Genomic DNA, 922,746 nt, shown 5'->3' with positions numbered 1-922,746 from the left:
GTTCGCCGTCCGCCGTCCACAGCCCGGTGCCCGGCAGCCAGCCCTCCGGTGCCGGGTACTGCCGCAACTGCCGCTCCGAGGGCCGCCAGACGCCCAGCCAGGTGCCGCTCGCCGCGGTCATCCGGAACGCCACCGCGCAGCTCTCCGGTGCCAGCATCTGCCCCGGTTGCACGGCGAAAGGCGTGAGTGTCCCGCCCGTGGGCCGCAGGCACTCCGGGAAGCGCACCGGCAGGCTGCTGCCCAGGACGCCCCAGCCCAGCCGGTCGTACCCCGGGGCGTCCGAGCGCAGGAGCAGCAGCCCGCTGTCCGGATCGGCCAGCAGCAGCCGGTCGTTGCTCTCCTCGGTGATCTGCAGCAGCAGGGCGGTCTCGCCGCCCCGCTCCAGGTCGACCACCACGGTCTTGGTCCGGCCGTCCAACTCCCGGTCCAGCGCCAGCAGTCGGCCGCCGCGGTCCAGCCATGCGCCGCCCGTGCAGCGGCCCGGGATCCGGGTGACCCGCTCCGGCCCGTTCGCCCCGCCGTGCACCCGCCACAGCGTGGTGTGGTCCGCCTCGGGCGCGAGGGCGTAGGCGAGGGTCCCGCCGGGGGCGGGCGGCAGCAGGGTCAGCCGGGGGGTGGCCACGGCGCCCAGTAGGAGTTCGCCGGTTCCGGGGCCCGCCGGGTAGAGCAGGGAGACGGCGAAGCGGTCGGCGACCCGGCGCAGGATCAGCACCCGTCCGTCCGTGAGCGGCAGCAGTGCGCTGTCCGGCTCCTCGGGCTGGGTGCCCTGCAGCGGTACGGCGTACGGCTCGGGGCCGCTCAGTGTCCAGCGCTCCGGGAACCAGCTTCCGGCGGCGTCGTCGTGCCGGGCGAGCCGGGCGGCGTACGAGCCGTCGGCGGCGATCGTCAGGCGCCCGGCGAGCGGGCCGGCCGGCGCCATGGTGTCCTCAGTGGCACAGATCGTCATCGAGTGGTCACCTCCAGTCGGCAACCGAAGCTAGTTTTCGTACTTCCGGCCGAACGCTGCAAGTTGTCGCACTTCACGCATAAGGGTGGCAGTTGTCCGGTTCGCCGGTGCCCGGCGGGGTGGTTGTGCTCCGGAGGTCCGCCCCGGGCCGGTCACGGCGGGCCCGAGTGGGCTCACGCGGTGCGGGCCCGGGCTCCCCGGAGGGGAGGGCGGCGGGGGAGAGGACCGGAGGACCCGACGCCATGTCACAGCCGGGAGGTAACCTTCCACCCGTGCCCGTACTGTCTGAAGTCCTCACCGCGCTCGACGCCCTCTGGCCCCCCGAGCGGGCCGAAGGGTGGGACGCCGTCGGCACGGTCTGCGGAGATCCCGGCGCCGAGGTCCGCCGTGTGCTGTTCGCCGTCGACCCGGTCCAGGAAATCGTCGACGAGGCGGTGAAGCTCGGCGCCGACCTCCTCGTCACCCACCATCCGCTCTATCTGCGCGGTACGACGACGGTCGCGGCCTCGACCTTCAAGGGCAGGGTCGTCCACACCCTCATCAAGCACGACATCGCCCTGCATGTCGCGCACACCAACGCCGACACCGCCGACCCCGGTGTCTCCGACGCCCTGGCCGGCGCCCTGGACCTGCGCATCGTCGGCCCCCTGGTCCCGGACCCGAGCGATCCGGCGGGCCGCCGCGGCCTGGGCCGGATCTGTGAGCTGCCGCATCCGATGACGCTGGCCGAGCTCGCCGCCCACGCCGCCGAGCGGCTGCCCGCCACCGCGCAGGGCATCCGGGCGGCCGGCGACCCGGACCGCGAGATCCGGACCCTCGCCGTCTCCGGCGGCTCCGGCGACAGCCTCTTCGACGACGTACGGGCGGCCGGTGTGGATGCGTTCCTCACCGCCGATCTGCGCCACCACCCAGCCTCCGAGGCCACCCAGAAGAGCCCGCTGGCGCTGCTCGACGCCGCCCACTGGGCCACCGAATGGCCGTGGTGCGAGCAGGCCGCGGCCCAGCTCGACGCGGTCTCCGACCGGCACGACTGGGGACTGCGTACGCATGTCTCCCGTACGGTCACCGATCCCTGGACCGCCCACGCGGCGTCCACCCGACTCGTCACCCCGACGCACACCACAGGAGCCCCACGCTGAACGCCGCGCCCGCCGACCAGATCCGCCTCCTCGACGTCCAGGCCCTGGACGTGAGGCTCACCCAGCTCGCCCACCGGGGCAACAACCTCCCCGAGCTGGCCGAGCTGCAGACCCTGGAGGCCGACCTCATCCAGCAGCGCGACCTGCTCGTCGCCGCGCAGACCGAGGAGAGCGACACCAGCCGCGAGCAGACCAAGGCCGAACAGGACGTGGACCAGGTGCGCCAGCGCGCCGCCCGCGACCAGAAGCGCCTCGACTCCGGTGCCGTCACCTCCCCCAAGGACCTGGAGAACCTCCAGCGCGAACTGACCTCGCTGGCCAAGCGCCAGGCCGACCTGGAGGACGTCGTCCTGGAGGTCATGGAGCGCCGGGAGGCCGCCCAGGAGCGGGTCACCGAGCTCACCGCCCGGGCCGAGGCCATCCAGGCCAAGGTCGACGACGCCACCACGCGCCGGGACGCCGCCTACGCCGAGATCGACGCCGAGCGCGCGACGGTCTCCAAGGAGCGCGAGCTGACCGTCGCCGACATCCCGGCCGATCTGCTCAAGCTCTACGACAAGATCCGCGCCAAGGAGGGCGGCGTCGGCGCGGCCCGCCTCTACCAGCGCCGCTGCGAGGGCTGCCGGCTGGAGCTGAACATCACCGAGGTCAACGACGTGCGCGCGGCCGCCGCCGACGCCGTCCTGCGCTGCGAGAACTGCAGCCGCATCCTGGTCCGCACGCCCGACTCGGGTCTGTAGGCCGTGGCACGCACGCTGATCGTCGAGGCGGACGGTGGCTCCCGGGGCAACCCGGGGCCGGCCGGCTACGGCGCGGTCGTCCTGGACCCGGAGACCGGCGAGGCGCTGGCCGAGGCCGCCGAGTTCATCGGCACCGCGACCAACAACGTCGCCGAGTACAAGGGGCTGGTGGCCGGTCTGCGGGCGGCGCACGCCCTCGATCCGCAGGCGTGCGTCCGGGTGCGGATGGACTCCAAGCTCGTCGTCGAGCAGATGTCCGGGCGCTGGAAGATCAAGCACCCGGACATGAAGCCGCTGGCCGCCGAGGCCCGGTCGGTCTTCCCGCCCGACCGGGTGACCTACGAGTGGATCCCCCGCGCGCAGAACAAGCACGCCGACCGGCTCGCCAACGAGGCGATGGACGCCGGGAAGATCGGCAAGCAGTGGGAGCCGCGCGACTCCAGGGCGGCGCTCGCCACCGCCGCAGCCCCCGCCCGCAGCGCCGCCGCCCGGGCCGCCGATGAGGCCGCCGAGTCGGCGGAGGCGGCGGACGCGGCCCCGAGTGCCCCGCCGGCCGGCTGGGGCGCCCCCGACCTCGGTCCGCCCGCGACCTTCGTCCTGCTGCGGCACGGCGAGACCGCGCTGACGCCCGAGAAGCGGTTCTCGGGCAGCGGCGGCACCGACCCCGAGCTGTCCGCCGCCGGGCGCCGCCAGGCCGAGGCGACCGCCGCCGCGCTCGCCGCCCGGGGCACGATCCAGGCCGTCGTCAGCTCCCCGCTGCGGCGCTGCCGGGAGACCGCCGAGGCGGTCGCGGCCCGGCTCGGCCTGGAGGTCCGTATCGAGGAGGGCCTGCGCGAGACCGACTTCGGGGCATGGGAGGGGCTGACCTTCGCCGAGGTGCGCGAGCGCTTCCCCGAGGACCTCGACGCCTGGCTCGGCTCCGCCAGGGTGGCGCCCACGGGAGGCGGCGAGTCCTTCGCGGCGGTCGCCCGCCGGGTCGCCGTCGCCCGCGACAAGCTCCTCGCCCGGTACGCGGGCAGGACGGTGCTGCTGGTCACGCATGTGACACCGGTCAAGACGCTGGTCCGGCTGGCGCTGGGCGCCCCGCCGGAGTCGCTGTTCCGGATGGAGCTCTCCGCGGCATCGCTCTCCGCGGTCGCCTACTTCTCCGACGGCAACGCCTCGGTGCGGCTGCTGAACGACACCTCACATCTGCGGTAGCGGGCGTCCCGTATGCCCGCACATCTGCGGTAGCGGGGCGTCCCGTACGCCCGCCGCGTCTCCGCCGTACGCGTAGGGCCCGGCACCTCGGACGACCGAGGCGCCGGGCCCTTTCGCGTACGTACCGCCGTCAGGCCGCCAATGCCGCCGCCTCCTGGGCGAGTTGGCGCACCCGGTCCCAGTCCTTCGCGGCCAGCGCGTCGGCCGGCAGCATCCAGGTGCCGCCGACGCAGCCGACGTTGGGCAGCGCCAGATAGGACGGCGCCGACGCCAGGCCGATCCCGCCGGTCGGGCAGAAGCGGGCCTGGGGGAGGGGCGAGGCCAGCGAGTGGAGGTAGGGGGTGCCGCCCGCCGCCTCCGCCGGGAAGAACTTCATCTCGGTGACGCCCTCGTCCAGCAGGGTCACCACCTCCGAAACCGTCGAGACGCCCGGCAGGAACGGCACCCCGGAGTCCTTCATCGCGCCCAGCAGCCGCGGCGACCAGCCGGGGCTCACCAGGAAGCGGGAGCCGGCCGCGAGGGCGGCCTCGACCTGCCCGGGGGCGAGCAGGGTGCCCGCGCCGATCACCGCTTCGGGGACTTCCTCGGAGACGGCCCGGATCGCTTCCAGCGCCGCGGGCGTCCGCAGGGTCACCTCGATCGCGGGCAGTCCGCCCGCGACGAGCGCACGGGCGAGCGGTACGGCGTCGTCGGCGTCGTGCAGCACGACGACCGGGATGACGGGGGCGAGCCCGAGAACCGAGGGGGAGGAGGGCGCGGGGGAGGAGGCGGCGCTGGTCACGCCGCCCATAGTGCGCCCGGCCGCCCACTCTCCGCAACGACCGTTGCACATGCTGCAACGGGGTGGTTATGGCTCCCTGAACGCGGCCAGGCCCCGCCTACAGCTCCGTCACGATCACATCGACCGCCCACGCCTTGCCGCCCTTCGCGGGGGCCTGCGCCTCCACCGCGTAACCCAGCTCCCGCAGCGCCGCCACCAGCTCCGCCGGACCGTCCGGATCGAGCCCCGCCGACAGCAGATCCCGCACCAGCCGCCCCTTCGTCGCCTTGTTGAAGTGGCTGACCACCGACCGCTTCTCCACCCCGGCCACGATCTTCGACTGCAGCACCCGCACCGTCGCGGTCCGCCCCGCCACCTCACCCTTGGGCTTCCACGCCGTCGCATACGCCGCCGACCGCAGATCCAGCACCAGGCCCTCCCCGGCGGCCTCCGGCAGCACCTCCGCCATCGGCGCCCGCCAGTACGCGCCCAGCGCACCGAGCCCCGGCAGCTTCACCCCCATCGAGCAGCGGTACGACGGAATCCGGTCACCGATCCGTACCGCGCCCCACAGCCCCGAGAACACCAGCAGCGACCGCTCGGCCCGCTGCCGCGCCGCCGCGTCCAGCGACGCCAGGCCGAGCGCGTCGTAGAGCACCCCGGTGTAGATCTCCCCGGCCGGCCGGGTCCCCGCCGTCCGCAGCCCCGCGTTCTTGGCGATCTCGCCCTTGAGGCCCTCGCTGAGCCCGAGCACCTCCTGGGCCTTGGTCTCGTCCGCCGCGCACAGCTCGACGAGCTCCTCCAGCACCGTCTCGCGCGCCGCGGTCAGCCCCGGCAGCGACAGCGCACCGGTGTCCAGCGGAGCCCCGGCCTCCGCGGAGGCCTTCCCTTCGGACGGCGGCAACAGCACGAGCACGGTGTTTCTCCTTCACGGCGGTACGGGCGGGGGTGCGGCCCCGGAAAAGCGTAGAGCCTGCGGCGGCCGGGCGAGACCGGCCGGGCCCCGGCCAGGGGCGGCACCGTACGGCGCGCCGGGAGCGGCCGCCCGCCATACGCTCGGTGTCATGCCCCGTCTCCATATGCATGTGACCGACGCAGCCGAGGCCCCGCTGCGTGTCGCGCTGCATGAGCTGCGCGGCCGGCTGGAGATCCCGGACCACTTCCCGCCCACGGCACAGGCCGAGGCGGAGAGCGCGGCCCGCGCCCCGCGGATCCCCGCCGCCGACGGTGCCGTGGCGACCGAGCACACCCTGGAGGACGCCACCGACCTGCCCCTCTTCACCATCGATCCGCCCGGCTCCCTCGATCTCGACCAGGCGATGTTCCTGTCCCGCCGCCCGGCGCCGCGCGGGTCGAAGGCCAGGGGCGGCTACCGCGTCCACTACGCCATCGCCGATGCCGCCTCCTTCGTGACCCCCGGCGGGGCCCTGGACGCCGAGGCGCACCACCGTGTGACGACCCTCTACTTCCCCGACGAGCGGGTCCCGCTGCACCCGTACGTGCTCAGCGAGGGCGCCGCCAGCCTGCTGCCCGACCGGGACCGCCCGGCCGTCCTGTGGCAGCTCGACCTCGACGCGGACGGCGACCTGACCGGCACCTCCGTACGCCGCGCCCTGGTCCGCTCGCGCGCCAAGCTGGACTACGCGGGCGTCCAGCGGATCCTCGACGACGACACGGCCGAGGAGCCCCTCGCCCTGCTGCGCGAGATCGGACAGCTGCGGGAGGAGCGGGAGGTCGCCCGGGGCGCGATATCCCTGAACGTCCCCGAGCAGGAGATCGTCGAGCAGGACGGCTGCTACACCCTCGAATACCGCGCCCCCCTCCCGGCCTACGCCTGGAACGCGCAGATCTCCCTGCTCACCGGCATGGCCGCGGCCGAGCTGATGCTGGCCTCCGGCACCGGCATCCTCCGTACGCTGCCGACCGCCCCGGACGGCTCGGTCGCCCGGCTCCGGCTGACCGCCCGTGCGCTCGGCGTCGACTGGCCCCACCACACCTCGTACGCGGCGCTGATCCGCACCCTCGACCCGCGTCGCGCCACCCACGCCGCCTTCCTCCAGGAGTGCACCGCCCTGCTGCGCGGCGCCGGCTACACCGTCTTCGACGGCACGGCGCCCCCTGCCGCCGAGGCCCTGCACGCCGCCGTCGCCGCCCCCTACGCGCACGCCACCGCGCCGCTGCGGCGCCTGGTCGACCGCTACACCTCCGAGCTGTGCCTGGCCGCCTCGGCCGGCGCCGCACCGCCCGACTGGGTCCGCACCGCGCTGCCCGCGCTGCCCCGGGAGATGGAGCTGGGCACCCAGCGCGCCAACCAGGTGGAGCGGGCCTGCGTCGACCTCGTCGAGGCGGCGCTGCTGCGCGACCGGGTCGGCGAGATCTTCGAGGCGCTGGTCGTCGAGATCCAGGAGAAGGACCCCACCCACGGCACCGTCCACCTCTACGACCCGGCCGTCATCGGCACCGTCGAAACCGCCCCGGAAGGTCCCGCGCTGCCCCTCGGCCACCGCATCCCGGTCCGCCTCGCCGAGGCCGAACCGGGCCACCACCCGGTCCGCTTCACCCCTGCCTGACCGGGGCCCCGCCCGCTTCCGGCACCGCATCCCCGTCCGGCACCGCATCCCCTTGCGGCGTCCCTCCCCGTGCCGCCATCGCTGCCCGTACGGCCGCCACCGCCGCCCGCGCCTCATCGGCGTGGAAGCGCACCGTACGGAGGGTCTCCCGCTGCCCCAACAGCCGGACGGCCACCACCGGTTCGGACAGCTCGACGGTGACCGAGGTCTGCCCCCCGACCGCCAGCTCGGCCACGTCGCCGTTCTTGTCCCGCTCCTTGGTGAACCGGAGGTCGTAGCGCACGGAGGCGATCCGCTCCAGCGGAATCCGTATCTCCCGGCGCGCGCCGTCCCGCAGCCGCAGCACCTCCGCCCCCAGCACATGCGGCCGGGTCACCGCCGCCGCCTGGAGCCCCAGGACCGTCAGCACCGTGTAGACATCGACGAACAGCATCACCTCGTGCACCACCGCCTTACCGGCCAGCAGCACACCGAGCCCGACCGTCTCCACCACACACGCGAACGTCAGCCCGTAGACGAGCGCCGCCTGCGCCCCCGCATACCCCAGGGCCCGCTCACCCGGCGCCACCCCGATCCGCCGCCGGGCCACCCACCAGCCCAGGCTCACCATCCACCGCCCCTCATGGGCGGCCAGCCGGCGCAGCGCGGTACCCCGGCTCATCGCGCACGCTCCGCGACCAGCTGGATCGCCCGGCGTACGGCCCGGGCCTGGGCGGGCGCGAAGTGCCCGTAGTACGCCGCCAGGAAACCGCCGTCCACCTCGGCGCCCGGCCCGGCCGCCCGCTCCCACTGCTCCCTGTCGACCTCCGCGATCACCGCGTCCGGAATGCAGTCGGCGAGCGCCCGCGCGGCCTCTTCCACCCGCGGATCGTCCGTCCCGGCCTCCACCAGCGCATCGAGCAACCCGTACACCTCGTACGTCCGCTCGATCGCCCCCGGCGCCGTGGCCATCTCCCCGATCAGCTCCACCATCCGCTTGTTCCCCTCCTCCCCTCCCATCGACTCCAGCAGCGCCAGCACCTCCCGCTCCTTCGACGCCATGGCGGACTCGGGGCCCGGCCGTGCGGCCGAGGTACGCGCCATCTCCGCGAACAGCGCCGCCAGTTCGTCCGACACGGGGCCCTCGGCAGCCAGCCCGCCGTGCTCCTCGGCCTGCCGCCGCACGGCGGCCAGCCGCGCCCGCCGCGCCCGCAGCTCCTCTTCCTGACGGGCCAGATCCGCATCCAGCTCGTCCAGCACCTCGTGCAGCTCACGCCCCGCGTCGTCGGCCAGGACGTCCCGCACCTCGTCCAGCCCGAGCCCCAGCTCCGTCAGCCGCCGCACCCGCGCGAGCGCCACCGCGTCCCGCAGCCCGTAGTCCCGGTAGCCATTGGCACGCCGCTCCGGCTCGGGCAGCAGCCCCAGATGGTGGTAGTGGCGCACGGCACGGGTGCTGACACCGATCAGACCTGCAAGCTCACCGATTCTCATGCGCTCAGTAGAAACGTTGCCGCTGCGACAAGGTCAAGCACGCTTCCGCCGGGCACGGGCACGGGCGGCGGGCGGAAGCGTGGGCGCGGGAACGGGCCTGGCCGGGGCAGCTGCTCCCGACGGGTAGCATGGTCGGCACGGCGGACGAGCCGGCCGGACGGCCGCGTGGGGATCTCACGATCCTCCCGAGGAACGTCCGGGCTCCACAGGGCAGGGTGGTGGGTAACGCCCACCCGGGGTGACCCGCGGGACAGTGCCACAGAAAGCAAACCGCCGGAGGCTTCGGTCTCCGGTAAGGGTGAAACGGTGGTGTAAGAGACCACCAGCCTCCGAGGTGACTCGGAGGGCTAGGTAAACCCCACCCGGAGCAAGGTCAAGAGGGGGCATCGGCTGATGCCCCTGCGCGGACGACCGAGGGCTGCCCGCCCGAGTCCGCGGGTAGACCGCACGAGGCTGCCGGCAACGACAGCCCTAGATGGATGGCCGTCTCCCCCCGGCCCGCAAGGACCGGGGGCGACAGAACCCGGCGTACAGGCCGACTCGTCCGCCATCACGGCTCTGCCCAGGGCAAATGCCCTGGCCGGGGCCGTTGTGCATTCAGCCGGATTTCCTCCCTGGCCTGCGGTTTCCGGGGAGTTCCCGTGGGGATGTGCGCTGAGCCGCTGATATATGAATCAGGGCGCAGTTCGCGGATTTTCCCTGAGCTCAGCAAGCACCTTCCTGCTGGCAGCTGTAAAAGGGTGACCCGCGCCGAGACTGTTCGTCCGCCTTTCCGTGACGTCATTCATGAGGCTTACCGCCGCCTCAAAGTTTCCGAGTTTATGTTGAATTCGAGCATATAGCTGTTGCGCCGAAAGTGCGATGGGGTAATCGGACCCGAAGCGACGTTCATATGTGTCCGCGACCAGCCGAATCTCCTCATCGGCCTCGTTGAAGTGCCCGAGTACGTAAAGTGCCCAGGAATGGTTGTGTCTTGCTCCCAGCGTGACCGTGTGGTCCGGGCCGAGGTGCCGCTCACATTCCGAAGGCAGGGAGAGCAATGCAGAGTTATCTTCCCTTTCGAGTTCGGCCGCCGACAGTATCGTGAGCAGGCTGGCCCGGGAGCGCAGTGTCAATGGATGGGCAGGCCCGAGTGACGATTGTCGGCCCGCAATCGTGGCGTGGAGCAAGGACAGAGCTTCCGCCTGTTTACCGAGGTTTCCAAGCACTAGTTGAAGTCCGTGGCTGCTGTCCAGAGTGTCCGGATCATGGGCTCCAAACAGCCGCTCCTGAGTGCTTCGGACCTGGCGTAGCAGTGGCTCGGCCTCGGAATACTTTCCCAGCCGGAACAGTGCTCGCCCCGCCCTGGAACGCGCGGCCAAAACCAAGCGATGCTCCGAACCGAGGATTTGCTCCGAAAGTGCCACCGTATTATGGGCGGCCTCCCAGGCAGACAGGTAGTCCCCAGTGCGATGGAGAGCAGTGGCCAGGCGGGTCGCGATATCCACCAAATCGGCCGTTGTTGCGGAATTCGCGCCACGCTGCAACAAGGCGATGACGTGAGGGCTGAGAAGCCGTAGATGCGGGTCTTCCGGGCCGGCGTCAGGCAGTTTAGGAATCGCGGCATCCAACAGTCGGCAGGCTGTTGAGTTGAGGGTGCTAAGCGAATCTGATGGCGTGGCGGAAGCGACGCTATCGAGCAGTACGCCGTGGCTTTGAATACACCGCACGCCAACGTTAACCAGTTCAGTAAGCGATTGGTCGAGCAACGCTCGCAGTGCCGTTTCAGTGCGAGCCCGAGGGAGGACACCACTGATTTCAGGACGATTCAGTAAGGTCAGCGGCAGCGGCTCCGAAGCGAAACGGGCAAGCAAGCGAAGCAGTGACACTGCCTCGGGCAGGCCGCGAGCTTCGAATGCGTCGAGCGTGAGTTGCCAAGTACGCCCTACCAGGTGACGTGGATCTGTATCCGACAAGAGGTCAGCTCCTTGGTCGATGAGTTCGACACGCTCGCCTTCCTCGAGGTGTCGTCTATAGGCGTCCATCGTCCAGGGGTCGAGCACTTGGTGGGACAGGAAGCCGCCGGCCAGCGTCAGCGCGAGCGGTAGTCGGCCGAGCCTGTCCGCGATCGCCGAAGCCTGCTTCAACGTGCCGCTCTGCGGCGCCAGGTCGCACAGCACCCGTGCAGCGTCTTCCCGCGGTAGTACCCCAATATGCTGCAACTCCGCTCCTGGCCACCAGCGAGCAGCCGCACGCCGTGTCGTGACCACCACGATGCCGCCAGGGCTGGTACGCAGCCAGCTTCCATCCCGCAAAATCTCGGGATCATCTGCGTTGTCCAGTACCAGCAGCCACGGCTCAGCGGATCGGTCGAGGTGTTCCCACACGAGGTCGGCTCCAGGCCGCAGTCCGTTGCGAGCAGCCAATAGCTCGCCGTCTGTGGCACCACGGTCAGCGGCAACGGCGAGCATGCCGGAGCGCAGGCTCGCACGGTCGGAGGCGTTCACCCATAGGCCGACACGACCGCTGACCTCCGTGGCGAATTGAAAGAAGGCGTGAGCGACAGCAGTCTTGCCGCAGCCTCCCATGCCGTGAAGAACGAAGGCTTGACCGCCATCCTCTTCCGCGACACTCGCCCGTAAGCGCTCGAGCACTTCGGCGCGGTCGCGCAAAACCACGGGTGCTCGGCCCACTGCCGGGCGTCGAACTGAGTCCGGGCCGGCCGAGCCAGGTTCATCGCTGCCGTGATAGTGGTACTCGCTGATGTGTTGGTCACGCGATGATTGGTAGACGCGGCCGTCATCTTCGGCATGGCCGTCCATCGCACCTCTCATCGTTCGCTGATGTGCATGTCTCGGCCAGCTTGATGGATCCGTGCTCGCCCGGATGCAGTTCCGTGCTGAGTGATCTGTGCAGCGTGCGTAGCGACTTCCGGACCGACCCCGCCAAGCAACCTGCGAAGGTTCTCAACGGCCTCTCGCTGGGTGAGCAACAGCCGGCGGAGGTACCCCTGCCACCGCAAGCGCAATTCACTCAGCATCTCTTGGTCAGCTGCCGAGTGGGCGCGCAGTACTTCTTCGCGACTTGCGTCCAATTCATCGGAAACAATTTGCGCTCTGTCGGGCTGCAGGCGCTGCCACAGGCGAGTTAATCCGTCGCGGGTGTGTTGCCAGGCATCAGTTGCCATCAGAGTGACTGAGGTGGTTCCAGCGGTTTGTGTGAACGATGTTAATTCCGGACCCATAGCTCCCCCAGCTGAATCGCCACTGCTCTAGTTTTCCGCTATAAGTCTATAAATCAGACCGACGAGATCGTGAGGGCCGTGCGGCGCTCAAGGTCAGCATCGTTGCACCGCCAAACTGAACGGGCAAGCGAGCCTCGATGGGATTTTCCCATGGCATATGCCATGGTCCATTTTTCCTGCGTAAACCTAGTGTTTGCTCTAGCTGCATGGGGCTTCAGGCACTAAGCTCACAGCGCTCTGGAATGTCTGAAAGAGAGGGGTGGTTGTGGCCAGGCCGTGGGAAGCTGACCCTGCAACGCGGTTCAAAAGGCGGCTAGGGAAATCCCCGCAGGAGTTAGGGCATACAACAGATAATCCCGACTGTCCCGACATCTGGGAGCTAGAGAATGGAGATGTCGCCATCATCGGTAGAGATCTAACAGACTCGCTCGGGAAAAGCCTTCCGGCAGGTGTATCGGTAGGCGCCGACGAGCGACTCGTGGTCATCCCGAGGAGCATGATGGTCGCGGCGAAGCCGGATATTCCAAGTGTTTGAGTCGTTCCAGCGCAGTACCTCAGAGTATTTGGATCGGCCAAGCTATCATGAGGACTTTCGCTGCCAATATGAGAGCGGCATCCGCTCCTTGAGTAAGCTCGAGCGTGGGCAGAATTTCAAGGAGCGAGGTTTTCCTAGCTGGGAAGCCTTCGCCGCCGGCGAGTGGAATAGAGCGCTTTCCTTGATTGAGGAGAAGCGTGAAATCTATGCCGCCCAGTTCCAGAAGGCTGCTGAGCTCGGCATTCTGGAGCGTCGGCTTCGCGTAGTGCAGTTCCCTGTCACTCCGTACGTACAGTGGGAATTGTTCGTGCTTCGCCTACGGGTGGAATTGGGCGATAGTATCCGAGTGATGGATGCCCGAAAAATCTCAGATATCGAAGTCGATCACCTTGTGCCAGAGGTTGTGATCCTTGGCGATGAGGTCATGTACGAGGTGGTTTATGACGACGACGGGAATGCGGCGGGAGCCAATCGAATCGCGGATCAAGTGGCAATTGAAGAAACTTCCGCAGGCTTCGATGCGCTTTATCATCGAGGGGAAGATTTCACAGAGTTCTTCAATCGGGAAATTGCGCCACTCGACCCTCCGTCGGTCGTTCATTGAGTGATTCCTCCGGGGTGGGGATTCGCTTGCGCGAGGACGTGCTCGCGCGGTTTGGGGAAGCCGAACGCGTCCTGGCACATGGCCGCCGCCGCTTGCTGGCGGCGACCAGGCGCCGCGCCGCACCGGCAGTCCAGCGGCGACGACGGAGACGGGCCGGGCGCCCCGCATGGTGTGCGGAGCGCCCGGCCCGGTTTTGCTACTGGGGCGTGTATCGAAAGTAGATCTTGGTCGTGGGGTGCTCTTGGTTCGTGGCACGCGGAGATCTGACGGACGAGCAATGGGCGGTGCTGGAGCCGTTGTTGCCCGCTGCACCATTCCGGACAAGGCCGATCAGGTCCGCAACCGCAAGAAGCGCGGGTCCAGCGGTGGCCGGCCACCGAAATTCGACCCAGAGGACTACAAGGCCCGGCACGCGGTCGAGTGCGGCATCAATCGCCTCAAGAGACGTCGAGCCGTGGCCACCAGGTACGACAAACTCAAGGTCCGCTACGGGGCTACCGTCCTCGTTGCCGCCATCAACGAGTGGTTGTGACGTACTGGTCCGACGACAACTCGTACACCCGTACTCGTCGACCGTGGGTGGGATTGACGGTCTCACGGACCGGATGCATCCCCAGTTTGGTCATGATCCGTTCGGAGGCGTCGTTGCCCACTTGAGTGATGCTGACGATCCGCTCCAGCCCTCGCTCTTCGAACCCGAACCGTACGGCGGCCGCGGCGGCCTCGGTGGCCAAGCCCTGCCCCCAGTGGGAACGTCCCAGCCGCCAGCCGATCTCAACAGCCGGCAGTACCTCAGGCAAGAAGTCGGGCACGGAAAGGCCGGTGAACCCGGCCAGCTCGCCGGTGGACCGGATCTCCACGGCGAACAGGCCGAAGCCCTGTGACTCCCACTCGCTCTCCCATGCCTGGACCCCGCCGCGAGTCTGCTGTTCGTCACGGACGCTGCCGTCACGGATCCACCGCATGACCTCGGGGTCGGCATTGACGGCAGCCATGGGCGCAATGTCTTCCTCGCGCCAGCGACGCAGGATCAAACGAGGAGTCTCAAGCGCGACCATCCAAGCATTCTGGATCACAGATGGGCTCTCCGCCAGATTGTCGATGGCCGTGGAGGACGGCCATCTGGAAGGCAATCCCGTCGCAGGTATCGGATTGCCCAAAGGAACTGGCCGAGGAGTGCGGCTGACGTGGAAACACGTGGTCGCCCTCGCCGAGGACATCGTCAGTTGACGCGGGGGCCGCGGGCCGCAGCCCCCGAGCGAATCGGGTGGGCTACCTCGGGCTGATCGTGACCCTGTAGGTGGCTTTGGCCCTGCCGTGGGTGTTCACGGTGACGGTCTGGCCGTGGTTGTCCCAACTGGCCTTGTTGCCTTGGATGTCGACGCGGTAGCCGTCTGGGTAGGTGTCCCTGGGCACGGTGATCCGGGTGGGTCCCTCTGCGTTGTCGCGGGTGCGGAAGGTGAGCGTGTAGGTGCGTGTAGCCGGGGCGTACGCGAACTTGAGCGGGTCGCCCGCGACGGCCCGGGCGTACGGCTGGACGAGCAGCTGGGCGTTGGGCTTCGCGGTGCCCGTCTGGTCGAGGAAGCAGTAGCCGCCGCCCCGGCACCACTGCCACCATGTCCAGCCACTGGCGAAGCGGTCCAGGGAGGCCGTCATGTCGGTGACGAACTGGCTTGCGTGCGGAACGTAGGGGTTGCCGCCCCACTCGCCCACGATGACCGGCATGCGGTGACGGGTCGGGTAGTCGCTGATCGCGGCCTCGAAGGCGGGGATGAAGGTGCCGTTGGGGTCGTAGTCGGCGCCCGTTTCCATCCCGGTCTCGTAGAAGTGCGGCGCGTAGCCGGCGTGCGGGTCGTCGATGCGGCCCATCCGGGTGGGGACGCCGAGACCGACGATGACGGTGGGTTCGACGAATACCCACGACCTGTGGTCGACCAGGCGGATCGCCCGGGCGAGGCGGTTCCACAGCTCGGTGAGCTCGGTGGCCTCGAAGCGGGCCGCGGCGGCGGGGAGGTCTTCGCCTTCGAGGAACTTCGCGAACGGCTCATTCATCAGGTCGTAGCCGAGCAGCGCCGGGTGCCTGCCCAGGGCGGAGGCGACCGTCATCCACATGCGAGCGTGCGCGGCGCGGAGGTCGGCGTCCTTGTACAGGTGGTCGAAGGCGGTCTGTACGGATGGCTCGAAGTACTCGGAGAACCAGTCGTCGGGTATCGGCCAGAACGGTAACCCCTCGTCGCGGGTGGCCCAGTCGGGGATGCCGCGGGAGCCGAAGTGGGGGCCGTATACGTCCTGGTGGGCGTCGAGGATGACCTTGATGTGGTAGCGGTTGGCCCAGTCGAGGATGCGGCGCATCTTGGTGAGGTAGCCGCGGTCGTAGTGCCCGGGGGTGGGTTCGAGGTCGTCCCAGAAGAACGCGAGGCGCGCGAGGTTGAAGCCCCGGGCGGCCATGTCTTCGAGGTCGCTCTCGTGGATGTCGGCGAACGCGTGGGTGCCTCGGCTGTTCTTGTCGGCGAGGTTGAAGCCGCGCCACTGGAGCGCGCGGCCTTGGCCGTCGGCGATGAAGGTGCGGTCACCGACCGTGATCCGGTCGGGGGCGCGGTCGGGGGTGCGGTCGGGGTCGGCCTGGGCCTGCGTGGGGAGGACGCCGAGCAGGAGGGCTGCCACGGCGAGGGCGGCGGGGGCGACGCGGGAGGTCAAGCGCATGCAGGAGCCCCTTTCGAGGATGGCTGCTTGGGCGGCGTGCTACTGGCGCCGGCCGGATGCTACTGGCGGGTGGGTGAAGTTCCCAGGAGTGCGCGGGAGTTGGCGGGAGTTGGCGGGCTTCCTTCTTCAAGGGCTTCCCCGGCGTCATCGCCGGGGTTTCCTCGGGGCCTTCGCCGTTCCCGGGTGATGCCGCGCTGGGCGGCTCTGGGCGAGAAATGGCCGCGGGCGTCCACGCCGAGGCGACGCTTGCGACCCGCGAACGCAAGGGCGCCGAGTCCTGGCGGCCGCTGAGCCGAGACCGCTGGACCGGGGTACTGGGTACGGGGTACGGGGTACCGGGTACTCGCGCTGACACCGCCCGGTGACTCCAGCCGAAACAGGCGGCGTGGCGTCTTTCCACCCGATCCGCGATCGTATGCGGCATGGACTTCGATGAAACCGAGATGCGTGAAGCAGTCCGCGAGTTGGCCGAGGCCTTGGAGACGATGCTCAACCTGATCAAAGCCGACGCGCTTCCCGCAACCCCCGAAGCTCACCGCCGCATGCGCGAGGCGATGGCCTTCCTCGACGAATCGACCGACCGGATCGCCACCCCGGACACGCCGGGCGAGGTCCTCGACCTGGCCAAGGCCCTCAACGGACTGGTTGTTTCGACGCGGGAGCAGATCCTCGCCGACGCCGTCGCCGCCTCACCCGTGCCCGACCACCCGGGCATGTGAACACTCCGCGCCGACCCTGGGACGAACGGAGTCGCGGCCGGGGACCCTACGGCACGGTGCACATCCAGCGTGACCGGCAACTGCGAGAGGGGTGGCCGCACCGGTGCGGCCACCCAGCCTGGCGCGACTCGTCCGCAGTCCAAGCCCCCTGCCGTGCAAGCCCCCTGCCGTCCAAGCCCCCTGACCTGTGGTCAAGGGGCTCTTTACGTGATCCGGACCCCGTGGGGTGTTGCTGCGGAGACGGAGAATCGACCGGTGGTCGCTCCCCGGAGGGCCTCGCGGCCACATCGTCGTCCGTACCGTCGCAGCCGGCCACCGGGCACGGCGATGCCCGCGACGGACATGCTGCACGAGTGGCAGGATCTCGACGCCGCCGCGTGCGATCGACCGCGTGGCACCTGAGCGAGGCCGTGGATGTCGAGTTCCTGCTGCTCATCGGGCACCATCAGAGGTCGGCCACGGCGATTACCACCTCGCCTTGAGCCCGATCCGATACGTGGAGGCAAGAGTGGCTGAGTCCCCGCGCAATGCTGCCCGGTTCGCGCCGCTGCCCAGCGGCCGGCACCACCTCAGCCGTGAACAGGTGGTGATGTCGCAGCGGATGCGCATGCTGACCGCCACCGCCGAGGCGATGAAGGACAAGGGGTACGTGGGGACCTCGGTCGCCGAGATCATCCGGCGCGCCGGAGTGTCCCGGGAGACGTTCTACCAGCAGTTCCGTTCCAAGGAGGACTGCTTCATCCAGGCCCTGGACGCCGCCACGAAGCAGCTGGCGGGCCTGCTGGAGGCCGCTCGGCAGTCGACGGCCGGCCCTCCGGAGGCAACCCGGCCGGCGCCCCCGGAGGAAACCTTCCGCCGACTGCTGCACCTCTATCTGCGGACCCTCACCGAACATTCCGCCTTTGCCCGGCTGTTCCTCGTCGAGGTCTACGCCGCCGGGCCTGAGGCGATGGCCATCCGCAGGGAGTGGCAGCGATGGTTCGCGGATGCCCTCGCCGAGATCTTCCACGTGGGGGACGAGGACGGTGCGGACGAGCGGAGCTTCGGCTGCGAGGCCCTGGTCGCGGCCACTGCGCAGCTGGTGACGGCGCACCTGGTCGCGGACGACCTGAAGGGCCTGCGCGGACTGGAGGATCCGCTCGTCCGTCTCGCGGTACGGCTCCTTGGCTGAACCGCTAGCCGGCCACGGGGAGCCAGGGGAAGTGCGCCAGTTGACCCCGTAGGCCGGCGGGCAGCAGCGGCGTGACCATCGTGCGGTATCCGGCCACCTGATGCCGGGCCGCTGTGCGGTTGTTGTTGAACAGTTCGTGGGGCGTCTTGCTCGGGACCGGCAGCCCGGGGCCGCAGAGCGGGACCTTGGGCGCCTGACGGTTGAGCTGGTCGCCGCCGCCCGAGACCGCGTGCGGGTCGATGTCGTAACCGTGGTCGCCGGTGAAGTAGCCGACCACGCCGTTGGCGAAGCACGCCAGGTTCGTGATCAGGTTCTCGGAGTGGCAGATGCCGTCGTTGGTGTTGCAGATCTCTTTGACCGTCAGGTCGCCGAAGCCGCGCGGCCCCTTCATGGTCATGCCCGGCAGGATCGTCGGCAGGTTCGTTTCGATGCCGCCCGGGCCGCCGTCCACACCGGGCCGCCGGGGATCGCCGTAGAGCACGCCGTTGATCTGGTCGTGCGGGACGGCATCGCTTCCGGAGAGGGCGGCCAGCTCATCGCCGGCGACGATCGCGCCCTGCGAGTAACCGGCGATGGTCATGTGACTGGCGGAGCATGCGCCGTGGAAGTTCTTCACCGCCGCGTCGAGCGTGGCGATGCCCTCGGCCACGGAGTCGTCCAGCGTCTTGGTGTCGCCGGGGTAGGGGGCGATGGAAGCCGAGTAGTGGATTTTTGTGAACGACACGCCTTCGGGGAGCGCGGAGTTGCTGCGGTCATAGACCGTGGCGTCGCCATCGAGGTGACCCCCGACCTCGAAGATCATCGTGTTCGGGCAGTCGGCCCGGGTCTGCGCCTGTGGGGCGGCCATGGCTTGCGGTGTGCTCAGCCCCAGGGCGGGCAGCGCGACAAGTATCGCGAGTAACGAGCGGGTCCTTCGCATGTGCACCTCGTCTCGAATCGGCGTGGGGGGAACGGGAGTTCCGGCCCAGTGCGACGCCAAAGGTAGCGTCGAGAGAGGTTCTGCGAACAGAGGTGTTCGTGAAAGTCTGGTGTGCGTGCGGGGCGCCACCTCGGCCCAGCGTGCGGGGTTGGCGCGGGTCCGGTTGCTCCGACCCCCGACCCCCGGCCCCGTTCCGTGACGGGCTGCACCCGGATCGTGACAGATCTATTACCGCTTCGGGTTCATGCTTGTCGTAGGCACTCACACGTCTGACGAGGGAATCGAGACGGGGGAATCGAGATGAGGACCGGAAAGCGGAACCAGAACCTGTCCGAGCGGCGCGGGACGGCCCGCACCGGTTCGGTGGCCCGTGGCGCCATGGGGTTAGCGACGGCTGTAGGGCTCGCGGGCGGAATGCTGGGGGTTTTCGGAGCCGGAACCGCGGCTGCGGCCCCCACGTCGCTCACGCTGAGGTACAGGTGCGCCTTTCCGTATGTCGGCGCGCAGCCTGTCACGATGAAGATCGACTCGGACATCCCGAAGTCGGCCGAGGTCGGCAGGCCCACTCCGAAATTCCGCATCGACGCGGTGGTGCCGGTGAGTTCGGACCGTACGAAGGTGATCCGTCTGGCAGGTGTAAGGAGCATCGAGGGTACGGCGGACGCAAAGGCCCTCGTGGCTGCGCCGCAGGGCGACCTCGACGTCAGCCTGCCGTTCGACGTGAGCAGGACCAACGTCCCGGAATCCGGCTCGTTCCACGTCAAGGCGACCGGCGCCGCACCGGCGCGCACCTTCACCCGGCCGGGCAGCGCGAAGATCACCATCGGCGACCTCACCCTGCGCCTCGCCCTGAAAGACGCGAAGGGCAACCCGACCGGACCGGGTGAGGTCGACGCGCCGTGCACGCTGGACGCCGGGCAGAACACCGTCGTGGCGTCGTTCGGCATCACGGGGGCGAAGACGCCGTCCGGCTCGGTCACTTCCGGCGCGACGGGTACGGCCGGCGCCGGCGCCCCCGGGGCGCAGACATCGGGGAGCGCCGGAAGCGCCGGAAGCGCCGGGAGCACCGGATCCACTACGGACGGCACGACCCGCTCGACGACGTCCGGGCCCTCCGGCACCAGGGCCGGTTCGCCGTCCGGAGACAGGGCAGCAGATCCGGCGAAAACCCCCAGCGGCGGCGCGAAGGGCGGGGCGACCACCGACGGCTCGACCGGCGCCTTCACCAGCACCGGTGCGACCAGCCGCCCGGACACCGAAGATCTGCTCCTGCTGGCCGTGGGCACCCTTGTCGTGGGCACCGTTGCCGTGGCCGCCGTCTTCCGCTTCCGCTCGCGCGGCAGGTAACCAAGGCAGGCCCTGACAGCTCACGCCATCCAGGAGGAGGCCGGCACCGCCGACTCCGCCCGCATCCGGACCGCTCGCTCTCTCCTGGCGCAGTGGGGGCCGTACGGACGCGGTCCACACGGCCCCCAGGTGTCCGGGTCAGGACGTCTGGGCCTGGTTGTAGAGGTTCTTGGCGTCGTCGCCGAAGTACGGGCCGAACATGTTGTTGGGCCAGAACTGGTAGCCGAAGCTGTTCACCGAGGACTGCAGGCCGGTGCCGGTCTTCTCGTCGAACGAGGTGAACCAGGGGCCGCCGCTGGAACCGCCGGTCATGTTGCAGGGCAGACCGTGGTCGCTGGAGAACAGCGGGTCCTTGATGGTGTTGCCGCTGCAGTAGATGAGCTTGCTGCCGTCGTACGGGGCGGCCGCGGGGAAGCCGAAGGCGTACATCGCCTTGTTGTAGCCGGAGTTGAAGGACAGGCCCTGGCCGCCGACGACGTCGGTGAGCTTCTTGCCGTCGAGCGGGGCGACCACCGCGGCACCGACGTCGTAGTTGATGTCCTCGCTCGCCGTCCACTGGGGAGTGGCGAGCGTCTTGGCCGCCGGCCATTTGCCGTACGGGGCCTGGCCGTCGTGGTAGCCGGGGACGAAGACCCAGTTGGTGTGCCAGGCGCCCTGCAGCTTCACACAGTGGCCCGCCGTGATCACGGTGCTCTTGTTGCCGCTGGTGACCGCGTCGCCGGAGCAGGAGGCGTTGCGGCCCTGGTAGGTGAAGAACACCCGGCCGGTGGTCTTGACGACCGCGCCGCCGCCGGTCCACGGTCCGCCGGCCTGGGGGAGGGACCCGGGCAACAGCGAGCCGGCCTTGGGGAGTCGGGGGAGGGTGGGGGCCACTTTGAGCGGGGCGCTGCGCGGGACCGCGGCGGGGGCGGACCGCTTCGTGGGTGTGGCGAGGTCCAGGGGAGCGGCGGCGCGCATCCGGTCCGCGGTCCAGAAGGCGCCGAGGGTGGTCTGCGGGGTGGCGGAGGAGTGGTGGCCGGGCTGCGGGGCGGCACCGGCCTGGCCGGTGGGGAGCAGCAGGGCGAGCAGCGTACCGGCGGCCGTCAGGGTGCCGAGGGCGGCCCGGGATCTGCGCGCGGGGTGCGGCGCCGGTATGCCGTGAACTGCCGGTATGCCGCGAACGGTTCGTCTCACGCGTGACTCCTTCTGCGGGGGCCGCGTACGGCGGGCGTGCGCGGCCTCGGGGGGACGGGCCGCACGGGGGCGGCCCGGCAGACGAGAGGTGCGGATTCGAGCGAAGCGCCTGTCTTTGCGCCCCGGCCGGTCAGCCCGGCCGGGGCCCGAAGGCAGGCTCTTAGGGTGCCACCGGAAGGGGAAAGTGGGCAGGGGTCGTACGGGGATTCGATGACCCGGCGTACGGGGGCGCGACTTCCCGCCCGTTCCGGCGCCGGCTGCCCGGCCCGGCGGCGGCCGCACTTCGACCGGCCCGGACGTCGTTCTCCGGCCCGGCAGCGGCCTGGTTAAGCTCGTTCAGGCGTCGCGCTCCGGCCCGGCAGCGGCCTGGCTACGCGCGTTCACGCGCCGCCCTCCGGCCCGGCAGTGGCCCGGCCGCGCCCGGCCGGACGTCGCTCTCCGCCCGCTGCCCCCTCCGCTGCCCCTCAACCCCGCCCGATATACGGCATGTTGGTGGCCATCACCGTCGCGAACTGCACATTGGCCGTCAGTGGCAGCGCCGCCATGTGGACGACCGTGCGGGCGACGTCCGCCGCGTCCATCACCGGCTCGACCGCTGTCCGGCCGTTCGCCTGCAGAATGCCGGTCTGCATCCGGCCGGTCATCTCGGTCGCCGCGTTGCCGATGTCGATCTGGCCGCAGGCGATGCCGTACGGACGGCCGTCCAGGGAGAGCGACTTGGTCAGGCCGGTCATCGCGTGCTTGGTGGCGGTGTAGGCGACGGAGTGCGGGCGCGGGGCGTGCGCGGAGACCGAGCCGTTGTTGATGATCCGTCCGCCCTGTGGCTCCTGGGCCTTCATGGCGCGGAAGGCGGCCTGGGCGCAGAGGAAGGAGCCGGTGAGGTTGACGTCGACGACCGCGCGCCAGTCGTCGTAACTCAGGTCCTCCAGCGGCGCCGCCCGGCCGAAGGTGCCCGCGTTGTTGAAGAGCAGATCGAGCTGTCCGAACCGTTCGTGGACGGTGGCGAAGAGGGCGTCGACCTGGTCGGGCCGGGTGACATCGGTCGGTACCGTCATGATCGCGGGGCCGTCGGGGTCCAGCGGGCCGGCCAGACGGGAGGTCTCCGCCAGCGCCTCCGCGCGCCGCCCGGCCAGCACCACCGTCCAGCCGGCGGCGTTCAGCGCATGGGCGACCGCCCGCCCGATGCCGGAGCCGGCGCCGGTGACCACGGCCACCTGCCGGGGCGCCGCCCCGTCGTGCTGTGTCTCCTGTGCCGCCGGTGCCGTCTGTGTGCTCTGCCCGCCCCGCGAGGACGGTGCCGGCAGTGTGGGCCGGGGCGCGGTCGCCGTGCCGCCCACCTGCCCGGCCCGTGCCATCGGCGTCGTCCGCGCTGCCCGTGCCGGCTCTGTGTTCTCTGCCATGGCGGCAGCGTAAACGGCGCACGGGCGGCGAACGGGGCGCCGCCGCCGCGTCTCAGTCCTAGGGAGTGTCTCCTCCTAGGTATGGAACCGCCGCAGCACCGCCGCCTTCGTGGCAGTGAACTCCTCCTCGGTGAGGATGCCGTCGCGGCGCAGGTCGCCCAGTTCGCGCAGCCGGCGCAGCAGGGCGTCATGGTCCTCGGCGGGGGCGGCGGCGGACACCCGGGGAGCGGCGGGGGTGAGCGGCGCGGCGGGGGCGAGCGGTGCGGGCGGGGCCGTTGCCCGCAGGGACTTCCCCGCGCCGGCCGACGGATGCGGCAGCCGCGCCGCGACCGCGGCCGCCAGCAGCGCCGTGGTGCCGCTCTCCTTCTTGAAGCCCCACAGCTCGATGGAGTTGGGGTCGTTCTCCGGCTTGAGCCGCTCCGTCGCCCCGCGCGTCCGGAAGCGGAGATGGCCGGACTCCAGACCGGCGGCGGCCCGCCACTCCACCGCTTCCAGCTCGCTGAGCGCGAAGTTCCGGGGGCCCCAGTCCCGCTTGGTCTCGCTGGTGTTCCAGCGCCATTCGATGTGCACCCGCTCGCCGTCGAAGGTGGCGACACCGTCCACCCCGGCGGCCGAGAGCGGGACGGACGGACCGGGCAGCAGATAGTGGTCGGCCGGCCCGTCCGGTATCTGTTCCAGCATCAGGGCCTGCCGTACCGCGTCCACGAAGTACTCGGCGACATCGACCCGTCCGGCGTCCACGGTCAGCCGGTACGGGTTCGCCTCGTCCGGCAGACCGCCGCCGGTGACCTGCAGCAGCGGATCCGCGCCGTCCCGCAGCCGCAGTCGCAGCCGGCCGCCCTTGCGGCCCGGTTCGTGGGCGATCCCGGCCATCGCGGCCAGCGGTACCGTGAACTCGCCGAGATCCTGGCGCAGTTTGTGCACCCCGCGCTCGCGCCCCGGCACGATGCGCACGACGTCCCCGTCGAAGCTCCACGTGCCGTCGCGCACCATCAGTTCAGCCATGCCCCGAATCCTACGGAGCCACGGCCGGTGCCGTGATTGTCCGACCGCGTCCGGTGCGGGCCCACTCCTCATCCAGCTGTCATGTATGTGTCGTGCGCGGGACAGCGCCGCGCCGTCCCGTGGCCCTCGAATTACTCCCCTACGGGCTCTGCGACAACCGCCTTCAGGGGAGGGCCAGATGACGCACCACGCACCGCACGAGCAGGAGATCCGGGCCGCGGCCGCACACTTCGGCCGCCGCCGCTTCCTCACCGCCACCGGGGCCGCCGCCGCGCTCGCCTTCGCGACCAACCTCCCGGGCACGGGCGCCGCATTCGCCGCCGAGGCCGATGCGCGGAAGATCACCGAGAACCCCTTCACGCTCGGCGTCGCCTCCGGTGACCCGCAGCCCGGCTCCGTCGTGCTGTGGACCCGCCTCGCCCCGCGTCCGTACGAGCCCGGCAACGGGATGCCGGACGCCAGAGTCACGGTCCGCTGGGAAGTCGCCTACGACGAGCACTTCAAGCGGCTGGCCGGCCAGGGGCGCGCCGACGCCCACGCGGAGTTCAACCACTCCGTGCACATCGAGCCCACCGGTCTCGCGCCCGACCGCGTCTACTACTACCGCTTCCGCGCCGGCAGCTGGATCAGCCCGGTCGGCCGCACCCGCACCGCACCCACCAAGGGCGCCCGGCTCTCCGACCTGAAGCTCGCCGCGGTCTCCTGCCAGGCCTACCACGACGGCTACTTCACGGCCCACCGGCACCTGGCCGAGGAGGACCTCGACGTGGTCTTCCACCTCGGCGACTACCTCTACGAGTACCCGGTGGGCGCGGCCGGCGGCGCCCGCAACTACACCGACCGCAAGCTGCCCGCGGTCTTCAACCGCGAGACGGTCACCCTGGAGGACTACCGGCTGCGCTACGCCCTCTACAAGTCCGACCCGGACCTGCAGGCCGCGCACGCCGCGCACCCCTTCATCGTCACCTGGGACGACCACGAGGTGGAGAACAACTACGCCTCCGACATCAGCGAGGGCAACCTCCCGCCCGCCGAGTTCCTCGTCCGCCGGGCCGCCGCCTACCGCGCGTACTGGGAGAACCAGCCGCTGCGCCGCCCGCAGCGGCCCCAGGGCGCCGACTGCCGGCTCTACCGCCGCCTCCAGTACGGGCAACTCGCCCAGTTCGACATCCTCGACACCCGTCAGTACCGCTCCGACCAGGCCTACGGCGACGGCTGGCACGCCCCGGGCCCCGAGTCCCTCGACCCCGCGCGCACCCTGACCGGCGCCGCCCAGGAGCGCTGGCTGATCGACGGCTGGCGGCAGTCCTCCGCGCGCTGGAACGTGCTGCCGCAGCAGGTCACCTTCTCCGAGCGGCGCAACGCCACCGGCCCCGGCTACCAGCTGAGCATGGACGCCTGGGACGGCTACGCGGCCTCCCGCGACCGGGTCCTGGCCGGCGCCGAGTCGGCGGGCGTGGACAACCTCGTCGTCCTCACCGGCGATGTGCACGTCCACTACGCCTTCGACATCAAGAAGGACTTCAAGGACCCCGGCTCGCGCACCGCGGGGGTGGAGCTCGTCACCACCTCGATCGCCAGCGGCAAGGACGGCGCGGACAAGCCCGCCAACTGGGACACCTACCTGGCCGCCAACCCGCACCTGAAGTTCTACAACGGCCGGCGCGGCTACCTCACCGTCACCCTGGAACAGGACACCGCCCGCGCCGAATTCCGTACGGTGTCGGCCGTCACCACCCCCGGGGCGCCGGTGCACACCACCGCCTCCTTCGTCTCCGAAGCGGGCGATCCGGGCCTGAAGCCCGCCTGATCCAGGACGTCCGTCCCAGGCCCGGGGGACGTCCGTCCTAGGCCCAAGGGACCGGTCCGAAACCGGTCGGAAGCCGTCACATGCGTGACACCATGGTGCAGCCATCTATCACCATGGAGACCCGTATGACGGAGCCCGGCGCGGCCGAGACCCAGGACCTTCCCCCCATAGCCGAGCGGGGCGCGGCAGCAGCACCGGCCGCGTCCCGCCGCACCAGCCTCCTCGTCACCCTCGTCCTCGGCGGCCTCACGGCGGTCCCGCCGCTCTCCATGGACATGTACCTCCCGGCCCTGCCGCAGGTCACCGCCGCCCTGCACAGCCCGGCCGCCACCGTCCAGCTCACCCTCACCACCTGCCTGGCGGGCATGGCGCTGGGGCAGATGATCGTCGGCCCGATGAGCGACAAGTGGGGGCGCCGACGCCCGCTGCTGGCCGGCATGGTGATCTACGTCCTGGCCACCGCCCTGTGCGCGCTCGCCACCAACGCCGAACTCCTCATCGCCTTCCGCCTGTTGCAGGGCCTGGCGGGCGCGGCCGGCATCGTCATCGCGCGGGCGGTGGTCCGCGATCTGTACGACGGCGTGGCGATGGCCCGGTTCTTCTCCACCCTGATGCTGATCTCCGGGGTGGCGCCGGTCGTCGCCCCGCTCATCGGCGGCCAGATCCTCCGGCTCACCGACTGGCGCGGGGTCTTCGTCGTCCTCACCGCCGTCGGCGTGGCGCTCACCCTCCTGGTGTGGCGCACGCTCCACGAGACCCTGCCGCCCGAGCGCCGGCACTCCGGCGGCCTCGGCCAGACCCTGCGCACCATGCGTGATCTGCTCGCCGACCGGGTCTTCTCCGGCTACGCCCTCGTCGGCGCCTTCGCCTTCGCGGCCCTCTTCGCCTATATCTCCGCCTCGCCGTTCGTGGTCCAGGAGATCTACGGCGCCTCCCCGCAGACCTTCGGCCTGCTCTTCGGCATCAACTCCGTCGGCCTGGTGGCCGTCGGCCAGATCAACGGCAAGCTGCTGGTCGGCCGGGTCGGCCTCGACAAGGTGCTGGGCACCGGTCTGGCGGTGATCGCGCTCGCCGCGACCGCCCTGCTCCTGATGTCCGCCGGCGTCTTCGGCCACGTCGGACTGGTCCCGACGGCCGCCGGCCTGTTCGTCCTGATGGCCGCGATGGGCCTGGTCATGCCGAGCACCAACACCCTGGCCCTGCTGCGCACCCCGCACGCGGCCGGCTCCGCCTCCGCGCTGCTGGGCACCTCCACCTTCCTCCTCGGCTCGGTGGCCTCCCCGCTGGTGGGGATCGCGGGCGAGCGGACGGCCGTACCGATGGCCCTCGTACAGCTCTCTTGTGCCGTATTGGCGCTCGTGTGCTTCCTGGGAATGTGCCGCCCGTGGCAGCGTAGGGGGGAGAGCAACGGGAGCACGGCAGGCGAGAGGACCAGGCTCTGAACGCAACGGCACTCACCTACGGCCCACCGGCCCGCGCAGGGCTGGACCCCGGCTGGGTGGAACGGCTGGTCCGCGGTGTCCGGGCACTGCCCGAGGGCCGGCCGCCCTGGTCCCCCGGCGTCGTCGTGCTGGCCGGCCGGGGCCCGGTCGTCGCCGCCGAGGCCGCCGCGGGCTGGGCGCTGCGCTACCGGGCCTACGACCCCGAGCGGGACCGCGGCCTCGATCTGCCCCGCGACCTGTGGGAGCCGATGCGGGTCGGCACCGTCTTCGACCTCGCCTCGCTCAGCAAGCTCTTCACCGCCATCGCCGCGGTCCAGCAGGTCGAACGCGGCCGGCTGGCCCTCGACGACGAGGTGCGGGCCGATCTGCCCGCCTTCGCCCCCGGCATCACCGTCCGGCAGCTGCTCACCCACACCTCGGGACTCGCCCCCGAGCTCCCCTTTTACGACCACCGGGACCGCACCGCCCAACTGGCGCTGCTGTGGCGGGAGGCGGCGGCCCCTTCCGGCGGCCGGGCCCCCGTCCACCGCTACTCCGACCTCAACCTCATCGCCCTCCAGCTGATCCTGGAGCAGCGCACCGGGCACCGGCTCGACGCCCTGATCCGCGACGGCATCACCGGCCCGCTGGGGATGTCCAGCACCTCGTACGGGCCGCTGGCGCCGCAGGGCGTCGCGGCCACCGAGGACCAGCGGCGGCCCTGGGCCAAGGCGGACCGCGGCATGATCCGCGGCGAGGTGCACGACGAGAACGCCTGGGCCCTGGGCGGTGTCGCCGGTCATGCCGGGCTCTTCTCCACCGCCCAGGACCTGGCGGTCCTCTGCCGCACCCTGCTCAACGGCGGCGCCTACGGCACCGCCCGGATCCTCGGGCCCGACGCGGTCGCCGCCCTCCTCGACCCGCCCGGTCTCGGCTTCGGCGTCGACCAGCCGTATTTCATGGGCGAGTTGGCGGGCCGCGGCGCGGCCGGGCACACCGGCTTCACCGGCACCAGCCTGGTCCTGGACCGCGCCACCGACACCTTCCTCGTCCTGCTCGCCAACACCGTCCACCCCCGCCGCCGCGCCGGCGGCAGCGCCCCCCGCGCCGCGGCCGCCACCCGGCTGGCCCGCGCGGTCTCCCGTGCCACCTGACCAGCCAGGGCACGCCGCGGGGGCCCGTAGAATTTCCCCCATGCACGAGGAACTGCGCGCCGCGCTGGCGGGCCTGCTCGACGGCCTGCCGCCCAAACAGGCCGCGCAGGCAGTCGACCGTCTGATCGCCAACTACCGGGGCCGCACCCCCACCGACGCCCCGGTCCTGCGCGACCGCGCGGATGTGGCCGCGTACGCCGCCTACCGCATGCCGGCCACCTTCGAAGCCGTACGGGCCGCGCTGAACGCGTTCGCCGCCCGGGTCCCGGACTGGTCCCCGGCCACCCATGTGGACATCGGCGGCGGCACCGGCGCCGCCACCTGGGCCACCGCCGCCACCTGGGAAGGCCACCACAGCACCGTCCTGGACTGGGCACAGCCCGCCCTGGACCTCGGCCAGGAACTCGCCGCCAAGACCCTCCCCGACACGACCTGGCAGCGGCAGACCATCGGCGAGGGCCTGACCGTCCCCGCCGGCACGGACCTGGTCACCGTCTCCTACGTCCTGGGCGAACTCCGCCCCGAGGACCGCCACGCCGTCGTCGCCGCCGCGGCCGCCGCGGCCAAGGCCGTCGTCCTGATCGAACCCGGCACCCCCGACGGCTACCTCCGCATCCGCGAGGCCCGCACCCAGCTCACCGAAGCCGGTCTGCGCATCGTCGCCCCCTGCCCGCACAGCGACACCTGCCCGATCGTCCCCGGGGAGGACTGGTGCCACTTCTCCGCCCGGGTCAGCCGCTCCTCCCTCCACCGTCAGGTCAAGGGCGGCTCCCTCCCGTACGAGGACGAAAAGTTCAGCTACGTCGCCGCCACCACCCTCGACGCCACCCCCGCCCCCGCCCGCATCGTCCGCAAACCCCAACTCCGCAAGGGCCAGGTCCTCCTGGACCTCTGCACCACAGACGAGGGCCTGCAACGCACCACGGTGACCAAGCGCCACGGCACCCACTATCGCCAGGCCCGAGACGCCTCCTGGGGCGACGACTGGTCCTGACCGCCCCCACCGGCCCCCACCGGCCCTGACCTCCCCCTCACCGGACTGCGGCCCCACATGGACACGAGGTGCCGGGGGCGGAGGGGTGTGTTGTCGGACGTAAAGCGAAGCAGTCCGACCTTGCACACCCCAAACCCCGGCACCACACCCTCACGGTTGCATTGCTACCCGCCGAAGGCGAAACAAACCACGGCGCGAAAGCCGGAAAACCACAGGCCCCCCACCCGCCGAAGGCGAAAGAACCACGGCGGGAAAGCCAAAAACGCGGGAAGTCAGCCCAAGCGCAGCTCCGCCGTCACACACTTCACACTCCCCCCACCCTTCAACAACTCCGTCAGATCCATCCCGATCGGCTCGTACCCCCGCTCCCTCAGCGGTTCGAAGAGCCCCACCGCCGCCTGGGGCAACAGCACATGCCGCCCGTCGGACACCGCGTTCAGCCCGAACGCGGCCGCGTCGGCCGGGCCGGCGATCAGCGCGTCGGGGAACAGCCGCGCCAGCACGGCCCGGCTCCCGGCGGAGAACGCGCCGGGGAAGTACATGACCTCCGCCCCGCCCCCGCCCCCGCCCGGCGCCCCGCCCCCGCCCCCGCCCGGCGCCCCGCCCACGCCCGGCGCCCCCCCCCCGCCCGCCCCCCCGCCCCCCGCCCGGCGCCCCGCCGCCGGCTCCCCGCCCCCGGGGTCGAGCACGCACAGCGCCGTATCGAGGTGGTAGTAACGCGGGTCGACGAGATCGAGGCCGATCACCGGGCGGGCGAAGTACTCCTGCGCCTCCGCATGGGACAGCGGACTGCTGCGGAAGCCGCGCCCGGCCAGCAGCCAGGACGCGGTGACCGCGAAGTCGCCCTCGCCCTCGTTGACGTGCCGCGGCTCCCGCACCGCGTCGAACCCGTGGCCGCGGTACCACTCGGCATGCACCGCGGCCTCGCCGTACCGCTCGGCGAAGGCGAACCGCGCGCCGAGCACCCGGCCGTCCACGACGGTGGCGCCGTTGGCGGCGAAGACCATGTCGGGGAAGGCGGGGTGCGCCGGCAGCTCCTCGACGGTGTGGCCGAGCGCGCGGTAGCGGTCGCGCAGGTCCTCCCACTGGGCGTGGGCGAGTGCGAGATCCACGGGCTTGTCGGGGTCCATCCAGGGGTTGATGGAGTAGCTGACCCGGAAGTACGTGGGCGGGCACATCAGATAGCGGCGGGGGGTGGCGCTGCGCCGGAGGGTACGCAAGGAGGGCTCCTCACGGTGGTGGCACTGGGGGCGGGTACGGAGTGCCGTACGCGCCCCCAAATCGTCCACCGTGCGGAGCCCCCGTGCCGCGGGCCGTGCACCGTTCGAGTGGTGCCCGGCGCCCGCACGCCGTGCCCGGTCACTGCTTCCGGGCCCGCTCCTGGAATTTGCGCAGCAGCTCATCGCGGCGGTCCGCTTCGGACCGCCCCCGGCCGCCGCGGCCGGTGCCCCCGCCGCCGCGCAGCGCGCCCCGCGAGAGCTTGTTCCGGGTCCCGCCGACCCCCAGCATTCCGCCCGCATTGCCCTTGCTCATGGGAATCCCCTTCCTCCCGGCTTTGGCGAGACGAACCGTCTCGCTTGGTCTTCACTATGTACGAGACGAAGCGTCTCGTCAAGACGATACGTCTCGCTTCTCCTTGGTTAGACTCCGCGCTATGGCGAACAAAGCAGCCCCCGACTCCTCCCGTCGCAGCGAACGCTCCCGTCGCGCGATCTTCGACGCCGCCCTGACGCTCGTCGGCGAGGTCGGCTACGACAAGCTCACGATCGAAGGCATCGCCTCCCGGGCCGGTGTCGGCAAGCAGACGATCTACCGCTGGTGGCCCTCCAAGGCGGCCGTCCTGCTCGACGCGTTCACCGCCGGCGTCGACGATTACGACGTGAAGGGCCTCCCCGACACCGGTGATCTGGCCGCGGACCTCAAGTCCGTGCTGCGGGCCACCGCCGACGAATTCAACGACCCGGCGTTCCAGGCCCCCTACCGCGCCCTCGCGGCGGCCGGTGCGAACGACGAGGAGCTCTCCCGCACCTTCGTCGCCCGGCTGATGGAGCCCGGCACCCGCCTCTATGTCGACCGGATCCGGGCGGCCCAGGAAGCCGGAGAGGTCGCCGCCGACATCGATGCGCGGATCGCCGTCGAGATGCTGCTGAGTCCCTTCTCACAGCGCTGGCTGATGCGTACCGGCGAATTGACCCACGACTTCGTCGACACCCTGGTCGACCAGGTGCTGCGGGGGCTGCGGCCGCGCGGCTGAGCGGACCGGGTGACGGGCGCCGACGGCATCGGAGCGCCGCCAATGAACCGAATTGCCGGTATTCATCCGTCATTCGTTCACCCCGGATCCGCACACCGGTCACCCGAGGAGCAGGATGGTGGCAGCATTGATCCCAGACCACCGCTCGAAGTGAGGGGATAGATGGAACGCAAGAGCAGGTTCTCCCAGTGGCTGCGCCGGCCGAAGAGCGGATCGGACGGCGGCGATACGGACACGGGATCAGCGGCTGCGCGCGGCCGCGAGGACCTGCTGCTGGCGGCGGCCGACGCGGGATTCCCGGTGGCCCCGGCGGCGCACCCCTCCGGCTACGGCTGTTCCTGTGAACGCATCGGCTGTCCCACCCCCGGCCGGCACCCCGTCTCCTTCGGCTGGCAGACCGTCGCCACCACCGACCGCGACAAGGTCGCCGCCTGGGTCCGCACCCTCCCGCAGGCCAACTTCATCACCGCCACCGGCATCACCCATGACGTGCTGGACGTCCCCGTCGAGGCGGGCCGCAGCGCCCTGGGGCGGCTGGACGGGGCGGGTATCGACGTCGGGCCGATCACCCTCAGCGGCGCCGGCTTCGGCGACGGGCGGATGCTCTTCTTCACCGCCACCCGCGGCACCCCGGACGACGAGGACGAGTGGTGGCCCTGCGAGCTCGACTGCCACCCCGAGACCATGGACGAGCATCCGGGACTGCGCTGGCACTGCCGCGGAAGCTATGTGCTGCTGCCGCCCTCGACCCTGCCCGGCGACCAGCCCGCGGTGACCTGGCTGCGCGGCCCCGAACTGCCGCTGCCCGACCCGCTGACCCTGCTGGAGTCGCTCACCGACGCCTGCGCGGAGTTCAACGACCGCGAGCCGCACCACCACGAGGCACACGCCTGGCCGATCGGCCGCTGACCGGGCCCGCGCCGGTCACCCCGTACCCACGCCGAAGGGCCGCCGGGATCATCCCGACGGCCCTTTCGCACTCTCCACGGTCCGGCAGAGTCCGCCGTGGCGCCGCTACAGCGGCTCCACCGACGTCTTGCCCTCCCGCCGGTTCAGGATGGTGACCTTGTCGCCGGAGCCCTTGGCCGGCACCGTGACCGCCTGCGAGGAGACGGTGGTGAAGGCCATCCGGTTCGTCTTCTTCTCCGGCCCCACCACGAGACCCCGAAGCTCCTCCGGCACACTGATCGTCGCCCCGGCGAACATCGTCTGCTGCTGGTGGTAGACGGTCGAGAAGAACACCAGCGCACCGCCGTCCGTGGTCCGCAGCGCCACCGGCTGATGGTCCGAGGCGGTGTCCCTCCACTGGACGCGCGAACCGACCTTGCGGGAGTCCTTGGCGCGCCGCTCCCGCCAGCCGTCGGTCTGCGGACCGGGCGCGAACACACTGCCCTTACCGGTGTTGAGATAGTCCGCGTAGGCCCCGCTCAGCTTGCCGGGGGCCACCGTCAGACCGGACCCGGAGCCGAGCGGCACCGCCTCGGCGTAGCCGTTCTTCGTCTTGAGCTCCGGCGCCTTGTTGCCCGGGAACTGCGCGAAGTACACCGCGCGCCACTTCTCGGCGATGTCGTTGCGGCTGAACACCAGGAACCAGCGGGTGTTCCGGCCGCTGGCGTCCTTGCGGTTGCTGACCGCGTCCGCGATGAAGTACTTCGGCCAGCCCGCCTGTTTGGGGACGGTGAAGTGCGGGTCCTGGAACTCCAGCGCGCGAAAGCCCGGATTGCCCTGCGGCCGGAGGGCGTGTGCCGCCTTTATCCCGGCCTGGTCGATCGCGAGCAGCGCACCCGCCTCGAAGGAGGGGTTCAGCTTCGGGTTCAGCTGCCGGTAGGCCTGGTTGAAGCCTTCGGTGAAGCGGGTGAGGGCCTTGGTGCCCTCAGCCTTCGACACCGCCGGCAGCATCTCCCTCTCGCCGTGCACCGTCATGCACCCGCTCAGTATCAGCAGCGCCGTCGCTGCCGACATCAGAGTTACGGGCACCCGGAACGGCGACCTGCGTGTCATGGGGCTCGGGCTCCTTCGGGGCGACCGGGGCGGACGGGGCGGCCGCCGGGGTGGCACGATTCGGCGACACCCTACCCGGGGCGAGGAAGAACAGAAGCGTGGGGATCAGATACAGAGCCCACACCGTGACCTGAAGAACGGTCGGGTCCGGCTGGAAGTTGAAGACGCCCTTCAGCAGCGTGCCGTACCAGCTGTCGACCGGAATCTGCTCGCTGACGTCGAACGCCTTGCTGCCCAGCCCCGGCAGGAACTCCGCCTCCTGCAGATCGTGGAAGCCGTACGCCAGCACGCCCGCCGCGACCACCACCAGCATGCCGCCGGTCCAGGTGAAGAACTTCGCCAGGTTGATCCGCACCGCACCGCGGTAGAACAGCCAGCCCAGCGCCACCGCCGTCAGCAGGCCCAGCAGCGCCCCGACCAGCGGCCGTACCCCGTCGTTCGCGGACTGGGCGGCGGTCCAGACGAACAGCGCGGTCTCCAGGCCCTCGCGGCCCACCGACAGGAACGCGGTGACCACCAGCGCCACGGTGCCCATCTGCAGCGCCGCGTCCAGCTTGCCGTGCAGCTCCTTCTTCAGATGCCGCGCGGTGCGCCGCATCCAGAAGACCATCCACGTCACCAGGCACACCGCGATGATCGACAGCGAACCGCCGAGCGCTTCCTGCGCCTTGAACGTCAGCGTCTGCGAACCGAACTGCAGCGCCGCACCGAACGCGAACGACAGCACCACGGCGAGCGCGATGCCGAGCCAGACCGGGCGCAGCGCCTCCCGCCTGCCGGTCTTGACCAGGTAGGCGATGAGAATGCAGACGACGAGGCTGGCTTCCAGGCCCTCGCGCAGACCGATCAGGTAGTTGCCGAACACGTCGGTTCCTTCCCTTCCTTCATGGAGCCGGCGACGGTCTTCCCCGCGCCGGCGGTGGCACGACGGTGTCAGGCGAACAGCGCCCGGCCCCACCAGTCGTCCGCGTTCCGGACGCCCGGCGGCACCGCGAAGACCGCTGAACCCACGTGCTGGATGTATTCGTTGAGTGCGTCGGTCGCGGCCAGCCGCTTCTGCAGCGGAACGAAGCCCTGGCGCACATCCCGCTGGTAGGCGAGGAAGAACAGCCCCGCGTCCAGCCGGCCCAGACCGTCCGTACCGTCGGTGAAGGAGTAGCCGCGGCGCAGGATCCGTACCCCGCCGTTGGAGTCCGGATGCGCCAGGCGGACATGCGCGGTCGGCAGCATCGACTTCAGATGCGGGGTGTCCCGCTCGTGCTTCTTGCCGACCGGCGCGCCCTCGCCCTTGTTCCGGCCGAAGATCTCCTCCTGCTCCTGGAGCGAGGTGCGGTCCCAGGTCTCGATGTGCATCCGGATCCGGCGTGCGACGAGGTAGGAGCCGCCGGCCATCCAGCTCTCCTTGCCTTTCGCCTCGCCGTCCGCGACCCAGACGTGCTTGTCGAGGGCCGCGGTGTCGGTGCCCGCGAGGTTGTGGGTGCCGTCCTTGAAGCCGAACATGTTGCGCGGGGTCTGCGCGTCCGGGGTCGTCGAGGACGTCTTGCCGAAGCCCAGCTGCGACCAGCGGATCGCGACCTTGCCGAAGCCGATACGGGCCAGGTTGCGGATCGCGTGCACCGCGACCTGCGGGTCGTCCGCACAGGCCTGGACGCACAGATCGCCGCCGCTGCGCGTCTTGTCGAGGTTGTCGCCGGGGAACTGCGGCAGGTCGATCAGCGCCTCGGGGCGCCGCGCCTTGATGCCGAACCGGTCCTTGCCGTCCTTCTCGAACAGCGTGGGGCCGATGCCGAACGTCAGGGTGAGCCGCGACGGCGGCAGTCCGAGCGCCTCTCCGGTGTCGTCCGGCGGCGCCTCGGCCAGTCCGCCGACCGCGCCGCCGCCGACCGCGTCCCCGGCCGTCATCCGCGCCGCCGCCTTCGTCCACTCCTTGAGCAGCGCGATCAGCTCGTCGCGGTCGTCGGTGGTGACATCGAACGAGGCGAAGTGCAGCCGGTCCTGGACGGCGGAGGCGATTCCCGCCTGGTGCCTGCCGTGGAAGGCGATCGCGGAGCCCGCGGTCGCGTCCGCGCCGGCCGGCCGGGCGTCGTCGCCGGTGCGCAGCGCCGCCGCCGTACCGCCGGCCGAGACGGCGCCGAGCGCCAGGCCCGCGCCGCCCCAGCCGAGCAGCGAACGCCGGGACGGCGCACGCCCGTTGGCGGTCTGCGCGGCCTGGCCGTCCTCGGTGGCGGTGTTCTCGGTGGGTGTGCCGTCGTCGTGCGTCATCGTGTCCCCTTGCCTGGCGGCGGACTACTTGGCGGTGGCCACGGCGGCGGCCAGCTTGGACAGCGGCTCGGCGAGCGCGTTGACCCCGTCGGAGAGCTTCTTGCGCTCGCTCTTGCCGACCGTGTCGTACGAGGCGAAGCCGTCGGCGGACTTGCTGTCGCGGTGCTCGTCGAGCAGCTCGCCGATCACCTTGAACTGCTTGTCCAGCTCCTTGGCGAGCGCCGGGTCGTTCTTGCCGACGACCGGCTTCAGCAGCTCGTAGGCCTTCTCGGCGCCCTCGACATTGGCGTGGAAGTCGAGCAGGTCGGTGTGGCTGTAGCGCTCTTCCTCACCGGTGACCTTGCCGGTGGCGACCTCGTCGAGCAGCTCCTTGGCGCCGTTGGCCATGCTGGTCGGGGTGATCTCGGCCTTGCCGACCCGCTTCTGCCAGTCCTTCAGATCGGTGATCAGCTGGTCGGCGAGCTTCTTGTCGTCCCCGGAGATCTTCTTCTCCTCCCACAGGGACTTCTCCAGCTTGTGCCAGCCGGTCCACTTCTGGCCCTTCTCCAGGCCGTCGGCGCGCACATCGACCTTGGGGTCGATGTCACCGAAGGACTCGGCGACCGGCTCGGTGCGCTCCCAGCCGACCCGGGAGAGGGCATAGGTCTTCTTGGCGGCCTCGACATCGCCGTCCTTGACCGCGTCGGCGAACTTCTGCGCCGCCGGGAGGGTCTGGTCGGCCTGCTCCTGGACGTACTTGCGGTACGCGGCGACCGCGGCATCCAGCTTGGGGTCGCGCTTGGTGCTCGCGCCCTTGCCGCTGGCGGTCACCTTCTGGCGGATGCCGTCGCCCTTCATGCCCGGCTTGCAGGCGATTTCGTACGAACCGGCCTTGATCTCGGCGGTGATCTCCGTACGGGTGCCGGGGCCGATGTTCTCCCGCTCGGTCACGATCCGGTCGCCGGGCGCGTAGACGTACACCTCGGTGACCTTGGAGCCCTTGTTCTGCACCGCGAACCGGACATGTCCGGCGGGGAACTCCTTGGCGGAGAGCTCACAGCTGCTGTCGGTCGCGGTCACCTCGATGGTGCCTTTGCCGCCGCCTCCTTTGCCGTCGTTCTTCGCGGCGCAGCCGGCGACGGCGGTGACGGCCGTGGCCGCGGCGATGGCGGCAACGGCGGAGGAGCGAAGGGCTCTCATACGGGGCTCCAAGCGGGCTCGGATGTACGGAAACGGCGTACCGAACGATAGGCAATGGACAAGGTCGCCACTAAGGCGGGCCTAACTTAACCGAGGCTTACCTACTTCTGCCCGGCCTGTCGAGTGATCCCGCTCTCATGCGCAACGGCCCGATTACGGATCGACCGGCGCCCGGTAACGGAACTGCCATGCGCCGGTCAAGGTAAGGGTCCTCGCTCACGACGGTCCATGACCGTTGCATTCCGGCCGCTCCCTGCCGTCCCCTTGTCCTCCTCTCCCGGCCCTGCTGTTCACTGTCCGGATGACCGATCTTGAAGTGCTCCGGGTGTTCTGCGGACCGGACGGTGCCGGAGGCAATGCGCTGTGCGTGGTCCGCGACGGGCCCGCCCTCCCCGTCGCCGAGGACCGCGCCGCCCTCGCGGCCGAACTCGGCTTCAGCGAAACCGTGTTTCTCGACGATGCCTCCCGCGGCACCGTGGACATCCACACCCCGAGCGTCCGGCTCCCGTTCGCCGGCCATCCGCTGGTCGGTCTGGCCTGGCTGCTGCGCGGCCTGGGGCGGCCGCCGCGCACCCTGCGCCCGCCGGCCGGTGAGGTGGCGGTCGCCTTCGAGGGGGACCTCACCTGGGTGCGCGGGCGCGCGGAGTGGGTGCCCGCCCGTACGACCCGGCGCCATGCCTCGCCGGCCGAGGTCGACGCGCTGCCCGCGCCGCCGCCGGGGGAGGGCTGGCTCTACGCCTGGGCCTGGCAGGACGAGGCGGCGGGCGTGGTCCGTGCCCGGGCCTTCCCGCGGCGCGGCGACGGTATCGCCGAGGACGAGGCGACCGGGGCCGCCGCCATGCTGCTCACCCATGAGCTGGGGCGCCCGCTCGACATCCGGCAGGGCGCCGGCTCCCAGATCCTCACCCGTACGTATCCCGACGGCACCCTCGCCGTGGGGGGACGGGTACGCCGCGCCACGCCGTACCCCCGGGCGGCCGCGGCTCCGGAAGGGGCCGACGAGCAGACGCCCGAAGGCAGTTGACGCGGTACGGGGCGGGTCCGCCCTCTACGCGCTCAGCGGGAACTGCTCGCCCAGCTCCCGGAAGACCGCGCTGTTCAGCCGGAAGGCACGCTTGCACTCGTCGACCACCCGCTGCTTTTCCAGCTCGTCCACGGGCAGCGCATCCAGAAGCGCCCGGTACTCCCGCTTGAAGGCGGCGGGGTTGGCGATGTCCTCGAAGACATAGAAGCGCACCCCGTCGCCCTTGCGGGCGAAGCCCCAGGCCTTCTCCGCGGTGCCGCGGATGATCTGGCCGCCGGAGAGATCGCCGAGATAGCGGGTGTAGTGGTGGGCGACGAAGCCGGCCGGCCAGTCACGGGCGCAGGCCGTTACCCGGTCCGCGTAGGCGGCGGTCGCCGGCAGGGGCGCAAGGCCGTCGCGCCAGGACGGTCCGCCGAGATGGGCGAGGTCGCGCTCCAGCGCGGCGGTACGGGCCAGCTCGGGGCGGAGGAAGGGGCCCGCGACCGGATCCCCGGCGAGCGGCCCGGAGGCGCCCTCCAGCGCGCGGTAGACGAACCACAGCTGCTCGGTGTAGCGCCGGTAGGCCCGGACACCGAGCCGGCCGCCGAGCAGATCGCTCATGAAGGAGGAGTTCTCGGCCTCCGTGTGCTGCTCGTGGGACGCGGTGCGGATCACCGTCGAGAACGGAGCGGACGGAGCGGGCGGGGTCGGGCTGGACGTTTCCAAGGCGGACCTCCGGGGACCGAGGGCAGCGGACGGGAACAGGCCGGCTCCGCCGAGCCGCCGGAACTTAGGCTTACCTAACCGGTAGTCCAAGTCAACCCGTTCCCGACGTCCTGTCGGTAACGAGCCTACCCCTGTTCCCGACGCGCTGTCGGTAAAGAGTTTCCCCGCTCCCGTCAGGGCAGCGTGAGGATCTCCGCCCCGGTGTCCGTGACCACCAGCGTGTGCTCGAACTGCGCGGTCCGCTTGCGGTCCTTGGTCACCACGGTCCAGCCGTCGTCCCACATGTCGTAGTCGTAGGACCCCAGCGTCAGCATCGGCTCGATCGTGAAGGTCATTCCGGGCTTGATGTCGGTGGTGTGGTGCGGGCTGTCGTAGTGCGGAACGATCAGGCCGGAGTGGAAGGAGGAATTGATGCCGTGACCGGTGAAGTCACGGACCACGCCGTAGCCGAAGCGCTTGGCGTACGACTCGATGACCCGGCCGATGATGTTGATCTGCCGGCCCGGCTTGACGGCCTTGATCGCGCGGTTCAGTGCCTCACGGGTCCGCTCGACCAGCAGCGTGGACTCCTCGTCCACGTCACCGCACAGATACGTGGCGTTGTTGTCGCCGTGCACCCCGTTGATGTACGCGGTGACGTCGAGGTTCACGATGTCGCCGTCCTTGAGGACGGTCGAGTCCGGGATGCCGTGGCAGATGACCTCGTTGAGCGAGGAGCACAGCGACTTGGGGAAGCCGCGGTAGCCGAGCGTGGACGGGTAGGCGCCGTGATCACACATGAACTCATGGGCGACCCGGTCCAGTTCGTCGGTCGTCACGCCCGGCGCGATCAGCTTGGCGGCCTCCGCCATCGCCTGCGCGGCGATCCGGCCGGCGATCCGCATCCGCTCGATCGTGTCGGCGTCCTGCACCTCGGGCCCTGTGTAAGGGGTGGGCGCGTCCTTCCCGACGTACTCGGGGCGCGCGATCGAGGCGGGGACGGGGCGGGTGGGGGAGATCTTCCCCGGGACAAGAAGCGACTGGCCAGACATGTCAGCGAGTGTATCCGCGGGCCGTCGGGCAGGATGGTGGCACAGAACATCCACAGGAGGCGGCAATGGCGCTGTTCAAGAGGCCTACGGTCGGCAAGCCGGGCGAGTGGTACTACTGCCTCAAGCACCAGACGGTCGAAGAGGGGCCCGAGTGCCGCGCCGCCGACCGCTTCGGCCCGTACGGCACCCGCGAGGAGGCGGCACACGCCATGGAGACCGCCCGTGAGCGGAACCAGGAGTGGGATACCGACCCGAAGTGGCATGACGCGGACGCGGGCAAGGGGAAGGGCGCCGCGGAGGGCGAGTAGCGGGGGCGGAGCGGGGCCCGGGCGGGCGCTGCGGCGTGCTGTCGCAATCGAGTCCTGCTGCGGGCTTGATCGTGGGCTGTGGGCTGTGACCCACCGGCTCTTGTGGCCCGTCACCGGGCGTGGGGCCGCGTCCGGTGACGGGCCATGGCTACCAGCGGGGCGGTGGGGGTGCGGTCAGCCCGTCGGCGAGGCGGGCCAGCCGGTCGCGGAAGCGGCGGCGGCCGCGGGGCGCGGGCAGGCTGTTCTCGCCGGCGGCCGCGCTCACCAGATGCTGGACCGTGTCCAGGCCGAGGTCCGGCGCCGCCCCGGCCGCCTCGTCGGGCGGGGCCGGGGGCGCGGCGAGCGCGTCATGGGCCAGGGCGTGCAGATCGCGGTCGCCGCCGTCCAGGGCGAGCACCGTGGCGCCGTTCCGGCGGGCGTCGTGCACCCGCTCCAGCAGCCCGGCGCCCGGCTGCCCCGGCGCGACGACCAGCAGCGTCTCACCCCGCCCGGCCGCCGCCAACCGCCCGAGCCCCACCGCCAGATGGGCCGGTGCCCCGCCCGGGACACGGTGCCGCACCAGGGTCGGTGACAACTCCGACAGGCCCGACCAGGCGGCCTCGTCGTCCAGATGCGCGGCCAGATGCCAGGGCTCGTACGCGGCACTGCCGACCAGCAGCAGCCCGCCCCCGTGCGGCACGACGGCCCCGCGCAGCGCCCCGGCGAAGCGGCGGGTCTCCTGAATCCACTCGGTCCCGGCGAGCACCTCACGCAGCAATGCGACCCGTACGGCATCCATGGTCCGGCATCCTGCCGCAGCACACCCCTTTCTGGTTGCCGTTTCAACGGGTGTCACCCATACGGGACTTGGGGCCCGCGCGGAACGCCGGTCCCGTCCGGATCAATGGCCGCGTGGCGCGGGGTCAACCCAGTCGGGATGCTCTTAAATTTGGGGCATGCCGAAGCTTCCCCCGCGCCGCTTGAAAACCGTGTGGAATTTCCTGCGGCGTGACTGGACCAGGCGCCGGGTGAAGCTGCTCTGTGCTGTGCTCATCTTCGAAACCCTGCTGTTTTTCAGCAGTGCCGTCTACGATGTGATCGAATATCCGCGGGAGCAGGTTGTTTCGGCGGTGCTTCGGATCGTGATCGCGATCCTTAATGGGGTCGCCGGCTGGCGCGTCTTCCAGGAGCTCAGGAAGACGTCCCATCAGCTTCGCCGCCATTCGGTGGGAGACGCCTGGAGGGACCCGGTCGTACTGGTCGCCCAAGCCTCCTCCATCCCTATGGCCTTCATTCCCGTATGGGTCGAGATCTACAGTCCCATTCATGATGATTTTGGGGACGTGCTCATCACGGTCACCGCGGTGTTGTTGATCGTGTTCGCAGTGTGTGTCATCGTGCGCGCTTTCGCCTTCGATCATATTGCGTTGTCGAAGGTCGGAACTGCGGCCATTGCGCTGCTGCCATTGGCGGGCGTGGCTCAATTCTGGTACATGAACTTCTATAAGCCGACCCACGACAGCCCCCGGGTGAGTGTGACCTCGCGCCTTGGTGAACTGGGGTACTCGCGGGGCGTTTCGCATCTACGGGGAGAAATTACCCTCCACAATGAAGGGTCGGCCCCCGTCGACATTCTCGGTGCTATGTATACGGTGCGCGGATACCGCATGGAATCGGCTGACGGAATGCCTGCCGAGAAGGTGGTCAAAAAATTGGACGGGGCCACTGCGAACCAAACTCACCTGGGTAAGTACGTATCGCTCTTGACGTTCGACGATGTCATGCAGTCCGGCGAAATCTTGATGCCAGGGCAGAAGTGGTTCAAGTCATTTGTGTTCGATGCTCGCGGTGGTAAGCAGGATATGGCCCGGCTCGTCGTTCACCTCTCGACGCTGACGCATACCGGAGACTCGCAGACATCCGGTGAATGTGATGAAAGTTTTTCCCTGGAGCCCATTCCGGAGGCGCCTGGAAGTTATAAGTGCACGCAGACCAGGCTTCCTTCGCAGAGCCTGATGCGCAGGGTGCTCGGTGACCAGCCGATCGCTCGTACGGTCAGGTTCTTTCCATCGAAAGTGAAGGTGAAAACGAAGGTGAAGGTGAGCAGGAAGGAGAAGATGGCATCTCTGTATACGCGATACCAGTCCGCCGACCACCAATTCAAAGGCAGGCCTGATCAATTCAAGAAGGAGGAGAAGGAGGCGGAAGCGATCGACGCCCTGGTGCGGGACCAGAACACGGAGAGCATCGCCGAGACACGAGTGGACCCCTAGCCACCCCGCCTCGGCAGCAGCCCCGCCGCCATGAGCCGACGTCCTACCTCCGCCACGGCCTCCTCGCTCAGGGGGCGTTGGGGGAAGGCGGTGGCGCCGCGGTCGATGACGCCGAGGAGGTGGAGTGCTGCCTTGAAGGCGCCCAGTGCGGAGGAGCTGCGTCCCATGTCGGTCTCCGGGCCGACGTCGACGAGGGAGAAGAGGGCGACCAGGCGTTCCTGTTCGGCGGCGGCCTGTTCCCAGTTGTCGGCCCGGGCGGCGTCGTAGAGCCGTACGTAGGCCGCCGGGTCGACATTGCCGATGCCGGGGACGACACCGTCGGCTCCCGCCAACAGGGCGGCGTCCACGGTCAGTTCGGAACCGGTGAGGATCGAGAACTCGGGGGCGGAGCCGGTGCGCCGGGCGGTGCGGCCGCCGAGCGCGGTCAGCAGACGGCGCAGTGAGCCCTCGTCGCCGCTGCTGTCCTTGAGCCCGGCGAGCGTGCCGTCCTCAGCCAGCTCCCGCACCAGTGACGGGGACAGCTTGCTGTGTACGGAGACGGGGATGTCGTAGGCGAAGAGGGGGAGGTCCACGGCAGTGCGGAGATGCCGGAAGTGGGCGGCGATCTCCCGGGGGTGGGTGCGGGTGTAGAAGGGCGCGGTGGCGACCAGGGCGTCGGCGCCGAGCGCGGCGGCGGTCCGGGCGTGGTCGAGCACCCGCGGAGTGGTGGTGTCGATGACCCCGGCGAGCACCGGGACCCGGCCGTCCGCGGCCTTGATGACGGCTTCCAGGGCGGTGCCGCGCTGGGCGTCGGTGAGGTACGCGACCTCGCTGGTGGAGCCGAGGGCGAACAGGCCGTGCACGCCGCCGTCGACGAGGTGGTTCACCAGGCGCGCCAGGGAGGCGGTGTCGATCTCGCCGCGCGGGTCGAGCGGGGTGCAGACCGGCGGGATGACGCCGTGCAGGGGGGCGGGCAGTGCCATGGGCGCTCCGGGCTCCGATCGGACAGGACATGGGATGTCCTATGTCGAGCACAATAGACCTGTTCACAGGCGGTCGGTCAAGGATCCGCGGTCACGGCGGGGCAGGTGGCGCAGGGGCCGGCGGCACGGCAGACGTGGGAGCGGGAGAGGGAGATTCCATGGCGCGAGGGACGATGTCCGAGGATGTGCAGGCCCAGATCAAGCAGTTGATCCTGCAGGGCCGGCTGACGCCGGGCGATCCGCTGCCCACCGAGGCCGAGCTGGTCGGTCTGCTCGACGTCAGCCGCAACTCGGTGCGCGAGGCGCTCAAGGCGCTGCAGGCCATGCGTATCGTCGAGATCCGGCACGGCTTCGGCACCTACGTCGGCCCGCTCACCCTGGAGCCGTTCGTCGAGGGCGTCGCCTTCCGCGCCGCGGTCCGGCACCAGCAGGGCGAGTCGAGCCTGTACGAGCTGATGGAGGTCCGCGAGGCGCTGGAGGCGGGCCTGATCGGCGCCGTCGCCCGCAATCTGCCCGCCGAGGATCTCGCCGTCCTCAAGGGGCTGGTGCAGCGGATGGCGGAGGAGGCACGCGGCGGGCAGGTGCAGAGCACCACCGACCGGGCCTTCCATCTCGCCCTGTACCGCTCGCTGGGCAACCATCTGCTGAGCGAGGTGCTGGACGCGTTCTGGGCGGCGCTGCGCCGGGTGCGGGAGGACCTCTCCGACGACCGGCCCGATCCGGTGGTGACTCATCGTCAGCACCAGGAGATCGTGGACGCGCTGGAGGCGGGGGACGGTGACCGCGCCGTGGAGGCGATACACCGGCACTTCGACGGCATCCGGCGCCGGCTGGCCGAGCAGTGAGGTAACCCGCCTGCGGCAGTGCGTCGTAGCGGCACCGGCGCGGGGTGACCGACCTTGTTGCAGCGGCACCGGTGCGGGCGTGGCCGAAGTCGTTCACCGGGATTTCACCCTGTGTCGGTGATGTCGTTGCCGACACGAAAAGGTGTCATGTGGGGCGTCTTGACGGCCAGTTGGGCACTCCCTATGGTCACCGCAGGACAAGGGACATCCTACGTCCTTGCCCATTGGGGGTGGCCCATGGCGTACGAGAGCTCAGTGCCGTACCGGGCCGGGACCGAGGGGTACACCAGCTTCCGGATCCCCGCCGTGGTCCGGGCGCGCTCCGGGCACCTCCTTGCCTTCGCCGAGGGCCGGGTCTCCTCCGCCGCCGACTCCGGCACCATCCACATCGTCCTCAAACGGTCCGCGGACGCCGGCCGTACCTGGGGCCCGCTCCAGGTCGTCGCCCGCAACGGCAGCGGCACCGCGGGCAACCCCGCACCGGTCGTCCTCGACAGCGGCCGGGTGCTGCTCCTCCAGGTCCACAACGCCGCCGACGCCACCGAGGACCGCATCCGCCGCGGCCGGGTACCGCCCGCCGACGGCCGCCGCGTATGGCTCCAGCACAGCGACGACGACGGCGCGAGCTGGAGCCCGCTCCGCGAGATCACCGACCAGGCCAAGCTGCCGCAGTGGCGGTGGTACGCCACCGGGCCCGGCCATGCGCTCCAGCTGCGCCACGGCCCGTACGCCGGGCGGCTGCTCGTCCCCGCCAACCACTCCACCCCGCCCACCGGCCCCCAGGACAGCGGCACCGAACCCCGCTACAACGGCGGCCACGCCCTGCTCAGCGACGACGACGGCGCCACCTGGCGGATCGGCTACACCGACAGCTACACCGACAGCCACAGCCACAGCGGTGGGGACAGCGACCGCTCGGTCGCCCCCAACGAGACCACCGCCGCCGAACTCCCCGACGGCAGCGTCTATCTGAACGCCCGCAATGAAGCGGCGGCCGCCTGGCGGCGCGTCGATGCCGTCTCGACGGACGGCGGCGAGCACCTCGTGCGCCCCTTCCGGCCCCAGGCCGGGCTGGCCGGACCGGCCGTCCAGGGCAGCGCACTGCACCTCGGCGACCGCGGCGCACTGCTCTTCTCCGGGCCGGCGCACCCCGCGGCCCGCGCCCTGATGACCCTGCGCACCAGCCGCGACGGCGGTCTGACCTGGCGGACCGCGCACACCGTCGGCGGGCTCCCGGCCGCCTACTCCGACCTCGTCCGCCTCGACCGGCACAGCGTCGGACTGCTCTACGAGACGGGCGACTTCAGCGCGTACTCGACGATCACCTTCCGCCGCATCCCCGTGGAGGAGCCGACATGACCAGCAACGCCATGCACCGCAGAACGGTCCTGGGCGGGGCGGCCGCCCTCGCCGCCGGCTTCGCGCTCGCCGGCTGCGGCGACGGCGACGACGGCCAGGCACCCGAGGAGCGCAAGAAGGGGCAGAAGATCAGCCTGACCTTCTGGTCCTGGGTGCCGGGCATCGACAAGCCCGTCGACCTGTGGAACCGCACGCACCCGGACGTCCAGGTCAAGGTCGAGAAGGTGTCGGCCGTCAACGGCCAGCAGTACGCGAAGATGCACGCCGCCATCAAGGCCGGCAACCCGCCCGACCTCGGCCAGATCGAGTTCCCGGTCGTCCCCAGCTTCCTCCTCGACAACGGGCTGCTGGACCTCGCCCCGCTCGGCGCGGCCCGCCACAAGGGCAAGTTCTCCGGCTGGCAGTGGCAGCAGTCCGTCTTCGGCAAGAGCGTCTACGCCATCCCGCAGGCCTCCGGGCCGATGGGCCTCTTCCTCCGCCAGGACCTCTTCGACAAGTGGGACGTGCCGGTCCCGCGGACCTGGGACGAGTACGAGACCGCCGCCGAGGCCGTCCGCAAGAAGGGCGCCTGGATCGAGACCTTCGCGCCCACCAACGGCAACCGCTTCTCCGGCCTCGCCTGGCAGGCCGGCGCCAAGTGGTACGCGACGCACGGCGACACCTGGATCGTGCACCTCGACGACGAACCCACCCGCAGGGTCGCCGACTACTGGGAATCCCTGGTCCGGCGCAAGCTCGTCAAGACCATCCCGGACCGGCAGAACGCCTGGTACAAGGACCTGCAGACCGGCGCCATCCCCGCCTGGGTGGGCGCCAGTTGGGGCGACGCCCTGCTGGTCGGCAATGCGCCGGGCACCAAGGGGAAGTGGCGGGCCGCACCGCTGCCGCAGTGGAAGGCGGGCGAACAGGCCTTCGCCAACTGGGGCGGCTCGACCACCGCCGTCTTCGCCAAGGCCCGCTACCCCAAGGACGCCCTGGACTTCGCCGTCTGGCTCAACACCGACCCGGAGTCGATCGCGCTGCTGATCGACGGCGGCTACGGCTTCCCCAGCGCCAAGAAGGGCTACACCACCACGGACCTCGACGTCGACAAGGACTTCTTCGGCGGTCAGGCGTACAGCAAGATCTTCGCGGACGCCGGTGCGCACGTCGACACCAGCTGGCGGTGGGGGCCCGGCGTGGACACCCTCTACCAGCGGCTCGGCGACGCCTTCACCGACGCGCTCGCCGACGGCAGTTCCTTCCGCTCGGTCCTGACGAAGGTGCAGGGCCAGACCCTCGCCGACCTCAAGGGCAAGGGCCTGAAGGTGGAGAGCGGCGGGTGAGCCGGGACACCCTGAGCCGGCCGGAGCCGGTCACCCCGCGGCGGGCCCGCCGGGAAACCCGCGGCCCCCGGCGCCGCGACTCCCGCACCGGGGCCCGCAACGCCCGCGCCGCGGCCGCGTTCGTCCTGCCCTTCTTCGCCCTCTTCGCGCTCTGCTTCCTCGCCCCGATCGGCTACGCCCTCCACCAGAGCCTGTTCACGACCGAACGGACCGGCCCGCTCGGCCTCGGCGGCCAGGAACGCGAGGTCTTCGCCGGCCTCGCCAACTACGCCCAGGCGCTCTCCGACGACCGGTTCCTGACCGGCTTCGGCCGGGTGCTGGCCTTCGGCGCCGTCCAGATCCCGCTGATGATCGTGCTCGCCACCGCCCTGGCACTGCTGCTGGAGAGCGCGAGCGCCCGCGCCGTCCCCTTCTTCCGCAGCGCCTTCTTCCTGCCGTACGGCGTGCCCGGAGTGATCGCCTCGATCCTCTGGGGATTCCTGTACGTACCGGGCATCAGCCCGCTGGTGAAGATCGCCGGCTCCGTGGGCTGGGACCTCGACTTCCTCTCCCGTGGCACCGTCCTGTGGTCCCTCGCCAACATCGTGACCTGGCAGTTCACCGGCTACAACATGCTGGTGCTGATCGCCCAGCTCAAGGCCGTACCGGGGGAGTTGTACGAGGCGGCCCGGATCGACGGGGCGAACGCCTGGCAGGTCGCCCGGCACCTCAAGATCCCGCTGATCCGGCCGGCGCTGGTGCTCACCGGTGTCTTCAGCATCATCGGCACCCTCCAGCTCTTCGCCGAACCCATGGTGCTGCGCCCGCTGGCCTCCTCCATCGACTCCGGCTTCACCCCGAACCTGCACGCCTACAGCGAGGCGTTCGTCGGCAACAACCCGCATGCGGCGGCGGCCGAGGCGGTCCTGCTCGCGCTGGTGGCGTGCGTGCTGTCCTTCGGCTTCCTGCGGCTGGTCGGCGGACGCACCAAGGAGCGCGGATGACCCGGCCCCCGGTCCGCTACCGGATCATCACCGCCTCGCTGCTGACCATCGCCGCGCTCTACTTCCTGGTGCCCGTCTACTGGCTGACCGTCTCCGCCACCAAGAACAGCGCCGACCTCTTCGGCACCTTCGGATTCTGGTTCTCCGACCACCCGGACCCCGTCGGCCACCTCGTCGACGTCCTCACCTACGACCACGGCATCTACGCCCGCTGGTTCGCCAACTCCCTCTTCTACGCCGGGACCGGCGCGGTCTGCGCCACCCTGCTGTCCGCCGCGGCCGGCTATGCGCTGGCGAAATTCCCGTTCCGCGGCCGGGAGGCGCTCTTCAACGTGGTGCTCGCCGGGGTGCTGATCCCCGGCACCGCGCTGGCCCTGCCGCTCTACTTCCTCTTCAGCGCGATGGGCCTGTCCAACACCTACTGGGCGGTGCTGATCCCCAGCACGGTCAGCCCGTTCGGCGTCTATCTGTGCCGGATCTACGCGGCCGCCGCGGTGCCCGACTCACTGCTGGAGGCGGCCCGGATCGACGGCGCGGGCGAGGCCCGGATCTTCGGCGGGCTCGGGCTGCGGCTGATGACCCCCGCGCTGGTCACCGTCTTCCTGTTCCAGTTCGTGCACATCTGGAACAACTACTTCCTGCCGCTGGTGATGCTCTCGGACTCCGGCCTCTATCCGATCCAGCTGGGCCTGACCTCCTGGACCGGCTACGCCGACCGCCAACCGGTGCTCTACCAGTACACGGTGGGCGGTGCGTTCCTGTCGGTGGTGCCGCTGATGGTGCTGATGACGGTGCTCCAGCGGTACTGGCGTACGGGGCTGACGGAGGGCAGCGTGAAGGCGTGACGGGGTGGCGGGCGGCGAATGGTGGTGTGAGGGGTGTGGGGGAGGGGGTGCCGGGGCGCGGTGACGGGATGACGGGGGCGTGGTGACGGCAGGGGCGGCCGCCCGTGACGGCGTGGCCCGGATCGCTGTCGAGGGCATGACCGGGTCGCCGTCGGGGCGTGACACTATCGCTGTCATGACTACTCCTGACGATTCCCGGTCCCCGAACGCCGCGACCCGTGCGAAGGCCGCCCTCCAGCGTGACCCCTGGGACCTCCCGGACGTCTCCGGTCTGGTGGTCGGCGTCCTCGGCGGCACCGGCGACCAGGGCCGCGGCCTGGCCTACCGGCTGGCCAGGGCCGGCCAGAAGGTGATCATCGGCTCCCGGGCCGCCGAGCGCGCACAGACCGCCGCCGGGGAACTCGGCCTGGGCATCGAGGGCGCGGAGAACGCCGAATGTGCCCGGCGCAGCGATGTCGTGATCATCGCCGTGCCCTGGGACGGCCATGCCAAGACCCTGCAGGCGCTCGCCGGTGAACTGGACGGCAAGCTCGTCATCGACTGCGTCAACCCGCTCGGCTTCGACAGGAAGGGCGCCTACGCGATCAAGCCGGAGGAGGGCAGCGCCGCCGAGCAGGCCGCGGCCCTGCTGCCCGGGGCCCGGGTCACCGCCGCCTTCCACCATCTGTCCGCGGTACTGCTGCAGGACCCGGAGATCGAGCAGATCGACACCGATGTGATGGTGCTCGGCGAATCCCGCGCCGACACCGATGTCGTGCAGGCGCTGGCCGCCCGTATCCCCGGTATGCGCGGCGTCTTCGCCGGCCGGCTGCGCAACGCCCACCAGGTCGAGTCGCTGGTCGCCAACCTGATCTCGGTCAACCGTCGCTACAAGGCCCACGCGGGGCTGCGGGTCACGGACGTCTGAGCGGCGGGGACGGGGGCGGGGCGGGCGCGGGGGAAGCGCAGGCATGGGGGACACTGGGGAGGTCCGACCACTCCCGACAGGAGCCGCCCCCATGTCCCTCTTGCCCCCGCCCGGCCCGGCCCGGCGACTCGCCCTGATGGCCCTCGTCGTGTGTGTGCTCTCCGTCGCCGCGGCCGTCGTCGCCTTCGTCGAGGGCAGCTTCTTCGGCGTCGTCTGGATCCTGCTGGCGGGCATCTCCAGCAACATGGCGTGGTTCTACCTGCGCAAGGCGAAGGTGCAGCGGGCCGGGGCGGCCGGCTGACGCCGGTCAGCTCAGAAAAGACCGCAGGCTGAGAAAGATCGCCGGCTCAGAGAGACCGCCGGCTCAGAAAAGACCGCCGGTCTGCGGGAGCTGCGGCTCGCCCTGCCAGAAGCGGAAGTACTCCTGCCCGATGTGGGGCTCCAGACCCGAGACGCCCAGCCCGCGCAGGATCACGTCGACCAGGTCGAAGAACACCCGGTTGACCTCCGGCACCCACAGGAAGACGAAGACCGCCAGCAGTCCGAACGGCGCGAACGGCTCCACCTGCCGCCGCAGCTTCCGCGACAGCCACGGCTCGATCACGCCATAGCCGTCCAGCCCCGGCACCGGCAGAAAGTTCAAGATCGCCGCGGTGACCTGGAGCAGGGCGAGGAAGGCCAGCGCGTAGCGGAACGTGGCCGGTACGCCCGACAGCGCGTGCAGCCAGAACGGCGCCGTGCACACCGCAGCGAACAGGATGTTCGTCAGCGGCCCGGCCGCCGAGATCAGGCTGTGCCGCCAGCGCCCCCGGATCCGGCTGCGCTCGATGAACACCGCACCGCCCGGCAGCCCGATCCCGCCCATGATCACGAAGATCACCGGCAGCACGATGCTCAGCAGCGCATGGGTGTACTTCAGCGGGTTCAGGGTCAGATAGCCCTTCGCCTCCACCGAGATGTCGCCGCTGTGCAGCGCGGTGCGGGCGTGCGCGTACTCGTGCAGACACAGCGAGACCACCCAGCCGGACACCACGAAGAAGAACACCGCGACGCCGGCGTTCGCCGCGAGCGTCCCGCTCCACACGGCCCATCCCGAGACCGCCATGACGGCGACCATCGCAAGGAAGACCGGGCTGACGCGACGGTCGGCGCGCCGGATTGCTGTGGTCATGGTGCGGGCTCCCGAGGTTGGTGAGGGGCAGCCATGACCGTAACCGCGACACGGCGCGCGGCGCACGGCCCCCGCGGAACCGGCTCGTCCGCGGGACCCCTCCTCCCGGACCCCGTGCCCCGAAAACGAAACGCGATACCTGCCGGGTACCGCGTGAACGACAATGGGCCGGTGCATTACGGAATTCTCGGCACCACCCAGGCCGGACGGGCCGACGGCACCCCCGTCGCCCTCGGCGGCGCACGCCTGCGTGCACTGCTCGCCGCCCTCGCGCTGCGCCCCGGCCGGGCACTGTCCCCGGAGTTGCTGATCGGCGACATATGGGGCGCGGAACCACCCGCCGACGCGGCCGGTGCGCTGCAGGCGCTGGTCGGCCGGCTGCGCCGCGCCCTGGGACATGCCGCGATCGCCTCCGTGGACGGCGGCTACCGGCTGTGCGCCGAGCCCGACGCCGTCGATCTGCACCGCTTCGAACGGCTCGCGGCGGAGGGCGGCCGGGCGCTGGGCGAGGCGGACCCGGCCCGTGCCGCCGCCCTGCTCGACGACGCCCTGGCGCTCTGGCGCGGCCCGGCCCTCGCCGACCTCCCGGACGCGAGCGTCGAGGCGTCCCGTGCCGAGCGCCGCCGGCTGGACGCCCAGTGCACCCGCATCGCCGCCGATCTGGCCCTGGGCCGGGCCACCCAGTCGCTGCCCACCCTCCTCGCGCTGTGCGAGGACCACCCCCTCGACGAGCCCCTCCAGGCCCTGCGGCTGCACGCCCTGCGCGCCGCCGGCCGCACGGCGGAGGCCCTGGCGGCCTACGAGGAGATACGCACCGGCCTCGCCGAACGCCTCGGCGCCGACCCGGGCCCGGAGCTGCGCACCCTGCATGCGGAGCTGCTACGGCCGCCGCCGACGGACCGGCCGCCGCTGGCCCCGATACCCGGCACCCCGGCCGCGGCCCCCGCCCCGAACGGCACGGGCACGTCGTACGGCACCGGGATGGGCACGTCGTACGGCACCGGGACCGCGTACGGCTCCGGGACCCCGCACAGCCCCGGAACCCCCAGCCCCGGAACCTCCAGCACCGAACCTCCCCACTCCCACCCCCACCCCCACCCTCCTCCCCCACACCCGCCCCGGCAACCTCCGTGCCCGGCTCACCTCCTTCGTCGGGCGGGACACCGATCTGGCGGCGATCCGTGCGGACTTGGCCGCGCACCGGCTGGTGACGCTGCTGGGCCCCGGTGGCGCCGGAAAGACCCGGCTGTCGCAGGAGGGCGCTGAGACCGCCGCGGCCGCGCTGCCGGACGCCTGGCCGCACGGCGTATGGCTGGCGGAGCTGGCGCCGGTGGACGATCCGCAGACGGTGCCCGAGGCGGTGCTGACCGCGCTCGGTGCCCGCGAGACCGTCGTCCGCGGCACCACCGCGGACGGGCTGCGCGCCGCCGCCGACCCGACCGCCCTGGACCCGCTCGCCCGGCTCGCCGAGCACTGCGCGGGACGCCGGATGCTGCTCGTCCTCGACAACTGCGAGCATGTGATCGACGCCGCCGCCGAGCTCGCCGAGCGGCTGCTGGCCGACTGCCCCGGGGTGACTGTGCTGGCCACCAGCCGGGAGCCGCTGGCCGTACCGGGCGAGGTGCTGCGGCCGGTCGAGCCGCTGCCCGACCCCGTCGCGCTGCGGCTGCTCGCCGACCGCGGGGCCGCCGCCCGCCCCGGCTTCCGGGTCGAGGACGATCCGGCGGCCTGTACGGAGATCTGCCGCCGGCTGGACGGGCTGCCGCTCGCCATCGAACTCGCCGCCGCCCGGCTGCGGTTGCTCTCGCCGCGGCAGCTGGCCGACCGTCTCGACGACCGGTTCCGGCTGCTGACCAGCGGCAGCCGGACCCTGCTGCCCCGGCAGCAGACGCTGCGCGCCGTCGTGGACTGGTCCTGGGACCTGACCGATGAGCCCGAACGGGCCGTCCTGCGGAGGCTGTCCGTCTTTGCCGGCGGCTGCGATCTGGCCGCCGCGGAAGAGGTGTGCGCGGGCGACGGTGTCGACGGGCGCGAGGTGGCCGGGCTGCTCGGCTCGCTGATCGACAAGTCGCTGGTGGTGGCGGCGCCGGCCGGACAGGAGGGTGGTGCCGGCCGCGCTGCCGGTACCGGCGGGCAGATGCGCTACCGGCTGCTGGAGACCGTGGGGGAGTACGCCGGAGAGCGGCTGGACGAGGCGGGGGAGCGTGCCGGTGCCGAGCGCCGCCATCTCGTCGCCTACCGCGAACTGGCCCGTACCACCGACCCGTTGCTGCGCGGACCCGGCCAGCGCGCCGGTATGGAGCGGCTGGAGCTGGAGCACGACAATCTGCGCACCGCGCTGCGCCGCGCCCTCGCCGCCCACGACGAGCACGAGGCGCTGTGCCTGGTGCTGTCCCTGCAGTGGTTCTGGTCGCTGCGGGACCACCGCAGCGATGCCCGGCACTGGTCGACCGCGGCCGCCGCGCTCGGCCCCAACCCCTTTGCCGCGCCCGCCGAACCCGCACCCGACCTGCACGAGCGCCCCATCGACACACCGCCTCCGATGGCCCCCGAGCAGCTGCTGGAGGCCCGCCGCGAGATCCGGCTGGTCGCGCTCGCCAGCAGGGACAGCGATATCACGGCACTGCGCGATCCGGCGATGCAGGAGGAGCTGACGGGGATGCTCACCGCCTACCGCTCCGGTATGCCGCAGACCTGCAAGGTGCCCGGCGTGATGTGGTACTACGCGGTGCTGATCACCGGGGAGTTCGACGAACTGGCGGAGCTGGTCGACGGCGCGGTGCGCGCCTGCCGCGACTTCGGCTACGACTGGGAACTGGCCTACGTCCTGCAGCTGCGCTCCAAGATCTTCAACGACCGTCCCGGCGGGCTGGCGCAGGCGGCCCGCGACGCGGACGAGGCGCTGCGGCTCTTCCTCCGGCTCGGCGACGCCTGGGGTGCGGCCGAGGCGCTGTCGGGGCGCGGTGAGAACCATGAGAAGCGTGGCGCGTACGGGGCGGCGGCGCGCGACTACCGGGCGGCGATGGTGCACGCCGAGGATCTGGGGGCCCACGGCCAGATCCTGCTGCTGCGCTGCCGGCTGGGCGCCGTGCTGATCGAGGACGGACAGGCGGAGACCGGTGAGCGGATGCTGCGCGAGGTGCTGGCCGACGCCGAGAAGGGCAACAGCGTCCGGGACACCGAGCCGTTCGCGCGGCTGACCCTCGCGATGTGGCTGACGGCGACGGAGCGTCTCCAGGAGGCGCGGGCCCAACTCCGTCGGGTCCAGGAGCTGTTCACCTCGCGCGCCCCGGACCTGTTCGCCGGGCTGCTGCAGGCACTGTCGATCTCGCTGGATGTGGACGAGGGGCACCGGGAGGGACTGCTGCCGAGGTTCCGGCAGTCCTTGGAACTGATGCAGGACTCCCTGGCGCAGATCGTCGCGCCGGACCTTCCGGTGGTGCAACTCCTCACCGGCGCACGGGTGTTGATGGCGGAGCGCGGCGAGAAGGGCGGCTGGGACGCGGCGCGTCTGGTGGGCGCGTACGACGCCATGCGGGCGGACGGCCAGGTGCCGCCGCTGCTCGTCCGCCGGGACCGGGACCGTACCGAGGCGGCGGCGCGGGCGCTGCTCGGCGATACGGCGTATGCCCGTGCGCACGCCGAAGGCGGTGGCCTCTCGCTCGGAGAGGCCACCGCCCTCATCTGACGCGAGCCGGGCGAAAGGCCGTCCCGCGGGGAGGTCCCCCGCGGGACGCGCGTCAGGTCTTCTTGCGGAACCGCGACACCGCGAGCGGCATCGTGACGGCCGTGATGGCGACCGCCCAGCCGAGCGTGACCAGCGTCGGGTGCGCCACCGCGCCCTGGCCGTTGATCAGCGCACGGGCCGCGTCCGCCAGGTTGGAGACCGGATTGACCTGGGTGAAGCCCTCCAGCCAGCCGGGCATCGAGGTCGTCGGCGCGAAGATCGACGAGCCGAACTGCAGCGGCATCAGCACCACCATCGCCATGCCCTGGACCGCCTGCGGGGTCCGCACGGCGAGCCCCAGCAGGATGAAGATCCACATCAGTGCCGCGCCGAAGGCCGTGGACAGCACGATCGCGCCGAGGAACTCCGGAATGGTGCCGCGGATCTCCAGGCCGAGCAGGAAGCCCATGCCGAGCAGGATCGCGGTGGCGATCAGCATCCGCCCGATCTCGACGACTATCTTCGCTATCAGGACCGAGGACCGGGCGATGGGCATCGTCCGGAAGCGGTCCATCACGCCCTTGCGGAAGTCCTCGTTGACGCCCATGCCCACCGCCATGGCGATGTTCATGCCCATCATCGCCATCATGCCGGGCACCAGGCGCTGGATGTACTCCTGCTGATTGCCCTTGCCGGCGATGGCGCCGCCGAAGACATAGGTGAACAGCAGGATGAAGATGACCGGCATCAGCAGGACATCGAACATCGACTCCGGATCGTGCTTGATCTGCAGGGCGTTGCGCCGCACCAGCGCGCCGATGTGCCGCAGATTGGCGCGGAGGCCGATCCGTCCCTCGTCGGCACCGGGCTTGGTGAGCGGTGCCGTCATGGTGGCGGTACTCATGCCGACACCTCCGCGTACTGCTGCTCCATGTCGTCCTCAGATGTGTCGGCCTCGGAGGTCTTCTGGCCGGTGATGGCCAGGAACACCTCGTCCAGGCTGGGCAGATGGGTGCTGATCCCGGAGAGCGCGAAGCCCTGGCGGCCGAGCAGACCGACCACCTCGGTCAGCTGCTCATCACTGATGATCGGTACGTTGACCACACCCCCGTCGTGGTCGGCCGTGGCACCCGCGATGCCGTCCAGCCCGGCCTGCTCGATGGCGGCGGCCACCCGGCCCAGCTCCCCGTGGTCCGACGGCCGGATCTGCAGCGTCCGCCCGCCGACCTTGGCCTTCAGCTCGTCGACCCGGCCCTCGGCGATCACCCGTCCGCGGTCGACCACCGTCAGCTCGTTGGCCAACTGCTCGGCCTCTTCCATGTACTGGGTGGTCAGCAGCACCGTCGCGCCCTCGCGCACCATCCGCTGGACCTCGTCCCACACCTCATTGCGGGTGCGGGGGTCCAGACCGGTGGTCGGCTCGTCCAGGAAGAGCACCGACGGCCGGCCGATCATCGAGGCGGCCAGGTCGAGCCGGCGGCGCATCCCGCCGGAGTACTTGGCCGCGGGCCGCTTGGCGGCCTCGGTCAGCGAGAACCGCTCCAGCATCTCGTCCGCGCGCCGGCGGGCGTCCTTGCGGGACAGATCGAGCAGCCGCCCGATCATGTAGAGGTTCTCCCAGCCGGAGAGCTTTTCGTCGACCGAGGCGTACTGCCCGGTCAGGCCGATCGTGCGGCGCAGCGCGCGGGGCTGGCGCACCACGTCGAAACCGGCCACCACGGCGCGGCCGGCGTCCGGCGCCAGGAGGGTGGACAGGCAGCGTACGAGCGTCGTCTTGCCGGCACCGTTGGGGCCGAGCACCCCGAGCACGGTGCCTTCCTTCACGTCCAGGTCCACCCCGTCGACGGCCTTGACCGCGCCGAAGTGCTTGACCAGACCGCGCACCTCCACGGCGTTCCCGCCGTTGGTGGATATCGTCTGTCGCGTCATGCCAATACCCTGCCAGGGGCTGCCGACAAGGCACCGACAGCCTGCCGACACGGTGGTGTCCTTGGCTTGGCCTTTCCACGTTTTCGCCTTTCTCGCCGTTGTGCCTGGCGGCGGGCCGGTCCGCTGCGCGGGGCTTGGGCGCGGGTGATGCTTGCGGGTCCCCGCCGTGGCGCCTGCGGCGGGCGGGTCCGCTGCGACCCGACACCCACCCGCCCGCCGCAGGCGCCACGGCGAGCAACACCCACGGCGGGACAGCCGAAAACGTGGGCCGAAGGCAAAGCGCAGCCGATTAGTGGAAGGTGTGGGCCTCGGCCGGGAAGTCACCGCCGACAACGTCCTCCGCGAACGCCTTCGCCGCGCCGCCGAGCAGCGCCCGCATATCGAGGTACTGCTTGACGAACCGCGGTACCCGGCCGGCGGTCATCCCGGCCATGTCGGTCCACACCAGGACCTGCGCGTCGCAGTCCAGGCCCGCGCCGATGCCGACGGTCGGGATGTAGAGCGAACGGGTGACCTCGGCGGCGAGCTCGGCGGGTACGGCCTCCAGAACGACCGCGAACGCACCGGCGTCCTGCACCGCCTTGGCGTCCCGCAGCAACTGCTGGGCCGCCTCCTCGCCGCGGCCCTGGACGGGGTAGCCGCCGAAGGCGTTGACCGACTGCGGGGTCAGCCCGACGTGCGCCATCACCGGAATGCCGGAGGAGACCAGCAGCTCCACCTGCTCGGCGGAGCGCTCACCGCCCTCCAGCTTGACGGCGCCCACTCCTGCTTCCTTCACCAGCCGGGTGGCGTTGCGCAGCGCCTGCACCGGCCCTTCCTGGTACGCGCCGAACGGCAGATCGCCGATGACCAGCGCGCGCTTGGTGCCCCGGACGACCGCCGCGGACAGCAGGGTGATCTCGTCCATGGTGACCGGCACGGTGGATTCGTAGCCGAGGTGGCAGTTGCCCATCGAGTCGCCGACGAGCAGGACGGGAATCCCGGCCTCGTCGAAGACGGAGGCGGTCATCGCGTCGTAGGCGGTGAGCATCGGCCACTTCTCGCCGCGCTCCTTGGCTGCGGCGATATCGCGGACGGTGACCCGGCGCGACCCCGTTCCTCCGTAGAGCGACTTGTCGACCGGCTTCTGGGCAGGCGAAAGCTGCGTCATGGTGACGGCTCCTGTTCATCATCTCGAGGCACCCTGACGGTGTCCCCGGACTCCCCTCCATGCTGGCACGGCCCGCGCACAAAGGAAAAGGGAGCGGGAGCAGCCGGTCCGTTCGCCCAGAGGAGGGGCGCGCCCGGGGAAAATTACGATACGGAACGGGTTCGTATCGAAAAGCGCTATCGTGGCGGCATGGCCACCTCACCCACCGCCCCGGGCACACCGCAGCCGGCCGGGCAGATCCCGGACCGCATCCACCGCCGCCGCTGGGCGATCCTGTCCACCCTCATGCTCAGCCTGCTGATCGTGGTGCTGGACAACTCGATCCTCAATGTCGCCATGAAGACGATCGCCACCCCGGCCCCCGCCGGCCTCGGCGCCACACAGAGCGAGCTGGAGTGGGCGATCAACTCCTACACCCTGGTCTTCGCCGGCCTGCTGTTCACCGCGGGGCTGCTCGGTGACCGTGTCGGCCGCAAGAAGGTGCTGCTCTTCGGTCTGGCGGTCTTCGGCGCCGGGTCGGTGCTGGCCGGGGTCTCGGGCTCGCCCACCGAGCTGGTCGTCTTCCGTGCCGTGATGGGTCTGGGCGGCGCCTTCGTCATGCCCGCCACCCTCGCCATCCTGATGAACGTCTTCGAGCGGGACGAGCAGCCCCGGGCGATCGGTATCTGGGCCGGTGGGGTGGGTATCGCCATCGCGGTCGGACCGATCGCCGGCGGGCTGCTGCTGGACCACTTCTGGTGGGGCTCGGTCTTCATGATCAACGCCCCGATCGTGCTGCTCTCGCTGGTCGCGATGGTGGTCCTGGTGCCCGACTCCAAGGACCCCCACCCGGGCCGGATGGACCCGTTCGGGGTGCTGCTGTCCGTTGTCGGGCTCGTCCTGCTGGTCTACGGCATCATCAAGGGCGGCCAGCTCGCCGACTTCACCGACCCGCAGGTGGTCGGCACGGTCGCCGGCGGCCTGGTGGTACTGACCGTCTTCGTACTCCACCAGAAGCGCAGCGACCATCCGTCCATCGACATCAGCTACTTCCGCACGCCCGCCTTCTCGGCCGCCATCGCCGCCATCGCGCTGGTCTTCTTCGCGCTGATGGGCGTCTCGTTCTTCGCCGTCTTCTACATCCAGAGCGTGCGCGGCTACAGCCCGCTGCAGGCCGGCCTGCTGTTCCTGCCGCTGGCCGCCGCCCAGATGCTCTTCGCGCCGCGGGCCCGGCTCGCCGTGGACCGCTACGGCGCCCGCGCGGTCTGCACCTTCAGCATGTTCGTGGTGGCCGACACCATGCTGGGCCTGCTGCTGCTCACCGAGGACACCCCGATCTGGATCCTGGAGGCGCTGCTCTTCCTGCAGGGTGCCGGTATGGCGCACATCATGCCGCCGGCCACCGTCGCGGTCATGCAGTCGCTGCCACGCGAAAAAGCCGGCTCCGGGTCGGCGCTCAACAACGTCTTCCGGCAGGTCGGCGGCACCCTGGGCGTCGCCGTCCTCGGCTCGCTGCTGTCGACGAGCTACCGCAACGGCATCGAGGACCACCTCGACGCGGTGCCGGGACTGCCGGAGGCCACCCGGCACGCGGCCGGGGAATCCATCGAGGCGACCCTCGGTCTCGCGGACCGGATGGGCCCGGCCGGCCGGCCGCTGGCCGCCGCGGCCGACGACGCCTTCATCCACGCCATGCACATCACCGCGCTCGGTTCGGCCGCCGTCGCACTGCTCGGGGCCCTGGTGAGCGTGCTGTACCTGCCGGGCAAAATGGGACCGGCGCCGCAGGCGGCGGAGCCCCAGGAAGAGCGGAAGGCGGGCGTGGAGAGATGAGCCGGGCGGCGGAGGACCCCGAGGGCGCGGCAGCCGAGGGGCGGCCGGGCCCGGCGGCCCCCGCGGGCCGCGGCCGGCCGCGCAGCGCCGCGGCCGACTCCGCCATCATCGAGGCCGTGCTGCGCCTGATCGAGGACGGGGTCTCCATAGGCGAGTTGTCCATGGAACGCATCGCCCGCGAGGCGGGCGTCGGCAAGGCCACGGTCTACCGCCGCTGGTCCGGCAAGAGCGCCCTGCTGCTCGATGTCATGCGGTCCCTGGACGTACCGAGCCCGCCGCCGGCCGGCCTCTCGGTACGCGACGACCTGGTCTCCCTGCTGGAGTTCCTGCGCCGCCGCGGACTCGCCAAGCGCAGCTCCGCGCTGCTGCGCACCGTCGTCAGCCATGTCCAGGCGCAGCCGGAGCTGTGGGCCGAATATCACGACACAGTCGTACGGGCCCGCCGTGAGGCGCTGCTCGCGCTGCTCCGGCGCGGTGTGGCGAGCGGCGAGATCCGCGGCGACCGCGATCTGGAGACCCTCGCCGATCTCTTCGTCGGCCCGATGCTGGCCCGCGCACTCCTCCACGAGTGGAAGGAACTGCCCGAGGGGCTCGCGGCGGACATCGTCGACACGGTCCTGGAGGGCGTACGCCCGCCGGCGGGTACGGCGGGCACGGCGGGCACGGCGGGCACGGCGGGCTGAACTCCCGGGCAACCGGGACGGGTTGGGGGCTCCGGCATCTTCCGTCGGGCGGCGGGGGATCCCCCGGTGGGACGGGTCGCGCACCCGTCGGACGGTCCGCTCGAAGCTCTGCCGTATGACCGGATCATGCCCGTTCTGTCACAGCCGTTGTCACAGCCCCCTGCGCAGGAACCCCGACCCGTCACCGCGCCGTCCTCACTTCTAAGAAAGCGCATTAAGGGCCATCGCCTAGGGTCGGGGACCACAGGTGAGGCGCAGCGAAGCAAGGTAGTGAGGACAGCTAAATGGCGCAGGCATATATGACGGAGCCGGGGCAGGGGCACAACCCCGGGCGGGCCGCCTCCCGGGCCGAACGCCTGCGGAACTGGTGGCGCCCTGAGGGGATGTGGCGACGCGGCATCGTGCTCGCGGTGCTCGCCGTACTGCTTGGTCTGCTGATGCTTCTGCACGCCAAGGTCCCCAACGCCGTGGGAAACCTGGGCAGTCTGCTGGAGACCTTCCTGCCGTGGCTCGGACTGTGCATCCCGGTGCTGCTCGTCCTCGCGGTGCTGCGCCGCTCGTCGACCGCGCTGGTCGCGCTGGTGCTGCCGGTCTTCGCCTGGGTCAACCTCTTCGGTGGGCAGATCACCGACAAGGCGGGCACCGGCGGCAATCTGACCGTCGCCACGCACAACGTCAACGCCGACAACCCCGACCCGGCGGCCACCGCCAGGGACATCGTGGCATCCGACAGCGATGTGGTGGCCCTGGAGGAGCTGACGGGCGAGGCGCTGCCCGCCTACCGGAAGGGGCTGGCGAAGGCGTATCCGTACCACACGGTCGAGGGCACCGTCGGGCTGTGGAGCAAGCGCCCGCTGTCCGACACGCGGCCGGTGGACATCAAGATGGGCTGGACCCGCGCGCTGCGTGCCACCGTCACCGCCACCGACGGCCAGAAGTTCGCCGTCTACGTCGCGCATCTGCCGTCGGTACGGGTCAAGGTCGAGGCGGGCTTCACCGCCAATCAGCGCGACGGCAGCGCCGCGGCGCTGGGTGAGGCGATCGCCGCCGACCCGGTGAAGAAGGTCATGCTGCTCGGCGATCTCAACGGCACCATGAACGACCGCTCGCTGGCCCCGGTCACCTCCCAGATGCGCTCCGCGCAGGGCGCCGCGGGTGACGGCTTCGGCTTCAGCTGGCCGGCGGCGTTCCCGATGGCCCGGATCGACCAGATCATGATGAAGGGGATGGATCCGGTCAAGGCCTGGGTGATGCCTTCGACCGGCAGCGACCACCTTCCGGTCGCGGCGTCGGTGAAGATCTGACCGTCGGTGAGGATCTGACCGCGGGCGGCGCATTGCCGGGGGAGATCGACGCGGGCCCGTAACGCCCCGTTCCCGTGCCGGAATACTGAGCCTGAGAGACTTTGTTCCGTAAGAGAACTTAAAGCTTACGGTCCGCTGTCCGCGTGCCCGCCCGCACGCAGCACCCTCGAAAGGTCTTTCATGCCCTTGGCTCTGCTCGCTCTCGCGATCTCGGCCTTCGGTATCGGCACCACGGAGTTCGTGATGATGGGCCTGCTGCCCAATGTCGCGGACGATCTGGGCACCTCGGTGCCCACCGCCGGCTACCTCGTCTCCGCCTATGCCCTCGGCGTCGTCATCGGCGCCCCGCTCCTGACCGCCCTCGGCTCCCGCATCCCGCGCAAGCGGATGCTGGTCTGGCTGATGGCGGTCTTCACGGTCGGCAACCTCGCCTCCGCACTGGCCCCCACCTTCGGTCTGCTGATCGCCGGCCGGCTGCTGGCCGGTCTTCCGCACGGTGCGTTCTTCGGCGTCGGCGCGGTGGTCGCCGCGCGGCTGGTGCGCGAGGGCCGGCAGGCCCGCGCGGTCGCCACGATGTTCCTCGGCCTGACCATCGCCAACATCATCGGGGTGCCCGCCGCGACCCTCCTGGGCCAGCAGCTCGGCTGGCGCGCCACCTTCCTCATCGTGGCCGCCATCGGCCTGGTCGCGATGGCCTCCCTGGCCCGGCTGGTGCCGCCGCTGCCGGCCGACGAGCGCACCGGCCTGGGCCGCGAGCTGCAGGCGCTGGGCGACCGCCAGGTGCTGCTCGGCCTGCTCACCACCGTCTTCGGCTTCGCCGGGATCTTCGCCGTCTACAGCTACCTCGCGTCGATGATGACCGAGGTCACCGGTTTCGCGGAGAGCTCGGTCCCGCTGGTCCTCGCCCTCTTCGGCATCGGGATGACCCTGGGCGCGCTCGCCGCGGGCCCGCTCACCGACCGGGCCCTGCGCCCGACCCTGTACGGCTCTCTGGCCGCTCTGGCCCTCGTCCTGACCGCCTTCCACTTCACCGCCCAGGTGAAGTGGGCGGCGCTGGTCACGGTCGTCGTCATCGGCGCCGTCGGCTTCCTGACCACCACCCCGCTCCAGATGCTGGTCATGAACAAGGCCCAGCAGGCCCCGACCCTGGCCGCCGCCTCCAACCAGTCCGCCTTCAACCTCGCCAACGCCGGTGGTGCCTGGGTCGGCGGCCTGGCACTGGCGGCCGGCTGGGGCTGGACCTCCCCGACCCTGGTCGGAGCGGTCCTGGCGGCCCTCGGTCTGGCCGTCGCCCTGGTGGCCGGTTTCCTGGACCGCGGAGCCCATGACGCGTCCCGGATCGTGGCCCGCAGCGGCGAGTCGGACACGGAGCAGGCCATCGGCGCGACGGTGCCGGCCGGGGAACGCATCGGCTGACCGCGCGCGGCGCGGGGCCGGGCGCCGTATACGGCAGACGCGGGAGACGCGGGAGACGCGGGAGACCAATACGGCGCTCGGCCGGGCGGCGGGGGCTCGCCCCGTCGCCAGGTTACTGACTCCCCGTCAGTCCCCTTCCCGCCAGTGGTTGGTGATCGGCAGCCGGCGGTCCTTGCCGAAGCCCTTCGCGGAGATCTTGGGGCCCGGAGGGTACTGGCGGCGCTTGTACTCGGCGTGGTCGACCATCCGCAGCACCCGCGTCACCAGGTCGGCGTCGAAGCCCTGCGCGGTGATCTCCTCCCGGCCGTGGTCGCGGTCGACATAGAGCTCCAGGATGCGGTCCAGGATCGCGTAGTCGGGGAGCGAGTCGGTGTCGACCTGGCCGGGGCGGAGTTCGGCGCTCGGCGGCTTGGTGAGGGTGTTCTCCGGGATCGGCGGGGTCTGACCGCGCTCGGCGGCGGCCTGGTTGCGCCAGCGGGCCAGTTGGTAGACGACGGATTTGTAGACGTCCTTGATGGGACCGTAGCCGCCCACCGAGTCGCCGTAGAGGGTCGAATAGCCGCAGGCCAGCTCGGACTTGTTGCCGGGGGCGAGGACCAGATGGCCCTCCTGGTTGGAGATGGCCATCAGGGTGGTGCCCCGCAGGCGCGACTGGAGATTCTCCTCGGCCAGGCCGGTCAGCGGCAGCGCGGCCATGTAGGCGTCGAACATCGGGCCGATCGGCACCGTACGGAAGGACAGGCCCGTACGGCGGGCGAGTTCGGCGGCGTCGGTGAGGGAGTGCTCCGACGAATAGCGGGAGGGCATCGCCACCGCATGCACCTGGGCCGCGCCCAGCGCGTCACAGGCCAGGGCGGCGACCAGCGCGGAGTCGATCCCGCCGGAGAGGCCGAGCACCACACTGCGGAAGCCGTTCTTGGCGACATAGGCGCGCAGGCCCACGACCAGCGCCGTGTAGATCTCCTCCAGGTCGGTGAGGCGTTCGGCCGTACCGCCGACGGTCTCGGGAGGGTACGGCGGCAGGGGGTCGGGGGAGAGGGTGACATGGGTGAGGCGCAGTCCGTCGTTCAGGACTCCCGAGGGCGGTTCGGGCGCCGCCGCGGGCAGGTCCAGGTCGACCAGCACACAGCCCTCCGCGAACTGCGGTGCCCGCGCGATCACCCCGCCGTCCTTGTCGACCACGATCGAGTCGCCGTCGAAGACCAGCTCGTCCTGCCCGCCGATCATCGCCAGATAGGCGGTGGTGCAGCCGGCCTCCTGGGCCCGCTTGCGGACCAGCTCCAGCCGGGTGTCGTCCTTGTCCCGCTCGTACGGCGAGGCGTTGACCGACAGCAGCAGCCCGGCGCCCGCGCTGCGCGTCGCGGGCACCCGGCCGCCGTCCTGCCACAGGTCCTCGCAGATGGCCAGGGCGACATCGACCCCGTGCACCCGTACGACGGGCATGGTGTCGCCGGGGACGAAGTAGCGGAACTCGTCGAAGACGCCGTAGTTGGGCAGGTGGTGCTTGGCGAACGACAGGGCGACCTCGCCGCGGTACAGCACGGCGGCGGCGTTCTGCGGGGCGCCCGCGGGGCGGCCGTAGCGCGGTTTGGCCTGCGCACCGCGGTCGAGATACCCGACGATCACCGGCAGATCGCCCAGGCCCTGTCCGGCCAGCCGGGCGGCCAGGGCCCGCAGCGCGGCGCGGCTCGCCTCGACGAACGAGGGGCGCAGCGCCAGGTCCTCGACGGGGTATCCGGTCAGCGCCATCTCGGGGAACGCGACGAGGTGTGCGCCCTGGTCGGCGGCGTGCCGGGTCCAGTGCACGATCGTCTCGGCGTTCTGGGCGAGGTCGCCGACACAGGAATCGATCTGATTGAGGGCGAGACGAAGTTGAGGCACCCCGCCAGTCTAATCGTCTTTCTGACGCAATGGGGGTCGGGGAGATGTGGGCGGTGCTTCGGGCGGGTCACGGACGGCCCATGCTTTTCGCCTTCCCGTCCGTCGGCCCGGCCGGAGATGCCGGGGCCGACGGGGCGGGGTGCGGTGTCCGGGGTGCCTAGTTCTTCCGGTAGCCGAGCACCGTCATCATCCCCGACTCCGAGTGATAGACGTTGTGGCAATGGACCATCCACAGCCCGGGATTGTCGGCGTCGAACTCGACATCGAGGCTGCGCCCCGGCAGCACGATCGCGCTGTCCTTGCGGGGCCCGCCGTTCGGCAGTGCGAAGTGGTGCCCGTGGATGTGTACGGGGTGCCACATCCTGGTGTGGTTGCGGATGGCCAGCCGCACCCGCTCACCGGCCCGGATCGGGGTGCGGTGCGACGGTGAGTACTGCCTCCCGTTGATCGCCCAGTCGAACTTCGCCATGGAGCCGGTGAGGTTCAGCTCGACGGTGCGGTCGGGGCGGCGGGCCACGGCCCGTACGCTCTCGGCCGCCCGGAGCCGGTATGCGCTCAGCAGCCGGCCGTCCAGCTCCTTGGGGCGGGCGGACGCCTCGGGTGCCCGGCCGCTGCCGGTGCGCAGCACGGTCTGCGCCGAGCGCTTCTTGCCCTCGGCGAGCGCGGTCAGCGGGAAGACGCCGTCCTTGGCCGTGACCAGCACGTCATAGCGCTCGCCCATACCGAGCAGCAGCGCATCGGTCTCGGCGTGCTCGACGGGGAAGCCGTCGGCGTGCGTCACGGTCATGGGGTGGCCGCCGAGCGCGACGCGATAGGCGGTGTCGCCGCCCGCGTTGAGGAAGCGGATCCGGATACGGTCGCCGGGTTTGGCCCGGAAGGTCTGCGGATCCTTGGCGAGCCGGCCGTTGATGAGGTGGTACGGGTAGTCCACATCGCCCGCTTCGCCGTTCAGCAGCTTGCTGTAGGAGCCCGTCAGCATTCGCGACGGGCCGCCGGCGCGCGCGGCCTGCGTACCGTGACCACCGCCGCCGCCTCCTGCGGGCTCTCCCTCGTCCCCGTGCATGCCCCCGTGCCCGGATCTGCTCATGCCCCGGTTCAGCTCGGCCAGTACGTCGTCGGGGGTACTGCCGTCCACCCCGTCGACCCAGTCGTCGAACACGACGACCCACTCCTTGTCGTAGGAGAGCGGCTCCTTGGGGTCGTCGACGATCAGCGGGGCGTACAGGCCGCGGTCCTGCTGGACGCGGGAGTGCGGATGCAGCCAGTACGTGCCCGGGTGGGTGACCACGAACCGGTAGGGGAAGGAGGCGCCGGGCATGATGGGCCGCTGGGTGAGGGTGGGGACGCCGTCCATGTCGTTGCGCAGCGCCAGCCCGTGCCAGTGCACGGAGGTGGACTGCGGCAGGTGGTTGGCGAGGGTCATGGCGAGCGTGTCGCCCGCCGTGACCCGGATTTCCTTGCCGGGCAGCACATCGCCGTACGCCCAGGTGTCGACGGTGTGGCCGCCCAGGTCGATGCGGGCCGGGGTGGCGGTCATGGTGAACTCGCGCACCGGGCCCGCGCCCCGCTTGCGCTCGGCGTCGACGACCTCCGGGCCGTCCGGGGAGACATAGTCGTCCGGGGTGTCGTGGCGGGAGCCGTGGGCATGGTCCCTGCCGTCCGTGCCGGAGCGCGGGCCGGGGCTGAAGGCGCCGGCGGCACGGGCGGCCAGCAGACCGCTGCCGGCAACGGCGATACCCGCGCCGAGCATGGCGCGGCGGGAGTGCGTACGCATGAGAAGCACCTCGTGACGGTGTCGCTGATGTGATGTGGGTACGGGGGAGCGGCCACTGCCGCGGGCTCCGGTGGGCGTCGGCGGCAGGCGCGCGCTCCTACACGCGCAGTACCGACAGGCGGTCGAGGAGTGTGGGGCGCGGCGGCGCGGATATTGGCCACAGTGCGCGCAGCAGACGGGCGCGCAGGGCCGCGAGCAGGCCGGTCTCCCGGTATCCGGTCAGCAGGCCGGTGCCCAGCAGGGCCAGGAGGGCGAGCGCCCACAGGGAGAGGACGGCACGGCAGACGGTGTGTCCGCCCGCCGGGTGTCCGAAGGCGTGCATGGCGACGGTGCCGACGACGCCGACGATGCCGGAGATCGGTGCCGTGAACAGCAGCAGACGGCCGCACCGAGCGACGGCCTTGCCCTGTTCCCGCATCGCGGACCTCTCGACGGAACGACAAACCGGCGGATTCCGGGGAGGCCGGCACCTCGCAGCCTACCCCCTAGGGGTATAGGCCTCCAGTAGTGGCCCGCCAATGGAGTGCACCGGAGCGGCCGCCGACGCATCCGGCCCTCGGCCCAGCCGTCTGCGGTCCTCCGCGCCGGTGCCACCGCTTAACTTGCCACCACCCGCCTATTCTTGGTCTTTGCGCGCCACCGGCGTGCCCGGCGTTCCGTGCCACCGGCCGGGTCCACCCGATCACCTGGATGTCCGTGACCCCGACCCGCCCTTCGGCCCCGGCCTTCCGCCGGGTGGCCGCCGCCCTGCCGCGGCCCGGCGCGCCCGCGTACACCGCGTGGCTGCCGGAGGCGGCGATCGCACGCCCGGAGCCGCCCGGCGCACGCCCGGGTCCGCCCGCCCCACGCCTCGGTCCGTCCGCCACCCACCCGGACCCGCCCGCCCCACGCCCGGGTCCTTCCGGCATCCGCCCATCCCCGCCCGCCCCACCGCTCTCCCCGCCCCCGCAGCGAGGACAAGGCCAAGGAGACCGATGAGCCGCACCCTCCGCCCCCTCCCCACTCCCGGCCGCTTCCTGCGCGTGGACGGTGTGCCGCTGCACGTCCTGACCGAGGGCCGCGGCCCGGTCTGCGTCCTCAGCGGCGGCCTCGGCATGGCGTGGTTCGACTGGGACGCGGTCGCCGCGCTGCTCGCCCCGCACCGCACCGTCGTCCGCTTCGACCGCCCCGGTCTCGGCCTGAGCGCCCCGGCGCCCGAACCGCCCACCCTCGCCGCCGAGGCCGACCGGATCGTCCACCTCCTGGACGCGCTCGGCCACTTCGGCCCGGCCACCGTCGTCGGCCACTCGCTCGCCGGATTCCACGCCGAGGCGTTCGCCCGGCGGCACCCGGACCGCTGCGCCGGACTCCTCCTGGTCGACGCCAGCATCGAGGACAACCCCCGGCCCCGGCTGCCGCGCGCGCTGCGGACCGCCTGGGCGGGCGGGGTGGCCGGTGCCCTGTCCGCCGCCGGGCTGCCCCGCGCCCTGGGACCCGCCGCCCGCCGGCTGATCGGCCGCGCCTCGACCGTCGGCACCCATCCACCGCACCCCTGGGAACGCGCCGGCTACCGCACCAGCCGGGTCGCGCGGGCCTGCGTCCTGGAGAACACGACCTACCCCTACCAGGCCGCGGAGCTCGCCGCGCTGCGCCCGGACCATCCACTGCCCGCGGTGCCGGTGACCGTCCTCGCGGCCTACGACGGCAGCGAGACGGCGGGACGGCTGCGCTGGCTGGAGCGCCAGCGGGGGCTCGCCGCGGAGCTGGGCGGCCGGTTCGCGGTCGCCGCCCCCGCGGGCCACCTGGTCATGGCCGATGTGCCGGAGTCGGTGGCGCGGGCGGTGCTGGACCTGTCGGGGACGGGACACGACGCGACGGTGGCGGACCGGCCGTAGGAACCCGGCGTACGACGGGCCGGGCGGAGCAAGAGCCCGGCACCCGCGGGCCGGGCGGAGCAAGGGCCCGGCACGCCAATTCCACGTCAACGAACCCCCAGCGAGGGACCAAGGCTGGGCCAAGCCCCCCGATTGACGTCGCCGGCCGCGCTGAGCCCGTGTGCTGCGGGAAGGATGCGAGGTGAGGGTTACGGGACGGCGGTTCTGGTTCAGGCCAAGGGTGCGTAATGTGACGGTAACCCCCTCACGTGATACTGGTGCCACAGCACGTTGTTCCACGTGGCTGGACAGGCCGATTGACCTGCAAGGATTGGTGACCCATGGACAAGCAGCAGGAGTTTGTGCTCCGAACGCTCGAGGAGCGCGACATCCGCTTCGTACGGCTGTGGTTCACCGACGTGCTCGGGTTCCTCAAGTCCGTGGCGGTGGCCCCCGCGGAGCTGGAGCAGGCCTTCGACGAGGGCATCGGCTTCGACGGCTCGGCCATCGAGGGATTCGCACGGGTATACGAATCCGACATGATCGCCAAACCCGATCCCGGCACCTTCCAGATCCTGCCCTGGCGCGCCGAGGCCCCCGGCACCGCCCGGATGTTCTGCGACATCCTGATGCCGGACGGCTCCCCCTCCTACGCCGACCCGCGCTATGTCCTCAAGCGCATCCTGGCCAAGACCTCCGACCTCGGGTTCACCTTCTACACCCACCCCGAGATCGAGTTCTTCCTGCTCAAGGACAAGCCCGTGGACGGCCAGCGGCCGACCCCCGGTGACTCCTCCGGCTACTTCGACCACACCCCGCAGAACGTCGGCATGGACTTCCGCCGCCAGGCGATCACGATGCTGGAGTCGATGGGCATCTCGGTGGAGTTCAGCCACCACGAGGGCGCCCCCGGCCAGCAGGAGATCGACCTGCGCTACGCCGACGCGCTCTCGACCGCCGACAACATCATGACGTTCCGCCTGGTCATGAAGCAGGTCGCGCTGGAGCAGGGCGTGCAGGCCACCTTCATGCCCAAGCCGTTCTCGGAGTACCCGGGCTCCGGTATGCACACCCACCTCTCCCTCTTCGAGGGCGACCGCAACGCCTTCCACGAGTCCGGCTCGGAGTACCAACTCTCCAAGGTCGGCCGTTCGTTCATCGCCGGTCTGCTGCGGCACGCCGGGGAGATCTCCGCCGTCACCAACCAGTGGGTCAACTCCTACAAGCGCATCTGGGGCGGCGCCAACCGCACCGCCGGCGCCGGCGGCGAGGCCCCCTCCTACATCTGCTGGGGCCACAACAACCGCTCCGCGCTGATCCGCGTGCCGATGTACAAGCCCGGCAAGATGGGCTCGACCCGGGTGGAGGTCCGCTCCATCGACTCCGGCGCCAACCCCTATCTGACGTACGCCGTGCTGCTCGCGGCCGGCCTCAAGGGCATCGAGGAGGGCTACGAGCTCCCGGCCGGCGCCGATGACGACGTCTGGGCGCTGTCCGACTCCGAGCGCCGGGCGATGGGCATCGAGCCGCTGCCGCAGAACCTCGGCGAGGCCATCGAGCTGATGGAGCGCAGCGAACTGGTCGCCGAGACCCTCGGCGAGCATGTCTTCGACTTCTTCCTGCGCAACAAGAAGCAGGAGTGGGAGGAGTACCGCTCCGAGGTCACCGCCTTCGAGCTGCGCAAGATGCTGCCGGTGCTGTAGCCGCAGGTCAGCGGGCTGACGCGCGGTGCCTGGGCGACCCGGATCCTCAGGAACCGCTGGCCGGCGGCTGTACCCGTTCGGCCTCCCTGCGGTCCCGCCGCCTCATTCCCACGAGGAATGAGGCGGCGCCGACACCAGCGGTGATCAGCCCCCCGATCGCGGTGATGAGCTCAGGCCCTCCCGCCCCTGCCACGGGTACTTGAACGAACTGGGTGACCGTCACGGTGGGGGTGGGGGATCGCCTTGAGCGCGGGCTGTCGCTCTCGGGGGGTGATGGGGTGCCAGGGGACTCGGGTGTGGCACCAGGGGACTCGGAGGCGGTGGGGTGCGCAGACACCGACGGTGCCTTGCTCGCACGGTGCGAGGTGGAGGTGGCCTCCTCCCCATCGCCGGTCAGAAAGCTGAAGACGGCCGTGGCGAGCAGAGCCACAGCCACTGCCATGAGGGCGGCACCGGACCAGATCAGGGGCCGTCGCCTCATCGGACCGCGCCTTCGGCTGTCCTTCTGCCGCGACTCCATGTCCCGTGCTCCGTCACTCCACCAGGTTGCCGCAGGGATACGGACGGTGCGAGGTGACTGTCACGTTCGTGGACCATCGGTGGAAAAGAACCCACCCCGCGGCCGCCCACCGAGGCCTGACCAGCGGCAACCGCCCGACTGCTGGTCAGGGGGCATCCCGGTAGAGTCTTGGGAGGTGAGCAAAGGCGTACATCAATCCCTGCGCAACAAGAAGAAGGAGTGGGAGGAGTACCGCTCCGAGGTCACGGCTTTCGAGCTGCGCACGATGCTGCCCGTGCTCTGAGCCACCGCGCCACCGAGAGGCTGCACCATGGCACTTCCCGCTCCGCAGGGACGACGGAGCAGCACCTTCACCCGGCTGCTGAGGCACGGTTTCACCAACCCCTCGGCGGCCGGGGAGCTGCTCGATACCCCTCCGTTCGCGTCCGTACGCGATGACTCGGTGCTGCTGGAGGCGCTGGGCGCCACCGCGGACCCGGACCTCGCCCTGCACAGCCTGGCCCGGCTGGTCGAGGCCCAGGAACCGGACGAGCAGCAGACGCTGCTGAGCACCGTCGCCGCGGCGAAACCGCTGCGCGACCGGCTGCTGGGGGTGCTGGGCGCCTCCGAGGCGCTCGCCGACCACCTCGTACGGCATCCGCGCGACTGGCAGTCGCTGGTCACCTACGAGTCGGTCGACCTGCACCCCACCACCCCCGAGTTCGAGCTGGCGCTCGCCGAGGGAATCTGGGGCGGCGGGAACGCCGAACGGCCCCGCGCCGACGCGCTGCGCACCGCCTACCGCCGCTCGCTGCTGGGCATCGCCGCCCGCGATGTGTGCGGCACGACCGACGTCGCCGAGGCCGCGGCCGAGCTGGCGGACCTGGCCACCGCCACGGTACGGGCCGCCCTGGAGATCAGCTACGAGGAGGCGCCCGGCGACGCCGCGGTGTGCCGGCTGGCCGTCATCGGCATGGGCAAATGCGGCGGCCGGGAGCTGAACTACGTCTCCGATGTCGACGTCATCTTCGTCGCCGAGGCCAAGGAGGGCGTGGACGAGGCCCAGGCGCTGCAGGCCGCGACCCGGCTCGCCGCCCGCATGATGCGCCTGTGCTCGGACAACACCGCCGAGGGCACGATCTGGCCGGTGGACGCCAACCTGCGCCCCGAGGGCCGCAACGGCCCGCTGGTGCGCACCCTCTCCAGCCACCTCGCCTACTACCAGCGCTGGGCCAAGACCTGGGAGTTCCAGGCGCTGCTCAAGGCCCGCCCGATGGCCGGTGACCTCCAGCTGGGCCAGGAGTACGTGGACGCGCTGGCGCCCATGGTCTGGGAGGTCGCCGAGCGGGAGAACTTCGTCGCCGATGTGCGCCAGATGCGCCGCCGGGTCGTCGAGAACATCCCCGCGGCCCAGGTGGAGCGGGAACTCAAGCTCGGCCCCGGCGGACTGCGCGACGTCGAGTTCGCCGTCCAGCTGCTCCAGCTCGTCCACGGCCGCAGCGACGCCACCCTGCGCAGCGCCACCACCCTCGACGCCCTGGCGGCGCTGGCCGCCGGCGGCTATGTCGGACGCCAGGACGCCGCGGCCCTGGACGCCGCCTACCGTTTCCTGCGCACCCTGGAACACCGCATCCAGCTCTTCCGGATGCGCCGTACCCATCTGATGCCCGAGGACGAGGGCGAACAGCGGCGCCTGGCACGCTCGTTGGGCCTGCGGACCGAACCGGTCGACACCCTCCGCAAGGAGTGGAAGTGGCACGCCCGGGAAGTGCGCCGGCTGCACGAAAAGCTCTTCTACCGTCCGCTGCTCGATGCCGTCGCCACCCTGGAGCCCGGCGAGGCCCGGCTGTCCGCCAAGGCCGCCGGCCACCGTCTCGAAGCGCTGGGCTACGCCGACCCGGTGGCCGCGCTGCGGCATCTGGAGGCGCTGGCGTCCGGTGTGACCCGTAAGGCCGCCATCCAGCGGACGCTGCTGCCGGTGCTGCTCGCATGGTTCGCGGACTCCGCCGACCCGGACGCCGGACTGCTCAACTTCCGCAAGGTCTCCGACGCGCTCGGCAAGACCCCCTGGTACCTGCGGCTGCTGCGCGACGAGGGCGCCGCCGCCGAGAACCTCGCCCGGGTGCTGTCGGCCGGCCGGCTGGCCCCCGATCTGCTGCTGCGCGCCCCCGAGGCGGTCGCCCTGCTCGGCGCCCCCGACGGGCTGCAGCCCCGCGGCCGGGCCGCGCTGGAGCAGGAGGTGCTGGCCGCGGTCGGCCGCGCGGACGGTGCGGAGGCGGCGGTCGCGGCGGCCCGCGGGGTGCGCCGCCGGGAGCTCTTCCGTACGGCCGCCGCGGATGTGATCGGTGCGTACGGCACGGAGTTCAGCCCGGCGGACAACGATCACGGCAACTCCGTCGACGCGGTCGGCTCCGCCGTCTCCGACCTCAATGCCGCCACCCTCGCCGGTGCGCTGCGTGCCGCGGTCCGCCAGCAGTGGGGCGACACCCTGCCCACCCGCTTCGCGGTGATCGGCATGGGCCGGTTCGGCGGCCACGAGCTGAACTACGGCTCGGACGCCGATGTGCTCTTCGTCCACGAACCGCGCGAGGGCGCCGACGAGCAGGAGGCCGCCAAGGCCGCGCACGCCGTCGCCAACGAGATGCGCCGGCTGCTCGAACTCCCCTCCTCCGACCCGCCGTTGCTCATCGACGCGGATCTGCGCCCGGAGGGCAGATCGGGGCCGCTGGTGCGCACGCTCGCCTCGTACGCGGCCTACTACCGGCGCTGGTCGCTGGTGTGGGAGTCGCAGGCGCTGCTGCGGGCCGAACCGGTCGCGGGCGACACCGAGCTGGGCCAGCGGTTCATCGAGCTGATCGACCCGCTGCGCTACCCCGCCGAGGGCCTGGGCGAGGACGCGGTCCGCGAGATCCGCAAGCTCAAGGCCCGTATGGAGGCCGAGCGGCTGCCCCGCGGCGCGGACCCCACCACCCACGCCAAGCTGGGGCGCGGCGGGCTGAGCGATGTCGAGTGGACGGTACAGCTGCTGCAGATGCAGCACGGCTGGGAATTCCCCGGCCTGCGCACCACCCGCACCCGCGAGGCGCTCGCCGCCGCACACGCCGCCGGCCTGATCGCCACCGAGGACGCCCAGACCCTCGACGAGGCCTGGGTACTGGCGGCGCGCGTGCGCAACGCGGTGATGGTGGTGCGCGCCCGCCCCGGCGACACGTTCCCCGTCGACGGCCGCGAACTGGCGGCGGTAGGCCGCTACCTCGGCTACGAAGAGGGCCACATCGGCGAGATGATCGACGACTACCGCCGCATCACCCGCCGGGCCCGGGGCGTGATGGAGGAAATCTTCTACGGGGCGTGACGCGCTTGGTTGGCCTTCCCACGTTTTCGGCTGTCCCGCCGTGTTTGCTTCTCGCCGTTGCGGGTCCGCTGCGCGGGGCGTGGGTTCGGGTGATGCTTGCGGGTTCCTCGCCGTTGCGCCTGCGGCGGGCGGGTGGTTGTCGGGTGCGGTGACGGCCCTCCGGGGCCTGGTGTGTGGACTGCTTCGCTTTACGTCCGGACACCCCCACCCGCTCCGGCCCGTCACCGCACCCCGACAGCCCCGCGCAGCGGACCCGCCCGCCGCCAGGCGCAACGGCGAGAAACCACCACGGCGGGAAAGCCAAAAACGTGGGAGGACTAAGCCACCACCGTGGCTAGTCGATGCGGCAACGCCCCATACCACAGGCACGCCAGCCCGAAGCCGAAGGACAGGCACAGGGCGCCGCCCACCGCGTCCAGCCAGAAGTGGTTGGCGGTGGAGATGATGACCAGCAGGGTGACGGTGGGGTAGAGCAGCCCGAGCAGCCTGCACCAGAGGGGCTTGGCGAGCAGGGCGATGGTGATGCCGCACCACAGTGACCAGCCGATGTGCATCGACGGCATCGCGGCGTACTGGTTGGACATCGAGGCGAGGTTGCCGGACGCCATCGAGCCCCAGGTCCCGTGGTGGACGAGGGTGTCGATGAAGCCGCCGTCCGGCATCAGCCGGGGTGGCGCCAACGGGTAGACGTAGTAGCCGAGCAGGGCGATGCCGGTGGTGGCGAACAGGGCCAGCCGGGCGGCGGCATAGCGGCCGGGGTGCCAGCGGTAGAGCCAGACCAGCACGCCGATCGTCACGATGAAGTGCAGTGTCGCGTAGTAGTAGTTCATCGTCACGATCAGCCACGTCACGGAGTCCACCGCGTGGTTGACGGTGCGTTCGACGGCGATGCCCAGGGAGTGCTCCGTCTGCCAGATCCAGTCGGCGTTCTTCAGTGCCTGGATCTTCTGTTCGGGCACGGCGTTGCGGACCACGGAGTAGGTCCAGTAGCTGACCGCGATCAGCAGGATCTCGAACCAGAGCCGGGGGGTGCGGGGAGAACGCAGACGGGCCCATCGCCCTTCGGTCGCCGGGTGGTCCGCGTGCTCCCCCTTGGGTGGCGGGGTGGTCGGCGGGCCGTCCAAAATCCTCGTATTCGCATCACCCATAGGCAGACAGTCTGCCAGAAACGGACGTCTCGCCGATCATCCTTCGGGCGGGTATTCGAGGCCGGGTATCGGACTTGCGGGGGATGGCCGGACCCCGTACTGCCGGGTGATGGAGCCGCCTGTCTTCTTCGGATCACGCCGGCGTCCGAGGAGAAGGAGGAGCTGTGCCTCGCCGGGTATCCGGCGGCATCGGCGGTAGGAGCGGCCTGGCCTCGGACGTCCGCGCACGATGCCCACCGCACTGTGCGTGACAAGGAGTTGGAAGAGGCCGACGGCAAGGGCCCCAGGTGGTCGGTCGGGACCGAGGGCGACGCATGGCCGAAGCTCCGCAGCTCGCGCTGCCGACAGGCCCTACGTGGCCCGCAGCGGCTTCGGGATCCTCGCCGTCGTCCGCGGGGCCGAGGCGGTCGAGCCGCGTACCACCAGCTCGGGGTGGAAGACGAACTCGCTGTGGGGGGCCGGGGTGCCGCCGATCTCCTCCAGGAGGGCCCGTACCGCGGCCTGTCCCATGGCCGTCACCGGCTGGCGGATGGTGGTCAGCGGCGGGTCGGTGAAGGCGATGAGCGGGGAGTCGTCGAAGCCGACCACGGAGATCTCGCGGGGGACGTCGAGGCCGCGCTGCCGGGCCGCGCGGATCGCGCCGAGCGCCATCATGTCGCTGGCGCAGACGATGGCCGTGGCGCCCCGCTCGATCAGCGCGCTCGCCGCTGCCTGGCCGCCCTCCAGGGTGTAGAGGGAGTGCTGGATGTACGGCTCCGCCTCGGCCGGGCCGATCTGCAGCCGCTCCTGCATGGCGCGCACAAAGCCCTCGATCTTGCGCTGGACGGGCACGAACCGCTTGGGGCCGAGGGCCAGACCGATCCGCCGGTGGCCCAGCGCGCTGAGGTGGGTGACGGCCAGGTCGACCGCGGCCCGGTCGTCGGGGGAGACGAACGGTGCCTGCACCTTGTCGGAGAAGCCGTTGATGAGGACGAACGGGACGCCCTGGCCGCGCAGCTGCTCATAGCGCTGCATATCGGCGGAGGTGTCGGCGTGCAGCCCGGAGACGAAGATGATGCCGGCCACTCCGCGGTCCACCAGCATCTCGGTCAGCTCGTCCTCCGTGGAGCCGCCCGGCGTCTGGGTCGCCAGGACGGGCGTATAGCCCTGGCGGGTCAGCGCCTGCCCGATGACCTGGGCGAAGGCCGGGAAGATCGGGTTCTCCAGCTCCGGAGTGATCAGCCCGACCAGCCCGGCGCTGCGCTGCCGCAGCCGCACCGGGCGCTCGTAGCCCAGCACGTCGAGGGCGGCCAGCACGGACTGGCGGGTGGTGGCGGAGACACCGGGCTTCCCGTTGAGAACCCGGCTGACGGTGGCCTCGCTGACACCCGCCTGCGCTGCGATGTCGGACAGCCGGGCGGTCATGAGGGGGACTGTACCGTTCGGCTCTCAGATTGCCCACCAGCTGCAGCTGTCGCCGGGGAGCACCGCGGCGGCGCCTTTGCCGGTCACCGGGGCGCTGGCCAGCAGCAGCGCTCCGGGCGGCGGCAGTTCCACCTCGTGACCCAGCGTGTTGACGGCGCACAGCACACCGGCGCGGGTGAAGGCGAGCACCCCGTCGGGCGCGGGGGCCCAGCTCATCTCCCCGTCGCCCAGACCCGGCAGCCGGCGCCGCAGGGCGAGGGCGGTGCGGTAGAGCTCCAGGGTGGAGGCGGGGTCGCCGGTCTGGGCCTCGACGGTGAGGGCTGCCCAGTCGTCCGGCTGCGGCAGCCAGCTGCCGCCGTCGCCGAAGCCGTACGGCGGCAGGTCGCCGGACCAGGGGAGCGGCACCCGGCAGCCGTCGCGGAAACCGTCCTGGCCGCTGGTGGCGGACGCGCCGGCGGTCCGGCCGCCGCGGAAGAAGGCCGGGTCCTGCCGGGCCTCGTCGGGCAGGTCCGTCACCTCGGGCAGGCCCAGCTCCTCGCCCTGGTAGAGGTAGGCCGAGCCGGGCAGCGCCAGCATCAGGAGGGTGGCGGCGCGGGCGCGGTCCAGGCCGCCGCCGAGGCGGGTGGTGTGCCGTACGACGTCGTGGTTGGACAGCACCCAGGTCGTCGGGGCGCCGACCGAGGTGGTGGCGGCGAGCGAGGTGTCGATGACCGCGCGCAGCGCGTCGGCCTCCCAAGGGGCGTTCAGGAACTGGAAGTTGAAGGCCTGGTGGAGTTCGTCGGGGCGGACGTAGAGGGCGAGGCGTTCGGCGGTGGGGGCCCAGGCCTCGGCGACGCCGACCACCTGCCTGCCGTGGGTGTCGCCGTAGCCGTCCAGCAGACGGCGCCAGGTGCGGTGGATGGCGTGCACCCCGTCCTGGTCGAAGAATGGCAGCACCTGATTGCCGATCAGCTTGGCCTGCTGGCCGTGGCCGATGTCCGGCAGGCCGGGCGCCTTGATCATGCCGTGAGCGACATCGACCCGGAAGCCGTCCACCCCGAGGTCGAGCCAGAAGCGCAGGATGGCCTCGAACTCGGCGTGCACCTCGGGGTTGTCCCAGTTCAGGTCGGGCTGCTCGGGGGCGAAGAGGTGCAGATACCAGTCGCCGTGCTCGGTGCGGGTCCAGGCCGGGCCGCCGAAGACCGACTCCCAGTCGTTGGGCGGGAGTTCGCCGCTCTCCCCCTTGCCGGGGCGGAAGAGGTAGCGCTGCCGGGCGAGCTCGGGGTCCTGGAACCACGGGTGCCGGTCGGAGGTGTGGTTGGGGACGATGTCGACGATCACCCGCAGGCCCAGGTCATGGGCGGTGCGGATCAGGTCGTCGGCGTCCTGGAGGCTGCCGAAGAGCGGGTCGACGGCGCGGTAGTCGGCGACGTCGTAGCCGCCGTCGGCCTGCGGTGAGGCATAGAACGGGGTGAGCCAGACGGCGTCCACCCCCAGGTCCTTGAGGTACGGCAGCCGGGCGCGGGCGCCGCGCAGATCGCCGATGCCGTCGCCGTCGCTGTCCGAGAACGAGCGCACGTACACCTGGTAGATGACGGCGTCGCGCCACCACCCCGGACCTCGGCCCGTTCCGGGGGCCTGGGGGGCGGGGCTGGGGGAAGTGAGCTCCTGGGTCATCTGCCGTCCCTGTCGAGATCAAGAGGCGTCGGGTGCCTTCACGGAATCAACGCTCGGGCGGGCGCGGGGTGACGGTGCCGAGGGCGCCCGGAGGGTCCCGTTCCAGCCAACTCGTTGCAATTCGTTCCCATGGTCTTGCAGAAATTTGCCGCAAGGTCTTTCGGTTTGTTTTCAGCGCTGTTACGTTCCTGACCGCCATCTGAGGCATTTCCCTAAGGAGTTCACATGCGGCGTGGCATACGGGGCGCAACGGCCACCGCGCTGGTAGCGGGCCTGGCACTGGCAGCGACAGCGTGCGGCGGAGACGACAGCGGCGACGGCGGCAACAGCGGGGGTGAACTGTCCGGAACCGTTACCTTCTGGGACACCTCCAACGACGCCGAGAAGGCGACGTACCGCAAACTTGCCGAAGGTTTCCAGAAGCAGCACCCCAAGGTCCGCGTCAAGTATGTGAACGTGCCCTTCGGCGATGCCAACGCCAAGTTCAAGAATGCGGCCGGCGGCAACTCCGGCGCCCCCGACGTGATGCGCACCGAGGTCGCCTGGGTCGCCGACTTCGCCAACCTCGGCTACCTCGCGCCGCTCGACGGCACCCCCGCCCTCGACACGACCGACGACTACCTCCCGCAGGCCGTCGGCTCGACGAAGTTCAAGGGCAAGACCTACGCCGCACCCCAGGTCATCGACACCCTCGGCCTCTTCTACAACAAGAAGCTCCTCAAGGACGCCGGCGTCGAGGTGCCCAAGACCTTCGAAGAGCTGTCCAAGGCCGCCAAGAAGATCAAGGCCAAGACCGGCGCCACCGCCCTCTATCTGCGCGGCGACGACCCCTACTGGTTCCTGCCCTACCTCTACGGCGAGGGCGGCGACATGGTCAACGCCCGCGACAAGGTCGTGGAGATCGACGACGGCGCCGGCGTCAAGGCGTTCAAGACGATCAAGGACCTGGTGGACTCCAAGGCCGCGGTCACCGACGCCACCGACGGCCAGGAGAACCAGCTCAAGGCCCTCAAGGACGGCGATGTCGCGATGGCCGTCGACGGCCCCTGGGACATCGAAGGCGCCCGCGCCGGCAAGGCCTTCAAGGACAAGAAGAACCTCGGCGTCGCCCCCGTCCCCGGCGGCAGCAGCGCCCAGGGCTCCCCGCAGGGCGGCTGGAACCTCTCCGTCTACGCCGGCAGCAAGAACTTGCAGGCCTCCTACGCCTTCGTGAAGTACATGAGCTCGGCCAAGGTCCAGCAGGAGACCAACGAGAAGCTCAGCCTGCTGCCCACCCGCAAGTCCGTGTACGACGTGCCGGCCGTCAAGAACAACGAGATGGTCAAGTTCTTCAAGCCCGCCGTCGACGGCGCCGTCCAGCGCCCCTGGATCGCCGAGGGCAACTCGCTCTTCGAGCCGGTCAAGGTCCAGATGAACAAGGTGCTCACCGGCGCCGCCACGCCCGAGCAGGCCGCCGAGGCGACCGGCAACGCCTACCGGAAGCTGCTCAAGGACTACAAGTGACCTTTGCTGTACGGGTGCGCCGGGCGCTGGGCACCCACTGGTACGCATGGACGATGGTCGCCCCGGTGGTACTCGTCATCGGGGTGATCATCGGCTATCCGCTGGTGCGCGGCGTCTTCCTCTCGCTCACGGACGCCAATGAGGCCAACGTCGAGCGGAACATCGGCGTCAACCACCTCCCCGCCACCTACAAGTTCACCGGCCTGGACAACTACCGGGCGGTCCTCTCCGACGGCGTCTTCTGGGACCGCCTCGGCTGGACCGTCCTGTGGACCGTCGGCTGTGTCTCGCTCACCTTCCTGACCGGCCTCGCGCTGGCGAACATGCTCAACCGCACCCTGCGCGGCCGCACCTTCTACCGCCTCGCGCTGATCCTGCCGTGGGCCATCCCCGCCTTCATCTCGGTCTTCACCTGGCGGATGCTCTACAACGAGAAGAACGGCATCCTCAACAAGCTGCTGGCCGGCGGCGGTATCGACGCGGTCCCGTGGCTCAACGACCCGACCTGGGCCAAGCTCTCGGTCATCGCCGTCAACGTCTGGCTCGGCGTGCCCTTCATGCTCGTCGCGCTGCTCGGCGGACTGCAGTCCATACCGGGCGAGCTCTACGAGGCCGCGGAGATGGACGGCGCCAGTGCCTGGCAGCGCTTCCGCCACATCACCGTGCCGGGGCTGCGGTCCGTCAGCAGCACCGTCATCCTGCTCTCCACCATCTGGACCTTCAACATGTTCCCGGTGATCTTCCTGCTCACCCGGGGCGGCCCCGGCGACGCCACCGAGATCCTGGTGACCTACGCCTACCGGCTCTCCTTCATCGACAGCCCCCGCAACTTCTCCGAGTCCGCGGCCTGGGGCGTCCTGATCCTGGTCCTGCTCTCGGTCGTCGCGGTCGTCTACCGCCGGGCGCTGCGCAAGCAGGGAGAGGTGTGGTGACCATGACCCGCACGCACCCGGCCCGTCGGGCCCGCAAGCGCAACCAGCGGTCCCGGCCGGCCTCCATCGGACTGCACGCCGGACTGGCCGTCGCGGCCGTACTGGCGGTCTTCCCGCCCCTGTGGCTGCTGGTGACGTCCTTCAAACCGAAGAACGACGCCTTCTCCACCGGCCTGGTCACCCACTTCACCTTCGCCAACTACACCCATGTACTGGCCGACACCGAGTTCCTGACCTGGTTCAAGAACTCCGTGATCATCGTCGGGCTGACCACCGTCCTCGGGGTCTTCATCGCCGCCACCACCGGCTACGCCGTCAGCCGCTTCCGCTTCCCCGGGATGCGCCCGCTGATGTGGCTGCTGCTGATCACCCAGATGTTCCCGGTCGCGGTCCTGATCGTGCCGCTCTACAACCTCCTGGCGAGCCTCGGCCTCCTCAACCAGCCCGCGGGCCTGGTCATCACGTATCTGACCATCGCCGTCCCGTTCTGCGCCTGGATGATGAAGGGCTTCTTCGACACCATCCCGGTGGAGATCGACGAAGCCGGCCGGGTCGACGGCCTCAACCCCTTCGGCACCTTCTGGCGGCTCGTCCTGCCGCTGGCCCGCCCCGGCCTCGCCGTCACCGGCTTCTACACCTTCGTCACCGCCTGGGCCGAGGTCGCCTACGCCTCCGCGTTCATGACCGGCGAGGAGAACCTGACGCTCGCCGGCGGCCTGCAGACCTTCGTCAACCAGTACACCAACGACTGGGGTTCGATGACCGCCGCCGCCGTGATCATCGCCGTCCCGGCCGCACTCGTCTTCGCCTTCGCCCAGCGCCACCTCGTAGCCGGACTGACCGCCGGCACCACCAAGGGTTGAAATGACTCCACAGCACAACGTCACCCCTGAGAACGTCACTCCTGCCACCGACTGGTGGCGCGACGCGGTGATCTACCAGGTCTATCCGCGCAGCTTCGCCGACGCCAACGGCGACGGCATGGGGGATCTGGCCGGTGTCCGCAGCCGGCTGCCGTACCTGCGCGACCTGGGCGTGGACGCCGTCTGGCTCAGCCCCTTCTACGCCTCCCCGCAGGCCGACGCCGGCTACGACGTCGCCGACTACCGCGCCATCGACCCGATGTTCGGCACCCTGCCCGACGCCGAGGCCGTCATCCGCGAGGCCCATCGGCTGGATCTGCGCATCATCGTCGACCTCGTCCCCAACCACTGCTCCGACCAGCACGAATGGTTCCGCCGCGGACTGGCGGAGGGCCCGGGTTCGGTACTGCGCGAGCGCTTCCACTTCCGCAAGGGACGGGGCCAGAACGGCGAGGAGCCGCCCAACGACTGGGAGTCCCTCTTCGGCGGCCCCGCCTGGACCCGGGTCCCCGACGGCGAGTGGTACCTCCACCTCTTCGCCCCTGAACAGCCCGACTTCAACTGGGACCACCCCGCCGTCCAGGACGAGTTCCGCTCGATCCTGCGCTTCTGGCTGGACCTGGGCGTGGACGGCTTCCGGGTGGATGTGGCCCACGGCCTGGTCAAGGCGCCCGGCCTGCCCGACATGGGCCGGGGCGAGCAGCTGAAACTGCTCGGCAACCAGGTCCTGCCGTTCTTCGACCAGGACGGCGTCCACGCCATCTACCGCTCCTGGCGCACCGTCCTCGACGAGTACGCGGGCGAGCGGATCGCGGTCGCCGAGGCCTGGACCCCCAGCGCCGACCGCACCGCCCTCTACCTCCGTCCCGACGAGCTCCACCAGGCCTTCAACTTCCACTACCTGGACACGGGGTGGGACGCGGCGGCGCTCCGCGAGGCGATCGACTCCTCCCTCGACGCCATGCGCCCGGTGGCCGCCCCGACGACCTGGGTGCTGTCCAACCACGACGTCGTACGCCACCGCTCCCGCCTCGGCGGCGACCTGGATCGCGCCCGCGCCGCCACCCTCCTGATGCTGGCGCTGCCCGGCTCCGCCTACCTCTACCAGGGCGAGGAACTGGGCCTGCCCGAGGTCACCGACCTCCCCGACGAGGTCCGCCAGGACCCCTCCTTCTTCCGGGACGCCGGCCAGGAGGGCCTGCGCGACGGCTGCCGGGTCCCGCTCCCGTGGAGCGGCGACGCACCCCCGTACGGCTTCGGCGACGGCGGCAGCTGGCTTCCGCAGCCGGACGACTGGGCAGCCCTCACCGTCGAGGCCCAGACCGGCGACCCCTCCTCCACCCTGGAGCTCTACCGCACCGCCCTCACCCTGCGGCGCACCCACCCCGGCCTGGGCGCGGGCGACGCGGTCGAGTGGCTGGACGCCCCCGACGGCGTCCTGTCCTTCCGCCGCCCCGGCGGCCTGATCTGCACGGTCAACACGACCGGGTCCCCGGCCTGGCTGCCCGTCCCCGGCCGGCTTCTGCTCGCCTCCCGCCAACTGAACACATCCGAGGGGGACTTCGACCTGCCCGCCGACACCACCGTCTGGTGGGAGGAGTGACCCTGCCCGATCCCGGCGGCACCCCGGCCACTCCCCGGCTCTCCGACATCGCCGCCCAGGCGGACGTCAGCGAGGCGACCGTCAGCCGGGTCCTGAACGGCAAGGCGGGCGTGGCGGCGAGCACCCGGCAGCGGGTGCTCGCCGCGCTCGACGTCCTCGGCTACGAACGTCCCGTACGGCTGCGCCGCCGCAGCGCCGGACTGGTCGGCCTCGTCATCCCCGAACTGACCAACCCGATCTTCCCCGCCTTCGCCCAGATCATCGAACAGTCCCTGGCGGGCCACGGCTACACCCCGGTGCTGTGCACCCAGATGCCGGGCGGAGCCACCGAGGACGAACTCGTCGAGCAGCTGGAGGAGCGCGGCGTCACCGGCATCGTCTTCCTCTCCGGTCTGCACGCCGACACCCGAGCCGACCCGTCCCGTTACGCCCGACTGGTCTCGCGCGGCGTCCCGTTCGTCCTCATCAACGGCTACAACGCGCGCATCGACGCGCCGTTCGTCTCACCCGACGACGGCGCGGCGGCCCGGATGGCGGTGCGCCACCTGGCAGAGCTGGGGCACGAGCGGATCGGGCTGGCCGTCGGCCCGGCCCGCTATGTGCCCTCCCGCCGCAAGGCCGAAGGCTTCGTGGCGGCGCTGGAGGAGTCGTTCGGCCTGTCGAGGGGGCAGGCCGAACGGCGTGTCCAGCACACCCTGTTCAGCGTCGAGGGCGGCCATGCGGCAGCCGCGGCACTGCTCGACGACGGCTGCACCGGCGTCGTCTGCGGCAGTGACCTGATGGCACTGGGCGTCGTCCGCGCGGCCCGCCAGCGCGGCCTGGCCGTCCCGGGCGACGTCTCGGTCGTCGGCTTCGACGACTCCCAGCTGATCGCCTTCACCGACCCGCCCCTGACCACGGTGCGCCAGCCGGTGCAGTCGATGGCGACGGCGGCGGTGGGGGCGTTGATCGAGGAGATCCACGAACGCGCCCAGGGACGTCAAACCCCGCCGCAGCGCACCGAGTTCGTCTTCCGGCCGGAGCTGGTGGTACGGGGGTCGACGGGGCCCCTGCGACCTGGTGCCGATAACGGGCGGGCACCGGCCGATAGGTGAAACATAACCCCGGTACCTAGCGTCCCATTCCGTACGGGTTGTCATTCCGGAAGGAAGAGAACGACGTGAACATGCGCAGGAACGCGGGACGCACGCTGGCCATGGGCGCCATGGCCGCTTCCCTTCTGATCCTGGGAACGGGCGGCGCACACGCCGCGACCGGCACCCTGGAATTCTCCGGGAACGGTGAGCGGACGCTGACCAACCCCAAGGACGGGGCTTGCTACTACGTCGGCAAGGAAACGCCGCCGTGGGGCTCGGTCGGCTACCGGAGAATCACCAACCACACCGACAAGAAGGTGACCTGGTACACCGCGGACGACTGCAAGGGAGACGGCTCGACCGTCGCCCCCGGGAAGACCTCGGAGGCCAGTGGCACCTGGTGGCCGTTGGTCAACATCCGGTACGTCAAGATCGGCTGACGCGGGGGGCCGGGGCCGGGGCCGCGGGCGGCGTACCGCCCTGGCCCCGGCGCCACGGCGCCCGGCGTCAGGCCAGCGCGACGGCGTACCCGACAAACGCCGCCCAGGCCCCGGCGGGCACCGCGAGCTGCGGACCGGCCTTGTCCTTGGAGTCGCGGATGTGGATGGTGGTGGGGGAGGTGGCGATCTCGATGCAGCTGTCGCCATCGCCGCCGCTGTAGCTGGACTTGTGCCAGGAGAGGGCGACTTCTAGGCAGTCGTCGCCCTGCGAGCCGCTGTAGCTGCTTTTGAACCAGGCCAGTTCATCGGTGCTCATAGCGCTCCTCGAATTCGCTTCAACAGGCCCACGGAGTCTTCGGGGGTGAGGGCCTGTGACGAGAGGGCTGCCGGCGTCTCGTCGCAATGTGGTGGCCGACCGGGCGTTGCTCGGGGCAGGATCATGCGCATGGTCTCGGTGGTGCAGAACGTAGCGATCGACTGTGCGGATGCCTATGAGCTGGCCCGGTTTTGGAGCGAGGTGCTCGGCTGTCCGCTGCATCCGGAGCACAGGCCGGGCGCAGCGGAGACCGAGGTGATGCTGCCGGAGGGGCCGGTGCTGTACTTCAACCGGGTGCCGGAACCGAAGACGGTCAAGAACAGGATCCACCTCTGCCTGCGCCCGAAGACCTCGCGCGAGGAGGAGGTCGAGAGGCTGCTCGGCCTCGGTGCCACCCTGGTCACCGATCGCCGGGAGAGCGACGGCGCGGGCTGGGCCGTCCTCGCGGACCCTGAAGGCAATGAATTCTGCGTTCTCCGCAGCGAGTCCGACCGGGCTGCCATGTCGTCTTGAGGCTCACGCTGAACGGCCGGTGCCGCCCCGCAGTGCGTGGTCAGCCGGGGAGGGGGCTGATGGCCCGGCCCCCTGAAGGCCGTCGGTCGCAAGGGGCCCGTCGCCCCCTGGCCCCTCGGGTACTTCCACGATCACCAGGGTGCCCCGGCTTCCCGGGCGAACGGCATGCCGGGCGCCCGCCTTCACCAGGTACATCTCGCCCGGCCCCACTGTCACCTCGGCATCCTCCACGCTCAGTTCCAGCCTGCCGTCGAGTACGAGCAGAACTTCGGCGGTGCCGTGTGCTTCCTCCTCAACCGGCAGTTCATCCATCCGCAGCACCTTGACGCAGGCCGTCCCCACCTCACCCAGTGGACGAGAGCTCCAGGCGTCCGGCAGCGCGGCCGCGGCCCGGAACAGGTTGACCACACTCATGACATGCCTCCCGGCGGGCCTCTCCGGTCATGCCTGGAGAAGTCCGCACATCGCGATCAATAAAGGATGTCGGGACGCTATCCGGTTCGGGGTGGCAGGTGGTCGACCGTTGGGCAAAACCTCGCACCGTGCTCGACGGGCATCCGGTGAAGGGTTCGGAACGGGCGACCGGCACGGCCTGTTGGGGTCTCTCCTGGACGCCGCCCCGGCCGGCCGTGCGCGTGGGTCCGTGTCAGGACGGGCCTCCGCCCGGCCGGAGCGGCTCCTGCGGGAACGTAGCACCCTTGCAGGTTCTTGCGTAAGGTCTTGCATCGATGCGTCGGCGCGGATAGAACCATGACCCATGCCCTCCACCACCCGCCGGTCCCGCCGGCGCCTGGCCGCCGCGGTCGCCCTGGTCCTCGGTACGGCGACCCTGCTGGTCTCGTCCCCGCAGCAACCGGCTCAGGCGGCGCCGCCCCCTCCGGACAAGGCTCTGGCCCAGTGGATCGACCGCGACACCGTCATCTGGAAGGGCGCCGAACGCTCCGCCGTCCAGCTGGAGTTCGGGGCTGGCGGTACCCGTATCCGGCTTGCGCCGGGGGCCCTCACTCCGGCCGAGCGGGCCGCCTACCCTCACCTGGCCTCGTACCCGGCCTTCACCGTTGACCCCCGCGACCGCCATCTGGCTCCCGACGCCCTGCGTGGCAAGCTCCTGGCAGCCCAGCGCACGGCGGACGGGCGGCGCGCCACCACCGGCGTCCAGATACCCGGCGTTCTGGACGACCTCTACGGGGCCCGTGCCCAACATGCCCCGCTGGGGCCGGTGTTCGGCCGCGACGGCCGGCCCGCCCTGTCCGTCTGGGCGCCCACCGCCCGCACCGTCGCCCTGGAACTCGACGGCCGTACGGTCCCGATGCGGCGCGACGACCGCACCGGAGTCTGGCGGGTCCAGGGGGCGCGCGACTGGGCCGGAAAGCCGTACCGCTACCTCGTCACGGTCTGGGCGCCCAGCGTGGGCAAGACCGTCACCAACAAGGTCACCGACCCCTACTCCACCGCGCTGACCGCGGACTCGGCCCGCAGCCTTGTCACCGATCTCGACGACCCGGAGCTCGCTCCGGACGGCTGGGCACGGCTGACGAAGCCCGCCGCGGTGCCGCTGCGCCGGGCCCGTATCCAGGAGCTGCACGTCCGCGACTTCTCCGTCGAGGACCGCACCTCCGGCCACCCGGGGCAGTACCTCGCCTTCACCGACCGGCGCTCGGACGGGATGCGGCATCTGCGCTCCCTCGCCCGGTCCGGTACCTCCTACGTCCACCTGCTGCCCGCCTTCGACTTCACCACCACCCCCGAGCGGCCCGCCGACCAGTCCCGCCCCGGCTGCGATCTCGCCTCGTACGCCCCCGACTCCGACCGCCAGCAGGACTGCGTCGGGAAGACCGCCGCCCGCGACGCCTACAACTGGGGCTACGACCCGCTGCACTACACCGTCCCCGAGGGGTCCTACGCCTCCGACCCGGGGGGCACGGCCCGCACCGTCGAGTTCCGGCGCATGGTCCAGGGCCTCAACCGCGCCGGGCTGCGCACCGTCATGGACGTCGTCTACAACCACACCGCCGCCGACGGCCAGGACCCGCACTCCGTACTGGACCGCATCGTCCCCGGCTACTACCAGCGGCTGCTCGACGACGGCGGGGTGGCCACCTCCACCTGCTGTTCCGGCACCGCGCCCGAACACACCATGATGGGCAAGCTCGTCGTCGACTCGGTCGTCACCTGGGCCAAGGAGTACAAGGTCGACGGTTTCCGCTTCGACCTCATGGGCCACCACCCCAAGGCCAATATCCTCGCCGTCAGGAAGGCCCTCGACGCGCTGACCCCGGAGAAGGACGGCGTCGACGGCAAGAAGATCATCCTCTACGGCGAGGGCTGGAACTTCGGCGAGGCCGCGAACGACGCCCGCTTCGTCCAGGCCACCCAGCGGAACATGGCCGGCACCGGTATCGCCACCTTCAGCGACCGGGCACGGGACGCGGTGCGCGGCGGCGGCCCCTTCGACGCCGACCCCCGCGTCCAGGGCTTCGCCTCGGGCCTGTACACCGACCCCAACTCATCGGCCGGGAACGGCACTCCGGCCGAGCAGCGCGCCCGCCTCCTCCACTACCAGGATCTCCTCAAGGTCGGTCTCACCGGCAACCTCGCCGACTACACCTTCACCGACACCACCGGCCGCCGCGTCAAGGGCTCCCAGGTCGACTACAACGGCGCCCCGGCCGGCTACGCCGCCGCCCCCGGTGACGCGCTCGCCTACGCCGACGCCCACGACAACGAAACCCTCTACGACGCGCTCGCCTACAAACTCCCGCCGCACACCGGCGCCGCCGACCGCGGCCGTATGCAGGTCCTGGCCCTCGCCACCGCGGCCCTGTCGCAAGGGCCCGCGCTCTCCCAGGCGGGCTCCGACCTCCTCCGCTCCAAGTCCCTGGACCGCAACTCCTTCGACAGCGGCGACTGGTACAACGCCCTGCACTGGAACTGCGCCGACGGCAACGGCTTCGGCCGCGGCCTGCCCCCGGCCGCCGACAACAAGGACAAGTGGCCCTACGCCCGGCCCCTGCTGGCCGACCCCGCACTCCGGCCGGGCTGCGCCACGCTCCACAGCACGTCGGCCGCCTACCGCGACCTGCTCCGCATCCACGCCACCGAACCGGCCTTCGGCCTGTCCAGCACCGCCGCGGTCCAGTCGCAGCTCTCCTTCCCCCTCTCCGGGAAGGACGAGACCCCCGGCGTGATCACCATGCGCCTCGGCAACCTCGTCGTCGTCCTCAACGCCACCCCGTCCCCACAGCACCAGACGGTCCGCGACCTCGCGGGCGCCCCCTACGCCCTGCACCCCGTCCAGGCCCGGGGCACGGACCGCACCACCGCCACCGCGTCCTACGCACCCGCCTCGGGCACCTTCACGGTCCCGGCCCGCACGGTGGCGGTCTTCCGCCGCGGCTGAGCGCGGTGCGGCCTTGACGCTGACGCAGCGGCAACTTGGACGATGACGCCGTACGGCAGACACGGTCAATCCACCGGAGGCATTCGTCATGTTGCGCGGCAAGGGCATCCATTACGACACCGGCACTTTTCCCAACGGCGACACGTCGCGCCCCGTCTTCGACGTTCGGGACGTCGAACGGGACATGCGTGTCGTCGCGGAGGACCTGCACTGCACCGCTGTCCGTATCACCGGGGGCGATCCGGACCGTATCGAGGCTACGGCGCGGTACGCGGCGGAGGCGGGCCTGGAGGTCTGGTTCTCGCCGTTTCCCTGCGAGCTGTCGAACGCCGAGATGCTGCCGCTGTTCACCGACTGCGCCGAGCGGGCGGAGCGACTGCGGCGCGACGGCGCCGAGGTCGTCCTCGTCACCGGCTGCGAACTCAGCGTGTTCGCCCGCGGATACCTGCCCGGGGACACACTGAACGAGCGCATTCCGGTCCTGGCGGGCCCCGGCCGCGAAGCCGCGCTCCAGGGCATCCCCGACAAGGTCAACGCCTTCCTGGGGGAGGCCGTCGACACCGTGCGGCCCCTCTTCGGCGGCCGCGTGAGCTACGCCTCCTGCCCTCTGGACGGCGTGGACTGGGCCCCGTTCGACATCGTCGGCCTGGACGCCTTCCGTAGCCTGCGCAATGCGGCCACCTACCGCAGCGACCTGCGCAAGGAATGCGGCCACGGCAAGCCCGTCGCCATCATGGAGGCCGGCTGCTGCACCTACCGGGGGGCGGGAGAGTACGGCGGCGCCGGCTGGTACATGGCGAGGGAGGCCGACGGCGTCACCCTCAAACCCGGCCTGGTGCGCGACGAGGGCGAGCAGGTCCGCTACCTCGACGATCTCATGACCGTCTTCGAGGGGGAGGGCGTCGATTCCGTCTTCTGGTTCAGCTTCGCCGGTTTCAGCACACCCCACCGGACATCCGGACCGGACGAGGACCTCGCCTCCTACGGCATCGTCAAAGTCCTGGACGAGCACAGCGGCTATCCCGCCGACAAGCGTGCCTACCCCGATATGCCGTGGGAACCGAAGCGGGCGTTCCACGTACTTGCCGCCCGCTACGGGGCGCGCTGAGCTTCTTCGGCCCGCGTTTTTGGCTTTCTCGCCGTGGGTGTTGCTCGCCGTGCGCTGCGCTTTGCCTTCGGCCCGCGTCTTCGGCTTTCTCGCCGTGGCGCCTGCGGCGGGCCGGTCCGCTGCGCGGGGCTGTCGGGGTGCGGTGACGGACCTCCGGGGGAGGGGTGTGGGACTGCTTCGCTTTACGTCCCACACCCCTCCCCCTCCGGCCCGTCCCCTCCCGTTGGTGGGTGGGAAAAACGGCTGGTGGGGGTGCCCGCCAGTGGTCATGTGCTCCTCGCGGAGCAGGAGTGAAATTGCCGTCTACGGACGTTCGCCCCCACTCACCGTCACTGACTCCTCCCACGGGAGGGGACGGGCCGGAGGGGCAGGGTTTCCGGACGTAAAGCGAAGCAGTCCGGAAACCCTGCCCCGGAGGTCCGTCACCGCACCCGACAACCACCCGCCCGCCGCAGGCGCCACGGCGAGGGACTCGCAAGCGTCACCCGAGCCCAAGCCCCGCGCAGCGGACCCGCAACGGCGAGGCACTCGCAAGCGTCACCCGAGCCCAAGCCCCGCGCAGCGGACCCGCAACGGCGAGAAGCCACTACGACGGGAAAGCCGAAAACGTAGGAAGCCTAAGCAAATCTCCCTAGGCGGAGCACAAGATCCGCGAACATCCCGTCCGCGGGCTCGTCGGCCAGGACGCGGCGGACGACCTCGGCCATCTGGTCGTCGTAGGCCGCACTCACCGCCGCCAGCGCAGCGAAATCGTGCACCAGCTGCCGTTCCAGCTCCGCGCGCGGTACGCGGCGGCCGTCGAGCCACAGCAGTGCGGTGGTCTCGGCCAGGGAGACCCAGGAGCGGACCACCAACTCCAGCCGGGGGGCGGGGTCGGGGATGCCGAGATGGGCGAGGATCTGTTCGTAGGCGGCCTGCCGGACGCTGTCGATCATCGCGCCGGTGCGGGTCGAACCGATCGCGGGGCCGCCGCGCATCAGTGCCGAGAAGCCGGGGCCGTGTTCGGCCACGAAGTCGAAGAACCGCTCCATGACGCGCAACAGCCGGGCGCCGAGCGGGCCTTCGTGCGGCTCCACGAAACGGGCCGTGAGCTCCTCGGCGGCCCGTCGCAGCGCGGCCTCGTACAGCTGCTGCTTGCCGGGGAAGTAGTGGTAGACGAGCGGGCGGGAGATACCGGCCGCCTCGGCGACCTCGTCGATCGACACATCCTCCGGGGAACGGTGGCTGAAGAGGTCGAGTGCGACAGCGATCAGCTGCTCACGCCGCTCCTCGACGCCCATTCTGCGGCGCGTCCCGGTGGTCATACGGGTCACCCTAACGACCTGGGACGCGGCACGGAATCGCCGGTGGAATCACAGATCGAGCACAAGACGTCCACCGCGCGCCCGGGAGACACAGATCAGCAGCGAGTCGTTGCGCTCGGTGTCCGTCAGCAGGTCATCGCGGTGGTCCACCTCTCCGGACAGCACCCGCTGTTGGCAGGTGCCGCAGAATCCCCGCTCGCAGGAGTACGGCAGATCGGGCAGCGCCTGGTCGCGGATGGCCCGCAGCACACTGGTGTCCGCGGGCACCGCGACCGTACGGCCGGTGCGGTGCAGCTCGACCTCGAACGGCGCGTTCCCGCCCGCGGGGGAGGGGGCGGCCGCCGTGAACCGCTCGGTGTGCAGGGTCAGTCCCTCGGTCACGGCCGGCAGCAGGGCCGCGACCGCGTCCATCAGGGGCTCGGGACCGCAGCAGTAGACGGCCGCCTGTGGGGGCGCACCGGTGAGCGCCGCCGCCAGATCGGGCCGTCCGTCCTCGTCCTCGGCGACCACCGTCAGCCGGTCGCCGTCGGCCCCCGCCAGTTCCTTGAGCTCCGCCAGGAACGGCATCGAGGCCCGTGACCGCCCGCAGTACAGCAGCCGCCACGGCACCCCCGCCCGCTCGGCCTGCCGCACCATCGGCAGGACCGGGGTGATGCCGATGCCGCCCGCGAGGAAGACATAGGCGGGGCTGTCCCGGAGCGGGAAGCGGTTGCGGGGGCCGCGGACCTCGACGACCGTCCCCTCGTGCAGCCGCTCGTGCACCTCGCGCGAGCCGCCCCGGCCGTCCTCGATCAGCCGGGCGGCGATGGTGTAGGAGTCGGGCTTTTCTCCGGGCTCCCCGCAGAGTGAGTACTGGCGGACGGCTCCCGAGGGGAGGAGCAGATCGAGGTGTGCGCCCGGTTCCCAGGCCGGAAGGCCTTCGCCCGCCAGGCGCAGCCGGATCACGCCCTCGGCCTCCTCCGTACGCTCCACCACTGTCAACTGCCGGGTCTCCGGTGCCTTGCGGCCCTGCCCGGAGACCGGGTGTTCCAGCGCGGGCAGCGGCCACAGGGGGGAGGCCCGGACCCGTCGGCGCAGCGCGCGCCGGGCGGCCAGTGCCGCCGCGGCGACCAGTACGACGGTGCGTACGCGGGGTGTCCGGGGCATCTCAGGCACCTCCGGTGGTACGGGCCTCGGCCGCGGTCGCGGCGGGGGAGGCGGCGAGATAGGCGACGGCCTGCTCGGTGCTGCCGTGCTGGGAGGGGTGGTAGGTGCGGCTGAGGTACTGCGGGATGGAGCGGGCCATGGCCCCGGTCGTCGGCAGCGTGCCCCGCCGTCCGGCGCGGACGAACTCCGGGAAGCTCGCCTTCCCGTCGGCCAGGGACGGGTCGTTCGCCATGAAGAAGCGGGTGCCGCGCTGCCACAGGAAGACCAGCGCGGTGAACGCCGTGGCCCAGGTGCGGACCCGCCGCCGGTAGCCGCCGTCCAGATGGACGAAGAGATCGAAGGCCACCGAGCGGTGCTCGACCTCCTCCGCGCCGTGCCAGCGCAGCAGGTCCAGCATCGTCGGATCGGCGCCCTTCGCGTCCAGCGCCCGGGCGTTGAGCACCCAGTCGCCGAGGAACGCGGTGTAGTGCTCGATGGCGGCGATCAGCGCGACCCGCTCCAGCAGCCACCACCGCCGGGCCCGGCCCGGCGGCAGGGTGCGGTCGCCGAGCAGCTTCTCGAAGAGCCAGTCGACCTGCGCGGTGTACGGGGCCGGGTCCAGCCCCTGCTCCTTGAGGTGCGGCAGCACCTCGTCGTGCGCCTGCGAGTGCATCGCCTCCTGGCCGATGAACCCGATCACGTCCTCCCGCAGCCGGGGGTCGCGGATGTACGGCAGCACCTGCTTGTAGACGTGCACGAACCAGCGCTCACCGGCCGGCAGCAGCAGATGCAGGACGTTGATGGTGTGGGTGCTGAACGGGTCGCCCGGTATCCAGTGCAACGGGGTGTCCGCCCAGTCGAAGGCGACGTTGCGGGCCTTCAGCGGGGTGTGCTCGGACGCGGCCGGCTGGGGCCGCAACGAGGCCGTATTAGACATGGCGTCAATGTACTGGTGGGTAAGGAGTGCCGGTACCCCTTGGGCGGGGAAACCTCAGGGCGTGGGACGGGCGTCCGCGGGGCTCTCCTCGTCGCCGGTGAGCAGCCGGGCGGGATCCATCACCGGCCGCAGCGCCCCCAGCAGCGCGCCGACGCACATCTCCCGCAACTCGGTGCGGCTGAACGTCTGATGCGTCAGCCAGTCCACGCAGAGCGTGCGGACGAACACCAGCCAGCCCATCAGTGCCGCCGACACCGGCTCCCCGGGGCCGTCGCCGAGCCCGGTGGAGTCGAGCAGCCGCCGTCGCAGCTCGGTCAGCTCATCGGTGATGACGGTCTGGATCACCGGGTCCCCGGCGAGCACCCGGTTGGCCGCGAGCACGGTGTTCCGGTTCGCGGTGAAGTAGTCGATGTGCGCGTCGAGTCCGGCGCGCAGCTGCTCGCCCACGGGGCGGGCCGGATCGAGTTCCGTGCGGGTCAGCAGCCGGTCCGCGGCCTGCTGGTAGACCGCGGCGAACAGATCGCGCTTGTTCGGGAAGTAGCGGTACAGCAGGGCGCGGGAGATGCCGGCCCGTTCGGCGATCTCCTCCATGAACACCTCGTCGTACGGCTTCGCCGCGAAGAGCTGCGCTCCGGTGTCGAGCAGCTGGCTGCGGCGCTCGGCGGGGGCGAGCCTGCGGCGTGGGGGCATGGCTACACGTTACTTGACACCTGTCCAGTAACGGCCGTACGTTCCCGGCCAGTAGACAGGCATCTACTAACGGGGAAAGGGGACCGGGCCATGGCCGGACTTCTCAAGTGGCTGGCGCTGGCGATGGGCGCCGCCTGTGTGGCGATCGGCGCGTTCCACTTCGCGCTCGGCATCGACTCGGTACCGGGGGAGGGCTCGGCGGGTGCCACCGTCGACAGCCGGGAGCGGTTCTACGGGGCGGTCTTCCTCGGCTACGGTCTCGCCTGGATCTGGGCGGCACGGCAGTCGCCGGTCCCGGCGAGGGCGGTGCGGTGGCTCGCCGGCATCTTTCTGCTCGGCGGACTCGGCCGGCTGCTGTCGATGGGCGTCCACGGATCGCCGCAGTGGTTCCAGACCGCCCTGACCGTCCTCGAACTCGTCCTGCCGCCGCTGTACTTCTTGCTGGCTTCCGCCGATGAGCGGGCGGCGGCGGCCCGGCCCTCGCCGCGGCGGGCCGAGCGCGTGCATCTCTAGGCCGGAGCCCTCTTAGCGGAGCGCCTCGATCCGTCGCCCGTTCGCCAGCCGGCCGGTCAGCTCCGCCCGTTGGCCCGCCTTCGCCGGGACCGCCAGCAGCCGCCCGGTCACCTGGCCGGGGACCCCGCCGGTCGCCGTGACCGAGCTGACCTGGCTGCTGCCCGCGGCCAGCAGCCACCACCGTTTGTCGGCGGCCTTCCACAGCACCCCGGCCAGCACCCGCGGCGCCCGCGGCCCGCAGGCCGTACCGCCCTCGGCGCGCGCCGCGACCGTGCCCGGCGCATACGGCTGCCCGCCCGGCGCCGGTGTCTGGATCTGCGCCATCGTCCGGCTGCCCGGCCCGCGCCAGGTCTCGGCGCGGGTGCACAGCCAGGCCGCGGTGCCCGCGCCGCCGGGCAGCGGCTGCCGGGCGAACTCCCAGGAGTTGACCGAACGGACCCCCTGGCCGCGGACCACGGCCAGCTGGCAGGCCGTACGCGCCCATGCCGTCCGGGCCTTCGGGGTGGTCACGTCACCGGGCTTGCGCGGGCTGCCGTACGTCAGCCGCGCCGGGATCAGCTCCCCGAGATCGGTCAGCAGCCGGCCGCCCATCCGCAGCGCCGGCCAGGTCGTGCACTGCGCGGTGGGCTGTGCCGTGGGCACCGGATCGGTCACCCCGCCCGCCCCGACCGCCACCGGCTGGTCCACCGCCTCCGGCTTGACCAGGTCGACCAGCCGGGCCGACTTCACCCAAGGGGCGGTCAGATAGCGCACATTGCCCTGCGTACGGCTCACCACGAGCGCACTGGCCGAAGCCGCCGCCGCGCCGTCCGTACGCGCGAAGTCCAGCGCCGCGCCCGTGCCGTCGCTCTGCCCCTCGCCGTCCGCCGCCTCCGCATAGCGCACCACCCGCAGGCCGTCGTGGAAGAGCACCACCACGGCGTGGTTCACCACCCCCGCGAACAGCAGCTGGGCCGGACCGGCCGCCGGGCCTGCCGGGGTGCCGGGGGTCGCCGAGACCTGCACCCCGGCCCCGGGCCTGGCCCACACGGCCAGTGCCCGCCGCAGCAGCGCCCGGTCGTGGACCCGGTCGCCGCGGGCGGGCCAGGCCGAGAAGTCCTGCCGGGCGGCGCTCTTCCAGGCGGCCGCGGAGGTCACCGTCAACTTGCCCGGGTTCAGGGCCGCTTCGGCCGCGGCGTTCTGCGCGTACGGCGGGGCGGCAGCGCCGTCCGGGCCCCAGCCCTCGCCCGGCAGCCCCAGCAGCGCCCCGCACACCAGCACGGCCGCGCCCGCCGCCAGCACCGCCCGGCCGTGCTGCCGCCGCCGGATCAGATCCGTCGGCCTGGCCTGCAGCGCACAGGGGTCGAACTCCGCCGACTCCAGCAGCGAACGGTCCCGGCTCCCGGCCGGTGTCGTGGCCCGCTCCGCCTCGTCCAGCGCCTCCCGGGGGTGCGCCACCCCGGCCGCCTCCAGCACCCGGCGGGTCTCCGGCGCGCTCAGCCGCTCCAGATCGCGCAGCACGAACGCCGCCCGGCCCGGCCCGGACAGCGCCGACAGCGCCTGGTCCAGCGCCAGTTCATCGGCGCCGCCGGAGCGCGGGAAGAGCCGCAGACCCCACACCTGGGGGAGCAGCGGCGGCAGCGGCAGCCACCGGCGCGTCCGCCCGCCGGCCAGGGCGGACCGCAGGACCCGCAGCCGGACGAAGGCGTAGCCGGGGTCGATCGCCGCGTCCGCGCCGGTGCGCTGGGCGGGCAGCCCGAGCCCCCGGGTGGAACTGCGCTGGCGCGGCAGGGCCCGCTGCACCACTCCATGGGCGGACAGCACCCGGCGGCCGCGGCTCTGGCCGGGCGGCAGTACGAGATAGGCCAGCCGGACCAGGCGGGGGTAGTGCTCCACCAGCGCCGCCTCGGCCTGCTCGACGTCGATGACGTCACCGAAGTCCTCGACGCTGCCGGGGGAGGTGCGCTCCGGACGCCGGGGTGTCGCCTGCTGCTGTTTCTGCTGCTGCTTCACGTTCGGTGAAACGAGTGAATCCTGTGATGGTCACCGGCCCTCCCGGCACCCCGAGGGGTGGCCGTGAGGGCCGGTGGAGGCTGCCGGGGCCGGCGGCTTCAGCGCTGGAGGTCGAACTCCCCGTCCCGTGCGCCGAGGACGAAGGCCCGCCACTCCGCCTCGGTGTAGCGCAGCACCACATCGGGGTCCGTGGAATTGCGCATGGCCACCGCGCCCCGCTCCAGGAAGGCGATCTCCACGGCCTCCTCGGAGTCGCCGGGGGCGCGCTGCCAGGTGGCGTCGGAGATGTCGAGGGCGTAGAGCCACTCCTTCTCAGCTGCGGCACTCATACCGTGATCCCCTCGCTCGTGGTCCGTTCCCGGCTCAGCGTACGCGGCGCTCAGACGAGCTTCCAGCGGCGGAATGCGGCCGTCCCGCCGTCCCCGGTGGCCGAGTTGGCGGCCGACTGGTGCAGCCCGGTGTCCTGCCGGGCGGCGGCGCCGGGGACGGTGACGGTGGCGATCTCGCGCCAGGTCGCGCCGTCGTCGGTGGAGCAGGCGCCGGTGTAGGTACCGGAGCCCGCGGTGTCCTTGCCGCGGGTCAGCCGGAGCAGTACGGGCGCGGTGATGCCGGTGAGCCGCCGGTAGGTGTCCAGGGTGCCGTCGCCGTTGGCGTCGTAGGACAGCACCACGCCGTTGGCGGGCGTCACGGACAGGTTGAGGAAGCCGAGGGCGTCCGCGGAGCCCGGGGCGGAGGGGGTGAGGCGGTTGCGGACGACGATGCCGGCGCGGGCCCAGGGGCCGGTCGGGTCCTGGGCGGTCACCTCGACGGTGACCGTGCCGCCGGCGGTGAGGACGTCCGGCCGGTAGACCGCGCCGAACTCGGCGGTGGCCTTCCACAGGTCCGCGCCCGCGCCATGGATGGCGAAACGGTCGTCCAACTGGCCGAAAACCGCCGCATTGGTGGTGACCGTCCGCAGCGCCGGGTCCAGAGGCCCCGCCACGAACAGGGTGCCGTGCCGTGCCGTACGGACCCGCGGCGCGCCCTGCGGGCCGTAGTCGACGGTGAGGTCGTAGGGGAGGGGGCGCAGGGGGTTTTCCAGGGGGCCGGGCGGGGCGGTGACCCGCCAGTGGGCGCGGCCGGTGCCGCCGGGCGGGACCGAGGGCAGCGATACCGGGCCCGACGCGGTGGCCTCGACACCGGCCAGTGCGAAGTCCACCCGGCCGGTCGCCCGCAGCCCGTTGACGTTGCGCAGCGCCGCGGTGACCGTGGCCCGGCCGCCCGGCGGCAGCGCGGCCGGGTCGGCGGTGACCGTGAGGGTGCCCTGGTAGGGGGCCTTGGCGAGGGTGTCGTGGACCCGCCGCGCGGTGCGGTGGGCGTCGGTCGTCGGGCGCAGCGGATGGCTGGTGCGGGCGCGGGTCCAGGGCTCCTCCGTGGCGTACCAGTCGAAGGTCTTCGGCGGCCGGTCCGCCGCCAGGGCGTCCGCTAGCTCGTCCAGGTATGCCTGCCACTGCGGGAGGTGGACCTCGCCGATCAGGCCGTGCCAGTCGCGGTTGGCGTAGTTGGCGAGCGAGCCGCCGTCGGCGGTGGCCCGGTCCGCCCAGGTGGTGATCAGCGCCCGGGCGCTGTGCTCCAGCCGCGCCTCCTCCTCGGGGCCGGTCGCCATGGCCCGGGCGTCCGCCAGCCACGGCCCCAGCAGGAACTGCCGGTGGGCGCCGGTGACCTCGTCGCTGAGCCGCATCAGCCGCAGCCAGAGTGCGGACAGCGCCCGGAAGGTGTCCCGGTCCTTGCGCCGGTAGGCGTCCTGGAGCTGCCCGATCAGCTGCCAGGACCGGTTGGCCAGCGCCTGCCGGGCGGCGTCCGTCAGGTCGTGGCGGTAGGCGTCGCTGCCGCGCAGCGCGGGGCGGACCGCCAGCAGCGCGGCGAACGCGGTGTCGAAGACCGCCGGGTCGAAGGCCGGGGTGTGGGTGGCGTAGACGGTGCCGGAGCGGGCGGCCAGGTTCGGGCGGGCGGCGAAGACCGAGTCGTGCGGGCGGCCGTCCTTGCTGGAGATCGCGTAGGTGCTGGTGCGCAGCGCGGCGAACGCGGCGCGGGCGTGGTCGTCGGGGGCGCCGTAGCGGAGGTCGGCATAGCCGTCGAACCACGCCTCGCGGTCCACCGGGCGCTCCCGCCAGGCGAGTTCGCCGAACAGCTCGCACGCGGCCGGGTCGCGCTCGGCGGCCTCCGGCATGTACGCGGTCCCGACGAGCCGGCTGCCCGGCTTGTCGCGCCAGGCCGTGAAGCGCTCGGCCCAGATGTGGGTCTTGGCGCCGAGGGTGGTGCGGCCGCCGAAGTTGGGGATGGAGCCGAAGGCGTACGGCACCCCGCCCCAGTCCCGTTCCCGGTCGGTGACCGTGTCCAGGTCGCTGAGGCCGTCCACGATCAGCATCCGGTCGTGGTCGACGGCGTCCAGCAGCTCGCGCCGCGGGTTGTCCTGCCAGCCCAGGATCACCCAGGTCGCCCCGGGACGGGCGGTGCGCAGCGCCTTCTCGACCGCGCGGGCGGCGTCCGGTACCGGTACGTCACCGGGGTCGCCGCCCTCGTGCAGCAGATCCATCTTGAAGTGGTCGGCGGGGCCCAGGAGTTGCTCCTGGTGGCGGTAGAAGGCGGCGGCGACGGCGGTGAAGGCGTCGGTGCGCGGATCGAGCCAGTCGGGGCGCTTGAGACCAGCCCAGGTGCCCTGCGGGACGGTCCTGGCCCCGGGGTTGCGGGCGGCGAAACCGTCCGGGACGGTGCCGAAGTAGCCCGGAAGTACGGGGCGCATGCCCAGCTCGCGCAGCCGGCCGGTGATCCTGTGCCCCAACTCGGCGCGTTTGGCGATCAGTTCGGGGCTGATGGGGCCGCCGTAGCCGCTCATGTTCTGCAGCAGCCACCACGGCTGGTGCGAGGGTGCCGGGAGCCAACTGCGGGCCTCGGCGTCGGAGTAGCCGAATCCGGTCAGCAGCCGGTGGTAGACGGCCTCGGTGCCCGGGGTGACCAGCACCTCGTTGACCCCGCGCAGGGCCAGCCCGTCGATCAGCCGCTCCCAGCGCGGCCAGTCCGCGTACGGGGCGGTGTAGCCGTCGTGGGTGTCGTTGAGGGCGAAGCGGTGCGGCAGCGAGGTGGCCCGCTCGACGGGGGCGGCCGGGGCGGGCAGCCGGGCGGGCAGCTCCACCTGGTCGCCGGCCCACGACAGATGGGCCCGGCAGGTGTATTTGAGGTACCAGTTGACGCCGGTCAGCAGTACCGCGGGAGTGGTCCCGGAGACCGTGATCCGGCCGGTCCGGCCCGCCACCCGGAAGCGGTCGCCGTCGCCGTCCGGGGTCAGCGGCTCCAGCGCGAACTGGTCGGCGTGCCGCGGCAGCAGCCGGGCCAGCGCCGCCCGTGCCGGTGCGGTGTCGTACGCGGGTGCCCGCTCCTGGCGCCGGGCGGACGGCGCCCCGGAGGCGGCAGCGGGGGCGGCCCCGCCGAACGCCGCCCCGGCGCCGATCGCTCCGGCGGTTCCCAACAGTGCGCGTCGTGACGGTCGGCTCACGTGTGCCCCCAGTGCTCGGTGCTCACAACGGTCCCGTGCGCAGGGCACGCTAACGGTCGGCCAGCCGCGGTCCAAGTAGGCCGGCACCGCCGGCACCCGCCGGTTGTCGTCGTCCGACGGCGGCAGCTGGAGCTTGGCGAAGATGTCACGCCACCGACTCCACCGGCGCCGCCACCCGCCGCGGCGGGGCCACCGCCATCTCGACCGGGATCTCCATCCACTCCCGGGCCCGGGCGAGCAGCTTCTTCGCCCGGGCCGGATCCTTCTCCACCAGGGCCTCGATGGTGCCGAGGCTCATGCCCATGGCCACCAGCCGCGCCTGGGCGCCGTCGTGCAGCGCCGGCGACACCACGATCAGCACGAACAGCGTGACCGACCCAGCTTCACGGCGAGCGCGATCCCCGGCCCCCGGGCCGCGGCGACCAGTGTTCTGCGGACCCTCATCCGTTCGCTCCCTGGGCTTCACGCGCCCGGCCGTCGGACACGGGAACAGTCTGCCGCGTAGAGAAGGGCCAGGTCATGGGGTTACGTCCCCGGCAGGGGTGTATCCGGCACCACCGTGGAGCGCACCGCTCGCCCGCAGCCCCACTGGCCCCCGTTGTCTCCACCGCCCGTCGACTCCCACAGCCTCCCCACTCCCCATGGAGGGCTCTCATGAGCATGGCATCGACCGCGTCCGCCGCCGTCCCCCGCACCGCTCCCACCCCCGCACCGGCAGCCACCCCCGCCGCCCCCGCCGACCCCGGCTACACCGCGGAGATCGCCGACACCCGCGCACAGATCCGCGCCGCACAACGCCTGCGCCACCAGGTCTTCGCCGGGGAGATGGGCGCCACCCTGCACTCCCCGCTGGCCGGCCATGACATCGACGCCGTCGACGAGCTCGCCGACCACCTCATCGTCACCCACACCGCCACCGGCGACGTGGTCGGCACCTACCGGCTGCTGCCGCCCGGCCGCAGCCCGCGGCTGTACTCCGACGGCGAGTTCGACCTCGGCGCCCTGGCGGAGCTGCGCCCCTCCCTCATCGAGGCCGGCCGCTCCTGTGTGCACCCTGATCACCGCAGCGGCGCGGTCATGACCCAGATGTGGGCCGGCCTCGCCCGCTACACCCTGCTCTCCGGCCACCGTTACCTCGCCGGCTGTGCCTCCGTCCCGCTCGCCGACGGCGGTACCGCCGCCGCCCACGCCTGGGAACTGGGCCGGACCCGCTACGCCGCACCGCCCGAGCTCCAGGTCACCCCGCACCACCCCTGGCACACCACGCTCCCCGTCCCCGGGCGTCCCAGCCTCGCCCAGCTGCCGCCGCTGCTCCGCGGCTATCTGCGCATCGGCGCCGTCATCTGCGGCGCACCCGCCCACGACCCCGAGTTCGAGGTCGCCGACTTCTTCGTCGTCCTGGACATGGAACGGCTCGGCGACCGCTACCGGCGCTACTTCCTGGGGGAGCGGTGAACGGCCCCTTCGACGTCCGGTCCGACTGCACCCCGGACTGTGCGGCGCACGCCCTGCCGCGGGTACCGGCCACCCATATCGCCCGGCGCGGCGCCGCGTTCGCCCGCAGCGTGCGGCGGGCGCTGACGGACGGCGCGCGGATGGCCGAGCCGGGACGGCTGCGGACCCACGCCCGCGCGCTGCTCGACGCGCTCGGCATCCACGTCGAGGGCGCGGCCCCGCTCACCGTCGGGGACGGCCCCGGCACCCTCGTCGTCGTCAACCACGTCTCCTGGCTCGACATCCTCGCCCTGCTCTCCGTCGAACCGGTCACCCTGCTCGCCAAGCGCGAGGTCGGCGGCTGGCCGGTCGTCGGCGGCCTGGCGCGCCGAGCCGGTACGCACTTCATCGACCGCACCCACCCCCGCCGGCTGCCGCACACCGTGCGGGAGGTGTCCGAACTGCTCGGCGCCGGACGGTCGGTGGCGGTCTTCCCGCAGGCCACCACCTGGTGCACCGCCGAGGCGGGCACCTTCCGCCGGGCCACCTTCCAGGCCGCCATCGACGCGGGCGCGCCGGTCCGCCCGGTGACCCTCGACTACACCCAGCAGGGCCTGCCCAGCACGGTCGCCGCGTTCTGCGGGGAGGACACCTTCGCGGGCTCGCTGCGCCGGGTGCTCGCGGCCCGTGCCCTGACCGTACGGGTCACCGCGCATCCGGCGCTGACGTCGTGGGACGGGGGCCTGGACCGGCGGGAGTTGGCGGAGCTGGCGGCCCGGGCGGCGCTGGGCGGCCGCCCGGTGACGGCGGCGACGGGCAGCGGCGCGCCGCGGCCGGCCGCCGCACTCCGGCCCGCCGCGCCGGTGCCGCACGCCCCGCCGCGGGACGCTCCGGCCCATGTTTGAGCAGCTGGACCAGCTCACCGCGCCCCTGCAGGGCATGCTGGGCTCGCCCTGGCTGTGGCTGGTCGTCCTGCTGGTGTCCGGTCTCGATGCGCTGCTGCCGTTCATGCCGAGCGAGACCACGGTCGTCCTGGTCGCCGTGCTCATCGGCCCCGACCCGTCGCTGCTCGCCCTGCTGGCGGGCGTCGCGGCGGCCGGGGCGTTGGCCGGGGACTGTCTCGGCTACGCCGTGGGGCGGTACGCGGGCCCGCGCGCGAGCGCCCGGCTGCTGCGCGGTGAGCGCGGCCGGGCCCGGCACCTCAGGGCCCGCGCCAAGGTCGAACGGAACGCCGCGCTGCTCATCATCGCGGGCCGTTTCGTGCCCGGCGGCCGGGTGGTCGCCGCCCTGTCCACGGGCAGTGTCCGCTTCCCGCTGCGCCGCTTCGTGGTGCTGGACGCGGTGGGTGCGGGCATCTGGGCGCTGGGCAGCGCGGCGCTCGGCGGGCTGGGCGGTGCGGCGCTCACCGACTCCCCGGCCAAGGGGATGCTGCTGGTCTCCGGCATCGGGCTGGTGGCGGCGTGCGGTGCGGGATATCTGCACCGGCGGGGTGCCACGGCGGACCGGGGTACGCCGAAGCGGTGCGGTCCCCGTGCGGGAGCGGTGTCCGGCCGGGCGGGGGAGCGGCTCCCCGCCCGGCCGGGCCTGCGGCGGCGGCAGGAGGGTGTCTGACCCGGCCTCAGATGCTCGGCACGTACTTGTAGCCGACCCGCCGCACCGTCACGATCGACGACCGGTGCTCGGCGCCCAACTTGCGGCGCAGCCGGGCGACATGGACGTCGACGGTGCGGCCGTCACCGACATGCCCGTAGCCCCACACCGTGGTCACCAGCTGGTCGCGGGTGTGCACCCGGTGCGGATGCGCGACCAGATGGGCCAGCAGCTCGAATTCGAGGTAGGTCAGGTCCAGCGGCCGGTCCTGGACCTGCGCGGTGCGCTGTTCGGGGTCGATCCGCACGAGCGCGTCGCCGGTCGTCGCGGGCGCCTCGGGCCCGGCGGCCGGCTGCGGAGCGGTGGCGGCGGCCTGCTCGGCCGGGACGAGGACGAGGTAACCGACCATCGGCGGCTGGCCGGGCAGTGCGGGCAGGCTGTGCTGGGGCGCCGGGAGCCAGGTCGCGCCGGAGTCCAGCAGCTCGGCGACCGAAACCGCGGTCCGGTGCGCGGCGCCCGCGTCCGGGGTGGTGGCGGGTGACGGGAGGGCCTCGTCGGGTGCCACGGCGCGCAGCCGGTGGCGGTGGGCGTGCGGTGCGGGAGCGGCAGGGAGGGGGGCCGTCGCGGAACCGGCGGCCAGGGTACGGAGGTTCGTCATCAGGGGTCAGCTCTTTCGCGCAGAGGGGCGTCGGGGACGTCATGCGCGCGGGCAGGGCTAAAGGCGCCGGTCAACGGCGTCGTGAGGCGTGTGCGGGCCCGCGCTCAGTGCGCGCGGCAACACAGACGGTCGAAGGCGTGCGCCTGCCGGGAGGGCCAGAAAGGCTCCAGGTCGCTGCGACCTGTCGCGGTGTCGGTGAGGCTGGCCATGGCCCTATTGAACCAGACGGTCGGTGTTCTGTCCCTCGTGCGGAGCGTCCTGTGACGCGATTCCGCCGCGCCGGACCCGCACCGGCGCCGTGACCGGCGGCGATCGGGACCCGACTCGGCTTCTCCGCACCGGAGTTGGCGACCGCGCAGCGGGGGAGGGGCATGGCCGGAATCCGATGCGCGGCGCTCTGTCTCCTATGTCTGGTTCGCTCCCGCTCCGTCCCCGCCCGTCCGGCTGCGCATCCCCGCCCCCATCGCCACCCCGAGCACCAGGGCAGCCAGATGCCCGGCGTCGGTGAACGTCCGCCCGCGGCGCAGCACGGGAACGGCCGCCAGCGTCAGCAGACCGGCCGTCGCCGCCGCCCGGACGCCCAGGTGCGGGACGGTCGCGGCCAGCGCGCCCACCGTGGCGTTGAAGCCGTAGCTGGCACCGACATCGAGGGCCTGTGCGGTCGTGTCCGACGGGGCGTCCCCCACGGGCGCCTGGGCGGGGCGGCCGTGGCCCCGCGCCCGCAGGCCCGCATAGACCAGCAGGCTGGCCCCGATGTGCCCGGCCGCGAACACCCCTGCCGCGCGCCGGGCGCCCCAGCGCACCTCGGCCGTACCGAGGGCGGCGAGCAGGGCGGCGCCGTACGGCACCGGCAGCGGATGCTCGACGAACGCCGCGCTGGTGACCAGCGTCCGCCACCGGCCGGCCCGCAGATTGGCGACGTTGGTGGAGTGCGCGCGCAGCAGCTCCGTGCGCCGCCGGGCGGGCAGCCGCGCGGTGGCGTACGCACCGAGCTGAACGGCCCCGACATACAGCGGCGCGGCCCAGGGCACGGCGGCGCGCCGGACACCCGGTGCGGCCCGCCGCGGAAGACCGCCGGGCAGGACACCCGCCATGGCCTTGTGCATCTCAGGCCCCCGCCGGCAGTCGCTTGCGCCAGTCCAGCGGGGTGACGTCGATGACCCGGTCCGGATCGCCGTCCCACTCCACCGGCAGCCCCGCCGCGGAGAGCGCCGCCGCCACCGCCCGCCCGACCTCGGCGCGGTCCGCCCCGGAGGCCTCCCCGTCCTGCGCATAGGCGCCGTACCGGACCGCCAGACCGTGGCCCGCCGCGGCCGACTCGGTGTCCTGGTAGTGGAAGAAGACGAAGCCCCGGTCCCCGTCGGCGCGTTCGGCTGCTATCTCGCCCAGTGCGCAGTTGCTGCAGCAGCTGAAGTGCATCCGCGCGGTCAGCCCCTGGGAGTCCAGCGCGGCGAAGGCCCGCGCGACCCGGTCGGCGTCGGTCACCTCGGGCCACCCCGCCTGCTCGGCGAGCCGCTCCTCCCACAGGCCCGCGACGATCCGCCGTGCCTCGTCCGGCGAGACCGGGGTGTCCTCGGGGCCGAAGGAGTCACAGACGTCCTGGGCGATCTGCGAGAAGTCCCGGAAACCGGAGCGGATGCCCTGACGGGCCCGTTCCTCGGCGGCGGCCCGGGTCTCCGGGGCCAGACCGGGCGTCGCGTACAGGTCGGCGGGCTGCCAGTCGAGCGCCGTGCGCCAGGTCTCCCCGCCGCGCGCCCAGTCCAGGAAGACCTCGACGACCTGCTCGGGGTCGTCGCTGTGCGCGCGGAAGTGCCGCTCCGGCGCGCCGTCGCGGTACTCCACCTGGAACGGCCCGTCGCCGTCCCGCCAGGTCTGCGCATAGACATGTGCCTCGTCGGGGCAGCGCCCGGCGACCACGAAATGGTCGTCGTCGGCGCCGATCCGGCGCAGCAGCCCGGTGAGTTCCTCGGCGGCCGGGCGGGACCGGACCGGACCGGTCTCGGTCGTCACGGTGATCGCAAGCATGTCCTCAGCCTGCCAGCCGCCACTGACAAACGGCCCGGAGCTGTCGCGTCCGCCGCCGGCCGCCGTGCCCGGCATGCGGAGGGAGGGCGCCGCCCCGGCATGCGGAGGGGCCGGACCATGCCGGCCCGGCCCCGCTCACCCGCTGTACCGCTCTTCCGGCGGTGTCAGATCTCCCGGTGGTGTCAGATCTGCTCGCGGCGCGCCAGCTCGGTGCAGCAGGTGTCCACGATCAGCCGGGTGACCACATACGGGTCGACGTTGGCGTTCGGCCGCCGGTCCTCGATGTAGCCCTTCTTCTCGACCTCGACCTGCCAGGGGATCCGCACCGAGGCGCCGCGGTCCGAGGCGCCGTAGGAGTACGCGTCCCAGGGGGCGGTCTCGTGCGCACCCGTCAGACGGTCCTCGATGCCGGTGCCGTACTGGCGGACGTGCTCCAGCGGCTTGTCGTCCTGGCCCAGCGCCTCGCAGGCGGTGATGATCGCGTCGTAGCCCTCGCGCATCGCCCGGGTGGAGAAGTTGGTGTGCGCGCCCGCGCCGTTCCAGTCGCCCTTGGCCGGCTTGGCCTCCAGCGACGCGGTGACACCGAAGTCCTCCGCCACGCGGTGCAGCAGCCAGCGCGCCACCCACATGTGGTCCGAGACCTCCAGCGCGGGCAGTGCGCCCACCTGGAACTCCCACTGGCCGGGCATGACCTCGGCGTTGATGCCGGACAGGCCGAGGCCCGCCGCCAGGCACAGGTCGAGGTGCTTCTCGACGATCTCCCGGCCGAAGATCGCGTCGGCGCCCACTCCGCAGTAGTAGTCGGCCTGGGGAGCCGGGAAGCCGCCGCCCTCGGGGAAGCCGAGCGGCCGGTCGCCCTTGAGGAAGGTGTACTCCTGCTCGATGCCGAAGATGGCCTCCTGGTCCGCGAACTTCTCCGCGACCGGACGCAGCAGCGCACGGGTGTTGGAGGGGTGCGGGGTGAGGTCGGTGTGCAGCACCTCGCACAGCACCAGCAGGTGGTCGCCGCCGCGGATCGGGTCCGGGCAGCTGAACACCGGCTCCAGCACGAGGTCCGAGGCGTGACCTTCGGCCTGGTTGGTGCTGGAACCGTCGAAGCCCCACCGCGGCAGCTTGCTGCCGTCGGTCAGAATCTTGGTCTTGGAGCGGAGCTTGGCGGTCGGCTGGGTGCCGTCGATCCAGATGTACTCAGCCTTGATGGTCACGGGGTCCTCTTCACGGTCGGTGCGGGTACGGTGCGGGCGTACTCACGCACTCTCGCAACGCGCCATTTCTCGTCCGTTGCCCGTTTGTGAACCACAGGTTACCGAGCCGGACATCCAGGCTTTTCCAAGGTTTTCTTCGCCACCTACCTGCGATTGCTTGCCTTGGTAGGGCTGTCTTCCCGCTATTCCGATGTGACGCAGACCTCAGGCGTGCTGCTTCAGCAGCCCCTCGAACCCCAGACGCCTGATCCGGCGGGCCAGCTCCTCGACGGTGATCCCCATCGCCTCCGCGGTGCGGCCGAGATGCCACTCGTGCGCCGCGAGCCGGTGCAGCACATGGCCGCGCCGGACCTGCTTCTCGGAGAGCCGGAACGTCTTGAGATAGACGACCCGCCCCTTCTCGTCCGTGATCGTCTCGCCGATGTGCTGGGTGCGGTGCAGCGCGAACGGCGGCAGGAACCGCGACAGCCGGAACCGGCCCATCCGGTACACCTCCCGCACGTCGTAGGACTCGTCGAGCAGCTCGCCCGCCATCAGGCCGGCATGCTGGTCAGCCCACTCCTGTTGCCGCCGCTCGGCGGCGGACCGCAGCTGGGCGAGCGAGCTGATGTACTCCGCCGTGATCCGGGTCGTGAACTCCGGCACCGGCCCGCCGTAGAGGGCGTAGTGGTACAGCAGCTCCCCGTACAGGTCCTGCAGGAGAGAAGCATGCAGGGCCCGGTAGTCGTCCGGGTGCGGCACCACGAAGGCGGCCGCGAGCGCGTCGGCGACATACAGCAGCACCCCGCACTGCCCCGGATGGATCTCGAAGACCCGCAGCGCGTCGTCGAGACCGGGCACCGCCTCGCCCCGGTACGCCCGCTCCGCACGCGGGGTGAGCCCCTCGTACACCGCCCGCCGGGTCCACTCCTCCCACACGATCGACGGGCCGCCGAAATGCAGCGCCAGATAGCCGTCGAGCGCCAGATGGAGCGGCAGGAAACGCAGCGAGCCCGAGGAGCCGCCGGACGGGCGGCCCTTGCCCCGTCGCTTCTGGGCGAGTTTGCGCGGAAAGTGCAGCGGCGCACACGCCACCGGGCCGCGCCCCTCGGTCAACTGCGAGCCGTAGGCGGCCGCGGGCGATCCGTCCCCCGTCCAGTCCGCCACGAAGCCGTGCGGAAGGTAGGTGGTGGAGTACGTCGTGCGGCCGTCGGCCCGCACCGTCGCCGGCCCGTCCTCGTAGAGCTCGCGGTGCAGCCGCAGACCGGCGACCGGCTCCGCACGCACCAGCGGGACCAGCCGGACCGCGCCCCACACCTGCGCCGGGCGGACGGTGAGCCCGCTCAGATCCAGCCTGCTCATACCGTCACACCCGCCTCGTCCGTCTTCTCCGCCAGGAACTGCCGCACCCGGTCGTCCAGATGGGCCCGCAGCTCGGCCAGGCCCGTACGGCCCTCCGCGAACCGCGCGAGCTGCACCAGCGCCGGCAGGTCCTCCGCATTGCGCACCCCGGCCGTCGGCACCGCGGCGGCCAGCCGCCGGACGGCGAAGTCCTCGGCGTCGTAGACCGGGTTGAGATGCACGACGGAGGTGCGGTGCTCCGGGTCGAGGCGGGTCCGCCAGATCCGCAGCACCTCGCCCGCCAGGCCCGGCGGGGCGTTGTCCCACCCGTCGGAGACGATCACCAGCCGCTCCGGTGCGTCCTCCAGCGCCTCCAGCAGCCGCATCCCCAGGGGCGTCGGCCCGTACGGGTACGCGAGCAGCGCGTCCTGCCGCCCCGACGTCCACCGCGGCAGATAGCACTCCGCCAGCGCCTCCAGCAGGAAGTGGCAGGCCAGCGCGGTCGCCAGCGGACGGCGCCGCTTCTGCCGCGAGCCGGTCGTGGAGAAGCTGTCGTCCAGGACGGCGGCCACCCGGCCCCAGGTCCCGGCCTGCGCCCCCGCCGTACGCCGCGCCGCGGCCCGCAGCGCACCGGTCAGCTCGGCGCGCCGCGCGGCCCGGTCGTCGAGCGACAGCCCGAGGACGTACGAGGCGAGCCGGGTCAGCGGCATCCCGCGCAGATCGGTGGGCACCTCGGCGCGGTGCGCACGGGCCGACTCCTGCACCCGCAGCCGCTCCAGCCGGGTCATCCGAGGCGCGATGCGCTCCAGGAAGGCGCGGCGGCCGATGCCGTGCTTCGAGGCGAACCCCTCGGCGACGGTGAACGGCAGCTCGTACAGGGCGCCTTGCTCGTAGTGGGCCCGCCGCCAGGCGTCCAGCAGCGGGGTGGCGAACCGTGTGCGGCGGCCCGGTGCGAAGAGGAAGTCGCCCAGCTCGCCGTCGCCGTCCTTCCGCTCGCCGCCCCGCCCGCCGGTCAGTGGCAGATGCGCGTGCCGCGCGGCGCACTTGAGGCCGGCGCGGTACTTCACCGCGTCCAGCGCCAGGTCCGGGCGCGCGGCGAGCCAGTCGCGCATGATCGCGCGGGTGCGCCGGTTGTTGACCTTGGCGGCGCGCAGCGCACGGAAGAGACGGTAGACGCGGGGCGCCGGCAGCCGCGCCAGCCGGGCCGCGATCAGCCGCCCCTCGGCGCGCCGCTCCTGCGCCGTCGCCTCGCCCGCCGTCTCCAGCAGCCCGCGCACGATCAGCGCCGCATTGTGGTCGTTGATGTCCAGCGCCAGCGAAGCGGCATACAGGGGGCGGTAGTTGATGCGTACGTACGCGTGCAGGAAGTCCAGCGACAGCTGCTGCTCCTGCGCGCCCGAGTGGAACTCCCGCTGCCCGGTGGACGTGATCGCGGCATGCACGAACAGCAGCACGTCCTCGGCCGCCACCAGATCCGCGGAGCTCTCCACGCGGCCCTCCCCCGCCCGTCGTCGGATGCCGGCCGGGGAATGGGGGCACGAGCAGCGAATCGTTGCTTTGCAGAGCAGGTCCGGAAGTCGCACCGGAGTCCCGCGGCCGGCCGGTGCAACGTAGCACCGGCCGGGCGGGCGGGGCACGGGGATTAAGGGCCTGTCCGATGGGTCATGGCCGGGTCCGCGGCGCATCGGACAGGCCCTAACGCCTGCGCGGCGGCCCGGCGCCGTGGGCCCGCCCCGGAGGGACCCCACGGCACGGGCGACGAAATCGGCGCCCCGCCCCGCACCCCGCGAGAGACTGGCCCCATGACGACCCTGCGCATCGGACTCCTCGGCACCGGACCCTGGGCGCGGAGCGTCCACGCCCCCGCCCTCGCCGCGCACCCCGGCGTCGAGCTCACCGGTATCTGGGGGCGCCGGCCGGAGGCCGCCGCGGCGCTGGCCCAGGTCCACGGCAGCCGCCCGTACGAGGCCCCCGACGAGCTGTTCGCGGACTGCGACGCCGTCGCGTTCGCCCTGCCGCCGTCCGTCCAGGCCCCGCTGGCGGTCCGCGCCGCCGAGGCCGGCCGCCACCTCCTCCTGGACAAGCCGGTCGCCACCTCGGTGCCCGAGGCCCGCGCCCTCACGGATGCCGCCGACCGCGCGGGGGTCGCCTCGGTGGTGTTCTTCACCGCGCGCTTCGGGGAGCAGGAAGGGGAGTGGATCGCCGCCCAGGCCGCGGCCGGCGGCTGGTTCACCGCGCACGCCGACTGGCTCGGCTCGGTCTTCGCCGACGACAGCTCCAGCCCGTACGCCGATTCGCCCTGGCGCCGGGCGAAGGGCGGCCTGTGGGACGTCGGCCCGCATGCGCTGTCGGTGCTGCTGCCGGTCCTCGGGGACGCGGAGGCGGTCACCGCCACCCGCGGCCCGGCCGACACGGTGCTGCTGACGATGCGTCACAGCAGCGGGGCGGCGAGTACGGCGACGGTCGGTCTGGCCGCACCGGCCGCGGCCGCCGGTGTCGAGGTCACCCTCCGCGGCACCGCCGGCATCACCACCCTGCCCCGCCGCCCGGGCGGCCCCGAACCGGCCTACCACCGCGCCGTCGACGCCCTTCTCGCCGCCGTGGGAACAGGTCTGCCGAACGCCTGCGATGTCCACTTCGGCCTCCGGGTCACCGAAATCCTCGCGGCGGCGGAGGAGAAGCTGAGCCCGCTCATGCCTCAAGAGGCATGACTACATGGCGGAATTGGTCGTGGAGGGCATGAGTGAGGGTCCGTAGCGTCAGGACCGTCACCCGCCCGCACCGGCCCAGGGAGCCCCACGCCATGACGTCCGCCACCGGCTTCACCAGCTATACCGACGCCCTTCTCGCCGTCCTCGCCCGCGACCCCTCCCGGGCCGTACTCACCACGGGCGACGGCGGCGACGCGCTCACCGCCGGTGCCCTGCACGACACCGTCCACCGCATGGCGGCGGTGCTCGCCGGCCGGGGCATCGGCCGCGGCCGGACCGTCGCTCTCCTCAGCGGCAACCGCCCCGAGGTGCTCGCCGCCCGCTACGCCGCCAACCACCTCGGCGCCCGGGTCGTCTTCCTCTACGACGGTATGGCCGCCGCGACCCTGGCCCGGATCGCGGACAGCGCCGAGACCGCCCTGCTCCTCGTCGACCCGGCCCTCCACGGCACCGCACGGCAACTGCTCGGCCACCTCCGGGGCCCGGCCCCCGACGTCATGACCCTGGGCGGGGAGCCCGCGGCCGGCGGCCTGGGCCCCGACCTCCTGGCCGCCTGCGCCGCCCTCCCCGCCACTCCCGAAGTGCCGGGCGCCGCCCGTCCCGAGGACGACTGGTGCATCCGGCACACCGGTGGCACGACCGGCATCCCCAAGGGAGTGCGGATGGCGCACGCTCCCTACGCCGGGATGATCCTGCACCACCGCATGGAAGCCGCCGGCGACCCGCCCCGCTTCCTCGCCTGCACCCCGCTCGCCCATCTCGCGGGCGTGCTGGCCGATGCCACCCTCGCGGCCGGCGGCACCGTCGTCCTGCACCGCGCCTTCGACCCCACGGCCGTCCTCGCCGCCGTCGCACGCGAACGCATCACCCACCTCTGGCTGCTGCCCCCGCTCCTCTACCGCCTCCTGGACGACCCCACCCTCCCCGCCACCGACCTCAGCACCCTCACCCGCCTCACCTACGGCGGCTGCGCGGCCTCGCCCTCCCGGCTGGCGCGGGCCGCCGAGGTCTTCGGCCCGGTGCTGTTCGGGGTCTACGGCATGTCCGAGGCGATGACGATCACCGAGGCCCGTCCGGAGGACCATCTCCGCGCCGGGCCCGGCGGCCGGATCACCGTCGGCCGCCCGCTGCCCGGTGTGACGTTGGCCGTCCGCGACGCGGACGGGCGGGAGATGCCGACGGGGGAGCGGGGCGAGATCCACGTACGCTCCGCCGGGGTGATGTCCGGCTACTGGAAGCAGCCGGAGCTGACCGCGCAGGCGCTGCCCGGCGACGGCTGGCTGCGCACCGGTGACGTCGGCATGCTGGACGACGACGGCCGGCTCTACCTCGTCGACCGGGTCAAGGACCTGATCATCGTCGTCGGCGGCCATGTCCACCCGGCGGAGGTCGAGGACCTGCTGCACACCCACCCGGCGGTCGCCCACTGCGCCGTCTACGGGGTGCGCGGACCGGACGAGACCGAGGAGGTGCATGCCGCGGTCGTCCCCGCCCCGGGCCACCGGGTGGACCCCGCCGTCCTGCGCGCCTTCGTCACCGAGCACCAGGGCGCCCTGTACGCCCCGGCCGTCGTCCACCTCGTCGACGCCATCCCCCTCACCCCCGTCGGCAAGCCGGACAAAACACAGCTGCGCGCCCTGGCCGCCGCGGTCTGACCAAAGGCCGTCAGCAAGGCCCTTCCCGCGCCTCCGGCAAGCCCCTTCTCCCGCCGTCAAATCCCCCCTGGCCAGGGGCTTTTGTCAGTGGTGGCCAGTAGAATGGGAACCAGTCAGTGAGGGTTTTTCCAACGCTCCAGGAGGTCGCCGATGGCCGCTGCCACACTCATGACGAAGCCTCTCCCGGCCCACCCACTGCCCAAGAAGCCGCTGCCCGCGGGATGGCCGCGCGAGCGGTACGAATCGCACAACCGCCGCCTGAAGGCCATGCGGCTGGCCATCGCCCTGCTCGACACCGGCGTCTACCGCCCCGAGCAGGCCCACAACCGCAAGATCCGCAGCACCGCGGCCGAGATAGGGGTCCACGCCCCGTCCGACACGACCTGCCGTCTGGTGCGCGCCCTGATCTACGACAACTGCTGACGGCTCCCGGCGCATCAACAGGGCGGCCGGTCCCGGGACTTCTCCGGGGCCGGCCGCACCGTGCGCTTCCCCGCCGGGCCCGCGGGCCCGGCTCAGCCGTCCGCGCCGTCCCCCGGGGCCGTCGCGGCGTCCATGTCCGTCACCTCCGCCAGCGCCTCCGCCAGCCACTCCACCCAGAAGGTCTCCAGCCCGATCCCGGCCCGCAGCACCAGCCGACGCAACCGGTCCTCCGGATCCGCGGCCGCCCCGAAGTCGCGGTCCTCGATCTCCTGGTACTCCGCCAACTGCCGCCGGTGCTGCGTCAGATGGCGCCGCAGCTCCGCATCGAGCCCGGTCCGCCCGACCACCGCCGAGGCCCGCATCCGCAGCAGCAGCGCGTCCCGGATGGGCTTGGAGTCCTGCTCACCACCGGCCCAGCGGGTCAGCTCCGCGCGGCCCGCGGGCAGCACCTCGAACTCCTTCTTCTGCCCCCGGGACGGCTGCGCGCTCGGCAGCGCCCGGATGAACCCGGCCTGCTCCAGCTTGCCCAGCTCGCGATAGATCTGCTGGTGGGTGGCCGACCAGAAGTAGCCGATCGACCGGTCGAACCGACGGGTCAGCGCCAGCCCCGACGACGGCTTCTCCAGCAGGGCGGTGAGGATCGCGTGCGGCAGTGACATGGGGGAATCCTAGGCGCGGCGACCGGGGCGCGGCGGGCTCGCGGCGCCTGCCGCGGGCCCGGCCGGGCAGCGGCTCACAGGGCCGCCGCGAGCTCCGTCCCCTGCTGGACGGCGCGCTTGGCGTCCAGCTCCGCGGCGACATCCGCACCGCCGATGAGGTGCACGGCGCGCCCCTCGGCCCGCAGCTCCTCGTACAGGTCCCGGCGCGGCTCCTGTCCGGTGCACAGCACGACGGTGTCCACGGGGAGGGTGGTGGCCGTGCCGTCGACCGTGAGGTGCAGGCCCTCGTCGTCGATCCGCTCATACGCGGCCCCGGCGACCATGGTCACGCCCCGGTGCCGCAGCTCCGTACGGTGGATCCAGCCGGTGGTCTTGCCGAGGCCGGCGCCGACCTTCGACGGCTTGCGCTGGAGCAGATGCACCTGCCGCGCGGTCCTGGGCCGCTCGGGCGCGCGCAGCCCGCCCCGGTCGCCGTACGCGGTGTCGACGCCCCAGGCGCGGAAGTAAGCCTCCGGGTCCTGGCTCGCCGAGTCGCCGGCATCGGTGAGGAACTCGGCGACATCGAAGCCGATGCCCCCCGCCCCGATGATCGCCACGCGTTCGCCGACCGGCGCCCCGTCCCGCAGCACATCGAGGTAGCTGACGACGCTCGGGTGGTCGATGCCCTCGATCTCCGGGGTGCGCGGGGTGACGCCGGTGGCGACCACGACCTCGTCGTACGCCCCGAGGTCCGCGGCCGTGACCGGGGAGTTCAGCCGTACGTCCACGCCGTGACTGTCGAGCTGGTGACGGAAGTAGCGCAGGGTCTCGTCGAACTCCTCCTTGCCCGGGATCCGCTTGGCGATGTTCAGCTGCCCGCCGACCTCGGCCGCGGCGTCGAACAGGGTGACCTCATGGCCGCGCTCGGCCGCGGACACGGCACAGGCGAGCCCGGCCGGCCCGGCGCCGACCACGGCGAGCCGCTTGCGCCGCCGGGTGGGGGAGAGGACCAGCTCGGTCTCGTGGCAGGCCCGCGGGTTGACCAGACAGGAGGTGATCTTCCCGCTGAAGGTGTGGTCGAGGCAGGCCTGGTTGCAGCCGATGCAGGTGTTGATCGCCTCGGACCGGCCGTCCCGCGCCTTGGCGACGAAGTCCGGGTCGGCGAGGAAGGGCCGGGCCAGCGACACCATGTCGGCCCGTCCGTCGGCGAGCAACTCCTCGGCGACCTCAGGGGTGTTGATGCGGTTGCTGGTCACCAGCGGGATGGTCACCGAGCCCATCAGCCGCTTCGTCACCCAGGTGTAGGCACCGCGCGGCACCGAGGTCACGATGGTGGGGATACGGGCCTCGTGCCACCCGATACCGGTGTTGATGATCGTGGCCCCCGCCGCCTCGATCTCCTTGGCGAGGGTGACCACCTCCTCCAGCGTCGAACCGCCCGGGACGAGGTCCAGCATCGAGAGCCGGTAGATCAGGATGAAGTCGGTGCCGACGCGCTCCCGGGTGCGGCGCACGATCTCCAGCGGGAAGCGCATCCGGTTCTCGTAGGAGCCGCCCCACCGGTCCGTGCGCCGGTTGGTCGCGCCGACGATGAACTCATTGATCAGATAGCCCTCGGAGCCCATGATCTCGACGCCGTCGTACCCGGCGGACTTGGCCAGCTCCGCCGCCCGCACATAGTCCTCGACGGTCTGCTCGACCTCGTCGTCGGTGAGCGCGTTCGGCACAAACGGGCTGATGGGCGCCTGGAGGGCGCTCGGCGCGACCAGGTCCGCGTGGTACGCGTACCGCCCGAAGTGCAGGATCTGCATCGCGATCCGGCCGCCCGCCGCATGCACCGCGTCGGTCACCGTCCGGTGCTGCGCCGCCTCCGCCTCGGTGGTGAGCTTGGCCCCGCCCTCGTACGGCCGGCCGGCGTCGTTCGGCGCGATACCGCCGGTCACCATCAGGCCGACACCGCCCTTCGCGCGGGCGGCGTAGAAGGCGGCCATCCGCGCGAAGCCGTTCTCGGCCTCCTCCAGCCCGATGTGCATCGACCCCATCAGCACCCGGTTGGGCAGGGTGGTGAACCCGAGGTCGAGCGGGCTCATCAGGTGGGGGAACTGGCTCATGGGGGGCCTCCAGGCGCGGTGGTCGTGGCAGTAGTTGTAGACCAGCCGGCGAGGTTATGCAACAAGTTGCAAAAAACGTGACGCAGACGACTCCGCCGCCCGCCGGCGCCCCGCTCCCCACCCCACGGATCGCAGTTACCGCGTCGCGCAGTGCGACGTGTCACAGACAACCCCGGCGGCGCTGTGGGAGCTTCAACTGTGCTGCTCCTCGGTGGAGTTGCTGCAAGAGGAGTTGCCGACGAGCCGGGGGCGCGCCCCGACGGCGCGCGGACCGCGGGGACCGCCTGGAGGGGGCGTCCGCAGCGGGGCCGCGCGGCCGCGGGCGGCATCCGGCTCACGACGGTCTGCCCGCATGTGGAGAGGATCGAATGAGCACTGCGCAAACCCTCACGCTCGACCAGGTGGTCGACACCGACCGGTACCCCCTGCCGGAACCCGACAGTGCCGGGGGACAGGCCGTGATCTCCCGGGCCCGGCACGAACTCCTGACACTCGGCTGCACCGTGCTGCCGGACTTCATCCGCCCGGCGCTGCGCACGGCGCTGGAGCAGGAGTGCGCCGCCATCGCCCCCCAGGCGCACTACGACATCGAGACGGTCAACGTCTACAACATCGCGGTGGACTCGGCGCTGCCCGCCGACCACCCCGGCCGGCGGACCTTCCAGCGGGGCAACGCCTTCGTCCCACGGGACCGCGTCCCCGCCGATTCCCTCATCAGCCGGCTCTACTCCGAGCCGGTCTTCCAGGACTTCCTCGCCCGCTGCTTCGGACTGCCGCGGCTGCACGAGCTGGCGGACCCGCTCTCCGGGCTCGTGCTCAACGTCGTCGCCCCGGGCATGGAGCACCCCTGGCACTTCGACACCAACGAGTTCACCGTCAGCATGCTCACCCGGCAGGCCCAGGACGGCGGGGTCTTCGAGTACTGCCCGAACATCCGGTCCGCGCACGACGAGCACTTCGACGACGTCCGGGACGTCCTCGACGGCCGGGGCGAACGGCTGATCCGGCGCCTCCCGCTGCACCCCGGCGACCTGCAGCTGTTCAAGGGCCGCTACTCGCTCCACCGGGTGAGTCCGGTGCGCGGCGAGACCGCGCGCCACTCCGCGATCTTCGCCTACAGCGAGCGGCCCGGCGTCATCGGGGGCGTGGCACGCACCCGGCAGCTCTTCGGCCGGGTACTGCCCGCACACACCGCCGCCGAGGGCCGGGCCGTCCGCGGCGACCGGCTGCTGGATTAGCGGACGGCACGAGCGCCCCCCCGCCGCGACCGTGCCCCGTTCCGCACTCCCCAAAGAGCGGACACGGTGGGTGACGGCGCGACCATGGACGAGTGACAGCACAGGTCCCCACGATCCGAATCGAGAGAGCAGAATTGAATAACCGTCAGGAAAGGGCCGCCATGACAACCTTCGCCCAGGAGGACAGCCTCCCGCGGGTGCCGCTGCCCACGCTGGAAGCGAGCTGCGAGAGGTTCCTCGACTGGTGCGCGCCGCTGCTGACCGCCGACGAGCGGGCGGCGACCGAGGCGGAGGTGGCCGCCTTCCTCCGTCCCGGCGGCCCCGGCCGGGTGCTGCAGTCGGCGCTGGAGGAGTACGACGCCACGGAGGGCGTCCACAGCTGGCTCGACACCTTCTGGCCGTACCGCTACCTGGGCCGCCGGGACCGGATCGCGCTCAACGCCAACTTCTTCTTCCTGTTCCAGGACCCCGCCCCCGGACAGCCGCAGTCACAGGTCGAGCGGGCGGCCGGGCTCATCGCCGGCGCCGTCGACTACAAGCGCCAGCTGGATCAGGAGCTCATCCCGCCGGTGGTGCAGCGGGGCGTGCCCCAGTCGATGGTGCAGAACAAGTACCTGTTCTCCGCCACCCGCATTCCCGGCGCGCAGCAGGACACCGTCCGCAGCCCCTACACCGACGCCTGGCCGGGCCCGTCCGGGGCCCGTCACATCGTGGTGTTCCACCGCGGCACCATGTTCCGGATGGAGGTGCTCGGCGCGGACGGCGTCCCGCACAGCCTCGACGACCTCGAAGCGGGACTGCGCGCCGTGCAGAAGGCCGGCGCCGAACCGGCCGCGGCCGGCACCTCGGTCGGCCACCTCACCACCATGGCGCGCGCGGAGTGGGCCGACGCCCGGGAGTCCCTGCGCGCCCACCACCCCCGCAACGCGGACGCCCTGGACGACATCGAGACCGCCCTGTTCTGCGTCTGCCTGGAGGACTCCGCCCCCGCCGACACGCAGGAGGCCTGCGACCAGCTGCTGTACGGCGACCGCGGCAACCGCTGGTTCGACAAGGCCGTGTCCCTGATCGTGTTCGCCGACGGCCGGGCGGGCATCAACGTGGAGCACTGCGAGCTGGACGGGACCACCATCCTCAGCTTCACCGACGCCCTGCTCAGCACCCCGGCCGAGGAACACTCCCGCCGGTCCGGGGCCCGTTCCCAGGGGCTCCCGGCCCTGGAGCCGGTCGTCTTCGAGCTGGACGACGCACTCCGGGCACAGGTGCGCTCCGCCGCCGACGCCTTCGCGGAGTACGGGGCGGCCACCGCCACCCGGACCGTGGCCTTCGACGACTTCGGCAGCACCACCGCCAAGGCGCTGGGCGCCTCACCGGACGCCTTCGTCCAGCTCGCCTACCAGCTGGCCCACCAGCGCGCCAAGGGGCACCTCGGCGCCACCTACGAGTCGATCGCCACCCGCCAGTGGCGGCGCGGCCGGACCGAGGCGATGCGCGTCGTCACCCCGGAGATCCAGGCGTTCGTGGCCGCGATGGAGGACCCGGCGGCCTCGGCGGACGCCCGCCGGGCCGCGTTCCGGGCCGCCGCCGGCAAGCATGTGACGCGCGCCAAGGAGTGCCAGGCCGGCGAGGCACCCGAGCAGCACCTGTGGGAACTGGAGCTGATCCAGCGGCGGCGCGGGGCGGAGCTCGGCGTGACCGAGCAGCCCGCCCTCTACCGGACACCGGGCTGGCTGACGATGCGGGACGACTACCTGAGCACCAGCTCCGCCCCGTCCGCGCACATCCAGTACTTCGGCTTCGGCTCCACCAGCAGCCGCTGTATCGGCGTCGCCTATGTCCTGCTGCCCGACAGCTTCCACGTCTATCTGAGCACCCCGCAGGCGGTGGCCGGCCCGATGCAGGTCTTCGCCGACCGGCTCCGTGAGGCGGTGGCAGAACTGCGGGAGCTGCTGGCGTCCGACGGTTCCGGGGACTGACCACCCGCGCGGACCGGCGGCCGTCCCCGGCTCGTCTACTTCAGCAGCCGGGACAGCCGCCGGTCCGCGAGGGGCTTACCGCCCGTCTGGCAGGTGGGGCAGTACTGCAGCGCCGAATCGCTGAACGACACCTCGCGGATCGTGTCCCCGCACACCGGGCAGGGCTCGCCCTTGCGCCCGTGCACCCGCAGCCCGCTCTTCTTCTCCGCCTTGAGATCCTTCAGGGCCAGCCCCCGGGACCGCTCGACCGCCTCCTGGAGCGTCGCCCCGATCACCGCGTACAGCCGCTCCACCTCCTCCTCCGAGAGCTTCGCGGCCAGCTTGAACGGCGACATCCGGGCGGCGTGCAGAATCTCGTCCGAGTAGGCGTTCCCGATCCCCGCCAGCACGCTCTGGTCGCGCAGCACGCCCTTGATCTGGCGGCGCTCCCCCTCCAGCAGCGCACGGAAGGCCTCCGGGGTGAAGTCCGCCGACAGCGGATCGGGCCCCAGCCGCGCCACACCGGGCACCTCCCGCGGATCCCGTACGACATACACCGCGAGGTGCTTCTGGCTCCCCGCCTCGGTCACGTCGAACCCCGCCCCGTCCGCTCCGGCGAGCCGCACCCGCAGCGCCAGCGGCCCCTTCCCGGGCCGCGGCGGCACCGCCGGCAGCTTGTCGCTCCACCGCACCCACCCCGCCCTGGCCAGGTGCAGCACCAGATGCAGCCCCCCGACCTGACAATCGAGAAACTTCCCGTACCGCGTCACCCCCTCGCACGCACCCCCTTCGAGCGCGGTGACCGGCGGGTCATAGGTCTTGAGCGCATGTACGGCGACGGGATACACGCGGTCGACGGCCCGGCCGGCCAGGTGGTCGGCGAGGAACCGTGCGAGCGATTCAACTTCCGGCAATTCAGGCATATCGCCAGTCTGCCTCGGGCGGCGCGACCGGGGCGCGGGGACGGGGGCACCGAACCGGCCGGAGCCGGCCTCCGCGACCGTTCGGCAGGCAGGGCCGGTGACTCGCACGGTCAACCCAGGGCGGAGGGTGCGAGGCCGCGGCGCAGCGGCGAGCCGTCGCCCCAACAGCCGGAAAAACACCGCCCGTTGGGCCGGACGGGTTGATCCGAATCAGGGTGGGTGCCCGCGGATCCGGCAGTAGCCTGTGGGGGCTCATTGAAGGGGGATGCGATGAAGCAGCTCGGTGCCGCGGACCCGCGGCGGATCGGGCCCTACACGCTCTTCGGCCGCTTGGGTGCCGGAGGGATGGGCGCGGTGTACCTCGGCCGGGCCCGGGGCCGCACGGTCGCGGTGAAGGTGGTGCGGCCGGATCTGGCGCGGGACGACGCGTTCCGGGACCGGTTCCAGCGCGAGGTCGAGGCGGCGCGGCTGGTCTCCGGAGCCTTCACGGCCCCGGTCGTGGACGCCGATACGCGGGCCCGGATCCCGTGGATGGCGACCACCTTCGTCGTCGGCGTGTCGCTGGAGCAGGCGGTGAGCACACGGGGCCCCTTACCCGAGAACGTGCTGTGGGCGTTGACGGCCGGGGTGGCGGAGGCGCTGGCCAGCGTGCACGACGCCGGGCTGATCCACCGCGATCTGAAACCGGCGAACGTCCTGCTGGCGCTGGACGGGCCGCGCGTCATCGACTTCGGGATCGCACGGGCCGTCGACGGCACGGCGCTGACGTCCACCGGCGCGATCATCGGCTCGGCGCCGTACATGTCGCCGGAGCAGGCGGTGGGGGAGGCGCTCACCTCGGCCAGCGACACCTTCTCGCTGGGCTCGGCGATCGCCTTCGCCGCACGCGGCGACAGCCTGTTCGGCGCGGGTGCGGCAGCGGGGGTGCTGTTCCGTATCGTGCACACCGAACCGGACCTCGGCGCGGTCCCGGCGGGGCTCCGGGACCTGATCGCGGCCTGTCTGGCCAAGGACCCCGACGACCGGCCGACCCCGCGCCAGGTGTCCGAGTTCGTCGAGCGGGAGGGCCACCCCGTCCCGTCGGGCGGCTGGCTCCCGGACGCGGTCGCCGCCGACATCATCGCCGTGCGGGCCGTCATGACGACCCTGCCCGAACCCCCGCCGACGCTGCCGTTCACCCAGGTGACCCCGGGCCTCGGTGCTCCGGCCGTCGGCGTTCCGGCCTCCGGCGTTCCGGCCTCCGGGCCGGCGGGGCCCGTCCCGGCGGAGTCGGGCGGTCCGGAGTCGGGCGGTCCGGGTGTGGGCGGTCGGGAGCCGGGCGGTCCGACTGCAGGTGGTCCGAATGCAGGCGGCCCGTATGCGGGCGGCCCGCAGTCCCCGTCCGGCCGCCCCTGGTTGGGGCGCAGAAAGCTGCTCCTCGGGCTGGCCGGGGGAACGCTCGCGGTGGCCGGGGCGGGCACCTGGCTCGGGCTGGCCCTGAGCGCTTCCGGGGAGGCCAAGGGCGGGTCGGGCAGCGGCCCCCGCCCCTCTGGCAACGATGTCCCCGAGGCGACCCTGGCCTGGAAGATGAAGCAGTCCGCGACCTGCCCGCAGGTGATCTCGACCGACGGCGTGGTGGTGTGCCCCTCCCTGGAGAAGGTCCTGGCGCTCGACGACGAGGGCCGTACGAAGTGGACCGTGAGCGGCGCCGACCACGGCCTCGCCTTCTCGGTCCAGGGCTCGCTGCCGAACGTCATCGCCGCGGTGGACGACGGCCACCTGTACGTGGCCGGGATGGCGATGAAGTCGATGGAGATGCGCAGCGCCGTACTCGCCATCGACCTGGCCAAGGGCAAGGCCGCCTGGACGGCGACGCTGGACCGGCCCCACACCCAGGGAGTGCTCCGCTTCTGCGGCGTCCTGGACGGCACGGCGTATCTGATCGGCTTCGGTGACGGGAAGGACCACGGTCCGTCTCCCGCGGGCTACCACGTCTGGGCGCTGGACCTCGCGTCCCGGAAGACCTCCTGGTTCCACGGCGAGGACGCGGGTCTCATCTTCTCGGCCCTGCCGCAGCGCGGTGACGGCGCCCTGTTCGCGAGCACCACCCGGCTGCGGGCGCTCGACGCCAAGGGCGAGGTCGCCTGGTCGAAGAAGGTGGAGCCGCACACCGTCGACGCCGCCGGGCGGCACTTCGTCCTCGTCGACGGCGGCGGCCGGATGTCGGCGCTGGACGCGGCGACCGGAAAGAGCGTGTGGGAGGTTCCGGACGCCGTCCCGATGTCCCTCCGGGGTGACGGCATCGCCACCGACAAGGACGGAAGCGTCCTCTACGCCCTCTGGCAGGACAAGGACCACGGCTACTCACTGGGCGCCCTGGACAGCGGGACCGGCCGGACGCGGTGGAAGGTGCCGGTCCCCGCCGACTCCAAGGACTCCCGGTCCTTCGGTGCCCGCCTCCTGTGCGCCGACGGAAACCTGTACCGGATGGGTGCGGACTCCGTCGTGTGGGCATTTGACCCGTCGAACGGCAAACCCCGCTGGAAGTACACCGGCATGAAGGGAACCGATCCCTCGAAACTGGCGTGGACAGCCGGTGACGGCCGCCTCTGCCTCTCGGACCCGACGGCCACGACAGTCGCCGCACTGCATGCGAACGGAGCCTGAGAATGGAGCCGTTGGACCCCTCGGACCCGCCCCGGGTCGGCCCCTACACACTGCTGGGCCGCCTGGGATCGGGCGGTATGGGATCGGTCTACCTCGGCCGGTCGGCCGGTGGCCGCACCGTCGCGGTGAAACTGATCCGCCCGGAACTGGGCGGCGACCCCAAGTTCCGCGCCCGGTTCCGTGCCGAGGTGTCGGCCGCGCGCGCCGCCTCCGGTGCCTTCACCGCCCCGGTGGTCGACGCGGACCCGGACGCCGCCGTGCCGTGGATGGCGACGGCCTTCGTACCGGGGATCTCCCTGCACCGCGCGGTGGCGATCGGCGGCCCGCTGCCCGAGACGGCGTTACGGGCCCTGACCGCCGGCATCGCCGAGGCGCTGGTGACCATCCACGCCGCGGGGCTGACGCACCGGGACCTGAAACCCGCGAACGTGCTGCTGGCTCTCGACGGGCCGTACGTCATCGACTTCGGCATCGCGCGGGCCGCCGAGGGGACCGCGCTGACCACCACCGGAGTGGTCCTCGGTACACCCGCGTACATGTCTCCCGAGCAGGGAAAAGGGGAACCGCTCTCCCCGGCGAGCGATATGTTCTCGCTGGGGGCGACCCTCGCCTTCGCCGCGCTCGGGTCGAGTCCGTTCGGCACGGGCCGCGTCCCGGACGTCCTGAAACGGGTGGTGGAGGACGAGCCGGATCTGTCCGCGGTGCCGGACGGGCTGCGGCTGATGGTCGCGGCCTGTCTCGCGAAGGACCCCACCGACCGTCCGACGCCGCGGCAGGTCGTCCAATTCATCGAGCGGGAAGCGGAGTCGGCGGTACCGGGCGGCTGGCTGCCGCCGGCCCTGATCGCCGCGATCGAAGAGGCGTCCGCGGTCATGGCGCCTACGCAGCCGTCCGCTCCGGGCCCGACGCAACGCATGCCCGCCCTGCCCGGTGATTCCGACGCCGCACCGACCCCGGCCACACAACTCCGGCCCGTCCCCGGTGCCTGGCCCTCCCCGGCCGCCGGACAGACACCCCCGCCGGGGTGGCCGGAACCCGCGTACGCACCGGCCCCGGACTTCCCGGACGCGCCACCGGCCCTGGACGCACCACCGGCCCCGGCACCGGCCCCGGCCTCGGCCCTAGCCCCGGCCCCGCCGCCCACCCGCCGCAAGCTGCTGCTCGGCCTGGCCGGCGGCACCGTGGCGCTGGCCGGCGGCGGCACGACGCTCGCCCTGTCGCTGTGGGACGGCCGCGCCGACGGGAAACCGCCGGCCGCCCGCTCCCTCAAGGACCCCTCGCGCTCGCTCGCCACCCGCACCACCGCGACCCCACTGTGGACGGCGCCCCTCACCGAACCGCTGACCCAGGTGACGGGCGGGGACGGGACGGTCGTCGCCGTCAGCGGCAAGCACCTCTGGGCGTTCGACCGCGCGGGCCGCCCCACGTGGGGACCGCTGGCCAACCTCTCGACCCAGATGACCGCCGGCATGGGCGGCTGCCCCGTCGTCATCGGCCACGGCAGGGCGTTCGCCGTGGGACAGACGAAGATGCGCGGCCGGACGGGCTGGGTGCTGGAACCCGCCCACGTACTGCGGGCCGTGGACCTCGCCACCGGCAAGGTCGCCTGGACCACCGGCGGGCCGGACACCGGAGTGGCCACCGCGTGGGTGCCCGGGATGCTCGACGACACGGTCTACGTCACCGGCACGATGTCACGCAGCAACCTCTCCTCCGACATGAAAGACCTGCGCTCCGAACTCGAAAAGCTGCGCTCCGGCCAGTCGAAGGGATCGGACCTCTTCTCCCAGAAGAGCTTCATCTGGGCCGTGGACCAGACGACCGGAAAGATCCGCTGGGAGACCACGGCCCAGAGCGTGGCCCCGGGACAGAACTCCCTGAAAGTCCCGTCGTCCGGTACCCGCCTGCTGTGGACCAGCAGCAACCCCGACGGGAGCGCCCCGAAGCTCTCCGGACTGGACGTCAACGCCCGCGGCAAGCCCCAGTGGCAACAGCCCGCCCCAGGAGGCGGCCAGACCTCCGGCCACGACAGCGACATCTTCCTCGTCTCCTGGCACGACGGCCCGCACTGCTCGGCCGGCGGCAACTTCCTCTACCTGTCCGACCGCCTCTATGCCGTCGACGCCACGAACGGCCAGAAGGCCTGGCAGTCTCCCGACCGCAGGATCTTCCACGCCGTGGCGGCCGCACCCGACGGCGCCACCGTCTACGCCGCCGGCCCCGACTACCAGGGCCACCTCTTCGTCTACGCCTTCCACGCCAAAACCGGCACCGTCCGCTGGGCAGGCTCCCTCCCGACACTCCGCTCCGGAGTTCTCGCCCTCCAGTGCACCGACAACAAGCTCTACCTCTGGGCCCAGGCCCAACTCTGGGCCCTGGACCCCAACAACGGAAAAGCCCACTGGACCTACGAATTCACCGGCAGCACCGCCTCATGGACCTCCCCCGTAGCCTTCTGGGCCGACAACGACCAGGCCTACGGGCCCACCGAGAAGGGGCTGACGGCGATCGGGGCCGACGGGAAGTGACCGGGGCTGCACCGGAGTTCACCGACCAGCGACAGCGCAGGCCGAGGGGGATGCGCAACGAGCGGTTGTCCCGCCCCGGGGCAACCGCTCGGGACGTCTCGGGCGTTGGCAGGCAAGTCGAGCTGTAGATCACGCGCCCGGATCCAGCCGCTGCTGGCATGGTGGTCGATGGTTGTGCCTACAGTGCTTGTTACAGCTGAGAGAGTTCCGGGGGTTCTTGTGCCGCGTGTGGTGGGGGTGCACGGGATCGGCAAGCAACTGTTAGGCGAGGGCACGCTGTTGAACGAGTGGCAGCCTGCTTTGGCCGATGGGTTGCGCCGCGCGGGGGGCGGCGATGCCGTGTCCGAGTCGGATGTGGCGATGGCGTTCTATGGGGACTTGTTCCGACCGGCCGGGCAGTATCTCGCGGTCGGGGATCCTCGCTTCACGGCCGCCGATGTGGGCGAGGGTTTCGAGCAGGAGCTGCTGCGGGCCTGGTGGCGTGCGGCGGCCGAGACCGATCCCGGCGTGGTGCCTCCTGGGGCGGACACTCTCGTTGCGGCGCCGCGCTCGGTGCAGGCTGCGCTGCGGGCCCTGTCGGGGTCGCGGTTCTTCGCCGGTCTCGCCCTGCGCTCCATGGTCTTCGACGTGAAACAGGTCCACCGCTACCTCCTCGACGCCGAGTTGCGGACCCGGGCTCGTACACGGGTGATCGATGCCATCGGGGAGGACACCCGGGTGGTGGTGGCGCACTCCCTGGGCTCGGTGGTCGCCTATGAGGCGCTGTGCGCCCTGCCCGGCCATCGGGTGCGGGCCTTGGTGACCCTGGGGTCTCCGCTGGGCATCCCGAACTTGATTTTCCATCGGCTGGAGCCCCGGCCGGTCGGGTTGGGCCGCGCGGCGCAGGGGGTGTGGCCGGGTGGGCAGGACCTGGTGTGGACGAACATCACTGATGAGGGCGATGTGGTCGCGCTGGTGAAGGATCTGCGGCCCGCTTTCGGTGAGGGCCTGCGTTCAGTGCGGGTGCACAACGGTTCCCACGCGCATGATGCGACCGCGTATCTGACCGATGAGTTGTGCGGGCGCGCGATCGTGGAAGGGCTGAAATGACCGCTCTGCACATCGACGGTGCGGGTACGGAGGAGCCACGCCGGTTCCTGATCGCCACCGCCGTCTCCCGGTACCCCAATTCCCCTGAGCTGGACCGGCGGGAGCTGATCGACGCCCGTGAGCGCGTCATCGAGCTGTTCACGGGCGAGCTGGGCTACCAGCACTACACCGGCCTCGGGCTGGACCCCACCGGCACCCAGCTGACCGGCCAGTTGAACGCGTTCTGCACGTCTCCGGACCGTCGCGAGGACGACGTGATCGTGGTCTACCTGGCCTGCCATGGCGAGGTCCTCGACGAGGGCGGCGAGTACGTCTTGTTGACCGCGGAGAGCGACGGGGACAACATCGCCGGTACCTCGTTGCCCGCCGTGGAGCTGGCCCGCAAAATGCTGGTCGGAACGAAGGTACGGCGGCTGATGCTGTTGCTGGACACCTGCTACTCCGGGCAGGGCGGCAACGAACTGGCCGCGGCCGCCCTGGGGCGCATCGGCGCGAAGTGGGGACAGACCACCGGATCGGGGCTGGTGGTGGTCTCCTCCGCCCAGCCGCACCAGCAGGCCAAGGCCGGCGCCTTCCCCCACCTGCTCACCGAGGCGGTGGCCAGCCAGGCCACCGCCGGGCACGGCCCGGATACGCTGTCGGTGTCCGCCGTGGTGCAGCAGATGAACGACCACCGTGACCGGCCCGCGTACCAGCGCATCGGCCTGGCCCTGATCGGGCTGACCGGGGAGCCGCCCGCCTTCTTGCCCAACCCGCGTCACAGCACCCGGCTGACCGACGTGGACCTGGCCGTCCAGCAGGCCGCCGAGTTCGACGAACAGGCCCGGCGCCGCGACACCGAATTCACCACCCGCCTGCTGGTACGCGCCATGGGGTACCACGGCGACGCCTCCCAGGGCTGGTGGTTCTGCGGCCGCCACGCGGCCCTGGACCACCTCGCCAACTGGCTCCGCTCGCCCGGCACCGGCAGCGAATCGACGTGCCGGGTCGTCACCGCGGGCCCCGGCTCGGGCAAGACCGCCGTACTCGGCCTGATCGCCGCCCTGGCCCATCCCGAACGCCGCCGCACCGTCCCCATCGACTCCCTCAACCTCGCCCCCCAACTGATCCCCGAGGAAGGCGCGCTCGACGTCACCGTCTACGCCCAGAACCTCACCGACACCGACGTGCTGCACGCGCTGGCCGCCGCGGCCCACGTGCACGCCGACACCGTCGGCGAACTGCTCGAAGCCCTGGGCGCACGACAGGGCGAGCGGCCGTTCACCGTCCTCATCGACGCCCTGGACGAGGCCGCCACACCCGACACCCTGTGCTCACAGATCCTGCGTCCCCTGATCGACCACTCGGACGGCCGCATCTGCCTCCTGCTCGGCACCCGCCCGCACCTCCTGGACCGCCTCGGCATCACCGCCAGGCACCACTCCACCAGCGAGCAGGTCGTCGATCTCGACGACCCCCGCTACGCCGACCCCGAGGCGCTGCAGGCCTACACCGTCTACAACCTGCTCGACGCCCACCGCACCTCTCCCTACAGCCGGCACCCCGAAGCAGCAGCTCCGGTCGCCCAAGCGGTCGCCGCTGCCGCCGGAACGTCGTTCCTCGTCGCCCGCATCGCCGCCGGCACCCTCGCCGCAGCCGACGACGTCATCGCCGACCCGTCGGACCGGCAGTGGCAGAACAGCCTGCCCCGCCTGCCCGGACAGGCCATGCACGACGACCTCACGCACCGCCTGGGCCCGGACGCGCAACGGGCCGCGGACCTCCTGCGCCCCCTGGCCTTCGCCGAAGGCCAGGGTCTGCCCTGGGAAGACATCTGGGCCCCGCTGGCCTCCGCGATCTCCGGCCGTACCTACACCGACGACGACCTCCTGTGGCTGCGCGACACGGCCGGCTCCTACGCTGTGGAAGCCACCGAATCCGGCCGCTCCGCCTACCGCCTCTACCACCAGGCCCTGGCAGAGCACCTGCGCGACGGCATCGACCCGCAAGCCGTGCACGCGGCGTTCACCGATGTCCTGATCGACCGCGTGCCCTACCGAGGCGACTCGACCCGCGACTGGTCCCGCGCGCACCCCTACACCCTCAACTACCTTGCCACCCACGGGGCCGCAGCCGGACGCCTCGACGAGACCGTCACTGACACCGAATACCTCGTCCACGCCACCCCCCGCGGCCTCACCCCACACTTGCACCACGCCCGCACCGAGCGTGCCCGGCTGACGGCAGCGGTCTACCGCGCCTCCATCAGCATCCACGGAACCGCTACCGCGGCTGTCCGCCGACAGGTACTCGCCCTGGACGCCGCGCGGGCAGGCGCCGACTCCTTGCAGCAGCAGTTGGCCGACCACATCCCGGAGGGGAACTGGGCACCCCGGTGGGCCACGGGAAGCAACTTCTCCCCGGCGTTGCGCGACACCCTGACCGGTCACGAGGACAGGGTGAGAGCGGTGGCGTGTACCAGCCTGGGCGGCAGGCCGGTCGCGGTGGCCGGCGGCGACGACGGGACGGTGCGGGTGTGGGATCTGGCCGCGGGTACGGCTGTCGGCCAGCCCCTGACCGGCCATGACGGCAAGGTGCTCGCGGTGGCGTGCGCGAATCTCGGCAAAACCCCCGTCGCTGTGACGGGCGGCGATGATGGAACGGTGCGCGTATGGGACCTGGTCTCCGGCACTGCCCGGGGGCGCCCCCTGACCGGCCACGACGGCAAGGTGCTGGCGGTCGCGTGTACGTACCGCGAGAGCGCGCCCATCGCGGTGACCGGCGGCAGTGACGGCACCGTTCGGGTGTGGGACCTGGTCTCCGGTACGCCCCTCGGCGATCCCCTGCCCGGCCACAACGGCGAGGTGCTGGCGGTCGCGTGTACGTACCGGGAGGGCGCGCCCATCGCGGTGACCGGCGGCAGTGACGGCACCGTACTCGCGTGGAATCTGGCCTCCGGAACACGCCTCGGTTCCCTAAGACGCCTCGGTGCCCCGACCGGTCACGACGGCAGGGTTTACACGGTGGCTTGTACGAACGTGAACGGCAGGCCCGTTGCGTTGACCGGCGGCAAGGACCGCAAGGTGCGTGTGTGGGATCTGGCCTCCGGGACCTCTCTCGGCAAACCCCTGACCGGCCACGACGACTGGGTGCGAGCAGTGGCGTGGTCTGGCAATTCGGTCGCGGTGACCGGCAGCAACAGGACGGTACGCCTGTGGGATCTGCCCTCTCGTACCCGCATCGGACAGCCAATGGTCGGCCACGGCGACTGGGTGAATTCGGTGGCCTGTACGAGGCTGGACGACACCCCTGTAGCAGTAACCGGCGGCGGCGAGGGCAAGGGGACGGTCCGGGTATGGGACCTCACCGCCGGCACTCCGCTCGGCAATCCGCGCACCGGCCACGACGACTGGGTGTACGCCGTGGCGTGCACAAGCCTGAACAACAGACAGGTCGCGGTGACCGGCAGCAGCGACGCAACCGTACGGGTGTGGGACCTGACCTCCGGTACCCCTGTCGGCAGGCCCATGACTGGGCACGACGGAACGGTATACGCGGTGGCGTGCACGGGCCTGAATGGCAAGCAGGTCGCGTTGACCGGCGGCGAGGACCACAAGGTGCGCGTGTGGGATCTGGCCTCCGGTACCCCGATCGGCAATCCCTTGACCGGCCACGACGACTGGGTGCGCGCGGTGGCGTGCGCGAGCTGGCAGGGCAGGCCGGTCGCGGTGAGCGGCGGACAGGACAGGACGGTGCGAGGTTGGGATCTGGCCTCCCGTACGCCCCTCGGTCCTCCCATGAAAGGTCACGAGGGCTGGGTGCGCGCTGTGGCGTGTGCGAGTTGGCAGGGCAGGCCGGTCGCGGTGACCGGCGGGAGCGACGGGACGGTGCGGTTATGGGATCTGCCCTCCGGCAAGCCCATCGGCTCGCCCATGGAAGGACACGACGGCGGAGTGTTCGCGGTGGCGTGTACGAGCCTGGACGGCAAGCCGGTCGCGGTGACCGGCGGCAGTGACGGGAAGGTGCTGGCGTGGGACCTGCTCTCCGGCAAGCCGCTCGACCAGCCCTTGATCGGTCACAACGGCCCGGTGGGCGCGGTGGCGTGCACAGTCCTGAACGGCACCCCGATCGCGGTTTCAAGCGGCGGTGAGCTCGATGGGACGGTACGGGCGTGGAACCTTCGTACAGGCGAGCCCGCCGGGCTCCTGGCGGCGAGCAGTCCCCAGGCCGTCGCCCTTACGACCGAGGGGGATCTCGTACTGAGCATGGGCGCCGATGTCGCGGTCTTCGGGCGGCGTCCGCCGCGTGAGCCACGCTGATTCGGGTGCGGCTCTCCTCCCACAAGGGTGGCGCACGGGCCCCGGGCCGCAAGCGCAACAGTCCGCACCGCAGTCCACAAGACACCCACCCTCTGAGAGGGCGCTGAGCGGCTCATGACGCAAGTGCGGGCCGCCATCTCCTCCCTGGAGATGGCGACCCGCACTCTCATCTGATCTTGGGTCAGGTGTCGCGGTGGCCGGTGCACAAGGCCCTGGAAAGCAGCCGGGAACAGTGAGAACTGTCGAACAGCGCTTTCCCAGGTCACGGCAGGTCTCCGGGCCGTAGACCCAGGTCGCCCGACCCCGCCCTTTAGATGTCGAAGTAGAGCATGGAATTGCTTCTGACCTGTATCAACGCTCTCTCCCAGAGACGCTTGGTGCACAACCGTTGCACCTGGCGACACACAGCGGCTATTCCTGGCTGGACGCTCCACCCGGGATATACGACTCCAGGGAATCGAGCGGATCACTCATCGATACTCCGTGCGGATGGTTCTCCATGTGTTTCACGCCGATAGGGCGTGTCAGAGGAACGTGCTGCCTCGGGCGCCGGTCCGACACTTCGGTCGTCATACTCCGGCGAGGTCTCCTGGCAGTCATGATCCGCCCCGTTGCGCAGCTCGTTTCGTACTTGCCGCCAAGCACGAATGATCTGCGGAAGCTTCGACAGCACCTCGCCTACCTGTGTCAGGAGGAGCGTGAGGCAACCGAAGGCGGCAAGGATGATCAGGCTGAGGTTGTCCCAACTCACGGGGCGCGCTAGCCGAGCAGTGCCTGGTAAGCAATCCAGTCGAGGGCGTCCGCCCCCAGCTGGTCGGGCGCTTCGAGCAACGAGGCCTCCACCGCCGCGAGGTCGGCTAGCGCCTCGGGCGCGCCCGACCGGTCGAGCAGGGCGAGACGTTCCATCGCTGAGGCGACGGCGCTGGGCCAGCCTGGCATTCCGAAGTGAGTGGGAGCCTTGAACGCGGCCGAAGCGGCTCTGTGCAGCAGTCCCGCGCGCCATCCCTGTTCACGCATCACTTCCGCGGTGAACCAGACCCGGTCGTCGACGTGCTGGACGAACTCCGCCGCAGATTCGGACACCGTCCGTAGCGCGAAGCGCGAGCCGCCGGCCCACGGAAGGTCCACGTCCGAGGCGACGGCCACGAACGCGAGCAGCACCTCGGGTCCGTCGTCCTGCGCGGCCACCAGCGCCGCGCGGGCCCTGCGGTACAGATCGACGCTCTGCGCGAACATCTCCCCGTCGTTCGGCCCGTCGTCGGCCGCGTGGATCACATCCAGCGGCCCCTCGCGCCAGGCGTCGGCTACCAGGCCGACCGCAGCCGCGCTCACCAGGACGTCCGTGTCGTCCGGATCGATCCCGAAGTGCGCCAGGACAACGGGGGCCTGCTCCTCGATTCCCGGAAGCGGTGAGTGCTTCTCTTCGGCCTCGGTCCTCCCCAAGAGGGCCGCGAGCCGAGGTGACAGGGGTTCGGGCTCCGGCTGCTCCACGGTGATGCCGTACTCCGCCAGATCGTCGAAGACGGCATCCGGCCCGCAGTCGATATGTGTGGAGTCGTGGCGTCCCGAGCAGCCTTCCGGGCATTCGAACTCCTTGCACATCTCCGGCTCCTCGGGCCGCGCCTCGTTGAGAAGGTGATAGGCCAGCCGCTCCGCCACCGCCTCCCGCGCCGTGATCATGGCCAGGTCGAGCCGGAAGGCCTCGTCTTTCATCTCCGAGTCCTCACGATCCACAGAAGCGGGTGATTCCGGAGCGTCGGGGACCCAGGTGTACGCGGATTCCAGCGAAACCAGTAGCCAGGCGACGCGCAGTGCCTCGGTATCCCCGCCCCGGGCCAGCCCGGCCACGGCCTCAGCGGCCTGCCGCACGCTGCCGAGCCGGGCGAGATGGCGTTCACGTACCGGCATCCAGGCCGCAGACTCCGCTTGGGCACGCTCGGCGTCGTGGGCCAGCGCGGCGTCGCGGGCCCGCCGTGCCCGGGTGACCAACCGGGTCAGACAGGGGCGGCATCCGAACAGCCCGGACGTCGGTGTCGGCCTGAGCGGTATGGCGGCGAGGGCTTCACCGAACGGCTTGTCGCACAAGCAGCAGTCCAAGCCGCCCACCTGCCGAGACGTGGGCATGCGGGGCAACGCGGCGGCGCGAATCGTGTCATGGGCGTAGGCAGGGATGTGCATGCGCGGCAACTCCTTGGGCGAAGGCGCTCCGTCGGCGCCTACTCCATGCTCACGTCGCCGGTCGGCCGCGAGTCACGGTTTGGCGGGCGGACCGGCGAAGTTGACGAATACTGACTCGGCCCTGGCCTGCAGCTTCTACCGTGTTGACGGAACTTGACACTCTGAACAGGGAGGAACTTCCTTGGCCGCTTCCAGCACCCCACCGCAACCGGCCGGTCGACACCGAGAGTTGGCAGAAGCGCTGCAGGAACTGCACCGCTCGGCGGGCCGGTTGAGCTTCCGGAAGGTAAGCACGCTCATTCGCAGCCGCGATGACCAGTTGTCGGACGCCAGCCATGAGACCGTGCGCTCCGCCGTCAACGGGATACGGGTGCCGCGCTGGGAGACCGTTCACGACATCGTCGTTGTCCTGGCCGGGCTGTGCAGCCCGCCCCGGGACGAGGAGTCCGAGACAGCCAGGTTCCTGCTGCTGTGGCGCGTGATCGGTGAAGGGGAGTCCGGCGCGCTGAAGTCGTTCCAGGAGCTCGTCAACGGCGGCTGGGGAGGTGAGGACGGCAAGTGGACGCCCGAGCTGGTCATGGGCATGTTGGTCAACCCTTTCAGTGCCATCGAGATCCATCCCTCGCTCGCCGCCCCTCACGAGCCGCTGATACCCGAGGACCAATGGGTCCATGGGATGGCGCGGTTCATCGAGGAGCAGGGAGCCGAACACGCGCTGCGGGCCCTGCTGCACACGCTGAAGGGTGACTACGTCGGGGTAGAGGAGGGTGCGCCGTACGGCTACCGCAATCCCGACCGGGAGGCCATGGAGGCGTACGCGGCCTTCCAGTACGGCTACCAGGAGATTCTGCGGCGACTTGGCCGTGAGCCGAATCTCCTCGCGGAGTCGATCCGTGCCATGCGCGCCGACGAGGCGATGGACCGCGACGACCGGGCGGAGATGCTGGAGAACGAGTCGGATCTGAGCCTGATGCGCGAGGTGATGATCGTGACTCCGGACACCTGGGACGAGGTGTCGGAGGAGGCGCATCACATGGTCTTCGGCTACCTGATCAAGCAGATCAGCCCGGTGGCCCCGCTCGGGTTTCGCGACGCCGAGCGGTTCCACATCATCTGGCGCATCCCCGAGCCGCCCGCGGCCTAGTCTGCTCGCCCGTCCGGGGCCCTCACGGCGAAGGCCGCCACCCCGGAGCGGGGTGGCGGCCTTCGCACGGAATCCGCGGCTCAGAGGTCGAAGTAAAGCTCGAACTCGTGCGGGTGCGGCCGCAGCTGGATCGGGGCGATTTCGTTGGTGCGCTTGTAGTCGATCCAGGTCTCGATCAGGTCGGAGGTGAAGACGCCGCCCTGCTGGAGGTACTCGTTGTCGGCCTCGAGGGCGTCGAGGACGGCCGGGAGGGAGGTCGGGACCTGGGGGACGCCCGCGTGCTCCTCGGGGGCGAGCTCGTAGAGGTCCTTGTCGATCGGCTCGGCCGGCTCGATCTTGTTCTTGACGCCGTCCAGGCCCGCGAGGAGAAGGGCGGAGAAGGCGAGGTACGGGTTCGAGGACGGGTCCGGGGCGCGGAACTCGACGCGCTTGGCCTTCGGGTTCGAGCCCGTGATCGGGATACGCATGGCCGCGGAGCGGTTGCGCTGCGAGTAGACCAGGTTGACCGGGGCCTCGAAGCCGGGGACCAGACGGTGGTAGGAGTTCACCGTCGGGTTGGTGAAGGCCAGCAGCGACGGGGCGTGCTTGAGGATGCCGCCGATGTAGTAGCGGGCGGTGTCCGAGAGGCCCGCGTAGCCCTGCTCGTCGTAGAAGAGCGGCGCGCCACCCTGCCACAGGGACTGGTGGACGTGCATGCCGGAGCCGTTGTCACCGAAGATCGGCTTGGGCATGAAGGTCGCGGTCTTGCCGTTGCGCCAGGCGACGTTCTTCACGATGTACTTGAAGAGCATCAGGTCGTCGGCGGCGGCGAGCAGCGTGTTGAACTTGTAGTTGATCTCCGCCTGGCCGGCCGTGCCGACCTCGTGGTGCTGGCGCTCGACCTCCAGGCCGGCCTTGTCCAGCTCCAGGGAGATCTCGGCGCGCAGGTCGGCGAAGTGGTCGACCGGCGGGGCCGGGAAGTAGCCGCCCTTGTACCGGACCTTGTAGCCGCGGTTGTTCTCCTCCGAGCCGGTGTTCCAGGCGCCGGCCTCGGAGTCGATGTGGTAGAAGGACTGGTTCGCGCCGGTCTCGAAGCGCACGCTGTCGAAGACGTAGAACTCGGCCTCGGGGCCGAAGAAGGCGGTGTCCGCGATGCCGGTGGAGGCGAGGTAGGCCTCGGCCTTCTTGGCGATGTTGCGCGGGTCACGGCTGTACTGCTCGCCCGTGATCGGGTCGTGGATGAAGAAGTTGATGTTGACGGTCTTGTCGCGGCGGAACGGGTCCACGCGAGCCGTCGACAGGTCCGCGCGCAGCGCCATGTCGGACTCGTGAATGGCCTGGAAGCCGCGGATCGAGGAGCCGTCGAAGGCGAGTTCCTCGGCCGGGTCGAACGCCTTTGCCGGGATGGTGAAGTGCTGCATCACACCGGGCAGGTCGCAGAACCTGACGTCGACGAACTTCACGTCCTCGTCCGCGATGAACTTCTTGGCCTCGTCGGCGTTCTGGAACATCCAACTCCTCCTAGCCCGGTCACCGGTCGGCGGACGCGGGATTGCTACTCGGAACGCGACCATGTGCGGTGGCGCGATGCCCGACCATAGGCAGGCGGGATTTCCCAAGCATGACCCATTTGTTTCGCCGAGGTTAACCGGCGGCGGCCGCCCTTACCTCCCAGTGTGCGCCAAAGAGGGATGTTCCGGGCGGCCGCTGCCGCCCTCCCGTCCCGTGGCCCGCCGAGCCGTCCTGGCCCCTTCTGGACGGTGCCTCCCGGACGGCCCCTCGTGCCCGGTCCGCGCAGTCCGCCGCCCCCACCCCGACCGGACCTCCGCGAAGGGAACGTATGCGGTCGCAGTACCGTGGTCGGGTGGACAACAGGCGAGCAATCGGATCGTGGATCTCCGGGCCCCGCGCGGCAGCCGAGGACATGGGTGTCGACTTCGGACACCGCGGGCAGCAGCTCGGGCTGCCGGAGGAGGGGCCGGGCTCGATCGCGCGCCCCGGACGCCGTTTCGCCGCGCTCTTCATCGACTGGGCGCTGTGCCTGCTGATCGCGTACGGCCTGCTCAGCGGCGGTAAGGCGCAGGCGGCGAGCAACTGGGCGCTGGTGGTCTTCGCGGTGCTCAGCGTGCTGACGGTCGGCACGGTCGGTTTCACCCCGGGCAAGCGGCTGCTGGGCCTGCGGGTGATCGCCGAGGACGGTGGCCGGATCTCGCTGCCGCGGGTCGTGCTGCGCACGGTGCTGCTGGTGGTGGTCATTCCGGCGGTGGTGTGGGACCGGGACGGGCGGGGGCTGCACGATCGCCTCGCACGTGCCGTACAGGTCCGTCTGTGACTCGCACGTGCCGTACGGGTCCGTCTGTGACTCGCACGTGTTGGCAGGTCCGTCTGTGACTCGCACGTGTCGGCAGGTCCGTCTGTGAGCGGCGGGACGCCGTAGCCGTTGGGGAGTCAGCGCGCACCAGTCCCCAGCCACGCGCCCCCTCGCCGCACCCGCACCGCCCGCGAGCTGCCCACCCACCGCATACGAACCGCCCCACCGCACACGAACCGCCCCACCGCATACGAAACGCCCCGGAGCCCAAAGGCCCGGGGCGTCGTCGTGCGGTCGGGTGTCGGTCCGGCGGCCGGTGTGGTGCGGCCGGCGGGCGGTCAGCGCATCTTGCCGCCGCCCTTGGGCATCCGCATGCCCTTCGGCATCGGGCCCTTCGGGACCGGCATGTTGCTCATCAGGTCGCCCAGGGCCTTGAGCCGGTCGTTGACGGCCGTCACCTGCGCGCCGGGCAGTACCCGCGGCAGCTTCAGCAGCGTCGTACGGAGCTTCTTCAGCGGTACCTGGCCCTCGTCGTCGCCCACGATGATGTCGTGGACCGGGGCGTCGGCGACGGTACGCGCCATCCGCTTCTTCTCGGCGGCCAGCAGGCCACGGAGACGGTTCGGGTTGCCCTCGCCGACCAGCACGATGCCGGCCTTGCCGACGGCACGGTGGACCACGTCCTGGCTGCGGTTCATGGCCACCGCGGGGGTGACCGTCCAGCCGCGGCCGACGTTCTCCAGCACGGCGGCCGCCGCACCGGGCTGGCCTTCCATCTGCCCGAAGGCAGCTCGCTCGGCGCGCCGTCCGAAGACGATCGCCATCGCAAGGAAGGCCAGGACGAAGCCCAGGATCCCCGCGTAGATGGGGTGGCCGATCGCGAAGCCGATGGCAAGGAGAACGCCGAATACGACGATGCCTACACCAGCGACGACAAGACCGACCTTGGAGTCGACCCGACGGGTCATCTTGTAGGTCAGGGCGATCTGCTTCAGCCGCCCGGTGTTCTCAGCGCCGGCAGCGCCGTCTGAGTTTGCCTTCCTCGCCATACAGCGAAGTTTACGTGGCGTGCGGGCGCCGGGTCGCCGCGGCCTCCAGTACGTACTCGGCCTCGTGGCGGTCCTTGGCGCGTCGGCGGTCCTCCAGGACGGACGTCCAGGCGTTACGGCGGGCGGTGCGCTGCCCGCCACGCATCAGGACGGCCTCGACGGCACGCAGGGCGCCGGTGACCGAGGGGAGCGGGAGAGCGGGGCTGGCGGGGGTGGCGCGGAGCGGCGCGGCCTGCATGGTGGGTGACTCCCTCTGATCTGTTCGGAGAAGCAGGAGTGAGGTGCGGGAGCGGTGCGTGCATCCATCGTCACCGAAAGGTGTTACCAACGGATGACCTGCCGGTCAAACACCAATGAAACGTTGACGCGGCCCCCACGCCCCCCGTTCCGGGGGAGTGCGGGCCGCGTCCTCAGCATGTGCCACGTTTCACAAGACGGCGCGCCGGGAGCGTCAAACCGCCTGACTGGACGCCTCGACCTCGCGCCGCTCGACAGCCTGCTGGTAAAGGCGGCCGGCGCGGTAGGAGGAGCGGACCAGCGGGCCGGACATGACACCCGCATAGCCGATCTCCTCGGCCTCTTCCTTCAGCTCCACGAACTCGGCGGGCTTGACCCAGCGCTCGATGGGGTGGTGGCGCACCGACGGGCGCAGGTACTGGGTGATCGTGATCAGCTCGCAGCCCGCGTCGTACAGGTCCTGCAGCGCCTGGCTGATCTCCTCGCGCTCCTCGCCCATGCCCAGGATGAGGTTGGACTTGGTGACCAGACCGGCCTCGCGGGACTTGGAGATGACGTCCAGCGAACGCTCGTAACGGAAGCCGGGACGGATCCGCTTGAAGATCCGCGGGACCGTCTCGACGTTGTGGGCCAGCACCTCCGGGCGGGAGGAGAAGACCTCGGCGAGCTGCTCGGGGACCGCGTTGAAGTCGGGGATCAGCAGCTCGACGCCGGTGTCGGGCATCGAGGCGTGGATCTGCCGGACCGTCTCGGCGTAGAGCCAGGCGCCGCCGTCCTCCAGGTCGTCGCGCGCGACGCCAGTGATGGTGGCGTACTTCAGGCCCATGGTCTGCACGGACTCGGCGACCCGGCGGGGCTCGTCGCGGTCCAGCTCCTGCGGCTTGCCGGTGTCGATCTGGCAGAAGTCGCAGCGGCGGGTGCACTGGTCGCCGCCGATGAGGAACGTGGCCTCGCGGTCCTCCCAGCACTCGAAGATGTTGGGACAGCCCGCCTCCTGGCAGACCGTGTGCAGACCCTCGCTCTTGACCAGGCCCTGGAGGTGGTTGTACTCGGGACCCATTTTGGCCCGGGTCTTGATCCACTCGGGCTTGCGCTCGATGGGCGTCTGGCTGTTCCGGACCTCCAGGCGCAACATCTTGCGTCCGTCGGGTGCGACTGCGGACACGTCCGGCTCCCTACGACTTCGTTTCTTCGGCGTACACCAGGGTACGCCCGTTGATTCGCACGTCTTTACGTGCGGTGCAACCCCGTATGACGGGGGCGCATTCCCGGTGGTCTGCGGGGTGCATGATCGGCGGCCGGCCGGTCAGACCGCGCGGGGGAGCAGCTCGGCGCCCTCCAGGACGTCCCGCAGATGCTTCTCGGCCACGGGCAGTACATCGGCGATGCTGATCTCACGGCCGAGCTCGTTGGCCAGGGAGGCGACACCGGCGTCCCGGATACCGCACGGCACGATCTTGTCGAACGAGGTGTTGTCGGGGTTCACATTGAGCGCGAAGCCGTGCATCGTGACGCCCTTGGCGACGCGGATGCCGATCGCGGCGAGCTTGCGGTCCTCACGGCGCTGGCCGGCGTTGGACGGCGCGTACTCCGGGCCGTTCAGCCGCGGGTCGAACAGCTCGTCCGTGACCCGCGGGTCGAAGTCGAGATTCAGCCCGCCCAGGGCCGCCCGCTCCTCGACCGGGTCGCCCAGCACCCACACACCGCTGCGGCCCTCGACCCGGGTGCCCGTGACGCCGAACTCGGCGCAGACCCGGATCAGAGCCTCTTCGAGGCGGCGGACATGGGCCACGACGTCAACCGGGCGCGGCAGCTTCTGGATGGGGTAGCCCACCAGCTGGCCGGGCCCGTGCCAGGTGATCTTCCCGCCGCGGTCCACGTCGACGACCGGGGTCCCGTCCAGCGGGCGCTCGTCGTCGGAGGTACGCCGTCCGGCGGTGTAGACGGCCTGGTGCTCCAGCAGCAGACAGGTGTCGGGCACCTCGTCGGCGAACCGGGCGGCATGCACCCGGCGCTGCTCCTGCCAGGCGGATTCGTACTCCACGGCGTCGGCGCCGAAGCCCAGATGCACAAAGCGCAGCCCCTCGGGTGCGGGGGTCTCCCCCCGAGAGATCGCAGTCACGGCAGCTCCTCTTCGAACCTCTGTTGCACTTTGCTGCAACGTTGATGCCACTTCGCGCCCATGCCACTCTACGGCCGCCGTCCCCGGTCCCCGCAGGCGGCCGCTGTCCCGGCCGGTGCGTCCCTGCTCACACGATCGGATGAACGCGGGTCACAGGCCGCGAATGGGCCGCCGAAGGCCGTTACATTCACGCCGTTCCACAAGGGCGCTGAGCATGCCGGACAGGGTCCGCCGAACCCGGCAGTGCGGCCCGGAAGGCAGGAGACCGGTAAAGCTGATGACGGAACGACCCCCGCACCACACGCCCAACCGCCAGCTCGCCGCGCTCATCGCCGAGGCCGGATTCTCCAATGCCGGGCTGGCCAGACGCGTCGATCAGCTGGGTATCGAGCACGGCCTCGACCTCCGTTACGACAAGACGTCGGTGACCCGCTGGCTGCGCGGCCAGCAGCCCAGAGGCACCACCCCCGCGCTCATCGCGGAGGTGTTCACCCGCCGGCTGGGGCGCCGGCTGTCCGCCCAGGACCTCGGCCTGGACGCCTGCGCGCCGGTGTACGCCGGACTCGAATTCGCCGCGACCCCCAGCGAGGCGGTGGACATCGTCAGCGGCCTGTGGCGCAAGGACTCCGGCAGCCACGCCGAGCTCCGCAAGATCGCCTTCACCCCGGCCGGGCTGGTGGTGCCCAGCCGGGACTGGCTGATCGGCCGCGCCGACGAACGCGTCGCCCGCGGTGAGGCCCAGCCCGAGGGCGCGGGCCGGGTGCCCGGACAGAGCCGGGTCACGGTGCCGCGGCAGCGCCGCAACGACCGGGTCGACCGCACCCAGGGCTCCCGGGTCACCTCCGGTGACATCGCGGCGCTGCGCTCGGTCGGCGAGCTCTTCCGGGCGCTGGACCACGCCTATGGCGGCGGCCACGCCCGGCAGGCACTGGTGCGCTATCTGGAGCACGAGGCCGAGCCGATGCTGCGCGGCACCTACGGCGAGGCCACCGGCCGCCGGCTGTTCGCCGCCGCCGCCGATCTGACCAGGCTGGCGGGCTGGACCTCGTACGACATCGCGGCCCACGGCCTGGCGCAGCGGTACTTCGTCCAGGCCCTGCGGCTGGCCCAGGCGGCCGGCGACCGGGCGTACGGGTCCTACGTCCTGGTGACGATGAGCCGGCAGGCCGTCTATCTGGGGCACGGCAGAGAGGCCGTCCAGCTGGCGCGCGTCGCCCAGCAGGGCATCGGCAGCAGCGCGCCGCCCACGGTGCAGGCGCTGCTGCACTCCGCGGAGGCCCGCGGCCATGGCGTCCTGGGCGAGGTCCGGGCCTGTACGGCGGCGCTGGCCCGCGCCGAGCGGGCGCTGGAGACCGTCCGCCCCGGCGACGACACCCCGTACTGGGCGCGCTTCTTCGACGAGGCCCAGCTGGCCGACGAGCTGGCGCACTGCCACCGCGATCTCCAGCAGTACCGCGCGGCCTCCCAGCACGCCGAACGCTCCCTCCAGCTGCGCGCGGCCGGCTTCGCCCGCAGCCGGCTCTTCTGCCGGGTGGTGCTGGCGACCGCGCGGCTGGGCCTGGGAGAGCTGGAGCAGGCCTGCACGCTGGGCGCCGAGGCCGCGCTCCAGGCCTCCGAGATGCGGTCCGTACGGGCCCACGAGTACGTCCGGGAGTTCGAGCGCCGCCTGGAGCCGTACCGGGACGCGGCGGCGGTCCGGGGGTACCGGGAACGGGTGGCGGCGCTGGGGTGACCCCCGGCCGGGCCCCGGGGCACCCCAGGGGCCCGGCCCCGGAGGTCAGGCCGCCGTGGGCAGGGTGTCCGGTTCCGTCGTGAGGGCGGGCAGGCCGAAGTCCTGGAGGACGGCGCGGGCCGCGCGCCGTCCCGAGTTCAGGGCGCCCTGGAGCGTGCTGGTGTCGCGGTGGTCGCCGCACACATAGAGACCGGCGAGCACCCGCACCGGGCGCTCCGGGTCGTACGGTGCGGGCATCGCGGGGACCGCGTACGGGTCGTGATGGGCGGTCAGCAGCTGCCGGTCCGCGGTGTGCGCGCCGTAGATCCGGTCGAGCTGCGGCCGGACCGCCCGGTCGAGCACGGACACCGGCAGCGCCGCCGCGGCCCCGTGCACGGCCGTGGTGATCAGGGACCGGCCCGGCGGCGTACGGGACGGGTCGACCGCGCCGGCGACGTAGGTGTAGGCGACCGGGCCGTCGGTCGGCAGGATCAGCGCCGTGTCGCGCAGCGCCGCGCCGCGGCCTCCCGGGGCCACCGTCGCGGTGTGGTGCAGGACGGTCACCGGGTGGAAGGCGGGCACCCGCAGTCCCGGCAGCAGCTCGGCCGCCTCGCGTGCGCCGGTCGCCACCAGTACCGCCCGGCACGGGACATGACCGTGCTCCGCGGTGCTGACGCCGGTGGTGGAGACGGCGGTGACCTGCACGGACGTACGGACCGTGCCGGGTGGCAGCGCGGCGGCGAGCAGTTCGGGGACGGCCGCGGCGCCGCCGGCCGGCAGCCACAACCGGCCCTCGGCGTAGGCGCGCAGTGCCGCCGCGGCACCGCGGCTGGAGCCCCGCAGCTGCGGATCGCACAGCAGCGCGCCCAGCAGGGGCCGCAGCAGCGCGTCATGGGTGCGCGGCGGGAAGGCGGGGCGGCCCGCCAGGGCGTCGCGGATCGGGCGGTCGGCGGGCGGGCCGTGGGTGGCGGAGGCGTGGGGAGTGACGGAGGTGACGGCGGCGCGGTCGCCGTGGCGGTCCGTACGCCGGTCCGCTTCCTGCTCACCCCACTGGTCGGTGAGACGGCCTGTCTGGCGGCCCGCCTGACGACCCGCCTGACGGTCCGTCCGGCGCTCCGTACGACGGTCGGCGCGCGAGAGGGCGCGTGCCGCGGCGAGGGCGCCCCTGGTGCTCCGGGGTGCGCTGATGCGCTGCGCCCGTTGGCCGTTGTGGAGGATCGGACCGGGGGCGAACGGACGCAGTGTCAGCTCGCCGAGCCCCGGTGTGCGGCGCAGCTCGGCGGCGGAGACGGCCAGCGGCCGCGCACAGCGGTCCAGCCGGAAGCCGTCGAGGGGGTCGGTGACGGACCGGCCGCCGATCCGTGGCGCGGCCTCCAGGACGGTGACCGACACCCCTACGCCGGTCAGATGGCGGGCGGCGGCGAGTCCGGCCGGGCCGGCTCCCACGATGACGACGTCCACGGCCGATGCGGTGCGCAGCACTTGCCCCTCCCGAGGTCGGTCCCAAATGGCGGCACCGAGTGTCATGCCCGGTACAGCTGCGAGAGATGCCGAGTCGTGGGTGTGAGGTGACGGGCAGGGAGGGGGCGGCCCGTGCGACGGGGGTGCCCGGGGGCGTGCCGGAGCGCCCTTGGCCGCGGCTTGCCGTGGTGGCCGGGCGGGTCTCGCCGTGGACGGTCAGGCGGCGGCCCGGACCGCTTCCACGATGCGGGGGTGGCGGAAGGAGAACCCGGAGTCCAGCAGCCGCTGCGGGATGACCCGCTGGCTGCCCAGCACGTCACCGGCGAACTCGCCGAGGACGGTCCGCAGCACCGGCGCCGGGACGGAGAACAGCGTGGGGCGGTTCAGCACCTTGCCCATCACGGCGGTCACCTCGCGGTTGGTGACCGGCTCCGGCGCCGTGAGGTTGACCGGCCCGGCCAGGTCCTCGGTGTCGAGGAGATGGCGGAGCGCCGCGATGTGGTCGTCCAGGGAGATGAAGCTCCAGTACTGGCTGCCGTCGCCGAGCCGCCCGCCCAGACCGAGCCGGAAGACCGGGAAGAGCCGGCCCCAGGCGCCGCCCGAGCGCGCCACGACCAGACCGGTGCGGGCGAAGACGGTACGGATACCCGCGTCCTGGGCCGGCTTCGCGGCGTCCTCCCAGGCCGTACAGACCTCCGGCAGGAACCCGTGGCCGGCCGGCGCGCTCTCGTCCGTACGCCGGTCGCCGGTGTCGCCGTAGTAGCCGATCGCGCTGCCGCACACGAAGACCCGCGGCGGGGTGTCCATGGCGGCGAGGGCCGAGGCGATGGCCCGGGTGCCCAGTACCCGGCTGTCGCGGATCTCCTGCTTGTAGGCGGCCGTCCAGCGGTGGTCGCCGACCCCGGCGCCGGCCAGATGGACCACCGCCTCGCAGCCGGCCAGTCCGGCGGTGTCGACCTCCTGCCGCTTGGGGTCCCAGCGCACTTCACCGGCGGCCGTGGGCGCACGCCGTACGAGCCGGACGACGTCATGGCCTCCCCCTGGGCCCCCGGCCCGGGAGGTGTCCCCGCTGCGCAGGGACCGTACGAGCGCCGTGCCGATGAGTCCGGTCGAGCCGGTGATCGCGATCCGCATGGATCCATACTGCCCGCAGCGGCGGACCGGTGGCGGCATCCCTGGCCGGAAGCCGCCACCGGCCCGCGGCACGCCCTACGGCTTGAAGCGGTCCCAGAGGGTGGGGAAGCGCTCCGCCATGGCCTGGTCGTCGTCGAAGTCGAGGTAGGTGCCGAGCGGTTCGCGGGGCGGCGGGGGCAGTTCCAGGTCCGGCATCACCCCGCCGGTCATCTGCTCGTACGCCTCGTCGGCCGCGTAGCCCAGCTCCTCGGCGTCGCCGTCCACCGTCTCGTCGAAGTCGTCCACCAGCTCGGCGAGCTGGTCCGGGTCGTGCAGCGCGCCCTCGAAGACCTCCCGGCCCTGGCCGATCAGCCAGCAGCGGAAGTAGTCGAAGGCGTCATCGCTGGCGCCGCCCAGCATCACGGAGGCGGCGGCCCACAGATCCCAGGAGTACGCCCGGTTGTAGCGGGCCTCGAAGTGGCGGGCGAAGTCCACGACGGCGTCAGGGTCGAGCCCGAGCAGCCGCTCGACCAGTGCGTCGGCCTGCTCCTCGGGGTCGCCCTCAGCGGCCTCGCGGGAGCCGTCGATCAGCTCCCAGAACTCCGTCTCGTCCATCACCGCTCCAGCATCTGCCCTGCCGGCGCCCGCCGCATGCGGAGTACCCCGGATGCGAGGGGGTCGTTATCCGGATTGGTGACGGGCCGTCCGGAAGGGTGACGGGGTGTTCGGATCGCCGCTCGCGCACCCCGGTCGGTGATCCGTCTTGTGACCGTCCCAAGAATCACTCGTTGGAAGGCGTGCAACGGCAAACGACCGTATTTCCCCCATTTCGCGAAGGGCTGTTCCAGGCCATGCCCATGGACGAACGCACCCGGGCCGATGTCGAACGGGCCGAGGCGGCCATCGTCGAGCACTATCCACGGCTCGTCCGCCTCACCTACCTCGTACTGCCCCCGTCGACGGGCCGCCACCGCCGGGTCCTGACCGCACACGGTCTGGTCCAGCGCGCGCTGCCCCGGACCCGGCTGCGCCGCCCGGACGGCGGGCTGCCGGCCCAGCGCGGCCCGGCCCCCGAGTCCGGCTACGACCTGGTGCGGCAACGGGCCCTGCGGCTGGCACTGGCCTACGAGGGACAGCCGGTCCGGGCACTGCCGGCCCTGCCCCTGGTCTGGGGACTGCGGCTCTTCCCGCGGGCCGGCGGCGCCGATGAACTCGCCCTGGACCAGGCGCTTTCCGCCGCCCCGGCAGCGGTACGGGCCGCCCTCGGGCTGTGGCACCTGGAAGGCCTGGACGAGGACGCCGCGCGCGCCGTGCTGGCGCGGGCCGGGGCCGAGGACCCGGACGCGGCGCAGCGGGCGGCCGCACAGCTCGACCGCGAGACCGGGGCCGGGGCGGCCGCCCTGCTGAGCTCGGGGGAGTTCGACCCGTGCATGGTGCAGACCCGGCCGACGGACCTGCTGCGCCGCCGGCAGCGGGTGCGGGCGGTGGCCGCGGTGGCGGCCGTGCTCGCGATCGGCGCGGCGGTGGCCGGATCCTGGCCCGGCACGGACCGGGCGGGGCGCGCCGAGACCGCCGCCCAGCAGGCGCTCGACCCGGACCGGCTGCTGCGCACCCCCAACGAGCAGTGGACGGACACCTCCCGGGTCGACTTCACCGCCTGGCCCGTCCGCGGCCGGCAGGCCGGCGACCGGAAGCTGCTGGCACGGGCCCTGCGGGTCTGGGCGGCGCCGCCCCCCGACGCCCGGATCACGGCGGCCGCGGGCACCTCCACCCGGCCGCCCGGCCATCCGCCGCAGCTGCTGTACGCGGGCCTGATCGACAACGTCATGGTGGTGGTCCTCCACGACGGGGAGCGCTTGGTCCGCTACGCCGAGCCCGAAGACGCCACGCCCACACTGCACTTCGCCCGGGTCGACGGCGCGGATCTGACAACCGCTGCCGCGCTGGTGATCGGGCGCGGCAACGGCTGGATGCGCTATCTGCTCGCGCCGTGGATCTCCGAGATCACGACCCGCGATCTGCCGGCGCCGGCCGCCCCGCCGCACGGGCTGCATGTCGCCCCCGACGGGGTCACCGACCGGATCCCGATCCCGCCCCCGGCGGGCGCCGGCTGCGGGCGCTGGCCGGTGGCCCAGCTCCGGCCCTCGACGCGGATCGTGGCGCCCGGCCGGAACGCCGCCTTCCTGGTGGCCGACCTCGACGATCTCGTCCCCGTCTCCCTCACCTCCGGGCCCCCGCCGTCCGGCGGCGCACCGGCCGGCGCGCCGGGCGAGGCGACCGGCGCGCCCGCGCTGCGGAGCTGGGCCCGTACGGCCTGCTCGCTCGGGTCGCTGCGGGGCGCCGGCGTACGCTCCGTCAACACCTGGGAGTTCGCCCAGCAGCGGCTCCCCGAGGGCGGCGGCAGCGCGACTTGGGTGTGCACCCGCGCCGACACCTGGCGCGGGCCCGGCAGCGTGACCCTGCGGTTCGTGCCGCCAGCCGCGCGCCCGGCCGACCCCGGGCGGATCGCCGGACGGGCCGAGAACACCGCTGCCTGCAGCCGCTTCGGGCCCGATGTGGTGGGGGACATCCACTGGCGGGCGAAGTCCGGCAAGTGGTATCTGCTCGCGGCCGGCAGCCAGGAGGTCGGCGGACTCGATGCCACGGGCGGGGTCCGCGCCACCGCCGCGGAGCGCACCCTCGCCGCACCGGCCGGGCCGGACACCCCGGCGGAGGTCGTCGGACGGCTGCGGAGCGGGGGGAGCGTACGGGCGCCGCATCCGTAGCCGGTGGACGGATTGCCGTGCGGTGCGCGCTGAATCCGGACAGAAGGTGTCGGGTATCGCTGTCAGGGTCGCCGTTGCAGAGGCAAGGCACCTGACAGCGAGGAGTGGCGTACGTGACCGGACGGAAAGAACTGGCGGGACGGGTGGCGCTGGTCGCCGGGGCGACCCGGGGCGCCGGCCGGGCGATGGCGGTGGAGCTGGGCCGGGCCGGGGCCCTGGTCTATGTGACGGGGCGGACGACCCGGGAGCGCACCAGCGAGGTCGGCCGGCCCACGGAGACGATCGAGCAGACCGCGGAGCTGGTGACCGCCGCGGGCGGCATCGGCATCGCCGTACCGACCGACCATCTGGACCCGGCGCAGGTCAAGGCGCTGACCGAGCGCATCGACCGGGAGCAGGGACGGCTGGATGTGCTGGTCAACAGCGTCTGGGGCGGTGACCGGCTGCTCGAGTTCAACACCAAGCTGTGGGACCTCGACCTGGAGAACGGGCTGCGGATGTTCCGTCTCGGCATCGACACCCACGTCATCACCAGCCATTACGCGCTGCCGCTGCTGATCCGGCGGCCCGGCGGCCTGGTCATCGAAGTCACCGACGGCACCGACACCTTCAACCGCACCTACCGCGAGAACCTCTGCTTCGACCTCACCAAGAACGCCCCGCACCGTATGGCCTTCGGCCTCGCCGCCGAGCTGAAGGAGTACGGCGGCACGGCGGTCTCGCTCACCCCCGGCTTTCTGCGGTCCGAGGAGATGCTGGACCACTTCGGGGTGACGGAGGAGACCTGGCGCGACGCGGTGGCCAAGGAGCCGCACTTCGCCATCGCCGAGTCGCCGGCCCTGATCGGCCGCGGTGTCCGCGCGCTGGCCGCCGACCCGGACAAGGCACGCTGGAGCGGCCAGTCGCTCTCCAGCGGTCAGCTGGCGCAGGAGTACGACTTCACCGACACCGATGGCTCACGGCCCGACGCCTTCGGCTACTTCGCGGATGTGGTCTTCGGCGGGAAGGAGGGGAGCGCGGCCGACTACCGGTAGCCCTGCGGGGCGCGCCGACATTGGAGCATGGGCCCTTCGGCCCTACGCCTTCCGCGGGGGCGGTTTGTCGGCTGCGGCGTTCGTCCTCGCTGGGCGCGCAGTTCCCCGCGCCCCTTTGGGGCGCGGCCGCACCGGGCTTCGGCTAGGCCGCTCGGCCCCCCGGTCACGTGTACAGCGCGGCTGTCCGCCGGGCGGCCGCGGCGAACTGCGCGCGCAGCCCGGGGGGCGCGAGTATCTCGCCCTCCGGGCCGAGTCCCAGCAGCTGGGCGTAGGCGACGTCGGCGGACTCCACGGCGAGGGTGACCGTCAGCCGGCCCTGCTCATCGGGGCCGCCCGCGCTCTGCGCCCGGTCGATCGCCTCGCGGGCCGCCGCGCGTTCGGTGACGTACGGCAGCTGGCGGACGCCGCGCGCGGAGAGCCGCAGCACCACCTCCTCATGCAGGATCGACCGGGCGAACTGCGCCGCCCGCTCCGCCCAGAACGCCGGCAGGTCGAAGGACGCCTCACGGGTGAACCGCTCCCCGGCAGCCTCGGCTCCGGAGGCCCGGTCGCGCTCCGTGAGCGCCACGGCGGTGAACCGGTCGACCCGGTAGACGCGGAAGTCCCCCTCCGTACGCGCCGCCAGATACCAGACCCCCGCCTTCAGCACGAGGCCGTACGGCTCCAACTCCCGCTCCACCTCGGTGTCCTTGCGGCGGTAGCGGGCGGTGATCCGGCGGTCGTCCCAGACCGCGTCGGCTATGTCGGGCAGCAGGGCGGGGGTCTCGGGCTCCTGATACCAGGCGGGTGCGTCGAGATGGAAGCGCTGGGCGACGCCCGTCGCGGCGTCCCGCAGCTCCGGCAGCAGGGCGGCGGAGACCTTCAGCCGGGCGGCGGACGCGGCGTCCGCGAGCCCCATCTCGCGCAGGGCGGAGGGCACCCCCGACAGGAAGAGCGCCTCCGCCTCGCTGCGGCCGAGGCCGGTGAGGCGGGTGCGGTAGCCGCCTATGAGGCGGTAGCCGCCCGCCCGGCCGCGGTCCGCGTATACGGGCACCCCCGCTTCGGAGAGCGAGAGGACGTCCCGGGCGACCGTCCGCTCGGAAACCTCCAACTCCTGCGCCAGCTCGGGCCCCGTCATCGACGGCCGCGCCTGGAGCAGCAACACCATCTTGATCAGCCGCGCAGCACGCATGTCTCCATCATGCCGGGGGGTACTGACAATGGTTTGTCTGCGGCTGCGGTTGTGGCTGGTCGCGCAGTTCCCCGCGCCCCTGCGTGGCGCGGCCGGTCCGTCACTTGCTTCTGGGGCTGTGCGGGTTGGTGGGGGCTGGGGTTTTGCGGGGTGTGTGGTTGCCGCGGGGTCGGAGGGGACGCACCGGTACCCGTCCTCGGCGCGGGCGACGCGGCTACGTGGGGTTGATTGCCCCGGCGTTCGCTCCAGTCCTGCGGGCGGGCACCGGTACATCCCCTCCAACCGTTCAGCGTTGCCGACTGCCGGCCGGTGACACCGTCCGTCACGGACCAGACCCTGGCCGCGCCCCATCTGCGGGCGGTCCGGCCAGTTCCCTGCCAAGGGGTGCCGCGCATTGGTCGTGACGGTGATCGGTACGGCGGGTCAGCCGCGTACGTACGGTGGTCGGAGGGGATGTCCGGTGAGCCGCCCGCAGGACCCGGAGCGAACAACGGGGTGAAGAACCTCTGGGACCCGCGTCGCCCGCGCCGTGGGGGCACCTCCCGGCCGAAGGCTGGGGGAGGGTTACCGGGCGTCCCCTCCGACCCACCACCCACATCCCGTAGGCGAACCGGCCCCAGCCCACGGCAAACCGCAAACCGCAAACCGCGAACGATAAAGCCCGGCCCGGCCGTAGCCAGGGCATGGTCGGCCGGGCCGGTGGTGGGTTCCCGTGCGGAGGCCCCGGGCGCGGGAAGGTGGCCTCCGCACGGGAGATCGGGGTGCCCCTGAGGGGCTAGGCGTCACAGGCCGGGGCGCGGCCCGTGGCTCAGAGGCCGTAGCGCTCCTTGGCCTCCTTGACGGTCTCCGGCTTGACCTGGCCGCGGCGGGCGAGCGCGGCCAGTGCCTGGACGACGACCGACTGCGGGTCGACGCCGAAGTGCCGGCGGGCCGCCTCGCGGGTGTCGGAGAGGCCGAAGCCGTCGGTGCCGATGGAGGTCCAGTCCTGCTCGACCCAGGGGGCGATCTGGTCGGGGACCGCACGCATCCAGTCGCTGACCGCGACGACCGGGCCGGGGGCGCCGGCCAGGGCACGGGTGACGTACGGGACGCGGTCCTCGCCGTCCAGACGGGCGGCGTCGCACTCCAGGGCGTCCCGGCGGAGCTCCGTCCAGGACGGCGCCGACCACACGTCCGCCGCCACACCCCAGTCGGCAGCCAGCAGCTGCTGTGCCTCCAGGGCCCAGTGGATGGCGGTGCCGGACGCCAGCAGCTGGAGCTGCGGGCTGTCGGCCTCGGGCCGGGTGCCCTCGTTGAAGCGGTAGAGGCCCTTGAGGATGCCCTCCTCGACGCCCTCCGGCATGGCCGGCTGGACCTTGGTCTCGTTGTAGACCGTGAGGTAGTAGAAGACGTCCTCGGCGTCCGGGCCGTACATACGGCGCAGACCTTCCTTGACGATGACCGCGACCTCGTAGGCGAAGGCCGGGTCGTAGGAGAGCGCCGCCGGGTTGGTGGAGGCGATCAGGTGCGAGTGGCCGTCGGCGTGCTGGAGGCCCTCGCCGGTCATCGTCGTACGGCCGGCGGTCGCGCCGATGACGAAGCCGCGGCCCAACTGGTCGGCCAGCGCCCAGAACTGGTCGGCGGTGCGCTGCCAGCCGAACATCGAGTAGAAGATGTAGAAGGGGATCATCGGCTCGCCGTGCGTCGCGTAGGACGTCGCGGCGGCGGTGAAGTCGGCGAGCGAACCGGCCTCGGTGATGCCCTCGTTGAGGATCTGGCCGTCCTTGGCTTCCTTGTACCAGAGCAGCTGGTCGCGGTCGACCGGGTCGTACGTCGCGCCCTTGGGGGAGTAGAGGCCGGCCGTCGGGAAGAGCGACTCCATGCCGAAGGTGCGGGCCTCGTCGGGGACGATGGGGACCCAGCGCTTGCCGGTCTCCTTGTCCCGCATCAGGTCCTTGATCAGCCGGACGAACGCCATGGTGGTGGCGATCTCCTGGCTGCCGGAGCCCTTCTTCAGCGCGTCGAAGGCCTTGTCGGCGGGCATCGGCAGCGGCTTGGCGACGACCTTGCGGGCGGGGGCCGGGCCGTCGAGGGCCGCGCGCCGCTCGCGCAGGTAGACCATCTCGGGGGAGTCGTCGGCGGGGCGCCAGTACGGCACCTGGTCGCCCTCCAGCGCGCTGTCCGGGATGGGGAGTTCGAGGACGTCACGCATGGTGCGGAACTCCGCCATGGTGAGCTTCTTCATCTGGTGGTTGGCGTTACGGGACTCGAAGCCCGTGCCGAGGGTGTAGCCCTTGACGGTCTGCGCCAGGATGACGGTCGGCGCGCCCTGGTGCTCGACGGCGGCCTTGTAGGCGGCGTACACCTTGCGCGGCTCGTGGCCGGCGCGGGAGGTCTGGAACAGCTCCAGCAGCTTGGCGTCGGTCAGCCGGTCGGCGAGGGCCTTCAGGGAGTCGTTGGCGCCGAAGAAGTGCTCGCGCAGGTAGGCGGCGTCGCGGGTGGCGTACGTCTGGAACTGCGCGTCGGGGGTCTCGCCGAGGCGGCGGATCAGGGCGCCGTCGGTGTCGAGCGCGAAGACCTCGTCCCAGGCCTGGCCCCACAGCGACTTGACGACGTTCCAGCCGGCCGCGCGGAACTGGGCCTCCAGCTCCTGCACGATCTTGAAGTTGGGGCGGACGGGACCGTCGAGGCGCTGCAGGTTGCAGTTGATGACGAAGGTCAGGTTGTCCAGGCCTTCACGGCCGGCCAGCGCCAGGGCGGCGGTCGACTCGGGCTCGTCCATCTCGCCGTCGCCCAGGAAGGCCCAGACGTGGGAGTTGGCGGTGTCCTTGATGCCGCGGTGCTCCAGATAGCGGTTGAAGCGCGCCTGGTAGATCGCGGAGAGCGGGCCGAGGCCCATGGAGACGGTGGGGAACTCCCACAGCCAGGGCAGCCGCCGCGGGTGCGGGTACGAGGGCAGGCCCTCGCCGCCGGTCTCCTGGCGGAAGCGGTCGAGGTGGTCCTCGGTGAGGCGGCCCTCGAGGAAGGCGCGGGCGTAGACGCCGGGGGAGGCGTGGCCCTGGATGTAGAGCTGGTCGCCGCTGCCGTCGCCTTCCTTGCCGCGGAAGAAGTGCTGGAAGCCGGTCTCGTAGAGCCAGGCGGCGGAGGCGAAGGTGGCGATGTGGCCGCCGAGGCCCAGCGCGGAGCCGCGGGTGACCATCGCGGCGGCGTTCCAGCGGTTCCAGGCGGTGATCCTGGCCTCCATCGCCTCGTCGCCCGGGAAGTCGGGCTCGGCGGAGGTCGGGATGGTGTTGACGTAGTCCGTCTCCAGGAGGGACGGCAGGGCGGTGCCCTCGGTGCGCGCGGTGTGCTCAAGGGCACGGCGCATCAGGTACGCGGCGCGATGCGGGCCCGCCGCCTTGGTGACGGCGTCGAGCGACTCGCGCCACTCGGTCGTCTCCTCGGGGTCGCGGTCCGGGAGCTGGTCGAGCTGGCTGTACGGCAGGCGCACGGGATCGGGCATGGGTGGCCCCTTTCCGGACGGGAGGTAGCTCGGGGGTGTCGTCGCGATCGGGCCGCGTCCTCAGGGTGGACGGCGGCCTTGACGACACCCCCTACGAGTTCGGCAGGCAGGGTTGTCGCGCCCCGAAGGAGGACGATACGCCTCTGATCGATGATCGATCAACGCTCAACGAAGGAAAAACCGCAGGTCGGCACGGGGTGCCGTAATTTCGGGCACCGCGTGCCAGTCCTACAGAGGGCCTGCCGGCCCCTCCCGGACCCGCCTCAGACCCGGGGTGCGCAGCTCAGCACATGCGACTTGAGCAGGGCGCCGATCTTCGGATCGCGCCGCCGGAACGCGTCCACGATCTCCTGGTGGTCCTGGGCGTGCGAGCGCGGCTCCGGGCTGAACCAGCGGATCGACAGCGTCGTCCAGACCTCGATGCCCAGCGACTCCCAGGTGTGCAGCAGGACGGCGTTCCCGGCCGCCCGCACGATCTCCCGGTGGAAGGCCACGGTGTGCCGCACCTGCGCCTCCCCGTCACCCGTCAGATCCGCCTCGCGCAGCGCCTCCACCTCCCGCTCCAGCGCCGTGGTGTGCTCGGCCAGCCGCCCCGCCGCCAGCTCGGCGGCCACCTGCTCCAGCCCGGCCCGCACCGGGTAGCTCTCCTTGAGGTCGTCGGCGGTCAGGTTCCGTACCCGTACGCCCTTGTTCGGCGCCGACTCGATCAGCTGCAGCGACTCCAGCTCGCGCAGCGCCTCCCGTACGGGCGTCTGGCTGACCTCCAGCTCCACCGCGATCCGCCGCTCCACGATCCGCTCACCCGGCTGCCAGCGGCCGCTGACGATCCCCTCGAGGATGTGCTCGCGGATCTGCTCGCGCAGCGAATGGACGACGGGCGGGGTCATGAGGTGCTCCTTCAGAGCGGGTGGTGGCAGGAGGGCCATTATCCGGGAGGCGCGAGGGAGGCGGTCCTGGAGACGCGGCGGGGCCGGGCGCGGACCCCCGGGCCGTCCCGGGCCGGGGACGCAAAAGGGCCGGCCCCGGCTCGTACGAACCGGGGCCGACCCTCAGGACACGCCTGCCGCGTGACTGCCGGGACTCAGAGACCGATCTCGGTCTCGAACTCGGCGGCCTCCAGGATCTGCTTGACCGTGGTCAGGTAGCGGGCGGCGTCGGCGCCGTCCACCAGACGGTGGTCGTAGGAGAGCGCGAGGTAGGTCATGTCGCGCACCGCGATGGTCTCGCCGAGGTCCGGGTGGTTGATGACCACCGGGCGCTTGACGGTGGCACCGATGCCCAGGATGCCGACCTGGTTCGGGGGCACGATGACGGTGTCGAACAGGGCGCCGCGCGAACCGGTGTTGCTGATGGTGAAGGTCGCACCGGACAGCTCGTCCGGCGTGATCTTGTTCGCGCGGACCTTGCCCGCCAGGTCCGCCGTCTTGCGGGCGATACCGGCGATGTTGAGGTCACCGGCGTCCTTGATGACCGGGGTCATCAGGCCCTTCTCCGCGTCCACCGCGATACCGACGTTCTCGGTGTCGAAGTAGGAGATGGTGCCCTCGTCCTCGTTGATCCGGGCGTTGATGACCGGGTGGGCCTTCAGCGCCTGGACCGCGGCCTTGACGAAGAACGGCATCGGGGAGAGCTTGACGCCCTCACGCTGCGCGAACGCGTCCTTGGCCTGGTTGCGCATCCGCATGATCTTGGTGATGTCCACCTCGACCACGGAGGTCAGCTGCGCCTGGCTGTGCAGGGCCTTCATCATGTTGTCGCCGATGACCTTGCGCATCCGCGGCATCTTGACGGTCTGACCGCGCAGCGGCGACGCCTCGATGGCCGGAGCCTTCGACGCGGCGGGGGCAGCGGCGGCGGCCGGCGCGGCGGCCTTGGCGGCCTCGGCGGCGGCGATGACGTCCTGCTTGCGGATACGGCCACCGACGCCGGTGCCCTTGACCGTGGCGAGGTCGACGCCGTTCTCCGCGGCGAGCTTGCGCACCAGCGGGGTGACGTACGCGCCCTCACCGGCGGCCGGAGCCGGGGCGGCGGGGGCGGCAGCCGGGGCCGGGGCGGCCGGAGCCGGCGCGGGGGCCGGAGCCGGAGCGGCCGGGGCGGCGGGCGCCGGGGCGGCAGCAGCCGGAGCCGGAGCCGGGGTGGGCTCCGGGGCCGGAGCGGCGGCAGGGGCCGGGGCGGCCGGAGCCGGCGCGGCGGCCGGGGCGGCACCGGCGGCACCGATGACGGCGAGCTTGGCGCCGACCTCGGCGGTCTCGTCCTCGCCGACGACGATCTCCAGGAGGGTGCCGGAGGCCGGCGCCGGGATCTCGGTGTCGACCTTGTCGGTGGAGACCTCCAGCAGCGGCTCGTCGGCCTGGACCTCCTCGCCGACCTCCTTCAGCCAGCGGGTGACGGTGCCCTCGGTGACGCTCTCACCGAGCGCGGGGAGGACGACGTCGGTGCCCTCGGCGCCGCCCGCGGGGGCAGCGGCGGGGGCCTCGGCCGCGGGGGCCGGGGCGGGCTCGGGCTCGGGCTGTGCCTCGGCGGCGGGCGCCTCGGCAGCCGCAGGCGCCGAAGCGGCAGCCGGCGCACCGGTGCCGTCGTCGATGACGGCCAGCTCGGCGCCGACCTCCACGGTCTCGTCCTCGGCCACCTTGATGGCGGTCAGGACGCCGGCGGCCGGGGCCGGGATCTCGGTGTCGACCTTGTCGGTCGACACCTCGAGCAGCGGCTCGTCGGCCTCGACGCGCTCACCCTCGGCCTTGAGCCAGCGAGTGACGGTGCCCTCGGTGACGCTCTCGCCGAGCGCCGGCAGGGTTACGGAAACCGCCATGGTTTCAGTTGCTCCTTACAAGTGTGGTGCGGATGTGGTCGCGCCCGGGACTGAGGTCAGTCGTGGGAGTGGAGAGGCTTGCCGGCCAGGGCCAGGTGGGCCTCGCCGAGAGCCTCGTTCTGCGTCGGGTGCGCGTGCACGAGCTGCGCAACCTCGGCCGGCAGGGCCTCCCAGTTGTAGACCAGCTGGGCCTCACCGACCTGCTCGCCCATACGGTCACCGACCATGTGGACGCCGACCACGGCACCGTCCTTGACCTGGACGAGCTTGATCTCGCCCGTGGTCTTGAGGATCTTGCTCTTGCCGTTGCCCGCGAGGTTGTACTTGAGAGCGACGACCTTGTCGGCGCCGTACAGCTCCTTGGCCTTGGCCTCGGTGATACCCACCGAAGCGACCTCGGGGTGGCAGTACGTCACGCGCGGCACGCCGTCGTAGTCGATCGGCACGGTCTTCTGACCGGCCAGCCGCTCCGCCACCAGCATGCCCTCGGCGAAGCCGACGTGCGCGAGCTGGAGGGTGGGAACGAGGTCACCGACGGCCGAGATGGTCGGCACGTTGGTCTGCATGTACTCGTCGACGAGGACGTAGCCGCGGTCCATCGCGACGCCCTGCTCCTCGTAGCCCAGGCCCGCCGAGACCGGCCCGCGGCCGATCGCGACCAGCAGCACCTCGGCCTCGAAGGTCTTGCCGTCGGCGAGGGTGACCTTCACGCCGTCGGCGGTGTACTCGGCCTTGTCGAAGAAGGTGCCGAGGTTGAACTTGATGCCACGCTTGCGGAAGGCCCGCTCCAGCAGCTTGGAGCTGTTCTCGTCCTCGACCGGGACGAGGTGCTTGAGGCCCTCGATGATGGTCACGTCGGTGCCGAAGGACTTCCACGCGGAGGCGAACTCGACGCCGATGACGCCGCCGCCCAGCACGATCGCGGACTTCGGCACGCGGTCCAGCGTGAGCGCGTGGTCCGAGGAGATGATGCGGTTGCCGTCGATCTCCAGGCCCGGCAGCGACTTCGGCACGGAGCCGGTCGCCAGCAGGACGTGGCGGCCCTGGACACGCTGGCCGTTCACATCGACGGAGGTCGGGGAGGACAGCCGGCCCTCGCCCTCGATGTACGTCACCTTGCGGGAGGCGATCAGGCCCTGCAGGCCCTTGTACAGGCCCGAGATGACCTCGTCCTTGTACTTGTGGACCGCCTTGATGTCAATGCCCTCGAAAGTGGCCTTGACACCGAACTGCTCGCTCTCACGAGCCTGGTCGGCGATCTCACCGGCGTGCAGCAGAGCCTTGGTGGGGATGCAGCCGTTGTGCAGGCAGGTACCGCCGACCTTGCCCTTCTCGATCAGGGCGACGTCCAGGCCCAGCTGCGCCCCGCGCAGGGCAGCGGCGTAACCACCGCTACCGCCTCCGAGGATCACTAGGTCGAAAACGGTGCTGGCGTCGTTCGCCACGTCACGTCCTCCATGCATGGGTACGCCGGAGCCGGTCTCCAATGACCGGACGGCGGCTGTGGTTCGGCCGCTTTTACTTCGGCCCTGGGTAAGGGGGGCCCTGTCCTGCCGAGAACCCATCTTCGCACTTGTTCCACGAAGCCGGGACGGCGGGCCGGGCACTGAGACGGTGATCAGCCGCCCCGTACGGGTTACTGATGCGTATGACCGTGCGGATTTCGTCGAGGGCGAACGGGGATCCGCACGCGCCGACGGCCCCGGGCGGACCGCCCGGGGCCGTCGGAGGGAGCGGGCGCCGGGGAGGCTCCCCGGCCCGGCCGTCAGCCCAGGTCGCCCGCGGCGGTGCGCTCCGCGAGCCGGACCAGGGTGCGCACCGCGGATCCCGTGCCGCCCTTGGGGGTGTAGCCCCAGGGCGCGCCCTCGTGGAAGGCCGGGCCGGCGATGTCCAGGTGCGCCCACGGGATGCCCTCGCCGATGAACTCCTTCAGGAAGAGCCCGGCGACCAGGCCGCCGCCCATCCGCTCGCCCATGTTGGCGAGGTCCGCGACCGGGGAGTCCATGCCCTTGCGGAGCTCGGACGGCATCGGCATCGGCCAGGACTGCTCGCCGACCTCCTCGGCGATCTCGTGCACCGAGGTACGGAAAGCGTCGTCGTTGGCCATGATCCCGAAGGTGCGGTGGCCCAGCGCCAGCACCATCGCACCGGTCAGGGTGGCGACGTCCACGATCGCGTCCGGCGACTCCTCCGAGGCGCGGGTCAGCGCGTCGGCCAGTACCAGGCGGCCCTCGGCGTCGGTGTTGAGCACCTCGACGGTCTTGCCGCTGTACATGCGCAGCACATCACCGGGACGGGTGGCGGAGCCGGACGGCATGTTCTCGGCGAGCGCCAGCCAGCCGGTGACATTCACCTCCAGGCCGAGCCGGGCGGCGGCCACGACCGCGGAGAACACGGCGGCCGCACCGCTCATGTCGCACTTCATGGTCTCGTTGTGGCCGGCCGGCTTGAGCGAGATGCCGCCCGAGTCGTAGGTGATGCCCTTGCCGACCAGCGCCAGGGTCTTGGATGCCTTGGAGTGGGTGTACGCGATCCGTACCAGCCGCGGCGGGGCCTGGGAGCCCTGGCCGACGCCCAGCAGACCGCCGTAGCCGCCCTTCTTGAGGGCCTTCTCGTCGAGCACCTCGAACTTGAGGCCGAACTCCTTGGCCGCCGCCTGCGCCTCGGCCGCGAAGGACTTCGGGTCGAGGTCGTTGGGGGGCAGGTTGATCAGGTCGCGGGCGCGGTTGATCTCCTCGGCCAGCGCCTGGGAGCGCGCGGCGGCGGCCTTGAACTCCTTGTCGCGCGGCTTGCCGCCGAGGAGCGCGACCTCCCCGAGCGGCGCCGACTTGGCGTCGTTCTTCTTGGCGCCCTTGCCGTTCTGCGCGCTGTTGCCGTTGCGGGACGCGGCGTAGGAGTACGCGCCGAGCAGGGCGCCCTCGCTCACCGCGGCGGCCGCCTCGGCGTCCTCGACGGGCAGCGCGAAACCGGCCTTCTTGCTGCCGGCCAGCGCACGGGCGGCGCTGCCCGCGGCGCGCCGCAGCGCCTCGTGGCCGTAGCCGTCGTCCTTGCCCGGCGCCTCGCCCAGGCCGACCGCCAGCACGACCGGCGCCTTGAGGCCGTCCGCGGCGGGCAGCTTGGTCACCTCGCCCTCGGCACCACTCGCGCCGAGGGTCTCCAGCACGGCGGCGAGCTTGCCGCCGAAGGCCTTGTCCACGGCTTCCGCGCCGGGGGCGACAACGACGCCCTTGGCGCCCTTGGCCACGCCGACGACGACGGCATCCGCACGCAGCGTCGCGGCGGAAGAAGTACTGAGGGTCAGTGCAGTCACGGTGATGAGGGTCCTGTTCCGTCCGGGGAATCCGTCTGCGCGCAGCGCGCTGCTGCGGCTGAGCCTACGCTCGGCGGCGCCACAAGGCCCGTCCGATATCACACCCGCACATAACGGTGCCCCGGCAGTTGCCCGTATACCCGGTGAACTGCCCTTCCGGTCACTTCAGTTGGGCGCGCGGAAGGGGGCGCCGGCGCTAACCGAGCGTCAGAGCGACCAGCGCCGCGAGTCCCGCGCTCTCCGCGAGCGCCCCGAACACATCGCCGGTCACCCCGCCGAACCGCCGCCGGCAGTGCCGCAGCACCAGTTCGCCCACCCCGAGGCCGCACAGCGCCGCGAGCCCGGTGTGCAGCGCGCCGTACGGTCCGAAGCCGGCCCCGGCGGCCGCGCACCCGGCGGCCACCAGCGCCGCACACAGCAGCGCCGCCCGCACCGGGACGGTGCCCGCGACCGCCGCGCCGAGCCCCTCCGGGCGGGCGGCCGGCACCCCCGCGCGCGAGGCGAGGGTCAGCGCACAGCGGGCGGTGACCGCCGCGACGGCCGCCGCGACGGCGCCGTGCGCCCAGCCGTCCGCGTACAGCTCAAACAGCGCGGCCACCTGCGCCAGCAGGGTGAACAGCAGTGTGATCACCCCGAACGGGCCGATGTCGGACTGCTTCATGATGCGCAGCGCGTCCTCGGCGGGCCTGCCGCTGCCCAGCCCGTCGGCGGTGTCGGCGAGTCCGTCCAGATGCAGTCCGCGGGTGAGTACGGCGGGCACCGCGGCGCTGCCGACCGCGGCGAGCAGCGGCCCGCCGCCGAGCACCAGCAGCGCCCCGCCGACCGCGGCCGCGCCCAGCCCGACGACCAGCCCGGCCAGCGGTGCGCAGAGCATCCCGCCGCGCGCCGCCGCCCGGTCCCAGCGGGTGACGCGGACCGGCAGCACGGTCAGCGTGCCGAACGCGAAGCGCAGGGCGTCGGACGGGGCCGGGGGAGTGGGGGTCTCGGTCATCGCGGCAGGCTATCCGGGCGTCCACCGCGTTTGACCGCCGGTTCCGGCCGCCCGACAGGGCCTAATGGTGGCTATGTGTCCTTACGCGACAAAGGGGAGCGTGTGGGATGGGCCACTGGTGGTACCGCAATATCGTCGAGCCGGGGAAGCTGCCACTGCTGCTCGCCCTCGCCTCGTTCGTGCTGACCTTCCTCGTGACCCGGGCCGTCACCCGCCTCATCCGCGCGGGCAAGGGCCCGTTCCGCAACATCACCCCGGGCGGGGTCCATATCCACCATGTCGTCCCCGGTGTGGTGCTGATGGTCCTCGGCGGCTTCATCGCGCTGGCCGGCGGCCGGCGCGGGTTCGGCACCGGGGCCGCGGCGGTGCTCTTCGGGATGGGGGTGGGCCTCGTCCTGGACGAGTTCGCGCTCATCCTGCACCTGGACGACGTGTACTGGACCGAGGAGGGGACCAAGAGCGTCGAGATCGTCATCCTCACCGTCGCCCTGGTCGCCCTGATCCTCGGCGGCTTCCTGCCGTTCGGCGTCAATGAGCTCAGTCCGGACGAGGAGACCGACCGCTTCACGGTCGTGCGGACCGTGGCCGTCAACTTCCTCTTCGCGGTCATCGCCCTCACCAAGGGCAAGGGCCGGATCGCGGTCATCGGGGTGTTCGTGCCGTTCGTCGCGCTCTTCGGCGCGGTCCGGCTGGCCCGGCCCAACTCGCCCTGGGCCAGGCGCTTCTACCGCACCCGCCCGAAGCTGCGGGCCCGCGCCCGGGTCCGCGCCTACCGTCACGACCGCCGCTGGTCGGCGCTGCGCCGCAAGGTCGAAGACTTCATCGGGGGTGCGCCCAGCCGCTGACGCCCCGGGCCCGGCTTGCGCCGCCGCCGCAGCTCGCACAGTCCGCACAGCACCAGCACCGCCAGCACCGCCGCGACATGCTCCTTGCCCGCGAGGTTGTTCTTGATGGACACCACCTCGACGACCATCGCCACCGCCACCGCGGCACAGGTGAACCAGGCGCGATAGCGCCAGCACACGAACACCGCCAGCCCCACCACGGCCGCCGACGGCCCGGTGTCGGTGACGTACTTGTCCGAGTCGGGCAGCCCGAGCGGGCTCACCGGGCCGATCCAGATGCCGATCCGGGCGTACATCGTCCCGGCGAGCGTGGCGAGGTACGCGACGGCCAGCAGCTGCCGCCGGCCCACACAGATCTCGGCGATCCCGAAGACCACCAGGATCTGCGCCAGGGCACCCCACACCGGCAGGTCCAGTGCGGGCACGAACAGCGACAGCGGGGTGCGCAGCAGCGCCAGCCACAGATGCTCGTCGGCCTGTACGGAGCCGATGTTCTGGACGGTTTGGTAGCCCCAGGCCTGGTTCTGCACGAACTGGAAGACCAGGGTCAGAACCACCGCGGTGAGCGTCATCGGGATCGCCCGCAGCCGCGAGGCGGCCAGTGCGGCGCGTACCGTCCGCAGCAGCGGGCCCCATTCGGCGCGCGCGGCGCGACGCAGGAGGGGCACCTCTCCCCGGGCCGGCACGGGCCCTTCCCGCCGCCCCGCCCCGGCCGCGCTCATCTCTCCTTCTCCAGGTGCGTGCGGTTCAGCCACTTGGGCAGACCGGGTGCTTCCAGAAAACCTTCCGCGCGGCCGGCGGCGATCCCGATCCGCAGCAAATCGGTGCTCTTTTCGAAAAGCATGTAGCGCGGCTCCCAGATCGGCCGGTATTTCGCATTGGCGCGATACAGCGATTCGATCTGCCACCACCTGGAGAAGAAGCTGAGCAGCGAGCGCCACAGGCGCAGCACCGGGCCCGCGCCGAGTCGCGATCCACGTTCGAAGACGGAACGGAACATCGCGAAGTTGAGGGAGAGCTGCGTGATCTCCACCTCTTTCGCCCGCTGGATCAACTCCAGCACCATGAACTCCATCAGCCCGTTCTCGGAGTTCCGGTCCCGCCGCATCAGATCCAGCGAAAGGCCCTTCTCACCCCACGGCACAAAGCTGAGCAGCGCCCGCAGCTCACCGTCCGCACCGGTGCATTCGAGCATCACGCAGCGGCCGTCCCCCGGGTCGCCGAGCCGGCCCAGCGCCATCGAGAAGCCGCGCTCGGTCTCCCCGTCGCGCCAGTCGTCGGCCAGCCGCAGCAGCCGGTCCATCTCCGGCCCCGGGATGTCCTCGTGGCGCCGGATGCGGACGGTGTAACCGGCCCGCTCGATGCGGTGGTAGGCCTGCCGTACGGTGCGCATCGCGCGGCCGCCGAGGGTGAACTCCGCGGTGTCCACGATCGCTTCGTCGCCCAGCTCCAGCGCGTCCAGACCGTGCCGGGCGTAGATCGTGCCGCCCTCCTCGCCGGCCCCCATCACCGCGGGCGCCCAGCCGTGCTCCCGTGCCTCGGCCAGCCACCCCTCGATCGCACCCGGCCAGGCCTCGGGGTCGCCCAGCGGATCGCCGGAGGCCAGCGACACCCCGCCCACCACGCGGTAGGTGACCGCGGCCTTGCCGCTGGGGGAGAACACCACGCTCTTGTCGCGGCGCAGCGCGAAGTAGCCCAGCGAGTCACGGTCGCCGTGCCGCGCCAGGAGGGCCCGCAGCCGCTCCTCGTCGTCCGCGGTGATCGCCTCGGTGCGCCGTACGGACCGGAACGCCGCCCACAGGACCGCGACCAGCAGCAGCGTGCTCAGCACATTGATCGCGACATTGACCCAGTTGGGGGTGGCGATCTCCGGGAACGCACGGTCGTCGGCGGCCAGCGACACCAGCCGCATCAGGCCGTAGCGCCAGCGCTGCGCGAAGGTCGAGGAACCCGCCGCGGTATTGGTGACGGTCACCAGCAGCGTCGCGAGCAGCGAGGTCACCAGCAGACCGCCGGCCGCGACCGCCGCCGCCAGCTTCGGGTTCGTACGGTCGCCCTTCGCGGAGAACTCCCGGCGCCCGGCCACCAATGCGGCGGCGAACAGCACGGTCAATCCCAGCGACACCCAGTTCTGCACATGTCCGCGGAACTCCGGGGCCACCACCATTCCGAATCCGAACAGCAGCGCCAGCAGCCCGGACAGCGCCAGATTCAAAATCCACGCCGCCCGCTTCCGCCGCCGCAGGGTGACCGACAGGAACAGCGAGAAGGCGGCGGATGCGAAGCCCGCCGTCAGCAGATACGGAGTGAAGAATTCCGCGCTGTTGTGCCGGCGGATGTCATTGCCGAACGACACCCACACCGCACTCAGGAAATTGAGGAAGGTGACCGTGCGCAGATACCAGATGCCGAACGCGGCACCACGCTGTGACCATGAGCCGCGCGGGCGGCCTTCGTCCGGACTCAAGCGATGTCTCCCATAACACGTGTAAAGCGTGATCTTATGGGGCGCCGCCGGTGGTCCGGTACGGGCGTGAAGTGAGCGCCCTGGTCCGGGCGCTCGTCCGAGCGCTTCCCGCGGGGCCGGCCGCGGTGGGCCGGCTCCGGGTCAGTCGCGTACGGGCAGTTCTGCCGCCAGGGCCGCGGCCGCCTGCACCAATGGCAGGGCCAGCAGCGCCCCCGTCCCCTCACCCGCAGTGACGCCGTGGTCGAGCAGAGGGTTGAGCGCGATCCGGTCCAGGGCCTTGGCCTGCGCCGGTTCGCCGCTCGCCTGCCCGGCCAGCCACCAGTCCGGCGCCCGGAACGCCACCCGCTGTGCCACCAGCGCACAGGCCGCCGAGACCACCCCGTCGAGGATCACCGGCGTCCGGCGCACCGCGCTCTGCAGCAGGAAACCGGTGATCGCGGTCAGATCCGCGCCGCCGACCGTGGCCAGCAGCTCCAGCTGGTCGCCGAGCACCGGACGGGCCCGCCGCAGCGCGTCACGGATCGCCGCGCACTTGCGCATCCACGCCAGATCGTCGATCCCGGCCCCGCCCCGCCCGGTGACCACCGAGGCGTCCGTCCCGCACAGCGCGGCGATCAGGGTGCTCGCGGCGGTCGTCCCGCCGACGCTCAGATCGCCCAGCACCACCAGGTCGGTGCCGGCGTCCGCCTCCTCGTCCGCGACGGCCATCCCCGCCCGGAACGCCGCCTCGGCCTCCTCGGCCGTCAGCGCGTCCTCGGTATCGATCCGCCCCGAACCCCGCCGCACCCGGTGCCGGGTGACCTCCTCGGGCAGCTCCTCCGGGTCGCAGTCCACCGCCAGGTCCACCACGCGCAGCTGCACCCCGGTGCTGCGGGCCAGCACCGCGGCCGGGCTCGCCCCGTCCAGCACGGCCCGTACGAGATCCCCGGTGCTGCCGGCCGGCCGGGCCGACACCCCCAGCTCCGCCACTCCGTGATCGCCCGCGAACAGCAGCACCCGCGGCCGCTCGACCGGCCGCACCGGCACCTGCTGCTGTGCTGCGGCCAGCCATTCGCCCAGCTCGTCGAGGCGGCCGAGGGCCCCCGGCGGCACGGCCAGCCGCGCTCGCCGCTCCTCGGCGTCACGGCGCACACCGCCATCGGGGCGCTCGATCAGATGGGCGAAGTCATCGAGGTTCAGGGCGCTCATTGGGCGCAGATTACCGTCAACACACCGCTGACGAGGCCCGCCGGGGGGAACCGGCCGCCGCGAACCGCACCTCGCACACCAGCGGCGTCAGCGCGCCCAGCACCGGCATCCGGCGCCGCAGCCACTCCGCCGGGCCGTGCGGCGCCCGTACCGGGCCGACCTCGCGCACCGCGACGATGGCCGGGTGCGCACCGGCCACCCGCGGCAGCTCGGCACGGTTCAGCCCCCAGCGCACCGGACCCGGCCACCGGCCGCCGCCCGGTCCGGCGGCCCGCCGGGCCAGCGCCATGGCCGGCCGTGGCAGCACGTCAAAGACCAGCGCACCACCGGGAAACCGCTCCGCACACACCGCCAGCAGCGCGCGCACCGCGGGCGGCGGCAGCCGCATCAGCACCCCCGGCGCGGTGACCACGACCCCGCGCTGCGGCTCCCGCACCGCGTCCAGCCAGCGGTGATCGGTCACCGCGCGCGCGACCGTACGCCGCCGGGCACCGTCCGGCAGCAGCATCCGGCGCACCGCGGCGGTCTCCGGCGCCACCACCGTCAGCCAGTTCAGCCGCCCGTTGTCCAGCCGCCAGAAGCCGGTACCGAGCCCCTCCCCGAGCGCGACCACCGTCGCCTCGGGATACCGCGCCAGGTAGTCGCGTACGGCCGCGTCGAAACGCCGCCCGCGCGCCCCCGGCTCCCGGAGGGGCCCCGCTCCCCACCCGCCCGGCGCTTCGCTCTCGGTCCGCTCGGAATCGGTCACGGTCCTAGAGCACCCGGCGCCGCGCCCCCGGGCAAGCGGACACGGGGCCCACCGGGCTTCCGTCATCCACGCAGCGCAAGCGCCTGGCCCGCGACGACCAGCAGCACCTGCTCGCACTCCGCACCGAACGCCGCGTTCAGCCGCCCCAGTTCGTCCCGGAACCGCCGGCCCGCCGGGGTCGCCGGGACGACGCCGGAGCCGACCTCGTTGCTGACCGCCACCACCCGCCGGTGCGTCGCGCGCACCGCCGCCACCAGTGCATCGGTCCGCTCCCGCAGCGCCCGCCGGCCACTGGCCTCCCAGGTCGCGTCGTCCCATGCCCCGACCTCGTCCATGGCATGCGTCAGCCACAGCGCCAGACAGTCGATGAGCAGCGGGGACGCCTCGGCCGGCCGCCCGGTGCCGGGGTCCGCGCCGGGCCCGGCCGCGGCCAGCAGCGGCACCAGATCGCAGGTCTCGACGGTGCGCCAGCTGCTGGGCCGCCGCTCGCGGTGCAGCGAGACCCGCTGCGCCCAGTCCTCGTCGCCGTCCCGGGTGCCCCCGGTGGCCACGTACACCACGTCAGGGAAGGCCGCGAGCCGCCGCTCCGCCTCCACCGACTTCCCGCTGCGCGCCCCGCCCAGCACCAGCGTGCGCCGCGGCATGTCCGGCACCGCGTGGAACTCGCCGACCACCAGCGTGCTGCCGTCCGGCACCGCGCGGGCCCCCACCACCGCGAGCCGGCGGTGCAGCTCGGGCCCCGGCGGCACCTCGTGGTCGAGGTGCACCGCGAGCACATCCGTCGCCGCGTCGACCGCCCCGCTCGCCCGCAGCTTGGCCAGCGCCTCGGGCCGCCCCAGCACATCGAGCACCACTAGGTCGTACGGGCCGGTGCCGCCCATGCCCTCGTAACCGCCGCCCCCCGCCCGGCCGTTCCCCTCGCCCAGCCCGGACGGCGCCGCGCCCGGCGGCAGATACAGCAGCCGCTCGCCCTCGGCGCCGGAGATCTCGTAGCCCGTTCCCGGGATGTCCACCGCGATGGCCCGCACCCGGTGCCCGTCCAGCAGCGCCAGCTCCCGCCCGTCCGCGACCCGGCCCGGCTGCGGCAGCCCGGCCGGCACCTCCAGCGCCGGACCGTCGTGCGGATGCGAGAGCAGCACCTGCCGCACGCCCGCCAGCGACTGCCCGGCGCGGGCGGCCGCGAAGGCCGGGCCCGGGGTCAGATCGATCAGCAGCGCACCGTCGACGAGCAGCGCGGTGGCCGCCCGCGCCTCGTCGCCGACGGCGGTCGCGCAGGCGGCACACGGGCAGCCGGGGCGCGGCAGCCCCTGCGGGGCCCCGGTACCGAGGAGAGTCACATCCACACCGCGAGTTTCTCGCGTCCCGCTGCGGCGGGCGCGGCGGGGGCGGGCTCGACACGGCCGTTAGGCTGCCGATCAGCACGGAAGCACGGCACGGCGGAGGGCTTTTGAAGCGCTCCGCGGTGGCACAGATTCGTACCCGGTGGGATCCAGGAGGCGCAGATGGCGTGGACGTGGCGGTTCGAGAAGACCGACGGTTCGGAGACGGCGCCGGCCGTGCAACCGGAGGAGTTCACCACCCAGGGCGACGCGGAGTCCTGGATCGGCGAGGAGTGGAAGGCCCTCCTCGAAGGCGGCGTCGACCAGGTCAGGCTCTTCGAGGACGGCACCGAAATCTACGCGGGCCCCATGAGCCTGCACGCGGACGCGGAGGCATGAGCCGGACGCACGGCTGAAGCCGAACGACGCTTGGCCGGGCCCGAACGGGCCCGGCCAAGCGTCAAAAAAGAATCCCGCCGCAACGGCGCGCCACCACGACGGCGAGGGTCCGGCGGTATCAACGACGGCCGGCACCCCCACGCACGCCTACGGCTTTTCGCCCCGCTTCACCTGCGGCTTCGGCAGCCGCAGCCGCCGCATCTGCAGCGTCCGCATCACCGCGTACGCCTTCACGCCCTTGAGGTTCTCGTTCGGGAAGCGCTCCTGCAGCAGCTTGCCCAGCCGGAACCAGATCAGGACCGAGTCGAGCACGATCAGCACGATGATCACGAGCCACAGCAGCAGCGCGATGCTCTGGATCGACGGCACCCGGATCATGGTGAGCACCAGGATCACCACGGCCATCGGCAGGAAGAACTCGGCGACGGCCCAGCGGGAGTCGACGTAGTCGCGCGCGAACCGGCGCACCGGTCCCTTGTCACGCACGGGCAGATACCGCTCGTCGCCGCTGGCCATCGCCTCGCGCTGGCGGGCCATGTCGGCGCGGCGCGCCTCACGCTGGGCCTTCGCCGCGTCCTTGCGGTTGGTGGGCGTATGCGCACGGGAGCGGCGCTGCGACTGGGCGTCGCTGCGCTTGGGCGTCGGGCGGCCCTTGGGGGCCTGCGGATCGCGGGGCTGCTGGGGCTGGTCCGCGGTCACCTTGGCGGTCGCGGCCTGCTCATCCTTCGAACGGCTTCGGAACACAACACCCAAGGGTACGTGCTCGCCGCGGGTGAGCCACGTTCCGACGGGGCACGATCCGGCAACGGCGCGTCTCCGTAACCGGCGCCTTATCAGGACAGAAGCCCTTTCCGGCCGGGACAGAGCGGACATCGTGCCGATTGTCCGGACTCTCCCTACTCCTTGCGCGGGAGAAGATACGCCCCGCGATCGTCCTGGAGGAGGAGCGCATCCGGGCGCGAACAGTGCGGTAATGGAACCAGGGCCCGTACTGTGGGGTCTGTAGATGTGCTGGAGCCTAAGCCCGAGGTGACTCGGTCAGAAGGGGGCGCGCGAGGCCCATGAGCGATGGTGTCATGAAGCGGATGGGGATGATCTTCCGCGCGAAGGCCAACAAGGCCCTGGACCGGGCCGAAGACCCGCGCGAAACCCTCGACTACTCGTACCAGAAGCAGCTGGAGCTGCTTCAGAAGGTACGCCGCGGTGTTGCCGACGTGGCGACCTCCCGCAAGCGCCTGGAGCTGCAGCTCAACCAGCTCCAGGGCCAGTCCGCCAAGCTGGAGGACCAGGGCCGCAAGGCGCTGGCGCTCGGCCGCGAGGACCTGGCCCGCGAGGCGCTGACCCGGCGCAGCGCGCTGCAGCAGCAGGTCACCGACCTGGAGACGCAGCACCAGACGCTGCAGGGTGAGGAGGAGAAGCTCACGCTCGCGGCGCAGCGGCTGCAGGCCAAGGTCGACGCCTTCCGTACGAAGAAGGAGACGATCAAGGCCACCTACACGGCTGCCCAGGCCCAGACCCGGATCGGCGAGGCGTTCTCCGGCATCTCCGAGGAGATGGGCGATGTCGGCATGGCCATCCAGCGCGCGGAGGACAAGACCGCGCAGCTGCAGGCCCGGGCCGGTGCCATCGACGAGCTGATGGCCTCCGGCGCGCTGGACGACCCGTCCGGTATGGCGAAGGACGACATCACCGCCGAGCTGGACCGGCTCTCCGGCGGCAGCGACGTCGAGCTGGAGCTGCAGCGGATGAAGGCCGAGCTCTCGGGTGGCTCGTCGGCCGGCCAGCAGGCCATCGAGAGCGGTCAGAACGGTGCGGCGCAGTCCTCGCCGCAGCAGGACCGGCCGCGTTTCGACAAGCAGTGACGGTCGGCGGCGGTTAGCCTCGCAGAGATCGTCGGGACCGGACCAAGGGAGACCGTCGTGATCGTACGGATCATGGGGGAGGGCCAGGTGAAGCTGGACGACGCCCACTTCACCGAGCTCAACAAGCTGGACGATGAGCTGCTCGCCGAGATGGAGAGCGGTGACGTGGAAGGCTTCCGGCGCACCCTCGGTGCCCTGCTGGACGCGGTGCGCCGTATGGGCACGCCGCTTCCCGACGACGCTCTGGAACCGTCCGAACTCATCCTGCCCTCCCCGGACGCGACCCTCGGCGAGGTCCGGGAGATGCTCAGCGACGACGGCCTCATCCCGGGCTGAACCCCGGCCGGTCCCGGCCCGAACACTCCACTCCAGCGCACAGCGCCCCGGCCCCGCGAGGGACCGGGGCGCTACCGTTTGCTCTTGTGAGCCTCCTCGACCCCCGCCCGGACGCGCCCCGCGCCGGCCGCTTCCAGTGGCACCGGACGCATCCGCTCGCCTTCGACGCCGTCCTGGCCGGGGCCGTCTTCGCCTGCATCCTGCTCGGTGCGGTGGCCGGTCCGCACGGTCCGCACGGCCCGCGGTTCGTCGGGCATGAGCCGTCCGCGACGACCGTGGTGCTCGCCGCGCTGGCCTGTGCCGCGCTGGTCCTGCGCCGCCGGCTGCCCCGTACGGTCCTCGCGGTCACCGGCTCGCTCACCATCGTCGAGCTGCTCGCCCGCTCCAGCGACCCGCGCGCCCCGGTGGCCGCCTCCGCCGTGATAGCCCTCTACAGCCTGGCCTCGCGCACCGACCGGCCCACCACCTGGCGGGTCGGCGCGCTGACCGTCGTCGTCCTGACCGCCGCCGCGATGCTCTACGGGCCCCGCCCCTGGTACGCGCAGGAGAACCTCGGCATCTTCGCCTGGACGGGCATGGCCGCGGCGGCCGGTGACGCGGTCCGCAGCCGCCGTGCCTTCGTGACCGCCATCCGGGAGCGCGCCGAACGGGCCGAGCGCACCCGCGAGGAGGAGGCCCGGCGCCGGGTCGCCGAAGAGCGGATGCGGATCGCCCGTGAGCTGCACGATGTCGTCGCCCACCACATCGCCCTGGTCAACGTCCAGGCCGGAGTCGCCTCCCACGTCATGGACAACCGGCCCGACCAGGCCAAGCAGGCGCTGGCACACGTCCGCGAGGCGTCCCGCTCGGCGCTGGAGGAACTCCGCGCCACCGTCGGCCTGTTGCGGCAGTCCGACGACCCCAAGGCGCCGACCGAGCCCGCACCGGGCCTCGGGGTGCTCGACCAGCTCGTCGACGGGTTCGTCCGGGCCGGCATCCCGGTCGACCTGGAGCTCCCGCAGACGCCCCGGCAGCTGCCCGCCTCCGTCGACCTCACCGCCTACCGCGTGGTCCAGGAAGCGCTGACCAATGTCCACAAGCACGCCGGCGAGGGGGCCCGGGCCACGGTACGGATCGGCCACTCCGACACCACGCTGACCGTGACCGTCCTGGACGACGGCGCGGGCCGGGCCGGCGTCCCGCGGCAGAAGGGCGGCGACCGTCCGCCCATGGAGCCCGGCGGGCCCGGCGAGCCGGAGGACAGCGGCGGCGGCCACGGCCTGATCGGGATGCGGGAGCGGGTCTTCGCGCTTCGCGGCACGGTCGTGACCGGCCCGCGCGCGGCCGGCGGCTTCCAGGTGCGGGTGACCCTTCCACTGCAGACCGTCCGTACGGGGGAGACATTGTGACGATCAAGGTGCTGCTCGCCGACGACCAGGCGCTGCTGCGCAGTGCCTTCCGGGTGCTGGTCGACTCCGAACCGGACATGCGGGTGGTGGGGGAGGCCTCCGACGGGGCCCAGGCGTACGAGCTGACCCGGGCGGAGCGGCCCGATGTCGTGCTGATGGACATCCGGATGCCCGGTGTGGACGGCCTGGCGGGCACCCGCATGATCAGCGAGGACCCGGAGCTCACCGACGTCCGGGTGGTCATCCTGACGACCTTCGAGGTCGACGACTATGTGGTGCAGTCGCTGCGGAACGGCGCCAGCGGCTTCCTCGGCAAGGGGGCCGAACCGGACGAGATGCTGAACGCGATCCGGATCGCGGCGGCCGGTGAGGCGCTGCTCTCGCCCGTCGCCACCAAGGGGCTGATCGCCAAGTTCCTCGCGCAGGGCGGCAGTGCGGCCGACGGCGGTCCCGGCGGCCGGGGCGCCGAGCGGCTGGCGACGCTGACCGGCCGGGAGCGTGAGGTGCTCACCCTGGTGGCCGGCGGGCTGTCCAACGACGAGATCGCCGAGCAGCTCGCGGTCAGCCCGCTCACCGTCAAGACGCATGTCAACCGCGCCATGGCCAAACTGCGCGCCCGCGACCGGTCCCAGCTGGTGGTCATCGCGTACGAGTCGGGACTCGTACGCCCACGGGTGCAGTGAGGGTGGGGCGGCCTCTACTCCGAACGCGGTACGGCTTCCGGCCGGAAACCGACTTGCGAGCGAGGAAATCCGGCCAGGGCATGGCCGAAGGTGTAGGTGGGCCGGAGAACGGTCCCGCCGACGTTGTAGAACAGAAGAGAGACCCCACCCATGTCCTGGCTGTCCCGACTCAGCCTCGTACAACGGGGCCTGATAGCGCTGATGTCGATCGTGGCGATCGCCTTCGGCGCCATCGCGATCCCCCAGCTGAAGCAGCAGCTCCTGCCGTCCATCGAACTCCCGATGGTGTCCGTTCTGGCGCCGTATCAGGGCGCCTCGCCCGAGGTCGTCGAGAAGCAGGTGATCGAGCCGCTCGAGGACGGCATCCAGGCGGTCGACGGCGTCAAGACCGTCACCTCGACGTCCAGCGAGGGCTCGGGCGTCATCATGGCGCAGTTCGACTACGGCAATGACTCCAAGCGTCTGGTCGCCGATGTCCAGCAGGCCGTGAACCGCGCCCGCGCGAAGCTGCCCAAGGACGTCGACCCGCAGGTGGTGAACGGTTCGACGGACGACATACCCACCGTCGTCCTCGCCGTCTCGTCCTCGGGCAAGGACCAGCAGACGCTCGCCGACCAGCTCGACCGCAGCGTCGTACCGGACCTGAAGAACATCGACGGCGTCAGCCAGGTCACGGTGGACGGCGTCCAGGACCGGATCGTCGCGGTCACCCCCGACGACAAGAAGCTCGCCGCCGCCGGGCTGAACTCCCAGTCGCTCGGCCAGGCGCTGGAGGCCGGCGGCACCTCGGTGCCCGCCGGTTCGTTCGCCGAGGGCGGGCAGAGCAAGACCGTCCAGGTCGGCGCGGGCTACACCTCCGTACGGCAGATCAAGGACCTGCGGATCGCGCCGTCCGCGGCCGGCGGCGGCGAGGGTGCCGGCGCGGGCGCGGGCGCGGGTGCGGGCGCCGGCCAGGCGGCCGCCGAACCGGTCCGGCTCGGTGACGTCGCCACCGTCAAGGAGGAGTCGGCCACCCCGACCTCCCTGACCCGCACCAACGGCAAGCCCAGCCTCGCCGTCATGGTGACGATGGACCAGGACGGCAGCGCGGTCGAGATATCCGACGCGGTCAAGGACCAGCTCCCCGAGATCCGTCAGGACCTGGGCAAGGGCACCGATGTCACGGTCGTCTCCGACCAGGGCCCGGCGGTCTCCAAGTCGATCGAATCGCTGACCACCGAGGGCCTGTTGGGCCTGGCCATGGCCGTCATCGTCATCCTGGTCTTCCTGCTCAGCCTCCGCTCGACCCTCGTCACCGCGGTCTCCATCCCGCTCTCGGTCGTCATCACCCTGATCGTGCTGTGGACCGGGGACCTCTCCCTCAACATGCTCACCCTCGGCGCGCTGACCATCGCGATCGGCCGCGTCGTCGACGACTCCATCGTCGTCCTGGAGAACATCAAGCGGCATCTCGGCTACGGCGAGGAGCGCCGCGAGGCCATCCTCTCCGCCGTCCGTGAGGTCTCCGGAGCGATCACCTCCTCCACCCTCACCACGGTCGCGGTCTTCCTCCCGATCGGTGTCGTCGGCGGCATGGTGGGCGCCCTCTTCGGCTCCTTCTCGCTGACGGTCACCGTCGCCCTGCTCGCCTCCCTGCTCGTCTCCCTGACGGTCGTGCCGGTGCTGTCCTTCTGGTTCCTGCGCGCCCCCGAGATCCCCGAGGGCAGCGACCCCGAGGAACTCCGCCGCAAGGCCGAGGAGAAGGAGGCCCGCAGCCCGCTGCAGCGCCTCTACGTCCCGGTCCTGCGCTTCGCGACCCGCCGCCGGATCACCAGTGTGGTCATCGCCGTCGTCATCCTCCTCGGCACCTTCGGCATGGGCCCGCTCCTGAAGACCAACTTCCTCGACCAGGGCGACCAGGGCACCCTCACCGTCAAGCAGGAGCTCAAGCCGGGCACCAGCCTGGACGCGGCCGAAAAGCAGGCCAAGAAGGTCGAGAAGCTGCTCGCCGCCAACGACGACATCGCCGACTACCAGGTCACCGTCGGCTCCTCCGGCTTCATGGCGGCCTTCGGCGGCGGCACCGGCGCCAACCAGGCCTCCTACCAGCTCAAGCTGACCGACGCCGCGGACTCCGACAAGGTCACCTCCGACCTGAGGGACGGCCTCGACAAGCTCGGCACGTCCATCGGCGAGACCACCGTCACCGCGGGCGGCGGCTTCGGCAACCAGGACCTGAGCGTGGTCGTCAAGGCCGCCGACGGTGAGGTGCTGAAGAAGGCCAGTGAGCAGGTCCGCAAGACCGTCGCCGGGCTCGACGACGTCACCGACGTCCAGAACGACCTCTCGCAGAGCGTGCCGCGGATCTCCGTGAAGCCCAACGCCAAGGCGGCCGCGGCCGGTTTCAACCAGACCACCCTCGGCGGCGCGGTCGCCCAGGCGGTCCGCGGCACCACCAGCGGTACGGCCGTTCTGGACGACACCGAGCGCGACATCGTGATCAAGTCGGCCCATCCGGCCACCACCGAGGCCGAGTTGAAGAACCTCGCCCTCCCGACCCCGGCGGGCCCGGTCAAGCTCGGCACCCTCGCCACCGTGCGGACCGTCCCCGGCCCGGTCGAGATGACCCGGATCGACGGCGCCCGCTCGGCGACCGTCACCGCCAAGCCGACCGGCGACAACACCGGCGCGGTCAGCACCGCCCTGCAGAACAAGATCAACGATCTGAAGCTGCCGGACGGCGCCTCCGCGGAGATCGGCGGCGTCTCCCAGGACCAGACCGACGCGTTCTCCTCGCTCGGCCTGGCGATGCTGGCGGCCATCGCCATCGTCTTCATGCTGCTGGTGGGCACCTTCCGGTCCCTGATCCAGCCGCTGATCCTGCTCGTCTCGATCCCCTTCGCGGCGACCGGCGCGATCGGCCTGCTGGTCGCCACCGGCACCCCGCTGGGCGTCCCGGCGATGATCGGCATGCTGATGCTGATCGGCATCGTGGTCACCAACGCCATCGTGCTGATCGACCTGATCAACCAGTACCGCGCGCAGGGTTACGGCGTCGTGGAGGCGGTCATCGAGGGTGGCCGCCACCGCCTCCGCCCGATCCTCATGACGGCACTGGCCACGATCATGGCGCTGCTGCCGATGGCCCTGTCCATCACCGGTGACGGCGGCTTCATCTCCCAGCCGCTCGCCGTGGTCGTGATCGGCGGTCTGATCACCTCCACCCTCCTCACCCTCCTCCTCGTCCCGACGCTCTACGCGATGATCGAGCTCCGCAAGGAGCGCCGGGCGAAGAAGAAGGCCGCGAAGCGGTCCGGCCCGGCCGGCCCGCAGGCCAAGGAGACCGACCCCGCACCGGAGCCGGCCGGCGTCTGACGCCGGCCCGACCGGCGGGACCCCGGAGACCCCCCATGAAGAAACGATGCCCCCGCAAGCAGGTGCTTGCGGGGGCATCGTGCCGGGCATCCCGAAACGGGGCGCCCCGCCGCTCCATTCCACTCACATCACCGACGAAGGGGGACCGCGATGGGAAAGCACGGTGACGGCAAGGGCGGCGAGGAGGGTGACCGGCAGCAGAGCCCGAAGGAATCCGACGGCCAGTGGACCAAGCCGGTGACCGACCCGCCGAAGAAGTAGGGGGAGCGTCATGTCCTCGCCGGGCCGGCTGGTGGAAATCCTCCGCAACAAGGGCGCGCTGACGCCGGAATGGGCGCCCGCCGTCGCCGCGGTCGACCGCGCGCATTTCGTGCCGGACACCTTCGAGGTGGGCGAGCGCACCGTCTCCCGCTCCGCGGACGAGGCGGAGTGGCGGCGGATGGTCTATGCCGACCTCCCGCTGATCACCCAGCACAACGACGGCCGGGCCGAGGAGGGCCAGGTCGCCTTTCCCACGTGCTCGACGTCCATGCCCTCCCTCATGCTGGCCATGGCCGCGATCGTCCGGGACGGCGACGCCGTATTGGAGATCGGCACCGGCACCGGCTACCACGCCGCCTGGCTGGCCCACCGGCTCGGCGAGGACCGTACGACCACCATCGAGACCGACAAGGCCCTCCACGACATCGCCCGGGGCAATCTGGCACGGGCCGGTCTGCACCCGCATCCGGTGTGCGGCGACGGCCTGGCAGGGGTACCCGAGCGGGCGCCCTACGACCGGACCATCGCCACCTGCACGGTCCGCGACATCCCGTACGCCTGGGTGGCGCAAACCGCACCGGGCGGCACGATCCTCACCCCATGGGGCTCCTCGTTCCACTCCTACTCGTTCGCCACCCTGACCGTCCGGGACGGACAGGCCACCGGCCGCTTCTCCGGCCGCCCCGCCTTCATGTGGGCCCGCCAGCAGCGCCGCTCCTACGGCCGCATCCGCGACTGGTACCACGGCGAGGAGGGCGACCGCGCAACGACCACCCTCGACCCCCGCGTACTGGAGGAGGACCCGCACGCCCGCTTCGCCGTCGGCCTCCGGGTACGCGACGCCTGGCCCCTGCTGTGCCCCGCCGACGACGGCAGCGACGAAGCCACCTACTGGCTCTTCGACGACGCCCGCACCTCCTGGGCGACCGCCGAATACGTCCCCGGCCACACCACCTACGAGACCGAACAGCACGGCCCCCGCCGCCTGTGGGACGAGGTGGAAACCGCCTACCGCGCCTGGACCGCCGAGGGCAGCCCCCCACGGGACCGCTACCGCATCACGGTCACCGAAGCCGGCCAGACCGTGTCCCTGTGACCGGCCGTCCCGGCGGCACACCCGCGCACGGCCCGGCGTACGCATTCGGCGGTGCACCTCTCGCCGATCACTGGGAGTGCTGGTTTCGTGGCGTGTGCTGCCGACCCGACGAAAGGTGAGCGAGCGTGCCGTCCGTCCTGGCCCGCGGGGCCGCCCCCGTAACCGCTGCCGGGCTCGCCCTGGCCCTGGCCCTCGCGGCCGCACCGCCCGCCACCGCGTCGGCAGGCGACGTCCGGGTCCGCGTCGGTGTCACCGGCGGCCCCTACACCGCCAGCGTGGGACTCGTCATCACGGGCCCGCGCACCCTCTTCGGCGGCTTCTACTGCGCCGCCGACGGCCTCTCCGCCACACCGCTCACCGCTCTGGTCGACGCCGATGAGCAATACGGCCTCGGCGGAGTGCAGGCGCGCTGGGACGCCGCGAAACAGGACTTCGTCGTCACCTCGATCCATGGCGATGCCGCGGACTCCAAGAAAAAGTGGAACGCGTACGTGAACGAGAAGAAGATCACCGCCGGCCCCTGCCACACCGCGATCAAGGGCGGCGACAAGATCCGCTGGACCCTGGAGGCCTGACCAAACACCAACGGGCAGGCACGCAACCGCTCCGCGCCCGCCCCCACCCACCGTCACTTACTCCCCCAACGGGAGGGGACGGGCCGGAGGGGCCGGTGTGTGGGACGTAAAGCGAAGCAGTCCCACACACCGGCCCCGGAGGCCCGTCACCGCACCCGACAACCACCGGCCCGCCGCAGGCGCAACGGCGGGGCACCCGCAAGCGTCACCCGCGCCCAAGCCCCGCGCAGCGGACCCGCAACGGCGAGAAACCCCCACGGCGGGAAAGCCGAAAACGTGGGAGCCGGCCGCCAAGGCCACGGCGGGCCAGCCGAAAACGTACGGCTACGGCAACGCCAACATCCGCTCAAGCGCCAACTTCGCGAAGCTCTCCGTCTCCTTGTCGACCTCGATTCGGTTGACGACCTTGCCGGCGGCCAGCGACTCCAGCGCCCACACCAGGTGGGGGAGGTCGATCCGGTTCATCGTCGAGCAGAAGCAGACCGTCTTGTCGAGGAAGACGATCTCCTTGTCCTCCGCGGCGAAACGGTTCGCCAGCCGCCGGACCAGGTTCAGCTCGGTGCCGATGGCCCACTTGGAGCCGCGCGGGGCGGCCTCCAGGGCCTTGATGATGTACTCCGTCGAGCCGACGTAGTCCGCCGCCGCCACGACCTCGTTCTTGCACTCGGGGTGGACCAGGACGTTCACGTCGGGGATGCGCGCCCGCACGTCGTTCACCGAATCCAGGGAGAAACGGCCGTGCACCGAGCAGTGGCCGCGCCACAGGATCATCTTGGCGGCCCGCAGCTCCTCGGCGGCCAGCCCGCCGTTCGGCTTGTGCGGGTTGTAGACCACGCAGTCGTCCAGGGACATGCCCATGTCGCGGACGGCGGTGTTGCGGCCCAGGTGCTGGTCGGGCAGGAACAGGACCTTCTCACCCTGCTCGAAGGCCCAGTCCAGCGCGCGCTTGGCGTTGGAGGACGTACAGATCGTGCCGCCGTGCTTGCCGGTGAAGGCCTTGATGTCGGCCGAGGAGTTCATGTACGAGACCGGCACGACCTGCTCGGCGATGCCGGCCTCGGTGAGCACGTCCCAGCACTCGGCGACCTGCTCGGCGGTGGCCATGTCGGCCATCGAGCAGCCGGCGGCCAGGTCGGGGAGGATGACCTGCTGGTCGTCGCCGGTGAGGATGTCGGCGGACTCCGCCATGAAGTGGACACCGCAGAAGACGATGTACTCGGCGTCCGGCCGGGCGGCGGCGTCCCGCGCGAGCTTGAAGGAGTCGCCGGTCACATCGGCGAACTCGATGACCTCGTCGCGCTGGTAGTGGTGCCCGAGGACGAAGACCTTGTCCCCGAGCTTCGCCTTGGCCGCGCGGGCGCGCTCGACGAGGTCGGGGTCCGACGGGGCCGGCAGATCACCGGGGCACTCCACACCGCGCTCGCTCTTCGGGTCGGCCTCGCGGCCGAGGAGGAGCAGGGCCAGCGGGGTCGGCTGGACGTCCAGGGGCTGGGCGGTGGTCACAACACGCACCCTCTCTTCTCTGCAGTGCCTTTTCGTCTATTTGACGCTATCTATCATAGCTGCTTCACGTCACTTTGACGATGGCCATAGTGTCGATGTGACGCATCAGCACCCCGCCGTGTGCGGTCGGCCACGTGTTCCCGGCGGCCGGTGTGCGAGCATGAGGAGAGAACGACAGGAGAGGCTGCCCCCGGCGGTGTCCGGAAGGCTTCTCGACAAATTGCGCCCAGCCGGAATTTATCCGGGACGTCCCCGGTTGCAGCTGGTTGCAACCGATGACAAGCGGTCCGTACAACCCGGGAGAGATCTAGATGAGCGTTCAGGACGAGACCACCGTCAGCGACGGCATCATCCTGTCCGACGCGGCCGCGTCGAAGGTCAAGAGCCTTCTGGAGCAGGAAGGCCGGGACGACCTCGCGCTGCGGGTGGCCGTTCAGCCCGGCGGCTGCTCCGGGCTGCGCTACCAGCTCTTCTTCGACGAGCGCTCGCTCGACGGCGATGTCGTCAAGGACTTCGACGGCGTCAAGGTCGTCACCGACCGGATGAGCGCGCCCTACCTGGGCGGTGCCTCCATCGACTTCGTCGACACCATCGAGAAGCAGGGCTTCACGATCGACAACCCGAACGCCACCGGCTCCTGCGCCTGCGGCGACTCCTTCAGCTAAGGATCACGGGCAGTACGCACGAAAGCGGCGCCCCCCGAGTGGGGAGCGCCGCTTTCGCTGTCTCCGTATCCGTCGCTGCCGCCGCCTCCGCCGGGTGCGGCCCGGTCGGTCCGGCCCGGGCCCGTGCGGCCCGGCCCGGCGGCTTCCGCGGGCCCGTTACTGCTTAGGCACCGACTTGCCGGTCGACACATCGACCACCTTCCGGCCGTCCAGCGGCTTCTCCAGCGTCACGGTCTTGGTGAACTCCTTGGCGATCTTCACGCAGACCTGGCCGGGGTTCTTGTCCTTGCCGACGACCTTCGTCTTCACCGTCGTGGCCGACTCCTCCGCGCTCACGGAGTAGGTGCTGCACACCCCGCCCCAGAAGTGCACGGTCAGCTTCTTGCCGCCGTCGCCCACGTCGTACGACTCCAGAGCCATCGCCCCGGGCTTCCCGGACGGCTTGCTCGGCGACTGCCCCGGGCGCTGCGACGCGTCGTCGCCGTCCTTGTGGGCCAGGTACTTCGGGTTCACCGCCGGGTGCGCGACCGTCGAGGTGGCGTCCGGGCCCCCGCTGCCGGCACCCGGCTGGCGCACCTTGTACAGCCACGACGGCACCAGCGCCTGCCCGCCGTCCACGTACTGCACGGAGAGCCCGAAGACCGCGCCGGTCACCTCGGCCGGCTTCTGCCCCTTCGTCGGGTCCGGCTCGCACGGCGCGATCCCGCCGTCCTTGCCGTCCTTGTCGCTCTTCCCGCCGGGCGTCGAGGGGCAGCCGGCCGGCTTGCGGCCCTCGCCCGAATTCAGCCGGTCCAGCGTCTTGTCGGCGCTCAGCACCGGATACTCCGCGCCCTTGACCGGGTTCGCCAACTGGCCGCTGCCGCCGACCACCTGACCGTCCGAGCCGACCTGCAGATCGCTCTGCCAGCCGTACGTCGGCAGCCCGCCGAGCACCGGATTCGCGGTGACGACCCGGACCGCGCCGGACAGCCCGCCCGCGTCGAGCCGGGCGTTCTTCTGGCCGAGCGCCGCCAGCACCGGCCGCACCGCCTGCTTGGCCTTCTCCGGCGACACCGCGCCCTTGCCGCTGCTGTCGTCCTCGGTCGTGACGTCCCCGCCGCCGCGGTACGACGGACAGCCGGGCCGGTTCGACGGTGTACCGCCGCCGGGCCCGTCCTGGCCCTTCTCGCCCTTCGGGGAGGCGGGCAGCGCGCAGTTCGTGCCGCCCGGGGTGCCGTACGGCGAGTACGTCCACGCGCCCGAGCCGGTCTTGCTCACCTGCAGCACGGGGCCACGGGCGTCCTGCGTCCCGCCGACCTTCCAGCTGGTGCCCTCCGAGCGGACCTTTCCGGACACATCCAGCGCCTTCGCCAGCCGTTCCACCGACTGGCGGCTGATCTCGCCCTTGGGGCGGTACACCGGCGCGGACGCCGGGCCGCCGGGCAGCTTCTTCACCGCTCGGTACTTCGCACCCTGCGGATTGGGCTCACCGGCCGCGATCGAGCCGCCGCCGGTGTAACCGTCGAGCGCGAGCGGCGGCGGGTCGCCCGCGGAGCCCGCTCCGGAGCCCTCGCTGCTGGACGCGGACGAGGCCCAGTACGCCGCGCCGCCCCCGGCCAGCAGCACCGCGGCAGCCATCGAGGCGACCACCAGCCGGGTGCGCCGCCTGCGCTCCTTGGGGTTCGGGGTGTCGGTGCTGTCCTCGGTGTTCACCGCATCGCTCCTTCAGCTCCGCTGAACATCTGACGTGCCATCCTCCATGAGGTGGACGCCGATGGGACGGAGCGGGGGCGTGCACGGTTCCCCGGACGCGCCGCGGCCGCCGCCGGGCGGGGCTCAGTCGCCGTATTCGGACATGCCGTCCACGAGCGCGGCGGAGGAGGAGGGGACCTTGATCCCGTGCAGATCGGCGGCGCGCCCCGGCGCCGGCGCGCACTCCCGGCCGGCCTTCCAGCGCTCCGGCATCCGCGCGCAGTCGCCGCGCAGCTCGTCGAGCGATTCCGGGTCCTGGCGGACGGGGGAGGCGCCGTGGCGTGGTGTGACGGCTTTCACAGGCTTGGTCATAGGGGCACCGTACGCAGCCGAGTATCGAGGAGAAAGGGCTACTATCGGGTAGTTTCGGTGGTTCAAGTGTCCGGGATGACCGAGTGGCGCGCGACCTCGCGGGGTAGCGTTGCTCTACGTCCGCCCGTCCCTCCGCCTTCCGCAGGAGCAGACCCGTCGTGCGTATCGCAGTCACCGGCTCCATCGCCACCGACCACCTGATGACCTTCCCCGGCCGCTTCGCCGATCAGCTGGTCGCCGACCAGCTGCATACGGTCTCCCTCTCGTTCCTGGTCGACCAGCTCGACGTCCGCCGCGGCGGCGTCGCCGCCAACATCTGCTTCGGCATGGGCCAGCTCGGCACCGAGCCGATCCTGGTCGGCGCCGCCGGCAACGACTTCGAGGAGTACCGCGCCTGGCTCGACCGCCATGGCGTCGACACCCGCTCCGTCCGCATCTCCGAGGTCCTGCACACCGCCCGCTTCGTGTGCACCACCGACGCCGACCACAACCAGATCGGGTCGTTCTACACCGGCGCGATGAGCGAGGCCCGGCTGATCGAGCTGCAGCATGTGGCCGAGCGGGTCGGCGGCCTCGACCTGGTCCTGATCGGCGCGGACGACCCCGAGGCGATGATCCGGCACACCGAGGAGTGCCGCAGCCGCGGTATCCCCTTCGGCGCCGACTTCTCCCAGCAGATCGCCCGGATGGACGGCGACGCCATCCGCACCCTCCTGGAGGACGCGGCCTACCTCTTCTCCAACGAGTACGAGAAGGGCCTGATCGAGTCCAAGACCGGCTGGACCGACGAGGAGATCCTCGCCAAGGTCGGCACCCGCGTCACCACCCTCGGCTCCAACGGTGTCCGGATCGAGCGGGTCGGTGAGCCGGCCATCGAGGTCGGTGTCCCGGAGGAGAACGCCAAGGCCGACCCCACCGGCGTCGGCGACGCCTTCCGCGCCGGCTTCCTGTCCGGTCTGGCCTGGGGCGTCGGCCTGGAGCGCGCCGCCCAGATCGGCTGCATGCTGGCGACGCTGGTCATCGAGACCGTCGGCACCCAGGAGTACGAGCTGCACCGCAGCCACTTCATGGACCGCTTCACCAAGGCCTACGGCCACGAGGCCGCCGCCGAGGTCCAGCAGCACCTGGTCTGAACCGCCGGGTCAGGCGCGGCGCCGCACGACATACGCGGCGCCGCGCTCGGCCGGCCGCTCACCCACGTACTCCTGGTCGCGCATGGTGCACCAGGCGGGGATGTCCTGCCGGGCGGCCTCGTCGTCGGAGAGCACCGTCACCGTCCCGCCGACCGGCACGTCATGGATCGCCTTCGCCAGCTCGATGACCGGAAGCGGACAGCGCTTGCCGAGCGAGTCGACGACCAGACCGGCCGGTCCGGCGGATCCGGCGGGCTCCTCGCCCGCCGGGGCCTCTTCCGACGCCCCGCCGGCCGTCGCCGCCACCGTCTCCCGGCCCGCCGCCGGGACACCCAGCCGCTCCCGCACCGCACGCACCACCTGCGGCAGCACCTCCAGGAAGCGCTCCACATCCGCCTCGTCCGTGCCGTACGGCAGCGAGACCCGGACATTCCCCTCGGACAGCACGCCCATCGCGCGCAGCACATGGCTCGGCGTCAGGGTGCTGGACGTGCAGGACGAGCCGGACGACACCGAGAACCCCGCCCGGTCGAGCTCGTGCAGCAGCGCCTCTCCGTCGACATAGAGACAGGAGAAGGTGACGAGGTGGGGGAGGCGGTGCACCGGATCGCCGACCACCTCCACATCCGGCACCAGCTCCGGCACCCGGGTCCGGATCCGGTCCACCAGCCGCCGCAGCCGCGCCGCTTCGCCCGCGGTCTCCGGGCCCGCCCGCAGCGCGCGCAGGGACGCCGCGGCGGCCACCACCGCCGGGATGTTCTCGAACCCCGGGCTGCGGCCCGACTCACGCTCGTCCCGCGGCCCCTGAGGCGCGAACCGGGTCCCCTTGCGGACCGCGAGCAGCCCCACACCGGGCGGACCGCCCCACTTGTGGGCGCTCGCCGTCAGCAGCGACCAGTCGCCGGGCACCGGCCCCCAGGGCAGCGACTGCGCGGCGTCCACCAGGAGGGGTACGCCCGCCTCCCGGCAGAGCGCGGCCACCTCCTCGACCGGTTGTTCGGTCCCCACCTCGTGGTTGGCGGACTGGAGGCAGACCAGCGCGGTGTCCGGGCCCAGCGCGGCGGCGACGTCCCCGGCCGCCACCCGGCCCGTACGGTCCACCGCCAGCTCCGCGCGGCTGCCGCCGGCCGCCTCATGGACCTCGGCGGCATGCAGGACGGAGGAGTGCTCGACGGCGGAGTGCAGCAGCCGGCGACCGACGCGCCGACGGGCCGCCAGCGCACCGGAGACTCCCCGATGCACGGCCTGTGTCCCCGAAGGGGTGAAAACCAATTCGTCCGGGCGGCAGCCCACGGCCTCGGCCGCGGCCTCCCGCGCCGCGTCCAGCAGCAGCCTGCCGCGCCGCCCCTCCCGGTAGAGGCGGGCCGGGTCGGCCCAGCCTTCGTCCAGCGAGGCGAGCAGGGCCTCACGGGCGACGGGATGCAGCGGGGCGGCGGACGCCGCGTCGAAGTAGGGCACATACGAGACGTTAGTCGCCCCGTTTCCGGGGGGAGGTGTCCGCACCCGGCCGGGCGGGGGCGCGGGGCCCCGGTCCCGCGGCGGGCGGGGCGGCCCGGCGCGCGCCGGGAGAGCGGTGCGGCCCGGTGCCGGGCGCGGCGTCAGATGCCTGGTGAAAGCGGGTAATCGGGACTCAGGAGGGCTTCTCCGAGAGGCCCTGGCCACCCCTTAGGGGTGCGACGCGGCGCGTTGGGCACCCTCCCCGCGCGACCCCAAATAGCGTCCAGTAGGGTTTGGTCCGCATAAACATCCAAACCCCTGCCCGCGCCAGGGCCGGCGACCGACCAGCGAGACGGCCGCAGCCGGTCTCGCGGGCGAGACTCTCGGGAAGGCGCTACGTGAGTCCCAACGGCTCCGACCGCTCGTCGCGGCGCCCGATGCGGCGGAAGCTGCCGCAGGTGCTTGCTGCGGGCCTGGTCCTGGCGACCGCGACTGGTTGCACATATAAGGACTTCCCCCGCCTCGGCATGCCAACGCCCGTCACCGACGAGGCGCCGCGGATCCTCTCTCTTTGGCAGGGCTCCTGGGCCGCCGCCCTCGCAACGGGCGTGCTGGTGTGGGGCCTGATCATCTGGAGCGTGATCTTCCACCGCCGCAGCAGGACCAAGGTGGAGGTCCCCGCGCAGACCCGGTACAACATGCCGATCGAGGCGTTGTACACGATCGTGCCGTTCATCATCATTGCGGTGCTTTTCTACTTCACCGCACGTGATGAGAGCGCACTCCTCAAGACTTCGAAGAAGCCGGACCATGTCGTGAACGTGGTCGGCTTCCAGTGGAGCTGGGCGTTCAACTACCTGGAGAACACGGACGGCGACAAGTCGACGTCGGCCATCGACTCCCCGGCGCTCAAGGCGATCCCGGACAAGTGGAAGAAGACCGCGCCGGCCGGTGCCGACGGTGTCTACGACACGGGCACCCCGGGCACGCGGAACCCGCAGACCGGCAACCCCGGTCCGACCCTGTGGCTGCCGAAGGGCGAGACGGTTCAGTTCGTGCTGACCTCTCGCGACGTCATCCACTCCTTCTGGGTGGTGCCGTTCCTGATGAAGCAGGACGTCATCCCGGGCCACACCAATGTCTTCGAGGTGACTCCCAACAAGGAGGGCACCTTCATGGGCAAGTGCGCCGAGCTCTGCGGTGTCGACCACTCCCGAATGCTCTTCAACGTCAAGGTTGTCTCCCCTGAGCGGTACCGGGAGCACCTGAAGGACCTGGCGAAGAAGGGCCAGACCGGATACCTGCCGGCGGGCATCGAGCAGTCGGATCACGCCAGGAATGCGGAGACCAAGAACCAGTGAGCATCCTCAACGAACCTCAGGGTGCCGCCGCCGATACGGCTCCGGCAGCACCGCCCGTACGCAAGAAGCAACCCGGCATCGCTGTCGTGAAGTGGCTGACGACCACTGACCACAAGACCATCGGCACGATGTACCTGGTCACGTCGTTCGCGTTCTTCTGCGTCGGCGGCCTGATGGCGCTGCTCATGCGCGCCGAGCTGGCCCGTCCCGGCACGCAGCTCATGTCGAACGAGCAGTTCAACCAGGCGTTCACGATGCACGGCACGATCATGCTGCTGATGTTCGCGACGCCGCTGTTCGCCGGATTCGCGAACTGGATCATGCCGCTGCAGATCGGCGCGCCCGACGTGGCGTTCCCGCGGCTGAACATGTTCGCCTACTGGCTCTACCTCTTCGGCTCGCTGATCGCGGTGGCCGGCTTCCTCACCCCGCAGGGTGCGGCCGACTTCGGCTGGTTCGCGTACTCGCCGCTCTCGGACGCGGTGCGTTCGCCGGGCGTCGGTGCCGATATGTGGATCATGGGTCTGGCCTTCTCCGGTTTCGGCACGATCCTCGGTTCGGTCAACTTCATCACGACGATCATCTGCATGCGGGCGCCCGGCATGACGATGTTCCGGATGCCGATCTTCACCTGGAACGTGCTGCTGACCGGTGTGCTGGTCCTGCTGGCCTTCCCGGTGCTGGCGGCGGCGCTGTTCGCGCTGGAGGCGGACCGTAAATTCGGTGCGCATGTCTTCGACGCGGCCAATGGTGGCGCATTGCTCTGGCAGCACCTCTTCTGGTTCTTCGGCCACCCCGAGGTGTACATCATCGCCCTGCCGTTCTTCGGCATCATTTCCGAGGTCATTCCGGTGTTCTCCCGGAAGCCGATGTTCGGTTACATCGGTCTGATTGCGGCGACGATTTCGATTGCCGGTCTTTCGGTCACGGTGTGGGCGCACCACATGTATGTGACGGGCGGTGTGCTGTTGCCGTTCTTCTCGTTCATGACGTTCCTGATCGCGGTGCCGACCGGTGTGAAGTTCTTCAACTGGATCGGCACGATGTGGAAGGGCTCGCTGTCCTTCGAGACGCCGATGCTGTGGGCGATCGGCTTCCTGATCACCTTCACGTTCGGTGGTCTGACCGGTGTGATCCTGGCCTCGCCGCCGATGGACTTCCACATCTCCGACTCGTACTTCGTCGTGGCGCACTTCCACTACGTGGTCTTCGGCACCGTCGTCTTCGCGATGTTCTGCGGCTTCCACTTCTGGTGGCCGAAGTTCACCGGCAAGATGCTGGACGAGCGGCTCGGCAAGATCACCTTCTGGACGCTGTTCGTGGGCTTCCACGGCACCTTCCTCGTCCAGCACTGGCTGGGTGCCGAGGGCATGCCGCGGCGTTACGCGGACTACCTCGCGGCCGACGGCTTCACGGCGCTGAACACCGTCTCGACGATCAGCTCGTTCCTTCTGGGCCTGTCGATCCTGCCGTTCATGTACAACGTCTGGAAGACGGCGAAGTACGGCGAGAAGATCGAGGTCGACGACCCCTGGGGCTACGGCCGCTCGCTGGAGTGGGCGACGTCCTGCCCGCCGCCGCGGCACAACTTCCTCACGCTGCCGCGTATTCGCTCCGAATCCCCGGCGTTCGATCTGCACCACCCGGAGATCGCAGCCCTTGACGCGCTGCACAACGGCCGCGCCACCGAGGACGACAAGTCCCTCGCCGGCGGCAAGGAGGCGGGCAAGTGAAGATCCAGGGCAAGATGTTCATCTGGCTCTCCGTCTTCGTCCTCGCCATGGCGATCGTCTATGGCGTCTGGTCGAAGGAGCCCGCGGGTACCACCGCGCTGTTCCTCGCCTTCGGCCTGTGCATCATGGTCGGCTACTACCTGGCCTTCACGGCCCGGCGGGTCGACGCGGGTGCTCAGGACAACGAGAACGCCGAGGTCTCGGACGACGCCGGTGAGCTGGGCTTCTTCAGCCCGCACAGCTGGCAGCCGCTGTCCCTGGCCGTCGGTGGCGCGCTCGCCTTCATGGGCGTCGTCTTCGGCTGGTGGCTGCTGTACTTCTCCCTGCCGGTGATCCTCGTGGGTCTCTTCGGCTGGGTCTTCGAGTACTACCGCGGCGAGAACCGCACGCAGTAAACGGCCGCACAGCTGCCGTACGGCGGGCCCGGACACCCAACAGGTGTCCGGGCCCGCCGCTTTTGGGTGCCGGGGGCAGACCCGTTTGCAGTCCTCCAGCGCGCTGGGACAGGTGATTCTTCATATTTTTGGGGCATGAGTCACAGACCTCGAACCCGGACGGTGCTGAGCTGCGGCCTCCTGCTCGTGCCCCTTGCGGTGAGCGCCACCGCGTGCGGGGGCTCGGATTCGGATGCGCTCTCCGCCAATCCCTATGACGCGGCCGACCAGATCACGGCCAACACCCCCGACGGCAAGAAGAAGGCGGATCCCGACAAGCCGCTGGAGGTGTCCGTCAAGGGGGACGACGCGCGGATCACCGACGTGACGGCCACCGATTCCACCGGCCGCTTCGTCCACGGTGAGCTGAGCGCCGACGGCAGGCACTGGCGTACCACCGTGCCCCTGGCCGCCGGCACCCGCTACACGGTGCGGGTGAGCACCGAGGAGGAGGACGGTTCACCCGGCCGCAAGACGCTCGTGGTCAACACCAAGGACGCGGACGGCCAGTTGACCGCCGCCTTCGGGCCGGAGGCCGGCGAGTACGGCGTCGGCCAGCCGGTCACCGCGGAGCTGAGCCAGCCCATCAAGGACCCGAAGGCCCGTGCCATCGTGGAGAGCGCCCTGAAGGTCGACTCCATGCCGCGGGTCGAGGGCGCCTGGCACTGGGTGGACAACAAGAAACTGCACTTCCGCCCGAAGGAGTACTGGCCCGCCCACGCCACGATCTCGGTGCACAGCAACCTGGCGGGCCTGAAGATCGCCAAGGGGCTCTACGGAGGCCCGTCCAAGCCCGTGAAGCTCACCACCGGCGACCGCGTGGAGGCCGTGACCGATGCCGCCACCCACCAGATGACGGTGTGGCGCAACGGTGAGTCGATCAAGACTCTTCCCGTGACTACCGGAAAGCCCGGATTCTCCACCCGCAACGGCGTCAAGGTCGTCCTCGGCAAGGAGAGCTTCGTACGGATGCGCAGCTCGACCGTCGGCATCGCCGCCGGGAGCTCGGAGTCCTACGATCTGCCGGTCTACTGGGCCACCCGGGTGACCTGGAGCGGGGAGTACGTCCACGCCGCACCCTGGTCCGTCGGATCACAGGGTGCGGCGAACGTCAGCCACGGCTGTACGGGCATGTCCACGGGCAACGCCCAGTGGTTCTTCAACACCGTGCGGGTCGGCGACGTCGTCAAGGTCGTCAACAGCGGCGGCGACACCATGACGCCGTTCGACAACGGCTTCGGTGACTGGAACATGCCCTGGAAGGAATGGCGGGACGGCAGCGCGCTGAAGAGCAAGGCCTCCAGCACCACAGGAGCGGCCGAGCGAGCGCAGAACCCGGTCGGCGACGCCCGGTTGCGCCCGAGGATCTGAGCGCCGCCCAGCAGGCCGCTCAGGCCTGTACGAGGTTCCTGCGGCGCAGCAGCCCCGCCAGGGCGTCGGCGAAGGCCACCGGGTCCAGCGGATGGGTCACCGCGGCGTCCGCCCGGCTCCAGGTGGCCAGCCAGGCGTCCTGGGGGCGGCCGATCAGCAGCAGCACCGGCGGGCACCGGTAGATCTCGTCCTTGATCTGCCGGCAGACGCCCATACCGCCCGCGGGAGCGGTCTCGCCGTCCAGCACACAGACGTCGATACCGCCCTGCTCCAGGGCCGTCAGGACGGCCGGCGCGGTGGCGCACTCCAGGATCTCGATCTGCGGGGCATCGGCGGCGGGGCGCCGTCCGGCCGCCAGCCGGACCTGCTCGCGGGTGTTGGCGTTGTCGCTGTAGACCAGCACCGTGGCAGTCGCCTGCATCGTTCCTCCACGCTTCGTAGCGGCACAGCATCGGGTGGGGCGGATGCTACTCCCGCAGGGGGCGCCCGCAGGAGGGGTTGACCGGATCCAAGATCTGCCCGACGGCCCGTCAGGACCGGTGCCGGCGGGGCCGGGGTTCCGTGGCCGGCCGGGTGCGTCCCTCCTTCGAGCGACCGCGGAAAGGGTCCGTACGAGCAGGGCATACGTCCTTGACACACCGAACGGCACCCCCCGGAGTGAGGGCGGGATAAGCGACCGACATAATGTCGGTCGTGGCGACAGCAACGACAGTAGAAACCGGGCACGCGCACCCGTCGGTCAATCGGCCGAACCTCACCAGCGTCGGAACCATCATCTGGCTGAGTTCCGAGCTGATGTTCTTCGCGGCCCTCTTCGCGATGTACTTCACCCTTCGATCGGTGACCGGATCCGAGTATTGGAAGGAATCCGCCGATGCGCTGAATCTTCCGTTCTCCGCGACCAACACCACGATCCTGGTGCTCAGCTCTCTGACCTGCCAGCTCGGCGTTTTTGCGGCCGAGCGCGGCGATGTCAAGAAGCTCCGGGCCTGGTTCGTGGTCACCTTCGTCATGGGTGCGATCTTCATCGGCGGTCAGGTCTTCGAGTACACGGAGCTGGTCAAGCACGAGGGCCTGTCGCTCTCGTCCGGCCCGTACGGCTCGGTGTTCTACCTGACCACCGGCTTCCACGGACTGCATGTGACGGGCGGTCTGATCGCCTTCCTGCTGGTCCTGGGCAGGACGTACGCGGCCAAGAGGTTCACCCACACGCAGGCCACCGCGGCCATCGTCGTGTCCTACTACTGGCACTTCGTCGATGTCGTCTGGATCGGCCTCTTCGCCACGATCTACCTGATCAAGTAGTCCGGGCCCGTACCGGCTCGTATCAGACAGACATATCCAAAGCATCGACGCAGAAGATCCTGACACCGGGGTAATCCGTGAAAAAGCTCTCCGCACGACGGCGCCATCCGCTGGCGGCGCTCGTCGTCCTACTCTTCGCGCTGGCGGTCACTGGGGGGCTGTACGCCGCGTTCGCGCCGGCGGACAAGGCTCAGGCCGATGACACCGCCCAGTCTCTTGCCATCAAGGAGGGCAAGAAGCTCTTCGCCGTGGGCTGCGCCAGCTGCCACGGCACCGGCGGTCAGGGCACCTCCGACGGCCCCAGCCTGGTCGGCGTCGGCGCCGCAGCCGTGGACTTCCAGGTGGGCACCGGCCGTATGCCGGCCCAGCAGCCCGGCGCCCAGGTGCCGCGGAAGAAGAACATCTACACCAACGCCCAGATCGACCAGCTCGCGGCTTACGTCGCCTCGCTGGGCGCCGGCCCGACCGTGCCGGAGAAGGATCAGTACAGCCCGGACGGTGCCGACATCGGCAAGGGCGGCGAGCTGTTCCGCACCAACTGCGCGCAGTGCCACAACTTCACCGGTAAGGGCGGCGCCCTGACCGACGGCAAGTACGCACCGACGCTTGAGGGCGTGGACCCGAAGCACATCTACGAGGCCATGGAAACCGGCCCGCAGAACATGCCCTCCTTCGGCAACGGCTCGCTGTCGCAGCAGAACAAGAAGGACATCATCGCGTACCTCGACGCCGTCAACGGCGATGAATCCGAGAGCCCCGGCGGCCTCGACCTCGGTGGTCTCGGTCCGGTCAGTGAGGGTCTCTTCGGCTACATCTTCGGCCTGGGCGCGCTGGTCGCGGTCGCCATCTGGGTCGCAGCCCGGACTACGAAGGCCAAGAAGTCATGAGCGAGACTGGACGACACGAAGACGTGCCAGAAGAAACCCTTCCCGGTGAGCGGGAGACGGCTCACGAAGGTGCGGTGGCCACGGCGGAGAACCCGTTCGCCGACCCGGGGCTGCCGCCCCACGAGCACCGCGCCCAGGACATCGACGAGCGGGCTGCCCAGCGCTCCGAGCGCACCGTGGCCCTCCTCTTCATCGTGTCGATGTTCGCCACGGTCGCCTTCATCGCCTCGTACGTGGCGATCCCGATCGACAAGAACGTCTACATCTGGCCGATCGGCAACATCAGCGCGCTGAACTTCGCGCTCGGTCTGACGCTCGGCGCGGCACTCTTCTGCATCGGCGCCGGCGCGGTCCACTGGGCCCGCACGCTGATGTCGGACGAGGAGGTCGCCGACGAGCGCCACCCGATCGAGGCCGCGCCGGAGGTCAAGGCCAAGGTCATGGCCGACTTCGCCGCGGGCGCGAAGGAGTCGCAGGTCGGCCGCCGCAAGCTGATCCGCAACACGATGTTCGGTGCGCTGGCCCTGGTGCCGCTCTCCGGTGTCGTGCTGCTGCGTGACCTCGGGCCGCTGCCCGGGAACAAGCTGCGCACCACGGGCTGGAAGAAGGGCGTCCGCCTGGTCAACCAGTCCACCAACCTCCCGCTGCGTCCCGAGGACATCGCGGTCGGCTCCCTCACCTTCGCCAAGCCCGAGGGCCTGGAGGAGCACGACGAGGACTTCAACGTCCAGATCGCCAAGGACGCCCTGATGCTCGTGCGGATCCAGCCGCAGAACATCAAGGACAAGCACGAACTCTCCTGGTCGCACGAGGGCATCGTGGCGTACTCGAAGATCTGCACCCACGTGGGTTGCCCGATCAGCCTGTACGAGCAGCAGACGCACCACGTGCTCTGCCCCTGCCACCAGTCGACGTTCGACCTCTCTGACGGCGGTCGGGTGATCTTCGGTCCGGCCGGACACGCCCTGCCGCAGCTGCACATCACGGAGAAGGACGGCTTCCTGGAGGCCGCAAGCGGCTTCGAGGAGCCCGTCGGCCCGAGCTTCTGGGAGCGCGGATGAGTAACGAGACGAGCGGAGCCACCCCGCGCCGCGGCAAGGCGCCCCGGGGTGAGCGGATCGCCGACTGGGCGGACGGCCGGCTGGGCATCTACAGCCTGGCCAAGTCCAACATGCGCAAGATCTTCCCGGACCACTGGTCCTTCATGCTGGGTGAGGTCGCGCTTTACAGCTTCATCATCATCATCCTGACCGGTGTCTATCTGACGCTGTTCTTCCACCCGAGCATGGCCGAGGTGACCTATCACGGTTCCTACGTGCCCATGCAGGGGATCCGGATGACGCAGGCCTTCGAGTCGACGCTGGAGATCAGCTTCGACGTGCGCGGTGGTCTGCTGATCCGCCAGATCCATCACTGGGCCGCGCTGGTCTTCCTGGCCGCGATGATGGTCCACATGATGCGGGTGTTCTTCACCGGCGCCTTCCGCAAGCCGCGTGAGGTCAACTGGCTGTTCGGCTTCCTGCTGCTGGTGCTGGGCATGTTCACCGGCTTCACCGGCTACTCGCTCCCCGACGACCTGCTCTCCGGTACCGGTGTGCGGTTCATCGAGGGCGTCATCCTGGCGATGCCGCTGGTCGGTTCGTACCTGCAGTTCTTCATCTTCGGCGGGGAGTTCCCGGGGCACGACATCATCCCGCGGTTCTTCACGGTGCACGTCCTGCTGCTGCCGGGCATCATGCTCGGCCTGCTGGTGGCGCACCTGATCCTGGTCTTCTACCACAAGCACACCCAGTTCCCGGGTGCCGGCAAGACCAACAACAACGTCGTGGGCATGCCGCTGCTGCCGGTCTACATGGCCAAGGCCGGAGGCTTCTTCTTCCTGGTCTTCGGTGTGATCGCGGTGATCTCCGCGATCGCCAGCATCAACCCGGTGTGGGCGATCGGCCCCTACCGGCCGGACCAGGTGTCCACCGGCGCCCAGCCGGACTGGTACATGGGCTTCGCCGAGGGTCTGGTGCGTGTCATGCCGGGCTGGGAGTGGAACTTCTGGGGCCACACCCTCAACTTCGGTGTGCTGATCCCGATCCTGATCTTCCCGCTGGTCCTGGTCGCGATCGCGGTCTACCCGTTCATCGAGTCCTGGGTCAAGGGCGACAAGCGCGAGCACCACATCCTGGACCGCCCGCGCAACGTCCCGACCCGTACCGGCTTCGGTGTCGCCTGGCTCGTCGCGTACTTCGTGATGCTGATCGGTGGCGGTAACGACCTGTGGGCGACGCACTTCCACCTGTCGCTCAACTCGCTCACCTGGTTCGTCCGGATCGGATTCTTCGTCCTTCCGGTGCTGGCCTTCATCGCCACCAAGCGGATCTGCCTGGGTCTGCAGCGGCGCGACAAGGACAAGGTGCTGCACGGCCGCGAGTCCGGCATCATCAAGCGCCTGCCGCACGGTGAGTTCATCGAGGTCCACGAGCCGCTCGACCAGGAGCAGCTGCACCTGCTCACGCAGCACGAGCAGCCCGCGCCGCTCGAGCTCGGCCCGGAGGTCGACGAGAACGGTGTGGAGCGCAAGCTGTCGCGCTCGCAGAAGCTGCGCGCCAAGCTCTCGAAGGCCTACTACGGCGAGGACAACGTCATCCCGAAGGCCACGGTCGAGGAGTACAAGGAGATCAGCAGCGGCCACGGCCACCACTGATCACCGCAGCGCTTCCTAGCGCACTGTAGGGAGTACGCCACCCAGAGGGCCCCGTCCGTTCCCCAAGCTCTTAAGGAGCAGGGGATACCCCAACCGGACGGGGCCCTCCGGCGTGCCCGGCGGCTCGATAGGGTGACGGCATAAGCAGGAGACAATCCAGGAGTGTGGACCATGAACGTTGTGACCCCGGTTGGCGGCGACAGCGTGGCGGCCCACACCTGGCCGGGTCTTCTCAACGCCCTGCTCGCAGGCCGTGACCTCAGCGCGGACGACACCGCCTGGGCGATGGACAAGATCATGCGGGGCGAGGCCAGCGACGCCCAGATCGCCGGGTTCGCGGTCGCGCTGCGCGCCAAGGGCGAGACCGTCGCCGAGATCTCCGGTCTGGTGCGCACCATGTACGCGCACGCCCGGCTGATCGAGGTGCCGGGCCCCAGCGTGGACATCGTCGGCACCGGCGGCGACGGCGCCAAGACCGTCAACATCTCCACGATGTCCTCGATCGTGGTCGCCGGCACCGGCGCCAAGGTCGTCAAGCACGGCAACCGCGCCGCCTCCTCGGCCAGCGGTGCCTCCGACGTCCTGGAGAAGCTCGGGGTCAATCTCGACCTCACCCCGCAGCGGGTCACCGAGGTCGCCCAGGAAGCGGGCATCACCTTCTGCTTCGCGGTGAAGTTCCACCCCTCGCTGCGGCATGTCGCCAACGCCCGGGCCCAGCTCGGTATCCGTACGACCTTCAATGTCCTGGGCCCGCTGACCAACCCCGCGAAGGTCCGCGCCCAGGCGACCGGTGTCGCGGACGCCCGGATGGCGCCGATCCTGGCCGGGGTGCTGGCCGAGCGCGGCTCGTCGGCGCTGGTCTTCCGCGGCGACGACGGCCTCGACGAGCTGACCACGACCGCGACCTCCCGGGTGTGGATCGTCCGGGACGGCACGGTGCGCGAGGAGCCCTTCGACCCCCGGGACGTGGGGATCCCCCTGGTGCCGGTGGAGGCGCTGCGCGGGGCGGACGCCTCGTACAACGCGGATGTGGCCCGCCGGCTGCTGGACGGGGAGACCGGCCCGGTGCGCGACGCGGTGCTGCTGAACTCCGCGGCGGCGCTGGTCGCGCTGGAGCCGGCCGACGCTCCGCTGGCCGAGCAGATCCGGGCCGGGATCGAGCGGGCCGCCGCCTCGATCGACTCCGGGGCGGCCAAGCGGGCGCTGGAGCGCTGGGTGGCCGCCAGCAACACATGAGCGCGCGGTGACGCAGGGTGTGACGCAAGGCTCAGTCCGTCATACGGACCGGGCCTTGCGCCTCTTTGCCCGTGTGGCATGATTCTGCCCAGGTCACGAGTGACAGCGATGCAGGCCCCGGCCCGCTGTCCGGCAACCCTCCTTCCGTGGCGGGGTGCCCCGGGTGATGACCAGGCCGTAGGCAGCGAGGTCTGCGGCAAGCGCGGATCCCTCGCCAGGGATCCTGGTCCCCGAGGGAGCACTTCCGTGATTCAGCGAATGCGCTAGGGCCCGACGGCCCCTTTTCCGCATCCCCTTTTTCTTTCCCGCCGCGGTGCCCCGACGCTTCTTCGCGCCCCCGCCCGCGGCGAATTCGCTCACCCCTCACGGGAGTTCGCCATGTCTGTTTCCGCCGTTGCCGCCGACCGCTCCGTCTGTGCCCCGCTGCCGGTTCTGGGCCGGGATGTCCTCGTCCCGCTCGTGACCGGCGGCGAGGTCGACTACGCCGCGCTGGACTACGCCGCCAGCGCCCCCGCGCTCCAGCGGGTCTGGGACGACGTGGCGGCCTACGCCCCGTACTACGGCAGCGTGCACCGCGGCGCCGGATACCTCTCGCAGCTGTCCACCGACCTCTTCGAGAACAGCCGCCGCACCATTGCGGAGTTCCTCGGCTGCCGGGCCGAGGACCAGGTCGTCTTCACCCGCTCCACCACCGACTCGCTGAACCTGCTCGCCGCCGTACTCCCGCAGGGCACCCGGGTGTTCGTCTTCGAGACCGAGCACCACGCCTCGCTGCTGCCGTGGGAGCAGCGACCCGATGTCGAGGTGACGTACCTCAACGCGCCGCGCACCCCGCAGCAGGCGGTCGACACCCTGGAGAAGGCGCTGACCGCACGCGAGCCCTACGGCCCGGCGCTGGTCTGTGTGACCGGTGCGTCGAATGTGACCGGGGAGCTGTGGCCCGTGCGGGAGCTGGCGGCCGCCGCGCATGCGCACGGCGCCCGGATCGTGCTGGACGCGGCGCAGCTCGTCCCGCACCACCCGGTGGACCTCGGGGAACTGGACGCGGACTGGGTCGCCTTCTCCGGCCACAAGCTGTACGCGCCCTTCGGCGCCGGAGTGCTGGCCGGCCGCGCGGACTGGCTGCGGGACGCCGAGCCGTACCTGGCGGGCGGCGGCGCCAGCCGCAAGGTCTCCCGGCGCACGGACGGCGGGGTGGACGTCGAGTGGCACACCACCGCGGCCCGGCACGAGGCCGGTTCGCCCAACGTCATCGGCGCCTACGCGATCGCCTCGGCCTGCCAAGCCCTCACCGAGGCCGGCTTCGACGGCCTGGTCGCCCGCGAACAGGAGCTGATCGCCCGCCTCCGCGCGGGCCTGGCCGACGTACCCGAGGTCACCGTGCTCTCCCTCTTCGGCGAGGACGCCGCACGGGTGGGCGTCCTCTCCTTCGTCGTCGAGGGCTGGAACAGCTCCCACTTCGCGGCCGCGTTGTCGGCCGAGTACGGCATCGGCGTCCGCGACGGCCTCTTCTGCGCCCACCCCCTCGTCCGCACCCTCCTCGGCAGCGAGCCCCAGGACCCCGGCGAGTGCGGCGCCCCCGACGCGGCCCCCGGCGAAAAGTCCCTCAACGCCATCCGCGTGAGTTTTGGCGCCGGGACGCCGGATGAGCATGTTGACCGCTTCGTCCGCGCGGTCAAGGAACTGGTGACGAACGGCGCCCGCTGGAACTACCGCACCGAAGCCGGGCGTTGTGTGCCCGCTTGATTCCCACGTTTTCGGCTTGCCCGCCGTAGGGGCCTCGCGCCGTTAGGGCTCCGCTGCGCGGGGCGTGGGTGCGGGTGACGCTTGCGGGTTCCCCGCCGTTGCGCCTGCGGCGGGCCGGTGGGTGTCGGGTGCGGTGACGGGCCTCCGGGGCCTGGTGTGTGGACTGCTTCGCTTTACGTCCACACACCAGGCCCCTCCGGCCCGTCCCCTCCCGTTGGGGGAGTGAGTGACGGTGGGTGGGGGCGGGCGTCCGTAGGACGTTTCATTTCTGCTTCGCGAGGAGCACATGACCAGCGGCGGGCACCCCCACCAAGGTTTCTCCCACCCCCCAACGGGAGGGGACGGGCCGGAGGGGTAGGGGTGTGGGACGTAAAGCGAAGCAGTCCCACACCCCTACCCCGGAGGCCCGTCACCGCACCCCGACAGCCCCGCGCAGCGGACCGGCCCGCCGCAGGCGCAACGGCGAGTGCACCGCAAAGCGGGCAACAAACGGTGAGCAACCCCCACGGCGGGAAAGCCGAAAACGTGGGAAAAGAAGGGCTAGGCCTCCAGCCCAATCGCAAAGGCGGCCTCAAGGTCATGCTGGCTATACGTGCGGAACGCAATATGCGTTTCCGTGGCGGCGACGCCGGGGATCTTGCTGATGCGGCCGGGGATGACGTCCGCGAGGTCGTCGTGGGCGGCGACCCGCACCATGGCGATCAGGTCGTGGGCCCCGGTGACCGAATAGACCTCGCTGACCCCGTCCAGTGCGGCGATCTTCTCGGCGATCTCCGGGATCTGGTCCACGCTGGTCTTGATGAGCACGATCGACGTGATCACGGCTGGCTCTCTTCCTCGGTCGCCCGGTCGTTCGCCCTGGTGGCTCCCACACTATCCCTCCCGTAGCGGGCCCATGCGTAGAGGAAGCCGAGCGCGAAGCCGATGACATGGGCGAGGTAGGCGACGCCCGGTCCGCGGGGGTCGTCCTGCGCGGCCTGCCACTGCAGGGCGAACCAGAAGAGCAGCACGATCCAGGCGGGAAAGCGCAGCGGTAGGAAGAAGAGGAAGGGGAAGAGGCTGGTGACGCGGGCCGTGGGGAACAGGTAGAGGAAGGCGCCCAGTACACCGGAGATGGAGCCGGAGGCACCCACCAGCGTCTGGCCCGAGCCGGCGTGTGCGGCCGCGTAGCCGAGCAGCGCCAGGTAGCCGATGATGAGGTAAAAGGCGGTGAACGGCAGCCGGCCCATGCGTGCCTCGGCCATCGCGCCGAAGACGTACAGGAAGAGCACGTTGCCGAGCAGGTGCAGCCAGCTGCCGTGCACGAACAGTGCGGTGAGCGGGGTGATCAGCGCCCGTACCGAGCCGCTCCACAGATCCAGTGGGATCACGCCCCACCGCTCGTAATAGGCGGTCTGGGCCTTCAGCAGGGCATCGCCGGTGCCGTATATCCGGTTCAGGCCGGAGGCGGGGCCGAGCACGAAGACCGCACAGCACAGGCCGATCAGCACATTCGTCATCCGCGAGAACACCGCGGTCAAGGACCGGGTGGTGGGCGGACGGCGGGGGAGGAGACCGGACGAGCGGGGAGAACGGGGTGAGGGGGCCGGCGCCGTCATGAAGTGATCATGACTCAATGCGGGCAATCGGGACAGAGTGCCTCGCCGTGTCCCGTCACCTGGGCGGGCCCGCAGCGGCCCCCCGTCAGGCCGTAGGGTTACAGGCAGTACTTTGCTGTACTTCCGCAGTCCGACGGCGCACCGCGTGAACCGCGCAGCAGCACATGACGACGATCACGAAAGAGGACGACACGATGGCTGTTCCCCTGCCGACGGCCGGAACACGGTGGCGCTGCACGCTGTGCGGCAACCTCACGCGTTTCGACGTGACCCGCCGGTCCAAGGTGGTGGAGTACGTCCACCTGGACCTGGCCGGGGACCCGAAGGTGGAGGAGCGCGAGGTCCTCAGTGAGAGCATCGAGTCCGTGCGCTGCCGCTGGTGCAACGCGGTCGACCAGATCGAGCTGGTGGACCGTCCGGGCGCGAACGCCTGAGATCGGAGCGATGCAGCCGTGGTGGACCGTCCAGAAGGGGAGCCGGGGGCCCAGCGTGACGACGTACCCGAGGGTGCGGCGGACGAGGTGCTCGACCGACCGCTGCCCGAGGGCGTACGGCGCCGTGTCGTGGCGCTCACCGCGGAGTCGTTCGGCGCGCTGACGGTCGCCGAACTCCCGCCCCCGCTGCGGCAGTACGCCCGGTTCACCCCGACTCGTCGGGCCAAATTCGCCGGAAACGCGATGGCCGCGGCGCTGGAGAGCGACGCGGTCTTCCGGCAGCGGATCGCGGGCAAGCTGCGGGAGGCGCAGCCGGAACTCACCGCGGCGCTGGAGCACGGCACCCCGCCCGCGGCCGCCGATCCGCTCGATGTCGCGGCGGCGGCCTATGTGCTGCGGCCCGAAGGCTGGGTCAAGCTCGTTGCGGCGGCCGGTGAGGAGGCCCAGCGGGCGCGCGCAGAGCGGGCCGGCGAGGAGGCCGAGCAGGAGCTGGCCCGGCTGCGCGAGGAGCTGGCGCAGGCGCGCGGCGAGGCCCGTACGGAGGCCGACCGGATCCGGGTGGACCTGGACGCCGTCCGCAAGGAGAACGAGTCGCTGCGGCGCAAGCTGCGCAGCGCGCTCAGCGACGTCAAGCGCGGTGAGGCCGCGGTCCGCAAGGCCGAGGCCGCGCTGACGGAGGCGCGGGACCGGGCGGCCACGGAGAAGACCACCGCGGACAGCGAAGTGCGCCGGCTCAAGGGCCGGATCGCCGAGGCCGAGACGGCGCTGGAGACCAGCCGGCGGGCCGCCCGTGAGGGCCGCAGCGTCGAGGACATGCGGCTGCGCCTGCTGCTGGACACGGTCCTGGACGCGGCACAGGGGCTGCGCCGCGAACTGGCCCTGCCGCCCGCGAACGTCCACCCGGCGGACACCGTCGAGGCGGTCGCGCCGGGGCGGATGACGCCCAAGGACATCGCGACCCGGGCGCTGTCGGAGATGGACCCGGCGCTGCTCGACCAGCTTCTCGCCCTGCCGCAGGCGCATTTGGTGGTGGACGGCTACAACGTCACCAAAACCGGCTATCCGACCATGCCGCTCGAAAAGCAGCGGCTGCGGCTGCTGGGCGGTCTCGCGGTGCTGGCGGCGCAGACCGGCGCCGAGATGACCTGTGTCTTCGACGGGGCGGAGCTGGCGGCGCCGGTGCTGCTCGCGCCGCCGCGCGGGGTCCGGGTCCTGTTCAGTAAACCGGGCGTAACGGCCGATGAGTTGATTCGTCAGCTCGTAAGGGCCGAACCGCCCGGCCGCCCGGTCGTCGTGGTCTCCACGGACCGGGAAGTGGCCGACGGGGTGGCGAAGGCCGGGGCCCGCCCGGTCGCATCGGCCTTGCTTCTCAAGCGACTTGCCAGGACCTGAGAATCCCCCTGCCGGAGGCGCCTGACGCGGAAATCCGCCGGCGATCCGTATCTGAGCGTCAAGTGGCGCTTACTACCTGTGTGATGTTGGTAAAGGATGGGGCTTGTGGCGCAGAATTTTTCCCTGAGGATTTGAAGCGATCACAGCTCGGTTACTAAGGTCAGGCCCGAACCTTCATGAATCTGATCATCCAACCGGGATGAACCGTGAAGGAACCGCCGAGTCCGCGGCGTTCACGCGGAGCCGGGGTCTCACCCCCCCACTTCCCGGTAGGCGGCTGGAGGAAGAAGGAGCTCGCCCCCGTGGCGTCCCACCGTCGACCCAAGCAGCCGAGCCGTACCCGCGTGACCGTGCTGACCGCCACCGCCGCCGCGGCCGTGGCCCTCTCGTCCCAGGCCGCCCAGGCCGACCCCCACCAGTCGAAGAAGGACGTCAAGTCCGAGGTCGACAAGCTCTACGGGGAGGCCGAGCAGGCCACCGAGAAGTACAACGGCGTCAAGGAGCAGCAGGAGAAGCTCCAGAAGGAGGTCGACGACCTCCAGGACAAGGTCGCCCGTGGTCAGGGTGAGCTCAACCAGCTCCGCAAGGGTCTCGGCGCGGTCGCCTCCGGCCAGTACCGCAGCGGCAGCATCGACCCCTCGGTCCAGCTGTTCCTCTCCGGCGACCCGGACTCCTACCTCGAAAAGGCCGCCACGCTCGACCAGTTGAGCGGCAAGCAGGCCGACCAGCTGAAGACCATCGCGGACAAGCAGCGCCGGCTCGCCCAGGAGCGCGCGGAGGCCGCGAGCAAGATCGAGGACCTCTCCGAGACCCGTAAGGCGCTCGGTGACAAGAAGGACGAGATCAAGGGCAAGCTCGGCAAGGCGCAGGAGCTGCTCAACAAGATGACCGCCAAGGAGCGGGCGGCCATGCAGGCCGAGGAGGACCGCGCCAACCGCAGCAACTCGCGGGTCAACCTCGGCGATGACGTGCCGGCTTCGCAGCGCGGTGCGGCCGCCCTGTCCGCCGCTCAGTCCAAGATAGGTTCGCCGTACGTCTGGGGCGCCACCGGCCCGTCGTCCTTCGACTGCTCGGGTCTGACCTCCTGGGCGTACCAGCAGGCCGGCCAGTCGCTGCCGCGCACCTCGCAGGCACAGGCCAGCGCCGGTACCCAGATCAGCTCGCAGAGCGCCCTCAAGCCCGGCGATCTGGTGCTCTTCTACAGCGACCTGCACCACATCGGCCTCTATGCGGGCAACGGCCAGGTCCTGCACGCACCGAAGCCGGGCGCCAACGTGCGCTACGAGTCGATCAACAACATGCCCTTCATGTATGGCGTGCGGGTCTGAAAGACCTCACGACTGCCTCAACCTGCCGCCCGAACGGGCGAATTGCGGCCTCCGCCGCTGACCTGCCGCCCCGCCGGTGACCTGCACAGTCACCGGCGGGGCGGCTTTTTGCGGCCGAATGGGGTTTTTGGCCGGTGTGCACCGGCACCGTACTCTCTGCCCGCGCAGCATCCGGTCCACCGACCGCCCTCCGGGGCGGCAGGGGCTTCCCCCGAGCTCTCGGCTGCGCTCGAGCAGGGGGGACCCCCATGGAAGGAGTGCGGCTCTCGTGGTGTCCCACCGCCGTACCTCGCAGCACGGCCAGACCACCCTCGCCGGGGTCACCGTTGTGTCGGCCGCCCTGGCGACCGCGGCCGCCGCGCTGTCGGCTCCACCGGCCTCCGCCGACCCCGCGGGCCACCCGTCCACCGCCCGTGAGGCGGCGACCGCACGGGTCGACAGCCTCTACGCGCAGGCGGAGCGGGCCACCGAGAAGTACAACGGCGCACAGGCCCGGACCAAGGAGCTGCGCCACGAGGTGGCGGCCCTCCAGGACCGCACGGCCCGCGCCCAGGAGCGGGTCAACCGGATGCGCGGCCGGCTGGGCGCGCTGGCCGCCGCCCAGTACCGGGCGGGCGGGGTGGACCCCACGGTGCGGCTGATGCTCTCCGAACGGCCCGACACCTACCTGGAGAAGGCCTCCGCGCTCGACCGGCTCGGCAACCGGCAGGCCGATGAGCTGCGCGGCCTCCGGGCGGCCACGCGCTCCCTGGAGCAGCAGCGCAGGGAGGGCGCCAGGAAGCTCGCGGAGCTGGAGACCAGCCGCAAGGCCGTCGCCCGCCACAAGAAGGACGTCCAGCGTCGGCTGGCCACCGCGCGACGGCTGCTGAACGCGCTCCCCAAGGGCGACAGGGCGGCCTACGAACGGGCCTCCCGGAGCGACGGTCACCGCGAGGCGGTCCCGGACCTGGGCGGCGCCGTACCGGCCTCCGGGCGGGCCGCCGCCGCCGTCGCCGCGGTGCGCGCCGCGGTGGGCCGCCCGTACGCCTGGGGGAGCAGCGGCCCCTCGTCCTTCGACTGCTCCGGACTCACCCAATGGGCCTACGGCCGGGCCGGAGTCTCCCTCCCGCGTACCTCGCAGGCCCAGCGGGGCGCCGGACGGCAGGTGTCGCTCGGTCAGGCACAACCCGGTGACCTGGTCATCTACCGTTCGGACGCCAGCCACGTCGGGATGTACGTCGGCAACGGCCAAGTGGTCCACGCGCCCTACCCCGGCGCACGGGTCCGCTACGACCCCGTGGGGATGATGCCGATCTCGTCCGTCACCAGGCCCTGAGGCGGATCTCCGCGTTTTTGCCCCGCCCGGGCCGGATCTACGATCGTCCGCATGTCACACCGGTGGGCGAGACGGCGGCCGTCGCGGGCCGCGGCGGCGGGCTGCTGCGCCCTGCTCCTCGCGCTGCTCGCCCCGCTGGCCGGCTGCGGGCCCGCGGGGCCCCCGCCGGCCACGGCGCGCTTCCCCGACGTCCAGCGGATGCTCGACACCCGCGCACGGGCCGTCGAGCGGCGGGACGCGGCGGGCTTCCTCGCCTCCGTCGACCCGCGGGCCACCGGCTACCGCGACCGTCAGCGCGCGATGTTCGGCCACCTCAAGGGCGTGCCGCTGACCGACTGGCACTACGACCTCGACTCGACCGACGCCTTCCCGCTCCCGGCCGACGGGGACCGGACGCGGCTGGCCGCGAAGGTGCGGCTGCGCTACCGCCTCAAGGGCTTCGACTCCGCACCGGTCCATGCCGTGCAGTACCTCACCCTGACCGAGCGCGACGGCCGCTGGCTGATCTCCTCGGACACCGACGGCGCGGCGGCCGGCCGGAGCGGCACCCGCCAGCTGTGGGACCAGGGGCCGGTACAGCTGGTCCGCGGCCGGTACAGCCTGGTGCTCGGCAGTACCGCCCAGCGGGCGCGGCTGAAGGACCTGGCGCACCGGGTGGACCAGGCGGTGCCCGCGGTCTCCGCGGCCTGGAAGGGCAAGTGGTCGCAGAAGGTCGTGGTGGAGGCGCCGGACTCGGTCGAGCGGATGGCGCAGCTGATGGGCAGCGACGATCCGTCCGGTTACGCGGGGATCGCGGCGGTCACCACCGGGGAGGCGGGGGTCTCGACGACCGCGCCCGCGGACCGCGTGATCATCAACCCGGACGCGTACGAGGAGCTCAACGACCTGGGCCGCAGGGTGGTCCTCACCCACGAGACCGCCCATGTCGCCACCCGTACGGCCACCACGCCGGCCACCCCGCTGTGGCTCTCCGAGGGCTTCGCCGACTGGGCGGCCTACCGCGGTATCCGCCGCAAGGCCGCCCTCACCGCCCCCGAACTCGCCCGCGCGGCCGCCGCCGGCAAGCTCCCCGCCCGACTGCCGACCGACGAGGACTTCGGTTTCAAGGCGGGCGCCGACCGGCTGGCGAAGGCGTACGAGGGCAGCTGGCTGGCCTGCCGGATGATCGCCGAGAAGTGGGGCGAGGCCAAGCTGATCGCCTTCTACCGGGCGGCGGGCAAGAGCGCGGTACCGGTCGCGGCGAGGGCGGGGGCGCCGATCGAGGCGGCCACGGCGGGCTCCGCCGGCCCCCGGCCGGCCACTCCGCCCGCCCGCACCGGACAGCGGCCGAAGGCCCGCGCCGACCGGACGGACCGCGCCCTGCGCGCCCAACTGGGCGTCGGGATGGCGGAGTTCACCCGGCAGTGGCGGGCCTATGTACGCAAACAGCTGGCGCGGTGAGGGCGGGGGAGGGGCTCACGGCGCCGGCGTCGCCCTGTCCGTCCGTGGCTGCGCGGCGGTGCCGGCGAGCTCCGGGGCAGCGGCGGCGGTCGCGTCGGCGGCACGGCGCGCGCGCACCACGCCGGCCGTCCCGGTCCGCTCCTGCCCGTCGCCGCGCGTCGAGGCCCACAGCCGGCGGCAGGCGAGCAGCGACGCGGCGACCAGCAGCCCGTTGCGCACGAACAGCAGGGTGACCCCCCACGGCTCGCTCGCCACGACCTCCGCGAATCCGACGGGGAACTCCAGCAGGGTGACCCCGGTGGCGAGCAGGACCAGCACCACCGGCAGCGTCTGCCGGCCGGCGCGTACGGTCACACACACCGCGCCCAGCGCCACCAGCCACAGCATGTACTGCGGGCTGATCACCCGGCTGGTGGTCGTGAACAGCAGCGTGGCGGTGAAGGCGGCCTCGCACAGCGTCGCGGGGCGCAGCTCCCGGACCCGCACCCGCCACAGGAACAGCCAGCCCACGGCGGCCAGGCTCAGGGTGAGCGCCACGGTGCTGACGAACGGGACACCCGGGCCGAGGAACTCCAGCGAGCCGTAGTTCAGCAGCACCTGGCCGTCCCACCCGAAGTGGCGGGCGACATGGAAGACCAGCGCCCCGAGCGACTCGACCTCCGTACCGCGGTCGCGCTGGAAGGTGAGGAAGGCCAGCGCGCCCGGTGCGGCGGCCACGAAGAACAGCGTCAGCGCGGCCGCGGTGCCGGCCGCGCTCCACCACAGGGCGCGGGCCCGGCGGCCGCGCAGCGCGGCGCCGGTCAGCAGCAGCGCGGGCCAGACCTTCAGCAGCGCCCCGAAGGCGATCAGCGCGCCCGCGACCCGTGGCCGCCGCACGGCCGCGAACAGCGCGGCGACGGCGACGGCGGTGACCATCAGGTCGTAGCGGGCGTAGGCCGTCGGGCCCAGCAGCGCCACCCCCGCGATCCACACCCAGGCGCCGGCCGGCCGGTGGTCCGCCCGCCGGCCGGCCCGCAGCAGGAGCGCCAGCGTCGCCGCGTCCGCGACCAGGACCAGGACGTAGAACGCCGGGGCGTAGCCCAGGAACGGCAGCAGACCGGGGGAGAGGATGGCGAGCGCGGCGGCCGGCGGGTACTGCCAGGTCACATCGTTCAGCGGGAAGGTGCCGGTCTTGAGGACCTCGAACCAGCCCTGGTAGATCACCGAGACATCGGTGGTGACATCCGGCCCCGGCAGCACCAGCACTCTCAGGACGCACAGCAGGACCACGGCCCGGGTCAGGGCCCAGGCCGCGACCGGGAGCCACACCCCGCGCGCTCTGCTGATGCTGGTCATCGTCACCTCATCGCTTCTCGGCCGCCGGCCGTCGGCGCCGCTCGCGGCCTCGACCCGGCGCCCTGTTCCCCGTATCTACCGCCGCCGCCCGCCCGTGCTGCCTGCATGATGCCGGTGGTGGCTGTCACGACCGTAAAGGAGGCACGGGCGTGGCGGGGTGGGCGGCCGCCCACCGGGCACCGACCGGTACTGTCGGGCCACAACCGCCGAGACCGACCGTCGAGAGACCATCGTGCACAAGACCTTGATCGTCACGAACGACTTCCCGCCCCGGCCGGGCGGGATCCAGGCCTTCCTGCACAGCATGGCGCTGCGCCTGGACCCCACCCAGGTCGTCGTCTACGCCTCGACCTGGAAGCGCAGCGAGGAGGGGCGCGCGGCCACCGCCGCCTTCGACGCGGAGCAGCCGTTCCCGGTGATCCGGGACCGTACGACGATGCTGCTGCCGACCCCGGGGGCGACCCGGCGGGCCACCGGCCTCCTGCGCGAACACGGCTGCTCCTCCGTATGGTTCGGGGCCGCGGCACCGCTCGGGCTGATGGCGCCCGCGCTCCGTGCGGCCGGCGCACGCCGCATCGTGGCGACCACGCACGGCCACGAGGCGGGCTGGGCGCAGCTGCCGGCCGCCCGCCAACTGCTGCGCCGGATCGGTACGGGGACGGACACCCTCACCTACCTCGGCGAGTACACCCGCTCGCGGATCGCCGGTGCGCTCACCCCGGAGGCCGCCGCGCGGATGGTCCAACTCCCGCCCGGCGTCGACGAGAAGACCTTCCACCCCGGGTCGGGCGGCGACGCCGTACGGGAGCGGCTCGGGCTCGCCGGGCGGCCGGTGGTGGTGTGTGTCTCGCGGCTGGTGCCGCGCAAGGGCCAGGACACCCTCATCGAGGCGATGCCGGCCATCCTGTCCGCGGTGCCCGAGGCCGTGCTGCTGATCGTCGGCGGCGGCCCGTACGAGCAGGACCTGCACGCGCTGGCCCGGGAGAAGGGCGTCGCGGACGCGGTGCGCTTCACCGGCGCGGTCCCGTGGGAGGAGCTGCCGGCCCACTACGGCGCCGGCGACGTCTTCGCGATGCCGTGCCGCACCCGCCGCGGCGGGCTCGACGTCGAGGGCCTCGGCATCGTCTACCTGGAGGCCTCCGCCACCGGCCTGCCCGTGGTGGCGGGTGACTCGGGCGGAGCCCCCGACGCCGTCCTGGAGGGCGAGACCGGCTGGGTCGTCCCCGGCGGGTCCCCGGCCCCGACGGCCGACCGCATCATCGCCCTGCTCCGGGACCCCGCGCTGCGCCGCTCGATGGGCGAACGCGGCCGTGCCTGGGTGGAGGAGAAGTGGCGCTGGGACCTGCTGGCGGAACGGCTGAAGGAACTGCTGTAGGCGGACGCCCGCGGTCCGGCCCAAACGACAATCCGCCGCCGTGGCACACAGCCACGACGGCGGATTCCGGCGGTCCCGGAGCGGGCCTGGCCCGGCGGGGGCCGGCCGCCCCTACGCGCGGTAGAGCGCCTCGATGTCCTCGGCGAAGTCCTTCGCCACCACGTTCCGCTTGAGCTTCAGCGACGGCGTGACATGGCCCGACTCCTCGGTGAACTGGGTCGGCAGGATGCTGAACTTGCGTACCGACTCGGCCTTGGAGACCGCCGCGTTGCCGTCGTCGACCGCGCGCTGGACGGCGGCCAGCAGCTGCGGGTCCTCGGCGAGCTGAGCCGGTGTCACCCCGGCCGGGTGGCCGTGCTCCTGGGCCCAGCGGGGCAGGAACTCCTCGTCGAGGGTGATCAGCGCGCCGATGAACGGCCGGCCGTCGCCGACGACCATGCACTCGGCGATCAGGGCGTGCGCCCGGATACGGTCCTCGATCACGGCCGGGGCGACGTTCTTGCCGCCCGCGGTGACGAGGATTTCCTTCTTGCGGCCGGTGATGGCGAGGTAGCCGTCCTCGTCGAGGGTGCCGAGGTCGCCGGTGTGGAACCAGCCGTCGGACAGCGCCTCCTTGGTGGCCGACGGGTTGTTCCAGTACTCGGTGAACAGGTGCTCGCCGTGCAGCAGCACCTCGCCGTCGTCGGCGATCCGGACGACCGAGCCGGGCAGCGGCTGGCCCACACTGCCGATCTTCTGCCGGTCCCAGGGGTTGAAGGCGGTGGCCGCGCAGGACTCCGTCAGGCCGTAGCCCTCCAGCACGGTGAAGCCGATACCGCGGTAGAAGTGGCCCAGGCGTTCGCCGAGCGGGGCGCCGCCGGAGATGGCGTGGGTGGCGCGGCCGCCGAGGACGGCGCGCAGCCTGCCGTACACGAGACGGTCGAAGACCTTGTACTTCAGCTTCAGGCCGAGCGACGGGCCTTCCGGGGTGTCCAGCGCGCGGCTGTAGGCGATCGCGACGTCCGCCGCCTTGTCGAAGATCTTGCCCCGGCCGTCGGCCTGCGCCTTGGCCCGCGCCGAGTTGTAGACCTTCTCGAAGACCCGGGGCACGCCCAGGACCAGCTTCGGCCGGAAGGAGGCGAGGTCGTCGGTGAGGTTCTTGATGTCGGGGGCGTGGCCCAGCTTGATGGGCGCCATCACCGCGGCGACCTGCACCAGCCGGCCGAAGACATGCGCGATGGGGAGGAAGAGGAGCACCGAGGACTCACCGGTGCGGAACAGCGGACGCAGCCGCTCGACGATGTTGCCGCACTCGGCGAAGAAGCTGCGGTGGCTGAGCACACAGCCCTTGGGGCGGCCGGTGGTGCCGGAGGTGTAGACGATGGTGGCCGGCGAGTCGGCGTCGGCGAGCGCGCTGCGCGCCTCCACCTCGTCGTCGGAGATCCCGTCGCCCGCGGCCTGCAGCCGGGCGAGGGCGTCCCGTTCGATCTGCCAGATGTTCGCCAGCTCCGGCAGCCGGTCGCGGACCGACTCGACGGTCGCCTCGTGGGTGGGGGACTCCACCAGGCAGGCCACCGCGCCGGAGTCGCCGAGGATCCACTGGATCTGCTCGGCGGAACTGGTCTCGTACACCGGGACGGTGATCGCGCCGGCGCTCCAGATGGCGAAGTCCAGCAGCGTCCACTCGTAGCGGGTGCGCGACATCAGACCGACCCGGTCGCCGGGCCCGACCCCGGAGGCGATCAGGCCTTTGGCGGCGGCGCGGACCTCGGCGAGGAAGGCGGCGGCGGTGACGTCCTGCCACTCTCCGTTCACCTTGCGTCCCATGACGGCAACATCCGGGTGCTGCGCGGCATTTCGGCGGATGAGATCCGTCAGATTGCCGTCCGCGGGGACCTCGTACAGGGCCGGAAGGCTGAACTCGCGCAAGACTGCTGCTCCTCAAAAGCGCCGGCGCCACGACGCTGTGTGTACACCGGCGGCGGTCCACGATCATGCAGGGGGGATTGGACTGCCCGGACGTTACCCATCGGTATCGCTGTTGGGATAGGGGGGAACGGCCAGATGTTCGATGCGTCACACGCTGCGGGACACGCCATGGGGACTGACCCGCGCAGACTAGACCAATGGGTAGGTGACCCGAAAGTAACGCCGGCTCCGGGCCCCGTCTCCCGGTGCCCGCGCGAGCGTTCTAGGGTGACGCCATGCGTGTGCATGTGGTCAGTGACGTACACGGCAACAGCCGGGACCTCGCGGCTGCCGGAGCCGGCGCCGATGCCCTGGTCTGCCTCGGTGACCTGGTCCTCTTCCTCGACTATGCCGACCACTCGCGCGGCATCTTCCCCGACCTCTTCGGCGTCGCGAACGCCGACGCACTGGTCGAACTGCGCACCGCCCGCCGCTTCGAGGAGGCCCGCGCACTGGGCCGCCAACTGTGGGGCGGACTGGACCGTACCGGCGTGAGCCGGGAGTCGGTCATCGAGGGCGCGGTCCGCCGGCAGTACGCCGAACTCTTCGCGGCCTTCCCGACTCCCACGTACGCCACCTACGGCAACGTCGACATACCGCGCCTGTGGCCCGAGTACGCCGGACCCGGCACCACCGTCCTGGACGGCCAGCGGGTGGAGATCGGCGGCCGGGTCTTCGGGTTCGTCGGCGGCGGTCTGACCACCCCCATGCGCACGCCCTACGAGATCAGCGACGAGGAGTACGCCGCCAAGATCGAGGCGGTCGGCGAGGTGGACGTGCTGTGCACCCATATCCCGCCCGACGTCCCCGAGCTCTGCTACGACACCGTCGCCCGCCGCTTCGAGCGCGGCAGCGCGGCCCTGCTGCACGCCATCCGCACCACCCGGCCGCGCTACTCCCTCTTCGGCCATGTGCACCAGCCGCTCGCCCGCCGGATCCGGATCGACGGTACGGAATGCGTCAATGTCGGCCACTTCAACGCGACCGGGACGCCCTACGTCCTGGAGTGGTGAGCCCCGATACCTCTGGTCATGAGCCCGGACAAGAGCGCCCGGCGGCCGCCCCGCCCCGTCGTTCCGGGCCTGCTGGTGTCCGCCCGCGTTCCCCCGCGCGGTAGCCTTCAGCAGCAGAGACAGCACGTCATGGGGCCTCCCCCGCTCGAAGGAAGCTGAGAGCCCGGGGGAGGAGTCGGCGGACCGGCATGGATCGGCATGGAGGAGTCACGGCGATGGCCGAACACACCAGCTCGAGCATCACGATCGAGGCGGCACCCGCCGAAGTGATGGGAGTGATCGCCGACTTTGACCGCTACCCGGAATGGACCGGAGAGGTCAAAGAGGCAGAGGTGCTCGCCAAGGACGACCGCGGCCGCGCCGAGCAGGTGCGCCTGCTGCTGGACGCCGGAGCGATCAAGGACGACCACACCCTCGCCTACACCTGGACCGGCGAGAACGAGGTCAGCTGGTCCCTGGTCAAGTCCCAGATGCTGCGCGCCCTCGACGGCTCCTACCACCTCTCCGCGCTCGGCAGCGGCGCGCGCACCGAGGTGACCTACCAGCTCACCGTCGACGTCAAGATCCCGATGCTCGGGATGATCAAGCGCAAGGCCGAGAAGGTCATCATCGACCGTGCGCTGGCCGGGCTGAAGAAGCGCGTCGAGAGCGGCCACGACGGCCCGCAGGCGCCCGCCGACGAGGCCAAGAAGCTCTGAGCGTGCGCATCGTCCTCGTCACGGGCTCCGGCGGCGCGGGCCGCACCACGCTCGCCGCCGCGACCGCCCTGGCCGGCGCCCGCCGGGGCGAGCGGGCCCTGCTGCTCACCACCGGGAGCAGCGCACCGGAAACGGTGCTGGGCACCCCCCTCGGCGCCGACGCCCCCACCCCGATAGCGCCCGGGCTGCACGCCCGCCGCATCGACCCCGGCGACCGCTTCCGCCAGGAGTTCCTCGCCTTCCAGGAGCGCGCCGGCGCCGCCCTCGACCTGCTCGGCGCCGCCCCCCTCGACGAGGACGAACTCACCGAACTCCCCGGCTCCGAGGACTTCGCGCTGCTGCACGCGCTGCGCGCCGAACACGCCTCGGACGACTGGGACCTCGTCGTCGTCGACATGCCCTCGGCCGACGAGACCGTCCGGCTGCTCGCCCTGCCGGCCCAGGTGCGCCGCTATCTGCGCCGGCTGCTGCCGCCCGAGCGGCAGGCGGCCCGTGCGCTGCGCCCGGTGCTCGCCCAGCTCGCCGGCGTCCCGATGCCGGCCCAGAAGCTGTACGACGCCGCCGAGCGCTGGGAGGCCGAACTCGCCGCCGTCCAGCGGACGATCGACGACCCCGGCACCTCCGTACGCCTGGTCACCGAGGCCGGCCCGGTCGCCGCCGCCACGCTGCGCACCCTGCGCGCCGGACTCGCGCTGCACGGCCGGCGCACCGACGGCGTGGTCGTCAACCGGCTGCTGCCCACCGGCTCGGCCGACCCGTTCCTCGCCGCGCTCTCCGGCAGCCAGCAGACCGCCCTCAAGGCGCTGCGCGAGGAATTCCCCGACCTGCCCGTCCACGAGGTGCCGCACCTGGGCCGGGACCCCCAGGGCGTCGACGAGCTCGACGAGTTGATCGGCGGACCGGCCGGCGAGATCGGCGCGGCCGCGCCCGCCGACGGGCCCCGCCCCGACCCCTGGACCGTCGAGGACCGGCTGGCCGCCGACGGCATCCTCGTCTGGCGGGTGCCGCTGCCCGGCGCCGAGCGCAGGGGCCTCGGCCTGGTGCGCCGCGGCGACGAGATCGTGGTCACCGTCGGCCGCTTCCGGCGGATCCGTACGCTCCCCTCCGCGCTGCGCCGCTGTACCGTCTCCGGCGCCGGACTGCGCGACGGCGCCCTGGAGATCCGCTTCACACCGGATCCGGATCTGTGGCCCAAGAGCGACTGAACGCGCTACCACCATTCGGGTAACGTCGAGGGTGGGCCCCGCCCCTATGTGCCCGTCCCGCACTGCTTCGCCGTACCGCCTCGCCGCAGGAGTCACGGAGTTCCTCATGAGTGATGCCACCGAGCGCCCCGCCGACCGCCAGGCCGAGCCCGATGCCGACGCCTGGGCGACCGCCTGCGCCGAGGACCTCGCGTCCGAGAAGGCCCGCCGCCGCACCGGCAGCGCCCCGGAGCCGGGCAGCGCTGCCGAGGAGCTGCGCAAGCTCGCCGAGGCGGTGACCGACAAGCTCGCCGGAATCCAGCTGCCCGGCGCGCTGGGCGGAATCGCCGCACAGGGCGCCGTCAACCAGCTGTTCAAGCAGGCCAAGGCGGCCGTCGAGCCGGTCATCGAGCGCAACCCCGACATCTTCGACCACCTCGCCGCGGCCGGCTCCGAGCTGCTCGCCGCCTACCGCTCCGCCGTCGAGGGCAGCGAGCGCCGCTGGACCCGTGACGACCTCGACGACCGGTCCGAAGGCCGCCGCGACGACGACCCGCGCGACGACGACGGCCCCACCGGCACCGAGCGGATCGACCTCGACTGAGCCCTCGGGGCCTTGGTGTACGGGAGGTGTCCCTCCCCCCACAGCCCGAAGAACGTGGGCGGCCCCCCTGCCTCCGGTACGGTGGGACTCGGCGGGGTTCGAGCGAAAAACTGAGGGACACATGGGACTCACCATCGGCGTCGACATCGGCGGCACGAAGATCGCGGCCGGCGTGGTCGACGAAGAGGGCTCGATCCTTGAGACGTGCAAGGTGCCGACTCCGCATGCCACCGATGCGCTGACCGAGGCCATCGCGGACGCGGTGCGCACCGTGGGGGCGGGCCATCATGTCGAGGCCGTCGGCATCGGCGCCGCCGGCTACGTCGACGAGAAGCGGGCCACGGTCCTGTTCGCCCCGAACATCGACTGGCGCCATGAACCGCTCAAGGACAAGGTCGAACAGCGCGTCGGCCTCCCAGTGGTCGTCGAGAACGACGCCAACGCCGCGGCCTGGGGCGAGTACAAGTTCGGCGCGGGCCAGGGCCACAGCGACGTCATCTGCATCACCCTCGGCACCGGCCTCGGCGGCGGCATCATCATCGGCAACAAGCTGCGCCGTGGCCGCTTCGGCGTCGCCGCCGAATTCGGGCACATCCGGGTCGTGCCGGACGGCCTGCTGTGCGGCTGCGGCAACCAGGGCTGCTGGGAGCAGTACGCCTCCGGCCGCGCCCTGCTGCGCTACGCCCGCCAGCGCGCCTTCGCCACCCCCGAGAACGCCCAGATCCTGCTGTCGCTCGGCGACGGCACCTCCGAGGGCATCCAGGGGCGGCACGTGAGTGAGGCCGCCCGCCAGGGCGACCCGGTCGCCATCGACTCGTTCCGCGAACTGGCCCGCTGGGCCGGCGCCGGGCTCGCCGACCTCGCCTCGCTCTTCGACCCGTCCGCCTTCATCGTCGGCGGCGGCGTCTCCGACGAGGGCGAACTCGTCCTGGGACCGATCCGCAAGTCCTTCCGCCGCTGGCTGGTCGGCAACCAGTGGCGGCCGCACGCCCAGGTGCTCGCCGCCCAGCTCGGCGGCAAGGCCGGTCTGGTCGGCGCGGCCGACCTGGCGCGCCAGGGCTGACCCGCCCCCGGGCCGTTCAGCGCCTGCTCATCCGTACGGCACCGTCCGTCGCGCCCCGTGGGGGTGCGGCGGACGGTGCTCTATCTTGGCCCGCGTGACCCTCCCGGTGAGAGGACCTGCCGCCGTGATCTCGCTCCCCGCCTCCGCCACCGAGCCCGGCCCCGCTTCCGGGGAACCAGGACCCGGCGGTGCGGCCGTGATCCGGGTGCTCAGCTACAACATCCGCTCGCTGCGCGACGACCGGGCGGCGCTGGCCAGGGTGATCCGGGCCTGCGCACCCGACCTCGTGCTGATCCAGGAGGCGCCGCGGTTCTTCCGCTGGCGCAAGGCCGCCGAGCGGCTGGCCCGCGCGGCCGGTCTGGTGTACGTCACCGGCGGCGGCACGACCGCGGGCCCGATGATCCTGTCCACCCTGCGCGCCCATGTGGAGCGTACGGAGGAGGTGCTGCTGCCCCGCACCCCCGGACTGCACCAGCGCGGTCTCGCCCTCGCCGTGGTCCGGATCGGCGGGGCCCGGCTCGGGGTGCTCAGCTGCCATCTCAGCCTCGCCGACCGGGAGCGCTACGAGCAGGCCGGGCTGCTGCTGGAGCGGCTGGCCGCCCTGGAGGTGCCGTACGCCGTCGCCGGGGGCGACCTCAACGACCGGCCGGAGGGCCGTAGCTTCCGCCGGCTGGCGGGGGCGCTCACGGACGCCTGGGCGGCCAAGCCGTGGGGCGGGGAGTTCACCTCCACGCCCCACGACCCGCATCAGCGGATCGACGCGATCTTCACCACGGAGGGCGTGGAGGTCCTGGGCTGCGGTGTGCCGCACGGGCTGGCGGGGGTACGGGAGGCCGACCTGCGGGCCGCCACGGACCATCTGCCGGTGCTGGCCGCACTGCGGGTGCCGGCCACCGGCTGACTCACACCACCGCGCCGCTGCCCGGCAGATCGTTGTCGTCCTCGTCGTCGTCCTTCATCCGGGCCACCAGGGTGGCGAAACCGCCGAGGAAGCCGCCGATGCCCAGGACCGTGATCCACCACGTCACCGGCTGCTGGAGGAGCACCATGGCCACCAGCAGCAGCGGACCGCCGACCACCGCGAGCCAGGCGAACTTGGTGGTGACATCGGCCTTCGGCAGCGGGGGCGGCTCGGGCGGGGTGAAGTGGCCCTCGTCGCTCTCGTCGAAGTCGTCGTCGGACGCTTTGGCGGCGCTCCAGTCGCGGGGCCCGACACCCGGCGCGAAGACGACGAAGCTGCCCGGACGCGCGGCGTCGCCGGTGCCGGACCCGTCGCCCGTGCCGTCTTTCCCGGCGGCCTCGGACGGTGCGGCGGCCTCGGGCTTCCCGTCCGTGGCGTCCGAGGCGTCCGCGGCGTCCTTCGCGGCCGAGCCGGAGGCCCCGGCCTCCCCGTCCCCGCCGTCACCGTCGCCCGCGGGGAACGACGGCTGCTCGCCGTAGCCCGCCACGATCTCGGCCCAGGCGGCCTCTTCGTCCAGCGGGTCCCGGGGGTCGCGGGGGCTACGCTCCGCCACTGGCCGCCGCCCCCTCCTGCGCCGCGCCCGCTCCCGCCTCCGGCGCGAGCCGGGAGATGAAGGCGAAGGTGTCCCGGAAGATCTGCTCGGCGTCGTGGTCCAGCGTCGCGACGTGGTAGCTGCGCTCCAGCAGCGTCTGCCGGACGTCCGTGGAGGAGACCCGGGCGAGGATCCGCTCGGAGTCCGCCGCCGGTACGACATGGTCCTGCGGGCTGGTCATCACCAGCAACGGCTGGGTGACGCCCGGGAGTTCGGAGTCGACCTGCTGGAAGAACCGGCGCAGCGAATGCGCGGCGTGCAGCGGCACCCGGTCGTAGCCGACCTCCTCGGCGCCGGGCTTGGCGATATCGCTGACCACGCCCTTGGTGGTCCGTACGAGATGGCGCAGCACCGGCAGCAGCGGCGCGGCCGCGTCATGGACCTTGTTGCCCGGGTTGACCACCGCCACCCCGCTGACCGCGTCGCCGTGCTTGGCGGCCAGCCGCAGCGCCAGCGCACCGCCCATCGACAGTCCGCAGACGAAGACCTTGCTGCAGCGCTCGGTCAGCGCGCGCAGTTCGCGGTCGACCTCGGCGTACCAGTCCTGCCATGTGGTGATCTGCATGTCCTGCCAGCGGGTGCCGTGACCGGGCAGCAGGGGGAGGGCGACCGTCAGTCCCCGGTCGGCCAGATATTCGGCCCAGGGGCGTACAGACTGGGGGGAGCCGGTGAAGCCGTGGCACACAAGGACGCCGACCTCTCCGCCGTCACGGCGGAACGGCTCGGCTCCGGGAAGGAGCGGCACCGGGGGACTCCGATCGATGAGGGGGTCTGGCGAGTTACCTCAGGGTACGCAAAGCGACGGCAGGCGGGTAGGTCCGACGACCGCCGCGGCGCGAGGGGGCCACCGGGGCAGGTTAAGGTCTTTGCGTCACACACAGGAGGCAGTGGGTTGATCTACGGCGCAATGAAGTTTTCCATCGGCGGGTCGCTGAAGCTTGCCTTCAGGCCCTGGGTGGAAGGCATCGAGAACATCCCCGCCGAGGGTCCGGCGATCCTCGCGAGCAACCACCTGTCCTTCTCGGACTCCTTCTTCCTGCCCGCGGTGCTCGACCGCAAGGTCACCTTCATCGCCAAGTCCGAGTACTTCACCTCGCCCGGCGTGAAGGGCAAGCTGACCGCCGCGTTCTTCAAGGGCGTGGGCCAGCTGCCGGTCGACCGTTCGGGCGGCCGGGGCGCCGGTGAGGCGGCGATCAAGAGCGGTATCGAGGTGCTGGAGCGCGGTGAGCTGTTCGGCATCTACCCGGAGGGCACCCGCTCCCCGGACGGCCGGCTCTACCGCGGCAAGCCGGGCGGACTGGCCCGGGTGGCGCTGGCCACCGGGGCGCCGGTCATCCCCGTGGCGATGATCGACACCGAGAAGGTGCAGCCGCCGGGCAAGATCGTGCCGAAGATGATCCGGCCGGGCATCCGTATCGGCAAGCCGCTGGACTTCACCCGCTATCAGGGCATGGAGGGCGACCGCTTCATCCTGCGGTCGGTCACCGACGAGGTCATGTACGAGATCATGAAGCTGTCCGGCCAGGAGTACGTCGACATCTACGCGACCGCGGCCAAGCGGCAGATCGCCGACGCGGCGAAGGCCGAGGCGAAGCAGCAGGCCGAGGCGGAGCAGGCCAAGAAGGCAGCCGCCGAATAGACGGGCAGGGCCGAGGCCGGGCGCGGGGGCGCCCGGCGAGGGGTGGGGGCCGGCAATGACGGATATGGAGACACGGACCGTGCGTGGCGGCCTGGCCGCCAAGGGCAGGAGCAAGCCGCCGACGGTGCTGCGGATGTCCGTCGAGCTGCCGCTGTGGCGTGCGCTCACCGGCTACCGGATCCTGACCCTCGTCTACGCCCTGTGCCTGGTCGGGCTCTCCTACCAGAAGTACGAGCACCCGCTGGGCGCCGCCGCCTACATGGGCGCGCTCACCGTCTGGATGGTGCTGACCTGGCGCCGGACGACCTCCGCTGAGCGCTGCACCCGGCACTTCCTGCTCGCCGACCTCGGCTTCGCCGTCGGCGGCATCCTGCTCACACCGCTGGTCGACACCCACGCCCGCATCATGGACGGCGCACCGACGCTGCCCTCCATCTGGACGGCGGGCGCCGTCCTCGGCTTCGCGATCAAGGGCGGCTGGCGCTGGGCCGCGGTGGCTTCCAGCGCCGTGGCGGTGGCGAATCTTGTCGAGCGCCAGGAGCTGGCCCGCGACACCGTCCACAACGTGGTGCTGGTGTGGGTGGCCAGCGTCGCCATCGGCTATGTCGTCGAGGTGGCCCGCGCCAGTGAGCGGACCCTCGCCCGTGCGCTGCAGATAGAGGCCGCCACCCGGGAGCGGGAGCGGCTGGCCCGGGACATCCACGACAGCGTGCTGCAGGTCCTGGCGATGGTGCAGCGGCGCGGCGCGGCGATCGGCGGAGAGGCGGCCGAGCTGGGCCGGATGGCCGGGGAACAGGAGGTCGCGCTGCGGACCCTGGTCGCCGGCGGGCTGGTGTCGCCGCCACGCGCTGCGGCGGCGACGGTGCCGCACCCGGCCGGCGAGGGCGCGGCGGACGACGCGGTGGCCGCCGCCCCGGCCGCCCCGGTCCCGGAGCCGGCCGGCGACGGGCCGTGCGACGTCCGGGCGTTGCTCGCGCCGTTCGCGGGTGCCGGGGTGACGTTCTCCGAGCCCGGTGCCCCGGTCGAGCTGCCGGCCGCCGCGGCCGCCGAGCTCGCGGCCGCTGTCAGTGCGGCGTTGGACAATGTCCGGGTGCATGCGGGGGACGGTGCCCGCGCGTGGATCCTGGTGGAGGACGAACCGCGGGCGGTGATCGTGACTGTCCGCGACGACGGCCCCGGCATTCCCGAGGGCCGGCTGGCGGACGCCGAGCGTGAGGGCCGGCTGGGGGTGGCCCTGTCGATCCGCGGCCGGCTGCGGGACCTGGGCGGTGCCGCCGAGTGGGTCTCGGTCCCCGGCCAGGGCACGGAAGTGGAGTTGACGGTCCCCAAGGGCACGGCGCCCGAGGGCGGTAGACGGGGGAAGGCGAGAGCGTGAGCAGCACGGAGCGGGACGAGGCCGCGCGGGACGAGGTGCCGGCATGAGTGAGCAGACGGGCCTGAAGGTCATGGTGGTCGACGACCACCCGATGTGGCGGGACGCGGTCGCACGGGATCTGGCGGAGGCCGGGTGCGAGGTGGTGGCGACGGCCGGCGACGGCCTCCAGGCGGTGCGCAGGGCGCAGGCCGCCTTGCCCGATGTGCTCGTCCTGGATCTCAATCTGCCGGGGCTGCCCGGCGTCCAGGTGTGCAAGGAACTGGTCGGCGCCAATCCGGCGCTGCGGGTGCTGGTGCTGTCCGCGAGCGGTGAGCACGCCGATGTCCTGGAGGCGGTCAAGTCCGGGGCGACCGGCTATCTGCTGAAGTCGGCGAGCACGGCCGAGCTGCTGGACGCGGTGCGGCGCACGGCCGCCGGTGACGCGGTGTTCACACCGGGCCTGGCCGGTCTGGTGCTCGGTGAGTACCGCCGGCTGGCGACCGAGCCGGCCCCCGCGACGCCGGACGAGCCGGGCGCACCGCAGCTGACGGACCGGGAGACCGAGGTGCTGCGGCTGGTCGCCAAGGGACTCTCGTACAAGCAGATCGCCGAACGGCTGGTCATCTCGCACCGCACGGTGCAGAACCACGTCCAGAACACCCTCGGCAAGCTCCAGTTGCACAACCGCGTGGAGCTGGTGCGGTACGCCATCGAGCGCGGCCTCGACGAGGCCTGACCGGCGGGAGCACCGGCCGGACCGGCCACGTCCCGGCGGGATGCGCTCGTCCGGGTGAACGCCCGGCATCAACTCCCCGATAAATCACCGACATCACCGTTTGTCCCATCCCTGAGTGACCCAGATCACCATTAGCGTGACCGGGGTCGGATCGAGCACGGCCGTGTGCGCGGCCACTGACGGGATGTAGGTGAAGCAGCGATGCGGGTCGGAGTACTGACCGGCGGCGGCGACTGCCCGGGTCTGAACGCGGTGATCAGGGGCATCGTCCGCAAGGGCGCCCAGGAGTACGGATACGAATTCGTCGGCTTCCGGGACGGCTGGCGCGGGCCGATGGAAGGCGACACGGTGCCGCTGGACATCCCGGCGGTGCGCGGCATCCTGCCGCGTGGCGGCACCATCCTCGGCTCCTCGCGGACCAACCCCTTCAAGGAGAACGACGGCGTCCGCCACATCAAGGAGACGCTCGCCAAGGAGGAGATCGAGGCGCTGATCGCGATCGGCGGCGAGGACACCCTCGGCGTCGCCGCCCGGCTCTCCGGCGAACACGCCGTCCCCTGTGTCGGCGTCCCCAAGACCATCGACAACGATCTGTCGGCCACGGACTACACGTTCGGTTTCGACACCGCCGTCGGCGTCGCCACCGAAGCCATCGACCGGCTGCACACCACCGCCGAATCCCATATGCGGGTGCTGGTCGTCGAGGTGATGGGCCGGCACGCCGGCTGGATCGCGCTGCACTCCGGCCTCGCCGGCGGGGCGAACGTCATCCTCATCCCGGAGCAGCGCTTCGACATCGAGCAGGTCTGCCGGTGGATCGACTCCCGCTTCAAGGTCCGCTACGCCCCGATCGTGGTCGTCGCCGAGGGCGCGATGCCCAAGGACGGGCAGATGGTGCTCAAGGACGACTCCACGGACTCCTTCGGGCATGTCCGGCTGTCCGGTGTGGGGGAGTGGCTGGCCAAGGAGATCGAGTCGCGCACGGGCAAGGAGGCGCGCACGACGGTCCTCGGGCACACCCAGCGCGGCGGCACCCCCAGCGCCTTCGACCGCTGGCTGGCCACCCGCTTCGGGCTGCACGCCATCGACGCGGTGCGCGACGGCGACTTCGGCAAGATGGTCGCGCTGCGCGGCACGGACATCGTCCGGGTGCCGATCGCGGAAGCCACCGCCAAGCTGAAGACCGTCGATCCGGCGCTCTACTCCGAGGCCGGGGTGTTCTTCGGCTGAGCCGGCCGCCCGCCGCTCCCGCCGCCGTCCGGAATCTCGGGCGGCACCGCCGGGCGAGGGGCCGTATATTCGCCATACGCGACATATCCGGCCCATCGCTCATGGGCGGGAGATTCTGGACCGGCGGAAGAACCCGGGAGAGCTCGTGGAGATCGTCGCCTTCGGCGTGCAGGCGGATGAGCAGCCGTTCCTGGAGAAGGGCTTCGCCGGCCGCCACCAGGTCCGCAGCCTGGATGTCTTCCTCAACCGTGACACCGCCCCCATCGCCCGCGGATACGAGATCGTCAGCTCCAGCGTCAACGCCGATCTGGGCGCGGACGTCCTGCAGACCCTCGCCGCGGGCGGGACGAAGATGATCGCCCAGCGCTCCACGGGCTTCAACAACATCGATCTGGAGGCCGCGGCCGACCTCGGGATGAGCGTCGGCCGGGTCGCCCACTACTCGCCCCACGCGGTCGCCGAATTCGCCTGGGCCCTGGCGCTCGCCGTCAACCGGAGGATCGTCCGGGCCACCAATCGCACCCGTAATTTCGACTTCCGGCTGGACGGCCTGATGGGCCGCGATCTGCGGGGGCGTACGGCGGGGGTGCTCGGCACCGGCAAGATCGGCGAGGCCTTCACCCGGATCGCCCATGGCTTCGGCATGAACCTGCTGGGCTGGGACCTGGCCGAGAACCCGCGCTGCGTCGCGCTCGGCATGAAGTACGTCGCCCGGGAGCGGCTGTTCGCCGAGGCGGACCTGCTCACCCTGCACCTCCCGCTGGTGGAGTCCACCCGGCATCTCATCGACGCCGCCGCGCTGGCCGCGATGAAGGACGACGCCATCCTGATCAACTCCAGCCGCGGCGGGCTCGTCGACACCGCGGCCCTCGTCGACACGCTCAAGGCCGGCCGGCTCACCGGTGTCGGCCTGGACGTCTACGAGGAGGAGGCCGCGTTCTTCTTCTTCGACAAATCCCTGGACATCATCAGCGACGACACCCTCGCCCGCCTGATGACCTTCGGGAACGTGCTGATCACCTCGCACCAGGCGTACTTCACCCAGGAGGCGGTGGGCCAGATCATCGAGGCCACCGTGGCCAATGTCGAGGACTACCTGGCCCACCGCACCAACGAGAACATGCTGGTCACACGAGGACAGCTGCCAGCAGCTGCGCGGTGACCGAGGCGCCGTCCAGCGTCAGCACCGACTCCGGGTGGAACTGCACCCCCGCGAAGCCCGGACCGCGCAGCGCATGCACCTCGCCGGTGGCCGCGTCCCGGCTCAACTCCACGCGGTGCATGGCGAGTTCGGCCGCGGTGGTGTCATCGCAGCGGGCCGTGAAGGTGTTGTAGAAGCCGACCGTCTCCGTACGTCCGAAGAACTCGATCCGCTCCTGCGCGCCCTGGAAGGGCACCTCCTTGCGGACGATCTCCAACCCCAGCTCCGCGGCGATCAGTTCATGGCCGAGGCAGACCCCCAGGAGACCGTGCCGGTGCCCGGCGACCAGCTCGGCGGTCAGCGACCGCAGAAAACGCATCTTGGGGTCGGCGGCGTCGGACGGATCGCCCGGCCCCGGGCCCAGCACGACCGGTCCCCGGTGCGCACAGGCGGCCTCGCGCAGCCCCGGCTCGTCGAAGCGGCGCACGGTCACCGTCAGCCCCGAGGTGCGCAACAGATGCGCCAGCATCGCGGTGAAGGTGTCCTCCGCATCGATGACCAGGGCGTGCCCGCTCAGCTCGGCGGTCGGCGCGGTGGTCTGCATCCGCAGCCAGAACGGCGCCAGATCGGCCCGGCGGGCGTCCAGCGCGGCCCGCACCCGCGGGTCGTCGGCCAGCCGCGGCGGCCGCTCCCCGGCCCCGGGGCGCGCGGGCGCCGCCCGGACACCCAGCGCGCTCAGCACCCCCGCGGCCTTGGCGTGGGTCTCGGCGACCTCGCTGTGCGGGTCGGAGGCGCGCACCAGCGTGGCGCCGACCGGCACCCGCAGCCGCCCTCCGGCGGAGATGTCGGCGGTCCGGATGAGGATCGGCGAGTCCAGCGTCTGCGCACCGCCCGCGTCCCGCCCGATCAGCGCCAGCGCCCCCGCGTAGTAGCCGCGCCCCCGGCCGTCACGGTCCGCCGGCTCATGCCGCTCGATCACCCGGCAGGCGTTCTGCACCGGCGACCCGGTGACCGTCGCCGCGAACATCGTCTCCTTGAGCACCTCGCGCACATCGAGGGTGGACCGGCCGCGCAGCTCGTACTCGGTGTGCGCGAGATGCGCCATCTCCTTGAGCCGGGGCCCGATCACCACACCGCCCTTGTCGCCGACGGTGCACATCATCTTCAGCTCCTCGTCCACCACCATGGACAGCTCCTCGACCTCCTTGCGGTCGTCGAGGAACGCCAGCAGGCTCTCGGCGGTGGGGCCGCCCTCCGGGTAGCGGTAGGTGCCGCTGATCGGATTCATCACGACCGTCCCCCCGGACATCCGGACATGCACCTCGGGGCTGGCGCCGACCAGCGTGCGGACCCCGGGACGGTGCACCACGTACGTCCAGTACGCGCCGCGCTCACCGGCCAGCAGCCGCCGGAACAGCGCCAGCGCGTCGGCCGCCGAGAAGTCCGCGATCTCGCCCTCGAACGTCCGGCGGATGACGAAGTTCGCGCCCTCGCCGGTGCCGATCTCGTCCCGTACCACCCGCCCGACGATCCCGGCGTAGGCGTCGTCGTCCACGTCGAACGCCCCGTCCGTCACCCGCACGTCATGGGCGGGCAGCGCCGCCAGCATCTCGTCCAGGGGCAGCTCGGCGGTCTCCCGGGGGCGCAGCACGGCCAGCGGTGTGCCGTCGTCATGGGCCCGGAAGCCGCGCTCGCGGATCTGCCGGAACGGGATCAGCGCGAGCGCGTCGGTCACCGGCGCGTCCGGCGTCCCGTCGCCCAGCGGGATGTCGGCCAGCCGCTCGACCTCGGTCACCTCACCGGTCAGCACCTCTACGGTGTCGGCGGCGTCCCGCCCCGGGGTGCGGCGGCGCAGCAGGGCGAACGGCGGGCAGGCGGGGTCGAGCAGCCGCTGGACGAGCGCGGCGGCGTCGGTGCGGGCGGGGGGCTCGCGGTGCATGGCGGGAGTTCCTTCCAGGAGAGGAGGAACGGCCGCCGGAAAAGGCTGAAGGCCGCCCCTCGGGCGGCCTTCGCGAAGTGTGGGAGTGCGCGCGAATCAGTGGGCCGCCGGATGAGCGGTCCACCACCAGTTCATGTTCATGGCCGGTCGCGTGCACATGGGGGGCACCCTACCGGACCGTCGGGGTGCCGTGTGTCTCACAGTCCGGATGCCCGGACGGACACCCTCGCGGGACCCCGTAATGTGGGGCTTGTGACCGTGAACGCTGAAACCCACGCCGGTGGCAACACCTGGCAAGACCTGCCCGCGGCGCAGCAGCCTGACTGGCCGGACCAAGAGGCTCTGCGCGATGTGATCGCGGAGCTCGAGTCCTATCCGCCGCTCGTCTTCGCGGGCGAGTGCGACCAGCTGCGCGAGCGCCTGGGAGCGGTCGCCCGTGGTGAGGCGTTCCTGCTTCAGGGCGGCGACTGCGCGGAGGCCTTCGACGCCGTATCCGCCGAGCACATCCGTAACAAGCTCAAGACGCTCCTCCAGATGGGCGCCGTCCTGACCTACGCCGGGTCCGTCCCGGTGGTCAAGGTCGGCCGGATCGCCGGCCAGTACAGCAAGCCGCGCTCCAAGCCCACCGAGACGCGTGACGGGGTGACGCTGCCGACCTACCGCGGCGACTCCGTCAACGGCTTCGAGTTCACCGAAGCGGCCCGGATCCCGGACCCGCAGCGGCTGAAGCGGATGTACCACGCCTCCGCGGCGACCCTGAACCTCGTGCGCGCCTTCACCACCGGCGGCTACGCCGACCTGCGGCAGGTGCACGCCTGGAACCAGGACTTCGTGAAGTCCTCGCCCGCCGGACAGCGCTACGAGGACCTCGCCCGCGAGATCGACCGCGCGATGAACTTCATGAACGCCTGCGGGGTGAACCCGGAGGAGTTCCGCACCGTCGAGTTCTACGCCTCCCACGAGGCGCTGGTCCTCGACTACGAGTCGTCGCTGACCCGGGTCGACTCGCGCACCGGCAACCTCTACGACGTCTCCGGCCACATGGTCTGGATCGGTGAGCGCACCCGTCAGCTGGACGGTGCGCACATCGAGTTCGCCTCGCGCATCCGCAACCCCATCGGCGTCAAGCTGGGCCCGACGACCACCGCACAGGACGCGCTGACGCTCATCGAGCGCCTCGACCCGGAGCGGGAGCCGGGCCGGCTGACCTTCATCACCCGCATGGGAGCGGACAAGGTCCGCGAAAAGCTCCCCGAGCTGGTCGAGAAGGTCACCGCCTCCGGCGCGCAGGTCGCCTGGATCTGCGACCCGATGCACGGCAACACCTTCGAGGCGGCCTCCGGTCACAAGACCCGGCGCTTCGACGATGTGCTGGACGAGGTCAAGGGCTTCTTCGAGGTCCACAAGGCCCTCGGCACGCACCCGGGCGGTATCCACGTCGAGCTCACCGGTGACGATGTCACCGAGTGCGTGGGCGGCGGCGACGAGATCTTCGTCGACGACCTCCACCAGCGCTACGAGACCGCCTGCGACCCGCGGCTCAACCGCAGCCAGTCGCTCGACCTGGCGTTCCTGGTGGCGGAGATGTACCGCGACCAGTGAGGCGGTCGGCCGCTGACCTGCACTGACGGTCAGGGAGACAACGACAGTGGGGCGCGGATCCTTGTGATCCGCGCCCCACCGCGTTGTGTAGGCCCTGCCGGGCCAGGTAAGGTAAGGGTTACCTCACTCAAGATCAGCCGGATCGGTGGGGCATCCCACCGGAGGTGAACCGCGTGTACGTCTGCTCTTGCTTCGGGATCACCGAGCAGCAGGTCCGCGACCACGCGGACACGGGCGCCTGCACGCCCCGCCAGATCGCCTCCGCCTGCAAGGCCGGCACCGACTGCGGCGGCTGTGTGCGCCGTATCCAGTCGCTGCTCGGCCGGGGGGACTGCCCTCGCCGTGAGCTCATCGACAGCGGTGCGCCCGAACCGCTGGGCGCGGAGGCGGACGCAGTGGTGCCCGCGGCGCTTTCGGAGGCCGCGTAGCCCTCAGGGCGCGGGTGATCTCCCCGTGCCGGCCGGGCCGTCGCGGAGGGTGGCCGTCAGGCTGTTCGCTCAGCTCGGCTGCTCGATGACCTGGGCGATGTAGAGCGCCTCTCCGAGCTTCTCGATCAGTTCCAGCTGGGTGTCGAGATAGTCGATGTGGTGCTCCTCGTCCGCGAGGATGTCCTCGAAGATATTCGCCGACGTGATGTCGCCCTTGTTGCGCATCAGCTCGATACCGCGCTTGAGGCGGTCGATGGCCTCGACCTCGATCTGCCGGTCGGCCTGGAACATCTCGGTGACGGTCTGGCCGACCCGTACATGGAACAGCCGCTGGTAATTCGGCAGACCGTCGAGGAAGAGAATCCGGTCGGTGAGGATCTCCGCGTGCTTCATCTCGTCGAAGGACTCGGAGCGGGTGTACTTGGCGAGCTTCGTCCAGCCGAAGTTCTCCTGCATCTTGGCGTGCAGGAAGTACTGGTTGATCGCGGTCAGCTCGGCGGTCAGCTGCTCGTTGAGGAATTCGATGACCTCGGGGTCGCCCTGCATGGCTGCGGGCTCCTTCCACGCGAGAACTGGGCAGGTGCCGCGCATCCTCGCACCGCCCGGAGTGGGGCGTCCAGTAAGTGCATGCTTAGTACGAGTTGCCCGAATCCCTCCCTCCCTGGTCATCGGCACCCCTTCCGGTCTGACAACATGGAGGGCATGGGTCAGCCGGAAAGCCGCGAAGAGGAGCCTCCTGAGCTGCCTCCGGGGCAGCGGCTCCAGCGGGGCTGGCCGGTGACGCATTACGGGCCGGTGCCGAAGTTCCGGGCCGAACGCTGGGAGTTCCGGGCATTCGGCGCCACCGCCGACGACGCGAAGCACTGCTGGTCGCACGAGGAATTCACGGCCCTGCCGTACAGCACGGTCGTCGCGGATATGCACTGCGTGACGAAATTCAGCATGCTGGGAGCCGAATGGGGCGGGGTCCGCACCCGGACGATCCTGGATCTGGCGCCGCCGGCGCCCGATGTCACCCATGTCATGGTGTGGGCCGAGTACGGCTTCAGTTCGAATTTGCGGATCGAGGATTTCGCCGCGGAGAAGTGCCTCTTCGCCACCCATCGCTCCGGTGAACTGCTCACCGCGGAGCACGGATTCCCGGTCCGTCTGATCGTGCCGCATCTGTACGCATGGAAAGGGCCCAAATGGGTCCGCGGTATCGAATACATGCGGGCCGACCGCCGCGGCTTCTGGGAAGAGCGCGGCTACCACAATCTGGGTGACCCGTGGCGTGAGCAGCGCTACTCGTACCAGGAAGAGCCCGGCGACGGCCCCGAACTCTGAGCCGCACACCCGGGCGGGTTCATCCCGTGCCCGGCGGAGTCCGTGATCAGTGGTGGTACCGGTGCACCACCGCATGCCCCTTGCCGCGGCCGATCATCCACTTGTTGACCGGCGTGGTCACCACGAAGGCGAGCACCAGGGACGCGGCCAGCACACCCCAGAACAGTGCGTCCGAGAGCTGGGCGTCCATGGCGCTCGGCCAGAGCGCGATCACGCCGTTGTCGATCAGCTCCATGACCGCGATGGAGAGCGTGTCGGCGGCCAGCGCGACCCGCAGCGCCACCCGGAAGCCGACGCCCGCCGCCAGGACGCCGCGCACCGTGAGCGCATAGCCGAAGACGAAGGCCAGCACGATGGCCAGGACCATCGTCGGAACGTTGTGCCAGTTCAGGGCCGTGCCGATCACCATGCCGAGGATCTCGCCGACGGCGCAGCCGGTCAGACAGTGCAGGGTCGCCCGCGCCGCCGGTGCCCAGCCGGCCGGGCCGGGGGCGGGGTGCCCGGCGGGTGGCGCATGGCCGGCGCGGTCCGGGTGGCCGGTGCCCTCCGGAGCGCCGGCCCGCTCGCCGGGTGCGGCCGTCCGGTGCTCGTGCGGTGCGCGGTCCATGGCATACCCCCAACGCGAGGTGACGGTCCCTGCCCGACGACAAGAACCAGGTACCCCCTACGGATTCCCTTTCCCGCCAGGGGGCACCGGCAGGCTCAGGGCGCGCGCAGCTCCTTGAGCCGGGCCACGTCCGCCGCATGGCCCTCCTTGCCGCCCGGCGTCTCGACGACCAGCGGCACCCCGGCCGTCGCCGGATGGACGAACAGCTCACCGAACGGCTCCGCACCGATGTGACCTGCGCCGATGTTCTCGTGCCTGTCCTTGTGGGCGCCGACCACGTCCTTGGAGTCATTGGCGTGGATCAGCTTCAGCCGGCCTTCGCCGGTGACCTCCACCAGCTCGTCCAGCAGCGCCTTCATCCCGCCCGGCGCCGCCATGTCGTGCCCGGCGGCGAACGCATGGCAGGTGTCGAGGCAGACCCCCAGCTTGGGGTGCCGGTCCAGCGCGTCGAAATACGGCCCGAGGTCCTCGGCCAGCGCACACAGCGACGCGCCCTGCCCGGCCGTCGGCTCCAGCAGCAGCCAGGGGTCGTCCGGGTGCGTCAGCTCCTCCAGCAGCGGCCGCATCCGCTCCCTGACCTGCGCCATCGCCGCCGCACGGGGCCGTCCGCCGGTCGCCGAGCCGGTGTGCACGACCACCCCGAGCGCCCCGATCTCCCGGCCGCGGCGCAGTGAGTGGCGCAGCGACGCCACGGACTTCTCGACGGTCGCCTCGGTGTGCGAACCGAAGTTGATCAGATACGGCGCATGGACATACGCCGGAATCCCCTGCAGGGCACAGGCCGCCCGGAACGCCTCGTCCTGTTCGGGGCTGCCGGGGGTCGTCGCCCAGCCGCGCGGATTGGCCACGAAGACCTGTACGACCTCGTCGCCCATCTCGCGGGCGTACGGAATGCCGGCCTTCGCCAGGCCGCCGGCCACCGGCACATGGCCGCCGACCGGATTACGGGCACGGGCGCGCTGCTCGGCGCCCTTCGGGGAGGGGGAGGTACTCACCCTCCCAGGGTGCCAGGTGCGCCACGGCCGCCGTCCGCCGGACGGCGGCCCCGCCGCATCAGGGCGCTACAGCGCGCCCTTCATCTTGATGGTGATGGTGCCGCCCTTGGGCGCCTGCTTGCCGGCCTCCACGGACTGCGAGTCGACCTCGTCCTGCGGGAAGAGGAACGGCTTGTCCACCTCGACCTGGAAGCCGAGATCCGTCAGCTGCTTCTTGGCGTCCTCTTCGTTCTTGCCGGTGACATCCGGGACCGCGACCATCTCCGGGCCCTTGGAGAGCGTCAGAGTGACCGTCTCGCCCTTGCCCATCTTCTTGCCCTCGGCCGGCGTCTGCCGGGCGACGGTGCCCTTGTCCTGGGTCGAGTGGACCGGCTCGTCGGCGAAGCGGACCTTGAGGCCCGCCGCACGCAGGGTTTCCGCGGCGTCCGCGCGCTCGCTGCCGAGCACCCCGGGCGCCTCGACCTCGGCGCCCCGGCTGATGGTCAGCGCCACCGCCGTGTCGGGCCGCCGCTTGCTGCCCGCGACCGGGTCCGTACCGATCACCGAGCCCCTGGCGACCTCCTCGCTGAACGCCCGCTTCTGGGTGCCCGGGATCAGCCCGAGGTCCCGCAGCTTGCGCTTGGCGTCGGCGACGGGGGTGCCCGACAGATCCGGGACGGTGACGATGTCGGGGCCCCTGGAGACGGTGATCGTGACCGTGCCCGTACCCCGGATCTGCTTGCCGTTGGCCGGATATGTCTTCATGACATGGCCACGGTCGACATTCGAGCTGAAGCCGCGCACCACCTTCACGCCCAGGCCCTCGTCACGCAGCGTCTTCTCGGCCTTGGCCTGCGGCATGTCCAGGACCGCGGGGACGGTGGTGAACTGACCGGCGTTGATGTACCAGACGCCCGTGCCCGCCCCCAGGAGCAGCAGCACCGCCGCGATGATCGTGGCCAGCCGGTGCCGCTGCAGCAGCCCGCCGCGGGGCGCCGCGGACGCCGCGGGCGCCGGCACCGGACGCAGCCGGGTCGTCTGCTCCGACGGCGGCACCTCCAGCCGGCTGGTGCGGTTCAGCTCCGCTTCGTCCGTCCCCGGCAGCGGCGGCTGTACGCCCTCGGGGCGGGGTATCACGTCCGTGCGCTCCGAGCCGTCGCCGAGGCCGCCCGCGGGCACCTCCCTGGCCTGCGGCGGCACCACATCCAGCTGGGCATCGGTCAGCTGCGCACGGGTCTCCTGCGCCCGGGACAGCATCGCCACCGCGTCCTGCGGGCGCTGCTGCGGGTCGCGGGCGGTGGCCAGCGCCACCAGCCCGTCCAGCTGCGGCGCGAGACCGGGCACCAGCCCCGACGGCGGCAGCACGTCCTCGTGCAGATGCTGGTAGAGGATCTGCGCCACGGAGCCGCCGGTGTGCGGCTTACCGCCGGTCAGCATCTCGTAGAGCACCACACCACAGGCGTAGACATCGACCCGGGCGTCCGCGGTGCCGTGCTCCATCTGCTCGGGGGCCAGATAGGAGACGGTGCCCAGGACGGATCCCGTCGAGGCGGTCGTGTTCGTGTCCACCGCACGCACCAGACCGAAGTCGGCGACCTTCACCCGGCCGTCATCGCCGATCAGGACGTTCTCCGGCTTCATGTCCCGGTGCACCAGCCCGGCACGGTGCGCGGCGCCCAGCGCGGCCAGGATCGGCTCCAGGATGTCCAGCGCGGCCCGCGGCTGCAGGGCACCCCGCTCGCGCAGCACATCGCGCAGCGTGCAGCCGGCGACGTACTCCATCGCCAGATAGACGTACGTACCGTCCGTGCCCTGGTCGAAGACGCCCACCACATTCGGATGCGACAGCCGCGCCACCGACTTCGCCTCACGGATGAAGCGGTCGACGAACGCCGCATCCGTGGCGAGGGTGGGATGCATCACCTTCAGCGCGAGCAGACGGTCCAGCCGGGTGTCCACGGCCTGGTACACCGTGGCCATACCGCCGGCGGCGATGCGCGCCTGAACGCGGTAGCGGCCGTCGAGCAGCTGGCCCACGAGCGGGTCCTGAAGGGTCATATCCACGGCAGACGAGTGTATGGCCTATAGCGTCTGCCCACGATTTTGGCTGTCCCGCCGGTTCGCTGCGCTTTGCCTCGGGCCCACGTTTTTGGCTTTCTCGCCGTGGCGCCTGCGGCGGGCGGGGTCCGCTGCGCGGGGCTGTTGGGGTGCGGTGACGGGCCTGCGCGGGTGGGGGTGTCCGGACTGCTTCGCTTTACGTCCGGACACCCCCACCCGCTCCGGCCCGTCCCCTCCCGTGGGGTGGGTGGGAAAACGGCTGGTGGGGGTGCCCGCCGGTGGTCCTGTGCTCCTCGCGAAGCAGGAGTGAAAGCGCCGCCTACGGACGCCCGCCCCCACCCACCTGCACTCACTCCCCCCACGGGAGGGGACGGGCCGGAGGGGCAGGGGTGTGGGACGTAAAGCGAAGCAGTCCCACACCCCTGCCCCGGAGGTCCGTCCCCGCACCCGACACCCACCCAGCCCGCCGCAGGCGCAACGGCGGGGCACCCGCAAGCGTCACCCGAACCCACGCCCCGCGCAGCGGACCCGAAACGGGGCCAAGCCCCCACGGCGGGAAAGCCGAAAACGTGGGCTAGAAAGCCGGCCGCTCCGGGTCGAAGGCGGCCACACCCTCCGTCGGCGACGACGCCAACGCGAAATGACGGCGCGGGATCCGCCCCGCCCTATAGGCCAGCCGGCCGGAGGCAACCGCGTGGCGCATAGCCGTCGCCATCAGCTCCGGCTCCTGCGCGCGCGTCACCGCGGAGGCCAGCATGACCGCCGCGCAGCCCAGCTCCATGGCCAGTGCGACGTCCGATGCCGTGCCCGCGCCCGCGTCGAGGATGACGGGGACGCCGGCCCGCTCGGTGATCAGCTGGAAGTTGTGCGGATTGCGGATGCCGAGCCCGGAGCCGATCGGCGAGCCGAGCGGCATGATCGCGGCGCAGCCGACGTCCTCCAGCTTGCGGGCCAGCACCGGATCGTCGTTCGTATAGGGCAGGACCGTGAAACCGTCGTCCACGAGGGTCTCGGCGGCATCGAGGAGCTCGATCGGGTCGGGGAGCAGGGTCCGTTCGTCGGCGACGACCTCGACCTTGATCCAGTCCGTGCCGAGCGCCTCACGCGCGAGGCGGGCGGTGAGCACGGCCTCGCCGGCGGTGAAGCAGCCCGCGGTGTTCGGCAGCACGCGGATGCTGTGGCGTTCCAGTAGGGACAGCACCGAGCCCTGCACGGTCGGATCCAGCCGCCGCATGGCGACCGTCGTCAGCTCCGTACCGGAGGCGAGCAGCGCCCGTTCCAGGACGTCGAGGCTGGGGGCGCCACCGGTTCCCATGATCAGACGGGAGTCGAAGGTGGTGCCGGCAAGGGTGAGCGGGTCGTCGGCCATGTCTGCGGATCAGCCTCCCTGGACCGCGGTGAGCACCTCGACGCGGTCGCCGTCGCCGAGCGGGGTGGTGGGCCACTGGGTGCGTGGCACCACGATTTCGTTGACCGCCGCGGCCACCCCGGCGGGTGCCTGGGACAGCGTCGCGACGAGCCGGTCGAGGGTGAGTCCGCCGGGGATCTCACGGGCCTCGCCGTTGACGGACACGGACACGGACACGGTGGACGCGCTCATGCCGGCCTCGTTTCGTTCGGCGGGTGTGCCGTCGCCACCCGTCTTTACCGTTGGCTCACTGCGCTCGCTCATACGGGCTGCTCCTCAGGGACACGGGTGCGCTCCGGCCCCGTGACGGCGGGGGAGAAGCGCGCGGGGGAGAAGGGGCGGGCCTCTTCGGGGAGGCTCCCGGTGGCCAGCACCTCGGCCATCGCGTCACCGGTGACCGGCGTCAGCAGGACACCGTTGCGGAAGTGGCCGGTGGCCAAGTGGAGGCCGGGAAGCTCGGTCGGCCCGAGCAGCGGCGCGTTGTCGGGGGAGGTGGGGCGCAGCCCGGCGCAGGTCTCGACCAGCGGCAGTTCGGTGATGCCGGGGACCAGCTCATGGGCGTCCCGCAGCAGCTCGTAGACCCCGCCCGCGGTCACGGTGGTGTCCCAGCCCAGCTCCTCGCTGGTGGCGCCGACGACCAGTTCGCCGTTCTCCCGCGGCACTAGGTAGAGGGGCCCGCCGCGGACGACGGCCCGTACGGTGCGCGACAGGAAGGCGGGGCTGCCGGCCGGCACGTCCGGGAGCCGCAGCCGCAGCACCTGGCCCTTGACCGGCCGCACCGGCGGCAGCACCTCGTCGGGGACCCCGGCGAGACGGCCGCTGTGGCTGCCCGCGGCCAGTACCACCTGACCCGCCGACAGCCGGGTGCCGTCGGCGAGTTCGGCGCCCGTGGCGCGCCCGCCGTCGACCGTCAGCCGCGCGGCGGGGCTACGGTGGAACGCCACTCCGGCGCGCTCACAGGCGGCCAGCAGAGCGCTCACCAGCCGCCGCGGATCGACCTGGTGGTCGCCGTCCACCCGCAGCCCGCCGCGCACCCCGGGAGCCAGCATCGGCTCCAGGCGGCGGCACTCGCGCCCCGTGAGCCACTGCGAGTCCAGCCCCGAGCGGGTCTGCAGCGCGTGCAGCTCGCGCAGATGGGCGCGGTCGTCGGCGTCCAGCGCGACGGCCAGGGTGCCGCACCGCCGGTAGCCGATCCGCTGCCCGGCGGCCTCCTCCAGCTCCTCCGCGAACCGGGGGTAGCGCTGCGCCGAGGCGAGATTGAGGCCCAGCAGGGTCTGCTCGCCGTAGTGGAGCTCGGTGACCGCGGCCAGCATCCCGGCCGCGACCCGCGCCGCGCCGCCGCCGGGCGCGGGATCGGCCAGCGCGACGGTCAGCCCGCGGCCGGCCGCCCGCCAGGCGGTGACCAGGCCTATGACGCCGCCGCCGAGGACGAGCACATCAGAACTCGGCGCGGCCGGTCCCGATGGTGTGGCAGGTGGATGCATGGGCTTCCAGCCCCTCCCTTCGCCGGCATGACCCGGATCAGGTTCGTACGGTCGGAGGCCGGCCAGCCTCCCTCTCAGCCCGGTACGTCCGGGCTCCCGCGAGTGCGTGTATCCGTCACCTTAGTACGGGGCCGCGACGTGCCGTAAGGCAGCGCCCCGGGCCCCCGGGGGCCCGCAGCCCGGGGCGGCCGACCGTGACGGTGTGTCAGAGATCTCCTTGCGTGCTGCTGCGAGCGGCGTCGCGGACCGTCCTAGAGTGATCGGGTGAGCGAGCAGAGCAAGTCCTCCCAGGCCCCTGACCGCACGCCGCGCGTCGTGATCGTCGGCGCGGGAATCGCGGGTGTGCAGACCGCGGTCGCCCTGCGCGAACAGGGCTGGCGCGGCGCGATCACGCTCCTCGGCGACGAGCCCCACCCGCCCTACGACCGCCCGCCGCTGTCCAAGGCGGTCCTGCTGGGCAAGGCCGAAGGCTCCACCTTCGACGTCGACTTCGCCGCGCTCGGCATCGAGCTCCATCTCGGCCGCCCGGTCACCGCCCTGCTGCCGGACGACCGTGCCGTCGAGACGGCCGACGGCCCGGTCCCCTACGACTACGCGGTGCTCGCCACCGGTGCCGACCCGATCGTGCTGCCCGGCAGTGAGGGCATGCCCGGCGTCCACCTGCTGCGCACCCTCGACGACGCCGAACGGCTGCGTCCGGTGCTCGCCGCCCAGCACGAGATCGTGGTCGTCGGGGCCGGCTGGATCGGCGCCGAGTTCGCGACCGCGGCACGCGAGGCGGGCTGCTCGGTCACCGTCGTCGAGGCCGCCGACCGCCCGCTGGCCGGTGCGCTGCCCGCCGAGGTCGCCGCCCATATGACCGGCTGGTACACGGACGCCGGCGCCGAGCTGCGCACCGGCGCCCGGGTCGCGTCCGTCACCGCGGGCGCGGTCACCCTCGCCGACGGCACGACCCTGCCCGCCGACGCGGTCGTCGTCGGGATCGGCGCCCGGCCCGCGACCGCCTGGCTGGCCGGCTCGGGCGTCGAGGTCTCACAGGAGGACGGCGCCGTCCTCGCCGACGACCAGCTGCGCACCTCCGTGCCCGACGTCTACGCGGTCGGCGACTGCGCCTCCTTCCCGTCGGCCCGCTACGGCACCCGCCTGCTGATCCACCACTGGGACAACGCCCTCCAGGGTCCCCGTACGGTCGCCGAGAACATCGCCCGCGGCGACGCCGAAGGGGTGGTCTACGACCCCGTGCCGTACTTCTGGTCGGAGCAGTTCGGCCGGTTCGTGCAGTACGCGGGCCATCACGGGAACGCCGACGAGCTGGTCTGGCGCGGTGACCCGGCCGGGGCCGCCTGGTCGGTGATCTGGCTGCGGGACGGGCGGCTCGTCGCGCTGCTGGCCGTCGGGCGGCCGCGGGACCTCGCCCAGGGACGCAAGCTGATCGAGCGGGGCGTCGTACTGGACCGGGAGCGGGCCGCGAACGCGTCCGTACCGCTGAAGGCCGCGGCCGTCTAGCGGGCGCCGGCCCGCGCCATGGCCCGCCGGTTGCCGGGCGGGCGACGTCACCCGCCGGTGTGCAGGAAGCCCCTGATGGCGATGCCCGGCTACCGGCTGTCAGTGCGAGGTGGCAGGCTTGTCCTGTGACCGAGATTGACGCAAACATCGATGGACTCGTCCCCGCCTGGCTCACCCTCCCCGACATCGCCGAACAGCTCGGCGTCGAGGTGACGCGTGTGCGGCAGCTGGTCAAGGAGGGCCAGCTGATCGCGGTGCGCCGCGGCGAGAACAGGGCGCTGCATGTGCCCGCCGATTTCATCCAGGACGACAAGGTGGTCAAGGGCCTCGTCGGCACCCTCACCCTCCTCAAGGACGACGGCTTCACCGACGTGGAGATGCTGGAGTGGCTGTTCACCCCGGATGAGAGCCTGCCCGGCACGCCCGCCCAGGCGCTGCGCGAGAATCGCGGTACGGAGGTGAAGCGCCGGGCCCAGGCGCTCGCCGTCTGATCCGCCCGGCGCGGCGCGCTCCCGTCCGGCCGCCGCACCCGCATCCGTAACCGCACCCGAGGGGCGTACGTGCCGGAAGGCCCGGTCCGTACGCCCCCGACCTGGGGGGAAGCCGCCCGATGACCACCGCACGCCATGCCCTGTCCGACGCCCGCCTCTACCTCTGCACGGACGCCCGTAAGCGGCAGGGCGATCTTCCGCAGTTCCTGGACGCGGTGCTCGCCTCGGGCGTGGACATCGTCCAGCTGCGCGACAAGGGCATGGAGGCCGGTGAGGAGCTCCGGCATCTGGAGGTCTTCGCGGACGCCTGCCGGCGGCACGGAAAGCTGCTGGCGGTCAATGACCGGGCGGATGTCGCCCATGCGGCCGGCAGCAATGTGCTGCACCTCGGCCAGGGCGATCTGCCGGTCCCGGCCGCCCGCGCCCTCCTCGGCCCGGACGTCCTCATAGGACGTTCCACCCATGCCGAGGCAGAGGTGGACGCCGCGCTCACCGAGGCCGGTGTGGACTACTTCTGCACGGGCCCCTGCTGGCCCACGCCCACCAAGCCGGGCCGCCACGCCCCCGGCCTCGACCTGGTCCGCTACACCGCCTCCCGCGCCCCCGAGCGCCCCTGGTTCGCGATCGGCGGGATCGACGCCGGGAATCTGGACGAGGTGCTGCGGGCCGGTGCCCGCCGGGTCGTCGTGGTCCGCGCGATCACCGAGGCGGACGATCCGGGCGCCGCGGCCGCCTCCCTGGCCAAGCGCATCCGGACCTGGGAAAACCAGGTGCAGTGAGCACGAGCGCAGCCGCCGCCCGGCGGTGCCGCGGCAGCCGGCCGGTGTGACCGGTATCACTTCGCGGCGCGGCTTGCCGGCGCGGGACGGCTTTCTGTCGTCCCGGCGACCGGAAAATGTCCAGTCAGTGGACACGAACCCGACCAACCAGGCATTACGCCGATGACGGTTGGTGTGCGCCCGGCCGGTGGTTAACCTGCCGGTATGGCCCTAGGTACAGCTTCCACCAGGACTGATCGCGCGCACACGGTGCGCGAACTGCTCGCCTCCGGCAAGCAGTCCTATTCGTTTGAGTTCGCTGCCCCGAAGACCGAGAAGGGTGAGCGGACCCTGTGGAACGCCATTCGTCGGATCGAGGCCGTCTCCCCGACCTTTGTCTCCGTGACGTACGGCGCCGGCGGCACCTCCCGTGACGGCACGGTGCGCGCCACCGAGCGCATCGCCACCGACACCACCCTGACCCCGGTCGCCCATCTGACCGCGGTCAACCACTCCACGGCGGACCTGCGCAACATCATCGGCCAGTACGCCGACGCCGGGATCCGCAACATGCTCGCGCTGCGCGGCGACCCGCCCGGCGACCCGATGGGCGAGTGGGTCAGGCACCCCGACGGCGTCGGCTACGCCGCCGACCTGGTCCGGCTGATCAAGGAGTCCGGCGACTTCTGCGTCGGCGTCGCCGCCTTCCCCGAGATGCATCCGCGCTCGACGGACTGGGACACCGATGTGGCACACTTCGTCGCCAAGTGCCGGGCCGGTGCGGACTTCGCCATCACCCAGATGTTCTTCTACCCGGAGGACTACTTCCGGCTCCGGGACCGGGTTGCGGCGGCGGGTTGCTCCACGCCGATCATTCCGGAGATCATGCCGGTGACGAACGTGCGCCAGATCGAACGGTTCGCTCAGCTCAGCAATGCGGCATTCCCGCCCGAGTTGGCCGAGCGCATCCTGGCCGTCAAGGACGACCCCGCGGCGGTACGCTCCATTGGGATCGAGTACGCAACGGAACTGTGCGCACGCTTGATGGCCGAGGATGTTCCCGGGTTGCACTTCATTACCCTGAACCACTCCACGGCGACCCTGGAAATCTACGAGAATCTGGGGCTGCACCAGCAGTCCTGATCACGGTGGCCGGCGAGCGGCGGAAGAGGGGCGTATATGGGCTGGACGATCCTCTACATCGCATTCGGTCTGGTCGCCCTGTGGCTGCTGGGTGAGGTGCTGCTCCAGTACAAGGCGCGGCTGCGCTGGCGGCTGCTCGCCTTCACCGGCTTCCTCGCCGTGGTCATCGGCGTGATCATCCCCTCGGTGATCGTGATCGGGCTGGGCCTGATCGCCTTCGCCATAGGGCAGACGCAGGTCACGCTCTCCTTCCGCCGCGGCTTCACCACCGGCTGGTCCCTGGGCGGCAAGCCCGGTGAGAGCCGCCGCCGGCGGGCCCGTCCGTCCGGCCCGCCGTCCGCCGAACCGACCCTGCAGGTCTCCGGCCTGGAGGCGGTACCGCCCGCCGACGGCCCCGGCCCGGCCGCCGACAGGGGCCCGGACACCTTCGAGAGCACCGGCGGCTTCCAGAGCCGGGACGCCTTCGCCGCACAGGAAACCCTCGTCGGCCAGGAGCCCTTCACCGCGCAGGAAACCTTCGCCGGACAGGGCTCCTACGGAGGGCCGGGCTCCTACAACTACAACGCCGGCGACGACTACCGCGGCCAGGACCCCTACCAGCCGCAGCAGGACCAGGACGCCTACGCCACCCAGGCGTTCGCCGTCCAGGACGACTACACGGCACAGCCCGACGCCACCGCCGTCTACGCCCCGCAGCCGATGCCCGACGAGACCGGCACGTACGGCATCTACAGCCCCGACGCCCGCGCCCAGCAGAACGGCTATTACGACGCCTACAACGGCGCCGCCGCCAACGGCAACAGCAACGGCAACGGCTATGCCTACGACGGCAGTTACGGCCAGGGACCGGCCGCCCAGGACGCCTATGCCGACCCCTACGCGGCCTACGGCGACAATCCGGGCCAGGGCGGGCAGGCGCCCTACGCCGATCCGTACCTCGGCGCCCAGCAGTACGCCGCGCCCTACGACCCGTACGCACAGCCGGACCCCTACGCCCAACCGCCCTACGCCGCGCAGCAGTACGACAGCCAGGGGCAGCCGCTGGGCCAGTACCCCGGCCAGGGCTACGGCGAGACCCCGCCCGGCGGCGTCTGGGTCCCCCAGCAGCGCGACGCTGAACTCCCGCCCGAGCAGCCCTATCCGCCGTACGGGCAGCCGGGCTACGACCGATACTGAGGGCTTCCCACGTTTTTGGCTTTCCCGCCGTGGGTGTTGCTCGCCGTGCGCTGCGCTTTGCCTCGGCCCCACGTTTTCGGCTGTCCCGCCGTGGTTGTTGCTCGCCGTTGCGCCTGGCGGCGGGCGGGTCCGCTGCGCGGGGCTGTTGGGGTGCGGTGACGGGCCTCCGCGGGTGGGGGTGTCCGGACTGCTTCGCTTTACGTCCGGACACCCCCACCCGCTCCGGCCCGTCCCCTCCCGTTGGTGGGTGGGAGAAACCTTGGTGGGGGTGGTCGCCGGTGGTCCGGTGCGGCTCGTCGAGCGCAGTGAACTGCCTACGGGCGCCCGCCCCCACTCACCGTCACTTACTCCTCCCACGGGAGGGGACGGGCCGGAGGGGCCTGGTGTGTGGACGTAAAGCGAAGCAGTCCACACACCAGGCCCCGGAGGTCCGTCACCGCACCCGACAACCACCCGCCCGCCGCAGGCGCAACGGCGAGAAACCCGCAAACATCACCCGCGTCCAAGCCCCGCGCAGCGCAGGCGCCACGGCGAGGCACTCGCAAGCGTCACCCGCGTCCACGCCCCGCGCAGCGGAGCCGCAACGGCGAGAAGCCACTACGGCGGGAAAGCCGAAAACGTGGGCCGAAAGCAAAGCGCAGCGCTACGTGGAGCCGTGCCAGTCGTCGCCGTTCACGATCAGGCCCGCGACGATCGCGCCGGACATCCCGGCGTGCGCCGGACCGCCGCCCGGGTGCGACCAGCCGCCGACCGCGTAGAGCCCCGGTATCCGGGTGCGGTTGCCGGGCCGCAGGAACCGGCCCTCCTGGCCCGCCAGCGCCGGTCCCGGCACCAGCGCGTCCTCCGTCGGGGGCAGCACCTCCCGCCACAGCACCCGCTCCCGCAGCCCGGGAACCGCGGCCTCGGCGATCTCCACCATCCGCTCCGCGTCGGCCGCCACGGCCTCCCCGTCCTGCCGGTCGACCGGCCCGTGCGGAGCCACCGTCGCGGTCAGGGTCACGGCCTCATGGGCCTCGTCCGGCCGGGTCGCCGGGTCGTCCGGGCGCAGCACCGTCACCGTGGGCCGGTCGCAGGGCGTCCGCAGCCCGGACCCGTCGCCGAAGACGCCCGCCAGCTCGGCCGTGCGGTCCGCGGCATGGACCACCGTCCGGTGCGCGGCGTCCCCCGGGCGGGCCCCGCGCAGGGCGAGACAGACCGTGAGCCGTGCGGTGGCACGGTCACCCGGGCCCAGGGCGGGGCGGACATCGTCCGCACCCCACGGCTCCCGTCCCCGGCAGAGCTCCACGAGCCGCACCGGATCGACGCCCGCGACCACGAACTCCGCCTCGGAAACCCGGCCGTCGGCCAGCTCGACGCCCGCCGCCCTGCCGTCCTTCTCCACGATCCCGGTCACCGCCGCGCCGAAGCTGAACTCCACCTTGCGCGCCACACAGCGCTCGTACAGCGCGTCGGCCAGCGCCCGCATCCCGCCGCGCGGGTACCAACTCCCGAAGGTCTGCTCCATGTACGGCAGCACGACGGCGCTCGCCGGGGCGCTGCGCGGGTCGAAGCCGTACGCCAGCGCATGGCTCTCCAGCAGCGCGATCAGCCGGGGATCGGCCAGCTCGCGGCGGGCCACCTCGGCGAGGGTGGCGGTCGTGGGGCCCTTGCCCCGGCCGAACAGGCCGCGTCTGCGCACCGCCGGATACGGATCGCGCCCCAGCACCCGCCAGTCCGTCCACAGCGGCTCCTCCAGGAGCGGCCGGCGGGTGGCGTCCCAGGCCTCGCGGGCGCGGCCCACCAGCTCGCTCCAGCGCTCCCCGGAGCCCGTGCCCAGCGCCTCGTCCAGGGCCGCCAGCACGCCGGCCCGCGAGGCGTTCGGCAGCGAGACGGCCGTGCCGTCGGCGAAGACATGGCGGGCGGCGGGGTCGACCTGGGTCAGCTCGATGCAGCTCTCCAGCGGCTCCCGGCCGGTCTTGAGGAACAGATCGCGGTAGACGGCCGGCAGATGCAGCAGCCCGGGTCCCGTATCGAAGGTGAAGCCGTCCCGTGCCAGCCGCCGCACCGCGCCGCCGTGCGTCGCATCACGCTCGAACACCGCCACCCGGTGGCCCGCGACGGCCAGCCGGGCAGCGGCTGCCATCGCGCCCATCCCGGCGCCGATCACCGCAATCCGTGCCATGCCTGCGACTTTATCCGGACCCACTGACAACGCCCGCACGGCCACGGAGGGCCGGGCCCGGCAGCGGCCGCGCGCCACAGGCTGAACGCCGCCGTTAGGTGACCGGAGGTGCCGCACCGTTCACCGCGGCCGGCCGCTTCTCCGCCCGCCGCTGCCGCCGTCGCTGGAGGAATCTGCGGATCCGCGACCACAGGAAGACCACCACCGCGATCCCCGCGGCCAGCAGCGTCCCCGCGATGACCGCCGCGGCCACCGGATGGAACACGGCGAAGGCGATGAGCCCCGCGACCCCCAGATCCTCGGCCAGGCTCAGCACGATGTTGCTGGCCGGCTCCGGCGAGGTGTTGACCGCGATCCGGGTGCCGGCCTTGACCAGGTGGCTCAGCAGCGCCGTCGAGCCGCCCACCGCGCCCGCCGCCAGCTCGGGCAGCGAACCGTTGTGGCCGGCCAGCAGCGCCGCCACCACGCCGCCGGAGACGGGCCGGATCACCGTGTGGACGGCGTCCCAGACCGAGTCCACGTACGGGACCTTGTCGGCGACGGCCTCGGCCACGAACAGCACCCCGGCCACGATCAGCACATCGGGCCGCTGCAGCGCGGCGGGCACCTCATCGGTGACGCCGGTCGCGCCGAGCAGACCGAAGAGCAGGACGACGGCGTAGGCGTTGATCCCGCTCGCCCAGCCACTGGTGAACACCAAGGGAAGTACGGACACGCCGCAGATCGTAGGCCCCAACTGGGGGCCGGTGCTCAGGTTTGAGTATCCGTACTCAGACGCCGAGATGAGTAGGTACGCGGATGGGCCGGAGGGCGCCCGGACGGAAGAGTAGGGATCACGGAAGGGAAGCGGCGCCGCACCGCCGACACGGGGCGGCGGAGCGGCGCGGCTCCCGGACGTGACGGGGGAACACGGGGGAGCACGGGGGAGCACGGGGGAAGCGCTGTCCTGGTCGGATCGGAGGGGGAACGATCCGTGCCAGGGCAGCGCACACTTTTGTGCGGGCCCAGGGGGAAGAAAAAGGGGTGCGCGCCGTACCTGACCACTCCGGCGCGCACCCTCTTTCCGATTCCGGGGGACCCTCCCGTCACTGCGAGGGCCGGCCGCTGATCCGTCCCTGGAGCAGCCGCGACAGCGCCGCGTGCACCTCGTCGATCGACCGGTCCGGCTGGTAGGACTGCCAGTCCAGGGCGGCCACCAGGACCATCCCGAACAACGCCGAGGCGGTCAGCGGGATGTCGATCTCCTCGCTCAGCTCCTCACGGGCGACCGCCTCCCGCAGCACGTCCTCCACCACAGTGATGGCCCGCTCCCGCACCACCATCAGCGTCGACTGCCAGGCCCGGTTGGTGCGCCACAGCTCGGCGACGTAGAGCTGGGTGAGCGCCGGGTAACGGGAGATGAAGTCCAGCCCGGCCCGGATCATCGCGTCCAGCGCGTCGATCCGGCTGCCGCCCCGGTCGGCCACCTCCTCCGCGGCCGCCTGCAAGGACGTCGCCAGCATCTCGATGCCGTGCCGCAGCAGCTCTTCGAAGAGCACGTTCTTGCTCGCGAAGTTGTAGTAGACGGTGCCCTTCGCGACACCCGCCCGCTCGGCGATCTCGTCCACCGTGGTGGAGGAGAAGCCCTGTTCGGCGATGAGCGTGACCGCGGCCTCGAAGAGCTTGCGCCGGGTGGCGTCGCGGCGTGTATTGGAGCTGTCCATGGGGGCGATTGTGCCGCCCCCCGACGGGTGCGTGCTCACAGGCTCAATTCCGGATGGAGGTCCTTCATCCGCACCACCTGGCGGCCGCGCGCCGTCAGGGACGTCAGCGCGAGCGCCCCCGCGGTGAACGCCAGCAGCACCACACTGCCCTGCCATACGGGCGCGAGATCGCCGCCCGTGATGAGCCGGCGCAGCCCCTCCACGATGTAACTCATCGGCAGATACGGGTGGATGGCGGCGAAGAAGCCGGGGCTGGTCTGCACCGGGTAGGTGCCGCCCGCCGAGGTCAGCTGGAGCATCAGCAGCGCCAGCACCAGGATCCGCCCGGCGGGGCCGAACTGCGCGTTCAGCCACTGAACGATTGCCGAGAAGCACGCCGTGACCAGGACGAGGAAGCCGATCGTGCCGGCCGCCCGCACCATCTCCAGGCCGAGCGCGAAGTGCAGTACGGACATCAGCGCCGCGGTCTGCAGCACCCCCACACCGAACACCGGCAGCCACCCGGACAGCGCCACCCGCCAGGAGGACGCGCCCATTGCCAGCGCCCGCCGGTTGAGCGGCTGGATCAGCATGTACGCCACCATGGCGCCGACCCACAGGGACAGCGGGATGAAGTACGGGGCGAATCCGGTGCCGTAGTTCGGCGCCTTGTGGGCCGCGTCCGAGGACAGCTGCACCGGGTCGGACATGACCAGGGTGTGCGCGTCGCGGTCCTTCTTGCCGTAGTCGGGGATCTGCTTCGCCCCGTCGTGCAGCCCGCCGGCCAGCTTCTGCGAGCCGTCGGAGAGCTTGAACATGCCGCCGTTCAGTGTCTGCGCACCGTCCTTGAGCCTGCCCACACCGGAGTCGAGGTCGCCGATCCCGGCCGCCGCGCGGCCCGTACCGTCGTGCAGCCGGTGCGCACCGTCGTTGAGCGTGTCCGCGCCGGCGGCCAGCCGGGCATTGCCGGCGGCCAGTTTGCGCGCCCCCGACGACACCTTGTGCGCCCCGTCGTTCAGATCGTTGATCTTCTTGACCGCGGCGTCCATGTCGGCGCCCAGGGTGGGCCCGCGCTGCGCCAGCTCGTTCGCCAGGGAGTGCAGCGTGTCCAGATCCCGGCCCAGTTGGTCGAGGTTCTCCTGGTCGTGGACGTACCCGCTGACCTCCTCGGCCTTGTCCGCCGCGGTGGCCGCCTCCTCCTTGAGCTGCTTCAGCTCCGCGCAGGAGGTGTCGAGCTGCACCCCACTCTCACAGCGCAGCCGGTAATAGGCGGCCATGTGGTCGGAGATCCCCCGGGAGAGCTTCGCTCCCGTGGAGGCCGCGGCGGGGAGCTTGTCCAGGTGGTCACGGACCGCCTGCGAACCGTCGGCGACGAGCTGCGCCGCCTCGCCGATCTCCTTGCCGTGCGCCCGGATGAAGGGCCCCACCTTGCCGACGACCCCGTTGACCTTGTCGGCCAGCTGCTGGGTGCCCTGCGCCACCTGCCCGGAACCGTCGGCCAGTTGGCGCGAGCCGTGGGCGGCGGTCCCGGCTCCCCGGGCGAGATCGGAGCTGCCCCGGGAGAGCCGCCCCGCGCCCGCGTCGAGGTCGCCCAGGCCGGTGACCAGCTTGCCGCTGCCGTTCTTCGCGGTGCCCAGGCCGTCGGCCAGCTTGCCCGTGCCGTGCTTGGCCTGCCCGATGCCGTCCTCTAGCCGGTCGGCGCCGTCCGCGGCCTGTTCGGTCTTGCCGTGCAGCGTCGAGAAGGAGACAAAGATCTTGTTGAGGAAGGTGCGCGACGACTTCGTGGAGGCCGCGGAGCGCACCTCGGAGAACACCGTCCGGGAGATCTGCCCGACGATGTAGTTGTTCGCGTCGTTCGTCCGCACCTTGAGGGCGCCGGTTTCGGGATGGTCCCCGGAGCTGGAGGCGATCCGCCGGCTGAAGTCCTTCGGGATGGACAGCGAGAGGTAGTACGAGCCGTCCTCCACGCCCCGGGCGGCCTCCTTGGCGTCCACCGGCTGCCAGTCGAAGGTGTGGCTGTCCCGCAGCCCCGAGACGATGCTGTCGCCCGCCGAGATCCGCTTCCCGTCGACGGCCGCGCCCGTGTCCTCGTTGACCAGCGCGACCGGAATCTTGTCCAGCCGCCCGTACGGGTCCCAGAAGGACCACAGGTAGAGCGCGCCGTACAGGAGCGGCAGCAGCAGGAGGGCGGCCAGTGCGGCGCGCGGCAGCTTCCCCCGGCCGAACCGCTTCAGCTCAAGCGCGGCCAGTTTCGGCGAGCGCATCGGCCGCCCCCTCCTCGTCGTCGTGCCCGTCGGCGGCGGGGGCGCCGGCCGGTGTGCTGTCCGTGTTGTCCGCGCTGCCGGTGCGGTCCGATCCGGACGGGCCGCTCTGGCTGCCCGTACGCACCAGCACCACATCCGCGTCGCCCTCCGGCGGCTCGCTGCACACCGCGAGCACCGTGGTGCCGGCCGCCGCGAGGCCGTGCAGCATCTTCCAGGCCGCGGCGCGCTCGTCGGCGGACAGCTTCAGATCGGTGTCGTCGACGGCCAGCAGCCGGGGGCCGCCGATCAGCGCGAGCGCCACGGACAGCCGCAGCGCCTCCAGCCGTTCCAGGTCGCGCACGGACGTACGGATCCCCTTGGGCAGCGTCTCCAGGTCGAGGCCGGCCGCCGACAGCGCGGCGTCCACCAGGGCGCGGGCCGCGGCCCTGCGCTCCTGCCGCGGCCGCAGCAGCGCCCGCAGCGATCCGCCGAACCGGCCCTGCAACAGGGCGCGTTCCCGCAGATGCTCGCCCACGGTGAACGCCGGATCGAGCTCGGCGACCCCCGGCACATGGGCGAGCGCGGTGACGGACCGGACCGCGGCCTTCCTCTTCGGCAGCGGCAGTCCGCCGACCTCGGCGGTGCCCGCGGCGGACTTCATCCGGCCGGTGAGCGCGAGCAGCAGACACGTACGGCCCGAGCCCGAAGGGCCCTGTACGGCGATCAGTGAGCCGGGCCCGGCGGTGAAGTCGATGTTCCGGAACGCCCATCCGCGGGGGCCCTTGACCCCGAATCCCGCGGCCGTGACCGCCGCCCCGTGCGGGGTGCTGTCCACGATCCCCTCCCTTGAACTGACTGGTCAGTTCAAAAAGTATGCCGCACCCCACCCCCCGTACCGCAAGGGGATGTCGGGAATCCGTTCCCGCGCCTGCGCGGGCGAACCCGTCCCCTTTCCGACGAAAGTGCAGGTCAGTGTCGATTGTCAGTGGTGCACGTCACGATGGGCTCATACGGTCCGAATCGGCATTCGGTCCCGAACCGGCATGCGACGACAGGAGGTTCGTCATGGCAGCTCGTCCCGACAGGGGCAGCTCCGCTGCGTACGGTCCCCCGAGCGATGTCCACCCCGTCCTGCGGCGGGCGACCGCACCACCCGCCGCACTCGACCTGCTCACCCAGGCCCAGCAGGGCCTCGACGAAGCACAGACCCTCGAAACCCCCAACGAGCAGTTCGCCACGGCCCATCTGGCCGCGCTGCGCACCGCCGCCGCCGTCCTCGCCGTCCGCGGCCGGCCGGAGACCACCGTGCGCCGCAGGCAGCGTATCCGCAGCGCCTGGGAGGTGCTGCCCGAGGTCGCGCCCGAACTGGCCGAGTGGAGCGCCCTGTTCGCCGCCGGCGCCGCCCGCCGCGCGAAGGCCGAGGCCGGTATAGCGGGCGCGGCCAGCCGCCGTGACGCCGACGATCTCCTGCGCGACGCCGCCATGTTCCTGCGCCTGGTGGAGCGGATGCTGCTCCTCCAGCCCTCACTGCCACCCCAGCGGGCGGGGTGAGGAGCGGCTGAGCCGGGGAGGCGGAGGTGGAGGAGGGGAGTGGGGTGGGGTGGGGCCCGGACCCGCCGTCCCGCCGGGCGCCACGTTCGCTCCGGGCGGCTCCGCAGGCGGCGGACGGCGCGGGACGGAATAGGGTGGTGGACGCCTAGACGTTCATGCCCCCGCCGAGGAGCCACCCGCCGTGTCTGACCCGCTGCGCCCGCGCGCATCCCTTCGTACCGCCGTGGTCTGGGAGGTCCTCAAGGACGCCCTGGAGCGCCGGGTCAAGGCCGCCGGCCGCGACGCCCTGGACGTCCTCGACACCGGCGGCGGCACCGGCAACTTCGCCGTGCCGGTCGCCCGCCTCGGCCACCGCGTCACGGTCGTCGACCCCAGCCCCAACGCCCTCTTCGCCCTGGAGCGCCGTGCCGCGGAGGCGGGCGTCGCCGACCGGGTACGCGCGGTCCAGGGCGACGCCCACGGCCTGTTCGACGTCGTCGAGCGCGGCGGCTACGACACCGTGCTCTGCCACGGCGTGCTGGAGTACGTCGACGACCCGGCCGAGGGCGTCCGCAACGCCGTCGACGCGCTGCGCCCGGCCGGTACCCTCAGCCTGCTCGCGGCCGGTCTGGGCGGCGCCGTTCTCGCACGCGCCCTCGCGGGCCACTTCACCGAGGCCCGCCAGGCCCTCACCGACCCGGCCGGACGCTGGGGCGAGGGCGACCCGGTGCCGCGCCGTTTCACCGCCGAGCAGCTCACCGAGCTGGTGTCCGCCACCGGCCTGGAGGTCGGCGCGGTCCACGGTGTACGCGTCTTCGCCGACCTGGTCCCCGGGGTGCTCGTGGACACCGAGCCGGGCGCCATGGAGGCCCTGCTGAAGCTCGAGGCGGCCGCCGCCGAACAGCCCGCGTTCCACTCCGTGGCCACCCAGCTGCACGTCCTCGCGGAGCGCGACTGACCCACGCGGCTCACGCGACTACCGCGTGCAGTCGGCCACAGACCACCCGATCAGCCCCTTCGCCCCGTATGATCGGGGTACGACGTTCCGGCATGACGGATAGGCGGGTGGGGAATGCAGGCAGCATCACCACCGGTCGCCGTGGCGGCCCGGACAGTGAACTGGCGTCGAGGGGCGGGTTTCACGGGGGCGATTCCCTGCCTATCCTGAAAGGGTCGCACCCCGGTCGCCCCCCGCGACCGACGAGTAGGAGGACTCCGTGCCGCTCTCGGAGCACGAGCAGCGCATGCTCGAGCAAATGGAGCGAGCGCTGTACGCCGAAGATCCCAAGTTCGCGACAGCGCTTGAGGGAAGCGGGCTGCGTACGTACACCCGGCGACGGGTCTACCAAGCGGTCGCGGGCTTCCTGGTGGGTATCGCCCTGCTCATGGCCGGCATGGTCGCGCAGCAGATCTGGATCAGTGTGGTGGGCTTCCTCGTCATGCTCGGCTGCGCCGTGCTGGCGGTCACCGGCTGGCGCAAGGCTCCCAAGCCCGGTGAGCAGCAGTCCGGTGCGGGTGCCGGAGGTGGCACAGGTGCCCCGGCGCGCCGTCAGGCCAGGCAGCGGCGCTCGATGATGAACCGTATCGAGGACCGCTGGCAGCGGCGCAGGGACGAACAGCAGGGCCACTGAGCGACGACGGGCCCGTGGGATTTCCTCGAGCCCGTCGAGAGCGTGGTCTTGGGCGAATCTCTCGCGCCCTCCGGAGACGTTTCTCTTCGTCGTTCTTCCAGTTGCGGCTTGCGGCGCTTTGCGTCACTCTTTCCCGCCGAATTTTTGCCGATGCAGTTCGCCGTCTCCGGCCCGCAGTTCGTCCTCCGGTGGGCCCGATGCTTCTCCGCTGATTCCCGGCCTGCGGTGCGCAACGGCGTGCTCCGTCGGCGCCGGAAGGCAAAAGGTGCTGGGGCCGCCCGATTCTGTCGGGCGGCCCCAGCACTTTTCTCGTGTTTTCATGCCGCGTGGTCATGCCCGCCGCGGGCCCGGCCGGAGGGCGGCCAGCGCGCGCCGTGCCGCGGCCACCGGGCGGCTGGTACGGCACCGGAGCAGCAGCGCCGACCAGCGGGCCGACCAGGCCCAGCGGAGCCGGGCCGCGGAGCGCGGGGCGAGCTGGGCACGCAGCCGCAGACCACGGCTGGCGCCGGCCCGCAACCCGGCCCGTACCTGCTGTACGTCCAGGGCGAGTCCGGACACCGGCTGCGGTTGCGGGGCGTACAGGATCTGCTCGACCGCCGCCGCCGCTCTGCGGGCGGCAGCGGCGGGCTCCGGTTGCAGATCTCCGATGCGGATGATGCGCTCGGCGGCCTTGCGCGGGGTCAGTGACTCGTCCGGCAGGATGCCGAAGTCCCAGGCGGTGTCCAGCAGCTCCCGCCAGGCGGCGAGGGTGCCCGCGGCCGTGTCGCCGTCCGGACCCGCCAGTCGTCCGGAGCGTATGCGCAGGCGCCACAGCAGCGGGCCCGCGGGCAGCAGCAGGACGAGCGCCCCGGCCAGGGCTATGAGGGCGATCGTCCAGGGGGACGAGCCGCCGTCCGGCGGGCCGCTGCCGGACTCCGCGGGCAGCGAGACGCAGGCCTTACCGGAGCCGGACCGTTGCTCATCGGGGCCACAGGACGGGGCGGCCGACGGGTCCTCCGAGGGGGCCGTGGACCGGGAGGGCGCGGGGTCCGGGCTGCCCGGGTCGGGTGTGTCCGGGGTGTCGGGGTACGCGTAGTCAGGGATGCTGCCGCGGCTCGGGGTCGGTTCGAAGCGGGTCCAGCCGATGCCCTGGAAGTACAGCTCGGGCCAGGCGTGCGCGTCCTTGAGACCGACCGAGGTCGTGCCGTCGGGCTGCTTGGTGCCGGGGGTGAAACCGACCGCTACTCGGGCCGGGATGCCCAGCGTCCGAGCCATCGCCGCCATGGAGAACGAGAAGTGGACGCAGAAGCCCTGCTTCTGCCGCAGGAAGCGCGCAATGGCCTCGGAACCGCTGCCGGCCCGGACGTCCGTGTTGTAGCTGAAGCCGCCGTTGAGCGCGAACCAGTCCTGGAGTTTGACGGCCTTGGCATAGGCGGTCGGGGCGCTCCGGGTGACCTGGCGGGCGGTGTTCCGGACGACCTGGGGCAGCGAGCGCGGGACCTTGGTGTACTCGCGCAGCAGGTCGGCGGGTGGCGCGGGGGCGTTGGCCAGCTGCTGGGACGTGGGCCGGACCTGAAGGCTCTCGACCTGGTACTGCAGGCCGTGGGTGTTCTGTCCGCGGTCCCCGACGAGCGTGCGGCCCTGGGGCTCGAAGCGCCAGCGCCCGGAGATGTCGACCTTGGACGCCGGGTAGGGGAGCGGCAGCCAGTTCTGGGCGTACCACTCGGCGGTCGAGATCGAGGTGTTGACGCGGTTGAGGTCGACCGAGGAGCTGAGGCCGGGCGGTCCCGGCAGCCGCTCGGGGACGTCCGTGACCGTGCGCTCGGACGGCTTCCAGGTCGTGCCGTCGAACTGGTCGAGGGCGACGATCCGCAGATACAGATCGCGGGTGTCGGCGGCGGTCGTGCGGTAGTTGAGGACTTCCTTGTCCTCGGGCTGGTTGAGGCTGTCCTGCAGCGACACCAGGGGGTTCACCGCGGAGATCGTGCCGCCTCCGCCGCCGGGGCCCGTACCGCTGCCGGAGGTGCCGAACAGTCCGCCGCCGAGAGAGGGCAGCAGGGCGGGCACCACCAGGGCGATCCCGAGGACCAGCGCACCGATCCGGCGGCCCGTACGGACCGGGGCCAGGGCGGAGCCGCCGAGGGCGGCGAATCCCTGTCCGCGGCCCGGCGGCCCCGCTCCGCCGCCCGCCCCGCCGAACACCCGGCCCCATTGGGAGAGCCGGTCGCGCCCTTCGGCCAGCAGGAGCAGCAGATAGCCGGCCGCCGCGATCAGGAACCGCAGCCAGCCCGCGCCGCCCTGGGACAGTCCCGCCGCGACCGAGTAGAGCGCGAGCAGCGGCAGCCCGGCGGGTGCGGCGCTGCGGTAGGTGACCGCCAGCGCGTCCACGATCAGGCCGATCACCAGCACGCCGGCGATCAGCAGCAGCCGGATGCCGGGGGTGACGGGAGCGGGGCTGGCGTACCGGCCGACGTCCCGTACACCGGCCTGCACCAGCCGGCTGAATTCCGCCAGGGCGTCCGGTCCCGGCAGCAGGCCGAGGATGGCCTCGCCCGGGGTGAAGAGCAGGGTCATCAGCAGCACGCAGGCCAGTGCCTGGGCGCCGATGACCAGCGGTCCGGCCAGGGGGGCCCGGCGGGCGGCCGCGCCCACTCCCGTCACGAGGGCCAGCAGGACCGCCGCCTGGATCAGCCAGCTGATCGGTTCCACCAGTGGCAGCAGTGCGCCGGCGGCACACAGCGTGGCCACCGCCGCACACAGCGCCAGCCGCGCCCGGCCGCTCATGCCTGTGCCTCACTTCGCTCGGGGCCGCCCGGGCAACGCCCGCGCCGGCCGCTGATCAGGCCGCGGGGGCAGCGCGCCCCCGGCCGTCCGTCCGCGGGCAGCCCCTCGTCCCTCAGCGGCCGCCCGTCCGTGATCCGTCCACGGCTCACGCTCCCGTTCATGACCGGCCTCCCGCCACCGTCTCCGGGGCGCCCGTGCGCTCTCCGGCCGCGCGCCACAGGGCGGCGAGGGTGTCGCCGGGTGCCACCGGCAGCGCCGTCCAGCCGGCCTTCCGCAGCAGCCGCAGGCGTTCGGCCACCGGGACCTGGCCGTCGGAGAATCTGATGCCGCCGGGGCCCCGCGTCCAGGCGTCGCCGTCCAGGACGAAGGCGACGGCCGCGCCGCTGCGCTGCCGCATCCGCCCGGCGACCGCCGCCTGCTCCTCGTCCAGGTCGCCGAAGAAGGCGACCAGCAGTCCTTCGTTGCCGCCGCGCAGCACGTCGTACGCCGCCGACAGGCCCTCCTCCTCGGAGTGCTCCACGACGGCGAGGGTGTCCAGCAGCAGTCCCGCGGCATCGGCGGAGTCGGTGCCGCCCGCGAAGCTGCCGGCGCCGTCGGGGCCGGGCACCGAGCTGCCGGTGTCGGTCAGCAGCCGCACCGAGAAGCCGCGCTCCAGCAGATGCACCGCGGTGGAGGCGGCGCCCGCCACCGCCCACTCGAAGGCAGAGTCGGGGCCCGAGCCCGGGTGGGCGGTCTCGCGGGTGTCGAGCAGGACCGTGCAGCGCGCCTTCTGCGGCTGCTCCTCCCTGCGGACCATCAGTTCGCCGTAGCGCGCGGTGGAGCGCCAGTGGATGCGGCGCAGATCGTCGCCGTGCCTGTAGCCGCGCGGAATGACGTCGTCCTCCCCGGCCAGCGCCGGCGAGCGGTGCCGTCCGTCGCCGTACCCGGCGGCCTCGCCCGCCGGCCGCACCGCCGGCAGCGGTTCGACCCGCGGCACGACGGTCAGGGTGTCGGAGGCGCTGAACGAGCGGATCAGCTCGCACATCCCGAACGGGTCCGAGAGGCGCAGCTGCAGCGGCCCCAGCGGATAGCGTCCGCGCAGGTCGGAGCGGACGCGGTAGGAGACCTCGCGGCGGCCGCCGGCCTCGACCCGGTCCAGGACGAAGCGCGGCCGGGGCCCGAGGACATACGGCACCCGGTCCTGGAGCATCAGTACGCCCGTCGGCAGCCGGGAGATGTTCTCCATCCGCAGCCGCACCCGGGATTCGGTGGCCGCGGGCACCCGGGCGGGGGCGAGCGTACGGCTGCCCGCGACGCGGTAGCGGGTGCGGTGCAGGACCAGGACGCACACCAGCGGGAGGGCGGCGAGCAGCAGACCGACCCGCAGCAGATCCGCCTGCCCGAGGAGGTAGGAGCACACCGTGGCGGCCATCCCGGCCGCCAGGAACGACCTGCCCCGTGTCGTCAGCCCCCCGAGGGCCGCCCGCCAGCCGTCCCGTTCCGGAGTGCCCTCGCTCCCCCCGTCGGACATCACAACCCCCGTACGCCGGGCGGCTGCTGGCCGGGTGTCCGCCACGGCTGTGCGGACGGTTCGGGAACCGGGACGCGCTGCAGGATCTCCAGCACGATCTGCTCGGCCGTACGGCGGTTCAACTGGGCCTGGGCGGTGGGCAGCAGCCGGTGCGCGAGCACCGCCACCGCCAGCGACTGGACATCGTCCGGGAGGGTGTACTCCCGCCCCTGGAGCGCGGCCGAGGCCTTGGCGGCGCGCAGCAGATGCAGGGTCGCCCGCGGTGAGGCGCCGAGCCGCAGCTCGGGGTGGCTGCGGGTGGCCACCACCAGATCGACGGTGTACCGGCGCACCGCTTCGGCGACATGGACCGTGCGCACCGCGTCGATCAGCTTCACGATCTCGTGGGCGTGCGCGACCGGTTGGAGGTCGTCGAGCGGCGAGGCGCCGCCGTGCACATCCAGCATCTGCAGCTCGGCCGCCGGGCTGGGGTAGCCGATCGACACCCGTGCCATGAAGCGGTCGCGCTGCGCCTCGGGGAGCGGGTACGTGCCCTCCATCTCCACCGGGTTCTGGGTGGCGACCACCATGAACGGGTCGGGCAGTTCATAGGTCTGCCCGTCCATCGTGACCTGACGCTCCTCCATGGACTCCAGGAGCGCCGACTGGGTCTTGGGCGAGGCGCGGTTGATCTCGTCGCCGATCACGATCTGGGAGAAGATCGCGCCGGGCTTGAACTCGAAGTCCCGCTGCTGCTGGTCGAAGATGCTGACGCCGGTGATGTCGGAGGGCAGCAGGTCGGGCGTGAACTGGATGCGCCGCACCGAGCAGTCGATGGAGCGGGCCAGCGCCTTGGCGAGCATGGTCTTGCCGACGCCGGGCACATCCTCGATGAGCAGATGTCCTTCGGCCAGCAGCACGGTCAGCGCGAGCCGTACGACCTCCGGCTTGCCCTCGATCACTTCCTCCACCGACCGGTGAACCCGCTCCGCGGTGGTGGTCAGATCGCTGAGGCTCGCTCGTTCGTCATACGTCGTCACTCGGCCCTCCTCGGCCCCGTACTACGGGCCGATGCCCCCTCTGCGGACCCGGCCCACCCCGAAAGTGCGCATCGCGCCCGGCCGGGGCCGGGACGACGGCACCTACGCATTCTTGCTGCCCGCGCGGCTTCGCGTCATGACCTGTGGATAACTCACAACGTTATCCCCCGGCCTTCCCGGCGAACCCGGCATTCCGGACGGGGTCCGGATGCCGGGACGGCCGGGGCGGGGTCAGTTCTGCGGATCGATCTCCCGCAGCAGGCCGGTCGTCACGTCGAAAACGAAGCCGCGGACGTCATCGGTGTGCAGGAGGAAGGGGGAGGTGCGCACCCGCTGCATGGACTGCCGTACGTCCTCGTCGAGGTCCTTGAACGCCTCGACCGCCCAGGTGGGGCGCTGTCCGACCTCGGCCGCCAGCTCGTGGCGGAAGTCCTCGGTCAGGCTGAGCAGACCGCACCCGGTGTGGTGGATGAGGACGACGGAGCGGGTGCCGAGCGCCCGCTGGCTGATCGTCAGGGAGCGAATGATGTCGTCGGTGACCACCCCGCCGGCATTGCGGATGGTGTGGCAGTCGCCGAGTTGGAGGCCGAGCGCGGCGTGCAGGTCGAGCCGGGCGTCCATACAGGCCACGACGGCGACATTGCGGACGGGCCGGGCGTCCATCCCGGGGTCGGTGAAGGCGGCGGCATAGTGCTTGTTCGCCTCGACGAGACTGTCGGTGACCGTCTCACCGGAGCGCACGGCGGAACCGTCGGCGGAGGGGGGCAGCGGTTGCGACGCAGGTATGGGCATGGATTCAAGGTAATAGGCGGCGGCCTTTTCGGCTGCATGAGAGGTCGGGCATAGGGGTCATCATCACTCCTTGTGAGGTAGCCCACAGGTCTGACCGTCTCGCCGCCGTCCGGGTGAGAAGCCCGCGGCAAAGGCGGCGGGAAAGCCGTCGCAGGACGCGCGGAACCGGTTGATTGACCGGGGCAGCCGGTGGACTAAAGTGGCGCGAAGTGGGAGGCGTGACGCTCTCCTTGGATACCGAATTCCTCGCGTGCGCGCATCGTACGTACGGCTCGGCCTCCTCCCGCTCCCATGGTCTTCCGACGTCACTTCCCCGTCGCCGGAGGGCCACTTCCCCTTCAGAGCGGGCGGGGACCAAGCGGTACGTGCGGCATCCCCCAGCCAGCGGCCGGGGCCCCACCTGCCGCCCAGCCCATCGGAAGGCACATGAGCGAGCGTAGCGAGCGAATCAGGAAGAGGTGCGCGCTCTGCCGAGGCAGGCGGGCCGAGCGCGGCGAGGTCCTGGCATGAACAGCAGCACCCGCCACGTACCCGTCATGCTCCAGAGGTGTCTGGACCTGCTCGCGCCCGCGCTCGCCGAGCCCGGTGCGGTCGTCGTCGACTGCACGCTCGGCCTCGGAGGGCACAGCGAGGCACTGCTGTCCACCTTCCCGGCGGCCCGGCTCATCGCCCTCGACCGCGACCCGTCCGCCCTGAAGCTGGCGGGCGAGCGGCTCGCCCCGTACGGAGACCGCGCCACCCTGGTGCACGCCGTCTACGACGAGCTCCCCGAGGTCCTCGACCGGCTCGGGACCCCGCGCGTCCAGGGCGTGCTGTTCGACCTCGGCGTCTCCTCCATGCAGCTCGACGAGGCCGACCGCGGCTTCGCGTACGCGCAGGACGCCCCGCTGGACATGCGGATGGACCAGTCGACCGGCATCAGCGCCGCGGACGTCCTCAATACCTACGCGCCCGGTGAGCTGGTCCGGATCCTGCGCTCCTACGGGGAGGAGAAGCAGGCCAAGCGGATCGTCGAGGCCGTCGTCCGCGAGCGCGCCAAGGAGCCGTTCACCAACAGTGCGCGGCTGGTCGAGCTGATCCGTGACGCGCTGCCGCAGGCCGCCAAGCGCACCGGCGGCAACCCCGCCAAGCGCACGTTCCAGGCGCTGCGCATCGAGGTCAACGGGGAGCTGGCGAGCGTGGAGCGGGCCGTCCCGGCCGCCGTGCAGGCGCTCGCGGTCGGCGGCCGGATCGCCGTGCTCGCCTACCACTCGCTGGAGGACCGCCTGGTCAAGCAGGTCTTCGCGGCCGGCGCGGCCAACACGGCGCCGCCCGGGCTGCCGGTGGTCCCCGAGCGCTACCAGCCCCGGCTCAAGCTGCTGACCCGCGGCGCCGAACTCCCCACGGAGGAGGAGATCGCCGAGAACCGCCGGGCCGCGCCCGCCCGGCTGCGCGGCGCGGAGCGCATCCGCGAGAACGTCGAGGACACCGCATGAAAGGCCAGGGGCCGCGCGGCAGACAGAAACGCCTCGCCGCGCTGTTCCCCTCCGGCGCGGGTGCCCGCAGCACCGCGGCCCGCACCCCCTTCGTGCTCCTCATCGTCGTCCTCCTCGGCTCCGGCCTGATCACCCTGCTGCTGCTGAACTCCGCCCTCAACCAGGGGTCGTTCGAGCTCAGCAAGCTGGAGAAGCAGACCGAGGAGCTGACGGACGAGCAGCAGGCGCTGCAGCAGGACGTGGACGCCTACTCGGCGCCGGGCGCGCTGGAGCGGCGCGCCCGGAAGCTGGGGATGGTGCCCGGCGGCACCCCGGTCTTCCTGCTCCCGGACGGCACGGTCCGCGGCCGGCCGAGCGTGGCCGGGCCGACGGGGGCGCCGCTGAGCAGCTCCGCCGCGCCCTCGCCCCTCGGCACCACCGCCCGTACCGCGCTGCCCCGTCCGGCGCTGCCGCCGGTCCCGGCCCTGGCCGGGGTGCTGGGCCCGGACAGCGCACCGGGCACCGAGGCGACACCGGCCGATCCGGCCACCCTGGTCTCCCCGGCCCCCTCGGCCGCCCCGGCGTCCCTGGCCTCGTCCGCCTCGCGTACCCCGTCCGGCAGCGCCGCCCCCACCGCACCCGCGCCCGCCCCCTTCCCGACGACCTCCGGCAGGTGAACGCGGCATGACCGAGCCCAGGGACCCTCGCCGGGTGCCGCGCCCCGCCCAGCGCGGGGGCCGGGCCGGCAGCGGCGCCGGCCGCCCGCCCGCCGCCAAGCGCCCCGCGCCCCGGCCCGGCTCCCGGCCCGGCCGGCCCCGGCCCGCCGCCCGCCCCGCGCGCCCCCGCCCCGGGACCCCGGTGCTCCGCCTCGGCAGCCCGCGCCCGAGGCTGCGGCTGGTCTCCCTCGGGCTGACGCTGATCATGCTGGTCTTCGTCGTACGGCTCTTCCAGGTGCAGGCCGTGGACGCCGGAGCGTTCGCCGCCAAGGCCAACGAGAACCGCTATGTACCCGTCAAGCTGGCCGCCGAGCGCGGTGCGATCACCGACCGCAACGGCGTGGACCTGGCCACCACCGTCGACGCGTACGACATCACCGCCGACCCGAGCCTGCTGGCCCCAGGGAAGACCAAGATCGACGATGCGCCGCAGCGGGCCGCCGCGCTGCTCGCCCCGGTCCTCGGCGAGGACAAGGCCACCCTGGCCGAGAAGCTCGACCGGCCCGCGGCGCGCTACGCCCTGCTCGCCCGGCAGCAGACCCCGCAGGTCTGGAAGAAGATCAAGGACCTGCGCAAGACCCTCGACGCCAAGGCCGCCGCCGCCCCCAAGAGCGCGCCCCGCCCCAACGTCCTGGTGGGGATCTTCGCCGACAAGCACAGCAAGCGCCTCTACCCCAACAAGAACCTCGCCGCCGGCGTGCTCGGCTTCGTCAACGGCGCCGGCAAGGGCGGCGGCGGCCTGGAGGCGCGCCTGGACAAGCAGCTGGCGGGCAAGGACGGCAAGCTCGTCTACGCCCAGTCCGGCGGCCGCCGGGTACCCACCGCCGACACCCAGGAGCACCCCGCCGTCCCCGGCAGCGACGTCGAGCTGACCCTCGACCGTGACATCCAGTGGGCGGCCCAGCAGGCCATCACCGAGCAGGTCGCCAAGTCACAGGCCGACCGCGGCTATGTCGTCGTCCAGGACACCCGCACCGGGGAGATCCTGGCGCTCGCCAACGCGCCCGGATTCGACCCCAACGAGGTGTCGAAGGCCGATCCGGAAGCGCTGGGCAATGCCGCGCTGTCCGACGCGTTCGAGCCGGGCTCCACCAGCAAGGTGATGTCGATGGCCGCCGTCCTGGAGGAGGGCGTCGCCACCCCGGCCACCCGGGTCACCGTGCCCAACCGGCTGCACCGGGGCGACCGGCTGTTCGCGGACGACGTCGACCACGAAACCTGGCATCTGACCCTCAACGGGGTGCTCGCCAAGTCCAGCAACATCGGCACGATCCTCGCGACCGGCCAGCTCGGCAAGACCCAGCCCGAGGCCAACCAGGTCCTCTACTCCTATCTGCGCAAGTTCGGGATCGGCAGGCCGACCGGGCTCGGCTTCCCCGGGGAGACCGACGGCATCCTGGCCAAGCCGCAGGACTGGAACACCTCGCAGCAGTTCACCGTCCCGTTCGGCCAGGGGCTCTCCCTCAACGCCGTACAGGCCGCCTCCGTCTACTCCACGATCGCCAACGGAGGCGAGCGCATCGCCCCCTCACTGGTCCGGGGCAGCACCGGCCCCGACGGGCACTACGCACCGGCGCCCAAGCCCGCGAAGACCCGCGTGATCAGCCAGAAGACGGCGGCCACGCTCGCCACCATGCTCGAATCGGTGGTGGACGATGAAGAAGGCACCGGGGCGAAGGCGAAGATCGACGGCTACCGGGTCGGCGGCAAGACCGGCACCTCCAACCGGGTGGACCCCCGGACCGGCCGCTACCACGGCTACACCGCCTCGTTCGCCGGCTTCGCCCCCGCCGACAAACCCCGCATCACGGTCTACTGCGCCGTCCAGAACCCCACGACGGGCAGTTATTTCGGCGGCCAGGTCTGCGGCCCGATCTACCAGCAGGTCATGGCCTTCGCGCTGAAAACCCTCCAGGTCCCGCCGACCGGCGCCAAGCCCCCGCGGCTGCCGGTCACCTTCACGCCAGGCCAATGAAATCGAGGCAATTCCGCCGTGACGACCATCACCCCCGACGGCACCCCCGACGGCACCTCCACTCCGGGCAACTGCTCCTCCCCACGGCCCTCACTTCGCCCCGGGCCGGTGGTGCCCGGTACGCTCACCGCCGTGTCACACGCTGATCAGTCCCCGAAAGCCCAGCACGCCGAGAAGGGCGGTGCCGCTACCTATCCGGGAGCGCCGCGCCCTGAACGGGTCCGCCCCACCCCCCTGGCGGACCTGGCCGAGCAGCTGGGAAGCCCGGCCCCCGACGCCGGCCACCCCGGAGCTGCCGATGCCGCGCAGCCCGTGATGGTCACCGGCATCACCCATGACTCCCGGGCGGTCCGTCCCGGTGACGTCTACGCGGCGCTGCCCGGCGCCCGTCTGCACGGTGCCGACTTCGTCGCCCAGGCTGCCGATCTCGGCGCCGCGGCGGTCCTGACCGACCCCTCGGGTGCCGAGCGCGCCGCCGCGACCGGCCTGCCGGTCCTCGTCGTCGACAACCCGCGCGCGCGGATGGGCGCCCTGGCCGTCTCCATCTACGGAACGCCGGGCGAGGACCTCCTCCAGATCGGCATCACCGGCACCTCCGGCAAGACCACCACCGCCTACCTCATCGAGGGCGGGCTGCGGGCCGCGGCCGCCAAGCGCCCCGACGGGGGGCTGACCGGCCTGATCGGCACCGTCGAGACCCGTATCGGCGACGAGCGCATCAAGTCCGAGCGCACCACCCCCGAGGCCACCGACCTGCAGGCGCTCTTCGCGGTGATGCGCGAGCGCGGTGTCCGCGCGGTCGCCATGGAGGTCTCCAGCCACGCCCTGGTCCTCGGCCGGGTCGACGGCTGCGTCTTCGACGTCGCGATCTTCAACAACCTCAGCCCGGAGCACATGGAGTTCCACTCCGGGATGGAGGACTACTTCCAGGCCAAGGCCCAGCTCTTCACCAAGGCCCGCAGCCGCGCCGGCGTCGTCAATCTCGACGACGAGTACGGCAAGCGGCTGGCCGAGGGCGAGTCCGAGGTCCCGGTCACCACCTTCTCCGCCGAGGGCCACCCCGACGCCGACTGGCGGGCGTCCGACGTCGAGGTCGGCACGCTCGGCTCGACTTTCACCGTGCACGGCCCGGACGGCCGGACCCTGCGCGCCGCCTCCCCGATCGCCGGCCCGTTCAACGTCGCCAACGCGCTCGCCGCGATCGTCTCGCTGGTCGTCGCCGGTGTCGACCCGCAGACCGCGGCCGACGGCGTCGCCGCGGTGCCCGGCGTCCCCGGCCGCCTGGAGCGCATCGACGCCGGCCAGCCGTACCTGGCGGTGGTCGACTACGCCCACAAGACCGACGCCGTCGAATCGGTTCTGCGCGCGCTGCGCAAGGTCACCGACGGCAAGCTGCACGCCGTCCTCGGCTGCGGCGGCGACCGCGACCCGCACAAGCGCGCCCCGATGGGTGCCGCCATGGCCCGGCTCGCCGACACGGCCGTATTGACCTCCGACAACCCGCGCGGCGAGGACCCCCTCGCGATCCTCGCCACCATGCTCGCGGGCGCCGCGGAGGTCCCCATTCACGAACGCGGCACGGTGCTCGTCGAAGAAGAGCGCGCCGCCGCCATCGCCGCCGCCGTCGCCCGCGCCGAGCCCGGCGACACCGTGATCGTCGCGGGCAAGGGCCACGAGCAGGGCCAGGACATCGCCGGAGTGGTACGCCCCTTCGACGACCGCCAGGTACTGCGCGAGGCCATCGAGGCTTCCTTGAAGTCACCGCAGCCGAACCACCAGGGATGACACACCTCCATGCGCGCACAACCCTTTTACCGTCACCGCCCGCCCAGTACCGGGGGTGACCTGTGATCTCCCTGTCGCTCGCCGAGATCGCGAGCATCGTCGGAGGGCAGCAGCACGACATACCGGACGACGGCCGCCGGGTGACCGGACCGGTCGTGGCGGACTCCCGTGCGGTGGGCCCCGGCGCGCTGTTCGTGGCCTTCGCCGGTGACCGCGTCGACGGCCACGACTTCGCGTCCGGCGCCGTCGAGGCGGGCGCGGTGGCCGTACTGGCCGCCCGCCCCCTCGGCGTCCCCGCCATCGTCGTCGACGACGTGGTCGCCGCGCTCGGTGCGCTCGCCCGCGCCGTCGTCGCACGTCTGGGCACCACCGTCGTGGGCCTCACCGGCTCGGCCGGCAAGACCAGCACCAAGGACCTGATCGCCCAGCTGCTGCAGCGCCACGGCCCGACGGTCTGGCCCGAGGGGAACCTCAACAACGAGATCGGGCTGCCGCTGACCGCGCTGCGCGCCGATGAGACCACCCGCCATCTCGTCCTGGAGATGGGCGCCCGCGGCGTCGGCCACATCCGCTACCTGGCCGGGCTGACCCCGCCGAGGATCGGTGTGGTGCTGAACGTCGGCAGCGCGCACATCGGCGAGTTCGGCGGCCGTGAGCAGATCGCCCTGGCCAAGGGCGAACTCATCGAGGCGCTGCCCCCGGCCGAGGACGGCGGGATCGCGCTGCTCAACGCCGACGATCCGTACGTCCGCGCCATGGCGCCGCGCACCAGGGCCCGCACGGTCCTGTTCGGTGAGGCCGCGGAGGCCGCCGTACGTGCCGAGAATGTCCGGCTCACGGAGCTCGGACAGCCTGCCTTCACGCTTCACACACCCTCCGGGTGCAGTGATGTGACCATGCGGCTGTACGGTGAGCACCACGTGTCGAACGCGCTCGCCGCGGCCGCCGTCGCCCATGAGTTGGGCATGCCCGTAGACGAGATCGCCACCGCGCTCTCCGAAGCCGGCACGCTCTCCCGCTGGCGTATGGAGGTCACCGAGCGCGCGGACGGCGTGCGGGTCGTCAACGACGCCTACAACGCGAACCCCGAGTCCATGCGAGCGGCGCTGCGTGCGCTGGTCGCCATGGGCGCAGCCGGCAAGGCGACGGGCGCGCGTACGTGGGCGGTGCTCGGTGAGATGGCCGAGCTGGGCGAGGAGTCACTCGCCGAACACGACGCGGTCGGACGGCTGGCCGTCCGGCTCAACGTCAGCAAGCTCGTGGCAGTCGGCGGCAGGGAAGCGGCCTGGCTCGACATGGGCGCCAAGAACGAGGGTTCGTGGGGTGAGGAGTCGGTGCACGTGTCCGACGCGCGGGCGGCGGTCGACCTGTTGCGCAGCGAGCTGCAGCCGGGAGATGTCGTGCTGGTGAAGGCGTCCAGGTCGGTGGGGCTGGAGCGGGTCGCCGCAGCTTTGCTGGACGAGGGCATGCTGGGCGCTGCGGGCGCTGAGGGTGGAGCCGCGACCCGATGAACTCGATGAAGCAGATCCTCTTCTCTGGAATGATCGGGCTCTTCCTGACCCTGATCGGCACCCCGCTGCTGATCAAGCTGCTGGCCAAAAAGGGATACGGGCAGTTCATCCGCGATGACGGCCCGCGGACCCACGGCAGCAAGAAGGGCACGCCCACCATGGGCGGTATCTCCTTCATCCTGGCCACGATCATCGCCTACGCCGTGACAAAGGTGATCACCTCCAGCGATCCGACCTTCTCGGGTGTGCTGGTGCTCTTCCTCTTCGCGGGCATGGGCCTGGTCGGGTTCCTCGACGACTACATCAAGATCGTCAAGCAGCGCTCGCTGGGCCTGCGGGCCAAGGCCAAGATGGCCGGCCAGCTGATCGTCGGTATCGCCTTCGCCGTGCTGTCGCTGCAGTTCGCGGACCTGCGCGGGCAGACCCCGGCGTCCGACCGGCTCTCCTTCACCCAGGACTTCGGCTGGCAGATCGGCCCGGTGATCTTCGTGATCTGGGCGCTGTTCATGATCCTGGCGATGTCCAACGGCGTGAACCTCACCGACGGCCTCGACGGCCTCGCCACCGGCGCCTCGGTGATGGTCTTCGGCGCGTACACCTTCATCGGCATCTGGCAGTACCAGGAGTCGTGCGCCAACCAGATCACCGCCGGACCGGGCTGTTACGAGGTCCGAGATCCGCTCGACCTCGCGGTCGTGGCCTCCGCGCTGATGGGCGCCTGCTTCGGCTTCCTGTGGTGGAACACCTCGCCCGCCAAGATCTTCATGGGCGACACCGGTTCGCTGGCCCTGGGCGGCGCGCTGGCCGGCCTGGCCATCTGCTCCCGTACGGAGCTGCTGCTCGCCATCCTCGGCGGTCTCTTCGTCCTGATCACCATGTCCGTGGTGATCCAGGTCGGATCGTTCCGGCTGACCGGCAAGCGGGTCTTCCGCATGGCGCCACTCCAGCACCACTTCGAACTCAAGGGGTGGTCGGAAGTCCTTGTGGTGGTCCGGTTCTGGATCATCCAGGGCATGTGCGTCATCGTGGGACTCGGCATCTTCTACGGCGGCTGGCAGGCAGCAAAGTGACCACGCACGGCCCGGCGGACTTCGCCGGTCAGCACATCACCGTCGCCGGCCTCGGCGTGAGCGGCATCAGCGCCGCCCGCGCCCTGGCCGGCCTCGGCGCCCATGTCACCGTCGTGGACGGCGGCGACGGCGACAAGCAGCGGGCCACCGCCCGTGAGCTGATGGAGCAGGGGATCACCGTCCGCCTCGGCGACGGGGAGACCCTCCCCGAGGGCACCGGCCTGGTCGTCACCTCTCCCGGCTGGAAGCCGGACAGCCCCCTGTTCGCGGCGGCCGCGGCGGCCGGTGTGGACGTGGTCGGCGATGTCGAGATCGCCTGGCGGCTGCGAGGGCCGGACGCCGCGGCCTGGCTCGGGGTCACCGGCACCAACGGCAAGACCACCACCGTGCGGATGCTGGCCTCGATCCTGGCCGCCGAGGGCCTGCGCACCATGGCGGTCGGCAACATCGGCACCCCGATCATCGATGTCGTCCTGGGGCAGGGCAAGGACGGCGAGCCCTCCTATGACGTGCTGGCCGTGGAGCTCTCCAGCTACCAGCTGCACTGGGCGCCGTCGCTGCGCGCGCACTCCGCCACGGTCCTCAACCTCGCCCCCGACCACCTCGACTGGCACGGCTCCATGCAGGCGTACGCCGCCGACAAGGGCCGGATCTACGAGGGCAACACCGTCGCCTGCGTCTACAACGTGGCCGACAAGGCGACCGAGGACCTGGTGCGCGAGGCCGACGTCGAGGAGGGCTGCCGGGCCATCGGCTTCACCCTCGGGACCCCCGGCCCCTCCCAACTCGGCGTCGTCGACGGCATCCTCGTCGACCGCGCCTTCGTGGAGAACCGTCAGCAGCAGGCCCAGGAGCTCGCCGAGGTCTCCGACATCGCGCCCGGCTCCGGGACCCCGGCCCCGCACAACATCGCCAACGCCCTCGCGGCGGCGGCGCTGGCCCGTGCCTTCGGCGTCCGTCCCGCCGCCGTACGCGACGGACTGCGCGCCTTCCACCCGGAAGCGCACCGCATCCAGCACATCGCGGAGCGCGACGGCGTCACCTACATCGACGACTCCAAGGCCACCAACACCCACGCCGCCGAGGCGTCGTTGGCGGCGTACGAGCACATCGTGTGGATCGCCGGCGGCCTCGCCAAGGGCGCGACCTTCGACGAGCTGGTGCAGAAGTCGGCGGCCCGGCTGCGCGGGGCGGTGCTGATCGGCGCCGATCGGGCGCTGATCCGGGAAGCCCTGGCGCGACACGCCCCCGATGTCCCGGTGGTCGACCTCGACCGGACCGACACTGGGGCGATGCCCGAGGCGGTCAGGGAAGCGACCCGCCTGGCCGAGCCCGGCGACACCGTCCTGCTGGCTCCGGCCTGTGCCTCGATGGACATGTTCGTCAACTACAACAAGCGGGGCGAAGCCTTCGCCGAGGCGGTCGGTGAGCTGACCGCACGGGATCACTAGACCGTTTCTCCCCGCTGTCGTCGTCAGCCGGCGGCGAGCGCACCTGTGGAGGGGACGAGGATGACGGCCCGATCGGCGAAGGCGGCCACACCGCGTCCGGTGCGCCGGCCCTCCACTGCGCGCAAGCCGCGCGGCGGCCGCACACCGGGCGGCCTCCGGGGGCTCCACACCCGGCTGAAACGGGCCTGGGACCGCCCGCTGACCGCCTACTACCTGATCCTCGGCGGCAGCCTGCTGATCACCGTCCTGGGCCTGGTGATGGTCTACTCGGCGTCCCAGATCAAGGCGCTGCAGTCCGGTCTGGCCCCGACGTACTTCTTCCGCAAGCAGCTGCTGGCCGCCGTCCTGGGCGGCGGGCTGCTGCTGGCCGCCTCCCGGATGAAGGTGCGGCTGCACCGCGGGCTCGCGTATCCGCTGCTCGCCGTCTCGGTGTTCCTGATGTGCCTGGTGCAGATTCCGGGCATAGGGGTCGCGGTCAACGGCAACCAGAACTGGATCAGCCTCGGCGGACCTTTCCAGATGCAACCGAGCGAGTTCGCCAAGCTCGCGCTGGTGCTGTGGGGCGCCGATCTGCTGGCCCGCAAACAGGACAAAAGGCTGCTGGTGCAGTGGAAGCATCTGCTGGTGCCGCTGATCCCGGTGGCGTTCCTGCTGCTCGGGCTGATCATGCTCGGCGGCGACATGGGGACCGCGATCATTCTCACGGCGATCCTTTTCGGGCTGCTGTGGCTGGCCGGGGCGCCGACCCGGCTGTTCGTGGGGGTGCTGGGCGCCGCCACACTGATCGGGGCGCTGCTGATCAAGACCAGCGCCAACCGGATGTCCCGGCTGGCCTGCATCGGAGCGACCGATCCGGGGCCCGGTGACCAGTGCTGGCAGGCCGTGCACGGCATCTATGCCCTGGCGTCCGGCGGATTCTTCGGTTCCGGCCTCGGTGCAAGTATGGAAAAATGGGGTGAACTCCCTGAACCGCACACCGACTTCATCTTCGCCATCACCGGGGAGGAACTGGGTCTGGCGGGGACGCTGTCGGTGCTCGCCCTCTTCGCGGCTCTAGGCTATGCGGGTATCCGCGTGGCCGGACGCACGGAGGACCCCTTCGTACGGTACGCCGCGGGAGGCGTGACCACCTGGATCACGGCCCAGGCCGTGATCAACATCGGTGCGGTGCTCGGCCTGTTGCCGATCGCCGGTGTCCCGCTCCCGCTGTTCTCCTACGGAGGCTCCGCCCTGCTGCCGACGATGTTCGCCATCGGGCTCTTGATCGCCTTCGCGCGTGACGAGCCCGCTGCACGGGCGGCGTTGGCCATGCGGCAGCCGGTCTTCGGCAGGAGGCAGGCTGGGGTGAGATGGAAGACGATGAGACGGCGCGTCAAGAAGCGGCCGTCCGGAGAGCGGTGAATTTCGGTGCATGTCGTACTCGCCGGTGGGGGGACCGCCGGCCACATCGAGCCCGCGCTCGCCCTCGCGGACGCACTGCGGAGGCAGGACCCCACCGTGGGGATCACGGCACTCGGTACGGAGAAGGGCCTGGAGACCCGCCTCGTCCCGGAGCGCGGCTATGAGCTGGGCCTGATCCCGGCCGTGCCGCTGCCGCGCAAGCCCACCCCCGAGCTGATCACCGTCCCCGGGCGGCTGCGCGGCACGATCAAGGCCGCCGAGCAGATCCTGGAGCGCACGAAGGCGGACTGTGTCGTCGGCTTCGGCGGCTATGTGGCGCTGCCCGGCTATCTGGCCGCCAAGCGGCTCGGGGTGCCGATCATCGTCCACGAGGCCAACGCCCGCCCCGGTCTGGCCAACAAGATCGGCTCGCGGTACGCCAAGTTCGTCGCCGTCAGCACCCCGGACAGCAAGCTGCGCGGTGCCCGCTATGTCGGCATCCCGCTGCGCCGCACCATCGCCACCCTGGACCGCGCCGCGGTCCGCCCCGAGGCGCGGGCCGCCTTCGGCCTCGACCCCAACCTCCCGACCCTGCTGGTGTCCGGTGGTTCCCAGGGTGCCCGCCGCCTGAACGAGGTCATCCAGGCCGCCGTTCCGGTCCTGCAGCGTGCCGGTATCCAGGTCCTGCACGCGGTCGGCCCGAAGAACGAACTGCCGCATGTGGACAACATGCCCGGGATGCCCCCCTATGTCCCGGTACCGTACGTGGACCGGATGGATCTCGCGTACGCCGCGGCCGACATGATGCTCTGCCGCGCGGGCGCAATGACCGTCGCCGAGTTGTCCGCCGTCGGGCTCCCGGCCGCGTTCGTCCCGCTGCCCATCGGCAACGGCGAGCAGCGGCTCAACGCCCAGCCGCTGGTCAACGCCGGCGGGGGCCTGCTGGTCGACGACGCCCAGCTGACCCCGGACTGGGTGCAGAACAGCGTGCTCCCGGTCCTGGCCGATCCGCACCGGCTGTACGAGATGTCGCGCGCGGCCTCCGAGTTCGGCCGCCGGGACGCCGACGAGCTGTTGGTCGGCATGGTGTACGAGGCGATCGCGCAGCACAACAAGTAGCGCATGAGAGAAGGCAGGGAGCGTGGCCGGACCGACAACCGCCCAACGCGGTGAGAAGAAGTCACCGTCCGGCCCGCCCTCCGCCGCGGCGCCCCCCGGGCGAAGATTCCGGTGGGAGCGCCTTCCTCTTCGCGCGCCGAGCCGCCGTGGTCTGATCATCATCCTGGTCGTCACGGTGCTGCTCGGCGCGTTCGGCGTCTGGGCCCTCTACGCCTCGAACTGGCTCCGGGCGGAGCGCGTCAGCACCACCGGCACCAAGGTTCTGACGCCGCATGAAGTCGTCGCCGCCGCGGACGCCCCGATGAACGCGCCGCTGGCCTCCGTGGATACGGACGCGCTGGCCCGCCGGCTGCGGGCCCGGCTGCCGCGCATCAAGACGGTGGACGTCGAGCGGTCCTGGCCGCACACAATCGGCCTCAAAGTGACCGAAAGAGTGCCGGAACTGCTGATGCGAGCGGGCGGAAAGTTTGTCGAAGTGGACGCCGAGGGCGTCCGGTTCGCCACCGTCGGCACGGCCCCCAAGGGCGTTCCGCTTCTGGAAATGACTGCATCCGACTCCCCGAGTCTGCGCCGGTTCGGAATCGACCGGTTGCGGCGTGCCGCGGTCAAGGTCGCCCAGGACCTGCCCGCCGTCGTACACAAGGACGTACGGACGGTCCGCGTACGGTCCTACGACGCCATCACCCTCGAACTGGACGGCGACCGCACGGTCGCCTGGGGTAGCCGCGAACAGGGCCCCGAGAAGGCAAAGGTGCTGACCGCGCTGCTGAAAGCGGCACCTGGCGGGCGTCACTTCGACATCTCGGTGCCCAGCGCCCCTGCGGTGTCCGGGAGTTGACGTCCGTAGCCGCAGGCCAGCACCCTGGATGGCTACGACTATGGGTGATCACATAGGGTGAAAAGAAAAACGGGAGGTTCGGCGTGTTCGTTGAACGGGCGCGCCTTGTCGACTTAGTGTCTCGTTCCAAAGGGACTATGGAACCAAGGAACACAGGCACAGGTAACCCTAAACTTCAACGTTAGGGTTCGGGTCGGCGATACGAACCGTCCCATCGGCATCAGTCGGCGTCCACACGCACGTGCGGCGACGACACGTAACTCGAGGCGAGAGGCCTTCGACGTGGCAGCACCGCAGAACTACCTCGCAGTCATCAAGGTCGTCGGCATCGGCGGCGGTGGCGTGAACGCCATCAACCGGATGATCGAGGTCGGGCTCAAGGGCGTCGAGTTCATCGCGATCAACACCGATGCGCAGGCGCTGCTGATGAGCGACGCCGACGTCAAGCTTGACGTCGGCCGCGAAATGACCCGCGGACTCGGCGCCGGCGCCAACCCCGATGTGGGTCGCAAGGCGGCCGAGGACCACCGCGAGGAGATCGAGGAGGTCCTCAAGGGGGCCGACATGGTCTTCGTGACCGCGGGCGAGGGCGGCGGCACCGGCACCGGTGGTGCCCCCGTCGTCGCCAACATCGCCCGCTCGCTGGGCGCCCTGACGATCGGTGTGGTCACCCGGCCGTTCACCTTCGAGGGCCGCCGTCGCGCCAACCAGGCCGAGGACGGCATCGCCCAGCTGCGCGAAGAGGTCGACACCCTCATCGTGATCCCCAACGACCGACTGCTGTCCATCTCGGACCGCCAGGTGAGCGTGCTCGACGCGTTCAAGTCTGCGGACCAGGTGCTGCTGTCGGGTGTCCAGGGCATCACCGATCTGATCACCACCCCGGGTCTGATCAACCTCGACTTCGCCGACGTCAAGTCCGTGATGTCGGAGGCCGGATCGGCCCTCATGGGGATCGGTTCGGCGCGCGGCGACGACCGTGCGGTGGCCGCAGCGGAGATGGCGATCTCCTCGCCGCTCCTGGAGGCGTCCATCGACGGCGCCCGCGGTGTGCTGCTGTCCATCTCCGGCGGTTCCGACCTCGGTCTCTTCGAGATCAACGAGGCCGCCCAGCTGGTCAGCGAGGCCGCACACCCGGAAGCCAACATCATCTTCGGTGCGGTCATCGACGATGCGCTGGGCGACGAGGTACGGGTGACGGTCATCGCCGCGGGATTCGACGGCGGTCAGCCGCCGGCCCGCCGGGATGCGCAGTCCTCCGCACTGTCCTCCCCGAAGCGCGAGGAGCCCACCCCGGCCCCGAGCCGTCCGGCCACTCCGCCCGAGCCGCGTTCGTCGTCCTTCGGCGGACTGGGTTCGGTGCCCGTACGGGACGAGGAGCCGGCACCCGCCGAGTCCTCCTCCTCACTGGGCGAGGTCCCGTCGTCCTCGGCGAGCGCTCCGCAGGTTCCCCCGGCCCGTCCGTACTCGGACTCCGCGGCCGAGGAACTGGACGTTCCCGACTTCCTGAAGTGACCGAAGCACTGAAGTGATAGGGCAACAGCACCACGAGAGCGGCGCGCATTTCGCCTTCACCGACAGGTGGGGCGGGGTGAGCGCCGCTCCGTACGATCAGCTCAACCTGGGCGGCGCGGTCGGCGACGACCCGCGGGCCGTACACGCCAACCGTGCCCGCGCCGCTGGGGAACTCGGCCTCGACCCGGCCGGCGTGGTCTGGATGAACCAGGTCCACGGCCGGGACGTCGCGGTGGTCGACGGGCCCTGGCGCGGCGACGACATCCCCGGTGTGGACGCGGTGGTGACGGATCGCCGGGGCCTCGCGCTCGCGGTCCTGACCGCTGACTGCACCCCGGTCCTGCTCGCCGACCCGGTCGCCGGGATCGCGGGGGCCGCGCACGCCGGCCGGCCCGGCCTGGTCGCCGGGGTCGTTCCGGCGGTGGTCGAGGCGATGGTGAAGCGGGGCGCGGAGCCGGCGCGGATCGTCGCGTACACCGGACCGGCGATCTGCGGGCGCTGTTACGAGGTGCCCGAGGAGATGCGCTCCGATGTCGCCGCGGTGGTGCCCGAGGCCCGTGCGACGACCAGTTGGGGCACTCCCGCGGTGGACGTCACCGCAGGCGTACGGGCCCAACTCGCCGCGGAGGGCGTGCTGGTGCGTGAGGATTCCCACATCTGCACCCGCGAATCCGCGGACCACTTCTCTTACCGGCGCGACCGTACGACGGGGCGGCTCGCGAGCTATGTATGGCTCGGGGGCACCCCCGGCCCGGGGCTGGGGGAGGCCACGCCGTGACCGACGACCGCAAGACGCAACTGGCACAGAACCTGGCACAGGTGGAGGAACGTATCTCCGCCGCCTGCGCCAAGGCCGGCCGGCCGCGTGAGGAGGTGACCCTGATCGTGGTCACCAAGACCTACCCCGCGAGCGATGTCCGGCTGCTCGCGGAACTGGGGGTGCGGCAGGTCGCGGAGAACCGCGACCAGGAGGCGGCACACAAGGCCGCTGAATGCACTGATTTGTCCCTTACTTGGCACTTCGTTGGTCAACTGCAGACGAACAAGGTGCGGTCCGTGGCCGGTTATGCCGGAATTGTTCAGTCGGTCGACCGTGCCAGGCTCGTCACCACGCTCTCCAAGGAGGCCGTGCGTGCCGAACGTGAACTGGGTTGCCTGATCCAGGTGGCACTTGACGCGGAGTCGGGTGTGCGGGGCGAACGGGGAGGTGTGGCGCCGGACGGTGTCGCGCCGCTCGCCGAGCAGATCGCCGGGGCCCAAGGTCTGCGTCTGGACGGTGTGATGACCGTCGCGCCGCTGGCCGGGCCCTATGCCGGGCGTGAACTCGCCGCCTTCGAACGGCTCATGGAAATCTCATCCGACCTGCGCGCGGACCATCCTGCTGCCAACATGGTGTCAGCAGGCATGAGCGCGGACCTCGAAGAGGCCGTGGCGGCCGGGGCGACACATGTGCGCGTCGGCACTGCGGTACTCGGAGTCCGACCACGGCTCCGGTAACGTCGCCAAGCAAGTCGGACCACAGCACAAAATATGGTCATTCCCGTAAAAAGCGGGGCAGGCCGAGTGGATCCAAGGCCCCTGGTGACGGAGCCGATCCACCACAGAGCGGAGGACGCAGAGAATGGCCGGCGCGATGCGCAAGATGGCGGTCTACCTCGGCCTCGTGGAGGACGATGGGTACGACGGCCGGGGGTTCGACCCCGATGACGAGTTCGAGCCCGAGCTTGACCCGGAACCCGATCGGGGACGGCGTCAACAGCACCCGGTGCAGGCCGAAATTCCCCCGGAACGGGAGGAACCCGTCCGTGCCGTAACACCTCCGGCGCAACGTGAACCGGCCCCGCTTGCCACGGAAAACGGACGACCCGCGCGAATCGCCCCCGTGGCATCCATCACACCCGACCGTCCGAATCTGGAGAAGAACGCACCGGTGATCATGCCCAAGGTTGTGTCCGAGCGGGAGCCCTACCGCATCACCACACTCCACCCCCGGACCTACAACGAAGCCCGTACCATCGGGGAACACTTCCGTGAGGGCACTCCGGTGATCATGAATCTGACGGAGATGGACGACACCGACGCGAAGCGACTTGTCGACTTTGCGGCCGGTTTGGTGTTTGGTCTTCACGGCAGCATCGAGCGGGTGACGCAGAAGGTGTTCCTGTTGTCGCCTGCTAACGTCGATGTCACGGCGGAGGACAAGGCCCGTATCGCAGAGGGCGGGTTCTTCAACCAGAGCTGAGACGCAACACCGGGCACACCGAGTCGGTGAGGCCAACACAGGAGCAAGGCAAGGGGAGAGGGACGGCGCGAGATGAGTGTCTTTGGTCAGGTGATCTACATCGCGCTGTACTGCTTCCTGATCGTGTTGATCTTCCGGCTGGTGATGGACTATGTCTTCCAGTTCGCCCGTTCATGGCAACCCGGCAAGGCGATGGTGGTCATTCTTGAGGCCGCCTACACTGTCACTGATCCGCCACTCAAGCTTCTGCGGCGGGTCATCCCGCCGCTGCGTCTCGGGGGCGTGGCGCTCGACCTGTCCTTCTTCGTATTGATGATCATCGTGTACATCCTGATCACCGCCGTGAGGTCGGTGTTGTTGGTGTGAACGATACGGTCTTGCCGATTGCCGACGACTACGTTGAGGTGAAGTAGAGATGCCGTTGACCCCCGAGGACGTGCGGAACAAGCAGTTCACGACCGTCCGCCTCCGAGAAGGCTATGACGAGGACGAGGTCGATGCCTTCCTCGATGAGGTCGAAGCCGAACTGACCCGGCTCCTGCGGGAGAACGAGGACCTTCGCGCCAAGCTGGCCGCTGCCACCCGCGCCGCCGCGCAGAACCAGCAGCAGGGCCTGCGCAAGGGACCGGACCAGCAGCAGGAGCAGCAGCAGCGTCCCGGGGCTCCGGTGCCCGCCGCCATATCCGGTCCGCAGCCGGTGCCGCCGCAGCAGCAGGGGATGGGTGGACCTCCCCAACTGCCCGGTGGTGCACCGCAGCTGCCTCCTGGTCCCGGTGGCCACGGACCGCAGGGTCCGCACGGTCCCGGTCCGATGGGCCCCGGCGGCCCCATGGGTGGCCCGATGGGCGGCCCCGGTGGACCCCAGCAGCTGCCGCAGGGCGGTCAGCAGGGTGGTCCCGGTGGTGACAGCGCCGCGCGCGTGCTGTCGCTGGCACAGCAGACCGCTGACCAGGCGATCGCGGAGGCCCGTTCCGAGGCCAACAAGATCGTCGGCGAGGCGCGCAGCCGTGCCGAGGGCCTGGAGCGGGACGCCCGCGCCAAGGCCGACGCGCTGGAGCGGGACGCGCAGGAGAAGCACCGCGTGGCGATGGGCTCGCTGGAGTCGGCCCGCGCGACGCTGGAGCGCAAGGTCGAGGACCTGCGCGGCTTCGAGCGCGAGTACCGCACGCGGCTGAAGTCCTACCTGGAGAGCCAGCTGCGTCAGCTGGAGAACCAGGCAGACGACTCGCTGGCCCCGCCGCGGACCCCGGCGACCGCTTCGCTGCCGCCGTCCCCGTCGATGGCGTCGGCCGGTGCCGGCACCATGGGCGGCAACCACACCATGGGTGGCGGTCAGTCGATGGGTGGCGGCAACCACTCCATGGCCGGTCAGTCCAGCAGCGGTCCGTCCTACGGCGGTCAGCAGCAGATGTCGCCGGCGATGACCCAGCCGATGGCTCCGGTGCGTCCGCAGAGCCCGCAGCCGATGCAGCAGACGCCGTCGCCGATGCGCGGCTTCCTGATCGACGAGGACGACAACTGACGTCCGCGTAGCGCGCACAGTCGGCAATCAGGGCCGGGCCCCGAGGGAACATTCCTTCGGGGCCCGGCCCTTTTGTGTGTACTTGTGCGTGGGGGAGCAGGCCGGTCCGCGGGGACGGCAGAGCCCCCCGGCGCGGTGGCGCCGGGGGGCTCGGTGCGTCGCGGCGAACCGCGTCCGCGGTTACGCCTTGCGCAGCTGGAACGTGAGGGCCAGGCTCTCGTCGGTGAACGCGGGGCCGTAGGAACCGTCCGCCTCGCCGGGGGCGAAGTCCGTGGCGAGCACCTCGTCGGAGATCAGGCCGGCGTGGTCGGCCAGTGCCGTGCGCAGCTCCTCGTCGGTGGACTGCCAGCGCAGCGCGATCCGGTCGGCGACGTCCAGGCCGCTGTTCTTACGGGCCTCCTGGATCAGCCGGATCGCATCGCGGGCCAGGCCCGCCCGGCGCAGCTCCGGGGTGATCTCCAGGTCGAGGGCGACCGTGGCGCCCGCGTCGGAGGCCACCGACCAGCCCTCGCGCGGGGTCTCGGTGATGATGACCTCCTCGGGGGCGAGCGAGACGGTCTCGCCGTCGACCTCGACGCTCGCCGTGCCCTCGCGCAGCGCGAGGGAGAGGGCGGCGGCATCGGCCGCTGCGACGGCCTTGGCGACCGCCTGGACGCCCTTGCCGAACCGCTTGCCCAGGGCACGGAAGTTGGCCTTGGCGGTGGTGTCGACCAGGGATCCGCCGACCTCCGACAGCGAGGCCAGCGAGCTGACGTTGAGCTCCTCGGCGATCTGTGCGCGCAGGTCCTCGGACAGGTCCGCGAACCCGTGGGCCGCGACCAGCGCACGGGACAGCGGCTGGCGGGTCTTCACCCCCGACTCGGCGCGGGTCGCCCGGCCCAGCTCGACCAGCCGGCGCACCAGCTGCATCCGGCCGGACAGCGCCGGGTCGATGAGCGTCCGGTCGGCGACCGGCCAGCTGGTGAGGTGGACGGAGTCCGGGGCGTCCGGGGTGACCGGGACGACCAGGTCCTGCCAGACCCGCTCGGTGATGAACGGGGTGAGGGGCGCCATGAGCCGGGTGACGGTCTCGATGACCTCGTGGAGCGTCCGCAGTGCGGCCGCGTCGCCCTGCCAGAAGCGGCGGCGGGAGCGGCGTACGTACCAGTTGGAGAGGTCGTCGACGAAGGACGACAGCACCTTGCCGGCGCGCTGGGTGTCGAAGGACTCCAGCGACTCGGTGACCTGCTCGACCAGGGTGTTCAGCTCACCGAGCAGCCAGCGGTCCAGCAGCGGGCGGTCGGCCGGGGCGGGGTCGGCCGCGGAGGGCGCCCAGCCGGAGGTACGGGCGTACAGCGCCTGGAAGGCGACGGTGTTCCAGTACGTCAGCAGCGTCTTGCGGACGACTTCCTGGATGGTGCCGTGGCCCACCCGGCGGGCGGCCCAGGGGGAGCCGCCGGCGGCCATGAACCAGCGGACCGCGTCGGCGCCGTGCTGGTCCATGAGCGGGATCGGCTGGAGGGTGTTGCCCAGGTGCTTGGACATCTTCCGGCCGTCCTCGGCGAGGATGTGGCCCAGGCAGACCACGTTCTCGTACGAGGACTTGTCGAAGACGAGGGTGCCGACGGCCATCAGGGTGTAGAACCAGCCGCGGGTCTGGTCGATGGCCTCGGAGATGAACTGCGCCGGGTAGCGCTTCTCGAACAGCTCCTTGTTGCGGTACGGGTAGCCCCACTGCGCGAACGGCATCGAGCCCGAGTCGTACCAGGCGTCGATCACCTCGGGGACGCGGGTCGCGGTGCCCTGGCAGGTCGGGCAGGCGAAGGTGATCCCGTCGATGAACGGGCGGTGCGGGTCCAGGTCGGACTGGTCGGTGCCCGTCAGCTCGGTGAGCTCAGTGAGCGAGCCGACGCAGGTGAGGTGATTCTCCTCGCAGCGCCAGATGGGCAGCGGGGTGCCCCAGTAGCGGTTGCGGGACAGCGCCCAGTCGATGTTGTTGTTGAGCCAGTCGCCGAAGCGGCCGTGCTTGACGGACTCGGGGAACCAGTTGGTGTTCTCGTTCTCCCGGAGCAGGGCGTCCTTGATCGCGGTGGTGCGGATGTACCACGACGGCTGGGCGTAGTAGAGCAGCGCGGTGTGGCAGCGCCAGCAGTGCGGGTAGCTGTGCTCGTAGGCGATGTGCTTGAAGAGCAGACCGCGGGCATCGAGGTCGGCCACCAGGGCCTCGTCGGCCTTCTTGAAGAACTGGCCGCCGACCAGGGCCAGTTGCTCCTCGAAGGTGCCGTCCGGGCGCACCGGGTTGATCACCGGCAGGTCGTACGCCTTGCAGGTCTTGAGGTCGTCGTCACCGAAGGCCGGGGCCTGGTGGACGAGGCCGGTGCCGTCGTCGGTGGTGACGTACTCGGCGTTGACGACGATGTTGGCACCGTCGAGCTCGACGAGGCCGAAGGGGCGCTCGTAGGCCCAGCGCTCCATCTCGCGGCCGGTGAAGGACTCGCCGGTGGCGGTCCAGCCCTCACCGAGGGCCTTCTCCAGCAGCGGCTCGGCGACGACCAGCTGCTCGGTGCCGTCGGTGGCGACGACATAGGTGACGTCGGGGTGCGCGGCGACGGCGGTGTTGGAGACCAGGGTCCAGGGGGTGGTCGTCCAGATCAGCAGCGCGGCCCGGCCGGCGAGCGGGCCGGACGTCAGCGGGAGGCGGACGAAGACCGAGGGGTCGACGACGTTCTCGTAGCCCTGCGCCAGCTCGTGGTCCGACAGGCCGGTGCCGCAGCGCGGGCACCAGGGGGCGACGCGGTGGTCCTGGACCAGCAGGCCCTTGTTGAAGATCTCCTTCAGCGACCACCACACCGACTCGATGTAGTCGGGGTCCATCGTGCGGTACGGGGCGTCCAGGTCGGTCCAGTAGCCCATACGGGTCGTGAGCTCGGCGAAGGCGTCGGTGTGGCGGGTCACCGACTCACGGCACTTGGCGTTGAACTCGGCGATGCCGTACGCCTCGATGTCCTTCTTGCCGTTGAAGCCCAGCTCCTTCTCCACGGCCAGCTCGACCGGGAGGCCGTGGCAGTCCCAGCCGGCCTTGCGGTCGACGTGGTAGCCCTGCATCGTCCGGAACCGGGGGAAGACGTCCTTGAAGACGCGCGCCTCGATGTGGTGCGCGCCGGGCATGCCATTGGCGGTCGGGGGGCCCTCGTAGAAGACCCACTCGGGCCGTCCCTCGGACTGCTGGAGGGTGCGGGCGAAGACCTTCTGCTCCTGCCAGAACTCGAGCACGGCGTGCTCAAGGGCGGGGAGGTCTACCTGGGCGGGTACCTGGCGGTACTGGGGCTGCGGACTCATCGGGGGCTTCCTCCGGCGGACACCTGCTGCGTTCTCCGTCCGGAGGGACGAGAGCCTGGGCTCCCGCGGTACCACCCTCCTTGGCGGTGTCGCTGCACCGCCCCCTCATTGGGGTCGCGCTGCCGGTTCTAGTCACCTTGGGTGGCCCGAGGACCGTGGGCGGAGCCCACTGTCCAAGCCCGTGGGCGGAGCCCACTACCCAACGCTTTCTTCCGGCGGCTCCGGGGTGATCTTCACGTCGTGCACGCCCCCGGGCTCCCACCGTCCCCGGGTCGCTGCTGGCTGCGTACGGCGCTACTCGTCCCGTCAATGCCTCTCGCTGGGCCCAGTGTACGGGGCCGGGCCGACAGCGGCCGACCGGATTTCCGGCGACCCGGGGCGGGGCCCGCCGCGGGTCGCCGTACGGGGTGGTCCGGCCCTTCGCCGCGCCGCGGGGCGGGCCCGTGCGATGACCCGAATGGCCAGCGGGCCGCTGCGCCCCCTATGGGCGGATTCGCCGGGCGGGGAGCGGGCACAACCGAGACGGGCCGCCCTTCCGGGCCGGGTGCCGGGGCCCGAAGGGCGGTGCGTCCCGTTGCCGCGTGGCGTGAGGCGATTTATCGTTCCCGTCACGATTCGCGAACAAAGTCACATATGTGAAGGGGTCGCGGCCATGGTGGCGAAAAAGACCGCCGCGGAGAAGAGCACGACGCCTGCCGACGAGGCCGTCGCGAAGCAGCCTGCAGCGAAGAAGACAGCTCCGAAGAAGGCCGCGGCCAAGAAGACGGCGGCCGGTACGACCACGCCGGAAAAGGCGACGGCCAAGAAGGCGGTGCCGAAGCGGGCCGCCGCGAAGAAGACGGCGGCGAAGAAGACGGTGGTGAAGAAGACGGCGGCGAAGAAGGCCGCGAAGAAGGCTCCGGCCAAGACGGCCGCGGTGCCCGCTAAGAAGACGGGAGCCAAGACGGTGGTGGCGAAGAAGACTGCGGCCGCATCGGCCACGGCGCACGGCGATGACTCCGCGGTGCCCATGGCCCGGGTGGCCGCGGCGCCGGACGAGCTCGCCGTACGGCCCGGCGAGGACCCCTGGACGCCCGCGGAGGTCGCCGAGGCACGGACCGAACTGATGGAGGAGACCTCACGGCTGCGGCTGGAGATCGTCTCGGCCGAGGACGCCATCGCCGGGCTGATGCGTGACTCCGGGGACGGCGCGGGGGACGACGAGGCCGACACCGGCAGCAAGAACATCACCCGCGAACACGAGCTGGCGCTCGCCTCCAACGCCCGCGAGATGCTCCACCAGACCGAACGCGCCCTCGGCCGGCTGGACGCGGGCACCTACGGGCTGTGCGAGAACTGCGGCAACCCCATCGGCAAGGCACGGATGCAGGCCTTCCCGCGCGCGACGCTGTGCGTGGAGTGCAAGCAGCAGCAGGAGCGCCGCTGAGGTGACGGCCGGTGGCGCGGACGGCACCCGTACCGCCCGCTGCCGTACGCGTGTGCCGTACTCTCGTGGTTCAGCCGGGCACGGCCCGGCCGGGGATACAACGGGCTGAGGGACTCACACGTGGCAGAGGCGGAACGCATCACCGGTACGCCGGAACCCGAGCCGGGTACCGGAGCGGATCCCACGACGGGATCCGAAGGGGGAGGTACGGTGCAGCCGGAGCAGGGCAAGGACCGCGGCAAACGGCGGATCCTCGCGCTGCTGCTGGTCGCGCTCTTCGTCTACCTGCTCGACCTGGGCAGCAAACTCCTCGTGGTCGCGAAGCTGGAGCACCATGCGCCCATCGAGGTGATCGGGACGCTGCTGCGGTTCACGGTGATCCGTAACCGCGGCGCCGCGTTCGGCATGGGCGAGGCGCTGACGATCTTCCTCACCATCATCGCGGCGGCGGTGATCCTGGTCATCTTCCGGATCGCCCGCAAGCTCTACAGCCTGCCCTGGGCGATCGCGCTCGGGCTGCTGCTCGGTGGCGCCTTCGGCAATCTCACCGACCGGATCTTCCGCGCGCCGGGCGTCTTCGAGGGTGCGGTGGTCGACTTCATCGCGCCGGCGCACTTCGCGGTCTTCAACCTCGCCGACTCCGCGATCGTCTGCGGCGGCGTGCTGATCGTGATCCTGTCCTTCCGTGGGCTGGACCCCGACGGGACCGTGCACAAGGACTGACCGGGCCCCTCCGGACCGTCCGTCCGTCCCGGCCCCGGCCGCCGGGCAGGACACCATGGCGGGACTGCCATACTCGTGGGGTGAGCACCATTCCCGAGATCCGCACCCTGCCCGTACCGGACGGCCTGGAGGGCGAGCGCGTAGACGCCGCGCTGGCCCGGATGTTCGGCTTCTCCCGTACGAAGGCGGCCGAACTCGCCGCCGCCGGAAAGGTCCGGGTCGACGGATCCGAGGTGATGAAGTCGGAGCGGGTGCACGGTGGCGCGTGGCTGGAGGTCGAGATGCCGCAGGCCGCGCCGCCCGTCGAGGTCGTCGCCGAGCCCGTCGAGGGCATGGAGATCGTGCATGACGACGACGACATCGTCGTGATCATGAAGCCGGTCGGGGTCGCCGCCCACCCGAGCCCGGGCTGGACCGGAACCACCGTCATCGGTGGTCTGGCCGCGGCCGGCTACCGCATCTCCACCTCCGGCGCCGCCGAGCGCCAGGGCATCGTCCACCGCCTCGACGTCGGCACCTCCGGCCTGATGGCCGTCGCCAAGTCCGAGCGCGCCTACACCCTGCTCAAGCAGCAGTTCCGCGAGCGTACGGTCGACAAGCGCTACCACGCCCTGGTCCAGGGCCACCCGGACCCGATGAGCGGCACCATCGACGCCCCCATCGGCCGCCACCCCCAGCACGACTACAAGTGGGCGGTCACCGCCGAGGGCAAGGCGTCCGTCACGCACTACGACCTGATAGAGGCGTTCCGGGCGGCCAGCCTGCTCGATATCAAGCTGGAGACCGGCCGCACCCACCAGATCCGGGTGCACATGGCCGCGCACCGCCACCCCTGCGTCGGCGATCTGACCTATGGCGCGGACCCGACCCTCGCCAAGCGGCTGGGCGTCGGACGGCAGTGGCTGCACGCGGTCCGGCTGGGCTTCGAGCACCCCTCGGACGGCCGCTGGGTCGAGTTCGAGAGCTCCTACCCGGACGATCTGCAGCACGCCCTCGACACCGTCCGGGACGAGAGCGGCTGACGCAGCGTCTTCCACGGTGCCGACACGGCGGGCAGCCGGCGGCCCCGTGGCAGGCTGGGGACGGACATTGACCGGATCCGACCCCGGAGCGTCGCCACCGTGGACCAGCTGGCTCTGATGTTCGTCCTGCTGCTCGGAGCCGTGGTCATGGTTCCGGTCGGCGACCGGCTGCGGCTCCCGTCACCGGTGCTGATGACCCTCGCGGGTGCTGTTCTGGCGCTGCTGCCGTTCGTGCCCAACGTCGAGGTGCCGCCCGAGTTCATCCTGCCGGTGGTGCTGCCGCCGCTGCTCTACGCGGCCGTCCAGCGCACCTCCTGGCGGCAGTTCACCGCCAATCTCCGGCCGATCTTCCTGCTCGCCGTGGCGCTGGTCTTCGCCACCACCGCGGCGGTCGCCGCGGTCGCCCAGGCGGTGGTGCCCGGGATGCCGGTGGCCGCGGCGGTGGTGCTCGGTGCGCTGGTCGCACCGCCCGACCCGGTCGCCGCCACCGCCGTCGCCGGCAAGCTGGGACTGCCCCGCCGGCTGGTCTCCATCCTGGAGGGCGAGGGGCTGTTCAACGACGTCACCGCGATCGTGCTCTACCACGTCGCCCTCGCCGCGGCCGTCAGCGGCACCTTCTCGCTGCCCGCGGCGGTCGGCTCGCTGGTGCTGTCCGCGGTGGTGGCCATAGCGGTCGGCCTGGGGCTCGGCTGGGTCACCAACAAGCTGATGGGGCTGCTCGGTGACCCGACGCTGCAGATCGGTCTGACGCTGCTGGTGCCGTTCGTCGCCTATGTCCTGGCCGAGGAGTTCCGCGGGTCCGGTGTGCTCGCGGTGCTGACCTGCGCGCTCTTCCTGGCCGAGTACGCCGTCGACGCCGACGATGTGATGGGCCGGCTGGCCGGCTACACCTTCTGGGAGGTCGTCGACACCCTCGTCACCGGCGTCGCCTTCGGGCTGATCGGTCTGGAGCTGCACAACATCTTCGGCGCCGCCTCGCACCGCTGGGGCCAACTGCTCGGCGCCGGCGCCGTCGTCGTCGCGGTGGTCGTCGGCGTCCGGCTGCTGTGGCTGCTGCCCGCCGCCTGGCTGGCCAAGCGGATGCACAAGCTCCGCGACTATGACGAGGAGATCCCGATGAGCTGGCGGGAGACGCTCATCATGTGGTGGTCGGGCATGCGCGGGGTGGCCTCCGTGGCGCTGGCGCTGGCCATCCCCTACAGCATCGACGGCGGCGACGGCTTCCCGGCCCGCGACGACATCCTCTTCATCGCCTTCGCGGTGGTGCTCAGCACCCTCCTCGTCCAGGGCCTCACCCTGCCCTGGCTGGTGCGCAGGCTGCGGGTGAGGGCCGACACCGATGCCGTCGACGCGCTGGAGCGGGAGCTGGCGATCAGGGTGATCAAGGCGTCCAAGCGGCGGCTGAAGGAGATCCTGGAGGTCGAGGAGCTGCCCGAGGAGGTCAGCGACCAGCTGGCGCGCCGGGCGTACGACATGGGCGCCCGGATCGCGCCGGACATCGTCGACGACGAGCGGCGCGAGCTCTTCGAGAAGCGCATCCACCGGATGAAGAAGGTGCACCGCATCCAGGGCGAGATGCTCTCGGCCGCCCGGCACGAGGTGCTGGCCGCGCGCAGTGAGCCGGGCGCGGACCCGGAGATCGTCGACCGGGTGCTGCGGCATCTGGACATGCGCAGTCTGCGGCACACACCGTGACACCGGGGCGCGGCCGGGCGGCCGCGCCCCCTCAGTCCTTCGACAGCCGCCGGGCGTCCGGGTCCTCGCCGTGGCGGGCCTCCGGGACCCCGGGCGGGGCCGGTGCGGTGCTGATCCGCGGCAGCGCGTAGGCGTGCTCGGTGCGCAGCCACTCCAGCAGCCGCTCACGGACCTCGCAGCGCACCGTCCAGAGGGTGTCCGCGTCCCGGGCGGTGACCAGCGCCCGCACCACGATCGTGGACGGGGTGGTGTCGGTGACCACCAGGCTCCAGGACCTGCCGTCCCAGTCCGGGCACTCCTGGAGGACTTCGAGCAGCTGCTGGCGCATCTTCTCCACCGGCGCGCTGTGGTCGAGGTGGAAGAAGACCGTGCCGGTCATCTGCGCCCCGCCGCGCGACCAGTTCTCGAACGGCTTGCCGGTGAAGTACGACACCGGCATGGTGATCCGGCGCTCGTCCCAGGTCCGTACGGTCAGCGAGGTCAGTGTGATCTCCTCGACGGTGCCCCACTCGCCGTCCACGACGACGGTGTCCCCGATGCGCACCATGTCACCGAAGGCGATCTGCAGCCCCGCGAAGAGGTTGCCGAGGGTGGACTGGGCGGCTATACCGGCGACGATGCCGAGCAGTCCGGCGGACGCCAGCATGGACGTGCCGACCGCCCGCATCGCCGGGAACGTCAGCAGCATCGAGGCGGCCGCGACGACGATCACCACGGCCGTCACCACCCGCTGGATCAGCGTCACCTGGGTCCGCACCCGCCGCACCCGTGCCGCATCCCGGCCGCTGGCCGCATAGCGGGAGTACGAGGACTCGACGATCGCCGCCGCGGCCCGGACCGCCAGCCAGGCGGTGGCCGCGATCAGGACCAGGGTCAGCGCCTGGCCGACGCCCGCCTCGTGGTCCGCGGCGATCTTCAGCCCGGCCTCGTCGAACGAGGCGAGCAGCAGCGCGGTGCACAGGGCCACCCGCAGTGGTATCCGGCAGCGCCGCAGCAGCCCCCACAACGGGGTCTCGGGATGGGCGGCGTCGATCCGGTGCAGGCCGCGGTCGGTGAGCCAGACCAGGATGAGCGTGAGCAGGACGGCGCCGCCGATGACGGCGACCGGACGCAGTACGTCCTCCAATGACACGAGACTCCTCCTCCGTGGGGTGCGAGGGGCTGTGGTGTGCTGGTACCCGGTCCTCGTGACCGTAACTGGCAGGATGGGGCGAGAGCGATCCAACCCCAGGGAAGTGATGTCAGTGCCGGCCGCCTCCGAGTCCTCGACCAGCGGGCTTTCGACGATTGTCCTGTTTCATTCGGTGTGCGGGCTGCGGCCCGCGGTGCATGCCGCGGCGGACCGGCTGCGGGCCGCGGGTCACGAGGTGATCGTCCCCGATCTGTTCGACGGCCGGACCGCCGAGTCGGTACCGGACGGCATTCTGATCAAGGACGAGATCGGCAAGGAGGAGCTGCTCAAGCGGGCCATCACGGCCGTGGCGCCGTACTCCGACCGCGGGCTGGTCTACGCCGGCTTCTCCTTCGGCGGCTCGGTCGCCCAGAACCTCGCACTGGGTGACGAGAAGACCCGCGGCCTGCTTCTGCTGCACGGCACCTCGGACATCGCGGAGGACACCGTCGCCGACGAGCTGCCGGTGCAGCTGCATGTCGCCGACCCGGACCCGTACGAGCCGCACGACTGGCTGAACTCCTGGTATCTCCAGATGCGCCGGGCCGGCGCGGACGTGGAGGTCTTCCGCTACGCCGGCGCCGGCCACCTCTTCACCGATCCCGAGCTGCCCGACTACGACGAGGAGGCCGCGGAGAGCGCCTGGAAGGTGGCGCTGGGCTTCCTCGCCGGCCTGTGAACGGGCAGGCCGGCGAGGCCCGGGACGTGCTCGGTCAGCCGACCGGCTGGTCCGCCCGCTCCATCTGCTGGGTGCCGGACCGGGTGCGGTACGAGCGCAGCAGCGCGCTGGTGGCCTGCGGATCGGTCTTGTCGGAGATCCCGAAGTAGTCCATCTGCGTACGCTCGGCGCTGACGTCCAGGACCCCGTAGCCGTGGGAGTCCATGTCCAGCCACTTCACATGCCGGTTGGCGGCCTTCAGGGCGGCGACCCCGGCCAGTGAGACCGTGTGCGGGGCGACATGCAGGAAGTCGTCCACGTTGTCGGAGGTGACGGAGGTGACCACGAACTCCGTCGCCACCGGCTGGTCGGCGGGGTAGGTCGCCGCCTGCAGCGGCACCTCGTTGGCCCAGGCCATGTGGATGTCGCCGGTCAGGAAGACGGTGTTGTCGATGCCGCGGTCGCTGAGGTGGCTCAGCAGCTCGCGCCGGTCATCGGTGTAGCCGTCCCACTGGTCGGTGTTGATCGCCAGGCCCTCCTTGGGTATCCCGAGGATCTCGGCGAGCGGGCCGAGCAGCTTCGCGGGGATGGCGCCGAAGGCGACCTGCGAGATCATCACCGAGGTGCCGACCAGCCGCCAGGCGGTGTCCGAGCGTTCGAGACCGGCCTTGAGCCAGTCCAGTTGGGCCCGCCCGGTGAGGGTACGGCTCGGGTCGTCGACCGCGCCGCTGCCCGGCTTGGCCTGCTCGTCGCGGAACGACCGCAGGTCCAGCAGATGCAGATCGGCGAGGGTGCCGAAGCGCAGCCTGCGGTAGGTGGTGCCGGCGGTCGAGGGGCGCACCGGCATCCACTCGAAGTACGCCTGCTTCGCGGCGGCCATCCGCGCGGACCAGGGGCCCTCGCTCTCCGGTGTGTGGTTCGTCGCGCCGCCCTTCCAGGCGTTGTCGGCGAACTCGTGGTCGTCCCACATGGCGATGACGGGGTGCGAGGCGTGCATGGCCAGCGCGTCCGGGTCGGTCTTGTGGACGCCGTGCCGGATGCGGTAATCGGCGAGCGTCAGCAGCTCGTTCGCGGGGGAGTGCGGGCGGACGACGTACTTGAACTCCGGGTACTCGCCGGACTTGTACTCGTAGAGGTAGTCGCCGAGATGGAGCACCGCGTCCAGGTCGGTGCGGGCGGCCAGGTGCCGGTAGGGGGAGAAGTAGCCGGACTCCCAGTTGGCGCAGGAGACCACACCGAAGCGGATGTTGCCGGCCGCGGTGTCATGGGCCGGGGCGGTGCGGGTCCGGCCGACGGGGGAGTGCTGCCCGTCGACGGTGAAGCGGTAGTAGTAGGGGGTGGCCGGCTGCAGGCCGCGGACGTCCGCCTTGAGGGTGTGGTCGGTGGCGGCCGAGCTGGTCAGGCTTCCCCGGGCGACGACGGACGCGAAGTCCTTGTCGGTCGCCACCTGCCAGCTCACCTTGGTGGCCGGCCCCCGGCCGGATCCGGGGGTGGCCGCCGGGGTCGGCGTGACCCGGGTCCACAGCAGGACTCCGTCCGGGAGCGGGTCACCGGAGGCGACCCCGTGCTGGAAGAACAGGGCCTGGTCCGAGGCCTCTTGGGCGTGCGCCGTGGTGGCGCCGGCGAACGGCAGAAGTGCGGCGGTGGCGGCTACGGCCGTGACGGCAGTGCGGCGCGAGATCTGGTCATGATCGGTCACGGCCGATCACCCTACTGGCCGGTAAGGCGCCCCGGGAGGGCGAATTCACGGGAATCCCGAGAATTCGCCCACCCGTTGTCCGAAAGGCGCTCAGCGGCTGGCCGAGGGATCCTTTTCGCCCTCGCGAATGCCCTTCGATCCGCCTTCGTCCTTACTGTCGCCCTTGCCCGGTTCCGGCTTCCCGGAGCCCTTCGCCGGGCCGAACTCCTTGTCGATCATCTTCTTGAAGTTGGCCTGCGCGAGCTGGTTGTACTGCGCCTGCGTCATCTGCTGCTGCGGGACCTGGGGGATCGTCAGCTTCTTGTCGCCGTGCATGAGGGTGGGCGTGGCCTTGACGCCCTTACGGCCGAAGAGCGCGGTCATGTCCATCGCCCAGCGGTCGTAGGTGCCCTTCTTCACCGCTGTCTCGAACGCCTTGTTGCCCTTCAGCGCCGGCACCGTGGCCGCGACCTTGAGCAGCTCGGAGTCCTTGCTGTAGGCGTCGACCTGCTCCTCGGGGTGGAACTTGGTGGAGTACAGCGCCGTCTTGTACTTCAGGAACGCCTCCGGGCTGACGTTCAGCGCCGCGCCGAGCGCGCTCAGCGCGTTCTTCGAGCCCTCGCCGCCGGCCGGGGTGTCGTCGATGAAGGTGTACATCGAGAAGCGGACCCGGTAGCGGCCGTCCTCGATGTCCTTGAGCAGCGCCTCACCGCTGCTCTGCTCGAAGGACGCGCACGCCGGGCAGCGGATGTCCTCGAAGACCTCCAGGGTCTCCTTGGCGTTCTTGTCGCCTATCAGGATCTCGGTGCCGTTCTTGCCCTGGGTGTTCGCGGGCGCGACCGGCTCGGCCTCCTTGGCGGCCTCCCAGCCCTTGGGCTCGTTGGCCTTCATCACCATGAAGCCGACGCCGCCGGCCACCACCAGGACACCGGCCACGGTGCCCGCCACGACGAGCTGGCGGCGCAGCTTCTCCTTCTTCTTCTGGCGTTCGCGCTCGGCCCGGATGCGTTCGCGGGCCGCGGCCTTGTTGGCCTGGTTGTTGCGGTTGCTCATGGGGGGTTCCGTCCCTCGGGATGTCGTGACTGCTGCGGACTGGTCAGGCGGCGGCCGGAGCGGGCGGGCCGCGGCGCAGTACGCAGTGCACGAGGAGGGGGAGCGGGCGGGCCGGCGGCATCGGGTGCAGCGGGCGGATCTGGCGGCGGGCCAGGGGGACCACGGTGGTGACCACCGCGGCCGCGGTGCGCAGCGGGCGGCAGGCGCCGGCCGCAGCGGCGCGCAGCAGGGCGTCCAGGGCGGCGTCACCGCGGTGCAGCCAGCCTGCGGCGAGCAGGCCGACGGCGACATGGGCGGCGAGCAGCAGCCAGGGGGCGGCCGCCGGGACCGGCGGTAGCGGTGTGCCCGTATGGGCCGCGATTCTGGCGAGCGGAGTGCCCAACTCGCCGCCCCCGCACAGCAGATCGACGCCGACCGAGCGCAGCGGGCCGGTGACCGGGCCGCCGGCCCCGCCGTAACAGGTGTGCTGTCCGGCGGTGAAGACGGTGTCGGCGGCCAGCTCCAGGGGCACCAGCAGCGCGGCGATCCGGCCGTAGCCACGCTCCCGTCCGGTCAGCGCATAGGCCGCGGCGAAGACGCCGACGCAGATAGCGACGACCGACGCGGGCGGTAACGGGGCGCGGGAGAGCAGGACATGGGAGGTCGCGGACAGGGTGGTGCACAGCGCGGTGAACAACACCGCCCGCACCGCCCTGAGCTGGACCCCCGGCGCGGCCGCCGGCCGGGTCCCGGGACGTCCTCCCGTCGCCTGCATGAGCGGAGTCTGCCATGTGCACGGCGCCGCGAGGGGTCAAGATTTGGCATCGGCCGGCGCGCACGGAGCACGCCGGCCGGGGAGGGCAGGACGGAGGCCGGCTGCGGAGCCGGTCCCCGCCTACGTCACTTCTTCAGTTCCTTCTCCACCAGGGAGTTGTAGTCGGCCACGCTGTCCGGTGCCACCTTGCCCTGCGGGGTGTCCTTGCCCAGCACCGTGCCGTTGAGCTTGATCGTCGGGGTGCTCTTGACGTCCTTGACGGAGTTGAAGGCGTTGGAGACCTCCAGCGCCCACCGGTCGTACGTACCGTCCTTGACGGCCTTCTGGAAGGCGGCGTTCCCCTTCAGCGCGGGGACGGTGTCGGCGACCTTGATCAGGTAGTCGTCGTCGGCGAACTTGTCCGGCCCGGTCTCCACCGGGTGGAACTCCTTCGAGTACAGCGCGTACTTGTACTTCAGGAAGGCGTCCGGGCTGACGTTGAGGGAGGCGCCCAGCGCATTCAGCGCGTTCTTGGAACCGGTGCCCTGGAGGTTGTTGTCGAGGAACGTGCCCAGGTGGTAGGACGCCTTGTACTTGCCGTCCTTGATGTCCTTCTCGACGGTGGCGCCGACGGTCTGCTCGAAGGAGGCACAGCCGGGGCAGCGCGGGTCCTCGAAGAGGTCCAGGGTGTTCTTGGCGTCCGCCTTGCCGACGACGATCGTGGTGCCCTTGGGGCCGCTGCTGTTGGCGGGCTTGACCAGCGGGGCGTTCGCTCCGTCGTCGCCCGAGGTGGCGACCACCACCCCGATACCGCCGGCTATCGCCAGGACACCGACGATCGCGCCGCCGACGATCAGCTGCCGGCGGAGCCGGTCCTTCTTCGCCTGCCGCTCGCGCTCGGCGCGCAGCCGCTCGCGGGCTGCCTGCTTGTTGGCCTGGTTGTTGCGGTTGCTCATGGCTGTTCCTGCTCCGTGCGAATCCGTGGGACGGGTGGGTGCTGTGGCCTACGCGGCGAGCGCGCAGGGCGGCCCACGGCGCACGACACAGTGCACGAGCAGGGGCACGGCGCGGGCGGGGTGCCCGGACCGTTCGGGAGCGGGCGCCGGGCGGCGCGGGGCGGCGATGGCGCCGATGACCGCGACGGCGAGGAGCAGCGGGCGGAAGGCGAAGCAGGCCACCGCGCCCAGCAGCCGGCCCAGCGCGGCCTCCCCACGGCGCAGCCAGCCCGCGGCCAGCAGCCCGATCACGAGATGTGCCGCGAGCAGGACCAGCCAGCTGCTCACCGGCCCGGCCTGGTCCTCGGGCAGCCGCGTCAGCGGTGCGCCGACCGGGTCGCCGCCGCACAGCAGATCCACGCCGAGCGAGCGCAGCGGACCGGCGACCGGGCCGCCGGCCGCCCCGTAACAGGTGTGCTGCCCGAGGCTGAAGACGAGATCGGCGGCGAGTTCCAGGGGGACCAGCAGCGCGGCGATGCGCCAGTAGCCGCGCTCCCGGCCGGCCAGCGCATAGGCGATGCCGAACACGGCGGTGCTGAGCACGGCGACGGTGGTCAGCGGCAGCGGCATACGGGACAGCAGCACATGGGACGCCGAGGACAGCGTGACGCACAGCGCCGTGAAGAGCGCCGCGCGCAGTGCCCGCAGATGTGCCGCCGAAATGTCCATCGCAGCCGAGTGTGCCATGGGCGGGGTTAAGTGGCGGCTAAGGGGGCCCGAAGCCGTACGCACCGGACGATCCGGTGCGTACGGCACGTCTTGGGCCCGTGGGCCCTACAGGCCGGGGATCCGCCCGTTCCGGAACAGATCCACAAAGATCTGATGGTCGGCACGGGCGCGGGCCCCGTAGGAGTGCGCGAAGTCCACCAGCAGCGAGGCGAAGCCCTCCTCGTCGGCCGCGATGGCCGCGTCGATGGCGCGCTCCGTGGAGAACGGGACCAGGGAGTGGCCGCTCTCGTCGTCCGCGGCGGCGTGCATGGTCGCGGTGGCCCGGCCCAGGTCGGCGACCACCGCGGCGATCTCGTCCGGGTCGTCGATGTCGGACCAGTCCAGGTCGACCGCGTACGGCGAGATCTCGGCGACCAGCTGGCCGGCGCCGTCGAGTTCGGTCCAGCCCAGCCACGGGTCGGCGTGGTCCTGGAGGGCGCGCTGGGAGATCACCGTGCGGTGGCCCTCGTGCTGGAAGTAGCCGCGGACCGCGGGGTCGGTGATGTGCCGGGAGACGGCCGGGGTCTGCGCCTGCTTCATGTAGATCACGACATCGTTCTCCAGGGCGTCGCTGTTGCCCTCCAGAAGGATGTTGTACGACGGCAGACCGGCCGAGCCGATGCCGATGCCGCGGCGGCCCACCACGTCCTTGACGCGGTAGGAGTCCGGGCGGTCCAGGCTCGACTCCGGCAGCGTCTCCAGATAGCCGTCGAAGGCGGCGAGGACCTTGTAGCGGGTCGCCGCGTCCAGCTCGACGCTGCCGCCGCCCGCCGCGAAGCGCCGCTCGAAGTCGCGGATCTCCGTCATCGAGTCCAGCAGCCCGAACCGGGTCAGCGAGCGGGCGTCGCGCAGCGCGTCCAGCAGCGGGCCCTCGGCGGTGTCCAGCGTGAAGGGCGGCAGCTCGTCCCTGTCGGAGCCCTTCGTCTTGTGGGCCAGCGCGTGGATGCGCTCCCGGTAGGCGGCCGCGTAGGTGCGCACCAGGTCGGTGATCTGCTTGTCACTGAGCGCCTTGGCGTAGCCGATCAGTGCGACCGAGGCGGCGAACCGCTTGAGGTCCCAGGTGAACGGGCCGACGTACGCCTCGTCGAAGTCGTTGACGTTGAAGATCAGCCGGCCCGTGGCGTCCATGTACGTGCCGAAGTTCTCGGCGTGCAGATCGCCGTGGATCCACACCCGGGCGGTCCGCTCGTCGAGATACGGGCCGCTGTCCTTGCCGCCGCCGTCCTGTGCGGCGTACTCCTCCAGGTCCCGGTAGAACAGGCAGGCCGTGCCCCGGTAGAAGGCGAACGCGGAGGCGGCCATCTTCCGGAATTTCACGCGGAAGGCCGCGGGGTCGGCGGCGAGCAGCTCCCCGAAGGCGGTGTCGAAAACGGCGAGGATCTCCTCGCCGCGCTGCGCGGCGTCCTGCGCCGGGGCGTGCTGGGACGGCATCGCTGGGTGCCTCCTGAGGTGCGGAACGGTACGGGATCCGTGACTGCTCCCCCGGCGCCGGGCCGGGGGCGGATCTGCCACTGACAACGCGCGAGGCTACTCGTCGGTGCCCGCCGATTGTCACTGGGGAGCCGTAGACTTCGAGACCACCATCCGCCCCTCCCGGTCATGCCGGGGAGGTGCCCCCACCCGACCGTTTTCCGGAGGTCCTCCGCCGTGGCAGCCTCGTCCAGGCCCCCCTTCACGCACCTGCATGTCCACACCCAGTACTCACTGCTGGACGGTGCGGCGCGGCTGTCGGACATGTTCAAGGCGTGCAACGAGATGGACATGACGCATATCGCCATGTCCGACCACGGCAACCTCCACGGCGCCTACGACTTCTTCCATTCGGCGAAGAAGGCCGGAGTGACGCCGATCATCGGCATCGAGGCCTATGTGGCGCCGGAGTCGCGGCGCAACAAGCGCAAGATCCAGTGGGGCCAGCCGCACCAGAAGCGCGATGACGTCTCCGGTTCCGGTGGTTACACCCACAAGACGATCTGGGCGGCCAACAAGACCGGTCTGCACAACCTCTTCCGGCTGTCCTCGGACGCCTACGCCGAGGGCTGGCTGCAGAAGTGGCCGCGGATGGACAAGGAGACCATCGCCCAGTGGTCCGAGGGTCTGATCGCCTCCACCGGCTGCCCCTCCGGTGAGCTGCAGACCCGGCTGCGGCTCGGCCAGTTCGACGAGGCGCTGAAGTCCGCGTCCGAGTATCAGGACATCTTCGGCAAGGACCGGTATTTCCTGGAGCTGATGGACCACGGCATCGAGATCGAACGCCGGGTCCGCGACGGTCTGCTGGAGGTCGGCAAGAAGCTCGGCATCCCGCCGCTGGTCACCAACGACTCGCACTACACCTACGCCCACGAGTCCACCGCGCACGACGCCCTGCTGTGCATCCAGACCGGCAAGAACCTCTCCGACCCGGACCGCTTCCGCTTCGACGGCACCGGCTACTACCTCAAGTCCACGGACGAGATGTACGCCATCGACTCCTCTGACGCCTGGCAGGAGGGCTGCGCCAACACCTTCCTGGTGGCCGAGCAGATCGACACCGACGGGATGTTCGAGAAGCGCGACCTGATGCCGAAGTTCGACATCCCGGAGGGCTTCACGGAGGTCACCTGGTTCCAGGAGGAGGTCCGGGTCGGCATGAAGCGCCGCTTCCCGGACGGGGTCCCCGAGGACCGGCAGAAGCAGGTCGAGTACGAGATGGACATCATCATCCAGATGGGGTTCCCCGGCTACTTCCTCGTCGTCGCCGACTTCATCATGTGGGCCAAGAACAACGGCATCGCGGTGGGCCCGGGCCGTGGCTCCGCGGCCGGTTCGATCGTGGCGTACGCCATGGGCATCACCGACCTCGACCCGATCACCCACGGACTGATCTTCGAGCGGTTCCTCAACCCCGAGCGCGTTTCCATGCCCGATGTCGACATCGACTTCGACGAGCGCAGGCGCGTCGAAGTCATCCGGTATGTCACGGAGAAGTACGGCGCCGACAAGGTCGCCATGATCGGCACCTACGGCAAGATCAAGGCCAAGAACGCCATCAAGGACTCCGCGCGCGTCCTGGGCTATCCGTACGCCATGGGTGACCGCCTCACCAAGGCGATGCCCGCCGACGTCCTCGGCAAGGGCATCGACCTCAGCGGCATCACCGACCCCCAGCACCCGCGTTACAGCGAGGCCGGCGAGATCCGGGGGATGTACGAGAACGAACCGGACGTCAAGAAGGTCATCGACACCGCCAAGGGCGTCGAGGGCCTGGTCCGGCAGATGGGTGTGCACGCGGCCGGCGTGATCATGTCCAGCGAGCCCATCGTCGACCACGCCCCGGTCTGGGTCCGGCACACCGACAACGTCACCATCACGCAGTGGGACTACCCCCAGTGCGAGTCGCTCGGCCTGCTGAAGATGGACTTCCTGGGCCTGCGCAACCTCACCATCATGGACGACGCCGTCAAGATGGTGAAGAAGAACAAGGGCGTCGACCTGGAGATGCTCTCCGTCCCGCTGGACGACCCCAAGACCTACGAGATGCTCTGCCGCGGTGACACGCTCGGCGTATTCCAGTTCGACGGCGGCCCGATGCGCTCGCTGCTGCGGCTGATGAAGCCCGACAACTTCGAGGACATTTCCGCCGTCTCGGCCCTGTACCGCCCGGGTCCGATGGGCATGGACTCGCACACCAACTACGCGCTGCGCAAGAACGGCCTCCAGGAGATCACCCCGATCCACCCGGAGCTGGAGGAGCCCCTCAAGGAGGTCCTCGGCCTCACCCACGGCCTGATCGTCTACCAGGAGCAGGTGCAGAAGGCCGCCCAGATCATCGCCGGTTACTCCCTCGGCGAGGCCGACATCCTCCGCCGTGTCATGGGCAAGAAGAAGCCCGAGGAGCTGGCGAAGAACTTCGTGCTCTTCCAGGAGGGCGCGCGCAAGAACGGCTTCTCCGACCAGGCGATCCAGGCGCTGTGGGACGTGCTGGTCCCGTTCGCGGGCTACGCCTTCAACAAGGCGCACTCCTCCGCGTACGGCCTGGTCACCTACTGGACCGCCTACCTCAAGGCCAATTACCCCGCCGAATACATGTCCGCGCTGCTCACCTCCGTGCGCGACGACAAGGACAAGTCGGCGGTCTATCTGAACGAGTGCCGGCGCATGGGCATCAAGGTGCTGCCGCCCAACGTCAACGAGTCGGAGGCGAACTTCGCCGCCCAGGGTGACGATGTGATCCTCTTCGGTCTCACCGCGGTCCGCAACGTCGGCCAGAACGTCGTCGATTCGATCATCCGCAGCCGCAAGGCGAAGGGGAAGTACCTCTCCTTCCCCGACTACCTCGACAAGGTCGACGCGGTCGTCTGCAACAAGCGCACCACCGAATCCCTGATCAAGGCCGGTGCCTTCGACGAGATGGGCCACACCCGCAAGGGGCTGACGGCCCACTACGAGCCGATGATCGACAACGTGGTCCAGGTCAAGCGCAAGGAGGCCGAGGGGCAGTTCGACCTCTTCGGCGGCATGGGCGACGACAGCGCCGACGAGGGGCCCGGCTTCGGGCTGGACGTCGAGTTCTCGGACGTCGAGTGGGACAAGACCTATCTCCTCGCCCAGGAGCGCGAGATGCTCGGTCTCTACGTCTCCGACCATCCGCTCTTCGGCCTGGAACACGTCCTGTCCGACAAGGCCGACGCCGCCATCGCCCAGCTGACCGGCGGCGACTACTCGGACGGGTCGATCGTCACCATCGGCGGCATCATCTCCGGTCTGCAGCGCAAGATGACCAAGCAGGGCAACGCCTGGGCCATCGCCACCGTCGAGGACCTGGCCGGCTCCATCGACTGCATGTTCTTCCCGGCCACCTACCAGCTGGTGTCCACCCAACTCGTCGAGGACACCGTGGTCTTCGTCAAGGGCCGCCTCGACAAGCGGGAGGACATCCCGCGGCTGGTGGCCATGGAGATGATGGTCCCCGACCTCTCGGAGGCCGGCACCAACGCGCCCGTGACGATCACCATTCCGACGGTCAAGGTCACCCCGCCGATGGTCGAGAAGCTCGGCGAGGTGCTCAGCAGCCACCGCGGCTCCACCGAGGTGCGGATCAAGTTGCAGGGGGCGCGCAAGACGACGGTGCTCCGGCTGGACCGGCACCGGGTCACGCCCGACCCGTCGCTGTTCGGCGATCTGAAGGTGCTGCTCGGTCCGTCCTGTCTGGCCGGCTGAGCGACCGGCCCCGAGGGGCCGCTGTTACCCCGAGGGGCGCGCCCGATGCGGACGCGCCCCTCAACTTCCGTACGGCGTATATCAGTTGTGACCGAAGCGCCGCTGGTGCTTACGCGCAACATCCGCCGGGCTGCCCTGCGCCTGTGACCGCGCCTGGGACTGTGCCTCCAAGCTCGCCTTCTGGGCCTCCTGCTGGCCGCGCTCGGCCGCGGATGCCTTCTGCTGCTGACTGCGGTCCTGCTTCTTGTCCTTGGCCATGATCTTGCCTCCTGAGGGGGAATCCGGGATCTGGGCCGGAACCAGACTTACATGGCGGACAGACGCCTGCATTTCGGGCAATTACCGTGCGTTATATGGTTGATCACGCACTGTGCTCGACGTCCCCGCCGAATCCGCCACGCCGATGATCGAGTTCGGGCAGATAACGCCCGTACGGTCGGGCAGACTCGAAGGAAAGCCGAAGAAAACTCGTGCCATGGGCCGAGCCGGGGGGCGACCGGACTTTCAGCACCTCAGGGAAGAGGGTGGAACGTGGATCGCTGCGTCGTCCTGGTGGACGCCGGGTATTTGCTCGGTGCCGCCGCGAGTCTGCTCGCCGGAGAGCCCGCCCGTTCCAGGATCACCGTCGACCATGCCGCCCTGATCCAGGGGCTGCGCCAGCGCGCCGAGGCGGAGACCGAACGCCCGCTGCTGCGGATCTACTGGTTCGACGGAGCCCCCGACCGCGTCCCGCAGCCCGAGCACCGCAGGCTGCGGGTGATGCCCCGGGTCACCGTCCGGCTGGGTGCCCTGACCCGCAGCGACGGCCGCTGGGCGCAGAAGGGCGTGGACGCCGCCATGCACGCCGAGCTGACCGAGCTCGCCCGTAACCGCGCCTGCTCCGACATCGTGCTGGTCACCGGCGACGGCGATCTGCTGCCCGGGCTGATGTCGGCCAAGGAGCACGGCGTCGCCGTCCACCTGTGGGCCGTCCAGGCCGCGGACGGTGACTACAACCAGTCCGAGGACCTGGTCGCCGAGGCCGACGAGCGGCGGGTGTTGGACCGGACCTGGATCATCCGCGCGGTACGCGCCAAGGAGCTCGGCGGCCCCTGCGCCCCGCCGCCCGTACCCCGCCCCGAGATCGCCGCGATCCTCTCCGCGCCGCTCCCCGAGTCCGCGGCCGCGGCAGCCGCGGCGGTCGCCGCGGCCGGCCCCGAATCCGCCGAGCACACCCATGAGCACAACGGCGCCAACGGCGTCTCCCGTCCCGCGGCCGCCGCCGGGAACGGGACGGCCACAGGCGGTGAGCCCGGCGCCGCCGGCTCCAAGGTCGTGCCCACCCCCAAGGACCTGGCCGGACTCGGCCGGGCCCACGCCGCGGGCCAGCAGCCCGCCGGTACGGGTCCGGCGCCCGCGGCGGGCGCCACTCTGCGCTGGTCGTCCGACAAGGGCTGGGTCGAGCGCGGCGGACCGGCCGGCGAGCCGGACGGGACCGCCTCCCTGCCGACCCTCGCCCAGCTCACCAGCGCCGAGCAGCGCTGGGCCGACCGCGAGGAGGACATCACCGCCGTCAGCGGCGACCCCTTCGAGGTCGGCCAGGTCTTCGCCCGCCGCTGGACCGACCGGCTCTCCGACACCGCGCATCTCCAGCAGCTGTCCACGGAGTACCCGCGCATCCCGCACCGGATCGACGGTGAACTGCTGCGCTACGCCGCCCGGTTCGGCCTGCTCGCCCACAAGGACGACCAGATCGACGAGCACGACCGCTATGCGATCCGGGCCGGTTTCTGGCGCGAGGTCGATCTGCGGACGGCCGCCGAGCACGCTCCGGCCGGGGACTGACGGCCCGGACGGTCCCGGTCCCGGCTCGCCCGCCGGAGCCCCGCGGGCCGGAGGCGGGCCGGGGACGCGTACCCTCATAGCTCGTGAGGACGGGCGCAAAACAGGTGGAGCGCGGGGTGCCGGTGTGCGCCGTGCGGGACCTGGTCAAGACGTACCCCGCGATGCGCGGGCGCCGCGGGGCGGCACAGGCGCCCGCCGTACGCGCCAACGACGGCATCACCCTGGATGTGCACCGCGGAGAGATCTTCGGGCTGCTCGGCCCCAACGGCGCCGGCAAGTCCACCCTGGTGCGCCAGCTCACCGGACTGCTGCGCCCCGACTCCGGCGGTATCTCCGTATTGGGCCATGACCTGGTGCGCCACCCGGAGCGGGCCGCCCGGCTGCTCGGCTACCTGGGACAGGAATCCACCGCGCTGGACGAGATGACGGTCGCGCTGGCCGTGGAGACCACCGGCCGGCTGCGCGGTCTCGGTGCCCGCGAGGCGCGCGCCGAGCGGGACGCGGTGATCGACGAGCTGGGCCTCGCGGACCTGACCGGGCGGGCGCTGAAGAAGCTGTCCGGCGGACAGCGCCGGCTGGCCTGCTTCGCCACCGCGCTGATCGGCGAGCGGCCGCTGCTGGTGCTGGACGAGCCGACCACCGGGATGGACCCGGTCGCGCGGCGCTCCGTATGGGCCGCGGTGGACCGGCGCCGGGCCGAGCGCGGTGTCACGGTGGTGCTGGTGACGCACAACGTCCTGGAGGCCGAGAGCGTGCTCGACCGGGTGGCGGTGATCGACCGCGGCCGGGTCATCGCCTGCGACACGCCCGGGGGACTGAAGGAAATGGTGAGCGACGAGGTGCGGCTGGAGCTGGTGTGGCGCGACCGCCCGCCGCTGGACGTGCCCGAGGTCGCCGCCCTCCAAGCCGCCGCACACGCCTCCGGCCGCCGCTGGACCCTCCGTCTCCCCGCCGACCGGGCCCGCTCCGCCGTCGCCGCCGTCACCGCGGGCCCCGCCTTCGCCGCCCTCGACGACTTCACCCTCGCCACGCCGAGCCTGGAAGATGTGTACCTGGCCCTCGGCGGCCGTGCCGAGGGGCTGGTCAAGGCGTGAACGGGGACCGCTCCGGCGGACGTATGAACTACCACGGGGGCAGCGAGGAAGGCGTGATGACAGCGTGAGTGTGGTTCCCGTGCAGGCGGTGGCCGGGGCGGCTCCGGCGACCGGAGCGCGAGACGAGGAGGCGGCCCCGCTGGCGCCGCGCGCCCGTCTGGTGCCCGCGCTGGTCGCCGTCTACCGTGCCCAGCTCTCCCGGGCCCGGGTCGCACGGATCCCGCTGCTGTTCGTCGCGACCTTCCAGTCCATCGGGATCATGGTCCTGCTGCGCGGGGTGGTCGACGGCGGCGAACCGGCGCGGGCCGTGGTGTCCGGCTCCAGCGTGCTGGTCGTCGCCTTCGTGGCGCTCAATCTGCTCGCCCAGTACTTCGGCCAGCTGCGGGCCGGCGGCGGACTCGACCACTACGCGACGCTGCCGGTGCCGCCGGCCGCCGTGGTGCTCGGCGCCGCCGCGGCCTACGCCTCGTTCACCGTGCCGGGGACGGTGGTCACCGCGATCACCGGCTGTGTGCTCTTCCAGCTGCCGATGACCCATCTGTGGGTGCTGGCCGCGGTGCTCCCGCTCGCCGGGGCGGCGCTGGCCGGTCTCGGCGCGGCCCTCGGCCTGCTCGCCCCGCGCCAGGAACTCGCCACGCTCTGCGGCCAGTTGGGCATGTCGGCGGCGCTGCTGCTGGGCGTCCTGCCGGCCGAGCGGATGCCCGCGGTGATCGGCTGGGCCCGCGATCTGCTGCCCTCGACGTATGGCGTGGAGGCGCTGGCGCGCAGCTTCGACCCGCACCCGGACTGGGTCGCGGTCGGCGCCGACCTGGGCGTCTGCGCGGCCGTCGGGGTGCTCTCGCTGGCCGTCGCCACCTGGGCCTACCGACGGGCGGCGACCCGATGAGCGGTCCCACCACACCGAACGGGCGTCCTGCTTCCGGTCCCACCAGCCCCACCTGGCACGATGACGGTGTGACCGCACCGCTGACGCCCCGCGACAACCAACCGCCCGAAGAGCCCCGGCACCCCGAGGCCGCGCCCGCGGCCGACCACGGCGGTCTCGGCGGTCCCGAGCTGGCCCGCGAGCTGCGCGAGGGCGCGCTGATCGCGCTCCTGGTCGCGGCGACCGGTGTGCTGCTCGGCCTGCTGTGGAACTGGCTCGCGCCGCATGTCCCGCTGATCGCGGACACCCGCAACGTCTACCTCAAGAACACCGAGGGCGAGGAGTCGATCGGCGCGGACGGCACCTTCCTCCTGCTGGCCTTCGCCTTCGGTGTGCTCACCACCGCCGCGGTCTTCCTCTTCCGCCGCCGGGGCGGGATTCCGCTGGTCGTGGCGCTGGTCGTGGGCGGACTGCTCGGCGCGGCGCTGGGCTGGCTGACCGGGATGTGGCTGGGTCCCACCCCGGACGTGGCCGAGCACGCCAAGCAGGTCGGCCCTGGCGTGGCCTTCGACGGCCCGCTGCGGCTGCAGGCCAAGGGCGCCCTGCTGGCCTGGCCGATCGGGGCGATGCTCACCCAGCTGGTGCTGTCCGCGCTGTTCGGGCCGCCCGACCCGGAGCCGGAGGTGCCGTACTGGCTCCAGGGGCAGCAGGGACCGCAGGGGCAGCAGGAACAGCAGCCGGAGGTGCCGCAGTGGCTCCGGGAGAACCACGAGCAGCGGCCGCCCTCCGAGGGCTGAGCCACACGGAGCTCCGGGGCGGCCGGTCCACCGGCCGCCCCGCCGTACGTTCAGCCGCGGGCGATCGGCGCGAGGTGCGCCCCCGTGAGCGCCACCAGGTCCTCCGGCGACAGCTCGACCTCCAGCCCGCGCCGCCCCGCCGAGACACAGACCGTCGGCCGGCCCTCGGCCGAGGCGTCCACGACCGTGCGCAGCCGCTTGCGCTGCCCCAGCGGCGAGATCCCGCCCCGGACGTAGCCCGTGCTGCGCTCGGCCGCCGCCGGGTCGGCCATCGTGGCCCGCTTGCCGCCCACCGCGGCCGCCAGCGCCTTGAGGTCCAAGGACCCCGACACCGGGACCACGGCGACCGTCAGGGTGCCGTCGACGTCCGCCAGCAGGGTCTTGAACACCTGGTCGGGCGCGACGCCCAGGGCCTCGGCGGCCTCCTCGCCGTACGACGGGGCGGCCGGGTCGTGCTCGTAGGAGTGCGTGGTGAACGGGACGCCGGCCGCGGTGAGGGCGACCGTCGCCGGGGTGCCGACGGACTTCTTGGACTTCTTCGCCAACGTCTTCGTGCCTCGCTCGGGCCGGTCGTTCAGTTGGGGCTGGTCGGCTGCCGGGTCAGATCCACGGCCGGCAGCGACGGGAGCTTACCGAGCAGCGCCGACTCCTGGCGAAGGAGTTTCAGCTCCTGCCCCAGCCGGGCCGCGGTGTCCGGCGCCTCCAGCAGCAGCTGCTTGGCGGGCACGTCCAGCACGGCCGCCGCGGCGACCAGGTACGACAGCACGGACGGGTCGGCCGGCAGATCCTGCCCGCTCGACAGGGTCCGCTCGTTCGCCCAGGCCAGCCGCTTCTGATAGGTACGGAACGCCCGCACGACGCCGGAGGCGAGCGCGCCGGCGCCCTCTCCCTCGCCGTCCTCCAGCTCCTCCACCTCACCGGTCAGATACGGCCCCGAGGCGTCCACCGACAGCAGCCGGAAGCGGGTGGTGCCGGTGGCGAGGACCTCGTAGCCGGTGTCGTCGGCGGACGACTTCTCCCGGATGGTGGCCGCGTCGGCGATACAGCCCACGGTGTGGAACGCCTGTATCGGGTCGTCACCGAAGCCGGCGGCGGGACCGTCCGCGGCCGGCAGGGTGCTGTCCGGCATGCCCTGCGCGGTGGCGGCGACCTCCCGGCCGTCCCGGATCGCGATCACCGCGAAGCGGCGGTCGTCCTCGGGCACCGCGCTCAGGTCACGCATCATGGCCCGGTACCGCGCCTCGAAGACGTTCAGCGGGAGCACGAGTCCCGGGAACAGCACCGAGTTCAGCGGGAAGAGCGGTAGGCGCACGGAGGTCACAGCCCGTAAGCCTAGACGCTGCGCTCTGCTGTGTTCCCACGTGGTCGGGAATCCTCGCCGTGGGGGTTTCTCGCCGTGGCGCCTGCGGCGGGCCGGTCCGCTGCGCGGGGCTGTCGGGGTGCGGTGACGGGCCTGCGCGGGTGGGGGTGTCCGGACTGCTTCGCTTGACGTCCGGACACCCCCACCCGCTCCGGCCCGTCCCCTCCCGTTGAGGGGTGGGGAAAACGGCGGGAGGGGGTGCACGTCGGTGGCCGGGTGTGCCTTGTCGGTCGCGGTGAACCGGCTATTGCCGCCGCAGCAGCCGGGACGCACCGGCCGCGACCGTCGTGGCGAGCACCCAGCCCGCCAGGATGAGCACCGCGGCCGCCCACTGCGCACCGCCGCCCGGCTTCCAGGCGGCGCTCTGATTGAGGTCTATCACCGGCAGCAGCAGGTCGAGGGAGTAGAGATACGGATTCCAGGGCGGCGCCTCGCCCGTCTTGAGGGGCGGCGGCGGGGACATCGAGAAGTAGATCGTGCCGATCGCCCACAGGATGGCCATCCACACCGCGGCCCGCCCCGGGCGGTAGCCGTAGGCCACCGTCCAGTCCTGCAGGACCCCCCAGGCCTTCGCCGCCAGCGGCAGCGTCTCGCGGCGGCGCCGCTGCTTGGCCAGCAGGACCTCGCGGGCGTCGGAGTCCTCCCCGGTGGTGCGCAGCGAGGCGGCGAGCATCTCGTACGGCTCGGGTGCGTACTCGGGGGTCGCCGCGGCCACCCACTGCAGCCGCAGGGAGAGCGGGAAGTGGCCGCGCGGGATCAGCGTCTCGTAGGCGAAGCCGGCCATCCACAGCCCGCCGAGCCCCGGCCAGCTCGCCGACTTGTCGACGAGATTGACCACCCGGGCGCCGGAGAGGATCACCCGGCCGCGCTGCGGCCGCTCACCGAGGAACCGCAGCTCGGGCGTCTGGATGCGGCGCAGCGACAGCTCCTGGTCGGACTCCATGATGAACCGGGCGTGCTCGAAGTCGACCGCGTCACCGAAGCGCCCGTCGTCCAGGCGCATCCCGCCCTCGCACTCGAAGCGCTGCACACGGGTGCCGCGCGACGGGGTGTGCACGGTGCCGTACGGGGGAGTGGCGCTGCTGGAGAACGGGGAGTTGGCCAGGCCTGCGGCGGTCAGATAGAGGGTGCGCTCGACGGTCAGCTGCGGGGCGTTCAGGGCCCGGCGGCCGAAGGGGTTGCTCAGCCGGCTGCCGCGCAGGCTCAGCGACACGCCGATGGTGGCGCCGCGCAGGGACAGCTCCCCGTAGGACTCCAGCATCTCGGCCTGCAGGTCCTGGGTGACGGTCAGCCCGTCCGCCATGATCGACCGGCCCTGCCGGTCCTTGTGCACCACGGTCTGATTGAGCATCAGGTCCGTGCCGATATGGGCGTCGGTGAGCCGGATGCCGGACTGCACCACACAGCGCGGCAGATGGAGATCGCCCTCGGTCTGCAACCGGGCCGCCTCCACCCGGGGTATCGCGCAGTTCACCAGCCGCAGGGTGGTGAACCGGCTCTCGGGGAGTACGACCTCGGCCTCGAAGCGGCAGTCCCGCAGCTCCACGAATGGCTTGATCGCACCGCCCGCAACGTCGAGAGTGTCCGTGATGTACGCCCCGGTGATCTTGAGTGCGGAGACCCGGCCGGGCTGCGCGGGCGGCCCGTCGAGCAGCAGCAGCGCCACGACCCGGGCCCGCACCCGGCGCTCGGCGCCCCACAAATGCTGCCCGTGCGGATCGTCCCTGGCCGGATCGCCGATGTGCAGATCGCAGGTGCTGCCGTTGCGGAAGGCCTGCCACATGCTCCATTCCGCGGATGTCAGCTGCAGGTCGGCGGGCGCGTCGCCGTCCCCGGGCTCGGTCACAGTGGGTCCCCCTTGCTCTCCCGTGGTGTGTCGCAACCTGTTCGGACGCATTTCGTGCACCGGTCGTCGTGCGTCCCGCAGGTCTCCCCGTACGCCGTTGTGTGGCCCTTGCCCGCCCCGTGACTGCTTGAACACGCGTGGTCAGGGCCAACTCCGGTCAACTTCGAACGGCCGGGTCACGATGCGTCCGGGGTGTGCTCCGCTGTGTATCACTGAGTGATACGGCCGGTCGGGCCCCGGAGCGGGTCTGAGACACTGGGAGGGTGATCTCCCGAATCGACCTGCGCGGTGACGCCCTTCCCGAGGGCGGCGCCCTGCGCGACCTGCTGCCCCGTGCCGAGTTCGACGTGGAAGCCGCCCTGGAGAAGGTGCGGCCCATCTGCGAGGACGTACGCCATCGCGGCACCGCGGCGCTGATCGATTGTGCGCGGCGGTTCGACGGCGTCGAGATCGACCGGGTGCGGGTGCCCGCCGAGGCCCTGCAGAGCGCGCTCGCGGAGCTGGACCCGGCCGTCCGGGCCGCCCTGGAGGAGTCCATCCGGCGCGCCCGGATCGTCCACCGCGAACAGCGCCGCACGGACGTGACTACCAAGGTCGTCCCCGGCGGCACGGTCACCGAACGCTGGGTGCCCGTCGAGCGGGTGGGGCTCTATGTCCCCGGCGGCCTCGCGGTCTACCCGTCCTCGGTGGTCATGAACGTCGTCCCGGCGCAGGAAGCCGGCGTCGAGGGCATCGCCGTGTCCTCCCCGCCGCAGAAGGAGTTCGGCGGCCGCCCGCACCCGACCATCCTCGCCGCCTGCGCCCTGCTCGGCGTCGATGAGGTCTACGCGGCCGGCGGCGCCCAGGCCATCGCGATGTTCGCGTACGGCACCGAGGAGTGCCTGCCGGTCAACCTCGTCACCGGCCCCGGCAACATCTACGTCGCCTCCGCCAAGCGCCTGCTCAAGGGCCGGATCGGCATCGACGCCGAGGCCGGCCCGACCGAGATCGCGGTCCTCGCTGACGCCACCGCCGACCCCGAGCACGTCGCCGCCGACCTGATCAGCCAGGCCGAGCACGACACCCTCGCCGCCGCCGTCCTGGTCACCGACTCCACCGAGCTGGCCGACGCCGTCGACGAGGCGCTGAAGCGGCAGGTCGCGGCGACCAAGCACATCGAGCGGATCACCGAGGCGCTGGGCGGCCGGCAGTCCGCGACCGTCCTGGTCGACGGCCTCGACGAGGGCCTCAAGGTCGTGGACGCCTACGGCGCCGAACACCTGGAGATCCAGACCGCCGACGCCACCGCCGTGGCCGCCCGGGTCCGCAACGCCGGTGCGGTCTTCGTCGGCCCGTACGCCCCGGTCTCGCTCGGCGACTACTGCGCCGGCTCCAACCACGTGCTGCCCACCGGCGGCTGCGCCTGCCACTCCTCCGGGCTGTCCGTGCAGTCCTTCCTGCGCGGTATCCATGTCGTGGACTACTCGCGCGACGCGCTGGCCGAGGTTGCCCACCATGTGGTGACCCTCGCCGAGGCCGAGGACCTTCCGGCCCACGGCGCCGCGCTGAAGGCCAGGTTCGACTGGAAGGTCCCGCAGAGCAAGTGAGCAGGCACGTGACCCGTATCGACGATCTCCCCATCCGGGACGAGCTGCGCGGCAAGTCCCCCTACGGCGCACCGCAGCTGGACGTCCCGGTGCGGCTGAACACCAACGAGAACCCCTACCCGCTGCCCGAGCCGCTGGTCCGGCGGATCGCCGAGCGGGTGACCGAGGCCGCCCGGGAGCTCAACCGCTACCCCGACCGGGACGCGGTCGAGCTGCGCACCGAGCTGGCCCGCTACCTCACCCGCACCGCCGGCCACGAGGTCACCAAGGACCAGGTGTGGGCCGCCAACGGCTCCAACGAGATCCTCCAGCAGCTGCTGCAGACCTTCGCCGGCCCCGGCCGCACCGCCATCGGCTTCGAGCCGTCGTACTCCATGCACGGGCTGATCTCCCGCGGCACGGGCACCGGCTGGATCTCCGGCCCGCGCAACGACGACTTCACCATCGACGTCGAGGCGGCCGTGGCGGCCATCGCCGAGCAGCGGCCCGACGTGGTCTTCATCTGCTCGCCGAACAACCCCACCGGCACCGCCGTCGAGGCCGGCACCGTGCTCGCGCTGTACGAGGCGGCGCAGGCGGCCCGCGCCGATGCCGCCGGGGCCCTGGTGGTGGTCGACGAGGCCTACGGCGAGTTCAGCCACCGGCCCTCGCTGCTGCCGCTGATCGAGGGGCGGCCGAATCTGGTCGTCTCCCGGACGATGTCCAAGGCCTTCGGCGCCGCCGGGCTGCGGCTGGGCTATCTGGCCGCCGACCCCGCCGTGGTCGACGCCGTCCAGCTCGTCCGGCTCCCGTACCACCTCTCGTCCGTCACCCAGGCCACCGCACTGGCCGCGCTGGAGCACACCGACACGCTCCTGAAGTACGTCGAGCAGCTCAAGACCGAGCGGGACCGCCTGGTCACCGAGCTGCGGGCGACCGGCTGCCAGGTCGTCGACTCCGACGCCAACTTCGTGCAGTTCGGCCTCTTCGAGGACGCCCACGCCACCTGGCAGGCGATCCTCGACCACGGCGTCCTGGTCCGTGACAACGGCGTACCGGGCTGGCTGCGGGTCACCGCCGGCACCCCGGCCGAGAACGACGCGTTCCTCGACGCGGTTCGCGCAGTACTGAAGGAGAGCAAGCGATGACCCGCGTAGGACGCGTGGAGCGCACGACGAAGGAAACGTCCGTGCTCGTCGAGATCGACCTCGACGGCAGGGGGGACGTGGAGGTCTCGACAGGCGTCGGCTTCTACGACCACATGCTCGACCAGCTCGGCCGGCACGGCCTGTTCGACCTCAAGGTCAAGACCGACGGCGATCTGCACATCGACACCCACCACACCATCGAGGACACCGCCCTCGCCCTGGGTGCCGCCTTCAAGCAGGCTCTCGGCGACAAGTCCGGCATCTACCGCTTCGGCAACTGCACCGTCCCCCTGGACGAGTCGCTCGCCCAGGTGACCGTCGACCTCTCCGGACGCCCGTACCTGGTGCACACCGAGCCGGAGAACATGGCGCCGATGATCGGCTCCTACGACACGACGATGACCCGGCACATCTTCGAGTCCTTCGTCGCCCAGGCCCAGATAGCGCTGCACATCCACGTCCCGTACGGCCGCAACGCCCACCACATCGTGGAGTGCCAGTTCAAGGCGCTGGCCCGCGCCCTGCGGTACGCCAGCGAGCGCGACCCGCGGGCGGCCGGGATCATCCCCTCCACCAAGGGAGCCCTGTAGCCCGTGAACGGCCTCTCCACCGTCTTCATCCTGGTCGGGCTCTTCCTCCTCGGCGGCGTCTACTCCTTCTGGAAGCAGGAGCTGCCCAAGAGCCTGATCGTCCTGCTGTCCATCGGCTCGGCGATGTGCCTGGCCGCCGGCGTCCTGCGGCTGGGGGTATGGAATTGACCGCCTCGGCATCCCGTAAGAAGGTCGTCGTCTTCGACTACGGCTTCGGCAACGTCCGCTCCGCCGAGCGTGCCCTGGCGCACGTCGGCGCCGATGTGGAGATCACCCGGGACTACGACCGGGCGATGAACGCCGAGGGACTGCTGGTCCCCGGTGTCGGCGCGTTCGCCTCCTGCATGGCCGGGCTGAAGGAGGCCCGCGGTGACTGGCTCGTCGGCCGCCGGCTGGCCGGCGGCCGCCCCGTCATGGGCATCTGCGTCGGTATGCAGATCCTCTTCGGCCGGGGCATCGAGCACGGTGTGGAGACCGAGGGCCTGGACGAGTGGCCCGGCACGGTCGGCCCGCTCAAGGCCGACATCGTGCCGCACATGGGCTGGAACACCGTCGCCGCCGCCGAGGGCTCGCAGCTCTTCGCCGGTCTGCCCGCCGACGCCCGCTACTACTTCGTGCACTCCTACGCGGTGCACGACTGGGAGCTGGAGGTCGGCAACCCGCATATCGCCGCGCCCAAGGTCACCTGGGCCACGCACGGCGAGCCCTTCGTGGCCGCGGTCGAGAACGGTCCGCTGTGGGCCACCCAGTTCCACCCCGAGAAGTCCGGCGACGCCGGCGCCCAGCTCCTGACCAACTGGATCAACACCCTGTGAGCCCCCTGATGCCGAAGCTCGAACTCCTCCCCGCCGTCGACGTCCGCGACGGCCAGGCCGTCCGCCTCGTCCACGGCGAGTCCGGCTCCGAGACCTCCTACGGCGACCCGCTGGAGGCGGCCCTCGCCTGGCAGCGGTCCGGCGCCGAATGGCTGCACCTCGTCGACCTCGACGCCGCCTTCGGCACCGGCGACAACCGCGCGCAGATCGCCGAGGTCGCCCGCTCCATGGACATCAAGGTCGAGCTGTCCGGCGGCATCCGCGACGACGACACGCTCGCCGCGGCCCTCGCCACCGGCTGCCGCCGGGTCAACCTCGGCACCGCCGCGCTGGAGACCCCCGAGTGGGTCGCCAAGGTCATCGCCGAGCACGGTGACAAGATCGCGGTCGGCCTGGACGTCCGCGGCACCACGCTGCGCGGCCGCGGCTGGACCCGCGACGGCGGCGACCTCTACGAGACGCTGGCCCGCCTCGACGCCGAGGGCTGCGCCCGCTACGTCGTCACCGACATCAACAAGGACGGCACCCTCCAGGGCCCCAACCTGGAGCTGCTGCGCAACGTCTGCGCCGCCACCGACCGTCCGGTGGTCGCCTCCGGCGGTGTCTCCTCGCTCGACGACCTGCGGGCACTCGCCACCCTGGTGCCGGAAGGTGTCGAGGGCGCGATCGTCGGCAAGGCGCTCTATGCGAAGGCGTTCACCCTCGAAGAGGCGCTGGCAGCAGTGTCGTAACCGCGAACGAAAGGCGGCGTGATGACCATCGAGCGCGTACGGACCGACAGTCCCTGGGAAGAGAAGATCGGCTTCGCACGCGCCGTGGCGGCCGGTGACCGGGTCCTGGTCGCCGGCACGATGCCACTGGTCGACGGCGTCCTGCAGGGTGAGGGCGACCCCTATGTGCAGACCAGGGTCGCCTTCACCAACGCACTGGAGGCACTCACCCCCTTCGGCCTGGGCGCCGAAGCGGTCCTCCGCACCCGTATGTACCTCACTCATCTACGCGATGTGGACGCGGCCGGCCGCGCCCACCGGGAGCTGTTCGCCGCCATGCCGCCCGCCTCGACCCTGGTCGTGGTCTCCGGCTTCGTCGACTCCCGCGTCCTGGTCGAAGTAGAACTGGAAGCTTTCCGAGAACTGTCAGAGAGGCCTGAACCGACATGACCCTGGCGGTCCGAGTCATCCCTTGCCTGGACGTCGACAACGGCCGGGTCGTCAAGGGCGTCAACTTCCAGAACCTGCGGGACGCCGGCGACCCCGTCGAGATGGCGAGGATCTACGGGGACGAGGGCGCCGACGAGCTGACCTTCCTCGACATCAGCGCCTCCTCCGGCAACCGTGAGACCACCTACGACGTGGTCCGCCGCACCGCCGAGCAGGTCTTCATCCCGCTGACGGTCGGCGGCGGTGTCCGCACCCCCGAGGACGTCGACAAGCTGCTGCGGGCCGGCGCCGACAAGGTCGGGGTCAACACCGCCGCCATCGCCCGCCCCGACGTGATCCGCGAGATCGCCGAACGCTTCGGCAGCCAGGTCCTGGTCCTCTCGGTCGACGCCCGCCGTACCGACGCGGGGACGCCGTCCGGATACGAGGTCACCACCCACGGCGGCCGCCGCGGCACCGGTATCGACGCCGTCGAATGGGCCCACCGCGCCGCCGAGCTGGGCGCCGGCGAGATCCTCCTCAACTCCATGGACGCCGACGGCACCAAGGACGGCTACGACGTCGAGATGATCGAGGCGGTCCGCAAGCACGTCACCATCCCGGTGATCGCCTCCGGCGGCGCCGGCAAGCTCGACGACTTCGCCCCGGCCGTCGCGGCCGGCGCCGACGCGGTCCTGGCCGCCTCCGTCTTCCACTTCGGCGATCTGCGCATCTCCCAGGTCAAGGACGCCCTGCGGGGGGCGGGTCACCCGGTGCGCTGACCGCGGCGTACGCCTAGGCTCGCCCCATGAGCCGTGTCAACGATGTGGGTGGCCAGTCGGGGTTCGGGGCCCTGGAGATCGAGGCGGACGAACCGCCGTTCCATGCCGACTGGGAGGCGCGGGTGTTCGCGCTGAACTCCGTGCTGGTGCGGAACGGGGTCTACCGGCTCGACGAGTTCCGGGACGCCGTCGAGCGGATGGCCCCGCAGGAGTATCTGGCGGCGTCGTACTACGAGCGCTGGCTCCATGCGATCGAGACGCTGCTCGCCGAACGGGGGCTGCTCGGCGATGGCTGAATTCCGGGCGGGGGAGCGGGTGCGGGTGCGCGCCGTCGACCCGGTGGGGCACACCCGGGTGCCGCGGTATGTGCGCGGACACAGGGGGCGGATCGTCGAGTGCCAGGGGCGGTGGGCGCTCGCCGACGAGTGCGCGGCCGGGGTCGCCGAGCCGCGGACCGAGCCCGTCTACACCGTGGCCTTCGCCGCGGCCGACCTGTGGGGCGAGGGCGGTCATGAGGTCACGGTCGACCTCTGGGAGTCGTACATCGAGCGGGTACGGGAGGACGGGGCATGAGCGGCGGGCACACGAGTACACCGGTGGCGGCGCGGGTCAGGCGGCTGGAGGCGCGGCTGATCGAGGCCGGGGTGGTCGCCGAGGCGCAGCTGGACGCGGCGCTCGCCGCGATGCTGAAGGGGGCCTCGCCGGTCAACGGGGCGCGGATCGTGGCGCGGGCCTGGACCGACGCCGGGTTCCGCGAGCGGCTGCTGGCCGACGCGAACGCGGCGCTGCCCGAGGTCGGGCTCTCGATGGCGGGCGGTATCCAGGAGCAGCGGCTCAAGGTCGTCGAGAACACCGCCACCACGCACCACGTCCTCGTGTGCACGCTGTGCTCCTGCTATCCGATCGGGCTGCTGGGGCCGTCGCCGTCCTGGTACAAGAGCGAGGCCTACCGCTCGCGGGTGGTGCGCGAACCCCGCGCCGTCCTCGCCGAGTTCGGGCTGGAGCTGCCGGACGACACCGCGATCACGGTGTGGGACTCCAGCGCGGAGAGCCGCTACATGGTCCTGCCACGGCGGCCCGGGGGCACCGAGGGGCACAGCGAGCCGGAGCTGGCCGCGCTCGTCACCCGGGAAGGGCTCATCGGGACCGCCGCGGTCTGACTCAGCGGACCTTCCGCGCCGCCCGTACGAACTCACGGTTCATCGCCGTGATGCTGAACAGCGGGATGCCCTTGGGGCAGGCGGTGGCGCACTCCCCGGTGAGGGTGCAGCCGCCGAAGCCCTCCTCGTCCATCTGCGCCACCATGTCCAGCACCCGGGTCCCGCGCTCGGGCGCGCCCTGCGGCAGCACATTGAGGTGGTTCACCTTGGCGGAGGTGAACAGCATCGCGGCACCGTTCGGGCAGGCCGCCACGCAGGCGCCGCAGCCGATGCACTCGGCGTGCTCGAACGCGGCGTCGGCGGCCGGCTTCGGCACGGGGGTCGCATGGGCCTCGGGCGCGGACCCGGTCGGCGCGGTGATGTAGCCGCCGGCCTGGATGATCCGGTCGAAGGCGGAGCGGTCGACGACCAGGTCCTTGACGACCGGGAACGCCGCGGCGCGCCACGGCTCGATGTCGATGGTGTCGCCGTCGCGGAAGGACCGCATGTGCAGCTGACAGGTCGTCGTGTGCTCCGGGCCGTGCGCCGCACCGTTGATGACGAGCGAGCAGGCGCCGCAGATGCCCTCGCGGCAGTCGTGGTCGAAGGCGACCGGGTCGTCGCCGCTGAGGATCAGCTCCTCGTTGAGGGTGTCGAGCATCTCCAGGAACGACATGTCCGGCGAGATGCCGTCGACCTCGTAGGTGGACATGGCGCCGTCGGTGTCGGCGTTCTGCTGGCGCCAGACGCGCAGGGTGAGCCTCATGCGTAGCTCCGCTGGGTGGGGTGGACGTACTCGAAGACCAGGTCTTCCTTGTGAAGGGTGGGGGCCTCGCCGGTGCCGGTGAACTCCCAGGCGGCCGCGTAGGAGAACTCCTCGTCCCGGCGGGCCGCCTCGCCGTCCGGTGTCTGCGACTCCTCCCGGAAGTGGCCGCCGCAGGACTCGGCCCGGTGCAGGGCGTCCAGGCACATCAGCTCGGCGACCTCCAGGTAGTCGACGAGGCGGTTGGCCTTCTCCAGGGACTGGTTGAACTCCTCGCCGGTGCCCGGCACCTTGAGGCGGCGCCAGAACTCCTCGCGGATCTGCGGGATCCGGCCGAGGGCCTTGCGCAGGCCCTCGTCGGTGCGGGCCATCCCGCAGAACTCCCACATCAGCTCGCCGAGTTCCCGGTGGAAGGAGTCGGGCGTACGGTCACCGCCGACGGCGAGCAGCCGCGCGAGCCGGTCCTCGGTCTCCCGCACGGCCCGAGTGACCACCGGGTGGTCCGCGGCGACCTCGTCGTGGTGCGGATGGCGCGCCAGGTAGTCGTTGATGGTGGACGGCAGGACGAAGTAGCCGTCGGCCAGCCCCTGCATCAGGGCGGACGCGCCGAGCCGGTTCGCCCCGTGATCGGAGAAGTTGGCCTCGCCGATCGCGAACAGGCCCGGGACGGTGGTCTGCAGGTCGTAGTCGACCCACAGGCCGCCCATCGTGTAGTGCACGGCGGGGTAGATCCGCATCGGCACCTCGTACGGGTTCTCCGCGGTGATCCGCGCGTACATGTCGAAGAGGTTGCCGTACTTCTCCTCGACCTTCGCCCGGCCCATGCGCCGGACGGCGTCCGCGAAGTCGAGGTAGACGCCCTGCCCGCCGGGGCCGACCCCGCGGCCCTCGTCGCAGACGTTCTTCGCGGCACGGGAGGCGATGTCCCGCGGTACGAGATTGCCGAAGGACGGGTAGCTGCGCTCCAGGTAGTAGTCGCGCTCGTCCTCGGGGATCTCGGCGGGCGGCCGGGTGTCGCCCTTGGCCTTCGGCACCCAGATCCGGCCGTCGTTGCGCAGCGACTCGCTCATCAGCGTCAGCTTCGACTGGTGGTCGCCGGTGCGCGGGATGCAGGTGGGGTGGATCTGGGTGAAGCAGGGGTTGGCGAAGTACGCGCCGCGCCGGTGCGCCCGCCACACGGCGGTCGCGTTGGAGTTCATGGCGTTCGTCGAGAGGTGGAAGACGTTGCCGTATCCGCCGGACGCGAGGACCACGGCGTCCGCGAAGTAGGTGCTGACCGTCCCGGTGACCAGGTCCCGGGCGACGATGCCGCGGGCGCGCCCGTCGACGACGAGGAGGTCCAGCATCTCGGTGCGCGGATGCAGTTCCACGTTCCCGGCGGCGATCTGCCGCGACAGCGCCTGGTAGGCACCGAGCAGCAGTTGCTGGCCCGTCTGGCCGCGGGCGTAGAAGGTCCGGGACACCTGGACGCCGCCGAAGGAGCGGGTGTCGAGCAGACCGCCGTACTCCCGCGCGAAGGGGACGCCCTGGGCGACGCACTGGTCGATGATCTCGACGGAGATCTGCGCGAGCCGGTGGACGTTCGACTCGCGGGCCCGGAAGTCGCCGCCCTTGACGGTGTCGTAGAACAGCCGGTGGACCGAGTCGCCGTCGTTGCGGTAGTTCTTCGCCGCGTTGATGCCGCCCTGCGCGGCGATCGAATGGGCGCGCCGCGGCGAGTCCTGGTAGCAGAACTGCACCACGTGGTAGCCCTGTTCGGCGAGCGTGGCGCCGGCCGAGCCGCCCGCGAGGCCGGTGCCGACCACGATGACGGTGTGCTTGCGGCGGTTGGCGGGGTTGACGAGCTTCGCCTCGAAGCGCCGGGTGTCCCAGCGCCCGGCGACGGGTCCGGCCGGCGCCTTGGTGTCGGCGACCGGCTCCCCGGTCGTGTAGGCGGTGTAGTCGGGGTAAGGGGCCATGCTCAGCTCACCACTCCGGTCATGACGGCGACGGGTACGGAGATGAAGCCCACGGTCAGCACCAGTGCGAGGGCATGGGCGAGGGTCTTCAGGAGGCGGTCGCGGGCCCGGCTGCCGACGCCGAGCGTCTGTGCGGCGCTCCAGAAGCCGTGCCGGATGTGCAGTCCGAGCGCCAGCATCGCGACGCAGTAGATGACGTTGCCGTACCAGGTCGAGAAGGTGTCCACGACGTTCTGGTACGGGCGGCCGGACTGGAAGCCCCCGGAGTGCACGGTGCCGGTCGTCAGGTCGAGGAGGTGCCAGACGATGAACAGGCCGAGGGTGATCCCGCCCCAGCGCATGGTGCGGGTGGCGTAGCTGGTCCGGGCCTTCTTGTGCACATAGTTGCTGGGGCGCGCCCTGATGTCGCGGCGGCTCAGCTGGTAGGCGGACGTGGCGTGCGCGACGACGGCGGCCACGAGGACGACGCGGACCAGCCACAGCGTCCACTCTTCGTGCATGAACGGTTCGCCGACGATGCGCAGCCAGTGGGCGTAGCCGTTGAACTCGGCCGCCCCGAAGAAGATCTTCAGGTTGCCGAGCATGTGGACGACCAGGTAGAGCAGCATGATCACACCGCTCACGGCCATCACCGTCTTCTTGCCGACGGTCGAGCCCCACAGCAGGCCCGCGAAGGACGGCCGTCGGTCCGCCCGTGTGTCCAGTGCCATGGGTCCCGACCGTAAGGACCGGTCCGCCCATCAGTCCAAGACATGGTGCGGCTCATCTCCATAGGCTCTGCCTATCGATGCCGTACCGTCGCCTCATGCAGCTGCAGCAGCTCCGCTACTTCACCGCCGTGGCCGACACCCGGCACTTCACCCGCGCCGCCGAGCGCGAACATGTCGCCCAGCCCTCCCTGTCCCAGCAGATCCGCTCCCTGGAACGGGAGTTGGGGGCGGAGCTCTTCCACCGGGCCCGCGGTCACATCACCCTCACCGATGCCGGCGAGACCCTGCTGCCGCTCGCCCGGCGCATCCTCGCCGACGCCGAGACCGCCCGCCGCGAGGTCCAGGAGGTCGCCCAGCTGCGCCGTGGCCGGCTCCGCCTCGGCGCCCCGCCCAGCCTCTGCGCCAGCCTCGTCCCCGACGTCCTGCGCGCCTTCCACGCCGGCTATCCCGGCGTGGACCTGATCGTCACCGAGGACGGCTCGCAGGACCTGGTCCGGGTGCTGGCCGACGGCGCCCTGGACCTGGCCCTGATCATCACCCCGCTCCCGGTCCAGGCCCCCGCCCTGGCCACGACCGAGCTGCTGCGCGAGGAACTCGTCGTGGTCTCCGCCCCCGACCGCCCCGCCCCCGTCGGCCGGCGCACCCGCATCCGGGTGGAGGATCTGCGCGGCCGGCCGCTGGCGATGTTCCGCCGCGGCTACGACCTGCGGGAATTCACCACCGCGGCGTGCCGGGCGGCCGGTTTCGAGCCGACCTTCACCGTCGAGGGCGGCGAGATGGACGCGGTCCTCGGCTTCGTCCGGGCCGGGCTGGGTGTCGCCGTGGTGCCCAGCATGGTCGCCGCCCGCTCCGGCCTGCGGATCACCCGTTTCTCGACACCCGGAATGCACCGCGTGGTGTCCGTCGCCCACCGGGGCGATGTCTCCCCGCCGCGGGCCGCCCGGGAGCTGGAGCGCATCCTGATGGAGCATGTGGACCCGGGCCTGTCCTGAGCGGGCCGGGCCCGGCGGCCGGGTGCGGCCGGGCGGCCACCGGCGCGGCCCCGTGGCAGGGCTGCGGGGCCGGTCGTAGGCTGGCCGCATGTCGACCCATGCGAAGCGTGAACGGCTCCTTCTCGCCGACCTGTTGGAAAGCGCCGGCCCCGAGGCGCCGACGCTGTGTGAGAACTGGAGCGCGCGGGACCTGGCCGCGCATGTGGTGGTGCGCGAGCGGCGCGCCGACGCGGCCGGCGGGCTCCTCGTCAAACCGCTGGCCGCCCGGCTGGAGCGGGTGCAGGCGGAGTTCGCCGGCAAGCCGTACGGGGAGCTGATCCAGCTGATCAGGACCGGTCCGCCGCGGATGTCGCCGTTCGCGCTGAAGCAGATCGACGAGGCGTCCAACACCGTCGAGTTCTACGTCCACGCCGAGGACGTCCGGCGCGCCCAGCCGGACTGGGCCGCGCGGGAGCTGGACCCCGTTTTCGCGGACGCCCTGTGGTCCAGGATCGAGCGGATGGCCCGGGTGCTGGGCCGGAAATCGCCGGTGGGCCTGGTGCTGCGGCGGCCGGACGGGCGGACGGCGGTGGCCCATCGCGGCACCCCGGTGGTCACGGTCGTCGGCGAACCGGGCGAGCTGACGATGTTCGCCTTCGGCCGGCAGGAGGTCGCCGATGTGGCGCTGGACGGCGACAAGGACGCGATCGACCGGCTGCGGGCGGCGAAGCTGGGGATGTGAGCCCGCCTCTGAGCCCGCTTCCCTGAGCCCGCCTCCCGGCCCGGCCTACGAGTGGAGCACCACCACCGCGACCACCACGGCCACCACCACCGCCGCCACGAACACCGCACCCAGCACCCGCGCCGCCACCCGTGCGGCGCGGTCAGGATCCGGCGGCGGTGGCGGCACGGACGGCTGCTGAGGATGCATGCCTGCAGGATGCCGCACGGCACAATGGACACCATGAGCAGCCGCGCCACCACCCCGGTCACCACCCCCGCCCTCGACCCCGCCATCGCCGCCCGCCTCAAGCGCGGCGCCGACGGTCTGGTCCCGGCCATCGCCCAGCAGTACGACACCGGTGAGGTGCTGATGCTCGGCTGGATGGACGACGAGGCGCTGCGCCGCACCCTGACCACCGGCCGCTGCACGTACTGGTCCCGCAGCCGCCAGGAGTACTGGGTCAAGGGCGACACCTCCGGCCACGTCCAGCACGTGAAGTCGGTGGCGCTGGACTGTGACGCCGACACCGTCCTGGTCCGGGTCGACCAGGTCGGCGCCGCCTGCCACACCGGCGACCGCACCTGCTTCGACGCGGACGTTCTTGCCACCCGGGACGGCCAGGACCAGTAGGCTCCGCGCCATGACCACGGGAACCACCGGCACCGCCCTTCCGGACCTCGACACCTTCCGCACCCTCGCCAAGGACCGGCGGGTCATCCCCGTCACCCGGCGGCTGCTCGCGGACGGCGACACACCGGTCGGGCTCTACCGCAAGCTCGCCGCCGAGCGCCCCGGCACCTTCCTCCTGGAATCCGCCGAGAACGGCCGTACGTGGTCGCGCTACTCCTTCATCGGCGTCCGCAGCGCCGCCACCCTCACCACCCGCGACGGGCAGGCGCACTGGCTCGGCACCCCGCCCGTCGGCGTGCCCACCGAGGGGGACCCGCTCGCCGCGCTGCGCGCCACCGTCGAGGCCCTGCACACCCCCCGGGACCTCATCGAGGGCGAGGGGCTGCCGCCGTTCACCGGCGGCATGGTCGGCTACCTCGGCTACGACATCGTGCGCCGCCTGGAGAAGATCGGCGAGCAGACCGCCGACGACCTCCGGCTGCCCGAACTGACCATGCTGCTCACCTCCGACCTCGCCGTCCTCGACCACTGGAGCGGCACGGTCCTGCTGATCGCCAACGCGATCAACCACAACGACCTCGACACCGGTATCGACGAGGCCTACGCGGACGCGGTGGCCCGCCTGGACACCATGGCCGACGACCTCGCCCGGCCCGCGCCCCCCAGCGCCGCCGCCCTGCCGCCGTCCGAGGTCCCGCCGTACACCGCCAAGTGGGGCGGCGCCGCCTACCAGGACGCCGTCGAGGACATCAAGGAGCGCATCCGGGCCGGTGAGGCCTTCCAGGTCGTACCCTCCCAGCGCTTCGAAACCCCGTGCACGGCGAGCGCGTTGGACGTCTACCGGGTGCTGCGGGCCACCAACCCCAGCCCGTACATGTACCTCTTCCGCTTCGAGGGCCCCGACGGCGGCGACGACGGCGCCTTCGACGTGGTGGGCTCCAGCCCCGAGGCGCTGGTGAAGGTCGAGGACGGCCGGGCCATGGTCCACCCCATCGCCGGGACCCGTCCGCGCGGCGCGTCCGTACAGGAGGACCAGGCGCTGGCGGACGAGCTGATGGCCGACCCCAAGGAGCGCGCCGAGCATCTGATGCTGGTCGACCTGGGCCGCAACGACCTGGGCCGGGTCTGCGAACCGGGCAGTGTCGAGGTCGTCGACTTCATGTCCGTGGAGCGCTACAGCCACGTCATGCACATCGTCTCGACGGTCACCGGGCAGGTCGCCGAGGGCCGTACCGCCTTCGACGTGCTCACCGCCTGCTTCCCCGCGGGCACCCTCTCCGGCGCCCCCAAGCCGCGTGCCCTGCAGATCATCGAGGAGCTGGAGCCGTCCCGGCGCGGTCTGTACGGCGGCTGTGTCGGCTATCTCGACTTCGCCGGCGACTCCGACACCGCCATCGCGATCCGCACCGCCCTGCTGCGCCACGGCACCGCCTACGTCCAGGCGGGCGCCGGGGTCGTCGCCGACTCCGACCCGGTGGCCGAGGACACAGAGTGCCGCAACAAGGCGGCCGCGGTGCTCCGGGCCGTGCATACGGCCAACCACCTGGGCAAGTAGCCCGCACCACCCCCGCGCACCGGCCCCCGGCGGCCGGTGCGCGATAGTGGTACGCGTGAGTGCCGCATCCCAGACCCCCACCGACACCGTGCCGCCGGGCGATTCCGGGTCCGCGCCGGCCCGGCCCGTGCGCCGCGCGCACCGCAGCCTCGCCCTGGCGCTGCTGGCCGGCGCGGCCGGCGCCGGCCTGGCGCTGCTGGCCTCCGGCCGCACCTGGGCCGAGGGCTCCGCGGTGCTGGCCCAGGGCGAGTTGCCCCGCACGGTGACCGGCGCCGATGTGACCGGTGTGCCCGGCGCGCTGGCCGTCGTCGGGCTGGCCGCGCTGGTCGCCGTCTTCGCGGTCCGCCGGGCCGGCCGGATCGCGGTCGCCGCCCTGCTGACGCTCAGCGGTGTGGGCGTCGCCGTCGCCGCCGTGCTGGGCAACTCCGACACCTCGGCGCTGCGCGAGAAGGCCGCCACCGCGGTCGGGCTGACCGGAACCGATGTGCATCACGTCACGCACACCGGATGGCCGTGGGTGGCCGCGGCCGGCGGGCTGCTGCTGCTGGTCGCCGGACTGCTGGCGCTGGTCCACGGACGCCACTGGCCCGCGATGTCGGGCCGTTACGAGCGGACGCCCGGCGGCGCACGCGGCCCACGGCGGGCCCCGGCCGCGCCGGATCTGGACCGTCCCGAGGAGATCTGGAAGTCCCTGGACCGCGGTGAGGACCCCACCCGGTAACGGTGCTCCGCCCGGCATCGGTGACAATGGCCGACGAGGATCATCGCGCCCGGACCCGGCGCGGACAGAGCATCGAGGAGCATTCATGTCGAGCAGTGGCCACGGACACACCCCCGCCGCCTGGACCGGCGTCATCATCTCGTTCATCGGCTTCTGCGTCGCCGGAGCCTTCATCGTGCTGGCGAATGTGCCCGGCTTCTGGGCCGGCATGGCGCTGATCGGCCTCGGTGCCCTCGTGGGCGGTCTGATGCGCATGGCTGGTCTGGGCTCGGAGCCCAAGCGCTCGGCCAAGCCGCGCCCCCAGGCGCAGGCACAGCCGCAGCCGCAGGAGGGCTGAGCCCCCGCTCCATGGCGCCGGGGCCCGGCGCCACTCCCGCAGCACCTCCCGAAGGCGCCGCTTCCCGGCCCGTACGCACCGTGGTGCCGTACCCGCCGTCCGTGACCGTTCCGTACGGCGGCCGAGAAGCTGCGCCTTCGTGTGTCCGGCCGGACAATCAGCACGTGAGCCAACCCGCGGCCCGGCCCGATGCCTCCCCGCGCGGCGGTCTGCCGCGCCGCCTCATGGCGCCCCTGGGCGTCCTGGCCGCCGCCACCGCCGCCTTCACCGTCCTCGGCGCCGTCGACCCGAACGAGCCCGGCCACTACCCCGTGTGCCCGCTGCTGCACCTCACCGGCGTCTACTGCCCGGCCTGCGGCGGACTGCGCAGCGCGCACGCCGTCGCGCACGGCGACCTCATCGCGGCCCTGGGAGCCAACGCCCTCGCGGTGGCCGGATACGTCGTCTGTGCGGTCTTCTGGGCGCTCTGGCTGGGCAATGCGGTCCGCGGCCGCCGCACGGCCGGCCCGCGGCCGCGAGCCGTCCACTGGTGGGCGCTGGGCGGCCTGCTGCTGGCCTTCACGGTCGTCCGCAACCTCCCCTTCGGCAGCGGGCTCGCACCGTGATCCGGCAGCCGGGCAAAACGGGTGCCGCCGGCCCCGCAGCACCCGGAGATGTCCAGGTCGTGGGATCGCGGTCCACCGGATGTGAGACCTGCATCCCATGGCGGATACCATCGGAGTGCCGGATGGGACCGCTCGTCCGGGTCACCGTCCACCGACACCGCTCCCGAAGGAGGCCGCTCGCGTGAGTGTGCTCGACGAGATCATCGACGGCGTTCGTGCCGACCTCGCGGAGCGGCAGGCGCGCGTCAGCCTCGACGAGCTCAAGGAGCGGGCCCAGAAGGCGCGCCCCGCGAAGGACGGCGTCGCCGCGCTCAAGGGCGAGAGCGTCACGGTGATCTGCGAGGTCAAGCGCTCCAGCCCGTCCAAGGGCGCGCTCGCCGCGATCGCCGACCCGGCCGGTCTGGCCGCCGACTACGAGGCGGGCGGCGCGGCCGTCATCTCCGTCCTCACCGAGCAGCGCAAGTTCGGCGGTTCGCTGGCCGACCTGGAGGCCGTCCGCGCCAAGGTCGACATCCCCGTCCTGCGCAAGGACTTCATCGTCACCGCCTACCAGCTGTGGGAGGCCCGTGCCTACGGCGCCGACCTCGCGCTGCTGATCGTCTCCGCGCTGGAGCAGGAGGCGCTGGTCTCGCTGATCGAGCGCGCCGAGTCGATCGGGCTGACGCCGCTGGTCGAGGTGCACGACGAGGAAGAGGTCGCCCGCGCGGTGGACGCCGGCGCCAAGATCATCGGCGTCAACGCCCGCAACCTGAAGACCCTTGAGGTCGACCGCGGCAACTTCGCCCGGGTCGCCCCCGAGATCCCCGACCACATCGTCAAGATCGCCGAGTCCGGTGTGCGCGGACCGCACGACCTGATCGCCTACGCCAACGACGGCGCGGACGCGGTGCTGGTCGGCGAGTCGCTGGTCACCGGCAAGGACCCCAAGACCGCGGTCTCCGACCTGGTCGCCGCGGGCTCCCACCCGGCGATCCGGCACGGCCGGTCCTGAGCGGCCGGGACAGCACACCGACATGACCGCCACCGCCGCAGGCAGCCGCTGCCAGGTCCGGGTACCGCACCCGGGCCCGGCCGGTGTGCGCGCCGGGGCGGCGGCCGTACGCGTCCCCTGCCCGGTGCCCGTCCGCGGCTTCCCGTCCGCCGCCCGCCGGAACCCCGGCCCCCAGCGCTGTGCGCTGCCGCCGTGGCACCGGGGCTGCCGGGCGCCCGCCCGGCGGGTCCACGGGCGCAGGGTCAGGTATCACATCGGTTCCGAGCCGGGACAGATCAACGGCATGCGATGGCGACCGGGGTCCGCGCACTGACGCGTCGGCCCCGTCCGGGCGCTGGGGCACCAGGGGAGGCAGCGGTCGTCTGACTGCTTGCTCACCCCCCCCACCCCCGAACCCACCCCCGCCCCTCCCCCGAAGGGGGAGAGGGGGAGGGGGCGGGGGAGCGCCCCGGCCAGGTCCCACGACGCCGGCCGGCCTCCGGCCGAGCGCCCCGTTGCCGCTCCGCTGCGGCGACGGCCCGCCGCCCCGTGCGCGCCGCACACCGTGATGCCCATCCCGACACAACCGGACTTCCGGGGCAGCCGCCCCGGCGAGGAGTGCGTCTGATGTCCTCCGATTTCTTCCTTCCCGATCCCGAGGGACAGGTGCCGAACCCCGAAGGCTATTTCGGTGCGTTCGGCGGCAAGTTCATTCCCGAGGCGCTGGTCGCCGCGGTCGACGAGGTCGCCGCGGAGTACGAGAAGGCCAAGGGTGACCCCGCGTTCGCGGCCGAGCTCAACGACCTGATGGTCAACTACACCGGGCGCCCCAGCGCGCTCACCGAGGTGCCGCGGTTCGCCGAACACGCCGGCGGGGCCCGGGTGTTCCTCAAGCGCGAGGACCTCAACCACACCGGCTCGCACAAGATCAACAACGTGCTGGGCCAGGCGCTGCTCACCAAGCGGATGGGCAAGACCCGGGTCATCGCCGAGACCGGCGCGGGCCAGCACGGCGTCGCCACCGCCACCGCCTGCGCCCTGTTCGGCCTCGAATGCACCATCTACATGGGCGAGATCGACACTCAGCGGCAGGCCCTCAACGTCGCCCGGATGCGGATGCTCGGCGCCGAGGTCATCGCCGTGAAGTCCGGCAGCCGCACCCTCAAGGACGCCATCAACGAGGCCTTCCGCGACTGGGTCGCCAATGTCGACCGCACCCACTACCTGTTCGGGACCGTCGCGGGACCGCACCCGTTCCCCGCGATGGTGCGTGACTTCCACCGCGTCATCGGCGTCGAGGCGCGCCGCCAGATCCTGGAGCGCGCCGGCCGTCTGCCGGACGCCGCGGTCGCCTGTGTCGGCGGCGGCTCCAACGCCATCGGGCTCTTCCACGCCTTCATCCCGGACGACGGGGTGCGGCTCATCGGCTGCGAGCCCGCGGGCCACGGCATCGAGACCGGTGAGCACGCCGCCACGCTGAGCGCCGGTGAGCCGGGCATCCTGCACGGGTCCAGGAGCTACGTCCTCCAGGACGAGGAGGGCCAGATCACCGAGCCGTACTCCATCTCGGCCGGTCTCGACTACCCGGGCATCGGGCCCGAGCACGCCTTCCTCAAGGACAGCGGCCGCGGCGAGTACCGCGCGGTCACCGACGACGCCGCGATGCAGGCACTGCGCCTGCTCTCGCGGACCGAGGGCATCATCCCGGCCATCGAGAGCGCCCACGCCCTCGCCGGGGCCCTGGAGGTGGGCAAGGAGCTCGGCAAGGACGGCCTGATCGTCGTCAACCTGTCCGGGCGCGGCGACAAGGACATGGACACCGCGGCCCGCTACTTCGGCCTCTACGACGCGGACGCCGCCGTCGAGGCGGACGCCGGCACCGAGGACGCGGAGATCGAGGGGGACGTCAAGTGAGCGGGAACATCAAGCTGTTGAGTGACACCCTCGCCGCCGCGAAGGCCGAGGGCCGGTCCGCGCTCATCGCCTACCTGCCGGCCGGGTTCCCGACCGTCGACGGTGGCATCGAGGCGGCCAAGGCCGTCTTCGACGGCGGCGCGGACGTCGTGGAGGTTGGGCTGCCGCACAGCGACCCCGTCCTCGACGGCCCCGTCATCCAGACCGCCGACGACATCGCCCTGCGGGGCGGGGTGAAGATCGCCGACGTCATGCGGACGGTGCGCGAGGCCCATGCGGCCACCGGCAAGCCCGTCCTCGTCATGACCTACTGGAACCCGATCGACCGCTACGGCATCGAGCGCTTCACCGCCGAGCTCGCCGAGGCGGGCGGCGCGGGCTGCATCCTGCCCGACCTGCCCGTCCAGGAGTCCGCGACCTGGCGGGAGCACGCCGACAAGCACGGTCTCGCCACCGTCTTCGTCGTCGCCCCCAGCAGCAAGGACGCGCGGCTCGCCGACATCACGGCGGCCGGCTCCGGCTTTGTGTACGCCGCCTCGCTGATGGGCGTCACGGGCACCCGCGAGTCGGTGGGCGAGCAGGCGCAGGACCTCGTGCGGCGCACCAAGGCCACTACTGACCTGCCGGTCTGCGTCGGCCTCGGGGTCTCCAACGCCGAACAGGCCGCCGAGGTGGCCCGGTTCGCGGACGGAGTGATCGTCGGCTCGGCGTTCGTCAAGCTGCTGCTGGCGGCGGACGGCGACCTGGCGGCCGGTCTCGCCGGGGTCCGCTCCCTGGCGGGCGAGCTGGCCGAGGGCGTGCGCAAGCACTCCTAGAGGCGGTGCGCGCGGCCGGGCCGTGAGGGACGCGGGCCCGGTTGCTGTCCCTCGATAGGGCGAACATCGGTGCGGAGGGGTGCGGCGGCACCCCTCCGCTTCGTTGTCCAGGGGCGTGAGCCAGAAGAACCATGAGGGTAAGAAAAGCGCCCGCGAGCGACTGCAGGAACAGCGGGAGAAGGAGAAGGCGCGCGCCCGGCGCGGCCGCCAGGCGATCGTCGCGGGGGCGGTGGTGGCGGTGCTGGCGGTGGCCGGCGGCATCGCCGTCTGGGCGTCGTCGTCCTCCGGCAAACCCGCCGCCAACGACAACGAGGTCGCCGTCCCGAAGCAGGCCAGCGGCGGCGACAGGCCCGCCGTCCCGGTGGGATCGGCCGACGCCCCGTCCACACTCACGGTGTGGGAGGACTTCCGCTGCCCCGCCTGCCAGCAGTTCGAAACCGGCTTCCGTCCGGTCATCCATGAGCTGGAGGACTCCGGCCGGCTCAAGAGCGAGTACCACCTCGTGACCATCATCGACGGCAACGCCGGCGGCCAGGGGTCCCGTAACGCCGCCAACGCCGCCCTGTGCGCGCAGGACGCCGGAAAGTTCCGCGCGTACCACGACCTCCTCTACTCCCACCAGCCGCCCGAGCCGCAGGACAAGTTCGGCGACAAGAAGTACCTCCTCCAACTGGCCGGCAAGGTCAAGGGGTTGGTGACCCCCGCCTTCACCAAATGCGTCAACGACGGCACCTACGACCGTTTCGTGAAGAAGTCCAACGACGCCTTCGCCACCTCCGGATACCGCGGCACCCCGACCGTCCTGCTCAACGGCAAGGACCTCTCGAAGGAGAAGGGCGGACAGTTCGGCCCAGCGGACCTCAAGAAGATGGTCCTGGACGCCAACAAGGCCAAGCAGCCGGGGAACAAGCAGCCGGGGAAGAAGAGCGCCACGCCGCACACGGGCGCCTCACCCCAGGACAAGCACCCCGGAACGCCGCAGGACAAGCACCCCGGAATGCCCCAGGACAAGCACCCCGGGACGCCCCAGGACAAGCACCCCGGAAGGAGCGCCGCACCCCAGGGAGAGCTGACCGGAAGGAGCGGGGCGCCCGCGTCCTAGACGGCGGCCCATGGGGGCCGCGACCGCGCCGGACACACAGCGTCACGGCGCGAGGACGGGGTCGTTACGCAGCCGTAGCCGGGCCGGGTTGCCGCCGACCCCGCCCGGCGCGGTAGCGTCGTCCCTGCCATGGACCTCGCATTCATTCCCAGCCCGTCGGTCGGCGTCGTACATCTCGGCCCGATCCCGCTGCGCGGCTACGCGTTCTGCATCATCATCGGCGTCTTCGTCGGCGTCTGGCTCGGCAACAAGCGCTGGGTGCAGCGCGGCGGCCGCTCCGGAACCGTCGCGGACATCGCCGTATGGGCCGTGCCCTTCGGGCTGATCGGCGGCCGCCTCTACCACGTCATCACGACGTACGAGCCGTACTTCGGCCCGAACGGTCACCCGCTCGACGCCTTCAAGGTGTGGGAGGGCGGCCTCGGCATCTGGGGCGCGGTGGCGCTCGGCGCGGTCGGCGCCTGGATCGGCTGCCGCCGGCGCGGCATCCCGCTCCCCGCGTACGCCGACGCGCTGGCGCCCGGTCTGGCCCTCGGGCAGGCGATCGGCCGCTGGGGCAACTGGTTCAACCAGGAGCTGTACGGCAAGCCGACCGATGTGCCGTGGGCGCTGGAGATCAGCTCCGACCCGGCCATCGGACGCATCGGCGGCACCTACCACCCGACCTTCCTCTACGAGTGCCTGTGGTGCATCGGCGTCGCGGCGCTGGTGATGTGGGCCGACAAGCGCTTCCGGCTCGGCCACGGACGGGCCTTCGCGCTCTATGTCGCCGCCTACTGCGCCGGCCGCGCCTGGATCGAGTACATGCGGGTCGACGAGGCGCACCACATCCTGGGCCTGCGGCTGAACGTCTGGACCGCGCTGATCGTCCTGGTCCTGGCCGTCGCCTACTTCGTGATCTCCGCCAAGAAGGCACCCGGCCGCGAAGCGGTCGTCGAACCGGGTGCGCAGCTCGCGGAGGACGCGGACGGCGAGACCGCCGGGAGCGGATCGGACGGTGACGGCGCCGAGGAGGGCAAGGTCTCGGTCGAGAAGCCCGCGGCGAAGACGGCGGCCGACGACGGCGCGGCGGAGTCCGGCGCCGAAGAGGCCGAAACCTCCGCGGACGACGAGCCCGGCGACAAGAAGTCCGGGGACGCGGCGGACGCATCCGCCGCGGATGCCAAGCCCGCCGGCAGCGGCAGCACCAAGAAGTCCTGAGGCGGCCACCGGCCGCCGCACGCGCCGGGCGGACCCGACACACCGGGTCCGCCCGGCGCTGTGCTGTCCGGACGCGGCGGGGCGGTCAGCGCCGGCGCCCGGCCAGATCCAGCACCCGCCGGGCGCCCGCGACCACCGCCGCGTCCACGAACCGGCCGTCCGGCAGCGCCAGCGCCCCGCCCTCCTCCGTGGCGGCCCGCACGATCTCCTCTGCCGTCGCGATCTCCTCCGCCGAGGGGAGATATGCCGCTTCGATGACCGGGAGCTGGCGGGGGTGGATCGCCGCCCGGCCCAGGAACCCCAGCGCCCGGCCCCGGGCGCAGGACCGGGCCAGCCCGTCGAGATCGTGGACGTCCGGGTGGACCGACTGCGGCGGCGGGGCCAGACCGGCCGCGCGGGCGGCGACCACGGTCCGGCTGCGCGGCCAGGCCAGCCCCGCGTCGTCCCGCACCCCCAGCTCCCCGCACAGATCGGCCTCGCCGAGCGCGATCCCGCGCAGCGCCGGATGTGCGGTGGCGATGGCGAAGGCGTGCTCGATGCCCAGCGCGGATTCGAGCAGCGCGTACAGGGCCGGGGTGGCGGGCAGGGCGCTCGCGGCGGGCGGGCCCGCGGGGGCGAGGGTGGCGGTGACACCGGGCGTACGGACCGGGGCGGGATGTCCCGCGACAGCGTGCCCGGCGGGTCGTACGGGGCCTTCCGCGGCGTACGGGAGGTGCTCGGGTACCGGCGCGGCCGTGGTCGCCCAGCCGGCGGCGCGGTGGACATCGGCCGGGCCCTGCACCTTGGGCAGCCGGAGACCGGCCAGGCCGGGCAGTGGGGCGAGGGTGCGGATCTCGTTCTCGGCGAGCGGGCCGTCCAGCGCGTTGACCCGGACATGGACCGGCACCGGCACCGGGCCGCTCAGCAGCTCCGCGGTGGCCCGCAGCGCATGGTCCTTGCGGTCCGGGGCGACCGCGTCCTCCAGGTCGACCACGACCACATCGGCCCCGCAGCCGAGCGCCTTGGCCACCACCTCCGGGCGGTCCCCGGGCACATAGAGCCAGGTCAGCGGGGTGGGAGCGGGGGGCTGCCCGGGGGTGTGCGGGGCCGGGCTCACAGCGCACCCGCCGTGCGCAGCCCGGCGATCTCCGCGTCGGTCAGCCCGAGCCCGGCCAGCACCTCATCCGTGTCCGCGCCGTGCGGGCGACCCGCCCAGTGGATGGCGCCCGGTGTCTCGGAGAGCCGGAAGAGGACGTTCTGCATCCGGACAGTGCCGAGCTCGTCGTCCGGGACCTCGGTGATCGATTCCAGTGCCGCGTACTGCGGGTCCGCCATCACCTCGCGGATGTCGTAGATGGGGGCCACGGCCGCCTCGGCCTTCTCGAAGGCGGCCAGCACCTCGGCCCGGTCGTGCCGGGCGATCCAGCCGCCGACCGCGGCGTCCAGCTCATCGGCGTGCCGGGCCCGCCCCGTGCCGGTCGCGAACCAGGGCTCGTCGATCACCTCGGGCCGGCCGACCAGCCGCATCACCCGCCCGGCGACCGACTCGGTCGAGGTGGAGACCGCCACCCAGGAGCCGTCGGCGGTGCGGTAGGTGTTGCGCGGGGCGACGTTCGGGGAGCGGTTGCCGGTGCGCGGCTGGACGTGGCAGAGCTGGTCGTACCAGAGCGGCTGCGGACCGAGGGCCGTCAGGATCGGTTCGATCAGGGCCAGGTCGATGACCTGGCCGCGGCCGGTGGTCTCCCGTCCGCGCAGCGCGGCCAGCACGGCGTACGACGTGGTCAGTGCGGCGATCGCGTCGGCGAGACCGAACGGCGGCAGGGTCGGCGGACCGTCCGGTTCACCGGTGAGCGCGGCGAAGCCGCTCATCGCCTCGGCGAGGGTGCCGAACCCGGGGCGCCGGGCGTACGGCCCGAACTGCCCGAAGCCGGTGACCCGGGCCAGCACCAGGCGCGGGTTGACGGCGGACAGCTCGTCCCAGCCCAGGCCCCATCTCTCCAGGGTCCCGGGCCGGAAGTTCTCCACGATGACGTCCGCCCCGGCGGCGAGCCGCAGCAGCACGTCCCGGCCGCCCGGGTGGGACAGATCGAGCGTCATGGTCCTCTTGTTGCGGCCCAGCAGCTTCCACCACAGGCCGATGCCGTCCTTGGCGGGCCCGTGGCCGCGCGACGGGTCGGGCCGGTGCGGATGCTCGACCTTGATCACCTCGGCGCCGAAGTCCCCCAGCAGGGTGGCGGCGAGCGGACCGGCGAACAGGGTGGCGAGATCGAGCACCCGGAGCCCGGCGAGCGGGCCGGGGACGGGGGACTCGGGGGCGGGGGACCCGGGGTCGGTGTGCTCGTCGGCGGCGGGCCGGGGTGCCCCGGACAGGGACGGGTCGGTCATGGCGCGGGGGCCTCTGTTCGGTCGGAGGGGTTGCCCGGCACGACGGGGCTACCGGGCAGGACGGGGTCACCGGGCACGACCAGTGCGGCGGTGCGTTCCGCGAGGGCGTCGAAGCCGATGCCGTCCATCCCGCGGACGCCGGTGGCCAGCCGGTTGCGCAGCGGTGCCGTCCAGCGGGCGGGCAGCGCGGCGGGCGACCCGGCGAGCAGTCCGGCCAGCGAACCGGCGGTGGCGCCGTTCGAGTCGGTGTCCCAACCCCCGGACACCGCACGGCAGATGGAGCCGGTGAAGTCACCGTCGGCATGGGTGAGCGCGGCGGCCAGCAGCGCCGCGTTCGGTACGGCGTGCACCCAGTGGTGGTGGCCGTACGCGGTATGCAGCCGGTCGACGACGCCGGCGAAGGCGGCCGGGGTGCCGGTGGGCTCGTCGTGCGCCAGCGCGATACCGCGGCGGACCGCCCGTGCGAGCCGGGACCGCGCGGGGATCACGGCCAGCCCGGCCCGCAGCGCACCGTGCACATCGGTGCCGCCGCCGGCCGCCGCGGCGAGCGTGGCCGCCACGAACATCGCGCCGTACACCCCGTTCGCGGTATGGCTGAGCGTCGCGTCCCGCCAGGCCTGGGCCGCGGCGGCGGCCGGGTCGCCGGGGTGGGTCCAGCCGTGGATGTCGGCGCGGATCTGGGCGCCGATCCACTCCCGGAACGGGTTGCGGTACCGCGCGGTGTGCGGCGGTTCGATGCCGTCCAGCAGGTTGCGGTACGCCAGGCGCTCGGCGGTGAAGGTCCGGCCGGCCGGCAGCTCGTCCAGCCACAGCCGCGCCACCTCGGCCGTGGTGAAGCCGGCCCCGTGGCGTTCGAGGAGCAGCAGGCCGAGCAGCGGGTAGGTGAGGTCGTCGTCCTCGGGCATACCGTCGATGTTCTCGGCGAGCGAGGTGGCGCGGCTGCGGCGGTTCCAGGGGTGGCGCGCGGCCACCGCCGGGTCGAGTCCGGCCTCCGTGAAGTACCCGGCGAGCGGCCAGTTGCCGGTGGCGCGGGCGAGCTCCCTGACCCCGCCGAGCGGCAGCTTCTCGACGGGCTTGCCGAGCAGACAGCCGGCCGCCCGCCCGAGCCAGGCCGCCTCCAGACGGGCGGCCGTCCCCCCGCCCTCTGGCCGCGGACCGCTGTCCACCGGCCAGGGCTCCCACCCCTCCTGAATCACCGTCAGGTCGGTGGGCTCGTCGGCCTCCGACGGGCAGGGCAGCAGCGCGAGTTCATCGAGCAGGGTCCCGGCGAGCGCCCGCAGGGCCGGACCGGCCGGGCCGGGGGAGGCGCCCGCCCGGCCCGGCGCCGTCGTCCCGCCCGCCGCCCGCCACCGCCGCGCGATCCCGGCGGCGTCCCGGCCGTCCTCCGCCGCCTGCCGCAGTTCATGCCCGATCAGATCCTCGGGCTGCACCCAGGTCACCCGGAGCGGCGCCGGGGGAGCGGGCCGGGCGAGCGCGGCCGCCGTGGCCGTCACCGTCCGACCGCCTCCGTCATCGCCGGGATGGCCGAGATCGCGGTGAAGGCCTGCTCATGGGTGCGGGCGCGGGCCCGGTCGCGGGTGAAGACCTCACGCGCGACGGCGGCCAGCGCGGCCCCCGGCGCCTGCAGATCGAGGCGGCTGGCGCGGGCGACCTCCGTGCTCCACTCGGCCGGTACGGCCTCCGCGCCGCGCAGGGCACCGACCAGCGCTCCGCTCATCGTGGCGATCGAGTCGCTGTCACGTCCGTAGTTGACCGAGCCGAGGACGGTGGACCGGAAGTCGCCGCCCCCGATCAGCAACATGCCCAGGGCGATGGGGAGTTCCTCGATGGCGTGCAGCCGGGAGGGCCGCCGGGCGCCGAGCGAAGGGTTGCGGTAGTCCGGACCCACCGTGTCGAAGGGGGCGACCGCCGCACGCAGCGAAGCTGCCGCCGACTCGGGGCCGGTGACCGAGGACGCGGCCTCGCAGACCGCCTCGATCGCGGCCCGGGTGCCGTCCTTGGCGAGCCGCAGCGCCTGGACGACGACCGAGGACGGGGTGGCGTCCGGGACGAACGCGGCGGCCACGGCCGCGGCGAACACCCCCGCCGCCTCCCGCCCGTACGAGGACTGATGGGCACCGGCGATGTCCAGCGCCTCGGCGTAGGCCCGGTCCGGATTGCCGGCGTTGACGATGCCGACCGGCGCCATGTACATCGCCGCACCGCAGTTGACGATGTTGCCGACGCCCGCCTCGCGCGGGTCCGCGTGCCCGTAGTGCAGCCGCGCCACGATCCACTTCTCGGCGAGGAAGATCCGCTGCACCGGCAGCGCCTCGGCCTCCAGCTCCGGGATCCAGCGCGGGGTGCCGATCAGATCCGGTACCAGGTGGTCGGCGATGTCATAGGCGTCGAGGTGGTCGCGCACCGCCTCGTAGACCCGCACCAGCGCATGGGTCATCAGGGTGTCGTCGGTGACATGGCCGTCGCCCTTGTGGAACGGCGCGAGCGGGCGGGCGGTGCGCCAGTCGTCGTGGAACGGGCCGACGATGCCCTCGACCCGGCCGCCGTGCCGCTTCACGATCTCCTCCGGTGTCCGGCCCTCCACCGGCCCGCCGAGCGCATCGCCGACGGCGGCGCCGACCAGCGCGCCGGTCGCCCGGTCCTCCAGGGACGGCGGGACGGGGGCGACGGGGGGCACCGGAGGCACCGGCGACGGCTGCGCGACCGCGGTGACGGGGGTGACCGGCAGGATCCGGGTGGCCTGCGCGTCGGGGGCGTGCGCCGCGGCCGGTGTCTGCTCGCTTGCGTAGGTCATGTGCGGGTGAGTCCTTCCACGGTGGGGGAGGGGGCGGGAGCCAGAAGGGCACGGGAGACGGCTTCCGGACGGGCCGGAGGGGGAGCCGCGGCGGCTTCGGGCGCGGTCAGCTCCGTACGGGCGAGCAGCCCGGCCAGCTCGACGAGATCCGTGCCGGCCAGCCGTGGCAGCGCACAGCCGGACAGCACCCGGCAGGCGTCGCGCCAGGTGCGGGGCAGGGCCTGCGCGCCGCCGAGCGCTCCGGTCAGCGCCCCGGCGAGGGCCGGTGCGGAGTCGGCGACCCGGGAGAGACAGGCGGCTGCCGGTACCGCCTCGGCGACCCGCCCGTCCGTCGCGAGGGCCAGTGCCAGCGCCACCGGGACGGTCTCGGCCGCGGCGATGCCGTAGCTGTAGACGTGGTCGACGATCTCGTGCTCCAGCACGGGCACCAGGGCGAAGGCGGTGCCGGGGCGGCCGGCGGCGCCGGGGCCGTCGGTGGCGAAGGACCGGGCGAGGCGGACCGCGTGCAGGGCGTTGCGGCGGATCTCGGTGCCTTCGGGGAGCTGGTCCAGCGCCGCCTCCACACAGCCGGCGGCCGCCGTGCCGCCGAGCGCGGAGGCGACCGCGGCGGCCATCGCCCGCGCGCCGTGCACCCCGTCGCCGTCCTGGGTGTAGCGCGCGTCGTACTCGGCCAGCTCGGCCGCGGCGGACGGCTCGCCCGGGTGCACCACGGCCAGTACGGCGGCGCGTACGCAGGCCGCGTCGTCGAAGTAGTGCGGGTTGTCATGGCCGGTGGCGGGCGGCCGCAGCCCGGCGGCGAGGTTGCCGAGCCCGGCCCGTACGGAGATCCGGGCGCGCAGCGGCAGGACGGCGGACTCGACCTCGGGCGCCCGGTCGGCGGCCGCGGCGACCTCGTTGGCGAGCGCGTTCCAGGCGAGGTCGAGGGCGGCCCGCATCCGGCGGTCCAGGCCCAGGTCGCTGAGGGGTGCGCCGGCCGCGGTGAGCACCGATTCGGCGGTGAAGGCCGCCCATTCGGCGTCGTCGGAGGGCCCCAGCCGCAGTGGTTCGGGCGGCTGGTTGAGGGCGATCGGCACGGGCAGCGTGGTGGTCGCGTTCTGCTCGGCGAAGGTGTCCAGCTCACGGGTCAGCCGCCGGGTCCACTCCGGCATCCGCGCCGCACGGTGCCGGGCCGCCGGCCACCCGGCGGCGTCCCCCGAGGCCACCCCCAGCAGCAGCCCCTCGATACGGCTCCGCGCACCGTCCGTGTCGCCGGGACCGGCGGCGCTCCCCACCGCTTCCCGGCCGTTCATCCGGCCCCCACCACGGCCTCGACGCCCGTCCCGGCCGGGGGCCCCGCCGTGGCACGGGCGCCCGGGTCCGTCCCCTGCGAGGTCAGCAGCTCCGCGATGTCCAGGACGTGATAGCCCGCCATCGACGGCAGACAGCTGCCGCGCGCCGGGCCGATGGCGGCGGCCCAGGCCCCGGGGATCGCGGCGGCGCCGCACAGCGCACCGGCCAGCGCCCCGGCGACGGCCGCCGTGGTGTCGGCGTCGCGCCCCATGTTGACCGCGGTCAGCACCGAGGCGGAGAAGTCACCGCGGGCCGCCTCGAACGCGCCGAAGGCCAGCCCGACGGCCTCCGGCGCCAGGTCCGTCCAGGGGTAGCCGCCGACCACGACGGCGGAGCGCACCGCGCGCTCGGTGCCGAGCCGGGTGATGCCCGGGTCGTGCCGGGAGCGCTGAGCGGCACCGACCGCCCGGCGCAGAGAGCGGGCGGTCCAGGAGTCCTCCGGCACGACGGACAGCGCGGCGGCGATCACCGCGTCGGTGGAGGCGGCGACCATGGCGGTGGCGACCCCGGCGGCCACCGCCCGGCCGCCGTAGATCCCCTCGCCGTCATGGCTGACCGTGCCGTCGATGGCGACGAGCCGGGCGGCCTCGGCGGGCCGTCCGGCGGCGAACACCCCGAACGGCGCGGCGCGCATCGCCAGCCCGTCGCTCCAGGCGTGCCGGTGCTGGGCGGAGATGGGCGCGGCCAGGCCCCGGCGCAGGTTCTCCAGGGTGCCGCGCTCACTGAAGCCCGCACCGCGGAACGGCCCCTCGTCACGGTCGGCGATCCACCGGTGCCAGGCGGCCTCGACATGGGCGACGGTCAGCGCCGAGCCGTGCGCGGCGAGCAGCAGCCCCGAGAAGATGGCGTACTCGGTGTCGTCGGTGCCGGCCGGGTCGTCCTCGACATAGCCCTCGATCCGGCCCCAGCGGCGGCGGATCTGCGAGGGCTTCATGTTCTCCGCGGGGGCTCCGAGCGCATCACCGACGGCGAGCCCGAGCAGCGCGCCCCGGGCCCGGTCGCGGACGGCCTCGCCCGCGCCGGGCCCGGCCGGATCCGCGGGCGGAGGGTGCGCTGCGCTCATGTGCGTGCCGTTCTGTCGTACGGGCCGGACCGCCGCCGGGGACCGCGGGGCGCCGCCCGGCTTCGGACCGCTGCGCTGTATCCGTGCCACGCGACGGCCCGGCTCTCCTGTCCCGGGCGGCAGGGTCACCCGGTCGACTCCCTCGGACGGCCCCGGAGTGGTGCGCCCGGCGGGCCCCGTACGGGCGTGTGACCCGGATCTCATCCCCGACCTCGCGGAAAAGCCGCAGGTCAGCGCGGTAAGTTCGGCCTTCCTTGCTAGCGGCGAAGGCCAATCCCCGCATAACTTCGAAGCGTTGGAGGGGGAAGTGCCGCCATCGGCCCACACCTCGCTCGCAGGGAGTAGGTACCGATATGTCCGTCATGGAGATCATGGATGCCGCGGCGCCGACGCATGTGGCCCACCGCGACAACCACACCCACCGCGATGTGAACGGTGGCTGGCTGCGCCCCGCCGTCTTCGGCGCGATGGACGGGCTGGTCTCGAACGTCGCCCTGATGACGGGCGCCGCCGGCGGCGCGCTGTCGCAGCAGGCGATCATCATCACCGGCCTCGCGGGCCTGGCGGCCGGCGCCTTCTCGATGGCGGCGGGGGAGTACACCTCGGTCGCCTCGCAGCGTGAGCTGGTGCAGGCCGAGCTGGATGTCGAGCGGGCCGAGCTGCGCAAGCACCCGAAGGACGAGCTGGAGGAGCTGGCGGCCCTCTACACCTCGCGCGGGGTCGAGCCGGCGCTCGCCCGGCAGGTCGCCGCACAGCTCTCCAAGGACCCGGAGCAGGCCCTGGAGATCCATGCCAGGGAGGAATTGGGCATCGACCCGTCCGACCTTCCTTCGCCTGCCGTGGCGGCGATTTCCTCCTTCGGATCGTTTGCGCTGGGCGCGCTGATGCCTCTTCTTCCTTACCTTTTGGGGGCTTCCGCGATCTGGCCCGCGGTGCTGTTCGCCCTGGTCGGACTGTTCGCCTGTGGGGCGGTCGTGGCGCGTGTGACGGCGCGTTCCTGGTGGTTCAGCGGGCTGCGGCAACTCGCCCTGGGTGGCGCCGCCGCGGGTGTGACGTACGCCCTGGGCGCACTGTTCGGAACCGTCGTAGGCTGACGTGTCATACGGGTGACTGCATAATTACAGCGTTACCCAGCGGTTTCGGTTTGTTGACGGCCGGGCATAAGGCCCAGGCGTCGCGGGCAATGTCGCTCGCCGAACGCCGCCTTGTGGGACGGCCTCGATTCCGTCCGCGTACTGACTCACCGCAGGTGCGGTGTCCGCATGCTGGAAGCCCCTTTTCGCTTTTTGAGAAGGGAGTCATCCTGTAACCTGCACGAAATTTCGCGGAGGGCCAACGTCGTCCCTCGGCAATGCCTATGCCACGACGACGTTGGGAGAGCCGATGCGTTTCGCGTCCACGCACTCCGCGACCACCAGCAGCAGCGACGCCGCCGCCTGGTCGCCCATGGACGGCCGCCCCGCCCAGCAGGGGATGTACGACCCCCGCAATGAGCACGACGCCTGTGGCGTCGGCTTTGTGGCCACCCTCACCGGCGAGGCCAGCCACGCACTGGTCGAGCAGGCGCTCACCGTCCTGACGAATCTGGAGCACCGCGGTGCCACCGGCTCGGAGCCCGACTCGGGCGACGGCGCCGGCATCCTGCTCCAGGTGCCGGACGCGTTCCTTCGCGAGAACGTCACCTTCGAGCTCCCCGAGGCCGGCGCCTACGCCGTCGGTATCGCCTTCCTCCCGTCCGACGCCCAGGAAGCGGCCGACGCCGTCTCGCGCATCGAGACGATGGCCGGTGAAGAGGGCCTGGACGTCATCGGCTGGCGGGTGGTCCCGGTCGCCCCGCAGCTGCTGGGCAACGGCGCGCGCGCCACCATGCCCGCCTTCTCCCAGATCTTCGTCGGCGACGGCAAGAACACCGGCCTGGCGCTGGACCGCAAGGCCTTCGCGCTGCGCAAGCGCGCCGAGCGGGAGGCCGGGGTCTACTTCCCCTCGCTGTCCGCCCGGACGATCGTCTACAAGGGCATGCTCACCACCGGACAGCTGGAGCCCTTTTTCCCGGACCTGTCCGACCGCCGCTTCGCCACCGCCATCGCGCTGGTGCACTCGCGGTTCTCCACCAACACCTTCCCGAGCTGGCCGCTGGCCCACCCGTACCGCTTCGTCGCGCACAACGGCGAGATCAACACGGTCAAGGGCAACCGCAACTGGATGCGCGCCCGTGAGTCGCAGCTCGCCTCCAAGCTCTTCGGCAGCGAGGACCTGGAGCGGATCTTCCCGGTCTGCACCCCGGACGCCTCCGACTCCGCCTCCTTCGACGAGGTCCTGGAGCTGCTCCACCTCGGAGGCCGCTCGCTGCCGCACTCCGTGCTGATGATGGTCCCCGAGGCGTGGGAGAACTCCCCCTCCATGGACCCGGCCCGGCGGGCCTTCTACCAGTACCACTCCACGATGATGGAGCCCTGGGACGGCCCGGCCTGTGTCACCTTCACCGACGGCACCCAGGTCGGCGCGGTCCTCGACCGCAACGGTCTGCGCCCCGGCCGCTACTGGGTCACCGACGACGGCCTGGTCGTGCTCTCCTCCGAGGTCGGCGTCCTGGACATCGACCCCGCGAAGGTCGTCCGCAAGGGCCGCCTGCAGCCCGGCCGGATGTTCCTCGTGGACACCGCCGAGCACCGCATCATCGAGGACGACGAGATCAAGGCGCAGCTCGCCGGCGAGCAGCCCTACCAGGAGTGGCTGGACTCCGGTCTGATCGAGCTGGCGGACCTGCCCGAGCGTGAGCACATCGTGCACACCCACGCCTCGGTCACCCGCCGCCAGCAGACCTTCGGCTACACCGAGGAAGAGCTGCGCGTCATCCTCGCCCCGATGGCCAAGGCCGGCGCCGAGCCCATCGGCTCGATGGGCACCGACTCGCCGATCGCCGCGCTCTCCGAGCGCCCCCGGCTGCTCTTCGACTACTTCACCCAGCTCTTCGCGCAGGTCACCAACCCGCCGCTGGACGCCATCCGCGAGGAGCTCGTCACCTCGCTGATCTCCTCCCTCGGCCCCCAGGGCAACCTCCTGGAGCCGACCCCGTCCTCCTGCCGCAGCGTGACCCTGCCCTTCCCGGTCATCGACAACGACGAGCTCGCCAAGCTCGTCCACATCAACGCCGACGGCGACATGCCCGGCATGAAGGCCGTGACCCTCTCCGGCCTCTACCGGGTCTCCGGCGGCGGCGAGTCGCTGGCCGCCCGGATCGAGGAGATCTGCGCCGAGGCGGACGCCGCCATCGACGACGGCGCCCGGCTGATCGTGCTCTCCGACCGCCACTCGGACGCCGAGCACGCGCCGATCCCGTCGCTGCTGCTCACCGCCGCGGTCCACCACCACCTCATCGGCACCAAGGAGCGCACCCAGGTCGGTCTGCTCGTCGAGGCCGGCGATGTGCGCGAGGTGCACCATGTCGCGCTGCTCATCGGCTTCGGTGCCGCGGCCGTCAACCCGTACCTGGCCATGGAGTCGGTCGAGGACCTCGTCCGCGCCGGCACCTTCCTGCCCGGCATCGAGGCCGAGGCCGCCATCAAGAACCTCATCAAGGCGCTCGGCAAGGGCGTCCTGAAGGTCATGTCCAAGATGGGCATCTCGACCGTCGCCTCCTACCGCGGCGCGCAGGTCTTCGAGGCCGTCGGCCTGGACGAGGCGTTCGTCGAGAAGTACTTCCACGGCACCGCCACCAAGATCGGCGGCGCCGGTCTGGACATCATCGCCAAGGAGGTCGCAGCGAGGCACGCCAAGGCCTACCCGGCCTCCGGCATCGCCGCCACGCACCGCGCGCTGGACATCGGCGGCGAGTACCAGTGGCGCCGCGAGGGCGAGCCGCACCTCTTCGACCCGGACACCGTCTTCCGGCTCCAGCACTCCACCCGCTCGCGCCGCTACGACATCTTCAAGCAGTACACCGACCGGGTGAACGAGCAGTCCGAGCGGCTGATGACGCTGCGCGGTCTGTTCTCCTTCGCCGCCGACCGCCCCTCGATCCCGATCGAGGAGGTCGAGCCGGCGTCCGAGATCGTCAAGCGCTTCTCCACCGGCGCCATGTCGTACGGCTCCATCTCCCAGGAGGCGCACGAGACCCTCGCCATCGCCATGAACCAGCTGGGCGGCAAGTCCAACACCGGTGAGGGCGGCGAGGACCCCGAGCGTCTCTACGACCCGGCGCGCCGCTCGTCCATCAAGCAGGTCGCCTCCGGCCGCTTCGGTGTGACGTCCGAGTACCTCGTCAACTCCGACGACATCCAGATCAAGATGGCCCAGGGCGCCAAGCCCGGCGAGGGCGGCCAGCTGCCCGGCCACAAGGTCTACCCGTGGGTCGCCAAGACCCGGCACTCCACCCCGGGCGTCGGCCTGATCTCCCCGCCGCCGCACCACGACATCTACTCCATCGAGGACCTGGCTCAGCTGATCCACGACCTCAAGAACGCCAACCCGCAGGCCCGCATCCACGTGAAGCTGGTCTCCGAGGTCGGCGTCGGCACCGTCGCCGCGGGTGTCTCCAAGGCGCACGCGGACGTGGTCCTGATCTCCGGCCACGACGGCGGTACGGGTGCCTCCCCGCTCACCTCGCTCAAGCACGCGGGCGGCCCCTGGGAGCTGGGCCTGGCCGAGACCCAGCAGACGCTGCTGCTCAACGGCCTGCGCGACCGCATCGTGGTGCAGACCGACGGCCAGCTCAAGACCGGCCGCGATGTCGTCATCGCCGCCCTGCTGGGCGCCGAGGAGTACGGCTTCGCGACCGCACCGCTGGTCGTCTCCGGCTGCGTCATGATGCGGGTCTGCCACCTGGACACCTGCCCGGTCGGTATCGCCACCCAGAACCCTGCGCTGCGCGAGCGGTTCAACGGCAAGGCCGAGTACGTCGTCAACTTCTTCCAGTTCATCGCCGAAGAGGTCCGTGAGCTCCTCGCCGAGCTGGGCTTCCGCACCCTCGACGAGGCCATCGGCCACGCCGAGCTGCTGAACACCTCCCGCGCGGTGGACCACTGGAAGGCGCAGGGCCTGGACCTGGCCCCGCTGCTGCACGTCCCCGAGCTGGCCGAGGGCGCCGTGCGCCACCAGGTCATCGAGCAGGACCACGGCCTGGCGAAGGCGCTCGACAACGAGCTGATCAAGCTCGCCGCCGACGCCCTGGCCGCGGACACCGCCGAGGCCGCCCAGCCGGTGCGGGCCCAGGTCGCGATCCGGAACATCAACCGGACCGTCGGCACCATGCTCGGCCACGAGGTCACCAAGAAGTTCGGCGGTGCCGGTCTGCCCGACGACACCATCGACATCACCTTCACCGGCTCCGCCGGCCAGTCCTTCGGCGCGTTCCTGCCGCGCGGCATCACGCTGCGCCTGGAGGGCGACGCCAACGACTACGTCGGCAAGGGCCTGTCGGGCGGCCGGGTCGTCGTCCGCCCGGACCGCGGCGCCGACCACCTCGCCGAGTACTCGACCATCGCGGGCAACACCCTCGCCTACGGCGCCACCGGCGGCGAGCTGTTCCTGCGCGGCCGGGTCGGCGAACGCTTCTGCGTCCGCAACTCCGGTGCCACGGTGGTCTCCGAGGGCGTCGGCGACCACGGCTGCGAGTACATGACCGGCGGCAACGCGGTCGTGCTGGGCGAGACGGGCCGTAACTTCGCGGCCGGTATGTCCGGCGGCTTCGCCTACGTCATCGACCTCGACAAGGCCAACGTCAACAAGGAGCTCGTCGACGCGGTGAACCCGCTGGACGAGGCCGACAAGCAGTGGCTGCACGACGTCGTGCAGCGCCACCAGGAGGAGACCGGCTCCACCGTCGCGGCCAAGCTCCTCGCCGACTGGGATGCCGCAGCCGCGCGCTTCAGCAAGGTCATCCCGCCCACGTACCAGGCAGTGCTCGTCGCCAAGGACGCCGCTGAGCAGGCCGGACTCTCCGAGTCCGAGACCCACGAGAAGATGATGGAGGCGGCGACCAATGGCTGACCCCAAGGGCTTCCTGAACCACGAGCGCGAGGTCGCCAAGACCCGCCCCGTCGAGGAGCGCGTCAAGGACTGGAACGAGGTCTACCAGCCCGGCTCCCTGCTGCCGATCATCAGCAAGCAGGCGTCGCGCTGTATGGACTGCGGTATCCCGTTCTGCCACAACGGCTGCCCGCTCGGAAACCTCATCCCCGAGTGGAACGACTACGCCTACCGCGAGGACTGGACCGAGGCCAGCGAGCGGCTGCACGCGACCAACAACTTCCCGGAGTTCACCGGTCGCCTCTGCCCCGCGCCCTGTGAGGCCGCCTGTGTGCTGGGCATCAACCAGCCGCCGGTGACCATCAAGAACGTCGAGGTCTCCATCATCGACAAGGCGTGGGACAACGGGGACGTCACCCCGCAGCCGCCCGAGCGCCTCTCCGGCAAGACCGTCGCCGTCATCGGCTCCGGTCCGGCCGGACTGGCCGCCGCCCAGCAGCTGACCCGGGCCGGCCACACCGTCGCCGTCTACGAGCGCGCGGACCGTATCGGTGGTCTCCTCCGCTACGGCATCCCCGAGTTCAAGATGGAGAAGCGCCACATCAACCGCCGCATCGAGCAGATGCGCGCGGAGGGCACCAAGTTCCGCACCGAGGTGGAGATCGGCCGCGACCTCGACGCCAAGAAGCTGCGCAAGCGCTACGACGCCGTCGTCATCGCCGCCGGATCCACCACCTCCCGCGATCTGCCGGTGCCCGGCCGTGAGCTGAACGGCATCCACTTCGCGATGGAGTACCTCCCGCTCGCCAACAAGGTGCAGGAGGGGGACCTGACCGTCGCCCCGATCACCGCCGAGGGCAAGCACGTCGTGGTCATCGGCGGCGGCGACACCGGCGCGGACTGCGTCGGCACCGCCCACCGTCAGGGCGCGGCCTCCGTCACCCAGCTGGAGATCATGCCCCAGCCCGGCGAGGAGCGGAACGCCAACCAGCCCTGGCCGACCTTCCCGATGCTCTACAAGGTCACCTCCGCGCACGAGGAGGGCGGCGAGCGGGTCTACTCCGTCTCCACCACCCACTTCGAGGGCGACGAGGACGGCAACGTCCAGTGGCTGCACCTGACCGAGGTGGAGTTCAAGGACGGCCGTCCGACGCCGAAGCCCGGCACCGAGCGGAAGATCCCGGCCCAGCTGGTCACCCTCGCGATGGGCTTCACCGGCACCGACCAGGAGAACGGCCTGGTCGAGCAGTTCGGCCTGGAGCTCGACGAGCGCGGCAATGTCGCGCGCGACGCCGACTTCGCCACCAACGTCCCCGGTGTGTATGTCGCCGGTGACGCCGGGCGCGGCCAGTCCCTGATCGTGTGGGCCATCGCCGAGGGCCGTTCCGCGGCCAAGGGCGTGGACCGCTTCCTCACCGGAGTCAGCGCCCTGCCGGCTCCCATCAAGCCGACGGACCGGGCACTGACCGTGTGACCGACCGTCCCCCGATGTCCCGTACAACGTCGTGCGGAACAACCGCGGCGCCTGCCTCCTCCCCCGACCGGAGGGCAGGCGCCGCGGCGTTTGTGCTGCCGGGCCCGCTGCGCCGCGGCCGCTGCCCTAGGAGCCGCCGCGTGCGGCCGGGAAGCGCCGCCCCAACTGCCGTGCCATCTCCTGTGCGGACGCCGGCACGGCCTGCGGCGGGGGAGTGCCCGGCGGCCGGAAATCGTGCACCGGCGGATGCCACGCCCCCAGGTCGATCCGCCCGTCGCCCAGCGGCAGCACCCACCGCGGATCGGCATGCACCCGCAGCACCTGCGCCTCGATCTGTGTCCACGCGCCGTCGGTGACCGTCCGCTCGCCGACCCGGCGCGCCTCCAACTGCACCGGACAGTGCACCAGTCGGGGCGGCCGGACCAGCTCGGACGGCTCCGTCCACGGCGCGTCCGTGGAGTACGGCAGGGCGCTGGTCCCCTCCTCGGTGCCCGTCCCGTCCGGCGGCAGATTGAAGACCACGTCCGGGCGTACCGCGAGGTTCTGCGCGGTCCGGCCGCGAGCCGGCAGCCAGACGCTGACGACCGGTCCGAGCTCCCACCGGATGCGCAGCTCGACCAGCACGAATGTCCCGTCGTCGTTCTCCGTGGACAGCAGCGCCGGGGCGACCGAACTGCTTTCCTCCAGCGCGCCTTTCATGGTGCCGAGGATAGAAGCCGGTTGATTCGGTGCTCACCGAAATGTTATCAGAGGTTACTCTGTGTACATGAAACGATGGGACGCCGATCAGGAAAGCGTCGCGGAAACCCCCGATCTGGCCGCCCTCGCGGCGCTGCTCGCGGACCGCACCCGTGCCGCGATCTGTATGGCCCTGCTCGACGGCGGCACCTGGACCGCGGGCGAACTGGCCGAATACGCCGCGGTGGCGCCGTCCACCACCACCGAGCACCTCAACCTCCTGGTCTCCGGCGGACTGCTCGCCGAGGAGCGCCAGGGGCGACGGCGATACGTACGGCTGGCCGGGCCGGAGACCGCGGAGACCCTGGAGAACCTCGCCGGTCTGGCCCCCTACCGCCAGGTCCCGATCCGCTCCCTGGCCGAGGCCAACCACCGCCGGGCGCTGCACCACGCCCGGACGTGCTACGACCACATCGCCGGCGCCCTCGGCGTCGCCATCGCCGAGGCGATGACCGAACGCGGCCTGCTGGCGCGGGACTACGGCCTGGTGCTGACCGCCGCCGGCGCCGACTGGCTCGCCGCGCTCGGCATCCCCGACGCCGCGCCGCCGGCCGCCCACCGGGCCCATGTCCGCACCTGCCTCGACTGGACGGTGCGCCGTCAGCATCTCTCCGGCGCGGTCGGTGCCGCGCTCTACCGGCACGCCCTGGAGCGCGACTGGGTCGTCAAGGCCGTCGCCACCCGCATCCTCACCCTCACCGCGGCGGGCCGTGCCGCCTTCCGGGCGCAGCTCGGACTGCCCGACGAGGCGCTCTTCCCCTCCCTGGCCCTCCCGGCGCCCCGCACCTGACCGGCGAAGGCCCTCCTCAGGCCTCGCCGACCTGGCCGATCCGGTCGTCGCCGAGCTTGCGCTGGGTGTCCTGGAGCAGGATCCGCAGCAGACCGGCGAGCTGTTCCTGCTGCGCGGGGGTGAGCCCGTCGATCAACTCCGCCTCGCGGTGGAGCACTTGGTCGACGGTGGCCTCGATCAGGTCATGGCCGGCCGGGGTCAGCTCGACGAGGACCGTCCGCGGGCGGCCCTCGCCGGGCCGGCGGGTGACCAGCCCCTCGCGCTCGGCGCGGGCCACCCGCTGGGAGACCGCTCCCGCGGTGACCATGGAGCGACGGCCGAGCTCACGGGTCGTCAGGGTGTAGGGCTCGCCGCTGCGGCGCAGCACGCTGAGCAGATCGAGGGTGGCCGGGTCCATCCCGGCGCGGGCCAGTACCCGGCGCCGGTCGTCGCCCAGCAGCTTCGCCAGCTGCCAGATCGGCGTCACGATCCCGATCGAGGAGACCGGGGTGCCGGGGCGCTCGCGCTCCCAGGCGGCGGCGATCTCCTCCACGGGGTAGGGGGAGGCCTCGGCCTCCGGGCGGCCGTCGCCGCCCTCCGCCTCGGATTCTCTTGCCACGGGCCCTCCCGGCGATGTTATGTTCAGCTCTAAATTTAGACCTGAACGTGATGGACGGAGCTCAGCATATGTCACGCACCATCCTGGTCACCGGCGGCGGAACCGGCATCGGACGCGCCGTCGCCCACCACTTCGCGGACCGTGGCGACGACGTCCTCGTCACCGGCCGGCGCCTCGCACCCCTGGAGGAGACCGCGGCCGGCCGGGGAACCGTACGCCCGCTGGTGTGCGACCACACCGACCCCGGGTCGCTCACCGAGCTGCTCGACCGGCTCCCCGAGCGGATCGACGTCCTGGTCAACAACGCCGGCGGCAACACCGACTTCGACACCGACGCGGCCACCGACCTGGCGTCCTGGGCCCGGGACTTCCGCGCCAACCTCGACGCGAACCTGGTCAGCGCCGCCCTGACCACCCGGGCGCTGGACGGACGGCTGGCGGCCGGCGGCGCGGTCGTCCACCTCGGGTCGATCGCCGCCGACCAGGGTGCCGGCTCCTACGGGGCGGCCAAGGCCGGCCTCGCCTCCTGGAACGTCGAACTGTCCCGGACCCTCGGCCCCCGCGACATCACCGCCAACGTCGTCGCACCGGGCTATATCGCCGACACCGAATTCTTCCGCGACCGGCTCACCGACGAGCGCCGCGACCAGCTGGTGGCGAACGCGGCGGTGGGCCGCGCGGGGAGCCCGGAAGACATCGCGGGAACGGTGGCCTTCCTGGCGTCACCTGCGGCCCGGCACCTCACCGGCCAGGTCCTGAACGTCAACGGCGGGACCCGCACCACCCGTTGACGCCGGCCCGCCCGTACGGGGCGTGGCGGTGCGCCCTACGCGCCGCCGCCCTCCGTGAGCCGGGCCGGGAAACCGCCGGTCGCGACCGGCCCCCAGCGCAGCGGCGTCACCCGGATCAGCGACTTGCCCTGCTTGCGCATCGCCTCCCGGTACTGGTCCCAGTCCGGGTGCTCACCGGCGATGTTGCGGTAGTACTCGACGAGCGGCTCGATCGAATCCGGGGTATCGATGATCTCGGCCTCGCCGTCGATCTGCACCCACGGACCGTTCCACTCGTCCGACAGCACGATGACGCTGACCGAGGACACCCGGCGGGCGTTACGGACCTTGGCGCGCTCCGGGTACGTCGCCATCACCAGCCGCCCGGAGTCGTCCACCCCGCAGGTCAGCGGCGAGCCCTGCGGGGTGCCGTCGCTGCGGCGGGTGAGCAGGATCGCACGGTGCCGGGGGCGGACGAACTCCAGCAGCTCGGGCAGGTCGACACGGGTGTTGGTGGCGGTGGAAGGGCTCATGCGGGCGAGCCTAGGGGGTGTCTCCCACGGAGAGCGGGGAGACACCCCCTGGGGCGTGGAGCGCCCTCGAAGGCGGAGCGGCGCACCGGACCGGCCGCCGCGGCGGACCGGCGGTCAGCCCTTGAGGAGGTCCTTGCCGGTGGCCGCGTCCACGACCTTGCGGTCGCCCAGCGCGCTCTTGAGCCGCACCTTCACCTTGTCGGTCGCCAGCTGCTCGGTGCACATCCCCTTGGAGCTCTTCCGCTTGCCCCAGCCGGTGATCACCACCAGGTCCTTCGACTCATGGCTGCGGGCGCCGAAGCGGACATCGCAGGCGCTGTGCCCGACGGTGACGGTGATCTCGCGTACTCCCGTGTTCTTGGGCCGGTCCGCGCCGGCCAGCGGCAGCAGCGCCTGCTTCCGCCCGGAGACCGGGTCGACCTTCGGCCAGTGCCGCACGATCTGGTCCGCGCGCTGCTCGAAGGCGTCCGGCTTCTTCGGCGGCGGCGCGCTGCCCACGGTCTGCTGCTTCTGGCCGCAGCCGGACAGCACGGCGGTGCCGGACACCGCCAGGGCGAGCACGGTGGTGAGGGTACGGGTGCGGGAGAGGTGGGATCCTCGCATGACATGCCTCCTTGGTTCGGCGATGAGACGCACCAAAGGCAAGACAGGTTCCGGCCGCCTTCCGCCCTCGTGTGCCGGGACGCTTCCGCTCCGCGCTCAATCCGCCCACGGCGCAAAGCCGGTGGCCACCGGCTCTGTGCTCGCTAGCGTCCAGGCCATGGACGCACTCACCGAGATCACCCCCACCGTCTGGCAACTCGCCTTCCCCGTCGGGCATGTGTACCTCGTCGCCCTCCCCGACGACGGATACGCCGCCATCGACACCGGCGTCCCCGGCTCGGCCCCCGCCGTCCTCGGCGCACTGGCCCGGCTCGGCGGCCGGCCGGACCAGCTGCGGCAGATCGTGCTCACCCACTCCCACATCGACCACATGGGCTCCGCCGCCGACCTGGTCGACGCCACCGGCGCCCGCGTACTGGCCGGCGCGCTGGACGCCCCGTACATCCGCGGCACCGCACCCGAACCCGCGCCGGTGTTCAGCCCCGCGGAGCGGTCGCTGTTCGAAGGGATCATGGCTGATTTCGCGGCCGCCGGGATCCCGCCGCTGCGCCCTGTCGAGGTCGATGTCGCCCTGCACGAGGGGGACACCCTCGACGGCTGGCCGGAGCCGGTGCGGGTGCTGCACGTCCCCGGCCACACACCCGGCGGGATCGCGCTGCACCTCCCCGAGAGCCGGCTGCTCTTCCCCGGCGACATCATCGGCGCCACCCCCGACGGCACCCGGGCGGTCCTCGGCCCCGGCAATGTCGCACGCGAGGAGGCCATCGCCTCCTTCCGGCGGCTCGCCGCCCTCGACGAGGTCGACACGGTGTGCGTCCCGCACGGCGTCCCGCTGCGCACCGGAGCCCGGGACGTCCTGGCCGCGGCCACCCCCGAGAAGGACTGGCAATGAGGGCGCCGGACGGCCGCGGCACGCCGCCCGGCGCTCGGGCCGTCACCGTGCCGCTGACCGTGCGCGATCTGACACCCGCCGATCTGCCGGCCTGCGGCTGGTCCGGATCGCCGCTCCATCTGGCGCATGTGGAGCGGGAGTTGGTGAGGGCCCGGCTCGGCGAAGTGGACTATCTCGCGGTCTGCCCGCCCTCCGGGGAGCCGGTCGCGATCGGCGGGGTCGACCACCGCGCACGGCCGGACGCGGGCCTGCTGTGGCAGCTCGCGGTGCTGCCCGCCCTCCAGTCGTGCGGTATCGGGAGTGTCCTGATCGCCGCGGCCGAAGAGCGGATACGCGGCCGCGGGGTGCACCGTGCCGAACTCGCCGTGGAGGAGGACAATCCGCGGGCGCGCGCCCTCTACGAGCGGCTGGGCTACCGGGCGTACGGGCGGCAGCCCGAGGCCTGGGACGCGCAGGGGCCGGACGGGGTGGTGCGCCGGTACGAGACGATGTGCACGCTGATGCGCAAGGAGCTGTAGCGGCGCCCGCGGCCGTCGCGTCAGCCCGACTCGCGGGCCATGACGTGGAAGGTGCCCAGCCGGTGGGTCTCGGGCGGGGCGGCCGGGTCGAGGAGCAGGTCGGCGACCAGGCCGGCGATCCGCTCCGGGGGTGTGATCTCGGCGCGGACACTGGTCAGCCGGGGGCGCAGCAGCCGCGCCGGCAGCAGATCGTCCACGCCGACCACCGCGAGGCGGTCCGGGCCTTCGGCGCCGACGGTGTGGCCGGCGTCCTGGAGGGCGCGCATCAGCAGCATCGCGTACTCGTCGTTGTACCCGAACACCGCGTCCAGACCCAGCTCCGGCCAGGCGGCGGCCAGTTCCGCCGCGGACTCCTCGGTGCGGGCGAGGTCGAGCGGGCGCACCTGTGCGCCGGGGTGCGCGGCGGCCGCGGCCCGTACGCCCGCCAGCCGGAGCTCCGCGCAGTCCGCCGGCCCCGGCTCGGCGGGCCGCACCACCCCGATCCGCCGGCGGCCGCGGGCCAGGAGGTGTTCACCGGCCCGGAGTCCGGCCTCCCGCTGGTCGAGGAGGAGGGTGTGGGCGCCGGCTGGCGCCGACCGGCCGAGGACCAGGACCGCGGCGGTGCCGGCGCGGTGCAGCAGCTCGACGGCGGGCGCGTCCAGCGGCGGTCCGTACAGGTTCAGTACGGCGGCGGGCCGCAGTTCGGCCCAGGCGCGGGCGGCCGCCATGGGGGAGTGCGCGGGCGCACCGTGCAGCACGCCGGTGTAGCCGAGGCGGTGCAGCGCGGTCTGGAAACCGGCCAGGAAGCGGGTGATGAGGGGGCCGAAGACCTCGGCGGCGTCGGCGGGGGCGGCCAGCAGTACGATGCGGCCCCGGCCGGCCCGCAGACTGCGGGCGGCGGCGTGCGGCACATACCCCAGTTCCTCGGCGGCGGCCCGGACCCTGGCCTGGGTGCGCTCGCCGACCCGCCCGGCGGCCTGCCCGTTCAGGACGTAGGAGACCGTCGCGCGCGAGACCCCGGCGCGACGGGCAACCGCCGCACTGGTCGGGGGTGTTGGGGTGGCCCGTGGGCCGGCTCGGTCAGTCATCCTGCCGGGCATCCTCGCACAGCGGAAATCTCCGGCGGGTCGGGGCGGAGCGCGCTCCCCCGCTCAACTGACACGTGTAACGTCTGGCCGGTGTGAACCGGCCCGGGGAACGGGACCGGACCATCGGGAGTCGGAGAGCGCGGGAACCGAAGAGAGGCAGGGGCATGCAGTTGCACACCCACGAATGGGGCACCGGCGAACGCGTCGCGGTGCTGGTCCACGGTCTGATGTCCGATCACCGCACCTGGAACCGGGTCGGTCCGGCGCTCGCCGGCCGGGGCTACCGGGTGCTCGCCGTCGATCTGCGCGGCCACGGCCGCAGCCCGCGCGGCGAGTACGGCACCGAGCTGTTCGCCGAGGACCTCGTGGAGACCCTGCCCGCCGCCCCCGAGGTCGTCATCGGGCATTCACTGGGCGCGCTGGCGCTGTCCCTGGCGGTGGAGCGGCTGCAGCCACGGCGGGCGGTGTACTGCGATCCGGCCTGGTCGCTCGCCCGGCTCGGACAGCCCGTCGACCCGGCCCTGTTCGTCGCGTTCAAGAGGGCCGACCGGGAGATGGTGCGGACCTTCAATCCGCGCTGGAGCGACGCCGATGTCGATCTCGAACTGGCCACGGTCGCGGACTGGGACACCGGGACCGCCCTCGCACTGTCCGCCGTCCATCTGCAGGACCACACGCCCCAGAAGCCGGTCGTCCCGTCCCTGGTGCAGTTCGCGGGGGAGGGGTTCCTCTTCTCCGAGCAGGCGGCGGCCGAGCTGACCGAGCGGGGCTTCGAGGTGCGTACGGTGCCCCGCACGGGACACACCATCCACCGCGACGACTTCGACGGCTTCATGGCGGGCCTGGAGGGCTGGGTCTAGGAACCGGACCGCGAGCCTTGGGGCAAGTCGGCTTTCCGTCAGGTATCGCAGTCCAGCAGCGTCTTGCACAGCCCGCAGCGTGCCTGGAGCCGGCCGCGGACCGGGACCCGGATCCGCTGATGGCAGGCGGGGCACGGGAACGACACCCGCAGGGGCGACGGGCCCTCGAAGGCATAGCCCTCACCGGCGGCGGGCGGCCGGCCCGCGCGCCGCGGGTCCTGTGCCGCCCGGCGGTCCTTGGCGTAGCGCAGCCGGGCGGCCCACCCCGCCTCGGCGAGCGGCGGCCGGCGCAGGTCCTGGCGGGCCCGTGCCGCGCCCGCCGTGTACGCGTCGTACGCCTGCGGGCTGGTGAACCACGGCGCCGGGTCCTCCCCGAAGAACCGGGCCCGCTTGGCGAGGACATAGCCGAACTCCTCCGGCGTCAGATAGCCCAGCTTCTGCGAGAACGGGCCGTGCTCGCGGTAGGCGTCCAGCAGCAGCCAGCCCGCGCCGAGATAGGCGGCGGCGGTGTCGGTGAGGATCTCGTTGTCGCGGGTGCCGGGGAACGCCAGGTCCAGGCGGTGAAGGTAGACATGCATCACCTCGTGGGCCAGCGCGGCGCCGATGTCCTTGCGGTGCTTGGTGAAGCGCTCGTTGAGCTCGATGAAGTACTCCGGCCCCGCGGTGAGTTCGACATTCGCGGCGTGCTCCATCTCGCGGAAGGTGATGACTGCCCGCGCGTCCGGCAGATGCAGCTGCCGGACCATGGCGCGGGCCACCCGCTGCGCGCCCAGATGCAGGTCCTCGGTCTCGTCGAAGGCCACATCGACGGGCAGCACGCTGGTGCCGAAGGTGCTCACCGTGTCGTACGAAAGGCGTTTGAACAGCGCGTGGACGGCCGCGCGCACCGTGTCGAGGTGGGGGTATCCGTGCTCGATCTCTCTGCCGCCCGTGGTCACCCGGCCACTGTACGGGGGGCCGGGAAAGTCCGGTATGAACCGTACGGGGCGTGGCGCGTACGGGAGTTGGCCGGATGCGCACCCTTGTCACCCTGATCGGCCACTCCACATAATCACAGGGCGCTGTACGGACTCATCCCCCACTGGGTCCGGACGCCTCACGGCGTGCTGTCGTCCTCCATGTGCTGTGCGCGACGGCCACGTCCGGCTCCGGTGTTGGCATGGGCTCGTCATCGACGTGCAACCCCCCACGAAAGGAAGCCCGTTGCGCACCTACCGGAAGCACCTCAAGAGAGCCACCGCCGTCGGCGCGGTCGCCCTGGCCGCCTTCAGCCTCCAGCCCGGCTCGGCCTCGGCCGCGCCCGCCCCGGAACCCTCCACCAAGGTCGTCGGCGGCACCAAGGCCGACCAGGGTGAATTCCCCTTCATGGTCCGGCTGTCGATGGGCTGTGGCGGAGCCCTCTACGCCAAGGACATCGTGCTCACCGCGGCGCACTGCGTCGACGGGAGCGGCGACAACACCTCCATCACCGCCACCGCCGGCGTGGTCGACCTGGAGGACTCCGCCGCCGTCAAGGTCAACTCCACCAAGGTCCTCCAGGCCCCCGGCTACAACGGCAAGGGCAAGGACTGGGCGCTGATCAAGCTCGCCAAGCCGATAGACCAGCCCACCCTGAAGATCGCCGAGGACGACAAGCTCAACAACGGCGACTTCACCATCGCCGGCTGGGGCGCCGACAAGGAAGGCGGCGAGCAGCAGCGCTACCTCCTCAAGGCGACCGTGCCGTTCGTCGACGACGCCGCCTGCAAGAAGGCCTACGGCGACCAGCTGACCCCCGGTGACGAGATCTGCGCCGGCAAGCTGGACACCGGCGGCACCGACACCTGCCAGGGCGACTCCGGTGGCCCGATGTTCCGCAAGGACGACGCCGGCAAGTGGCTCCAGGTCGGCATCGTCTCCTGGGGCGAGGGCTGCGCACGACCCGGCAAGCCCGGTGTCTACAGCGAGGTGAGCGCATTCGCCGCCGACATCAAGAAGGCCGCGGGCGAACTGGGCGGCTGACCGCCCCCCCGCACACCGGGGCCCGGGGAGCCGCCCCCCGGGCCCTTCGCAGGGGGACCAAGGTCCCGGACCCCGGTCCCGGCCTTTGGTCCCCCCGCTCCAAGGACCTCGGTCCCGCAGCCCCGGGACCAAGTACCGCCTCCCGGGCGGGCCTTGTGCCGTCACGGATGACCGGACGGCCCCTGGGCGGCCCCGCCCGGGCTCCCTAGCGTGAACGGCATGACCACCGAGCCCCGCCGCCGTCCCCCGGCGCCCGACCGCCACCGCCGCACGACGGTCTGCGCCGCACTGCTCCTCGCCGCCTCCGCCGCGGCCCTCGCCTATGTCCTGCTCGGCGGACATCACGACCTCGTCGAGTCGCCGGACGATGTCCCCTCGAACGCGGTCCGGGGCTGAACTGCACCGCCTCACCCGGCGTCGGTCCACCGGACCGGCCCCGGCGGCCCCTGCGCGCATGCCGCGGGCCCCGCGCAGCGGATGGCCGACGAACCTGCCGCGGCACCGCGCCGCGGCCAAGGCCGGCCCGGCGCTGCTCCTGCTGTTCCTCGTCGGGCTGGAAGCCGTGGGGATGGCCCACCAGCCCGCCCGGCCGCACGCGACCATGGCGGCCATCGCCGTCGCGGTCTGTCTGTGCGCGGTGCCCTCCGTCCGGATCCCGCTGACCGTCCGGGCCGCCGCCGCGGCCGTGATCTCGCTGACGGGATCGGCGGTGCTGCTCGCCGGACCGCACCCCGCGCAGGTATGGGGCCTGGGCGAGGGCCTCGCCCTGCTCCTGCTGCTCGCCGGTGTGGTCCGCCGGGCGCCCGCCCGCACCGCCGCCGTCCTCGGCCCGCTGCTGGGCCTGGCCTGCGTCCTCACCCCGCTGCGGGACCTCCGGCCGGGCATCTTCACCGTCGTCCAGGCGGTGCTCACCGTGGTCGTCGCCGCCTACTCGCTGACCCTGCGCCGGCAGGACGCCCAGCGGCTGCGCGACCTCGCGGCGGTCCGGGCCGCCGAGCGCCTGGAACTGGCACGGGAACTGCACGACCTGGTCGCTCACCACGTCACCGGCATCGTCGTCCAGGCCCGCGCGGCCCGCTACACCGCCCTCGACGGACCGCCGGCCGGCGCCACCTTCGAACGGATCGAGACCGCCGGCAGCGAGGCGCTGGGCGCGATGCGCCGGCTGGTGCGGGTCCTGCGCGAGGACGGGGCGCGGGCCCACCCGCTCGCCGGGCTCGCCGAGGTCCGCGCGATGACCGACACCTTCTCCCGCACCGGCCCACCGGTCGTCCTCGCCCTCGAAACCGGCGCGGCGAACGCCCTGCCCGCCGAGGTGGCCGCGGCCGTCCACCGCATCGTGCGCGAGGCACTCACCAACATCCGCAAGCATGCGGCGGACGCCACCGCGGTACGCATCGGCCTGCGGTCCGTACCCCGCGGGGTGGAACTGCGCGTCGCCAACGACGGCGGCGCCCCCGCCCGCCTCTCCGAACAGGCCCGCGGCGGCGGCTTCGGCCTGGCCGGACTCACCGAACGGGCCGAGGCGATGGGCGGCCGGCTCACCGCGGGCCCCGCGCCGGAGGGCGGCTGGGAACTCACCGCCGTCCTGCCCCTCGACGGCGGGGCGACGGCCTGACCCGCGCCCGCCCCGCCCGCCGCACATCTGTCCAACACCTGCCCCTCCTTTGTCCATAGGCGCACGCCCCGCACCGGCAGCACGCTGTCCGCCGACAGGCAGTGCAGGCACGAAGGAGGACCGCGCGCGTGAACGAACAGACAGGTGCCCCGACCGGGCCCAGCCGCCGGAAGGTCGTCGCCGCCACCGCGCTCGCCGGGGTCGCCGGCACCCTCCCGCTCGCCCCGCGGACCGCCACGGCCGCACCCCGCGCGGCGGAGGCGGTGCTGCGGTCCGACGCGCTGGAGGTCCGCGTCGACACCGCCTTCCCGCGCATCGTCTCCTACACCGACCGCGGCACCGGCGCCGTCCTCCACGGCCAGGACACCCCCGTCAACCGGCTCCTCATCGACGGCACCGCCCACACCCCACGGGTCACCCACCGCACCCGCGCCGGCCGCGCCACCTACACCCTCGGCCTCGACGGCGGCGCCGGCATCACCGTCGAGATCGCCGTCCACGGCCGGCAGATCACCTGGCGGGTCACCGGCATCACCGACACCCCGGCACTGCGCATCGGCACCCTGGAGATCCCCGGCCTCGCGCTGCTAAGCGTCCGCAGCGACCAGCCCGGCGCCACCCTGCTGGCCGCCCGCATCGAACTCGACAAGGCCAAGAGCGGCGACACCCTCGTACAGGTCACCGACGACACCCCCGCCGAGGCCACCCCCACCGGCTGCGCCTACGCCGTCGTCGCCACCGGCCACCTGGCCGCCGGCATCGAGACCAACACCTCCTACGACCGGCCCGCCGGCACCACCACCTGGGAGAACGGCCGGCTGTGGCGGCAGACCACCCAGGGCGACGGCTTCGTCAGGGCGCAGCTGGGCTGCGGCCAGTGGACCCACCGGGCGGCCGGACAGCCGTCCCCCACTCCCGCCTCCTCTCCAGCGGGAGGCGCCCCCAACGCCACCGACCCGCTGCCGTACGCGACCGTCATCGTCACCCGCGACCGCAACGGCGACGGAACGGCCGACTGGCAGGACGCCGCCATCGCGCTGCGCGACATCATGGTGATGCCGCTGGGCGCCGACGCACAGCATCTGCGGGTCGTCCCGCACATCCCGTTCAACTTCGCCAGCCAGGCCACCAACCCCTTCCTCGCCACCCTCGACAACGTCAAACGGATCGCGCTGGCCACCGACGGGCTGCGGCAGTTCACCCTGCTCAAGGGCTACCAGTCCGAGGGCCACGACTCCGCACACCCCGACTACGGCGGCAACTACAACGAACGGGCCGGCGGCCTCACCGACCTCAACACCCTGCTGCGCGCCGGAAAGAAGTGGCACAGCGACTTCGCGGTGCACGTCAACGCCACCGAGTCCTACCCCGTCGCCCACGCCTTCTCCGAGCGCCTCGTCAACAAGGACGACAAGCAGTGGGACTGGCTCGACCAGTCCTACCGCATCGACGCCCGCCGCGATCTGGTCTCCGGCGACATCGCCCGGCGCTTCGCCCAGCTGCGCAAGGAGACCGACCCCGCGCTGAACACCCTCTACATCGACGTCTTCCGCGAGTCCGGCTGGAACTCCGACCGCCTCCAGCGCCATCTGCGCGACCAGGGCTGGCAGGTCACCACCGAATGGGGCCACGGACTGGAACGCTCCGCCCTGTGGTCGCACTGGGCGACGGAGACCGACTACGGGCCCGACACCTCACGCGGTATCAACTCCCGGCTGATCCGCTTCCTGCGCAACCACCACAAGGACGTCTTCGCCGACAAGTGGCCCACGCTGCTCGGCAACCCCCGGATGGGCAACTTCGAGGGCTGGGTCGGCAAGACCGACTGGCACACCTTCCACACCCTCATCTGGACCGACGCGCTGCCCGCCAAATACCTGCAGGCGTACCCGATCAGGACCTGGGGCGCACACGAGATCACCTTCGAGGGCCCCACCCGGACCTCCGTCAGCGACGCGGAAGGCGCCCGCAAGATCACCACCGACGGCCGGCTCGTCTACGACGACGGCACCTACCTGCTCCCCTGGGAGCCCCGGCGGGCCACCGACCCGGACCGGCTCTACCACTACAACCCCCGAGGCGGCACCACCACCTGGTCCCTGCCCCGCGGCTGGCGGGGCAGCGCAGCCGTCTACGCCTACCGGCTCACCGACCAGGGCCGCACCCAGGAAACCCGGGTCCCCGTCAGCGGCGGCCGGATCACCCTCACCGCCCGGCCCGGGGTGGCCTATGTGGTCCACCGCACCAAGGCCCCCGCCCAGGGCGACCCCCACTGGGGCGAGGGCACCCCGCTGACCGACCCCGGCTTCCACTCCGGAACCCTCGACGGCCGGCAGGTCACCGGCCCGGCCTCGGTCCGGCTCAGCAAGCTGGGCGACTACGAGCTGGTCATCGGCGCGGGCGCCGCCGCCACCGTCGCCCAGAAACTCGCCCGGCTCGCCCCCGGCAGCTACGCCGCCTCGGTCCAGGTCGAGGTCGGCGCCACGGCGGGCGAACGGCGACGGGCCGGCCTGGAGATCCGCACCGCCGACGGCCTCACCGCCACCAACTGGACCGACACCTCCACCGCCGGCAACTACGTCGCCGCCGACCGCAAATCCGGCACCCGTTTCCAGCGTCTCTTCACCCACTTCACCGTCCCCGAGGGCGGCGGCCCGGTCACCCTCACCCTGACCGCGGCGGCCGGCCGGGCCCGCGTCCGCTTCGACAACCTCCGCGTCGTGCCCGCCCGGCCCACCACCAGGAAAGGCGCCCTGGCCTACGAGGACTTCGAGCACGTCCCCCAGGGCTGGGGCGTCTTCGTCAAGGGCGACGCGGGCGGCAGCACCGACCCCCGCACCCATATCGCCCAGCGGCACGCCCCGTTCACCCAGCGCGGCTGGAACGGCAAGGCCGTCGACGACGTCCTCGACGGCGGCCAGTCGCTCAAGTCACGCGGCGAGAACACCGGGCTCGTCTACCGGACGATCCCGCACACCGTCCGCTTCACCCCCGGCCGCCGCTACCGGGTCACCTTCCGCTACGCGAACGAGAAGGCCGCCCAGTACGCCTGGATCACCGCCGTCGACGAGCCCGCACCCCGCGAACTGACCCGCACCCCGCTGCCCGTCGCGACACGGCCGGCCACCCACACCTACGAGTTCACCGCGCCCGACGCCGGCGAGGCCTGGGTGGGGCTGCGCAAGACGGGCGACGACGGGACCGCGGAGTTCGTCCTCGACACCTTCGAGGTCCGCGAGGTGTGACGACCGTGGGGGCGGCCACCCGCCCCCACGAAATCCTCAGCGCCCCGCCGCGCAGGGATACAGACCGGGCGCCCCCGCCTCTTCCCCCACCGGGGCCGGGGCGCCCTCCCACTCCCACACCAGCAGCTCGTTGACGCCCTCGCGCAGCACCGGACCCGGCACATACAGCGTGCGCTGCGGCCCCTCGTCCCAATAGCGCCCCAGACAGAACCCGTTGATCCAGGCGAACCCGTGCCGCCACCCCGGCAGCGCGAGACCGGCGTCACCGGGCCGCCCCGCCACGGTCAGCGTCCCCCGGTACAGTCCCGCGCCGCCACCGGCCCCCTCCACCGCCCGGAACGGCACCCGCGCCAACGCCCCGGCCTCCTCCAGCGCGTCCAGCCGCAGCCCCCGCGACCGCACGCCGTGCAGAAACTGCCGCTCGTGCAGCAGCCCGCCCACGATCCCCTTGGACTCGCCGAGCCGCGGACCGTAGTTGACCCGCCCCAGGGACGCCACCCACACCTCCACCGACGCCGGCCCGGCCACCTCCCCGACCACGGCGTCCTCGGTGTCCACCACCGCCCGCAGCTCCCCGTCGACCCACACCACCGCCCGGTCCCGCAGCCCGCGCACCCGCAACGGATACCGGCCCCGCGGCCCCGGCACCGCCACCCGGTAGCGCACCACCCCCCGGTCCACGCCCAGCTCCTCGAACGTCGCCGGACCGCCCCCCTCCACCTCCGCACCACCCAGGGCCGCCATCACGTCCTCGGCGGGCGCCCACTCCCCGACCACCGCCCGCACCGGGTCCGCCAGCACCCGCGGCGCCTCCGGCACCTGGGGCAGCGGCCCCTCCGCGTACCCGGCGAGCACCTCCCGGAACCGCCAGAACTTCTCCGTGGGCCGCCCGCGTTCATCGACCGGCGCCCCGTAGTCGTACGAGGTGACCGTCGACCGCAGCGCCCCGTCCTGCAGCTCACCCGCGCGGTTCGCGCCCGCCCACCCGCCGAAGCTCGTCCCGCCGTGCGCCATGTAGATGTTGACCGACGCCCCGCACTCCAGAATCTCCCGCAGCGCCCCCGCCGCCTCCTCCGGCGCCCGCGGCTCCTGTGCCCGCCCCCAGTGCGTGAACCAGCCGCACCAGAACTCCATACACATCAACGGCCCGCCCGCCTGATGGCGCCGCAGCGCCGCCAGCGCCTCCCGCGCCCCGGAACCGAAGTTGACGGTCGCGAGCACCCCCGGAACCCCGCCACCGCTGAGCATGTGGTCCTCGGGCCCGTCCGACGTGCACAGCGGCACCCGCACCCCCAGCGCCCGCAACCGGTCCACGAGCCACGCCAGATACGCGCCGTCGCTGCCGTACGAGCCGTACTCGTTCTCCGCCTGCACCATGATCACCGGGCCGCCCGCGTCACACTGCCGCGCCACGACCTGCGGCAGCAGCCGCCCGAACCAGGCGTCCACCGCCCGCAGATACTCCGCGTCCCGGGTTCGCACCCGCCGCCCCAGCGGCCCGGTCAGCCACTCCGGCAGCCCGCCGTTCTCCCACTCCGCGCAGATGTACGGCCCCGGCCGGACGATCGCCCACAGCCCCGCCGCCCGCGCCGCGTCCAGGAACCGCCCCAGCGCCTCCGGGTCCCGGAACTCACCGGGCCGCGGCTCGTGCAGATTCCACGGCACATACGTCTCCACACAGTTCAGGCCCATCGCCCGCAGCATCGCCAGCCGGTGGTCCCACTGCGCCTCGTGCACCCGGAAGTAGTGCAACGCCCCGGACAGCAGCCGCACCGGCCGCCCGTCCAGCAAGAAGTCCCGCTCACCCACCTCGAACCGCGTCACGTCACCCCGCCCTTGAGTAGTCGCCGCGCGCCACCGTCCGGGCGCTCACGGTCACCGGTCACCCTTGCCCTCTGGCGGCGTGACGGTCCATGGACAAAGATCGGCGGTGTTTGGACGGAGCGACGGGAGGCCCGGCGTGTACCACACCTGGATGCGGTACTTCACTCCGAGCCCGGTCCACCACCGGCTCGGCCTGGTGTGCCTGGGCGTCGGACTCCAGCACGGCACCCTCCCCACGGTCGGCCCGCGCACCCTCGACCACCACGTCGCCCTCGTCATCAGCGCCGGCCGCGGCTGGTTCACCGCCCCCGACGGCCGCCGCCGCCCCGTCACCGCCCCCGCACTGCTGTGGCTCGTCCCCGGCGTACCGCACCACTACGGGGCCGACCCCGAGACCGGCTGGGACGAGAGCTTCGTCGACTTCACCGGGCCCGCCGCCGCGACCTACACCGAACTGGGCTACATCGAGCCGGACCGCCCGCTCGTACCGCTCGCGGACACCGGCCCGGCGCGGACCGCCATCGGCCGGATCGCGCGGGCGGCCCGGCGCGGCAACCCCCTGCTGGAGGTGGAGACTTCCGCCGCCGTCCACGAACTCCTGGTCGCCCTGCGCCGCGCCCGCGCCGACACCGACGCCGACGGCGACCCCGTCCTCCAGGCCCTGGCCCGCGACGCCTTCCTCCCGCTCTCGGTCGCCGAGCACGCCGCCCGGCACGGCATGACCCCCGCCGAACTCCGCACCGCCGTACGGCGCGGCGCCGGCTGCAGCCCCAAGGACTACCTGCTGGCGATACGCCTGGGCCGGGCCAAGGAACTCCTGGTGGGCACCGAACTCCCGGTCTCTGCGGTGGCCCGCCGCGTCGGCTACGACGACCCGGCCTACTTCAGCCGCCTGTTCACCCGCCGGGTCGGCACCGCCCCCGTACGCTTCCGCGACCGCCAGGTCCACAACGTCCCCGGCGGCTGGTCCACCCAGATCCCGGACCCGGACGATCCACCGGTGGTGAGCGGGTAGCCGTTGGCTGGGGCCGGTTCGCCTACGGGGTGTGGGTGGTGGGTCGGAGGGGACGCCCGGTAAGCCTCCCCCAGCCTTCGGCCGGGAGGTGCCCCCACGGCGCGGGCGACGCGGGTCCCGGAGGTTGGGAGCCCCGTTGTTCGCTCCGGGTCCTGCGGGCGGCTCACCGGACATCCCCTCCGACCGCCGTACGTGCGCGGCTCTCCCGCCGTACCGATCACCGTCACGGCCGTACATCGCCCCCCTTGGCAGGGACCTGGCCATTCCGCTCGCAGATGGGGCGCGGCCAAGGTGGGTCTTGACGGACGGTGTCACCGGCCGGCAGTCGGCAACGCTGAACGGTTGGAGGGGATGTACCGGTGCCCGCCCGCAGGACTGGAGCGAACGCCGGGGCAATCAACTACACGTAGCCGCGTCGCCCGCGCCGAGGACGGGTACCGGTGCGTCCCCTCCGACCCCCGCGGCAACCACGCAACCCGCAAAACCCCAGCCCCCACCAAGCCGCACCGCCCCAGAAGCAAGTGACGGATCGGCCGCGCCACGAAGGGGCGCGGGGAACTGCGCGACCAGCCACAACCCACCCGCAGACAAACAACACCCCCCCAACCCCCCAACCCCCACACCCGCCAAACCCCCGTGCACCACCCACCGACCGTACGGCAGCATGACCCCATGCCCGCACTGCAGCGCGACGAGGCGCAGACCCGAGCCCGGCTCATCGACGTCCACCGCTACGACATCGCCCTCGACCTCACCCAAGGCGAGGACCGGTTCGGCTCCCGCACGGTCATCCAGTTCACCGCGCGAGCCGACGGCGACACCTTCGTCGAGCTCAAACCCGCCGAGCTGCACTCCGTCACCCTCGACGGCGACCCCCTCGACCCGGCCGCCCTCGACGACAACCGGCTCCCGCTCACCGGCCTCACCCCCGGCGCCCACGAACTGCGCGTGGACGCCACCATGCGCTACTCCCGCACCGGCGAAGGCATGCACCGCTTCACCGACCCCGCCGACGGCGAGAGCTACGTCTACACCCAGCTGTTCCTCGACGACGTCCAGCGCGTCTTCGCCGCCTTCGACCAGCCCGACCTCAAGGCCGTGTTCGCGGTCACCGTCACCGCCCCCACGGACTGGTCCGTCCTCGGCAACGGCATCGCCACCCAACGCGACCCCGGCCACTGGACCCTCGCCCCGACCCCGCTCATCAGCAGCTACCTCGTCGCGGTCGCCGCCGGCCCCTGGCACACGATCCGCACCGAACACGCCGGACTGCCCTTCGGCATCCACTGCCGCCGTTCGCTGGCCCCCCACCTCGACGCCGACGCCGAGGAAATCCTCGACCTCACCCGCCGCTGCTTCGACCGCTACCACGAGATCTTCACGGAGCCCTACCCCTTCGACTCCTACGACCAGGCCTTCGTCCCCGAATTCAACGCCGGCGCCATGGAGAACCCCGGCCTGGTCACCTTCCGCGACGAATTCGTCTACCGCTCCGCCGTCACCGACACCGAACGCCAGACCCGCGGCGTCGTGATCGCCCACGAGATGGCCCACATGTGGTTCGGCGACCTGGTCACCCTCCAGTGGTGGGACGACATCTGGCTGAACGAGTCCTTCGCCGAATACATGGGCTACCAGGTCCTGGCCGAAGCCACGCGGTTCACCGACACCTGGACCGACTTCGCCGTCGCCCGCAAGGGCTGGGGCTACGACGCCGACCAGCGGCCCTCCACCCACCCCGTCGCCCCCACCCCCGCAGACGTCCCCGACACCGCCTCCGCGCTCCTCAACTTCGACGGCATCTCCTACGCCAAGGGCGCCTCCGCGCTGCGCCAACTCGTCGCCTGGATGGGGGAGAAGGACTTCCTCACCGGCATCAACGAGCACTTCGCCCGGCACCGCTTCGGCAACGCCACCCTCGCCGACTTCATCGACTCCCTCGCCCGCGCCACCGACCGCGATGTCCACGCCTGGGCCGCACGCTGGCTGCGCACCACCGGAGCCGACACCCTCACCCCCGTCGTACGGGAAGCCGCGGACGGCAACTGGAGCGTGTCCGTCGAACAGACCGGAAGCCAGGACGGCACCCGCCCGCACCGGCTCACCATCGGGCTCTACGACCACGACCGCACCACCACGGGCCGCCTCGTGCCGCGCGAACCGCTTGCCTGGGACGTGCCCGACGACGGCGTCCACGCGGGCACCGGCGGCCGCCCCGCCCTGCTCCTCCTCAACGACCAGGACCTCACCTACGCCAAGGTCCGCCTCGACGCCGTCTCCTGGGACACCGCCCTCGGCGCCCTGTCCGGCCTCCCCGACCCGCTGACCCGCGCCGTCGTGTGGATGGCCGCCCGCGACATGGTCCGCGACGGCGAACTCGCCCCCACCGCCTACCTGGACGCCGCCCGCGCCCACCTCCCGTACGAAACCGACCTGGCCCTCGTCCAGGGCGTCCTCGCCTTCGCCCGCACCCAGATCGCCGACCACTACCTCCCGCACAGCGAACGCCGCACCGCCCTCGCCACCCTCACCGCCCTCAGCCGCGACATACTCCGGCGCACCGAAGGCCCCGAACACGGCGCCGAAGCAGGACTGCGGCTCACCGCCGTACGCGCCTTCATCGACAGCGCCACCACCCCCGAGGGCATCCAGGACTGGCTCGACGACGGCAGCGTCCCCGGCGGCCCCCGCCTCGACCCCGAACTGCGCTGGCGCATCCTCGGCCGGCTCGCCACCCTCGGCGCCACGACCCCCGGCGCCATCGACGCCGAACTCGCCCGCGACCCCAGCGCCACCGGCCGCGAGGGCGCCGCCCGCTGCCACGCCGCGCTCCCCGACCCGGCCGCCAAACAAGCCGCCTGGGACGCGCTGTTCACCACCGACGCCGGGGCCGCCCTCTCCAACTACCTCTTCACCGCCACCGCCACCGGCTTCTGGGCCCCCGAACAGCACGAGCTGCTCCGTCCCTACGTCGCCCGCTACTTCACCGACGTCCCCGCCCTCGCCGCCGCACGCGGCCCGGCCCTCGCCGCGGCCGCCGGCCGCTACGCCTTCCCCGACACCTTCGTCGAGGACGAGACCCTCCGGCTCGGCGAGGCCTGCCTCGCCGACGGCGACCCGAGCCCCGCCCTGCGCCGTAAGCTCCTCGACCAGCTCGACGACCTGCGGCGGGCCCTGCGGGTACGCGCCGCGGCGGGCAGCGCCTGACACACCACCTGACACACCACCTGACACACCACCTGACGCATCGGGCGCCGCCGGACCGGCAGCCGGCGGCACCCGAACACCTGCGGTACACCCGTACCACTTACGGGTGGTATGACCGCGACCAGTGGATACGCACCGTACAGGGAAAGTAACTTAGGGCCGCCTCAGGGCTCGTCCGCACCGGACCGCGGCCCGAACTCCCCTGACAGAAGAGCACATTGATGCCTGTGCCCCCTGCCGGCACCGCCCTCGCAGGCGGCACCAACGGCCCCCGCGCACTCCGCCCCCTCCTCGACACCGTCCTCGACGCCCTCACCACCGGCGCCGAGGACCGCGCCGGCCCCCTGCCGCCCGGCGGCCCCGAGACGGTCGCCCGCACCGTACGCGACGCCTGCCACCCCCTGCTCCCCGACCACGGCAGCGGCCCGCACGCCGCCCTGCGCACCCTCGTCCACACCCTCGCCGCCGGCGCCGCCGACCCCGCCGACCCGCACTGCGCCGCCCATCTGCACTGCCCGCCGCTGGCCCTCGCCACCGCCGCCGACCTCGCCGCCGCCGCCCTCAACCCCTCCATGGACTCCTGGGACCAGGCCCCCGCCGCCTCCGCCCTCGAAGCCCTCACCAGCCGCGCACTCGCCGCGCTGGTCTATCCCCAGGCCACCGACCCCGACGCCCTGGTCACCACCGGCGGCACCGAATCCAACCAGCTCGCCCTCCTCCTCGCCCGCGAAGCCGCCGCAACCGACGGCACCGCGACCGACCCCCACCGGCCCGCCCGCCCCCTGAGGATCGTCTGCGGCGCCAACGCCCACCACAGCATCCACCGCTCCGCCTGGCTCCTGGGCCTCCCCGAACCCCTCACCCTCCCCACCCCCGACGGCCTCCTCACCCCCGACACCGTCCACAGCTGCCTGGCCAACCTCGCCGGACGCACCGGCCCCGTCCTCCTCGTCGCCACCGCGGGCACCACCGACTCCGGCGCCATCGACCCCCTCCCCGCCCTCGCCGACCTCGCCGAACGGCACGGCGCCCGCTTCCACGTCGACGCCGCCTACGGCGGAGCCCTCCTCTTCAGCGACACCCACCGCGCCGCCCTGGACGGCCTCGCCCGCGCCCACACCGTCGCCCTCGACCTGCACAAACTCGGCTGGCAACCCGTCGCGGCCGGTCTCCTCGCCGTCCCCGGGCCCGCCACCCTGACCCCCCTCGCCCACCAGGCCGACTACCTCAACGCCGACGACGACACCGAAGCCGGCCTCCCCGACCTGCTCAGCCGCTCACTGCGCACCACCCGCCGCCCCGACATCCTCAAAATCGCCGTCACCCTCAAAGCCCTCGGCCGCCACGGCCTCGGCGAACTCGTCGACCGCACCCTCGCCGCCGCCCAGACCCTCGCCGACCTCATCGAGGCCCACCCCCGCTACGAACTCCACTCCCGCCCCACCCTCAGCACCGTCCTCTTCCGCCCCACCGGCGCCGACCACACCACCCTCGCCGCCATCCGCCGCACCCTCCTCACCGACGGACAGGCCGTCCTCGGCCGCGCCACCACCCCCACCGGCCTCTGGCTCAAAGCCACCCTCCTCAACCCCCACACCCAACCCGGAGACCTCACCACCCTCCTCAAACTCGTGGAAGGCCACACCCCCAGATGAGCAGCACTCCCGAAGCGCCCCTCACCACCGACACCACGAGCCCCGACGAACCCCTCGACCTCGCCGGCATCGGCATCGGCCCCTTCAACCTCTCCCTCGCCGCCCTCGCCCACCCCCTCACCCAGCTCCGCACCGCCTTCTACGACCAGCGCCCCGCCTTCCACTGGCACCCCGGCCTCCTCATCGACGGCGCCACCCTCCAAGTCCCCTTCCTCGCCGACCTCGTCACCCTCGTCGACCCCGCCAGCCCCTGGACCTTCCTCAACTACCTCAAGACCCGCGAACGCCTCTTCCCCTTCTACTTCGCCGAGCGCTTCCACATCCACCGCGCCGAATACGACGCCTACTGCCGCTGGGTCAGCGAAAAACTCCCCACCCTCCACTTCGGCCACCAGATCGACGCCGTCCGCTGGAACCCCGAACGCGAACTCTTCGAAGTCGACTTCACCCAGCTCGACACCGACGGCGAAGCCGAAGCCCTCGGCCGCACCTACGCCCGCAACCTCGTCCTCGGCATCGGCACCACCCCCCACATCCCCGTCCCGCTACGCCCCCTCGCCGACGCCCCCGCCGTCCCCGTGATCCACTCCGCCGACTACCTCGACCACCGCGAACGCCTGCTCGCCGCCGACCACCTCACCGTCATCGGCGCCGGCCAGTCGGGCGCCGAAGTCTTCCTCGACCAGCTCCGCGCCCGCCCCGCCGGCCGCGAAGGCCTCCACTGGCTCGCCCGCACCCCCGCCTTCGCCCCCATGGAATACAGCAAGCTCGGCCTCGAACACTTCACCCCCGACTACACCCGCTACTTCCACGCCCTCCCCGAACGCGTCCGCGACGACCTCGTCCCCGGCCAATGGCAGCTCCACAAGGGCATCGACCACGCCACCCTCGCCGCCGTTCACGACGAGCTCTACCGCCGCACCCTCGACGGCGGCTGGCCCGACACCACCCTCACCCCCGGAGTCTTCGTCCGCACCGCGGGCCGCGTCGGCACCACCAAGGTCGAACTCCACCTCGACCACCTCCAGCAAGGCACCCGCTCCCGCCTCACCACCGACGCCGTCGTCCTCGCCACCGGCTACCGCGAACGCCGCATGGACACCCTGCTCGCCGCCCTCGACCCCTACGTACGCCGCGACTCCGGCGCCCGCCCCCGCATCGACGCACACCACCGGCTGGTCCTCGACCCCGCCATCACCGGCTCGGTCTACGTCCAGAACGCTGAAACCCACACCCACGGCGTCGGCGCCCCCGACCTCGGCCTCGCCGCCTGGCGCAGCGCCACCATCCTCAACTCCCTCACCGACACCGCCCCTTACCCCCTCCCCACCCGCACCGCCTTCACCAGCTTCGGCCTCCCGCAGCCCTCGACGGGCCGCACGGGCACGGTCCCCCGGCAGGGCTCCACCCTCGTCCCGCGCCGCTGACCCGCACCCCCGGGCCTCCCGACAGCCCCCGCCCGGCGGCTCAGAACACCGGCACCCCGTCCCGCGTCAACTTCCAGTCCGCCGCGGCAAATGCCGCCGGATCGATCTCCCCGGTCTCCTGCACCCACCCGATCATCACGTTCCGGATCTCGTCCGACGTCGACCACACCTGCTCAGCAGCCGCCACATGCGGGAAATTACCGCCACCACTCGCGCGGTAATTGTTCACCGCCAGCACGAACCGCGCCGCATCGTCCAACGGCTTCCCGTCAAACATCAGCTTTCCGATCCGCTGCCCCGCCGGCTTCGCGATATCGACCTCGTACGACACCCCGTACACCATGTCGTAGTTGTAATCCGGGATACCGTCCGCATTCGTCACCTTCGACGGATCCACCGGGCCCCCACCGGCCGGCGTCCGCACGTAATACCGCGCCGAGAACTCCAAATACGCCCGCAGCTGAGCACCCGTCAACACCCGGGCCTCCAGAGTGTTGTCGAACGGATAGAGCGCCGCCATCGACCGGATCGTCACATCCCCCTCCGGCACCCGCGCGGTACGCGAAAAGCATGACGCCTGCGACAACACCGGCAACGACGCGGACGCCGAACCCGCCAGCGCCTTGCGCACCACCTCCGCCTGCACCCACGCGATGAAATCCAGAATCGGCGTGTCCTTCACCGGAGCCTCGGCCGCCGTCATCTCCGCCTTCGACCGGCCGATCACCCGGTTCACATACGCCACGACCTTCCGGTGCTCCGCCCGCAACAGACCCGTGATCCGCGCATCCTCCGCCACCGCATTCGAATTCAAGACCCGCGAACCCACCGACCCCACCTCCCAATGCCCGCGGCGCCACTCCACCACCACATCGAAAAGCGTCAGCCGCTGCCCCCACTTCAACGGCTCCGACAGCACCACCTCCCGGCCCGACTGCTCATTCCGCACCCGCCGCTCGGGAACCTCCACATGCGCATGCCCCACCAACACCGCATCGATCCCCGGCACCTGCTCCGCCACCAGCACCGCCGCATTCTCCACATACGGCAGCTGATCCCCGTACGACGACGTACCGCTCATCCCGGAATGCGCCGCGACGAACACCACATCCGCGCCCATCGACCGCAGCTTCGGCACCCACTTCGCCGCCTGCTCCACCAGCCCCGGAAACGCCAGCTTCCCCTGCACATGCGCCTTGTCCCAGATCGCGATCCCCGGATTCGTCAGCCCCAGCACCGCCACCGTCACCACCCGCCCGCGCGGCGACCGCAACCGCTTCAGCACATACGGCCGGAACGCCGGACGCAGCGACCTCGCATCCACCGCATTCGCCCCCAGCAGCGGAAAATCACAGCTCTCCTCGAACTTCCGCAGCACCGGAATGCCGTAATTGAACTCATGATTCCCCAGCGCCGCCGCGTCATAGCCGACCGCATTCATCGCCCGCGCCATCGGATGCACCGGACCGTCCGGATCCGTGATCGGATCCACCTTGGCGTAGTAATACGCCAGCTGCGTCCCCTGAATGGTGTCACCCGCATCGATCAGCAGGGTGTTGTGCCGGCCCTTCTCCTGCCGCACCTGCGTCACCAGCGTCGAAATCTTCGCCAGACCCACGTCATTGTGCGCCGCATCGTCGAACTCCGCGTCCGTGGCGTAGTCCCAGTTGAAGACATTGCCGTGCAGATCCGTCGTGCCCATGACCGTGAACGCATACCGCTCCCGACGGTGACCGCGCCCGCGCCCGCCCTGCTCCCGGACCTCCACCGCCTCCGCCGCCGGCGCCCCGCCCGCAAGGGCCACACCCGCCCCCGTCACCACAGAACTCCCCAAGAACTTCCTACGGTCGAGCGACATGCCAACTCCCTCGGACGCACGCGGAACCACACGGACGAACGCCGCCACACAGGGCGACGACGCGCGTAGATTCTGGCGCAGCCGACCCTCCCGGAACACCCCTCACACACGGCGGCCGAATGACCCGCCACCGGCCACCCCGATATGCGACCCTCCACCCACACCCCACCCTCACCCACCGATTTCACCCCCGGGAGCCACCCATGACCGACCCCGCCGACGACGCCCCCACCCCCGCCGTCCCCACCACCGGCACCACCCCCACCGCCCTTCCCTACGGCACCCCCGACACCCCCCGCCTCGCCGTACGCGGCGAAGCCCGCCTCGAAGTCGACCCCGAAATCGCCCGCATCGCCCTCACCGTCAGCGCCCGCGGCACCGACCGCACCGCCGCCCTCACCGACCTCACCCGCCGCAACGAAACCGCCCTCACCCTCATCAAGAGCTACGGCGACGCCATCGAAAAACTCGAAACCGGCACCTTCAGCCTCACCCCCGAGCTCACCGAAAAAGGCCGCCACGAACGCATCCGCGCCTACCACGGACGCGTCACCCACACCGCCACCCTCAACGACTTCACCCTCCTCGGCGAACTCACCACCCGCCTCGCCGACCTCGACCTCACCAGCGTCGACGGCCCCTGGTGGGCCCTGCGCCCCGACTCACCCGCCCACCGGGCCGCCCGTACCCAGGCCGTCCACGAAGCCGTCCAGCGCGCCCGCGAATACGCCGAAGCCCTCGGCGCCCGCCTCGAAGCCCTCCTCGAAATCGCCGACCTCGGCGCCGAGAACACCGCCCCCATGGCCGCCCCCGCCATGCGCTCCTTCGCCGGCTACGGCGGCGCCACCCAGGAATCCGCCCCCGCCCTCGATCTCGAACCCCAGCGCCAGGCCGTCTACGCCAACGTCAACGCGCGCTTTACGATGACCCGTCCCGTACTGTGAGACCACTCCGCGCGAGGGCTATATTCCGCTCATCGGAGCGCCTTCGCGCGCATTCCATTACTTGTCAACAGCCTTTCACCAAGCGCTCGTTGAGCAGTCACTTTCTTACAGTTCCCTACCGCCCGGTAAGTCATAGAGTCGAAACATGCGCCGAGCAAAGATCGTCTGCACTCTGGGACCCGCCACCGACTCGTACGAGCAGATCAAAGCCCTCGTCGACGCCGGAATGGACATCGCCCGCTTCAACCTCAGCCACGGCACCTACGCCGACCACGAGGCACGATTCGACCGGGTCCGCAAAGCATCCGAAGAAACCCGCCGCAGCGTCGGCATCCTCGCCGATCTTCAAGGTCCGAAGATCCGCCTCGGCCGATTCCGCGAAGGCCCTGTACTTCTCGAACGCGACGATGAGTTCACCATCACCGTGGAACCCGAGGTGGAAGGCGACCGCCAGATCTGCGGCACCACCTACCACGGCCTCGCCGCCGACGTCACCACCGGCGAATGCATCCTCGTCGACGACGGCAAGGTCACCCTCGAAGTCACCGGTGTCGACGGACCCCACGTCCACACCAAGGTCATCGAAGGCGGCATGGTCTCCGACCACAAGGGCCTCAACCTCCCCGGCGTCGCCGTCTCCGTCCCCGCCCTCTCCGAAAAGGACCGGGACGACCTCCGCTGGGCCTTGCGCTACGGCGCCGACATCATCGCCCTCTCCTTCGTCCGCAGCGGCCGCGACATCGAAGACGTCCACCGCATCATGCGCGAGGAGAACCGCTATCTGCCCGTCATCGCCAAGGTCGAAAAGCCCCAGGCCGTCGACAACATCGACGACATCGTCGCCGCCTTCGACGGCATCATGGTCGCCCGCGGCGACCTCGGCGTCGAAATGCCCCTCGAAACCGTCCCGATCGTCCAGAAGCGCGCCATCAAACTCGCCAAGCGCAACGCCAAACCGGTCATCGTCGCCACCCAGATGCTCGACTCGATGATCGACAACTCCCGCCCCACCCGCGCCGAGGCCTCCGACGTCGCCAACGCCGTCATCGACGGCACCGACGCCGTCATGCTCTCCGGCGAGACCAGCGTCGGGAAGTACCCCACCGAGACCGTCAAAACCATGAGCCGCATCGTCGAGGCCGCCGAGGAAGACCTCCTCGCCAAGGGCCTCCCGCCGCTCACCGAGGCCAACAAGCCCCGCACCCAGGGCGGCGCCGTCGCCCGCGCCGCCGCCGACATGGGCGACTTCCTCGGCGCCAAGTTCCTCGTCGCCTTCACCCAGTCCGGCGACACCGTCCGCCGCCTCTCCCGCTACCGCTCACCCATCCCGCTCCTGGCCTTCACCCCCGACCCGGCCACCCGCTCCCAGCTCAACGTCAGCTGGGGCGTGGAAACCTTCCTCGGCCCGACCGTCAACTCCACCGACGAGATGGTCGCCCAGGTCGACGAGCAGCTCCTCCGGCTCGGCCGCTGCCAGAAGGGCGACGTCGTCATCATCACCGCCGGCTCCCCGCCCGGCGTCCCCGGCTCCACCAACCTCGTCCGCGTCCACCACATCGGCGAGGACGACTCCCCGAAGTAGCCCCACCCGCACCGCGATCCCGCTGGGCCGAGGTATCTGACTGCCGTCCCTGTCAGTACTTCGGCCCGATGTGTCGGTCCATGAGGGCGACGGAGTTCTTGCGGGCCACGGAGATGTTGAACGGGTCGCTGCCGCGGGCGAGGACCGTCCACTCGACGCCGACCTTGGTGAGGGTGTCCGAGAAGAGCCGCCGGATGTCATCGGACTTGTTGGTGAAGAAGTACCGCGGATACTCGTAGCGTTTGCGCTCGCCGCCCACCATCCTGGTCGTCCAGTTGGTGATGCGGCAGCCGTCGGAGTGGATGAGCCCGCGGAGGAACTCCCAGGGATGCGCGTCCACGATCTGCTGCTGCCAGGCTTCGAGCACGATCGGCCGCTCGTGTTTCTTGCCGGGGCCGTGTTGCGGGAACATGCACCATAAGTGCTTCGAGTAGACCTTCACGTTGTGGCAGCCGGTCCTGCGCACCCGGCACACGGAGTTGTCGGGGAAGACCGCGCGCATGGCGGCTTCGCAGGCATCCATGAGGCCCGACCAGTCGTCACCGCAGGCGATCATGAGGCTCGGTACGCGATGGGCCGAGTACTGGATGATGTGGCCGTCGCCGAGGTAGAGGGCCAGGAGGTAGGCGTATGCCGCGGCGTCGAGGTCGCGTCCGTCGCAGCGTGGGCATTTGGGGTGGTGGGCGCCTGGGCACTCTCCGCGTTGGGCGCGGTCCATGTGCAGCCAGTAGCCGACGGTGCCGAGGGGGACGCCCAGGGTGCGGGCCACGTCTGCGTTCTTGGCTCCCGCGCGGAGCTGGGCGAGTGCCTGGTGTCGCACACCCGTGCCGTGGAGGTTCATGACATCACTGTGCGTGATGCATCATGAGCACGGGGCGAAAATGCGTGCGAACCACGCGAAGGTGAAATTCCGCTTGTTCTAGGGTGCCCGGTGTGGGATTCGAACCCACATGCCCAAGGGCACGGCTGTTTGAGAGCCGCGTGTCTGACCAGTTCCACCAACCGGGCCGGTTGCGAGAGACACCCTACCGTGTGCAGCTCTACGGTCGCCTCTAGGTAGGCTGCAATGGCACCACCTGCCTGGAATGAGGAGTCCCGTGAGCGCCGCCGAGCCCGAGCAGCCCGTCGCCGATGACGATCAGTCGCACGTCCCGCCGCTGACCACGCGCGTCGTGATCGCCGAGGACGAGGCCCTCATCCGTCTCGACCTCAAAGAGATGCTGGAGGAGGAGGGCTACACCGTCGTCGGCGAGGCCGGGGACGGCCAGACCGCCGTGGAGCTGGCCCGGGAGCACCGTCCCGACCTGGTGATCCTGGACGTGAAGATGCCGGTGCTGGACGGTATCTCGGCGGCCGAGAAGATCGCCGAGGAGAGCATCGCGCCGGTGCTGATGCTGACCGCGTTCTCGCAGCGTGAGCTGGTGGAGCGGGCGCGGGACGCGGGTGCGATGGCGTATCTGGTGAAGCCGTTCTCGAAGAGCGATGTGGTTCCGGCGATCGAGATGGCGGTGAGCCGGTTCACCGAGCTGAAGACGCTGGAGAACGAGGTCGCTGACCTCACGCAGCGGCTGGAGACCCGGAAGCTGGTGGACCGGGCGAAGAGCATTCTGCAGACGCAGTACGGGCTGACGGAGCCGGCCGCGTTCCGGTGGATCCAGAAGACGTCGATGGACCGCAGGCTGTCGATGCAGCAGGTGGCCGAGGCGGTCATCGAGGACGCCGAGGAGAAGAAGCAGCAGAAGGACCAGTAGGACGAGTAGGGCTCGTAGCGAGCGCGCGGCCCCGTACCGGTGTTGACCGGTGCGGGGCCGCGCGCGTTGATGGTGCGCTGTGTCAGTCCTCGCCGAGGTAGGCCTTGCGGACGGATTCGTCGTGGAGGAGGGAGGCGCCGGTTCCGGAGTGGACGATGCGGCCGATTTCCATGACGTGTCCCTGGTCGGCGAGGGAGAGCGCGGCCTGGGCGTTCTGTTCGACGAGCAGGATGGTGGTGCCTTGGGAGCGGAGTTCGCGGATGGTCTCCATGATCTTCTGCATCATGATCGGGGAGAGGCCCATGGAGGGCTCGTCGAGCATGAGGAGTTTGGGGCGGGACATCAGGGCGCGGCCCATGGCGAGCATTTGCTGTTCGCCGCCGGAGAGGGTGCCGGAGGCTTGCTTGCTGCGTTCGCCGAGGATGGGGAAGAGCTCGTAGACGCGCTGGATGTCTTTCTCGATGCCGTCGGCGTCCTTGCGGAGGAAGGCGCCGAGCTTGAGGTTTTCGGCGATGGTGAGGCGGGGGAAGAGACGGCGGCCTTCGGGTGAGTGGGCGAGGCCGCGTTCGACGATCTTGTGGGCGGGGACGCCGTTGAGCGGTTCGCCATCGAAGGTGATCTTGCCGGCGAGGGGCTTGAGGAGGCCGGAGAGGGTGCGCAGGGTGGTGGTCTTTCCGGCGCCGTTGGTGCCGATGAGGGTGACGGCCTGGCCTGCTTCGACGGAGAACGAGATGCCTTTGACGGCTTCGATCTTGCCGTAGGCGACGCGGAGGTCCTCGACCTCGAGCAGTGCGGTCATGGGGTGTCTCCGGTCTGTCCCTGGGCCGGCCGGTCTGCGGGGGCCGCTCCGTCTGCTGCGTCGGGTTCTGCTGCCGGGTCCGGGGCGTCGGGTCCGGCCGGGTCCGGCGCGGCTGCCGGGCCGGTGGCCTGGTCGGGTGCCGCGACGTCCTCGACGGGGGTGCCCAGGTAGGCGGCGATGACGCGTTCGTCCGCCTGGACGACTTCCGCGGTGCCTTCGACGAGTTTCTGTCCTTGGACGAGGACGGCGACGCGGTCGCACATGTTGAAGATGAAGCGCATGTCGTGCTCGATGACGAGGACGGCGATGCCCTGTGCGCGGATGGCGAGGACGAGGTCCTGGGTGGCGCGGGTTTCCTGGGGGTTCATGCCGGCGGTCGGTTCGTCCAGCAGCAGCAGTCCGGGTTCGCTGGCGAGGGCGCGGGCGATTTCGAGCTTGCGTTGTTCGCCGTAGGGGAGGTTGCGGGCGAGGTGGTCGCGTTTGTGGGCGAGGCCGGTGAATTCCAGGAGTTCCATGGCGCGTTGTTCGCTGCCGCGCTCGGCCTTCTTGAATCCGGGGCCGCGCAGCAGTGCGGACCAGAGCCCTTCCTTGGTGCGCGTGTGCCGTCCGACGAGGACGTTTTCGAGGACGGTCATGTTGGCGAAGAGCCGGATGTTCTGGAAGGTGCGGGCGACGCCGGCCTGGGTGACGAGGTGGGGTTTGCGGGAGAGGCGGGTGCCTCGGTAGCTGACGGTGCCTTCGGTGGGCACGTAGAGGCCGGTGAGGCAGTTGAAGAAGGTGGTTTTGCCGGCGCCGTTGGGGCCGATGAGGCCGACGATTTCGCCGGCGCCGACGGTGAGGTCGACGCCGCGTACGGCGGTGAGTCCGCCGAAGCGCATGGTGACGCCGTCGGCTCGCAGGACGGTGTCGGTGTCAGTGGCGGGTGTGAGGCTGGGTGATGTGGTCATGGTCGTCACGCCTTTGCCTTGGTGGCGCCGAGGGTGGCGTCTGCGTCGGGGAGGCGCTGGTCGGGCACGTCGAGCTGGCCGGTTTCGTGGAATTCGAGCTGCTTCCTGCGGTCGGGGATGAGGCCTTCGGGGCGGAAGCGCATGAGGAGAACGAGGGCGATGCCGAAGAGGAGGAGCTGGTAGTCCTGGAGGAAGTCGAGTTTGGCGGGGATGAGGAAGAGGAGGGCGGCGCCGACGAGGGGTCCGCTGAGGGTTCCCATGCCGCCGAGGATGACGGCGGCGAGGAGGAAGGCGGAGTTGGGCGGCTGGGGCCCGGCGAACTGGAACTGTTCGGGGGTGGCGGTGGTGACGACGTGGGCGTGCACGGTGCCGGCGAGTCCGGCGAGGGCGGCGCCGAGGGCGAAGGCCAGGAGGCGGAGGCGGAAGCTGTTGATGCCCATGGCGATGGCGGCGGTCTCGTCCTCGCGGATGGCGATCCAGGCGCGGCCGATGCGGGAGGCCGCGGCGCGCCGGAAGACGAGGACGACGAAGGCCGTCACGAGGATCATCAGCAGGTAGTAGTTGCCGTAGGTGGCGATGGGGATGCCGAGGATGTCGTGGGGTTCGCCGAAGTTGAAGCCGAAGATTTCGAGGTTGGGGATGTTGGGGATGCCCATGGCGCCGTTGGTGACGTCGGGGCCGGTGGTGCCGTTGAGGTTGAGCATGGCGATGCGGAAGATCTCACCGAAGCCGAGTGTGACGATGGCGAGATAGTCGCCTCGTAGGCGCAGGGTGGGGGCGCCGATGAGGACGCCGAAGACGAGGGAGGCCGCGGCGCCGGTCAGGAGGGCTGCCCAGAAGGGGAAGTGGAGCCCGAAGGCGGATTCGGGGGAGCCGGAGACGAGGGCGGCGGCGTAGGCGCCGACGCCGAGGAAGGCGACGTAGCCGAGGTCGAGGAGGCCGGCGAGGCCGACGACGACGTTGAGGCCCAGGGCGACGGTGGCGAAGATCAGGATGTTGGCCCCGATGATCGTGTACTGGTCGGTGTCCTGGGTGAAGGGGAAGCAGGCGGCGGCGATGAAGGCCGCGCCGAGGGCCACGCCGCGGTGGGTGCGGGTGAGTGCGGTGAGGCGCGCGATGAGTCCGGCCCGGTTGAGGGCGGGGATGGCGATCACCATGAAGATCAGGTAGCCGACGAAGGGGGCGCCGTCGTCGGTGTCGATGCCGTAGGTGAAGGCGAGGAGCCCGGCGGCGAAGGCGGCGGCGATGATCAGGATCTCGGCCCAGGAGGGGAGTTCGCGGGTGCGGGGCCTGAGGGGGGAGGCGGCGAGGCTCGCGGTGAAGCGCTGCCAGGGGGTGCCGGGTTGTCTGCCGTCGGCCTGGTCGGGGGGCAGGGCGAGGGCGCCGGCGAGGGTGATCAGGGAGGTGACGGCCGCGAGGGCGCCGCCCGGTTCGAGGTTGATCAGGCCGTTGAGGTGGACGGCGATGGCTATGAGGGTGAACCAGGTGGCGGCGAAGGTGGCGAGGGCCGCGAGGAGGGTGGGGGCGTGGCGCCCTGCGGGGGTGAGCCACTGCAGGCCGCGGATGCCGAGGGCCGCGAGGGCGAACAGCAGGGTGAGGCCGCCGCCGACGAGGGTGACGACCTGCAGTCCGGCGGGGGAGAAGTAGTAGGTGAGGTCGCCGGGGAAGTCGCTGCTCCAGGTCCAGGCGAGGCCGGTGGTGGCAGTGGTGGCGAGGGCGCCTGCGGCGGTGAGGAGGCGCGCGGTGCGCTCGGGGAGGGGTATCAGGCCGCGGGCCGGGGTGGTGGTGGTCTTCGTGGTCATCGGTATCACGCCCGATCCGCGACGCGTTCGCCCAGGAGGCCTTGTGGTCTCAACAGGAGTACGAGGATGAGGAGGACGAAGGCCCAGACGTCCTTCCAGGCTCCGCCGCCGAATTGCTCCATGCCGGGTATTTCCTCGATGTAGGCGGTGGCGAGGGCTTCGGCGACGCCGAGGACGACACCGCCGAGCATGGCGCCGTAGATGTTGCCGATGCCGCCGAGCACGGCCGCGGTGAAGGCCTTGAGGCCCATGATGAAGCCCATGCGGAACTGGACCTCGCCGGTGCGCAGTCCGTAGGCGACGGCGGCGACGCCGGCGAAGGCGGCGCCGATGGCGAAGGCGAGGACGATGATGCGGTCGGTGTTGATGCCCATGAGCTTGGCGGTGTCGGGGTCCTGCGCGGTGGCCTGCATGGCGCGGCCGCTGCGGGTTTTGGCGACGAAGAAGCCGAGGGCGATCATGCAGGCGGGGGCGGCGACGAGGACGAAGACGTCGCCGCGCTGGACGGTGGCGCCGAGGATGTCGAAGGCCTCGCCCTTGAACTGGGGGAAGACGCGGGCCTGTTTGCCGTCGGGGTACCACTTCCAGACGGCTTGCTGGAGGGCGATGGACAGGCCGATGGCGGTGATGAGGGGGGCGAGGCGTGGGGCGCCGCGCAATGGTCGGTAGGCGAATCGTTCCGCTGCTATGCCGACGAGGACGGACACGGCGATGCCGCCGAGGAGCATGACCGGCAGGGCGAGGGCGAGTGAGGTGCCGGCGGGCAGTGCGAGGAAGACGCTGAGCGCTCCGAAGCCGCCGACCATGAAGATCTCGCCATGGGCGAAGTTGATGAGCTGGACGATTCCGTAGACCATCGTGTAGCCGATCGCGATGAGACCGTACATCGCGCCGAGGATGAGTCCGTTGGCCAGCTGTTGCGGCAGTTCGCTCACCGCAGGGCCTCCGTTGCGTGGGAGTGAGAAGAGTCCGGGGTGTCCCGGCGAGCCGGGGTGTCCCGGTGTGCGCGGGCCGCGCCAGGGTCGTTCGTGCGTCCTGGCGCGGCCCGGGGTGGTGTGGGGTGGTGCGGTCGGTCAGCTCTTGTCGAACTTCTTGAATTCGGCGCTGAAGCGGGAGGCCCAGGCGCCCTTGTCGACCTGGTAGGCGGTGATCATGGTGTTGGTGGTGTCGCCGTATTTGTCGAAGGCGATGGGGCCGGTGACACCGTCGAAGGTGACCTTGTTCATCGCGTCGACGACCTTCTTGCGGGCGTCCTCGGGGAGCTTGCCGTCGTTGTCCTCGACGACCTTCTTCACGGCCTGGATGAGGGCCCAGGTCGAGTCGTAGGTGGAGCCGCCGTAGGCCTCGTAGGACTCCTTGAAGCCGGCTGCCTTGTAGTCGGCGATGAACTTCTTGGCGGAGGGGAGCTCCTCGACGGGCTTGCCGACGGAGGAGGCGTAGTCGCCCTGGGCCTTCTTGTTGAGCTTGATGTAGTCGCCGCTGTACATGCCGTCGCCGCCCATGAGGGGGACGGTGACGCCGCCGTCCTTGAGCTGCTGGCTGAGCGGGCCGGAGGCGGGGTACTCGCCGCCGTAGAAGACCACGTCGGGCTTGGCGGACTTGACCTTGGAGACGACGGCCTTGAAGTCACGGTCGTCGGGGCTGACGTGTTCGGTGCCGACGATCTTTCCGCCGAGCTTGCTGAACTGGTCCTTGAAGGAGGAGGCGAGGCCGACGCCGTAAGTCTTCTGGTCGTCGATCACATAGGCCTTCTTGACCTTCATCTTTTCCCACGCGTACTGGCCGTCGAAGGCGCCCTGCACCTCGTCGGTGGTGGCGGTGCGGAAGTAGGTGGGGAACTGGCGGACGCGCTTGTTCTGCTTCCAGTCCTTGCCCTGGGTGAGGTCGGGCGTGGTGTTCGCCGGCGAGATCAGGGTGAGGTCGTTCTGCTTGGAGACCTGCTGCATGGACTGGGCGACGCCGGAGTTGAGCGGGCCGACGATGCCGAGCACGTCCTTGTCGCCCGCGAGCTTGGTGGCGTTCTGCTGGCCGACGTTGGGGAGGGCCTTGTCGTCGAGTGCTTCGAGCTTGAAGGTGACGCCCTTGACCTCGCCGGATTTGTTGGCGGTGTCGATGGCGAGCTGGGCGGAGTTGCGGATGCCCAGGCCCAGGGCGGAGAGCTCGCCGGTGGTGGGGGCGTCGAGGCCGATGACGACGGTGGACTTTCCTTCGCCGCTCTTGTTGTCGTCGCCGCGCGAGCCGCACGCGGAGAGCGTGAGGGCGCCGGTGGTGACTGCGGTGGTGAGGATGAGCAAGGAACGGTGACGCACGATCAGTCCTTTCCCTGGCGCGGCCACGACTGTCGCATGGCCGTTTCGCTCGCCGGGCTGTACGGAGTCGTACAGGGGTGTGCTGGGGCAGCACACCCGGCGGCGCGGTGACTGGCGGTGACTCTAAGCCGGTGTTCGTCGCACCGGCAGAGGCGCCGACCAGGATGTGACGCTCTTGTTATGACCTTCGATGAGCGTTATGCCGTTATGGTCCTTACACCGGAGGGCGAACACGGCGCGGAGGGCGAACTCGCACTTCCACGGGCGTATCAGGGCGCGTGGTGACGCAGCGGCGTCCGGATAGCGGATGCGCCGGGTGCGGTGGTGCGGGTGCCCATGGGGGGTACGGGAGTTGAGCCGGGGACCGCCGGGCGCCGGGGTTACTCAGCGTTACAGAGACGCGTGCGGCCCCGCTCCCGGGACCGGGGGCGGGGCCGTGGCGGCGGCCGGCGGAGCGCCGGCCGGGGTGGGTCAGCCGCGGTAGGCGTCGGTGTCCACCTCGCGCAGCATGCAGGTCAGCCGGGCGGTGCAGACCCGCTTGTCCTGTTCGTCGGTGATCACGATCTCGTAGGTGGCGGTGGAGCGGCCGCGGTGTACGGGGGTGGCGACGCCGGTGACCAGTCCGGAGCGGACGCCGCGGTGGTGGGTGCAGTTCAGGTCGACGCCGACGGCGAGCTTGGTGGGGCCGCCGTGGAGCATGGCGCCGACGGAGCCGAGGGTCTCGGCGAGGACGGCCGAGGCGCCGCCGTGCAGCAGCCCGTAGGGCTGGGTGTTGCCCTCGACGGGCATGGTGCCGACGATCCGCTCGGGCGCTGCCTCGGTGACCTGCACGCTCATCCGCTCGCCGAGGTGGCCGGCGGAGAAGAACGAGGGCAGGTCGAGGCCGAGGCCGGCCCACTGGTCGAGGATCTCCTGCGGAAACTTGGTCGTGCTGCGCTCACCCATGCCTACGGCTCCGTTCGTCACCCGTGATCGTCGTCGATCCGTGCCTGTTCCTATCAGGCTCCTGAGCAAGCGCTCAGCGCGGGGTGGTTGTTCCCGCCGGCCTGCCGGTGGTGGTCAGTCCTCGCGGGGGCTCTCCAGGCGGATCACGACGGACTTGGAGGCGGGGGTGTTGCTGGTGTCGGCGGTGTGGTCGAGCGGGATGAGCACATTGGTCTCGGGGTAGTAGGCGGCCGCGCAGCCGCGGGCCGTCGGGTAGTGCACGACGCGGAAGCCGGGCGCGCGCCGCTCGCTGCCGTCCGTCCATTCGCTGACCAGGTCGGTGTACGCGCCGTCGGCCAGGCCCCGTTCGCGGGCGTCATCGGGGTGGAGGAGCACCACCCGGCGGCCGTTCTTGATGCCGCGGTAGCGGTCGTCGAGGCCGTAGATCGTGGTGTTGTACTGGTCGTGGGAGCGCAGCGTCTGCAGCAGCAGCCGCCCTTCCGGGGCGGTGGGGTATTCGACGGGCGCGGCGGTGAAGTTGGCCTTCCCGGTGGCGGTGGGGAAGCTGCGGCTGTCCCGGGGGGCGTGCGGGAGGGCGAAGCCCCCGGGGCGGGCGACCCTGGTGTTGAAGTCCTCGAAGCCCGGGATGACATGGGAGATACGGTCGCGGATCGTCGCGTAGTCCCGCGCGAACTCCTCCCAGGGGGTGCGGCTGCCGGCGCCCAGGACGCGGCGGGCCAGGCGGGCGACGATGGCCGTCTCGGACAGCAGTTGGGGGCCGGCGGGCTCCAGGCGGCCGCGCGAGGCGTGCACCATGCCCATGGAGTCCTCGACGGTCACGAACTGTTCGGTGCGCCTGCCGTCCGGGCCGGTCTGCACATCGCGTTCCGTACGGCCCAGCGTCGGCAGGATCAGTGCGCGGGCGCCGGTGATCACGTGCGAGCGGTTGAGCTTGGTGGAGACATGGACGGTCAGCCGGGCGCGGCGCATGGCGGCCTCGGTGACGTCGGTGTCGGGGGTGGCGGAGACGAAGTTGCCGCCCATCGCGAAGAACACCTTGGCCTGCCCGTCGCGCAGGGCGCGGATGGCGCGCACGACATCGAGGCCGTGCTCCCGGGGCGGGGCGAAGCCGAACTCCTTCTCCAGGGCGTCGAGGAAGGCGGGTGCGGGCCGCTCGAAGATGCCCATGGTGCGGTCGCCCTGGACGTTGCTGTGGCCGCGGACGGGGCAGACACCGGCGCCGAGGCGGCCTATGTTGCCGCGCAGCAGAAGGAAGTTGACGACTTCCTGGATGGTGGGGACGGAGTGCTTGTGCTGGGTCAGGCCCATCGCCCAGCAGACGATGGTGCGGCGTGAGCCGAGGACCATGGCGAGCGCGCGGTCGATCTCCTCGCGGGTCAGGCCGGTGGCGCGCAGCGTCTCGTCCCAGTCGTCATCGGCGCGGGCCGTGCGCGCGAACTCCTCGAAGCCATGGGTGTGTTCGCGGATGAAGTCCTCGTCGAGGGCTCCCTCGGTGTCGAGGAGGCAGCGGTTGAGGGCGCGGAAGAGCGCCTGGTCGCCGCCGAGGCGTACCTGGAGGAAGAGGTCGGTGAGCGCGGTGCCGCCGCCGGCCAGCCCGCGGGGGGTCTGCGGGTTCTTGAAGCGCTCCAGGCCGGCCTCGGGCAGTGGATTGATCGAGATGATCTTCGTGCCGCCGGCCTTGGCCTTCTCCAGGGCGGTGAGCATCCGTGGGTGGTTGGTGCCCGGGTTCTGGCCGGCGACGATGATCAGGTCGGCCTTGTAGAGGTCCTCCAGGAGGACGCTGCCCTTGCCGATGCCGATGGTCTCCGTCAGGGCGGAGCCCGACGACTCGTGGCACATGTTGGAGCAGTCGGGGAGGTTGTTGGTGCCGAATTCGCGGGCGAAGAGCTGGTAGAGGAAGGCGGCCTCGTTGCTGGTGCGGCCGGAGGTGTAGAAGACGGCCTCGTCGGGGGAGCCGAGGGCGGTCAGCTCCTCGCCGATGATGTCGAAGGCCCGTTCCCAGGTCACCGGCTCGTAGTGGTCGGCGCCCTCGTCGAGGTACATGGGGTGGGTGAGGCGGCCCTGCTGGCCGAGCCAGTAGCCGCTGCGGGTCGCGAGGTCGGCGACCGAATGCTCGGTGAAGAAGTCCGGGGTGACGCGGCGCAGGGTGGCCTCTTCGGCGACGGCCTTGGCGCCGTTCTCGCAGAACTCGGCGGTGTGCGGCTTGTCGGGTTCGGGCCAGGCGCAGCCGGGGCAGTCGAAGCCGTTCGGCTGGTTGACGCGCAGGAGGGTCAGGGCGGTGCGCCGCACGCCCATCTGCTGCTGGGAGATGCGCAGGGCGTGGGTGATGGCCGGCAGCCCGACGGCGGAGTGCTGGGGTTCGCTGACCTGGGGCGCGTCCTGGACGGGGTCCGACGCGGGCGGCTTGCCTGCCATGGCGCTCTCCCTTGAGCCGTGAGCTGGTGCGCGCTCCGCCGGAGCCCGGCGGATCGTTGCGGTACGCAGCAGATCCTGTCACGGACGCGGGGGGAGGTGCAGAGGCGATCGCCGGGGTGTGGACAACGGGAGCGGCCGGGTGTGCGGCGCGGCCCGGGGCCGCCGCGGCGGGGATTGTCAGTGGGGCGTGGCAGGATCGGGGGCGTGGCAGCAAAGGCAGCGAAGAAGAGCGAAGCGACCGGGACCGATGCGGCGGCGGGCGGTCGTCCCCGCCTGCTCCTGATGGACGGGCATTCCATGGCATACCGGGCGTTCTTCGCCCTGCCCGTGGAGAATTTCACGACCGTCACGGGACAACCGACCAATGCGATCTACGGCTTCGCGTCGATGCTCGCGAACACCCTGCGCGACGAGGCGCCCACGCATTTCGCGGTGGCGTTCGACGTCTCCCGCAAGACCTGGCGGTCCGAGGAGTTCGCGGACTACAAGGCGAACCGTTCCAAGACGCCCGACGAGTTCAAGGGCCAGGTCGAGCTGATCGGCGAGTTGCTCGACGCGATGCGGGTCAAGCGGTTCGCGGTCGACGGCTTCGAGGCCGACGACGTCATCGCCACGCTCACCGAGCAGGCCACCGCACAGGGCTTCGAGGTCTCGATCGTCACCGGCGACCGCGACTCCTTCCAGCTGGTCTCCGACGACGTCACGGTCCTCTACCCCACCAAGGGCGTCTCGGAGCTGACGCGCTTCACCCCGGAGAAGGTCTTCGAGAAGTACGGCCTGACCCCCGCCCAGTACCCCGACTTCGCCGCGCTGCGCGGTGACCCGTCCGACAACCTCCCCGGCATCCCGGGCGTCGGCGAGAAGACCGCCACGAAGTGGATCAACCAGTTCGGTTCGTTCGCGGAGCTGGTGGAGCGCGCCGACGAGGTCAAGGGCAAGGCGGGCGCCAACCTCCGCGAGCACCTGGACGCGGTGAAGCTCAACCGCCGGCTGACGGAGATGGTGCGCGACGTCGAGCTGCCGTGCGGCCCGGCGGAGCTGACCCGCGAGGCCTATGACCGTGAGGCGCTCACGGTGTTCCTCAACGCACTGGAGATCCGCAACCAGGGCCTGCGGGACCGGCTGCACGCCGTCGACCCGGGCGCCGAGGAGGCCGCAGACGAGGCCGCCCCCGCCGCCGGCGTCGAGGTGGACGGCACGGTCATCGGCACCGGCGAACTCGCTCCGTGGCTGGCCGAACACGGCACGGGACCGCTGGGTGTGGCCACGGTCGACGTCTGGACGCTGGGCAGCGGCAGCGTCGCCGAGGTGGCGCTGGCTGCCCCCGACGGCCCGGCCGCCTGGTTCGACCCGTCCCAGCTCGACGAGGCCGACGAGCAGGCCTTCGCCGCCTGGAGCGCGGACGCCGCCCGCCCCAAGGTGATGCACAACGCCAAGGGCCTGATGCGGGTCTTCGGCGAGCACGGCTGGCGCATCGACGGGGTCACCATGGACACCGCGCTGGCCGCCTATCTGGTCAAGCCGGGCCGCCGCTCCTTCGCGCTGGACGCGCTGTCCGTCGAATACCTGGGGCGTGATCTCGCCCCGGCCGCGGCCGGTGACGGCCAGCTGGCGTTCGGCGCTGACGAGCAGGCCGAGGCCGAGGCCCTGATGGCGCAGGCCCGCACGGTCCTCGATCTGGGGACGGCGTTCGAGGCGAAGCTGGCGGAGGTCGGCGCGGCCGATCTGCTGGGGAATGTGGAACTGCCGACCAGCCGGCTGCTGGCCCGGATGGAGCGGGCCGGTATCGCCGCGGACCGTGGCTGGCTGGAGCGGATGGAGCAGCAGTTCGCGGGCGCCGTCCAGCAGGCCGTCAAGGAGGCGCACGCCGCCGCGGGCCATGAGTTCAACCTGGGCTCGCCCAAGCAGCTGCAGGAGGTCCTCTTCGGCGAGCTGGGCCTGCCCAAGACCAAGAAGACCAAGACGGGTTACACCACCGACGCCGATGCGCTCGCCTGGCTGGCCGCCCAGACCGACAACGAGCTCCCGGTGATCATGCTCCGGCACCGTGAGCAGGCCAAGCTGCGCACCACCGTCGAGGGCCTGATCAAGACCATCGCCGCCGACGGCCGGATCCACACCACCTTCAACCAGACCGTGGCGGCCACCGGCCGGCTGTCCTCCACGGACCCCAATCTGCAGAACATCCCGGTGCGCACCGACGAGGGCCGGGCGATCCGCCGCGGCTTCGTCGTCGGCGAGGGCTTCGAATCGCTGCTGACCGCCGACTACAGCCAGATCGAGCTGCGGGTGATGGCCCATCTCTCCGAGGACGAGGGCCTGATCGAGGCGTTCACCTCCGGTGAGGACCTGCACACCACCGTCGCCTCCCATGTCTTCTCGGTCGACAAGACCAAGGTCGACCCGGAGATGCGCCGCAAGATCAAGGCGATGTCCTACGGCCTGGCGTACGGGCTGTCGGCCTTCGGCCTCTCCCAGCAGCTGGGCATCCAGCCCGATGAGGCCCGCAAGCTGATGGACAACTTCTTCGAGCGGTTCGGCGGGGTGCGCGACTACCTCCAGCGCGTCGTGGAGGAGGCCCGCGCCACCGGCTACACGGAGACCATGCTCGGCCGCCGCCGCTACCTCCCCGACCTCAACAGCGACAACCGCCAGCGCCGCGAAATGGCCGAGCGGATGGCGCTGAACGCCCCGATCCAGGGCACCGCCGCCGATATCGTCAAGATCGCGATGCTGCGGGTCGACGCGGCACTGCGGGCCGCGGAGCTGGAGTCCCGGCTGCTGCTCCAGGTCCATGACGAAATCGTCGTCGAGGTGGCCCCCGGCGAACGCAAGAAGGTCGAGGAACTGGTCCGCCGCGAAATGGCCGCAGCGGTCGAACTGAGCGCGCCGCTGGACGTCTCGGTCGGCTCCGGCAAGGACTGGGAGTCGGCGGCGCACTGAGCCGCGAAGCGGGCCGGTGACGGCGCGGACACCCCGCGCCGCCCCCGGCCGGCCGCCCCGCCCGCAACCCGGCCCGCACCGCGCCGAGTTGCGGCCGGTTCCGACCCGTTTGGTATCGGCCCGAACCCGGTCGTCGCCCGCCGCGTCATGGATCTTGTTCCCCGCAAAAGCGCTCTGCTTTGATCACCCCGTGATGCGCCGTGCGGCCCGAGCCCTGGGCACCTATGTCTCCCGCAGCCCGGTCACGGCCGGCTATGCGGCACTGCTGCTGTCGACCCATCTGTGGTGCACCGCGGTGCTGTCCACCGCGGAGGCCCAGCGGGTGGTGCTCGGCGTCAGTACTCATCTGGACAATCTCCAGGACCGTCCGGTCCGTGTGCTGGCGGGCAGCATGCTGTTCTTCGACGGCACACTGACCGACATCACCTCGGAGGCCTTCGCCGGCACGCTGATCACGCTCGGGCTCGGCGTCCTCGTATGCCTGGCGTGGCTGGAGCGACGGTACGGAGCGGGGCGGGCCTACGGCATCTTCGTCCTCGGCCATCTCGCGGCCACGCTGCTCACCGTGCCGTTGATCCTTGTGGCCCTAGCCCACGGCTGGTACCCGGAGAGCGTCCGGCACGCCGCCGACTTCGGCATCAGTTACGGGGCCGAGACGGTGCTCGCGACGGGGGCGCTCCTGCTGCGCCGGGCCCGGTGGCTCGCGGCGGCCGGTGTCGTCGCCTGGCCGGTGCTCGGCGGCGACTGGAGCGGGGTGCTGCCCGACTTCACCACCGTCGGACATCTGCTGGCGGCCGCCATCGGCTTCGGCTGCGGCGCCTTCCTGCTGCGGGCCGCCCGGCGCGCCGCCCCGGCCCCCGTGCCGCAGCCCGCCCCGGCTCTCGTCGAGTAGCCCGACGGGGTGCGGCGGGCGTGGACGCCCAGCAGGTTCGCCGGGCTGCATCACCCGTCGTGGGGCGAGGTGTTCCGTGACCCGGCAGCGGCGCCCGACGGCGACACCGCCCGGGGCGCGGTCCGCACCGTGGGCGCGGGCAGCCGCCCCATGGCGTCAACTCCCCGGGTGCGGCGGTGCAGCAGCCGTACGGCCACCGCGTAGAGCGGCAGTCCGAGGAGGAGTCCGGCCCCGGCGCCGAAGAGCACGGTCGGGAGGTAGTCGAGCCAGGCCGCCGCGGGACCGTATACGGCGCGCGCCCGCAGGACACGGTGCACGGCACCGGCCGCCACACACAGTGCGAGCGGGGCGGTCAGCAGCAGCCGCAGCCGTACGCTCAGCACCGGCACCTCCACCGGTACCGCGACGGGCGCGGATGCCGCGGCCGCCGCGCTGCCGCCGCCCCGCCCCCGCAGCACCGGCCACAGAAACGCGCCCATCGCCGCCAGCGCGAGCGCCGAGGTGCCGTACTGCACGTAGGTGTAGACCGGCAGACCGCCCACCACCCGGTCCAGACCGGGAACCAGCCGGGTGCCCCAGCGGCCCGGGTGGGTGAACGCGTCCCAGACCACATGGGTTGCCGCCCCGAGTACCGCCGAGACCAGGAACCAGCCCACCAGGACGGCGACTTCACGAGGTCCCCGGGGCCGCCAGGGCCGGCCGCGGAGGAAGGTGTGGACCGGGCCGCGCCACGCCCGGGGCAGCAGCGCGGCCAACGGCTCGCGCACCAGCAGCCAGCCGCCGACGAGGGCCACGGTGACCAGCACATCCACCGTCAGCACACCGGTCAGCGAGTGGGTGACCTCGCCGAAGGCCATACCGCCCGGAACCAGGGTGTCCGCGTAGTACGTCATATCGGGTGCGAACGTCCCCGCCACGAGGGCCGAGGCGACCAGCGGACCGCGGGCCGCACCGGTCCGCCGGACGGCCGGGAGCACGGCGGCGGCATGGCTGAGCGTGAACGGCATATACCTCTCCTCGATCGATACGGATCATTATGTGTCTGATGTGGGTGGTAGATGCCGGGCCCGACTTGTCGTAGTGTCGCCTGAGTTGGAGCGCTGGGGAGCGCGATACCGCGTCAGGAGCGCGGTACGGCAATGCGGAGGGGAACCACGTATGGCAGCCACATTCCGACGGCGGCTCCAAAGGGGAGCGGCCTCGACGGCCGTGGCGGCCCTGGTGCTTGCCGCGCTGACCGCATCTCAGGCGCCGGGCGCCACCGGCGACGCGGCCGCCAAGCGGCAGCCGGCCCCGCCCCCGGCGGACGTCCCGATCGACGGCGGCTCCGGGTACTACACCGACCTGCCGCCCCTCAACAGCCCGGTGCCGCCCCGGGGTTCGGACCACAACGGCCAGGGCCCCGCCGCCGGCAGGGGACCCGCCGAGGCCGGTCTGCCCGCCACCGTGCTGGCCGCGTACAAGAAGGCCGCCTCCACCCTCGGCACCGACGACCCGGGCTGCCGGCTGCCCTGGCAGCTGCTCGCCGGGATCGGCAAGGTCGAATCCGGACAGGCACGCGGCGGAGCGGTCGACGCCGAAGGCACTACCCTCCGGCCGATACTCGGCCCGCAGCTCAACGGCCGCGGCTTCGCGCGTATCACCGACACCGACAACGGCCGCTATGACGGCGACCTCACCCACGACCGTGCCGTGGGCCCGATGCAGTTCATCCCGTCCACCTGGTCCACCGGCGGCCCCGATGGCGCCGGTTGGGGCGCCGACGGCAACGGCGACGGCAAGAAGGACCCCCACAACGTCTTCGACGCGGCGCTCGCCGCGGGCGGCTATCTCTGCGCCGGCGGCCGCGATCTGACGGCCCAGGACGACCTGGACCGGGCGATCCTCGGCTACAACCACTCCGAGGAATACCTGCGCACGGTGCTGTCCTGGTACGCGTTCTACCGCAACGGCACCCACGAGGTGCCGGACGGCAAGGGCGTCCTGCCGGTCCACCGCGACGCCGGCAGGCACGACGACAACGGCGGCCGGTCCGAAGGCCGCCGGCACCACGGCCACGGCGGCAAGCCGGACAAGAGCCCGCGCCCCGGCGGATCCGGCAAGCCCGGCAAGGGACACAAGCCCGGCAAGGGGCAGCAGCACGACCCGGGCAAGCCCGGGCGCCCGGACGGCACCGGCCCCACACCGGGCGGCACGGAGCCGCCCAGCCAGAAGCCCACCCCCACCCCCGAGCCGCCCACCGGGCCCGCGCACCCCACCGCCCTCGTCCGGGTCGGCGACAAGGACCTGAGCACCACCGCGGGCGCCGAGTTCGCCACCCCGCCGCAGGTCCGCGCCCAGGACGCCGAGGGCAAGGCCGTCGCCGGCACCCCCGTCCGCTTCACCCTCCCCGCGGCCACCGACGCCCGCTTCCCCGGTGACGCGACCGCCGTCACCGTCAAGACGGACAAGAACGGCCTGGCCACCGCCCCCACCCTGCGCGCGGGCGACCGGACCGGCGCCTTCCACATCCGGGTCACCACCGTGGCGCACACCGCGCCCGCCGTCGAGCTCGGCGCCACCGTCAAGGCCAGGCCCGCCCCGAAGGCCGACAAACTCGCCCGCACCTCGGACAAGGAGCTGACGGCGACCGCCGGAAAGGCCTTCGCGGAGGACGCGGTCGAGATCAAGGCCACCTACCAGGACAAGATCGCGGCGGGTGTGGCCGTCACCGCCACCATGGTCACCGACGACCCGAAGCAGCCCGTGGAGAACGACAAGGGCCCCTACTTCAAGGACCCCGAGGCCACCGGCGCCGCCAAGCACAAGCCGGTCCGCACGCTCACCGGGCTCACCACGGACGCCGACGGCCTGCTGAAACTCCCGAAGATCTACACCGACGCGCACCCGGGCACCTTCCTGCTGAGGCTGACCACCGCAGACGGCGCCGTGCTCACCGTCAAGCTGAAGGTCGCCGCCGCGGCCGGCTCCTGACCGAGTCACCCGGCCCGCCCGCGCGGCCGGTTCCGCACCCCGGGCCGGTATCCGCGCCCGGTATGTCTCCGCCGTCCTGCCCGCCGTCCCGGGCAGGACGGCGGTGCAACGTGTTCTCATCTCCGCCGCCCGTTGCTACGGTGCCCCCGCCCTGACGCCGTATCAGCTCCCGGGAGGCCGACCATGCGCGCCCTGACAGCAGCCGCGGTCGGACTGGCCGCGGCGCTCGCCCTCGTCCTCACCCTCACCGCGGCCGGCGCGCCCAGCGGTACGACCTCGCCCAAGCCCCTGCTGACCACCGTCCCCAAGCACCCCTGAGGGAGGGACACGACCGCCATGCGCCGTACTGTGCCCACCCCGAGGACCCCATCCGGGCCGCCGGCCGAACCCGGCCGGCGCCGGCCGGGGCGCGGTATGCGCCGCAGGGCGAGCCTGGTGCTGCTCGCCTGCGCCGTCTTCTTCACCGCCCTGTCCCCGCTGATGCGGTGGTACGCCTTCCCTCGGCTCGCCAAGATCCCGCCCGGCCAGTACCAGACCATGGTCCTGGAGGCCCGGCCCGCCACCCTCCTCAACTACGGGACGATGAAGGCCGAACGCGTCCCGAAGGTCACCATCGTGCAGACCCTCAAGGGCGACGTCGCCGCCTCCGACCGGATCGAGAAGTCCGCGGGCCGGGACCTCGTCGTCTGGGACACGCTGTCCTACGTCGCCGGGCCCGACGGCAAGATGGTCTCCGCGATCCCCGAGCGCTACCTCTTCGACGCGCACTCCCAGGAACCCGTGCACGCCACCGGCGAGATGGTCGACGGCGACCCGGTGCGCCGCGAGGGCATCGAGTACAAATGGCCGTTCCTCACCGAGCGGCGCGACTACACCTACTTCGACGCCCAGACCCGCACCTCGGCCCCCATCCACTACAAGGGGACCCGCACCTTCCGCGGCCTGGAGGTCTACTACTTCGAGCAGACCATCCCCTGGACCAAGGTCGCCCTCCCCAAGAAGATGCCGGTCAAGGGCATCACCCCGCAGTCCGTCGAGAAGATGGGCACCACCCGCTGGTACACCACCAAGCGGATGTTCTGGGTCGAGCCGGTCACCGGCGCCCCCGTCAACGGCCAGGAGATCCACAAGGAAGAGCTGCGCGGCGGCGATCTGCTGCCCGGCGGCGGCAAGGTCACCGCCTTCGCCGGCCATGTGAAGATGCGCCCCGACTACGTCGACTCCACCGTGGCCCTGGTGAGCTCACAGCGCACCCTCGTCCTCCTGCTCACCCGCTACCTCCCCTGGGGCTTCCTGCTCCTCGGCGCCGCGCTGCTCGCCCTGAGCCTGCACCTCGAAGCCCGCGGCCGCCGCCCCGCCACCGCACCGGCCCGGCCACCCGCCCCCATGGCTACGGCCGACGGCGGCGGTCCGTGACGCCGTTCAGCCCCGCTTGAGCCGCGCCGACGTGTGCCGGGTCGGCTCCGCCGCCGAAGGGTCCTCCGGCCAGGGATGCTTCGGGTAGCGGCCACGCAACTCCGCGCGTACGGACCGGTATCCGTCCCGCCAGAACGAGGCGAGATCGGCCGTGACGGCGGCCGGACGCCCCGCGGGGGAGAGCAGATGCACCAGCACGGGCACCCGCCCGCCGGCCACCCGGGGTGACTCCTGCCAGCCGAACAGCTCCTGCAGTTTGACCGCCAGCACCGGCTGCGCACCGCCGTAATCCACCCGCACCCGTGAACCGCTCGGCACCTCGATACGCTCCGGCGCCAGCTCGTCGAAGCGGGCCGCCTCGCCCGTCGCCCACGGCAGCAGCCGGGCCAGCGCCTGCCCCGCGTCGACCCGCTCCAGATCGGCCCGCCGCCGCGCCCGTCCGAGCTCCACCCCCAGCCACTCCTCGACGCACTCCAGCAGCGCCGCATCCGAGACATCGGGCCAGGGGGCGCCCAACTCCCGGTGCACGAACGCCATCCGCTGCCGCAGCGACACCGCGGCGGCAGGCCACCGCAGCAGCCCGAGCCCCTCCCGCCGCAGGCCCGACACCACCGCGTCCCGCAGCAGCCCGGGGTCCGGCGCGGTCAGCGGCCGGGCCGCGAGCTCGATCGCCCCCAGCCGGGTCACCCGCCGGGCCACCACGTCCCCCTCCGACCAGCGGACCTCCTCACCCGAGGCGTACAACGCCGGCGCCGCCGCACAGGCCGTCTCCTCGTCGATCACCGCCGCGAGCCGCACCCGCGCCGACGCCGCCGCCACCGGCCGGTCCGCCACCGCGACCGCCAGCCACTCCGCGTCCCGCAGCCCCGAACCGTCCCCCGGCCCCGAAGAGCCCGGCCGGTGCCCCCCTCCTGCCTGCGCTCCCGCCAGCTCGGCCCCGGTGCCGGACGCCATCAGATAACTGCCCTTACGGCGGGCCCGGGCCACCCGCTCCGGGAACGCCAGCGCGGCAACGAGACCGGCCACGGCGTCGTCGGTGAGCTGGGCTCCGGCACCACGCCCGCCGTCCGCGCCCGCAGCCGAACCGCCCCGCGACTCCCCGGCCGCAGCCGAACCGCTCCGTGGCTCCCCGCCCGCACCCGAACCGCCCCGCGGCTCCCCGGCCGCCGACGCCAGCCGCCGCGCCTCCTGCCGCCACCGCGCTCCGTACGCATCGCCGCCCCGCCGCGCGGTGCGCCACGCCGCCGCCAGATCGTCCCCATAGGCCCGCGGCGGCTCCTCGCTCAGCAGGGCGACCACCTCCGCCGCGCGCCGCACACCGACCTCGGGCGCCCCGTCCAGCAGGGCACGCGCCAGCCGCGGATGCAGCCCGAGCCGCGCCATGCGCACGCCCCGCTCCGTCGCCCGGCCGGCCCCGTCCACCGCGCCGATCGCCGTCAGCACCTCCCGCGCCGCGGCCAGCGCCCCGGCCGGCGGCGCGTCGAGCAGCGCGAGCCCGTCGGCTGCCGGATCGCCCCAGCAGGCCGCCTGCAGGGCGAACGCCGTCAGATCGGCGACCCTGATCTCCGGATCGGGGAAGGCCGGCAGCCGCCCGTCCTCACCCTCCGCCCAGCAGCGGTACACCGCACCCGGTGCCTCCCGCCCCGCCCGGCCGGCCCGCTGCCGGGCCGCCGCACGGGAGGCCCGCACCGTGGTGAGCGCGCTGAGCCCGCGCGCATGATCCGTCCGCGGCACCCGCGCCAGCCCGCTGTCCACCACCACCCGTACGCCCGGCACGGTCAGGCTGGACTCCGCCACCGACGTCGCCAGCACCACTCTCCGTACGCCGTCCCCGCCCGCCAGTACGGCGTCCTGCACCTCGGCCGGCGCCCGCCCGTGCACCTGCAGCACCTCGGCGTCCACCCCGGCCAGCTCCCCGGCGACCCGCCCGATCTCCCCGACCCCGGGAAGGAAACAGAGCACATCGCCCGTCCGCTCGCGCAGCGCCCGGCGCACGACCCCCGCCACATGCGTCAGCAGCGCCGGATCCACCCGCGTCCCGTGCGCCGGCCGCACCGGCCGCTCCGGCGGCGCCCACACCACCTCCACGGGATGCGACACGCCCGTCGCCTCGACCACCGGCGCGGCACCCTGCGCTCCGCCCAGCAGCCGCGCCCAGCCCTCCGCGTCCGTCGTGGCGGACGCCGCCACCAGCCGCAGCTCGGGCCGCAGCGTCTCCCGTACGTCCAGGAGGAACGCCGCGGAGGTATCGGCGTCGAGATGCCGCTCATGGCACTCGTCGAGCACCACCACATCGACCCCGGCCAGCTCAGGATCGCGCTGCAGCCGCTGCAGCAGCACTCCGGTGGTCACCACTTCCACGGTGGTACGCGGCCCGGCCCGGCGCTCACCCCGCACCGTGAACCCCACCGGCCCCCATCCCTGCGCCGGGGCCGCCCCCGTGCCGACCTCCTCGCCCAGCAGCCAGGCCATCCGCCGCGCGGCCGCACGGGCCGCCATCCGGCGCGGCTCGGCGACCAGCACCCGCCGCACCGGCCCCTCGCCGGTCAGGCCCGCCAGATCCAGCGGCACCGACGTCGTCTTGCCGGTACCCGGCGGAGCACACAGCACCGCACTCCCGGGTCCGTCGAGGGCGGCGCGCAGCGCGGGCAGCGCGGTACGGACGGGCAGCTGGTCGAGGGCGTCACGGCGGATCACGCCCCCAGTCTGCCGCCCCGGCCCCGTACCCCGGTCTGCTGCCCCGGGCCCGCACCGGGCTACGGCCCCGCCCGGCAGGCCCTTAAGCCTCCGCCGTGCACACGAAGATCGCCGTCCCCGGGATCAGATGCCCGCGCAGCGGGGACCAGCCGCCCCACTCCTGGGTGTTCCACCCGGGCCATTCCGGCTCGACGAGATCCTCCAGCCGGAACCCGGCGGCCACCACGTCCCGCACCCGGTCGCCCAGCGTCCGGTGGTGCTCCACATATACGGCCCGCCCGGACTCGTCCTGTTCCACATACGGCGTGCGGTCGAAATAGGAGGCCGACACCGACAGTCCCTCGGGCCCCGGCTCGTCGGGGAAGGCCCACCGGAGGGGGTGGGAGACGGAGAAGACGAACCGGCCACCCGGCCGCAGCACCCGGCGCACCTCCCGCAGCACCCGCACCGGATCGGCGACGAAGGGCAGCGCCCCATAGGCGGAGCAGGCGAGGTCGAAGCTGTGGTCGCGGAACCGCAGCGCCCCGGCGTCCGCCTCCACCAGCTCGGTGGCATCGTCCGCCCCGCCGGCGATCCGCAGCGCGTGCTGTAGCTGCCGGTGGGAGAGGTCCAGCGCCACCGGGAGCGCGCCCTGCGCCGCCAGCCAGCGGGAACACTGCGCCGCGCCGGCCCCGATCTCCAGGATCCGCCGCCCCTTCAGCTCGGCGGCCGGCCCGAGCAGCGCGGCCTCCGCCTCGTCCAGCCCCTCGGGGCCCCAGATGAACCGGTCGTCCCCCAGGAACGCGCCGTGCTCGCTCTGGTACTCGTCGGCGTTGCGGTCCCACCATCCACGGCTGGCCCGGCTGCTTTCGGTGTCCGAGGCGTCACGGCGGGTCGCCTCGGGCTCGTGGTCTTGGTTCATGCCGCCCGTCGTCGTAGTCTTTGCTCTGCTTGTCGCTGCAGGGACTGTGAGGCCGTTCGACCTCGCGGAACATCGCGTGTGCCGGTTATGGGGCGTTCTGCCCCGGGTGTGCGCGTTCGCGCATTGACCGGGTCCGGCTGCCCCCGTATGCTACAAGTTGCGCTGCGGGCTTGCGCGCCTCAGACGGAGCAGGCCGCGCTCGCATCTGTATGTATGTCCCCTCGGTTTTGAGGCGTTTCGGGTCGTTCCGGATGCTCTGCATTTGCGGGCTCCCCAAGATTCGCCTTTCACACTGTCCGGCTTATGCAGAGGCGATACGGGCTCTCGGCGTAGCAGTACCTACGACTTCAATGTCCGTACCGGAGCCCTTTCCCACATGACGAGCAGCACCGAGACCACCGCCACCACCCCGCAGGTTGCGGTCAACGACATCGGTAACGAGGAAGCTTTCCTCGCCGCGATCGACGAGACGATCAAGTACTTCAACGACGGCGACATCGTCGACGGCGTCATCGTGAAGGTCGACCGGGACGAGGTCCTGCTCGACATCGGTTACAAGACCGAAGGCGTCATCCCGAGCCGCGAGCTCTCGATCAAGCACGACGTCGACCCCAATGAGGTCGTTGCCGTCGGCGACGAGATCGAGGCCCTGGTCCTCCAGAAGGAGGACAAGGAAGGCCGCCTGATCCTCTCGAAGAAGCGTGCCCAGTACGAGCGCGCCTGGGGCACCATCGAGAAGATCAAGGAAGAGGACGGGATCGTCACCGGTACCGTCATCGAGGTCGTCAAGGGTGGTCTCATCCTCGACATCGGCCTCCGTGGCTTCCTCCCGGCCTCCCTGGTCGAGATGCGCCGCGTCCGCGACCTTCAGCCCTACGTGGGCAAGGAGCTCGAGGCCAAGATCATCGAGCTGGACAAGAACCGCAACAACGTGGTCCTGTCCCGCCGTGCCTGGCTGGAGCAGACCCAGAGCGAGGTCCGCCAGACCTTCCTCACCACCCTCCAGAAGGGCCAGGTGCGCTCCGGCGTCGTCTCCTCCATCGTCAACTTCGGTGCCTTCGTGGACCTGGGCGGCGTCGACGGCCTCGTCCACGTCTCCGAGCTGTCCTGGAAGCACATCGACCACCCGTCCGAGGTCGTCGAGGTCGGCCAGGAGGTCACGGTCGAGGTCCTGGACGTCGACATGGACCGCGAGCGCGTCTCCCTGTCGCTCAAGGCGACCCAGGAAGACCCGTGGCAGCAGTTCGCCCGGACCCACCAGATCGGTCAGGTCGTCCCGGGTAAGGTCACCAAGCTCGTTCCCTTCGGTGCGTTCGTGCGCGTCGACGAGGGCATCGAGGGCCTGGTCCACATCTCCGAGCTGGCCGAGCGCCACGTGGAGATCCCGGAGCAGGTCGTCCAGGTCAACGACGAGATCTTCGTCAAGGTCATCGACATCGACCTCGAGCGCCGTCGCATCAGCCTCTCGCTGAAGCAGGCCAACGAGTCCTTCGGTGCCGACCCGTCGGCGGTCGAGTTCGACCCGACCCTGTACGGCATGGCCGCGTCCTACGACGACCAGGGCAACTACATCTACCCCGAGGGCTTCGACCCCGAGACCAACGACTGGCTCGAGGGCTACGAGGCTCAGCGCGAGGCCTGGGAGAACCAGTACGCCGAGGCGCAGCAGCGCTTCGAGCAGCACCAGGCTCAGGTCATCAAGTCCCGCGAGGCCGACGAGCAGGCTGCGGCCGAGGGTGCCGCGGCACCGGCGGCGCAGGGTGGCGGCCAGGCCGGCGGCGGCAACGCCGGTGGCGGCGGCTCGTACTCCTCGGAGTCGGCGGACAACTCCGGCGCCCTGGCGTCGGACGAGGCGCTCGCCGCGCTCCGCGAGAAGCTGGCCGGCGGCCAGAGCTGAGCTCTCGCCGATAGGCACTAGCCGATAGACGAAGGCCCGTTCCCCTAAGGGGGAGCGGGCCTTCGTCGTGTTCGGGGGTGGGGTGCCGGAGGCTGGAGGCGTGGGGATTTTCGGTGCCTCGGGGGCGGGCGGTGTGCTCGGGGTGGGCGGTGGCACGGCGGGTGGGTTGGCTCGTGGCCGCGTGGCCGCGTGGCGTGCCGGCTTGGTGGCGGGAAGTGCGGGCTGGGCTTGCTGGGGCTGAGTGGCCGCCGCTGGAGTGGCTGACGGCTTGGGGGTTGAGGGTTGGGTGGTTGGGGGCCGAGGGGGAACGCGGCTTCTTTGCAGGGGGTTTGGAGTTGCTGCCGCTGGATGGGGAGAGGGGCGGTCGGGAGCGGGACGGACCGGGGTAGGGACGGTCGGCAGCGAGGCGGCGGGGCCCGTTGTGGGCGGAAGGCCCTGGGGGCTCCCGTGGGCATGCGGCGTCAGGGGGACGCGGCATGGCGGACCCGGTCACGTGGGGCCGGATGAAGCCGGTTTCGGACGGGCGAGGCGGGGTTCGGTGTGTGGGACCGGTGCGGTGGGGGACTGGCTCTGGTGTGGGGCTGGGCGGTGTGCACGGGAGGGCGGTTCCTCTCCGTGGTCGGGAATGACTGCGCCGGGTCGTGTGTTGCCGCTCATGAGAACGAGGAGGAGCAGTCACTGTGTTGGATCCCCAGGGTTTGTACGAATGGGAGCCGAGCGGGCTCGCGGAGGTCGAGGCGCTTGCCTCCAGGGACTCCGCCGGACTGGTGCTGCTGTACCACTTCGACGGGTACATCGACGCCGGCGAGACCGGCGACCAGATCGTGGAACGACTGCTGGACGGCCTGCCGAACGAGGTCGTCGCCCGCTTCGACCACGACCGCCTCGTCGACTACCGCGCCCGCCGCCCCCTGCTCACCTTCGAGCGCAGCCGCTGGACCGCCTACGAGACCCCGAGCATCGAGCTGCGGCTCGTACGGGACACCACAGATGCGCCGTTCCTGCTGCTGTCCGGACCCGAACCGGACGTCGAGTGGGAGCGCTTCGCGGGTGCCGTGAAGGAGATCGTGGAGCGGCTCGGCGTGCGCCTCTCGGTGAACTTCCACGGCATCCCCATGGGCGTCCCGCACACCCGCCCCGTAGGCATCACCCCGCACGGCAACCGCACCGATCTGATGCCCGGCCACGGCGGCTTCTTCGATGAGGCGCAGGTGCCCGGCAGCGCGGAGGCACTGATCGAATTCCGGCTGGCGGAGGCGGGACACGATGTCCTGGGGGTGGCGGCGCATGTACCGCACTACATCGCCCGGTCCGCGTACCCGGACGCCGCCCTGACCGCTCTGGAGGCCGTGACGGCCGCGACCGGCCTGGTGCTTCCGGGCGCCGCGCATTCGCTGCGTACGGAGGCGCTGCGGACGCAGGAGGAGATCGAGCGGCAGATCTCGGAGGGCGATGAGGAGCTGGTCGCGCTGGTCAGCGGGCTGGAGCATCAGTACGACGCGGTGGCCGGGGCGGAGAGCCGGGGCAATCTGGTGGCCGAGCCGGTGGAACTGCCGTCGGCCGACGAGATCGGCAGGGACTTCGAGCGCTTCCTGGCGGAGCGGGAGGGCGACGGCGGAGCGGGCGGGTGACGGCGGCGCGGGCGGGTGACGGCGGTGCGGGCGGAGCCTGAACCGGCCGGAGTCTCCTGCCGTCCGGGCGCAGCGTATAGCGTGGGCCCATGGTGAAGGTGGGGCTGACCGGCGGAATCGGCGCGGGCAAGAGTGAGGTTTCGCGACTGCTGGCGTCGTACGGCGCGGTGATCGTGGACGCGGACAAGATCGCACGCGAGGTCGTCGAGCCGGGTACGCCCGGACTGGCGGCAGTGGTCGAGGAGTTCGGTGACGGTGTCCTCGCGTCGGACGGCACGCTGGACCGGCCGAAGCTGGGCGGGATCGTGTTCTCCGACCCGGAGAAGCTCAAGGCGCTGAACGCGATCGTGCATCCGCTGGTCGGGGCACGGTCGGCCGAACTCGAAGCATCGGCAGGCCCGGATGCGGTGGTGGTACACGATGTCCCGCTGCTGACGGAGAATGGGCTGGCCCCGCTGTACGACCTGGTGGTGGTCGTCGATGCCGCACCCCAGACCCAGCTGGACCGCTTGGTACGGCTGCGCGGCATGGCGGAGGACGAGGCGAAGTCCCGGATGGCGGCCCAGGCGACCCGCGAACAGCGGCTGGCGGTGGCGGATCTGGTCATCGACAACGACGGACCGCTGGAGGCGCTGGAACCCCAGGTCCGCGCAGTATGGGAGCGGCTGCGGACCGCCTGAGGCCGGACGATACCCTCGCCGCCATGACTGCTGCTCCTTCCGGCACTGACGCCAACACTCCTGACATCGAGCCCGCCCTCGCCGCGGAGCCCGGCTCCACCTCCGCCGCCGATTCCCCCTCCGCCGGGGAGGCGGCGCCGGCCTCGTTCGTGGTCAACATCCCCGGCATCGCGGACGACGATCTGGAGCCGGAACCCCTGGACCCCTCCCAGATCATCTCCGGCGAACCGGTGGTGACGGGCAAGGTGCTGTGGGAGGCCCCCGACGGCCAACAGATACGGGGAATCTGGCAGATCACTCCCGGGGTGGTGACGGACACCGAGGCCAATGAGCTGTTCGTGGTCGTCAGCGGACGCGCCACCATCGAGGTCGAGGGCGGCCCGGTGCTGGAGGTCGGCCCCGGTGACGCCTGCGTCCTGCGCGAGGGCGACTGCACGCGGTGGACCGTGCACGAGACGCTGCGCAAGGCGTACCACATCAGCCTGTAGCGGACGGGGGATGGGGCCGGAATCGGGGGCGGCTGGGGAGTTGGTGGGGTTGGGGGTGGGGTTGGGGTTGCGACTGGGTGGCTGGTGAGGTGGCTCGGCTGGGGCTGGCTGGTGCTGAGGTGGGTCGGCTGGGGCGGGGGTGGGGGAGTGAGTTGGCCTGGCTCTGGGGCTCCCTTCCCGGGGCCCCTCCCCTCCCCTCCCCCTCCCGCCCCGCCGCCTCCACCACTACCGTCCCTCCCGCCCCACCGCCGCCACCCCCTCTGCCATCACCGCCTCCCCGCGCCTGCACCATCCCTCGGGCTGTTCCCTGACGCACCCCGTCGCCTCCCTGGCACGCCGCGCCGTCATGCGCCGCGCCGTCATGCGCCGCGCCGTCACGCGCCGCGCCGTCATGCGCCGCGCCGTCACGCGCCGCGCCGTCACGGCGCTGGCCGCCGCGGAGGTGCTGGTACGGCCGCCGCCCCCGCCGTGTATGCCGACTCCCCGTCCGAGTACCTCAAGAAGCCACCGGACGGCTCGTCCGGCTCCAGGGACCCGCAATACAACGGTTTCGTCCCCCGCTCCCCTACCGGCGCGCCCGCGTGGTGAGAGCCTCACGCGGGCGCGCCGGTAGGGCCGGTTGAGGCTGTGCCGGCGGGGGAATGCCGGGACCGATGGGATTGTTGTGCCGCAGGCAACGTCGTACGGTCCGCAGCTGATGGATGTCCCGGGCTGATGGATGTCCCGACTGCGACGGAGAGGAGCAGGTCGTGCCCGAGAGCAGTCCCGAGACGCATGTCATCGACTTCCGCGCCGCGGAGCAGCTGTTGGCGGCCCGCGACCCGCGTGGTGCGATCCGGCTGCTGGACTCGGTCATCACGGCGCACCCGGAGAACACCGCGGCCCGACTGTTGCGCGCCCGTGCCTTCTTCCTCGCCGCTCAACTGCGTCCAGCGGAACTCGAGTTCCAGATCGTGCTGGAACGCGAACCGGACAACGCCTTCGCGCACTTCGCGCTCGGCCGCACCTTGGAACGCGCCGGCCGGTCCGACGAGGCGCTGCGCCACTTCCGACTAGCCGCGGCTCTCGAGCCGAGCCCGGAGTTCATCGAAGCCGCCCGCTTCGCACGCGACACCGCCGATGGTGACGGCGAAGGCGAACGTGACCCTGGCCACCGGAACCGCGATCCGGAGTAGCCGCGCCGCGGCCGTTCCGTTGAACGTCCCTCCTCTCAGTGTGCGTTGTGCACGCCTCCGGGGCATGACGCCAAGCGGCGGGGCGGCCAGGCCCGAGCCGCTTTGCCGAGCAGGCCCGTGTCCAACGTGCGTCCCCGCGCCCCCGGAAGCGGCGACCTGGCAGTCCCGATTCCGCCCCCGGAAGTGGCGACCGGTGGCCCCGAATTCCCCCACGCCCCGGGAATCAGCGACCGGCAGCCCCGGTCCCGCGCTATGCCGCCTCCCCGCCGGCAGTGTGACCAGCCAACGACGGCGTGAGTACGGGCGTCCGGGTAGCCCTGCCCTGGAGTGCGGTCGAGTGGAATCCTTCCGAACTCCCCGCCCCGCCCCGCTCCGTGCCTGACCGCTCCATTAGGCCGATACGCGGTACGGGCCACCCGGCACCGCTACGCCGCGGCCCTATGACCTGGTGTCCCGTCTCCGGTCCGTGCCGTCGCGTATGCCGAACACGTCGTTCCGGCCTCGGTCAGGGGCGTAGGGGGGTATGTCCTTGCCCGGCTGGTAGTGCGGTCCCTGGCGGATGTGGCGGATCACCATGGCCAGGTCCGTGGCCGCCACCATCGCCAGTGCGGCACACGCGGCAGCCCATTCCGGCCTGCCGGCATCGACGAAAGCCACGGCTCCGGCGATCGTGCACAGCACTCCCCACAGCGCCAGCCCACAGCGGATCTTCAGCGGGCTGCGTGCCTGAAGGGGCTCATTTCCTGTACGCATCGGAACCCATCTCCCACCTCCAGGATCCTCCCGATCGACCAGCCAGTCACCTGTCCCTGGCACCTCTTTCCACACCTTTGACCCCTTCCTCCACGGGTTTCCGCGCGGTGGGGCGTGGGTCGCCGGCGGGGTGGCTGTTGATCCACGAGAGCCCGCCGAGGTCGAGAAGTGACCGGGCGCGGGTCACGGCGACGTAGGCCAAGCGCGCCTCGTCGAGGTCGATCGGGCCGGGGACCGGGGCTCCGTACTCGTCGCGCTCGTCGAGATCATCGGGGCCGGTGAAATCGTCCGCGATGCGCACGCGCGCCCACTCCCGGCCCTTGGCGCGATGGGCCGTGGACACCGTCACCTCGGCGGAGTCCTCGGGGGAGAGCCGGTCCAGAGCGCAGAGCAAGGCCTCCGTGCCGTGCTCGTCGACGAGCTCCACCAAGGGCAGCAGGTCTCGTCCGGCCGGGTCGAATTCCGCGTACTCGCGCAGTTCGCCCCAGGTCTCGAAGAGCATCAGCTCGGGGTGGGCCGTGCGGCGCCCGGACTCCAGGTCGTGTGCGGCGCGGGCAAGGGCACCGAGCGCCTCGCCGCCGCCCGCCAGCGCGACCCGGCGGCCCGCGTCCAGCTGCCGTATCACCTCTACCATCGCTCCCATATTGGTCCGGCACAGGATCGCGTCCGGTGCACGGGCCGTGCCCAACACCGTGTCCAGACCGGGCGAACCCGTGAGCCGGATCGGTGCGCCGATGATCGTGAGCCAGCGGTTGGCCTCGGCCGCGAGCGGCGGCCCGAAGCGGAACGAGTGGGAGAGGCTGAGCTGTCTGCCGTCGAAACCGGTCATGACGTCGCGTGCACCGCGCCAGCCGTAGATGGCCTGGGCGGAGTCCCCGACCAGCACCAGCTGAGCGTGGTCGCGCTGGGCCGTGAAGACCTGCTCGACCACGGGGTTGGTGTCCTGCGCTTCGTCAAGGAGCAGGCAGTCCGCCGGGATGACAGGGGCGCGCAGCGCCCACATCTTGAGGTAGTGGTCGTGCTCGAAGCGGACCACGCCGTGATCGGGGTGCTGAAGGTCGGCCCAGGCCTTGCGCGCGTAGGGGAGGGTGAGCTCGGCGAGCTGCGCCTGCAGCGGCTCGGATTCGGCTCCGCGCAGGGGCGGGACATGGTGCGGCGCGATCTTCTCGTCGGCTGACTGGCAGAAGCGGGTGACGGTGCGCAGCACCGTGTGGGAGAGAGCCCTGTTGGTGACCTTGCGCGCTCCGAGGCGTACGGACATCTCCTCGTCGATGCCCAGGGCCGCGCCCGTGCGCCAGCCCGCCTGCCTCGGGGCGTTCATCCGCGCCTGGTAGTACCTGCCCACGGAGGTGTAGGCGAGGGCATGGGCGGTGCCGCAGGCCACCTCGGCGGGGAAGGCCCGGGCGGCGTGGCGTGCGACCGCTTTGTTGAAGGCGAGATACCGGCCCCGCCGGCCCTGCCGCCGCGCGGTGCGGGCGAGCAGGGCGAGGGTCGTCGTCTTGCCCGTCCCGGCGCCGGCCTGGATGACGAGATGGGCGCCGGTCGGAAAGGCCTTCGTCGCGGCGGCTTGTTCCTGCGTGGGTGTGTGCATGAGAGCTCCTCACCGATGCCAGCTGGTTGATCACTGAGAGTGACGATGTCGCTCACCGTAGCGGATTTCGGGGTGCGGGCGAGGAGATTGTCGCGGGCTGTGGATAACCCTGGCCGGTGCGCGAAACGTGCAGGTGGGAGGCGTTGTCAGTGCTGTCTGCTTCCATCGGACTCAGGCAGCGGCGGTCGGGCGATCGCCGGCGGGCCGGGCAGCGCGGCTGCTGCGGGGCGACCGGCGGCAGCAGACGGTGTGTTCGCTTTCTCCGCCATGGCGTGGGGAGGGTGTGGCGGCGGGGCGGCGCCATGGGCCGGGAGGGGCCGGGTGATGGATTGTCCGGCGCTCTCGGAGGGAGGCGCAGACGCGGGAGAGGGGCGCGGGAGACGCAGTGGGTACGACCGTAGACTCGCAGGTCGGGGGCGTAGGAGCAGGACGGGCGCGGCAGGTTCGGCGGACGTCGGGACCGGGACGGAACGACCAAGCGGTAGGGGACGGCATGGCGAGGCGGTGGGAGCCGGCGGCAGGGGAGACCCGGCTGTCGGACGGCCCGGCCACGGCCATGCCCGGAGGCGCGGGGGAGGGGGCGGGCAGGGGGACCGGCGAGGCCGCCTTGGCCGGCTGTGCCGCGGTCTTCCTGCCCGCCCGGCCGCCACGCGCCGGGAAGGTCGCTTTCTGGCGCCCGGACGGCGGCCCGCTCCCGGATCTCGCCACCGGGGGAGGTGAAGGGGCGTCGGACAAGGACGGGGCCGCTGAGCCGGGGCGGCTGACCGTCGCCCGACGCCATGGGAACGGCGCCCGCAGTCGTACGGTCCCCGCCGTCCTGCTTCCGACGGCCGCGGCCGTCCCCCTGCTGGTCCGTGCCCGGCACGACCCGGCGGCTCACCCGGCCGCCGCCTGCTGGGGCGCGGCCACCCTCCATGCGCTGCACCTCGCCGCCCGCGGCAGGCTGCTGCCCGGACTGACCCTTGAGGACACCGACGCCTGGCGCGCCGGCCCGCTCGACCCCGAGGACATCGCGCACCTCCGGGCCATCGCCGCCGCCATGCCCGCCGACGCCTACGCCGTGCCGATCCCCGGCAGCCGCCCCCTGCAGGTGACCGACCCCGCCGTCCTGGTGCGGCTCTATGTGGACGCGGTCGTCGATGCGCTGCCCCGCACTCCCGCCGCCGGGATGGTGGCCGGTGCCCCGTACGCCGCGAGCGCGCCCCAACACCTTCCCGGCGCCCGGGAATGGGCCGCCGAGGTCGCGGCCGGTGTCGACGCGGGCGTACGGCTCTCCCTGCGCCTCGACCTCTCCCCGCACAAGCTCTTCGACACGGCGGAGGCGAGCGGGGCGGGCAGTACCGAAGAGCGCAGCGCGGCGGCCGCCGTCCTCCAGGTGCACAGCCTCACCGACCCCACCCTGGTCGCCGACGCCCGCGACCTGTGGGAAGGCGAAGGCCCCGACCACTTCGGGCCGCGCTCCCGTGTCGACACCCTCCTCGCCCTGCGCCGCGCCGCCCGCATCTGGGCCCCGTTCGGCCGCCTCCTGGAGCGGCCGGTCCCCGACGTACTGCCGCTCGGCGAGGACGAGTTGTACGAGCTGCTGGGGGAGGCCGCGCCACGCCTGGGCGCCGCGGGAGTGGCCGTCCACTGGCCCAAGGAGCTCGCCCGCGGCCTGACCGCGGCGGCGGTGCTGCGCCCGGCGCCGGGCTCGGCCGCGGACGGCTTCGGCTTCTTCGACACCCGTGAACTGCTGCAGTTCCGCTGGCAGATGGCGATGGACGGGGTGCCGCTGACCGAGGCGGAAATGGACGCCCTCGCCGAGGCGCACCGCCCCGTCGTCCGGCTGCGTGACCAGTGGGTCCTGGTCGACCCCGGGCTCGTCCGCAAGGCCCGTAAACGCGAACTGGGCTATCTGGAGCCGGCCGATGCCCTCGCCGCGACGCTCAACGGCACCGCCGAGGTGGACGGCGAGGAGGTCGAGGTGGTGCCCCAGGGCGCCCTCGCCGCGCTGCGCGGCCGCCTCACCGCCGAGGCACGCCCCCTGCCCCAGCCGCCCGGACTGCGGGCCACCCTCCGTGACTACCAACTACGGGGCATGGCCTGGCTCGACACCATGACCTCCCTCGGACTCGGCGGATGCCTCGCCGACGACATGGGCCTGGGCAAGACCATCACCGTCATCGCGCTCCACCTGCACCGGCGGCCGGGCGCACCGGTCCTCGTCGTCTGCCCGGCCTCCCTGCTGGGCAACTGGCAGCGCGAGATCGAGCGCTTCGCCCCCGGCACGCCCGTACGCCGCTTCCACGGCGCCGGCCGCAGCCTCGACGGCCTGGACGGCGGCTTCGTGCTGACGACCTACGGGACGATGCGCAGCAGCGCCGCCCAACTGGCCGGGCGGTCCTGGGCCTGGGCCGTCGCCGATGAGGCCCAGCACGTGAAGAACCCGCGCTCCTCGACGGCCAAGGCACTGCGCAGCATCAAAGCCCCCGCCCGGATCGCCCTCACCGGCACGCCCGTGGAGAACAACCTCTCCGAGCTGTGGGCCCTCCTCGACTGGACGACCCCCGGGCTCCTCGGGCCCCTCAAGACGTTCCGCGCACTGCACGCCCGTGAGGTCGAGGGCGGTGAGGATCCGGCGGCGGCCGAGCGGCTGGCCAGGCTGGTGCGCCCGTTCATCCTGCGCCGTAAGAAGTCCGACCCGGGGATCGCGCCCGAACTGCCGCCCAAGACCGAGACGGACCACCCGGTGGCACTGGGGCGCGAACAGGCCGCGCTCTACCAGGCCGTCGTCCGTGAGACCCTCACCCGGATCGAGACCGCCGAGGGCATCGCCCGCCGCGGCCTGGTCATGAAGCTGCTCACCGCCCTCAAGCAGATCTGCAACCACCCCGCGCAGTACCTCAAGGAGGCCGCGCCCGGTCTCGCCGCCCGCTCCGGGAAGCTCGAACTCCTCGACGAACTCCTGGACACCATCCTCGCCGAGGGCGGCGCCACCTTGGTCTTCACCCAGTACGTGGGGATGGCGCGGCTGCTCGAACGGCATCTGGCCACCCGCGGCATCCCGGCGCAGCTCCTGCACGGCGGCACCCCCGTCGCCGAACGGGAGAAGATGGTCGACCGCTTCCAGTCGGGGCACGCGCCGGTCTTCCTGCTGTCCCTGAAGGCGGCGGGAACCGGCCTGAATCTGACCCGCGCGGGACACGTGATCCACTACGACCGCTGGTGGAATCCGGCCGTGGAGGAGCAGGCCACCGACCGCGCCTACCGCATCGGCCAGACCCAGCCCGTCCAGGTCCACCGGCTGATCGCCGAGGGCACGGTCGAGGACAACATCGCCCAACTCCTCAGCGCCAAAAGGGCGCTCGCCGACGCGGTGCTCTCCGGCGGCGAGACCGCGCTCACCGAGCTCTCCGATGCCGAACTGGCCGACCTCGTCTCCCTCAGGAGGCCCGGATGAACCCTCACCGCACCTCCGGGCGCGCCGCCGCCGCGGACCGGCTGGCCCGCGCGGACCGCTCCCGTACCTTCCCGCCCCTGCCGGTCCGGACCGGTGCCCGGGGGCTGTTCGCCGAATCCTGGTGGGGCAGCGCCTGGCTGGACGCACTGGAGACCACCGCCCTCGACAGCGCCCGGCTCGCCCGCGGCCGGACCTACGCCCGCGACGGCCATGTCGACACCATCAACATCACCCCGGGCCGCATCGTCGCCACCGTACGCGGCAGCAGGCCCCGGCCCTACAGTGCCGACATCCGCCTCCGGACCCTCAGTGACCAGGAGTGGGACGGCCTCCTGGAGGCCATCGCCGAGGAGCCCGACCATCTGACCGCGCTGCTGGCCAAGAAGCTGCCCCGGGCGCTGGCCGACGCCGGGACGCGCCTGCTCCCCGGGCCGGGCGACCTCGTCCCCCGGTGCTCGTGCCCCGACCACGGCAGGCCCTGCAAGCACGCCGCCGCACTCTGCTTCCAGGTCGCCCGCCTCCTGGACGCGGACCCGTTCGTCCTGCTGCTGATGCGCGGCCGCGGTGAACGCGAACTCCTCGACGAACTCTCCCGCCGCAACGCCGCCCTCACCGCCCGCGAAGCCCGCGCCCACCCCGTCGCCGCCACCCCACCGCCCCTGCCCGGCCGGGGGCCCGAGGCCCGCGAGGCGACGCCAACTGCCGCCTCCGAACCAGTCGTTGAGGTGGCCTCCGGCGAGCGTGCGGCCCCGGGGACGTCCACCGGTCACGGTGTCCTGGCCAGGGTGGCGCTCGCCGACCGCCCCCGCCCGCCGCTCCCGCCGCCGCTGCCGGCGCCCCCACAGCCCGGCCGCCCGCCGGCCCTGCCGGACGGCGACGGCCTGCCCTTCGACCCCGCCGCCCTCGAATTCCTGGCGGCCGACGCCGCCGCCCGCGCCCACGCCTGCGTGTCCGCCGCCGGATCCCCGGGCCCCGGCGCCGGACGCCCGGCCGTCCACAGCCCGTTCCCGTCGCTGCCCCCATGGGAGGACGCCATCCGGCTGACGGCCACCGCCCACCCCACAGCCGGCCTGACCTCCACCACCAGGGCCCTCTACCGCGACCTCGCCGCGGCGACCGGCCGTACGACCACGGACGTCGCCCGCTCCGTCGCCGCCTGGCGGCAGGGCGGCCCCGAAGGCCTCGCCCTCCTCGACACCACCTGGAACCCCCCGGCCGGCGACTTCGACCGGGCCCGCAGCGCCCTCCTCGCCGCGGACCTCCCGTCCCTGCGCCCGCGCCACAACCACCTCACCGACCCCGGACGCGGCATCCAGCTCCGCTTCGGCCGTGACCACCGCTGGTACCCGTACGAATCCGAACCCGGCACCGAGGACTGGTGGCCCACCGGCCCGGCCGACCCCGACCCCGTGGGCGCCCTCACCGCCCTGCTCGCGCGATGACTAACCTCAACGCCGTGGAAGGTCTCGACGCACTCACCCGGTCCCTCGCCCAGCGCACCCCCGAACAGCTCGCCGCACTCCTCACCCGCCATGCCGAGCCGCTCGCCCGCCGGCCCGCCCCCACCGAACTCCGCGGCCTGGCAAGCGCCTTGTGGTCCTACGAGACCCTCCACCAACTGGTACTGCACCTCGACCACCCCCGGCTCCAGGTGCTCACCGCCACCGCCCGCATCAGCCAGGAGCGCGCCCGGCGAGCCGCCCCCGGCCCCGCCGCCCCCGCCCCGGGCGCCGACTACCAGTCCCTGATGGCGCACCGGCTGTCCTTCGCCCACCTGGCCACCGAACCCGTCCCGCCCGAGGACGTCCTCGCCGCCCTCGGCGCCACCTCACCGGGCCGCACCCGCACCGCCGCCGAAACCGCCCTGAGCGCCCTCTACGACGACGGACTCGCCGCGCCGACGGAGGACGGCGCGATCGTCGTCCCGCCGCGCACCCCGCAACTCCTGGCCGCCCACGACCCCGGCCCGTTCCTTGCCGACGCCCCGAGGCCCGCCCCGGACGACCCCGACGGTCCCGCGACGCCCGCCGCATCCGTCCCGCCGACCTCGCCGCACGACGAATCCCGGGCCGCCGCGGCGACCCTCGCCGCCACCCTGGACCGCCTGCTGGCCTCTCTGGCGACGCAGCCCGCCGCGCTGCGCAAGTCGGGCGGGCTGGCCGTACGGGAGATCAAACGGCTGGCCAAGGCGGCCGGCGCCACCGAACCGCACACCCGCCTCCTCCTCGACCTGGCGCTCGCCGCCGACCTGATCGCGCTGACCCGCACCCCGTCCGGCATCACCGCGCTGCCCACCGGCGCCTACGACGACTGGCTCGCTCGCCCGCCCGGCGCCCGCCTCGCCCCCGTCCTGGCCGCCTGGTCAGGGCTGTGGGACATCCCCACCCACACCCCGTTCGGCGAGACCCCGACCGCACTGGTCCGCGGCCACGACCGGCACGCGCCCGCCCTCCGGCACGCACTCCTCGCCGCCCTGGCCACCGTCCCCCACGGTGCGGGAGCCCCCCTCCCGCCACTGCCGTTCACCGAACCCCCGGAGGGGGAGAGAGGCGGCCACACTCCCTGGACGGATCTCCTCCGGGCAGCGGACTGGCACCGCCCCCTCGCCGTCACCCACCAGCCGATGGCCGGGGAACGCGCCGCCCACACCCTCCACGAAGCCGCCTACCTGGGCCTGGCCGCCCACGGCACCCTCACCCCGCTCGGCCGCGCACTGCTCACCGACCCGCAGTCGCTGGACCGGCCGCTCGCCGATCTGCTGCCGCCACTCCTCGAACAGGCCCATTTCCAGGCCGATCTGACGGCTGTCGTACCCGGCCGCCCCGCCGCCGGGCTCGCCGCACTGCTCGCCTCCGCGGCCGACCGCGAATCCGAAGGCCACGCCGTGACCTGGCGCTTCACCCCGCACTCCGTACGCCGCGCACTCGACACCGGCCACACCGCCGACACCCTCCTGGAGGACCTCACCCGCGCCTCGGCGACAGGCACCCTGCCGCAGCCGCTCGGCTACCTCGTCCGGGACGCCGCCCGCGCCCACGGCCGGATGCGCGTCCTGCCCGCCGCCTGCTGTATCCGCTCCGACGACGAAGCCCTCGTCAAGGAACTCGCCGCCCACCGCGCCCTGCACGACCTCGGGCTGCGCGCCATCGCCCCGACCGTCCTGGTCAGCGCCCGGCCGCCGGCCGCCACCCTGGACGCGCTGCGCGCCGCGGGCTACGCACCGGCCCTGGAATCCGACACCGGCACCACGACCGTCGAACGGATCCCCGCCCACCGCGCCACGGCACCCGCCCCCACCCGTGACCACCGGGCGCCGCTCGCCCTCGCCCACCGCCTCCTGGGCGTCCCCGCACCGCCCCAAGAGGTCACAAAAACCGGCGAGGCATGACCCGTTGGCAGAGGATTACGCCCACGGTTGCGGCGAGGGCGATGGTTCCGGTGGACGCCTCGATGGCGGTCGCGCGGTCAGGGAACGACCCGCGGTCGCGCTGTCCGGGCCGTCGAGGAACGAGGGCGGCCACCGTACGGGCGGGGCCCGCGGTCATGCCCTCAGCCGTCTGCCGGTTTGCGTCGGGTCGCCCCGCTGATCCGGCGCAGCGCCGTCGGCCCGAAGCTGAGCGGGCGGGGGAGGCGTCTGGGGGTGGGCGCGGAGCCGGAGTGGTGGGGCGGGGCCGGGGGCTGCCCGGGCGCGGGCGCGGGCGGTGCGGCCGAGAGCGCGGCGGTGGGCCTCGCCGACCGGGCCGAGGCGGCACCGGCCGCCGCCGGAGGGTGCGGACCGGCGGCCGCCGGGCTCCCGGGCGCGGCCGTCAGCGGTGCCGGGACCGGCCCGGGCGATGTCTGCCGACCTGCTGCCCCGCCGGCCGTGGGGCGGATCCGAGCCTTTTCCCAGAGCAGACCGAGTGCGGCAGCGGGGCGCAGGAACGGGGCCGTGGGGGCGGCAGGTGCGAGGACGTCGACATAGGAGCCATGGACGGCCCGGCCGGCCGTGGGGGAGGGGAGCAGTTCGCCGGTGGCCACCGACCACGGTTCCTGGACGAGGCGCCCGATGGTCCGCTGCACCTTCCGGGCGAGTGACGGCTCGTCCATCCCGTGCCGGCGCAGTGCCCCGCGCAGCGCGGCGGCACCGTGCGCGGCGAGGGCCAGGCCCTGACCGCAGTCGTGGGCGAGCGAGACCACCGCGCCGCCGAGGGCGATGAACCCCGTGGGCCAGGAAGAAAGTTGCTCATAACGGCGCCGCAGGTCCGAGGTGTCGCGCGTCAGCCGTACCTCGCTCAGCGGCTCGGCGGCGGCGATGAGGTCGCCGATGACGGAGTGGCCCGTGCGGTGGGCGAACGGCACGAACCGGCCCGCGTGTTCGCAGGGCCGGTCGTCCCCGGTGCCGGTGAGCGTGACCAGCCAGCGTCCGCCTTCGATCGGCACCAGCGTCGCCGTCCTCCCGGGCACCGGGCGGTGCGGTGCACCAGGAGAGGGGGGCGGGCCGCCGAGCCCCGAACGGGCGGTGAGCACCGGGCAGTTCTCCGTACCCTCGGGGGCGCGGAAGATACGGGTCGCCGAGACGATCCCGGAGTCCACGACGTCCTCGTGAGCGGAGGGCAGCCCCAGCGCGGTCAGCCACTCCCGGGCGGTGGAGTGCCGGCCGGTGGCGTCGACGACGAGGTCGGCGTCCAGAAGGTGGGTGGCGCCGCTGGTGGTGTCCCGGACGCGCACCCCGGTGATGTGTTCCGCGGTGCCGGTCAGCTCCGTCGCTTCGGTTCCGTCGAGGACGGTCACTCCGGGGAGGGCCGACGCCTGCCGGCGGATGACCCGGTCGAGCAGATCGCGGGAGCAGGCGAGCAGATACCGCGAAGACGCCCGGCGGCCCGGCCGGACCTTCGGGGCGCGGCCGGCGAACTCCGCCGGTAACGGCATCCGGCGGGCGCCCTCGGCAAGCCAGCGCGCGGCACTTCCGGGCAGCAGGGTGTCGATCAGCCGGACGCCGTCCGCCGTCAGCAGATGCGCGTGCCGGGCCTGCGGGAGGTCCGTGGGGCGGGCGGGGGTCCGCGGCAGCCGGTCCCGCTCGACGACGATGACATCGGCGTGTCCGGACAGTGCCGCGGCGGCGAGCATGCCCGTGAAGCCGCCGCCGAGCACCACGGCGAGGTAAGGGTGGGTGAACTCGAGCCCGTTGTTGCTCGAGGTGCTCGACGCGTTCATGGGCAGTCCCTTTCTCGGCGGCGGCGGGCGGTTCCCCCGCGGGAGCGGGACACGTCCAGGAAGGGCGGTGCCGCATACGGTCGGGAACGGCGGCGAGCGGCGGCGATGACGGCGTCGGTGGCGGCCGTGAAGGAGGCCGTGAACGAAGCCGCCAACGAGGACGGCAGGGACGCGGAGGCGGTCCGCAGAATGCGCAGGGCTGCCGGTGCGAGCGGCACTGCCCGTTGTGGGTCCCGGCAGGCCGGCGCGAACGCCGGCCTGCCGCCCCCCGATTTCCCCATCATGATTCCCCCTCAGGCCGTGCCCGCCCCGCCCTGCGCACAGCCACGTCCTCCACCGCCACCCGCCCGTATCACCGGGTGCGGCGGGCGGGCACAACTGCCTCGCGGAGCGTGCTCCGCCCCGGGGGACGCGGCCGTCACATCTGGTCAACGGCGGACACAATTCGGGATCGTAGGCGGCGGCGATCACATCCGACAGCCGGGTTTGAGCGAGAGGCACGAGGCAGCCACCCCCGGAATACCCGCGGGTAGATCCGCAGTAAAACGGCGCAATGGGCAGAAACCGCCGTGACGCTTTCTCGCGACGCGAGAAAGCGGGCGGGAAATCCCCCTGGGAAGAGGGGCGGTGGCGTCCGCAGCGGCGCATGGTTGGCGCGAAATGATCGGGTACCCACGGGTGTGGAGCTGCCGTGCCTACCCTGTGCGGGCACCGCACTGGAGAACCCGAGGGAGAGTCGTGCGCGCGATTGTGATGCGAGAATTCGGCGGCCCGGACGTGCTGCGGCTCGAGGACGTGCCCGAGCCGGCACCGCGCGGCGGCCACTCGCTGGTCGACGTGGGCCTGGCCGGCATCAACTACGCGGATGTGCACGTACGGGGGGACTCCTATCTTGCGCCCGTCGAGCTGCCGTACGTACCCGGGAACGAGGTCGTGGGGACGGTGGACGGCGGGCGGCGCGTCGTCGGACTGTGCCGCGGCGGCGGATACGCGGAACGGACGCTGCTGCACCGCCGCGTCACCTGGGACGTCCCCGACGCCATCAGCGACGAACAGGCCGTCGCACTGGCGCTGCAGGGCAACAGCGCCTGGCATCTGCTGTTCACCTCGCTGCGCCTCACGGAGGGCGAGACCGTTGTCGTGCCGGCCGCGGCGGGCGGTGTCGGTTCGCTGGCCGTCCAGCTCGCCGCGCGCGCCGGCGCCAAGGTCATCGCTCTCGCGGGCTCCCCGGAAAAGCGCGAACTGGCCGGGAAACTGGGCGCCCACACGGTGGTCGACTCGACCGCCGAGGACCTGACGGAGCGCATCCTGGAGGCGGCGGGCGGTCCCGTGGCGGCGGCGCTGGAGATGACCGGTGGAGTCACCTTCGAGCGGACCCTCGCCGCCGTCGCGCCGCGCGGCCGGCTCGCGGTGTACGGGTTCGCCGGCGGCGAGCTGGCGAGCGTGCCCACCCGGGAGCTGATGGAACGGAGCATCACCGTCTCGGGCTTCTGGCTGCCGCAGCTCTACGCGGACCGTACGGCGCTGCCGACGTCCATGCGGGCGCTGTTCGACGCGGTCATCGAGGGCACCCTCAAGCCGCAGACCGGCGCCGTGTACGGGCTCGGGGAGGCGGCGCGGGCGCACCACGACCTGGCCGCCCGTACCGGGACCGGGAAACTGGCGCTCGACGTCACCCGATAATGCGGGTGGCCCGGGGGGACGGACGGGCACAAGGGGTGTGGGGGCACAGTCCTTGGCCGTCCATCGGGAGCAGCGGGCAAAGGGGGCGGCCCGTACCGCACATGCCGCGCGCCTTCGGGCGCGGATCACTGCCAGGGGAGAGAGCACACGATGGGTCACAGCACCACCGCCACGGGATCGCCGGCCTCGGCCGACGCGCCCGCCACCGGCGTGGCGCCGCGTACCGCGGGCCACTCCAAGAAGGCGCGCCAGACGCTCAAGGGCGCGCCGGCCGCGGGCTCCCGGGCGTCGGGATCCGGCCATGCCGAGCGGGTCTTCCTCGTGCAGACCGCCTTTGCCGAGCTGGGCGGATCCGCCCATGGTCCTGGTGAGATCGCCGAGTTCACCGGCCTGGACGACTCCGTCGTCTACCGCATCCTGCAGTCCGGTATCTACCAGCGCATCTTCGAGCGGGTGGACCGCGGTCTCTACCGGCTGCGGACCTCGGCCGCGCAGCTCGCCTTCACCGCCCTCGACCACCGGCTCGACGGCGGGATCTCGCAGACGGTGCTCAGCGAACTGCGGGAGGCCACCGACAGCGGGCTGGCGTTCCTCTACATGGTGGCGCCGTTCTCCGGCGCCCAACGGCAGTGCGTCGACATGGCGGTCGGCGACTCCGACCTCGCGGAGCTGGGAATGACCCCGCGCGATGTGCTGTCCGTGACGCGTTCCCTGCGCACCGGCGCCTCCGGGCGGACGATCCTCGCCTACCTGCCGGAGGTGCTCCAGCAGCGGGTGCTGGCCGAGCCCGTACCCGACCAGGCGGGACCCGGTGTCTTCCGCGACAACGACGCGCTGGTGGAGTCCCTCGCGGAGGTGCGCGACCTCGGCTACGCGCTCGGGTACGAGGAGTGCATGGCGGGCTGGAACTCCTGCGCGGCGCCGATCATGTGGGACGGCTCCATCATGGGAGCGGTCCTGCTCCTCAAGCTCAAGTCCGTGATGCCGGTGGCCCCCGAAGGCGTCATCGAGGCGACGAAGGAGGCGGCGGCCGAACTCAGCCGCCACGGGGCGGCCCGGCCGGCCGCGGACCAGGCCTGACACGCGGCCCCCGGCCGGCCGCCCGCTCAGGAAGCCGGCCGGGGCGGCACCCGGGTAGCCGTGCAGAATGGCGGGGTGCGGCTCGAAGCGATCACCTGGGAACGGCTCACCGACGCGCTCGCCGAGCGCCTTGTCGCGATGCCGGCGAAGGACGGGAGCCCCTGGCTGCGGGTGGCTCTCGACGGGGCTCCCGCCGCCTCGCCCGGTGAACTGGCCGCCCGGCTCGCCGAGGCGCTGCGGCTGCGGGGCCGGGCGGTGCACAAGGCCGGCACCTTCGGCTTTCTGCGCCCCGCCTCGCTGCGGCTCGAATACGGCCGCGAGGACCCCGACGCCTACCACGACGAGTGGTTCGACCGGCAGGCGCTGTGGCGCGAGGTGTTCCAGCCGCTGGAGCCGGGCGGCACCGGAAGGGTGCTCCCGGACCTGTGGGACCCGGTGGCGGACCGGGCGACCCGCAGCGCGTACGTGCAGCTGCCGCCCGGCGGCGTCCTGCTGCTGCACGGTCCCCTGCTGCTCGGTCACTGGTTTCCCTTCGATCTCTCCGTCCACCTGAAGCTGTCGCCGGGCGCGCTCGCCCGCCGCACCCCGGAGGGCGAGCGCTGGACGCTGCCCGCCTTCGCGCGCTACGAGGCGGAGACCCGGCCCGAGGAGGCGGCGGATGTCGTCGTACGGGCCGACGACCCCCGCCGGCCGGCCTGGAGCGGACCGCTCTGAGCGCCCGGTCCGGCCGGAGTGTCCGTCCCGGCCCTGGCGTCCGTTGCCGCCCGAGCGCCCGGCCTCAGACGAGCTGGCGGATCTCGCCCCGGACGCGGTAGAAGCCGCCCGACGAAGCCGCCAGGTCATCGACGACATACCGCGCCCCGGCCCGGCGGATGTGGCGCGGGAACTGCACGTTCCAGGACGGCTCATAGCCGTCGGAGACGACATGGACCCGCAGCCGGCCGCCCTCCTGGACGCACTCCACCACGATCTCCGAAGCGGCGGCGGACGCCACCGTGCGCACCGTGGCCGACGGGGTGTACGTGGGCAGCGCGGCGGCCGACTTCACATCCCGGGCCACCGGGACCGTGCCCGACCGGGCGGCGGCGACGGCCGCGTCACTCGCGTCCACACACACCAGGGACCCGTCGGTGGTGACCATGTACAGCTTCTCGTCCAGATACTGCATCGACAGCGCCGATCCGCCGCCGGTGCCCAGCTTCCACAGACGGGTGCCGTCGGCGGCGAAGCAGTACACCGAGGAGGCGGAGTCACCGGCGAAGACATAGCGGCCGCCCGGAGCCGTGGCACAGGAGTAGACGACCGTGTCGCACTGGTAGGTGGCTTCCAGCGCGCCGCTGTCCTTCGTGAGCCGCTGCACGACCCGCCGGTCGGTACCGGCGTACACCGAGTGGTCCTCCTGCCAGCCGAACAGCACCGCGCCGTTGGTCGGGGTGTGCCACAACTCCCCGCTGCCGTCGGCACGGTAGGCGGTCACACCGCGGTGATGGCCGTGGTAGACGGCGTGCTCGTCCCGTCGCACCATCCAGGCGTGCCGGCCCGCGCTGCGCCGCGACCACTGGTACTCGTCCTCGTGGTCGATCACCGTCAGACCGCCGTCGCGGTCGGCGACGTTGAGGATGCCTTCGCGGATGTCCAGCCAGAAGATGTCGACATCGGGGGCGATGCCGTACGCGGCGAAGGGGAGCTTCGAGGAGAGGTCGTAGACCGTGCCGTCGTCGCAGCCCGCATAGATCCAGAAGTCGTCCGCCACCAGGCACTTGACGCCGTCGGGGAGCTGATAGCGCGCCAGCACCTCGCCGTCGTGGCCGAGGGTGTAGACGTCACCGTTCTGGTTTCCGACCCAGCAGCGGTCCTCCGCGATGTGGATCCCGAACGCCGCGGCGCCTGTACGGAAACGCCACAGCACCGGTGCGACCGCGCGCGCCGTCGACGGTGCGGAGGAGACCTGGCGGCGCGTCACCGGCCGGGCGGCGCGCTGCCCCCGGACCGCAGGCGCATAGCCCTTGCGGACCTTCTCGCCGATCTTCCTGGCCGCCGCTGCCTGCGCCTTCTCCCGCGTCGGGAACGTCGAGTTCTGCTGCTGGCCGTCGGCACCGATGCGGCCGTAGCGCACCGAGACGACCGTGTCCCGCACCGTCACCTCGTAGAATTTGTGGGCGCCGCCGCCCTCTTGCGACAGCTCCAGATACGTCGTGGCCTCGGACATGGCGCTCCCCTCCCCGGGCGGCCCCGACGGCCGTCCCCCGCTGCAAAAAACCGTACGGCCGACCACTGACAATCGACCGTGGAGACGCCGGGCGCGGACCGCTGACCGCCGCGTGTGCGACGGCGGTTAGCGTGGCCCTGTGAGCACTTCATTCCCTGCATCCGACGAACCCGCCGCGCTGCCCGGCAGCCAGGGGCCCACCGCCACCGTGGAGGCCCGGCCGCGCTCGGTCGGCACCGTGACCATGACCTATGCGCCCGACTACGACGGAGACCCGGACCCCGGCGAGATCGTGTGGACCTGGGTGCCCTTCGAGGAGAACGACGGCCGGGGCAAGGACCGCCCGGTGCTGGTCGTCGCCCGGGAGACGGGCGGCACGCTGCTGGCCGTGCAGCTGTCCAGCAAGCGGCACAACAACGACCGGGAGTGGGTCCCGATAGGGACCGGCCCGTGGGACCGCGCGGGGCGCGACTCATGGGTGGCCGTGGACCGGGTGCTGCGGGTGCACCCGGCCGGGATGCGGCGCGAGGCCTGCGCCCTGGACCGGGGCCGCTTCAACCTGGTCGGCAACCGGCTGCGCGAGCGCTACGGCTGGCGCTGAGGGGTCCGCTGCCGGGACGTCAGGCGGTCGCCAGGGCCAGCAGCTTGGTGACGGTGTTCCAGTTACGGGCGGTGGCCGTGACCCCGAGGGGGGCGCGGCTCACCGCGTCGGCGAGCTTGGAGCGGCCGATGCCGCCGGGGCACCACAGATACAGTTCGCGCCCGATCAGCCGGTACTGATCGGGCGCGAACGCGGCAGGGTCGAGCGCGTCCAGCCGGGAGGTGTCGGCCGGCACCGCCGACAGGAACGTGACATGGAGGCTCTTGGGCTCCGGCACGGCCTGCGGAAACGGATTCGCGGCGACGGCGGCGGCCAGCTCGTCACCGGTCCGGACGAGGACCGGCACCGTCAGGCCGAGGTCCGCGGCGATCCGGTCATGGATCACCCGGGCCGTCTCCTGAGGCGGTGTACCGGGGTCGGCGAACACGATATTGCCGGTCTGCAGCAGGACCGAGACGTCCTCGAAGCCCAGCGACTCGGCCAGCTCCCGCTGCTTCGCCTTGGGGAAGGAGTTGTGGCCGCCGACGTTGATGCCGCGGAGCAGAGCGATCTGACGGGACATGACGCTGCCCTTCGTGGGAGGCGGCCCGGCGAGGCCGCAAGACGGTCGGGATCAGAAGAGCGGAGCGGGCAGCACACCTTCCAGGGCCAGCAGCAGACGCTTGGTCTCCAGGCCGCCGCCGAAGCCGCCGATCCCGCCGTCACTGGCCACGACACGGTGGCAGGGGACGACGACCGGCAGCGGATTGGACCCCATCGCCGCACCCACCGCACGGGCGGCGCCCGGCTCCCCGACCCGGTCGGCGAGGTCCTGATAGCCGACGACGCTGCCATAGGGGACACCGTCGGCCAGGGCATGCAGGACCCGGGCGTTGAAGCCGGAGGACAGCGACCAGTCCAGGGGGACGGTGAAGGCCCGCAGTTCCCCGGCGAAATAGGCGGTCAGCTCGGTGGCGGCCGTCGTCAGATGGGGTATCCCGGCGAGCGGCGGGCCGCCGAAGAGCTGCTCCAGACGGGTCAGCTCCCGGCGGGCCGTCCGCTCGTCGGCATGGAAGACGACCCGGACCAGGCCCTCCCGGCTCGCCGCGACCAGCAGCGGACCGATGGGGGTCGCCAGCCGCCTCCAGGCCCAGTCACGCCGCGCCGCTGTGTCCGGCGCCGCGGCCGGCGGTGTCGCCGGCCCGGAATCCTGCTCTGGATACGTCACCTGATCAGGGTAGGACGCACCACTGACAAAGCGACGGGGAACGGACCGGCGCCCCGCGCCTGCCGTCCCCCGTCGCCGCCGGACGCTCAGTCGTCGTCGTGGTCCTCCAGGGCGTCACGCACCACGTCGGGCTTGTTGGTGATGATGCCGTCGACGCCCAGGCCGGCGACCTTCACCGCGACCGCCGGGTCGTCGACGGTCCAGGTGTACAGGTCCAGCGCCCGGCCGTGCGGGCCCCGCAGACCGTGCACGGCGGCGACGTACTCCCGGGTGACCGCCGTGTGGACGGGGTTGATCTGGTCGCAGTACTTCGCGAACTTCGGGAGGTCGGCGACGGACGGATTGCCGAGGAAGCCCGTCTTGATGTCCGACCGGAGCATGTGCACGGTCTTGATGGCGTCGGCGTTGAAGCTCTGGACGATCAGGCGGTGCTTCACGTGCCCCTTGTCCAGCCAGCCCGCGCGGCGCAGCTCCGTGAGGGTCTGCAGCTCGATGCCGGGGTAGAGCTCCGGCGACTTGAGCTCCATCAGCAGGCTCTGGTCGTTGTGCTCGACCTCGTCCATGTAGTCCTCGAGGGTCGGCACCCGCTCCCCCCGGAACTTCGGTCCGAACCAGCTGCCCGCGTCCAGCTTCTCGATCTCCTTGAGCGTGAAGTCCGAGACGTTCCACGGGGAGCGGCCGGGGAAGACCTGCTCGACGTCGGTCGTCCGGGCGAGCGAGTTGTCATGGAGGATGACCAGCTCGCCGTCCTTCGTGCGCTGTACGTCGTTCTCGACCCACTCGATTCCGAGCCGGTCGGCCGCGTCGATCGCGGCGAGGGTGTTCTCGGGCGCGTAGGACGAGGCACCGCGGTGGGCGACCGTCAGCGGAGTGTGTCCGGCCGCCGCGGCCTGGGCGGAGGTCGGGGAGAGGACGAGCGTGGACAGACCCATGAGCCCACCGGCGACAACGGTGGCGACGGGGCGAATACGCATACGGGCTCCTCGTGACGTCGTGGACGTGAGCTGACGTGTAGTGACGTGAACCGGGTCGGACGGACAGAGGCTCGCAGCCGGGCCGTAGCGGGAGGCGGTCGTGTGGTGTCCGGGACCTGAACGGGACGTGGCCGGTGTTCCGTTCTGGAGCGTCGCGCAGTTGCAGGATGCCCGGATCAGCCGTGCTACAGACGTACGCTCCGCCGTCGTCCAACTTGCCGGAGCCACGGCATCCGCGCATCTTGGCCGATGATGCGTCACCCCTCGTGCTTCTGACCGGTTTTGACTGGACGTCTCGCGGGCTGGCCCGGGGCGACTGGTTCCGGGTGCGGGCGGGCCGCACTCAGGCAAACGGGCTCCGGCCGGGAGCGGGGGAGCTTCCCGGCACGCGGGGGTCACGTCCTGCGCGGCGTCCCGCGTCCGTCCCCGGCCCCGCGTCCGTCCCCGGCCCCGCGTCCGCCCTCGGCCCCGTGTTCGCACCGGCCCCGCGGCGCTCCGTACCCGCCGGGCGCCGCGACCTCACCGTCCCGCGCGCGCCGCCGTACCGCCGCCCGCCCCACCGCACCGCCGTGCCCGCCGGCCCGTGCCCCGTCGGGCCTCGCGACCTCCGCCGTCCCGCGCCCGCGGCGCCCGCCGCCCGCCGTGTGCGCCGCGGGCCACCGGTCGCTCCCACGGCAAAACCGCAGGTCGGAGCATTGGCCACGTCGGTTGTCAGTGCTGGGTCGTACGGTGGATCCCATGCGGCCCGTATCGAAGATCGAACGCACGGTGGCGCCTTTCGAGGTCGTCAGCCCCTACCAGCCCAATGGCGACCAGCCGGCGGCCATCGCCGAGCTGGACCGGCGTATCCGCGGGGGTGAAAAGGATGTCGTCCTGCTGGGCGCGACCGGCACCGGCAAGTCGGCGACCACCGCGTGGATGATCGAGAAGCTGCAGCGCCCGACGCTTGTGATGGCGCCCAACAAGACGCTTGCGGCCCAGCTCGCCAACGAATTCCGCGAGCTGCTGCCGAACAACGCCGTCGAGTACTTCGTCTCCTATTACGACTACTACCAGCCCGAGGCGTACGTCCCGCAGTCCGATACGTACATCGAGAAGGACTCCTCCATCAACGAGGAGGTCGAACGGCTGCGCCACTCCGCGACGAATTCCCTGCTCACGCGGCGTGATGTCGTCGTGGTCGCCTCGGTGTCCTGCATCTACGGCCTGGGCACCCCGCAGGAGTACGTCGACCGGATGGTGCCGCTGAAGGTCGGCGACGAAATCGACCGCGACCAGCTGCTGCGCCGCTTCGTCGACATCCAGTACACCCGCAACGACGTGGCCTTCACCCGCGGCACCTTCCGGGTGCGCGGCGACACCATCGAGATCTTCCCGGTCTATGAAGAGCTGGCCGTGCGGATCGAGATGTTCGGCGACGAGATCGAGGCGCTGTCCACCCTGCACCCGCTCACCGGCGAGGTGATCAGCGACGACCGGGAGCTGTACATCTTCCCGGCCAGCCACTACATCGCGGGCCCCGAGCGCATGGAGCGTGCCATCGCGGGGATCGAGGCCGAGCTGGCGGACAGCCTCGCCACGATGGAGAAGCAGGGCAAGCATCTGGAGGCCCAGCGGCTGCGGATGCGCACCACGTACGACATCGAGATGATGCGTCAGATCGGCTCCTGCTCGGGCATCGAGAACTATTCGATGCACATGGACGGCCGTGAGCCCGGCTCCGCGCCCAACACCCTCATCGACTACTTCCCGGACGACTTCCTCCTGGTCATCGACGAGTCGCATGTCACCGTCCCGCAGATCGGCGCCATGTACGAGGGCGACGCCTCGCGTAAGCGGACCCTGGTCGAGCACGGCTTCCGGCTGCCGTCCGCCATGGACAACCGCCCGCTGAAGTGGGAAGAGTTCCTGGAGCGCATCGGCCAGACCGTCTATCTGTCCGCGACCCCCGGGAAGTACGAGCTCGCGCGCGGCGACGGTTTCGTCGAGCAGATCATCCGTCCGACCGGGCTGGTCGACCCGGAGGTGGTGGTCAAGCCCACCGACGGGCAGATCGACGACCTGGTGCACGAGATCCGGCAGCGGACGGAGAAGAACGAACGCATCCTGGTCACCACCCTCACCAAGAAGATGGCCGAGGACCTCACGGACTACTTCCTCGAGCTCGGCATCCAGGTCCGCTATCTGCACAGCGACGTGGACACCCTGCGCCGGGTGGAGCTGCTGCGGGAGCTGCGATCGGGTGAGTACGACGTCCTGGTCGGCATCAACCTGCTGCGGGAGGGCCTCGACCTCCCCGAGGTCTCCCTGGTGGCCATTCTGGACGCCGACAAGGAGGGCTTCCTGCGCTCCGGTTCGGCGCTCATCCAGACCATCGGACGTGCGGCGCGCAATGTCTCCGGACAGGTGCACATGTACGCCGACAAGGTCACCCCGGCGATGGAGAAGGCCATCGACGAGACCAACCGCCGCCGGGAGAAGCAGCTGGCGTACAACAAGGAGAACGGCATCGACCCGCAGCCGCTCCGCAAGAAGATCGGCGACATCGTCGCCACCATCGCCCGCGAGGAGATCGACACCCAGGAGCTGCTGGGCACGGGCTTCCGCAAGGGGGCCGAGGCCAAGGATGCCAAGGGCAAGGCACCGGTCCCGGCGCTCGGTGCCAAGGGCGCGAAGGGCAAGGGCGCCAAGGCGGGCGCGGAGCTGACGGACCGTCCCGCCGCCGAACTGGCCGAGATCATCGAGGAGATGACGGAGCGGATGCGTGCCGCAGCCGCGGAGCTGCAGTTCGAGGTCGCCGCCCGGCTGCGCGACGAGGTGGGTGAACTGAAGAAGGAGCTGCGGCAAATGAGGGAGGCGGGGGTGAAGTAAGGGGGACCGGCGGGAGCCGAGGGACAGTCCGGGGGCCGTGCGCCGTCCGGGCCTGCCCGTACCGGTCCGCTGCGGGCATTGCCGCACGTGAGCGCGTTCTGCCCAGCGGCCCGGTGTGTTGCAGAAGCGCCACAAAACGCGGGCCTTGTGCGTCCCCGGCCCGCCACCGTGCGTAGGGTCGAAGGGCCGCCGGAAAGCTGGGCGGGGACAGTACGAGAGAGGGGACGGCGCGTGTCGGTCAATTTGTCCAAGGGGCAGGGCATCAGCCTGCAGAAGTCCGACGGAGGAGCCCTGACCGCGGTGCGGATGGGGCTGGGGTGGCGCTCGGCGCCGCGCCGTGGCCTCTTCGGGAGGCGGACCAGCGAGATCGACCTCGACGCCTCGGCGGTGCTGTTCGCCGACAAGAAGCCGATAGACGTCGTCTTCTTCCAGCACCTGGTCAGCGATGACGGCGCGGTCCGGCACACCGGCGACAACCTGGTCGGCGGTGCGGGCCAGGGCGGCGACGACGAGGCGATCCTGGTCGACCTGGCGCGGGTGCCGGTGCACATCGACCAGATCGTGTTCACCGTCAACTCCTTCACCGGCCAGACCTTCGCCGAGGTGCAGGACGCCTTCTGCCGTCTGGTGGACGAGACCACCGGCCAGGAACTGGCCCGCTACACCCTCACGGGCGGCGGCAACTACACCGCACAGGTCATGTCCAAGGTGCACCGGGTGGGCAACGGCTGGCAGATGACCGCCATCGGGGAGCCCTCCGTCGGCCGCACCTTCCAGGACCTCGTGCCGGCGATCGTGCCGCACCTGTAGCCACCACCGTCCGGCAGCGCGCACCGGGCCGCGCCGCCGCCGTTCCGGGCCCGCGCCCGGCGTCCGGCCCGGGGAACGCCACCACTACCAGGGGGAACAACGATGACGGCCGAGCTGGTCCGGGGGCAGAACCATCCACTGGACCGGACGCGGGTGGAGATCCGGGTGGCGGCGGGCGGTCCCGTCGTCGCCGGCGTCACCCTCGGCGACGAGCAGGGCAGGCTCTCCGGCGTCGAGGCGGTGGCCCATCCGGGCGCGCCCCGCCGTACCGGCATCGAGGTTCCCCGCCAGGCGGCCGCCGAGCACCGCATCGCGGTGGATCTCGACGCGCTGTCCGCCGCCGTCCACCGGGTGAGCGTGCTGCTGGCGCTGCCCACCGGGATCGGTGGGCTGACCGCCTTCGGTGCGGCCGCCGCGCCGTCCGTCACGGTCACCGGCCTCGACGGCACCGGCATCGCCCGCTACACGATCACCGGCCTGGGCGCCGAGTCCGCCGTCGTCGCCGTGGAGCTCTACCGCAGACAGGGCACCTGGAAGGTGCGGGCCGTGGGCCAGGGCTACGCCGACGGCCTCCCGGCGATGCTGCGTGACCAGGGGCTGCCCCAGGCGGCGGAGCTGGCCGCGGAGATCGAGGAAGCGGTCGGCCGGGGACAGGCCCGGGCGGTCCCGGCGCCCGCACCCCTGGCGGCCGGCCGGTCCGAACGGCCCGGCGCCGGTCCGGCCGCCCCGCCCGCCCAGGACCGGCCGTCCCCCGCGCCCGCCACAGCAGCTGACGGACCGGCACCTTCCGGAACCGGAACCGGAACCGGAACCGGAGCAGGAGCCGGGAGCGCGGCCGGACCCGGGCCCGGCTCCGGATCCGGAGCGGGGGCGAAGGCCGCCGCCGGCGCCAAGGCCGGAGACCTGCCGCCCGCCCCGGCGGACGGCGGCCCCATCGACTACCGGCACCCCCGACGACGCAGCACCCCCGCACCGGCCGCCCCCGCCCCGTCTGCCACGCGGCCGGCCGGCACGCCTCCTTCGGCCGCGGGTCCCACCGCACCGGACGGCTCCCCGCTGCCGGTGGCCGGTGACGCCGCCGGCTGGAGCATGGACGAGCGGCTCTACAACCAGGTCTGGGGCATGTTCGAGGACCTGGCGCGTTCGGTCGCCGCCTACCGCAGCGCCGCCGACTTCGCCGAGTCCCGCCTGGAGCAGGAGCTCGACCGGGCCCTTGCCGACCCGCGCCACCGCCTCGGCACGGCGGGCGAGGACGCGCGCGTCACCGCCCGCGACAAGCACGCCACCCTCGTCACCCAGGCCCGCGCCGCCCTCGACCGTGACCTCGCGCAGCTCATGGCCGAGTCGGAGGTCGTGGAGCCCGCGCTGCCGCCCGCCTTCGCCCGCTGGGACAACCCCGTATGGCAGGGCTACCACGTCCCGGCGGAGCGTCCGATGGCGCTGCGCCTGGGCGATCTGCACCTCCCGGAGGTCCTGGACCTCCGCATCCCCATGCTGGTCCGTCTCCCTCTGGAGCGCGGCCTGTGGATCGACAGCGGGCCCGATTCCTACGCCCACGGCGGCCCCGGTCCCGAGCGCGACATCGGCCGGCGGGAGCTGCCCGGCGCACTCACGGACGGGCCGCCCGACGAGTCCGAGCTGCGCCGCCTGGCCATGGAGTCGGCCGTCGCGATCGCCGCCCGGCTGCTCGCCATCCACCCCGCCGGCGACTTCGCGGTGCAGGTCATCGACCCGGCCGGGGCCGCCGCGCCGGCGCTGGCGCCGCTGGTGGAGAGCGGTGCGCTGCCCGCCTTCCCGCTGCCGGGCGCCCAGGGGGTGACCGCGGTCCTGGAGGAGCTGACGCGGCGGGTGGAGCTCGTCCAGATGGCCGTGCGCCATCGCGCCGCGGATGCCCTTCCGGCGGATCTCGACACCGCCGAGCAGCTGCTGATCGTGCATGACTTCCCGCACGGCTTCGACGACCGTGCCCTGACCCGGCTCCGCTATCTGGCCGACGAGGGGCCGGCGGTCGGAGTGCATCTGATGCTGGTCGCCGACCGCGCCCAGAGCCGGGAGTACGGCCCGGTCCTGGATCCGCTGTGGCGCTCCCTGCTGCGGATCACCCCCGTGCCCGATGCGCACCTCGCCGACCCCTGGGTCGGCCATGCCTGGACGTACGAGCCACCCCTCGCCCCGAAGGGCAGTCAGGTGGTGCGTCAGGTGCTGGGCCGGCTCGCGGAGGCCAGAAAAGCCTCCTGAGCAGGCACTTTACCTTTTTCTTTACTATTCATTGGGCTTCCTTTACGCTTCTTGGTGCGGAGGGGAGTATTCCCACTACGACGTACCCGTCATCACGGATTGAGAGTGTGACGAGATCCCGGGGCGTCGGTCCCGTTCCCTTCGGGCGGACGGGGCGGAAGAGACCTCCGGCAGCGACGACGCTGTAAGTGCCGTACGACTCTGCCGGAGGAGCAGTGGACGTTTCCCTGAACCTGTGGGTCCTGACCATCCTTGGTCTGTGCGCCCTGATCGCCGCCGATTTCTTCATCGGTGGCCGCAAACCCCACGAGGTCTCCCTCAAGGAGGCCGGAATCTGGACCGGTGTCTGGATCGCCCTCGCCGCGCTGTTCGGCGTCGGGCTGCTGCTGTTCGGTGGCACCGCACCGGCCGGTGAGTTCTTCGCCGGCTTCATCACCGAGAAGTCCCTGAGCGTCGACAACCTCTTCGTTTTCGTGCTGATCATGGCGAAGTTCGCGGTCCCGGCGATCTACCAGCAGCGGGTGCTGATGGTGGGTGTGCTGATCGCGCTGGTGCTGCGGGCCGGCTTCATCGGCGCGGGCGCCGCGATCATCGCCAACTTCTCCTGGGTCTTCTACATCTTCGGCGCGTTCCTCATCTGGACCGCGTGGAAGCTCATCAAGGAGGCACGGGCCGAGGAGGAGGACGAGGAGTTCGAGGAGAACCGCTTCCTGAAGATGGTCGAGAAGCGCTTCCCGTCGACCGACCAGTACCACGGCACCAAGCTGTTCATCGTCGAGAACGGCAAGCGGCTGATGACGCCGATGCTGATCGTCATGCTGGCGATCGGCACCACCGACGTCCTCTTCGCACTGGACTCCATCCCGGCGATCTTCGGCCTCACCCAGGACCCGTACATCGTCTTCACCGCCAACGCCTTCGCCCTGATGGGTCTGCGGCAGCTGTACTTCCTGATCGGCGGACTGCTCAAGAAGCTGGTCCACCTCTCGTACGGCCTGTCGGTCATCCTGGGCTTCATCGGCGTGAAGTTGGTGCTGCACGCCCTCCACGAGTCCGGGGTGCCGGTACCCGAGATCACCATTCCGGTCTCGCTGGGCGTCATCTGCGCCGTCCTGGTCGTCACCACCCTCACCAGCCTGCGCGCCTCGAAGAAGCAGGCCGCGGCCGAGGCCACGGCCAAGGAACGCATAGACGCCTGAGCCGGCGCCCAGGGCCCCGGAACGGCAACGACGGCGCCCGGTTCCCGCTCCTCCCGGAGCGGGGCCGGGCGCCGTCGCCGTGTACCGGGAAGCACCCGTCAGTACGTCACCGTGATCCGCCGCGCCACGCCGTCGACCCGGATCGTGCCGCCGTACGGGATCACCAGTTGCGGATCGGTGTGGCCGAGATCGACATCGAAGACCGCAACGGTGTCCGGGGCGTACGCAGCCAGCGCGCGCAGCACCGCCGCACGCTGCTCGCGTACGTAGGAGGCCTTCGCCTCGCCGGAGAGCGGACGGGACAGCGACCACGCCTTGGGACGGCCCATCAGCAGCGCGGGAAACCGCCGCAGCAGACCACGCTCGCCCATGCTGCGCAGCACGAAGTACACCTCGTCGGCCCCGGGCAGCTCCTCGGAGGTCTCCAGGAACAGCACACAGCCGTCGTACGCGGCCGGATCCTCCTGGATCTCACGGTCCGCCATCAGCATCCAGGACAGCACCTCGATGCTGCCGCCCCAGCTGGCGCCCTCAACCACCCGCTCCGGACCGTGCCACCACCAGCCCCCGCCGGGCCACAGCGCTGGCTCGGCGGCGAAGGTGTCCGGGTCGTCCCAGTCGCCGTTCTCGTCGCCGTAGCGCTCCGCCGGCCGCAGTTCATACGGGCCCGGGGTGAACAGCGCGGCGCGCAGCGCATCCGCGGTGAGCGGGTGCATCGCCCCGGGGCGGCCCAGTTCGCACATCACCGCGGCGCCGTGGAAGCCGACGATTCCGGTGTTCCAGAGATACGCCAGCAGATTGGTGTTGTCGCTGTAGCCGAAGAACGGCTTGGGGTGGTCGCGGAAGACCTCACGGTCCAGATGGGGCAGCACGGTGAGCTGGTCGTCGCCGCCGATACTGGCGAACACGGCGGTGATGTCCGGGTCCGCGAACGCCGCATGCAGATCGGCGGCCCGCTCCTGCGCACCGGCGCCCCACTTCCGCGTGGTCGGGTACTCGACCGGGATCAGCCCGAACTCCTTCTCCAGCCGGGCCAGACCGAGTTCATACGGAACCGGGAACCGCTGCGGCAGGCCCGAGGAGGGCGAGAGCACGGCCACGCGGTCACCCGGACGAGGCTTGGGCGGGTGACGGAGCACGGAGGCGGACGGCGACGAGATCGGCATGGCGTGAGGGTACGGGCGCTCCGGCGGACCGGCAGCCCATTTCCCGTCGCCCGGCCGAGGCGTACGGGCCCGCCGTGTCCGCCGTCCCGCGTCCTACCAGCCGCGCTCGCGCCACTGGGCGAGGTGCGGACGCTCCGCGCCGAGTGTGGTGTCGTTGCCGTGGCCCGGATAGACCCAGGTTTCGTCGGGGAGTTCGCCGAAGAGCTTGCCCTCCACGTCGTCGATGAGACGGGCGAAGTTCTCGGCGCTGCCGAAGGTGTTGCCCACGCCGCCGGGGAACAGGCAGTCCCCGGTGAACAGATGGGGCGCCCCGTGCGGGTCGTCGTAGACCAGCGCGATGCTGCCCGGGGTGTGCCCGACCAGGTGGCGCGCGGTCAGTTCGACACGGCCGACGGTGAGGGTGTCGCCGTCCTCGACCGGCACGTCCGTGGGGACGGGGATGCCCTCGGCGTCGTACCGCCCCGCGTAGGTCCGCGCGCCCGTCGCGTCGACGACCTCGCGCAGCGCGCCCCAGTGGTCACCGTGCCGGTGGGTGGTGACCACGGAGGCGATACCGCTGTCGCCGATCAGCGAGAGAAGGGTGTGCGGCTCGGCGGCCGCGTCGATCAGCAGCTGCTCATCGGTCGCCCGGCACCTCAGCACATAGGCGTTGTTGTTCATCGGACCGACCGCGACCTTGGAAATCATCAGGTCGGTCAGCTCGTGCACGTCGGCCGGTCCGCCGACCTTCACTGCTCCGCTGTAGCCCATGGGACCACTCTAGAGCGGCGGTACGGCAGGCAGGACGGAGCCGTGGCTGTCCAGTGTGCTGCCGTCGCCGCGCCCGGTGAGCCAGCCGACCAGCGCGGCCGCGGAGCCCGTCACCACCAGCGGCACGGCCCCGGCATCCGGCCCGGTCACCGTGCGGCCGGTGCGCCACCGGCGGCCGTCGTCGGCCCGCAGCTCCAGCGGAGGCACATCCGGGTGACCGGCGAACTTGATCGCGGTCAGAAAGTCCAGCTCACGGTCGATGAAGGCGGACGACAGCTGGTCGACGGTGTGGCCGACGCCGAGGTCGACATGGTGCAGTTCGAGCTCGGCCAGCCGGCGCAGCGGCAGCCGGTCGGCCCGCTCGACGACGCCGTTGCGCATCTCCACCTCGAAGGACCGGCGTGCCTCCGGCAGCGCCTCCATCGCCGCGTCGAACCGCGCTGCGCTCTCCCGGAGATCCTCCAGCTGGGCCGCCAGCGGACGGCCGGCCCCCTGCTCGATATCGCGCTCACGCGCCTCGGCACTGGCGTACATCGGTGTCCGCACGTCCGTACGCGCCCAGGTGAGGAGGTTGCCCAGCGCGTCCGCGTTGCGCGCCAGATGGGCGAGGACATGGCCGCGGGTCCAGTCGGGGAGCAGCGACGGCTCGCCGATCGCCGCGTCGTCGAGCTTGCTCACCGAGACCAGGAGCCGGTCGGTGGCCTCGCGGACGGCTGCCACATCGTGCGGGAAGTCAGGCGGGGTGAGGGTCATGGTCCGACGCTAGCGCCGTCGGGGCGGGTTCGGGAGTCGGCCGGCGCCGGTCGGGGCGTACGCGGGCGGGGCGGGTGGCGCGTATCAGCCGGCCGGCCCGGCCGGTCCGCGCCACCCGCGGTGGCGGTCAGGCCGCCTGGCTGTCCGGTGTGCCGAACCAGCTCCGGAGCGCTGCGTCCAGAGCCTCCCGGGTGTCCTGGGCGCCGGAGTCCGCCGCCCAGACGGTGCAGCCGTCCGGCCGCACCAGCAGACCGGCCAGGCCGGGCCGCCCGGGGCAGGCCGCGGTGCGTATCCGCACCCGGTCGCCGTACCCCGCGGCGCGCTCGCGCACCCCGGCGTCATCGGCGAGATCGAGCAACAGCCCGTTCCCGTCGTGGAGATGGCCGGCGAGCCGGGTGCCGTCGGAGAGCTCCAGGTCCGGTGCGCTGCGGCCGGTCAGCGGATGGTCGCCGGGCAGGTCGTAGCGCTGCGCGACACCGGAGATCTTCTTGGCGAAGAAGGTGGTGGCGGTGGTGGTTCCGGTCAGTTCCGAGATCACTTCGCGCAGCGCCCGGGCGTGCGACTCCGGCCGCATCAGGGCCACTTGGGCCCGGGACCACTCCAGCACCCACGCGCCCAGGGGGTGCCGCTCGGCCGTGTAGGTGTCGAGCAGCCCCTCGGGCGCCCAGCCGCGTACCGTGGCGGCCAGTTTCCAGCCGAGGTTCATCGCGTCCCCGATGCCGAGGTTCAGCCCCTGGCCGCCGAACGGCGAGTGCACATGGGCCGCGTCACCGGCCAGCAGTACCCGTCCGGAGCGGTAGTCGGGAACCTGGCGCGCATGGTCAGTGAACCGGGTCGCCGAAAGCACCTTGTGGATCTCGACGCCCGGCACCCCGGACACCTTGCGCAGGGACTCCTCCAACTCCTCGGCGGTGACGGGCGCTTCGCGGTCCGCGGGCGGCCCGTCGAATTCCACGGTGAGGATCCGGCCGGGCATCGGCCCGTGCACATACGTCCCGGTCTTGGTCCAGTTCCAGCCGGCCCCCAGTTCCTCGGTGCCGGTCATCTCCACCAGGGCCTGACGGCCGGTGATCTCGGGGTCCGTGCCGGGGAACGGGAAGCCGGCGAGCCTTCGGACCATACTGCGGCCGCCGTCGCAGCCGGCCAGCCAGCCGGTGCGCAGCGGCCCGTCGGAGGTGTGGACGCGTACGCCGTCGTCGTCGGCGTCGAAGCCGGTCAGGGTGACCCCGCGGCGCAGGTCGACGCCCAGTTCGGCGGCGCGAGCGCCGAGCAGCCGCTCCAGCGCCTCCTGCGGTACGAGGCCGACGTCGGCGGCGGGTCCGTGGCCGTCGAAGTCCGGGTCGGACTCGTCCAGCAGGTCGCCGCGCAGCATGATGCCCGCGAAATGCCCGGCGAACTTCGGCGGCTGCCGCACCGTGGAGGCGCCGGCGGCCTGCCGCTGCCGCAGGAACGAGCTGAACCTCTCGAAGGCCTCGCGCTGTGCCTCCGCCAGGGCGGGCAGCATCCCGCGCCGGTAAAAGGCCTCCGAACTGGGGGAGTTGATCGCCCCCGCCTTGATCGTCGTGTCCACTTCGGTGAGCCGCTCCAGGACGATCACCGAGACCTCTGCCAGTGCGAGTTCGCAGGCGAGCATCAGCCCCACCGGGCCGCCCCCCGCCACCACTACGTCTGCGTCATGCGTCATGGAGTAAGTGTAGTGACTAAAAATTTGTTGCGAATAAAAGGTGGCGTAAAATTCCGGGCATGGTGGACAAGGGGCGGCGCAGTGGTGAGGCGCCGGACGGTGAGCGGCCGGGGGGCCGGCAGCCGGAGACCGGTTTCGGGGTGGAGGAGGGGCGGCTGACGCTCCGCGAGCGCAAGAAGCTGCGCACCCGGCAGCGGATCTCCGGTGAGGCCACGCTGCTGTTCATCCGGCGCGGCTTCGACCACGTCACCGTCGCCGAGGTGGCCCGTGCCGCCGAGGTGTCGACGATGACGGTCTTCAACTACTTCCCGCGCAAGGAGGACCTCTTCCTCGACCGGATCCCCGAGGCCCGGGAGCTGATCGTCCGCGCCGTCCGGGAGCGCGGGGAGGACGAGCCGCCGCTCGCCGCGCTGCGCCGGCTCGTGCTCGGCCTGCTGGCGGAGCGGCATCCGCTGGGCGGGGTGGGGGAGGGGTTCGAGCACTTCTGGCGCACGGCGCTGGACTCACCGGCGCTGCGGGCGCGGGGGCGGGAGGCGGTCGAGGAGATGGAGGACACTCTCGCCGCGCTGCTCGCCGAGATCGCGGGAGGCGATACGGACCGGCCCGCTCATGACGCCCGGCTGGGTGCGGCGCTGATCGTCGCGGCGATCCGGGTGGCGTACGTCGAAGCCGCGACCCGGCAGCTCAAGGGTGACCCGGTGGACGAGGTGGCCGTTGAGCAGACGGAGGTGCTGCGGCGCACGTTCGAGGCGCTGGAGCGGGCGCTGCCCGGATTTGCCTGACGGGCGCGTTCCCGCAGCGTACGGGCGTGCGGCGGGGCGGGAAGATTGTGGGGCCGCCACACGTTCGGGTGAAGAGGGCTTGCGAGTCCGTTAAATCGAATGCGCGTGCTATAAGCTCGTGTGTGGCATCCCAAAGACAGTGCCGCGGCGGGCCCCATACCCTGGGGCGGGGCTCCGCTCCGCTCCGCCGCCTCTGCTCACCACCGAGCGGCGGACGCAGAGCCGCGGCCCCCGCCCCCTCCAAGAAAGGTGCCGACCGGCGTGGCCGACCGTCTCATCGTCCGTGGCGCTCGCGAGCACAACCTCAAGAACGTCTCGCTCGACCTCCCCCGCGACTCCCTCATCGTCTTCACGGGGCTCTCCGGGTCGGGCAAGTCCTCGCTCGCCTTCGACACGATCTTCGCCGAGGGGCAGCGGCGCTATGTCGAGTCGCTCTCCTCCTACGCCCGGCAGTTCCTCGGGCAGATGGACAAGCCCGATGTGGACTTCATCGAGGGCCTGTCCCCCGCGGTGTCGATCGACCAGAAGTCGACCTCGCGCAACCCGCGCTCGACGGTCGGCACGATCACTGAGGTCTACGACTACCTCCGTCTGCTCTTCGCCCGTATCGGCAAGCCGCACTGTCCCGAGTGCGGGCGGCCGATCGCCCGGCAGTCGCCGCAGGCCATCGTCGACAAGGTGCTGGAGCTGCCCGAGGGCAGCCGCTTCCAGGTGCTCTCCCCGCTGGTGCGCGAGCGCAAGGGCGAGTTCGTCGATCTCTTCTCCGACCTCCAGACCAAGGGCTACAGCCGTGCGCGGGTGGACGGGGAGACGATCCACCTCGCCGAGCCGCCCAAGCTGAAGAAGCAGGAGAAGCACACCATCGAGGTGGTCGTCGACCGCCTCACGGTCAAGGAGACCGCCAAGCGGCGGCTGACCGACTCCGTCGAGACCGCCCTCGGGCTCTCCGGAGGCATGGTCATCCTCGACTTCGTCGACCTGGACCCGGACGACCCGCAGCGCGAGCGGATGTACTCGGAGCATCTGTACTGCGCCTATGACGATCTCTCCTTCGAGGAGCTGGAGCCCCGCTCCTTCTCCTTCAACTCGCCCTTCGGCGCCTGCCCGGACTGCACCGGCATCGGTACGCGCATGGAGGTCGACCCCGAGCTGATCGTCCCCGACGAGGACCGCTCCCTCGACGAGGGCGCGATCCACCCCTGGTCGCACGGGCACACCAAGGAGTACTTCGGCCGCCTGGTCGGCGCGCTGGCGGACGCCCTTGGATTCCGGACGGACATCCCGTGGGCCGGGCTGCCGGCCCGCGCCAAGAAGGCCCTGCTGCAGGGCCACAAGACCCAGATCGAGGTGCGCTACCGCAATCGGTACGGCCGCCAGCGGGCCTACACCACCCCGTTCGAGGGCGCCGTGCCGTTCGTCAAGCGGCGGCACTCCGAGGCGGAGAGCGACACCAGCAGGGAGCGCTTCGAGGGCTATATGCGCGAGGTGCCCTGCCCGACCTGTGAGGGCACCCGGCTCAAGCCGATCGTGCTCGCCGTCACGGTCCAGCAGAGGTCGATCGCCGAGGTCGCGGCCATGTCGATCAGTGACTGCGCCGACTTCCTGCGGGACATGAAGCTCACCGCGCGCGAGAAGAAGATCGCCGAGCGGGTCCTCAAGGAGGTCAACGAACGGCTGAAGTTCCTGGTCGACGTCGGCCTGGACTACCTCTCGCTGAACCGCGCGGCCGGCACCCTCTCCGGCGGTGAGGCCCAGCGCATCCGCCTCGCCACCCAGATCGGCTCCGGCCTGGTGGGCGTGCTCTACGTCCTGGACGAACCGTCGATCGGTCTGCACCAGCGCGACAACCACCGGCTCATCGAGACCCTGGTGCGGCTGCGCGACATGGGCAACACCCTGATCGTCGTCGAACACGACGAGGACACCATCAAGGTCGCCGACTGGGTCGTGGACATCGGCCCGGGCGCCGGTGAGCACGGCGGCAGGGTCGTGCACAGCGGCCCGATGAAGCAGCTGCTGGCCAACAAGGAATCGATCACCGGTCAGTATCTGGCCGGCAAGAAGGCCATCGCGACACCGGACATCCGGCGGCCCGCCGACCCGGCGCGGCAGCTGACGGTGCACGGCGCGAAGGAGAACAACCTCCGCGACATCGACGTCTCCTTCCCGCTCGGGGTGTTCTCCGCCGTCACCGGAGTCTCCGGCTCCGGCAAGTCGACGCTGGTCAACGACATCCTCTACACCCACCTCGCGCGCGAGCTGAACGGCGCCAAGTCGGTGCCCGGCCGGCACACCCGGGTCGCCGGCGACGACCTGGTGGACAAGGTCGTGCATGTCGACCAGTCGCCGATCGGCCGTACCCCCCGCTCCAACCCGGCCACCTACACCGGCGTCTTCGACCATGTCCGCAAGCTCTTCGCGGAGACGATGGAGGCCAAGGTCCGCGGCTATCTGCCGGGACGCTTCTCCTTCAACGTCAAGGGCGGCCGCTGCGAGAACTGCTCCGGCGACGGCACCATCAAGATCGAGATGAACTTCCTGCCGGATGTGTATGTGCCGTGCGAGGTCTGCCACGGGGCGCGCTACAACCGGGAGACGCTGGAGGTCCACTACAAGGGCAAGTCCATCGCCGAGGTGTTGGACATGCCCATCGAGGAGGCCCTGAGCTTCTTCGAGGCGGTGCCGACCATCGCCCGGCATCTCAAGACGCTCCACGAGGTCGGCCTCGGCTATGTCCGGCTGGGGCAGTCCGCGCCGACGCTCTCCGGTGGTGAGGCGCAGCGCGTCAAGCTGGCCAGTGAGCTCCAGAAGCGCTCGACGGGCAGCACGGTCTATGTCCTCGACGAGCCGACCACCGGTCTGCACTTCGACGACATCAGCAAGCTGATCAATGTGCTGTCCGGCCTGGTCGACAAGGGCAACACAGTGATCGTCATCGAGCACAACCTCGATGTGATCAAGACGGCCGACTGGGTCATCGACATGGGCCCCGAGGGCGGCAACGGCGGCGGTCTGGTCGTCGCCGAAGGCACCCCGGAGGACATCGCGTCCATCCCGGCCAGCCACACCGGCAAGTTCCTGCGGGAGATCCTCGGAGACCGCGTCAGCGATGCCGCGCCGGTGAAGGCGTCCGCCAAGAAGCCGGTGGCCAAGAAGGCCGCGGCGAAGAAGACCGCAGCCAAGAAGACCACGGCGCGCACCCGCAGGGTCTCCTGACCCCAACGGGCCGTTCCCGCCGGGCCGTCACCGCTCTCCGCGCAACGGGGGGCGGTGGCGGCCCGTCGTGGTGACGGTGCGGCGGGCCTGACGGTACGCCGGCGGCGGTCGGCCCGTACGCCCCGCGCCGGAGCGCGCCGCCCGGCACCTGCCTCAGGATCACTCCGCGTCCCCGCGCCGCGCCCCGCTCCGGGCTACGCCGCCAGCTCCGCCGCGAACGGCGGCTCCGCGCCCGCCCGCGAGCAGGTGACGGCGGCCGCGCGGGCGGCGAAGCGCAGGATGTCCTGCCAGTCCTCGGCGCCGAGGGCGGCGACGGCGGTGCGCGAGAGGGCGTCGTGGGCGTCCAGACGGTGCAGCAGTGCGGCATTGACCGTGTCGCCGGCGCCGATGGTGTCGACGACGGTGACCGGTTCGCCGGGCACCGTCAGCGCGCCGCCGCCCGGCGTCAGCACCGTCAGACCGTCCCCGCCATGGGTGAGGACGATCGCCGCGGGCCCCGCGGCCAGCCACTCCTTCGCCGCCGAGAGCGCGCCTTCCCGGCCCCCGCCCACGGCACCGCCCGGCCCCTCGCCGGATCCCGCCAGCCACAGGGCGTCCTCCTCGGAGAGCTTCAGCAGCGCGACGTCGGGAAGCCAGGAGCAAAAGCGCGCCCGGTAGGCATCCGGGTCGGGGATCAGACCGGGCCGGATGTTGGGGTCGAGCGCCGTGAAGACCCCGCGCTGGGCCTCGCGGCGCAGCAGCGACTCATACGCACTCGCGCCCGGCTCCAGCACGAGCGAGCAGGTGCCGAGGGAGAGCGCCCGGGCCGCGGCGGGCAGCACCGGCGGCAGGGTGAAGAGCCGGTCGGCGGTGCCGTCGGCATAGAAGCCGTAGCCCGCCGACCCGTCCGGGCTGATGTCCGCCACGGCGAGGGTGGTCGGCTCACCGCCGCGCTGCACCAGAGTGGTGTCCACGCCACCGCCGCGCAGCCCGTCCAGCAGCGCCTCGCCGAAGGCGTCGGTCGAGATCCGGGAGCAGAACGCGGCGGGCGAGCCCAGCCGCCCCAGCGCGACCGCGGTGTTGTACGGGCCACCGCCGCGCCGCGGCAGCAACGCCGGCAACGGGCCGTCCGGGGCGGCGGAGGGGCTCCCGTCTTGGGCGGCCGGGAGGGGATTCTGCGGGCTGGGGACGAGGTCGATCAGTGCCTCGCCGGCGACGACGATCACGGGGTGCGGTTCCTTTCCTGGGCGGCCTGGGGTGCGGCCGGGCGCGTGGGCGGGGCGGGTTCGGCGCAGCCGCACGACGTGCGGTGCACAAAGGTGCAGGGGAGGCGGACGGTGCGCGGGGGCCGGTCCGGCTCCTCCAGGCGCTCCAGCAGCAGCCGGACCGCCGCCGCCCCGAGGTCCTTGCTGGGCTGGGCGATCGCGGTCAGCCGGGGCGTGAACAGCTCCGCCCACGAGAAGTCGTCGAAGCAGGCCAGCGCGGTATCGCGGGGCACCTCCCGGCCCAGTTCGCGCAGCGCCCGCAGCGCGCCGATGGTCATCGCGTTGTTCGCGGTGATGATCGCGGTGGGCGGTTCGGCCGCGGCGAGCAGCTGCCGGGTGGCGTCCTGGGCGCCCGCCGCCTCGGAATTTCCCCCGGCGAGGAGTGCGGGCACGAACGGCAGACCGCGGGCGCGCAGCCCCTCGCGGTAGCCCTCGACCCGCTCGGTGGTGGTGCTCAGCCCGGGGAGGCCGGCCACCAGACCGATCCGGGTGTGCCCCAAGCCGGCCAGATGCTCCACCAGTTGACGCATCGGGCCGGTGTTCTCGGCGCACACCTGGTCATGGCCGTCGCCGACCAGCCGGTCCAGGAAGACCGTCGGCACCTTGCGCCGGCCCAGGTACTCCACCATCTCCGCGGGCTCCGCGGACGGCGCGACGATCATGCCGTCCACCCGTCGTTCGTGCAGCAGCCGGACGACCTTGCACTCATGCCGCGGATCGTCGTGCGGATCGGCGATCAGCAGGCTGTAGCCGGCCTCCAAGGCGCCGGCCTCGACGCCCTGGAGGATCTCGGTGAAGTACGGATTGCTGATCGCGGAGACCGCGAGGCCGATGGAGCGGGTGCGGGAGGTGACCAGGGAGCGGGCCAGGGTGTTGTGGGTGTAGCCGAGCTCGTCCATGGCGCCGAGCACCGCGGCACGGGTGCTGGGGCGCACCGGCCGGGTCTCGTTCAGCACATGCGAGACCGTGGCGACCGAGACCCCCGCCCGCCGCGCCACATCCACCATCGTCGTCATCCGGCTCTTCCTCCCGCGTGTGCGGCACCCCGGTGGTGCCCCGGCCTTCCGGGGCTCATCCCGCGAAGGCGCGAAGGCCACCACACTACGAGCCTCCGACCCCAAACGTAAACGCTTGCGTAAGCGTTTACGCGCACGAGCCGACCAGGTGCCCGGCCCGGGCGGAAGCGGAACGATCTGTGCCGGTATCGTCAGGAGCCGCCGGCCTCTCCCCCCTCTGATCCCCCTCCGGCCCTGACCTCTGGAGCAGCCATGAGCCAGTCCCCCGACCGCCGAACCGTGCTGCGGGGAGCCGCGCTCGCCGGGGCCGCCGGCTTCGGGCTGGTGGCCTGCTCGGCGGGGGACTCGGGCGCGAACGCCTCAGCGGTGCCCGACGAGCCGGTCGAACTCGGGGCCGCCGCGGAGGTGCCGGTCGGCGGCGCCAAGCTCTACCGCGAGGACCGGCTCGTGGTGTCGCAGCCCGCCAAGGGCACGTACAAGTGCTTCAGCGCCAAGTGCACCCACGCCGGCTGCATCCTGGCCGACGTCGAGAAGAAGGAGGGCAGCTGCCCCTGCCACGGCAGCCGCTTCGACGTCACCACCGGCGAGGTCCTCCAGGGCCCGGCGTCCGAGCCGCTGCCCGAGGTCCCGGTCAAGGCCAAGGGCGGCAAGCTGATCGCGGGCTGAGGCGCCGGCCCGCCGGCACCGCGCGCACTCACCCCCAGTCCCAGGCGATGCCCAGTATCCCGGGCCGTACCCCCTGCTCCACGAGGTGCACGGCGCGGTGCCGGCCGCTGAGCGTCAGATCCTGCTGGCCGCTGCGCGGGGCGCCCGCGGAGGTCTGGGCGAAGCGGCGGCAGCGCACCGGCAGCGCCGCGTCGTCGAAGCGCACCTGAAGGACGTACTGTCCGCCGGCGAAGCTGAAGCCGCGCAGATACTCACTGCTCGGACCGCCGCTGCCGTCCTCGAAGACGTAACCGAAGACATGGGTGTCACCGGCCCGCAGCCGGGCGTCGAAGAGCAGCTCGGCGACCACCACCCCGGTCTCGGCGTGCCCGCGGACCCGGCCCAGCCGGCAGTTCTCCGCGGCCCGCACCCGCACCCGGTCCGTCTCGCAGCCCGACTCGCCCCGGTGAATGGCGACATAGCGGTCCACACCGTCCCGGTGGGCTCGGACCACCTGGAGCGATTCGCGGGTGAGGAGCTGACGACCGGGCCCGATGGCGACCCGCTCGTGATGGCCCACGGTGTGCAGTCCGCCGTCCGCGGGCGTCTCCAGCTCGGCGAACAGCTGCTGCAGCGCGGCGGCGGGCGCCACCAGGGAGCGGTATGTGCGGGCGGCCGGCCGCTCGGCGTCCGGGCGGGCGGCGCCCTCCGGCACCAGCAGCCGGTGCAGCGAGTGCGCGGGCAGTTCCAGGACCTCTTCCAGGGCGCGCACCGCGCGCAGCGACTCGGGGCGCTGCGGCCGCCGGGCGCCCTGCTGCCAGTAGCTCAGACTGGTCACACCGATGGTGATGCCACGCTGGGCGAGCTTGTGCTGGACGCGGGTGAGCGCGAGCCCGCGCTCGGTGAGCGCGGAGCGCAGCGCGAGATGGAACGGACCGGTCTGCAGCAGCTGTGCCAGCTCGGCCGACTGCGGAGTGTTCTGTGCCATTGCCTCATTCCTCCGGCGCGCGGGTGAACGTTCACAACCGGATCGCGCGCTGCACACTCTGCGTTCCTGTTCACTGCAGTACGCCGGGCACCGGCCGTTCACATCCGGGCCCGTCCGTCCACACCCCCATGTCCTTCCGCATTGAAGCGTGTTGACCTGCCTGCGACAACACCTGATGCTCCTCATCAGCATCCGGATGCGCTCCTCTCACCCCTCACCCCCCTGTTCGGGAGGAACGCCATGACTCGTGCACCCCACGCACGCCGTTCCCGCCGCAGATGGCTGTCGGCCGCCGCGCTCACCACCGCCGCACTGACCCTGCTCACCGGCGCGACCGTCGCCTCGGCCGCGCCCCTCACACCCCCGGCGCACACCCCCGCCGCCACCGCCGCGGATACGGCCGCAGCACCGCGCTTCGCCGCCAACCGCCTCAACATCTCCATGCAGGCCCAGGAGAACACCAACTGGTGCTGGGCCGCCTCCGGCAACACCATCGCGACCTGGTACGGCAGGAACTACAGCCAGAACCAGTTCTGCAACGCCGCCTTCAACCGTCAGCAGGGCAGCGACTGCCCCAACAACCAGGCCACTCTCGGCAATGTGCAGACCGCCCTCAACTGGATGGGCATCAACTCCGGCTCCTATGTGACCGGTTGGCTGCGCTCCGGCACCGTGAAGAGCGAGATCGACGCCAACCGGCCCGTCGAGACCCGCATCCAGTGGTCCTCCGGCGGCGGCCATATGCACGTGGTCTATGGCTATGACACAGATCGAAACTGGATCTACTGGGGTGATCCCTGGGCGACCAACTCCCGCTACAACTGGGGCGATTTCGACTACTACGTGAACGGAAGCTCCTTCTCCTGGACGCACTCCCTCTACCGGATAGGAGCCTGAGGCCATGACGAAGCGCACCGCCGTCCGCACCACCCTTCGCGCCGTCGCCACAGGAGCGTTCGCGACCACCCTCATCGGCCTGGCCCCGCCTGCCGCACTGGCCGCACCCGCCCCCACGCCCCAGGCCCCCGCCCGCGCGAGCGTCGCCGCCGCCCACGAGGCGGCCACCGCCCCCGCGACACTGGACACCCTGGCCCGCTTCTTCGCCGCGGACCGCAAGCGCGGCGGCGCGCCGGCCGTGGCTCCCGGCACCGCGCCGGCCGTTCCGCACATCGAGGGCGGCACCGTCCCCGTCTACGCCCTGTCACCGGACTTCGTACGCGGCAGGACCGCGGCCCCCGTCGCCCGCCTGGAGTTCCTCGCCAGCAAGGCCGTCGCCACCGACGGCCGCACGGCCTCCGTATGGACCGTGCGGCAGGGCGCCGCCTGGAAGGTCGTCAACATCGCCGCCGGCGACGACGAGACCCGCTACACCGCGGCCGGGGCCGCGCGGGCGAAGGGCGGCACTGTCTTCCACGAGCCGCAGATCGACGCCTGGTACGTGCAGCGCGGCGACCGGATCGAGCCGCTGGACGTCGACGCCCGCAAGGCCGTCGGACCACACGGCACCACCGTCGCCGCCTACCAGAAGCGGGTGGCGAAGGCCTACGGGGACAAGCTGCCGGGCTCCGCGTACGACCGGCGCGGCGAGGCCGGCGGCTACGGGCCGGAGGCCGCCGCCGGTGCCGAGAAGCCGCAGGCCCAGCCGGCACCGGCCCAGCAGCCCGTCACGGCGGGCGCGTTCACGGACGACAGCCTGCCGGTGACCGCGGCCACGACCGTGGCGGGCGCCGCCGCCCTGCTGGCCCTGGGGCTGTCCGTCTCGGCGGCCCTGCGCCGGCGACGCAGCGGCTGACCCGGTGCGCCTGCCCGTCGCATGCCGTCCGCGCGGCGGGCAGGTCTTCCCCCGCCCCCTCCCCCTCTCCCCCTTCGGGGGAGGGGGCGGGGGTGGGTTCGGGGGTGGGGGGGAGCAGCCGCCGCACGAACCGACCTCACGGCCCCCACGGCCCCCACGATCCGCCTGCCGCCTGCCGCCTGCCGCCTGCCGCCTGCCGCCTGCCGCCTGCCGCCTGCCACCCACCGCCCATCGCGTCTGCGCAGACGGGCACCGCGCCCGCCCCCGAAGGCCACCGCGCCCCGCCCCGACGGGCACCCCGTGCCACGACCGCCCGCCGCCCCGATGCCCGGTGACGGACGAGTACCGGCCACGCCCCGCCCGCCGCCCGGCCGGGAACGGGCGTCCGGGAACCGTGATTGTCGGTGGCGGTCAGTAGGGTGGTGTGCATGGCAGACCCCAGCAGCTATCGACCCAAGCCGGGACAGATCCCCGACTCGCCGGGGGTCTATAAGTTCCGCGACGAGCACGGCCGGGTCATCTACGTCGGCAAGGCCAAGAGCCTGCGCCAGCGGCTGGCCAACTACTTCCAGGACCTGGCCGGCCTCCATCCGCGTACCCGCACGATGGTCACCACCGCCGCCTCCGTGGAGTGGACCGTCGTCACCACCGAGGTCGAGGCACTCCAGCTCGAATACACCTGGATCAAGGAGTTCGACCCCCGCTTCAACGTCAAGTACCGCGACGACAAGAGCTATCCGTATCTCGCGGTGACCCTCAACGAGGAGTTCCCGCGCGTCCAGGTCATGCGCGGCGCCAAGAAGAAGGGCGTGCGCTACTTCGGCCCGTACGGCCATGCCTGGGCCATCCGCGAGACCGTCGACCTGATGCTCCGTGTCTTCCCCGTACGGACGTGCTCCGCCGGTGTCTTCAAGCGCTCCGCCCAGATCGGCCGCCCCTGCCTGCTCGGCTACATCGGCAAGTGCTCGGCCCCCTGCGTCGGCCGGATCTCCGCCGGGGAACACCATGAACTCGCCGAGGAGTTCTGCGACTTCATGGCCGGCCGCACCGGCGCCTACATCCGCCGCCTGGAGCGTCAGATGCAGGAAGCGGCAGAGGAGATGGAGTACGAGCGCGCCGCCCGGCTGCGTGACGACATAGGGGCGCTCCGGCGGGCCATGGAGAAGAGCGCCGTGGTGCTCGCCGACGCCACCGACGCCGATCTGATCGCGGTCGCCGAGGACGAGCTGGAAGCCGCCGTCCAGATCTTCCATGTCCGCGGCGGCCGGGTGCGCGGCCAGCGCGGCTGGGTCACCGACAAGGTCGAGGCGGTCACCACCGGCGATCTCGTCGAGCACGCCCTCCAGCAGCTGTACGGCGAGGAGCAGGGCGACGCCGTCCCCAAGGAGGTCCTGGTCCCGGCGCTCCCCGAGCCCGTCGAGCCGGTCGCCGAGTGGCTCTCCGGGCGCCGCGGCGCGCAGGTCTCGCTGCGCATCCCGCAGCGGGGCGACAAGAAGGACCTGATGGCCACGGTCGCCCGCAACGCCCAGCAGGCCCTGGCGCTGCACAAGACCAAGCGCGCCTCCGACCTGACCACCCGCTCGCGCGCCCTGGAAGAGATCGCCGAGGCCCTCGGCCTGGATTCGGTGCCGCTGCGTATCGAGTGCTTCGACATCTCCCACCTCCAGGGTGATGACGTCGTCGCCTCGATGGTGGTGTTCGAGGACGGTCTCGCCCGGAAGAGCGAATACCGCCGCTTCCAGATCAAGACCTTCCAGGGCCAGGACGATGTCCGGTCCATGCACGAGGTCATCGGCCGCCGCTTCAAGCGCTATCTCCAGGAGAAGCAGAAGGCCGGCGAGTGGACGGAGGAGCCGGCCGGCGACGCCCGCGTCGACGACAACGGCGCCACGGCCGCCACCGTCTCCGCGGGCCCGGACGACCCGGAGCCGGACCCCATGGCCGGCCGCCCGACCGACGAGGACGGCCGCCCCAAGCGCTTCGCCTACCCGCCCCAGCTCGTGGTCGTCGACGGCGGCGCCCCGCAGGTCGCGGCCGCCCGCCGGGCCCTGGACGAGCTCGGCATCGACGATGTCGCGGTCTGCGGCCTGGCCAAGCGCCTCGAAGAGGTCTGGCTGCCCGAGGACGACGACCCGGTGGTGCTGCCGCGCAGCAGCGAGGGCCTCTACCTCCTCCAGCGCGTCCGCGACGAGGCACACCGCTTCGCGATCACCTACCAGCGCAGCAAGCGCGGCAAGCGGCTGAAATCCTCGCCGCTCGACGCTGTCGCCGGGCTCGGCGACACCCGCCGCCAGGCACTGCTCAAGCACTTCGGCTCGTTGAAGAAGCTGCGGGCCGCGACGGTCGACGAGATCTGCGAGGTCCCGGGCGTCGGCCGCAAGACCGCGGAGACGGTCGCCGCCGCGCTGGCCGGGGCGGCACCGTCCGCCCCCGCGGTGAACACCGCCACAGGAGAGATCATTGAGGATGACGGGGCCCCACCGGCCGCGTTGTCAGCAGAACGGGGGCAGGACCGATGAGCACACCGCACGAATCGCAGGAAACCGAGAGAGACGGTGCACAGGTGAGTACGGGCACGACCGACAAGGGCGAGAGCGCCGCGATCCCCGAGTTGGTGATCATCTCCGGGATGTCCGGCGCCGGCCGCAGCACGGCCGCGAAGTGCCTGGAGGACCTCGGCTGGTTCGTGGTCGACAACATCCCGCCCGAGCTGATCGCCCCGATGGTCGAGCTGGGCGCCCGCTCGCAGGGCAATGTCGCCCGGATCGCGGTCGTCGTCGACGTCCGCGGCCGCCGCTTCTTCGCCAACCTCAAGGAATCGCTGGCCACCCTCGACGCGCAGAACGTCAAGCGCCGCATCGTCTTCCTGGAGTCCTCCGACGAGGCCCTGGTGCGCCGCTTCGAATCGGTGCGCCGCCCGCACCCCCTCCAGGGCGACGGCCGGATCGTCGACGGCATCGCCGCCGAACGCGATCTGCTGCGCGAGCTGCGCGGCGACGCCGACCTGGTCATCGACACCTCCAGCCTCAACGTCCACGAACTCCGCGCCAAGATGGACGCCCAGTTCGCCGGCGAGGAGGTCCCCGAGCTGCGCGCCACGGTCATGTCCTTCGGCTTCAAGTACGGCCTGCCGGTCGACGCCGACATGGTCATCGACTGCCGCTTCATCCCCAACCCGCACTGGGTCCCCGAGCTGCGCCCCTTCACCGGTCTCAACGACGAGGTCTCCAACTACGTCTTCAGCCAGCCCGGCTCCAAGGAGTTCCTGGACGGCTACGCCGAGCTGCTGCGGATCGTCGCCGAGGGCTACCGCCGTGAGGGCAAGCGCTATGTGACCATCGCCGTGGGCTGCACGGGTGGTAAGCACCGCAGCGTCGCGATGTCCGAGAAGCTCGCCCACCGCCTGGTGTCCGAAGGAGTGGAAACCGTCGTCGTCCACCGGGACATGGGGCGCGAGTGACCGGGCGTACACCGCGGCTGCGCCGGGTCCGCCGATTCGTTCCCAGCGGCCGTATGACGAAGGGTGCCACCCCCAAGGTGGTGGCACTGGGCGGCGGTATGGGCCTGTCCGCCTCGCTGACCGCGCTGCGCCGTATCACCGGTGACCTGACCGCCGTCGTCACGGTCGCCGACGACGGCGGCTCCAGCGGCCGGCTCCGCGACGAGCTCGGCGTGCTGCCGCCCGGCGATCTGCGCAAGGCGCTGGCCGCGCTGTGCGGTGACGACGACTGGGGCCAGACCTGGTCCCGGGTGATCCAGCACCGCTTCGAGAGCGAGGGCGAGCTGCATGACCACGCGGTCGGCAATCTGCTGATCGTCGCGCTGTGGGAGCAGCTCGGCGACCATGTCCAGGCACTCGACCTGGTCGGCAAGCTGCTCGGCGCGCATGGCAGGGTGCTGCCCATGTCGGCGGTGCCCCTGGAGCTCCAGGCCCAGGTCAGGGGCCATGACCAGGACCGGCCGGACGAGATCACGACGGTCCGCGGCCAGGCCACCGTCGCGCTCACCCGCGGCGAGGTGCAGTCCGTCCATGTGGTCCCCGAGGACCCGCCGGCCGTCCCCGAGGCGGCCTGTGCGGTGCGCGACGCCGACTGGGTGGTGCTCGGCCCCGGCTCCTGGTTCTCCTCCGTGATCCCGCATCTGCTGGTCCCGGAGCTGCGCGAGGCGCTGGAGGAGACCAAGGCCCGAAAGGTCCTTTCGCTCAACCTTGCGCCCCAACCGGGCGAAACCGATGGCTTCTCCCCGCAGCGTCATTTGGAGGTTTTGGCCCGACACGCCCCTAAACTCGCCTTCGACGTGGTGCTGGCCGACAAGGCCGCCGTGCCCGACATCGAAGGTCTGACGGTTGCCGCCAAGCAGCTGGTCGGCAGCGAGGTCGAGCTGGCGGCGGTCGCCGCACAAGGAGACGACGCCCGGTCGAACGCCGGGGGAGCCCCCGACCGGCATGACCCGGAGCTGCTGGCAGCCGCGTACGACCGTATTTTTCGGATGCATGGAAGGATCGGCCCATGGCGATGACGGCAGCGGTGAAGGATGAAATCTCCCGGCTCCCCGTCACCCGGACCTGCTGCCGGAAGTCGGAGGTCTCGTCGATCCTGCGGTTCGCGGGCGGTCTGCACCTGGTCAGCGGACGCATCGTGATCGAGGCGGAGCTGGACACGGGCATCGCCGCCCGCCGGCTGCGCAAGGACATCCTGGAGATCTTCGGGCACAGCTCCGATCTGGTGGTGATGGCCCCCGGCGGCCTGCGCCGCGGCAGCCGCTATGTCGTACGGGTCGTGGCCGGCGGCGATCAGCTGGCGCGTCAGACCGGCCTGGTGGACGGCCGCGGCCGCCCCATCCGCGGGCTTCCCCCACAGGTGGTCTCCGGCGCGACCTGCGACGCCGAGGCGGCCTGGCGCGGCGCCTTCCTGGCCCACGGCTCACTGACCGAGCCGGGCCGCTCCTCGTCCCTGGAGGTCACCTGCCCCGGGCCCGAGGCGGCGCTCGCACTGGTCGGTGCCGCGCGCAGGCTCGGTATCGGTGCCAAGGCCCGTGAGGTGCGCGGCGTGGACCGGGTCGTCGTCCGTGACGGTGACGCGATCGGTGCCTTGCTGACGCGGCTCGGCGCCCATGAGTCGGTGCTCGCGTGGGAGGAGCGGCGGATGCGCCGCGAGGTCCGCGCCACCGCCAACCGCCTCGCCAACTTCGACGACGCCAACCTCCGCCGCTCGGCGCGCGCCGCGGTCGCCGCCGGCGCCCGGGTCCAGCGGGCCCTGGAGATCCTGGGCGAGGAGGTCCCCGAGCACCTCGCGGCGGCCGGCCGGCTGCGGATGGAGCACAAGCAGGCCTCGCTGGAGGAGCTGGGCGCCCTCGCCGACCCGCCGCTGACCAAGGACGCGGTCGCCGGCCGGATCCGCCGACTGCTGGCGATGGCCGACAAGCGCGCCCAGGACCTGGGCATTCCCGGCACCGAGTCCAACCTCACCGAGGAACTCGCCGAGGGCATGGTCGGCTGACGACCGGTGCCTCGCACCTCACCGGGCATCCCCTCGCACCCCACCGGGCATCCCCTCGCGCCCCCGGCGTCACTTCCGAAACGGTGCCGTCGGGGGAGGCGCGGGAGGGCGCGCACAAGGGCCGTTCAAACCGCTCGTTTGAGGGGCCGGGAGCGCTTCTGGGCTCGCTCGTTTGAGGGCCCAGGAGCCCTTCTGTAGCTGCTCGTTTGAGGGTACGAAGGCCCGTTTGTCAATGTCACGTACGTCTCTTATTGGGGGTAGGGTCGGAGGCGGTCGGGGACAGCCCATACAGCTCGCCGGTACCCCATCGGCGCACCTAACGAGGAGATCGGTTCGTGACGATCCGCGTAGGCATCAACGGATTCGGCCGCATTGGTCGCAACTACTTCCGCGCGCTCCTGGAGCAGGGCGCGGACATCGAGATCGTCGGTGTCAACGACCTGACCGACAACGCCACCCTGGTTCACCTGCTGAAGTACGACACCATCCTGGGTCGCCTCAAGCAGGACGTCAGCCACACCGACGACACCATCACGGTCGGCAACCAGACCTTCAAGACGATGGCTGAGCGCGACCCGGCGAACCTCCCCTGGGGCGAGCTCGGCGCCGACATCGTCATCGAGTCGACCGGCATCTTCACCAAGAAGGCCGACGCCGAGAAGCACATCCAGGCCGGTGCCAAGAAGGTCCTGATCTCCGCGCCCGCCAAGGACGAGGACATCACGATCGTGATGGGCGTCAACAACGACAAGTACGACGCGGCCAAGCACCACGTCATCTCCAACGCCTCCTGCACCACCAACTGTGTGGCGCCGATGGCGAAGGTTCTCGACGAGAACTTCGGCATCGTCAAGGGCCTGATGACCACGGTCCACGCGTACACCAACGACCAGCGCATCCTGGACTTCCCGCACAGCGACCTGCGCCGAGCCCGCGCCGCCGCGGAGAACATCATCCCGACCTCGACCGGTGCCGCCAAGGCCACCGCCCTGGTCCTCCCGCAGCTCAAGGGCAAGCTGGACGGCATCGCCATGCGCGTCCCGGTCCCCACCGGCTCGGTCACCGACCTGGTCCTGGAGCTCGACCGCGAGGTCAGCAAGGACGAGATCAACGCCGCCTTCCAGAAGGCCGCCGAGGGCCAGCTCAAGGGCATCCTGGAGTACACCGAGGACCCGATCGTCTCCTCGGACATCGTGAACTTCCCGGCCTCGTGTACCTTCGACTCCTCGCTGACCATGTCCCAGGGCAAGCAGGTCAAGGTCGTCGGCTGGTATGACAATGAGTGGGGCTACTCCAACCGCCTGGTGGACCTGACCACCTTCGTCGGCGGCCAGCTCTGATCGCTGGTTGACGCCCGAGGCACCGAGATGTGAGGACGGGGCTCGTATGACGCGAAGAAGCGTCGTACGGGCCCCGTCCCATGGCCGAGCTACGCAAACACGGAGTCACTTCTCATGAAGACGATCGACGACCTCCAGGTCGCCGGACAGCGCGTTTTTGTCCGCGCTGATCTCAACGTGCCGCTGGACGGCACCGCCATCACCGATGACGGCCGGATCCGTGCCGTCGCCCCGACGATCGCCAAGCTCGTCGAGCGCGGCGCCAAGGTGATCGTCGCCTCGCACCTGGGCCGTCCCAAGGGCGCGCCGGACCCGGCCTTCTCGCTGGCCCCGGCGGCCGCGCGGCTGGGTGACATCCTCGGGCAGGACGTGGCGTTCGCCACCGACACGGTCGGCGAGTCCGCCCGGTCCGTGGTCGCGGGCCTGGCCGACGGCCAGGTGGCCGTGCTGGAGAACCTCCGCTTCAACGCGGGCGAGACCAGCAAGGACGATGCCGAGCGCGGCGCCTTCGCCGACCAGCTCGCCGCCCTCGCGGACCTGTACGTGGGCGACGGCTTCGGCGCGGTGCACCGCAAGCACGCCTCCGTCTTCGATCTGCCCCAGCGTCTTCCGCACGCCGCCGGTGACCTGATCGCCGCCGAGGTCGCCGTCCTGAAGAAGCTCACCGAGGACGTCAAGCGCCCCTACGTCGTCGCGCTGGGCGGCGCCAAGGTCTCCGACAAGCTGGCCGTCATCGACCAGCTGATCGAGAAGGCCGACCGCATCCTGGTCGGCGGCGGGATGGCGTACACCTTCCTCAAGGCCAAGGGCCACGAGGTGGGCATCTCGCTGCTCCAGGAGGACCAGGTCCCGGCCTGCCTGGAGTACCTGGCGCGGGCCGAGAAGCGCGGCGTGGAGTTCGTGCTCCCCGTCGATGTTCTGGTCTCCGCCGAATTCCCGGACCTGAAGACCAAGGCCCCGGCGAACCCCGGGACCGTCGCCGCGGACGCCATCCCGGCCGACAAGGAGGGCCTGGACATCGGCCCGAAGACCCGCGAGCTCTACGCCGCGAAGGTCGCCGACGCGGGCACCGTTTTCTGGAACGGCCCGATGGGTGTCTTCGAGCACCCCGACTACGCCGGCGGCACCAAGGCCGTCGCCCAGGCGCTGCTGGACTCGCCCGCCTTCACCGTCGTCGGTGGCGGTGACTCGGCCGCCGCCGTGCGTCTGCTGGGCTTCGACGAGACTGCATTCGGCCACATTTCGACCGGCGGTGGCGCCAGCCTCGAATACCTCGAAGGCAAGACGCTCCCCGGCCTCGCCGCTCTGGAGGACTGAACAACGTGACTGACCGTACCCCGCTGATGGCGGGCAACTGGAAGATGAACCTCAACCACCTCGAGGCCATCGCCCACGTCCAGAAGCTCGCCTTCGCCCTTGCCGACAAGGACTTCGACGCCGTAGAGGTCGCGGTCCTGCCGCCCTTCACCGATCTGCGGTCGGTGCAGACGCTGGTCGACGGCGACAAGCTCAAGATCAAGTACGGCGCCCAGGATCTCTCCGCGCACGACTCCGGTGCCTACACCGGTGAGATCTCCGGCGCGATGCTCGCCAAGCTCAAGTGCGCGTACGTGGCCATCGGCCACAGTGAGCGCCGCCAGTACCACGGTGAGAACGAAGAGATCTGCAACGCCAAGGTCAAGGCCGCTTTCAGGCACGGCATCACCCCGATCCTGTGCGTCGGTGAGGGCCTGGACGTCCGCAAGGCCGGCAACCAGGTCGCGCACACCCTCGCCCAGGTCGACGGCGGTCTGGCCGATGTCCCGGCCGAGCAGGCCGAGACCATCGTGATCGCCTACGAGCCGGTGTGGGCCATCGGCACCGGCGAGGTCGCCACCCCCGAGGACGCGCAGGAGGTCTGCGGTGCGATCCGCGGCCGCCTCGCCGAGCTCTACAGCCAGGAGCTGGCCGACAAGGTCCGCATCCAGTACGGCGGCTCGGTCAAGTCCGGCAATGTCGCGGCGATCATGGCGCAGCCCGATGTGGACGGCGCGCTGATCGGCGGCGCGGCACTCGACGCGGACGAGTTTGTGAAGATCGTCCGTTTCCGCGACCAGTAGCAGCTATGACGAGGGGGAGCCCTCGTCGTACCCTGTCGGGGCCGGGACCGGTGCAGCAGCACCGCCCCCGGCCCCGCACTATTTGTTCCGTATATCGTGATCCATACGTCCGTCCGTCAGTCCTAGAGAGTTGGTCCAGCCGTGGTCATCGGGTTCTCGATCGCCCTCATCGTCTTCAGCCTGCTGCTGATGATGCTGGTGCTCATGCACAAGGGGAAGGGCGGCGGTCTGTCCGACATGTTCGGTGGCGGCATGCAGTCCTCGGTCGGTGGCTCCTCGGTCGCCGAGCGCAACCTCGACCGCATCACCATCGTGGTGGGTCTGCTGTGGTTCGCCTGCATTGTCGCGCTCGGCATCCTGATGAAGCTCAGCAACTGACGAGGCGTCGGAAGGGCGGCCTATCATGAGGGTGGCGTCCTCGGACGGGTAACTCCAGCCACTGGACGCGCGTTGGGCCTTACGTAGACTGGGGCGTTCCGCAGCGCAGCTGCTGCGAGAGGCTGTGCAGCACCATTACGCAGGGAGTTACGACCGTGGCAAGTGGCAACGCGATCCGAGGAAGTCGGGTCGGGGCGGGGCCGATGGGGGAGGCCGAGCGCGGCGAGTCCGCGCCGCGCACCCGCATCTCCTTCTGGTGCTCCAACGGGCACGAGACGCAGCCCAGCTTCGCCGGCGATGCGCAGGTTCCGGACACCTGGGACTGCCCGCGCTGTGGTTTCCCGGCAGGCAAGGACCGGGAAAGCCCGCCGGACCCGCCGCGCACCGAGCCGTACAAGACCCACCTCGCCTACGTCCGTGAGCGTCGCAGCGACGCCGACGGTGAGGCGATCCTCGCGGAGGCGCTCGCCAAGCTCCGCGGCGAGATCTGACGGACCAGCACATTTCTCGGCCGGCCCGGCCGGAGGGACACACACCCCCTCCGGCCGGGCCGGCCGCGTGTGGGCGCCCTCGCGGGCCGTACCCGCTCCGTGTCCGGCCGCGGGCCGCATCTGAGGCAGCGGATGGGGAAGTCGCCCGAGGGCCACTGTCAGTGGTCGCCCGTACCGTTTTCCGTACACGGACGATGCGGACGATGCGGACGGGGGCGGCATGGCGGGCAGTGGAACGGGCGCGGAGACGGACCGCGTGGCAGCTGCGGGCGTGCTCGTCCGGCGCGGCGGCTTCGGCCGGCTGTGGGGCGCCGCCGCCGTCTCCCGCTTCGGTGACGCGCTGCGCGGCACGGCGCTCCCGCTGCTCGCCTACGCCCTGACCGATTCACCGCTGCTGATCTCGCTCGTCACCGCCTGCGGCTTCCTTCCCTGGCTGTTCTTCGGGCTGCTGGGCGGCGCGGTCGCCGACCGGGTGGACCAGCGGCGGGCGATGTGGGCGGTCGATGTGCTGCGCGGGGTGCTGATGGCGGGCTTCGCGCTGGCCGTGGCGCTCGACCGGGTGGGCATCGGGCTGCTGCTCGCGCTGGCCTTCGCGCTCACCACCCTCCAGACACTGTTCGACAACGCCGCCACGGCCCTGCTGCCCGCGGTGGTGCCCAAGGAGGCGCTGGCTGCCGCCAACGCCCGGCTGATGACCGGTCAGGAGCTGGCCGGCCGGTTCGTCGGCGGTCCGCTGGCCCCGGTGCTCATCGGGCTCGGCGCCGCACTCCCGTTCCTGGCCGACGCGGCCACCTACTTCGTCGCGGCCGCCCTCGTCGCCTCCTTGCGCACCCGTCCTCCGGCCCGGCGGCCGGCCACCTCCGGGCGCACCGTCCGGCGCGAAATCGGCGAAGGCATACGGCAGTTGTGGCGTGACCGGGTGCTGCGCGCGTTCTGTGTGTCGGTGGCGCTGGGCAATGTCGGCATCGGGGCGCTGATCGCGACCCTGGTGGTGGTCGTCAAGGGCTGGCTGGGCGCCGGGGACTTCGGGTATGCCGTGGTGACCACCGGCTACGGCATCGGCATGGTGGTGGGCGGGCTCCTCGCGGACCGGACGATCGCCGTGGCCGGCGGCAAGGGCCGCACCCTGCTGGTCGCCGGAGTGCTCCAGGCCGTGACCCTGGTGGGCTTCGGGACGCTGCGCACGGTCTGGCTCGCGGCCGTGCTCCTGGGCCTGTTCGGCTTCGCCGGCATGGTGTGGAACGTTGTCGAGACCACGGTCGTGCAGCAGCGCAGCCCGGCCGGGATGCTCGGCAGGATCAGCTCCGCCTTCCGTACGGTCTCCGTCGCCGGGACACCGCTCGGCGCGCTGTGCGGCGGTGCGGCCGCCACGGCATACGGACCCAACGCCCCCGCGCTGCTGGCCGCCGCCCTGCTGGCGCTGGGTGCCGCCGCGTTGATACCTGTTCTTCAGACAGCCGACGGCGCCTCGTCGGACAGCGGACAGATACCTCGTACCGCGCGCTGATCAATTAGGTTGGGAGTTGGCGGGGCCGGTACGAGAAAAGAAGGCTGATGTCGGAGATGAACGCAGAAGGCCGCAGCAGGCTCGACCAGATGCCTGAGTGGACCGCGCTGGGCAAGCACCGGGAGCAGTTGGCGGAGGTGCATCTGCGCGAGCTGTTCGAGCGGGATCCCGCGCGCGCCGAGCGCTACACCCTCCAGGTCGGCGATCTGCACCTGGACTACTCCAAGCACCTGGTCACCGACGAGACGCTGGGGCTGCTGCGCGAGCTGGCCGCGGCGACCGGTGTGGCCGAGCTGCGGGACGCGATGTTCCGCGGCGAGAAGATCAACATCACCGAGCGGCGCTCCGTGCTGCACACCGCGCTGCGCGCGCCCGGCTCGGCGGTCGTCATGAGCGACGGTGAGAACGTCGTCCCCGGCGTGCAGCACGTCCTGACGAGGATGGGCATCTTCTGCGACCGGGTCCGCTCCGGCGACTGGAAGGGCCACACCGGCAAGCGCATCAAGACCGTCGTCAACATCGGGATCGGCGGCTCGGACCTGGGCCCGGCGATGGCGTACGAGGCGCTGCGCGCCTACACCCACCGGGACATGCAGTTCCGCTTCGTCTCCAATGTGGACGGCGCCGATCTGCACGAGGCGGTCCGCGATCTGGACCCGGCCGAGACGCTGTTCATCATCGCCTCGAAGACCTTCACCACCATCGAGACGATCACCAATGCCACCTCGGCCCGTGAGTGGCTGCTGGCCGGCCTGGGCGCCGACGGTGGAGAGGCCGTCGCCAAGCACTTCGTCGCGCTGTCGACCAATGCCGAGAAGGTGGCGGAGTTCGGCATCGACACGGACAACATGTTCGAGTTCTGGGACTGGGTCGGCGGCCGTTACTCCTTCGACTCCGCGATCGGCCTGTCGCTGATGGTCGCGATCGGCCCGGAGCGCTTCCGGGAGATGCTGGCCGGCTTCCACCTCGTCGACGAGCACTTCCGCACCGCCCCGCCGGAGGAGAACGCCCCGCTGCTGCTGGGGCTGCTCGGCATCTGGTACGGCAACTTCTGGGACGCCCAGTCGCATGCCGTGCTGCCCTACAGCCACTACCTCTCCAAGTTCACCGCCTATCTGCAGCAGCTGGACATGGAGTCCAACGGCAAGTCCGTGGACCGCCAGGGCAACCGCGTCGGCTGGCAGACGGGGCCCGTCGTCTGGGGTACGCCCGGGACGAACGGCCAGCACGCCTACTACCAGCTCCTGCACCAGGGCACGAAGATGATCCCGGCCGACCTCATCGGCTTCGCCGAGCCGGTCGCCGATCTGCAGCCGGGTCTGGTCGCCCAGCACGACCTGCTGATGGCCAATCTCTTCGCCCAGGGCCAGGCGCTGGCCTTCGGCAAGACGCCGGACGAGGTGCGCGCCGAGGGCGTGGCCGAGGAACTGGTGCCCCACAAGACGTTCCCGGGCAACCGCCCCACCACCACGATCCTGGCCGGCGAGCTCAGCCCGTCCGTGCTGGGCCAGTTGATCGCGCTCTACGAGCACAAGGTGTTCGTCCAGGGCGCGGTGTGGAACATCGACTCCTTCGACCAGTGGGGCGTGGAGCTGGGCAAGGTCCTCGCCAAGCGCGTCGAACCGGCCCTGACCGAGGGCGCCGAGGTGCCGGGCCTCGACGCCTCCACCGCCGGTCTGGTCGCCAAGTATCGGGAGCTGCGCGGGCGTTGATCCCCGCGGTCGCCGCTGGACCGTCCCGCTGACGCCGTAGGCCCCGCACCCTCCAGGGCGCGGGGCCTACGGCACTGCTGCGGTGACGGACTCAGGCCGAAGCCGGCGGGTAGAGGCCGCGCGGCAGTTGGGACGCCGCCGCCTCGTCCAGCAGCCACAGGGTCCGGCTGCGGCCCCGTGCGCCGGCCGCCGGCGCCTGCACCTCACCGGCACCGGAGAGGGCGATGGCCGCGGCATTGGCCTTGTCCTCGCCGGCCGCCAGCAGCCAGACCTCCCGTGCCGCGCGAATCGCGGGCAGGGTCAGCGAGATACGGGTCGGCGGCGGCTTCGGCGCGCCGTGCACCCCGACCACCGTCCGCTCCTTCTCATAGACGGCCGGCAGCTCCGGGAAGAGCGAGGCGACATGGGTGTCCGGGCCGACGCCCAGCAGCAGGACGTCGAAGGACGGCACCGGGCCGTGGTCCTCGGGGCCCGCGGCGGCGGCGAGTTCGATCGCGTACGCCTCGGCGGCGGCGTCGGCGTCATGGCCGTACGGTCCGTCCGCCGGGGGCATGGGGTGCACCCGGGCCGGGTTCAGCGGAACACTGTCCAGCAGCACCTCGCGGGCCTGGGTGTGGTTGCGCTCCGGATCGCCGTCCGGTGCGAACCGCTCGTCGCCCCACCACAGATCGAGCCGGGACCAGTCCACCGCGTCCCGGGCGGGCGCCTCGGCGAGGGCCGCGAGCAGCCCGTTGCCGTTGCGCCCGCCGGTCAGGACCACGGAGGCGGAGCCACGGGCGGCCTGGGCGTCCACGATCTTCGTGATCAGCCGGGCCGCCGCGGCCTTGGCCATCAGCTCCTTGTCGCGGTGGACGACAACCTGCGGAGCACTCACTTGGCGGCCGCCTTCTTCGCGGCCTTCTTCGCCGCGGGCTTGGCCGCACTGCTCTCGGCCGCCGCTTTCTCCTCGGCCGCCGCTTTCTCCTCGGCGGCCGGCTGCTCGCCGTTGCCGTGACCGAGCCGGTCCACGCCGAACTTCAGCGCACTGGCGTAGATCTCGTCCGGGTCGAGCCGGCGCAGCTCCTCGGCCAGCAGCTCGGAGGTGTCCCGCCGCTTGAGCGCCACCGCACGGTCGGGCTGGCCGCGCATCGAGAGCGTGGCCAGCGAACCGTCCGGGCGGTCCAGGACGATCGCGCCGCTGCTGGACTCCATCCGCACGGCCGTCAGACCGGGGCCGCCGGACACCTTGCGGGTGACCGGGACGTCCAGCCGGTCGGCCAGCCACATGGCGAGCAGCTCGCAGCTGGGGTTGAACTCCTCGCCCTCCACCTCGGCCGAGGTGACCGTGCACGGGGCCTGGTCGAGCGCCGCCGCCAGCATGGAGCGCCACGGCGTGATCCGGGTCCAGGACAGGTCCGTGTCGCCGGGCGTGTACGTCTCCGCGCGGGTGGACAGCTCATGGATGGGCTGCTCGGCGGCGTAGGCATCGGTGACCCGGCGCTGGGCCAGCGCGCCGAGCGGATCCTGGGCGGGGGCCGCCGGGGCGTTCACCGCCCACCAGACCACGACCGGGGCGTCGGGCAGCAGCAGCGGCAGCACCACGGACTGGGCGTGGTCGATGACGTCGCCGTACAGCCGCAATATGACCGTCTCGCCGGTGCCGGCGTCCGTGCCGACCCGCACCTCGGCGTCGAGGCGGGCCTTGGCGCGGTCGCGCGGCGAGCGGCTGACCCGCTTGATGACCACGAGGGTGCGCGAGGGGTGCTCACGGGACGCGTCGTTTGCCGCCTTCAGCGCGTCATAGGCGTTCTCCTCGTCGGTGACGATGACGAGGGTGAGCACCATGCCGATGGCAGGGGTGCCCACGGCGCGGCGGCCCTGGACCAACGCCTTGTTGATCTTGCTGGACGTGGTTTCCGTCAGATCGATCTTCATGGGCGACGCCAGCTCCGTCCGTCTCGTGCGAGCATTTCGTCCGCCTCGGTGGGGCCCCAGGTGCCCGCCGGGTACTGCGCGGGCTTGCCGTGCCTGTCCCAGTACTCCTCGATCGGGTCGAGGATCCGCCAGGACTGCTCCACCTCCTCCAGACGCGGGAAGAGGTTGGCGTCGCCGAGCAGCACATCGAGGATCAGCCGTTCATAGGCCTCCGGGCTGGACTCCGTGAAGGACTCGCCGTACGCGAAGTCCATCGACACGTCCCGCACCTCCATCGAGGTGCCCGGCACCTTGGAGCCGAACCTCACGGTCACGCCCTCGTCCGGCTGCACCCGGATGACCAGGGCGTTCTGCCCGAGTTCCTCGGTGGCGGTGTGGTCGAAGGGGGAGTGCGGGGCGCGCTGGAAGACCACCGCGATCTCGGTGACCCGGCGGCCCAGGCGCTTGCCGGTGCGCAGGTAGAAGGGGACGCCCGCCCAGCGGCGGTTGTCGATCGACAGCTTGACCGCGGCGTAGGTGTCGGTCTTCGACTTGGGGTCGATGCCGTCTTCCTGGAGGTAGCCGACGGCCTTCTCGCCGCCCTGCCAGCCCGCCGCGTACTGCGCGCGGACGGTCTCCTTGCCGAGGTCCTTGGGCAGCCGGACGGCGCCCAGCACCTTGGTCTTCTCCGCGACCAGCGCGTCCGCCTCGAAGGAGGCGGGCTCCTCCATCGCGGTCAGCGCGAGCAGCTGGAGGAGGTGGTTCTGGATGACGTCACGGGCGGCGCCGATGCCGTCGTAGTAGCCGGCCCGGCCGCCGATGCCGATGTCCTCGGCCATCGTGATCTGGACATGGTCGACATAGCTGCGGTTCCACAGCGGCTCGAACATCGTGTTGGCGAACCGCAGCGCCAGGATGTTCTGGACCGTCTCCTTGCCCAGGTAGTGGTCGATACGGAAGACCTCGTGCGGCGGGAAGACCTCGTGCACGATCCGGTTGAGCTCCTGTGCGCTCTCCAGGTTGTGCCCGAAAGGCTTCTCGATGACCGCGCGGCGCCAGGAGTCCTCCTTCTGGTCGGCCAGCCCGTGCTTCTTCAGCTGCTGGACGACCTTGGGGAAGAACTTCGGCGGCACGGACAGGTAGAAGGCGAAGTTGCCGCCGGTGCCCTGCGCCTTGTCGAGCTCGTTTATCGTCTCCTTGAGCGTCTCGAAGGCCTCGTCGTCGTCGAAGTTGCCCTGGACGAAGCGGCAGCCCTGGACCAGCTGCTGCCAGACCTCCTCGCGGAACGGTGTACGGGAGTGTTCCTTGACCGCCGCGTACACCTCCTGCGCGAAGTCCTCGTGCTCCCACTCGCGACGGGCGAACCCGACGAGTGAGAAGCCCGGTGGGAGCAGCCCCCGGTTGGCGAGGTCGTAGACGGCGGGCATCAGCTTTTTACGGGACAAATCGCCCGTGACGCCAAAGATGACCAGGCCCGACGGCCCCGCGATACGCGGGAGCCGTCGGTCCAGGGCGTCACGGAGCGGGTTGGCTCCGTGTGAGTCAGTCAAGGGAGATCAGCCCTCCGAGGGAGCGAGGCGCTTGAGCTCCGCCTCCGTGGACTTGAGCAGGTCGTTCCAGGACGCCTCGAACTTCTCCACGCCCTCGTCCTCCAGGAGCTGCACGACGTCGTCGTACGAGATCCCGAGCTCGGCGATCGCGTCCAGGTCGGCCTTGGCCTGTGCGTACGTGCCGCGCACGGTGTCACCGGTGATGTCACCGTGGGCGCCGGTGGCCTCCAGGGTGGCCTCCGGCATGGTGTTGACCGTGCCCGGGGCGACCAGCTCGTCCACGTACAGGGTGTCCTTGTACGCGGGGTCCTTGACGCCGGTCGAGGCCCACAGCGGACGCTGCTTGTTGGCGCCGGCCTTGTCGAGGGCGGCCCAGCGCTCCGAGGAGAAGACCTCCTCGTACGCCTCGTAGGCGAGCCGGGCGTTGGCCAGCGCGGCCTTGCCCTTGAGGGCCTTGGCCTCGTCCGTTCCGAGCTTCTCCAGGCGCTTGTCGATCTCGGTGTCCACACGGGACACGAAGAACGAGGCCACCGAACGGATCAGGGACAGGTCCAGGCCCGCGGCCTTGGCCTTCTCCAGGCCCGCCAGGTAGGCGTCCATGACCTCGCGGTAACGCTCCAGCGAGAAGATCAGCGTGACGTTGACGCTGATGCCCAGGCCGATGACCTCGGTGATCGCCGGCAGTCCCGCCTTGGTGGCCGGGATCTTGATCAGCGTGTTCGGGCGGTCCACCAGCCATGCCAGCTGCTTGGCCTCGGCGATGGTCGGGGTGGTGTGGTGCGCCAGGCGCGGGTCGACCTCGATGGAGACCCGGCCGTCCTGGCCGCCGGTGGCGTCGAAGACCGGCCGCAGGATGTCGGCGGCGTCCCGGACGTCCGCCGTCGTGATCATGCGGATGGCTTCCTCGACGGTGACCTTACGGGCGGCGAGGTCGGCGACCTGCTGGTCGTAGCCGTGGCCGTCCGAGATCGCCTTCTGGAAGATCGACGGGTTGGTCGTGACGCCGACGACATGCTGCTGGTCGATCAGCTCGGCGAGGTTGCCGGACGTGATGCGCTGGCGCGACAGGTCGTCCAGCCAGATCGCGACGCCTTCGTCGGAGAGGCGCTTGAGTGCGTCTGTCATGGGTTCTGCATCTCCTACTTGTCGTGTACGGGCGTCAGCGCGCGGCGGCTTCGAGCGATTCCCGGGCGGCGCTGGCCACCGCGTCGGCGGTGAAGCCGAACTCGCGGAAGAGGACCTTGCCGTCGGCCGAGGCACCGAAGTGCTCCAGGGAGACGATGCGCCCGGCGTCACCGACGAAACGGTGCCAGGTCAGGCCGATGCCGGCTTCGACGGCGACCCGGGCCCGGACGGACGGGGGAAGCACGCTGTCGCGGTAGGCCTGGTCCTGCTGGTCGAACCACTCGACCGACGGCATCGACACCACGCGGGTGGGGATGCCCTCGGCCTGCAGCTGCTCCCGCGCCTCGACGGCGAGCTGCACCTCGGAACCGGTACCGATCAGCACGACCTGCGGCTCGGCGTCCTGCCCCTCGGGGCCGGCGGCGTCGAAGAGGACGTAACCACCCTTGGCCGTGGCCTCGTTGGCGGGGTACGTCGGCACGCCCTGACGGGTCAGCGCGAGGCCGTGCGGGGCCCCCACGCCGTACTCCTTCGTGTAGCGCCGCAGGATCTCGCGCCAGGCGATCGCGGTCTCGTTGGCGTCGGCCGGGCGCACGATGTTGAGGCCAGGGATGGCGCGCAGCGAGGCGAGGTGCTCGATGGGCTGGTGGGTCGGGCCGTCCTCGCCCAGACCGATGGAGTCGTGCGTCCACACGTACGTCACCGGCAGGTGCATCAGCGCGGACAGCCGGACGGCGTTGCGCATGTAGTCGGAGAACACCAGGAAGGTGCCGCCGTAGATGCGGGTGTTGCCGTGCAGCGCGATGCCGTTCATCTCCGCGGCCATGGAGTGCTCGCGGATGCCGAAGTGGATCGTGCGGCCGTAAGGGTCGGCGCCCGGCAGCGGGTTGCCCTCGGGCAGGAACGACGAGGTCTTGTCGATCGTGGTGTTGTTCGAGCCCGCCAGGTCGGCGGAGCCGCCCCACAGCTCGGGGATGACCGCACCGAGCGCGTGCAGCACCTTGCCGGACGCGGCGCGGGTGGCCACGGCCTTGCCGGTCTCGAACGACGGGAGGTGGTCCTCCCAGCCCGCGGGCAGCTCGCCCGCCGCGATCCGGTCGAACTCCGCGGCACGCTCCGTGTTGGCGGCGCGCCAGTCGGCGAAGGACTTCTCCCACTCCTTCTTGGTGTCGCGGCCGCGGTCGAGGGCGGCGCGGGTGTGCGCGAGCACCTCGTCGGAGACCTCGAAGGACTTCTCCGGGTCGAAGCCCAGGACGCGCTTGGTGGCCGCGACCTCCTCGTCACCCAGCGCCGAGCCGTGCGCGGCCTCGGTGTTCTGGGCGTTCGGGGCGGGCCAGGCGATGATCGAGCGCATCGCGATGAACGACGGGCGCTCGGTCTCGGCCTTGGCGGCCTCGATGGCCCTGGCCAGGCCGGCCGGGTCCAGATCGCCGTTGGGCAGCTGCGCGACGCGCTGGACGTGCCAGCCGTAGGCCTCGTAGCGCTTGAGGGTGTCCTCGGAGACCGCGGTCTCGGTGTCGCCCTCAATAGAGATGTGGTTGTCGTCCCACAGCAGGACGAGGTTGCCGAGCTTCTGGTGGCCCGCCAGGGAGGACGCCTCGGCGGAGATGCCCTCCTGGAGGCAGCCGTCACCGGCGATGCAGAAGATGGTGTGGTCGAAGGGCGAGGTGCCCTGGGCCGCCTCGGGGTCGAACAGGCCGCGCTCGTAGCGCGACGCCATCGCCATGCCGACCGCGTTGGCGACACCCTGGCCCAGCGGACCCGTGGTGGTCTCCACGCCGGTGGTGTGGCCGTACTCGGGGTGGCCCGGGGTCTTCGAGCCCCAGGTGCGGAACGCCTTCAGGTCGTCCAGCTCCAGGCCGTAACCGGCGAGGTAGAGCTGGATGTAGAGGGTCAGGCTGGAGTGGCCCGCGGAGAGGACGAACCGGTCGCGGCCGGTCCAGTTCGCGTCCGCCGGGTCGTGCCGCATCAGCTTCTGGAAGAGAAGGTAGGCGGCCGGCGCCAGGCTCATGGCCGTACCGGGATGGCCGTTACCGACCTTCTGCACGGAATCCATGGCCAGGACACGGACGGTATCCACTGCCCGCTGATCCAGTTCGGTCCACTCGAGATCTGTGGTGGTCGGCTTGGTGCTCACCCTGAGTCAGGGCTCCTCTCCACATGTCGAATGCCGCGGACGGTATGTCCGCCAGGCGGTGTCGAGCCTACCCCCGCGAGTGCGTGCGTCTTTTCGACGCTCAGTCGGTGTTTTCGGCGCTCAGTCGGTGTGGTGCTGTCGCGGCGGCCCGTCGCTTCGGGTAACCAAATCAGGACTTCTGGCATTCCGGTCCCAGATGTGCGGGCCCTACGACCAGACTGCCGGGCGGCGGTCCGGTTCGCCTCCTGAACGCCGGGCGGACACCCGGGTAAAGGTGCCGCCCCCGCACCGCTGCCCGCCGCCCAACACGACCCCACCCCCGCGAAGATCGCTGTATGGCCAACGTCTAAAGTGGCGTGGTACGCGCAAGCCCTACACCGCGTCTTCACCGCCGGATGGGCTTGCATGCCTTTTCTCTTCCGCGGCACAGGCCGCTGACGTTACTTCCAGGGGTGTGCGTGACGGCCGTCGAATCCCGTCCTGCGGGGGCGCTTGCTCAGGTCCCCGGGAATCCCGGTGAGCGGCCGTTCGGGGCCCGCGTCAAAGGGTTCGTGGCGCTGACCAAGCCACGGGTCATCGAGCTGCTGCTGATGACCACCGTGCCGGTGATGTTCCTGGCCGCCAAGGGAGTGCCCGATCTGTGGCTGGTCCTGGCGACCTGCATCGGCGGCTACCTCTCCGCCGGCGGCGCCGCGGCCTTCAACATGTACCTCGACCGCGACATCGACGCGCTGATGGACCGCACGTCCCAGCGTCCGCTGGTCACCGGCATCGTGAGCCCCCGTGAATGCCTGGTCTTCGCGACCGCCCTCGCGGTCGGCTCCACCGCCTGGTTCTGGTACCTCGTCAACCCGCTGTCGGCGATGCTGTCACTCGGTGCGCTGCTCTTCTATGTCGTCGTCTACACGATGATCCTCAAGCGGCGCACCTCGCAGAACATCGTCTGGGGCGGCATCGCGGGCTGCATGCCGGTCTTCATCGGCTGGTCGTCGGTGACGAACTCCGTCTCCTGGGCCTCGTTCATCCTCTTCCTGGTCATCTTCTTCTGGACGCCGCCGCACTACTGGCCGCTGTCGATGAAGGTCAAGGACGACTACGAGCGTGTTGGTGTGCCGATGCTGCCGGCCGTCGCGGGCAACAAGGTCGTCGCCCGGCAGATCGTCGCCTACAGCTGGGTGATGGTGGCGGTCTCGCTGCTGCTGCAGCCGCTGGGCTACACCGGCTGGTTCTACACCGCGGTCGCGGTGGTCTGCGGAGCCTTCTGGCTCAAGGAGGCGCACGGCCTCCAGGCCCGCGCGAAGGCAGGCATCACGGGCGCCAAGCTCAAGGAGATGCGGCTGTTCCACTGGTCCATCACCTATGTGTCGCTGCTGTTCGTCGCCGTCGCCGTGGACCCCTTCCTGCGCTGAGAGGTGTGGGGGATCACCCTCACAATTGGCCGTACTCGCGGGTAGCATGCTGTCCATGGCAGACACCCAGCAGGCGGAAGAGCACGTGGAGGCGGCGGCCGGCACGGCGGCCGACAAGCGGGCCGGCCGGCGCACGGCCAAGCTCACCAAGCAGATCCGCGCCTTTGCCGACACCCACGGCGGCAGCGCCGAGGGCCAGCTCGCGCACATCGGCCGCGGCCGCATCCGGATCGCCCTCGTCGGGGCCAACGGCGAGTGGGGAAACCTCGTCGCGGACTCCTTCGACTCCGCCAAGGACGCTGCCACCGCGGCCGGCGTCACCCTCCAGGACGACTTCGACGGCGACCTCGCCGCCAGGGTCCGCACCGGCCGCTACGAGTGGTCCCGGATGGCAGGCATCCAGGTCGGCGGCCCGGCCAACGCCTGACGGGCGGTAGCCGGGCGCCGGGCGCCGTGCGCCGGAGCGTACGCCGGAAGCGGAGCCCGCTACCTCACCACCACCTCGTCCGTTAAGCCCACCAGGCGCGGCGCTCCGGCCGCGCCCGGCGGGCACTCGGCGAGGAGAAGCGGATGGACGGCCTTCCCTTCCTGATAGATCAGCCGCCGCTCATCGACCAGTACAGCCTCGGCGCGGTGCACGACGAGCTCGGCCTCGGCTCCTTCGAGACCCACCTCGCCGCCGCGGCCGGCGCCCACGGCCCGGCACCCGCCGGCACCAGCTACTTCGACAGCTTCACCGGCCTCGCGATACGCCGCTGGTGCCCCCCGCTGCTCGGCCTGGAACCGCACTGCCCGCCCGCCCGCTACCTGGCCCGCAGACGCGAGGTCGGCGCCTACCGGGCCGGACGCATGCTGCTGCGCGGCTCCGGAATCGGCACCTTCCTGCTGGAGGCCGGGACCCCCAGCAATCTGACCTCGGCCACCGAACTCGCCACCGCCGCCGCGGCCCGCACCCACGAGGTCGTACGGCTCGAACCGCTCGCCGAGCAGGTCGCCGACACCTCCGGCAGCGTCGATTCCTTCATCGGCTACACCGCCGAGGCCCTCTACGCCGCGGCCCAGCACGCCACCGCCTTCGCCTCCGGCGCCACCTACTGCGAGGGGCACGCCCCGGAGGCCGGTGAGGTGCGGCGGGCCGCGGACCGCTGGCTGCGCGGCCGCCGGCCCGGGGAGCGGCTCGGGGAGCCCGCGCTCGTACGGCATCTGCTGTGGAGCGCGGTGGCCACCGGCCTGCCGGTGCAGCTGCACTGCCCCGATCCGCAGCCGCTGGCGGCCTTCCTGCGCGCCACCACCGGCATCGGCTCGGATCTCGTCCTGCTGCCGGAGGCGCCGCACCACCGGCGGGCGGCGCAGCTCGCCGCGGTGCACGCCCATGTGTACGCGGACGCCGGGCCCTGCCCCGAGGAGACGCTGGGCCGGGCGCCGTTCGGCAAGCTGCTGTTCTCCTCGGGCGCCCGGGGGCTGCCCGAGCTCTATGTGACCGGCGCCCGGTGTTTCCTGCGGGCCATGGCGCGCCTCGTACGGGAGTGGACCGACGAGGGCCTGTGCGGGCCCGGGGACGGGCGGCGGATCACCGAGACGATCGGGTTCGGGACCGCGCGGCGGGTCTACCGGCTGAGCGCGGAGACCGCCTGAGGCTCCGGTGCCTCGTGCTCGCCGGAGGGGGCGGGCTCGCCGGGGTCCTCCTCCTGGAGCGGACCGCGGTCGCGCAAGGAAAGACAGACCCGCAGCACCCAGATCCACACCAGGGCCGAGCCCAGCATGTGGAGCCCGATGACGATCTCGGGCAGGCCCGTGAAGTACTGGACGTAGCCGATGACGCCCTGCGCGGCGATGCAGGCGAACAGCTCCAGGAGCCTCCGGCGAGGGGCGGCCGGTGCCTTGACGGCGCGCAGCGTGAACCACAGGGCGACGGACAGGCCGACGACGATGTAGACGAAGTCGACGTGGAGCTGGGTGATCTCCTGCCAGTCCAGCGGGATGCGGTGGACCTTCTTGGCGTCGCCCGCGTGCGGGCCCGTGCCGGTGACGACCGTGCCGATGACGGTGAGCACGCCGGTCGCGGCCACCAGCAGCCAGGCCAGCTGCCGCGCCGGACGGGCGACCAGGTCGCGCGGCTCCTCGTCGCCCTCGCACGCCCGCTTCCAGCTCACCACGGCGACCGTGAGCAGCGCCGTGGCCGCAAGGAAGTGCGAGCTGACGATGTACGGGTTCAGGCCGGTCAGGACGGTGATACCGCCGACGACGGCATTGCTCATGACGAGCCAGAACTGCGCCCAGCCGAGCCGGGTGAGCGAGCGGCGCCGGGGGTGCCGGGCGCGGGCGGCGATGATGAACAGCCCGACGACCGCGCACAGCACGTAGGTCAGCATGCGGTTGCCGAACTCGATGAGGCCGTTGATGCCCATCGCGGCGGTCGGAGTCAGGCTGTCCGGCGTGCACTTGGGCCAGGTCGAGCAGCCCAGCCCGGACTGCGAGAGCCGGACCGCGCCACCCGTGACGACGATGATCACGGCCATCACGACGGTGGCCATCGCGGCCCGTCGTACGAAGGCCGCGGACGGCTGCCAGCGGCGGGCGATCAGCTCAAGGGGATTCAGCGTGTTCGGCACGGGAGCCATCGTAGGCGGCCCCTTGTGCAAACTTTCACGAGGGGTGCGTGTGCGACGGAACCACCCGTCCGGGCCTGCCTCGGCCGCTCACTCCCAGCGGAAGAACCGCGCCGCGGCCCCCAGCCCGAGCACCGCCCACACCGCGAGGATGCCGAGGTCCGGCCAGGGGATGCCGGCGCCGTGCTGGAGCACCTCGCGCAGCCCGTCGGACAGTGCCGTGATCGGCAGCAGCCCGAGCACGCTCTGGGCGGCCTCCGGGAACTTGTCCAGCGGGACGATCACGCCGCCGCCGACCAGCAGCAGCAGGAACACCAGGTTGGCCGCCGCGAGGGTGGCCTCCGCCTTGAGCGTGCCGGCCATCAGCAGGCCCAGGCCGGAGAAGGCGGCCGTGCCCAGGAGGAGCAGCAGCGCCACCGTGAGCGGACTGCCCTGCGGGGACCAGCCCAGCGCGAGCGCGACCGCGGTCAGCAGCGCGACCTGCAGGACCTCGGTGACCAGCACCGCACAGGTCTTGGCGGTCATCAGCCCCCAGCGCGGCAGCGGCGAGACGGCGAGCCGCTTGAGCACGCCGTAGCGCCGCTCGAAGCCGGTCGCGATGGCCTGGCCGGTGAAGGCGGTCGACAGCACGGCGAGCGCCAGGACGCCGGGCGCCAGGAAGTCGACGGACCGGCCCGCGCCGGCGGCCGTGCCGGTGGGCACCGCGACGATGTCGACGGCGGAGAACAGCACCAGCAGCAGCGTCGGGATGATCACGGTCAGCAGCAGCTGCTCACCGTTGCGCAGCAGCATCCTGGTCTCCAGGGCCGCCTGCGCGCGGATCATCCGGGGCAGCGGAGCCGCACCGGGCCGCGGGCTGAACGTGCCGGTGACGCCACCGGCCTCGGTGGTGGTCATGCGCGCAGCTCCTTGCCCGTGAGCTCCAGGAAAACGTCCTCCAGGGTGTGCCGTTCGACGGCTATCGCGTCGGGCATCACGCCGTTCTGGGCGCACCAGGAGGCGACGGTGGCCAGCAGCTGCGGGTTGACCTTGCCGTGGACGCGGTAGACGCCGGAGGCGGGCTCCGCGGCGGCGCTGTCCGCGGGCAGCGCCTTGAGGAGCGAGGCGAGGTCGAGTCCGGGGCGGCCGGTGAAGCGCAGGCTGTTCTCCGCGCCGCCGCGGCACAGTTCGTCCGGGCTGCCCTGGGCGATCACCCGGCCGCCGTCGATGATCGCGACATCGTCGGCGAGCTGCTCGGCCTCGTCCATGAAGTGCGTGGTCAGTACGGTGCTGACGCCGTCGGCGCGCAGTTCCCGTACGAGGTCCCAGGTGGCGTGGCGGGCCTGCGGGTCGAGTCCGGCCGTCGGCTCGTCCAGGAAGACCAGCTCGGGGCGGCCGACCACGGCCATCGCCAGCGCCAGCCGTTGTTGCTGGCCGCCGGAGAGCCGCCGGTAGGGGGTCCGGCCGCAGCTGCCGAGGCCGAGCCGGTCGATGAGCGTGCCGACGTCGAGGGGGTGGGCGTGCAGGGTGGCGGTGTGCCGCAGCATCTCCTCCGCCTTGGCGCCCGCGTAGACGCCGCCGGACTGCAGCATCACGCCGATCCGCGGCCGCAGTGCCGCGGCGTCGGCGACCGGGTCCAGGCCCAGGACCCGCACCCGGCCGGCGTCCGGCCGGCGGTAGCCCTCGCAGGTCTCGACGGTGGTGGTCTTGCCGGCGCCGTTCGGGCCGAGCACGGCGGTCACCGCGCCGCGGGCGACGGTCAGATCGAGCCCGTCCACGGCGGTCTTGGTCCCGTATCGCTTGACCAGGCCGGTGATCTCGACGGCAGGCTCTCGGCCAGGGGGCCGGGGGTCGCCCCCCGGGGAGGTGCTGGGCATGCCGGGCAGTCTACGGAGAGTGGCAGGCCTACCTCCAATGGGGGAGTGGGCCCGCATCGGCGTCCGTTCCCCGGTCTGGCGGTGTGTGACCGCACGGGTTTTCACGGCCCGTGAGCCGTGGTGCGCCGTTGCCGGACGGGGGCGGACCTTCGCAGGTCGGCGCCGCTTCCGCCGCCCGGCATGTACTTGATTTAGGTAACCCTAAGTGATAGAGGCCACCCATCCGTGATCCGGACGAGGCTTGTATCGCTTTGACGAATTACGCAACAATGGCGTTGTGAAATACGCGAGCGAGGACCAGGAAGGGCCCGCGGTCGAGCAGACCGAAGGGCCGGCCCCCTCCGCGCCCGAGCAGACCGAGCGGCGCGGGCCCGCCCCGCACGCCGCGGCGCCGCACGACGAACAGCAGGGCACCCGCAACAGGGTGGCCCGCTCCATCCTCGACCACGGTCCGTCCACCGCAGCCGAGCTCGCCCTTCGCCTGGAGCTGACCCAGGCGGCCGTCCGACGGCATCTGGACGCGCTGGCCGCGGAGGGCGTCGTCGAGCCCCGCGAGAAGCGCGTCTACGGCACCCGTGGCCGTGGCCGCCCGGCCAGGGCCTTCGCCCTCACCGACTGCGGACGGGACGCCTTCGACCAGGCCTACGACCAGCTCGCCACCGACGCGCTGCGCTGGATCGCGCAGAGCGCGGGCGGCGGCGAGCAGGGCGAGGCGGCCGTCGCCGCGTTCGCCCGTGCGCGCCTCGCCGCGCAGGCCGAGGGCTACCGCGAGGCGGTCGAGGCCGCCGAGCCGGAGGCCCGTACCGAGGCCCTTGCGAAGGCGTTGACCGTGGACGGGTACGCTGCTACGGCGCGCAGCGCCCCCAATCCCCAGCTCGGTGAACAGCTCTGCCAGCACCACTGCCCGGTCGCCCATGTCGCCGAGCAGTACCCGCAGCTGTGCGAGGCGGAGACCGAGGTCTTCTCCCGATTGCTCGGGACCCATGTACAGCGGCTTGCCACCATCGCCCATGGCGACGGGGTGTGCACGACCTTCGTCCCGAAGGCCGGTGCCGGCAAGGCCGCTCACAGCACCGCACGCACCACCAAGACCACCACAGCATCTGCAAGCACGGCCGGGAGGAACCCCGCATGACGCTCCCTACGGAGACTGCTCACCCTGAGCTCGAGGGTCTGGGCAAGTACGAATACGGCTGGGCCGACTCCGACGTGGCCGGCGCTTCCGCCAAGCGCGGCCTCTCCGAGGCCGTCGTCCGCGACATCTCGGCGAAGAAGAACGAGCCGGAGTGGATGCTCAAGCTCCGCCTCAAGGGCCTGAAGCTGTTCGACAAGAAGCCCATGCCGAACTGGGGCTCGGACCTGTCGGGCATCGACTTCGACAACATCAAGTACTTCGTCCGCTCCACCGAGCAGCAGGCCGCCTCCTGGGAGGACCTGCCCGAGGACATCAAGAACACCTACGACAAGCTCGGCATCCCCGAGGCGGAGAAGCAGCGCCTGGTCGCCGGTGTCGCCGCGCAGTACGAGTCCGAGGTCGTCTACCACCAGATCCGTGAGGACCTGGAGGAGCAGGGCGTCATCTTCCTGGACACCGACACCGCGCTCAAGGAGCACCCGGAGCTCTTCCAGGAGTACTTCGGCACGGTCATCCCGGTCGGCGACAACAAGTTCGCGTCGCTGAACAGCGCGGTGTGGTCCGGCGGCTCGTTCATCTACGTGCCCAAGGGTGTCCACGTCGACATCCCGCTGCAGGCCTACTTCCGGATCAACACCGAGAACATGGGCCAGTTCGAGCGGACGCTGATCATCGTCGACGAGGACGCCTACGTCCACTACGTCGAGGGCTGCACGGCGCCGATCTACAAGTCGGACTCGCTGCACTCCGCGGTGGTCGAGATCATCGTGAAGAAGGGCGGCCGCTGCCGCTACACGACCATCCAGAACTGGTCGAACAACGTCTACAACCTGGTCACCAAGCGCGCCGTCGCCTACGAGGGCGCGACCATGGAGTGGGTCGACGGCAACCTCGGCTCCAAGGTGACCATGAAGTACCCGGCGGTCTACCTCATGGGCGAGCACGCCAAGGGTGAGACCCTGTCCATCGCCTTCGCGGGCGAGGGCCAGCACCAGGACGCCGGCTCCAAGATGGTCCACATGGCGCCGAACACCTCCTCCAACATCGTCTCCAAGTCGGTGGCGCGAGGCGGCGGCCGGACCTCCTACCGCGGTCTGGTCGAGATCGGCGAGGGCGCCGCGGGCTCCAAGTCCAACGTGCTGTGTGACGCCCTGCTGGTGGACACCATCTCCCGTTCGGACACCTACCCCTACGTCGACGTCCGCGAGGACGACGTGTCGATGGGCCACGAGGCGACCGTCTCCAAGGTCAGCGAGGACCAGCTCTTCTACCTGATGGCCCGTGGCCTGACGGAGTTCGAGGCCATGGCGATGATCGTGCGCGGCTTCGTCGAGCCGATCGCCCGTGAGCTGCCGATGGAGTACGCGCTGGAGCTGAACCGGCTGATCGAGCTGCAGATGGAAGGCGCGGTCGGCTGACACCCGGCCCCCAGGCAGCAACGGATTCACGAGGCAGCGTCCTCTTCAAGAAAGCGAGCTAGACGACAGCCATGGCTGAGGCTCAGAACATCCCGGCGGGTTCCACGACCACCGGCTCCCTTGCGGTGGCCGCGGAGTCCACCGTCGCCACCCGGATGAGCGCCCCGCCGTCCTACGACGTGGCGGACTTCCCGGTGCCGCACGGCCGCGAGGAGGAGTGGCGCTTCACGCCCCTCGCGCGCCTGAAGGGCCTGCACGACGGCAGTGCCGCGGCCGGCGGTCCGGACCTGAAGATCGACATCACCGCTCCCGAGGGCGTCACCCACGAGCTGGTCGACCGCACCGACCCGCGGGTCGGCAAGGCCGGCAAGCCCGTGGACCGGGTCGCCGCCCAGGCGTACAGCTCGTTCGAGAAGGCCTCGGTGGTCTCGGTCCCCAAGGAGACCGTGCTCGCCGAGCCCATCCGGATCACCGTGCACGGCGAGGGCGGCACCGCCTTCGGCCACCAGGTCATCGAGCTCGGCGCGTTCGCCGAGGCGGTCGTCGTCATCGACCACACCGGTGACGCGGTGCTCGCCGCCAACGTCGACTACCTCCTCGGTGACGGCGCCAAGCTGACCGTCGTCTCCGTCCAGGACTGGGACGACCACGCCGTCCACGTCGGGCAGCACAACGCCCTCGTCGGCCGGGACGCCACCTTCAAGTCCGTGGTGGTCACCTTCGGCGGCGACCTCGTCCGGCTCCACCCCCGCGTCACCTACGCGGGCCCCGGCGGTGAGGCCGAGCTCTACGGTCTGTACTTCACCGAGCAGGGCCAGCACCAGGAGCACCGCCTCTTCGTCGACCACGAGGCGACCAACTGCCGCTCGAACGTCGTCTACAAGGGCGCGCTGCAGGGCCAGGACGCCCACGCGGTCTGGATCGGCGATGTCCTCATCCAGGCGGCGGCCACCGGCACGGACACCTACGAGCTCAACCGCAACCTCGTCCTCACCGACGGCGCGCGGGTCGACTCGGTGCCCAACCTGGAGATCGAGACCGGCGAGATCGTCGGCGCCGGCCACGCCTCGGCGACCGGCCGCTTCGACGACGAGCAGCTCTTCTACCTGATGGCCCGCGGCATCCCGGCCGACGAGGCCCGCCGACTGGTCGTCCGCGGCTTCTTCGCCGAGCTGGTCCAGCAGATCGGTCTCCCGGACGTCGAAGAGCGTCTGATGAGCAAGATCGAGGCCGAGCTGGAAGCGTCCGCGGCATGACGTACGTACGCGCAGCGGCGCTCAGCGAGCTGGAGGAGGACACCCCCAAGCGGGTGGAACTCGACGGCACGCCCGTCTCCCTGGTCCGCACCGAGGGAGAAGTCTTCGCGATCAACGACATCTGCTCGCACGCGAATGTCTCGCTCTCGGAAGGCGAGGTCGAGGACTGCTCGATCGAGTGCTGGCTGCACGGTTCGAGCTTCGACCTGCGCACCGGCAAGCCGAACGGCCTTCCCGCGACGCGCCCCGTCCCCGTATACCCCGTAAAGATCGAAGGGGACGACGTGCTCGTCTCCGTCACCCAGGAGTCCTGAGTTCCCCATGGCAACGCTTGAGATCCACGACCTGCACGTCTCCGTCGAGGCCGAGAACGGCCCGCGCGAGATCCTGAAGGGCGTCGACCTGACCGTGAAGCAGGGCGAGACGCACGCCATCATGGGCCCCAACGGCTCCGGCAAGTCCACCCTCGCCTACTCCCTCGCGGGTCACCCCAAGTACACGATCACCGGCGGCACCGTCACCCTCGACGGCGAGGACGTCCTGGAGATGTCCGTCGACGAGCGCGCGCGGGCCGGCGTCTTCCTCGCCATGCAGTACCCGGTCGAGGTCCCCGGCGTCTCGGTCTCCAACTTCCTGCGGACCTCCGCGACCGCGATCCGCGGTGAGGCCCCCAAGCTGCGGCTGTGGGTCAAGGAGGTCAAGGAGGCCATGGAGCGCCTCCAGATGGACCCCGCCTTCGCCGAGCGCAACGTCAACGAGGGCTTCTCCGGTGGTGAGAAGAAGCGCCACGAGATCCTCCAGCTGGAGCTGCTCAAGCCGGCCATCGCGATCCTCGACGAGACCGACTCCGGTCTGGACGTCGACGCGCTGCGCACCGTCTCCGAGGGCGTCAACCGCGTCCGCGAGACCGGCGAGGTCGGCACCCTGCTGATCACGCACTACACGCGCATCCTGCGCTACATCAAGCCCGACCGCGTGCATGTGTTCGCCAACGGCCGGATCGCCGAGTCCGGCGGTGCCGAGCTCGCGGACAAGCTGGAGGCCGAGGGCTACGAGGCATACACGAAGGGTGGCGCAACCGCGTGACACAGCTGCCGGGCCTCCTCGACACAGAGGCGATCCGTAAGGACTTCCCCATCCTGGATCGTCAGATCCATGACGGGAAGAAGGTCGTGTACCTGGACAACGCGGCGACCTCGCAGAAGCCGCGTCAGGTCCTCGACGCCCTGAACGCCTACTACGAACGCCACAACGCCAACGTCCACCGCGGCGTGCATGTGCTCGCCGAGGAGGCCACGGCGCTGTACGAAGGCGCCCGCGACAAGGTGGCCGCCTTCATCAACGCCCCGAGCCGCGACGAGGTGATCTTCACCAAGAACGCCTCCGAGTCGCTCAACCTCGTGGCCAACATGCTCGGCTGGGCCGATGAGCCCTACCGCGTGGACCGTGAGACCGAGATCGTCATCACGGAGATGGAGCACCACTCCAACATCGTCCCGTGGCAGCTGCTCTCGCAGCGCACCGGCGCGAAGCTGAAGTGGTTCGGCATCACCGACGACGGCCGCCTCGACCTGTCCAACATCGACGAGATCATCACCGAGAAGACGAAGATCGTCTCCTTCACGCTGGTCTCCAACATCATGGGCACGATCAACCCGGTCGAGACGATCATCCGCCGCGCCCAGGAGGTCGGCGCGCTGGTCTGCATCGACGCCTCGCAGGCCGCCCCGCACATGGTGCTGGACGTGCAGGCGCTGCAGGCCGACTTCGTGGCCTTCACCGGCCACAAGATGTGCGGCCCGACCGGCATCGGCGTCCTCTGGGGCCGCCAGGAGCTGCTGGAGGACCTCCCGCCGTTCCTCGGTGGCGGCGAGATGATCGAGACCGTCTCGATGCACTCCTCGACCTATGCGCCCGCCCCGCACAAGTTCGAGGCCGGTACGCCCCCGATCGCCCAGGCCGTCGGCCTCGGCGCGGCCGTGGACTACCTCACCTCGATCGGCATGGACAACATCGCCGCGCATGAGCACGCGATCACCGAGTACGCCGTCAAGCGGCTGCTGGAGGTCCCCGACCTGCGCATCATCGGCCCGAGCACGGCCGAGGACCGCGGGGCGACGCTCTCCTTCACGCTCGGCGACATCCATCCCCACGACGTCGGCCAGGTGCTGGACGAGCAGGGCATCGCGGTCCGGGTGGGTCACCACTGCGCCCGGCCGGTCTGCCTGCGCTTCGGAATTCCCGCGACCACGCGAGCGTCGTTCTATCTGTACTCCACGCCCGCCGAGGTCGACGCCTTGGTCGAGGGCCTGGAGCACGTCCGCAACTTTTTCGGATAACCAAGCACAGCGGATGAGGACGAGGACTGACTGAGCCGTGAAGCTGGATTCCATGTACCAGGACGTCATCCTGGACCACTACAAGCACCCCCATGGGCGCGGTCTTCGGGACGGCGACGCCGAGGTGCACCATGTCAACCCCACGTGCGGTGACGAGATCACGCTGCGCGTGCGGCTCGACGGCGCGACGATCGAGGATGTCTCCTACGAGGGCCAGGGCTGCTCCATCAGCCAGGCCAGTGCGTCGGTGCTCAACGACCTCCTGGTGGGCAAGCAGCTCGGCGACGCGCAGAAGATCCAGGAGACGTTCCTGGAGCTGATGCAGTCCAAGGGCCAGGTGGAGCCGGATGACGCCATGGAGGAGATCCTGGAGGACGCGGTGGCGTTCGCCGGTGTCTCCAAGTACCCGGCGCGTGTGAAGTGCGCCCTGCTCAGTTGGATGGCCTGGAAGGACGCCACGGCCAAGGCCCTCTCCGAGGAGGCGAAGACCGCATGACCGACACTCCGACCACCACGAAGCCCGCCTCCGAGGAGGAGGTCCGCGAGGCGCTGTACGACGTCGTGGACCCCGAGCTGGGCATCGATGTCGTCAACCTGGGGCTGATCTACGGCATCCACGTCGACGACGCCAACATCGCCACCATCGACATGACGCTGACCTCCGCGGCCTGCCCGCTGACCGACGTCATCGAGGACCAGGCGAAGTCCGCCACGGACGGCATCGTCAACGAGCTGAAGATCAACTGGGTCTGGATGCCCCCGTGGGGCCCGGACAAGATCACCGACGACGGTCGCGAGCAGCTCCGCGCGCTGGGCTTCAACGTCTGAGACGCCGGCGCCCGAAAGGCCGAGCCGAAACGGCCGTGCCCCCGCAGAATGCGGCGGGCACGGCCGTTTCGCTGTCCCGGGGCGCGTCCGGCCGGCCCGCAGCGTGGCCGGAAAGCGTTGTGTACGCCCGTACGCAACGTTGTGTACGCTCGTACGCATGGCCTATCTGATGCTCGCCGGCGCGATCCTCTCCGAGGTGCTCGCGACCACCGCCATGAAGTACACCGACGGCTTCAGCAGGCTGTGGCCTTCGGTGGGGACGGCGCTGGGCTATCTGCTCGCCTTCGCGCTGCTCGCCCAGACGCTCAAGTCGATGAGTGTCGGGACCGCGTACGCCATCTGGTCCGGTGCCGGGACGGCGGTGATCGCCGCGATAGGGATGGTGTTCCTGGGGGAGAGCGCCACTGCGCTGAAGATCCTCGGAGTGCTGCTGGTCATCGCCGGTGTCGTGGTGCTGAACCTGGACGGGGCGCACTGATGGCCCGGCGCTACGACCCGGACCGACGGCAGCGGATCATCGACGCGGCGATCACCGTGGTCGGCGAGCGCGGGATCGCCGGGCTCAGCCACCGCGCCGTGGCCGCCGCGGCGGATGTGCCGCTGGGCTCGACCACCTACCACTTCGCGTCCCTGGACGACCTGCTGGTCGCCGCGCTGCGGCAGTCCAACGTCGTGTGCCTGGACGACTTCGCCCGCTGGGTCGACGGCATCGACCCGCAGGCGCCGCTCGCCGAGGAGGTCGCGAGGCTGGTCGAGGACACGCTCACCGGTGACCGCAGACGGATGGAGCTGGAGTACGAGCTGTATCTGGCGGCGCTGCGGCACGAGGCGGTGCGGCCGATCGCCGCCGAATGCCTGGACGAGATGGTGCGGCTGCTCGGACAGCGGATCGGCGATCTGCGCACGGCGCGGACGGTGGTGGCCCTCACCGACGGGCTGGTGTTGCAGCATCTGCTGACCGGGCAGCCCTTCGACCCCGAGGCGGTGCGGGCCGGGCTGGCCGGGGTGCTGGGCTGAACCGCCCGGCAGCGGGCCGTTTTCCGGGCCCTGCGGGCGGGGTGGTGCGCCCCCGTGACCCGGCCCGATCGCTGAGACCGGTTCGCCTCGGCGGGCGCCCTCCGGTTAGGTTTCGAACATGACCGAAGCTGCTACCTCCCGTACGACCGGCGCCGTCGCCGCCGGGCTCGCCACCGTCACCTCCGACGGCACCGTTCTCGACACCTGGTTCCCGGCGCCCGAGCTGGCCGCGGCGACCGCCGACCTCGGCCCCGCCGGCACCGAGCGCCTCGACGACGAGCGCGCCACCGAACTGCTGGGCGCCGCCGTGCTCAAGGCGATCGGTCCCGACCCGGTCCGCGAGGTCGAGGTCGTCGCCGTCCGGACGGTCATCGCCTCCCTCGACGACAAGCCGCTGGACGCCCATGACGCGTATCTGCGCCTCCACCTGCTCAGCCACCGGCTGGTCAAGCCGCACGGGCAGAACCTGGAGGGCGTCTTCGGCCTGCTGGCCAACGTCGCCTGGACCTCGCTGGGCCCGGTGGCCGTCGACCAGGTGGAGACGGTGCGGCTGAACGCCCGCGCCGAGGGGCTGCACCTGATGGTCACCGGCATCGACAAGTTCCCGCGGATGACGGACTATGTCGCGCCCGCCGGGGTGCGGATCGCGGACGCCGACCGGGTGCGCCTGGGCGCGCACCTCGCGGCCGGCACCACCGTCATGCACGAGGGCTTCGTCAACTTCAACGCCGGGACGCTGGGCACCTCCATGGTCGAGGGCCGGATCAGCGCGGGTGTGGTCATCGGCGACGGCTCCGACATCGGCGGCGGCGCCTCCACCATGGGCACCCTGTCCGGCGGCGGCAAGCAGATCATCTCGATCGGCGAGCGCTGCCTGCTCGGCGCCGAGTCGGGTATCGGTATCGCGCTGGGCAACGAGTGCGTCGTCGAGGCCGGTCTGTACGTCACCGCCGGCACCCGGGTCACGCTGCCCGACGGCCAGATCGTCAAGGCCCTGGAGCTGTCCGGCGCGGACAACATCCTCTTCCGCCGCAACTCCACCACCGGCACCGTCGAGGCCCGCCCGAACAAGGCGGACTGGGGCGGCCTCAACGAGGTACTGCACAGCCACAACTGAGCGGACACGGTCGCACCACGGCCCGGCGGGCATCCCGCCGGGCCTTTGGTTTCGGTACCCCGGTCCCGGGCCCGGCCGGACGCCGATAGGCTTGCGCCATGCGTGATCTTGTAGCGGGGATGCGGTATCTGGGCAAGGGCCAGCGCTGGGTCGCCCAGCACGGCCGGTGGTGGGGATTCGGGCTGATTCCGGCCCTGATCGCCCTGGTGCTGTACGTCGCGGTGCTCACCGTGCTCGCCCTCTGGTCCGGCGATATCGCGGCCTGGGCGACGCCGTTCGCCGACGACTGGGACGAGCCCTGGCAGGGGCTGCTGCGCGGGGTGTTCGTGGGGCTGCTGTTCGCCGGCGGGCTGATGCTGTCGGTGCTGACCTTCACCGCGGTCACCCTGCTGATCGGCGACCCCTTCTACGAGTCGCTCTCGGAGAAGGTCGAGGAGTCCGAGGGGAACTGTCCGCCGTCCCCGGACCGGCCGCTGTGGCAGGAGGTCTGGATCGCGCTGCGGGACAGCGTCCATGTGCTGCTGCGGGCCGCCGGTTTCGGCATCCTGCTGTTCGTCCTCGGGTTCGTGCCGTTCATCGGGCAGACCGTGGTCCCCGCCATCGGCTTCTGTGTCTCCGGCTTCTTCCTCGCCGTCGAGCTGACCTCGGTGGCCATGCAGCGCCGGGACATCCCGGTGCGCGAGCGGCTCCGGCTGCTGCGCGGCCGCAAGGCGCTGGCGGTCGGCTTCGGCACCCCGATCGTGCTGCTGTTCCTGATCCCGTTCATCGCGGTGGTGCTGATGCCGGGCGCGGTCGCCGGTGCCACGCTGCTCGTCCGGGACCTGGTGCCGGACGAGCAGGCACCGGAGCAGGCCGCCGGGCAGGGAGGCGCCGCGGCTCCGTACGGGCAGCCGGCCGCGCCGGGCGCCTACGGGCCGCCGCCCGCGTCCTTCCCGCCTAACCAGGGACCGCCGCAGGCACCGCCGTCGCCGCGTCCGCAGTCCGGTCCAGGGTCGTCTGCAGCGCGTCCGCCAGCCGGCTGGTGAGCTCGGCGTCCGCCGCCAGCAGCGGACCGCGCACCGGCCCCGCGGGCAGCCCGAGGTGGTTGAGCAGCGCCTTCACGGTGACCGTGCCGGGGTGCTCCCCGCCGGTCACCGCCTCGATGAGCGGGACCAGGGCGAGCTGACGGCGGGCCGCTCCGGCCGTGTCGCCGGCGTCGTAGGCGTCCAGGAGGGCGCGCACGGCCCGGGGCGCGGCATTGGCGGCGGTGCTGACGCAGCCGCTGCCGCCGAGCGCCCGGAGCGGCAGGATCTGTTCGTCGCAGCCCGCGTAGTAGGCCAGGTCCGTCGCGGCCAGCACCTTCGCGGACTTCAGCGGGTCGTAGGCGCAGTCCTTGACCGCCACGATCCGCGGATGGGCGGCGAGCCGCAGCAAGGTCCTGGCGGTCAGCGCGGTGCCGGTGCGGCCCGGGATGTCGTAGAGCATCACCGGCAGCCCGGTGGCGTCCGCGACCGTCCGCAGATGATGGCTGACGGCCTCCTGGGTGGGCCGTGAGTAGTACGGCGTGACCACCAACAGGCCGTGTGCGCCCGCCCGTTCGGCACTGCGGGCCAGTGCGACGGTGTGCCGGGTGTCGCTGGTGCCGACCCCCGCGATGATCCGCGCGCGGTTGCCGACGGCCTCGGCCACGGCCCGCAGCAGGGTCTCCTTCTCGGCGTCCGAGGTGGTCGGGGACTCCCCGGTGGTGCCGCTCAGCACCAGTGCGTCGCAGCCGCCGTCGTCGACGAGGCGGGTGGCGAGCCGCTGCGCGCCGTCCGTGTCGAGCTCGTCGTCGGCGGTGAACGGGGTGATCATGGCGGCCGCGAGGCGCCCGAAGGGCGCTGCGGGGGCGTAGGGGGCGGTCATGGTGTCCATGTCAGAAGTGTGAGGGCGCCTCATATTTCACGTCCACTTAGTTGTGCTTGGGTAATTTGTTAAGCAGTGCTACGGCCGGCAGGGCCGGAAACGTGAAGCGGCCGCCGCACCCTTCGGTGCGACGGCCGCTCGGGCATCACAGGCCCATCACGCGCCAGTCAGGCCATTCCGCGAACGCTTCAGGTCCTGGGTCCGCTCGGCGGCGGACTCCTCCGACGACTTCGGCTTCCGCTGGTCGGTGCGCCGCTCGGCGGCACGGTCCTTGTTGCCCGACTTACGGTTCTGGGACTTCGGCATGATGACTCCCTATGTCTCGCCGAATGGTTCTTACCTGCCCAGTACCGCACCCCCCGCGGCAGTTGGCCCCCGGACGTGGGCCGGTCGGGTGACGGGGGAGTCACACGAAGTGATGGCCCGCGGTGCTACGGCCGGATCCGCAGGACCTGCGGATCGTGGTCGCTGGCCTGGTCGGCGTACTCGGAGTTGAGGTGCACGATGTCGTAGTCGGCCCGGGCCAGCGGGCGGCTGGTGAGCATGTGGTCCAGCACCTGTGAGTTGCCGTTGAAGACATAGCCGTAGCGCTCGGCCCGCGGGAGCCGGCCGACCTGGTCGGTGAGCACACCGCCGGCGGTGAGCTGCTTCAGGGCCGGCGAGAACTGGTAGTCGTTGAGGTCACCGGCCACCACCACGCCGGCCTTGGGGTCCTTGGCCAGCAGCTCCTTGACGAACTGGTTGACCAGACCGGCCTGTGCGGTGCGCTGGGTCTCCGAGCTCCGGGCCGGTGGCTGGAAACGGCTGTCCAGGCCCTGGTCGCCGCCCTTGGAGTTGAAGTGGTTGGCGATCACGAACACCCGGCTCCCCGGGCGGCTCTTGAGCGAGAACTGGCCGACAAGGGGCTTGCGGCTGGCCTTCCACGCCGGGTCGGCCGGTGCGATCCGGCCCGGCGACGCGGACAGCGTGGCCTTGCCGTGGTCGCCGACCACCTTCACCGGAGTGGTGGCGTCGCCGCCCTTGATGTCCGTGAACGAGGCCCGCTCGGGGTTGAACAGGAACGCCACCCGGATGTTGCCGCCGGGCTGGCCGCCGTCCTGGCCGTTGACCGGGTCGATCTGCCGCCACTCGTACGCCGGGCCGCCGGCAGCCTTGATGGCGTCGGTGAGCTTCTTGAGGGTCGCCCCGGCGGTGACCACGCCGTTGTCGGTGGCGCCGTTGTCGTCCTGGACCTCCTCCAGCGCGACCACGTCGGGGGCGGCGAGGTGGTCCACCAGCCCCTTCGCCAGCCGGTCGAACTTGGCCTGCGGGGTACTGGGGGAGAGGTTCTCGACGTTGTAGGTGGCCACCGCCAGCTCGTCGGACTTCTGCTTGCGGGTCTTCTCCGGCTCCGGGCCGTGGTCGGTCAGCTTGCCCAGCTCGGTGGCCTGCAGCGAGTAGCCGCCGAAGCTGTCGTAGTCCAGCGGTCCGGCGGTGGAGCCGGTCAGCTCGTCGCCGACATCGGCCACCGGGAACGGCTGCTGCGCGAAGGGGATCAGGGACGCCACCTTGACCCGGCCGCCGTTGGGGTCCGCGTACGAGCCGTAGAGCGTGCCGCCGCGGGCCGTGCGGTGGCGCTTCGGCTCGGCGGTCACCCACAGCTCGTGATGGCTGCTGGTCGCCCCGACGACCGGCGCGTCCGACACCGCGACGCGCATGCCCTCCAGCGACTCGTAGCGGTCCAGGGCGTACGAGGCGGGGCGCAGCTTCAGGGACTCGATGCTCTTGCCGCCCGCGTCGGGGGCGTAACGGTTCGGCACCGAGGCCGCGTTGAGCTTGAAGGCGGCCGGCAGCGGGGCGTCCGCGGAGCCGGTCTTCCAGGTCGCGTCGGTGATCTCGGTGACCGACTGCAGACCGGCGTCCTTGCCGCCGGGGTAGTACTCGCTGACCGTGCCGGAGAAGGTGATCGCGTCGCCGACCGCGACCTTCGGCGTCTCCTTGCCGGTGAAGACGAAGACCGCCTCGCTGGTGGCCGGGTTCTTGTCCGGGTGCGGGTCCTGCACCCAGAAGCCGCGCGCCGAGCCGAACGAGCGGATCGCGGTGACCGTACCGGGCACCTCGCTGACCTGCTGTCCGGCGAGCGGGGATATTCGGGTGCTGCCCTGGATGTCGTTGATCCGGGCGCCGGCCGCGGAGGCCGACTCCGTGGCGGTCAGCAGTCCGCCGGCCAGGGCGGCGCAGACCACCGCGCTGACGGCGGCCGGTCTGCGGAGCGAGCGACGGGACGGCATGCATGCCTCCGAGAGGTATGGGGGGTGGCTGGGACACCGTGGGTACGGTGCGGGACCGGCGCGCGCTACGCGCGTCGATCTGCGTCAATCTCTTGTGCACGTAAGGGAGTTGTCAAGCTTCTGCGGGTAACCGGAAGGGGGCGCGGGGGTGAACCGTCCGAGATACGGAGAATTCCGTCTACGCTTGGGCGGCGCACACCCCAGCTACCGCTGGGAGGAACCCCCAGCCGCAGTCCGTCCGAGGAGCTGAGCAGCCGATGTCCGCAGACCGCCCCACCCTGCCGCCGGTGCGGCTGCACTCCGAAGCGGAACTGGCCCGGGACGCGCTGAGCGCGCCCCTGATGGCCCGCGCCGCGAAACTCGCCCGCTGGGCCGAGCGCGGCGTCCCTGTCGGCGTCGGCGGCCAGATCCTGGAGGAGCCCCTGGCCGCCGCCACCGAGCACCTCGGTCTGACCGGCGACGAGGACGGCCCCGCCTACACCGCCGAGGCCTGGCAGCTCGCGGTGGACACCGGCCTCGTGGAGATCACGGAGACCGAGGAGAGCGAGGACGGCGCCGACCTCCCCGACGACGCCGCGGCCGGTATCGCCACCCCCGGCGAGGAGCTCGGCCTGCTCACCTCCGGCAGCCCGCAGGACATCCTCGACATCTGGCTCGGCGGTATGGAGACCGTGCTCGCCGACGCCGCCGCCCCCGACCTCGCCGACCTCGCCGACCAGCTCACCGAGGGCGGCGAACTGGATCTGGACGCGCTCGACTGGAACCCGGAGGAGGAGGCCGAGCTGCTGGACGGCATCCTCGGCAATCTCTATCTGCTGACGGCCCTGAACGAGCGCCCCGACCAGGAGGTTCCGCTGCCCGCGCTGGCCGCCTCCATGATCGTCCCGGACGATATGGACGAGCCCACGGACGATGTCCTCGAAGAGGTCTCCGAGGCGATGATGCGCCTGGACGACCAGTTCCGGGTGCTGGAGCCGATCGGCCTGGTCGCCTACCAGCCCGTCGACGAGGCGCTCATCGAGGAGCTCGACGAGGACGGCGAGACGGTCCTCCCCCAGGGGCCGGGGGGAACCTCCGCCGAGCCGCTGACCGACGAGGACGTCTCCCGCTACGGCCTGGTCCGCCTCACCCCGCTCGGTGTCTACGCGGTCCGCGCCCGGATGCTGGACGCGGGCGTGCACGCCCCCGCGGTCGGCGACCTCGCCGACAAGGGCGCCGATGTCCTCCTGGACGCGCTGCCCGACTACCCCGAGGCGCTCGCCCAGGCCGAGTCCGAGCTCTGGCTCACCGCCCGTACGCCGGCGGACGCAGCCCGGGACCTGCTCGCGGCCGCCCGCGGCGACGACGAGCGCGCCCCGCGCCGACGGCTCGCCGCCCAGCAGACCCTCTCGCTGGTCTCGCCGGACGCCGAGGCCGCGCTGCGCGAGGTGCTCGACGACCGGCAGCTCGGCGGCCTGGCCCGGGTCTGGCTGGCCGAGCGCGCGCTGCCCGGCATCCCCGAGCCGTCCCAGGAGATGATCTTCTGGCTGACGGTGGACACCATCGCGGCGCAGCTGGACAGCGCCGACGAGGAGGCCACGACCGAGCTGCGTGACCTGGTGCAGGGCCTGACCGAGCAGCACAGCGGGTTCTTCGACACCGCCTGGCGGGTGGACCACCCGGCCACCGCCGATGTCCTGGAGGCCATGGGCCGGCTGCACCCGGACAAGAAGGCCGCCAAGGAGGCCCGCAAGGCCGCGTTCAAGGCACGCTCGCGCCAGTCGGGCTGACTCCCGCAGGGGGCCGGGCCGGGCCGGGCGGGGGCACCCACGCCCCGGGGCCGGTCCGGCGACCAGGACCGTAACGGTCCGGTCGCCGGACCGGCCCCAACTGCTTCCTGGATGTCGCGCCGCGTTCAACTGGAGTTCGACGGCACACGAGAGCGTGTGCCCGCAGGCACAGGGGAGAAGAAACCGGCCATCCAGGAGATGACAATGCCGCTCACCCGCAGAGACTTCGCCAAGCGTTCCGCCCTCACCGGTGCGGGGGTCGCACTGGCCGGCAGCGTCGGCGTACTGGCGACCGCGCCCGGAGCCATCGGCGCGGAGACACCGGACGGAGGCCCGGACGGCACGGCGGACGGGAACGGTGTCGGCTACGGCCCGCTGATCGCGGACCCGGACGGCATCCTCGCGCTGCCCGCCGGGTTCTCGTACAAGATCATCACCCGGACCGGGGAGACCACGCTCGACAGCGGCGAGTCCACCCCCTCCAACCACGACGGCACCGGCACCTTCGAGGGCCCCCGCGGCACCACCCTCCTGGTCAACAACCACGAGCTGAAGGGCCCGCGCGCCGACTGGCCGCACCCGGTGCCGCTGGCCGAAGGCCTGGTCTACGACCCGGCGGCGTCCGGCGGCTGCACCGTCGTCGAGGTCGCCAACGACGGCACCCCGGTCGGCGAGTGGGTCGGCATCGCCGGTACGTCCACCAACTGCGCGGGCGGCACCACCCCTTGGGGCACCTGGCTCACCGGCGAGGAGACCGAGGACAAGGCCGGCGAGCACGGCATGACCAAGGACCACGGCTATGTCTTCGAGGTCGACCCCCACGACCGCAGGGCCGGCCGCGACCCCAAGCCCCTCAAGGCGCTGGGCCGTTACGCCCACGAGGCCGTCGTCGTCGACCCCAAGCGCGGTCACCTCTACCTGACCGAGGACGCCTCCGGCCCCAACGGCCTCTTCTACCGCTGGACCCCGCCGCACGGTTTCCGCCACGGCCGCGGTCAGCTGCGCTCGCTCGCCGGTGACGCGGGGGTGCTGGAGGCCTTCAAGTGCTTCGACTCCGGCGGCCGGTTCGTCGACGACCTCTCGCGCGCCACCAAGGCCGGCACCGTCTACGGCGTCGACTGGGTCGAGGTCGCCGACCGTGACGCCCGTAAGGTCTCGGTGCGCAAGCAGTTCAAGGACGGCGAGGTCACCCGCGCCCGCAAGCTGGAGGGCCTGTGGTGGGCGGACGGCGGCGCCTACGTGGTGTCCTCCTACGCCCGTGACGAGAGCCCCGTCCAGCACGACGGACAGGTCTGGTTCTACGACCCGCGGCGGCGGACGCTGACCCTGAAAGTGCTGCTGGGCGTCAACCCCGACCCGTCCAAGGACGGCGCGCTCGACGGTCCCGACAACATCACCGTCTCGCCCTACGGCGGGCTGATCATCGCCGAGGACGGCGAGGGCGTCCAGCACCTCTTCGGGGCCACCGACGACGGCCGGACCTACCCGATCGCCCGTAACGAGCTCAACATCGGTACCGCGGCCGAGCCCGAGTTCAGCGAGTTCACCGGGCCGGTGTTCTCCCCGGACGGGCGGACGCTGTTCGCCAACATCCAGGATCCCGGCATCATGCTGGCGATCACCGGGCCGTGGAAGCGGCAGCGCCGGCAGCGATAGCCGTACAGCGGTAGCCGTACGGCCGGCGGCGGCTCAGCCGGCCGCCGCCGTCAGGACGTAGTAGTCCAGCAGACCGGTCTCGTACGCGGTCAGATAGCGGCGCGGCCACTCGTCGTCGCGGAGTTCCGGCTGCTGGGCCATATAGCGGTCGTAGGGCTCCCAGACCCCGTCGCCGATCGCCCGGACCCGCACCTCCCGCAGCCCCGCCGCGGCCAGCGTCCCGGCGACCTCGTCGACCACATGCGGGACGTCCAGGCCGTCGGCGTACGGGGGCAGCAGCGCGGGCAGGGCGCGGGCGGCCGCCCGGGTGCGGGCGAAGAAGGTGGTCAGCGCCAGCCGGCCTCCCGGGCGCAGCACCCGTGCGGCCTCCCGGGCGAAACCGGGCAGATCACGGAAGTGCTGCGCCGCCTCGACGGAGAACAGGCAGTCCACACAGCCGTCGGGGAGCGGGATGTCCTGGGCGGCGCCCAGGAGGAACTCCAGCCGGCCGGGGGCGTCCGCGGACGCGGCGAGCAGTTCCGCGTTGGCCTCCCGGGCACGGGCGATCTGGTCGGGGTGGGCGTCCAGCCCGATGACCGTCCCCGGACCGAACTCCCGCAGCGCCAGCGCACAGCCCAGCCCGCGTCCGCAGCCGACGTCCAGGGCGGTGCCGCCCCGCGGCAGGTCGAAGGTGCCGAGCACCAGCCGGTAGAGGTCCTCCTCGCTGCGCACCCGGTCGGCCCGGGTCAGCTGCCGGTCCCCAGGGCCGGGCAGGGCCGTCCAGTAGCCGAAATTGATGAAGCCGCCGGCGAAGGCGGGGACGGTGCTGAGGTCGAGCTCGCCGTAGACCCGCGCGACCCGGTCGGGAAGGTCCGGGGGCGCTGGGCCGTCCGGGGGCTCCGCGGGTCCGGCCGGCGGCGGCTGCTGCGTCATCGAACGCTCCTCGTGCGTGCCGTGGGGGACATGCCGTGACGGGCTCAGCCGTGATGGGGCGTGGGGGAACGGGGGAATCCCGGGGGCGTGCGGACCGGGAATCCTGGGGGCGTGCGGAGGCGGAAGGAGAGGTGCTGAGCTCGACGGTACGGACGAGACAATTCTCGATCCTGGGCCGTTCCCGCACCAGGGAAGGCCGTCCGCCGGAGGCGGCGCCACGGGGACACGGCGGATCCGGCGCGGCGCGCGGAGCGGGCCGGGGGTGAGACGCCGCGGCCCGCTTCCCTGACGGCGGCGGGGCCGTCAGGGAAGCGGGCGTCACGGGTTCACAGGGCCTTGCCGGCCGGTTTGACCATGCCGCGGACCGTGCGGGCGTCGACGTACTCGCCCAGTGCGGTCATCTCCCACTCGCCGGAGAACTGGCGGATGAGCTTGGCCATCATCACGCCCGTACGGGGCTCCGAGTGGGTGAGGTCGAAGCGGACCAGCTCCTCGCCGCTCTGGGCGTCCAGCAGGCGGCAGTAGGCCTTGGCGACATCGGAGAACTTCTGGCCGGAGAAGGAGTTCACGACGAAGACCAGGCCCGTCACCTCCGGGGGCAGCCCGCCGAGGTGGACGGTGATCGCCTCGTCGTCGCCGGCGCCCTCGCCGGTGAGGTTGTCGCCGGAGTGCTGGATCGCGCCGCCCAGGATCATCAGCTTGCCGAAGAAGCAGTTGTCGACCTTCTTGCGGTCCGGGCCGTAGGCGATGACGGAGGCGTCCAGGTCGATGCTCTTGCTGCGGAAGGCGGGCTCCCAGCCGAGGCCCATCCGGACCGAGCTGAGCAGCGGGCGGCCGCCCTTGACCAGGGAGACGGTCTGGTTCTTCTGGAGGCTGACACGGCCCTTGTCGAGGTTGATCTTGCCCGGGGCTGCCGGTGCGGCCGGAGCGGCGGCGGGGGCCGGGGGCGCGGCCGGCGGGGCGGCCGGGGCAGGGGTGCCGGCGGGCGGTCCCCACTGGCCGGCCGGGGCCGCGGGTGCCGCGGGTGCCGGGGGAGCGGGGGGTGCCTGCGGGGCGGCGGCGGGTGCGGCCGGTTCCTCCACGCTGACGCCGAAGTCGGTGGCGATCCCCGCCAGGCCGTTGGCGTAGCCCTGGCCGACCGCGCGGACCTTCCAGGCGCCGGAGCGGCGGTAGATCTCGACGACCACCAGCGCGGTCTCGGCGCCCAGCTGGGGCGGGGTGAAGGAGGCGAGGACGCTGTTGTCGTCGGCGTTGCGGACCGTGCCGGTCGGCTCGGTGCCGGCGAAGGTCGCGCCGGGCTGGTCCAGGCTCGCGGTGACCACGATCTTCTCGATGCCGTCGGGCACCGCGGCGGTGTCCACCGTGATGGTGTCGCCGCCGCCGGCCGCCGCGGAGTGCGTCACGCCCGGACCGGCGGGCTGGTTGTAGAACACGAAGTCGTCGTCGGAGCGCACCTTGCCGTCGGCGGCCAGCAGCAGGCCCGATACGTCCAGCCGCACGGGGGCGGTGACGTCCACCGCCACCCGTACGGCACTGAGCGGGAGGTTCGAGCCAGGAGTCATAGCGGTCATGCCGTGCTCAACGATCGGCTCACCTTTGCGGTTCCATTACCTGCGGTCCGATGGCCGCCCGGCCCGTTCACCGGCGTTCGCGGGAGTTGCCGAAGAGCAGCCGGTAGGCGATCAGCAGGACCAGGGCCCCGGCGATCGAGGCGACCCACATTCTCGGCTCGCCGAAGTCCTTCGGGATCGGCTCGTGCAGGAACTTGGTGGAGAGCCAGCCGCCGATGAAGGACCCCACGATGCCGATCAGGGTCGTGCCGATGATCCCTCCCGGGTCCCGTCCCGGCAGCAGAACCTTGGCGATGACGCCCGCGATCAGCCCGAGTACGAGCCAGCTGACGATGCCCATGATGTGTTCCTCGTTCCTGCGCGGAGAATCGGTACGTAGACGAGGACGCCGGCCGGGCGGCACGGGTTCCGTGGCAGGTCCCGCGTGGTGCTCCGTACGGCCGCGGGGGTGTGCCGGTCAGTGCGGCCACCGGGGCGGATCGGTGCAGAAGGCGCCGCCCAGACGGTCGTGGGCGGGGTTGCCGGGGTCCAGCGGGCCCTGGGCGGCGATCAGTTCCGCCGCGTACGGCTCGGAGTCGTCCTGCGGTGTGTACCCCAGGGCGCGGGCGGTCGAAAGGTCCCACCACAGGCGGGTGTTGGCGGAGGAGCCGTAGACGACGGTGTGGCCCACACCGGGCGCGGTGAGCGCGGCGTCCAGCAGCCGCGCGCAGTCGGCCGGGCTCAGCCAGATCGACAGCATCCGTACCGACGTCGGCTCGGGGAAGCAGGAGCCGATCCGGACCGAGACGGTCTCGATGCCGTGCAGGTCCCAGTAGAGCGAGGCGAGGTCCTCGCCGAAGCCCTTGGACAGGCCGTAGTAGGTGTCGGGGCGGCGGGGTGTGTCGACGGGGATGGCGCCGGAGCCGTCCGCGGGGCGCGGGGTGAAGCCGACGGCGTGGTTGGAGGAGGCGAAGACGACACGGCGGACGCCTGCCGCGCGCGCCGCCTCGTACAGGTGGTAGGTGCCCTCGATGTTGGCGCGCAGGATCTTCTCGAACGGGGCCTCCAGGGGGATCCCGGCGAGATGGACGATCGCGTCGACCCCGTGCACCGCCTCGCGCAGCGCCTCCGTATCGGCCAGCTCGGCGGTGACCGCGTCCGGTGCGCCCTCGACGGGCCGCTGGTCGAAGAGGCGCAGTCGGTAGCCGTACGGCGGCAGCAGCTCGCGCATCAGGGTGCCGAGCCCGCCGGCGGCGCCGGTGAGCAGAACGGTGCGGGGTGCGGTCATGGGCGGCGACTCCTCCGACTGCGCAGCAAGGCTGCATGTGCGGATGTCATTCAGATGTGTGGACACCGTAGGAAGCTGGATCTTGGCCGGTCAAGGCGCTTGACGGGTGGTGTGAATCGGCTTGCGGCGCGGTAGTTGTGGCACCTTGACCGGTGCGGTACGGCTGCTCTAGCGTGGCGCCGTTCAGAAATATGGACGCTCATCATAAACATGCACAGGCATGCCAGGGAGAGCCCGTGACCTCAGCCCCTCCCCCAGCAACCTCCCCCAGCCTTCGTCCGGGAGGTGCCCCCCGGCGGCACTCCCAGCTCGCCGACCGCCTCGACGGACTGCTCTTCTTCCCCGTGACCGCGTACGGGCCGGACGGCGCGCTGGACCCGGCCGCCTTCCGCGCCCATGTGCGCGACGGCATCGACGCGGGCGCGGCCGCCGTGTTCGCCTGCTGCGGCACCGGCGAATTCCATGCGCTCACCCCCGGGGAGTTCGCGGACTGCGTCGCGGCCGCGGTCGAGGAGGCCGCGGGCCGGGTCCCGGTGATCGCCGGTACGGGCTACGGCACCGCGCTCGCCGCGCAGTTCGCCCACCTCGCCCACGAAGCGGGCGCCGACGGGCTGCTCGCCCTGCCGCCCTATCTCGTCGTCGCCGGCCAGCAGGGGCTGCTGACGCACTACACCGAACTCGCCGCCGCCACCCCGCTCCCCGTCATCGTCTACCAGCGCGACAACGCGGTCTTCACCCCGGCCACCGTCGCCGCCCTGGCCCGGACCCCCGGCATCATCGGCCTCAAGGACGGGCTGGGCGACCTCGATCTGCTGCAGCGCATCATCAGCGCCGTCCGCACCGAGGCCCCCGAGGAGGACTTCCTCTACTTCAACGGCCTGCCCACCGCCGAACTCACCGGCCCCGCCTACCGGGGCCTGGGCGTCCGCCTCTACTCCTCCGCCGTCTTCGCCTTCGCCCCCGAGATCGCACTCGCCTTCCACCGGGCGCTGGACACCGGCGACGACGACACCGTGCGCCGGCTGCTGGACGGCTTCTACCGGCCGCTGGTCGAACTCCGCAACCAGGGCCGCGGCTACGCCGTATCGCTGGTCAAGGCGGGCGTACGGATGCGGGGCCCGGACGTCGGCGAGGTCCGGCCGCCGCTCAGCGAACCGTCCCCCGCGCATCTGAGGGAGCTGGCCGGGCTGATCGAACGCGGCCTGGCCCTGGTCACGGACACGGCAGGGACCGGCGCCTGACGCGCACCGGCGCGTTCCTCCACCCCTGGGACGTGGCCGGTGATCCGGAGGCCCCCGGCCGCCCTCGCCGGCATCGGCATCCAGCAGGTCACCACTCGGGGCAGCGGCCCGGCTACTGAGCGGTGACGACGGGTAGGCCTAAGACCGGGGGCCCAGTCATCCCGTAGGGGCCGCCCGTACGGGACCGCCCGGCCCCCCGCCCCCCGAGTCCCTCCCCCCGCGCTCACCCCGGCCGGACGAACCCGCACTCGTACGCGGCGATCACCGCCTGGGTCCGGTCCCGCACCCCGAGCTTGGCCAGCACCCCCGCCACATGCGTTTTGACCGTGGCCGGGCCCACCCCCAGCCGCTCCGCGATCTCGGCATTGGTCATCCCGGCCGTCATCAGCCGCAGCACCGCCCGCTCCCGCTCCGACAGCCGGGCCCGCAGCGCCCGCACCGCGTCCTCCGCGGCCCGCTCCCCGGCGTGCCGGGCGGCCAACCGCCGCACCGCGGCCGGGAACAGCAGCGAGTCGCTGCGCGCCACCAGCCGCACGGCCTGCACCAGGTCCTCCGCGCCGGACCGCTTGAGCAGGAACCCGCTGGCACCGGCCCGCAGCGCGTCATAGACATAGGCGTCGTTCTCGAAGGTCGTCACCACGATGATGCGCGGCGGCCGGTCCATCCCGGCGAGCACCTGCTCGGTCGCCCGGATCCCGTCGATCTCCGGCATCCGGACGTCCATCAGCACGATGTCCGGGCGCAGCGCACGGATCAGCGGCACCGCCTCGGCGCCGGTCGCCGCCTCGCCGACGACCTCCATATCGCCCTCGGCGCCCAGGATCGCGCGCAGCGCCGACCGCACCATCTGCTCGTCGTCGGCGAGCACGATACGGAGGGGGCGGGGGGCGTCCCCGTCGCCCGCCCGCCGGTCGTCGCCGCCGTCCTGCGTCGTGGTCATGCCGCCCACGCCGTCCCCGGCTTCCGGTCCTGTGTCGTACGCCGTCCCGTTCACCGTTTCCCCGTTCCCGCCAGCGGCAGCCGCGCCGTCAGCCGTCATACGCCGTCCCGTTCACCGTTCACTCGTCCCCACCCCCGTCCCCCGTCCCCGTCAGCTGGGCTGTCCGCCGCCGTACGCCGTCCCGTTCACCGCTCCTCCGCCCTCGCCCCCACCCCCGTCAGCCGGGCCGCCCGCCCCCACACGCCGTCCCGTTCACCGCTCCTCCGTCCCCGTCCCTGCCCCCATCCCTGCCCCCGCCAGCGGCAGCCGCGCCGTCAGCCGCCATACGCCGTCCCGTTGCTCCGCCACCGCCGCACCGCCCAGCAGCCGGGCGCGCTCGGCGATCCCGCGCAGCCCGCGACCTCCGCCCGGCCGGGCCGCCGGGGACGCGGAGCCGGCGGCCGGTGCCGCCACCGGATTCTCCACCCGTATCTGCAACTCGCGCTCCCGGACGCCGAGATGCAACCGGACCGGCACCGGACCGGCGTGCCGCAGCGCGTTGCTGAGGCCTTCCTGCACGATCCGGTAGGCCTCCCGGGAGACCACCGGCGCCAGCCCCGCACACGGCCCCTCCACCGTCGCCTCGACCGGTACGCCCGCCGCCCGGGTCCGGCCGAGCAGCGCCTCCAGGCCGTCCAGGGTGGGTGCGGGCATGGCCGGGTCGCTGCCGTCCTCCTCGCGCAACAGGCCGAGGACGGTGTCCAGTTCGGCGACCGCGTCGCGGGTGGTCTCCTCGATGGCGGCCAGCGCCCGGCGGGCGAACTCCGGGTCCGTGTCCAGGACCCGGCGGGCCGCGCCCGCCTGGAGGGTGACCGCGCTCAGCGCATGCCCGACCGCATCGTGCAGTTCGCGGGCCAGCCGGTTGCGGGACGCCAGATCGGCGGCCCGGCGCTCGGCGGCCGCCAGCCGGTCGGCGGGTGTGGGGCCCAGCAGCACGGGGGCGACGCGGGCCAGCAGCGCCCCCGCGCCCCAGGACGTGCCGGCCACCAGGGCCAGCAGCGCCAGACCCGCGAGCGGGCCCAGCACGCCCTGGAAGACGTCCGGCCATCCCAGCGCGGTGTGCCGCAGGGGGTCGGAGAACGGCAGCAACAGCAGCACCACCGCGGCCGGCGGCGCGGACAGCGTCATCCCGCTGACGATCCCACCGGTCAGCAGATGCGCCACGAACCACAGCGCGGTACGCCGCCGGGCCGCCCACGAGACCGCCGGTCCCTCGGCCAGCCGCTCCGCGGGCACCCCGCACAGCGACCGGACGGCGGCCACCTCCAGCGGCCGCAGCAGCGGGAAGAGCAGTGCGGCCAGGGCGGCCGGCGGCAGCGCACAGCCGAACGCGACCAGCTGCCAGCCCACTTGGCGCAGCGGGTCGGCGCCGTCCGCGACCAGCGGCAGGACCACCGAGGCCAGCAGGAAGAAGGGCATCAACAGCGCGCCGCCCAGCACCAGATGGACCCAGCGCCGGCCCATCAGTCGCACCGGGCGGCCTCACGTTCGGCGAAGAAGTGGGCCCCCGCCACCGCCACCATCGTCCCGACGAGCATCTGCCCAGAGTAAGTGAGGCTCATCAGCGGTGTGGGCAGCACCGTAAGCGCCGCCGTGCGCGGGGCGGCGGGGCGTGGGGCGCGTGCGGGACGGCCGGTCCGAGTGCTCATGGCAACAGCCTTCCGGCGGCCGCCCCGCGGCGCCTCGGTCCCGATGACGATCCCCCTCCGCCGTACGGGGGAGGGGGCGCTCAACCGGTCCTGTGGGGCCGCCTCACAGGCGCCGGGTGGCCAGCGCCAGCCGGTCGCGGGCGTCGAACAGGGCGTCCTTGATCATCTGCTCGTGCCCCGGGGTCAGCCGGGCCACCGGCACCGAGCAGCTGATCGCGTCCCGTGCCGGGGTGCGGTAGGGGATGGCGACGCCGAAGCAGCGCAGGCCCAGCGTGTTCTCCTCGCGGTCGACCGCGAAGCCCTGTTCGCGCACGGTGTGCAGCTCCTCGATCAGCTGCTCGCGGTCGGTGAGGGTGTGCTCGGTCAGCCGGTCGAGGGTGGGCGGCAGCATCGTCCGGACCTGCTCGTCGGTGTACGTGGCGAGCAGCGCCTTGCCCAGCGAGGTGGAGTGCGCGGGCAGCCGCCGCCCGACGCGGGTGAAGGGGCGCAGATAGTGCTGCGACTGACGGGTCGCGAGGTAGACGACATTGGTGCCGTCGAGCCGGGCGAGGTGGATGGTCTCGGTGGTGTCGTCGGAGAGCCGGTCCAGCGTCGGGCGGGCCGCGGCCACGACCTCGTCGCCGTCGATGTACGAGGTGCCGACGAGCAGTGCGCGCACCCCGATGCCGTAGCGGGTGCCGGTCGCGTCGGTCTCGACCCAGCCCAGGTCGACGAGGGTGCGCAGCAGCATGTAGAGGCTGGACTTCGGGTAGCCGACCGCTTCCTGGACGGAGGCCAGGCTGTGCATACCGGGACGGCCTGCGAAGTACTCGAGCAATTCGACCGTCCGCACGGCGGATTTGACCTGCGATCCACCGGTATCGGCAGCTGACATCGCCCTTGACCCCTCTGTTCGGACCGCCATAGAGTCCCAGTTGTTCATCATCTGGGACAGCGTTCAGCATATCGAACGTGATCCGGTGTGCGGCAAGGCGCGGAACGACTCGGCAGCATCGCCCGGGAGGAATGCACGGTGGCAGCGACAGCAGCAGCACCAGTCTGGAGTGTCGACCCCCGGACCGGGAAGCAGCGGGAACAGGTTGCGGTGGAAGCCACAGCCGAAGAGGTGGACACCGCGGTCTGCACGGCACATGCCGCCCGGGGCGCGCTGGCCGACCGCACCGTACGCGCCGCCCTGCTGCGCCGCGCCGCCGATCTGCTCGACGAGGCGGGTGACGCGGTCATCGAGGCCGCCGACGCCGAGACCGCGCTCGGCCCCGGCCGGCTCACCGGCGAACTCGCCCGCACCACCTACCAGTTGCGGGCCTTCGCGGAGCTGGTGCAGGAGGGCGCGTTCCTCGACGTCCTGATCGACCACGCCGACCCCGCCCTCACCCCGCCCCGGCCCGACCTGCGCCGCTACAAGATCCCGCTGGGCGCGGTCGCGGTCTACTCCGCCAGCAACTTCCCGCTCGCCTTCTCGGTACCCGGCGGCGACACCGCGAGCGCCCTCGCGGCGGGCTGCCCGGTGGTCGTCAAGGCACACCCGGACCATCCGGCCACCTCCGAGCTGTGTGCCGCGCTGCTGCGCCGTGCCGCCAGGGAGGTCGGCCTGCCCGAGGGCGTGGTCAACCTGGTGCACGGCTTCCAGGCCGGTATCGACCTGGTGCGCCATCCGCTGATCACCGCGGCCGGCTTCACCGGCTCGGTCCGCGGCGGCCGCGCCCTGTACGACGCGGCCGCGTCCCGCCCGCACCCGATCCCCTTCCACGGCGAGCTGGGCAGCCTCAACCCCGTGGTGATCACCGAGGCCGCGGCCGCCGAGCGCGCCGAGCAGATCGGTGCCGGGCTGGCCGGGGCGATGACGCTCGGCGTCGGCCAGTTCTGCGTCAAGCCGGGCCTGGTCCTGGCGCCCGACGGGGAGAAGGGCGACCGGCTGCTGAAGGCGCTGACCGCCGCGGTCAGCGACACCGAGGCCGGGGTGCTGCTCGACCACCGGATGCGCGAGGCGTTCCTCGACGGGATCCGCACCCGCGCCGCGCTCCCCGGCGTCGAGGCGCCGGTGACCCCCGGCGCGGGCGGCGAGCACACCGTCAGCGCCGGCTTCCTCGCCGTCCCCGCCGACCATCTGGCCACCGAAGGGCCGCACGACCTCCTCCTGGAGGAGTGCTTCGGCCCGGTCACCGTCGTCGCCCGCTACACCGACGAGGCCGAGATCGGCGCCGTACTCGCCCGGCTGCCCGGCAACCTCTCCGCGACCCTGCAGCTCGGCGAGGCGGAGAGCGCCGGCACCGATGAGGCGGGCCGCGGTGCCCGGCTGCTGGCCCAGGTCACCCCGCTCGCCGGACGGGTGGTCGTCAACGGCTGGCCGACCGGTGTCGCGGTCGCCCCCGCCCAGCACCACGGCGGCCCCTACCCGGCGACCACCTCCACCTCCACCTCCGTCGGCGGCAGCGCCGTCGAACGCTGGCTGCGCCCGGTCGCCTACCAGGACACCCCGCCGGCGCTGCTGCCGCCCGAACTGCGCGAGGACAATCCGCTCGGTCTGCCGCGCCGGGTCGACGGCCGCGCCGAGGGCGCGTAGCGACCGTGCGCCCCGCCCCCGACGAGGCCGCACTCCGGGTCCGCGCCGCGACCGCTGCGGACCTGGCCGCGATCGCCGCCCTGCACTCCGGGGCCCGCGCCGCCTACCACCGCGCCCGCTTCCCGGACGCGCCCTTCGACGTCCCCGCCGAACAGGCCCGTTGGCACGACGCCTGGTCCCGCGACCTGGCCCGGGACGACACCTCCGCGCTCTGCGCCGCCCGGCACGGCACGGTGGTCGGCGCGGCCTCCTACCGCCACCGCGCCGGCCACCAGCCGGCCGTCACCCTCCACCAGCTCCATGTCGACCCCGGCCACTGGGGCACCGGCGTCGGCCTGGCCCTGCACCACGCCTGCTTACGGGCCTGGCACGCGGCCGGCATCTCCCGGGCCGCCCTCGACGTCCTCTGGCACAACCACCGCGCCCGCGCCTTCTACACCCGCCTCGGCTGGCGCCCCGACCCGGACCGCCGCCCCGCCCCGGACGCCACCCATCTCACCCTGACGCTGGACCTGGCGACGGCGCAGACGCCGCCGGCTCCCGCCGGGCGATGAGCTGCAGCCGCTCGGCCGTCCGCCCGTCCAGCGTGGCCACCGACCCCGCCCGCTCCTTCAGCACCGAGAAGCCCGCCTCTCGCACCAGCCCCCGCAGCCGCTCCGGCGGATGGTGCCGGAACACCCCGCCGTCGGGCGTCTCGAACACCCCGTACGTCCCGTACCGTTCCGCGAACCGCGCATACCGCTCCCGGTTGAGCGCATCACCCTGCAACGGCACATCGCTCAGATACAGCACCCCACCGGGCCGCACCACCCTCCCCAGCTCCCCGACGATCGCCGTCTGGTCCGCGTCCCGGGGAACACAGGTGAGCACCGCGAACAGCAGCGCCGCATCGAAGGCACCGTCCTCGAACGGCAGCGGAAAACCGGGACAGCGCAGCAGCTCCAGCTCCGGATGCTCCCGCTCCCCCCGCGCGATCAGCGCCGCCGAGACATCCACCCCACACACCGCGCCATACCCGAGCCCGGCCAGCTCGGCGGTCAGCCGCCCGTAACCACAGCCGTAGTCCAGCACCCGCGCGCTCCGCGGCACATACGCATCCAGCAGCGCCGGGTCGAGCGGATGAGTGAAGGTCTTGGCGGACCCGGTCGTCTCCCAGAACCCGAGAAATCCCTGTGACGAGGTCATGCGGGGACCGTACCCACCGGACAGCCGGCCACCCCGCGGAGCTACGGGGTCACTCGGGCGGAGTGCTGTACTGCGCCAACGCGGCCTTGCTGGTCGAGCGGTCCACCAGGCGCAGTTCCCAAGGACCCGTGTTCACATCGAATTCCTTGCCGAAGCCGACCCACTTGCCGGTCATGCGGCGGCCGGTCGGCTCGACCAGCATCTGCACGGCGCCGTGGTAGCGAGCGCCGTTGTAGTAGCCGTCGGCGGCCGTCTGCTCCACCCATGAACCGGTGATGACGTTCCGGTCCACGGTGAGGTCCAGTGTGAGCGGGCTGTCCGGATTGCTGCTCGCACCGGGCAGGCTCTGGGCGGTCAGCCGGTTTCCGTGCTGCACGATCACCACGTAGTGCCTGCCCTCGTACGTGGCGTCCCGGCTGGAGGAGTAGAACTCGTACCGGCTGAGCCACACGCCGGTGAACGACTCCGCGCCCGGCCGCGCGGCATGCTGCGGATCCACGACCGCAGCGGTGCTTTCGCCCCCGCCATCCATGTCGTGCCCTCCTTTCCCGTCTGCGTGAACCCGTGCCATCGGTACCGGCAGGGAGAATCCGAGGGCCTCCACGGGGCGGCCCGTCACCCGCTCCAGGGCCCGTGCGTACACGCCCCTCGGCGTCCTGCTGACACCGGCTTCCCAGCGCTGTACCAAGCGTTTTGACGCCTCGTTGGGCTCTCCCAGCTCGGCGCCCGCGCGCCGTAGCGCGGTCGCTAACTCGTCCTGACTCATGCGCAGCCCCAGCCGCACGGCCCGCAGCACATCATTCGGCACCACAGCAGTCGTCGTCATGACGTCAAAGCTAGACCGAATCACCGTCGAATGACACCGGTTTGACGCCCACCCAGGTGTCGTTGGCACGGTTCCGAGTGACGCCCCGGTGACGCCCCAAGCGTCGTCGTGATGTCCCTTGCACGCCGCGACCATCGAAGCACCGAGAAACGGTCGAGGAGAGGCGGAGCACATGGCCAACGGCAATTCTGGGGCACCCGGAGGCGGTGTCGGCGCAGCGGTTTCCCTTTCGCTGCCAGAGCTCCAACCCACCCCCGTGGAGGGCTGCGCCGTCTGCGTCGCCCTCGCCGTGCAGCGCAGGGAAGCGCGCGAACGCGGTGATCTGTCCGCCGCGACGGACGCGAACGTGCGGCTCCGGAACCACCGTGACCACGTGGGGAACCGCCCATGACCATGACCGTGCGCGTCTCCCGCGACTCCGGCAGGACCTGGGGGGCCGCGGTCACGTACCCGGCCGACGGTGCTGACAGGTCCCTCGGCCCGGAGGCATCGGGAGTCTGGCCCCCGTGCGGATGCCCCCGCTGTGTGCGGGCTCAGGAAGCCCTTCCCCCGTCCCCCACGACAGAGCCACGAGGAAGCGCAAGATCGGCACATGCTTGATCCGGGCGGTACGCGAAGGCCGCGCGTCCCGAGCGGGAATACCGCCCCCACCCCCAAGGTTTCACCACCACACACCCACCTTGAGGAAAGTCAGCTCATGCGCGTCGAAATCTGGTCCGACATCGCCTGCCCCTGGTGCTACATCGGCAAGGCCCGCTTCGAGGCCGGGCTCGCCGCCTTTGCGCACCGCGACGAGGTCGAGGTGGTGCACCGCTCCTTCGAGCTGGATCCGAAGGCGCCGGCCGCCACCGACGTCCCGGTGCTGGACATGCTCGCCACGAAGTACGGCGTGAGCCGTGCGCAGGCCGAGGCGATGGAGGCGCGCGTCGCCGACGCGGCGGCGGGGGAGGGGCTGGACTACCGCTCCGACCGGATCCACGGGAACACCTTCGACCTGCACCGGCTGCTGCACCTCGGCAGGGCGCACGGCGTCCAGGAGGCGCTGCTGGACGCCTTCTACCGCGCCAACTTCGCCGAGGCCAGGCTGCTCGGTGACCCCGCCGTGCTCCGTGAGATCGCCGTCGGCGCGGGGCTGCCCGCGGACGAGGTTGCCCGAGTGCTGGCCGACCCCGGGGCGTATGCGCGGGAGGTACGGGCCGAGGAGCGCGAGGCCGCGGAGCTGGGCGCCACGGGCGTGCCGTTCTTCGTCATCGACCGCCGGTACGGCATCTCGGGCGGGCAGCCCGCGGAGGTCTTCCGGGAGGCCCTGGAGCGGGCGTACGCCGACGGTGCCGAGCCGTCACAGCCCGCCGGTGACGAGGCCGGTGCGGCCCCGGTGTGCGGGGACGACGGGTGCGCCGTGCCCGGGAAGTGAGACCGGGGCCGGTCCGGCCGCACCCGGTGTGACCTGCGCCGATAAGGAACCGTTGCGGGCCGGCCGAGCAAAGTCGCCATGGACGTGGCGCGAGGTGCCGAGCAGAGTGGGGACATGCATCGACGTGAGCCACTCGGCGGGGCCGAATTCGCGCCCGAGACGACCTATCTGAACTCCGCCTCGTCCGGACTCCTTCCGCGCCGCGCCGCCGACGCCCTGCGCGCGGCCATCGACGAGTCCGCCTCCTACGGCACGATGGGCCGCGACTACCTCGCCGCCACCACGGCCTCCCGCGCCGCCTTCGCCCGGCTGATGGACCTCCCCGCCGAGCGGGTGGCCGTCGGCAGCTCGGTCGCGGTGCAGTCCGCGTTCGTGGCGGCCTCGCTCCCGGAGGGCGCCGAAGTGCTGGCCCCCGAGGGCGACTTCAGCTCCCTGGTCAATCCGCTCGCCGCCCACCCCGGCATCAAGCTGCGTACCGTGCCGCTGGAGGCGCTCGCCGATGCGGTGCGCCCCGGCACCGCGCTGGTCGCCTTCAGCGCCGTGCAGTCGCTGGACGGCCGGATCGCCGATATGGCGGCGGTCCGCGAGGCGGCGGCGGCCCACGGGGCGCGCACCTACCTCGACATCACCCAGGCCGCCGGCTGGCTGCCGCTGCGCGCCGCGGACTTCGACTTCGTGGTCGCCGGGGCCTTCAAGTGGCTGCTGTGCCCGCGCGGGACGACGTTCATGGCGTTCGGCGGGGACTTCGGGCGGGGCGAGGAGTGGCCGGCCGCGCTCCATGCGGGCTGGGTCGCCGGTGAGGACATCGGCGAGTCCAACTACGGGCTGATCCAGCCGGCCGCCACCGCCCGGCGTTTCGACGAACCGCACGCCCACTTCTCCTACGTCGGCGCCGAACAGTCCCTCGGTCTCCTCGGGGAGCTGGGCGTGTCCGCCATCCACGCCCACGACACCGCACTCGCCGAGTACTACCGCGCGGGGCTGGCCGAGCGCGGTCTGACGCCCCGGCCCGCGCCCGGTTCGGCGATCGTCTCCACCCCCGGGATCGCGGACGCCGAGCACCGGCTGGCCGAGGCAGGGGTGCGGGTCTCGGTGCGCGGCGGGCTGCTCCGCGCGGCCTTCCACCTCTACAACTCGACGGACGACGTGGACCGGTTGCTGGCCCTGCTGAGGTAGGACCGGTCCGCCGTACCGGCCGTACAACACGGCGCGGCCGCCGCACAGACCAGCTGTGCGGCGGCCGCGCCACCGGTGCGAGTGTCCCCTAACGCACCGGAGTGAAGTCGCGGGCCCCGATGTACTCCGGGCGCCGGACCGGTGCCGCGAACGGCTCCACCGCAGCGTTCTCCACGCTGTTGAAGACGATGAAGACATTGCTGCGCGGGTAGGGCGTGATGTTGTCGCCCGAGCCGTGCATGGCGTTGCAGTCGAACCACGTCGCCGAGCCGGCCTTACCGGTGAAGAGACGGATGCTGTGCTTGTCCGCCATCTTCGTGAGCACCTCGTCCGACGGGATGCCCGCGTCCTGCATCTGCAGCGACCGCTTGTAGTTGTCCTTCGGCGTCGCACCCTCGCAGCCCACGAAGTACTCGTGCGAGCCGGGCATGATCATCAAGCCGCCGTTGGTGTCGTAATTCTCCGTCAGCGCTATCGAGACCGACACGGTGCGCATGTTCGGCAGTCCGTCCTCGGCGTGCCAGGTCTCGAAGTCCGAGTGCCAGTAGAAGCCGGAGGCACCGAAGCCCGGCTTCACATTGATGCGCGACTGGTGGACATAGACGTCCGAGCCGAGAATCTGACGGGCACGGCCGACCACGCGCGGGTCGGAGACCAGCTTGGCGAACACCTCGCTGATCTTGTGCACCTCGAACACGGTCCGTACGTCCTGAGACTTCGGCTCGACGATGGAGCGCGGGTCGGCGCGCATCGTCGGGTCGAGGACGAGACGGTCCAGTTCGGCGCGGTACACCGCGACTTCTTCCGCCGTGAGCAGTTCCCCGATGGCGAAAAAGCCGTCGCGTTCGAAGTCGCTCAGCTCGGACGGCTCGAAGGGGCCGGCCGTTCCGGGCTGCGACCACACCACCGGGTCCTTCCGCGGGGTGATGACCTCAGCGGTCCCACGGGTCGGGTACAGGTCGGCGGTGCGCTCGGGTGCGGTGGTCATGGTGTTGCCTTCCTCTCCTCTCGTACGGAATCTGGCTTACGTGCGCGTGCGTGCCTTCCTCAGCGCTGCCGGACGGGGCAGGCGGATGGCCTCAGACCGTCTCGGGCTCAGACTCCGGTTCGGTGAGAAGCGGGTAGACCCCGTTCTCGTCGTGGTCCTCGCGGCCGGTGACGGGCGGGTTGAAGACACACACGCAGCGGAAGTCCTCCTTGATCCGCATGGTGTGCTTCTCGTGCCCGTCGAGCAGGTACATCGTGCCCGGCGTGATGGTGTACTTCTCGCCGGTCTCGTCGTTCGTGAGCTCGGCCTCACCCTCTACGCAGAGTACGGCCTCGATGTGGTTCGCGTACCACATCGACGTCTCGGTCCCGGCGTACAGGGTGGTCTCGTGCAGCGAGAAGCCGACGCGCTCCTTGGCGAGCACGATGCGCTTGCTCTCCCAGGTGCCGGACTTGGCCTTGACGTGGCGGTCGGTGCCTTCGATGTCCTTGAAGGATCGGACGATCACGGTGACTCGGTGCCTTTCTGTGGAACGGTAAGGGGCTCTGGAGTGGTCAGACGCAGTCGCGGACCGCGCGGGCGAGGATCCGGAGTCCCTCGTCCAGCTCCTCGGGGGTGGTCGTCAGCGCGGGCAGCAGCTTGACGACCTCGCTCTCCGGGCCGGAGGTCTCGATCAGCAGACCCAGCTCGAAGGCGCGCTTGGCGATCTTGTCGGCGGTGGGCTTGTCGTTGAGCTCCATGCCCCACACCAGACCGCGGCCGCGGTACTCGGCGATGGCGTCCGGGTGCTCCTCGGCAATGGCCTTGAGGTGTGCTTCGACGATCTCACCGCGGGCGAGAGTCTGCTTCTCCATCTGGCCGTCGGCCCAGTAGGTGTCCAGCGTCGCGGCGGCGGTGACGAACGCCGGGTTGTTGCCGCGGAAGGTGCCGTTGTGCTCGCCCGGCTCCCAGATGTCCAGCTCAGGCTTGAACAGGGTGAGCGCGAGCGGCAGGCCGTAGCCGCTGATGGACTTCGAGACGGTGACGATGTCCGGCACGATGCCCGCCTCCTCGAAGGAGAAGAAGGCACCCGTACGGCCGCAACCCATCTGGATGTCGTCGACGATGAGCAGCATGTCCCAGCGCTCACACAGGTCGGCGAGGGCACGCAGCCACTCGGGACGGGCGACGTTGATGCCGCCCTCGCCCTGGACCGTCTCGACGATCACGGCGGCGGGGGTGTTCAGACCGGAGCCCTGGTCCTCCAGCAGCCGCTCGAACCACAGGAAGTCCGGGTAGGTGCCGTCGAGGTAGTTGTCGAACGGCATCGGGGTGCCGTGCACCAGCGGGATACCGGCGCCGGCGCGCTTCATGGAGTTACCGGTGACGGCCAGCGCGCCCAGGGACATGCCGTGGAAGGCGTTGGTGAAGGACACGATCGACTCGCGGCCCTTGACCTTACGGGCGAGCTTCAGCGCGGCCTCGACGGAGTTGGCGCCCGTCGGGCCCGGGAACATGACCTTGTAGGGCAGGTCACGCGGCCGCAGGATGATGTTCTGGAACGACTCCAGGAACGCCCGCTTGGCCGTGGTGGACATGTCCAGGCCGTGGGTGACGCCGTCCCGCTCGATGTAGTCGATCAGGGCGCGTTTGAGGACCGGGTTGTTGTGGCCGTAGTTGAGCGATCCGGCCCCGGCGAAGAAGTCGAGGTAGGTGTGGCCGTCCTCGTCGGTCATGCGGCTGCCCTGCGCACGGTCGAAGACGGTGGGCCAGCTACGGCAGTAGCTGCGGACCTCCGACTCCACGGTCTCGAAGACGCTCAGATCGGGCTGGGTGATGGTCACAGCATGCTCCTGGGAGATGAGTGGCGAAAGGATGAGAAGTCTGTAGGGGGCTGGGCGGTCCCGGCGGTGTCACGGGGGTGTGGTGCCGGGTCCCGCATGACCGCTGCGGCGTCGTCGCCGCGCGGTCCTGGGTGCGTCAGGAGTGCCCCGTGCCGGCCGGTGGCTCGAACGGGCCGATGAGGTGCAGCACCTCCGGCTCGTGGCCCTGCTCCGGGAACAGCCCCGCGTCGAAGAGCACCTCGCTCTTGAGGGGCACTGAGTGCCGCTCGGCGAAGGACGCGAACAACCGGTTGGATGCGGTGTTGTCGGGTGTCACGGTGGTCTCGACGAAACGTACGCCCAGCTCGTCCCTGGCCCGGGCGGTCAGCCCGTCCAGGAGTGCGGCCGCCAGGCCCTGCCCACGGTGCGCGTCGTCGACGGCGACCTGCCAGACGACGAGGGTCTCCGGGCGCTCGGGGCGGAGGTATCCGGTGATGAAGGCGGCCGGCTCGCCCTCCGTGTCGCGGGCGACGACGGAGGTGGCGGCGAAGTCGCGACACCACAGGAGGTAGCTGTAGGAGGAGTTGAGATCCAGCGTCTTCGAGTCGCGGGCGATGCGCCAGATCGCGGCTCCGTCCTCCACGCGTGGGGTGTCGAGCTTGAAGCCCTCCGGAAATTCTCTGATATCGCTTCGGGCACCTGCATGGTCTGCTTGTGCGGCGGTCATGGGAATTAAATTTACCCAGGGAAAAGGGAAATTGCATCGCGGGCAGGGGTTACGGAAGCGAGCAAGATGTGTTATCGCGCGGGGGCGCCCGGGTGCGCGATGCCACCGCGAGATGTCCCCATTTGACCAGGAGGTTCGGGGTGAAACGGACACGTTGTGTAGTCGGTCACAGCTCCGTAACGCCCATGAGATCCGTCCGAATTATGGAACTTGCCGCTAGCAAAATCTTAGCGTTTGAGCTGCGGAAAAGCGGGCAGAAGAATACGGGAAGCTGTACTTCTGAGGAATTGGGAATTCGCCGCCGGAAGGCCGGACGGAAGGCCCATGGAAACCTGCGCGACGTGACCGTGACAAGACCCGCAAGAACATGCGCGAGGCGATGTGCGGGAAGGCTGCGGGAAATGTACGGAGAGTGGCGGGGAACGCACGGAGAACTGTGCGGCGCGGGTGGCGGAAGCTCTACGGAGAGTGCGCGGATATCGGTGAGGACCGAAAGTCCGGCGGGGCGCCGGGTTCCCGGGGAAACGGCAGGCGGAAAGCGGCCGATCCATGGCGTGACCGCCCGCTCACTCTGTCCGGCGCGACGCCTAAAGTGCCGGTATGACGTCCATGAGTGAAGGTGCGGTGCTGCACCTCAAGGGGAGGGTCCTCGTCGGACCGGACGAGGTGCGCGACGAGCTGTGGGTGGTCGGCGGCCGGGTGACGTTCGACCGGCCGGTGATGGCACGGGATGCCATCACCGTGACGGGCTGGGCCCTGCCCGGCCTGGTCGACGCCCACTGCCATGTGGGCCTGGACGCACACGGCCCGGTGGACGCCCCCACCAGCGAGAAGCAGGCGCTCACCGACCGTGACGCCGGCACCCTGCTGATCCGCGACGCCGGATCCCCCTCCGACACCCGCTGGGTCGACGACCGCGAGGACCTGCCGCGGATCATCCGCGCCGGCCGCCACATCGCCCGTACCAAGCGCTACATCCGCAACTACGCGCACGAGATCGAGCCGGAGGACCTGGTCGCCTACGTCGCCAGGGAGGCCCGCCGCGGTGACGGCTGGGTCAAGCTCGTCGGGGACTGGATCGACCGCTCCACGGGCGATCTGGAGGCCTGCTGGCCCCGGGGAGCGGTCGAGGCCGCCATCGCCGAGGCTCACCGGCTGGGCGCCCGGGTGACCGCCCACTGCTTCGCCGAGGACACCCTCGCCCCGCTCGTCGAGGCCGGTATCGACTGCATCGAGCACGCCACCGGGCTCACCGAGGAGACCATCCCGCTGTTCGCCGAGCGCGGAGTGGCCATCGTCCCCACGCTCGTCAACATCGCCACCTTCCCGCGGCTCGCGGACGGCGGTGAGGCGAAGTTCCCGCGCTGGGCGGACCACATGCGGCGCCTGCACGACCGCCGCTACGACACCGTCCGGGCGGCCTACGACGCCGGGGTGCCCGTCTTCGCCGGTACGGACGCCGGCGGCTCGCTCGCCCACGGCCTGGTCGCCGAGGAGGTCGTCGAGCTGACCCGGGCCGGGCTGCCCGCCGTGGCGGCCCTCTCGGCCACCACCTGGGGCGCCAGGGACTGGCTCGGCCGCCCCGGCCTCACCGAGGGCGCCCCGGCGGACCTGGTGGTCTACGAGAGCGATCCGCGCGAGGACGTCCGGGTGCTGGCCGCACCGCGCCGGGTGGTGCTGCGAGGGCAGATCGTGGGGTAGCCGCAGGGGCGATCCGGTGGACCTGCCCGGTCAACGCGGGTCACCCGGGAGGTGGGGCGGCTGGGGCGCGGGTGGTGCCCCGAGTCGGAGGAATCGAATAAAGGCACGGAAACCACCCTTTGGGATGAACTGACGTCACGTGGCTGCCCGTTCACCCTCGGTACGGACACGATGTGCGGGTCGATGCCGTCGGCCCGCGTGATGTCCCCCATTGGCGCGGCCGGCGGCTCCATTTCTCCTGTGAGGGTTCCACACACGTGTCCACCAGTCCCACCAGCTCCTTCGGCATGCCCCGACGCCTCGCCGCGACCCTCGTCGCCACCGCGCTCACGGCCGGTCCCGCCGTCCTCCTCGGCGCCGTCCCCGCGCATGCCACCGGAGACCATGGCCCGGCCCGCGGCACCGCCGACGCGGTCGTGCTGCGTACCGGCGTGAACGTCGGGCTGCTCAACAAGACGCTCGACGTCCCGCTGAACGTCGCCCTCAACGAGGTGCACGCCCCGGCCTCCGCCAGCAAGACCGCGCTCACCGTCAAGCTCGACGGCATCGACCACGGCAGGCCGTTCAGCGTGCTGCGCGCCGACGCCGCCACCGCACGGGCCACCGCCGACCGCCGCAAGGCCGAGGGCTACGCCAACGTCGTGCGGGCGAAGGTGCATCTGCCCGGTCTGCCGCTGCTGTCCCTGATCGAGGTCCAGCAGGTCACCGCCAAGGCGGTCTGCGAGGCGGGCACCCGGCCCCGGGCCGAGTCGAATGTGCTGGGCAGCGTGCGGGTGCTGGGCAAGAAGGTCACGCTCACCGCGGGCGGCACGACGGACGTCAAGGTGCCGGGGGTGGGCCGGGTGCGGCTCGACCTGTCCAAGAAGAACGTCACGTCCAAGGGCGCCGCGGCCACCGCGCTCGACCTCAACGTCTCCCTCAACCCGCTGAAGCTGAACGTCGCCGACGTGCAGGGCCGGGTCACGCTGGCCAAGGCCACCTGCACCACGCCGCGCGGCAAGGCGCCCGAGCAGGGCGGCTCCGGCGGCACCAGCGGCGGCCAGACGAGCGGCGGTTCCAGCGGCGGCCAGACGGGCGGCGGCACCGAGCCAGCCGGCGGCAAGGACACCGAGGTGACGGGCTCCGGGCCCCGCACCCAGAACCTCGCGGAGACCGGCGGCAGTTCGGCCACCCCGTACCTCGCCGGCGGCGCCGCGCTGCTGCTCGCCGCGGGCGCCGGGTCGATGGTCTTCGCCCGCAAGCGCCGCAGCGCCGCACCGCAGGGCGGCCGCGGCTGACCGACCCCGTACACCGCGCCGGTGCTGTGGGGGCGTCGCGCGCGGAGTACGGCCCGGGGTGTGCCGTGCGGGCCGCGGAACGTACGGCACACCCCACCCCCGCCGGGGACCCCGCGCAGCGTGGTGTGCCGGGGGACCCGGCGGGGTCCGTCCGCGGGAGGACGCCGGGTACGCCCTACCGGAGCACCTCGCCCAGCGCCGTCACGAAGCGGTCCGTCGTGGCCCGGTCGCGCACCGCGAGCCGCAGCCAGTCGGGGCCCAGGCCGGGGAAGGTGTCGCCGCGGCGCACCGCGAAACCGCGGTCCCGCAGCGCGGCCCGCACCCCGTGCGCGTCCGGCAGCCGGATCAGCACGAACGGGCCCGCCGCCGGGCCGACCGTCCGGATCTGCCGGAACTCGCCCAGCCGGGCCAGCAGATGAGCCCGGTCCCCGGCGATCTCCTCGGCCGCCGCGGCCGCCTCCGCCAGCGCCCGGGGCGTACAGCACGCCTCGGCGGCGGCCAGGGCGGGGCTGGAGACCGGCCACAGCGGCTGGGCCCGCTCCAGGGCGGCGACGGTGTCCGCGGCGGCCAGGACGTAGCCGATCCGCAGCCCGGCCAGCCCCCAGGTCTTGGTGAGGCTGCGCAGCACCACCAGACCCGGCAGATCCGTGCGCCCGGCCAGCGACGCCCGCTCACCGGGCACCGCGTCCATGAACGCCTCGTCCACCACCAGCGTCCGGCCGGGCCGCGCCAAGGAGGCCAGCACCTCCGCGGGGTGCAGGACCGAGGTGGGGTTGGTGGGGTTGCCGACGACGACCAGATCGGCGTCCTCGGGCACCGCGGCCGGGTCCAGCCGGAAGTCGTCCCGGGCGTCGAGCAGCACCCGTCCGACCTCGTGACCGGCGTCCCGCAGCGCCGCCTCGGGCTCGGTGAACTGCGGATGCACCACCACCGGCCGCCGGGCCGCCACCGCGCGCGCGATCAGCACGAACGCCTCCGCGGCCCCGGAGGTGAGCAGCACCCGGTCCGCGGGCAGACCGTGCCGGGCCGCCACCGCCCGGCGCGCCGCGCGGCCGTCGGGGTACGCGGCGAGACCGTCCAGCGACGCGGCGATGTGCGCCTTGAGCCAGGCCGGGGGAGTGCCGGTGCGGACATTGACCGCCAGATCCGTCAGCCCGGCGTCGGCGCCCCGTACTTCGGCGTCGCCGTGGTGCCGCAGGTCGGGTTCGTGCGGCGGGGCGGCCGGGCCGGGGTCCCGGAGCGGTGCGGATCCGGTGCGCGGGGGCATGCTCACCGTTCCCCGGTGCCCGCGGCCAGGGAGGCGCTCTCCCGTGGCGCGCCGTGCGCGGGCCGGGCGTCCTCCGCCGCCGCCCGGCACTCGCACGACGCGCCCGCCACCGCCGCGCGGTAGCGCTCCATGACCACGTCGGCCACCTCGGCCTCCGGCCCGATCACCTGCGCGGCGTAGACCTCGGTGTCGGGGTGCGCCGCCGCCCAGCCCTCGGCCTGCATCCACAGCCGCTCCACCGGGCCGCCGGCGAAGAGGAAGTAGGGCAGGACCACGACCCGGGCCGGCCCGCCGGTGCCCGCCGCGGCCGCCAGCGCCCGGCACCGGTCGAGGCCGGCCGGGACGTCGGGTGCCGCCTGCGTAACGAACGCGGTCTCCACGCCCGCGAAGCCGCGCCCCTCCCACAGCAGCCGCGCCGCGCGCACCACTTCGGCGTTGGCGTACGGATCGGCAGCGCCGCGGCCCACCAGCAGCACCGTGGTGCGGGCCCGGTCCGCGGGCCTGCGGGCGCCGCTGCCCAGTGCCTCGTCCAGCCGCCGCTCCAGCACGTCGAGCAGCTTGGGGTGCGGTCCCAGCTCGGTGCCGCAGACGTGGCCGAGTCCGGGGTGGCGCTCGCCCGCCCGCTCCAGCACCTGGGGCAGCGCCTCCGGGACCGGCCCGGTCGGGGCGGTCAGCAGCGGTATGACGGCGAGCCGGTTCGCGCCCTCCCCGACGAGGCCGTCGATGGCGTCGTCCAGCGGCAGCGGCGAGGCCGGGACACCGAAGAACCCGCCGGCGACCGGCACTTCGGGATGGCGCTCGCCGAGCAGACGCACCAGCGCGCGCAGGGCGTCGGCCCCGCCTTCGTCGCGGGTGCCGTGACCGGCGATGAGCAGTGCGGGAGGGGTCGTCACGAGGTCTCCTTGGTACCGGTGGGTCCGCTGCCGGGCGCCGGGTCACCGACGACCGCCGTCCACCGACCCGGGCCATGGCGGGGCGGGTTGGGGGAGGTCATGACGATATCCGCAGCGGAAGAGCGGTCGGCGGCCGCTCCCTCCCTACCAGCGGTAAGGGCACCGCTGTCCGTTACAGCGGGCCCGGCCAGCGCACAGGTCGCCCGGGCCGGCCGGCCCTGCGGCGCGGACTTCCGCTTTCCGGCGACCAGTTCCGCGCCCGGGCCCGCGGCCAGCAGCGCCGCCGCCTCGGCCACGCTCGGCGTCCCGACGGCGGCCGCCGCGGCCGTGGACGGACCGGGCACCCGCACCGCCGCCAGGGCCGCCGCCGGGAACGACCGCAACGGCACCCCCAGCCGTCGTGCCGCGCCGAGCAGACCGGGCTCCGCCGCCTTGGCCGCGACCGTCGCCAGCGCGACGACCGGCCGGGCCGTACACCCCGCCGCCGCGCGGGCGGCCGCGATCAGCTCCAGCACCTCGGACACCGCGACACCGCGGCTCGCCCCCACCCCGACGACCAGCGGCGCGGCAGCAGCGCCGGTCCCGTCGGGTGCCCCGTGCCTCATACCGCGACGGCTCCCCGGCCGCAGGCGAGCGGGCCGTGCCGCTCCTCCAGGCGCGCGGTGAGCCCGACGGGCCCGGCGGTGACCGCCGCACCCGGCCGGCGGACGCCGCGCGCGGCCGTCCCGGCCCGGGCCGCCCCGCCGCCGGTGCCGCGGGTCATCGGGTGGCGCCCCGGGCCGGTGTGCTCCGTGCCGCGCTCGCCACCAGCCGTCCGGCCAGCGACGGTTCGGCGGCCCAGTGCACATGCAGATACGAGGCATGCACCCCGCCGGCCACGAAGCCCTCCACCCGCCGCTCCGGATGCGTCAGCCCCCAGGCCGGGTCCGCGCCCGCGCCCGGCTCCAGCACCGTGCGGTGGAACTCATGGCCGCGCACCCGGGTGCCGGCCGCGGCCAGCGCGTTGTCCCGCAGCGCCACCGCCTCGCGGTAGCCGAGGGTGAGGCGTTCGGTCATCCGGGCCTCGGCGGGCAGCACCCCGCACATCGGCTTCCCGTCGAGGGACCGGGACAGGTAGAGCAGCCCGGCGCACTCGGCGGACACCGGCGCCCCGGACGCGGCCAGCGCCGCCACCTCCGCGCGCAGCGGGGCGTTCGCCGACAGATCCGGCGCGTACACCTCGGGAAAGCCGCCGCCGATCACCAACCCCTGCGTGCCGGGCGGCAGGTGTTCGTCCCGCAGCGGGTCGAACGGGGCCACCTCGGCACCCGCGGCGGCCAGCAGCTCGGCGTGTTCGGCGTACGAGAAGGTGAACGCGGCGCCGCCCGCGACGGCGATCAGCGGCTTCTCCGGGGCGGCCGGCCCCTCGGCCGGCGCGAGTTCCGCCGCCGGGTCCCAGGGCGCGTCCGGCAGCTCCGGCACCGTACGGGCCAGCGCCACCAGCGCCTCCAGGTCGCAGCCCTCGCGGACCCGCGCGGCGAGTTCGGCCACCGACTCCACCGCGTCGGACCGCCGCTCGGCGACCGGCACCAGGCCCAGGTGCCGGGACGGCGTACCGGCCCGCCCGTCACGGCGCAGGGCGCCCAGCACCGGCACACCGGAGGAGTCCATCGCCTCCCGCAGCAGCTCCTCGTGGCGGTCCGAGCCGACCTTGTTGAGGATCACCCCGGCCAGCCGCACCTCCGGATCCCAGGAGGCGAAGCCGTGCACCAGCGCGGCCACCGACCGGGACTGCGAGGACGCGTCCACCACCAGCACCACCGGCGCCCGCAGCAGCTTCGCCACATGCGCCGTCGAGGACAGCTCGCCCATCCCGGACGCCCCGTCGAACAGCCCCATCACGCCCTCGACGAGCGCGAGATCGGCGCCCGCCGCACCGTGCAGGAACAGCGGCGCGATCCGGTCAGGACCGCACAGATAGGCGTCCAGATTGCGGCCGGGACGGCCGGTGGCCAGGGAGTGATAACCCGGATCGATGTAGTCCGGACCGACCTTGTGCGGTGACACCACGAGACCGGCCTCGGCGAACGCCGCCATCAGACCGGTGGCCACCGTGGTCTTGCCCGCGCCCGACGACGGTGCGGCGATCACCAGCCGGGGGATCGAACCGCCGCTCATGCCCTGCTCGCCCCGTTCACCATTCGATGCCCCGCTGGCCCTTCTGGCCCTCGTCCATCGGGTGCTTGACCTTGGTCATGTCCGTCACCAGATCGGCGAAGTCCAGCAGCGCCTCGGGGGCGCCCCGTCCGGTGATGACGACATGCTGCGTACCGGGGCGGTCGCGCAGCACCGACACGACCTCGTCGGTGTCGATCCAGCCCCACTTCAGCGGATAGGCGAACTCGTCCAGCACCAGCAGCTTGTAGGTCTCCGCGGCCAGGTCCCGCTTGACCTGCTCCCAGCCCTCGCGCGCCGCGTCCTCGCTGGAGGCGATGTCGCGCTGCACCCAGGACCAGCCCTCGCCCATCTTGTGCCAGGCGACGGTGCCGCCCTCACCGGACTCACCGAGCACCTTCAGCGCCCGCTCCTCGCCGACCTTCCACTTCGCCGACTTCACGAACTGGAACACCCCGACCGGCCAGCCCTGGTTCCAGGCGCGCAGCGCCAGCCCGAAGGCGGCGGTGGACTTGCCCTTGCCCTGGCCGGTGTGGACGAACACCAGCGGACGGTTGCGGCGCTGGCGGGTGGTGAGCCCGTCGTTCGGTACGACGGACGGCTGTCCCTGCGGCATTACGCGGCCTTCCTGTTGCCTTGCACGGTCCGTACGAGCGCGGAGACGCTGTCCGCGCGCAGCTCGTCGAGGGTGATCGCGGTGCCCTGCAGCTCACGGGCCAGCTCGCCCGCGAGACCCAGCCGCACCGGACCCGCCTCACAGTCCACGACCACCGAAGCGGTCCCCTCCGCGGCCAGCAGCCGGGCCGCGCGGCCGGCGCGCACCACCGGCTCCGGCCCGCCGGTCGCCCGGCCGTCGGTGACGACCACCAGTAGCGGCCGCCGCGAGGCATCCCGCATCCGCTCCACCCGCAGCACCTCATGGGCCCTCAGCAGGCCCTCGGACAGCGGCGTACGGCCCCCCGTCGGCAGCTGCTCCAGCCGCGCCGCGCCCGCCTCGACCGAGGACGTCGGGGGCAGCGCCAGCTCGGCGCCGGTGCCGCGGAAGGTGATCAGGCCGATCTTGTCGCGCCGCTGGTAGGCGTCCAGCAGCAGCGAGAGCACCGCGCCCTTGACCGCGCTCATCCGCTTCCGCGCCGCCATCGAACCGGACGCGTCCACGACGAACAGGACCAGATTGCCCTCCCGGCCCTCGCGGACCGCCTCGCGCAGATCGTCCCGGCGCACCACCAGTCCCCGCCCGCTGCGGCCACGGGCCCGCTGGTGCGGCGCCGCGGCCTGCACGGTCGCCGACAGATGCAGCTTGCCCAGGGCGCCGTGCGGGCGGCGGGCCCCGGTCGTCCGGCCGTGGGCGGTACGGGCACGGGAGCGGCGGCCGTCCGCGCCCTCGCCCAGGCCCGGCACATCGAGGCGCCGGGTCTTGAACGGCTCGGTGGCCCCGACCGCCGCTTTCTCGCCGGCCGCGCCGCCCTGCGGCGCGCTCCCGGGCTCGGGCTGCTCGGCCTGTCCGGGCTTCTCGGGGGCCTGGGGAGGCTGCGGGGCCTCCCGGTCCTGCTGGTGGGGGAGTTCGGCCTCCGGCGGGAGCGGGGACTCCTCCGGACCGCCGTCCTGCGGCGGGTGCCCGCCGCCGTCGGGACCGCCCCCGTCGGGACCGCCGTCCGGACCGTCCGGCTCCGGGTCGTCGTCGCCGTCCGTGCCCTCGTCCGCGCCGAACTCCTCCAGCGTCTGATCGAGCTTGTCCTCGTCCAGGCCGGGGGCGTCGAAGGGGTTGCGGCGCCGGCGGTGCGGCAGCGCCAGCAGCGCCGCCTGACGGACGTCCTCCTCCAGGACGTCGGTCCGCCCCGCCCAGGCGGCCAGCGCCGTGGCGGTCCGCGCCATCACGATGTCCGCGCGCATCCCGTCCACCTCGAACGCGGCACAGGTCGCGGCGATCTGCCGCAGCGCCGCGTCGCCGAGCATCACCGCCGGCAGCAGCTCCCTGGCCGCGGTGATCCGCCCGCGCAGCGCGTCCTCCTCGGCCGCCCAGCGGGCCGCGAAACCGGCCGGATCGGCGTCGTATGCCAGCCGGCGCCGGACCACCTCCACCCGCTGGCCGGGCTCCCGGGAGGCGGCGACCTCGACGGTGAGCCCGAACCGGTCCAGCAACTGCGGCCGCAGCTCGCCCTCTTCGGGGTTCATGGTCCCGACGAGCAGGAAGCGGGCCGCGTGCCGTACGGAGACCCCTTCGCGCTCCACGTACGAGGCACCCATGGCGGCCGCGTCCAGCAGCAGGTCCACGAGGTGGTCATGGAGCAGATTGACCTCGTCGACGTACAGGATCCCGCGGTGGGCGTCCGCCAGCAGGCCCGGCTCGAAGGCCTTCACGCCCTCCGACAGCGCCCGCTCGATGTCCAGCGCGCCGACCAGCCGGTCCTCGGAGGCGCCGACGGGCAGTTCGACCATCCGCGTCGGGCGCTCCTCGACGGCGCCCGTCCCGTGTGGCCCGTCGGGGCAGCCGGGGTCGGGCGCGGCCGGGGCGCAGGCGAAGCGGCAGCCGCCGATCACGTCCACGGCCGGCATCAGCGCCGACAGCGCCCGGACGGCGGTGCTCTTGGCGGTGCCCTTCTCGCCGCGGACCAGCACGCCGCCCACCGCGGGGCTCACCGCGTTCAGCAGCAGCGCGAGCCGCAGATCATCCATCCCGACCACTGCGGTGAAGGGGTACTGCGGGGTCGTGTCGTGCGTGGTCGTGTGCGCGGTCGTCATGCTGTGTCGTCCTCCACGTCGCCGTCGAGCTCCGGATTCGTCGTGTGCGTACCCCTCATGGCGCCCCCGGAGGCACGAACGGCAGCCCCTCCGGCACCCCTTCCTCGATCAGCCGCAGCAGCGCGCCGGTGTCCGCGTGCTCCTCGATCAGATCGCCCAGCCGGTCCAGCTGCTCCTCGCGCAGGGTGCCGAAGCTGGTGTCGGGGGCCGGGACGAACGCCCGGCCCGCGTCCGCCGCGACCCGCCGCAGGAACGCCCGGCGGAAGCCGTTGCTCTCCAGCGAGCCGTGCCAGTGCGTGCCCCATACGGAACCGGTCCGGCAACCGTCCAAGAACTCCTCGTCCCCGCCGGTCACTTCGGCGACACCGTGGTGGATCTCGTACCCTTCCACCGGCTCGCCCAGCGCCTCACCGGCCGGCCGCGCGAGGGTCTTCTCCACCGCGAACCGCACCCTTACGGGCAGCAGCCCCAGCCCCTCGACCGCGCCCGCCTTCGACTCGACCTCGTCCTCGATGTGCGCGCCGAGCATCTGGAAGCCGCCGCAGATGCCCAGCACCGGGCGGCCCTCGGCGGCCCGCCGGGCGATCGCGTCCGCCAGCCCGCGCTCCCGCAGCCACTCCAGCGCCCGCACCGTGCCCCGGGTCCCCGGCAGCACCACCAGATCGGCGTCGGCCAGCTCCTCGGCCCGGTCCACGAACCGCACCACCACGCCCGGTTCGGCGGCCAGCGCGTCCACGTCCGTGAAGTTCGACATCAGCGGTACGGCACAGACCGCCACCCGCAGCACATCCGCACCGTGCGGCGGTGCCACCACGCTCTCGCGCACCGCGCCGCGCAGCGACACCCGCAGACCGTCCTCCTCGTCGATGCCGAGCCCGTGCGCGAACGGCAGCACACCCAGCGTCCGCCGCCCGGTGAGGCCGCGCAGCATCTCCAGCCCCGGCTCCAGCAGCGTCACATCACCGCGGAACTTGTTGACCAGATACCCGGCGACCAGCGCCTGGTCCTCCTTGGACAGCAGCGCGGTGGTGCCGAAGAACGAGGCGAACACCCCGCCGCGGTCGATGTCGCCGACCACCACCACCGGGATACGGGCGGCCCGCGCGATGCCCATGTTGACGATGTCGGTCCGCCGCAGATTGATCTCGGCGGGGCTGCCGGCGCCCTCACAGATCACCGCGTCATGGGTACGCCGCAGCTCCTGGAGGCAGTCGGTCACGGTGCCGAGCAACTGCTCCTGGCGCCCGGCGTGGTAACCCCGGGCGCTGAGCTCGCCGACCGGCTTCCCCAGCAGCACCACCTGGCTGCTGCGGTCGCTGCCCGGCTTGAGCAGCACGGGGTTCATCAGCGCGGTCGGCTCCACCCGCGCCGCGGCGGCCTGCATCGCCTGGGCCCGTCCGATCTCCGCGCCCTCGCGCGTGACGAACGAATTCAGCGACATGTTCTGTGCCTTGAAGGGCGCCACCCGGACGCCCTGCCGGACCAGCCAGCGGCAGATGCCCGCCGTCACCACGCTCTTGCCGGCGTCGGACGTCGTGCCGGCCACCAGCAGCCCACCGCCGACGGCCCCGCCGGATACCTTCAACCGCCCGTTCACCGGCTCCTCCTCCTGCGCCGGGACCCCGGCTGTCGTGCGCGCAGCGCCGCGCCGGCCACCAGCCGCGCTGTCACCGTCGTCGCCAGCGCCAGCACGCTCACCCGGCGGGAGAGCCGCACCGCCCGCTCGATGTCGTCCGCCGCCACCGGCGGCGCCGCACCGTTGAGCACCGGACGGTGTTCCACCCGCCCGCCGTACGCCAGCGTGCCGCCCAGCCGTACGCCCAGCGCTCCCGCGAACGACGCCTCCACCGGGCCCGCGTTGGGGCTCGGATGCGCACCGCCGTCCGTCCGCCAGGCCCGCAGCGCACCGCGCCGGTCGGGGCCCGCGAGCACGGTCAGCGCGGCGGTCAGCCGGGAGCCGGGCCAGCCGGCGAGATCGTCGAGCCGGGCCGCGGCCCAGCCGAAGCGGCGGTAGCGCGGCGACTTGTGCCCCACCATCGCGTCCAGGGTGTTCACCGCGCGGAACGCCACCAGACCGGGCACCCCGCCCAGCGCGCCCCACACGAGGGCGCCCACCACCGCGTCGGAGGTGTTCTCGGCGACCGACTCCACCACCGCACGGGCCATCTGCGGCCCGTCCAGCGCCTGCGGATCGCGCCCGCACAGATGGGGCAGCCGCTCCCGCGCCACGTCCAGGTCACCCGCCGTCAGCGCCCCGCCGACGGCCCGTGCCTCCCGGCCGAGCGAGGTGCCGCCCAATACGGCCCAGACCGTCGCCGCGGTCAGCGCGACCCGGGCGCCGCCGCGGAGCGGTGACGGAGAAGCGGAGGGGGCTGAGGGGGAAGCGGGGGCGGCGCCCCGTACGGCGCGCTGCAGCAGCGCGGCAGCGGCGGCGGCACCGCCCGCACACAGCACGGTGTGAGCCGCCCCGTAACCACGGTGGTCGCGCCACAGCCGGCGCTCGACGGCAGCCGCGGCCCGGCCGAACGCGGCCACCGGATGGCCGCGCCGCGGATCCGCCGCGATCAGGTCGCCGAGAAAGCCGAGGGCCGCGCCGCACGCATATCCCGCGTGTTCGCCGCGCATCGGATCAGACCGCCGTCAGGCCTCGAAGGAGCCCTGCGGCAGCGGGAAGTGGGGATCTCAGGGGGCGGCCGGGCATGGCGGTATGTCCTCACTCAGGGTCCGCGCCCTGGCTCGACGTGACGGCGACAAGAGTCTCCTGGCTCCCGGATCGGCGTGTCCTCCGGCCTTCCAGTCCCGTCTACGTCATCCGACGTACACGAGGCGGACCGTGGCCTTCGCTGGAGGAACGCTCCCCGGTGACAGTGGCGGGACCGCGCCGGATTCGCACCGGACTTCCTCAGCTGTCGCCGAATGGCTCCGGCAGTCCACCACGCCCCGCGAATGCCCGTCAACTCACCCTTGACCTGCGACGCTGTCCCGTGGCAGGCGCTGTGGTGCACGCCACAGCGTGGCAGCCGGGTCACAGACGGTTGCCTGCGCCCCTGATCCCACGTCACTATCTGGTGCACGGCGGCGACGCGGCCGCCGGAAGGGGGCCGGGGGATGCCGGAGCACGCTGACCGCCAGGAGATCCGCATCAGGATCACGGGCACGAACAATCCCGAGCAGGACGTCGAGGACCTCAAGGCCTGGCTGGAGCGCGAGCCGTGGCTGAGCCGGCGGCCGCACGACTGGGAGCTGCGGCCGGCGGGGGAGCCCGACGAGGGCCCCGGCGACATGGCCATCGGCATAGACGACCTGATCCTGGTCGTCGTCGGCGCGGCGGCCGCGGAGATCACCAAAAGCCTCGGCATCGCCCTGCGCGAGTGGCTGCGGCGCCGCAGGGAGGACCGCGACACCGGCGAACGGCCCGCCGTGGCGGTCGGCGGCGGGGACGGCGAACTGCGCGCACTCGGCGACCCGGGACCGGATGCCCCCGAGATTCCCGATCCCGGCAGCCCGGCGAACGGGGGCGGCAGCACCGCCGGGGACTGAGCCGGATGGCCGAGTACGACGCGCGGGGCAAGGTCAACCGGGCGCTGCTGATCTGTGTCGACGACTACCGGCGGCTGCGTCCGCTCCCGGCGGTGCGGGACAACCCCCGGGAACTGGAGCGGGTCCTGCTCGCCCCCGGCACCGATCTGTTCACCAAGGGCGAGGTCGTCATCTGCCGGCCCCAGGAGCCGTGGGAGGTCGAACAGGCGCTGGACGCCGTCACCCAGGAGGCCCGCGGACTGCTGCTGGTCTACTTCTCCGGCCACGGCCGGGTGGGCCCGGACGGCGGCAATCTGCAGCTCATGGTCGGTGCGTCGGAACGGCGTCACAAGACCGTCTCCTGGCAGGACCTGGTGCTGTCCTACCTGGACAACGCCCGGGCCGACCGGATCGTGATCGTCCTGGAGTGCTGTTACGCAGGCAACGCCGGTGAAGCCTTCCACGCCTGCCGCACCCCGACGTCACTGCTGATGGCCGCGCAGCCCAACCGCCGTATCTTCAGCGGCGAGGAGCCCACCGGCGGCAGCGTCTTCACCCGTGCCCTGCTGCGGACCCTGGAACAGGGCATTCCCGGCAAGCGGTTCGTCACCTTCGAGGACCTCGTCCGGGAGCTGCGGGAACAGCTGGCCGGTGAGCGGACCCCGATGGGCGACGTCTGGGAGCCCCGCTCGGCGAAGCAGAACACCGTCGACGACGTCATCCTGTCCTTCGCCACCCCCGAGATCCGGCCGCCCACCCCGCTGCGGATCCGCTTACGCCGCCGCCTGAACTCCCGTTTCCGGCACTGGTTCCGCATCCTGATGGTGCTGGCGATCATCCTCGTACCGGCCACCGCGGGCGTCGTGCTGCTGAACCTCCCGAACGACGCGGAAGCCTGCCCGCCCGCCCTCGAACTGCGGCTGCTGACCGCCCCCGAGGCCGAACCCGCGCTCCGCCAGGCGGCCTTCGACTACGAGATGTCCGGCGCCAACACCCGGCCCCTCAACGGAGAGGGCGACCTCCCCGACGGCTGCCGGCGCGCCCAGATCACCGTCTACTCCGCCGCCAAGGACCAGGTCGACCAGGGCTTCGCCGCCGCCGGCCGCTGGCAGGGCGAGGCCCACGGCACCGGCAAGGACGGACCGGACGACCAGGGCATCGACCCCCTCCACCGGCCCGGACCCCAGCCCGACATCTGGATCCCCGAATCCACCGCCGACTACTACGCGGCCCGCCGCGGGATGCCCGCCAAGGGCTCCCCGGCGACCCTCCACTACAGCGCCCCGGTCGCCTACACCCCCTTGGTCGTCGGCATCCCGGCACACCGCCGGCTGGACGACGTCGAACCGGCCGCCGCCTCCTGGCGGAAGCTGCTCACCGGCACCGACCGCACCCACCACGACCTCCGGCTCCTGCGGCCGAGCCCGGTGCTCTCCGGCACCGGGCTGCTGCACACCATCGGCCTCTACCTCACCCACGACGGCACGGGCACCGCCTCGTCCGGCGCGCCCGACCTCACCCTCGCCCGGCACGCCGAGGAGCGGCTGTCCGCCCCGGGCAGCCAGTACGCGGGCAGCACCGAACTGCTGTGTTCGCTGCGCCCCGACGCGGACGCCGCCGGCGCCGTCGACCGGACGAAGTCCGCGCCCCTGGTGTCGGAGAAGTCCCTCGCCGACTACAACCTCGGCCGCGCCACCGGCAGTTGCCCGGCCCTGGACTCCCCGCTCCCGCTCCGCAACCGGTACGTCGCCTACTACCCCGAGAACGTCCCCGCCCTGGACCACCCGCTGATCCGCGTCGACTGGCGCGGCACCACGGACGCCACCCCGCGGCAGGCCGCCGTGGCGCGCTTCGCGACCTGGCTGCGCGCCCCGGACGGCGGGCAGCGCACCCTCACCGCACAGGGCTACCGCGGGGTGAAGGGCACCGGCCCGGCGCCGGGCTCACCGCTGCTCGACGGCCGCGCGGACATCAGCCTCGTCGCCCGGACCGTCCCCTTCACGGCGGACCCGGCCCAGGTGACCCAGGTGCTGGACGGCTACGACAAGGCACAGAGGTCCAGCCAGGTGCTGGTCCTCCTCGACACCTCCACCTCCATGGCGGACGGCGGCAGGCTCCCGACGGCCCTGAGCGCGGCCGGCCGCGTCCTGGAGATGGTCGGCGCCCGCCATACCTACGGCCTGTGGGCCTTCCCGGACCGCGCGCACCCCACCGACGCCGACGCGGTGCGCGAGCTCGTCCCGCTCGGCAGCGCCGACCCCGCCCCGGGCCGGGCCGCACTGGACCGGATCGCGGGCGGTGAACTGGTCGAGCACGGCGCCGCGATGGAGGAGGCGCTGACCCGCGCGGTACGCAGGATGAAGAAGTCCCCGGCCGCCAACAAGGCCATCGTGCTGATCCTCGACCAGGACGACGGTGCGGGCCCGGGGCGCGCGGCGGGTGTGGAGCGGACCCTCGGCACCCTCGTCGAGGAGGGGCCCGAAGTGCCCATCCTGGCGCTGGTGATGGGCAAGTCCGGCTGTGACACCTTCGCCCTCCAGCGGCTGGCCGGCGCCTCCCACGGCCAGTGCGTGCCCGGCGGCCCGCAGGCCGTCGACACCCTGGCCGGACGGATCGCCTCCATCGGCACGGCCACGAAGGGGGACCGATGACCGCTGCGCGCACCGCCGCACCCGCCGCCCTGGCCTCTCTGGCCCTGGTGCTCGCGATGAGCGGCTGCACGCCGGGGGAGCAACTCGTCCCGGAGAAGGGCGCGATCGTCCTCGCCACCGGCAGCGACCTCAGCAGCTCCGGCGTCCGCCAGGACCTGATCCACGACTGGGAGCGGCGCACCGGCCGTACGGTCCGGATCGTCAACCTCCCGGACACCGCCGACGGCCAGCGCAGCCAGCTGCTGGCGGCGGGCCAGTCCGGCAACGGCGGCTATGACGTGCTCAACCTCGATGTCGCCTGGACCGCGGAGTTCGCCGAGGCGGGTGTGATCCGCCCCTGGGCCACGAGCCTGGACGGCGACTTCCTCGACAGCGTGGCCAAGACCGTGGAGTACGACGGCAAGGTGTGGGGGGTGCCCTTCAACACCGACGCCGGGCTGCTCTACTACCGCAAGGACATCCTGCGCGCGTACGGCCACGGCGCCCCGTCCAACTGGGGCGAGTTGAAGGATATGGCGACCGAGGTGGCGCAGGCCTACAACCGCGAGGCCGCCCGGGACGCCGCCGCGGGCCACAGGAAGAAGCGGCCCACGATGTACGGCATGGTCGCCCAGCTGCGGCCCTACGAGGGGCTGACCGTCAACACCCTGGAGTCGGCCTGGGTCAACGGCGGCGACCCGGACGCCACCAGCTTCACCAAGGGCGAGCAGGTCGGCGCGCTCCAGCAGGGCATCGCCGACCTCAAACTCCGGCTCGACTCGATCATGCCGCACGAGGCCACCACGATGGACGAGACGGAGAGCCGCCGCTGGTTCGCCGACGGCCGCGCGCTGTTCATGCGCAACTGGCCGGTCGAATACGCCTCGGTCGCCGAGAAGCTCACGCCCGGCGAGCAGTTCGACGTCACCCAGCTGCCGGCCCGCCCCAGCGACGGCAAACGGATGTCCGTGCTGGGCGGGCAGAATCTCGCGATCTCGGCCGGCAGCACACGGCCGGCCGGCGCCCGGTCCCTGATCGAGGCGCTGACCGGCCCCGGCAGCGAGCGCTGTCTGCTGGAGCGGGGGTTCGCGGCCACCCGCGATTCGGCGTACCGGGAGGCGGCCACGGCGCCGCGCTGCCCGCTGCCGCCCGGCGGCGCGGAACGCGGTGAGCACGGCGCCACGGGGCCGGAACCACGGCCCGACCCCCGCACACTGCACGAGGCCCTGATGGCGGCCGCACCACGCCCGCGCAGCGCCCACTACCAGACCTTCAGCAAGGTCGTGCAGATCGGGGTGTCCGCCTATCTCAACGGCCGCGGCGGCACCGCCATCGCCGACCGGCTGGCCCGGCAGGCCGATGACGCGCTCGGCGGACGGGGCGATCAACGAACGGGGCGCCCGGTCCGTCGTGCCCGCCGGCGTCAGCCGGCGACGATCAGATAGATGCCATAGGCCACCGCCGCCGCGCACAGGCCGAAGGCGGCCATCGCGCCGGCCCGTGCGCCCGAACCCGGTGCGGCGACCGCGGCCGCCGCACCTTCCTGGACCGGCTTGCGGGACGTGCCGACGATGCCGACGGTGAACAGGCCCACGATCCCGACCGTCACCACGAGGGTGACGCCGAAGACCTGGCCGAGAGCTGCCCAGTCGATGCTCATGGAGTTCCTTTAGGTGATGACAGCTAGATGACAGCTAGCGGGTGACCGTCGCGGCCTTGGCGCGCGGGGCGGGTGTCGTGGGGGCGTGGGGGTCGGCCGCCGGTGCGTCGGCGGTCTCCGGGGTGCCGGCCGCCGGGGCCTGCTGGCCTGCCGGGGGCGGGGAGACGGTGCGCAGCGCGGCGGTCACCACGCCCGCCGGCTCCGCGGCCGGGCCTTCGTTGACATTGGTGTGGTCGACCGGCTTGCGCCGGGAGGCGGCCCAGATGGCGCCGCAGATGCCCAGTCCGAGGACCGCCACCGCCGCCACGCCCCAGTCGCCCTGGCCGGCGAGGAACGCGGCGCCCGCCGCGACCGCACCGGCGGCCGGCAGCGTCAGGCCCCAGGCGAGGACCATCCGGCCGGCCGTGGACCAGCGCACCACGCCGCCCTTGCGGCCCAGGCCCGAGCCCATCACGGAGCCGGAGCAGACCTGGGTGGTGGAGAGCGCGAAGCCGAGGTGGGAGGAGGCCAGGATGGTGGCCGCGGCGCCGGTCTGGGCGGCGAAGCCCTGCGGCGGCTGGATGTCGGTGATGCCCTTGCCCATCGTGCGGATGATCCGCCAGCCGCCCAGGTAGGTGCCGAGCGCGATGGCGACACCGGCCGAGGCGATGACCCACAGCGGCGGGTCGGCGTGCGGGGCGACCACTCCGCCGGTGATCAGCGCGAGCGTGATCACACCCATCGTCTTCTGGGCGTCGTTGGTGCCGTGGGCCAGGGAGACCAGGGCGGCGGAGGCGATCTGCCCCGCGCGGTAGCCCTTGGCGGTGTCCGCCTCGTCGCGGTTGCGGGTCAGCCGGTAGGTGAGCCGGGTCGCCGCCATCGCGGCCAGGCCCGCGACGACCGGGGCCGCCACCGCCGGGATCAGGACCTTCATCACGACGGCGTCGCCGTGCACGCCGTTGGTGCCGACGGACACCAGGGTCGCGCCGATCAGACCGCCGAAGAGGGCGTGGGAAGAGCTGGAGGGGAGACCCGCGAGCCAGGTCAGCAGGTTCCACACGATCGCGCCGACCAGGCCGGCGAAGATCACTTCAGGTCTGATGCCGGCACTCTCGTCGATGATCCCGCCGGAGATGGTCTTGGCCACCTCCACGGACAGGAACGCGCCGACGAGGTTGAGCACTGCCGACATCGCCACCGCGGTCTTGGGTCGCAATGCCCCGGTGGAAATGGTGGTGGCCATTGCGTTGGCCGTGTCGTGGAAGCCGTTCGTAAAGTCGAACACCAAGGCCGTGACGATCACGATCCCGATGAGAAGCGTGATGTGTTCCATTCACCCAGGCAATCAGTTCGAAGGTCAGTGTCGCTCGGACCGTACGGAGATCGGGTGAACGGAAAGTGAACTGGGACCAGCGCGGCGATGACGCCACCGCAGTGTTCACGCGGAGGCGCCTCCGGCGTCACTTCCGCATCACCCGTTGGCGAACTTCGTGGGCTTGGCCGACGAGCCGTTCGCCGCGGTCCTGTTGTCGTGGAATCACCTCGACAGTAAGGGGCGAGCCACCCAAGAGGGCTCAAATCAGGTCAATCCCCGGCACTGGCGCAGGTGTCCCCATATGGCGGATACCAGTTGGGTAGACCCCCGGCGTACGGTGCCCCGGCCCGCTCGTACGGTGTCGCGCACCGCATCCGCTTTCGCCGCACCGCGCCGGAGGACCCATGAAGGACCACCCCGACGACCTCGCCACCGCCTGGAGCGAACTCGTCGCCACCGCCCGCAGAACGGTCACCGACGGCCTGGTCGTCGGCACCTCGGGCAATGTCTCACGCCGCATCAGGGATCTGGTCCTGGTCACCCCCAGCGGCGTCCCCTACGACCGGCTCGGGCCCGGTGACACCACCGCGGTCGACCTCGAAGGCCGCCAGATCATCGGCGTGCTCCGGCCGACCAGCGAACTCCCGATGCATCTGACGGTCTACCGCAGCACCACGGCCACCGCCGTCGTCCACACCCACGCCCCGTACGCCACGGCCGTCTCCACCCTCGTCCCCGAACTCCCGCCGGTCCACTACATGACCGCGGCGCTCGGCGGCCCCGTCCGGGTCGCGCCCTACGCCCTGTACGGCAGCGACGAGCTCGCCGCGCACATGCGCGAGGCGCTCCGCGACCGCACCGGCTGCCTGCTGCAGAACCACGGCACGATCACCTACGGGGACAGCCTCGACCAGGCGCTGGACCGCACCGCCCAGCTGGAATGGATGTGCCGGGTGTGGCTCACCGCGAGCTCGGTGCCGGGCCGCACGCCGAACCTGCTGTCGGCCGGTCAGCTCGACGCGGCCGCCGCACAGCTGCGCGGCTACGGCCAGCAGGGCTGAACGACCGCCCCGGGCCGGACGGGCCCGGGGCCGGTCACCCGCCCGACTCCGCCCGGTGGCCGCACCCGGCACCGCTGCGCACACTGGTGAGGTGCGCCTGGGTACTGCGGCGGCCGTGGCCGCCATCACCGTGATAGGTGCCGGGGCGGCCGCAGTGGCGGTCGGCCGGTACGCCAGCGACATTGCCCTGAAACCATCGCCGGACCAGCCCTTCCCGGGCGACTCCCGCCTCACCGTGCACTCCGCCACCGAGGAGCGCATCGCCCTCACCCGCAGCCTGGCGTCCCTGCGGCCCGGCACGTACGGACTCACCGGCTCCGGCTGCCACGCGGTGATCGGCGACGTCGTCCACGGTGTCCCGCACCCCGCCGACGCGGTCGTCCGCCGCCTGGTCCGGGTCACCCACGGCACCCTCGGGCCGGGCAACCGGATGCTGCTCACCCCGCAGGTGCACATCGGCAACCCCCGGGACGCCCTCGGCCTCGACTGCGCCGACGTCGACATCCCCGGCGAACTCGGCCCCCTCCCGGCGTGGTTCGTCCCCGGCGTACGCGACACCTGGGTCATCACCGCACACGGTCTGGGCACCACCCGCGAACACCCCATGGTGGTCATGCCCTTCCTGCACCGCCACCGGCTGCCGGTCCTCGCCCTGTCCTACCGCAACGACCCCGGCGCCCCGCGCACCGCCGACGGCATCAACCACCTCGGCGACACCGAATGGCGCGACCTGGACGCCGCGATCCGCTACGCCCTGCGCTACGGCGCCCACGACGTCGTCCTCCACGGCTGGTCCACCGGCGCGACCATGGCACTGCGCGCCGCCACCCACTCCGCGCTGCGCGACCGGATCAGCGGTCTCGTCCTGGACTCCCCGGTCCTCGACCGGAACGCCACCGTCCGCGCACTGGCCGGCGCCCGGCGGATCCCCCGGGCCCTGCTGCCGCTGGTGGTACGCGCCGCCGAGGGCAGCACCGGACTGCCCCTCGACCATCCCGCCTACGCCGTCGACCCGGACGAGCTGGAGATTCCCACACTGCTCTTCCACGGGCCCGACGACCGGATCGCCCCCTGGACGGCCTCCCGCTCCTTCGCCGCCCGCCGGGCCGACCTGGTCACGCTGCAACCGGTCCCGCACGCACCGCACGCCGCGATGTGGAACGCCGACCCGTCGGGCTACGAAGAGGCGCTGCGGCGCTTCCTCACCCCGCTCATGTAGCACCGCCGCCTCCCGGCCCGGGCCGGACACCGGCCCCCACCGGCCGCTTCCCCCTCCACCGGCCCCGGCGCCCCGATGGCTGCCGGGTATACGGGGGGACAACTCCCCTCATCAGGGATGGGTCGGCGAGATGACATCGCCGTAGCAGATCGCAAGCCGGGTTCCGATTGGGCTTTCGGGCCGACAGCGGCAACACTGCTCCTGTGACGTCCCGTACTCCGCGCGACTCCCGGCTCCGACTCGTCCCCCGTCAACCGGTTGCGGCCGCCCGCCGGGCGGTGACAACCCGGGCCAAGCGCCCGGCGCCCCGCCCGCCCGAGGGCACGCCGCCGCCCGCGGAACTGGCCCGCCAGGCCCGTGCCGTGCTGGCCGGCGCGGCCCGGCTCGCCCGCTGGGCCGACAGCGTCGGTGCCGGCGCCGCCGGCGGCAGCCTGCGCGCCGGCCCGGACGGAGCGCTGCCGAAGGCCGCCGCGGAACGCGCCGCCGAAGCCCTGGGCCTGACACCGCAACAGGTCCGCACCGACTGGGACCGGGCCCGGCTGGCCGGGCTCGTCGAACTCCACGACGGCCTCGCCCGCCCCGGCTGGCGGCTGCGCGCCTGGGACCGCGACGACACCGCCGTACTGCGCGGCTGGGTCGCGCTCTTCGACGCCTGGTCGCTGGCCCGGCCCGCACCGGCCGCCGCCGGCCCCGCGATAGTCGCCGAAGTCGTCGAGGCGCTGCCGCAGTTGCTGTCCTTGCTGCATCTGTCGGCCGGGCCCGTACGGCTGCCGGTGCTGCTCGACATGCTCGACCAGCGCGTCGCCGAACTGCGCACCGAACGCTGCGAGGTCCCCTACGGGCAGGACCCGGCAGCCCCGGGCAGTGCCGACGATGCCGCGGTGGCCGCCGACGACGCCGCGGGGGCGTCGCTGGCCGAGCTGCTGGACTGGTCGCTGGACGCACTGCGGACCGTCGGCGCGCTGGTGCCGGCGGACGGTGCCCGGGAGACCGCGCCCGACGCGTGCGAGGCACAGCTGACACCGCTCGGCAACTGGTCGGTGTGGGTCAAGCTGGAGCAGATCTGTGTCGCCGCGCAGAGCCCGGCGGGCAATATCGAACAGTCCGGGGAAGCGATGCTCCGCGGCTGCGCTCGGCTCACCCCGGGCCCGGCACGCGCCGAATACCGCGCCTGGCTCGCGGCCCGCTCCGTCGGCTCGGCCGTCGAGGAGCTGCTGACCGTGGCCCGTGGTGAGGACGCGCTGCTGCGCGGCCTCGCCTTCGAGGCGCTGCGGGCGGTCGGCGCACCGGCCGAGGCCGCCGTACGCGCCGCGGCCGACGAACCGGGCCTGCGGCCGTACGCCCTGCTGTGGCTGGTCGAGCACGAGGGCGGCGACCCGGAGACCGCGCCCGATGTGCTCACCCGCGAGGAGTCGACCTGGCTGTGGGTGGACACCGCCGCGGCCGTCGCCGACCACGGTGAGACCCAGCTGCTCGTACGGCACCTCGACTCGGCGGTCCAGGGCTCGGTGCCACGCCTCCTGGAGGAGGTACGCGCCGTCGGGCACCCCAGGACGGTCCAGGTGCTGGTGGCGCTGGCCGCGGCCCACCCGGACCCGGCCCTCGCCAAGGCCGTGCGCCGCGCGGCCTTCCAGGTCCACACGGGCGGCGTCTGAGCGCCGGGGCGGGGCGGCCGGGGAACCTCCGCGCGCGCAGGCACCGAAGCGGCAAGGGAGAGCTGCGTCACAGTCTCACGCGGGAGCCGCCCCGCCTCCGTCCCCGCCTGGCGCCGCTTGGTGCGCCACGACGTGCGACGGCGCGAACGGCCCGCTGTCCGGCGCACCCCACGGGCCGGTCCCGCCGCCCGCCGCCCGGAAAATCACTTGCCCCCGGCCGTTAGACTGCCTCCTATGGCAGTTCTCCTCTGGGTTCATTAGACGGCGCAGCCCGCTCTCGGACCGTCCGTCCAATCCGCCGTCTTCCTGCCCTGGAGCTTTTCCGTGATCACCGCTTCCGGCCTCGAGCTGCGCGCCGGCGCCCGCATCCTCATCGAGTCCGCTTCCTTCCGTATCGCCAAGGGCGACCGCATCGGCCTGGTCGGCCGCAACGGCGCCGGCAAGACCACGCTGACCAAGGTGCTGGCCGGCGAGGGCATCCCCGCCTCCGGCTCGGTCACCCGCGGGGGCCAGGTCGGCTATCTGCCGCAGGACCCGCGCACCGGCGACCTCGACGTGCTCGCCCGCGACCGCATCCTCTCCGCCCGCGATCTGGACACCGTGCTGCGCAAGATGCGCGAGAACGAGGACCGGATGGCCAACGGCAAGGGCGCCACCCGCGACAAGGCGATGAAGAAGTACGAGCGCCTGGAGACCGAGTTCCTGACCAAGGGCGGGTACGCCGCCGAGGCGGAGGCCGCGACCATCGCCGCCAGCCTCGGCCTGCCCGACCGCATCCTCGGCCAGCCGCTGCACACCCTCTCCGGCGGTCAGCGCCGCCGCGTCGAGCTGGCCCGGATCCTGTTCTCGGACTCCGACACCCTGCTGCTCGACGAGCCGACCAACCACCTCGACGCCGACTCCATCGTCTGGCTGCGCGACTACCTCAAGACCTACCGCGGCGGCTTCATCGTGATCTCCCACGATGTCGACCTGGTCGAGACCGTCGTCAACAAGGTGTTCTATCTCGACGCCAACCGCTCGCAGATCGACATCTACAACATGGGCTGGAAGCTCTACCAGCAGCAGCGCGAGGCCGACGAGAAGCGCCGCAAGCGCGAGCGGGCGAACGCCGAGAAGAAGGCCGCGGCGCTCAACTCCCAGGCCGACAAGATGCGGGCCAAGGCCACCAAGACCGTCGCCGCGCAGAACATGGCCAAGCGCGCCGACAAGCTGCTCGCCGGTCTGGAGGCGGTGCGCGCCTCCGACAAGGTCGCCAAGCTGCGCTTCCCGGACCCGGCACCGTGCGGCAAGACCCCGCTCACCGCCGAGGGCCTGTCGAAGTCCTACGGCTCCCTGGAGATCTTCACCGACGTCGACCTGGCCATCGACAAGGGCTCCCGGGTCGTCATCCTCGGCCTCAACGGTGCGGGCAAGACCACCCTGCTGCGCCTGCTGGCGGGCGTCGAGACCCCCGACACCGGCGAGGTCCGCGCGGGACACGGCCTCAAGCTCGGCTACTACGCCCAGGAGCACGAGACCCTGGACCCGGACCGCACGGTCCTGGAGAACATGCGCTCGGCCGCCCCGGACATGGACCTGGTCGCCATCCGCAAGACGCTGGGCTCCTTCCTCTTCTCCGGCGACGACGTCGACAAGCCCGCCGGGGTGCTCTCCGGCGGCGAGAAGACCCGGCTCGCCCTGGCGACGCTGGTCGTCTCCTCCGCCAACGTGCTGCTGCTCGACGAGCCCACCAACAACCTCGACCCGGCCAGCCGCGAGGAGATCCTCGGCGCGCTGCACACCTTCACGGGCGCGGTGGTCCTGGTGAGCCACGACGAGGGAGCGGTGGACGCCCTGGAGCCGGAGCGCATCATCCTGCTGCCCGACGGCGTCGAGGACCTGTGGGGCCAGGACTACGCGGATCTGGTCGCGCTGGCCTGACCGCGGCGGATGGATCATGCCGTATGGATCATTCGGCCGATGTGTGATCCATCATCTGAGTGAGAACGGCTCGTACACCGGCGAGCCTGCGGCCTGCGGCCGGGTCCTTGGGGCCCGGCCGTCGCCTTTTCGGCCGCACACCACCTGACCTGCCACTTCTCGCGGGCGGCCGGGTCCGGGCGGCCTTCCGCACAGCCGGAATGAGAGATTCCGGCCCGCTTGGCCGGGCGTCCGCCGGCAAAGGATGTCGTAACGACCTTGCGGAATGGGTGGCCAGGAAGCCGGGGAGGGGTGATCATGAGAGTCCAGAGCGCACTTCCCACGAGGAGGCACGGGTGGCCGAGACTCTGAAGAAGGGCAGCCGGGTAACCGGCGCCGCGCGCGAGAAGCTCGCGGCAGACCTGAAGAAGAAGTACGACTCCGGTGCGAGCATCCGGGCGCTGGCCGAGGAAACCGGCCGCTCCTACGGATTCGTGCACCGGATGCTCAGCGAATCCGGTGTGGTCCTGCGCGGTCGTGGCGGAGCCACGAGGGGCAAGAAGGCCGCCTCGGCCTGAGGCCCGCGACTCCGGGTACAGCGGTCTCCCCCCGGTCGGCCGAGCAGTCGACCGGGAGGTTACCGTTCAGTCACTTACGCACGCAGGTGCGGCTGGCTGACTCGGAGGCGCTCATGACTCTGCTCGACAAGGACGGCGTGCGGCTCACCGTTGACGGTGACATCGCCACGGTGACCCTCGCCAACGCGGCCAAGCGCAACGCGCAGTCGCCGGCCATGTGGCGGGCGCTTGCCGAAGCGGGGTCGCTGCTGCCGGGAAACGTACGGATCGCCGTGCTGCGCGGTGAGGGCAAGTCCTTCTCCGCGGGCCTCGACCGTCAGGCGTTCACGCCCGAAGGCTTCGACGGCGAGCCGTCGTTCATCGATCTGGCGCGCGGCACGGACAGCGCACTGGACGCCACGATCGCCGAGTACCAGGAAGCGTTCACCTGGTGGCGGCGCACCGACCTGGTGTCCATCGCCGCCGTGCAGGGGCACGCCATCGGCGCGGGCTTCCAGCTCGCCCTCGCCTGCGATCTGCGCGTGGTCGCACCGGACGTCCAGTTCGCGATGCGCGAGACCAGCCTGGGACTCGTACCGGACCTGACCGGTACCCACCCGCTGGTCGGACTGGTGGGCTACGCCCGGGCGCTGGAGATCTGCGCCACCGGGCGCTTCGTGCACGCCGAGGAGGCCGAGCGGACCGGTCTCGCCAACCTCGTGGTGCCCGGCGACCAACTCGATGCCACCGTGGCCGACTTGGCGGCCGCGCTCACCGCCGCGCCGCGCGATGCCGTCATCGAGACCAAGGCCCTGCTGGCCGGAGCCGCGGGCCGTACGTACGAGGAGCAGCGCCGCGCCGAGCGGGCCGCGCAGGCGCGCCGGCTGCGCGACCTCGCGGGCGTGGGGGAGTAGCGCCCACGGCGGTACCGCACCCGTTCACGTAACCCGAGCTGCCCGGCCGCGCACCCCACCGACGTGCCCGGCCGGGCTGGTTCGTCAGCTCGGCTCCACCGCCGTGACCAGCACGGCGACCGTCGAGGTCACGGGCGGCGCGGCCGCCACCGCCTGCCGTACGGCGCAGGCGACATCCAGCGCCCGGTGACCGGGCGCGATCGCCAGCTGGATCAGCGCATGCCCGTCCGTGAGCCGCACCGGACGGGACGGACCGCCGAGCACCGGCGCCAGCCGGGCCACGCCCTCGACGCCCCGCGCGACGGCGGCGATCCCCGCCGCGCCGTCCTGCGTCGCACCGGTCCGCTCACCCGTTACGGGAGCGGCGGGCGGAACCTCCTCCTGGGGAGCGGAGCGGGCCGACGCGGCCCCCGTCGTGGCCTCGTCCGCCTCCAGCAGTCCGCTGACCCGCAGATCCACCACGCCCACCACCAGCCCCAGTTCCCGGATCGACGCCTCCAGCAGCGCCGCGCGCACCTGGTCGGCGAGCACCGGCAGAGGCCGGTCGGCGACCGCGGCGAAGTCCGCCTCGATCCGCAGCGGGCCGGGCGGCAGCGCACTCGGCGGCGCCGGCACCGCCGGCTCCGGGGCGTGGCCGGGATCGGCCACGGACAGCCGCAGCGCGCCGAAACGGACACCGGCCGGTGTCCCGGCGGCGGCCCGCAGCGCTCCGGCGGCCGCCTGCTCGGTGATCCACGACCCGTCCCCGGGCCCGCCGAGCGGCAGCACCCGGCCGATGCCGAGCTGCGTCCGGACCGTCTGCGCCAAGTGGTTCACGGCCACCGCGTCACCCCTTTCCCGGAAGGTCCACGGACCGCTTCCCGGACACGTTCCGGACCCGCCCCCAGCCTGCCGCAGACCCGCCCCCACGGCAGGGTGCTGTGCCCGGTGGCGCCGTATGGAGCACTCGGCTGCCACATCCCCGGAGCAATCAGGGCATACCGGACCTAGTGTGGGGAACGGAGCGGGCGGACCGCTTCTCCCCGCGGAAAGGGATACGGCGATGACCGAGAGCCAGCAGCACGCAGAGGGCCCCAGGACGCCCGCCAAACGGGGCGGCGGCGACCCCGCCACCCGGGGGCGGACCACCATTGCCGACGGTGTCGTGGAGAAGATCGCCGGTCTGGCGGCCCGGGACGTCATCGGCGTGCATGCCATGGGCAGCGGCTTCGCCCGTACGCTCGGCGCCGTCCGGGACCGGGTGCCCGGCGGCGGCAGGTCCGCGACCGCGACCCGGGGCGTCAAGGCCGAGGTCGGCGAGGTGCAGACCGCGCTGGACCTGGAGATCGTGGTCGACTACGGCGTCGCCATCGCCGATGTCGCCCGGTCGGTCCGGGAGAACGTCATCTCCGCCGTGGAGCGGATGACGGGCCTGGAGGTCGTCGAGGTCAATATCGCGGTCAGCGACGTCAAGCTGCCCGACGAGGCAGACGAAGAAGAGGAAGCGGAGCCGCGGCTCCAGTAGCCGGGCCCGTCCGGAGTGGCAGCGAAGGAGCGCACGATGAGCATGGCCGTGGCCGGCCTCTTGGCCGGAATGGCGCTGGGCTTCGCCGGATACTTCGGTGGCTTCGGCGCCTTCATCCTGGTGGCGGCGCTGGGCGCCATCGGGTTCGTGGCCGGCAGGTTCCTCGACGGGGATCTGGAGTCCGGCGAGTTCTTCCGTCCGCGCAGCGGCGACCGCGACCGGCGGCGGTGAAGCCGGGTGGCGACGGTGTCCCCGGCCGCCGCTGCCACCGCCGTGCCGGCGGGTGAGCGGGGCGCGACCAGAATCGCGGACCGGGTGGTGGCGAAGATCGCCGCACGGGCCGCCCGGGAGGTGCTGCGCGGGGAGTCCCCGCGCGCCCGTACGGACGCCCATGCGACGGTGACCGTGCACCGGCGCGACGATCCCCGGATCTTCGGTGAGGCGCGGCTGCGGATCGCCGTGGAGCTGGGCTACCCCTCCGACATCGGCGGACAGTGCCGGGTGGTGCGCCGCCATGTCACCGAGCGGGTGAAGGCGCTGGCGAACATGGAAGTGCCCGAGGTCGCGGTGGAGGTCGAGCGTCTGCACTCCCCGCTGCTGGACCGTACGGACCGCGGGAGGGTGCGATGAGCGACGAGGAAGCGGAGCCGAACGCCACCCGGCGGCTGCCCACGCTCGACAAGACACCGGGCGAGGCGGACGCGGCGACTCCGCCCGCCGCGGACACCCCGTCCCCGGACACCGCCGGCCACGACCGGGTCCGGCGCTTCTGGTCGGCCCGCCGGGTGCCGGCCGCCCTGGTCGCGCTGGTGCTGCTGGCCGCCGCCGGCCTGTTGCTCTACGACGTGGCCGCGGTGCGCGCCGACCGCCCCGCGATGGCCTGGCGCCGTCGGCTCGCCCGTGAACTGGCCACCCGTCACCTCGACAACCCCTGGGTGCTGGGCGCCGCCGCGGTCGTCCTGGTGCTCGGCATCTGGCTGTTCGTGCTGGCCGTCACCCCCGGACTGCGCCAGGTGCTGCCGATGCGGCCGGCGGCGCCGGACCTGCGGGCCGGGCTGGACCGGGCGGCCGCCGCGCTGGTGCTGCGCGACCGTGCCATGGAGGTCGCCGGCGTCCAGTCCGTACGGATGGCCGTCAGCCGCCGCAAGGCGAAGGCGCACTGCGTCTCGCACTTCCGCGAACTGGACGAGGTCCGCGCCGATCTCGACACCTCGCTCGGCGAGGGCCTGCGGCAGCTGGGACTGGCACACGAGCTCCGCCTGACCGTGGACGTCCGGCGCCCGAAGAAGAGGTGAGCGAGCGATGCGCAGGGTCCGCGGAACGGTCAACCGGGTGCTGCTCGGCCTGACCGGTGTGCTGCTGTTCGGCGTGGGGGGCCTGGTGCTGCTCGGCGGCCTCGGTCTGCCCGCGAAATGGCACCTCGGACTGCCCGCCGGCTGGCCCTGGTCCCGCCCTGACGAGGTGCTGCTCCCCACGCGGCAGCGCACCCGCTGGACGGACCAGGGCTGGTGGTGGCCCGTCGTCATCGCCGCGCTGGCCGTCTTCGTGCTGCTGATGCTGTGGTGGCTGCTGACCCAGCTCCGGCGCCACCGGCTGAACGAGATCCTCGTCGACAGCGGCGACGGCGAGGGCGCCCTGCTGCGCGGCCGGGCGCTGGAGGACGCCCTCACGGCCGAATCGGAGGCGGTGGAAGGCGTCGACGGGGCCGGTGTGCTGCTGACCGGCCGCCGGAGCGAACCGCACGTACGGGCCGTGCTGGCGCTCGCCCCGCACGCCGATCCGGGGACCGTCCTCCGGCGGCTGTCCGACGAGTCGGTGGCGCACGCCCGCCGCTCGGCCGGGCTCGACCGGCTGCCGGCCGATGTCCGGCTGCGCGCGGTCAAGCACCGTCCCGAGCGGGTCAGTTAGGCGTGGGCACAGTGTCCCTGCTCCCGGGCCGGGCCAGCAGGGCGGCGGCCTCCCGGCGTGCCCGCCGCAGCCAGTCCGCGCGCGTCTCGTCGGCCGCATCGGTGACCGTGCGGAAGACGACCCGGCGCACATCGGTCACTCCCACGTACGGCAGGACGCAGGAAGCCCAGATGCTCTGCAGCGGGTCGCCGAACTCGCTCTCTTCGCGCTCGGCGGGTGTGTCGGAAGTGTTCAGCATCCTGACGGCCCGCCCCCCGTCAGAACCCGTGCCGGGCCCCGCCGTCCACCGGCACCATCACCCCGGTGACATACGACGCGGCGGGCGACAGCAGGAAGGCCGCGGCCCTGCCGAACTCCTCCGGCCGGCCGTAGCGGCCCAGCGGGATGGACGCGCAGTTGCGGGCGCGGGAGCCCTCCGGGTCGCCGGAGAGCGCGTCGAGCTGGGTCATCCGGTCGGTGGCGATCCGGCCGGGCAGGACGCCGAGGACGCGGATGCCGCGCGGCCCCAGCTCGTTGGCGAGCGACTTGGCGAAGCCGGCGAGACCGGGGCGGAGCCCGTTGGAGATGGTCAGTCCGCCGATCGGCTCGTGCACCGAGCCGGACAGCACGAAGCCGATCACACCGCCCTCCGTCAGCTCGGCGGCGGCCGCGCGGGCCAGCCGTACCGCGCCGAGGAAGACCGACTCGAAGGCCGACTGCCACTGTGCGTCGGTGTTGTCGGCGGCGGTGCCGGGCGCCGGGCCGCCCACGCTGATGAGCACCCCGTCCAGTCGGCCGAAGCGTTCCCGGGCCGCCGCGATCAGGCGGTCGGGGGCGTCCGCGTCGGCGTTGTCGGCGGCCACCCCCAGGGCCCGCTCACCGAGCGAGGCGGCCGCGGCGGCCGCGCTCTCCTCGGTGCGTCCGGTGATCACGACATGGGCGCCTTCGGCGACCAGTTCACGGGCGGTGGCGAAGCCGAGGCCGCGGGTCGCCCCGGTGACGAGGTACGTCCGGCCGGTGAGTCCAAGATCCATGGACCCTAGTGTGCCTGTGCCCCGTCCTGGAGGCCGAAGGCGGTCCCCACCAGGCCGATATGGCTGAAGGCCTGCGGGAAGTTGCCCAGCTGGCGCCGGGCGGCAGGGTCGTACTCCTCGGAGAGCAGCCCCACGTCGTTGCGCAGCCCCAGCAGCCGCTCGAACATCTCCTGTGCCTCGGCCCGCCGGCCGCTCAGCCGGAGCGCGTCGGCGAGCCAGAACGAGCAGACCAGGAAGGTGCCCTCGTCGCCCGGCAGCCCGTCGACCGAGACGCCCTCGGTGCTGTAACGGCGTACCAGACCGTCGTGCGTCAGCTCCCGGCGCACCGTGTCGATGGTGCCGAGGACCCGGGGGTCGTCGCCCGGCAGAAAGCCGACGCGGGGGATCAGCAGCGTCGCGGCGTCCAGTTCCCTGGAGCCGTAGAACTGGGTGAAGGTGCCCCGGTCGGCGTCATAGCCGTGTTCGCACACCTCGCGGCGGACCTCGTCGCGCATCGCCCGCCAGCGGTCGATGTCCCCGCCGAACCTCGGATACGCCTCGATCGCCCGCACCACCCGGTCGGCCGCGACCCAGGCCATGACCTTGGAGTGCACGAAGTGCCGGCGCGGCCCGCGGATCTCCCACAGCCCCTCGTCGGGGTCGCGCCAGGTGGACTCCAGGTAGTCCGCCAGCGCCCGCTGGATGCTCCAGGCGTGCTGCTCGGCGGGCAGTCCGGCCGAGCGGGCGATGTGGAAGGAGTCGAGGACCTCGCCGTAGACATCGAGCTGACGCTGTGCGACGGCGGCGTTGCCGATGCGTACGGGCGCGGAGTCGCAGTACCCGGTCAGCCACGGCAGCTCGGCCTCCGGCAGCCGCCGCTCACCGGCCAGCCCGTACATGATCTGCAGATCGTCGGGGGCGCCGGCCACCGCGCGCAGCAGCCAGTCCCGCCAGGCGCCGGCCTCGTCCAGATATCCGGCGGAGAGCAGGCAGTTCAGGGTGAGGCTGGCGTCGCGCAGCCAGCAGTAGCGGTAGTCCCAGTTGCGTACGCCGCCCAGCTCCTCGGGCAGCGAGGTGGTGGGGGCCGCCACGATGCCGCCGGTGGGCGCATAGGTGAGGGCCTTGAGGGTGATCAGCGAGCGGATCACGGCCTCGCGGTACGGCCCGTTGTAGCGGCAGCGCGCCGACCAGGCGTGCCAGTCGTCCAGGGTGTCCTGGAGCGCCGTGAACGGCTCGATCTGGGTCGGCCGGGGCTCATGGGAGGGGTGCCAGGTCAGCACGAAGGCGGTGCGCTCGCCCGCGGCGACGGTGAAGTCCGAACGGGTGCTGAAGTCCTTGCCGTAGGTGGTGCCCTGGGCCGGGGTGCGCAGCCATACGGAGTCCGGTCCGGCGATCGCCACCCGGCAGCCCTCGGTGGCGCGCACCCAGGGCACCACCCGCCCGTAGTCGAACCGCAGCCGCAGCACCCCGCGCATCTCGACGCTTCCGCTGAGGCCCTCGACGATCCGTACGACATCGGGCGCACGGTCGCGCTGAGGCATGAAGTCGGTGACCCGGACACTGCCCGTGGGCGTCTCCCAGACGGTGTCGAGGATCAGCGAGTCACCGCGGTAGGAGCGCTGGGCGCGGGCCTCGGAGGACCGGGGGGCGAGCCCCCAGTGGCCGTTGTCCTTGCCGCCGAGGAGGGCGGCGAAGCAGGCGCCGGAGTCGAAGCGCGGCAGGCACAGCCAGTCGATGGACCCGTCGCGGCCGACGAGAGCGGCGGTCTGCAGATCACCGATGAGCGCGTAGTCCTCGATACGTGGGTGCACTCAGCGCCTCTTCCCGCCCGGAGGAGGCGCTACGCCGTGGTGACGGCCGTCCGGGCTACGGCTTGGCCGGGGCCGGCGCCGCGTGGTCGCCGGCTGCCTCGGTCTCCCCGGAACCGGCGGGTTCGGCTTCCCCGGAACCGGCGGGTTCCGCGGTCCGTCCGCCGTCCCGCGCGGCCCCGGCGGCCTGGTCCTCCCGGGCCGCCTCGGCCTGCTCGGCCGCGGCCGTCACCCGGTCGCGGCGCTCACGGCGTACGAGGACGATCCAGCCGACCGGCACCGCCGCGGCGAACAGCCACCACTGGATGGCATACGCCATGTGCGGGCCGATGGAGTCGTGGTCCGGCTCGGGGACCAGCTCCGGGGTGTTGCCGGACGGCTCGGGTCCGGTCTGCTCGATGTAGCCGCCGAGCATCGGCCGGCCGGCCCGCTTCGCCTGCTCCTTGCTGTTGATCAGCATGACCTGGCGGGCGGGCAGGCCCTTGGTGTCCTTGATGCCACTGGCGGCGGTGGTCTCGTCGGCCATCATCCGGCCGGTCACGGTGACCTTGCCCCGGGGGGCGGCCGGGACGTCCGGGAACCGGGTGAGGTCGTTGCCGGCCGAGATCCAGCCACGGTTGACCAGCACGGCCTCGCCGTTGCCGAGGAGCAGCGGGGTCACCACGTAATAGCCGATGCTCTGCTCGTCGGCGGCGGTGCGCTGGCGGACCACGACCTCGTGCGCGGTGTCGTAGGTGCCGGTGGCGCTGACCGTGCGCCACATGTCGCGACGGGGCAGCTCCCGGCCGGGGGCCGTCAGAGAGGTGACCGGAACCGGGTCGGCGGCCAGGCTGCGCGCGATCAGCTGGTTCTGCGCGACCTTGTGCTCATGGCGGTGGAACTGCCAGTAGCCCAGCTTGATCATGACGGGGATCAGCGCAAGACCCACGAGGGTGAGGATCACCCACTGCCGGGACAACAGGAAGCGGTACACGGCCTTGACGGTACCTGGGGCACCGGGGCACCCGAGCCGGGGGTCCCCCTGGCGCAGCTGGTGGAGGATCCGGCCGGGGCGGCCCCCGCGGTCCGGTGGCCGGCCCCGCTCAGACCCGGTCGACGATGCCCACTCTGCCGTCCGAGCGGGCGCAGTGCGCACCGCAGTACCACTTCTGGTCGGCCTCGACGCCCTGCCCGATGATCTGGCACCGGCAGTGCTCACAGATCGGCGCCATGCGGTGGATGGCGCAGGCGAAGCAGTCGAAGACATGCACCGCGCCCTGCGCGTGCACCTCGAACGTCATGCCGTATTCGTTTCCGCAGACCTCACAACGTGCCATGCGCCACAGGGTGCGGTCGCCACACCCGCGCGGCGAGGTGCCGACGGGTGTGTTGGGCGGGCTTCACCCGGACGCAGGCGCCGGGGCCACATCCTGCAGCAGCTGCATGAAGGCCGCCTCGTCGATCACGACCGTGCCGAACGAGGCGGCCTTGGCGGTCTTGGAGGTCCGGGCGTCGGGATCGTTGGTCACCAGCAGGCTGGTCAGCCGGGACACGCTCGTGGCGACATGCAGACCCGCCTCGATCGCCCGGTCCTCCAGCAGCTCGCGGTCCACGGACGTGTCGCCCGAGAAGGCCACCCGCATCCCCTGGACGAGCCGGCCGCCCGATGCGTAACGCCCCGGGTTGGGGTACGGGCACGCCGGTCGTTTACGGGACGGGCGCCAGGACGTGGGGCGGTAGGACGAGGCGGAGGCGCGCTGCCGGGGCGCGGGGGCGTCCGACCACTCCGTCAGCGGCTGGCAGCTCAGCAGCGGCAGCCGCAGATCCTCCTGTGCCGCCCGCCGCAAACTGGGACGGAAGGTCTCGGCCAGCACCCGGGCGTCGTCCAGCGCATGGTGGGCGCGCTCCTGCACCACGCCGTAATGGGCGGCGAGGGTCTCCAGCTTGTGGTTGGGCAGCGGCAGCCGCAGTTCCTTGGACAGGGCGATGGTGCACAGCCGCTGCTGCACCGGCGCGGTCGCCGAGGCGCGGGCGTACTCGCGGGCGATCATCGACCAGTCGAACATGGCGTTGTGCGCGACCAGCACCCGGTCCGCCAGGCGCCGGGACAGCTCCGGGACGATCTCCGGGAAGAGCGGGGCATCGTCGAGCACGGCGCTCGTGAGCCCGTGGATCCAGACCGGTCCCGGATCCCGCTGCGGGTTGACGAGGGTGTACCAGTGGTCCTGGACCTCGCCCTGCGCGTCGAGTTGGTACACGGCTGCCGAGATGATCCGGTCGTCGCGGGCCAGGCCCGTGGTCTCCACGTCGACCACCGCGTATCCCTGGGGATACGCGGACGGCCAGGGAGCCGGCGGCGTCTGCGGGCCCGGCTGCTGCCCGATCTTCGGCGCGATCGGGTCGGCGGCTGCTGCCATGCGGTCTTCGAGCATGGTCCCTGAGGATACGGGCCACCACTGACAGCCACCGAACCGCGTCGGACACACCGGAGGTATGCCCGACGACACACCGGAGGTTCACGCAGCTGGCACCCCGGCAGTTCGCGGGCGGGTGGGGGAGTTGACGGGGTGTGGGGGTGAGGTGGGGCGGGAGGTGGTTGGGGGGCTCTCACGTGGTCTGGGGGTGGATTGTTCGGGGGGCCTCGTCTGCCCCGGGGCGGGGGGCTCCATCTGCCGGGGGGCGGGGTGCTTCAACTGCCCCGGGGCTGGGGGCCTCACTCGCCCACCCCGACGCCGGGGGTGCCCGCCTGACCCGCCCACCCCGACGCTGGGGGTGCCCGCTTGGCCCGCCCACCCGACGCCGGGGGCGCCCGCCTGGCCCGCCCACCCAGAGCCTGGGGGGGTACCCACCTAACCCGCCCACCCCCCCGAAGGGGGGTGGGCGGCGGGGAAAACCAGCAGGCCCGGGCGGCGGGGAAAACCAGCAGGCCCCAGGGGACGGCGAAAAGCCGCTCCCGCAAAGACGGAGCACTCCGGAAAGACCGAGCACTCCGGATGGACCGAGCACTCCCCGGAGGAAGGGGACATACGGACTCTCCTCGGAAGGAAGACGGCGAAACGCCTCCCAGGAACGGCGGAAAGAACCACACGAACGGGCGGCCGCACCGCCGCCGCCCCGAAGCCGTTCCGTGCGGTGCCGTCACGCGGCCTCCGGCGATGAGCGGTTCCGGGCAGCCGCGAGCCGCCGTCGTCGACCACACCCGTTCAGGAGGCGGGCGCCGCCGGGGAGAGCAGTGAGGTCACCAGCGCCTCCAGGGAGACGGCGAACAGCCGCCCGGTGTCGACCGGGCCGGCCAGCGCGCGGGCCAGCGCCGGATCGTGCTCGGCGGTGGGGGAGTCCCACAGCTCACCCTCGCTCGGGTGCTGCTCGGGTGACCGCTCGCGGTTGCGCTCGACCAGGACGAAGCCGACTACCTGGAACTGGACCGCCCGCACCGCCTCCGCGGCCGTCTCCCCGCGCAGCCCGGCGGCGTGCATCTCATGGACCAGCGCCTGCTGCGCGGGCAGGAACATCCGCTCCGTCAGGCCGCGTTCATGCACCATCGCGATCAGCTGCGGGCGCTCGCGCAGCGCCGAGTGCAGCGCGCGGGCGACCGACACGATGCGTGCGTGCGGGGTCTCCCCGGTGGGGTGGATCTCACCCATCTCCCGGATGGTGCGCTCGACGAGGGCGTCCAGGAGGGACTCGCGGTTGCCGACATGCCAGTAGATGGAGGTGACGGCGGTGCCCAGTTCCGTGGCGAGGCGGCGCATGGTCAGCGCGCCGGGGCCTTCCGCCCGCACCAGCCGGGCGGCGGCCGTCAGAACCTCTTCGCCGGTCAGTGCGGTACGTGTCATATTCCCCCACTATCCCTCAACTCCCGTGCGTACACGGCTCTTTACCCTTCATCCCGCTCGGTGTAACAGTGTTACAGACGCCTCGCACGACCCTCGCAAGTCACCGACGACGAAGGGTGGTACGCCATGGCACGCATACGCTACGGAGCGCGCACCGAGGCGGAGATCACCGCGGCGCGCACCGCGGGCTCCCGGCTCCCCGACATCTGGTCCACCGGTGTGGTCGCCGTGTGGGAGAGCGACCCGGAGGCGGTCGCGGCCGTGCTGCCGCCGCCCCTCGAACCCACCGGACGCCCGCTGGTCCGGGCCAACATCAGCAAGGTCGAGCTGCCCGGCTACCCCCTGGGCGCGGGCTCGGTCGCCGTCGCGGCCGCCCACCGCGGCGTCGAGGGCTGGTATCCGCTGGTCATGCCGATGACCCACGAGCGGGCCCTGACCGGCGGGCGTGAGGTCTTCGGCGAGCCCAAGAAGCTGGGCGAGGTCACCGTCGAGCGCGACGGCCCGGTCGTGCGCGCCGCGCTCGCCCGGCACGGCATCGCCTTCGTCGAGGTACGCGGTGCGGTGAGCGGACCGCTGCCGGTCCCCGAGCCGTCCCGGAAGACCGACTTCTACTTCAAGTTCCTTCCCGCCGTGGACGGTTCGGGCTTCGACCTCGACCCGGTGCTGGTGCACTGCCTGCGCCACGAGAAGGTCCGCAAGCTGGAGAAGATCACCGGCGATGTCGTCCTCCGCGAGTCGATGTACGACCCCGTCGCCGACCTCCCCGTACGCACCCTCGTCGAGCTCACCCTCGGCGAGAAGACCAGCGACCAGCAGGGCCGGGTCGTCGAGCGGGTCAGCGCCCGGTCCCTGCTGCCGTACGTCCACCAGCGCTACGACGATCCGCAGCAGCTCCTCGACGGTCCGCCCGAGGGGAGTGTCTGATGCCGTGCTCCCCCACAGGACAACCCCAGGATCCCCGGCCGGAAACACGGCCGGAAACACGGCCGGCCCGACCGGCGCGGAGAGGTGAGCGGGCATGGAGCTGACGGCGGGACAGGTCGCGGTCGTCACCGGCGCCGCCAGCGGTATCGGCCTGGCCATGGCGCGCCGCTTCGCCGCGGACGGGCTGCGGGTCGTCCTCGCGGACGTGGAGGAGGAGCCGCTGCGGGCCGCCGCCGACGAACTGGCCGCGGACGGCGCCCGGGTACTGGCGCGCACCGTGGACGTCGGGGTGCGAGAAGAGGTCGCCGCGCTCGCCGACGCCGCGTACGACGCCTTCGGCGCCGTCCACCTGCTGTGCAACAACGCGGGGGTGGGCTCCGGCGCCGAGGGCCGGATGTGGGAACACGAGCCGAACGACTGGGCCTGGGCGTTCGCGGTGAACGTCTGGGGCGTCTTCCACGGCATCCAGTGCTTTCTGCCGCGGATGCTGGCGGGCGGCGCACCCGGCCATGTCGTCAACACCTCCTCGGCGGACGGCGGTGTCGCACCGCTGCCCACCGCGTCCGTCTACGCCGTCACCAAGGCGGCCGTGGTGACCATGACCGAATCGCTCTACGCCCACCTCAAGGCCGAGCGCGCCCCCATCGGCGCCTCGGTGCTCTTCCCCGGCCCGCACATGCTCCGCACCGGCCTGTGGGAGTCGCACCGCAACCGGCCCGTGCGCTACGCCAAGACCCGGCCGCGCCGTACGCCGTACCGCAGCCTGGCGCAGTGGGAGGCGGCGATGAAGGAGGCCGGGCAGGAGATCGCCTTCACCCCCGTCGAGGACGTCGCGGCGCAGGTCGTGGACGGTGTCCGGGCCGGCCGTTTCTGGCTGCTGCCGCCCAGTGCGCACACCGACGCGCAGATCCGGGCGCGCTCCGCCTCGATGCTCGACCGCACCGACCCCGCCTACCTGGAGCACTTCATCCTCGACCCGGACGACTGAGGGAGGTTCCGCCATGACGGACCCACAGACATCCACCGGCCCACAGGCACCCACGGGCCCACAGGCACCCACGGGCCCACAGGTTTCCATCGACCTACAGGTCCCCACGAACCCACAGGCCCCCACTGACCGCCCGCACGACCCGTACCTGATCATCTCCTCCGACTGCCACGCCGGGCTCCCCACCGAGGAGTACCGCCCCTACCTGGACGCCCGCTTCCACCGCGCCTTCGACGCGTTCCTCGGCGAGCGGGATGCCCGCCGCGCGGAGGCCACCCGCCTCGGCATCCGCAACGACGCCTTCGCCGCCCGGTGGTTCCAGGAGCACGAGGAGGGCCTGCGCGGCGGCTGGGACCCCGCACAGCGGCTGAAGGAACTCGACGGCGACGGAGTGGCGGCGGAGGTCGTCTTCCCGGACGCGGACGCCGTCGACAGCGGTACGGCGGCCCCCTTCGGTGTCGGCCTCGGCCTCTCCGGCGACCATGACCCCGACCTCGGTATGGCGGGTGCCCAGGCGCACAACCGCTGGCTCGCCGACTTCGTCTCCGGACACCCCGAACGGCACTGCGGTGTGGCCCTGTTACCGGTCACCGCCGATACGGACCGGGTCGTGGCCGAGATCCACCGCGCCAAGGAGTCCGGGCTCGGCGCCCTGATGATCCCGTCCATGTGGGGCGGCAAGGAGCCGTACCACGACCGCCGTTACGACCCGGTGTGGGCCGCGGCCGCCGAGTGCGCGATGCCGGTGCTGACCCACTCCGGGGCCGCACCCCGCCACGAGTACGGCGACCACCTCGGGATCTATGTCTCCGAGGTGACCTGGTGGCCCGCGCGCCCCCTGTGGTTCCTGCTCTGGTCCGGCGTCTTCGAACGCCACCCGGGCCTGCGGTTCGGCATCGCCGAGTCCGGCTGCTGGTGGCTGCCCAACCTCCTGTGGTTCATGGACCGCCTCTACCTGGGCGCGCACGGCGGCAAGAAGCTCTCCCCGTTCGCCGCGCTCAAGCGTCCGCCGCACGAGTACCTGGACCGGCAGGTCTTCGTCTGCGCCACCAACACCAAACGCCGGGAACTCGCCCAGCGCTACGAGATCGGCGTCGGCAACATCCTCTGGGGCAGCGACTTCCCGCACCCCGAAGGCACCTGGCCCGACACCCGCGGCTGGCTGAAGAAGACCTTCCATGACATTCCGGTCGCCGAGACCCGCCGCATGCTCGGCCTGTCCGCCGCCGAGGCCTTCGGCTTCGACACCGCGAGGCTGGCCCCGCTGGCCCGCCGTATCGGCCCCACCCCGGCCGAACTCGGCCAGAGCGCCGACCAGCCGTCGGTGGAGGCCTCCTGGGCCCGCTCCCGCGAGGTGGGCCGCCACTGGCTGACCGACCACGACTTCCCGGTACTGGGGGCACAGTGATGACCGACGACCGCTACACCGTCATCTCCGCCGACTGCCACGCCGGCGCCGATCTGCTCGACTACCGGCCGTACTTGGAGTCCCGGTACCACGACGACTTCGACGCCTGGGCGGCGTCCTACGTCAACCCGCACGAGGACCTGCTCGCCGACACCGCCGACCGCAACTGGAACTCCGCCCGCCGCCTGGCCGAAATGGAGGCCGACGGCATCGTCGCCGAGGTCGTCTTCCCCAACACCATCCCGCCGTTCTTCCCGAGCGCCGCCCTCATGGCCCCCGCGCCCACCCGCACGGAGTTCGAGCAGCGCTGGGCGGGCCTGCGCGCCCACAACCGCTGGCTCGCCGACTTCTGCGCGGAGGCCCCGGGCCGCCGGGCCGGCGTCGCCCAGATCCTCCTCCACGATGTCGACGAGGCCGTACGGGAAGTCCGCCGCACCAGGGAAGCCGGGCTCACCGGCGGTGTCATGCTCCCCGGCACCCCGCCCGGCTCCGGCCTCCCCGAACTCCACTCCGGGGCCTACGACCCCCTCTGGGCGGTCTGCGCGGAACTGGACGTCCCCGTCAACCACCACGGCGGCTCGGCCTCCCCGCCGCTCGGCGACGAACCCGCCGCCCGCGCCGTCTTCATGGTCGAGACGACCTGGTTCTCCCACCGGGCCCTGTGGCACCTGATCTTCGGCGGGGCCTTCCGCCGCCATCCCGGCCTCCGCCTCGTCCTCACCGAACAGGGCTCCGGCTGGATCCCCGGTGTCCTGGACATGCTGGACTACTACCACGGGCGGCTGGTGGCGTCCGCGTCCCGGGCCGCCACCGCCGAAGCCAAATTCGGCGTCGGCCTGGGCGAGGCCATGGGCGACTCGCCGGCCGGAATCTGGCGCGACCACTGCTTCGTGGGTGCCAGCTTCATGCGCCCGCACGAGGTCCCGCTCCGCCACCGCATCGGCCTCGACAAGATCATGTGGGGCAGCGACTACCCCCACGACGAGGGCACCCACCCCCACTCCCGCGAGGCCCTCCGCCTCGCCTACGCCGGCGTCCCGGCCGACGAGACCGCCGCCATGCTCGGCACCAACGCCGCCCGCGTCTACGGCTTCGACCTCGCCCGCCTCGCCCCCCTCGCCGCCCGCGTCGGCCCGAGCATCACCGACCTCACCGAGCCCCTGGACGAGATCCCCCCGAACGCCACCAGCCCGGCGTTCGCACGGGGCGGGGCGGTGCGGGTGTGGTGAGGGGCGGCCCGGGCGCGAGACGGGGGCGAGCACGCGATGGGGCCCTGGGCCCCAGCACCCCAGGGCCCCGTGCCCCTGGCTCCCTAGGCCTCCGGCACCCTAGGCCCCCGGCAGGCTGGGCCCCAGCACCCGCGCCGCCTGTGCCACCTCCGTCACCGCGCCGTCCGCGCCGATGCTCACCCGGCGGAGGGTGGCGCCCGGCTTCCGGGTGACCACGTCCACCAGGCGGCCGTCGGTGAACAGGCCGGCGGCGCCGTCCTCGACCGCCCAACCTGCGGGCAGCGCCCGGTCGTTGACGGCCGCCAGATAGCCGGGCCGGCGCTCCGGCTCGCTGTCGTAGTGCGGGCACAGGCTGCCGGGCAGCAGCCCCAGTCCGTCGGCGAGTGGCACCGGCGGGCCGAAGGAGTCGGAGAACGCGGACTCGAACCAGCAGCACGCCCCGGCGCTGATGCCGCACAGCAGCACTCCGGACGCGTACGCCTCGCGCAGGATCGTGTCCAGGCCGTGCACCCGCCAGACGGCGAGCATGTTGGCGGTGTTGCCGCCGCCGACGTAGATGATGTCCTGCGCCAGGACGAACGCCCGCAGATCGGACACGGTGCGACGGAACAGCTCCAGGTGGCTCGGTTCGCAGTCCCGTGCCGCGAACGCGGTGTGGAACCCCTCGATGTAGCCCGGTGCGTCGCCGCTCGCGGTCGGCAGGAAGCAGACCTTCGGCCGGGCCCGCCCCACGGCATCCAGCACGAAGTCGTCCAGCAGGGTGTCGGGATCGTCGGAGAAGCCGCCGCCGAGCAGGGCGAGGGTGGGTGTGCCGGCCATGGGACCTCGTTTCCGGTCGTCGTGGGGAGCGTCGACGGCGGGCGTGGTGGCCCAGCTGACGACACGTCTTACATACTTCTCAGTAACAACCCCTAGCGGCACCCCGGTCAACGCCTTTATCGTGCGGGACATGCCGCACCTGCCCGATGTCGTGTTGTGGTCCGTACCGGCCTTCGTCCTGCTCACCGTGGTGGAGATGGTGAGCTATCGCCTGCATCCCGACGAGGACGCGGCGGGATACGAGGCGAAGGACGCCGCCACCAGCGTCGGCATGGGGCTGGGCAGCCTCGTGTTCGACGCGCTGTGGAAGATACCCATCGTGGCGATCTACGCCACGATCTACGAACTCACCCCGCTGCGGGTGCCCGTGCTGTGGTGGACGCTGATCCTGATGCTGCTCGCACAGGACTTCTTCTACTACTGGTCGCACCGCGGCCACCACGTCATCCGCGTCCTGTGGGCCTGCCACGTGGTGCACCACTCCAGCAAGAAGTTCAACCTCACCACCGCCCTGCGGCAGCCCTGGACCACCTGGACCGTCTGGCCGTTCTACGTCCCGATGGTCGCCCTCGGCGTCCACCCGGCCGCGATCGCCTTCACCTCCGGGGCCAACCTCCTCTACCAGTTCTGGGTGCACACCGAGCGGATCGACAAGCTGCCCCGGCCCTTCGAGTTCGTGCTCAACACCCCGTCCCACCACCGCGTCCACCACGCCTCCCAGGGCGGCTACCTGGACCGGAACTTCGGCGGGATTCTGATCATCTGGGACCGGATGTTCGGCTCGTTCGTCGCGGAGACCGAGCGGCCCGTCTACGGACTCACCAAGAACATCGAGACCTTCAACCCGCTGCGGGTGGCCACCCATGAGTACGCCGCCATCGCGCGGGACATACGGGCCGCGGACAGCTGGCGCGAGCGCGCCGGACGGGTGTTCCGCGGGCCGGGCTGGCAGCCGGCCGAGCGGGTCGCCGCCGAGGAGGCCCGGAAGGCTGCCGAGGAGGCCCGTAAGGCCGGGCCGGCCGGGGACCGGGCGCCCGCCTCCGTCGAGGAGCCGGCCACATGACGGCACGGTGGCCGCGGGCCGTACAGCCGTTGCTGTGGGTGTGCGTCCTGTTGGGCGTCGTACACCTCGGGGCGCTGCTCGGGGGCGTCCTGCCCGTCGTGCAGATCACCAAGCCCGTGCTGATGCCGGTGCTCGCCGGCTATGCGCTGGCGCGCGGCGGCCCCCCGCTGCTCGCCGGTGCGCTCCTCTTCGGCTGTGGCGGCGACACCTTCCTCCAGATCGGCGGGGACCTCGCCTTCCTGGTGGGGATGGGCTCGTTCGCCGCGGGACACGTCTGCTACCTGCTGCTGTTCGCCCGGCACGGGGCGGGTCCCGTGGCCGGGCGGCGGGGACTGACCGGCGCGGCCGGCGCCGGATACGCCGTCCTGCTGACCGGCACGGTGGTGCTGTTGTGGCCGGACCTCCCGGCGGAGCTGCGGATTCCGGTCGCCGGGTACAGCCTGCTGCTCACCGCGATGGCGTTCGGCGCGCTCCGGGCGGGCCCGTGGGCCGCGGCCGGCGGACTGCTGTTCCTGCTCTCCGACACCTTGATCGCGAGCGGGATCGCGCACTGGCCGCAGCTCCCGGCCCCCCAGTTCTGGATCATGCTCACCTATGTCGCGGCCCAGTGGGCGCTGGCCGACGGTGTGCTCCGGTCCGCCGCCACGCCTCCGCGGAACGCGCCACAGCGGGCGCAGGAGCTGCGGACGGCAGGCGCACCGTGAAGCGCTGAGGGGTGGCGCACCCGCCGGGTCCGTGCCCGCCGGGTGCGCCGCGGCTTGAGTCTCCCCCCGAGGGAGACCCGAGAGTGGACGGGATGAACGAGGACGGCACGGGTCTGCTGACCATCGGCGAACTGGCACGGCTGACCGGTGTGCCGGTCAAGACCATCCGCAGTTGGTCGGACCAGGACCTGCTGCCGCCCGCCGCCCGCACCCCCGCGGGCTACCGGCTCTACGGCCCGGACGCCCCGGCCCGCCTGGAGATCGTGCGCAGCCTGCGCGAACTGGGCATCGGTCTGACGGCCATCCGGTCCGTGCTGCACCGCGAGCTCACGGTCGCCGAGACGGCGGAGCAGTGGGCGGACGCGCTGGACGCGCAGATCCGCACCCTGCGGCTGCAGTCCGCCGTGCTGCGCTCGGTGGCCGCGCGGGGCAGCGCAGCAGAGGAGCTGCCGTACATGACCGAACTGGCCCGTCTGTCCGCCCGGGAACGCCGACGGATCATCACGGACTTCGTCGAGGACGCCCTCGACGGGGTGGACGCCCCCGCCTACCGCAGCGGTCTGCTGGCCGCCACCCCCGATCTGCCCGACGATCCCACCCCTGAGCAGATCGGCGCCTGGATCGAGCTGGCCGCCCTGGTCCGCGAGCCGGAACTACGGGCGGCACTGCGCCGGCTGGCCGAGTACAGCGCGCGTACGGCACCGCCGGCGGGGGAGCCGGACGCCAAGAGCGAGCCGTACGCCCCGGAGGAGAGACACGCCCCGGGGGCGAGCCACGCCACGACCGAGCCGCGCACCGCCGCGGCGCCGGACCCGGCCATGCAGGAGCAGGCGGCGCAGGAGCAGGCCGCGCAGGGGCAAGCCGCCGCCCGGGTCGCGGAGTTGATGCGGGTACGCGGTGAGGCGGCCGTCGCGGCCGGGATCGCCCCGGACTCCCCGGCCGCGGAGCCCGTCATCGCCGAGCTGGTCGCCGCCTGGCTCCCCACCCAGACCGGCACCGCCGACCCGCCCACCGAGGACAACCCGGCGGCCCGTGCCCGGCTGCTGGAGCAGCTGGAGACCGCCGCCGAACCCGTTGTCGAGCGCTACTGGCAGCTGCTGTGCACGGTCACCGGCCGGCCCGCGCCACCCCGCTGGGACACCGCGGGAGCCTGGACCACGGCCGCGCTGCGCGCCCACCCCCGGCCGTACGGGCTGGACCGCTCCGCGTTCGACGGCACCGACCCGGACCGGGTACTGCGCGCCTACGAGCAGGTGACCCGCGATGTCGCCGCCCTGGTCGCCGCCGTACGGCCCGAGGACCTCGCGCTGCCGACACCGTGCGCGGGGTGGAGCGTACGGCAGCTGCTCGACCACATGGTGTGGGAGAACCTGATGGCCACCTCGATCGCCGAGGACGCCCCGCGCGATGACCACACCGCCGACCACCTCGGTGACGACCACCGCGCCGCCTTCGACGACTCGGTACGCGCCGCCCTCGCCGCCTTCACCGGCAGCGGGATGCTCCGGCGCACCTACGGCCCCTACGAGGCGCCCGGCGCGATGATCGTCCAACAGGTCGTGGTCGAACTCCTCGCCCACGGCTGGGACTTGGCACGGGCGACCGGCGCGCCGACCGGACTGGCGCCGGAGGCCGCCGAGGAGACCCTGGCCGCGGCGCGCCGGATCTACGGCGCCGCACCGCGCACCGAGGGCAGCTCGTTCGCCCCGGAGCGCCCCGCTCCGCCCGGCGCGAGCGCCACGGACCGGCTGGCGGCCTTCCTCGGCCGCGACCCTGCCTGACCGGCCCACCAGCCCACCGGCCCGCTCCCGGGACGACAGGAGGGAGGGCCGGGTGCGATCACCCGGCCCTCCCCACAACTGCCGTTACCGGCCCTGGAGTTACTTCTTCACCGCGTCCAGCGCATCGACGATGCCGTAGCCGAAGTGGCTGTTGACATGCTTGGTGCCGGTGCAGGTGGACTCACCCGTGGGGCAGCCGGGGTTGTCCGCCTGCTTCTTCAGGAGCCACTGGATCTCCTGCGGGCTGGACTTCGGGTGGGTGCTCTTGAGCAGCGCCGCGACACCCGCGACATGCGGGCTCGCCATGGACGTACCGGCCAGGTAGGCCCAGTCGCCGCCCGGCATGGTGGAGAGGATGTTGCCGTTCTTGGCGGGCAGCTCGGGCACCTGCTTCGAGTCACCGCCCGGCGCGGCCACATCGATCTGGCCGAGTCCGTAGTTGGAGTAACCGGACTTGAGCTTCTGCACTCCGCTCGCCGCGACCGTCACCGTACCCGGCAGCTGGGTGGGCACGTCCCAGCAGGTCTTCGGGGTGATGGTGCGCTCGACCGGGGTGGTGTCGTTCGGGCTGGAGTCGTCGGTCAGCTTGGCGGCCGCCAGGTCGAGATCGGAGTTGCCCGCCGCCGCGACGTTGATCGCGCCCTTGCGCTGGGCGTAGCTCGCCGCACGCCCGACCGCATCAATGATGGCGGCCTGGTCGGCGTCGTTCTTGCAGTTGAACATCCACGGGTCGACGTAGTAGCTGTTGTTGGTGACCTCGACACCGTGGTCGGCCGCGAAGACGAAGGCGCAGACCACGCTCTCGGCGTAGAAGAGGCTGGTCTCCGGCTCGCTGACCTTGAGGGCGGATATCTGCACGCCCGGGGCGACCCCGGCCACGCCGACGCCGTTGCGGGCCGCGGCGATCGAGCCCGCGACATGCGTGCCGTGGTAGTCGTTGTCCGGGTCCCAGGGGCGCCAGGCACCCTTGGACGTATCGGCCACACCGCCCACGCAGTTGGCGGACTGCTTCGCGGAGAAGTTGGCCTTCAGATCGGGGTGGGTGTCGTCCACGCCGGTGTCGATGACGGCGACGGTGACCTTCTTGCTGCCCGGGTTCACCTTCGCGGCCTTGTCGGCCTTGATGGCGGGCAGGTCCCACTGCAGCGGTTCGAGCGGCTCCTCGCCGTTCGCCTTCGCCGCCTGGCCGGCCGCCTTGAGCTGGGACTTCGGCAGGTCGACCTTCTGCGGTTTGCCGACGTCGGTGGTGCCCTGTGCCTTGAGCGGCGCGGTACGGGACGCGCCCGCCGACTGCACGCCCGGCACCGTCCGCACGGTGGCGGCGAACTGCGGGTTGGCCGAGTGGACGACGATCACGCCTATCTGCTCATGGGCGATGATCACCTTCCCGCCGGCCTGGGCTATCGCCTTCTTGACCTTGCCGACCGTGGTGTGGCCGGGCGTGGTGTTCACGACGTACGAGAGCAGCGGGCCGTCGGCCGAGGCCGCGGCGGCCGGGGCGGAGTCCTGGGGCGCGGCGGTGGCCGCCTGCGGCAGGAAACCGAGCGACGCCGTCAGAGCCAGTCCGAGCGGTACGGCCAGCGCCCGCATGCGTCTGGATCGGGGATGTGCCATGGGTACTCCACATCATCCGGGAGACCGCCCGTGCGGCGGATTGCGCACGGGTGGGGTGCAGTGAGACGTGAAGCTATCGGCGATCACTCGCGTACAGCAATGGAAAGCGGAAAAAAACGGGGGAAAAAAAAGCTGCCACGAGCCCTGAATTGATGGCGCGTCAGCCGCGTACGGCGCGATCTGATCGGCCGTCATGGCCACCCTCGGGGCCGCCCTCATGGCCGTCGCCGTCGCCGTGGCCCTGGCCGGTGGGTCGCCGCCCGTTCCGCCGCCGCCCGTCCTGCCGTCGGCCGTTCTACCGTCGGCCGTCCTGCCGTCGGCGGGCCGCGGGCGGGCCGGTCAGCCGTTGCGCCGCAGAGTCGTGATGCTCAGCGGGGGCAGCGCGATCCGCGGACCGTACCAGCGGCGGGCGGCCGTGGCGGTCCCCGGCCGGGGTTCCGACGGGGCAACGGTGAGCGGCGCAGGCAGCCGGACGCTGCCGTACGGGCGCCGACGGGGAGCGGGGGACTGCGGGGCCTGCTGGGGCGGCGGATTCACACCGGGCTCAACGAAGCGCCCCGGGCGCGGTGGCGGTCGGCGCGGGCATTCCCTCGGATTCTTCTGGGATTCAACCAACACCCCCCTGTCGGATCGTGTGATGCGCCTCTACCATGCGTGATCTAGATCACTTATATATTCCTTATGATCGGTCGGGGCGCTCCCGTGCAGGTCCCGGACCGGTCCCTGGGAAACCCGCCCCTTCGCGTCAGGAGATCCCGTGAGTGCCGCACCGACCCTTGACCCGGGGACGCATGAGCCGCCCGACTACCTCCAGGTGCAGTCGAGCGCGGAATTCGATGAACTCCGCCGCGCACACCGCTCATTCGCCTTCCCGCTCACCGTCGCCTTCATCCTCTGGTACCTCGGATATGTGCTGCTGTCGAGCTACGCCGGCGGCTTCATGGCGATCAAGGTCGTCGGTCACCTCAATGTCGCCTTCGTCCTCGGCATCGCCCAGTTCGTGACGACCTTCCTCATCGCCTGGTGGTACTCCCGGCACGCCGCCGCCAAGCTCGACCCGAAGGCCGAGGCCATCAAGTCCCGCCTGGAGGGCGACGCATGAACCTCACCCAGCAGCCGCTCGTGCAGCAGCTCGCGGCCGGCGGCGCGGGCGAGCACCGCGCCCTGATCATCACTCTCTTCGCGGTCTTCGTCGCCGCCACCCTCGCCATCACGGTCTGGGCCGGCCGGCAGACCAAGGGCGCGGAGGACTTCTACGCCGGCGGGCGGCAGTTCACCGGATTCCAGAACGGGCTGGCCATCTCCGGCGACTACATGTCCGCCGCGTCCTTCCTCGGCATCGCCGGCGCCATCGCCCTCTTCGGCTACGACGGCTTCCTCTACTCCATCGGCTTCCTCGTCGCCTGGCTCGTCGCGCTGCTCCTGGTCGCCGAACCGCTGCGCAACTCCGGCCGGTTCACCATGGGCGACGTCCTCGCCTACCGGATGCGCCAGCGCCCGGTCCGTACGGCCGCGGGCACCTCCACCATCGTCGTCTCGATCTTCTACCTGCTCGCCCAGATGGCCGGTGCGGGCGCCCTGGTCACCCTGCTCCTGGGCATCACCAGCGAGGCGGGCAAGATCCTGGTCGTCGTCCTCGTCGGCATCGTGATGATCCTCTACGTCACCATCGGCGGCATGAAGGGCACCACCTGGGTCCAGATGGTCAAGGCGGTCCTGCTGATCGCCGGCACCCTGCTCATCACCTTCCTGGTGGCGCTCAAGTTCAACTTCAACCTCTCCTCGCTGCTCGGCGCCGCCGCGGAAAACAGCGGCAAGGGCGCCGCCTTCCTGGAGCCCGGCCTCAAATACGGCGTCAGCGCCACTTCGAAGATCGACTTCATCTCGCTGGGCCTCGCCCTCGTCCTGGGCACCGCGGGCCTGCCGCACATCCTCATCCGCTTCTACACGGTCCCCACCGCCAAGGCCGCCCGTAAGTCCGTGAACTGGGCGATCGGCATCATCGGCGTCTTCTACCTGATGACCATCGCGCTGGGCTTCGGCGCCGCGGCCCTCATCAAGCCCGAGACGATCACCGCCTCCAACAAGGCGGGCAACACCGCGGCCCCGCTCCTCGCCGAGGCCATCGGCGGCGGCGCCGGCTCCACCGGCGGCGCCATCCTGCTCGCCGTCATCTCCGCCGTCGCCTTCGCCACCATCCTCGCGGTGGTCGCCGGCCTCACCCTCGCCTCGTCCTCGTCCTTCGCGCACGACCTGTACGTCAATGTCTTCCGCAAGGGCAAGGCCACTGAGAAGGAGGAGGTCGGCGCGGCCCGCTGGGCGACCGTCGGCATCGGCGCGGTCGCCATCGTGCTGGGCGTCTTCGCCCGCGGGCTGAACGTCGCCGGCCTGGTGGCGCTCGCCTTCGCGGTCGCCGCCTCCGCCAACCTCCCGACGATCCTCTACAGCCTGTTCTGGAAGCGCTTCACCACCCAGGGCGCGCTGTGGTCCATCTACGGAGGCCTCGCCTCCTCCGTCTTCCTGGTCCTCTTCTCCCCGGTGGTCTCCGGCAAGGAGACCTCGATGTTCCCCGCCGCGGACTTCGCCTTCTTCCCGCTGGAGAACCCGGGGCTGATCTCCATCCCGCTGGGCTTCCTGCTCGGCTGGCTGGGATCGCTGCTGTCGAAGGAGGAGCCGGACGCCCAGAAGTACGCCGAACTGGAGGTCCGCTCGCTGACCGGGACCGGCGCCCACTGAACGGGGCCGGCTGAGCCGTCCCCACAGGGGCCGGGCGGGACGGCGTCGTAGATCTCTACGATGCCGCCCCGCCCGCCTCGTGCTTCTCATCTCTGCTCACTGTCACACCCATCGCGTAGGCTCGAAGACGTACTGATCCACCTGAGGAGACGTACCGAGCCATCACTCTTGGGGAGGGGGCCCAGTGCTCATCGACACGTATGGCCGCGTGGCCACCGACCTGCGCGTTTCGCTCACGGACCGGTGCAATCTGCGGTGCACGTACTGCATGCCGGAAGAGGGCCTTCAGTGGCTCGCCAAGCCCGATCTGCTCACCGACGACGAAATCGTCCGGCTGATCACCATCGCCGTGCGCGACCTGGGCATCGACGAGGTCCGCTTCACCGGCGGTGAGCCGCTGCTCCGCCCCGGTCTGCCCGGCATCGTCGAGCGCGTCGCCGCCCTCACCCCACGCCCCCAGATGTCGCTGACCACCAACGGCATCGGCCTGGAGCGCACCGCCACCGCCCTCCGCGACGCCGGTCTGGACCGCGTCAATGTCTCCCTCGACACCCTCCGGCCGGAGGTCTTCCAGGCCATGACCCGCCGCAAGCGGCACGGCGACGTCCTCCGCGGCCTGGAGGCGGCCCGCGCGGCCGGACTGACCCCGGTCAAGGTCAACGCCGTCCTGATGCCGGGCCTCAATGACGACGAGGCCCCCGACCTGCTGGCCTGGGCGATCGCGCACGACTACGAGCTCCGCTTCATCGAGCAGATGCCGCTGGACGCCCAGCACGGCTGGAAGCGCGACGGCATGATCACCGCGGGCGACATCCTCGCCTCGCTGCGCACCCGCTTCGCGCTCACCCCCGAGGGCCAGGACGAGCGTGGCTCCGCGCCCGCCGAGCGCTGGATCGTCGACGGCGGCCCGCACCGCGTCGGAGTGATCGCCTCGGTCACCCGCCCGTTCTGCCGGGCCTGCGACCGCACCCGTCTGACCGCCGACGGCCAGGTCCGTACGTGCCTGTTCGCCACCGAGGAGACGGACCTGCGGACCGCGCTGCGCTCCGAGGCGCCCGATGACGAGATCGCGCGGATATGGAAGGTCGCGATGTGGGGCAAGAAGGCGGGCTCGGGTCTGGACGACCCGTCGTTCCTGCAGCCGGAGCGCCCGATGTCCGCGATCGGCGGCTGAGCCGGTCGGTCTCAGCGACCGGCGGCCGACGCCTCCCAGTCCTCCAGCGTCACGACATCCTTCAGGAAGCCGCGCACCCCGAGGAACTGCGACAGATGCTCCCGGTGCTCCTCGCAGGCCAGCCAGGTCTTGCGCCGGTCCGGAGTGTGCAGCTTCGGGTTGTTCCAGGCCAGCACCCACACGGCCGCGGCGCGGCAGCCCTTCGCGGAGCAGATGACGGCGCTGTCGGCGGAGTCCTGGGGATTCGGGGAGTTCACGGCCTCAACCCTACGTCCTGGGATCACGGACCCGGCCCGGCGATCCCGCCCGTCAGGCCCTGCGGACATGACGACGCCGGGCAGCCACGGGGGGAGCCGCCCGGCGTCGGTCCGTCGCTCCGACGGGGGATGCGGAGCGCGTACGCAGTATGTCACGGGGGAAGGTGCCGAGTGCACCGGAACTCCATGATTGATCTGAGCTTTTCTTGAGCTTTGCAGACCGGGAGATGATCAGCGGGGGTCATGTTCCGGTGCGGAAGCGCCCGCCGCCGGACGTTCCGGAACGGACTCCGACGGGGCGTCGGAGGCACCCGGCGTCAGCATCGGCCTGGTCGGGCCCGCGACGAAAGTCTTCGGGAGCGAAGGGGCGTTCTCCCGGCCCGCGTTGGCGATGACGACCGCGATATAGGGCAGCGCCAGCCCCAGTACCAACGTGGCGATGGCCACGGGCCGCTCGATGTTCCACAGCACGACGGTCAGCACCACGGCCACCGTCCGCACCGCCATCGAGATCACATACCGGCGCTGCCGCCCGCGGACATCCTCGGACAGCCCCTGCCGGGCTCCGGTGATCCGGAAGGTCTCGCCGCTGCTCTGCTTCCGCATCACGCTCCACCACCTGGTCAGTCATGCCGGATTTCCCCGCTATCCGGTCGGTTTCCACGGTACGCCGCGACTGCGCCGCCTTCGAGACCGGGTCGTGCCACGCCTCGCCCGGGTCGGCCGGGCCACCGTGCGTACACCCGGCTCCGGCGTGCGCCGTAGTCGAAGCGGGGCGACACTGACGGAGCGACCGTCATCTGCACCGCGCCGCAAGAGGAGTCGACATGACGTGGTTGTGGGCCATCATCGTGGGCCTGGTGCTGGGCCTGATCGCGAAGGCCATCATCCCGGGCAAGCAGCAGATTCCGCTCTGGCTGACAGTGATCTTCGGCATGCTGGGCAGCGTCCTCGGCAACTGGGCGGCCACCGGCATCGGGGTCAACGAGACCGGCGGCATCGACTGGATCCGGCACCTGCTGCAACTGGCCGGCGCGGTCCTCGTCGTCGGCATCGGTGACCGCCTCTGGGTCTCCATGCGGGGCCGCAAGAAACAGGCGACCTAGCCGTGCTCACACGGGCGGCCGGCGCACCCTCCGCGCGCCGGCCGTCCGTACGTCTGCCGTCTCAGCGGCCGTCGAGCCGGCCCAGCTTGCGGCCGGCCTTCAGGTAGGCGACGCCGGGGGAGTCCGCCAGCTTCTCGGCCAGCACCTCGCCCAGCGGCCGGGCCGCATCGGCCTCCGCCAGCACCACGGTCTGCTGCTTGCCCTCGCCCTCCACGACCAGCCGCAGCGCGTTCTGCTTGGCCAGCCGCCGCGCCGCCGAGGCGCTCGGGGTGAACTCCAGCACCGTCGTCAGCACCGCTGCCACCGTCTCCGCGCCGTGCGCCGCGACATCCACCGACGGCAGCGACTCCACATCGGCGAACGACTTCTTGGAGAACTGCGCCACGAAACCGGCCCGCGCCGCCATCGCCGCGTCCATCCCGTACAGCGCGGCCACGACCTCGCCCGCCAGGACCTTCTTGAGGTCCATCGGGTGCAGCGAGCGGTCCGCGACCCGGCCCAGGACGAGCGCGATCTCCTCGTCGGTCCACTCCGTCCAGGCCTTGAGGTACGGCTCCATCAGCCGGTCCGGCACCGACATGATCTTGCCGAAGACATCGTCGGCGGGCGCGCTCAGCCCGACGTAATTGCCCTTGGACTTGGACATCTTGGCGCCGGTGCCGTCCGTGCCCTCGATCAGCGGCATGGTCACCACCAGCTGCGGCCGCTGCCCGCGCAGCTCCATCAGCTTGCGGCCCATCTGCAGATTGAGCAGCTGGTCGGAGCCGCCCAGCTCCACATCGCACTCCAGCGCCACCGAGTCCAGGCCCTGGGCGATGGGGTACAGCAGCTCCGTCATGGTCAGACCGGACCCGGCGGCCAGCCGGTTGCGGAAGTCCTCGCGCTGCAGCAGCTGCGAGGCCGGCACCTGGGCGAGCAGCGACAGCAGCTCCGGGAAGGTGTACGGCGCCAGCCACTCGCTGTTCTGCCGGAAGCTGACCTTCTCGAAGTCGAAGAAGGGACGTACCTGTTCGCGGTACGTGGCGAGGTTCTGCGCGATGTCCTCGTCGGTCAGCGGCGGGCGCTCGGCCGTACGGCCCGAGGGGTCGCCGATCTTGGCGGTGAAGTCACCGATGATCAGCGTGACGTCATGGCCCAGCCGCTGGAACCGGCTCAGGATGATCAGCGGGACCGCATGCCCGAGGTGCACATCGGTGGCCGTCGGGTCGATGCCCAACTTGATGTGCAGACCCTTGCCGGCCGCCCGGCGCTCCTCGATCCGCTCGGCCAGCTTCTCCACGCCCGGCAGGACCTCGACCGTACGGGCCGCGATCAGCTCGGCCTGCTCCTTGGCGGGCAGGTCCGTCAGATCCAGATAGCGCCGCGCGCCCGTCTCCTTGAGCAGCTCCTGGACCGTGGCGTCCGAGGAGAGGTCGGCGGAGAGCAGCGTGGTGGCGCGGGCGACGGATTCGCCGAGGCGTGTCATGGCGTTCCTGATCGATCGTGGTTCCCCGAGGGGAGGACAAGCGGACAGTCTATTCGCCCGGTACGACACTCCCGCGCCGTGCGCCCGCCGGGTACGACACTCCCGCGCCGTCCGCCCGCCCGGCCCGCCGCGACGGGCCGGGCGCACACAGGCCTCTCACACCCCGCGGCTGACCGAACTCATGTTGAAGTCCGGAATGCGCAGCGCCGGCATCGCGGCGCGGGTGAAGTAGTCGCCCCACTCGCGCGGCAGGGTCCGCTCCGTACGGCCCGCCTCCACCGCCCGGGACAGCAGGTCCACCGGCGACTCGTTGAACCGGAAGTTGTTGACCTCGCCGACCACCTCGCCGTTCTCGACCAGATAGACACCGTCCCGGGTCAGACCGGTCAGCAGCAGCGTCGCCGGGTCCACCTCGCGGATGTACCACAGGCAGGTCAGCAGCAGCGCCGGACCGTCATGGCCGGCGGCCGCCACCATCTCGTCCAGCGAGCGCGAACCTCCGCCCTCCAGCAGGAGGTTGTCGATGCCCGGCGCCACCGGCAGGCCGGTCAGCCCGGCACTGTGCCGGGTGGTCAGCAGCCGGTTGAGCACCCCTTCGCGGATCCAGTCGGTGGCCGTCAGCGGCAGCCCGTTGTCGAAGACCGAGGCATCGTCGCCGGAGGAGTGCGCCAGGACGAACGGCGCGCACTCCAGCCCCGGCGCCCGCGGGTCGCTGCGCAGCGTCAGCGGCAGCTCGCTGAGCCGCTCGCCCAGCCGGGTGCCCGTCCCGGGCCGCCCCGCCGCGCCGTCGCCGTCGGCCGGCCTGGAGAAGACCGTGCGGCCCTCGGCGGCGTCCCGGGCGCCGGACGACCACATCTGGTAGATCAGCAGGTCGGCGACGGCGGTCGGCGGCAGCAGCGTCTCGTACCGCCCGGCGGGCAGCTCGATGCGCCGCCCGGCCCAGTCCAGCCGCCGGCTCAGCTCGGTGTCCAGCTCCCGCGGGTCGACATCGGTGAAGTCGCGGGTCGCCCGGCCGGTCCAGGCCGAGCGGGGTACGGCCCCGTCGGAACCTGCCGCCCTGGCGTTCAGCTCCAGCGTCCCGGTGGGCTGGTCGTGCCGCAGCCGCAGCCCGGTCGAGGTGCCCAGATACGACGAGACGACCTCGTGGTGGGCGAAGCCGTACAGCTCCCGGCCGCCCGCGCGGGCCAGCTGGAAGGACTCGCCGAGCGCCGGCGCGAACGCCGCGAACACCTCCGAGGAGGTCTCGGCGGGCGCCTCGGTGAAGTCGGCGGACGCCTTCCCGCCGCCGACCAGCGGCTGGGCGTCCTCGGCGGGCCCGGCCTCCCGGGCGGCCGCCTCGGCGGCCCGGACCAGCGGCTCCAAGTCGTCCGCCGTCACCGCGGAGCGCGAGACGACACCGGAGGCGGTGCCCTGCCCGCCGTCCACGGTCGCCACCACCGTCAGGGTGCGGCCGCGGGTGACGCCATTGGTGGTGAGCGCATTGCCCGCCCAGCGCAGATTGGCGCTGGAGTGCTCATCGGCGATGACCGCACAGCCGTCGGCGCGGGAGAGCTCCAGCGCCCGCTCGACGATCTCGTGTGGGGTGTTCGTACGCGACCTGCGCGTGCTCATCGACCGGCCTCCTGCGTCGTGTTCAGACTGTGCCTTCCCGGGGGACGACCCCCGGACCCCCGGCCGGTTCCGTGGTGGCGGCTCATCGACCGGCCTCCTGCGTCGTGTTCAGAATGTTCACGCCCTGGAAGAGGGCGGAGGGGCAGCCGTGCGAGACGGCGGCGACCTGGCCGGGCTGGGCCTTGCCGCAGTTGAAGGCGCCGCCCAGCACATAGGTCTCCGGGCCGCCGACCGCGGTCATCGAGCCCCAGAAGTCGGTGGTGGTCGCCTGATAGGCGACGTCCCGCACCTGCCCGCAGAGACGGCCGTTGCGGATCGCATACGCCCGCTGCTGGGTGAACTGGAAGTTGTACCGCTGCATATCGATGGACCACGAGCGGTCGCCGACGACATAGATGCCGCGCTCCACCCCGGAGATCAGCTCGTCCGTGGACGGGCCGTCCGCCGCCGGCCGCAGCGAGACGTTCGCCATCCGCTGGACCGGGACATGGCCGGGGGAGTCCGCGTAGGCGCAGCCGTTGGAGCGGGTGAAGCCCGTCAACTGGGCGATTCTGCGGTCGAGTTGGTAGCCGACCAGGGTTCCGTCCTTGATCAGGTCCCAGGACTGTGCGGCCACTCCCTCGTCGTCGTAGCCGATCGTCGCGAGTCCGTGCTCGGCGGTCCGGTCGCCCGTCACATTCATGATCCCGGAGCCGTACGCCAGCTTCCCGAGCTGGTCGAAGGTGGCGAACGAGGTCCCCGCGTACGCCGCCTCGTAGCCCAGCGCCCGGTCCAGCTCGGTGGCGTGCCCGATCGACTCGTGGATCGTCAGCCAGAGGTTGGACGGATCCACCACCAGGTCGTACGCACCGGCCTCGACGGTCGGTGCGCGCATCTTCTCGGCGAGGTGCTCGGGGATCCGGGCCAGTTCACCGTCCCAGTCGTAGTGGCCGCCGGTCAGATACTCCCAGCCGCGCCCGACCGGCGGGGCCAGGGTCCGCATCGAGTCGAAGTCGCCGCTCGCCGGGTCCACCGCGACCGCGGTGAGCTGCGGATGCAGCCGTACCCGCTGCTGAGTGGTGCTGGTGCCCGCGGTGTCCGCGTAGAACTTGTTCTCCTGGACGGTCAGCAGCGCGGCGTCCGCATGGGCCACGCCCTCGGCGGCCAGCAGCCGCGTGCTCCACTCCGCCAGCAGCCCGGTCTTGTCGGCGTCCGGGACGTCGAAGGGGTTGATCTCGTACGAGGAGACCCAGGTGCGGTCCGGGTGCGCGGGTTCCGGCGCCAGCTCCACCCTCTCGTCGGAGCCCGCGGCCTTGATCACCTTCGCGGACAGCTTCGCCATCGCCACCGCCTGCGCGGCCACCCGCGCGGCCGCGTCCATCGTCAGATCCACCCCGGACGCGAACCCCCAGGCCCCGCCGTGCACCACCCGCACCGCGTACCCCAGGTCGGTGATGTCCGAGGTCCCGGACGGACGGGCGTCGCGCAGCCGCCAGGACGCGCTGCGGATCCGCTCCAGGCGGAAGTCCGCATGGTCGGCGCCCAGCGCGCGGGCGCGGGCCAGCGCGGCATCGGCCAGCGCGTGCAGCGGCAGCGCCAGGAATGTCTCGTCAACGGCATGGGGTGCAGGCAAGGATTCCTCCCGTGGTCGGCGCCTGCATCATGCCCTGTGGCGGGCCCCCGGCCCAGAGGACACCGGGGTGCGGCACCGGGCGCCGGCCAAGGTGACGCACGGTGCCGGGGTCCGGTGCGACACGGCCGGCGGGGGCCGCCGCGGTCCGGGATTCCGCCGTGGTTCTGTGGAGACCCGACAGTGACCGGCGCACGCGCCTGTCCGTGCTCGATTCCCCGGAAGGACCCCGCGACCGATAGTTTCGTATCGAACGCAGGACGGACAGAAACGGAAAGGGTGATCTCTTGAGCCGCTCGGTTCTGGTCACCGGAGGTAACCGCGGCATCGGCCTCGCCATTGCCCGTGCCTTCGCCGAGGCAGGCGACAAGGTCGCCATCACCTACCGCTCGGGCGAGCCCCCCGCGGGATTTTTGGCCGTGAAGTGCGACATCACGGACAACGAGCAGGTCGAGCAGGCGTACAAGGAGATCGAGGAGAAGCAGGGTCCGGTCGAGGTGCTGGTGGCCAACGCCGGCGTCACCCGTGACCAGCTGCTGATGCGGATGTCCGAGGAGGACTTCACCTCGGTCCTGGAGACCAACCTCACCGGCACGTTCCGGGTGGTCAAGCGCGCCAACCGCGCGATGCTGCGGGCCCGCAAGGGCCGGGTCGTGCTGATCTCGTCCGTGGTGGGCCTGATGGGCGCGCCGGGCCAGGCGAACTACGCCGCCTCCAAGGCCGGGCTGGTGGGCTTCGCCCGCTCGCTCGCCCGCGAGCTGGGCAGCCGCAACATCACCGTCAACGTCGTCGCCCCCGGCTTCGTCGACACCGACATGACCCGCGTGCTCACCGACGAGCAGCGGGAGAGCATCGTCAAGCAGGTGCCGCTCGCGCGGTATGCGCAGCCCGAGGAGATCGCCGCCTCGGTCCGCTTCCTGGCCTCCGACGAGGCCGCGTACATCACCGGAGCCGTCATTCCTGTCGACGGCGGATTGGGCATGGGTCACTGATCAGCATGAGTGGAATCCTTGCAGGCAAGCGCATCCTGGTCACGGGTGTTCTGACCGAGTCGTCGATCGCGTTCCAGGCGGCCAAGGTCGCCCAGAACGAGGGCGCCGAGGTCATCCTCACCGGCTTCGGCCGGCTCTCCCTCGTGGAGCGGATCGCCAAGCGGCTGCCCAAGCCCGCCCCGGTCATCGAGCTGGACGTCACCAACCAGGAGCACCTGGACGGTCTGGCCGACAAGATCCGCGAGCACCAGGGCGAGGGCGCCCGCCTCGACGGCATCGTGCACTCCATCGCCTTCGGCCCGCAGGGCGCCTTCAACTTCCTGGAGGCCGAGTGGTCGGACGTCGGCACCGCGGTCCAGGTCTCGGCGTACTCCTACAAGTCGCTGACCATGGCCTGCCTGCCGCTCATGGAGCACGGCGGCGCGGTCGTCGGTCTCACCTTCGACGCGCAGATCGCCTGGCCGAAGTACGACTGGATGGGCGTGGCCAAGGCGGCGCTGGAGAGCACCAACCGCTACCTGGCGCGTGACCTGGGCCCCAAGGGCATCCGCTGCAACCTGGTCTCGGCCGGCCCCATCAAGTCGATGGCCGCCAAGTCCATCCCCGGCTTCGAGGAGCTGGCGGACGTGTGGAACCACCGCGCCCCGATCGGCTGGGACCTGGCCGACCCGGAGCCGGCCGGCCGTGGTGTCGTCGGCCTGCTGTCCGACTTCTTCCCGCGGACGACGGGCGAGATCGTGCACGTCGACGGCGGTGTGCACATGATGGGCGCCTGACGTCCCGCGTTTCCTCCATGCTGCCCGTCCCGGTGTGCCGGGGCGGGCAGTACGCATTGCGCCATGGGAATCAGTCATGGCCCTCACGGGAATACCGCCCCCGCCCGCCCCGTTGTGGCCCGCAGGGGGCGCCGGCCTCCCCTACGGGAAGTGTTCGACCCCTCAGGGCCCCGGAACGGTCAGCCGGCAGCCGAAGGGGTGCGCACTCGCCTCGGCGGCCGCCCGGTCGGCGTCGCCCGCACGGATCGCCTCCACCAGCCGGGCATGGTCCATATGCGCCTCGGGCCGCAGCTCCTCGCCCACATCGGCCCGCAGGAAGTCCCGCAGCACGCCCCCGAGGTCGGCGTAGATCTCGGCCAGCACCTCGTTGTGGGAGGCCGACACGATCGCCATGTGCAAGGTCGCGTCCGCCTCCACGAAGGCCTCCGCCGCACCGGACTCCCAGGCCCGCTCGCGCCGCTCCAGCAGGGTGTCGATCTGCCGCAGGTCCTGTGGGGTGCGCCGCTCCGCGGCGAGCCGGGCGGCCGACGCCTCCAGGGCGCTGCGCAGCTCGGCGACGTGGCCGGGCTCGGCCGCCGCGAACCGGCGGTTCATCACCCCGGCCAGTTCACTGGTGGCCACCACGTAGGTGCCCGACCCCTGGCGGATGTCCAGCAGCCCGTTGTGGGCCAGCGCCCGGACGGCCTCGCGGACGGTGTTACGGGCCACCCCGAGCTGCTCGACGAGTTCCGGTTCGGTCGGGATACGGGATCCCACCGGCCACTCACCGGACGTGATCTGGGCGCGCAGCTGCGCGATCACCTGGTCCGCCAGCGCGGACCGGCGGGGCGAGGTCAGAGGCATGGCTGCGCTCCGGGGGGAAGGGGCGGACGGACGGCGGCGGGGCGGCGCCCGCCGGATCCTGTCGGTTCCCGGCGCCGCCCGAGACAGCAGAGGCTACCGATATCAATTGGACAGGGATTCATCCCATGATTCTATGATGGCGTCTATGGCAGACGACGACCTCGCGACCCTCGGCCCCTCCACCGACCCGGCCGACGGCCCGCAACACCCGCAGCCGGGCCCCGGGCATGCCGCCCCGTCGGCCGGGCCGGCCGGCCGCTGGCTGCCGCGCCTGGTGATCGCCGGTCTCGTCCTCGCCGCGCTCAACCTCCGCCCGGCCATCACCAGCCTCGGCGCCCTCCTGGAGGAGGTCCGCGCCGGCCTCGGCATGAGCGGTACCGTCGCCGGCCTGCTGACCTCCGTCCCTGCCCTGTGCTTCGCCGCCTTCGGCATCGCCGCGCCCCGGCTGGCCAGGCGCTGGGGGCCCGGTGCGATCGTCTGCGCCGGAATGGCCGCGATCACCGTGGGCGTCGTGGCGCGCCCGTACCTCGGCGGCACCGGCGGTTTCCTCGCCGCCAGCGCGCTCGCCCTGGCCGGAATTGCGGTCAGCAATGTCCTGATGCCGGTCGTCATCAAGAGCTGGTTCCCCGGCCGGGTCGGCTCGATGACCGGGCTCTACTCCATGGCGCTGGCCCTGGGCACCTCGCTCGCCGCGGCGCTCACCGTCCCCATGACCGAGGCGCTGGGCGGCAGTTGGCGGACCGGCCTGGCGGTGTGGGGGGCGCTCGCCGCGGTCGCCGTGCTGCCCTGGCTCGTGGTGGTCCGGCAGCGCCGGGCCCTCGCCGGAGCGGCCGCCTCCACCGCGGCCCGGCCCCCGGAGGCCCCGGTACGGATCACCTCGTCGCCGACCGCCTGGGCGCTGGCCGTCTTCTTCGGCCTGCAGGCCACGGCCGCGTACATCACCATGGGCTGGATGCCGCAGATCTTCCGCGACGCCGGGGTCTCGGCGGGTACCGCGGGCGTGCTGCTCGCCGTCACGATGGCGATGGGCGTCCCGCTCTCCTTCGTCCTGCCACGGCTGGCGACCCGGATGCGGCACCAGGGCCCGCTCGTGGTGCTGCTCGGCCTCTGCGGTCTGGCCGGCTACACCGGACTGTGGCTGGCACCGGCCGCCGGCGCCTGGGCCTGGGCGCTGCTGATGGGCATCTCCAACTGCGCCTTCCCGCTGGCCCTGACGATGATCGGGATGCGCTCGACCAGCTCCGCCGGCGTCGTCAAGCTCTCGGCCTTCGCCCAGAGCGTCGGCTATCTGATCTCCATTCCCGGACCGCTGCTGGTCGGCACGCTCTACCAGCACAGCGGCGGCTGGGGGCTGCCGATCGCCCTGATGGCCGGGCTCATGGTGCCGCAGATCGCGGTGGGTGTGCTGGCCGGCCGGGACCGCCGGATCGAGGACGAGGCGTGAGTGCGACACTGGGCCCATGCCAGTGCTCGAACCGAATCCGCAGGGCGGACAGAAGAAGCTGCTCCTCGTCCTGGGCGCCATGCTCGGCGTGACCGTCGTCGTCGCGATCATCGCGAGTGTCATCGCGCCTTAGCCGGACCGTGGCCGGAACCCATGGGCCCCGTGGCCGGAACTCGTGGGCGCGGGGTGGGGGCAGCCCCCGCGTCCCCTAGGGGGCAGGCGTCAGGGGTGAGTGGGTGGCTTCCCGGATAGGAACGGCCCCCGGTGATCCGTAGCGTCGAAGTACACCGCAGACAGCGGTGGGCGCGCCGCCGTCCGCGGCCGGGCGCGCCCGTCGACGCATCACGGAGGCACTCCGCATGTCCGCCGCGTTCCGCCGCCCGCCCGCAGCCAAGGCGTCCCGTCTGCGGACGCGGCTGCCGTGGTGGGCGCTGGCCCTGCCGGTGGTCTCCTTCATAGCCCTGCTGGCGCTCGTCGCCGGCTCCTCCGAGGCGAGCGCCGCGAGCGCCCGGCAGGGCCTGGCCCCGCTGCTGGAACTCCTGGCCGAGCTGCTGGACGGCGGTGTCCGGTGATCAGCCGTGCCCGCGTCCCACCCAGCGGAACGAGCGCTTCAACACCCCGCGCCCCGCGCCGCCTTTCGTGCGAAGCTGGGACGCATGAGCGCCGATACACCCCGCCGGATTGTCCTCCTCCGACACGCCAAGGCCGAATGGTCGGACAGCAGCGACCATGAGCGTCCGCTCGCCGACCGCGGCCGCAAGGATGCCCCGGTAGCCGGCCGCTGGCTGGCCGGAGCCGGGATCACCCCTGATCTGACCCTGTGCTCGACCTCAGTGCGTACCCGCGAGACCTGGAAGCTCGCCGTCCATGAACTCCCGCAGCGGCCCAAGACCGTCTATGAGGAGCGGATCTACGAAGCCTCTCTCGGCGAGCTCATCGCGCTGCTGAACGAGACTTCCGACGAGGTGAACGACCTGATGCTGGTCGGGCACAACCCCGGTGTGCACGCCCTCGCCGACGCCCTCTCGGGCGAGGCCGACGGTGATCTGCTGCCGCGGATGAACCGCAGCGGCTTCCCGACCGCCTCGGTGGCCGTGCTGACCTTCAACGGCTCCTGGAAGTCGGTCGAGCACGGCGTCGGACGGCTGGTCGCGTACTGGACGCCGCACGAGTGATCCCGGCACCTCCGCCCGCCCGGTGCGTGCGGGGAGCGGAGACGACGAGGGCCCCGGCAGCGGTTCTGCCGGGGCCCTCGGCCGTGTGAGGACGGCGTCTCGTCAGGCACGTCGACCGCGTGGCCGCGTGGCCGTGCCGACACGGCCGGTGCGGCCGGCGCGGGTCACTCGTGGGTGTCCGCCGCCTCGACCTCGTCGCGGGTGATGCCCAGCAGATACAGCACGGTGTCCAGGAACGGCACGTTCACGGCGGTGTGCGCCGCCTCCCGCACCACCGGCTTGGCGTTGAAGGCGACACCGAGCCCGGCCGCGTTCAGCATGTCGAGGTCGTTGGCGCCGTCCCCGATCGCCACGGTCTGCGCGAGCGGCACCCCCGCCTGCTGTGCGAATTCCCGCAGCAGCCTGGCCTTCCCGGCCCGGTCCACGATGGCGCCGGTGACCCGGCCGGTGAGCTTGCCGTCGACGATCTCCAGGGTGTTGGCGGAGGCAAAGTCCAGCCCCAGCTCTTCCTTGAGCGCATCGGTGACCTGGGTGAAGCCCCCCGAGACGACGCCGACTTGATAGCCGAGCCGCTTCAGGGTCCGTACCAGGGTGCGGGCCCCGGGGGTGAGCCGCACCTCCTTGCGCACGGCCTCGACCACGGAGGCGTCGAGCCCGCCGAGCAGCTCGACCCGGGCGTGCAGCGACTGCTCGAAGTCCAGCTCACCGCGCATCGCGGCGGTGGTGACCTCGGCGACCTCGGCCTCACAGCCGGCGTGCGCCGCGAACAGCTCGATGACCTCGTCCTGGATGAGCGTCGAGTCGACGTCCATGACGACCAGCCGCTGCGCCCGGCGCTGCAGCCCGGCCGCCACCACGGCGACATCCACCCCGAGCTGTGCGGCCTCGGGCGCCAGCACACTGCGCAGCGCCTCGGTCGCCGCACCGGAGACCGCGAACTCGACGGCGGTCACCGGATACTTGGCGAGCCGGAAGATGCGGTCGATGTTGCCGCCGGTGGACGTTATGGCGGCGGCGATCGCGGCGGCCGACTCGGCGGTGAGCGGATGCCCCAGCACGGTGACGTGCGAACGTCCGGTGCCGCGCGGGCGGTTGTCACCCCGGCCGGAGATGATCTCCGCCTGGAGGTTCAGCGACTCGGCCCAGCTGTGCACGGTGGCCCGCAGGTCGCCCTCGGAGGAGCCGGTGGCGCCCTGAGCGGGGGAGGGGGCGGTGACCAGTGCGCACAGCGTGATGCGTCCCCGGGTCACCACCTGTTCGATGTCCACGACATCGACGGAGTAGGCAGCGAGGGTGTCGAAGAGACCTGCGGTGATGCCGGGCCGGTCCTTCCCGAAGATCTTGACGAGCAGGGTCGGTACGTCATCGCCCGTTACGGCGGTGGCAGGCGGGATCTGCGATGCGCTCATGGTGCCCTTACGGTAACCGCCGGGCGGCCGCGTCCGTACGGGTGTCCGGGGTTCGGACCGGCGCGGCCCCGTGCCCTCGGGCCCGCGCCCCGTCGCTCCCGGCCCCGGTCGCCGCCGTCGATCGTTATGGAGTCGTGTCCGGCCCGCCCCGGACCGTTGGCCGGGGCATCCGCCCGGTATGCCAACGCCCTTGCCGGACCGGAGCGTTCGGCAGGCTGACGGAGCACGACCGCGCCGGGCCGCGCCGCCGGTCGGGTATTCGTCCGCTTCATCCCATAATGCGGCCTCCGGGGCGGACGTGCATGACGTACCCGGCGGGTGCTGCACGCGCCCCGCGGTACCCGGTCGGTCCGGAACACCCGGAATCCGGTGATCCCTGCCCATGCATGGGTTCTTCCCGTGCTCCGGGAGCGTTTGGCGTCACCGGCGCGGGCCCCCTGCACCCCGGTCACGTCCCGGTTTCCGGTCGGTGGGCCAAGCCTGAAATAGTTCCTCACGATGTTCGCCATCCCTAGACTTCCCATACAGGGCGTCACTCGGGGGACTATGTAATGGGGCATGGAGTGCCTGAACTCGTACTCGAATTGAACGGAAGGACCTGGACGCTCGACCCGTCCCGGTCCTACAACGTGGGCCGTGATCCGCAGGGCGACATGGTGCTCGACGACGCCAGGGTCTCCTGGCGGCACGCCACCGTGAGATGGGCCGGCCGCGGCTGGATCATCGAAGACCAGGGCAGCACCAACGGCACGTACGTCCAGGGCCAGCGGATCCACCAGATGGAGATCGGCCCCGGCTCGACCGTGCATCTGGGCAATGCCACCGACGGCCCGCGGGTGACCCTGTCGGCCCCGGCCGCCGACGCCTTCAGCGCGCGGCCCGCGATGGCGCCGCAGCAGCAGGCCGCGCAGGGCTGGCAGGCGCCCCCCGCACACCAGGCGCCGGCCCACCAGTCGCCCGCCCAGCAGGGCTGGCAGGCGCCGCCGCAGGGGCAGCAGCCGCCCTACGTCCCGCCCCAGCAGGCACAGCCGCAGCAGCAGGCCGTGCCCCCGCAGCAGGCCCGGCCGCCACAGGAGCGCCCCGCGCAGAAGGCCGGCGGGGGACCGGTCCACGGTGACCGCAGCCCGACCACCTTCCACCGCCTCGACTCGGGCCGGGTGATGCGCATCGGCCGTGCGCTGGAGAACGAGCTGGTCGTCTCCGACCTCCAGGTCTCCCGCCACCACGCCGAGTTCCGCGCCACCCCCGACGGCCGCTTCGAGATCCGCGACCTGGGCAGCCACAACGGCACCTACGTCAACGGTCAGCCGGTCGCCAAGTCCGGTACGGCGGTGATCGGCCCGAACGACATCATCGGCGTCGGTCACTCCACCTTCCGGCTGGTCGGCGACCGCCTTGAGGAGTTCGTCGACACCGGCGAGGTCTCCTTCTCGGCCCGCCATCTGACCGTCACCGTCGACGGCGGCAAGCAGATCCTCAAGGACGTCTCCTTCGGCGTCCCCGAGAAGTCGCTGATCGCGGTCATCGGCCCCTCGGGCTCCGGCAAGTCGACCCTGCTCAAGGCGCTGACCGGCTACCGGCCCGCCAACCAGGGCGATGTCCTCTACGACAACCGGAACCTCTACAAGCAGTTCGCCGAACTGCGCCAGCGCATCGGCCTGGTCCCGCAGGACGACATCCTGCACAAGGAACTGACCGTCCAAAAGGCGCTCCGCTACGCCGCCAAGCTCCGCTTCCCCGGTGACACCGCGGAGTCCGAGCGCGAGGCCCGGATCGACGAGGTGCTGCGCGAGCTCAAGCTCGACATCCACAAGGACAAGCGGGTCACCTCGCTCTCCGGCGGTCAGCGCAAGCGGGTGTCGGTGGCCCTGGAGCTGCTCACCAAGCCGTCACTGATCTTCCTGGACGAGCCGACCTCCGGACTCGACCCGGGCATGGACCGCGATGTCATGCAGCTGCTGCGCGGCCTCGCCGACGACGGCCGTACGGTCCTGGTCGTCACGCACTCGGTGGCCGAACTCGGGCTGTGCGACAAGCTGCTGGTGATGGCCCCGGGCGGTGGCGTGGCCTACTTCGGCCCGCCCGAGGAAGCGCTCAACTTCTTCCAGTACGACACCTGGGCGGATGTCTTCTCGGCGTTCGAGAACTACCGCGACTACGACTGGATGGGGCGCTGGCGCGGCTCCCCGCACTACCAGATGTACGCCGCCGACATCGACGCCGTCGCCCCGCAGTCGGTCAACGTCCAGGTGCCGCCGGCCCGGATACAGAAGTCCCAGAGCTGGGGCTCGCAGCTGTGGACGCTGATGCGCCGTTATGTCTCGGTGCTCGCCTCCGACCGCGGTTTCCTCGGGCTGATGCTGATCCTGCCCGCGGTGCTCGGTGTGGTCTCGATGCTGATCCCCAGCGACTACGGCCTCGGCTACGGACCGCTGAACAGACACCGCACCAACCGCGACGCGAGCACGATCATGCTGATCCTCGCGGTCGGGATGTGCTTCTCGGGCGCCGCCAACTCGGTCCGTGAGCTCATCAAGGAGCGGGTCATCTACGAGCGCGAACGGGCCACCGGCCTGTCGCGGTCGGCGTATCTGATGTCCAAGGTGATCGTGCTCGGCGTGGTCACGGCCATCCAGGGCGTGATCATCGCGGCGATAGGTTTCTCGACCCGGAACATGCCCGACGAGGGCCTCCTGGTGGAGAAGGTCCCGGCGATCGAGATGGCGCTGGCGATCATCGCGCTCGGCTTCACCTCGATGATGTTCGGCCTGATCATCTCCGCGCTGGTCAAGACCGCCGAGAAGACCATGCCGCTGCTGGTCATGTTCGCCATCGTCCAGGTCGTCTTCACCGGCGTGCTCTTCCAGCTCTTCGACACGGTGGGCGTCGCGCAGTTCGCCTGGCTGATGCCGTCGCGCTGGGCCGTCGGCGCGATGGGCGCGACCGCCGACATGAACACCCTGCTGCCGTGGGAGCCGGGCAACCCGGACCCGCTGTGGAAGCACCAGACCGGTGTCTACGTGATGGACATGATCATCCTGATCACGCTGGGCATCGCGCTCGCCTTCGTCGTCGCGCGGCTGCTGCGCCGCCACGAGCCGGAGGTCATGCGCAAGTAACGCCGCGCTGTGCACCGGCACGCCCGAGGGGCGGCACCCGAACCGGGTGCCGCCCCTCGGCGGTGTGCGCACGTCCGCGGACTGCGTGAACCGTCGGCTCAGTAGGCCGAGTTGACGTTGTCCATCGAGCCGTAGCGGTCGGCCGCGTAGTTGCAGGCGGCGGTGATGTTGGCGACCGGGTCGTACAGGTTCCAGGAGGTGCCCTCGACGTGGTACGCGTTGAAGGTCGGCTGGATCACCTGGAGCAGGCCCTTGGACGGGGTGCCGTTGATGGCGTTGATGTCCCAGTTGTTGATGGCCATCGGGTTACCGCTGGACTCCCGCATGATGTTGCGGTGGATGCCCTCGTAGGAACCGGGGATGCCCTTCTTGGCCATGATGTCCAGCGACTCGCGGATCCAGCCGTCCAGGTTGTCCGGGTAGACCTTGGCGGCGGGCTTCGCGGCCGGCTTCGGGGCGGCGGCGGGGATCGCGGTGCGCACCTCGGAGCGGTTCGCGGCGGCCTTCGCCGCGCGCGCCTTCTCGGCCTTGGCCTTCGCCGCGGCGGCGGCCTTGGCCTTGGCGGCCTTCTCGGCGGCGGCCTTCTTGGCGGCTGCGGCCTCGGCCTTGCCCTTGGCGGCGGAGGCGTCGGCCTGCTGGCTGATCGTGGCCTGCTGGGTCTTGGCAGCGGTGGCGACGGCGCTGAAGGCAACCGGCTTCACGTTCTCGACCGCGGTGGCCTGGCTCTTGCCCTGGCCGGCATCGCCACCCGGGACGAGGGAGAAGACCAGAGCGGCGGCACCGGCGGCGGCGACACCGGCGGCGGAGAGCTTGTGGGTCCGGGTCAGACGGTGGAGACCAGAAGTGGCGTGCTGAGGCATGGCGGGACAGACCTTCCGATGGGGGGACGCCGCACGGGCCTTGAGCGGGGCGAACGCCGAGTTCCGACCACGGCGCCGAGCGACGGGAGCCATTCTTAGCGGCCGGAAATTCCCCCGGCAAAGGTGTGACGTACGATCCGAGTTAGTGGAACCGCAGTGCGCAATATTCCGTCCCGGATAGAAGCACCCCAGCTCACGCCGTATTCACGGCACCACTACCCCGGCTCGTAAGTGACCTGCGTCCTATGCGCGGCGTCACAGTGGCGGAGGGTTTGTCTCGCCGGATGTAATTGCAAATGCACAGTCTGTATACATCGGAATGCGACGGTGAATCGACTGAGGGCCTTTCCGGTCAAATCGGGCATTTCGCATTTCGGTGTCGGGCAGCCCCGGGGCCTCACCCTGCACGCCGCCCCACCCAAGGGCCCGCTCCGCCGCCTCCGCCGCCTCCGCCGCCCTGATCCCGCGGCCTGGGCGTGCGTCCGGCGCTTCATCGGACTCGGCGGCCACCGGACCCGGAACTCAGTCCGGCAGCACCAGATGCAGATCGCCGAATTCGTGCCACAGATAGCGCCCCCGCACCGCCGCCGTGTAGGCGCGCCGCAGCGCCTCCCCGTCCGCCGTCACCGACGCCACCGCCTCCAGCATCAGCAGATGGGACGCGGTGGGCTCGTGCAGCCCGGTGAGCAGGCCGTCCACCGCCCGCACCCCGCGCTCCGGCGTCACCACCAGATCCGTCCAGCCGGCCGCGGCCCGCACCCGCCCGTCCGTACCGGCAGCCGACTCCAGGGCCCGTACGGCCGTGGTCCCCACCGCCACGATCCGCCCGGACGGGGCGCTCCCCGCCGCACGCCGCCGCCGCGCCGCCGCCCTGCGCCGGGCCCGTGCGGCGTTCACCAGCCACGCCGTGACCGGCGGCACCACGAACCGCTCCGGGTACGGCGGCTCGAACGCCTCCGCCGAGGCGACCCCCGTGTGCAGCGCGACCGGCGCGAACTGCACCCCCTTGCTCACCAGCCGCGCCACCAGTTCCGGAGTGAAGGGCCGGGCGGCACTCGGCATCTCCGCGCTGCCGCCGCCGGGCGCGTCCACCGCGAACACCGTCTGGTACGCGGCCAGCGGCTGGTCCCGGTCCGTGTAGCCGTAGCGGATCGGCCGCCCGTGGCGCCGCATCAGCTCCGCCACCCGCGCGCCCGTCACCCGTGCCCACCACAGCCGTACGCTCCCGGGATCCACCGGGCCCTCCAGGACCAGCCGTCCCCCGCCGGGCAGCCGCACCACGGTGCCCGCCGGGCCGCCCGCCCGCGGCCGGGTGCTGCCGTGCCCGTCCGGGCTGCGCAGCTCCACCGCCCAGCGTCCGGCCACCGCCCGGCCCGCCGGATGCCACCGGTCCGCCCGGGTCGAGAAGTGCACCACCACCGGCTCACCGCGCCCCCGGCCGTCGCCGACCCGGCCGTCCACCGCCGCCGGCAGCGTCCGCGAGGTGTTCACCACCAGGACGTCCCCGGCCGCCAGGAGGTCCGGCAGGTCCCCGAAGGCGTGGTGGCCGACCTCGGCCGCGCCCCGGCTCACCAGCAGCCGGACGGCGTCCCGGCCCAGACCGGGCCCCCGCTGCTCGGCCGGAACCCGGGCCGAGAGCTCGTCCGGGACCCGCAGCAGGTCCGCGATCACCGGACGCTCACCTCGCCGGTGGTGGCCGCCACGGACGCAGCCGTGTACCGCCCGCTGGGGGCGGCACCGTCCAGCAGCCGCAGCAGTGCCGGGACCACGGTCCCCGGCAGCGGGCGCCCCGAGGCGTCGTCGTCCGGGACGGCGGCCGCGTACAGATCGGTCCGCATATCGCCCGGGTCCACCCACCACACCCGCAGTCCCGGTTCCTCGGCCGCGAGCACCGCCGACTGCTGGTCCAGTGCGGCCTTTGCCGCTCCGTAGCCGCCCCAGGTCGGATAGGCCTCCACGGCCGCGTCCGAGCTGATGTTGAGAATCGCCCCACCTGTCCCCATATAAGGGGGCGAAACGGACAATCCGGCATTTCGGGCATTCTCGGTGTAGGGGTGCGAATCGTATGCCTCGCCATTGTCGTCACCGCTGTCGTGAAAAGTGCGCTCCGCGGGTGCGGCAAATTCCTCATACGACGGCAAATAGGAGGACATAAGCAAAAGCGGCAAAGCCTGCTGAATAAGTCCCAGTGGCGCCACCACATTCACCTCCAGCGCCGTCCGCAGCCCGTCCAGCGGATGGTCCGCCAGCCGCACCAGCGGCTCGGCCCCCAGCGCGCTCGCGTTGTTCACCAGCAGATCGAGCCCGCCCAGCTCACCGGCCGCCGCCACCAGCGCCGCCCGGTGGCCGGCATCCGCCACGTCGCCGGGCAGCGCCACCACCCGTGCCGCCCCGCGCCCCGCTCCCTGCCCCGCTGCGCGCAGCTCCCGCGCGGCCTCCTTCAGCGGCCCCGCCGACCTGGCGTCCACCACCAGATCCCAGCCACGCCCCGCCAGCGCCGCCGCCAGCGCCCGGCCCAGCCCCTTCGATGCCCCAGTGATGATCGCCACCGGCATGATCACGTCCCCTTCCGTCCCGGACCGGGAGCCCGGCCCCCGCCCTCACCGTAGGAACGCCACCACCCCCCGGACGTCGGCCGCCGGACCGGCCGTGGCCAGGGCATTCGGCCTAGGCCGGGGGGCTTAGGCACCAGCCGTCATCGGACCGATACGGGCTGGTCGCCCCGCCGGTACGGTGAGCCCATGACCAACGGACCGGGAGCGGGGATCCCCGCGGTGAGCACCGCGATCCTGGCGATGAGCAGGCACCTGGAGGTGCGCGACGTCCTCAAGACGATCGTGGCCTCGGCCCGCGAGCTGCTGGACGCCGAGTACGCCGCCCTGGGAGTGCCCGACGATCACGGCGGCTTCGCCCAGTTCGTGGTGGACGGCGTCAGTGCCGAGCAGTGGAAGGCCATCGGCCCGCTGCCCCGCCAGCACGGCATCCTCGCCGCGATGCTGCACAACGCCACCCCCGAGCGGCTCGCCGATGTCCGTGAGGACCCGCGCTTCGGCGGCTGGCCCGCGGCCCACCCGGACATGTCCGACTTCCTCGGCCTGCCGGTCGCCGACGGCGACGAGATCCTCGGCGCCCTCTTCCTCGCCAACAAGCGCTGTCCCAAGCCGGCCGGCGGCTGCGGCTTCACCGAGGAGGACGAGCGGCTGCTCGGGATACTCGCCCAGCACGCCGCCATCGCCCTGACCAACGCCCGCCTCTACGAACGCAGCCGCGAGCTGACCATCGCCGGGGAGCGCGCCCGGCTCGCCCACGAGCTGCACGACGCGGTCGCCCAGAAACTCTTCTCGCTCCGCCTCACCGCCCAGGCCGCCACCGCCCTGGTCGACCGTGACCCGGCCCGCGCCAAGGACGAGCTGCACCAGGTCGCCGCACTGGCCGCGGAGGCCGCCGACGAACTGCGGGCCGCCGTCATCGAACTGCGCCCCGCGGCCCTGGACGAGGACGGCCTGGTCGCCACCCTGCGCTCACAGGCCCAGGTCCTGGACCGCGCCCACTCCGCACGGGTCACCTTCGCCGCCCACAGCGTCCGGGCGCTGCCCGCCGCCCAGGAGGAGGCCGTGCTCCGGGTCGCCCAGGAGGCGCTGCACAATGCTCTGCGGCACTCCGGTGCCAAGACCGTCGAGGTGACCCTGACCCGCAACGGCCAGGGCGCACTGCTGCGGATCGCCGACGACGGCTGCGGTTTCGACCCCCGCGCGGTCCGCCGGGCCGGCCGTCATCTCGGCCTGGTCTCGATGCACGACCGCGCCGGCGGCGTCGGCGGAAAGCTCACCGTGGAGTCGGAGCCCGGCAAGGGCACCGCTGTCGAGATGGAGGTGCCCGGTGGCTGAGAGGGACAGGGACGGTGTGACGGGGGTCCCCCGGGGTGACGGCAGGGGACGCCCGGGCCGACGGCCGACGGGCGAAGGCCGGGCCATCCGCGTACTGCTCGTCGACGATCACCAGGTCGTGCGCCGCGGGCTGCGGACGTTCCTGGAGGTCCAGGAGGACATCGAGGTGGTGGGCGAGGCCTCCGACGGGGCCGAGGGCATCGCCGCCGCCGAGGAGCTGCGCCCGGACGTCGTCCTGATGGACGTCAAGATGCCCGGCATGGACGGCATCGAGGCGCTCCGCAAGCTGCGCGAACTGGACAACCCCGCCCGGGTGCTGGTCGTGACCAGCTTCACCGAACAGCGCACCGTCGTCCCGGCGCTGCGCGCGGGCGCGGCCGGCTATGTCTACAAGGACATCGATCCGGAGGCGCTGGCCGGCGCCATCCGCTCCGTCCACGCGGGCCATGTCCTGCTGCAGCCGGAGGTGGCCGGCGCGCTGCTTGCCCAGGAGGAGAACAACGGCGGCCAGGGGCGCGGTACGTCACTGACCGACCGGGAGCGCGAGGTCCTCGGCCTGATCGCGGACGGCCGCTCCAACCGCGAGATCGCCCGCGCGCTGGTGCTGTCCGAGAAGACCGTCAAGACCCATGTCTCCAACATCCTCATGAAGCTCGACCTCGCCGACCGCACACAGGCCGCACTGTGGGCCGTACGGCACGGCATCGGGGCCTGACCGCCGTACGGGAGCGCCGCTCCGGCCGCGGCGCCCCTGTACATCCAGGGCGCTCCCGTACAACGACAGCAACCGGAATGTCGTCTTCAGATCCGAGATTCATACTGTCGTGTAGCCGTAGCCCGTTTGGCGTATCCCTTCCCGGGCCGGGCCGTTGTCCAGTGCAGTCGTGGCGGCTGGCCACGGCAACGGCAACGAGGAGCTAGAGAAGTGAAGAACATCAAGCGCGCAATGGCCGTCACGGTGGCGGCGAGCGGTCTCGCCCTGGCGGGCGCCGGCATCGCCTCGGCGCACACCCCGCAGGCGCAGGGCGCCTCGGTGGACTCCCCGGGCATCGTCTCCGGCAACAACGTCCAGGTCCCGGTGCACGTCCCGGTGAACGCCTGCGGCACCACCGCCACCGTCATCGGTGCGCTCAACCCCACCTTCGGTGCCCCCTGCCTCAACCCCTGAGCACGGGCCTGCCCGCAGGATCCGCCTGACCCGCGCGACGCCACGGTCCGCGCGGGTCGCCGCGGACCGGCCCCCCGGCCCTTCGGACGCGCGGCCGGTCCCCTCCCTCCGCCACCGTCATTCCGGCTTCGTGCCACCACGTGAGGAACACGCCCCCATGAACACCGCCAAGAAGGCCGCTCTCGTCGTCGCCGCCACCGGTCTCGCCCTTGGTGCGGCCGCCGGCTCGGCCTTCGCCACCTCTGGCGCGCAGGCTGACGGCAAGGCCACGAATGCCCCCGGCATCGGCTCGGGCAACCTGGCGCAGGTGCCCGTGCACGTCCCCGTGAACGCCACCGGCAACAGCGCCAACGTCATCGGTGCGCTGAACCCCACCTTCGACAACACCAGCTCGAACGGCTGAGGTTGTCCGATCTGGGGTGCACCGCTCCGCCTGCCCAGAGCGGTGCGTCCCACTTCGGCGAAGGGCCCCGTCGACCACACAATGGTCCGGCGGGGCCCGTCCCGTTCACCCCCGGTGCCGCTCCCGCTCCTCCACCGCGGAGTTGTACGCCGCCACCTGCGCCCGCCGGGCCGTACGCTCCACGGGCCGCAGCGCCTCGGCACGGGCCGCGATCTCCGACGAGCTCACCGCCGCGCCGTGCTCCCGGCCGTCCCCGCCGGCCTGCTGCGCGATACCGATGAGCGCGCCCACGCGCTGCGCCAGCTCCAGCACCCGTACGGCACGCGGCGGATATCCCGGGGCCAGCACCTGCCGCCCGGCCTCCGCCCTCGCCCGGTACGCCGCCAGCGCCGCCTGCGCCACCGGACCGGCCCCGGCCACATCCAGCCGTGAGAGCAGCCCGGTCGCCTCCTGCAGCGCCTCCGCCAGCTCCCGCTCCGCCTCGCCCAGCGACGGCACATCGGCCGGCGGCGCCTCCCGCACCGGCAGACAGCGCCAGACCACCTCCACATGCACATCGGGGCCGGTGCCGCCCTCCGGACCGGCCTCGTACGTCTCCGGAATCAGTCCGAGCCCGGACCCCGAGGCGAGCACCGCCTCCTCGGCCTCCAGGGCCCGCGCGTTGAATTCCGGCGGTCCGCACAGCCCCAGCGGATGACCCGGCACCGGCAGTGCCACCCGCAGGCCGACCGCCCCCAGCGCCCGCAGCCGCCCCAGCGCGAGCGTCAGCCCGACCGGCGCCGCCTCCCCGGGCAGGCCCTCCACGCGGTGCACCGCATCGTCGTCCGCGATCCGATGCGCGGCTTCATCAGGTGAGACAAGTCCGGCCAAAAGGGCATTTCCCCATGCCGCCAGCCGTCCTGAACGAGGTTCATCGAGCATGGTCCCCAGCCTAGGGAAGAGCACTGACAACGAGTGGCGTAGGTTTGCAGGGGGGCTGCGCCTACAGGTGTACGCGACGACCGAGAAGCAATGGGAGACAACGCGCTCATGAGCGATGTGCTGGAGCTGGTGGACGTATCCGTGGTCCGCGAAGGACGGGCTCTGGTGGACCAGGTCTCCTGGTCGGTGAAGGAGGGGGAGCGCTGGGTGATCCTCGGCCCCAACGGCGCGGGCAAGACCACCCTGCTGAATCTCGCCTCCAGCTACCTCTTCCCGAGCTCCGGCAGCGCCTCGATCCTCGGTGAGCAGCTCGGCAAGGTCGACGTCTTCGATCTGCGCCCGCGCATCGGCGTCGCCGGCATCGCACTCGCCGACAAGCTGCCGCGCAGCCAGACCGTGCTGCAGACCGTCCTCACCGCCGCGTACGGCATGACGGCCAGCTGGCAGGAGAACTACGACGAGATCGACGAGCAGCGCGCCCGTGCCTTCCTCGACCGTCTCGGCATGACCGCCTACCTCGACCGGAAGTTCGGCACCCTCTCCGAGGGCGAGCGCAAGCGCACCCTGATCGCCCGCGCGATGATGACCGACCCCGAGCTGCTCCTGCTGGACGAGCCGGCCGCCGGTCTCGACCTCGGCGGCCGCGAGGACCTGGTGCGCCGCCTCGGCCGCCTCGCCCGCGACCCGTACGCCCCCTCCATGATTATGGTCACCCACCATGTCGAGGAGATCGCCCCCGGTTTCACCCACGTCCTGATGATCCGTCAGGGCAAGGTGCTGGCCGCCGGCCCGCTCGACCTCGAACTGACCTCCAGCAACCTCTCCCACTGCTTCGGCCTCCCGCTGATCGTCGAGCGCAACGGCAACGACCGCTGGACCGCGCAGGGTCTGCCCCTGACCTGAGTGCCCACCCGTTGCCCGACTGCCGCCCCTCAAGGGGCGGCTGACGCGGCGGCTCCTCTTCACTGACCGATCGTGCCCTGTCCCGGACCGCCGCCCCGATCTACCATGAAGCCGTGGATCCATGGGTGTGGTGGCTGATCGCCGCCGTAGGACTGGGCATTCCGCTCGTCGTGACCGCGATGCCCGAATTCGGGATGCTCGCGGTCGGCGCCGTCGCCGGTGCCGTCACCGCAGGCGTCGGTGGCGGCACCGTCCTGCAATTCATCGTGTTCGCCGCCGTATCGGTCGCGCTGATCGCGGTCGTACGCCCCATCGCCAACCGCCATCGCGGCCAGAGCCCCCAACTCGCGTCCGGAGTCGATGCGCTGAAGGGCCGGAGCGCCACGGTCCTGGAGCGGGTCGACGGCGGGGGCGGCGGCCGCATCAAACTCGCCGGCGAGGTCTGGTCCGCCCGTGCCCTCGACGGCAGCCAGGTCTATGAGCCGGGCCAGCAGGTCGACGTCGTCGAGATCGAAGGCGCCACCGCTGTCGTCATCTGACCCGAACACGCTGCGCGACGAGCCACGATTCTGAAACACTGATCAACGGCAAGCCGGTCGCCGGCCGGCACGGACCAGCAACGAAGGGCACGGGAGCCGCTGTGGAACCGATCATCATCGTCCTGATCATCCTGGTGGTGCTCGTGTTCATCGCACTCATCAAAACGATCCAGGTCATCCCACAGGCCAGCGCCGCCATCGTCGAACGCTTCGGCCGCTACACCCGCACACTCAACGCCGGCCTGAACATCGTCGTCCCGTTCATCGACTCCATCCGCAACCGCATCGACCTCCGCGAGCAGGTCGTGCCGTTCCCGCCGCAGCCGGTGATCACCCAGGACAACCTGGTCGTGAACATCGACACCGTCATCTACTACCAGGTGACCGACGCCCGCGCCGCGACCTACGAGGTCGCCAGTTACATCCAGGCCATCGAGCAGCTCACCGTCACCACGCTCCGGAACATCATCGGCGGCATGGACCTCGAACGGACCCTGACCTCCCGCGAGGAGATCAACGCGGCGCTGCGCGGCGTCCTCGACGAGGCCACCGGCAAGTGGGGCATCCGCGTCAACCGCGTCGAGCTGAAGGCCATCGAGCCGCCGACCTCCATCCAGGACTCGATGGAGAAGCAGATGCGCGCCGACCGTGACAAGCGCGCCGCCATCCTCCAGGCCGAAGGTGTCCGGCAGTCCCAGATCCTCACCGCCGAAGGTGAGAAGCAGTCCTCGATCCTGCGCGCCGAGGGTGAGGCCAAGGCCGCGGCCCTGCGCGCCGAGGGCGAGGCCCAGGCGATCCGGGTGGTCTTCGAGTCGATCCACGCCGGAGACCCGGACCAGAAGCTGCTCTCCTACCAGTACCTCCAGATGCTCCCGAAGATCGCCGAAGGCGACGCCAACAAGCTCTGGATCGTGCCGAGCGAGATCGGCGACGCCCTCAAGGGCCTCGGCGGCGCCATCGGCAACTTCAACCCGACGGGCGGCGGCGGCTCCATCCCCAAGCCCAGCTCGCCGAACCGCGAAGCGCCCCCCATCGACTGACCCGTTCAGCCTCGTGCATGATCAGTGGTGGCCCCTCGACCTTCTTGGCGGGGAGGCGACCCTGACCATGTGAGGAGATGGCCTTGTCCATCGGGGAAGCAGTCGCAGTCTTCGCTGCCGGGATCGGCGCCGGCACGATCAACACCATCGTCGGATCCGGGACGCTGATCACCTTCCCGGTACTCCTCGCCTTCGGCTTGCCGCCCGTCACGGCCAACGTCTCCAACACCCTTGGCCTGGTGCCCGGTTCGCTCAGTGGCGCCATCGGCTACCGCCGCGAGCTGGCCGGCCAGCGCCGCCGTCTGCTGCGCTTCGCCGCCTTCGCCCTCATCGGCGGCCTCGGCGGAGCGATCCTGCTGCTGGCGCTGCCCTCCAAGGCCTTCGACACCATCGTCCCGGCACTGATCGCCGTCGCGCTCGTGCTCGTCGTCGCACAGCCCAAGCTCGCCGCGAGGGTCCGCGCCCGGCGCGAGCGCAACGGCACCACCGCCCACCCCGACGGCGGCCCCGCCCTGCTCCTCGGCCTGATGCTCGCCAGCGTCTACGGCGGCTACTTCGGCGCCGCGCAGGGGGTCATCTACGTCTCCCTGATGGGCGTGCTGCTCAACGAGGACCTTCAGCGGATCAACGCCCTCAAGAACGTCCTCGCGGCCGTCGTCAACGGCGTGGCGGCGGTCTTCTTCCTCTTCGTCGCGGAGTTCGACTGGACCGCCGTCGCCCTGATCGCGGTGGGCTCCACCCTCGGCGGCCAGCTCGGCGCGAAGGTCGGCCGACGGCTGCCGCCCACCGCACTGCGCGCCGTCATCGTCCTCGTCGGCCTGCTGGCCATCGTCCAGCTCCTCCTGAAGTAGAAGGAGCCGGACGAGAGTTCCGGATGGTGCGCAGGGGATACGGGACGGCCCTTAGGCCGGCACCGCCAGCCACTCCGGCAGCGCGTCCCGCACCGATACCCCCAGCGTCGACAGCAGCGCGTCCGCCGGCGTCGGCTCGAACGGCCGCCGCAGCAGCCGCATCCCCGCCTGCTCGGGCGTACGGTCCGCCTTGCGGTGGTTGTCCTCCGCACACGAGGCGACGGTATTCAGCCAGGTGTCCCCACCGCCGTGCGACCGCGGCACGACATGGTCCACCGTGGTCGCCCGGCGCCCGCAGTACGCGCACCGGTGCTGGTCACGCACCAGCACCCCCCGCCGCGACCACGGCGCCCGTTGTCGGAACGGCACCCGGACGTATCTGCTCAGTCTGATCACTTGCGGCACCGGCACATCCACCGAAGCGGCACGGATCCGCAGCCCCGGGTGAGCGTGCTCGACGACGGCCTTGTCCTGCATGACCAGCACCACCGCCCGCCGCAGCGACACCGTCGACAGCGGCTCGAAGCTCGCATTGAGCACCAGAGTCTCGCGCATCCCGTCCACCTCCCGGACCCGCTCCGCCCCCGCGGCGAAGTTGCTCCACTGTGCAGCGGCAGGTATTCCCCGAACAACGCAATTTCCGCATGCCACAAGGGAAATGGCGGACGATCGGCAGATGAAAAGGAGGTGCTCCGGGGGAGCCCCGAACAGCGCGAAAAAGCGTGCGCTCCGGGTCCCACCCCCGTGAAACACGCGGGACCCGGAGCGAACGGCAGCCGGCGAGGACGCCCGAGACACATACGGGCTCCGGCAAGCGGCCGGCGACACACCTGCGCCCCGCCGCTCCCGCACTGCGGTACCAGCTGCCCGACGCCCTGATGAAGGGCGGCGGTACGGGTACCACTCTGCGTGCGGGAAGCGCCGGGGCGCAACGGAATTACGGCGCTCAGCCCGCCGCGGGAATCTCGTACTCGGCGATCAGCTGGGCCCGCCCGAGGGTGTGGAACCGCAGATTGAAGCCCACCACCGCGGGCGAGGCGTCCGCGTCCGGACCGAGCTTCTCCTGGTCCACCGCGTAGACGGTGAACACATAGCGGTGCGGACCGTCCCCGGGCGGCGGCGCCGCGCCACCGAACTCCCGGGTCCCGTAGTCGTTACGGACATGAACGGCGCCCTCGGGCAGCCCCTTCATCTCCCCGGACCCGGCACCGGCCGGCAGCTCCGTCACCGACGCCGGAATGTCGAACAGCGACCAGTGCCAGAAGCCACTGCCCGTCGGCGCGTCCGGGTCGTAGCAGGTGACGGCGTAGCTCTTCGTCCCCGTGGGCGCACCCTCCCACCGCAGCTGCGGTGAACGGTTCCCCTCGGCGAAGACCTGCTCCGGCCGCAGCGTCCCGCCCGGCTCCACCTCCTCGCTCAGCACCGTGAACTCCGGCACCGGCGGATGGAAATCGTGCGGGAGCGGCCGCCGCTTCAGCTCGGACACTGCAACACCTCCTGGTCGCTTGCTGACACCTGTCCGGCCAGGTTAGAGCCAGTTCCGCTTACCGCCGACCTCCGCCAGCCACTGGTTGAGGTATGCGGCCCAGTCGGTCCCCTCGAAGTCGTTGAGCCCGACCGTGAACGACCGGTAGGTGTCCGACCCCTCACTGAACAGCCCCGGCTTCTTGTCCATCTCCAGGACGACGTCCATCTCCCGGTCGTCCGCCACGAACGACAGCTCGACCTGGTTCAGCCCGCGGTACTGCTGCGGCGCATGGAACTCGATCTCCTGATAGAACGGCAGCTTCTGCCGCGTCCCCCGGATGTGCCCCTGCTCCAGGTCAGCGGCCTTGAAACGGAACCCGAGCCGCCCGAACGCGTCCAGGATCGCCTGCTGCGCCGGCAGCGGGTGCACATTCACCGGGTCCAGATCACCGGAGTCCACCGCACGGGCGATCGCCAGCTCCGTCGTCACCCCGACGCTCATCCCGTGCAGATGCGTCCCCAGGAACGTGGTGATCGGGGTCTCCCACGGAATCTCCAGCCCGAACGGCACGGTGTGCGCCGCACCCGGCTGCACCGTGAACTCCCCGCCCAGCTGCACCTTGGTGAACTCGACGTTCCGCTTGTACTCCTCGTCGCCGCTCTCGACCTCGACGCGCGCCTGGAGTCCGACCGACAGCCCCTGGATCTCCTGAGCCACCGACCCGCCCTGGATCCGCACCTCGCCCTGCACGACCCCACCCGGGACGACGTTCTCCTCGAAGAGCACCGTCTCCACCGACGCGCCCCCGGCTCCCAGGCTCGCCAGCAGCTTCTTGAATCCCATGCTCGTCCTCCCCAGGCGGAACGCCTGTGCTCTGTGTAGCGCGCCGAGATCTCGGCTTGATTCCTACGAACGCGAAACCGCGCAAGCCGGTTCCACGCCACACCTTCCCAACCCTGGCGCATCCATGGCCAGCCGCCTGCCCCGACGGCTGCACTACGCTCGATCCGCATGACCGACGTACCGGAACGTATGCCGCTCACCCGTGACTTCTTCGACCGTCCCGTCGTGGATGTGGCACCCGACCTGCTGGGCCGCACCCTCCTCCGCAACACCCCCGACGGCCCGATCACCCTCCGGCTCACCGAGGTCGAGGCGTACGACGGCGAGACCGACCCCGGCTCCCACGCCTACCGAGGCCGCACCGCACGCAACGCCGCCATGTTCGGCCCGCCCGGCCATGCGTACGTCTACTTCATCTACGGAATGTGGTTCAGCCTCAACGTGGTCTGCGGCCCCGAGGGCAAGGCGAGCGGTGTCCTGCTGCGGGCCGGCGAGATCCTCACCGGCGCGCCCCTGGCCGCCGCCCGCCGCCCCAAGGCCCGCAGCGCCAACGAGCTGGCGAAGGGCCCGGCCCGCCTGGCCACCGCCCTCGACATCGACCGCACCCTCGACTCCACCGACCTGTGCACCGGCGGCGACGCCCCCCTCTCCCTGCTCCACGGTGAGCCGCCGGCCCCCGAGCGGGTGCGCAACGGCCCGCGCACCGGCGTCGGCGGAGACGGCGCGGACCACCCCTGGCGCTACTGGATCGCCGACGACCCCACCGTCAGCCCGTACCGCCGCCACGTCCCCCGACGCCGCACCACCACCGCTACTTGACTCTGTATCGCGAACCGCCTAACGTAGCCCGAGCCGCTGGAGACGGGCAGCGCTATCTGCGCAGACCGCCAGGCGGCGCAACCAACTACTCTCAACGATTCCCTAACGGGTCCTCTTTCGCGTTGCCGAAATTCGACCCCGCCGACCCGATTATGAGTCGCCAGGGAAAGCCGCTAAAGTAGTAACCACGCCGAAAGGGCAGCAGTGAATAGCTGCTCCGAAGCTGACCTCCGACGGAAATCGGAACCGGAATCGAAGCGAAACCGGATCTGATAGAGTCGGAAACGCGAAGAAGCCGAAAGGCGGAAACGCACCGGCGAAAATCGGGCCAGCGAGGATCTGATAGAGTCGGAAACGCAAGACCGAAGGGAAGCGCCCGGAGAGCCTGGTGAAACAGGCACAAAGGAAGCGTCCGTTCCTTGAGAACTCAACAGCGTGCCAAAAGTCAACGCCAGATATGTTGATACCCCGTCCACCGGAAACACTCCGGAGGATGAGGTTCCTTTGAAAAGCCCACCACGGCCCATGCGGTCGGGGTGGCACACACAGCGAGGACGCTGTGAACGAGAGGGCTTATTCCGCCCACTCGTTCCGCTCTCGTGTGTGTTGACCCGATTACGGGTAAACATTCACGGAGAGTTTGATCCTGGCTCAGGACGAACGCTGGCGGCGTGCTTAACACATGCAAGTCGAACGATGAACCTCCTTCGGGAGGGGATTAGTGGCGAACGGGTGAGTAACACGTGGGCAATCTGCCCTTCACTCTGGGACAAGCCCTGGAAACGGGGTCTAATACCGGATACGACTACCGACCGCATGGTCTGGTGGTGGAAAGCTCCGGCGGTGAAGGATGAGCCCGCGGCCTATCAGCTTGTTGGTGGGGTGATGGCCTACCAAGGCGACGACGGGTAGCCGGCCTGAGAGGGCGACCGGCCACACTGGGACTGAGACACGGCCCAGACTCCTACGGGAGGCAGCAGTGGGGAATATTGCACAATGGGCGAAAGCCTGATGCAGCGACGCCGCGTGAGGGATGACGGCCTTCGGGTTGTAAACCTCTTTCAGCAGGGAAGAAGCGAAAGTGACGGTACCTGCAGAAGAAGCGCCGGCTAACTACGTGCCAGCAGCCGCGGTAATACGTAGGGCGCAAGCGTTGTCCGGAATTATTGGGCGTAAAGAGCTCGTAGGCGGCTTGTCACGTCGGATGTGAAAGCCCGGGGCTTAACCCCGGGTCTGCATTCGATACGGGCAGGCTAGAGTTCGGTAGGGGAGATCGGAATTCCTGGTGTAGCGGTGAAATGCGCAGATATCAGGAGGAACACCGGTGGCGAAGGCGGATCTCTGGGCCGATACTGACGCTGAGGAGCGAAAGCGTGGGGAGCGAACAGGATTAGATACCCTGGTAGTCCACGCCGTAAACGTTGGGAACTAGGTGTGGGCGACATTCCACGTCGTCCGTGCCGCAGCTAACGCATTAAGTTCCCCGCCTGGGGAGTACGGCCGCAAGGCTAAAACTCAAAGGAATTGACGGGGGCCCGCACAAGCAGCGGAGCATGTGGCTTAATTCGACGCAACGCGAAGAACCTTACCAAGGCTTGACATACACCGGAAAACCCTGGAGACAGGGTCCCCCTTGTGGTCGGTGTACAGGTGGTGCATGGCTGTCGTCAGCTCGTGTCGTGAGATGTTGGGTTAAGTCCCGCAACGAGCGCAACCCTTGTTCTGTGTTGCCAGCATGCCCTTCGGGGTGATGGGGACTCACAGGAGACTGCCGGGGTCAACTCGGAGGAAGGTGGGGACGACGTCAAGTCATCATGCCCCTTATGTCTTGGGCTGCACACGTGCTACAATGGCCGGTACAATGAGCTGCGATACCGCGAGGTGGAGCGAATCTCAAAAAGCCGGTCTCAGTTCGGATTGGGGTCTGCAACTCGACCCCATGAAGTCGGAGTTGCTAGTAATCGCAGATCAGCATTGCTGCGGTGAATACGTTCCCGGGCCTTGTACACACCGCCCGTCACGTCACGAAAGTCGGTAACACCCGAAGCCGGTGGCCCAACCCCTTGTGGGAGGGAATCGTCGAAGGTGGGACTGGCGATTGGGACGAAGTCGTAACAAGGTAGCCGTACCGGAAGGTGCGGCTGGATCACCTCCTTTCTAAGGAGCATCTAGATCTCGCAAGAGATCCAGAGCCACTACGTCGGCAAATGTTCGACGGTGGTTAGCTCATGGGTGGAACGTTGACTATTCGGCGCACTTGATTGGTTGTCACTAGTACTGCTTCGGCGTGGAACGTGGGGATTGATGGAGTGGGCCGGGCGCGCTGTTGGGTATCTGAGGGTACGGACTGTGAGTCTGGACCTTCGCGATGCCGGCCCCAGTGAACTCAGCCTTCGGGTTGGGGTGGTGGGTGGCTGGTCGTTGCTTGAGAACTGCACAGTGGACGCGAGCATCTGTGGCCAAGTTTTTAAGGGCGCACGGTGGATGCCTTGGCACCAGGAACCGATGAAGGACGTGGGAGGCCACGATAGGCCCCGGGGAGCTGTCAACCGAGCTTTGATCCGGGGGTGTCCGAATGGGGAAACCCGGCAGTCGTCATGGGCTGTCACCCGCTGCTGAACACATAGGCAGTGTGGAGGGAACGCGGGGAAGTGAAACATCTCAGTACCCGCAGGAAGAGAAAACAACCGTGATTCCGGGAGTAGTGGCGAGCGAAACCGGATGAGGCCAAACCAGTCACGTGTGATACCCGGCAGGGGTTGCGTGGTTGGGGTTGTGGGAGTTCTCTTTTGCAGTCTGCCGGCTGTGAGGCAAGTCAGAAACCGTTGGTGTAGGCGAAGGACATGCGAAAGGTCCGGCGTAGAGGGTAAGACCCCCGTAGCTGAAACATCAACGGCTTGCTTGAGAACCACCCAAGTAGCACGGGGCCCGAGAAATCCCGTGTGAATCTGGCGGGACCACCCGTTAAGCCTAAATATTCCCTGGTGACCGATAGCGGATAGTACCGTGAGGGAATGGTGAAAAGTACCGCGGGAGCGGAGTGAAATAGTACCTGAAACCGTGTGCCTACAAGCCGTGGGAGCGTCGCGCAGAGACTTGTCTCTGCGTCGTGACTGCGTGCCTTTTGAAGAATGAGCCTGCGAGTTTGCGGTATGTTGCGAGGTTAACCCGTGTGGGGAAGCCGTAGCGAAAGCGAGTCCGAATAGGGCGTTGAGTAGCGTGCCCAAGACCCGAAGCGGAGTGATCTAGCCATGGGCAGGTTGAAGCGGAGGTAAGACTTCGTGGAGGACCGAACCCACCAGGGTTGAAAACCTGGGGGATGACCTGTGGTTAGGGGTGAAAGGCCAATCAAACTCCGTGATAGCTGGTTCTCCCCGAAATGCATTTAGGTGCAGCGTCGTGTGTTTCTTGCCGGAGGTAGAGCACTGGATAGGCGATGGGCCCTACCGGGTTACTGACCTTAGCCAAACTCCGAATGCCGGTAAGTGAGAGCGCGGCAGTGAGACTGTGGGGGATAAGCTCCATGGTCGAGAGGGAAACAGCCCAGAGCATCGACTAAGGCCCCTAAGCGTGTGCTAAGTGGGAAAGGATGTGGAGTCGCAGAGACAACCAGGAGGTTGGCTTAGAAGCAGCCATCCTTGAAAGAGTGCGTAATAGCTCACTGGTCAAGTGATTCCGCGCCGACAATGTAGCGGGGCTCAAGCACACCGCCGAAGTCGTGTCATTGCAGTAATACTCCCAACGGAGGCTGTGATGGGTAGGGGAGCGTCGTGTGCCGGGTGAAGCAGCCGTGGAAACGAGTTGTGGACGGTTCACGAGTGAGAATGCAGGCATGAGTAGCGATACACACGTGGGAAACGTGTGCGCCGATTGACTAAGGGTTCCTGGGTCAAGCTGATCTGCCCAGGGTAAGTCGGGACCTAAGGCGAGGCCGACAGGCGTAGTCGATGGACAACCGGTTGATATTCCGGTACCCGCTTTGAAACGCCCAATATCGAATCCATTAATGCTAAGGCCGTGAAGCCGGCCTGGAGTCTTCGGACAAAGGGACGTGGTGGAGCCGCCGATCCAAGGTGGTAGTAGGTAAGCGATGGGGTGACGCAGGAAGGTAGTCCAGCCCGGGCGGTGGTTGTCCCGGGGTAAGGGTGTAGCCCGTCATCTAGGCAAATCCGGATGACTTGAGGGTGAGACCTGATGCCGAGCCGATTGTGGTGAAGTGGATGATCCTATGCTGTCGAGAAAAGCCTCTAGCGAGTTTCATGGCGGCCCGTACCCTAAACCGACTCAGGTGGTCAGGTAGAGAATACCGAGGCGTTCGGGTGAACTATGGTTAAGGAACTCGGCAAAATGCCCCCGTAACTTCGGGAGAAGGGGGGCCATTGCTGGTGATGAGTCTTGCACTCTGAGCTGGTGGTGGCCGCAGAGACCAGCGAGAAGCGACTGTTTACTAAAAACACAGGTCCGTGCGAAGCCGTAAGGCGATGTATACGGACTGACGCCTGCCCGGTGCTGGAACGTTAAGGGGACCGGTTAGTCAACTTTCGGGTTGGCGAAGCTGAGAACTTAAGCGCCAGTAAACGGCGGTGGTAACTATAACCATCCTAAGGTAGCGAAATTCCTTGTCGGGTAAGTTCCGACCTGCACGAATGGCGTAACGACTTCTCGACTGTCTCAACCATAGGCCCGGTGAAATTGCATTACGAGTAAAGATGCTCGTTTCGCGCAGCAGGACGGAAAGACCCCGGGACCTTTACTATAGCTTGATATTGGTGTTCGGTTCGGCTTGTGTAGGATAGGTGGGAGACTTTGAAGCGGCCACGCCAGTGGTTGTGGAGTCATTGTTGAAATACCACTCTGGTCGTGCTGGATGTCTAACCTGGGTCCGTGATCCGGATCAGGGACAGTGTCTGGTGGGTAGTTTAACTGGGGCGGTTGCCTCCTAAAGAGTAACGGAGGCGCCCAAAGGTTCCCTCAGCCTGGTTGGCAATCAGGTGTTGAGTGTAAGTGCACAAGGGAGCTTGACTGTGAGACTGACGGGTCGAGCAGGTACGAAAGTAGGGACTAGTGATCCGGCGGTGGCTTGTGGAAGCGCCGTCGCTCAACGGATAAAAGGTACCCCGGGGATAACAGGCTGATCTTCCCCAAGAGTCCATATCGACGGGATGGTTTGGCACCTCGATGTCGGCTCGTCGCATCCTGGGGCTGGAGTCGGTCCCAAGGGTTGGGCTGTTCGCCCATTAAAGCGGTACGCGAGCTGGGTTTAGAACGTCGTGAGACAGTTCGGTCCCTATCCGCTGTGCGCGTAGGAGTCTTGAGAAGGGCTGTCCCTAGTACGAGAGGACCGGGACGGACGAACCTCTGGTGTGCCAGTTGTCCTGCCAAGGGCATGGCTGGTTGGCTACGTTCGGAAAGGATAACCGCTGAAAGCATCTAAGCGGGAAGCCTGCTTCGAGATGAGGACTCCCACCTCCTTTGAGGGGTTAAGGCTCCCAGTAGACGACTGGGTTGATAGGCCAGATATGGAAGCCCGGTAACGGGTGGAGTTGACTGGTACTAATAGGCCGAGGGCTTGTCCTCAGTTGCTCGCGTCCACTGTGTGGTTCCCGGGTTGCGAACAGTCGCAATCGCTGGTTGAACCAAGTTTCACTTCAATTAACTGAAGAGTGTGCTTGTTCGCTCGAACCCGATAGGGTTTCGGTGGTCATAGCGTTAGGGAAACGCCCGGTTACATTCCGAACCCGGAAGCTAAGCCTTTCAGCGCCGATGGTACTGCAGGGGGGACCCTGTGGGAGAGTAGGACGCCGCCGAACAATCTTTCAGGACCCTTGGTCCCAGCGTTCACGCTGGGACCAAGGGTCCTTTTTGTTTTTCCGAAGCGCGCCGAACTGGTCGGTGCGTGAGAATGAATGCAGTACCGAAGACAGGAGTCACGTCGATGTCCACCAACTCTTCCGACGATCGTTCGGAGCGCCGGCCGCAGCGGCGCGACGACGGTGACCGCGGTGGTTTCCGGCGTGATGACCGTGGGCCGCGCGGTGACAACCGCGGTGGTGACCGCGGAGGTTTCCGGCGTGATGATCGGCCGTCCGGTGGCGACCGTGGTGGGTACCGCGGCGGAGACCGGCGGGACGACCGCGGCGGCGACCGTGGCGGTTTCCGGCGTGATGACCGGCCGTCCGGTGGGGACCGTGGTGGATTCCGCGGTGGCGACCGGCGGGACGACCGCGGTGGTGACCGTGGTGGGTTCCGTAGGGATGACCGTGGGCCGCGTCGGGATGATGAGCGTGGTGGCGGGTTCCGGCGGGAGGAGCGGGGCGGGGATCGTCCTGGGTTCCGTCGGGATGACCGTCCTTCCCGTCCCTCCGGTGGGGACCGAGGCGGCGACCGTGGTGGGTTCCGGCGTGATGACCGGCCGTCCGGTGGTGACCGTGGCGGATACCGCGGCGGCGACCGTCGCGATGACCGCGGCGGCGACCGGCGGGACGACCGCGGTGGTTTCCGTAGGGACGACCGTCCCTCTGGTGGCGACCGTGGCGGGTTCCGTCGCGATGACCGGCCGTCCGGTGGCGACCGCGGTGGGTACCGCGGTGGAGACCGTCGCGATGACCGTGGCGGCGACCGTGGTGGGTTCCGGCGTGATGACCGGCCGTCCGGTGGCGACCGCGGTGGGTACCGCGGCGGAGACCGGCGGGACGACCGCGGCGGCGATCGTGGTGGGTTCCGGCGTGATGACCGGCCGTCCGGTGGTGACCGTGGCGGATACCGCGGCGGCGACCGTCGCGATGACCGCGGCGGCGACCGGCGGGACGACCGCGGTGGTTTCCGTAGGGACGACCGTCCCTCTGGTGGCGACCGTGGCGGGTTCCGTCGCGATGACCGGCCGTCCGGTGGCGACCGCGGTGGGTACCGCGGTGGAGACCGTCGCGATGACCGTGGCGGCGACCGTGGTGGGTTCCGGCGTGATGACCGGCCGTCCGGTGGCGACCGCGGTGGGTACCGCGGCGGAGACCGGCGGGATGACCGCGGCGGGGACCGTCGCGATGACCGTGGTGGGTTCCGTAGGGATGACCGTGGGCCGCGTCGGGATGACCGGGGTGGGTTCCGGCGGGATGACGAGCGTGGGGGGCGTCGGCCTTACGGCGGTGGCCGGGGGCGCGATGACCGGCGGGACGACCGTCGGGATGACCGGCGGGACCGGGACCGGGAGCCGATCAAGCGGCTGCCGATTCCGGAGGATGTCACCGGTGACGAGATCGACAAGGACGTGCGCCAGGAGCTGCTGAGCCTGCCGAAGACGCTTGCCGAGGATGTCGCCAAGAACCTGGTGATGGTGGCGAAGCTGCTGGACGAGGACCCCGAGCAGGCGTACGGGTACTCGCGGGTGGCGCTGCGGCTGGCCTCCAGGGTCGCGGCGGTGCGTGAGGCCGCGGGCTTCGCGGCGTACGCGGTCGGCAAGTACAGCGAGGCGCTGGCGGAGTTCCGGGCGGCGCGGCGGATGACCGGCAGTGTGGAGCTGTGGCCCGTCATGGCGGACTGCGAGCGTGGTCTCGGCCGTCCGGAGAAGGCGATGGCCATGGCCGGCGAGCCCGAGGTGCAGAAGCTCGACAAGGCCGGACAGGTCGAGATGCGGCTGGTCGCGGCCGGTGCCCGGCGGGACATGGGCCAGGCGGACGCGGCGGTGGTGACGCTGCAGAGCCCGGAGCTCGCGTCGAGCGCGGTGCACCCGTGGACGGCACGGCTGCGGTATGCGTACGCGGATGCGCTGCTGGCGGTCGGGCGCGAGGACGAGGCGCGTGACTGGTTCGCCAGGGCGCTGGAGGCCGACCAGGGCGGCACGACGGACGCCTCGGACCGGCTCGCGGAGCTGGACGGCGTGGAGTTCACCGACGCGCTGGAAGAGGACGACGAGCTGGACGGCGCCGAGGACGACGGTGCGCAGGACGAGGCGGATTCCGCGAAGGACTGAGCCGGCCGTCGGTGTGAGCCGATGTGACGCATGAGGAAGGGCGGGACCCCGGGGTGGGGTCCCGCCCTTCTGCGTGTGGGGGAGGGGTCAGGAGGCCGGCGCGTAGGGGGCGAGCGGGTTGCGGAGGGTGCCGATGAGCTGGAGGGCGCCCGCGGGGTCCTGGAGGTCGACCATCTCCTGGTTGTTGCGTAGCTGGAGGCGGTTGAGGCAGGAGAGCGCGAACTCGTCGGTGAACAGGTCGTAGCGGTCGAACTTGTCGGCGAGGTGGGGGTTGGCCGTCTGGTAGTCGGTGACACAGGCGGCGACCGTGCGCCAGAAGGTGTCCTCGTCGAGGATGCCGTGGTCGTCGAGGGTGCTGCTGAGGAAGCGGAAGAAGCAGTCGAAGACGTCGGTGAAGACGGACAGGAGTTTCTTGTCCTCGGGGACGTCGGCGCGGATGCGTTCGACCGTGGGCGGCAGGACCGCGTCCGGGTCCAGGACGGCGATCTCCTCGGCGATGTCCTTGAAGATCACGCGGGCCACGGCGCCGTCCTCGACGACCAGGATGGCGTTCTCGCCGTGCGGCATGAAGACCAGGTCGTAGGCGTAGAAGGCGTGCACGACCGGCGTCAGATAGGCGTCCAGGTAGCGGCGCAGCCAGACGGCGGGCTCCAGGCCGGATTCCTCGATGAGGGCGGCGGCGAGGGAACCGCCGTCGTGGTCGACATGGAGGAGCGAGGCCATGGTGGCCAGGCGCTGGCCCGGTTCGAGGGTGGGGACGGGGCTTTCGCGCCACAGGGCGGCGAGCATTTTCCGGTACGGGGAGCCCTTGGCGGTGGCGGCCTCGTACTGGCGGTGGTGGTAGCCGATGGCGGCGCGCTCACGGATGATCGAGAAGCGGGCGGCCCGGAAGGTGTCGTCGGCGTCGATGAGGCGGGCCAGCCAGTCGTTGATGGCCGGGGTGGCCTCCATGTAGGACGCGGACAGACCGCGCATGAAGCCCATGTTGAGGACCGAGAGCGCCGTTTTGACGTAGTGCTTGGCGGGGTCGGTCGTGTTGAAGAAGGTGCGGATGGACTGCTGCGCCAGGTAGTCGTCGTCGCCGGGGCCCAGGCACACCAGGTGCTGCTGGGCGACTTCGGCGGCGAAGGTGACGGAGAGCTTGTTCCACCACTGCCAGGGGTGGGCGGGGAAGAAGTAGTAGTCGGCCGGGTCGAGGCCGAGGGTGATGAGGGTGGCGGCGAAGCGGGTGCGGGTCTCCTCGGGGAGTTCGTCGCGGATGAGGGCGTCGTAGTCGAGGCCGGCGCCGGCGGTGAAGGTGGCGTGGTCGCGGCGGGCGGCGAGCCAGATCAGCCGGAGCGGGGCCGCGGTCTCGGGGGCGTAGGCGTGGTACTCGTGGATGCCGAAGCCGAGCCGGCCGTTGTTGGCGACGAAGCAGGGGTGGCCCTCGGTCATACCGGTCTCGATGGCCTGGAAGGGCGCCTTCGCGAGCTCGGCGGCACCGGTCCGGCCGGCGGCGAGTTTGTAGGCGGTGCCGGAGAGGGTGGAGCTGATCTCCTCCAGGTAGACCGGCAGGATGGCGTCGCCGAGGCCCAGGGCTTCACGGAGTTCGATGAAGAACGCCAGGGCGTCCAGCGGGAGTTCGCTGTCGTCGCGGTGCCGGGTGATGCTGTCGGCGTCGATCTGCCAGTGGTCCAGGGCTCGTCTGCGGGCGGCGAAGCGGTACTCCGTGGTGCCGTCGTCGCTGCGTATGGCGTAGTGGCCGTCCTGGGGGAGGCGCTTGGGGGTGAGCAGCCGCTCGTGGGCGAACTCGGCGAGGCCCTTGCGGATCAGCAGCCGGTTGGCGCGGGCCCACAGGCCGGGGGTGAGGTGGGCGACGGCGTCCCGGGCGGAGAGGGGCAAGGTGCCGTCGGAGGGGGCGGTCATCGGTGGTCTCCTCGGGTGGCCAGGAACTGGTCGCGGGTGCAGGTGCTGAGGTAGGCGTCTTTGGAGGGGAGCGAGACGGTGCGCAGGATCTCGAAGCCGACGGCCTTGTTGAGGGCGTGGACGGCGGTGTTGCGCGCGTCGGGCTCGACGACGACGCGGCGGGTGGCCGGGTCGTCGAAGAGCATCTCCATGACGGTGGTGATCACGGCGAGGGTGAAGCCGTGCACGGGGGTGTCGGTGGGCGCCGACAGGAAGTGCATACCGACGTCGCCCGGTTCGGCGGCGTGGATGCCGACGAGTTCTCGGTGGGCGGGGTCGTAGCGCTCCATGAGGAAGGCCGGGGTGCCGTTGTGCAGGCCGAGGAAGGCGTCGTGGAAGGGGTCGGCGGCTATCCGCGCGAATTCCTTCTCGACGGCGGCGAGGTCGCAGTCCTGCATCAGCCAGAAGGCGGCCTTGGGGTGGGTGACCCAGCGGTGCAGCAGTTCGGCGTCGCCGTACGGGTCGACCGGGCGGAGCGAGAACTCCCCGAGGGTGGCGTCGGTGCGGGTGAAGAGGGGGGTGTTCATGCCGGCAGCTCCATGGGGTGGTGCGAACCGGCCGGGGCGGCGAACTCCTGGAAGGCGATGGCCTTTTCGACCGGGTAGTACTCGCGGCCGAGCAGCTCGCGGATGATGCACGCGTTGCGGTAGGCGGCCATGCCGAGGTCGGGGGTGACGAAGCCATGGGTGTGCAGCTCGGCGTTCTGCACGAAGATGCCCTGGCCGGTGGTGTCGATGCTGTAGTTGCGCGCCACGTCGTAGCGGCCGGAGTCGTCCCAGACGATGCGGTCGCGGACGGCGGAGAGGAAGTCCGGTACGCGGTAGCGGTAGCCGGTGGCGAGGATCAGGCCCTGGGTGTCGAGGGCGAAGTCGGTGCCCTGTTCCTCCTGGCGCAGACCCAGGGTGTAGGTGCCGGACGCCTCGTCGTAACTGGCCTGCTGCAGGGCGGTGTTGGTGAGGAGCCGGGTGGGGACCGGACCGCCCAGGTTCTTCTGGTAGAGCAGGTCGAAGATGTCGTTGATCAGCGCCGAGTCGATGCCCTTGTAGAGGTGCTTCTGGGTGGCGTTGAGGTGGTCGCGGGTGGCCGGCGGGAGGGCGTGGAAGTAGTCCACGTACTCCGGGGAGGTCATCTCCAGCGTGAGCTTGGTGTATTCGAGGGGGAAGAAGCGGGGGGAGCGGGTGGCCCAGGTCAGGTGGTAGCCGTGGCTGTCGATGTCCTGGAGGAGGTCGAAGTAGATCTCCGCCGCGCTCTGGCCGCTGCCGATGAGGGTGATGCTGTCCTTGGCCTGGAGGGCCGCCTTGGCGTCGAGGTAGCCGGCGTTGTGCAGCAGGTCACCGCCGAGCCCCTGGCAGGCCTCCGGGATGTGCGGCGGGGTGCCGGTGCCCAGGACGAGCCTGCGGGCGCGGAAGGTGTGGCGTTCGCCGGTGGGCAGCTGCTCGGCGTGGACGGTGTAGAGCTCTTCGCGCGCGTCGTACTCGACGGTGGTGACCTGGTGGGCGAAGCGGACGGAGGCGAGTTTGCCGGCTGCCCAGCGGCAGTAGTCGTTGAACTCGGCGCGCAGCGGATAGAAGTTCTCGCGGATGTAGAACGAGTACATCCGTCCCGATTCCTTGAGGTAGTTCAGGAACGAGAAGGGGGAGGTGGGGTCGGCGAGGGTGACCAGGTCGGCCAGGAACGGCACCTGGAGGTGGCTGCTGTCCAGCATCATGCCGGGGTGCCAGTCGAAGGACGCCTTGTTGTCCAGGAAGAGGCCGTCGAGTCCGTCGATCGGCTCGGTCAGACAGGCCAGGCCCAGGTTGAACGGGCCGAGGCCGATGGCGATGAAGTCGTAAGGGGCGGACACGGAGTCTCCGATGGGGGCGGTCGGTGGGGGGAGGTTCAGCGCGCGCTGAGCGCCGGCCGGGGCTGCTCGGCGAGGAAGCTGCCGGCGTGCTCGGCGATCAGGTCGAGGACGGTGGCGATGTCCTCGAGCGTGGTCTCCGGGTTGAGCAGGGTGAACTTGAGGTAGTGGCGGCCGTCGACGACGGTGCTCGCGACGATCGCCTCACCGGAGGCGAACAGGGCTTCCCTGGCGTGCAGATTGACCCGGTCGCTGAGTTCGGGGTCCTGGTCGGTGGTGGGGACGTACCGGAAGACCAGGGTGCTCAGCCGGGGCTCGACGACGACATCGAAGCGGGGGTCGTCATACAGCAGTTTCCAGGCGTCCGCGGCCCGGTCGATGACCTCGTCGAAGAGTTCGCCGACGGCCTGGGCGCCCATGATGCGCAGGGTGAGCCAGAGCTTGAGGGCGTCGAAGCGGCGGGTGGTCTGGATCGACTTGTCGACCTGGTTGGGGATGCGCTGCTCCACCATGCGGCGGGGGTTGAGATAGTCCGCGTGGTAGGTGACGTGCTTCAGCGTGGCGCGGTCGCGGACCAGGATGGCGCTCGAACTGACCGGCTGGAAGAAGGACTTGTGGTAGTCGACGGTCACCGAGTCGGCGCGTTCGATACCGGACAGCAGGTCGCGGCGGCGGGAGACCAGCAGTCCGCAGCCGTAGGCGGCGTCGACATGCATCCAGGCGCCGTATCCGGCGCACAGGCCGGCGATCTCGGGGAGCGGGTCGATGGAGCCGAAGTCGGTGGTGCCGGCGGTGGCGACGACGGCCATGGGGATCAGGCCGTCGCGTTCGCAGCGCGCCAGTTGGGCGGCCAGCTCGTCGGTGCGCATCCGCTTGTTCTCGTCGCTGGGGACCGCGATGACGGCTTCCGCGCCCATGCCGAGCAGGGTCGCCGACTTGCGGATGCTGAAGTGGCTGCATTCGGAGGTGAGGATGCGCAGCCGGGGCAGGACGTCGGTGAGCCGGGCGTCGGTCGCGCCCTCGCGGGTCAGCTCCCGGCGGCAGGCCTCGTCGCGGGCGAGCAGCATGGCCTGGAGGTTGGACTGGCTGCCGCCGCTGGTGAAGATGCCGTCGGCCGCCTCGCCCAGGCCGATCCGTTCGGCCGTCCAGTCGATCAGCCGGCGCTCGATCAGCGTGCCGCCCGCACTCTGGTCCCAGGTGTCCAGCGAGGAGTTGACGGCGGAGAGCACGGCCTCGCCGACGAGGGCGGGGATCACCACCGGGCAGTTGAGGTGCGCGAGGTAGCGCGGGTGGTGGAAGTAGACGGCGTCGCGGAGGTAGACCTCTTCGAGTTCGTCGAGTGCGGCGGCCGCGTCGTGCAGGGGTGCGTCGAGGTCGACCCCGGAGACGGTGGGGGTGAGACCGTCGACGGTGATGCCGGTGAACGGGCGGGTGGTACCGGCTATTTTGGCGCTGATCCGGGTAACGCTCTCGGTGACCGCGCTGTGGTAGCGCCCGGCCGTGCCGTTGTTGAGCAGATACGCCCGGTTGTCGGCCGGGTCCTCGGCAGAGTGCGCGAGGAGACTCATGAACATGTCCTCCCTGGTGCGGAGTTGACCACGTCCTGCGCAGGGCGGGGTTGTGCGCAGGGGCAGGGAGACCCACCCGGCGACGTAGTGAGGTAAGCCTAACCTAACTAAGTCGCGGGTGGGGTGGAGGGTGCCGTGGCGGCGGCCGGCGCCGGGGGAGATCAGTTCTCGTGGTCGTCCAGGGTGCGCAGGACCAGGCCCGTTGCGGGCTTGGGGCCGAAGGAGGTGGACTTCCGCGGCATCGTCACACCGTGCTCGGCGAGTTGGCGGACCGTCTCCTCGGAGGTGGCGCGCATCAGGACGGCCGTGCCGCCGTGCCGGGCGGCCTGCTCGACGGCGGCTCCGGTGTGATGCAGATAGCCGATGTCCGACGGGTGGTCAGGGATGTGCCAGACCTCGTCCAGCAGGACGGAGTGCAGCACGGTGGCGTCCAGCTGGCGCCAGACCTCGGGCCGGTCCCGGCGGATCGTACGGTCGAGCAGGCCGGGGTCGGGACGGTCCAGGAGGTGGAAGGAGTCCGGTCCGCCGGCGAGGACGAAGGCGGTGCCGGGTGTCTCCTCCAGGGCCTCCAGGGCGGCGGACAGCTCGCCCGGGAGGGTGCGGGCGCGGAAGGCGCCGGCCAGGTCCGCCAGCGCCTTGGCGGGCGGAAGATGCGGCAGTACGCGGTGGATCGCGCGGACCTGGAGCGGATAGCGGGCGGTGTCCACCAGCAGCACCAGACCGGAGGCCCAGGGCGAGCCGGCGGTGGCGCCGGGCAGCTGCTCGTACAGCCGCTGGTAGGTCGCCCAGCGGTGGTGGCCGTCGGCGATCAAGGCCTGCCGGCGGCTGAGATCGTCGTCGATGGCGGTGAGGTCGGCGGGGTCGGTGACCGCCCACAGGCGGTGGGCGAAGCCGTCCTCCGTGGTGGTGGCGAGCAGCGGCTCACCCTCCACCACGCGCTCGATGACCGCGGTGGCGCCGGTCGCGGTGCCCTCGCCGCGGTAGGAGAGCAGCAGCGGTTCGAAGTTCGCGGCCGCCGCGCGCATCAGGGCGGCCCGGTCCTCGACCACCTCGGGGATGACGCCCTCGTGCGGCAGCACCGGACCGTCCAGGCGCAGCGCCCCGATCAGCCCGCGCTGCAGCACCTCACCGGCGCGCTGCTCGTAGACGTACAGCGCGGGCTCGGCGTCCTGCGTCAGCACGCCCTCGCTGCGCCAGCGGTGCAGGGTGTCGGCGGCCTGGCGGTGGCGGGTGGTGGGGTCCGCGGCGTGCGGGAGGATCAGCCGGACGATGTTGTACGGATCGGCGGTCTCCAGATGGCGCACCCCGTCCGGCCGGACCACCACGTCGTACGGCGGGGACATCACGGCGGTCAGGCTGCTGACCCGTTCCCGGGCGTAACGCAGTCCGCGGAACGGGAGGAGGCGGAGGCCGTCGGTACTGGTCATTGAAGAATGCTATGCCGCCGGGCGGATGAGGGAGGATCGGGGGACAGCCCGTGCGTGGCTGGAAATATCGGTATGCGCGCTGCGGGGAACGGCGGGCCCGGCGGCGCGGTGAGCGCGTCCCTGCGGGCGGCGGACCCTTGGTGCGACGCGTGAGCGAGGAGCGAGACGGCATGGACGAGCAGGTGCGCAGGCAGCCCGACGGGTGCCGGCACGCGCTGAGCGAGGCATATGACACCGCGCTGCTGGATCTGGACGGGGTGGTCTACGCCGGCGGACAGGCCATCGAGCACGCCGTGGCGTCGCTGACGCGCGCACGGGAGGGCGGAATGCATCTCGCCTATGTGACCAACAACGCCGCCCGGACCCCGCAGGCCGTCGCCGACCAGCTGTCCGGTTTTGGTCTGCCGACCGGTCCGGACGATGTGATCACCTCCGCGCAGGCGGTGGCACGGCTGATCTCCGAACAGGTGCCGCCGGGCGCGCGGGTGCTGGCCATCGGCGGCGAGGGGCTGCGGGTGGCGCTGCGCGAGCGCGGTCTGGAGCCCGTCTTCTCCGCGGACGACGACCCGGCGGCCGTGGTGCAGGGCTACGACCCCTCGCTGGACTGGGAGCGGCTGGCGGAGGCCGCGTACGCGGTGCAGCGCGGGGTGCCCTGGTTCGCGTCCAACACGGATCTGACGATCCCCAAGGAGCGCGGGATCGCCCCCGGCAACGGCGCGTTGGTGGAGGTGGTCCGGATCGCCGCGGGCGGCACCCCGCAGGTGGCGGGCAAACCGCAGCCGCCGATGCACCGGGAGACGGTGCTGCGGACCGGTGCGCGGCGGCCGCTGGTGATCGGCGACCGGCTCGACACCGACATCGAGGGGGCCTACAACGGTGAGGTCGACTCGCTGCTGGTGCTCACCGGCGTCACCACACCGGCCGAGCTGCTGGCGGCCCCGCCGCAGCACCGCCCCGCCTATGTGGACGAGGATCTGCGCGGGCTGCTGACACCGCAGCCGGAGGTGACCGCGGCCGACGGCGGTTTCCGGTGCGGCGGCTGGCGGGCCGAGGCGGCCGGGGACACCCTCCTGGTGGAGGGCGAGGGCACACCGGTCGACGGGCTGCGGGCGCTGTGCGCGGCGGCCTGGACGGCTGCGGGGGACGGCAGTTACGGGGCGGACACGGGGAAGGCGCTGGCGCGGATCGGCAGGTGAGGCCCGGCGCCCCGGTCCGCCCGGCTCAGTCCTCCGAGGAGGCCGGTGCGCCGGCCGTCAGCTCCGCGAGCAGGTCCTCCTCGGAGGCGCCACGGCGCCAGTAGCCGGTGAACTTGACGGCCCTGCGGTCGATGCCGCGCTCACGGACGAGGTGCCTGCGCACCGCCTTGACGGTGCCGGACTCGCCGGCGACCCAGGCGTACGGGGTGCCCTCGGGAAGGTCGGCGGCGCGCAGGGCGTCGAGCACCGGCTCGCACCGCGCGGCGGTCGATCCGTCCCGGACGAGCCAGGTGATGTCGGCGTCGGCGAAGGACGGCAGCTGCTGCCGGTCGTCCTCGTGCGCGATCTCGATCCAGACCTTGGCGTGGGTGCCGGGGGAGAGCCAGGACAGGATGCCGGCGATCGCGGGCAGCGCCGTCTCGTCACCGGTGATCAGGATCCAGTCGGTGCCGGCCGGCGGCCGGAAGTCGACACCGCCGTTGTCCTCGACGGCCGGGGCGAGGACGGTCAGCCGGTCGCCGGGCCGGGCGTGGGCGGCCCAGCGGGAGGCGGGTCCGCCCGCCAGGGGATCGGCCCCCGGGCCGGCACCGTGCAGCGCGAAGTCGACATCGAACTCCCGTGGATCGTGGCGCTGTTCGCGGATGGTGTACGAGCGCATCACCGCCCGCTCGGCCGGATCCTGCGCCCGCCAGGTGGTGTACCAGCTGTCGCCCATGTCGTGGAAAACGGGCCGGTCCTGGTGGGGCTGCGGGAGAAAGAGCTTGAAGCGCTGGTCACGACCGCCGGAGGCCAGCTCGTCCAGCCGGTCGCCGCCGAAGGTGATCCGCACCACGGAGGGGCTCACCCGCCGGGCCCGTACGACGTGCACATCGAAGAAGCGGAACGGCGCGGTGGCGGGGGCGGCGGTCGTGGTCATGTGGGGGACCTCCCGGGACGGTGCGGGGACTTGTTCGGTGTGGTGGTGCGGTGGCTTGTGGTGCGGGGGCTTTCGGGTGTTGCGCAGGCTTTTGGGTGCTGAGGGGCTGAGGGGCTGAGGGGCTGAGGGGCTGGTTGCCGAAGACGCGGAGGCGCGGAGGTGCGGGGGTGCGGGGGCGCTGGGGCGCTGAGTGCGTGGGTGCCGCGGTGGACCGTGGCGGCCGGGGTGTGCTGCGGCCGGTGTCCGGCGATCCACCGCGGCCGTCGGTCACTTGGTCTTCTTGGCGCCCTCGATGGCCTTGGTGAGCGACTCGATGAGCGGGGCGGCGCCCGCGTAGGAGAAACGTGGTTCGCTCGACCACGGGGTGATCTGGCCGGCCTTGACGGCGGGCAGCTTGGCCCAGGAGGGCTTGGCCGCCAGGTCCTTGGGCTGGAGGGTGGCGGTCCGGTTGTCCAGCAGGAGCACATCCGCCTTGTACTTGTCGGCGTTCTCCCAGCTCAGGCTCTCGAAGTAGCCGCCCTTGTCCAGGTGGTCGGGGACGATCAGGTCCACGCCGAGGGACTTGTAGTACATGAGGTCGGCGTTGATGCCGGGGTTGGAGGCGTAGAAGAGGTCCGGGCTGCCGGAGCAGGCGAGCACCTTGACCGGGTGGGACTTGGCGGCCTTGCGCAGCGCCTCGGAGGCCTTCTCGAAACGGGCCTTGGCGTCGGTGACCTTCTTGGCCCCCAGGTCGGCGCCGAATGACTTCGCCAGGTCGGCGTAGCGCTCGATGATCTTGAGGAGCGGGACCCGGGCCGAGGTGATGGCGACGCTCTTCGCCAGCGGGGTGATCTTGTCCTTGCTGTCGTCCGGGACGAACCACAGCGCGCCCGGCTCGTACATGTTCGTCACCAGCAGATCGGGGCGCAGCGACGCGTACTTCTCGACGTTGAACTGGTTGTAGGCGTTGCCGATGATGGTGACCTTGTCGACATCCAGGTCGCCGGCCTGCGGGTCGGGCTTGCCGTTCTTGAGCTTGGTGGGGCCGAAGACGCCGACGATCTGGTCGTCGATCCCGAAGTCGTGCAGAGCGGCCGCGGTGCCGGTGAAGGCGACGATACGCTGAGGGGTGCTCTTGAGGGAGACCTTCTCCTTGCGGTCGTCGGTGAAGGACCAAGGGCCGGTCTTGGCGTCGCCGTTGGCGCCCCCCGAGTCCTTTCCTCCGCCGCACGCGGCCAGCAGGGCGCCGATGCCGACGGCGCCGCCCGCGGCCAAGATGCCGCGACGGGACGGAGTGACGTTTCGGGAGGTGCTCATGGGTGCACTTCTCTCTGGGAGGGGCTGCGAGTCGAATGTGAGGGTAGGCTAACCTAACCATCGTGTTGGTTGACAGTCCCCCCGAAGCGGCAACGGCTCCGGACCCCGTGACACCCCGGCGGCGCCCCCTCCTGCGCTCCGCGGGGCTGGTGGTCTCGGTGGCCGTGCTGGCCGTCATCGTCGTCCTCGGTATCGCCGTCGGCGCCAAACAGATCCCCCTCGACCAGGTGTGGCACGGGGTGTTCCACTACACCGGGTCCGACACCGACGTGGTCATCCGCGATGTCCGCTTCCCACGCACCCTGCTCGGCCTGATCGTCGGCGCCGCGCTCGGCCTCGCCGGCACGGTCATGCAGGCGCTGACCCGAAACCCCCTGGCGGACCCCGGAGTTCTCGGCATCAACGCCGGTGCCTCCGCCGCGGTCGTCTCCGCCATCAGCTTCTTCGGCATCACCTCGCTGACCGGCTATGTGTGGTTCGCGTTCGCCGGCGCCGCGGTGGTCAATGTCGCGGTGTACGTCCTCGGCGGCACCCGCGGCGCCACACCCGTACGGCTCGCCCTGGCCGGCACCGCGCTGACCGCCGTCCTCATCGGCTACATCAACGCCGTCAACCTGATGGACACCGCGGCACTGGACAAGATGCGCTTCTGGACGGTGGGTTCGCTGGCCTCGGCCACCCTGCCGACGGTCACCGGCATCGCGCCGTTCCTGGCGGTGGGCGGCGTCCTCGCGCTGCTGATCGCCCGGCCGCTGAACGCCATCGCGCTCGGCGACGACCAGGCACGCGCGCTGGGCGCCCGGCTGACCCGCACCCGGGTGATGGCGATGCTCGCCGTCACCCTGCTGTGCGGCGGCGCGACCGCCGCCTGCGGCCCGATCGTCTATGTGGGCCTGATGGTTCCGCATGCCGTACGTGCCGTCACCGGGCCCGATATGCGCTGGCTCCTGCCGTACTCCGCGGTGCTCTCACCGGTCCTGCTGCTCGGTGCGGATGTCCTGGGCCGGGTCGTGGCCCGGCCCGGTGAGCTGCAGGTCGGCATCGTCACGGCCGTCCTCGGCGGCCCGGTCTTCATCTATCTCGTACGACGTCGGAGGATGGCCCAGCTGTGAGCGCGACCGTGAAGTCCGGCAAGGGCACGGGGCCCGAGGCCGAGAACGTACCGGCGGCGGTCCGGCGGGTGCGGGCGGTACGCACCAAGGGCGGCGTCTCGCTGCGCCTGGACGTGCGCGCCACGGTGGTCGGACTGCTGCTGCTGGCCGTCGCGCTGGCCGCCGGTATCGCCCTGATCGGCTCCGGCGACTACCCGATGACCCCGGCCGAGGTGTTCGCCACCCTGACCGGCGACGGGGACCCCGGCCAGCAGTACATCGTGCACGAGCTGCGACTGCCGCGGGTGCTGGTGGGGCTGCTGGTGGGCGCCGCGTTCGGAATCTCCGGGGCGGTCTTCCAGACCGTCTCCCGCAACCCGCTGGGCAGTCCGGACGTCCTCGGCTTCGCCCAGGGCTCGTCCGTCGGCGCCCTGGTCGCCATCGTCTACTTCCAGGCCGGGGCCTTCGGGGTCGCGGCCGGAGCGGTGGCCGGCGGGGTGGGCACCGGTGTCGCCATCTTCCTGCTCGCCTGGAAGCGCGGCATCCACGGCTACCGCTTCGTGCTCGTCGGCATCGGAGCGAGCGCCATGCTCTACGCGATGGTGCTCTTCCTCATGACCAAGGCGAACATCGTCGAGGCGACCCGGGCCACCACCTGGATGACCGGTTCCCTCAACGGCCGTGACTGGGACCAGGTCCAGCCGCTGGCCGTCGTCTGCGCCGTCCTCGTCCCGCTGCTGCTCTTCCACGGGCGGCCGCTGCGCATGCTGGAGATGGGCGATGACGCCGCCCATGCGCTGGGTGTACGGGTCGACCGGGTCCGTATCACCGTGCTGCTGGCGGCGGTTGTGCTGGTCGCCGCCGCCACCGCGGCGGCCGGGCCGATCTCCTTCGTCGCGCTCACCGCACCCCAGGTGGCCCGCCGGCTGACCCTCCCGCGGTGGCTCCAGGGCGGGGGAGGGGCCCCCATGCCCGGCCCCAATCTGGTGCTGTCCGCCCTCATGGGATCCGTGCTGCTGGTCGCCGCGGACTGGGCGTCACAGCGGCTCTTCGGCGCCGACCAGCTGCCGGTCGGGGTGCTCACCGGCGTCCTCGGCGGCGGCTATCTGCTGTGGCTGCTGGCCACGGAGCGCAAGGCGGGACGCGTATGAGCGGCCGGGCGGCCGCGGGAGCACGGGCCGGGCGGTGGGCGCCGGAGGGCGGCGCGGCCGGTGCCGGGCAGGAACCCCGCGTGGGCCGGGCGGCGGTGCGCCCTCCGGGCGGTGCCGGTGCGGCGGGTGGCGGTGCGGCGGGTCGGGAACCCCGCGTGGGCCGGGCGGCGGTGCGCCCTCCGGGCGGCGGCGGTGCGGCGGGTGGCGGTGCGGCGGGTGCCGGGCCGGGCAACAGCAGTGACACGACAACCCCAGGAGTTCCGAAGTGAGCCGTCTTACGGCCGAGAACGTCACCCTCGCCTACGACCAGCGGGTCATCGCCGAGAACCTCTCGGTCGCCATCCCCGACCACTCCTTCACGGTCATCGTCGGCCCGAACGCCTGCGGTAAGTCCACGCTGCTGCGCGCACTCTCGCGGATGCTCAAACCGGCCAAGGGGTCGGTACTGCTGGACGGCGCGGCGATCTCCTCGCTGCCGGCCAAGAAGGTCGCCAGGACGCTCGGGCTGCTGCCGCAGTCCTCCATTGCCCCGGACGGGATCACCGTGTCGGATCTGGTGGCACGGGGCCGCTATCCGCACCAGGGGCTGCTGCGGCAGTGGTCGCCCGAGGACGAGCGGATCGTCGAGGAGTCGATGGCGGCCACCGGGGTCGGTGAGCTGGCCGACCGCTATGTCGACGAGCTGTCCGGCGGACAGCGGCAGCGGGTGTGGATCGCGATGGCGCTCGCCCAGCAGACCCCGCTGTTCCTGCTGGACGAGCCGACGACGTATCTGGACATCCAGCATCAGATCGAGGTCCTGGACCTGTGCGCGGAGCTCCACGAGGAGCAGGGGCGCACACTGGTCGCGGTGCTGCACGACCTCAATCACGCGGCCCGCTACGCGACGCACCTCATCGCCATGAAGGACGGTGCGGTCATCGCGGAGGGCGCCCCGGCCGACATCGTCACGGCAGAGCTGGTGGAACAGGTCTTCGGCCTCGGCTGCCAGATCATCGACGACCCGGAGACCGGCACCCCGCTGGTCGTCCCGGCCGCCCGCAAGCCCCGCAACGGCGGCTCCCGCGCCGACCGTCCGACGGCGGAGAAGGCACCTGCGGGGGCCGGACAGGCGGGTGGGCGGTAGGGCGGTAGGAGAGCGAAGGAGCCTGGGGGCGACGGGGCGGGCGGAGTGGGGGGAGCGGGCGGAGTGGGCTGCGGCCGGACAGGGCGCGGCTGAGCGGGGCTGCTGTTAGAGCAGTGTCCGGAGGCGCAGGAGGTCGCGCAGGCCGGCCTCCAGCTTGACGCGGCCGCTGCCCCAGGCCTTGGCGAAGTTCAGCTCTCCGTCCACCAGGGCCACCAGGTCGTCGCCGGCCATGGACAGCCGGATCTCGGCCTTGTGCGGGGGCGGGCCGGGCACGCTGGTCACCTCCTGGATGGTGCCGTCAGCCAGGCGCCCGAGGAAGGTCACATCGAGGTCCGTGATGCGGCAGCTGAGCGAGCGGTCGAGCGTGGCGGCGCGGCGGACGCTGCCGTCGGCAGAGGACAGGTTCTGGGCCAGCCGGTCGAGAGCGGCGCGGCACTGGTCGAGGGTTGCCATCGTGAGCGACGATACGCCAGGTCGGGGACGGCTCGTTCGTCCTCGAACGGCTCCGCCGGGGTAGCGTCGGGGGCATGGAAGAGCCGATGTCCGGCCCGGAGCCGGAGGCGCCCGCGGAAGCCGCGCCAGGGGAGCCCACGGAGCCCGGGGAGCCCGGGGAGCACGAGGGCGGCGGAGCCGTGAGCAGCGCGGGTGGCCTGCTGTCCGGCCTTGTCGCGTCGGGCGGCGCCGCTGAGCCGGGTGACCAGGGTCGGCTGGGCGCCAACGTCGATCTGGGTGGCCAGGGGAGGCTGGGCACCACGGCCGAGCCGGGTGGCCAGGGGCGGCCGGGCACCGCGGCTGAGCCGGAGGGTCAGGGCAGGGCGGGTACCCCGGCTGAGCCGGAGGGCCAGGGCAGGCCGGGCACCACGGCCGAGCCGGAGGGGCCCGCCGGGCCGCAGCCGATCGGGGTGGGAGTGACACCGACCGGTGAGGCCGCGGTCGATGCCGGACTGCGGCGCCTCGCCGATGCCGACCACCTCCCCGCGAGCGGACACCTCCAGGTGTACGAGGATGTGCATCGTGGGCTGCGCGATGTGCTGGCCGGTCTCGACCAGCACCCCGGGCCGCCCGCCCCTTCCTCGACGACGCACGACAACAGGAGCTGAACCACAGGTGGCAGGAGTGGCACGACGCCGACTCGATGCGGAGCTGGTGCGCCGCAAGCTGGCCCGTTCGCGCGAGCACGCCAGCCAGCTGATCGCCGCGGGCCGGGTGACCGTCGGCGGGGCGACCGCGACCAAACCGGCCACTCAGGTGGAGACCAGCGCGGCCGTGGTCGTCCGCGAGGACGAGAGCGATCCCGACTATGTCTCGCGCGGCGGGCACAAGCTCGCCGGGGCGTTCGCCGCCTTCGTCCCGCTCGGTCTGAAGATCGAGGGCCGCCGGGCGCTGGACGCGGGCGCCTCGACCGGTGGCTTCACCGATGTCCTGCTGCGGGCCGGCGCCCGTCATGTCGTCGCCGTCGACGTCGGATACGGACAGCTCGCCTGGTCGCTCCAGAGCGACGAGCGGGTCACCGTGAAGGACCGCACCAACGTGCGCGAATTGACGCTGGAACAGATCGACTCGGAACCCGTCGACCTCGTCGTCGGCGATCTCTCGTTCATCCCGCTGGGGCTCGTACTGCCCGCGCTGGCCCGCTGTGCGGCGCCCGGCGCGGATCTGGTGCTGATGGTCAAGCCGCAGTTCGAGGTCGGCAAGGAGCGGCTGGGCAGCGGTGGGGTGGTGCGCAGCGCGGAGCTGCGGGCCGAGGCCGTACGCGCGGTCGCGAGCCGGGCCGCCGAACTGGAATTTGGCGTACTTGGCGTAACTGCGAGCCCACTGCCTGGACCTTCCGGGAATGTCGAGTACTTTCTGTGGCTGCGCGCCGGGGCGCCTGCACTCGACCCGGCGGACGTCGACCGTGCAGTGGCGGAGGGGCCTCGTTGACCACTACCCAGGCAGTTGAAGGCAGCGCAGCACACGAGAACACCGGAGCCGGGCGGACGGTGTTCCTGCTCGCACACACGGGCCGCCCCGCGGCCATCCGCAGTGCCGAACTCGTTGTCCAGGGGCTGCTGCGCAGCGGCATCGGGGTGCGGGTGCTGGCGGAGGAGGCGGCGGACCTGCCGCTGCCGTCGTCGGTCCAGCGCGTCGATTCCGAGCAGTGCGCCGCCGAGGGCTGCGAACTCCTGGTGGTCCTGGGCGGGGACGGCACGCTGCTGCGCGGCGCGGACTTCGCCAGGACGTCCGGGGTCCCGATGCTCGGGGTCAACCTGGGCCGGGTCGGCTTCCTCGCGGAGGCCGAGCGCGACGACCTCGACAAGGTCGTCGACCGGGTCGTCACCCGGGCGTACGAGGTCGAGGAGCGGATGACGATCGATGTCCTCGTCCGCAACAACGGCAATGTCGTCCACACCGATTGGGCCCTGAACGAGGCGTCGGTGGAGAAGGCCGCACGGGAGCGGATGCTGGAGGTCGTGACCGAGGTCGACGGCCGGCCAGTTTCGCGCTTCGGCGGCGACGGGGTGGTCTGCGCGACCCCGACCGGTTCGACCGCGTACGCCTTCTCGGCCGGCGGGCCGGTGGTCTGGCCCGAGGTCGAGGCCCTGCTGATGGTCCCGATCAGCGCCCATGCGCTGTTCGCCAAACCGCTGATCACGTCGCCGCGTTCCGTGCTGGCGGTCGAGGTCCAGCCCAAGACCCCGCACGGCATTCTCTGGTGCGACGGCCGCCGCAGTGTCGAACTGCCCGCCGGCGCCCGCGTCGAGGTCCGCCGCGGCGCCGTACCCGTACGCCTGGCCCGTCTGCACCATGCCTCCTTCACGGATCGTCTGGTCGCCAAATTCGCCCTCCCGGTGGCGGGGTGGCGGGGGGCGCCGCACTAGCCCTCCTGCCCCGGCCCCTCGGCGAAGGGGCCCGTGGCGACCGTGGCCCTTCCCCCTGCGCCCGTGTACGAGGAGTGCCTCGGCGGGGGCGGGGGAGGGGGGCGGACCCACGCGGGGTGGTGAGCCCCCTGCCGGTGCCTCGGGGCGTCGGGGGTGTCCCCGTGGCCGCCGCCGGGTCAGGCGGCAGCCGGTGCCGATCGCGCGCAGCCTCGCGAAACCGTGGCGCTGCCGGGCGACGGTCCGCCCCCTGATCTTCCTCGCTCCCCTCATCGAGGCAATCGCGAGGACCGGCCTCGCGAATATCGACATGGGGATCCGGTCGCGGAGCAGGGCGGCGGCCGTGCCCGCGGCGCCACCCGCCGCCGTCGCCCGGCCTGCGGCGGACGGCAGACCGCCCGCGCCGGTCGCGATGAGCGGCGGCATCGATGCTCCGGCGATCGCCCCGGCGCAGGCAACCGCCCCCGCGCCGGCAACTGCCACCGCACCCCGCATGGCCACCGCTGACTTGGCGGATGCGCGACGGTGACCGTGCCGCCTCGCATATGTCGATCTGCTGGACATGAGCACACCTTTCGTTCCGGACTGTGATCAGCGTGACGGCTGAGCGTGATCACGCACCATGCGGAATCCCCCCGTTTTTCGATGTGGTTTTCCGCAGGTCGGGCGGCAGGAGTGAGGGGAGGCCGTCGCGGGGCGGTCCCGGGACCTCGTAAGGTCGTATCCGTGTTGGAGGAGATGCGGATCCGGTCCCTGGGTGTCATTGATGACGCCGTTGTCGAGCTGTCCCCGGGCTTCACGGCGGTGACCGGCGAGACGGGCGCGGGCAAGACCATGGTCGTCACCAGCCTCGGCCTGCTGCTCGGCGGGCGCGCCGACCCCGCCCTGGTGCGGATCGGCGCCAAGTCGGCGGTGGTGGAGGGCAGGATCAGCGTCGGCCCCCATGCCCCCGCCGCGGTACGGGCCGAGGAGGCCGGTGCGGAGCTGGACGACGGGGCGCTGCTGATCAGCCGCACGCTCTCCGCTGAGGGCCGTTCGCGCGCTCATGTGGGAGGCCGTTCCGTACCGGTCGGCCTCCTGGCGGAGTTGGCCGACGACCTGGTCGCCGTGCACGGCCAGACCGACCAGCAGGGCTTGCTGCGGCCGGCCCGTCAGCGCCAGGCCCTGGACCGCTACGCCGGGGACACGGTCGCGGTCCCGCTGGCCAAGTACACCGCCGCCCACCGCCGGCTGCGTGCCGTCGCCACCGAGCTGGACGAGCTGACGACGCAGGCCCGCGAACGCTCACAGGAAGCCGATCTGCTGCGTTTCGGCCTCGACGAGATCGCGGCGGCCGAGCCCCAGCCCGGCGAGGACACCGAACTCGCCGCCGAGGCGGAGCGGCTCGGTCACGCCGAGGCGCTGGCCTCCGCCGCGACCGTCGCGCACGCCGCGCTGGCCGGCAACCCCGAGGACCCCGAGGGCGTCGACGCCACCACCCTGGTCGCCGGCGCCCATCGCGCACTGGAGGCCGTACGCAGCCATGACCAGGAGCTCGCCGGGCTCGCCGAGCGGATCGGTGAGATCGGCATCCTGATGGCGGACGTGGCGGGCGAGCTGGCCAGCTACGCGGACGGCCTGGACGCCGACCCGTTGCGGCTCGCCGCGGTCGAGGAACGCCGTGCCGCGCTGAACCACCTGACCCGCAAGTACGGCCAGGACATCGCGACGGTGCTGGCCTGGGCCGAGGAGAGCGCCGCCCGGCTGTCCGAACTGGACGGCGACGACGACCGGATCGGTGAGCTGACCGTCGAGCGGGACGCACTCCGCGCCGAACTGGGCGAACTGGCACAAACGTTGACCGATGCCCGTACGGCCTCGGCGAAGCGTTTCGCCGACGCGGTCACCGCCGAACTCGCCGAACTCGCCATGCCGCACGCCCGGGTCACCGTCGAGATCCGTCAGACCGAGGTCGCCGAGGGCGCCGACGGCATCGAGGTCGGCGGCCGCACGGTGGCCTACGGGCCGGCCGGCGCCGATGAGGTCGAACTTCTCCTGGCCCCGCACCCGGGCGCACCGCCCCGGCCGATCGCCAAGGGGGCGTCCGGCGGTGAGCTCTCCCGGGTGATGCTCGCCGTGGAGGTGGTCTTCGCCGGCTCCGACCCCGTACCGACCTATCTCTTCGACGAGGTCGACGCGGGGGTCGGCGGCAAGGCGGCCGTCGAGGTCGGCAGGCGGCTGGCCAGGCTCGCGAAGTCGGCGCAGGTCGTGGTGGTCACGCACCTTCCGCAGGTCGCGGCGTTCGCGGACCGCCAGTTGCTGGTGGCGAAGACGAACGACGGGTCGGTCACCAGGAGCGGTGTCACGGTCCTGGAAGGCGAGGAGAGGGTCCGCGAACTCTCCCGGATGCTGGCCGGCCAGGAGGACTCCGAAACGGCCCGCGCTCATGCCGAGGAGCTGCTGGAGACGGCGCGTACGGGCAGCTAGGACGTGGCGCGTGCCAGGGGCGCACCGGCCCTCTCGCCTGCCACTGGACGCCGGGGCTGTCATTCCCGCGTGATTTCCCCGTCACCGGTCGACGCCCGCCCCTAGGGTGACGGGAGCCGAGCACCGCAGGGTGCCGGGCGAGGGGAGGACATGGTGGCGGTGACAGGCAGCAGGGCGCTGGGGCGGATCTCGGCGTTCCTGGGGGCGGCAGGGGCGACGAGGGCCGCGTACACGGCGCTCAGGAAGCAGCCGCCGGGCGGTGCCGTCCTGTGGGAGCGGAAGAACTACGCCGGCCGGACCGTGGATCTGCACGCGGGTCTCGCCACGGCCGCCGGAACCGCCCTCGCCGCCGTCACCGCACCGGGGCTGCCCGGCCGGACCCGGGCCGCCGCGGCGCTGGCGGTGCTGGCCGCCGGGGGCTGCGGTGCGTACGACGACGTGTTCGGTGCCAGTGATCCACGCCGCGGATTCCGGGCGCACCTGTCGGCGCTCCGGCAGCGAGAGGTCACCAGCGGGGCCGTGAAGCTCTTCGGGATCGGCGCCGCCGGGCTCGCGGCCGGTGCCCTCCTCAAGGAGCGCCCGGCCGACAGATTGCTGGCGGGCGTGGTCATCGCGGGCTCGGCCCATCTGGTGAACCTCCTGGACGTCCGGCCGGGCCGGGCGGCCGGCTCCGTATTGGCCATCGGCGCACCCGGGTTGCTGCGCCGCGGTCCGGCGCGCCCGCTGTCCGCCGCGCCCATGGGGGCCGTTGCCGCCGTCCTCGGTGACGACCTCGGGGAGCGCACGATGATCGGGGACGCCGGGGCGCACGCCCTCGGCGCGGCGCTCGGTCTCGCCATCGCCACGAGTAACGGCCGCCGGGGCCTGGCCGCGCACGCCGCCGGCCTGATCGCCGCCGCGGCCGCGGGCGACCGCGTCAGCCGGGCGGCCGCGGCGATCTGAGTACTGAAGGCCTGGGGCCTGTGAAGCCTGAGTACTGCTGAAGGCCTGGCCGAAGGTGGCCCGTCCGGGGGGCTTCGGCCCGTGAGGGGAACGCCGCCCGTCCGGATTACGCGCCGCAGGCCCGGTCCACCAGGTGACCCAGGCTCCGGCCCACTGTGGGCCCTCCACCGGGCAAGCCAGGCCTCGGCAAGCCAGTGCCTGACAAGCCCGGTCCGGCAAGCCCGAGGCCACAGGGGCGCCACCCGTATCGCCCGACGGACCGCCCACCGCAGTGCCGCCGAGCGCAGGACATCCGGGCGGCCATGGCCCTTCACGGGCCAAACGCGCACAGGGGCGGTCATTCCCGACGGCACCCCGCGCCCATCAAGTCCTTATCCGGCCAAACGCCGGGCGCGCTCCGGGCGGCGGCGCACGCGCCGCATGTCACGGCGCAAGGCGCACTCCGGGGAGTGGGGTCACCCGCAGGTGCCGTTAACCCGCGCGGGCGGTTTGTCGCCCATGTGGGTGATCTGGTGGGCGCCGAGGTGAGACTTCCCACCGGAACGGCGGCCGGAGGGTGCCGATTTGACCTCCCCGGGCTGGCATCCTGGGCGCGGTGCGCAGTCCCGGGCGCGCTCGCCGCGTCCTGTCCGTCCGCCGGGCAGGCAGGTGGCCGCCGGCCGCGCGCCGCAGCACAGCGGACCGACCCGCCGGTGTGGTCCGCCCGCCCCCGATCCAGGAGCCCTATCACGTGATCAGCACCCCGACCTCGGCGCACGGGTTGTCGCCGCTGCGCACGGTCCAGGTGCTCGGGCACGGCAGCGCCGGCAGCGCGGCGCATGTCCGCTCGCTGGCCGAAGGGCTGGTCGCGCGCGGGGTGCGGGTGACCGTCTGTGCCACGCCGGAGACCGAGGAGGCCTACGACTTCACCGGGTCGGGCGCGCGGTTCGTGCAGGTCCCTCCGCGGATGGATCCGGCAAGTGTGGCCGTGCTGCGCAGTGCCTGCTGGGACGCCGACCTCGTCCATGCGCACGGCCTGCGGGCCGGGCTGCGGGCCTCGATGGCGCTGCGCGGACTGCGCGGCCCCCGGGGTGGGCGGCGGGTCCCCCTGGTCATCACCTGGCACACCAAGGCGCACATCGAGGGCGCGCGAGCCGGGGTGGTGCATCTGATGGAGCGGCGGGTGGCTCGGGCCGCCGCCGTCGTCCTCGGGGCCTGTTCCGATCTCGTGGACCGGGCGCGCGAGCGGGGCGCCCGTGATGCACGGCTTGCACCGGTCGCGATTCCGCGCCCCCGGTCCGGCGGCACACCGGACGAGTGCGAGGACCACGACCGGATGCGCCACAAGGAACGCGCCGAACTGGGCGCGGTCGACCGCCCGTTGCTGCTCGCGGTGGGCCGTCTCGACCCGAACCAGGGCCATGACCTGCTGCTGGACGCGGCGCATGCCTGGTGCGCGCTCGACCCGCAGCCGCTGGTCGCCATCGCCGGGGAGGGCGAGCAGCGGACCGCGCTGCAGCGGCGGATCGATGTCGAGCAGCTGCCCGTCCAGTTGCTCGGCCGCCGTGACGACGTGCCCGAACTCCTCGCCGCGGCCGACCTGGTGGTGCTGCCCAGCCGGTGGGAGGCGCGATCGTTGATCGCCCAGGAGGCGCTGCGCGCCGGGGTGCCGCTGGTCGCCACCGACACCGGAGGCACCCGCGAACTGGTCGGCCGGGCCGCGGAACTGGTCCGCTACGGGGACGCCGCCGCCCTGGCCCGTACCGTTCTCGCGCTTCTCGCCGACCCCGCGCGGCGGGACGCACTCTCCGCGGCGGGCCGCGCCCAGGCGGCCGGCTGGCCCAGTGAGAACGACACCGTCACCCAGGTCCTCAGCGTCTACGACGAGTTGACCCAGCCGATTCAGCCGGTCTGACCCATACGGCCCGGCCCGGGCCCGATTCAGCCGGCCCACCCAATACGGCCGGCCCACCCAATACGGCCGGCCCACCCAATACGGCCGGCCTAGCCAATACGGCCGGCCCAGCCGGTCCCTCCGCTCCGGCCGGTCCGCTCGCCCAGCCCGACCGCTGTTTCCGCCGCCCGGCACCCCAGCTGCCCACAGCCGCCTGCCTTCCAGGTCTCCCGGCCCCCGCCCTCTCGCCCTCCGCCCTTCCGTCCTCCGCCGCCCCCCGAGAGGCAGCCCGGACATCCGCTCCGGCACCACGGACCCGGACGATACGCTCCCCGCAAGCAAATTGATGTAAGACCCATACGTGTGGCCCCTCCGCCCCAACCCGGGTCGCAGGTACGAAAGGAGAGTGCCGTGACCGCTGCGGTAGCGGGCTTTGCGTTGTTCGCCCTGCTGGTGACGATGGCTCCCGGCCCGGACACCCTTCTGGTGCTGCGCAACTGTGTGCGCGGTGGGCGGCGTACGGGGGCCGCCACGGCGGTCGGCGCCGCCGTCGGTTCGCTCGCTTGGGCGGTGGCCGCCGCGGTCGGGCTGGCCGCGGCGCTGCAGCGCTGGGACGCGGCGTTCATGGTCGTACGGCTGGCGGGCGCCGCCTACTTGGTGGTGCTCGGCGGGCAGGCGCTCTGGGCGCACCGGCGCTCCGCCGCGGCGGACCGCCCGGAGACCGGCCCCGACCCTCTCGACACCCCGGAACCGAACGGCCACGCCGCCCCGCCCCTCCCGCCCCTCGCGAACCTCGCGCCCCTCCGTGCCTTCCGGCAGGGGCTGTTGAGCTGTCTGCTCAACCCCAAGGTCGGGATCTTCTTCGTGGCCGTGGTGCCGCAGTTCCTCCCCGAGGGCCACTCGGTGCTCGGTACGACGCTGTTGCTCGGGGCCGTCGACGCGGTGATCGCCGCGGGCTGGCTGCTGCTGGTCGTGGTCTGCGCGGGCCGGCTGCTGCGCAGGCTGCGGCGTCCCCGGGTGCACCGCAATCTGGAGCGCACCACGGGCGGGGTGCTGATCGCGCTCGGTATGGGGACGGCGGCCGAGACGGTCGCGGGATGACGCGCCGCCCCCGGCGGCCGCCGCCCGTTACGGCTTGTCCGTGTGGCGTCTGGCGCGCAGGGCCAGCCGCAGGCCCAGGACGGTCTGCGGATCGTCCAGGTCCGTGCCCAGCAGTTGGGCGATACGGGCCAGCCGGTCGTACAGCGTCTGCCGGTTCACATTCAGGTCGCGGGCGGTCTCGGCCTTGCGGCCCGCGCTGGCCAGATAGGCCTCCAGCGTCGGCAGCAGCGGCTGGCGGGCGGCGCGGTCATGGGCCAGCAGCGGCCCGATGGCGCGCTCCACGAAGTCGGTGAGCACACCCTGCTCGCCGTGTTCGCGCATCCGCCACAGCAACAGCTCGATGTCCAGCCGGCGTGCGTCGTACCAGGGCTGTTCCGGCAGGCCCTGGGCCGCGGCCGCCGCCTCCGCCGCATGCTGCAGACCGGGGCCCGCCGCCGCCCAGTCACCCGGCGTACCGACGACGACCACCGGGCGGTGCGTGGCCGGCCGGTCCAGGCCCGCGCGGACGATCCCGGCACGCAGGGCCTCGGCGATCCGGCCGGCGAGCGCGTCGCGGTCCTGGCCCGCGCGCAGCGCCACCAGCATCGGGACCCGGCCCTCCACGGGGCGGACGCCGAGCAGCACGGGCACCCCGGGGGCCGCCAGTTCCTCGCGCAGGGCCTGGGCGAGCAGCGCCCAGCTGCCGGGGGAGGGGAGCCCCGCGGGCAGCCGCATCACCACCGGGAACACGGGCTCGTCACCGGGGCGGAAGCCCAGCAGGCGGGCCTGCGCGGGCGCCTCGGCCGCGGAGATCCGGCCCTCCGCCAGGTCGGCGAGGAAGTCGCCGCGGCCGCGGGCGGCGAGCACCTCCTCCTGGCGGGACTGCAGCATGACGACGGCGAGCAGATCGGCGGCGCGTTCGGCGGCGATCCGGTGCACCGGCGCCAGGGGGGCGTTGACGGGCAGCAGGACGAGGCGGGCGCGGACCGCGTCGGGGCCGTGGCCGCCACCGGGCACATCGACCCGCAGACCGGTGTCGCGCAGGCCCTCCCAGGCCAGCAGCGGGTCGGCATCCGCGGGGCCGTCGTCGTCACCCTCCGGCCCCGCCGCGTAGAGCGGGCTGCCGTCGGGGGCCTCCAGGCAGAGCGGGTTGCCGGTGAAGACGGCCAGCAGCCGGAGCACCTCGGGGACGCCTCCGCCGCGCAGCAGCACATCCGTGCAGCGCCGCAGGATCTCGTCGGCGCGCCGCAGCAGCGCGTAGTGACTGTTGATGATCTCGGTGTGGATCGCCTCGGTGACCGTGACGTACGGGACCTCGCGGTGCAGCTGGATCAGCGGCAGCCCGCAGTCCCGTGCGGCATCGACCAGCGCGGTGGGCAGTGAGGCGAAACGGGAGCCCAGCTCCACGACGAGGGCGGCGATCTCGCGGTCCGCGAGCTTACGGATGAAGGCGCGCTGCTCGGACGGCCGGGCGCCCAGCCCGAGCCCGGTGGTCAGCAGCAGCTCGCCGCCCTTGAGCAGCGAGGCGATATGCGGGACCTCGCCCGCGTGCACCCAGCGGACCGCACGGTCCAGCCGGTCCCCGCCGGCCAGCACCTCCGGCAGGCCGCGGCGCAGCGCGGGCAGCTCCAGCGCCCTGCGTACCGTGATCTCGGCTTCGATCTTCGCTTCCTGCCCCATGGCGAGGACGGTACCCGTAGTCCGCTATCCGGACCCGCGCGGTCCGGATTACGGTGCCGTATGGAAGGTGGACGAGCCCGGTCGCCTCCTGGTGCCCCAGGCCCTCTCACCCTGACCTGCCCCAGGCCCTCTCACCCCGACCTGCCCCAGGCCCTCTCACCCCGACTCCCGCACCACCAGCCGCGCCTCCGTGATCACCGGTGCGAGCTCCACCGCGTCCGACCCCTCCGTCTTCCGCGGATCCAGCAGCCGCAGCAGCAGCCGGGCCATCAGCCGTCCCATCTCCTCCACGTCCTGCCGCACCGTGGTCAGCGGCGGATCCGCCCACGCCGCCGGTTCCAGATCGTCATAGCCGACCACCGCCACCTCCTCCGGCACCCGTCGTCCGCGGGCCCGGAGGGTGCGCAGCGCGCCGCTCGCCATCAGGTCGGAGCAGACGAAGACCGCGTCCAGATCCGGTGCGGCGTCCAGGAGTTCGGCCATGGCCCGCTCGCCGCCGTGTGCCGTGAACCCGCCGTCCGCGATCAGCCGTGGGTCCGGCTCCGCGGTGCCCAGCGCCTCGCGGTAGCCGTCGAGGCGGTCCACCGCGGAGGTCTGGTCGAGCGGTCCGGTGATCACGGCGATCCGGCGGCGGCCGCGGCCGAGGAGATGGCGTACGGCCTGCCGGGCCCCACCGCGGTTGTCGGTGTCGACGTACAGCGGCCGCGGCACCCGGTCGGCGCCCGCCCAGCCGGGCCGGCCGCCGTAGACGGTGGGCAGTCCGGCGCGCTCGGCCATGGCGGGCAGCGGGTCGTCGCGGTGCAGCGAGAACATCAGCGCGCCGTCGACATGCCCGGCCGACAGATAGCGGCCGATGCGGTCGTAGTCGTCGCGGTGCTCGACGAACATCAACAGCAGCTGGGTGTCGGCGGCGGCCAGTTCGCGGCTGATGCCGCGCAGTTGGCGTCCGAAGAACGGATCGCTGAAGACCCGGGTCTCCGGCTCCGCGATGACCACGGCGACCGCTCCGGTACGGCGGGTGACCAGGGAGCGGGCCGCGCTGTTCGGCACGTAGCCCAGCTCGGTGACCGCCTGGCGCACCCGCTCCTGGACCGCGGCCCGTACCCCCGCACCGCCGTTGACCACGCGGGACACCGTGGCGCGGGAGACCCCGGCGAGCGCCGCGACCGCCTCCAGCGTCGGCCGCGGACCGTTCGGCTCAGACACCATTCAACTCCTTTTTCCACGCGGTGACTTGACGGTCTGCCGTCGAGTCGGCAGGGTGCTCAGCGCACGATATGAGAGCGCTCTCACTCCGGAAACCCCCACGGACCTCCTCACGACCCCCCACTGCGCCGAGGAGAGAATGTCATGAGCATGAGAATTCGGCCCGGGAATCGGGTGCACCACCGGGCAGGGGCGTCGCTCCTTGCCGTCGGCGCCGCGCTCGTCACCACCTGTGCGCTCACCCTCCCGACGGCCTCCGCCGAGCAGGCGGCACCCGTCCCGAAGGCGAAAGCCGCTTCCGCCGCCTTCCAGGAAGTCTGGCGTACGGACTTCGACGGCGCCGCCGGATCCCGCCCCGCCGCCGACGACTGGATCATCGACACCGGCACCGGCTACCCCTCGGGCCCGCCCAATTGGGGCACCGGTGAACGCCAGACCTATACCGACCGCCCGGAGAACCTCCAGCTCGACGGCGCGGGCCACCTCAGGATCACGGCCCGGAAGGACGGCGCCACCTGGACCTCGGGCCGCATCGAGTCCCGGCGCTCCGACTTCGCGGCCCCGTCCGGCGGCACACTCCGCATCGAGGCGCGCATCCGGATGCCCGAGGTCTCCGGCGACGACGCGCTCGGCTACTGGCCGGCCTTCTGGACGCTGGGCGCCGACTACCGCGGCACCTACTGGAACTGGCCGGGCATCGGCGAGTTCGACATCATGGAGAACGTCAACGGCGTCAACAAGGTCTGGGGCGTGCTGCACTGCGGCGTCAACCCCGGTGGGCCGTGCGGTGAATCCCAGGGCAGGGGCAACTCCCGCGAGTGCCCCGGCAGTGCCTGCCAGGCCGGCTTCCACACCTACGCGCTGGAGCTGGACCGCGCCAACAGCGCCGCGGAAGCGCTGAACTGGTATGTCGACGGGCAGAAGTTCCACACCGTGAGCGCGGCCGAGATGGACGCCGACACCTGGGCGCGGGCCACCCACCACGGCCACTTCCTGCTGCTCAACCTCGCGATGGGCGGCGCGTTCCCGGACGGCGCCGCGGGCTTCGCCACCCCCACCGACGCCACCCGGCCCGGCGGCTCCCTCCTCGTCGACCATGTCGCGGTCTCCGTACGGCAGCCCGCCGGAGCCCGTACGGACCGGGCCGCCACCCCCACCGACCGGCACCCGTAAGGAGCCACCTCGTGATCACTCGCCGCAGTCTGCTCGGCACTCTCGCCGCCGGCGCCGCCACCGCCTCCGGAATCGCCCTGGCAGGCCGGGCGGCCGGCGCCCCCGCCCCGGCCGCAGCACCCCGCGGGCCCGCCCGGTCCGCGGCCGGCCTGCCCCTGCACCTCGTCAACCACTCCGGCGCCTACGCCAACTCCTCGGTCTGGATCTACGCCGTCGGCAATGACGGCACCCAGCAGGTGTACGTCACCCCGGACGGTGAGCTCCGGCCCGTCGCACTGGCCGACAACGGGCCGGACGGCTTCACCGACTACGCGATCCCGCTCGCCGCGAGCGGCACCACGACCCTCCGCCTGCCACAGATGTCCGGCCGGATCTACACCGCGCTGGGCGGCAAGCTCAAGTTCAAGGCGGTCGAGGACGGCAACGGCAAGGCCGCGCTCGCCTACCCGGCGGGCTGGGTCGCCGGCGACCCCAACTACGACGTGCTGCACGACTGCGCCGAGTTCACGTACAACTCCGGCGGGATGTACTGCAACACCACCATGGTCGACATGTTCAGCGTGCCGCTCGCGATCAAGCTCTCGGGCGCCAAGGAACAGACCACCGGCACGCTCAAGGACGGCGCCCGCGCCAGGATCTTCTCCGACGTCAAGGCCGCCGAGGGCTTCGACCGCCTGGTCATCGGCGACCGGCGGGTGATCGCCCCCGGCCACGGCCTGGACAGCGGGCTGTTCGCCCAGGACTACTTCGCCCCGGCCATCGACGAGGCCTGGTCCGCCTACGCGGCCAAGGACCTGACCGTCACCACCAACGCGGGCACCTTCACCGGCCGGGTCCGCGACGGCAAGCTCATCTTCACCGTCCCCCAAGGCTTCAAGGGCCAGGGTGGTGCCCCCATCGGCACGGTCTCCTTCGACAAGCCGTCCACCCGCGATGTCCTCTTCTGCGATGGCACCCTCGCCGCCCCCAACGACGGCACCCTGGGCCCGGTCGCCGCCATCCTGGGCGCCGCCCTCAACCGCTCCACCCTCACCTCGCACGCCACCCAGCCCACCACCGACCCGGCCGCCTTCTACCGGCAGCGGCTGACCAACCACTACGCCCGGGCCATGCACGCCGCGGCCCAGGACGGCAAGGCCTACGGCTTCGCCTTCGACGACGTCGCCGGCTTCGCCTCCTACATCGAGGACGGCACCCCGAAGGAGATCACCCTCACCCTGACCCCGTTCTGACACGAAGAAGGTGCCGCCCGAAAACGGGCGGCACCACAGAACTCCGAGCCGAAGAGCCGGCTATCCCCCGTAGGCCCCGCTGGCCGTCAGCCGCAGCGCCGTGTCGATCAGCGGAACATGGCTGAACGCCTGCGGGAAGTTGCCCACCTGCCGCTGGGCCTTGGGGTCCCACTCCTCGGCGAGGAGGCCCAGGTCGTTGCGGAGCGAGAGCAGCTTCTCGAAGAGCTTGCGGGCCTCGTCCACCCGGCCGATCATCGCGAGGTCGTCCGCGAGCCAGAACGAGCACGCCAGGAAGGCTCCCTCCTCGCCCTCCAGACCGTCCACCCCGAGGTCGTCCGCACCGGACGTCGGGTAGCGCAGCACGAAGCCGTCCTCGGTGGACAGCTCCCGCTGGATCGCCTCGATCGTGCCGATGACGCGCTTGTCGTCCGGGGGCAGGAAGCCCATCTGCGGGATCAGCAGCAGTGAGGCGTCCAGCTCCTGGGATCCGTAGGACTGGGTGAAGGTGTTGCGTTCCTTGTCGTAACCCTTCTCGCAGACGTCCCGGTGGATCGTCTCGCGCAGGTCCTTCCAGCGCTCCAGCGGGCCGTCGACATCCCCGGACTCGATCAGCTTGACCGTGCGGTCGACCGCGACCCAGGTCATGACCTTGGAGTGCACGAAGTGCCGGCGCGGACCGCGGACCTCCCAGATGCCCTCGTCCGGCTCGTCCCAGTGCTTCTCCACCCACTGGATCAGCTTGAGCTGCAGCAGCGAGGCGTAGTCGTTACGGGCCAGCCCCGTCATGTGCGCCAGGTGCAGCGCCTCGGTGACCTCGCCGTAGACATCGAGCTGGAGCTGTCCCGCGGCGCCGTTGCCGACCCGCACCGGACGGGAGTTCTCGTACCCGGGAAGCCAGTGCAGGTCGTTCTCGCCGAGCTCCCGCTCACCGGCGATGCCGTACATGATCTGGAGGTTCTCCGGATCACCGGCCACCGCCCGCAGCAGCCACTCTCGCCAGGCCCGCGCCTCCTCGCGGTAGCCGGTGCGCAGCAGGGAGGACAGGGTGATCGCCGCGTCCCGCAGCCAGGTGAAGCGGTAGTCCCAGTTACGGACACCGCCCAGGCACTCCGGCAGCGAGGTCGTCGGCGCCGCCACGATCCCGCCGGTCGGCGCGTAGGTCAGCGCCTTCAGCGTGATCAGCGAGCGCACCACCGCGTCCCGGTAGGGACCGTGGTACGTGCAGTGCTCGACCCACTCGCGCCAGAACTCCTCGGTGGCCTCCAGCGACCCCTCCGGGTCGGCCACGGCCGGCGGCTCCTTGTGCGAGGGCTCCCAGCTGATGGTGAAGGCGATCCGCTCACCCGGAGAAACGGTGAAGTCGGAGAAGGTCGTCAGGTCCTTGCCGTAGGTCTCCGCCTCGGTGTCCAGCCACACCGAATCGGGGCCCGCGACCGCGACCGTACGGTCGTCGATCTTGTGCACCCAGGGCACGACCCAGCCGTAGGAGAACCGCATCCGCAGCTGCGAGCGCATCGGGACGCGGCCGCTGACGCCCTCCACGATGCGGATCAGCTGCGGCGCTCCATCACGCGGCGGCATGAAGTCGATCACGCGGACGGTGCCGCGCGGGGTGTCCCACTCCGATTCCAGGACGAGCGAATCGCCCCGGTAGCGCCGGCGATCGGCCGGCGCGGGCCGGCCCCCGGGGCCGTTGACCGGCCCCATCCGCCAGAATCCGTGCTCCTCCGTGCCCAGCAGCCCCGCAAAGACCGCCGGGGAGTCGAAGCGGGGCAGGCACAGCCAGTCCACCGTGCCGTCCCGGCACACTAGAGCGGCGGTTTGCATATCGCCGATAAGTGCGTAGTCCTCGATGCGCCCGGCCACGTGCATCTCCCGTCGAGCTGGAGTCACGCCCCCCATGGGACGTATGAATCGGTCCGTCCTGCCCATGAAACGTCGCCGAGCAGCGGGACCGGAAATCGGGCGGGGGTGGTGCCTTCCCGGACGGCTCGTTGCGAGTGTCCGAGCAGGATACGACGCACGTGGGTGATCCGCGCGACCCTCGCACGGACTGACGTGCTCCGAACGGGTGGCCTCCATCACGTGACACTGTCACCCCGGCCGTCACCGCCCGGTCGCCGTGCGTGGCCGGGCGCGACCATGCCCGGTCGCTGATAGCCTGGTACCCCGTGGACCGGTGGGCACGAGAACCCCCGAACCGCAGCGACGGCACCCCTGAAAACGGGGACGCGCCGCTTCGCACCTCTCCACCTCGCGACCACGGGAGCTCCCTCTTGGCCATGCCGCCCAAATCCACGACGACCAAGCACCTCTTCGTCACGGGGGGCGTCGCCTCCTCGCTGGGCAAGGGGCTCACCGCCTCCAGCCTGGGTGCTCTCCTCAAGGCGCGCGGTCTGCGGGTCACGATGCAGAAGCTCGACCCGTATCTGAACGTCGACCCCGGAACGATGAACCCGTTCCAGCACGGTGAGGTCTTCGTCACCAACGACGGCGCCGAGACCGACCTGGACATCGGCCACTACGAGCGTTTCCTGGACGTCGACCTCGACGGCTCCGCGAACGTGACCACCGGCCAGGTCTACAACACCGTGATCGCCAAGGAGCGGCGCGGTGAGTACCTCGGTGACACCGTGCAGGTCATCCCGCACATCACCAACGAGATCAAGCACCGCATCCGGCGGATGGCGACCGAGGACGTCGACGTCGTCATCACCGAGGTCGGTGGCACCGTCGGCGACATCGAGTCGCTGCCGTTCCTGGAGACGGTCCGCCAGGTCCGCCACGAGGTCGGCCGGGACAACGTCTTCGTCGTGCACATCTCACTGCTCCCCTACATCGGCCCGTCCGGTGAGCTGAAGACCAAGCCGACCCAGCACTCGGTCGCGGCGCTGCGCAACATCGGTATCCAGCCCGACGCGATCGTGCTGCGCGCCGACCGTGAGGTCCCGACCGCCATCAAGCGCAAGATCTCGCTGATGTGCGACGTCGACGAGGCCGCGGTGGTCGCCGCGATCGACGCCCCGTCGATCTACGACATCCCCAAGGTCCTGCACACCGAGGGCCTGGACGCCTATGTCGTGCGCAAGCTGGACCTGCCCTTCCGTGACGTGAACTGGACCCAGTGGGAGGACCTGCTCGACCGCGTCCACAACCCCGACCACGAGGTCAGGGTCGCGCTGGTCGGCAAGTACATCGACCTTCCCGACGCCTACCTCTCGGTCACCGAGGCGCTGCGGGCCGGCGGCTTCGCGAACAAGACCCGGGTGAAGCTGAAGTGGGTCACCTCCGACGACTGCAAGACCCCGGCCGGCGCCGCCGAGCAGCTCGCCGACTGTGACGCGGTCTGCATCCCCGGCGGCTTCGGCGACCGCGGTGTGGACGGCAAGGTCGGCGCGATCACCTACGCCCGGGAGAACAAGCTCCCGCTGCTCGGCCTCTGCCTGGGCCTGCAGTGCGTGGTCATCGAGGCGGCCCGCAACCTGGCCGGCATCGAGGGCGCGAACTCCACCGAGTTCGACCCGGCCGCGGCCGACCCGGTCATCTCCACCATGGCCGAGCAGATGGACATCGTCGCAGGTGAGGGCGATATGGGCGGCACGATGCGGCTGGGCATGTACCCCGCCAAGCTCGCCGAGGGCTCGATCGTCCGTGAGGTCTACGACGACCAGCCCTACGTCGAGGAGCGCCACCGCCACCGCTACGAGGTCAACAACGCCTACCGCGGTGAGCTGGAGAAGAAGGCCGGGCTGCTGTTCTCCGGCACCTCTCCGGACAACAAGCTCGTCGAGTACGTCGAGTACCCGCGCGAGATCCACCCCTACCTGGTCGCCACTCAGGCGCACCCGGAGCTGCGCTCCCGCCCGACCCGTCCGCACCCGCTCTTCGCCGGGCTGGTGAAGGCCGCGGTCGCGCGCAAGACGGGCGCCGCGAAGTAAGGGACACCACGGCGGATACGGTTGCCGGGGTACGGCCTCCCGCAGGTCGTGCCCCGGTTTCTGCGTTTGGCACAGGCACACACAGGAGGACGCGCCATGGCGATCAAGGACACCCCGGAGGAGTGGACGGTCACCGCGACCACGACGCCGTTCACCGGGAACAAGACCAGCGTGCGCACCGACGAGGTCGTCATGCCGGACGGCACCACCGTCACCCGCGACTACCAGGTCCACCCCGGTTCCGTGGCCGTCCTCGCCCTCGACGGCGAGGGCCGGGTGCTGGTGCTGCGCCAGTACCGCCACCCCGTACGGCAGCGGCTGTGGGAGATCCCCGCCGGACTGCTCGACATCCCCGGTGAGAACCCGCTGCACGCGGCGCAGCGCGAGCTGTACGAGGAGGCGCACGTCAAGGCCGAGGACTGGCGGGTGCTGACCGACGTCTACACCACGCCCGGCGGCTGCGACGAGGCCGTGCGGATCTTCCTCGCCCGTGATCTGTCCGAGGCCGAGGGCGAGCGCTTCGAGGTCTCCGAGGAGGAGGCCGACATGGAGCTGGCGCGGGTGCCGCAGGACGAGCTGGTCCGTGGCGTACTCGCCGGTGAGCTGCACAACAACTGCCTCGTCGTGGGCGTGCTGGCGCTCACCGCGGCCCAGGCCGGCGCGGGCCTGGACGCACTGCGCCCGGCCGACGCCCCGTGGCCGGCCCGCCCCTTCGAGGCCTGACCCGCCGGGCCCGCCACCGCCGTACCACGAGCCGGTCGGACGATCCGCCGATCCGATCGGGTGACTCAACCGCCCCGCGCTGCACGGCACGTGACACGCCGTGAACTACGCTCGGCAGCGTCCGCCCCAGCGGCGGATTCGTACGCGCAGGTGGACGGGAGCGTGAGCCGGTGACGGACCAGGCGGTGGGCGGGGGGCACCTCCCGTCGGAGGCGGCGGAAGCGTCGGCCACGACAGCGCCCGGGCCGCGGGCCGCGGCGCCCCGCCAGGACGGTGCCGCCGCCCGCCCCACCGTTCCCGCGACCGCCGCTGCCCCTTCCACCGGGCAATTCGCCGGCCGGCGCCGCGAGCTCAAGGCGCTGCACGCCGATATCGCCCGCGCCGGTCTGGACACCCTCTCCGGCCGCAAGGGCGCCCGCAGCCGGGTGCTGCTGATCGCCGGCCGCCCCGGTTCCGGCCGTACGGCCCTGGCCGAGGAGCTGCTGAAGGAGCTGGCCGGCGACCATCCCGACGGGGTGCTGCGGGCCACCCTGACCGGGCCGGACGGCGAACCGGCCGACACCGGCCGCACCGCACGTGAGCTGCTGGCCGCGCTCGGCGCCGGCGCCCCGGCGGGTGCCCCCGAGGACGAGCTGGCCGAGCGGCTGCGCGAGGAGCTCACCGGGCGCCGGGCCCTGCTCTTCCTGGACGACGCCCCGGGCGCCGACCAGGTCGAACCGCTGCTGCCGGACGCCCCGGACTGCCTGGTCGTGGTGGTCGCGCAGGGGCCGCTGACCGGCATTCCGGACGTCCGGCCGTGCGCCCTGGGCGGTCTGGACAGCGCGGCCGGGGTCGCGGTCCTCGCCCGGTACGCCGGGCCGACCCGGATCACCGTCGACCCGCGGACCGCCGACGGCGTCGTGGAGGAGTGCGGCGGCCAGCCGGCCGCACTGGTGCTGGCCGGTGCCTGGCTCTCCGCCCGCCCGATGTCCTCGGTCGCCGATCTGTGCCAGGCGCTGCACGCCGTCCCGCTGCCGCCGGACCTGCCCACCGGCGCCCGGCCGCTGTTCCGCGCCTTCCGCCTCGCCTACGACGCGCTGCCGCCGCCCGCCGCCCGGATATTGCGGCTGATCACCCTGGCGCCGGGCGGTCTGGTGGACGCGCACATCGCCTCCGCGCTGGCCGGCTGCTCGGTGGCGACGGCCGTCACGACACTCGGCGAGTTCGTCGCGCTCGGCCTGCTGCGGCCGGCCGCAGCCGAGGACGACGAGGTCCCCGGCGCCCGTGCCCCCGACGCCGCGCTGTATCCCCCGTACCGCCTGCCCGGCTGCCTCCACCCCCTGGCACGTGAACTGCTGACGGAACACGAGCGCCCGGCCGACGTCCAGCTGGCCCGCGCCCGGATGCTGGAGCGGACCGTGCGGCTGCTGCAGTCCTGCCGGGCGATGGGAGAGCCGGCCGATTCCCCCGCCCGGCAGAAGACCGCGGGGCTGCCGCGCCCGCTGCGCTTCGGCTCCCGGGAGGCCGCCGCGCACTGGCTGCACAGCCGGCGCGGTGCCCTGCTCGACGCCGCCAGGATCGCCGTCGCGGACGGTGAACTCGACACGCTGGACCGGCGGTTGATGGCCGCGCTGACCCGGACGCTGCTGGCACACCAGGGCGCCGAGGCCGCCGCGCCGGACCTCTACGCGCTGCACGGGCTCGTCCTGCGGGTCGCCGAGCGGCGCGGGCTGCCACGGGAGCGGGCCGCCGCCCTCCTGAACCTCGGGGATCTCGACGGCCAGGCGGGACGGACCGCCCAGGCGCTCACCCGCTACCGGGGCGCGCTGGAGGCGGCACGCTCGGTGAAGGACCCGGTGGCCACCGGCCGGGCGCTGGAGTCGCTGGGCGGTACGTACACCGAGCTGGGCGACTGGCAGCGGGCCGCCGACTGGTACGGCCGGGCGCTGGAGCTGCGGCTCGCCCGGGGGGAGAGCGGGGACGCGGCGCGGCTGCACGGCCGGATCGGCAGTGCGCTCGCTCACACGGGCCGGTGGAGCGAGGCGCTCAAGGCGTGGCGGGCGGCCGTCGGGACCTACCGCAGGCTCGGCGAGGTGGCCGGACAGGCGCGGGCGACCGGTGAGGTGGCCCGGGTGCAGGAGTACGCGGGGCGGCCCGAGGACGCGCTGCGGACCTGTCTCGAAGCCCTGGACATCGCCCGCAGAGCGGGTGACGGACGACTGGAGGCGGCCCTGCAACTACGGATCGCGGACACCCTCGACCGGCTCGGCGATCCAGCGGCGGCGGGGCTCCATCGGGCCGTCGGAGAGCGACTCCTTGGAGATCACAGCGAGTGACCTACGAAATCGGTAGTGCTTCTCGCAAGATTTAATGCTTTGCAAGGCTAGACAAGAAGAGCTCCTTCAATAGACTGGCTGGGCCGCGTTCGGCGCGGTCAGTTCCGTCATGCAGCGCATGAGGGGATAATTCCTCCTGCACCCTCTCTTTCAAGGACCGTGATCGACGTGAAGGTCGGCATCCCCCGCGAGGTCAAGAACAACGAGTTCCGCGTGGCCATCACGCCCGCCGGAGTAAACGAACTCGTCCGCCACGGCCACCAGGTCTTCATCGAGAAGGACGCCGGTCTCGGTTCGTCCATCACGAATGAGGAGTACGTCTCCGCCGGTGCCAGCATCCTGGACACCGCCGATGAGGTCTGGGGCACCGCTGACCTGCTGCTGAAGGTCAAGGAGCCGATTGCGGAGGAGTACCACCGCCTCCGCAAGGACCAGACGCTCTTCACCTACCTGCACCTGGCCGCCTCCAAGGAGTGCACGGACGCGCTGCTGGAGTCCGGCACCACCGCCATCGCCTACGAGACCGTCGAGACGGCCGGCCGCCAGCTGCCGCTGCTCGCCCCGATGTCCGAGGTCGCGGGCCGTATCGCCCCGCAGGTCGGCGCCTACCACCTGATGCGTCAGGCCGGTGGCCGCGGTGTGCTGCCCGGCGGCGTCCCCGGTGTCCACGCGGGCAAGGCCGTCATCATCGGCGGTGGCGTCTCCGGCTGGAACGCGCTGCAGATCGCCGTGGGCCTCGGCTTCCACGTCACCCTGCTCGACAAGGACATCAACAAGCTCCGCGAGGCCGACAAGATCTTCGGCACCAAGGTGCAGACGATCGTCTCCAACGCCTACGAGCTGGAGAAGGCCGTCGTCGAGGCCGACCTCGTCGTCGGTGCCGTCCTGATCCCCGGTGCCAAGGCCCCCAAGCTGGTCACCAACGAGCTCGTCGCCAAGATGAAGCCCGGAAGTGTTCTTGTCGACATCGCGATCGACCAGGGCGGCTGCTTCGAGGACTCCCGTGCCACCACGCACGCCGAGCCGACCTTCCCGGTCCACAACTCGGTCTTCTACTGCGTCGCCAACATGCCCGGCGCGGTGCCGAACACCTCCACCCACGCGCTCACCAACGCCACGCTGCCCTACATCGTGGAGCTGGCGAACCGCGGCTGGGTCGAGGCGCTGCGCCGTGACCCGGCCCTGGCCAAGGGCCTGAACACGCACGACGGCAAGGTCGTCTACGGTCCGGTCGCCGAGGCGCACGGCCTGGAGCACGTCGAACTGCGCACCCTCCTCGGCTGAGACGTCAACGACGCGCGTCAACGCCGCACAACCGGCCGGGCCTTGTCGACAAGGCCCGGCCGGTTGCGTGTGCGACCCCCGGAGTGCCGTACTTCGCGCCGCCGGCACTCAACTCGCCGTGAACGTAACCCTTTAACCGATTCGCGCACCCCTGAAACATCGGTCCGATACCGCTTGCGCCCTTGACATCGGGGGGTCCGGTTACCGACACATCGTGCCGGGTCCGGTGGATTGTGTTGCTGCGGACGCCCGACACGCCATAGAGTCGCCAACCGTCGGCATGGTGCCACGCTGACCTATCGATAAAGTTTCCTGGTCACGTCCAAGGAGGTAAGACGACTTGTGAATGAGTCGACATTTACTCCCGGAGGTGGACAACCAGGAGTGGTTGCACGGGACCACGGTCCCTCGGGGCGCGAGGCTGTCGGCTCCGTTGCGGTCCATACCTACGCAGCCCATCAGAGCATTTCCACGACAGCCCACCAGAGCATGGACGGCCATCACGTGAACGCCATGGCCGGCGACCGGGGCAGTGGAGAACCCGCCCGTCTCGCCGACTACGACGACCTGCCCGAGGGGCACTTCTACGATCCGGACGCGGAGTACGAGCCGGACCCCGAATACGCCGCGACGCTCGCGCCGGACGCCGCGCGCCAGCGCCGCGAACGCGTCGGCCCGACCGGACGCCCGCTCCCTTATTTCCCCATCCCGGGACCGTTGTCGGACCACGGCCCCGCCAAAATCATCGCGATGTGCAACCAGAAGGGCGGGGTCGGCAAGACGACCTCGACCATCAACCTGGGCGCCGCGCTCGCCGAATACGGACGACGGGTGCTGCTCGTCGACTTCGACCCGCAGGGCGCCCTGTCGGTCGGACTCGGCGTCAACCCGATGGAGCTCGACCTGACGGTCTACAACCTGCTCATGGAGCGGGGCATGTCGGCCGACGAGGTGCTGCTGAAGACCGCGGTCCCCAACATGGACCTGCTGCCCAGCAATATCGATTTGTCAGCGGCAGAGGTGCAGTTGGTCAGCGAGGTCGCGCGCGAGTCGACCCTGCAGCGCGCCCTGAAGCCGCTGCTGGCCGACTACGACTACATCGTCATCGACTGCCAGCCCTCCCTCGGCCTGCTCACCGTCAACGCCCTGACGGCGGCTCACAAGGTCATCGTGCCGCTGGAGTGCGAGTTCTTCGCGCTGCGCGGTGTCGCGCTGCTCACGGAGACGATCGAGAAGGTCCAGGAGCGGCTCAACCCCGAGCTGGAGCTGGACGGCATCCTGGCGACGATGTACGACTCCCGCACCGTGCACAGCCGTGAGGTCCTGGCACGTGTCGTCGAGGCCTTCGACGACCACGTCTACCACACCGTCATCGGCCGTACGGTCCGCTTCCCGGAGACCACCGTCGCGGGTGAGCCGATCACCACGTACGCCTCCAACTCCGTCGGTGCCGCCGCCTATCGTCAGCTCGCCAGGGAGGTGCTCGCCCGGTGTCACGCCGAGTGAGTCTGCCGGGAGCCGACGAACTGTTCCGTACCACCGGGGGAGTGGGGCTGCAGCCCTCCAGCCCCCGTCGCCCGGCTAACGGCTCCACGGCCAACGGCGAGGCGCCCCGGGTGCCCGCACCGGCCGGTGAGCCCGATCCGGCGGCGGACGGGCCGGAGGCGGCCACCGCGGTACGGCAGCGTCGGCCCGGGGCCGGCGGCTCGGACACCCCGGCGGCGACGGCCGGTGACGGCGGACCGGCCACCCCGCCCCGGGTGCCCGCCCTCGGCCCCCCGGCAGAGCACAGCGGCCGGGAGACGGACGGCGACACCGCCAAGGGCCACCGGACCCAGGCGGGCAAGGGCGGCCAGGCCGCTTCCGACCCGGCCGCCGCGGCCGTGCAGGCCGGTGGCCAGGGCCGCCGTCGCGGTGGCTCCCGCGGCGCCAACCGCCGTCCCAGCGGCCGGGAACGGCACGACGAGAAGATCACCGTCTATGTCTCCGCCGAGGAGCTCATGGACCTCGAACATGCGCGGCTGGTGCTGCGCGGCGAACACGGCCTCGCCGTCGACCGCGGACGGATCGTCCGCGAGGCGGTCGCCGTCGTCCTCGCCGACCTGGAGTCGCGGGGCGACGCCAGCATCCTGGTACGGCGGCTGCGGGGCCGCTGAGGCCCGTTTGCCGGGGTCCTGCGCGGGGCGCGGCGGATCCGGCACCGTCGGGGACCGCCGTCGTGGCCGCTCCCCGGTAACGGCCGAGAATTCCTGCGGTGGCCGCCGCGGTGCGGAAACGTCACGCCGGGCGGGCCGGGATAGCCTGCCTCCTCGGCGGGGTGTCCCGCCCGCAACCAGCCCGTCGCCCCCGGCACGGGACCGCAGCACCATGGACCGCGATGCCGACGACCAACGACGAAACCCCTGCGCCCCGCGCCCGCAGACCCCTCGGCCGGGGGCCGGGCGCGGGCCCGGTGGGGCCGGGTGGGCCCGGGGTGCGGGACGAGCCCGGGGTGCCGGACGAGCCCGGGGTGCCGGGCGGGCGCGAGGTGTCCGAGGGACCTGCGGCGCCTGAGGAGCCCGTGGTGCCGGACGGGCCCGCGGCGTCCGATGAGCCTGTGGTGCACGATGTGCCCGGGCAGGCGGGCGGGGGCGCGGCGTCGCGGGAGTCCGGGACACCGGACGGGTCGTCGGCCAACGAGGCGTCGGACGGGTCTGTGGTCACCGGGGTGCCGGACGAGTCCGCGGTCGCCGAGGTGCCGGAGGCTGCCGGTGCACCGGAGGCGGCCATCGCCGGGGAAGACCCCGCCGCTGCCCCCGATGCCGATCCCGCCGAGGCTCCCCCCGAGAACGGCGACGGCCGTTTCACCCTCCGGCTGGACAACTTCGAGGGGCCCTTCGATCTTCTGCTGCAGTTGATCTCGAAGCACAAGCTGGACGTCACCGAGGTCGCGCTGTCGAAGGTGACCGACGAGTTCATGGCGCACATCCGTGCCATGGGGCCGGACTGGGACCTGGACCAGACCACGGAGTTCCTGGTCGTCGCGGCGACGCTGCTGGATCTGAAGGCGGCCCGGCTGCTGCCCGCGGCCGAAGTGGAGGACGAGGCGGACCTCGCCCTCCTGGAGGCCCGAGATCTGCTCTTCGCCCGGCTGCTGCAGTACCGCGCCTACAAGCGGATCGCGGACATCTTCAGCGGCAGGCTGGCGGACGAGGCCCGCTGCCACCCCCGTACGGTCGGCCTGGAGCCGCAGCTCGCCGAGCTGCTGCCCGAAGTCGTCATCAGCACAGGGGCGGAGGGCTTCGCCAAGCTCGCGGTGAAGGCGATGCAGCCCAAGGCACGGCCGCAGGTCTATGTCGACCACATCCACGCGCCGCTGGTGAGCGTGCGGGAGCAGGCCGAGGTGGTGATGGCGCGGCTGCGGGAGGCGGGTGAGTGCGGCTTCCAGGAGCTGTGTGCGGACGCACCGGACACCCTCACCGTCGTGGCGCGCTTCCTGGCCCTGCTGGAGCTCTACCGGGAGCGGGTGGTCGTCCTGGACCAGGACGAGGCCCTGGGGGCGCTGACGGTCCGCTGGACGGGCACGGAAGGGGCCGAGCCGATGGTCACCGACGAGTTCGACCAGGAACCGGGGGAGCGCGCCGCCGAGGCGGAGCGGACGGAGCGAGCAGGAGAGGAGCGGGCATGAGCGGCGGGGCCGGTGGCGAGGCGTACGACATCACGGAGACCGGTGCGGGCGGCACCCCGGGAGAGCGGCCCGGTGTGCCGGCCGGGACACCGGTCGTCGCCGAGCTGGAGCTGAAGCCCGCGCTGGAGGCCGTCCTCATGGTCGTCGACGAGCCCGCGACCGAGGAACACCTGGCCAGAGTGCTGCAGCGGCCCCGCCGCGCGGTCGCGCTGGCGCTGCGTGAGCTGTCCGACGACTACACCCGCCAGGGGCGCGGTTTCGATCTGCGCCTGGTGGCCGGTGGCTGGCGCTTCTACTCCCGTGCCGCGTACGCGGATGCGGTGGAGAGCTTCGTCCTGGACGGGCAGCAGGCCCGGCTCACCCAGGCCGCATTGGAGACTCTGGCCGTGGTCGCGTACCGTCAGCCGGTCAGCCGTTCCCGTGTCTCGGCCGTACGCGGCGTGAACTGTGACGGTGTGATGCGCACGCTCCTCCAGCGCGGCCTGGTGGAGGAGGCGGGGACGGAACCTGAAACAGGTGCGATCCTGTACAGGACGACGAATTACTTTCTGGAGCGGATGGGCCTGCGCGGCCTGGACGAGCTCCCTGAGCTCGCACCGTTCCTCCCGGAGGCGGACGCGGTCGAGGGCGACTCCCCGGAAGGTATCCCGTCGTTCGACGTAGACGACAGCGGCGACTCTCAGACGGATCATTGATGCGAAGCAGCGGCAGGAACAACGACAGCGGGCGGGGCAACTACCGCGGCGCGGGCAACCAGAGGGACGAGAAGCAGCAGCGCGCCGGCCGTCCCCGTCCCGAGGAGCGTCGCTACGACGTCGGCGGAACCGGTGGCCCGGGCGGCAAGGACGAGCGCGGCGGGTCCAAGGGCGGCGGCCCCAAGAGCGGCGGTCCGAAGAGCGGCGGCAGCCGGGGCGCGGCGGCCCGTGGCGGCGCCAAGGGCGGTCCGCGGACCGGCGCCAAGTCCGGCCCCGGTGCGAAGGGCGGTCCCAAGGGCGGCCCGCAGCGCGGCCGCGGCCAGGCGCCCGCCCGGCCCCGTGAGTACGACGCCCAGGTCGAGGAGCGCAACCGCGCCCGCCACAACAAGCCGCAGGTCAAGACCCCCAAGACCTTCGGCGACCAGGAGGGCGAGCGGCTGCAGAAGGTGCTGGCCAGGGCCGGTATGGGCTCGCGGCGGGCCTGCGAGGAGCTGATCGACCAGGCCCGGGTCGAGGTCAACGGCCAGATCGTCATGGAGCAGGGCGTCCGGGTCGACCCGGAGAAGGACGAGATCAAGGTCGACGGCCTGACGGTCGCCACCCAGTCGTACCTCTTCTTCGCGCTGAACAAGCCGGCCGGTGTCGTCTCCACGATGGAGGACCCCGACGGCCGCCAGTGCCTGGGCGACTACGTCACCAACCGTGAGACGCGGCTGTTCCACGTCGGCCGGCTGGACACCGAGACCGAGGGCATCATCCTGCTCACCAACCACGGTGAGCTGGCACACCGCCTGACGCACCCGCGCTACGGCGTCAAGAAGACCTACCTGGCCGCGATCCAGGGTCCGCTCCCGCGTGACCTGGGCAAGCAGCTCAAGGACGGCATCCAGCTGGAGGACGGGTACGCCCGCGCCGACCACTTCCGGGTCGTGGAGAACACCGGCAAGAACTACCTCGTCGAGGTCACGCTCCACGAAGGCCGCAAGCACATCGTGCGCCGGATGCTCTCCGAGGCCGGCTTCCCGGTCGACAAGCTCGTCCGCACGAGCTTCGGCCCGATCGCCCTCGGCGACCAGAAGTCGGGCTGGCTCCGCCGGATGACGAACACGGAGGTCGGCATGCTGATGCGCGAGGTTGAGCTGTAGCCCACGTTTTCGGCTTTCCCGCCGTAGTGGCTTCTCGCCGTTGCGGGTCCGCTGCGCGGGGCGTGGGCTCGGGTGACGCTTGCGAGTGCCTCGCCGTTGCGCCTGCGGCGGGCGGGTGGGTGTCGGGTGCGGTGACGGGCCTCCGGGGCCGGTGTGTGGGACTGCTTCGCTTTACGTCCCACACACCGGCCCCGTGGGGGCGGGCGTCCGTAGGACGATTCACTCCTGATTCGCGAGGAGCACCGGACCACCGGCGGGCACCCCCACCAAGGCTTTTCCCACCCCCCACGGGAGGGGACGGGCCGGAGCGGGTGGGTGTCCGGACGTAAAGCGAAGCAGTCCGGACACCCACCCGCGGAGGTCCGTCACCGCACCCCGACAGCCCCGCGCAGCGGACCCGGCCCGCCGCAGGCGCCACGGCGGGGAACCCGCAAGCATCACCCGCGCCCAAGCCCCGCGCAGCGGAGTCGCCATGGCGGGGAACTCGCAAACATCACCCGCGCCCAAGCCCCGCGCAGCGGACCCGCAACGGCGAGAAGCCACTACGGCGGGACAGCCGAAAACGTGGGAGGCGAGCCAAGCGCGGACGCGCGCCTCGCGCGGAACAAGAAGTCCGCCACCCGGGCCCGGTCCGGCTCGGGCGGCAAGGGGGAGCCGGAGACCGCCGCCTCGGCCTCTTCGGACAGGCGCGCCATCCGGCGCTCCACCGTGGCCCAGGGGACCTCGCCGCGGCGGACCGCGAGCAGGTCCTCCCGGTTTTGGCCGACGTCCAGCGTGAGCACACCCGTGCGGAGCAGATCGCGGGAGGAGGCCAGCAGGCGCAGCAGATGCATGGCGTGCTTCCAGCGGGGTGCGCCGCGCTGCCGTACGTCGGCGCGCAGCTGCTTCAGCTGGCTGCCGGCGTAGCCCGCGAACGTGCGGTGGACCTGTCTGGACAGGAACGCCTCGCGCAGGGCGAGCAGCTCCCGGCCGGTGGCGTCGATCCGCTCGACGAGGGGGGAGTGCAGGCATTCCAGGACGGTGGGGTTGGCGCGCAGGGCCAGCTGGCAGAAGCGCTCCAGCTCCCAGGAGAACTCCTCCTCGCGCGGCCCGTCCACATGGGTCGGCGGCTTCTCGAAGCCCCAGAAGAGCCGGGTGGGGGCGAGGAACACCCCGCGGCGGTCGGTGTCACTGGTCTCCGTGGCCAGACCGAAGGCACGCGAGCCCATCACACAGGCGTAGACGGTGTGCTCGGTGACCAGGGAGTGACCTGCGGCGGCTTCGGACATGGCGGCGATTGTCGCTGGCGGGGAGGGGGAATGTCATCAGGTTTCGGAGGGGCGGTTGCCGGCCGGCCGGGGGCCTGGCCACTGTCGGTGCACGGGCGGCAGCGGGGGGCGCGGAGAGCCGCGCCCGCGCCCGTCGGGCCTCCCGCCGCCGTACGGATTGTCCGTGCGGCTGGTTACGCTGATCAGTGCGCGCACAGGTGCGTGACGCGGCACATAACGCAAGGGGAGCAGTGACGTGGCGGTACGAGCGGTCCGCGGGGCCGTCCAGCTGGAGCGGGACGACGCGGGGCACATGCAGGAGCAGGTCGGCGAGCTGCTCACCGCCATCCTCGAGCGCAACGACCTGCGCGCGGACGACCTGATCAGTGTGTGGTTCACCGCCACCTCCGATCTGCACAGCGACTTCCCGGCCGCCGCCGCGCGCGCCCTGGGCATCACGGACGTCCCGCTGATCTGCGCCCAGGAGCTGGAGATCGCCGGCGCCATGGAGCGCGTGGTGCGGGTGCTCGCCCATGTCGAGACCGATCTGTCCAAGGCCGGGATCGCCCATGTCTACCTCGGCGCGGCCGGGGCGCTGCGGAAGGACATCGCGCAGTGAGGACCGCACTCGTCATCGGAACGGGCCTGATCGGCACCTCGGCCGCGCTCGCCCTCAACGCGCGGGGCGTCCAGGTGTACCTGGAGGACCACGACCAGGCCCAGGCCCTGACGGCCGCCGCGCTCGGCGCGGGCACCGCAGAGGCGCCCCCGGGACCGGTCGATCTGGCCATCGTGGCCGTGCCGCCGGCCCATGTGGCGACGGCGCTGGCGGATGCGATGCGGCGCCGTGTGGCCCGTGCCTACATCGACGTCGCCAGCGTCAAGGGCGGCCCGCGCCGCGAGCTGGAGGCGATGGGCCGCGATCTGTCCGGCTACCTCGGCACCCACCCGATGGCGGGCAAGGAGCGCTCCGGCCCGCTGGCCGCCACCGCCGACCTCTTTGAGGGCCGTCCCTGGGTGCTCACCCCGACCCGCGACGGAGACACCGAGGTGCTCAACCTCGCCCTGGAGCTGGTCGCGCTGTGCCGCGCCGTCCCGGTGGTGATGGACGCGGACGCACACGACCGCGCCGTCGCCCTCGTCTCGCACACCCCGCAGCTGCTCTCCAGCCTCGTCGCCGCCCGCCTCAAGGGCGCCGACGAGACCGCCGTACGCCTCTGCGGCCAGGGCATCCGGGATGTGACGCGGATCGCGGCCTCCGATCCCGCGATGTGGATCGACATCCTGTCCGCGAATCCGGGCCCGGTCGCCGATGTCCTGGCCGAGATCGCGGCCGACCTGGACGAGACCGTACGGTCCCTGCGCGCCCTGGAGTCCGCCGACGACGAGAAGCGCGGCGGCGGCGTCAGCGGGATCGAGGACGTGCTCCGCCGCGGCAACGCCGGCCGGGAGCGGGTGCCCGGCAAGCACGGCGCCGCCCCGGCCACGTACGAGATCGTCGCCGTCCACATCGGTGACCAGCCCGGTGAGCTGGCCCGGATCTTCGCCGACGCCGGCCGGGCCGGGGTCAATATCGAGGACGTCCGCATCGAGCACGCCACCGGCCAGCAGGCGGGCTTCATCCAGCTCATGGTCGAGCCGCAGGCGGTGCCGGGGCTGACCGCGGAGCTGCGGGAGCGGGGCTGGTCGATCCGGCAGTGACACCGTGGACGGCACCGTGCGGGTGAGCCAGTAACCTTGTCCGAGGCCCTTATGGCCCTTGGACCCCCGCCCCGTGTACAAGAAAGGTGTTCGTCACCGTGGAAACCGCCGCTCGGACCGCCCCGGCAGCAGTGATTGTCGCCATCGACGGCCCCGCAGGCACGGGCAAGTCCAGCACGTCCAAGGCCGTCGCCGCCAAGCTAGGCCTCGGCTACCTCGACACCGGCGCCCAGTACCGTGCGATCACCTGGTGGATGCTGACCAACGGGATCGACGTCAAGGACGCGACCGCGGTGGCCGACGCCGCCGCCAAGCCCGTGATCGTCTCCGGCACCGACCCGGCCGCCCCGACCATCACCGTCGACGGCCTGGACGCCGCGGGCCCGATCCGCACCCAGGAGGTCACCGCCGCGGTCAGCGCGGTCAGCGCCGTCCCCGAGGTACGGACCCTGATCACCGACCTGCAGCGCAGCATCGCCGCCGAGGCGCCGAACGGCATCGTCGTCGAGGGCCGGGACATCGGCATCACCGTCCTGCCCGACGCCGACCTCAAGGTCTTCCTCACCGCCTCCCCCGAGGCGCGGGCGGCCCGCCGCAGCGGCGAGCTCAAGGGCAAGGAGGCCGCCGACCTGGCCGCCACCCGCGAGGCGCTGGTCAAGCGTGACGCCGCCGACTCCGGCCGGAAGACCTCCCCGCTGGCCAAGGCGGACGACGCCGTCGAGGTGGACACCACCGAGCTGACGCTGGACCAGGTCATCGAGTGCGTGGTCACCCTCATCGAGGGCGCCGGCGCCGAAAAGGCAGGGCGGGCCGCCCGGTGACCGACAGCGGCAGGGCGCCGAGCGCGGCGGGTGCCGCGGTCGGCCGCCGGATCGGCATCGGCCTGATGTACGGGCTGTGGCGGCCGCGGGTGCTGGGCGCCTGGCGGGTGCCGTCCGCCGGCCCGGTGATCCTCGCCGTCAACCATGCGCACGGCCTCGACGGCCCGATGCTGATGGGCACCGCGCCGCGGCCGGTGCACTTCCTGATCAAGAAGGAAGCCTTCGTCGGCCCGCTGGACCCGTTCCTGCGGGGCATCGGGCAGCTGAAGGTGGACCGTAACACCGCCGACCGCAAGGCGATCACCGACGCCCTCGGGGTGCTGGCGCAGGGCGGAGTGCTGGGGATCTTCCCGGAAGGCACCCGCGGCGAGGGCGACTTCGCCTCCCTGCGGGCCGGGCTGGCGTACTTCGCGGTGCGCTCCGGGGCCCCGGTCGTGCCGGTGGCGGTGCTCGGCAGCAAGGAGCGGCAGAGCCGGCTGACCCCGGCCGTGCCGCCGCTGCGGTCCCGCGTCGATGTCGTCTTCGGCGACGCCTTCGAGGCGGGCGACGGAAGCGGCCGGCGCACCCGTAAGGCGCTCGACGAGGCGACCGTACGGATCCAGGAGCGGCTGACCGCCCACCTGGAAGAGGCCAGGCGCCTGACCGGGCGCTGAACCAGACTTGAGTAGTGGGCCGCGGACGAGCGGCCCACCGATCACGATGATGAACGAGGAACGGACTTCATGAACGACCAGATCCCTACCGGCGACGAGCACGGTGCGCTTGGCGACGCCGAGTACGCGGAGTTCATGGAGCTCGCCGCGGAGGAGGGCTTCGATCTCGAGGAGGTCGAGGGTGACATCGCCGCGGCCGGCCACGGCCCGCTGCCCGTCCTCGCCGTCATCGGCCGCCCCAATGTCGGCAAGTCGACCCTGGTGAACCGCATCATCGGCCGCCGGGAAGCGGTCGTCGAGGACAAGCCGGGCGTCACCCGCGACCGCGTCACGTACGAGGCCGACTGGAACGGCCGCCGCTTCAAGGTCGTCGACACCGGCGGCTGGGAGCAGGACGTCCTCGGCATCGACGCCTCCGTCGCGATGCAGGCCGAGTTCGCCATCGAGGCCGCGGACGCGGTCGTCTTCGTCGTCGACGCCAAGGTCGGCGCGACCGATACCGACGAGGCCGTGGTCAAGCTGCTGCGCCGCGCCGGCAAGCCCGTCGTCCTGGTCGCCAACAAGGTCGACGGCCCGTCGGGCGAGGCCGACGCCGCCATGCTGTGGTCGCTGGGCCTCGGCGAGCCGCACCCGGTCTCCGCGCTGCACGGCCGGGGCACCGGCGACATGCTCGACGCCGCGCTGGACGCGCTGCCCGAGGCCCCCGCGCAGACCTTCGGCACGGCCCTCGGCGGCCCCCGCCGGATCGCGCTGATCGGCCGTCCGAACGTCGGCAAGTCGTCGCTGCTGAACAAGGTCGCCGGCGAGGAGCGGGTGGTCGTCAACGAGATCGCCGGCACCACCCGCGACCCGGTCGACGAGATGATCGAACTGGGCGGCAAGACCTGGAAGTTCGTGGACACCGCCGGTATCCGCCGCCGGGTGCACCTCCAGGAAGGCGCCGACTACTACGCCTCGCTGCGCACCGCGGCGGCCGTCGAGAAGGCCGAGGTCGCCGTCGTCCTGATCGACGCGTCCGAGTCCATCAGCGTCCAGGACCAGCGCATCATCACGATGGCCGTGGAGGCCGGACGCGCCCTGGTCATCGCCTACAACAAGTGGGACACCCTCGACGAGGAGCGCCGCTTCTACCTGGAGCGCGAGATCGAGCGGGACCTCGTGCAGATCCCCTGGGCGATGCGGGTGAACGTCTCCGCGCGCACCGGCCGGCACATGGAGAAGCTGGTCCCGGCGATCGAGACCGCGCTGGCCGGCTGGGAGACCCGTATCCCCACCGGGCGGCTGAACGCCTTCCTCGGTGAGATCGTCGCCTCCCACCCGCACCCGATCCGCGGCGGCAAGCAGCCCCGCATCCTCTTCGGCACCCAGGCGGGCACCAAGCCGCCGCGCTTCGTCCTCTTCGCCTCCGGCTTCCTGGAGGCCGGCTACCGCCGCTTCATCGAGCGGCGGCTGCGGGAGGAGTTCAGCTTCGACGGCACCCCGATCCACATCTCCGTGCGGGTGCGCGAGAAGCGCAGCAAGAAGAAGTAGCGGCGGTTCCCGGGCCGTGCGGACGGATCAGCGTCCGTGCGGCCGGGCGTCCCGCTGTGCCGGTGGCAGCGCCGCCGGGACATGCCCCCGGGGGTGGTAGGGCTGCCGGCTCACGACCTCCCAGTGGCCCGCGGAGCCCGGGGTACGGCTCCAGTTCCCGCGCAGCGCCTCCGAGATCTCCGGCTCGTCCGTACGGTCCCCGGGCAGGGCCCGGAAGCTGCGGCGGTACTCGGCGTACAGCGCGTCGTAGATCGGCGTGGCCGACCCATGGTCCGTTCCGTGTTCGTGCGACGGGCGCATGCCGGGGATCGGGTGGGTGTACGGGGCGCGGGAAGAGGGGTCGTATGCGTGCACGTATGTGCCAACGACCCCGATGGCCGCGGGATGCGGCTTTCCGGTGGAAATGGCTGATCGCGGGGGCATGACCGTCCGGATTGGCGGTCCTGCCCCCGCGATCGGGTCCGAGGGACTGTCAGGTGCCGGCCAGCGGAATCTCCGCGGCGACCAGGGCGCCCTTCGCCGCGGCGTCCTCCAGCGCCTGCCGCATCAGGTCCTCGCGTGGCTGGTGGCCGATGGTGCCCGCGGGCGCGGCGTACAGCAGCACGGACTGCGCCTTGTTGGCCGCGGCGCGCCAGCCGTCGGAGACCGCCAGCGGCTGGTGGGCCTGCCACCAGGCGGACTGCTGGCCGGAGTTGCCCGGCTGCAGGACGGCGTGCAGCTTGCCCATGGCCAGCAGCGCGGACCAGCCCGGGTTCGGGCCGGGGAGCTGGTTCATGTCCGTCACCGGGTGGAAGCCCTGCTCCAGGAGCAGCGGAAGGAAGTCGTCGTCCGGGCCGACCGAGCCGGGGCGGGCGATCGGGCCGTCGGGCTCGACCACCAGGGCCGGGCGCAGGTCGGCCTCGATGAGCACCAGACCGCAGGTGATCCCGAGGGTCGCCTGGCGGGGGGTGGTGGGGACCGGGGCGGCCGGGGACGGCACCGATCCGGGGGTGCGGGGGGCGGCGTCCTCTCCGGTGATGGAGCGCACGGCTCCCTGGAGCTGCTCCTCCGACACCGGGACGACCTGCGAGGGGATGCAGGTGGCATGGGCGAACGCGAGCACCGCGGTCTCCTCGCCCACGAACAGGACGGTGCTGGTGCGCTCCTGGTCGCTGTCCCCGGGGGTCCGGCAGGAGGTGCAGTCATAGCTGCCGGGGGCGTCGCCACCGGCCAGCAGGCGGTCGGCTTCTTCGTCGCCGATCTCGGCGCGAACGTCGTCGCTGACGTCGAGCATGCGCGGCACGGGTGGCTCCTCGATCTCTGTGCGTCTGCCGGGTGGTCTCCCGGCTCGTACAAGGACAACGGGTGACCTGCGGCAGGAGTCACGCGAGGACGGGAACAGAATCGAACCAATCGCCGCACAGCGGAAAAGCGCGGAAAGCTGTCCCAGAAGCGGTCACTTAACGCCAACTCTTGCGCATAACTTGGCGCAGTCGGCGGCGTTCCGTACGCCGGACCGGGTGGGAGCGGGGCGCCGAGGGCGTGGCACGCTGGTCGGCGCCCAAGGGCTGCTTACCGTCACCGGCTATGTCGGACAACTCTTCGGCGCCACGGCGCCTCGTGGGATCCGTCGGGCTGCTCACCGCAGCGGCCGCTGCCCTGGTCCTGGGCCTGCCCGGGGGCGCCGCCGCCGACGGGGACGGCGGCGGGGGCGGCGGCAGGGCCCCGTACACCTGCGCCGGCGACCAGTGGCCATGGGGCTGCCTCGCCGAGTGCGAGAGCAGCGGTGACTGGCACATCAACACCGGTAACTCCTTCTACGGCGGCCTGCAGTTCCACCAGCCCACCTGGGAGGACTTCGGCGGCCTCGCCTTCGCGCGGCGGGCCGACCTCGCCTCCCGTGACGAACAGATCGAGATCGCGAAGAAGGTCCAGGCGGCCCAGGGGTGGGGCGCCTGGCCCGAGTGCGCCCGGCGCTACGGGCTGACCGCCAAGAGCCGGACCCATGTCGTACGGAGCGGGGAGACGCTCGGCACGATCGCGCGCAAGTACCGGGTGCAGGGCGGCTGGCGGGCGCTCTACAAGGCCAACCGGACGGCCATCGGCCGCAACCCGGACCGGCTGTCGATCGGTACCGAGCTGCGGCTTCCCTAGGCCGCGTCAGTATCCGAGACCCCGGCGGATCGCGACCTCCACCGGTGAGTAGTTACCGTCGGGCCGTTCGATCCTCGGGTCCTCGCCCGGCCTGGTGTGCAGCGGCGGCTGCGCCATGAAGCGAGGTTCGGTGCCCCGGTGGGGCTGCGCGGCGTGCACGAGGAAGGGGTGGCAGAGGTAGACGTCACCGGCGCGGCCGGTGGCCAGGGCGAGCGGCCGGTGCTCGGTGGCGGGCACGGCGCGCCCGGCGAGTTCCATGAAGGGCAGCCCGGCCTCGCCCTCGGGTCCGAGGAGCGCGGCGACGTCCAGATGGGATCCGACGCGGATCCGGGTGGGCGCGTCGTCGTCCCCCACGTCGGACATCAGGAACAGCATCAGCAGCCAGCGGCCCCTGGACGCGGCGTTCACCCGGTAGGACAGGAAGTCGGCGGGGTCGTCCCCCGGAAAACTCGCGTCGATGTGCCAGCCGTCGTCGCCCGGTTCGTCGTCGCTGCCGAACCGCACCGGGAACGTGCCGAGATCGCCGCGCGGCGCCCAGCGCCCCTTTCCGGCGAGGGCGTCGAACGCGGTGTGCAGCCGGGGCGCGTTGGCGGCGGCCCGGAACGGCTCCTGCCCGTAGAAGCCGAGCCGCACCACGGGGTCCTTCCACGTCGCCGGATCGCCGGGCTCACCCGGTATGTCCCGCCACATGATCTCGCGGCACTCCGCCGCGACCTCCGGCGAGAACGCGCCCTCCACACGGAGAAAACCCTTCTCCACGAACGAGGAGAGGGCGGTGTCATCGAGTGTTGCTTCATCCATTGGCCCACCGTGACACCGGGGCAGGGAGGCGGGCCAGCGAATTTCCGGGGTGCACGGCCACCGGGGCGGAAGCAGGCGAGGCCGTCCGGCGGGCTGTCCCGGGCCCCATGGGCGTCCTGCGCGGCGTCCGGGTCCCGGATCCACCGGGGGGCGGAGGGGATTTGCGGCCTAAGGGTTCCATGACCCGCTTACCGATGAACTAACTCTTTCGGAACAAGTTGGCGATAGGCCCAACCGGGAACCCCGATTCGCGGTCCTTCCCTAGAGCAGGGGGCCGCCTCGCGCCATCAGGAGGGGAGCGCGAAGTGGTCCCGGGGGAAGCAGGACCGGCAGACCAGGGGACACGGGGACGGATGCACATCTCATTCCTGATTCACAATGCCTACGGTATCGGGGGGACGATCCGGACGACGTTCAATCTGGCCCGTATGCTCGCCGAACGGCATGACGTCGAGATCGTGTCCGTACTGCGCCACCGCGACGACCCGGTCTTCGACCTGGGCCCCGGTGTCGCGCTGCGGCATCTCGTGGACCTCAGGGAGAGCAGCCCGGACCACGACGGCGCGGATCCCGCGCATGCCCGTCCCGCCAAGGTCTTCCCCGCCGCCGAGGGCCGCTTCGGCCAGTACAGCGAGCTCACCGACCGCCGGATCGCCCAGCATCTGCGCCGGACGGAGGCGGACGTGGTGGTCGGCACCCGGCCCGGCCTCAATGTGCACATCGCCAAGCAGGCGCGCCGCGGCCCGGTGCGGATAGGCCAGGAGCACCTCACCCTGGACACCCACAGCCAGGCGCTCAAGCTGGCGCTGCGCTGCGCCTATCCGCGCCTCGACGCCGTCACCACCGTCACCGAGGCCGACGCCCGCGCCTACCGCCGGACGCTTCGGCTGCCCGGTGTGCGCGTCGAGGCGGTGCCCAACAGCGTGCCGGCGCCCGCTCTTCCGCCCGCCGACGGCAGCGGCAAGTGGGTCGTCGCGGCGGGCCGGCTCGCCCGCGTCAAGCGCTATGACGTCCTCATACGCGCCTTCGCCCAGGTCGCGGCGGAGCGCCCCGACTGGCGGCTGCGGATATACGGCGGCGGCGCCGAGAAGGCCACGCTGCGCGCCCTGATCGACGAACTCGGCCTGTACAACCACGTCTTCCTGATGGGCCCGGCCAACCCCCTGGAGCCCGAGTGGGCCAAGGGCTCGATCGCCGCGGTCTCCTCCAGCCTGGAGTCCTTCGGGATGACCATCGTCGAGGCCATGCGCTGTGGTCTGCCGGTCGTCGCCACCAACTGCCCGCACGGGCCGGGGGAGATCATCGACGACGGGGTGGACGGCAAACTGGTGCCGGTCGGCAATCCGGAGGCACTGGCCGGTTCGCTGCTGACCCTGATCAACGACGATGCCGCCCGCAAGCGGATGGGCGAGGCCGCGCTGGCCTCGTCGGCACGCTTCGACCCCGCCATGGTCGCCGGACGCTACGAGGCGCTCTTCGGGGAGCTGCTCGCCCGCAGGCGCGACAGCCGATGGCACAGCAGCCTGCATCGCGCCCGCGGAGCCCTGCTCAGCGGCGCATACGCCACCAAGGATGCGGCCCGCGCCGCGATGAGAGGGGTGCGGACGGTATGACGGCGTCGAGCCAGTTGGCCGTGACCGGACACGAGACGAAGGAGTCCTCCGCCATCGATCAGGAACCCATGGTTCCGGCGAGTTCGGGACCCGAGAGACCCGAGCGGCCGGGTGAGCGGGGCGGCGAAGCGGCTCCGGTGGAGCTGCGGGCCGACTGCATCGCGGACTCCGCGGGCGGCCTCACCTTCGATCTGAATGCCCCTGAGGACCTCCACACCACCTGGAGCGCGGCGCTGGTGCTGCGGCTGCGCGGCGGCGACGGCGCGGACGACGAGGTACGGCTGCCGCTCGGGCCGAACGGTGCCGGGCGGCTGCGCGCCGTCCTGCCCAGCACCGTCGCGCTCGCCGAGGGCCGCTGGAACGCCTACGCCGACCTCGGTGACGGCGGGGACCCCCGGCGTCTGCTGCCCGGTGTCAGTGATCTGCGGTCGCTGGTGGACCGCCGGCCGCTGGCCGGTATCGGCCGGCTCGGTGTGCGCATCCCGTACGCGACGAAGTTCGGCAATCTCGCCCTGCGCAGCTGGCTGCGCGGTCCGCACGCCGAGGCCGGAGACATCCTCGTCGAGCCCGACGGCATGACGGTCTCCGGCCGGCTCTACGGTGCCGTCCCGGCCGCCGGAGCCCGTGTGGAGGCCCGTGTGCGCCGTACCCCGGCGTCCCCGGACGCGGCACCGGACCCCGTCACCGTCCCGCTGACCGTCGAGGGCGCCGAGTTCACCTTCACGCTGCCCTATGAGGAGCTGGCCGGCCGCTGGGAGCGGGGCAACGAGCCGTGGGACCTGTGGCTGCGCCCCGCCGAGGGCGCCCGGCCGGTGCGTATCGCCCGCCTCCTGGACGATGTCGCCGACAAGAAGCAGGTGTTCAGCTACCCGGCACTGCCGGTGCCGGCCGCCGCGGGAGAGCTCAGGGTCGGCCCGTATTACACGCTCGACAACGACCTGGCCCTACGGGTCGCCGGGCCGGCCGAGAGCTGACGGGGCGCAGGCCGCGGGCCCGGTCCCGTATCGAGGACCGTGGCTGTCCGCAAGGGCTGCGAGACTCGGGTCATGTTGGAGACCTCGGCACGTCTGCTCCGCCTGCTCTCCCTGCTGCAGGCCCACCGGGAGTGGTCCGGCGCGGAGCTCGCCGGCCGGCTCGATGTCACCCCGCGCACGGTGCGCCGGGACATCGACCGGCTGCGCGAGCTGGGCTACCCCGTCCACTCCACGCCCGGGACGGCTGGCGGCTACCGCCTCGGTGCGGGCGCCGAACTCCCACCGCTGCTGCTGGACGACGAGGAGGCGGTGGCGGTCGCGGTCGGGCTGCGCACCGCCGCGGCCGGTGGTGTCGACGGCATCGAGGAGGCCTCCGTACGGGCGCTGGCGAAGCTGGAGCAGGTGCTGCCGCACCGGCTGCGGCGCCGGGTCGGTGCGCTGACCGCCTTCACCGTGCCGATACTCGACGCGGGCGGCCCCCGGGCCGACCCGCACACCCTCACCGAGCTCGCGCACGCCTGTCGGGACGGCCAGCGGTTCCGCTGCGACTACACCGCCCATGACGGCACGGTCTCCCGCCGCACCGTGGAACCGCACCGCCTGGTCTGCGCCCGGCGCCACTGGTACCTCGTCGCCTGGGACGTGGACCGCGCGGACTGGCGCACCTTCCGCGCCGACCGCATCACCCCCACCCCGCCGCACGGGCCGCGCTTCACACCCCGTGAGCCCCCGGCCGAGGACCTCGCCGCGTATGTCTCCCAGGGCATCTCCACCCGCGTCTACGCGCGCCGGGCCACCGTGCTGCTGCATGCCCCGCTGGAGCGGGCCGCGGAGCGTCTCAGCCCGGCCGCCGGGGTGCTCGAAGCGGTCGACGAGCAGCACTGTCTGCTGCGTACCGGGGCGCACAGTCTCGAACTGATGGTGCTCCACATCGTGCTGACGGGTTTTGACTTCGAGGTCCGTGAGCCGCCGGAGCTTGTCGGCCAGGTACGGGAGATCAGGGACCGTTTGTCCCGGGCGCTGGCACCGTCACCGGCTGCTTCCCCACCTCCGGATGGTGCAGATCGAACGCGGGAGCCTCGGAGCGGATCCTCGGCAGGGTCGTGAAGTTGTGCCGGGGCGGCGGTGAGGAGGTCGCCCACTCCAGGGACCGGCCGAAGCCCCAGGGGTCGTCCCTGGTGATCCTGGCGCCGTACTGGGTGGTCTTCCAGACGTTGTAGAGGAAGGGCAGCGTGGACAGGCCGAGCAGGAAGGAGCCGACGGTGGAGAAGGTGTTCAGGGCCGTGAAGCCGTCGGCGGCCAGATAGTCGGCGTACCGGCGGGGCATGCCCTCCACCCCCAGCCAGTGCTGGACGAGGAATGTGGTGTGGAAGCCGACGAACAGCGTCCAGAAATGGATCTTTCCCAGGCGTTCGTCGAGCATCTTGCCGGTGAATTTCGGCCACCAGAAGTAGAAGCCCGCGTAGGTGGCGAAGACGACCGTCCCGAAGACGACGTAGTGGAAGTGGCCGACGACGAAGTACGAGTCGGTGACGTGGAAGTCCATCGGCGGTGAGGCCAGGATGACGCCGGTCAGCCCGCCGAACAGAAAGCTCACCAGGAACCCGATCGACCAGAGCATCGGCGTCTCGAACGACACCGAGCCGTGCCACATGGTGCCGATCCAGTTGAAGAACTTCACCCCGGTCGGTGCCGCGATCAGGAACGACATGATGGAGAAGAACGGCAGCAGCACCGCCCCGGTCACGAACATGTGGTGCGCCCAGACCATCACCGACAGGGCCGTGATGGCCATCGTCGCGCCGATCAGCATGGTGTAACCGAAGATCGGCTTGCGGGAGAAGACCGGGATGATCTCCGTGATGATGCCGAAGAACGGCAGCGCGATGATGTAGACCTCGGGATGGCCGAAGAACCAGAACAGGTGCTGCCACAGCAGCGCCCCGCCCCACTGCGCGTCGAAGACCACCGCACCGAACTGCCGGTCCGCCTCCAGCACCAGCAGCGCGGCCGCCAGCACGGGGAAGGCCATCAGCACCAGGATCGAGGTGAAGAGGATGTTCCAGGTGAACACCGGCATCCGGAACATCGTCATGCCGGGTGCCCGCAGCACGATGATCGTGGTGATGAAGTTGACGGCTCCGAGGATGGTGCCGAACCCGGCGAGCGCCAGGCCCATGATCCACATATCGGCGCCGATGCCGGGGGAGCGGACCATCGAGTTGAGCGGGGCGTAGGCCGTCCACCCGAAGGCCGGACCGCCGAAGGGCGTCAGGAAGCTGCCCAGCACGATCAGGCCGCCGAAGAGGAACAGCCAGTACGAGAGCATGTTCAGCCGCGGGAAGGCCACATCGGGCGAGCCGATCTGCAAGGGCATGATCTCGTTCGCGAAACCGGCGAACGCGGGGGTGGCGAACAGCAGCAGCATGATCGTGCCGTGCATGGTCACCGCCTGGTTGAACTGCTCCGCGTTGATGATCTGCAGCCCGGGACGGGCCAGTTCGGCCCGCATCACCATCGCCAGCAGGCCGCCCACCAGGAAGAACCCGAACGCGGTGATCAGGTAGAGGTGACCGATCTTCTTGTGGTCGGTGGTCGTCAGCCAGTCCACCAGCACCGAGCCGAGGCGCCGCGCCGCGGGGGGCCGCACGCTCGCCCGGCCGGTGTCCGTAACCATCCGCTGCACCTCGTTCGTCGACGGTGGACTGGGGCCCGGTCATGATGCTCGCGCGGGGGACGCAGTGCGAGAGGGCGCTCCGGTCCGTTCCGGTGGGATCCGGCGGGGGGCTGGACGGCGGGGCCGGGGGCGGGTGCGGGCCCGGTAAGCGGGGTGATGGGCGATGTGCGGAAAATGTGTGTGGAGTGTGTCTCGTTGGCTAATTTCCGGACGGCCGATAAAGGCCGTCGGGTAAAGGCAATCCCGAACTGACAGGGGATTGTTTTCGGACGGCGCGTCGCGTTGACCGGATGGACTGAGTCCGTTCCGTGTTCGATCAAGGCGGAATTCCGGCCGATTGATTTTCCACCCGGTTGCGCGGTCACGCGGCGCGTACGGGTGACGGAAGTTCCGGCAAACGCCCGAACGATCGCTGTGACACAAGTGTGACCAATACCGGACCGGGAAGTCACCGAGGCGTGCGAGGGCGGCCCTTCCACGGACCGTCGAGGGCGCCTACGGTGGCTGTCATGGACGTACCGAACCTCCCGGACAACCCTCAGGACGACATCGAGGCGTATGTCGGCCTCGCCCAGCAGGACGCCGAGGAGCAGGCGAGAGCGCGTGGCTGGACCACCGTCCGCTCGCTGCCGCCGGGCGCCATCATCACGATGGAGTACCTGGCCGGCCGGCTCAACTTCGAGGTCAAGGACGGCGAGGTGCACCGCACCTGGCAGGGCTGAGCACCGCTACCGACGACGAAGGCCCCGGCCGCTCCCAGGAGCGGCCGGGGCCTTCGCTGCGGGGTGAGGGTGTGTGCGTACCGGCCCCGCGGCCCGTGGGGCGGTCAGCCGCTTCCGTTGCGGCCGCGCCCGGACGTCGGACTCATCGGTGTGGTGCGCGGGACGCGGTCCGCGTGCGGCGGCCGCCGGCTGCCCGCCGGGGTGGCCGGAGTGCGCTCCGAGCGGATGGAGTACGGGCGCGACGGGTGGTGCGGCCAGCCGTCCGGGGTGTGCCCGGAGCCGGCACGGCCGCCCGTGCCGGCGGAGATCGTCTCGCGGACGAGCACCTCGCCGTCGGAGGCGAGGCGCTGCCGGGACACGCCGGGCGCCAGCGAGCCGGCCGGCAGCGGGCCGCGCAGCGAATCGGGGCGCAGCCGCAGCCACAGCCGCAGCAGGATGCCCATGAGGCGGTCCTCGAACCAGGTGATCGCGGGCTCCAGCCAGGGCATCGCCAGCAGCACCAACAGCCCCGCGGCCCAGCCGAGCAGCACATCGCTGACCCAGTGCGTACCGAGGTAGACCGTGGTCATGCCGACGCCCAGGGCGCCCAGTGCGGCGATCACCGACAGCGTGCGGCGGCGCAGCGAGGTGGTCGCCAGGTAGGCCAGCACACCCCAGGTGACCACGGCGTTCGCGGTGTGACCCGAGGGGAATATGTCGCCGCCGAGCCACATCTCGTGGGAGCCGACCACGGTCGCGTAGTGCGGGCCGAGCCGGCCCATGCCGATCTTGGCGGCGCCCACGGTGATGTTCAGCAGCAGCAGTGAGGCGCCGAGCACCAGCAGCGGGTGGAGGTTGCGCTGACGCCAGCAGCGCCAGCCCAGCCAGGCAGCCACCGCCACCGCGGTCGGTCCGCGCTGGCCCAGTACAACGAAGTAGTCGAGGAAGGCATGGATCTCAGGCCACTGCTTGTAGGGCCTGAAGAACATGACTTGCCAGTCGAGCGTGACCAGCCATGAAGTGGCCAGCACTCCGACCACGATCGCGAGATATACCGCCAGCGTTCCCCACAGCAGCCACAGGCGGGTCCGGGTCATGCGGGGTGGTCGGACGCGATCGGTCGGGCGCTGCTCCTCCATCTGGTCGAGCTTGTCATCGGTACGCACTCAATCGACGTTACCGCGTGTGATGTAGCTGCTTGGTCAAACTGTGCGCTTTGTAATGACGATGTGATGTGGAATGCGTCTCAAACGAGGCTTCGCCACAGGGATTTGGAGCGGAATTCCCGGCGATTCTCAATCCCTTCCCGGCGTGCGCGTGTCGTCACCCTGAGCGCCTTATCTGCTTTTCCCCTCCGGAGTTTATCGGCTATTTGCTCGCGGGTTGCGCGACGTTTCCTCCCGGCGACGGTCACGGAACGGGGTTCTTTGGTCACACGGCGTGCTGTCGGGGGTGTCACGGGGGGCCCGAGCCGTTCAGCCAGAACGCCCCGTAGGCCGCGGAGCCCGCCGCCATCAGCACGATGACCAGCCAGGACCACACCGGGCGCCATCGCGCGAGCGCCACCGCCAGGGGCAGCAGCAGCGGATAGGCCGGCAGCATCAGCCGTGGCTTGGACCCGAAGTAGCCCTTGGCGGTCAGCGCGAGCAGCAGCACCGTCCCGCCGTAGACCGCCAGCGGCAGCGGCTGCCCCTGCCGTACCCCGCGGACGTAGAGCCAGATCACCAGTCCGACGCCGACGGCCAGTCCGAGCCCGGCCGCGAACGTGGGCCCCGACAGCTGCTGCCAGACGAAGGAGCCGAACGCGATGCCCCCGTCGAAGCCGTTGCCCCAGCCCTCCTGGACCTCCAGATAGCCGGTGAACGAGCCCTGCCGCGCCCCCACCCACAGGAAGAAGCCGCACCAGCCGAGCGGGGCGAGCAGCGCCCCGGGCAGCATGCCCGGGTGCCGGCGCAGCGCCGCGCGCGGCCCCGCCCCGCCGGCCCGCTCCCGCCACAGCGTCACCGCCGCGGTGATCCACACGGCCGCCACCACCGCCGCACCCACCGGGCGGGTCAGCCCGGCCAACGAGGCCAGCACCCCCGCCCAGACCCAGCGCCCGGTCAGCACGGCGTACACCCCCCAGGCCGCGAGCGCGGTGAACAGCGACTCCGAGTACGCCATCGACTGCACGATCCCGACCGGCAGCGCGGCCCACAGCGCCGCCAGCGCGACCCCGGCCCGCGGCCCGTGCAGCCGCTCACCCGTCGAGTACAGCGCCCAGGCCGCACCCAGCGACGTCACCCAGGCCACCACCATCCCGGCGTCGGCGGCCGACAGCGGGGAGAGCGCCGACAGCCCGCGCTCCAGCCAGGGCAGCAGCGGGAAGAAGGCCAGGTTGGAGTGCACATCGCCGTCGGGCAGCGCGACGGTGTAGCCGTAGCCCTGCTCCGCGACCCGGGAGTACCAGAGAGAGTCCCAGCGGGCGGTCAGCAGCGTGTGCCAGCTCTTGCCGTCGGCCGCCGACCAGAGGGCGAGGACGATGACGCCCAGCGCCCGGATCGCCGCGTACGCCAGCAGCGCGGGCGCGGCCCGGCGCAGCGCGGCCCGTACGACGGGTCCCTCGCACCGGGTCCGGCCGGGAACGGCGACGGAGGCAAGATCGTTCATCGGGACGATTATCCAGGTGGCCGAAGAACGACTGCCGACGGTGGGTGGGGGAACGCGCAGCCCTGCGATGAGCGTCTCATCGTGAGGTGAGCCACGCGGCACTCCTCGGGACTCGCGTAGTCTGACGTCTCAACTCGCCCGTGCCGCCGGTTCGCCCGGGGCGTTTTCGCGCCCTGTTCCGTGGCCGCGAGAGCATGACTGGAGGTGCTGCATGTCCGGGACGACCGCGTCCGGCAGTGGACGGACGGCTGGTGTTCCCCGGCTTTCAGGTGGCGGTGCGAACCGCTGGACCGTGCTGATCGTGCTCTGCGTCAGCCTGCTCTTCGTCGCGCTGGACACCACGATCCTGTACGTCGCCGTGCCCTCGGTCACCGAGGACCTGCGGCCGGGACCGGTCGAGCTCCTCTGGATCGTCGACGTCTATCCGCTGATCGCGGCGTCGCTGCTGATCCTCTTCGGCACCCTCGGCGACCGCGTCGGCCGCCGCCGCATCCTCCTTCTCGGCTACGGCCTCTTCGGCCTGGCCTCGGCCGCCGCCGCGCTCGCGCCCAATCCGCAGATCCTGATGGTGGCCCGTGCCCTGCTCGGCATCGGCGGCGCCATGATCATGCCGGCGACGCTGTCGATCCTGCGGCAGGTCTTCCCCGACCGGCGCGAGCGCGCGGTCGCCATCGGTGTGTGGAGCGCGGTGGCCGCGGTCGGTGCCGCGGTCGGCCCGGTCCTCGGCGGCTTCCTCGTGGAGAACTTCTGGTGGGGCTCGGTCTTCCTCATCAACATCCCGATGATGGCCGCGATGCTGCTGATAGGAGGGTGGCTGCTGCCGGAGTCGCGCGGTGAGCGCAACGGCCCCTGGGACGTGATCGGCGCGATCGTCGCGGCGCTCGGTGTGCTGGGGATCGTCCTCGGCGTCAAGCGGATCGGCAGCGGCGCGGCCGTGGTCGGTCCGACGACGCTGCTGCCCATCGTCCTCGGCGTCCTGCTGCTGATCCTCTTCGTCCGCCGCCAGCGCCGCCGCACGCATCCGCTGATCGATGTGCGGCTGTTCGCCAGGCCCGCGTTCGGCACCTCCGTCGGCTGCATCGTGCTGGCCATGCTCGCCCTGGTGGGTCTGCAGCTGATCGCCGTTCAGTACCTCCAACTCGTCCTCGGACTGAGCCCCCTGCAGACCGGGCTGCGGATGCTGCCGCTGGTCTTCGCCGCGATGGCCGCCGGCCTCACCGGCTCGAAGATGCTGCAGGCCATCGGGCCGCGCGCGATGGTCTCCCTCGGCTTCGTGCTGACCGCCGTCGCGGTGCTCTGTCTGACCGCGATGAGCAGTCAGGACCGCCCCTGGCTGCTGTCCCTGGGCTTTGTGCTGCTCGGCTTCGGCTTCCAGTCCACGCTGTTCGGTGCCTACGAGTCGATGCTCAGCGAGGCTCCCGCCGAGCAGTCCGGCGGTGCCGCCGCGATCGGGGAGACCTCCTACCAGCTCGGCGCCGGTATCGGTGTGGCACTGCTCGGCAGCGTCATGAACGCCGCCTACGCCCCGGGTCTGAACCATGTGGACGGCGTCCCCGAGCGGGCCACCGCCTCGGCGGCGCACTCGCTCGGCGAGGCCTACAAGGTCGCCGCCGGCCTGGGCGGAGCCGCCCGCACCGCGCTGCGGGAGGCCGCCCGGGACTCCTTCGTCCGCGGGCTGCACGTCACCCTCATCGCCAGCGCCGTGCTGCTGCTGGTCGGCGCGGGGATCGCGCTGCGGCTGCCGCGCCGGGCGGCGGACTCCACGGAGCGGGCGGAGGCGGACGGCGAACCCGCCCCGGGCGAGGGCACGGGCGGGGCCGGCCGCGGCAGCAGCGAGCCCGCCCCGGCGAATTCCGGCCGCTGACCCCCGGCTCCCCGCACCGGGCGTACCTGCTCCGCCGCGCGGCGGTGACCCTTGCCGCGCGGCACCGCGGGCCGTACCGTCGGAAGCGCAAATAACTACCACTGCTAGTTTTTCGCGCTGATCCGCCGGAGGCCCCGCCATGTCCGCAAAGCCGTCCTCGACGCTGCCGCCGTTCGACCCCAGCGACCCCCTGGGCCTGGACGATCTGCTGACCGACGAGGACCGGGCGGTCCGGGACACCGTCCGCCGGTGGGCCACCGACCGTGTGCTGCCGGAGATCTCCGACTGGTACGAGCGCGGCGAACTGCCCGGCATCCGCGAACTCGCCCGGGAGCTCGGTTCCCTCGGCGCGCTCGGAATGTCCCTGACCGGCTACGGCTGCGCGGGCGCCTCCGCCGTCCAGTACGGCCTGGCCTGTCTGGAGCTGGAGGCCGCCGACTCCGGTATCCGCTCACTGGTCTCCGTCCAGGGCTCGCTGGCGATGTACGCGATCTGGCGCTTCGGCTCCGAGGAGCAGAAGCAGCAGTGGCTGCCGCGGATGGCGGCCGGCGAGATCATCGGCTGCTTCGGGCTGACCGAGCCCGACATCGGCTCCGACCCCGCCGCGATGCGGACGTACGCCAAGCGCGACGGGGGCGACTGGGTGCTCACCGGGCGCAAGATGTGGATCACCAATGGCTCGGTGGCCGGTGTCGCGGTTGTCTGGGCCCGGACGGACGACGGCATCCGCGGCTTCGTCGTCCCGGCCGGCACCCCCGGCTTCTCGGCCCCCGAGATCAAGCACAAGTGGTCGCTGCGGGCGTCCGTCACCAGCGAACTCGTCCTCGACGAGGTGCGCCTGCCAGCCGACGCCGTACTCCCCGAGGCCACCGGACTGCGCGGCCCGCTCGGCTGTCTCAGCCACGCCCGTTACGGCATCGTCTGGGGCTCCATGGGGGCCGCGCGCGCCAGTTTCGAGGCGGCGCTGGACTACGCGAAGACACGGGAGCAGTTCGGCAAGCCGATCGGGGGCTTCCAGCTCACCCAGGCCAAGCTCGCCGACATGGCGCTCGAACTGCACAAGGGGATCCTGCTGGCCCATCATCTGGGGCAGCGGATGGACGCGGGGCGGCTGCGCCCCGAGCAGATCAGTTTCGGCAAGCTGAACAATGTACGGGAGGCGATCGAGATCTGCCGCACGGCCCGGACGATCCTCGGTGCCAACGGGATCTCGCTGGAGTACCCCGTCATGCGGCATGCGACCAACCTCGAATCGGTGCTCACCTACGAGGGCACCGTCGAGATGCACCAGCTGGTGCTGGGCAAGGCGCTCACCGGTCTGGACGCCTTCCGGTGAGCGGCCTCGCCCGCTGAGCGGGTCGCCGCACCGCCCGGGGGCCGGTCCGCCGGTGGCTTGTGCCGCGGGCCCCCGGACCCCCGGCCGGACACACGCGGGTCGTGCTCAACTCTGGTTGAAGAAACCGCCGTTGCGGTGGGCGCGGGCCTCACCGCTGACCACCCTGTAGTCGGCCGGGGTCAGCAGGAACACGCGGGTGGCGACCCGCTCGATCGAACCGCGCAGACCGAAGGTCAGGCCGGCCGCGAAGTCCACCACGCGCTTGGCGTCGGCGGACTCCATGGCCGTCAGGTTCACGATCACCGGGACGCCGTCCCGGAACAGCTCGCCGATGCCGCGGGCGTCCCGGAAGCTTTCCGGGGAGACCGTGGCGATGCGGGTGCCCTGGTCCTGGGCGGCCTCGTCGGCCACTCGGACCCGGGGGTCGGTGACCCAGGGGCTGCCGCCCGAGTCACCGGCATCGGGTCCCTCGGCGTAGTCGTCGTCGTAGTAGCGCTCGTCATCACTGTCGTCGACGAGGCCAAGCCAGGCACTCGCCTTGCGCACCGATCCCATTGACGCCTCCTCTCACCCGCGGTCTCTGCGTGTCCGCCCCTATCGTCGTTCATGAGGCGGAGGGTGTGCCAAGTGGATAGCCGCCGCACGGGGGGTTCGTGACACATCTGGTGCAAAGAGGGTGGCGCAGCATCAGCTTACGCGCCCCGTAACGAAACTGACAGTACGACGAACATCACGGTCGGTACTCTATCGGGTGACGGGGGCCGGAGGTGGCGACATCACGGAGCGGACCCTCGGGTCGGTTCATGCACGGGACCAGGGCAAATGCCAAGGGCCTCGGCGGCGGGCCACGAGATAGCCCGATGATCGGGAGACTGGCCCATCGGAGGGGTGTTGACGCCGCGTCGGATTCCGACCTGTGTCCACCGGACCCGCTTCCCTCGAAAGTTGCCCAGGCCGATTGTCCGACCATGGCGGCCGGAACCCGATGTTCCGGGTGCGGTTCACGCCCCCCGGTCGGGGTTCCGGGCGCATCATTCACGCCACCTTTCGCCGCATCCCCGGATCGTGGCGCCGATGGGGTCCGTGGAACGGTGCGGCCGCCCCACGGACCCCGGCTCAGCGGAGCTCCGGCGGGCTGATCCGCGAGGTCTCGATGGCCGAGGGGCCGGTGCCCCACTTCTTCAGGATCCGGCCGTAGGTGCCGTCCTTCTTCAGCCGGTTGACCGCGGCCCGGACGGCGGGCGCCAGCGGAGTGCCCTTCTTGAACGCGAAGCCGACGTCCAGCCGCTTGAACTCATTGAGGAAGCGCAGGCCCGGCTGCTGTTTCACCGCGTAGCGCAGCCCGTTGATGGTGCTCATCACGACATCGGTGCGGCCCTGCTGGAGCGAGATCCACAGGGCGCCCTGCTCGGCGTAGGTCTTGACGTCGTACGGCTTCTCGCCGGCCTTCTCGCACCGGTGCCGGTTCTCCTCCAGCGTCGCCTCGAAGGTGGTGCCCGCGCCGGTGGCGACCGTCAGCCCGCACAGCTGCTGCAGGGAGCGGACCTTCTTCAGCGGGCTGTCCTTGCGGACCGCGAAGCCCTGGCCGTCGTTGATGTACGTGACGAAGTCGATGGTCTGGCGGCGCTCGTCGGTGACGCCGAAGTTGCCGGTGCCCATGTCGTACTTGCCGCTGCCGAGGGCCGGCAGGATCGCCTCGAAGCTCGCCACCTCGCGGTCGATCGTGAGGCCGAGGACCTTGCCGACGGCGTTCGCGAAGTCGATGTCCTGACCGGCCAGGGTCTTGCCGTCGGCCAGATAGGTGGCGCCGGGCGGGGTGCCGACGCTGGTGGCGACGGAGAGGCGGCCCCGGGTGCGGACGTCCGCGGGCAGCAGTTCGGCGGCGGCCGGGTCCTTCTTGACGTCCGAGACCACGTCCGTGGTGGGGAGGCCGGCGTCGGCGGCCGCCGGTCCGGTGGCTCCGGCGCCGCCCGCGGAGCCGCCCGGGCCGCAGGCGGTGAGCGCCAGGACCGCGGTGGCCAGGAGGGCGGCGGTGCGCCGTGCGGTGGTGCGGGGCATAGCGGGGCTCATGGGCGCGGACTCTCCAGGTGCTTTTCGAACGGCAGCGGGCCGATCGACTCCGGGGCGGCGGACAGATCGAACAGGGGCCGGTAACCGGCGGCGAGATACAGACCCTTGGCCTCCGGCTGGCGCGGGCCGGTCGTCAGGTAGGCGCGGGTGTAGCCGCGGGCGGCGGCATCCCGTTCCAGGGCGTCGAGGACCCGCCGGGCCAGGCCGCGGCGGCGGTGTGCGGAGTGCGTCCAGATCCGTTTGAACTCGGCGGTGCGGGCGTCGTAGCGGCGGTAGGCGCCGCCGGCGACCGGGCTGCCGTCCGCCAGGAGCAGCAGGAACGCGCCTCGGGGCGGGGCGAACTCCTCGGCCGGGTACTCCAGGCTCAGATCGACGGGTTTCTCGTACCGGGTGCGGTATTCGTGGGTGAGTTCGTCCAGCAGGGGACGGGCGAGCGGATCGCCGACGGTGGTGTGCCGGAGCGTCAGGCGGGCGGCCGGCAGCGGGCGGGGCGCGGCGGTCACCGGGCCGCCTCCGGGACGGGCCGCGGCACCGGGTCCACGGCGGCGGACGGCCACGGAAGGGTGTCGGGCAGATCGTGGCGCAGCTGCGGCAGCACCTCGGCGGCGGTCAGCCGCAGTACCTCGGCCCTGCGGTGGAAGGGCAGCCCGGCGCTGTCCACGGAGAAGAACTGCAGCGCGTGGCCGTAGGCGGCATGCTGCTGGACGATCTTGTCGACGATCCGGCCTGGGGAGCCGACCAGCGCCGGACCGTGGTCCGCGGCCTCGTCCAGCGAGCGGAAGGGCGTGTTGTTGCCCGGTACGTCGCGGGCGGCGACGGCCGCTTCGTAGTACGGCGCGAACTCCCGGCGGGCGGTGCGGTCGTCGGCCGCGGCGTAGAGCGTGCCGCCCGAACCGACCACCGCCGCCGACGGATCGTGCCCGTAGTCCGCCCAGCGTGCGCGGTAACGGTCGATCAGCCGGGCGTAGTTGGCCACCGGCTGGATGACATTGGCGGCGAAGACCGGGTCGCCCCACAGGGCGGCCAGCTCCACCGAGCGTTCGCTGGTGGCGCTGCCGTGCCAGACGGTGGGCGGCTGCTGATACGGCCGGGGGAGCGTGGTCACCCCGTCGAGCGGTGCCCGGAAGCGGCCCGACCAGGTGACCTGTTCCTCGCTCCACAGCCGGCGCAGCAGCTCGTAGTTCTCCTCCTGCAGCGCGTACTGGTCGTCCGGCGCGCGGCCGAACAGCTGCCACGGCTCGGGGGCGTTGCCCTTGCCGATGGTCAGCTCCAGCCGGCCGCCGGAGAGCTGGTCGACGGTGGCGTAGTCCTCGGCGACCCGGACGGGGTCGAGGGTGGACAGCACGGTGACGGTGGTGAAGAGCCGGATCCGGTGGGTACGGGCGGCGATCGCGGCCAGCACGGCGGGCGGTGAGCTGGACAGGAACGGCGCACCGTGCCGCTCCCCGACACCGAAGGCGTCAAAGCCCAGCTCCTCGGCCAGCACGGCGAGTTCGATGACCTCCCGGAGGCGGTCGTGCGGGGTGGGGAGGTGCCCGGACCGCGCGTCCGGGACGTTGTCGATCAAAGTCATGACACCGAAGCGCATACTGCGCCCTTCTTCGAGCATGCCGAAGGAACAACACGACAGGAAAAACGGAAAGAGGACTGCGGGCAGAGCGAGGGGAGGGGTGCGCCGGACGGCGGCGCGAGGTGTGAAGGCGCGCGGTCGGGAAGAGAAAGAACCGCGGAACGGCCCGGCCTTACCGGCGACGGGCTTCAGGGCAGGGCGTCAGCTCAACAGGACGACGACCACACACGACCGAAGTCGATGTGGTCGCGGGTGACCAGCCGCTGCCATGGATACATGCGGCTAAGTGGAACAGGCATCCGTTTCCGCGTCAACCAGGATGTGACGCACCGCTCACAGTGTGGACAGCCTTGACAACCAGGCGTGTTCGCCCCATAGCCTCAAGGGCCGGTCGTGCTGAGGGGCACGGCCCGTTCTGCCTGTGTGAAGGCGCTCCACTCCCGTGCTCGCTCTCGGCATCCACGGAGCCTTCGCATGCCTTCCGACACCCTCGACGCCCGTACCGCATCCCCCGCGGCTCCGCCCGACGACGGCACCCCGCACCCCGTCCCCCGGATCGTGCCGCGCCGCCGCACCGGCCAGTGGGCCGCGGCCGCCGCCGTCCTCGCCCTGCTGGCCCTGGCGCTCACTTCCGTCGTCCGCAACGACGCCTTCCAATGGGACGTGGTCGCCGACTACTTCCTGACCACCGCCGTACTCCGCGGCCTGGGCCTCACCCTCTGGCTGACCGTGCTCGTCATGGCCCTGGGCTTTGTGCTCGGCACCCTGCTTGCGACGATGCGGCTGTCCGGCAACCCCGTCCTGCGCAGCGTCAGTTGGGGCTACGTCTGGCTCTTCCGGTCGATGCCGATCCTGGTGCAGCTGCTGTTCTGGTTCAACATCGGGGCGCTCTACCCGACGGTCCTCGGCATCAAGACCGTCGATCTGCTCGGCCCGATCACCATCGCCCTCATCGGGCTCACCCTGCACGAGGCCGCCTACGCCGCCGAGGTGGTCCGCGGCGGCATCCTCTCCGTCGACAAGGGCCAGCTGGAGGCCGCCCAGTCGCTGGGACTGGGCGCCTGGCGGCGGCTGCGCCGCATCGTGCTGCCGCAGGCGATGCGCTCGATCGTGCCGCCGGCCGGGAACATGCTGATCGGCACCCTCAAGGGCACCTCGATCGTCAGCGTCATCGCCGTCCAGGACCTGCTCTACTCCGTCCAGCTGGTCTACCACCGCACCTACCAGGTCATCCCGCTGCTGCTGGTCGCCACCCTCTGGTACATCGTGGTCACCTCCGCGCTCGGCGTGGGCCAGTACTACCTGGAGCGGCACTACGCCCGCGGGACGGCCGGTGCCCGATGAGCCGGTCCGCGAACCCGTCCGGCCGGCCGTCCGTGGTGATCGTGGGAGCCGGGCCGCGCGGCACCGGGCTGATCGAGCGGATCGCCGCCAACGCCCCCGAGCTGTACGGCGACGCGCCCCTCGACCTGCACCTCGTCGATCCCCATCCGCCCGGCGGCGGCCGCATCTGGCGCGCCGGCCAGTCGCCCCTGCTGTGGATGAACTCCACGGCCGAGGACGTCACCATGTTCACCGACGAGACCGTCGAACTGGACGGGCCGGTGCGGCCCGGCCCCTCGCTCGCCGAGTGGGCCCGCGGGGTGCGGTCCGGTGAGATCCCCGCCGGGCCCGGCCCGGCCGACGGCGCCGCGGCGCTCGGGCCCCGTGACTTCGCCGGCCGGCGGCTGCAGAGCGCCTATCTGAGCTGGGTGTACGAGCAATCGGTGGCCGCGCTGCCGCCGCGCGTCGCCGTCCATGAGCACCGGCGGACGGCGGTACGGGTCTCGGGCTCGCGCGAGGGCCGGCAGCAGGTGTGGCTGGCGGGCCGTCCGGCCCCGCTCCTCGCCGACCTCGTGGTGCTCGCACTGGGCCATCTGGAGGCCGAACTCCCGCCAGAGCAAAGGCAGTTGGCGGATTTCGCGGCCCGTCATGGTCTGACCCACCTGCCGCCCGCGTTCACCGCCGACACCGATCTGAGCGCGCTGCGGCCCGGCGAGCCGGTGCTCGTCCGCGGCTTCGGGCTGGCCTTCGTCGACCTCATGGTGCTGCTGACCGAGGGCCGCGGCGGCAGCTACACGACCGGAGCCGACGGGCAGCTGACCTACCGGCCCTCGGGGCGCGAGCCCGTCCTGCACGTCGGGTCACGGCGCGGGGTGCCCTACCACGCCAAGATCGGCTACGAACTGCACGGCGAACGGCCGCCGCTGCCGCGCTTCTTCGGGCCCGAGCAGGTCGACGCCCTGCTCGCCCGGCCCGGGACGGACCTCGACTTCCGGCGCGACATCTGGCCGCTGATCGACAAGGAACTGGGCTACGCCCACTACCACCGGCTGTTCACCGCCCACCCCGGGCGCACCCGGATGAACTGGCCCGACTTCGAGGAGAAATACGCCGCCGCCGACCCCGGCGGCGCCGCCCTCCAGGCCCTGGTCGGCGCCGCGGTCCCGGACCCCGCCGACCGCCTCGACCTGGCGGCCCTGGACCATCCGCTGGCCGGTCTGCGCTACCCCGACGGCGCGTCGCTGCAAGAGGGGCTGCGCGGTTATATCGAGGCCGACCTGGCCCGCCGTCACGACCCCGCGCACAGCCCCGACCTGGCGGTCTTCCTCGCCCTGCTGTCGGTCTACGGCCAGCTGGTGCGGATCGGCGACCGCGGCCCCTGGTGGCACGGCTTCTTCAGCTATCTGGCCTCCGGCCCGCCGGGACCGCGCCTACGGCAGCTGCTCGCGCTCTCCCGGGCCGGTGTGGTGCGCTTCCTCGGCGCCGGGACGACCGTCACCGCGGACGAACGGCGCGGGGTGTTCCGTGCCGAGAGCGCCAGTGTGCCGGGGGAGTCGACCGAGGCGCGGGCGCTGGTGGAGGCGCGGCTCCCCGAGCCGACCGTCGCGCACACCCGGGACGCCCTGCTGCGCGCCCTGTACGCCGACGGCGCGGCCACGACGCGCACCGGGCTGCTGGCGGTGTCCGCCGCCGACGGCCGGGTGCTGGACCGGTCCGGCCGCCCGCATCCCCGCCGCTTCGCCCTCGGCCCGCACACCGACGCCCGCTCCGGCGGCGCCTTCGCCCGGCCCCGTACCAACGCACCCGCCTTCCGGCAGAACGACGCCACCGCGCGGGCGCTGCTCACCTTCCTCCGGGACCGGGCCGCCCCGCCCGTGACCACCCTCCCCGTCCGCCGCGCACCCGTCACCGAGGAATCCCATGCCGCTGACCAGTGACATCCCCGTCGAGCAGGCCGCTCCCCAACGGGCCGGACCACCGGGGGCGGACGACCCGGCGGCCCTGAAGGTCGTCCCCGTACGCCACCCCTGGCGCTGGGCCGCGATCGTGGTGACGGCGGTGCTGATCGCCCAGTTCGTGCACGGTCTGGTCACCAACCCGGCCTGGGAATGGGCGGTGTTCGCCCAGTTCTTCACCGCGGAGACGGTGCTCAAGGCGGTCTGGGTCACCCTCCAGCTCACCGTCTACGGCACCGCCCTCGGCTTTGCGCTGGGTGTCGTGCTGGCCTTCATGCGGCTGTCCGGCAGCCCGTTCCTGCGCTGGGTCGCGTTCGGCTACATCTGGGCCTTCCGCTCCATCCCGCTGATCGTCCAGCTGCTGTTCTGGTTCAACCTCGCCTATCTCTACAAGCGCCTGGAGTTCGGTATCCCCTTCGGGCCCGGCTTCTTCCACGTCGACACCATGGGCCTGGTCGGGGCGATGGGCGCGGCGGTGCTGGGCCTGGCGCTGCACCAGGCCGCGTACGCCGCCGAGATCGTGCGCGGCGGGGTGCTGGCCGTGGACGGCGGACAGCTGGAGGCGGCCGCGGCCCTCGGCATCCCCCGGCTGCGACAGCTGCGCCGCATCGTGCTGCCGCAGGCGATGCGCTCGATCCTGCCGAACGCCACCAACGAGGTCATCTCCCTCTTCAAGGGCACCTCGATCGTCTCCGTCATGGCGATCGGCGAGCTCTTCTACCAGGTCCAGGTCATCTACGGACGGAACGGCCGGGTCGTGCCCCTGCTGATGGTGGCCACCGCCTGGTACGTCCTCCTCACCACGGTGCTCTCCGTCCTCCAGCACTACGTGGAACGTCACTTCTCCAAGGGAGCCACCCGATGAGCCCACAGGGCGCGATGGTCGAGGTCCGCTCGGTCCACAAGAGCTTCGGCCCGCTCGATGTCCTCAAGGGGGTGGATCTGGACGTCCGTACCGGCGAGGTCACCGTCGTCCTCGGCCCGTCCGGCTCGGGCAAGTCCACCCTGCTGCGCACCATCAACCACCTGGAGAAGGTCGACAGCGGCTCGGTGAGCGTGGGCGGGGCGCTGGTGGGATACCGGCGGTCCGGCAACAAGCTCTACGAGCTGCGCGAGCGCGAGATCCTCAAGCAGCGCACGGAGATCGGCTTCGTCTTCCAGAACTTCCACCTCTTCCCGCATCTGACGGTGCTGGAGAACGTCACTGAGGCCCCGGTCTCCGCGCTCCGTCGCCCGAAGAAGGAGGCCGTCGAGGCCGCCCGCACCCTGCTCGCGCGGGTCGGTCTCGCCGAGAAGGCTGACGCCTACCCCCGGCAGCTCTCCGGCGGCCAGCAGCAGCGGGTCGCCATCGCCCGCGCGCTCGCCCTGGAGCCCAAGCTGCTGCTCTTCGACGAGCCGACCTCCGCGCTCGACCCGGAGCTGGTCGGCGAGGTCCTCGATGTCATCAAGGACCTGGCGCACCAGGGCACCACGATGATCGTCGTCACCCATGAGATCGGCTTCGCCCGTGAGGTCGCCGACACCGTGGTCTTCATGGACGGCGGGCGGATCGTCGAGCAGGGCCCGCCCGGCGAGGTCCTCGACCGTCCGCGCCATGAGCGCACCAAGTCCTTTCTCTCCAAGGTCCTGTGAACATGAGGAGTCATCCGTTGAACCGCCGCACCCTGACCACCGCCCTCGCGCTCGCCGCCGGCTCCGTACTGCTGACCGCCTGCGGTGGCGGCGCGGCACCGGGCGGGGGCAGCGAGCAGGTCGCCGCCGCCGGTGCGACCGGACGGAAGATCAATATCGGTCCCGACCAGCACCGCATCCACGGCACCAAGGACCCTGAGACCGCCGCGCTGGTGCCCGCCCGGGTCCGTGAAACCGGCGCCCTGCGGATCGGGGTGAGCGCCGACGGCAGCCCGCCGCTGACCTTCCACGCCACCGACGACAAGACCCTCATCGGCGTCGAGGAGGACATCGCCACCCTCGTCGCCGACGCCCTCGGCCTCAAGCCCCGCTTCGAGCCGCTGTCCTGGGAGAACCTCTTCGTCGGTCTGGACAGCGGCAAGCTGGACGCGGTGTTCTCCAATGTCACCGTCACCGAGGAGCGCAAGGAGAAGTACGACTTCGCCACCTACCGGCTCGATCAGCTGGCGATGGAGGCGAAGAAGGGCAGCGGCTGGCGGGTCCGCGGGCCCAAGGACGTCGCGGGCCGGACCATCGCGGTCGACTCCGGCACCAACCAGGAGAAGATCCTGGTCGACTGGAGCAAGGAGAACGAGAAGGCCGGCCGCGAGCCGGTCGACATCAAGTACTTCCACAAGCCCTCCGACACCTACCTCGCGCTCCAGTCGGGCCGTCTCGACGGCTTCTTCGGCCCGAACCCGACCGCCGCGTACCACGTGAACACCGCGGGCCAGACGGAGCTCGTCGGCACCTTCTCCGGGGGCGGTGACCGCGTCCAGGGCAAGATCGCCGCCACCACGAAGAAGGGCAGCGGCCTGGTCAAGGCCTATGCCGCCGCTCTGCAGAAGGTCATCGACAACGGCCGCTACGGCAAGGTGCTGGCGCGCTGGGGGCTGACCGGCGAGCACCTGAAGACCTCGCAGATCAACCCGCCCGGCCTGCCCAGGACCGCCAACTGACCGGCGCCCGGCGCAGAAAGGAAGGCCCACCCATGTCCCTGCCCCCACGCCCGCTGCATCTGGCCGTCGCGCTGGACGCCCCGTCACGGCCCGGTGCGGACCACGACGCGGCGGACCACGACGCGGCGCACTTCGTGGCGCTCGCCCGGCTCGCCGAGCGCGGCACCCTCGACTTCGTCACCCTCGGCGACAGCTTCACCCGCCCCGGACTCGACGCGCTCGCCGTACTGGCCCGGGTCGCGCCCACCACCCAACACCTCGGCCTGGTCCCCACCGTCACCACCACCCACACCGAGCCGTTCCATGTCTCCACCGCCGTCGCCACCCTGGACTGGGTCAGCCGCGGCCGGGCCGGCTGGACCGTCGGGGTGTCCACCACCGAGGCCGATGCCGCGCTCTTCGGCCGCCGGAGTGCGGCCCCGCCCGCCGAGGTCTGGCGCGAGGCCGGTGAGGTCGCCGATGTCGCCGCCCGGCTGTGGGACAGCTGGGAGGACGACGCCGAGATCCGCGACCGGGCGACCGGCCGGTTCATCGACCGGGACAAGCTCCACCACGTCGACTTCACCGGCGGCTCCTTCACCGTCCGCGGTCCCTCCATCGTCCCCAGACCCCCGCAGGGCCGGCCGGTCATCGTCGTCGAGGTGACCGGAACGGCGGCGGACGCCGCAGCGCCGGCGGACCGGGTGCTGCACGAGGTGGCCGCCGCCCACGCCGATGTCGCACTGGTCCGCGCGGAGGATCCGCAGACCGCCGGCGCTGCCCGCGCCGAGCTGCGCGAACGGGCCCGCGCGCACGGCCGGGACCCCGGCAGCCTGGTCGTCCTCGCCTCGCTGCCGGTCGAGCTGGACAGCTCGGCGGACGCCGTCGGGCTCGCCGACCTGATCCGTGACTGGCACGCCGACGGCGCCGCCGACGGCTTCCATCTGCGGCCCGCCGACCCGGCCCGCGGCCTCGGGCTGCTCGTCGACGGCACCGTCCCCGTGCTCCGGCACCGTGGCCTGCTGCGCCGCGGCTACGCCGGCGCCACGCTGCGCGAGCACCTCGGCCTGCCGCGCCCCGCCAACCGCTATGCCCTCGCCCGGGAGGCCTCCTGATGAGCCCGGCCCGCCCCGGCCCCGAAGCGCGGGGCCGCAAGCAGATACACCTCGCCGCGCACTTCCCCGGTGTCAACAACACCACCGTCTGGGCCGACCCCCGGTCGGAGAGCCAGATCGCCTTCTCCTCCTTCGAGCATCTCGCCCGCACCGCCGAGCGCGGTCTGTTCGACTTCTTCTTCCTGGCTGAGGGGCTGCGGCTGCGGGAGCACAAGGGCCGCGTCCACGACCTCGACGTGGTCGGCAGACCCGAGTCGGTCACCCTGCTCAACGCGCTGGCGGCGGTCACCGACCGGCTCGGCCTGGCCGCCACCGTCAACGCCACCTTCAACGAGCCCTATGAACTCGCCCGCCGGCTCGCCTCCCTCGACCATCTCAGCGGCGGCCGGGCGGCCTGGAACGTCGTCACCACCTCCGACGCCTTCACCGGCGAGAACTTCCGCCGCGGCGGCTACCTCGACCGCGCCGACCGCTACACCCGTGCGGCCGAATTCGTCGCCACGGCACGGGAGTTGTGGGATTCCTGGACGGACGGCGGGCGGCCCCGGCCGGTCGACCACCACGGCGAACACTTCACGGTCCGCGGCGAGTTCACCGTGCCGCGCAGCCCGCAGGGCCACCCCGTCGTCATCCAGGCCGGGGACTCGCCCGAGGGCCGGGAGTTCGCCGCCTCCGCCGCCGACGTGATCTTCACCCGGCACAGCGGGCCGGAGGCCGGGCGCGCTTTCTTTGCCGACGTCAAGGGCCGGCTCGCGGCGTACGGCCGGCGGCCCGCCGACCTCAAGATCATGCCGGGGGTCACCTTCGTCCTCGGCGACACCGCGGCCGAGGCCCAGGAGCAGGCCGCCGAGATCCGCCGCCGGCAGGTCTCCCCGCAGAACGCCCTGCTGGCCGCGGAGCAGATCTGGGGTGTCGACCTGTCCTCGTACGACCCCGACGGGCCGCTGCCGGACATCGACCCGGACCCCGGCAGCGAGCTGGCGCAGGGCCGCGTCCGGATCGCCGACCCGAAGGCCGTGGCGGACTCGTGGCGGGCGCTGTCGCGCGCCAAGGGCCTGTCCCTCCGCGAGACGGTCATCGAGACCACCGGCCGGCAGTCCTTCATCGGCACCCCGGAGGCCGTCGCCGCGGAGATGGACGCCCATGTGCAGACCGGTGCCGCCGACGGGTTCATCCTGGTGCCCCATCTGACGCCCGGTGGTCTGGACGCCTTCGTCGACCGTGTCGTACCGCTGCTCCAGGAGCGCGGTGTCCACCGCACGGAGTACTCCGGCACGACGCTGCGCGCCCACTTGGGGCTGCCGGAGTCCGCGCCGCGGGCGGGGGAGCGGAACCGCAACGTCCACTGATCCGTCCAAGCCTCGACCGAGGGGGTCAGCGCCGCCCCGGCAGCCGTCAACGCGGCTGCCGGGGCGGAGTGCTGGGGGCGGTGGGGAGATTGCGGCCCTGTGTCGGGCGTGAGACATCCGTGCGGACCTCTTGCGCTGCGGGGGTGGTGCGCCCGAGACTCCGCTCAGCGCTTGTCAGGGGCACGCTGAAAATGAACGTGCGGATTCCCGCGTGCCCTTCGGCTGCGCCTCACGGGCTGCCCACCGGCGGCCCCCCGATCCCCTCGGAGGAATCAGTGAGGAACGAGCGCACCACCCCCCGCAGCGGCATAGCGAGACGCACCCGGCTGATCGCCGTGGCGTCCGGACTGGTGGCCGTCGGTGCCATCGCCGTCCCCACCGCCAACGCACAGAACCCCGCCCCCGCAACGACGTTCAGCGCCGCTCAGCTCACCGCCGCCGGCAACGCGGTACGTGCCGCGGATGTCCCGGGCACCGCGTGGCGGGTCGACAGCGCGACCCGCACTCTGGTCGTCACCGCCGACCGCACGGTCTCCCGGGCCGAGATCGCCAGGATCGAGCGGGCCGCGGGCAGCAACGCCGACGCGGTCCGTATCGACCGCGTCGCGGGCACCTTCCGCAAGTTCATCTCCGGCGGCGACGCCGTCTACGCCACCAGCTGGCGCTGCTCGCTCGGCTTCAACGTCCGCAGCGGCAGCACCTATTACTTCCTGACGGCCGGGCACTGCACCGACGGCAACCCGCCGTGGTACACCAACTCCTCGCACACCACGAGCATCGGTCCGACCGCAGGCTCCAGCTTCCCCGGCAACGACTACGGCATCGTGAAGTACACGAACTCCTCCGTGGCCCACGCCGGCACGGTCGGCAGCCAGGACATCACCAGCGCCGGCAACCCGACCGTCGGCCAGTCGGTCACCCGCCGGGGCTCCACCACCGGCACCCACAGCGGCAAGGTCACCGCACTGAACGCCACCGTCAACTACGGCGGCGGCGACATCGTCTCCGGCCTCATCCAGACCACGGTCTGTGCCGAGCCCGGCGACAGCGGCGGTCCCCTCTACTCCGGGACCAAGGCACTCGGCCTCACCTCCGGAGGCAGCGGTGACTGCACCTCCGGCGGCACCACGTTCTTCCAGCCCGTCACCGAGGCGCTGAGCGCCTACGGCGTCAGCGTCTACTGACGCCGGCCGGCTGAGTCCGTACGGACCCGGGATCGCGCGGCCCGGGTCCGCACGGGAGATCCCTGCACGGAACGCCGGACGGCTCCGGCGGTACGAGGGCCCCCGTCCGCCGGCGGACGGGGGCCCGGCCGCGTCCGCCGCGCGTCTCGACCGCCCTCCGGGCCCGGGCATACCATGGTAAGCAGCGCGATTCGGACACGTGCGGCACATCTTCAGGGAGCCGTGATGGTCGAAGAACTGGTGACGGCCGGGGTGGCGCTGGCCTGCACGGGCACGGTGTATCTCATGGCGGCGGCGCGAGTGGTCAAGCAGTACGAACGCGGTGTGGTGCTGCGGCTGGGGCGGCTGGTCTCCGAGGTGCGCGAGCCGGGGTTCACCATGATCGTTCCGATCGTCGACCGGCTGCGCAAGGTCAATATGCAGATCGTCACGATGCCGGTGCCCGCCCAGGAGGGCATCACCCGCGACAACGTCACGGTGCGGGTCGACGCGGTCGTCTACTTCAAGGTCGTGGACGCCGCCGACGCGGTCATCCGGGTCGAGGACTACCGCTTCGCGGTCTCGCAGATGGCGCAGACCTCGCTGCGGTCGATCATCGGCAAGAGCGAGCTGGACGACCTGCTGTCGAACCGCGAGAAGCTCAATCAGGGCCTGGAGCTGATGATGGACAGCCCGGCCATCGGCTGGGGAGTGACCGTCGACCGGGTGGAGATCAAGGACGTCTCGCTGCCGGAGACGATGAAGCGGTCGATGGCCCGCCAGGCGGAGGCGACCCGCGACCGGCGCGCCCGGGTGATCAACGCCGATGCCGAGCTGCAGGCGTCGAAGAAGCTGGCCGAGGCGGCCGAGGCGATGTCCGACCAGCCCGCGGCGCTGCAACTGCGGCTGCTGCAGACCGTGGTGGCGGTCGCCGCCGAGAAGAACTCCACCCTCGTGCTGCCCTTCCCGGTCGAGCTGCTGCGGTTCCTGGAGCGGTCCGGGCTGCAGGCCCAGGCGCAGACCGAGGCGGCCGAGGCGGAGCGGGACGGCGGCCGGCGGCCGGCCGCCCCGGCGGCGCCGCGGGCGCCGCGCACGCCCGTCGAGCACGGTGCGGAGACCGCGCTGCCGGAGCTGGCGGACCTCCCGCCGGTGGAGGACCTCCCGTAGGCGTCCCGCGCGGATGAGGTCCTGAAGCGGGGTGCCGTTACCTTCTCGATGTTCCGCTGAGCGCCGTATGTCCCCATTGATGTGGGTACATACGGCGTTTTCTGTGGCCCGGGGGGCGGTTCCCGGCCGGTGTTTTCCGGCCAGCTATAGTCCTCACACGTTGCCGTCCGCCGTGCGCCCCGTGTGCCCGCTGATGTCCGCACTCGGGAGTGAGGTGCGCGGATGTCTGTGTGTCCTTCGTGTGGCGAATGGGTGAACTCCCGCATGTGAGACCGGAACTCGGTCTTGTGCGCGAGTGAGGCGGATGGGAATACTCGGCTCCACCTTGGCATGGACGCGACTCCCCGAGACGCCGCTTCCCGGGGCGGACCCGTGCCAGTCCTGATCCCTCACTCTCCGGGCCCGGACAACTCCCCACGGTTTCCGGGCTCTTCCCCCCACGGGAGGCTCTGAGTTGAAGCACCGACGCATACCCAACCGGCGCGCCGTCATCGCGGGCGCGGGCGCGCTCGCCCTCGCCGCGACCGCCACCGTCACCCTCGCCAACGCCAACGCGTCCCAGGGCCCCGCCCCCAAGCCCACGCTCGCCAAGCTGACCTCCGCGGCGGCGACCACCCTGGCCTCCCAGCTCAAGACGGACACCGCCGGTGCGTTCTACGACGCCAAGGCCAAGAAGCTGGTGGTCAACGTCGTGAACAAGGCGGCGGCCAAGGCCGTACGGGCGAAGGGGGCGGAAGCGAGACTCGTCAAGCACACCTTCGCCCAGCTCGACTCGGCCCGGCAGACGCTGAAGTCGAAGGCGACCATCCCCGGCACGTCCTGGGGCATCGACCCGCAGAGCAACAAGGTCGTGGTGACCGCCGACCGCACGGTCAAGGGCACCAAGCTGGACCGGCTCACCAAGGTCGCCGAGGCCCTCGGCGACAAGGTCGAGGTCCGCCACAGCAAGGGTGAGTTCAAGCCCTTCATCGGCGGCGGCGACGCGATCTGGGGGAGCGGTGCCCGCTGCTCGCTCGGCTTCAACGTCGTCAAGGACGGCCAGCCGCACTTCCTGACGGCCGGCCACTGCGGCAACGACATCAAGAGCTGGTCCGACAAGCAGGGCGGCTCGGCGATCGCCACCACCGAGGACTCCAAGTTCCCCGGTGACGACTACTCGCTCGCCAAGTACACCGGTGACACCGCGCACCCGAGCGAGGTCAACCTCTACAACGGCAGCACCCAGAAGATCACCAAAGCCGCTGAGGCCACCGTCGGTGAGAAGGTGCAGCGCAGCGGCAGCACCACCCAGGTGCACGACGGCACGGTCAAGGCCCTGAACGCCAGCGTCAACTACCAGGAGGGCACGGTCGAGGGTCTGATCCAGACCGACGTCTGCGCCGAGCCCGGTGACAGCGGTGGCGCGCTCTTCGACGGCGAGACCGCCCTCGGCCTCACCTCCGGCGGCAGCGGCGACTGCTCCGGCGGCGGCGAAACCTTCTTCCAGCCGGTCACCGAGGCCCTGGAGGCCTACGGCGCGGAAATCGGCTGACCCGCAGGCACACCCTGCACAGCTCGGCGCATGGTGCCGGGCCCCGGATCCGCTCGTCGTCCGGGGACCCGGCACCGTCCCGCGGCGCTCAGCCGCCCGTGCCCGGGGCTGCCTCCCGGCCGTCGCCCGGCCCGAAGGCAGTCAGCGCCTCCTCGGCCGAGGTCCGGGCCCGGACATAGGTATCCGCCCATGCGGCTGCCGACGGAGAGTCCGATTCCCGGGCGATCCGGGCGCAGGCCGCCTCGTGATCGAAGGCCGTATGCCGCAGTGTGACCGCTCCGCCGCCCGGCCCCAGCAGCGCCCAGTGGGCGCCCGGTCTGCCGTACGGCATGCCGACGCTCCCCGGATTGACCACCAGCCGTCCGTGGGTGAACCGGACGAACGGCATATGGGTGTGCCCGCAGACCACCGTCCGTACGGCATCGGGCACCCCCTCCAGCACCTCGGCCCAGCGCTCGGGCCGGGAGTCGACGAGCGCGATCTCCGTGTCGTTGCGCGGGGTGGCGTGACAGAAGAGGACCGGCCCGAGCCCGGTCACCTCCAGCGTCGCGGTGGCGGGCAGCGACCCCAGGAAGTCCAGGTCGTCCGGGCCGAGTTGACCGGCCGCCCAGGCGTCCATCGGATCCGCCGGAGTGTCTCCCGTCCCCTGCCGGACCGCGGCCATCTCGCGGTCGGCGTTACCGCTGATCCACACCGCCCGGTCGCCGAGACCGCGCAGCAGCGCCAGGGTCTGGCGGGGGAGCGGCCCGGCGAGCAGATCACCGGTCAGCACGATGCGGTCGGCGGTGCGGACGTCCGGCTCGGCGAGCACCGCCTCCAGCGCCGGCAGCACGGCATGGATGTCGGAGAGCACGGCGACGCCCGCGCCGTGCGGGCGGGCGGAGTTCGGTCCGGCGTCGCTGCCGGGATCGGAAGTGTCCATGCGCCGAGCCTAGGGACCGTCAACGCCCCACCGCATGGCAGATCCCCGGGCACCGCCGTCCGGTGCCCGGGGATCTGAAGCGATGGTCGGGTCAGAAGTTGAAGACCGATCCCATGCCGTCGGCCATCGCGCAGGAGTTGGCGAAGGTGTAGGTGTACGAGACGCGCTTGCCCTGCCACACGCCGTCGGCGGTGACCACGAAGGGGTTCCACTCCTTGGTGCACAGCCGGTCCGACGTGGCGGCGGTCACCGCGTTGAAGTCACCGGCCACCGTGCGCAGTTGGGCGCAGGCGGCTTTTGCGTTCGGGTGGCTTCCCCGCGCCCCCGGCATACAGCTGAGCGTCACGGCGCGCTGCACCGTGGCGGTCGCGCGGCTCTCTCCCTGGCCGGTCGTCAGCACCAGTTCCGACGGGGCGTAGAGCCCGCCCGTCCGCGTGGGCTGCGCCGGTGCGGCGACGGCGTGCGCGGTGGTGGCGAGCGTGCCCATAACCAGCGCTGCGCCGAGCGCGACCGCCCCAGTGATGTACCGCATGACGAACACTCCCTTGCTCGAAGGTGCAGATACCGGACGGGAGTCTGGCCCAACCGCACTCCGAAAGCATCCCGATCACACAAGGAGCGATCGCTTTGAGTCGTTAGATGAAAGCTGAGAGTAATGGCGCGAACCGGCCGGGGGCGGTGTCGGACGGCCGGGGGAAAGCCGTGCGCGGCCAGCGGGGATGCCGCCCCCGGGGTGCCCCGGGCAAGGGCCGCTCGGCCACGGAACGAAGGAATCCGGTCGCCGACCGGTCGTTCGGGCGGGTTTCGATCTCCGGCGATTGGCCGAAGAGGGGGGCCGGAGGGTCCCTCCGTGCTGCCCGGGGTCTCCGGAGAGGTAAGAACCGGCCGCCCGCCGGTCGCCTTACCGGCCCGGTGCGCTCGTCGCGGTGCCCGCCCTCACCGGCTCCGGCCGCTCGCCGCGGCGCCCTCCTTCACAGCCTCCGGCCGCCCGCCGCCGTGCCCTTCCTCACAGCCTCCGGCCGCCCGCCGCCGCGCCCTCCCCGCCGCCGGGGCGGCCCGGGTCCCCCTCGCCGTCCCGCTCCTTCACCCCGTGGCCCCGTCCAGTTCCGGCAGCCCCGCCGTCAGTGCCCGCAGGGTCCGCACCACCAGCTCGGCGGGCCCCCGCGGTCCGTCCGGTGCCGCGTCTCCCGCCGCCCACTCCTCCACCGCGACCCGCATCGCGGTGTTCGCCGCGGCCGCGGCCAGCCGTGCCGTCAACGGGTCCGCGCCGGTCAGCCGTGCCAGGACCGGCCGCAGTGCCTCCTCGGAGTCGTGGTGCACCCGGTGCCAGACCGCGCGCAGCGCCGGATCGCCCGGCATCGCCCGCAGCAGTCCGCGGGTCCAGCGCAGCGCCTCGGCGGCCGGCTCGTCGGCGGGGGTCAGTGCCCGGTGGGCCGCCCGCTCCAGCGCCTCGCGCACGGGGAGGGTGTCCTGGCCCGCCGGCGGTGTGGCCAGATCGTCGATCCACTCCCGCACCCCGCCGGCGAGCAGCGGCACCACCGCGTCCTCCTTGGTGCGGAAGTAGCGGTAGAAGGTGCGCAGCGCGACCCCTGAGGTGCGGGCGATCTCGTCGGCGGTGACGGCGGCGCCGCGCTCCGCGAACAGGGCCGCCGCGGTGCGGGCGATCTCCAGCTGGGTCTCGGCCTTCCGCCGCTCGGTGAGCGAGGGGCGCGGCGGCGGGGTGGTGCGGGGCGCGGTCGGCATGGCTTCAGTTTACGGAGTGCTGTGACAGATCGGCATGCCACGCGAGAGTGGCACGACGTGCCACATGGGCGTTAGCGTGCCCGGGTACCTCGAGAACGGAGCTGGACCATGAACCGCTTTGACGGACGCCGCGTACTGATCACCGGAGCCGGCTCGGGCATCGGCCAGGCCACCGTCCACCGGATCCTCGCCGAGGGCGGCCGGGCGGTGGCGGCGGACGTCGATGCCGCGGGGCTGCGGATCACCGCCGACCGTGCCGCCGCGGAGGGGACCGACGGCCGGCTGGAGACCGTGGTGCTGGACGTGGCCGACGAGGCGGCGGTCCGTGCGGGCGTCGCCGCCGCGGTGGCCGGGCTCGGCGGTCTGGACGTCCTGGTCAACGCGGCGGGCATCCTGCGCGCCGCGCACACTCACGAGACCGGGCTGGACCTCTTCAACCAGGTCCTCTCGATCAATCTGACCGGCACCTTCCTGATGATCCGTGAGGCGCTGCCCGCTCTCCTGGAGGGTGAGGCGCCGGTCGTGGTCAACTTCAGCTCCACGTCGGCCTCGTTCGCGCACCCGTACATGGCGGCGTACGCGGCGAGCAAGGGCGGCATCCAGTCCATGACGCATGCCATCGCGAGCGAGTACAGCAAGCAGGGGCTGCGCGCGGTGTGTGTGGCGCCGGGCTCCATCGCCAGCGGCATGACCAGCGGTCCGGTTCCTGGGCTGCCCGAGGACGCCGATATGTCCCTGTTCACCAAGCTCTTTCCGGCCATCGGCGAAGGCTTCGCCGGTCCGGAGACGGTCGCCGGTGTCATCGCGATGCTCGCCTCGCGGGACGGCGCGTTCATCACCGGCACGGAGGTCCGGATCGACGGCGGTACGCATATGTGAGCCGGCCGCACTTCCCGTGGAACGGCTCCGTCACCGCATCGACGGCATCACGCTCTGCGTGTCCGAGCCGGTCACGTTCGGGCTAGCCGGCCCTCTTGGCCTGAACGTCTTCGGCTGTCAGGGCCTTACCGCCGATTGCCCATTCGCCACTGGGCGTCTCGGTGATCACCACATGCGTCACCGGTCGCAGTGCCTCACCTTCGATGGCGATCAACGCCTCGGAGACGTCCTCGACCATCTTCTGCTTCTCTTCGGGGGTGAATACCCCTGCGATCACCTTGATGTCGATGAATGGCATCGGATACCTCCCACGTGATGGTGAGATCCGGCCGTCATGCCGCTCCGGTTTCAGGGTCGAACGTGATGTCAACCGCTGCTTGCGCCGGCACGTTTCTCCCAGTGTCGCAGATCGACTCCTGCGACACCCGCTTGAGGAGGTGCTCCGGTGATCACGGCGCTGACCTGGGCGGGACCCGGCCTGTGGGATCACTACGCCGACCGCCCGCCGAAGTCCGTCCGTCACCACCCTTCTCGGCATGCTGCGGCTGCGAATGGTGAGTTGAGCCGCAGGGGGTACCGGACTGCGGGGGAGTTCACGTCCCGCCGGGCCTCACGCCTGCCCGGTTTCGAAGCGGCTCACCTTCCCGTTCATGAGGGGGTCTCGCCCTTCTTGCGGAAGATCGAAAGAACCAGGGTGAGCAGGGTCCCGCCCACCGCCCAGGCGGCGAGCACCAGGAGCGGGCCGGTGATCGCGTTGCCGTGGAAGTAGGCGAGGGAGCGTGCCGTCCAGGTGCCCGCGCCCGGTGGGAGGGCGGGGCCGATGGCGCGCCAGAACGGGGGCAGCAGCGGGTAGGGGTAGGCGCCGCCCGCGCTCGGATTGCCGAGGATGACGATCAGCAGGATCGCCAGGCCGATGCCGAGGATGCCCAGCAGGGCCTGGCAGGCCAGGGTGGTGGCGCCCACCGCGAAGACCACCAGGGCGCCCAGCCCCCACAGCCCGAAGAAGGTGCCGGGCAGGGCGCCGAGCACCGGCCCGACGACGATCGCGCCGGCCAGTCCGGCGGTGAGCGCGTACACGGCGAGCGCGGCCAGTCGGATGACCGCCCGGTGGCCGTTCGAGGGGCGTGCCCCGGCGCTGATCGCGAGGATCGCGGCGCACAGATAGCCGCCGACGCACCAGCCGACGACGAGGTAGAAGGACGACAGGCTGCGGCCGTCGCCCGGGGCGGCGGGTGCCACCTCGACCGTGCGGACGGTGCGGTGTCCGGCCTTCTCGGCCGAGCGCACGACCGTGTCGACCGCCTGGGCGAGGGAGGCGCCGCCGCCACCGGCGACCAGCAGCCGGTCGGTGCTCCCGCGCGGGTTGACGATCAGTGCGCCGTCGAGCGTCCGGTCCGCGATCTGCTGCCGGGCGGCCCGTTCGGAGGCCACCGGGCGCGGGTCCAGGGGGGAGCCGGGCAGCCGGTCCAGCTTGGCCACCAGCTGCGCCCTGGTCTGCGCGGGAGCGACGACACCGAGCGGCACATCCGTCGGCACGGGGTGGTGGAAGGCGCCGGTGTACGACGTGATGAACGCGATCATCAGCCCCAGGACGCCGAGCACCAGCAGCGAGGCATGGGGCGTCACCGCGCTCTTCACCTCCCCGAGGAAGGTGGTGCGGGTGCCGTCGTCCGTCGTGGCCATGGCTCGCTCCTCGCCACACTTCGGCTGCCGGTCCGGTGCTTTTGTTCCCATATCTTCCGGTTGGTGGCAGAGGTGTGCAGATCGGTGGAGCTGATCGGCGGATCGGGGAGCGGCCCTCCGGTATGTCTTCGTACGAATGTTCGATGGACGGGTTATGGTGGGAGGAGGAGCGAGGGATACAAGGTCAGCCGGGGGCGGGTGAGGTGCAGGAGGTGCGGATGCCAGGGTTCACGCATCTGCACACCGCTTCGGGGTTCTCCCTGCGCTACGGCGCCTCCCATCCGGAGCGGCTCGCCGAGCGCGCCGCCGAGCGGGGGATGGACACCCTCGCGCTGACCGACCGGGACGGGCTCTCCGGGGCCGTACGGTTCGCCAAGGCCGCGGCCGAAGCCGGTGTCCGTCCGCTGTTCGGCAGCGAACTCGCCGTGGCGGAGCGCGAGTCGGCGCCCACGCCCACCGCGCGCCGCCGCACTCCGGTGCGCGGCGGCGCCTTCCTCGACGAGTCCGCCGCCCGCGCCGTCTTCCTGGCCCGCGACGGAGCGGCCGGCTGGGCCGCCCTGTGCCGGCTGGTCTCGGCCGCCCACGCCGGGCAGGGTGAGCAGCCCGTCCTCCCGTGGAGCGCCCTGGAATCCGCCACGGACGGACTGACCGTGCTGCTCGGACCGGACTCCGAGGTCGGCCGGGCGCTGGCCGCCGGCCGCCCGGACCGCGCCGCCCGGCTCCTCGCCCCCTGGCGCGAGCGGTACGGCGAGGCGCTGCGCCTGGAGGTCGTCGACCACGGCCGGTCCGGCAGCGGACCCGGCTCCCCGCGGCTGGCCGCCCGCACCCTCGGCTTCGCCGTCGACCAGGGCCTCCGCGCCGTCCTGACCAACGCGGTCCGCTATGCCGACCCCGGCCAGGGCCCGGTCGCCGACGTCCTGGACTCCGCCCGCCGGCTGGTGCCGGTGGACCGGCACCGGCCCGAGGCCCGGGACAGCGGGGAGCGCTGGCTCAAGGACGGTGCCACGATGAGCCACGCCGCCGAGCGGGTCGCCGAGGCGGCCGGGTTCCGGCGCGGCCTGGCCCACCGGCTGCTCGCCATGACCGAGGAGACCGCCGGGGAGTGCCTGGTCGACCCGCAGGACGACATCGGGCTCGGCCGTATCCACTTCCCCGAGCCGCGGCTGGTCGGCGCGGGCCACCGCACCGCCGCCCGGGTGCTGCGCTCGCGCTGTGCCGCCGGGATGGTGCTGCGCGGCTACGACCACGACCGTGAACGCTGGGCGCGGCTGCACGACGAACTGCGCACGATCGAACGGCTCGGCTTCCCCTCGTACTTCCTGACGGTCGCTCAAGTCGTGGACGACATACGGGAGATGGGTATCCGGGTCGCGGCCCGCGGGTCCGGCGCCGGGTCCCTGGTCAACCACCTCCTGGGCATCGCCCACGCCGATCCGGTCGAGCACGGGCTGCTGATGGAGCGCTTTCTGTCCGAGCGGCGGGCGGCGCTGCCGGACATCGACATCGACGTCGAGTCCGCCCGCCGGCTGGAGGTCTACCGCGCGATCTTCGACCGGTTCGGCGCGGAGCGGGTCGCCACCGTCTCGATGCCCGAGACCTATCGCGTGCGGCACGCCGTACGGGACGTGGGCGCCGCCCTGGGCATGGACCCGGCGCGGGTGGACCGGCTGGCCAAGGCCTTCCCGCACATCCGCGCCCGGGACGCGCGGGCGGCGCTGGCCGAGCTGCCGGAGCTGCGCGGGGTGCGGGAGGCCGGCGGCGAGCAGCTGTGGCCACTGGTCGAGGCGCTGGACGCGCTGCCGCGCGGTATCGCCATGCACCCGTGCGGGGTGCTGCTCTCCGACGCCACGCTGCTGGACCGTACGCCGGTCGTCCCGACCAGCGGCGAGGGCTTCGCGATGTCGCAGTTCGACAAGGAGGACGTGGAGGACCTGGGGCTGCTCAAGCTCGATGTGCTGGGCGTGCGGATGCAGTCCGCGATGGCGCATGCGGTCGCCGAGATCGGCCGGGCCACCGGGCGCCGGATCGATCTCGACGACCCCGCACAGGTGCCGCCCGGCGACCCCGCCACCTACGACCTGATCCGCTCGACCGAGACGCTCGGCTGCTTCCAGATCGAGTCGCCGGGCCAGCGTGACCTGGTCGGCAGGCTGCAGCCCGCCACCTTCCACGATCTGGTCGTCGACATCTCCCTCTTCCGGCCGGGGCCGGTCGCCGCCGACATGGTGCGGCCCTTCATCGAGGCCCGGCACGGCCGCAAGGCGGTCCGCTATCCGCACCCCGACCTGGAGGAGCCGCTGCGCGAGACCTATGGGGTGGTGGTGTTCCACGAGCAGATCATCGAGCTGCTGCGGATCATGACGGGCTGCGGGCGGGACGAGGGTGACGAGAAGCGGCGGGCGCTGTCGCATCCGGAGCTGCAGGGCCGGGTGCGCGCCTGGTTCGCGCAGTGCGCCGAGCGGCGCGGGTACGCACCCGAAGTGATCGCGCGTACCTGGGAGATCGTCGAGGCCTTCGGCTCGTACGGCTTCTGCAAGGCGCACGCGGTGGCCTTCGCGGTGCCCACGTACCAGTCCGCCTGGCTCAAGGCGCACCACCCCGCGGCCTTCTATGCCGGGCTGCTCACCCACGACCCGGGGATGTATCCGAAGCGGCTGCTGCTCGCGGACGCGCGGCGGCGCGGGGTGCCGGTGCTGCCGCTGGATGTGAACCGGTCGGCGGTCGCTCATCGAATCGAACTGGTGTCCGGTGATGGCCTTCGCGGCGATGGTCCGGGGGACCGTTCCGCGGTCTGGGGGCTGCGGCTCGCGCTCAGCGATGTGCACGGGATGAGCGAGGCCGAGGCGCAGCGGATCGAGACCGGACAGCCCTATCACTCGCTGCAGGACCTGTGGCAGCGCGCCAGGCCGGGCCGTCCGGTGGCCGAACGCCTCGCCCGGGTGGGCGCGTTGGACGCCTTCGGGGCGAACCGGCGGGACCTGCTGCTGTACCTCGCCGAGCTGCACCGCCACGGACGGCGGGCGCCCGGGGGTCAGCTGACGCTGCCCGGCCGGGCCCTCGACGGGGCGGGCGCGGAACCGGTCGATCCGGTCGAGCCGGCCGGGCTGCCCGACCTCAGCGACGTCGAACGGCTCAGCGCCGAGCTGGGCGTCCTCGGCATGGACGCCTCCCGCCATCTGATGGCCGACCACCGGGAGTTCCTCGCGGAGCTGGGCGCGCTGCCGGCCCGGCTGCTGCGCGGCGCCCGGCACGGCGAGACGGTGCTGGTCGCCGGGGCCAAGGCGGCCACCCAGACACCGCCGATCCGCTCCGGCCGCCGGATCATCTTCACCACCCTGGACGACAGCACGGGGCTGGTCGACTGCGCCTTCTTCGACGACAGTCATGCGGCCTGTGCGCACACGATCTTCCACTCCTGGCTGCTGCTGGTGCGCGGTACGGTCCAGCGGCGCGGTCCGCGCAGCTTCAGCGTGGTCGGCGCCGCCGCCTGGAACCTCGCCGAGCTGGCCGAACTGCGCCGCGAGGGCGGGCTGGAGGCGGTCGCCGCCCGGCTCGCGGCGGTGCCGGACACGGAGGCGGCCGAGGCGGACACCCCGGCGGCGGAGCCGGGCGCCCCGGCGGCGGGGCCGGGACAGGGGGCCGGTGAGGAGTCCGGCGAGGAGTCCGGGACGGGCCGGGAGCCCGAGCCGGCCGCCGCCTCGGGCCGCACCATCCGGCTGAGCACCGGCTACGAGCTGCACCCGTGGGCCGACCTCCAGCCCCCCGGTGAACGCGCCGCCACGGGGCGCAAGTTGTGGCACTCCAGCCCGGGGAGCGCGGGATGACCCCCGCGCCGAGGCCGCCCGCCGCACCGCCGGATCCCCCCGGCGCCCCGCGGCAGCCGGGCATGCTGCACGTACGGTTCCGGACCGCCGACGGCACCCCCGTGAGCGCCGGGCGTTTCGAGCAACTGCTGGGGCTGCTGGCGCAGTTCACCCCGGTGATCGAGGCGCTGCCGCCGGACGCCGCGCTGGCGGACGTCCGCGGTGCGCTGCGCTACTTCGACCGGGACGCGACGGGCATCGCCGAACTGGTGCGGCTGCGCGCGCTGGCCTGGCACGGCGTACGGTGCACGATCGGGATCGGCGCCAACCCGCTGCTCGCCCGGATGGCGGCCCAGGGGGCGGCGCCCGGCGAGATCCGGGGCGTCCCCGATGACGCCGGAACCGTCGCCGCGTTCCTCGACCGCCGGCCGGCCTCGGCACTGCACGGCGTCGGCCCGGCGACCGCGCGCGCCCTGTGTGCGTACGGACTCGACAGCATCGGCCGGATCGCCGCCGCACCGCCCGCGACCCTGCAGCGGATCCTCGGCGCCCGGACGGGCCGGATCGTGTACGAGCGGGCCCGCGGTATCGACCCGACGCCGGTGACGCCCAATGCGGCGGCCCGTTCGATGGGCGCCGAACACCGCTTCGCCCACGACGAGTTGGACCCGGCCAGGCGCCGCCGTGCGCTGCTCTCGCTCGCCGACGACCTCGGGGCCCGGATGCGCGCGAGCGGGCAGGTGGCCCGCGCGCTCACCCTCACCGTCCGCTACGCCGACCGCTCCACCACCACCCGCACCCGGCGGCTGGACGGGCCGACCGCGCACGGGCCCGCGCTGACCGAGGCGGCCTATGCGCTGCATGCCGCGCTCGGGCTGCAGCGGGCGAGGGTGCGGTCCGTGGCGCTGCGCGCGGAGGATCTGTGCCGCGCCGAACGCGCCGCGCGGCAGCTGACCTTCGACCCGTCCGACGACAGGGCCCACCGCATCGAGGCCGCCGTCGACCGGGCCAGGGCGCGCTTCGGGACCGGGAGCGTACGGCCCGCGGCGACCCTCGGCCGGACGCCTCCGCCCCCGGGCACCAAGCCCCTCGGCCCCGGGGCCAAAGGCGACCGCGGCGGCGACCGGCCTTAGGGCCTGCCCTGTGGTGCGGTCCGGACCGGCCCGCGGCGCCCCGGTGCCTCAGCCGTAGAGCCGCTCCGCATACCGGGGGCCGTAGTGCTGCTCCAGCTCCTCCAGGGGCATGTCCTGGGCCTCGACGCCCTTGACGATCCGGGCCCGCGAGGGCAGCGCGTCCGGCTGCCAGGTCTCCGGCTTCCACAGCTCCGAGCGCAGGAACGCCTTGGAGCAGTGGTAGAAGACCTCCTCGACCTCCACCAGGAGCGCCAGCCGCGGGCGGTGGCCCTTGACGATCAGCGCGTCGAAGAACGGGGCGTCGCGCAGCAGCCGGGCGCGGCCGTTGATGCGCAGGGTGTCACCGCGCCCCGGGAGGAGGTAGTTCAGCCCGACATGCGGATTGGCGAGGACGTTCATCCAGCCGTCCACGCGCTTGTTGCCGGGGCGGTCCGGGATCACGAGGGTGGTGTCGTCCAGGACATGGGTGAAGCCCGCGGGGTCGCCCTTGGGGGAGGCGTCGCACCGGCCCTGCGCGTCCGCGGTGGCTATCACGCAGAACGGCGAGCGGGCCAGCCACTGGCGGTCGAGGTCGTGCAGCCGGTGCCGGGTCTTGTTCGCCGCATGGGAGCTGGGCTCACCGAACAGCTCGCGCAGCTCCGCCGCCGATGAGATCTCCACGATCCCGGTCAGATCCGCCGCCCCGGCCGTTTCCATCGCTGTTCCCCCTCATGTCACGTCCCTGGTCGAGCCGTTGCCGACTTTACGGGACGGCACTGACATCCACCCCGGCCGCGACGGACGGGGCGTCCTGCAGGCACAGAAACGGTGCGCGGCACCCCGGACGTCCGGTGAGGGTTGTGTGGCGCTTCCTTCACCGTCACACCGCTGGCCCACCGTGCTTACCCAGCCGTAACTTACTTGCCAGTCAACTGCGTTGGCCCTTGCGATCCGGATCGCGCGTGAACGGCTCACCGAGCACTTCGGAGTCCCCCTCACCCCGCAAGGAGCATCGTATGAAGCTGCGCTGGTCAAGAACGCTCCCCCTCCTCCCCGCCCTCGCCCTGGCCCTCGGTGTCACCGCCACCCCCGCCGCCGCCGAAGAGGCTTCGCGCCACTCCTCCAGCAGCGCCGTCAGCAGCGGCTGGAACAACTACTCCTGCAAACCCTCCGCCGCCCACCCGCGGCCGGTGATCCTGGTGCACGGCACGCTCGGCAACTCCATCGACAACTGGCTCGGCCTCGCGCCCTACTTGGTGGCCCGTGGCTACTGCGTCTTCTCCCTGGACTACGGCCAGCTGCCCGGTGTCCCGTTCTTCCACGGGCTGGGCGCGGTCGACGCGTCCGCCCGGCAGCTCGCCGCCTACGTCGACCGGGTGCTGGCCGCCACGGGCACCCGGAAGGCCGATCTCGTCGGCCACTCACAGGGCGGCATGATGTCGCGGGTGTACCTGAAGTTCCATGGCGGCGCGGACAAGGTGAACACGCTGGTCGGGCTGGCCCCCGACAACCACGGCACCGATCTGAACGGTCTGACCCGTCTGCTCGACCACTTCCCCGGCGCCAAGAAGTACCTCCACGAGCTGACCCCGGGGCTGGCCGACCAGATCGCCGGCTCCGACATCCTCAACCGCCTCAACGAGGGCGGTGACACGCTCCCCGGAGTGCGTTACACGGTGATCGCGACCAAGTACGACGAGGTCGTCACGCCCTACCGGAGTGCGTTCCTCGACGGCCCCGACGTACGCAATGTGGTGCTCCAGGACCTGTGCGCGATCGACCTCTCCGAGCATGTGGCCATCGGGCTCATCGACCGCGTCGCTTTCCACGAGACGGCCAACGCCCTGGACCCGGCCCACGCCACCGCGACGACCTGCCTGTCGGGCTGACCGGGAGCCGGCCCGGCCCGCCGCCGGAGCGGGGGCCGGGCCGCGCTCCGCACCGGCGCGACGGTCAGCCGACGGTCAACAGGGCCTCGGTGCACTGCTCCGCCAGGTCCTCGGCGTGCGGGGGCAGCGGGGTGCCGCCGCGCAGATGGCGGCGTACCAGCGACAGCGGGAGGTCGACGGCGGCCAGCGTCACCCGGTCGAAGCCCTCCCTGCCGTGCAGCCCCAGGGCCCCCGCGAGCGCCGCCAGGGCGGCGCGTACCCGCATGTTCCCCTCTTCCGCGCGCAGCAGATACTCGTCGGACCAGTCGTCCCGCCCGAACTCCTGGGCCCCGTACAGAAGCAGTGCGGCCTCCGCCGGGTGCGCGCGGCTCCACGCCACGATGTGGCGGGCGGCGGCCCGGCCCCCGGTGCGCGGGTCGTCCGACGATTCGAGGGCCTCGAAGTAGCCCGCCTGGAAGCCCTCGACGGTACGCAGCCACACCTCGGCGAGCAGTGCCGAGCGTCCGGCGAAACGGTGGTAGACCGAACCGCTGGGGGCGCCCACGGCCGCCGCCACCGCGGACATGGTGACGCCCGCGGGCCCGGACTCGGCCGCCAGCCGTACGGCGGCGTCGAGGAGCTGAGCGGTGTCGAACCGGGATGGCCTGGCCATGTTCTAGAGGGTACTCTCCACTATATTGGAGATGCGCCTCTAGAACGGGGTGCGGACCAGGTGGGGAAGGGCGTGAGGGGTATCCACGACGTGCACGAGCGGGTGCTGCCGGTGCCCGGGGCCGAGGCCGGTCCACTGACCGACGGCCTCTCCGGCGACGCCGACCCGCTCCGGCCGCGCCGCGACGCGGCCCTGGAGGACAGCCGGGACCGCGCCGAACGGGCCTGTACGGGCACCGTCGCCCGGCCCGCCCGCTGGAGCCGCTACGTCCGGACGCTGCGCCGCCTCATCGGATGACCCGCCGCAGCGTCAGAAAGCCGACGGCCGCACAGGCGAGTCCCGCCGGGATCAGCAGCAGCCGTCCGGAGAAGGCCAGCACGGCCGCCGTCAGCAGGGCGCTCACGCACCCGCCGCACCACAGGGGAGTGCGGCGTGGCAGGAGCACCAGCGCGGCGGCCAGGCCGGCGAGGGTCACCGCCGCCAGACAGGTGGCGGTGGCCCTCATCAAAAGATCCAGATCGGCGCCGCCGAAGCCCGCCGCCGCGGCCACGAGCACGGCCGCCCCGCCGAGCACCGCCAGCGACCGCCGCGGCACCTCGCCCGGCGCGCCGCCCTTGGCCAGTGCGCGCGGCGCCGCCCCGTCCCGGGCGAGCGCCGCACCGAGCCGGGAGGCCCCGGCCAGATACGAGTTGACCGCGCCGAAGGTCAGGAAGAGCGCCGCCGCGGCGGCCACGGGGCGGGCGGCGCCGCCCACGCTCCGGGCGAGCAGCTCGGTCAGCGGGGTGTCGGTGCCGCCCGCGGCCGGCCCCAGCGCACCGATCGTGGTCACCGCGAGCCCCAGGTAGAGCACGGTGATGACGGCGAGCGTACGGCGCGTCACCCGCGGCAGATCCCGCCCGGGATCGGCGAACTCGCCCGACAGATGGCTGGCCGCCTCCCAGCCCGCGAACGCGAAGAACAGCACCACGGCCGCCGACCCGACCGAGGACCAGCCGCCGGGCAGGAACGGGGTGAAATGGCGGGCGGACACCTGGGGGGCGGCGGCCAGCACCGTGCCCAGCAGCACCACCGCCAGCAGCCCGCCGAGCAGCAGCTGCACCCGTCCCGACATCCGCAGCCCCACCGCGTTGGAGACCAGCGCCACCGCCACCACCGCCCCGGCCACCACGGCGGCGCCCGTGTCACCCCAACCGGCGGCGTCGGCCACGTACTTCCCGCCGATCCAGGCCGCCGAGACCACCCCGATCGGCACCGCCCCGTAGAACCACCACCCCACCACGGCCGCCGCCCGCGGCCCGATCGCCCGGTGCACATAGGTGGCCACGCCCCCGCCGTCGGGGAACCGCGCGCCGAGCGCCGCGAAGGAGGCGGCCACCGGCACACACAGGGCGAGCAGGACCACCCAGGCCAGGATCGAGGCGGGGCCGGCCGCGTCGGCGGCGAGGGACGGCAGCGTCAGGACGCCGGGGCCGAGGACGGCCCCGGCGCACAGCGCGGTACCGCTGCCGACGCCCAGCCGCCGTACATCCGGTCGTTCGGATGCGGGAAGCAATGTCTGTTGTACGGTCACAGTCGCTGAACGTAACCGTTGGATTGATCAATGTGGCCTCCCGCCGAACATAATTCGGCCGCTGCGGTACCATGGGGGTCATGGACGACATTGATTCGGCGATTGTCCGCGAACTGCAGCGCGATGCACGGCAGACCAACCGCGACCTGGCCCGCCGGCTGAACATCGCGCCCTCCACCTGCCTGGAGCGGGTCCGCGCGCTGCGCGCCAGAGGAGTGATCACCGGCTATCGCGCGACGGTGGACCTGCGCGCCCTCAACCGGCCCGTCCAGGCGCTGCTCACGGTCCGCATCCGCCCGATGAACCGCGAGGTCATCGAGCGCTTCAAGGCCTTTCTGACGTCCCTGCCCGAGGTGCTCAGCGTCTATGTCGTCGCGGGCGGCGACGACTTCCTGGTCCATGTCGCCGTCCCCGACGTCGACCGGCTGCATGCGCTCCTGATGGACCAGGTCTTCAAACGCCGTGAGGTCGTCGACTGCCGGAGTTCGGTCATCTACCAGCATGTCGCCAACGACATCATCGAGGCGCTGCCGCCGAGCGGCTCGTAACAGGGCGGCGCCGCCCCCGAGGTGAAGAAGGGGGCGGCGCCGCGTCCCGGACGGCCGGGGTTGCCGGGCTCAGCCGCGGTGCCGGGCGGCCCTGCGGCGGGTGGTGGTGAACACGACCCCGGCGCCCACGGCGAGCACGGCGGCGCCGCTGAGGGCGAGCGGGACCGTGGAGCTGTCGCCGCCGGTCTCCGCCAGCCGCTGCCCGTCGACCGGACGGGAACCGCCGTCGGTGTGCGGGGCATTGGCCTGTGCGGCGTCTGCGCGCGCCGGGGCCCCGGCCTTTGCCGGCCGGTCCGTGCGGGTGTGCTGGCCGCCGCGGTGGTGGCCGCCGCCGTGGTCGTGGCCCGTGCCCACCGACGACTTGGGGGCGCCCGCCGCGATCTGGGCGTCGGTCGGCGCGGAGGCGGCCGGTGCGGGCGCCGCAGCGGACTTGGCGACGGTGCCGCCGGCCTTCTTGCCGAAGACGACGTCCGAGCAGGTGTAGAAGGCCTCGGGGCTGTCCGACCGCTGCCAGACGCTGTAGATCAGATGGCGCCCGGACCGCGCCGGCACCTTCGCGTCGAAGACGTACTCCCCGTTGACGAGCTTCGGGTCGACGACCTTCGCGAACGGCTTCGACTCCAGGTCGGACCACTTCAGCGGCTTCTTCGGGTCATAGCCGGCCTTGGTGAGGTACAGCTCGAAGGAGCCCCGGTGGGGCGCGGTGGCCTTGTAGTGGAAGGTGTGGCCGCCCGCCTTCATAGGGGACGACGGCCAGTCGGCGCGGGGCAGGTCCAGGCCCTTGTACTCCGCGCTGTTGGCGCTGCACAGCTTGCCGTCCGGGATACGCGTCCTGGACTGGCCACCCGCGTTGCCGTCCCGTACACCGTTCCAGTCGTAGAGCGCCTGGGTCCCGCCGGTTTTGACGGCGGCCTTGCACGCCGCGGACCGCGGGCTCTCGGGGCCCTCCGCGTAGCAGGCCGACACCCGGCTGACCGGGTCCGTCATCGAGCCGTGCGCGGCGGCCGGGCTCGCGGTGAGCACGGTGAGCGCGAGCGGGGCGATACCGGCCAGTGCGATCCCGGTGGCCTTGCGACGAACGGTCATTGTGGGGGTCTCCTTCATTCAGTGCGTCGAGCGGGGGAGTGGGGAGCGTGGGGGGGGGGCGGGACGCGGCCGCCGACGCCGCCCCCGGTGACCGGCGCCGACGGTCCGCGACCCGCCTTGCGAGAAGCACGCTAGCCGCGCTGAACAGCGGATTTGAGGGCTGAAGAGCCATCCCGGAGATCCTTATGGTGCCGTTAAGGGACGGCTAAGCGGGGGCTCATACAGGCGGGGAGGAAACGGGCATCGCCGGGTGGTGGGCGCCGCCCGTGACGGCGGTCCGGCCGTCCCGAGGGCAGCTGGCGCGGCCGCCGCGTGCCGTGCTTCGTCCGTGCCCGCAGCGGGAGTTGGCCTCAGCGGGCTGCCGTGCTCAGCGGCCCTCGGTGCTCAGCGGCCTTCCGCGCCGGTGAAGGGCGCGGCCGGGTCGTCGAGGCCGTCGAGGAGCGCGCTCAAGTCGTTCGCCGGTCCTGCCCCGGCAGCCGACCGGAGCGGCTGCTCGGCCCAGATGATCTTTCCCTGGGGGGTGTAGCGGGTGCCCCAGCGCTCGGCGTACCGGGCGATGAGGAACAGCCCCCGGCCCCCCTCGTCGGTGGTCCGCGCATGGCGGAGGTGCGGCGAGGTGCTGCTGCTGTCCGACACCTCGCAGATCAGTGCCCGGGCCCGGATCATCCGCAGGCTGATCGGGCCGGAGGCGTGCCGGATGGCGTTGGTGACCAGTTCGCTGACGATCAGCTCGGTGGAGAATTCGAGCTCCTCCAGATCCCACTCCGCCAGCCTGCCGGCCGCTGACCTGCGGGCCTGGCCGACCGCGGACGGATCGGCGGGGATCTCCCAGGTCGCGAGCTGTGACGGCGCCAGAGCCCGGGTCCGTGCCAGCAGCAGCGCCACGTCATCGACCGGCCGTCCGCCCGGCAGACCGCCGATCACCGTGTCGCACAGGTCTTCCAGCGGGGCCTGCGGAGCGGCCAGGGCGGTGCGCAGCCGGGTGATCCCCCCGTCGAGATCGAGGGCCTTCCCCAGCAGCAGACCGTTGGTGTAGAGAGCCAGCAGACTGCCTTCCGGCAACGGCAGTTCGACGGACTCGAAGGGCATCCCGCCCAGCCCCAGCGGCGGTCCGGTCGGCAGTTCCAGCAGCCGGCCGTTGCCCGTGGGGCTGATCAGCAGCGGTGCGGGGTGACCGGCCCGGGCCAGCGTGCAGCGGCAGCCGACCGGGTCGTAGACCGCGTACAGACAGGTGGCGCCGATGACCCCGTCGTCGGCGTTCGCGTCGTGGGCGACCCGGTTGAGCATGTCGTCCAGGTGCGCCAGCACCTCTTCCGGGGACAGGTCCAGGTCGGCGAGCGCCTGCACCGCGGCCCGCAGCCGCCCCATGGTGGCCGCGGCATGCACCCCGTGCCCGACGACATCACCCACCACCAGCGCGACGCGGGCGCCGGACAGCGGGATCACATCGAACCAGTCGCCGCCGACGCCGCTGAGCGAGTCGGCCGGCAGATAGCGGTAGGCGGCTTCCACCGCGCACTGCTCGGGCAGATCGTGCGGCAGCAGGCTGTGCTGGAGGGTGAGGGCCGCGTTGTGCTCGCGGGTGTACCGGCGGGCGTTGTCGATGGAGATCGCGGCGCGGGTGACGAATTCCTCGGCGAGCACCAGGTCGTCGGGCTGGAACGGCCCGGTGTGCTGCCAGCGGGCGAAGGTGGCCGCCCCCAGGAAGACGCCCCGCGCCCGCAGCGGCACCACCATCAGCGAGTGAAAGCCCAGCTCCCGCAGGTGCGCCGCCCGGACCGGGTCGTCGGCCGCCCAGCCACCGGCGGCGAGATCCAGCGTCTGGAACAGCGCGGAATTGCCCTCGACGAGACTCAGCACGACGGGCGCCGACGGGGGATAGTCGGTCGCCTCCCCGACCGCCACCACCGCCTCGGGGCAGCCCTCACGTACGGACTGCTGTCCGGCACGGCGCATGGTGACCAGATCCGCGGCGTCGACCGGGCCGGGCGTCGGTTCCTCCCCGCAGAGCAGCGCATCGAGGAGATCGACGGTGACGAAGTCGGCGAGATCCGGAACCGCCGCGTCGGCGAGTTCCTGCGCGGTCTGCCAGACGTCCAGGGAGCTGCCGATGCGTTCACCGGCCTTGTTCAGCAGCGCCATCCGCTGGCGGGCCCGGTAACTTTCCGTGACGTCCAGGACCATGTAGCAGACGCCCAGTACCTGACCGGCTTCGTCCTCCAGGCGAAAGAACGAGGTGGAGTAGGCGTGCTCCCGCTCCGGATCGGACTGCGGGCGTCCCAGGTACTCGTAGCCGACCGAGGGGGTACCGGTGCTCAGCACCTTGCGCATCTCGGCCTCCAGGGCCTCCACGGCGAGGCCAGGCTGGATGTCCGCCAGACGCTTCCCGAGGCGCTGCTCGCGGCTGGTGCCGCCCATCCGCTCCAAGGCGTCGTTCAGCCACACGAACTCCAGCTCGGCGTTCACCATGGCCACGCCGATCGGTGACATGCCGAGAATGCCCTCCAGGAACGACTGGCTCGCTCCTGACCAGGGCGTTTGGGTCATCTCGGCGGCAAGGACGAGACGTGCGGAGCGCTCTGTGGCGTCCAGTACCGGCAGTACGCGGAACTCCAGGTCGAGCCGGTGGCCGTCCTTGTGCCGTACGGCCTCCAGCCCGCTCCAGCCGTCCGCCGCCGCCAGCCGGGACTCCCACCTGTTGTCCTGCGACGCCGCGGGGGCCACCCCCGCGAACAGCTCCGCCAGGGGCCGGCCGACGGCCTCGGACACCGCATAGCCGAGAAGCCGCTCCGCGCCCTTCGTCCAGCCCTGCGCCACCCCCGCGCGATCGGCCATCACCACGGCCGTCCGCGTGAGGTCGAAGACGCCGTCTCCGGAGAGACGGCCGCTCTGGGAGGCACACATATGACCGGTCCAATGCCGGTCCCACCATGCGACGGGCCCTCTCTCACGGCGGCGCCGTCGCACACGACCGGCCTTTTCCACGGTACCCCCTCACCCTGGCCGGGCGCTCTTCCCGGCGCCCGCCCCCGCCCGCGCAGCAGGCCCACAAGACCGCATCCGCCGCCGTTGTCAGTGGGTGCTGTCACCATCGGCACATGAGCACCGACGCGCCCGCCGACCCGTCCCCTCAGCCCGCGCCCGAACCCCTCAACCCACCTGCCGGCCAGGGGGAATCACCGCTGCCGACCGCCGACGCCGCCTACTGGGAAGCGGCCGCCGCCTCCTTCGACGACGAGCCCGACCACGGACTGCGCGACCCCGCCGTCCGCGCCGCCTGGGCCGCCCGGCTGCGCACCTGGCTGCCGTCAGGGCCCGCCGCCGTCCTCGACCTGGGCTGCGGCACGGGAAGCCTGTCTTTGCTCGCCGCCGAGCAAGGCCATCACGTCACGGGCATCGACCGCTCCGAGGGCATGATCGCGCGGGCGCGCACCAAGCTCGCGGGCCACGAGGCCGCGTTCCTGGTCGGTGAGGCCGCCGAACCACCCGTGGGGGAGCGGCGGTTCGATGTCGTCCTGGTGCGCCATGTGCTGTGGGCCCTGCCCGACCCCGCGGCCGCGCTGCGCCGCTGGGCCGGACTCCTCACCCCCGGTGGCCGGATGGTGCTGGTGGAGGGCCGCTGGGGCGAGGCCGACCCGGTCGGTCTTCCCGCCGCCGAACTCACCGCCCTCGTCGCGCCGTTGGCCGCGCGGACCCAGGTGGAGAGCCTCGCGCACGATCCGGCGCTGTGGGGCAAGGAGGTGGCCGATGAGCGGTATGTGCTGCTCGCCGACCTCCCCCGCCGGCACACCGAAGTGGTCGATGTCCATCTGGTGTTGCGCCGCGGTGACGAGGTGCTGCTCGCCCGCCGGGCCAATACCGGCTATGCGGACGGTCTCTTCCACGCCCCCTCGGGCCATGCGGAGGACGGTGAGGACGTCCGGGAGGCGATGATCCGGGAGGCCGCGGAAGAGGTGGGGCTGCGGCTGGTGCCCGAGGACCTCAGGGTCGCGCTCGTGATGCAGCACTGCGCCCCGCCCCCGGCGCGGCCCCGGATCGGCTGGTTCTTCGAGGCGGCGTACGGCGCGGGCGGCGAGCCGTGGAACCGCGAGCCCGACAAGTGCGCGGAGTTGGCGTGGTTCCCGCTGGATGCGCTGCCGGACGACATGGTCGCCTACTGCCGCGCCGGCCTCGACGGGCTGCGTGCGGGGCACCGCTTCCTGCTTCACTGGCACCGGCCCGGCGACGCGATCGCCTACGACCCGGCGGGACCCGACCGCGCGGTGGTTCTCGACGGACCGGGACCGACGGGGTGAAGCGGACGAGGGCGGCGGCGCATCGGACGTCTCCCGAGAGGTGAGACCTCCCGTCACAGCAGGCGCTCCTGGCGCACAATGGATGCGACAAACAAGCGCACCGACGGGTACGTGTACGCGCGCCTCCCGGGGACGAACCCCAGGGGGACGTGCCGTCGCGCATCCGCCCGCCCCACCACCAGCACCAGGAGCGCCACCGTGTCCCCGCAGCCCTTGACCATCACCATCGATCCGACGGCGGCCGCCGCGCCGTTCGAGCAGGTCCGCACCCAGATCGCGGATCAGGCCAGGGACGGCGGTCTGCCGGTCGGCTACAAACTCCCCACCGTCCGCGGTCTCGCCGAGGACCTCGGCCTGGCCGCCAACACCGTCGCCAAGGCCTACCGCGCCCTGGAGACCGACGGTGTGATCGAGACCCGCGGCCGCAACGGCAGCTTCATCGCGGCGGCCGGGGAGGCCGCGGACAAGGAAGCCGCCGCGGCCGCCGAGAGCTACGCCCGCCGCGCCCGGCGCCTCGGCCTGGACCACCGCGCCGCCCGCACGGCCGTCGAGAACGCCCTGCGCGCCACCTACGGAGCCGATGCCTGACCGCGCGCCTGCTGGGACGGGTGCCGACCGCGCCGGTAGGTGACCCCGCACCGCCCTCCCCGAGCCATCACCCGAAAAGAAGGAACCGCATGCCCAGCAAAACGGCGCTCGTCCGCCGCCCCGGCCCCCGCCTCGCCGAGGGGCTGGTCACCCATATAGACCGGCGCCCGGTCGACCCCGCCCTCGCCCTGCGCCAGTGGGAGTCCTACGTCCAGGTGCTCCGCGACCACGGCTGGCACATCACCGAGGTCGCCCCGGCCGACGACTGCCCCGACGCGGTCTTCGTCGAGGACACCATGGTCATGTTCCGCAATGTCGCACTGCTCGCCCGCCCCGGTGCCGGTGAGCGCCGGCCCGAGGTGCCGGACGCCCGCGCGGCCGTCGAGGCGCTCGGCTGCTCCGTCAACGAGATCCGGGCGCCGGGCACGCTGGACGGCGGCGACATCCTCAAGGTCGGTGACACCGTCTACGTGGGCCGCGGCGGCCGCACCAACGCCGACGGCGTCCGCCAACTCCGGGCCGCCTTCGAACCGTTGGGCGCCCGTGTCGTCGCGGTACCGGTCAGCCGCGTACTGCATCTCAAATCCGCCGTGACCGCACTCCCGGACGGCACCGTGATCGGCCACCCGCCCCTGGTCGACGACCCCGCCGCCTTCCCCCGCTTCCTGCCCGTCCCCGAGGAGTCCGGGGCCCATGTCGTGCTGCTCGGCGGCGGCAAGCTGCTGATGGCCGCCGGCGCGCCCCGCAGCGCGGAGCTCTTCGCCGACCTCGGATATCAGCCGGTTGTCGTGGACATCAGCGAGTTCGAGAAGCTGGAGGGCTGTGTGACCTGCCTGTCCGTGCGGCTGCGCGAGCTGTATGCATGACGGGGCATCATCCCCCGGCGCGTCGTGCGCCTGCCCGGACCGCACCGCCGGCCGTGCCTATCGTGGCGCCATGAGCAACCTCGACCTCAGACCCGCGCCCAGCCTCTGCGGCGGTACCGGCCGTACGGGCCCGGTCCGCGACGTCCAGCCCGGAAAGCAGGTCCCCCTGGGCGAGAGCACCGTCGTCCGCCGACTGCTGCCGAACCTCGGCCGGCGGATGGTCGGCGGCTGGTGCTTCGTCGACCACTACGGTCCCGACGACATCGTCGACGAGCCCGGGATGCAGGTGCCGCCGCATCCGCACATGGGCCTGCAGACCGTCAGCTGGCTGCACGAGGGTGAGGTGCTGCACCGCGACAGCCTCGGCAGCCTGCAGACCGTACGGCCGCGGGAACTGGGCCTGATGACGTCCGGCCGGGCCATCGCCCACTCCGAGGAGTCGCCGCACGGCCATGGCCCGTTCCTGCACGGCGCCCAGCTGTGGGTGGCGCTTCCCGGCGAACACCGCGACACCGCCCCGGCCTTCGAGCACCACACCGACCTGCCGGTGATCAACGGCGGCGGACTGTCCGCCACCGTCATCCTCGGCGAACTGGCCGACGCCACCTCGCCCGGCACCACCTACTCCCCGCTGGTCGGCGCCGACCTCACCCTCACCGCCGGCACGGACACCCGCCTGCCGGTCGACCCCGACTTCGAGTACGCGGCCCTGACCATCTCCGGCGAGAGCGAGGTCGACGGCGTCCGGCTGGCCCCCGGCGCCCTCCTCTACCTCGGCTGCGGCCGCGGCGAATTGCCCCTGCGCGCCGACTCCGACAGCAGCCTGCTGCTCCTCGGCGGCGAGCCGTTCGAGGAAGAGATCGTGATGTGGTGGAACTTCGTGGGGCGGTCACAGGAGGACATCGAGGCGGCGCGGGCGGACTGGATGACGGGCTCCCGCTTCGGCGAGGTCCACGGCTACGACGGGGACCGGCTGACCGCCCCCGAACTCCCCCCGGTGCCACTGAAGCCACGGGGGAGGGCGCGGTGAGGCGGGCGCGCGCGTCTTGAGCGCGTCCACCACGTGACAGGCAACGTCGCGTCACCACCCGGAAGATGAAAAAGCGTTGCGCGAAAACGCCTCGGGAAAGCCGTAAAGAAAGCCGTAAAGAAAGTCAGAATCCTGACACCGTCCATGTCAGGAGTGTGCCGTGCCGGATGGCCGGAGGATGACACGGTGACGGCGAGGGCGCTTCACGACGACGGCGCGGAAATCTACTGCAATGTCATATCTTTTTCTGCTGCATTCACCGTAGCCTCGATTCTGTGCGGGGCAATGAGATCCCGCGCAGAACTCAGCGATAGGAGAGGTGAAGACCATGTACTCCAAGCCTACCCTGCTGAAGGTTGGTGAGTTTTCCAAGCTCACGATGCACAGCCGTCCTCGCCGTAAGGACAAGGGACACCGTCGGCGCCCCAAGGGGATTTTCCTCTAAGGGCTGAGGTGTGAAGGTGGCGCGAGCGAGGTACCCGCTCGCGCCACCGCCGTCATGCCAGCTCAAGGGGCGTTCTGATTCATCCTTCGGGGCCCCTCGACAGCGGTACCCGCTATGTGTCAGTAAAAGAGCTTGGACGGGGTTTCTCTCATGAAACAGTTCGATCGTGCGGGCGAATGGCTCGTCGTCCTCCCCGACCACGTGGCTTCCGTCGTCCTCGCCGAAAAGCTTGAACCCGCGCCGCAACGCGTGGATCATCCCTCCGGCCGGCCGTGGCTGATCGGTTCCTGGGAATCGGCCGACTTCCGCATCGGTGAGGCGGGCGCCACCAAGATAGCCACCCTCGGGTTCAGTTCCGCAGGCCCGCAAAGGCTCGCGCAGATCGCTGCCCGCACCCGGCGCGTCACCGACCTCGACAGCCTCGGCGGCAAGCTCCCGGGCTGCTTCCACCTGCTCGCCACCGTCGATGGTGTCACCCACGCGTACGGGACCCTGTCGGGGCTGCGCAAGCTCGTGTACGGGCGAGCGGGAGAAGTGACCGTCGCGGCGACCCGGGCCGACGTACTCGCGGCACTGACCGGCGCCGGCATCGACGAGGAGCGGCTGCTGCTGCGGTTACTCGTCGCCGAAGCCGTCCTGCACAGCGTCAACACTCCCGTATGGCGCGGGGTGCGGCTGGTGGACGAAGACAGCAGCATCACCCTGCACCCGACGGGCCGCCCCACGGTGACCCGACGGTGGAATCCGCCGCTGGACAGGCTGCCGCGCAAGCCGGCGGCGCAGAGGTTACGGCAGGCGCTCGGCGACGCCGTCCAGGCACGTGTCGACTCGGGGCTGAAGCTGACCTGCGACCTGTCCGGCGGGCTCGACTCCACATCGCTGTCGTTCCTGCTCGCCCGGAGCTACGACCAGCCGTTGACCACGCTCACCCAGGGAGCGGCCGCGCCCGGCGATGACGACCCCATGTGGGCCGACCTGGCCGCGGAGAAGCTGCCCGGGATCAGGCGGCTGATGCTCACCTTCGCCGATCTCCCGACGCACTACGCAGACGTCCTCGACGCGGCCAAGGTGCCCGGAACCGACGAAGAACCCTTTCCCGGCATCGAGGACCGGCCGATCTACCGACGGATCGCGGCACTGCTCGGCGCGGAAGGCTCCCGGGCCCACCTCACCGGCGAAGGCGGCGATGAGGTCGTCCAGGGCGGATCGGCGGGGGTGTTCGACCTGTTCCGCACCCAGCCGCGCGTCGCCCTGGCCTACTTGCGCGGCTACCGCGCCCTGTACCACTGGACCTGGTCCGATGTGGCGCGCATGGCTTTCGACCAGCGGCACCCGTACCCGGCGTGGCTGGCGGCTCGGGCACGGCGCGTCACCACCCACTCCCTCGACGACGAGAGTTCCCCCCTCATCCAGATGCCGCCGTGGGCGACCCCCGACGCGGTTGCCGCGATGCGGGACCTGCTGGCCGACGAGGCCCGGCGCACCCGTCAGCACGGGCACAACTGGACCGCCCACCACACCATTTGGGGCATCCGGTTGTGTGCCGGCCTGGTGCGTCGCACCGTGCCGCTGTACGCCGCCGAAGGGGTCCGTCTCACCTCCCCCTACATGGACGACGCCGTCATCGACGCCTGCATGTCCGCGCAGGCGCACGAGCGCCGGACCCCGTGGGAGTACAAGCCTCTGCTGGCTGACGCGATGCGCGGCATCGTCCCCGACCAGTCGCTGGCCCGCACCACCAAAGCGGAGGGTTCACCGCTGGAGCACGCCGGGATCCGCACGAACGTCGCCAAACTCGCGGCACTGTGCGAGGACTCGCGCCTGGCCGCACGGGGGCTGATCGACGCCGACAAGCTCCGCTCGATCTGCACCTCGTTCCAGATGCGCCCGTTCACCCCCTACGCGATGTCGATGACCTTCAGCTGTGAACGCTGGTTGCGCGACCTTGAATCCACCGCTGCCATGGAGGCTTCCTGATGAATCTTGAGCTGCCCGGCCATGTGTCGGTGACCCACACCGACGACGGCGGGGTCCTCTTGGACGAGAGCACCGGCGAGTACTGGGAGATCAACCAGAGCGGGGCGGCAGTACTGCGGATGCTGCTGGAGGGCGCGAGCGAGCAGGAGGCCGCGCGGGCACTGATCGCTGACCTCCGGCCCGGCGAGATCAGCCCGGAGGGCGCAGTCGCCGACATCCGTGAACTCCTGGCGCAGTTGCGGGCCGCGGAGCTGGTGGTGACGTCGTGAGCACCCCCGAAACGCTCTTCGAGACCAGCGCATCGGTCCCGGCCCGCACTCGTCTGGCCGCGCGGGTCACCGTTGCCGCCGCCCTGGCACTGGCGCGCCTGTCGCCCGCGCATATCCGCCGCGTGCTGGTCGTCGTACGGGGGACGGCGGGACCGTCCCGCTACGATCAGGCGCAGGGCGCACGTCAGGCCGTTGTCGCGGTCAGCATGATCTGCGCCGGACAGGGCTGCCTGGCCCGGTCGATCGCCACGGCTCTGCTGTGCCGCCTGGGCGGGCACTGGCCGGTGTGGCGGGTCGGGGCGCGTACCTCCCCGTTCGGCGCGCACGCTTGGGTGGAGGCCGAGGGCCGCCCGGTGGAGGAGGGCGACAACATCACCGGCTTCCGGCCATTGATGACCGTCACACCCCGCCCGGACGCCCGCGTGAGTAGGATCCGCTGAACAAATCCCCTGGTCAAGCCTAGTTTTACCCCTGCTGAAGATGTCCCTCCGAGGAGAGAGCTTTCCGTGTTCACCAGCTTGCGACCAGCGCGCAGAAGCGATGCCCTGGACTCCGACGACGCTCTGGACACCGAGCCGGCGGACGAACCGGAAGAGCCGTTGCGGGTCGGTCTGCGAGACCTGTTACGCGTCACACGCGGACACCGCAAGGCGATCGCCGTCGCCCTGGTGTTCTCGCTGATCGCCGCGGGGCTGGGCCTGGCACAGCCGATGCTGGCGACCAAGACGATCCAGGAGTTCTCCGGTGGCCGCCCCTATCTGACCCTGGCCGTGCTGCTGGGGGTGCTGTTCGTCGTCGAAGCCGTCGTCGCCGGGGTCGCCTCCTACTCCCTCGAACGGTCCAGCGAGGGGCTGGTGCTGGGGCTCCGGCTGCGGATCATCGACAAGCTGCTGAGGCTGCCGATGCGGCGCTACGAATCCCAGCGGCTCGGGGACTCGCTGTCCCGCACCACCAGCGACACCACCATGCTGCGTGACTCGCTGGCCTACGACCTGTCGGAGGTCGTCGTCGGCCTGTTCGTCGTCGTCGGTGGCGTCGCCATGATGGTCTGGCTGGATGCCGCGCTGTTCCTCATCGTGCTGGCCATCGTCGGCGTGATCGGCGGACTCACCCTGCTGCTGCTGGCCGGGATCCGCAAGGCAGTTGAGGACGCTCAGGACAGCCTCGGTGGTATGTCGGCCGACCTGGAACGAGCACTGTCGGCGATCCGCACCGTCCGCGTCATGCGCGCCGAGGACCGGGAGAGGGAACGGATCGGCCAACTCGCGCGGCAGGCTTATCAGCAGAACCTTCAGGCCGCCAAACGTGACGCCGTCATCGGGCCGATGATGACACTGGCGATGCACGGCTCCATGATGGTGGTCCTGGTCATCGGCGGTATCCGCGTCGCCAGTGGAGAAGGATCCCTGGCAGACCTCGTCGGGTTCCTGCTCTACATCACCTACATCTCGGCGCCGATTGCCAACATGTTCGACGTCATGGCGACGGTGCAGCGAGGGCTCGCCGCGTTGCAGCGCATCGAGGAAGTCACCCAGCTGCCCGGCGAGGCCGACAGCACTCCGGCCACCGCTCCGGCGGCCGGGCCCGCCGCGGTGCCCACGGCGGAGGGAACCACACCGGCCGTGGAGTTCCGCGACGTCACCTTCAGCTACGACGCAGACCGCCCCGTGCTGCGGCAGGTTTCGTTCACCGCGCCGCGCCACACCCATGTGGCACTCGTCGGCCCTTCCGGGGCAGGCAAATCCACTCTGTTCGCGTTGCTCGCCCGGTTCTACGACGCCGACGAGGGGCAGATCCTGCTCGACGGAATCGACATCACGCGTCAGATGAGCATCGACGAATGCCGCTCCAAGATGAGTCTGGTCGAGCAGACCGCCCCCGTCATGCACGGCACACTCCGCGACAACATCACCTACGCCTGCCCGGAGGCAACCGACGAGCAGATCCAGCGAGTCGTCGAACTCGCCAGCCTCAACGACCTGGTGCGGCGGCTCCCGGAAGGACTCGATACCGCGGTCGGAGAGCACGGTGACATGCTGTCGGGCGGCGAGCGGCAGCGCATCGCGATCGCCCGCGCACTGCTGCCCCAGCCGAGTCTGCTGCTGCTCGACGAGCCGACTTCACAACTCGACGCCGCCAACGAGGAAGCCCTCACCCGCGCCATCGCGCAGATCTCACGCGAGTGCACCCTCCTGGTGATTGCGCACCGCGCCTCCACCATCCGCGCTGCTGACACCGTCATCGCCCTCGACAACGGCCGGGTCACCGACACCGGGACACCTGAGGAGATCACCGCAAGGCGCGCTTTCGCGTTCGACTAGCGGTGTTACCGCGAAACCACTCCCTGCGGGCCAGAGAGGAGGCTCTCGCCACGCGGGCGGCTCGGCCGGCACCGCTGGAGCACCGGGCAGCCGGGCTCCTGACGGTCCGGCCACCGCCGGCTCACCGTCCGGACGACGAAAGGGCCACTGCTCCCTTGCCGTCCCCGGCCGCGCCGAAGCCATGACCTGCTCCAAGAGACTCCCGTACGCCATGTGAGACACCTCAGAATGGCTGGATCATACGGCGAACTGTTCGACACGCTGCCGTTATCGCGAATACCATGCAGTAGCAAAGAGTCTTTGGTGACCAGGACGGGGGTATTGAATCGTGGACGATACCGGTTTATTCCGTACCGGGTTGGTAAGGGGCCGGTGTCCCGCCGGGGTTTCCTCGTTGCCGGCGTCTGTGGACGAAATGACGGTGAATTACTCACCTGGGCCGCTGCCCGCTGTCGGCCCACTCCTCCGGCGGCTGATTCGCCCGGCCGGCCCACGAGTACACCAGACTGTGGCTCGGGTGGTTCACGAACGCTCAGTTGAGCTGTGAAACAGGCCTTGCACATCGCCGGACCACCACCCTCCACCGCTCGCCGATCGCGCTGAGCAGTTGCGCCGTCCTGGCGCCCTGCTTTTCCTCAGGCCTTTTGCCGTACGGCGCTTGACCAGTCCCCAGTAGTTCCTGGCCGACTGCGAGTTCGGCCGTTCACCGACCCGGCGAGCGATCCCCCTTGACCGAGGGTCCGGTTTCCGACTCATCCGGGAGAGCTGACCCCTTGAGTGATTCCGTTCTCGTCATTCACGGCGCACCGGCCTATCGGTACGGCCTGGTGCTCGGACTCAAAGAGCTGGGGTTCGATGCCTGCGAAGGAGAAACGGCCGAAGCCGCGGAACAGGCCGAATGGGATGTCTGCCTGCTGCACACCCCCACGCCGGATACCTCACTTCTCACCCGGGTACGGCAGTCCGGGCAGGGGCTGGTCATCGCGCTGGTGGACGGTCTCACTGTCGACAACTGCCGGGACGTGATCGGTGCGGGAGCGCATGGAGTTGCCCCTCAGGACGCCGACTTCGACGACATCGCCGAGGCCCTTCGTCTCGCGCGGTGGGGAGAGACGCGCGTGCCCGTCTCCTTGCTGCGGACACTGGTCGACGCTTCACCTGCCGCCCCGAGCGGGCTGACCCTCAGTCAGTCGGAGACCGACGTGCTACGTCAGCTCGCCTCCGGGCGCCCCATCGCCGACATGGCCGCCACGTTGGGCTACTCGGAGAGGCAGATGTACCGGTTGGCGCGGGGTATCTACTTCAAGCTCGGCGCCGGCAACCGCAGCGAGGCGATCGCCACGGCAGCCCGTTGGAGGCTGCTTGACGATTCCTCCTGAGGGGCCGCGAGCCGGTGCGACGGCATCAAGCCCCGTGGGGTTCCTGGCCGGTGGGGCTGCCCCGTGTCAGTTCTCCCCGACCCGTGCCCCGGCGGCCCGCGCCCGCGCCCGTGCGTCGGGGCTGACACCCCGCTTGCGGGGGGACATCCTCCAGTCCGTCGCCTCCCGTTGGGCGACCCGCAGGAGGTTCCGCGGCCCGGGAGTCGCCACGACGCCGACGTAGCGGGGATCGCCGGCGAACCACGCCGCCGTGACCTGCCCGGACTTCACCGCGCGCACCCAGAAGTGCCGCCCCGTCCCGATGCCCCCGCCGTACTCCAGGCCCACGGTCTTCTCCGGGCGCTCCGGGTCCGGCACGAGGAACTGGGTGCTGCCGTTCTTCTTCGACCTGACCTCGGCGAGGCCCGCTTGCCATGGATAAACGCGCAGCACCCGACGTATTCCGGTCAGTGAGGCGGCCCCGGCCACCGCGAGCAGGGCGTACCAGATGCCGACGAACAGCACCGGCATCCACAGCACCAGCAGCCAGACCGGCGTCATGACGACCGCGAACAGCCAGGCGAAGAAAGCCGGTACACAGCCCAGCGCGGCGGCACACCGGAACATCGCGGTACGGCGCCATGCCCGGCGGGTGCCCGGGTCCTCCCAGGCCGTCTTGTAGTGCACTGGGGACGTCACTTCCGTCATCACCCTTCTCCGATCGGCCGGACACCTTGCGCGCGGCCGCCACTTCCCTGGCCTCCGGCATCTGCTCGCGCGGCTGCGGCGGAAGAGGGTTGCGGAAGCTCACCGTGCGGGCGATGCCGTGGAACATGCCACGGTAGTGCGCATGGCCGGAAGCCTTCAGCGGCGGCGGCGCAGGGCGGAGAGGAGCTGGGCGAGCACCGCCGCGGCCGCCCGGCGGCGGCTCGGCCGGGACGACCAGACCGCAGGGAGCACCACCCCGGCGAACACTGCCAGAATGATCAGTGCGAGCACTGAGCTCGCCGAGTCGGACGTGGGCCAGGACATGGCATCTCCTCTGGGCTGTGCGGTGGCCGTTGTGGCGTGCCCCGACTCTGGGCCGTCGGCCGTTCCCGTCGGCGTTTCACCGAACAACTCCGAAGTGCACAGCAGTTGGTGCAGGTCAGGTCATACGCTGCTGGGTATCGAGCCGAAACCGCACGAAATTCGGAGGGCTTCTTGGCGAGCGAACCATCGGGTGCCGTGGCGGACTTCTGCAGCGTGCTCCGGCGTCTCGTGCGTGGCTGTGACGTCCAGCAGACCGAACTCGCCAGAGCGCTCCACCGCAGTAACGCGACGGTCTCCGAACTGCTCAACGGGCGGCGCGCCACCCCGCCTTCGCTGGATGATGTCCTGCTGATCGTCAGCCACTGCCGCGCCCGCGTGGAGGGACATCCACCGCCGGGGCTGTCCCTGGACCCGGCATGGTGGCGCACCCGCCTCGCGGAGCTGGAGGACACCGCGGAGGCGCGGCGGCAGCGTCCCGAGCCGCGTGCGGAGAAGCCCCGGCCGCGGGTGGAATCGGTCGCCTTCGACTTCGCCGGCGCCGTTGACGTCCTCATCGGCGGCCGGGACGGCTTCGACGGGCTCGCCGACGAGCTGCTGGAGCCGTTGCAACTGAACGGCGGGGCGGCGGTCGAGCTGCGCGGCCTGATGGACGGGTTCGGCGCCCGGGTGCGGGCCGGCCACGGTACGACCAGGACCGCGCTGCTGTGCGCGGCGGACGTGGTCCTGCTCGTGACGGCCTTCTGCGACGCCGTCGCCGGTTCGGGGATCGGCCACAGCACCCAACTCAGCCAGGGCGCGGGCGACATCACGACGGAGGTGCTCCAGGAACTGGGGCGGATCGATCTCGGGTCGGCCCGGGTCCGGGACACCGCGGAGCTCAGGGAGGAGATATCCGCCGCCTACAGCTCCGCGACCGAGATCGTGCACGGCCTGGGCAACGCCCACGGGCATCCGCCGCACGACCTCATCCAGCAGGCGAAGCGGCGGTACGAGCAGCTGCTCTCCTCGGCCACCTGGGACTGCCCGGAACTCCGGCTCACTTCCGAGACGTACGACGTGGACCGGGAGGACGGGCAGCCGCGCACGGGCGCCGGCGGCGTCGGGCTCCACCGACTGGGCCTGCTGCTCGAAGAGTTCGCGCACGGCTGCACCGCCCCGGCCGGGCGGCGTGAGCGGCTGCGGGCCCCCATCGCGTCGGCCGAGGGATCAGGACCGGCGATCCCCACGCTGGCCGCCGGCTATGTGAACCCCCACTTCCGCGTCGCCGCGCACCCGGTCGACTGGGAGCTGTCGAGTGATGAGTGGTGGCAGCGGCAGCCGCTCCGGGACGACATCGAGGTCTTTCTGGCGGCTCATCTGCTGACCGACCGGGCAACGCGCGCGCCCCTGCTGGTCCTCGGCCACCCGGGGGCCGGAAAGTCACTGCTGACCAAGCTGATCGAAGCACGCCTTCCGGAAACGGAGTTCTTCTGCCTCCGGGTGGAACTGCGGCATGTCCCGGCCGACATGGACGTCCAGGGGCAGATGGAGGAAGCACTGTTCCGTGCGACCGGGCGCCGGACCGAGTGGCCGGACGCGGTGGACCCGGCCTCCGGGGCCGTCCGCGTCGTGCTGCTCGACGGCTTCGACGAACTGCTCCAGGCCGGAGCGGAGCGGCTCGATATGCGGCGACGGTGGGACTACCTCAAGAGCATCGAACGGTTCCAGCAGAGAGAGACCGAGCTGGGGCGCCCCACCGCCATCGTCGTGACGAGCCGCACCGTGGTCGCCGACCAGGTCTTCACACCCACGGCGAGCACGGTCATCCGGCTGGAGCCCTTCGACGACGATCAGATCGCCGACTGGCTGGAGATCTGGGCCGTCACGAACCGGCGCCACTTCCTCGCCGAGGGGCTTGAGCCGCTCACTCAGGACGTGGTGCGCCCCCACCGGGAACTCGCGAGCCAGCCCTTGCTGCTGCTCATGCTGGCGCTGTACGACGCGGTGGGCAATCCACTGCGCCGGCTCGGCGGGCAGGGCATCGAGCGGGTGGAGCTGTACGAACGGCTCCTGGTGGAGTTCGTGCGCCGCCAGGTCGTCAAACACCGGGGCCCACTGCCGAGGGCGGCCGAGGCCGACGCGGTGGAACAGGAGCTCCATCGTCTCGGGGTGATCGCGATCGGGATGTTCAACCGACGCGGCCAGAGCATCATGGCGCGCGAGGCCGACGCGGATCTCGCGGCGCTGCGCGGTGAGGGCAGCTCTCCTCTGCTGTTCGGCCGCTTCTTCTTCGTGCACGAGGCGCAGGCGGTGGTCACGGAAGGGGAGTTGAGGTCGTACGAGTTCCTGCACGCCACTTTCGGCGAGTATCTGGTGGTCCGGCTCATAGGTGACGAATTGCGTCGCACGCTCGGTGAAGGCGACGACCAAGGCTGGTCACAGGCCGACGACGGGCGGCTCCACGCCCTGCTGTCCTGCGTCCCGCTCACCGATCGCGCGGAAGTCGTCCGTATCGCGGGAGAGCGGTTGTCGCTCATCGAGACGGAGCAGCGTGCCTCGCTGACGGTGTTGCTGCGGGAGCTGTTCCGGCGGGCCCACTGGGGGAGCGATCACCGCAAGGACGTTCCGTACCGCCCCGTCACCCGGAACCGGACCGAGCGGGACGCCGTGTACAGCGCCAATCTCCTCCTGCTCGCCGTCCTTGCCGAAGACGGTGTGAACGCCTCGGAGTTCTTCGAGGAGGGGGACCCGGTCGACCGCTGGTGGCGCTGTGCGCAGCTTTGGCGGTCGCAGTTCAGCGAGGCGTCCTGGGAAGCGTTCACCCGGACGCTCTCGCTGGAACGCCGCACCCTGGACGGGCGCCTCGACAGGACGTGGGACCTGCGGATCGGCACCCGGGAGGTGGCGCCCGGGACGAGCGATCTGGCCTGGTCACTGCGGATGCCGTCATGGGGCCCGACCGCTTACCACGACACCAAGGGAGTGGACGCGGCCGATCTGATCCGGCGGATGTCCTTCCTGTGCGAGACGGACGGGCAACAGCTGCTGCACGCGCTCTCCCCGCTGCTGCACAGGCTGCCCGACTCGATGCGCACCTACCGTATCCATGACGACCAGAGCGGGTTGTCGGCTGCGCATGCGCTGGTCTCCCTGATGTGCCGAGACCCCGGGCACCCGGACGACTGGGACCGCCGCTACCACGACGTCCTGTCGGTTCTGCCGTACCTGCCGTTCGAGGACTGCGCGCCGGTCGTGGACGTCCTCGCGCGGCATCTGGTGCACGATGCGGCTCGTCTGCCGGGAGACACCGTGGTGCAGATCCTTCACGGACTGACCCAGCCACGGTTCGCCGATACGAGTCAGGTTCCCGCGCAGACCTGGATCGCCCTGCTGGGATGTGTACAGGACCAGGTGGGGCGCGCGGCCGTACCGCAGGACGAACTGGGGAAGCTGGCCGGCCGCCTCGGCACATGCACGGTGTTCGCCCTGGAGAATGAGGAAGCCCCTCAGCTGCGGTTGCTGAGCCTCCTCCGCGAAGCCGGGAGCACGCACATCTGGCACCGCACGGGGCACGCACCGGGAAGGGAAGCGCTGGACGACGGGTTCGCCGTCCTGGAGCGGATACCCGTCGCTGAACGATCGCCGGAAGTCGTCATCGGACTGCTCAGGCTGGCCCGTGAGCTCGGCCGGGACGACTGGCTGGCCGAGCACGCCGAACCGATGCTGCTGTCCTTGGGAATCGAGGGGCTGGGGCGACTGCGCGCCACCGACGTCGACTCGCTGCGGGACAGAGTGCGGGACACCGCGCTCCGCACGGCGCTGGGCAGTATCGAACGGGTGTGGCGGGGCGTCTCCGAAGACGGACGCCGGCCGTCGTCGGGCTGATTGGTCACCTTTGCCGTGGGTGCACCCGGCAGTTGGTATGGAGGTACTGGGCGCTGCCGTTCGTGAAGTCGTAGAGCGCGACCGTCTGGGTGTCCTCCAACGGATCCGCCGGTGGCATCAGGAAATGGGTCTCGCTCACCGGGAGCAGCTCATATCTGATGCGGTCCGGCTTGTGGAGGAACGCTGCCTGCATCGGGTCGAGGAACAGGGTCAGGTACAGCTTTCCGTCGTCGGCCGCCACCTCGTACCGTGCGCCGGGGCGCCCGTAGACGCCCTCGTACCGGGACAGGTCGAGGTTCAACGTCGTGTCCGGTGCAGGCAGGTCCGGGACGGTCGCCATGCCCAGATCGGTCAGGATCTCGTTGAACACCGCGTGGGAGAAGCTCTCCCGCGGTCCGCCGTTGGTCAGCAGTGCAAGGGCGGTGTTCGAGTCCGGCAGGATCCGAAGCCGGGCGTTCTGGCCGACCGTACTGCCGTCGGTCGCGTAGACGGTTTCGCCCTGCCAGTCACATACGATCAGGCCGAGTGCCCATGCCGGCCCGAACATGTACGGATCCGGTACGGGCACCCGCGAATTCAGCATCTCTTGAATGCTTTCGGCAGAGACGATGCGCTTTCCATTTGGCGCCGTGCCTTTGTTGAGGAAAACGTGCGCCATGGCGAGCACCTCCCGGGAGGTCGAGGTGAGGTTTCCGCCGGGGCCGAATGCGCGTGGCAGGTGGCGCACCGGTGTGACGAGGGGCCCCTCTTCCAGGGAACGGATCAGGTGCCCGGTCGCCGCCCGGGCTTCGTCCACCTGCTCGTGCCAGCTGTTCGTGCTGGTCAGGCCCATGGGGTCGAAGAGGCGGTGCCGCATGATGTCGTCCCAGTACGCGCCGTCGTGCACCTCCAGGATCCGCGCGAGAATGGCGTAGCCCAGCGCCGCGCTGTAGCCATGGGTGTGGCCCGGCGGGAAGACCTGAGGTGCGTGGGCGATGTTCTCGACCATGCGCGCATAGACGTCCTCGTCTTCGCCAGGGTCGCCATACGCTTCCTCGATACCGTTGGTGTGGTAGAGCAGGTGACGAGGGGTGACCTTTGCGCTTGCCTCGGGATCGGCCACCGCGAAGCCGGGCAGATACGTTCGCACCGGTTCGTCGAGGCCGACTTTTCCTTCGTCGACGAGTTGCATGAAGGCCAGTGCGGTCCACGTCTTGGTCATCGAGCCGCATTGGTAGACGGTGTCCGTTGTCGCGGGTTCCCGCGTTTCCACGTTCCTGACGCCGACCGCGAATTCGGTGAGCTCTCCGTCGTGGAGCACACCGATCGCGGCGCTCGGAATGGCGTACTCCGCCAGGAGTCCGGCGACCCGGGCCCGGATCCGCGGTATGTCGAGCGTCATCGCGGGAGACCGATCGCGTTCGCGGCGTCCGCTTCGAAGTACTCCGTCGTGGCGTAGGCACCGGCGTGTGCCTCGAAGAAGTCCCGGACACCCTCAAGGGAGTCGTGGGTGAGGATGTTCACCGCCTTGGCTCCGTCCCGGCTGGCGACCGCCAGCTTCCACGTGGCGCCCTTGGGGAGTTGGGCGTGTGCCTTCTTCAGCCCGCTCCAGAACTTGCCGTCGTCCGAGACTGTCGACACGACCATCACGTACATCTTGGGTCCTCTCTTTCCGGATGCAGAAAAGCTACGTTGCGTTTTAGGGAGCGTCAACGAAATGGGCGTGCAAATGCCCGCTAAAACCTGGATCGTTGCAACAGGATTGCGAATGAATGCAACTTCCTCCATCGGGTCGTTGCAATGTACTGTCGCTGAACGCAAGGAGAGGAGTGGCATCGGTGCCAGGAGGCAGGCTGACCTACGAGGACCGCCGACGCATCGCGGCGTGGCTGGCCGAAGGGCTCGGGTACGCCGAGATCGGCCGACGGCTCGGCCGGCCGACGTCCACGATCAGTCGCGAGGTCGCACACAACGGCGCATCCGCCCACTATCTGGCCGACCACGCCCAGCAGGCCTCCAGCCACCGTGCCCGCCGCCGCAAGCCGGCCCGGCCCGCCGAGCCGGCGACGGACGAGCAGCCGGCCCAGGCGGTGCGCGACTTCGTGGACCGGTTCGCGACGCTGCTGGCCGCGACCGGCCTGCCTCGTATGACCTCACGGGTGTTCGTGTGCCTGCTCACCGCCGACGCCGAGGGCCTGACGGCAGCCGACCTGGTGCGACGGCTGCGCGTCAGTCCCGCGTCGGTGTCCAAGTCCATCGGCTACCTGGAGGCGATGGAACTGATGAGGCGTCGACCGGATCCCGGCGGGCGCCGCGAGCGGTACGTCATCGACGACGACGCCTGGCTCCGGGCGTGGCAGGCCGACACCAGCGCACATGCCGACATCGCGGATGCCGCACAGCGGGGCATCGAGATCTTCGGCGCCGGGACGACCGCCGGTGCCCGACTCGGCACGATGGGCCGGTTCTTCGCCCGGCTCAGCGAGCAGATGAGCGGCAGCGCCCTCGCCGAAACCGCCGTGTACGACGCGCTGACCGTGCTCGCCGCCCTCGTGCACGCCGACCGCCCGCTCACCCGGGGCGCACTGGCCACCGCGCTCGACTGGCCCCGGGACCGCGTCACCGCCGCCCTGGACGCGATCCAGCGGCAGCCGGCCATCGCCGATCCCCTCGCCCTGAGGACCGTCGGGCCCCGGACATACACCGTCACCACGAGACCGGACCGCCTCACCCCAGCGCAACGCGAAGCACTCGACCGGTAAGCCGCGCCAACGACTCGATGCCGATGAGCGGGAAAGCGGGAAGCCGGTGAAGTACGGGACGGACCGGCGGCAGCCTCTACAGGTAGAGCCCCGCGTCGGCGCCCGAGTCCTGGGCCGGGACCGAGGCGGGGCGGGTGCCGCGGCGCAGTGCGTACAGTTCGGCGAGTGTGGCGCCGTCGCGGCCGATGCCCTGGTCCGTGCCCAGCCAGTGTGCCGCTTCGGTGCGGGTCAGCGGGCCGACCTCGATACGGGCCAGACAGCGGCCGGGGCGGACCACCGCCGGGTGCATCCGCTCCAGGTCCTCGTTGGTGGTCACCCCGACCAGGACGTTGCGGCCCTGGCCCAGCAGACCGTCCGTCAGATTGAGCAGCCGGGACAACGCCTGCCCCGCGGCGTGCTTGGCCTCGCCGCGGATCAGCTCGTCGCAGTCCTCCAGGAGCAGCAGCCGCCAGCGGCCCTTGCCGGTGCTGTCGTCCTCGCCGATCGCGATGTCCATCAGATAGCCGACGTCGTTGAACAGCCGCTCCGGGTCCAGGACGCAGTCCACCTGGCACCAGTCGCGCCAGGAGCGGGCCAGGGTGCGCAGCGCGGAGGTCTTGCCCGTACCGGGCGGGCCGTGCAGCAACAGCAGCCGGCCGGAGATCTCCTCGGGCGCCACCTTCATCAGCCGGTCCATCGCATCGGCCACCGGCGCCGTGTAGTTGGGGCGGATCTCCTCCCAGGTGCCCGCCGAGATCTGCCGGGAGGTCCGGTGCGGGCCGCGGCGCGGCGAGAAGTACCAGAAGCCCATCGGGACGTTCTCGGGCTGTGGCTCGGGCTCGTCCTCCGCCCCGTCCGCGGCCTGTCCCAGCACCTTCTCGGCCAGCTCGTCGGTGACGGCGGTGACCGTCACATCGGCGCCGCGGTTCCAGCGGGAGACCAGCAGGGTGAAACCGTCGCCCTCGGCGAGGGTGGCGCTGCGGTCCTCGTCCTTCGCCGCGCGCAGGACCCGGGCGCCGGGCGGCAGCAGGGTGAGCCCCGGCCGCACCCGGTCGACGGACCGGCTGCGGGCAAACGGCTGCTCTCCCTTGGCGAACCGGCCCAGGAAGAGCGCATCGACGACATCGGCGGGCGAATCGCTGTCGTCCATGGTCAGCCGGAGCGGAACGGACTCCTCGGCGGCGGACGGCTGGACGTGATCGGCACACATGCCGCCATGATCCGTCACGGCGGGCCACCACGTACACGGATTATCCCGGCGTTTCCCCGCGACCGGGCGCCGCGGTGGGCGCGGGGGCGGAAGACCGGGGCCCCGTACGGCCGGGCCGGGGCGCGGTGGTGACGGGCCGCCCACAGACGGCGCAATGACGGTCCGGCGGGCGGGCCGTCCGGAGACTGGGACGACGCGCCGCGTGGTGGGGTGACCGCCGGAAGGAGCCGCGTCCGTTGGAGCCGCCGAGCGGAACCCCCCTGACGGTGGTCATGGTCGGCCTGACCGTGGTCACCGGGATGCTCGATGCCGTCAGCTTTCTGGCGCTCGGTCAGGTCTTCACCGCCACCCAGACCGGCAATCTGCTCTTTCTCGGCTTCGGTATCGCCGGGCAGGGCGGGCTCCCGGTGGTGACGACGGCGGTTTCGCTCGGCGCCTTCGTGCTGGGCGCGGTCTTCGGGGCGCGGATGGAGTCGACCCTGGCCGCACGGGCGTACCAGTGGTTCCCGGCGGCGCTGGCCACGGAGGCGGCGCTGCTGTTCGCCGCCGCGGCGGTGGCGTGGGAGTCGGGGCCGTCCCCGGGGCTGCCGGCGGTCCGGCGCGATGTCGTCATCGGGCTGATGGCGGTGGCGATGGGCATGCGCAATGTCACCGCGATGCGGGCCGCCCCGCCCGACCTCACCACGACCGTGGAGACCCGGGCGATGACGGCCCTGGTCAGCGGGTCGCCGGTGGGGCGCGACCGGCGGCTGGGGTACGGCAGCCATGCCGCGGGCCGCCGGCTGCTCTCGGTCACCTCGATGTTCGCCGGCGGTCTCCTCGGGGCCGGGCTGCTCGGTCTGGGGACCCGTCCGACGCTGGTGCTCCTGCTGGTGGCCGTCTTCGTCGCGGCCACCGCCTTTCTCGTGCCCGGTCTCGCCCGCCGTCGGCACCACACCGAGGACTGACCGCGCAAGGGGGCGAGGGTCCGTCAAAATGCGGCGCGGGTACGGACGCAGACATCGGGATGCCTCCCGGGCCGTCCTCGGCGCCAGCCGCAAGGCAATGACATGGCGGTGAACATCCCCCCGGATCGGCAGATTTGCCGTGAACCGCAGACAACATTTGGCATGGACACTTCCGGCTTGCGGTGAGTCTTGCTACGACAGATGTGGCAGAGCTCCTGCTAAGGGAGGTTCCATGAGACTGTCCCGATTCGCGGCCTTGACGTCCGCCTTCTTCGTCACCACGGCGCTCGCGCTCACCGGCGCGAGCGCCGCCGCGTCCGCCCAACTCCCCACCGCCACCGGTTATGTGGCACTCGGCGACTCCTACTCCTCCGGCGTCGGAGCCGGCAGCTACGACAGCGCCAGCGGCTCCTGCAAGCGCAGCACCAAGGCCTACCCAGCCCTCTGGGCCGCCGCGCACTCCCCCTCGTCCTTCCAGTTCACCGCCTGTTCGGGCGCCCGAACGGGTGATGTTCTCAGCAGTCAACTCGGGCCTCTCAACAGCTCCACCGGCCTGGTGAGCATCTCGATCGGCGGCAATGACGCCGGATTCGCCGACACCATGACGACCTGTGCACTCCAGGGCGAGAGCGCCTGTCTGGCCCGGGTCGCCCAGGCCAGGACCTACATCGCCAACACCCTGCCCGGCCGGCTCGACGGGGTGTACAACGCCATCTCCCAGAAGGCCCCTGCCGCGCGGGTGGTGGTCCTGGGCTATCCGCGCTTCTACAAGCTCAGGGGAACCTGTATCGCCGGTCTCTCCGAGAAGTCCCGTGCCGCGATCAACGCCGCCGCCGACGACATCAACGGCGTCACCGCCAAACGGGCCGCCGACCACGGCTTCACCTTCGCCGATGTCAACGCCACCTTTTCCGGCCATGAGCTGTGCTCCGGCAGCGCCTGGCTGCACAGCGTGACCTTCCCCGTCCTGGAGTCCTACCACCCCACCGCCGCAGGCCAGTCCGGCGGCTATCTGCCGGTGTTCGCCTCCGCTGCGTGACGACCCGTCGTCCGGGCGCCGGGGAGAGGCCGTGATCCCGGTCTCTCCCCGGGCGTTCCGGCGGCCCGTCAGGCACCCCGCGCCGCCCGCGCAGACGTCCGACGGTTGCTCAACTCGCCCTGCTCCGGCCCTTGTAGGTGACATTCCGTATGGTGTGCGTCAACGTCAGAGCGAGGCAGGTGAATCCGGTGACCGGTCTGCACGCGTGTCCTCCAAGAGAGATAGGGTTACCCCGCCCGGGCCGGGTGCCCTCATAGGGTGGGGAGAGTCATGGAACAGATAACAGTGCGTAGCAGGGCGCGAGTCCCTGCCATCAAATGCGGGAGCGTCGCATCCAGTGCGCGTCTCGACCGCCATCTCGCGGTGCTGGGTGGCCCTGCCATCCCGCAGCGTGAGGTGGAGGGCGCGACGTCGCTGATGCAGGAGCTCACCGCGCGCGATCACTCGCGTACGAGGAACGGCCGCGGCGCCAGGGTGTCGCTGTTCGCACCGCTGCGCAGGCTGCGGCGCTCGCTGTTCGGCGGGCACGGCTGACCCGTTTGTCAAGCGGCATCTCGGGCGATCACACCGTCCCGGCGCGGCACTGCGGTCCGATCGCTCATCAGGCCCGAAGCGCCGGCAGTTCGCCGGTGTGCTCGCCGGGGCGGGACTCCTCGCCCCGGAGATGCCGTGAGCCGCTCGAACCCTCGCCCGGCCCCGTCCCCACCCGGCCGGTTGCACCACTCCCCACCACCCGTCGCGCGTGCTGCGACGGGTGGTTTGCTGTACGGGGCCGGGCCCGGCGGACCGTTCAGCTGTCCGACGCTCACACCAGCGCGAACTGCCCCTCCGGGCCCTCCTCGTGGTGGTCGAGCACGGAGGCCGGACGACGCGCGGAGACCGGCGCCGGAAGGATGCCGGCCGCCCGCAGTTCACCCGCCGTCACCTGTGGCGCGTCCGCCGTCTGCCGCCCCAACTCCGCGCACTCCGGCCGGAGTTCGGACAGCAGTGCCAGTACGGTGATCAGCTCCAGCAGCTCCGAGGTCCACTCCTGGGGCCAGCTGGTGGGGCGCAGCGCGGCCAGTGAACCGGCCTCGGGCGGTTCCGCTCCCGCGCCGGTGCGCTCGGCATACCACGCCTCCAGGACACGGACGCCGCCCGCGTGGAAGTCCCAGGCGCCCGGCGGCACCGGCGAGATCCGGCCGCTGCCGAGGAGCAGCGCCTCCTCCTCCGGGTCGTAGCCGAGGGCCCCGGGCAGCCCGCGGCCGGGCAGTGCGGAGCGGACGTACGGGCGGCGGCCGCCCGGCATCCGGGGCCGCTCGCCCGACTGCCCGCCGTCCGCCCCGTGCCCATGGGCGCCCCGGGTGCCGAGCCACAGCAGCCGGGCACCGAGCGCGACGCCGCGGTCCCAGAGCTCCGGGTCGGTGGTGAGCGGGACCGTGCAGCCGTCGGGGGAGTGGTGGGCGCTCGCGGCGAGCCAGGCGAGCAGATCCGTCGGGCCCGCCGGGCGGTCCAGACGCCGGCCGAGCAGGGCGAGCAGGCCCGGGGCGAGGTTCGGCTCCCGGCCGCCGGGCCGCCGGTAGAGCGGGTGGATCCGTCCGGGGCGGCCGGCCGGCGACCGTCCGTCCGGCAGCAGGGCCGAGCACGTCACGGCGGGGCCGGGCAGCTGCGGCACCTGCCCCCACTCGACCGCGAACAGCTGGTGTGCGTCCGCGACCCGCCACAGCTCCGGGCGCGCACCGTCGATCAGCCGGTGGTCGGGCAGCAGCCACTGCTGGTCGAACGGGCCGTGCAGGATCCGCACCGGTTCGGGGCACGGTCCGCTCGCCCGGTGGAGCCGACCGGTCGGGGTGGCCTGGCCCGGCAGCTGGCCGACGGCGGAGTGCAGGGTCCGGGCCCGGGACGGCCGGAACAGCCGCTCGCGTTCGGCCGCGTCCCCGGCGGCCACCAGCGCCGCCCAACGGGCACGCAGTGTGGCCGGGTCCGGCGCCCGTACCCAGGAACGGCCGAGCCGCAGCGGCGCCACGGACCACGGCATGAGATCGGACAGCCGTGGCGCGTCCTGCTTCGCCGTCACGCGGAGCCCCTCCCGGACCGTTCGGTTGACCCCGGCATGGTATCCAGCGCCCCCGTGGCCGCACCGAATCCGCAGGCCATACCACTCTTCCAGGGCGGGCGCAGGCGGTCTTCCGCTTGCTGATCTTGACGGAGTACGGTCCTCGCCGTACGCCCGACCACGCGGTGCGGACCCGGCTCCGTCCCGCGCGCGCCGGGACCTGCTCAGGGGAGGACCGTCATGACGGACACCACCTCCTCCACGCCGGAACGGCGCGGGGGAACCCCGATCGGTGCCCGGGCCGCGGCACGGCTGGACCGGCTGCCGCCGTCCCGGTGGCACCGCCGGATCACCCTCATCGTCGGCATCGGCGCCTTCTTCGACCTCTACGAGATCTTCCTCGGCGGGGTGCTGGCCGCGGCCCTCGCCGAACAGTGGCACCTCGGGCACACCGCGAAGTCCTGGGTGATCGCCGCCGGCTTCCTCGGGATGTTCGTCGGGGCGAATGTGCTGTCGGTGCTCGCCGACCGTTTCGGGCGGCGCCGGATGTTCCTGGTCAACCTGGGGGCGTATGCGTTCTTCTCGCTGCTGTGCGCCGCCGCCCCGGACCTGTCCTGGCTCCTGGTGCTCCGCTTTCTGTCCGGCCTGGGGCTCGGCGCCGAACTCGTGCTGGTGGACACCTATCTCGCGGAGTTCCTGCCCCGGGCGGTGCGCGGCCGCTATATCGCCTGGGCGTACACCCTCGGCTTCGTCGGGGTTCCGGTCGCCGCGCTGCTCGGTGCCCGGCTGGTGGCCGCGCATCAGCTGTTCGGCATCGAAGGCTGGCGCTGGCTGCTGGTTGCCGGGGCGCTGGGCGCCGCGTTCCTCCAGCTGATGCGGCGCCAACTCCCGGAATCACCGAGGTGGTTGACGGTGCACGGGCGCGGCGAGGAGGCCGAGCGGATCGTGGCCGGGCTGGAGGAGCGAGTGGTCCGGGAGCGCGGCGGCAGCCTGCCGTCCGTGCCGGAAGCGGAGACCGTACCGGAGCGGAAGGTGCCGCTGGCGGAGATGTTCCGGGGCGAGCAGCGGCGGCGGACCGTCATGTGGTGGATCTTCCAGGTGCTGCAGACCGTCGGCTACTACGGCTTCGGGTCGCTGGCGCCGGTCGTGCTCACCGCGAAGGGCCACACCGTCACCGAGTCGCTGCTGTACGCGGCGTTGAGCTTCTGCGGCTATCCGATCGGCTCCGCGCTGTCCATCCCGCTCATCGACCGGATCGAGCGCCGGACACTGATCATCGCCTCGGCCCTGGGCATCGCCGGCTGTGGCCTGGCCTTCGGCTTCGCCACCGCCACCTGGGCCATCGTCACCTTCGGCTTCCTGCTGACGGTGTGCAGCAATGTCTTCTCCAACGCCTTCCACGTCTACCAGACCGAGCTCTTCCCGACCGGTCTGCGCAGCAGCGCCATCGGCATCGCCTACTCGCTGTCCCGCCTCACCTCGGTCGTCCTGCCGTTCGTCGCGCTGAGCGCCCTGACGAGCCTCGGGGCGGCCGCGGTCTTCACTGGCTCGGCGCTGCTGATGCTGCTGCTGTGCCTGGACGTGGCGCTCCTGGGGCCGCGTAGTACTGGGCGGAGCCTTGAGCGGATCTGAGGCCTTCCCACGTTTTCGGCTTTCCCGCCGTGGTGGCTTCTCGCCGTTGCGGGTCCGCTGCGCGGGGCTTGGGCGCGGGTGATGTCTGCGGGTGCCCTCGCCGTGGCGCCTGGCGGCGGGCGGGGTCCGCTGCGCGGGGCTGTCGGGGTGCGGTGACGGGCCTCCGGGGCCGGTGTGTGGGACTGCTTCGCTTTACGTCCCACACACCGGCCCCTCCGGCCCGTCCCCTCCCGTTGGTGGGTGGGAGAAGGGCCGGTGGGGTTTGCGTGAGTGGTCCGGTGCGGCTCGTGGGAGAGGTTTGAGGTTTACGGTGGCCCGCCCCCACTCCCGTTCACTGACTCCTCCCACGGGAGGGGACGGGCCGGAGGGGCCTGGTGTGTGGACGTAAAGCGAAGCAGTCCACACACCAGGCCCCGGAGGTCCGTCACCGCACCCGACAACCACCCGCCCGCCGCAGGCGCAACGGCGAGGAACCCGCAAGCGTCACCCGCGCCCACGCCCCGCGCAGCGGACCCGCAACGGAGGGGCACCTCCAAGCATCACCCGCGCCCAAGCCCCGCGCAGCGGACCCGTAACGGCGAGAAGTCCCACGGAGGGACAGCCGAAAACGTGGGAGGTCAGGCGTCCATCGTGACCGTGAACGAGAAACAGTCGCCCCGGTAGTGGATCCGCGCGACATCCACCGCGCGGCCGTCCTCGTCGTAGGTGACGCCCGTGTAGTGGAGGATCGGGCTGAGCAGTGGGATCTGGAGGAGCCGGGCGGTTTCCGGGTCGGCCAGCCGCGCCTCGACGGTGTCGGTGATCCGGCTGATCCGTACGCCGACCGCGTCCCGCAGCACCTTCGTCATCGGCCAGCGCAGCAGATCCGCCGGATCGATCGCCGCGGCGACCTCGGGGTGTACGTAGTTGTATGCGTGGTTGGTGGGCTCGCCGGTCTCCTCGTCGCTGCGCAGTCGGCGGAAGCCGGTCACCTCCGCCAGATCCGGGAAGTACTCGGACAGTTCGGGTGGAACCGCGGTGCGGCCGTGCTCCAGCAGCTCGGTGCTCATCCCGGACTGCTGGGCCACGATCGCGTCCACGGAACCCAGCAGCCGGACCGGCGCACCGCGTTGGGCGCTCGGCTCGATGAAGGTGCCACGGCGCCGGTGCCGGCTGATCAGGCCCTCCGTCTCCAGCTCCTTGAGGGCCTGGCGCATGGTCAGCACGCTCACGCCGTAGTGCGCGGCGAGCGCGTCCTCGGTGGGCAGCCGCAGCGGCGCCTCCGGGGAGCGGCCCAGTATGGAGGCGCGCAACGACTGCGAGACCTGATACCAGAGCGGCAGCTTGCGGTTCAGGGCGAGCGAGTCGGGAGCGAAGGTGGTCACGAGGCGTTCCCCGGTGTCACGGGCGGAAGTGGCGCTGGAGACCCTGCCATACGTCGTCATATCCGCGCTGCAGATGGCCGGCGTCCCGGGCCTGCTCGGTCAGGGTCAGCGGCCAGCGGGTCTCGAACATGAAGGCCAGCCCGTCGTCGATCTTCTGCGGCCGCAGCTCGGCGGCGCTCGCCCGGTCGAAGGTCTCCCGGTCCGGCCCGTGCGCCGACATCATGTTGTGCAGCGAGCCGCCGCCCGGGACGAAGCCCTCCGCCTTGGCGTCATAGGCGCCTTCGATCAGGCCCATGTACTCGGTCATCACATTGCGGTGGAAGTAGGGCGGCCGGAAGGTGTCCTCGCCGACCAGCCAGCGGGGCGCGAAGGCCACGAAGTCCACGCCCGCCAGGCCCGGGGTGTCGGAGGGGGAGGTGAGGACGGTGAAGATCGACGGGTCGGGGTGGTCGTAGCTGATCGAGCCGATGACATTGAAGCGGCGCAGGTCGTAGACGTACGGGACGTGGTTGCCGTGCCAGGCGACGACATCCAGGGGGGAGTGGTCGTAGGTGGCCGTCCAGAGGTTGCCGCAGAACTTGTTGACGACCTCGACGGGGCCCTCGACGTCCTCGTAGGCGGCGACGGGGGCGCGGAAGTCACGGGGGTTGGCCAGGCCGTTGGCGCCGATCGGGCCGAGGTCGGGGAGCTGGAAGGGCCGGCCGTAGTTCTCACAGACATAGCCGCGGGCGGTCGCGTCCAGCAGTTCGACGCGGAAGCGGACACCACGCGGGATCAGCGCCACTTCGCCCGGCGCGGCGTGCAGCAGACCGAGTTCGGTGCGCAGCAGCAGCCCGCCCTGCTCCGGCACGATCAGCAGCTCGCCGTCCGCGTTGCCGAACACCCGCCGGTCCATGGAGGTGTTGGCGTAGTAGAGGTGGACGGCCATACCGGTGCGCTGGGTGGCGTCGCCGTTGCCGCCCAGGGTCCACAGGCCGTCCAGGAAGTCGGCCGGGCCGGCGGGCTCGGGCAGCGGGTTCCAGCGCAGCCGGTTGGGGTCGGGGGCGCAGTCGGTGAACGGCGCCGAGCGGACCGCGTGCTGCTCGGCGCGGACGAAGGGCGGATGGGCGGCCGACGGGCGGATGCGGTAGAGCCAGGAGCGCAGGTTGTGGCTGCGGGGTTCGGTGAAGGCCGAACCGCTGAGCTGCTCGGCATACAGGCCGAGCGGCGCCCGCTGGGGGGAGTTGCGGCCCACCGGCAGCGCGCCCGGGACGGCCTCCGAGCTGTGCTCGTTGCCGAAGCCGGTGAGGTACGCCAGCCCTTCCGCCGTCTTCCTCGCCTGCTCGTTGCCCGTGCCTGTCATCGCGTGCTCCCGCCGCTCAAGGAATCCTATGCAAGACCTTAGGATTGCGGTGGGGAGGCGTCAACGGAGAGTCCCGGCCGCGTCGGCCGGATCGCTGCGCTCGTGCACGCCCGCCCCGGCGGCGGGCAGGATGGTCGGGTGCAGCAGCCGACCCCCCGCCCCGCCCTGCCACCCGCGTCCCTGCGCCGTGCGCCCGTCCAGCAGCGCAGCGCCCAGCGGCTGGCCAGAATCCTCGACGCCTGCGCCGAGGTGCTGGAGGAGACCGGGTACGAGGACCTGAGCACCCGCGCCGTGGCCGGCCGGGCCGGGGTCCCGATCGGCTCCGTCTACCGCTTCTTCCCCAACAAGCGCGCCATGGCCGAGGCTCTCGCCCGGCGCAATCTCGACGCCTATGCGGACCGCATCACCGCCCGGCTGACCGCCCCGGCGCACACCCCGCTCCCGTGGCGCCATGCGATGGATGTGGTGGTCGACGAATACCTCGCCATGAAGCGGACGGTGCCGGGCTTCGCCCTGGTGGAGTTCACCGTCCCCGCCCCGAGCGCCACCCGGCAGGCCAATTACGAGGTCGCCGACCGGCTGCTGGCCCTCTTCGCCGGCCCGCTCGGACTGGACGCCGCCGACGAGCGGCTGCGCACCGCCTTCCTGGTGGGCGTCGAGACGGCCGATGCGCTGCTCCAGCTCGCCTTCCGTACGGACCCGGACGGCGATCCGGCCCTCGTCACGGAGACCAAGCTGCTGCTGCGGTCCTATCTGGCGCGCTATCTGGACGGGGCGGACGCCGGGGAGGGGTGAGAGCGGGGGAGGGGCGGCGGTCCGGCCGTTCGCCCGGCGGGATTCCGCCGTGGGGCTTCCCTCATGCCAACCGGTCGGTATGGTCGGAACGGTACGCAGCCTGCCGCCACCGCCACCGGCACCGTCCCCGGGAGAGACCGATGACCCGTACCGCTCTGCGCATCTGCCCGCTCTGCGAGGCCACCTGCGGGCTGACCCTCACCGTGGACGGCGACCGGGTGACCGCGGCCCGCGGTGACCGCGACGACATCTTCAGCCGGGGCTTCCTCTGCCCCAAGGGCGCCGCCTTCCCGGAGGTGGACGCCGACCCCGACCGGCTCGGCCGGCCCCTGGTGCGGCGCGACGGGCAGCTGACGGAGGCCACCTGGGACGAGGCGTTCGCCGCCGTCCAGGCCGGACTGCGCCCGGTCATCGAGGAGCACGGTCCCGATTCCGTCGCCGTGGTGCTCGGCAACCCCAATGTGCACACCGTCGCCGGCGCCCTCTACCCGCCCGTGCTGCTCGCCGGCCTCCGCTCCCGCAGCGTCTTCACCGCCTCCACCGTCGACCAGATGCCCAAGCACGTCTCCAGCGGACTGCTTTACGGTGACCCGCTGGTGATCCCCGTACCCGACCTGGACCGCACCGATCACCTGCTGGTCATCGGCGCCAACCCGCTGGACTCCAACGGGAGTCTGTGCACCGCACCCGACTTCCCGGGCCGGATCAGGGCGCTGCGCCGCCGCGGCGGACGGCTGACCGTCATCGACCCGCGGCGTACCCGTACGGCCAAGCTGGCCGACGAGCATCTCGCGGTCCGGCCCGGCACCGACGCCCTGCTGCTCTTCGCGATGGTCCATGTCCTCTTCGCGGAGGGTCTGGTGGACCTGGGAGAGCGGGCGGAGCACCTCGGCCGGCTCGATGAGGTCGAGCGGCTGGCGGCGGACTTCCCGCCCGAGGCGGTCGCCCCGCTGTGCGACATACCCGCCGAGCGGATCCGGCGGCTGGCCCGCGAGCTGGCCGCCGCGGAGACCGCCGCGGTGTACGGCCGGATCGGCTCCACCACCGTCGAGTTCGGCACCCTCACCAGCTGGCTCGTGGACCTACTCGCCGTCCTCACCGGGAACTTCGACCGCCCCGGCGGCCTGATGTTCCCGCTCTCCGCGACCGGTCCGGCACCCCGCCCGGCCGGGCCCGGCCGCGGATTCGCCCTGGGGCGCTGGCACAGCCGGGTCTCCGGCCACCCCGAGGCCAAGTCCGAACTGCCCATCGTCGCGCTGGCCGAGGAGATCGACACCCCCGGCGAGGGCCGCGTCCGGGCCGCCCTCGTCATCGCCGCCAACCCGGTTCTCTCCGTCCCGGACGGCGACCGTCTCGACGCCGCGCTCGCCTCGCTCGACTTCATGGTGAGCGTCGACCCGTACCTCAACGAGACCTCGCGGCACGCCGATGTCGTGCTGCCGCCGCCCCCGCCCTCCCGCAGCCCGCACTTCGACTACGCCTTCAACGCCCTGGCCGTGCGCAACCAGGCCCGCTATACCCGGCCGGTGCTCCCGCTCGCCGACGGGCGGCCCGACGAGTGCGAGATCCACGCCCGGCTGATCCTGTGCGCCGGCGGCCAGGACGGCGCGGACCCCGGCCTGGTGGACACCATGGTGATCGACACGGCGCTCGGCAAGGCCGTGAGCGATCCGCACTCTCCCGTGTACGGGCGCCAACCAGCCGCACTCGCACAGGAGTTGACCGGACTGACCGGCGCCGAACGGCGGCTGGACATGATGCTGCGGCTCGGCCCGTACGGCGAGGGCTTCGGCGCCGACCCCGGCGGGCTGACCCTCGACCGGCTGCTGGCGCACCCGCACGGCATCGACCTCGGCCCGCTCGCGCCCCGGGTGCCCGGTGTGCTCAGGACGCGCAGCGGTGCCGTGGAACTGTGCCCCGGGCCGATCGCCGCCGAAGCGGCCCGGCTGCGCGGCCGGCTCACCGAAAGCCCCGACGGTGTGCTGCTCATCGGCCGCCGCCATCTGCGCTCCAACAACAGCTGGCTGCACAACGTCCCGGCGCTGACCGGCGGCAGCAACCGCTGCACGGTCCAGGTGCACCCCGACGACGCGGCGCGGCTGGAGCTCACCGACGGCGGTCTGGCGCGGCTGACGGGGGACGGCGGTGCGCTGGAGGTGCCGGTGGAGATCACCGAGGCCGTGCGCCGCGGGGTGGTGAGCCTGCCGCACGGCTGGGGCCACGACCGGCCCGGCACCCGGCTGGCGGTCGCCGCCGCCGACCCCGGCGTCAATGTCAACCAGCTGAACTCGGGACGGCTGCTGGACCCGCTCTCGGGCACCGTGGTGCTCAACGGTCTGCCGGTTGTGCTCACGCCCGTCCGGTGACATCCCTATTGACCTGGGGTTTTGCTCGTATTGCTCGCGCGTCAAGGCCTTGTTAACAAAACTTTGCGGGACCTAACGTCGCCTGAACCGCCACCCCCGGCAGATGTTCAAGGGCGAACGTGAGGTAACTCCCAATGCTGACAATCCTCGGATTTGTCATGATCGCCGCCTTCCTGGTGCTGATCATGATGAAGAAGATGTCACCGATGGCAGCGCTTGTGCTGATCCCAGCGCTGTTCTGCGTCCTGGTCGGACAGGGCGCGCACCTGGGCGACTATGTCCTCAAGGGCATCGGTGACCTGGCCCCCACTGCCGCGATGCTGATGTTCGCCATCATCTACTTCGGGGTGATGATCGACGTCGGTCTCTTCGACCCGATCGTTCGCGGCATCCTCAAGTTCTGCAAGGCCGACCCGGTGCGGGTGGTGGTCGGTACGGCGCTGCTCGCCGCGATCGTCTCGCTCGACGGTGACGGCTCCACCACCTTCATGATCACCGTCTCGGCGCTCTACCCGCTCTACAAGCGGCTGAAGATGAGCCTCGTGGTGATGACCGGTGTCGCCGCCACCGCCAACGGCGTGATGAACACCCTCCCGTGGGGCGGCCCGACCGCCCGTGCCGCCACCGCGCTCAAGCTCGACGCCGGCGACATCTTCGTCCCGATGATTCCCGCCCTGGCCGTCGGCCTGGTCGCGGTCTTCGCCCTCGCGTACGTCCTCGGCCGGCGCGAGCGCAAGCGGCTCGGTGTGCTGACCCTCGACGACACCCTCGGCGACACCCGGCCGGTGACCGGGACCGTGCCCGAGAAGGAGGCCGAGCAGGTTCTGGTCGGCGCGGGCACCGGAGCCACCGGCGGCACCCCGGCCGGTACGCGGCGCACCACCGGCGGCACCCCGGCCGGTACGCGGCGCACCACCGGCGGTGCAGACACCGGCGCCGACGACGCGCCGGCCGCCGGCTCCGGAGAGCAGGCCGACGAGGACGACGGCCTCCAGGTCCTGGACCCGCAGCGCGCCACCCTGCGCCCCAAGCTCTACTGGTTCAACGCCGCGCTCACCCTCGCGCTGCTCACCCTGCTGATCATGCAGACGCTGCCGATCCCGGTGCTCTTCCTGATCGGTGCCGCCCTCGCGCTCACCGTCAACTTCCCGCACATGAAGGACCAGAAGGCCCGCGTCGCCGCGCACGCCGAGAACGTGCTCAACGTCTCCGGCATGGTCTTCGCCGCCGCCGTCTTCACCGGGGTGCTCACCGGCACCGGCATGGTCGAGCACATGGCCCGCTGGCTGGTCAGCGGCGTCCCCGACGCGCTCGGCCCGCACATGGGCATCGTCACCGGAGTCCTCAGCATCCCGCTGACCTACTTCATGTCCAACGACGGCTTCTACTTCGGCATCGTGCCGATCCTCGCCGAGGCCGGTGCCGCCCACGGCGTCGCTCCCATCGAGATCGCCCGCGCCTCCCTCGTCGGCCAGGCCCTGCACATGTCCAGCCCGCTCGTCCCCGCCGTCTACGTCCTCGTCGGGATGGCCAAGGTCGAGTTCGGCGACCACACCAAATTCACCGTCAAATGGGCCGCGCTGACCTCCCTTGTGGTCCTGTGCGCCGGTGTGCTCTTCGGCATCATCTAGATGACCGGCACCGACACCCGGAGGCCCGGCAGGGGATGGCTGCTGCGTCTGGTCCTCACCTTCTCCTTCGCGCAAGGAGCGGTGAGCATGGCCAGGCCGGCCGTCTCCTACCGGGCCCTCGCCCTGGGCGCCGACGAACGCGCCATCGGCGTGATCACCGCCGTCTACGCCCTGCTGCCGCTGCTCGTCGCCGTCCCGCTCGGCCGCCGCACCGACCACGGCCGCTGTGCCCCGCTGCTGGTGACCGGGGTGGCGCTGATCAGCGGCGGCTGCGCGCTCAGCGGCCTGGCCGGCTCGCTGCCCGCGATGGCCGCCTGGAGCGGGGTGATGGGTCTGGGGCACCTCTGCTTCGTCATCGGCGCCCAGTCGATCGTCGCCCGCCGCAGCGCCCCCGAGGACCGCGACCGCAACTTCGGCCACTTCACCATCGGCGCCTCCCTCGGCCAGCTCATCGGCCCGGCCGCCGCCGGGCTCGTCATCTCCGAGCACGACGGCCGGATGGCCCCGACGAGCGCCACCGCCCTGCTGGTCTCCGGCGCCGTCGCCGCCGTCTCCTACGCCTCGCTCTGGCGCCTCGAACAGCGCGCCCGCACCGTCCCGTCCGGCGCCCCGGCCCCGGCGGCCGGACCGCCGGCCCCGGTCCGCGGCATCCTGCGGACCCGGGGCGTACCGGCCGGCATCTTCATGAGCCTGGCCGTGCTCTCGGCCACCGACATCCTCACCGCCTACCTCCCCGTCATCGGCGAGGACCGCGCCATCGCCCCCACCACCATCGGTCTGCTGCTCAGCCTGCGGGCCGCGGCCACCATCGCCTGCCGGCTGGTGATGACGCCGATGATCCGGTGGCTGGGGCGCACCGCGCTGATGGTGGTCAGCTGCGCGCTGGCCGGTGTGCTGTGCGGCGGTCTGGTGCTGCCGGTGCCGGTGTGGGCGCTGGCCGCGATGCTGCTCGCCCTCGGCTTCTGTCTCGGCGTCGGCCAGCCGCTGTCGATGACGACGGTCGTGCAGGCCGCCCCCGAACGGGCCCGCAGTACGGCGCTGGCGCTCCGCCTCACCGGCAACCGCCTCGGCCAGGTCGCCGCCCCGGCCGGCGCCGGACTGCTCGCCGGGGTCGCGGGCACCGCCGCGCCCTTCGTCCTGCTCGGCGCGCTGCTGCTGGCCTCCGCCGCGTTGGCCGCCCGTACGGGCCCGGAGCGGGGCGGCGGCACCACACCCGGCGCGGGCGGGGGGCCCGCGCCGGCGGTGAAGGCGACCGGGCCGGCCGCGGAGGGCGAGGCCGCGCCGGCCCCGGAAGAGGAGGCCGGGCAAGGGCGGGTGGGCCACGGCACCGGCGGCCCGCAAGCCTGCCCGCAAACCCGCCCGCAAGCCCGCCCGAAGGGACCGTAAGCAGACCCGAAGGGAACCATAAGCGCAGCTCGGCAGGGTGGTGTGCACAGCGGGTCCGGCATCGGGCCGGGCCCGCACCGCAGGTGAGGAGCACACCATGAGCAACGCCCACGACCCCCGCACCCCGGTGACCGTGCTCGGCCTCGGCGCCATGGGCAGCGCACTGGCCGGCGCCTTCGTCGGGGCCGGGCACCCCACGACGGTGTGGAACCGTACGCAGGGCAAGGCCGAGGATCTGGTGGCGCGCGGCGCGGTCCGCGCGGACACGGTGGCCGAGGCGGTGGCCGCCAGTCCGCTGGTGATCGTGTGCGTGGTGGACTACGCCGCGGCCCACGAGATCCTGGAGCCGGCCGGTTCCCGGCTGTCCGGCCGGGTCCTGGTCAACCTGACGTCCGACACCCCGGAGCGCGCCCGCTCCGCCGCCGCCTGGGCCGCCGGGCACGGCATCGACTACCTCGACGGCTCGGTCATGGTGCCGACGACGGACGTCGGGCAGCCCGGCGCGACCCTCCTCTACAGCGGCTCACGGCAGGCCTTCGAGACGTACGAGGAGACGCTGAAGGTGCTGGGCGGCCGGGCGGCGTACCTCGGCGACGACCACGCCATGGCCGCCGTGTACGACCTCGCCCTGCTCGCCTTCTTCTACTCCGCGATGGCGGGCCTGGTGCACGCCTTCGCACTGGCCGGCGCCGAGAGCGTCCCGGCCGAGGAGTTCGTCCCCTTCACGGGGGCGATCGCCGACATCCTGCCGCCCCTCGCCGCGGGCATGGCGCAGGATCTGGACCGCGGGGTCCTCCGGGGCGACCAGGACAACATCGTCATGGAGGCAGCGGGCATGGCGCACATCATCGAGGCCTCCGTGGACCGCGGGATCAACACCGATGTGCTCGCCGCCGTCAAGGGCCTCGCCGACCGGACCATCGCCGCGGGCCACGGCAAGGCGGGATTCCTCAGCATCATCGAGGAAATGCGCAAGCCGTCCGCCAAGGGGTGAGGGCGGGGCCTCGTCGGGCGTCGAAGTATGCGGAGCGGGGCCGCCCGCAGAAGATCACGGGGCGTTCATGGTTCAGCCGCCGCAGCCGTCGATGTCGTCATCACATCCGTCCACGTCGTCGGGAGCGATGGTGTTCAGGCGCCACAGGACGAGGCCGGTGCCGCTCCGCACCGTGTCGACACGGGCCGTGAAGGGGGCGCCCGGGGGGATGTTGAACTGATCGGCCTCACGGTCCCCGCAGCCGATTCCGTAGGCCTGCTCCGCGTCGCCACGCGTCAATGTGAGGGTGAGTTCCTCAACGCCCCTTGCGTCGCAGGTGATGTCGAGGCGGTACCACCGCTTCCCCGGTGCCTGGAATGTCTTGTTCACTCCGCTCGCGATATGTGCGGACCCGGACCCGGAGCGTTGCGGATCGCTGCCGTCCTCGTCATGAGCGTCCAGAGCCCGTTCCGCGCGTTGCATGGCATCGTCGGACTCCCATGGTCTGCCGCTGTCCGGTGCTGAGGTCTTCAGCTCTTCGTGCGTCTCCGGGGGCTTTACCGACGGGGTGCCCTGACCCGGGGGCTCTTTTCCCGCATCGACGGCACACCCGGAAAGGAGAATGGTGAGGGCGGCGCCGAGCGGGACGAGGCGGTACAGATGCATGTGAACCTCAGGCATAGGTGATTGCCGGAGGCGGGAGCCCCGTACAGCACTCCCGCCTCCGGTGCGAGTTGCCCGATGGTGGCCCCGTCGACATCTTTCCGCAATGTGGAATGCTTGCTTTCGGACTTGCGAGGGGAGTCGATGCCGGCAGGCGGTCGATCGGCGGGCCGGTGTGCTGGTGCAGGCTCCTGGACCGCGAACATGCCGCGAGGTCACGACCGCCCAGTCGGCCTCTCGTGGCCACCGTCACCCCACCTCAGGGGGCGGGGTCCCTGGCGGCGCAAAACTACCGGCGCTAGTTTAGGGCGGATGACCACCGGCCGGCGCGGGAGGACCACGACGTGAAGCAGCACGACGCGATGTACATCGACGGAAGCTGGCGGCCCGCCGAGGGCGGCGGGACGATCGAGGTCGTCAACCCGGCCGATGAGCAGGTGATCGCGGTCGTCCCGGCCGGCTCCGCGCAGGACGTGGACGCCGCCGTACGGGCCGCCCGCGCCGCCCTGCCGGGCTGGGCGGCCACCCCGCCGGGGGAGCGGGCGGACCGGCTGGCCGCACTGCGCGATCAGCTCGCCGCCCGGGCCGGGGAGGTGGCCGCGACCGTCACCGCCGAGCTCGGCTCGCCGCTCGCCTTCAGTACGGCGGTGCACGCCGGAGTGCCGGTCGCGGTCTGCGGCTCGTACGCCGAACTGGCCCGTACGTACTCCTTCGAGGAGACGCTCGGCAACTCCACCGTGCTGCACGAACCGCTCGGCGTGGTCGGCGCGATCACGCCGTGGAACTACCCGCTCCACCAGATCGTCGCCAAGGTCGCCCCGGCGCTCGCGGCCGGCTGCACGGTGGTGCTCAAGCCCGCCGAGGACACCCCGCTGGTCGCCCAGCTGTTCGCCGAGTGCGTCGATGCGGCCGGGATACCCGCGGGTGTCTTCAATCTCGTCACCGGCCTCGGCCCGGTCGCCGGACAGGCGCTCGCCGAGCACGACGGGGTCGATCTGGTCTCCTTCACCGGCTCGACGGCCGTCGGCAGGCGGATCGGTGCCCTCGCGGGCGGCGCGGTCAAGAGGGTCGCGCTGGAGCTGGGCGGCAAGTCCGCCAATGTCATCCTGCCCGGCGCCGACCTGCCCAAGGCCGTCGCGGTCGGCGTCGCGAACGTCATGGCCAACTCCGGCCAGACCTGCAGCGCCTGGACCCGGATGCTGGTCCACCGGGACCACTACGCCGAGGCGGTGGAGCTGGCGACCGCGGCCGCCGCGAAGTACGTACCCGGCGAGAAGACCGGTCCGCTGGTCAACGCCGCCCAACGGGACCGGGTGCGCGGCTATGTCGCGCAGGGCATCGCCGAGGGCGCGCGGGTCGTGGCGGGCGGCCCGGAGGCGGCCGTCCCCGGGACGGGCTACTACGTCGCACCGACCGTCTTCGCGGACGTCACCCCGGAGATGACCATCGCCCAGGAGGAGATCTTCGGCCCGGTCCTGTCGATCCTGAAGTACGAGGACGAGGACGACGCGGCCCGGATCGCCAACGACACGATCTACGGGCTGGCCGGTGCGGTCTGGGCGGGCGACGAGGCCACAGCGGTCGCCTTCGCCCGGCGCCTGCACACCGGGCAGGTCGACATCAACGGCGGCCGCTTCAACCCCCTTGCCCCGTTCGGCGGTTACAAGCAGTCCGGCGTCGGCCGGGAGCTGGGCCCGCACGGCCTGACCGAATATCTGCAGACCAAGTCGCTGCAGTTCTGATCCGGCCGGGCGGCGGGGGCCACAGCGTCCCCCGCCGCGAGGCCCGCCCGTCCCGCCCGCCGCCCCGCGCACCGAGGAGTCCTTGTGGTCCGCGCCGCCGTACTGCCCGCCGTCAACGCCCCCCTGGAGATCACCGAGATCGACCTGCCCGAGCCCGGCCCCGGCCAGGTCCGCATCCGGCTCGCCGCCGCCGGCGTCTGCCACTCCGATCTCTCCCTGTCCAACGGCACCCTGCGCCAGCCCGCCCCGGCCGTCCTCGGGCACGAGGGCGCGGGCACCGTCACCGCGGTCGGCCCCGACGTGACCACGGTGGCCCCCGGCGACCAGGTCGTCCTCAACTGGGCGCCGTCCTGCGGTGACTGCCACTTCTGCGGCCTTGCCGAGCCCTGGCTGTGCGCGCATTCCGGCCTCGCCGCGAATGCCCCGTACGCCAGGCGTGCCGACGACGCCACCGAGCTCTACCCCGGCCTGGGCACCGCCGTGTTCGCCGAGGAGACCGTGGTCTCCGCACGGGCCGCGCTGCCGCTGCCGGACGGGGTGCCGCTCGCCGATGCCGCGCTGCTCGGCTGCGCGGTGCTCACCGGCTGGGGCGCCGTGCACCACAGCGCCCGGGTGCGCGCGGGGGAGTCGGTCGTGGTCTTCGGCGTGGGCGGGGTGGGCCTGGCCACGCTGCAGGCCGCGCGGATCGCGGGCGCCGGCACGGTCGTGGCCGTGGACGTCTCGCCGGAGAAGGAGGAGCTGGCCCGCTCGGCGGGCGCCACCGAGTTCCTGGTGGCGGGCGACGACACCGCCAAGCGCGTCCGCAAGCTCACCGGCGGTATGGGCGCCGATGTCGCCGTGGAGTGCGTGGGCCGCGCCGACACCATCCGTACGGCCTGGTCGGCGACCCGCCGCGGCGGCCGTACGACGGTCGTCGGCATCGGCGGCCAGGACCAGCAGGTGTCCTTCTCCGCCCTGGAACTCTTCTACTTCGGCCGCACCCTCTCCGGCTGCGTCTACGGCAACACCGACCCCGCCCGCGACCTCCCCCTCATCGCCGGACACATCCGCTCCGGCGCCTTCGACCTCTCCACCCTGGTCACCGACCGGATCGGTCTCGCCGACATCCCGGCCGCCTTCGACGCCATGCTGGCGGGCAAGGGAGGGCGGGCGTTGGTGGTCTTTTAGGTGAGGGGCGGGGCCGGGGCGCAGGGCCCCGGCCCCGCATTCAGGGGGGTGCCGAAAACTCGTGCTGCGTGGTCCGTTGACGCCGTACCGGCCGGTCGGTACGGTCGCCCGACATCACGGCGCCGCCCCCCTCCCCTCCCGCACCCCTCGGAGTGTGCACGCATGGACACGGCCCCCTCCGCGCCACACGGCAACACCGGTACGCCGCCCTCCACCCGCAGCCGCCGCAGGGTCGCCACCGCCGCGGCCCTCGCCTCCGCCGTCGAGTGGTACGACTACTTCGTCTTCGGCATCGCCGCCGCACTCGTCCTCGGCCCCGCCTTCTTCCCTTCGGGCAGCGAGGCCGCCGGTGTGCTCGCCTCCTTCGCGACCTTCGCGGTGGGCTTTCTGGCCCGTCCGGTCGGCGGTGTGATCGCCGGTCAGCTCGGGGACCGGCACGGCCGTAAGCCCATGCTGGTGCTCGCCCTGACCGTCATGGGGCTGGCCACCACCGCCATCGGCCTGCTCCCTTCGTACGACACCATCGGGCTGGCCGCGCCGATCCTGCTGGTCGTCCTGCGGCTGCTGCAGGGCATCGCGGTCGGCGCCCAGTGGGGTGGCGCGATGCTGATGGCCACCGAATACGCCCCCGAGGGCAAACGCGGGCTCTACGGCTCACTGGTGCAACTCGGCGTCCCCCTCGGCGTGATCACCGCCAACTCCGCCTTCCTGCTGGCCGGCGCGCTCACCGACGAGCGGTCCTTCAGCACCTGGGGCTGGCGGCTGCCCTTCCTCGTCGGCGTACTGGTGCTCCTCCTCGCCCGCTACATCCACACCCGCGTCGAGGAGACCCCCGCGTTCCGGGCCGCGGAAGAGAAGCTGGCGACGGCCGAGCAGGCCGCCGCGGCACGCCGTTCCCCGCTGCGCGAGATCCTGCGGTACCACCTCCGCACGGTCCTGCTGGCCGGCGGCTCGTTCGCGGTCAACACCGCCACCTTCTACATCCTCATCACCGGCGTCCTGGACTACGCCACCCGCGAGCTGGACATGCGGCGCACCTCCGTACTGGCCGTCTCGCTGCTGGTCAGCCTCACCCAACTCGCCATGATTCCCGCCGCCGCGGCGCTGTCCGACCGGATCGGCCGGCTGCGGGTCTACGCCGCGGGCGCCGTCGGACTGCTGCTCTGGGCGGTGCCGATGTTCCTGCTCATCGACACGGCGTCGCTGGTGTGGCTGGCCGTCGGCACCTTCGTCTGCAGCTGCTTCCTGAGCATCATGTACGGGCCGCAGGCCGCGCTGTTCGCCGAACTGTTCACCGCCGAGATGCGCTACACCGGCGCCTCGCTCGGCTATCAGATCAGCGCCATCCTGGGCGGCGGACTCGCGCCCTTCGTGATGGTGCTGCTGCTGGAGGCGAGCGGCACCTCGATGGCGGTGTCCGGCTACATCATGGCGCTGTCCGTCATCGCGCTGGTGTCCATCTGGCTCCTGATCCGCCGCGCCGGGACGACACCCGCACCGGGTGGTGGGGCGGAGCCGGGGGCGACGAAGGTTCAGGGGTGACGGCCGCGCAGGGGGTGACGGCCGCCCAGGGGGTGTCGTCCGTCGAGAGGTGATGCCTGTCCAGAGGCGACGGTTGCCCAGAGGCGACGCCCGCGGCTTTCCGGCGCCCCGCCGCCCTCAGCGGCCCTCCGGCGGTACGAGGTCCGGGTGTTGTAGTGCCAGGCCGTCCACCAGGGCCCGCAGGCCGGTTTCGAATGCGCCCTCGTCCACCTGGCGTTGGTGTTCCGCGAGGAGATGCGCCTGGCCCAGGTGGGGGTAGTCGGCGGGGTCGTAGGCGCTCGGGTCGTCGACGAAGCCGCGGGCGAAGGAGCCCAGTGCGGAGCCGGCCACGAAGTAGCGGACCATGGCGCAGACCCTGGTGGCCTGGGCGGGCGGCCAGCCCGCCTCCACCATTCCGCCGAACGCCGCGTCGGCCATCTTCAGGCCGGCGGGGCGGCGGCCGGGGCCCTGGGCGAGGAACGGCACGATGTGCGGATGCGCGGCGAGCGCCGCGCGGTAGGAGCGGGCCCAGTCGAGCAGCCCGGTGCGCCAGTCCGTGCCGGTCTCGAACGCCGACACATCGACCTTGGCGATGACCGTGTCGGCCACCGCGTCGAGGATCTCGTCCTTGGTCGTGAAGTGGTTGTAGAGCGACGGCCCGCTCACGCCCAGCTCCGCCGCCAGGCGCCGGGTGGAGAGCGCCGGAAGCCCCTCGGAATCGATGAGCGCCAGCGCCGTGGAGACGATGCGCTCGCGGCTCAGAAGGGGCTTGCGGGGTCGGGCCATGACGCACATAGTAGAGGCTGCCCACCAAAAACTAGCAGTGCTAATTAACTGTTCTTGTCCATGTGCTCGTCCACGTTCTCGTCCACAAGGGGCCCGAGATGAACCTGGAGCTCAGCGCGGAGCAGACCGCGGCACGGCAGCTCGCCAAGGACTTCACCGACCGCGAGATCACCCCGTACGCCACCGCCTGGGACCGCGCGGAACAGGTCGACCGCGGCATCGTGAAGAAGCTCGGCGACCTCGGCTTCCTCGGGCTCACCGTCCCCGAGGAGTACGGCGGCTCGGGCGGCGACCACCTCTCGTACGTCCTGGTCACTGAGGAACTGGGCCGCGGGGACTCCTCGGTGCGCGGCATCGTCTCGGTCTCCCTGGGGCTGGTGGCCAAGACCGTCGCCGCGTGGGGCGACGAGGAGCAGAAGCGGGCTTGGCTGCCGCGGCTCACCTCCGGCGAGGCGGTCGGCTGCTTCGGTCTGACGGAGCCGGGCACCGGATCCGACGCCGCGAACCTCACCACCCGGGCGGTCCGCGACGGGGACAGCTATGTCATCGACGGCGCCAAGATGTTCATCACCAACGGGACCTGGGCCGATGTGGTGCTGCTCTTCGCCCGCACCGGCGACGCCCCCGGCCACCAGGGCATCAGCGCCTTCCTCGTACCCGCCGACAGCCCCGGACTGGAGCGCCGCGAGATCCACGGGAAGCTGGGACTGCGCGGCCAGGCCACCGCGGAGCTGGTCCTGGACGGCGTACGGGTTCCGGCCGCGGCGATGCTGGGCCCCGAGGGCAAGGGGTTCTCGGTCGCGATGTCCGCGCTGGCCAAGGGCCGGATGTCGGTCGCGGCCGGCTGTGTGGGCATCGCCCAGGCCGCCCTGGACGCCGCGCTCGGCTACGCGGGCGAGCGTGAGCAGTTCGGCAAGCCCATCGCCCGGCACCAGCTGGTGCAGGAGCTGATCAGCGATATCGCCGTGGACGTGGATGCCGCTCGGCTGCTGACCTGGCGGGTCGCCGATCTGATCGACCGCGGCGAACCGTTCGTCACCGCGGCGTCCAAGGCCAAGCTCTTCGCCTCCGAGGCCGCGGTGCGCGCCGCCAGCAACGCCCTCCAGGTCTTCGGCGGCTACGGCTATATCGACGAGTACCCGGTCGGCAAGCTGCTGCGGGACGCCCGGGTGATGACCCTGTACGAGGGCACCAGCCAGATACAGAAGCTGGTCATCGGGCGGGCGCTGACGGGGGTCTCCGCCTTCTGACCCGTATGTGGAGACGTCCGGCCTGACCCGCGAGCCCGGGCGTCCCGGCCTGTGCGTCCGGATGTCTGACCCGTACGATCACGGGGAACCCGCTCGCACCCCGCCCGCACCCGCCGAGCCCTAAGCGCTTGCTCAGCGGCGCGATATGGTGTTCGATCCGTCAGAGGAGGGTCCCTGGCGGGTCGAGGAGCGGGGTGCGCGATGGGTGCGGCGGCGGAGCGGGCCAAAGAGGAGAACGAGGAATGGGCCGGGGTGACCCCGGACGCCGCGCGACGGCTGGTCAGCGCCGCCGTCGAGGCCTTCGCCGAACGCGGCTACCACGCCACCACCACCCGTGACATCGCCGGCCGGGCCGGTATGAGCCCGGCCGCCCTCTACATCCACTACAAGACCAAGGAAGAGCTGCTCTACCGCATCAGCGGCATCGGCCACGAGAAGGCGCTGCGCATCATGGGCGCCGCCGCCGAGGCCGGGGGCAGCGCCACCGAGCGGCTCCGCGACGCCGTCCGCACCTTCGCCCGCTGGCACGCGGAGCACCACACGACCGCCCGGGTCATCCAGTACGAACTCCAGGCGCTGAGCCCCGAGCACTACACCGAGATCACCGGACTGCGCCGCCGGACCGACCGGTTGCTGCGACAGGTCATCCAGGACGGCGCCGACAGCGGGGAGTTCCGGGCCGACGACGTACCGGGCACCACCCTCGCGGTGCTGTCGCTGTGTGTGGACGTGGCCCGCTGGTTCACCTCGGACGGCCCGCGCACACCCGACGAGGTCGGCACCCTCTACGCCGACCTCGTGCTGCGCATGGTGGGTGCGCCGCCGGTCGCCTAGGGGCCCCTGGGGCGAACCCGCCCCGGTGCCCCGTGCTACAGGTAGAAGCGGCTGACCGTCTCCGCGACGCAGACCGGCTTGTCGCCGCCCTCGCGTTCGATCGTGACGACCGTGGCGAGCTGCACGCCGCCGGACACCTCGGTCACGTCCGCGATCCTGGCCGTGGCGCGCAGCCGCGAGCCGACCGGCACGGTGGCGGGGAAGCGCACCTTGTTGGTGCCGTAGTTGATGCCCATCTTCACGTTGTCGACCCGCATCAGCTGCGGGACGAGGGCGGGCAGCAGCGACAGCGTCAGATAGCCGTGCGCGATGGTGGTGCCGAAGGGGCCGGCCGCGGCCTTCTCCTGGTCCACATGGATCCACTGGTGATCGCCGGTGGCCTCGGCGAACAGATCGATCCGCTTCTGGTCGATCTCCAGCCAGTCGCTGGTGCCCAGCTCCTCACCGACCGCGGCCCGCAGTTCGTCGAGCGATCCAAACACTCGGGGCTCTGCCATCTCTTGTCTGCCTCCTCGGGATCCGTCCGCCGTTGGCGCGCATCGGCCGACGCTTACTAAGCGCTTGCTCAGAATGCGGAGTGCGGGCACCCGCTGTCAATGGCCGGACTGCCTCTAGGGTTGAAGCGTGCCCCAGCTTCCGTACAAGGTTCATGAGCTCTCCGTCGGCCAGCTCTCCGCGCGTAGTGGCGCCGCGGTGTCCGCGCTGCACTTCTACGAGTCCAAGGGGCTGATCAGCAGCACCCGGACGGCGGGCAACCAGCGCCGCTACAGCCGTGACGCACTGCGCCGGGTCGCGTTCGTACGGGCGGCGCAGCGGGTCGGCATCCCGCTCGCGGTGATCCGCGACGCGCTGGCGGAGCTGCCCGACGAGCGGACCCCCAACCGCGCCGACTGGGCCCGGCTCTCCGAGGTCTGGCGCTCCGAGCTGGACGAGCGGATCAGCCAACTCGTCGAGCTGCGCGACCGGTTGACCGACTGCATCGGCTGTGGCTGCCTGTCGCTGGAGAAGTGCGCGCTGTCCAATCCGTACGACAACCTCGGTGAGCAGGGGCCCGGCGCGCGGCGGCTGCGGGTCGACCGGAGCGTCAGGGACCCGGAGGGGGCACAGCGGCGCGCCGGCGGTGAGCAGCAGCCCGGACCGGCGCTCCGGGACCAGCCGGACGAGAAGGACGCGCAGGCCGCGCAGGACGTGCAGGACGTGCAGGACGAGCCTTACGGGCAGGGGTGCTGTCCGGAGGAGCGCTGAGCGCGGGCGCGCTCGCCCCGGGGTGGGACGAGCGCGCGGACTCCGGTCTCCGTCACCACATGGACGGGGTGCGCCCCGCCCATGGGCGGGCCTGCTCCAGCTGCGCCGACAGCGCGATCAGGGTGGCCTCGTCGCCGTACCGGCCGGCCAGCATCACCCCGATCGGCAGGCCCGCGGCGTTCCACTGCAGCGGGACGTTCACCGCGGGCTGACCGGTGGCGTTGTAGAGCGCGGTGAACGGGGTGAACGCGCCGAGGGCGGCGAACTCGGCCTGGGGATCGGCGTCATCGCGCAGCGCGCCGACCTCGGCCGGCGGCGCGGCCAGGGTCGGGGAGAGGATCACGTCGTAGCCGCCCGGCGGCATCAGACCGTCCGCCAGGGACTGGGCGAGCATCCGGAACGCATACATCGAGCGGGTGAAGTCCGTACCGGAGACCTCGGCGCCGCGCTCGCGCAGATAGCGGGTGAGCGGCATCAGCAGCTCCTCGCCCTCCGGCGGCACGGGGCGGCTCGCGGCCAGCACCGACCAGACGCGGGTGAAGGCGAGCAGGATGCTGTCGTCGGAGGGCAGCGACAACTCCTCGACCTCATGGCCGAGTCCGGTCAGCAGGGCGGCGGTCTCGGTGGTGGCGGTACGGCAGTCGGGGTGGACCTCGATGCCGGGGACGGGCGCCTCGGTGAGGCAGGCGATCCGCAGCCGCCCCGGGTCGCGGAGGGCGTGGGCGGCGAAGGTCTCCCCGGGCGGCAGCGGCGGTGCCGTGAACGGGTCGCCGGGCATCGGCCCCGCCAGGACGTCCAGCAGGGTGGCCGCGTCGGCGACCGTTCGGGCCAGCGGGCCCGAGGTGGCCAGGCCCGAGACGTCGTGCAGCAGCGGGCCGCTGCTGATCCGGCCGCGGCTGGGCTTGATGCCGAAGAGCCCGCAGACCGAGGCCGGTATCCGGATCGAGCCGCCGCCGTCGCTGGCGTGCGCGACGGGCGCCAGACCGGCGGCCACGGCCGCGGCGGCCCCGCCGCTGGAGCCGCCCGCCGAGCGCGCCAGGTCCCACGGGGTGCGGGCGGGCGGTGCGAGGCCGTTCTCGGTGTAGCAGGGCAGCCCGAATTCGGGGGTGTTGGTCTTGCCGAGCAGAATCGTGCCGCCCGCCCGCAGCTTGCCGACCACATGGTCGTCGACGGTCGGCACATGCTCGGCCAGCGCCCGGGAACCCATCGTGCAGCGCACCCCCGCGACCTGGTTGAGGTCCTTCACCGGGACGGGGACGCCGTGCAGCGGCGGGAGTTCACGGCCCTCGCGGCGGGCCGCGGTGGCCTCGCTCTCCGCGTCCGAGGCCTGTTTGCGGGCGAGGTCGGGGGTGCGGGTGAGGAAGGCGCCGAGTGTGTCGTCGAGCCGCTCGATCCGCGCGAGGAAGTGCTCGGTGATCTCCACGGGGGAGAGCTCCCCGGACCGGATTCCCTGGGCCTGTTCTAGCGCGGTCAGATCGTGCAGTTCGGCCATGGACGTCCACCCTCTCCTACGGGCGCCCGCGCGGCCCTGGTGCCGTACGGGCAGGAGGGCCGACGTCCGCCGGGCGCGATGCCGGTGGGGGTGGTCAGCCCGTGAACAGTTGTTTCAGTTTGAGGGACAGTTCGTAAAGGCCGTAGAGGAACGGAATGCCCACCCACAGCCAGACGAGGACGAGAAGCAGGGCGCGGCGGGTGGTCACTGCTCGGCTCCCTTCGGGGTGGCGGTGCCGGCCGCGGACCGCGCGCCGGGCGCGGGCGGTTCATGGTGGCGGGGGTGCACGGGGCGGATCAGTTCGTTGGCGGCGAAGCCCACGGCCAGCAGGCCGATCATGATGAAGAACGAGGTGGTGTAGAGCTCCGGGCCGCTGCGGCCGGCGGACTTCCGCGCGTCCGCCACGGCATTGACGATCAGCGGGCCGAGGATGCCCGCCGTGGACCAGGCCGTCAGCAGCCGGCCGTGGATCGCGCCGACCTGGTAGGTGCCGAACAGGTCGGTCAAGTACGCCGGGACGGTGGCGAATCCGCCGCCGTAGAAGGAGAGGATCACCACCGCGCAGGCGATGAACAGTGGCTTGGAGGAGTCGCTGGCCAGCGCGATCAGCAGATACATCAGGGCGCCGACGCCGAGGTAGAGACGGTAGATGTTCTTGCGGCCCACCAGGTCGGAGGCCGAGGACCAGACGATCCGGCCGAGCATGTTGGCCAGCGAGAGCATGCCGACGAAGCCGGCCGCCGCCGAGGCGCTCACCGGTGCCGCGGTGTGTGCGAAGAAGTCGGAGATCATCGGGGCGGCCTTCTCCAGGATGCCGATGCCCGCCGTGACATTCATGCAGAGGATGACCCACAGGCACCAGAACTGCGGGGTGCGCAGCGCGCTGCGGGCGGAGACCTGGGCGGTGGTGACGAGCGCACGGGCCGCCGGGGTGCCGGGGGCAGGGCCGGCGGGCGGCCGCCAGTCGTCGGCCGGGACCCGCACCAGCAGCACGCCGAGGGTCATGAAGACGCCATAGGACAGGCCCATGACCAGGAAGGTCCCGGCGATACCGGAGGTGTCCGAGCCGAGGCCGGCGAGGAGCTGGGCCGACCAGGGTGAGGCGATCAGCGCGCCCCCGCCGAAGCCCATGATGGCGATACCGGTGGCCATACCGGGCCGGTCGGGGAACCACTTGATGAGGGTGGAGACCGGGGAGATGTAGCCGATGCCCAGGCCGATGCCGCCGAGGAAGCCGTAACCGAGGACGATGAGGGGGTAGCGGCCGGTGGCCGCGCCGAGGGCGGCGACCAGGAAGCCGGCGGAGAAGCAGACCGCCGAGACGCACATCGCCCAGCGCGGGCCGTTGCGTTCGACGAGCGTGCCCCCGAACGCGGCGGACAGCCCCAGCATCACGATGGCCAGCTGGAAGGGGAGCGCGGAGGCCGTCCCGGACAGCTGGAGGGAGGACTCCAGGGGCGGTTTGAACACGCTCCAGGCGTAGGCCTGCCCGATGGCGAGGTGGATGGACAGGGCGGCGGGCGGGACGAGCCAGCGGCTCCATCCCGGAGGGGCGACGCTGCGGGAGCGGGCGAGCGCGAGCATGGGGCGGAACGTATCCCGCAAGGGGCCGGTCCGGGAAGGCCTCTCGGCCAAAGCCGTTGTAGCGGCCATCAGTTGGGCGGGGAGGGGCGCCGTCGCTGTCTGCCGCGCGGGCATCGGTGAGCGTGGCCGGTGACCTCCGTACCATCCCGGAACCGGCCGCCGTCCGGGCATCGTTGCGACGGAACTGGCGCATGTACCCGATGATGGCAGCGGGGTCTGACAATGCCCCGGGCCCCGGGCGCCCCCTTCGGCTCTTGGAGGCGCCCGGTCGTCGTTCGGCGCCGGTCAGGCGGCCGCGAACGCCCCCGCCCCGTGGACCCGTCCCGCGGCGGTCAGTGCCTCAGGGGTCAGCACGGACACCGGGGCCAGCACCCCGCACTGCAGGCAGGCCGGCCCGGTCGCCGGGGAGTCGGCGGACTCCGGCAGCCAGGCGAAGCGGGTGCCGGCGCACACCGGGCAGTCGCGGCGCGGCCGCCCCGTCTCCATCGCCACGATCATGCGGCGCAGGACCACCGCGAGACGGGCCGCGGGGTGCCGTTGCGGGGACTCGCACGGCACGATGTCGCAGCCGCCCCAGGTCCGGCGGTGCCATTCGTCGAGGGCGCCGGGCTGCCGGATGCCGTCGTGCTTCTCCTTGCGGCGCCGGGCGGCGAACTCCTCCTCGTACGCGAGCCAGAGAGAACGGGCCTCTTCCAGCTCGGTGAGCGCGGCCACCAGCCGCTCCGGATCCGGATCGCGGTCCTGGGTCGCGATACCGGCCCGGGTGCACAGATGGTGCCAGGTCGCCCGATGCCCGTAAGGGGCGAAGCGTTCAAGGCACTTGCGCAGGGCGGTGCGTCGCTGTGTCGCGACGAGTCGTGGATTGCGGACCTGTTCTGCGAGGGCTCTGAAACCGGCCATTTCATCCCACCTCCGTGGGGAGGACCCGACTGGACAGCGATGGGACGTAGCCGATCACCACCTGGATCCATCGAACTTTCGTGCGGTTTTTCTGGCAGTGTTCCGCGGTGTCCTGGCGTCCGCGGCCCGATCTCCCCAGGGAAGAGCAAAAGTTGACTGTTGTTCATCTTCCGGTCAGGGATAACCGCCGGTAACGTCCCGCCCGGCCTCCCTCAAGGGGACCCCCATCGAGGAGCAGGAATGCGACGACGTACCGGAAGGCTCAGGACCGCCGCCGCGGCCGCCCTGTTCGCCTTGGGTGCCACGCTCTTGGCACCGCCCCCCACCGCGGCCGCGGCCGCCGCACCGCAGGACGCCAACGACTACTGCCAGGGCCAGTGCGGCGACATCCTGCCGCCCGGCGCCACCGGCAACGCCACCCTGGTGGAGATCCTCGGCAACAAGCTGTTCGGCACCCACCCCGAGCACTCCACCGACCAACTCGCCCCGTACGGCGCGCTGGCGAGCGGCTATCAGTCGCTCACCGACGACACCCTCGGCAGCTTCTTCAACGACGCCTCCTTCGGCGTCCCCGCGGACCAGGCCGGCAAGGTCACCACGCCCCGCAACGATGTGACCATCACCCGCGACAAGAAGACCGGTGTCCCGCACATCAAGGGCACCACCCGCTACGGCACCGAATTCGGCGCCGGCTACGCCGCGGGCCAGGACCGGCTCTGGCTGATGGACCTCTTCCGCCACATCGGCCGCGGCGAACTGACCTCCTTCGCCGGCGGCGCGCTCGCCAACCAGGGCCTGGAGCAGCAGTTCTGGCCGCAGGCGCCGTACACCGAGGACGATCTGCAGGCCCAGGTCGAGCGCATCCGGGACACCAACGGCGAGCGCGGGAAACTGGCGATGCAGGACGCCCAGGCGTATGTCGACGGGATCAACGCCTACCGCGAACAGTCCAAGAACGGCCGCTACTTCCCCGGCGAGTACGTGCTCACCGGCCATGTCGACGCGATCACCAACGCCGGTGAGATCAAGCCCTTCAAGCTCACCGACCTGATAGCCCTGGCCTCGGTCGTCGGCGGGCTCTTCGGCAACGGCGGGGGCGGTGAGGTCCCCTCGGCCCTGGCGCTGCTCTCCGCCCAGCAGAAGTACGGCGTCGAGAAGGGCACCGAGGTCTGGGAGTCGTTCCGTGAGCGCGACGACCCCGAGGCCGCCAAGACCCTGCACGACGGCAGCAGCTTCCCGTACGCGGTGAAGCCCGCCAAGGCCAAGGGCGTGGCGCTGCCGGACCGCGGTTCGGTCACCCCCGAGCCCCTGGTCTTCGACCGCACCGGCGCGGCCACCGTCAAGAGCGGGACGCAGCCCCGCGATCCGGTCAAGGCCCCCAAGAAGTACAAGAAGCTGGAGGGCCTCTTCAAGGACGGGGTGCTGCCCAAGGGGAGCTTCGACCCGACCCAGCACCGCGGGATGTCCAACGCCCTGCTGGTGTCCGGCAAGCACACCGCGAGCGGCCACCCCGTCGCCGTCTTCGGCCCGCAGACCGGCTACTTCGCGCCCCAGCTGCTGATGCTCCAGGAGATCCAGGGACCCGGCATCAGCGCCCGCGGTGCCTCGTTCGCGGGCGTCGGAATGTACGTCCAGCTGGGCCGCGGCCAGGACTACTCCTGGAGCGCCACCTCCGCCGGCCAGGACATCACCGACACCTTCGCGGTCGAGCTGTGCAACGCGGACGGCTCGACGCCCACCAAGGACTCCGCCTCCTACCGCTACCGCGGCGCGTGCGTCCCCATGGAGAAGCTGGAGCGCACCAACTCCTGGAAGCCCACCATCGCCGACCCGACGGCGGCCGGCTCCTACCGGATGCAGGTCTTCCGGACCAAGTACGGGACCGTCACCCATCGCGCCACCCTCGACGGCAAGCCCGTCGCCTACACCGCACAGCGGTCCACCTACCGCCACGAGGCCGACTCGATCATCGGCTTCCAGATGTTGAACGACCCGTCCTACGTGCGGGACGCCAAGAGCTTCCAGCAGGCAGCCGAGCACATCGGCTACGCCTTCAACTGGTTCTACGCCGACTCCCGCGACATCGCGTACTACAACAGCGGCCTCAACCCGGTCCGCAACCCCGACGTCGATCCGTCCCTGCCCGTCAAGGCGGACGACGCCTACGAGTGGAAGGACTACGACCCCGAGACCAACACCACCGAGTACACCCCGTCCGCCCAGCACCCGCAGTCCGTCAACCAGGACTACTACATCTCCTGGAACAACAAGCAGGCCAAGGACTACGACTCGGCGGGCTACGGCAACGGCTCGGTGCACCGCGGCAATCTGCTGGACGACCGGGTGCGGGCGCTGACGAAGGACGGCGGGGTGACCCGGGCGTCGCTGACCCGCGCCATGTCCGAGGCCGCGGTCACCGATCTGCGCGGTGAGGACGTGCTGCCCGAACTCCTGCGGGTGGTGAACAGCAAGCCGGTCACCGACCCGAAGCTGAAGACGGCGGTGCAGCAGCTGGAGGCCTGGCGCAAGGACGGTGCCCAGCGCCGGGAGACCGCCGCGGGCTCGCACACCTACACCCACCCCGACGCGGTACGCCTCATGGACGCCTGGTGGCCGCTGATGACGGAGGCCGTCTTCAAGCCGGGCCTCGGCGGCGACCTCTACGACGCGCTGCGCGCCAACCTCGGCATCGACGAATCACCGTCGGCCGGCCACGGCCCGACCGGGGCGCACGCCGGATCGGCCTTCCAGTACGGCTGGTGGAGCTACGCGGACAAGGACCTGCGGGCGGTGCTCGGCGACAAGGTGGCGGGCCCGCTCGGCCGGCAGTACTGCGGCAACGGTGAACTGTCCGCCTGCCGCGACACCCTGCTGGCCACGCTCCAGCAGGCGAGCGGAAAGACGGCCGAGCAGGTCTACCCCGGCGATGACAGCTGCAAGGCCGGCGACCAGTGGTGCGCGGACGCGATCATCCACCGCACGGTGGGCGGTCTGACCCACGCCACCATCAGCTGGCAGAACCGGCCGACCTATCAGCAGGTCGTGGAGTTCCCGGCCCACCGTTAGACGGAAGGCGCCATTACGAAGGCCCCGGGGCGGCCGGCCCCGGGGCCTTCGTGCGTGCCCGCCCGGTGCCTGAGCGCTTCAACTCCCGTGCCGGGCGCCCCGGCTGCCCTCGGGGTGGCTTTCCCTTGGGGGTATGCTGCAGGGTTCTGAACTCCAGGGGATGGGAAAGCGAGGCATGGCCTTGTCAGGTCCGCAGCAGTATCCGACGGAGCTGCTGGACACCACCATGGACCAGCTGCGCACACTGATCGTCGTCCACGAGGCGGGCACCGCGCTGGGCGCCGCGCGCCGGCTGGGCCGCGAGCAGTCCAGCGTGCAGAAGCAACTGGACACCATGAACCGCACCTTCGCCGCGCTGTGCGGCGAGGAGCTGGTCCTCAAGCAGGGGCGGGGGAGGGATGCCCTGTTCACCGCGACCGGGGAGGCGCTCGTCGAGCTGGCGCGGCGCACGCTGGGGGAGTGGACGGACGGGGTGCACGACGCCCGCCGCCGGCTCGGCCGGACGCTCTCGGTCGGCACCACCCGCTATACGCTCGGCTTTCTGCTGGACGCGGTGGAACGGGTCACCGAGGACTATGAGCGCGACGACGTCGAGCTGAAGGTCACCCATGTCCGCACCGGCGACCTCTTCACCAAACTGCGCTCCAAGGAACTCGACCTGGTCTGCGGCAGCGTGGTGGTCACCGAGGCCGACGAAGCGGAGCTGCTGGCTCCGTACGAGGTCATGGAGTGGCGGCGCAGCGGGCTCTCCCTGCTGACGAATCTGCCGCCGGAGCGGCTCCCGGGCACCTCCTTCGCCGCCCGGGACCTGCCCCGGCTGCCGCTGGTCGTCTCGGCGCGCGGTCTGATCGGCCGCTTCCTGACCGCCTGGTACGGCCCCGAATACCGGCAGAAGCTCTCCATCGCGGCCGAGATCGAGGCCGCGCACTACGGCTTCGAGCTGCTGCGGTCCGGGGTGGTGAGCGGGGCGATGCTGGTCACCCGGGGCATCGGGGAGGCGGCAGCGGACGGCCGCCTCCCGGAGGCCGGCGGGCTGCGCACCCTGGAACTCGTCGGCGAGGTGGGCCCCAGGACCGAGGTGCTGGTCGGCGTCTTCACCCGCCGCGGCGAGCGGGACTCCTACGCCCCCGGCCACCCCCTCAACCTCCTGTGGGACGCACTGTCCCGGGAGAGCGGGCGGTGGTGGCTGAGCTCGTGAGCGTGCGGGGCCGAATGAGCCTCAGACGAGGTCCCGCTCCCGGGTCTCCGGCAGTGCCAGGACGCACAGCAGCGAGACGACCGCCATCGCGCTGACGTACCAGCCCACCGACGCCGAGCCGTACGCCGACTGGAGCCGGGTGGCGACCAGCGGAGCCACCGCGCCGCCCAGGACGCCGCCCAGGTTGTAGGCCAGTGAGGCGCCCGAGTACCGCACCCGCGCGCTGAACAGCTCCGGCAGATAGGCGCCCATCGGGCCGTACACCACACCCATGCAGAACAGCGCGCCGCCGATGCCGAGGGCGATCAGCACCGGCTGTCCGGTGTCCAGCAGCGGGAAGAGCACCAGGCCCCACACCGCCGAGAGGACGGTGCCGGCGAGGATCAGGGTGCGGCGGCCGGCGCCGTCGGAGCGGGTGGCGGCGAGCCAGGTGCCGGCCGCCAGGAAGAGGCAGGCGACGAGGGAGAGCCCCAGCATGGTGTTGCGGGAGATGCCGAGGGTGCCGGTGGCGTAGGAGAGGCAGTAGGTCGTCGCGGTGTAGAAGAGGCCGTAGGCGACGATCATCCCGCCCGCGCCCAGCAGCAGTTCGCGCGGATGCCGGCGCAGTACCTCGACGGTGGGGACCTTGCTCGCCTCCTGGGCGTCCAGCACCTTGGTGAACACCGGCGTCTCACTGATCTTCAGGCGTACGAACAGCCCGACGCCGACCAGCAGGAACGACAGCAGGAACGGCACCCGCCAGCCCCACGAGCGGAACGCCGCGTCGTCGAGCCCGGACGACAGCAGCCAGAAGACCCCGGTCGCCGCCAGGAACCCCACGGACGGGCCGAGTTGGGGGAACGCCGCATACAACCCGCGGCGCCGGCGCGGCGCATGCTCGACCGCGAGCAGCGCGGCACCGCCCCACTCCCCGCCCAGCCCGATGCCCTGCAGAAAACGCAGCGCGATCAGCAGCAGCGGCGCCCAGATGCCCCATGTCCCGTAGCCCGGGAGCAGCCCGACGAAGGCCGTCGACAGCCCCATCAGCAGCAGCGACGCGACCAGGACGGACTTACGGCCCACCCGGTCGCCGAAGTGGCCGAAAATCATCGAGCCGAGCGGCCGCGCGGCGAACGCCACCGCATAGGTGGAGAAGGACGCGAGGGTGGCGTTGACCGGATCGAGCGTCGGGAAGAACGCCTGGTTGAGGACGAGCGCGGCGGCCGTCCCGTAGATGTAGAAGTCGTAGAACTCGATGGCCGTCCCGATGAACGAGGCCACCGCCACCCGGCGCAGGCTCTCGCCGCCGCTGGTCCCGTCGGTCTTCGTCGGCGCCCCGGCCGTTGTCTGCGCTGCTGTCGCGTCACTGCTCACCAGCGCACTTTCCGGCTCGGTGTAGGGGCCAGTCAAGAGGCGAGACGGCCTGTCCCGGTTCCTGGGACCGGGACAGGCCCCGCCGCCGCGACCGCCCCAACGCCCTTACGGGTACCGCAGATACCGCCGCCGCACCGTACGGAAGCCCTTCAGGCCCTCCTGCCAGGCGGCCACGATCTCGTCCGGTCCGGCGCCCGCGTCGATCATCGTCCGTACCGCCGACGAGCCGGTGAGGCGGTCGATGCCGTGGTCCGGGCGCCAGGTGAAGCCCGGCCAGACCCGTTTCGCGGTCACCAGGAGGCCGATGCCGGTGCGTACGGGGTCGAAGGCCGCGCGGTCGTGGACGTGCAGTTGGACGCCGCCGATCGTCTTGCCCTGGAACTTGGAGAAGGTGGGGGCGAAGTAGGCCTCCCTGAAGTGGACACCGGGCAGGCCCAGTTCGGTGGCGGCAGCGGCCCAGCGACGGTCGATGCCGTCGGCGCCCAGCAGCTCGAAGGGGCGGGTGGTGCCGCGTCCCTCGGAGAGGTTGGTGCCCTCGAAGAGGCAGGTGCCGGAGTAGACGAGGGCGGTGTCGGGGGTGGGCATGTTGGGGCTCGGGGGGACCCAGGGCAGCCCGGTGGCGTCGTAGAAGTCGGTGCGTCGCCAGCCGGTCATGCGGACCGTTTCCAGCTCCACCGGGCGCCCGGCGGCCTCGGGGACGAACTCGCCGTTGAACAGCAGCGCCAGCTCCGCCACGGTCATCCCGTGCGTCTGCGCGATCGGCTCCCGGCCGACGAACGAGGCATACGCCTTGTCGAGCACCGGGCCGGTGGCCGAGCGGCCGGTGACCGGGTTCGGCCGGTCGAGGACCATGAAGCGCTTGCCTGCCAGGACCGCGGCCACCATGCAGTCGTACAGCGTCCAGATGTAGGTGTAGAAGCGGGCGCCGACGTCCTGGATGTCGAAGACGACGGTGTCCACACCGGAGGCGGTGAAGATGTCGGCGAGTGCTTTGCCGCTCTTGTTGTAGGTGTCGTAGACGGGCAGTCCGGTGGCCGGATCGTCGTAGCGGCCCTCGGAGCCGCCTGCCTGCGCGGTGCCCCGGAAGCCGTGCTCGGGGCCGAAGACGGCGGTCAGCCGCACCCGGTCGTCGGCGTGCATCACATCCACGATGTGCCGCAACTCCCGGGTGACGCCGGTGGGGTTGGTGACGATGCCGACCCGCCGGCCGGTCAGGAGGCGGTAGCCGTCGGCGGCCAGCCGGTCGAAGCCGGTGTGCACCCGCCGCCCGCCGCCGTGCGCCGGCTGCGCGGCACGGGCGGGCCCGGCCCCCGCGGCCAGGGCCGCACCGGCCGCACCGGCCGCTCCGGTCGCCGCCAGTTGCCCGAGCAGAACGCGTCTCGACAGAGCCATCCGCACACCTCCGTGATCAGGAATCAACCGGGTCCGTGTCGTGCGCACGCTAGCCGGGCCGGTGGGATCCCGGAATGGGGCGGGCCGAAGGCGGAAAGGACTCTTCCGTCAGGACATACCGACTGGTTAGTCTGCCGTCAGCCGAACCGACCCGACCGAGGGAGATCCAGCGTGGCAGCCGTACGGGACAAGACCGTTGTCGTGACCGGGGCGGGCGGGGGGATCGGCGCCGCGCTGGCCCGCCGGTTCGCCGCCGAGGGCGCCCGGGTCGTGGTCAACGATCTGGACGAGGCGAAGGCGAAGCGGACCGCCGACGAGATCGGGGCGGTCGCGGTCGCCGGTGACGCCTCCACCGTCGTCCCGGCGGCCCGCGAGGCGCTCGGCGGCGGTATCGACATCTTCTGCGCCAACGCCGGGGTCGGCACCGGCGGCGGGCCCGAGGCGCCCGAGGAGGACTGGGCGCTGGCCTGGGACGTCAATGTCATGGCACACGTCCGGGCCGCCCGTGAGCTGGTGCCCGAGTGGCTGGAGCGCGGCAGCGGCCGCTTCATCTCCACGGTGTCCGCCGCCGGTCTGCTCACCATGGTCGCCGCCGCCCCGTACAGCGTCACCAAGCACGGTGCGTACGCCTTCGCCGAGTGGCTCTCGCTGACCTACCGGCACCGCGGCATCGACGTCCACGCCATCTGCCCCCAGGGCGTCCGCACCGACATGCTGGCCGCGACCGGCGCCGCCGGGGACCTCGTGCTCACCCCCACCGCCGTGGAGCCCGAGGACGTCGCCGAGGCGCTCTTCGCGGCCATGGCGGAGGGCCGCTTCCTGGTCCTGCCGCATGCGGAGGTCGCGGACTACTACACCGCGCGCGCCGCCGAACCCGACCGCTGGCTCGGCGGGATGAACCACCTGCAGCAGAAGCTGGAGCAGGTCGAGGGCCGCTCCTAGACGGGCGGGGTGGCCGCCCGGCCGGGCCCGGTCCGCCACCCCGCCTCACCCCAGCCGTTTCCCCGCAGGGATGATCAGGCGATCAGGAAGAAAGGGCCGCACCTCGATGACCTCCTACCAGGACAAGCCGTGGCTGGCACAGCTCACCGATGCCCAGCGCGCCCCCGTGCAGCCGCCCCCCTCGACGCTGCACGCCTTCCGGGCGGCGGTGGGCCGGGTCCCCGACCGTACGGCCCTCGCCTACTTCGACGGCCGGCTGACCTACGCCGAGACCGACGCGCTCTCCGACGGCGTCGCCGCCCACCTCACCGAGCGCGGCTTCCGGCGCGGCGACCGGGCCGCGGTCATGCTGCAGAACACCCCGCACTTCGTGCTCGCCCTGCTCGGCGTGTGGAAGGCGGGAGGCGTGGTGGTGCCCGTCAACCCCATGTACAAGTCCGCCGAAATGCGGCACATCCTGGACGATGCGGAGGTTTCCGCCGTCATCTGCGCGGACCGCACCTGGGACGGCTTTCTGCGCGTCACCGCCGCCGGGGCGCCGTCCGTACGGATCGTGCTCACCGCTCACGAGCGGGATCTGCAGACCCGCGACGACCAGCGGGTGCTGCACGGCGAGCGGCTCGGGCCGCAGCAGGACGCCGACGATCTGCTGACCGTCGCCCGCACGACCGGGAAGATACGGGTGGCGCCCGACGACCCCGAGCTCACCGCTGACGACCTCGCGCTGATCAGCTACACCTCCGGCACCAGCGGCACGCCCAAGGGCGCCACCAACACCCACGGCAACATCACCTACAACGCCGAACGCCAGCGCACCGGCCTGGGTCTCCCCGAAGGCGCCTCCTACTTCGCGCTCGCCCCGCTCTTCCACATCACCGGCATGGTCTGCCAGCTGGCGGCCTGTATCGCCAACCAGGGCACCCTGGTGCTCGCCTACCGCTTCGAGGCGGGTGTCGTCCTGGATGCCTTCCTGGAGCACCGCCCCGCCTACACGGTCGGCCCCTCGACCGCCTATATGGCGCTGATGGCCCACCCCGAGGTCACCCGCGACCACTTCGCGTCCTTCCGGACCATGTCCTCCGGCGGCGCGCCGCTGCCGCCCGCTCTCGTCGAGAAGTTCCGTACCGGTTTCGGGCCATATGTCCACAATGGCTACGGGCTGACCGAGTGCACCGCGCCCTGCGCCAGCGTCCCGCCGGGCAGGGAAGTGCCGGTCGACAAGGTCTCCGGCACGCTCGCCGTCGGTGTCCCCGGCCCCGACACCGTCGTCCGGATCATCGGCGAGGACGGCCGGGACCTGCCGTTCGGTGAGCAGGGCGAGATCGCGGTCCGCGGCCCCCAGGTCGTCCCCGGCTACTGGCGCCGCCCCGACGCCACCGCCGAGGGCCTGCCGGACGGCGAGCTGCGGACCGGTGACATCGGCTTCATGGACAGCGACGGCTGGCTCTATGTCGTCGACCGCAAGAAGGACATGATCAACGCCTCCGGCTTCAAGGTGTGGCCCCGCGAGGTCGAGGACGTCCTCTACAGCCACCCGGCGGTGCGCGAGGCGGCGGTGGTCGGCGTGCCCGACGCCTACCGCGGCGAGACGGTGAAGGCGTACGTCAGCCTGCGGCCCGGCGCCTCCACGGAACCCGCCGAGCTGGCCGCCTACTGCAAGGAACGGCTGGCGGCGTACAAATATCCCCGTGCGGTGGAGATCCTGGCCGAGCTTCCGAAGACCACGAGTGGCAAGATCCTCCGACGGGAGCTGCGCCACCGCGCATGACTAAGCACGAAGGACAGGTGAGGGCGATGGCCGGCACGAAGGACGGCAATGGCAACGGCGGTGCGAAGCCGGTGGCCCAGCGGCTGCTGGCCACCGCCACCAGGCTCTTCGCGGAGCAGGGCTACGACCGCACCTCCGTCCAGGAGATCGTCGATGCGGCGGGCGTGACCAAGGGCGCCCTCTACCACTACTTCGGCTCCAAGGACGATCTGCTGCACGAGGTCTACGGCCGGGTCCTGCGGCTCCAGCAGGAGCGGCTGGACCACTTCGCGGACGCCGACGCGCCGGTGGAGCAGCGGCTGCGGGACGCCGCCGCCGATGTCGTCGTCACCACCATCGAGAACCTCGACGACACCAAGATCTTCTTCCGCTCGATGCACCACCTCGCACCGGAGAAGGACAAGCAGGTACGCGCCGAGCGGCGGCGGTACCACGAGCGGTTCCGGGCGCTGATCGAGGAGGGCCAGCGCACCGGCGTGTTCGCCGCGGACATCCCCGCCGACCTCGTCGTGGACTACCACTTCGGCTCCGTGCACCACCTGGGCACCTGGTACCGCGAGAACGGGCCGCTCAGCCCGCAGCAGGTCGCGGACCACCTCGCCGATCTGCTGCTGCGCGCCTTGCGGCCGTGAGCCACTACGTTGGGGTGCGGCGCCGGGCCGCACCCCGGCGCCGCCCGGCACCCGGGCCCACCGGGGCTTGACCGCATCCCCGGGAATTTGTTGGATTGCGAGCAAGACCAGTGGGCATGCGCCCCGGGGCGATGAGACTCAGGGGCGGTCGCGGTCAGGGGCTGTCCTCATCCGGGACCCGTAACTTAAGGTGCGGATAGTACTGATAGCTACCGATGTGGGTGCCCTTTGCCTGAAGTGACACTGTTTCTCCGGGAGTACGCACGGACGAGCCGGGAGGTGGGGGCGATCGCTCCCAGCGGCCCCCGGCTCGGCAGGGCCCTCACCCGCTATGTGATCCCCAGCCCCGGCAGCGCCCGCACGGTCCTTGAGGTGGGGCCGGGCACCGGGGCGGTGACCCGCCATATCGCCGGCTCGCTCGGCCGGCTGGACACCCTCGACCTGGTCGAGGCCAACCCGCGCTTCGTCGACCTGTTGCAAGGTGCCTACGGCGGCGACCCGCGGCTGCGGTTCCGCACCGGCCTGGTGCAGGACCATGACCTCGGCACCTACGACACGATCGTCTGCGGTCTGCCGTTCGCCAACTTCGACGCACCGACGACCGCGGACATCTTCGACCGGCTGCTCGGGGCCCTGAAGCCCGGCGGCACCCTGTCCTTCTTCGGCTATGTGGGAGGGGCGAGGATGCGCCGCACGTTCACCGGGCGAGCGGCCCGTGAACACGTCCTCGACGGGCAGAACACCCTGCGCCGGATATTGGACCGGCACACCTTCCGTACGGAACTGGTGCTGGGCAACCTGCCGCCGGCCCGGGTGCATCACCTGGCGCCGGTCAGTGCCCCCGTTCAGGCGGCGTGAGATCGCGCTCACGTCCACCGGGCGACGCCCTCCGGCGCTCGGCGGGCCGGGCGTCACCGCCTCGCCCGTACGGTCCCGGGCGCCACACCCTTGACCGGGGTGCCGGCGCCCGGGTTCCGTCGACGGCGGCCGGCCGGCTCCGGCTCCGGCCGTCGGGCACGTTCTACAGGTAGCGCTTCAACTCCCGGCGCGCCAGCGACCGTTGGTGCACCTCGTCCGGGCCGTCCGCCAGCTTCAGTGTGCGGGCCCCGGCCCACAGCTCGGCCAGCGGGAAGTCCTGGCTGACGCCGCCCGCACCGTGCAGCTGGACCGCCTTGTCGAGGATGTCCACGACGGTGCGCGGGGTGGCGATCTTGATGGACTGGATCTCGGTGTGCGCGCCCTTGTTGCCGACGGTGTCCATCAGCCAGGCGGTCTTCAGCACCAGCAGCCGCAGCTGCTCCACCGCCACCCGGGCGTCCGCGATCCACTCCTGGACCACGCCCTGCTGGGCCAGCGGCTTGCCGAACGCCGTACGCGTCACCGCGCGGCGGCACATCAGCTCGATGGCGCGCTCGGCCATCCCGATCAGCCGCATGCAGTGGTGGATCCGGCCCGGGCCCAGCCGGGCCTGCGCGATGGCGAAACCGCCGCCCTCCTCGCCGATCAGACTGCTCGCCGGCACCCGTACGTCATGGAAGATCACCTCGGCGTGGCCACCGTGCCAGTGGTCCTCGTAGCCGTAGACCTGCATCGCCCGCTTGACCTCGACACCGGGGGTGTCCCGGGGCACCAGGATCATCGACTGCTGGCGGCGCAGGTCCGGACCGTCCGGGTCGGTCTTGCCCATCACGATGAAGACCTGGCACAGCGGGTTCATCGCGCCGGAGATGTACCACTTACGCCCGTTGATGACGTAGTCTCCCCCACTCTCGGCTCCGCTCGAGCGGGAGGTGCCCCCATCATCCCGCGCGATGTGGGTCTCGATGTTGGTGGCGTCCGACGAGGCCACCTCCGGCTCGGTCATCGCGAACGCCGAGCGGATCTCGCCCGCCAGCAGCGGCTCCAGCCACTGCTTCTTCTGCGCCTCGCTGCCGAACTGCGTCAGCACCTCCATGTTGCCGGTGTCCGGCGCCGCACAGTTCAGCGCGGTGGGTGCCAACTGCGGGCTGTGGCCGGTGATTTCGGCCAGCGGCGCGTACTGGAGGTTCGTCAGCCCGGCACCGTACTCCTCGTCGGGAAGGAAGAGGTTCCACAGTCCCTGCTTACGGGCCTCGGCCTTCAGCTCCTCGACGATCGGCGGGGTGTCCCACGGCGAGGCGAGCGCGGCCCGCTGCTCATGGGCGGTCTGCTCGGCCGGGTGGACATGCTCGTCCATGAAGGTCAGGAGCTTCTCGCGGAGCTCCTCCGTGCGGGCGTCGAATGCGAAGTCCATGGGTGCCTCAGCCTTCCTTGAGGGTGGTGAGTCCGCTGTCGATGAAGACGGGGACGAGCTCGCCGATCCGGTCGAACCCGGCGCCGACGGTCTGGCCGAGCGTGAAGCGGTAGTGGATGCCTTCGAGGATCACGGCGAGCTTGAACCAGGCGAACGCCGTGTACCAGGCGATGGCGGAGGTGTCCCGCCCGGACCGGGCGGCATAGCGCTCGATCAGCTCGGCCGGTGCGGGGTGTCCGGGGGCGCCGCTGGTGGTGCTGACCGGTGAGCCGGGCAGATTCAGGTCCGTGCTGTACATCGCCAGCAGCCCGAGGTCGGTCAGCGGGTCCCCGAGCGTGGACATCTCCCAGTCGAGGACGGCCTTGAGGGTGTCGTCGGCCCCGATCAGGACGTTGTCGAGGCGGTAGTCGCCGTGCACGACGGCCGGCGCGGGTGAGGCGGGCAGCGCCCGGCCCAGTGCCTCGTGCAGCTCGTCGATGCCCGGCAGCTCGCGGTTCTTCGACGCGGTCAACTGCTTGCCCCAGCGCCGCAGTTGGCGCTCCAGGAAACCGTCGGGGCGGCCGAAGTCACCGAGTCCGACCGCCTCCGGCTCCACCGCGTGCAGCTCCACGAGCGTGTCGACCAGGGACAGCACCACGGCGCGGGTGCGCTCCGGGCCGAGCGGCGCGAGCTGCCCGGCGGTGCGGTACGGGGTGCCCTCGACCAGCTCCATCACATAGAAGGGCGCGCCGATGACCGACTCGTCCGCACACAGCAGCAGCGCCTCGGGCACCGGTACCGGTGTCTCGTGCAGCGCGCTGATGACGCGGTGCTCGCGCTGCATGTCGTGGGCGGTGGCCAGCACATGGCCGAGCGGCGGCCGGCGGACGACCCAGGAGGCGGCGCCGTCGGTGACGCGGTAGGTGAGATTGGACCGCCCGCCCTCGATCAGCTGTGCGCGCAGCGGGCCGCCGGCCAGCCCCGGCCGCTCGCGGTCGAGGTGCTCACGCAATCGTGTCAGGTCGAGGCCGGGAGGGTCCTCCCGGTCCCGGTCCTGCGGGGGAGGGGTGCCCTTGCTCATCGTGCTCCTCCGTACGGAGTGGACGGTCCATAGGTCGCTGGCACGATCATGCCGACTAGTCGGTATGGCGTCCAGTGCCGGAGCGTGGGGCGTCGGTCACGCGAAGGTTTTCCGCCGTACCGGAAGCCCCGGCCTGCCCCTCGTGGACCACACCGCCCGGTTCCTCTCCCGGACCACGGGCCCGGCTCAGGCGTGACAGGACATCGGCACTCCGCCGTTCAGCACCGCCATATCGGCGAATGCGGCCATCGGGTCGAGCGGGACGCCCGGGGCGGCGCCGGCCAGCTCCGCGTAGGCCCGGTGCAGATTCGCCACCAGCCGCTCGCTCTCGGCCAGCTCGGCGAACGGGCCGAGATCCGCCTCCTGGGCCGTCTCCAGCGGGGTGCGCCCGGCCGCCCGGCCCTCCTGCGCCAGCCGGCCGACGAACCGGAGATAGCGCTCGATCCCGTCGTAGACCTCGGGGCCGGTCACCGGACCGTGCCCGGGGACGACGGTGACCGCGTCCAGGGCCCGCAGCGTCCGCACCGCGCGCAGCGAGCCGGCCAGCGACCCCATGAGGAGGAACGGTGTGCCGCCGTGGAAGACCAGATCGCCGGCGAAGACGATGCGCTCCCGGGGCAGCCAGACGACGGTGTCGCCGGTGGTGTGCGCGACGCCCGGGTGGATCAGTCGGACCTCGATCTCGCCGACGTGCAGGGTCAGCTCGTCGGTGTAGGTGACCTCGGGCGGGGTGAGGTGGATGTCGCCGTACTCCACCTCCGGCCAGACGGCGTGGAGTTGATGGCCGGCGGCCAGCAGTTCGCGGCGGCAGGAGGCGTGCCCGATCACCGTCGCCTCGGGCGCGAAGACACCGTTGCCGTAGGTGTGGTCGCCGTGGTGGTGGGTGTTGACCACGGTGCGGGGCGCCGGGGCGCCACTCTCCGTGATCCGCTGCCGCAGCAGGCGCGCCCGGCGCTCGGTGGCGGCGGTGTCCACGACCAGGGTGGCGTCCCCGTCGGTGACGAAGCCCGCGTTGTTCAGGCACCAGCCGCCGTCCGGCTGGATGAACGCATGGACTCCGGCGGCCAGTTCGGTGAGGTAGGGCTCGGGGACGGGGGACCCGGCCGCGGGCGGCGGGGCCGCGGGGGTCCCGGCGCCGGGCGGTTCCGTGGCGTCCGGCCCGGTCGCGCCGGGGCCGGTGCTCCGTGCCGCCGACGGTGTGGCCGAGGTCCGCGCCGCCTTGCGCGGTGCCGTCGCGTCGTCCATGCGGGTGTGCCCTTCGTCCGATGGCCCGTCACTTCCCCGCTGCCGGGCCGGGCACGGGGCCCGCCCGGTGAGCGCGAGGGTCGTGTCACGGTACCTCCGCCGCCCGCCCCCGGGGCGCGCCGTCCCCCGCGTCAGTGCCCCGGCGTCAGTGCCCCGGCATCAGGATCACCGCGCCGCACAGCGCCAGCGCCAGGGTGCAGCCGACCAGCAGCAGTACGGTCCGCGGGGGCAGCGCCGGCGGGCGGCCGGCGGCCATCGCCCGCATCCGGCGGTGGGCAAGGACCACGAAGGCCATCCACAGCAGCCCCATCAGGACCGCCAGCACCACCTCGACCGGCCCCGGGGCGTCGCTCCGCAGCAGCTGGCGGCCGGCCAGCACCGCCATCACGGTGGCCGACAGCGTGGTACGCCGCCACGCCAGCCGGGTCCGCTCCGGCTGCAGCCCGGGGTCCCGGTCGGAAGCCGGACGCGGCGCTCCCGCGCCCGGCAGCGGTCCGTCGGCCATCGGCTAGTCGGTCCGGCCCAGCAGCACCAGCACGACCATCGCCACCGCCAGGACACCGACCCCCAGCGCCAGCGCGCTGGGGAAGCGGGTGACCGGCAGATCCTCGCCGCGCCGCATCGCACGCTCACAGCGCACCCAGTGGTTGACGGCCCGCAGCGCACACAGCGCACCGCCCACCAGCAGGACGACGGTGAAGGTCAGCCGCAGCGTCTCGTGCAGCCGGGGCAGGAACTGGTCCACCGCGAAACCGCCGCCGACCAGCGCCAGCCCGGTCCGCAGCCAGGCGAGAAAGGTGCGCTCATTGGCGAGCGAGAAGCGGTAGTCGGGGGTCACCCCCTCCTCGTGGACCCGCGCGGGCGAGATCCACAGCCGTACGGCCGCGCCGACCGACCGCAGTCCACCGGAGGGGATCATGGCCGAAACCCCAGGGTCCGTCCGGCCCCTCGTACCGGCCCCGGCTCCCGTCCGGTCCCGTACACCAGCGGCATCAGATCTCCCCCGCCTCCCGCCGGGCGAGCAGCTGCCGGTAGGCGGCCATCCCGTCCGGCGTCCACGGCCACTCGTCGAGCCGCCGGATCAGCTCCTCCTCGGGCAGGAAAGCGGACCAGTCGATCTCCGACTCCTGCGGGGCCACCGGCAGTGTGCAGCGCACCTGGTAGACCGCGGACCACCAGGTGTGCTCGGCGGTCTCGTAGAGGAACTTGAACAGCGGCTCGGGCGGCGCCAGTCCCTGCACGCCCAGTTCCTCCTCGGCCTCGCGCAGCGCCGCCTGGTCATAGGTCTCGCCGGTGCCGACGACCCCGCCCACGAACATGTCGTAGTGCGAGGGGAAGACGAGCTTCCGCGGAGTGCGGCGGTGCACGAAGATCCGGTCCTCGGCGTCCCGGACCAGGACGAAGGCGCAGCGGGTGCGCATCCGGCGGGCGTAGGTCTCGCCGCGTGGGGCCTGTCCCACGACCTGATCGTTCTCATCGACGACGTCGAGGACCTCGTCCGCGTTGAGCGGTTGCTGATCGGTCATGGAGCCATGCAATCACCGCGGGCGGGGGCCGCACCCGCCGGGGCGGGGGCGGGCGACGAGCCGGGCCGAGGGGCGGGACGCGAGGAAGGCCCGGACGGGGGAGCGGCCGTGGGCCGGACGGGGGAGTGGAGGCGGGCGGCGACGAGCCGGCGCGCCGCGCGAGATGCCGCTCCGGAGCGGCCGCGTCAGCGCGGCTGCAGCTCCCGTGCGTTCTCCCGCTGCCCGGCCCCCGGCGGCATCGCCGGATGGGTGCCGATCAGCACGATGCCCGCGACGACCGCCACGATCCCGATGATTTCCCAGGCCAGCGCCCCGGGCGTCACCCGCAGCTGGTCACCGAGGAACCCCACCCCGCACAGGATTCCGGCCAGCGGCTGGGCGGCGGTCAGCGCGGGCAGCGACAGCCGCAGCGGCGCCGACTCGAAGGCGCTCTGCACCAGCACCAGCGCCAGCACCCCGAGCACGACGATGGCGTACGGCTGCCAGCTGATGAGCAGGGCCGACCATCCGCCGCTGCCGAAGCGCTCACCGCTGATCCGGGTCAGCGCGTCCTGGAGCCCGTAGATCAGTCCCGCGGCGACGCCCAGGAGCGCGGCCTCCAGGCTCACATGCACCCGCTCCCGCTTGGCGATCGCCGCCAGCAGCAGGGCGGTGCCCAGCACCAGGCCCATGATCAGCCACTGCCACATCGGATCGGCGTTGCTGCGCCCGCCCTCCGGCTGCCCGGCCACGATGAAGGCCGTCACGCCGCCCGCCAGCAGCCACAGCCCGGCCCAGCCGCTCCGGCCGAGCCGCTGCCGGGTCAGCCGCCGTGACAGCGCCATCGCGAACAGCAGATTGGTCGCCAGCAGGGGCTCCACGAGGGTGATGTCGCCCATCCCCAGCGCCACCGCGCCGAGCGCCATCCCGATCACCATCAGACCGATACCGGCCAGCCACAGCGGCATCCGCACCAGGTCGAGCAGCAGGCGTACGGACAGGAAGTCCTTCATCGGGGCGTGTTGCGCCGCGGCCTGCTGAAACACGAAGCCGAGTCCCAGGCAGCAGGCCGCTCCAAGGGCGAGCAATATCACCGTCACGTCGCACCTCGTATCGCGCGGGGTGGGGGATGCGCCTGAGGATAGTCATCCGGCGTCGGGCGTGGCGTGGCCCTGGTCACCCACCATTCTCCCGCGTGCCTCGATGTACCACCCGGTAACACCGTGGTTGACGCGGCAGTCGGGTGCGCTGAGGATCGTTCCACCACTGCGGCCGGGGCGCCCGGAGTGCCCCGTTGAGGAGAGCAGAGATGGCGTACGACGCTGATGTGATCGTGATCGGAGCGGGGCTTGCGGGTCTGGCGGCCACCGCGGAGCTGGTGGACGCCGGACGCAAGGTGATCCTGCTCGACCAGGAGCCCGAGCAGTCCCTCGGCGGACAGGCGCACTGGTCCTTCGGCGGTCTGTTCCTGGTGGACTCCCCCGAGCAGCGCCGGCTGCGGATCCGCGACAGCCATGCGCTGGCCTGGCAGGACTGGCTGGGCACGGCCGGCTTTGACCGGCCCGAGGACCACTGGCCGCGCAAATGGGCCGAGGCCTATGTCGATTTCGCGGCCGGGGAGAAACGTTCCTGGCTGCACCGGCAGGGCGTCCGGCTCTTCCCCGTCGTCGGCTGGGCCGAGCGCGGCGGCTATGACGCGACCGGGCACGGCAACTCCGTCCCCCGCTTCCACATCACCTGGGGCACCGGGCCGGGTCTGGTCGCCCCGTTCGTGCGCCGGGTACGGGCCGGGGCCGCCCGCGGCCTGGTGGAGCTGCGCTTCCGCCACCGGGTGACCGGGCTGGCGCGCAGCGCGGGGAGCGTGGACACCGTCAGCGGCGAGATACTGGAGCCCTCGGACGTCGAGCGCGGCCGGCCCAGCAGCCGTGAGGTGGCCGGTGCCTTCGAGCTCAGGGCCCAGGCCGTGATCGTCACCTCGGGCGGTATCGGCGGCAACCACGAGCTGGTGCGCGCCAACTGGCCGAAGCGGCTCGGCACGCCCCCGCGGCGGATGCTGTCCGGGGTCCCGGCGCATGTGGACGGCAAGATGCTGGGCATCGCCGAGGCGGCAGGCGGCCGGATCATCAACCGTGACCGGATGTGGCACTACACCGAGGGCATCGACAACTGGAACCCCATCTGGCCGCTGCACGGCATCCGGATCCTGTCCGGTCCGTCCCCGCTGTGGCTCGACGCCCGCGGAAAGCGGCTGCCGGTGCCGCTGTTCCCCGGCTTCGACACCCTCGGCACGCTCGAACACATCATGCGGACCGGCCATGATCACACCTGGTTCGTGCTCACCCAGAAGATCATCGAGAAGGAGTTCACCCTCTCCGGCTCGGAGCAGAACCCGGATCTGACCGGCAAGAGCATCCGTGAGGTGCTGGGGCGGGCCAGGGCCGGTGCGCCGGGCCCGGTACGGGCGTTCATGGAGCACGGCGCGGACTTCATCGTCGAGCGTTCGCTGACGGATCTGGTGCGGCGGATGAACGAGCTGACCGAAACGCCGCTGATCGCGGAGGAGGCGCTGCGCGGCGAGATCGTCGCGCGCGACCGCGAGATCGCCCACCCCTTCACCAAGGACCTCCAGGTGACGGCGATCCGCGGGGCCCGTAAGTACCTGGGCGACCGGCTGATCCGCACCGCGGCGCCGCACCGGATTCTCGACCCCAAGGCGGGCCCGCTGATCGCCGTACGGCTGAACATCCTCACCCGCAAGACGCTCGGCGGTCTGGAGACCGACCTCTCCTCACGGGTGCTGGCCGACGGCGGGGAGCCGCTTCCGGGCGTGTACGCGGCGGGCGAGGCGGCCGGGTTCGGCGGCGGCGGAGTGCACGGCTACCGCTCGCTGGAGGGCACCTTCCTCGGCGGCTGTCTCTTCTCCGGACGTACGGCGGGGCGGGCGGCGGCCCGTGCGGTGTCCTGACGGGGGAGACGGGGGAGACGGGGGCACGGACGGGAGCGCGGAGGAGACGGGCGGCGCGGGGCAGCGGAGGGTGCGCGGCCCCGCGCCGCATTCCGGTGGCCGGCCGCTCAATACCGTGATACGGAAGGGGGGTTGGCGGATTCAGCCATTCCCCTTCCCGTCTTGACGCGGAGCTCTACGTAGCGCTTTGCTTTGCGTGATGACTGGTGCGGACCAAGCCATCACCCTCTGTAGAGGCGCGCACGGATCCGGTCCCACCCCACTGAGGACGACTCAGGGGGTTGTTCGGGCCGGTGCGGCGCGTCATGGAGCCCCTGACCCGTGATTTCGATTTCCCCTTCCCCAACGCCACCGCCGCCGCTCAGACGCGCTCGCTGTCCGGGCGGCCCGGTCCTCGCCCCGGTCCTCGCCCCGGCCCTGGGCGACGCCCAACTGGCCATCGCCGCCGACGGTTTGGCGCTCGGCCAGTGGGCCCGGGTGCGCAGCCTGCTCACCGAGACCGGTGAGGACTGGGATCTGCGCGGACACCGGTTAACCGTCCTGGCCACCTCGCCCGGCAGCGCCGCCTGGGCCGGCGACTGGTGGCTCGCCGAACCGGACAGCGGTGATGCCGCCACCCTCCTGGCCCTCGCCACCGTCCGGCTCGCCCTGCACGGCGAGAGCAGCACCGAGGACGCGGCCGAGGCCTGTGCCACCGCCGCCCGGATGCTGCCCGAGGACCCCACGCCCTGGCTCGGCGCGCTGATCCTCGCCCGCCGCACCGGCACCCCGGACGCCCGGGACCACGCCTTCCGGCAGATCCGCGCCCGGCACCGCGACCACCACCACGCACACCACCTCATGACGGCCGCCCTGGCCGAACAGCAACCGGCCGCCCGCGACGACCCCCGGCACCCGGCCCATGCCTTCGCCGCCCGCGCCGCGGCCCGCGCCCCCGCCGACTCGCCGCTCGCCCTCCTCCCCGTCGTGGCCCACGCCGAGCGCTACCGCGTACTGGCCGCCGGGGGCCTGGCACCCGCCGACCCGGCGGACTGCGGCCACTGGTCCACCCGGCGCGCCCACCAGATCCTGCAGGACGCCTTCGACTGGTGGCTGGAATGGGGCGGTGAGGACCATCCCCGCGGCAAGGTCGATCTCAACTTCCTCGCCCATGCCACGTTCCACGAGGGGAGGATGGCCGAGGCCGCCGCGCTCTTCCAGCGCATCGGCCCGCACCCCACCCGCGCGCCGTGGTCGTACACGGGCCACGACGCCGACGGCGCGTTCCGGGCCGCACGGGACACCGCCCTCCGCCGGGCCGGGGACACCACCGCCCCCTGACCCCGGTGGCGCTGATGACGAAAGTCTGACGCCGGGGCCCGGAGGCTGGCCCCGGCGGCCGCCCGGTGTTCGAATCGGGGCATGACCAGGGATGCGAAACCGGCCCGTGCGGCGGGCGGCGGCGAGGACGGACAGGGCACCCCCGTGGGCCGCCGGGTGGTGCTCGGCATGCTCGCCGCGGGCGCCGCCGGTGTGGCGACGGCACCCTTCCTGCAGCGCGCCTACGACAGCGCCCTCGGCGCCGCCGCACAGAAGGACCCCACCGGCCTGTCCGGCCTGCTCCCGGGCGGCGGAGGTTTCCGCTACTACTCGGTGACCGGATCCGTACCGGAGAAGGACGCCCGCAGCTACCGCCTCACGGTCGACGGCCTGGTGCGCCACCGCACCAGCTACCGCCTCGCCGACCTGCGCCAACTGCCTCAGACCCGGCTCGTGCGCGATGTCCAGTGCGTCACCGGCTGGCGGGTGCCCGGCACCCCCTTCGAAGGGGTCCGCCTCTCCACCCTGCTCGACGCCGCGGGGGTCCGCCCCGGGGCCGGGGCCGTCCGCTTCACCTGCTTCGACGGCGCCTACAGCGAGTCCCTCACCCTCGAACAGGCCCGCCGCGACGACGTCCTGGTCGCCCTGCGGATGCAGGACAAACCGCTCGCCCATGCGCACGGCGGCCCGGTGCGCCTCTATGTCGCGCCCATGTACTTCTATAAGTCGGCGAAGTGGCTCTCCAAGATCACCGTCACCGGCCGGGTCGAGCCCGGATACTGGGAGGACCGTGGATATGACGTCGACGCCTGGGTCGGCCGGTCGAACGGACGCGACGATGCCCCCACGACCTGACGGCCCCGCCGTGCCGGCCCCCGCGCGCCCCCGCGTCCCCCGCTTCACCCCCGCCGAACACCGGGTGCACCGGGCCACCGCCACGCTGATGGCCGTCTGTGTCCTCACGGCAGGCTGTCTCTACCTTCCCTTCCTGGCCGAACTCGTCGGCCGCCGCGCCCTGATGGTCACCGTCCACGAGTGGTCCGGCATCCTGCTGCCCGTCCCCCTGCTGCTGGGTCTCGGCTCCCGCGCCCTGCGCGCCGACCTCACCCGCCTCAACCGCTACGGCCCGCACGACCGCCAGTGGTTGCGGGCCGCCCTCCGCCGCCGGGGCGGCCGGCCGGCCGGAAAGTTCAACGCCGGCCAGAAGCTCTACGCCGCCTGGATCGCCGGTGCGGTCCTCGTGATGCTCGGCACCGGCCTGTTGATGTGGTTCACCGACCTCGCGCCCCTGGTGTGGCGCACCGGCGCCACCTTCGTCCACGACTGGCTCGCGCTCGCCGTGGTCCTGGTGATCGCCGGCCACATCTGGAAGGCCTTCGGCGACCCCGAGTCCCGCCGCGGTCTGCGCACCGGATCGGTCGACGCCCAATGGGCAAGGCGCGAGCACCCGTTGTGGGACCACGAGAACAACACCCCCTAGCGCGCGGCAGATTGCAGAGGTTCCTCTGCAGAGAACTCTATGCAGAGGACTCTCTGCAACTCTAGGCTGGCATCCATGACTGATGCCCCCGAGCCGAACCCGTCGCTGCCGTCGCCGCCGACGCCGTCCACCGCCCCTCCCGTGCGCCGTATGGACGCCCGCAGTCTGCGCGGGCTGGCGCACCCCTTGCGGATGCGCATCCTGGACCTGCTGACCCTCGACGGCGCGGACACCGCCACCGGACTCGGCCGGCGGCTGGGGGAGAACACCGGCACGGTCAGCTGGCATCTGCGCCACCTCGCCGACCACGGCTTCATCGAGGAGGAGACCGGCCGCGGCACCCGGCGCGAGCGCTGGTGGCGCGCGGTGCGGGCGGCCCGCCGCCTCGACACCAACGACTTCCGCGACGACCCCGACATGCGGGGCGCCCTGTCGGTCTACCTGCACGAAACCGTCCACCAGGGCTTCGACCAGGTCACCACCTACCTCGCCGAGGAGTGGAGCCCCGAATGGCGCGACGCCGGAACCCTCTCCCGCTGGCAGGACCTGCGACTGACACCTGAACAGCTCGCCGCGCTGAACGCGGAGTTGGAGGCAGTGGTCGTCCGGCACCGGGAGGCGGCGGCCCGGGACGGGGCGGCTCCGGAGGCCGAGGAGGCCCGGCCCGTGCTCGTCCAGCTGCACTCCTTCCCGCGCAAGGAACGGGACGAGCGGTGAGCGGACTCCTGCGCCGCCACCGCGATTTCCGGCTGCTGTGGTGCGGGGAGACGGCGGGCAAGTTCGGAGCGGCGGTCAGCAATGTGGCGATGCCGCTGGTGGCGGTCTCCACCCTGCACGCCTCCACCTTCGCGGTCGGGCTGATCAGCGCCTGCGGCTGGCTGCCCTGGCTGCTGATCGGCCTCCCGGTCGGGGTGTGGGTGGACCGGCTGCGCCGCCGCCCGCTGATGCTGGCCGCCGCCGCGCTGTCGATGGTGCTCTTCGCCGCCGTACCGGTCCTGGCCCGGTACGGCGGTCTCGATCTCGGTCTGCTGATCGCCGTGGCCCTGCTGACCGGTGCCGCCGCGGTGCTGTTCCAGACCGCGTACAGCGCCTACCTCCCCACCCTCCTCGCGCCCGCCGACCAGGCCGAGGGCAACGCCAAGCTGCACGGCAGCGCCTCCGCGGCCCAGATCGCCGGACAGGGGGCGAGCGGACTCATCGCCCAACTGGCGGGCGCCGTCAACGGGCTGTTCGCCCACGCCGCCACCTTCCTCGTTGCGCTGCTGTGCCTGCTCGGCATCCGGCACCGCGAACCCCGCCCGGCGTCCCGCGAGGGCACGCCCCGGTCGCTGACCGGGGAGGTCGCCGAGGGGCTGCGACTGGTCGCCGGTGACCGCTGGTTCCGTACGCTGACGCTCTTCGGGGCCGCCTCCAACCTCGCGCTGATGGGGTACCAGTCCCTCACGGCGGTCTTCCTGGTCCGCGAGGTCGGTCTGGCGCCCGGCGCCGTCGGCGGGCTGCTGGCGCTGGCCAGTACGGGCGGTATCGCGGGCGCCTTCGTGGTGCGCCGCACGGCCGGCCGGATCGGCACCGCCCGCGCCATGCTCCTGTTCGAACTCGGCGTCCCCTGTGCGGCGTTGCTCATCCCGCTCACCTCCCCGGGCGCCGGGACGCTGCTCTATGTGGCGGGCAGTTTCGGCGTCTCCGCCGGGGTGGTGGCCGGCAACATCCTCAAGGTGAGCTTCCAGCAGAGCTACTGCCCGCCGCCGCTGCTCGGCCGTCTGGTCGCCAGCAGTTCGTTCCTCAACTACGGCACCCTGCCGCTGGGGGCGCTGCTCGGCGGCGCGCTCGGCTCCGCCCTGGGCGTCCGCACCGCCATGTGGATCATGACCGCCGGGGTGCCGCTGGCCGCCCTGATCCTGCTCTTCTCTCCGGTCCGGACGGTCCGCGAGCTGCCGGTGCGCCCCGCGGAGGGGGAGCGCGGCGAGCCCGGCCCCGGCGCGGCGGAACGGGACGGGGCGGCGGAACGGGACGGGGCGTCGTCGCGCCACTGAGGCAACGCCCGCGCGCCCGTACGCTCACGCCGTCGGCGGCCCCGCCTGCGCCTCCGCCGCCGGCAGTTCCACCTCGAAGCGGCAGCCCGCCCCAGCGTTCCGTACCGTCGCCCGGCCCTCATGGGCCTCCACGATGCCGCGGACGATCGCCAGCCCCAGTCCGGCGCCGCCCTTGCCGTCCGCCCGCGGGGTGCGGGCCGCACCGCCGCGCCAGCCGGTGTCGAAGACCCGCGGCAGATCCTCCGGCGGGATGCCGCCGCAGCTGTCCTCGACCGCGAGCACCACCCGGCCCTCCGCGTGCCGGGCACTGACCGCGACGGTGCCGTCGGCGGGCGTGGCACGGATCGCGTTGACCAGCAGATTGCCCAGGACGCGGGTCATCTGCTGGGCGTCCACCCGCACCGGCAGCGGTACCACCCCGCCGTCCACCAGCCGCACCCCGCTCGCCCGCGCCAGCGGCCCGGCGCCCGCGAGGGCCTCGTCCACCAGGTCGTACACCGACACCCGCGACAGCGTCAGGGCCAGCGCACCGGCCTGGATACGGGACAGTTCGAAGAGGTCGTCGACCATCGCGGCCAGCCGGTCCACCTCGATCCGCATCCGTGCGTGATAGCGCGCGGTGTCCTCGGCGACCCCGTCCTCCAGCGCCTCGGCCATCGCCCGCAGTCCGGCGAGCGGGGTGCGCAGATCGTGCGAGATCCCGGCGATCAGCTCCCGCCGGGAGGCATCCAGCGCCCGCTCCCGCTCCCGCGCCTCGGCGAGCCGTCCGCTGGTCTCCTCCAACGCCTTTGACAGCGCGGCCAGTTCGGCGGTGGGCGGCTCGGCCGGTGCCACGAAACCGCCCTCGCTGCCGACCGTACGGGCGGAGCGCGCCAGCTCCCGGCTGCCCGCCGCGATCCGCCGTCCGAAGAGCAGCGCCGCCGCCAGCGACACCACCCCGGAGACGGCCACCACGGCCATCACCACGCCCAGGTCGTGCCCGGACAGGAACATCGCCTGGGCGACCGCCACCGTGCCCGCCGCCATCGCGGCCACCGCCAGCGCCGCCACCGCGAACAGCGACAGGGCGACCGAGCGCCGCCGCAACGCCCGTACCGCGGGCGCCGCGAGCAGCCCCGCCAGCGCCGCGCCGAGCGCCGCCAGCGCCACGATGACCAGGAAGTCCGTCATGAGAGCGGTCCGTCTCCCCGCAGAGGGCCGTCCTCCGGCGGCGGCTCGTCCCCCACGGCGTCGAAGCGGTAGCCGGCGCCCCAGACCGTCGTCACCAGCCGTGGCGCGGCCGGATCCGCCTCGATCTTCTCGCGCAGCCGCCGCACATGCACCGTCACCGTCGACAGATCGCCGAACTCCCAGCCCCAGACCCGGTGCAGCAGCTCCTCCCGGGAGAAGACCCGCCCGGGGTGGCGCATCAGGAAGACCAGCAGATCGAACTCGCGGGCGGTGAGGGAGAGCGCACGCCCGGCCCGGTCGGCCCGCCGGCCGCCGGGGTCGGCGGTCAGATCCCCGGCCCGCAGGACGGCGGCGGGCGCCGCGGCCGGCGGCGCGGACTCCGCACGGCGCAGCACCGAGCCGATCCGCAGCACCAGCTCCCGCGGGCTGAACGGCTTGGTCACATAGTCGTCCGCGCCCAGCTCCAGGCCGAGGATGCGATCCGCCTCCTCACCGCGCGCCGTCAGCATCACCACCGGAACCGCGGGCCCGTCGCCGCGCCGCAGCCGGCGGCACACCTCCAGGCCGTCGATGCCCGGCAGCATCAGATCGAGCACGACGAGATGCGGACGGAAGTCCGCGGCCCGGTCGAGGGCGGCGAAACCGTCGGCGGCGCGTGCCGTGGTGTAGCCGGCGCGGGAGAGGTAGCCGGTGACGACCTCGGCGACGGTCGGGTCGTCCTCGACCACCAGGACACGGCGCGGCGGCCCGTGGGAGGGGAGGGGCGGAGGCGCGGAGGGCGGTGTGGCGGGGTGCACAGGGTCAGCGTGCCCTTCCCGGGAGGTACGTCATGGCTCAAGCCAACACCACCGCGGGCGGGCGCGGGCGGCCCGGCCCGGGTCCGTAAGACTCCGGTAACCAGTAGCGGTGCCCGGGACGGGCGGCTGCGGGGGCGCGGCGGCGCCCCGGCGCCTCAGCCCTCCAGCCCCTCCCGGACCCGCCGCGACACCGTGAACGCGTACAGGTCGAGCACACCCGGCGGCTCCGCGAGGCCGGGACCGCCGGCGCGGATCCAGGCGGCGATGTCCGCCAGCGCCTCGTCATCGTTGACCAGTCCCAGCCAGACCGGGCGCCCGCCGGCCGCCCGCCCCGCGGCCGACGGCTGGACCACGACCACATTCGCCTGGTCGCAGACGTCCAGGCACTCCGAGGCCCGTACCGGCGCCGCGCCGTCGAGCGCCGCGCGCAGGCGGGGTATTTGCCCGGCGTGGTCGACGCCCGGGATCTTGGCCGCATCGCCGCAGCAGCAGCCGCGGCATACGGTGACCCGGCACGGGGTCGCGGGGGCTGTCCGTCCGGCAGGCTTGTTGATCACCGATTCATGCTACGTGGGCCGCAATGACGCACGACGACGGGATAGAAACCCGGCTCGTGGGGATAGACATCCGGCATGCCCGTGACCGAATTCCACCCTCAGCCCGGCTCCGCACCGGAGCACGCGATACCCGGCCCGGCCGGTCTCCCCGTGCTCGGCTCGATGCTCGACCTCCGTCGCGACTCCCTCAGCACCTTTTTAGGAGCCCAGCGCGCGCACGGCGATGTGGTCCGCCTGGAAGCCGGGCCGCCCGGCCTGCGCAGCGTGTTCCACGCGGTCTTCGCGCCCGAGGGCGTGCAGCAGATCCTCGCCTCCCAGGCCGCCAACTTCCGTAAGGACCACCCGCTCTACGAGGAGGTCCGGCAGGCCTTCGGCAACGGCCTGCTCACCAGCCAGGACGCCGACTACCTCCGACAGCGGCGGCTGGTGCAGCCGCTGTTCACCAAGCGCCGGGTCGACGGCTATGCGTCGGCGGTGACCACCGAGGCCGCCACCCTCGCCGACCGCTGGCGGACCGCGGACGACACCACCGTGGACCTGGTCCCCGAGATGAACCGGCTGGCGCTGCGCACCGTCTCCCGGATCCTCTTCGGTCTGGACGCGGAGGCGGCGGTGGACACCATCCACCGCTGCGCCCCGGTCATCAACGCGTATGTCGTACGGCGCGCTTACGTCCCCGTGAAGATCCCGCGCGAGTGGCCCACCCCCGGGAACCTGCGGGCGCGGGCCGCCACCGACGAGATGAACGCGCTGTGCGACCGGATCGTGGCGGACCGGCGGGCGGCGCGGGGAACGGCCCGCGACGCGGACGGCGAGGGGGAGGACCTGCTGTCGCTCCTCGCCGCGGCCGGCAATGACGAGGACGGTTCCCTGGACGCCACCGAGGTCCGAGAACAGGTCCTGATCTTCCTGCTGGCCGGGCACGAGACCACCGCGACCTCCCTCGCCTTCACCCTCCATCTCCTCGCCCGGCACCCCGAGGAGCAGACGCGGGTCCGGGACGAGATCGACCGCGTCCTGGCCCACCGCACCCCCACGGCCGCCGACCTGGACCGTCTGCCGTATCTGACGCAGGCGCTCAAGGAGTCCATGCGGCTGTATCCGGCGGCGCCGGTCATCAGCCGCCGGGCGGTGGCGGCCACCGGGATCGGTGGTTTCCGCATCCCGGCCGGTGCCGATGTGGTCGTCGCGCCCTGGGTCACCCATCGCAACCCGGACCTGTGGGCGGATCCGGAGCGCTTCGATCCGCGGCGCTTCGCACCGGAGCGGGAGGCGGAGCGGCACCGCTACGCCTGGTTCCCGTTCGGTGGCGGGCCGCGTGCCTGTATCGGGCAGCACTTCTCGATGCTGGAGTCCGTGCTGGCGCTGGCCGTGCTGCTGCGCGCGTACGAACTCGAAGCCGTGGACGAGGAGGTGCCGGTCTCCGCAGGGATCACCCTCCAGGCGACCGGTCCGGCGCGGGTTCGTCTGCGGCCGCGCACCGGGGCGGGGGAGTAGCGCCCGGGGACGCCGTCCGGGAGGAATCTAAACGCAACGAAAAATGCGTTTGCTTTTCGGCGGCGTCCCCCGTACCGTCAACCTCGTTGCTGTTGCCGCCGATCGGAGAAGGCCGTTGCTCGTCTGAGGTCTTGAGACACCGCGCCCGTGAGCGGTGATTCGCCCTGCGCTTCCGGTATCCGGAGCGGCGAATCATGCCTCGCGCGGCCCGTCCGCGACCTCGGCGTACCCGCACGGCGTACCCGACGCACCCGGCGTTCCGACGCGGTGTCTCTTCGCGCATTCCCCACCCCGCTCACCCGCGCTCAGGAGACCCGTATGTCCATGTCCCCCACCTCCGCGTCCGCCGCGTCCATCGTCTGCACCGGCCTCGGCTTCACCTGGCCCGACGGCAGCCCCGTCCTGGAGGACTTCCCCCTGGTCGTCGGCCCCGGCCGCACGGGCCTCATCGGCCTCAACGGTGCAGGAAAATCCACCCTGTTGAAGCTGATCGCGGGCGAACTCACCCCGACTGTGGGGACCGTCAAGGTCGCCGGCGAGATCGGCTACCTCCCCCAGCACGCCCCGCTCGACACCGCCCTGCGGGTCGACGAGGCGCTCGGTATCCACACCGCGCGCGCCGCGCTGCTCGCCATCGAGGGCGGCGACGCGAGCGAGGAGCACTTCACCGCCGTCGGCGACGACTGGGACGTCGAGGAGCGCGCCCGCGCCACCCTCGACCAGCTCGGACTGACCGGTATCGACCTCGACCGCACCATCGGCGAGGTCTCCGGCGGCGAGTCCGTCCTGCTCCGGCTGGCGGCCCTGCTGCTGCGCCGGCCGGACGTCCTGCTGCTCGACGAGCCCACCAACAACCTCGACCGGGCGGCCCGGCAGCGGCTGTACACCGCGGTCGCCGGCTGGTCCGGAGTGCTCGTCGTGGTCAGCCACGACCGTGAACTCCTCGAACGTGTCGACCGGATCGCCGACCTCCGCGATGGCGAGGTCCACTGGTACGGCGGCAACTTCAGCGCCTACGAACGGGCCCTGGCCGTCGAGCAGGACGCGGCCGAGCGGATGCTGCGGGTCGCCGAGGCCGACGTACAGCGCCAGAAGCGCGAACTGGCCGACGCCCACCTCAAGTTGGCCCGCCGGGTCCGCTACGGCAACAAGATGAGCGCCAACAAGCGCGAGCCGAAGATCGTCATGAATGAGCGCAAGAGGGAGGCCCAGGTCTCCGCGGGCAAGCACCGCATCATGCACACCGAACGCCTCAAGGAGGCCAGGGACCGGCTCGACGAGGCCGCCGAAGCGGTCCGGGACGACGACGAGATCCGCATCGATCTGCCGCACACCGCCGTGCCGCCGGGCCGGGGCGTGCTCACCCTGCGCGACCTGCAGGCCCGTTACGGCGGCCGTGCCCATCTGGAGGTGCGCGGCCCCGAACGGATCGCGCTGACCGGCCCCAACGGCTCCGGCAAGACCACCCTGCTGCGGACCGTCGCCGGTGAGATCCCGCCGGCGGCCGGTACGGCGGAGATCCATGTCCCCCACCGTTTCCTCCCCCAGCGGCTGGAGGTGCTCGACCCCGCGCTGACCGTCGTCGAGAACGTCGCCCGCTTCGCCCCGGACGCGACCAACAACCGCATCCGGGCCCGGCTCGCCCGCTTCCTGTTCAAGGGCGCCCGTGCCGACCAGCGGGCGGGCACGCTCTCCGGCGGTGAACGCTTCCGCGCCTCGCTCGCCGCGCTGATGCTGGCCGAACCGGCCCCGCAGCTGCTGCTGCTGGACGAGCCGACGAACAACCTCGACCTGGCGTCGGTCCGGCGGCTGGTCACCGCCCTGGAGTCCTATGAGGGCGCACTGCTCGTCGTCAGCCACGATCTGACGTTCCTCCGGGACCTCGGCATCACCCGCTGGCTGTCGACGGAGGGTGGTGAACTGACCGACATCGCACCGCTGTAGGAGGCGCCGGGCGGGGCGGGCCCCGCTGCCCCGCCCCGTCGTCCGCCCCCGAAAGCCGGTTGCCGGATCCCTTCCCGTGGGTCATGATCCTCCGCATGACCTACAGGAAGGGCGGCCACCGCCCCACCCGATGACCGCGCGGACCCCGGGCCAGGACCCGGTCTCCGCCCCGTCAGCCGCTGACGTCGACCACTCTGCCGCAGTGACCGCGGCGGTCGTCGACGGCTCCGTCCTCACCCCGGGCGCCCCGCTCAGAACCGCCGTCTTCGACGCGGTCCGGGCCGACCGGGACGGCCCGGTCACCCACGAGCTGATCGGACTCACCGGCCACCACCGCCCCGCCGTACGCCGCACCGCGCTCACCCTGCTCACCGAGCTGGCCTTCAACGGCCCGCCGTCATGGCAGGGCCCGATCGAGGCGGCAGCGGCCCGGCTCCACGACCCCGACCCGGACGCCCGCCGGGCCGCCGTCCGCCTCCTCGTACGCGCCGGCGGCACGGACCGGGCCCGTACGGCGTTCGACACCCACCCCGACCCCGCCACCCGCATCGCCCTGGCCGACGCACTGCTGTTCCACCTGCCGCACACCCCCTGCCCGCCCGGGCCGCTGCGCACCGACCCGCTCCCCGGCATCCGCCTGGCCGCCTGTATCGCGGAGCTGAGAGCGGCGCCGGAGGAGGAGTGGGCCGCCCTGGACGCGCAGGCGGTGGCGGAGCTGGCCGCGCTGTCCGACCGGGACGCGGACCGCGCGCGGATCCTCGGCAGCCGCTGGGGCGACGCCCTGTCCCGGCAGGGCCGGGAGCGGCACTGCTACGCCACCGCCACCCGGCTGCTGACCGGCGCGGCGGGCGCCCACGGCCGGCGGGTCGGGGTGCACCTCGCCCGGCGCGCCCTCCAGATCTGGCGGGCCGCCCCCGCCGCCCTGACCCCGCACCTCGCAGCCCTGGTCCGCACCGCACCGCCCGCCCTGCGCGACCTCGCCGTGGACACGCTCTGCGCCTCCCGCACCGCCACCCGCCTCGCCGCCGACGACCTGGCGGCCCTCCTGCCCACCACCCACCACCCCCGCTCCGACACGGCCTGGACGATCACCTACGCCCTGGCCACCGTGGACGACCCGCGCGCCGCCCCGTCCGTGCACGCCCGGCTGGCGTCGGGGACACCACCGGCCGGGGCGGTCGCCGCCGTCCGCGGCCTGCTGCGCTCAGGGACCGCCGATGCCGACCAACTCGCCCCGTTCATCAGGCAGTTGCTCCGCTCCGGCGATTCCCTCTCGGTGCTGACGGCCACCGCGATGAGCGACGACCTCGGCCCCGCGGCGGCGGCCTGCGTCCCCGAACTCATCGAGGCGCTCCGCACCGAGTGCGCCCTGCGTGACGCCCAGGGCACCGAGTGGGCCACCCGCCGCGAGCTCCGCCTCGTCACCGCGCTCGGCCGGATCGGCGCCCCCGCGAGGGCCGCGGTGCCACTGCTCGAACGGCTCACCAGGGAATCCCGGCAGCGCGCCGGCTACCGGGCGCTCGCCCTCTCCCGGATCACCGGCGAACGTCACTTCATCGAGTCCGCCCTGCGCTCCCCGTCGCGGCTGCGGCGGTATGTGCCCGACCGCTCCGCTCTCTTCGAGTGGCTGCTCGACCACGGCGGCCTGACACCGGAGCAGTCCCGTCAGCTGCGGGACCTCGTCTTCACCCTGCCCAGCGGTATGCAGGTGTTCGGTGCGCGGGCCGTATGGCGCAACGAGGGGCCGGCCGCCGCCGGTGAACTGCTCGCCGTACTCCCGCAGTACCTCGACGACGATCTCTTCGGCCCCGTCGCCATGACCACCCTGGCCGCCATGGGGGAGCACGCCCGCCCGGCCCTCCCGCAGCTGCGCGCACTGATCGACCGACGCACCCGGCTCCCGCACCACGCCGGTTCCGACGACGCCGATATGAACGCCGACGAGCAACTCCTCGAAGCCGCCCGGCGGACGGTCGCCGCCGTCACCGCCTAGCCGCGGCCTCCTCCTGCCGCGTCATGACGCGGCAGGAGGAGCTCCCGTCCGCCGGTGGCGGTCCGGGAGCCACCGGCAGTCAGCCCCGGGCCGCGCGGTCCGGCCGGGTCCGGGCGCCCGCGCCGAACAGCCCCAGCGTCTCCCCGCACTGGGAATGCAGCGGCTCCGGCAGCGCGTCCGGGGCGAACCAGTCGAGCGCGTCGAACTTGTGCGGTTCGCCGATCGTCACCCCGTCCGGCGCCACCCGTACGGCGAAGACCACCGCCACCCAGTGCGAGTCGACCGGATCGCCGCGCAGCACATTGCGCACCCCGATCTGCTCGATGCCGAGCGGCCGCACCCCGTACTCCTCGTGCACCTCCCGGGCCACGGCCGCCTCGAAGGTCTCCCCGAACTCCAGCGCGCCGGCGCCGCAGTCCCAGGTCCCCGGCTCGTCCCTGGCCCCGGCGCTCCGCCGGGCCAGCAGCACCCGCCCGGCGCCGTCGTGACACACGAACACACAGGACACCTTGGGTCCCACTGTGGTCATCTCCCCTCACCCCGCTCAGAAGTGGTGCAGCAAGTCGCCGAACGCCGGCAGCCGCAGCACCTTGTCGTCGGCCGGGTCGAGCTCACTGTGCTCCAGGACCCAGGTGTGCTCGTGGGGGATGAACACCGCGTTGAGGCCCGCCGAACGGGCGGGCAGGATGTCCGACTTCGGGGAGTTCCCGATCATCCATGTCGAGTCCGGCACCAGGTCGTAGGCGCGCTTCAGCTGCTCGTAGGTGGCGATGTTCTTCTCCGCCACGATGTGCACACCCCGGAAGTGCCGGGTCAGCCCGGAGGCCGCCACCTTCCGCTCCTGCTCCTCGGTGTCGCCCTTGGTCAGCAGCAGCAGATCGTGCCGCCGGGCCAGCTCGGCCAGGGTCTCGGCCACCCCGGGAATCAGCTCCACCCGGTCCCCGGCGAAGGCCGCCGCCCACCCGGCGATCCGCGCCGACTCCTCGGCCGTCGCGGCCCGCCCGCGCAGCTGCGCCACACACTCCCCGAGGCTGTGCAGAAACACCTTGCTGCCGTATCCGAGCTTCGGCGCGTTCGCCGCTTCGATCGCGTCGAGTACGGCGCGCACCCCGGCCCGGTCGAGTCCGGGGTGGGTCATCCACTCCAGGAACTCGTCGATGACCCGCTCGAAGATCACGTTGTTCTCCCACAACGTGTCATCCGCATCGAAGATCAGCATCCGCCGCACAGCCCTTCTCCCACTCCACCGACCTGCGCACCCTACGCACGCACGGCGGCCGCCCGCACCGGATATTCCGCGGGGAGGGGTGCGCTGGCCCGGAGCCTCACCACCACCGGAGGTACGACAGCAGCCGCAGGATCTCCAGGTAGAGCCAGACCAGGGTCATCGCCAGCCCGAACGCGACGTACCAGGCCCACCGATGGGAGGCACCGGACCGCAGAAAGCGGTTGGCGGCCTCGAACTCCAGCAGGAAGAAGAAGGACGCGGCGGCGATCGCCACCACACTGACGAAGAGGGCCAGGGGGCCGCCGTCCCGCAGGCCGAGGTCCGCGCCGAACCCCCATGACGCGACCAGCTCCGCCAGCAACAGCACCAGCAGCCCGAGCCCCGCGCCGACCGCCCAGCGCGTCACCTTCGCGCTGACCCGCACCACCCGCGTGTGATATGCCGCCAGCGTGCCGGCGAAGATGCAGCCGGTGCCGAGGACGGCCTGGGTGCCGACACCCGGGTGCAGCGCATCGAAGAACTGCGTCGCCTCGCCGAGCACGATCCCCTGAACCGCCGCGAACAGCAGGGCCAGCGCGGCGCTCGGCCGGGGCCGCAGGGACAGGAAGATCCCGAGACCCAGCCCGGCGAACAGGGCGGGCAGGGCGAGGAATCCGACGTCCAGGAAGACGGTGAGGAAGGCGCTCGCCACCAGGACACCGAAGACGGCCAGGGTCTTGACGACGATGTCGTCGAGGGTGATCGGACGGTCCGTGGCGGCTGCCGGGGACGCACCGCCGGAGGTGCCCGGGCCGGCCGGTGACACCGCACCGTCCAGCGTCAGCAGATTACGGATCGCAGGGTTGCTCGTCGTGGGCACCGGCCCTCCCGGAGGGATCGAAGGGGGTGAACAACTCCGTGTTGTCCCAGGATAGTTGGGGAATCGGGGAATGGGTCAGTCCACCTCGACGACCTGCCGTGACCCCGGAACACTTGCCCGCAGCGCCTGTGTCACGTCCGGCACCGTGGGAAACACGCTGTCCGCGCCGGACGGTGCCGCGTACGGCAGCGCCGTGTTCAGGTGATCGCGCCATGGCGCGGGCACGGCGATCGGCTGGCGGACACCGGTCAACACCATGCACTGGACCGCCTCGGCGCCATGGAGGTGCAGCGCGGACCGTAACCGTCCCGGCAGGCCAAGGCGTTGGGGCACCGCGGTGTTCAGCAGCCGTTCGCCCAGGCTCTCGCCCTGCCCGGCGAGATCGCTGCCGTGCAGCTGGTGGACGGTGTCGCGGACGGCCGGGTACTGCTCCGGTGTCACGCCCCGGCAGCGCAGCACGACCACGGGGTGCGCCTTCCCCTCCACCTCGCAGGCGATGTCGAACGACATCCGCCGCTTGAGGAAGCCGTAGCGGACCTCGTTGATCACCTGCAGGGCCTCGTCGGGCTTCGGTTTGCCGGTCTCCGGCGGCGGTTGGCTGTGCAGGCCCTTGAGCTGCTCGCCGACCGTCACGGAGCCGGTGAACAACCGCCGCATGCCCACGGCCACCGCCTGCTGCTCGTACAGCTCCAGCCACGCGGGCAGCCGGCTGACGCTGGTGAGATCGGGCGCCAGCCGCGCGGCCTCCTCGGCATGCTCCAGCGCGTCCCCGCGCAGCTGCTCGCTGAGCAGCCCGATCCGCCGGCGCAGCTCGATCAGCGCCAGCGCGTCGAACTGCGCCGCCCGGTCCGCGTCCTGCCGCCCGCCGACGCCCTCCAGCACCCCCGCCAGGATCTGCGTCGGGGCGGCGTCGGCGGACCACTCGCGCCGCCGGGCCAGCTCGGTCAGCCGGTCTCCCGCGTACGGGGTCAGCCAGGCCCGTTCCTCGACGAAGCCACCCCAGTCACGGGACTCCAGACCGTGCCGGGCGGCGAGCCGCGGCAGCCGGGCCAGCAGCGCCAGCAGCAGCAACTCGGCGTCGTCGACACCGTCCTGGTGCGGTCCCGTCTCGCGCAGCGCCTGCGCGAGCTGATGCGCGTCGAAGAGCGTGGCGAACACATCGGACTGCGGGCACCGGAGCAGCTCCGCCAGCAGCGGCTGGGCGGCGGGGCCGACCAGCAGATGCAGATGCCGCCCGGTGAACACGGCCGGCAGCTCCGGCGGGGTGAAGGCGGCCCGGATACGGGCGGCCAGCTCCGCCAGCCGGCTCTCGGCCGCACCGAACCGGTCGATCCGGTGCAGCAGATCCTGTGCGGCGAAATTCCCCAGCGCCTCCTCCGCCGCCGCCATCGCACGGTCCGAGGTCCGCACCATCCACACGACGTACAGCTCGTTGTCCATGCCCTACCTCCCCGCCACCCGGCCGTAACGCGGCGGTTCCTGCCCGGAGAGGACCTCGAAGAGCTCCTCGGCCGCACCACGCGAACCCCCGACGTACGGCCCCAGCAGAATCTCCTCCAGCGCCCGGCCCAGCTTGGCCAGCGCCGCGTCGACGGCTTCCTGGTGCTCGGCCAGCTCCTCTCCCGCCTCGTCCAGCTGCCGGGCCAGCCGGGCGTTCTCCACCGCGCGCCGGAAGAGCCACACCGCGTACTCCCGCTCGGGGCTCACCTTGTTCAGCTGATCCCCCTTGCAGCTCGCCCGCGCCCGTGGCAGGCCCTGGAACAGCCGCCGGATGCCCTTGTCGAGACCGGCCTCCGGCAGGGTCTCCAGCCAGGCCCGGGTGAACTCCTCGTCCGCGCTGCCCGCTTCGTCCAGGGCCCGCAGCGCGGCATCGGGAGTTCCGGGCATCTGATGCCCGAGCAGACCGGGGATCTCACGGGACTCCAGCCGGGCGGCGCGGCACTCCACGATCGCCCGCAGCAGCCAGACGCGGGCCTGCCACTGCGGTGCGGTGTGGATGCCGTCCAGGCACTCCCGGGCGGTGAGGAACGCCTCGTTGCGCATCGCTGTCAGCGCCCGGTCCATCCCCTCGCCGAGCGAGGTGTGCCGCTCGGCGGTCCGCAGCGCCACCTCGATCGCGTCCTCCTCGCCGGCGGCGGGCCCGGCCGGCTGGAGGGCCTCGATCATGCGGCGGGCGATCCCCTCCGGCTGCGCCCGCAGCGCCTCCAGGAACCGGCGGCTGAACTCCTCCTCGACCCGGGGCCTTTCGGCCAGTTCGACGAGGTTGTCCCAGAGCGCCTCAGCGGCCGGCCCGGTGGCATCGGCGGGGGCCGGCGCGGCGTGGTCGGTGGCGTCGCGCACCACCATCACGGCGCGCTCGGCGTCGGCGAGCACCGCGGACCGGGCGGGGTCCACCAGCGTGTACGGATGGCTGAACAGCAGCGCAGGGTCCTCGCCGGCCGGCGGCAGATAGCGGCTGATCAGCACCGAGTGCGGGGTGAACACGTCCTCCGGTGCGATGCCGTGCCGGCGCAGCGCGCACCGCCACTCGAAGCGGAGCATCGGCGCGACCTCCTTGCACCAGGCACGGAAGGCCCGTTCGGTGGCGGGGCTCTCGTCCGGGACGACGCCCCGTAAGGCGGCGTCGAGGAACCGCCCGGCGGCCACCTGCCGCGCCGGTGCGTGCGGCCGGTGCACCGCCGTCTCCAGCTGCTCGACCAGCTCGCCCATGCGGCGGGCCCACTTCTCCCGCATCGAGATCAGCTGCGGCACATTGACCTTGTAGTACTGCTCGGTCTCCCGCTCCTCGGGCTCGGTGAGCCGGATGGTCCGGCCGGTCGGCTCGTCGAACCGCTCCACCAGCAGCACCGTCGCCGGCCACAGCGCCCGCCGCTCCGCCGTGTTCGCCCGGTTGAAGGCCTCCAGATCGGCGGTGAGCTGCTCGATCTCCGTCTTCAGCTGGTCCAGGCGCAGCCGTGCGTCCATGGTCAGCCGCTGCGACAGCACCCGCTGGTGGGCCTGCTCGACCCGTACATAGGCATCCGTGGTGAACAGGTCCGGGCTGAACTCCACCCCCAGGCTCGCCCCGTGCCCCCTGACCGTCCGCAGATACGGCTGAAGGGACACCGGCCCGCCGTCCTCCGCGCGCGGGGCACGGAGGAACGCCCGGTCCGTCTCGCCCGCCGCCCGGTCCGCCAGCGCCCGCAGCCCCTGGGCGTACGTCACCAGGTCCGCGTACGCGATGTCCACGACCTCCACCAGGCCGGTCTCCTCCGCCAGCGACCGCAGCAGCCCGACGAAGTCGCGCAGCGCACCGCGGGCCGTCGACGCCGCGCCGTCCGCCACCGTCACCGACCGTGCACGGAACACCGACGGGATGTCGGGCGAGGCCTGGGTGCCGGACAGCCCGGCCGTCACCCGGATCAGCCCGACGCCGATGTGGTCCCCGACGAAGTCCCCGCTGTCCGGGTCGCTCAGACCGTTGACCCGCAGACAGGTCGTCAGCGCCGCCTGCACCACCTGCTGCCGGATCTCCGGGATCCCCTCGCCGACCACCAGCACTTCCACCGGGCCCTGCTCGTCCCCCGCCACCCACGCCCGCGGCAGCGAGGAGGGGAGCGCCGCGCGCACCTGCGGCGCGAGCGCGGCCTTCGGTCCCCAGGCGGGCGGCGCGGGGAACAGCGGCCCGCACTCCGCCGCCTCCACGGCCCGCCGGGCGCACTGTGCGATCGGGCCGCCCTCCGGGCCGGGATCACCGCCGGGGACCTCCAGCCCCAGCGCCCTGGCGTGCAGCAGCAGCGCGAGGTCGTCCTCGGCGTTGCCGAACAGCGGCTCGTCCGGGGACATCCGGACCCAGTACTGCCACAACCTCTTCACCAGGCGCTTCGGCACGGCCGGCCGGCTCTCCCGGAACCGCTGCCCGACCCGTTCGGCCTCGTCCGCGGTCCAGCTGTACGGCAACCGCTGCAGCACCTCGTCGACGGCGTCCCCCCGCATGGGTCTCCTCTCGTCGTCACATGTCGCCGGCGCACCGGAATCCGACGTTCCCGCGGCACTCGACCGGTGACCGTGGCGACAGTTGCTCCCGCAGCCGCGCCGCGGGGGTGTCGAAGGCCCCGCCGCGCAACACCGGCGCCCCCCTGTCGTCCACGCAGATGTCCCAGACGTTACCGAGCAGATCGCCGATGTTGTACGGGTTCGGTGGGAATTCCCCGACCGGGGTCAACGCGCCATGACTGCCGCGGAAGTTGACCCGGCCCGCCGCGAGGTCCTCGCGCCACCACTCCCCGGTCCGCCCGGCCCGCGCCGCCAGCGCCCACTCTGCCGCGGTCGGCAGCCGCAGCGGTACGCCCATCCGGCGGCCCGCCCAGGCCAGGTAGGCACGGGCCGCGGAGAAGCTCACCGCGACCACCGGGTGGTCCTCGCGCCCCGCAGGACAGTCCGGACCGCTCCAGCCCTCCAGGTAGTTGTCGTCCACGTCCGTGCCCGCCGCCCGCGCGGCCGCCGGGAGCCAGCGCCCGTTCTCCGGATCGCGGAGGAAGGCACGGAACTGCGCATGGGTCACCGGATACCGGCCCAGCCGCACCGTCAGCGTCTCCGTGAGCGCCACCGGGACCAGCTGCGGCCAGCCGGCCTCCGGCCCGCCGTCCGGCCGCCGCACCCGCGCCGGGGGTGCCACACGGCCGCCCGACGCCGCGGCCCCCTCGGCCGTCGTACGCGCCGCAACCCGTGGCGCGGCGTCCTCGTCCACCCGTTGCGCGGCCGCCGCCCCGGCGCGATTGCGGAACAGACAGATCTCCCCGGCGGTCTGACGGGTGCTCTGCTGCGGCAGCGGCCGGGACTTCGCGGTGAGCGCCGCGGTCAGCTCCTCGAAGAGCGCCGACATGCTCAGCGGATCGGACCGCCCCGGCACCCCGGCCTCGACGAGACGGATCAGCTCCCCGGTGAACGCGGTGTACGTCTCTCCCGGCGGGGCCAGTGCCTGACGCGTCGCGGCGGTGGCGGTGAGCACACAGGCGCCCTCGACGGCGACCGCGGGCGCGACATCCGGCCCCCGCATCAGGCCGTCCAGCGCCAGACCGCTCCAGCAGCAGTCCAGAATCACCACTTTCCGCCGGGCCGTGGGCCGCCCGCCCGACGGGTGGAGCAGGACCGACCGCAGCTCCTCGTACCGCAGTGCCGTGTACGACGGGCCCGAGCGCGACCAGGGCAGTGCGAGGTGGAGCTCTCCCGAATGCGGGTCGACCAGACCGTGACCCGCGTAGTACACCACCACGGTGTCGCTCGCCCCGGCGGTGGCGTCCTCCACCGCCTTCAGGATCGCCTCCCGCGACGCCTGCCGCAGTACGGTGCACCGCTCGCCGTCCAGCCCCCAGACCGCCGGGTCCCCGCACAGCTCCCGCAGCCGGCCGACGTTGTTCGCCACCGCCGGAATGTCGTCCAGCTCCGTATAGGCATGGGTGCCGATCAGAACGGCGCGCGAGCGGGACGGGTCGGACAGCGCTCCCGCCAACTCACTGGTCCCGCCTGCTGGGCCGGTCGGCCGGCGCCCCGCCGCTCCCGGCCTCCGGGGCGTCACCCTCGCCGAGCGCCCGCAGCACCCGTGCGACGGCCTCGGGGTCCCCGCTGTCGACCGTCACCCGGACATCCCCGCGGGTGAGGTGTACGCGGTCGCGGCGCGGCCGGGTGCTGCGCCAGCTCGCCACCGCCACCACCAGCGACGCCAGCTGCACCCCGCTGTCGAACACCGCCTCGATGGCCTCCAGCACCGGCCCCATGGGCCCAGGCGCCGCCGCGCGCCGCACCGGCGACAGCCCGGCCCCGGCCCGCACCTCGGGATCGGCGCTCAGCCACGTGAACAGTGACTGCGCCCCCTCACCGGCCTCCGAGTCCCGCTCGACCTCGATCCGTACCCGCACCGCCGCCCCCGCCGCCGTCCGTGAACCCCGTCAGAGCGGTCAGCATAAGCGGCGCCCCGCACCCCGGTCTCACGATCACGCGATCGGGCCGTCGGCCCACTCCGCCAGCCGCAGCCCGCTCTCGAACCGCCGCGCGCGGCCGTCCACCGGATCGGTGAACTCCAGGACCTTCGCGAGCAGTTGCAGCGGCGCGGTGAAGTCGTCCGGGGCCGGGTCCCCGACCACCGGATAGACCGGATCGTGGAGGATCGGCAGCCCGAGGCCGTTCATATGGACCCTCAGCTGATGGGTGCGGCCGGTCGCGGGCAGCAGCCGGTACCGCCCGAGCCCGCCCCGCCGCTCGACCAGCTCGATCCGGCTCTCCGCATTGGCCGCACCGGCCTCCTCGCGCGCGGCCATCACCCCGCGCTCCTTCACGATCCGGCTGCGCACGGTCACCGGCAGTGCCACCGCCCCGTCGTACGGCGCCACCGCCTCGTACTCCTTGCGCACCCGCCGTCCGCTGAACAGATTCTGGTACGCGCCCCGGTCCTCGGGCCGTACGACGAACAGCGCCAGCCCCGCCGTCAGCCGGTCGAGCCGGTGCGCGGGCTGCAGCGCGGGCAGCCCGAGATCCCGCCGCAGCCGCGCCAGCGCGGTCTCGGTGATGTGCCGCCCGCGCGGCGTGGTGGCGAGGAAGTGCGGTTTGTCGGCGATCACGATCCGCTCGTCCCGGTGGACGATCCCCACCTCGAACGGCACCGGCACCTCCGGCGCGAAGTCCCGGTGGAACCACACATACCGCCCGGCCGCATACGGCTCGCCCCCGCTCAGCGCCCCGTCCGCCCCGACGAACCGCCCCGCGCCCAGCATGGCGTCCACCCGTCCGGCCCCGATCGCCCCCTGGAACCGGTCGACCAGATGGTCCCGGACCGTGCCCCACACCCCCTCCGGATCGGCGGGCAGCCGCACCCGTACGGGATCGATCCCGTCACGCTGGGGGAGCGGGGCGGGGGGAAGGGAGGATCGGCGTCTCACCCGGCAAGAGAACCTCAGCCCGGCCGTGGCCTCAAGTCGGCACGGGAAGCGAGCGGGCGCGGACCCGGCGTTCTGCCTGGCCGCCGCGGGCCGGGCGCGGGCCGGGGTGCAAAACGATCAGAGCCCGCCCCGGCCGAGAGGTCGGTGCGGGCTCTGATGAGCAAAGTGTCCGAGGGGGGACTTGAACCCCCACGCCCGATAAAGGGCACTAGCACCTCAAGCTAGCGCGTCTGCCATTCCGCCACCCGGACAAGGTGTCTGCCGGTGCGGCCTGGGCCGTTCCGACGTGGAAAACAATAGCAAACATCCGAGGGTGGTCGATCACCCGCACATGTGGCCGGATGCGGGCCTGTGACCAGGGCATGTCGGGAGTATTGCGGCCTTGGGCCCAGCGGGCGACGGGTGGAGGATGGCAGGAGACCCCGCCGCGGGCCGCGCTCCTCCGGGCGCACCATGCGGCCGTGAACACAGAGGAGGCACTGTGATCGAGCTCCGCGAGCGAACCAGGGAAGGGTGCGAGCCCCGCGAATGCGGAGCCGAGCGAAACGAGGTTCCGGCATGAGTGAGTCGCAGCCGCCGCGCACGGTCACCGGTGAGGACGAGGTGGTCGACCTGTGCCGGGACCTGATCAGGATGGACACCAGCAACTACGGCGACCACTCGGGCCCGGGTGAGCGGGCCGCCGCCGAGTACGTCGCGGAGAAGCTGGCCGAGGTCGGCCTGGAGCCGCAGATCTTCGAGTCCCACAAGGGCCGTGCCTCGACCGTCGCCCGGATCGAGGGCGAGGACCGCTCGCGGCCCGGGCTGCTGATCCACGGCCACACCGACGTCGTCCCGGCCAACGCCGACGACTGGACCCACCACCCCTTCTCCGGCGAGATCGCCGACGGCTGCCTCTGGGGCCGCGGCGCGGTCGACATGAAGGACATGGACGCGATGACGCTGGCGGTCGTCCGCGACCGGCTGCGCACCGGACGCAAGCCCCCGCGCGACATCGTCCTGGCGTTCCTCGCGGACGAGGAGGCGGGCGGCACCTACGGCGCGCGCTACCTCGTCGACCACCATCCGCACCTCTTCGAGGGGGTCACGGAGGCGATCAGCGAGGTCGGCGGCTTCTCCTTCACCGTCAACGAGCAGGTGCGGCTCTATCTCATCGAGACGGCCCAGAAGGGCATGCACTGGATGAAGCTGACCGTGGACGGCAGCGCCGGACACGGTTCGATGATCCACAAGGACAACGCCATCACCGAACTGTCCGAGGCCGTCGGGCGGTTGGGCCGGCACGAGTTCCCGGTGCGGGTGACGAAGACCCTGCGGTCCTTCCTCGACCAGCTCGGGGACGCCCTGGGCACCGAGCTCGACCCGGAGGACATGGACGCCACGCTGGCGAAGCTCGGCGGCATCGCCAAGCTGATCGGCGCCTCGCTCAAGAACACCGCCAACCCCACGCAGCTGGGCGCCGGTTACAAGGTCAATGTCATCCCGGGCCAGGCCACCGCGCATGTCGACGGCCGGTTCCTGCCGGGCTACGAGGAGGAGTTCCTGGCCGACCTGGACCGGATCCTGGGCCCGCGGGTCAAGCGCGAGGACGTCCATGCGGACAAGGCGCTGGAGACCACCTTCGACGGTGCGCTGGTCGACGCCATGCAGTCGGCGCTGCAGGCCGAGGACCCCATCGCGCGGGCGGTGCCGTACATGCTCTCCGCCGGTACGGACGCCAAGTCCTTCGACGATCTCGGGATCCGCGGATTCGGCTTCGCCCCGCTGAAGCTGCCGCCGGAGCTGGATTTCGCGGGGATGTTCCACGGTGTGGATGAGCGAGTGCCGGTGGACGGACTGAAGTTCGGGGTGCGGGTGCTCGATCGGTTCATCGAACAGAGCTGAATTCGGCGCGGATTTCCTGCCTTTCGCGCCGGCTTCGCTGAAAAGAGTGAACACATCAATGTGTTCGTAGCTTGAACGGCATTTTCCTCGTTGCAGTCAGTGCGGTCCGCGGCTGGGATCGTATTGGCTACAAGGAGGAATAATGATCAAGAAGGTCGTCGCTGCTGCGGCAGTCGCTGGTGGTGTCGTACTCGCCGGTGCGGGCCTGGCCGTTGCCGACTCGGGTGCCCAGGGTGCGGCCCAGAACTCCCCGGGTGTGGTGTCCGGCAACTCCATTCAGGTTCCGGTCCAGGTCCCGGTGAACGCGTGCAACAACACGATCTCCGTGATCGGGCTGCTGAACCCCACCTTCGGTGCCGGCTGCGTCAACAAGTGACCTTCTGACGTCCTTTGGCGTTGTATTTACACCCGTAAGGGTCCGACTCGGCTCGGCGCCGGAGGCGTGCCATGCAATCCGGAGCCGCTGAGTATTTCGGCGGGCGGGTGGATCTTTCCGAAGACCACCACTCGTCCGTATTCCTGTAAGGCACTAGGCAGGGGAACAACCTATGAGACAGGTCGCACGAAAGGGCCTGATCACCGCGGCCGCAGCCAGTGGCGTACTCGCCATGGCCGCCGGCTACGCACACGCCGACGCGGGAGCCGCCGGAGGCGCGGCGCATTCGCCGGGCGTGGGATCCGGCAACAATGTTCAGGTACCGGTCCATGTGCCGGTGAACGCCTGCGGCAACACCGTCAATGTCGTCGGGCTGCTGAACCCCTCGTTCGGCAACCGCTGCGCCAACGATGGCGGTGGCAGGCACCACGGTGGTCAGCACCACCAGGGCGGGCACACGGGCTCCGGCGCCGCCGGCAGCACCTCGAACTCGCCCGGTGTCGTGTCGGGCAACAATGTCCAGGCTCCGGTCGACGTACCGGTGAACGCCTGCGGCAACCAGGTCTCGGGAGGCGGGCTGCTCAACCCGTCCTTCGGCAACCACTGCGCCAACGGGTCGTCGACGACCCCGGCGAGGCCGCACCACCCGGGCAAGCCGCACGAGCCCGGCAAGCCGCACGAGCCCGGCAAGCCCCACCACCCGGGTAAGCCGCACGAGCCGAGCAAGCCGCACCACCCGGGTAAGCCGCACCACCCCGGCAAGCCCCACCAGCCGGGCACGCCGGGTCAGCAGACCCCGCACAAGCCGGGTACGAAGCCGCAGACCGGGGGGCCCAGCCAGCAGGTGACGCCCTCCAAGCCCGTCGGGCACCTCGCGCAGACCGGTGCGGGGTCGATCGGCTACGCGGTTCCGGCCAGCGCCGGGCTGCTGCTCGGTGGCGCCTTGATCTACCGCAAGGCGCGCGCCGTCCGCCGGTGACCAGCAGCAGATAGCCCACCGGCAGATCACCGAGCGGGCCCCGTCGAGACGGGGCCCGCTCTGCTGTGTTCAGACCCCGGTGGCGCTCACCACGTGGCGCGGAGCTGGCGGATGATCCGGCGGCGCAGCCGCACCTTACGGCTCCCGTCGGGGTTCAGACGCAGGCGGTCCAACTCCCAGTGTCCGTACTCGGCATGGTCGGTCAGCAGGCGTGTGGCAGCCTTCCGGGAGACTCCCCGTGGCACATACACATCGCAGAATTCGTATTCCGGCATCGCATCTATTGTGCGGGACCGGCCCCGGTACGGATAGCGTCTGCACTATGTCTGATGCTGCGCAGCCTTCCGCTGCCGAGGTACGTGCCGCCGCCGAGGCGGTCAAAGCCGCGCTGGACCGTCACCTCGACGCGGTCGAACGCCGCTCGGGGCAGGATGATCCGGCCGTGTACGCCGCGTTCGACGAGCTCGCCGCGGCGGCTGAGGTCTATGACGAGCTGCTCTACGACACCTACGACGAGGTCACCCCCTTCGAGATCCCCGGAAACGAGGCGCTGCCCGCTTACGCGGGCCCGGAAGAGCCGAGTGCGCTGAGCGTGCTGATCCGGCGCGACTACACCGTCGCCGCACCGCAGCGGCTGCTGCATCAGGCACAGCGCATCGCCGATCTCGATCCGGACGCCGCCGACGAGGCGGCGGGGCCCGCCGCCGATGCCGCCGCGGTCGTCGGCACCAGCGTGCATGCGGCGCTCGGTGTGCTCTTCGGGGAGTTCGAACCGGACGAGATCGCCTCCCGGCACAAGGAGTTCGGCCTGGAGGAGGGCGATTCCACGCTGTGGGTGGCGGCCGCCGACGAGCCGGCCGAGCCGGGGGAGTGGCTGTCCGCACCGTTCGACCAGGCGGATCCCCAGCGGGTGGTGTGCCGCTTCGACGTCAGCGCGGTCTTCGACGAGGAACTGGGCGAGGACGACCTGATGGAGCCCCTCGACCGCGAACGGTGAGGGCGGGGCCAGGATGCCGTGTGCCGCACCGGCGCTGGCTCCTGGCCCGTACGCCGCTGCCCCGGTCCGTCAGCAGGTTGTTTCTGCGACGGGCCGGGGCAGCGGCGTATACGGGCCGTGCGGAGGGCGCCGGGCCACGGGCTCAGCCGGCCGCCGACGGCTCCTCGGCGCTCTGCACGCTCTGCTGCAGCAGGCTGCGCAGCCGGGTGGTGCGCTCCTTGACGGGCACCTCGGCGACCGCGCGGGCCAGCGCCTGGTCGGCGCCCTGGACGACCGACAGATGCCGCTCGCCGCGGCTGAAGGCCGTGTAGACCCAGGCGCGGGTCAGCCCGCCAACGGCGTCCCCGGGCAGCACGACCACCGCGGCGGGCCAGCGGGTGCCGGCCGCCTGATGGGCCGTGAGTGCCCAGCCGTGGCGTACGGCTCCCGCGCCGACCTGCTCGCGCGGCACCACGACCGCGGGTCCCTCACAGTCGAGATGCAGCCCGGCCGCGTCCGCGCCGGTGACCGTGCCGGGGACCGTGCGGCCCGGCGCCGGGGCGTATGCCACGCGGTCGCCGGGGTCGAAGCCGCCGAACCGGCCGGGGCCGGGATTGAGCCGTTCCTTGAGGGCGGCGTTGAGCGCGCGGGTGCCGGCCGCGCCGCCGTGGCCGACCGTGATGACCTGGGTGTGGTCCGCGGGGACACCGAGCGCCCGGGGCACGGAGTCGGCGACCAACTGGACGGTGCGGTGCACCGCCTCGCCGGCGTCCCGCACCGGGACGATCACCACTTCCTTGCCGGGCGCCTCTACCTGGCTCAGCTCCCCGATGCCGATGCCCGACACCAGCTCGCCGATCGGACCGAAGTCCGGGGTACGGGAGGCGACCTGCGGACAGAAACGGGCCGCGAGCAGATCGGCGAACAGCCGGCCGGGACCGGCGGACCACAGCACGCCCGGATCGCCGCTGAGCACCAGCCGGGTCCCGTCGGTCAGCGACTCGACGAGCAGCGCGGCGGTCTCCAGATCCAGCTGCGGGGCGTCCAGCACGACCAGCAGATCGAGCGCGAGGGCGCCGTCCGCGTCCCGTCCCGGGCCCTCGCGGCCGGACAGCAGGCCCGAGACGGTCACCGCTGCCGTGGCGGGGTCCGCGGAGCCGGTGGCCGCGGTGTCGGGCGCGCACTCGGTGAGGTGTGCGGCCAGGCGGCGGCGGCCGTTCTCGGTGTGGGTGGCGCCGAAGGCCCGCAGCCCCAGTGAGCGGGCCGCGGCGATCAGCGCGGCCGGTTCGGCGCGGGCCGCCTCGGCGCCGGTGTGGGCCACCAGGCCGCTGTGGGCGGCGGCACGGATGAGCTCCGCGGCCGACGGCGACGGCGCGGCGGCCGCCGCGGCCTCCCAGGCGGCGGCGGAGGGACGGACGGGCCGGGGGGCCGGGGCGTCGTCGGTGGGGGCGTCGGTGCCGGGGGCCGCGGCGGCGGCGCTCTCGTCGGCCGCGGTACCGTCGCCGGCCACCGGCTGCTCCGCCTCGGCCGTGGTGTCGTCGCCGGCCTCGGCCGACGCCGTGTCCTGCGCCGGCTCAGCCGCCGCTTCGAAGGTGTTGAGCAGCCGTGCCAGACCGTCGGCGACGCTCTCCTCGGCCATCGCGAACCGGTCCAGGCCGAGCAGGATCCGGACCGGCTGCTCTTCCTCCTCGTCGTCGCCCGTGGCCGGACGCGCCCGGCCCGGTTCCTCGATCGCCTCCTGGAAGACCAGCACCGCACCGTCCGCGATGGCGGACTGCAGGGCGTCATCGGGATCGGGCACCGCGCGCTGGGCGAGGGCCGCGCGCAACGCGGCGGCCTCCAGGGCGGAGTGGCCCGCGAGCGCGGCCTGTTCCAGCAGCCAGCCGACCAGCGCCTGTGCGCGCCGCTCGTCGCCCGGCCCGCAGGCGGCGCCGAGCAGCGCCCGCGCAAAGCCGTCGGCCTGCTCGGGGCGCACCCCGGGCACACCGAGCAGCAGCCAGGGGTCCTCGCGCAGCGCCTCGGCGGCCCGCTCGCCGAGCACCTCCGCGGCCTGCTCGGCCAGCGTCTCGGGGGCACCGCCCGCCGCCAGGACCTGCCGTACGCCCTCGACCCCGGGGGCGGCGGGCACGGCGGGGCGGGGAGCGGCGGCGGGACCGGTGGCGGGCGGTGCGGCGGCAGGGGCCGTGGCGCCGCCGTCCGGGACGCCCGGGCGGGCCGGGCCGCCGGGCTCCTGCGCGGTGCGCTGCCGGGCCACCTCCGGGGCCGGTCCCGCGGGTCCGCCCTGCGGGGCGGCCTTGGCCGGCTGGGCGGCGGGTGCGGCCGGCTTGGCGGGGCGGGGGGCATCGTTGAAGAACGAGGCCGCCGAGCGCTCACCGCTCTCCACGGCCCGCACCGCCGCCGCCAGCGCATCCGCGGTCGCCTTGGCCGCTCCGGACACCGGGCTCTCCTTCGGGGCACCGGGGGCAGGAGCCTTGACCTCCCCACCGGCAGCCGATGCCGTGCCCTCCGCACGGGCACCCGGAGCCTTGACCTCCGCACCGGCAGCCGGAGTCTCGGGCTCCGCACCGCGAGCCGCAGTGTCGGATTCCGATCCGGCAGCCGGAGCCCCGGCTTCCGAGTCGGTAAGGGGAGCGTCGGTATCCGCACCGGGAGCCGGAATCTCGGCCTCCGAACCATCAGCCGCAGCCCTGGATTCGGAGCCGGAATCGGAAGCCCCGGATTCCGCCCCGGCAGCCGGAGCGCCGGCCTCCGCGCCGGAACCAGAGGTCTCGGCCTCCGCACCGGAACCCGGAGTCTCGGCCCCCGCACCAGGTGCCTCGGCCTCCGCCCCTTCGTTCACCATCGCGTCATCGCCGGGCGCGGCCGCGCCTTCCGGTGCTGTCGCGTCATCGGGCGTCTGGGCCTCCGCGGTGCCGGGCGCGGCCTCCTGCCCGGGCGGGGTTTCGCCGGCGAGGCGGTCGGTACTCACAGCGTGCTCCAGTCGTGATCGGGGTAGTGGTGCACCGGCGCCGATACATCGTCCAGCGCCCGGCGGATCTCGTCAGGAAGACTAAGGGTCTCCACTGACAATGCGGCTCTGAGCTGCTGCGCTGTGCGGGCGCCCAGAATCGGCGCGGTCACTCCGGGGCGGTCGCGGACCCAGGAGAGCGCGACCTGGAGCGGGGTGACGGCCAGTCCGTCGGCGGCGGTGGTGACCGCTTCGACGACCCGGCTCGCCGTCTCGTCGAGGTAGGGCGCGACGAACGCCGCCAGATGGTCCGAGGCGCCACGGGAGTCGGCCGGTGTCGCATGGCGGTACTTGCCGGTCAGCACGCCCCGGCCGAGCGGCGACGACGGCAGCAGGCCGATCCCCAGGTCGAGCGCCGCGGGCAGCACCTCCCGCTCGATGCCGCGCTGCAGGAGGGAGTACTCCATCTGTGTGCTCGCGAGACGGTTGCGTACCCCGGGCGCCGCGAGCTGCCAGGTGCCGGCCTTGGCGAGCTGCCAGCCGGAGAAGTTCGACAGCCCCACATAGCGTGCCCGGCCGCTGGCGACGGCGAGGTCGAGGGCCTGCAGCGTCTCCTCCAGCGGTGTGTGCGGATCGAAGGCGTGCAGCTGCCACAGGTCCACGTAGTCGGTGCCCAGCCGCTCCAGGGAGGCGTCCAGGGCGGCGAGCAGATGGCGCCGGGAGCCGTCGACCCGGCGGTCCGCCTCCAGGACGCTGCCGGCCTTGGTGGCGATCACCAGGTCCTCGCGTGGAACGAGCCCTTCCGTCAGCCGGCCCAGGAGGTATTCGGCGCCGCCGTCGGCGTAGATGTCGGCGGTGTCCACGAGGCTGCCGCCGGCCTCCCAGAACGCCTTGAGCTGGTCGGCGGCTTCCTGCTCGTCCGTGTCACGGGCCCAGTTCAGGGTGCCGAGCCCGAGGCGGGTCACACGCAGGCCCGTACGGCCGAGGTGCCTTTGCTCCATGGGCCTTGAGATTACTGGGCCGGAGCCGGCATCAGGGGACCTGTGGACAACCCGGCGATGACAGCCGGCGCGGCTGGGGGCTACAGTCCCCGGAACAGCGACGTTACTGATGGGTAAGGGGAGCGGCATGAGGCTTGGCATCAACCTCGGCTACTGGGGCGCCGGGATGGACTCCGACAATCTCGCGGTGGCACAGGAGGCCGACCGCCTCGGCTACTCCGTCTGCTGGGCCGCGGAGGCCTATGGCTCCGATGCCGCCACCGTGCTCTCCTGGGTCGCTGCCCAGACCGAGCGGATCGACATCGGTTCGGCGATCTTCCAGATCCCGGCGCGTACGCCCGCGATGACCGCGATGACGGCCGCGACCCTGGACTCGCTCTCCGGGGGCCGCTTCCGGCTGGGCCTCGGCGTCTCGGGGCCGCAGGTGTCCGAGGGCTGGTACGGCGTCAAGTTCGACAAGCCGCTGGCGCGCACCCGCGAGTACGTGGACATCGTCCGCAAGGCGATGTCGCGCGAGCGGCTGTCCTACGAGGGCGAGCACTGGACGCTGCCGCTGCCGGGCGGTCCGGGCAAGCCGCTGAAGCTCACGGTGCACCCGCAGCGCGAGCACATCCCGCTCTACATCGCCGCGATCGGCCCGAAGAACCTCCAGCAGACCGGTGAGATCGCCGACGGCGCTCTGCTGATCTTCCCCTCGGCCGACCACCTGGAGGAGACCGCGATCTCGCACCTCCGGGCCGGCCGCGAGAAGGCGGGCAAGACCCTGGACGGCTTCGACATCTGTCCGACGCTGCCGCTGGCCGTCGGCGCGGACAAGGACGTCAGCGCGCTGGCCGACATGTTCCGTCCGTACACCGCGCTCTACGTCGGCGGGATGGGCAGCCCCAAGCAGAACTTCTACAACCAGCTCGCACAGCGCATGGGCTACGGCAAGGAAGCCGCCGAGATCCAGGAGAAGTACCTGTCCGGCGACAAGGAAGGCGCCGCCGCCGCGATCCCGGAGCAGCTGATCGACCAGACCACGCTGCTCGGCTCCGTCGAGCGGATCGCCGAGCGGATGCAGGCCTACGCGGCGGCAGGGGTGACCACGCTGACGCTGGCCCCGGCGGGCTTCTCCCTGGAGGACCGGCTGGCGTCGCTGCGGGCCGGTACCGAGGCCCTGGAGCGCGCCGGTCTGGCGTAACGCCCTACGGGGCGCCGGGCCCGTACGCCCGCACCCGGCCGGCGCCCGCAGCGCCGGCCGGTGAAGCCCCGCGGCCGTGGTGGGGGCTCGGGGGTCTTCCCCACCACGGCCGTCAGGCAGCACAACGCCGCCACGGGCACGCTGGTTACGCCCGCAGCGGGGACACACCTCCCCCGAACGGCCGAACGGACCGCCGCTCCGGTTGCCGCCCACCGGACACCCCAATTGACTTTCCTCACGGGTGTGTCCGTTCGGAGGTGGCATAGATGCTCTCGGCCCGAAGCCTGTTCCAGGAGATCATCGGCAACGACGACTCCTTCCGCCTGTTCTGTTCCATCGCCGCCAGCGGCGAGGCCCAGGGCGGCTGGGAGAACGGCCGGATCGCCGCGCTGCTGCCCGCGTCCATGGGTGAGCTGGCGCCCAAGGTCGCCCGGCACGGCGCCGACGAGGACAAACACGGCCGGATCTTCCAGGCCCTGATGCACAAGCGCGGACTGACGCCGGCCGAGGTCCCGGTGGAGACCGACTACACCGCGCTGCTGGAACGGCGGGGCATCGGCCTGGCGCACGACAAGCTGCGCCGCGACGAGCCGCTCACCGAGCTCGACATCATCACCTACCTCGCCCACAGCCGGGTCACCGAAGAGCGCGCCGCCGGCCAGATGGTGCTGCTCACCAGACACTTCGGCGACCACCCCGAGCTGGGCAAGGCGGTCCGGATGATCTCCCACGACGAGGACAACCACCTCGCGTACTGCCACGAGGAGCTGCTGCGGCTGGCCCGTGCCGGGCACGGCCGCACCATCCAGCGGATCCTGCGGGAGTGCGCCCATGCCGAGATCGTCGTCTATCGGGACGTCAGCCTGGCGGTGATGGCCCACATGGGCCGCATCCTGAAGTGGCCGGCGGTGAAATCCGTCGTGCTCGCCGCCGGGATCCGGGCGGTGTACGCCTATGAGCGGCTGGCCGGCTGGCGGCGGATGGTCAGCCTCCGGATGCCCGAGCGGCGGAACGCACTGGGCGGACCGGCCACCTCCGCGCCGGAGTTCGCCTGAGCTGACCGGGCCCACGGCCCGCGGGACCCCGGTGTCACAGCCAGCCGCGGCGCTTGAACAGCCGGTACAGCGACACCTCGATGATGACCATCACCCCCAGGATCACCGGATACCCCAGGTTCCACTTCAGTTCCGGCATGTTGTCGAAGTTCATGCCGTAGATGCCGGCGATCAGAGTGGGGACCGCCGCCAGCGCCGCCCAGGCCGAGATCTTGCGCATGTCGTCGTTCTGCCGCACGCCCATCTGCGCGAGGTGGGCGGAGAGAATGTCCGACAACAGCCGGTCCAGGCCCTCCACCGACTCGTTGGCACGGGTGAGGTGGTCGTCGACATCGCGGAAGAACGGCCGGGCGTGCGCGTGCACGAACGGCACCCCGGGGTTCTGCAGACGGGTCATCGGCTCCACCAACGGACCGGTCGCCCGGCGGAATTCGAGCACCTCGCGCTTGAACGCATAGATCTCGGCGGCGGTGTTCTTGGTGTCCTTGCCGCGTACCGGAGCGAATACCTCCGCCTCCAACTCCTCCAGGTCCAGCTGGAGTTCGGCGGCCACCTCGATGTAGTGGTCGACCACCGCGTCACTGACGGCGTACAGCACCGCCCCCGGACCGTGCCGCAGGATCTCCGGGTGCTCCTCCAGCCGGTGGCGCACCGCCGCCAGGGGGCTGGCCTCCCCGTGCCGGACGGTGACGACGAACGCGTCACCCACGAAGACCATCAGCTCCGAAGCGGTCACCGTGTCGGCCCGGTCGTCATAGGTGACCGGCTTCAGCACCATGAACAGCGAGTCGTCGTAGACCTCCAGCTTGGGCCGCTGATGCGCCTTGAGCGCGTCCTCGACGGCCAGCGGGTGCAGCGCGAATTCGGACCGGACGCGCGCGAACTCCTCCTCCGTCGGCTCGTACATCCCCAGCCACAGGAAGGAGTGCCCCTCGGCCCGCGCCTCCTCCAGGGCGTGGGAGAAGTCCGTCGCGCACTCGGTGCGACGGCCCTCCCGGTAGATGGCGCTGTCGACGATCACACCGGCATTCTCGCGCGTTGCCCGGCCACCTGCCAGGAAGGCGTACGGGGAACGTAGGGTGGCGGCCATGCCCACGCTGATCCTGGTGCGGCACGGCCGCTCCACCGCCAATACCGCCGGGGTGCTCGCCGGGCGGGCGCCCGGAGTCGCTCTCGACGAGCGCGGCGCCGCCCAGTCCGCCGCGCTGCCCGCACGGCTGGCGCAGGTGCCGCTGACCGCCGTCGTCTCCAGCCCGCTGCAGCGCTGCCGGGAGACCGTGGCGCCGCTGCTGGACGCCCGGCCGTGGCTCACGCTGCACATCGAGAACCGGATCAGCGAATGCGACTACGGCGAGTGGTCGGGCCGGAAACTCGCCGAACTGAGCGACGAGCCGCTGATGGAGATCGTCCAGCAGCACCCGTCCGCGGCCGCCTTCCCCGGCGGTGAGTCGATGCGCGCGATGCAGGCCCGCGCGGTGGACGCGGTACGCGACTGGAACGCCCGGATCGAGGAGGCACACGGCCCCGAGGCGACCTACGCCATGTGCTCGCACGGCGACATCATCAAATCCCTGGTCGCCGACGCGCTGGGCATGCACCTCGACCTCTTCCAGCGGATCTCCGTCGAGCCCTGTTCCGTCACCGCGATCCGCTACACCCGGCTGCGCCCCTACCTCGTCCGGCTCGGGGACACCGGTGACTTCGGATCGCTCGCACCGCGGGCGGAGGGCGGCGCCGCGGCGGCCGAGCGGGACGCGGCAGTCGGCGGTGGTGCGGGAGCAGCGTGATCAGTCGGCGCAGTAGGGTGGTGCGACGGCGCTGCCCGCCACGCCCCTGCGATCCGCGCAGTGACCGCAGGACGTGCAGCGACCGCAGTGACCCCGCAGTCGAGCAATCGGAGCAGGACGTTGTCCCGTCAGGTGTTCTTCTACGACGCGCCGGACCGCTTTGTGGCCGGTACGGTCGGGCTGCCTGGCCGCCGTAGCTTCTACCTCCAGGCCACCGCGGCCGGCCGCACCACCAGCGTCGCCCTGGAGAAGACCCAGGTCGCCGCCCTCGCCGAGCGGATCGACGAGCTGCTGGACGAGGTCGTACGGCGCAGCGGCGGCAACGCCCCGGTGCCCGCCGTCTCGCCCGCCGAGCTGAGCGACACCGCACCGCTGGAATCGCCGGTCGAGGAGGAGTTCCGGGTCGGCACGATGGCGCTCGCCTGGGACGGCGAGGACGAGCGGATGATCGTCGAGGCGCAGGCCCTGGTCGAGCTGGACGCGGACAGCGAAGAGGACCTCGCCGACGCCGAGGAGCGGCTGCTCCAGGACGACGAGAACGGCCCGCCGATGCTCCGGGTGCGCCTCACCGGAACCATGGCCAGGGCGTTCGCCAAGCGGGCGCTGGAGGTCGTCAACGCCGGCCGCCCGCCGTGCCCCCTGTGCAGCCTGCCGCTCGACCCGGAGGGACACGTATGCCCGCGCCAGAACGGATACCGGCGGGACGCCTGAGCGCCATGGAGTCCGCCGCAGAGCCCACCGCGCCGCTGCCCGGCCCCGCCCGGCCGCAGGACCCGCCGGCGGCCGCGCCGAAGCCCGCCGGTGGCACCACGGACGCCCTGCTCGCCGAAGGGGAGCTGACCGTCCGCGGCCGCATCCAGGAAGCCTCCAACGCGGTGCTCTACTGCACGGTCGCCCTCGACGGCCGCAGCGCCGCCTGTGTCTACAAGCCCGTCGCCGGCGAGCGCCCGCTGTGGGACTTCCCCGACGGCACGCTCGCCCAGCGTGAGGTCGCCGCGTACGAGATCTCCCGGGCCTGCGGCTGGGACCTGATCCCCCCGACGGTGCTGCGGGACGGCCCGTACGGCACCGGCATGGTCCAGGAGTGGATCGATCCGCCGGAGAGCAGCGACGAGGTGCCCGAGCTGCTGGCGCTGGTGGAGGACGAGGAGCCGGGGCCCGGCTGGAAGGCCGTCGGCCTCGCCCAGATCGGCGAGGGCCGCACCGCGCTGCTGGTGCACGCCGACCATCCGCGGCTGCGGCGGCTCGCGGTGCTCGACGCGGTGATCAACAACGGTGACCGCAAGGGCGGTCATCTGCTGCCCGGCGCCGACGGAGAGTTCTTCGCCATCGATCACGGCGTGACGTTCAACGCCGAGGACAAGCTGCGCACGCTGCTGTGGGGATGGGCGGGGGAGCCGCTGACCGACGAGGCGCTGGAGGTCCTGCGGGGCCTGCGGCGGGCGCTGGAGGAGGACCGGCCGCTCGCCGCCCGACTGGCCGAACTGATCACGGACGCCGAGACCGAGGCGTTGCGGGCGCGGGTGGCGGGGTTGTTGCGCAGTGGCCGGCACCCGGAGCCGAGCGGTGAATGGCCGGCGATCCCCTGGCCGCCCGTCTGATCCGCCCGTCTGATCCGCCCAGATACGGCCGTATCGCCGGTGCCCCCTTGCACGTTCATCCGTCGAACACAAGAGCGCCTTTCTGGCCAGACCTCCGGTCCGGTTCGTATGCGGAACATCCGTCCGGTTACGCTCAAGGCATGCATGCATGGCCCGCTTCTGAGGTCCCCGCCCTGCCTGGCCAGGGCCGCGACCTGAGGATCCACGACACCGCGACCGGCGGACGGGTAACCCTCGACCCCGGTCCCGTCGCCCGTATCTACGTCTGCGGCATCACGCCGTACGACGCCACCCACATGGGGCACGCGGCGACCTACAACGCGTTCGACCTGGTTCAGCGCGTGTGGCTCGACACGAAGCACCAAGTGCACTACGTGCAGAACGTCACCGATGTCGACGATCCGCTCCTGGAGCGGGCCGTGGCCACCGGCGACGACTGGACGGCGCTGGCCGAGCGCGAGACGGCCCTCTTCCGCGAGGACATGACGGCCCTGCGGATGCTGCCGCCCCGCCACTACATAGGCGCCGTCGAGTCGATACCTCGCATCGTCCCGCTGGTGGAGCGGCTGCGCGACGCCGGCGCCGCCTACGAGCTGGACGGTGACATCTACTTCTCCGTCGAGTCCGACCCGCACTTCGGCGAGGTCTCCGGGCTGGACGCCGAGGCGATGCGGCTGCTGTCCGCCGAACGCGGCGGCGACCCGGAGCGCGAGGGCAAGAAGAACCCGCTCGACCCGATGCTGTGGATGGCCGCCCGCGAGGGCGAGCCGAGCTGGGACGGCGCCTCGCTGGGCCGCGGCCGGCCCGGCTGGCACATCGAGTGTGTCGCCATCGCGCTGGACCACCTCGGTATGGGCTTCGATGTCCAGGGCGGCGGCTCCGACCTCGCCTTCCCGCACCACGAGATGGGCGCCTCGCACGCCCAGGCGCTCACCGGCGAGCACCCGTTCGCCAAGGCGTATGTGCACGCCGGGATGGTCGCCCTGAACGGCCAGAAGATGTCCAAGTCCAAGGGCAACCTCGTCTTCGTCTCCGCGGTACGGCGCGACGGCACCGACCCGGCCGCGATCCGGCTGGCGCTGCTCGCGCACCACTACCGCGCCGACTGGGAGTGGACCGACGCGGTGCTGGAAGAGGCCGTGGAGCGGCTGGCGCACTGGCGTGCCGCGGTCTCCCGTCCTGACGGCCCGTCCGCCGACGCCCTCCTTGAGGAAATCCGTACGGCGCTCGCCGACGACCTGGACTCCCCGGCCGCCCTCGCGGCCGTGGACCGCTGGGCCGCCGCGCAGCAGGACGGGGGCGGCACCGACGAGGGCGCCCCCGGCCTGGTCTCCCGCGCGGTCGACGCGCTGCTCGGTGTGGCCCTGTAACGACCCGTCATCTCCGTCCTTCAGGGGCGCTTCCGCCGGCCGGCGGAAGCGCCCCTTCTCCTTGTGCTTCCCGGGACTTACGGGCTCCACAAGGGAAACGCCAGGGGCGCCGCACCGGCCGCTTGGCCGGTCCGGCGCCCCTGGCGTGCCGGGGAGTGGTCCCCGGTCTCAGCTTCCGTTGCCCTCCGGGCCGTCCTCCGGCCGTGGGGAGTCGGCGGAGTCCGCGCCGCCCGACGAGTCCGGGGTCTCGGTGGTGCCGTTGCCCTTGGCCGTGTCCTTCGGGCCCGTCGCCGAGTCCTCGCCGGCCTTCGGCTCGCGGGGCTCCTTGGACACCGGGCGGGGCGGACGGGTGCGGCCGCTGGTGGTGTCGCGGAGGTAGGAGCTGTCGCGGCCGTCGGCGAGCCCGCCTTCCGTCGCCACGCCGGGACCGGACTGCGGGTCGCGGCGGCGCAGATAGCGCTCGAACTCGCGGGCGATGGCCTCTCCGGACGCCTCCGGCAGATCCGCGGTGTCCCGCGCCTCCTCCAGCGACTGGACGTACTCGGCGACCTCGCTGTCCTCGGCCGCCAGTTGGTCCACGCCCAGCTGCCAGGCGCGGGCGTCCTCGGTCAGCTCGCCCAGCGGGATACGGACATCGAGGAGGTCCTCCAGGCGGTTGAGCAGGGCGAGGCTGGCCTTCGGGTTGGGCGGCTGGGAGACATAGTGCGGCACCGCGGCCCACAGGCTCACCGCGGGGACACCGGCATGGGTGCACGCCTCCTGGAGGATGCCGACGATGCCCGTGGGGCCCTCGTAGCGGGACTCCTCCAGATCGAGCCGGGAGGCCAGATCCGCGTCGGAGGTGACGCCGCTGACCGGCACCGGGCGGGTGTGCGGGGTGTCGCCGAGCAGTGAGCCCAGCACCACCAGCATCTCCACACCCAACTCATGGGCGAAACCGAGGATTTCGTTGCAGAACGAACGCCAGCGCATGCTGGGCTCGATACCGCGGACCAGGACGAGGTCGCGCTTGCGGCCCTTGCCGTTCGTATCGCCGACGCGGACGACGGAGAGGCGGGTCGTCGGCCAGGTGATCTTGCGTACCCCGCCGTCCAGGAAGACGGTGGGACGGTTCACCTGGAAGTCGTAGTAGTCCTCCGCGTCCAGCGCGGCGAAGACCTCGCCCTTCCATTCCCGGTCGAGATGTGCGACCGCGGCGGAGGCGGCGTCGCCGGCGTCGTTCCAGCCTTCGAACGCGGCCACCATGACCGGGTCGATCAGCTCGGGTACCCCCTCGAGCTCGATCACCCAGCGCCTCCTTCCGACCGGTGCGGCCGCCGGGGGCGGCCGCCGGCAGCAGTTCCATTACGTGCGATCCCAAGACTACGGCTTCTGCGGTGCCGGTCCGTAGCCCCTTTGCAGGGAGGGGTAGCGATTCATCCGACCTGTCCCGAGGTTCATTGGCTCAACTTCCGTACGGGGTCTGGACGCGGTCTTACACGCGGGTCTATACATCGGATGTCCGGGAAAGGTCCGATGTTCTTCCGCAACATCCCAGGGGGCATGCGCATGGCCGTGACCGACACCGTGACCGAGCTCGAGGTCCACGACGTCCGCTTCCCCACCTCGGAGCAGCTCGACGGCTCGGACGCCATGAACCCGGACCCCGACTACTCCGCCGCCTATGTCGTGCTGCGCACCGGCAGCGGACCGCAGGGGCACGGCTTCTGCTTCACCATCGGGCGCGGCAACGAGGTCATGGCCGCCGCGATCCGGTCCCTCGCGCCCTACGTCGTCGGCCGCCCCGCCCCCGTCACCGCCGCCGGTCTCGCCGCCCTGCACCACGACCTCACCCACGACTCCCAGCTGCGCTGGCTCGGCCCCGAAAAAGGGGTGATGCAGATGGCGGCCGGGGCACTGGTCAACGCCGCCTGGGACCTGGCCGCGGGCCGGGCGGGGCTGCCCGTGTGGGAGTTCCTCGCCGCGCTGACGCCCGAGGAACTGGTCTCGCTCGTCGACTTCCGCTATCTGTCCGACGCCCTGACTCCCGAGGAGGCGCTGGCCCTCCTGCGCGCCGCCGAACCCGGCCGCGCCGAACGCGCCGCCCGCCTCAAGGCCGAGGGCTACCCCGCGTACACCACCTCGCCCGGCTGGCTCGGCTACGACGACACCAAGCTGGTGCGGCTGGCGAAGCAGGCGGTGGCCGACGGCTTCGGCCAGATCAAGCTCAAGGTGGGCGCCGACCTCGACGACGACAAGCGGCGGCTGCGGCTGGCCAGGGACGCGGTCGGCCCCGGCGTGCGGATCGCCGTCGACGCCAACCAGCGCTGGGACGTGGCCGAGGCGGTCCGCTGGATGACCGCGCTGGCGCCCTGGACCCCGCACTGGATCGAGGAGCCGACCAGCCCGGACGACGTCCTGGGGCACGCCGCGGTGCGCTCCGGACAGCCCGTGAAGGTCGCCACCGGTGAGCATGTCGCCAACCGGGTGGTCTTCAAGCAGCTGTTGCAGGCCGGCGCCGTGGACTTCGTACAGATCGACGCGGCGCGGGTCGCCGGGGTCAACGAGAACCTCGCGATCCTGCTGCTGGCCGCGAAGTACGGGGTACCGGTGTGCCCGCACGCCGGCGGGGTGGGGCTGTGCGAGCTGGTGCAGCATCTGGCGATGTTCGACTACGTGGCGGTGTCCGGGAGTTGGGAGGACCGGGTCATCGAGTACGTCGACCATCTGCACGACCACTTCAGCGACCCCGTCGTCATCGACCGCGGCCGCTACCGCGCCCCGACCGCGCCCGGCTTCTCGGCCCGGATGAAACCCGGTTCGGTCGCCGCCCACCGCTTTCCCGACGGGCCCGTGTGGCGCGCCCGTCAGCAGCCGCACGACCACCGGGGCGAGCAGGAGGTCACCGTATGAGCGACGCACCGCGGACCGGCCGCCACCCGGCCGACTTCGAGGGGATGGCCGCCCTCGTCACCGGCGGCGGCTCCGGCATCGGGGCGGCCACCGCCGCGCTGCTGCTGGCGCGCGGCGCGCGGGTTGCCGTCCTGGACCGGGACCCGGCCGGCGCGCCCGCCGGGGCGATCCCGGTCACGGCCGATGTGACCTCCGACGCCGCCGTACGGGCCGCCGTCGGCGAAGCGGTGGGGGAGCTGGGCGCCCTGCACACCCTCGTCGGCAACGCCGGGACCGGCGCCGTCGGCACCGTCGAGGACAACGACGACGCGGAGTGGAGCCGGGTCCTGGACGTCAATGTGCTGGGGCTGGTGCGCACCGCCCGCGCCGCGCTGCCGGCGCTGCGCCGCACCGCCGCAGGCGCCCCTGGCCGGGTCTCCATCACCCACACCTGCTCCATCGCCGCCACCGCGGGCCTGCCGCAGCGCGCGCTGTACGGCGCCAGCAAGGGCGCGGTGCTCTCGCTGACCCTCGCGATGGCCGCCGACCACCTCCGCGAGGGCATCCGCGTCAACTGCGTCAACCCGGGCACCGCCGACACCCCGTGGGTCGGCCGGCTGCTGGACCGCGCCGACGACCCGGTCGCCGAACGCGCCGCCCTCCACGCCCGCCAGCCGATGGGCCGGATGGTCACCGCCGACGAAGTCGCCGCCGCCATCGCCTCGTTGGCGTCCCCGTCCGCCTCCGGCATCACCGGGACGGCGCTCGCCGTGGACGGGGGGATGCAGGGGGTACGACTGCGGCCCGCAACGTGAACCGGGCCGTCCGGTCGCCCTTCGCCCGTCCGTACACCACGACCAAGGGACCACCCATGAGATTGCGTACGACCGGCGCGGCGGCCTGTGCCGCGGTGCTCGCCCTCGCCGCGCTCACCGGCTGCAACCGCGGCAGTGACACCGCGGGCGGCAGGATCGGCATCGATATGCCCCGTACGGACACCGACTTCTGGAACTCCTACCAGCAGTACCTGGAGAAGGACCTGGACGACGGCGGCCCGGCAGCGCTGCCGCTGTCCAACTCGCAGAACGACATCGCCAAGGTCGTCTCCAATGTGCAGGCGCTGACCGACCAGGGCGCCGGAGCGATCGTGATGGCACCGCAGGACACCGGCGCCATCTCCGCCGAGCTGCAGCGCCTGGCGGAGAAGAAGATCCCGGTGGTGAGCGTGGACACCCGCCCCGACGAGGGCAAGGTCTACATGGTCGTACGCGCCGACAACCGCGCCTACGGGGAGAAGTCCTGCGAATACCTCGGCCGGCAGTTGGGCGGCAAGGGGCGGGTGGCCGAACTCCAGGGTGATCTCAGCTCGATCAACGGACGGGACCGCTCCGAGGCGTTCGCGGCCTGTATGAAGCGGAAGTTCCCGAAGATCACCGTGCATGAGCTGGCCACGGACTGGAAGGGCGAGGTCGCCTCCGCCAAGCTGCAGAGCCTGCTCGCCCAGCATCCGGACCTCAACGGCATCTACATGCAGGCCGGCGGAGCCTTCCTGCAGCCGACGCTCGCCCTCCTGGAGCAGAAGAAGCTGCTCCGGCCGGCCGGCTCCGACGGGCACATCACCATCATCTCCAACGACGGCATCCCGGACGAACTGGACGCGATCCGCGCCGGGAAGATCGACGCCACCCTCTCCCAGCCCGCCGACCTCTACGCCAAGTACGCGCTCCACTACGCCAAGGCCGGCCTGGACGGCAAGACCTTCAAGCCGGGGCCGACCGATCACGGCTCCACCATCGTGAAGATCAAGAACGGTCTGGAGGACCAGCTGCCGGCGCCCCTGGTCACCAAGGACACCGTGGACGACAAGAAGCTGTGGGCCAATCAGCTGGAAAAGAAGAAGTAGCGGCCGTGGAGACCCACGACCGGGCGGCGGCGGTGCACGCCGAGGGGATCGTCAAACGCTACGGGCCCACCGTCGCCCTCGACGGCGCCCGGCTGACCGTACGGCCCGGCGAGGCGCATGCCCTCGTCGGCCGCAACGGGGCCGGCAAATCCACCCTGGTGTCCGTGCTGACCGGTATGGAACGTCCGGACGCCGGCCGGGTCACCTTCGGCGGGGAACCGGCGCCCGGCTGGGGCGACACCGCCGCCTGGCAGCGCAGGGTCGCCTGCGTCTACCAGAAGTCGATGACCGTGCCGGAGCTGACCGTCGCGGAGAACCTCTACCTGGGCCGCTTCCAGGGCGCGCGCACCATCCGCTGGCGGGCGCTGCACACCCGCGCCCGCGAACTGCTCGCCGAGTACGGCGTCGAGGTCGACACCGCCGCCCGGATCCGGGATCTCGGCGTCGAACAGCGGCAGTTCGTGGAGATCGCCCGCGCGCTGTCCTTCGGCGCCCGGCTGATCATCCTCGACGAGCCCACCGCCCGGCTCGACGCGGGCGGCATCGACCGGCTCTTCGCCAAGCTGCGCGCGCTGCGCGCCCAGGGCGTGGCCTTCCTGTTCATCTCGCACCATCTGCAGGAGGTCCACGAGCTCTGCGACACCGTCACCGTCTTCCGTGACGCCCGGCATGTGCTGACCGCGCCCGTGCCGGGGCTGGCCAAGGACGCGCTGGTGGCGGCGATGACGGGGGAGGAGCCGGCCGCCGTACGGCAGCCGTGGCCGGGCGTGCGCCGGACGGGCGAGCCGGTGCTGCGGACCGAGGCCCTGGCCGTGGACGGGCACTTCGCGCCGCTCGACCTGACCGTACGGGCCGGTGAAGTGGTGGGGCTCGCGGGCGCCACGGCCGGCGGGAGCACCGCGATCGGCGAGACCCTGGTGGGGCTGCGGACGCCGGACGCCGGACGGATCGCGGTGCGCGGGCGCCCGGTCCGTACGGGCAGCGTCCCGCACGCCCTCGACGCGGGCATCGGCTATGTCCCCGAGGACCGGCACCGCGAGGGGCTGGTCCCGCACCGCAGCGTCGCCGAGAACGCCACCCTCACCGTCACCGGCCGGCTCGGGCCGATGGGCACCGTACTGCCCTCCCGCACCCGCGCGTTCGCCCGGCGGATGATCGAGGCCCTCGACATCAAGGCGACCGGGCCCGGCCAGCCGGTGTCCGGGCTCTCCGGCGGCAACCAGCAGAAGGTCGTGATCGCCCGTGCGCTGGCCCGTGAGCCCGCGGTGCTGGTCGCCATCCGGCCCACCAACGGCGTCGACGTCAAGTCCAAGGACGCACTGCTGGGCGTCGTACGGGAGGTCGCGGACGGCGGCAGCGGCGCCGTGATCGTCTCCGACGAGCTGGACGACCTCCGGGTCTGCGACCGGGTGCTGGCGGTCTTCCACGGCCGGGTGACCGCCGAATTCCCGGCCGGCTGGCGCGACCACGAACTGGTCGCCGCGATGGAGGGGATGGCCGCCGGCGGCCGCGGTCAGCACCAGCCGCCCGGCACCGGCGGCGGCCGGGACGCCGCACCGGACTCACCGGGCAGGGAAGGAACGGAAGGGACCGCGTCATGACCGAGACCGCATCGCCGCCGGCCACCGACGCGGTGGACCGGCCGCCGCCGCGCCGCCGGCCCCGGATCGAGCCGGCCCGCTGGCGGGACTTCTCCCTGGTGCCGGTGATCTTCGTGCTGGGCGTCATCGGCTTCATCGTGTCGCCCGCGTTCCTCACCCAGGACAACCTCATCGGCGTCATCCAGCAGTCCACCGAGCTGGGCCTGCTGGTGCTCGGCGAGGCGCTGATCCTCATCAGCGGGCGGATGGATCTGTCGCTGGAGTCGACCATCGGCCTGGCGCCGGTGCTCGCCCTGTGGCTGGTGATGCCCGCGGACGGCGCCCGCTTCGCCGGGCTGGAGCTCTTCCCCGCCTGGACGGCGATCCCGCTCTGCCTGGCCGTGGGCGCGGCGGTCGGCGCCGCCAACGGCTTCCTCATCCTCACCCTGCGGGTCAACGGCTTCATCGCCACCCTCGGCATGCTCACCATGCTCCGCGGCCTGCAAGTGGGCATCTCCGAGGGCCGGTCCATCGGCAATGTGCCGGAGTCCTTCGCCTATCTGGGCAAGGCCGACTGGCTGGGCGTACCGGCCGCCGTCTGGATCTGCCTCGCCCTCTTCGCGCTCGGCGGCGCGGCCCTCGGCTACCTCCGGCACGGGCGGGCGCTGTACGCCATCGGCGGCAACCCGGAGGCGGCCCGCGCGGCCGGCATCCGGGTGGACCGGCTCACCTGGATCGTGCTGGCCCTCGGCGGGGTGCTCGCCGCCTTTGCGGGGATCCTCTACACCGGCCACTACGGCGCGGTCTCCGCGAGCCAGGGCAACGGCTGGATCTTCCAGGTCTTCGCCGCCGCGGTGATCGGCGGGATCGGCCTCAAGGGCGGCCGGGGCACCCTCTTCGGCGCGCTCACCGGCGTCCTCACGCTCCAGCTCGTGATCAATGTGATGACGCTGGGCGGGGTGCCACCACTGTGGACGCAGTTCCTCAACGGCATGATCATCATCGTCGCGCTGGTCATCTCCCGCTTCACCAGCGGCGAGAAGCAGGACTGAGGCCCGCCATGCGCTATCCCCCTTACGGGCCACGGGAGTTGGGACGTACCGGTGTCACCGTCCCGCCCCTGGGGCTGGGCTGTGCACCGCTCGGCAACCTCTACCGCGCCGTCCCGGAGGAGCAGGCCCGCGAGGTCGTCCACACCGCCCTCGCCACCGGCGCCGGCTACTTCGACACCGCACCCCACTACGGCGTGGGCCTGTCCGAGGAGCGCCTCGGCCGGGCGCTGCGCGGCCACGACCGCGCCTCCTACACCCTCTCCACCAAGGTCGGCCGCCGGCTGCGCCCGCTCGCCCCGGGGGAACGCGCGGCGGGCGAGGGCTTCGTGGACACCCCCGCGCGGGCCCGCGTACGGGACCTCTCCCGCGACGGCATCCGCGCCACCCTCGACGCGTCCCTGACGCGGCTCGGGGTGGACGCCGTCGACATCGTCTATCTGCACGACGTCGAGGACCAGCTGCGCGAGGTGTACGAGACGGGCTTCCCGGCCCTTGCGGAGCTGCGCGCACAGGGGGTGGTCCGGGCCATCGGATTCGGGATGAACCACAGCGCTCCGCTGGCCCGTCTGGTCGCCGACCTCGATGCCGACGTGGTGCTCTGCGCCGGCCGCTGGACCCTGCTGGAGCGCACCGCCGCCGGTGATCTGCTGCCGGTCTGCGCCCGCCGCGGCACCTCGGTGGTCGTCGGCGGCGTCTACAACTCCGGCCTGCTGGCCGACCCCTCACTCGGAGCGCCCTACAACTACGCCCCGGCCCCGGCCCCGTTGCTCGACCGCGCGCGTCAACTTGCCGCCTGCTGCGCAGAGTTCAATATCCCCCTCAAAGCGGCGGCGCTCCGCTTCCCTTTCGGACACCCTGCCATCGCCGCGGCCGTTGTCGGCGCCGCCACACCGGAGGAGATGGCCGAGAACGCGAGGCTGTTCACCCAGCAGATCCCGGACGAGCTGTGGCATACGCTCGTCGCCCGCGGCCTGCTCGACCCCGATCTGCCGCTGCCCCTGAACGACTGAGCCCGACCCCGGAGCGCGCCCCTGATGCGTATCGACGCCCATCACCACCTGTGGGACCTCAGCCGGCGGGAACAGCCCTGGATGGACGGGCCCTGGGCCGATCCGATCCGCCGCGGCTACGCGCTGTCCGACCTCACTCCTCATCTGGCCGAGCACGGCATCGACGGCACGGTCCTCGTCCAGTCGTCGTCCTCGTACGAGGAGACCGCCGAACTCCTCGCCCTCGCGGTGGGGGACGGCCCGGTCGCCGGTGTCGTCGGCTGGGCCGACCTCCGCGACCCGGCGCTCGCCGAGGTCCTCGCGGCGCTGCCCGCCGGTCTGGTCGGCATCCGCCACCAGGTGCAGGACGAACCGGACCCCGACTGGCTCACCCGCCCGGACGTGCTGCGCGGCCTGGGCGCCCTGGCCGGCGCCGGGCTGGTCTACGACCTGCTGGTCACCCCGCGCGAACTGCCCGCCGCACACACCGCGGTACGCGCCCTGCCCCAGCTTGCCTTTGTGCTGGACCATGCCGGCAAACCGCCGGTCGTCACGGGGGAGTGGCAGCCGTGGGCGGACGCCGTCACCGCCCTCGCCGCGCTCCCGAACGTCAGCTGCAAGCTGTCCGGGCTGGTCACCGAGGCGGACCGGGAAGCCTGGCGGCCGCAGCAGATCCTGCCCTACGCCCGGCACGTCCTGGACGCCTTCGGCCCCGGCCGGATGATGTTCGGCTCCGACTGGCCGGTGTGCACCCTGGCCGCCGGCTACGAGGACGTCGTGGCGCTCGCGGAGGCGGCCACCGGGCAGCTCGCGGCTGCGGAGCGGTCGGACGTCTTCGGGGGAACGGCCGGGCGGGTCTACGGGATCGGGACGCCGCCGGCACCCGCGCTCCCGGGCCGCTGACGTGGCGTCCGGATTCCGCCAGCCCAGGCCCCCGCCGCGCCGGAGGATCTAGTCGTACCGCGGGAAAGCCCCCGCGACCCGGTGACGCACCCGCGCCATCCCGTGGATTCCGCACGGCTGCGCCCGGCCACGGACGACTCGATACGAAGGTGATGACGATGACGGCGACGGCGACGACGGCGGCGACGACGGAGGCGGGGGACGGCACCCGGCCGCTCACCGGCAAGGCGGCCCTGGTGACCGGCGGGAGCCGGGGGATCGGCCGGGCGATCGCGCTGCGGCTGGCCGCCGACGGGGCGGCGGTGGCCCTGACCTACCGGAACGGGCAGGACCGGGCCGAACAGGTCGTCAAGGAGATCGAGCGGGCCGGCGGACAGGCCTGGGCGGTACGGGCCGACAGCGAGGACGCGGAAGCGGTGTGGGCCTCGGTGGCCGGCACCGTCGACCGCTTCGGGCGGCTGGACATCCTGGTGAACAACGCCGGCGTCGGTGTGATCGGACCGTTCGAGGGGATCTCCCTCGACGATGTCGACCGGGTTCTGGGGACCAACGTCCGGGCGCCGTTCCTGGCGGCGCAGGCCGCGGCCGCGCATCTGACCGAGGGCGGCCGGATCATCTCCATCGGCAGCTGTATGGCCGAGCGCGTCGCCTTCCCCGGCGGCACCCTCTATGCCACCAGCAAGGCCGCGCTCACCGGCCTGACCAAGACCCTGGCCAGGGAACTGGGGCCGCGCGGCATCACCGCCAACCTCGTACACCCGGGCCCCATCGACACCGATATGAACCCCGCCGACGGCGAGAGCGCGGCGATGCAGGCCGGGTTCACCGCGCTGGGGGCGTACGGCCGGGCCTCGGACGTCGCGGCGACCGTGGCCCATCTGGCGGGCGACGGCGGACGGTACATCACGGGCGCCTCGATCGCCGTGGACGGAGGCTTCGCGGTCTGACCCCGGGCGCGGCGGCGGTGCCGGCCGGTCTCACAGCGAGGCGCGCAGCCACTGCTCCACGCTCGCGATGTGCACCGTCGCCCAGGCCCGCGCCGCCTCCGCGTCCCGGTCGCGCAGCGCGCCGAGGATCGCCCGGTGCTCGGTGAGGGTGCGGGCCACCGCGTCCTTCTGGGTCAGTCCCCGCCAGACCCTGGCCCGGGTGGTCGGCCCGGACAGCCCCTCCAGCAGCGAGCAGAGCACGGAGTTGCCGGACGCCGCGACGATCCCGCGGTGGAACTCCAGATCACAGGCGACCAGATCCTCGACCGAGGGGCTCGGCCCCAGCGCGTTCAACTGGGCCTCCAGGGCGTCGAGTTCCTCCAGGCCTATCCGGCCGGCCGCCATCGCCGTGGCGGCCGGCTCCAGGATCCGGCGGACGGCGAGGAACTCCAGCACCGTGTCGTCGCGGTGGAAGTCCACCACGAAACTCATCGCCTCCAGCAGGAGTTGCGGATCGAGGCTGGTGACATAGGTGCCGTCGCCCTGGCGCACATCCAGGATGCGGATGAGGGAGAGCGCGCGCACCGCCTCGCGCAGTGAGTTGCGGGACAGTCCGAGCTCGGAAGCCAGCTCGCTCTCCTTCGGCAGCCGGTCGCCCGGCCGCAGCGCCCCGGAGACGATCATGCCCTTGATCTTCTCGATGGCCTCGTCGGTGACCGCCATGCCGACCTCCCCGCTGGACCCGCCCGGATACCGTCCCAGACATCCGATGTCTCGGCTCATTATGACCGGTCACGGCGGCCCCAGCCGCTCCCGTACGCGGCCCAGTCCTCCTCCGTGGCGGCGAAGTCGACATACAGCGCCGTTCCGAACCGCCGGCGGCCCGGGTCCTCACGGGTCAGCCCCAGACGTATGCCCCGGACCGCGGCCCGCACCGTCTCCGCCGAGGCGTGATGGCCGACGCTCTCGGTGTGGAAGAACGGCAGCCCCATCAGCAGATCGGTGTGCGGCCCCGTCGCCGCCAGCGCCAGCCGGGTCTGCTGCGCCACATAGCCGCCGTAGAGGCTCTCGGCCGGCAGCCCGGTGTCGTACGACATCAGCGCGATCTGGTCGACCCGGCGCGCCACCTGACCGAAGAACCGCTGGGATATCCACTTGCGGTGGCCCGTCAGCGCCCCGCTGACCGTGTGCAGTCCGGGCAGCGGATCGATCTGGTGGACCGCGACGGACAGCACCGCTCCCCGGCCCCGGACCGCGGGCCCGAGCCGGTCCAGCAGCCGCAGATAGTCGGTGTTGCCGGAGTGCAGCGGCTCCAGATCGAGATGGACGCCGGCGAACCCGGCCGCCAGCACCTGACGGGCACTGGCCACGATCGCCGCACGCGCCGAGGCGTCCGACAGCCGGAGCCCGCCCCGCTCACCCGGCGCGTACACCAGCCGGTCGCCCAGCCAGGCGTGCACCCGCACCGACGGCAGCGCGCGGTGCAGCGCGGAGAGCAGCCAACGGGCCCGCGGGTAGGCCGCGCGGGCCGGCGGCAGGGTGCCGTCGTGCTCCAACGGCCCGGCGTGGACGTACAGATCACGGATGCCGGAGCCCTGGAGACGCCGGCGCAGCGCCGCGACGTCGGAGGCGTCCCGCCGGCCGTCCACCCAGGCATGGCCGAGCCAGAGCGCGTCGCGCCCGCGGGTCGTGGCCTGCGGAGCCGCCTCGCCCGCGTACTGGGCGCGCAGCGCCGTCCCCGCCAGTGTCACCGGCAGCACGATCAGCACGGCGACCGTCCAGGCCGCCCACTTCACCACCCGCCGCCATCGTGGCCGCGCCATCGTCATCCCCCCGTTGATGCGTTCCGGTCCACATCATCGCAGCCGCCACTGACAGTGACCGCCGACGGCCGCCCCGCCCGGCTCCGCCCCTCCCGACACGGCGATGGGGCGGCCCCGTGGACCGCCCCATCGTCACTCGCTGCACGCGCCCTGGCGTGCCGTCAGCTGTTCAGCCGTTCTCAGCCGTGGTCCGCCGGCGTCACTCCGCCAGCATGTCCTTGACCTTGGTCCGGACGTCCTCCGAGTCGAGGCCCCGGATCATCAGGGTCGTACGGCGGCGCAGCACATCGTCGACCGTCTCGGCCCACTCGTGGTCGCGGGCGTAGGCGACCTGCGCCCAGATCTCCGGGGCGTCGGGGTGGATGCGCTCGGCCAGCGCCGGGTTCTCGTTCGCCAGCCGGGCGATGTCGAAGGACAGCGAGCCGTAGTGGGTGGCGAGGTGCCGCGCGGTCTCCGGGGCCATCCGCGGGCCGGGCGTGCCGCCGTCGACGAGCAGCCGGTGCGCGACCGCGTTCGGGTTGGCGATACCGGGCAGCGGGAGCTTCTTCGGCAGATGCGCGATCGGCTCCATGTCCTCGGCCAGCGGGTGGCCGGGCAGCGCGGCCAGCTTGTTCATGACCGTACGGCCGATGTGGCGGAAGGTCGTCCACTTGCCGCCGGCGACCGACAGCATGCCGCCGCTGCCCTCGGTGACGACCGTCTCGCGCTTGGCCTTGGAGGTGTCGCCGGGGCCGCCGGGCAGCACCCGCAGACCCGCGAAGGAGTAGGTGATCAGATCGCGGGACAGCTGCTGGTCGCGGATGGAGAAGGCGGCCTCGTCCAGGATCTGGGCGGTGTCCTTCTCGGTGACCGAGACATCCGCCGGGTCACCCTCGAACTCCTCGTCCGTGGTGCCCAGCAGCAGCATGTCCTCCCAGGGGAGGGCGAAGGTGATGCGGTACTTGTCGATCGGGGTGGCCAGCGCGGCCTTCCAGGGCGCGGTCCGCTTCAGGACCAGGTGGGCGCCCTTCGACAGGCGGATGGAGGGGGCCGCGTTCGGGTCCTCCATCTTGCGCAGGTGGTCCACCCACGGGCCGGTGGCGTTGAGCACCAGGCGGGCGTTGACGCCGAACTCCTCGCCCTCCATCCGGTCCTTGAGCTCCGCGCCGGTGACCCGTCCCTGGGTGAAGCGCAGACCGGTGACCTCGGCGTGGTTGAGGACCGTGGCGCCGGCCGCGGCCGCCGCGCGGACGGTCATCAGGGCCATCCGGGAGTCGTTCATCTGGTCGTCGCCGTACACGGCAACGGCCTTGAGGTTGTCCGTCCGCAGCTCCGGAACGTCGCGCTGCGCCTTGGCCGGGGATATGACATGGCCGACGCCGTCGCCGAACGCGGACAGCGCGGAGTAGGCGAAGACACCCGCGCCGAGCTTGGCCGCGCCGTGCGGGCCGCCCTTGTAGACGGGCAGGTAGAAGGTCAGGGGGTTGGCGAGGTGCGGTGCCACCTGGCGGGAGACCGCACGCCGCTCGAAGTGGTTCTCCGCCACGAGCTTGACCGCGCCGGTCTGCAGGTAACGCAGGCCGCCGTGCAGCAGCTTGGAGGAGGCGGAGGAGGTGGCGCCGGCGAAGTCACCGGCGTCCACCAGGGCAACCCGCAGCCCGGCCTGTGCGGCGTGCCAGGCGGTGGAGATGCCCAGGATGCCGCCGCCGATCACCAGGAGGTCGTACGTCGCCTTGGAAAGCTGCTCCCGGGTCTCGGCACGGCTCGCGTGCGAACCACTGGCCGGGTGCGTCCCGAGTGCCGGGACGCTCTGCAGGGTGCTCATGTTTACTCCTCGTCCTCGATCCAGCCCATGGTCCGCTCGACGGCCTTGAGCCAGCTCTTGTACTCGCGGTCACGGGTGGCCGCATCCATCCGGGGGGTCCACTCGGCGGCCCGGCGCCAGTTGGCGCGCAGCTCGTCGGTGCTGGACCAGAAGCCGACGGCCAGTCCGGCCGCGTAGGCAGCGCCGAGGCAGGTCGTCTCGGCGACCATCGGGCGCACCACGGGGGCGTCCAGGAAGTCCGAGATGGTCTGCATCAGCAGGTTGTTGGAGGTCATCCCGCCGTCGACCTTGAGCGCGGTCAGCTCGACGCCGGAGTCCTTGGTCATGGCGTCGGTGATCTCGCGGGTCTGCCAGGCGGTGGCCTCAAGTACGGCGCGCGCGATGTGCGCCTTGGTGACATAGCGGGTCAGGCCCGCGATGACACCGCGCGCGTCCGAGCGCCAGTAGGGGGCGAACAGGCCGGAGAAGGCCGGAACGAAGTACGCGCCGCCGTTGTCCTCGACCGTGCTGGCCAGGGTCTCGATCTCGGCCGCGCTGTTGATGAGCCCCATCTGGTCGCGCATCCACTGGACGAGCGAGCCGGTGACGGCGATGGAGCCTTCCAGGGCGTAGACCGGCTGCTGGTCGCCGATGCGGTAGCCGACCGTGGTCAGCAGCCCGTTGTAGGAGTTGACCGGCTCGTGGCCGGTGTTCATCAGCATGAAGGTGCCGGTGCCGTAGGTGGACTTGGCCTCGCCCTGCTCGAAGCAGGTCTGGCCGAACAGCGCGGCCTGCTGGTCACCGAGCGCCGATGCGACCGGGACACCGGCCAGCACACCGCTGGTGGTGCGGCCGTAGACCTCGGCGGACGACTTGATCTCCGGCAGCACGGCCGCCGGGATCTCCATCGACGTGAGGATCTTCGGGTCCCACTCCAGGCGGTGGAGGTTCATCAGCATGGTGCGCGAGGCGTTGGTGACGTCGGTGACGTGCACGCCGCCGTCGACGCCGCCGGTGAGGTTCCAGATGACCCAGGAATCCATCGTGCCGAAGAGGATGTCGCCGCGCTCGGCGCGCTCGCGCAGGCCCTCGACGTTGTCGAGCAGCCAGCGGATCTTCGGGCCGGCGAAGTAGGAGGCCAGCGGCAGGCCGGTCTCGCGGCGGAAGCGGTCCTGGCCGACGTTGCGGCCGAGCTCCTTGCAGAGCGCGTCGGTACGGGTGTCCTGCCAGACGATGGCGTTGTGGACCGGCTCACCGGTGGTGCGGTCCCACAGCACGGTGGTCTCGCGCTGGTTGGTGATACCGATCGCCTTGACGTCGGCGGCGGTGAGCCCTGCCTTGTGCACGGCGCTGTCGACGACCTGCTGGACGTTGGTCCAGATCTCGGTGGCGTCGTGCTCCACCCAGCCCGGCTTCGGGAAGATCTGCTCGTGCTCCTTCTGGTCGACCGAGACGATCCGGCCGTCCTTGTCGAAGACGATGCAGCGGCTGGACGTGGTGCCCTGGTCGATGGCCGCGATGAACGGGCCGTGGCCGTGCGAGGAGGTGCTGGGGGTGTCGCTCATGGGTTGCTCCAAGAAGTCTGTGCGGGCGGAGTCGGGGCGGTCAGGCGGCTCAGGCGAACGCCACCTGGTAGATGCCCCCGGCGATGGCTCCGCCGATCAGCGGGCCGACGACCGGGATCCAGGCGTAGCCCCAGTCTGAACCGCCCTTGTTCCGCAGCGGCAGAAGTGCGTGCACGATGCGCGGACCGAGGTCACGGACCGGGTTGATGGCGTACCCGGTCGGACCGCCCAGCGACAGACCGATGCCGGTGACGACCAGCGCGACCAGCAGCGTGCCGATGACGCCGACGCCCTTGCCGTTGTCGCTCAGCCCGAGGGTGAGGATCGACAGCACGAGCACGACGGTGGCGATGATCTCGGTGAGCAGGTTCTGCGCCACGTTCCGGATCTCCGGGCCGGTGGAGAAGATGCCGAGGACCGGTCCGGCCTTCGGCGCGGCCGACTGGTCGACCATGCCCTCTTCACCGGTGTGGTCCGCCAGGACCTCGGGGTCACTCAGATGGGCCTGGAACTGCCCCATGTAGGTGATCCACACCAGGACCGCGCCGATCATGGCGCCGAGCATCTCGCCGGCCAGGTAGACCGGCACCTGGCTCCACTCGATGCCGCCCTGAATGGCGATGCCGATGGTGACCGCAGGGTTGAGGTGTGCGCCGGACTTCGCGGCGATATAGGCACCCGTGAGGACGGCGAAGCCCCACCCGAAGGCGATGGCGACCCATCCGGCGTTGAACGCCTTGGAGCGCTTGAACGTGACGGCGGCGCAGACGCCACCGCCGAGCAACAGCAGAACAGCGGTACCGATGGTCTCGCTGATGAAGATGTCGGAGCTGGACACCCGCGACTCCTTTGTCCTTCGTCCAGGGGAAGGCGAACCCCGGGTCCCGTCCGGTGGTCCGCGCCCTCCTAGAGGGCGGTGGTCGGCCCGCGGCAATGCCCCACCATAGCGAATATTGCCGTTAGGTGTTCGACAATGCCGACCGACGAACGGCAGTTTTGTTCACCGGTAGAACCCCGTCAAGGGTTCCGTGGCGAAAAACTTAGGTGAACTTATGGTGTGAAACCGGTCAGAATCGCCCTGCACCAAGATCCCGGGACACAGCGCGTGCGCAATCCCTCACAGCAGCGATGATTTCCGGCCGCAGCTCGCCGTCCTGGCACACCCGCTCCACCGCTCCCGTGACCCCCACCGCACCCACCGGCATCCGCCGCCGGTCATGGATCGGCGCGGCCACCGAGGCCACGCCCTCCCAGGTCTCCTCCACGTCCGCCGCCCAGCCCCGTGCGCGGGTCAGGTCCAGCAGCCCTTCGAGATCCCCCAGTCCGGTCATCGTGCGCGGGGTGAACGCCTCCCGGTCCGCCTCGACGATCTCGCTGTGCGCCACCGGGTCGTACGCCGAGAGCACCTTGCCCAGCGCCGTGCTGTGCAGCGGCTGCATCGCGCCCACCTCCAGCACCTGCCGGCTGTCGTCCGGCCGGAAGACGTGGTGGACGATCAGTACGCCCTGCTGGTGCAGGACGCCCAGGTAAACCGCCTCGCCGCTGGAGCGGGCCAGGTCGTCGGTCCATACGAGGGCGCGGGCGCGCAGCTCGTGCACGTCCAGGTAGCTGTTGCCCAGCCGCAGCAGCTCCGCGCCCAGCTGATAGCGGCCGGAGGCGGCGTCCTGCTCGACGAAGCCCTCCTGCTGCAGGGTGCGCAGTATCCCGTGGGCGGTGCCCTTGGCCAGTCCCAGGGAGGAGGAGATGTCGGAGAGCCCCAGCCGCCGTTCCCCTCCCGCGAGCAGCCGCAGCATCGCTGCGGCGCGCTCCAGCGACTGGATGGTGCGTGCCATCGGGCAACCTCCGAAGTTAGCGGTTCGACAATGCTGAACGATATCGGTCCATGCCGACTGAAGTCAGCGATCTGTAGTTTCTTGAGTGAGTGCACGGGAGTCTGCCAACGATCACGGATCGTGCAGGCAAGGGGGTGGAGCGGTGCTGTCCAGGGCGTGAAACGGGGAACACGTGTACCGGACCGGCAGCTACGCTGGCCGGGTGCGCCCTCTGAAGGAGGGTGCAAAGCCGACAGCCGTCGCAACCACGGGAGCATCTCCATGGCCTCGAACACGCCATCGTCCGACAGCACGTCCCGCATCGCCTCGTTCCGCGAGGCCCTGGCCTCGCGGGTGGTGGTCGCGGACGGCGCGATGGGCACCATGCTGCAGGCGCAGGATCCGTCCATGGAGGACTTCCAGCAGCTGGAGGGCTGCAACGAGATCCTCAACATCACCCGGCCCGACATCGTGCGGTCGGTCCACGAGGAGTACTTCGCGGTCGGCGTCGACTGCGTGGAGACCAACACCTTCGGCGCGAACTTCGCCGCACTGGCCGAGTACGACATCCCCGAGCGGGTCTTCGAGCTGTCGGAGTCCGGTGCGCGCATCGCCAGGGAGGTCGCCGACGAGTTCACGGCCTCGACCGGGCAGCAGCGCTATGTGCTCGGGTCGATGGGCCCCGGCACCAAGCTCCCGACCCTGGGCCACGCCCCGTACGTCACCCTGCGCGACGCCTACCAGCAGAACGCCGAGGGCATGATCGCCGGCGGTGCGGACGCGCTGCTGGTGGAGACCACCCAGGACCTGCTGCAGACCAAGGCCGCCATCCTCGGCGCCCGCCGCGCCCTGCAGGCCACCGGCACCGACCTCCCGGTGATCTGCTCGGTCACCGTCGAGACGACCGGCACCATGCTGCTGGGCTCGGAGATCGGCGCGGCGCTGACGGCGCTGGAGCCGCTGGGCATCGACATGATCGGCCTGAACTGCGCGACCGGCCCGGCCGAGATGAGCGAGCATCTGCGCTACCTGGCCCGCCACTCCCGCGTCCCGATCGCGTGCATGCCCAACGCCGGGCTGCCGGTCCTGGGCAAGGACGGCGCGCACTACCCGCTGACCGCCGCCGAGCTGGCCGACGCGCAGGAGACCTTCGTCGGCGAGTACGGCCTGTCGCTGGTCGGCGGCTGCTGCGGCACCACCCCCGAGCATCTGCGCCAGGTCGTCGAGCGGGTCCGCGGGGTCACCCCGCCGGCGCGCCAGGTGCGCCCCGAGCCGGGTGCCGCCTCGCTCTACCAGACGGTCCCCTTCCGCCAGGACACCTCGTACCTCGCGATCGGTGAGCGGACCAACGCCAACGGGTCGAAGAAGTTCCGTGAGGCGATGCTGGAGGGGCGCTGGGACGACTGTGTGGAGATGGCCCGCGACCAGATCCGCGAGGGCGCCCACATGCTCGACCTGTGCGTCGACTACGTCGGCCGGGACGGCGTCGCGGACATGGAGGAGCTGGCCGGCCGTTTCGCCACCGCCTCCACCCTGCCCGTGGTGCTGGACTCCACGGAGCTGAACGTCATCCAGGCCGGCCTGGAGAAGCTCGGCGGCCGCGCGGTGATCAACTCCGTCAACTATGAGGACGGGGACGGGCCCGAGTCGCGGTTCGCGAAGGTCACGGCGCTGGCGGCCGAGCACGGTGCGGCGCTGATCGCGCTGACCATCGACGAGGAGGGCCAGGCCCGCACCGTCGAGCACAAGGTCGCCATCGCCGAGCGGCTGATCGAGGATCTGACCGGCAACTGGGGTGTGCACGAGTGCGACATCCTCATCGACTGTCTGACCTTCACCATCTGCACCGGCCAGGAGGAGTCCCGCAAGGACGGCATCGCCACCATCGAGGCGATCCGGGAGCTGAAGAAGCGTCACCCGGACGTCCAGACCACCCTGGGCCTGTCGAACATCTCCTTCGGTCTGAACCCGGCCGCCCGGATCGTGCTGAACTCCGTGTTCCTGGACGAGTGCGTCAAGGCCGGTCTGGACTCGGCGATCGTGCACGCGAGCAAGATCCTGCCGATCGCGCGCCTGGAGGAGGAGCAGGTCAAGGCCGCCCTCGACCTGATCTACGACCGGCGCAGCGAGGGCTATGACCCGCTGCAGAAGCTGATGGAGCTGTTCGAGGGCGTCAACACCAAGTCGATGAAGGCCGGCCGGGCCGAGGAGCTCCTGGCACTGCCCCTGGACGAGCGCCTCCAGCGGCGCATCATCGACGGTGAGAAGAACGGCCTGGAGGCGGACCTCGACGAGGCGCTGAAGGAACGGCCCGCGCTCGGCATCGTCAACGACACCCTCCTGGAGGGCATGAAGGTCGTCGGCGAGCTGTTCGGCTCCGGTCAGATGCAGCTGCCGTTCGTGCTGCAGTCCGCGGAGGTCATGAAGAGCGCGGTGGCCTACCTGGAGCCGCACATGGAGAAGTCCGACGACGAGGGCAAGGGCACCATCGTGCTGGCCACCGTCCGCGGCGACGTCCATGACATCGGCAAGAACCTCGTCGACATCATCCTGTCCAACAACGGCTACAACGTCGTCAACCTCGGCATCAAGCAGCCGGTCTCGGCGATCCTGGAAGCCGCCGAGGAGCACCGGGCCGATGTCATCGGGATGTCCGGACTCCTGGTCAAGTCCACGGTGATCATGAAGGAGAACCTGGAGGAGCTCAACCAGCGCAAGATGGCGGCCGACTTCCCCGTCATCCTGGGCGGCGCCGCCCTCACCCGTGCCTACGTCGAGCAGGACCTGCACGAGATCTACGAGGGCGAGGTCCGCTACGCCCGGGACGCCTTCGAGGGCCTGCGCCTGATGGACGCCCTGATCGCGGTCAAGCGCGGGGTGCCCGGCGCCAGCCTCCCCGAGCTCAAGCAGCGCCGGGTGCCCAAGCGGGACACCGCCGTGCTGGAGGTCGAGGAGCCCGAGGGCGCGGTGCGCTCCGACGTGGCCATCGACAACCCCGTCCCGGCGCCGCCGTTCTGGGGCACCCGGGTCGTCAAGGGCATCCAGCTGGCCGACTACGCCTCCTGGCTGGACGAGGGTGCGCTGTTCAAGGGCCAGTGGGGCCTCAAGCAGGCCCGCACCGGCGAGGGGCCGACGTACGAGGAGCTGGTGGAGACCGAGGGCCGCCCCCGGCTGCGCGGCTGGCTCGACAAGCTGCAGACCGAGAACCTGCTGGAAGCCGCCGTCGTGCACGGCTACTTCCCCTGTGTGTCCAAGGGCGAGGACCTGATCCTGCTGCACGAGGACGGCACCGAGCGCACCCGCTTCACCTTCCCCCGTCAGCGCCGCGGCCGGCGGCTGTGCCTGGCCGACTACTTCCGCCCGGAGGAGTCGGGTGAGACCGATGTCGTCGGGCTGCAGGTCGTCACCGTCGGCTCGAAGATCGGCGGCGCCACCGCCGAGCTCTTCGAGGCCAACTCCTACCGCGACTACCTCGAACTGCACGGCCTGTCCGTCCAGTTGGCCGAAGCGCTCGCCGAGTACTGGCACGCCCGGGTCCGGGCCGAGCTGGGCTTCGCCGGCGAGGACCCCGACGACGTCGAGGACATGTTCGCGCTCAAGTACCGTGGCGCGCGCTTCTCGCTGGGCTACGGTGCCTGCCCCGACCTGGAGGACCGCGCCAAGATCGCCGACCTGCTGAAGCCGGAGCGGATCGGGGTCGAGCTCTCCGAGGAGTTCCAGCTCCACCCCGAGCAGTCCACCGATGCCATCGTCATCCACCACCCGGAAGCCAAGTACTTCAACGCGCGGTAGCGGGCGGAAGCCCGCCGGAGGCGCCGTGTTGCCTCCGGCCACGGCAGCAACACGGGGTAACTCTGCGTGAGCATGCCAGGGCCGTCCCGGGTTTCCTCCCGGAACGGCCCTGACCTGTATCACCACGCATTCCGGCGCGTACCGTCGTACACTTATCGGTCCGGTGGCGGCCGGTCGTTTCCCCAGCCGGGGATGGCGACCGGCCCTTTCGTCCCTTGGGGGACGTCGTAACGGAGGTGGATGGATGACCAGCAGCATCCCCGCAGTCGGCACCCGCACGGCCGAAGCCGCGACCCTCCAGGCCGTCTTCCTCGATCTGGACGGCACCCTGGTCGACACCGAGGGCTTCTGGTGGGAGGCGGAGGCGGAGGTCTTCGCCGAGCTCGGGCACATCCTCGACGACGCACACCGTGAGGTCGTGGTCGGTGGTCCGATGACCCGCAGCGCCGGCTATCTGATTCAGGCCACCGGCGTCGACATCAGCCTGACCGAGCTCAGCGTGCTGCTCAACGCGGCCTTCCTGGCCCGGATCGGACGCGGCGTCCCGCTGATGCCGGGCGCCCGCAGGCTGCTGGCCGAGCTTGCCGCCCATGGCGTGCCCACCGCGCTGGTCTCCGCCTCGCACCGTGCCATCGTCGACCAGATGCTGCACTCGCTCGGCCCGGAGAACTTCCGGCTGACCCTGGCGGGCGACGACCTGGAGCGCACCAAACCGCACCCCGACCCGTATCTGACGGCCGCCGCGCGGCTGGGGGCGGACCCGGAGTGCTGTGCGGTCATCGAGGACACCCTGACCGGTGTGACGGCGGGGGAGGCGGCGGGCTGCCCGGTCGTCGCGGTGCCCTCGGTGACGCCGATCCCGCCCGCCCTGGGACGTACGGTCGTGCGCTCACTGGAAGAAGTCGATCTGCCATTTCTCCGAACGCTCATCACGGAAAGCCGTGGAACCGTGCACTGAGCGTGCTCCGGGAAAGGCGCCGGGAACCGAGGGGAGCGGCCCGCTCATTTTCCGTGACGAATGCAATGACTGAATTGCCGCTTCGTCATGGATCCTTGAACGCGTGACGTTTCTCACGTGCCGGGCCGTCGACAGCGGACCCCTCAGGTGTTCCAGGGGGCCTCTGGGGTGGTTTCCGCGGGGGTAAGTGTCCGGATTGGTGGAGCAACGTGTGAATCGTTCCACCGTCCGGATATCGATCAGGTTGCATCGTTATCCAGGTGCCATATCGAGACAACTCCTTTGCGTCTCAGCGCGGCTGGCCGTTCCTACTAATGTCGACGCGGGCAACATTGCTGCGCTGATAAGGAACCTGCCGACGATGAATCGCAAGACCCTGGTGCTGCCGGCGCTGGCCGGTCTCCTCGCCCCCGTCCTCGCCGCCTGTGGCAGCTCGGACAGTGCCGGCGAGGGTGTCGATCCGATCGTCGTGGGGGTCGCCACTCCTATCGAGGCGACCAAGGCGGCGCCCGCTCCGCTCGACCCGTCGCAGGCCTACGACGTCGACGCATGGAACGTCATGCGCAGCACCCTGCAGACGCTGATGCGGCTGCCGCGGTCCGGTACCGCTCCGGTGCCCGAGGCCGCCGAGTCCTGCGGCTTCCGCGACACCCAGAACGAGCAGTACCGCTGCACCCTGCGCAGCGGCCTGAAGTTTTCGAACGGGCATGCGCTGACGGCACAGGACGTCAAGTTCTCCATCGACCGCATGAAGACCATCAACAACACCAATGGTCCGGTGCCGCTGCTCGACGGCATCGACAAGGTCGAGGCGCCCAGTGACAGCGAGGTGGTCTTCCACCTCAAGAAGCCGGACGCCACCTTCCCGCAGAAGCTCACCACGCCCGCCGCGTCCATCGTCGACCCCGAGGTCTACCCCAAGGGGCGCCTCTACAGCGGCTTCGACGTGGTCGGCTCCGGCCCGTACACCCTCAAGGTCCAGCGCAGCGGCAAGCGCATCGCCAAGGCCGTCTTCACCAAGAACCCCACCTACAAGGGCGGGGTGAAGGTGAAGAACGACAAGGTCGAGATGCGCTTCTTCAACGACTCGGCCTCCACGGAGAAGGCACTGCGCAAGGGCAGCGTCGACGTGATGAACCGCGGTCTGTCGCCCGACCAGGTCAGGGGCCTGGAGAACGCCCGCGACAAGGGCATCATGCTCCAGGAGCAGCCGGGCCAGGAGATCCGCTACCTCGCCTTCAACACCAAGGACCCGGCCGTCTCCAACAAGGCCGTGCGGCAGGCGATGGCGCAGATCGTCAACCGCTCGGACCTGGTGCGGAACGTCTACTCCTACACCGGCGACCCGCTCTTCTCGATGGTGCCCACGGGCCTCACCGGCCACATCAACTCCTTCTTCAACAAGTACGGGAACCCCAGCGCCGCGGCCGCCCGCAAGACGCTGCGGGAGGCGAACATCACCTCTCCGGTGAAGTTCACCCTCACGTACACCACGAGCCACTACGGCTCCAGCACCGCCAAGGAGGTCCGTGCGGTGCAGAGCCAGCTCAACAACACCAAGCTGTTCGACGTCAGCATCAAGGGTGTCGACAGCTGGCAGCAGTTCCGGACCGAGGCCCTGGACGGCAAGTACTCCGTCTACAACATGGGCTGGTTCCCCGACATCCCGGATGCCGACAACTACATCGCGCCGTTCATCGGCAAGCAGAACTTCCTCGGCTCGCCCTACCGCAACGGCAAGATCGAGTCGCAGCTGATCCCGTCCAGCCGCCAGCAGTCCGACCGCAACGCCGCGGGCTCCGACTTCAAGCAGGCGCAGGACATCCTCGCCGACGACGTACCGCTCCTCCCGCTGTGGCAGGGCAAGCAGTACGTCGCAGCGCGCGATGACATCACGGGCCTCGAGTGGGCCCTCAACTCCGCCTCGGGCCTCCAGATCTGGGAGCTCAGCCGCGGCGTCGCCGACTGAGCCGGCGGAGGCGACCCATGCAGCACCCCACCACCGCCGCGGCTTCCCCGCCGCGGCCCGACAGGCACGACCCAGAACGTGAGGACCGTTTAGTGAGGAAGCGTGACCAGTGGCTGGCCGCCCCGATCGGAGCGGGGCTGGCAACAGCTCTGCTCGCGGTCGCCGGGTGCGGCACTGACGACTCGGAAGCCGCCGGCAACGGCGAGCCCGTGGTCATGGGAATGACGGACAAGGTCGTGTCCACCGACCCCGCGGCCGGTTACGAGCCCGGCTCCTGGCTGTTGTTCAACAACGTCTTCCAGTCCCTGCTGAGCTTCCCCAAGGGAGGCACCACCCCCGAGCCGGAAGCCGCCGAGCGCTGCGGCTTCACCGACAGGGAGAGCAAGGTCTACCGCTGCACCCTGAAGGGCGGCCTCACCTTCAGCAACGGCGACAAGCTGACGTCCAAGGACGTCAAGTACTCCTTCGACCGCACCCGGCGCATCAAGGACAAGAGCGGCCCCGCCGTGATGTTCTCCGCGCTCGACAAGGTCGAGACCCCGGACTCCAAGACCGTGGTCTTCCACCTCAAGTCGCCCGACGCGACCTTCCCCATGAAGATAGCCTCGGGCGCCGGCTCCATCGTCGACCACGCCGAGTACCCCGCCGACCGGCTGCGTACCGACGGCAAGGCCGTCGGCTCCGGTGTCTACACCCTCAAGGACTACAGCTCCCAGAAGGCCGTCTTCGCCGTCAACGGCTCCTACAAGGGCCCGGCCAAGGTCAAGAACTCCGGGATGACCGTGAAGTTCTTCAACGCCGCCGACAAGCTCAAGAAGGCCGTCGAGGGCGGCGATGTCGATGTCGCCTACCGTGGTCTGTCCATGAAGGACATCGCGGCGCTGAACAACGCCTCGCTGGAGCAGCAGCACGGCACCCAGGTCGTGGAGGGCGCCAGCGCCGAGGTCATGCACCTGGTGTTCAACCTCAAGGACCCGGTCGCCGGCAAGCTGGGCGTCCGCAAGGCGATCGCCTACCTCCTGGACCGCTCCACCCTCGTCCGGGACGTTTACCAGCGCACCGCGGTGCCGCTGTACTCCATCGTCCCGGCCGGCATCACGGGCCACAGCACCTCCTTCTTCAACACCTACGGCGACCGCCCGAAGCCCGACAAGGCGAAGGACGCGCTGCGCTCCGCCGGCCTCAACGGCAAGGTGCGGCTCACGCTGTGGGCCACCCCCGACCGCTACGGCCCCGGCACCGTCCCGGCCTTCGAGGAGATCGCCCAACAGCTCAACGCCAGCGGGCTGTTCGACGCCAAGGTGCGCACCCTGCCCACCAAGGAGTACGAGCAGGGCATGGCCGACGGCAAGTTCGGCGTCTACGTCAAGGGCTGGATCCCCGACTATCCGGACCCCGACAACTTCACCGCGCCGTTCTTCGGCAAGGACAGCGTGGTGGCCAACAACTACACCTCGCCCACCATCACCGGCCAGCTGCTGCCCAAGACGGCCGACCAGCCGAACCGCGGCGCCACCAAGGACCACTTCCGGGAGCTGCAGGACATCGTCGCCGAGGACGTGCCGATGATCCCGATCTGGCAGGGCAAGCAGTACGCGGTGGCCCGGGACGGGGTATCCGGCCTGCAATGGACCCTGGACCCCTCGACCGTCTTCCGTTTCTGGGAGATCAGCAAGGCGACCGACGCCTGACCGGACGCGCACACCACGGCGGGGCCGGCCCGGGGAATCTTCCCGGGCCGGCCCCGCCGTCGTTCGTCTGCCGGGCCGTCAGGGCCCCGCCGGCTACTGCGCGCCGGGGCGCACCAGCCCGCTCTCGTACGCGTACACCGCCGCCTGCACCCGGTCGCGCAGCCCCAGCTTCGTCAGCACATGGCCCACATGCGTCTTGACGGTGGTCTCGCTCACGAACAGATCCGCGGCGATCTCCGCATTCGACAACCCGCGGGCCACCAGCTTCAGCACCTCCACCTCGCGCTCGGTGAGGGTGTGCAGAGTGTCCGGCACCGGCTCCTCGCCCGACGGCAGGTGCCCGGCGTACTTGTCGAGCAGCCGACGGGTGATGCTCGGTGCGAGCATCGCCTCGCCCGCCGCCACCACCCGGATCGCCTGCACCAGCTCATTGGCCGGCGCGTCCTTGAGCAGAAAGCCGCTCGCCCCCGCCCGCAGCGCCTCGACGACATACTCGTCCAGGTCGAAGGTCGTCAGGACCAGCACCTTCGCCGGGCCGTCCTTCGCCGGACCGGTGATCTGCCGGGTCGCCTCGACACCGTCCATCCGGGGCATCCGGATGTCCATCAGCACCACATCGGGCTGCAGCGCCCGCACCTGCTCCAGTGCCTGGAGACCGTCACCGGCCTCCCCGACGACCGCCAGATCCTGCTCCGCCTCCAGAATCATCCGGAATCCCGTACGCAACAGGGGCTGGTCGTCGACCAGCAGGACGCGGATGGCCACGAGCTCTCCTTCGTTAGATCTCCCCCATTCTGCCCTGCGGCGGCACACCGCCCTCCGCCGGGCGCACCTGGAGCGGATACACCGGGGGAGTGCCGCCGAATTCCGGACAGTGCGCCTGGTGGTCGCACCAGCCGCACAGCTTCGTCGGCCGCGGCCGCCAGTCGCCGGTCGCCGTCGCCAGCTGGATCGCCTCCCACAGCGCCAGCAACTTCCGCTCCACGCCCCGCAGATCGGCCTCGCCCGGGTCGTACGTCACCACATCGCCGCTGCCCAGATAGACCAGCTGCAGCCGCCGTGGCACCACACCGCGCAGTCGCCACATCACCAGGGCATAGAACTTCATCTGGAACAGCGCGCCCTCGGCGAACTGCGGCCGCGGCGCCTTGCCGGTCTTGTAGTCGACGATCCGCACCTCGCCCGTCGGTGCGACGTCCACCCGGTCGATGAACCCGCGCAGCTGCAGCCCCGACTCCAGCACCGTCTCCACGTACAGCTCACGGTCCGCCGGCTCCAGACGCGTCGGGTCCTCCAGCGAGAACCACCGCTCCACCAGCGCCTCGGCCTCCGCCAGCCACCCCGCCAGCCGCTCGCCCTCCGGATCCTCCGCGAACAGCCCGGCCAGCTCCGGCCGCTTGGCGAGCAGCTTCTCCCACTCGCCCGGCACCATCGCCCGCGCCCCGGCCGCCGTACGCTCCGCCGCCGGGGCGTCGAAGAGCCGCTCCAGCACCGCATGCACGACCGTGCCACGGGTCGCCGCCGCGCTCGGCTGCTCCGGCAGCCGGTCGATCACCCGGAAGCGGTAGAGCAGCGGACACTGCATGAAATCGCTCGCCCGTGACGGCGACAGCGCCACCGGAGGCCGTGGCTGCTCCCCGCCCCGCGCCCCCGCCCCGGCCGCCTCCGCCTCCGCCCCGGCCGCCTCCGCGCCCGGCCCGCCGCCGCTCTGCCCACTCCGTGTGCCCGCCTCGGCCTGCTCCGTGCTCCATCCCATGCCACAAAACCCTACGGCCCGCCACTGACAGGCGCGGACGGGTCACCGGCGCAGGGCCCCGCAGCCGACCGCGCCCGGTCGCTCCGCATACCATCGACGGCGGACCCCTTCGCCCTGCATGATCGAGATATCAGGCCGAGCAGGGGCGAATGCCGTATTCAATGAGGGGACGCCGTGGACGAGAGCGGGAAGTCGCAGGACCCCGAGGAGTCCGTGCGGCCCCAGCCGCCCGAGCCGCCCGAGAAGGACAAGACCCCCAAGGGACCCACACCGGGCAAGAAGAGGAGCGGCGGCGGCATCCTGATGGGCCGTCCCTTCGGCGTACCGGTCTACGTGGCGCCCAGCTGGTTCCTCGTCGCGGCCCTGATCACCTGGGTCTTCGGCGGCCAGCTGGAGCGTGTGCTGCCCGAGCTCGGCGCCGCCCGCTATCTGGTCTCGCTCTTCTTCGCCGTCGCCTTCTACGCCTCGGTGCTCGTCCACGAGCTGGCCCACACCGTCGCCGCGCTCCGCTTCAAGCTCCCCGTACGCCGCATTCAGCTGCAGTTCTTCGGCGGCGTCTCGGAGATCGAGAAGGAGAGCGAGACCCCCGGCAGAGAATTCGTCCTCGCCTTCGTCGGCCCGCTGCTCTCCCTCGTGCTCGCCGGGGTCTTCTACGCCGGTATGCAGCTGGTCGAGCCCGGCACCGTCCCCGGTGTCCTGCTCGCGGGCCTGATGATCTCCAACCTCATCGTCGCGGTCTTCAACCTGCTGCCCGGCCTCCCGCTGGACGGCGGCCGGATGCTGCGCGCCCTCGTCTGGAAGATCACCGGCAGGCCCATGAGCGGCACCATCGCCGCCGCCTGGGTCGGCCGCGCGCTCGCCGTCACCGTCCTCATCGGACTGCCGCTGCTCACCCACACCGGGGCCCTCGGCACCGCCCGCCCCGAGATCGGCGGCGCCGACTCGCTCACCGACGCGCTGCTCGCCGCGATCCTCGCCGCCATCATCTGGACCGGCGCCGGCAACAGCCTGCGGATGGCCCGGCTGCGCGAGCGCCTCCCCGACCTCACCGCCCGCACCCTGACCCGGCGCGCCGTCCCCGTCGAGACCGACACCCCGCTCTCCGAGGCGCTGCGCCGCGCCAACGACGCCGGCGCCCGCGCCCTGGTCGTCGTCGACCGCCAGGGCACACCCACCGCCCTCGTCCGCGAGGCCGCCATCGTCGGCGTCCCCGACCACCGCCGCCCCTGGGTCGCCGTGGGCACCCTCGCCCAGGACCTCAAGGACGGTATGCGGGTCTCCGCCGAACTCGCCGGCGAGGACCTCCTGGAATACCTGCGGGCCACCCCCGCCACCGAATACCTCGTCATCGAGGAGACCGGGGAGATCTACGGCGTGCTGTCCACCGCCGACGTCGAGCGGGCCTTCGTCTCCGCCATGGCCCGCAAGGCTGCTTGACCGGGCTCGGTTCGCCTCCGGGGGCGGGGGCGACGAAGCCGGCTTCCGCCCACCCGCCCCTGCCCACTGGTCGGCCGGGCCCCAACGGGCCGGTAGGCTGGTCACATGTCCGAACCGACCGGTGCCGCCCGCCGTCGCGGGCCCTTCAAGGTCGGGGACCAGGTCCAGCTCACCGACCCCAAGGGACGCCACTACACCTTCACGCTCGAAGAGGGAAAAAGCTTCCACACCCACAAGGGAGCCTTCCCCCACGACGAGCTGATCGGTGCTCCCGAGGGCAGCGTTGTCCGTACCACCGGGAACGTCGCCTACCTCGCGCTGCGCCCGCTGCTCCCCGACTACGTCCTGTCCATGCCCCGCGGCGCCGCCGTGGTCTACCCCAAGGACGCGGGGCAGATCCTGGCGATGGCCGACATCTTCCCCGGCGCCCGCGTCGTCGAGGCCGGTGTGGGCTCCGGCTCGCTCAGCAGCTTCCTGCTGCGCGCCATCGGCGACGACGGCATGCTGCACTCCTACGAGCGCCGCGCCGACTTCGCCGAGATCGCCACGCAGAATGTGGAGCGCTACTTCGGCGGTCCGCACCCCGCATGGACGCTCACCGTCGGTGACCTCCAGGACAACCTCTCCGACGCCGACGTCGACCGCGTCATCCTCGACATGCTCGCCCCCTGGGAGTGCCTGGAGGCCGTCTCCAAGGCCCTGGTCCCCGGCGGCATCCTCTGCGCCTACGTCGCGACGACGACGCAGATGGCCCGCACCGTCGAGGCGATCCGCGAACACGGCACCTTCAACGAGCCGTCGGCCTGGGAAACCATGGTCCGCACCTGGCACGTCGAGGGCCTCGCCGTCCGCCCCGACCACCGGATGATCGGCCACACGGGCTTCCTGCTGACCGCCCGCCGCCTCGCCGACGGCGTCGAGCCCCCGCTGCGCCGCCGCCGCCCCGCCAAGGGCGCGTACGGCGAGGACTACACCGGCCCCGGCAAGGACGCGGCGGCGGCATCCGGAGGCGGCTCCGCCGACCGCGGCTGACCGTCCGGAACCGGCCATCGAACCACCAGGCGCCGCCGACGAGTTCCCTTACGGGAATCCGCCGGCGGCGCCCCTGCGTTTCCGCCCCGGATCTGCACGGAAAACTCCGGCCCTGCTGGTTCCTTGGCGCCCCCTCCTGTGGAACGATGCTGGGCACTCCCACCGCCACAGCACTTCACAGGAGTTACCCCGCGTGCAGCCCATGGCAGGCCAGGACCTCTTGCACACCCAGCCGCGCCCCATGCACTGGCTCGCCACCGCCACCGCCATCTCGGCGGTCGTCGCGGCCGCGTCCTTCGTCCAGCCCCCCGACGCCACGGCCACGACCTCCCACAACGCCACGACCGGCGGCCGGCACCCCTCCGCCGCCCCCGACCCGGGCAAGGTGACCTTTCCGGTCGACTGCGGCCCCAACCGCCTCGACGTGGTGAAGAAGGCCTCCGGAGACCTGGACGGCGACGGTACGGCCGAGACCGTCGCGGTGGTCCGCTGCCACACCGGGGCGGGCTCCCCGCCCAGCGGCGTCTATGTCCTGGCGCAGCCGTCCGAGCGCCGGGCCGCCCCGCGGATCGTGGCGACACTCCTCGCGCCCGCGCAGCAGCGCAGCGTCCAAACCCTCTCCGTCAAGGATGGCGCGATCTCTGCGGCGGTCCTGGGCTACTCCACGCGCGACGTCCCGCGCTGCTGCCCGGACGTCCGCAAGAGCCTCAAGTGGCAATGGAAGGGCGGGAAGTTCGTCCAGAGCGAACTCCCCGCCGCCGTGAGCACCCGCCGCGCCTGACCGGTCACTCGGTGTGTGCGCCCCGGGCGCATTCCGCTCCTGCGGGGCTACTCCGCGTCCGGGCCGTAGACCTCGACGAGGTCCTGGACGCGGCGGACGTGGATGCAGTCCCCGGGGCACTCCTTCGCGGAGTCCCGCACGTCATTGAGCAGCTTCAGCGGGACGGGCGTTGTGGCCCCCTTGTCCTGCAGCAGCTCGTCATCGGTGCTCTTCACATAGGCCAGACCGTCGATGTCGAGCTCGAAGACCTCCGGCGCGTACTGCGCACAGATGCCGTCCCCGGTGCACAGATCCTGATCGATCCATACTTCCAGCTCTGGGGCTTCGTCCTGTGCGGTCATCTCGCCTGCCGTTCCTGCGTACGTGAACCGTTTTTGTCTAAGTGGCGCCAGCCCTGACGGGTGTTGACCAAGTCGACGATACAACCGCTCGCTTTCCGATGTTGTTGGGTGGGTATTCCCTTGGCGTGAGGACGTGCGCAAGGGTGAAGATCGGACACGCCCCGACAGTCTTTTCGATCTAGGGGTTTCAACCTGCACCGGCCCAGGTAGGGTCAGGAAGCGTCCAGCTCCTTGGAGGAGGTGAGGACCGTGGCAGCCCACGACGACGACATCAACCGCGGCATCCGGCCGGGGCGAGGGTCTGAAGATCCCGCCGGCCAGGTTGCCTATCTCGAGCAGGAGATCGCCGTCCTGCGACGCAAGCTCGCCGACTCTCCGCGTCACACGAGGATTCTCGAAGAGCGGATCGTCGAGCTGCAGACCAACCTGGCCGGCGTCTCGGCGCAGAACGAGCGTCTCGCCAATACTCTCCGCGAGGCCCGCGACCAGATCGTCGCCCTGAAGGAGGAAGTGGACCGGCTCGCGCAGCCGCCGGCCGGCTTCGGAGTCTTCCTTCAGACGAACGATGACGGCACGGTCGACATTTTCACCGGAGGCAGAAAGCTCCGGGTGAATGTCAGCCCCAGTGTGGAGACCGAGGACCTCAGGCGCGGCCAAGAGGTCATGCTCAATGAAGCGCTCAACGTGGTCGAGGCCATGGAGTTCGAGAGCGCCGGCGACATCGTCACCCTCAAGGAGATCCTTGAGGACGGCGAGCGCGCCCTGGTGATCGGGCACACCGACGAGGAACGGGTGGTGAGGCTCGCCGAGCCGCTGCTGGACATCACCATCCGCCCCGGCGACGCCCTGCTCCTCGAGCCCCGATCCGGCTACGTCTACGAAGTCATCCCGAAGAGCGAGGTCGAGGAACTCGTCCTCGAAGAGGTCCCGGACATCGACTACACCAAGATCGGCGGTCTGGGCGGCCAGATCGAACTGATCCGGGATGCGGTCGAGCTTCCGTACCTCTACCCCGACCTCTTCAAGGAGCACGAACTCCGCCCGCCCAAGGGTGTCTTGCTCTACGGCCCGCCCGGCTGCGGCAAGACCCTCATCGCCAAGGCCGTCGCCAACTCCCTTGCCAAGAAGGTCGCCGAGGTGACCGGGCAGCCCGCGGGGAAGAGCTTCTTCCTCAACATCAAGGGCCCCGAGCTGCTCAACAAGTATGTCGGCGAGACGGAGCGGCACATCCGGCTGGTCTTCCAGCGCGCCAGGGAAAAGGCGAGCGAGGGCACCCCCGTCATCGTCTTCTTCGACGAGATGGACTCCCTCTTCCGCACCCGGGGGTCCGGCGTCAGCTCGGACGTGGAGAACACCATCGTTCCGCAGCTGCTCTCCGAGATCGACGGTGTCGAGGGCCTCGAAAATGTGATCGTGATCGGCGCCTCGAACCGCGAGGACATGATCGACCCGGCGATCCTGCGCCCCGGCCGTCTCGACGTGAAGATCAAGATCGAGCGTCCGGACGCGGAGGCCGCCAAGGACATCTTCTCGAAGTACCTCACGGAAAGGCTTCCGCTGCACTCCGACGATCTCGCCGAACACGGCGAATCGCGGAAGGCCGCGGTAAGCGGAATGATCCAGTCGGTCGTCGAGCAGATGTATGCGGAATCCGAGGAGAATCGCTTCCTGGAGGTCACCTATGCCAATGGTGACAAGGAAGTCCTCTACTTCAAGGACTTCAACTCCGGTGCGATGATCGAAAACATCGTAGGACGCGCAAAGAAGATGGCCATCAAGGCCTTCCTCGAACACAATCAGAAGGGGCTTCGGGTTTCCCACCTCCTCCAGGCATGCGTGGATGAGTTCAAGGAGAACGAGGACCTGCCCAACACCACCAACCCGGACGACTGGGCCCGGATCTCCGGAAAGAAGGGCGAGCGGATCGTATACATCCGTACGCTGGTCACCGGAAAGCAGGGCGCAGACACCGGTCGCTCCATCGATACGGTGGCGAATACCGGCCAATACCTGTAACACCGCTCTCCGGCTGCGGATGTCCTGCACGGGGCGTCCGCAGCCGGACCCTTTTCCGGGGGCGCCAGAACCGCTCCCCTTAAGGGTGCGGTGAACCAGGGAAAACCGGACTGGAGCAATGACTGTAATGATCTCCCCAGCGCCGCAGAGGCGTTCTAGGCTCTTCGGTACCGCTGCGTCACGCTGTGCGGGCGTGGGGCACGCGCACGGACCGGAAGCACAGCGGTACTTGAGCGCCGACCCCATCCGGGGGCGCCGCCGGGCTAGGAGGGCCGCATGACCGTACGGCGAGTAATGGGAATCGAGACGGAGTACGGGATCTCCGTCCCCGGCCACCCGAACGCCAATGCCATGCTCACCTCGTCCCAGGTCGTCAACGCCTACGCGGCCGCGATGCACCGGGCACGCCGTGCCCGCTGGGATTTCGAGGAGGAGAACCCGCTGCGGGACGCCCGCGGCTTCGACCTCGCACGGGAAAACGCCGACGCCAGCCAGCTCACGGACGAGGACATCGGCCTGGCCAATGTGATCCTCACCAACGGTGCCAGGCTCTACGTCGACCACGCACACCCCGAATACAGCGCCCCCGAGGTCACCAATCCGCGTGACGCCGTCCTGTGGGACAAGGCCGGCGAGCGGATCATGGCCGAGGCCGCCGAACGGGCCGCCCAGGTCCCCGGCGCCCAGCCCATCCACCTCTACAAGAACAACACCGACAACAAGGGCGCCTCCTACGGCACGCACGAGAACTACCTGATGAAGCGGGAGACCCCCTTCTCGGACATCGTGCGGCACCTGACGCCGTTCTTCGTCTCCCGCCAGGTGGTCACCGGCGCCGGCCGGGTCGGTATCGGCCAGGACGGCCATGAGCACGGCTTCCAGCTCAGCCAGCGCGCCGACTACTTCGAGGTGGAGGTCGGCCTGGAGACGACGCTCAAGCGGCCCATCATCAACACCCGCGACGAACCGCACGCCGACGCGGAGAAGTACCGCCGGCTCCACGTGATCATCGGGGACGCCAACCTCTCCGAGATCTCGACGTATCTGAAGCTGGGCACCACCTCTCTGGTGCTCTCCATGATCGAGGACGGTTTCATCGCCGTCGATCTGGCCATCGACCAGCCCGTCCGCACCCTCCACCAGGTCTCCCACGACCCCACCCTGCAACACCTGATCACGCTCCGCAGCGGCCGTACGCTCACCGCGGTACAGCTCCAAATGGAGTACTTCGAGCTGGCCCGTAAATATGTCGAGGACCGTTACGGAGCGGATGCGGACGATCAGACCAAGGACGTCCTGACCAGGTGGGAGGACGTGCTCGGCCGGCTGGAGAACGATCCGATGAGCCTGTCCGGCGAGCTGGACTGGGTCGCCAAGCGGGAGCTCATGGAGGGCTACCGGCGCCGTGACGGCCTGGACTGGGACGCGGCGCGGCTGCACCTCATCGACCTGCAGTACGCCGACGTGCGCCCCGAGAAGGGCCTGTACAACCGCCTGGCGGCCCGCGGCAAGATGAAGCGGCTCCTGGACGAGCCGGACGTCACACGGGCCGAGGAGAAGCCCCCGGAGGACACCAGGGCGTACTTCCGCGGTCGCTGCCTGGAGCAGTACGCGGACGATGTCGCGGCGGCCTCATGGGATTCGGTCATCTTCGATCTGCCCGGTCGTGACTCCCTGCAACGGGTTCCCACACTGGAGCCGCTGCGGGGGACCCGCAAGCACGTCAAGGAGCTCCTTGACCGCTGTCGTACCGCAGAGGAGCTGGTCAGGACGCTCTCCGGTCGCTGAGCCGCGGCAGGTGCACGACAAAATTCGTGGCGATCCGTGGCCGATGCACGGCTGAAATCGTCGCGGGGCGGGAATCATCGAGGTGACTCCCGGGCGTTGCAGCAAGTGCAGGGCCGATGTCGGGCCCTGCTTGTAGGGTCGGATCTTGAAGGTCACATCGAGCGGGGCGAACCGAGCGGGGTGAGGGACATGGCGACCAAGGACAGCGGCGGCGGACAGGCCAAGGCCACGCGTTCCACCGAAGAGGTCGAGGAGCAGACGCAGGACGCGGAGGCCTCGGAAGACCTCAAGGAACGCCAGGAAAAGTTGTCGGACGACGTGGATTCCGTCCTGGACGAAATCGATGACGTGCTCGAAGAGAACGCCGAGGACTTCGTTCGGAGCTTCGTGCAAAAGGGCGGACAGTAGAGCAGACCGGACATGTCCGCTTCAGGGGGGCCGGAGCGTTGCGCGCGGTGCGGAAAGGAATGGCCGCGCGCAGCCTTCGGGCCGCATCCGGGGAGGTCCGATGGCCGCCGGGGCTCCGGCGGGCCGTATGCCCCGGAATTCGCCACGGCAGGGCGTCGCCGCAGCGGCGGGGAATGCCGTGCACGGAAAGCCGGACCGCCGGTTCCGGCGGCCGGGGGCGCCGCCGGGCGGGGCGCGATGATCAAGGAGCGGCCGGTATCCGCCCGGTCCGTCTCCCGCAGGGCCCCGGACATGTGGATCACACCCCCGATACGGGTAAGGTCCGAGGCGTACGGTGCATCAACTGCAACTCGGCACTCGGCAAGTTGAGGGATGACCCCGACGCCATGCGCAGGGCCATCGCATATCTGGAAGGAAACGTGTGGAAGCCAATACTCGAAGCACCGGGCGTCTACCAGCTGCCTTCCTGACGCCTGGATCCTCGTCGTTCATGGATTTCCTCGGCGAGCACTCGCCCGATCTGCTGCCGGGCAATCGCCCGTTGCCGCCGGTGCAGGGTGCCATCGAGGCGCCGCACGGCACGACGATCGTTGCCGCGGCGTTCCCCGGGGGCGTCGTGCTCGCCGGTGACCGGCGGGCGACCATGGGCAATGTCATTGCGCAGCGTGATATCGAGAAGGTTTTCCCGGCCGACGAGTATTCGGCGGTCGGCATCGCGGGCACGGCAGGCCTCGCGGTGGAGATGGTCAAGCTCTTCCAGCTGGAGCTGGAGCACTTCGAGAAGGTCGAGGGTGCCCAACTCTCCTTGGAGGGCAAGGCGAATCGTCTGTCGACGATGATTCGCAGCAATCTCGGGATGGCCATGCAGGGACTGGCCGTGGTGCCGTTGTTCGCCGGCTATGACCTGGACCGCGAGAAGGGCCGTATCTTCTCGTACGACGTGACCGGCGGGCGCTCGGAGGAGCAGGGCTTCGCGGCGACGGGCTCCGGCTCGCTCTTCGCGCGCAGCGCGCTGAAGAAGCTCTTCCAGGAGGACTTCACGGAGAATCAGGCCGCCATGGCCGTCGTCCAGGCGCTCTATGACGCCGCGGACGACGACTCGGCGACCGGCGGCCCGGACATGGCACGGCGGATCTACCCCATCGTCACGGTGATCACCGAGGACGGCTTCAAGAAGCTGACCGAGGCCGAGGTCTCGGAGATCGCCCGGGCCATTCATGAGCGCCGCCTGGAACAGCCCGACGGTCCGCGCGCCGCGTTGCTCTGACGGGACGGATGTTCCGCAATGCTCCCCAGCTCCCGCTGGGTGTGCCCCCAGCCACTGAGAGAGCTCTTGACAGGAAGGGACGGATAGCCGGTGTCGACGCCGTTCTATGTCTCACCCCAGCAGGCCATGGCCGATCGCGCCGAATACGCCCGCAAGGGCATCGCGCGCGGCCGCAGTGTCGTGGTGCTGCAATACACCGACGGCGTGGTATTCGTCGCCGAGAATCCCTCCCGCGCCCTGCACAAGGTCAGCGAGATCTATGACCGGATCGCCTTCGCTGCCGTCGGCAAATACAACGAGTTCGAGAATCTGCGGATCGGCGGTGTGCGCTATGCCGATCTGCGGGGTTACACCTACGACCGGGAGGACGTGACCGCGCGCGGTCTGGCGAACGTCTACGCCCAGACGCTCGGCACGATCTTCTCCAGCGCCGCCGAGAAGCCGTACGAGGTCGAGCTGATCGTCGCCGAGGTCGGCAGCGCGCCCGAGGACGACCAGATCTACCGGCTGCCGCACGACGGCTCGATCGTGGACGAGCACGGCTCGGTGGCCGTCGGCGGCAATGCCGACCAGATCAGCAGCTACCTCGACCAGCGGCACCGCGACGGAATGACGCTGGCCGAGGCGCTGAAGCTGGCGGTGGACTCACTGTCGCGGGACACCAACGGCGGTGAGCGCACACTGACCGCCGAGCAGCTCGAGGTCGCCACCCTGGACCGCACGCGACCGCAGCAGCGCAAGTTCAAGCGGATCCTGGGGCGGCAGCTGTCGCGGCTCCTGGACGAGCACGCCGCGGGCGCCGAGGAGCCGGCGGCGGACGCGGACGCCGATGCCGGTGCGGCCGGGGCGTCCGACGAGGGCGCCGGCGGCAAGGGCAGTAAGGGCGGCAAGGGGAAGGACGACTCCGAGGGGGAGTCCGGCCCCAAGCTCTGACGAGGTACCGCTTCCGGGCACGAGGCCCGGTTCACGCGCCCCGGTGGGTCACTTCCCGCCGGGGCGCGCGGCATTGCCGGGGGCGTCCACGGGCGGGGCGGTGGAGCCGCGGGGGACCAGTTCCACGGGCAGGGTGGGGGTGTCCGCCGGGCGGCCGTCGAGCACCGTCATCAGGGCCCGCATCCCGGCCTCGCCGAACTCCTCCGCGGGCAGCCGTACGGTCGTCAGCTCCGGTTCCACGGCGACGGCCAGGGCCAGATCGTCGAAGCCGGTGACGGAGACGTCCTCGGGGACGCGCAGGCCCAGACGGCGGACGGCCTTGCAGGCGCCCGCGGCGATGATGTCGTCGTCGCAGAGCAACGCCGTGGGGCGGGGGCCGGGCCCGGTGAGCGCGGCGTGTGCGGCGTGCAGCCCGGCATCGACACTCAGGGCGGTCGGCTGCCGGCGCAGCGCAGCGCCGGGGACGCCGTGGAGGCTGTCGGCGACGGCGCGGGCGCGCAGCTCGAAGGTCCAGGACGGGACATCGGCCGCGAGGTGGGTGATCCGGCGGTGGCCGAGGGCGCTCAGATGGCCAATCAACTGCCGTGCGCCGTCGGCGATATCGAGGTTGACGGTGGCGTCGGCCCGGTCGTCGCCGGGGTCGCTGTCCAGCATGACCAGGGGCAGATCGGCTTCCCGGAGCGCGGTGAGTGCCTCGGCGGCCATGGACGAGGCGATCACGCCGTCCAGGGTGGCCGCGGCGGAGTCGAACGGGTTACGGGCGGGGCCGATGCCTTCGGGGGAGGGGTACAGGACGACGCCGAAGCCGTGGTCGGCGGCGGCCCGGGCCGCGCCGGTGTAGACGCGGGCGAAGAATTCCGTGGTCAGGACGGGGACGACCAGCAGCACCGTACGGGTGCGGCCCATCCGCAGGCTGCGGGCGGCGAGGTTGGGCCGGTAGCCCAGCTCACGGGCGGCGGTGCGTACGGCCTCCGCCTTGCCGGGGGAGACCCGGCCGCGCCATTTGTCGCCCAGGACGAGCGAGACGGCGGCCTGGGAGACCCCGGCGGCGCGGGCCACGTCCCGGCTGGTGACGCGGGCGGCGGCCGGCCTGCCAGGGGGCGCGGCGCCGGCCGCTCCGGTGTTCGCACCGGGAGGTGGTGCGGCCTCGTTGCTGGTCACCGGCTGTCTTGCTCCTCATGTTCGGCCGCCGCGGGTGGACGGCGGGTGGTGGACATGGTACGTATGACGGCGGCAGTTATACGTAACACGTCCGGTTCGGCCGGGCAGGAAAGGGGCGCGCATGGCCGCGGGATACGCGGAGCTTCTCAGGACCCGGCATGCCGCCCGGCTCCTGGCGGGGACGCTGGTCGGCAGGCTGCCGAACGCCACCGCGGCACTGGCGGTGGTCCTCTTCGCACGCGCCGAGGGGGGCAGCTACGCCCTGGCCGGTGCGCTCTCCGCGGTTTACGGCGTCTGCAACGCCATCGGCCAGCCGCTGCTCGGCCGAGCCGTGGACCTCTACGGACAGCCGCGGGTGATGCTGCCCGCCTCGGTGCTCTCGGCGCTCGGCATGGCGCTGCTGGCGGCCGTCGGCCTGGACGTGCTGTGGCTCGCCTACGCCGCCATGGTGATCGCCGGTTTCTTCACCCCGCCCCTGGAGGGCGGTCTGCGGGCGCTGTGGCCCGGTGTCCTCAAGCGCGAGGACCGGGTGCACGCCGCCTATGCGCTGGACGCGGTGGCGCAGGAAGTCATGTTCGCCGTGGGGCCGTTGCTGGTGACGCTGTGCGTGGCGGCATGGTCGGAGGGGATGGCGCTGCTGGTGATCAACCTGATCGGGGTGCTCGGCGCGCTCTCCGTCGTCGTCTCCGGGCCGTCCCGGCGGTGGCGCAGCGGGCCCCGTGAGGCGCACTGGCTGGGGGCGTTGCGTTCGGCCGGGCTGCTGGTGCTGATCGGGGCGTTCTTCTTCGTGGGGCTGGCGATGGGGTCGATCGCGGTCGCGGCGGTGGCGTACGCCGATGAGCACGGCGGGGGGATGGTCTCCAGCGCGCTGTTGTCCGCGCTCGGTGTCGGTGCGCTGGCCGGCGGTCTCGTCTACGGCTCCCGGGAGTGGCCGGGACGGCCGGAGAGCCGGCTGCGGCTGCTGGTCGCCCTGCTGGCACTGGGGTATCTGCCGCTGGTGCTGGTGCCGGGCGTCGTCGGGATGACGGCGCTGACCGGTGTCGCCGGTGTGTTCCTGGCGCCGGCGCTGGCCTGCGCGTTCGTGGTGGTGGACCGGCACGCGCCCAAGGGCACGGTGACGGAGGCGTTTTCCTGGCTGGTGACGACGTTCGGCGTGGGGTCGGCGTTGGGTGCCTCGGTGGTGGGTCCGGCGGTGGAGGGCGGCGGCGCGGTCGCGGGCTTCGCGGTGGCCGGTGCCGGTGGGATCGCCGCGCTGCTCGTCCTTTTGTCGACGAAGCGATTCCTTGGCGATCCCGTGCGGCCTACGCCTGATGGGTCCACGGCGGAAAATGATCGAAACGGGACCGTCGAACCCGGTTTCAGAGCAGGCCATCAGGCGTAATGTTCAGTCATGGACCGCCGCATTTTCGGGCTGGAGAACGAGTACGGCGTCACGTGCACGTTCAGGGGACAGCGCCGACTGTCGCCTGACGAAGTGGCGCGGTACCTCTTCCGCCGTGTCGTGTCATGGGGCCGCAGCAGCAATGTCTTCCTGCGGAACGGCGCCCGCCTGTACTTGGACGTGGGTTCGCACCCGGAATACGCAACTCCCGAGTGCGACAACGTGACCGAACTGGTCACGCACGACAAGGCCGGCGAGCGCATTCTCGAAGGCCTGCTCGTCGACGCCGAACGCCGCCTGCACGAGGAGGGAATCGCGGGCGACGTCTATCTCTTCAAGAACAACACCGATTCGGCGGGAAACTCCTACGGCTGCCACGAGAATTATCTCGTCGCCCGCCACGGTGAGTTCTCCCGGCTCGCGGACATCCTCATTCCGTTCCTTGTCACCCGTCAGCTGCTGTGCGGCGCGGGCAAGGTGCTGCAGACTCCGCGGGGCGCCGTCTACTGCGTCAGTCAGCGTGCGGAGCACATCTGGGAGGGCGTCTCCTCGGCGACGACCCGCTCCCGGCCCATCATCAATACCCGCGATGAACCGCATGCGGACGCCGAGCGCTATCGCCGGCTCCATGTCATCGTCGGCGACTCCAACATGTCCGAGACGACCATGATGCTGAAGGTCGGCGCCACCGATCTCGTACTGCGCATGATCGAGGCGGGCACGGTCATGCGCGATCTGACGCTGGAGAACCCGATCCGGGCCATCCGCGAGGTCAGCCACGACATCACCGGTCAGCGCAAGGTGCGGCTGGCCAGCGGGCGCGAGGCGTCGGCGCTGGAGGTCCAGCAGGAGTACTACGAAAAGGCCGTGGATTTCTGCGACCGCCGCGGAATCCGTACGGGCACCGTCGAGCGGGTCCTCGAACTGTGGGGCCGTACGCTCGAAGCGATCCGGGACGAGGAGCTCGACCGTATCTCGACCGAGATCGACTGGGTGATGAAACATCAGCTCATCGAGCGATACCGCACAAAGAACAACATCACCATGTCCCACCCACGAGTGGCGCAGATAGACCTCGCGTATCACGACATCCACCGTCGCCGGGGGCTTTATTACCTCCTGGAGCGGAAGGGGCAGGCGGCGCGGATCTGCAATGACTTGAAGATCTTCGAGGGCAAGTCGGTGCCGCCGCAGACCACCCGTGCCAGGCTGCGCGGGGACTTCATTCGCCGGGCGCAGGAGCAGCGCCGCGATTTCACGGTCGACTGGGTGCATCTCAAGCTCAATGACCAGGCGCAGCGCACGGTGCTGTGCAAGGACCCGTTCCGTTCCGTGGACGACCGGGTGGAGAAGCTGATCGCAGGTATGTGACCCGCGGGGAATGCGGTGGTGTGCCGGGAGCCGGAGCTCCCGGCACATTGCCGTGTTGTGCAGGGAAACGTCCGGCGGCACAGGTCGTAGAGTGGCGGGCATTGCCCACCCACCCCACGAGCCCGAGTTGGACGAATGAACCTCACGAAGAACACCCGTCGCGCCGCCGTCGCGCTGACCGTGCCCATCCTGCTGTTCACCGCCGCCTGCGGGTCCGACGACGGCAAGGGCGCGTCGGGCGGAGCTGTCGCCAAGGTCGAGGGCAAGGCAGGGGAGAAGCCCAAGATCACGGTGCCGAAGGGCGCCAAGCCGTCCGACAAGGCCGTCACCAAGACCCTCATCGAGGGCAAGGGCGCCACGGTCAAGAAGGGCGATCTGGTCCGGCTGGACTTCGAGGCGAAGTCGATGAAGGGCCAGAACCTGGGTGGCAGCTGGACCCCGCAGCCCGGGAGCAAGCCGGGCGGGCCGCGTACCCAGGTCGTCAGCGAGGTCACCGACCAGATGACCCAGCAGATGCTGCCGCCGAAGGTGCTGTCCGCGGTCGCCGGGCAGAAGGTCGGCAGCCGCTTCGAGGTCGAGGGCACCGCCAAGGCGCTGATCGGCGCGGGCCTGAACCCGCAGGCCGGGATCAAGCCGGAGGACGGCCTGGTGTGGGTCGTCGACGTCGTCGGGGCGAAGAAGGTCGACAAGAAGGCGAAGGCCGAGGGCGAGCAGGCGGAGCCGGAGGACGGTCTGCCCGAGGTGACGGCTCCGGACGGGAAGGCCGCGAAGATCGAGGTCCCCAAGGGTGAGAAGGCCCCGAAGGACCTCAAGGAGCAGGTGCTGGTCAAGGGCAAGGGCCCCGAGGTCAAGGCCGGTGACGGGCTGATCGCGCAGTACACCGGGGTGAAGTGGGAGGACGGCAAGAAGTTCGACTCGTCCTGGGACCACGGTGGCGCGACCGCGTTCCAGATCGGTACCGGGCAGGTCGTCCAGGGCTGGGACAAGGCGCTGGTCGGCAAGCACGTCGGTGACCGGGTGGAGATCGTGATCCCGCCGAAGCTGGGCTACGGCGCGAGCCCGCAGCACGAGCTGGCGAAGAACACCCTGGTCTTCTCGGTCGACATCGTCGGCACGGTCTGACGGCTGCCCTCGCAAGATCTGCAAGACTGGCCCGGTAATCGTAAAGATTCGTAAGTAGGAGCACATCCGTGAGCATCGACAAGCCCGAGATCGACTTTCCTGAGGGCCCGGCTCCCACCGAGCTCGAGATCGTGGACCTGACGGAGGGCGACGGGCCGGTCGCCAAGGCCGGGGACACCGTCTCCGTCCACTACGTCGGTGTGTCGTTCAGCACCGGCGAGGAGTTCGACGCCAGCTGGAACCGCGGCAAGCCGCTGCAGTTCCAGCTGGGCGCCGGCCAGGTCATCGCAGGCTGGGACCAGGGCGTGCAGGGCATGAAGGTCGGCGGCCGCCGTCGGCTGACCATCCCCGCGCACCTGGCGTACGGCGACCGTGGCGCGGGCGGCGGCCGGATCGCCCCGGGCGAGACGCTGATCTTCGTCTGCGACCTGGTCTCCGTCTGAGACCGTCGCCGGTCGCCGTGCGCGACCGCTGGTGACGTACCGAGGGCCCGTGCCGCGATGGCACGGGCCCTCGGCTTTTGCCCTGACCACCCCGAGCGGTACGGTCAACGATCGGGAGTTCAACGAGAAAGGGCGTCGATGGCCATTGCCAAGGCCGAGCGGCTGATGAATCTGGCGCTGTGCCTGCTGGGGACGCGACGCCCGCTGACCAAACGTGAACTGCGGTCGTCCATCGAGGCCTACATCGAGGCGAGCAGCGACGACTCGTTCAACCGCATGTTCGAGCGGGACAAGGACGATCTGCGCGAGCTGGGCCTCGTCATCGAGACCGTCGAGGGCATCGAGGGCGACATCGGCTATCTCGCCCGCCGCGACAGCAACCGTCTGCCCCCGATCACGCTGGACGCCGAGGAGGCCGCCGCCCTGGGCCTCGCCGCCAAGATCTGGCAGCAGGCCCGGCTGGCGGGAGCCGCCAGCGGCGCGCTCCAGAAGCTGCGCGCGGCCGGTATGCCGCTGGCCGCGGACGGTGCCGACTACGACGCCGGACAGCCGCACAGCGCGCTGGAACCCCGTATCCCCGCCCACGAGGCCGCCTTCGAGCCGCTGATGCTGGCCTGCCGCGACCGCCGCCCCGTCGTCTTCGACTACCGCAAGTCGACCGCCGCCCACCCCGAGCAGCGGCAGGTCGAACCCTGGATCCTCGAATGCTGGCGTGGCCACTGGTATGTCGCCGGCTGGGACCGTGAACGCAAGGCCGAGCGGGTCTTCCGGCTCTCCCGGATCACCGGCAAGGTCCGTTCCCGGCAAGGGGCGTTCACCGCGCCGGTGCCCGATCACGTCACCGTCCGCGAGACCGTCGAGAGCTGGGCCGGCGAGACCGCCACCGGCACCGCCAGGATCAAGCTGCGGGCCGAACACGGATATCCGCTGCGCGCCCGTGCGCTCACCCTCCGCGAGCTCGGCGACGGCTGGGACGAGCTGGAGATCCCCAACGGGCACGGACTCGACGCCTGGCTCGTGGAGTTCGGCCCCGACGTGGTCGTACTGGAACCCGCGGAATTGCGCGCCGATGTCATCGACCGGCTGCGTGCCGTGGCCAAGGGCTGAGAGGGATACGAGACCCATGGCGACGAACGCGATCGACCAGACCCGCCGGATGCTGTCCCTGGTGACCTACCTCCGCGAGCGCCCCGGCGCCCGCGTCGGCGACGTCGCCCGTGCCTTCGGCATCACCGAGGACGAGCTGATCGCCGACCTCGATGTCCTGCCGATGTGCGGAACGAGCTTCCGCGGCGGGGACCTCCTGGACATCGACACCGACGGCGACCGCATCTGGTGGCACAACCCCGACGATGTCGCCGAGCCGCTGCGGCTGGCCGCCGACGAGGCGACCGCCCTGCTGGTCGCGGCCCGCGCGGTGGCCACCCTGCCCGGACTGCGCGAGGGCGACCGGCAGGCGCTGCTGCGGGCCACCGCCAAGCTGGAGGCGGCGGCCGGAGAGGCGGCAGGCGCCAGCTCCCGGCTCTCGGTGACCTTCGAATCCGAGGGCGGGGTGTTCGCCGATGTGGACCGCGCCATCGCCGAGCGGCGCCGGCTGTGGCTGCGCTACTACTCCCCGGCCCGCGACGAGCTGACCGAGCGCGAGGTGGACCCGATCCGGCTCTTCGCCGTCGGCCACACCTACATGGAGGCGTGGTGCCGGCTCTCGGAGGCCCGGCGCACCTTCCGGCTCGACCGCGTCGCCGAGATCAAGCTGCTGGACGCGCCCGCCGATCCGCCCCCGGTCGAGCTGCGAGACCTGTCGGAGGGCCTGGTGCAGCCCGCGGCCGAGGACCCCGAGGTCTCCATCGAGGTCGGGCCCGGCGGCCGCTGGGTCGCCGAGTACTACCCGCACGACAGCGCCGATGAGCTCCCCGACGGCGGGCTGCGTATCACCCTGCGCACCCCCGACCCGGCCTCGCTGCGGCGGCTGGCCCTGCGGCTGGGCCGCGACGGCCGGATCGTGGCGCCGCAGGCCCTCGCGGACAGCGCGCGGCAGGCCGCCGAGCAGGCCCTCGCGGCGTACGGCGAGTGAGCGCGGCGGGCCGGGCGGCATGCCGGGCGCAGCGTCCGGCGCAGGGCGAAGGACGAGGCAGCGAAGGATGACGATGGTGACCACCACCTTGGCGGGCATGAGCGCTCCGGTGCTCTTCAAGACGGCCTGCCCGGACTGCCGGGGCCGCTTCGAACTGGCCTCGGACGCCTTCCGGCTGGCGATCGGCGGCAGCAGCCGCACCACCTTCTACTCCTTCACCTGCCCCGACTGCCGCCGCGCGGTGCGCAAACCGGCCGGCGAGCGGATCATCGAGCTGCTCACCGGCGGAGGGGTCCGCACGCTGCGGCTGCACACGGGCTGACCGATAGGCTCGTGCCATGCTCTGGCCCATGATCGCAATCGCCCTAGGCTTCGCCGGGATCGCCGTGCTCGGCGCCCTCGCCGTCCGCGTCTTCGTCGAAGTACGGCGTCTGGCCCGCCAGGTCGGGGCGACCTCGGAGCGGATCCAGCAGGCCAGCGAGGACCTGGAGCGGGCGGCGCTCCCGCTCGCCTCCCGGGTGCACGAGGCCGGCCGGGACTGAGATGTTGCCGCCGGGCTGCGCGGTCTGCTCCGCCGGAGGGCAGAAGGGTAGGCTTCCTCTGCGGTTCACACAGCGCGGCGGTCGAGGCAATTCGGAAGATGCACGGGCATTGCCCGGCGTTCACCACCGAACGTTACGATCGAGCGAGCACCAGGACGCCAGTCCGACCCCCATTCGGCAGGCACCACAGCAGACGCCGCCCCGGCGAGAAGGTAGTCGCACATGTTCAGCAACTTGAGGGCCCCCGAGATTATTCTGATCCTCGTCGTCATTGTGCTGCTGTTCGGCGCGAAGAAGCTGCCGGACATGGCGCGTTCGCTCGGGAAGTCCGCTCGCATCCTCAAGAGCGAAGCCAAGGCGATGAAGAAGGACGGCGGCGACGCGGACGGTGGTGCCACGTCCGGCACCTCTTCCGAGGCTCCCTCTGATGCTGCTCAGCAGGCCCCTCGTACGATTCAGGCGGCTCCCGGTGATGTGAGCAGCTCGCGCCCCGTGGCCGAGCCGAACCGCACCAACCAGAGCTGACCGAACCGACCCCGTCGCACCGGCCCGGTCGGCAGCGGCTGATGTACGAGACGAGGAAGTGGGTTGCCCAAGTCTGCCCGCAAGCAGGAGAAGGACCCCGAGGGGCGTATGCCGCTCGCGGCGCATCTGCGTGAGCTGCGCAATCGGCTGCTGAAATCAGTGCTGGCGATCATCGTCGTCACCGCCGTCGCGATGTGGCAGTACGACGCGATCGCCCACTTCGTCACGGGCCCGGTCATCGATTCGGTCGGCTGCCCCAAGGCACCCTCCGGACCGCGCACCCACCCCTGTGCCCAGGTCGTGGCGAACGGTCTGCTCGCACCGTTCACGATCATGCTCAAGGTGTCCCTCACCACCGGCGTCGTCATCGCCACCCCGGTGTGGCTCTACCAGCTCTGGGCTTTCCTCGCGCCGGGTCTCCACCGGCACGAGAAGAAGTACGCCCTCGGCTTCGTCGGTGCCGGTGCCCCGCTCTTCCTGGGCGGCGCGTACCTCGCCTACGCGGTTCTGCCGACCACTGCGGGCGCGCTGGTCGGCCTGACCCCCAGTGACTGGGCCAACTTCTTCCCCGCTGACGAGTTCTTCGACATCGTCACGCGCATGGTGCTGGTCTTCGGCCTCGCCTTCGAGCTGCCGCTGCTCCTGGTGCTGCTCAACTTCGGCGGGGTGCTCACCGGCCGCCGGATCATGAGCTGGTGGCGGTTCATGGTGCTGGGCATCACGGTCTTCGCGGCGCTCGCGACGCCGACCGGTGATCCGCTGACCATGGGGCTGCTGGCCGCGCCGATCGTGGTGCTGTACTTCGGTGCCGTCGGCATCTGCCTCTTCAACGACCGCCGCCGCAAGCTCGGCAACCCGGATGCGGAGCTGAGTGACGACGAGGCCTCGGAGCTCGATCTGACGCCCACCGAGGTCGGTGCGATCGAGCCGGTTGCCTCTGGCCGGATGCTTCCGGAGCAGGCGAGTGGTGAGGCGGGCGAGGGCGGTGCGGGGCGTCGTGGTGGGTACGACGACTTCACGTGATGGGTTGTGACTTGGCGTAGTCGGCGTCGGGGGTGATCGTTCCGTCGTTCCGTCCCCGGCTGCGGCTGCGGCTGCGGCTGCGGTTGTGGCTGGGCGCGCCGTTCCCCGCGCCCCTTCGTGGCGCGGCCGATCCGTTGCCTGACTTCTGCGGGCTGGTGGGGGCTGGGGTTTTGCGGGGTGTGTGGTTGCCGCGGGGGTCGGAGGGGACGCACCGGTACCCGTCCTCGGCGCGGGCGACGCGGGTCCATGGGATTGAGTGCCCCGGCGTTCGCTCCAGTCCTGCGGGCGGGCACCGGTACATCCCCTCCAACCGTTCAGCGTTGCCGACTGCCGGCCGGTGACACCGTCCGTCACGACCTCCATGCCGGCCGCGCCCAACTGCGGGCGGTCCGGCCAGGTCCCTGCCAAGGGGTGCCGCGCATGGTCGTGACGGTGATCGGTACGGCGGGGGAGCCGCGTACGTACGGCGGTCGGAGGGGATGTCCGGTGAGCCGCCCGCAGGACCCGGAGCGAACAACGGGGCGATGAACCTCTGGGACCAGGGCCGCCCGCGCCGTGGGGGCACCTCCCGGCCGAAGGCTGGGGGAGGGTTACCGGGCGTCCCCTCCGGCCCACCACCCACCTAGCGACAGCGCATCGGCGCCCAGCCTTCGGCAAACGGGCGGCATAAAGATCGGGTCGTTGTCAGAGGTGGCCGGTAGGCTCGTAAGCACGATGACCGAGGACATGTCCCCTGCTGAGCGCTATGCCGCCGCCAAGCTCCGGGCGGCCGAGCAGGCCACCGCACTCGCCCCTTTCCGTGAAATGTACGACTTCGGGCTGGATCCGTTCCAGGTCGAGGCATGTCGGGCCCTGGAGGCCGGCAAGGGTGTGCTGGTCGCGGCCCCCACTGGATCCGGCAAGACGATCGTCGGCGAATTCGCCGTCCACCTGGCCCTGGAGCAGGGCCGAAAATGCTTCTACACCACGCCCATCAAGGCGCTGTCCAACCAGAAGTACCAGGATCTGGTCAAGCGTTACGGTGCCGAGAAGGTCGGTCTGCTGACCGGCGACAACAGCGTCAACTCCGAGGCTCCGGTGGTCGTGATGACCACCGAGGTGCTGCGGAACATGCTCTATGCCGGCTCCCAGTCGCTGGTCGGCCTCGGTTATGTGGTCATGGACGAGGTGCACTACCTCTCCGACCGCTTCCGTGGCGCCGTTTGGGAAGAGGTGATCATCCATCTTCCCGAGTCGGTGACGCTGGTGTCACTGTCGGCGACGGTCTCCAACGCCGAGGAGTTCGGCGACTGGCTGGACACGGTCCGCGGCGACACCGCCGTGATCGTCTCCGAGCACCGGCCGGTGCCGCTGTGGCAGCACGTCCTCGCGGGGCGCCGGATATACGACCTGTTCGAGGAGCGGGACGGGCAGAGCGGCGGCCGCCGTGAGGTCAACCCCGATCTGGAGCGGCTGGCGCGGATGGAGAACAGCCGGCCGACGTTCGGCCGGGACAAGCGCCGGGGCCGCAATATGCGCGAGGCGGACCGGGAGCGTGAGCGGCGCCAGCGTGCCCGTATCTGGACGCCGAGCCGGCCCGAGGTCATCGACCGTCTGGACAACGAAGGCCTGCTGCCCGCGATCACCTTCATCTTCAGCCGGGCCGGCTGCGAGGCCGCCGTCCAGCAGTGCCTGGTCTCGGGCCTGCGGCTCAACGACCAGGAGGGCCGCGAACAGGTCCGTCGCATAGTGGAGGCGCGGACGGCCGGCATCCCGGACGACGACCTTCATGTGCTGGGCTACTTCGAGTGGTTGGAGGGCCTGGAGCGGGGCATCGCCGCGCACCATGCCGGCATGCTGCCGACCTTCAAGGAGGTCGTCGAGGAGCTGTTCGTGAAGGGCCTGGTCAAGGCCGTCTTCGCCACCGAGACACTGGCGCTGGGCATCAACATGCCCGCCCGGTCCGTGGTGTTGGAAAAGCTGGTGAAGTGGAACGGTGAGCAGCACGCCGACATCACCCCCGGCGAGTACACCCAGCTGACCGGCCGGGCCGGGCGCCGCGGTATCGACATCGAGGGCCACGCGGTGGTGCTGTGGCAGCGGGGGATGAACCCGGGCGCGCTGGCCGGGCTCGCCGGGACGCGTACCTATCCGCTGCGGTCGTCCTTCAAGCCGTCGTACAACATGGCGGTCAACCTCGTCTCGCAGTTCGGCAGGCACCGTTCGCGGGAGCTGCTGGAGATGTCCTTCGCGCAGTTCCAGGCCGACAAGTCGGTGGTTGGGATCTCGCGGCAGGTGCAGAAGAACGAGGAGGGGCTGGAGGGTTACCGCGGCTCGATGACCTGCCACCTCGGTGACTTCGAGGAATACTCCCGGCTGCGGCGGGAGTTGAAGGACCGTGAGACGGAGCTGGCCAAGCAGGGCGCGGCGCAGCGCCGGGTGGCGGCCGCGGCGGCGCTGGAGAAGCTGAAGCCCGGCGATGTCATCCATGTGCCGACCGGCAAGTACGCGGGTCTGGCGCTGGTCCTCGACCCCGGTATGCCCTCGGGGCGGACGAACGGCCACCGCGGCTTCGATGCGCAGGACGGCCCGCGGCCGCTGGTGCTGACCGCCGAGCGGCAGGTCAAGCGGCTGGCATCGATCGACTTCCCGGTGCCGGTCAAGGCGCTCGACCGGATGCGGATCCCCAAGTCCTTCAACGCCCGCAGCCCGCAGTCGCGCCGTGACCTGGCCTCCGCGCTGCGGACGAAGGCCGGTCATGTCGTGCCGTCGCGGCATCGCAAGCCCCGCTCGGAGGCGGCCGACGACCGCGAGATCGCCCGGCTGCGGACGGAGATCCGGGCGCATCCCTGCCATGGCTGCGCCGAGCGTGAGGACCACGCCCGCTGGGCGGAGCGCTATCACCGACTGCTGCGCGACACCCGCCAGTTGGAGCGCCGGATCGAGGGGCGGACGAACACCATCGCCCGTACCTTCGACCGGATCTGTGCTCTGCTGACCGAGCTGGACTACCTCGAAGGCGACACCGTCACCGACGAGGGCCGCCGGCTCGCCCGGCTCTACGGTGAGCTGGATCTGCTGGCGAGCGAATGTCTGCGGGACGGCGTCTGGGAGGGGCTGGGCCCCGCGGAGCTGGCGGCCTGTGCCTCGGCGCTGGTGTACGAGGCGCGGCAGGCGGACGACGCGGTGGCGCCCAAGCTGCCGGCCGGCAAGGCCAGGGACGCACTGGGCGAGATGGTCCGTATCTGGGGCCGGCTGGATGCGCTGGAGGAGGATCACAAGATCAACCAGGCGGAGGGCGTCGGCCAGCGGGAGCCGGACCTCGGCTTCGCCTGGGCCGCCTACCGCTGGGCCTCCGGATTCGGCCTCGACGAGGTGCTCCGCGAGGCGGAGATGCCTGCCGGTGACTTCGTCCGATGGTGCAAGCAGCTGATCGACGTCCTCGGCCAGATCGCGGCCGCGGCCCCGCCCGGCGGCACGGTCGCCCGTACGGCCCGTAAGGCCATGGACGGTGTGCTGCGCGGCGTGGTGGCGTATTCGTCGGTGGGCTGAGAGCCGGAGACCCTTGGCACCGCCTGCTGTGGCAGGGAAGCCGGGCGCTACGAGGCCTGCCGGCCGTCGGCCGCCGCCCGTTCCGCGTCCCGCTTGGCGACCTCCTCGCGCACGATCGGGATGACATGGCGGCCGAAGTCGATGGCGTCGTCGAGCAGGTCGTAGCCGCGGGCGGAGAGGATCTCCACGCCCAGGTCGTAGTAGTCGAGCAGGGCCTGGGCGACGGTCTCCGGGGTGCCGACCAGTGCGGTGGAGTTGCCCGCGCCGCCGGTCTCCGCGGCGGTCGGGGTCCACAGCGCCCGGTCGTGCCGTTCCCCTTCGGCGGCCACCGCCAGCAGCCGCTGCGATCCGGCGTTCTGCGGGTTCGTCAGTGGATGGCGGCGGCTGAGCGCGCCGCCCGCCTTGCGGGCCTTGATCCGTTCCAGGGTGCGGTGGGCCTTCTCCCAGGCCAGCTCCTCCGTGGGCGCGATGATCGGCCGGAACGCGACCTGGATCCGGGGCACCTCGCTGCGCCCGGCCGCCTGCGCCGCCGCCTTCACCGAGGCGATCTGCTCGGCGGTCTGTGCCAGCGGTTCACCCCACAGGCAGTAGATGTCCGCCTCGGCGCCGCCCGCCGCGTAGGCCGCCGCCGAGGAGCCCCCGAACGACACCTGCGGGTGGGGCTGTTGAACGGGGAAGGTGTCCGAGACGAAGTCGTGGAAGCGGTAGTGGGTGCCCTCGTGGTCGAAGGGCTCATGGGTGGTCCAGATCTTCTTGACGAGGCGGATGTATTCGCGGGTGCGGTCGTAGCGCTCGTCCTTGGTGAGGGTGTCGCCCTCGCGGCCCTGTTCGTGGTCGTTGCCACCGGTGATGAAGTGCACCGCGAGCCGGCCGTCGCTGATCCGGTCCAGGGTCGCGAAGGTCTTCGCGGCGAACGTCGGATACGAGACATTGGGGCGGTGCGCCACCAGGATCTGCAGGGTCTCGGTGCGGGCCGCGACATAGGCGGCGGCCGGGGAGGGGTCGGGGGAGCCGGAACCGTAGGCGAACAGCACCCGGTCCCAGCCGTAGTCCTCGTGGGCGCGGGCCAGCTTCAGCGTGTAGTCCTTGTCGAAGGACGCGCCGGAGCGGGGGGTGACTTCGGAACCGTTGTTGGTCGCGGCAATGCCGAGGAACTCAACAGGCATGGGTGTGGCCTCGTCTTCTCGTGGATCAAGCGCTGAGGGGCATGCGCGGGAAGGCATGCGGGCGTACGGCATCGCGTACGGGGGAGGGGTACTGCGCTACGGAGAAGTCAGCGGCAACAGGAGGCCGACCACACCCGGCCGAAGTCGATGTGGTCACGGGTGACCAGCCGCTGCTGAGGACGCATGGGCTCAGTGGAACAGGCAGATGTATGTGCCGTCAACCAATTCCTGGTGTGGTGGGCGGAGTTCACAGCGGTGCCGGCGAGGGGGGTATGCCGTCTTCCTCCCGCAGCAGGCCCCACCGTCCCGACGCGCTCGGTCACGTGAGACGGGAGGTCGTCACCACGGCAGAGGCCACCGGCATGCGCCGACCGGGCCGCTGCCGGAGCCGCTGCCGGAAAACATCGCGCCGATTTCCCGTTCCGGTGGAACGCTGGCGGCATGATTGATCACATTGCGATCCAGGTGGCGGACGTCGCGGCCGCCGCGGAGTTCTACGACCGTGCCCTCGCCCCGCTCGGGGCCCAACGGACCAAGGAATTCGGCGAGTTCGTCGGCTTTGGCACCACCGGCCACACCCTCTGGCTCATCCCCTCCTCCGACGACGGTCCCGCCCGTGAGCTGCACCTCGCCTTCGCCGCGCGCGATCGTGCGGCTGTCGACGCCTTCCATGCCGCCGCCGTCGCGGCCGGTGCCGAGTCCCTGCACACCCCACGGCTGTGGCCCCAGTACCACGAGTCCTACTACGGGGCTTTCGTCCGTGACCCCGACGGCAACAACATCGAAGCGGTCTGCCATACGCCTCAGGGGGAGACGCCCCCTAGCGGCGGTGTCCCGCAGCCGTAGCGGCACTTGCGGGCGGTGCGTCCGGTGATCCGCGTTGCGGGACGCGCCGCCCGCCGATCGTCAGCCGGTGCCGGCGGCGGACGCCCGCGCGGATGCCGAGGAAGAGGAGTACGCCGAGGGGGGAGAGCAGCACGGTGAGTACCAGCAGCGGTCCCATCACCAGCGGATGGATCCCCAGCTCGCGGGCCTCGCGGTACATCCACTGCCCCAGGAAGAGGTCCCAGGCGATCACCTGCGCCCAGATCGCGCCCGCCCCGCCGCCGAGCCGCAGCAGCTCCTGGAACCCCGCCAGGCCGGGCCGGCTGACGGCGGCCCACAGCTCGGGGAACACCGGGACGGCCAGGGCGAGATAGACCGCGAGGACGGGCACCATCGGCAGCGGCGAGGCGGCGATCCGGTCGGTCCAGCGCCATCCCGGGGCCAGGATCAGCAGCGCCCAGAACGGCGCCGCGAGGGCGAAGGCCAGATCGAAGAGGGTGGTGGTGGTCATGCCGGCGACTCCTGTGCGGCGTCGGGGGATCGGGGGATTTCGCCGCTGGTGGCCGCGGGCGGGGCTGAGGTGCCGTGGCCGGTCCGGTTGCCGACCGCGGGGGCGGGGCGTCGCAGGGCGCCGTACGTGCCGGCCGCCGTGGCCGCCGCGAGGGCCGCGAGGGCGGCGAGCGTCGCGCCGTCCGGGTGGATCAGGGCCTGACCGCGCAGGGCCTGCCAGGTCAGCAGCGTCAGCAGTGCGGCGGCGCCGCCGGCCGCGACCAGCACCAGGTGCAGCCGTACCCGCTCGTCCCGCAGCCGGATGAAGCGGCCGGCCAGCGCCTCGATCCCGTAGAGGAACAGGGGCAGCGCCTGGAGGGCGTGCATGCCGACGAAGTGCGGGATGCGCAGATCTCCGCCGGTGGTGTTCCAGCCGGTCAGCGGCATGGCCGGGCCACCGTCGGGAACGCCGACGCTGTGCGCGCCGAGGGCGTTGCGCAGCGTGCCCGCGGCCTCCTGGTCCGGTGTGGGCATCACCATCAGCCCACCGAGCAGCAGGCCGGCCAGGGCGATCAGCAGTCCGAGCCGGATCGCCCACGTCGCGGCCCGGTCGCCCGGGCGGGCCCGGAAGAGCAGGACCGCGATGACGAGCGTGGCCACCCACAGGACGGCGATGGTGACGCCCATGGTGGCGAACAGCCCCCTGTCCAGCGGGGTTTCGGTATTGAAGTGGCTGCGCCGGCCGCGGATGGTCTGCCCGGTGATGATGGCCATCTCGGCGAGTCCGGCCACCACGACGGTGTGTGCGGCCCACCGTGCGGTCCGGCTCGGGGTGGCGAGCCGGGACAGCATCCAGGCCAGCGTCAGCCCGTACACGGCGAACGACACCGCGAACTTGAAGGGCTTCAACCAGATGGGCGCGCCGACCAGAACCCGGTCGTCGACGAGCAGGCCGGCCGCCGCGACGACCGCGAGCGCGGCCATCGCCCAGGAGAAAGCGAGTAACGAGCGGTATCTGGACATACGGATCCCCCAGAGAATGGACAGCGAGAATGGATAGTGGCGCTTCCTGCTATCTGATAGCTGGACTATCTATGATGGGGACCGGAATGGCAAGGCCGGGTGCGGGCGCCCGGGAGATGTGGAACGCCGGGACGCGGTCCCGGCGAGGGGAAGGGCAGCAGATGCGCATCGGGGAGTTGAGTCGCGAGACCGGGGTCGCGATCCCGACGATCAAGTACTACGTCCGCGAAGGGCTGTTGCCCGCGGGCCGGCTGACCAGCCCCAACCAGGCCAGTTACGACGACGGCCATGTCCGCAGGCTGCGGCTGATCCGGGGGCTGATCGACGTCGGGGGGCTCACGGTCTCGGCCGTGCGTGAAGTGCTGGCCGCCGTCGACTCACCGGGGGAGCCGGTGCACGAGGTCCTCGGTGCGGCGCAGCATGCGATCACCCCGCGGCCGGCCGCCACGCCGGAGGGCATGGAGCGGGCGCGGCAGTCGGTCGCGGAGCTGATCCGCCACCGCGGCTGGCGGGTCGGGCCGGACCATCCGGCCTTCGAGGCGCTGGCCGTCGCGCTGGCCACCTTCCGGGGCGTCGGGCGCGGCGAGTTCGAGGAGATCCTGGACGACTATGCCGCGGCCTGTGAGCGGGTGGCCGCCGCCGATCTGGCGTGGCTGGGCCGCAATGCCGAGGTCGACGGGATGGTGGAGTGCGTCGTGGTGGGGACCGTCCTGGGGGATGCGGTCCTCGCGGCGATGCGCCGGCTCGCGCATGTGGAGGCGTCGGCCCGTAAGTTCGAGGGCGCCGCGGAGGGCACTGCCGGGGAGGGTGCTGCGGCCGAGGGCGCTGTGGCCGAGGGCGCGGGCGGTCGGTAGGACGCGCCATGAGCCCGGCATCCGGTGGGCGGGCTGGAGTCCCCGGCATCCGGTGGGTAGGCCGGAACTCCCGGCTTCCGATGGGTGGGCCCGGAGTTGGCCGTGGTCAACTCCGGGCCCGTGGAGCGGGTGTCCCTTCCCCTGCGAGGTCTCGTCGGGGAAGGGCCGTGTGAGGCCGCCGGGTCAGGAGGCCGCCGCTGTCGCGGGCTCCTGCTCGGCCTCGACCTGCTGGTTCCAGTCGCGCTTGGAGGCCTGCCAGCCGTCCTCGTCGTGGCCCTTGCGCCAGTAGCCGGAGATGGACAGGGCCTCGCGGGGGATCTCACGCTCGACGCGGAGCAGCCGCCGCAGTTCCTTCACGAAGCCGGCCTCGCCGTGCACGAACGCCTGGACCCGGCCGGAAGGGAAGTCCAACGCCCTTACCGCGGCGACCAGTTCGCGGCCGACGGGGGCGCCACCGCGGTACAGCCAGCTGATCTCGGCGCCGGCCGGTGCGTCCAGCTCCTGGCGCTCCTCCGGCCCGGCCACCTCGATGAAGGCGTGCACCGGCACACCCGCGGGCATCCGGGCGAGGGAGGCCGCGATGGCCGGCAGGGCGCTCTCGTCGCCCGCCAGCAGATGCCAGTCGGCAGCGGCCTCCGGGACGTAGGCACCGCCGGGGCCGAGCAGGAAGATCTCCTCGCCCGGCTGTGCCGCGGCCGCCCAGGGCCCGGCCAGACCCTCGTCACCGTGCACCACGAAGTCCACGGTCAGCTCGCGGGTCACGGAGTCCCAGGCGCGGACGGTGTACGTCCGGGTGCTGGGCCACTGGTCGCGCGGGAACTCGGCGCGGATCTGGGCGATGTCGAACGGCTCGGGGTACTGCACACCGGGCCGCGGGAAGACCAGCTTGACGTAGTGGTCGGAGTACTCGCCCGCCTCGAACTCCGCCAGACCTTCACCGCCCAGCACCACACGGACCATGTGCGGGGTGAGCTGTTCGGTGCGCTGCACCCGCGCGCGGTGCGCGGCGGGCTTCTTGCGGGACGGACGCTCTGCTGCCACGGCAATCTCCCCTGACGCCAACGTGATTAGGTATACCTAACCTAACAGTTCATCGGCGAAGTGTGACGAGCAGTCGGTGCAGGGCGCCGCCGAGGCCCCACTGTGCGGCCAGTGCTTCCAGGCGCTCGGGGTCGGCCGGATCGGCGGGAAGCGTGTGGTCGACGGCGGGCACCGGCACATCGGTGGCCACCTTCACGACCTTCGGGGCGACCGCCAGGTACGGGCGTGCCTCCACCAGTCGCTTGCGCTGTGCGGGGGTCACCTTCGAGGCGGGGTCGTCGGCGGCGGCCATGATGCCCGCCAGGTCGCCGTAGGTGGCCAGCAGCTTGGCGGCGGTCTTCTCGCCGATCCCCGGGACGCCGGGCAGGCCGTCGCTGGGGTCGCCGCGCAGCAGCGCCAGATCGGCGTATCCGGGGCCGTCCACCCCGTACTTCTCGTGCAGCAGCGCCTCGTCGGTGATCTGGAGGGTCCCGACGCCCTTGAGCGGATACAGGATGCGGATACCGCGCCGGTCGTCGACGAGCTGGAAGAGGTCGCGGTCGCCGGTGACGATGTCCACGGGGCCCGTGGCCTGTGCGGTCAGGGTGCCGATGACGTCGTCGGCCTCGTAGCCGGCCGCCCCGATGCGGGCGATGCCCAGGGCGTCCAGTACGTCCTCGATGACCGGGACCTGCGGCGAGAGGGTGTCGGGGATCTCCTCCTCGTCGGGCTCCGGGGACCCGGCCGGGGCCTCCTCGGCGACCCGGTGTGCCTTGTAGGAGGGGATCAGATCGACCCGCCACTGGGGGCGCCAGTCGAAGTCCATGCAGGCGACCAGGTCATCGGGGTGGTGGTCCTGGACGAGCCGGGCGATGAAGTCCAGCAGGCCGCGTACCGCGTTCACCGGGGTACCGTCCGGGGCTTTGACTGATTCCGGTACCCCGAAATAGGCGCGGAAGTAGAGCGAGGCGGTATCGAGGAGCATCAGGCGTCGAGTCACACCCCGCATTTTGCCGTATGCCCCATACGTCACACAGGTGTGAGCTGACTCACCGTTGTGTTTGAGCCAGATAAAGAGGGGCAGGCGCGGACCCGGAGTGGACCCGGTCGAGATTCAACTATTCGACCGGTAAAGGCGGGCCGACCCCGCGCCGCTCCACGACCTGGCTACGGGGGTGGCAGGTCGTTACTCGCACAACAAGAGAGGTATATGTGTCCAGGCTGCAAGCCGAGCACCTGTACAAAGTGTTCGGCAGACGACCGGAGGACGCGGTCCGCAAGCTCGAAGCCGGCGCCGGCCGGGAGGAGCTGCGGGCCGAAGGCACCACCGCCGCGGTGATCGACGCGTCGATCGAGGTGGACGAGGGCCAGATATTCGTCGTCATGGGTCTGTCCGGGTCCGGCAAGTCCACCCTGCTGCGCACGCTCAACGGGCTGCTGGAGCCGACCGCCGGAACCGTCCGGTTCGACGGCCAGGACCTCACCTCGCTCAGTGCCAAGGAACTGCGCAAGGTCCGCTCCGAGAAGATCTCCATGGTCTTCCAGCACTTCGCGCTCTTCCCGCACCGCAGTGTGCTGGAGAACGCCGCCTACGGGCTGGAGGTGCAGGGCGTCCCGCGCGCCGAGCGCAACAGGCGCGCCACCGAGGCACTGGAACTCACCGGGCTCAAGGGCTGGGAGAAGTCTTGGCCCGACGAGCTGTCCGGCGGGATGCAGCAGCGGGTGGGCCTGGCCAGGGCGCTGGCCACCGACGCCGATCTGCTGCTGATGGACGAGTCCTTCAGCGCGCTCGACCCGCTGATCCGCCGCGATATGCAGGACCAGCTGCTCGAACTGCAGAAGACCCTGAAGAAGACCATCGTCTTCATCACCCACGACCTCAACGAGGCGATGCGCCTCGGCGACCGGATCGCGGTGATGCGGGACGGGCGGATCGTCCAGATCGGCAGCGCCGAGGACATCCTCGTCACGCCGGCCAACGACTATGTCGCCTCCTTCACCCAGGACGTGGACCGTACGCGGGTGCTGACCGCGGGCGCGATCATGGCCGAGGTCGGGACCGTGCTCGGGGCGACGACCCCGGAGGGCAGGAAGCTCACCACCGCGGCGGAGTTCCGGGCCGCGGCGCCCGCCACCGTCGGTGTGGACACCCCGCTGGTCGAGCTGTTCACCCCCTGCTCGACCAGCACCGTTCCGGTCGCCGTGACCGACGAGCACGGTGACCTGGTCGGCGCGGTGGCGGCCGAGCGGCTGCTCGCCGTCCTCGGCGAAGGTGACCGGCAGGCCGCGGCCGGCGGTGTCCCCGCCCAGGCCCCGGCCGCGGATGGCACGGCAGTGGCGCTCGGCAAGACGCCCGCCGTGGACGCGCCGGACGACGACGCGCCAGCGGGCGACCCGGCCGCCGCGAAGGACTCCGTGGCCACGCCCGGGGACAACGACCCCGAGGACAAGGTGATCGCCGGTGCCTAGGATCCAGATAGGCAGCTGGGCCGAGAGCGCCGTCAACTGGCTGCGCGACAACCTCGACTGGCTCTTCACCCTCATCACCAAGGTGCTGAACGGTCTCTACGACGCGATTCACACGGTCCTCGCAGGACCCGAACCGCTGCTGCTGGCCGGCATCCTCGCGGTGCTCGCCTGGTGGCTGCGCGGTCTGCCGGCCGCCCTGCTCGCCTTCCTCGGCTTCGCACTGATCGACTCCGTAGAACAGTGGGGACCGACCATCGAGTCGCTCTCCCTGGTGCTGGTGGCCTGCCTGATCACCGTGCTGGTCGCTGTGCCGCTCGGTATCTGGGCGGCCCGCAGCCGGGTCGTCGGCGGAGTGCTGCGTCCGGTCCTGGACCTGATGCAGACGATGCCGGCGATGGTCTACCTCATCCCCGGCATCCTCTTCTTCGGCCTCGGTGTCGTCCCCGGCATCGTCGCCACCATCGTCTTCTCCATGCCGCCCGCGGTCCGGATGACCGAGCTCGGCATCCGGCAGGTCGACGGGGAACTGGTCGAGGCGGCCGAGGCGTTCGGCACCCACCCGCGGCGCACGCTCTTCCGCGTGCAGCTGCCGCTGGCGCTGCCCACGATCATGGCCGGTATCAACCAGGTCATCATGCTGGCGCTGTCCATGGTCGTCATCGCCGGCATGGTCGGCGGCGGCGGTCTCGGCGGGTCCGTCTACAACGCGATCAGCTCGGTCGACGTGGCACTGGGTTCCGAGTCCGGTATCGCGGTCGTCATCCTCGCCATGTACCTGGACCGGATGACCGGTGCGCTCAACCAGCGGGTCTCCCCGCTCGGCCGGCGGGCGCTGGCCAAGGCGCAGGCGTCGCTCGGCGGGATGAAGTTCCTGCACTGGCGGCCCGCCACCTCCGTTGCCATGGTCGGCATCGTCGTGCTGGCGCTGCTCGCCGGCGGTATGGGCATGGTGGGCAAGAGCGGCGGCCAGGGCGGCGGCGGCAACGGCCGTCCGATCAGCCTCGGCTACGTCAACTGGGACGAGGGCAAGGCCACCACGTACCTCTGGAAGGAAATCCTCGAACAGCGCGGCTACAAGCCCAAGGTCCAGGCCCTGGAGGCCGGACCGCTGTTCGCCGGGCAGGCCCGCGGTGACATCGATGTGCAGACCAATGCCTGGCTGCCGACCACCCACGCCTCGTACTGGAAGAAGTACCAGGACAAGCTGGAGGACCTCGGCACCTGGTACGACAAGACCTCCCTGGAGATCGCGGTCCCGTCCTACATGAAGGGCGTCAAGACCCTCGACGACCTCAAGGGCAAGGGCGGCGAGCTCGACGGCAAGATCACCGGCATTGAGCCGGGCGCCGGCGAGATGAAGATCCTCAAGGACAAGGTCCTCAAGGACTACGGCCTGGACGGCGAGTACAAGGTCCAGGAGTCCAGCACCGCGTCCATGCTCACCGAGCTGGACCGCTCCCTGCACGCCAAGAAGCCGATCGCGGTCACGCTGTGGTCGCCGCACTGGGCGTACGACAAGTACAAGCTCACCAAGCTCAAGGACCCCAAGGGCTCCTTCGGCTCCGGTGACGGTCTGCACCTGCTGGGCCGTAAGGGTTTCGCCAAGGACGAGCCCGAGGTCGCCAAGTGGATGAAGAAGTTTCACCTGGACGAGAAGCAGCTCACCAGCCTCGAGAACGACATCAAGAGCGCCGGTGAGGGCCATGAGCAGGACGGTGTGCGCACCTGGCTGAAGAAGCACCCCGGCCTGGTCGACAAGGTCGCGCCGTCCGCCGACGCCACGTACGCCAAGGGCAAGGACGCCGGCAAGGCACCGAACATCGGCTACCCGGCGTGGGACGAGGGCATCGCCACCACGTACCTGTGGAAGAACGTCCTGGAGAAGCGCGGCTACAAGCCGAACATCCGCAACCTCGATGTCGGACCGATGTGGACGGGACTGTCCACGGGCCAGATCGATGTGGAGACGGACGGCTGGCTGCCGGTCGCGCAGAAGCAGTACTGGGACAAGTACAAGAAGGATCTGGTCGACGTCGGGCCCTGGTACGACAAGACCTCGCTGGAGATCGCGGTGCCGTCCTACGTCAAGGGTGTGAAGACCCTGGACGATCTGCGGGAGCACAAGGACGAGTTCAAGGGCAAGATCATCGGAATTGAGCCGGGCACCGGCGAGATGAAGCGCCTCAAGGACACCGTCGCCCCCGCGTACGGTCTGCAGGACTTCGAGGTCACCTCGGCCGGCACCAGCGCCATGCTGACGGAGCTGGACCGGGCGTACCACAAGAAGGAGCCCGTCGCGGTGGTGCTGTGGTCGCCGCACTGGGCGTACAGCAAGTACAAGCTCACCAAGCTCGCGGACCCCAAGGGCACCTGGGGCGCCAACAACCAGATCAAGACGCTCGGCCACAAGAGCTTCCCGAAGAAGTTCCCGGAGTTCCACGGCTGGCTGAAGAACTGGAAGATGAACGCCCAGGAGCTCGGCAGCCTGGAGAACGCCATCCAGGACGCCGGCAAGGGCAACGAGAACAAGGGCGTCGAGAAGTGGATCGCCGACCATCCGGGCATCGTCGACAAGATGGCGCCGGTGAAGTAGGCGTGTACGGCGCGTAGTTCGCGCGCCCGCGCGAACCACCCCGTGGTGTGGCGAGCCCCGTCGGCAGTTGCCGGGCGGCGGGGCTCGTTGCGTACGGCCGCCGCGGCGCGGGACACCGGCGGATCACCCGACCGGCGGCGTTTGCTGCGCGGCGGGGCGGGACAGGTGATTCGCTCTGCTGTGTGCCTGTTTTTCCTGAGGGGCCGCCCTGGTCGCGGCCGGCGAAGGAGATGACCGTGAAGCCCGCACACCCCGCCGCCGTCGCCCTGCTCGCCGCCTCCGCCCTGGGGCTCGCCGCGCCCAGCGCCTCGGCCCGGGTCGAGCCGGATCCGATGGTGGCCGGTCAGCGGGTGAGTATCAGCGACGGCAGGCAGTGTGCCCCGGCCCGCTCGGCGCACGCGTCATCGCGGCTGTTCGGCTCGGTGCTGCTGCGGCCGGGGGAGAGCGGGATGGCCGCCCGGGCCAGGGTCGCCGAGGGGGCCGCGCCGGGCCGCTACCCGGTCACCATCCACTGTGCGCCGGGCGGGGAGAGCTTCACCGAGACCGTCACGGTGCGCGACGGCCGGGTCGAGGGGGTGAACGCCGCCCAGGCGGCCGGTGGTCTGGTGCTGCTGGCACTCGCCGCGGGCGCGGCGTTCTGGCTGCGGCGCACGGTCGGCGGCCGTTCCTGAGGCCGGACGGCGTGATGACGCCGGCCGGCTGCCCGCGCGGAGACGGGCGCGTACCGTGAGCGGATGACCGGTCACCGTTCCCCCCGGCGCGTGGTGTCCCTGGTGCCCTCCCTCACCGAGGCGGTGGCGGCGTGCGCGCCCGAGCTGCTGGCCGGGGTCACCGACTGGTGCAGCCACCCCGCCGGGCTCGACGTCCCCCGTATCGGCGGCACCAAGAACCCGGACGTCGGCAGGGTCGCGGCGCTGGCGCCCGATCTGGTGATCGCCAATGAGGAGGAGAACCGTCCGCAGGATCTGGAGGCGCTGCGGGCCGCCGGGCTGACCGTCCTGGTCACCGAGGTGCGGACACTGGACCAGGCGTGGGGCGAACTGGCGCGGGTGCTGGTGGCGGGCTGCGGACTGCCCAGGCCCGCGTGGCTGGACGCCGCCGAGACCGCCTGGCGTGAGCTTCCGCCCCCGGCGGCGGAGCGGACCGCGGTGGTGCCGGTCTGGCGCCGGCCGTGGATGGTGCTGGGGCGGGACACCTTCGCCGGTGATGTCCTGGCCCGTCTGGGAGTGCGGAACCTGTACGCGGACCACGCCGACCGCTACCCCCGTATCCCGCTCGACGCGCTCAACTCCGGTGCCGCCGATCTCGTCGTCCTGCCCGACGAGCCCTATCGCTTCAGCGCCGAGGACGGTCCCGAGGCGTTTCCCGGTCTGCCCGCCGCGCTGGTCAGCGGCCGCTGTCTGACCTGGTACGGGCCGTCGTTGGTACAGGCCCCGGCCGTACTGGCACAGGCGCTGGCCGGGGCCCGGTGAGGGAGCGGGGGCCGCTGGGGCCTGTGGGCGCCGACCCCCGCGAGCCCTCTGATCCGGACGGCACGCCCTACGGCGTGACCGGCCGGGGCGGGGTCAGCAGGCGTCCGTGGGCCAGGCCGGCGGCGGTGCGGGTGCCGGCCACCGCCACCGCCGTCACGAGGACGGCGAAGAGGGCCACGGCGAGCCAGTCGAAGGCCGTCAGCCCGGTGTGCAGGGCCAGGCCCGCCGCGCCCGTGACGCAGGTCCCGAGGGGGAAGGTGAAGCCCCACCAGGTCATCGAGAAGCCCATGCCGCGCCGGAAGGCACGGACCACCAGCGCGGTGGCGAGCGCCAGCCAGAGCAGCGCGAAGCCCATCACCGGGACGCCGTAGAGCACCGCGAAAGCGCCCATGGCGTGTGCGGTGGAGAGGTCCACGACGCCCGGTGCGGCATCGGCGAGGTTGTTCACCGCGGTGGTGGACTGGCCCAGCGGGCCGAGCACGAGGAACAGCGTGGGGGTGAGCGCCAGGGGGAGCGGGCCGTGGTGGAGCAGCCGGGACAGGACCAGCGGCAGGACGAGCAGCGTGGCCAGCAGGGACATGCCGAACAGGGCGTAGCAGACGAGCAGCAGGGCCTGCTGCCACTGGCCGGCCGGCAGATGCGGCACCAGCGCCGGGCCGAGCGCCGCCGAGACCATGGGGGCGACCAGCGGCAGGAGCCAGACGGGGGAGGCGCTGCCGGGCTCGATACGGTGCCGGGTCACCATCAGATACGGGATCGCCGCGGCGCCCGCGAGACCGGCCAGGGTGCCCACGGTCCACAGCACGGCGTCGGCGGCCACCGCGGCCGGTGCGCCGATGACGTCCCGGCCCACCGCGAGCGTGCCGCCGCCGACCGCCAGCAGTGCCATGGCCAGACAGCCGTAGAACGGGGCGACGGCCGGGTCCAGCAGATGGCGGCGCGCCTGGTCGCCGTGGCGGACCCAGTGCACGGTTCTGGCGGTCAGCAGCGTCAGCAGCATCAGCACCGACAGCCCCCAGACCACCTGGCAGGCCGTGCGCGGACCGGGCCCGGTGAGCGGCAGGGCCGCACCGGCGTTGGCGACGATCGCCGTGCCCATGACGGCGGCGTACCAGTTCGGCCCGAGATGGCGGACCGAAGGTGAGAGGTGGGGGGCGCCGGTGGCGGGGGCGGTGGTGTCGGTGCGGGAAGGTGCTTGCGCGAGGGTTGCCATGAGAACAGCGTCGTCGCCCCGGGCGGCCGCCACCAGGGACCTTGTGTCTATGAGGGCATAAGCTGGGGTTATGTGTAGGGGGATTTATGGGTGCTGAGGACGAGCCCGTCGCCGTATCGCTGTCGCACCGGGTCCCGGATCTCGGCGCGTTGGAGCTGCTGCTCGCCGTCGCCCGGCTCGGGAGTCTGGGGCGGGCGGCCCGGGCGCGGGGCATCACCCAGCCCGCCGCCAGCAGCCGTATCCGGTCGATGGAGCGGCAGTTGGGGGTGGCGCTGGTGGAGCGCTCACCGCGCGGCTCCCGGCTGACGGATGCCGGTGCGCTGGTGACGGACTGGGCGCGGCGGGTGGTGGAGGCGGCCGAGGCGTTCGACGCGGGGGCACAGGCGCTGCGGGGGCGGCGCGATTCCCGGCTGCGGGTCGCGGCCAGCATGACGATCGCCGAGTATCTGCTGCCGGGCTGGCTGATCGCGCTGCGCGCGCAGCGGCCCGGCACCGCCGTTTCGCTGCTGGCGGGCAACTCCAGTGCGGTCGCCGAGCGGTTGCTGGGGGGCGCGGCGGATCTCGGATTCGTGGAGGGGCTGGAGGTGCCGGCGGGGCTGGACGGGACGGTCATCGGGCAGGACCGGCTGATCGTGGTCGCCGCCCCGTCCCACCCCTGGACCAGGCGCCGTGCGGAGCTGACCGCCGCCGAACTGGCCGCCACCCCGCTGATCCTGCGGGAGCGGGGATCCGGGACCCGCCAGGTGCTGGACGCGGCGCTCGCCCGGCACGGCGGGCTGGCCGAACCGCTCCTGGAACTCGCCTCGACCACCGCCGTGAAGGCGGCGGTGGTGAGCGAGGCGGCGCCGTCGGTCCTCAGTGAACTCGCCGTCGGTGAGGAGCTGACCGCGCGCCGGCTGGTGGAGATCCCGGTGCGCGGACTGCGTCTCGGCCGCGAGCTGCGCGCCGTGTGGCCCACCGGTCAGCGGCCCGCGGGCCCGGCCCGCGAGCTGCTCGGGCTGACACGCGGGGCGCCCTGAGGCCGGAGCCCTTCGCGGGAACCACGGCTGAGCCGGGCGTTCACTCCGCCGGGGACTCCCCGCGCGCCGCTGCCACCAGGGCGTCCATCACCCGGGTGTCGTCCCCGGCCTCCGGGTGCCACTGCACCGCCAGGGCGAAGCCGTAGGCGCCCGGGAGTTCCAGCGCCTCGATGGTGCCGTCCTCCGCATAGGCGGAGACCAGCAGCCCGCGGCCGATCCGGTCCACGGCCTGGTGGTGGTAGGTCGGCACGGTGACCGGCTCGGGGAGCGTACGGCCCAGCAGTGTCCCGGGGACCGGCTTGATCTCGTGCTGCTCGAAGACCCCGGGGGCGCCGGCATGTCCGTCGAGGTGCTGGATGAGGGTGCCGCCCAGCGCCACGTTCAGCAGCTGGAGGCCGCGGCAGATGCCCAGCAGCGGGACGCCGCCCGCCAAGGCGGCCTCGATCAGGGCCAGTTCCCAGGCGTCCCGGTCCAGGGCGGGCGGGCCGGTCCTCGGGTGCGGCTCCGCGCCGTAGCGCGCCGGCTGGACATCCGCGCCGCCGGCGATCACCAGCCCGTCCAGGCGGGCGACGGCCGCGGCGGCGGTGGCCGGATCGCCCGGCGGCAGCAGCGCGGCCAGCCCGCCCGAGCGCTGCACCTGCTGGGGGTACCCGGCGGGCACCAGCGAGGCGGGCAGCGTCCACACCCCCCACCGGGCCTCTTCCTGGTAGGTGCTGATGCCGATGAGGGGCTGGGACATGGGGTGCGGTCCTCCGTACGTGAGTGTGGGCGGTGCGGGGGCGGGCGGGGGGGCCGGGGGGGGGCCGGCGGCCACGGCCCGAGTGTGCAGGTCAGTCGCGGGCGAGCTCCGCCTCCGCCGCCGCCAGCGCCGCGAACTCCTCCTCGGGCGCCGTGGCCACCAGCCGGTGCCGGGAGTAGAAGGCGAAGTAGGCGAGCGCCACGACGTAGACGCCGAGGGCGATGAAGGCGGCTTCCTTGTCGACCAGGAACGTCGCGACCAGCGCCGAGCAGGCCAGGACGAACGCGACGGACGAGGTCAGCATGCCGCCGGGGGTGCGGTAGGGGCGGTGCAGGCCGGGCTCGCGGCGGCGCAGCACGATGTGCGAGAGCGCCATCAGCGCGTAGGAGATGGTGGCGCCGAAGACCGCGACATTGAGCATCCGGGCGCCGTCGCCGGTGGCCGCGGCCAGCGCGAAGCCCAGCGCGCCGGGCACCAGCAGACCCAGGTAGGGGGCCTTGCGGCGGCTGGTCAGGGAGAGGAAGCGGGGCAGATAGCCGGCCCGGGAGAGCGCGAAGAGCTGGCGGGAGCCGGCGAAGATGAGGGAGAAGAAGGAGGCCACCAGGCCGGCGAGACCGGCGTAGTTGACGATCCGGCTGACGGTGGTCGGCTTGCCGTCCGGCTGCAGCGCCTGGACCAGCGGATCGCCCACCGACTGGATCGCCGCCGAGCCGCGCGCGCCGGTCGCGGCGACAAAGGTGATCAGCGCGAGCACCAGCAGGATGCCCATCGCCGCGGCCATCGCCTTGGGCAGCGAACGGGCCGGGTCCTTGGTCTCCTCGGCCGCCAGCGGTACGCCCTCGACGCCCAGGAAGAACCACATGCCGAACGGGAAGGCCGCCCAGATCCCCAGGATGCCGAAGGGCAGCCAGGAGTTGGCCCCGAAGGCGCCGGCCTTGACGGGGATGTCGTTGAGCGAGTCGACATGGAAGTCGGTCAGCGCGGCGATCGCGAAGACGATGACCGCGGCGACGGCTATGGCGGTGACGATCAGGCTGAAGCGCAGTGCCTCGCCCACGCCCCACAGGTGGATGCCGATGAAGACCGCGAAGCAGGCGAGATAGACCGGCCAGCTGGAGTGCAGACCGAACAGGCCGAGCGATTCGATGTAGTCACCGATGAAAATGGAGATCGCGGCGGGTGCCAGCACATATTCGATCAGGATCGCGGTACCGGTCAGAAAGCCGCCCCAGGTGCCCAGGGCGCGCCGGGCGAAGCCGTAGCCGCCGCCCGCGGTCGGCAGGATCGAGGCCAGCTCCGCCAGCGCGAAGACCAGGCAGGTGTACATCAGGCCCATCAGGACGGCGGCGATCGCCAGGCCGCCGAAGCCGCCCTGCGCCAGGCCGTTGTTCCATCCCGAGAAGTCGCCGGAGACGACATAGGCGACGCCCAGGCCGGTCAGCAGCAGCGGTCCCGCGCTGCCCCGGCGCAGCGTCCGCCGCTCCAGATAGGTCTCGTCGGGCGATGCTCCGCCCGTGGCCCCGAGGGGCGGTGCGGTCTGCGATTCCGTGTTGTCGGCCATGAGCCGCTCCTGCCTCGCCGAGGGGGGAAATCGAGCAAAGGTTCAGCGGCATACCTTTGCTCTCGGTGTCGCTCCAGCGCAAGACCTCTGCGTAAAAGAATGGTTAACGCGGGCCCCCGCGCCGGTCTCCGCCCGGGGTCTCACGGTGCCGGCGCGGTCAAGAAGCCCCGCAGCAGCGCCGCGGTCCCGCAGCAGTGCTCCCGCATGACCTCGCGCGCCCCGTCCGCATCGCCCTCCAGCACCGCCTCGACCAGTGCGGTGTGCTGGGTCTGTGAATGCTCCAGGTTCCTGACCAGCAGCGGAATGCAGTCCAGGAGATCGTTCACGCTCGCCCGTACCGCCGCGTACTGCGCCGCCAGCGACGGCGAGCCGGACAGCTCCGCGAGCGTCAGATGCAGCAGGGTGTCGCGCCTGCGGTAGTCGGCGAGCGGGGCGTCCTGGGTCGCCGCGAGCGCCGCCCGGAGCCGGTCGCTCTGCTCGTCGGACAGTCCGTGCGCGGCGCACAGACCGGCCGCGCCCACCTCCAGCACCTCGCGGAAGCGCAGCGTGTCCTCGACGTCGACCTTCTCGATCCGGCGCCGCAGCTCGGCCTCGCCCGGGTTCTCCGTCCGCACCCGGACGAACGTGCCGCCGTAGCGCCCGCGCCGGCTCTCCACCAGGCCCTCGTCCTGCAGCACCTTCAGCACCTCGCGCAGGGTGACCCGGCTGATCTGCAGCCGCTCCGCCAACTCCCGCTCGGCGGGCAGTCGTTCGCCCTGGGGCACCAGGCCGAGCCGGACGATCTGGAGTATCTGCTCCAGGGCTTCCTCGAAACCGTTGCCCGCGCGCACCGGCCGCAGCACGGGTGCCAGCCGATCAGCCGCACTCTCCATCGATACCCCTTCCCAATCAATGGTTCGTGTGCCTACCTTATGACCTCCGGATGCAGTGACAGGAGGCAACACCGTGGCAGACCGCACGCCCCCACTCTCCGTCGAGGAGCTCAGAGTCCTCGTCGACGCCGGGGAGATCGACACTGTCGTCCTCGCCTTCACCGATATGCAAGGCAGGCTCCAGGGCAAGCGGTTCGCGGCCCGATACTTCCTCGACACCGTCCTCGAACACGGTACGGAGGGCTGCAACTACCTCCTCGCCGTCGATGTCGACCTCAATACCGTCGAGGGCTACGCCATGTCCTCCTGGGAGCGTGGCTACGGCGACTTCGCCATGCACGCCGACCCCGGCACCCTGCGCCGCACCCCCTGGAACGCCGGCACCGCGCTGATCACCGCCGACCTCGCCTGGCACGACGGCTCCCCGGTCGTCGCCTCGCCCCGGCAGATCCTGCGCCGCCAGCTCGACCGCCTCGCCGAGCGCGGCTGGAGCGCCTACGCCGGCACCGAGCTGGAGTTCATGCTCTTCAAGGACACCTACGAAGACGCCTGGGCCCGCGGCTACCGCGAGATGAACCCCGCCAACCAGTACAACGGCGACTACTCCGTCCTCGGCACCGGCCGTGTCGAACCCGTGCTGCGCCGCATCCGCAACGAGATGGGCGCGGCCGGCATGACCGTCGAGTCAGCCAAGGGCGAGTGCAACCTCGGCCAGCACGAGATCGTTTTCGTCTACGACGAGGCGCTCACCACCTGCGACCAGCACAGCATCTACAAGACCGGCGCCAAGGAGATCGCCGCCCAGGAGGGCATGTCGCTCACCTTCATGGCGAAGTACGACGAGCGCGAGGGCAACTCCTGTCATATCCACCTCTCGCTCCAGGACGCGGAGGGGCGGCCGGTACTGGCCGACGACGACGGCCCGTACGGCATGTCGAAGACCATGCGGCACTTCCTGGCCGGCCAGGTCGCCGCGATGCGTGACTTCACGCTCCTCTACGCGCCCAACATCAACTCCTACAAGCGCTTCCGCCCCGGCTCCTTCGCGCCCACCGCCGTCGCCTGGGGCCCCGACAACCGCACCTGCGCCCTGCGGGTGGTCGGCCACGGCCGCGCCCACCGCCTGGAGAACCGTCTGCCCGGCGGCGATGTGAACCCCTACCTCGCGGTCGCCGGCATGGTCGCGGCCGGCCTCTACGGCATAGAGCACGAGCTGGAACTCCCCGAGGCGACCACCGGCAACGCCTACACCGGCGACGCCGCCCATGTCCCCACGACACTGCGCGAGGCCGCCGAGCTGTGGGAGAAGAGCCCGATCGCCCACGCGGCGTTCGGCGACGAGGTCGTCGACCACTACCGCCACATGGCACGCGTCGAGCAGGACGCCTACGACGCCGCCGTCACGGACTGGGAGCGCTTCCGCTCCTTCGAGCGCATGTAAGGAACCACCCGTGTTGCACGAGCTGAAGATCCTGAATCCGGCCACCGAGGAAGTGGTGGCCACCGTCCCCACCACTTCCCCCGAAGAGGTCGACGCCGCGGTCCGGCGGGCCGCGGCGGCCCAGGTGGCCTGGGCCGCGGTGGCACCCGGCGACCGGGCCCGCATCCTGCGCCGCTTCGCCGAGGTCGTCGACGCGCACATCGACCCCCTCGCCGAGCTCGAACTCAAGGAAGCCGGCCATCCGCTGGGCAACGCCCGGTGGGAAGCGGGCAACGTCCGCGATCTGCTGCACTACGCCGCCGGGGGAGTGGAGCGCCTGACCGGCACCCAGATCCCGGTGGCGGGCGGACTGAACATCACCATCCAGGAGCCGCTCGGCGTCGTCGCCGTCATCGCCCCCTGGAACTTCCCGATGCCGATCGCCGCCTGGGGCACCGCCCCCGCGCTCGCGGCCGGCAACGCGGTCCTCCTCAAGCCCGCCGAGACCACCCCGCTCACCGCGCTCCGGCTCGCCGAGCTGGCCCTGGAGGCCGGGCTCCCCGAGGGCCTCTTCCAGGTCCTGCCCGGCGAGGGGCCGGTCACCGGCACCGCACTGGTCGACCACCCCGGCGTCGCCAAGGTCGTCTTCACCGGCTCCACCGCCACCGGCCGGCAGATCGCCGCCCGCTGCGCCACGCAGACCAAGCGGCTCACCCTCGAACTCGGCGGCAAGAGCCCCAACATCGTCTTCGCCGACGCGGACGTCGAGGCCGCCGCGGCCGCCGCCCCCGGCTCCTTCCTCGACAACACCGGCCAGGACTGCTGCGCCCGCAGCCGCATCCTCGTCCAGCGCTCCGTGTACGACCGCTTCATGGAGCTGCTGGAGCCCGCCGTCAAGGCGTTCACGGTCGGCGACCCGGCCGATCCCGCGACGCAGATGGGGCCGCTGATCTCCGCCGCCCAGCGCGAGCGGGTGCGGTCCTACGTCCCCGAGGACGCCCCGGCCGCCATCCGCGGTGAGGCACCCGCCGGCAAGGGCTTCTGGTACCCGGCCACCGTCCTGGAGGGCCGGCCCGGCGACCGTACGGCCGTCGAGGAGATCTTCGGCCCGGTCGCGGTCGTCCTCCCCTTCGACGACGAGGCCGACGCGGTCCGGATCGCCAATGACTCCGACTACGGGCTCTCCGGCTCGCTGTGGACCCGTGACGTCGGCCGGGCGCTGCGCGTCTCGCGCGCCGTCGCGGCCGGCAACCTCTCCGTCAACTCCCACAGCAGCGTGCGCTATTGGACCCCCTTCGGCGGGTTCAAGCAGTCCGGACTCGGCCGCGAGCTGGGCCCGGACGCGCTGGCCGCCTTCACCGAGACCAAGAACGTCTTCATCAGCACCGAGGGCTGACTTCCCGGGGACACCCCCGGACCCCAGCCGTCCGGGCGCGAGCCCGGACAGCGTTACCAGCCATCCCCAGAGAAAGGCCCCCGAAGTGACCGACCAGACCGCAGTGTGCCGCCGCCTCGTCGGCCGTACCGCCGTGATCACCGGAGCCGGCAGCGGCATCGGCCTGGCCACCGCCCGCCGACTGTCCTCCGAAGGCGCCAACGTCGTCTGCGCCGACATCGACGAGGTGGCCGGCAAGGCCGCCGCCGAAGAGGTCGGCGGCACCTACGTCCAGGTCGATGTGACCGACTCCGAGCAGGTCGAGGCGCTCTACAAGACCGCCTTCGACACCTATGGCTCGGTCGACATCGCCTTCAACAACGCCGGTATCTCCCCGCCCGACGACGACTCGATCCTCACCACCGGCCTGGACGCCTGGAAGCGCGTGCAGGAGGTCAACCTCACCTCGGTCTACCTCTGCTGCAAGCACGCGCTGCCCTACATGCAGCGCCAGGGCCGCGGCTCGATCATCAACACCGCGTCCTTCGTGGCCGTCATGGGCGCCGCCACCTCCCAGATCAGCTACACCGCCTCCAAGGGCGGCGTGCTGTCCATGTCCCGCGAACTGGGCGTGCAGTTCGCCCGCGAGGGCATCCGGGTCAACGCCCTGTGCCCGGGGCCGGTGAACACCCCGCTGCTGAAGGAGCTGTTCGCCAAGGACCCCGAGCGCGCCGCGCGCCGCCTGGTGCACGTCCCCGTCGGCCGGTTCGCCGAGCCCGAGGAGATCGCCTCCGCGGTCGCCTTCCTCGCCAGCGACGACTCCTCGTTCGTCAACGCCGCCGAGTTCCTGGTCGACGGCGGTATCGCGGGCGCGTACGTCACCCCGCTGTAACCGCCCGCTGTTCACTTCCGTATAACTGCCATGACGGCCGGGCGTCGCTCGACGCCCGGCCGTCATGCATAACGTCCGCCCTCGGGTCTTCGTACGACAGGAGTGTGATCCATGCTCAGCAAGCGTCGCTGGCTGGCGGCGGGTGCCGCCCTCGCGGTCGCGGGAGGGGGCCTCGTGGCCGCCCAGACGGCCACCGCGGGCCCGGCCCCGCGCAAGTGCCCCACCCTCAAGGTCACCAAGGGCTGGTACGGGAAGAACCGCGCCGCGCTGCAGAAGATGATCGATGAGCGCGGCACCTGCGCCGGATCCGGCGGCGCGCGGCCGGTGGCGACGTTCGACTGGGACAACACCGTCGTGAAGAACGACGTGTCCGACGCCACGCTCGCGTGGGCACTGCGGCACGACAAGGTGCTCCAGCCCAAGAGCTGGAAGGCCACCAACAAGTGGCTGACCGCGGACGCCCACCGCGCGCTCACCAAGGCCTGCGGCACCTCCGTGCCGGCCGGCCGTCCGCTGCCCACCTCCAAGAACACCGCCTGCACCGACGAGATCCTCGACGTCTACCAGGACGCCGAGACCTCCACCGGCAAGAAGGCGTTCACCGGCACGTGGAACCACCGCCGCACCGTCCCCGAGTACGTCTGGATCACCCAGCTGTTCGCCGGGCACAGCCCCGCCACGCTGACCTCGTACGCCCGGCAGGCGCGCGCGGAGAACCTCAAGGCGCCCATCGGCACCGAACAGACCGTGGGCACCCACAAGATGGCGGGCTACGTCCGCTATTACGTCCAGCAGAAGGACCTGATCCGCACGCTCAAGGCCGCCGGCTTCGATGTGTACATCGTCTCCGCTTCCGCCGAGCCGATCGTCAGGGCCTGGGCGCCCGGCGTGGGCCTCGACCGCGACCATGTCATCGGCATCCGCAACCTCGTCGACGACGGCCGGCTCACCACCGGCGTCCAGGGCTGCGGCGACGTCAAGGCCACCCACGGCGAGGTCCTGACCTACATGGACGGCAAGCGCTGCTGGATCAACCAGGAGATCTACGGCGTCAAGGGCGCCAAGGCCTGGCAGCAGCAGGACCGGGCGCACCGCCCCGCCTTCGCGGCCGGCGACGCCGAGACCGATGTCACCTTCGTCGGCGACGCCACCGGGGCCCATCTGGCGCTCAACCGCAACAAGGCCGAGTTCATGTGCCGGGCGTACGACAACAGCGACCACCGCTGGCTGGTCAACCCGATGTTCATCGAGCCGAACGAGCGCCAGGCCGACCCGTACCCGTGCGCGACCACCGGCTACACCCGGCCGGACGGCACCCTCGGCCCGGTCCGCCGCGCCGACGGCAGCATCGTGCCCGACCAGCAGGACCGCATCCACGGCTGACGGGAAGGGGGCACGCCTTCACAGGAAGGTGTGCCCCTCCCCCCGGTAGGTCGGCACCGTGTCCACCACCCGGTCGCCGTCGATCAGGTGCAGCTCGCTGAACCGCTCACACAGCTCACCGGCCTTCGCATGCCGGAACCACACCTTGTCGCCGATCCGCAGCCCGTCAGCGGCCGGCCCCAGCAGCGGTGTCTGCACCTCGCCGGGGCCCTCCTGCGGGTCGTAGCGCAGCCCGGCCGGCAGATACGGCACCGGCAGCCGGTCCGGGCCCGCCACCCCCGACGCCGGATAGCCGCCGCCCAGCACCGTCACCACCCCGGGGCCCGGCCGGCGCACCACCGGCTGGGCGAACAGCGCCGCCGGACGCCCGCTGAACGAACGGAAGTTGTCGAACAGCCGCGGCACATACAGCCCCGACCCGGCCGCGATCTCGGTGACCGCCGCCTCGGCCGCGGTGTGCTGCACACTGCCGGTCCCGCCGCCGTTGACGAACTCCAGCCGCGGCGCCACCGCCCGCACCGCCCGTACGGCCTCCCAGCGCCGCCGCGCCAGCTCCTTGCGCGCCGCGGCCTGCATCACCCGGATCGTCCGCGAGAACACCGGCTTGCCGTCGACCTCGTCGCCGACACCCGCCACATGCCCCTCGTACGCCATCAGCCCCACCAGCCGGAACCCGGGACGGCGCACCACCGACCGGGCCAGCGCGGCCAGTCGGTCGGGCGACCGCAGCGGGGAACGGCGGGCACCGACCCGGATCTTGCCGCCCAACAGGCGGTAGGAGGTGTCCAGTTCCAGGCACACCCGCACCTCCTCACCCGCCCCGCCGGCCGGCCGCGCCGCATCGATCAGATCCAGCTGCACCGGGTCGTCGATCATCACCGTCACCGCGGCCGCGAGCTGCGGACCGGCGGTCAGCTCGGCGAAGCCCGCCCGGTCCGCCGACGGATACGCCAGCAGGACGTCCGGGAAGCCCGAGCGCGCCAGCCACAGCGACTCGGCGAGCGTGAAGCTCATGATCCCCGCGAAGCCGTCCCGTGCCAGCACCCGCTCCAGCAGCGCCCGGCAGCGCACCGACTTGCTCGCCACCCGGATCGGCTTCCCCTTCGAGCGGCGCACCAGATCGGCGGCGTTGGCGTCGAAGGCCCGCAGGTCGACGACGGCCAGCGGCGCGTCGAGGGCCGCGGTGGCGCGGTCGTAGGAGGCTTTGTCGGCATCCGCGTCGGTTGTGTACTGGGACATGGCCGCAGCCTGCCAGACCCCGCTACCACTGGGTAGGGGAGAGATTGCGACAGAGCGGACAGGGGTTGGAGCACCGGCTGTACCAGCCCTTAGAGTGGCTCGACACCGCAACCAGCAGGTCAGCGGCGTGTTGTCCGGATACGAACCACCGTGCCCCGATTGCGGATCGGGTGCGGGGGTCAGCGGTGCAAGGGGGAGCGCGGGTGAGCACCGACGCCGAATTCGCCGATGCCCGGCACATTCCACCCATACCCCCGCAGCCGCCCCGGCGGCCCGACCCGGCCGTGACGCCGGGGCCGGAGGGGGACCCGCAGACGGCCGTGCTGCGCCGGATCCCCGCCGAGCCGCCGGTACCGGCGCCCGGGGCGCCCGCCGCCGCGCACCCCGTCCCGCCGCGCCCCACCGTCCCGCCGCCCGCCGCCGGTGCGCAGCCGCCGCCCCGTCCGGACCGTGCGCCCGGCCCCCCGGCCCCCGCCGCACCGGCCGCCCCCACCCCGCCGCCGCCCGCCGGCCGCCCAGCCGCCTTCCGCGACACCGCCGCCTTCCACCTGGCCAACAGCCAGAAGCTGTGGAGCGACCCCCGCGAACGCGGCGCCAGCAGTGGAACCGGCACCCCGCCGGCCCCCCGCAACCCTGCCCCCGGCCCCCCGCCGGCCCCCGGCAGCGGGCCGACCGGGCCCGCGTCCGCGCGTCCGCCCCAGCCACCCTGGCCCGCAACCGCCGCTCCTCACCGGGGAGTTGTGCCCGGCGCCGGCGCACCGGCGATGCTCCGGCACCCGTCCGGCCGCCGTCCCGGCCCCCGGCTGCTCTGCGCCGTGGCCTGCCTCGTCCTCGGCATCGGCCTCATCGGCGGTGCCGCGGCCGGGAGCTGGCTCAGCGACGAGGCCGACGCCGCCCCGGCCACCGCCGCGGCCACCTTCGCCAAGGGCCGCGACGTCTGGCACAACACCCCTGCCGACCGGCTCTTCCCACGCACCGTCAACGGCCTGGGCGTCGGACCCGGCGGCGCCGACCGGACCTGGACCCGGATCGCCGTCGCCCCGGACAGCGGCTGCGGCGGCGCCTACGACCCGAAGCTCGCCGCTGCGCTCACCCGGGCCGGCTGCACCCGGCTGCTGCGCGCCACGTACGCCGATGCCACCCGGACCAGCGTCATCACGGTCGGGGCGCAGATCACCAAGACCGACCAGCCCGGGATGAGGGCCCTCAACACCCGCTTCAGCACCAAGAGTCTGGGCACCCGCACCGACCTGCTGCCGCTGCCGTACGCCGCCAAGGGCACCCCGGCCGAGGACTTCGGGCGCGCCCAGCGGGCCAGCTGGACCGTCCGGATCCTCACCGACATCCCGGTCGTGGTCTACGCCGTCTCCGGCTTCGCCGACGGCCGTGCCGTCGCCGAGCCGCAGCCCGCCGAGGAGGCGGTCCGGCCCGGCGCCACCACCGCCCCGGCCGAATCCGGCCTGGGCCACGACGCGAAGGGCCTGGCGGACCGCGTCGGGACGGACTTCCGCAAGGCGGCCGGCAGCCCGACGCAGACGACGGAGGCCTCGTCATGACGCACACCGTGCTGCGCGGCACCGCCCTCGCGCTGGCCTCCGCGGCGCTCGCCGTGCTCCCCGCAGTCCCGGCACAGGCCGATGCCCTCCGCGCCCAGCAGTGGGCCCTCCAGGCCGTCCACGCCCAGCAGGCCTGGCGCACCACCAAGGGCGAGGGCGTCACCGTCGCGGTCCTGGACACCGGTGTGGACGCCAACCACCCCGACCTGGAAGGACAGGTCGAGCCCGAACGGGACCTGGTGGGCTTCGGGGCCGGCCCCGGGGACGCCGCCTGGGCCCGGCACGGCACCGGAATGGCCAGCATCATCGCAGGTCACGGCCACGGCACGGACCGCGAGGACGGAGTGCTGGGAATCGCCCCGGCAGCGAAGATCCTGCCGGTCCGGGTGATCCTCGAGGACAACGACGGGCAGCGCGAACGGGCCCGTACGGAGAAGGCGGGCGCGCTCGCCGACGGCATCCGCTGGGCCGCCGACCACGGCGCCGACGTGATCAATATGTCGCTGGGCGACGACAGCGAATCCGCCCACCCCGAGCCTCGCGAGGACGCCGCCATCCAGTACGCCCTCGGCAAGGGCATCCCCGTCGTCGCCTCCGCGGGCAACGGCGGCCTCAAGGGCAACCGTGTCTCCTACCCCGCCGCCTATCCGGGCGTCATCACGGCCACCGCCGTCACTCACCTGGGGGGCCGCGCCCGGTTCTCCACCCGCCACTGGTACGCCACGGTCAGCGCGCCCGGCAACGACATCATCATGGCCGACCCCGAGAGCGACTACCTGTCCGGCTGGGGCACCAGCCCCGCCGCCGCCTTCGTCTCCGGCGCCATCGCCCTGATCCGCTCCGCGCACCCCGACCTGAGCCCGGCCCAGATCCGCCGGCTGCTCACCTCCACCGCGCAGGACAGCCCCGAGGGCGGCCGCGACGACGACTACGGCGCCGGCCTGATCGACCCCGCCGCCGCTCTGGAGTCGGCGGCGGACCTCCGGCCCACACCGCAGAAGCCGTCCCCCGCCGCCTACGCCGACCGCTACTTCGGCCCCGGCCCCACCGAGGACGCCGCCGCGGACACCGCCACCCACTGGCTCCCCTGGACCGCGGGCGGCGCGGGCCTGGTCCTCCTCGCGGCCGCCGCCGTCCTCTGGCGCAGCCGCTCCCACGACCACTGACCCGCACACCGCCACCGGCACCGCAGGCCCGTCGCACCCCCGCGGCCCCGCACCCGGTGACGCCGGAAGCCCACCCGATACGCTCAGGCGCGTGCAGAAGAACATTCCCGACCCCGGTTTCGCCGACGACGACGGCTCCGCCGACCCGGCACTGGCCGCGGCCCTGGCGGCCTACGACCGGGACCGGAGCGCCGAGCCCCAGCTGCTGGCGGCGCTGGCAGGCGCCCGCGTCCTGGTGCCCGTGGTGGCCGTCCTCGGTGAGGTCGAGACCGGACCCGACGGCCTGCGCCGGGAGAAGACCAGCGACATGGCCGTCCCCACCCTCCAGGCCCCGGACGGCCGCCGCGCCCTCCCCGCCTTCACCTCCATGGAGACCCTCGGGCGCTGGCGTGCCGATGCCCGCCCGGTCGCGGTCCCGCTGCCGCAGGCGCTGCTCGCCGCCTCCCACGAGAAGGCCGACACCGTGGTCGTCGACCTGGCGGGCCCGGTCACCTACCAGCTCACCGGCCCCGCCCTGCGTGCGCTCGCCGAGGGCCGCACCAGCGCCGACCCGCTCGCGGACCCGGCCGTCACCGAGGCCCTGCGCACCCTGCTCGACGCCGAGCCCGGTGTGCTCGTCGCGCGCCTCGCGCCGTCGGACGAAACCGACGCCACCCTCGCCCTCGGCCTCGCGCCCGACGCCCCCACCGCCGAGGTCGCCCAGCGGCTGGCCCGGGCCCTGGCCACCGACGAGGTCCTGCGCGCCCGGCTCGTCAGGGGCCTGGACCTGGCCCTTCTGCCGCCCGGCGGCACGACGGCCGAGGAGCCGTTCTACCGGCGCTGACACCCACGGCCGGGGCCCGGGGCCCCCGGCCGGTCCCCCGGCCGCCAACGGGCGGGTTCGTCTCCAGGGCCGCACAATGCGAGGAGAGCTCAAGATCCACGCGAGGAGAGCCCCATGGAGAAAACGGAGATCTCGGCGGTATTGACCCGCACGGTCGTGTCCGAGTTCCTCGGCACCCTGCTCCTGGTGTTCTTCGCCGTCGGCTCGGCAGTGCTGGCGGGCGAATACATCGGGACCTTCGGCATCGCCCTGGCCTTCGGCTTCACCATGGTGGCGCTGGCCTACGCCCTCGGCCCGATCTCGGGCTGCCACTTCAACCCCGCGGTGACCCTGGGCATGCTGCTGGCCCGCCGGATCAGCCTGCGGACGGCCACCGAGTACTGGATCGCCCAGGTGGTCGGCGCCATCGCCGGCGCGGCCCTGCTCTTCCTGGTCGCCAAGCAGATCCCGGGACTGCAGACCCATGATTCCTTCGGCACGAACGGCTGGGGCGACCGCTCGGCGGTCCACCTCAACCTCGGCGGTGCCTTCGTCGCCGAGATACTGATGACCTTCCTGCTGGTCTACGTGTGGCTGTCGGTCACCCACAAGGTGGCCGTGATCGGCTTCAACGGCATGGCGATCGGTCTGGCCCTGGCCGCCGTCCACCTCATCGGCGTCCCGCTGGACGGCACCTCCGTGAACCCGGCGCGCTCGATCGGCCCGGCGCTGTTCGCGGGCGGCGCGGCCATCACCCAGCTGTGGCTGTTCATCGTCGCGCCACTGATCGGCGCCGCCATCGCGGCGGTGGTGCACCAGATCACCCACCCGCCGCACGAGCCGGTCCTCGTCGCCGACGAGGCGATGCCCCACGAGCCCGCGACGGGGCCCGACGACGGACCCTGAGGCAGCGCCCACCCACCCCTGTACGCAGAAGAGCCCCGGCCGTATCCCCGGCCGGGGCCCGTCATGTGTGTGCGGCGGTCCGCCGCCCGGCTCAGCCGTGGACGGGGCCGGTGTACTTCTCCCCGGGGCCCTGGCCCGGCTCGTCCGGCACGACCGAGGCCTCACGGAACGCCAGCTGCAGCGACTTCAGACCGTCCCGCAGCGGCGCCGCGTGGTACGAGCCGATCTCGGTGGCGCTGGCGGTGACCAGCCCGGCCAGCGCCTGGATGAGCTTGCGCGCCTCGTCGAGGTCCTTGTGCGCGGCGCCCTCCTCGGCGAGCCCGAGGTTGACCGCCGCCGAACTCATCAGATGCACCGCGACCGTGGTGATCACCTCGACCGCCGGCACCTCCGCGATATCACGGGTCATGGCGTCGAAGTCGGGATTCGCCGCGTGCGCTGCGTCGGGCTGCTGCGGTGTCTGGTCACTCATGTCTTCGGGCTTCTTCCTGCTGAGGGGTCGGCTCCAGCCTATGGGCAGTGCGCCCGGACCCCGCGTCCGGGAGTGTCCTCCAGGGCACGGGGCAGGTCCGCGTCAGCACAGAAGTGGGTGCCACCCCTTGACTCGTGTATTCTGGTGTTCCGACCGGCCGGACACGCATGTGACCGGCCCGCAAGTGGAGGCTCCGATCTCCCACCCGACCGACCTCACGGTTGGCGGGTCAACGGTCCGGCTGCGCCCCGCGGAGACTTCGCGGCGGTGCTCCAGATCTATGTGGAGCCCCGCCTGTGTCCCGTCCGGGGCGTTTTTCATGTACCGGCGCGGTAGGTCACACCGAAAAGACGTTACGCGGCAGTCCGCCAGGCCGTCGCGTGGTGCTACCGAGGAGGATCCATCAGCGCCGAGCCCCGCATCAACGACCGGATTCGCGTTCCCGAAGTGCGACTTGTCGGTCCCAGCGGCGAGCAGGTCGGGATTGTTCCGCTTGCCAAGGCCCTTGAGCTTGCTCAGGAGTACGACCTCGACCTGGTCGAGGTGGCGGCGAACGCTCGCCCGCCCGTCTGCAAGCTCATGGACTACGGGAAGTTCAAGTACGAGTCGGCCATGAAGGCCCGTGAGGCGCGCAAGAACCAGGCGCACACGGTCATCAAGGAGATGAAGCTCCGGCCGAAGATCGACCCGCACGACTATGACACCAAGAAGGGTCACGTCGTCCGGTTCCTCAAGCAGGGTGACAAGGTCAAGATCACGATCATGTTCCGTGGTCGCGAGCAGTCCCGCCCCGAGCTGGGCTTCCGGCTGCTGCAGCGGCTCGCGTCCGACGTGGAGGACCTCGGCTTCATCGAGTCGAATCCGAAGCAGGACGGCCGAAACATGATCATGGTCCTCGGTCCGCACAAGAAGAAGACCGAGGCGATGGCCGAGGCCCGTGAGGCGCAGGCCGCCCGCAAGGCGGAGCGCCAGGGCGGAGTTCCCGCGGACGAGTCCGTGGAGGAGCCCGCCGAGGAGCCCACCGGGGAGCACGCCCAGGCGTGATCCCTGCGGCGTGAGTCCCGGTTCACCCCGGGGCGAGCCCGCCCCGGACATCAATCGATATACATGACGCTCCCGCTCGCCGGTTCGTGCCTGCGGGAGCGCCACTGACGAGGAGAGAACGGCGCATGCCGAAGAACAAGACGCACAGCGGTGCCAGCAAGCGCTTCAAGGTCACCGGCTCCGGCAAGGTGCTGCGTGAGCGCGCCGGCAAGCGCCACCTGCTCGAGCACAAGTCGTCCCGCGTGACGCGTCGCCTCACCGGCAACGCCGAGATGGCCCCGGGCGACGCCGCGAAGATCAAGAAGCTTCTCGGCAAGTGAGCCGCCGCGCCCCACTGACTGGAGGGGGCGCGCGACTCGGACCGGGACCCAATCGATTCGGGCCGTGTGACGACAACCACGGCCCCGCTACAAGGAGTTAACAAGTGGCACGCGTCAAGCGGGCAGTCAACGCCCACAAGAAGCGCCGGGCGATCCTCGAGCAGGCCAGCGGCTACCGTGGCCAGCGCTCCCGCCTGTACCGCAAGGCGAAGGAGCAGGTCACCCACTCCCTCGTCTACAACTACAACGACCGCAAGAAGCGCAAGGGCGACTTCCGTCAGCTGTGGATCCAGCGCATCAACGCCGCTGCCCGCGCCAACGGCATGACCTACAACCGCTTCATCCAGGGTCTGAAGGCCGCCAACATCGAGGTGGACCGCAAGATCCTGGCCGACCTCGCGGTCAACGACGCCAACGCGTTCGCCGCGCTCGTCGAGGCCTCGCAGAAGGCGCTCCCGAGCGACGTCAACGCCCCGAAGGCTGCCTGAACTTCAGCCTGACGACGTGGTGACGGACCCGCAGGCCCCGGCCTGCGGGTCCGCCGCTTTTCCGGACCCGGCCACGTCCGTGCGGACGGACCGGGACCCCTCCGCACCGAACAACAGAAGCGAGCCGCCGCCCATGGGCACCCCCGAGCTGATCTCCCCGCGTTCCCCGCGTGTCACCGCCGCCCGGCGGCTGGCCCGCCGCGCCTTCCGTGGCAAGGAGCGCCGGTTCATCGCCGAGGGCCCGCAGGCCGTACGGGAGGCCATCGCGCACCGCACGGGCGGTGTGCCCACGCTCATCGAGCTGTTCGCCACCGTCGAGGCCGCCGAGCGGCACACCGAGATCGTCGAGGCGGCCCGCGCGGCCGGGGTGCGGGTCCACTACGCCGACGACAGGACCGTCGCCGACATCTCCCAGACCGTCACCCCGCAGGGACTGCTCGGCGTCTGCGGGTTCCTCGACTCGCCGTTCGAGGAAATCCTCGCCACCCGCCCGCAGTTGATCGCGGTGCTCGCCAACGTCCGTGACCCCGGCAACGCCGGCACGGTGCTGCGCTGCGCGGACGCCGCGGGCGCGGACGCCGTGGTGCTGACCGACGCCTCCGTGGACCTGTACAACCCCAAGTCCGTACGTGCCTCGGTCGGTTCGCTCTTCCACCTCCCGGTCGCGGTGGGCGTCCCGGTCGAGCGGGTGGTGAGCGGACTGCAGTCCGCCGGTGTACGGATCCTCGCCGCCGACGGCGCGGGCGACCGCGACCTGGACGCCGAGCTGGACACCGGCTCCATGGGCGGGCCCACCGCCTGGGTCTTCGGCAACGAGGCCTGGGGCCTGCCGGAGGAGACCCGGGCGCTGGCGGACGCCGTGGTGCGGGTCCCGATCCACGGCAGGGCGGAGAGCCTCAACCTCGCGACGGCCGCGGCGGTCTGCCTCTACGCCTCCGCCCGCGCCCAGCGCAGCCCGGGTGGCTGCCGCGCGGTGTCACCCGCCTGAGGGGTGTCCCTCCGATCTTCGGGGCACTTCCGGTGTGAGCTAGTAGGCTTGCGTGCTCGGGGGCCCGGAAGGGGGTAACGGGGATGAGTGTGAGGACTTCCGGCATCACAGTCACCGCTGACGGCCGCCGGTCCGACGGACCGGCGCGCGGGCCGTTGCCCGCTCAGGCCGGGGAACCGGACGTCCTGGGGAGCGGTCTCGGCCTGGACCCCGACGATCTCCCCGACGGCCTGGTCGTCGCCGATGAGACCGGCCGGGTGATCTGCTTCAACGCCGCCGCGGCCAAGATCACCCACATCGCTCCCGAGGACGCGCTCGGCCGCCCCCTCGAACACGCCCTGCCGCTGCAGGACATCGAGGGCCGCCGCTGGTGGCGGCTCACCGACCCCTACGGCGGGCTCGCGATCCGCCGCGGCCAGCCCGAGCGCAATCTGCTGCTCGGCGGCCGCGAGGTGCTGGTCTCCGCCCGCTATGTCCGCACCCGGCCGACGGGGCCCGTCCGGCGGCTGGTGATCGCGCTGCGCGGCACCGAGGCCCGGCGCCGTACGGAGCTCAGCCACGCCGAGCTGATCGCCACCGTCGCCCATGAACTGCGCTCGCCGCTGACCTCGGTCAAGGGCTTCACCGCCACCCTCCTCCAGAAGTGGGAACGCTTCACCGACGACCAGAAGCGGCTGATGCTGGAGACGGTGGACGCCGACGCCAACCGCGTCACCCGGCTGATCGCCGAGCTGCTGGACATCTCCCGGATCGACTCCGGCCGCCTGGAGGTGCGCCGGCAGCGGGTCGACATGAGCGCAGCGGTCCGCCGGCACGTCCAGGCGCAGACCACCGCCGGCCAGCGCCCGGACCGCTTCCTGATCCGGATGCTGGAACCGCTGCCCGATCTGTGGGCAGACCCGGACAAGGTCGACCAGGTCCTGGGCAACCTGCTGGAAAATGCGGTGCGTCACGGCGAGGGAACCGTCACCATCGAGGTCGGACCGGTATCGGACGCGACCAGCACGGAGGGGACGAGCGTCACCGTGAGCGACGAGGGCCCCGGCATCCCGGAGGAATCGATGAGCCGCGTCTTCACCCGCTTCTGGCGGGGCAGCAAGCGCGGCGGCACCGGCCTGGGCCTCTACATCGTCAAGGGCATCGTCGAGGCCCACGGCGGGACGATCACGGTCGGCCGGGCGCCGGCCGGCGGCGCACAGTTCCGATTTAGCCTGCCCGTCGCGACGCCGGCCTTCATGGCCTGAAGCGGAAGCGGCGGGCGCCCCGCGGGGGCGCGGACCGGCCGCGCGGCCCGACCCCCTTAGACTTGACCTTTGGCACCTTTGGCGCACAGGCATCGCGGGCACACGCGGGCTCGGCATCCCACGTTCGTGATCGACGTTCGTCATCGACGTTTGTGATCGAACAGCCGAGGCGACGCGAGCCAAGCCAAGCCAGTCCACCGGAAGCACGGGAAGAGATGTCCGCACCCAATAAGTCGTACGACCCTGTCGAGGTCGAAGCCCTGAAACCGGAAGAGATCGCCGCACGGCTGGACGAGGCGCTGGCCGCCATCGCCGCCGCGGCCGATCTTGAGGAGCTGCGTGAGGTGAAGGTCGCGCACACCGGCGACCGCTCGCCGCTCGCGCTCGCCAACCGTGAGATCGGCGCCCTGCCCCCGCACGCCAAGGCGGACGCCGGCAAGCGCGTCGGCCAGGCCCGTGGCCGGGTGAACCAGGCGCTCAAGGTCCGCCAGGAGGAGCTGGAGGCGGAGCGCGACGCCCGCGTGCTGGTCGAGGAGGCAGTGGACGTCACGCTGCCCTACGACCGCACCCCGGCCGGCGCCCGGCACCCGCTCACCACCTTCATGGAGCGGGTCGCGGACGTCTTCGTGGCCATGGGCTACGAGGTCGCCGAGGGCCCCGAGGTCGAGGCGGAGTGGTTCAACTTCGACGCCCTCAACTTCGTGCCCGACCACCCGGCGCGCCAGATGCAGGACACCTTCTTCGTCCAGGGCAACGGGACCGAGGGCGATGAGTCCGGCGTCGTGCTGCGCACCCACACCTCGCCGGTCCAGGCCCGTACGCTCGTCGACCGCGAGCCGCCGGTCTACGTCGTCTGCCCGGGGCGGGTCTACCGCACCGACGAGCTGGACGCCACGCACTCCCCGGTCTTCCACCAGATCGAGCTGCTCGCCGTCGACGAGGGCCTGACCATGGCCGACCTCAAGGGCACGCTCGACCACATGGTCCGGGCGCTGTTCGGCCCCGACATGAAGACCCGGCTGCGGCCGAACTACTTCCCGTTCACCGAGCCGTCCGCCGAGATGGACATGGTCTGCTACGTCTGCCGTGGCGAGTCCGTGGGCAACCCCGACCGCCCCTGCCGCACCTGCTCCAGCGAGGGCTGGATCGAGCTCGGCGGCTGCGGAATGGTCAACCCCAAGGTGCTCATCGCCTGCGGCGTCGACCCCGAGAAGTACAGCGGCTTCGCCTTCGGGTTCGGCATCGACCGGATGCTGATGTTCCGGCACAACGTGGAAGACATGCGTGACATGTTCGAAGGCGACGTCCGGTTCACCCGGCCGTTCGGGATGGAGATCTGATGCGGGTCCCGCTTTCTTGGCTGCGGGAGTACGTCGACCTGCCGGCGACGGAGACCGGCCGTGACGTACAGGCCAAGCTCATTGCCGTCGGCCTGGAGGTCGAGACCGTCGAGCGCCTCGGCGAGGGCCTCAAGGGCCCGCTCGTCGTCGGCCAGGTGCTGACCATCGAGGAGCTGGAGGGCTTCAAGAAGCCGATCCGCTTCTGCACGGTGGACGTCGGCCAGGCCAACGGCACGGGCGAGCCGCAGGAAATCGTCTGTGGCGCGCGGAACTTCTCCGTCGGCGACAAGGTCGTGGTCGTCCTCCCCGGCGCCGTGCTGCCCGGCGACTTCAAGATCGCCGCGCGCAAGACGTACGGCAAGAAGTCGCACGGCATGATCTGCTCCGGCGACGAGCTGGGCATGGGCGACGACGGTACGCACGGCATCATCGTGCTGCCGCCCGAGTACGAGGTCGGCACCGACGCGATCGAGCTGCTGGAGCTCGTCGACGAGGTGCTGGACATCGCCGTCACCCCGGACCGCGGCTACTGCCTGTCGATGCGCGGTGTCGCCCGTGAGACCGCCACCGCCTACGGGCTGCCGCTGCGTGACCCGGCGCTGCTGGACGTGCCGCCGCCGAACTCCGCCGGCTACCCGGTCCAGGTCTCCGACCCGCTCGGCTGCGACCGCTTCACCGCCCGTACGGTCACCGGTCTGGAGCCCGGCGCGCGCACCCCGCTGTGGATGCAGCGCCGCCTCCAGAAGGCCGGGATGCGTCCGGTCTCGCTGGCCGTCGACATCACCAACTACGTGATGCTGGAGCTCGGCCAGCCGCTGCACGCCTACGACCGCACCAGCGTGGACGGCCCGATCGGCGTCCGCCGGGCGAGCGCGGGTGAGCAGCTGACCACCCTGGACGGCACCAAGCGGGTGCTGGACGCCGAGGACCTGGTCATCACCGACAACCGCGGCCCGATCGGTCTCGCGGGTGTCATGGGCGGCGCCAACACCGAGATCGCGGCCCCGGTCGCGGAGGACGGGACCGGTCAGCCGCAGGGCACCACCGATGTCGTGATCGAGGCCGCGCACTTCGACGCGCTCTCCATCGCCCGTACGGCCCGCCGGCACAAGCTGTCCTCGGAGGCCGCCAAGCGCTTCGAGCGCGGGGTGGACCCGGAGGCCGCGTCCGCCGCGGCGCAGCGCACCGTCGACCTGCTGGTGCTGCTCGCGGGCGGTACCGCCGAGGACGGTGTCACCGAGGTCGTCACGCCCCGCGGGCCGCGCACGATCAGCCTCTCCGCAGGCCACCCGGACAAGGTCGCCGGTGTCGAGTACGGCCGGAAGACCGTCGTCCGCCGCCTCCAGCAGGTCGGCTGTGACGTCTACGGGCAGGACGAGCTGGTCGTGACCGTGCCGTCCTGGCGGCCGGACCTCAGCGAGCCGAACGACCTGGCCGAAGAGGTCATCCGGCTGGAGGGCTACGAGAACCTGCCCTCCACCCTCCCGAAGCCGCCGGCCGGCCGGGGGCTGACCGAGCGTCAGCGGCTGTACCGCCGGGTCGGCCGTGCGCTGGCCGGTGCGGGCTATGTCGAGGCGCTGAACTACCCGTTCACCGGCTCGCACGTGCTCGACCAGCTCGGGATCGAGGCGGACGACCCGCGCCGTGCGGCCGTCACCCTCGTCAACCCGCTCTCCGACGAGGAGCCCGACCTCCGTACGACGCTGATCCCGGGTCTGCTGCACGCGCTGCGCCGCAACTACGGGCGGGGCACCCACGACCTGGCGCTCTTCGAGACCGGACCGGTCTTCCGGGCGACCGGCGACGAGAAGCCGGCCAGCCGGCTGGTCGTCGACCGCCGGCCGACCGACGACGAGATCGCCTCGCTGGACGCCTCGCTCCCGCAGCAGCCGCGGCGTGCCGCCGTGGTGCTCGCCGGCGGCCGTGAGCAGGACGGCTGGTGGGGCGCCGCCCGCCCGGGGATCTGGGCGGACGCCATCGAGGCGGGCCGTACCGTCGCACGGGAGGCGGGTGTGGAGCTGATCGTCCGCCAGGACCAGCACGCCCCGTTCCACCCGGGCCGCTGTGCGGCGCTGCTCGCCCTCGTCGACGGCGAGGAGATCCTCGTCGGCAACGCCGGTGAGCTGCACCCGCGGGTCATCAAGACGCTGGCCCTGCCGGAGCGCACCTGCGCGATGGAGATCGACCTGGACCGGCTGGAGCAGGCCGGTACCGGACCGCTGCGCGCCCCGAAGATCTCGGCCTTCCCGGTCGCGACCCAGGACGTCGCCCTCGTGGTCGACGCCGGTGTCCCGGCGGCGGAGGTCGAGGGTGCGCTGCGCGGCGGTGCGGGTGAACTGCTGGAGTCGCTGCGGCTGTTCGACGTCTTCACCGGCGAGCAGATCGGCGCGGGCAAGAAGTCGCTGGCGTATGCGCTGCGCTTCCGCGCCGCCGACCGGACGCTGACCGCCGAGGAGGCCTCGGCGGCCCGTGACGCGGCGGTCGCGGCGGCCGTGGAGCGGACGGGGGCGGTGCTGCGCGGCTGAGCGTGGGCGTTGCCTGCGACCGCGCGACGGCGTGCTTGACGGGGTGAGGGCGTGGACGGTGTACACCGTCCACGCCCTCACCCCTTTCGGTGTGCGGCGGGCGGGTTCTGTGGGGCCGGTGGGGCGGGGCGGGTGTCCCTGGGGCGGCCGCGGTTTCCAGGGAGACGATCAGATCCGTACACCATCACTCCATCGGGTGATGATGTACGTATCGTCGTCGGATGGACACGGAACGTCGCGAGAATCGACCGGGTCGGCAGGGCCCGTGTGACCGCGCCAGTGGGCCGGGCCGACCCGCTCACTACCTGGGGGACCACCGGCTAGGGGGACCATCGGCATGATCCGAAACCGGGCGAGGGGTGGAGCGCGCGCAGGGGCGGCAAGCGCCCGGCGGGCCTTCGTCTTCGTCCTGCCCGGGCTCTGGGTGCTCGGCGTGGTGGCCTGGGAGCTGAGCCACCCGACCAGCGGCCAATTGCTGCAACTCCTCGCCGCCGCGCCCGCCATCGCCTGCGCGGGCACCGGCCGCCGCCAGTGCGTGCTGCTCGGCGGGCTGTGCGCGCTGCTCGCGCTGGTGCCGTTCGGCGAGGCGGAGCCCGGGGCCGGGTGGGGCACCCGCCTGATGACCTGTGGCGCGGTCCTCGCGGTGATCGGCGCCAGCTATCTGACCGCCGGGCGGCGGCTGCGGCTCGTACGGGAGCTGGAGCGCACCCGGGAGGTCGCCGCCACCGCGCAGCGGGTGCTGCTGCGGCCGTTACCGCGGCGGATCGACGGGGTGCTGCTGGCGGCCGACCATCTCTCCGCGAGCGAGGGGGCCGTGGTCGGCGGGGACCTGTACGAGGTCGTGGGGACCCGGCACGGGGTCCGGGCGGTGATCGGGGATGTGCGCGGGCACGGGCTGGACGCCATGGGCACGGTCGCGGCGATGCTCGGCAGCTTCCGCGAGGTGGTGCACGACGAGCCCGAACTGGGGGAGGTGCTGCGCCGGTTGGAGCGGTCGCACCAGCGGCATCTGCGGGAGCGGGCGCACACCGGGCGGTCGGCGGCCGGCGGGGAGCCAGGGAGCCCGCTCGCCGAGGAGTTCGTGACGCTGCTGCTTCTGGAGGTGGCCCGGGACGGGTCCGTCACGGCGCTCAACTGCGGGCATCCGTGGCCCTATCGGATCGCCTGCCGGGCGGTCGCGCCGGTCGCCCCGGCCGATCCGATGCCGCCGCTGGGGCTGTTCCCGTTGCCGCGGGAGCTGCCCGCGGTGCGCTGTGGGCGGCTGCGGCCCGGCGAGGGGCTGTTTCTGCACACCGACGGGGCGTCCGATGCGCGGGACGCGGCGGGGGAGTTCTTTCCGCTGGCCCAGGAGCTGCGCAGCAGTGTCGAGGCGGCCGCGGCCCCGTGCGGACCCTCGCCGGCGGGGGTGGTCGGGAGCGTACGGAAGGCGCTGCTGCGGCATGCGGGCGGTCGGCTGACGGACGATGTGGCGCTGCTGATGCTGAGCAACGACCGGGTGCGGGTGCCGGTGCGGGCGGCCGGTACCGCCCCGCCTACCGTGCGCCTTCCGTGACCTCCCGGCCGGTCGGCGACGGGAAGGTGACGCCGGTCAGCTCTTCGGAGGCCTGCCACAGGCGCCGGGCGCTCTCCGGGTCGCTGGCCGCGGCCGTCCTGCCGACCAGCGTCGGTGCGCCGCGCATCTCGCCGAGCCCGTCCGGGCCGAGGTAGGAGGCGCCCGGCAGGTCCTGGGTGGCGGCGTAGAGCGTGGGGAGCGCGCCGGCCTTGTTGTCCTGTGCGACCAGCCGGTTGCCCACCCGCATCACCGCGCGCCGCAGAGCGCTGGCGTCGGCGCCCTGGAGGTTGGTGGCGGCCCAGCCCGGGTGTGCGGCGAGGGCGCGCACCGGCGATCCCGCGGCGGCGAGACGGCGTTGCAGCTCCAGGGTGAACAGCAGGTTGGCCAGCTTGGACTGGCTGTAGGCGGTGACGGGGCGGTAGGCGCCGGTCAGGTTCAGGTCGTCGAAGTGGATGTGGTTGCCGGGCAGCCGGTGGGCGCCGGACGACACGGTCACCACACGGTCGGTGAGGCGCGGCAGCAGCAGGTTGGTCAGCGCGAAGTGGCCGAGGTGGTTGGTGCCGAACTGCGTCTCGAAGCCGTCCTTCGTCCGGGACTCCGGGATGTTCATGACTCCGGCGTTGTTGATCAGCAGATCGACCGGGTCCTGCCAGGCGGCGGCGAACGCGCGGACGGAGGCGAGGTCGGCCAGGTCGAGGCGGCGGACTTCGACGGTGCCGCGGGCGCCCCGCACGGTGGCGGCGGCGGACTCGCCGCGCTTGAGGTCCCGTACGGCGAGGACGACATGGGCGCCCGCTCGTGCGAGGGCGTCGACGGTGGCGATGCCCAGTCCGCTGTTGGCGCCGGTCACGATGGCGGTGCGGCCGGTCTGGTCGGGAATGTCGGTGGTGTTCCACTTCGGGGTCTGCGTCATGGCTTCAATGTAGGCAACGCCAACAATGATGTCAATGTCAACAATGTAGCCAGTGAATACATGGGGGATAGGATGGCGGCCATGCATCGTCGTTACCACCACGGAGACCTGCGCGCCGCGCTGCTCACCCGCGCCGAGCAGACGCTCCGCGAGAAGGGGCCGGGCGCCCTGTCCCTGCGGGAGCTGGCCCGTGACCTCGGGGTCAGCCATGCCGCCCCGAGCCGGCACTTCAAGGACAAGCAGGCGCTGCTCGACGCGCTGGCGCTGGCCGGTTTCGACCGTCTGCACGAGACCCTGGCCGCATCCCGGGAGGCGGGCGAGACCTTCCCCGACCGGCTCGGCGGACTCGTCCGCGCCTATGTGGACTTCGCCGTCGCCAACGCCGAGCTGCTCGACCTGATGTACACGGTCAAGCACGATCCGGCGGCGTCCGAGGCGCTGATCGCGGCCGCGCACCGGCTGGGAGCGATGGCGGAGGAGATGGTCGCGGAGGGGCAGCGCGACGGTGAGGTGCGGGAGGGCCCCGTCGACAGCATCGCCCTGCCGGTGTTCACCACCTTGCACGGCTTCGCCAGCTTCGCGATGAGCAGTGTGCTCTCCGCGGAGCAGGTCGCGGCCGGCCTCGACGCGGTGATCGCGTACATGCTGCGGGGCTGTGCTCCGTGAGGAGGCGCCGCGCCCCTTCACACCCCGTGTGAAGGGGCGTTCACTACGCTCGACTGACGGAGTGCTCATGTCGACAAGGCCATGAGCCGGCGGTCCGTGGACGGGCCCGGCTCACCGGGAGGCCGGTATGGAGCCCAACACCCTGCTGGACGCGATGCTCGACGAGTCCGGTATCTCGCATGCGGGACTCGCCGCGCGGATCAACCAGCTCGGCCGCCGCCGCGGTCTGGCGCTGCGCTACGAACACACCGCGGTGGCCCGGTGGTTGAAGGGCCAGCGGCCGCGGGGGCAGGTGCCCGATCTGATCTGCGAGATCATGGGGGAACGGTTGCACCGGCCGGTCGGGCTCGATGACATCGGGTTCAGCGGTCCGGGGTCGCGGCGGGCCGCCGACACCCCGCTCTCCGGCTTCGTCGAGCGGGCCACCGCGCTGTGGCGGTCCGATGAGCAGCAGCGCCCGCACATCCTCGACGCACCGGCGCTCACCGGCACCTCGGCGGTCATCCCCGTATGGGAGTGGGAGAACCCGCCCGAGGACTCCGATGTCTCGCGTGACGGGCTGACCCGGGTCGGCATGGCCGACATCGAGATGCTGCGCACCGCGCGGACGCACTACGAGACGATGTACCGGAAGGCGGGTGGTATCGCTACCAGAGCACGCATCGTGGGATTCCTCAACGCCGAGGCGGCGCCGCTGCTGCGGGGCAGCTACAGCGATGCGACGGGGCGTCAGCTCCACCGGGCGACCGGCGGACTGGTCGCGGTCGCCGGCATCTGTGCGTACGACTCGGACGCTCTCGGGCTGGCCCAGCGCTACTTCCATCAGGCGCTCCGGCTGGCCAAGGCCAGCGGGGACCGCGGCCTCGGCGCGTATGTGATCGCGCTGCTGGTCAACCAGTCCCTCTTCGTACGGGAATACCGCCAGGCGGTCGCCTTCGCGGAGGCGGCGCTGCGGGCCGCGGGTCCGCAGATCACCCCGGCGCTCTCCGCGGACCTCTACGCGATGCAGGCCAAGTCCTACGCCCGGCTCGGTGACGGCGCCGCCGCGCTGTCGTGCATCCGGCGCGCGGAGGCGGCCGCGGAACGCATCCGGCCCGGTCTCGAACCGGCCGAGACGGGCTATGTCCAGCCCGGCCTGGTGAACGTACAGGTGGCGGAGGCGCTGCTCAGCCTGGGTGACTTACGGGCCGCCCGGGAGCAGGCGGACGCCGCCGTCGACACCCCCGCACACGACCGCGGCCGGGTCCACCGGCTGGCCATGCTCACCCATATCGAGCTGCGTCAAGGCGATGCGGACCGGGCGGTGGCCAATGCCGCGCAGATGACGGAGCAGGCTCGCGGAATGGAGTCGCAACGGCTGCGGGACCGGCTGCGGGCGGTGCGCGAACATCTGGCGGAGACCGGGAGCTCCGCGACGGACGAGGCTGCCGATCTCATCGACGAGGTGCTGCGCGTTCCGTTGTAGGGCGTACGACACGCCCCTGACCGGGCTCGTGTCACCTTGCCGGCCCTACAGCGGAAGGTGGCAGTTACGTGCGTTGGAACAATCTCGGCGAAAAGCCCGTCTACGCGAATCCCTGGTTCCGGGTCAATCTGGCCGATGTGGAACTGCCTGACGGCCGCCATCTGGATCACTATCTGATCCGGATGCGGCCCGTCGCCGTGGCCACGGTGGTCAATGAGGCCAATGAGGTGCTGCTGCTGTGGCGGCACCGGTTCATCACCGACACCTGGGGCTGGGAGCTGGCCGCCGGGGTCGTCGAGGACGGCGAGGACCCCGCGGCGGCGGCCGCCCGGGAGATGGAGGAGGAGACCGGGTGGCGGCCCGGGCCCCTCCAGCATCTCCTCACGGTGGAGCCGTCCAACGGCCTCACCGACGCACGGCACCACATCTACTGGTCCGAGGAGGGCGAGTACACCGGCCCGCCCCAGGACGGATTCGAGTCCGAGCGGCGGGAGTGGGTGGCGTTGAAGCTGGTGCCCGACATGGTGGCGCGAGGGGAGGTGCCGGCCGCCAATATGGCCGCCGCGTTGCTGATGCTGCATCACCTCCGGCTGGGCTGACCGGAACCGGCCGGTGACCGCGGCCGGCGGTCACCGGCCCAGGGCCTGCCACACCGCCACCACCAGCGCCGCGAGCCCCGTGAGCGCGGCGAGGGACGGCAGCGGCCAGCGGGTGCTCTCCAGCCGTGTGACGCGGGCCTGTAGTTCGTCCGCGTCCCGCTCGTACTGCTCGGAGCGCTGGGCGAGCAGCGCGAGTTGGCCGTCGACCCGGGCGGTGCGGACGTCGAGCAGACGCCTCAGCTCGGCTAAGTCGGCGGTTACCGGATCGGGTTCGGTGTGGGCGGTCACGGTCCGCTCCTCTTTCCTTCGGTCAGCTGCTTCGGTGTCGGTACGGGCCTCAGTCAACTGTGCTGCGGCGAAGGGCGGGAGCGTGTGCGGCGGGGAGATCCGGGTCTGCGCTTCACACCCCGTGTGAGGTGACACGGGGTGACGGGGCGGCGGCCCTTCGCACGGGGTGTGAACCGCGCACCCCGACAGGCGCGCTTCACACGCTCCCGTACGCGCCCGCGCGGGGGTTGACTCGAAGGTGCCACGGGGGCCGACGCCGGCGGACGGGCGCCCGCCGGCCCGGGGTCCGCCCGCCGGTTCCTTCCCCCGAGCGGCGGGCGGACGGCCCGTGGGCCCGGCCCGGACGTACCGCCCCGGCTACTTGATGCCCTGGGCACGGGCATTGGCCAGCAGCGCCTTCAGCCCGTCGAGGTCGAAGCCGGTGAGGCGGCCCATAGCGGTGCCGGTCCGGTAGCCGCCGTGCGGCGAGCACATGACCGGGGTCTCGCCGGAGGGGTTGGCCACGCATTCGTGGTCGGCGGCCTTCCCGTCCTTGTCGAGGTCCAGGTTGGGGTGGTCGAGGCCGAGCGCGTGGAGCGGCTCGTGCACGAGCGTGTTCCGCAGTTTGTACGCGGGCATCGGCCAGGTGCCGTCCCAGTACTCGGAGTCGATGGCGACGATGCCGCCGGTGCCGACGCCCTTGGGTGGGTGGGGGCAGGGCATGCCCTGGCTGAATCCGGGGCGGCCGAGCGGCCGGTAGATCTCGGTGTACTGGACGTGCCCCACGGGCCCGCACTTCGCCGGGTTGACGGGTTCGACGCCCCCGATGGCGAGCTTCAGACCGGCGGCCCTGGCCTGGGACACCGCGGCGGTCAGGTAGGGCGTGTAGCGGGTCTTCATCGCGGACGTGGCGAACGTGATCGTGTACTGGCGGCCGGGGCTGAGGCTGGTGACGCCGAGCTGGGTGGTGAGCTTCCACCCGGTGCCCTTCGTGGCGAGCGTCGCCGCCTGCGTGGGCACGGCGGCGAGCGCGCACACCGCGAGCGCCGCGGCCACGGGCAGGGCCTTGTGCATGGGTCCTCCTTATGTAGTTGTGGGGGGGAGTGTGATGGTCCTTTCACAAGTGAGACGCATGAGGCGGGAAAAGGGATACATCGTCAACTAGATCGTTTTCAGCAGGATTTGAGCGCAAGGAGGGATATGGCGGCACCGTCGGACGTGGACGTGGACGTGGACGCGGGTGCACAGCGCAACGCCCCGCACCGGACGGTGCGGGGCGTTGTGGGCGGAGGCGGGCAGCGTGTGCCGAAGCAGCCGGGCCCGCCTCCTGGGGAGGAGGCGGGCCCGGCTCATGCGCTCGCCGGGGCTCCCGGCGGCGCGTCAAAAACTGGATCGATGCGGGTCTCAGTACGCGTAGAACCCCGACCCCGACTTCCGGCCCAGTCGGCCCGCGTCGACCATGCGCGCGAGCAGCGGGGGAGCGGCGTACAGGGGTTCCTTGTACTCGTGGTACACATTGCCGATATTCGCGAATGCCGCTCTGACCTGCGGCTTCAGAGCTCATCCGTGGCCTGCATGGCGCCCAGGGACTTCTCAGGGACATCTGGTTGTGGATCTTGATCAAACCACTCGTCCATGGCGGCGAGGCCCCGCTTGCCCGCCCCGGGCATGAAGTGAGCGTAGTGCGTCAGCGTGGTCTGCGGCGAGGCGTGCCCGAGCCACTCCGACACGCTGACGATCGACTCGCCGGCCTCAAGCTGGGTGCTCGCGTACGTGTGCCGGAGGACGTGGAACATGTCCGCGCGGGAGAGCTCGTAGACGCGGGACCGACGGGTGCGGCCTCCGTACGTCTCGACCTTCTCGCCAATCGCCTTCACCACTCCGGCCGCTGCCAGCGCAGGCCGCCAGCTCAGCTTGTTCCACATGGAGCAGTTGACCCGATTGCCTTGCGAGGTGCTCAGAACCAGACGGACGGTGATCGGCCTGCGCTGTCGCGCTTCCAGCTCCGTCGCCGGTGGCTCAGGGTTTCGCCAGGGTAGCGTGCAGGCAACCGAAGGGAAGCGGCGGAAGTGATCCTGGGCACGCTTGGCGAGGTTGGGGGAGAGGGGAACGCTTCGCGTTTTGCCGCCCTTCGGCAGGCAGAAGTACGGCCTCCCTTTGGAGTCCCACCGCAGCTGTCGGCGGACGTGTATGACGCCGGCATTGAAGTCGAAATCCTCTTCGCTGAGACCGAACGCCTCGCCTTGACGCAGGCCGAGGCCGACACCGAGGTCCACCGCGATGCGGTACCGCTTCTGGAGGCCCGCCCGGACGGCATCCACGGTTGCCCTGGACCATGCTTTGGCCTTCGTCTTCGAGGGTTTGGGAGCCTTGACCGTCCGATGGGCCTTGCAGGGGTTCTTGACCAGGCGGCCGTCGTCGACAGCGGCTTCGAGGATCGTGGACAGATGGATCCAGATCACCTGGGCGGTGGACGCCTCGACCCGCGCCAGCAGTTGAGTCTTCCAGACACGCAGCGCAGCAGCATCGATGTCCCGGAGCGCCGTTTCACCCAGGAACGGAACGATGTGGTTCCAGATCTTGCTGCGCATGGGGGCGGCGGTTGACGGTTCGTCCGACCGGCTCGGCCACCAGTGCTTCTCGATGTACTGGGCGAGGGGGATCGCCCCGTCGCGGGGGTCTACGAACTCACCACGTGTGGTGTCGGTCTGTGCGTTCGCGAGCCACTGCTTCGCGTCCTCGCTCGTGTCGAACGAGCGGTCCCGGACACCCGGGATGCCCTTCACCCGATAGCGCTTGCCCTTGCCCCACAAGGCTGTTCGGTCCCGCTTACCGGTGTCCTTGTTGGGCTTCTTCTTAAGCCAGCGGTCTTCTATGTACCCCGCCAAGGGAAAGTGCTCCTATGAACTCGACTGCGTATGTACATACGGCATGATGCGAAGCTGCGCGCCGAGACCCCGAAAGGTTGAGGCACCACCTTTGGCCTTTCGGATCGCCTTCAAGAAGCGCGTACTGCGCGCTTCACCGGCTTCCGACTGAGGGGACTCAGGGCAGCGTTGGAACGTGAATCTGCCTTCTCTTGTGCAATGACCCACTCGTTGAGAGCCGAAATCCTGTACATGACGCGGCCTCCCATGCGGAAGCTCGGCGGTCCCTGCCGTCGGTGACGCCAGACATACAGGGTGTTCGGTGAAATGCCGAGGTATTCAGCTGCCTTGGTCAGGTTCAAGAAGGCGGCTTCATGCGTGGACATGATCGGGTGGTGCATCTCTGGTCTCCAGTGTGAGAGGCATCGATGCACGTCATGATCCGGATAAGTCGGAGCTTGGTGAGAACGGGAAAATCTGGTAGTGCGCGTACTGGCTGCCTCAGGGGACGCTGAGGTACGACTGTTGATCTCGGGCGTTGCAGTCCATGGCGCTGAATCATCCTCCCGTTGAGCTGCGGTTTTGTCGGCAGCTGTACGTTGGCATGGTGTCCGGGCAGGTCTCCAGTCATGGGCGTCTGCCGTAGGCGAACTGCCGTGAGCCAGTACCGGCGTACAGGCCGACTCGTCCGCCGCCACCTGGGATTTAGCCCCGGCATGGGCTTCTGACCTGCGTCGGAGGCCCTTTCTGACCTTTCACGCGCTTGTCGCTTTGGGCAGTCGTAAGTCCCTCGGAAGTCCATCTGACAGAGCTGAGAGTCCCTGAAAAATCCCAGAGGCGGGCGGTCATCGGAGGTGTCTGAGCAGCCGCTCCATGGGGGTAGCCCATACTGATGATGGAGTTCCCCCTGGGAGCGGGGTGGATACTTCTGTCGGCGCGATCTCCCTGCGCGGAGCGGCCAGCACGAATCGGTCCGGGAACTCGACCGCTAAGGAGCATCTCCGTGTGCGCGGAGCGGATGCAATGAGCGCGGCCAGCATCATCGACGTCGTCGGACCATCTCTGCATACGTGGAGCGCACATGCACCAAAAGCGCGTCGCGCTGCAGGTCGGCGGAACATTTCCGCGTACGCGGAGCAAACCTGTGATCAGGCCACTTCGGATGGTCACCTGACGGAACATCTCCGCGTACGCGGAGCGACCGACTCGTTCAGGTTGTGCTGTGCCCGCCAGATCGGAACAACTCCGCGTACGCGGAGCGGACTTGTCGCTGTCCGAGATGCCCGAGCGGTTCGTGGGAACATCTCCGCGTACGCGGAGCGGACGACAAGGGCGCCAGTGACGAGTTCTTCGGGTCGGGGCCATCTCCGCCTGCGCGGAGCGGACGACTGCGGCAAGCTCGCCTTCCGGCGCGCCTGGGGAGCATCTCCGCCTGCGCGGAGCGGACGACGCGAGACTCGCGTGGGAAGCGACCATCGCCGGAACATCTCCGCGTACGCGGAGCGGACCCCCTGACCCGGGAGCAGGTGGAGCGGTACGGGGGAACATCTCCGCGTACGCGGAGCAGACGCCGAGGGCAACGCGCGGAACTGGCAGATCGACGGAATATCTCCACGTATGCGGAGCAAACGTGCCGCGCTTGAACGTCAGCTCGGTGTCGAAGGGAACATCTCCGCGTACGCGGAGCGGACTCACCATGGCCTTCGCAATGGTCGCCGCAGGGAAGTTCTCCACGTGTGCGGAGCGGACTCCAAGGCCCAGCACTCCATGACGCAGCAGGACGGAACATCTCCGCGTACGCGGAGCGGACGAGTCCGGCACCGCCCTGAGAGCGCGGGAGGACGGAACATCTCCGCGTACGCGGAGCGGACAGCGGCGGCACCGGCAGGTGGGGCGTGCACAACGGAACATCTCCGCGTGCGCGGAGCGGACCTCAGCCGCATCGCCGACTTTCTGGTGCCCGCCGGAACATCTCCGCGTGCGCGGAGCAGACAACGGCCACTGCGCCGCGAGCAGCACCACCGGCGGAACATCTCCGCGTGCGCGGAGCGAACTCGATCGACCGCCCTTTGTTCCGGACGTCGTTCGGGGAATCTCTGCGTACGCGGAGCGGACATCGACGTCGAGCGGTACCGCGGATCATCTCCGCCTGCGCGGAGCGGACGGCTTGTGCGAAAGCCTGAGCGAGGCCGGCATCGGAGCATCTCCGCGTGCGCGGAGCGGACGCGTGCATCGTGCGCTTCAGCGCGCTGATGTCCGGAACATCTCCGGGTGCGCGGAGCGGACGGATCCTCGTCCAGGACCCAGGTGCGGAGGGCCGGAACATCTCCGTGTACGCGGAGCGGACTAGTCCTCACGCTCCTCCATGTCGGTGCCGCGCGGAACATCTCCACGTACGTGGAGCGGAGCGTGTGGTGGGTAGGGCGATGGCGGCGGCTTCCGGAACATCTCCGCGTATGCGGAGCGGACTCCGCGAGCTCGGACGCGTTGCGCGGGACGGTCGGAACATCTCCGCGTATGCGGAGCGGACGATCCCGAGGGCGAGACGTCAGCGAACCAGGCCGGAACATCTCCGCGTACGCGGAGCGGACGCCACAAACGGCGTCCAAGCCTCCTTCATCGGCGGAACATCTCCGCGTGCGCGGAGCGGACAGGAAAGCCGGCGCGCGCATGATGCGCAGCTCCGGAACATCTCCGCGTACGCGGAGCGGACCCTTCGTGACCTGGCCGTTTGTGGGGGCTTTGCTGTTTCGTTAACAAGGTGCCGTGAGGTTGGTGACCGGGGGCTTCAGGGAGGCCGGTTACCTCTTCACGGTAGCGCTGTGACGGGCGGATGGCCCCGGCGGCTTCTTCACAAACGGTTGTCAGTGGCTACGGGTAGGACTGGGGGCTGGTTGCGTTAGGAGGCAGGGTGTCGGAGTTCTCCGGTTTGGCTGGGCTGTTGTGGGCGAAGACGTGGCGTAGGGGCTGGGGGCGTGAAGCGCCTCCTGGTGCTACGTGGCATTCGTTGATCGCGCATGTGTGGGACAGCGGGCATGCGGGCGGATGGTTGTGGGACCACTTGCTCGCGCCGCGGGTGCGGGGTTTGCTGGCGGCGGATCTTGGCGGGCGGGAGGAGTCGGCCCGAGCCCGGCTGTCGTGGCTGGCGGCGGAGCATGATCTTGGCAAGGCCACTCCGCCCTTCGCCGGCCTGGACGTGCAGCGGCGGGCTGAGCTGGTGGCCGCGGGTCTGGCAGTTGACCTGTCGGTGAAGGGGGTTCTTCCGCATGGCTGGCTCTCGGGGCGTCTGGTCTACCAGGTGTTGTGCGACGAGGGGTGGGATGGGGAGGCCGCGGAATTTGTTGCTCTAACGCTGGCAGGCCACCACGGAGTATTTCCCAGGGTGGGCTGGCTGGATGTGGGCATCCTGCCCAAGCGCCGGGGGAGGGGGGCATGGAAACGGGTGCAGGCCGAAGTGCATGAAGCGGCGGTGTCGGGCAGCGGGGCCGCGCCGCATCTGGGGGACTGGGGCAGAAGTGTGCCGTCGGTGCCGGCGCAGCTGGTGCAGGCCGGGGCGGTGACGTTGGCGGACTGGCTGGCCAGTAACGAGGAACTCTTCCCGTATGAGGGTCGGTTGCCGCAGGGGTATCTGCGGACCTCGGCGTCCCGGGTCGGTCGTGCGGGTGCGGTCATGGGGGTGCAGGCGCTCTGGGCACCGGAGCAGGACAGCGCACGGCTGGGGGCACATGCTCTCTACCGCTCCCGGTTCGGGATCGGCGAGCCGCGGGCGGTGCAGGAGGCGGTCTATGGCCTGGCGTGCTCGGTCGGGGGGCCGGGGCTGATGGTGATCGAGGCGCCGATGGGCGAGGGCAAAACGGAGGCAGCCTTGGCGGCGGCGGAGGTGCTGGCTGCCCGGCTGGGCGCGAACGGCGTGTTCTTCGGGCTGCCCACGCAGGCGACGGCAAATCAGATCTTCGGCCGGGTCCTGAAGTGGCTGAAGCGGCAGGGGGCGGATACGACGGTGGCTCTCGCGCACGGCAAGGCTGCGCGACAGGAGGACTACCGGGCCTTGCTGCACAGCACGGTGGGAGTGGACGAGTGCGCTGCGGGGACCGTGGCATCGAAGTGGGTCCAGGGGCGCTACCGGTCCCTGCTGGCGCCGGTGGTGGTGGCCACCGTGGACCAGCTGCTGCTGGCGGGGCTCGCTTCGCGGTACGTGTCGGTGCGGATGCTGGGGCTGGCGGGGAAGGTGGTGGTCCTGGACGAGGTGCACGCCTACGACGCCTACATGTCCGGGCTGCTGCAAGGGGTGCTGGCGTGGCTGGGGGCGTGCGGGGTGCCGGTGGTGCTGTTGTCGGCGACCCTGCCTGCCCAGCAGCGCACTCAGCTCGTTCAGGCGTATGCCGGGCGCCAGGTGGAGTTGGAGCAAAGCGCGGCATATCCGCGCCTGACCTGGGTGCACGCGCCCGATGCGGATAGAGACGTAGCAGAGTCCGAGATCTTGTCGGTGCAGGCAGCTCGCGGGTTGTCGGTGAAGGTCGAGATGCTGCCGGAGCCCGACGACACCACGGTCGTCAATCGGGCCAGGGCCCTGCTGGCCGAGGGCGGGTGCCTGCTGGTCATCCGCAACACCGTCGCTCGGGCCCAAGAGCTGGCCGGGCAGCTGCGCAAGGCGCAGGGCGAGGACTCGGTCACGCTGATGCACGCCCGCTTCACGGTGGCCGACCGCCGGCGTCTGGAGACCAGCCTGGTGAATCAGTTCGGGCCCGACGGCACCCGGCCCGCGCCGCATGTCGTGGTCGCCACCCAGGTCGCCGAGCAGTCCCTGGACGTGTCCTTCGACGCGCTGATCACTGACCTGTGCCCGATCGACTTGCTCTTCCAGCGGATCGGCCGGATGCACCGCCACCCGGCCGGCGACCGCCCGCAGCTGCTGAGCCTGCCGCACGTGGTGGTCACCGGCTACCAGCCCGCCTCGGACGCACCTTCGCAGACACCGAGAGGCTCACGCACGGTCTACGGGGACCACCTGCTGTGGCGCACCGCGGCGGTGCTGCTCGACCGCACTGTCCTGGAACTGCCGCACTCCATCCCGGCCCTGGTCAACCGCGTCTACGGCACCGAGAGGCTGGGACCGGATTCATGGCAGGAGCACCTGGCTGTCGCGGCGCAGGAGGACCAGGCCAAGCGGGAATGGATGAAGGACCAGGCCCATCAGGTCGCCTTGACGAACCCGCACGAGGCGGCGAGCCTGGCCGAACTGCACAAGGACGCCCCACTGAGCGGCGAGGACGACGAAAACACCCCGCAAGTCCAGGCTCTGGTACGGCTCGGCAAGCCCTCGCTGGAGGTCATCCTGCTGCGAGCCAGCACCTCGGAGAGCATCGCGATGCCCGTCTCCCAAGGAGCCGATGCATCGGTACCGCTGGACCGGCTGCCGGACGCGCAAGGCATCGAAACGGTGCTGGACCAAGCCATCCGGCTTCCGAGCTGGTCGGAGAAACTGACGGCCGCAGCGCGCGAGGCCGCCTTCACGCCGGAACCGTGGAAGAAGTCCGCCTGGCTCAACTCAGCCCAAATCCTTTTGCTACCCGCCGACGGCCAACCTCTACGACTAGGCGGCCTGAACCTCACCTACTGCCCCACCGAGGGACTCACCGTGGCCTGACCCATGCCCGGCTACGCCCATTGCAGGCATGACACGGCAAGCAAGATCGACTCCAGTCCTCGGATCCTCACCTCAAAGCAGCTTGATAACAAAACAGCAAAGCCTGTACAACGGGGCAGGTCATGAAGGGTCCGCTCTGCGCCCGCGGAGATGCTCCGGTGCTTGAAAGTCAGCCGGTGACCCCGCGTCAGTCCGCTCTGCGCCCGCGGAGATGCTCCGTACGTCATCCTCGCCAAGTCGGTCCGCCTCGCGTCCGCTCTGCGCCCGCGGAGATGCTCCGCTGCTGGCCGATCTCTCCGACGCCGCCACCATGTCCGCTCCGCGCACGCGGAGATGCTCCGGACAAAGCAGCACAGTGGGGCCTCGATACCTTGTCCGCTCCGCGCACGCGGAGATGCTCCGAAGCTCATGACGACGTTCGGCCAGGGCGGCATGTCCGCTCCGCGCACACGGAGATGCTCCGACGTCCATGTCGAAGGACGGGTCGACCTTGCCGTCCGCTCCGCCCACGCGGAGATGCACCGCAGAACTGGCACATCACCCGGTCGTCCGCCCGGTCCGCTCCGCGCACGCGGAGGCCGAGCCCGTCCGTTGTTCTGTCCGCGTAGGCGTTGGATATCTGCCGGCGTTGTCCGGCAGATCCTCATGTGCTTGCCGGGCTTCGCGCGCTGGCGGTGCTCGGCCGGACTGTCCGGTCTCATGTCCGGTTTCGCCGCTCGTTGTCAGTGGGTCCGTGTAGGTATGTAAGTCGGAGCCGAGCATCAAACGCGGCGCGGCTGCCGGGTAGTTCGTCATGCCTACGGGGTGGAGCGCTATGGAGTTCAATCTGGTCGACGACGACTGGCTTCCGGTTGTCTTCGCTGACGGCAGCACGGGGGAGGTGTCCCTGCGCGAGGCACTGTTGCGCGCCGCAGAGGTGCGGAGCCTGGCGTTGGACAGTCCATCGCAAGTCCCACCGGTGATGCGGTTGTTGCTGGCTGTCGTGCATCGCGCCCTGAACGGGCCGACCGGGGAGCAGCAGTGGTCTTCCTGGTGGGAGGCAGGGGTGTTCGACGCTGCGGCGATCGACGCGTACCTAAATGAACACCGCGCGCGGTTCCGCCTGTTCGACGAGTCTGCGCCTTTCATGCAGGTGGGCGGGTTGGAGGCGTTGAACGGCAAGACGAAGACGGCGGCGCTGCTGGTGCCGCACGTGGCCAGCGGTAACAACGTGCCGCTGTTCTCGGCGCAGCGCGATGTGCGGCCGGATGCGCTCACCGCGGCGCAGGCGGCGCGGTGGCTGCTGCACGCGCATGCGTGGGACACCGCGGCGATCAAAACCGGGGCGGTCGGTGACGATCAGGCCAAGGCGGGGAAGACCATGGGCAACCCGGTCGGATCCCTGGGGCAGCTGGGCGTCGTCATGCCCATGGGGCCCACGCTGTGGCACTCCCTGATGTGCAACCTCCTGCCCTCCACGGGAGCCGCCGTCAGCGATGCGGGGGATCTGCCGGTCTGGGAGCGGCCGCCGTTGACGGCCCAGTGGGCGGAGCGGATGCCGAAGGGCCGACTGGACCTGTTCACCTGGCCCGCGCGCCGCATCCGCTTGATCCCCGAGCCGGATGCGGACCAGCCGGGCGGGGCGGTGGTTCGGCAGGTACTTGTGTGCGGCGGGGACCGGGTTTCGCTGAACACCGGTCCAGAGCTGCGCGGTTGGATGTGCAGCGAGCCGCACTCGGCGTGGAAGCGCAGCGCGAACCTGGAGCGCAAGCGCAACTTCCCCCTGGTCTACTGGCCGATGCGGCACCGCGTCGAGCGGCAACTGTGGCGCGGGCTGGGACCGCTGCTGGCCCGCGCGGAGCTGTCCACACCTGCTGCGAAGGACGCCCCGGCGGTCCAGGGCCCGGCGGTGCTGGCCCAACTGGGCTCCCGGGAGCGGATGTCCGCGCTGAAGGGGATGCCGCTTCGTGTCCTCGCGGTCGGCTTCGAATACGGCAACCAGAGTGCCGTGATCGATGAAGCCTACGGCGACGTGCTCCCTCTGCCGGTCGCGGTCCTCTCGGCGCAGGACGACGACTGGCGCCACACCGTGCTCTTCGCCGTCAAGGCAACCGACGACGCCGTACGGGCCCTGGAGTATCTGGCCGAGAACCTCGCGGTGGCCTCAGGGTGCCGGCAGTCCGAGGAGGGCCTGCTGGCCGGCCACCGCGAACGCGCCCGCGAAGCTGCCTACGCCGCGCTGGACACACCCTTTCGCCGCTGGCTGTCCTCCCTGACCAACAACGACGTCGACCCCGACCAGGCCCTGGACCTGTGGGCGCACGAGGTCCGGCGCATCATCCGCGGCCGGGCCGGTGAACTCCTCAAGGCAGCCTCCCCGGCCGCATGGCACGGCCAGGAGACGGGGGAGGGCGAGGTCATGGACGCCTCCCTGGCCGAGATCTTCTTCCACAGCGCCCTGCGCAAGGCCCTGCGCGAGCTGTTCGACACCGACGGCGACGACCCCGACGACAACTCGACCGACATGGAGCCGCCCGCATGACCACCGCACCCGAGCGCCGTAGTGACCAGGACCCGCCGCCCTGGCACGGCCGGCTGGCCCAACAGCTCAAAGCGATCGACCGCGACCCGGGCCTGGCCGCAGCATGCCGTCGCGGCCGCAACACCGAGCCGCTGGACGAACTCGACATGCACCAGCCGATCTCCTACGTCCTGGAAGGCGACGAGGAGACCAACGTCTGCGAGTTCGTCCCCCTGGGGCAGCGGGACGCGGTCACCGCCGCCATGCACCACACCCTCGCCCTGTACGCCTGCCACATCCAGTCCAAGTCCGCGCCCATGCACCGCCGTGGCACCTCCCTGGGGCATGCGGCCCGCAAGCTGGAAGCAGCGATGCCCTCCCAAGGCGGGGCCTCAAAGCGCTTCCGCGCCGCCCTGAGCGCCGATTCGATGAGCGAGCTCACCAGCCACCTGCGCTTCCTCATCTCGCTCTTTCGCACCTACGACATCGCACTGGACTACGTCGCCCTGGCCGACGCGCTCGCCGCCTGGCACCACCCGGCACGGCGCCAGGGCCTCGTGCGCATCTGGGGGATGGATTTCCGCCGCACCCCCCGCAAGACCACCGAAACCAGCAACCCGACCGACTCGTCCCAGGAGTAGCGCCATGGCCTTCCTCGACATCCACATCCTTCAGAACGTGCCGCCCTCCAACATCAACCGCGATCAAGACGGCAGCCCCAAGACCGCGACCTTCGGCGGAGTCAGGCGCGCCCGCGTCTCCTCCCAGGCATGGAAGCGCGCCACTCGCACCACGTTCGAGGCCGACGGTGCCCTGGCCGGCGAGGACGCCGTCCGCACCCGCCAGCTGCCCCAGATGATCGCCGACCAGCTCGCCGAGCGCGTCCCCGCCCTCGCTGAGAAGGCCGACGCCATCGGCATGGCAGCAGCGTTCGCGATGTTCAAGGTCGCCGCCAAGAAGCCCAAGATGAAGAGCGACGGCGACGAGCCGGCCGAAGAGCGACCGGTCACCGAATACCTGCTCTTCCTCGGCCGCACACAGATCAACAACGTCGTCGACACGCTTGCCGCCCAGGTCGACGCCCTCGCCGACGCCAACACCGACAAGGAACTCGCAAGCGTCGTGGGCGCACTGGGCCTCAAAGACCTGGGCGTGACCGCTCACCCCGGGGCCGTGGCACTCTTCGGCCGCATGGTCGCCAATTCCCCCGACACCGGCGTGGACGCCGGCTGCCAGGTCGCGCACGCCATCTCCACCCACGAAGCCATCACCGAATTCGACTACTTCACCGCAGTCGACGACAAACAGCAGGACGACAACAAGGGCGCCGGCATGATCGGCTCGCTGGAGTTCAACTCCGCCACCCTCTACCGCTACGCCACCCTCGACCTGCGCACCCTCCACACCAACCTCGACCAGGACCATGCCAGCACCCTGAAGTCCGCGCTCGGCTTCATCCGCGCCTTCGCCAGCAGCATGCCCACCGGCAAAGCCAACACCTTCGCCCACCACACCCGACCCGAAGTCATCGTCCTCAGCCTGCGCGAAGACCGCCCGGTCAGCCACGTCGACGCCTTCGAACGCCCCATCGCACGAACCAGCGACGGGTACCTCGCCACCTCTGCCACTGCCCTCTTCGCCCACATGACCAGCGTGGACGAGCAATGGGGCGACACCCCGAGCTGGTCCGCCGCCATCTATCCCTCCACCCTGGCAAGCAACGGCGAGACGAAGCTGCCCGAGCGCGTCACCTGGAAAGCAGCGCTCGCGCAGGCAGAAGAAGCCCTGACGGCCGCCCTGCCCAAGGCGCAGGCCAAGTGAGTGTCCTGACCGTGCGGCTGGCCGGCCCACTGCAGTCTTGGGGAGTGGGCAGCCGGCACACCATCCGCACCACCCTGCCCTACCCCAGCAAGTCCGGGATCGTCGGCCTCCTGGCCGCCGCCTGCGGCATCCCCCGCGACGGAGACCCCTCGGAAACCACCGACGTCACCCTGGCGGAGCTTGCGGGCCTGCGTCTTGCCGTGCGCGCGGACCAGCCCGGCGAACTCCTGGTGGACTACCACACGGTCAGCGGCGCCTCCCACGCCCCGACCGATGCCGCCCAGCAGCGTCTTCCCACTGCTGATGACGGGCGCCTGCAGGCCAAGGACTCCACGAAGGTCACCCGCCGCCACTACCTGAGCGACGCCGCCTTCACCGCCTACCTCGAAGGCGACGCAGACCTCCTGACCAACGTCGCCCATGCCGTGCGCCGGCCCCGCTTTCCCTTGTTCCTGGGCCGCCGCTCCTGCCCTCCCAGCAAACCCCTCTTCATGGGCATCGAGCACCAGACAGGTCTCAACCATGCCCTGCGCACCACGGAGTGGCAGGCCGCCGCGCACGAGGTCGCCCGCCACCGCCGACTGGGGCAGTCCAGCGTCCGCCTGGACACGGTCATCGAAGACCCGGACGGCACCGACGTCCTCCCTGACCAGCCCCTCGCAGCGGCGCCGCCGTTCCGCCACCGGTACACCGAACGACCCATCCGACACGGGCACATCACCCTGCCCCTGTCACCCCACGACACCGTCCACGACCCCTTCGAGCTGCTCGGCTGACAGGACCACACCCATGCACCTCACCCGCGCCTACCTCAACCCCCGCCGCCAAGGCGCCATCAAACTCCTCGGCAACCGCCGCGCCCTGCACGCACTGATCATGGGCTGCTTCCCCGACCAACCCCCAACACCCCCAGGCCACACCCCGCCGCGCGTCCTGTGGCGCCTGGACAGTGACGACGTCCGCCGCCCTGTCCTGTGGACTGTCTCACCCACCCGCCCCGACTACACCCAGCTCATCGAAGACGCCGGCTGGCCCGCCGCCCAGACCCCCCAATGGGAAAGCAAGCCCTACGCCCCCCTCCTCGACCGCATCGAAACCGGACAGCGCTACGCCTTCCGCCTCACCGCATCCCCCACCTACCGCACAGCGTCCCCCGCGCCCAATCAACGCGGCCGCCGCCTTCCCCACACCACTGCACGCCACCAACTGCGCTGGCTCACCACCAAAGCCTCCAAGCACGGCTTCACCATCCCCCCAGCAGGCGGCCCGAACGACATCGGCCCCGACGGCGAAGTCCCCCTCCAACTCCAGCTCCGCCACCGCGGCAAGAACACCTTCGGCAAACACGACCACCAGGACAAGCCCATCCGCGTCGCCCTCACCACCGCCACCTACGAAGGAGCCCTCGACGTCACCAACCCCGAAGCCCTACGAACCCTCCTCACCACCGGCATCGGCCAAGGCCGCGCCTACGGCTGCGGACTCCTCACCCTCGCCCCTCTCAAGAAGTAAAGAACAAGCAATGCCCTCCCAACCGTGCAGGTCGCGAAGGGTCCGCTCCGCGAACGCGGAGATGCTCCGTACCCCAACACCTACGCCAGCGGACAGTCTGTGTCCGCTCCGCGCACGCGGAGATGCTCCGGCCGGTGTGGTCGAGAACGTCGTCGACGTCCGGTCCGCTCCGCGAACGCGGAGATGCTCCCGCGACCCTCGCCGACCACACCAAGCAGCTCAAGTCCGCTCCACGAACATGGAGATGCTCCGCGGCACATGGCGACCCATTCCTGCTCGGTGAGGTCCGCTCCGCGAACGCGGAGATGCCCCATACGCGGCGCCGGGGAAGTTCATGCTGGGTCAGTTCGCTCCGCATATGTGGAGATGTTCCGATGGTGCAGCGCCTCTACCTCGCAGGCCAGCAGTCCGCTCCGCGTACGCGGAGAGCTGCTCGCGCTGCTGCGGAGCTGCACCGCTTGTCGCGCTGTCGTCGTGCTCGCCCAGAAAGATCAGGGTGTCGTGCTCGCCGGGGTTGGCGAGGTCGAGAACGGCGCCTCCGGTGGCGCCCTCGATGAAGTAGAGGCCCGCTTTGCTCTCAACGGGGATGATGGGCCACTGGCTGGCCCTTCTCGCCGCCGGCGCCGTCCCGCTGGCGGACGCCACAGTCTGCGGCGGCGGGGTTGTCGAGCACCGTGCCGCTGATCGCGTTGCGGAGGGCCGTGATCCAGCGCGTCCTCAAGGTGATATCGCCTGCCGATGGCGGGGGCCGCGCCCGATGCCTGTCGTGATCATTCTCCTAGCTCGTCTGTATAGGAGTGGAAGGGCGCGCGATCGGCCAAACTATCTGTGAACTCAGTCAATGATTGGCTTGGGCGAGGCGGCTGAGCTACGTTGATGGTGTTTGTGTCAGGCTCGTCCGAAAGTCATGCCCCGCTCGGAGAATCACATGTCAGACTCCATCGATGTGCCCGTCACCCTGGCGGGAATCGCACGCATCGCGGGTGTTGGCCGAGCGGCAGTAAGCAACTGGCGGCGCCGCCACGACTCGTTCCCGACGCCGGTCGGCGGAACGGACACCAGCCCGCAGTTCTCCCTCGCCGACGTCGAACGATGGCTCCACGCCCACGGGAAGATTGAGCGGATTGGGCTGCGCGAGCGGTTGTGGCCGCACTACGAGGCGTTGGGAGAGCGTGCGGTCATGGGCGCGGCGCTCGCGGAAGCCGGCCGCCGCATTCTCGCCGCGGAAGGCGCGGACCAGGCCGTGCCCGAGCAGTCCTTCCTTCCGGAAGAGGCTGCCCAGGTGGTGGACGAGACGGTCGACGCCGCACGCCACGAAGGAGGCCGCGAGACCTTCGGCTTCCTGCTTTCGCGCTGGCTCGACGCCCATGTACGGCAAGTCAGCACCACTCCGGCCCCACTGGCCCGGCTGATGGCGGACATCGCTCTAGCCGTCCGGGCCCGAGGGACAGGGGACGGGGATGCACGGACGACCGTCCTTGACCCCGCATGTGGCGTCGGTGGGCTACTCATGGCCGCCGGTGAGGGCATAGGGGAATGGGGGGCCGAGACCAACTCCACGGCTCCGGCGCTCCTCGGGACCGACCTTGACCCGACACTTGCCGCGCTGGCAGCTGCCCGGCTGGGCTTCGCCCGCGCAGGCGGGGGAGGGATGGACGCGGAGATCAGGGCGGGAGACTCGCTCCGCGCAGACCCGCATGGTGCCGTACGGGCCGACATCGTCCTTGGCAACCCCCCGTTCAACGCGCGCGACTGGGGCCACGAGGAACTGGCCACCGATCCCCGCTGGGTCTACGGCCTGCCACCGAGGACCGAGCCCGAACTCGCCTGGATCGAGCACGCGCTGGCGCGTTTGGTGCCCGACGGTGTGGCCGTACTCCTGCTGCCGCCGGCGGTGGCTTCCCGGCGTGCGGGTAGGCGCATCCGCGGGGCGCTACTGCGCACGGGCGCACTGCGGGGAGTCGTCGCACTCCCGGCCGGGGCCGCGCAACCGCACAGCGTCTCGCTCCAGTTGTGGATTCTCCGGATGCCCGCGTCCGACAGCAGAGCTCCCGGCGAACGCCTGTTCCTGCTCGACGCGGCCACCTCGCAGGGGGCGGCCCGGGGAGCTCAGAGCATCGATTGGCCGCGGTTGAGTGGCCGCGTACTCGACGCGGTACACGCTCATTCCTGGTCCGGGGATCGGAAGACGGGAGCGAGGAAGAAGCTGCCGGAGGGGTGCGTCACCGTCCCCGTGATGGATCTGCTCGATGAACAGACGGATCTCACGCCCGCCCACCACGTACCGGAGACGGCTGTGGAGGCCCAGGCCAAGCTCCATGAATCCTGGGGGCGCCTGGACGGCCTGCTCGACGAGGTACGCGGCCATTCCCGCTCCCTCGCGGCGATCGACCTGTCGGCGAGCGGCGATGCCGCGTCCACGGTCACGGTATCGGACCTGGACCGTGCCCACGCGCTCAAGCTGCGGCAGGGGCAGACGCTCCCTGGCGAGCTGCTGTACGGTGACGCGCTTTCGGATGGTGCGGTACCGGTCCTGAGCGTTCCCGACCTGGTCCAGGGAGAGGGGCCGGGAGGCTGGCTCGCCGGGGCTGAGGTGGAAAAGGGCGCCAGCACCGGTTCGTTCACCGTGGCCGAGCCCGGGGATGTCGTCGTGGCGGGTGTCGAGCGGGCGTATCGCGTTTGGGTCCAAGGGGACACGCCCCTGGTGCTCGGCCCTCAGCTCTACGCGCTGCGCCCGGACCGCGAACTCCTCGACCCCTGGTTCCTCGCGGGATGCCTGCGCGCTCCGGCGAACGCACGGCAGGCCGGTTCCCACACCTCCAGCTCGGCCCGTATCGACGTACGCAAACTGCGGGTGCTTCAGCTCTCCCTCGCCGAACAGCGGCCGTACGCGGCGGCGTTCAGGGAACTGCTGGCACTTGAGGAGTCGCTACGCTCGGTCGCGGCAGTGGGCGAGGATCTCCTCCGTGGCCTCGGGGACGGGCTCGCGGCGGGAAGGCTGCACAGATCGCGCGGATGAGTCAGCCGCCCTGCATCACCGAGGCGAGCGCGGAGGAGGCGCCTGCGCCAGACTGTCCGCCTACGTCTCGAAGCTCAGCTCCTCGAGCTCGATGCCGACCTCGCGGCACCGCTCGGCCAGCACCTGGGCGCGAGGGCCTGTGACGCGGGGCAGCTCATCGAGCACCTTGGCCCGCGCTGCTGCGGCGGGGAGCAGGTCACCGAAGGGGATACGGCACTCTGCCGCGCCAAGAATGCCTTCCAGGTAGTCGGCCAGATCGTCCGGGCTCGCACTGCCCTCAGCCCGCAGAGCCAGAGCCTCGTAGAGTGCGATCGCTTCCTTGCAACGCCCGGCGACGCGCATGCCGTTCGCGGCCACGCGCAAGGCCGCCCGGACCCGTGGGTCGAAGACGCCCCAGTCCCGGCGGGCAGCGGGCAACAGCTCCACCAGCTTGTCCACCGCGCTCGCAGGTTCACCGGATTCGATCTCGGTCTCGGCCTTGGCGGCGACCTCCTGAAACATCCGGCGACTGAGGAACCCGGAACCGCGGCGCCTCCTGCTCGGACTCGCCACGGCCTCTGGGGTCTCGTGCGCGATGGACAGGTCGTACTCGTCCGGCAGGCGCAACGGACGTGTAGGGTCCGGCTCCAGTCGAGGGGCAGGGGCGGCGTCACCTGAGCGGGGTGCGTACTTCCGCAGTACCTCCGCGACCGCGCGAGCGTCCTCAGGCCGGCTCTCCGGCTCCTTCGCCAGCAACTTCAGGACCAGCCCCTCCAGCTCCGCTGGGATGTGCCCGATGTGACAGGTGGGCGGGATCGGCGCGGCATGCACATGCTGGTCCTTCAGGCCGTCCCCGGAGAACGGCGGGTGGCCGGTCAGTAGGTGGTAGAGGACGCAGCCCAGTGCGTACAAGTCGGTCTTCGGGGTGATCTGGCGTTCCAGGATCTGCTCCGGGGCCTCGTACCCCCTGCTGCCTACGGTGGAACCGTGCTGGGTGTAGTCCGTGACGCCGGGCCAGAGCGGCTTGGCGATGCCGAAGTCGATGAGGACGACCACGCCGCTCTCGTCGATGATCAGGTTGTACGGCTTGAGGTCGCGGTGCACCACTGGCAGGTCGTGGGCGCAGGCCAGCGCCTCGGCGATCTGGACCCCGATGGCCGCGCCGACCTCGATGGTGGGGGTGTATTGGTCCAGGAAGCGGTGGAGGGGCTTGCCGGCGACGAAGCGCATCACGAGGTAGGGCTCGGAGCCGTGGGTGCCCTGGTCGTACAGCTCGGGAATGCTCCTGTTGCACAGCCGTCCGAGAAGGGCGCCCTCACGCCGGAAGCGGCCACGCATGCGCCGCAGTTCGTCATGTGCCTCGTCTTCGTCCAGTGAATCCAGGAGATCGCTTTTTGTGCGCAGGCACTTGACGGCCACCAGCTTCTCTCCCCGCAGGTCTTTCGCCTGCCAGACCACGGCCATGCCACCGCTGCCCAGATGCTTGAGCAGCTTGTACCGGCCGCCCAGCACATCGTCCTTCTTCATGCCGCCCCTTGCCTCTGAAGCGTCCCGCGTCCGACACGCAGGAAAGGCGCGACGCTGGCGGGTTTCCGGTTCCGCCGGACCGTTGCATGGCGGAGGCGTCCAGTGTAAAGCGATTGGCGACAGTTTCGTGCATGGACTTAGTTCACAGCCTCTGTGTGTCATGCTGGAGACGCCCGTAACCCGGTGCGCCGTCCTCTTGCAGTGTCGCAACGGGCTTTCCTGCCATACCGCTTGGAGGAACTATGAGCAGTTGGCCGCGCCCCGCCAGGACAAGGGGTGACATCAAGCTGGTGCGCACGAACCTCGGTGCGGCGCGGCTCGACCCCCGGGACTGCCCCACGAAACGTGCCAGCGACGCCCGCCCGATGCTGATTGCCGATCCCGAACCTCCGGAACTCTGCGAAAAATTCCAGGACTTTACGCTCAAGGTCTTCATGGACGCGCTCGACCTCATTGAACACGAGCGCAACGAGCCGGAGTGGGTGATCGGAGAACTCAGGCGCACAGAGGGGACTTTCGGGCTCTACCGCCGCCGTGAAGCGCACCCCCTGCTGCTGTCCTGGTCGGCCGAGGCGATCCAGCGCTATCTGGCGGCCCGGGCGGCGGACCAGCACGCCCGCCAGGCCGCCGGCCTCCCGCTCACCGTCCCGGTCCGTGACACATGGGTGGTCGGCAAGGACCCCGGGCCGGTCGACGCCCGCGGCGCGGACACCTACGAGATGACCGCCTGGGGACGCCGCTACGCGGCCCTCGACGGCTCCACCAGGGAACTGTGGCTGCTCACCTTCGGCGCCGCCAAGGAAGATCGCCCCGAGGGGGAAAAGGCCGCAGCCGCGTACGTCGCTGCAAGAGGGCGGCCAGCGGGCAGAGGGTGGAGGAAGCGGCACACTCCGATTCCCTTCGACGAACTCCCGCAGCACCGCGCCGCCTTGCCCGAGCAAGTCCGGGTCATCGAATTCGGCTGCGGAGACGGCAAGCACAACGAGCTGCTCGACTGGAACAGGCAGGAGGCGCGGCAGCATTTCACGGCGGAGGGGTGGCCCGCATTACGCCAGGCCATCGACGGCACCGGGACTCGCCCCGGAACCGGCTGCGTCGACTGCAAGGCGCTGACTGGCTGCGAGGCCCTCCCGCACAGCCCGGAACTGCTGAGGATCACGCCGCCGGAGCGCCGGCGACCCAGGCGCAGCGTCTCGGTCACCGATCTGCGCGCCTACCGGGACTGCCCCGCGAAATACCACGCGACGCGGCAGCTCAAACTGCGCTCCTCGAAGCCGGAGAGCCCGGAAGTGCGACGCGGCCGCGTGGTCGACGAAGCCCTGAACCAGCGGCACGGCAGCACGCCCTACCGGAGCTGTGAGGAGCTTCTCGGCCCGGCGGACCCTGCGTCCTGGGGCGCGGGTGGCCTGCACCTGAGCGGTAAGGAAGCGCTCGACGGCGCCGCCATGCTCGAACAGCACGCCTTCTACTGCCCGTTGGACGGTCTCGCCCCGGAGGAAGAGGTGCGTGTCCAGTACCAGGCGGTCTGCTACGACCCCGAACTCGATCTCGTCCTGATAGCCACCCCCGATCTGCTCCACACCCGTCGCGGGGGCTGGATCTGGCGGGAGACCAAGACAGCGAGCAGGTACCTCTATGAAGGGGAGTCGCTGTTGAAGCACTACCCCCAGCTGGCGCTTGGCGTACTGATGCTGGCCGCCGGCGTCCTGGGCGGTGCCGTGGCGCGCTCCAGGGTGGAGCTCGAACTCCTGCACACCGACGACGTGACCTTTGAGGAGCTGGACCCGTCGCGCCCGAGGACCGTCGACGAAGCGAGAGAAGTGATCGCGCAACTCGCCCAGCCCTGGGCCCGGGATCAGGACTACCCGACCGATCCAGGCCGGCACTGCGGCAGCTGCGAAGCCCTCGAATGGTGCCACCCGGGCATCGAACATCTCGCCACGATGGAGCAGGAGCCCCGATGACCACCGCCTCCGATGCCCACGCCGCCCAGCGCGGCGACTGGCTCCACTTCCCCGACGTACGCCTGCTCCGTACGCTGGCCGGCGCGGTGATCCAGCTCGCCGACCTCGGGTCGCTCTCCTCCTTCAGACTGCCCTACCCGGCCGAAGCCCAGCGCGCTCTCGACCGGACTGTCCTCGCCTGCCTCCTCAGAGGCGTTGAGGAGATCCCCCACAGCCTGCCGGAACTGTTCTTCTGGTGCCACAGCCGCCCCTTGGAGGACTGGCCCCTCGACCTGCCGCCGGATGCCTTTGGACCGGATGACTACCTGGTGGACCCCGAGGCGCTGGTCCCCACCCAGCTGTGCCACGAGTGGTGGATCAGAGGCAAGGACGCCGGCGCCGCGCAATTCGACCGGGAGGTCATCCACACGGCGATGCGCCTGTGCCGCAAGGCGTCGTCGCCCGAGTCCTACGTAGCCTTCCGCAGGCTCCTGGTCGAACGCCCGGTGCTCACCGGAGTGGAACGGTTCGAGACCGATACCGACCTGTTCCTCGCCCCCGTACAAGAACTCCTGGACCAGTGTTACGCGGCGGTCCCGGCCTCCTACGAATTCGAGGGCGCCTACGTCACCTGCGGTCGCTGCCTGACCTTGCTCACGCCGGTCGCTGGCGGCGCATGGTGGTGTGAGCGAGACCGGTGCCGGCGCCGGGGCGCGCCGCCGCACGGACGGACCCTGGCCGGGGCCGACGCGGCCGGACTGCTGCAACTGATGCGACCACTGAGGCAGTTCGTCACCAACCCGGGACGCGCCGAGGTCGAACTGGAGGCCCGGCTGAGCACGCTCGGGCTTGAGGTTCAACTCTGGCCCGGCTTCGACGCCTACGACTTGCGCGTGACCTTCCCCGACGGACACGTCTGGGCCATCGACGTCAAAGACTGGAAGCATCCCGGCCTACTCGGCCGGTCCGCGAAACCCGTCCGCCCAGAGCCGCCCTACGACGAGTCGTGCTGGATGGTCCCCCGCGAACAGGCCGAAGCCCACCGCGACTACCTCGGCACGTACCGGCGCAACCGCCCCGGCTCCGCCGAGGGCCTGCCCCTGCTCACCGACGACCGGCTGGTCGCACTCGCCACCGCCCGGCTCCGCGGGGCAAGCGGGCCCCACCTGACGGACTCCGCACCGACGAACGGATCCCCCCGTGCGTAACAGCAGCGAGTGGTACCAGCCACTGGCCAAAGCCCTGGAACCGTTCTGGCCCCAGGAACACCACGACGTAAACCCCTCCCTGCTCTGCCAGGTGGAACTCGGCCTCTACCTGATCGAGAAGCTCGACCCCTCCCGCGACGCCCATGGTGTCTACACCCTCCTGGGCGGCTACCCCTTCGCCGTGGCCGCGGGCATCGCGACCACACCGGCACAGAGCGCCCAGCTGGACGCGGCACGCCACCTGCTGTGGAAGCTGCGCCGTCGCCGCATGTGGCACCAGTGCCTGGAGACGTATGCCCAGCTGCCCGAACGGCTCCGCGGATACCGGCTGCCCGGGGGAGGAGGGCCGGCGCGCCGGGTCGAGCCGACCGTCGCAGGAGACCGCTTCGCCAGGTTCGAGCGCGCGCTGTCCCGACTTCCGGCCTTCGATCAGCGCGTGCTGCCGCTTGCCCCGGCGGGCCAGGCACGGTTCACCGAGCGGCACCGGCCGGCCTCCGTGACCATCCCCGAGCAGTTGTGCTTTCCACCGGCGACCGGCCACGACCTTGGCCGGGTCCCGGGAACCGCGGGCCGGCCCCTGGACATCCCCCTGGCCGAACTCGCCGAAACCGCACGCTGGATGGAGGAATCGGAGACCGCTCGCGGCCTACCCTGCGGGAATTGGGTGCAACGCCTGGAGGATCTGGAACTCGACGTCCTGGCCGTCGACGGGCTGCGCTTCGAGAAGACGACGGTGCTACGCCTAGACCAGTTGCTCCACCTGGTCGGCATGGTGGGCGCAGGGAAGAGCACCCTGATGAATCTCATTGCCGTCTGGGGGGCACGTAAGGGGTTGCGTACCACTCTGGTCGTCGGCGATGTAGCCGAACAGCTCAATCTGGTCGGTCAGTTCCGGGACCTGGGGCTGAAGGCCGCTCCTGTCATCGGCGGCACCACCCGCGAGCAACACGCATCCCGGCTACATCGCCGACTCGCCGCACGCGGCCAAGCGTCCCTGCTCCAGCACGACGATCCGGCTTTCGACGACCTCAGCACGGTGTGCGTCCTCGACGCGCAGCGCGGACTGGAAGCGGCCGAACCCCTGCGCTATGTCGACGCCCCCTGCACGGAGCTGCGCCCGGTCAAGAAGCCCGGTCCAACCACCGTCGAGGACATCCCGATGCCCGTGTACCGGCACGACGTGCCCGAAGGGCACACGGGGGAGAGCACAAGGGAAGCGGAGCCTGAGACTTCCCGGTCCGACCATGGCTGTCCGGTGTGGAGCGTCTGCCCCCGGCACGCCACCGACCGAGAGCTGGTCGACGCCCTGATCTGGGTAGCCAACCCGGCCAGTCTGCTGCAGAGCGCCGTCCCGAAACACCTCAACGCCGAACGTCTCAGGCACCTCGAACTCGCCTGCCTGCGCAGCGACATCGTCATCGTCGACGAGGCAGACCGCGTACAGATGCAGCTTGACACTGCCTTCGCCCCGTCCGCGACGCTGATCGTGCGTGGGCCGGATTCCTGGCTCGACCGGCTCGGCATCCACAAGATCGATGAACTGGCCCGGCAGGGCCGCCTGCCCCTCTCGGCGCGCGATGTCGAACGCTGGTCGGCTTCCCTGGACATCGTCCACATCGCTGCCAATCGCCTCTATCGCAGGCTGATCACCGACGATGACCTCCGTAGGTGGGCGGACATCGAGTACTTCAGCGCCTGGACGCTCCAGGAAAAGCTCGTCAATCAGTGGTACCCCCGCCTGCGTGCCGACGGATCCCTTCCTGACGGCATCTCGTCCGACGTCGAGGTGTACGACTCCGAGGAGGAGCCTGACGATCCCGCATCCATGCCGCGCACTCCTGGTACAGAGCCGTGGGATGCGCGCCGTAGCGCAGTGACCAAGGCCCTCGACGCCTTCCGCGACGACCCGCTCGGTGATCGCGGTCCGCACAACGACCTCACAGACACCCTGGTCCGCAGGGCTGGAGATCTCCTGCACAACCTCGACCAGACTGCGACTAGCCAACGGGTCCGCTCCCTTCTCGACACCCTGCTCACAGGGTCACCCCTGTTGGATGGTTCACTGCGCCAAGAGGCACCCGAGCCGGGTAAACCCGCCCGGGACCCCGTGGACACTTGGGGGACTGACCCCTGGCTGGAGCGACAGGTACGACGCCTTGAGTTCACCTTGGTACTGGCCGCACTGCATCAGCGCCTCGAACGCGTCACCTTCCTGTGGCCGCAGGCCGAGGCGGCCCTCCACCTGGACACCGCCGATAACGAACTGTCCCGCAGACCGCCCCTGGACTACGCACCGGTAGTGCCGGAAGCCCCGATGGGAAATGTCCTCGGGTTCCAGTACCTTCCCGAAGACCCGGAGCGAGGCCCGGACGGCGACGAACAGCGCAGCGGCACCCTCCGCTTCTTCCGGTGTGCCGGCGTAGGCCGGGAGCTTCTGCTCAACCTTCCCGCACTGGGAGCCGACTCCGCCGCGGGCCGGCCCGGACCGCACGTGCTGCTCATGTCCGGCACCAGCTGGGCCGGGACATCGACCCGTGCACACGTCATGGCCCCCGTCAAAGCGATCCTCAAACCCCACCAGGCCGCCGTCGACTCCATCCGGCGGACACGCTTCACCACGCTGTTCCTCTACGACGGCGAAGGAACCCCGCTCACGCTCTCCGGAGCCAAACTCGACACCCGTGAACGGGTCCTGGCCCAGATGGTCACCCAGCTCGGGAAGTCGGCCCCGGGCAGCACATCACGCCTCGACGGGGAACTGCGGCGGATCGAGGACGGTGAACGCCGGCGGGCACTGCTCCTGGTCGGCAGCTACCAGGACGCCAGGGTCGCCGCCGACCTCCTTGAACGGATGCCGCGCTGGCGTGGAAAGGTCCGCGTTCTGGCCTCTGACAAGGCAGAGCTCGACCACACCGGGCCTGGCGACACGGCCACCGGCGACTTCACCGGCGCCTCCGCCGTACGTCGTGGTGACCTGGCTGCCTTCGCCAAGGACGAGGACGCTGAAGTCCTGGTTGCCCCCCTGATGGCGATCGAGCGCGGTCACAACATCCTCAACCAGAGCCACAAGGCAGCCTTCGGGACCGTGCTCTTCCTCGCCCGTCCCCACCCGCGTCCCGACGACCTCTCGCTGGCCGTCTTCGCCGTCAACGACTGGGTCACCAGGTTCGTCCGCGACCAGCCGGACCCCGAAGCGGGAACCTTCGGCAAGCTTGTGGCCGACGCGGCCAACCTGGACGCCGCCGGGCTCGGCTTCCGCCTCGCAGCCCGGAAGGAATGGCGCCGCCTGCTGTCCCGGCGCTACATCTACTCGCGGCTCAGCGACGCGGAGAAGACGTCCTTCGCCTGGGACCAGCTTGTCACCATCTGGCAGGTCATCGGCCGTCTCGTACGAGGCGGAGTGCCCGCGCGTGTGGTGTTCGTCGACGCGGCCTTCGCCCCCGCCCTCGCCGAAGCCGGGGCCCCGCCCACGGCGGCGACCCGGAGCGGACGTCGGCGCAACGACGACGGTCTGCTCATCAAGCTTCGTGACGTCCTCGCGCCCTACTTCGACGACGAGACCGCCCCCGAATCGTTTCCCGACCCCGCAGACCCCGCCCTGGTACGCACGCTCTACCACCCGCTCTACGACGCCCTGTGCGGCCTGAGCACCGGAAACTGACCGCTGAGACAGCAAGGAGACTGTGAAGACCATGGCCGCCAAATACCGCGACACCAGCCGGGCCGCCTACCTCCTCAAGCCCGACGCTGCTCCCTGGACCGCCCGTTACCGCGCGCTGCCCTCGCCTGAGCAGTGGCACGAGAGCGTCCTGGAACTCTGCAACCTCGGCCGCGCCCCCAAGGCCGAGCCGTACCGTACCGCGCCCGTCGCCCGCTTCAACGGAGTCCTGCAGACCCTCGCCCCCGATCTGATCGTCCGAGGCCGCCCCCGCGACCCGCACCAGCTGGCCGAGGACTTCTGGCTCTACGCCCCGTTCGACGTCCCCCACCCCCTTCCCGCTGACACCCTTGACCGGCTCAATGGAGCCTGGCTCCAGGACCTCCGCTCCGAACCCGAGCACCACCGCGCAGTCCTGGACACGTACACGGAGCTGCGCGCCTGCCCGCCGCAGTGGCAGGACGTCACCGTTGACCTCCTGGGCTGCCCCACGACCGACGGCGGAACCGCGGCCCCGCGCGACCGGCAGTACCAACTCGCGACCGATGCCCTATCCCGGCGCATCCTCGCCCTCGGCCCCTACGAACACAGCGCCGGCAGCCTGAACTTCCGCGCCGTGCCGCGAGGCCCGCGCCAGCAAGGAGCGGAGCTCCTCTCGCAGCCTCTCTCGCACGTGGTCAAGGGGCGTGAGTGGTGGTTCTCCGTCGTGATCAACATTTCGCTGCACACCGTCCCCTTCGACTCCCGGCCCCGTCTCCACCTGCACACCGGAGTACGCCGCTGGGCGACTCGCCTTGACGCGAAGAAGCAGCGGCTGCGGCTGCCGTACGGCCGCGACACCTCTGTCTATCTGCTGCCCGGCATCCCCTGGCTGCCCGGAACGCCCACCAGCGACCGGTACGCGGTGGCGCGTCTGACCTGGGACCGCGGCACTCAGGGCTACGCCTGGAAGAACAACGGGCCCGCCCAGATCCTCGGCAGGCTGACGCTCAATCGCCCCTTCCCCGACCCGGTCAGCCTGCTCACCGAACCCGAGGCGTGGATCGGCGACGGGGATGGCACCCGTGCCTCGGTAGTGCACAGCACACACATGGGTGCTCATGGCATCGGTGCTGGCCTTATGTCGCACCAACGCTCACAGATCGTCGAATGGGCCGAACAGGCGCTGCCCGAGCAGATGCGCAGGGTCCCCTCCCTCAGCCGAGCGAGCGTCGGCAGCAGTGCCCCCGCCAACGTCCGCCCCAAGCCCAAGGCAGCGGAGAAGGCCGCCGAGGCAGAACGCGAGGCCCTCGCCCGCCGAACCGCACTCGCGGTGGCATCCAGGATCAACGAGGGACAGGACCCCGCCGAGGCGATCGAGGGGAGGGGAGACGCGTGCCTCGTCGAAGCGCGACTGCTATGGCAGAGCCCTTCGTTCCGGGAGGCGGCCATCGAGGCCCTCGCCGATGTCCTCGGGTTGGACGGCGACGGCGGCCGTCCAGAGCCCGCCACCGCCGAGGAGGCGTACGAGCTGGCCGCGCCAGGAAGCCCGGTCATCCTTGAATGGAAATCCCCGGAACTCACCCTCCGCCTACGCTGCCTGCGCACCACCAGCGGAATCACCGACACCCTGGGCATCGACCCCAAAGCGCGGCCGAGGGGCAAAGCCCTGGAAGCCGGCATCAACGCCCGGCGGAAGGCAGCCGAGGCATTCCTCGCCGCCGACGGAGCCGACCCGCTCCACCCCGACTTCGCACTCGTGGAGATCGACCGCCAACAGGACTTCGCCCATCGTCTGGACGACCCCAAGTACGCGCTCCGGCTGGGCTGCGCGGACGCGGGCGTGCTCACACAGTTCGCGCTCGTCCCCAAGAAGGCCAAGGGGCACAACACCGAGAAGAACCTCTCGCACCGGGTCCGTTCGGGATGGGAGGACGCCCTGCGCCAGTACGGCGTCCGCGTCCTGCCCGAACACACGCTCGGCGAGGAGATCCCCGAGGACCTGCGCTACGTCGCCACCTACATGGTCAAGCGACGCAAAGACGGCCCCACACGGCTTCCCCGCCACACCCCAGTGGCCGTCATGGTCACGCCGCTAGCACCGGGCAGCGGCCTGGCGGCGGTCACCGGCTGGGACGAGCGGACCGGACGCTGGATCCCCTACCCCCAATTCCTGCTCGGCCTGGTCAAGACAGCCGAGATTCCGGAGGTGAGCGAACCCACGGAGACCGAGGCCGGAACGGCCATGGACACTGAAGCTGGCGCTGTCGTACCCCGGCAGCGCTCGAAGTACCGCGTCTGGCAGCAGAACATGGACGAGCAGCGCAGGGCCACCGCCCGCTACCTCCAGAAGATGGTCCGCTCTCTCCGCGGCAGGCCAACCGCCCTGCTGACCCATTCTCAGAACAGTCGGTTGCACTGGCCCTGGCTCCAGGACGGCCGGACCGAACGAGACCTGATCAAGACCGGGCACGCGCAGCCGGTGGGACTCGACCCCGATCTCCGGTTGATCCGCGTACGTACCGCAGCGGGTCGGGAGACCCCCCAGTGGTGGGGCAATGCCGCTCCCGGTGAGGTCAACGGCCTGCCCCAGGGACTGTGGGTGGAAGACGAAGGTGAAGTCCGGACCTCAGGGCGGATCTTCTACAGCACCACTCCCAAGGCGGGCACCTTCCGGGACTCCGCCGTCGAGGCCGACAAGATCGCTCCCCGCCCTCTGCGTCAGGGCCCCAACAAGGGCAAACCCACCATCGACACGCACATCCCCGCCTGGAACCCCGGGCTGGTGGAAATCGCGGTCCTGGGCTGCCACCCGGACGCCGGCGACTCGCCCGAAGCCCTCGCCCTAGCGGTGCACCAGCTTCGCCAAGCCCCCGACTACCTGGACGCACTCTCGCTGCCGCTGCCCCTGCACCTGGCGAGCCTCGCCCAGCACTACGTACTGCCGACGGTCGCCGAGGGAGAGGGCGAGGCCGAGGAACCCTCCCTGGAGGAGTCGGCCACTGTCGAGGTGGAGGGCAGCGCCAATGGGCAGCGAGTAGTGGCGGCGCTGGGCGTGATCGCGGAGGCCGCGGACACCGAACCGGCAGACCTGGACCCGGAATGCGCGGAGGAACCCGGCCTCGCACAAGTGCCGGAGGACGAGCAGCTCACCCTGTTCTCCTGAGGAGACGGGCGGAGCCGGAACGGGAGGACCGCACTCCGCCCGGTGACCACGATTTAGAACGCGTCCGCAAGCTTTGGGTGCCGCCCGTGCCGGTGCTCCCACCGATCGGCGATGGACCGTCCGCTCGCGTTCGCGTCGATCGGTGCGATGGAGTGCTGCGTGCAACCCGAAGGAGCAGCACGTCTTCTCCTTTCCGGCAGTGCATCATCGGCGGTGATGGTCCCGTCGAAGATGGTGGCTTTGGCGGCCTCGGCGAGCAGGAATCCGACCTTGGTGGAGACCTTGATCCAGGCCGAGGCTGCATGAGCGGTTGGCGTCGTTGGAGCTGGGGGTCAGGGACCCCAGGGTGGACGGCCGCCGGAGACCCAGCGGCCGAGGGCGCGGCCGTCGATGAGGCGGAGGGGGGGGTCGAGTTCGGCGTTGGCGCGTTGAGCGTCTGGGGTGAAGGTGCTGGTGGTGATGATGAGGGCTTGGTCGCAGCGGTGGTAGGCGCGGTAGGTGCCGTTCACGGCGTAGATGACGGGGGCTCCGACGCGGTTCGACGGTGCGTAGCGCTTGCACTGGATGGCGATGCGGCGGCCGTCGGTGAGTTGGAGGAGGACGTCGAGGGCACGGTCGTTGGCACCACCGGAGACGGTGGCGGTGCGGACGGAGGGGTCGCGGCGGGCGAGGTCGGCGATGGCGTGCTCGAACTGGGTGCCGTTCATGTGTTGGTAGGCGGCGATGCTGTGGGTGAAGTCCGCCCGGGCAGCGGTAGGCAGCGTGGGCAGCTGGATGCGACCGGTGCGGACGAGGAGAAGGAGAACGACTGCGGCCAGGGCGAGGGCGGTCAGGATGCTGGTGGTGACGGGATATTCGCGGAACGCTGCGATCACAGTTGTCAGGACGATAGCGGCGGCGACGAGGCGGCTGGTTGCGGCCTCACGCCTACGTCGCCGGACAGTGCGGCGCTTTGGCCTCGAGGCGGGTCGGCGGGTACGGGTAGGTCGGCGTCGTCGTGCCGGTGCGGCCATGCTTCCCCTGATGAGTGGTCGTGCGCGACGTCGTGAGGAACTCCTTGACGTACTGCTCGGTACCGGCGCCCCATACTGACGTCCCTGGAGGTTCCGTGGGTTCAACGCGAGTCGCAGTCCTCGCGGGCACGGTGGGGGTGCCCTTCGGCAGGGTCTGGGATATCTCGTTTCATCCAATCCTCGATTCCGGTCAAGGCGTGTGCGATGAACTCGGTGGGTGCCCCGGACGATTGGATTGAGGTGCTGGCTATGGCGGCTAGTTGCCAGTCCGTCATCGACAGTTCGGTCCGGGCGATCTGGTACTCCGTGAGCATGCTGGTCTTCAGCAGCAGAGGGTCGTCGGAGCCAAGGGAACATGGCACCCCGCTCTCCAGGAGGTGCAGTAGGGGATGTTCTTCAATGTGCTTGACGACTCCCAGGACGCGGTTGGACGTCAGGCACACGTCCAAGGTGATCCGTTCGTTGGCAAGGTGTTCCACGAGTGCCGGATGTTCGACGGCGCGGACTCCATGGGCGATCCGATCGGGGGACAGTACGTCGAGTGTGCCGCGGATACTCGGTCCGCCCACGAGTTCCCCTGTATGCGGTGCGACGATCAGTCCTACGTCCCGGGCGATTGCGAAGGCTTCGCTGAATGCTTCCGGAGGAGTGGCAGCTTCATCACCGGTAAGACCGAAGGCAACTACGCCGCGGCCGGCATAGTCGGCGGCGAGTCTCGCGAGAACAGTGGCATCTCGCGGATCGCGGTTGCGGCTTGCGCTGAGGATGAGTCCGAAGCCGACGCCGAGGGTTCTGCCCGATGCAGTTCCGGTGTCCAAGACGAGGTCAAGCACGTCTTGGGCCGAGCCGAGCGCGGGAGCGTAGGTCGTCGGATTGAAATGTGGCTCGATCCAGACGGCTCCCGAGGCTGCCGCATCCTCGACGACCTCTCGTACCAGGCGCCGAATATCACCTCGTGTTCGAATCAGCTTGACGACCGCTCGATAGCAGTGCTGGAACTCGTCAAACGAGCGGTAGGAGTTGACCTGCGGCATCGGCTCGTCATAGGTGCTCGCCAGTTCCGCGAGGGTCCCGGGCCGCATGGCGCCCTCGAGATGGAGGTGCAGGTCGGCTTTCGGCAAGCTCACCAGGCAGCGGTCGCTCGAAGTGAGATCCCTCGATGCTGAGGGTGCGTGGGGCATGGCCATGTCCTCGGGGTAGGAGCAAGTCGGACAACAGGTCACAGGCGTTCGACGTTCGCGCCGCTCAGGCGTGCTCGGCAGTCCAAGACGTACGGCGCATGGTCCTCGATGAGCTGGAGATCGAACGCATCGTGGTCGGTCAGCAGGACGACCGCGTCGGACGTCGCCGCATTGTTCGCGGTGAGCTGGGAATAGTGCACTCGGACATCGAGGCCGACCGGATCGTCGGCGTGAGGGTCGACGATCTCAACGTGAGCTCCGTGTCCGGCCAGGAGCCGGGCGATGGTAATCGTCGGGGAGTTCCGGATATCGCCGGTGTTGGGCTTGTAGGCCATGCCGAGCAGGAGGATGTGTGAGCCGTTGACCGGCAGGCCCTTCCGGTTGAGTGCATCGGCCAGGCGCTTCACGATATAGGCGGGCATCGCGGAGTTGACCTCGTCGGCCGCCTCGATCAGCCGCAGGGCCCGGCCTGCCTGCCTCCGGACTTGCCAGGACAGGTAGGTGGGGTCGACCGGAAGGCAGTGCCCGCCAACGCCGGGGCCGGGTGTGAAGCGCATGAAACCGAAGGGCTTGGTGGATGCGGCATCGAGTGCCGCCCAGATATCGGTGCCGAGTTGTTGGGCGTGGACAGCGATTTCATTGACCAAGGCGATGTTGACTTGGCGGAAGGTGTTCTCCAGGAGTTTCGCCAGTTCGGCGTCGCGCACCGCGGCGACTTCGACGACAGTTTCGACGAGGCTCCGGTAGAAGTCACTCACGGCTTTCAGGGACGCATCGTCTACCCCGGAGACAATTTTCGGCGTGTTTTGGAGGGTCCATATTCGGTTGCCGGGGTCGATCCGTTCGGGGCTGTAGCCGAGGTGGAAATCCTCGCCTGCCCGAAGCCCGGAGGCGGCTTCTAGTAATGGCTTAAGAACGTCGTCAGTCGTTCCCGGATACGTGGTGGATTCCAGGATGATGACGCAGCCCGGCTGAAGGTGTGGCGCAAGCGCCAGGCCGGCGTGCTCGATCGCGGAAAGATCTGGTGCGCCGTCGCGTAGCGGGGTCGGTACCGCAATAACTGCGACATCGAATCCGGCCAAGTCTTCTGGGCGCGTGGTTGGCGCGTAGAGCCCGTTGGCCAGAGCTGTTGCGATCAGCTCCGCCGGCACGTCAGGGCTCGATGACTCTGCGGCTTGCAGCCGTTTCACGCGGTCTGCGTCGGTGTCGAATCCCACGACCTGGTGGCCGACCCGCGCTGCCCGGATGGCCAGCGGCAGGCCGACGTAGCCTTGGCCGAGTATCACCGTGCGCAGCGGTTCGGAGGGTGCGTCGATCACTGTCACTTGACCGGTCGAGGCAGGTCGGCGCCCAGCAGACGCTCGTGAAGCTCACCCAGGGCTGTGCGGTTACTGTCGAATCGCAGCAGGTCGCTGGCAGCCTTGTAGTCCAGCCACTGGAGGTCGGTGTGCTCGTCAGAGAGCCTGATCTCCTCGTCGGTCAGGTCCGCGGCGAACGAGTACTCAGGCACAACGTAGGTTCCCGCCGGCCAGCTGTCTCGATCAGCGAAGAACCGTGCTGGGATGCTGGCGGTGGTCTGGAGCGGGTAGAGCGCAACTGTCCGATCGAGGCCGAGCTCTTCACGCGCCTCGCGGACGGCAGCCTGCTGCGGACTCTCGCCTGATTCACCGCCGCCGGCAACTGCTTGCCAGACATTCATGTCCTGGCGGCGCAGAACGGCGTATTCGATCTGCTCGCCGACACGGCGGAAAGGTACGACGAGGATTTGGAATGGTGCTCGGGGCATGTGACTCTCCTTGGCTAGGAATCGGATGGAACACGGGTCGTGGCGCGCTGATGTTCCGCTTCGCGGAGTTGGCTGCAGTTGTCGTGGACCTTCTCGACTGCACGTACGACATCGGCGAGTTCCGATGGGTCTTCGAGCAGCATGCCCGACCCGGCTGCCTGTCCGAACAGCACCAGCCTGGTGCAGGCAGCACGGGCCGCCGTACACGACACGGTTCGTGAGGGCGCGAAGTCCCGGGCTGCGCCGTCGGCGTAGATCGGCTCGTCGGGACAGGCGATGAGGTCGCGGAGACCGACAGGGATGCCTTCCGCTCTCAGCGCGGAGCGGAAGGAGCTGGTCGAAATGTTGCTGAATGCTTCGGCGTTGATGGTGAACGCGAGGGAGAACCGGCCGTGTCTGGTTACCCGTGGATCGAGATCGGCGGGCACAGGCCGCAATCCTGGCACGCTGGACAGCACGCTGGTGAGGAACGTTGCGCCCTTTGTCTTCGCTGCGAGTTGGCGGTCCAGGCGTTCGAGCTGGACGCCCAGTATGGCGGACTGAAACTCGCTGAGCCGCAGGTTCCAGCCCAGTTCGGGGTGGTGACCGGTGACGCCAAGGGGGCGCCCGTGATCGCGTAGCGACGCGATACGTGCCGCGAGCTCACCATCTTGTGTGACAACCGCTCCACCCTCTCCGGCGGAGATGTTCTTGGTACTGGCGAAGCTGAGCACGCCGACCTGACCAAGCGATCCGGTGTGAGCGCCGTTCCAGGTCGCGCCGAGAGACTGGGCGCAGTCCTCAATGATCGGGACACCGTGTTCGGCGGCGATGAGACCGAGGCGGTCCATGTCGGCAGGGTGCCCGCCCAGGTGAACGGCGATGATCACCTTCGTCTTCTCGCTGATCGCAGCTTCCACGGACGAAGGGTCGATCGTGTGGGTGTCAGAGTCGATGTCCGCGAACACCGGCACACCGCCGAGCACGGAAACCGCGGTGGCCGTCGCCACATAGGTCATGGCGGGGACGACGACCTCGTCACCGGCCCGGACGCCCAGGGCTCGCAGAGCGATCATCAGTCCAGCAGTGCCGCTCGAGACCACCGCCACGTGCGGCACGTCGAGGTACTCGCCGAGCGCCCTTTCGAACACCTCACCCTGTGATCCGCTGTGGATCCCTCCCCAGCGGCGGCTGGCGAGGACACTGGCAAGCGCACCGAGCTCCGCCTGGTCGGAATGCGGCCAGGCTTGGAAGGCGCGGGCCCGTATGGGTGGCCCGCCGAAGAGAGCGAGGGTGGTCACGGCTGAGCCTCCTCTGCGACCCTGCGCAGGAGGCCGCGGTGTTCGATGATCCAGGTCAACTGCTGGTGGCGGGCACGCGCGAAAGCCGGCATGCCGCGGATCTCGCCCCGGGGCGTGGTGAAGGTGCGCGTCTCCGCCGCTTGCACGGTGAGGTATAGGTCGATCATGATTGCGCGATCGGTTGCGGGGATCGGGGTGACGGCGTGGTACGCGTTCAGATAGTCCCGGAACGTCGAGCCCAACAGGTGCGCGGACAGCCGTGGGCTGATGCAGGCCATGAAGGCCCGGACGATCTCATAGGGCCGCGGGAAGCGGGAGACCTGATCGAAGTCGATGAACAGGCGACGGTCCGGGCCGCGCGTGATGAGCAGGTTGTCCGGACGTGCGTCGCCGTGCACCCAGCTTCGGGGCACGGCAGCCAGCGACTGCGCTTCGAGCCCGAACTCCGCGAGGATCTTGATTCGCCATTCGATCGCTTCCTGGCTGGCTGCATCGTCAGTCTGCCGCCGGATCCGCTCCAAGTCTGCTGTGGGAGGGTCGGGCAGTTGAAGGAAGTTGGGGCAGCGACCCTGCGGGCTGAAGCCTTCGAAGTGGCTGTGCAGAGCGGCGAGAGCGGAGGCAAAGCCAGCTGGCCCAGCCCGCTCCGCATGATCGACATACTCGGCCACGGTGTATGTGGCGCCTTCGACCTGGGCGGTCCGTTGGCCATCGCGAGTGAGTCTCAGGGGCGGGGCGAGGCTGGCCCGGGCAGCGTGCTGATGTGCCTGAGCCGCGAGTTGAACGCGTGCCGGGTCGAACCGCCGGTGGCACCGCTTGACGACGAGCAGCCCCTGGGCCGTGGGAACCACGGCGGACTGCCCGACGTGCCCGCCGGAAAGCATCCGCGCAGGTCCGCTCACCTGTAATCCGTACTGGCGCAGGCACGCGGACAGCTCCGTCGCGCCCATCGTCGTAGTCACTTGGTCAGCACCCGATTCCCCATGACGAGCAAGTCCAGCCCCGAAGAGTAGAAGGTGCGGATCGCGTCTTGGGGGCTGCACACGATGGGTTCCTCTGCCAGGTTGAACGAGGTGTTGAGGACCGCGGCGACGCCTGTCCGGTCACGGAATCTCGTGATCAGCCGGTGGAAGAGCGGATTGGTGTCCACGGTCACGGTCTGAGGTCTGGCGGTGCCGTCGATGTGGACCGCGGCAGGGATGAGGTTCCGCGCCTCGTCCCGCACCGGCAGCGTGCGCTCCATGAAGTACACCGCCGGTTCCGGGCCGAAGTAGGTGGCGAAATCCTCGGCGAGTACGGCCGGGGCGAAGGGCCGCCATGGCTCACGGAACTTCACCGCGCTATTCACCTGGTCACGCATGCGCACACTGCGGGGATCGGCGAGGATGGAGCGGTTCCCCAGCGCCCGCTGCCCGAGTTCCATGCTTCCCTGGAACCAGCCGATGATCTTCCCCTCGGCCAGCGCGTGTGCGGCGGCATCGGCCGGATCGTCCACAGCCGGCGCGCGCAGCTTGGCCAGGGACAGCGCCTCGTCGATCGCGGTCTGCGCAAAGGAGGGCCCGTAGTAGTTGTGTGTCATAGCCGGACCGCGCTCGGCCTCAAGCAGGACGCAGTGCGTGTACAGGGCCGCGCCGATAGAAGTGCCGCTGTCATCGGGACAGCTTGAAATGAAGACCTCGTCGAACGGCGTCGAGGGCATGATCTTCCCATTGAAGACGGAGTTCATGAACGTCCCTCCGCCCAGGGCAACCCTTTTCAGCCCCGTCTGCTGGTGCAGGTCGGCGAGAATGTAGCGGAGCGCGTCCTCCAGCACATGCTGGACGGCCGCGGCGATGTCATGGTGCCGGGCGGTCATGGGTTCTTCCGGCCGGCGCGGCGGCCCGAAGCGATGGATGAACGCCTCGTTCACGGCGCCGCGAGAGGGACGAAGGTAATAGCCGAAGTAGTTGAGGTCGAGGCGGACCGTGCCGTCCTTGAAGTCGATGAGGTCTCGGAGCAGTTTGTAGGCAGTGCTGTTGGGGTCGCCGTAGGCGGCCAGCCCCATGACCTTCCATTCGTCCCGGTCGATCCGGAAGCCCAGATATTGGGTGACTGCGCCATAGAGCAGCCCTACCGAGTGGGGGTAGGGGATGGTGTCCATCGTGGTGAAGGTGTTGCGGTTCCCGACGGCGCGCAGCGCGGTGCAGTCCTCGCCTCGGCCATCGACGGTCAGGACCGCGGCGGACTCGAATGGCGAGAGGAAGAAGGCGTTCGCCGCGTGCGCATCGTGGTGATAGACGTAGTCGATGTGCAGCGGCTCACCTGCGGTCTGCAGGATCTGTGTGGCGCACCCTTGATACGGCGTGTCCAGAAGAGCGGCGAGGTTGTTCGGTATCGAGTAGAGCCCTTCGGGATGCCAGCGGGCGCGTCCGGCATAGCGGCCGTCGGGCACGCTCAAGTCGATCGTCGGGTTCGTACTCACCGCGACCCGGTCCACGCCGCAGAGACCGTCTGGGATGGTGGACAGGCAGTACTCGATCGCGCGGGCGGGGAAGTCGCGCGCGTGCTTGCGCCGGGTGAAGCGTTCTTCCGCCGCTGCCGCCACGACGTGTCCGTCCTCGATCAGCGCGGCCGAGGAGATGTGCAGATCGCTGGCGATTCCGAGAATGCGCATAATCCTCATCCATCCACCGACACGCGGCACACTAGGTCTTCGATCACTCGACTCGTCAGCGAGCCCGCAGCCGGCGGTTGAATCAGCCGGTACGTGGGAACCTGCGGAATCCGCAGCTCGGTCTCGCTCGCCGGGCCGGCCAAGGCGGCCTGTTGGGGGAAGACTTCGGCGGGACGACGCAGCAGGTTGTGAGTCCACAGCGTCCGGCGTTCGTCATCGCCGAGCCTCTCCAGACGCGGTGTGACCGCGTCTGGATCAAGGCACGGTTCTATGGCCAGGCCGAGACGGCATCTAGGCATCACCGTGCTGTCTGCCGCGGCGGCTAACTCCTGCGGGCGTATCCCAAGACGCGTTTCCAGGTCATCGCGGTGGGCTTCGACGTCGCCGAACCGCTGCGACCACCGGCGCATGAGAGAGGTCCGCAGTGGGCCGTCGCCCAGGGCCAGCAGGCTGCCCGCACGGATCCCGATCTGGATGGGGAAGCCGAGAGCGTCTTCGGCGTTCGAGTCGGCGTCTTGCACGAGGGCGAACTTGTCGTTGCCCACGAGTGCCGCCTCGAGACTGTCCAAGGAGTGCAGCAGCAGTGTCGTCTTGCCGGCTGTCCGTCTCCCGATCAAAGCCACGCCCACCCCGCGCAGCGTGAAACACGCCGCGTGGAAGAACGGGCAGCCGTCCCCAAGGAGTGTGCGAAGTACGAGCGCGCGCAGTACCCGGACTGCCACCAGCATGGGCTCGTCCCTGGTGGCTGCTCCCAGGAACAGATGGACTGTCGAGCGCGTGTCATCCACCAAGCAGACCGTGTCCGACGCGGTCGGCAAATTCGCTCGGCGCAGGGGCGATATGAGCCGGGCGCCCTTGACCGAGCGGATCAGTTCTGGGCCCACGTCATGAATGAAAAGCCGTGCTCTGGCTGGGGAATCTCCTCGAGCGAAGAAGCCTTCGGTGTACCACGCCACGTAGTCGACGACCGGTGACGGCGCGAAAATCTCAACCCCCGCCATCAGGGCGCCGAAACGGTCTCGGCAAAGGGAAGTAGAGGGGCGACGCGCCCAGGCATCCAGATCGTCGACCGATAAGCTGTCCTGCACGGATGTCACCGCTCGATCCGGTAGGCACCGCCGTTGACCAAGTCGGCGACGTGCCCCTCCAGAAGATCGATACCGCCGGTCGCAGCGACCTGCTTGGCTTCTGCCAGGAGTCGGTTCGACCGGTTCTTGAACGGGTCGCAAACCTTGGGGCAGATCACTGGGAGCTGGCTGCGCAGCTGTCCGCGAAGCTTGCCTTCCCAGATCCTCGCGAAGGACTCTTCCAACGCGCTGCCGTAGCTGAAGCCGCCAGGCCGGGGGTGGTAGTTGCACGGGTACAGACAACCGTCCGAGCCCACTGCGGCCATGAGGTCGGTGATCGAGCACGTAGAACACGTCCGCGCCATCTCGGCGGTCTGACCGATCTTGTGGATCTCAAGCAACCGGAACGTATCGGCCGTCAGATCACTGCGGATCTGCTCGACCAGCCGTGACGCATGGCTCGCCTGATCGGGGGTGAGCGGACGTTCGCCGGAGTTGTCCTGCTTCAAGCGCAAGCTGTCAGCGCCTGCTTCACGTATAAGGCAGGCAGCCGTGTAGACCTCATGGAAGTTCTCGGGATACATGACGAAGGAAGTGTTGATCTCCACTTCCGATCCGGTTTCGGCTCGGCGCTGCACAAGCCGAGCCAGGTTGGCCATCGCGCGCTCGAACATGACCTTGCCGGCCTTGCGGCCGCCGTACTTCAGGTTGGCGTAGGTATCTGGTGTGCCGGCGTCGATGCTGATATGCACGTATCCCGCTGGGAGTAGAGCTTCTATACAGGCGTCATCCATCAGTACAGCGTTGGTGAAGATCCCGTAGCGGATTCCGCGCTCGGCCAGCAGGGCGAACGCTGGGATCAGGGCCTTGCGTGCGACAAGCGGTTCGCCGATCAGCCCGGAGAACGACACTGCTTCCACTTTGAAGACCTCGGAGCGGTCTTCGCCGCCTTGCCGGTAGGGAGCCTCGACCTCGTAGTCGACGATGTCACCGATCAACTTGAGCATGTTCTCCGGGCTTGCCAGATGGTCCGGGAGCCGGTCCGACGCGTCCTTGGCCGCGTCCAGCATCACCAACTGCTCGCGCTGCTCGTCCCACAGCTCAAGGGGGACGTGGTCTCCGATGCACCAGGCGCAGCGCAGATTGCATCCGCTCGAGGGATGAACCAAGACCTCATAGGGGGGAACCACCGCGCCCTGGGACACGGCGGCGAACCGTGCCCAGTGCCGCCTGAGCACGTCGAGTTCGTTGAAGCGGCCGGGCAGGTCGCCGCGGACGTAAGGGGCGAGCGGATTTGTCTCCATCACATGGGACATGCGAGAACTCCCGGGCATTGTCGGTAGCCGCCACGATTCTGCGGCAATTTGGCAATTCCATGACAATTCACCTGCTCGATGTGCTGCCGTGCTCAGAGGGGTACGGGGCCGTGAGCTGCGAGACAGTGGTACTCGGCGTCCGGACGGCGGTACATCTGGGCGATCGGATTGTGCTCGTGCTGTTCGCTGGTGCGGTGCATCGGCTGTCCCCGGGGGACGTGACCGGATGAGGCTCAGTCGTACAGGCGCCCCAGGAGGGCGCCCTGGCCGGCCTGCAGGATGTGGGCTGCCTCCAGCAGAATCCAGAAGCACTCGAAATGCGTGGGCTCCTGCTCCCCATCGTGGTCCTCCTGGCTCATCCACCGCTCCGGAGTGGGCTCGGTCAGCTCCAGATGGAAGATGTGGCGACGCTGGAGCTCGAACCGGTACGGGCTGATGTCGTACACGGTCTCGCCGAGCTTGCGCGCGATCTTGAAGTCGTGAAGGCCGGTCTCCTCGCGGGCCTCCCGCAGCGCCGCCGCCTCCGGCGTCTCACCCTCACGGATGCTGCCGGCCGGGACCTGGATGCCGACCTCCTCGTAGCCATATTCGGCGTGCCGGAACACCAGCAGCCTTCCCTCGCGCACGACGTAGCACAGCACCTTGTCCTTGGTGACCTTCTCAGGCACGGGAGTGTCCCTCCATTCATTCAATCGCTGTCCGCCCTGATGAGGAGCCCACACGACCGGGCAGATCGCCGAGTACTTCCAGGACCGGGGCATGGCCTCGTACGTACTGCGCATGCACGGACACGAGCTGCGTAAAGCCAATTTTGCGGGGAGCGGCAGTACAGCGGCTGCCCGTGCCGAGCCACCGCCACAGCACCGGACGACAACGCACAGGCCGCATCTGCCGCTCCTTCTCCGAGTCCCGTCAGAGACGTTCGCACGGAGAAAGTGCCTCCGAAAGTGCACCCATCAGCTGCTGGATGTCGGTCAACCCATCGAGCACAACGTCGGCTCCTGCCTGCTGGAGTGCCGTCGCAGGAGTCGTGCCGGACGCAACGCCGATGACAGCTGCTCCGCCTTCAAGCCCCGTACGGACATCTTCGAGGGAGTCGCCAATGATCACGGTGTTGGACGGGCCGAAGGTGGAGCCGTGTTTGGCCTGAGCGCGGTTTTGGGCGATAGCGACGAGCGCCGGCCGGTTGTCGTCATCAGAGGCGTATCCCCCGATCTCGACGTCCACGAACTGGTCGAGCTCGAAGGCTTCGAGCTTCAAGATCGCGTTCGGCTTGAGGTTGCCCGTGACCACCGTGGAGGCCAGGCCGGTATGGGCATGCACTGCCCTCAGGGCGGCGACAGCACCTGGCATGAGAACGCCCTCGCTTCGAAGGTCTGCCATGTGATCGGCCAGGCGTTTGGGGAGCAGTTCCGCTATGCGTGGCAGTAGCTTCGGCACCTCGCTGGCTGCCACTCCGTTCTCCCGAAGCAGGCTGCCGATCGCCAGGGGCATTGTCACCCCTGTGCCACGGGCGGGGAGTCGCTCGGCTGGGCGTCCAACCACTTCGAAGAAAGCCTCCCGATATACCTGCCGGTCAACATTGCCGACGTAGAGCAGAGTCCTGTCGATGTCCCAGAGCACGAGTGCCGGATGGTTCTCGATCACCGCGGTACCGCCTTCCCTGTAACCAGAACAGACCGCTCAATCAGCTCCTGAGCGTGCGGTGTGTTGGCGACCGCGCTGAGCTCGCCGGCCATGGAGCGGACGTGTTCGTTCAGCCGAGCAGACTGGAGATGCTGAGCAAGGTCCATGGCTTCGTTGGCCGTGGCGCCCCCGGCTTCTATGTCGCCTTCTCGGAATTGGGCAGTGGCTGCGCGGGTGAGGAACAGTGCCCGCGTCCGAACATCCGCCGGATTGAGGGCCTCCCTAGCTTGGGCAAGACTATTGATCGCCTGCTGTGGGTTGCCGAGAGCGAGGTGACAGCTGCCAGTTTGTCCTTGGATCTCCCCGTCATTGATCCAATACAGCCAGTGCGGGTCGTGCTCAGATCGCCCCCGTGCGCACAGCTCCGTCGCCTGTCCCAATGCTTTGAGGGCCGCCTGCTGCGCGCCGAGCATGGCGTGCCCACGAGCCTGACGGGTGAGCAACATCGCTTCCAAGGCTGGCACATTCAGCGTCTTGACCTTGTCGAGGGCCGCCCGTGCGGCAGTGACAGCATCTCGCGGCTGCCCTGTGGAGTATCCGCGAATCGCCATGTAGGACAGCGCGCCAGCGCCCAATCGCGGATCACCCGACGCGCGGGCAGCACGTAAGGCCGCCAAGAAGTAGGACTGGGCTTCGTCAGGCGCGCCGGAGTCGAAAGTGAACCACCCTGTTTGCGTCGCCGTATCCGCGATGATCCCTGCAAGCTGTCGGCCCGCGGACTCGTCGTACGCGCCGTGCTTGGCAATGTCTCGAAGGAGCCTTAGGTGATCGTCACCAAGCTTCGCAACAGTGCCGCTTCCGGAACTCGCGTCCATTCCCCGAAGGTGGTTTGTCGTTTTCTGGAGAGACAGCAGCAACTCGTTGGAGACCCTGCTGCCCTTCTGCAACCGAACGAGTGGTTCCGCCTCGGCCACACTCCAGTTGTGCACGTATGCCGTCAGCGCGATTCCGCTCACTGCAAGGAAGCCGCGACGATCCATTGCCCCACCTCCTACCGCTCGGGTCAGTGCCGTCACCATACGGTCCACCGTCCATGGGAGATCGGGGTCTTGGTCGTCCGCGGCAGCAGTGACGGTGGGCAGTTGAGGGGGACGAACTGGTGCAGTGGGTAGTGGGACCTTAACGAGTTCCGGTGGGGTGCCAAGCCCTGACAGGAACCTAATGATCTTGTCGATATGCGTCAGCCTGCGGGTCCCTCGCTCCATCATCGAGAGGAACGGCTGAGGCACCCCAGTGAGGAGGGCGATGTCCTCCTGCCGGAGCGATCCACGTTCGCGTACAAGGCGGCTGACCTGCCCAAAGTCCCAGGCCGCCAGCGCTTGGTGTACCTGGGGATCCCGCCAAACCCGCTGCGGTACAGATGGCCACACGGCAGTTGGCCGTGAGCAGGGTCCGCATTTCGCTTCTGAGTTGTAGCGGCTCAAGGTGGAGCCGCACCCGATGCACCGCCGTCGGTCCCCCTGCATGAGCCTGCCTCCAGCTTGGTGTCCAGAACCTTGCCCGTGCAGCATCTCTCAAGCCCATATCACATGAGTGATATCACTGCTGTCATGTGCACCCCCGACCGCGGGAGCACATCTTGGCCACAGTCGATTGCTGCGCGTGAAGGAACGACTAGAAGGCGGACGAGAGCCAGTCGCCAGATGGCCGATGTGGTGGATAGCCTCCCGCAGCGCTTGGAGGTGGCGCTCTTGGCCAACACCGCCCTCGCGGCAGGGGCCCACGCCGGCTTGCGGGCAGCCCTTCCTATGTGGGGAGCAAGCGAACTCTGCGAAACCCCCGCGCTGTTGGTGAGCGAGTTCCTCACCCATGCCATTCAACACACCCAGGCATCTCAGAGTTGAGTCCGCGACAGATGGAAATCGCCTGTGTGGCTTTATCGAGCAGTAGTGAAGTCACTTGTCGATGAGTTTGGGAGGCGCCCCGAACCACGGTCGGGTGATGTTGATGAGTTTGGGAGGCACCAGGTCTCTTGCCAGGGCAGCATCGGGATGCTCCTGGTGAAAGGTGCTGGTCATGCCACAGATGTCGAAGGTCGAGCTGTACGCGGCGATCAGGCGTGACCATCGCGAAGGCATGTCGATGCGGGAGCTCGAACGCAAGCACGGCGTGACGTGGCGGACAGTGCGCAAGGCGTTGGACTCGTCCTGGCCGGAGCCGCGCAAGAAACTCCCGCCCCGGGCGACCGGCCTGGACCCGTTCAAGCCGGTGATCGATGAGATCCTGCGATTGGATCTGGACGCGCCGCGCAAGCAGCGGCATACGGTCACCCGGATCTTTCACCGGCTGGTCGAGGAGCATGGGGCGGATGTCTCCTATGGGATGGTCCGCTACTACGTCGCCGGCCGGAAGCCCGAGATCCTCGTCGAGTCCGGCAAGGCACCGCTGGAAGCGTTCATCCCGCAGACCCACCAGCCCGGCCACGAGGCGGAGGTCGACTTCGGCGACGTGAGCGTGCGGCTGGCCGGCGAGCTGGTGACCTGCTATTTGTTCTCCTTCCGCCTGTCGTATTCGGGCAAGGCGGTCCACCGGGTGTTCGCCTCAGCCGGCCAGGAAGCGTTCTTCGAAGGCCACGTCCACGCACTGCGGACGCTGGGCGGGGTCCCGCGGAGCAAGGTCCGCTACGACAACCTCAAGGCGGCCGTCGCACAGGTGCTGGGGCTGAGCCGGGCCCGGGTGGAAGCGGACCGGTGGATCGCGTTCAGGTCGCACTTCGGCATCGAGAGCTTCTACTGCCGGCCCGGCATCGAAGGCGCCCACGAGAAGGGTGGAGTCGAAGGCCAGATCGGCTATTTCCGCCGCAACCACTTCGTTCCGGTCCCCGAGGTCTCCTCGCTCGCTGAGCTGAACGAGATGGTCGAGCAGTGGGACCGGCAGGACGATGCCCGCCGCATCGGGTCCAGGTCCAAGACTGTCGCGGAGTGCTTCGCGCTCGAACAGCCGCTGCTGCGGCCGCTGCCCGAGGAACCGTTCGAGACGGGCCGACTGTTCACGCCGCGGGTCGACCGCTACGGCCAGATCCCGGTTCGCACCAACCGCTACTCGGTCCCGATCAGGCTGATCGGGAGACGGGTTCGGGTCGTGCTGCACGCTTCTCACCTGGTGGTTTATGAAAAGAACGTGGAAGTGGCCCGGCATGAGCGGTTGATTGCCAAGGGCGCGGTCCGTCTGGATCTGGACCACTACCTGGAGGCACTGGTCCGCAAGCCCGGCGCCTTTCCCGGCTCCACCGCGCTCGAACAGGCTCGCTCGGCGGGCAAGTTCACCCCGGTCCATGACGCCTGGTGGGATCAGGCCAAGAAGATCCACGGTGAGCGAGACGGCACCCGGGCCCTGATCGAGGTCCTGCTGCTGGGCCGGCACCTGCCTCATGAGCATGTCGTCGCCGGCCTCGCCGCTGCCCTGCGGGCTGGGGCCCTGACCGCGGACGCCGTCGCGCTGGAGGCCCGCAAGGCCGCCCAGGCCGAGACCGAACCCGGCCCCGTGGCAGACCATCTGGCTTCCGGCAAGTTGCCGGCGACGGTGACGTCTCTGAACGAGTGGCGCCTGGCTCATCTTCCGCCGGACACCAGGCCGCTGCCCTCGGTGACCCCCTATGACCAGTTGCTCCGACGCCGCCGCGACAGCGGCGGTGACCACCGTGAGGGAGAAGCACAGTGACGACCCTGCCCCGCCAGCGAGGCTTGACCGAGCAGGCCGCCGACGCCGCCATCGACACGGCCTGCCGCATGCTGCGGCTGCCGTCGATCCGCAAGGAGTTCTCCGACATCGCCGAGCGGGCGCTGAAGGAGCAGATGAGCTACCGGGGCTTCCTCGCCGAACTGATGATGGCCGAGTGCGACGACCGGGCCCGCCGCCGCTCGGAGCGGCGGATCAAGGCGGCGAACTTCCCTCGGGAGAAGTCCCTTCGGGCGTTCGACTTCGACGCGAACCCCAACATCGACGCGGCCACCGTCCACACCCTCGCCAGCTGTGAATGGATTAAGCAGGGGCAGCCGCTCTGCCTGATCGGCGACTCCGGCACCGGCAAGTCACACATGCTGATCGCCCTGGGCACCGAGGCGGCGATGAAGGGCTACCGGGTCCGCTACACGCTCGCGACGAAGCTGGTGAACGAGCTGGTCGAGGCCGCCGACGAGAAGCAGCTGAACAAGACCATCGCACGCTACGGGCGGGTTGATCTTTTGTGTATTGATGAGCTCGGCTACATGGAGCTGGACCGGCACGGCGCCGAACTCCTGTTCCAGGTTCTGACCGAGCGCGAGGAGAAGAACAGCGTCGCCATCGCCTCCAACGAGTCCTTTGGCGGCTGGACGAAGACGTTCACGGATCCGCGGCTCTGCGCGGCCATCGTCGACCGGCTGACCTTCAACGGCACCATCATCGAGACCGGCACCGACTCCTACCGCTTGGCCAGCACCCGAGCCCGAGCCGAAGAACCCGCCAAGGTCAGCTGATAGAGGCGCTCACCCGACAGCCCGCCGGCCCTCACGGGCGGCGGGCCGTCCCGCACCGCCTCTCGCTCAATCCCACCAAAGACGTGCCACGGGCTGGAGCCGGCTTACAAGGACACGGGCTCCGCATCCGTTGCCAGGCGGGCGTGGAGTTCCACGTCGAAGCGGACACCGTCGTATTCGAGCTTCTGTCGCTGCTGTCCCTCCACCGCGAAGCCGGCAGCGCGAGCCACTCCGCATGAGGCGGGATTGTTCACCCGGTGCCCGAGCTCCAGCCGGAAGAGTTCCGCGTCGTTGAAGGCCCAGCGGGCCGCAGCACGGCAGGAACGGGAAGCTATGCCCCGGCCACGGGCCGCTGCCGTCGTCCAGTAGGACACCCATCCAGTGGCATGACGCCGATCCACTGGGCCAACGCACACCTGGCCGAGAACGAGGCCACCGCCGTCGACGACGGCGAAGGAGTAGGAAGAGTCCGCAGCCCAGTGGTCACCACGAGCCGTTATCCACCGCTCGGCAGCCGGGACAGAATCAACCGGCTCGATGGACTGGCCACGCATGAGCGGATCCGCGAACGCGGTCATCACCGCCTGGGCGTCCTCGGAGTTCCATCTCCGCAGCACCAGGCCAGAGGGGGTATCTACACGATCGCGCACGACGCGAGTCTTCCTCAGCAGGCATCGCCTGTCACGTCGGTTTCCCCAGTAGCCGCGACAGCCCCGCCGGGACTCGTGTCAGGGACGTGAACCAACTTCCACCGCCGTTAGTGCCGTCATATCTCATCGACATCCGGGCGAGGAAAGATCACCAACTGCCTCCCAAACTCGTCCACATCTGCTGTTCCTAAAGATGCACGAAGCCACCTGTGCTGAGGGGGAAGTGCCGGATGGTGAATTTCTCCGTTAGCCGCCCGACCGACCTGCGCTGACCTCGATGCCACGCACGGTAGAGGCTTGTGTTTGGTCAGCAGTCTCGCGGAATGCTGGGGAACAGCACGAGCCCACGCAATCCGACATCCCAGACTGCAGAAGACGCCCGATCTGGTCAGCTAACCCGTAGAACTGCACTCCGGCGCCGCTCTACATCGCTTCCGCGCTGGTCAATGATCTGGTGACGTATGTCGCGGAGCAGAGGCTGCTTACGCCTGTGGACTGCTGACCCTTCCCCTCGCTGGCCGATTCAACGAAGGGTTGCCGTGGGGAGGTCCAGCGTGCGGATCACGTCCCATCGGTAGGCCGACGGCTCGCGCCGCAGCTCGACGATGTGCACCTGTTTCACCTCCGCCTCTACGGCGTCGAGGCCGCGCAACGGTCTCACCATGTCCCGGACAGTGGCCGCAGGTATCGCCCGGTTGCAGTAGCTGATACCGATGTGCGGGCGGAATCCCGATGTCGGCTTCCGAAGCGGCCGGCCGGCGTTCTCCCCTGCCTCGGCGAGCATGATGCGCAGATCGACCAACGGTGTCCACGGCGCGACGCTGAAGCGGATCGCGCCACGGGAGGCGGTCATGGGCACTGCCTGCAGGGAAACGGATGAGGAGGCGTCGACCTGGACGGAAGCGATCAATAGATCCAGTTGGTCCAGCGAGATCTCGGTCGACGACCCGATACGCCCAAGCGTCAGGTGTAGACCGTCTTCGTCAATGTCGTCGAAGGCGAGGGATCGCAGCGCCTGCTGGCACTGCCGAGCCCGCTGGATGAGTGCGGAGGCACCAGGAAAGGTGATCATCCAGTAGTACGCGCGAGTGGATGCAGTCCACCCGGGCCTGTCCCAGTGATTCACCATCTCGCTCACGTTGCCGAATGCGGCCCATTCGTGCGCGGCGATCACTGAGGGATCGGCCAGGGATGGAGGTGGCGCTGGCGGAAAGGAAGCCTGCACGTACTGGAGTTGCTGCACCCGCTGCTCCTCGATCGGTCACACGGCTGTGCCATCGTCGCAGACCTTGGCGATGAGCTGGGTCTGAGGGGTCGCCCTCCATGTCTGTAGCGCTTCGACGAACTCCCTTACCTTGGGCTGGCCTCGCCATCGTGCCGCGAGAGCGTTCAATTCGCCGACACGCTGAACAACAGAGCGGATCGGCGGTCCGCTCCCGGCCGAGAGCACCTGCTGCCCAATCGACATTGCGTGTTCGACCTCCGGGCTTGTCCCGTTGAGGAGGGCCGTCGCCACGTCCAGACCGACCAGAGCGCGACTCCATGCCGAATCGGATTGCTCTACGAGATCGTCAATCTGGTCGGCACACTCCAGGACCCGCCGAGTGTTGCCGAGAGCGAGATGGGCAGTAGCCGCGTTCGCCAACGTTCGGGCGGCGCCATAAGGGGCAAAGGAGATGCAGGAGGTCAGCCCGCCAGGTAGTCCATGCCGCACGGTGAGTTCCTCTGCGACGGCAAGTGCCCGTTCAGCTCCCGCCCTGTCGCCCATCTTGCCCAGCGCCCTTGCCCGCCCATTGGCCAACAGTCGGATGGCCTGCGGATGCGCCGGCGCAAGGTCGACGCCAGCGTCTGCCCACCCAACGGCTGTGACGAAATCGCCTGAGTAGTACGCGTTGAGGGATCGGGTGCCGGCGATCCACATGAGGAGTTCTTGATCGCCGACGGCACTCGCGAGTTTCTCGGCCTCAGCGCAGTACGCCTCTGCCAAGGAGTCACGGCCGGCGTTCACAGCCATGTAGCCGAGCAGTCCGGAAGCTTGTGCCGCCAAACGAAACAGTGCCTCTTGCTGGCGGGGTGGCTGCCGCCCTTCCAAGAGTTCTTGCACGTATCTGCGCAGGTCTTCCGCCTCGGGTGCCATCCGATGCGGGCCTCTGGCCTCGTAGCGCGCCACGATGTCCTCCACCGACCGCTGCAGGACCTTCACGCTCTCGGGGTCCGTGTTTGAGGAGGTGGTGGCGTTCATTCTCCTGGCGACGGCGAGAGGGCTCTCCCATTCGTAGGGCGGGATTTCCTCGGGTGGAGGAGCAGCCCAACCGTCGCCTCCCATAGCACGAGGTGCGGCAGCAGAACGCGCAAGTGGCAGCCGCACGAGCTCAGGCGGGACTCCTAGTCCATCGAGCAGCCTGGTGATCTTGTCGATGTGCGTGAGGGGCCGA

784 protein-coding genes, 2 tRNA genes, 3 rRNA genes, 1 other RNA gene, 7 pseudogenes, 1 CRISPR repeat array and 3 riboswitches (2 of these 801 cut by a window edge) are annotated in these 922,746 nt (G+C 71.5%); of the genes and pseudogenes, 462 read left to right on the top strand and 335 right to left on the bottom strand.

Annotated elements, in window-relative coordinates:
* Positions 1-946 carry the 5' portion of a hypothetical protein gene (locus NUT86_RS40640; RefSeq protein WP_446750761.1) on the bottom strand. Its footprint begins 605 nt before the window's first position, so only the first 946 of its 1,551 coding nucleotides appear in the window; its start codon is at positions 944-946; the stop codon falls past the left edge of the window.
* A gap of 272 nt (positions 947-1,218) precedes the next feature.
* Between NUT86_RS40640 and NUT86_RS12945 the strand changes: the two genes are divergently transcribed.
* The 3 genes from NUT86_RS12945 to NUT86_RS12935 are packed head-to-tail and all read left to right on the top strand — an operon-like array spanning position 1,219 to position 4,025.
* Positions 1,219-2,085 (top strand): Nif3-like dinuclear metal center hexameric protein, encoded by an 867-nt coding sequence (locus NUT86_RS12945; protein WP_274735267.1) that lies wholly within the window; start codon positions 1,219-1,221, stop codon positions 2,083-2,085.
* Positions 2,082-2,825: a zinc ribbon domain-containing protein gene (locus NUT86_RS12940; RefSeq protein ID WP_190076390.1), complete on the top strand. Its 744-nt coding sequence runs from the start codon at positions 2,082-2,084 to the stop codon at positions 2,823-2,825. The genes NUT86_RS12945 and NUT86_RS12940 overlap by 4 nt, the downstream gene beginning before the upstream one ends.
* Positions 2,826-2,828: 3 nt before the next feature.
* Complete coding sequence (locus NUT86_RS12935) at positions 2,829-4,025, top strand: bifunctional RNase H/acid phosphatase (RefSeq protein ID WP_159488435.1); 1,197 nt, start codon at positions 2,829-2,831, stop codon at positions 4,023-4,025.
* A 130-nt stretch (positions 4,026-4,155) separates the two neighbouring features.
* Here the strand turns inward: NUT86_RS12935 and eda are convergent, their stop codons facing one another.
* Together eda and yaaA are read right to left on the bottom strand one after the other, a co-directional pair.
* Complete coding sequence (gene eda / locus NUT86_RS12930; protein ID WP_159488436.1) at positions 4,156-4,815, bottom strand: bifunctional 4-hydroxy-2-oxoglutarate aldolase/2-dehydro-3-deoxy-phosphogluconate aldolase; 660 nt, start codon at positions 4,813-4,815, stop codon at positions 4,156-4,158.
* 88 nt (positions 4,816-4,903) lie between these two features.
* Positions 4,904-5,701: a peroxide stress protein YaaA gene (gene yaaA / locus NUT86_RS12925; protein WP_274735265.1), complete on the bottom strand. Its 798-nt coding sequence runs from the start codon at positions 5,699-5,701 to the stop codon at positions 4,904-4,906.
* 148 nt (positions 5,702-5,849) lie between these two features.
* Here yaaA and NUT86_RS12920 point away from each other — a divergent pair, with 148 nt between their 5' ends.
* Entirely contained in the window at positions 5,850-7,355 is a 1,506-nt protein-coding gene (locus NUT86_RS12920) for an RNB domain-containing ribonuclease (RefSeq protein WP_159488437.1), read from the top strand.
* Here NUT86_RS12920 and NUT86_RS12915 read toward each other — a convergent pair.
* Positions 7,342-8,016: a hypothetical protein gene (locus tag NUT86_RS12915; protein WP_274735262.1), complete on the bottom strand. Its 675-nt coding sequence runs from the start codon at positions 8,014-8,016 to the stop codon at positions 7,342-7,344. The two genes, NUT86_RS12920 and NUT86_RS12915, sit on opposite strands and share 14 nt — an antisense overlap.
* Positions 8,013-8,825 carry a MerR family transcriptional regulator gene (locus tag NUT86_RS12910; protein ID WP_274735260.1) on the bottom strand — a complete coding sequence of 271 codons (813 nt, stop codon included), beginning with the start codon at positions 8,823-8,825 and terminating at the stop codon, positions 8,013-8,015. The genes NUT86_RS12915 and NUT86_RS12910 overlap by 4 nt, the downstream gene beginning before the upstream one ends.
* A 145-nt stretch (positions 8,826-8,970) precedes the next feature.
* Here NUT86_RS12910 and rnpB point away from each other — a divergent pair.
* An RNA gene (rnpB, locus tag NUT86_RS12905) (RNase P RNA component class A) lies at positions 8,971-9,372 on the top strand.
* Between the two features lie 127 nt (positions 9,373-9,499).
* Here rnpB and NUT86_RS12900 read toward each other — a convergent pair.
* Complete coding sequence (locus NUT86_RS12900; RefSeq protein WP_274735258.1) at positions 9,500-11,626, bottom strand: tetratricopeptide repeat protein; 2,127 nt, start codon at positions 11,624-11,626, stop codon at positions 9,500-9,502.
* Positions 11,627-12,313: 687 nt separating this feature from the next.
* Here NUT86_RS12900 and NUT86_RS12895 point away from each other — a divergent pair.
* The 3 genes and pseudogenes from NUT86_RS12895 to NUT86_RS12885 all read left to right on the top strand — a co-directional run.
* A complete protein-coding gene (locus NUT86_RS12895) occupies positions 12,314-12,583 on the top strand; it encodes a hypothetical protein (protein ID WP_078518844.1) in 270 nt (89 codons plus the stop codon).
* Positions 12,576-13,187 (top strand): DUF6879 family protein, encoded by a 612-nt coding sequence (locus NUT86_RS12890; RefSeq protein WP_109889349.1) that lies wholly within the window; start codon positions 12,576-12,578, stop codon positions 13,185-13,187. The genes NUT86_RS12895 and NUT86_RS12890 overlap by 8 nt, the downstream gene beginning before the upstream one ends.
* Positions 13,188-13,491: 304 nt before the next feature.
* Positions 13,492-13,719, top strand: a pseudogene (locus tag NUT86_RS12885) (IS5 family transposase); the annotation flags it as partial.
* Here NUT86_RS12885 and NUT86_RS12880 read toward each other — a convergent pair.
* Positions 13,703-14,245 (bottom strand): GNAT family N-acetyltransferase, encoded by a 543-nt coding sequence (locus NUT86_RS12880; RefSeq protein ID WP_266448974.1) that lies wholly within the window; start codon positions 14,243-14,245, stop codon positions 13,703-13,705. The pseudogene NUT86_RS12885 and the gene NUT86_RS12880 overlap by 17 nt on opposite strands.
* Positions 14,246-14,459: 214 nt before the next feature.
* Positions 14,460-15,890, bottom strand: a complete 1,431-nt coding sequence (locus NUT86_RS12875) for a cellulase family glycosylhydrolase (RefSeq protein WP_274735254.1) — start codon at positions 15,888-15,890, stop codon at positions 14,460-14,462.
* 422 nt (positions 15,891-16,312) lie between these two features.
* Between NUT86_RS12875 and NUT86_RS12870 the strand changes: the two genes are divergently transcribed.
* Positions 16,313-16,609, top strand: coding sequence for a hypothetical protein (locus tag NUT86_RS12870; protein WP_018093295.1), 297 nt, complete (start codon positions 16,313-16,315; stop codon positions 16,607-16,609).
* A 508-nt stretch (positions 16,610-17,117) separates the two neighbouring features.
* Positions 17,118-17,780 carry a TetR/AcrR family transcriptional regulator gene (locus tag NUT86_RS12865; protein ID WP_274735252.1) on the top strand — a complete coding sequence of 221 codons (663 nt, stop codon included), beginning with the start codon at positions 17,118-17,120 and terminating at the stop codon, positions 17,778-17,780.
* A gap of 4 nt (positions 17,781-17,784) precedes the next feature.
* Here the strand turns inward: NUT86_RS12865 and NUT86_RS12860 are convergent, their stop codons facing one another.
* Positions 17,785-18,699 carry a PE-PPE domain-containing protein gene (locus NUT86_RS12860; RefSeq protein ID WP_274735250.1) on the bottom strand — a complete coding sequence of 305 codons (915 nt, stop codon included), beginning with the start codon at positions 18,697-18,699 and terminating at the stop codon, positions 17,785-17,787.
* Positions 18,700-18,999: 300 nt separating this feature from the next.
* Between NUT86_RS12860 and NUT86_RS12855 the strand changes: the two genes are divergently transcribed.
* A complete protein-coding gene (locus tag NUT86_RS12855) occupies positions 19,000-20,046 on the top strand; it encodes a DUF6801 domain-containing protein (protein WP_342456237.1) in 1,047 nt (348 codons plus the stop codon).
* A gap of 138 nt (positions 20,047-20,184) precedes the next feature.
* Here the strand turns inward: NUT86_RS12855 and NUT86_RS12850 are convergent, their stop codons facing one another.
* The 3 genes from NUT86_RS12850 to NUT86_RS12840 form a co-directional block, all read right to left on the bottom strand.
* Positions 20,185-21,219 (bottom strand): trypsin-like serine peptidase, encoded by a 1,035-nt coding sequence (locus NUT86_RS12850; protein WP_274735246.1) that lies wholly within the window; start codon positions 21,217-21,219, stop codon positions 20,185-20,187.
* Positions 21,220-21,683: 464 nt separating this feature from the next.
* The gene (locus NUT86_RS12845; protein ID WP_266449045.1) at positions 21,684-22,574 is read right to left on the bottom strand and encodes an SDR family oxidoreductase; all 891 of its coding nucleotides are present in this window, start codon (positions 22,572-22,574) and stop codon (positions 21,684-21,686) included.
* A 120-nt stretch (positions 22,575-22,694) separates the two neighbouring features.
* Positions 22,695-23,624 (bottom strand): DUF4429 domain-containing protein, encoded by a 930-nt coding sequence (locus NUT86_RS12840; protein ID WP_266448986.1) that lies wholly within the window; start codon positions 23,622-23,624, stop codon positions 22,695-22,697.
* Positions 23,625-23,802: 178 nt separating this feature from the next.
* On the opposite strand from NUT86_RS12840, the gene NUT86_RS12835 reads away from it, so the two are divergent.
* The 4 genes from NUT86_RS12835 (at position 23,803) to NUT86_RS12820 (ending at position 29,003) form a co-directional block, all read left to right on the top strand.
* Positions 23,803-25,434, top strand: coding sequence for an alkaline phosphatase D family protein (locus NUT86_RS12835; protein WP_274735243.1), 1,632 nt, complete (start codon positions 23,803-23,805; stop codon positions 25,432-25,434).
* 125 nt (positions 25,435-25,559) lie between these two features.
* Positions 25,560-26,876 carry a Bcr/CflA family multidrug efflux MFS transporter gene (locus tag NUT86_RS12830; protein ID WP_274740466.1) on the top strand — a complete coding sequence of 439 codons (1,317 nt, stop codon included), beginning with the start codon at positions 25,560-25,562 and terminating at the stop codon, positions 26,874-26,876.
* 56 nt (positions 26,877-26,932) lie between these two features.
* Positions 26,933-28,009, top strand: coding sequence for a serine hydrolase domain-containing protein (locus NUT86_RS12825; RefSeq protein WP_174876401.1), 1,077 nt, complete (start codon positions 26,933-26,935; stop codon positions 28,007-28,009).
* A gap of 40 nt (positions 28,010-28,049) precedes the next feature.
* A complete protein-coding gene (locus NUT86_RS12820; protein ID WP_274735242.1) occupies positions 28,050-29,003 on the top strand; it encodes a small ribosomal subunit Rsm22 family protein in 954 nt (317 codons plus the stop codon).
* Positions 29,004-29,275: 272 nt separating this feature from the next.
* Here NUT86_RS12820 and NUT86_RS12815 read toward each other — a convergent pair whose 3' ends face one another.
* Both NUT86_RS12815 and NUT86_RS12810 read right to left on the bottom strand, forming a co-directional pair.
* Positions 29,276-30,181: a dimethylarginine dimethylaminohydrolase family protein gene (locus NUT86_RS12815; RefSeq protein WP_274740462.1), complete on the bottom strand. Its 906-nt coding sequence runs from the start codon at positions 30,179-30,181 to the stop codon at positions 29,276-29,278.
* 181 nt (positions 30,182-30,362) lie between these two features.
* Positions 30,363-30,536: a DUF6243 family protein gene (locus tag NUT86_RS12810; RefSeq protein ID WP_018090170.1), complete on the bottom strand. Its 174-nt coding sequence runs from the start codon at positions 30,534-30,536 to the stop codon at positions 30,363-30,365.
* Between the two features lie 121 nt (positions 30,537-30,657).
* On the opposite strand from NUT86_RS12810, the gene NUT86_RS12805 reads away from it, so the two are divergent.
* Complete coding sequence (locus NUT86_RS12805) at positions 30,658-31,257, top strand: TetR/AcrR family transcriptional regulator (protein ID WP_148591591.1); 600 nt, start codon at positions 30,658-30,660, stop codon at positions 31,255-31,257.
* 162 nt (positions 31,258-31,419) lie between these two features.
* A complete protein-coding gene (locus NUT86_RS12800) occupies positions 31,420-32,166 on the top strand; it encodes a bifunctional DNA primase/polymerase (RefSeq protein ID WP_018090172.1) in 747 nt (248 codons plus the stop codon).
* A gap of 105 nt (positions 32,167-32,271) precedes the next feature.
* On the opposite strand, the gene NUT86_RS12795 is transcribed toward NUT86_RS12800, so the two are convergent.
* The 4 genes from NUT86_RS12795 to efeO form a co-directional block, all read right to left on the bottom strand.
* Complete coding sequence (locus tag NUT86_RS12795) at positions 32,272-33,144, bottom strand: hypothetical protein (protein ID WP_234017572.1); 873 nt, start codon at positions 33,142-33,144, stop codon at positions 32,272-32,274.
* Positions 33,131-34,123 carry an iron uptake transporter permease EfeU gene (gene efeU / locus NUT86_RS12790; protein ID WP_018090174.1) on the bottom strand — a complete coding sequence of 331 codons (993 nt, stop codon included), beginning with the start codon at positions 34,121-34,123 and terminating at the stop codon, positions 33,131-33,133. Before efeU ends, NUT86_RS12795 begins: the two co-directional genes overlap by 14 nt.
* Positions 34,124-34,191: 68 nt before the next feature.
* A complete protein-coding gene (efeB, locus tag NUT86_RS12785) occupies positions 34,192-35,520 on the bottom strand; it encodes an iron uptake transporter deferrochelatase/peroxidase subunit (RefSeq protein WP_274735235.1) in 1,329 nt (442 codons plus the stop codon).
* Positions 35,521-35,544: 24 nt separating this feature from the next.
* The gene (efeO, locus tag NUT86_RS12780; protein WP_093644926.1) at positions 35,545-36,699 is read right to left on the bottom strand and encodes an iron uptake system protein EfeO; all 1,155 of its coding nucleotides are present in this window, start codon (positions 36,697-36,699) and stop codon (positions 35,545-35,547) included.
* 301 nt (positions 36,700-37,000) lie between these two features.
* Here efeO and NUT86_RS12775 point away from each other — a divergent pair, with 301 nt between their 5' ends.
* On the top strand, positions 37,001-37,723 hold the full coding sequence (locus NUT86_RS12775; protein WP_274735233.1) for a PhzF family phenazine biosynthesis protein: 723 nt from the start codon (positions 37,001-37,003) through the stop codon (positions 37,721-37,723).
* Positions 37,724-37,747: 24 nt separating this feature from the next.
* On the opposite strand, the gene NUT86_RS12770 is transcribed toward NUT86_RS12775, so the two are convergent.
* On the bottom strand, positions 37,748-38,428 hold the full coding sequence (locus tag NUT86_RS12770; protein WP_159488452.1) for a biliverdin-producing heme oxygenase: 681 nt from the start codon (positions 38,426-38,428) through the stop codon (positions 37,748-37,750).
* Positions 38,429-38,601: 173 nt separating this feature from the next.
* A complete protein-coding gene (gene map, locus NUT86_RS12765; RefSeq protein ID WP_026169728.1) occupies positions 38,602-39,459 on the bottom strand; it encodes a type I methionyl aminopeptidase in 858 nt (285 codons plus the stop codon).
* Between the two features lie 65 nt (positions 39,460-39,524).
* On the opposite strand from map, the gene NUT86_RS12760 reads away from it, so the two are divergent.
* Complete coding sequence (locus NUT86_RS12760) at positions 39,525-39,767, top strand: hypothetical protein (protein WP_018090180.1); 243 nt, start codon at positions 39,525-39,527, stop codon at positions 39,765-39,767.
* 148 nt (positions 39,768-39,915) lie between these two features.
* On the opposite strand, the gene NUT86_RS12755 is transcribed toward NUT86_RS12760, so the two are convergent.
* Positions 39,916-40,545 (bottom strand): hypothetical protein, encoded by a 630-nt coding sequence (locus NUT86_RS12755; RefSeq protein WP_159488453.1) that lies wholly within the window; start codon positions 40,543-40,545, stop codon positions 39,916-39,918.
* Positions 40,546-40,702: 157 nt separating this feature from the next.
* Between NUT86_RS12755 and NUT86_RS12750 the strand changes: the two genes are divergently transcribed.
* Entirely contained in the window at positions 40,703-42,019 is a 1,317-nt protein-coding gene (locus NUT86_RS12750; RefSeq protein ID WP_274735229.1) for a hypothetical protein, read from the top strand.
* Here NUT86_RS12750 and NUT86_RS12745 read toward each other — a convergent pair.
* Positions 42,016-42,981, bottom strand: a complete 966-nt coding sequence (locus NUT86_RS12745; protein ID WP_274735228.1) for a dihydrodipicolinate synthase family protein — start codon at positions 42,979-42,981, stop codon at positions 42,016-42,018. The genes NUT86_RS12750 and NUT86_RS12745 overlap by 4 nt on opposite strands.
* A gap of 158 nt (positions 42,982-43,139) precedes the next feature.
* On the opposite strand from NUT86_RS12745, the gene NUT86_RS12740 reads away from it, so the two are divergent.
* The 7 genes from NUT86_RS12740 (at position 43,140) to NUT86_RS12710 (ending at position 49,546) form a co-directional block, all read left to right on the top strand.
* Positions 43,140-43,826 carry a FadR/GntR family transcriptional regulator gene (locus tag NUT86_RS12740; RefSeq protein WP_266449018.1) on the top strand — a complete coding sequence of 229 codons (687 nt, stop codon included), beginning with the start codon at positions 43,140-43,142 and terminating at the stop codon, positions 43,824-43,826.
* 237 nt (positions 43,827-44,063) lie between these two features.
* On the top strand, positions 44,064-45,185 hold the full coding sequence (locus NUT86_RS12735) for a sialidase family protein (protein WP_274735226.1): 1,122 nt from the start codon (positions 44,064-44,066) through the stop codon (positions 45,183-45,185).
* Positions 45,182-46,510, top strand: coding sequence for an ABC transporter substrate-binding protein (locus tag NUT86_RS12730; RefSeq protein ID WP_093644910.1), 1,329 nt, complete (start codon positions 45,182-45,184; stop codon positions 46,508-46,510). Before NUT86_RS12735 ends, NUT86_RS12730 begins: the two co-directional genes overlap by 4 nt.
* Positions 46,507-47,493: a carbohydrate ABC transporter permease gene (locus NUT86_RS12725; RefSeq protein WP_274735223.1), complete on the top strand. Its 987-nt coding sequence runs from the start codon at positions 46,507-46,509 to the stop codon at positions 47,491-47,493. Before NUT86_RS12730 ends, NUT86_RS12725 begins: the two co-directional genes overlap by 4 nt.
* Positions 47,490-48,338, top strand: a complete 849-nt coding sequence (locus NUT86_RS12720; RefSeq protein WP_018090188.1) for a carbohydrate ABC transporter permease — start codon at positions 47,490-47,492, stop codon at positions 48,336-48,338. The genes NUT86_RS12725 and NUT86_RS12720 overlap by 4 nt, the downstream gene beginning before the upstream one ends.
* Before the next feature lie 175 nt (positions 48,339-48,513).
* Complete coding sequence (npdG, locus tag NUT86_RS12715) at positions 48,514-49,245, top strand: NADPH-dependent F420 reductase (RefSeq protein WP_026169730.1); 732 nt, start codon at positions 48,514-48,516, stop codon at positions 49,243-49,245.
* Positions 49,246-49,336: 91 nt separating this feature from the next.
* Positions 49,337-49,546 carry a hypothetical protein gene (locus NUT86_RS12710; RefSeq protein WP_274735220.1) on the top strand — a complete coding sequence of 70 codons (210 nt, stop codon included), beginning with the start codon at positions 49,337-49,339 and terminating at the stop codon, positions 49,544-49,546.
* Positions 49,547-49,609: 63 nt separating this feature from the next.
* On the opposite strand, the gene NUT86_RS12705 is transcribed toward NUT86_RS12710, so the two are convergent.
* Positions 49,610-50,416 carry a site-2 protease family protein gene (locus NUT86_RS12705; RefSeq protein ID WP_159488459.1) on the bottom strand — a complete coding sequence of 269 codons (807 nt, stop codon included), beginning with the start codon at positions 50,414-50,416 and terminating at the stop codon, positions 49,610-49,612.
* A gap of 171 nt (positions 50,417-50,587) precedes the next feature.
* On the opposite strand from NUT86_RS12705, the pseudogene NUT86_RS12695 reads away from it, so the two are divergent.
* A pseudogene (locus NUT86_RS12695) lies at positions 50,588-54,104 on the top strand (AfsR/SARP family transcriptional regulator).
* 52 nt (positions 54,105-54,156) lie between these two features.
* Here the strand turns inward: NUT86_RS12695 and NUT86_RS12690 are convergent.
* The 3 genes from NUT86_RS12690 to panB form a co-directional block, all read right to left on the bottom strand.
* Positions 54,157-54,987, bottom strand: a complete 831-nt coding sequence (locus NUT86_RS12690) for an ABC transporter permease (protein ID WP_093644904.1) — start codon at positions 54,985-54,987, stop codon at positions 54,157-54,159.
* On the bottom strand, positions 54,984-56,012 hold the full coding sequence (locus tag NUT86_RS12685; RefSeq protein ID WP_274735215.1) for an ATP-binding cassette domain-containing protein: 1,029 nt from the start codon (positions 56,010-56,012) through the stop codon (positions 54,984-54,986). Before NUT86_RS12685 ends, NUT86_RS12690 begins: the two co-directional genes overlap by 4 nt.
* Positions 56,013-56,301: 289 nt before the next feature.
* On the bottom strand, positions 56,302-57,162 hold the full coding sequence (gene panB / locus NUT86_RS12680; protein WP_159488461.1) for a 3-methyl-2-oxobutanoate hydroxymethyltransferase: 861 nt from the start codon (positions 57,160-57,162) through the stop codon (positions 56,302-56,304).
* Between the two features lie 189 nt (positions 57,163-57,351).
* On the opposite strand from panB, the gene NUT86_RS12675 reads away from it, so the two are divergent.
* From NUT86_RS12675 to NUT86_RS12660, 4 genes are all read left to right on the top strand, one after another.
* Positions 57,352-58,974 carry an MFS transporter gene (locus tag NUT86_RS12675; protein WP_159488462.1) on the top strand — a complete coding sequence of 541 codons (1,623 nt, stop codon included), beginning with the start codon at positions 57,352-57,354 and terminating at the stop codon, positions 58,972-58,974.
* The gene (locus NUT86_RS12670) at positions 58,971-59,657 is read left to right on the top strand and encodes a TetR/AcrR family transcriptional regulator (RefSeq protein WP_274735212.1); all 687 of its coding nucleotides are present in this window, start codon (positions 58,971-58,973) and stop codon (positions 59,655-59,657) included. The genes NUT86_RS12675 and NUT86_RS12670 overlap by 4 nt, the downstream gene beginning before the upstream one ends.
* Positions 59,658-59,956: 299 nt before the next feature.
* Complete coding sequence (locus tag NUT86_RS12665; RefSeq protein WP_371874925.1) at positions 59,957-60,961, top strand: endonuclease/exonuclease/phosphatase family protein; 1,005 nt, start codon at positions 59,957-59,959, stop codon at positions 60,959-60,961.
* Between the two features lie 180 nt (positions 60,962-61,141).
* On the top strand, positions 61,142-62,377 hold the full coding sequence (locus NUT86_RS12660) for an MFS transporter (protein ID WP_274735208.1): 1,236 nt from the start codon (positions 61,142-61,144) through the stop codon (positions 62,375-62,377).
* A gap of 126 nt (positions 62,378-62,503) precedes the next feature.
* Here NUT86_RS12660 and NUT86_RS12655 read toward each other — a convergent pair whose 3' ends face one another.
* The 3 genes from NUT86_RS12655 to NUT86_RS12645 all read right to left on the bottom strand — a co-directional run bounded on the left by NUT86_RS12655 (position 62,504) and on the right by NUT86_RS12645 (position 66,450).
* Positions 62,504-64,258: an NAD+ synthase gene (locus tag NUT86_RS12655; protein ID WP_018090200.1), complete on the bottom strand. Its 1,755-nt coding sequence runs from the start codon at positions 64,256-64,258 to the stop codon at positions 62,504-62,506.
* 157 nt (positions 64,259-64,415) lie between these two features.
* Positions 64,416-66,032, bottom strand: coding sequence for a multicopper oxidase family protein (locus tag NUT86_RS12650; RefSeq protein ID WP_159488467.1), 1,617 nt, complete (start codon positions 66,030-66,032; stop codon positions 64,416-64,418).
* A gap of 97 nt (positions 66,033-66,129) precedes the next feature.
* On the bottom strand, positions 66,130-66,450 hold the full coding sequence (locus NUT86_RS12645; protein WP_229838557.1) for a hypothetical protein: 321 nt from the start codon (positions 66,448-66,450) through the stop codon (positions 66,130-66,132).
* A gap of 556 nt (positions 66,451-67,006) precedes the next feature.
* Here NUT86_RS12645 and NUT86_RS12640 point away from each other — a divergent pair.
* The 4 genes and pseudogenes from NUT86_RS12640 (at position 67,007) to NUT86_RS12625 (ending at position 73,442) form a co-directional block, all read left to right on the top strand.
* The gene (locus tag NUT86_RS12640) at positions 67,007-67,906 is read left to right on the top strand and encodes an alpha/beta fold hydrolase (protein ID WP_266449768.1); all 900 of its coding nucleotides are present in this window, start codon (positions 67,007-67,009) and stop codon (positions 67,904-67,906) included.
* Between the two features lie 320 nt (positions 67,907-68,226).
* Positions 68,227-69,588: a type I glutamate--ammonia ligase gene (gene glnA / locus NUT86_RS12635; protein ID WP_018090204.1), complete on the top strand. Its 1,362-nt coding sequence runs from the start codon at positions 68,227-68,229 to the stop codon at positions 69,586-69,588.
* A gap of 719 nt (positions 69,589-70,307) precedes the next feature.
* Positions 70,308-70,391: pseudogene (locus NUT86_RS12630) on the top strand (glutamine synthetase); the annotation flags it as partial.
* A gap of 27 nt (positions 70,392-70,418) precedes the next feature.
* Positions 70,419-73,442, top strand: a complete 3,024-nt coding sequence (locus tag NUT86_RS12625; protein WP_159488470.1) for a bifunctional [glutamine synthetase] adenylyltransferase/[glutamine synthetase]-adenylyl-L-tyrosine phosphorylase — start codon at positions 70,419-70,421, stop codon at positions 73,440-73,442.
* Between the two features lie 317 nt (positions 73,443-73,759).
* Here the strand turns inward: NUT86_RS12625 and NUT86_RS12620 are convergent, their stop codons facing one another.
* The 3 genes from NUT86_RS12620 to NUT86_RS12610 all read right to left on the bottom strand — a co-directional run bounded on the left by NUT86_RS12620 (position 73,760) and on the right by NUT86_RS12610 (position 77,650).
* Entirely contained in the window at positions 73,760-74,590 is an 831-nt protein-coding gene (locus NUT86_RS12620) for a phosphatase PAP2 family protein (protein ID WP_274735200.1), read from the bottom strand.
* A gap of 351 nt (positions 74,591-74,941) precedes the next feature.
* Positions 74,942-75,994 carry a LacI family DNA-binding transcriptional regulator gene (locus NUT86_RS12615; protein WP_148589590.1) on the bottom strand — a complete coding sequence of 351 codons (1,053 nt, stop codon included), beginning with the start codon at positions 75,992-75,994 and terminating at the stop codon, positions 74,942-74,944.
* 24 nt (positions 75,995-76,018) lie between these two features.
* Entirely contained in the window at positions 76,019-77,650 is a 1,632-nt protein-coding gene (locus tag NUT86_RS12610; protein ID WP_274735197.1) for a glycoside hydrolase family 13 protein, read from the bottom strand.
* 225 nt (positions 77,651-77,875) lie between these two features.
* On the opposite strand from NUT86_RS12610, the gene NUT86_RS12605 reads away from it, so the two are divergent.
* From NUT86_RS12605 to NUT86_RS12580, 6 genes are all read left to right on the top strand, one after another.
* Complete coding sequence (locus NUT86_RS12605) at positions 77,876-79,153, top strand: extracellular solute-binding protein (protein WP_274735195.1); 1,278 nt, start codon at positions 77,876-77,878, stop codon at positions 79,151-79,153.
* A gap of 53 nt (positions 79,154-79,206) precedes the next feature.
* On the top strand, positions 79,207-80,085 hold the full coding sequence (locus NUT86_RS12600; protein ID WP_202444301.1) for a carbohydrate ABC transporter permease: 879 nt from the start codon (positions 79,207-79,209) through the stop codon (positions 80,083-80,085).
* A 2-nt stretch (positions 80,086-80,087) separates the two neighbouring features.
* Positions 80,088-80,948: a sugar ABC transporter permease gene (locus NUT86_RS12595; RefSeq protein ID WP_051104154.1), complete on the top strand. Its 861-nt coding sequence runs from the start codon at positions 80,088-80,090 to the stop codon at positions 80,946-80,948.
* 1 nt (position 80,949) lies between these two features.
* On the top strand, positions 80,950-82,551 hold the full coding sequence (locus tag NUT86_RS12590; protein WP_274735192.1) for a glycoside hydrolase family 13 protein: 1,602 nt from the start codon (positions 80,950-80,952) through the stop codon (positions 82,549-82,551).
* Positions 82,548-83,645: a LacI family DNA-binding transcriptional regulator gene (locus NUT86_RS12585; RefSeq protein ID WP_018090214.1), complete on the top strand. Its 1,098-nt coding sequence runs from the start codon at positions 82,548-82,550 to the stop codon at positions 83,643-83,645. The genes NUT86_RS12590 and NUT86_RS12585 overlap by 4 nt, the downstream gene beginning before the upstream one ends.
* 65 nt (positions 83,646-83,710) lie before the next feature.
* Entirely contained in the window at positions 83,711-84,067 is a 357-nt protein-coding gene (locus tag NUT86_RS12580; protein ID WP_018090215.1) for a hypothetical protein, read from the top strand.
* A gap of 67 nt (positions 84,068-84,134) precedes the next feature.
* Here the strand turns inward: NUT86_RS12580 and NUT86_RS12575 are convergent, their stop codons facing one another.
* Positions 84,135-84,383: a DUF397 domain-containing protein gene (locus NUT86_RS12575; RefSeq protein ID WP_266448028.1), complete on the bottom strand. Its 249-nt coding sequence runs from the start codon at positions 84,381-84,383 to the stop codon at positions 84,135-84,137.
* Between the two features lie 129 nt (positions 84,384-84,512).
* Here NUT86_RS12575 and NUT86_RS12570 point away from each other — a divergent pair, with 129 nt between their 5' ends.
* On the top strand, positions 84,513-84,896 hold the full coding sequence (locus NUT86_RS12570; RefSeq protein WP_274735189.1) for a VOC family protein: 384 nt from the start codon (positions 84,513-84,515) through the stop codon (positions 84,894-84,896).
* Between the two features lie 3 nt (positions 84,897-84,899).
* On the opposite strand, the gene NUT86_RS12565 is transcribed toward NUT86_RS12570, so the two are convergent.
* Positions 84,900-85,310, bottom strand: coding sequence for a cupin domain-containing protein (locus NUT86_RS12565; protein WP_274735188.1), 411 nt, complete (start codon positions 85,308-85,310; stop codon positions 84,900-84,902).
* A 343-nt stretch (positions 85,311-85,653) separates the two neighbouring features.
* On the opposite strand from NUT86_RS12565, the gene pulA reads away from it, so the two are divergent.
* Together pulA and NUT86_RS12555 are read left to right on the top strand one after the other, a co-directional pair.
* On the top strand, positions 85,654-88,296 hold the full coding sequence (gene pulA / locus NUT86_RS12560; protein ID WP_342456235.1) for a pullulanase-type alpha-1,6-glucosidase: 2,643 nt from the start codon (positions 85,654-85,656) through the stop codon (positions 88,294-88,296).
* 88 nt (positions 88,297-88,384) lie between these two features.
* A complete protein-coding gene (locus NUT86_RS12555; protein WP_266448034.1) occupies positions 88,385-89,404 on the top strand; it encodes a hypothetical protein in 1,020 nt (339 codons plus the stop codon).
* Positions 89,405-90,021: 617 nt separating this feature from the next.
* Here NUT86_RS12555 and NUT86_RS12550 read toward each other — a convergent pair.
* From NUT86_RS12550 to NUT86_RS12535, 4 genes are read right to left on the bottom strand one after another with little or no spacing between them, the layout of a single operon-like run.
* A complete protein-coding gene (locus tag NUT86_RS12550; RefSeq protein WP_037741874.1) occupies positions 90,022-90,708 on the bottom strand; it encodes a TetR/AcrR family transcriptional regulator in 687 nt (228 codons plus the stop codon).
* Positions 90,709-90,756: 48 nt separating this feature from the next.
* Positions 90,757-91,854, bottom strand: coding sequence for a PDR/VanB family oxidoreductase (locus NUT86_RS12545; RefSeq protein ID WP_018090167.1), 1,098 nt, complete (start codon positions 91,852-91,854; stop codon positions 90,757-90,759).
* A 1-nt stretch (position 91,855) separates the two neighbouring features.
* On the bottom strand, positions 91,856-92,770 hold the full coding sequence (locus tag NUT86_RS12540; protein ID WP_026169727.1) for a metal-dependent hydrolase: 915 nt from the start codon (positions 92,768-92,770) through the stop codon (positions 91,856-91,858).
* Positions 92,771-92,824: 54 nt separating this feature from the next.
* The gene (locus NUT86_RS12535; RefSeq protein ID WP_274735185.1) at positions 92,825-93,460 is read right to left on the bottom strand and encodes a TetR/AcrR family transcriptional regulator; all 636 of its coding nucleotides are present in this window, start codon (positions 93,458-93,460) and stop codon (positions 92,825-92,827) included.
* Positions 93,461-93,550: 90 nt separating this feature from the next.
* Here NUT86_RS12535 and NUT86_RS12530 point away from each other — a divergent pair, with 90 nt between their 5' ends.
* On the top strand, positions 93,551-93,973 hold the full coding sequence (locus NUT86_RS12530; RefSeq protein ID WP_274735183.1) for a DUF4345 domain-containing protein: 423 nt from the start codon (positions 93,551-93,553) through the stop codon (positions 93,971-93,973).
* A gap of 12 nt (positions 93,974-93,985) precedes the next feature.
* On the opposite strand, the gene NUT86_RS12525 is transcribed toward NUT86_RS12530, so the two are convergent.
* From NUT86_RS12525 to NUT86_RS40635, 4 genes and pseudogenes are all read right to left on the bottom strand, one after another.
* Positions 93,986-95,965: a hypothetical protein gene (locus tag NUT86_RS12525; RefSeq protein ID WP_274735181.1), complete on the bottom strand. Its 1,980-nt coding sequence runs from the start codon at positions 95,963-95,965 to the stop codon at positions 93,986-93,988.
* Positions 95,966-96,063: 98 nt separating this feature from the next.
* On the bottom strand, positions 96,064-96,294 hold the full coding sequence (locus NUT86_RS12520) for a DUF397 domain-containing protein (protein WP_018090162.1): 231 nt from the start codon (positions 96,292-96,294) through the stop codon (positions 96,064-96,066).
* 50 nt (positions 96,295-96,344) lie between these two features.
* Positions 96,345-99,473 carry an alpha-N-acetylglucosaminidase gene (locus tag NUT86_RS12515; RefSeq protein ID WP_446750821.1) on the bottom strand — a complete coding sequence of 1,043 codons (3,129 nt, stop codon included), beginning with the start codon at positions 99,471-99,473 and terminating at the stop codon, positions 96,345-96,347.
* A 244-nt stretch (positions 99,474-99,717) separates the two neighbouring features.
* A pseudogene (locus tag NUT86_RS40635) lies at positions 99,718-99,837 on the bottom strand (histidine kinase); the annotation flags it as partial.
* A 314-nt stretch (positions 99,838-100,151) separates the two neighbouring features.
* Between NUT86_RS40635 and NUT86_RS12505 the strand changes: the two are divergent.
* From NUT86_RS12505 to NUT86_RS12495, 3 genes are read left to right on the top strand one after another with little or no spacing between them, the layout of a single operon-like run.
* Positions 100,152-100,952, top strand: coding sequence for a GNAT family N-acetyltransferase (locus tag NUT86_RS12505; protein WP_274735177.1), 801 nt, complete (start codon positions 100,152-100,154; stop codon positions 100,950-100,952).
* On the top strand, positions 100,949-101,836 hold the full coding sequence (locus NUT86_RS12500) for a lysophospholipid acyltransferase family protein (protein ID WP_274735176.1): 888 nt from the start codon (positions 100,949-100,951) through the stop codon (positions 101,834-101,836). Before NUT86_RS12505 ends, NUT86_RS12500 begins: the two co-directional genes overlap by 4 nt.
* Positions 101,829-102,542, top strand: a complete 714-nt coding sequence (locus NUT86_RS12495) for a DedA family protein (protein WP_109889247.1) — start codon at positions 101,829-101,831, stop codon at positions 102,540-102,542. Before NUT86_RS12500 ends, NUT86_RS12495 begins: the two co-directional genes overlap by 8 nt.
* A 7-nt stretch (positions 102,543-102,549) precedes the next feature.
* On the opposite strand, the gene NUT86_RS12490 is transcribed toward NUT86_RS12495, so the two are convergent.
* The 6 genes from NUT86_RS12490 to NUT86_RS12465 all read right to left on the bottom strand — a co-directional run bounded on the left by NUT86_RS12490 (position 102,550) and on the right by NUT86_RS12465 (position 109,219).
* On the bottom strand, positions 102,550-103,179 hold the full coding sequence (locus NUT86_RS12490) for a winged helix-turn-helix domain-containing protein (RefSeq protein WP_266448237.1): 630 nt from the start codon (positions 103,177-103,179) through the stop codon (positions 102,550-102,552).
* A gap of 404 nt (positions 103,180-103,583) precedes the next feature.
* On the bottom strand, positions 103,584-104,285 hold the full coding sequence (locus tag NUT86_RS12485) for a rhomboid-like protein (RefSeq protein WP_274735174.1): 702 nt from the start codon (positions 104,283-104,285) through the stop codon (positions 103,584-103,586).
* Position 104,286: 1 nt separating this feature from the next.
* Complete coding sequence (locus tag NUT86_RS12480) at positions 104,287-105,204, bottom strand: DUF6891 domain-containing protein (protein ID WP_274735172.1); 918 nt, start codon at positions 105,202-105,204, stop codon at positions 104,287-104,289.
* A 182-nt stretch (positions 105,205-105,386) separates the two neighbouring features.
* Positions 105,387-106,409 (bottom strand): glutamine synthetase, encoded by a 1,023-nt coding sequence (glnII, locus tag NUT86_RS12475; protein ID WP_018090153.1) that lies wholly within the window; start codon positions 106,407-106,409, stop codon positions 105,387-105,389.
* 204 nt (positions 106,410-106,613) lie between these two features.
* Positions 106,614-107,750, bottom strand: coding sequence for an ARPP-2 domain-containing protein (locus NUT86_RS12470; RefSeq protein ID WP_274735169.1), 1,137 nt, complete (start codon positions 107,748-107,750; stop codon positions 106,614-106,616).
* The gene (locus tag NUT86_RS12465; RefSeq protein ID WP_274735167.1) at positions 107,747-109,219 is read right to left on the bottom strand and encodes a hypothetical protein; all 1,473 of its coding nucleotides are present in this window, start codon (positions 109,217-109,219) and stop codon (positions 107,747-107,749) included. The genes NUT86_RS12470 and NUT86_RS12465 overlap by 4 nt, the downstream gene beginning before the upstream one ends.
* Positions 109,220-109,531: 312 nt before the next feature.
* Between NUT86_RS12465 and NUT86_RS12460 the strand changes: the two genes are divergently transcribed.
* From NUT86_RS12460 to NUT86_RS12450, 3 genes are all read left to right on the top strand, one after another.
* Positions 109,532-110,440, top strand: a complete 909-nt coding sequence (locus NUT86_RS12460) for a Gfo/Idh/MocA family protein (RefSeq protein WP_159488490.1) — start codon at positions 109,532-109,534, stop codon at positions 110,438-110,440.
* A gap of 92 nt (positions 110,441-110,532) precedes the next feature.
* Complete coding sequence (locus NUT86_RS12455) at positions 110,533-112,095, top strand: AMP-binding protein (protein WP_274735165.1); 1,563 nt, start codon at positions 110,533-110,535, stop codon at positions 112,093-112,095.
* A gap of 150 nt (positions 112,096-112,245) precedes the next feature.
* A complete protein-coding gene (locus NUT86_RS12450) occupies positions 112,246-112,518 on the top strand; it encodes a hypothetical protein (protein ID WP_018090148.1) in 273 nt (90 codons plus the stop codon).
* A gap of 92 nt (positions 112,519-112,610) precedes the next feature.
* On the opposite strand, the gene NUT86_RS12445 is transcribed toward NUT86_RS12450, so the two are convergent.
* Together NUT86_RS12445 and NUT86_RS12440 are read right to left on the bottom strand one after the other, a co-directional pair.
* Positions 112,611-113,177 carry a PadR family transcriptional regulator gene (locus NUT86_RS12445; RefSeq protein WP_109889233.1) on the bottom strand — a complete coding sequence of 189 codons (567 nt, stop codon included), beginning with the start codon at positions 113,175-113,177 and terminating at the stop codon, positions 112,611-112,613.
* Positions 113,178-113,251: 74 nt separating this feature from the next.
* Entirely contained in the window at positions 113,252-115,267 is a 2,016-nt protein-coding gene (locus NUT86_RS12440; protein ID WP_446750760.1) for an oxidoreductase, read from the bottom strand.
* 368 nt (positions 115,268-115,635) lie between these two features.
* Between NUT86_RS12440 and NUT86_RS12435 the strand changes: the two genes are divergently transcribed.
* Entirely contained in the window at positions 115,636-116,505 is an 870-nt protein-coding gene (locus NUT86_RS12435) for a HalD/BesD family halogenase (protein WP_274735161.1), read from the top strand.
* 161 nt (positions 116,506-116,666) lie between these two features.
* Positions 116,667-118,481: a choline/carnitine O-acyltransferase gene (locus NUT86_RS12430; protein WP_274735159.1), complete on the top strand. Its 1,815-nt coding sequence runs from the start codon at positions 116,667-116,669 to the stop codon at positions 118,479-118,481.
* A 35-nt stretch (positions 118,482-118,516) separates the two neighbouring features.
* On the opposite strand, the gene NUT86_RS12425 is transcribed toward NUT86_RS12430, so the two are convergent.
* The gene (locus NUT86_RS12425) at positions 118,517-119,383 is read right to left on the bottom strand and encodes an Fpg/Nei family DNA glycosylase (protein WP_266448270.1); all 867 of its coding nucleotides are present in this window, start codon (positions 119,381-119,383) and stop codon (positions 118,517-118,519) included.
* A 270-nt stretch (positions 119,384-119,653) separates the two neighbouring features.
* Between NUT86_RS12425 and NUT86_RS12420 the strand changes: the two genes are divergently transcribed.
* From NUT86_RS12420 to NUT86_RS12405, 4 genes are all read left to right on the top strand, one after another.
* The gene (locus NUT86_RS12420; protein ID WP_274735156.1) at positions 119,654-122,029 is read left to right on the top strand and encodes a protein kinase domain-containing protein; all 2,376 of its coding nucleotides are present in this window, start codon (positions 119,654-119,656) and stop codon (positions 122,027-122,029) included.
* A 2-nt stretch (positions 122,030-122,031) separates the two neighbouring features.
* Positions 122,032-124,557, top strand: coding sequence for a protein kinase domain-containing protein (locus NUT86_RS12415; protein ID WP_274735154.1), 2,526 nt, complete (start codon positions 122,032-122,034; stop codon positions 124,555-124,557).
* Positions 124,558-124,776: 219 nt separating this feature from the next.
* Positions 124,777-125,646 (top strand): hypothetical protein, encoded by an 870-nt coding sequence (locus NUT86_RS12410; protein WP_274735152.1) that lies wholly within the window; start codon positions 124,777-124,779, stop codon positions 125,644-125,646.
* On the top strand, positions 125,643-129,944 hold the full coding sequence (locus NUT86_RS12405) for a WD40 repeat domain-containing protein (RefSeq protein WP_274735150.1): 4,302 nt from the start codon (positions 125,643-125,645) through the stop codon (positions 129,942-129,944). The genes NUT86_RS12410 and NUT86_RS12405 overlap by 4 nt, the downstream gene beginning before the upstream one ends.
* 759 nt (positions 129,945-130,703) lie before the next feature.
* Here the strand turns inward: NUT86_RS12405 and NUT86_RS12400 are convergent.
* Complete coding sequence (locus tag NUT86_RS12400) at positions 130,704-132,122, bottom strand: hypothetical protein (protein WP_274735148.1); 1,419 nt, start codon at positions 132,120-132,122, stop codon at positions 130,704-130,706.
* Between the two features lie 229 nt (positions 132,123-132,351).
* Here NUT86_RS12400 and NUT86_RS12395 point away from each other — a divergent pair, with 229 nt between their 5' ends.
* Positions 132,352-133,266, top strand: a complete 915-nt coding sequence (locus NUT86_RS12395) for a hypothetical protein (RefSeq protein WP_274735147.1) — start codon at positions 132,352-132,354, stop codon at positions 133,264-133,266.
* Between the two features lie 80 nt (positions 133,267-133,346).
* Here the strand turns inward: NUT86_RS12395 and glnA (NUT86_RS12390) are convergent, their stop codons facing one another.
* Positions 133,347-134,756, bottom strand: coding sequence for a type I glutamate--ammonia ligase (gene glnA / locus NUT86_RS12390; RefSeq protein WP_274735145.1), 1,410 nt, complete (start codon positions 134,754-134,756; stop codon positions 133,347-133,349).
* Between the two features lie 353 nt (positions 134,757-135,109).
* On the opposite strand from glnA (NUT86_RS12390), the gene NUT86_RS12385 reads away from it, so the two are divergent.
* The gene (locus NUT86_RS12385; protein WP_274735143.1) at positions 135,110-135,577 is read left to right on the top strand and encodes an RDD family protein; all 468 of its coding nucleotides are present in this window, start codon (positions 135,110-135,112) and stop codon (positions 135,575-135,577) included.
* 317 nt (positions 135,578-135,894) lie between these two features.
* On the opposite strand, the gene NUT86_RS12380 is transcribed toward NUT86_RS12385, so the two are convergent.
* The 4 genes from NUT86_RS12380 to lipB form a co-directional block, all read right to left on the bottom strand.
* Complete coding sequence (locus tag NUT86_RS12380; RefSeq protein WP_018090135.1) at positions 135,895-136,605, bottom strand: DUF4191 domain-containing protein; 711 nt, start codon at positions 136,603-136,605, stop codon at positions 135,895-135,897.
* Positions 136,606-136,615: 10 nt separating this feature from the next.
* Positions 136,616-136,843, bottom strand: coding sequence for an SCO2195 family GlnR-regulated protein (locus NUT86_RS12375; RefSeq protein WP_018090134.1), 228 nt, complete (start codon positions 136,841-136,843; stop codon positions 136,616-136,618).
* Positions 136,844-137,056: 213 nt separating this feature from the next.
* Positions 137,057-138,007 carry a lipoyl synthase gene (gene lipA, locus NUT86_RS12370; protein WP_018090133.1) on the bottom strand — a complete coding sequence of 317 codons (951 nt, stop codon included), beginning with the start codon at positions 138,005-138,007 and terminating at the stop codon, positions 137,057-137,059.
* A 141-nt stretch (positions 138,008-138,148) separates the two neighbouring features.
* Entirely contained in the window at positions 138,149-138,964 is an 816-nt protein-coding gene (gene lipB, locus NUT86_RS12365) for a lipoyl(octanoyl) transferase LipB (RefSeq protein WP_051104145.1), read from the bottom strand.
* Positions 138,965-139,241: 277 nt separating this feature from the next.
* Between lipB and NUT86_RS12360 the strand changes: the two genes are divergently transcribed.
* Complete coding sequence (locus NUT86_RS12360) at positions 139,242-140,696, top strand: regulator (protein ID WP_274735138.1); 1,455 nt, start codon at positions 139,242-139,244, stop codon at positions 140,694-140,696.
* Between the two features lie 45 nt (positions 140,697-140,741).
* Here NUT86_RS12360 and NUT86_RS12355 read toward each other — a convergent pair whose 3' ends face one another.
* The 3 genes from NUT86_RS12355 to NUT86_RS12345 form a co-directional block, all read right to left on the bottom strand.
* Positions 140,742-142,157, bottom strand: coding sequence for an FAD-dependent oxidoreductase (locus NUT86_RS12355; RefSeq protein ID WP_274735136.1), 1,416 nt, complete (start codon positions 142,155-142,157; stop codon positions 140,742-140,744).
* 195 nt (positions 142,158-142,352) lie between these two features.
* A complete protein-coding gene (locus NUT86_RS12350) occupies positions 142,353-143,270 on the bottom strand; it encodes a TIGR01777 family oxidoreductase (protein WP_109896082.1) in 918 nt (305 codons plus the stop codon).
* Between the two features lie 75 nt (positions 143,271-143,345).
* Positions 143,346-143,864: a DUF4240 domain-containing protein gene (locus NUT86_RS12345; RefSeq protein WP_093643304.1), complete on the bottom strand. Its 519-nt coding sequence runs from the start codon at positions 143,862-143,864 to the stop codon at positions 143,346-143,348.
* Positions 143,865-144,106: 242 nt separating this feature from the next.
* Between NUT86_RS12345 and NUT86_RS12340 the strand changes: the two genes are divergently transcribed.
* Positions 144,107-146,014 (top strand): hypothetical protein, encoded by a 1,908-nt coding sequence (locus tag NUT86_RS12340; RefSeq protein ID WP_274735132.1) that lies wholly within the window; start codon positions 144,107-144,109, stop codon positions 146,012-146,014.
* 113 nt (positions 146,015-146,127) lie between these two features.
* A complete protein-coding gene (locus NUT86_RS12335) occupies positions 146,128-147,048 on the top strand; it encodes an SDR family oxidoreductase (RefSeq protein ID WP_018090126.1) in 921 nt (306 codons plus the stop codon).
* A 163-nt stretch (positions 147,049-147,211) separates the two neighbouring features.
* Here the strand turns inward: NUT86_RS12335 and NUT86_RS12330 are convergent, their stop codons facing one another.
* From NUT86_RS12330 to NUT86_RS12300, 7 genes are all read right to left on the bottom strand, one after another.
* Positions 147,212-148,219: a helix-turn-helix transcriptional regulator gene (locus NUT86_RS12330; RefSeq protein WP_274735130.1), complete on the bottom strand. Its 1,008-nt coding sequence runs from the start codon at positions 148,217-148,219 to the stop codon at positions 147,212-147,214.
* Between the two features lie 808 nt (positions 148,220-149,027).
* Positions 149,028-151,700: a pyruvate dehydrogenase (acetyl-transferring), homodimeric type gene (gene aceE, locus NUT86_RS12325; RefSeq protein WP_274735128.1), complete on the bottom strand. Its 2,673-nt coding sequence runs from the start codon at positions 151,698-151,700 to the stop codon at positions 149,028-149,030.
* Between the two features lie 263 nt (positions 151,701-151,963).
* Entirely contained in the window at positions 151,964-152,587 is a 624-nt protein-coding gene (locus tag NUT86_RS12320) for a GntR family transcriptional regulator (RefSeq protein WP_018090123.1), read from the bottom strand.
* 194 nt (positions 152,588-152,781) lie between these two features.
* Entirely contained in the window at positions 152,782-154,509 is a 1,728-nt protein-coding gene (sucB, locus tag NUT86_RS12315; RefSeq protein ID WP_274735126.1) for a 2-oxoglutarate dehydrogenase, E2 component, dihydrolipoamide succinyltransferase, read from the bottom strand.
* Positions 154,510-154,565: 56 nt separating this feature from the next.
* Positions 154,566-155,954, bottom strand: a complete 1,389-nt coding sequence (gene lpdA / locus NUT86_RS12310) for a dihydrolipoyl dehydrogenase (RefSeq protein ID WP_018090121.1) — start codon at positions 155,952-155,954, stop codon at positions 154,566-154,568.
* Between the two features lie 320 nt (positions 155,955-156,274).
* Positions 156,275-157,819: a leucyl aminopeptidase gene (locus NUT86_RS12305; protein ID WP_018090120.1), complete on the bottom strand. Its 1,545-nt coding sequence runs from the start codon at positions 157,817-157,819 to the stop codon at positions 156,275-156,277.
* Between the two features lie 196 nt (positions 157,820-158,015).
* Entirely contained in the window at positions 158,016-158,810 is a 795-nt protein-coding gene (locus NUT86_RS12300) for an adenosylcobinamide-GDP ribazoletransferase (protein ID WP_159488508.1), read from the bottom strand.
* A gap of 107 nt (positions 158,811-158,917) precedes the next feature.
* Here NUT86_RS12300 and NUT86_RS12295 point away from each other — a divergent pair, with 107 nt between their 5' ends.
* Positions 158,918-159,655: a hypothetical protein gene (locus NUT86_RS12295; RefSeq protein ID WP_018090118.1), complete on the top strand. Its 738-nt coding sequence runs from the start codon at positions 158,918-158,920 to the stop codon at positions 159,653-159,655.
* On the opposite strand, the gene NUT86_RS12290 is transcribed toward NUT86_RS12295, so the two are convergent.
* From NUT86_RS12290 to NUT86_RS12270, 5 genes are all read right to left on the bottom strand, one after another.
* Complete coding sequence (locus tag NUT86_RS12290; protein WP_266448323.1) at positions 159,586-160,377, bottom strand: hypothetical protein; 792 nt, start codon at positions 160,375-160,377, stop codon at positions 159,586-159,588. The genes NUT86_RS12295 and NUT86_RS12290 overlap by 70 nt on opposite strands.
* Positions 160,374-162,122, bottom strand: a complete 1,749-nt coding sequence (locus tag NUT86_RS12285) for a phosphatidylglycerol lysyltransferase domain-containing protein (protein ID WP_018090116.1) — start codon at positions 162,120-162,122, stop codon at positions 160,374-160,376. The genes NUT86_RS12290 and NUT86_RS12285 overlap by 4 nt, the downstream gene beginning before the upstream one ends.
* Positions 162,123-162,263: 141 nt before the next feature.
* Positions 162,264-163,310, bottom strand: coding sequence for a nicotinate-nucleotide--dimethylbenzimidazole phosphoribosyltransferase (cobT, locus tag NUT86_RS12280; RefSeq protein WP_018090115.1), 1,047 nt, complete (start codon positions 163,308-163,310; stop codon positions 162,264-162,266).
* Positions 163,311-163,326: 16 nt separating this feature from the next.
* Positions 163,327-164,058, bottom strand: a complete 732-nt coding sequence (locus NUT86_RS12275; RefSeq protein ID WP_159488510.1) for a class I SAM-dependent methyltransferase — start codon at positions 164,056-164,058, stop codon at positions 163,327-163,329.
* A 62-nt stretch (positions 164,059-164,120) separates the two neighbouring features.
* Positions 164,121-165,401, bottom strand: a complete 1,281-nt coding sequence (locus NUT86_RS12270) for a bifunctional adenosylcobinamide kinase/adenosylcobinamide-phosphate guanylyltransferase (protein ID WP_274735120.1) — start codon at positions 165,399-165,401, stop codon at positions 164,121-164,123.
* 159 nt (positions 165,402-165,560) lie between these two features.
* Between NUT86_RS12270 and NUT86_RS12265 the strand changes: the two genes are divergently transcribed.
* Positions 165,561-165,776: a hypothetical protein gene (locus tag NUT86_RS12265; protein WP_018090112.1), complete on the top strand. Its 216-nt coding sequence runs from the start codon at positions 165,561-165,563 to the stop codon at positions 165,774-165,776.
* Positions 165,777-165,923: 147 nt separating this feature from the next.
* Here the strand turns inward: NUT86_RS12265 and NUT86_RS12260 are convergent, their stop codons facing one another.
* The gene (locus NUT86_RS12260; RefSeq protein WP_018090111.1) at positions 165,924-166,520 is read right to left on the bottom strand and encodes a DUF3043 domain-containing protein; all 597 of its coding nucleotides are present in this window, start codon (positions 166,518-166,520) and stop codon (positions 165,924-165,926) included.
* Positions 166,521-166,837: 317 nt separating this feature from the next.
* Here NUT86_RS12260 and NUT86_RS12255 point away from each other — a divergent pair, with 317 nt between their 5' ends.
* The 7 genes from NUT86_RS12255 (at position 166,838) to NUT86_RS12225 (ending at position 175,331) form a co-directional block, all read left to right on the top strand.
* On the top strand, positions 166,838-167,638 hold the full coding sequence (locus NUT86_RS12255; RefSeq protein WP_078518648.1) for a PspA/IM30 family protein: 801 nt from the start codon (positions 166,838-166,840) through the stop codon (positions 167,636-167,638).
* A 57-nt stretch (positions 167,639-167,695) separates the two neighbouring features.
* Positions 167,696-167,974 carry a PspA-associated protein PspAA gene (gene pspAA / locus NUT86_RS12250; protein WP_018090109.1) on the top strand — a complete coding sequence of 93 codons (279 nt, stop codon included), beginning with the start codon at positions 167,696-167,698 and terminating at the stop codon, positions 167,972-167,974.
* 86 nt (positions 167,975-168,060) lie between these two features.
* Positions 168,061-169,362, top strand: coding sequence for a sensor histidine kinase (locus NUT86_RS12245; protein WP_018090108.1), 1,302 nt, complete (start codon positions 168,061-168,063; stop codon positions 169,360-169,362).
* Positions 169,359-170,045: a response regulator gene (locus NUT86_RS12240; RefSeq protein WP_109889195.1), complete on the top strand. Its 687-nt coding sequence runs from the start codon at positions 169,359-169,361 to the stop codon at positions 170,043-170,045. The genes NUT86_RS12245 and NUT86_RS12240 overlap by 4 nt, the downstream gene beginning before the upstream one ends.
* Before the next feature lie 150 nt (positions 170,046-170,195).
* Positions 170,196-173,399, top strand: coding sequence for an efflux RND transporter permease subunit (locus NUT86_RS12235; protein WP_274735114.1), 3,204 nt, complete (start codon positions 170,196-170,198; stop codon positions 173,397-173,399).
* A gap of 271 nt (positions 173,400-173,670) precedes the next feature.
* The gene (locus NUT86_RS12230) at positions 173,671-174,756 is read left to right on the top strand and encodes a methyltransferase domain-containing protein (RefSeq protein WP_093643339.1); all 1,086 of its coding nucleotides are present in this window, start codon (positions 173,671-173,673) and stop codon (positions 174,754-174,756) included.
* Between the two features lie 125 nt (positions 174,757-174,881).
* Positions 174,882-175,331, top strand: a complete 450-nt coding sequence (locus NUT86_RS12225; protein WP_159488515.1) for a DUF4430 domain-containing protein — start codon at positions 174,882-174,884, stop codon at positions 175,329-175,331.
* Between the two features lie 324 nt (positions 175,332-175,655).
* On the opposite strand, the gene nadA is transcribed toward NUT86_RS12225, so the two are convergent.
* Positions 175,656-176,843: a quinolinate synthase NadA gene (gene nadA / locus NUT86_RS12220; protein WP_274735110.1), complete on the bottom strand. Its 1,188-nt coding sequence runs from the start codon at positions 176,841-176,843 to the stop codon at positions 175,656-175,658.
* 302 nt (positions 176,844-177,145) lie between these two features.
* Here nadA and erpA point away from each other — a divergent pair, with 302 nt between their 5' ends.
* Positions 177,146-177,499 (top strand): iron-sulfur cluster insertion protein ErpA, encoded by a 354-nt coding sequence (gene erpA / locus NUT86_RS12215; protein ID WP_006606077.1) that lies wholly within the window; start codon positions 177,146-177,148, stop codon positions 177,497-177,499.
* A gap of 156 nt (positions 177,500-177,655) precedes the next feature.
* Here the strand turns inward: erpA and NUT86_RS12210 are convergent, their stop codons facing one another.
* Together NUT86_RS12210 and NUT86_RS12205 are read right to left on the bottom strand one after the other, a co-directional pair.
* Positions 177,656-179,191, bottom strand: coding sequence for a hypothetical protein (locus NUT86_RS12210; protein ID WP_266448350.1), 1,536 nt, complete (start codon positions 179,189-179,191; stop codon positions 177,656-177,658).
* 123 nt (positions 179,192-179,314) lie between these two features.
* Positions 179,315-179,542 carry a hypothetical protein gene (locus tag NUT86_RS12205; protein WP_018090099.1) on the bottom strand — a complete coding sequence of 76 codons (228 nt, stop codon included), beginning with the start codon at positions 179,540-179,542 and terminating at the stop codon, positions 179,315-179,317.
* 158 nt (positions 179,543-179,700) lie between these two features.
* Here NUT86_RS12205 and NUT86_RS12200 point away from each other — a divergent pair, with 158 nt between their 5' ends.
* On the top strand, positions 179,701-180,675 hold the full coding sequence (locus NUT86_RS12200) for a carbohydrate kinase family protein (RefSeq protein ID WP_018090098.1): 975 nt from the start codon (positions 179,701-179,703) through the stop codon (positions 180,673-180,675).
* Between the two features lie 9 nt (positions 180,676-180,684).
* Here the strand turns inward: NUT86_RS12200 and NUT86_RS12195 are convergent, their stop codons facing one another.
* On the bottom strand, positions 180,685-182,133 hold the full coding sequence (locus NUT86_RS12195) for a cysteine desulfurase/sulfurtransferase TusA family protein (RefSeq protein ID WP_274735101.1): 1,449 nt from the start codon (positions 182,131-182,133) through the stop codon (positions 180,685-180,687).
* Between the two features lie 377 nt (positions 182,134-182,510).
* Here NUT86_RS12195 and ctaC point away from each other — a divergent pair, with 377 nt between their 5' ends.
* The 4 genes from ctaC (at position 182,511) to NUT86_RS12175 (ending at position 187,011) form a co-directional block, all read left to right on the top strand.
* Entirely contained in the window at positions 182,511-183,473 is a 963-nt protein-coding gene (ctaC, locus tag NUT86_RS12190; protein ID WP_026169722.1) for an aa3-type cytochrome oxidase subunit II, read from the top strand.
* Positions 183,470-185,206 carry an aa3-type cytochrome oxidase subunit I gene (ctaD, locus tag NUT86_RS12185; protein ID WP_109889184.1) on the top strand — a complete coding sequence of 579 codons (1,737 nt, stop codon included), beginning with the start codon at positions 183,470-183,472 and terminating at the stop codon, positions 185,204-185,206. The genes ctaC and ctaD (NUT86_RS12185) overlap by 4 nt, the downstream gene beginning before the upstream one ends.
* Positions 185,203-185,601: a cytochrome c oxidase subunit 4 gene (locus tag NUT86_RS12180; protein WP_128506350.1), complete on the top strand. Its 399-nt coding sequence runs from the start codon at positions 185,203-185,205 to the stop codon at positions 185,599-185,601. The genes ctaD (NUT86_RS12185) and NUT86_RS12180 overlap by 4 nt, the downstream gene beginning before the upstream one ends.
* 135 nt (positions 185,602-185,736) lie before the next feature.
* Positions 185,737-187,011: a L,D-transpeptidase gene (locus NUT86_RS12175; RefSeq protein WP_174876404.1), complete on the top strand. Its 1,275-nt coding sequence runs from the start codon at positions 185,737-185,739 to the stop codon at positions 187,009-187,011.
* A gap of 19 nt (positions 187,012-187,030) precedes the next feature.
* Here the strand turns inward: NUT86_RS12175 and NUT86_RS12170 are convergent, their stop codons facing one another.
* Entirely contained in the window at positions 187,031-187,432 is a 402-nt protein-coding gene (locus tag NUT86_RS12170) for a hypothetical protein (RefSeq protein ID WP_018093710.1), read from the bottom strand.
* 263 nt (positions 187,433-187,695) lie between these two features.
* Between NUT86_RS12170 and ctaE the strand changes: the two genes are divergently transcribed.
* The 6 genes from ctaE to NUT86_RS12140 all read left to right on the top strand — a co-directional run bounded on the left by ctaE (position 187,696) and on the right by NUT86_RS12140 (position 194,880).
* Positions 187,696-188,316 carry an aa3-type cytochrome oxidase subunit III gene (gene ctaE, locus NUT86_RS12165; RefSeq protein WP_018093709.1) on the top strand — a complete coding sequence of 207 codons (621 nt, stop codon included), beginning with the start codon at positions 187,696-187,698 and terminating at the stop codon, positions 188,314-188,316.
* A gap of 77 nt (positions 188,317-188,393) precedes the next feature.
* Complete coding sequence (gene qcrC / locus NUT86_RS12160; RefSeq protein WP_018093708.1) at positions 188,394-189,203, top strand: cytochrome bc1 complex diheme cytochrome c subunit; 810 nt, start codon at positions 188,394-188,396, stop codon at positions 189,201-189,203.
* Positions 189,200-190,264: a cytochrome bc1 complex Rieske iron-sulfur subunit gene (qcrA, locus tag NUT86_RS12155; RefSeq protein WP_093645868.1), complete on the top strand. Its 1,065-nt coding sequence runs from the start codon at positions 189,200-189,202 to the stop codon at positions 190,262-190,264. Before qcrC ends, qcrA begins: the two co-directional genes overlap by 4 nt.
* Positions 190,261-191,898: a cytochrome bc1 complex cytochrome b subunit gene (gene qcrB, locus NUT86_RS12150; RefSeq protein ID WP_159488518.1), complete on the top strand. Its 1,638-nt coding sequence runs from the start codon at positions 190,261-190,263 to the stop codon at positions 191,896-191,898. Before qcrA ends, qcrB begins: the two co-directional genes overlap by 4 nt.
* Before the next feature lie 171 nt (positions 191,899-192,069).
* On the top strand, positions 192,070-193,134 hold the full coding sequence (gene trpD, locus NUT86_RS12145) for an anthranilate phosphoribosyltransferase (RefSeq protein ID WP_093645864.1): 1,065 nt from the start codon (positions 192,070-192,072) through the stop codon (positions 193,132-193,134).
* Between the two features lie 91 nt (positions 193,135-193,225).
* Positions 193,226-193,343, top strand: a riboswitch (SAM riboswitch).
* Between the two features lie 169 nt (positions 193,344-193,512).
* Positions 193,513-194,880 carry an aminotransferase class V-fold PLP-dependent enzyme gene (locus NUT86_RS12140; protein WP_274735092.1) on the top strand — a complete coding sequence of 456 codons (1,368 nt, stop codon included), beginning with the start codon at positions 193,513-193,515 and terminating at the stop codon, positions 194,878-194,880.
* Between the two features lie 540 nt (positions 194,881-195,420).
* Here NUT86_RS12140 and NUT86_RS12135 read toward each other — a convergent pair.
* Positions 195,421-195,702, bottom strand: coding sequence for an Lrp/AsnC family transcriptional regulator (locus NUT86_RS12135; RefSeq protein ID WP_018093491.1), 282 nt, complete (start codon positions 195,700-195,702; stop codon positions 195,421-195,423).
* Positions 195,699-196,379 (bottom strand): rhomboid family intramembrane serine protease, encoded by a 681-nt coding sequence (locus tag NUT86_RS12130; protein WP_026170341.1) that lies wholly within the window; start codon positions 196,377-196,379, stop codon positions 195,699-195,701. The genes NUT86_RS12135 and NUT86_RS12130 overlap by 4 nt, the downstream gene beginning before the upstream one ends.
* Before the next feature lie 293 nt (positions 196,380-196,672).
* Between NUT86_RS12130 and NUT86_RS12125 the strand changes: the two genes are divergently transcribed.
* The 5 genes from NUT86_RS12125 to NUT86_RS12105 all read left to right on the top strand — a co-directional run bounded on the left by NUT86_RS12125 (position 196,673) and on the right by NUT86_RS12105 (position 202,387).
* Positions 196,673-196,912, top strand: coding sequence for a hypothetical protein (locus tag NUT86_RS12125; protein ID WP_026170342.1), 240 nt, complete (start codon positions 196,673-196,675; stop codon positions 196,910-196,912).
* Positions 196,913-196,930: 18 nt separating this feature from the next.
* Positions 196,931-198,304, top strand: coding sequence for an NYN domain-containing protein (locus NUT86_RS12120; protein WP_159488521.1), 1,374 nt, complete (start codon positions 196,931-196,933; stop codon positions 198,302-198,304).
* A gap of 302 nt (positions 198,305-198,606) precedes the next feature.
* On the top strand, positions 198,607-199,632 hold the full coding sequence (locus NUT86_RS12115; RefSeq protein WP_159488523.1) for a C40 family peptidase: 1,026 nt from the start codon (positions 198,607-198,609) through the stop codon (positions 199,630-199,632).
* A gap of 268 nt (positions 199,633-199,900) precedes the next feature.
* Positions 199,901-200,947: a C40 family peptidase gene (locus tag NUT86_RS12110; protein ID WP_266449816.1), complete on the top strand. Its 1,047-nt coding sequence runs from the start codon at positions 199,901-199,903 to the stop codon at positions 200,945-200,947.
* 51 nt (positions 200,948-200,998) lie between these two features.
* Positions 200,999-202,387: a hypothetical protein gene (locus NUT86_RS12105; protein WP_274735085.1), complete on the top strand. Its 1,389-nt coding sequence runs from the start codon at positions 200,999-201,001 to the stop codon at positions 202,385-202,387.
* 15 nt (positions 202,388-202,402) lie between these two features.
* Here NUT86_RS12105 and NUT86_RS12100 read toward each other — a convergent pair whose 3' ends face one another.
* Positions 202,403-203,722, bottom strand: a complete 1,320-nt coding sequence (locus NUT86_RS12100) for a glycosyltransferase 87 family protein (RefSeq protein WP_274735083.1) — start codon at positions 203,720-203,722, stop codon at positions 202,403-202,405.
* 232 nt (positions 203,723-203,954) lie between these two features.
* On the opposite strand from NUT86_RS12100, the gene NUT86_RS12095 reads away from it, so the two are divergent.
* Positions 203,955-205,097, top strand: a complete 1,143-nt coding sequence (locus tag NUT86_RS12095) for a glycosyltransferase family 4 protein (protein ID WP_026170343.1) — start codon at positions 203,955-203,957, stop codon at positions 205,095-205,097.
* 111 nt (positions 205,098-205,208) lie between these two features.
* On the opposite strand, the gene NUT86_RS12090 is transcribed toward NUT86_RS12095, so the two are convergent.
* A complete protein-coding gene (locus tag NUT86_RS12090; protein ID WP_018093500.1) occupies positions 205,209-207,005 on the bottom strand; it encodes an AMP-dependent synthetase/ligase in 1,797 nt (598 codons plus the stop codon).
* Between the two features lie 275 nt (positions 207,006-207,280).
* On the opposite strand from NUT86_RS12090, the gene NUT86_RS12085 reads away from it, so the two are divergent.
* From NUT86_RS12085 to NUT86_RS12060, 6 genes are all read left to right on the top strand, one after another.
* Entirely contained in the window at positions 207,281-208,057 is a 777-nt protein-coding gene (locus NUT86_RS12085; protein WP_018093501.1) for a metallophosphoesterase family protein, read from the top strand.
* A gap of 215 nt (positions 208,058-208,272) precedes the next feature.
* A complete protein-coding gene (locus NUT86_RS12080) occupies positions 208,273-208,755 on the top strand; it encodes an SRPBCC family protein (protein WP_018093502.1) in 483 nt (160 codons plus the stop codon).
* A gap of 2 nt (positions 208,756-208,757) precedes the next feature.
* Positions 208,758-209,960, top strand: a complete 1,203-nt coding sequence (locus NUT86_RS12075; RefSeq protein ID WP_018093503.1) for an ArsA family ATPase — start codon at positions 208,758-208,760, stop codon at positions 209,958-209,960.
* Positions 209,961-210,066: 106 nt separating this feature from the next.
* A complete protein-coding gene (locus NUT86_RS12070) occupies positions 210,067-210,543 on the top strand; it encodes a DUF5304 domain-containing protein (RefSeq protein WP_274735078.1) in 477 nt (158 codons plus the stop codon).
* Positions 210,544-210,664: 121 nt separating this feature from the next.
* A complete protein-coding gene (locus NUT86_RS12065) occupies positions 210,665-211,606 on the top strand; it encodes an ROK family glucokinase (RefSeq protein ID WP_018093505.1) in 942 nt (313 codons plus the stop codon).
* A gap of 124 nt (positions 211,607-211,730) precedes the next feature.
* Complete coding sequence (locus tag NUT86_RS12060; RefSeq protein ID WP_371874897.1) at positions 211,731-212,507, top strand: endonuclease/exonuclease/phosphatase family protein; 777 nt, start codon at positions 211,731-211,733, stop codon at positions 212,505-212,507.
* A gap of 1 nt (position 212,508) precedes the next feature.
* Here the strand turns inward: NUT86_RS12060 and NUT86_RS12055 are convergent, their stop codons facing one another.
* Complete coding sequence (locus tag NUT86_RS12055) at positions 212,509-213,120, bottom strand: hypothetical protein (RefSeq protein ID WP_159488529.1); 612 nt, start codon at positions 213,118-213,120, stop codon at positions 212,509-212,511.
* Positions 213,107-213,904 carry an alpha/beta hydrolase gene (locus NUT86_RS12050; protein ID WP_018093508.1) on the bottom strand — a complete coding sequence of 266 codons (798 nt, stop codon included), beginning with the start codon at positions 213,902-213,904 and terminating at the stop codon, positions 213,107-213,109. Before NUT86_RS12050 ends, NUT86_RS12055 begins: the two co-directional genes overlap by 14 nt.
* A gap of 162 nt (positions 213,905-214,066) precedes the next feature.
* Here NUT86_RS12050 and NUT86_RS12045 point away from each other — a divergent pair, with 162 nt between their 5' ends.
* The 5 genes from NUT86_RS12045 (at position 214,067) to NUT86_RS12025 (ending at position 219,280) form a co-directional block, all read left to right on the top strand.
* Complete coding sequence (locus NUT86_RS12045) at positions 214,067-214,798, top strand: lysophospholipid acyltransferase family protein (protein ID WP_018093509.1); 732 nt, start codon at positions 214,067-214,069, stop codon at positions 214,796-214,798.
* A gap of 55 nt (positions 214,799-214,853) precedes the next feature.
* On the top strand, positions 214,854-216,173 hold the full coding sequence (gene macS / locus NUT86_RS12040; protein ID WP_446750759.1) for a MacS family sensor histidine kinase: 1,320 nt from the start codon (positions 214,854-214,856) through the stop codon (positions 216,171-216,173).
* A gap of 43 nt (positions 216,174-216,216) precedes the next feature.
* On the top strand, positions 216,217-216,888 hold the full coding sequence (locus NUT86_RS12035; protein WP_018093511.1) for a response regulator: 672 nt from the start codon (positions 216,217-216,219) through the stop codon (positions 216,886-216,888).
* Between the two features lie 201 nt (positions 216,889-217,089).
* Entirely contained in the window at positions 217,090-218,118 is a 1,029-nt protein-coding gene (locus tag NUT86_RS12030; RefSeq protein ID WP_274735072.1) for a 6-phosphofructokinase, read from the top strand.
* A 145-nt stretch (positions 218,119-218,263) separates the two neighbouring features.
* Positions 218,264-219,280, top strand: coding sequence for a 2-hydroxyacid dehydrogenase (locus NUT86_RS12025; RefSeq protein WP_018093513.1), 1,017 nt, complete (start codon positions 218,264-218,266; stop codon positions 219,278-219,280).
* Here the strand turns inward: NUT86_RS12025 and NUT86_RS12020 are convergent.
* Positions 219,246-221,198: an anthranilate synthase family protein gene (locus NUT86_RS12020; RefSeq protein WP_274735070.1), complete on the bottom strand. Its 1,953-nt coding sequence runs from the start codon at positions 221,196-221,198 to the stop codon at positions 219,246-219,248. The genes NUT86_RS12025 and NUT86_RS12020 overlap by 35 nt on opposite strands.
* Positions 221,199-221,456: 258 nt before the next feature.
* Between NUT86_RS12020 and NUT86_RS12015 the strand changes: the two genes are divergently transcribed.
* Both NUT86_RS12015 and NUT86_RS12010 read left to right on the top strand, forming a co-directional pair.
* The gene (locus NUT86_RS12015) at positions 221,457-222,800 is read left to right on the top strand and encodes a class II 3-deoxy-7-phosphoheptulonate synthase (RefSeq protein ID WP_174876457.1); all 1,344 of its coding nucleotides are present in this window, start codon (positions 221,457-221,459) and stop codon (positions 222,798-222,800) included.
* A gap of 173 nt (positions 222,801-222,973) precedes the next feature.
* Positions 222,974-223,228 carry a (2Fe-2S)-binding protein gene (locus tag NUT86_RS12010; protein ID WP_018093516.1) on the top strand — a complete coding sequence of 85 codons (255 nt, stop codon included), beginning with the start codon at positions 222,974-222,976 and terminating at the stop codon, positions 223,226-223,228.
* A gap of 69 nt (positions 223,229-223,297) precedes the next feature.
* On the opposite strand, the gene bfr is transcribed toward NUT86_RS12010, so the two are convergent.
* The gene (gene bfr / locus NUT86_RS12005; RefSeq protein WP_018093517.1) at positions 223,298-223,774 is read right to left on the bottom strand and encodes a bacterioferritin; all 477 of its coding nucleotides are present in this window, start codon (positions 223,772-223,774) and stop codon (positions 223,298-223,300) included.
* Positions 223,775-223,930: 156 nt separating this feature from the next.
* Here bfr and NUT86_RS12000 point away from each other — a divergent pair, with 156 nt between their 5' ends.
* Positions 223,931-224,554 carry a sulfite oxidase-like oxidoreductase gene (locus NUT86_RS12000; protein WP_018093518.1) on the top strand — a complete coding sequence of 208 codons (624 nt, stop codon included), beginning with the start codon at positions 223,931-223,933 and terminating at the stop codon, positions 224,552-224,554.
* A gap of 46 nt (positions 224,555-224,600) precedes the next feature.
* Here NUT86_RS12000 and NUT86_RS11995 read toward each other — a convergent pair whose 3' ends face one another.
* The 6 genes from NUT86_RS11995 to thiO form a co-directional block, all read right to left on the bottom strand.
* On the bottom strand, positions 224,601-225,161 hold the full coding sequence (locus tag NUT86_RS11995; protein ID WP_274735065.1) for a DUF4396 domain-containing protein: 561 nt from the start codon (positions 225,159-225,161) through the stop codon (positions 224,601-224,603).
* Between the two features lie 95 nt (positions 225,162-225,256).
* Positions 225,257-226,156 carry a deoxyribonuclease IV gene (locus NUT86_RS11990; RefSeq protein WP_018093520.1) on the bottom strand — a complete coding sequence of 300 codons (900 nt, stop codon included), beginning with the start codon at positions 226,154-226,156 and terminating at the stop codon, positions 225,257-225,259.
* Between the two features lie 66 nt (positions 226,157-226,222).
* Positions 226,223-228,193 carry a Stk1 family PASTA domain-containing Ser/Thr kinase gene (gene pknB, locus NUT86_RS11985; RefSeq protein WP_274740454.1) on the bottom strand — a complete coding sequence of 657 codons (1,971 nt, stop codon included), beginning with the start codon at positions 228,191-228,193 and terminating at the stop codon, positions 226,223-226,225.
* 574 nt (positions 228,194-228,767) lie between these two features.
* Positions 228,768-229,562 carry a thiazole synthase gene (locus tag NUT86_RS11980; RefSeq protein WP_018090223.1) on the bottom strand — a complete coding sequence of 265 codons (795 nt, stop codon included), beginning with the start codon at positions 229,560-229,562 and terminating at the stop codon, positions 228,768-228,770.
* A 9-nt stretch (positions 229,563-229,571) separates the two neighbouring features.
* Positions 229,572-229,793, bottom strand: a complete 222-nt coding sequence (gene thiS / locus NUT86_RS11975; RefSeq protein ID WP_159488539.1) for a sulfur carrier protein ThiS — start codon at positions 229,791-229,793, stop codon at positions 229,572-229,574.
* Between the two features lie 68 nt (positions 229,794-229,861).
* Positions 229,862-231,085, bottom strand: coding sequence for a glycine oxidase ThiO (gene thiO / locus NUT86_RS11970; protein ID WP_274735062.1), 1,224 nt, complete (start codon positions 231,083-231,085; stop codon positions 229,862-229,864).
* Positions 231,083-231,195: riboswitch (TPP riboswitch) on the bottom strand. (Overlaps the previous gene by 3 nt.)
* Before the next feature lie 154 nt (positions 231,196-231,349).
* On the opposite strand from thiO, the gene NUT86_RS11965 reads away from it, so the two are divergent.
* From NUT86_RS11965 to NUT86_RS11945, 5 genes are all read left to right on the top strand, one after another.
* Positions 231,350-232,591 (top strand): NAD(P)/FAD-dependent oxidoreductase, encoded by a 1,242-nt coding sequence (locus NUT86_RS11965; protein ID WP_018090226.1) that lies wholly within the window; start codon positions 231,350-231,352, stop codon positions 232,589-232,591.
* Between the two features lie 125 nt (positions 232,592-232,716).
* Entirely contained in the window at positions 232,717-233,082 is a 366-nt protein-coding gene (locus tag NUT86_RS11960; RefSeq protein WP_018090227.1) for an Rv2175c family DNA-binding protein, read from the top strand.
* Positions 233,083-233,201: 119 nt separating this feature from the next.
* Entirely contained in the window at positions 233,202-233,861 is a 660-nt protein-coding gene (thiE, locus tag NUT86_RS11955; protein ID WP_274735060.1) for a thiamine phosphate synthase, read from the top strand.
* A 204-nt stretch (positions 233,862-234,065) separates the two neighbouring features.
* Complete coding sequence (gene metF / locus NUT86_RS11950; protein WP_026169737.1) at positions 234,066-234,983, top strand: methylenetetrahydrofolate reductase [NAD(P)H]; 918 nt, start codon at positions 234,066-234,068, stop codon at positions 234,981-234,983.
* Between the two features lie 36 nt (positions 234,984-235,019).
* Complete coding sequence (locus NUT86_RS11945) at positions 235,020-236,159, top strand: hypothetical protein (RefSeq protein WP_274735057.1); 1,140 nt, start codon at positions 235,020-235,022, stop codon at positions 236,157-236,159.
* A gap of 643 nt (positions 236,160-236,802) precedes the next feature.
* On the opposite strand, the gene NUT86_RS11940 is transcribed toward NUT86_RS11945, so the two are convergent.
* The 5 genes from NUT86_RS11940 to NUT86_RS11920 form a co-directional block, all read right to left on the bottom strand.
* Positions 236,803-238,320, bottom strand: coding sequence for a phytoene desaturase family protein (locus NUT86_RS11940; protein WP_274735055.1), 1,518 nt, complete (start codon positions 238,318-238,320; stop codon positions 236,803-236,805).
* A gap of 94 nt (positions 238,321-238,414) precedes the next feature.
* On the bottom strand, positions 238,415-239,035 hold the full coding sequence (locus NUT86_RS11935; protein ID WP_159488547.1) for a DUF4126 domain-containing protein: 621 nt from the start codon (positions 239,033-239,035) through the stop codon (positions 238,415-238,417).
* A 370-nt stretch (positions 239,036-239,405) separates the two neighbouring features.
* Positions 239,406-240,023, bottom strand: coding sequence for a TetR/AcrR family transcriptional regulator (locus tag NUT86_RS11930; protein WP_026169738.1), 618 nt, complete (start codon positions 240,021-240,023; stop codon positions 239,406-239,408).
* A 35-nt stretch (positions 240,024-240,058) separates the two neighbouring features.
* The gene (locus NUT86_RS11925; protein WP_159488549.1) at positions 240,059-242,266 is read right to left on the bottom strand and encodes a YhgE/Pip family protein; all 2,208 of its coding nucleotides are present in this window, start codon (positions 242,264-242,266) and stop codon (positions 240,059-240,061) included.
* Positions 242,238-243,080 (bottom strand): ATP-binding cassette domain-containing protein, encoded by an 843-nt coding sequence (locus NUT86_RS11920; protein ID WP_274735050.1) that lies wholly within the window; start codon positions 243,078-243,080, stop codon positions 242,238-242,240. Before NUT86_RS11920 ends, NUT86_RS11925 begins: the two co-directional genes overlap by 29 nt.
* A gap of 230 nt (positions 243,081-243,310) precedes the next feature.
* Here NUT86_RS11920 and NUT86_RS11915 point away from each other — a divergent pair, with 230 nt between their 5' ends.
* The 3 genes from NUT86_RS11915 to NUT86_RS11905 all read left to right on the top strand — a co-directional run bounded on the left by NUT86_RS11915 (position 243,311) and on the right by NUT86_RS11905 (position 245,406).
* The gene (locus tag NUT86_RS11915; protein WP_018090236.1) at positions 243,311-243,796 is read left to right on the top strand and encodes an SAV_6107 family HEPN domain-containing protein; all 486 of its coding nucleotides are present in this window, start codon (positions 243,311-243,313) and stop codon (positions 243,794-243,796) included.
* A gap of 181 nt (positions 243,797-243,977) precedes the next feature.
* Positions 243,978-244,733, top strand: a complete 756-nt coding sequence (locus tag NUT86_RS11910) for a methyltransferase (protein WP_018090237.1) — start codon at positions 243,978-243,980, stop codon at positions 244,731-244,733.
* A 259-nt stretch (positions 244,734-244,992) separates the two neighbouring features.
* Positions 244,993-245,406 (top strand): DUF3040 domain-containing protein, encoded by a 414-nt coding sequence (locus NUT86_RS11905; RefSeq protein WP_093645950.1) that lies wholly within the window; start codon positions 244,993-244,995, stop codon positions 245,404-245,406.
* A 330-nt stretch (positions 245,407-245,736) separates the two neighbouring features.
* Here the strand turns inward: NUT86_RS11905 and NUT86_RS11900 are convergent, their stop codons facing one another.
* From NUT86_RS11900 to NUT86_RS11885, 4 genes are all read right to left on the bottom strand, one after another.
* On the bottom strand, positions 245,737-248,169 hold the full coding sequence (locus tag NUT86_RS11900; protein ID WP_274735047.1) for a transglutaminase family protein: 2,433 nt from the start codon (positions 248,167-248,169) through the stop codon (positions 245,737-245,739).
* A gap of 157 nt (positions 248,170-248,326) precedes the next feature.
* Positions 248,327-249,679: a DUF58 domain-containing protein gene (locus NUT86_RS11895; RefSeq protein ID WP_274735046.1), complete on the bottom strand. Its 1,353-nt coding sequence runs from the start codon at positions 249,677-249,679 to the stop codon at positions 248,327-248,329.
* Positions 249,679-250,698: an AAA family ATPase gene (locus tag NUT86_RS11890; RefSeq protein ID WP_018090241.1), complete on the bottom strand. Its 1,020-nt coding sequence runs from the start codon at positions 250,696-250,698 to the stop codon at positions 249,679-249,681. The genes NUT86_RS11895 and NUT86_RS11890 overlap by 1 nt, the downstream gene beginning before the upstream one ends.
* Positions 250,699-250,929: 231 nt before the next feature.
* Positions 250,930-251,490, bottom strand: coding sequence for a beta-class carbonic anhydrase (locus NUT86_RS11885; protein WP_018090242.1), 561 nt, complete (start codon positions 251,488-251,490; stop codon positions 250,930-250,932).
* Between the two features lie 506 nt (positions 251,491-251,996).
* Between NUT86_RS11885 and rsmH the strand changes: the two genes are divergently transcribed.
* The 16 genes from rsmH to NUT86_RS11805 all read left to right on the top strand — a co-directional run bounded on the left by rsmH (position 251,997) and on the right by NUT86_RS11805 (position 270,068).
* Positions 251,997-252,965: a 16S rRNA (cytosine(1402)-N(4))-methyltransferase RsmH gene (rsmH, locus tag NUT86_RS11880; RefSeq protein WP_018090243.1), complete on the top strand. Its 969-nt coding sequence runs from the start codon at positions 251,997-251,999 to the stop codon at positions 252,963-252,965.
* Positions 252,962-253,621, top strand: coding sequence for a septum formation initiator family protein (locus tag NUT86_RS11875; RefSeq protein ID WP_266446164.1), 660 nt, complete (start codon positions 252,962-252,964; stop codon positions 253,619-253,621). The genes rsmH and NUT86_RS11875 overlap by 4 nt, the downstream gene beginning before the upstream one ends.
* A gap of 7 nt (positions 253,622-253,628) precedes the next feature.
* The gene (locus NUT86_RS11870; RefSeq protein WP_274735042.1) at positions 253,629-255,635 is read left to right on the top strand and encodes a peptidoglycan D,D-transpeptidase FtsI family protein; all 2,007 of its coding nucleotides are present in this window, start codon (positions 253,629-253,631) and stop codon (positions 255,633-255,635) included.
* 18 nt (positions 255,636-255,653) lie between these two features.
* Positions 255,654-257,420, top strand: a complete 1,767-nt coding sequence (locus NUT86_RS11865; protein WP_018090246.1) for a UDP-N-acetylmuramoyl-L-alanyl-D-glutamate--2,6-diaminopimelate ligase — start codon at positions 255,654-255,656, stop codon at positions 257,418-257,420.
* A 62-nt stretch (positions 257,421-257,482) separates the two neighbouring features.
* Entirely contained in the window at positions 257,483-258,931 is a 1,449-nt protein-coding gene (locus NUT86_RS11860; protein WP_018090247.1) for a UDP-N-acetylmuramoyl-tripeptide--D-alanyl-D-alanine ligase, read from the top strand.
* 5 nt (positions 258,932-258,936) lie between these two features.
* A complete protein-coding gene (gene mraY, locus NUT86_RS11855; RefSeq protein ID WP_026169741.1) occupies positions 258,937-260,001 on the top strand; it encodes a phospho-N-acetylmuramoyl-pentapeptide-transferase in 1,065 nt (354 codons plus the stop codon).
* A complete protein-coding gene (gene murD / locus NUT86_RS11850) occupies positions 259,998-261,452 on the top strand; it encodes a UDP-N-acetylmuramoyl-L-alanine--D-glutamate ligase (RefSeq protein WP_274735040.1) in 1,455 nt (484 codons plus the stop codon). The genes mraY and murD overlap by 4 nt, the downstream gene beginning before the upstream one ends.
* Before the next feature lie 60 nt (positions 261,453-261,512).
* Positions 261,513-262,853 (top strand): putative lipid II flippase FtsW, encoded by a 1,341-nt coding sequence (gene ftsW / locus NUT86_RS11845; RefSeq protein WP_018090250.1) that lies wholly within the window; start codon positions 261,513-261,515, stop codon positions 262,851-262,853.
* Between the two features lie 6 nt (positions 262,854-262,859).
* The gene (murG, locus tag NUT86_RS11840) at positions 262,860-263,951 is read left to right on the top strand and encodes an undecaprenyldiphospho-muramoylpentapeptide beta-N-acetylglucosaminyltransferase (RefSeq protein WP_018090251.1); all 1,092 of its coding nucleotides are present in this window, start codon (positions 262,860-262,862) and stop codon (positions 263,949-263,951) included.
* A gap of 22 nt (positions 263,952-263,973) precedes the next feature.
* Complete coding sequence (locus tag NUT86_RS11835; protein ID WP_109889129.1) at positions 263,974-264,789, top strand: cell division protein FtsQ/DivIB; 816 nt, start codon at positions 263,974-263,976, stop codon at positions 264,787-264,789.
* A 282-nt stretch (positions 264,790-265,071) separates the two neighbouring features.
* Positions 265,072-266,304 carry a cell division protein FtsZ gene (ftsZ, locus tag NUT86_RS11830; RefSeq protein WP_159488558.1) on the top strand — a complete coding sequence of 411 codons (1,233 nt, stop codon included), beginning with the start codon at positions 265,072-265,074 and terminating at the stop codon, positions 266,302-266,304.
* Positions 266,305-266,317: 13 nt separating this feature from the next.
* Positions 266,318-267,082: a peptidoglycan editing factor PgeF gene (gene pgeF, locus NUT86_RS11825; protein ID WP_266446179.1), complete on the top strand. Its 765-nt coding sequence runs from the start codon at positions 266,318-266,320 to the stop codon at positions 267,080-267,082.
* Positions 267,079-267,801, top strand: a complete 723-nt coding sequence (locus tag NUT86_RS11820; RefSeq protein ID WP_018090255.1) for a YggS family pyridoxal phosphate-dependent enzyme — start codon at positions 267,079-267,081, stop codon at positions 267,799-267,801. Before pgeF ends, NUT86_RS11820 begins: the two co-directional genes overlap by 4 nt.
* 124 nt (positions 267,802-267,925) lie before the next feature.
* On the top strand, positions 267,926-268,546 hold the full coding sequence (locus NUT86_RS11815) for a cell division protein SepF (RefSeq protein WP_018090256.1): 621 nt from the start codon (positions 267,926-267,928) through the stop codon (positions 268,544-268,546).
* 72 nt (positions 268,547-268,618) lie between these two features.
* Positions 268,619-268,912: a YggT family protein gene (locus NUT86_RS11810; protein WP_018090257.1), complete on the top strand. Its 294-nt coding sequence runs from the start codon at positions 268,619-268,621 to the stop codon at positions 268,910-268,912.
* Positions 268,913-268,961: 49 nt separating this feature from the next.
* On the top strand, positions 268,962-270,068 hold the full coding sequence (locus tag NUT86_RS11805; RefSeq protein WP_274735036.1) for a DivIVA domain-containing protein: 1,107 nt from the start codon (positions 268,962-268,964) through the stop codon (positions 270,066-270,068).
* Between the two features lie 180 nt (positions 270,069-270,248).
* Here the strand turns inward: NUT86_RS11805 and ileS are convergent, their stop codons facing one another.
* Entirely contained in the window at positions 270,249-273,386 is a 3,138-nt protein-coding gene (ileS, locus tag NUT86_RS11800; protein ID WP_274735034.1) for an isoleucine--tRNA ligase, read from the bottom strand.
* A gap of 652 nt (positions 273,387-274,038) precedes the next feature.
* Here ileS and NUT86_RS11795 point away from each other — a divergent pair.
* The 4 genes from NUT86_RS11795 to NUT86_RS11780 all read left to right on the top strand — a co-directional run bounded on the left by NUT86_RS11795 (position 274,039) and on the right by NUT86_RS11780 (position 278,252).
* Entirely contained in the window at positions 274,039-274,812 is a 774-nt protein-coding gene (locus tag NUT86_RS11795) for a TraR/DksA family transcriptional regulator (RefSeq protein ID WP_274735032.1), read from the top strand.
* Between the two features lie 120 nt (positions 274,813-274,932).
* Positions 274,933-275,535, top strand: coding sequence for a signal peptidase II (gene lspA, locus NUT86_RS11790; protein WP_018090263.1), 603 nt, complete (start codon positions 274,933-274,935; stop codon positions 275,533-275,535).
* Positions 275,536-275,615: 80 nt separating this feature from the next.
* Complete coding sequence (locus NUT86_RS11785; RefSeq protein ID WP_159488570.1) at positions 275,616-276,557, top strand: RluA family pseudouridine synthase; 942 nt, start codon at positions 275,616-275,618, stop codon at positions 276,555-276,557.
* A 99-nt stretch (positions 276,558-276,656) separates the two neighbouring features.
* Complete coding sequence (locus tag NUT86_RS11780; protein WP_018090265.1) at positions 276,657-278,252, top strand: Na+/H+ antiporter; 1,596 nt, start codon at positions 276,657-276,659, stop codon at positions 278,250-278,252.
* A gap of 31 nt (positions 278,253-278,283) precedes the next feature.
* Here NUT86_RS11780 and NUT86_RS11775 read toward each other — a convergent pair whose 3' ends face one another.
* Complete coding sequence (locus NUT86_RS11775) at positions 278,284-279,378, bottom strand: mechanosensitive ion channel family protein (RefSeq protein WP_159489489.1); 1,095 nt, start codon at positions 279,376-279,378, stop codon at positions 278,284-278,286.
* A 112-nt stretch (positions 279,379-279,490) separates the two neighbouring features.
* On the opposite strand from NUT86_RS11775, the gene NUT86_RS11770 reads away from it, so the two are divergent.
* Positions 279,491-280,102 (top strand): dienelactone hydrolase family protein, encoded by a 612-nt coding sequence (locus NUT86_RS11770; RefSeq protein WP_174876406.1) that lies wholly within the window; start codon positions 279,491-279,493, stop codon positions 280,100-280,102.
* A 34-nt stretch (positions 280,103-280,136) separates the two neighbouring features.
* On the opposite strand, the gene NUT86_RS11765 is transcribed toward NUT86_RS11770, so the two are convergent.
* The 6 genes from NUT86_RS11765 to NUT86_RS11740 form a co-directional block, all read right to left on the bottom strand.
* On the bottom strand, positions 280,137-281,780 hold the full coding sequence (locus NUT86_RS11765; protein ID WP_018090268.1) for an alkaline phosphatase D family protein: 1,644 nt from the start codon (positions 281,778-281,780) through the stop codon (positions 280,137-280,139).
* Positions 281,781-281,870: 90 nt separating this feature from the next.
* Entirely contained in the window at positions 281,871-282,812 is a 942-nt protein-coding gene (locus tag NUT86_RS11760) for a thioredoxin domain-containing protein (protein ID WP_274735025.1), read from the bottom strand.
* A gap of 43 nt (positions 282,813-282,855) precedes the next feature.
* Positions 282,856-283,566 carry a hypothetical protein gene (locus NUT86_RS11755; protein ID WP_274735023.1) on the bottom strand — a complete coding sequence of 237 codons (711 nt, stop codon included), beginning with the start codon at positions 283,564-283,566 and terminating at the stop codon, positions 282,856-282,858.
* Between the two features lie 125 nt (positions 283,567-283,691).
* The gene (locus NUT86_RS11750) at positions 283,692-284,501 is read right to left on the bottom strand and encodes a thioredoxin domain-containing protein (protein WP_159488578.1); all 810 of its coding nucleotides are present in this window, start codon (positions 284,499-284,501) and stop codon (positions 283,692-283,694) included.
* A 48-nt stretch (positions 284,502-284,549) separates the two neighbouring features.
* Positions 284,550-285,209 carry a hypothetical protein gene (locus NUT86_RS11745; RefSeq protein WP_274735021.1) on the bottom strand — a complete coding sequence of 220 codons (660 nt, stop codon included), beginning with the start codon at positions 285,207-285,209 and terminating at the stop codon, positions 284,550-284,552.
* Between the two features lie 105 nt (positions 285,210-285,314).
* A complete protein-coding gene (locus tag NUT86_RS11740) occupies positions 285,315-286,679 on the bottom strand; it encodes a DUF2252 domain-containing protein (RefSeq protein WP_018090273.1) in 1,365 nt (454 codons plus the stop codon).
* A gap of 216 nt (positions 286,680-286,895) precedes the next feature.
* On the opposite strand from NUT86_RS11740, the gene dnaE reads away from it, so the two are divergent.
* Positions 286,896-290,447, top strand: a complete 3,552-nt coding sequence (gene dnaE, locus NUT86_RS11735; protein ID WP_208685007.1) for a DNA polymerase III subunit alpha — start codon at positions 286,896-286,898, stop codon at positions 290,445-290,447.
* A gap of 81 nt (positions 290,448-290,528) precedes the next feature.
* Here dnaE and NUT86_RS11730 read toward each other — a convergent pair whose 3' ends face one another.
* Positions 290,529-290,705, bottom strand: coding sequence for a hypothetical protein (locus tag NUT86_RS11730; protein WP_018090275.1), 177 nt, complete (start codon positions 290,703-290,705; stop codon positions 290,529-290,531).
* 273 nt (positions 290,706-290,978) lie between these two features.
* Between NUT86_RS11730 and NUT86_RS11725 the strand changes: the two genes are divergently transcribed.
* From NUT86_RS11725 to NUT86_RS11710, 4 genes are all read left to right on the top strand, one after another.
* Positions 290,979-292,271, top strand: coding sequence for an NYN domain-containing protein (locus tag NUT86_RS11725; protein ID WP_274735017.1), 1,293 nt, complete (start codon positions 290,979-290,981; stop codon positions 292,269-292,271).
* Between the two features lie 161 nt (positions 292,272-292,432).
* Positions 292,433-293,365, top strand: coding sequence for an ABC transporter ATP-binding protein (locus NUT86_RS11720; protein WP_229838599.1), 933 nt, complete (start codon positions 292,433-292,435; stop codon positions 293,363-293,365).
* 64 nt (positions 293,366-293,429) lie between these two features.
* Positions 293,430-294,251, top strand: coding sequence for an ABC transporter permease (locus NUT86_RS11715; protein WP_026169747.1), 822 nt, complete (start codon positions 293,430-293,432; stop codon positions 294,249-294,251).
* Positions 294,252-294,319: 68 nt separating this feature from the next.
* A complete protein-coding gene (locus NUT86_RS11710; RefSeq protein ID WP_159488586.1) occupies positions 294,320-295,027 on the top strand; it encodes an ABC transporter permease in 708 nt (235 codons plus the stop codon).
* 50 nt (positions 295,028-295,077) lie between these two features.
* Here NUT86_RS11710 and ybaK read toward each other — a convergent pair whose 3' ends face one another.
* From ybaK to NUT86_RS11695, 3 genes are all read right to left on the bottom strand, one after another.
* The gene (ybaK, locus tag NUT86_RS11705; RefSeq protein WP_018090280.1) at positions 295,078-295,572 is read right to left on the bottom strand and encodes a Cys-tRNA(Pro) deacylase; all 495 of its coding nucleotides are present in this window, start codon (positions 295,570-295,572) and stop codon (positions 295,078-295,080) included.
* 29 nt (positions 295,573-295,601) lie between these two features.
* Entirely contained in the window at positions 295,602-296,348 is a 747-nt protein-coding gene (locus tag NUT86_RS11700; protein WP_093644840.1) for an LON peptidase substrate-binding domain-containing protein, read from the bottom strand.
* A gap of 283 nt (positions 296,349-296,631) precedes the next feature.
* Positions 296,632-298,233: an oxidoreductase gene (locus tag NUT86_RS11695; RefSeq protein ID WP_274735012.1), complete on the bottom strand. Its 1,602-nt coding sequence runs from the start codon at positions 298,231-298,233 to the stop codon at positions 296,632-296,634.
* A 263-nt stretch (positions 298,234-298,496) separates the two neighbouring features.
* Here NUT86_RS11695 and hisD point away from each other — a divergent pair, with 263 nt between their 5' ends.
* The 11 genes from hisD to NUT86_RS11645 are packed head-to-tail and all read left to right on the top strand — an operon-like array spanning position 298,497 to position 305,432.
* Positions 298,497-299,819: a histidinol dehydrogenase gene (gene hisD, locus NUT86_RS11690; RefSeq protein ID WP_018090283.1), complete on the top strand. Its 1,323-nt coding sequence runs from the start codon at positions 298,497-298,499 to the stop codon at positions 299,817-299,819.
* Between the two features lie 8 nt (positions 299,820-299,827).
* Positions 299,828-300,946: a histidinol-phosphate transaminase gene (locus tag NUT86_RS11685; protein ID WP_018090284.1), complete on the top strand. Its 1,119-nt coding sequence runs from the start codon at positions 299,828-299,830 to the stop codon at positions 300,944-300,946.
* On the top strand, positions 300,943-301,536 hold the full coding sequence (gene hisB, locus NUT86_RS11680) for an imidazoleglycerol-phosphate dehydratase HisB (protein ID WP_093644834.1): 594 nt from the start codon (positions 300,943-300,945) through the stop codon (positions 301,534-301,536). Before NUT86_RS11685 ends, hisB begins: the two co-directional genes overlap by 4 nt.
* A gap of 3 nt (positions 301,537-301,539) precedes the next feature.
* Entirely contained in the window at positions 301,540-301,704 is a 165-nt protein-coding gene (locus NUT86_RS11675) for a hypothetical protein (protein WP_018090286.1), read from the top strand.
* A complete protein-coding gene (gene hisH / locus NUT86_RS11670; protein ID WP_159488590.1) occupies positions 301,695-302,351 on the top strand; it encodes an imidazole glycerol phosphate synthase subunit HisH in 657 nt (218 codons plus the stop codon). Before NUT86_RS11675 ends, hisH begins: the two co-directional genes overlap by 10 nt.
* 8 nt (positions 302,352-302,359) lie before the next feature.
* Positions 302,360-303,082, top strand: a complete 723-nt coding sequence (gene priA, locus NUT86_RS11665) for a bifunctional 1-(5-phosphoribosyl)-5-((5-phosphoribosylamino)methylideneamino)imidazole-4-carboxamide isomerase/phosphoribosylanthranilate isomerase PriA (protein ID WP_026169748.1) — start codon at positions 302,360-302,362, stop codon at positions 303,080-303,082.
* A gap of 21 nt (positions 303,083-303,103) precedes the next feature.
* Positions 303,104-303,511 (top strand): RidA family protein, encoded by a 408-nt coding sequence (locus tag NUT86_RS11660; protein ID WP_018090289.1) that lies wholly within the window; start codon positions 303,104-303,106, stop codon positions 303,509-303,511.
* On the top strand, positions 303,508-304,272 hold the full coding sequence (gene hisF / locus NUT86_RS11655; protein WP_093644830.1) for an imidazole glycerol phosphate synthase subunit HisF: 765 nt from the start codon (positions 303,508-303,510) through the stop codon (positions 304,270-304,272). The genes NUT86_RS11660 and hisF overlap by 4 nt, the downstream gene beginning before the upstream one ends.
* Before the next feature lie 26 nt (positions 304,273-304,298).
* Complete coding sequence (locus NUT86_RS40440; protein WP_093644828.1) at positions 304,299-304,568, top strand: SH3-like domain-containing protein; 270 nt, start codon at positions 304,299-304,301, stop codon at positions 304,566-304,568.
* Positions 304,561-304,845 carry an SH3-like domain-containing protein gene (locus tag NUT86_RS40435; RefSeq protein ID WP_018090292.1) on the top strand — a complete coding sequence of 95 codons (285 nt, stop codon included), beginning with the start codon at positions 304,561-304,563 and terminating at the stop codon, positions 304,843-304,845. The genes NUT86_RS40440 and NUT86_RS40435 overlap by 8 nt, the downstream gene beginning before the upstream one ends.
* On the top strand, positions 304,842-305,432 hold the full coding sequence (locus NUT86_RS11645; RefSeq protein WP_159488594.1) for a nitrile hydratase subunit alpha: 591 nt from the start codon (positions 304,842-304,844) through the stop codon (positions 305,430-305,432). The genes NUT86_RS40435 and NUT86_RS11645 overlap by 4 nt, the downstream gene beginning before the upstream one ends.
* A gap of 1 nt (position 305,433) precedes the next feature.
* Here the strand turns inward: NUT86_RS11645 and NUT86_RS11640 are convergent, their stop codons facing one another.
* From NUT86_RS11640 to NUT86_RS11630, 3 genes are read right to left on the bottom strand one after another with little or no spacing between them, the layout of a single operon-like run.
* Positions 305,434-306,177 (bottom strand): succinate dehydrogenase/fumarate reductase iron-sulfur subunit, encoded by a 744-nt coding sequence (locus NUT86_RS11640; protein WP_018090294.1) that lies wholly within the window; start codon positions 306,175-306,177, stop codon positions 305,434-305,436.
* Complete coding sequence (locus NUT86_RS11635; protein ID WP_274735006.1) at positions 306,174-308,132, bottom strand: fumarate reductase/succinate dehydrogenase flavoprotein subunit; 1,959 nt, start codon at positions 308,130-308,132, stop codon at positions 306,174-306,176. Before NUT86_RS11635 ends, NUT86_RS11640 begins: the two co-directional genes overlap by 4 nt.
* A gap of 2 nt (positions 308,133-308,134) precedes the next feature.
* Positions 308,135-308,842: a succinate dehydrogenase gene (locus NUT86_RS11630; protein ID WP_274735004.1), complete on the bottom strand. Its 708-nt coding sequence runs from the start codon at positions 308,840-308,842 to the stop codon at positions 308,135-308,137.
* Positions 308,843-308,937: 95 nt separating this feature from the next.
* Between NUT86_RS11630 and NUT86_RS11625 the strand changes: the two genes are divergently transcribed.
* Both NUT86_RS11625 and NUT86_RS11620 read left to right on the top strand, forming a co-directional pair.
* Positions 308,938-309,834, top strand: coding sequence for a LysR family transcriptional regulator (locus NUT86_RS11625; RefSeq protein ID WP_274735003.1), 897 nt, complete (start codon positions 308,938-308,940; stop codon positions 309,832-309,834).
* 88 nt (positions 309,835-309,922) lie between these two features.
* On the top strand, positions 309,923-310,555 hold the full coding sequence (locus tag NUT86_RS11620) for a TIGR03085 family metal-binding protein (protein ID WP_018090298.1): 633 nt from the start codon (positions 309,923-309,925) through the stop codon (positions 310,553-310,555).
* Positions 310,556-310,600: 45 nt separating this feature from the next.
* On the opposite strand, the gene NUT86_RS11615 is transcribed toward NUT86_RS11620, so the two are convergent.
* On the bottom strand, positions 310,601-310,744 hold the full coding sequence (locus tag NUT86_RS11615) for a hypothetical protein (protein WP_158686037.1): 144 nt from the start codon (positions 310,742-310,744) through the stop codon (positions 310,601-310,603).
* Between the two features lie 33 nt (positions 310,745-310,777).
* On the opposite strand from NUT86_RS11615, the gene hisI reads away from it, so the two are divergent.
* The 11 genes from hisI (at position 310,778) to lgt (ending at position 320,386) form a co-directional block, all read left to right on the top strand.
* Positions 310,778-311,167: a phosphoribosyl-AMP cyclohydrolase gene (gene hisI / locus NUT86_RS11610; RefSeq protein ID WP_159488600.1), complete on the top strand. Its 390-nt coding sequence runs from the start codon at positions 310,778-310,780 to the stop codon at positions 311,165-311,167.
* 10 nt (positions 311,168-311,177) lie between these two features.
* A complete protein-coding gene (locus tag NUT86_RS11605) occupies positions 311,178-312,722 on the top strand; it encodes an anthranilate synthase component I (RefSeq protein ID WP_274735000.1) in 1,545 nt (514 codons plus the stop codon).
* Between the two features lie 55 nt (positions 312,723-312,777).
* A complete protein-coding gene (locus tag NUT86_RS11600) occupies positions 312,778-313,443 on the top strand; it encodes a TIGR02234 family membrane protein (RefSeq protein ID WP_020397739.1) in 666 nt (221 codons plus the stop codon).
* Positions 313,444-313,528: 85 nt separating this feature from the next.
* Complete coding sequence (locus NUT86_RS11595) at positions 313,529-313,780, top strand: HGxxPAAW family protein (protein ID WP_018090302.1); 252 nt, start codon at positions 313,529-313,531, stop codon at positions 313,778-313,780.
* A gap of 224 nt (positions 313,781-314,004) precedes the next feature.
* Positions 314,005-314,385 carry a DUF2752 domain-containing protein gene (locus tag NUT86_RS11590; RefSeq protein ID WP_274740448.1) on the top strand — a complete coding sequence of 127 codons (381 nt, stop codon included), beginning with the start codon at positions 314,005-314,007 and terminating at the stop codon, positions 314,383-314,385.
* A gap of 181 nt (positions 314,386-314,566) precedes the next feature.
* Positions 314,567-315,376 (top strand): indole-3-glycerol phosphate synthase TrpC, encoded by an 810-nt coding sequence (trpC, locus tag NUT86_RS11585; protein ID WP_018090304.1) that lies wholly within the window; start codon positions 314,567-314,569, stop codon positions 315,374-315,376.
* A gap of 22 nt (positions 315,377-315,398) precedes the next feature.
* A complete protein-coding gene (gene trpM / locus NUT86_RS40630) occupies positions 315,399-315,689 on the top strand; it encodes a tryptophan biosynthesis modulator TrpM (RefSeq protein ID WP_381286071.1) in 291 nt (96 codons plus the stop codon).
* A 293-nt stretch (positions 315,690-315,982) separates the two neighbouring features.
* Positions 315,983-317,269, top strand: a complete 1,287-nt coding sequence (trpB, locus tag NUT86_RS11580) for a tryptophan synthase subunit beta (protein ID WP_093644816.1) — start codon at positions 315,983-315,985, stop codon at positions 317,267-317,269.
* Positions 317,266-318,084, top strand: coding sequence for a tryptophan synthase subunit alpha (gene trpA, locus NUT86_RS11575; RefSeq protein WP_266446249.1), 819 nt, complete (start codon positions 317,266-317,268; stop codon positions 318,082-318,084). Before trpB ends, trpA begins: the two co-directional genes overlap by 4 nt.
* A gap of 115 nt (positions 318,085-318,199) precedes the next feature.
* On the top strand, positions 318,200-319,186 hold the full coding sequence (locus NUT86_RS11570) for a DsbA family protein (RefSeq protein ID WP_159488606.1): 987 nt from the start codon (positions 318,200-318,202) through the stop codon (positions 319,184-319,186).
* 129 nt (positions 319,187-319,315) lie between these two features.
* Positions 319,316-320,386, top strand: a complete 1,071-nt coding sequence (gene lgt, locus NUT86_RS11565; RefSeq protein WP_159488608.1) for a prolipoprotein diacylglyceryl transferase — start codon at positions 319,316-319,318, stop codon at positions 320,384-320,386.
* A gap of 85 nt (positions 320,387-320,471) precedes the next feature.
* Here lgt and NUT86_RS11560 read toward each other — a convergent pair whose 3' ends face one another.
* From NUT86_RS11560 to NUT86_RS11535, 6 genes are read right to left on the bottom strand one after another with little or no spacing between them, the layout of a single operon-like run.
* Positions 320,472-321,482, bottom strand: coding sequence for an HpcH/HpaI aldolase/citrate lyase family protein (locus NUT86_RS11560; RefSeq protein ID WP_266446254.1), 1,011 nt, complete (start codon positions 321,480-321,482; stop codon positions 320,472-320,474).
* Positions 321,479-322,750, bottom strand: a complete 1,272-nt coding sequence (locus tag NUT86_RS11555) for a CaiB/BaiF CoA transferase family protein (protein ID WP_274734994.1) — start codon at positions 322,748-322,750, stop codon at positions 321,479-321,481. Before NUT86_RS11555 ends, NUT86_RS11560 begins: the two co-directional genes overlap by 4 nt.
* Complete coding sequence (locus NUT86_RS11550) at positions 322,747-324,243, bottom strand: ADP-ribosylglycohydrolase family protein (protein ID WP_274734992.1); 1,497 nt, start codon at positions 324,241-324,243, stop codon at positions 322,747-322,749. Before NUT86_RS11550 ends, NUT86_RS11555 begins: the two co-directional genes overlap by 4 nt.
* Entirely contained in the window at positions 324,240-325,544 is a 1,305-nt protein-coding gene (locus NUT86_RS11545; RefSeq protein WP_274734990.1) for an ADP-ribosylglycohydrolase family protein, read from the bottom strand. The genes NUT86_RS11550 and NUT86_RS11545 overlap by 4 nt, the downstream gene beginning before the upstream one ends.
* Positions 325,541-326,833 (bottom strand): ADP-ribosylglycohydrolase family protein, encoded by a 1,293-nt coding sequence (locus NUT86_RS11540; protein WP_274734988.1) that lies wholly within the window; start codon positions 326,831-326,833, stop codon positions 325,541-325,543. The genes NUT86_RS11545 and NUT86_RS11540 overlap by 4 nt, the downstream gene beginning before the upstream one ends.
* The gene (locus tag NUT86_RS11535) at positions 326,830-327,936 is read right to left on the bottom strand and encodes an ADP-ribosylglycohydrolase family protein (RefSeq protein ID WP_274734986.1); all 1,107 of its coding nucleotides are present in this window, start codon (positions 327,934-327,936) and stop codon (positions 326,830-326,832) included. The genes NUT86_RS11540 and NUT86_RS11535 overlap by 4 nt, the downstream gene beginning before the upstream one ends.
* 362 nt (positions 327,937-328,298) lie before the next feature.
* On the opposite strand from NUT86_RS11535, the gene NUT86_RS11530 reads away from it, so the two are divergent.
* The 3 genes from NUT86_RS11530 (at position 328,299) to NUT86_RS11520 (ending at position 335,377) form a co-directional block, all read left to right on the top strand.
* Positions 328,299-329,030, top strand: coding sequence for a VIT1/CCC1 transporter family protein (locus tag NUT86_RS11530; RefSeq protein ID WP_159489497.1), 732 nt, complete (start codon positions 328,299-328,301; stop codon positions 329,028-329,030).
* A 289-nt stretch (positions 329,031-329,319) separates the two neighbouring features.
* Positions 329,320-333,924, top strand: a complete 4,605-nt coding sequence (gltB, locus tag NUT86_RS11525) for a glutamate synthase large subunit (RefSeq protein ID WP_018090316.1) — start codon at positions 329,320-329,322, stop codon at positions 333,922-333,924.
* Positions 333,917-335,377, top strand: coding sequence for a glutamate synthase subunit beta (locus NUT86_RS11520; RefSeq protein ID WP_093644802.1), 1,461 nt, complete (start codon positions 333,917-333,919; stop codon positions 335,375-335,377). The genes gltB and NUT86_RS11520 overlap by 8 nt, the downstream gene beginning before the upstream one ends.
* 126 nt (positions 335,378-335,503) lie before the next feature.
* Here NUT86_RS11520 and NUT86_RS11515 read toward each other — a convergent pair whose 3' ends face one another.
* Positions 335,504-336,076: a hypothetical protein gene (locus NUT86_RS11515; RefSeq protein WP_266446272.1), complete on the bottom strand. Its 573-nt coding sequence runs from the start codon at positions 336,074-336,076 to the stop codon at positions 335,504-335,506.
* A 67-nt stretch (positions 336,077-336,143) separates the two neighbouring features.
* Here NUT86_RS11515 and NUT86_RS11510 point away from each other — a divergent pair, with 67 nt between their 5' ends.
* Entirely contained in the window at positions 336,144-336,905 is a 762-nt protein-coding gene (locus tag NUT86_RS11510; protein WP_026169754.1) for an ArsR/SmtB family transcription factor, read from the top strand.
* Between the two features lie 16 nt (positions 336,906-336,921).
* Here NUT86_RS11510 and NUT86_RS11505 read toward each other — a convergent pair whose 3' ends face one another.
* Positions 336,922-337,503, bottom strand: coding sequence for a MarR family winged helix-turn-helix transcriptional regulator (locus NUT86_RS11505; RefSeq protein WP_018090320.1), 582 nt, complete (start codon positions 337,501-337,503; stop codon positions 336,922-336,924).
* Positions 337,504-337,571: 68 nt separating this feature from the next.
* On the opposite strand from NUT86_RS11505, the gene NUT86_RS11500 reads away from it, so the two are divergent.
* Entirely contained in the window at positions 337,572-338,294 is a 723-nt protein-coding gene (locus tag NUT86_RS11500; RefSeq protein WP_159488624.1) for an SDR family NAD(P)-dependent oxidoreductase, read from the top strand.
* 35 nt (positions 338,295-338,329) lie between these two features.
* On the opposite strand, the gene NUT86_RS11495 is transcribed toward NUT86_RS11500, so the two are convergent.
* Both NUT86_RS11495 and NUT86_RS11490 read right to left on the bottom strand, forming a co-directional pair.
* Positions 338,330-338,806 carry a PPOX class F420-dependent oxidoreductase gene (locus NUT86_RS11495; RefSeq protein WP_093644796.1) on the bottom strand — a complete coding sequence of 159 codons (477 nt, stop codon included), beginning with the start codon at positions 338,804-338,806 and terminating at the stop codon, positions 338,330-338,332.
* Positions 338,807-338,920: 114 nt separating this feature from the next.
* Positions 338,921-339,409 carry a hypothetical protein gene (locus NUT86_RS11490; protein WP_018090323.1) on the bottom strand — a complete coding sequence of 163 codons (489 nt, stop codon included), beginning with the start codon at positions 339,407-339,409 and terminating at the stop codon, positions 338,921-338,923.
* Between the two features lie 157 nt (positions 339,410-339,566).
* Here NUT86_RS11490 and NUT86_RS11485 point away from each other — a divergent pair, with 157 nt between their 5' ends.
* Together NUT86_RS11485 and NUT86_RS11480 are read left to right on the top strand one after the other, a co-directional pair.
* Positions 339,567-340,301: an MBL fold metallo-hydrolase gene (locus NUT86_RS11485; RefSeq protein WP_274734980.1), complete on the top strand. Its 735-nt coding sequence runs from the start codon at positions 339,567-339,569 to the stop codon at positions 340,299-340,301.
* The gene (locus NUT86_RS11480; protein ID WP_274734978.1) at positions 340,298-340,819 is read left to right on the top strand and encodes a GNAT family N-acetyltransferase; all 522 of its coding nucleotides are present in this window, start codon (positions 340,298-340,300) and stop codon (positions 340,817-340,819) included. Before NUT86_RS11485 ends, NUT86_RS11480 begins: the two co-directional genes overlap by 4 nt.
* Before the next feature lie 20 nt (positions 340,820-340,839).
* Here the strand turns inward: NUT86_RS11480 and NUT86_RS11475 are convergent, their stop codons facing one another.
* Positions 340,840-341,886 carry a LacI family DNA-binding transcriptional regulator gene (locus NUT86_RS11475; RefSeq protein ID WP_274734976.1) on the bottom strand — a complete coding sequence of 349 codons (1,047 nt, stop codon included), beginning with the start codon at positions 341,884-341,886 and terminating at the stop codon, positions 340,840-340,842.
* Positions 341,887-342,050: 164 nt separating this feature from the next.
* Between NUT86_RS11475 and NUT86_RS11470 the strand changes: the two genes are divergently transcribed.
* On the top strand, positions 342,051-342,746 hold the full coding sequence (locus NUT86_RS11470) for an alpha/beta fold hydrolase (RefSeq protein ID WP_018090327.1): 696 nt from the start codon (positions 342,051-342,053) through the stop codon (positions 342,744-342,746).
* A 38-nt stretch (positions 342,747-342,784) separates the two neighbouring features.
* On the opposite strand, the gene NUT86_RS11465 is transcribed toward NUT86_RS11470, so the two are convergent.
* Entirely contained in the window at positions 342,785-343,684 is a 900-nt protein-coding gene (locus NUT86_RS11465) for a hypothetical protein (RefSeq protein WP_159488630.1), read from the bottom strand.
* 265 nt (positions 343,685-343,949) lie between these two features.
* Here NUT86_RS11465 and NUT86_RS11460 point away from each other — a divergent pair, with 265 nt between their 5' ends.
* The 4 genes from NUT86_RS11460 (at position 343,950) to NUT86_RS11445 (ending at position 349,610) form a co-directional block, all read left to right on the top strand.
* Positions 343,950-344,747, top strand: coding sequence for a S1 family peptidase (locus NUT86_RS11460; protein WP_266446287.1), 798 nt, complete (start codon positions 343,950-343,952; stop codon positions 344,745-344,747).
* 219 nt (positions 344,748-344,966) lie between these two features.
* The gene (locus NUT86_RS11455; RefSeq protein WP_018090330.1) at positions 344,967-345,143 is read left to right on the top strand and encodes a hypothetical protein; all 177 of its coding nucleotides are present in this window, start codon (positions 344,967-344,969) and stop codon (positions 345,141-345,143) included.
* Positions 345,144-345,201: 58 nt separating this feature from the next.
* On the top strand, positions 345,202-346,365 hold the full coding sequence (locus tag NUT86_RS11450; protein ID WP_274734969.1) for a sensor histidine kinase: 1,164 nt from the start codon (positions 345,202-345,204) through the stop codon (positions 346,363-346,365).
* A 128-nt stretch (positions 346,366-346,493) separates the two neighbouring features.
* The gene (locus NUT86_RS11445) at positions 346,494-349,610 is read left to right on the top strand and encodes an endo-alpha-N-acetylgalactosaminidase family protein (protein WP_274734967.1); all 3,117 of its coding nucleotides are present in this window, start codon (positions 346,494-346,496) and stop codon (positions 349,608-349,610) included.
* Positions 349,611-349,646: 36 nt separating this feature from the next.
* On the opposite strand, the gene NUT86_RS11440 is transcribed toward NUT86_RS11445, so the two are convergent.
* Complete coding sequence (locus NUT86_RS11440) at positions 349,647-351,434, bottom strand: glycoside hydrolase family 35 protein (RefSeq protein WP_274734965.1); 1,788 nt, start codon at positions 351,432-351,434, stop codon at positions 349,647-349,649.
* Between the two features lie 136 nt (positions 351,435-351,570).
* Between NUT86_RS11440 and NUT86_RS11435 the strand changes: the two genes are divergently transcribed.
* From NUT86_RS11435 to NUT86_RS11420, 4 genes are all read left to right on the top strand, one after another.
* Positions 351,571-352,449 carry a helix-turn-helix domain-containing protein gene (locus tag NUT86_RS11435; RefSeq protein ID WP_018090334.1) on the top strand — a complete coding sequence of 293 codons (879 nt, stop codon included), beginning with the start codon at positions 351,571-351,573 and terminating at the stop codon, positions 352,447-352,449.
* A 672-nt stretch (positions 352,450-353,121) separates the two neighbouring features.
* Positions 353,122-355,656, top strand: coding sequence for an aminopeptidase N (pepN, locus tag NUT86_RS11430; protein ID WP_274734962.1), 2,535 nt, complete (start codon positions 353,122-353,124; stop codon positions 355,654-355,656).
* Between the two features lie 221 nt (positions 355,657-355,877).
* Positions 355,878-357,311: a pyridoxal phosphate-dependent decarboxylase family protein gene (locus NUT86_RS11425; protein WP_026169755.1), complete on the top strand. Its 1,434-nt coding sequence runs from the start codon at positions 355,878-355,880 to the stop codon at positions 357,309-357,311.
* Positions 357,308-358,738 carry a lysine N(6)-hydroxylase/L-ornithine N(5)-oxygenase family protein gene (locus NUT86_RS11420; RefSeq protein ID WP_190076404.1) on the top strand — a complete coding sequence of 477 codons (1,431 nt, stop codon included), beginning with the start codon at positions 357,308-357,310 and terminating at the stop codon, positions 358,736-358,738. The genes NUT86_RS11425 and NUT86_RS11420 overlap by 4 nt, the downstream gene beginning before the upstream one ends.
* A gap of 40 nt (positions 358,739-358,778) precedes the next feature.
* Here the strand turns inward: NUT86_RS11420 and NUT86_RS11415 are convergent, their stop codons facing one another.
* The gene (locus NUT86_RS11415) at positions 358,779-360,596 is read right to left on the bottom strand and encodes a bifunctional metallophosphatase/5'-nucleotidase (protein ID WP_274734959.1); all 1,818 of its coding nucleotides are present in this window, start codon (positions 360,594-360,596) and stop codon (positions 358,779-358,781) included.
* Between the two features lie 203 nt (positions 360,597-360,799).
* Between NUT86_RS11415 and NUT86_RS11410 the strand changes: the two genes are divergently transcribed.
* Both NUT86_RS11410 and pyk read left to right on the top strand, forming a co-directional pair.
* Entirely contained in the window at positions 360,800-361,540 is a 741-nt protein-coding gene (locus NUT86_RS11410; RefSeq protein WP_274734958.1) for an SIMPL domain-containing protein, read from the top strand.
* 145 nt (positions 361,541-361,685) lie between these two features.
* Complete coding sequence (pyk, locus tag NUT86_RS11405) at positions 361,686-363,122, top strand: pyruvate kinase (protein ID WP_266446310.1); 1,437 nt, start codon at positions 361,686-361,688, stop codon at positions 363,120-363,122.
* Positions 363,123-363,174: 52 nt separating this feature from the next.
* Here the strand turns inward: pyk and NUT86_RS11400 are convergent, their stop codons facing one another.
* On the bottom strand, positions 363,175-363,963 hold the full coding sequence (locus NUT86_RS11400) for a helix-turn-helix domain-containing protein (RefSeq protein ID WP_274734955.1): 789 nt from the start codon (positions 363,961-363,963) through the stop codon (positions 363,175-363,177).
* 84 nt (positions 363,964-364,047) lie between these two features.
* Positions 364,048-364,130: transfer RNA gene (locus NUT86_RS11395), tRNA-Leu, on the bottom strand.
* Positions 364,131-364,207: 77 nt separating this feature from the next.
* Here NUT86_RS11395 and NUT86_RS11390 point away from each other — a divergent pair.
* Positions 364,208-364,873, top strand: coding sequence for an ANTAR domain-containing response regulator (locus NUT86_RS11390; protein ID WP_086021823.1), 666 nt, complete (start codon positions 364,208-364,210; stop codon positions 364,871-364,873).
* Positions 364,874-364,955: 82 nt separating this feature from the next.
* Here the strand turns inward: NUT86_RS11390 and NUT86_RS11385 are convergent, their stop codons facing one another.
* From NUT86_RS11385 to NUT86_RS11355, 7 genes are all read right to left on the bottom strand, one after another.
* Positions 364,956-365,672 carry an ABC transporter ATP-binding protein gene (locus NUT86_RS11385; RefSeq protein WP_018090342.1) on the bottom strand — a complete coding sequence of 239 codons (717 nt, stop codon included), beginning with the start codon at positions 365,670-365,672 and terminating at the stop codon, positions 364,956-364,958.
* Entirely contained in the window at positions 365,669-366,619 is a 951-nt protein-coding gene (locus tag NUT86_RS11380) for an ABC transporter ATP-binding protein (protein WP_274734951.1), read from the bottom strand. The genes NUT86_RS11385 and NUT86_RS11380 overlap by 4 nt, the downstream gene beginning before the upstream one ends.
* A 5-nt stretch (positions 366,620-366,624) precedes the next feature.
* On the bottom strand, positions 366,625-368,421 hold the full coding sequence (locus NUT86_RS11375) for a branched-chain amino acid ABC transporter permease (RefSeq protein ID WP_274734950.1): 1,797 nt from the start codon (positions 368,419-368,421) through the stop codon (positions 366,625-366,627).
* A 5-nt stretch (positions 368,422-368,426) separates the two neighbouring features.
* Positions 368,427-369,356: a branched-chain amino acid ABC transporter permease gene (locus tag NUT86_RS11370; RefSeq protein ID WP_018090345.1), complete on the bottom strand. Its 930-nt coding sequence runs from the start codon at positions 369,354-369,356 to the stop codon at positions 368,427-368,429.
* 138 nt (positions 369,357-369,494) lie between these two features.
* Positions 369,495-370,715: a branched-chain amino acid ABC transporter substrate-binding protein gene (locus NUT86_RS11365; protein ID WP_018090346.1), complete on the bottom strand. Its 1,221-nt coding sequence runs from the start codon at positions 370,713-370,715 to the stop codon at positions 369,495-369,497.
* Between the two features lie 486 nt (positions 370,716-371,201).
* Positions 371,202-371,675 (bottom strand): PaaI family thioesterase, encoded by a 474-nt coding sequence (locus tag NUT86_RS11360; protein WP_018090347.1) that lies wholly within the window; start codon positions 371,673-371,675, stop codon positions 371,202-371,204.
* 114 nt (positions 371,676-371,789) lie between these two features.
* Positions 371,790-374,090, bottom strand: coding sequence for an FdhF/YdeP family oxidoreductase (locus tag NUT86_RS11355; RefSeq protein ID WP_274734947.1), 2,301 nt, complete (start codon positions 374,088-374,090; stop codon positions 371,790-371,792).
* 204 nt (positions 374,091-374,294) lie between these two features.
* On the opposite strand from NUT86_RS11355, the gene polA reads away from it, so the two are divergent.
* Both polA and NUT86_RS11345 read left to right on the top strand, forming a co-directional pair.
* Positions 374,295-377,033 carry a DNA polymerase I gene (gene polA, locus NUT86_RS11350; protein WP_159490399.1) on the top strand — a complete coding sequence of 913 codons (2,739 nt, stop codon included), beginning with the start codon at positions 374,295-374,297 and terminating at the stop codon, positions 377,031-377,033.
* Positions 377,034-377,226: 193 nt separating this feature from the next.
* Positions 377,227-377,925 carry a rhomboid-like protein gene (locus NUT86_RS11345; protein ID WP_159490561.1) on the top strand — a complete coding sequence of 233 codons (699 nt, stop codon included), beginning with the start codon at positions 377,227-377,229 and terminating at the stop codon, positions 377,923-377,925.
* Between the two features lie 50 nt (positions 377,926-377,975).
* On the opposite strand, the gene NUT86_RS11340 is transcribed toward NUT86_RS11345, so the two are convergent.
* Complete coding sequence (locus tag NUT86_RS11340) at positions 377,976-378,932, bottom strand: DUF4184 family protein (protein ID WP_274734945.1); 957 nt, start codon at positions 378,930-378,932, stop codon at positions 377,976-377,978.
* Positions 378,933-379,083: 151 nt separating this feature from the next.
* Here NUT86_RS11340 and NUT86_RS11335 point away from each other — a divergent pair, with 151 nt between their 5' ends.
* From NUT86_RS11335 to NUT86_RS11325, 3 genes are all read left to right on the top strand, one after another.
* Positions 379,084-380,898, top strand: a complete 1,815-nt coding sequence (locus tag NUT86_RS11335; protein ID WP_274734944.1) for a lytic transglycosylase domain-containing protein — start codon at positions 379,084-379,086, stop codon at positions 380,896-380,898.
* A gap of 183 nt (positions 380,899-381,081) precedes the next feature.
* Positions 381,082-381,216: an SPW_0924 family protein gene (locus tag NUT86_RS11330; protein ID WP_018090353.1), complete on the top strand. Its 135-nt coding sequence runs from the start codon at positions 381,082-381,084 to the stop codon at positions 381,214-381,216.
* 96 nt (positions 381,217-381,312) lie between these two features.
* Positions 381,313-382,314: a DUF3068 domain-containing protein gene (locus NUT86_RS11325; protein WP_037741899.1), complete on the top strand. Its 1,002-nt coding sequence runs from the start codon at positions 381,313-381,315 to the stop codon at positions 382,312-382,314.
* A 6-nt stretch (positions 382,315-382,320) separates the two neighbouring features.
* On the opposite strand, the gene hrpB is transcribed toward NUT86_RS11325, so the two are convergent.
* Positions 382,321-385,011, bottom strand: coding sequence for an ATP-dependent helicase HrpB (hrpB, locus tag NUT86_RS11320; RefSeq protein ID WP_274734940.1), 2,691 nt, complete (start codon positions 385,009-385,011; stop codon positions 382,321-382,323).
* An 82-nt stretch (positions 385,012-385,093) separates the two neighbouring features.
* The gene (locus NUT86_RS11315) at positions 385,094-385,912 is read right to left on the bottom strand and encodes a class I SAM-dependent methyltransferase (protein WP_274734938.1); all 819 of its coding nucleotides are present in this window, start codon (positions 385,910-385,912) and stop codon (positions 385,094-385,096) included.
* A gap of 376 nt (positions 385,913-386,288) precedes the next feature.
* Between NUT86_RS11315 and rpsA the strand changes: the two genes are divergently transcribed.
* The 5 genes from rpsA to NUT86_RS11290 all read left to right on the top strand — a co-directional run bounded on the left by rpsA (position 386,289) and on the right by NUT86_RS11290 (position 391,783).
* Positions 386,289-387,809: a 30S ribosomal protein S1 gene (rpsA, locus tag NUT86_RS11310; protein WP_018090357.1), complete on the top strand. Its 1,521-nt coding sequence runs from the start codon at positions 386,289-386,291 to the stop codon at positions 387,807-387,809.
* A 680-nt stretch (positions 387,810-388,489) separates the two neighbouring features.
* Positions 388,490-389,440, top strand: coding sequence for a PAC2 family protein (locus tag NUT86_RS11305; protein ID WP_026169758.1), 951 nt, complete (start codon positions 388,490-388,492; stop codon positions 389,438-389,440).
* An 89-nt stretch (positions 389,441-389,529) separates the two neighbouring features.
* Positions 389,530-390,120, top strand: coding sequence for a dephospho-CoA kinase (gene coaE / locus NUT86_RS11300; protein WP_274734934.1), 591 nt, complete (start codon positions 389,530-389,532; stop codon positions 390,118-390,120).
* 23 nt (positions 390,121-390,143) lie between these two features.
* On the top strand, positions 390,144-390,608 hold the full coding sequence (locus tag NUT86_RS11295; RefSeq protein WP_274734932.1) for a cupin domain-containing protein: 465 nt from the start codon (positions 390,144-390,146) through the stop codon (positions 390,606-390,608).
* Positions 390,609-391,357: 749 nt separating this feature from the next.
* The gene (locus NUT86_RS11290; protein WP_018091914.1) at positions 391,358-391,783 is read left to right on the top strand and encodes a tetratricopeptide repeat protein; all 426 of its coding nucleotides are present in this window, start codon (positions 391,358-391,360) and stop codon (positions 391,781-391,783) included.
* Positions 391,784-392,221: 438 nt separating this feature from the next.
* On the opposite strand, the gene NUT86_RS11285 is transcribed toward NUT86_RS11290, so the two are convergent.
* Complete coding sequence (locus tag NUT86_RS11285) at positions 392,222-392,536, bottom strand: DUF6343 family protein (protein ID WP_274734931.1); 315 nt, start codon at positions 392,534-392,536, stop codon at positions 392,222-392,224.
* A gap of 46 nt (positions 392,537-392,582) precedes the next feature.
* Positions 392,583-394,127: a UvrD-helicase domain-containing protein gene (locus NUT86_RS11280; RefSeq protein ID WP_274734929.1), complete on the bottom strand. Its 1,545-nt coding sequence runs from the start codon at positions 394,125-394,127 to the stop codon at positions 392,583-392,585.
* Positions 394,128-394,620: 493 nt separating this feature from the next.
* Between NUT86_RS11280 and NUT86_RS11275 the strand changes: the two genes are divergently transcribed.
* From NUT86_RS11275 to NUT86_RS11265, 3 genes are read left to right on the top strand one after another with little or no spacing between them, the layout of a single operon-like run.
* Complete coding sequence (locus tag NUT86_RS11275; RefSeq protein ID WP_274734928.1) at positions 394,621-397,566, top strand: DEAD/DEAH box helicase; 2,946 nt, start codon at positions 394,621-394,623, stop codon at positions 397,564-397,566.
* Positions 397,563-399,008 (top strand): SWIM zinc finger family protein, encoded by a 1,446-nt coding sequence (locus NUT86_RS11270; protein WP_274734926.1) that lies wholly within the window; start codon positions 397,563-397,565, stop codon positions 399,006-399,008. The genes NUT86_RS11275 and NUT86_RS11270 overlap by 4 nt, the downstream gene beginning before the upstream one ends.
* Positions 399,005-400,954 carry a helicase-associated domain-containing protein gene (locus NUT86_RS11265; protein WP_274734924.1) on the top strand — a complete coding sequence of 650 codons (1,950 nt, stop codon included), beginning with the start codon at positions 399,005-399,007 and terminating at the stop codon, positions 400,952-400,954. The genes NUT86_RS11270 and NUT86_RS11265 overlap by 4 nt, the downstream gene beginning before the upstream one ends.
* A gap of 161 nt (positions 400,955-401,115) precedes the next feature.
* Here the strand turns inward: NUT86_RS11265 and NUT86_RS11260 are convergent, their stop codons facing one another.
* Positions 401,116-402,759 carry an FAD-dependent oxidoreductase gene (locus NUT86_RS11260; protein ID WP_274734922.1) on the bottom strand — a complete coding sequence of 548 codons (1,644 nt, stop codon included), beginning with the start codon at positions 402,757-402,759 and terminating at the stop codon, positions 401,116-401,118.
* Between the two features lie 738 nt (positions 402,760-403,497).
* Between NUT86_RS11260 and NUT86_RS11255 the strand changes: the two genes are divergently transcribed.
* The 3 genes from NUT86_RS11255 (at position 403,498) to NUT86_RS11245 (ending at position 406,236) form a co-directional block, all read left to right on the top strand.
* Positions 403,498-404,442 (top strand): quinone oxidoreductase family protein, encoded by a 945-nt coding sequence (locus NUT86_RS11255; protein WP_274734920.1) that lies wholly within the window; start codon positions 403,498-403,500, stop codon positions 404,440-404,442.
* Between the two features lie 150 nt (positions 404,443-404,592).
* The gene (locus tag NUT86_RS11250) at positions 404,593-405,522 is read left to right on the top strand and encodes an IclR family transcriptional regulator domain-containing protein (protein WP_274734918.1); all 930 of its coding nucleotides are present in this window, start codon (positions 404,593-404,595) and stop codon (positions 405,520-405,522) included.
* Positions 405,523-405,597: 75 nt separating this feature from the next.
* The gene (locus NUT86_RS11245; protein ID WP_159490383.1) at positions 405,598-406,236 is read left to right on the top strand and encodes a uridine kinase; all 639 of its coding nucleotides are present in this window, start codon (positions 405,598-405,600) and stop codon (positions 406,234-406,236) included.
* A gap of 64 nt (positions 406,237-406,300) precedes the next feature.
* On the opposite strand, the gene NUT86_RS11240 is transcribed toward NUT86_RS11245, so the two are convergent.
* Complete coding sequence (locus NUT86_RS11240; protein ID WP_159490381.1) at positions 406,301-407,731, bottom strand: WGR domain-containing protein; 1,431 nt, start codon at positions 407,729-407,731, stop codon at positions 406,301-406,303.
* 139 nt (positions 407,732-407,870) lie between these two features.
* On the opposite strand from NUT86_RS11240, the gene NUT86_RS11235 reads away from it, so the two are divergent.
* Positions 407,871-408,332, top strand: coding sequence for a type II toxin-antitoxin system PemK/MazF family toxin (locus NUT86_RS11235; protein ID WP_018091903.1), 462 nt, complete (start codon positions 407,871-407,873; stop codon positions 408,330-408,332).
* A 19-nt stretch (positions 408,333-408,351) separates the two neighbouring features.
* On the opposite strand, the gene NUT86_RS11230 is transcribed toward NUT86_RS11235, so the two are convergent.
* From NUT86_RS11230 to NUT86_RS11220, 3 genes are all read right to left on the bottom strand, one after another.
* Positions 408,352-408,894 carry a DUF1697 domain-containing protein gene (locus NUT86_RS11230; RefSeq protein ID WP_093645288.1) on the bottom strand — a complete coding sequence of 181 codons (543 nt, stop codon included), beginning with the start codon at positions 408,892-408,894 and terminating at the stop codon, positions 408,352-408,354.
* A gap of 51 nt (positions 408,895-408,945) precedes the next feature.
* The gene (locus NUT86_RS11225; RefSeq protein WP_159490377.1) at positions 408,946-409,539 is read right to left on the bottom strand and encodes a methylated-DNA--[protein]-cysteine S-methyltransferase; all 594 of its coding nucleotides are present in this window, start codon (positions 409,537-409,539) and stop codon (positions 408,946-408,948) included.
* Positions 409,540-409,625: 86 nt separating this feature from the next.
* The gene (locus NUT86_RS11220; RefSeq protein ID WP_018091900.1) at positions 409,626-410,513 is read right to left on the bottom strand and encodes a glycerophosphodiester phosphodiesterase; all 888 of its coding nucleotides are present in this window, start codon (positions 410,511-410,513) and stop codon (positions 409,626-409,628) included.
* A gap of 738 nt (positions 410,514-411,251) precedes the next feature.
* Between NUT86_RS11220 and uvrB the strand changes: the two genes are divergently transcribed.
* The 4 genes from uvrB (at position 411,252) to NUT86_RS11200 (ending at position 417,631) form a co-directional block, all read left to right on the top strand.
* The gene (uvrB, locus tag NUT86_RS11215) at positions 411,252-413,384 is read left to right on the top strand and encodes an excinuclease ABC subunit UvrB (RefSeq protein ID WP_159490375.1); all 2,133 of its coding nucleotides are present in this window, start codon (positions 411,252-411,254) and stop codon (positions 413,382-413,384) included.
* Between the two features lie 231 nt (positions 413,385-413,615).
* Positions 413,616-414,194 carry a TerD family protein gene (locus NUT86_RS11210; protein WP_018091898.1) on the top strand — a complete coding sequence of 193 codons (579 nt, stop codon included), beginning with the start codon at positions 413,616-413,618 and terminating at the stop codon, positions 414,192-414,194.
* Between the two features lie 102 nt (positions 414,195-414,296).
* A complete protein-coding gene (locus NUT86_RS11205; protein WP_274734911.1) occupies positions 414,297-416,432 on the top strand; it encodes a TerD family protein in 2,136 nt (711 codons plus the stop codon).
* A 215-nt stretch (positions 416,433-416,647) separates the two neighbouring features.
* The gene (locus NUT86_RS11200) at positions 416,648-417,631 is read left to right on the top strand and encodes a TerC family protein (RefSeq protein ID WP_018091896.1); all 984 of its coding nucleotides are present in this window, start codon (positions 416,648-416,650) and stop codon (positions 417,629-417,631) included.
* Between the two features lie 98 nt (positions 417,632-417,729).
* Here NUT86_RS11200 and NUT86_RS11195 read toward each other — a convergent pair whose 3' ends face one another.
* The 4 genes from NUT86_RS11195 to NUT86_RS11180 all read right to left on the bottom strand — a co-directional run bounded on the left by NUT86_RS11195 (position 417,730) and on the right by NUT86_RS11180 (position 421,984).
* Positions 417,730-418,797: a S66 family peptidase gene (locus tag NUT86_RS11195; RefSeq protein ID WP_159490371.1), complete on the bottom strand. Its 1,068-nt coding sequence runs from the start codon at positions 418,795-418,797 to the stop codon at positions 417,730-417,732.
* A 93-nt stretch (positions 418,798-418,890) separates the two neighbouring features.
* The gene (locus NUT86_RS11190) at positions 418,891-419,547 is read right to left on the bottom strand and encodes an MBL fold metallo-hydrolase (RefSeq protein ID WP_093645277.1); all 657 of its coding nucleotides are present in this window, start codon (positions 419,545-419,547) and stop codon (positions 418,891-418,893) included.
* 9 nt (positions 419,548-419,556) lie between these two features.
* The gene (locus NUT86_RS11185; RefSeq protein ID WP_018091893.1) at positions 419,557-420,300 is read right to left on the bottom strand and encodes a maleylpyruvate isomerase family mycothiol-dependent enzyme; all 744 of its coding nucleotides are present in this window, start codon (positions 420,298-420,300) and stop codon (positions 419,557-419,559) included.
* Between the two features lie 127 nt (positions 420,301-420,427).
* Positions 420,428-421,984, bottom strand: a complete 1,557-nt coding sequence (locus tag NUT86_RS11180) for an FAD-dependent monooxygenase (RefSeq protein ID WP_274734908.1) — start codon at positions 421,982-421,984, stop codon at positions 420,428-420,430.
* Between the two features lie 59 nt (positions 421,985-422,043).
* Here NUT86_RS11180 and NUT86_RS11175 point away from each other — a divergent pair, with 59 nt between their 5' ends.
* Together NUT86_RS11175 and uvrA are read left to right on the top strand one after the other, a co-directional pair.
* Positions 422,044-422,766, top strand: a complete 723-nt coding sequence (locus NUT86_RS11175) for a TetR/AcrR family transcriptional regulator (protein ID WP_274734907.1) — start codon at positions 422,044-422,046, stop codon at positions 422,764-422,766.
* A 261-nt stretch (positions 422,767-423,027) separates the two neighbouring features.
* Positions 423,028-425,982, top strand: coding sequence for an excinuclease ABC subunit UvrA (gene uvrA, locus NUT86_RS11170; RefSeq protein WP_159490365.1), 2,955 nt, complete (start codon positions 423,028-423,030; stop codon positions 425,980-425,982).
* Positions 425,983-426,176: 194 nt separating this feature from the next.
* On the opposite strand, the gene NUT86_RS11165 is transcribed toward uvrA, so the two are convergent.
* Together NUT86_RS11165 and NUT86_RS11160 are read right to left on the bottom strand one after the other, a co-directional pair.
* A complete protein-coding gene (locus NUT86_RS11165) occupies positions 426,177-427,187 on the bottom strand; it encodes a carbohydrate kinase family protein (RefSeq protein WP_266448839.1) in 1,011 nt (336 codons plus the stop codon).
* The gene (locus NUT86_RS11160; protein WP_266448836.1) at positions 427,184-428,242 is read right to left on the bottom strand and encodes a LacI family DNA-binding transcriptional regulator; all 1,059 of its coding nucleotides are present in this window, start codon (positions 428,240-428,242) and stop codon (positions 427,184-427,186) included. The genes NUT86_RS11165 and NUT86_RS11160 overlap by 4 nt, the downstream gene beginning before the upstream one ends.
* A 252-nt stretch (positions 428,243-428,494) precedes the next feature.
* Here NUT86_RS11160 and NUT86_RS11155 point away from each other — a divergent pair, with 252 nt between their 5' ends.
* Positions 428,495-428,908 (top strand): Rieske (2Fe-2S) protein, encoded by a 414-nt coding sequence (locus NUT86_RS11155; RefSeq protein ID WP_266448833.1) that lies wholly within the window; start codon positions 428,495-428,497, stop codon positions 428,906-428,908.
* A gap of 28 nt (positions 428,909-428,936) precedes the next feature.
* On the opposite strand, the gene NUT86_RS11150 is transcribed toward NUT86_RS11155, so the two are convergent.
* Positions 428,937-429,875, bottom strand: a complete 939-nt coding sequence (locus tag NUT86_RS11150; RefSeq protein WP_018091886.1) for a hypothetical protein — start codon at positions 429,873-429,875, stop codon at positions 428,937-428,939.
* A gap of 240 nt (positions 429,876-430,115) precedes the next feature.
* Here NUT86_RS11150 and NUT86_RS11145 point away from each other — a divergent pair, with 240 nt between their 5' ends.
* From NUT86_RS11145 to pgi, 13 genes are all read left to right on the top strand, one after another.
* The gene (locus tag NUT86_RS11145) at positions 430,116-430,772 is read left to right on the top strand and encodes a papain-like cysteine protease family protein (protein WP_274734902.1); all 657 of its coding nucleotides are present in this window, start codon (positions 430,116-430,118) and stop codon (positions 430,770-430,772) included.
* A gap of 4 nt (positions 430,773-430,776) precedes the next feature.
* The gene (locus tag NUT86_RS11140) at positions 430,777-431,667 is read left to right on the top strand and encodes a hypothetical protein (protein WP_109889002.1); all 891 of its coding nucleotides are present in this window, start codon (positions 430,777-430,779) and stop codon (positions 431,665-431,667) included.
* Between the two features lie 428 nt (positions 431,668-432,095).
* On the top strand, positions 432,096-434,186 hold the full coding sequence (gene uvrC / locus NUT86_RS11135; RefSeq protein ID WP_018091883.1) for an excinuclease ABC subunit UvrC: 2,091 nt from the start codon (positions 432,096-432,098) through the stop codon (positions 434,184-434,186).
* Positions 434,183-435,127 carry an RNase adapter RapZ gene (rapZ, locus tag NUT86_RS11130; RefSeq protein ID WP_018091882.1) on the top strand — a complete coding sequence of 315 codons (945 nt, stop codon included), beginning with the start codon at positions 434,183-434,185 and terminating at the stop codon, positions 435,125-435,127. Before uvrC ends, rapZ begins: the two co-directional genes overlap by 4 nt.
* Positions 435,124-436,185: a gluconeogenesis factor YvcK family protein gene (locus tag NUT86_RS11125; protein ID WP_018091881.1), complete on the top strand. Its 1,062-nt coding sequence runs from the start codon at positions 435,124-435,126 to the stop codon at positions 436,183-436,185. Before rapZ ends, NUT86_RS11125 begins: the two co-directional genes overlap by 4 nt.
* Entirely contained in the window at positions 436,176-437,165 is a 990-nt protein-coding gene (gene whiA, locus NUT86_RS11120; protein WP_018091880.1) for a DNA-binding protein WhiA, read from the top strand. The genes NUT86_RS11125 and whiA overlap by 10 nt, the downstream gene beginning before the upstream one ends.
* Positions 437,166-437,500: 335 nt before the next feature.
* Positions 437,501-438,505, top strand: a complete 1,005-nt coding sequence (gene gap / locus NUT86_RS11115) for a type I glyceraldehyde-3-phosphate dehydrogenase (RefSeq protein ID WP_018091879.1) — start codon at positions 437,501-437,503, stop codon at positions 438,503-438,505.
* A 114-nt stretch (positions 438,506-438,619) separates the two neighbouring features.
* On the top strand, positions 438,620-439,822 hold the full coding sequence (locus tag NUT86_RS11110; protein WP_159490355.1) for a phosphoglycerate kinase: 1,203 nt from the start codon (positions 438,620-438,622) through the stop codon (positions 439,820-439,822).
* Positions 439,823-439,827: 5 nt separating this feature from the next.
* The gene (gene tpiA, locus NUT86_RS11105; RefSeq protein ID WP_109888996.1) at positions 439,828-440,604 is read left to right on the top strand and encodes a triose-phosphate isomerase; all 777 of its coding nucleotides are present in this window, start codon (positions 439,828-439,830) and stop codon (positions 440,602-440,604) included.
* A 141-nt stretch (positions 440,605-440,745) separates the two neighbouring features.
* Positions 440,746-440,982, top strand: coding sequence for a preprotein translocase subunit SecG (gene secG, locus NUT86_RS11100; protein WP_018091876.1), 237 nt, complete (start codon positions 440,746-440,748; stop codon positions 440,980-440,982).
* 155 nt (positions 440,983-441,137) lie between these two features.
* On the top strand, positions 441,138-441,473 hold the full coding sequence (locus NUT86_RS11095) for an RNA polymerase-binding protein RbpA (RefSeq protein WP_078518748.1): 336 nt from the start codon (positions 441,138-441,140) through the stop codon (positions 441,471-441,473).
* A gap of 256 nt (positions 441,474-441,729) precedes the next feature.
* Positions 441,730-442,980 (top strand): MFS transporter, encoded by a 1,251-nt coding sequence (locus NUT86_RS11090; protein ID WP_274734891.1) that lies wholly within the window; start codon positions 441,730-441,732, stop codon positions 442,978-442,980.
* A gap of 56 nt (positions 442,981-443,036) precedes the next feature.
* Entirely contained in the window at positions 443,037-444,692 is a 1,656-nt protein-coding gene (gene pgi, locus NUT86_RS11085; RefSeq protein ID WP_026170015.1) for a glucose-6-phosphate isomerase, read from the top strand.
* A gap of 91 nt (positions 444,693-444,783) precedes the next feature.
* Here pgi and pgl read toward each other — a convergent pair whose 3' ends face one another.
* Genes pgl through tkt form a run of 5 tightly spaced genes read right to left on the bottom strand, consistent with a single transcriptional unit; the run spans position 444,784 to position 451,397 of the window.
* A complete protein-coding gene (gene pgl / locus NUT86_RS11080) occupies positions 444,784-445,566 on the bottom strand; it encodes a 6-phosphogluconolactonase (RefSeq protein WP_020397758.1) in 783 nt (260 codons plus the stop codon).
* Positions 445,563-446,606 (bottom strand): glucose-6-phosphate dehydrogenase assembly protein OpcA, encoded by a 1,044-nt coding sequence (gene opcA, locus NUT86_RS11075; protein WP_274734888.1) that lies wholly within the window; start codon positions 446,604-446,606, stop codon positions 445,563-445,565. Before opcA ends, pgl begins: the two co-directional genes overlap by 4 nt.
* Entirely contained in the window at positions 446,603-448,135 is a 1,533-nt protein-coding gene (gene zwf / locus NUT86_RS11070; protein WP_018091870.1) for a glucose-6-phosphate dehydrogenase, read from the bottom strand. The genes opcA and zwf overlap by 4 nt, the downstream gene beginning before the upstream one ends.
* A 6-nt stretch (positions 448,136-448,141) precedes the next feature.
* The gene (gene tal / locus NUT86_RS11065) at positions 448,142-449,260 is read right to left on the bottom strand and encodes a transaldolase (protein WP_018091869.1); all 1,119 of its coding nucleotides are present in this window, start codon (positions 449,258-449,260) and stop codon (positions 448,142-448,144) included.
* 34 nt (positions 449,261-449,294) lie between these two features.
* Positions 449,295-451,397, bottom strand: coding sequence for a transketolase (gene tkt / locus NUT86_RS11060; RefSeq protein ID WP_274734885.1), 2,103 nt, complete (start codon positions 451,395-451,397; stop codon positions 449,295-449,297).
* 458 nt (positions 451,398-451,855) lie between these two features.
* Between tkt and NUT86_RS11055 the strand changes: the two genes are divergently transcribed.
* The 3 genes from NUT86_RS11055 (at position 451,856) to NUT86_RS11045 (ending at position 454,441) form a co-directional block, all read left to right on the top strand.
* Entirely contained in the window at positions 451,856-452,806 is a 951-nt protein-coding gene (locus NUT86_RS11055; protein WP_229838578.1) for a heme o synthase, read from the top strand.
* Positions 452,807-452,852: 46 nt separating this feature from the next.
* Positions 452,853-453,233, top strand: coding sequence for a hypothetical protein (locus NUT86_RS11050; RefSeq protein ID WP_018091866.1), 381 nt, complete (start codon positions 452,853-452,855; stop codon positions 453,231-453,233).
* Positions 453,234-453,376: 143 nt separating this feature from the next.
* Positions 453,377-454,441: an amidohydrolase gene (locus NUT86_RS11045; protein WP_093642781.1), complete on the top strand. Its 1,065-nt coding sequence runs from the start codon at positions 453,377-453,379 to the stop codon at positions 454,439-454,441.
* Here the strand turns inward: NUT86_RS11045 and NUT86_RS11040 are convergent.
* The 3 genes from NUT86_RS11040 to NUT86_RS11030 all read right to left on the bottom strand — a co-directional run bounded on the left by NUT86_RS11040 (position 454,414) and on the right by NUT86_RS11030 (position 457,271).
* Positions 454,414-455,418: a COX15/CtaA family protein gene (locus tag NUT86_RS11040; RefSeq protein WP_274734882.1), complete on the bottom strand. Its 1,005-nt coding sequence runs from the start codon at positions 455,416-455,418 to the stop codon at positions 454,414-454,416. The two genes, NUT86_RS11045 and NUT86_RS11040, sit on opposite strands and share 28 nt — an antisense overlap.
* 87 nt (positions 455,419-455,505) lie before the next feature.
* Positions 455,506-456,312 carry an ABC transporter permease gene (locus tag NUT86_RS11035; protein ID WP_274734880.1) on the bottom strand — a complete coding sequence of 269 codons (807 nt, stop codon included), beginning with the start codon at positions 456,310-456,312 and terminating at the stop codon, positions 455,506-455,508.
* A complete protein-coding gene (locus tag NUT86_RS11030) occupies positions 456,309-457,271 on the bottom strand; it encodes an ABC transporter ATP-binding protein (protein WP_109888984.1) in 963 nt (320 codons plus the stop codon). Before NUT86_RS11030 ends, NUT86_RS11035 begins: the two co-directional genes overlap by 4 nt.
* A gap of 277 nt (positions 457,272-457,548) precedes the next feature.
* Between NUT86_RS11030 and NUT86_RS11025 the strand changes: the two genes are divergently transcribed.
* The 12 genes from NUT86_RS11025 (at position 457,549) to NUT86_RS10970 (ending at position 467,406) form a co-directional block, all read left to right on the top strand.
* Positions 457,549-458,406 (top strand): helix-turn-helix transcriptional regulator, encoded by an 858-nt coding sequence (locus tag NUT86_RS11025; RefSeq protein WP_018091861.1) that lies wholly within the window; start codon positions 457,549-457,551, stop codon positions 458,404-458,406.
* Complete coding sequence (gene sufB / locus NUT86_RS11020; RefSeq protein WP_018091860.1) at positions 458,403-459,824, top strand: Fe-S cluster assembly protein SufB; 1,422 nt, start codon at positions 458,403-458,405, stop codon at positions 459,822-459,824. The genes NUT86_RS11025 and sufB overlap by 4 nt, the downstream gene beginning before the upstream one ends.
* 71 nt (positions 459,825-459,895) lie before the next feature.
* Positions 459,896-461,080 carry a Fe-S cluster assembly protein SufD gene (gene sufD / locus NUT86_RS11015; protein ID WP_018091859.1) on the top strand — a complete coding sequence of 395 codons (1,185 nt, stop codon included), beginning with the start codon at positions 459,896-459,898 and terminating at the stop codon, positions 461,078-461,080.
* Positions 461,077-461,394 carry a non-heme iron oxygenase ferredoxin subunit gene (locus NUT86_RS11010; protein ID WP_018091858.1) on the top strand — a complete coding sequence of 106 codons (318 nt, stop codon included), beginning with the start codon at positions 461,077-461,079 and terminating at the stop codon, positions 461,392-461,394. Before sufD ends, NUT86_RS11010 begins: the two co-directional genes overlap by 4 nt.
* A gap of 7 nt (positions 461,395-461,401) precedes the next feature.
* A complete protein-coding gene (gene sufC / locus NUT86_RS11005) occupies positions 461,402-462,166 on the top strand; it encodes a Fe-S cluster assembly ATPase SufC (protein WP_018091857.1) in 765 nt (254 codons plus the stop codon).
* On the top strand, positions 462,163-463,419 hold the full coding sequence (locus NUT86_RS11000) for a cysteine desulfurase (RefSeq protein WP_018091856.1): 1,257 nt from the start codon (positions 462,163-462,165) through the stop codon (positions 463,417-463,419). The genes sufC and NUT86_RS11000 overlap by 4 nt, the downstream gene beginning before the upstream one ends.
* Before the next feature lie 37 nt (positions 463,420-463,456).
* Entirely contained in the window at positions 463,457-463,915 is a 459-nt protein-coding gene (gene sufU / locus NUT86_RS10995) for a Fe-S cluster assembly sulfur transfer protein SufU (RefSeq protein WP_018091855.1), read from the top strand.
* Positions 463,912-464,247, top strand: a complete 336-nt coding sequence (locus NUT86_RS10990; RefSeq protein ID WP_086718002.1) for a metal-sulfur cluster assembly factor — start codon at positions 463,912-463,914, stop codon at positions 464,245-464,247. Before sufU ends, NUT86_RS10990 begins: the two co-directional genes overlap by 4 nt.
* 157 nt (positions 464,248-464,404) lie before the next feature.
* A complete protein-coding gene (locus NUT86_RS10985) occupies positions 464,405-464,725 on the top strand; it encodes a DMT family transporter (protein ID WP_109888982.1) in 321 nt (106 codons plus the stop codon).
* Complete coding sequence (locus tag NUT86_RS10980; RefSeq protein ID WP_266448785.1) at positions 464,725-465,264, top strand: TetR/AcrR family transcriptional regulator; 540 nt, start codon at positions 464,725-464,727, stop codon at positions 465,262-465,264. The genes NUT86_RS10985 and NUT86_RS10980 overlap by 1 nt, the downstream gene beginning before the upstream one ends.
* A 118-nt stretch (positions 465,265-465,382) precedes the next feature.
* The gene (dapD, locus tag NUT86_RS10975; protein ID WP_018091851.1) at positions 465,383-466,381 is read left to right on the top strand and encodes a 2,3,4,5-tetrahydropyridine-2,6-dicarboxylate N-succinyltransferase; all 999 of its coding nucleotides are present in this window, start codon (positions 465,383-465,385) and stop codon (positions 466,379-466,381) included.
* Between the two features lie 98 nt (positions 466,382-466,479).
* Positions 466,480-467,406 (top strand): EI24 domain-containing protein, encoded by a 927-nt coding sequence (locus NUT86_RS10970; RefSeq protein ID WP_159490341.1) that lies wholly within the window; start codon positions 466,480-466,482, stop codon positions 467,404-467,406.
* Here NUT86_RS10970 and dapA read toward each other — a convergent pair.
* From dapA to NUT86_RS10955, 3 genes are all read right to left on the bottom strand, one after another.
* Entirely contained in the window at positions 467,318-468,274 is a 957-nt protein-coding gene (gene dapA / locus NUT86_RS10965) for a 4-hydroxy-tetrahydrodipicolinate synthase (protein ID WP_274734870.1), read from the bottom strand. The genes NUT86_RS10970 and dapA overlap by 89 nt on opposite strands.
* Positions 468,275-468,421: 147 nt before the next feature.
* Positions 468,422-468,571, bottom strand: a complete 150-nt coding sequence (locus tag NUT86_RS10960; RefSeq protein WP_018091848.1) for a hypothetical protein — start codon at positions 468,569-468,571, stop codon at positions 468,422-468,424.
* A gap of 125 nt (positions 468,572-468,696) precedes the next feature.
* Positions 468,697-470,535 (bottom strand): endonuclease/exonuclease/phosphatase family protein, encoded by a 1,839-nt coding sequence (locus tag NUT86_RS10955; protein ID WP_274734867.1) that lies wholly within the window; start codon positions 470,533-470,535, stop codon positions 468,697-468,699.
* A 257-nt stretch (positions 470,536-470,792) separates the two neighbouring features.
* Here NUT86_RS10955 and NUT86_RS10950 point away from each other — a divergent pair, with 257 nt between their 5' ends.
* Positions 470,793-472,304, top strand: a complete 1,512-nt coding sequence (locus NUT86_RS10950) for a hypothetical protein (protein WP_159490335.1) — start codon at positions 470,793-470,795, stop codon at positions 472,302-472,304.
* A gap of 204 nt (positions 472,305-472,508) precedes the next feature.
* Complete coding sequence (locus NUT86_RS10945; RefSeq protein WP_018091845.1) at positions 472,509-473,960, top strand: alkaline phosphatase PhoX; 1,452 nt, start codon at positions 472,509-472,511, stop codon at positions 473,958-473,960.
* 33 nt (positions 473,961-473,993) lie between these two features.
* Here the strand turns inward: NUT86_RS10945 and NUT86_RS10940 are convergent, their stop codons facing one another.
* The 4 genes from NUT86_RS10940 to NUT86_RS10925 form a co-directional block, all read right to left on the bottom strand.
* Positions 473,994-474,872, bottom strand: a complete 879-nt coding sequence (locus NUT86_RS10940; protein ID WP_159490331.1) for a class I SAM-dependent methyltransferase — start codon at positions 474,870-474,872, stop codon at positions 473,994-473,996.
* Between the two features lie 326 nt (positions 474,873-475,198).
* Positions 475,199-476,443 carry a TerD family protein gene (locus NUT86_RS10935; protein WP_274734864.1) on the bottom strand — a complete coding sequence of 415 codons (1,245 nt, stop codon included), beginning with the start codon at positions 476,441-476,443 and terminating at the stop codon, positions 475,199-475,201.
* A 67-nt stretch (positions 476,444-476,510) separates the two neighbouring features.
* Positions 476,511-476,783 carry a GlsB/YeaQ/YmgE family stress response membrane protein gene (locus NUT86_RS10930; protein WP_018091842.1) on the bottom strand — a complete coding sequence of 91 codons (273 nt, stop codon included), beginning with the start codon at positions 476,781-476,783 and terminating at the stop codon, positions 476,511-476,513.
* Positions 476,784-476,900: 117 nt separating this feature from the next.
* Positions 476,901-477,710: an NAD-dependent epimerase/dehydratase family protein gene (locus NUT86_RS10925; protein WP_159490329.1), complete on the bottom strand. Its 810-nt coding sequence runs from the start codon at positions 477,708-477,710 to the stop codon at positions 476,901-476,903.
* Between the two features lie 236 nt (positions 477,711-477,946).
* Here NUT86_RS10925 and NUT86_RS10920 point away from each other — a divergent pair, with 236 nt between their 5' ends.
* Positions 477,947-478,951: a 5-dehydro-4-deoxyglucarate dehydratase gene (locus tag NUT86_RS10920; RefSeq protein ID WP_266448766.1), complete on the top strand. Its 1,005-nt coding sequence runs from the start codon at positions 477,947-477,949 to the stop codon at positions 478,949-478,951.
* Positions 478,952-479,174: 223 nt separating this feature from the next.
* Here NUT86_RS10920 and NUT86_RS10915 read toward each other — a convergent pair whose 3' ends face one another.
* From NUT86_RS10915 to NUT86_RS10900, 4 genes are all read right to left on the bottom strand, one after another.
* Positions 479,175-479,891: a response regulator transcription factor gene (locus tag NUT86_RS10915; RefSeq protein ID WP_159490327.1), complete on the bottom strand. Its 717-nt coding sequence runs from the start codon at positions 479,889-479,891 to the stop codon at positions 479,175-479,177.
* Positions 479,892-480,143: 252 nt separating this feature from the next.
* Positions 480,144-481,394 (bottom strand): sensor histidine kinase, encoded by a 1,251-nt coding sequence (locus tag NUT86_RS10910; protein ID WP_274734860.1) that lies wholly within the window; start codon positions 481,392-481,394, stop codon positions 480,144-480,146.
* On the bottom strand, positions 481,394-481,579 hold the full coding sequence (locus NUT86_RS10905) for a hypothetical protein (protein WP_274734858.1): 186 nt from the start codon (positions 481,577-481,579) through the stop codon (positions 481,394-481,396). Before NUT86_RS10905 ends, NUT86_RS10910 begins: the two co-directional genes overlap by 1 nt.
* 103 nt (positions 481,580-481,682) lie before the next feature.
* The gene (locus NUT86_RS10900) at positions 481,683-482,453 is read right to left on the bottom strand and encodes an IclR family transcriptional regulator (RefSeq protein WP_093642835.1); all 771 of its coding nucleotides are present in this window, start codon (positions 482,451-482,453) and stop codon (positions 481,683-481,685) included.
* Positions 482,454-482,591: 138 nt separating this feature from the next.
* Here NUT86_RS10900 and NUT86_RS10895 point away from each other — a divergent pair, with 138 nt between their 5' ends.
* Positions 482,592-484,142, top strand: coding sequence for an aldehyde dehydrogenase (NADP(+)) (locus NUT86_RS10895; RefSeq protein WP_274734856.1), 1,551 nt, complete (start codon positions 482,592-482,594; stop codon positions 484,140-484,142).
* Between the two features lie 5 nt (positions 484,143-484,147).
* Positions 484,148-484,696: a GNAT family N-acetyltransferase gene (locus tag NUT86_RS10890; RefSeq protein ID WP_266448755.1), complete on the top strand. Its 549-nt coding sequence runs from the start codon at positions 484,148-484,150 to the stop codon at positions 484,694-484,696.
* On the opposite strand, the gene NUT86_RS10885 is transcribed toward NUT86_RS10890, so the two are convergent.
* A complete protein-coding gene (locus tag NUT86_RS10885; RefSeq protein WP_159490315.1) occupies positions 484,638-485,327 on the bottom strand; it encodes a class I SAM-dependent methyltransferase in 690 nt (229 codons plus the stop codon). The genes NUT86_RS10890 and NUT86_RS10885 overlap by 59 nt on opposite strands.
* Before the next feature lie 49 nt (positions 485,328-485,376).
* Positions 485,377-486,153: a helix-turn-helix domain-containing protein gene (locus tag NUT86_RS10880; protein WP_159490313.1), complete on the bottom strand. Its 777-nt coding sequence runs from the start codon at positions 486,151-486,153 to the stop codon at positions 485,377-485,379.
* 697 nt (positions 486,154-486,850) lie between these two features.
* Between NUT86_RS10880 and NUT86_RS10875 the strand changes: the two genes are divergently transcribed.
* Positions 486,851-487,567: a DsbA family oxidoreductase gene (locus NUT86_RS10875; protein WP_274734852.1), complete on the top strand. Its 717-nt coding sequence runs from the start codon at positions 486,851-486,853 to the stop codon at positions 487,565-487,567.
* 114 nt (positions 487,568-487,681) lie between these two features.
* Entirely contained in the window at positions 487,682-488,743 is a 1,062-nt protein-coding gene (locus NUT86_RS10870; protein ID WP_159490309.1) for an aminotransferase class V-fold PLP-dependent enzyme, read from the top strand.
* A gap of 88 nt (positions 488,744-488,831) precedes the next feature.
* Here NUT86_RS10870 and thpD read toward each other — a convergent pair whose 3' ends face one another.
* The 4 genes from thpD to ectA all read right to left on the bottom strand — a co-directional run bounded on the left by thpD (position 488,832) and on the right by ectA (position 492,260).
* Entirely contained in the window at positions 488,832-489,731 is a 900-nt protein-coding gene (gene thpD / locus NUT86_RS10865; protein WP_018091829.1) for an ectoine hydroxylase, read from the bottom strand.
* A gap of 91 nt (positions 489,732-489,822) precedes the next feature.
* On the bottom strand, positions 489,823-490,239 hold the full coding sequence (locus tag NUT86_RS10860; RefSeq protein ID WP_018091828.1) for an ectoine synthase: 417 nt from the start codon (positions 490,237-490,239) through the stop codon (positions 489,823-489,825).
* 46 nt (positions 490,240-490,285) lie between these two features.
* The gene (ectB, locus tag NUT86_RS10855) at positions 490,286-491,554 is read right to left on the bottom strand and encodes a diaminobutyrate--2-oxoglutarate transaminase (protein WP_018091827.1); all 1,269 of its coding nucleotides are present in this window, start codon (positions 491,552-491,554) and stop codon (positions 490,286-490,288) included.
* Positions 491,555-491,690: 136 nt separating this feature from the next.
* A complete protein-coding gene (gene ectA / locus NUT86_RS10850) occupies positions 491,691-492,260 on the bottom strand; it encodes a diaminobutyrate acetyltransferase (protein ID WP_026170006.1) in 570 nt (189 codons plus the stop codon).
* Between the two features lie 609 nt (positions 492,261-492,869).
* Here ectA and NUT86_RS10845 point away from each other — a divergent pair.
* Both NUT86_RS10845 and NUT86_RS10840 read left to right on the top strand, forming a co-directional pair.
* The gene (locus NUT86_RS10845; RefSeq protein ID WP_109888948.1) at positions 492,870-493,961 is read left to right on the top strand and encodes an amidohydrolase family protein; all 1,092 of its coding nucleotides are present in this window, start codon (positions 492,870-492,872) and stop codon (positions 493,959-493,961) included.
* Between the two features lie 287 nt (positions 493,962-494,248).
* Complete coding sequence (locus NUT86_RS10840) at positions 494,249-495,238, top strand: SCO1860 family LAETG-anchored protein (protein ID WP_274740445.1); 990 nt, start codon at positions 494,249-494,251, stop codon at positions 495,236-495,238.
* Positions 495,239-495,413: 175 nt separating this feature from the next.
* On the opposite strand, the gene cobC is transcribed toward NUT86_RS10840, so the two are convergent.
* The 9 genes from cobC to NUT86_RS10795 are packed head-to-tail and all read right to left on the bottom strand — an operon-like array spanning position 495,414 to position 504,919.
* On the bottom strand, positions 495,414-496,505 hold the full coding sequence (gene cobC / locus NUT86_RS10835; protein WP_159490305.1) for an Rv2231c family pyridoxal phosphate-dependent protein CobC: 1,092 nt from the start codon (positions 496,503-496,505) through the stop codon (positions 495,414-495,416).
* 2 nt (positions 496,506-496,507) lie between these two features.
* On the bottom strand, positions 496,508-497,398 hold the full coding sequence (locus tag NUT86_RS10830) for a sirohydrochlorin chelatase (RefSeq protein WP_274734845.1): 891 nt from the start codon (positions 497,396-497,398) through the stop codon (positions 496,508-496,510).
* Positions 497,395-498,003, bottom strand: coding sequence for a cobalamin biosynthesis protein (locus tag NUT86_RS10825; protein WP_381284507.1), 609 nt, complete (start codon positions 498,001-498,003; stop codon positions 497,395-497,397). The genes NUT86_RS10830 and NUT86_RS10825 overlap by 4 nt, the downstream gene beginning before the upstream one ends.
* Positions 498,000-498,161 carry a hypothetical protein gene (locus tag NUT86_RS10820; RefSeq protein ID WP_274734844.1) on the bottom strand — a complete coding sequence of 54 codons (162 nt, stop codon included), beginning with the start codon at positions 498,159-498,161 and terminating at the stop codon, positions 498,000-498,002. Before NUT86_RS10820 ends, NUT86_RS10825 begins: the two co-directional genes overlap by 4 nt.
* Entirely contained in the window at positions 498,158-499,555 is a 1,398-nt protein-coding gene (locus tag NUT86_RS10815; RefSeq protein WP_274734842.1) for a cobyrinate a,c-diamide synthase, read from the bottom strand. The genes NUT86_RS10820 and NUT86_RS10815 overlap by 4 nt, the downstream gene beginning before the upstream one ends.
* Positions 499,556-499,571: 16 nt before the next feature.
* Positions 499,572-500,168: a cob(I)yrinic acid a,c-diamide adenosyltransferase gene (gene cobO / locus NUT86_RS10810; RefSeq protein ID WP_018091818.1), complete on the bottom strand. Its 597-nt coding sequence runs from the start codon at positions 500,166-500,168 to the stop codon at positions 499,572-499,574.
* Entirely contained in the window at positions 500,168-502,294 is a 2,127-nt protein-coding gene (locus NUT86_RS10805; RefSeq protein ID WP_274734839.1) for a putative cobaltochelatase, read from the bottom strand. Before NUT86_RS10805 ends, cobO begins: the two co-directional genes overlap by 1 nt.
* A gap of 55 nt (positions 502,295-502,349) precedes the next feature.
* On the bottom strand, positions 502,350-503,891 hold the full coding sequence (locus NUT86_RS10800; protein WP_274734837.1) for a cobyric acid synthase: 1,542 nt from the start codon (positions 503,889-503,891) through the stop codon (positions 502,350-502,352).
* Entirely contained in the window at positions 503,888-504,919 is a 1,032-nt protein-coding gene (locus NUT86_RS10795) for a cobalamin biosynthesis protein (protein ID WP_274734835.1), read from the bottom strand. Before NUT86_RS10795 ends, NUT86_RS10800 begins: the two co-directional genes overlap by 4 nt.
* A 129-nt stretch (positions 504,920-505,048) precedes the next feature.
* Positions 505,049-505,198: riboswitch (cobalamin riboswitch) on the bottom strand.
* Positions 505,199-505,402: 204 nt separating this feature from the next.
* On the opposite strand from NUT86_RS10795, the gene NUT86_RS10790 reads away from it, so the two are divergent.
* The 3 genes from NUT86_RS10790 to NUT86_RS10780 are packed head-to-tail and all read left to right on the top strand — an operon-like array spanning position 505,403 to position 509,888.
* Entirely contained in the window at positions 505,403-505,834 is a 432-nt protein-coding gene (locus NUT86_RS10790; protein WP_159490291.1) for an effector-associated constant component EACC1, read from the top strand.
* Positions 505,835-505,839: 5 nt separating this feature from the next.
* The gene (locus tag NUT86_RS10785; RefSeq protein ID WP_274734832.1) at positions 505,840-508,464 is read left to right on the top strand and encodes a vWA domain-containing protein; all 2,625 of its coding nucleotides are present in this window, start codon (positions 505,840-505,842) and stop codon (positions 508,462-508,464) included.
* The gene (locus NUT86_RS10780) at positions 508,461-509,888 is read left to right on the top strand and encodes an extracellular solute-binding protein (RefSeq protein WP_274734831.1); all 1,428 of its coding nucleotides are present in this window, start codon (positions 508,461-508,463) and stop codon (positions 509,886-509,888) included. Before NUT86_RS10785 ends, NUT86_RS10780 begins: the two co-directional genes overlap by 4 nt.
* Here NUT86_RS10780 and NUT86_RS10775 read toward each other — a convergent pair.
* Positions 509,867-510,103: a hypothetical protein gene (locus tag NUT86_RS10775; protein ID WP_159490288.1), complete on the bottom strand. Its 237-nt coding sequence runs from the start codon at positions 510,101-510,103 to the stop codon at positions 509,867-509,869. The genes NUT86_RS10780 and NUT86_RS10775 overlap by 22 nt on opposite strands.
* A gap of 34 nt (positions 510,104-510,137) precedes the next feature.
* Entirely contained in the window at positions 510,138-511,415 is a 1,278-nt protein-coding gene (locus NUT86_RS10770) for an inorganic phosphate transporter (protein ID WP_159490286.1), read from the bottom strand.
* 386 nt (positions 511,416-511,801) lie between these two features.
* Here NUT86_RS10770 and NUT86_RS10765 point away from each other — a divergent pair, with 386 nt between their 5' ends.
* The 6 genes from NUT86_RS10765 (at position 511,802) to NUT86_RS10740 (ending at position 518,705) form a co-directional block, all read left to right on the top strand.
* Complete coding sequence (locus NUT86_RS10765) at positions 511,802-512,458, top strand: class II aldolase/adducin family protein (RefSeq protein WP_266449230.1); 657 nt, start codon at positions 511,802-511,804, stop codon at positions 512,456-512,458.
* 91 nt (positions 512,459-512,549) lie between these two features.
* Positions 512,550-513,677: an alpha/beta hydrolase gene (locus NUT86_RS10760; RefSeq protein ID WP_026170002.1), complete on the top strand. Its 1,128-nt coding sequence runs from the start codon at positions 512,550-512,552 to the stop codon at positions 513,675-513,677.
* Positions 513,678-513,880: 203 nt separating this feature from the next.
* On the top strand, positions 513,881-515,332 hold the full coding sequence (locus tag NUT86_RS10755) for a hypothetical protein (RefSeq protein WP_109888919.1): 1,452 nt from the start codon (positions 513,881-513,883) through the stop codon (positions 515,330-515,332).
* Between the two features lie 324 nt (positions 515,333-515,656).
* Positions 515,657-517,255 carry an ABC-F family ATP-binding cassette domain-containing protein gene (locus tag NUT86_RS10750; RefSeq protein ID WP_018091806.1) on the top strand — a complete coding sequence of 533 codons (1,599 nt, stop codon included), beginning with the start codon at positions 515,657-515,659 and terminating at the stop codon, positions 517,253-517,255.
* Positions 517,256-517,590: 335 nt separating this feature from the next.
* Positions 517,591-517,812, top strand: a complete 222-nt coding sequence (locus NUT86_RS10745; RefSeq protein WP_006606369.1) for a helix-turn-helix domain-containing protein — start codon at positions 517,591-517,593, stop codon at positions 517,810-517,812.
* Between the two features lie 113 nt (positions 517,813-517,925).
* Positions 517,926-518,705: an enoyl-CoA hydratase/isomerase family protein gene (locus tag NUT86_RS10740; RefSeq protein WP_026170000.1), complete on the top strand. Its 780-nt coding sequence runs from the start codon at positions 517,926-517,928 to the stop codon at positions 518,703-518,705.
* An 84-nt stretch (positions 518,706-518,789) separates the two neighbouring features.
* On the opposite strand, the gene NUT86_RS10735 is transcribed toward NUT86_RS10740, so the two are convergent.
* Complete coding sequence (locus NUT86_RS10735) at positions 518,790-519,527, bottom strand: hypothetical protein (protein ID WP_274734820.1); 738 nt, start codon at positions 519,525-519,527, stop codon at positions 518,790-518,792.
* 220 nt (positions 519,528-519,747) lie between these two features.
* On the opposite strand from NUT86_RS10735, the gene NUT86_RS10730 reads away from it, so the two are divergent.
* The 5 genes from NUT86_RS10730 to amaP are packed head-to-tail and all read left to right on the top strand — an operon-like array spanning position 519,748 to position 522,117.
* Positions 519,748-520,209 carry an Asp23/Gls24 family envelope stress response protein gene (locus NUT86_RS10730; RefSeq protein ID WP_127150242.1) on the top strand — a complete coding sequence of 154 codons (462 nt, stop codon included), beginning with the start codon at positions 519,748-519,750 and terminating at the stop codon, positions 520,207-520,209.
* Between the two features lie 36 nt (positions 520,210-520,245).
* On the top strand, positions 520,246-520,440 hold the full coding sequence (locus NUT86_RS10725) for a hypothetical protein (protein ID WP_109888913.1): 195 nt from the start codon (positions 520,246-520,248) through the stop codon (positions 520,438-520,440).
* A 6-nt stretch (positions 520,441-520,446) separates the two neighbouring features.
* Positions 520,447-520,839, top strand: coding sequence for an Asp23/Gls24 family envelope stress response protein (locus NUT86_RS10720; RefSeq protein WP_018091801.1), 393 nt, complete (start codon positions 520,447-520,449; stop codon positions 520,837-520,839).
* Positions 520,836-521,504 (top strand): DUF6286 domain-containing protein, encoded by a 669-nt coding sequence (locus NUT86_RS10715; RefSeq protein WP_274734816.1) that lies wholly within the window; start codon positions 520,836-520,838, stop codon positions 521,502-521,504. The genes NUT86_RS10720 and NUT86_RS10715 overlap by 4 nt, the downstream gene beginning before the upstream one ends.
* 7 nt (positions 521,505-521,511) lie before the next feature.
* Positions 521,512-522,117 (top strand): alkaline shock response membrane anchor protein AmaP, encoded by a 606-nt coding sequence (amaP, locus tag NUT86_RS10710; RefSeq protein WP_274734814.1) that lies wholly within the window; start codon positions 521,512-521,514, stop codon positions 522,115-522,117.
* Here the strand turns inward: amaP and NUT86_RS10705 are convergent.
* The 7 genes from NUT86_RS10705 to NUT86_RS10675 form a co-directional block, all read right to left on the bottom strand.
* A complete protein-coding gene (locus tag NUT86_RS10705; RefSeq protein WP_274734812.1) occupies positions 522,110-522,355 on the bottom strand; it encodes a hypothetical protein in 246 nt (81 codons plus the stop codon). The two genes, amaP and NUT86_RS10705, sit on opposite strands and share 8 nt — an antisense overlap.
* Positions 522,356-522,374: 19 nt before the next feature.
* Entirely contained in the window at positions 522,375-523,130 is a 756-nt protein-coding gene (locus NUT86_RS10700; RefSeq protein WP_159490276.1) for an SDR family oxidoreductase, read from the bottom strand.
* A gap of 5 nt (positions 523,131-523,135) precedes the next feature.
* Positions 523,136-524,920: a glycoside hydrolase family 15 protein gene (locus tag NUT86_RS10695; RefSeq protein WP_274734810.1), complete on the bottom strand. Its 1,785-nt coding sequence runs from the start codon at positions 524,918-524,920 to the stop codon at positions 523,136-523,138.
* Positions 524,921-524,975: 55 nt separating this feature from the next.
* Positions 524,976-525,890, bottom strand: a complete 915-nt coding sequence (locus NUT86_RS10690) for an SURF1 family cytochrome oxidase biogenesis protein (protein ID WP_274734808.1) — start codon at positions 525,888-525,890, stop codon at positions 524,976-524,978.
* 109 nt (positions 525,891-525,999) lie between these two features.
* Positions 526,000-526,233: a hypothetical protein gene (locus tag NUT86_RS10685; protein ID WP_006606380.1), complete on the bottom strand. Its 234-nt coding sequence runs from the start codon at positions 526,231-526,233 to the stop codon at positions 526,000-526,002.
* A 63-nt stretch (positions 526,234-526,296) separates the two neighbouring features.
* On the bottom strand, positions 526,297-527,328 hold the full coding sequence (locus NUT86_RS10680) for a DEDDh family exonuclease (RefSeq protein ID WP_093642912.1): 1,032 nt from the start codon (positions 527,326-527,328) through the stop codon (positions 526,297-526,299).
* A gap of 771 nt (positions 527,329-528,099) precedes the next feature.
* Positions 528,100-528,732, bottom strand: coding sequence for a TetR/AcrR family transcriptional regulator (locus NUT86_RS10675; protein WP_274734803.1), 633 nt, complete (start codon positions 528,730-528,732; stop codon positions 528,100-528,102).
* A 126-nt stretch (positions 528,733-528,858) separates the two neighbouring features.
* On the opposite strand from NUT86_RS10675, the gene NUT86_RS10670 reads away from it, so the two are divergent.
* From NUT86_RS10670 to NUT86_RS10655, 4 genes are all read left to right on the top strand, one after another.
* Positions 528,859-529,656, top strand: a complete 798-nt coding sequence (locus NUT86_RS10670; protein WP_274734801.1) for an acetoacetate decarboxylase family protein — start codon at positions 528,859-528,861, stop codon at positions 529,654-529,656.
* Positions 529,657-529,750: 94 nt separating this feature from the next.
* Positions 529,751-530,644, top strand: a complete 894-nt coding sequence (locus NUT86_RS10665) for an SDR family NAD(P)-dependent oxidoreductase (RefSeq protein WP_109888898.1) — start codon at positions 529,751-529,753, stop codon at positions 530,642-530,644.
* A gap of 13 nt (positions 530,645-530,657) precedes the next feature.
* Positions 530,658-532,052 (top strand): amidohydrolase family protein, encoded by a 1,395-nt coding sequence (locus NUT86_RS10660; RefSeq protein ID WP_274734798.1) that lies wholly within the window; start codon positions 530,658-530,660, stop codon positions 532,050-532,052.
* Complete coding sequence (locus NUT86_RS10655; protein ID WP_274734796.1) at positions 532,052-533,281, top strand: amidohydrolase family protein; 1,230 nt, start codon at positions 532,052-532,054, stop codon at positions 533,279-533,281. Before NUT86_RS10660 ends, NUT86_RS10655 begins: the two co-directional genes overlap by 1 nt.
* A 99-nt stretch (positions 533,282-533,380) precedes the next feature.
* Here NUT86_RS10655 and NUT86_RS10650 read toward each other — a convergent pair whose 3' ends face one another.
* A complete protein-coding gene (locus NUT86_RS10650) occupies positions 533,381-534,100 on the bottom strand; it encodes a Type 1 glutamine amidotransferase-like domain-containing protein (protein ID WP_274734795.1) in 720 nt (239 codons plus the stop codon).
* Between the two features lie 130 nt (positions 534,101-534,230).
* Between NUT86_RS10650 and NUT86_RS10645 the strand changes: the two genes are divergently transcribed.
* The 3 genes from NUT86_RS10645 to NUT86_RS10635 all read left to right on the top strand — a co-directional run bounded on the left by NUT86_RS10645 (position 534,231) and on the right by NUT86_RS10635 (position 537,648).
* A complete protein-coding gene (locus tag NUT86_RS10645; RefSeq protein ID WP_274734794.1) occupies positions 534,231-535,163 on the top strand; it encodes a sterol desaturase family protein in 933 nt (310 codons plus the stop codon).
* Positions 535,160-535,867, top strand: a complete 708-nt coding sequence (locus tag NUT86_RS10640; protein WP_266449204.1) for a lysoplasmalogenase — start codon at positions 535,160-535,162, stop codon at positions 535,865-535,867. Before NUT86_RS10645 ends, NUT86_RS10640 begins: the two co-directional genes overlap by 4 nt.
* Before the next feature lie 92 nt (positions 535,868-535,959).
* On the top strand, positions 535,960-537,648 hold the full coding sequence (locus NUT86_RS10635) for a TIGR03086 family metal-binding protein (RefSeq protein ID WP_274734793.1): 1,689 nt from the start codon (positions 535,960-535,962) through the stop codon (positions 537,646-537,648).
* 99 nt (positions 537,649-537,747) lie between these two features.
* Here NUT86_RS10635 and NUT86_RS10630 read toward each other — a convergent pair whose 3' ends face one another.
* Positions 537,748-539,262 (bottom strand): S8 family serine peptidase, encoded by a 1,515-nt coding sequence (locus tag NUT86_RS10630; protein ID WP_274734791.1) that lies wholly within the window; start codon positions 539,260-539,262, stop codon positions 537,748-537,750.
* A 757-nt stretch (positions 539,263-540,019) separates the two neighbouring features.
* Between NUT86_RS10630 and NUT86_RS10625 the strand changes: the two genes are divergently transcribed.
* The 3 genes from NUT86_RS10625 (at position 540,020) to moaA (ending at position 543,172) form a co-directional block, all read left to right on the top strand.
* A complete protein-coding gene (locus tag NUT86_RS10625) occupies positions 540,020-540,364 on the top strand; it encodes a DUF485 domain-containing protein (protein ID WP_018091781.1) in 345 nt (114 codons plus the stop codon).
* The gene (locus NUT86_RS10620) at positions 540,361-541,998 is read left to right on the top strand and encodes a solute symporter family protein (RefSeq protein ID WP_274734790.1); all 1,638 of its coding nucleotides are present in this window, start codon (positions 540,361-540,363) and stop codon (positions 541,996-541,998) included. The genes NUT86_RS10625 and NUT86_RS10620 overlap by 4 nt, the downstream gene beginning before the upstream one ends.
* A 184-nt stretch (positions 541,999-542,182) precedes the next feature.
* Positions 542,183-543,172, top strand: a complete 990-nt coding sequence (gene moaA, locus NUT86_RS10615) for a GTP 3',8-cyclase MoaA (RefSeq protein WP_018091779.1) — start codon at positions 542,183-542,185, stop codon at positions 543,170-543,172.
* An 11-nt stretch (positions 543,173-543,183) separates the two neighbouring features.
* Here moaA and NUT86_RS10610 read toward each other — a convergent pair whose 3' ends face one another.
* Both NUT86_RS10610 and NUT86_RS10605 read right to left on the bottom strand, forming a co-directional pair.
* A complete protein-coding gene (locus NUT86_RS10610) occupies positions 543,184-543,429 on the bottom strand; it encodes a hypothetical protein (RefSeq protein WP_018091778.1) in 246 nt (81 codons plus the stop codon).
* A 231-nt stretch (positions 543,430-543,660) separates the two neighbouring features.
* On the bottom strand, positions 543,661-544,035 hold the full coding sequence (locus tag NUT86_RS10605; RefSeq protein WP_274734788.1) for a DUF3099 domain-containing protein: 375 nt from the start codon (positions 544,033-544,035) through the stop codon (positions 543,661-543,663).
* Positions 544,036-544,256: 221 nt separating this feature from the next.
* Here NUT86_RS10605 and NUT86_RS10600 point away from each other — a divergent pair, with 221 nt between their 5' ends.
* Positions 544,257-544,535 (top strand): GlsB/YeaQ/YmgE family stress response membrane protein, encoded by a 279-nt coding sequence (locus NUT86_RS10600; RefSeq protein ID WP_018091776.1) that lies wholly within the window; start codon positions 544,257-544,259, stop codon positions 544,533-544,535.
* Positions 544,536-544,596: 61 nt separating this feature from the next.
* Here the strand turns inward: NUT86_RS10600 and tyrS are convergent, their stop codons facing one another.
* The 3 genes from tyrS to NUT86_RS10585 form a co-directional block, all read right to left on the bottom strand.
* The gene (tyrS, locus tag NUT86_RS10595; RefSeq protein WP_274734787.1) at positions 544,597-546,000 is read right to left on the bottom strand and encodes a tyrosine--tRNA ligase; all 1,404 of its coding nucleotides are present in this window, start codon (positions 545,998-546,000) and stop codon (positions 544,597-544,599) included.
* A 156-nt stretch (positions 546,001-546,156) separates the two neighbouring features.
* Positions 546,157-547,611 carry a metallopeptidase TldD-related protein gene (locus tag NUT86_RS10590; protein ID WP_274734786.1) on the bottom strand — a complete coding sequence of 485 codons (1,455 nt, stop codon included), beginning with the start codon at positions 547,609-547,611 and terminating at the stop codon, positions 546,157-546,159.
* 82 nt (positions 547,612-547,693) lie between these two features.
* Positions 547,694-549,223: a TldD/PmbA family protein gene (locus tag NUT86_RS10585; protein WP_274734785.1), complete on the bottom strand. Its 1,530-nt coding sequence runs from the start codon at positions 549,221-549,223 to the stop codon at positions 547,694-547,696.
* Positions 549,224-549,507: 284 nt separating this feature from the next.
* On the opposite strand from NUT86_RS10585, the gene fabG reads away from it, so the two are divergent.
* Both fabG and fabI read left to right on the top strand, forming a co-directional pair.
* Complete coding sequence (gene fabG / locus NUT86_RS10580) at positions 549,508-550,212, top strand: 3-oxoacyl-[acyl-carrier-protein] reductase (protein ID WP_018091772.1); 705 nt, start codon at positions 549,508-549,510, stop codon at positions 550,210-550,212.
* 5 nt (positions 550,213-550,217) lie between these two features.
* The gene (gene fabI, locus NUT86_RS10575; RefSeq protein ID WP_018091771.1) at positions 550,218-550,988 is read left to right on the top strand and encodes an enoyl-ACP reductase FabI; all 771 of its coding nucleotides are present in this window, start codon (positions 550,218-550,220) and stop codon (positions 550,986-550,988) included.
* 162 nt (positions 550,989-551,150) lie between these two features.
* On the opposite strand, the gene NUT86_RS10570 is transcribed toward fabI, so the two are convergent.
* Complete coding sequence (locus NUT86_RS10570; protein ID WP_018091770.1) at positions 551,151-551,831, bottom strand: FadR/GntR family transcriptional regulator; 681 nt, start codon at positions 551,829-551,831, stop codon at positions 551,151-551,153.
* 145 nt (positions 551,832-551,976) lie between these two features.
* Between NUT86_RS10570 and NUT86_RS10565 the strand changes: the two genes are divergently transcribed.
* The 4 genes from NUT86_RS10565 (at position 551,977) to NUT86_RS10550 (ending at position 554,450) form a co-directional block, all read left to right on the top strand.
* Positions 551,977-553,275 carry a CynX/NimT family MFS transporter gene (locus NUT86_RS10565; protein WP_274734780.1) on the top strand — a complete coding sequence of 433 codons (1,299 nt, stop codon included), beginning with the start codon at positions 551,977-551,979 and terminating at the stop codon, positions 553,273-553,275.
* Positions 553,276-553,291: 16 nt separating this feature from the next.
* Entirely contained in the window at positions 553,292-553,408 is a 117-nt protein-coding gene (locus NUT86_RS10560) for an SGM_5486 family transporter-associated protein (RefSeq protein ID WP_262371136.1), read from the top strand.
* Positions 553,409-553,634: 226 nt separating this feature from the next.
* Positions 553,635-553,847, top strand: a complete 213-nt coding sequence (locus tag NUT86_RS10555) for a hypothetical protein (RefSeq protein ID WP_018091767.1) — start codon at positions 553,635-553,637, stop codon at positions 553,845-553,847.
* A gap of 84 nt (positions 553,848-553,931) precedes the next feature.
* Positions 553,932-554,450, top strand: a complete 519-nt coding sequence (locus NUT86_RS10550; protein ID WP_018091766.1) for a SixA phosphatase family protein — start codon at positions 553,932-553,934, stop codon at positions 554,448-554,450.
* A 164-nt stretch (positions 554,451-554,614) separates the two neighbouring features.
* Here the strand turns inward: NUT86_RS10550 and serB are convergent, their stop codons facing one another.
* The gene (serB, locus tag NUT86_RS10545; RefSeq protein ID WP_018091765.1) at positions 554,615-555,859 is read right to left on the bottom strand and encodes a phosphoserine phosphatase SerB; all 1,245 of its coding nucleotides are present in this window, start codon (positions 555,857-555,859) and stop codon (positions 554,615-554,617) included.
* 551 nt (positions 555,860-556,410) lie between these two features.
* Between serB and NUT86_RS10540 the strand changes: the two genes are divergently transcribed.
* Positions 556,411-558,978 carry an ABC transporter ATP-binding protein/permease gene (locus NUT86_RS10540; RefSeq protein WP_274734776.1) on the top strand — a complete coding sequence of 856 codons (2,568 nt, stop codon included), beginning with the start codon at positions 556,411-556,413 and terminating at the stop codon, positions 558,976-558,978.
* A 98-nt stretch (positions 558,979-559,076) separates the two neighbouring features.
* Here NUT86_RS10540 and NUT86_RS10535 read toward each other — a convergent pair whose 3' ends face one another.
* From NUT86_RS10535 to NUT86_RS10525, 3 genes are all read right to left on the bottom strand, one after another.
* On the bottom strand, positions 559,077-559,838 hold the full coding sequence (locus NUT86_RS10535; RefSeq protein WP_018091763.1) for a transglycosylase SLT domain-containing protein: 762 nt from the start codon (positions 559,836-559,838) through the stop codon (positions 559,077-559,079).
* Between the two features lie 522 nt (positions 559,839-560,360).
* Entirely contained in the window at positions 560,361-561,509 is a 1,149-nt protein-coding gene (locus NUT86_RS10530; RefSeq protein ID WP_274734773.1) for an S-adenosylmethionine:tRNA ribosyltransferase-isomerase, read from the bottom strand.
* Positions 561,506-562,393, bottom strand: a complete 888-nt coding sequence (locus tag NUT86_RS10525) for an SDR family NAD(P)-dependent oxidoreductase (protein WP_274734772.1) — start codon at positions 562,391-562,393, stop codon at positions 561,506-561,508. The genes NUT86_RS10530 and NUT86_RS10525 overlap by 4 nt, the downstream gene beginning before the upstream one ends.
* A gap of 186 nt (positions 562,394-562,579) precedes the next feature.
* Between NUT86_RS10525 and NUT86_RS10520 the strand changes: the two genes are divergently transcribed.
* From NUT86_RS10520 to NUT86_RS10505, 4 genes are all read left to right on the top strand, one after another.
* A complete protein-coding gene (locus NUT86_RS10520) occupies positions 562,580-563,725 on the top strand; it encodes a GAF domain-containing sensor histidine kinase (RefSeq protein ID WP_018091760.1) in 1,146 nt (381 codons plus the stop codon).
* A gap of 85 nt (positions 563,726-563,810) precedes the next feature.
* Entirely contained in the window at positions 563,811-564,440 is a 630-nt protein-coding gene (locus tag NUT86_RS10515; RefSeq protein ID WP_093643006.1) for a response regulator, read from the top strand.
* Between the two features lie 210 nt (positions 564,441-564,650).
* The gene (locus NUT86_RS10510) at positions 564,651-564,893 is read left to right on the top strand and encodes a chaplin (protein ID WP_026169994.1); all 243 of its coding nucleotides are present in this window, start codon (positions 564,651-564,653) and stop codon (positions 564,891-564,893) included.
* Between the two features lie 157 nt (positions 564,894-565,050).
* The gene (locus tag NUT86_RS10505) at positions 565,051-565,296 is read left to right on the top strand and encodes a chaplin (RefSeq protein ID WP_159490238.1); all 246 of its coding nucleotides are present in this window, start codon (positions 565,051-565,053) and stop codon (positions 565,294-565,296) included.
* Between the two features lie 105 nt (positions 565,297-565,401).
* On the opposite strand, the gene NUT86_RS10500 is transcribed toward NUT86_RS10505, so the two are convergent.
* Complete coding sequence (locus tag NUT86_RS10500) at positions 565,402-566,217, bottom strand: hypothetical protein (RefSeq protein WP_026169993.1); 816 nt, start codon at positions 566,215-566,217, stop codon at positions 565,402-565,404.
* Positions 566,218-566,307: 90 nt separating this feature from the next.
* Here NUT86_RS10500 and NUT86_RS10495 point away from each other — a divergent pair, with 90 nt between their 5' ends.
* The 4 genes from NUT86_RS10495 to NUT86_RS10480 all read left to right on the top strand — a co-directional run bounded on the left by NUT86_RS10495 (position 566,308) and on the right by NUT86_RS10480 (position 569,550).
* The gene (locus NUT86_RS10495; RefSeq protein WP_018091755.1) at positions 566,308-567,120 is read left to right on the top strand and encodes an ABC transporter ATP-binding protein; all 813 of its coding nucleotides are present in this window, start codon (positions 566,308-566,310) and stop codon (positions 567,118-567,120) included.
* 125 nt (positions 567,121-567,245) lie between these two features.
* On the top strand, positions 567,246-567,659 hold the full coding sequence (locus NUT86_RS10490) for an NfeD family protein (RefSeq protein ID WP_018091754.1): 414 nt from the start codon (positions 567,246-567,248) through the stop codon (positions 567,657-567,659).
* A gap of 101 nt (positions 567,660-567,760) precedes the next feature.
* Positions 567,761-568,699, top strand: coding sequence for an SPFH domain-containing protein (locus tag NUT86_RS10485; protein ID WP_274734767.1), 939 nt, complete (start codon positions 567,761-567,763; stop codon positions 568,697-568,699).
* 77 nt (positions 568,700-568,776) lie between these two features.
* Positions 568,777-569,550 carry a sulfite exporter TauE/SafE family protein gene (locus NUT86_RS10480; protein ID WP_174876476.1) on the top strand — a complete coding sequence of 258 codons (774 nt, stop codon included), beginning with the start codon at positions 568,777-568,779 and terminating at the stop codon, positions 569,548-569,550.
* 51 nt (positions 569,551-569,601) lie between these two features.
* Here the strand turns inward: NUT86_RS10480 and NUT86_RS10475 are convergent, their stop codons facing one another.
* The 3 genes from NUT86_RS10475 to NUT86_RS10465 form a co-directional block, all read right to left on the bottom strand.
* On the bottom strand, positions 569,602-570,105 hold the full coding sequence (locus tag NUT86_RS10475) for an HNH endonuclease (protein ID WP_018091751.1): 504 nt from the start codon (positions 570,103-570,105) through the stop codon (positions 569,602-569,604).
* Between the two features lie 391 nt (positions 570,106-570,496).
* Positions 570,497-571,036, bottom strand: a complete 540-nt coding sequence (locus NUT86_RS10470; protein WP_093642973.1) for a YbhB/YbcL family Raf kinase inhibitor-like protein — start codon at positions 571,034-571,036, stop codon at positions 570,497-570,499.
* Positions 571,037-571,078: 42 nt separating this feature from the next.
* Entirely contained in the window at positions 571,079-571,861 is a 783-nt protein-coding gene (locus NUT86_RS10465; RefSeq protein WP_018091749.1) for a sporulation protein, read from the bottom strand.
* A 168-nt stretch (positions 571,862-572,029) separates the two neighbouring features.
* On the opposite strand from NUT86_RS10465, the gene NUT86_RS10460 reads away from it, so the two are divergent.
* The 6 genes from NUT86_RS10460 (at position 572,030) to NUT86_RS10435 (ending at position 580,646) form a co-directional block, all read left to right on the top strand.
* Positions 572,030-572,680: a DNA-3-methyladenine glycosylase gene (locus NUT86_RS10460; RefSeq protein WP_018091748.1), complete on the top strand. Its 651-nt coding sequence runs from the start codon at positions 572,030-572,032 to the stop codon at positions 572,678-572,680.
* Positions 572,681-573,308: 628 nt separating this feature from the next.
* A 16S ribosomal RNA gene (locus NUT86_RS10455) occupies positions 573,309-574,837 on the top strand.
* A gap of 300 nt (positions 574,838-575,137) precedes the next feature.
* Positions 575,138-578,257: ribosomal RNA gene (locus NUT86_RS10450) — 23S ribosomal RNA — on the top strand.
* 116 nt (positions 578,258-578,373) lie between these two features.
* Positions 578,374-578,490 (top strand): 5S ribosomal RNA (gene rrf / locus NUT86_RS10445).
* Together the 16S, 23S and 5S rRNA genes form the textbook arrangement of a ribosomal RNA operon.
* 192 nt (positions 578,491-578,682) lie before the next feature.
* Positions 578,683-579,963: a hypothetical protein gene (locus NUT86_RS10440; RefSeq protein WP_274740785.1), complete on the top strand. Its 1,281-nt coding sequence runs from the start codon at positions 578,683-578,685 to the stop codon at positions 579,961-579,963.
* On the top strand, positions 579,900-580,646 hold the full coding sequence (locus NUT86_RS10435; RefSeq protein WP_194295457.1) for a tetratricopeptide repeat protein: 747 nt from the start codon (positions 579,900-579,902) through the stop codon (positions 580,644-580,646). The genes NUT86_RS10440 and NUT86_RS10435 overlap by 64 nt, the downstream gene beginning before the upstream one ends.
* 87 nt (positions 580,647-580,733) lie before the next feature.
* On the opposite strand, the gene NUT86_RS10430 is transcribed toward NUT86_RS10435, so the two are convergent.
* The 5 genes from NUT86_RS10430 to NUT86_RS10410 all read right to left on the bottom strand — a co-directional run bounded on the left by NUT86_RS10430 (position 580,734) and on the right by NUT86_RS10410 (position 587,425).
* Entirely contained in the window at positions 580,734-582,551 is a 1,818-nt protein-coding gene (locus NUT86_RS10430; RefSeq protein WP_274734766.1) for an IucA/IucC family protein, read from the bottom strand.
* Positions 582,548-583,117, bottom strand: a complete 570-nt coding sequence (locus NUT86_RS10425) for a GNAT family N-acetyltransferase (protein WP_266450778.1) — start codon at positions 583,115-583,117, stop codon at positions 582,548-582,550. The genes NUT86_RS10430 and NUT86_RS10425 overlap by 4 nt, the downstream gene beginning before the upstream one ends.
* Positions 583,114-584,433: a lysine N(6)-hydroxylase/L-ornithine N(5)-oxygenase family protein gene (locus NUT86_RS10420; RefSeq protein WP_274734765.1), complete on the bottom strand. Its 1,320-nt coding sequence runs from the start codon at positions 584,431-584,433 to the stop codon at positions 583,114-583,116. Before NUT86_RS10420 ends, NUT86_RS10425 begins: the two co-directional genes overlap by 4 nt.
* A gap of 35 nt (positions 584,434-584,468) precedes the next feature.
* Entirely contained in the window at positions 584,469-585,998 is a 1,530-nt protein-coding gene (locus tag NUT86_RS10415) for a pyridoxal phosphate-dependent decarboxylase family protein (RefSeq protein ID WP_274734764.1), read from the bottom strand.
* A 161-nt stretch (positions 585,999-586,159) separates the two neighbouring features.
* Positions 586,160-587,425, bottom strand: a complete 1,266-nt coding sequence (locus NUT86_RS10410; RefSeq protein ID WP_018087971.1) for a DUF1015 family protein — start codon at positions 587,423-587,425, stop codon at positions 586,160-586,162.
* A gap of 170 nt (positions 587,426-587,595) precedes the next feature.
* Here NUT86_RS10410 and NUT86_RS10405 point away from each other — a divergent pair, with 170 nt between their 5' ends.
* Positions 587,596-588,621, top strand: a complete 1,026-nt coding sequence (locus NUT86_RS10405) for an HAD-IIA family hydrolase (RefSeq protein ID WP_093648064.1) — start codon at positions 587,596-587,598, stop codon at positions 588,619-588,621.
* 25 nt (positions 588,622-588,646) lie between these two features.
* Here NUT86_RS10405 and NUT86_RS10400 read toward each other — a convergent pair whose 3' ends face one another.
* Both NUT86_RS10400 and NUT86_RS10395 read right to left on the bottom strand, forming a co-directional pair.
* A complete protein-coding gene (locus NUT86_RS10400; RefSeq protein ID WP_274734763.1) occupies positions 588,647-589,537 on the bottom strand; it encodes a siderophore-interacting protein in 891 nt (296 codons plus the stop codon).
* Positions 589,538-589,804: 267 nt separating this feature from the next.
* Entirely contained in the window at positions 589,805-590,833 is a 1,029-nt protein-coding gene (locus NUT86_RS10395) for an ABC transporter substrate-binding protein (RefSeq protein WP_274734762.1), read from the bottom strand.
* Positions 590,834-590,895: 62 nt separating this feature from the next.
* On the opposite strand from NUT86_RS10395, the gene NUT86_RS10390 reads away from it, so the two are divergent.
* From NUT86_RS10390 to NUT86_RS10380, 3 genes are all read left to right on the top strand, one after another.
* A complete protein-coding gene (locus NUT86_RS10390) occupies positions 590,896-591,945 on the top strand; it encodes a FecCD family ABC transporter permease (protein ID WP_274734761.1) in 1,050 nt (349 codons plus the stop codon).
* Positions 591,942-593,075: a FecCD family ABC transporter permease gene (locus NUT86_RS10385; RefSeq protein WP_274734760.1), complete on the top strand. Its 1,134-nt coding sequence runs from the start codon at positions 591,942-591,944 to the stop codon at positions 593,073-593,075. The genes NUT86_RS10390 and NUT86_RS10385 overlap by 4 nt, the downstream gene beginning before the upstream one ends.
* Positions 593,076-593,340: 265 nt before the next feature.
* The gene (locus tag NUT86_RS10380; protein WP_018087965.1) at positions 593,341-594,201 is read left to right on the top strand and encodes an ABC transporter ATP-binding protein; all 861 of its coding nucleotides are present in this window, start codon (positions 593,341-593,343) and stop codon (positions 594,199-594,201) included.
* 105 nt (positions 594,202-594,306) lie between these two features.
* Here the strand turns inward: NUT86_RS10380 and NUT86_RS10375 are convergent, their stop codons facing one another.
* On the bottom strand, positions 594,307-594,654 hold the full coding sequence (locus NUT86_RS10375; protein WP_093648059.1) for an SCP2 sterol-binding domain-containing protein: 348 nt from the start codon (positions 594,652-594,654) through the stop codon (positions 594,307-594,309).
* Positions 594,655-594,728: 74 nt separating this feature from the next.
* Here NUT86_RS10375 and NUT86_RS40625 point away from each other — a divergent pair, with 74 nt between their 5' ends.
* The 7 genes from NUT86_RS40625 to NUT86_RS10340 all read left to right on the top strand — a co-directional run bounded on the left by NUT86_RS40625 (position 594,729) and on the right by NUT86_RS10340 (position 603,441).
* Positions 594,729-595,301 carry a hypothetical protein gene (locus NUT86_RS40625; protein WP_381682726.1) on the top strand — a complete coding sequence of 191 codons (573 nt, stop codon included), beginning with the start codon at positions 594,729-594,731 and terminating at the stop codon, positions 595,299-595,301.
* Between the two features lie 7 nt (positions 595,302-595,308).
* The gene (locus NUT86_RS10365) at positions 595,309-596,124 is read left to right on the top strand and encodes a TlyA family RNA methyltransferase (protein ID WP_026169335.1); all 816 of its coding nucleotides are present in this window, start codon (positions 595,309-595,311) and stop codon (positions 596,122-596,124) included.
* Complete coding sequence (locus NUT86_RS10360; RefSeq protein ID WP_202444142.1) at positions 596,121-597,062, top strand: NAD kinase; 942 nt, start codon at positions 596,121-596,123, stop codon at positions 597,060-597,062. The genes NUT86_RS10365 and NUT86_RS10360 overlap by 4 nt, the downstream gene beginning before the upstream one ends.
* A gap of 735 nt (positions 597,063-597,797) precedes the next feature.
* Entirely contained in the window at positions 597,798-599,525 is a 1,728-nt protein-coding gene (gene recN / locus NUT86_RS10355) for a DNA repair protein RecN (RefSeq protein ID WP_274740442.1), read from the top strand.
* A gap of 150 nt (positions 599,526-599,675) precedes the next feature.
* The gene (locus NUT86_RS10350; protein ID WP_274734759.1) at positions 599,676-600,467 is read left to right on the top strand and encodes a hypothetical protein; all 792 of its coding nucleotides are present in this window, start codon (positions 599,676-599,678) and stop codon (positions 600,465-600,467) included.
* A 730-nt stretch (positions 600,468-601,197) separates the two neighbouring features.
* Complete coding sequence (locus NUT86_RS10345; protein WP_274734758.1) at positions 601,198-602,361, top strand: glycosyltransferase family 4 protein; 1,164 nt, start codon at positions 601,198-601,200, stop codon at positions 602,359-602,361.
* 390 nt (positions 602,362-602,751) lie between these two features.
* Complete coding sequence (locus NUT86_RS10340) at positions 602,752-603,441, top strand: LysE family translocator (RefSeq protein WP_274734757.1); 690 nt, start codon at positions 602,752-602,754, stop codon at positions 603,439-603,441.
* A 27-nt stretch (positions 603,442-603,468) separates the two neighbouring features.
* On the opposite strand, the gene NUT86_RS10335 is transcribed toward NUT86_RS10340, so the two are convergent.
* Entirely contained in the window at positions 603,469-605,100 is a 1,632-nt protein-coding gene (locus NUT86_RS10335; protein WP_018087955.1) for a PucR family transcriptional regulator, read from the bottom strand.
* 156 nt (positions 605,101-605,256) lie between these two features.
* A complete protein-coding gene (locus tag NUT86_RS10330; RefSeq protein WP_018087954.1) occupies positions 605,257-606,309 on the bottom strand; it encodes a LacI family DNA-binding transcriptional regulator in 1,053 nt (350 codons plus the stop codon).
* A 141-nt stretch (positions 606,310-606,450) separates the two neighbouring features.
* On the opposite strand from NUT86_RS10330, the gene NUT86_RS10325 reads away from it, so the two are divergent.
* Entirely contained in the window at positions 606,451-607,479 is a 1,029-nt protein-coding gene (locus tag NUT86_RS10325) for a glycoside hydrolase family 16 protein (RefSeq protein ID WP_274734756.1), read from the top strand.
* Between the two features lie 11 nt (positions 607,480-607,490).
* Positions 607,491-608,711, top strand: coding sequence for a beta-1,3-glucanase family protein (locus tag NUT86_RS10320; protein ID WP_274734755.1), 1,221 nt, complete (start codon positions 607,491-607,493; stop codon positions 608,709-608,711).
* 60 nt (positions 608,712-608,771) lie between these two features.
* On the opposite strand, the gene NUT86_RS10315 is transcribed toward NUT86_RS10320, so the two are convergent.
* Positions 608,772-610,583, bottom strand: a complete 1,812-nt coding sequence (locus NUT86_RS10315) for a glycoside hydrolase family 15 protein (protein WP_020397699.1) — start codon at positions 610,581-610,583, stop codon at positions 608,772-608,774.
* Positions 610,584-610,993: 410 nt separating this feature from the next.
* Here NUT86_RS10315 and NUT86_RS10310 point away from each other — a divergent pair, with 410 nt between their 5' ends.
* From NUT86_RS10310 to NUT86_RS10270, 9 genes are all read left to right on the top strand, one after another.
* Entirely contained in the window at positions 610,994-612,649 is a 1,656-nt protein-coding gene (locus tag NUT86_RS10310; RefSeq protein ID WP_093648268.1) for a CTP synthase, read from the top strand.
* A gap of 96 nt (positions 612,650-612,745) precedes the next feature.
* Positions 612,746-613,372 carry an NUDIX domain-containing protein gene (locus tag NUT86_RS10305; RefSeq protein ID WP_018087950.1) on the top strand — a complete coding sequence of 209 codons (627 nt, stop codon included), beginning with the start codon at positions 612,746-612,748 and terminating at the stop codon, positions 613,370-613,372.
* Between the two features lie 170 nt (positions 613,373-613,542).
* On the top strand, positions 613,543-615,687 hold the full coding sequence (locus NUT86_RS10300) for a tetratricopeptide repeat protein (RefSeq protein ID WP_159490208.1): 2,145 nt from the start codon (positions 613,543-613,545) through the stop codon (positions 615,685-615,687).
* 168 nt (positions 615,688-615,855) lie between these two features.
* A complete protein-coding gene (gene ald, locus NUT86_RS10295) occupies positions 615,856-616,971 on the top strand; it encodes an alanine dehydrogenase (protein ID WP_026169333.1) in 1,116 nt (371 codons plus the stop codon).
* Positions 616,972-617,460: 489 nt separating this feature from the next.
* Positions 617,461-618,477 (top strand): ParA family protein, encoded by a 1,017-nt coding sequence (locus tag NUT86_RS10290; RefSeq protein WP_018087947.1) that lies wholly within the window; start codon positions 617,461-617,463, stop codon positions 618,475-618,477.
* On the top strand, positions 618,462-619,127 hold the full coding sequence (locus tag NUT86_RS10285; RefSeq protein WP_229838456.1) for a hypothetical protein: 666 nt from the start codon (positions 618,462-618,464) through the stop codon (positions 619,125-619,127). Before NUT86_RS10290 ends, NUT86_RS10285 begins: the two co-directional genes overlap by 16 nt.
* Positions 619,128-619,348: 221 nt before the next feature.
* Positions 619,349-620,638 (top strand): segregation and condensation protein A, encoded by a 1,290-nt coding sequence (locus NUT86_RS10280; protein ID WP_159490206.1) that lies wholly within the window; start codon positions 619,349-619,351, stop codon positions 620,636-620,638.
* Entirely contained in the window at positions 620,635-621,333 is a 699-nt protein-coding gene (scpB, locus tag NUT86_RS10275) for an SMC-Scp complex subunit ScpB (protein ID WP_018087944.1), read from the top strand. Before NUT86_RS10280 ends, scpB begins: the two co-directional genes overlap by 4 nt.
* The gene (locus NUT86_RS10270) at positions 621,333-622,478 is read left to right on the top strand and encodes a pseudouridine synthase (RefSeq protein WP_018087943.1); all 1,146 of its coding nucleotides are present in this window, start codon (positions 621,333-621,335) and stop codon (positions 622,476-622,478) included. Before scpB ends, NUT86_RS10270 begins: the two co-directional genes overlap by 1 nt.
* A gap of 542 nt (positions 622,479-623,020) precedes the next feature.
* Here the strand turns inward: NUT86_RS10270 and NUT86_RS10265 are convergent.
* Positions 623,021-623,746: a nucleotidyltransferase domain-containing protein gene (locus NUT86_RS10265; protein ID WP_159490204.1), complete on the bottom strand. Its 726-nt coding sequence runs from the start codon at positions 623,744-623,746 to the stop codon at positions 623,021-623,023.
* A 235-nt stretch (positions 623,747-623,981) separates the two neighbouring features.
* Here NUT86_RS10265 and aroH point away from each other — a divergent pair, with 235 nt between their 5' ends.
* The 5 genes from aroH (at position 623,982) to der (ending at position 628,430) form a co-directional block, all read left to right on the top strand.
* Positions 623,982-624,344 (top strand): chorismate mutase, encoded by a 363-nt coding sequence (aroH, locus tag NUT86_RS10260; protein ID WP_274734754.1) that lies wholly within the window; start codon positions 623,982-623,984, stop codon positions 624,342-624,344.
* Complete coding sequence (locus NUT86_RS10255; RefSeq protein WP_018087940.1) at positions 624,341-625,426, top strand: prephenate dehydrogenase; 1,086 nt, start codon at positions 624,341-624,343, stop codon at positions 625,424-625,426. The genes aroH and NUT86_RS10255 overlap by 4 nt, the downstream gene beginning before the upstream one ends.
* An 86-nt stretch (positions 625,427-625,512) precedes the next feature.
* Entirely contained in the window at positions 625,513-626,247 is a 735-nt protein-coding gene (gene cmk, locus NUT86_RS10250) for a (d)CMP kinase (RefSeq protein ID WP_018087939.1), read from the top strand.
* Entirely contained in the window at positions 626,244-626,900 is a 657-nt protein-coding gene (locus NUT86_RS10245; RefSeq protein ID WP_018087938.1) for a lysophospholipid acyltransferase family protein, read from the top strand. Before cmk ends, NUT86_RS10245 begins: the two co-directional genes overlap by 4 nt.
* A 69-nt stretch (positions 626,901-626,969) precedes the next feature.
* Positions 626,970-628,430: a ribosome biogenesis GTPase Der gene (gene der, locus NUT86_RS10240; protein ID WP_018087937.1), complete on the top strand. Its 1,461-nt coding sequence runs from the start codon at positions 626,970-626,972 to the stop codon at positions 628,428-628,430.
* A 27-nt stretch (positions 628,431-628,457) separates the two neighbouring features.
* Here der and NUT86_RS10235 read toward each other — a convergent pair whose 3' ends face one another.
* Both NUT86_RS10235 and NUT86_RS10230 read right to left on the bottom strand, forming a co-directional pair.
* Positions 628,458-628,730, bottom strand: coding sequence for a hypothetical protein (locus NUT86_RS10235; protein ID WP_018087936.1), 273 nt, complete (start codon positions 628,728-628,730; stop codon positions 628,458-628,460).
* 172 nt (positions 628,731-628,902) lie between these two features.
* Positions 628,903-629,712, bottom strand: coding sequence for a hypothetical protein (locus NUT86_RS10230; RefSeq protein ID WP_018087935.1), 810 nt, complete (start codon positions 629,710-629,712; stop codon positions 628,903-628,905).
* Positions 629,713-629,996: 284 nt separating this feature from the next.
* Between NUT86_RS10230 and NUT86_RS10225 the strand changes: the two genes are divergently transcribed.
* A complete protein-coding gene (locus tag NUT86_RS10225) occupies positions 629,997-630,563 on the top strand; it encodes a LysM peptidoglycan-binding domain-containing protein (RefSeq protein WP_159490200.1) in 567 nt (188 codons plus the stop codon).
* A gap of 6 nt (positions 630,564-630,569) precedes the next feature.
* Here NUT86_RS10225 and NUT86_RS10220 read toward each other — a convergent pair whose 3' ends face one another.
* On the bottom strand, positions 630,570-631,364 hold the full coding sequence (locus NUT86_RS10220) for a phytanoyl-CoA dioxygenase family protein (RefSeq protein WP_018087933.1): 795 nt from the start codon (positions 631,362-631,364) through the stop codon (positions 630,570-630,572).
* A 353-nt stretch (positions 631,365-631,717) separates the two neighbouring features.
* Here NUT86_RS10220 and NUT86_RS10215 point away from each other — a divergent pair, with 353 nt between their 5' ends.
* From NUT86_RS10215 to NUT86_RS10205, 3 genes are all read left to right on the top strand, one after another.
* Positions 631,718-632,977, top strand: coding sequence for a glycosyltransferase family 4 protein (locus NUT86_RS10215; RefSeq protein ID WP_274734753.1), 1,260 nt, complete (start codon positions 631,718-631,720; stop codon positions 632,975-632,977).
* Positions 632,974-633,951, top strand: coding sequence for a hypothetical protein (locus NUT86_RS10210; RefSeq protein ID WP_159490196.1), 978 nt, complete (start codon positions 632,974-632,976; stop codon positions 633,949-633,951). Before NUT86_RS10215 ends, NUT86_RS10210 begins: the two co-directional genes overlap by 4 nt.
* Positions 633,952-634,023: 72 nt before the next feature.
* The gene (locus NUT86_RS10205) at positions 634,024-635,058 is read left to right on the top strand and encodes a helix-turn-helix transcriptional regulator (protein WP_274734752.1); all 1,035 of its coding nucleotides are present in this window, start codon (positions 634,024-634,026) and stop codon (positions 635,056-635,058) included.
* Here the strand turns inward: NUT86_RS10205 and ctaD (NUT86_RS10200) are convergent.
* Positions 634,949-636,628 (bottom strand): aa3-type cytochrome oxidase subunit I, encoded by a 1,680-nt coding sequence (gene ctaD / locus NUT86_RS10200; RefSeq protein ID WP_109888827.1) that lies wholly within the window; start codon positions 636,626-636,628, stop codon positions 634,949-634,951. The genes NUT86_RS10205 and ctaD (NUT86_RS10200) overlap by 110 nt on opposite strands.
* A 509-nt stretch (positions 636,629-637,137) precedes the next feature.
* On the opposite strand from ctaD (NUT86_RS10200), the gene NUT86_RS10195 reads away from it, so the two are divergent.
* Entirely contained in the window at positions 637,138-637,350 is a 213-nt protein-coding gene (locus tag NUT86_RS10195; RefSeq protein ID WP_018087928.1) for an I78 family peptidase inhibitor, read from the top strand.
* Between the two features lie 104 nt (positions 637,351-637,454).
* On the opposite strand, the gene NUT86_RS10190 is transcribed toward NUT86_RS10195, so the two are convergent.
* Together NUT86_RS10190 and NUT86_RS10185 are read right to left on the bottom strand one after the other, a co-directional pair.
* Positions 637,455-638,495, bottom strand: a complete 1,041-nt coding sequence (locus NUT86_RS10190) for a phosphatase PAP2 family protein (protein WP_018087927.1) — start codon at positions 638,493-638,495, stop codon at positions 637,455-637,457.
* A gap of 289 nt (positions 638,496-638,784) precedes the next feature.
* Positions 638,785-639,978 carry a hypothetical protein gene (locus NUT86_RS10185; protein ID WP_274734751.1) on the bottom strand — a complete coding sequence of 398 codons (1,194 nt, stop codon included), beginning with the start codon at positions 639,976-639,978 and terminating at the stop codon, positions 638,785-638,787.
* A gap of 211 nt (positions 639,979-640,189) precedes the next feature.
* Between NUT86_RS10185 and NUT86_RS10180 the strand changes: the two genes are divergently transcribed.
* Positions 640,190-641,842 carry an MFS transporter gene (locus NUT86_RS10180; RefSeq protein WP_274734750.1) on the top strand — a complete coding sequence of 551 codons (1,653 nt, stop codon included), beginning with the start codon at positions 640,190-640,192 and terminating at the stop codon, positions 641,840-641,842.
* Between the two features lie 139 nt (positions 641,843-641,981).
* Positions 641,982-643,178 carry an acyl-CoA dehydrogenase family protein gene (locus NUT86_RS10175; protein ID WP_093647980.1) on the top strand — a complete coding sequence of 399 codons (1,197 nt, stop codon included), beginning with the start codon at positions 641,982-641,984 and terminating at the stop codon, positions 643,176-643,178.
* A 105-nt stretch (positions 643,179-643,283) separates the two neighbouring features.
* On the opposite strand, the gene NUT86_RS10170 is transcribed toward NUT86_RS10175, so the two are convergent.
* The 4 genes from NUT86_RS10170 to NUT86_RS10155 all read right to left on the bottom strand — a co-directional run bounded on the left by NUT86_RS10170 (position 643,284) and on the right by NUT86_RS10155 (position 646,836).
* Positions 643,284-643,733 carry a cell division protein SepF gene (locus NUT86_RS10170; RefSeq protein WP_018087923.1) on the bottom strand — a complete coding sequence of 150 codons (450 nt, stop codon included), beginning with the start codon at positions 643,731-643,733 and terminating at the stop codon, positions 643,284-643,286.
* A 561-nt stretch (positions 643,734-644,294) separates the two neighbouring features.
* Positions 644,295-645,236, bottom strand: coding sequence for an ABC transporter substrate-binding protein (locus NUT86_RS10165; RefSeq protein WP_274734749.1), 942 nt, complete (start codon positions 645,234-645,236; stop codon positions 644,295-644,297).
* 8 nt (positions 645,237-645,244) lie between these two features.
* Complete coding sequence (locus NUT86_RS10160; RefSeq protein ID WP_274734748.1) at positions 645,245-645,751, bottom strand: GNAT family N-acetyltransferase; 507 nt, start codon at positions 645,749-645,751, stop codon at positions 645,245-645,247.
* Positions 645,748-646,836: an LLM class flavin-dependent oxidoreductase gene (locus tag NUT86_RS10155; RefSeq protein ID WP_274734747.1), complete on the bottom strand. Its 1,089-nt coding sequence runs from the start codon at positions 646,834-646,836 to the stop codon at positions 645,748-645,750. The genes NUT86_RS10160 and NUT86_RS10155 overlap by 4 nt, the downstream gene beginning before the upstream one ends.
* A 456-nt stretch (positions 646,837-647,292) precedes the next feature.
* On the opposite strand from NUT86_RS10155, the gene NUT86_RS10150 reads away from it, so the two are divergent.
* The 10 genes from NUT86_RS10150 to NUT86_RS10105 all read left to right on the top strand — a co-directional run bounded on the left by NUT86_RS10150 (position 647,293) and on the right by NUT86_RS10105 (position 659,030).
* Positions 647,293-648,162: an amino acid ABC transporter permease gene (locus tag NUT86_RS10150; protein ID WP_274734746.1), complete on the top strand. Its 870-nt coding sequence runs from the start codon at positions 647,293-647,295 to the stop codon at positions 648,160-648,162.
* The gene (locus tag NUT86_RS10145; RefSeq protein WP_274734745.1) at positions 648,159-650,078 is read left to right on the top strand and encodes an FAD/NAD(P)-binding protein; all 1,920 of its coding nucleotides are present in this window, start codon (positions 648,159-648,161) and stop codon (positions 650,076-650,078) included. The genes NUT86_RS10150 and NUT86_RS10145 overlap by 4 nt, the downstream gene beginning before the upstream one ends.
* Complete coding sequence (locus NUT86_RS10140; RefSeq protein ID WP_159490180.1) at positions 650,062-650,961, top strand: amino acid ABC transporter permease; 900 nt, start codon at positions 650,062-650,064, stop codon at positions 650,959-650,961. Before NUT86_RS10145 ends, NUT86_RS10140 begins: the two co-directional genes overlap by 17 nt.
* Entirely contained in the window at positions 650,958-651,728 is a 771-nt protein-coding gene (locus NUT86_RS10135; RefSeq protein WP_274734744.1) for an amino acid ABC transporter ATP-binding protein, read from the top strand. Before NUT86_RS10140 ends, NUT86_RS10135 begins: the two co-directional genes overlap by 4 nt.
* A 2-nt stretch (positions 651,729-651,730) precedes the next feature.
* Entirely contained in the window at positions 651,731-652,726 is a 996-nt protein-coding gene (locus NUT86_RS10130; RefSeq protein ID WP_446750758.1) for an ABC transporter substrate-binding protein, read from the top strand.
* A gap of 32 nt (positions 652,727-652,758) precedes the next feature.
* Positions 652,759-653,820, top strand: coding sequence for an LLM class flavin-dependent oxidoreductase (locus NUT86_RS10125; protein ID WP_274734742.1), 1,062 nt, complete (start codon positions 652,759-652,761; stop codon positions 653,818-653,820).
* Positions 653,820-655,169, top strand: coding sequence for an NtaA/DmoA family FMN-dependent monooxygenase (locus NUT86_RS10120; RefSeq protein ID WP_274734741.1), 1,350 nt, complete (start codon positions 653,820-653,822; stop codon positions 655,167-655,169). Before NUT86_RS10125 ends, NUT86_RS10120 begins: the two co-directional genes overlap by 1 nt.
* A 275-nt stretch (positions 655,170-655,444) precedes the next feature.
* A complete protein-coding gene (locus tag NUT86_RS10115; protein WP_274734740.1) occupies positions 655,445-656,353 on the top strand; it encodes a S1 family peptidase in 909 nt (302 codons plus the stop codon).
* Positions 656,354-656,578: 225 nt separating this feature from the next.
* A complete protein-coding gene (locus NUT86_RS10110; protein ID WP_018087911.1) occupies positions 656,579-657,499 on the top strand; it encodes a slipin family protein in 921 nt (306 codons plus the stop codon).
* A 454-nt stretch (positions 657,500-657,953) separates the two neighbouring features.
* Positions 657,954-659,030 (top strand): S1 family peptidase, encoded by a 1,077-nt coding sequence (locus NUT86_RS10105; protein ID WP_018087910.1) that lies wholly within the window; start codon positions 657,954-657,956, stop codon positions 659,028-659,030.
* An 88-nt stretch (positions 659,031-659,118) separates the two neighbouring features.
* Here NUT86_RS10105 and NUT86_RS10100 read toward each other — a convergent pair whose 3' ends face one another.
* The 3 genes from NUT86_RS10100 to NUT86_RS10090 form a co-directional block, all read right to left on the bottom strand.
* Positions 659,119-659,952: a metallophosphoesterase family protein gene (locus NUT86_RS10100; RefSeq protein ID WP_274734739.1), complete on the bottom strand. Its 834-nt coding sequence runs from the start codon at positions 659,950-659,952 to the stop codon at positions 659,119-659,121.
* Between the two features lie 91 nt (positions 659,953-660,043).
* Complete coding sequence (locus NUT86_RS10095) at positions 660,044-660,484, bottom strand: subtilase-type protease inhibitor (RefSeq protein ID WP_018087908.1); 441 nt, start codon at positions 660,482-660,484, stop codon at positions 660,044-660,046.
* A 551-nt stretch (positions 660,485-661,035) separates the two neighbouring features.
* The gene (locus NUT86_RS10090; protein WP_159490172.1) at positions 661,036-661,695 is read right to left on the bottom strand and encodes a TetR family transcriptional regulator; all 660 of its coding nucleotides are present in this window, start codon (positions 661,693-661,695) and stop codon (positions 661,036-661,038) included.
* A gap of 108 nt (positions 661,696-661,803) precedes the next feature.
* Between NUT86_RS10090 and NUT86_RS10085 the strand changes: the two genes are divergently transcribed.
* Positions 661,804-662,574: an SDR family NAD(P)-dependent oxidoreductase gene (locus NUT86_RS10085; protein ID WP_274734738.1), complete on the top strand. Its 771-nt coding sequence runs from the start codon at positions 661,804-661,806 to the stop codon at positions 662,572-662,574.
* An 82-nt stretch (positions 662,575-662,656) separates the two neighbouring features.
* Here the strand turns inward: NUT86_RS10085 and NUT86_RS10080 are convergent, their stop codons facing one another.
* Together NUT86_RS10080 and NUT86_RS10075 are read right to left on the bottom strand one after the other, a co-directional pair.
* Positions 662,657-662,872, bottom strand: coding sequence for a tautomerase family protein (locus NUT86_RS10080; RefSeq protein ID WP_018087905.1), 216 nt, complete (start codon positions 662,870-662,872; stop codon positions 662,657-662,659).
* Positions 662,873-663,222: 350 nt separating this feature from the next.
* Entirely contained in the window at positions 663,223-664,257 is a 1,035-nt protein-coding gene (locus tag NUT86_RS10075) for a DUF3533 domain-containing protein (protein ID WP_274734737.1), read from the bottom strand.
* 218 nt (positions 664,258-664,475) lie between these two features.
* On the opposite strand from NUT86_RS10075, the gene NUT86_RS10070 reads away from it, so the two are divergent.
* Positions 664,476-668,081 (top strand): DNA polymerase III subunit alpha, encoded by a 3,606-nt coding sequence (locus NUT86_RS10070; protein ID WP_274734736.1) that lies wholly within the window; start codon positions 664,476-664,478, stop codon positions 668,079-668,081.
* Positions 668,078-669,193 carry a DNA polymerase Y family protein gene (locus NUT86_RS10065; RefSeq protein ID WP_274734735.1) on the top strand — a complete coding sequence of 372 codons (1,116 nt, stop codon included), beginning with the start codon at positions 668,078-668,080 and terminating at the stop codon, positions 669,191-669,193. Before NUT86_RS10070 ends, NUT86_RS10065 begins: the two co-directional genes overlap by 4 nt.
* Before the next feature lie 48 nt (positions 669,194-669,241).
* On the opposite strand, the gene NUT86_RS10060 is transcribed toward NUT86_RS10065, so the two are convergent.
* Positions 669,242-669,889 (bottom strand): pyridoxamine 5'-phosphate oxidase family protein, encoded by a 648-nt coding sequence (locus NUT86_RS10060; protein ID WP_018087901.1) that lies wholly within the window; start codon positions 669,887-669,889, stop codon positions 669,242-669,244.
* A 299-nt stretch (positions 669,890-670,188) separates the two neighbouring features.
* Between NUT86_RS10060 and NUT86_RS10055 the strand changes: the two genes are divergently transcribed.
* On the top strand, positions 670,189-671,061 hold the full coding sequence (locus NUT86_RS10055; RefSeq protein WP_159490166.1) for an esterase/lipase family protein: 873 nt from the start codon (positions 670,189-670,191) through the stop codon (positions 671,059-671,061).
* Positions 671,062-671,125: 64 nt separating this feature from the next.
* Here the strand turns inward: NUT86_RS10055 and NUT86_RS10050 are convergent, their stop codons facing one another.
* Positions 671,126-671,713 (bottom strand): TetR/AcrR family transcriptional regulator, encoded by a 588-nt coding sequence (locus NUT86_RS10050; RefSeq protein WP_018087899.1) that lies wholly within the window; start codon positions 671,711-671,713, stop codon positions 671,126-671,128.
* A 72-nt stretch (positions 671,714-671,785) separates the two neighbouring features.
* Here NUT86_RS10050 and NUT86_RS10045 point away from each other — a divergent pair, with 72 nt between their 5' ends.
* A complete protein-coding gene (locus NUT86_RS10045; protein ID WP_274734734.1) occupies positions 671,786-672,010 on the top strand; it encodes a hypothetical protein in 225 nt (74 codons plus the stop codon).
* Here NUT86_RS10045 and NUT86_RS10040 read toward each other — a convergent pair.
* Positions 672,000-673,283 (bottom strand): APC family permease, encoded by a 1,284-nt coding sequence (locus NUT86_RS10040; RefSeq protein WP_274734733.1) that lies wholly within the window; start codon positions 673,281-673,283, stop codon positions 672,000-672,002. The two genes, NUT86_RS10045 and NUT86_RS10040, sit on opposite strands and share 11 nt — an antisense overlap.
* 80 nt (positions 673,284-673,363) lie before the next feature.
* Between NUT86_RS10040 and NUT86_RS10035 the strand changes: the two genes are divergently transcribed.
* On the top strand, positions 673,364-673,831 hold the full coding sequence (locus NUT86_RS10035) for an Lrp/AsnC family transcriptional regulator (RefSeq protein WP_093648004.1): 468 nt from the start codon (positions 673,364-673,366) through the stop codon (positions 673,829-673,831).
* Positions 673,832-673,900: 69 nt separating this feature from the next.
* Here NUT86_RS10035 and NUT86_RS10030 read toward each other — a convergent pair whose 3' ends face one another.
* On the bottom strand, positions 673,901-674,917 hold the full coding sequence (locus NUT86_RS10030; RefSeq protein ID WP_148592157.1) for a lytic polysaccharide monooxygenase auxiliary activity family 9 protein: 1,017 nt from the start codon (positions 674,915-674,917) through the stop codon (positions 673,901-673,903).
* A 384-nt stretch (positions 674,918-675,301) separates the two neighbouring features.
* On the bottom strand, positions 675,302-677,821 hold the full coding sequence (locus NUT86_RS10025) for a SpoIIE family protein phosphatase (protein WP_274734732.1): 2,520 nt from the start codon (positions 677,819-677,821) through the stop codon (positions 675,302-675,304).
* A 194-nt stretch (positions 677,822-678,015) separates the two neighbouring features.
* Between NUT86_RS10025 and NUT86_RS10020 the strand changes: the two genes are divergently transcribed.
* From NUT86_RS10020 to NUT86_RS09980, 10 genes are all read left to right on the top strand, one after another.
* Positions 678,016-679,212 (top strand): methyltransferase domain-containing protein, encoded by a 1,197-nt coding sequence (locus NUT86_RS10020; protein WP_274734731.1) that lies wholly within the window; start codon positions 678,016-678,018, stop codon positions 679,210-679,212.
* A 198-nt stretch (positions 679,213-679,410) separates the two neighbouring features.
* Positions 679,411-679,800: a GntR family transcriptional regulator gene (locus NUT86_RS10015; protein ID WP_026169320.1), complete on the top strand. Its 390-nt coding sequence runs from the start codon at positions 679,411-679,413 to the stop codon at positions 679,798-679,800.
* 89 nt (positions 679,801-679,889) lie between these two features.
* Positions 679,890-680,666 (top strand): dimethylargininase, encoded by a 777-nt coding sequence (ddaH, locus tag NUT86_RS10010; RefSeq protein WP_159490158.1) that lies wholly within the window; start codon positions 679,890-679,892, stop codon positions 680,664-680,666.
* A gap of 70 nt (positions 680,667-680,736) precedes the next feature.
* Positions 680,737-681,696 (top strand): pirin family protein, encoded by a 960-nt coding sequence (locus NUT86_RS10005; RefSeq protein WP_274734730.1) that lies wholly within the window; start codon positions 680,737-680,739, stop codon positions 681,694-681,696.
* Between the two features lie 328 nt (positions 681,697-682,024).
* Positions 682,025-682,141 (top strand): lasso RiPP family leader peptide-containing protein, encoded by a 117-nt coding sequence (locus tag NUT86_RS40620; protein WP_141725701.1) that lies wholly within the window; start codon positions 682,025-682,027, stop codon positions 682,139-682,141.
* Positions 682,142-682,291: 150 nt separating this feature from the next.
* Entirely contained in the window at positions 682,292-684,118 is a 1,827-nt protein-coding gene (locus NUT86_RS10000; protein WP_109888781.1) for an asparagine synthase-related protein, read from the top strand.
* Positions 684,118-684,387 (top strand): lasso peptide biosynthesis PqqD family chaperone, encoded by a 270-nt coding sequence (locus NUT86_RS09995; protein WP_018087887.1) that lies wholly within the window; start codon positions 684,118-684,120, stop codon positions 684,385-684,387. Before NUT86_RS10000 ends, NUT86_RS09995 begins: the two co-directional genes overlap by 1 nt.
* Entirely contained in the window at positions 684,384-684,827 is a 444-nt protein-coding gene (locus NUT86_RS09990; protein WP_274734729.1) for a lasso peptide biosynthesis B2 protein, read from the top strand. The genes NUT86_RS09995 and NUT86_RS09990 overlap by 4 nt, the downstream gene beginning before the upstream one ends.
* A 66-nt stretch (positions 684,828-684,893) precedes the next feature.
* Entirely contained in the window at positions 684,894-686,708 is a 1,815-nt protein-coding gene (locus NUT86_RS09985) for an ABC transporter ATP-binding protein (protein WP_274734728.1), read from the top strand.
* Between the two features lie 773 nt (positions 686,709-687,481).
* Positions 687,482-688,087 carry a response regulator transcription factor gene (locus tag NUT86_RS09980; RefSeq protein ID WP_274734727.1) on the top strand — a complete coding sequence of 202 codons (606 nt, stop codon included), beginning with the start codon at positions 687,482-687,484 and terminating at the stop codon, positions 688,085-688,087.
* Between the two features lie 66 nt (positions 688,088-688,153).
* Here the strand turns inward: NUT86_RS09980 and NUT86_RS09975 are convergent, their stop codons facing one another.
* Positions 688,154-688,765, bottom strand: coding sequence for a hypothetical protein (locus tag NUT86_RS09975; protein ID WP_229838450.1), 612 nt, complete (start codon positions 688,763-688,765; stop codon positions 688,154-688,156).
* Positions 688,766-688,930: 165 nt separating this feature from the next.
* The gene (locus tag NUT86_RS09970; protein WP_274734726.1) at positions 688,931-689,098 is read right to left on the bottom strand and encodes a hypothetical protein; all 168 of its coding nucleotides are present in this window, start codon (positions 689,096-689,098) and stop codon (positions 688,931-688,933) included.
* A 195-nt stretch (positions 689,099-689,293) separates the two neighbouring features.
* Here NUT86_RS09970 and NUT86_RS09965 point away from each other — a divergent pair, with 195 nt between their 5' ends.
* Positions 689,294-692,962 carry an NACHT domain-containing protein gene (locus NUT86_RS09965; protein ID WP_274734725.1) on the top strand — a complete coding sequence of 1,223 codons (3,669 nt, stop codon included), beginning with the start codon at positions 689,294-689,296 and terminating at the stop codon, positions 692,960-692,962.
* A gap of 4 nt (positions 692,963-692,966) precedes the next feature.
* On the opposite strand, the gene NUT86_RS09960 is transcribed toward NUT86_RS09965, so the two are convergent.
* Entirely contained in the window at positions 692,967-694,343 is a 1,377-nt protein-coding gene (locus NUT86_RS09960) for a serine hydrolase domain-containing protein (RefSeq protein WP_274734724.1), read from the bottom strand.
* Positions 694,340-694,588, bottom strand: coding sequence for a hypothetical protein (locus NUT86_RS09955; RefSeq protein WP_274734723.1), 249 nt, complete (start codon positions 694,586-694,588; stop codon positions 694,340-694,342). The genes NUT86_RS09960 and NUT86_RS09955 overlap by 4 nt, the downstream gene beginning before the upstream one ends.
* Positions 694,589-694,779: 191 nt before the next feature.
* On the opposite strand from NUT86_RS09955, the gene NUT86_RS09950 reads away from it, so the two are divergent.
* Positions 694,780-695,703, top strand: coding sequence for a GbsR/MarR family transcriptional regulator (locus NUT86_RS09950; protein WP_159490125.1), 924 nt, complete (start codon positions 694,780-694,782; stop codon positions 695,701-695,703).
* A gap of 76 nt (positions 695,704-695,779) precedes the next feature.
* On the opposite strand, the gene NUT86_RS09945 is transcribed toward NUT86_RS09950, so the two are convergent.
* Complete coding sequence (locus tag NUT86_RS09945; protein WP_018087877.1) at positions 695,780-696,892, bottom strand: DUF5925 domain-containing protein; 1,113 nt, start codon at positions 696,890-696,892, stop codon at positions 695,780-695,782.
* A 236-nt stretch (positions 696,893-697,128) separates the two neighbouring features.
* Between NUT86_RS09945 and NUT86_RS09940 the strand changes: the two genes are divergently transcribed.
* The 3 genes from NUT86_RS09940 (at position 697,129) to NUT86_RS09930 (ending at position 699,412) form a co-directional block, all read left to right on the top strand.
* On the top strand, positions 697,129-697,839 hold the full coding sequence (locus NUT86_RS09940) for a YoaK family protein (RefSeq protein ID WP_018087876.1): 711 nt from the start codon (positions 697,129-697,131) through the stop codon (positions 697,837-697,839).
* Between the two features lie 232 nt (positions 697,840-698,071).
* Positions 698,072-698,878 carry an SGNH/GDSL hydrolase family protein gene (locus NUT86_RS09935; protein ID WP_018087875.1) on the top strand — a complete coding sequence of 269 codons (807 nt, stop codon included), beginning with the start codon at positions 698,072-698,074 and terminating at the stop codon, positions 698,876-698,878.
* A gap of 270 nt (positions 698,879-699,148) precedes the next feature.
* Positions 699,149-699,412 (top strand): hypothetical protein, encoded by a 264-nt coding sequence (locus tag NUT86_RS09930; RefSeq protein WP_026169319.1) that lies wholly within the window; start codon positions 699,149-699,151, stop codon positions 699,410-699,412.
* A gap of 271 nt (positions 699,413-699,683) precedes the next feature.
* Here the strand turns inward: NUT86_RS09930 and NUT86_RS09925 are convergent, their stop codons facing one another.
* A complete protein-coding gene (locus NUT86_RS09925) occupies positions 699,684-700,934 on the bottom strand; it encodes a type ISP restriction/modification enzyme (RefSeq protein ID WP_274734722.1) in 1,251 nt (416 codons plus the stop codon).
* Between the two features lie 219 nt (positions 700,935-701,153).
* Here NUT86_RS09925 and NUT86_RS09920 point away from each other — a divergent pair, with 219 nt between their 5' ends.
* A complete protein-coding gene (locus NUT86_RS09920; RefSeq protein ID WP_274734721.1) occupies positions 701,154-702,545 on the top strand; it encodes an MFS transporter in 1,392 nt (463 codons plus the stop codon).
* A 617-nt stretch (positions 702,546-703,162) separates the two neighbouring features.
* Here NUT86_RS09920 and NUT86_RS09915 read toward each other — a convergent pair.
* Positions 703,163-703,909, bottom strand: a complete 747-nt coding sequence (locus NUT86_RS09915) for a GntR family transcriptional regulator (protein ID WP_018087871.1) — start codon at positions 703,907-703,909, stop codon at positions 703,163-703,165.
* A gap of 16 nt (positions 703,910-703,925) precedes the next feature.
* Entirely contained in the window at positions 703,926-705,251 is a 1,326-nt protein-coding gene (hmgA, locus tag NUT86_RS09910) for a homogentisate 1,2-dioxygenase (RefSeq protein ID WP_159490119.1), read from the bottom strand.
* A 138-nt stretch (positions 705,252-705,389) separates the two neighbouring features.
* Here hmgA and NUT86_RS09905 point away from each other — a divergent pair, with 138 nt between their 5' ends.
* The 5 genes from NUT86_RS09905 (at position 705,390) to NUT86_RS09885 (ending at position 712,423) form a co-directional block, all read left to right on the top strand.
* A complete protein-coding gene (locus NUT86_RS09905; RefSeq protein WP_159490117.1) occupies positions 705,390-706,046 on the top strand; it encodes a TetR/AcrR family transcriptional regulator in 657 nt (218 codons plus the stop codon).
* 140 nt (positions 706,047-706,186) lie between these two features.
* Complete coding sequence (locus NUT86_RS09900) at positions 706,187-708,412, top strand: molybdopterin-dependent oxidoreductase (RefSeq protein WP_274734720.1); 2,226 nt, start codon at positions 706,187-706,189, stop codon at positions 708,410-708,412.
* Positions 708,413-708,546: 134 nt separating this feature from the next.
* Complete coding sequence (locus NUT86_RS09895) at positions 708,547-710,043, top strand: CitMHS family transporter (RefSeq protein WP_274734719.1); 1,497 nt, start codon at positions 708,547-708,549, stop codon at positions 710,041-710,043.
* On the top strand, positions 710,044-711,429 hold the full coding sequence (locus tag NUT86_RS09890) for an MFS transporter (protein WP_274734718.1): 1,386 nt from the start codon (positions 710,044-710,046) through the stop codon (positions 711,427-711,429). It abuts the gene before it with no gap.
* A gap of 97 nt (positions 711,430-711,526) precedes the next feature.
* Positions 711,527-712,423 carry an NAD(P)-dependent oxidoreductase gene (locus NUT86_RS09885; RefSeq protein WP_159490109.1) on the top strand — a complete coding sequence of 299 codons (897 nt, stop codon included), beginning with the start codon at positions 711,527-711,529 and terminating at the stop codon, positions 712,421-712,423.
* 72 nt (positions 712,424-712,495) lie between these two features.
* Here the strand turns inward: NUT86_RS09885 and NUT86_RS09880 are convergent, their stop codons facing one another.
* A complete protein-coding gene (locus NUT86_RS09880) occupies positions 712,496-713,068 on the bottom strand; it encodes a hypothetical protein (RefSeq protein ID WP_159490107.1) in 573 nt (190 codons plus the stop codon).
* A gap of 341 nt (positions 713,069-713,409) precedes the next feature.
* Between NUT86_RS09880 and NUT86_RS09875 the strand changes: the two genes are divergently transcribed.
* The 3 genes from NUT86_RS09875 to NUT86_RS09865 all read left to right on the top strand — a co-directional run bounded on the left by NUT86_RS09875 (position 713,410) and on the right by NUT86_RS09865 (position 717,516).
* Positions 713,410-714,807, top strand: coding sequence for an aldehyde dehydrogenase family protein (locus NUT86_RS09875; protein ID WP_159490105.1), 1,398 nt, complete (start codon positions 713,410-713,412; stop codon positions 714,805-714,807).
* 84 nt (positions 714,808-714,891) lie between these two features.
* Positions 714,892-715,974, top strand: a complete 1,083-nt coding sequence (locus tag NUT86_RS09870; RefSeq protein WP_159490103.1) for a zinc-binding dehydrogenase — start codon at positions 714,892-714,894, stop codon at positions 715,972-715,974.
* Between the two features lie 162 nt (positions 715,975-716,136).
* Positions 716,137-717,516 carry an MFS transporter gene (locus tag NUT86_RS09865; protein ID WP_159490101.1) on the top strand — a complete coding sequence of 460 codons (1,380 nt, stop codon included), beginning with the start codon at positions 716,137-716,139 and terminating at the stop codon, positions 717,514-717,516.
* A 117-nt stretch (positions 717,517-717,633) separates the two neighbouring features.
* Here NUT86_RS09865 and NUT86_RS09860 read toward each other — a convergent pair whose 3' ends face one another.
* Positions 717,634-718,281 (bottom strand): TetR/AcrR family transcriptional regulator, encoded by a 648-nt coding sequence (locus tag NUT86_RS09860; RefSeq protein WP_148589326.1) that lies wholly within the window; start codon positions 718,279-718,281, stop codon positions 717,634-717,636.
* Positions 718,282-718,379: 98 nt separating this feature from the next.
* Here NUT86_RS09860 and NUT86_RS09855 point away from each other — a divergent pair, with 98 nt between their 5' ends.
* Together NUT86_RS09855 and NUT86_RS09850 are read left to right on the top strand one after the other, a co-directional pair.
* Positions 718,380-719,531, top strand: coding sequence for an acyl-CoA dehydrogenase family protein (locus tag NUT86_RS09855; RefSeq protein ID WP_159490099.1), 1,152 nt, complete (start codon positions 718,380-718,382; stop codon positions 719,529-719,531).
* A 201-nt stretch (positions 719,532-719,732) separates the two neighbouring features.
* Positions 719,733-720,365 carry a TetR/AcrR family transcriptional regulator gene (locus tag NUT86_RS09850; RefSeq protein WP_018087856.1) on the top strand — a complete coding sequence of 211 codons (633 nt, stop codon included), beginning with the start codon at positions 719,733-719,735 and terminating at the stop codon, positions 720,363-720,365.
* Positions 720,366-720,400: 35 nt separating this feature from the next.
* Here NUT86_RS09850 and NUT86_RS09845 read toward each other — a convergent pair whose 3' ends face one another.
* The gene (locus NUT86_RS09845; protein ID WP_026169316.1) at positions 720,401-720,862 is read right to left on the bottom strand and encodes a MaoC family dehydratase; all 462 of its coding nucleotides are present in this window, start codon (positions 720,860-720,862) and stop codon (positions 720,401-720,403) included.
* Between the two features lie 127 nt (positions 720,863-720,989).
* Between NUT86_RS09845 and soxR the strand changes: the two genes are divergently transcribed.
* Positions 720,990-721,610 carry a redox-sensitive transcriptional activator SoxR gene (soxR, locus tag NUT86_RS09840; RefSeq protein WP_274734717.1) on the top strand — a complete coding sequence of 207 codons (621 nt, stop codon included), beginning with the start codon at positions 720,990-720,992 and terminating at the stop codon, positions 721,608-721,610.
* Positions 721,611-721,662: 52 nt separating this feature from the next.
* On the opposite strand, the gene NUT86_RS09835 is transcribed toward soxR, so the two are convergent.
* The 4 genes from NUT86_RS09835 to NUT86_RS09825 all read right to left on the bottom strand — a co-directional run bounded on the left by NUT86_RS09835 (position 721,663) and on the right by NUT86_RS09825 (position 725,586).
* Positions 721,663-723,102, bottom strand: coding sequence for an amidase (locus NUT86_RS09835; protein ID WP_018087853.1), 1,440 nt, complete (start codon positions 723,100-723,102; stop codon positions 721,663-721,665).
* A gap of 94 nt (positions 723,103-723,196) precedes the next feature.
* On the bottom strand, positions 723,197-723,310 hold the full coding sequence (locus tag NUT86_RS40615; RefSeq protein WP_018087852.1) for an MFS transporter small subunit: 114 nt from the start codon (positions 723,308-723,310) through the stop codon (positions 723,197-723,199).
* Complete coding sequence (locus tag NUT86_RS09830; protein ID WP_274734716.1) at positions 723,307-724,686, bottom strand: OFA family MFS transporter; 1,380 nt, start codon at positions 724,684-724,686, stop codon at positions 723,307-723,309. The genes NUT86_RS40615 and NUT86_RS09830 overlap by 4 nt, the downstream gene beginning before the upstream one ends.
* Before the next feature lie 285 nt (positions 724,687-724,971).
* Complete coding sequence (locus NUT86_RS09825; protein ID WP_093647903.1) at positions 724,972-725,586, bottom strand: hypothetical protein; 615 nt, start codon at positions 725,584-725,586, stop codon at positions 724,972-724,974.
* Positions 725,587-725,826: 240 nt separating this feature from the next.
* Here NUT86_RS09825 and NUT86_RS09820 point away from each other — a divergent pair, with 240 nt between their 5' ends.
* Both NUT86_RS09820 and NUT86_RS09815 read left to right on the top strand, forming a co-directional pair.
* A complete protein-coding gene (locus NUT86_RS09820) occupies positions 725,827-728,652 on the top strand; it encodes a penicillin acylase family protein (RefSeq protein WP_274734715.1) in 2,826 nt (941 codons plus the stop codon).
* Between the two features lie 175 nt (positions 728,653-728,827).
* A complete protein-coding gene (locus tag NUT86_RS09815) occupies positions 728,828-729,850 on the top strand; it encodes a LysR family transcriptional regulator (protein WP_274734714.1) in 1,023 nt (340 codons plus the stop codon).
* 21 nt (positions 729,851-729,871) lie between these two features.
* Here the strand turns inward: NUT86_RS09815 and NUT86_RS09810 are convergent, their stop codons facing one another.
* On the bottom strand, positions 729,872-731,203 hold the full coding sequence (locus tag NUT86_RS09810; protein ID WP_229838447.1) for an MFS transporter: 1,332 nt from the start codon (positions 731,201-731,203) through the stop codon (positions 729,872-729,874).
* A gap of 105 nt (positions 731,204-731,308) precedes the next feature.
* Positions 731,309-732,595, bottom strand: a complete 1,287-nt coding sequence (locus NUT86_RS09805; RefSeq protein ID WP_274734713.1) for an exo-beta-N-acetylmuramidase NamZ family protein — start codon at positions 732,593-732,595, stop codon at positions 731,309-731,311.
* A 171-nt stretch (positions 732,596-732,766) separates the two neighbouring features.
* On the opposite strand from NUT86_RS09805, the gene NUT86_RS09800 reads away from it, so the two are divergent.
* The 4 genes from NUT86_RS09800 (at position 732,767) to NUT86_RS09785 (ending at position 736,795) form a co-directional block, all read left to right on the top strand.
* On the top strand, positions 732,767-733,537 hold the full coding sequence (locus NUT86_RS09800; RefSeq protein ID WP_274734712.1) for an SDR family oxidoreductase: 771 nt from the start codon (positions 732,767-732,769) through the stop codon (positions 733,535-733,537).
* 106 nt (positions 733,538-733,643) lie between these two features.
* Complete coding sequence (locus NUT86_RS09795; protein ID WP_274734711.1) at positions 733,644-735,305, top strand: AMP-binding protein; 1,662 nt, start codon at positions 733,644-733,646, stop codon at positions 735,303-735,305.
* A 26-nt stretch (positions 735,306-735,331) separates the two neighbouring features.
* Positions 735,332-735,937, top strand: a complete 606-nt coding sequence (locus NUT86_RS09790; RefSeq protein WP_093647893.1) for a TetR/AcrR family transcriptional regulator — start codon at positions 735,332-735,334, stop codon at positions 735,935-735,937.
* 237 nt (positions 735,938-736,174) lie between these two features.
* Positions 736,175-736,795 carry a class I SAM-dependent methyltransferase gene (locus NUT86_RS09785; protein ID WP_018087841.1) on the top strand — a complete coding sequence of 207 codons (621 nt, stop codon included), beginning with the start codon at positions 736,175-736,177 and terminating at the stop codon, positions 736,793-736,795.
* 163 nt (positions 736,796-736,958) lie between these two features.
* Here NUT86_RS09785 and NUT86_RS09780 read toward each other — a convergent pair whose 3' ends face one another.
* The 7 genes from NUT86_RS09780 to NUT86_RS09750 all read right to left on the bottom strand — a co-directional run bounded on the left by NUT86_RS09780 (position 736,959) and on the right by NUT86_RS09750 (position 743,119).
* Positions 736,959-738,209: an acyl-CoA dehydrogenase family protein gene (locus NUT86_RS09780; protein WP_274734710.1), complete on the bottom strand. Its 1,251-nt coding sequence runs from the start codon at positions 738,207-738,209 to the stop codon at positions 736,959-736,961.
* 7 nt (positions 738,210-738,216) lie between these two features.
* Complete coding sequence (locus tag NUT86_RS09775) at positions 738,217-739,269, bottom strand: phosphotransferase family protein (RefSeq protein WP_274734709.1); 1,053 nt, start codon at positions 739,267-739,269, stop codon at positions 738,217-738,219.
* Between the two features lie 186 nt (positions 739,270-739,455).
* Positions 739,456-740,514, bottom strand: a complete 1,059-nt coding sequence (locus NUT86_RS09770; RefSeq protein WP_274734708.1) for an MBL fold metallo-hydrolase — start codon at positions 740,512-740,514, stop codon at positions 739,456-739,458.
* Positions 740,515-740,659: 145 nt separating this feature from the next.
* Positions 740,660-741,019: a DUF202 domain-containing protein gene (locus tag NUT86_RS09765; protein ID WP_274734707.1), complete on the bottom strand. Its 360-nt coding sequence runs from the start codon at positions 741,017-741,019 to the stop codon at positions 740,660-740,662.
* Between the two features lie 3 nt (positions 741,020-741,022).
* Complete coding sequence (locus tag NUT86_RS09760) at positions 741,023-741,433, bottom strand: YidH family protein (protein WP_018087836.1); 411 nt, start codon at positions 741,431-741,433, stop codon at positions 741,023-741,025.
* 73 nt (positions 741,434-741,506) lie between these two features.
* Positions 741,507-742,040, bottom strand: a complete 534-nt coding sequence (locus NUT86_RS09755) for an NUDIX hydrolase (RefSeq protein WP_148593454.1) — start codon at positions 742,038-742,040, stop codon at positions 741,507-741,509.
* Positions 742,041-742,225: 185 nt separating this feature from the next.
* Positions 742,226-743,119 carry a DMT family transporter gene (locus tag NUT86_RS09750; RefSeq protein ID WP_274734706.1) on the bottom strand — a complete coding sequence of 298 codons (894 nt, stop codon included), beginning with the start codon at positions 743,117-743,119 and terminating at the stop codon, positions 742,226-742,228.
* A gap of 209 nt (positions 743,120-743,328) precedes the next feature.
* Between NUT86_RS09750 and NUT86_RS09745 the strand changes: the two genes are divergently transcribed.
* The 6 genes from NUT86_RS09745 to NUT86_RS09720 all read left to right on the top strand — a co-directional run bounded on the left by NUT86_RS09745 (position 743,329) and on the right by NUT86_RS09720 (position 749,796).
* Positions 743,329-744,984: an FAD-binding dehydrogenase gene (locus NUT86_RS09745; RefSeq protein ID WP_159490078.1), complete on the top strand. Its 1,656-nt coding sequence runs from the start codon at positions 743,329-743,331 to the stop codon at positions 744,982-744,984.
* A gap of 330 nt (positions 744,985-745,314) precedes the next feature.
* Entirely contained in the window at positions 745,315-746,304 is a 990-nt protein-coding gene (locus NUT86_RS09740; RefSeq protein ID WP_274740439.1) for a hypothetical protein, read from the top strand.
* An 81-nt stretch (positions 746,305-746,385) separates the two neighbouring features.
* Positions 746,386-747,138 (top strand): molybdopterin-dependent oxidoreductase, encoded by a 753-nt coding sequence (locus tag NUT86_RS09735; protein WP_093647881.1) that lies wholly within the window; start codon positions 746,386-746,388, stop codon positions 747,136-747,138.
* A complete protein-coding gene (locus tag NUT86_RS09730; RefSeq protein WP_266450076.1) occupies positions 747,122-747,763 on the top strand; it encodes a cytochrome b/b6 domain-containing protein in 642 nt (213 codons plus the stop codon). The genes NUT86_RS09735 and NUT86_RS09730 overlap by 17 nt, the downstream gene beginning before the upstream one ends.
* 150 nt (positions 747,764-747,913) lie before the next feature.
* The gene (locus NUT86_RS09725) at positions 747,914-748,480 is read left to right on the top strand and encodes a winged helix-turn-helix domain-containing protein (RefSeq protein WP_274740437.1); all 567 of its coding nucleotides are present in this window, start codon (positions 747,914-747,916) and stop codon (positions 748,478-748,480) included.
* Positions 748,477-749,796: an MFS transporter gene (locus tag NUT86_RS09720; RefSeq protein WP_274734705.1), complete on the top strand. Its 1,320-nt coding sequence runs from the start codon at positions 748,477-748,479 to the stop codon at positions 749,794-749,796. The genes NUT86_RS09725 and NUT86_RS09720 overlap by 4 nt, the downstream gene beginning before the upstream one ends.
* 24 nt (positions 749,797-749,820) lie before the next feature.
* On the opposite strand, the gene NUT86_RS09715 is transcribed toward NUT86_RS09720, so the two are convergent.
* The 3 genes from NUT86_RS09715 to NUT86_RS09705 form a co-directional block, all read right to left on the bottom strand.
* Positions 749,821-750,966: a sensor histidine kinase gene (locus NUT86_RS09715; RefSeq protein ID WP_274734704.1), complete on the bottom strand. Its 1,146-nt coding sequence runs from the start codon at positions 750,964-750,966 to the stop codon at positions 749,821-749,823.
* On the bottom strand, positions 750,963-751,763 hold the full coding sequence (locus NUT86_RS09710) for a response regulator transcription factor (RefSeq protein WP_274734703.1): 801 nt from the start codon (positions 751,761-751,763) through the stop codon (positions 750,963-750,965). The genes NUT86_RS09715 and NUT86_RS09710 overlap by 4 nt, the downstream gene beginning before the upstream one ends.
* 155 nt (positions 751,764-751,918) lie before the next feature.
* Positions 751,919-752,320, bottom strand: a complete 402-nt coding sequence (locus NUT86_RS09705; protein WP_093647872.1) for a hypothetical protein — start codon at positions 752,318-752,320, stop codon at positions 751,919-751,921.
* A gap of 75 nt (positions 752,321-752,395) precedes the next feature.
* Here NUT86_RS09705 and NUT86_RS09700 point away from each other — a divergent pair, with 75 nt between their 5' ends.
* From NUT86_RS09700 to NUT86_RS09690, 3 genes are all read left to right on the top strand, one after another.
* Complete coding sequence (locus NUT86_RS09700; RefSeq protein ID WP_274734702.1) at positions 752,396-753,817, top strand: cytochrome P450; 1,422 nt, start codon at positions 752,396-752,398, stop codon at positions 753,815-753,817.
* A 318-nt stretch (positions 753,818-754,135) separates the two neighbouring features.
* Positions 754,136-755,761, top strand: coding sequence for an ABC-F family ATP-binding cassette domain-containing protein (locus NUT86_RS09695; RefSeq protein ID WP_274734701.1), 1,626 nt, complete (start codon positions 754,136-754,138; stop codon positions 755,759-755,761).
* Between the two features lie 130 nt (positions 755,762-755,891).
* Positions 755,892-757,754, top strand: a complete 1,863-nt coding sequence (locus NUT86_RS09690; RefSeq protein ID WP_274734700.1) for a hypothetical protein — start codon at positions 755,892-755,894, stop codon at positions 757,752-757,754.
* A gap of 79 nt (positions 757,755-757,833) precedes the next feature.
* On the opposite strand, the gene NUT86_RS09685 is transcribed toward NUT86_RS09690, so the two are convergent.
* The 9 genes from NUT86_RS09685 to NUT86_RS09645 all read right to left on the bottom strand — a co-directional run bounded on the left by NUT86_RS09685 (position 757,834) and on the right by NUT86_RS09645 (position 767,006).
* Entirely contained in the window at positions 757,834-758,283 is a 450-nt protein-coding gene (locus NUT86_RS09685) for an NUDIX hydrolase (RefSeq protein ID WP_159490060.1), read from the bottom strand.
* 15 nt (positions 758,284-758,298) lie between these two features.
* Positions 758,299-758,973 (bottom strand): HAD family hydrolase, encoded by a 675-nt coding sequence (locus NUT86_RS09680; RefSeq protein ID WP_159490058.1) that lies wholly within the window; start codon positions 758,971-758,973, stop codon positions 758,299-758,301.
* Positions 758,974-759,079: 106 nt separating this feature from the next.
* On the bottom strand, positions 759,080-759,841 hold the full coding sequence (locus NUT86_RS09675; protein WP_018087819.1) for a Bax inhibitor-1/YccA family protein: 762 nt from the start codon (positions 759,839-759,841) through the stop codon (positions 759,080-759,082).
* A 75-nt stretch (positions 759,842-759,916) separates the two neighbouring features.
* Positions 759,917-761,281, bottom strand: coding sequence for a hypothetical protein (locus NUT86_RS09670; RefSeq protein ID WP_266450060.1), 1,365 nt, complete (start codon positions 761,279-761,281; stop codon positions 759,917-759,919).
* A 3-nt stretch (positions 761,282-761,284) separates the two neighbouring features.
* On the bottom strand, positions 761,285-763,816 hold the full coding sequence (locus NUT86_RS09665; RefSeq protein WP_274734699.1) for a hypothetical protein: 2,532 nt from the start codon (positions 763,814-763,816) through the stop codon (positions 761,285-761,287).
* Positions 763,817-763,832: 16 nt separating this feature from the next.
* Positions 763,833-765,332 carry a caspase, EACC1-associated type gene (locus tag NUT86_RS09660; RefSeq protein ID WP_274734698.1) on the bottom strand — a complete coding sequence of 500 codons (1,500 nt, stop codon included), beginning with the start codon at positions 765,330-765,332 and terminating at the stop codon, positions 763,833-763,835.
* Between the two features lies 1 nt (position 765,333).
* Positions 765,334-765,738 carry an effector-associated constant component EACC1 gene (locus NUT86_RS09655; protein WP_266450035.1) on the bottom strand — a complete coding sequence of 135 codons (405 nt, stop codon included), beginning with the start codon at positions 765,736-765,738 and terminating at the stop codon, positions 765,334-765,336.
* A 75-nt stretch (positions 765,739-765,813) separates the two neighbouring features.
* Positions 765,814-766,755, bottom strand: coding sequence for a pseudouridine synthase (locus NUT86_RS09650; RefSeq protein WP_274734697.1), 942 nt, complete (start codon positions 766,753-766,755; stop codon positions 765,814-765,816).
* Positions 766,756-766,921: 166 nt separating this feature from the next.
* Positions 766,922-767,006: transfer RNA gene (locus NUT86_RS09645), tRNA-Leu, on the bottom strand.
* 307 nt (positions 767,007-767,313) lie between these two features.
* On the opposite strand from NUT86_RS09645, the gene NUT86_RS09640 reads away from it, so the two are divergent.
* The 3 genes from NUT86_RS09640 (at position 767,314) to NUT86_RS09630 (ending at position 769,994) form a co-directional block, all read left to right on the top strand.
* Complete coding sequence (locus NUT86_RS09640; RefSeq protein ID WP_018087814.1) at positions 767,314-768,639, top strand: M20/M25/M40 family metallo-hydrolase; 1,326 nt, start codon at positions 767,314-767,316, stop codon at positions 768,637-768,639.
* A 142-nt stretch (positions 768,640-768,781) separates the two neighbouring features.
* A complete protein-coding gene (locus NUT86_RS09635; RefSeq protein WP_018087813.1) occupies positions 768,782-769,015 on the top strand; it encodes a chaplin in 234 nt (77 codons plus the stop codon).
* A 172-nt stretch (positions 769,016-769,187) separates the two neighbouring features.
* The gene (locus NUT86_RS09630; protein WP_159490037.1) at positions 769,188-769,994 is read left to right on the top strand and encodes a chaplin; all 807 of its coding nucleotides are present in this window, start codon (positions 769,188-769,190) and stop codon (positions 769,992-769,994) included.
* An 86-nt stretch (positions 769,995-770,080) separates the two neighbouring features.
* Here NUT86_RS09630 and NUT86_RS09625 read toward each other — a convergent pair whose 3' ends face one another.
* Complete coding sequence (locus NUT86_RS09625) at positions 770,081-770,269, bottom strand: DUF5703 family protein (protein WP_006607658.1); 189 nt, start codon at positions 770,267-770,269, stop codon at positions 770,081-770,083.
* Positions 770,270-770,316: 47 nt separating this feature from the next.
* Between NUT86_RS09625 and NUT86_RS09620 the strand changes: the two genes are divergently transcribed.
* On the top strand, positions 770,317-770,991 hold the full coding sequence (locus NUT86_RS09620; RefSeq protein WP_018087811.1) for a hypothetical protein: 675 nt from the start codon (positions 770,317-770,319) through the stop codon (positions 770,989-770,991).
* Between the two features lie 142 nt (positions 770,992-771,133).
* Here NUT86_RS09620 and NUT86_RS09615 read toward each other — a convergent pair whose 3' ends face one another.
* Positions 771,134-773,938, bottom strand: coding sequence for a helix-hairpin-helix domain-containing protein (locus NUT86_RS09615; protein WP_446750757.1), 2,805 nt, complete (start codon positions 773,936-773,938; stop codon positions 771,134-771,136).
* Positions 773,935-774,918, bottom strand: a complete 984-nt coding sequence (locus NUT86_RS09610) for an aldo/keto reductase (protein WP_026169306.1) — start codon at positions 774,916-774,918, stop codon at positions 773,935-773,937. Before NUT86_RS09610 ends, NUT86_RS09615 begins: the two co-directional genes overlap by 4 nt.
* Positions 774,919-775,045: 127 nt before the next feature.
* Between NUT86_RS09610 and NUT86_RS09605 the strand changes: the two genes are divergently transcribed.
* Positions 775,046-776,101, top strand: a complete 1,056-nt coding sequence (locus NUT86_RS09605; protein WP_274734696.1) for an LLM class F420-dependent oxidoreductase — start codon at positions 775,046-775,048, stop codon at positions 776,099-776,101.
* 266 nt (positions 776,102-776,367) lie between these two features.
* Positions 776,368-777,156, top strand: coding sequence for a ferritin-like domain-containing protein (locus NUT86_RS09600; RefSeq protein WP_274734695.1), 789 nt, complete (start codon positions 776,368-776,370; stop codon positions 777,154-777,156).
* A 34-nt stretch (positions 777,157-777,190) separates the two neighbouring features.
* Here the strand turns inward: NUT86_RS09600 and corA are convergent, their stop codons facing one another.
* Positions 777,191-778,177: a magnesium/cobalt transporter CorA gene (gene corA / locus NUT86_RS09595; protein WP_026169305.1), complete on the bottom strand. Its 987-nt coding sequence runs from the start codon at positions 778,175-778,177 to the stop codon at positions 777,191-777,193.
* A 67-nt stretch (positions 778,178-778,244) separates the two neighbouring features.
* Between corA and NUT86_RS09590 the strand changes: the two genes are divergently transcribed.
* The 4 genes from NUT86_RS09590 to mshC all read left to right on the top strand — a co-directional run bounded on the left by NUT86_RS09590 (position 778,245) and on the right by mshC (position 781,914).
* Positions 778,245-778,943 (top strand): histidine phosphatase family protein, encoded by a 699-nt coding sequence (locus tag NUT86_RS09590; RefSeq protein ID WP_018087805.1) that lies wholly within the window; start codon positions 778,245-778,247, stop codon positions 778,941-778,943.
* A gap of 120 nt (positions 778,944-779,063) precedes the next feature.
* Entirely contained in the window at positions 779,064-779,654 is a 591-nt protein-coding gene (locus NUT86_RS09585) for a DUF3090 domain-containing protein (RefSeq protein WP_078518492.1), read from the top strand.
* 5 nt (positions 779,655-779,659) lie between these two features.
* On the top strand, positions 779,660-780,544 hold the full coding sequence (locus tag NUT86_RS09580) for an SCO1664 family protein (RefSeq protein WP_274734694.1): 885 nt from the start codon (positions 779,660-779,662) through the stop codon (positions 780,542-780,544).
* 140 nt (positions 780,545-780,684) lie between these two features.
* A complete protein-coding gene (gene mshC, locus NUT86_RS09575) occupies positions 780,685-781,914 on the top strand; it encodes a cysteine--1-D-myo-inosityl 2-amino-2-deoxy-alpha-D-glucopyranoside ligase (RefSeq protein WP_266450023.1) in 1,230 nt (409 codons plus the stop codon).
* Positions 781,915-782,082: 168 nt separating this feature from the next.
* Here mshC and NUT86_RS09570 read toward each other — a convergent pair whose 3' ends face one another.
* Positions 782,083-783,201 (bottom strand): PAC2 family protein, encoded by a 1,119-nt coding sequence (locus tag NUT86_RS09570; RefSeq protein WP_274734693.1) that lies wholly within the window; start codon positions 783,199-783,201, stop codon positions 782,083-782,085.
* A 261-nt stretch (positions 783,202-783,462) separates the two neighbouring features.
* Here NUT86_RS09570 and NUT86_RS09565 point away from each other — a divergent pair, with 261 nt between their 5' ends.
* The 8 genes from NUT86_RS09565 to NUT86_RS09530 all read left to right on the top strand — a co-directional run bounded on the left by NUT86_RS09565 (position 783,463) and on the right by NUT86_RS09530 (position 792,159).
* Entirely contained in the window at positions 783,463-784,806 is a 1,344-nt protein-coding gene (locus NUT86_RS09565) for an enolase C-terminal domain-like protein (protein ID WP_174876471.1), read from the top strand.
* Positions 784,803-785,600 carry an SDR family NAD(P)-dependent oxidoreductase gene (locus NUT86_RS09560; RefSeq protein ID WP_018087799.1) on the top strand — a complete coding sequence of 266 codons (798 nt, stop codon included), beginning with the start codon at positions 784,803-784,805 and terminating at the stop codon, positions 785,598-785,600. The genes NUT86_RS09565 and NUT86_RS09560 overlap by 4 nt, the downstream gene beginning before the upstream one ends.
* A gap of 56 nt (positions 785,601-785,656) precedes the next feature.
* Positions 785,657-786,688 carry a sugar ABC transporter substrate-binding protein gene (locus tag NUT86_RS09555; RefSeq protein WP_266449427.1) on the top strand — a complete coding sequence of 344 codons (1,032 nt, stop codon included), beginning with the start codon at positions 785,657-785,659 and terminating at the stop codon, positions 786,686-786,688.
* A gap of 5 nt (positions 786,689-786,693) precedes the next feature.
* Positions 786,694-788,289: a sugar ABC transporter ATP-binding protein gene (locus NUT86_RS09550; protein WP_274734692.1), complete on the top strand. Its 1,596-nt coding sequence runs from the start codon at positions 786,694-786,696 to the stop codon at positions 788,287-788,289.
* Positions 788,286-789,320 (top strand): ABC transporter permease, encoded by a 1,035-nt coding sequence (locus NUT86_RS09545; protein ID WP_093647838.1) that lies wholly within the window; start codon positions 788,286-788,288, stop codon positions 789,318-789,320. Before NUT86_RS09550 ends, NUT86_RS09545 begins: the two co-directional genes overlap by 4 nt.
* An 8-nt stretch (positions 789,321-789,328) precedes the next feature.
* The gene (locus NUT86_RS09540; protein ID WP_274734691.1) at positions 789,329-790,330 is read left to right on the top strand and encodes an aldo/keto reductase; all 1,002 of its coding nucleotides are present in this window, start codon (positions 789,329-789,331) and stop codon (positions 790,328-790,330) included.
* A gap of 24 nt (positions 790,331-790,354) precedes the next feature.
* Entirely contained in the window at positions 790,355-791,212 is an 858-nt protein-coding gene (locus NUT86_RS09535; protein WP_274734690.1) for an amidohydrolase family protein, read from the top strand.
* A gap of 158 nt (positions 791,213-791,370) precedes the next feature.
* Positions 791,371-792,159: an SDR family NAD(P)-dependent oxidoreductase gene (locus NUT86_RS09530; RefSeq protein ID WP_274734689.1), complete on the top strand. Its 789-nt coding sequence runs from the start codon at positions 791,371-791,373 to the stop codon at positions 792,157-792,159.
* A gap of 30 nt (positions 792,160-792,189) precedes the next feature.
* Here the strand turns inward: NUT86_RS09530 and NUT86_RS09525 are convergent, their stop codons facing one another.
* The 6 genes from NUT86_RS09525 to NUT86_RS09500 all read right to left on the bottom strand — a co-directional run bounded on the left by NUT86_RS09525 (position 792,190) and on the right by NUT86_RS09500 (position 799,141).
* Positions 792,190-792,861, bottom strand: coding sequence for a FadR/GntR family transcriptional regulator (locus NUT86_RS09525; RefSeq protein WP_018087792.1), 672 nt, complete (start codon positions 792,859-792,861; stop codon positions 792,190-792,192).
* Between the two features lie 59 nt (positions 792,862-792,920).
* Positions 792,921-793,961, bottom strand: a complete 1,041-nt coding sequence (locus NUT86_RS09520) for a hypothetical protein (RefSeq protein WP_266449412.1) — start codon at positions 793,959-793,961, stop codon at positions 792,921-792,923.
* Between the two features lie 199 nt (positions 793,962-794,160).
* A complete protein-coding gene (locus tag NUT86_RS09515) occupies positions 794,161-795,765 on the bottom strand; it encodes a glycerol-3-phosphate dehydrogenase/oxidase (RefSeq protein WP_018087790.1) in 1,605 nt (534 codons plus the stop codon).
* Positions 795,766-795,767: 2 nt separating this feature from the next.
* The gene (gene glpK / locus NUT86_RS09510) at positions 795,768-797,309 is read right to left on the bottom strand and encodes a glycerol kinase GlpK (RefSeq protein ID WP_018087789.1); all 1,542 of its coding nucleotides are present in this window, start codon (positions 797,307-797,309) and stop codon (positions 795,768-795,770) included.
* Between the two features lie 49 nt (positions 797,310-797,358).
* Positions 797,359-798,147, bottom strand: coding sequence for an MIP/aquaporin family protein (locus NUT86_RS09505; RefSeq protein ID WP_018087788.1), 789 nt, complete (start codon positions 798,145-798,147; stop codon positions 797,359-797,361).
* A 229-nt stretch (positions 798,148-798,376) separates the two neighbouring features.
* Positions 798,377-799,141, bottom strand: coding sequence for an IclR family transcriptional regulator (locus tag NUT86_RS09500; RefSeq protein ID WP_093647830.1), 765 nt, complete (start codon positions 799,139-799,141; stop codon positions 798,377-798,379).
* A gap of 261 nt (positions 799,142-799,402) precedes the next feature.
* On the opposite strand from NUT86_RS09500, the gene metH reads away from it, so the two are divergent.
* From metH to NUT86_RS09480, 4 genes are all read left to right on the top strand, one after another.
* Positions 799,403-802,912, top strand: a complete 3,510-nt coding sequence (gene metH / locus NUT86_RS09495; RefSeq protein ID WP_159490019.1) for a methionine synthase — start codon at positions 799,403-799,405, stop codon at positions 802,910-802,912.
* Positions 802,913-803,156: 244 nt separating this feature from the next.
* Positions 803,157-803,870: an HAD family hydrolase gene (locus NUT86_RS09490; protein ID WP_159490017.1), complete on the top strand. Its 714-nt coding sequence runs from the start codon at positions 803,157-803,159 to the stop codon at positions 803,868-803,870.
* 361 nt (positions 803,871-804,231) lie between these two features.
* The gene (locus NUT86_RS09485; protein ID WP_018087784.1) at positions 804,232-805,839 is read left to right on the top strand and encodes an ABC transporter substrate-binding protein; all 1,608 of its coding nucleotides are present in this window, start codon (positions 804,232-804,234) and stop codon (positions 805,837-805,839) included.
* Between the two features lie 92 nt (positions 805,840-805,931).
* On the top strand, positions 805,932-807,530 hold the full coding sequence (locus tag NUT86_RS09480) for an ABC transporter substrate-binding protein (protein ID WP_018087783.1): 1,599 nt from the start codon (positions 805,932-805,934) through the stop codon (positions 807,528-807,530).
* A 93-nt stretch (positions 807,531-807,623) separates the two neighbouring features.
* Here the strand turns inward: NUT86_RS09480 and NUT86_RS09475 are convergent, their stop codons facing one another.
* Both NUT86_RS09475 and NUT86_RS09470 read right to left on the bottom strand, forming a co-directional pair.
* On the bottom strand, positions 807,624-808,295 hold the full coding sequence (locus NUT86_RS09475; RefSeq protein WP_018087782.1) for a response regulator: 672 nt from the start codon (positions 808,293-808,295) through the stop codon (positions 807,624-807,626).
* Positions 808,296-808,308: 13 nt separating this feature from the next.
* Positions 808,309-809,286, bottom strand: coding sequence for a RecB family exonuclease (locus NUT86_RS09470; RefSeq protein ID WP_266449403.1), 978 nt, complete (start codon positions 809,284-809,286; stop codon positions 808,309-808,311).
* Between the two features lie 174 nt (positions 809,287-809,460).
* Between NUT86_RS09470 and NUT86_RS09465 the strand changes: the two genes are divergently transcribed.
* From NUT86_RS09465 to NUT86_RS09455, 3 genes are all read left to right on the top strand, one after another.
* The gene (locus NUT86_RS09465) at positions 809,461-810,723 is read left to right on the top strand and encodes a site-2 protease family protein (RefSeq protein ID WP_018087780.1); all 1,263 of its coding nucleotides are present in this window, start codon (positions 809,461-809,463) and stop codon (positions 810,721-810,723) included.
* A gap of 105 nt (positions 810,724-810,828) precedes the next feature.
* Positions 810,829-811,755: a tRNA (adenine-N1)-methyltransferase gene (locus NUT86_RS09460; RefSeq protein ID WP_018087779.1), complete on the top strand. Its 927-nt coding sequence runs from the start codon at positions 810,829-810,831 to the stop codon at positions 811,753-811,755.
* Positions 811,756-811,957: 202 nt separating this feature from the next.
* Positions 811,958-812,536, top strand: coding sequence for a hypothetical protein (locus NUT86_RS09455; protein WP_274740435.1), 579 nt, complete (start codon positions 811,958-811,960; stop codon positions 812,534-812,536).
* Between the two features lie 47 nt (positions 812,537-812,583).
* Here NUT86_RS09455 and NUT86_RS09450 read toward each other — a convergent pair whose 3' ends face one another.
* Positions 812,584-812,877, bottom strand: coding sequence for a ferredoxin (locus NUT86_RS09450; RefSeq protein ID WP_018087777.1), 294 nt, complete (start codon positions 812,875-812,877; stop codon positions 812,584-812,586).
* A 249-nt stretch (positions 812,878-813,126) separates the two neighbouring features.
* On the opposite strand from NUT86_RS09450, the gene arc reads away from it, so the two are divergent.
* The 6 genes from arc to prcA all read left to right on the top strand — a co-directional run bounded on the left by arc (position 813,127) and on the right by prcA (position 819,289).
* The gene (gene arc, locus NUT86_RS09445; protein ID WP_018087776.1) at positions 813,127-814,893 is read left to right on the top strand and encodes a proteasome ATPase; all 1,767 of its coding nucleotides are present in this window, start codon (positions 813,127-813,129) and stop codon (positions 814,891-814,893) included.
* 276 nt (positions 814,894-815,169) lie between these two features.
* Positions 815,170-816,681, top strand: coding sequence for a depupylase/deamidase Dop (gene dop, locus NUT86_RS09440; protein ID WP_274734688.1), 1,512 nt, complete (start codon positions 815,170-815,172; stop codon positions 816,679-816,681).
* Positions 816,682-816,870: 189 nt separating this feature from the next.
* Positions 816,871-817,089: a ubiquitin-like protein Pup gene (locus tag NUT86_RS09435; RefSeq protein WP_018087774.1), complete on the top strand. Its 219-nt coding sequence runs from the start codon at positions 816,871-816,873 to the stop codon at positions 817,087-817,089.
* Positions 817,090-817,148: 59 nt separating this feature from the next.
* On the top strand, positions 817,149-817,559 hold the full coding sequence (locus NUT86_RS40610) for an endonuclease domain-containing protein (RefSeq protein WP_159490011.1): 411 nt from the start codon (positions 817,149-817,151) through the stop codon (positions 817,557-817,559).
* Positions 817,511-818,356, top strand: coding sequence for a proteasome subunit beta (gene prcB, locus NUT86_RS09425; protein WP_026169298.1), 846 nt, complete (start codon positions 817,511-817,513; stop codon positions 818,354-818,356). Before NUT86_RS40610 ends, prcB begins: the two co-directional genes overlap by 49 nt.
* 90 nt (positions 818,357-818,446) lie before the next feature.
* Complete coding sequence (gene prcA, locus NUT86_RS09420; protein WP_159490009.1) at positions 818,447-819,289, top strand: proteasome subunit alpha; 843 nt, start codon at positions 818,447-818,449, stop codon at positions 819,287-819,289.
* 48 nt (positions 819,290-819,337) lie between these two features.
* Here the strand turns inward: prcA and NUT86_RS09415 are convergent, their stop codons facing one another.
* On the bottom strand, positions 819,338-820,450 hold the full coding sequence (locus tag NUT86_RS09415; protein WP_274734687.1) for a LacI family DNA-binding transcriptional regulator: 1,113 nt from the start codon (positions 820,448-820,450) through the stop codon (positions 819,338-819,340).
* 121 nt (positions 820,451-820,571) lie between these two features.
* On the opposite strand from NUT86_RS09415, the gene NUT86_RS09410 reads away from it, so the two are divergent.
* The 11 genes from NUT86_RS09410 (at position 820,572) to NUT86_RS09360 (ending at position 832,462) form a co-directional block, all read left to right on the top strand.
* Positions 820,572-821,831, top strand: a complete 1,260-nt coding sequence (locus NUT86_RS09410; RefSeq protein WP_159490005.1) for an MFS transporter — start codon at positions 820,572-820,574, stop codon at positions 821,829-821,831.
* Positions 821,832-821,840: 9 nt separating this feature from the next.
* Positions 821,841-823,202 (top strand): Pup--protein ligase, encoded by a 1,362-nt coding sequence (pafA, locus tag NUT86_RS09405; RefSeq protein WP_018087769.1) that lies wholly within the window; start codon positions 821,841-821,843, stop codon positions 823,200-823,202.
* Between the two features lie 135 nt (positions 823,203-823,337).
* Positions 823,338-824,324, top strand: coding sequence for an FKBP-type peptidyl-prolyl cis-trans isomerase (locus NUT86_RS09400; RefSeq protein WP_266449385.1), 987 nt, complete (start codon positions 823,338-823,340; stop codon positions 824,322-824,324).
* Positions 824,325-824,392: 68 nt separating this feature from the next.
* Entirely contained in the window at positions 824,393-824,767 is a 375-nt protein-coding gene (locus NUT86_RS09395) for an FKBP-type peptidyl-prolyl cis-trans isomerase (protein ID WP_018087767.1), read from the top strand.
* A gap of 138 nt (positions 824,768-824,905) precedes the next feature.
* On the top strand, positions 824,906-825,874 hold the full coding sequence (locus NUT86_RS09390) for a helix-turn-helix transcriptional regulator (RefSeq protein WP_093647812.1): 969 nt from the start codon (positions 824,906-824,908) through the stop codon (positions 825,872-825,874).
* Between the two features lie 16 nt (positions 825,875-825,890).
* Entirely contained in the window at positions 825,891-826,841 is a 951-nt protein-coding gene (locus tag NUT86_RS09385; protein ID WP_018087765.1) for a helix-turn-helix transcriptional regulator, read from the top strand.
* A gap of 67 nt (positions 826,842-826,908) precedes the next feature.
* The gene (locus NUT86_RS09380) at positions 826,909-827,163 is read left to right on the top strand and encodes a hypothetical protein (protein ID WP_018087764.1); all 255 of its coding nucleotides are present in this window, start codon (positions 826,909-826,911) and stop codon (positions 827,161-827,163) included.
* A gap of 16 nt (positions 827,164-827,179) precedes the next feature.
* Complete coding sequence (locus tag NUT86_RS09375; RefSeq protein WP_159489999.1) at positions 827,180-827,383, top strand: hypothetical protein; 204 nt, start codon at positions 827,180-827,182, stop codon at positions 827,381-827,383.
* 222 nt (positions 827,384-827,605) lie between these two features.
* Positions 827,606-827,908 carry a Sec-independent protein translocase subunit TatA gene (gene tatA, locus NUT86_RS09370; protein WP_018087762.1) on the top strand — a complete coding sequence of 101 codons (303 nt, stop codon included), beginning with the start codon at positions 827,606-827,608 and terminating at the stop codon, positions 827,906-827,908.
* Positions 827,909-827,971: 63 nt separating this feature from the next.
* Positions 827,972-828,931, top strand: coding sequence for a twin-arginine translocase subunit TatC (gene tatC / locus NUT86_RS09365; RefSeq protein WP_018087761.1), 960 nt, complete (start codon positions 827,972-827,974; stop codon positions 828,929-828,931).
* Positions 828,932-829,645: 714 nt separating this feature from the next.
* Positions 829,646-832,462, top strand: a complete 2,817-nt coding sequence (locus tag NUT86_RS09360; protein ID WP_109888652.1) for a DEAD/DEAH box helicase — start codon at positions 829,646-829,648, stop codon at positions 832,460-832,462.
* A 47-nt stretch (positions 832,463-832,509) separates the two neighbouring features.
* On the opposite strand, the gene NUT86_RS09355 is transcribed toward NUT86_RS09360, so the two are convergent.
* Positions 832,510-833,628: an LLM class flavin-dependent oxidoreductase gene (locus NUT86_RS09355; protein WP_274734686.1), complete on the bottom strand. Its 1,119-nt coding sequence runs from the start codon at positions 833,626-833,628 to the stop codon at positions 832,510-832,512.
* A gap of 441 nt (positions 833,629-834,069) precedes the next feature.
* Between NUT86_RS09355 and NUT86_RS09350 the strand changes: the two genes are divergently transcribed.
* Positions 834,070-834,474: a VOC family protein gene (locus NUT86_RS09350; RefSeq protein WP_159489993.1), complete on the top strand. Its 405-nt coding sequence runs from the start codon at positions 834,070-834,072 to the stop codon at positions 834,472-834,474.
* Here the strand turns inward: NUT86_RS09350 and NUT86_RS09345 are convergent.
* The gene (locus NUT86_RS09345) at positions 834,449-834,964 is read right to left on the bottom strand and encodes an ABA4-like family protein (RefSeq protein WP_159489991.1); all 516 of its coding nucleotides are present in this window, start codon (positions 834,962-834,964) and stop codon (positions 834,449-834,451) included. The genes NUT86_RS09350 and NUT86_RS09345 overlap by 26 nt on opposite strands.
* Entirely contained in the window at positions 834,961-835,926 is a 966-nt protein-coding gene (locus tag NUT86_RS09340; protein WP_446750820.1) for a hypothetical protein, read from the bottom strand. Before NUT86_RS09340 ends, NUT86_RS09345 begins: the two co-directional genes overlap by 4 nt.
* Positions 835,927-836,126: 200 nt before the next feature.
* On the opposite strand from NUT86_RS09340, the gene NUT86_RS09335 reads away from it, so the two are divergent.
* A complete protein-coding gene (locus tag NUT86_RS09335; RefSeq protein WP_159490492.1) occupies positions 836,127-836,819 on the top strand; it encodes a MerR family transcriptional regulator in 693 nt (230 codons plus the stop codon).
* Between the two features lie 183 nt (positions 836,820-837,002).
* Here NUT86_RS09335 and NUT86_RS09330 read toward each other — a convergent pair whose 3' ends face one another.
* Entirely contained in the window at positions 837,003-837,860 is an 858-nt protein-coding gene (locus NUT86_RS09330) for a siderophore-interacting protein (protein ID WP_159489989.1), read from the bottom strand.
* A gap of 49 nt (positions 837,861-837,909) precedes the next feature.
* Positions 837,910-838,824, bottom strand: coding sequence for a 5'-3' exonuclease (locus NUT86_RS09325; protein ID WP_093647997.1), 915 nt, complete (start codon positions 838,822-838,824; stop codon positions 837,910-837,912).
* A gap of 227 nt (positions 838,825-839,051) precedes the next feature.
* Between NUT86_RS09325 and NUT86_RS09320 the strand changes: the two genes are divergently transcribed.
* The 4 genes from NUT86_RS09320 (at position 839,052) to NUT86_RS09305 (ending at position 844,373) form a co-directional block, all read left to right on the top strand.
* A complete protein-coding gene (locus NUT86_RS09320) occupies positions 839,052-840,308 on the top strand; it encodes a quaternary amine ABC transporter ATP-binding protein (RefSeq protein WP_018087752.1) in 1,257 nt (418 codons plus the stop codon).
* Positions 840,301-842,901, top strand: coding sequence for an ABC transporter permease/substrate binding protein (locus NUT86_RS09315; protein WP_274734684.1), 2,601 nt, complete (start codon positions 840,301-840,303; stop codon positions 842,899-842,901). The genes NUT86_RS09320 and NUT86_RS09315 overlap by 8 nt, the downstream gene beginning before the upstream one ends.
* 230 nt (positions 842,902-843,131) lie before the next feature.
* Positions 843,132-843,572 (top strand): hypothetical protein, encoded by a 441-nt coding sequence (locus tag NUT86_RS09310; protein WP_018087750.1) that lies wholly within the window; start codon positions 843,132-843,134, stop codon positions 843,570-843,572.
* Positions 843,573-843,635: 63 nt separating this feature from the next.
* Positions 843,636-844,373: a helical backbone metal receptor gene (locus NUT86_RS09305; RefSeq protein ID WP_274734683.1), complete on the top strand. Its 738-nt coding sequence runs from the start codon at positions 843,636-843,638 to the stop codon at positions 844,371-844,373.
* Positions 844,374-844,440: 67 nt separating this feature from the next.
* Here NUT86_RS09305 and NUT86_RS09300 read toward each other — a convergent pair whose 3' ends face one another.
* Complete coding sequence (locus NUT86_RS09300) at positions 844,441-845,586, bottom strand: TDT family transporter (RefSeq protein WP_274734682.1); 1,146 nt, start codon at positions 845,584-845,586, stop codon at positions 844,441-844,443.
* A gap of 86 nt (positions 845,587-845,672) precedes the next feature.
* Here NUT86_RS09300 and NUT86_RS09295 point away from each other — a divergent pair, with 86 nt between their 5' ends.
* Complete coding sequence (locus NUT86_RS09295) at positions 845,673-846,605, top strand: LysR family transcriptional regulator (RefSeq protein WP_174876467.1); 933 nt, start codon at positions 845,673-845,675, stop codon at positions 846,603-846,605.
* A 40-nt stretch (positions 846,606-846,645) separates the two neighbouring features.
* On the opposite strand, the gene NUT86_RS09290 is transcribed toward NUT86_RS09295, so the two are convergent.
* The 3 genes from NUT86_RS09290 to NUT86_RS09280 all read right to left on the bottom strand — a co-directional run bounded on the left by NUT86_RS09290 (position 846,646) and on the right by NUT86_RS09280 (position 849,777).
* Positions 846,646-847,344 carry a gamma-glutamyl-gamma-aminobutyrate hydrolase family protein gene (locus NUT86_RS09290; protein ID WP_159489981.1) on the bottom strand — a complete coding sequence of 233 codons (699 nt, stop codon included), beginning with the start codon at positions 847,342-847,344 and terminating at the stop codon, positions 846,646-846,648.
* 91 nt (positions 847,345-847,435) lie between these two features.
* A complete protein-coding gene (gene eat, locus NUT86_RS09285; protein WP_274734681.1) occupies positions 847,436-848,905 on the bottom strand; it encodes an ethanolamine permease in 1,470 nt (489 codons plus the stop codon).
* 140 nt (positions 848,906-849,045) lie between these two features.
* On the bottom strand, positions 849,046-849,777 hold the full coding sequence (locus NUT86_RS09280) for a FadR/GntR family transcriptional regulator (protein ID WP_026169297.1): 732 nt from the start codon (positions 849,775-849,777) through the stop codon (positions 849,046-849,048).
* 73 nt (positions 849,778-849,850) lie between these two features.
* On the opposite strand from NUT86_RS09280, the gene NUT86_RS09275 reads away from it, so the two are divergent.
* The 4 genes from NUT86_RS09275 (at position 849,851) to NUT86_RS09260 (ending at position 854,847) form a co-directional block, all read left to right on the top strand.
* Positions 849,851-851,218 (top strand): glutamine synthetase family protein, encoded by a 1,368-nt coding sequence (locus tag NUT86_RS09275; RefSeq protein WP_274734680.1) that lies wholly within the window; start codon positions 849,851-849,853, stop codon positions 851,216-851,218.
* A gap of 10 nt (positions 851,219-851,228) precedes the next feature.
* On the top strand, positions 851,229-852,593 hold the full coding sequence (locus NUT86_RS09270) for an aldehyde dehydrogenase family protein (RefSeq protein WP_274734679.1): 1,365 nt from the start codon (positions 851,229-851,231) through the stop codon (positions 852,591-852,593).
* Between the two features lie 85 nt (positions 852,594-852,678).
* On the top strand, positions 852,679-853,464 hold the full coding sequence (locus NUT86_RS09265) for a 3-oxoacyl-ACP reductase (RefSeq protein WP_018087741.1): 786 nt from the start codon (positions 852,679-852,681) through the stop codon (positions 853,462-853,464).
* A gap of 111 nt (positions 853,465-853,575) precedes the next feature.
* The gene (locus tag NUT86_RS09260; protein WP_266449353.1) at positions 853,576-854,847 is read left to right on the top strand and encodes a haloacid dehalogenase-like hydrolase; all 1,272 of its coding nucleotides are present in this window, start codon (positions 853,576-853,578) and stop codon (positions 854,845-854,847) included.
* 18 nt (positions 854,848-854,865) lie between these two features.
* Here NUT86_RS09260 and NUT86_RS09255 read toward each other — a convergent pair whose 3' ends face one another.
* Positions 854,866-856,086 carry an amino acid deaminase/aldolase gene (locus NUT86_RS09255; protein WP_148589233.1) on the bottom strand — a complete coding sequence of 407 codons (1,221 nt, stop codon included), beginning with the start codon at positions 856,084-856,086 and terminating at the stop codon, positions 854,866-854,868.
* A 203-nt stretch (positions 856,087-856,289) separates the two neighbouring features.
* Here NUT86_RS09255 and NUT86_RS09250 point away from each other — a divergent pair, with 203 nt between their 5' ends.
* From NUT86_RS09250 to NUT86_RS09235, 4 genes are all read left to right on the top strand, one after another.
* Positions 856,290-857,642: a hypothetical protein gene (locus NUT86_RS09250; protein ID WP_274734678.1), complete on the top strand. Its 1,353-nt coding sequence runs from the start codon at positions 856,290-856,292 to the stop codon at positions 857,640-857,642.
* Positions 857,639-858,808, top strand: a complete 1,170-nt coding sequence (gene mycP / locus NUT86_RS09245) for a type VII secretion-associated serine protease mycosin (RefSeq protein WP_159489973.1) — start codon at positions 857,639-857,641, stop codon at positions 858,806-858,808. The genes NUT86_RS09250 and mycP overlap by 4 nt, the downstream gene beginning before the upstream one ends.
* 91 nt (positions 858,809-858,899) lie before the next feature.
* The gene (locus tag NUT86_RS09240) at positions 858,900-859,631 is read left to right on the top strand and encodes an SseB family protein (protein ID WP_274734677.1); all 732 of its coding nucleotides are present in this window, start codon (positions 858,900-858,902) and stop codon (positions 859,629-859,631) included.
* 114 nt (positions 859,632-859,745) lie between these two features.
* Positions 859,746-860,516 (top strand): MIP family channel protein, encoded by a 771-nt coding sequence (locus tag NUT86_RS09235; RefSeq protein WP_093647779.1) that lies wholly within the window; start codon positions 859,746-859,748, stop codon positions 860,514-860,516.
* A gap of 91 nt (positions 860,517-860,607) precedes the next feature.
* Here NUT86_RS09235 and NUT86_RS09230 read toward each other — a convergent pair whose 3' ends face one another.
* Positions 860,608-860,988 (bottom strand): DUF1844 domain-containing protein, encoded by a 381-nt coding sequence (locus NUT86_RS09230; RefSeq protein ID WP_018087734.1) that lies wholly within the window; start codon positions 860,986-860,988, stop codon positions 860,608-860,610.
* 402 nt (positions 860,989-861,390) lie between these two features.
* Here NUT86_RS09230 and infC point away from each other — a divergent pair, with 402 nt between their 5' ends.
* From infC to NUT86_RS09190, 8 genes are all read left to right on the top strand, one after another.
* Positions 861,391-862,032, top strand: a complete 642-nt coding sequence (infC, locus tag NUT86_RS09225; protein ID WP_078518488.1) for a translation initiation factor IF-3 — start codon at positions 861,391-861,393, stop codon at positions 862,030-862,032.
* Between the two features lie 125 nt (positions 862,033-862,157).
* The gene (gene rpmI / locus NUT86_RS09220; protein WP_016576627.1) at positions 862,158-862,352 is read left to right on the top strand and encodes a 50S ribosomal protein L35; all 195 of its coding nucleotides are present in this window, start codon (positions 862,158-862,160) and stop codon (positions 862,350-862,352) included.
* 104 nt (positions 862,353-862,456) lie between these two features.
* Positions 862,457-862,840 carry a 50S ribosomal protein L20 gene (rplT, locus tag NUT86_RS09215; RefSeq protein ID WP_018087732.1) on the top strand — a complete coding sequence of 128 codons (384 nt, stop codon included), beginning with the start codon at positions 862,457-862,459 and terminating at the stop codon, positions 862,838-862,840.
* Between the two features lie 133 nt (positions 862,841-862,973).
* Positions 862,974-863,828: a TrmH family RNA methyltransferase gene (locus NUT86_RS09210; protein WP_274740432.1), complete on the top strand. Its 855-nt coding sequence runs from the start codon at positions 862,974-862,976 to the stop codon at positions 863,826-863,828.
* An 83-nt stretch (positions 863,829-863,911) separates the two neighbouring features.
* Positions 863,912-865,072 carry a sensor histidine kinase gene (locus NUT86_RS09205; protein ID WP_274734676.1) on the top strand — a complete coding sequence of 387 codons (1,161 nt, stop codon included), beginning with the start codon at positions 863,912-863,914 and terminating at the stop codon, positions 865,070-865,072.
* 215 nt (positions 865,073-865,287) lie between these two features.
* Complete coding sequence (pheS, locus tag NUT86_RS09200) at positions 865,288-866,412, top strand: phenylalanine--tRNA ligase subunit alpha (RefSeq protein WP_093647777.1); 1,125 nt, start codon at positions 865,288-865,290, stop codon at positions 866,410-866,412.
* On the top strand, positions 866,412-868,937 hold the full coding sequence (pheT, locus tag NUT86_RS09195) for a phenylalanine--tRNA ligase subunit beta (protein ID WP_274734675.1): 2,526 nt from the start codon (positions 866,412-866,414) through the stop codon (positions 868,935-868,937). Before pheS ends, pheT begins: the two co-directional genes overlap by 1 nt.
* A gap of 337 nt (positions 868,938-869,274) precedes the next feature.
* Complete coding sequence (locus NUT86_RS09190; protein ID WP_109888612.1) at positions 869,275-870,489, top strand: PP2C family protein-serine/threonine phosphatase; 1,215 nt, start codon at positions 869,275-869,277, stop codon at positions 870,487-870,489.
* Here NUT86_RS09190 and NUT86_RS09185 read toward each other — a convergent pair.
* Positions 870,470-871,402, bottom strand: coding sequence for an oxidoreductase (locus NUT86_RS09185; protein WP_109888610.1), 933 nt, complete (start codon positions 871,400-871,402; stop codon positions 870,470-870,472). The two genes, NUT86_RS09190 and NUT86_RS09185, sit on opposite strands and share 20 nt — an antisense overlap.
* A gap of 72 nt (positions 871,403-871,474) precedes the next feature.
* Between NUT86_RS09185 and NUT86_RS09180 the strand changes: the two genes are divergently transcribed.
* The 3 genes from NUT86_RS09180 (at position 871,475) to NUT86_RS09170 (ending at position 874,132) form a co-directional block, all read left to right on the top strand.
* A complete protein-coding gene (locus tag NUT86_RS09180; protein WP_274734674.1) occupies positions 871,475-872,068 on the top strand; it encodes a TetR/AcrR family transcriptional regulator in 594 nt (197 codons plus the stop codon).
* Positions 872,069-872,195: 127 nt separating this feature from the next.
* Positions 872,196-873,533 carry a hypothetical protein gene (locus NUT86_RS09175; RefSeq protein WP_018087724.1) on the top strand — a complete coding sequence of 446 codons (1,338 nt, stop codon included), beginning with the start codon at positions 872,196-872,198 and terminating at the stop codon, positions 873,531-873,533.
* A gap of 68 nt (positions 873,534-873,601) precedes the next feature.
* Positions 873,602-874,132, top strand: coding sequence for an NUDIX domain-containing protein (locus NUT86_RS09170; protein ID WP_018087723.1), 531 nt, complete (start codon positions 873,602-873,604; stop codon positions 874,130-874,132).
* A gap of 30 nt (positions 874,133-874,162) precedes the next feature.
* Here the strand turns inward: NUT86_RS09170 and NUT86_RS09165 are convergent, their stop codons facing one another.
* The 5 genes and pseudogenes from NUT86_RS09165 to NUT86_RS09145 form a co-directional block, all read right to left on the bottom strand.
* Positions 874,163-874,420 (bottom strand): hypothetical protein, encoded by a 258-nt coding sequence (locus tag NUT86_RS09165; RefSeq protein ID WP_018087722.1) that lies wholly within the window; start codon positions 874,418-874,420, stop codon positions 874,163-874,165.
* Positions 874,421-874,777: 357 nt separating this feature from the next.
* Positions 874,778-875,473 (bottom strand): hypothetical protein, encoded by a 696-nt coding sequence (locus NUT86_RS09160; protein WP_266448177.1) that lies wholly within the window; start codon positions 875,471-875,473, stop codon positions 874,778-874,780.
* Positions 875,474-875,803: 330 nt separating this feature from the next.
* A pseudogene (locus NUT86_RS09155) lies at positions 875,804-875,917 on the bottom strand (3-hydroxyacyl-CoA dehydrogenase family protein); the annotation flags it as partial.
* A gap of 35 nt (positions 875,918-875,952) precedes the next feature.
* Positions 875,953-877,287 (bottom strand): tyrosine-type recombinase/integrase, encoded by a 1,335-nt coding sequence (locus NUT86_RS09150; RefSeq protein WP_274734673.1) that lies wholly within the window; start codon positions 877,285-877,287, stop codon positions 875,953-875,955.
* A 110-nt stretch (positions 877,288-877,397) separates the two neighbouring features.
* The gene (locus NUT86_RS09145; RefSeq protein WP_274740430.1) at positions 877,398-877,652 is read right to left on the bottom strand and encodes a helix-turn-helix transcriptional regulator; all 255 of its coding nucleotides are present in this window, start codon (positions 877,650-877,652) and stop codon (positions 877,398-877,400) included.
* 2,525 nt (positions 877,653-880,177) lie between these two features.
* Between NUT86_RS09145 and cas3 the strand changes: the two genes are divergently transcribed.
* The 7 genes from cas3 (at position 880,178) to NUT86_RS09110 (ending at position 891,765) form a co-directional block, all read left to right on the top strand.
* A complete protein-coding gene (gene cas3, locus NUT86_RS09140; RefSeq protein WP_274734672.1) occupies positions 880,178-882,913 on the top strand; it encodes a CRISPR-associated helicase Cas3' in 2,736 nt (911 codons plus the stop codon).
* A gap of 129 nt (positions 882,914-883,042) precedes the next feature.
* Positions 883,043-883,437: a CRISPR direct-repeat array (repeat unit 29 nt; unit sequence GTCCGCTCTGCGCCCGCGGAGATGCTCCG).
* A gap of 290 nt (positions 883,438-883,727) precedes the next feature.
* The gene (gene casA / locus NUT86_RS09135) at positions 883,728-885,434 is read left to right on the top strand and encodes a type I-E CRISPR-associated protein Cse1/CasA (protein WP_274734671.1); all 1,707 of its coding nucleotides are present in this window, start codon (positions 883,728-883,730) and stop codon (positions 885,432-885,434) included.
* Positions 885,431-886,054 carry a type I-E CRISPR-associated protein Cse2/CasB gene (casB, locus tag NUT86_RS09130; protein WP_274734670.1) on the top strand — a complete coding sequence of 208 codons (624 nt, stop codon included), beginning with the start codon at positions 885,431-885,433 and terminating at the stop codon, positions 886,052-886,054. The genes casA and casB overlap by 4 nt, the downstream gene beginning before the upstream one ends.
* 4 nt (positions 886,055-886,058) lie before the next feature.
* Complete coding sequence (cas7e, locus tag NUT86_RS09125; RefSeq protein ID WP_274734669.1) at positions 886,059-887,234, top strand: type I-E CRISPR-associated protein Cas7/Cse4/CasC; 1,176 nt, start codon at positions 886,059-886,061, stop codon at positions 887,232-887,234.
* Entirely contained in the window at positions 887,231-888,010 is a 780-nt protein-coding gene (cas5e, locus tag NUT86_RS09120) for a type I-E CRISPR-associated protein Cas5/CasD (RefSeq protein WP_274734668.1), read from the top strand. Before cas7e ends, cas5e begins: the two co-directional genes overlap by 4 nt.
* 13 nt (positions 888,011-888,023) lie before the next feature.
* A complete protein-coding gene (gene cas6e, locus NUT86_RS09115) occupies positions 888,024-888,746 on the top strand; it encodes a type I-E CRISPR-associated protein Cas6/Cse3/CasE (RefSeq protein WP_274734667.1) in 723 nt (240 codons plus the stop codon).
* Between the two features lie 928 nt (positions 888,747-889,674).
* Positions 889,675-891,765: an N-6 DNA methylase gene (locus tag NUT86_RS09110; RefSeq protein ID WP_274734666.1), complete on the top strand. Its 2,091-nt coding sequence runs from the start codon at positions 889,675-889,677 to the stop codon at positions 891,763-891,765.
* Positions 891,766-891,825: 60 nt separating this feature from the next.
* On the opposite strand, the gene NUT86_RS09105 is transcribed toward NUT86_RS09110, so the two are convergent.
* Positions 891,826-893,271: a serine/threonine protein kinase gene (locus tag NUT86_RS09105; protein WP_274734665.1), complete on the bottom strand. Its 1,446-nt coding sequence runs from the start codon at positions 893,269-893,271 to the stop codon at positions 891,826-891,828.
* Positions 893,272-893,513: 242 nt separating this feature from the next.
* Here NUT86_RS09105 and NUT86_RS09100 point away from each other — a divergent pair, with 242 nt between their 5' ends.
* The 5 genes from NUT86_RS09100 to NUT86_RS09080 all read left to right on the top strand — a co-directional run bounded on the left by NUT86_RS09100 (position 893,514) and on the right by NUT86_RS09080 (position 903,531).
* The gene (locus NUT86_RS09100; protein WP_274734664.1) at positions 893,514-895,235 is read left to right on the top strand and encodes a PD-(D/E)XK nuclease family protein; all 1,722 of its coding nucleotides are present in this window, start codon (positions 893,514-893,516) and stop codon (positions 895,233-895,235) included.
* A complete protein-coding gene (locus tag NUT86_RS09095; protein ID WP_274734663.1) occupies positions 895,232-896,422 on the top strand; it encodes a pPIWI_RE_Y domain-containing protein in 1,191 nt (396 codons plus the stop codon). The genes NUT86_RS09100 and NUT86_RS09095 overlap by 4 nt, the downstream gene beginning before the upstream one ends.
* Positions 896,415-900,083: a pPIWI_RE_Z domain-containing protein gene (locus NUT86_RS09090; protein WP_274734662.1), complete on the top strand. Its 3,669-nt coding sequence runs from the start codon at positions 896,415-896,417 to the stop codon at positions 900,081-900,083. Before NUT86_RS09095 ends, NUT86_RS09090 begins: the two co-directional genes overlap by 8 nt.
* Before the next feature lie 31 nt (positions 900,084-900,114).
* On the top strand, positions 900,115-903,225 hold the full coding sequence (locus tag NUT86_RS09085; RefSeq protein WP_274734661.1) for a pPIWI_RE module domain-containing protein: 3,111 nt from the start codon (positions 900,115-900,117) through the stop codon (positions 903,223-903,225).
* Positions 903,226-903,336: 111 nt separating this feature from the next.
* Positions 903,337-903,531, top strand: a complete 195-nt coding sequence (locus NUT86_RS09080; protein ID WP_274734660.1) for a hypothetical protein — start codon at positions 903,337-903,339, stop codon at positions 903,529-903,531.
* A 26-nt stretch (positions 903,532-903,557) separates the two neighbouring features.
* Here the strand turns inward: NUT86_RS09080 and NUT86_RS09075 are convergent, their stop codons facing one another.
* The 13 genes and pseudogenes from NUT86_RS09075 to NUT86_RS09015 all read right to left on the bottom strand — a co-directional run.
* A complete protein-coding gene (locus tag NUT86_RS09075; RefSeq protein WP_274734659.1) occupies positions 903,558-904,100 on the bottom strand; it encodes a restriction endonuclease in 543 nt (180 codons plus the stop codon).
* Positions 904,101-904,339: 239 nt separating this feature from the next.
* Positions 904,340-905,425, bottom strand: coding sequence for an adenosine deaminase (gene add, locus NUT86_RS09070; RefSeq protein ID WP_274734658.1), 1,086 nt, complete (start codon positions 905,423-905,425; stop codon positions 904,340-904,342).
* Positions 905,426-905,457: 32 nt separating this feature from the next.
* A complete protein-coding gene (locus NUT86_RS09065) occupies positions 905,458-906,744 on the bottom strand; it encodes a nucleotide sugar dehydrogenase (protein WP_274734657.1) in 1,287 nt (428 codons plus the stop codon).
* Positions 906,741-907,205, bottom strand: coding sequence for an NUDIX hydrolase (locus NUT86_RS09060; RefSeq protein ID WP_274734656.1), 465 nt, complete (start codon positions 907,203-907,205; stop codon positions 906,741-906,743). The genes NUT86_RS09065 and NUT86_RS09060 overlap by 4 nt, the downstream gene beginning before the upstream one ends.
* Positions 907,206-907,219: 14 nt before the next feature.
* The gene (locus tag NUT86_RS09055) at positions 907,220-908,485 is read right to left on the bottom strand and encodes a DegT/DnrJ/EryC1/StrS family aminotransferase (RefSeq protein WP_274734655.1); all 1,266 of its coding nucleotides are present in this window, start codon (positions 908,483-908,485) and stop codon (positions 907,220-907,222) included.
* Entirely contained in the window at positions 908,482-909,432 is a 951-nt protein-coding gene (locus NUT86_RS09050; RefSeq protein WP_274734654.1) for a phosphotransferase, read from the bottom strand. The genes NUT86_RS09055 and NUT86_RS09050 overlap by 4 nt, the downstream gene beginning before the upstream one ends.
* Before the next feature lie 8 nt (positions 909,433-909,440).
* Positions 909,441-911,165, bottom strand: coding sequence for a carbamoyltransferase family protein (locus tag NUT86_RS09045; RefSeq protein WP_274734653.1), 1,725 nt, complete (start codon positions 911,163-911,165; stop codon positions 909,441-909,443).
* Entirely contained in the window at positions 911,141-912,232 is a 1,092-nt protein-coding gene (locus NUT86_RS09040; RefSeq protein ID WP_274734652.1) for a hypothetical protein, read from the bottom strand. Before NUT86_RS09040 ends, NUT86_RS09045 begins: the two co-directional genes overlap by 25 nt.
* The gene (locus tag NUT86_RS09035) at positions 912,229-913,518 is read right to left on the bottom strand and encodes a radical SAM protein (protein WP_274734651.1); all 1,290 of its coding nucleotides are present in this window, start codon (positions 913,516-913,518) and stop codon (positions 912,229-912,231) included. Before NUT86_RS09035 ends, NUT86_RS09040 begins: the two co-directional genes overlap by 4 nt.
* A 233-nt stretch (positions 913,519-913,751) precedes the next feature.
* Positions 913,752-914,186: an NUDIX hydrolase gene (locus NUT86_RS09030; protein WP_274734650.1), complete on the bottom strand. Its 435-nt coding sequence runs from the start codon at positions 914,184-914,186 to the stop codon at positions 913,752-913,754.
* 244 nt (positions 914,187-914,430) lie between these two features.
* Positions 914,431-915,165, bottom strand: coding sequence for an HAD family hydrolase (locus tag NUT86_RS09025; protein ID WP_274734649.1), 735 nt, complete (start codon positions 915,163-915,165; stop codon positions 914,431-914,433).
* Positions 915,162-916,184, bottom strand: coding sequence for an XRE family transcriptional regulator (locus NUT86_RS09020; RefSeq protein ID WP_274740783.1), 1,023 nt, complete (start codon positions 916,182-916,184; stop codon positions 915,162-915,164). Before NUT86_RS09020 ends, NUT86_RS09025 begins: the two co-directional genes overlap by 4 nt.
* 159 nt (positions 916,185-916,343) lie before the next feature.
* Positions 916,344-916,670 (bottom strand): annotated as a pseudogene (locus NUT86_RS09015) (helix-turn-helix domain-containing protein); the annotation flags it as partial.
* A gap of 559 nt (positions 916,671-917,229) precedes the next feature.
* Here NUT86_RS09015 and istA point away from each other — a divergent pair.
* Together istA and istB are read left to right on the top strand one after the other, a co-directional pair.
* Positions 917,230-918,864 carry an IS21 family transposase gene (gene istA / locus NUT86_RS09010; RefSeq protein WP_274740428.1) on the top strand — a complete coding sequence of 545 codons (1,635 nt, stop codon included), beginning with the start codon at positions 917,230-917,232 and terminating at the stop codon, positions 918,862-918,864.
* Positions 918,861-919,661, top strand: a complete 801-nt coding sequence (gene istB, locus NUT86_RS09005; protein WP_446750756.1) for an IS21-like element helper ATPase IstB — start codon at positions 918,861-918,863, stop codon at positions 919,659-919,661. The genes istA and istB overlap by 4 nt, the downstream gene beginning before the upstream one ends.
* Positions 919,662-919,765: 104 nt before the next feature.
* Here istB and NUT86_RS09000 read toward each other — a convergent pair whose 3' ends face one another.
* The 4 genes and pseudogenes from NUT86_RS09000 to NUT86_RS40605 all read right to left on the bottom strand — a co-directional run.
* Entirely contained in the window at positions 919,766-920,311 is a 546-nt protein-coding gene (locus NUT86_RS09000) for a GNAT family N-acetyltransferase (protein WP_274734648.1), read from the bottom strand.
* 523 nt (positions 920,312-920,834) lie between these two features.
* Positions 920,835-921,554 (bottom strand): 2'-5' RNA ligase family protein, encoded by a 720-nt coding sequence (locus NUT86_RS08995; RefSeq protein WP_274734647.1) that lies wholly within the window; start codon positions 921,552-921,554, stop codon positions 920,835-920,837.
* A gap of 18 nt (positions 921,555-921,572) precedes the next feature.
* Positions 921,573-922,553, bottom strand: a complete 981-nt coding sequence (locus tag NUT86_RS08990; RefSeq protein ID WP_274740781.1) for a hypothetical protein — start codon at positions 922,551-922,553, stop codon at positions 921,573-921,575.
* Between the two features lie 180 nt (positions 922,554-922,733).
* Positions 922,734-922,746 (bottom strand): annotated as a pseudogene (locus tag NUT86_RS40605) (helix-turn-helix domain-containing protein) (its annotated part continues 89 nt past the right edge of the window); the annotation flags it as partial.

It is taken from the genome of Streptomyces sp. G7(2002) (genome assembly GCF_028870195.1).
In the GTDB taxonomy this organism is placed as follows: Bacteria; Actinomycetota; Actinomycetes; order Streptomycetales; family Streptomycetaceae; genus Streptomyces; species Streptomyces nigrescens.
Note: the sequence above shows the minus strand (reverse complement) of the source record. Positions and strands in the feature narration are given on the sequence as shown.

Coding starts and splice junctions, on each gene's coding strand:
- eda (WP_159488436.1), bottom strand. CDS start 4,815: ATGGGCGGCGTGACCAGCGCCGCCTCCTCCCCCGCGCCCTCCTCCCCC.
- NUT86_RS12920 (WP_159488437.1), top strand. CDS start 5,850: ATGCCCCGTCTCCATATGCATGTGACCGACGCAGCCGAGGCCCCGCTG.
- NUT86_RS12915 (WP_274735262.1), bottom strand. CDS start 8,016: ATGAGCCGGGGTACCGCGCTGCGCCGGCTGGCCGCCCATGAGGGGCGG.
- NUT86_RS12910 (WP_274735260.1), bottom strand. CDS start 8,825: ATGAGAATCGGTGAGCTTGCAGGTCTGATCGGTGTCAGCACCCGTGCC.
- NUT86_RS12900 (WP_274735258.1), bottom strand. CDS start 11,626: ATGGACGGCCATGCCGAAGATGACGGCCGCGTCTACCAATCATCGCGT.
- NUT86_RS12880 (WP_266448974.1), bottom strand. CDS start 14,245: ATGGTCGCGCTTGAGACTCCTCGTTTGATCCTGCGTCGCTGGCGCGAG.
- NUT86_RS12875 (WP_274735254.1), bottom strand. CDS start 15,890: ATGCGCTTGACCTCCCGCGTCGCCCCCGCCGCCCTCGCCGTGGCAGCC.
- NUT86_RS12870 (WP_018093295.1), top strand. CDS start 16,313: ATGGACTTCGATGAAACCGAGATGCGTGAAGCAGTCCGCGAGTTGGCC.
- NUT86_RS12860 (WP_274735250.1), bottom strand. CDS start 18,699: ATGCGAAGGACCCGCTCGTTACTCGCGATACTTGTCGCGCTGCCCGCC.
- NUT86_RS12855 (WP_342456237.1), top strand. CDS start 19,000: ATGAGGACCGGAAAGCGGAACCAGAACCTGTCCGAGCGGCGCGGGACG.
- NUT86_RS12845 (WP_266449045.1), bottom strand. CDS start 22,574: ATGGCACGGGCCGGGCAGGTGGGCGGCACGGCGACCGCGCCCCGGCCC.
- NUT86_RS12840 (WP_266448986.1), bottom strand. CDS start 23,624: ATGGCTGAACTGATGGTGCGCGACGGCACGTGGAGCTTCGACGGGGAC.
- NUT86_RS12835 (WP_274735243.1), top strand. CDS start 23,803: ATGACGCACCACGCACCGCACGAGCAGGAGATCCGGGCCGCGGCCGCA.
- NUT86_RS12830 (WP_274740466.1), top strand. CDS start 25,560: ATGACGGAGCCCGGCGCGGCCGAGACCCAGGACCTTCCCCCCATAGCC.
- NUT86_RS12820 (WP_274735242.1), top strand. CDS start 28,050: ATGCACGAGGAACTGCGCGCCGCGCTGGCGGGCCTGCTCGACGGCCTG.
- NUT86_RS12815 (WP_274740462.1), bottom strand. CDS start 30,181: ATGTGCCCGCCCACGTACTTCCGGGTCAGCTACTCCATCAACCCCTGG.
- NUT86_RS12810 (WP_018090170.1), bottom strand. CDS start 30,536: ATGAGCAAGGGCAATGCGGGCGGAATGCTGGGGGTCGGCGGGACCCGG.
- NUT86_RS12805 (WP_148591591.1), top strand. CDS start 30,658: ATGGCGAACAAAGCAGCCCCCGACTCCTCCCGTCGCAGCGAACGCTCC.
- NUT86_RS12800 (WP_018090172.1), top strand. CDS start 31,420: ATGGAACGCAAGAGCAGGTTCTCCCAGTGGCTGCGCCGGCCGAAGAGC.
- efeB (WP_274735235.1), bottom strand. CDS start 35,520: ATGACGCACGACGACGGCACACCCACCGAGAACACCGCCACCGAGGAC.
- efeO (WP_093644926.1), bottom strand. CDS start 36,699: ATGAGAGCCCTTCGCTCCTCCGCCGTTGCCGCCATCGCCGCGGCCACG.
- NUT86_RS12775 (WP_274735233.1), top strand. CDS start 37,001: ATGACCGATCTTGAAGTGCTCCGGGTGTTCTGCGGACCGGACGGTGCC.
- map (WP_026169728.1), bottom strand. CDS start 39,459: ATGTCTGGCCAGTCGCTTCTTGTCCCGGGGAAGATCTCCCCCACCCGC.
- NUT86_RS12760 (WP_018090180.1), top strand. CDS start 39,525: ATGGCGCTGTTCAAGAGGCCTACGGTCGGCAAGCCGGGCGAGTGGTAC.
- NUT86_RS12755 (WP_159488453.1), bottom strand. CDS start 40,545: ATGGATGCCGTACGGGTCGCATTGCTGCGTGAGGTGCTCGCCGGGACC.
- NUT86_RS12750 (WP_274735229.1), top strand. CDS start 40,703: ATGCCGAAGCTTCCCCCGCGCCGCTTGAAAACCGTGTGGAATTTCCTG.
- NUT86_RS12745 (WP_274735228.1), bottom strand. CDS start 42,981: ATGGCACTGCCCGCCCCCCTGCACGGCGTCATCCCGCCGGTCTGCACC.
- NUT86_RS12740 (WP_266449018.1), top strand. CDS start 43,140: ATGGCGCGAGGGACGATGTCCGAGGATGTGCAGGCCCAGATCAAGCAG.
- NUT86_RS12735 (WP_274735226.1), top strand. CDS start 44,064: ATGGCGTACGAGAGCTCAGTGCCGTACCGGGCCGGGACCGAGGGGTAC.
- NUT86_RS12730 (WP_093644910.1), top strand. CDS start 45,182: ATGACCAGCAACGCCATGCACCGCAGAACGGTCCTGGGCGGGGCGGCC.
- NUT86_RS12720 (WP_018090188.1), top strand. CDS start 47,490: ATGACCCGGCCCCCGGTCCGCTACCGGATCATCACCGCCTCGCTGCTG.
- npdG (WP_026169730.1), top strand. CDS start 48,514: ATGACTACTCCTGACGATTCCCGGTCCCCGAACGCCGCGACCCGTGCG.
- NUT86_RS12710 (WP_274735220.1), top strand. CDS start 49,337: ATGTCCCTCTTGCCCCCGCCCGGCCCGGCCCGGCGACTCGCCCTGATG.
- NUT86_RS12705 (WP_159488459.1), bottom strand. CDS start 50,416: ATGACCACAGCAATCCGGCGCGCCGACCGTCGCGTCAGCCCGGTCTTC.
- NUT86_RS12690 (WP_093644904.1), bottom strand. CDS start 54,987: ATGAGTACCGCCACCATGACGGCACCGCTCACCAAGCCCGGTGCCGAC.
- NUT86_RS12685 (WP_274735215.1), bottom strand. CDS start 56,012: ATGACGCGACAGACGATATCCACCAACGGCGGGAACGCCGTGGAGGTG.
- panB (WP_159488461.1), bottom strand. CDS start 57,162: ATGACGCAGCTTTCGCCTGCCCAGAAGCCGGTCGACAAGTCGCTCTAC.
- NUT86_RS12675 (WP_159488462.1), top strand. CDS start 57,352: ATGGCCACCTCACCCACCGCCCCGGGCACACCGCAGCCGGCCGGGCAG.
- NUT86_RS12670 (WP_274735212.1), top strand. CDS start 58,971: ATGAGCCGGGCGGCGGAGGACCCCGAGGGCGCGGCAGCCGAGGGGCGG.
- NUT86_RS12665 (WP_371874925.1), top strand. CDS start 59,957: ATGACGGAGCCGGGGCAGGGGCACAACCCCGGGCGGGCCGCCTCCCGG.
- NUT86_RS12660 (WP_274735208.1), top strand. CDS start 61,142: ATGCCCTTGGCTCTGCTCGCTCTCGCGATCTCGGCCTTCGGTATCGGC.
- NUT86_RS12650 (WP_159488467.1), bottom strand. CDS start 66,032: ATGCGTACGCACTCCCGCCGCGCCATGCTCGGCGCGGGTATCGCCGTT.
- NUT86_RS12645 (WP_229838557.1), bottom strand. CDS start 66,450: ATGCGGGAACAGGGCAAGGCCGTCGCTCGGTGCGGCCGTCTGCTGCTG.
- NUT86_RS12640 (WP_266449768.1), top strand. CDS start 67,007: ATGAGCCGCACCCTCCGCCCCCTCCCCACTCCCGGCCGCTTCCTGCGC.
- glnA (WP_018090204.1), top strand. CDS start 68,227: ATGGACAAGCAGCAGGAGTTTGTGCTCCGAACGCTCGAGGAGCGCGAC.
- NUT86_RS12625 (WP_159488470.1), top strand. CDS start 70,419: ATGGCACTTCCCGCTCCGCAGGGACGACGGAGCAGCACCTTCACCCGG.
- NUT86_RS12620 (WP_274735200.1), bottom strand. CDS start 74,590: ATGGGTGATGCGAATACGAGGATTTTGGACGGCCCGCCGACCACCCCG.
- NUT86_RS12615 (WP_148589590.1), bottom strand. CDS start 75,994: ATGACCGCCCGGCTGTCCGACATCGCAGCGCAGGCGGGTGTCAGCGAG.
- NUT86_RS12610 (WP_274735197.1), bottom strand. CDS start 77,650: ATGACCCAGGAGCTCACTTCCCCCAGCCCCGCCCCCCAGGCCCCCGGA.
- NUT86_RS12605 (WP_274735195.1), top strand. CDS start 77,876: ATGCGGCGTGGCATACGGGGCGCAACGGCCACCGCGCTGGTAGCGGGC.
- NUT86_RS12600 (WP_202444301.1), top strand. CDS start 79,207: ATGGTCGCCCCGGTGGTACTCGTCATCGGGGTGATCATCGGCTATCCG.
- NUT86_RS12595 (WP_051104154.1), top strand. CDS start 80,088: ATGACCCGCACGCACCCGGCCCGTCGGGCCCGCAAGCGCAACCAGCGG.
- NUT86_RS12590 (WP_274735192.1), top strand. CDS start 80,950: ATGACTCCACAGCACAACGTCACCCCTGAGAACGTCACTCCTGCCACC.
- NUT86_RS12575 (WP_266448028.1), bottom strand. CDS start 84,383: ATGAGCACCGATGAACTGGCCTGGTTCAAAAGCAGCTACAGCGGCTCG.
- NUT86_RS12570 (WP_274735189.1), top strand. CDS start 84,513: ATGGTCTCGGTGGTGCAGAACGTAGCGATCGACTGTGCGGATGCCTAT.
- NUT86_RS12565 (WP_274735188.1), bottom strand. CDS start 85,310: ATGAGTGTGGTCAACCTGTTCCGGGCCGCGGCCGCGCTGCCGGACGCC.
- pulA (WP_342456235.1), top strand. CDS start 85,654: ATGCCCTCCACCACCCGCCGGTCCCGCCGGCGCCTGGCCGCCGCGGTC.
- NUT86_RS12555 (WP_266448034.1), top strand. CDS start 88,385: ATGTTGCGCGGCAAGGGCATCCATTACGACACCGGCACTTTTCCCAAC.
- NUT86_RS12550 (WP_037741874.1), bottom strand. CDS start 90,708: ATGACCACCGGGACGCGCCGCAGAATGGGCGTCGAGGAGCGGCGTGAG.
- NUT86_RS12545 (WP_018090167.1), bottom strand. CDS start 91,854: ATGCCCCGGACACCCCGCGTACGCACCGTCGTACTGGTCGCCGCGGCG.
- NUT86_RS12540 (WP_026169727.1), bottom strand. CDS start 92,770: ATGTCTAATACGGCCTCGTTGCGGCCCCAGCCGGCCGCGTCCGAGCAC.
- NUT86_RS12535 (WP_274735185.1), bottom strand. CDS start 93,460: ATGCCCCCACGCCGCAGGCTCGCCCCCGCCGAGCGCCGCAGCCAGCTG.
- NUT86_RS12530 (WP_274735183.1), top strand. CDS start 93,551: ATGGCCGGACTTCTCAAGTGGCTGGCGCTGGCGATGGGCGCCGCCTGT.
- NUT86_RS12520 (WP_018090162.1), bottom strand. CDS start 96,294: ATGAGTGCCGCAGCTGAGAAGGAGTGGCTCTACGCCCTCGACATCTCC.
- NUT86_RS12505 (WP_274735177.1), top strand. CDS start 100,152: ATGAGCATGGCATCGACCGCGTCCGCCGCCGTCCCCCGCACCGCTCCC.
- NUT86_RS12495 (WP_109889247.1), top strand. CDS start 101,829: ATGTTTGAGCAGCTGGACCAGCTCACCGCGCCCCTGCAGGGCATGCTG.
- NUT86_RS12490 (WP_266448237.1), bottom strand. CDS start 103,179: ATGACGAACCTCCGTACCCTGGCCGCCGGTTCCGCGACGGCCCCCCTC.
- NUT86_RS12485 (WP_274735174.1), bottom strand. CDS start 104,285: ATGCACAAGGCCATGGCGGGTGTCCTGCCCGGCGGTCTTCCGCGGCGG.
- NUT86_RS12480 (WP_274735172.1), bottom strand. CDS start 105,204: ATGCTTGCGATCACCGTGACGACCGAGACCGGTCCGGTCCGGTCCCGC.
- NUT86_RS12470 (WP_274735169.1), bottom strand. CDS start 107,750: ATGAGCAGGCTGGATCTGAGCGGGCTCACCGTCCGCCCGGCGCAGGTG.
- NUT86_RS12460 (WP_159488490.1), top strand. CDS start 109,532: ATGACGACCCTGCGCATCGGACTCCTCGGCACCGGACCCTGGGCGCGG.
- NUT86_RS12455 (WP_274735165.1), top strand. CDS start 110,533: ATGACGTCCGCCACCGGCTTCACCAGCTATACCGACGCCCTTCTCGCC.
- NUT86_RS12450 (WP_018090148.1), top strand. CDS start 112,246: ATGGCCGCTGCCACACTCATGACGAAGCCTCTCCCGGCCCACCCACTG.
- NUT86_RS12445 (WP_109889233.1), bottom strand. CDS start 113,177: ATGTCACTGCCGCACGCGATCCTCACCGCCCTGCTGGAGAAGCCGTCG.
- NUT86_RS12440 (WP_446750760.1), bottom strand. CDS start 115,267: ATGAGCCAGTTCCCCCACCTGATGAGCCCGCTCGACCTCGGGTTCACC.
- NUT86_RS12435 (WP_274735161.1), top strand. CDS start 115,636: ATGAGCACTGCGCAAACCCTCACGCTCGACCAGGTGGTCGACACCGAC.
- NUT86_RS12430 (WP_274735159.1), top strand. CDS start 116,667: ATGACAACCTTCGCCCAGGAGGACAGCCTCCCGCGGGTGCCGCTGCCC.
- NUT86_RS12425 (WP_266448270.1), bottom strand. CDS start 119,383: ATGCCTGAATTGCCGGAAGTTGAATCGCTCGCACGGTTCCTCGCCGAC.
- NUT86_RS12420 (WP_274735156.1), top strand. CDS start 119,654: ATGAAGCAGCTCGGTGCCGCGGACCCGCGGCGGATCGGGCCCTACACG.
- NUT86_RS12415 (WP_274735154.1), top strand. CDS start 122,032: ATGGAGCCGTTGGACCCCTCGGACCCGCCCCGGGTCGGCCCCTACACA.
- NUT86_RS12405 (WP_274735150.1), top strand. CDS start 125,643: ATGACCGCTCTGCACATCGACGGTGCGGGTACGGAGGAGCCACGCCGG.
- NUT86_RS12400 (WP_274735148.1), bottom strand. CDS start 132,122: ATGCACATCCCTGCCTACGCCCATGACACGATTCGCGCCGCCGCGTTG.
- glnA (WP_274735145.1), bottom strand. CDS start 134,756: ATGTTCCAGAACGCCGACGAGGCCAAGAAGTTCATCGCGGACGAGGAC.
- NUT86_RS12380 (WP_018090135.1), bottom strand. CDS start 136,605: ATGGCGAGGAAGGCAAACTCAGACGGCGCTGCCGGCGCTGAGAACACC.
- NUT86_RS12375 (WP_018090134.1), bottom strand. CDS start 136,843: ATGCAGGCCGCGCCGCTCCGCGCCACCCCCGCCAGCCCCGCTCTCCCG.
- NUT86_RS12360 (WP_274735138.1), top strand. CDS start 139,242: ATGACGGAACGACCCCCGCACCACACGCCCAACCGCCAGCTCGCCGCG.
- NUT86_RS12350 (WP_109896082.1), bottom strand. CDS start 143,270: ATGCGGATCGCGATCACCGGCTCGACCGGACTCATCGGCACGGCGCTC.
- NUT86_RS12345 (WP_093643304.1), bottom strand. CDS start 143,864: ATGGACGAGACGGAGTTCTGGGAGCTGATCGACGGCTCCCGCGAGGCC.
- NUT86_RS12340 (WP_274735132.1), top strand. CDS start 144,107: ATGGACGAACGCACCCGGGCCGATGTCGAACGGGCCGAGGCGGCCATC.
- NUT86_RS12330 (WP_274735130.1), bottom strand. CDS start 148,219: ATGCGTGCTGCGCGGCTGATCAAGATGGTGTTGCTGCTCCAGGCGCGG.
- aceE (WP_274735128.1), bottom strand. CDS start 151,700: ATGCCCGATCCCGTGCGCCTGCCGTACAGCCAGCTCGACCAGCTCCCG.
- NUT86_RS12320 (WP_018090123.1), bottom strand. CDS start 152,587: ATGACCCCGCCCGTCGTCCATTCGCTGCGCGAGCAGATCCGCGAGCAC.
- sucB (WP_274735126.1), bottom strand. CDS start 154,509: ATGGCGGTTTCCGTAACCCTGCCGGCGCTCGGCGAGAGCGTCACCGAG.
- NUT86_RS12300 (WP_159488508.1), bottom strand. CDS start 158,810: ATGACCGAGACCCCCACTCCCCCGGCCCCGTCCGACGCCCTGCGCTTC.
- NUT86_RS12295 (WP_018090118.1), top strand. CDS start 158,918: ATGGGCCACTGGTGGTACCGCAATATCGTCGAGCCGGGGAAGCTGCCA.
- NUT86_RS12290 (WP_266448323.1), bottom strand. CDS start 160,377: ATGAGCGCGGCCGGGGCGGGGCGGCGGGAAGGGCCCGTGCCGGCCCGG.
- cobT (WP_018090115.1), bottom strand. CDS start 163,310: ATGAGCGCCCTGAACCTCGATGACTTCGCCCATCTGATCGAGCGCCCC.
- NUT86_RS12265 (WP_018090112.1), top strand. CDS start 165,561: ATGGCGTGGACGTGGCGGTTCGAGAAGACCGACGGTTCGGAGACGGCG.
- NUT86_RS12255 (WP_078518648.1), top strand. CDS start 166,838: ATGAGCGATGGTGTCATGAAGCGGATGGGGATGATCTTCCGCGCGAAG.
- NUT86_RS12235 (WP_274735114.1), top strand. CDS start 170,196: ATGTCCTGGCTGTCCCGACTCAGCCTCGTACAACGGGGCCTGATAGCG.
- NUT86_RS12230 (WP_093643339.1), top strand. CDS start 173,671: ATGTCCTCGCCGGGCCGGCTGGTGGAAATCCTCCGCAACAAGGGCGCG.
- erpA (WP_006606077.1), top strand. CDS start 177,146: ATGAGCGTTCAGGACGAGACCACCGTCAGCGACGGCATCATCCTGTCC.
- NUT86_RS12205 (WP_018090099.1), bottom strand. CDS start 179,542: ATGACCAAGCCTGTGAAAGCCGTCACACCACGCCACGGCGCCTCCCCC.
- NUT86_RS12175 (WP_174876404.1), top strand. CDS start 185,737: ATGAGTCACAGACCTCGAACCCGGACGGTGCTGAGCTGCGGCCTCCTG.
- NUT86_RS12170 (WP_018093710.1), bottom strand. CDS start 187,432: ATGCAGGCGACTGCCACGGTGCTGGTCTACAGCGACAACGCCAACACC.
- ctaE (WP_018093709.1), top strand. CDS start 187,696: ATGTCGGTCGTGGCGACAGCAACGACAGTAGAAACCGGGCACGCGCAC.
- qcrA (WP_093645868.1), top strand. CDS start 189,200: ATGAGCGAGACTGGACGACACGAAGACGTGCCAGAAGAAACCCTTCCC.
- qcrB (WP_159488518.1), top strand. CDS start 190,261: ATGAGTAACGAGACGAGCGGAGCCACCCCGCGCCGCGGCAAGGCGCCC.
- trpD (WP_093645864.1), top strand. CDS start 192,070: ATGAACGTTGTGACCCCGGTTGGCGGCGACAGCGTGGCGGCCCACACC.
- NUT86_RS12140 (WP_274735092.1), top strand. CDS start 193,513: ATGTCTGTTTCCGCCGTTGCCGCCGACCGCTCCGTCTGTGCCCCGCTG.
- NUT86_RS12130 (WP_026170341.1), bottom strand. CDS start 196,379: ATGACGAATGTGCTGATCGGCCTGTGCTGTGCGGTCTTCGTGCTCGGC.
- NUT86_RS12125 (WP_026170342.1), top strand. CDS start 196,673: ATGGCTGTTCCCCTGCCGACGGCCGGAACACGGTGGCGCTGCACGCTG.
- NUT86_RS12105 (WP_274735085.1), top strand. CDS start 200,999: ATGTCACACCGGTGGGCGAGACGGCGGCCGTCGCGGGCCGCGGCGGCG.
- NUT86_RS12100 (WP_274735083.1), bottom strand. CDS start 203,722: ATGACCAGCATCAGCAGAGCGCGCGGGGTGTGGCTCCCGGTCGCGGCC.
- NUT86_RS12085 (WP_018093501.1), top strand. CDS start 207,281: ATGCGTGTGCATGTGGTCAGTGACGTACACGGCAACAGCCGGGACCTC.
- NUT86_RS12080 (WP_018093502.1), top strand. CDS start 208,273: ATGGCCGAACACACCAGCTCGAGCATCACGATCGAGGCGGCACCCGCC.
- NUT86_RS12070 (WP_274735078.1), top strand. CDS start 210,067: ATGAGTGATGCCACCGAGCGCCCCGCCGACCGCCAGGCCGAGCCCGAT.
- NUT86_RS12065 (WP_018093505.1), top strand. CDS start 210,665: ATGGGACTCACCATCGGCGTCGACATCGGCGGCACGAAGATCGCGGCC.
- NUT86_RS12045 (WP_018093509.1), top strand. CDS start 214,067: ATGAAGTTTTCCATCGGCGGGTCGCTGAAGCTTGCCTTCAGGCCCTGG.
- macS (WP_446750759.1), top strand. CDS start 214,854: ATGACGGATATGGAGACACGGACCGTGCGTGGCGGCCTGGCCGCCAAG.
- NUT86_RS12035 (WP_018093511.1), top strand. CDS start 216,217: ATGAGTGAGCAGACGGGCCTGAAGGTCATGGTGGTCGACGACCACCCG.
- NUT86_RS12030 (WP_274735072.1), top strand. CDS start 217,090: ATGCGGGTCGGAGTACTGACCGGCGGCGGCGACTGCCCGGGTCTGAAC.
- NUT86_RS12020 (WP_274735070.1), bottom strand. CDS start 221,198: ATGCACCGCGAGCCCCCCGCCCGCACCGACGCCGCCGCGCTCGTCCAG.
- bfr (WP_018093517.1), bottom strand. CDS start 223,774: ATGCAGGGCGACCCCGAGGTCATCGAATTCCTCAACGAGCAGCTGACC.
- NUT86_RS12000 (WP_018093518.1), top strand. CDS start 223,931: ATGGGTCAGCCGGAAAGCCGCGAAGAGGAGCCTCCTGAGCTGCCTCCG.
- NUT86_RS11995 (WP_274735065.1), bottom strand. CDS start 225,161: ATGGACCGCGCACCGCACGAGCACCGGACGGCCGCACCCGGCGAGCGG.
- pknB (WP_274740454.1), bottom strand. CDS start 228,193: ATGACCCTTCAGGACCCGCTCGTGGGCCAGCTGCTCGACGGCCGCTAC.
- NUT86_RS11980 (WP_018090223.1), bottom strand. CDS start 229,562: ATGGCCGACGACCCGCTCACCCTTGCCGGCACCACCTTCGACTCCCGT.
- thiS (WP_159488539.1), bottom strand. CDS start 229,793: ATGAGCGCGTCCACCGTGTCCGTGTCCGTGTCCGTCAACGGCGAGGCC.
- thiO (WP_274735062.1), bottom strand. CDS start 231,085: ATGCATCCACCTGCCACACCATCGGGACCGGCCGCGCCGAGTTCTGAT.
- thiE (WP_274735060.1), top strand. CDS start 233,202: ATGACCACCGCACGCCATGCCCTGTCCGACGCCCGCCTCTACCTCTGC.
- metF (WP_026169737.1), top strand. CDS start 234,066: ATGGCCCTAGGTACAGCTTCCACCAGGACTGATCGCGCGCACACGGTG.
- NUT86_RS11945 (WP_274735057.1), top strand. CDS start 235,020: ATGGGCTGGACGATCCTCTACATCGCATTCGGTCTGGTCGCCCTGTGG.
- NUT86_RS11940 (WP_274735055.1), bottom strand. CDS start 238,320: ATGGCACGGATTGCGGTGATCGGCGCCGGGATGGGCGCGATGGCAGCC.
- NUT86_RS11930 (WP_026169738.1), bottom strand. CDS start 240,023: ATGGACAGCTCCAATACACGCCGCGACGCCACCCGGCGCAAGCTCTTC.
- NUT86_RS11925 (WP_159488549.1), bottom strand. CDS start 242,266: ATGCGCTCGCCGAAACTGGCCGCGCTTGAGCTGAAGCGGTTCGGCCGG.
- NUT86_RS11915 (WP_018090236.1), top strand. CDS start 243,311: ATGGCAGCTCGTCCCGACAGGGGCAGCTCCGCTGCGTACGGTCCCCCG.
- NUT86_RS11900 (WP_274735047.1), bottom strand. CDS start 248,169: ATGAGCGGCCGGGCGCGGCTGGCGCTGTGTGCGGCGGTGGCCACGCTG.
- NUT86_RS11895 (WP_274735046.1), bottom strand. CDS start 249,679: ATGTCCGACGGGGGGAGCGAGGGCACTCCGGAACGGGACGGCTGGCGG.
- NUT86_RS11885 (WP_018090242.1), bottom strand. CDS start 251,490: ATGCCCATACCTGCGTCGCAACCGCTGCCCCCCTCCGCCGACGGTTCC.
- rsmH (WP_018090243.1), top strand. CDS start 251,997: ATGAACAGCAGCACCCGCCACGTACCCGTCATGCTCCAGAGGTGTCTG.
- NUT86_RS11875 (WP_266446164.1), top strand. CDS start 252,962: ATGAAAGGCCAGGGGCCGCGCGGCAGACAGAAACGCCTCGCCGCGCTG.
- NUT86_RS11870 (WP_274735042.1), top strand. CDS start 253,629: ATGACCGAGCCCAGGGACCCTCGCCGGGTGCCGCGCCCCGCCCAGCGC.
- mraY (WP_026169741.1), top strand. CDS start 258,937: ATGAAGCAGATCCTCTTCTCTGGAATGATCGGGCTCTTCCTGACCCTG.
- ftsW (WP_018090250.1), top strand. CDS start 261,513: ATGACGGCCCGATCGGCGAAGGCGGCCACACCGCGTCCGGTGCGCCGG.
- NUT86_RS11815 (WP_018090256.1), top strand. CDS start 267,926: ATGGCCGGCGCGATGCGCAAGATGGCGGTCTACCTCGGCCTCGTGGAG.
- NUT86_RS11810 (WP_018090257.1), top strand. CDS start 268,619: ATGAGTGTCTTTGGTCAGGTGATCTACATCGCGCTGTACTGCTTCCTG.
- NUT86_RS11805 (WP_274735036.1), top strand. CDS start 268,962: ATGCCGTTGACCCCCGAGGACGTGCGGAACAAGCAGTTCACGACCGTC.
- ileS (WP_274735034.1), bottom strand. CDS start 273,386: ATGAGTCCGCAGCCCCAGTACCGCCAGGTACCCGCCCAGGTAGACCTC.
- NUT86_RS11795 (WP_274735032.1), top strand. CDS start 274,039: ATGGTGGCGAAAAAGACCGCCGCGGAGAAGAGCACGACGCCTGCCGAC.
- NUT86_RS11770 (WP_174876406.1), top strand. CDS start 279,491: ATGTCAGTGCCGGCCGCCTCCGAGTCCTCGACCAGCGGGCTTTCGACG.
- NUT86_RS11760 (WP_274735025.1), bottom strand. CDS start 282,812: ATGAGCAACCGCAACAACCAGGCCAACAAGGCCGCGGCCCGCGAACGC.
- NUT86_RS11755 (WP_274735023.1), bottom strand. CDS start 283,566: ATGCAGGCGACGGGAGGACGTCCCGGGACCCGGCCGGCGGCCGCGCCG.
- NUT86_RS11750 (WP_159488578.1), bottom strand. CDS start 284,501: ATGAGCAACCGCAACAACCAGGCCAACAAGCAGGCAGCCCGCGAGCGG.
- NUT86_RS11745 (WP_274735021.1), bottom strand. CDS start 285,209: ATGGACATTTCGGCGGCACATCTGCGGGCACTGCGCGCGGCGCTCTTC.
- NUT86_RS11740 (WP_018090273.1), bottom strand. CDS start 286,679: ATGCCGTCCCAGCACGCCCCGGCGCAGGACGCCGCGCAGCGCGGCGAG.
- NUT86_RS11730 (WP_018090275.1), bottom strand. CDS start 290,705: ATGGCCAAGGACAAGAAGCAGGACCGCAGTCAGCAGCAGAAGGCATCC.
- NUT86_RS11720 (WP_229838599.1), top strand. CDS start 292,433: ATGCGCGGGCGCCGCGGGGCGGCACAGGCGCCCGCCGTACGCGCCAAC.
- hisB (WP_093644834.1), top strand. CDS start 300,943: ATGACCCGCGTAGGACGCGTGGAGCGCACGACGAAGGAAACGTCCGTG.
- hisH (WP_159488590.1), top strand. CDS start 301,695: ATGGAATTGACCGCCTCGGCATCCCGTAAGAAGGTCGTCGTCTTCGAC.
- priA (WP_026169748.1), top strand. CDS start 302,360: ATGCCGAAGCTCGAACTCCTCCCCGCCGTCGACGTCCGCGACGGCCAG.
- NUT86_RS11660 (WP_018090289.1), top strand. CDS start 303,104: ATGACCATCGAGCGCGTACGGACCGACAGTCCCTGGGAAGAGAAGATC.
- hisF (WP_093644830.1), top strand. CDS start 303,508: ATGACCCTGGCGGTCCGAGTCATCCCTTGCCTGGACGTCGACAACGGC.
- NUT86_RS40440 (WP_093644828.1), top strand. CDS start 304,299: ATGAGCCGTGTCAACGATGTGGGTGGCCAGTCGGGGTTCGGGGCCCTG.
- NUT86_RS40435 (WP_018090292.1), top strand. CDS start 304,561: ATGGCTGAATTCCGGGCGGGGGAGCGGGTGCGGGTGCGCGCCGTCGAC.
- NUT86_RS11645 (WP_159488594.1), top strand. CDS start 304,842: ATGAGCGGCGGGCACACGAGTACACCGGTGGCGGCGCGGGTCAGGCGG.
- NUT86_RS11640 (WP_018090294.1), bottom strand. CDS start 306,177: ATGAGGCTCACCCTGCGCGTCTGGCGCCAGCAGAACGCCGACACCGAC.
- NUT86_RS11635 (WP_274735006.1), bottom strand. CDS start 308,132: ATGGCCCCTTACCCCGACTACACCGCCTACACGACCGGGGAGCCGGTC.
- NUT86_RS11630 (WP_274735004.1), bottom strand. CDS start 308,842: ATGGCACTGGACACACGGGCGGACCGACGGCCGTCCTTCGCGGGCCTG.
- NUT86_RS11625 (WP_274735003.1), top strand. CDS start 308,938: ATGCAGCTGCAGCAGCTCCGCTACTTCACCGCCGTGGCCGACACCCGG.
- NUT86_RS11620 (WP_018090298.1), top strand. CDS start 309,923: ATGTCGACCCATGCGAAGCGTGAACGGCTCCTTCTCGCCGACCTGTTG.
- NUT86_RS11615 (WP_158686037.1), bottom strand. CDS start 310,744: ATGCATCCTCAGCAGCCGTCCGTGCCGCCACCGCCGCCGGATCCTGAC.
- hisI (WP_159488600.1), top strand. CDS start 310,778: ATGAGCAGCCGCGCCACCACCCCGGTCACCACCCCCGCCCTCGACCCC.
- NUT86_RS11605 (WP_274735000.1), top strand. CDS start 311,178: ATGACCACGGGAACCACCGGCACCGCCCTTCCGGACCTCGACACCTTC.
- NUT86_RS11595 (WP_018090302.1), top strand. CDS start 313,529: ATGTCGAGCAGTGGCCACGGACACACCCCCGCCGCCTGGACCGGCGTC.
- NUT86_RS11590 (WP_274740448.1), top strand. CDS start 314,005: ATGGCGCCCCTGGGCGTCCTGGCCGCCGCCACCGCCGCCTTCACCGTC.
- trpM (WP_381286071.1), top strand. CDS start 315,399: ATGACCGCCACCGCCGCAGGCAGCCGCTGCCAGGTCCGGGTACCGCAC.
- trpB (WP_093644816.1), top strand. CDS start 315,983: ATGTCCTCCGATTTCTTCCTTCCCGATCCCGAGGGACAGGTGCCGAAC.
- lgt (WP_159488608.1), top strand. CDS start 319,316: ATGGACCTCGCATTCATTCCCAGCCCGTCGGTCGGCGTCGTACATCTC.
- NUT86_RS11555 (WP_274734994.1), bottom strand. CDS start 322,750: ATGACCGACCCGTCCCTGTCCGGGGCACCCCGGCCCGCCGCCGACGAG.
- NUT86_RS11545 (WP_274734990.1), bottom strand. CDS start 325,544: ATGACCTACGCAAGCGAGCAGACACCGGCCGCGGCGCACGCCCCCGAC.
- NUT86_RS11540 (WP_274734988.1), bottom strand. CDS start 326,833: ATGAACGGCCGGGAAGCGGTGGGGAGCGCCGCCGGTCCCGGCGACACG.
- NUT86_RS11535 (WP_274734986.1), bottom strand. CDS start 327,936: ATGAGCGCAGCGCACCCTCCGCCCGCGGATCCGGCCGGGCCCGGCGCG.
- NUT86_RS11530 (WP_159489497.1), top strand. CDS start 328,299: ATGGAGATCATGGATGCCGCGGCGCCGACGCATGTGGCCCACCGCGAC.
- gltB (WP_018090316.1), top strand. CDS start 329,320: ATGCGTTTCGCGTCCACGCACTCCGCGACCACCAGCAGCAGCGACGCC.
- NUT86_RS11520 (WP_093644802.1), top strand. CDS start 333,917: ATGGCTGACCCCAAGGGCTTCCTGAACCACGAGCGCGAGGTCGCCAAG.
- NUT86_RS11515 (WP_266446272.1), bottom strand. CDS start 336,076: ATGAAAGGCGCGCTGGAGGAAAGCAGTTCGGTCGCCCCGGCGCTGCTG.
- NUT86_RS11510 (WP_026169754.1), top strand. CDS start 336,144: ATGAAACGATGGGACGCCGATCAGGAAAGCGTCGCGGAAACCCCCGAT.
- NUT86_RS11500 (WP_159488624.1), top strand. CDS start 337,572: ATGTCACGCACCATCCTGGTCACCGGCGGCGGAACCGGCATCGGACGC.
- NUT86_RS11495 (WP_093644796.1), bottom strand. CDS start 338,806: ATGAGCCCTTCCACCGCCACCAACACCCGTGTCGACCTGCCCGAGCTG.
- NUT86_RS11490 (WP_018090323.1), bottom strand. CDS start 339,409: ATGCGAGGATCCCACCTCTCCCGCACCCGTACCCTCACCACCGTGCTC.
- NUT86_RS11485 (WP_274734980.1), top strand. CDS start 339,567: ATGGACGCACTCACCGAGATCACCCCCACCGTCTGGCAACTCGCCTTC.
- NUT86_RS11480 (WP_274734978.1), top strand. CDS start 340,298: ATGAGGGCGCCGGACGGCCGCGGCACGCCGCCCGGCGCTCGGGCCGTC.
- NUT86_RS11475 (WP_274734976.1), bottom strand. CDS start 341,886: ATGACTGACCGAGCCGGCCCACGGGCCACCCCAACACCCCCGACCAGT.
- NUT86_RS11470 (WP_018090327.1), top strand. CDS start 342,051: ATGCAGTTGCACACCCACGAATGGGGCACCGGCGAACGCGTCGCGGTG.
- NUT86_RS11455 (WP_018090330.1), top strand. CDS start 344,967: ATGACCACCGAGCCCCGCCGCCGTCCCCCGGCGCCCGACCGCCACCGC.
- NUT86_RS11450 (WP_274734969.1), top strand. CDS start 345,202: ATGCCGCGGGCCCCGCGCAGCGGATGGCCGACGAACCTGCCGCGGCAC.
- pepN (WP_274734962.1), top strand. CDS start 353,122: ATGCCCGCACTGCAGCGCGACGAGGCGCAGACCCGAGCCCGGCTCATC.
- NUT86_RS11425 (WP_026169755.1), top strand. CDS start 355,878: ATGCCTGTGCCCCCTGCCGGCACCGCCCTCGCAGGCGGCACCAACGGC.
- NUT86_RS11420 (WP_190076404.1), top strand. CDS start 357,308: ATGAGCAGCACTCCCGAAGCGCCCCTCACCACCGACACCACGAGCCCC.
- NUT86_RS11415 (WP_274734959.1), bottom strand. CDS start 360,596: ATGTCGCTCGACCGTAGGAAGTTCTTGGGGAGTTCTGTGGTGACGGGG.
- NUT86_RS11410 (WP_274734958.1), top strand. CDS start 360,800: ATGACCGACCCCGCCGACGACGCCCCCACCCCCGCCGTCCCCACCACC.
- pyk (WP_266446310.1), top strand. CDS start 361,686: ATGCGCCGAGCAAAGATCGTCTGCACTCTGGGACCCGCCACCGACTCG.
- NUT86_RS11400 (WP_274734955.1), bottom strand. CDS start 363,963: ATGAACCTCCACGGCACGGGTGTGCGACACCAGGCACTCGCCCAGCTC.
- NUT86_RS11390 (WP_086021823.1), top strand. CDS start 364,208: ATGAGGAGTCCCGTGAGCGCCGCCGAGCCCGAGCAGCCCGTCGCCGAT.
- NUT86_RS11385 (WP_018090342.1), bottom strand. CDS start 365,672: ATGACCGCACTGCTCGAGGTCGAGGACCTCCGCGTCGCCTACGGCAAG.
- NUT86_RS11380 (WP_274734951.1), bottom strand. CDS start 366,619: ATGACCACATCACCCAGCCTCACACCCGCCACTGACACCGACACCGTC.
- NUT86_RS11375 (WP_274734950.1), bottom strand. CDS start 368,421: ATGACCACGAAGACCACCACCACCCCGGCCCGCGGCCTGATACCCCTC.
- NUT86_RS11360 (WP_018090347.1), bottom strand. CDS start 371,675: ATGGGTGAGCGCAGCACGACCAAGTTTCCGCAGGAGATCCTCGACCAG.
- NUT86_RS11355 (WP_274734947.1), bottom strand. CDS start 374,090: ATGGCAGGCAAGCCGCCCGCGTCGGACCCCGTCCAGGACGCGCCCCAG.
- NUT86_RS11345 (WP_159490561.1), top strand. CDS start 377,227: ATGCGCCGTGCGGCCCGAGCCCTGGGCACCTATGTCTCCCGCAGCCCG.
- NUT86_RS11340 (WP_274734945.1), bottom strand. CDS start 378,932: ATGCCGTTCACGCTCAGCCATGCCGCCGCCGTGCTCCCGGCCGTCCGG.
- NUT86_RS11335 (WP_274734944.1), top strand. CDS start 379,084: ATGGCAGCCACATTCCGACGGCGGCTCCAAAGGGGAGCGGCCTCGACG.
- NUT86_RS11330 (WP_018090353.1), top strand. CDS start 381,082: ATGCGCGCCCTGACAGCAGCCGCGGTCGGACTGGCCGCGGCGCTCGCC.
- NUT86_RS11325 (WP_037741899.1), top strand. CDS start 381,313: ATGCGCCGCAGGGCGAGCCTGGTGCTGCTCGCCTGCGCCGTCTTCTTC.
- NUT86_RS11315 (WP_274734938.1), bottom strand. CDS start 385,912: ATGAACCAAGACCACGAGCCCGAGGCGACCCGCCGTGACGCCTCGGAC.
- rpsA (WP_018090357.1), top strand. CDS start 386,289: ATGACGAGCAGCACCGAGACCACCGCCACCACCCCGCAGGTTGCGGTC.
- coaE (WP_274734934.1), top strand. CDS start 389,530: ATGGTGAAGGTGGGGCTGACCGGCGGAATCGGCGCGGGCAAGAGTGAG.
- NUT86_RS11295 (WP_274734932.1), top strand. CDS start 390,144: ATGACTGCTGCTCCTTCCGGCACTGACGCCAACACTCCTGACATCGAG.
- NUT86_RS11285 (WP_274734931.1), bottom strand. CDS start 392,536: ATGCGTACAGGAAATGAGCCCCTTCAGGCACGCAGCCCGCTGAAGATC.
- NUT86_RS11280 (WP_274734929.1), bottom strand. CDS start 394,127: ATGCACACACCCACGCAGGAACAAGCCGCCGCGACGAAGGCCTTTCCG.
- NUT86_RS11275 (WP_274734928.1), top strand. CDS start 394,621: ATGGCGAGGCGGTGGGAGCCGGCGGCAGGGGAGACCCGGCTGTCGGAC.
- NUT86_RS11270 (WP_274734926.1), top strand. CDS start 397,563: ATGAACCCTCACCGCACCTCCGGGCGCGCCGCCGCCGCGGACCGGCTG.
- NUT86_RS11265 (WP_274734924.1), top strand. CDS start 399,005: ATGACTAACCTCAACGCCGTGGAAGGTCTCGACGCACTCACCCGGTCC.
- NUT86_RS11260 (WP_274734922.1), bottom strand. CDS start 402,759: ATGAACGCGTCGAGCACCTCGAGCAACAACGGGCTCGAGTTCACCCAC.
- NUT86_RS11250 (WP_274734918.1), top strand. CDS start 404,593: ATGGGTCACAGCACCACCGCCACGGGATCGCCGGCCTCGGCCGACGCG.
- NUT86_RS11240 (WP_159490381.1), bottom strand. CDS start 407,731: ATGTCCGAGGCCACGACGTATCTGGAGCTGTCGCAAGAGGGCGGCGGC.
- NUT86_RS11230 (WP_093645288.1), bottom strand. CDS start 408,894: ATGTCCCGTCAGATCGCTCTGCTCCGCGGCATCAACGTCGGCGGCCAC.
- NUT86_RS11220 (WP_018091900.1), bottom strand. CDS start 410,513: ATGCGTATTCGCCCCGTCGCCACCGTTGTCGCCGGTGGGCTCATGGGT.
- uvrB (WP_159490375.1), top strand. CDS start 411,252: ATGCGGCCCGTATCGAAGATCGAACGCACGGTGGCGCCTTTCGAGGTC.
- NUT86_RS11205 (WP_274734911.1), top strand. CDS start 414,297: ATGACGGCCGAGCTGGTCCGGGGGCAGAACCATCCACTGGACCGGACG.
- NUT86_RS11195 (WP_159490371.1), bottom strand. CDS start 418,797: ATGCCGATCTCGTCGCCGTCCGCCTCCGTGCTCCGTCACCCGCCCAAG.
- NUT86_RS11190 (WP_093645277.1), bottom strand. CDS start 419,547: ATGGGCTACAGCGGAGCAGTGAAGGTCGGCGGACCGGCCGACGTGCAC.
- NUT86_RS11185 (WP_018091893.1), bottom strand. CDS start 420,300: ATGACCCTCACCCCGCCTGACTTCCCGCACGATGTGGCAGCCGTCCGC.
- NUT86_RS11180 (WP_274734908.1), bottom strand. CDS start 421,984: ATGACGCATGACGCAGACGTAGTGGTGGCGGGGGGCGGCCCGGTGGGG.
- NUT86_RS11175 (WP_274734907.1), top strand. CDS start 422,044: ATGGTGGACAAGGGGCGGCGCAGTGGTGAGGCGCCGGACGGTGAGCGG.
- NUT86_RS11160 (WP_266448836.1), bottom strand. CDS start 428,242: ATGACGACGATGGTGGATGTGGCGCGGCGGGCGGGGGTCTCGGTCGCC.
- NUT86_RS11155 (WP_266448833.1), top strand. CDS start 428,495: ATGAGCCAGTCCCCCGACCGCCGAACCGTGCTGCGGGGAGCCGCGCTC.
- NUT86_RS11150 (WP_018091886.1), bottom strand. CDS start 429,875: ATGGCACAGAACACTCCGCAGTCGGCCGAGCTGGCACAGCTGCTGCAG.
- NUT86_RS11145 (WP_274734902.1), top strand. CDS start 430,116: ATGACTCGTGCACCCCACGCACGCCGTTCCCGCCGCAGATGGCTGTCG.
- NUT86_RS11140 (WP_109889002.1), top strand. CDS start 430,777: ATGACGAAGCGCACCGCCGTCCGCACCACCCTTCGCGCCGTCGCCACA.
- uvrC (WP_018091883.1), top strand. CDS start 432,096: ATGGCAGACCCCAGCAGCTATCGACCCAAGCCGGGACAGATCCCCGAC.
- rapZ (WP_018091882.1), top strand. CDS start 434,183: ATGAGCACACCGCACGAATCGCAGGAAACCGAGAGAGACGGTGCACAG.
- whiA (WP_018091880.1), top strand. CDS start 436,176: ATGGCGATGACGGCAGCGGTGAAGGATGAAATCTCCCGGCTCCCCGTC.
- NUT86_RS11110 (WP_159490355.1), top strand. CDS start 438,620: ATGAAGACGATCGACGACCTCCAGGTCGCCGGACAGCGCGTTTTTGTC.
- pgi (WP_026170015.1), top strand. CDS start 443,037: ATGAACGCAGAAGGCCGCAGCAGGCTCGACCAGATGCCTGAGTGGACC.
- opcA (WP_274734888.1), bottom strand. CDS start 446,606: ATGAAGATCGATCTGACGGAAACCACGTCCAGCAAGATCAACAAGGCG.
- tal (WP_018091869.1), bottom strand. CDS start 449,260: ATGACAGACGCACTCAAGCGCCTCTCCGACGAAGGCGTCGCGATCTGG.
- NUT86_RS11050 (WP_018091866.1), top strand. CDS start 452,853: ATGCTGTCCATGGCAGACACCCAGCAGGCGGAAGAGCACGTGGAGGCG.
- NUT86_RS11045 (WP_093642781.1), top strand. CDS start 453,377: ATGGACGGCCTTCCCTTCCTGATAGATCAGCCGCCGCTCATCGACCAG.
- NUT86_RS11035 (WP_274734880.1), bottom strand. CDS start 456,312: ATGACCACCACCGAGGCCGGTGGCGTCACCGGCACGTTCAGCCCGCGG.
- NUT86_RS11030 (WP_109888984.1), bottom strand. CDS start 457,271: ATGCCCAGCACCTCCCCGGGGGGCGACCCCCGGCCCCCTGGCCGAGAG.
- sufB (WP_018091860.1), top strand. CDS start 458,403: ATGACGCTCCCTACGGAGACTGCTCACCCTGAGCTCGAGGGTCTGGGC.
- sufD (WP_018091859.1), top strand. CDS start 459,896: ATGGCTGAGGCTCAGAACATCCCGGCGGGTTCCACGACCACCGGCTCC.
- NUT86_RS11010 (WP_018091858.1), top strand. CDS start 461,077: ATGACGTACGTACGCGCAGCGGCGCTCAGCGAGCTGGAGGAGGACACC.
- sufC (WP_018091857.1), top strand. CDS start 461,402: ATGGCAACGCTTGAGATCCACGACCTGCACGTCTCCGTCGAGGCCGAG.
- NUT86_RS10990 (WP_086718002.1), top strand. CDS start 463,912: ATGACCGACACTCCGACCACCACGAAGCCCGCCTCCGAGGAGGAGGTC.
- NUT86_RS10985 (WP_109888982.1), top strand. CDS start 464,405: ATGGCCTATCTGATGCTCGCCGGCGCGATCCTCTCCGAGGTGCTCGCG.
- NUT86_RS10980 (WP_266448785.1), top strand. CDS start 464,725: ATGGCCCGGCGCTACGACCCGGACCGACGGCAGCGGATCATCGACGCG.
- dapD (WP_018091851.1), top strand. CDS start 465,383: ATGACCGAAGCTGCTACCTCCCGTACGACCGGCGCCGTCGCCGCCGGG.
- NUT86_RS10970 (WP_159490341.1), top strand. CDS start 466,480: ATGCGTGATCTTGTAGCGGGGATGCGGTATCTGGGCAAGGGCCAGCGC.
- dapA (WP_274734870.1), bottom strand. CDS start 468,274: ATGGACACCATGACCGCCCCCTACGCCCCCGCAGCGCCCTTCGGGCGC.
- NUT86_RS10960 (WP_018091848.1), bottom strand. CDS start 468,571: ATGCCGAAGTCCCAGAACCGTAAGTCGGGCAACAAGGACCGTGCCGCC.
- NUT86_RS10955 (WP_274734867.1), bottom strand. CDS start 470,535: ATGCCGTCCCGTCGCTCGCTCCGCAGACCGGCCGCCGTCAGCGCGGTG.
- NUT86_RS10950 (WP_159490335.1), top strand. CDS start 470,793: ATGTCCGCAGACCGCCCCACCCTGCCGCCGGTGCGGCTGCACTCCGAA.
- NUT86_RS10945 (WP_018091845.1), top strand. CDS start 472,509: ATGCCGCTCACCCGCAGAGACTTCGCCAAGCGTTCCGCCCTCACCGGT.
- NUT86_RS10940 (WP_159490331.1), bottom strand. CDS start 474,872: ATGACGCAGCAGCCGCCGCCGGCCGGACCCGCGGAGCCCCCGGACGGC.
- NUT86_RS10935 (WP_274734864.1), bottom strand. CDS start 476,443: ATGACCGCTATGACTCCTGGCTCGAACCTCCCGCTCAGTGCCGTACGG.
- NUT86_RS10930 (WP_018091842.1), bottom strand. CDS start 476,783: ATGGGCATCGTCAGCTGGCTCGTACTCGGGCTGATCGCGGGCGTCATC.
- NUT86_RS10925 (WP_159490329.1), bottom strand. CDS start 477,710: ATGACCGCACCCCGCACCGTTCTGCTCACCGGCGCCGCCGGCGGGCTC.
- NUT86_RS10915 (WP_159490327.1), bottom strand. CDS start 479,891: ATGACCACGACGCAGGACGGCGGCGACGACCGGCGGGCGGGCGACGGG.
- NUT86_RS10910 (WP_274734860.1), bottom strand. CDS start 481,394: ATGGGCCGGCGCTGGGTCCATCTGGTGCTGGGCGGCGCGCTGTTGATG.
- NUT86_RS10905 (WP_274734858.1), bottom strand. CDS start 481,579: ATGAGCACTCGGACCGGCCGTCCCGCACGCGCCCCACGCCCCGCCGCC.
- NUT86_RS10900 (WP_093642835.1), bottom strand. CDS start 482,453: ATGTCAGCTGCCGATACCGGTGGATCGCAGGTCAAATCCGCCGTGCGG.
- NUT86_RS10885 (WP_159490315.1), bottom strand. CDS start 485,327: ATGACCTCGTCACAGGGATTTCTCGGGTTCTGGGAGACGACCGGGTCC.
- NUT86_RS10880 (WP_159490313.1), bottom strand. CDS start 486,153: ATGACGACGACTGCTGTGGTGCCGAATGATGTGCTGCGGGCCGTGCGG.
- NUT86_RS10875 (WP_274734852.1), top strand. CDS start 486,851: ATGCGCGTCGAAATCTGGTCCGACATCGCCTGCCCCTGGTGCTACATC.
- NUT86_RS10870 (WP_159490309.1), top strand. CDS start 487,682: ATGCATCGACGTGAGCCACTCGGCGGGGCCGAATTCGCGCCCGAGACG.
- thpD (WP_018091829.1), bottom strand. CDS start 489,731: ATGACCACCGCACCCGAGCGCACCGCCGACCTGTACCCGACCCGTGGG.
- ectA (WP_026170006.1), bottom strand. CDS start 492,260: ATGACCGCCGCACAAGCAGACCATGCAGGTGCCCGAAGCGATATCAGA.
- NUT86_RS10845 (WP_109888948.1), top strand. CDS start 492,870: ATGAGTGAAGGTGCGGTGCTGCACCTCAAGGGGAGGGTCCTCGTCGGA.
- NUT86_RS10840 (WP_274740445.1), top strand. CDS start 494,249: ATGCCCCGACGCCTCGCCGCGACCCTCGTCGCCACCGCGCTCACGGCC.
- cobC (WP_159490305.1), bottom strand. CDS start 496,505: ATGCCCCCGCGCACCGGATCCGCACCGCTCCGGGACCCCGGCCCGGCC.
- NUT86_RS10825 (WP_381284507.1), bottom strand. CDS start 498,003: ATGAGGCACGGGGCACCCGACGGGACCGGCGCTGCTGCCGCGCCGCTG.
- NUT86_RS10820 (WP_274734844.1), bottom strand. CDS start 498,161: ATGACCCGCGGCACCGGCGGCGGGGCGGCCCGGGCCGGGACGGCCGCG.
- NUT86_RS10815 (WP_274734842.1), bottom strand. CDS start 499,555: ATGAGCGGCGGTTCGATCCCCCGGCTGGTGATCGCCGCACCGTCGTCG.
- cobO (WP_018091818.1), bottom strand. CDS start 500,168: ATGCCGCAGGGACAGCCGTCCGTCGTACCGAACGACGGGCTCACCACC.
- NUT86_RS10805 (WP_274734839.1), bottom strand. CDS start 502,294: ATGACGACCGCGCACACGACCACGCACGACACGACCCCGCAGTACCCC.
- NUT86_RS10795 (WP_274734835.1), bottom strand. CDS start 504,919: ATGCGCGGCGAACACGCGGGATATGCGTGCGGCGCGGCCCTCGGCTTT.
- NUT86_RS10790 (WP_159490291.1), top strand. CDS start 505,403: ATGCCGGAGCACGCTGACCGCCAGGAGATCCGCATCAGGATCACGGGC.
- NUT86_RS10785 (WP_274734832.1), top strand. CDS start 505,840: ATGGCCGAGTACGACGCGCGGGGCAAGGTCAACCGGGCGCTGCTGATC.
- NUT86_RS10780 (WP_274734831.1), top strand. CDS start 508,461: ATGACCGCTGCGCGCACCGCCGCACCCGCCGCCCTGGCCTCTCTGGCC.
- NUT86_RS10775 (WP_159490288.1), bottom strand. CDS start 510,103: ATGAGCATCGACTGGGCAGCTCTCGGCCAGGTCTTCGGCGTCACCCTC.
- NUT86_RS10770 (WP_159490286.1), bottom strand. CDS start 511,415: ATGGAACACATCACGCTTCTCATCGGGATCGTGATCGTCACGGCCTTG.
- NUT86_RS10765 (WP_266449230.1), top strand. CDS start 511,802: ATGAAGGACCACCCCGACGACCTCGCCACCGCCTGGAGCGAACTCGTC.
- NUT86_RS10740 (WP_026170000.1), top strand. CDS start 517,926: ATGACTCTGCTCGACAAGGACGGCGTGCGGCTCACCGTTGACGGTGAC.
- NUT86_RS10730 (WP_127150242.1), top strand. CDS start 519,748: ATGACCGAGAGCCAGCAGCACGCAGAGGGCCCCAGGACGCCCGCCAAA.
- NUT86_RS10725 (WP_109888913.1), top strand. CDS start 520,246: ATGAGCATGGCCGTGGCCGGCCTCTTGGCCGGAATGGCGCTGGGCTTC.
- NUT86_RS10715 (WP_274734816.1), top strand. CDS start 520,836: ATGAGCGACGAGGAAGCGGAGCCGAACGCCACCCGGCGGCTGCCCACG.
- amaP (WP_274734814.1), top strand. CDS start 521,512: ATGCGCAGGGTCCGCGGAACGGTCAACCGGGTGCTGCTCGGCCTGACC.
- NUT86_RS10705 (WP_274734812.1), bottom strand. CDS start 522,355: ATGCTGAACACTTCCGACACACCCGCCGAGCGCGAAGAGAGCGAGTTC.
- NUT86_RS10700 (WP_159490276.1), bottom strand. CDS start 523,130: ATGGATCTTGGACTCACCGGCCGGACGTACCTCGTCACCGGGGCGACC.
- NUT86_RS10685 (WP_006606380.1), bottom strand. CDS start 526,233: ATGGCACGTTGTGAGGTCTGCGGAAACGAATACGGCATGACGTTCGAG.
- NUT86_RS10680 (WP_093642912.1), bottom strand. CDS start 527,328: ATGCTCGAAGACCGCATGGCAGCAGCCGCCGACCCGATCGCGCCGAAG.
- NUT86_RS10675 (WP_274734803.1), bottom strand. CDS start 528,732: ATGACACGTACCGCACTGACCGGCGAAGAGGTTCTGACGGCCGCCGCC.
- NUT86_RS10670 (WP_274734801.1), top strand. CDS start 528,859: ATGGCACGCATACGCTACGGAGCGCGCACCGAGGCGGAGATCACCGCG.
- NUT86_RS10665 (WP_109888898.1), top strand. CDS start 529,751: ATGGAGCTGACGGCGGGACAGGTCGCGGTCGTCACCGGCGCCGCCAGC.
- NUT86_RS10660 (WP_274734798.1), top strand. CDS start 530,658: ATGACGGACCCACAGACATCCACCGGCCCACAGGCACCCACGGGCCCA.
- NUT86_RS10655 (WP_274734796.1), top strand. CDS start 532,052: ATGACCGACGACCGCTACACCGTCATCTCCGCCGACTGCCACGCCGGC.
- NUT86_RS10650 (WP_274734795.1), bottom strand. CDS start 534,100: ATGGCCGGCACACCCACCCTCGCCCTGCTCGGCGGCGGCTTCTCCGAC.
- NUT86_RS10645 (WP_274734794.1), top strand. CDS start 534,231: ATGCCGCACCTGCCCGATGTCGTGTTGTGGTCCGTACCGGCCTTCGTC.
- NUT86_RS10640 (WP_266449204.1), top strand. CDS start 535,160: ATGACGGCACGGTGGCCGCGGGCCGTACAGCCGTTGCTGTGGGTGTGC.
- NUT86_RS10635 (WP_274734793.1), top strand. CDS start 535,960: ATGAACGAGGACGGCACGGGTCTGCTGACCATCGGCGAACTGGCACGG.
- NUT86_RS10630 (WP_274734791.1), bottom strand. CDS start 539,262: ATGGCACATCCCCGATCCAGACGCATGCGGGCGCTGGCCGTACCGCTC.
- NUT86_RS10620 (WP_274734790.1), top strand. CDS start 540,361: ATGAACCTCACCCAGCAGCCGCTCGTGCAGCAGCTCGCGGCCGGCGGC.
- NUT86_RS10605 (WP_274734788.1), bottom strand. CDS start 544,035: ATGCGGAAGCAGAGCAGCGGCGAGACCTTCCGGATCACCGGAGCCCGG.
- NUT86_RS10600 (WP_018091776.1), top strand. CDS start 544,257: ATGACGTGGTTGTGGGCCATCATCGTGGGCCTGGTGCTGGGCCTGATC.
- tyrS (WP_274734787.1), bottom strand. CDS start 546,000: ATGACACGCCTCGGCGAATCCGTCGCCCGCGCCACCACGCTGCTCTCC.
- NUT86_RS10590 (WP_274734786.1), bottom strand. CDS start 547,611: ATGAGCACGCGCAGGTCGCGTACGAACACCCCACACGAGATCGTCGAG.
- fabI (WP_018091771.1), top strand. CDS start 550,218: ATGAGTGGAATCCTTGCAGGCAAGCGCATCCTGGTCACGGGTGTTCTG.
- NUT86_RS10570 (WP_018091770.1), bottom strand. CDS start 551,831: ATGCCTCTGACCTCGCCCCGCCGGTCCGCGCTGGCGGACCAGGTGATC.
- NUT86_RS10565 (WP_274734780.1), top strand. CDS start 551,977: ATGGCAGACGACGACCTCGCGACCCTCGGCCCCTCCACCGACCCGGCC.
- NUT86_RS10560 (WP_262371136.1), top strand. CDS start 553,292: ATGCCAGTGCTCGAACCGAATCCGCAGGGCGGACAGAAGAAGCTGCTC.
- NUT86_RS10555 (WP_018091767.1), top strand. CDS start 553,635: ATGTCCGCCGCGTTCCGCCGCCCGCCCGCAGCCAAGGCGTCCCGTCTG.
- NUT86_RS10550 (WP_018091766.1), top strand. CDS start 553,932: ATGAGCGCCGATACACCCCGCCGGATTGTCCTCCTCCGACACGCCAAG.
- serB (WP_018091765.1), bottom strand. CDS start 555,859: ATGAGCGCATCGCAGATCCCGCCTGCCACCGCCGTAACGGGCGATGAC.
- NUT86_RS10540 (WP_274734776.1), top strand. CDS start 556,411: ATGGGGCATGGAGTGCCTGAACTCGTACTCGAATTGAACGGAAGGACC.
- NUT86_RS10535 (WP_018091763.1), bottom strand. CDS start 559,838: ATGCCTCAGCACGCCACTTCTGGTCTCCACCGTCTGACCCGGACCCAC.
- NUT86_RS10525 (WP_274734772.1), bottom strand. CDS start 562,393: ATGCCGGTGGCGATCATCACTGGGGCATCGAAGGGGCTGGGCCGGGCG.
- NUT86_RS10520 (WP_018091760.1), top strand. CDS start 562,580: ATGACCAACGGACCGGGAGCGGGGATCCCCGCGGTGAGCACCGCGATC.
- NUT86_RS10505 (WP_159490238.1), top strand. CDS start 565,051: ATGAACACCGCCAAGAAGGCCGCTCTCGTCGTCGCCGCCACCGGTCTC.
- NUT86_RS10500 (WP_026169993.1), bottom strand. CDS start 566,217: ATGCTCGATGAACCTCGTTCAGGACGGCTGGCGGCATGGGGAAATGCC.
- NUT86_RS10495 (WP_018091755.1), top strand. CDS start 566,308: ATGGGAGACAACGCGCTCATGAGCGATGTGCTGGAGCTGGTGGACGTA.
- NUT86_RS10480 (WP_174876476.1), top strand. CDS start 568,777: ATGGCCTTGTCCATCGGGGAAGCAGTCGCAGTCTTCGCTGCCGGGATC.
- NUT86_RS10475 (WP_018091751.1), bottom strand. CDS start 570,105: ATGCGCGAGACTCTGGTGCTCAATGCGAGCTTCGAGCCGCTGTCGACG.
- NUT86_RS10465 (WP_018091749.1), bottom strand. CDS start 571,861: ATGGGATTCAAGAAGCTGCTGGCGAGCCTGGGAGCCGGGGGCGCGTCG.
- NUT86_RS10460 (WP_018091748.1), top strand. CDS start 572,030: ATGACCGACGTACCGGAACGTATGCCGCTCACCCGTGACTTCTTCGAC.
- NUT86_RS10430 (WP_274734766.1), bottom strand. CDS start 582,551: ATGACCGCCCCCTCCGACGGCACCTTGCCCCTCTCCGCCCGGGACGCC.
- NUT86_RS10425 (WP_266450778.1), bottom strand. CDS start 583,117: ATGAACACCCCCCTCTTCACCCGCACCGACGCCACCCTCGGGGAGTTC.
- NUT86_RS10415 (WP_274734764.1), bottom strand. CDS start 585,998: ATGAGTCTCCTCGCGCACTCTGCCGAGGACCCGGCCGACAACCGGGCG.
- NUT86_RS10410 (WP_018087971.1), bottom strand. CDS start 587,425: ATGACCAGTACCGACGGCCTCCGCCTCCTCCCGTTCCGCGGACTGCGT.
- NUT86_RS10405 (WP_093648064.1), top strand. CDS start 587,596: ATGGACGAGCAGGTGCGCAGGCAGCCCGACGGGTGCCGGCACGCGCTG.
- NUT86_RS10400 (WP_274734763.1), bottom strand. CDS start 589,537: ATGACCACGACCGCCGCCCCCGCCACCGCGCCGTTCCGCTTCTTCGAT.
- NUT86_RS10395 (WP_274734762.1), bottom strand. CDS start 590,833: ATGAGCACCTCCCGAAACGTCACTCCGTCCCGTCGCGGCATCTTGGCC.
- NUT86_RS10375 (WP_093648059.1), bottom strand. CDS start 594,654: ATGGCAACCCTCGACCAGTGCCGCGCCGCTCTCGACCGGCTGGCCCAG.
- NUT86_RS40625 (WP_381682726.1), top strand. CDS start 594,729: ATGGAAGAGCCGATGTCCGGCCCGGAGCCGGAGGCGCCCGCGGAAGCC.
- recN (WP_274740442.1), top strand. CDS start 597,798: ATGCGGATCCGGTCCCTGGGTGTCATTGATGACGCCGTTGTCGAGCTG.
- NUT86_RS10350 (WP_274734759.1), top strand. CDS start 599,676: ATGGTGGCGGTGACAGGCAGCAGGGCGCTGGGGCGGATCTCGGCGTTC.
- NUT86_RS10335 (WP_018087955.1), bottom strand. CDS start 605,100: ATGGGGCAGGAAGCGAAGATCGAAGCCGAGATCACGGTACGCAGGGCG.
- NUT86_RS10330 (WP_018087954.1), bottom strand. CDS start 606,309: ATGGTGTCTGAGCCGAACGGTCCGCGGCCGACGCTGGAGGCGGTCGCG.
- NUT86_RS10325 (WP_274734756.1), top strand. CDS start 606,451: ATGAGCATGAGAATTCGGCCCGGGAATCGGGTGCACCACCGGGCAGGG.
- NUT86_RS10315 (WP_020397699.1), bottom strand. CDS start 610,583: ATGCACGTGGCCGGGCGCATCGAGGACTACGCACTTATCGGCGATATG.
- NUT86_RS10310 (WP_093648268.1), top strand. CDS start 610,994: ATGCCGCCCAAATCCACGACGACCAAGCACCTCTTCGTCACGGGGGGC.
- NUT86_RS10305 (WP_018087950.1), top strand. CDS start 612,746: ATGGCGATCAAGGACACCCCGGAGGAGTGGACGGTCACCGCGACCACG.
- NUT86_RS10290 (WP_018087947.1), top strand. CDS start 617,461: ATGGACGGCCATCACGTGAACGCCATGGCCGGCGACCGGGGCAGTGGA.
- NUT86_RS10280 (WP_159490206.1), top strand. CDS start 619,349: ATGCCGACGACCAACGACGAAACCCCTGCGCCCCGCGCCCGCAGACCC.
- scpB (WP_018087944.1), top strand. CDS start 620,635: ATGAGCGGCGGGGCCGGTGGCGAGGCGTACGACATCACGGAGACCGGT.
- NUT86_RS10270 (WP_018087943.1), top strand. CDS start 621,333: ATGCGAAGCAGCGGCAGGAACAACGACAGCGGGCGGGGCAACTACCGC.
- NUT86_RS10265 (WP_159490204.1), bottom strand. CDS start 623,746: ATGTCCGAAGCCGCCGCAGGTCACTCCCTGGTCACCGAGCACACCGTC.
- der (WP_018087937.1), top strand. CDS start 626,970: ATGAACGACCAGATCCCTACCGGCGACGAGCACGGTGCGCTTGGCGAC.
- NUT86_RS10235 (WP_018087936.1), bottom strand. CDS start 628,730: ATGCGCCCGTCGCACGAACACGGAACGGACCATGGGTCGGCCACGCCG.
- NUT86_RS10225 (WP_159490200.1), top strand. CDS start 629,997: ATGTCGGACAACTCTTCGGCGCCACGGCGCCTCGTGGGATCCGTCGGG.
- NUT86_RS10220 (WP_018087933.1), bottom strand. CDS start 631,364: ATGGATGAAGCAACACTCGATGACACCGCCCTCTCCTCGTTCGTGGAG.
- NUT86_RS10215 (WP_274734753.1), top strand. CDS start 631,718: ATGCACATCTCATTCCTGATTCACAATGCCTACGGTATCGGGGGGACG.
- NUT86_RS10210 (WP_159490196.1), top strand. CDS start 632,974: ATGACGGCGTCGAGCCAGTTGGCCGTGACCGGACACGAGACGAAGGAG.
- NUT86_RS10205 (WP_274734752.1), top strand. CDS start 634,024: ATGTTGGAGACCTCGGCACGTCTGCTCCGCCTGCTCTCCCTGCTGCAG.
- ctaD (WP_109888827.1), bottom strand. CDS start 636,628: ATGGTTACGGACACCGGCCGGGCGAGCGTGCGGCCCCCCGCGGCGCGG.
- NUT86_RS10195 (WP_018087928.1), top strand. CDS start 637,138: ATGGACGTACCGAACCTCCCGGACAACCCTCAGGACGACATCGAGGCG.
- NUT86_RS10185 (WP_274734751.1), bottom strand. CDS start 639,978: ATGAACGATCTTGCCTCCGTCGCCGTTCCCGGCCGGACCCGGTGCGAG.
- NUT86_RS10180 (WP_274734750.1), top strand. CDS start 640,190: ATGTCCGGGACGACCGCGTCCGGCAGTGGACGGACGGCTGGTGTTCCC.
- NUT86_RS10175 (WP_093647980.1), top strand. CDS start 641,982: ATGTCCGCAAAGCCGTCCTCGACGCTGCCGCCGTTCGACCCCAGCGAC.
- NUT86_RS10170 (WP_018087923.1), bottom strand. CDS start 643,733: ATGGGATCGGTGCGCAAGGCGAGTGCCTGGCTTGGCCTCGTCGACGAC.
- NUT86_RS10165 (WP_274734749.1), bottom strand. CDS start 645,236: ATGCCCCGCACCACCGCACGGCGCACCGCCGCCCTCCTGGCCACCGCG.
- NUT86_RS10155 (WP_274734747.1), bottom strand. CDS start 646,836: ATGCGCTTCGGTGTCATGACTTTGATCGACAACGTCCCGGACGCGCGG.
- NUT86_RS10150 (WP_274734746.1), top strand. CDS start 647,293: ATGCCTTCCGACACCCTCGACGCCCGTACCGCATCCCCCGCGGCTCCG.
- NUT86_RS10145 (WP_274734745.1), top strand. CDS start 648,159: ATGAGCCGGTCCGCGAACCCGTCCGGCCGGCCGTCCGTGGTGATCGTG.
- NUT86_RS10140 (WP_159490180.1), top strand. CDS start 650,062: ATGCCGCTGACCAGTGACATCCCCGTCGAGCAGGCCGCTCCCCAACGG.
- NUT86_RS10135 (WP_274734744.1), top strand. CDS start 650,958: ATGAGCCCACAGGGCGCGATGGTCGAGGTCCGCTCGGTCCACAAGAGC.
- NUT86_RS10130 (WP_446750758.1), top strand. CDS start 651,731: ATGAGGAGTCATCCGTTGAACCGCCGCACCCTGACCACCGCCCTCGCG.
- NUT86_RS10125 (WP_274734742.1), top strand. CDS start 652,759: ATGTCCCTGCCCCCACGCCCGCTGCATCTGGCCGTCGCGCTGGACGCC.
- NUT86_RS10120 (WP_274734741.1), top strand. CDS start 653,820: ATGAGCCCGGCCCGCCCCGGCCCCGAAGCGCGGGGCCGCAAGCAGATA.
- NUT86_RS10110 (WP_018087911.1), top strand. CDS start 656,579: ATGGTCGAAGAACTGGTGACGGCCGGGGTGGCGCTGGCCTGCACGGGC.
- NUT86_RS10100 (WP_274734739.1), bottom strand. CDS start 659,952: ATGGACACTTCCGATCCCGGCAGCGACGCCGGACCGAACTCCGCCCGC.
- NUT86_RS10095 (WP_018087908.1), bottom strand. CDS start 660,484: ATGCGGTACATCACTGGGGCGGTCGCGCTCGGCGCAGCGCTGGTTATG.
- NUT86_RS10090 (WP_159490172.1), bottom strand. CDS start 661,695: ATGCCGACCGCGCCCCGCACCACCCCGCCGCCGCGCCCCTCGCTCACC.
- NUT86_RS10085 (WP_274734738.1), top strand. CDS start 661,804: ATGAACCGCTTTGACGGACGCCGCGTACTGATCACCGGAGCCGGCTCG.
- NUT86_RS10080 (WP_018087905.1), bottom strand. CDS start 662,872: ATGCCATTCATCGACATCAAGGTGATCGCAGGGGTATTCACCCCCGAA.
- NUT86_RS10075 (WP_274734737.1), bottom strand. CDS start 664,257: ATGGCCACGACGGACGACGGCACCCGCACCACCTTCCTCGGGGAGGTG.
- NUT86_RS10070 (WP_274734736.1), top strand. CDS start 664,476: ATGCCAGGGTTCACGCATCTGCACACCGCTTCGGGGTTCTCCCTGCGC.
- NUT86_RS10065 (WP_274734735.1), top strand. CDS start 668,078: ATGACCCCCGCGCCGAGGCCGCCCGCCGCACCGCCGGATCCCCCCGGC.
- NUT86_RS10060 (WP_018087901.1), bottom strand. CDS start 669,889: ATGGAAACGGCCGGGGCGGCGGATCTGACCGGGATCGTGGAGATCTCA.
- NUT86_RS10055 (WP_159490166.1), top strand. CDS start 670,189: ATGAAGCTGCGCTGGTCAAGAACGCTCCCCCTCCTCCCCGCCCTCGCC.
- NUT86_RS10050 (WP_018087899.1), bottom strand. CDS start 671,713: ATGGCCAGGCCATCCCGGTTCGACACCGCTCAGCTCCTCGACGCCGCC.
- NUT86_RS10035 (WP_093648004.1), top strand. CDS start 673,364: ATGGACGACATTGATTCGGCGATTGTCCGCGAACTGCAGCGCGATGCA.
- NUT86_RS10030 (WP_148592157.1), bottom strand. CDS start 674,917: ATGACCGTTCGTCGCAAGGCCACCGGGATCGCACTGGCCGGTATCGCC.
- NUT86_RS10025 (WP_274734732.1), bottom strand. CDS start 677,821: ATGTGTGCCTCCCAGAGCGGCCGTCTCTCCGGAGACGGCGTCTTCGAC.
- NUT86_RS10020 (WP_274734731.1), top strand. CDS start 678,016: ATGAGCACCGACGCGCCCGCCGACCCGTCCCCTCAGCCCGCGCCCGAA.
- ddaH (WP_159490158.1), top strand. CDS start 679,890: ATGCCCAGCAAAACGGCGCTCGTCCGCCGCCCCGGCCCCCGCCTCGCC.
- NUT86_RS10005 (WP_274734730.1), top strand. CDS start 680,737: ATGAGCAACCTCGACCTCAGACCCGCGCCCAGCCTCTGCGGCGGTACC.
- NUT86_RS40620 (WP_141725701.1), top strand. CDS start 682,025: ATGTACTCCAAGCCTACCCTGCTGAAGGTTGGTGAGTTTTCCAAGCTC.
- NUT86_RS10000 (WP_109888781.1), top strand. CDS start 682,292: ATGAAACAGTTCGATCGTGCGGGCGAATGGCTCGTCGTCCTCCCCGAC.
- NUT86_RS09995 (WP_018087887.1), top strand. CDS start 684,118: ATGAATCTTGAGCTGCCCGGCCATGTGTCGGTGACCCACACCGACGAC.
- NUT86_RS09970 (WP_274734726.1), bottom strand. CDS start 689,098: ATGTCCTGGCCCACGTCCGACTCGGCGAGCTCAGTGCTCGCACTGATC.
- NUT86_RS09960 (WP_274734724.1), bottom strand. CDS start 694,343: ATGACGCTCGACATACCGCGGATCCGGGCCCGGGTCGCCGGACTCCTG.
- NUT86_RS09955 (WP_274734723.1), bottom strand. CDS start 694,588: ATGGTCGTGTCGACAGTCTCGGACGACGGCAAGTTCTGGAGCGGGCTG.
- NUT86_RS09945 (WP_018087877.1), bottom strand. CDS start 696,892: ATGTGTGCCGATCACGTCCAGCCGTCCGCCGCCGAGGAGTCCGTTCCG.
- NUT86_RS09935 (WP_018087875.1), top strand. CDS start 698,072: ATGAGACTGTCCCGATTCGCGGCCTTGACGTCCGCCTTCTTCGTCACC.
- NUT86_RS09930 (WP_026169319.1), top strand. CDS start 699,149: ATGGAACAGATAACAGTGCGTAGCAGGGCGCGAGTCCCTGCCATCAAA.
- NUT86_RS09920 (WP_274734721.1), top strand. CDS start 701,154: ATGACGGACACCACCTCCTCCACGCCGGAACGGCGCGGGGGAACCCCG.
- hmgA (WP_159490119.1), bottom strand. CDS start 705,251: ATGACAGGCACGGGCAACGAGCAGGCGAGGAAGACGGCGGAAGGGCTG.
- NUT86_RS09900 (WP_274734720.1), top strand. CDS start 706,187: ATGACCCGTACCGCTCTGCGCATCTGCCCGCTCTGCGAGGCCACCTGC.
- NUT86_RS09895 (WP_274734719.1), top strand. CDS start 708,547: ATGCTGACAATCCTCGGATTTGTCATGATCGCCGCCTTCCTGGTGCTG.
- NUT86_RS09890 (WP_274734718.1), top strand. CDS start 710,044: ATGACCGGCACCGACACCCGGAGGCCCGGCAGGGGATGGCTGCTGCGT.
- NUT86_RS09885 (WP_159490109.1), top strand. CDS start 711,527: ATGAGCAACGCCCACGACCCCCGCACCCCGGTGACCGTGCTCGGCCTC.
- NUT86_RS09880 (WP_159490107.1), bottom strand. CDS start 713,068: ATGCATCTGTACCGCCTCGTCCCGCTCGGCGCCGCCCTCACCATTCTC.
- NUT86_RS09865 (WP_159490101.1), top strand. CDS start 716,137: ATGGACACGGCCCCCTCCGCGCCACACGGCAACACCGGTACGCCGCCC.
- NUT86_RS09860 (WP_148589326.1), bottom strand. CDS start 718,281: ATGGCCCGACCCCGCAAGCCCCTTCTGAGCCGCGAGCGCATCGTCTCC.
- NUT86_RS09855 (WP_159490099.1), top strand. CDS start 718,380: ATGAACCTGGAGCTCAGCGCGGAGCAGACCGCGGCACGGCAGCTCGCC.
- NUT86_RS09850 (WP_018087856.1), top strand. CDS start 719,733: ATGGGTGCGGCGGCGGAGCGGGCCAAAGAGGAGAACGAGGAATGGGCC.
- NUT86_RS09845 (WP_026169316.1), bottom strand. CDS start 720,862: ATGGCAGAGCCCCGAGTGTTTGGATCGCTCGACGAACTGCGGGCCGCG.
- NUT86_RS09835 (WP_018087853.1), bottom strand. CDS start 723,102: ATGGCCGAACTGCACGATCTGACCGCGCTAGAACAGGCCCAGGGAATC.
- NUT86_RS09830 (WP_274734716.1), bottom strand. CDS start 724,686: ATGCTCGCGCTCGCCCGCTCCCGCAGCGTCGCCCCTCCGGGATGGAGC.
- NUT86_RS09825 (WP_093647903.1), bottom strand. CDS start 725,586: ATGGCCGGTTTCAGAGCCCTCGCAGAACAGGTCCGCAATCCACGACTC.
- NUT86_RS09820 (WP_274734715.1), top strand. CDS start 725,827: ATGCGACGACGTACCGGAAGGCTCAGGACCGCCGCCGCGGCCGCCCTG.
- NUT86_RS09815 (WP_274734714.1), top strand. CDS start 728,828: ATGGCCTTGTCAGGTCCGCAGCAGTATCCGACGGAGCTGCTGGACACC.
- NUT86_RS09805 (WP_274734713.1), bottom strand. CDS start 732,595: ATGGCTCTGTCGAGACGCGTTCTGCTCGGGCAACTGGCGGCGACCGGA.
- NUT86_RS09795 (WP_274734711.1), top strand. CDS start 733,644: ATGACCTCCTACCAGGACAAGCCGTGGCTGGCACAGCTCACCGATGCC.
- NUT86_RS09790 (WP_093647893.1), top strand. CDS start 735,332: ATGGCCGGCACGAAGGACGGCAATGGCAACGGCGGTGCGAAGCCGGTG.
- NUT86_RS09780 (WP_274734710.1), bottom strand. CDS start 738,209: ATGGACTTCGCATTCGACGCCCGCACGGAGGAGCTCCGCGAGAAGCTC.
- NUT86_RS09775 (WP_274734709.1), bottom strand. CDS start 739,269: ATGAGCAAGGGCACCCCTCCCCCGCAGGACCGGGACCGGGAGGACCCT.
- NUT86_RS09770 (WP_274734708.1), bottom strand. CDS start 740,514: ATGGACGACGCGACGGCACCGCGCAAGGCGGCGCGGACCTCGGCCACA.
- NUT86_RS09765 (WP_274734707.1), bottom strand. CDS start 741,019: ATGGCCGACGGACCGCTGCCGGGCGCGGGAGCGCCGCGTCCGGCTTCC.
- NUT86_RS09760 (WP_018087836.1), bottom strand. CDS start 741,433: ATGATCCCCTCCGGTGGACTGCGGTCGGTCGGCGCGGCCGTACGGCTG.
- NUT86_RS09755 (WP_148593454.1), bottom strand. CDS start 742,040: ATGACCGATCAGCAACCGCTCAACGCGGACGAGGTCCTCGACGTCGTC.
- NUT86_RS09745 (WP_159490078.1), top strand. CDS start 743,329: ATGGCGTACGACGCTGATGTGATCGTGATCGGAGCGGGGCTTGCGGGT.
- NUT86_RS09735 (WP_093647881.1), top strand. CDS start 746,386: ATGACCAGGGATGCGAAACCGGCCCGTGCGGCGGGCGGCGGCGAGGAC.
- NUT86_RS09730 (WP_266450076.1), top strand. CDS start 747,122: ATGCCCCCACGACCTGACGGCCCCGCCGTGCCGGCCCCCGCGCGCCCC.
- NUT86_RS09725 (WP_274740437.1), top strand. CDS start 747,914: ATGGACGCCCGCAGTCTGCGCGGGCTGGCGCACCCCTTGCGGATGCGC.
- NUT86_RS09715 (WP_274734704.1), bottom strand. CDS start 750,966: ATGACGGACTTCCTGGTCATCGTGGCGCTGGCGGCGCTCGGCGCGGCG.
- NUT86_RS09700 (WP_274734702.1), top strand. CDS start 752,396: ATGCCCGTGACCGAATTCCACCCTCAGCCCGGCTCCGCACCGGAGCAC.
- NUT86_RS09695 (WP_274734701.1), top strand. CDS start 754,136: ATGTCCATGTCCCCCACCTCCGCGTCCGCCGCGTCCATCGTCTGCACC.
- NUT86_RS09690 (WP_274734700.1), top strand. CDS start 755,892: ATGACCGCGCGGACCCCGGGCCAGGACCCGGTCTCCGCCCCGTCAGCC.
- NUT86_RS09685 (WP_159490060.1), bottom strand. CDS start 758,283: ATGACCACAGTGGGACCCAAGGTGTCCTGTGTGTTCGTGTGTCACGAC.
- NUT86_RS09680 (WP_159490058.1), bottom strand. CDS start 758,973: ATGCTGATCTTCGATGCGGATGACACGTTGTGGGAGAACAACGTGATC.
- NUT86_RS09670 (WP_266450060.1), bottom strand. CDS start 761,281: ATGGACAACGAGCTGTACGTCGTGTGGATGGTGCGGACCTCGGACCGT.
- NUT86_RS09665 (WP_274734699.1), bottom strand. CDS start 763,816: ATGCGGGGGGACGCCGTCGACGAGGTGCTGCAGCGGTTGCCGTACAGC.
- NUT86_RS09640 (WP_018087814.1), top strand. CDS start 767,314: ATGAGTGAGTCGCAGCCGCCGCGCACGGTCACCGGTGAGGACGAGGTG.
- NUT86_RS09635 (WP_018087813.1), top strand. CDS start 768,782: ATGATCAAGAAGGTCGTCGCTGCTGCGGCAGTCGCTGGTGGTGTCGTA.
- NUT86_RS09630 (WP_159490037.1), top strand. CDS start 769,188: ATGAGACAGGTCGCACGAAAGGGCCTGATCACCGCGGCCGCAGCCAGT.
- NUT86_RS09625 (WP_006607658.1), bottom strand. CDS start 770,269: ATGCCGGAATACGAATTCTGCGATGTGTATGTGCCACGGGGAGTCTCC.
- NUT86_RS09620 (WP_018087811.1), top strand. CDS start 770,317: ATGTCTGATGCTGCGCAGCCTTCCGCTGCCGAGGTACGTGCCGCCGCC.
- NUT86_RS09610 (WP_026169306.1), bottom strand. CDS start 774,918: ATGGAGCAAAGGCACCTCGGCCGTACGGGCCTGCGTGTGACCCGCCTC.
- NUT86_RS09605 (WP_274734696.1), top strand. CDS start 775,046: ATGAGGCTTGGCATCAACCTCGGCTACTGGGGCGCCGGGATGGACTCC.
- NUT86_RS09600 (WP_274734695.1), top strand. CDS start 776,368: ATGCTCTCGGCCCGAAGCCTGTTCCAGGAGATCATCGGCAACGACGAC.
- NUT86_RS09590 (WP_018087805.1), top strand. CDS start 778,245: ATGCCCACGCTGATCCTGGTGCGGCACGGCCGCTCCACCGCCAATACC.
- NUT86_RS09580 (WP_274734694.1), top strand. CDS start 779,660: ATGGAGTCCGCCGCAGAGCCCACCGCGCCGCTGCCCGGCCCCGCCCGG.
- mshC (WP_266450023.1), top strand. CDS start 780,685: ATGCATGCATGGCCCGCTTCTGAGGTCCCCGCCCTGCCTGGCCAGGGC.
- NUT86_RS09565 (WP_174876471.1), top strand. CDS start 783,463: ATGGCCGTGACCGACACCGTGACCGAGCTCGAGGTCCACGACGTCCGC.
- NUT86_RS09560 (WP_018087799.1), top strand. CDS start 784,803: ATGAGCGACGCACCGCGGACCGGCCGCCACCCGGCCGACTTCGAGGGG.
- NUT86_RS09555 (WP_266449427.1), top strand. CDS start 785,657: ATGAGATTGCGTACGACCGGCGCGGCGGCCTGTGCCGCGGTGCTCGCC.
- NUT86_RS09545 (WP_093647838.1), top strand. CDS start 788,286: ATGACCGAGACCGCATCGCCGCCGGCCACCGACGCGGTGGACCGGCCG.
- NUT86_RS09540 (WP_274734691.1), top strand. CDS start 789,329: ATGCGCTATCCCCCTTACGGGCCACGGGAGTTGGGACGTACCGGTGTC.
- NUT86_RS09535 (WP_274734690.1), top strand. CDS start 790,355: ATGCGTATCGACGCCCATCACCACCTGTGGGACCTCAGCCGGCGGGAA.
- NUT86_RS09530 (WP_274734689.1), top strand. CDS start 791,371: ATGACGGCGACGGCGACGACGGCGGCGACGACGGAGGCGGGGGACGGC.
- NUT86_RS09525 (WP_018087792.1), bottom strand. CDS start 792,861: ATGGCGGTCACCGACGAGGCCATCGAGAAGATCAAGGGCATGATCGTC.
- NUT86_RS09520 (WP_266449412.1), bottom strand. CDS start 793,961: ATGGCGCGGCCACGATGGCGGCGGGTGGTGAAGTGGGCGGCCTGGACG.
- NUT86_RS09515 (WP_018087790.1), bottom strand. CDS start 795,765: ATGAGCACCCTGCAGAGCGTCCCGGCACTCGGGACGCACCCGGCCAGT.
- glpK (WP_018087789.1), bottom strand. CDS start 797,309: ATGAGCGACACCCCCAGCACCTCCTCGCACGGCCACGGCCCGTTCATC.
- NUT86_RS09500 (WP_093647830.1), bottom strand. CDS start 799,141: ATGGCACGCACCATCCAGTCGCTGGAGCGCGCCGCAGCGATGCTGCGG.
- metH (WP_159490019.1), top strand. CDS start 799,403: ATGGCCTCGAACACGCCATCGTCCGACAGCACGTCCCGCATCGCCTCG.
- NUT86_RS09490 (WP_159490017.1), top strand. CDS start 803,157: ATGACCAGCAGCATCCCCGCAGTCGGCACCCGCACGGCCGAAGCCGCG.
- NUT86_RS09485 (WP_018087784.1), top strand. CDS start 804,232: ATGAATCGCAAGACCCTGGTGCTGCCGGCGCTGGCCGGTCTCCTCGCC.
- NUT86_RS09470 (WP_266449403.1), bottom strand. CDS start 809,286: ATGGGATGGAGCACGGAGCAGGCCGAGGCGGGCACACGGAGTGGGCAG.
- NUT86_RS09460 (WP_018087779.1), top strand. CDS start 810,829: ATGTCCGAACCGACCGGTGCCGCCCGCCGTCGCGGGCCCTTCAAGGTC.
- NUT86_RS09455 (WP_274740435.1), top strand. CDS start 811,958: ATGGCAGGCCAGGACCTCTTGCACACCCAGCCGCGCCCCATGCACTGG.
- NUT86_RS09450 (WP_018087777.1), bottom strand. CDS start 812,877: ATGACCGCACAGGACGAAGCCCCAGAGCTGGAAGTATGGATCGATCAG.
- dop (WP_274734688.1), top strand. CDS start 815,170: ATGACCGTACGGCGAGTAATGGGAATCGAGACGGAGTACGGGATCTCC.
- NUT86_RS09435 (WP_018087774.1), top strand. CDS start 816,871: ATGGCGACCAAGGACAGCGGCGGCGGACAGGCCAAGGCCACGCGTTCC.
- NUT86_RS40610 (WP_159490011.1), top strand. CDS start 817,149: ATGGCCGCGCGCAGCCTTCGGGCCGCATCCGGGGAGGTCCGATGGCCG.
- NUT86_RS09410 (WP_159490005.1), top strand. CDS start 820,572: ATGGCCGCGGGATACGCGGAGCTTCTCAGGACCCGGCATGCCGCCCGG.
- pafA (WP_018087769.1), top strand. CDS start 821,841: ATGGACCGCCGCATTTTCGGGCTGGAGAACGAGTACGGCGTCACGTGC.
- NUT86_RS09400 (WP_266449385.1), top strand. CDS start 823,338: ATGAACCTCACGAAGAACACCCGTCGCGCCGCCGTCGCGCTGACCGTG.
- NUT86_RS09390 (WP_093647812.1), top strand. CDS start 824,906: ATGGCCATTGCCAAGGCCGAGCGGCTGATGAATCTGGCGCTGTGCCTG.
- NUT86_RS09385 (WP_018087765.1), top strand. CDS start 825,891: ATGGCGACGAACGCGATCGACCAGACCCGCCGGATGCTGTCCCTGGTG.
- NUT86_RS09380 (WP_018087764.1), top strand. CDS start 826,909: ATGACGATGGTGACCACCACCTTGGCGGGCATGAGCGCTCCGGTGCTC.
- NUT86_RS09375 (WP_159489999.1), top strand. CDS start 827,180: ATGCTCTGGCCCATGATCGCAATCGCCCTAGGCTTCGCCGGGATCGCC.
- tatA (WP_018087762.1), top strand. CDS start 827,606: ATGTTCAGCAACTTGAGGGCCCCCGAGATTATTCTGATCCTCGTCGTC.
- NUT86_RS09360 (WP_109888652.1), top strand. CDS start 829,646: ATGACCGAGGACATGTCCCCTGCTGAGCGCTATGCCGCCGCCAAGCTC.
- NUT86_RS09355 (WP_274734686.1), bottom strand. CDS start 833,628: ATGCCTGTTGAGTTCCTCGGCATTGCCGCGACCAACAACGGTTCCGAA.
- NUT86_RS09350 (WP_159489993.1), top strand. CDS start 834,070: ATGATTGATCACATTGCGATCCAGGTGGCGGACGTCGCGGCCGCCGCG.
- NUT86_RS09345 (WP_159489991.1), bottom strand. CDS start 834,964: ATGACCACCACCACCCTCTTCGATCTGGCCTTCGCCCTCGCGGCGCCG.
- NUT86_RS09340 (WP_446750820.1), bottom strand. CDS start 835,926: ATGGCCGCGCTCGCGGTCGTCGCGGCGGCCGGCCTGCTCGTCGACGAC.
- NUT86_RS09335 (WP_159490492.1), top strand. CDS start 836,127: ATGCGCATCGGGGAGTTGAGTCGCGAGACCGGGGTCGCGATCCCGACG.
- NUT86_RS09325 (WP_093647997.1), bottom strand. CDS start 838,824: ATGCTCCTCGATACCGCCTCGCTCTACTTCCGCGCCTATTTCGGGGTA.
- NUT86_RS09310 (WP_018087750.1), top strand. CDS start 843,132: ATGACCGTGAAGCCCGCACACCCCGCCGCCGTCGCCCTGCTCGCCGCC.
- NUT86_RS09305 (WP_274734683.1), top strand. CDS start 843,636: ATGACCGGTCACCGTTCCCCCCGGCGCGTGGTGTCCCTGGTGCCCTCC.
- NUT86_RS09300 (WP_274734682.1), bottom strand. CDS start 845,586: ATGGCAACCCTCGCGCAAGCACCTTCCCGCACCGACACCACCGCCCCC.
- NUT86_RS09295 (WP_174876467.1), top strand. CDS start 845,673: ATGGGTGCTGAGGACGAGCCCGTCGCCGTATCGCTGTCGCACCGGGTC.
- NUT86_RS09290 (WP_159489981.1), bottom strand. CDS start 847,344: ATGTCCCAGCCCCTCATCGGCATCAGCACCTACCAGGAAGAGGCCCGG.
- eat (WP_274734681.1), bottom strand. CDS start 848,905: ATGGCCGACAACACGGAATCGCAGACCGCACCGCCCCTCGGGGCCACG.
- NUT86_RS09280 (WP_026169297.1), bottom strand. CDS start 849,777: ATGGAGAGTGCGGCTGATCGGCTGGCACCCGTGCTGCGGCCGGTGCGC.
- NUT86_RS09260 (WP_266449353.1), top strand. CDS start 853,576: ATGCTCAGCAAGCGTCGCTGGCTGGCGGCGGGTGCCGCCCTCGCGGTC.
- NUT86_RS09255 (WP_148589233.1), bottom strand. CDS start 856,086: ATGTCCCAGTACACAACCGACGCGGATGCCGACAAAGCCTCCTACGAC.
- mycP (WP_159489973.1), top strand. CDS start 857,639: ATGACGCACACCGTGCTGCGCGGCACCGCCCTCGCGCTGGCCTCCGCG.
- NUT86_RS09235 (WP_093647779.1), top strand. CDS start 859,746: ATGGAGAAAACGGAGATCTCGGCGGTATTGACCCGCACGGTCGTGTCC.
- NUT86_RS09230 (WP_018087734.1), bottom strand. CDS start 860,988: ATGAGTGACCAGACACCGCAGCAGCCCGACGCAGCGCACGCGGCGAAT.
- rpmI (WP_016576627.1), top strand. CDS start 862,158: ATGCCGAAGAACAAGACGCACAGCGGTGCCAGCAAGCGCTTCAAGGTC.
- NUT86_RS09210 (WP_274740432.1), top strand. CDS start 862,974: ATGGGCACCCCCGAGCTGATCTCCCCGCGTTCCCCGCGTGTCACCGCC.
- NUT86_RS09205 (WP_274734676.1), top strand. CDS start 863,912: ATGAGTGTGAGGACTTCCGGCATCACAGTCACCGCTGACGGCCGCCGG.
- pheS (WP_093647777.1), top strand. CDS start 865,288: ATGTCCGCACCCAATAAGTCGTACGACCCTGTCGAGGTCGAAGCCCTG.
- pheT (WP_274734675.1), top strand. CDS start 866,412: ATGCGGGTCCCGCTTTCTTGGCTGCGGGAGTACGTCGACCTGCCGGCG.
- NUT86_RS09190 (WP_109888612.1), top strand. CDS start 869,275: ATGATCCGAAACCGGGCGAGGGGTGGAGCGCGCGCAGGGGCGGCAAGC.
- NUT86_RS09185 (WP_109888610.1), bottom strand. CDS start 871,402: ATGACGCAGACCCCGAAGTGGAACACCACCGACATTCCCGACCAGACC.
- NUT86_RS09180 (WP_274734674.1), top strand. CDS start 871,475: ATGGCGGCCATGCATCGTCGTTACCACCACGGAGACCTGCGCGCCGCG.
- NUT86_RS09175 (WP_018087724.1), top strand. CDS start 872,196: ATGGAGCCCAACACCCTGCTGGACGCGATGCTCGACGAGTCCGGTATC.
- NUT86_RS09160 (WP_266448177.1), bottom strand. CDS start 875,473: ATGCACAAGGCCCTGCCCGTGGCCGCGGCGCTCGCGGTGTGCGCGCTC.
- NUT86_RS09145 (WP_274740430.1), bottom strand. CDS start 877,652: ATGTCCACGCATGAAGCCGCCTTCTTGAACCTGACCAAGGCAGCTGAA.
- casA (WP_274734671.1), top strand. CDS start 883,728: ATGGAGTTCAATCTGGTCGACGACGACTGGCTTCCGGTTGTCTTCGCT.
- casB (WP_274734670.1), top strand. CDS start 885,431: ATGACCACCGCACCCGAGCGCCGTAGTGACCAGGACCCGCCGCCCTGG.
- cas7e (WP_274734669.1), top strand. CDS start 886,059: ATGGCCTTCCTCGACATCCACATCCTTCAGAACGTGCCGCCCTCCAAC.
- cas6e (WP_274734667.1), top strand. CDS start 888,024: ATGCACCTCACCCGCGCCTACCTCAACCCCCGCCGCCAAGGCGCCATC.
- NUT86_RS09110 (WP_274734666.1), top strand. CDS start 889,675: ATGTCAGACTCCATCGATGTGCCCGTCACCCTGGCGGGAATCGCACGC.
- NUT86_RS09105 (WP_274734665.1), bottom strand. CDS start 893,271: ATGAAGAAGGACGATGTGCTGGGCGGCCGGTACAAGCTGCTCAAGCAT.
- NUT86_RS09100 (WP_274734664.1), top strand. CDS start 893,514: ATGAGCAGTTGGCCGCGCCCCGCCAGGACAAGGGGTGACATCAAGCTG.
- NUT86_RS09095 (WP_274734663.1), top strand. CDS start 895,232: ATGACCACCGCCTCCGATGCCCACGCCGCCCAGCGCGGCGACTGGCTC.
- NUT86_RS09085 (WP_274734661.1), top strand. CDS start 900,115: ATGGCCGCCAAATACCGCGACACCAGCCGGGCCGCCTACCTCCTCAAG.
- NUT86_RS09080 (WP_274734660.1), top strand. CDS start 903,337: ATGGACCGTCCGCTCGCGTTCGCGTCGATCGGTGCGATGGAGTGCTGC.
- add (WP_274734658.1), bottom strand. CDS start 905,425: ATGGCCATGCCCCACGCACCCTCAGCATCGAGGGATCTCACTTCGAGC.
- NUT86_RS09060 (WP_274734656.1), bottom strand. CDS start 907,205: ATGCCCCGAGCACCATTCCAAATCCTCGTCGTACCTTTCCGCCGTGTC.
- NUT86_RS09050 (WP_274734654.1), bottom strand. CDS start 909,432: ATGGGCGCGACGGAGCTGTCCGCGTGCCTGCGCCAGTACGGATTACAG.
- NUT86_RS09035 (WP_274734651.1), bottom strand. CDS start 913,518: ATGTCCCATGTGATGGAGACAAATCCGCTCGCCCCTTACGTCCGCGGC.
- NUT86_RS09020 (WP_274740783.1), bottom strand. CDS start 916,184: ATGGATCGTCGCGGCTTCCTTGCAGTGAGCGGAATCGCGCTGACGGCA.
- istA (WP_274740428.1), top strand. CDS start 917,230: ATGTCGAAGGTCGAGCTGTACGCGGCGATCAGGCGTGACCATCGCGAA.
- NUT86_RS08990 (WP_274740781.1), bottom strand. CDS start 922,553: ATGAACGCCACCACCTCCTCAAACACGGACCCCGAGAGCGTGAAGGTC.